Source organism: uncultured Parasphingorhabdus sp. (assembly GCF_963975555.1).
GTDB lineage: Bacteria > Pseudomonadota > Alphaproteobacteria > Sphingomonadales > Sphingomonadaceae > Parasphingorhabdus.
In genome coordinates this window covers 57672-977849 of sequence record NZ_CAXBHH010000001.1, presented here as the reverse complement: position 1 = coordinate 977849, position 920178 = coordinate 57672, and the positions used below count along the sequence as shown (strand labels likewise).

Annotated in this window: 911 protein-coding genes, 12 tRNA genes, 3 pseudogenes and 1 riboswitch (2 of these 927 running past the window's edge); of the genes and pseudogenes, 426 read left to right on the top strand and 500 right to left on the bottom strand. The window is 56.3% G+C overall.

What is annotated here, in order from left to right:
* The 8 genes from AAC060_RS04885 to AAC060_RS04850 form a co-directional block, all read right to left on the bottom strand.
* Positions 1 to 915, bottom strand: the 5' portion of a protein-coding gene (locus tag AAC060_RS04885; RefSeq protein ID WP_339823501.1) for a DMT family transporter. The gene continues 24 nt to the left of window position 1, outside the view; the window shows 915 of its 939 coding nt (coding positions 1–915); its start codon is at positions 913 to 915; its stop codon lies beyond the left edge, outside the window.
* Entirely contained in the window at positions 912 to 1913 is a 1002-nt protein-coding gene (locus tag AAC060_RS04880; RefSeq protein ID WP_339823499.1) for a low specificity L-threonine aldolase, read from the bottom strand. Before AAC060_RS04880 ends, AAC060_RS04885 begins: the two co-directional genes overlap by 4 nt.
* Before the next feature lie 68 nt (positions 1914 to 1981).
* Positions 1982 to 2584 (bottom strand): CDP-alcohol phosphatidyltransferase family protein, encoded by a 603-nt coding sequence (locus AAC060_RS04875; protein WP_339823497.1) that lies wholly within the window; start codon positions 2582 to 2584, stop codon positions 1982 to 1984.
* Positions 2585 to 2593: 9 nt separating this feature from the next.
* Positions 2594 to 3862: a nucleoside transporter C-terminal domain-containing protein gene (locus AAC060_RS04870; protein ID WP_339823495.1), complete on the bottom strand. Its 1269-nt coding sequence runs from the start codon at positions 3860 to 3862 to the stop codon at positions 2594 to 2596.
* Positions 3859 to 6009, bottom strand: coding sequence for an FAD-dependent oxidoreductase (locus tag AAC060_RS04865; RefSeq protein WP_339823493.1), 2151 nt, complete (start codon positions 6007 to 6009; stop codon positions 3859 to 3861). Before AAC060_RS04865 ends, AAC060_RS04870 begins: the two co-directional genes overlap by 4 nt.
* Positions 6010 to 6068: 59 nt before the next feature.
* Positions 6069 to 6902, bottom strand: coding sequence for a sterol desaturase family protein (locus tag AAC060_RS04860; protein WP_339823490.1), 834 nt, complete (start codon positions 6900 to 6902; stop codon positions 6069 to 6071).
* Between the two features lie 199 nt (positions 6903 to 7101).
* The gene (locus AAC060_RS04855; RefSeq protein WP_339823488.1) at positions 7102 to 7503 is read right to left on the bottom strand and encodes a c-type cytochrome; all 402 of its coding nucleotides are present in this window, start codon (positions 7501 to 7503) and stop codon (positions 7102 to 7104) included.
* 439 nt (positions 7504 to 7942) lie between these two features.
* Positions 7943 to 8028, bottom strand: a tRNA-Tyr gene (locus tag AAC060_RS04850).
* A 136-nt stretch (positions 8029 to 8164) separates the two neighbouring features.
* Here AAC060_RS04850 and rlmB point away from each other — a divergent pair.
* Both rlmB and AAC060_RS04840 read left to right on the top strand, forming a co-directional pair.
* Positions 8165 to 8911 carry a 23S rRNA (guanosine(2251)-2'-O)-methyltransferase RlmB gene (gene rlmB / locus AAC060_RS04845; RefSeq protein ID WP_339823485.1) on the top strand — a complete coding sequence of 249 codons (747 nt, stop codon included), beginning with the start codon at positions 8165 to 8167 and terminating at the stop codon, positions 8909 to 8911.
* Positions 8912 to 8913: 2 nt separating this feature from the next.
* Positions 8914 to 9657 carry a hypothetical protein gene (locus tag AAC060_RS04840; RefSeq protein WP_339823482.1) on the top strand — a complete coding sequence of 248 codons (744 nt, stop codon included), beginning with the start codon at positions 8914 to 8916 and terminating at the stop codon, positions 9655 to 9657.
* 63 nt (positions 9658 to 9720) lie between these two features.
* On the opposite strand, the gene AAC060_RS04835 is transcribed toward AAC060_RS04840, so the two are convergent.
* Positions 9721 to 10038 (bottom strand): 2Fe-2S iron-sulfur cluster-binding protein, encoded by a 318-nt coding sequence (locus AAC060_RS04835; protein WP_339823479.1) that lies wholly within the window; start codon positions 10036 to 10038, stop codon positions 9721 to 9723.
* A 92-nt stretch (positions 10039 to 10130) separates the two neighbouring features.
* On the opposite strand from AAC060_RS04835, the gene AAC060_RS04830 reads away from it, so the two are divergent.
* Positions 10131 to 10748, top strand: coding sequence for a DNA-3-methyladenine glycosylase 2 family protein (locus tag AAC060_RS04830; RefSeq protein ID WP_339823477.1), 618 nt, complete (start codon positions 10131 to 10133; stop codon positions 10746 to 10748).
* A 3-nt stretch (positions 10749 to 10751) separates the two neighbouring features.
* Here the strand turns inward: AAC060_RS04830 and AAC060_RS04825 are convergent, their stop codons facing one another.
* The 4 genes from AAC060_RS04825 to AAC060_RS04810 are packed head-to-tail and all read right to left on the bottom strand — an operon-like array spanning position 10752 to position 14377.
* The gene (locus AAC060_RS04825; protein WP_339823476.1) at positions 10752 to 11528 is read right to left on the bottom strand and encodes an SDR family NAD(P)-dependent oxidoreductase; all 777 of its coding nucleotides are present in this window, start codon (positions 11526 to 11528) and stop codon (positions 10752 to 10754) included.
* A gap of 16 nt (positions 11529 to 11544) precedes the next feature.
* Positions 11545 to 12069, bottom strand: a complete 525-nt coding sequence (locus tag AAC060_RS04820; protein WP_339823474.1) for a hypothetical protein — start codon at positions 12067 to 12069, stop codon at positions 11545 to 11547.
* Between the two features lie 2 nt (positions 12070 to 12071).
* Positions 12072 to 13607, bottom strand: a complete 1536-nt coding sequence (locus tag AAC060_RS04815; RefSeq protein WP_339823472.1) for an ABC transporter permease/substrate-binding protein — start codon at positions 13605 to 13607, stop codon at positions 12072 to 12074.
* A complete protein-coding gene (locus AAC060_RS04810; protein ID WP_339823469.1) occupies positions 13604 to 14377 on the bottom strand; it encodes an ABC transporter ATP-binding protein in 774 nt (257 codons plus the stop codon). Before AAC060_RS04810 ends, AAC060_RS04815 begins: the two co-directional genes overlap by 4 nt.
* A gap of 109 nt (positions 14378 to 14486) precedes the next feature.
* On the opposite strand from AAC060_RS04810, the gene AAC060_RS04805 reads away from it, so the two are divergent.
* On the top strand, positions 14487 to 15317 hold the full coding sequence (locus AAC060_RS04805) for an SDR family oxidoreductase (RefSeq protein WP_339823466.1): 831 nt from the start codon (positions 14487 to 14489) through the stop codon (positions 15315 to 15317).
* Between the two features lie 3 nt (positions 15318 to 15320).
* Here the strand turns inward: AAC060_RS04805 and AAC060_RS04800 are convergent, their stop codons facing one another.
* A complete protein-coding gene (locus tag AAC060_RS04800; protein WP_339823799.1) occupies positions 15321 to 15650 on the bottom strand; it encodes a 4a-hydroxytetrahydrobiopterin dehydratase in 330 nt (109 codons plus the stop codon).
* Between the two features lie 20 nt (positions 15651 to 15670).
* On the opposite strand from AAC060_RS04800, the gene ccmA reads away from it, so the two are divergent.
* Both ccmA and AAC060_RS04790 read left to right on the top strand, forming a co-directional pair.
* Complete coding sequence (gene ccmA, locus AAC060_RS04795) at positions 15671 to 16297, top strand: heme ABC exporter ATP-binding protein CcmA (protein WP_339823465.1); 627 nt, start codon at positions 15671 to 15673, stop codon at positions 16295 to 16297.
* Positions 16297 to 16944 carry a heme exporter protein CcmB gene (locus tag AAC060_RS04790; protein ID WP_339823462.1) on the top strand — a complete coding sequence of 216 codons (648 nt, stop codon included), beginning with the start codon at positions 16297 to 16299 and terminating at the stop codon, positions 16942 to 16944. The genes ccmA and AAC060_RS04790 overlap by 1 nt, the downstream gene beginning before the upstream one ends.
* 55 nt (positions 16945 to 16999) lie before the next feature.
* Here AAC060_RS04790 and AAC060_RS04785 read toward each other — a convergent pair whose 3' ends face one another.
* The 10 genes from AAC060_RS04785 to AAC060_RS04740 all read right to left on the bottom strand — a co-directional run bounded on the left by AAC060_RS04785 (position 17000) and on the right by AAC060_RS04740 (position 27691).
* The gene (locus AAC060_RS04785) at positions 17000 to 18475 is read right to left on the bottom strand and encodes a methyl-accepting chemotaxis protein (protein WP_339823460.1); all 1476 of its coding nucleotides are present in this window, start codon (positions 18473 to 18475) and stop codon (positions 17000 to 17002) included.
* A 7-nt stretch (positions 18476 to 18482) separates the two neighbouring features.
* Positions 18483 to 20003 (bottom strand): bifunctional diguanylate cyclase/phosphodiesterase, encoded by a 1521-nt coding sequence (locus AAC060_RS04780; RefSeq protein WP_339823458.1) that lies wholly within the window; start codon positions 20001 to 20003, stop codon positions 18483 to 18485.
* Positions 20004 to 20106: 103 nt separating this feature from the next.
* Positions 20107 to 20955 carry a CheR family methyltransferase gene (locus AAC060_RS04775; protein WP_339823455.1) on the bottom strand — a complete coding sequence of 283 codons (849 nt, stop codon included), beginning with the start codon at positions 20953 to 20955 and terminating at the stop codon, positions 20107 to 20109.
* Positions 20952 to 22058 (bottom strand): chemotaxis-specific protein-glutamate methyltransferase CheB, encoded by a 1107-nt coding sequence (cheB, locus tag AAC060_RS04770; protein WP_339823453.1) that lies wholly within the window; start codon positions 22056 to 22058, stop codon positions 20952 to 20954. The genes AAC060_RS04775 and cheB overlap by 4 nt, the downstream gene beginning before the upstream one ends.
* A 10-nt stretch (positions 22059 to 22068) precedes the next feature.
* On the bottom strand, positions 22069 to 22437 hold the full coding sequence (locus tag AAC060_RS04765) for a response regulator (protein WP_339823451.1): 369 nt from the start codon (positions 22435 to 22437) through the stop codon (positions 22069 to 22071).
* Between the two features lie 64 nt (positions 22438 to 22501).
* On the bottom strand, positions 22502 to 22924 hold the full coding sequence (locus tag AAC060_RS04760) for a chemotaxis protein CheW (RefSeq protein WP_339823449.1): 423 nt from the start codon (positions 22922 to 22924) through the stop codon (positions 22502 to 22504).
* Positions 22921 to 25278 (bottom strand): chemotaxis protein CheA, encoded by a 2358-nt coding sequence (locus AAC060_RS04755; RefSeq protein WP_339823446.1) that lies wholly within the window; start codon positions 25276 to 25278, stop codon positions 22921 to 22923. The genes AAC060_RS04760 and AAC060_RS04755 overlap by 4 nt, the downstream gene beginning before the upstream one ends.
* A 201-nt stretch (positions 25279 to 25479) precedes the next feature.
* On the bottom strand, positions 25480 to 26214 hold the full coding sequence (locus AAC060_RS04750) for an NAD(P)H-dependent oxidoreductase (RefSeq protein ID WP_339823443.1): 735 nt from the start codon (positions 26212 to 26214) through the stop codon (positions 25480 to 25482).
* A 148-nt stretch (positions 26215 to 26362) separates the two neighbouring features.
* Positions 26363 to 27052 (bottom strand): haloacid dehalogenase type II, encoded by a 690-nt coding sequence (locus AAC060_RS04745; RefSeq protein ID WP_339823440.1) that lies wholly within the window; start codon positions 27050 to 27052, stop codon positions 26363 to 26365.
* A gap of 69 nt (positions 27053 to 27121) precedes the next feature.
* Positions 27122 to 27691, bottom strand: coding sequence for a carboxymuconolactone decarboxylase family protein (locus tag AAC060_RS04740; protein ID WP_339823438.1), 570 nt, complete (start codon positions 27689 to 27691; stop codon positions 27122 to 27124).
* A 305-nt stretch (positions 27692 to 27996) separates the two neighbouring features.
* On the opposite strand from AAC060_RS04740, the gene AAC060_RS04735 reads away from it, so the two are divergent.
* Positions 27997 to 28908 (top strand): LysR family transcriptional regulator, encoded by a 912-nt coding sequence (locus tag AAC060_RS04735; RefSeq protein ID WP_339823435.1) that lies wholly within the window; start codon positions 27997 to 27999, stop codon positions 28906 to 28908.
* Positions 28909 to 28988: 80 nt separating this feature from the next.
* On the opposite strand, the gene AAC060_RS04730 is transcribed toward AAC060_RS04735, so the two are convergent.
* The 11 genes from AAC060_RS04730 to hisB all read right to left on the bottom strand — a co-directional run bounded on the left by AAC060_RS04730 (position 28989) and on the right by hisB (position 36282).
* The gene (locus tag AAC060_RS04730; protein WP_339823433.1) at positions 28989 to 29756 is read right to left on the bottom strand and encodes a glutaminyl-peptide cyclotransferase; all 768 of its coding nucleotides are present in this window, start codon (positions 29754 to 29756) and stop codon (positions 28989 to 28991) included.
* Between the two features lie 249 nt (positions 29757 to 30005).
* Positions 30006 to 30081 (bottom strand) — tRNA-Phe (locus AAC060_RS04725).
* A 101-nt stretch (positions 30082 to 30182) separates the two neighbouring features.
* Positions 30183 to 30386 carry a DNA gyrase inhibitor YacG gene (gene yacG / locus AAC060_RS04720; RefSeq protein WP_339823431.1) on the bottom strand — a complete coding sequence of 68 codons (204 nt, stop codon included), beginning with the start codon at positions 30384 to 30386 and terminating at the stop codon, positions 30183 to 30185.
* A 3-nt stretch (positions 30387 to 30389) separates the two neighbouring features.
* Complete coding sequence (locus AAC060_RS04715) at positions 30390 to 31859, bottom strand: sodium-dependent transporter (RefSeq protein ID WP_339823429.1); 1470 nt, start codon at positions 31857 to 31859, stop codon at positions 30390 to 30392.
* A gap of 52 nt (positions 31860 to 31911) precedes the next feature.
* Positions 31912 to 32292 carry an HIT domain-containing protein gene (locus tag AAC060_RS04710; protein ID WP_339823426.1) on the bottom strand — a complete coding sequence of 127 codons (381 nt, stop codon included), beginning with the start codon at positions 32290 to 32292 and terminating at the stop codon, positions 31912 to 31914.
* Positions 32292 to 32612, bottom strand: a complete 321-nt coding sequence (locus tag AAC060_RS04705) for a phosphoribosyl-ATP diphosphatase (protein WP_339823423.1) — start codon at positions 32610 to 32612, stop codon at positions 32292 to 32294. Before AAC060_RS04705 ends, AAC060_RS04710 begins: the two co-directional genes overlap by 1 nt.
* A gap of 165 nt (positions 32613 to 32777) precedes the next feature.
* Positions 32778 to 33161, bottom strand: a complete 384-nt coding sequence (locus AAC060_RS04700; RefSeq protein ID WP_339823420.1) for a PEP-CTERM sorting domain-containing protein — start codon at positions 33159 to 33161, stop codon at positions 32778 to 32780.
* A gap of 197 nt (positions 33162 to 33358) precedes the next feature.
* Entirely contained in the window at positions 33359 to 34120 is a 762-nt protein-coding gene (gene hisF, locus AAC060_RS04695) for an imidazole glycerol phosphate synthase subunit HisF (protein WP_339823417.1), read from the bottom strand.
* 105 nt (positions 34121 to 34225) lie between these two features.
* The gene (hisA, locus tag AAC060_RS04690) at positions 34226 to 34954 is read right to left on the bottom strand and encodes a 1-(5-phosphoribosyl)-5-[(5-phosphoribosylamino)methylideneamino]imidazole-4-carboxamide isomerase (RefSeq protein WP_339823415.1); all 729 of its coding nucleotides are present in this window, start codon (positions 34952 to 34954) and stop codon (positions 34226 to 34228) included.
* Positions 34951 to 35571 carry an imidazole glycerol phosphate synthase subunit HisH gene (gene hisH, locus AAC060_RS04685; protein ID WP_339823413.1) on the bottom strand — a complete coding sequence of 207 codons (621 nt, stop codon included), beginning with the start codon at positions 35569 to 35571 and terminating at the stop codon, positions 34951 to 34953. Before hisH ends, hisA begins: the two co-directional genes overlap by 4 nt.
* Before the next feature lie 117 nt (positions 35572 to 35688).
* The gene (gene hisB / locus AAC060_RS04680; RefSeq protein ID WP_339823410.1) at positions 35689 to 36282 is read right to left on the bottom strand and encodes an imidazoleglycerol-phosphate dehydratase HisB; all 594 of its coding nucleotides are present in this window, start codon (positions 36280 to 36282) and stop codon (positions 35689 to 35691) included.
* Between the two features lie 115 nt (positions 36283 to 36397).
* Between hisB and AAC060_RS04675 the strand changes: the two genes are divergently transcribed.
* Genes AAC060_RS04675 through AAC060_RS04665 form a run of 3 tightly spaced genes read left to right on the top strand, consistent with a single transcriptional unit; the run spans position 36398 to position 38586 of the window.
* Complete coding sequence (locus AAC060_RS04675; protein ID WP_339823407.1) at positions 36398 to 36883, top strand: ClpXP protease specificity-enhancing factor SspB; 486 nt, start codon at positions 36398 to 36400, stop codon at positions 36881 to 36883.
* Complete coding sequence (gene fumC, locus AAC060_RS04670; protein ID WP_339823404.1) at positions 36880 to 38274, top strand: class II fumarate hydratase; 1395 nt, start codon at positions 36880 to 36882, stop codon at positions 38272 to 38274. The genes AAC060_RS04675 and fumC overlap by 4 nt, the downstream gene beginning before the upstream one ends.
* A gap of 18 nt (positions 38275 to 38292) precedes the next feature.
* Positions 38293 to 38586, top strand: coding sequence for a hypothetical protein (locus AAC060_RS04665; protein ID WP_339823401.1), 294 nt, complete (start codon positions 38293 to 38295; stop codon positions 38584 to 38586).
* Here AAC060_RS04665 and AAC060_RS04660 read toward each other — a convergent pair.
* Positions 38569 to 39156 (bottom strand): DUF2585 domain-containing protein, encoded by a 588-nt coding sequence (locus AAC060_RS04660; RefSeq protein WP_339823797.1) that lies wholly within the window; start codon positions 39154 to 39156, stop codon positions 38569 to 38571. The two genes, AAC060_RS04665 and AAC060_RS04660, sit on opposite strands and share 18 nt — an antisense overlap.
* A gap of 148 nt (positions 39157 to 39304) precedes the next feature.
* Here AAC060_RS04660 and AAC060_RS04655 point away from each other — a divergent pair, with 148 nt between their 5' ends.
* Positions 39305 to 40588 (top strand): MFS transporter, encoded by a 1284-nt coding sequence (locus AAC060_RS04655; protein ID WP_339823398.1) that lies wholly within the window; start codon positions 39305 to 39307, stop codon positions 40586 to 40588.
* A gap of 8 nt (positions 40589 to 40596) precedes the next feature.
* Here AAC060_RS04655 and AAC060_RS04650 read toward each other — a convergent pair whose 3' ends face one another.
* Positions 40597 to 41715, bottom strand: a complete 1119-nt coding sequence (locus AAC060_RS04650; protein WP_339823395.1) for an AI-2E family transporter — start codon at positions 41713 to 41715, stop codon at positions 40597 to 40599.
* 121 nt (positions 41716 to 41836) lie between these two features.
* Here AAC060_RS04650 and gmk point away from each other — a divergent pair, with 121 nt between their 5' ends.
* Both gmk and AAC060_RS04640 read left to right on the top strand, forming a co-directional pair.
* Positions 41837 to 42505 carry a guanylate kinase gene (gene gmk / locus AAC060_RS04645; RefSeq protein WP_339823393.1) on the top strand — a complete coding sequence of 223 codons (669 nt, stop codon included), beginning with the start codon at positions 41837 to 41839 and terminating at the stop codon, positions 42503 to 42505.
* A gap of 467 nt (positions 42506 to 42972) precedes the next feature.
* Positions 42973 to 45018, top strand: a complete 2046-nt coding sequence (locus AAC060_RS04640) for a hypothetical protein (RefSeq protein ID WP_339823390.1) — start codon at positions 42973 to 42975, stop codon at positions 45016 to 45018.
* A gap of 80 nt (positions 45019 to 45098) precedes the next feature.
* Here the strand turns inward: AAC060_RS04640 and AAC060_RS04635 are convergent, their stop codons facing one another.
* Positions 45099 to 45776 carry a hypothetical protein gene (locus AAC060_RS04635; protein ID WP_339823389.1) on the bottom strand — a complete coding sequence of 226 codons (678 nt, stop codon included), beginning with the start codon at positions 45774 to 45776 and terminating at the stop codon, positions 45099 to 45101.
* Positions 45777 to 45959: 183 nt separating this feature from the next.
* On the opposite strand from AAC060_RS04635, the gene uvrA reads away from it, so the two are divergent.
* Positions 45960 to 48980 carry an excinuclease ABC subunit UvrA gene (gene uvrA, locus AAC060_RS04630; RefSeq protein WP_339823388.1) on the top strand — a complete coding sequence of 1007 codons (3021 nt, stop codon included), beginning with the start codon at positions 45960 to 45962 and terminating at the stop codon, positions 48978 to 48980.
* 96 nt (positions 48981 to 49076) lie between these two features.
* Here uvrA and AAC060_RS04625 read toward each other — a convergent pair whose 3' ends face one another.
* Positions 49077 to 49448, bottom strand: coding sequence for a DUF4345 domain-containing protein (locus AAC060_RS04625; RefSeq protein ID WP_339823387.1), 372 nt, complete (start codon positions 49446 to 49448; stop codon positions 49077 to 49079).
* A 641-nt stretch (positions 49449 to 50089) separates the two neighbouring features.
* Positions 50090 to 51487: a cytochrome P450 gene (locus AAC060_RS04620; protein WP_339823386.1), complete on the bottom strand. Its 1398-nt coding sequence runs from the start codon at positions 51485 to 51487 to the stop codon at positions 50090 to 50092.
* A gap of 173 nt (positions 51488 to 51660) precedes the next feature.
* Here AAC060_RS04620 and AAC060_RS04615 point away from each other — a divergent pair, with 173 nt between their 5' ends.
* Together AAC060_RS04615 and AAC060_RS04610 are read left to right on the top strand one after the other, a co-directional pair.
* On the top strand, positions 51661 to 52365 hold the full coding sequence (locus AAC060_RS04615) for a hypothetical protein (RefSeq protein ID WP_339823384.1): 705 nt from the start codon (positions 51661 to 51663) through the stop codon (positions 52363 to 52365).
* A 175-nt stretch (positions 52366 to 52540) separates the two neighbouring features.
* Entirely contained in the window at positions 52541 to 53629 is a 1089-nt protein-coding gene (locus AAC060_RS04610; protein ID WP_339823382.1) for an acyl-CoA desaturase, read from the top strand.
* 19 nt (positions 53630 to 53648) lie between these two features.
* On the opposite strand, the gene gspM is transcribed toward AAC060_RS04610, so the two are convergent.
* The 10 genes from gspM to AAC060_RS04560 all read right to left on the bottom strand — a co-directional run bounded on the left by gspM (position 53649) and on the right by AAC060_RS04560 (position 63867).
* Positions 53649 to 54122 (bottom strand): type II secretion system protein GspM, encoded by a 474-nt coding sequence (gene gspM, locus AAC060_RS04605; protein WP_339823380.1) that lies wholly within the window; start codon positions 54120 to 54122, stop codon positions 53649 to 53651.
* Positions 54119 to 55255 (bottom strand): hypothetical protein, encoded by a 1137-nt coding sequence (locus tag AAC060_RS04600; protein ID WP_339823379.1) that lies wholly within the window; start codon positions 55253 to 55255, stop codon positions 54119 to 54121. The genes gspM and AAC060_RS04600 overlap by 4 nt, the downstream gene beginning before the upstream one ends.
* 12 nt (positions 55256 to 55267) lie before the next feature.
* Positions 55268 to 55741, bottom strand: coding sequence for a type II secretion system major pseudopilin GspG (gene gspG / locus AAC060_RS04595; protein ID WP_339823377.1), 474 nt, complete (start codon positions 55739 to 55741; stop codon positions 55268 to 55270).
* A 20-nt stretch (positions 55742 to 55761) separates the two neighbouring features.
* Positions 55762 to 56985, bottom strand: a complete 1224-nt coding sequence (gene gspF, locus AAC060_RS04590; protein WP_339823376.1) for a type II secretion system inner membrane protein GspF — start codon at positions 56983 to 56985, stop codon at positions 55762 to 55764.
* Positions 56978 to 58468, bottom strand: coding sequence for a type II secretion system ATPase GspE (gene gspE, locus AAC060_RS04585; RefSeq protein WP_339823795.1), 1491 nt, complete (start codon positions 58466 to 58468; stop codon positions 56978 to 56980). Before gspE ends, gspF begins: the two co-directional genes overlap by 8 nt.
* A gap of 56 nt (positions 58469 to 58524) precedes the next feature.
* Entirely contained in the window at positions 58525 to 60678 is a 2154-nt protein-coding gene (gspD, locus tag AAC060_RS04580; RefSeq protein ID WP_339823375.1) for a type II secretion system secretin GspD, read from the bottom strand.
* The gene (locus AAC060_RS04575) at positions 60678 to 61454 is read right to left on the bottom strand and encodes a type II secretion system protein N (protein ID WP_339823373.1); all 777 of its coding nucleotides are present in this window, start codon (positions 61452 to 61454) and stop codon (positions 60678 to 60680) included. The genes gspD and AAC060_RS04575 overlap by 1 nt, the downstream gene beginning before the upstream one ends.
* A gap of 140 nt (positions 61455 to 61594) precedes the next feature.
* Positions 61595 to 62242: an HAD-IA family hydrolase gene (locus AAC060_RS04570; RefSeq protein ID WP_339823371.1), complete on the bottom strand. Its 648-nt coding sequence runs from the start codon at positions 62240 to 62242 to the stop codon at positions 61595 to 61597.
* Positions 62239 to 62937 carry a VIT family protein gene (locus tag AAC060_RS04565; RefSeq protein ID WP_339823369.1) on the bottom strand — a complete coding sequence of 233 codons (699 nt, stop codon included), beginning with the start codon at positions 62935 to 62937 and terminating at the stop codon, positions 62239 to 62241. Before AAC060_RS04565 ends, AAC060_RS04570 begins: the two co-directional genes overlap by 4 nt.
* A gap of 9 nt (positions 62938 to 62946) precedes the next feature.
* Positions 62947 to 63867: an SMP-30/gluconolactonase/LRE family protein gene (locus AAC060_RS04560; RefSeq protein WP_339823368.1), complete on the bottom strand. Its 921-nt coding sequence runs from the start codon at positions 63865 to 63867 to the stop codon at positions 62947 to 62949.
* An 86-nt stretch (positions 63868 to 63953) separates the two neighbouring features.
* Between AAC060_RS04560 and AAC060_RS04555 the strand changes: the two genes are divergently transcribed.
* Positions 63954 to 65387 (top strand): NAD-dependent succinate-semialdehyde dehydrogenase, encoded by a 1434-nt coding sequence (locus tag AAC060_RS04555; RefSeq protein ID WP_339823365.1) that lies wholly within the window; start codon positions 63954 to 63956, stop codon positions 65385 to 65387.
* Between the two features lie 195 nt (positions 65388 to 65582).
* Positions 65583 to 67232, top strand: a complete 1650-nt coding sequence (locus tag AAC060_RS04550; protein ID WP_339823362.1) for a thiamine pyrophosphate-binding protein — start codon at positions 65583 to 65585, stop codon at positions 67230 to 67232.
* Between the two features lie 85 nt (positions 67233 to 67317).
* On the opposite strand, the gene AAC060_RS04545 is transcribed toward AAC060_RS04550, so the two are convergent.
* Positions 67318 to 67770: a response regulator gene (locus AAC060_RS04545; protein ID WP_339823359.1), complete on the bottom strand. Its 453-nt coding sequence runs from the start codon at positions 67768 to 67770 to the stop codon at positions 67318 to 67320.
* A gap of 201 nt (positions 67771 to 67971) precedes the next feature.
* Here AAC060_RS04545 and AAC060_RS04540 point away from each other — a divergent pair, with 201 nt between their 5' ends.
* Positions 67972 to 68145, top strand: coding sequence for a hypothetical protein (locus AAC060_RS04540; RefSeq protein ID WP_335653157.1), 174 nt, complete (start codon positions 67972 to 67974; stop codon positions 68143 to 68145).
* A 34-nt stretch (positions 68146 to 68179) separates the two neighbouring features.
* On the opposite strand, the gene AAC060_RS04535 is transcribed toward AAC060_RS04540, so the two are convergent.
* The 8 genes from AAC060_RS04535 to AAC060_RS04500 all read right to left on the bottom strand — a co-directional run bounded on the left by AAC060_RS04535 (position 68180) and on the right by AAC060_RS04500 (position 73988).
* A complete protein-coding gene (locus tag AAC060_RS04535; protein WP_339823357.1) occupies positions 68180 to 68590 on the bottom strand; it encodes an EVE domain-containing protein in 411 nt (136 codons plus the stop codon).
* A gap of 100 nt (positions 68591 to 68690) precedes the next feature.
* Positions 68691 to 69260 carry a fasciclin domain-containing protein gene (locus tag AAC060_RS04530; RefSeq protein ID WP_339823355.1) on the bottom strand — a complete coding sequence of 190 codons (570 nt, stop codon included), beginning with the start codon at positions 69258 to 69260 and terminating at the stop codon, positions 68691 to 68693.
* A 177-nt stretch (positions 69261 to 69437) separates the two neighbouring features.
* Positions 69438 to 70019 (bottom strand): fasciclin domain-containing protein, encoded by a 582-nt coding sequence (locus AAC060_RS04525; RefSeq protein ID WP_339823352.1) that lies wholly within the window; start codon positions 70017 to 70019, stop codon positions 69438 to 69440.
* A 124-nt stretch (positions 70020 to 70143) separates the two neighbouring features.
* On the bottom strand, positions 70144 to 70911 hold the full coding sequence (locus AAC060_RS04520; protein ID WP_339823350.1) for an SDR family oxidoreductase: 768 nt from the start codon (positions 70909 to 70911) through the stop codon (positions 70144 to 70146).
* The gene (locus AAC060_RS04515) at positions 70908 to 71279 is read right to left on the bottom strand and encodes a dihydroneopterin aldolase (protein ID WP_339823348.1); all 372 of its coding nucleotides are present in this window, start codon (positions 71277 to 71279) and stop codon (positions 70908 to 70910) included. Before AAC060_RS04515 ends, AAC060_RS04520 begins: the two co-directional genes overlap by 4 nt.
* 36 nt (positions 71280 to 71315) lie before the next feature.
* Positions 71316 to 72200: a class I SAM-dependent methyltransferase gene (locus AAC060_RS04510; RefSeq protein WP_339823345.1), complete on the bottom strand. Its 885-nt coding sequence runs from the start codon at positions 72198 to 72200 to the stop codon at positions 71316 to 71318.
* Positions 72193 to 73596 carry a threonine synthase gene (gene thrC, locus AAC060_RS04505; RefSeq protein WP_339823342.1) on the bottom strand — a complete coding sequence of 468 codons (1404 nt, stop codon included), beginning with the start codon at positions 73594 to 73596 and terminating at the stop codon, positions 72193 to 72195. The genes AAC060_RS04510 and thrC overlap by 8 nt, the downstream gene beginning before the upstream one ends.
* Before the next feature lie 41 nt (positions 73597 to 73637).
* On the bottom strand, positions 73638 to 73988 hold the full coding sequence (locus tag AAC060_RS04500) for a helix-turn-helix domain-containing protein (protein WP_339823339.1): 351 nt from the start codon (positions 73986 to 73988) through the stop codon (positions 73638 to 73640).
* Between the two features lie 49 nt (positions 73989 to 74037).
* On the opposite strand from AAC060_RS04500, the gene AAC060_RS04495 reads away from it, so the two are divergent.
* Complete coding sequence (locus AAC060_RS04495) at positions 74038 to 74493, top strand: SRPBCC family protein (RefSeq protein ID WP_339823335.1); 456 nt, start codon at positions 74038 to 74040, stop codon at positions 74491 to 74493.
* Between the two features lie 10 nt (positions 74494 to 74503).
* Here AAC060_RS04495 and AAC060_RS04490 read toward each other — a convergent pair whose 3' ends face one another.
* Genes AAC060_RS04490 through coxB form a run of 8 tightly spaced genes read right to left on the bottom strand, consistent with a single transcriptional unit; the run spans position 74504 to position 80760 of the window.
* Positions 74504 to 75088 carry an SURF1 family protein gene (locus AAC060_RS04490; RefSeq protein WP_339823334.1) on the bottom strand — a complete coding sequence of 195 codons (585 nt, stop codon included), beginning with the start codon at positions 75086 to 75088 and terminating at the stop codon, positions 74504 to 74506.
* On the bottom strand, positions 75085 to 75477 hold the full coding sequence (locus tag AAC060_RS04485; protein WP_339823331.1) for a DUF983 domain-containing protein: 393 nt from the start codon (positions 75475 to 75477) through the stop codon (positions 75085 to 75087). Before AAC060_RS04485 ends, AAC060_RS04490 begins: the two co-directional genes overlap by 4 nt.
* A gap of 9 nt (positions 75478 to 75486) precedes the next feature.
* Entirely contained in the window at positions 75487 to 76347 is an 861-nt protein-coding gene (locus AAC060_RS04480; protein WP_339823329.1) for a cytochrome c oxidase subunit 3, read from the bottom strand.
* A 31-nt stretch (positions 76348 to 76378) separates the two neighbouring features.
* A complete protein-coding gene (locus tag AAC060_RS04475) occupies positions 76379 to 76966 on the bottom strand; it encodes a cytochrome c oxidase assembly protein (RefSeq protein ID WP_339823327.1) in 588 nt (195 codons plus the stop codon).
* Complete coding sequence (locus AAC060_RS04470; RefSeq protein WP_339823326.1) at positions 76966 to 77127, bottom strand: hypothetical protein; 162 nt, start codon at positions 77125 to 77127, stop codon at positions 76966 to 76968. The genes AAC060_RS04475 and AAC060_RS04470 overlap by 1 nt, the downstream gene beginning before the upstream one ends.
* Positions 77124 to 78029 carry a heme o synthase gene (locus tag AAC060_RS04465; RefSeq protein WP_339823323.1) on the bottom strand — a complete coding sequence of 302 codons (906 nt, stop codon included), beginning with the start codon at positions 78027 to 78029 and terminating at the stop codon, positions 77124 to 77126. The genes AAC060_RS04470 and AAC060_RS04465 overlap by 4 nt, the downstream gene beginning before the upstream one ends.
* Positions 78030 to 78061: 32 nt before the next feature.
* Positions 78062 to 79723 (bottom strand): cytochrome c oxidase subunit I, encoded by a 1662-nt coding sequence (ctaD, locus tag AAC060_RS04460; protein ID WP_339823320.1) that lies wholly within the window; start codon positions 79721 to 79723, stop codon positions 78062 to 78064.
* 11 nt (positions 79724 to 79734) lie between these two features.
* A complete protein-coding gene (gene coxB / locus AAC060_RS04455) occupies positions 79735 to 80760 on the bottom strand; it encodes a cytochrome c oxidase subunit II (protein ID WP_339823318.1) in 1026 nt (341 codons plus the stop codon).
* A gap of 238 nt (positions 80761 to 80998) precedes the next feature.
* Here coxB and pyrE point away from each other — a divergent pair, with 238 nt between their 5' ends.
* From pyrE to lepB, 4 genes are all read left to right on the top strand, one after another.
* Positions 80999 to 81592, top strand: a complete 594-nt coding sequence (gene pyrE, locus AAC060_RS04450; RefSeq protein WP_339823315.1) for an orotate phosphoribosyltransferase — start codon at positions 80999 to 81001, stop codon at positions 81590 to 81592.
* Positions 81589 to 82323, top strand: a complete 735-nt coding sequence (locus AAC060_RS04445) for a pyridoxine 5'-phosphate synthase (protein ID WP_339823313.1) — start codon at positions 81589 to 81591, stop codon at positions 82321 to 82323. The genes pyrE and AAC060_RS04445 overlap by 4 nt, the downstream gene beginning before the upstream one ends.
* Positions 82324 to 82430: 107 nt before the next feature.
* Positions 82431 to 82832: a holo-ACP synthase gene (gene acpS / locus AAC060_RS04440; protein WP_339823311.1), complete on the top strand. Its 402-nt coding sequence runs from the start codon at positions 82431 to 82433 to the stop codon at positions 82830 to 82832.
* A 41-nt stretch (positions 82833 to 82873) separates the two neighbouring features.
* Complete coding sequence (gene lepB / locus AAC060_RS04435; RefSeq protein WP_339823308.1) at positions 82874 to 83746, top strand: signal peptidase I; 873 nt, start codon at positions 82874 to 82876, stop codon at positions 83744 to 83746.
* Positions 83747 to 83766: 20 nt separating this feature from the next.
* Here lepB and argC read toward each other — a convergent pair whose 3' ends face one another.
* From argC to AAC060_RS04400, 7 genes are all read right to left on the bottom strand, one after another.
* Positions 83767 to 84696 carry an N-acetyl-gamma-glutamyl-phosphate reductase gene (gene argC / locus AAC060_RS04430; RefSeq protein WP_339823305.1) on the bottom strand — a complete coding sequence of 310 codons (930 nt, stop codon included), beginning with the start codon at positions 84694 to 84696 and terminating at the stop codon, positions 83767 to 83769.
* An 8-nt stretch (positions 84697 to 84704) separates the two neighbouring features.
* Complete coding sequence (locus tag AAC060_RS04425) at positions 84705 to 85631, bottom strand: C40 family peptidase (protein ID WP_339823302.1); 927 nt, start codon at positions 85629 to 85631, stop codon at positions 84705 to 84707.
* A 350-nt stretch (positions 85632 to 85981) separates the two neighbouring features.
* Complete coding sequence (locus tag AAC060_RS04420) at positions 85982 to 86596, bottom strand: outer membrane beta-barrel protein (protein WP_339823300.1); 615 nt, start codon at positions 86594 to 86596, stop codon at positions 85982 to 85984.
* A 349-nt stretch (positions 86597 to 86945) separates the two neighbouring features.
* On the bottom strand, positions 86946 to 88364 hold the full coding sequence (locus AAC060_RS04415; RefSeq protein WP_339823296.1) for a leucyl aminopeptidase family protein: 1419 nt from the start codon (positions 88362 to 88364) through the stop codon (positions 86946 to 86948).
* A 39-nt stretch (positions 88365 to 88403) separates the two neighbouring features.
* A complete protein-coding gene (locus AAC060_RS04410; protein ID WP_339823293.1) occupies positions 88404 to 89918 on the bottom strand; it encodes an NAD(P)/FAD-dependent oxidoreductase in 1515 nt (504 codons plus the stop codon).
* A gap of 54 nt (positions 89919 to 89972) precedes the next feature.
* Positions 89973 to 90305, bottom strand: a complete 333-nt coding sequence (locus AAC060_RS04405) for a PilZ domain-containing protein (protein ID WP_339823291.1) — start codon at positions 90303 to 90305, stop codon at positions 89973 to 89975.
* Between the two features lie 95 nt (positions 90306 to 90400).
* Positions 90401 to 91918 carry an NAD(P)/FAD-dependent oxidoreductase gene (locus AAC060_RS04400; RefSeq protein WP_339823288.1) on the bottom strand — a complete coding sequence of 506 codons (1518 nt, stop codon included), beginning with the start codon at positions 91916 to 91918 and terminating at the stop codon, positions 90401 to 90403.
* 515 nt (positions 91919 to 92433) lie between these two features.
* On the opposite strand from AAC060_RS04400, the gene AAC060_RS04395 reads away from it, so the two are divergent.
* The 4 genes from AAC060_RS04395 to AAC060_RS04380 all read left to right on the top strand — a co-directional run bounded on the left by AAC060_RS04395 (position 92434) and on the right by AAC060_RS04380 (position 97559).
* Positions 92434 to 94899, top strand: a complete 2466-nt coding sequence (locus AAC060_RS04395; RefSeq protein ID WP_339823285.1) for a TonB-dependent receptor — start codon at positions 92434 to 92436, stop codon at positions 94897 to 94899.
* Between the two features lie 308 nt (positions 94900 to 95207).
* The gene (locus tag AAC060_RS04390; protein WP_339823282.1) at positions 95208 to 95576 is read left to right on the top strand and encodes a hypothetical protein; all 369 of its coding nucleotides are present in this window, start codon (positions 95208 to 95210) and stop codon (positions 95574 to 95576) included.
* A 217-nt stretch (positions 95577 to 95793) separates the two neighbouring features.
* A complete protein-coding gene (locus tag AAC060_RS04385; protein ID WP_339823281.1) occupies positions 95794 to 96432 on the top strand; it encodes a hypothetical protein in 639 nt (212 codons plus the stop codon).
* Positions 96433 to 96707: 275 nt separating this feature from the next.
* Entirely contained in the window at positions 96708 to 97559 is an 852-nt protein-coding gene (locus AAC060_RS04380) for a hypothetical protein (protein ID WP_339823279.1), read from the top strand.
* A 149-nt stretch (positions 97560 to 97708) separates the two neighbouring features.
* On the opposite strand, the gene rimO is transcribed toward AAC060_RS04380, so the two are convergent.
* Positions 97709 to 99091 (bottom strand): 30S ribosomal protein S12 methylthiotransferase RimO, encoded by a 1383-nt coding sequence (rimO, locus tag AAC060_RS04375; protein ID WP_339823276.1) that lies wholly within the window; start codon positions 99089 to 99091, stop codon positions 97709 to 97711.
* Positions 99092 to 99270: 179 nt separating this feature from the next.
* On the opposite strand from rimO, the gene AAC060_RS04370 reads away from it, so the two are divergent.
* Together AAC060_RS04370 and AAC060_RS04365 are read left to right on the top strand one after the other, a co-directional pair.
* The gene (locus tag AAC060_RS04370; protein ID WP_339823273.1) at positions 99271 to 99681 is read left to right on the top strand and encodes a DUF1761 domain-containing protein; all 411 of its coding nucleotides are present in this window, start codon (positions 99271 to 99273) and stop codon (positions 99679 to 99681) included.
* Between the two features lie 219 nt (positions 99682 to 99900).
* Positions 99901 to 100164 (top strand): hypothetical protein, encoded by a 264-nt coding sequence (locus tag AAC060_RS04365; protein WP_339823270.1) that lies wholly within the window; start codon positions 99901 to 99903, stop codon positions 100162 to 100164.
* A 13-nt stretch (positions 100165 to 100177) separates the two neighbouring features.
* Here the strand turns inward: AAC060_RS04365 and AAC060_RS04360 are convergent, their stop codons facing one another.
* The 5 genes from AAC060_RS04360 to serS all read right to left on the bottom strand — a co-directional run bounded on the left by AAC060_RS04360 (position 100178) and on the right by serS (position 105250).
* Positions 100178 to 100897 (bottom strand): alpha/beta hydrolase, encoded by a 720-nt coding sequence (locus AAC060_RS04360; RefSeq protein WP_339823268.1) that lies wholly within the window; start codon positions 100895 to 100897, stop codon positions 100178 to 100180.
* Positions 100898 to 100973: 76 nt separating this feature from the next.
* Positions 100974 to 102035 (bottom strand): potassium channel family protein, encoded by a 1062-nt coding sequence (locus tag AAC060_RS04355; protein ID WP_339823267.1) that lies wholly within the window; start codon positions 102033 to 102035, stop codon positions 100974 to 100976.
* A 6-nt stretch (positions 102036 to 102041) separates the two neighbouring features.
* Positions 102042 to 103091 carry a M23 family metallopeptidase gene (locus tag AAC060_RS04350; protein WP_339823264.1) on the bottom strand — a complete coding sequence of 350 codons (1050 nt, stop codon included), beginning with the start codon at positions 103089 to 103091 and terminating at the stop codon, positions 102042 to 102044.
* 114 nt (positions 103092 to 103205) lie between these two features.
* Entirely contained in the window at positions 103206 to 103970 is a 765-nt protein-coding gene (gene surE, locus AAC060_RS04345; protein ID WP_339823262.1) for a 5'/3'-nucleotidase SurE, read from the bottom strand.
* Positions 103970 to 105250, bottom strand: a complete 1281-nt coding sequence (serS, locus tag AAC060_RS04340; protein WP_339823261.1) for a serine--tRNA ligase — start codon at positions 105248 to 105250, stop codon at positions 103970 to 103972. Before serS ends, surE begins: the two co-directional genes overlap by 1 nt.
* A 109-nt stretch (positions 105251 to 105359) precedes the next feature.
* On the opposite strand from serS, the gene AAC060_RS04335 reads away from it, so the two are divergent.
* The 4 genes from AAC060_RS04335 (at position 105360) to AAC060_RS04320 (ending at position 109109) form a co-directional block, all read left to right on the top strand.
* On the top strand, positions 105360 to 106358 hold the full coding sequence (locus AAC060_RS04335) for a hypothetical protein (protein ID WP_339823259.1): 999 nt from the start codon (positions 105360 to 105362) through the stop codon (positions 106356 to 106358).
* Positions 106359 to 106910: 552 nt separating this feature from the next.
* Entirely contained in the window at positions 106911 to 107378 is a 468-nt protein-coding gene (gene dksA / locus AAC060_RS04330) for an RNA polymerase-binding protein DksA (RefSeq protein WP_339823256.1), read from the top strand.
* A 191-nt stretch (positions 107379 to 107569) separates the two neighbouring features.
* Positions 107570 to 107980 (top strand): PilZ domain-containing protein, encoded by a 411-nt coding sequence (locus tag AAC060_RS04325; RefSeq protein WP_339823253.1) that lies wholly within the window; start codon positions 107570 to 107572, stop codon positions 107978 to 107980.
* An 88-nt stretch (positions 107981 to 108068) separates the two neighbouring features.
* Positions 108069 to 109109: a CaiB/BaiF CoA-transferase family protein gene (locus tag AAC060_RS04320; RefSeq protein ID WP_339823250.1), complete on the top strand. Its 1041-nt coding sequence runs from the start codon at positions 108069 to 108071 to the stop codon at positions 109107 to 109109.
* Here AAC060_RS04320 and AAC060_RS04315 read toward each other — a convergent pair.
* The 3 genes from AAC060_RS04315 to AAC060_RS04305 all read right to left on the bottom strand — a co-directional run bounded on the left by AAC060_RS04315 (position 109067) and on the right by AAC060_RS04305 (position 112208).
* Positions 109067 to 109828, bottom strand: coding sequence for a LytTR family DNA-binding domain-containing protein (locus tag AAC060_RS04315; RefSeq protein ID WP_339823248.1), 762 nt, complete (start codon positions 109826 to 109828; stop codon positions 109067 to 109069). The genes AAC060_RS04320 and AAC060_RS04315 overlap by 43 nt on opposite strands.
* A 2-nt stretch (positions 109829 to 109830) precedes the next feature.
* Positions 109831 to 110802, bottom strand: a complete 972-nt coding sequence (locus tag AAC060_RS04310) for a histidine kinase (RefSeq protein WP_339823247.1) — start codon at positions 110800 to 110802, stop codon at positions 109831 to 109833.
* 200 nt (positions 110803 to 111002) lie between these two features.
* A complete protein-coding gene (locus tag AAC060_RS04305; RefSeq protein ID WP_339823245.1) occupies positions 111003 to 112208 on the bottom strand; it encodes a DUF2891 domain-containing protein in 1206 nt (401 codons plus the stop codon).
* A gap of 183 nt (positions 112209 to 112391) precedes the next feature.
* Between AAC060_RS04305 and AAC060_RS04300 the strand changes: the two genes are divergently transcribed.
* The 5 genes from AAC060_RS04300 (at position 112392) to AAC060_RS04280 (ending at position 117495) form a co-directional block, all read left to right on the top strand.
* A complete protein-coding gene (locus tag AAC060_RS04300) occupies positions 112392 to 113681 on the top strand; it encodes an MATE family efflux transporter (RefSeq protein WP_339823243.1) in 1290 nt (429 codons plus the stop codon).
* Positions 113682 to 113800: 119 nt separating this feature from the next.
* A complete protein-coding gene (locus tag AAC060_RS04295; protein WP_339823240.1) occupies positions 113801 to 115129 on the top strand; it encodes a cell wall hydrolase in 1329 nt (442 codons plus the stop codon).
* 119 nt (positions 115130 to 115248) lie between these two features.
* Positions 115249 to 116622 carry a 3-deoxy-7-phosphoheptulonate synthase class II gene (locus tag AAC060_RS04290; RefSeq protein WP_339823238.1) on the top strand — a complete coding sequence of 458 codons (1374 nt, stop codon included), beginning with the start codon at positions 115249 to 115251 and terminating at the stop codon, positions 116620 to 116622.
* A gap of 2 nt (positions 116623 to 116624) precedes the next feature.
* Complete coding sequence (locus tag AAC060_RS04285; protein ID WP_339823235.1) at positions 116625 to 116858, top strand: hypothetical protein; 234 nt, start codon at positions 116625 to 116627, stop codon at positions 116856 to 116858.
* An 85-nt stretch (positions 116859 to 116943) separates the two neighbouring features.
* Positions 116944 to 117495: a hypothetical protein gene (locus AAC060_RS04280; protein WP_339823234.1), complete on the top strand. Its 552-nt coding sequence runs from the start codon at positions 116944 to 116946 to the stop codon at positions 117493 to 117495.
* A gap of 1 nt (position 117496) precedes the next feature.
* On the opposite strand, the gene AAC060_RS04275 is transcribed toward AAC060_RS04280, so the two are convergent.
* The 9 genes from AAC060_RS04275 to AAC060_RS04235 form a co-directional block, all read right to left on the bottom strand.
* Entirely contained in the window at positions 117497 to 119770 is a 2274-nt protein-coding gene (locus AAC060_RS04275) for a CHASE2 domain-containing protein (RefSeq protein WP_339823233.1), read from the bottom strand.
* Positions 119771 to 119819: 49 nt separating this feature from the next.
* Positions 119820 to 121187, bottom strand: a complete 1368-nt coding sequence (locus AAC060_RS04270; protein WP_339823232.1) for a FecR domain-containing protein — start codon at positions 121185 to 121187, stop codon at positions 119820 to 119822.
* A gap of 2 nt (positions 121188 to 121189) precedes the next feature.
* Positions 121190 to 121885, bottom strand: coding sequence for a response regulator transcription factor (locus AAC060_RS04265; protein WP_339823230.1), 696 nt, complete (start codon positions 121883 to 121885; stop codon positions 121190 to 121192).
* Positions 121886 to 122439: 554 nt separating this feature from the next.
* Complete coding sequence (locus AAC060_RS04260) at positions 122440 to 122853, bottom strand: hypothetical protein (protein ID WP_339823228.1); 414 nt, start codon at positions 122851 to 122853, stop codon at positions 122440 to 122442.
* A 285-nt stretch (positions 122854 to 123138) separates the two neighbouring features.
* Positions 123139 to 124062, bottom strand: coding sequence for a hypothetical protein (locus tag AAC060_RS04255; protein WP_339823226.1), 924 nt, complete (start codon positions 124060 to 124062; stop codon positions 123139 to 123141).
* 9 nt (positions 124063 to 124071) lie between these two features.
* Entirely contained in the window at positions 124072 to 126651 is a 2580-nt protein-coding gene (locus AAC060_RS04250) for a hypothetical protein (RefSeq protein WP_339823223.1), read from the bottom strand.
* A 92-nt stretch (positions 126652 to 126743) separates the two neighbouring features.
* Positions 126744 to 127457 carry a fimbria/pilus periplasmic chaperone gene (locus AAC060_RS04245; protein ID WP_339823221.1) on the bottom strand — a complete coding sequence of 238 codons (714 nt, stop codon included), beginning with the start codon at positions 127455 to 127457 and terminating at the stop codon, positions 126744 to 126746.
* Between the two features lie 191 nt (positions 127458 to 127648).
* Complete coding sequence (locus AAC060_RS04240; protein WP_339823219.1) at positions 127649 to 128401, bottom strand: hypothetical protein; 753 nt, start codon at positions 128399 to 128401, stop codon at positions 127649 to 127651.
* 142 nt (positions 128402 to 128543) lie between these two features.
* A complete protein-coding gene (locus AAC060_RS04235) occupies positions 128544 to 129068 on the bottom strand; it encodes a hypothetical protein (protein ID WP_339823217.1) in 525 nt (174 codons plus the stop codon).
* Positions 129069 to 129272: 204 nt separating this feature from the next.
* Here AAC060_RS04235 and AAC060_RS04230 point away from each other — a divergent pair, with 204 nt between their 5' ends.
* A complete protein-coding gene (locus AAC060_RS04230) occupies positions 129273 to 129488 on the top strand; it encodes a hypothetical protein (RefSeq protein ID WP_339823215.1) in 216 nt (71 codons plus the stop codon).
* Positions 129489 to 129966: 478 nt separating this feature from the next.
* Positions 129967 to 131781 carry a site-specific integrase gene (locus AAC060_RS04225; protein WP_339823213.1) on the top strand — a complete coding sequence of 605 codons (1815 nt, stop codon included), beginning with the start codon at positions 129967 to 129969 and terminating at the stop codon, positions 131779 to 131781.
* A 398-nt stretch (positions 131782 to 132179) separates the two neighbouring features.
* On the opposite strand, the gene AAC060_RS04220 is transcribed toward AAC060_RS04225, so the two are convergent.
* Genes AAC060_RS04220 through AAC060_RS04185 form a run of 8 tightly spaced genes read right to left on the bottom strand, consistent with a single transcriptional unit; the run spans position 132180 to position 138400 of the window.
* Positions 132180 to 132710, bottom strand: a complete 531-nt coding sequence (locus AAC060_RS04220; RefSeq protein ID WP_339823211.1) for a DUF305 domain-containing protein — start codon at positions 132708 to 132710, stop codon at positions 132180 to 132182.
* A 51-nt stretch (positions 132711 to 132761) separates the two neighbouring features.
* Positions 132762 to 133490, bottom strand: a complete 729-nt coding sequence (locus AAC060_RS04215; protein ID WP_339823209.1) for a PepSY domain-containing protein — start codon at positions 133488 to 133490, stop codon at positions 132762 to 132764.
* Positions 133491 to 133537: 47 nt separating this feature from the next.
* On the bottom strand, positions 133538 to 134011 hold the full coding sequence (locus tag AAC060_RS04210) for a nuclear transport factor 2 family protein (protein ID WP_339823206.1): 474 nt from the start codon (positions 134009 to 134011) through the stop codon (positions 133538 to 133540).
* A gap of 20 nt (positions 134012 to 134031) precedes the next feature.
* Positions 134032 to 135201: a copper resistance protein B gene (locus tag AAC060_RS04205; protein WP_339823205.1), complete on the bottom strand. Its 1170-nt coding sequence runs from the start codon at positions 135199 to 135201 to the stop codon at positions 134032 to 134034.
* The gene (locus tag AAC060_RS04200; RefSeq protein WP_339823203.1) at positions 135198 to 137021 is read right to left on the bottom strand and encodes a copper resistance system multicopper oxidase; all 1824 of its coding nucleotides are present in this window, start codon (positions 137019 to 137021) and stop codon (positions 135198 to 135200) included. Before AAC060_RS04200 ends, AAC060_RS04205 begins: the two co-directional genes overlap by 4 nt.
* Before the next feature lie 52 nt (positions 137022 to 137073).
* Positions 137074 to 137607, bottom strand: coding sequence for an RNA polymerase sigma factor (locus AAC060_RS04195; RefSeq protein ID WP_339823793.1), 534 nt, complete (start codon positions 137605 to 137607; stop codon positions 137074 to 137076).
* A gap of 45 nt (positions 137608 to 137652) precedes the next feature.
* A complete protein-coding gene (locus tag AAC060_RS04190; RefSeq protein WP_339823201.1) occupies positions 137653 to 138090 on the bottom strand; it encodes a periplasmic heavy metal sensor in 438 nt (145 codons plus the stop codon).
* A 13-nt stretch (positions 138091 to 138103) separates the two neighbouring features.
* Positions 138104 to 138400: a hypothetical protein gene (locus tag AAC060_RS04185; protein ID WP_100093779.1), complete on the bottom strand. Its 297-nt coding sequence runs from the start codon at positions 138398 to 138400 to the stop codon at positions 138104 to 138106.
* Positions 138401 to 138528: 128 nt separating this feature from the next.
* Here AAC060_RS04185 and AAC060_RS04180 point away from each other — a divergent pair, with 128 nt between their 5' ends.
* Genes AAC060_RS04180 through AAC060_RS04170 form a run of 3 tightly spaced genes read left to right on the top strand, consistent with a single transcriptional unit; the run spans position 138529 to position 140219 of the window.
* Entirely contained in the window at positions 138529 to 139326 is a 798-nt protein-coding gene (locus AAC060_RS04180) for a DUF2231 domain-containing protein (RefSeq protein ID WP_339823200.1), read from the top strand.
* 55 nt (positions 139327 to 139381) lie between these two features.
* On the top strand, positions 139382 to 139849 hold the full coding sequence (locus AAC060_RS04175; protein WP_339823198.1) for a DUF411 domain-containing protein: 468 nt from the start codon (positions 139382 to 139384) through the stop codon (positions 139847 to 139849).
* Positions 139850 to 139874: 25 nt separating this feature from the next.
* On the top strand, positions 139875 to 140219 hold the full coding sequence (locus AAC060_RS04170; protein ID WP_339823195.1) for a hypothetical protein: 345 nt from the start codon (positions 139875 to 139877) through the stop codon (positions 140217 to 140219).
* Positions 140220 to 140266: 47 nt separating this feature from the next.
* On the opposite strand, the gene AAC060_RS04165 is transcribed toward AAC060_RS04170, so the two are convergent.
* The gene (locus tag AAC060_RS04165; RefSeq protein ID WP_100093777.1) at positions 140267 to 140539 is read right to left on the bottom strand and encodes a metal-sensitive transcriptional regulator; all 273 of its coding nucleotides are present in this window, start codon (positions 140537 to 140539) and stop codon (positions 140267 to 140269) included.
* Positions 140540 to 140666: 127 nt separating this feature from the next.
* Between AAC060_RS04165 and AAC060_RS04160 the strand changes: the two genes are divergently transcribed.
* The 11 genes from AAC060_RS04160 (at position 140667) to AAC060_RS04110 (ending at position 154110) form a co-directional block, all read left to right on the top strand.
* Positions 140667 to 140954: a hypothetical protein gene (locus AAC060_RS04160; RefSeq protein WP_339823189.1), complete on the top strand. Its 288-nt coding sequence runs from the start codon at positions 140667 to 140669 to the stop codon at positions 140952 to 140954.
* A complete protein-coding gene (locus tag AAC060_RS04155) occupies positions 140947 to 143313 on the top strand; it encodes a heavy metal translocating P-type ATPase (protein WP_339823186.1) in 2367 nt (788 codons plus the stop codon). The genes AAC060_RS04160 and AAC060_RS04155 overlap by 8 nt, the downstream gene beginning before the upstream one ends.
* Before the next feature lie 105 nt (positions 143314 to 143418).
* A complete protein-coding gene (locus AAC060_RS04150) occupies positions 143419 to 143676 on the top strand; it encodes a DUF5676 family membrane protein (protein WP_100093775.1) in 258 nt (85 codons plus the stop codon).
* 196 nt (positions 143677 to 143872) lie between these two features.
* On the top strand, positions 143873 to 144328 hold the full coding sequence (locus AAC060_RS04145) for a hypothetical protein (protein ID WP_339823181.1): 456 nt from the start codon (positions 143873 to 143875) through the stop codon (positions 144326 to 144328).
* A 121-nt stretch (positions 144329 to 144449) separates the two neighbouring features.
* On the top strand, positions 144450 to 145187 hold the full coding sequence (locus AAC060_RS04140; protein WP_339823180.1) for a DsbA family protein: 738 nt from the start codon (positions 144450 to 144452) through the stop codon (positions 145185 to 145187).
* An 820-nt stretch (positions 145188 to 146007) separates the two neighbouring features.
* The gene (locus AAC060_RS04135; RefSeq protein ID WP_339823178.1) at positions 146008 to 147237 is read left to right on the top strand and encodes a TolC family protein; all 1230 of its coding nucleotides are present in this window, start codon (positions 146008 to 146010) and stop codon (positions 147235 to 147237) included.
* Complete coding sequence (locus AAC060_RS04130) at positions 147234 to 148724, top strand: efflux RND transporter periplasmic adaptor subunit (RefSeq protein ID WP_339823175.1); 1491 nt, start codon at positions 147234 to 147236, stop codon at positions 148722 to 148724. The genes AAC060_RS04135 and AAC060_RS04130 overlap by 4 nt, the downstream gene beginning before the upstream one ends.
* Complete coding sequence (locus AAC060_RS04125) at positions 148721 to 151849, top strand: efflux RND transporter permease subunit (RefSeq protein ID WP_339823173.1); 3129 nt, start codon at positions 148721 to 148723, stop codon at positions 151847 to 151849. The genes AAC060_RS04130 and AAC060_RS04125 overlap by 4 nt, the downstream gene beginning before the upstream one ends.
* Positions 151850 to 151931: 82 nt before the next feature.
* On the top strand, positions 151932 to 152393 hold the full coding sequence (locus AAC060_RS04120; protein WP_339823170.1) for a hypothetical protein: 462 nt from the start codon (positions 151932 to 151934) through the stop codon (positions 152391 to 152393).
* The gene (locus AAC060_RS04115; RefSeq protein ID WP_339823168.1) at positions 152390 to 152737 is read left to right on the top strand and encodes a hypothetical protein; all 348 of its coding nucleotides are present in this window, start codon (positions 152390 to 152392) and stop codon (positions 152735 to 152737) included. Before AAC060_RS04120 ends, AAC060_RS04115 begins: the two co-directional genes overlap by 4 nt.
* Positions 152728 to 154110 carry an APC family permease gene (locus tag AAC060_RS04110; protein ID WP_339823164.1) on the top strand — a complete coding sequence of 461 codons (1383 nt, stop codon included), beginning with the start codon at positions 152728 to 152730 and terminating at the stop codon, positions 154108 to 154110. Before AAC060_RS04115 ends, AAC060_RS04110 begins: the two co-directional genes overlap by 10 nt.
* A 221-nt stretch (positions 154111 to 154331) precedes the next feature.
* Here the strand turns inward: AAC060_RS04110 and AAC060_RS04105 are convergent, their stop codons facing one another.
* The 19 genes from AAC060_RS04105 to AAC060_RS04015 form a co-directional block, all read right to left on the bottom strand.
* Positions 154332 to 155084: a hypothetical protein gene (locus AAC060_RS04105; protein ID WP_339823162.1), complete on the bottom strand. Its 753-nt coding sequence runs from the start codon at positions 155082 to 155084 to the stop codon at positions 154332 to 154334.
* 41 nt (positions 155085 to 155125) lie between these two features.
* On the bottom strand, positions 155126 to 155704 hold the full coding sequence (locus AAC060_RS04100) for a hypothetical protein (protein WP_339823160.1): 579 nt from the start codon (positions 155702 to 155704) through the stop codon (positions 155126 to 155128).
* A gap of 83 nt (positions 155705 to 155787) precedes the next feature.
* Entirely contained in the window at positions 155788 to 156318 is a 531-nt protein-coding gene (locus AAC060_RS04095) for a hypothetical protein (protein ID WP_339823158.1), read from the bottom strand.
* 131 nt (positions 156319 to 156449) lie between these two features.
* Positions 156450 to 157331: a 3'-5' exonuclease gene (locus AAC060_RS04090; RefSeq protein WP_339823156.1), complete on the bottom strand. Its 882-nt coding sequence runs from the start codon at positions 157329 to 157331 to the stop codon at positions 156450 to 156452.
* 450 nt (positions 157332 to 157781) lie between these two features.
* Positions 157782 to 158573 carry an alpha/beta fold hydrolase gene (locus AAC060_RS04085; protein WP_339823153.1) on the bottom strand — a complete coding sequence of 264 codons (792 nt, stop codon included), beginning with the start codon at positions 158571 to 158573 and terminating at the stop codon, positions 157782 to 157784.
* Between the two features lie 249 nt (positions 158574 to 158822).
* The gene (locus AAC060_RS04080) at positions 158823 to 159371 is read right to left on the bottom strand and encodes a manganese efflux pump MntP family protein (RefSeq protein WP_339823150.1); all 549 of its coding nucleotides are present in this window, start codon (positions 159369 to 159371) and stop codon (positions 158823 to 158825) included.
* Positions 159372 to 159392: 21 nt separating this feature from the next.
* Entirely contained in the window at positions 159393 to 160346 is a 954-nt protein-coding gene (dmeF, locus tag AAC060_RS04075) for a CDF family Co(II)/Ni(II) efflux transporter DmeF (protein WP_339823148.1), read from the bottom strand.
* A complete protein-coding gene (locus AAC060_RS04070; RefSeq protein ID WP_339823146.1) occupies positions 160343 to 160618 on the bottom strand; it encodes a metal/formaldehyde-sensitive transcriptional repressor in 276 nt (91 codons plus the stop codon). Before AAC060_RS04070 ends, dmeF begins: the two co-directional genes overlap by 4 nt.
* A 129-nt stretch (positions 160619 to 160747) precedes the next feature.
* Entirely contained in the window at positions 160748 to 161407 is a 660-nt protein-coding gene (locus AAC060_RS04065; RefSeq protein ID WP_339823144.1) for a phosphatase PAP2 family protein, read from the bottom strand.
* A 126-nt stretch (positions 161408 to 161533) separates the two neighbouring features.
* Positions 161534 to 163528 carry a heavy metal translocating P-type ATPase gene (locus AAC060_RS04060; RefSeq protein WP_339823142.1) on the bottom strand — a complete coding sequence of 665 codons (1995 nt, stop codon included), beginning with the start codon at positions 163526 to 163528 and terminating at the stop codon, positions 161534 to 161536.
* Entirely contained in the window at positions 163525 to 163863 is a 339-nt protein-coding gene (locus AAC060_RS04055; protein WP_339823140.1) for a DUF190 domain-containing protein, read from the bottom strand. Before AAC060_RS04055 ends, AAC060_RS04060 begins: the two co-directional genes overlap by 4 nt.
* A 13-nt stretch (positions 163864 to 163876) precedes the next feature.
* Entirely contained in the window at positions 163877 to 167146 is a 3270-nt protein-coding gene (locus tag AAC060_RS04050) for a CusA/CzcA family heavy metal efflux RND transporter (RefSeq protein WP_339823137.1), read from the bottom strand.
* 28 nt (positions 167147 to 167174) lie between these two features.
* Complete coding sequence (locus tag AAC060_RS04045; protein ID WP_339823135.1) at positions 167175 to 168326, bottom strand: efflux RND transporter periplasmic adaptor subunit; 1152 nt, start codon at positions 168324 to 168326, stop codon at positions 167175 to 167177.
* 1 nt (position 168327) lies between these two features.
* A complete protein-coding gene (locus AAC060_RS04040; protein ID WP_339823133.1) occupies positions 168328 to 168537 on the bottom strand; it encodes a hypothetical protein in 210 nt (69 codons plus the stop codon).
* Positions 168538 to 169767 (bottom strand): TolC family protein, encoded by a 1230-nt coding sequence (locus AAC060_RS04035; protein ID WP_339823130.1) that lies wholly within the window; start codon positions 169765 to 169767, stop codon positions 168538 to 168540.
* 65 nt (positions 169768 to 169832) lie between these two features.
* The gene (locus AAC060_RS04030) at positions 169833 to 170198 is read right to left on the bottom strand and encodes a hypothetical protein (RefSeq protein WP_339823129.1); all 366 of its coding nucleotides are present in this window, start codon (positions 170196 to 170198) and stop codon (positions 169833 to 169835) included.
* Between the two features lie 196 nt (positions 170199 to 170394).
* Positions 170395 to 170961, bottom strand: a complete 567-nt coding sequence (locus tag AAC060_RS04025) for an isoprenylcysteine carboxylmethyltransferase family protein (protein WP_339823127.1) — start codon at positions 170959 to 170961, stop codon at positions 170395 to 170397.
* A complete protein-coding gene (locus tag AAC060_RS04020) occupies positions 170958 to 171521 on the bottom strand; it encodes an isoprenylcysteine carboxylmethyltransferase family protein (RefSeq protein ID WP_339823124.1) in 564 nt (187 codons plus the stop codon). The genes AAC060_RS04025 and AAC060_RS04020 overlap by 4 nt, the downstream gene beginning before the upstream one ends.
* Positions 171518 to 172171 carry a cation transporter gene (locus AAC060_RS04015; protein ID WP_339823122.1) on the bottom strand — a complete coding sequence of 218 codons (654 nt, stop codon included), beginning with the start codon at positions 172169 to 172171 and terminating at the stop codon, positions 171518 to 171520. The genes AAC060_RS04020 and AAC060_RS04015 overlap by 4 nt, the downstream gene beginning before the upstream one ends.
* Positions 172172 to 172238: 67 nt before the next feature.
* Here AAC060_RS04015 and AAC060_RS04010 point away from each other — a divergent pair, with 67 nt between their 5' ends.
* The 3 genes from AAC060_RS04010 (at position 172239) to AAC060_RS04000 (ending at position 174507) form a co-directional block, all read left to right on the top strand.
* Positions 172239 to 172631 (top strand): helix-turn-helix domain-containing protein, encoded by a 393-nt coding sequence (locus tag AAC060_RS04010; RefSeq protein WP_339823121.1) that lies wholly within the window; start codon positions 172239 to 172241, stop codon positions 172629 to 172631.
* Positions 172632 to 173024: 393 nt separating this feature from the next.
* Complete coding sequence (locus tag AAC060_RS04005) at positions 173025 to 173828, top strand: hypothetical protein (RefSeq protein WP_339823119.1); 804 nt, start codon at positions 173025 to 173027, stop codon at positions 173826 to 173828.
* 211 nt (positions 173829 to 174039) lie between these two features.
* Entirely contained in the window at positions 174040 to 174507 is a 468-nt protein-coding gene (locus AAC060_RS04000) for a hypothetical protein (RefSeq protein ID WP_339823116.1), read from the top strand.
* Positions 174508 to 175036: 529 nt separating this feature from the next.
* On the opposite strand, the gene AAC060_RS03995 is transcribed toward AAC060_RS04000, so the two are convergent.
* The 3 genes from AAC060_RS03995 to AAC060_RS03985 all read right to left on the bottom strand — a co-directional run bounded on the left by AAC060_RS03995 (position 175037) and on the right by AAC060_RS03985 (position 179132).
* A complete protein-coding gene (locus AAC060_RS03995) occupies positions 175037 to 177397 on the bottom strand; it encodes a MobA/MobL family protein (RefSeq protein ID WP_339823114.1) in 2361 nt (786 codons plus the stop codon).
* Between the two features lie 475 nt (positions 177398 to 177872).
* Complete coding sequence (locus tag AAC060_RS03990; RefSeq protein WP_339823112.1) at positions 177873 to 178730, bottom strand: hypothetical protein; 858 nt, start codon at positions 178728 to 178730, stop codon at positions 177873 to 177875.
* Between the two features lie 12 nt (positions 178731 to 178742).
* A complete protein-coding gene (locus AAC060_RS03985; protein WP_339823109.1) occupies positions 178743 to 179132 on the bottom strand; it encodes a hypothetical protein in 390 nt (129 codons plus the stop codon).
* Positions 179133 to 179270: 138 nt separating this feature from the next.
* Between AAC060_RS03985 and AAC060_RS03980 the strand changes: the two genes are divergently transcribed.
* Positions 179271 to 180245: a hypothetical protein gene (locus AAC060_RS03980; protein WP_339823106.1), complete on the top strand. Its 975-nt coding sequence runs from the start codon at positions 179271 to 179273 to the stop codon at positions 180243 to 180245.
* A gap of 101 nt (positions 180246 to 180346) precedes the next feature.
* Here AAC060_RS03980 and AAC060_RS03975 read toward each other — a convergent pair whose 3' ends face one another.
* The 3 genes from AAC060_RS03975 to AAC060_RS03965 all read right to left on the bottom strand — a co-directional run bounded on the left by AAC060_RS03975 (position 180347) and on the right by AAC060_RS03965 (position 183171).
* The gene (locus AAC060_RS03975) at positions 180347 to 180898 is read right to left on the bottom strand and encodes a hypothetical protein (RefSeq protein ID WP_339823103.1); all 552 of its coding nucleotides are present in this window, start codon (positions 180896 to 180898) and stop codon (positions 180347 to 180349) included.
* A 1008-nt stretch (positions 180899 to 181906) separates the two neighbouring features.
* A tRNA-Gln gene (locus AAC060_RS03970) sits at positions 181907 to 181981 on the bottom strand.
* A gap of 86 nt (positions 181982 to 182067) precedes the next feature.
* Positions 182068 to 183171, bottom strand: a complete 1104-nt coding sequence (locus AAC060_RS03965) for a branched-chain amino acid aminotransferase (RefSeq protein ID WP_339823101.1) — start codon at positions 183169 to 183171, stop codon at positions 182068 to 182070.
* A 102-nt stretch (positions 183172 to 183273) separates the two neighbouring features.
* Here AAC060_RS03965 and AAC060_RS03960 point away from each other — a divergent pair, with 102 nt between their 5' ends.
* The gene (locus AAC060_RS03960) at positions 183274 to 183789 is read left to right on the top strand and encodes a MarR family transcriptional regulator (RefSeq protein ID WP_339823099.1); all 516 of its coding nucleotides are present in this window, start codon (positions 183274 to 183276) and stop codon (positions 183787 to 183789) included.
* Between the two features lie 58 nt (positions 183790 to 183847).
* On the opposite strand, the gene AAC060_RS03955 is transcribed toward AAC060_RS03960, so the two are convergent.
* The 3 genes from AAC060_RS03955 to AAC060_RS03945 form a co-directional block, all read right to left on the bottom strand.
* On the bottom strand, positions 183848 to 184354 hold the full coding sequence (locus AAC060_RS03955) for a YbjN domain-containing protein (protein WP_339823097.1): 507 nt from the start codon (positions 184352 to 184354) through the stop codon (positions 183848 to 183850).
* Positions 184355 to 184506: 152 nt separating this feature from the next.
* Positions 184507 to 184857 carry an accessory factor UbiK family protein gene (locus AAC060_RS03950; protein ID WP_339823095.1) on the bottom strand — a complete coding sequence of 117 codons (351 nt, stop codon included), beginning with the start codon at positions 184855 to 184857 and terminating at the stop codon, positions 184507 to 184509.
* Positions 184858 to 184904: 47 nt separating this feature from the next.
* Entirely contained in the window at positions 184905 to 185453 is a 549-nt protein-coding gene (locus AAC060_RS03945) for a TspO/MBR family protein (protein WP_339823093.1), read from the bottom strand.
* 257 nt (positions 185454 to 185710) lie between these two features.
* Here AAC060_RS03945 and AAC060_RS03940 point away from each other — a divergent pair, with 257 nt between their 5' ends.
* On the top strand, positions 185711 to 187525 hold the full coding sequence (locus AAC060_RS03940) for an ABC transporter transmembrane domain-containing protein (protein ID WP_339823091.1): 1815 nt from the start codon (positions 185711 to 185713) through the stop codon (positions 187523 to 187525).
* 273 nt (positions 187526 to 187798) lie between these two features.
* On the opposite strand, the gene AAC060_RS03935 is transcribed toward AAC060_RS03940, so the two are convergent.
* The 4 genes from AAC060_RS03935 to AAC060_RS03920 all read right to left on the bottom strand — a co-directional run bounded on the left by AAC060_RS03935 (position 187799) and on the right by AAC060_RS03920 (position 190416).
* Positions 187799 to 188251, bottom strand: a complete 453-nt coding sequence (locus AAC060_RS03935) for a biopolymer transporter ExbD (protein ID WP_339823089.1) — start codon at positions 188249 to 188251, stop codon at positions 187799 to 187801.
* A gap of 44 nt (positions 188252 to 188295) precedes the next feature.
* On the bottom strand, positions 188296 to 188817 hold the full coding sequence (locus AAC060_RS03930) for a biopolymer transporter ExbD (RefSeq protein WP_339823087.1): 522 nt from the start codon (positions 188815 to 188817) through the stop codon (positions 188296 to 188298).
* Between the two features lie 106 nt (positions 188818 to 188923).
* Positions 188924 to 189679: a MotA/TolQ/ExbB proton channel family protein gene (locus AAC060_RS03925; RefSeq protein WP_339823085.1), complete on the bottom strand. Its 756-nt coding sequence runs from the start codon at positions 189677 to 189679 to the stop codon at positions 188924 to 188926.
* Positions 189680 to 189759: 80 nt separating this feature from the next.
* Positions 189760 to 190416, bottom strand: a complete 657-nt coding sequence (locus AAC060_RS03920; protein WP_339823083.1) for an energy transducer TonB — start codon at positions 190414 to 190416, stop codon at positions 189760 to 189762.
* 264 nt (positions 190417 to 190680) lie between these two features.
* On the opposite strand from AAC060_RS03920, the gene AAC060_RS03915 reads away from it, so the two are divergent.
* Together AAC060_RS03915 and AAC060_RS03910 are read left to right on the top strand one after the other, a co-directional pair.
* Entirely contained in the window at positions 190681 to 191517 is an 837-nt protein-coding gene (locus AAC060_RS03915) for a hypothetical protein (protein WP_339823080.1), read from the top strand.
* 87 nt (positions 191518 to 191604) lie between these two features.
* The gene (locus AAC060_RS03910) at positions 191605 to 192903 is read left to right on the top strand and encodes a homoserine dehydrogenase (protein WP_339823078.1); all 1299 of its coding nucleotides are present in this window, start codon (positions 191605 to 191607) and stop codon (positions 192901 to 192903) included.
* On the opposite strand, the gene AAC060_RS03905 is transcribed toward AAC060_RS03910, so the two are convergent.
* Positions 192904 to 193380: a hypothetical protein gene (locus AAC060_RS03905; RefSeq protein ID WP_339823076.1), complete on the bottom strand. Its 477-nt coding sequence runs from the start codon at positions 193378 to 193380 to the stop codon at positions 192904 to 192906.
* Positions 193381 to 193441: 61 nt separating this feature from the next.
* Between AAC060_RS03905 and glpX the strand changes: the two genes are divergently transcribed.
* Genes glpX through AAC060_RS03890 form a run of 3 tightly spaced genes read left to right on the top strand, consistent with a single transcriptional unit; the run spans position 193442 to position 196241 of the window.
* Positions 193442 to 194416: a class II fructose-bisphosphatase gene (gene glpX, locus AAC060_RS03900; protein ID WP_339823074.1), complete on the top strand. Its 975-nt coding sequence runs from the start codon at positions 193442 to 193444 to the stop codon at positions 194414 to 194416.
* Positions 194417 to 194418: 2 nt separating this feature from the next.
* On the top strand, positions 194419 to 195654 hold the full coding sequence (locus AAC060_RS03895) for an alpha/beta hydrolase (RefSeq protein ID WP_339823072.1): 1236 nt from the start codon (positions 194419 to 194421) through the stop codon (positions 195652 to 195654).
* Positions 195651 to 196241: a uracil-DNA glycosylase family protein gene (locus AAC060_RS03890; RefSeq protein WP_339823070.1), complete on the top strand. Its 591-nt coding sequence runs from the start codon at positions 195651 to 195653 to the stop codon at positions 196239 to 196241. The genes AAC060_RS03895 and AAC060_RS03890 overlap by 4 nt, the downstream gene beginning before the upstream one ends.
* Here the strand turns inward: AAC060_RS03890 and AAC060_RS03885 are convergent.
* Positions 196238 to 196732 carry an NAD(P)H-dependent oxidoreductase gene (locus AAC060_RS03885; protein WP_339823068.1) on the bottom strand — a complete coding sequence of 165 codons (495 nt, stop codon included), beginning with the start codon at positions 196730 to 196732 and terminating at the stop codon, positions 196238 to 196240. The genes AAC060_RS03890 and AAC060_RS03885 overlap by 4 nt on opposite strands.
* A 61-nt stretch (positions 196733 to 196793) precedes the next feature.
* On the opposite strand from AAC060_RS03885, the gene recJ reads away from it, so the two are divergent.
* Positions 196794 to 198560, top strand: coding sequence for a single-stranded-DNA-specific exonuclease RecJ (gene recJ, locus AAC060_RS03880; protein ID WP_339823066.1), 1767 nt, complete (start codon positions 196794 to 196796; stop codon positions 198558 to 198560).
* A 191-nt stretch (positions 198561 to 198751) separates the two neighbouring features.
* Positions 198752 to 198826 (top strand) — tRNA-Glu (locus tag AAC060_RS03875).
* Between the two features lie 140 nt (positions 198827 to 198966).
* Here AAC060_RS03875 and AAC060_RS03870 read toward each other — a convergent pair.
* From AAC060_RS03870 to AAC060_RS03860, 3 genes are read right to left on the bottom strand one after another with little or no spacing between them, the layout of a single operon-like run.
* Positions 198967 to 199272 carry a DUF1971 domain-containing protein gene (locus AAC060_RS03870; protein WP_339823064.1) on the bottom strand — a complete coding sequence of 102 codons (306 nt, stop codon included), beginning with the start codon at positions 199270 to 199272 and terminating at the stop codon, positions 198967 to 198969.
* The gene (locus AAC060_RS03865; protein ID WP_339823062.1) at positions 199272 to 199715 is read right to left on the bottom strand and encodes a hypothetical protein; all 444 of its coding nucleotides are present in this window, start codon (positions 199713 to 199715) and stop codon (positions 199272 to 199274) included. The genes AAC060_RS03870 and AAC060_RS03865 overlap by 1 nt, the downstream gene beginning before the upstream one ends.
* A 2-nt stretch (positions 199716 to 199717) precedes the next feature.
* Positions 199718 to 200173 (bottom strand): group III truncated hemoglobin, encoded by a 456-nt coding sequence (locus AAC060_RS03860; protein WP_339823060.1) that lies wholly within the window; start codon positions 200171 to 200173, stop codon positions 199718 to 199720.
* An 83-nt stretch (positions 200174 to 200256) separates the two neighbouring features.
* On the opposite strand from AAC060_RS03860, the gene AAC060_RS03855 reads away from it, so the two are divergent.
* From AAC060_RS03855 to pal, 4 genes are all read left to right on the top strand, one after another.
* The gene (locus AAC060_RS03855; protein ID WP_339823058.1) at positions 200257 to 200682 is read left to right on the top strand and encodes an Rrf2 family transcriptional regulator; all 426 of its coding nucleotides are present in this window, start codon (positions 200257 to 200259) and stop codon (positions 200680 to 200682) included.
* 127 nt (positions 200683 to 200809) lie between these two features.
* Complete coding sequence (locus tag AAC060_RS03850; RefSeq protein ID WP_339823056.1) at positions 200810 to 202372, top strand: ATP-binding protein; 1563 nt, start codon at positions 200810 to 200812, stop codon at positions 202370 to 202372.
* Entirely contained in the window at positions 202369 to 203058 is a 690-nt protein-coding gene (locus tag AAC060_RS03845; protein ID WP_339823054.1) for a response regulator transcription factor, read from the top strand. The genes AAC060_RS03850 and AAC060_RS03845 overlap by 4 nt, the downstream gene beginning before the upstream one ends.
* A gap of 288 nt (positions 203059 to 203346) precedes the next feature.
* Positions 203347 to 203862 (top strand): peptidoglycan-associated lipoprotein Pal, encoded by a 516-nt coding sequence (gene pal, locus AAC060_RS03840; RefSeq protein WP_339823052.1) that lies wholly within the window; start codon positions 203347 to 203349, stop codon positions 203860 to 203862.
* A gap of 89 nt (positions 203863 to 203951) precedes the next feature.
* Here pal and AAC060_RS03835 read toward each other — a convergent pair whose 3' ends face one another.
* From AAC060_RS03835 to AAC060_RS03810, 6 genes are all read right to left on the bottom strand, one after another.
* Positions 203952 to 204545 carry a YetF domain-containing protein gene (locus tag AAC060_RS03835; RefSeq protein ID WP_339823050.1) on the bottom strand — a complete coding sequence of 198 codons (594 nt, stop codon included), beginning with the start codon at positions 204543 to 204545 and terminating at the stop codon, positions 203952 to 203954.
* Complete coding sequence (locus tag AAC060_RS03830) at positions 204538 to 204987, bottom strand: hemerythrin domain-containing protein (RefSeq protein WP_339823048.1); 450 nt, start codon at positions 204985 to 204987, stop codon at positions 204538 to 204540. The genes AAC060_RS03835 and AAC060_RS03830 overlap by 8 nt, the downstream gene beginning before the upstream one ends.
* A gap of 472 nt (positions 204988 to 205459) precedes the next feature.
* Entirely contained in the window at positions 205460 to 205687 is a 228-nt protein-coding gene (locus AAC060_RS03825; RefSeq protein ID WP_339823046.1) for a hypothetical protein, read from the bottom strand.
* Positions 205688 to 205758: 71 nt separating this feature from the next.
* On the bottom strand, positions 205759 to 206496 hold the full coding sequence (locus AAC060_RS03820) for a Crp/Fnr family transcriptional regulator (RefSeq protein WP_339823044.1): 738 nt from the start codon (positions 206494 to 206496) through the stop codon (positions 205759 to 205761).
* Positions 206496 to 208001 (bottom strand): HWE histidine kinase domain-containing protein, encoded by a 1506-nt coding sequence (locus AAC060_RS03815; protein ID WP_339823042.1) that lies wholly within the window; start codon positions 207999 to 208001, stop codon positions 206496 to 206498. The genes AAC060_RS03820 and AAC060_RS03815 overlap by 1 nt, the downstream gene beginning before the upstream one ends.
* A 255-nt stretch (positions 208002 to 208256) precedes the next feature.
* Positions 208257 to 208547, bottom strand: coding sequence for a DUF883 family protein (locus AAC060_RS03810; RefSeq protein ID WP_339823040.1), 291 nt, complete (start codon positions 208545 to 208547; stop codon positions 208257 to 208259).
* 167 nt (positions 208548 to 208714) lie between these two features.
* Between AAC060_RS03810 and AAC060_RS03805 the strand changes: the two genes are divergently transcribed.
* Together AAC060_RS03805 and AAC060_RS03800 are read left to right on the top strand one after the other, a co-directional pair.
* Positions 208715 to 209494 (top strand): response regulator, encoded by a 780-nt coding sequence (locus tag AAC060_RS03805; protein ID WP_339823038.1) that lies wholly within the window; start codon positions 208715 to 208717, stop codon positions 209492 to 209494.
* A gap of 8 nt (positions 209495 to 209502) precedes the next feature.
* Entirely contained in the window at positions 209503 to 209631 is a 129-nt protein-coding gene (locus AAC060_RS03800; protein WP_339823036.1) for a hypothetical protein, read from the top strand.
* A 45-nt stretch (positions 209632 to 209676) separates the two neighbouring features.
* On the opposite strand, the gene AAC060_RS03795 is transcribed toward AAC060_RS03800, so the two are convergent.
* Together AAC060_RS03795 and AAC060_RS03790 are read right to left on the bottom strand one after the other, a co-directional pair.
* Positions 209677 to 210267 (bottom strand): sigma-70 family RNA polymerase sigma factor, encoded by a 591-nt coding sequence (locus AAC060_RS03795; RefSeq protein WP_339823034.1) that lies wholly within the window; start codon positions 210265 to 210267, stop codon positions 209677 to 209679.
* Entirely contained in the window at positions 210260 to 210427 is a 168-nt protein-coding gene (locus tag AAC060_RS03790) for a NepR family anti-sigma factor (RefSeq protein WP_339823032.1), read from the bottom strand. Before AAC060_RS03790 ends, AAC060_RS03795 begins: the two co-directional genes overlap by 8 nt.
* Positions 210428 to 210657: 230 nt before the next feature.
* Here AAC060_RS03790 and AAC060_RS03785 point away from each other — a divergent pair, with 230 nt between their 5' ends.
* Entirely contained in the window at positions 210658 to 210873 is a 216-nt protein-coding gene (locus AAC060_RS03785) for a hypothetical protein (RefSeq protein WP_339823030.1), read from the top strand.
* A 69-nt stretch (positions 210874 to 210942) separates the two neighbouring features.
* On the opposite strand, the gene AAC060_RS03780 is transcribed toward AAC060_RS03785, so the two are convergent.
* Positions 210943 to 211416 carry a BLUF domain-containing protein gene (locus AAC060_RS03780; RefSeq protein WP_339823029.1) on the bottom strand — a complete coding sequence of 158 codons (474 nt, stop codon included), beginning with the start codon at positions 211414 to 211416 and terminating at the stop codon, positions 210943 to 210945.
* A 71-nt stretch (positions 211417 to 211487) separates the two neighbouring features.
* Positions 211488 to 212876 (bottom strand): mechanosensitive ion channel domain-containing protein, encoded by a 1389-nt coding sequence (locus AAC060_RS03775; protein WP_339823027.1) that lies wholly within the window; start codon positions 212874 to 212876, stop codon positions 211488 to 211490.
* Between the two features lie 131 nt (positions 212877 to 213007).
* Here AAC060_RS03775 and AAC060_RS03770 point away from each other — a divergent pair, with 131 nt between their 5' ends.
* From AAC060_RS03770 to AAC060_RS03760, 3 genes are all read left to right on the top strand, one after another.
* The gene (locus tag AAC060_RS03770; protein ID WP_339823025.1) at positions 213008 to 213451 is read left to right on the top strand and encodes a PA2169 family four-helix-bundle protein; all 444 of its coding nucleotides are present in this window, start codon (positions 213008 to 213010) and stop codon (positions 213449 to 213451) included.
* 38 nt (positions 213452 to 213489) lie between these two features.
* Positions 213490 to 213675, top strand: a complete 186-nt coding sequence (locus AAC060_RS03765) for a PLD nuclease N-terminal domain-containing protein (RefSeq protein WP_339823023.1) — start codon at positions 213490 to 213492, stop codon at positions 213673 to 213675.
* A 99-nt stretch (positions 213676 to 213774) separates the two neighbouring features.
* A complete protein-coding gene (locus AAC060_RS03760; protein ID WP_339823021.1) occupies positions 213775 to 214179 on the top strand; it encodes a DUF202 domain-containing protein in 405 nt (134 codons plus the stop codon).
* Between the two features lie 238 nt (positions 214180 to 214417).
* Here the strand turns inward: AAC060_RS03760 and AAC060_RS03755 are convergent, their stop codons facing one another.
* On the bottom strand, positions 214418 to 215830 hold the full coding sequence (locus tag AAC060_RS03755; protein ID WP_339823019.1) for a phospholipase D-like domain-containing protein: 1413 nt from the start codon (positions 215828 to 215830) through the stop codon (positions 214418 to 214420).
* A gap of 85 nt (positions 215831 to 215915) precedes the next feature.
* On the opposite strand from AAC060_RS03755, the gene AAC060_RS03750 reads away from it, so the two are divergent.
* Together AAC060_RS03750 and AAC060_RS03745 are read left to right on the top strand one after the other, a co-directional pair.
* A complete protein-coding gene (locus AAC060_RS03750; RefSeq protein ID WP_339823017.1) occupies positions 215916 to 216800 on the top strand; it encodes a mechanosensitive ion channel in 885 nt (294 codons plus the stop codon).
* Positions 216790 to 217497 carry a hypothetical protein gene (locus AAC060_RS03745; RefSeq protein ID WP_339823015.1) on the top strand — a complete coding sequence of 236 codons (708 nt, stop codon included), beginning with the start codon at positions 216790 to 216792 and terminating at the stop codon, positions 217495 to 217497. The genes AAC060_RS03750 and AAC060_RS03745 overlap by 11 nt, the downstream gene beginning before the upstream one ends.
* Positions 217498 to 217739: 242 nt before the next feature.
* On the opposite strand, the gene AAC060_RS03740 is transcribed toward AAC060_RS03745, so the two are convergent.
* Positions 217740 to 219002, bottom strand: a complete 1263-nt coding sequence (locus AAC060_RS03740) for a DUF2254 domain-containing protein (protein WP_339823013.1) — start codon at positions 219000 to 219002, stop codon at positions 217740 to 217742.
* A 47-nt stretch (positions 219003 to 219049) separates the two neighbouring features.
* Between AAC060_RS03740 and AAC060_RS03735 the strand changes: the two genes are divergently transcribed.
* Positions 219050 to 219235 (top strand): hypothetical protein, encoded by a 186-nt coding sequence (locus tag AAC060_RS03735; protein ID WP_339823011.1) that lies wholly within the window; start codon positions 219050 to 219052, stop codon positions 219233 to 219235.
* A 16-nt stretch (positions 219236 to 219251) separates the two neighbouring features.
* Positions 219252 to 219743, top strand: coding sequence for a cytochrome c family protein (locus tag AAC060_RS03730; protein WP_339823009.1), 492 nt, complete (start codon positions 219252 to 219254; stop codon positions 219741 to 219743).
* Here AAC060_RS03730 and AAC060_RS03725 read toward each other — a convergent pair whose 3' ends face one another.
* Positions 219744 to 220319 (bottom strand): DNA-3-methyladenine glycosylase I, encoded by a 576-nt coding sequence (locus AAC060_RS03725; RefSeq protein ID WP_339823007.1) that lies wholly within the window; start codon positions 220317 to 220319, stop codon positions 219744 to 219746.
* A gap of 37 nt (positions 220320 to 220356) precedes the next feature.
* Positions 220357 to 221682, bottom strand: a complete 1326-nt coding sequence (locus AAC060_RS03720) for an isoprenylcysteine carboxylmethyltransferase family protein (protein WP_339823005.1) — start codon at positions 221680 to 221682, stop codon at positions 220357 to 220359.
* Positions 221683 to 221835: 153 nt separating this feature from the next.
* On the opposite strand from AAC060_RS03720, the gene AAC060_RS03715 reads away from it, so the two are divergent.
* Entirely contained in the window at positions 221836 to 223002 is a 1167-nt protein-coding gene (locus AAC060_RS03715) for a PQQ-dependent sugar dehydrogenase (RefSeq protein WP_339823003.1), read from the top strand.
* An 18-nt stretch (positions 223003 to 223020) separates the two neighbouring features.
* Here the strand turns inward: AAC060_RS03715 and AAC060_RS03710 are convergent, their stop codons facing one another.
* A complete protein-coding gene (locus AAC060_RS03710; protein WP_339823002.1) occupies positions 223021 to 223884 on the bottom strand; it encodes a DUF1499 domain-containing protein in 864 nt (287 codons plus the stop codon).
* 132 nt (positions 223885 to 224016) lie between these two features.
* Between AAC060_RS03710 and AAC060_RS03705 the strand changes: the two genes are divergently transcribed.
* The 5 genes from AAC060_RS03705 (at position 224017) to acs (ending at position 229010) form a co-directional block, all read left to right on the top strand.
* A complete protein-coding gene (locus tag AAC060_RS03705; RefSeq protein WP_339823000.1) occupies positions 224017 to 224529 on the top strand; it encodes an N-acetyltransferase in 513 nt (170 codons plus the stop codon).
* A gap of 62 nt (positions 224530 to 224591) precedes the next feature.
* Complete coding sequence (locus AAC060_RS03700; protein ID WP_339822997.1) at positions 224592 to 225152, top strand: DUF1285 domain-containing protein; 561 nt, start codon at positions 224592 to 224594, stop codon at positions 225150 to 225152.
* Positions 225149 to 225748, top strand: a complete 600-nt coding sequence (locus AAC060_RS03695; RefSeq protein ID WP_339822995.1) for a CoA pyrophosphatase — start codon at positions 225149 to 225151, stop codon at positions 225746 to 225748. Before AAC060_RS03700 ends, AAC060_RS03695 begins: the two co-directional genes overlap by 4 nt.
* Positions 225745 to 226965 (top strand): CCA tRNA nucleotidyltransferase, encoded by a 1221-nt coding sequence (locus tag AAC060_RS03690; RefSeq protein WP_339822993.1) that lies wholly within the window; start codon positions 225745 to 225747, stop codon positions 226963 to 226965. Before AAC060_RS03695 ends, AAC060_RS03690 begins: the two co-directional genes overlap by 4 nt.
* 83 nt (positions 226966 to 227048) lie before the next feature.
* Positions 227049 to 229010 carry an acetate--CoA ligase gene (acs, locus tag AAC060_RS03685; RefSeq protein WP_339822991.1) on the top strand — a complete coding sequence of 654 codons (1962 nt, stop codon included), beginning with the start codon at positions 227049 to 227051 and terminating at the stop codon, positions 229008 to 229010.
* 43 nt (positions 229011 to 229053) lie between these two features.
* Here the strand turns inward: acs and AAC060_RS03680 are convergent, their stop codons facing one another.
* Positions 229054 to 229731 carry a nitroreductase gene (locus tag AAC060_RS03680; protein ID WP_339822989.1) on the bottom strand — a complete coding sequence of 226 codons (678 nt, stop codon included), beginning with the start codon at positions 229729 to 229731 and terminating at the stop codon, positions 229054 to 229056.
* Between the two features lie 160 nt (positions 229732 to 229891).
* On the opposite strand from AAC060_RS03680, the gene AAC060_RS03675 reads away from it, so the two are divergent.
* On the top strand, positions 229892 to 230071 hold the full coding sequence (locus AAC060_RS03675; protein ID WP_339822987.1) for a hypothetical protein: 180 nt from the start codon (positions 229892 to 229894) through the stop codon (positions 230069 to 230071).
* A 557-nt stretch (positions 230072 to 230628) separates the two neighbouring features.
* The gene (locus tag AAC060_RS03670) at positions 230629 to 231096 is read left to right on the top strand and encodes a hypothetical protein (protein ID WP_339822985.1); all 468 of its coding nucleotides are present in this window, start codon (positions 230629 to 230631) and stop codon (positions 231094 to 231096) included.
* 18 nt (positions 231097 to 231114) lie between these two features.
* On the opposite strand, the gene AAC060_RS03665 is transcribed toward AAC060_RS03670, so the two are convergent.
* The 4 genes from AAC060_RS03665 to AAC060_RS03650 all read right to left on the bottom strand — a co-directional run bounded on the left by AAC060_RS03665 (position 231115) and on the right by AAC060_RS03650 (position 235269).
* Positions 231115 to 231288 (bottom strand): hypothetical protein, encoded by a 174-nt coding sequence (locus tag AAC060_RS03665; RefSeq protein WP_339822983.1) that lies wholly within the window; start codon positions 231286 to 231288, stop codon positions 231115 to 231117.
* A 379-nt stretch (positions 231289 to 231667) separates the two neighbouring features.
* Positions 231668 to 233941, bottom strand: a complete 2274-nt coding sequence (gene parC / locus AAC060_RS03660; RefSeq protein WP_339822981.1) for a DNA topoisomerase IV subunit A — start codon at positions 233939 to 233941, stop codon at positions 231668 to 231670.
* Positions 233942 to 234025: 84 nt separating this feature from the next.
* A complete protein-coding gene (locus AAC060_RS03655) occupies positions 234026 to 234640 on the bottom strand; it encodes a ceramidase domain-containing protein (RefSeq protein ID WP_339822979.1) in 615 nt (204 codons plus the stop codon).
* Between the two features lie 164 nt (positions 234641 to 234804).
* Complete coding sequence (locus AAC060_RS03650) at positions 234805 to 235269, bottom strand: hypothetical protein (protein ID WP_339822977.1); 465 nt, start codon at positions 235267 to 235269, stop codon at positions 234805 to 234807.
* 174 nt (positions 235270 to 235443) lie between these two features.
* Between AAC060_RS03650 and purC the strand changes: the two genes are divergently transcribed.
* From purC to purQ, 3 genes are all read left to right on the top strand, one after another.
* A complete protein-coding gene (gene purC, locus AAC060_RS03645; RefSeq protein ID WP_339693306.1) occupies positions 235444 to 236223 on the top strand; it encodes a phosphoribosylaminoimidazolesuccinocarboxamide synthase in 780 nt (259 codons plus the stop codon).
* A gap of 206 nt (positions 236224 to 236429) precedes the next feature.
* Complete coding sequence (gene purS / locus AAC060_RS03640; protein WP_339822975.1) at positions 236430 to 236684, top strand: phosphoribosylformylglycinamidine synthase subunit PurS; 255 nt, start codon at positions 236430 to 236432, stop codon at positions 236682 to 236684.
* A complete protein-coding gene (gene purQ / locus AAC060_RS03635; protein WP_339822973.1) occupies positions 236684 to 237340 on the top strand; it encodes a phosphoribosylformylglycinamidine synthase subunit PurQ in 657 nt (218 codons plus the stop codon). The genes purS and purQ overlap by 1 nt, the downstream gene beginning before the upstream one ends.
* Positions 237341 to 237655: 315 nt before the next feature.
* On the opposite strand, the gene AAC060_RS03630 is transcribed toward purQ, so the two are convergent.
* The 22 genes from AAC060_RS03630 to AAC060_RS03525 all read right to left on the bottom strand — a co-directional run bounded on the left by AAC060_RS03630 (position 237656) and on the right by AAC060_RS03525 (position 256916).
* Complete coding sequence (locus tag AAC060_RS03630) at positions 237656 to 238762, bottom strand: OmpA family protein (RefSeq protein ID WP_339822971.1); 1107 nt, start codon at positions 238760 to 238762, stop codon at positions 237656 to 237658.
* Positions 238763 to 238952: 190 nt separating this feature from the next.
* Entirely contained in the window at positions 238953 to 239402 is a 450-nt protein-coding gene (locus AAC060_RS03625) for a DUF2793 domain-containing protein (RefSeq protein WP_339822969.1), read from the bottom strand.
* A 45-nt stretch (positions 239403 to 239447) separates the two neighbouring features.
* Positions 239448 to 241673 carry a phage tail protein gene (locus AAC060_RS03620; RefSeq protein WP_339822967.1) on the bottom strand — a complete coding sequence of 742 codons (2226 nt, stop codon included), beginning with the start codon at positions 241671 to 241673 and terminating at the stop codon, positions 239448 to 239450.
* Positions 241674 to 242066 (bottom strand): peptidoglycan endopeptidase, encoded by a 393-nt coding sequence (locus AAC060_RS03615; RefSeq protein ID WP_339822965.1) that lies wholly within the window; start codon positions 242064 to 242066, stop codon positions 241674 to 241676.
* Between the two features lie 26 nt (positions 242067 to 242092).
* Positions 242093 to 242911, bottom strand: a complete 819-nt coding sequence (locus AAC060_RS03610) for a DUF2163 domain-containing protein (RefSeq protein WP_339822963.1) — start codon at positions 242909 to 242911, stop codon at positions 242093 to 242095.
* Positions 242908 to 245256, bottom strand: a complete 2349-nt coding sequence (locus AAC060_RS03605) for a DUF2460 domain-containing protein (protein ID WP_339822961.1) — start codon at positions 245254 to 245256, stop codon at positions 242908 to 242910. The genes AAC060_RS03610 and AAC060_RS03605 overlap by 4 nt, the downstream gene beginning before the upstream one ends.
* A 2-nt stretch (positions 245257 to 245258) precedes the next feature.
* Positions 245259 to 245846: a tail tape measure protein gene (locus AAC060_RS03600; RefSeq protein ID WP_339822959.1), complete on the bottom strand. Its 588-nt coding sequence runs from the start codon at positions 245844 to 245846 to the stop codon at positions 245259 to 245261.
* A complete protein-coding gene (locus AAC060_RS03595; protein WP_339822957.1) occupies positions 245839 to 246051 on the bottom strand; it encodes a phage tail assembly chaperone in 213 nt (70 codons plus the stop codon). The genes AAC060_RS03600 and AAC060_RS03595 overlap by 8 nt, the downstream gene beginning before the upstream one ends.
* Positions 246051 to 246380 (bottom strand): gene transfer agent family protein, encoded by a 330-nt coding sequence (locus AAC060_RS03590; protein ID WP_339822955.1) that lies wholly within the window; start codon positions 246378 to 246380, stop codon positions 246051 to 246053. The genes AAC060_RS03595 and AAC060_RS03590 overlap by 1 nt, the downstream gene beginning before the upstream one ends.
* The gene (locus AAC060_RS03585; protein ID WP_339822953.1) at positions 246373 to 246780 is read right to left on the bottom strand and encodes a phage tail protein; all 408 of its coding nucleotides are present in this window, start codon (positions 246778 to 246780) and stop codon (positions 246373 to 246375) included. Before AAC060_RS03585 ends, AAC060_RS03590 begins: the two co-directional genes overlap by 8 nt.
* A 24-nt stretch (positions 246781 to 246804) precedes the next feature.
* Complete coding sequence (locus tag AAC060_RS03580) at positions 246805 to 247203, bottom strand: DUF3168 domain-containing protein (RefSeq protein ID WP_339822950.1); 399 nt, start codon at positions 247201 to 247203, stop codon at positions 246805 to 246807.
* Complete coding sequence (locus tag AAC060_RS03575; RefSeq protein WP_339822948.1) at positions 247200 to 247421, bottom strand: hypothetical protein; 222 nt, start codon at positions 247419 to 247421, stop codon at positions 247200 to 247202. The genes AAC060_RS03580 and AAC060_RS03575 overlap by 4 nt, the downstream gene beginning before the upstream one ends.
* A complete protein-coding gene (locus tag AAC060_RS03570; RefSeq protein WP_339822946.1) occupies positions 247418 to 247747 on the bottom strand; it encodes a head-tail adaptor protein in 330 nt (109 codons plus the stop codon). The genes AAC060_RS03575 and AAC060_RS03570 overlap by 4 nt, the downstream gene beginning before the upstream one ends.
* Positions 247744 to 248289, bottom strand: coding sequence for a hypothetical protein (locus tag AAC060_RS03565; protein ID WP_339822945.1), 546 nt, complete (start codon positions 248287 to 248289; stop codon positions 247744 to 247746). The genes AAC060_RS03570 and AAC060_RS03565 overlap by 4 nt, the downstream gene beginning before the upstream one ends.
* A gap of 102 nt (positions 248290 to 248391) precedes the next feature.
* Positions 248392 to 249564, bottom strand: coding sequence for a phage major capsid protein (locus AAC060_RS03560; protein WP_339822943.1), 1173 nt, complete (start codon positions 249562 to 249564; stop codon positions 248392 to 248394).
* A 100-nt stretch (positions 249565 to 249664) separates the two neighbouring features.
* Positions 249665 to 250069 carry an HK97 family phage prohead protease gene (locus AAC060_RS03555; protein WP_339822941.1) on the bottom strand — a complete coding sequence of 135 codons (405 nt, stop codon included), beginning with the start codon at positions 250067 to 250069 and terminating at the stop codon, positions 249665 to 249667.
* A gap of 95 nt (positions 250070 to 250164) precedes the next feature.
* A complete protein-coding gene (locus AAC060_RS03550) occupies positions 250165 to 250473 on the bottom strand; it encodes a DUF6127 family protein (RefSeq protein ID WP_339822939.1) in 309 nt (102 codons plus the stop codon).
* Between the two features lie 288 nt (positions 250474 to 250761).
* Positions 250762 to 251898 (bottom strand): phage portal protein, encoded by a 1137-nt coding sequence (locus AAC060_RS03545; protein ID WP_339822938.1) that lies wholly within the window; start codon positions 251896 to 251898, stop codon positions 250762 to 250764.
* A 38-nt stretch (positions 251899 to 251936) separates the two neighbouring features.
* The gene (locus tag AAC060_RS03540) at positions 251937 to 253316 is read right to left on the bottom strand and encodes a terminase family protein (protein WP_339822936.1); all 1380 of its coding nucleotides are present in this window, start codon (positions 253314 to 253316) and stop codon (positions 251937 to 251939) included.
* A gap of 1 nt (position 253317) precedes the next feature.
* Positions 253318 to 253806: a hypothetical protein gene (locus AAC060_RS03535; RefSeq protein WP_339822934.1), complete on the bottom strand. Its 489-nt coding sequence runs from the start codon at positions 253804 to 253806 to the stop codon at positions 253318 to 253320.
* Between the two features lie 172 nt (positions 253807 to 253978).
* Positions 253979 to 255772 (bottom strand): cyclic nucleotide-binding and patatin-like phospholipase domain-containing protein, encoded by a 1794-nt coding sequence (locus tag AAC060_RS03530; protein ID WP_339822932.1) that lies wholly within the window; start codon positions 255770 to 255772, stop codon positions 253979 to 253981.
* 73 nt (positions 255773 to 255845) lie between these two features.
* On the bottom strand, positions 255846 to 256916 hold the full coding sequence (locus tag AAC060_RS03525) for a DUF2855 family protein (RefSeq protein ID WP_339822930.1): 1071 nt from the start codon (positions 256914 to 256916) through the stop codon (positions 255846 to 255848).
* Positions 256917 to 257060: 144 nt separating this feature from the next.
* Here AAC060_RS03525 and AAC060_RS03520 point away from each other — a divergent pair, with 144 nt between their 5' ends.
* The 3 genes from AAC060_RS03520 to AAC060_RS03510 all read left to right on the top strand — a co-directional run bounded on the left by AAC060_RS03520 (position 257061) and on the right by AAC060_RS03510 (position 260811).
* Entirely contained in the window at positions 257061 to 258617 is a 1557-nt protein-coding gene (locus AAC060_RS03520; RefSeq protein WP_339822928.1) for an alanine/glycine:cation symporter family protein, read from the top strand.
* A gap of 164 nt (positions 258618 to 258781) precedes the next feature.
* Entirely contained in the window at positions 258782 to 259363 is a 582-nt protein-coding gene (locus tag AAC060_RS03515) for a YqaA family protein (protein WP_339822926.1), read from the top strand.
* 74 nt (positions 259364 to 259437) lie between these two features.
* On the top strand, positions 259438 to 260811 hold the full coding sequence (locus tag AAC060_RS03510; protein WP_339822924.1) for a glutamate--cysteine ligase: 1374 nt from the start codon (positions 259438 to 259440) through the stop codon (positions 260809 to 260811).
* Between the two features lie 20 nt (positions 260812 to 260831).
* On the opposite strand, the gene AAC060_RS03505 is transcribed toward AAC060_RS03510, so the two are convergent.
* From AAC060_RS03505 to AAC060_RS03490, 4 genes are read right to left on the bottom strand one after another with little or no spacing between them, the layout of a single operon-like run.
* The gene (locus tag AAC060_RS03505; RefSeq protein ID WP_339822922.1) at positions 260832 to 261386 is read right to left on the bottom strand and encodes a hypothetical protein; all 555 of its coding nucleotides are present in this window, start codon (positions 261384 to 261386) and stop codon (positions 260832 to 260834) included.
* Position 261387: 1 nt separating this feature from the next.
* Positions 261388 to 261768 carry a PadR family transcriptional regulator gene (locus tag AAC060_RS03500; protein ID WP_339822920.1) on the bottom strand — a complete coding sequence of 127 codons (381 nt, stop codon included), beginning with the start codon at positions 261766 to 261768 and terminating at the stop codon, positions 261388 to 261390.
* A gap of 54 nt (positions 261769 to 261822) precedes the next feature.
* Complete coding sequence (gene dinB / locus AAC060_RS03495; protein WP_339822918.1) at positions 261823 to 262929, bottom strand: DNA polymerase IV; 1107 nt, start codon at positions 262927 to 262929, stop codon at positions 261823 to 261825.
* Between the two features lie 39 nt (positions 262930 to 262968).
* A complete protein-coding gene (locus AAC060_RS03490) occupies positions 262969 to 264546 on the bottom strand; it encodes a pentapeptide repeat-containing protein (protein WP_339822915.1) in 1578 nt (525 codons plus the stop codon).
* Between the two features lie 89 nt (positions 264547 to 264635).
* On the opposite strand from AAC060_RS03490, the gene AAC060_RS03485 reads away from it, so the two are divergent.
* Both AAC060_RS03485 and AAC060_RS03480 read left to right on the top strand, forming a co-directional pair.
* Positions 264636 to 265889 carry a multidrug effflux MFS transporter gene (locus tag AAC060_RS03485; protein WP_339822913.1) on the top strand — a complete coding sequence of 418 codons (1254 nt, stop codon included), beginning with the start codon at positions 264636 to 264638 and terminating at the stop codon, positions 265887 to 265889.
* A gap of 30 nt (positions 265890 to 265919) precedes the next feature.
* Complete coding sequence (locus AAC060_RS03480) at positions 265920 to 266354, top strand: DUF2147 domain-containing protein (protein ID WP_339822910.1); 435 nt, start codon at positions 265920 to 265922, stop codon at positions 266352 to 266354.
* Between the two features lie 45 nt (positions 266355 to 266399).
* On the opposite strand, the gene AAC060_RS03475 is transcribed toward AAC060_RS03480, so the two are convergent.
* The 7 genes from AAC060_RS03475 to AAC060_RS03445 all read right to left on the bottom strand — a co-directional run bounded on the left by AAC060_RS03475 (position 266400) and on the right by AAC060_RS03445 (position 272771).
* Positions 266400 to 266822, bottom strand: coding sequence for a GFA family protein (locus tag AAC060_RS03475; RefSeq protein WP_339822908.1), 423 nt, complete (start codon positions 266820 to 266822; stop codon positions 266400 to 266402).
* 9 nt (positions 266823 to 266831) lie between these two features.
* Positions 266832 to 267842, bottom strand: coding sequence for an SO2930 family diheme c-type cytochrome (locus tag AAC060_RS03470; protein WP_339822907.1), 1011 nt, complete (start codon positions 267840 to 267842; stop codon positions 266832 to 266834).
* Positions 267842 to 269035: a parallel beta-helix domain-containing protein gene (locus tag AAC060_RS03465; protein ID WP_339822905.1), complete on the bottom strand. Its 1194-nt coding sequence runs from the start codon at positions 269033 to 269035 to the stop codon at positions 267842 to 267844. The genes AAC060_RS03470 and AAC060_RS03465 overlap by 1 nt, the downstream gene beginning before the upstream one ends.
* Before the next feature lie 95 nt (positions 269036 to 269130).
* Positions 269131 to 269826: an amino acid racemase gene (locus tag AAC060_RS03460; RefSeq protein ID WP_339822904.1), complete on the bottom strand. Its 696-nt coding sequence runs from the start codon at positions 269824 to 269826 to the stop codon at positions 269131 to 269133.
* A 36-nt stretch (positions 269827 to 269862) separates the two neighbouring features.
* Positions 269863 to 271335: an NAD(P)(+) transhydrogenase (Re/Si-specific) subunit beta gene (locus tag AAC060_RS03455; RefSeq protein WP_339822903.1), complete on the bottom strand. Its 1473-nt coding sequence runs from the start codon at positions 271333 to 271335 to the stop codon at positions 269863 to 269865.
* Complete coding sequence (locus AAC060_RS03450) at positions 271335 to 271631, bottom strand: NAD(P) transhydrogenase subunit alpha (RefSeq protein WP_066743604.1); 297 nt, start codon at positions 271629 to 271631, stop codon at positions 271335 to 271337. Before AAC060_RS03450 ends, AAC060_RS03455 begins: the two co-directional genes overlap by 1 nt.
* Before the next feature lie 9 nt (positions 271632 to 271640).
* Positions 271641 to 272771 carry a Re/Si-specific NAD(P)(+) transhydrogenase subunit alpha gene (locus tag AAC060_RS03445; protein ID WP_339822901.1) on the bottom strand — a complete coding sequence of 377 codons (1131 nt, stop codon included), beginning with the start codon at positions 272769 to 272771 and terminating at the stop codon, positions 271641 to 271643.
* A 313-nt stretch (positions 272772 to 273084) separates the two neighbouring features.
* Here AAC060_RS03445 and AAC060_RS03440 point away from each other — a divergent pair, with 313 nt between their 5' ends.
* A complete protein-coding gene (locus tag AAC060_RS03440; RefSeq protein WP_339822900.1) occupies positions 273085 to 274512 on the top strand; it encodes a sigma-54 dependent transcriptional regulator in 1428 nt (475 codons plus the stop codon).
* A gap of 126 nt (positions 274513 to 274638) precedes the next feature.
* Entirely contained in the window at positions 274639 to 275238 is a 600-nt protein-coding gene (locus AAC060_RS03435; RefSeq protein ID WP_339822899.1) for a hypothetical protein, read from the top strand.
* A gap of 39 nt (positions 275239 to 275277) precedes the next feature.
* Here AAC060_RS03435 and AAC060_RS03430 read toward each other — a convergent pair whose 3' ends face one another.
* Together AAC060_RS03430 and AAC060_RS03425 are read right to left on the bottom strand one after the other, a co-directional pair.
* The gene (locus AAC060_RS03430; protein ID WP_339822898.1) at positions 275278 to 276711 is read right to left on the bottom strand and encodes a DEAD/DEAH box helicase; all 1434 of its coding nucleotides are present in this window, start codon (positions 276709 to 276711) and stop codon (positions 275278 to 275280) included.
* Between the two features lie 107 nt (positions 276712 to 276818).
* Complete coding sequence (locus AAC060_RS03425) at positions 276819 to 277325, bottom strand: hypothetical protein (protein ID WP_339822896.1); 507 nt, start codon at positions 277323 to 277325, stop codon at positions 276819 to 276821.
* A 177-nt stretch (positions 277326 to 277502) separates the two neighbouring features.
* On the opposite strand from AAC060_RS03425, the gene AAC060_RS03420 reads away from it, so the two are divergent.
* Positions 277503 to 278951 carry an FAD-binding oxidoreductase gene (locus AAC060_RS03420; RefSeq protein ID WP_339822894.1) on the top strand — a complete coding sequence of 483 codons (1449 nt, stop codon included), beginning with the start codon at positions 277503 to 277505 and terminating at the stop codon, positions 278949 to 278951.
* A 52-nt stretch (positions 278952 to 279003) separates the two neighbouring features.
* Positions 279004 to 279789 carry a SapC family protein gene (locus tag AAC060_RS03415; RefSeq protein WP_339822892.1) on the top strand — a complete coding sequence of 262 codons (786 nt, stop codon included), beginning with the start codon at positions 279004 to 279006 and terminating at the stop codon, positions 279787 to 279789.
* 230 nt (positions 279790 to 280019) lie between these two features.
* Here AAC060_RS03415 and AAC060_RS03410 read toward each other — a convergent pair whose 3' ends face one another.
* Positions 280020 to 280907, bottom strand: a complete 888-nt coding sequence (locus AAC060_RS03410) for an N-formylglutamate amidohydrolase (protein WP_339822890.1) — start codon at positions 280905 to 280907, stop codon at positions 280020 to 280022.
* 138 nt (positions 280908 to 281045) lie between these two features.
* Between AAC060_RS03410 and AAC060_RS03405 the strand changes: the two genes are divergently transcribed.
* Both AAC060_RS03405 and AAC060_RS03400 read left to right on the top strand, forming a co-directional pair.
* A complete protein-coding gene (locus AAC060_RS03405; RefSeq protein ID WP_339822888.1) occupies positions 281046 to 281423 on the top strand; it encodes a response regulator in 378 nt (125 codons plus the stop codon).
* A gap of 43 nt (positions 281424 to 281466) precedes the next feature.
* A tRNA-Val gene (locus AAC060_RS03400) sits at positions 281467 to 281541 on the top strand.
* 21 nt (positions 281542 to 281562) lie between these two features.
* On the opposite strand, the gene AAC060_RS03395 is transcribed toward AAC060_RS03400, so the two are convergent.
* The 4 genes from AAC060_RS03395 to rpmF form a co-directional block, all read right to left on the bottom strand.
* Positions 281563 to 282603, bottom strand: a complete 1041-nt coding sequence (locus tag AAC060_RS03395; protein WP_339822886.1) for a helix-turn-helix transcriptional regulator — start codon at positions 282601 to 282603, stop codon at positions 281563 to 281565.
* Positions 282604 to 282715: 112 nt separating this feature from the next.
* Positions 282716 to 283684, bottom strand: coding sequence for a beta-ketoacyl-ACP synthase III (locus tag AAC060_RS03390; RefSeq protein WP_339822884.1), 969 nt, complete (start codon positions 283682 to 283684; stop codon positions 282716 to 282718).
* Entirely contained in the window at positions 283681 to 284724 is a 1044-nt protein-coding gene (plsX, locus tag AAC060_RS03385; RefSeq protein WP_339822883.1) for a phosphate acyltransferase PlsX, read from the bottom strand. The genes AAC060_RS03390 and plsX overlap by 4 nt, the downstream gene beginning before the upstream one ends.
* Before the next feature lie 52 nt (positions 284725 to 284776).
* Entirely contained in the window at positions 284777 to 284956 is a 180-nt protein-coding gene (gene rpmF, locus AAC060_RS03380) for a 50S ribosomal protein L32 (protein WP_100093644.1), read from the bottom strand.
* A gap of 197 nt (positions 284957 to 285153) precedes the next feature.
* On the opposite strand from rpmF, the gene AAC060_RS03375 reads away from it, so the two are divergent.
* Together AAC060_RS03375 and AAC060_RS03370 are read left to right on the top strand one after the other, a co-directional pair.
* The gene (locus AAC060_RS03375) at positions 285154 to 285549 is read left to right on the top strand and encodes an MAPEG family protein (RefSeq protein ID WP_339822882.1); all 396 of its coding nucleotides are present in this window, start codon (positions 285154 to 285156) and stop codon (positions 285547 to 285549) included.
* 63 nt (positions 285550 to 285612) lie between these two features.
* Positions 285613 to 285978 carry a hypothetical protein gene (locus AAC060_RS03370; protein WP_339822880.1) on the top strand — a complete coding sequence of 122 codons (366 nt, stop codon included), beginning with the start codon at positions 285613 to 285615 and terminating at the stop codon, positions 285976 to 285978.
* Positions 285979 to 286018: 40 nt separating this feature from the next.
* On the opposite strand, the gene AAC060_RS03365 is transcribed toward AAC060_RS03370, so the two are convergent.
* Together AAC060_RS03365 and AAC060_RS03360 are read right to left on the bottom strand one after the other, a co-directional pair.
* Positions 286019 to 286681, bottom strand: coding sequence for an MBL fold metallo-hydrolase (locus AAC060_RS03365; RefSeq protein ID WP_339692908.1), 663 nt, complete (start codon positions 286679 to 286681; stop codon positions 286019 to 286021).
* A gap of 56 nt (positions 286682 to 286737) precedes the next feature.
* Positions 286738 to 287316 carry a S24 family peptidase gene (locus AAC060_RS03360; RefSeq protein WP_339823789.1) on the bottom strand — a complete coding sequence of 193 codons (579 nt, stop codon included), beginning with the start codon at positions 287314 to 287316 and terminating at the stop codon, positions 286738 to 286740.
* A 215-nt stretch (positions 287317 to 287531) separates the two neighbouring features.
* Between AAC060_RS03360 and AAC060_RS03355 the strand changes: the two genes are divergently transcribed.
* Both AAC060_RS03355 and AAC060_RS03350 read left to right on the top strand, forming a co-directional pair.
* Positions 287532 to 287720: a hypothetical protein gene (locus AAC060_RS03355; protein ID WP_339823815.1), complete on the top strand. Its 189-nt coding sequence runs from the start codon at positions 287532 to 287534 to the stop codon at positions 287718 to 287720.
* The gene (locus AAC060_RS03350) at positions 287710 to 288054 is read left to right on the top strand and encodes a hypothetical protein (protein ID WP_339822878.1); all 345 of its coding nucleotides are present in this window, start codon (positions 287710 to 287712) and stop codon (positions 288052 to 288054) included. Before AAC060_RS03355 ends, AAC060_RS03350 begins: the two co-directional genes overlap by 11 nt.
* 7 nt (positions 288055 to 288061) lie before the next feature.
* Here AAC060_RS03350 and AAC060_RS03345 read toward each other — a convergent pair whose 3' ends face one another.
* Positions 288062 to 289069, bottom strand: coding sequence for a hypothetical protein (locus AAC060_RS03345; RefSeq protein ID WP_339822876.1), 1008 nt, complete (start codon positions 289067 to 289069; stop codon positions 288062 to 288064).
* A 37-nt stretch (positions 289070 to 289106) separates the two neighbouring features.
* On the bottom strand, positions 289107 to 290339 hold the full coding sequence (locus AAC060_RS03340) for a TIGR04063 family PEP-CTERM/XrtA system glycosyltransferase (RefSeq protein ID WP_339822874.1): 1233 nt from the start codon (positions 290337 to 290339) through the stop codon (positions 289107 to 289109).
* Positions 290340 to 290448: 109 nt separating this feature from the next.
* On the opposite strand from AAC060_RS03340, the gene AAC060_RS03335 reads away from it, so the two are divergent.
* The 3 genes from AAC060_RS03335 to dgcA are packed head-to-tail and all read left to right on the top strand — an operon-like array spanning position 290449 to position 293037.
* Positions 290449 to 290616: a hypothetical protein gene (locus AAC060_RS03335; RefSeq protein WP_339822872.1), complete on the top strand. Its 168-nt coding sequence runs from the start codon at positions 290449 to 290451 to the stop codon at positions 290614 to 290616.
* Complete coding sequence (locus tag AAC060_RS03330; protein WP_339822870.1) at positions 290609 to 292021, top strand: putative O-glycosylation ligase, exosortase A system-associated; 1413 nt, start codon at positions 290609 to 290611, stop codon at positions 292019 to 292021. The genes AAC060_RS03335 and AAC060_RS03330 overlap by 8 nt, the downstream gene beginning before the upstream one ends.
* 35 nt (positions 292022 to 292056) lie before the next feature.
* On the top strand, positions 292057 to 293037 hold the full coding sequence (gene dgcA / locus AAC060_RS03325; protein WP_339822868.1) for an N-acetyl-D-Glu racemase DgcA: 981 nt from the start codon (positions 292057 to 292059) through the stop codon (positions 293035 to 293037).
* On the opposite strand, the gene AAC060_RS03320 is transcribed toward dgcA, so the two are convergent.
* The 4 genes from AAC060_RS03320 to AAC060_RS03305 form a co-directional block, all read right to left on the bottom strand.
* Complete coding sequence (locus tag AAC060_RS03320; RefSeq protein WP_339822866.1) at positions 293034 to 293327, bottom strand: putative quinol monooxygenase; 294 nt, start codon at positions 293325 to 293327, stop codon at positions 293034 to 293036. The genes dgcA and AAC060_RS03320 overlap by 4 nt on opposite strands.
* Before the next feature lie 62 nt (positions 293328 to 293389).
* Positions 293390 to 294568 carry an acetyl-CoA C-acyltransferase gene (locus tag AAC060_RS03315; RefSeq protein WP_339822864.1) on the bottom strand — a complete coding sequence of 393 codons (1179 nt, stop codon included), beginning with the start codon at positions 294566 to 294568 and terminating at the stop codon, positions 293390 to 293392.
* A gap of 109 nt (positions 294569 to 294677) precedes the next feature.
* Positions 294678 to 295844, bottom strand: a complete 1167-nt coding sequence (locus AAC060_RS03310; protein WP_339822862.1) for a mechanosensitive ion channel family protein — start codon at positions 295842 to 295844, stop codon at positions 294678 to 294680.
* 75 nt (positions 295845 to 295919) lie between these two features.
* Positions 295920 to 296675, bottom strand: coding sequence for a TlyA family RNA methyltransferase (locus tag AAC060_RS03305; RefSeq protein ID WP_339822860.1), 756 nt, complete (start codon positions 296673 to 296675; stop codon positions 295920 to 295922).
* 50 nt (positions 296676 to 296725) lie between these two features.
* Between AAC060_RS03305 and AAC060_RS03300 the strand changes: the two genes are divergently transcribed.
* Positions 296726 to 297265, top strand: coding sequence for a hypothetical protein (locus AAC060_RS03300; protein WP_339822858.1), 540 nt, complete (start codon positions 296726 to 296728; stop codon positions 297263 to 297265).
* Between the two features lie 305 nt (positions 297266 to 297570).
* On the opposite strand, the gene AAC060_RS03295 is transcribed toward AAC060_RS03300, so the two are convergent.
* From AAC060_RS03295 to argH, 5 genes are read right to left on the bottom strand one after another with little or no spacing between them, the layout of a single operon-like run.
* Positions 297571 to 298044 carry a DUF2721 domain-containing protein gene (locus tag AAC060_RS03295; protein WP_339822856.1) on the bottom strand — a complete coding sequence of 158 codons (474 nt, stop codon included), beginning with the start codon at positions 298042 to 298044 and terminating at the stop codon, positions 297571 to 297573.
* Positions 298041 to 298817, bottom strand: coding sequence for an NAD(P)-dependent oxidoreductase (locus tag AAC060_RS03290; protein ID WP_339822854.1), 777 nt, complete (start codon positions 298815 to 298817; stop codon positions 298041 to 298043). The genes AAC060_RS03295 and AAC060_RS03290 overlap by 4 nt, the downstream gene beginning before the upstream one ends.
* Positions 298818 to 298866: 49 nt before the next feature.
* Positions 298867 to 300126, bottom strand: coding sequence for a diaminopimelate decarboxylase (gene lysA / locus AAC060_RS03285; protein WP_339822852.1), 1260 nt, complete (start codon positions 300124 to 300126; stop codon positions 298867 to 298869).
* A gap of 31 nt (positions 300127 to 300157) precedes the next feature.
* Positions 300158 to 300409, bottom strand: coding sequence for a hypothetical protein (locus AAC060_RS03280; protein ID WP_339822850.1), 252 nt, complete (start codon positions 300407 to 300409; stop codon positions 300158 to 300160).
* Position 300410: 1 nt separating this feature from the next.
* Complete coding sequence (argH, locus tag AAC060_RS03275) at positions 300411 to 301787, bottom strand: argininosuccinate lyase (protein WP_339822848.1); 1377 nt, start codon at positions 301785 to 301787, stop codon at positions 300411 to 300413.
* Positions 301788 to 301803: 16 nt separating this feature from the next.
* Between argH and AAC060_RS03270 the strand changes: the two genes are divergently transcribed.
* From AAC060_RS03270 to AAC060_RS03260, 3 genes are all read left to right on the top strand, one after another.
* Entirely contained in the window at positions 301804 to 302403 is a 600-nt protein-coding gene (locus AAC060_RS03270) for a TlpA disulfide reductase family protein (protein WP_339822846.1), read from the top strand.
* Positions 302404 to 302478: 75 nt separating this feature from the next.
* Entirely contained in the window at positions 302479 to 302994 is a 516-nt protein-coding gene (locus AAC060_RS03265) for a cytochrome c (protein ID WP_339822844.1), read from the top strand.
* Between the two features lie 6 nt (positions 302995 to 303000).
* On the top strand, positions 303001 to 303675 hold the full coding sequence (locus AAC060_RS03260; RefSeq protein ID WP_339822842.1) for a cytochrome b/b6 domain-containing protein: 675 nt from the start codon (positions 303001 to 303003) through the stop codon (positions 303673 to 303675).
* Between the two features lie 33 nt (positions 303676 to 303708).
* Here AAC060_RS03260 and AAC060_RS03255 read toward each other — a convergent pair.
* A tRNA-Val gene (locus tag AAC060_RS03255) sits at positions 303709 to 303784 on the bottom strand.
* Between the two features lie 591 nt (positions 303785 to 304375).
* On the opposite strand from AAC060_RS03255, the gene dnaA reads away from it, so the two are divergent.
* Positions 304376 to 305764, top strand: a complete 1389-nt coding sequence (dnaA, locus tag AAC060_RS03250) for a chromosomal replication initiator protein DnaA (protein ID WP_339823787.1) — start codon at positions 304376 to 304378, stop codon at positions 305762 to 305764.
* A 31-nt stretch (positions 305765 to 305795) separates the two neighbouring features.
* Here the strand turns inward: dnaA and AAC060_RS03245 are convergent, their stop codons facing one another.
* The 3 genes from AAC060_RS03245 to mutM all read right to left on the bottom strand — a co-directional run bounded on the left by AAC060_RS03245 (position 305796) and on the right by mutM (position 307933).
* Positions 305796 to 306449 (bottom strand): DUF4136 domain-containing protein, encoded by a 654-nt coding sequence (locus AAC060_RS03245; RefSeq protein ID WP_339822840.1) that lies wholly within the window; start codon positions 306447 to 306449, stop codon positions 305796 to 305798.
* A gap of 289 nt (positions 306450 to 306738) precedes the next feature.
* A complete protein-coding gene (gene rpsT, locus AAC060_RS03240) occupies positions 306739 to 307008 on the bottom strand; it encodes a 30S ribosomal protein S20 (RefSeq protein WP_335652394.1) in 270 nt (89 codons plus the stop codon).
* Positions 307009 to 307120: 112 nt separating this feature from the next.
* Positions 307121 to 307933, bottom strand: a complete 813-nt coding sequence (gene mutM, locus AAC060_RS03235) for a bifunctional DNA-formamidopyrimidine glycosylase/DNA-(apurinic or apyrimidinic site) lyase (RefSeq protein ID WP_339822838.1) — start codon at positions 307931 to 307933, stop codon at positions 307121 to 307123.
* Positions 307934 to 308038: 105 nt separating this feature from the next.
* On the opposite strand from mutM, the gene AAC060_RS03230 reads away from it, so the two are divergent.
* From AAC060_RS03230 to AAC060_RS03210, 5 genes are all read left to right on the top strand, one after another.
* Positions 308039 to 308779 (top strand): class I SAM-dependent methyltransferase, encoded by a 741-nt coding sequence (locus AAC060_RS03230; RefSeq protein ID WP_339822837.1) that lies wholly within the window; start codon positions 308039 to 308041, stop codon positions 308777 to 308779.
* Between the two features lie 11 nt (positions 308780 to 308790).
* Complete coding sequence (gene ubiB, locus AAC060_RS03225) at positions 308791 to 310344, top strand: 2-polyprenylphenol 6-hydroxylase (protein ID WP_339822836.1); 1554 nt, start codon at positions 308791 to 308793, stop codon at positions 310342 to 310344.
* Positions 310345 to 310420: 76 nt separating this feature from the next.
* The gene (locus AAC060_RS03220) at positions 310421 to 311683 is read left to right on the top strand and encodes a bifunctional phosphopantothenoylcysteine decarboxylase/phosphopantothenate synthase (RefSeq protein WP_339822834.1); all 1263 of its coding nucleotides are present in this window, start codon (positions 310421 to 310423) and stop codon (positions 311681 to 311683) included.
* Positions 311683 to 312129 (top strand): dUTP diphosphatase, encoded by a 447-nt coding sequence (gene dut / locus AAC060_RS03215; protein ID WP_339822832.1) that lies wholly within the window; start codon positions 311683 to 311685, stop codon positions 312127 to 312129. The genes AAC060_RS03220 and dut overlap by 1 nt, the downstream gene beginning before the upstream one ends.
* A 63-nt stretch (positions 312130 to 312192) precedes the next feature.
* Positions 312193 to 312975 (top strand): HesA/MoeB/ThiF family protein, encoded by a 783-nt coding sequence (locus AAC060_RS03210; RefSeq protein ID WP_339822830.1) that lies wholly within the window; start codon positions 312193 to 312195, stop codon positions 312973 to 312975.
* Between the two features lie 205 nt (positions 312976 to 313180).
* Here the strand turns inward: AAC060_RS03210 and AAC060_RS03205 are convergent, their stop codons facing one another.
* From AAC060_RS03205 to AAC060_RS03195, 3 genes are all read right to left on the bottom strand, one after another.
* Positions 313181 to 314158, bottom strand: coding sequence for a hypothetical protein (locus AAC060_RS03205; RefSeq protein WP_339822828.1), 978 nt, complete (start codon positions 314156 to 314158; stop codon positions 313181 to 313183).
* A complete protein-coding gene (locus AAC060_RS03200) occupies positions 314155 to 314862 on the bottom strand; it encodes a hypothetical protein (protein WP_339822826.1) in 708 nt (235 codons plus the stop codon). The genes AAC060_RS03205 and AAC060_RS03200 overlap by 4 nt, the downstream gene beginning before the upstream one ends.
* Before the next feature lie 62 nt (positions 314863 to 314924).
* Positions 314925 to 315941 carry an NADP-dependent oxidoreductase gene (locus AAC060_RS03195; RefSeq protein ID WP_339822824.1) on the bottom strand — a complete coding sequence of 339 codons (1017 nt, stop codon included), beginning with the start codon at positions 315939 to 315941 and terminating at the stop codon, positions 314925 to 314927.
* A gap of 205 nt (positions 315942 to 316146) precedes the next feature.
* Here AAC060_RS03195 and AAC060_RS03190 point away from each other — a divergent pair, with 205 nt between their 5' ends.
* Together AAC060_RS03190 and AAC060_RS03185 are read left to right on the top strand one after the other, a co-directional pair.
* Positions 316147 to 316551: an MAPEG family protein gene (locus AAC060_RS03190; RefSeq protein WP_339822822.1), complete on the top strand. Its 405-nt coding sequence runs from the start codon at positions 316147 to 316149 to the stop codon at positions 316549 to 316551.
* A 105-nt stretch (positions 316552 to 316656) separates the two neighbouring features.
* Positions 316657 to 317589: an NmrA family NAD(P)-binding protein gene (locus AAC060_RS03185; RefSeq protein ID WP_339822820.1), complete on the top strand. Its 933-nt coding sequence runs from the start codon at positions 316657 to 316659 to the stop codon at positions 317587 to 317589.
* 60 nt (positions 317590 to 317649) lie between these two features.
* Here AAC060_RS03185 and AAC060_RS03180 read toward each other — a convergent pair whose 3' ends face one another.
* The 3 genes from AAC060_RS03180 to AAC060_RS03170 are packed head-to-tail and all read right to left on the bottom strand — an operon-like array spanning position 317650 to position 319899.
* Positions 317650 to 318771 (bottom strand): hypothetical protein, encoded by a 1122-nt coding sequence (locus AAC060_RS03180; protein ID WP_339822817.1) that lies wholly within the window; start codon positions 318769 to 318771, stop codon positions 317650 to 317652.
* 49 nt (positions 318772 to 318820) lie between these two features.
* Positions 318821 to 319159, bottom strand: a complete 339-nt coding sequence (locus tag AAC060_RS03175) for a GFA family protein (protein WP_339822815.1) — start codon at positions 319157 to 319159, stop codon at positions 318821 to 318823.
* 23 nt (positions 319160 to 319182) lie between these two features.
* The gene (locus tag AAC060_RS03170; protein WP_339822813.1) at positions 319183 to 319899 is read right to left on the bottom strand and encodes an NAD-dependent deacylase; all 717 of its coding nucleotides are present in this window, start codon (positions 319897 to 319899) and stop codon (positions 319183 to 319185) included.
* Positions 319900 to 320032: 133 nt separating this feature from the next.
* On the opposite strand from AAC060_RS03170, the gene dapB reads away from it, so the two are divergent.
* The 9 genes from dapB to AAC060_RS03125 all read left to right on the top strand — a co-directional run bounded on the left by dapB (position 320033) and on the right by AAC060_RS03125 (position 328008).
* Positions 320033 to 320761 carry a 4-hydroxy-tetrahydrodipicolinate reductase gene (gene dapB / locus AAC060_RS03165; RefSeq protein WP_339822811.1) on the top strand — a complete coding sequence of 243 codons (729 nt, stop codon included), beginning with the start codon at positions 320033 to 320035 and terminating at the stop codon, positions 320759 to 320761.
* 547 nt (positions 320762 to 321308) lie between these two features.
* Complete coding sequence (locus AAC060_RS03160) at positions 321309 to 323243, top strand: EAL domain-containing protein (RefSeq protein WP_339822808.1); 1935 nt, start codon at positions 321309 to 321311, stop codon at positions 323241 to 323243.
* Positions 323244 to 323329: 86 nt separating this feature from the next.
* Positions 323330 to 324991 (top strand): hypothetical protein, encoded by a 1662-nt coding sequence (locus AAC060_RS03155; protein ID WP_339822807.1) that lies wholly within the window; start codon positions 323330 to 323332, stop codon positions 324989 to 324991.
* A 157-nt stretch (positions 324992 to 325148) separates the two neighbouring features.
* The gene (locus AAC060_RS03150) at positions 325149 to 325976 is read left to right on the top strand and encodes a hypothetical protein (RefSeq protein ID WP_339822806.1); all 828 of its coding nucleotides are present in this window, start codon (positions 325149 to 325151) and stop codon (positions 325974 to 325976) included.
* A 46-nt stretch (positions 325977 to 326022) separates the two neighbouring features.
* Complete coding sequence (locus AAC060_RS03145; RefSeq protein ID WP_339822804.1) at positions 326023 to 326325, top strand: hypothetical protein; 303 nt, start codon at positions 326023 to 326025, stop codon at positions 326323 to 326325.
* A gap of 91 nt (positions 326326 to 326416) precedes the next feature.
* Positions 326417 to 326677 (top strand): hypothetical protein, encoded by a 261-nt coding sequence (locus tag AAC060_RS03140; RefSeq protein WP_339822802.1) that lies wholly within the window; start codon positions 326417 to 326419, stop codon positions 326675 to 326677.
* A gap of 6 nt (positions 326678 to 326683) precedes the next feature.
* Positions 326684 to 327325 (top strand): endonuclease III, encoded by a 642-nt coding sequence (gene nth / locus AAC060_RS03135; RefSeq protein ID WP_339822800.1) that lies wholly within the window; start codon positions 326684 to 326686, stop codon positions 327323 to 327325.
* A 115-nt stretch (positions 327326 to 327440) separates the two neighbouring features.
* Positions 327441 to 327848 (top strand): hypothetical protein, encoded by a 408-nt coding sequence (locus AAC060_RS03130; RefSeq protein WP_339822798.1) that lies wholly within the window; start codon positions 327441 to 327443, stop codon positions 327846 to 327848.
* An 83-nt stretch (positions 327849 to 327931) separates the two neighbouring features.
* Positions 327932 to 328008: transfer RNA gene (locus AAC060_RS03125), tRNA-Arg, on the top strand.
* An 87-nt stretch (positions 328009 to 328095) separates the two neighbouring features.
* On the opposite strand, the gene AAC060_RS03120 is transcribed toward AAC060_RS03125, so the two are convergent.
* Complete coding sequence (locus tag AAC060_RS03120; protein ID WP_339822796.1) at positions 328096 to 328545, bottom strand: surface-adhesin E family protein; 450 nt, start codon at positions 328543 to 328545, stop codon at positions 328096 to 328098.
* Between the two features lie 176 nt (positions 328546 to 328721).
* On the opposite strand from AAC060_RS03120, the gene AAC060_RS03115 reads away from it, so the two are divergent.
* Both AAC060_RS03115 and AAC060_RS03110 read left to right on the top strand, forming a co-directional pair.
* Positions 328722 to 329192 (top strand): hypothetical protein, encoded by a 471-nt coding sequence (locus AAC060_RS03115; RefSeq protein ID WP_339822794.1) that lies wholly within the window; start codon positions 328722 to 328724, stop codon positions 329190 to 329192.
* Positions 329193 to 329341: 149 nt separating this feature from the next.
* Positions 329342 to 329923 (top strand): tetratricopeptide repeat protein, encoded by a 582-nt coding sequence (locus tag AAC060_RS03110; protein WP_339822792.1) that lies wholly within the window; start codon positions 329342 to 329344, stop codon positions 329921 to 329923.
* A gap of 143 nt (positions 329924 to 330066) precedes the next feature.
* Here AAC060_RS03110 and AAC060_RS03105 read toward each other — a convergent pair whose 3' ends face one another.
* The 8 genes from AAC060_RS03105 to AAC060_RS03070 form a co-directional block, all read right to left on the bottom strand.
* Positions 330067 to 330732 (bottom strand): hypothetical protein, encoded by a 666-nt coding sequence (locus tag AAC060_RS03105; protein ID WP_339822790.1) that lies wholly within the window; start codon positions 330730 to 330732, stop codon positions 330067 to 330069.
* The gene (locus AAC060_RS03100; RefSeq protein WP_339822788.1) at positions 330729 to 331373 is read right to left on the bottom strand and encodes a hypothetical protein; all 645 of its coding nucleotides are present in this window, start codon (positions 331371 to 331373) and stop codon (positions 330729 to 330731) included. The genes AAC060_RS03105 and AAC060_RS03100 overlap by 4 nt, the downstream gene beginning before the upstream one ends.
* 176 nt (positions 331374 to 331549) lie before the next feature.
* Positions 331550 to 331840, bottom strand: a complete 291-nt coding sequence (locus tag AAC060_RS03095; protein ID WP_339822786.1) for a hypothetical protein — start codon at positions 331838 to 331840, stop codon at positions 331550 to 331552.
* Positions 331837 to 332037: a hypothetical protein gene (locus tag AAC060_RS03090; RefSeq protein WP_339822785.1), complete on the bottom strand. Its 201-nt coding sequence runs from the start codon at positions 332035 to 332037 to the stop codon at positions 331837 to 331839. Before AAC060_RS03090 ends, AAC060_RS03095 begins: the two co-directional genes overlap by 4 nt.
* Positions 332038 to 332221: 184 nt before the next feature.
* On the bottom strand, positions 332222 to 332410 hold the full coding sequence (locus AAC060_RS03085) for a helix-turn-helix domain-containing protein (protein WP_339822783.1): 189 nt from the start codon (positions 332408 to 332410) through the stop codon (positions 332222 to 332224).
* A gap of 115 nt (positions 332411 to 332525) precedes the next feature.
* Positions 332526 to 333254, bottom strand: coding sequence for a hypothetical protein (locus tag AAC060_RS03080; RefSeq protein WP_339822781.1), 729 nt, complete (start codon positions 333252 to 333254; stop codon positions 332526 to 332528).
* Positions 333255 to 333279: 25 nt separating this feature from the next.
* Positions 333280 to 334440 carry a tyrosine-type recombinase/integrase gene (locus AAC060_RS03075; protein ID WP_339822779.1) on the bottom strand — a complete coding sequence of 387 codons (1161 nt, stop codon included), beginning with the start codon at positions 334438 to 334440 and terminating at the stop codon, positions 333280 to 333282.
* A 656-nt stretch (positions 334441 to 335096) separates the two neighbouring features.
* Positions 335097 to 336236: a hypothetical protein gene (locus AAC060_RS03070; RefSeq protein WP_339822777.1), complete on the bottom strand. Its 1140-nt coding sequence runs from the start codon at positions 336234 to 336236 to the stop codon at positions 335097 to 335099.
* Between the two features lie 562 nt (positions 336237 to 336798).
* On the opposite strand from AAC060_RS03070, the gene AAC060_RS03065 reads away from it, so the two are divergent.
* Positions 336799 to 336879 (top strand) — tRNA-Ser (locus AAC060_RS03065).
* A gap of 357 nt (positions 336880 to 337236) precedes the next feature.
* Here AAC060_RS03065 and AAC060_RS03060 read toward each other — a convergent pair.
* From AAC060_RS03060 to AAC060_RS03020, 9 genes are all read right to left on the bottom strand, one after another.
* Positions 337237 to 338106, bottom strand: a complete 870-nt coding sequence (locus AAC060_RS03060) for an energy transducer TonB (RefSeq protein ID WP_339822775.1) — start codon at positions 338104 to 338106, stop codon at positions 337237 to 337239.
* Positions 338107 to 338188: 82 nt separating this feature from the next.
* Positions 338189 to 340402, bottom strand: coding sequence for a TonB-dependent siderophore receptor (locus AAC060_RS03055; RefSeq protein ID WP_339822773.1), 2214 nt, complete (start codon positions 340400 to 340402; stop codon positions 338189 to 338191).
* 144 nt (positions 340403 to 340546) lie between these two features.
* Complete coding sequence (locus AAC060_RS03050; RefSeq protein ID WP_339822771.1) at positions 340547 to 341230, bottom strand: Fe2+-dependent dioxygenase; 684 nt, start codon at positions 341228 to 341230, stop codon at positions 340547 to 340549.
* Positions 341227 to 342159: an FAD:protein FMN transferase gene (locus AAC060_RS03045; protein WP_339823784.1), complete on the bottom strand. Its 933-nt coding sequence runs from the start codon at positions 342157 to 342159 to the stop codon at positions 341227 to 341229. The genes AAC060_RS03050 and AAC060_RS03045 overlap by 4 nt, the downstream gene beginning before the upstream one ends.
* Before the next feature lie 122 nt (positions 342160 to 342281).
* Positions 342282 to 343103 (bottom strand): DUF4198 domain-containing protein, encoded by an 822-nt coding sequence (locus AAC060_RS03040; protein ID WP_339822769.1) that lies wholly within the window; start codon positions 343101 to 343103, stop codon positions 342282 to 342284.
* A gap of 38 nt (positions 343104 to 343141) precedes the next feature.
* Positions 343142 to 343672 carry a DUF2271 domain-containing protein gene (locus AAC060_RS03035; protein WP_339822767.1) on the bottom strand — a complete coding sequence of 177 codons (531 nt, stop codon included), beginning with the start codon at positions 343670 to 343672 and terminating at the stop codon, positions 343142 to 343144.
* 9 nt (positions 343673 to 343681) lie between these two features.
* Positions 343682 to 344407 carry a PepSY-associated TM helix domain-containing protein gene (locus AAC060_RS03030; protein ID WP_339822765.1) on the bottom strand — a complete coding sequence of 242 codons (726 nt, stop codon included), beginning with the start codon at positions 344405 to 344407 and terminating at the stop codon, positions 343682 to 343684.
* A 474-nt stretch (positions 344408 to 344881) separates the two neighbouring features.
* Positions 344882 to 345220 (bottom strand): hypothetical protein, encoded by a 339-nt coding sequence (locus AAC060_RS03025; RefSeq protein WP_339822763.1) that lies wholly within the window; start codon positions 345218 to 345220, stop codon positions 344882 to 344884.
* A gap of 332 nt (positions 345221 to 345552) precedes the next feature.
* Positions 345553 to 346815 carry a Rieske 2Fe-2S domain-containing protein gene (locus AAC060_RS03020; protein WP_339822762.1) on the bottom strand — a complete coding sequence of 421 codons (1263 nt, stop codon included), beginning with the start codon at positions 346813 to 346815 and terminating at the stop codon, positions 345553 to 345555.
* A 119-nt stretch (positions 346816 to 346934) separates the two neighbouring features.
* Here AAC060_RS03020 and AAC060_RS03015 point away from each other — a divergent pair, with 119 nt between their 5' ends.
* The 3 genes from AAC060_RS03015 (at position 346935) to AAC060_RS03005 (ending at position 350826) form a co-directional block, all read left to right on the top strand.
* Positions 346935 to 348077 (top strand): Gfo/Idh/MocA family oxidoreductase, encoded by a 1143-nt coding sequence (locus AAC060_RS03015; RefSeq protein ID WP_339822761.1) that lies wholly within the window; start codon positions 346935 to 346937, stop codon positions 348075 to 348077.
* Positions 348078 to 348087: 10 nt separating this feature from the next.
* Positions 348088 to 349080 carry an ABC transporter substrate-binding protein gene (locus tag AAC060_RS03010; protein ID WP_339822760.1) on the top strand — a complete coding sequence of 331 codons (993 nt, stop codon included), beginning with the start codon at positions 348088 to 348090 and terminating at the stop codon, positions 349078 to 349080.
* Between the two features lie 111 nt (positions 349081 to 349191).
* Positions 349192 to 350826 (top strand): long-chain-fatty-acid--CoA ligase, encoded by a 1635-nt coding sequence (locus AAC060_RS03005; protein WP_339822758.1) that lies wholly within the window; start codon positions 349192 to 349194, stop codon positions 350824 to 350826.
* 6 nt (positions 350827 to 350832) lie between these two features.
* On the opposite strand, the gene AAC060_RS03000 is transcribed toward AAC060_RS03005, so the two are convergent.
* The gene (locus tag AAC060_RS03000) at positions 350833 to 351339 is read right to left on the bottom strand and encodes a MarR family transcriptional regulator (RefSeq protein ID WP_339822756.1); all 507 of its coding nucleotides are present in this window, start codon (positions 351337 to 351339) and stop codon (positions 350833 to 350835) included.
* Between the two features lie 287 nt (positions 351340 to 351626).
* Between AAC060_RS03000 and AAC060_RS02995 the strand changes: the two genes are divergently transcribed.
* Together AAC060_RS02995 and AAC060_RS02990 are read left to right on the top strand one after the other, a co-directional pair.
* Positions 351627 to 352802, top strand: coding sequence for a CoA transferase (locus AAC060_RS02995; protein WP_339822754.1), 1176 nt, complete (start codon positions 351627 to 351629; stop codon positions 352800 to 352802).
* A complete protein-coding gene (locus AAC060_RS02990) occupies positions 352799 to 353503 on the top strand; it encodes a glutathione binding-like protein (protein WP_339822752.1) in 705 nt (234 codons plus the stop codon). Before AAC060_RS02995 ends, AAC060_RS02990 begins: the two co-directional genes overlap by 4 nt.
* Before the next feature lie 3 nt (positions 353504 to 353506).
* Here the strand turns inward: AAC060_RS02990 and AAC060_RS02985 are convergent, their stop codons facing one another.
* Positions 353507 to 354232 (bottom strand): glutathione binding-like protein, encoded by a 726-nt coding sequence (locus tag AAC060_RS02985; RefSeq protein WP_339822751.1) that lies wholly within the window; start codon positions 354230 to 354232, stop codon positions 353507 to 353509.
* Between the two features lies 1 nt (position 354233).
* Positions 354234 to 354740 carry a DUF3237 domain-containing protein gene (locus tag AAC060_RS02980; protein WP_339822749.1) on the bottom strand — a complete coding sequence of 169 codons (507 nt, stop codon included), beginning with the start codon at positions 354738 to 354740 and terminating at the stop codon, positions 354234 to 354236.
* Positions 354741 to 354875: 135 nt separating this feature from the next.
* On the opposite strand from AAC060_RS02980, the gene AAC060_RS02975 reads away from it, so the two are divergent.
* The 3 genes from AAC060_RS02975 to AAC060_RS02965 are packed head-to-tail and all read left to right on the top strand — an operon-like array spanning position 354876 to position 358320.
* On the top strand, positions 354876 to 357113 hold the full coding sequence (locus tag AAC060_RS02975) for a TonB-dependent receptor (protein WP_339822747.1): 2238 nt from the start codon (positions 354876 to 354878) through the stop codon (positions 357111 to 357113).
* Between the two features lie 2 nt (positions 357114 to 357115).
* On the top strand, positions 357116 to 357613 hold the full coding sequence (locus AAC060_RS02970) for a nuclear transport factor 2 family protein (protein WP_339822745.1): 498 nt from the start codon (positions 357116 to 357118) through the stop codon (positions 357611 to 357613).
* Positions 357610 to 358320 carry a glutathione S-transferase N-terminal domain-containing protein gene (locus tag AAC060_RS02965; protein ID WP_339822743.1) on the top strand — a complete coding sequence of 237 codons (711 nt, stop codon included), beginning with the start codon at positions 357610 to 357612 and terminating at the stop codon, positions 358318 to 358320. Before AAC060_RS02970 ends, AAC060_RS02965 begins: the two co-directional genes overlap by 4 nt.
* Positions 358321 to 358384: 64 nt before the next feature.
* On the opposite strand, the gene AAC060_RS02960 is transcribed toward AAC060_RS02965, so the two are convergent.
* Positions 358385 to 359152, bottom strand: a complete 768-nt coding sequence (locus AAC060_RS02960) for an SDR family oxidoreductase (RefSeq protein ID WP_339822741.1) — start codon at positions 359150 to 359152, stop codon at positions 358385 to 358387.
* Positions 359153 to 359261: 109 nt separating this feature from the next.
* Between AAC060_RS02960 and AAC060_RS02955 the strand changes: the two genes are divergently transcribed.
* The 5 genes from AAC060_RS02955 (at position 359262) to AAC060_RS02935 (ending at position 363246) form a co-directional block, all read left to right on the top strand.
* A complete protein-coding gene (locus AAC060_RS02955) occupies positions 359262 to 360557 on the top strand; it encodes an MFS transporter (protein ID WP_339822739.1) in 1296 nt (431 codons plus the stop codon).
* Positions 360554 to 361441: an SDR family NAD(P)-dependent oxidoreductase gene (locus AAC060_RS02950; protein WP_339822737.1), complete on the top strand. Its 888-nt coding sequence runs from the start codon at positions 360554 to 360556 to the stop codon at positions 361439 to 361441. Before AAC060_RS02955 ends, AAC060_RS02950 begins: the two co-directional genes overlap by 4 nt.
* Positions 361442 to 361451: 10 nt before the next feature.
* Complete coding sequence (locus AAC060_RS02945) at positions 361452 to 361841, top strand: nuclear transport factor 2 family protein (protein ID WP_339822736.1); 390 nt, start codon at positions 361452 to 361454, stop codon at positions 361839 to 361841.
* 10 nt (positions 361842 to 361851) lie between these two features.
* Entirely contained in the window at positions 361852 to 362496 is a 645-nt protein-coding gene (locus tag AAC060_RS02940; RefSeq protein ID WP_339822734.1) for a carboxymuconolactone decarboxylase family protein, read from the top strand.
* A 156-nt stretch (positions 362497 to 362652) separates the two neighbouring features.
* The gene (locus AAC060_RS02935; RefSeq protein ID WP_339822732.1) at positions 362653 to 363246 is read left to right on the top strand and encodes a VOC family protein; all 594 of its coding nucleotides are present in this window, start codon (positions 362653 to 362655) and stop codon (positions 363244 to 363246) included.
* Between the two features lie 97 nt (positions 363247 to 363343).
* On the opposite strand, the gene AAC060_RS02930 is transcribed toward AAC060_RS02935, so the two are convergent.
* Positions 363344 to 364909 carry a long-chain-fatty-acid--CoA ligase gene (locus AAC060_RS02930; RefSeq protein ID WP_339822731.1) on the bottom strand — a complete coding sequence of 522 codons (1566 nt, stop codon included), beginning with the start codon at positions 364907 to 364909 and terminating at the stop codon, positions 363344 to 363346.
* Positions 364910 to 364992: 83 nt separating this feature from the next.
* On the opposite strand from AAC060_RS02930, the gene AAC060_RS02925 reads away from it, so the two are divergent.
* A complete protein-coding gene (locus tag AAC060_RS02925) occupies positions 364993 to 366045 on the top strand; it encodes a cobalamin-independent methionine synthase II family protein (protein WP_339822729.1) in 1053 nt (350 codons plus the stop codon).
* Positions 366046 to 366081: 36 nt separating this feature from the next.
* Here the strand turns inward: AAC060_RS02925 and AAC060_RS02920 are convergent, their stop codons facing one another.
* Genes AAC060_RS02920 through AAC060_RS02900 form a run of 5 tightly spaced genes read right to left on the bottom strand, consistent with a single transcriptional unit; the run spans position 366082 to position 371096 of the window.
* The gene (locus AAC060_RS02920; RefSeq protein WP_339822728.1) at positions 366082 to 366774 is read right to left on the bottom strand and encodes an alpha/beta fold hydrolase; all 693 of its coding nucleotides are present in this window, start codon (positions 366772 to 366774) and stop codon (positions 366082 to 366084) included.
* Complete coding sequence (locus AAC060_RS02915; protein ID WP_339822726.1) at positions 366774 to 367694, bottom strand: NAD(P)-dependent oxidoreductase; 921 nt, start codon at positions 367692 to 367694, stop codon at positions 366774 to 366776. The genes AAC060_RS02920 and AAC060_RS02915 overlap by 1 nt, the downstream gene beginning before the upstream one ends.
* The gene (gene eno / locus AAC060_RS02910; RefSeq protein WP_339822724.1) at positions 367691 to 368989 is read right to left on the bottom strand and encodes a phosphopyruvate hydratase; all 1299 of its coding nucleotides are present in this window, start codon (positions 368987 to 368989) and stop codon (positions 367691 to 367693) included. The genes AAC060_RS02915 and eno overlap by 4 nt, the downstream gene beginning before the upstream one ends.
* Entirely contained in the window at positions 368986 to 369969 is a 984-nt protein-coding gene (locus AAC060_RS02905; RefSeq protein ID WP_339822722.1) for an aminoglycoside phosphotransferase family protein, read from the bottom strand. Before AAC060_RS02905 ends, eno begins: the two co-directional genes overlap by 4 nt.
* Positions 369969 to 371096, bottom strand: a complete 1128-nt coding sequence (locus AAC060_RS02900; RefSeq protein ID WP_339822721.1) for an alpha/beta hydrolase — start codon at positions 371094 to 371096, stop codon at positions 369969 to 369971. The genes AAC060_RS02905 and AAC060_RS02900 overlap by 1 nt, the downstream gene beginning before the upstream one ends.
* A gap of 280 nt (positions 371097 to 371376) precedes the next feature.
* Between AAC060_RS02900 and AAC060_RS02895 the strand changes: the two genes are divergently transcribed.
* Positions 371377 to 371784: a MarR family winged helix-turn-helix transcriptional regulator gene (locus tag AAC060_RS02895; RefSeq protein ID WP_339822719.1), complete on the top strand. Its 408-nt coding sequence runs from the start codon at positions 371377 to 371379 to the stop codon at positions 371782 to 371784.
* A gap of 20 nt (positions 371785 to 371804) precedes the next feature.
* Here the strand turns inward: AAC060_RS02895 and AAC060_RS02890 are convergent, their stop codons facing one another.
* Both AAC060_RS02890 and AAC060_RS02885 read right to left on the bottom strand, forming a co-directional pair.
* Positions 371805 to 372380, bottom strand: coding sequence for an NAD(P)H-dependent oxidoreductase (locus tag AAC060_RS02890; RefSeq protein WP_339822718.1), 576 nt, complete (start codon positions 372378 to 372380; stop codon positions 371805 to 371807).
* Positions 372381 to 372463: 83 nt separating this feature from the next.
* Positions 372464 to 372964, bottom strand: a complete 501-nt coding sequence (locus AAC060_RS02885) for a MarR family transcriptional regulator (RefSeq protein ID WP_339822716.1) — start codon at positions 372962 to 372964, stop codon at positions 372464 to 372466.
* A 216-nt stretch (positions 372965 to 373180) separates the two neighbouring features.
* Between AAC060_RS02885 and leuD the strand changes: the two genes are divergently transcribed.
* Complete coding sequence (gene leuD / locus AAC060_RS02880) at positions 373181 to 373765, top strand: 3-isopropylmalate dehydratase small subunit (protein ID WP_339822715.1); 585 nt, start codon at positions 373181 to 373183, stop codon at positions 373763 to 373765.
* Here leuD and leuC read toward each other — a convergent pair.
* On the bottom strand, positions 373762 to 375177 hold the full coding sequence (gene leuC, locus AAC060_RS02875) for a 3-isopropylmalate dehydratase large subunit (RefSeq protein WP_339822714.1): 1416 nt from the start codon (positions 375175 to 375177) through the stop codon (positions 373762 to 373764). The two genes, leuD and leuC, sit on opposite strands and share 4 nt — an antisense overlap.
* A 422-nt stretch (positions 375178 to 375599) precedes the next feature.
* Here leuC and AAC060_RS02870 point away from each other — a divergent pair, with 422 nt between their 5' ends.
* A complete protein-coding gene (locus AAC060_RS02870; RefSeq protein WP_339822712.1) occupies positions 375600 to 376373 on the top strand; it encodes a fumarylacetoacetate hydrolase family protein in 774 nt (257 codons plus the stop codon).
* 174 nt (positions 376374 to 376547) lie between these two features.
* Here AAC060_RS02870 and AAC060_RS02865 read toward each other — a convergent pair whose 3' ends face one another.
* Positions 376548 to 377174 carry a TetR/AcrR family transcriptional regulator gene (locus tag AAC060_RS02865; protein ID WP_339822711.1) on the bottom strand — a complete coding sequence of 209 codons (627 nt, stop codon included), beginning with the start codon at positions 377172 to 377174 and terminating at the stop codon, positions 376548 to 376550.
* Between the two features lie 124 nt (positions 377175 to 377298).
* Here AAC060_RS02865 and AAC060_RS02860 point away from each other — a divergent pair, with 124 nt between their 5' ends.
* The 3 genes from AAC060_RS02860 to AAC060_RS02850 are packed head-to-tail and all read left to right on the top strand — an operon-like array spanning position 377299 to position 381803.
* Complete coding sequence (locus AAC060_RS02860) at positions 377299 to 379647, top strand: TonB-dependent receptor (RefSeq protein ID WP_339822709.1); 2349 nt, start codon at positions 377299 to 377301, stop codon at positions 379645 to 379647.
* Positions 379648 to 379664: 17 nt separating this feature from the next.
* Positions 379665 to 380528: an alpha/beta hydrolase gene (locus AAC060_RS02855; RefSeq protein WP_339822707.1), complete on the top strand. Its 864-nt coding sequence runs from the start codon at positions 379665 to 379667 to the stop codon at positions 380526 to 380528.
* Positions 380529 to 380546: 18 nt separating this feature from the next.
* The gene (locus tag AAC060_RS02850) at positions 380547 to 381803 is read left to right on the top strand and encodes an MFS transporter (protein ID WP_339823782.1); all 1257 of its coding nucleotides are present in this window, start codon (positions 380547 to 380549) and stop codon (positions 381801 to 381803) included.
* 27 nt (positions 381804 to 381830) lie between these two features.
* Here the strand turns inward: AAC060_RS02850 and bla are convergent, their stop codons facing one another.
* A complete protein-coding gene (bla, locus tag AAC060_RS02845; RefSeq protein WP_339822705.1) occupies positions 381831 to 382808 on the bottom strand; it encodes a subclass B3 metallo-beta-lactamase in 978 nt (325 codons plus the stop codon).
* A 60-nt stretch (positions 382809 to 382868) separates the two neighbouring features.
* Entirely contained in the window at positions 382869 to 383630 is a 762-nt protein-coding gene (locus AAC060_RS02840) for a helix-turn-helix domain-containing protein (protein ID WP_339822703.1), read from the bottom strand.
* A gap of 133 nt (positions 383631 to 383763) precedes the next feature.
* On the opposite strand from AAC060_RS02840, the gene AAC060_RS02835 reads away from it, so the two are divergent.
* Positions 383764 to 384186 carry a hypothetical protein gene (locus AAC060_RS02835; RefSeq protein ID WP_339822701.1) on the top strand — a complete coding sequence of 141 codons (423 nt, stop codon included), beginning with the start codon at positions 383764 to 383766 and terminating at the stop codon, positions 384184 to 384186.
* An 18-nt stretch (positions 384187 to 384204) separates the two neighbouring features.
* Here the strand turns inward: AAC060_RS02835 and AAC060_RS02830 are convergent, their stop codons facing one another.
* A complete protein-coding gene (locus AAC060_RS02830; protein ID WP_339822698.1) occupies positions 384205 to 385230 on the bottom strand; it encodes an SDR family oxidoreductase in 1026 nt (341 codons plus the stop codon).
* An 82-nt stretch (positions 385231 to 385312) separates the two neighbouring features.
* On the opposite strand from AAC060_RS02830, the gene AAC060_RS02825 reads away from it, so the two are divergent.
* On the top strand, positions 385313 to 386137 hold the full coding sequence (locus tag AAC060_RS02825) for a TauD/TfdA family dioxygenase (RefSeq protein WP_339822696.1): 825 nt from the start codon (positions 385313 to 385315) through the stop codon (positions 386135 to 386137).
* A gap of 15 nt (positions 386138 to 386152) precedes the next feature.
* On the opposite strand, the gene AAC060_RS02820 is transcribed toward AAC060_RS02825, so the two are convergent.
* Genes AAC060_RS02820 through AAC060_RS02805 form a run of 4 tightly spaced genes read right to left on the bottom strand, consistent with a single transcriptional unit; the run spans position 386153 to position 390433 of the window.
* Complete coding sequence (locus AAC060_RS02820) at positions 386153 to 386707, bottom strand: hypothetical protein (RefSeq protein ID WP_339822694.1); 555 nt, start codon at positions 386705 to 386707, stop codon at positions 386153 to 386155.
* An 11-nt stretch (positions 386708 to 386718) separates the two neighbouring features.
* Positions 386719 to 387135: a hypothetical protein gene (locus AAC060_RS02815; protein WP_339822692.1), complete on the bottom strand. Its 417-nt coding sequence runs from the start codon at positions 387133 to 387135 to the stop codon at positions 386719 to 386721.
* Positions 387135 to 388166, bottom strand: coding sequence for a DUF6607 family protein (locus AAC060_RS02810; RefSeq protein ID WP_339822690.1), 1032 nt, complete (start codon positions 388164 to 388166; stop codon positions 387135 to 387137). The genes AAC060_RS02815 and AAC060_RS02810 overlap by 1 nt, the downstream gene beginning before the upstream one ends.
* Positions 388167 to 388186: 20 nt before the next feature.
* Entirely contained in the window at positions 388187 to 390433 is a 2247-nt protein-coding gene (locus AAC060_RS02805) for a TonB-dependent hemoglobin/transferrin/lactoferrin family receptor (RefSeq protein WP_339822688.1), read from the bottom strand.
* 111 nt (positions 390434 to 390544) lie between these two features.
* On the opposite strand from AAC060_RS02805, the gene AAC060_RS02800 reads away from it, so the two are divergent.
* Entirely contained in the window at positions 390545 to 392860 is a 2316-nt protein-coding gene (locus AAC060_RS02800; RefSeq protein WP_339822686.1) for an adenylate/guanylate cyclase domain-containing protein, read from the top strand.
* A gap of 22 nt (positions 392861 to 392882) precedes the next feature.
* Here the strand turns inward: AAC060_RS02800 and AAC060_RS02795 are convergent, their stop codons facing one another.
* The 3 genes from AAC060_RS02795 to AAC060_RS02785 all read right to left on the bottom strand — a co-directional run bounded on the left by AAC060_RS02795 (position 392883) and on the right by AAC060_RS02785 (position 395000).
* The gene (locus tag AAC060_RS02795; RefSeq protein ID WP_339822685.1) at positions 392883 to 393749 is read right to left on the bottom strand and encodes a FecR domain-containing protein; all 867 of its coding nucleotides are present in this window, start codon (positions 393747 to 393749) and stop codon (positions 392883 to 392885) included.
* 3 nt (positions 393750 to 393752) lie between these two features.
* Positions 393753 to 394127 (bottom strand): hypothetical protein, encoded by a 375-nt coding sequence (locus AAC060_RS02790; RefSeq protein WP_339822683.1) that lies wholly within the window; start codon positions 394125 to 394127, stop codon positions 393753 to 393755.
* 90 nt (positions 394128 to 394217) lie between these two features.
* On the bottom strand, positions 394218 to 395000 hold the full coding sequence (locus AAC060_RS02785) for a nuclear transport factor 2 family protein (protein WP_339822681.1): 783 nt from the start codon (positions 394998 to 395000) through the stop codon (positions 394218 to 394220).
* A gap of 251 nt (positions 395001 to 395251) precedes the next feature.
* On the opposite strand from AAC060_RS02785, the gene AAC060_RS02780 reads away from it, so the two are divergent.
* The gene (locus AAC060_RS02780; RefSeq protein WP_339822679.1) at positions 395252 to 396124 is read left to right on the top strand and encodes an alpha/beta hydrolase; all 873 of its coding nucleotides are present in this window, start codon (positions 395252 to 395254) and stop codon (positions 396122 to 396124) included.
* Between the two features lie 282 nt (positions 396125 to 396406).
* Positions 396407 to 396955, top strand: a complete 549-nt coding sequence (locus AAC060_RS02775) for a cytochrome b (RefSeq protein ID WP_339822678.1) — start codon at positions 396407 to 396409, stop codon at positions 396953 to 396955.
* Positions 396956 to 396986: 31 nt separating this feature from the next.
* Here the strand turns inward: AAC060_RS02775 and AAC060_RS02770 are convergent, their stop codons facing one another.
* On the bottom strand, positions 396987 to 398558 hold the full coding sequence (locus AAC060_RS02770) for a cisplatin damage response ATP-dependent DNA ligase (RefSeq protein WP_339822676.1): 1572 nt from the start codon (positions 398556 to 398558) through the stop codon (positions 396987 to 396989).
* Positions 398558 to 399559, bottom strand: a complete 1002-nt coding sequence (locus AAC060_RS02765; RefSeq protein ID WP_339822674.1) for a ligase-associated DNA damage response exonuclease — start codon at positions 399557 to 399559, stop codon at positions 398558 to 398560. Before AAC060_RS02765 ends, AAC060_RS02770 begins: the two co-directional genes overlap by 1 nt.
* Positions 399560 to 399984: 425 nt before the next feature.
* On the opposite strand from AAC060_RS02765, the gene ribB reads away from it, so the two are divergent.
* Positions 399985 to 401301: a 3,4-dihydroxy-2-butanone-4-phosphate synthase gene (gene ribB, locus AAC060_RS02760; protein ID WP_339822673.1), complete on the top strand. Its 1317-nt coding sequence runs from the start codon at positions 399985 to 399987 to the stop codon at positions 401299 to 401301.
* A gap of 94 nt (positions 401302 to 401395) precedes the next feature.
* Positions 401396 to 401827 (top strand): 6,7-dimethyl-8-ribityllumazine synthase, encoded by a 432-nt coding sequence (gene ribH / locus AAC060_RS02755; RefSeq protein ID WP_339822671.1) that lies wholly within the window; start codon positions 401396 to 401398, stop codon positions 401825 to 401827.
* A 53-nt stretch (positions 401828 to 401880) separates the two neighbouring features.
* Here ribH and AAC060_RS02750 read toward each other — a convergent pair whose 3' ends face one another.
* Together AAC060_RS02750 and AAC060_RS02745 are read right to left on the bottom strand one after the other, a co-directional pair.
* Positions 401881 to 402399, bottom strand: a complete 519-nt coding sequence (locus AAC060_RS02750) for a hypothetical protein (RefSeq protein ID WP_339822669.1) — start codon at positions 402397 to 402399, stop codon at positions 401881 to 401883.
* 155 nt (positions 402400 to 402554) lie between these two features.
* Positions 402555 to 403121: a type 1 glutamine amidotransferase domain-containing protein gene (locus AAC060_RS02745; RefSeq protein WP_339822667.1), complete on the bottom strand. Its 567-nt coding sequence runs from the start codon at positions 403119 to 403121 to the stop codon at positions 402555 to 402557.
* Positions 403122 to 403345: 224 nt separating this feature from the next.
* On the opposite strand from AAC060_RS02745, the gene AAC060_RS02740 reads away from it, so the two are divergent.
* Positions 403346 to 403834 carry a Dps family protein gene (locus AAC060_RS02740; RefSeq protein WP_339822665.1) on the top strand — a complete coding sequence of 163 codons (489 nt, stop codon included), beginning with the start codon at positions 403346 to 403348 and terminating at the stop codon, positions 403832 to 403834.
* 44 nt (positions 403835 to 403878) lie between these two features.
* Positions 403879 to 404001, top strand: coding sequence for a hypothetical protein (locus AAC060_RS02735; RefSeq protein ID WP_339822663.1), 123 nt, complete (start codon positions 403879 to 403881; stop codon positions 403999 to 404001).
* Positions 404002 to 404075: 74 nt separating this feature from the next.
* On the opposite strand, the gene AAC060_RS02730 is transcribed toward AAC060_RS02735, so the two are convergent.
* The gene (locus tag AAC060_RS02730) at positions 404076 to 404876 is read right to left on the bottom strand and encodes a methyltransferase (protein ID WP_339822662.1); all 801 of its coding nucleotides are present in this window, start codon (positions 404874 to 404876) and stop codon (positions 404076 to 404078) included.
* A gap of 138 nt (positions 404877 to 405014) precedes the next feature.
* On the opposite strand from AAC060_RS02730, the gene AAC060_RS02725 reads away from it, so the two are divergent.
* The 3 genes from AAC060_RS02725 to dnaE all read left to right on the top strand — a co-directional run bounded on the left by AAC060_RS02725 (position 405015) and on the right by dnaE (position 411243).
* A complete protein-coding gene (locus tag AAC060_RS02725) occupies positions 405015 to 405932 on the top strand; it encodes a hypothetical protein (RefSeq protein ID WP_339822660.1) in 918 nt (305 codons plus the stop codon).
* Positions 405820 to 407376: a DNA polymerase Y family protein gene (locus AAC060_RS02720; protein ID WP_339822658.1), complete on the top strand. Its 1557-nt coding sequence runs from the start codon at positions 405820 to 405822 to the stop codon at positions 407374 to 407376. Before AAC060_RS02725 ends, AAC060_RS02720 begins: the two co-directional genes overlap by 113 nt.
* Before the next feature lie 171 nt (positions 407377 to 407547).
* Complete coding sequence (gene dnaE, locus AAC060_RS02715) at positions 407548 to 411243, top strand: DNA polymerase III subunit alpha (RefSeq protein ID WP_339822656.1); 3696 nt, start codon at positions 407548 to 407550, stop codon at positions 411241 to 411243.
* Here the strand turns inward: dnaE and AAC060_RS02710 are convergent.
* On the bottom strand, positions 411240 to 412499 hold the full coding sequence (locus tag AAC060_RS02710) for an ACS family MFS transporter (protein WP_339822655.1): 1260 nt from the start codon (positions 412497 to 412499) through the stop codon (positions 411240 to 411242). The genes dnaE and AAC060_RS02710 overlap by 4 nt on opposite strands.
* Before the next feature lie 142 nt (positions 412500 to 412641).
* Between AAC060_RS02710 and hppD the strand changes: the two genes are divergently transcribed.
* The 3 genes from hppD to AAC060_RS02695 all read left to right on the top strand — a co-directional run bounded on the left by hppD (position 412642) and on the right by AAC060_RS02695 (position 415441).
* Complete coding sequence (gene hppD, locus AAC060_RS02705) at positions 412642 to 413742, top strand: 4-hydroxyphenylpyruvate dioxygenase (protein WP_339822654.1); 1101 nt, start codon at positions 412642 to 412644, stop codon at positions 413740 to 413742.
* Positions 413742 to 414290 carry a VOC family protein gene (locus AAC060_RS02700; protein ID WP_339822652.1) on the top strand — a complete coding sequence of 183 codons (549 nt, stop codon included), beginning with the start codon at positions 413742 to 413744 and terminating at the stop codon, positions 414288 to 414290. Before hppD ends, AAC060_RS02700 begins: the two co-directional genes overlap by 1 nt.
* A gap of 140 nt (positions 414291 to 414430) precedes the next feature.
* The gene (locus AAC060_RS02695; protein ID WP_339822650.1) at positions 414431 to 415441 is read left to right on the top strand and encodes a fumarylacetoacetate hydrolase family protein; all 1011 of its coding nucleotides are present in this window, start codon (positions 414431 to 414433) and stop codon (positions 415439 to 415441) included.
* A 69-nt stretch (positions 415442 to 415510) separates the two neighbouring features.
* On the opposite strand, the gene AAC060_RS02690 is transcribed toward AAC060_RS02695, so the two are convergent.
* The 3 genes from AAC060_RS02690 to AAC060_RS02680 all read right to left on the bottom strand — a co-directional run bounded on the left by AAC060_RS02690 (position 415511) and on the right by AAC060_RS02680 (position 419389).
* Positions 415511 to 416803 (bottom strand): amino acid permease, encoded by a 1293-nt coding sequence (locus AAC060_RS02690; protein ID WP_339822648.1) that lies wholly within the window; start codon positions 416801 to 416803, stop codon positions 415511 to 415513.
* A 369-nt stretch (positions 416804 to 417172) separates the two neighbouring features.
* Entirely contained in the window at positions 417173 to 418195 is a 1023-nt protein-coding gene (locus tag AAC060_RS02685; RefSeq protein WP_339822646.1) for a hypothetical protein, read from the bottom strand.
* 723 nt (positions 418196 to 418918) lie between these two features.
* Positions 418919 to 419389, bottom strand: coding sequence for an Lrp/AsnC family transcriptional regulator (locus tag AAC060_RS02680; protein ID WP_339822644.1), 471 nt, complete (start codon positions 419387 to 419389; stop codon positions 418919 to 418921).
* A 107-nt stretch (positions 419390 to 419496) separates the two neighbouring features.
* Here AAC060_RS02680 and AAC060_RS02675 point away from each other — a divergent pair, with 107 nt between their 5' ends.
* Entirely contained in the window at positions 419497 to 420531 is a 1035-nt protein-coding gene (locus AAC060_RS02675) for a PLP-dependent cysteine synthase family protein (protein WP_339822642.1), read from the top strand.
* Here the strand turns inward: AAC060_RS02675 and AAC060_RS02670 are convergent.
* Entirely contained in the window at positions 420521 to 422044 is a 1524-nt protein-coding gene (locus AAC060_RS02670) for a hypothetical protein (protein WP_339822640.1), read from the bottom strand. The genes AAC060_RS02675 and AAC060_RS02670 overlap by 11 nt on opposite strands.
* Positions 422045 to 422136: 92 nt before the next feature.
* Here AAC060_RS02670 and AAC060_RS02665 point away from each other — a divergent pair, with 92 nt between their 5' ends.
* The 5 genes from AAC060_RS02665 (at position 422137) to yghU (ending at position 427034) form a co-directional block, all read left to right on the top strand.
* Positions 422137 to 423348: a CoA transferase gene (locus tag AAC060_RS02665; protein WP_339822638.1), complete on the top strand. Its 1212-nt coding sequence runs from the start codon at positions 422137 to 422139 to the stop codon at positions 423346 to 423348.
* A gap of 33 nt (positions 423349 to 423381) precedes the next feature.
* Complete coding sequence (locus AAC060_RS02660) at positions 423382 to 424494, top strand: acyl-CoA dehydrogenase family protein (protein ID WP_339822636.1); 1113 nt, start codon at positions 423382 to 423384, stop codon at positions 424492 to 424494.
* Positions 424495 to 424506: 12 nt separating this feature from the next.
* Positions 424507 to 425703: an acyl-CoA dehydrogenase family protein gene (locus AAC060_RS02655; RefSeq protein ID WP_339822634.1), complete on the top strand. Its 1197-nt coding sequence runs from the start codon at positions 424507 to 424509 to the stop codon at positions 425701 to 425703.
* Positions 425704 to 425713: 10 nt separating this feature from the next.
* Positions 425714 to 426028: a DUF1330 domain-containing protein gene (locus AAC060_RS02650; protein ID WP_339822632.1), complete on the top strand. Its 315-nt coding sequence runs from the start codon at positions 425714 to 425716 to the stop codon at positions 426026 to 426028.
* Positions 426029 to 426143: 115 nt separating this feature from the next.
* On the top strand, positions 426144 to 427034 hold the full coding sequence (gene yghU / locus AAC060_RS02645; protein WP_339822630.1) for a glutathione-dependent disulfide-bond oxidoreductase: 891 nt from the start codon (positions 426144 to 426146) through the stop codon (positions 427032 to 427034).
* Between the two features lie 9 nt (positions 427035 to 427043).
* On the opposite strand, the gene AAC060_RS02640 is transcribed toward yghU, so the two are convergent.
* The 9 genes from AAC060_RS02640 to AAC060_RS02600 all read right to left on the bottom strand — a co-directional run bounded on the left by AAC060_RS02640 (position 427044) and on the right by AAC060_RS02600 (position 437023).
* Positions 427044 to 428030 (bottom strand): MBL fold metallo-hydrolase, encoded by a 987-nt coding sequence (locus AAC060_RS02640; RefSeq protein ID WP_339822629.1) that lies wholly within the window; start codon positions 428028 to 428030, stop codon positions 427044 to 427046.
* A 22-nt stretch (positions 428031 to 428052) separates the two neighbouring features.
* Complete coding sequence (locus AAC060_RS02635) at positions 428053 to 428685, bottom strand: TetR family transcriptional regulator (protein WP_339822627.1); 633 nt, start codon at positions 428683 to 428685, stop codon at positions 428053 to 428055.
* Positions 428686 to 428720: 35 nt separating this feature from the next.
* Positions 428721 to 429593 carry a crotonase/enoyl-CoA hydratase family protein gene (locus tag AAC060_RS02630; RefSeq protein ID WP_339822625.1) on the bottom strand — a complete coding sequence of 291 codons (873 nt, stop codon included), beginning with the start codon at positions 429591 to 429593 and terminating at the stop codon, positions 428721 to 428723.
* 62 nt (positions 429594 to 429655) lie between these two features.
* Positions 429656 to 430438: an SDR family NAD(P)-dependent oxidoreductase gene (locus tag AAC060_RS02625; RefSeq protein ID WP_339823779.1), complete on the bottom strand. Its 783-nt coding sequence runs from the start codon at positions 430436 to 430438 to the stop codon at positions 429656 to 429658.
* 63 nt (positions 430439 to 430501) lie between these two features.
* The gene (locus AAC060_RS02620) at positions 430502 to 431674 is read right to left on the bottom strand and encodes an acetyl-CoA C-acetyltransferase (RefSeq protein ID WP_339822623.1); all 1173 of its coding nucleotides are present in this window, start codon (positions 431672 to 431674) and stop codon (positions 430502 to 430504) included.
* A 133-nt stretch (positions 431675 to 431807) separates the two neighbouring features.
* The gene (locus AAC060_RS02615) at positions 431808 to 433238 is read right to left on the bottom strand and encodes an aldehyde dehydrogenase family protein (RefSeq protein WP_339822621.1); all 1431 of its coding nucleotides are present in this window, start codon (positions 433236 to 433238) and stop codon (positions 431808 to 431810) included.
* 75 nt (positions 433239 to 433313) lie between these two features.
* Positions 433314 to 434612, bottom strand: a complete 1299-nt coding sequence (locus AAC060_RS02610) for a cytochrome P450 (protein WP_339822619.1) — start codon at positions 434610 to 434612, stop codon at positions 433314 to 433316.
* On the bottom strand, positions 434612 to 436147 hold the full coding sequence (locus AAC060_RS02605) for an acyl-CoA synthetase (protein WP_339822617.1): 1536 nt from the start codon (positions 436145 to 436147) through the stop codon (positions 434612 to 434614). Before AAC060_RS02605 ends, AAC060_RS02610 begins: the two co-directional genes overlap by 1 nt.
* A 126-nt stretch (positions 436148 to 436273) precedes the next feature.
* Positions 436274 to 437023 carry a 6-phosphogluconolactonase gene (locus AAC060_RS02600; protein WP_339822615.1) on the bottom strand — a complete coding sequence of 250 codons (750 nt, stop codon included), beginning with the start codon at positions 437021 to 437023 and terminating at the stop codon, positions 436274 to 436276.
* Between the two features lie 125 nt (positions 437024 to 437148).
* On the opposite strand from AAC060_RS02600, the gene purU reads away from it, so the two are divergent.
* Entirely contained in the window at positions 437149 to 438009 is an 861-nt protein-coding gene (purU, locus tag AAC060_RS02595) for a formyltetrahydrofolate deformylase (RefSeq protein WP_339822613.1), read from the top strand.
* A gap of 24 nt (positions 438010 to 438033) precedes the next feature.
* Here purU and gspI read toward each other — a convergent pair whose 3' ends face one another.
* The gene (gene gspI / locus AAC060_RS02590) at positions 438034 to 438438 is read right to left on the bottom strand and encodes a type II secretion system minor pseudopilin GspI (protein WP_339822611.1); all 405 of its coding nucleotides are present in this window, start codon (positions 438436 to 438438) and stop codon (positions 438034 to 438036) included.
* On the bottom strand, positions 438435 to 438914 hold the full coding sequence (gene gspH, locus AAC060_RS02585) for a type II secretion system minor pseudopilin GspH (RefSeq protein WP_339822609.1): 480 nt from the start codon (positions 438912 to 438914) through the stop codon (positions 438435 to 438437). The genes gspI and gspH overlap by 4 nt, the downstream gene beginning before the upstream one ends.
* 116 nt (positions 438915 to 439030) lie before the next feature.
* Between gspH and AAC060_RS02580 the strand changes: the two genes are divergently transcribed.
* From AAC060_RS02580 to AAC060_RS02560, 5 genes are all read left to right on the top strand, one after another.
* Positions 439031 to 439828 (top strand): enoyl-CoA hydratase-related protein, encoded by a 798-nt coding sequence (locus AAC060_RS02580; protein WP_339822607.1) that lies wholly within the window; start codon positions 439031 to 439033, stop codon positions 439826 to 439828.
* Between the two features lie 125 nt (positions 439829 to 439953).
* Complete coding sequence (locus AAC060_RS02575) at positions 439954 to 441915, top strand: alkyl sulfatase dimerization domain-containing protein (RefSeq protein ID WP_339822605.1); 1962 nt, start codon at positions 439954 to 439956, stop codon at positions 441913 to 441915.
* Positions 441916 to 442023: 108 nt separating this feature from the next.
* The gene (locus AAC060_RS02570; protein ID WP_339822603.1) at positions 442024 to 443178 is read left to right on the top strand and encodes an acyl-CoA dehydrogenase family protein; all 1155 of its coding nucleotides are present in this window, start codon (positions 442024 to 442026) and stop codon (positions 443176 to 443178) included.
* Positions 443178 to 444206, top strand: coding sequence for an acyl-CoA dehydrogenase family protein (locus tag AAC060_RS02565; protein ID WP_339822601.1), 1029 nt, complete (start codon positions 443178 to 443180; stop codon positions 444204 to 444206). The genes AAC060_RS02570 and AAC060_RS02565 overlap by 1 nt, the downstream gene beginning before the upstream one ends.
* Before the next feature lie 71 nt (positions 444207 to 444277).
* Positions 444278 to 445255 (top strand): nitronate monooxygenase family protein, encoded by a 978-nt coding sequence (locus AAC060_RS02560; protein ID WP_339822599.1) that lies wholly within the window; start codon positions 444278 to 444280, stop codon positions 445253 to 445255.
* Between the two features lie 62 nt (positions 445256 to 445317).
* Here AAC060_RS02560 and AAC060_RS02555 read toward each other — a convergent pair whose 3' ends face one another.
* The 5 genes from AAC060_RS02555 to AAC060_RS02535 form a co-directional block, all read right to left on the bottom strand.
* Complete coding sequence (locus tag AAC060_RS02555; RefSeq protein ID WP_339822597.1) at positions 445318 to 445743, bottom strand: RcnB family protein; 426 nt, start codon at positions 445741 to 445743, stop codon at positions 445318 to 445320.
* Positions 445744 to 445894: 151 nt separating this feature from the next.
* A complete protein-coding gene (locus AAC060_RS02550) occupies positions 445895 to 446854 on the bottom strand; it encodes an alpha/beta hydrolase (RefSeq protein WP_339822595.1) in 960 nt (319 codons plus the stop codon).
* An 8-nt stretch (positions 446855 to 446862) separates the two neighbouring features.
* Positions 446863 to 447621, bottom strand: coding sequence for a crotonase/enoyl-CoA hydratase family protein (locus tag AAC060_RS02545; RefSeq protein ID WP_339822593.1), 759 nt, complete (start codon positions 447619 to 447621; stop codon positions 446863 to 446865).
* 119 nt (positions 447622 to 447740) lie between these two features.
* Positions 447741 to 448883, bottom strand: a complete 1143-nt coding sequence (locus tag AAC060_RS02540) for an acyl-CoA dehydrogenase family protein (RefSeq protein ID WP_339822591.1) — start codon at positions 448881 to 448883, stop codon at positions 447741 to 447743.
* An 80-nt stretch (positions 448884 to 448963) separates the two neighbouring features.
* Complete coding sequence (locus tag AAC060_RS02535; RefSeq protein ID WP_339822589.1) at positions 448964 to 450178, bottom strand: acyl-CoA dehydrogenase family protein; 1215 nt, start codon at positions 450176 to 450178, stop codon at positions 448964 to 448966.
* A gap of 147 nt (positions 450179 to 450325) precedes the next feature.
* Here AAC060_RS02535 and AAC060_RS02530 point away from each other — a divergent pair, with 147 nt between their 5' ends.
* The 3 genes from AAC060_RS02530 (at position 450326) to AAC060_RS02520 (ending at position 454200) form a co-directional block, all read left to right on the top strand.
* Positions 450326 to 452557 (top strand): molybdopterin-dependent oxidoreductase, encoded by a 2232-nt coding sequence (locus AAC060_RS02530; RefSeq protein WP_339822586.1) that lies wholly within the window; start codon positions 450326 to 450328, stop codon positions 452555 to 452557.
* 47 nt (positions 452558 to 452604) lie between these two features.
* On the top strand, positions 452605 to 453369 hold the full coding sequence (locus AAC060_RS02525) for an SDR family oxidoreductase (RefSeq protein WP_339822583.1): 765 nt from the start codon (positions 452605 to 452607) through the stop codon (positions 453367 to 453369).
* A 123-nt stretch (positions 453370 to 453492) separates the two neighbouring features.
* Positions 453493 to 454200, top strand: a complete 708-nt coding sequence (locus tag AAC060_RS02520; RefSeq protein ID WP_339822580.1) for a DUF3592 domain-containing protein — start codon at positions 453493 to 453495, stop codon at positions 454198 to 454200.
* 95 nt (positions 454201 to 454295) lie between these two features.
* Here the strand turns inward: AAC060_RS02520 and AAC060_RS02515 are convergent, their stop codons facing one another.
* From AAC060_RS02515 to thiS, 11 genes are all read right to left on the bottom strand, one after another.
* Positions 454296 to 455183, bottom strand: coding sequence for an ATP-grasp fold amidoligase family protein (locus AAC060_RS02515; RefSeq protein WP_339822578.1), 888 nt, complete (start codon positions 455181 to 455183; stop codon positions 454296 to 454298).
* A gap of 93 nt (positions 455184 to 455276) precedes the next feature.
* A complete protein-coding gene (locus tag AAC060_RS02510; RefSeq protein ID WP_339822575.1) occupies positions 455277 to 456053 on the bottom strand; it encodes a glucose 1-dehydrogenase in 777 nt (258 codons plus the stop codon).
* A gap of 99 nt (positions 456054 to 456152) precedes the next feature.
* Complete coding sequence (locus tag AAC060_RS02505; protein ID WP_339822572.1) at positions 456153 to 457154, bottom strand: inorganic phosphate transporter; 1002 nt, start codon at positions 457152 to 457154, stop codon at positions 456153 to 456155.
* 14 nt (positions 457155 to 457168) lie between these two features.
* Positions 457169 to 458299: a DUF47 family protein gene (locus tag AAC060_RS02500; protein ID WP_339822569.1), complete on the bottom strand. Its 1131-nt coding sequence runs from the start codon at positions 458297 to 458299 to the stop codon at positions 457169 to 457171.
* Positions 458300 to 458563: 264 nt separating this feature from the next.
* Complete coding sequence (locus tag AAC060_RS02495) at positions 458564 to 459022, bottom strand: MaoC family dehydratase (protein WP_339692495.1); 459 nt, start codon at positions 459020 to 459022, stop codon at positions 458564 to 458566.
* 123 nt (positions 459023 to 459145) lie between these two features.
* The gene (locus AAC060_RS02490; protein WP_339822566.1) at positions 459146 to 460060 is read right to left on the bottom strand and encodes an SDR family NAD(P)-dependent oxidoreductase; all 915 of its coding nucleotides are present in this window, start codon (positions 460058 to 460060) and stop codon (positions 459146 to 459148) included.
* Between the two features lie 77 nt (positions 460061 to 460137).
* Positions 460138 to 461679, bottom strand: a complete 1542-nt coding sequence (locus AAC060_RS02485; RefSeq protein WP_339822563.1) for a wax ester/triacylglycerol synthase family O-acyltransferase — start codon at positions 461677 to 461679, stop codon at positions 460138 to 460140.
* Positions 461680 to 461805: 126 nt separating this feature from the next.
* A complete protein-coding gene (locus AAC060_RS02480; RefSeq protein ID WP_339822560.1) occupies positions 461806 to 462963 on the bottom strand; it encodes an EAL domain-containing protein in 1158 nt (385 codons plus the stop codon).
* A gap of 77 nt (positions 462964 to 463040) precedes the next feature.
* Positions 463041 to 463331: a DUF1153 domain-containing protein gene (locus tag AAC060_RS02475; protein ID WP_339822558.1), complete on the bottom strand. Its 291-nt coding sequence runs from the start codon at positions 463329 to 463331 to the stop codon at positions 463041 to 463043.
* Between the two features lie 236 nt (positions 463332 to 463567).
* Positions 463568 to 463921 carry a UrcA family protein gene (locus AAC060_RS02470; protein ID WP_339822555.1) on the bottom strand — a complete coding sequence of 118 codons (354 nt, stop codon included), beginning with the start codon at positions 463919 to 463921 and terminating at the stop codon, positions 463568 to 463570.
* A gap of 326 nt (positions 463922 to 464247) precedes the next feature.
* The gene (gene thiS, locus AAC060_RS02465; protein WP_339822553.1) at positions 464248 to 465243 is read right to left on the bottom strand and encodes a sulfur carrier protein ThiS; all 996 of its coding nucleotides are present in this window, start codon (positions 465241 to 465243) and stop codon (positions 464248 to 464250) included.
* Between the two features lie 84 nt (positions 465244 to 465327).
* Between thiS and aroQ the strand changes: the two genes are divergently transcribed.
* From aroQ to AAC060_RS02445, 4 genes are all read left to right on the top strand, one after another.
* A complete protein-coding gene (aroQ, locus tag AAC060_RS02460) occupies positions 465328 to 465765 on the top strand; it encodes a type II 3-dehydroquinate dehydratase (RefSeq protein WP_339822550.1) in 438 nt (145 codons plus the stop codon).
* Between the two features lie 20 nt (positions 465766 to 465785).
* Positions 465786 to 466259 carry an acetyl-CoA carboxylase biotin carboxyl carrier protein gene (gene accB, locus AAC060_RS02455; RefSeq protein WP_339822547.1) on the top strand — a complete coding sequence of 158 codons (474 nt, stop codon included), beginning with the start codon at positions 465786 to 465788 and terminating at the stop codon, positions 466257 to 466259.
* Positions 466260 to 466269: 10 nt separating this feature from the next.
* A complete protein-coding gene (accC, locus tag AAC060_RS02450) occupies positions 466270 to 467625 on the top strand; it encodes an acetyl-CoA carboxylase biotin carboxylase subunit (RefSeq protein ID WP_339822544.1) in 1356 nt (451 codons plus the stop codon).
* Between the two features lie 526 nt (positions 467626 to 468151).
* Positions 468152 to 469111, top strand: a complete 960-nt coding sequence (locus AAC060_RS02445) for an RcnB family protein (protein WP_339822542.1) — start codon at positions 468152 to 468154, stop codon at positions 469109 to 469111.
* A gap of 71 nt (positions 469112 to 469182) precedes the next feature.
* Here the strand turns inward: AAC060_RS02445 and AAC060_RS02440 are convergent, their stop codons facing one another.
* The gene (locus AAC060_RS02440; protein WP_339822539.1) at positions 469183 to 470583 is read right to left on the bottom strand and encodes a methyl-accepting chemotaxis protein; all 1401 of its coding nucleotides are present in this window, start codon (positions 470581 to 470583) and stop codon (positions 469183 to 469185) included.
* 369 nt (positions 470584 to 470952) lie between these two features.
* Here AAC060_RS02440 and AAC060_RS02435 point away from each other — a divergent pair, with 369 nt between their 5' ends.
* The 8 genes from AAC060_RS02435 to AAC060_RS02400 all read left to right on the top strand — a co-directional run bounded on the left by AAC060_RS02435 (position 470953) and on the right by AAC060_RS02400 (position 480780).
* Entirely contained in the window at positions 470953 to 472233 is a 1281-nt protein-coding gene (locus AAC060_RS02435) for an amidohydrolase family protein (protein WP_339822536.1), read from the top strand.
* A 10-nt stretch (positions 472234 to 472243) separates the two neighbouring features.
* A complete protein-coding gene (locus tag AAC060_RS02430; RefSeq protein WP_339822534.1) occupies positions 472244 to 472945 on the top strand; it encodes a 2OG-Fe(II) oxygenase in 702 nt (233 codons plus the stop codon).
* Positions 472946 to 473068: 123 nt separating this feature from the next.
* A complete protein-coding gene (locus AAC060_RS02425) occupies positions 473069 to 474901 on the top strand; it encodes a DUF885 domain-containing protein (RefSeq protein ID WP_339822532.1) in 1833 nt (610 codons plus the stop codon).
* Positions 474902 to 474987: 86 nt separating this feature from the next.
* Positions 474988 to 476517 (top strand): DUF1570 domain-containing protein, encoded by a 1530-nt coding sequence (locus AAC060_RS02420; protein WP_339822530.1) that lies wholly within the window; start codon positions 474988 to 474990, stop codon positions 476515 to 476517.
* A 170-nt stretch (positions 476518 to 476687) separates the two neighbouring features.
* Complete coding sequence (locus AAC060_RS02415; RefSeq protein WP_339822527.1) at positions 476688 to 477224, top strand: rhodanese-like domain-containing protein; 537 nt, start codon at positions 476688 to 476690, stop codon at positions 477222 to 477224.
* A gap of 170 nt (positions 477225 to 477394) precedes the next feature.
* On the top strand, positions 477395 to 478552 hold the full coding sequence (gene argE, locus AAC060_RS02410) for an acetylornithine deacetylase (protein ID WP_339822524.1): 1158 nt from the start codon (positions 477395 to 477397) through the stop codon (positions 478550 to 478552).
* 175 nt (positions 478553 to 478727) lie between these two features.
* Positions 478728 to 479789, top strand: coding sequence for a fatty acid desaturase family protein (locus tag AAC060_RS02405; protein WP_339822521.1), 1062 nt, complete (start codon positions 478728 to 478730; stop codon positions 479787 to 479789).
* Between the two features lie 58 nt (positions 479790 to 479847).
* Entirely contained in the window at positions 479848 to 480780 is a 933-nt protein-coding gene (locus AAC060_RS02400; protein WP_339822518.1) for a YeeE/YedE thiosulfate transporter family protein, read from the top strand.
* Here the strand turns inward: AAC060_RS02400 and AAC060_RS02395 are convergent.
* The 3 genes from AAC060_RS02395 to AAC060_RS02385 are packed head-to-tail and all read right to left on the bottom strand — an operon-like array spanning position 480752 to position 483403.
* Positions 480752 to 481294 carry a DUF1003 domain-containing protein gene (locus AAC060_RS02395; RefSeq protein ID WP_339822516.1) on the bottom strand — a complete coding sequence of 181 codons (543 nt, stop codon included), beginning with the start codon at positions 481292 to 481294 and terminating at the stop codon, positions 480752 to 480754. The two genes, AAC060_RS02400 and AAC060_RS02395, sit on opposite strands and share 29 nt — an antisense overlap.
* 43 nt (positions 481295 to 481337) lie before the next feature.
* Positions 481338 to 481817 carry an asparaginase domain-containing protein gene (locus AAC060_RS02390; RefSeq protein ID WP_339822513.1) on the bottom strand — a complete coding sequence of 160 codons (480 nt, stop codon included), beginning with the start codon at positions 481815 to 481817 and terminating at the stop codon, positions 481338 to 481340.
* The gene (locus AAC060_RS02385; protein ID WP_339823776.1) at positions 481817 to 483403 is read right to left on the bottom strand and encodes a lysine--tRNA ligase; all 1587 of its coding nucleotides are present in this window, start codon (positions 483401 to 483403) and stop codon (positions 481817 to 481819) included. Before AAC060_RS02385 ends, AAC060_RS02390 begins: the two co-directional genes overlap by 1 nt.
* Positions 483404 to 483486: 83 nt before the next feature.
* On the opposite strand from AAC060_RS02385, the gene AAC060_RS02380 reads away from it, so the two are divergent.
* From AAC060_RS02380 to AAC060_RS02370, 3 genes are read left to right on the top strand one after another with little or no spacing between them, the layout of a single operon-like run.
* Positions 483487 to 484056 (top strand): NnrU family protein, encoded by a 570-nt coding sequence (locus tag AAC060_RS02380; RefSeq protein WP_339822511.1) that lies wholly within the window; start codon positions 483487 to 483489, stop codon positions 484054 to 484056.
* On the top strand, positions 484057 to 486792 hold the full coding sequence (locus AAC060_RS02375; RefSeq protein WP_339822509.1) for an ATP-dependent DNA helicase: 2736 nt from the start codon (positions 484057 to 484059) through the stop codon (positions 486790 to 486792).
* Complete coding sequence (locus AAC060_RS02370; RefSeq protein ID WP_339822507.1) at positions 486789 to 487331, top strand: histidine phosphatase family protein; 543 nt, start codon at positions 486789 to 486791, stop codon at positions 487329 to 487331. The genes AAC060_RS02375 and AAC060_RS02370 overlap by 4 nt, the downstream gene beginning before the upstream one ends.
* Here AAC060_RS02370 and AAC060_RS02365 read toward each other — a convergent pair.
* Together AAC060_RS02365 and AAC060_RS02360 are read right to left on the bottom strand one after the other, a co-directional pair.
* Entirely contained in the window at positions 487328 to 487714 is a 387-nt protein-coding gene (locus tag AAC060_RS02365) for a MerR family transcriptional regulator (protein WP_339822506.1), read from the bottom strand. The genes AAC060_RS02370 and AAC060_RS02365 overlap by 4 nt on opposite strands.
* 27 nt (positions 487715 to 487741) lie before the next feature.
* Positions 487742 to 488041, bottom strand: coding sequence for an integration host factor subunit alpha (locus AAC060_RS02360; protein WP_339692426.1), 300 nt, complete (start codon positions 488039 to 488041; stop codon positions 487742 to 487744).
* A gap of 123 nt (positions 488042 to 488164) precedes the next feature.
* On the opposite strand from AAC060_RS02360, the gene AAC060_RS02355 reads away from it, so the two are divergent.
* From AAC060_RS02355 to AAC060_RS02340, 4 genes are all read left to right on the top strand, one after another.
* Positions 488165 to 488962: a thioesterase family protein gene (locus tag AAC060_RS02355; protein WP_339822503.1), complete on the top strand. Its 798-nt coding sequence runs from the start codon at positions 488165 to 488167 to the stop codon at positions 488960 to 488962.
* 172 nt (positions 488963 to 489134) lie between these two features.
* Positions 489135 to 491393 (top strand): PAS domain S-box protein, encoded by a 2259-nt coding sequence (locus tag AAC060_RS02350; protein WP_339822501.1) that lies wholly within the window; start codon positions 489135 to 489137, stop codon positions 491391 to 491393.
* A gap of 449 nt (positions 491394 to 491842) precedes the next feature.
* Positions 491843 to 492667 (top strand): hypothetical protein, encoded by an 825-nt coding sequence (locus AAC060_RS02345; RefSeq protein ID WP_339822499.1) that lies wholly within the window; start codon positions 491843 to 491845, stop codon positions 492665 to 492667.
* Positions 492668 to 492690: 23 nt separating this feature from the next.
* Positions 492691 to 493551: a nucleotidyltransferase gene (locus AAC060_RS02340; RefSeq protein WP_339822498.1), complete on the top strand. Its 861-nt coding sequence runs from the start codon at positions 492691 to 492693 to the stop codon at positions 493549 to 493551.
* Between the two features lie 252 nt (positions 493552 to 493803).
* Here the strand turns inward: AAC060_RS02340 and AAC060_RS02335 are convergent, their stop codons facing one another.
* The 3 genes from AAC060_RS02335 to AAC060_RS02325 form a co-directional block, all read right to left on the bottom strand.
* Positions 493804 to 494439: a GIY-YIG nuclease family protein gene (locus AAC060_RS02335; protein WP_339822496.1), complete on the bottom strand. Its 636-nt coding sequence runs from the start codon at positions 494437 to 494439 to the stop codon at positions 493804 to 493806.
* Between the two features lie 145 nt (positions 494440 to 494584).
* Positions 494585 to 497212 carry a DEAD/DEAH box helicase family protein gene (locus tag AAC060_RS02330; RefSeq protein ID WP_339822493.1) on the bottom strand — a complete coding sequence of 876 codons (2628 nt, stop codon included), beginning with the start codon at positions 497210 to 497212 and terminating at the stop codon, positions 494585 to 494587.
* Positions 497209 to 499224: a site-specific DNA-methyltransferase gene (locus AAC060_RS02325; protein ID WP_339822490.1), complete on the bottom strand. Its 2016-nt coding sequence runs from the start codon at positions 499222 to 499224 to the stop codon at positions 497209 to 497211. The genes AAC060_RS02330 and AAC060_RS02325 overlap by 4 nt, the downstream gene beginning before the upstream one ends.
* Before the next feature lie 341 nt (positions 499225 to 499565).
* On the opposite strand from AAC060_RS02325, the gene AAC060_RS02320 reads away from it, so the two are divergent.
* The 3 genes from AAC060_RS02320 (at position 499566) to AAC060_RS02310 (ending at position 501910) form a co-directional block, all read left to right on the top strand.
* Positions 499566 to 500276, top strand: a complete 711-nt coding sequence (locus AAC060_RS02320; protein ID WP_339822487.1) for a recombinase family protein — start codon at positions 499566 to 499568, stop codon at positions 500274 to 500276.
* A 323-nt stretch (positions 500277 to 500599) separates the two neighbouring features.
* Positions 500600 to 501211: a hypothetical protein gene (locus AAC060_RS02315; protein ID WP_339822484.1), complete on the top strand. Its 612-nt coding sequence runs from the start codon at positions 500600 to 500602 to the stop codon at positions 501209 to 501211.
* Between the two features lie 426 nt (positions 501212 to 501637).
* Positions 501638 to 501910, top strand: a complete 273-nt coding sequence (locus AAC060_RS02310; RefSeq protein WP_339822481.1) for a hypothetical protein — start codon at positions 501638 to 501640, stop codon at positions 501908 to 501910.
* 29 nt (positions 501911 to 501939) lie between these two features.
* On the opposite strand, the gene AAC060_RS02305 is transcribed toward AAC060_RS02310, so the two are convergent.
* Entirely contained in the window at positions 501940 to 502353 is a 414-nt protein-coding gene (locus AAC060_RS02305; RefSeq protein WP_339822478.1) for a hypothetical protein, read from the bottom strand.
* A gap of 69 nt (positions 502354 to 502422) precedes the next feature.
* On the opposite strand from AAC060_RS02305, the gene AAC060_RS02300 reads away from it, so the two are divergent.
* Entirely contained in the window at positions 502423 to 502668 is a 246-nt protein-coding gene (locus AAC060_RS02300) for a helix-turn-helix transcriptional regulator (RefSeq protein WP_339822475.1), read from the top strand.
* A 26-nt stretch (positions 502669 to 502694) separates the two neighbouring features.
* On the opposite strand, the gene AAC060_RS02295 is transcribed toward AAC060_RS02300, so the two are convergent.
* Complete coding sequence (locus AAC060_RS02295; RefSeq protein WP_339822472.1) at positions 502695 to 504203, bottom strand: site-specific integrase; 1509 nt, start codon at positions 504201 to 504203, stop codon at positions 502695 to 502697.
* A gap of 94 nt (positions 504204 to 504297) precedes the next feature.
* A tRNA-Leu gene (locus AAC060_RS02290) sits at positions 504298 to 504384 on the bottom strand.
* A gap of 239 nt (positions 504385 to 504623) precedes the next feature.
* On the opposite strand from AAC060_RS02290, the gene AAC060_RS02285 reads away from it, so the two are divergent.
* The gene (locus AAC060_RS02285) at positions 504624 to 505565 is read left to right on the top strand and encodes a complex I NDUFA9 subunit family protein (RefSeq protein WP_339822468.1); all 942 of its coding nucleotides are present in this window, start codon (positions 504624 to 504626) and stop codon (positions 505563 to 505565) included.
* Between the two features lie 4 nt (positions 505566 to 505569).
* Here AAC060_RS02285 and AAC060_RS02280 read toward each other — a convergent pair whose 3' ends face one another.
* Positions 505570 to 506364, bottom strand: a complete 795-nt coding sequence (locus AAC060_RS02280; protein WP_339822465.1) for an undecaprenyl-diphosphate phosphatase — start codon at positions 506362 to 506364, stop codon at positions 505570 to 505572.
* Between the two features lie 285 nt (positions 506365 to 506649).
* Here AAC060_RS02280 and AAC060_RS02275 point away from each other — a divergent pair, with 285 nt between their 5' ends.
* The 7 genes from AAC060_RS02275 to AAC060_RS02245 all read left to right on the top strand — a co-directional run bounded on the left by AAC060_RS02275 (position 506650) and on the right by AAC060_RS02245 (position 515986).
* A complete protein-coding gene (locus tag AAC060_RS02275; RefSeq protein WP_339822462.1) occupies positions 506650 to 508116 on the top strand; it encodes an NAD(P)-dependent oxidoreductase in 1467 nt (488 codons plus the stop codon).
* 20 nt (positions 508117 to 508136) lie between these two features.
* Positions 508137 to 508853, top strand: a complete 717-nt coding sequence (locus tag AAC060_RS02270) for a DUF2059 domain-containing protein (protein ID WP_339822460.1) — start codon at positions 508137 to 508139, stop codon at positions 508851 to 508853.
* 2 nt (positions 508854 to 508855) lie between these two features.
* Positions 508856 to 509638 (top strand): hypothetical protein, encoded by a 783-nt coding sequence (locus AAC060_RS02265; RefSeq protein WP_339822458.1) that lies wholly within the window; start codon positions 508856 to 508858, stop codon positions 509636 to 509638.
* Positions 509639 to 509692: 54 nt separating this feature from the next.
* Entirely contained in the window at positions 509693 to 514219 is a 4527-nt protein-coding gene (gene gltB, locus AAC060_RS02260; RefSeq protein ID WP_339822456.1) for a glutamate synthase large subunit, read from the top strand.
* A 128-nt stretch (positions 514220 to 514347) separates the two neighbouring features.
* Positions 514348 to 514683: a VOC family protein gene (locus AAC060_RS02255; protein ID WP_339822453.1), complete on the top strand. Its 336-nt coding sequence runs from the start codon at positions 514348 to 514350 to the stop codon at positions 514681 to 514683.
* 110 nt (positions 514684 to 514793) lie between these two features.
* Positions 514794 to 515228 (top strand): hypothetical protein, encoded by a 435-nt coding sequence (locus tag AAC060_RS02250; protein ID WP_339822450.1) that lies wholly within the window; start codon positions 514794 to 514796, stop codon positions 515226 to 515228.
* Between the two features lie 86 nt (positions 515229 to 515314).
* The gene (locus AAC060_RS02245) at positions 515315 to 515986 is read left to right on the top strand and encodes a glutathione S-transferase family protein (RefSeq protein ID WP_339822447.1); all 672 of its coding nucleotides are present in this window, start codon (positions 515315 to 515317) and stop codon (positions 515984 to 515986) included.
* 20 nt (positions 515987 to 516006) lie between these two features.
* On the opposite strand, the gene AAC060_RS02240 is transcribed toward AAC060_RS02245, so the two are convergent.
* On the bottom strand, positions 516007 to 516447 hold the full coding sequence (locus AAC060_RS02240) for a GNAT family N-acetyltransferase (RefSeq protein ID WP_339822444.1): 441 nt from the start codon (positions 516445 to 516447) through the stop codon (positions 516007 to 516009).
* A complete protein-coding gene (gene ubiG / locus AAC060_RS02235) occupies positions 516444 to 517175 on the bottom strand; it encodes a bifunctional 2-polyprenyl-6-hydroxyphenol methylase/3-demethylubiquinol 3-O-methyltransferase UbiG (RefSeq protein ID WP_339822442.1) in 732 nt (243 codons plus the stop codon). Before ubiG ends, AAC060_RS02240 begins: the two co-directional genes overlap by 4 nt.
* Before the next feature lie 68 nt (positions 517176 to 517243).
* Between ubiG and AAC060_RS02230 the strand changes: the two genes are divergently transcribed.
* From AAC060_RS02230 to AAC060_RS02210, 5 genes are all read left to right on the top strand, one after another.
* Positions 517244 to 518512, top strand: coding sequence for an aspartate kinase (locus AAC060_RS02230; protein ID WP_339822439.1), 1269 nt, complete (start codon positions 517244 to 517246; stop codon positions 518510 to 518512).
* A gap of 110 nt (positions 518513 to 518622) precedes the next feature.
* A complete protein-coding gene (locus AAC060_RS02225) occupies positions 518623 to 519627 on the top strand; it encodes a nitronate monooxygenase (RefSeq protein ID WP_339822436.1) in 1005 nt (334 codons plus the stop codon).
* A 68-nt stretch (positions 519628 to 519695) separates the two neighbouring features.
* Complete coding sequence (locus AAC060_RS02220; RefSeq protein ID WP_339822434.1) at positions 519696 to 520241, top strand: PH domain-containing protein; 546 nt, start codon at positions 519696 to 519698, stop codon at positions 520239 to 520241.
* Positions 520238 to 521749, top strand: coding sequence for a PH domain-containing protein (locus AAC060_RS02215; RefSeq protein ID WP_339822431.1), 1512 nt, complete (start codon positions 520238 to 520240; stop codon positions 521747 to 521749). Before AAC060_RS02220 ends, AAC060_RS02215 begins: the two co-directional genes overlap by 4 nt.
* A gap of 62 nt (positions 521750 to 521811) precedes the next feature.
* Positions 521812 to 523587 (top strand): DUF885 domain-containing protein, encoded by a 1776-nt coding sequence (locus AAC060_RS02210; RefSeq protein WP_339822428.1) that lies wholly within the window; start codon positions 521812 to 521814, stop codon positions 523585 to 523587.
* Between the two features lie 13 nt (positions 523588 to 523600).
* Here the strand turns inward: AAC060_RS02210 and AAC060_RS02205 are convergent, their stop codons facing one another.
* The 9 genes from AAC060_RS02205 to AAC060_RS02165 form a co-directional block, all read right to left on the bottom strand.
* Positions 523601 to 524224: a hypothetical protein gene (locus AAC060_RS02205; protein WP_339822426.1), complete on the bottom strand. Its 624-nt coding sequence runs from the start codon at positions 524222 to 524224 to the stop codon at positions 523601 to 523603.
* 54 nt (positions 524225 to 524278) lie between these two features.
* Entirely contained in the window at positions 524279 to 524818 is a 540-nt protein-coding gene (locus AAC060_RS02200; RefSeq protein ID WP_339822423.1) for a demethoxyubiquinone hydroxylase family protein, read from the bottom strand.
* Positions 524811 to 525296: a disulfide bond formation protein B gene (locus tag AAC060_RS02195; RefSeq protein WP_339822422.1), complete on the bottom strand. Its 486-nt coding sequence runs from the start codon at positions 525294 to 525296 to the stop codon at positions 524811 to 524813. The genes AAC060_RS02200 and AAC060_RS02195 overlap by 8 nt, the downstream gene beginning before the upstream one ends.
* 10 nt (positions 525297 to 525306) lie before the next feature.
* Entirely contained in the window at positions 525307 to 526671 is a 1365-nt protein-coding gene (locus AAC060_RS02190) for a S41 family peptidase (protein WP_339822420.1), read from the bottom strand.
* Positions 526672 to 526798: 127 nt separating this feature from the next.
* Entirely contained in the window at positions 526799 to 527995 is a 1197-nt protein-coding gene (locus AAC060_RS02185) for a peptidoglycan DD-metalloendopeptidase family protein (RefSeq protein WP_339822418.1), read from the bottom strand.
* A 5-nt stretch (positions 527996 to 528000) separates the two neighbouring features.
* Positions 528001 to 528423 (bottom strand): 23S rRNA (pseudouridine(1915)-N(3))-methyltransferase RlmH, encoded by a 423-nt coding sequence (locus AAC060_RS02180; protein WP_339822415.1) that lies wholly within the window; start codon positions 528421 to 528423, stop codon positions 528001 to 528003.
* Between the two features lie 12 nt (positions 528424 to 528435).
* Entirely contained in the window at positions 528436 to 528759 is a 324-nt protein-coding gene (gene rsfS, locus AAC060_RS02175) for a ribosome silencing factor (RefSeq protein WP_339823774.1), read from the bottom strand.
* 92 nt (positions 528760 to 528851) lie between these two features.
* A complete protein-coding gene (locus tag AAC060_RS02170; protein WP_339822412.1) occupies positions 528852 to 529493 on the bottom strand; it encodes a nicotinate-nucleotide adenylyltransferase in 642 nt (213 codons plus the stop codon).
* Between the two features lie 10 nt (positions 529494 to 529503).
* Positions 529504 to 530757, bottom strand: a complete 1254-nt coding sequence (locus AAC060_RS02165; RefSeq protein WP_339822411.1) for a glutamate-5-semialdehyde dehydrogenase — start codon at positions 530755 to 530757, stop codon at positions 529504 to 529506.
* Positions 530758 to 531005: 248 nt separating this feature from the next.
* Between AAC060_RS02165 and AAC060_RS02160 the strand changes: the two genes are divergently transcribed.
* A complete protein-coding gene (locus AAC060_RS02160) occupies positions 531006 to 532199 on the top strand; it encodes a peptidoglycan DD-metalloendopeptidase family protein (protein ID WP_339822408.1) in 1194 nt (397 codons plus the stop codon).
* Positions 532192 to 532614, top strand: coding sequence for a polymer-forming cytoskeletal protein (locus AAC060_RS02155; RefSeq protein ID WP_339822405.1), 423 nt, complete (start codon positions 532192 to 532194; stop codon positions 532612 to 532614). Before AAC060_RS02160 ends, AAC060_RS02155 begins: the two co-directional genes overlap by 8 nt.
* A 96-nt stretch (positions 532615 to 532710) precedes the next feature.
* Here the strand turns inward: AAC060_RS02155 and AAC060_RS02150 are convergent.
* Positions 532711 to 533502, bottom strand: a pseudogene (locus AAC060_RS02150) (ATP-binding protein); the annotation flags it as partial.
* A 68-nt stretch (positions 533503 to 533570) separates the two neighbouring features.
* Here AAC060_RS02150 and AAC060_RS02145 point away from each other — a divergent pair.
* Entirely contained in the window at positions 533571 to 534002 is a 432-nt protein-coding gene (locus tag AAC060_RS02145) for a hypothetical protein (protein WP_339822402.1), read from the top strand.
* A gap of 159 nt (positions 534003 to 534161) precedes the next feature.
* On the opposite strand, the gene AAC060_RS02140 is transcribed toward AAC060_RS02145, so the two are convergent.
* Complete coding sequence (locus AAC060_RS02140) at positions 534162 to 534569, bottom strand: type II toxin-antitoxin system PemK/MazF family toxin (RefSeq protein WP_339822400.1); 408 nt, start codon at positions 534567 to 534569, stop codon at positions 534162 to 534164.
* 38 nt (positions 534570 to 534607) lie between these two features.
* Positions 534608 to 535576, bottom strand: a complete 969-nt coding sequence (locus AAC060_RS02135) for an IS1595 family transposase (protein ID WP_339822397.1) — start codon at positions 535574 to 535576, stop codon at positions 534608 to 534610.
* Positions 535577 to 535684: 108 nt separating this feature from the next.
* On the opposite strand from AAC060_RS02135, the gene AAC060_RS02130 reads away from it, so the two are divergent.
* Positions 535685 to 535912, top strand: a complete 228-nt coding sequence (locus AAC060_RS02130; protein WP_339822396.1) for a DUF6471 domain-containing protein — start codon at positions 535685 to 535687, stop codon at positions 535910 to 535912.
* Positions 535913 to 536058: 146 nt separating this feature from the next.
* Complete coding sequence (locus tag AAC060_RS02125; protein WP_339822394.1) at positions 536059 to 536802, top strand: hypothetical protein; 744 nt, start codon at positions 536059 to 536061, stop codon at positions 536800 to 536802.
* 69 nt (positions 536803 to 536871) lie between these two features.
* Here the strand turns inward: AAC060_RS02125 and AAC060_RS02120 are convergent.
* Positions 536872 to 537597 (bottom strand): annotated as a pseudogene (locus tag AAC060_RS02120) (magnesium chelatase domain-containing protein); the annotation flags it as partial.
* Between the two features lie 180 nt (positions 537598 to 537777).
* Between AAC060_RS02120 and AAC060_RS02115 the strand changes: the two are divergent.
* The 9 genes from AAC060_RS02115 to dapE all read left to right on the top strand — a co-directional run bounded on the left by AAC060_RS02115 (position 537778) and on the right by dapE (position 544412).
* Complete coding sequence (locus AAC060_RS02115; protein ID WP_339822391.1) at positions 537778 to 538509, top strand: hypothetical protein; 732 nt, start codon at positions 537778 to 537780, stop codon at positions 538507 to 538509.
* 122 nt (positions 538510 to 538631) lie between these two features.
* Positions 538632 to 538967: a PGPGW domain-containing protein gene (locus tag AAC060_RS02110; RefSeq protein ID WP_339822389.1), complete on the top strand. Its 336-nt coding sequence runs from the start codon at positions 538632 to 538634 to the stop codon at positions 538965 to 538967.
* A 108-nt stretch (positions 538968 to 539075) separates the two neighbouring features.
* A complete protein-coding gene (rpmH, locus tag AAC060_RS02105) occupies positions 539076 to 539210 on the top strand; it encodes a 50S ribosomal protein L34 (RefSeq protein WP_339692660.1) in 135 nt (44 codons plus the stop codon).
* 7 nt (positions 539211 to 539217) lie between these two features.
* Complete coding sequence (rnpA, locus tag AAC060_RS02100) at positions 539218 to 539667, top strand: ribonuclease P protein component (RefSeq protein WP_339822387.1); 450 nt, start codon at positions 539218 to 539220, stop codon at positions 539665 to 539667.
* Positions 539668 to 539669: 2 nt separating this feature from the next.
* Entirely contained in the window at positions 539670 to 539882 is a 213-nt protein-coding gene (gene yidD / locus AAC060_RS02095; RefSeq protein WP_339822385.1) for a membrane protein insertion efficiency factor YidD, read from the top strand.
* Positions 539883 to 539936: 54 nt separating this feature from the next.
* Positions 539937 to 541796 carry a membrane protein insertase YidC gene (gene yidC / locus AAC060_RS02090; protein WP_339822383.1) on the top strand — a complete coding sequence of 620 codons (1860 nt, stop codon included), beginning with the start codon at positions 539937 to 539939 and terminating at the stop codon, positions 541794 to 541796.
* 107 nt (positions 541797 to 541903) lie between these two features.
* Positions 541904 to 542527 (top strand): ribosome biogenesis GTP-binding protein YihA/YsxC, encoded by a 624-nt coding sequence (gene yihA / locus AAC060_RS02085; RefSeq protein ID WP_339822381.1) that lies wholly within the window; start codon positions 541904 to 541906, stop codon positions 542525 to 542527.
* Positions 542528 to 542587: 60 nt separating this feature from the next.
* Positions 542588 to 543259 carry a glutathione S-transferase family protein gene (locus tag AAC060_RS02080; protein WP_339822378.1) on the top strand — a complete coding sequence of 224 codons (672 nt, stop codon included), beginning with the start codon at positions 542588 to 542590 and terminating at the stop codon, positions 543257 to 543259.
* A gap of 10 nt (positions 543260 to 543269) precedes the next feature.
* Complete coding sequence (gene dapE, locus AAC060_RS02075) at positions 543270 to 544412, top strand: succinyl-diaminopimelate desuccinylase (RefSeq protein WP_339822376.1); 1143 nt, start codon at positions 543270 to 543272, stop codon at positions 544410 to 544412.
* A gap of 43 nt (positions 544413 to 544455) precedes the next feature.
* Here dapE and AAC060_RS02070 read toward each other — a convergent pair whose 3' ends face one another.
* From AAC060_RS02070 to AAC060_RS02060, 3 genes are all read right to left on the bottom strand, one after another.
* Positions 544456 to 545016 carry a Smr/MutS family protein gene (locus AAC060_RS02070; protein WP_339822375.1) on the bottom strand — a complete coding sequence of 187 codons (561 nt, stop codon included), beginning with the start codon at positions 545014 to 545016 and terminating at the stop codon, positions 544456 to 544458.
* 3 nt (positions 545017 to 545019) lie between these two features.
* Positions 545020 to 546249, bottom strand: coding sequence for a murein transglycosylase A (locus AAC060_RS02065; protein ID WP_339823771.1), 1230 nt, complete (start codon positions 546247 to 546249; stop codon positions 545020 to 545022).
* A 76-nt stretch (positions 546250 to 546325) separates the two neighbouring features.
* A complete protein-coding gene (locus AAC060_RS02060) occupies positions 546326 to 546991 on the bottom strand; it encodes a Tim44/TimA family putative adaptor protein (RefSeq protein ID WP_339822372.1) in 666 nt (221 codons plus the stop codon).
* 278 nt (positions 546992 to 547269) lie between these two features.
* On the opposite strand from AAC060_RS02060, the gene secB reads away from it, so the two are divergent.
* The 8 genes from secB (at position 547270) to AAC060_RS02020 (ending at position 554715) form a co-directional block, all read left to right on the top strand.
* Positions 547270 to 547812, top strand: coding sequence for a protein-export chaperone SecB (gene secB, locus AAC060_RS02055; protein WP_339822369.1), 543 nt, complete (start codon positions 547270 to 547272; stop codon positions 547810 to 547812).
* Between the two features lie 29 nt (positions 547813 to 547841).
* Positions 547842 to 549434, top strand: a complete 1593-nt coding sequence (gene murJ, locus AAC060_RS02050; RefSeq protein ID WP_339822366.1) for a murein biosynthesis integral membrane protein MurJ — start codon at positions 547842 to 547844, stop codon at positions 549432 to 549434.
* Positions 549435 to 549449: 15 nt separating this feature from the next.
* A complete protein-coding gene (gene trpS / locus AAC060_RS02045; RefSeq protein ID WP_339823769.1) occupies positions 549450 to 550445 on the top strand; it encodes a tryptophan--tRNA ligase in 996 nt (331 codons plus the stop codon).
* 77 nt (positions 550446 to 550522) lie between these two features.
* Complete coding sequence (gene murA / locus AAC060_RS02040) at positions 550523 to 551806, top strand: UDP-N-acetylglucosamine 1-carboxyvinyltransferase (RefSeq protein WP_339822363.1); 1284 nt, start codon at positions 550523 to 550525, stop codon at positions 551804 to 551806.
* An 84-nt stretch (positions 551807 to 551890) separates the two neighbouring features.
* Entirely contained in the window at positions 551891 to 552301 is a 411-nt protein-coding gene (locus tag AAC060_RS02035) for a nuclear transport factor 2 family protein (protein ID WP_339822361.1), read from the top strand.
* A gap of 13 nt (positions 552302 to 552314) precedes the next feature.
* Positions 552315 to 552656, top strand: a complete 342-nt coding sequence (locus AAC060_RS02030; protein ID WP_339822359.1) for an antibiotic biosynthesis monooxygenase — start codon at positions 552315 to 552317, stop codon at positions 552654 to 552656.
* Positions 552657 to 552674: 18 nt separating this feature from the next.
* A complete protein-coding gene (locus AAC060_RS02025; protein ID WP_339822358.1) occupies positions 552675 to 553922 on the top strand; it encodes a cytochrome P450 in 1248 nt (415 codons plus the stop codon).
* 22 nt (positions 553923 to 553944) lie between these two features.
* On the top strand, positions 553945 to 554715 hold the full coding sequence (locus AAC060_RS02020) for an SDR family oxidoreductase (RefSeq protein WP_339822356.1): 771 nt from the start codon (positions 553945 to 553947) through the stop codon (positions 554713 to 554715).
* An 80-nt stretch (positions 554716 to 554795) separates the two neighbouring features.
* Here AAC060_RS02020 and AAC060_RS02015 read toward each other — a convergent pair whose 3' ends face one another.
* The 3 genes from AAC060_RS02015 to AAC060_RS02005 form a co-directional block, all read right to left on the bottom strand.
* The gene (locus AAC060_RS02015) at positions 554796 to 555527 is read right to left on the bottom strand and encodes a hypothetical protein (protein WP_339822354.1); all 732 of its coding nucleotides are present in this window, start codon (positions 555525 to 555527) and stop codon (positions 554796 to 554798) included.
* Positions 555528 to 555640: 113 nt separating this feature from the next.
* Positions 555641 to 556078: a DUF1330 domain-containing protein gene (locus AAC060_RS02010; RefSeq protein WP_339822351.1), complete on the bottom strand. Its 438-nt coding sequence runs from the start codon at positions 556076 to 556078 to the stop codon at positions 555641 to 555643.
* A gap of 11 nt (positions 556079 to 556089) precedes the next feature.
* Positions 556090 to 556641 carry a GNAT family N-acetyltransferase gene (locus AAC060_RS02005; protein WP_339822348.1) on the bottom strand — a complete coding sequence of 184 codons (552 nt, stop codon included), beginning with the start codon at positions 556639 to 556641 and terminating at the stop codon, positions 556090 to 556092.
* 44 nt (positions 556642 to 556685) lie between these two features.
* Between AAC060_RS02005 and AAC060_RS02000 the strand changes: the two genes are divergently transcribed.
* Together AAC060_RS02000 and rarD are read left to right on the top strand one after the other, a co-directional pair.
* Positions 556686 to 556952, top strand: a complete 267-nt coding sequence (locus AAC060_RS02000; protein ID WP_339822346.1) for a hypothetical protein — start codon at positions 556686 to 556688, stop codon at positions 556950 to 556952.
* Positions 556953 to 557025: 73 nt separating this feature from the next.
* Positions 557026 to 557952 carry an EamA family transporter RarD gene (gene rarD / locus AAC060_RS01995; protein ID WP_339822343.1) on the top strand — a complete coding sequence of 309 codons (927 nt, stop codon included), beginning with the start codon at positions 557026 to 557028 and terminating at the stop codon, positions 557950 to 557952.
* Here the strand turns inward: rarD and pyrC are convergent.
* A complete protein-coding gene (gene pyrC, locus AAC060_RS01990; RefSeq protein ID WP_339822340.1) occupies positions 557943 to 558983 on the bottom strand; it encodes a dihydroorotase in 1041 nt (346 codons plus the stop codon). The genes rarD and pyrC overlap by 10 nt on opposite strands.
* A gap of 52 nt (positions 558984 to 559035) precedes the next feature.
* Here pyrC and AAC060_RS01985 point away from each other — a divergent pair, with 52 nt between their 5' ends.
* Positions 559036 to 559788: a folate-binding protein gene (locus AAC060_RS01985; protein ID WP_339822337.1), complete on the top strand. Its 753-nt coding sequence runs from the start codon at positions 559036 to 559038 to the stop codon at positions 559786 to 559788.
* A 114-nt stretch (positions 559789 to 559902) separates the two neighbouring features.
* Here AAC060_RS01985 and AAC060_RS01980 read toward each other — a convergent pair whose 3' ends face one another.
* The 4 genes from AAC060_RS01980 to hisS all read right to left on the bottom strand — a co-directional run bounded on the left by AAC060_RS01980 (position 559903) and on the right by hisS (position 564077).
* Positions 559903 to 560607 (bottom strand): DUF4167 domain-containing protein, encoded by a 705-nt coding sequence (locus AAC060_RS01980; protein ID WP_339822335.1) that lies wholly within the window; start codon positions 560605 to 560607, stop codon positions 559903 to 559905.
* 236 nt (positions 560608 to 560843) lie between these two features.
* Positions 560844 to 561692, bottom strand: coding sequence for a peptide chain release factor N(5)-glutamine methyltransferase (prmC, locus tag AAC060_RS01975; RefSeq protein WP_339822332.1), 849 nt, complete (start codon positions 561690 to 561692; stop codon positions 560844 to 560846).
* The gene (prfA, locus tag AAC060_RS01970; RefSeq protein WP_339822329.1) at positions 561673 to 562749 is read right to left on the bottom strand and encodes a peptide chain release factor 1; all 1077 of its coding nucleotides are present in this window, start codon (positions 562747 to 562749) and stop codon (positions 561673 to 561675) included. Before prfA ends, prmC begins: the two co-directional genes overlap by 20 nt.
* Positions 562746 to 564077 (bottom strand): histidine--tRNA ligase, encoded by a 1332-nt coding sequence (gene hisS / locus AAC060_RS01965; protein WP_339822327.1) that lies wholly within the window; start codon positions 564075 to 564077, stop codon positions 562746 to 562748. Before hisS ends, prfA begins: the two co-directional genes overlap by 4 nt.
* A 120-nt stretch (positions 564078 to 564197) precedes the next feature.
* Between hisS and AAC060_RS01960 the strand changes: the two genes are divergently transcribed.
* From AAC060_RS01960 to AAC060_RS01930, 7 genes are all read left to right on the top strand, one after another.
* Complete coding sequence (locus AAC060_RS01960) at positions 564198 to 566138, top strand: peptidase M61 (protein ID WP_339822325.1); 1941 nt, start codon at positions 564198 to 564200, stop codon at positions 566136 to 566138.
* Positions 566139 to 566152: 14 nt separating this feature from the next.
* A complete protein-coding gene (gene ppa / locus AAC060_RS01955) occupies positions 566153 to 566686 on the top strand; it encodes an inorganic diphosphatase (protein WP_339822322.1) in 534 nt (177 codons plus the stop codon).
* A gap of 11 nt (positions 566687 to 566697) precedes the next feature.
* Entirely contained in the window at positions 566698 to 566997 is a 300-nt protein-coding gene (locus tag AAC060_RS01950; protein ID WP_339822319.1) for a hypothetical protein, read from the top strand.
* A gap of 13 nt (positions 566998 to 567010) precedes the next feature.
* Positions 567011 to 567526, top strand: coding sequence for a GNAT family N-acetyltransferase (locus tag AAC060_RS01945; RefSeq protein ID WP_339822317.1), 516 nt, complete (start codon positions 567011 to 567013; stop codon positions 567524 to 567526).
* Positions 567527 to 567770: 244 nt separating this feature from the next.
* Positions 567771 to 568970, top strand: coding sequence for an ADP-forming succinate--CoA ligase subunit beta (gene sucC / locus AAC060_RS01940; RefSeq protein WP_339822315.1), 1200 nt, complete (start codon positions 567771 to 567773; stop codon positions 568968 to 568970).
* 211 nt (positions 568971 to 569181) lie between these two features.
* Positions 569182 to 569928, top strand: coding sequence for an electron transfer flavoprotein subunit beta/FixA family protein (locus AAC060_RS01935; protein WP_339692738.1), 747 nt, complete (start codon positions 569182 to 569184; stop codon positions 569926 to 569928).
* The gene (locus AAC060_RS01930) at positions 569928 to 570857 is read left to right on the top strand and encodes an electron transfer flavoprotein subunit alpha/FixB family protein (RefSeq protein WP_339822313.1); all 930 of its coding nucleotides are present in this window, start codon (positions 569928 to 569930) and stop codon (positions 570855 to 570857) included. Before AAC060_RS01935 ends, AAC060_RS01930 begins: the two co-directional genes overlap by 1 nt.
* 178 nt (positions 570858 to 571035) lie before the next feature.
* Here the strand turns inward: AAC060_RS01930 and AAC060_RS01925 are convergent, their stop codons facing one another.
* The 9 genes from AAC060_RS01925 to AAC060_RS01885 all read right to left on the bottom strand — a co-directional run bounded on the left by AAC060_RS01925 (position 571036) and on the right by AAC060_RS01885 (position 580160).
* Positions 571036 to 571398 (bottom strand): iron-sulfur cluster assembly accessory protein, encoded by a 363-nt coding sequence (locus tag AAC060_RS01925; protein ID WP_339822311.1) that lies wholly within the window; start codon positions 571396 to 571398, stop codon positions 571036 to 571038.
* A gap of 111 nt (positions 571399 to 571509) precedes the next feature.
* Complete coding sequence (locus AAC060_RS01920; RefSeq protein WP_339822308.1) at positions 571510 to 572040, bottom strand: SUF system Fe-S cluster assembly protein; 531 nt, start codon at positions 572038 to 572040, stop codon at positions 571510 to 571512.
* A gap of 9 nt (positions 572041 to 572049) precedes the next feature.
* Positions 572050 to 573285 (bottom strand): SufS family cysteine desulfurase, encoded by a 1236-nt coding sequence (locus AAC060_RS01915; RefSeq protein WP_339823767.1) that lies wholly within the window; start codon positions 573283 to 573285, stop codon positions 572050 to 572052.
* 50 nt (positions 573286 to 573335) lie between these two features.
* Complete coding sequence (locus tag AAC060_RS01910; protein WP_339822305.1) at positions 573336 to 574088, bottom strand: SufD family Fe-S cluster assembly protein; 753 nt, start codon at positions 574086 to 574088, stop codon at positions 573336 to 573338.
* A 148-nt stretch (positions 574089 to 574236) separates the two neighbouring features.
* Positions 574237 to 574986 (bottom strand): Fe-S cluster assembly ATPase SufC, encoded by a 750-nt coding sequence (gene sufC, locus AAC060_RS01905; protein ID WP_339822302.1) that lies wholly within the window; start codon positions 574984 to 574986, stop codon positions 574237 to 574239.
* Positions 574987 to 575056: 70 nt separating this feature from the next.
* Positions 575057 to 576517 carry a Fe-S cluster assembly protein SufB gene (gene sufB / locus AAC060_RS01900; RefSeq protein ID WP_339823765.1) on the bottom strand — a complete coding sequence of 487 codons (1461 nt, stop codon included), beginning with the start codon at positions 576515 to 576517 and terminating at the stop codon, positions 575057 to 575059.
* Positions 576518 to 576561: 44 nt separating this feature from the next.
* A complete protein-coding gene (locus AAC060_RS01895; RefSeq protein ID WP_339822299.1) occupies positions 576562 to 577083 on the bottom strand; it encodes an SUF system Fe-S cluster assembly regulator in 522 nt (173 codons plus the stop codon).
* Positions 577084 to 577209: 126 nt separating this feature from the next.
* Complete coding sequence (locus tag AAC060_RS01890; RefSeq protein WP_339822296.1) at positions 577210 to 578052, bottom strand: DUF6597 domain-containing transcriptional factor; 843 nt, start codon at positions 578050 to 578052, stop codon at positions 577210 to 577212.
* Positions 578053 to 578342: 290 nt separating this feature from the next.
* Positions 578343 to 580160 (bottom strand): DUF885 domain-containing protein, encoded by a 1818-nt coding sequence (locus AAC060_RS01885; protein ID WP_339822293.1) that lies wholly within the window; start codon positions 580158 to 580160, stop codon positions 578343 to 578345.
* A 377-nt stretch (positions 580161 to 580537) separates the two neighbouring features.
* On the opposite strand from AAC060_RS01885, the gene AAC060_RS01880 reads away from it, so the two are divergent.
* From AAC060_RS01880 to AAC060_RS01870, 3 genes are all read left to right on the top strand, one after another.
* Positions 580538 to 582427, top strand: a complete 1890-nt coding sequence (locus AAC060_RS01880) for a DUF3604 domain-containing protein (protein ID WP_339822291.1) — start codon at positions 580538 to 580540, stop codon at positions 582425 to 582427.
* A gap of 91 nt (positions 582428 to 582518) precedes the next feature.
* Positions 582519 to 583334, top strand: coding sequence for a peptidylprolyl isomerase (locus AAC060_RS01875; protein WP_339822288.1), 816 nt, complete (start codon positions 582519 to 582521; stop codon positions 583332 to 583334).
* Positions 583331 to 584320 carry a HupE/UreJ family protein gene (locus AAC060_RS01870; protein WP_339822286.1) on the top strand — a complete coding sequence of 330 codons (990 nt, stop codon included), beginning with the start codon at positions 583331 to 583333 and terminating at the stop codon, positions 584318 to 584320. Before AAC060_RS01875 ends, AAC060_RS01870 begins: the two co-directional genes overlap by 4 nt.
* 104 nt (positions 584321 to 584424) lie before the next feature.
* Here the strand turns inward: AAC060_RS01870 and AAC060_RS01865 are convergent, their stop codons facing one another.
* Positions 584425 to 585357 carry an NmrA family NAD(P)-binding protein gene (locus AAC060_RS01865; protein WP_339822282.1) on the bottom strand — a complete coding sequence of 311 codons (933 nt, stop codon included), beginning with the start codon at positions 585355 to 585357 and terminating at the stop codon, positions 584425 to 584427.
* Between the two features lie 111 nt (positions 585358 to 585468).
* On the bottom strand, positions 585469 to 586242 hold the full coding sequence (locus tag AAC060_RS01860) for an SDR family oxidoreductase (RefSeq protein ID WP_339822279.1): 774 nt from the start codon (positions 586240 to 586242) through the stop codon (positions 585469 to 585471).
* Between the two features lie 202 nt (positions 586243 to 586444).
* Here AAC060_RS01860 and AAC060_RS01855 point away from each other — a divergent pair, with 202 nt between their 5' ends.
* Genes AAC060_RS01855 through AAC060_RS01840 form a run of 4 tightly spaced genes read left to right on the top strand, consistent with a single transcriptional unit; the run spans position 586445 to position 590139 of the window.
* Positions 586445 to 586825, top strand: coding sequence for a VOC family protein (locus tag AAC060_RS01855; protein ID WP_339822277.1), 381 nt, complete (start codon positions 586445 to 586447; stop codon positions 586823 to 586825).
* Positions 586826 to 586830: 5 nt separating this feature from the next.
* Positions 586831 to 588645, top strand: a complete 1815-nt coding sequence (locus tag AAC060_RS01850) for an acyclic terpene utilization AtuA family protein (protein ID WP_339822275.1) — start codon at positions 586831 to 586833, stop codon at positions 588643 to 588645.
* Positions 588646 to 588656: 11 nt separating this feature from the next.
* Complete coding sequence (locus AAC060_RS01845; RefSeq protein WP_339822272.1) at positions 588657 to 589472, top strand: TIGR03084 family metal-binding protein; 816 nt, start codon at positions 588657 to 588659, stop codon at positions 589470 to 589472.
* Between the two features lie 10 nt (positions 589473 to 589482).
* A complete protein-coding gene (locus tag AAC060_RS01840) occupies positions 589483 to 590139 on the top strand; it encodes a Crp/Fnr family transcriptional regulator (protein WP_339822270.1) in 657 nt (218 codons plus the stop codon).
* A gap of 10 nt (positions 590140 to 590149) precedes the next feature.
* Here the strand turns inward: AAC060_RS01840 and AAC060_RS01835 are convergent, their stop codons facing one another.
* The 5 genes from AAC060_RS01835 to AAC060_RS01815 form a co-directional block, all read right to left on the bottom strand.
* Entirely contained in the window at positions 590150 to 591637 is a 1488-nt protein-coding gene (locus AAC060_RS01835; RefSeq protein ID WP_339822267.1) for a tetratricopeptide repeat-containing protein, read from the bottom strand.
* Positions 591634 to 592200, bottom strand: a complete 567-nt coding sequence (locus tag AAC060_RS01830; protein WP_339822264.1) for a nucleotide synthetase — start codon at positions 592198 to 592200, stop codon at positions 591634 to 591636. The genes AAC060_RS01835 and AAC060_RS01830 overlap by 4 nt, the downstream gene beginning before the upstream one ends.
* Complete coding sequence (locus AAC060_RS01825; protein ID WP_339823764.1) at positions 592175 to 593752, bottom strand: toll/interleukin-1 receptor domain-containing protein; 1578 nt, start codon at positions 593750 to 593752, stop codon at positions 592175 to 592177. The genes AAC060_RS01830 and AAC060_RS01825 overlap by 26 nt, the downstream gene beginning before the upstream one ends.
* A gap of 283 nt (positions 593753 to 594035) precedes the next feature.
* On the bottom strand, positions 594036 to 598049 hold the full coding sequence (locus AAC060_RS01820; protein WP_339822262.1) for a hypothetical protein: 4014 nt from the start codon (positions 598047 to 598049) through the stop codon (positions 594036 to 594038).
* A 367-nt stretch (positions 598050 to 598416) separates the two neighbouring features.
* Entirely contained in the window at positions 598417 to 599250 is an 834-nt protein-coding gene (locus AAC060_RS01815; RefSeq protein WP_339822259.1) for a hypothetical protein, read from the bottom strand.
* Positions 599251 to 599473: 223 nt separating this feature from the next.
* Between AAC060_RS01815 and AAC060_RS01810 the strand changes: the two genes are divergently transcribed.
* The gene (locus AAC060_RS01810) at positions 599474 to 601846 is read left to right on the top strand and encodes a PAS-domain containing protein (protein WP_339822257.1); all 2373 of its coding nucleotides are present in this window, start codon (positions 599474 to 599476) and stop codon (positions 601844 to 601846) included.
* A complete protein-coding gene (locus AAC060_RS01805; protein WP_339822255.1) occupies positions 601843 to 602553 on the top strand; it encodes a response regulator transcription factor in 711 nt (236 codons plus the stop codon). The genes AAC060_RS01810 and AAC060_RS01805 overlap by 4 nt, the downstream gene beginning before the upstream one ends.
* Before the next feature lie 401 nt (positions 602554 to 602954).
* Here AAC060_RS01805 and AAC060_RS01800 read toward each other — a convergent pair whose 3' ends face one another.
* The 4 genes from AAC060_RS01800 to AAC060_RS01785 all read right to left on the bottom strand — a co-directional run bounded on the left by AAC060_RS01800 (position 602955) and on the right by AAC060_RS01785 (position 606021).
* Positions 602955 to 603278 carry a hypothetical protein gene (locus AAC060_RS01800; RefSeq protein ID WP_339822252.1) on the bottom strand — a complete coding sequence of 108 codons (324 nt, stop codon included), beginning with the start codon at positions 603276 to 603278 and terminating at the stop codon, positions 602955 to 602957.
* 565 nt (positions 603279 to 603843) lie between these two features.
* A complete protein-coding gene (locus AAC060_RS01795; protein ID WP_339822248.1) occupies positions 603844 to 605073 on the bottom strand; it encodes a diaminopimelate decarboxylase in 1230 nt (409 codons plus the stop codon).
* A gap of 8 nt (positions 605074 to 605081) precedes the next feature.
* The gene (locus AAC060_RS01790; protein WP_339822245.1) at positions 605082 to 605546 is read right to left on the bottom strand and encodes an SET domain-containing protein-lysine N-methyltransferase; all 465 of its coding nucleotides are present in this window, start codon (positions 605544 to 605546) and stop codon (positions 605082 to 605084) included.
* Between the two features lie 49 nt (positions 605547 to 605595).
* Complete coding sequence (locus tag AAC060_RS01785) at positions 605596 to 606021, bottom strand: ATP-binding protein (protein ID WP_339822242.1); 426 nt, start codon at positions 606019 to 606021, stop codon at positions 605596 to 605598.
* A 120-nt stretch (positions 606022 to 606141) separates the two neighbouring features.
* On the opposite strand from AAC060_RS01785, the gene AAC060_RS01780 reads away from it, so the two are divergent.
* A complete protein-coding gene (locus AAC060_RS01780; RefSeq protein ID WP_339822240.1) occupies positions 606142 to 606474 on the top strand; it encodes an STAS domain-containing protein in 333 nt (110 codons plus the stop codon).
* Here AAC060_RS01780 and AAC060_RS01775 read toward each other — a convergent pair.
* From AAC060_RS01775 to AAC060_RS01760, 4 genes are read right to left on the bottom strand one after another with little or no spacing between them, the layout of a single operon-like run.
* Positions 606448 to 607710, bottom strand: a complete 1263-nt coding sequence (locus tag AAC060_RS01775) for a hypothetical protein (RefSeq protein ID WP_339822237.1) — start codon at positions 607708 to 607710, stop codon at positions 606448 to 606450. The genes AAC060_RS01780 and AAC060_RS01775 overlap by 27 nt on opposite strands.
* Positions 607707 to 608096, bottom strand: a complete 390-nt coding sequence (locus AAC060_RS01770; RefSeq protein WP_339822234.1) for a Crp/Fnr family transcriptional regulator — start codon at positions 608094 to 608096, stop codon at positions 607707 to 607709. The genes AAC060_RS01775 and AAC060_RS01770 overlap by 4 nt, the downstream gene beginning before the upstream one ends.
* A complete protein-coding gene (locus AAC060_RS01765) occupies positions 608096 to 609367 on the bottom strand; it encodes a histidine kinase (RefSeq protein WP_339822231.1) in 1272 nt (423 codons plus the stop codon). Before AAC060_RS01765 ends, AAC060_RS01770 begins: the two co-directional genes overlap by 1 nt.
* A complete protein-coding gene (locus AAC060_RS01760; RefSeq protein ID WP_339822229.1) occupies positions 609357 to 611987 on the bottom strand; it encodes an MFS transporter in 2631 nt (876 codons plus the stop codon). The genes AAC060_RS01765 and AAC060_RS01760 overlap by 11 nt, the downstream gene beginning before the upstream one ends.
* 111 nt (positions 611988 to 612098) lie before the next feature.
* On the opposite strand from AAC060_RS01760, the gene AAC060_RS01755 reads away from it, so the two are divergent.
* Positions 612099 to 613733 (top strand): SpoIIE family protein phosphatase, encoded by a 1635-nt coding sequence (locus AAC060_RS01755; RefSeq protein ID WP_339822226.1) that lies wholly within the window; start codon positions 612099 to 612101, stop codon positions 613731 to 613733.
* A 9-nt stretch (positions 613734 to 613742) separates the two neighbouring features.
* On the opposite strand, the gene AAC060_RS01750 is transcribed toward AAC060_RS01755, so the two are convergent.
* The 12 genes from AAC060_RS01750 to AAC060_RS01695 all read right to left on the bottom strand — a co-directional run bounded on the left by AAC060_RS01750 (position 613743) and on the right by AAC060_RS01695 (position 623303).
* Positions 613743 to 614534 (bottom strand): hypothetical protein, encoded by a 792-nt coding sequence (locus AAC060_RS01750; RefSeq protein WP_339822223.1) that lies wholly within the window; start codon positions 614532 to 614534, stop codon positions 613743 to 613745.
* A 14-nt stretch (positions 614535 to 614548) separates the two neighbouring features.
* A complete protein-coding gene (locus AAC060_RS01745) occupies positions 614549 to 615262 on the bottom strand; it encodes a TorF family putative porin (RefSeq protein ID WP_339822220.1) in 714 nt (237 codons plus the stop codon).
* Positions 615263 to 616484: 1222 nt separating this feature from the next.
* Positions 616485 to 616700, bottom strand: coding sequence for a hypothetical protein (locus tag AAC060_RS01740; protein ID WP_339822217.1), 216 nt, complete (start codon positions 616698 to 616700; stop codon positions 616485 to 616487).
* 113 nt (positions 616701 to 616813) lie between these two features.
* On the bottom strand, positions 616814 to 617473 hold the full coding sequence (locus tag AAC060_RS01735; RefSeq protein WP_339822214.1) for an SOS response-associated peptidase: 660 nt from the start codon (positions 617471 to 617473) through the stop codon (positions 616814 to 616816).
* 93 nt (positions 617474 to 617566) lie between these two features.
* Positions 617567 to 619138: an ATP-binding protein gene (locus tag AAC060_RS01730; protein ID WP_339822211.1), complete on the bottom strand. Its 1572-nt coding sequence runs from the start codon at positions 619136 to 619138 to the stop codon at positions 617567 to 617569.
* Positions 619139 to 619186: 48 nt separating this feature from the next.
* A complete protein-coding gene (locus AAC060_RS01725; RefSeq protein ID WP_339822209.1) occupies positions 619187 to 619798 on the bottom strand; it encodes a hypothetical protein in 612 nt (203 codons plus the stop codon).
* A 246-nt stretch (positions 619799 to 620044) separates the two neighbouring features.
* Positions 620045 to 620299 carry a hypothetical protein gene (locus AAC060_RS01720; RefSeq protein ID WP_339822206.1) on the bottom strand — a complete coding sequence of 85 codons (255 nt, stop codon included), beginning with the start codon at positions 620297 to 620299 and terminating at the stop codon, positions 620045 to 620047.
* The gene (locus tag AAC060_RS01715) at positions 620296 to 620682 is read right to left on the bottom strand and encodes a helix-turn-helix domain-containing protein (protein ID WP_339822204.1); all 387 of its coding nucleotides are present in this window, start codon (positions 620680 to 620682) and stop codon (positions 620296 to 620298) included. The genes AAC060_RS01720 and AAC060_RS01715 overlap by 4 nt, the downstream gene beginning before the upstream one ends.
* Positions 620679 to 620864 carry a helix-turn-helix domain-containing protein gene (locus AAC060_RS01710; protein ID WP_339822201.1) on the bottom strand — a complete coding sequence of 62 codons (186 nt, stop codon included), beginning with the start codon at positions 620862 to 620864 and terminating at the stop codon, positions 620679 to 620681. Before AAC060_RS01710 ends, AAC060_RS01715 begins: the two co-directional genes overlap by 4 nt.
* Before the next feature lie 116 nt (positions 620865 to 620980).
* Entirely contained in the window at positions 620981 to 621886 is a 906-nt protein-coding gene (locus tag AAC060_RS01705) for a hypothetical protein (RefSeq protein WP_339822198.1), read from the bottom strand.
* On the bottom strand, positions 621887 to 623074 hold the full coding sequence (locus AAC060_RS01700) for an integrase arm-type DNA-binding domain-containing protein (RefSeq protein ID WP_339822195.1): 1188 nt from the start codon (positions 623072 to 623074) through the stop codon (positions 621887 to 621889).
* 141 nt (positions 623075 to 623215) lie between these two features.
* Positions 623216 to 623303: transfer RNA gene (locus AAC060_RS01695), tRNA-Ser, on the bottom strand.
* Between the two features lie 220 nt (positions 623304 to 623523).
* Between AAC060_RS01695 and AAC060_RS01690 the strand changes: the two genes are divergently transcribed.
* The 6 genes from AAC060_RS01690 to AAC060_RS01665 all read left to right on the top strand — a co-directional run bounded on the left by AAC060_RS01690 (position 623524) and on the right by AAC060_RS01665 (position 628712).
* A complete protein-coding gene (locus tag AAC060_RS01690; RefSeq protein WP_339822194.1) occupies positions 623524 to 624504 on the top strand; it encodes a peptidylprolyl isomerase in 981 nt (326 codons plus the stop codon).
* A 170-nt stretch (positions 624505 to 624674) separates the two neighbouring features.
* On the top strand, positions 624675 to 625676 hold the full coding sequence (locus AAC060_RS01685; RefSeq protein ID WP_339822191.1) for a peptidylprolyl isomerase: 1002 nt from the start codon (positions 624675 to 624677) through the stop codon (positions 625674 to 625676).
* A gap of 84 nt (positions 625677 to 625760) precedes the next feature.
* Positions 625761 to 626888 (top strand): alanine dehydrogenase, encoded by a 1128-nt coding sequence (gene ald / locus AAC060_RS01680; RefSeq protein WP_339822188.1) that lies wholly within the window; start codon positions 625761 to 625763, stop codon positions 626886 to 626888.
* 131 nt (positions 626889 to 627019) lie between these two features.
* Entirely contained in the window at positions 627020 to 627991 is a 972-nt protein-coding gene (locus AAC060_RS01675; protein ID WP_339822185.1) for an oxidoreductase, read from the top strand.
* Positions 627988 to 628197, top strand: coding sequence for a DUF5818 domain-containing protein (locus AAC060_RS01670; protein WP_339822182.1), 210 nt, complete (start codon positions 627988 to 627990; stop codon positions 628195 to 628197). Before AAC060_RS01675 ends, AAC060_RS01670 begins: the two co-directional genes overlap by 4 nt.
* Positions 628194 to 628712 (top strand): GNAT family N-acetyltransferase, encoded by a 519-nt coding sequence (locus AAC060_RS01665; protein ID WP_339822180.1) that lies wholly within the window; start codon positions 628194 to 628196, stop codon positions 628710 to 628712. The genes AAC060_RS01670 and AAC060_RS01665 overlap by 4 nt, the downstream gene beginning before the upstream one ends.
* Here the strand turns inward: AAC060_RS01665 and rpoN are convergent.
* The 5 genes from rpoN to AAC060_RS01640 form a co-directional block, all read right to left on the bottom strand.
* Positions 628709 to 630223, bottom strand: coding sequence for an RNA polymerase factor sigma-54 (gene rpoN, locus AAC060_RS01660; RefSeq protein WP_339822177.1), 1515 nt, complete (start codon positions 630221 to 630223; stop codon positions 628709 to 628711). The two genes, AAC060_RS01665 and rpoN, sit on opposite strands and share 4 nt — an antisense overlap.
* 2 nt (positions 630224 to 630225) lie before the next feature.
* Complete coding sequence (lptB, locus tag AAC060_RS01655; protein WP_339823762.1) at positions 630226 to 630987, bottom strand: LPS export ABC transporter ATP-binding protein; 762 nt, start codon at positions 630985 to 630987, stop codon at positions 630226 to 630228.
* A gap of 233 nt (positions 630988 to 631220) precedes the next feature.
* Positions 631221 to 631766 carry an LptA/OstA family protein gene (locus AAC060_RS01650; protein ID WP_339822175.1) on the bottom strand — a complete coding sequence of 182 codons (546 nt, stop codon included), beginning with the start codon at positions 631764 to 631766 and terminating at the stop codon, positions 631221 to 631223.
* On the bottom strand, positions 631767 to 632411 hold the full coding sequence (lptC, locus tag AAC060_RS01645) for an LPS export ABC transporter periplasmic protein LptC (protein WP_339822172.1): 645 nt from the start codon (positions 632409 to 632411) through the stop codon (positions 631767 to 631769).
* 59 nt (positions 632412 to 632470) lie between these two features.
* Positions 632471 to 633088, bottom strand: a complete 618-nt coding sequence (locus AAC060_RS01640; RefSeq protein WP_339822169.1) for a ribonuclease H-like domain-containing protein — start codon at positions 633086 to 633088, stop codon at positions 632471 to 632473.
* 235 nt (positions 633089 to 633323) lie between these two features.
* Between AAC060_RS01640 and AAC060_RS01635 the strand changes: the two genes are divergently transcribed.
* A complete protein-coding gene (locus AAC060_RS01635) occupies positions 633324 to 633686 on the top strand; it encodes a DUF4870 domain-containing protein (RefSeq protein ID WP_339822166.1) in 363 nt (120 codons plus the stop codon).
* A 188-nt stretch (positions 633687 to 633874) separates the two neighbouring features.
* Complete coding sequence (locus tag AAC060_RS01630) at positions 633875 to 634546, top strand: cold-shock protein (RefSeq protein ID WP_339822163.1); 672 nt, start codon at positions 633875 to 633877, stop codon at positions 634544 to 634546.
* A gap of 161 nt (positions 634547 to 634707) precedes the next feature.
* On the opposite strand, the gene AAC060_RS01625 is transcribed toward AAC060_RS01630, so the two are convergent.
* The 4 genes from AAC060_RS01625 to AAC060_RS01610 form a co-directional block, all read right to left on the bottom strand.
* A complete protein-coding gene (locus tag AAC060_RS01625; RefSeq protein ID WP_339822160.1) occupies positions 634708 to 638106 on the bottom strand; it encodes an autotransporter domain-containing protein in 3399 nt (1132 codons plus the stop codon).
* Between the two features lie 294 nt (positions 638107 to 638400).
* Positions 638401 to 638865: a DNA starvation/stationary phase protection protein gene (locus AAC060_RS01620; protein ID WP_339822158.1), complete on the bottom strand. Its 465-nt coding sequence runs from the start codon at positions 638863 to 638865 to the stop codon at positions 638401 to 638403.
* 133 nt (positions 638866 to 638998) lie between these two features.
* A complete protein-coding gene (locus AAC060_RS01615; RefSeq protein WP_339822155.1) occupies positions 638999 to 639565 on the bottom strand; it encodes a TMEM165/GDT1 family protein in 567 nt (188 codons plus the stop codon).
* Positions 639566 to 639577: 12 nt separating this feature from the next.
* Positions 639578 to 639913 carry a hypothetical protein gene (locus AAC060_RS01610; RefSeq protein WP_339822154.1) on the bottom strand — a complete coding sequence of 112 codons (336 nt, stop codon included), beginning with the start codon at positions 639911 to 639913 and terminating at the stop codon, positions 639578 to 639580.
* 197 nt (positions 639914 to 640110) lie between these two features.
* Between AAC060_RS01610 and rpmG the strand changes: the two genes are divergently transcribed.
* Positions 640111 to 640278, top strand: coding sequence for a 50S ribosomal protein L33 (rpmG, locus tag AAC060_RS01605; RefSeq protein ID WP_066741431.1), 168 nt, complete (start codon positions 640111 to 640113; stop codon positions 640276 to 640278).
* Positions 640279 to 640296: 18 nt separating this feature from the next.
* On the opposite strand, the gene AAC060_RS01600 is transcribed toward rpmG, so the two are convergent.
* Entirely contained in the window at positions 640297 to 640665 is a 369-nt protein-coding gene (locus AAC060_RS01600) for a response regulator (protein WP_339822151.1), read from the bottom strand.
* Positions 640666 to 640717: 52 nt separating this feature from the next.
* On the opposite strand from AAC060_RS01600, the gene AAC060_RS01595 reads away from it, so the two are divergent.
* From AAC060_RS01595 to AAC060_RS01575, 5 genes are read left to right on the top strand one after another with little or no spacing between them, the layout of a single operon-like run.
* Positions 640718 to 641008 (top strand): DUF3572 domain-containing protein, encoded by a 291-nt coding sequence (locus AAC060_RS01595; RefSeq protein WP_339822148.1) that lies wholly within the window; start codon positions 640718 to 640720, stop codon positions 641006 to 641008.
* A complete protein-coding gene (locus AAC060_RS01590; RefSeq protein WP_339822145.1) occupies positions 641001 to 641678 on the top strand; it encodes an HAD family hydrolase in 678 nt (225 codons plus the stop codon). The genes AAC060_RS01595 and AAC060_RS01590 overlap by 8 nt, the downstream gene beginning before the upstream one ends.
* A 12-nt stretch (positions 641679 to 641690) precedes the next feature.
* Positions 641691 to 642158 carry a RidA family protein gene (locus tag AAC060_RS01585; RefSeq protein WP_339822143.1) on the top strand — a complete coding sequence of 156 codons (468 nt, stop codon included), beginning with the start codon at positions 641691 to 641693 and terminating at the stop codon, positions 642156 to 642158.
* Entirely contained in the window at positions 642155 to 642913 is a 759-nt protein-coding gene (locus AAC060_RS01580) for a glycerophosphodiester phosphodiesterase family protein (RefSeq protein ID WP_339822140.1), read from the top strand. Before AAC060_RS01585 ends, AAC060_RS01580 begins: the two co-directional genes overlap by 4 nt.
* A 5-nt stretch (positions 642914 to 642918) precedes the next feature.
* The gene (locus AAC060_RS01575; protein ID WP_339822137.1) at positions 642919 to 644073 is read left to right on the top strand and encodes a GNAT family N-acetyltransferase; all 1155 of its coding nucleotides are present in this window, start codon (positions 642919 to 642921) and stop codon (positions 644071 to 644073) included.
* A gap of 1 nt (position 644074) precedes the next feature.
* On the opposite strand, the gene AAC060_RS01570 is transcribed toward AAC060_RS01575, so the two are convergent.
* Entirely contained in the window at positions 644075 to 644371 is a 297-nt protein-coding gene (locus AAC060_RS01570) for an SEL1-like repeat protein (RefSeq protein WP_339822135.1), read from the bottom strand.
* Between the two features lie 173 nt (positions 644372 to 644544).
* A complete protein-coding gene (gene panC, locus AAC060_RS01565; RefSeq protein WP_339822132.1) occupies positions 644545 to 645384 on the bottom strand; it encodes a pantoate--beta-alanine ligase in 840 nt (279 codons plus the stop codon).
* A 101-nt stretch (positions 645385 to 645485) separates the two neighbouring features.
* On the opposite strand from panC, the gene AAC060_RS01560 reads away from it, so the two are divergent.
* The 3 genes from AAC060_RS01560 to AAC060_RS01550 all read left to right on the top strand — a co-directional run bounded on the left by AAC060_RS01560 (position 645486) and on the right by AAC060_RS01550 (position 648245).
* Positions 645486 to 646310, top strand: a complete 825-nt coding sequence (locus AAC060_RS01560) for a division plane positioning ATPase MipZ (RefSeq protein ID WP_339822131.1) — start codon at positions 645486 to 645488, stop codon at positions 646308 to 646310.
* Positions 646311 to 646313: 3 nt separating this feature from the next.
* Complete coding sequence (locus tag AAC060_RS01555) at positions 646314 to 646748, top strand: J domain-containing protein (protein ID WP_339822128.1); 435 nt, start codon at positions 646314 to 646316, stop codon at positions 646746 to 646748.
* An 87-nt stretch (positions 646749 to 646835) separates the two neighbouring features.
* Positions 646836 to 648245, top strand: a complete 1410-nt coding sequence (locus tag AAC060_RS01550; protein ID WP_339822127.1) for a phosphomannomutase/phosphoglucomutase — start codon at positions 646836 to 646838, stop codon at positions 648243 to 648245.
* A 174-nt stretch (positions 648246 to 648419) separates the two neighbouring features.
* On the opposite strand, the gene AAC060_RS01545 is transcribed toward AAC060_RS01550, so the two are convergent.
* Entirely contained in the window at positions 648420 to 648542 is a 123-nt protein-coding gene (locus AAC060_RS01545) for a hypothetical protein (RefSeq protein ID WP_339822124.1), read from the bottom strand.
* Positions 648543 to 648846: 304 nt separating this feature from the next.
* On the opposite strand from AAC060_RS01545, the gene AAC060_RS01540 reads away from it, so the two are divergent.
* Entirely contained in the window at positions 648847 to 650553 is a 1707-nt protein-coding gene (locus AAC060_RS01540) for a D-aminoacylase (protein ID WP_339822120.1), read from the top strand.
* 5 nt (positions 650554 to 650558) lie between these two features.
* Positions 650559 to 650969, top strand: coding sequence for a DUF1801 domain-containing protein (locus AAC060_RS01535; protein WP_339822117.1), 411 nt, complete (start codon positions 650559 to 650561; stop codon positions 650967 to 650969).
* Positions 650970 to 650973: 4 nt separating this feature from the next.
* Here AAC060_RS01535 and AAC060_RS01530 read toward each other — a convergent pair whose 3' ends face one another.
* Positions 650974 to 652065, bottom strand: a complete 1092-nt coding sequence (locus AAC060_RS01530) for an AI-2E family transporter (protein WP_339822114.1) — start codon at positions 652063 to 652065, stop codon at positions 650974 to 650976.
* Positions 652066 to 652252: 187 nt separating this feature from the next.
* On the opposite strand from AAC060_RS01530, the gene AAC060_RS01525 reads away from it, so the two are divergent.
* The 4 genes from AAC060_RS01525 (at position 652253) to AAC060_RS01510 (ending at position 657837) form a co-directional block, all read left to right on the top strand.
* A complete protein-coding gene (locus AAC060_RS01525) occupies positions 652253 to 654763 on the top strand; it encodes a ligase-associated DNA damage response DEXH box helicase (protein ID WP_339822111.1) in 2511 nt (836 codons plus the stop codon).
* Positions 654764 to 654838: 75 nt separating this feature from the next.
* Positions 654839 to 655774 (top strand): aspartyl protease family protein, encoded by a 936-nt coding sequence (locus AAC060_RS01520; RefSeq protein WP_339822109.1) that lies wholly within the window; start codon positions 654839 to 654841, stop codon positions 655772 to 655774.
* Between the two features lie 105 nt (positions 655775 to 655879).
* Entirely contained in the window at positions 655880 to 656854 is a 975-nt protein-coding gene (locus AAC060_RS01515) for a retroviral-like aspartic protease family protein (RefSeq protein ID WP_339822106.1), read from the top strand.
* 173 nt (positions 656855 to 657027) lie between these two features.
* A complete protein-coding gene (locus AAC060_RS01510; RefSeq protein WP_339822104.1) occupies positions 657028 to 657837 on the top strand; it encodes a hypothetical protein in 810 nt (269 codons plus the stop codon).
* Between the two features lie 15 nt (positions 657838 to 657852).
* Here AAC060_RS01510 and AAC060_RS01505 read toward each other — a convergent pair whose 3' ends face one another.
* Together AAC060_RS01505 and AAC060_RS01500 are read right to left on the bottom strand one after the other, a co-directional pair.
* A complete protein-coding gene (locus AAC060_RS01505; protein WP_339823761.1) occupies positions 657853 to 658503 on the bottom strand; it encodes a glutathione S-transferase in 651 nt (216 codons plus the stop codon).
* Between the two features lie 5 nt (positions 658504 to 658508).
* Positions 658509 to 659447, bottom strand: coding sequence for a rhodanese-related sulfurtransferase (locus AAC060_RS01500; protein ID WP_339822101.1), 939 nt, complete (start codon positions 659445 to 659447; stop codon positions 658509 to 658511).
* A gap of 80 nt (positions 659448 to 659527) precedes the next feature.
* Here AAC060_RS01500 and pdeM point away from each other — a divergent pair, with 80 nt between their 5' ends.
* Genes pdeM through AAC060_RS01475 form a run of 5 tightly spaced genes read left to right on the top strand, consistent with a single transcriptional unit; the run spans position 659528 to position 665237 of the window.
* Positions 659528 to 660256 carry a ligase-associated DNA damage response endonuclease PdeM gene (gene pdeM, locus AAC060_RS01495; RefSeq protein WP_339822098.1) on the top strand — a complete coding sequence of 243 codons (729 nt, stop codon included), beginning with the start codon at positions 659528 to 659530 and terminating at the stop codon, positions 660254 to 660256.
* Positions 660257 to 660273: 17 nt separating this feature from the next.
* Positions 660274 to 661416, top strand: coding sequence for an 8-amino-7-oxononanoate synthase (locus tag AAC060_RS01490; protein ID WP_339822096.1), 1143 nt, complete (start codon positions 660274 to 660276; stop codon positions 661414 to 661416).
* A complete protein-coding gene (bioD, locus tag AAC060_RS01485) occupies positions 661413 to 662042 on the top strand; it encodes a dethiobiotin synthase (protein WP_339822093.1) in 630 nt (209 codons plus the stop codon). The genes AAC060_RS01490 and bioD overlap by 4 nt, the downstream gene beginning before the upstream one ends.
* Entirely contained in the window at positions 662039 to 663304 is a 1266-nt protein-coding gene (locus AAC060_RS01480; RefSeq protein ID WP_339822091.1) for an adenosylmethionine--8-amino-7-oxononanoate transaminase, read from the top strand. The genes bioD and AAC060_RS01480 overlap by 4 nt, the downstream gene beginning before the upstream one ends.
* Positions 663305 to 663362: 58 nt before the next feature.
* Positions 663363 to 665237 (top strand): cation:proton antiporter, encoded by a 1875-nt coding sequence (locus AAC060_RS01475; RefSeq protein ID WP_339822088.1) that lies wholly within the window; start codon positions 663363 to 663365, stop codon positions 665235 to 665237.
* Here AAC060_RS01475 and AAC060_RS01470 read toward each other — a convergent pair whose 3' ends face one another.
* A complete protein-coding gene (locus AAC060_RS01470) occupies positions 665238 to 665927 on the bottom strand; it encodes a YggS family pyridoxal phosphate-dependent enzyme (RefSeq protein ID WP_339822086.1) in 690 nt (229 codons plus the stop codon).
* Positions 665928 to 665962: 35 nt separating this feature from the next.
* Between AAC060_RS01470 and AAC060_RS01465 the strand changes: the two genes are divergently transcribed.
* Complete coding sequence (locus tag AAC060_RS01465; RefSeq protein WP_339822084.1) at positions 665963 to 666538, top strand: thiamine phosphate synthase; 576 nt, start codon at positions 665963 to 665965, stop codon at positions 666536 to 666538.
* Between the two features lie 10 nt (positions 666539 to 666548).
* Here AAC060_RS01465 and AAC060_RS01460 read toward each other — a convergent pair whose 3' ends face one another.
* Positions 666549 to 667184 (bottom strand): hypothetical protein, encoded by a 636-nt coding sequence (locus tag AAC060_RS01460; RefSeq protein WP_339822081.1) that lies wholly within the window; start codon positions 667182 to 667184, stop codon positions 666549 to 666551.
* Between the two features lie 453 nt (positions 667185 to 667637).
* Here AAC060_RS01460 and AAC060_RS01455 point away from each other — a divergent pair, with 453 nt between their 5' ends.
* Genes AAC060_RS01455 through holA form a run of 4 tightly spaced genes read left to right on the top strand, consistent with a single transcriptional unit; the run spans position 667638 to position 672186 of the window.
* Positions 667638 to 668087: a DUF3576 domain-containing protein gene (locus AAC060_RS01455; RefSeq protein WP_339688480.1), complete on the top strand. Its 450-nt coding sequence runs from the start codon at positions 667638 to 667640 to the stop codon at positions 668085 to 668087.
* A 27-nt stretch (positions 668088 to 668114) separates the two neighbouring features.
* Positions 668115 to 670643 carry a leucine--tRNA ligase gene (gene leuS / locus AAC060_RS01450; RefSeq protein ID WP_339822078.1) on the top strand — a complete coding sequence of 843 codons (2529 nt, stop codon included), beginning with the start codon at positions 668115 to 668117 and terminating at the stop codon, positions 670641 to 670643.
* Positions 670640 to 671161 (top strand): LPS assembly lipoprotein LptE, encoded by a 522-nt coding sequence (lptE, locus tag AAC060_RS01445; RefSeq protein ID WP_339822075.1) that lies wholly within the window; start codon positions 670640 to 670642, stop codon positions 671159 to 671161. The genes leuS and lptE overlap by 4 nt, the downstream gene beginning before the upstream one ends.
* Positions 671158 to 672186: a DNA polymerase III subunit delta gene (gene holA / locus AAC060_RS01440; RefSeq protein WP_339822072.1), complete on the top strand. Its 1029-nt coding sequence runs from the start codon at positions 671158 to 671160 to the stop codon at positions 672184 to 672186. Before lptE ends, holA begins: the two co-directional genes overlap by 4 nt.
* Before the next feature lies 1 nt (position 672187).
* Here holA and AAC060_RS01435 read toward each other — a convergent pair whose 3' ends face one another.
* Positions 672188 to 672727: a DUF4402 domain-containing protein gene (locus AAC060_RS01435; RefSeq protein WP_339822069.1), complete on the bottom strand. Its 540-nt coding sequence runs from the start codon at positions 672725 to 672727 to the stop codon at positions 672188 to 672190.
* Positions 672728 to 672848: 121 nt separating this feature from the next.
* Between AAC060_RS01435 and msrB the strand changes: the two genes are divergently transcribed.
* Both msrB and AAC060_RS01425 read left to right on the top strand, forming a co-directional pair.
* On the top strand, positions 672849 to 673247 hold the full coding sequence (gene msrB, locus AAC060_RS01430; RefSeq protein WP_339822066.1) for a peptide-methionine (R)-S-oxide reductase MsrB: 399 nt from the start codon (positions 672849 to 672851) through the stop codon (positions 673245 to 673247).
* Positions 673248 to 673333: 86 nt separating this feature from the next.
* The gene (locus tag AAC060_RS01425) at positions 673334 to 675448 is read left to right on the top strand and encodes a PBP1A family penicillin-binding protein (RefSeq protein WP_339822063.1); all 2115 of its coding nucleotides are present in this window, start codon (positions 673334 to 673336) and stop codon (positions 675446 to 675448) included.
* 9 nt (positions 675449 to 675457) lie between these two features.
* On the opposite strand, the gene AAC060_RS01420 is transcribed toward AAC060_RS01425, so the two are convergent.
* From AAC060_RS01420 to AAC060_RS01410, 3 genes are read right to left on the bottom strand one after another with little or no spacing between them, the layout of a single operon-like run.
* A complete protein-coding gene (locus tag AAC060_RS01420) occupies positions 675458 to 676204 on the bottom strand; it encodes a SprT family zinc-dependent metalloprotease (protein WP_339822060.1) in 747 nt (248 codons plus the stop codon).
* A complete protein-coding gene (locus AAC060_RS01415; RefSeq protein ID WP_339822057.1) occupies positions 676191 to 676637 on the bottom strand; it encodes a YcgN family cysteine cluster protein in 447 nt (148 codons plus the stop codon). Before AAC060_RS01415 ends, AAC060_RS01420 begins: the two co-directional genes overlap by 14 nt.
* Positions 676625 to 677257: an SCO family protein gene (locus AAC060_RS01410; protein WP_339822054.1), complete on the bottom strand. Its 633-nt coding sequence runs from the start codon at positions 677255 to 677257 to the stop codon at positions 676625 to 676627. Before AAC060_RS01410 ends, AAC060_RS01415 begins: the two co-directional genes overlap by 13 nt.
* 93 nt (positions 677258 to 677350) lie before the next feature.
* Between AAC060_RS01410 and AAC060_RS01405 the strand changes: the two genes are divergently transcribed.
* A complete protein-coding gene (locus tag AAC060_RS01405) occupies positions 677351 to 678004 on the top strand; it encodes an ankyrin repeat domain-containing protein (protein WP_339822052.1) in 654 nt (217 codons plus the stop codon).
* Between the two features lie 7 nt (positions 678005 to 678011).
* On the opposite strand, the gene AAC060_RS01400 is transcribed toward AAC060_RS01405, so the two are convergent.
* From AAC060_RS01400 to AAC060_RS01350, 11 genes are all read right to left on the bottom strand, one after another.
* Positions 678012 to 678530, bottom strand: coding sequence for an MmcB family DNA repair protein (locus tag AAC060_RS01400; protein WP_339822050.1), 519 nt, complete (start codon positions 678528 to 678530; stop codon positions 678012 to 678014).
* An 80-nt stretch (positions 678531 to 678610) separates the two neighbouring features.
* A complete protein-coding gene (locus AAC060_RS01395; protein ID WP_339822049.1) occupies positions 678611 to 679318 on the bottom strand; it encodes a cell wall hydrolase in 708 nt (235 codons plus the stop codon).
* A 203-nt stretch (positions 679319 to 679521) separates the two neighbouring features.
* A complete protein-coding gene (locus AAC060_RS01390) occupies positions 679522 to 679860 on the bottom strand; it encodes a DUF1491 family protein (RefSeq protein ID WP_339822046.1) in 339 nt (112 codons plus the stop codon).
* Positions 679853 to 680332, bottom strand: a complete 480-nt coding sequence (locus tag AAC060_RS01385) for a PaaI family thioesterase (protein ID WP_339822043.1) — start codon at positions 680330 to 680332, stop codon at positions 679853 to 679855. Before AAC060_RS01385 ends, AAC060_RS01390 begins: the two co-directional genes overlap by 8 nt.
* Before the next feature lie 8 nt (positions 680333 to 680340).
* A complete protein-coding gene (locus AAC060_RS01380) occupies positions 680341 to 680811 on the bottom strand; it encodes a PTS sugar transporter subunit IIA (protein WP_339822041.1) in 471 nt (156 codons plus the stop codon).
* Positions 680812 to 680950: 139 nt separating this feature from the next.
* Positions 680951 to 681523: a ribosome-associated translation inhibitor RaiA gene (gene raiA, locus AAC060_RS01375; protein WP_339822038.1), complete on the bottom strand. Its 573-nt coding sequence runs from the start codon at positions 681521 to 681523 to the stop codon at positions 680951 to 680953.
* Between the two features lie 46 nt (positions 681524 to 681569).
* A complete protein-coding gene (gene dnaQ / locus AAC060_RS01370; protein ID WP_339822035.1) occupies positions 681570 to 682268 on the bottom strand; it encodes a DNA polymerase III subunit epsilon in 699 nt (232 codons plus the stop codon).
* A 27-nt stretch (positions 682269 to 682295) separates the two neighbouring features.
* Positions 682296 to 682904 carry a dephospho-CoA kinase gene (coaE, locus tag AAC060_RS01365; RefSeq protein ID WP_339822032.1) on the bottom strand — a complete coding sequence of 203 codons (609 nt, stop codon included), beginning with the start codon at positions 682902 to 682904 and terminating at the stop codon, positions 682296 to 682298.
* Positions 682901 to 683719 carry a shikimate dehydrogenase gene (gene aroE / locus AAC060_RS01360; protein WP_339822029.1) on the bottom strand — a complete coding sequence of 273 codons (819 nt, stop codon included), beginning with the start codon at positions 683717 to 683719 and terminating at the stop codon, positions 682901 to 682903. Before aroE ends, coaE begins: the two co-directional genes overlap by 4 nt.
* Entirely contained in the window at positions 683716 to 684321 is a 606-nt protein-coding gene (locus tag AAC060_RS01355) for a nucleoside triphosphate pyrophosphatase (protein WP_339822026.1), read from the bottom strand. The genes aroE and AAC060_RS01355 overlap by 4 nt, the downstream gene beginning before the upstream one ends.
* On the bottom strand, positions 684314 to 685171 hold the full coding sequence (locus AAC060_RS01350) for a pyruvate, water dikinase regulatory protein (protein ID WP_339822023.1): 858 nt from the start codon (positions 685169 to 685171) through the stop codon (positions 684314 to 684316). Before AAC060_RS01350 ends, AAC060_RS01355 begins: the two co-directional genes overlap by 8 nt.
* A gap of 302 nt (positions 685172 to 685473) precedes the next feature.
* Between AAC060_RS01350 and hemE the strand changes: the two genes are divergently transcribed.
* The 5 genes from hemE to AAC060_RS01325 all read left to right on the top strand — a co-directional run bounded on the left by hemE (position 685474) and on the right by AAC060_RS01325 (position 689394).
* Complete coding sequence (hemE, locus tag AAC060_RS01345) at positions 685474 to 686508, top strand: uroporphyrinogen decarboxylase (RefSeq protein ID WP_339822020.1); 1035 nt, start codon at positions 685474 to 685476, stop codon at positions 686506 to 686508.
* Positions 686505 to 686948, top strand: a complete 444-nt coding sequence (locus tag AAC060_RS01340) for a CopD family protein (RefSeq protein ID WP_339822017.1) — start codon at positions 686505 to 686507, stop codon at positions 686946 to 686948. Before hemE ends, AAC060_RS01340 begins: the two co-directional genes overlap by 4 nt.
* A 153-nt stretch (positions 686949 to 687101) precedes the next feature.
* Entirely contained in the window at positions 687102 to 688358 is a 1257-nt protein-coding gene (gene rho, locus AAC060_RS01335) for a transcription termination factor Rho (protein WP_339688533.1), read from the top strand.
* A gap of 18 nt (positions 688359 to 688376) precedes the next feature.
* Complete coding sequence (locus tag AAC060_RS01330) at positions 688377 to 688676, top strand: antibiotic biosynthesis monooxygenase (protein WP_339822015.1); 300 nt, start codon at positions 688377 to 688379, stop codon at positions 688674 to 688676.
* A complete protein-coding gene (locus tag AAC060_RS01325; RefSeq protein WP_339822012.1) occupies positions 688669 to 689394 on the top strand; it encodes a YjbE family putative metal transport protein in 726 nt (241 codons plus the stop codon). Before AAC060_RS01330 ends, AAC060_RS01325 begins: the two co-directional genes overlap by 8 nt.
* A gap of 4 nt (positions 689395 to 689398) precedes the next feature.
* Here AAC060_RS01325 and AAC060_RS01320 read toward each other — a convergent pair whose 3' ends face one another.
* Together AAC060_RS01320 and AAC060_RS01315 are read right to left on the bottom strand one after the other, a co-directional pair.
* Entirely contained in the window at positions 689399 to 689800 is a 402-nt protein-coding gene (locus AAC060_RS01320) for a nuclear transport factor 2 family protein (RefSeq protein ID WP_339822009.1), read from the bottom strand.
* Complete coding sequence (locus AAC060_RS01315) at positions 689797 to 690495, bottom strand: dienelactone hydrolase family protein (protein WP_339822006.1); 699 nt, start codon at positions 690493 to 690495, stop codon at positions 689797 to 689799. The genes AAC060_RS01320 and AAC060_RS01315 overlap by 4 nt, the downstream gene beginning before the upstream one ends.
* A 132-nt stretch (positions 690496 to 690627) precedes the next feature.
* Here AAC060_RS01315 and AAC060_RS01310 point away from each other — a divergent pair, with 132 nt between their 5' ends.
* The 10 genes from AAC060_RS01310 to AAC060_RS01265 all read left to right on the top strand — a co-directional run bounded on the left by AAC060_RS01310 (position 690628) and on the right by AAC060_RS01265 (position 702137).
* Complete coding sequence (locus AAC060_RS01310) at positions 690628 to 690900, top strand: DUF6489 family protein (protein WP_339822003.1); 273 nt, start codon at positions 690628 to 690630, stop codon at positions 690898 to 690900.
* A 15-nt stretch (positions 690901 to 690915) separates the two neighbouring features.
* Positions 690916 to 692214 (top strand): tRNA uridine-5-carboxymethylaminomethyl(34) synthesis GTPase MnmE, encoded by a 1299-nt coding sequence (mnmE, locus tag AAC060_RS01305; protein ID WP_339822000.1) that lies wholly within the window; start codon positions 690916 to 690918, stop codon positions 692212 to 692214.
* A 73-nt stretch (positions 692215 to 692287) separates the two neighbouring features.
* Positions 692288 to 694153, top strand: coding sequence for a tRNA uridine-5-carboxymethylaminomethyl(34) synthesis enzyme MnmG (mnmG, locus tag AAC060_RS01300; RefSeq protein WP_339821998.1), 1866 nt, complete (start codon positions 692288 to 692290; stop codon positions 694151 to 694153).
* Entirely contained in the window at positions 694150 to 694767 is a 618-nt protein-coding gene (rsmG, locus tag AAC060_RS01295; protein ID WP_339821995.1) for a 16S rRNA (guanine(527)-N(7))-methyltransferase RsmG, read from the top strand. Before mnmG ends, rsmG begins: the two co-directional genes overlap by 4 nt.
* Before the next feature lie 28 nt (positions 694768 to 694795).
* Positions 694796 to 695578 (top strand): AAA family ATPase, encoded by a 783-nt coding sequence (locus AAC060_RS01290; protein WP_339821993.1) that lies wholly within the window; start codon positions 694796 to 694798, stop codon positions 695576 to 695578.
* Complete coding sequence (locus AAC060_RS01285) at positions 695578 to 696543, top strand: ParB/RepB/Spo0J family partition protein (RefSeq protein WP_339821990.1); 966 nt, start codon at positions 695578 to 695580, stop codon at positions 696541 to 696543. Before AAC060_RS01290 ends, AAC060_RS01285 begins: the two co-directional genes overlap by 1 nt.
* Before the next feature lie 268 nt (positions 696544 to 696811).
* A complete protein-coding gene (locus AAC060_RS01280; protein WP_339821987.1) occupies positions 696812 to 697306 on the top strand; it encodes a DUF4402 domain-containing protein in 495 nt (164 codons plus the stop codon).
* Positions 697307 to 697525: 219 nt separating this feature from the next.
* Positions 697526 to 698368 carry a molecular chaperone gene (locus AAC060_RS01275; RefSeq protein ID WP_339821984.1) on the top strand — a complete coding sequence of 281 codons (843 nt, stop codon included), beginning with the start codon at positions 697526 to 697528 and terminating at the stop codon, positions 698366 to 698368.
* Positions 698369 to 698427: 59 nt separating this feature from the next.
* Positions 698428 to 701169 carry a carboxypeptidase regulatory-like domain-containing protein gene (locus AAC060_RS01270; RefSeq protein WP_339821982.1) on the top strand — a complete coding sequence of 914 codons (2742 nt, stop codon included), beginning with the start codon at positions 698428 to 698430 and terminating at the stop codon, positions 701167 to 701169.
* A gap of 77 nt (positions 701170 to 701246) precedes the next feature.
* A complete protein-coding gene (locus tag AAC060_RS01265) occupies positions 701247 to 702137 on the top strand; it encodes an alpha/beta hydrolase (RefSeq protein ID WP_339821979.1) in 891 nt (296 codons plus the stop codon).
* A 10-nt stretch (positions 702138 to 702147) separates the two neighbouring features.
* Here AAC060_RS01265 and AAC060_RS01260 read toward each other — a convergent pair whose 3' ends face one another.
* From AAC060_RS01260 to AAC060_RS01230, 7 genes are all read right to left on the bottom strand, one after another.
* Positions 702148 to 703059: a diacylglycerol kinase family protein gene (locus AAC060_RS01260; protein ID WP_339821976.1), complete on the bottom strand. Its 912-nt coding sequence runs from the start codon at positions 703057 to 703059 to the stop codon at positions 702148 to 702150.
* A 90-nt stretch (positions 703060 to 703149) separates the two neighbouring features.
* The gene (locus AAC060_RS01255; protein ID WP_339821974.1) at positions 703150 to 704790 is read right to left on the bottom strand and encodes an acyl-CoA synthetase; all 1641 of its coding nucleotides are present in this window, start codon (positions 704788 to 704790) and stop codon (positions 703150 to 703152) included.
* Positions 704791 to 704879: 89 nt separating this feature from the next.
* A complete protein-coding gene (locus AAC060_RS01250; protein WP_339821972.1) occupies positions 704880 to 706043 on the bottom strand; it encodes a CoA transferase in 1164 nt (387 codons plus the stop codon).
* Positions 706044 to 706135: 92 nt separating this feature from the next.
* Positions 706136 to 707290, bottom strand: a complete 1155-nt coding sequence (locus tag AAC060_RS01245; RefSeq protein ID WP_339821970.1) for a nitronate monooxygenase — start codon at positions 707288 to 707290, stop codon at positions 706136 to 706138.
* Between the two features lie 85 nt (positions 707291 to 707375).
* Positions 707376 to 709370, bottom strand: a complete 1995-nt coding sequence (locus tag AAC060_RS01240; protein WP_339821968.1) for an acetyl-CoA carboxylase biotin carboxylase subunit — start codon at positions 709368 to 709370, stop codon at positions 707376 to 707378.
* Positions 709371 to 709475: 105 nt separating this feature from the next.
* Positions 709476 to 710288: an enoyl-CoA hydratase-related protein gene (locus AAC060_RS01235; RefSeq protein WP_339821965.1), complete on the bottom strand. Its 813-nt coding sequence runs from the start codon at positions 710286 to 710288 to the stop codon at positions 709476 to 709478.
* Positions 710285 to 711907: a carboxyl transferase domain-containing protein gene (locus AAC060_RS01230; protein ID WP_339821962.1), complete on the bottom strand. Its 1623-nt coding sequence runs from the start codon at positions 711905 to 711907 to the stop codon at positions 710285 to 710287. Before AAC060_RS01230 ends, AAC060_RS01235 begins: the two co-directional genes overlap by 4 nt.
* Positions 711908 to 712028: 121 nt before the next feature.
* Between AAC060_RS01230 and AAC060_RS01225 the strand changes: the two genes are divergently transcribed.
* Positions 712029 to 712757, top strand: a complete 729-nt coding sequence (locus tag AAC060_RS01225) for a TetR/AcrR family transcriptional regulator (RefSeq protein ID WP_339821959.1) — start codon at positions 712029 to 712031, stop codon at positions 712755 to 712757.
* 54 nt (positions 712758 to 712811) lie between these two features.
* Here AAC060_RS01225 and AAC060_RS01220 read toward each other — a convergent pair whose 3' ends face one another.
* The 3 genes from AAC060_RS01220 to AAC060_RS01210 all read right to left on the bottom strand — a co-directional run bounded on the left by AAC060_RS01220 (position 712812) and on the right by AAC060_RS01210 (position 717607).
* A complete protein-coding gene (locus AAC060_RS01220; RefSeq protein ID WP_339821958.1) occupies positions 712812 to 715001 on the bottom strand; it encodes a 3-hydroxyacyl-CoA dehydrogenase NAD-binding domain-containing protein in 2190 nt (729 codons plus the stop codon).
* 90 nt (positions 715002 to 715091) lie between these two features.
* Complete coding sequence (locus tag AAC060_RS01215; RefSeq protein ID WP_339821955.1) at positions 715092 to 716306, bottom strand: acetyl-CoA C-acetyltransferase; 1215 nt, start codon at positions 716304 to 716306, stop codon at positions 715092 to 715094.
* Positions 716307 to 716446: 140 nt separating this feature from the next.
* Complete coding sequence (locus AAC060_RS01210; RefSeq protein ID WP_339821953.1) at positions 716447 to 717607, bottom strand: acyl-CoA dehydrogenase family protein; 1161 nt, start codon at positions 717605 to 717607, stop codon at positions 716447 to 716449.
* A gap of 153 nt (positions 717608 to 717760) precedes the next feature.
* On the opposite strand from AAC060_RS01210, the gene AAC060_RS01205 reads away from it, so the two are divergent.
* Positions 717761 to 718327, top strand: coding sequence for an NAD(P)H-dependent oxidoreductase (locus AAC060_RS01205; RefSeq protein WP_339821950.1), 567 nt, complete (start codon positions 717761 to 717763; stop codon positions 718325 to 718327).
* Between the two features lies 1 nt (position 718328).
* Here AAC060_RS01205 and AAC060_RS01200 read toward each other — a convergent pair whose 3' ends face one another.
* The 6 genes from AAC060_RS01200 to AAC060_RS01175 all read right to left on the bottom strand — a co-directional run bounded on the left by AAC060_RS01200 (position 718329) and on the right by AAC060_RS01175 (position 725732).
* Complete coding sequence (locus tag AAC060_RS01200) at positions 718329 to 719330, bottom strand: SDR family NAD(P)-dependent oxidoreductase (protein ID WP_339821947.1); 1002 nt, start codon at positions 719328 to 719330, stop codon at positions 718329 to 718331.
* 183 nt (positions 719331 to 719513) lie between these two features.
* Positions 719514 to 722030 carry a TonB-dependent receptor gene (locus AAC060_RS01195; RefSeq protein WP_339821945.1) on the bottom strand — a complete coding sequence of 839 codons (2517 nt, stop codon included), beginning with the start codon at positions 722028 to 722030 and terminating at the stop codon, positions 719514 to 719516.
* A 262-nt stretch (positions 722031 to 722292) separates the two neighbouring features.
* Positions 722293 to 722904, bottom strand: a complete 612-nt coding sequence (gene udk, locus AAC060_RS01190; RefSeq protein ID WP_339821942.1) for a uridine kinase — start codon at positions 722902 to 722904, stop codon at positions 722293 to 722295.
* Positions 722901 to 723845, bottom strand: coding sequence for a 2-oxoglutarate and iron-dependent oxygenase domain-containing protein (locus AAC060_RS01185; RefSeq protein WP_339821939.1), 945 nt, complete (start codon positions 723843 to 723845; stop codon positions 722901 to 722903). The genes udk and AAC060_RS01185 overlap by 4 nt, the downstream gene beginning before the upstream one ends.
* Before the next feature lie 44 nt (positions 723846 to 723889).
* Complete coding sequence (locus AAC060_RS01180; protein WP_339821937.1) at positions 723890 to 725125, bottom strand: NupC/NupG family nucleoside CNT transporter; 1236 nt, start codon at positions 725123 to 725125, stop codon at positions 723890 to 723892.
* Positions 725126 to 725162: 37 nt separating this feature from the next.
* Complete coding sequence (locus AAC060_RS01175) at positions 725163 to 725732, bottom strand: TIGR00730 family Rossman fold protein (protein ID WP_339821934.1); 570 nt, start codon at positions 725730 to 725732, stop codon at positions 725163 to 725165.
* Positions 725733 to 725858: 126 nt separating this feature from the next.
* On the opposite strand from AAC060_RS01175, the gene AAC060_RS01170 reads away from it, so the two are divergent.
* Both AAC060_RS01170 and AAC060_RS01165 read left to right on the top strand, forming a co-directional pair.
* Complete coding sequence (locus tag AAC060_RS01170) at positions 725859 to 726500, top strand: queuosine precursor transporter (protein WP_339821932.1); 642 nt, start codon at positions 725859 to 725861, stop codon at positions 726498 to 726500.
* Positions 726497 to 727267 (top strand): hypothetical protein, encoded by a 771-nt coding sequence (locus AAC060_RS01165; protein ID WP_339821930.1) that lies wholly within the window; start codon positions 726497 to 726499, stop codon positions 727265 to 727267. Before AAC060_RS01170 ends, AAC060_RS01165 begins: the two co-directional genes overlap by 4 nt.
* Here the strand turns inward: AAC060_RS01165 and AAC060_RS01160 are convergent, their stop codons facing one another.
* From AAC060_RS01160 to AAC060_RS01140, 5 genes are all read right to left on the bottom strand, one after another.
* Complete coding sequence (locus tag AAC060_RS01160; protein ID WP_339821927.1) at positions 727268 to 727870, bottom strand: nucleotidyltransferase family protein; 603 nt, start codon at positions 727868 to 727870, stop codon at positions 727268 to 727270.
* On the bottom strand, positions 727867 to 728343 hold the full coding sequence (locus AAC060_RS01155; RefSeq protein ID WP_339821925.1) for a c-type cytochrome: 477 nt from the start codon (positions 728341 to 728343) through the stop codon (positions 727867 to 727869). Before AAC060_RS01155 ends, AAC060_RS01160 begins: the two co-directional genes overlap by 4 nt.
* Positions 728344 to 728356: 13 nt before the next feature.
* Positions 728357 to 730564: a molybdopterin cofactor-binding domain-containing protein gene (locus AAC060_RS01150; RefSeq protein ID WP_339821923.1), complete on the bottom strand. Its 2208-nt coding sequence runs from the start codon at positions 730562 to 730564 to the stop codon at positions 728357 to 728359.
* 3 nt (positions 730565 to 730567) lie between these two features.
* Positions 730568 to 731047: a (2Fe-2S)-binding protein gene (locus AAC060_RS01145; protein ID WP_339821920.1), complete on the bottom strand. Its 480-nt coding sequence runs from the start codon at positions 731045 to 731047 to the stop codon at positions 730568 to 730570.
* Between the two features lie 102 nt (positions 731048 to 731149).
* On the bottom strand, positions 731150 to 731908 hold the full coding sequence (locus tag AAC060_RS01140) for a hypothetical protein (protein WP_339821917.1): 759 nt from the start codon (positions 731906 to 731908) through the stop codon (positions 731150 to 731152).
* A gap of 116 nt (positions 731909 to 732024) precedes the next feature.
* Between AAC060_RS01140 and AAC060_RS01135 the strand changes: the two genes are divergently transcribed.
* The 9 genes from AAC060_RS01135 to AAC060_RS01095 all read left to right on the top strand — a co-directional run bounded on the left by AAC060_RS01135 (position 732025) and on the right by AAC060_RS01095 (position 742166).
* Positions 732025 to 732699 (top strand): hypothetical protein, encoded by a 675-nt coding sequence (locus tag AAC060_RS01135; protein WP_339821914.1) that lies wholly within the window; start codon positions 732025 to 732027, stop codon positions 732697 to 732699.
* The gene (locus AAC060_RS01130) at positions 732696 to 733976 is read left to right on the top strand and encodes a DUF4350 domain-containing protein (RefSeq protein WP_339821912.1); all 1281 of its coding nucleotides are present in this window, start codon (positions 732696 to 732698) and stop codon (positions 733974 to 733976) included. Before AAC060_RS01135 ends, AAC060_RS01130 begins: the two co-directional genes overlap by 4 nt.
* Positions 733973 to 734929, top strand: coding sequence for a MoxR family ATPase (locus tag AAC060_RS01125; protein WP_339821909.1), 957 nt, complete (start codon positions 733973 to 733975; stop codon positions 734927 to 734929). The genes AAC060_RS01130 and AAC060_RS01125 overlap by 4 nt, the downstream gene beginning before the upstream one ends.
* On the top strand, positions 734926 to 736248 hold the full coding sequence (locus tag AAC060_RS01120) for a DUF58 domain-containing protein (RefSeq protein ID WP_339821906.1): 1323 nt from the start codon (positions 734926 to 734928) through the stop codon (positions 736246 to 736248). The genes AAC060_RS01125 and AAC060_RS01120 overlap by 4 nt, the downstream gene beginning before the upstream one ends.
* Entirely contained in the window at positions 736245 to 737267 is a 1023-nt protein-coding gene (locus tag AAC060_RS01115) for a stage II sporulation protein M (protein WP_339821903.1), read from the top strand. Before AAC060_RS01120 ends, AAC060_RS01115 begins: the two co-directional genes overlap by 4 nt.
* Positions 737264 to 738211: an RDD family protein gene (locus tag AAC060_RS01110; RefSeq protein WP_339821900.1), complete on the top strand. Its 948-nt coding sequence runs from the start codon at positions 737264 to 737266 to the stop codon at positions 738209 to 738211. Before AAC060_RS01115 ends, AAC060_RS01110 begins: the two co-directional genes overlap by 4 nt.
* A 120-nt stretch (positions 738212 to 738331) precedes the next feature.
* Positions 738332 to 739528 (top strand): acyl-CoA dehydrogenase family protein, encoded by a 1197-nt coding sequence (locus AAC060_RS01105; RefSeq protein WP_339821898.1) that lies wholly within the window; start codon positions 738332 to 738334, stop codon positions 739526 to 739528.
* Between the two features lie 24 nt (positions 739529 to 739552).
* Positions 739553 to 740686, top strand: a complete 1134-nt coding sequence (locus tag AAC060_RS01100; RefSeq protein WP_339821895.1) for an acyl-CoA dehydrogenase — start codon at positions 739553 to 739555, stop codon at positions 740684 to 740686.
* Positions 740687 to 740876: 190 nt separating this feature from the next.
* Positions 740877 to 742166 (top strand): MFS transporter, encoded by a 1290-nt coding sequence (locus AAC060_RS01095; RefSeq protein ID WP_339821893.1) that lies wholly within the window; start codon positions 740877 to 740879, stop codon positions 742164 to 742166.
* A gap of 1 nt (position 742167) precedes the next feature.
* Here AAC060_RS01095 and AAC060_RS01090 read toward each other — a convergent pair whose 3' ends face one another.
* On the bottom strand, positions 742168 to 742905 hold the full coding sequence (locus tag AAC060_RS01090) for an SDR family oxidoreductase (RefSeq protein WP_339823760.1): 738 nt from the start codon (positions 742903 to 742905) through the stop codon (positions 742168 to 742170).
* Between the two features lie 89 nt (positions 742906 to 742994).
* Here AAC060_RS01090 and AAC060_RS01085 point away from each other — a divergent pair, with 89 nt between their 5' ends.
* Together AAC060_RS01085 and AAC060_RS01080 are read left to right on the top strand one after the other, a co-directional pair.
* Positions 742995 to 743765 carry an SDR family NAD(P)-dependent oxidoreductase gene (locus AAC060_RS01085; RefSeq protein ID WP_339821890.1) on the top strand — a complete coding sequence of 257 codons (771 nt, stop codon included), beginning with the start codon at positions 742995 to 742997 and terminating at the stop codon, positions 743763 to 743765.
* 69 nt (positions 743766 to 743834) lie between these two features.
* Positions 743835 to 745151, top strand: a complete 1317-nt coding sequence (locus AAC060_RS01080) for an MFS transporter (RefSeq protein ID WP_339821887.1) — start codon at positions 743835 to 743837, stop codon at positions 745149 to 745151.
* A 4-nt stretch (positions 745152 to 745155) separates the two neighbouring features.
* On the opposite strand, the gene AAC060_RS01075 is transcribed toward AAC060_RS01080, so the two are convergent.
* From AAC060_RS01075 to AAC060_RS01060, 4 genes are all read right to left on the bottom strand, one after another.
* On the bottom strand, positions 745156 to 745929 hold the full coding sequence (locus AAC060_RS01075) for an SDR family oxidoreductase (protein ID WP_339821884.1): 774 nt from the start codon (positions 745927 to 745929) through the stop codon (positions 745156 to 745158).
* Between the two features lie 25 nt (positions 745930 to 745954).
* Positions 745955 to 747583: an FAD-dependent oxidoreductase gene (locus AAC060_RS01070; protein WP_339821881.1), complete on the bottom strand. Its 1629-nt coding sequence runs from the start codon at positions 747581 to 747583 to the stop codon at positions 745955 to 745957.
* A gap of 86 nt (positions 747584 to 747669) precedes the next feature.
* Positions 747670 to 748590: a hydroxymethylglutaryl-CoA lyase gene (locus AAC060_RS01065; protein WP_339821879.1), complete on the bottom strand. Its 921-nt coding sequence runs from the start codon at positions 748588 to 748590 to the stop codon at positions 747670 to 747672.
* Between the two features lie 271 nt (positions 748591 to 748861).
* Positions 748862 to 749971: a glycosyltransferase family 4 protein gene (locus AAC060_RS01060; RefSeq protein WP_339821876.1), complete on the bottom strand. Its 1110-nt coding sequence runs from the start codon at positions 749969 to 749971 to the stop codon at positions 748862 to 748864.
* A gap of 256 nt (positions 749972 to 750227) precedes the next feature.
* Between AAC060_RS01060 and AAC060_RS01055 the strand changes: the two genes are divergently transcribed.
* A complete protein-coding gene (locus AAC060_RS01055) occupies positions 750228 to 751286 on the top strand; it encodes a DUF1702 family protein (protein ID WP_339821871.1) in 1059 nt (352 codons plus the stop codon).
* A 132-nt stretch (positions 751287 to 751418) separates the two neighbouring features.
* Here the strand turns inward: AAC060_RS01055 and AAC060_RS01050 are convergent, their stop codons facing one another.
* Positions 751419 to 753953: an exo 1,3/1,4-beta-D-glucan glucohydrolase gene (locus tag AAC060_RS01050; RefSeq protein ID WP_339821869.1), complete on the bottom strand. Its 2535-nt coding sequence runs from the start codon at positions 753951 to 753953 to the stop codon at positions 751419 to 751421.
* 329 nt (positions 753954 to 754282) lie between these two features.
* Between AAC060_RS01050 and AAC060_RS01045 the strand changes: the two genes are divergently transcribed.
* Both AAC060_RS01045 and AAC060_RS01040 read left to right on the top strand, forming a co-directional pair.
* Positions 754283 to 757273, top strand: a complete 2991-nt coding sequence (locus tag AAC060_RS01045) for a TonB-dependent receptor (protein WP_339821866.1) — start codon at positions 754283 to 754285, stop codon at positions 757271 to 757273.
* 118 nt (positions 757274 to 757391) lie between these two features.
* The gene (locus AAC060_RS01040; RefSeq protein ID WP_339821863.1) at positions 757392 to 758948 is read left to right on the top strand and encodes a tryptophan halogenase family protein; all 1557 of its coding nucleotides are present in this window, start codon (positions 757392 to 757394) and stop codon (positions 758946 to 758948) included.
* A 27-nt stretch (positions 758949 to 758975) separates the two neighbouring features.
* On the opposite strand, the gene AAC060_RS01035 is transcribed toward AAC060_RS01040, so the two are convergent.
* From AAC060_RS01035 to AAC060_RS01005, 7 genes are all read right to left on the bottom strand, one after another.
* Complete coding sequence (locus AAC060_RS01035) at positions 758976 to 760265, bottom strand: MFS transporter (RefSeq protein ID WP_339821860.1); 1290 nt, start codon at positions 760263 to 760265, stop codon at positions 758976 to 758978.
* 10 nt (positions 760266 to 760275) lie between these two features.
* The gene (locus tag AAC060_RS01030; protein ID WP_339821857.1) at positions 760276 to 761301 is read right to left on the bottom strand and encodes a LacI family DNA-binding transcriptional regulator; all 1026 of its coding nucleotides are present in this window, start codon (positions 761299 to 761301) and stop codon (positions 760276 to 760278) included.
* A 383-nt stretch (positions 761302 to 761684) separates the two neighbouring features.
* Entirely contained in the window at positions 761685 to 762806 is a 1122-nt protein-coding gene (locus tag AAC060_RS01025; RefSeq protein ID WP_339821854.1) for a YihY/virulence factor BrkB family protein, read from the bottom strand.
* Positions 762803 to 763033 (bottom strand): hypothetical protein, encoded by a 231-nt coding sequence (locus AAC060_RS01020; protein WP_339821851.1) that lies wholly within the window; start codon positions 763031 to 763033, stop codon positions 762803 to 762805. Before AAC060_RS01020 ends, AAC060_RS01025 begins: the two co-directional genes overlap by 4 nt.
* Positions 763033 to 767247 carry a translocation/assembly module TamB domain-containing protein gene (locus tag AAC060_RS01015; RefSeq protein WP_339821848.1) on the bottom strand — a complete coding sequence of 1405 codons (4215 nt, stop codon included), beginning with the start codon at positions 767245 to 767247 and terminating at the stop codon, positions 763033 to 763035. Before AAC060_RS01015 ends, AAC060_RS01020 begins: the two co-directional genes overlap by 1 nt.
* Positions 767247 to 769448: a BamA/TamA family outer membrane protein gene (locus AAC060_RS01010; protein WP_339821846.1), complete on the bottom strand. Its 2202-nt coding sequence runs from the start codon at positions 769446 to 769448 to the stop codon at positions 767247 to 767249. Before AAC060_RS01010 ends, AAC060_RS01015 begins: the two co-directional genes overlap by 1 nt.
* Positions 769449 to 769914: 466 nt before the next feature.
* Positions 769915 to 770003: transfer RNA gene (locus AAC060_RS01005), tRNA-Leu, on the bottom strand.
* A 243-nt stretch (positions 770004 to 770246) separates the two neighbouring features.
* Here AAC060_RS01005 and AAC060_RS01000 point away from each other — a divergent pair.
* Positions 770247 to 770507 (top strand): hypothetical protein, encoded by a 261-nt coding sequence (locus AAC060_RS01000; protein ID WP_339821844.1) that lies wholly within the window; start codon positions 770247 to 770249, stop codon positions 770505 to 770507.
* A gap of 31 nt (positions 770508 to 770538) precedes the next feature.
* On the opposite strand, the gene AAC060_RS00995 is transcribed toward AAC060_RS01000, so the two are convergent.
* Complete coding sequence (locus AAC060_RS00995; protein WP_339821841.1) at positions 770539 to 771294, bottom strand: MJ0042-type zinc finger domain-containing protein; 756 nt, start codon at positions 771292 to 771294, stop codon at positions 770539 to 770541.
* Positions 771295 to 771492: 198 nt separating this feature from the next.
* Here AAC060_RS00995 and ftsE point away from each other — a divergent pair, with 198 nt between their 5' ends.
* The 5 genes from ftsE (at position 771493) to AAC060_RS00970 (ending at position 775526) form a co-directional block, all read left to right on the top strand.
* Complete coding sequence (gene ftsE, locus AAC060_RS00990; RefSeq protein ID WP_339821838.1) at positions 771493 to 772206, top strand: cell division ATP-binding protein FtsE; 714 nt, start codon at positions 771493 to 771495, stop codon at positions 772204 to 772206.
* A 12-nt stretch (positions 772207 to 772218) separates the two neighbouring features.
* The gene (locus AAC060_RS00985) at positions 772219 to 773115 is read left to right on the top strand and encodes an FtsX-like permease family protein (RefSeq protein WP_339821835.1); all 897 of its coding nucleotides are present in this window, start codon (positions 772219 to 772221) and stop codon (positions 773113 to 773115) included.
* A gap of 9 nt (positions 773116 to 773124) precedes the next feature.
* Positions 773125 to 773658 carry a YdcF family protein gene (locus tag AAC060_RS00980; protein WP_339821832.1) on the top strand — a complete coding sequence of 178 codons (534 nt, stop codon included), beginning with the start codon at positions 773125 to 773127 and terminating at the stop codon, positions 773656 to 773658.
* A 1-nt stretch (position 773659) separates the two neighbouring features.
* A complete protein-coding gene (locus AAC060_RS00975; protein WP_339821830.1) occupies positions 773660 to 774349 on the top strand; it encodes a lysophospholipid acyltransferase family protein in 690 nt (229 codons plus the stop codon).
* A gap of 202 nt (positions 774350 to 774551) precedes the next feature.
* Positions 774552 to 775526 (top strand): hypothetical protein, encoded by a 975-nt coding sequence (locus AAC060_RS00970; RefSeq protein WP_339821828.1) that lies wholly within the window; start codon positions 774552 to 774554, stop codon positions 775524 to 775526.
* A 204-nt stretch (positions 775527 to 775730) separates the two neighbouring features.
* Here AAC060_RS00970 and AAC060_RS00965 read toward each other — a convergent pair whose 3' ends face one another.
* On the bottom strand, positions 775731 to 776330 hold the full coding sequence (locus AAC060_RS00965) for a hypothetical protein (RefSeq protein ID WP_339821825.1): 600 nt from the start codon (positions 776328 to 776330) through the stop codon (positions 775731 to 775733).
* 118 nt (positions 776331 to 776448) lie between these two features.
* The gene (locus AAC060_RS00960; RefSeq protein WP_339821822.1) at positions 776449 to 777042 is read right to left on the bottom strand and encodes an HdeD family acid-resistance protein; all 594 of its coding nucleotides are present in this window, start codon (positions 777040 to 777042) and stop codon (positions 776449 to 776451) included.
* A gap of 351 nt (positions 777043 to 777393) precedes the next feature.
* On the opposite strand from AAC060_RS00960, the gene AAC060_RS00955 reads away from it, so the two are divergent.
* On the top strand, positions 777394 to 777999 hold the full coding sequence (locus AAC060_RS00955; protein WP_339821821.1) for a hypothetical protein: 606 nt from the start codon (positions 777394 to 777396) through the stop codon (positions 777997 to 777999).
* Between the two features lie 46 nt (positions 778000 to 778045).
* Entirely contained in the window at positions 778046 to 778441 is a 396-nt protein-coding gene (locus tag AAC060_RS00950; protein WP_339821818.1) for a cupin domain-containing protein, read from the top strand.
* Positions 778442 to 778524: 83 nt separating this feature from the next.
* Here the strand turns inward: AAC060_RS00950 and AAC060_RS00945 are convergent, their stop codons facing one another.
* From AAC060_RS00945 to hisC, 3 genes are all read right to left on the bottom strand, one after another.
* Positions 778525 to 780021: an MFS transporter gene (locus tag AAC060_RS00945; protein ID WP_339821816.1), complete on the bottom strand. Its 1497-nt coding sequence runs from the start codon at positions 780019 to 780021 to the stop codon at positions 778525 to 778527.
* A gap of 438 nt (positions 780022 to 780459) precedes the next feature.
* Positions 780460 to 781368, bottom strand: coding sequence for a prephenate/arogenate dehydrogenase family protein (locus AAC060_RS00940; RefSeq protein WP_339821814.1), 909 nt, complete (start codon positions 781366 to 781368; stop codon positions 780460 to 780462).
* Complete coding sequence (gene hisC / locus AAC060_RS00935) at positions 781368 to 782468, bottom strand: histidinol-phosphate transaminase (protein ID WP_339821812.1); 1101 nt, start codon at positions 782466 to 782468, stop codon at positions 781368 to 781370. The genes AAC060_RS00940 and hisC overlap by 1 nt, the downstream gene beginning before the upstream one ends.
* A gap of 115 nt (positions 782469 to 782583) precedes the next feature.
* Between hisC and AAC060_RS00930 the strand changes: the two genes are divergently transcribed.
* Both AAC060_RS00930 and metW read left to right on the top strand, forming a co-directional pair.
* Positions 782584 to 783708: a homoserine O-acetyltransferase gene (locus AAC060_RS00930; RefSeq protein WP_339821809.1), complete on the top strand. Its 1125-nt coding sequence runs from the start codon at positions 782584 to 782586 to the stop codon at positions 783706 to 783708.
* Positions 783705 to 784295, top strand: a complete 591-nt coding sequence (gene metW / locus AAC060_RS00925; protein ID WP_339821808.1) for a methionine biosynthesis protein MetW — start codon at positions 783705 to 783707, stop codon at positions 784293 to 784295. The genes AAC060_RS00930 and metW overlap by 4 nt, the downstream gene beginning before the upstream one ends.
* Here the strand turns inward: metW and AAC060_RS00920 are convergent.
* The 11 genes from AAC060_RS00920 to AAC060_RS00870 all read right to left on the bottom strand — a co-directional run bounded on the left by AAC060_RS00920 (position 784292) and on the right by AAC060_RS00870 (position 796437).
* Complete coding sequence (locus tag AAC060_RS00920; protein WP_339821806.1) at positions 784292 to 785041, bottom strand: hypothetical protein; 750 nt, start codon at positions 785039 to 785041, stop codon at positions 784292 to 784294. The genes metW and AAC060_RS00920 overlap by 4 nt on opposite strands.
* 111 nt (positions 785042 to 785152) lie before the next feature.
* The gene (locus tag AAC060_RS00915) at positions 785153 to 786451 is read right to left on the bottom strand and encodes an MFS transporter (RefSeq protein ID WP_339821803.1); all 1299 of its coding nucleotides are present in this window, start codon (positions 786449 to 786451) and stop codon (positions 785153 to 785155) included.
* A 16-nt stretch (positions 786452 to 786467) separates the two neighbouring features.
* Entirely contained in the window at positions 786468 to 788030 is a 1563-nt protein-coding gene (locus tag AAC060_RS00910; protein ID WP_339821800.1) for a peptide chain release factor 3, read from the bottom strand.
* A 167-nt stretch (positions 788031 to 788197) separates the two neighbouring features.
* Positions 788198 to 790564 (bottom strand): phenylalanine--tRNA ligase subunit beta, encoded by a 2367-nt coding sequence (gene pheT, locus AAC060_RS00905; RefSeq protein ID WP_339821798.1) that lies wholly within the window; start codon positions 790562 to 790564, stop codon positions 788198 to 788200.
* Positions 790561 to 791676 (bottom strand): phenylalanine--tRNA ligase subunit alpha, encoded by a 1116-nt coding sequence (gene pheS / locus AAC060_RS00900; protein ID WP_339821795.1) that lies wholly within the window; start codon positions 791674 to 791676, stop codon positions 790561 to 790563. Before pheS ends, pheT begins: the two co-directional genes overlap by 4 nt.
* Positions 791677 to 791787: 111 nt before the next feature.
* Positions 791788 to 792150 carry a 50S ribosomal protein L20 gene (gene rplT / locus AAC060_RS00895; protein ID WP_176280444.1) on the bottom strand — a complete coding sequence of 121 codons (363 nt, stop codon included), beginning with the start codon at positions 792148 to 792150 and terminating at the stop codon, positions 791788 to 791790.
* A gap of 39 nt (positions 792151 to 792189) precedes the next feature.
* Positions 792190 to 792393 (bottom strand): 50S ribosomal protein L35, encoded by a 204-nt coding sequence (rpmI, locus tag AAC060_RS00890; protein WP_066741203.1) that lies wholly within the window; start codon positions 792391 to 792393, stop codon positions 792190 to 792192.
* 521 nt (positions 792394 to 792914) lie between these two features.
* The gene (gene hisN, locus AAC060_RS00885; RefSeq protein ID WP_339821792.1) at positions 792915 to 793694 is read right to left on the bottom strand and encodes a histidinol-phosphatase; all 780 of its coding nucleotides are present in this window, start codon (positions 793692 to 793694) and stop codon (positions 792915 to 792917) included.
* A gap of 16 nt (positions 793695 to 793710) precedes the next feature.
* Entirely contained in the window at positions 793711 to 794184 is a 474-nt protein-coding gene (locus AAC060_RS00880; RefSeq protein WP_339821789.1) for a DUF2269 domain-containing protein, read from the bottom strand.
* Complete coding sequence (locus tag AAC060_RS00875; RefSeq protein ID WP_339823758.1) at positions 794181 to 795494, bottom strand: SDR family oxidoreductase; 1314 nt, start codon at positions 795492 to 795494, stop codon at positions 794181 to 794183. The genes AAC060_RS00880 and AAC060_RS00875 overlap by 4 nt, the downstream gene beginning before the upstream one ends.
* 7 nt (positions 795495 to 795501) lie before the next feature.
* Positions 795502 to 796437 carry a ribose-phosphate pyrophosphokinase gene (locus tag AAC060_RS00870; RefSeq protein ID WP_339821786.1) on the bottom strand — a complete coding sequence of 312 codons (936 nt, stop codon included), beginning with the start codon at positions 796435 to 796437 and terminating at the stop codon, positions 795502 to 795504.
* 153 nt (positions 796438 to 796590) lie between these two features.
* Between AAC060_RS00870 and AAC060_RS00865 the strand changes: the two genes are divergently transcribed.
* From AAC060_RS00865 to AAC060_RS00840, 6 genes are all read left to right on the top strand, one after another.
* A complete protein-coding gene (locus AAC060_RS00865) occupies positions 796591 to 798246 on the top strand; it encodes an NAD+ synthase (protein ID WP_339821784.1) in 1656 nt (551 codons plus the stop codon).
* The gene (gene gltX / locus AAC060_RS00860) at positions 798243 to 799580 is read left to right on the top strand and encodes a glutamate--tRNA ligase (protein WP_339821781.1); all 1338 of its coding nucleotides are present in this window, start codon (positions 798243 to 798245) and stop codon (positions 799578 to 799580) included. The genes AAC060_RS00865 and gltX overlap by 4 nt, the downstream gene beginning before the upstream one ends.
* Before the next feature lie 151 nt (positions 799581 to 799731).
* On the top strand, positions 799732 to 800394 hold the full coding sequence (locus AAC060_RS00855) for a TonB family protein (RefSeq protein ID WP_339821779.1): 663 nt from the start codon (positions 799732 to 799734) through the stop codon (positions 800392 to 800394).
* A gap of 99 nt (positions 800395 to 800493) precedes the next feature.
* The gene (locus AAC060_RS00850) at positions 800494 to 800898 is read left to right on the top strand and encodes a hypothetical protein (RefSeq protein ID WP_339821777.1); all 405 of its coding nucleotides are present in this window, start codon (positions 800494 to 800496) and stop codon (positions 800896 to 800898) included.
* Positions 800892 to 801872 (top strand): bifunctional diaminohydroxyphosphoribosylaminopyrimidine deaminase/5-amino-6-(5-phosphoribosylamino)uracil reductase RibD, encoded by a 981-nt coding sequence (ribD, locus tag AAC060_RS00845; protein ID WP_339821774.1) that lies wholly within the window; start codon positions 800892 to 800894, stop codon positions 801870 to 801872. Before AAC060_RS00850 ends, ribD begins: the two co-directional genes overlap by 7 nt.
* A 48-nt stretch (positions 801873 to 801920) precedes the next feature.
* Positions 801921 to 802529, top strand: a complete 609-nt coding sequence (locus AAC060_RS00840; protein ID WP_339821771.1) for a riboflavin synthase — start codon at positions 801921 to 801923, stop codon at positions 802527 to 802529.
* A gap of 27 nt (positions 802530 to 802556) precedes the next feature.
* Here the strand turns inward: AAC060_RS00840 and AAC060_RS00835 are convergent, their stop codons facing one another.
* Positions 802557 to 803324, bottom strand: coding sequence for a DUF1134 domain-containing protein (locus tag AAC060_RS00835; protein ID WP_339823755.1), 768 nt, complete (start codon positions 803322 to 803324; stop codon positions 802557 to 802559).
* Between the two features lie 236 nt (positions 803325 to 803560).
* Between AAC060_RS00835 and AAC060_RS00830 the strand changes: the two genes are divergently transcribed.
* From AAC060_RS00830 to rfbB, 21 genes are all read left to right on the top strand, one after another.
* Positions 803561 to 803652: transfer RNA gene (locus AAC060_RS00830), tRNA-Ser, on the top strand.
* Positions 803653 to 804009: 357 nt separating this feature from the next.
* Positions 804010 to 805410 (top strand): O-antigen ligase family protein, encoded by a 1401-nt coding sequence (locus AAC060_RS00825; protein WP_339821768.1) that lies wholly within the window; start codon positions 804010 to 804012, stop codon positions 805408 to 805410.
* A gap of 270 nt (positions 805411 to 805680) precedes the next feature.
* Positions 805681 to 807849: a polysaccharide biosynthesis tyrosine autokinase gene (locus AAC060_RS00820; protein WP_339821765.1), complete on the top strand. Its 2169-nt coding sequence runs from the start codon at positions 805681 to 805683 to the stop codon at positions 807847 to 807849.
* A gap of 6 nt (positions 807850 to 807855) precedes the next feature.
* Positions 807856 to 809073, top strand: coding sequence for a hypothetical protein (locus tag AAC060_RS00815; protein WP_339821763.1), 1218 nt, complete (start codon positions 807856 to 807858; stop codon positions 809071 to 809073).
* 143 nt (positions 809074 to 809216) lie between these two features.
* On the top strand, positions 809217 to 811193 hold the full coding sequence (locus tag AAC060_RS00810) for a hypothetical protein (protein ID WP_339821760.1): 1977 nt from the start codon (positions 809217 to 809219) through the stop codon (positions 811191 to 811193).
* Positions 811194 to 811551: 358 nt separating this feature from the next.
* The gene (gene rfbA / locus AAC060_RS00805; RefSeq protein WP_339821759.1) at positions 811552 to 812442 is read left to right on the top strand and encodes a glucose-1-phosphate thymidylyltransferase RfbA; all 891 of its coding nucleotides are present in this window, start codon (positions 811552 to 811554) and stop codon (positions 812440 to 812442) included.
* The gene (gene rfbC / locus AAC060_RS00800; RefSeq protein WP_339821757.1) at positions 812442 to 813005 is read left to right on the top strand and encodes a dTDP-4-dehydrorhamnose 3,5-epimerase; all 564 of its coding nucleotides are present in this window, start codon (positions 812442 to 812444) and stop codon (positions 813003 to 813005) included. The genes rfbA and rfbC overlap by 1 nt, the downstream gene beginning before the upstream one ends.
* A 5-nt stretch (positions 813006 to 813010) precedes the next feature.
* Positions 813011 to 813841, top strand: coding sequence for a 3-deoxy-8-phosphooctulonate synthase (kdsA, locus tag AAC060_RS00795; RefSeq protein WP_339821754.1), 831 nt, complete (start codon positions 813011 to 813013; stop codon positions 813839 to 813841).
* A gap of 68 nt (positions 813842 to 813909) precedes the next feature.
* On the top strand, positions 813910 to 814422 hold the full coding sequence (locus AAC060_RS00790; protein ID WP_339823753.1) for an HAD hydrolase family protein: 513 nt from the start codon (positions 813910 to 813912) through the stop codon (positions 814420 to 814422).
* Complete coding sequence (locus tag AAC060_RS00785) at positions 814419 to 815393, top strand: KpsF/GutQ family sugar-phosphate isomerase (protein ID WP_339821752.1); 975 nt, start codon at positions 814419 to 814421, stop codon at positions 815391 to 815393. The genes AAC060_RS00790 and AAC060_RS00785 overlap by 4 nt, the downstream gene beginning before the upstream one ends.
* Positions 815394 to 815402: 9 nt before the next feature.
* The gene (locus AAC060_RS00780) at positions 815403 to 816524 is read left to right on the top strand and encodes a DegT/DnrJ/EryC1/StrS aminotransferase family protein (RefSeq protein ID WP_339821751.1); all 1122 of its coding nucleotides are present in this window, start codon (positions 815403 to 815405) and stop codon (positions 816522 to 816524) included.
* A 44-nt stretch (positions 816525 to 816568) separates the two neighbouring features.
* Positions 816569 to 817063 carry an acyltransferase gene (locus AAC060_RS00775; RefSeq protein WP_339821747.1) on the top strand — a complete coding sequence of 165 codons (495 nt, stop codon included), beginning with the start codon at positions 816569 to 816571 and terminating at the stop codon, positions 817061 to 817063.
* Positions 817054 to 818343: a hypothetical protein gene (locus AAC060_RS00770; protein ID WP_339821745.1), complete on the top strand. Its 1290-nt coding sequence runs from the start codon at positions 817054 to 817056 to the stop codon at positions 818341 to 818343. The genes AAC060_RS00775 and AAC060_RS00770 overlap by 10 nt, the downstream gene beginning before the upstream one ends.
* Positions 818340 to 819353 carry a hypothetical protein gene (locus tag AAC060_RS00765; protein WP_339821743.1) on the top strand — a complete coding sequence of 338 codons (1014 nt, stop codon included), beginning with the start codon at positions 818340 to 818342 and terminating at the stop codon, positions 819351 to 819353. Before AAC060_RS00770 ends, AAC060_RS00765 begins: the two co-directional genes overlap by 4 nt.
* Before the next feature lie 13 nt (positions 819354 to 819366).
* The gene (locus tag AAC060_RS00760) at positions 819367 to 820161 is read left to right on the top strand and encodes a manno-octulosonate cytidylyltransferase (RefSeq protein WP_339821742.1); all 795 of its coding nucleotides are present in this window, start codon (positions 819367 to 819369) and stop codon (positions 820159 to 820161) included.
* Positions 820158 to 820868, top strand: coding sequence for a methyltransferase domain-containing protein (locus AAC060_RS00755; RefSeq protein ID WP_339821739.1), 711 nt, complete (start codon positions 820158 to 820160; stop codon positions 820866 to 820868). Before AAC060_RS00760 ends, AAC060_RS00755 begins: the two co-directional genes overlap by 4 nt.
* Positions 820868 to 822142 (top strand): hypothetical protein, encoded by a 1275-nt coding sequence (locus tag AAC060_RS00750; protein WP_339821737.1) that lies wholly within the window; start codon positions 820868 to 820870, stop codon positions 822140 to 822142. The genes AAC060_RS00755 and AAC060_RS00750 overlap by 1 nt, the downstream gene beginning before the upstream one ends.
* The gene (locus AAC060_RS00745; RefSeq protein WP_339821735.1) at positions 822139 to 823437 is read left to right on the top strand and encodes a hypothetical protein; all 1299 of its coding nucleotides are present in this window, start codon (positions 822139 to 822141) and stop codon (positions 823435 to 823437) included. Before AAC060_RS00750 ends, AAC060_RS00745 begins: the two co-directional genes overlap by 4 nt.
* Positions 823434 to 824357: an NAD-dependent epimerase/dehydratase family protein gene (locus AAC060_RS00740; RefSeq protein WP_339821732.1), complete on the top strand. Its 924-nt coding sequence runs from the start codon at positions 823434 to 823436 to the stop codon at positions 824355 to 824357. Before AAC060_RS00745 ends, AAC060_RS00740 begins: the two co-directional genes overlap by 4 nt.
* On the top strand, positions 824320 to 824937 hold the full coding sequence (locus AAC060_RS00735; protein WP_339821730.1) for a sugar transferase: 618 nt from the start codon (positions 824320 to 824322) through the stop codon (positions 824935 to 824937). Before AAC060_RS00740 ends, AAC060_RS00735 begins: the two co-directional genes overlap by 38 nt.
* Positions 824938 to 825029: 92 nt before the next feature.
* A complete protein-coding gene (gene rfbB, locus AAC060_RS00730) occupies positions 825030 to 826094 on the top strand; it encodes a dTDP-glucose 4,6-dehydratase (RefSeq protein WP_339821727.1) in 1065 nt (354 codons plus the stop codon).
* Between the two features lie 383 nt (positions 826095 to 826477).
* Here rfbB and AAC060_RS00725 read toward each other — a convergent pair whose 3' ends face one another.
* The 4 genes and pseudogenes from AAC060_RS00725 to wecB all read right to left on the bottom strand — a co-directional run bounded on the left by AAC060_RS00725 (position 826478) and on the right by wecB (position 830417).
* Entirely contained in the window at positions 826478 to 827191 is a 714-nt protein-coding gene (locus AAC060_RS00725) for a polysaccharide biosynthesis/export family protein (RefSeq protein ID WP_339821725.1), read from the bottom strand.
* Between the two features lie 377 nt (positions 827192 to 827568).
* Positions 827569 to 827841 (bottom strand): annotated as a pseudogene (locus tag AAC060_RS00720) (transposase); the annotation flags it as partial.
* A gap of 14 nt (positions 827842 to 827855) precedes the next feature.
* The gene (wecC, locus tag AAC060_RS00715) at positions 827856 to 829154 is read right to left on the bottom strand and encodes a UDP-N-acetyl-D-mannosamine dehydrogenase (RefSeq protein ID WP_339821724.1); all 1299 of its coding nucleotides are present in this window, start codon (positions 829152 to 829154) and stop codon (positions 827856 to 827858) included.
* A gap of 117 nt (positions 829155 to 829271) precedes the next feature.
* Positions 829272 to 830417 carry a UDP-N-acetylglucosamine 2-epimerase (non-hydrolyzing) gene (gene wecB, locus AAC060_RS00710; protein WP_339821722.1) on the bottom strand — a complete coding sequence of 382 codons (1146 nt, stop codon included), beginning with the start codon at positions 830415 to 830417 and terminating at the stop codon, positions 829272 to 829274.
* 429 nt (positions 830418 to 830846) lie between these two features.
* On the opposite strand from wecB, the gene AAC060_RS00705 reads away from it, so the two are divergent.
* The 6 genes from AAC060_RS00705 to AAC060_RS00680 are packed head-to-tail and all read left to right on the top strand — an operon-like array spanning position 830847 to position 837970.
* Positions 830847 to 831458 carry a helix-turn-helix domain-containing protein gene (locus AAC060_RS00705; RefSeq protein ID WP_339821719.1) on the top strand — a complete coding sequence of 204 codons (612 nt, stop codon included), beginning with the start codon at positions 830847 to 830849 and terminating at the stop codon, positions 831456 to 831458.
* 2 nt (positions 831459 to 831460) lie between these two features.
* A complete protein-coding gene (locus tag AAC060_RS00700; RefSeq protein ID WP_339821716.1) occupies positions 831461 to 832471 on the top strand; it encodes an HlyD family efflux transporter periplasmic adaptor subunit in 1011 nt (336 codons plus the stop codon).
* A complete protein-coding gene (locus tag AAC060_RS00695) occupies positions 832471 to 834252 on the top strand; it encodes an ATP-binding cassette domain-containing protein (RefSeq protein WP_339821713.1) in 1782 nt (593 codons plus the stop codon). Before AAC060_RS00700 ends, AAC060_RS00695 begins: the two co-directional genes overlap by 1 nt.
* Position 834253: 1 nt before the next feature.
* The gene (locus tag AAC060_RS00690) at positions 834254 to 835384 is read left to right on the top strand and encodes an ABC transporter permease (protein WP_339821710.1); all 1131 of its coding nucleotides are present in this window, start codon (positions 834254 to 834256) and stop codon (positions 835382 to 835384) included.
* Positions 835384 to 836529 (top strand): ABC transporter permease, encoded by a 1146-nt coding sequence (locus AAC060_RS00685; RefSeq protein WP_339821707.1) that lies wholly within the window; start codon positions 835384 to 835386, stop codon positions 836527 to 836529. The genes AAC060_RS00690 and AAC060_RS00685 overlap by 1 nt, the downstream gene beginning before the upstream one ends.
* Before the next feature lie 7 nt (positions 836530 to 836536).
* On the top strand, positions 836537 to 837970 hold the full coding sequence (locus AAC060_RS00680) for a TolC family protein (protein ID WP_339821704.1): 1434 nt from the start codon (positions 836537 to 836539) through the stop codon (positions 837968 to 837970).
* A 13-nt stretch (positions 837971 to 837983) separates the two neighbouring features.
* Here the strand turns inward: AAC060_RS00680 and AAC060_RS00675 are convergent, their stop codons facing one another.
* Together AAC060_RS00675 and AAC060_RS00670 are read right to left on the bottom strand one after the other, a co-directional pair.
* Positions 837984 to 839108 carry a M14-type cytosolic carboxypeptidase gene (locus AAC060_RS00675; protein ID WP_339821702.1) on the bottom strand — a complete coding sequence of 375 codons (1125 nt, stop codon included), beginning with the start codon at positions 839106 to 839108 and terminating at the stop codon, positions 837984 to 837986.
* Positions 839105 to 839713 carry a DUF4136 domain-containing protein gene (locus AAC060_RS00670; protein WP_339821699.1) on the bottom strand — a complete coding sequence of 203 codons (609 nt, stop codon included), beginning with the start codon at positions 839711 to 839713 and terminating at the stop codon, positions 839105 to 839107. Before AAC060_RS00670 ends, AAC060_RS00675 begins: the two co-directional genes overlap by 4 nt.
* 154 nt (positions 839714 to 839867) lie before the next feature.
* Between AAC060_RS00670 and galE the strand changes: the two genes are divergently transcribed.
* The 3 genes from galE to AAC060_RS00655 all read left to right on the top strand — a co-directional run bounded on the left by galE (position 839868) and on the right by AAC060_RS00655 (position 841737).
* Positions 839868 to 840872: a UDP-glucose 4-epimerase GalE gene (gene galE / locus AAC060_RS00665; RefSeq protein WP_339821697.1), complete on the top strand. Its 1005-nt coding sequence runs from the start codon at positions 839868 to 839870 to the stop codon at positions 840870 to 840872.
* 102 nt (positions 840873 to 840974) lie between these two features.
* A complete protein-coding gene (gene ykgO / locus AAC060_RS00660; RefSeq protein ID WP_011415100.1) occupies positions 840975 to 841100 on the top strand; it encodes a type B 50S ribosomal protein L36 in 126 nt (41 codons plus the stop codon).
* 10 nt (positions 841101 to 841110) lie between these two features.
* Positions 841111 to 841737 carry an HAD family phosphatase gene (locus AAC060_RS00655; RefSeq protein WP_339821694.1) on the top strand — a complete coding sequence of 209 codons (627 nt, stop codon included), beginning with the start codon at positions 841111 to 841113 and terminating at the stop codon, positions 841735 to 841737.
* On the opposite strand, the gene pyk is transcribed toward AAC060_RS00655, so the two are convergent.
* Complete coding sequence (gene pyk, locus AAC060_RS00650) at positions 841734 to 843185, bottom strand: pyruvate kinase (protein ID WP_339821692.1); 1452 nt, start codon at positions 843183 to 843185, stop codon at positions 841734 to 841736. The genes AAC060_RS00655 and pyk overlap by 4 nt on opposite strands.
* A gap of 86 nt (positions 843186 to 843271) precedes the next feature.
* On the opposite strand from pyk, the gene AAC060_RS00645 reads away from it, so the two are divergent.
* From AAC060_RS00645 to ruvB, 8 genes are all read left to right on the top strand, one after another.
* On the top strand, positions 843272 to 843580 hold the full coding sequence (locus AAC060_RS00645; protein ID WP_339821690.1) for a DUF1244 domain-containing protein: 309 nt from the start codon (positions 843272 to 843274) through the stop codon (positions 843578 to 843580).
* Positions 843581 to 843623: 43 nt separating this feature from the next.
* Positions 843624 to 843866, top strand: a complete 243-nt coding sequence (locus tag AAC060_RS00640; RefSeq protein ID WP_067197204.1) for a DUF2312 domain-containing protein — start codon at positions 843624 to 843626, stop codon at positions 843864 to 843866.
* Between the two features lie 42 nt (positions 843867 to 843908).
* Positions 843909 to 844229: a heavy metal-binding domain-containing protein gene (locus AAC060_RS00635; RefSeq protein ID WP_339821688.1), complete on the top strand. Its 321-nt coding sequence runs from the start codon at positions 843909 to 843911 to the stop codon at positions 844227 to 844229.
* 23 nt (positions 844230 to 844252) lie between these two features.
* Complete coding sequence (locus AAC060_RS00630) at positions 844253 to 845002, top strand: YebC/PmpR family DNA-binding transcriptional regulator (protein WP_339821685.1); 750 nt, start codon at positions 844253 to 844255, stop codon at positions 845000 to 845002.
* Positions 845002 to 845352: a DUF3147 family protein gene (locus AAC060_RS00625; RefSeq protein ID WP_339823750.1), complete on the top strand. Its 351-nt coding sequence runs from the start codon at positions 845002 to 845004 to the stop codon at positions 845350 to 845352. The genes AAC060_RS00630 and AAC060_RS00625 overlap by 1 nt, the downstream gene beginning before the upstream one ends.
* Position 845353: 1 nt before the next feature.
* Positions 845354 to 845824, top strand: coding sequence for a crossover junction endodeoxyribonuclease RuvC (gene ruvC / locus AAC060_RS00620; protein ID WP_339821682.1), 471 nt, complete (start codon positions 845354 to 845356; stop codon positions 845822 to 845824).
* Positions 845825 to 845945: 121 nt separating this feature from the next.
* A complete protein-coding gene (gene ruvA / locus AAC060_RS00615; RefSeq protein ID WP_339821681.1) occupies positions 845946 to 846548 on the top strand; it encodes a Holliday junction branch migration protein RuvA in 603 nt (200 codons plus the stop codon).
* Between the two features lie 210 nt (positions 846549 to 846758).
* Positions 846759 to 847784 (top strand): Holliday junction branch migration DNA helicase RuvB, encoded by a 1026-nt coding sequence (gene ruvB / locus AAC060_RS00610; protein WP_339821678.1) that lies wholly within the window; start codon positions 846759 to 846761, stop codon positions 847782 to 847784.
* A 58-nt stretch (positions 847785 to 847842) separates the two neighbouring features.
* Here the strand turns inward: ruvB and dapD are convergent, their stop codons facing one another.
* From dapD to AAC060_RS00585, 5 genes are all read right to left on the bottom strand, one after another.
* Positions 847843 to 848679: a 2,3,4,5-tetrahydropyridine-2,6-dicarboxylate N-succinyltransferase gene (gene dapD, locus AAC060_RS00605; RefSeq protein ID WP_339821677.1), complete on the bottom strand. Its 837-nt coding sequence runs from the start codon at positions 848677 to 848679 to the stop codon at positions 847843 to 847845.
* Positions 848676 to 849359, bottom strand: coding sequence for a pyrimidine 5'-nucleotidase (locus tag AAC060_RS00600; protein ID WP_339821675.1), 684 nt, complete (start codon positions 849357 to 849359; stop codon positions 848676 to 848678). The genes dapD and AAC060_RS00600 overlap by 4 nt, the downstream gene beginning before the upstream one ends.
* A 50-nt stretch (positions 849360 to 849409) precedes the next feature.
* Positions 849410 to 851338 carry a 1-deoxy-D-xylulose-5-phosphate synthase gene (gene dxs, locus AAC060_RS00595; protein WP_339821672.1) on the bottom strand — a complete coding sequence of 643 codons (1929 nt, stop codon included), beginning with the start codon at positions 851336 to 851338 and terminating at the stop codon, positions 849410 to 849412.
* 97 nt (positions 851339 to 851435) lie between these two features.
* The gene (locus tag AAC060_RS00590; RefSeq protein ID WP_339821669.1) at positions 851436 to 851894 is read right to left on the bottom strand and encodes a transcriptional repressor; all 459 of its coding nucleotides are present in this window, start codon (positions 851892 to 851894) and stop codon (positions 851436 to 851438) included.
* Between the two features lie 46 nt (positions 851895 to 851940).
* On the bottom strand, positions 851941 to 852348 hold the full coding sequence (locus tag AAC060_RS00585) for a MerC domain-containing protein (protein WP_339821667.1): 408 nt from the start codon (positions 852346 to 852348) through the stop codon (positions 851941 to 851943).
* A 151-nt stretch (positions 852349 to 852499) separates the two neighbouring features.
* On the opposite strand from AAC060_RS00585, the gene AAC060_RS00580 reads away from it, so the two are divergent.
* The 3 genes from AAC060_RS00580 (at position 852500) to rpsI (ending at position 854812) form a co-directional block, all read left to right on the top strand.
* Positions 852500 to 853552, top strand: coding sequence for a COX15/CtaA family protein (locus tag AAC060_RS00580; RefSeq protein ID WP_339821666.1), 1053 nt, complete (start codon positions 852500 to 852502; stop codon positions 853550 to 853552).
* A gap of 241 nt (positions 853553 to 853793) precedes the next feature.
* Positions 853794 to 854273: a 50S ribosomal protein L13 gene (gene rplM, locus AAC060_RS00575; protein WP_339688794.1), complete on the top strand. Its 480-nt coding sequence runs from the start codon at positions 853794 to 853796 to the stop codon at positions 854271 to 854273.
* Positions 854273 to 854812 carry a 30S ribosomal protein S9 gene (gene rpsI / locus AAC060_RS00570; RefSeq protein WP_339821663.1) on the top strand — a complete coding sequence of 180 codons (540 nt, stop codon included), beginning with the start codon at positions 854273 to 854275 and terminating at the stop codon, positions 854810 to 854812. The genes rplM and rpsI overlap by 1 nt, the downstream gene beginning before the upstream one ends.
* Positions 854813 to 854872: 60 nt before the next feature.
* Here the strand turns inward: rpsI and AAC060_RS00565 are convergent, their stop codons facing one another.
* The gene (locus tag AAC060_RS00565) at positions 854873 to 856234 is read right to left on the bottom strand and encodes a lipopolysaccharide biosynthesis protein (protein ID WP_339821660.1); all 1362 of its coding nucleotides are present in this window, start codon (positions 856232 to 856234) and stop codon (positions 854873 to 854875) included.
* Between the two features lie 116 nt (positions 856235 to 856350).
* Between AAC060_RS00565 and AAC060_RS00560 the strand changes: the two genes are divergently transcribed.
* The 5 genes from AAC060_RS00560 to zapE all read left to right on the top strand — a co-directional run bounded on the left by AAC060_RS00560 (position 856351) and on the right by zapE (position 860646).
* A complete protein-coding gene (locus AAC060_RS00560) occupies positions 856351 to 857154 on the top strand; it encodes an NTP transferase domain-containing protein (protein ID WP_339821657.1) in 804 nt (267 codons plus the stop codon).
* 92 nt (positions 857155 to 857246) lie between these two features.
* A complete protein-coding gene (locus AAC060_RS00555) occupies positions 857247 to 858131 on the top strand; it encodes an alpha/beta hydrolase (protein WP_339821654.1) in 885 nt (294 codons plus the stop codon).
* Positions 858132 to 858235: 104 nt separating this feature from the next.
* Positions 858236 to 859018, top strand: coding sequence for a succinate dehydrogenase iron-sulfur subunit (locus AAC060_RS00550; protein ID WP_339821651.1), 783 nt, complete (start codon positions 858236 to 858238; stop codon positions 859016 to 859018).
* A gap of 21 nt (positions 859019 to 859039) precedes the next feature.
* Positions 859040 to 859534, top strand: a complete 495-nt coding sequence (locus tag AAC060_RS00545; protein WP_339821650.1) for a PaaI family thioesterase — start codon at positions 859040 to 859042, stop codon at positions 859532 to 859534.
* Entirely contained in the window at positions 859531 to 860646 is a 1116-nt protein-coding gene (gene zapE, locus AAC060_RS00540) for a cell division protein ZapE (RefSeq protein WP_339821647.1), read from the top strand. The genes AAC060_RS00545 and zapE overlap by 4 nt, the downstream gene beginning before the upstream one ends.
* Here zapE and AAC060_RS00535 read toward each other — a convergent pair.
* Positions 860643 to 861683 (bottom strand): phosphotransferase, encoded by a 1041-nt coding sequence (locus AAC060_RS00535; protein WP_339821644.1) that lies wholly within the window; start codon positions 861681 to 861683, stop codon positions 860643 to 860645. The genes zapE and AAC060_RS00535 overlap by 4 nt on opposite strands.
* Positions 861680 to 862807 (bottom strand): hypothetical protein, encoded by a 1128-nt coding sequence (locus tag AAC060_RS00530; protein WP_339821641.1) that lies wholly within the window; start codon positions 862805 to 862807, stop codon positions 861680 to 861682. Before AAC060_RS00530 ends, AAC060_RS00535 begins: the two co-directional genes overlap by 4 nt.
* Before the next feature lie 308 nt (positions 862808 to 863115).
* On the opposite strand from AAC060_RS00530, the gene mdh reads away from it, so the two are divergent.
* The 8 genes from mdh (at position 863116) to AAC060_RS00490 (ending at position 872790) form a co-directional block, all read left to right on the top strand.
* The gene (gene mdh / locus AAC060_RS00525; protein WP_339821640.1) at positions 863116 to 864078 is read left to right on the top strand and encodes a malate dehydrogenase; all 963 of its coding nucleotides are present in this window, start codon (positions 863116 to 863118) and stop codon (positions 864076 to 864078) included.
* A gap of 75 nt (positions 864079 to 864153) precedes the next feature.
* Positions 864154 to 865044, top strand: a complete 891-nt coding sequence (gene sucD, locus AAC060_RS00520; protein ID WP_335653353.1) for a succinate--CoA ligase subunit alpha — start codon at positions 864154 to 864156, stop codon at positions 865042 to 865044.
* Between the two features lie 53 nt (positions 865045 to 865097).
* On the top strand, positions 865098 to 867881 hold the full coding sequence (locus AAC060_RS00515) for a 2-oxoglutarate dehydrogenase E1 component (RefSeq protein WP_339821635.1): 2784 nt from the start codon (positions 865098 to 865100) through the stop codon (positions 867879 to 867881).
* 62 nt (positions 867882 to 867943) lie between these two features.
* Positions 867944 to 869170 carry a 2-oxoglutarate dehydrogenase complex dihydrolipoyllysine-residue succinyltransferase gene (odhB, locus tag AAC060_RS00510; protein ID WP_339821632.1) on the top strand — a complete coding sequence of 409 codons (1227 nt, stop codon included), beginning with the start codon at positions 867944 to 867946 and terminating at the stop codon, positions 869168 to 869170.
* Between the two features lie 81 nt (positions 869171 to 869251).
* Complete coding sequence (gene lpdA / locus AAC060_RS00505) at positions 869252 to 870658, top strand: dihydrolipoyl dehydrogenase (RefSeq protein ID WP_339821629.1); 1407 nt, start codon at positions 869252 to 869254, stop codon at positions 870656 to 870658.
* Between the two features lie 4 nt (positions 870659 to 870662).
* Positions 870663 to 871475, top strand: a complete 813-nt coding sequence (locus AAC060_RS00500) for a hypothetical protein (protein WP_339821626.1) — start codon at positions 870663 to 870665, stop codon at positions 871473 to 871475.
* A 5-nt stretch (positions 871476 to 871480) separates the two neighbouring features.
* Entirely contained in the window at positions 871481 to 872161 is a 681-nt protein-coding gene (locus tag AAC060_RS00495; RefSeq protein ID WP_339821624.1) for a PepSY domain-containing protein, read from the top strand.
* Positions 872158 to 872790: a trimeric intracellular cation channel family protein gene (locus tag AAC060_RS00490; RefSeq protein ID WP_339821622.1), complete on the top strand. Its 633-nt coding sequence runs from the start codon at positions 872158 to 872160 to the stop codon at positions 872788 to 872790. Before AAC060_RS00495 ends, AAC060_RS00490 begins: the two co-directional genes overlap by 4 nt.
* On the opposite strand, the gene sppA is transcribed toward AAC060_RS00490, so the two are convergent.
* The 7 genes from sppA to AAC060_RS00455 all read right to left on the bottom strand — a co-directional run bounded on the left by sppA (position 872763) and on the right by AAC060_RS00455 (position 878265).
* Complete coding sequence (gene sppA / locus AAC060_RS00485; protein ID WP_339821619.1) at positions 872763 to 874658, bottom strand: signal peptide peptidase SppA; 1896 nt, start codon at positions 874656 to 874658, stop codon at positions 872763 to 872765. The two genes, AAC060_RS00490 and sppA, sit on opposite strands and share 28 nt — an antisense overlap.
* Before the next feature lie 51 nt (positions 874659 to 874709).
* Positions 874710 to 875348 carry a DUF1109 domain-containing protein gene (locus tag AAC060_RS00480; RefSeq protein WP_339821617.1) on the bottom strand — a complete coding sequence of 213 codons (639 nt, stop codon included), beginning with the start codon at positions 875346 to 875348 and terminating at the stop codon, positions 874710 to 874712.
* 16 nt (positions 875349 to 875364) lie between these two features.
* On the bottom strand, positions 875365 to 875889 hold the full coding sequence (locus AAC060_RS00475) for a sigma-70 family RNA polymerase sigma factor (protein ID WP_339821615.1): 525 nt from the start codon (positions 875887 to 875889) through the stop codon (positions 875365 to 875367).
* A gap of 4 nt (positions 875890 to 875893) precedes the next feature.
* Positions 875894 to 876334, bottom strand: a complete 441-nt coding sequence (locus AAC060_RS00470) for a DoxX family protein (RefSeq protein ID WP_339821613.1) — start codon at positions 876332 to 876334, stop codon at positions 875894 to 875896.
* 4 nt (positions 876335 to 876338) lie between these two features.
* Positions 876339 to 877067: a putative DNA-binding domain-containing protein gene (locus AAC060_RS00465; RefSeq protein WP_339821612.1), complete on the bottom strand. Its 729-nt coding sequence runs from the start codon at positions 877065 to 877067 to the stop codon at positions 876339 to 876341.
* The gene (locus AAC060_RS00460; RefSeq protein WP_339821609.1) at positions 877051 to 877887 is read right to left on the bottom strand and encodes a DUF692 domain-containing protein; all 837 of its coding nucleotides are present in this window, start codon (positions 877885 to 877887) and stop codon (positions 877051 to 877053) included. The genes AAC060_RS00465 and AAC060_RS00460 overlap by 17 nt, the downstream gene beginning before the upstream one ends.
* A gap of 96 nt (positions 877888 to 877983) precedes the next feature.
* The gene (locus tag AAC060_RS00455; protein WP_339823747.1) at positions 877984 to 878265 is read right to left on the bottom strand and encodes a DUF2282 domain-containing protein; all 282 of its coding nucleotides are present in this window, start codon (positions 878263 to 878265) and stop codon (positions 877984 to 877986) included.
* A 335-nt stretch (positions 878266 to 878600) separates the two neighbouring features.
* On the opposite strand from AAC060_RS00455, the gene groES reads away from it, so the two are divergent.
* On the top strand, positions 878601 to 878891 hold the full coding sequence (gene groES, locus AAC060_RS00450; RefSeq protein WP_339821607.1) for a co-chaperone GroES: 291 nt from the start codon (positions 878601 to 878603) through the stop codon (positions 878889 to 878891).
* 47 nt (positions 878892 to 878938) lie between these two features.
* The gene (groL, locus tag AAC060_RS00445; protein WP_339821604.1) at positions 878939 to 880591 is read left to right on the top strand and encodes a chaperonin GroEL; all 1653 of its coding nucleotides are present in this window, start codon (positions 878939 to 878941) and stop codon (positions 880589 to 880591) included.
* Positions 880592 to 880655: 64 nt separating this feature from the next.
* Here the strand turns inward: groL and AAC060_RS00440 are convergent, their stop codons facing one another.
* The gene (locus tag AAC060_RS00440; protein WP_339821601.1) at positions 880656 to 881555 is read right to left on the bottom strand and encodes a LysR family transcriptional regulator; all 900 of its coding nucleotides are present in this window, start codon (positions 881553 to 881555) and stop codon (positions 880656 to 880658) included.
* 113 nt (positions 881556 to 881668) lie between these two features.
* Here AAC060_RS00440 and AAC060_RS00435 point away from each other — a divergent pair, with 113 nt between their 5' ends.
* From AAC060_RS00435 to AAC060_RS00410, 6 genes are all read left to right on the top strand, one after another.
* A complete protein-coding gene (locus tag AAC060_RS00435) occupies positions 881669 to 882688 on the top strand; it encodes a zinc-binding alcohol dehydrogenase family protein (RefSeq protein ID WP_339821600.1) in 1020 nt (339 codons plus the stop codon).
* Between the two features lie 25 nt (positions 882689 to 882713).
* Positions 882714 to 883001 (top strand): putative quinol monooxygenase, encoded by a 288-nt coding sequence (locus AAC060_RS00430; protein ID WP_339821597.1) that lies wholly within the window; start codon positions 882714 to 882716, stop codon positions 882999 to 883001.
* 132 nt (positions 883002 to 883133) lie between these two features.
* Positions 883134 to 884981, top strand: a complete 1848-nt coding sequence (locus AAC060_RS00425) for a DUF885 domain-containing protein (RefSeq protein ID WP_339821595.1) — start codon at positions 883134 to 883136, stop codon at positions 884979 to 884981.
* A 15-nt stretch (positions 884982 to 884996) separates the two neighbouring features.
* Positions 884997 to 886373, top strand: a complete 1377-nt coding sequence (locus AAC060_RS00420; RefSeq protein ID WP_339821592.1) for an L-serine ammonia-lyase — start codon at positions 884997 to 884999, stop codon at positions 886371 to 886373.
* A gap of 21 nt (positions 886374 to 886394) precedes the next feature.
* On the top strand, positions 886395 to 887468 hold the full coding sequence (locus AAC060_RS00415) for an MBL fold metallo-hydrolase (protein ID WP_339823745.1): 1074 nt from the start codon (positions 886395 to 886397) through the stop codon (positions 887466 to 887468).
* Between the two features lie 29 nt (positions 887469 to 887497).
* A complete protein-coding gene (locus AAC060_RS00410) occupies positions 887498 to 888502 on the top strand; it encodes an NADP-dependent oxidoreductase (protein ID WP_339821589.1) in 1005 nt (334 codons plus the stop codon).
* On the opposite strand, the gene AAC060_RS00405 is transcribed toward AAC060_RS00410, so the two are convergent.
* The gene (locus AAC060_RS00405; protein WP_339821586.1) at positions 888499 to 889713 is read right to left on the bottom strand and encodes an MFS transporter; all 1215 of its coding nucleotides are present in this window, start codon (positions 889711 to 889713) and stop codon (positions 888499 to 888501) included. The two genes, AAC060_RS00410 and AAC060_RS00405, sit on opposite strands and share 4 nt — an antisense overlap.
* Positions 889714 to 889764: 51 nt before the next feature.
* Positions 889765 to 890448 (bottom strand): DJ-1/PfpI family protein, encoded by a 684-nt coding sequence (locus tag AAC060_RS00400; protein WP_339821583.1) that lies wholly within the window; start codon positions 890446 to 890448, stop codon positions 889765 to 889767.
* Positions 890449 to 890465: 17 nt separating this feature from the next.
* Positions 890466 to 890549: riboswitch (ZMP/ZTP riboswitch) on the bottom strand.
* 86 nt (positions 890550 to 890635) lie between these two features.
* On the opposite strand from AAC060_RS00400, the gene AAC060_RS00395 reads away from it, so the two are divergent.
* Positions 890636 to 891355, top strand: coding sequence for a TonB family protein (locus AAC060_RS00395; RefSeq protein WP_339821580.1), 720 nt, complete (start codon positions 890636 to 890638; stop codon positions 891353 to 891355).
* 7 nt (positions 891356 to 891362) lie between these two features.
* On the opposite strand, the gene AAC060_RS00390 is transcribed toward AAC060_RS00395, so the two are convergent.
* Positions 891363 to 891878 carry a DUF1993 domain-containing protein gene (locus AAC060_RS00390; RefSeq protein WP_339821577.1) on the bottom strand — a complete coding sequence of 172 codons (516 nt, stop codon included), beginning with the start codon at positions 891876 to 891878 and terminating at the stop codon, positions 891363 to 891365.
* A 36-nt stretch (positions 891879 to 891914) separates the two neighbouring features.
* Positions 891915 to 892331, bottom strand: coding sequence for an MAPEG family protein (locus AAC060_RS00385; RefSeq protein WP_339821575.1), 417 nt, complete (start codon positions 892329 to 892331; stop codon positions 891915 to 891917).
* A 234-nt stretch (positions 892332 to 892565) separates the two neighbouring features.
* On the opposite strand from AAC060_RS00385, the gene AAC060_RS00380 reads away from it, so the two are divergent.
* Positions 892566 to 893426 (top strand): GGDEF domain-containing protein, encoded by an 861-nt coding sequence (locus AAC060_RS00380; RefSeq protein ID WP_339821572.1) that lies wholly within the window; start codon positions 892566 to 892568, stop codon positions 893424 to 893426.
* Positions 893427 to 893464: 38 nt separating this feature from the next.
* Positions 893465 to 896269, top strand: a complete 2805-nt coding sequence (gene polA / locus AAC060_RS00375) for a DNA polymerase I (RefSeq protein ID WP_339821569.1) — start codon at positions 893465 to 893467, stop codon at positions 896267 to 896269.
* A 23-nt stretch (positions 896270 to 896292) separates the two neighbouring features.
* Here polA and AAC060_RS00370 read toward each other — a convergent pair whose 3' ends face one another.
* The 8 genes from AAC060_RS00370 to AAC060_RS00335 are packed head-to-tail and all read right to left on the bottom strand — an operon-like array spanning position 896293 to position 904025.
* Positions 896293 to 896442 carry a DUF2474 domain-containing protein gene (locus tag AAC060_RS00370; RefSeq protein ID WP_339821567.1) on the bottom strand — a complete coding sequence of 50 codons (150 nt, stop codon included), beginning with the start codon at positions 896440 to 896442 and terminating at the stop codon, positions 896293 to 896295.
* Entirely contained in the window at positions 896442 to 897446 is a 1005-nt protein-coding gene (gene cydB / locus AAC060_RS00365) for a cytochrome d ubiquinol oxidase subunit II (RefSeq protein ID WP_339821564.1), read from the bottom strand. Before cydB ends, AAC060_RS00370 begins: the two co-directional genes overlap by 1 nt.
* Entirely contained in the window at positions 897443 to 898864 is a 1422-nt protein-coding gene (locus AAC060_RS00360) for a cytochrome ubiquinol oxidase subunit I (protein WP_339821561.1), read from the bottom strand. The genes cydB and AAC060_RS00360 overlap by 4 nt, the downstream gene beginning before the upstream one ends.
* Positions 898861 to 900630, bottom strand: coding sequence for a sulfate permease (sulP, locus tag AAC060_RS00355; RefSeq protein ID WP_339821560.1), 1770 nt, complete (start codon positions 900628 to 900630; stop codon positions 898861 to 898863). Before sulP ends, AAC060_RS00360 begins: the two co-directional genes overlap by 4 nt.
* A gap of 9 nt (positions 900631 to 900639) precedes the next feature.
* On the bottom strand, positions 900640 to 902235 hold the full coding sequence (locus AAC060_RS00350; RefSeq protein ID WP_339821557.1) for a TIGR01244 family sulfur transferase: 1596 nt from the start codon (positions 902233 to 902235) through the stop codon (positions 900640 to 900642).
* A gap of 28 nt (positions 902236 to 902263) precedes the next feature.
* The gene (locus AAC060_RS00345) at positions 902264 to 902671 is read right to left on the bottom strand and encodes a DUF6691 family protein (protein WP_339821555.1); all 408 of its coding nucleotides are present in this window, start codon (positions 902669 to 902671) and stop codon (positions 902264 to 902266) included.
* The gene (locus AAC060_RS00340) at positions 902668 to 903108 is read right to left on the bottom strand and encodes a YeeE/YedE thiosulfate transporter family protein (protein ID WP_339821552.1); all 441 of its coding nucleotides are present in this window, start codon (positions 903106 to 903108) and stop codon (positions 902668 to 902670) included. The genes AAC060_RS00345 and AAC060_RS00340 overlap by 4 nt, the downstream gene beginning before the upstream one ends.
* Positions 903108 to 904025: an MBL fold metallo-hydrolase gene (locus AAC060_RS00335; protein ID WP_339821549.1), complete on the bottom strand. Its 918-nt coding sequence runs from the start codon at positions 904023 to 904025 to the stop codon at positions 903108 to 903110. Before AAC060_RS00335 ends, AAC060_RS00340 begins: the two co-directional genes overlap by 1 nt.
* Positions 904026 to 904125: 100 nt before the next feature.
* On the opposite strand from AAC060_RS00335, the gene AAC060_RS00330 reads away from it, so the two are divergent.
* The 12 genes from AAC060_RS00330 (at position 904126) to AAC060_RS00275 (ending at position 915603) form a co-directional block, all read left to right on the top strand.
* Positions 904126 to 904758 (top strand): peroxiredoxin, encoded by a 633-nt coding sequence (locus AAC060_RS00330; RefSeq protein WP_339821546.1) that lies wholly within the window; start codon positions 904126 to 904128, stop codon positions 904756 to 904758.
* Entirely contained in the window at positions 904755 to 905153 is a 399-nt protein-coding gene (locus AAC060_RS00325) for a metalloregulator ArsR/SmtB family transcription factor (protein ID WP_339821543.1), read from the top strand. The genes AAC060_RS00330 and AAC060_RS00325 overlap by 4 nt, the downstream gene beginning before the upstream one ends.
* Positions 905154 to 905168: 15 nt before the next feature.
* Positions 905169 to 906044 (top strand): class I SAM-dependent methyltransferase, encoded by an 876-nt coding sequence (locus tag AAC060_RS00320; protein WP_339821541.1) that lies wholly within the window; start codon positions 905169 to 905171, stop codon positions 906042 to 906044.
* Between the two features lie 222 nt (positions 906045 to 906266).
* On the top strand, positions 906267 to 907445 hold the full coding sequence (locus AAC060_RS00315; RefSeq protein WP_339821538.1) for a Yip1 family protein: 1179 nt from the start codon (positions 906267 to 906269) through the stop codon (positions 907443 to 907445).
* Positions 907442 to 907912 (top strand): hypothetical protein, encoded by a 471-nt coding sequence (locus tag AAC060_RS00310; RefSeq protein ID WP_339821535.1) that lies wholly within the window; start codon positions 907442 to 907444, stop codon positions 907910 to 907912. Before AAC060_RS00315 ends, AAC060_RS00310 begins: the two co-directional genes overlap by 4 nt.
* Positions 907913 to 908013: 101 nt before the next feature.
* Positions 908014 to 908577: an ECF-type sigma factor gene (locus AAC060_RS00305; RefSeq protein WP_339821533.1), complete on the top strand. Its 564-nt coding sequence runs from the start codon at positions 908014 to 908016 to the stop codon at positions 908575 to 908577.
* A 109-nt stretch (positions 908578 to 908686) separates the two neighbouring features.
* Positions 908687 to 911173 (top strand): serine/threonine-protein kinase, encoded by a 2487-nt coding sequence (locus AAC060_RS00300; RefSeq protein WP_339821531.1) that lies wholly within the window; start codon positions 908687 to 908689, stop codon positions 911171 to 911173.
* A 242-nt stretch (positions 911174 to 911415) separates the two neighbouring features.
* Complete coding sequence (locus AAC060_RS00295; protein ID WP_339821529.1) at positions 911416 to 912150, top strand: LCCL domain-containing protein; 735 nt, start codon at positions 911416 to 911418, stop codon at positions 912148 to 912150.
* A gap of 86 nt (positions 912151 to 912236) precedes the next feature.
* Positions 912237 to 912695, top strand: a complete 459-nt coding sequence (locus AAC060_RS00290; RefSeq protein ID WP_339821526.1) for a hypothetical protein — start codon at positions 912237 to 912239, stop codon at positions 912693 to 912695.
* Positions 912696 to 912777: 82 nt separating this feature from the next.
* Positions 912778 to 913206, top strand: coding sequence for a lipocalin family protein (locus AAC060_RS00285; protein ID WP_339821523.1), 429 nt, complete (start codon positions 912778 to 912780; stop codon positions 913204 to 913206).
* A gap of 245 nt (positions 913207 to 913451) precedes the next feature.
* Positions 913452 to 914624, top strand: coding sequence for an acetyl-CoA C-acyltransferase (locus tag AAC060_RS00280; protein ID WP_339821521.1), 1173 nt, complete (start codon positions 913452 to 913454; stop codon positions 914622 to 914624).
* A gap of 49 nt (positions 914625 to 914673) precedes the next feature.
* A complete protein-coding gene (locus AAC060_RS00275) occupies positions 914674 to 915603 on the top strand; it encodes an acyl-CoA thioesterase II (protein ID WP_339821518.1) in 930 nt (309 codons plus the stop codon).
* Between the two features lie 3 nt (positions 915604 to 915606).
* On the opposite strand, the gene AAC060_RS00270 is transcribed toward AAC060_RS00275, so the two are convergent.
* From AAC060_RS00270 to AAC060_RS00260, 3 genes are all read right to left on the bottom strand, one after another.
* Positions 915607 to 917325, bottom strand: a complete 1719-nt coding sequence (locus AAC060_RS00270; RefSeq protein WP_339823742.1) for a class I adenylate-forming enzyme family protein — start codon at positions 917323 to 917325, stop codon at positions 915607 to 915609.
* A 54-nt stretch (positions 917326 to 917379) separates the two neighbouring features.
* Positions 917380 to 919416 carry a 3-hydroxyacyl-CoA dehydrogenase NAD-binding domain-containing protein gene (locus AAC060_RS00265; protein WP_339821517.1) on the bottom strand — a complete coding sequence of 679 codons (2037 nt, stop codon included), beginning with the start codon at positions 919414 to 919416 and terminating at the stop codon, positions 917380 to 917382.
* A 258-nt stretch (positions 919417 to 919674) separates the two neighbouring features.
* Positions 919675 to 920178, bottom strand: partial view of an FMN-binding glutamate synthase family protein gene (locus AAC060_RS00260; protein ID WP_339821514.1) — the end only. 1110 nt of this gene lie beyond the right edge of the window; the window shows 504 of its 1614 coding nt (coding positions 1111–1614); its start codon lies off the right edge, out of view; the stop codon is at positions 919675 to 919677.

Below are 920178 nucleotides of genomic sequence, written 5' to 3'. Positions count from 1 at the left end.
AGGCTTGCGCGCGCGCAGTGCCACCAGCAGTCCGAGCATCGCCAGAACCGCGCCGCCAGCCGGCAGCCAGGTCCAGACATAATCCTCGAAAATCGTCGACAATATCATCGCCACCACCGGCACCAATACGCTGGAATAGGCGGCCTTGCCCGGACCGATTTCACGGATCATCGCAAAATAGAGCGGGAAGGTGACGACGGAGCCGATGACACCGAGATAGACGATGCCGCCCCAATAAGCGGCGCGCATTTCATAAACCGGCGGGCCAACGGTGATCCAGGACAGCGCGACATTGATCAGCGCCCCGAACAGCATCGCCCACGCAAGGACCGTGATGATCGGATAGGATTTGAGCCGTTTTCCGGCCTGCATCACGTTCGCAATCGACGCCGACATGATCCCGCCGAACGCCAGCGCTGCACCGATCAGCACCTGTTCGAGGCTTGCCGGCGAAGCGCGATATTCATGCCAGAACAGCAACGCGATTCCGGTCGCGGCAATCGCCGAGCCGCCGAGAAAAGCACCGGATATCTTGTGACCGAGAAAGATGCGGCCCATTATTGCGTTGGGAACCATCAGCAGCGCAAACAGGACAGCGACCAGACCCGAGGTGATGAACAGCTCGGCATTGTAGACAAAGTTGAAGTTGAAGCTGAACTGGAACAGCCCGAGAATGAGAGCGAACAGATAGCCGGTGCGATCGAGCCGGAACGACAGCCGCTTATAGGCCACCAGCACGAACATGGCGGCGGCGGCAACGATGAACCGGTAGCTGACCGACCAGCTTGGCGGCACTTCGGAAATCTGGTCCTTGATCACCAGCCAGGTCGATCCCCAGATCAGCGAGACCAGCAGGAACGGGATCAAGATGCGCGGGTTGAGGAGGCTTGGCTCGCTCTCGTCACCGGCGTTCATAAGGATATAATCGCCTCGGCGAGCGGACGAATGTCTTCGGCGCTCTGGTTCCAGCTGGTCACCAGCCGCGCCTGCCCTGCGCCCCAGTCGTAGAAATCAAAACCGGTGGCCCGCAAGTTTGCCGCTTCGTCTGCCGAAAGTCTGATGAAGACCTCGTTCGCTTCGACCGGATAGATCAACCGGTCGCCAGCGGCCTTGGCAATGATCTGCGCGCCGGTATTGGCGGCGCGAGCATTGTCGAGCCACAGGTCATTGTCGAGCATCGCCAGTATCTGCGCTGCAAGAAAACGGCCCTTGGACTGAAGATGCCCGGCGCGCTTGCGGCGATATTGGGTGTCGGCAGCGAGCGTCTTATCAAAAAAGACCAAAGCCTCCGCGCTCATCCCACCATTTTTCACAAAGCCGAAGCTCAGCGCATCGACACCGGCTTTCCAGGTCAGATCGGCGGGCGAGCAACCGAGCGTAGCCACCGCATTGGCAAAGCGCGCGCCGTCCATATGCAGCCCTAGACCGCGCGCCTTGCAGACTTCGGCGAGGCCAGCGACTTCGTCGGGGCGATAGACCATGCCGCATTCGCTGGCATTGGTGATCGAAACGGCGGCTGGCTGGACCTGATGGACATCGTCGCGGATCGCCGCGCAATAAGCCTCGACGCTTTCCGGCGAGAGTTTTGCGCCCTGCCCGTCGAGCAGCATCAGCTTCGCGCCACCGGTGAAAAAACCGGGCGCGCCGGCTTCGTCCTGTTCGATATGCGCTTCCTTGTGGCAGATCACGCCCTGATGCGGCTGGCACATCGCCGCGAGCGCCAAAGAATTGGCCGCCGTGCCGGTCGCCACCCACAAGGCTTCAACCTCGGTTTCGAACAGGTCGGAAAAAGCGCCGTTAAGCTGCGCGCTCAGCCTGTCGCCGTCATAGGCCGTGTCCTGCCCATTGGCTTCGACCAGCGATTCCAGCAACCTGGGGTGCACAGACGCAGCATTATCGGAGAAAAATCGCATGGGCTGCGCATGGCTCAGCGCTTCTGGCTCGTCAAGATATGTTGGATGCGAGACGCCTCATAGGCCGATCAGGGAAAGTCCACTTTCGCGGCTATGGTCCGCTGGATCACCGTGATCACGCACATCGCCGAGTAGACCGCAGCGATGACGGCAAAATATTGGGGAAACAGGCACATCAGGACAAAGGCAGCGATAGTCTCGGTGCCTTCGGCGAGGCCTGTATTGTAGAAGAAGCTCTTCTTGCCGTGGGCTTCGGTTTCACGGCCAACTTTCGCCGCCATCACCGCATAAGCGAGAAAACTGATACCGGTCAGGGTGAAGCTGGCGATCAATATCATCACGAAGGGAAGATTGACGGAGGCGGCAAAACCGAAGCCGAGCGGGACCGCTACGTAGAAAGCAAAATCGCCGACGATATCGAGATAGCCGCCGAAATCGGACTGCTTCGTCGCGCGCGCGACCGCGCCGTCGAGGCCGTCGAGCACCCGGCTCAGCAGCACCAGCGCCAGACCCAGCAGATAATAGCGGAAGCCGATTGCCACGCCGGCACCAATGCCGATCATCGCGCCAGCAAGGGTGACCTGATTGGCGGTGATGCCGGATCGGGCCAGCGCCTTGCCGATGGCATTGAGCGGCGGATCGATCAGCGGCCTTATCCGGGAATCAAGCATTATATCCCCTCATCCAAAGCTCACCAGACCGATCACCGCTCCGGTCATGGCGGTGGCGCAATTGCCGGCGACCCAGCTTTTCACGCCCAGTCCTGCAACCTCTGCCCTGCGCGATGGCGCGAGCGTTCCGATGGTCGAGACCAGCAAGCCGACGCTGGCAAGATTGGCGAAGCCGCAAAGCGCGTAGACGACAATCAACTGGCTGCGCGGATCAAATGTCCCCTCGGGGATCGCCGCCAGATCGAGATAGGCAACATATTCGTTGAGGATCGTCTTGGTCCCCATCAGCGCGCCAGCAGCAGGGGCCTGATCCCACGGCACGCCGAGCGTCCACATTAGCGGCGCAAACAGCCATCCGAAAGCGCGTTTGATCGTCACCGCCTGACCGTCAACATAAGGCAATATCGTCAATATCTGGTCGACCAGAGCGACCAGCGCGAACACCACCAGGATGATCCCGATAACCGCCAGAAACACCTGTACGCCTTCCATCGTTCCGCGCACAAGCGCGTCGATGCTACCGTCATATTTCAGCCCCGGCTGCTTGTCGCTAGTCTCGGTCTTGCCGTTGCCCGGCACCATCAGGCGGGCGACCAATATGGCGGCCGGCAACGAGATCAGCGATGCAGAGATCATATGACCGACCGCATTGGGAACCGCCTGCGACAGGGTCGAAGCGTAGAGGATCAGGATCGCTCCCGAAATGGTCGCCATCGGCAGCACCATCACCATGAACAGTTCGCCCCGGCTCATCTTCTCGAAATAGGCGCGCAAGACCAATGGCGATTCGACCACGCCGAGGAAGATATTGGCCCCGCCGCTCAGACCCACCACTCCGCTGACGCCCATGGTCTTGCGCAGCGCCCAGGACAGGCCGCGCACAATCCACGCGAGCACGCCCCAGTGCCACAGCAAAGCGGACAGCGCCGAGAATACGATAACCAACGGCAATATCTGAAACGCGATGATCAGCGGTGGCTGCGCGCCCTCTTTCAGCACGAAGGGCAATTCCGCTCCGCCGGCATAGCCGAACATATAGGATGATCCGACCAGACTTGCTTTTTCAATCGCCATCACGCCCTGATTGGCGAGGCCGATAATTTCCCAGACAAAAGGCACGCGAACGATCACCAGCGCGATGGTGAATTGCAGCAACAGCGCCCCGCCAATCCATTTCCAGCTTGGCCGGTCCTTGCGGCTCTCGGATATCGCCCAGACGAACAGCAGAATCAGCGTCAAGCCGATCAGACCTTGTCCGTGCTGCAGCAAATCGATCATCCGCGCATCCAGCTATGATAGCGCTCGACCAGGCGCAGCAGGCCTTCCGGTGCATGCGCGCGTTTCCACTCGCCCGCCGCATATTTATTGGCTTCCGCCATCGTCGGATAAGTGTGGATCGTGCCCAATATCTTGTTGAGGCCGAGTTTATATTTCATCGCCAGAACATATTCGGCGAGCAATTCGCCGGCATGGTCACCGACGATGGTGACGCCGAGAATTTTGTCCTTGCCGGGAGGTGTCAGCACTTTGACAAATCCCTGGGTCGCGCTTTCGGCGATCGCCCGGTCGAGTTCGTCCATCTGGTATATGGTCACCTCATGGGCAATATTCTGCTCTTTGGCTTCCTGTTCGTTCAGACCGACACGGGCAATTTCCGGATCGATGAAGGTCGTCCACGGAATGACCCGATAGTCGGCCTTGAAGGTACGGAACTGGCCAAACAATGCGTTGACCGAAGCATACCAGGCTTGATGCGATGCGACATGGGTGAACTGATAGGGGCCGGCAACGTCGCCCGCGGCAAAAATATTGGGATAAGAGGTGGCGAGAATATCATCGGTAACGATGGTCCGGCCGGTCTCGATTCCCAGTTCTTCCAGGCCGAAACCGGACATCCGTGCCGAACGTCCGACAGCGATAACCAAGGCGTCAAAAGCGATCGCCTGTTCCTTGCCGTCCGCGCTGACGATCAGCCGCTTTTCACCGTTCACCAGCTCGCAGCGGAGCGCTTCATGGTCCGTCCGCACGTCGACGCCGGACGCTTGCTGCGCGGCCTTGGCGAGTGCGGAAACATCTTCGTCTTCGCGCGACAGCAAGCGGCTTCCGCGTTCGATTTGTATGACTTGCGATCCCAATCGCGCAAAGGCCTGACTCAATTCGGAACCGATAGGGCCGCCGCCGAGGATGATCATCCGCTTCGGAATATCGTCGAGCTTGGCGAATTCTTCCCACAAAGTATCGCTGGTGACATAGCCGACATCATCCAGACCGGGCAGCGGCGGAACAAAGGGCGCGCCGCCGGTTGCGACGATGATCGAACGGGTGGTCAGCCGCTGGGTCTCGCCATCATTGCGCTTTATCTCGACCGTCCAGGGATCGATGATCTTGGCATAGCCCTTGACGACATCGACACCCAGTTCGGTATAGCGCTCGACGCTGTCATGCGGGGCAATGTCCGCGATGACGTTGTGGATACGCTGCATCACCGCCTTGAAACTATATTGCGGGTCGGTCTTTTCCAGCCCGTAGGCATCGGCATGGCGCATCTGCTGTGCAACCTTGGCGCTCTTGATCAGCGCCTTGCTGGGTACGCAGCCATAGTTGAGACAATCGCCGCCCATCTCGCCGGCTTCAACGAGGGTCACCTTGGCTTTGACGGTCGCGGCAATATAGGAAGAGACCAGTCCGGCTGCACCGGCGCCGATGACGACCAGATTGCGGTCATATTTCTTGGGTTTGCTATAACCGGCATAGACTTTCCGGCGCTTGATCCGGGCCACAATCCATTTGCCGATCCAAGGCGTGATGCCGAGCGCGGCGAAGGAGAGCAACAGTCCCGGCGAACCGATATCGCTGACCTGCTCGATATTGGCGAGCTGCGTACCCGCGTTGACGTAAACCAATGTCCCGAGCAACATGCCGATCTGGCTGACAATATAGAATGTGCGCGCCTTGATCGCGGTCAGTCCCATCAGCAGGTTGATCAGGAAGAAAGGGAAGACCGGCACCAGACGAAGGGTCAGCAAATAGAAGGGCCCGTCCTTCTCGACCCCGTTGTCGATCGCTTTCAACCGGTCGCCGAAGCGCGATTTGACCGCATCACGGAAAAGGTAGCGTGACGAGAGAAAGGCGATGGTCGCACCGATGGATGAAGCGAAAGAAACAATGATCGTGCCGGTGACCACCCCGAACAGTGCGCCGGCCGCGAGGGTCAGGATCAGCGCTCCGGGTAGGGAAGCCGCCGTCGTTACGACATAGATCAGAAAGAAAATCGCGATAACCAGCAAGGGCGCCGCCCGATATTGCCCGTCAAAAGCGGCTTGCTGTTCCTTCAGATTGGCCAGTGTCAGCTGCGAGCCGAGATCAAAATAGAAGAAGCTCGCCACGGCGATGGCAAAAAGAACAAGGATCAATATTTTTTTCATGTGAGACTTTCTGCCCGATTGGGGGTTCGATGCAACAACTGCTTTTACCGGCCAGTTGTTTAATCTGGTGTTTGGATGGTTTCGGGAACGCTTTGCGATCCCTTGGAGCCGCGAAACGGAAGCGCCAGGCTCCACCATGTTTCTGCGGGATGGTCCGATTGATATTCGGTCAGACCGATGATCATGTCATCATGTCCTGCGTCCGGTTGCGCGGTGTAGGTACCGAAGAGCCGGTCCCACAAAGCGATACTGAAACCGAAATTACTGTCGGTTTCTTTCACCACGGTAGAATGGTGCACGCGGTGCATGTCGGGAGTGACAACAAACAGCCGCAGGAGCCTGTCAAACGACGGCGGCAACCGCAAATTGGCGTGATTGAACATCGCGAACAGGTTGAGCAACAGCGCGAAAACAAACACTGCGAACGGCGTAGGACCCAATAGGAGGACCAGAGCCGACTTATAGAGCATCGACAATATGATTTCGACCGGATGGAACCGGACCGCCGTCGTCACGTCGATATCGCGATCAGCGTGATGGACCTTGTGCAGCGCCCAAAGCAGCGGGATCCGATGGGTCAACACATGCTGCACATAGATCGCCAGATCCAGCAATATCAGGGCAAGAACAAATTCCAGCCAGAGCGGAAAGTCGACCCGGTTAAACAGGCCGAGATCATGCTGAACCGCGTAACCGGCGGCGGCGATGGCAGCGATCGGCCCCATCAACCTGAGCGCGATACTATCGACAATGATAATGAAGATATTCGTGCGCCAACGCTTGCCGCGCGGCATCACCCGCTTCTTCCGGGGAAAAACAGCCTCGAGAACCGCCAGAATGACGAACAATAGCACAGACAGCGCCAAACCGGACGTAGCGAGACTATCGGTCATGAAGGATATTCTGCTGCGCCATTAGAGCTTTCGTGTTGCCGGTGGTTCGATACTTCAGATGTTCGCCTGATTTGTCGATCCGGTTACAGTCGGTGAAGTGATAATATCACGCCCCCCTAATTTAGCCGCGTGCATCCCGCCCAAAATAACTTGAGCGCGCAACAACCACGCTACGATGGATTTGAGTTTAATGATAATATTACTGGATCGCAGGCCGGTAATCAGGGCTTTTGAGCGTCAGCATATATGCTGCAAGATCATCAATCCGTTTCGCATCAATCTCGAAATCCATCTGCCCGGGATAATTGTGGGAATCGCGAAGCCAGGCCTTAAGGGTGTTGTCGGTCAGCCCTCTGGTATTGGCTATTTTTTCGAAACGTGGCGCGTTGGAGTTAGGCGAAGCTTGGCTACCCGTCACGTTATGGCAACCGGCGCAGCGCGCCTGGGCAAAGGCTAGCCCGTCGACTGCGGCATTCGCGTCTGGGCGCATTTCGGAACTATCGCCGACAGCATTGCTGTTTCCGACAGTCGGCTTTGCTGGCGCTGTCGCGCACCCGGTCATGACAAGCGGAAGAATGGCACCCAGAAAAAATAGTCGCATCAATGATTTTCCTAACGAGTTAGCCATGTCAGCCTAAACAGATGTCCATGCTTGGCAATAGGGGAAACTACCGCATCGCGTGCGCCGGCGAGAAACTATATTAACCATATCGCCGCTGATCATCGGCGGCTTACGGATTGGCTGGCAGAAGGTTTTGGCTGCCACCCCCTTATATATAAAAAACAGCTAATCGTCGGAAAAACCCAAATTAGATGAAACATCTTAAACAATTTTTTGTCATTTGGCGTTAACCATAGCCTTGGCAAGGTTGGGGGTTGGGTGCGACCCCCCTTCTACCCAATCTTGCTTTTGCTCCGCTACTCCGCGCGCGTAACGGGCGCAAAAATTCCGCTCCGGACGGTCGAGACGGACCGGCTTTGTAAGGCTTCCGGAAAGCCTCCGAATCGCGAGCACGGCAAAGCGCCGGTATATAGGGGGATGGTGGACAGGATAGGATTCGAACCTATGTACGCTTACACGGGCAGATTTACAGTCTGCTGCCTTTAACCACTCGGCCACCTGTCCATCAGGTTATCCAAGGCCGCCATCGGCGACAAGAGCGGCTCAATGACGAAGGGAGGGCAAACTGTCAATGCCTGCCTCTGCAAATTTGCAGAAAAAAAGGGCTGTCCGCAGGAGGCTTACCGTCTAGAGAGCAATTATGGCACGCAAAAACAAATCTATAAAGAAAACCGGTGGCGGACTCAAATTCTGGGGACGGCACGCGGTAGAAGCAGCGCTCGACAATCCCAACCGGGTGATCAAGAAGATATCGATCACCCGCGAGGCACTGGCAACGCTGGAAATTCCTGATGATATCGCCGTTGTGATCTGCGATGTCGCCGATCTCGGCCGGGTCATCCCGCGCGATGCGCCGCATCAGGGCATGGTCGCCGACGTCGATCCCCTGCCCGATATCTGGCTGAGTGAAATACTGGACCAACAGACCGACCGTCCGTTGCTGTTGCTCGATCAGGTTACCGACCCGCATAATGTCGGAGCGATCTTGCGGTCTGCTGCTGCCTTTGATGCCGCCGCGATCATCACCCAGGACCGTCATGCCCCTCCCGAATCGGGTGTCGTGGCAAAATCGGCTTCTGGTGCATTGGAAATTGTTCCGTGGATCCGGGTGGTCAACCTGTCGCGGGCGCTCGATGATATCGCCGCAGCCGGCTATTGGCGGATCGGCCTTGATGGCGATGCCGCCGATGAACTCGAAACCGCCATGGGCACCGGCAAAATGGCGCTGGTGATGGGCGCGGAAGGCGAAGGCCTGCGGCAGAATGTCGCGGCCCATTGCGATACATTGGCGCGACTGCCGATGAGCAGCAAGATGGAGAGCCTGAACGTATCCAACGCGGCCGCCATCGCTCTATACGCGGAGTATACCAGAAAAAGGGGAGAATAGCCGTGGGGACATATTGGAAATGGGCGCTGGCACTGGTCGCGCCGCTGCTATTGGCTGGCTGCCTGCTGATTCCCGGAAAATTCGAGTCACAATTGCGCTTGATGAACGACGGGACCTATAGCTTTACCTATAATGGCCAGATGCAACTGGCCGAAGACAATGACAAATCAATGCCAGGCCAGTCTAGCGAATCTGACGATGAGTCCGACAGCGGCGACAACAGTTCCAGCGACCCGAAAATGGCTGCGATGGGCGAAATATTCGGAGGAGCAATACCGGGCGATGACGAAGGCCTGAAAAAATTCGCCGCTCAGCTCGCCAAATATGACGGGTGGAACAAGGTTGAATATGTCGGAGATAATCTGTTCGAGGTCGAATATGCGATGAGCGGAAATTTCGACCAGATGTTCGCCTTTCCCACCATCCCGGGCGCAATAATGCAATTTCCGTTCGTCCAGATCATCCGTCGGAGCGGCGGAGAACTCGAAGTGCTGACTCCTGCGATGGCCGGACAGGCCTCACTCGTTGGCGCGATGACACCTCTGGTGACGGGCAGCGATTCGGAAAAATCGAAAATGCAGCCGATTGACGGGACATTCACCATCGTGACCGACGGCGAAGTGCTGGTGAACAACACTCAAGACGGTCTGACCGTCAGCGGTTCGACAAGAAACATGCGCTGGAAGGTGGATGGCACCACTAGCCCGGAGGGTAGCCCGCGCGCAATCATCAAGCTGAAGCAATAAAGACCAGCGCATAAAAAAGGGAGCCGTGGGGCTCCCTTTTTTTTCATAGTATTCCGGAAAGAATCAGTCTTCTTCGGCGATCCGGACTTTCAGGCCATCAAGCTCGTCAGACAGTTCGATCTGGCAGCTGAGCCGGGAGAATTCGTCGCGGTGATCGCTGCTTTCGAGCAGATCATCTTCATCTTCCGTCATGGCCGGCAATTTGGCTTTCCAGTCAGCGTCGATATGGACATGGCAAGTCGCGCAAGAGCAGCAGCCGCCGCATAGTGCCAGCAATTCATCAAAGCCATTATCGCGAATCGCCTCCATGACACTAATTCCGCTGTCGACGGAAACCGCTTTTTCTTCGCCATCGCGGCCAGTTACGTGAATCGTTGGCATAGTTACCCCTTAGTGACTGTTCATTGAAAATCCCGCACGCTATGTCTGGACCGTCAAAAAGAATCAAGGGCCGAAACAGGGACCGGATATCGATGGGCCTATCAAAAGAAGCGATCAAAGCCGGACTCGACCATGTCAGCACCATCGAACCGCGACTGGCAGCAGCTATCGCCCAGTCCGGTTATCCCGAGCCCCGGATCCGGCCAGAGGGCTATGAGACGTTGCTGCGCACCATCGTCGGCCAGCAAGTCAGCGTGGCATCGGCAGCGGCGGTCTGGAACAAGCTGGAAGCCCGGCTGGGCGACGGTTGCCCGGCTGAAGCGCTGATTGCCACGGAATTTGACGAACTACGCGCCTGCGGCCTGTCGCGCCAGAAACAGGGCTATGCGCGAAGCCTCGCCGAACTGATCCTCTCCGGCGGACTCGATCTCGACAATCTGCCGCAGGATGATGAAGAGGCGATCGCGCTTCTGACCAAGGTCAAGGGCATCGGCCGCTGGTCGGCAGAAATCTATCTGCTGTTTGCGCAGGGCCGCCCCGATATCTGGCCAGCAGGCGACCTGGCAATCCAGGTCGGCGTCGGCAATTTTCTGGAATTGCCCGAGCGACCATCAGAAAAAGATATCCGCGAGCGCGCCGAAACATGGTCCCCGCACCGCGGGGCCGTGGCGATATTCACTTGGCACCATTATCATGTAATGGTGATGTAGACTCTAGATATCGAGCGGGTGGTTCCACCAGGCGGTATCGGTAAAGGCGCGCATATCCAGTTCGAAGGTCCAGGCCGAGCGGTGCTGGTGTGCAACATGGAAATAGGTGTCGGCAATCGCGCTTGGCTCCATGATCTCGTCCTTGCCATTGGCTTTGGCTTCCCGCAATTTTGCGAAGCGTTCCGGTCCGAGAAGCTTGCCCAATGTGTCCGGCGCGTTGACCGCGCTATCGATCAATATATGCGCGATATGGATATTCTTCGACGCAAATTCCGCGTTCAGGGTCTGGCACAGCATCCGCCGTCCGCCCATGGCAGCGGCATGGCTGTGCTGTCCGGCATTGCCGCGCATCGCGGAAGTGGCGGACGTCACCAGCAGCGCCCCTCCCCCGCGTTCGACCATCTTCGGGAACAGTTTTTGCGCTACCCGGAACACACCCAGAGTGCCCATCCGCCAACCCAGTTCAAATGTCTTGGGCGGCGTGTCGGCCAGCGCCCGGTTGCCGATCTGCGCTCCGAGATTATAGACCAGAACCTTGATCGCTCCGATACCCGCTTCGACCTCGTCGATCAGCTGCTCGATCGCGCCCTCGTCCACCGCGTTGAGCAAATGGCCCGAAGCCTTGCCACCGGCAGCCTCGATTTCGGCGACCATATCGTCGAGCCCGTCCTGATCACTGCGGCGGCACAAGGCGACATGATAGCCGTCTTGCGCAAAACGTTTGCCGACATGGCCGCCAATGCCGGCGCCTGCTCCGATTATCATGCAAACGTCCGTCATAGTGAGCGCCTTTTATCTATTTCAGAAACGGATTGAGCTTCATGACTTCTTCCATGAAGGATCGTGGTTTTTTCCAGTTGGCCGTTTTCAAATTGGTCTTGAGGTCCAGTGTCTTGATCACTTCATTGATGAAATGCACGCAATTGCGCTTGTTCAGACTATAGCTCTTCTGCGGGATGGTCTGCCATTTTTGCACCACGGCCATCAGCTTGCGATATTTTCCATCGTCAACTTTAACGGTAAAATGCGGGTTGCTGCTGGCGATATAGCTGGCCGACGGCGCTTTTACATGGCCATCGACCGAACCGAACAATATCCCCGGAGACACGTTGATCGCGGTGAAGCCAAAGGCGGTGTCGACTTTCTTGCCGTCGGACAGTTCACCCTTGGCGACAAAAAATGCGTGCGGGAAGTTCTTGCCGAAATCGTGCGAGTAGAATGTGATATTCACTTCCGCCCGTGCCGTCACCGAAAAGGATGCGACGAAGAGCAACGCGACCAGACCGGCGATTCTCGATAGATATGCAAAACCTGATTTCACGTTCATTCCCTCAAATTGTCATTCAGCCAGCGTGCGGCCTGCGTTGGTGTTTTCTTGTCGCCTTCGCGATCGACCGTATAATTGGCTTCGCGCATATTTTCCACCGTGATTGCGCCGGTCAGGGAATTTAGCGCGGCAACAAATTTGTCGTCGCTGCCGCGTTTCGGGGCGAGCAACATGATCGCTTCATAGGATGGCACCGCACCTCTCGGGTCTTCGAGTATGACGAAGCCATTCGCCGCGATCCGGCCGTCGGAAGAGAAAGCGGAAATCACGTCGACTTCCCCACTGGCCAAAGCCGGATACATGAAGGTGGGGCTGAACGAACGGGCGGTCTTGAAGCGGATCGGGTAAATGTCCTGCACCATCTGCCATTCGGGCCGTTCAAGAAATTCGACATCGGTGCCGAAATTGAAATCGCTCGACACTCGCGCCAGATCATCGAGCGTCTCGAGCGACTTTTTCCGGGCGTCATCCGGTCTCACGGCAAAGGCGTAAGTATTCTCGAAACCCAGCGCGCCGAGCATTTTGACGCCGTGACTGGCGCTGGTCCATTTCGCGATCTCGTCGAGCATCGCTGCTTTCGGCTGGACATCGGTACGCTGCATCTGGTTGGTCCAGATCGTTCCCGAATAGTCGACATAGACATCGATATCGCCCTCGGCCAGCGCCTGATAAACCACAGCAGAACCAAGGCCGTCGCGATAACGGACTTCATATCCGGCTGCTTCCAGCCGCGATCCGATCAGCCGCGCGAGTATATATTGTTCCGAGAAATTCTTGGCCCCGACCACCACGACATTGTCGCGCGTGATCAGCAACGGCAGTGTCGCGATCAGCAGTCCTGCCGCGATAATCGCCATCCCGGCCCAAGCCAATATCCGGCGGCGTTCGCGAATCCCGCGCTCGATCAGACCGAGTAGCTGATCGACCGAAATTGCCAGCGCTGCCGAAAACAGACAACCCGCCAGCACCAGCGTCCAGTTCTGCGTCTGCAGTCCGGCAAAGATCAGATCGCCAAGACTGGGCTGGCCCACGGTCGTCGAAAGCGTCGCCGCGCCGATGGTCCAGACCGCTGCGGTGCGGATCCCGGCCATGATCGTCGGCGCAGCCAGCGGTGCTTCGACATAATATAATTTCTGGGCGCTGGTCATGCCGAGGCCGTCCGCTGCCTGTTTTACCGCAGGATCAACCCCGGCCAGTCCGGTCACCGCATTGCGCAGAATTGGCAACAGCGCATAGAGGGTCAGCGCCAGCAGTGCGGGCAGGAAACCGAAGGCAGATATCCCGCCGCCGATCAAGGCCGAGACGCCGAGCAAAAGGGGATAGAAAAGCGCGAGCAAGGCCAGCCCCGGAATCGTCTGGATCAGACTGGCGACGGTCAGCGCGACCGCAGCCACTCTCGGTGACCGCGCTGCCCAGATGGCCAGCGGCAGGCAAATGATCATCGCCAGAGCCAGCGCCGACACGCTGATCTGGACATGGGCGGCGAGCAGTTCCGGCACGCGGGCGAGCGCCTGTTGCCACGCCCCGGTCATGATCTCTTGCTCAATGCGATGATATGCGCGGCCTGCGCGCGGGGAATGGCGACAAGCGCTTCGGCCTCTTCACCCGCATTGCCGGATAGCAGCTCGGCCGGCGTGGCATCCGCCCTGATCTGCCCGTCCTTCATCACGAGGATACGGTCGGCGAGATAGAGTGCCTCGGCCATATCATGGGTGACGATGATCGTGGTCAGCCCCAGCTTGTCATGCAGCGCCTTATATTGATCGGTCAGATTGTCGCGGGTCACCGGATCGAGCGCGCCGAATGGCTCGTCCATCAGCATCAGGCCGGGACGCGTCGCCAGCGCGCGGGCCACGCCAACCCGTTGCTGCTGGCCACCGCTCAATTGATCGGGCATGCGGGAGGCCATGTCCTGCGGCAATTCGACCAGATCGAGCAGTTCGGCGACGCGGTCAGCACTGCCCTCTGTCTCGCCTGCAAGTTCCAGCCCGATTGCGATATTGCGGGCGATCGTCAAATGCGGGAACAGGCCGATATTCTGGAAGACATAGCCGATACGGCGGCGCAGGATATGAGGATCAATCGAGTCGACAGGTTCGTCACCGACGAAAATCTTTCCGCTGTCCGGTTCGACCAGCCGGTTGATCATTTTCAGCAGGGTCGATTTTCCCGAGCCGGACAGACCGACCAAAGCAACCAGACTGCCCGCCGCAATATCCAGCGATACTCCGTCAACAGCGCGAACCGTAGCGTAACGGCGGCTGACATCTTGCAGACGAATGGAAGGACCGGAGACAGGCATCGGAATATATAGTGGCGCGCTTTGCCGCGCATGTCCAACTTCACTTGACGTTCACGTCAAAAACCGCTGGAATGAACATCAATGTCAATAACGACGCGGGAGTGGATTCATGGGCTATCAAACGGGACAAAAGACGATTTTCATCACTGGCGGCGCGTCCGGTCTCGGCCGCGAAGTCGGTCGCTATTTTGCTGAAAAAGGCTGGTTCGTCGGGATTGCCGATGTCAACGCGGAAGGCATGGCCGAAACCGCGGCTCTTCTCCCCGAGGGGCACAGTTCGATCCACCGGCTGGACGTAACCGACCGCGCGCAATGGAAACATGCTGTTGGCGAATTCGGATCGATTACCGGCGGCAAGATGCACGTCCTGTTCAACAATGCCGGCATTGGTGAAGGCGGAGCGATCCAGGACATGGAAGACGCCGCCATCGACCGGATGATCGCGATCAACCTGACCGGCGTGATCAGCGGCACCCGCGCCTGTTTCGAAATGCTCAAGAGCACACAGGACAGCTGCATACTCTACACTGCATCGGCAGCAGGGATATACGGAGTCGCCGACCTCAGCGTCTATAGCGCGACCAAATTTGCCGTGCGCGGCCTCGCCGAATCACATGATATCGAGTTCCGCAAATTTGGCATCAAGTCACGTTCGCTGATGCCCGGCTTCATCGACACCAACATCATTTCCAATGTCGTCGAAGGCACCAACCAGAGCGGCAAGGAACGGCTCGAGGAAGCCGGCGTCATGGTCAGCCCGGTTGCGATCATCGGTCCGGCAGCCTGGGCCGCTGTTCACGGCGACAAGGTGCATACGCCGGTCAACAAAATGGCCAAGCAACTCGCCTTTGCCGCGCGCTGGATGCCTGGCCGCGTGCGTAAGCAGTCGGTCAGCCTGACCAGCGATCTTGGTGAAGTATTGGCCGGAGAAGAGAAATAAGGTCTAGGCGCAATGTTCGATTATTTGCGCCAGATCCAGATCGCGCTCTGACAGGCCGCCATTTTCGCCTGCATCATGGGTGGTCAGCACGATGTCCACGCGGTTGTAGACGTTGAACCATTCGGGATGATGATCCGCCTTTTCCGCGTGCAATGCGACGCGGGTCATAAACGCGAAGGCTTCGGTAAAGTCGGAGAATTTGAACGAGCGGCTGATCGCGTCGCGCTTCGCGTCATATTCCCAGTCCGGCAGTTTGGCGAGAGCCGCTTTGCGTTCGTCATCAGTCAGTTGCGCCACCATTTTTCTTGCTCCTTGCTTGGCTTTCGCGCCAATCCATGTCTTAAGTCTGTGCGATGAGCAAGGGACAGTCAACCGGAAGCAGCAATCGGCTATTGGCCGAGGGGCTAAGCTGCGTACGCGGCGAGCGGATATTGTTTCGCGGCCTGGCTTTTTCGCTGGAGCCGGGACAGGCAGGATTGCTGACCGGCCCCAATGGCGTCGGCAAGTCCAGCCTGTTGCGCTTGCTCGCTGGCCTGCTCAAGCCAGCGGCGGGATCCTATATTGCACCGGCGACCAAAGCCCTGTGCGACGACCGGCTGGCGCTGGACGAGCATCTTCCGTTCGAACAGGCATTGCGTTTCTGGGCGAAGCTGGACGGCAAGCAACCCGCCGATGTTACCGCGGCAATGGCGCGCGCGGGTCTAGGCCATCTCGCCGAAGTGCCGGTACGCTATTTTTCGACCGGACAAAGGCAGCGAGCACGGCTGGCGCGAACCTATCTGACGGGCGCTGGATTATGGCTGCTCGACGAACCGGCCAATGGTCTTGATACGGCTTCGGTCGAGCAACTGGGCGTGGCTCTGCAAAGCCATCTCGACGGGGGCGGGATCATTCTCGCCGCTAGCCATATCCCGCTGCCGATTGCCTTTGATTTCACTCTGAAGCTCGAGCCATTGGAAGAATTGGAGGCATGTTTGTGATGAACAGCATCGCCACGATCATCTGGCGCGATGTGCGGCAAAGCTACGCCAGCGGCGGGACCTGGCTGCCGGTAATATTTTACCTCTCTGCTGCGACCTTATTCCCCTTTGCCGTCGGACCGGACCGTGCGCTGCTGCTGCAGACTGGGGGCGGAATATTATGGATCGCAGCGCTATTGGCGACTTTGCTGCCGCTGGACCGGCTGATCCAGCCCGATCTGGAAAATGGCGTCTATGACCAGATGATCGTGCGCGGCCTGTCCGACGAGATGATCGCGGCGGCGCGGCTGGTTTCGCACTGGCTTGCCTTCGGTCCGCCGCTGCTGCTTGCAGCCTTTCTGGCCAGCGGCCTGATGGGGCTGGAAGGCGCTGCCCTCGGCACGTTGCTGGCTAGCCTCGCAATCGCGACACCGGCTCTCGCCGGTCTCGCGGTCATGATCGCGGCGCTGACTGCGGGGATGAAAGGCGCTGGCGCACTGGGCGGACTATTGCTGGTGCCGCTGGCGATCCCGTTGCTGATCTTCGGTGCCGGCAGCCTCTCTGCGCAAGGCAGCAGCGCTCTGATGTTTCTCGCTGCAATTTCCCTTCTGCTCGTCGCCATCACGCCTTTTGCAGCGGGCGCGGCGATGAGCGCGGTCAGGGAATGATTCTAGAGTAGCGGCGTCGCGTCAGCACCGTCGCATATTGGTGAACAGGACCGGTTTAACTGTCTGTACCGTTTGAATGCGAGAAGAAATCCCATTCGCGAACATAGCCCAGGAACTGATCGACATGCTGGCTGAGCTTGGCGGCCTGGTTTTCCAGATCGGTTGCCGATCCCAGAACCTGGGTTGCCGAGGCACCGGTCATCCGTGACGTTTCTTTGACCTGTGCTATATTGTTGGAAACTTCCTCGGTTCCCCGCGCGGTCGCGTCAATGCTGCGCGCCAGATCCTGTCCGGCCACTGCCTGTTGATCAACCGCAGTCGCTATCGAAACAGCGGTCGTTTCCAGCTTCTGGATTTGCGAACCGATGGAACGGAGCGCGTCCACGCTTGCGATGGTCGATTCCTGCATATTGCCAATCTGGCGAGCGACATCCTCAGTGGCCTTGCTTGTCTGTGAGGCAAGTTCCTTGACCTCGGAGGCGACAACCGCAAATCCGCGGCCGGCTTCCCCGCCACGAGCCGCTTCGATCGAAGCATTGAGCGCCAGCAAATTGGTGCGGTGAGCAATGCTCTGGATGAGTTCGACAATCTGGCCGACCTGTTCGGCGGAAACCGATAGAGCGGTCATCGTCGTATCGGCTTCACCGGCTGCATCCGCCGCCTTGCGTGCCAGCTCTGCCGAGCTGGAAGCCTGACGGCTTATCTCGCCGATCGACATGGCAAATTCATCACTGGCGGCTGCGGCAGCGGTTACGCCTTTGGAGGCATCTTCCATTGCCTTTGCAACATTGCCGGTCTGGGTAGAAGACTGTTCCGCTGAAGTCGCCATTGACGTGGCGGTCGACTGCAACTGGACCGAAGCGGATGCTACGCTGCTGACAACGTCGCTGATCGTGTTTTCAAACTTGTCAGCCATGATCCGGATTTTCCGGGTTTGCTCATCCCGCAAACGGTCGTGCTTCGCTTCATTTTCCTTTTCCCGTTCATGCGCCGCTTCACGCTCGCTGCGAACCTTCTGCAGCTGAACGGACGCACGACGGAACACCTCTATCGATCGCGCCATCTCTCCGATTTCATCTTGGCGTTCGACATAGGGGATTTCCATATCCATCTTGCCCTCGATTACGTCCCACAACATGGGCACGAGCGTTTTGATGCTACCGGAAATATCCCTGCTAACGCGAACAATTGCAAAGGCACCCCAGCCCACGGCCAAGACCATGATCAGGAGGAATATCATTTCTGCGCGGTCAGCAATTGCGGAGATAGTGGGCGCGTTGATGCCCTGCTTCACCAAGTCGGCCTGGATCGCGTTCAGCGAGAACCAGCCGACGCCGACCAATGCGAAACCTATAAGCGAGTTCACCCCGTGATAGATATTGAGCTTGGTCGCGACCGAACAATCAAGATATCTGGTCCAAAGGGAATTGGCGCGCTGGCTGGACAGCGACAACAACATATCTTTGGTTTCGTTATGGGCCGAACTAAGATCGGGCTTTTCCGTCGGAGCGGTCGCAGCTGCGGTCATCATATCTATCCTATCCGATTAGCTTTGTTTGATCGTTTTGCGCATTTTGCTTGTTGAGGTGATGGGTGATCTCATCCGGCGGCATTGCTTTGAAATAGAGCCAGCCCTGGATATAGTCACAACCAGCTATTCTCGCCAAATCCGCCTGTTGCTGGGTTTCAACCCCCTCAGCGGTGACCGCCATGTCGAGCGCGCGCGCGACGCTGATGCTGGAGATCATCATGGCGCGGGAACCTTCATCTTCTCCCGCGTCGACCACCAGAGAACGATCCAGTTTCAGTTTTTCAAAGCGGAACATCCGCAGAAAACCGATAGAAGCATAGCCTGTGCCAAAATCGTCCAGCGCGATACTGACGCCAAACCCCCTGATGACGTCGAGGGTACGTTCGGCCAGCACCGGATCCAGCACGAGACAGGTTTCGGTTATTTCCAGTTCGAGCCGCTCGGCCGGAAAGCCGGTTTCCTCCAGAATCTGTCCCAGCTGAATGGGAAATTCCACATCACGCAATTGCGCGGGAGAAATATTCACCGAGAGCGTGATATCGTCCCAGGCCAGCGCATCGTTGCAAGCCCGTCGCAAAACCTTCAACCCTATGGGATTGATCAAACCTGTTTCTTCGGCGATCGGGATGAAGACATCTGGGCCCATTGGCTCACCATCCGGTCGCGCCCAGCGCAACAAGGATTCCACCGCGACAATTTTGGACGTCCGGGCACAGACCAGAGGCTGGTAATGCACATAAAACTCATCATTGGATAAGGCGCGACGCATCTCGCCGTCAATTTTTTGAGCAACCTCGCGGTTGCGGTCGAATTCGGGTTGGTACCAGGTACATCGCATCTTGCCGTTGCGCTTGGACGTATACATAGCGACATCGGAACGACGGAGGAGTTCGGAGGAATGTTGCCGGTCAGCACCTTTGCTGCATGAAATGCCAATACTCGCCCCGATCACAATGCGGCGATCGTCCACAATGATCGGCTTCTTGAAGAGATCGATAAAGCTGCGGGAGATGCCTTCGACGATCGTACCGGCAAGTGGCCCTGTCATGGAAATCGCGAATTCATCGCCGCCCAGACGATAGCAACGTGCGTCATCCCCGCATAAATCCGCGAGCATGGTTGCGCAATTTTTGATCACCTGATCGCCGACATTATGGCCATATTGGTCATTAACCAGTTTGAATCCGTCGAGATCGATCAACGCAATGGCCAGTTCTGAATCGTGTGTGCCATTGCGTTGAACATCAATGTGTAACGCGCGCCGGTTCGGTAAAAGACTTAAACTGTCGGTCATCACAAGGCTCTCGAGGTGGCCGATATAGACAACACCCAGCCGCGCGAAAACCAGCGCTGCAATGACAAAGGCCAAGGCACCACCCAGGATCAACGGCGACGTCAACGGTATTGAAATCGCGTCGTTCATGACAAGCAACACAGCCAATGCACCGAAGATCAACGTAAGTACGATCAGCGGTGTAAAAACCAGGCTTTGGGTGCTCCCCCCCAATTGCTTCAGGTACTTCCTCACTCCAATATCCTCAATAAGGGATAGTTAGCAGTGCTTTACATCCTTATACCTAAGGATTGATTAATGTTTTTTTACCCGAGTTTACACGTTTTTCAATGACCTGCTAACGTGCGCAAACCTCATATTGAGCTGCCAAATCGGAGCGGGCCGGGCGGTAGAGTCCGATCCCTCCCTTGACCAACGCCAGCTCATCGGTGTGACCGATAATAGTTTCGCCGGCACCAAGCATGATCCAGCCATCAGGATGCAAAACCTCCATCAGCCGCGCAAAAGCGCGCTGACGAGTTTCTGAATCAAAATACAGCAGCACGTTCCGGCACAGGATCAGATCGAACGATCCGATTGCAGGCATCGGATCAAGCAGATTATGAACCCTGAACCGCATCAGCGCCCGCAAATCTTCATTCGCCTCCCAACCCATCGGCGTTTCGTTGAAATGGGCCAGCATCTGCGAAACCGGCAGACCGCGTTGAATCTCGAATTGCGAATAGGTACCGGCCCGAGCGGTGGCGATGGCTCCGTGGGAGATATCTGTGCCGGTGATGTCGATTTTCCAGCCTGCCCAGCGCGCCTTCTGTTCGAGCAGCATCATTCCCAGCGACAGCACCTCCTGCCCGGTCGAACAGCCAACAGATAATATCGACAGGGTTTTCTCTTCCTGGCGCTGCTTCGCGATTTCCGGCAGCACATGTTTGGCCAGCTGGTCAAACATTGCGCGATCGCGAAAGAAATAGGTTTCGTTATTAAGCAGTGCTTCCACGACTTGCTGGGACAAGGTTGCATAGGCCGGCTGGTCAAGCAAGCAAACAAGCTGATCAACATTGGATATGCCGATTTGCCGGAAAATACCGGAAAGCGCGGTACCAATTCGCCAGCTGCGGTCTTCCGTGAGCTGTTGGCCAGTTCGCGCTGAAAGCAAATCGGCAATGATTTTTTGAGATCCCGCGTTCATGCCCATTTACCTGTCACCCTACTAGATACAACCCTGATCGCGAGCTCTTCCGGGGACAATATGGCCGAAGCCAGCCCTGCCTCGGCAATGGCGCGCGGCATGCCCCAAACGGGCGATGTCTCGCGATTTTGCACCAGAATCGTGCCACCCGCATCGACAACGCAGCGTGCGCCGAGCACCCCGTCACGCCCCATGCCCGACAATATGATGCCGAGAACGGCGCCTTCAAAACATTCCGCCAGCGATTCCAGCATCGGATCAACCGAAGGGCAGCAGCCATTGGGAACCTTATGGCGGGCGATACGCACGACAGGTTCCCCGTCCTTCATTTCAACCGTCAGATGCCCGTCACCGGGTGCAATCAGGATTTCGCCAGAGGTTAACGCCATACCGTTTTTTGCAATCCTCGCCTTGCGCGAAGAGGCTATTTCCAGCTGACGGGCAAATACCGGCATGAAACTGTCGGGCAGATGTTGGGAGATCAATATTGGCTGATCAACATATTTGGACAGGCCACCCAGCATCTGGCACATCGAATGGATACCGCCGGTAGATGCGCCAATGGCAATTACTCGTGCCGGCTTCGGCCTCCCGTCGGATTTCCTGTGCGTCGTGTCGCTACGGACGGAACAGGTCCTGTTGGTTTCGATCGGCGGACTACCGATCGCACGAATGCGTGCGGCAAGTTCACTGCGATAATCGGACGTAAATTCGCTCGGTCGCGGCTTGAGAATAGTATCGGCCGCACCCATCGACAGAGCGGCCACGGTGGTTTCCGCTCCTGCTGTTGTAAGCGAAGAAATCACGATCACCCGTGCTCCGCGAGCGCGCGCCAGAATCTCCGGCAATGCAGCGAGACCGCCCATGCCCGGCATTTCCAGATCAAGCAGGATGACATCAACCTCGACTTGCGACAGTTTTTCAATCGCATCCTCGGCGCAATTTGCCATCGCCGAAAAGACAAGATCGGTGGTTTGCTCGATCGTCTTTCGCAACACCGTGCGAGCGATCAGCGAATCATCCACAATCATGACGCGGATCATTCCGGCCCGATTGCGATCACCCTGCCCTTGGCCCGCTTGATTTATATCGGCCCCTGTCATGTTTCCGGCCTTAGTCGAACCCGACAATCTGAAGTTTTATCTGCAGCGTCTCGTGATCAAAGGGTTTCATGACATATTCATCGGCGCCGGCGTTCATCGCCTCGCGGATGTGGCTGACGTCGCTTTCGGTCGTACAAAAAACAATCTTGGGAATATCCCCATTTGGCCGGGCACGCAGTTCCTCGATAAATTCGATACCCGTCATCACCGGCATGTTCCAATCCAGCAGGATAAGATCATAGACATGCTGATCGCATTTTTCGAGACCGACAAGACCGTTTTCGGCGTCGCTCACCTCGAAGCCGAGCGACTCCAGAATATGTCGCGAAACTTTCCGAATTACGCTGGCATCGTCGACGATCAAGCAGGTTTTAGTCATTTCTAATCTCTCATTTGTCGAATCAGGATATCCGCTAAGCCTGACCAAAGCCTTAATGCATTGTTTAGTGTAAATTATTGATGACTGTATCGACCTTGATCAGCATCGCCGGACCGACCTGCGTTTCGATCAGGCCATCGGAAATTTTCGACCATATCTCGCCGGCTCCGCCAGGCACCGGCACGGGATCGGTCAGGGCATCCACAACGTCCTCGACCATATCAACAAGCAAGGCATAATCATGCCCTTCAAAATTGAGAACGGCTGCGTGTTTGGTTCCGTTGCTGTCATAATCGATAACCCCGAACATTTTGGCACAGTCGATTACGGTCAACGCCCGACTGCGTAGCGAACTGATCCCGATAATGTGGGGCGGCACACCAGGGACCGGCGTTATCTTGTCCAGTTTGATCACCGAGTCTATTTCAAGCGCGGGCAAGGCGATGCGTTGCCCCGCAAGCTGGACCAGCAGAACCGGCATATTCATGACGCTTTCCTTCGCGTTTCCATCAAGGAGGCCAGAAGGGTGCCGCGATCATAGCGATAGATGACACCGCCCTTATGATCCGCTGCGTCCGGATCATTGGTAAGGGTGATGACTTGTCCGGCATGCCGGGGCGCGGCCGGTTCGTTGCTCATGGTTATGGCGATGTCGACAGCTTCGGTACTGTTTGCCCCCACTATTGTATAGCCGGCTGCCTCGATCATCGGACGGAGGATCGAATGCACCCAGTGATCCTCTTCGTTGATTTGGCAGGTTTTTGTTATTTTCTTGCGACTATAGCCATCATGCTTCGCGAACAGCCAATGGCAATCCAGCACCTCTAACGCTTCCCCCTCGAATAATGTGACGCCTTCGATCTCGCCTTTTTTCTCTTCCGGCACCACCGCATTGGCAATGTGGATCGTGTCGACGACATTCTGTACAGCGTAGGCGATCTGGTTTGCGCCATCGCTCAATATGAGCAGGTTTATCTCGCCTTCGCCGGGCGCCCCATAACCGGTTCCGGCCAGTGGATAAATTTCTTCGTCAATGACAACCTGGGCACCGTCGTCCGTAATCCGGACCGCGGCGCTGTCGACGGTTTCAATCCGGCTGACCGGATCCATCCGGACGATACGACGTTGCCCGTCCAGCCCCCGGATGAGCAGGGCTGAAACAGCTTCTGCCTCGACGACATTCTGCCGTTCCGCCAAGGCCGATTTCCGGCTGGCCTTATTGACATCGCTGACCAGGCCTTCCCGATCGGCAATGGCGCCGACATAGAGCATCAACACCAGACTGCCGTCATCCAGCAAAGAACTGCCTGTATAGAGCCTGGTTGCCGTGATCGCTGGCGGCAGCGGCTTTATAACCAGTTCCTGATGATCGATCACCTCGTCCACAGCTAGTCCGAACAGATCACCACCTGCGAGCCTGATCATCAGCAGAACGGACTTTTGCGGATCATCGCAGGCTTCAATATCCAGAATTCTGGCCAGCGAGCAGCAACGCAGACGCTGGCCGAGGAACGTTACCAGCAGGGTATCGCCAGCCTGATCAAATTCCAGCGCCTGCGATTTGACGCTGACAATTTCTTCCACATAAGAACGAGGAATGCCGAAACTCTGATTGCCGACTTTTACGGTCAGGGCCGGAATGATGCTGAGCGTCGCGGGCAATAAAATGACCAGTCGGGTGCCCTCACCGGCCGTACTGGTGACGCGAATACTCCCACCCAGGCTTTCGATATTGGCGCGTACGACGTCCATTCCGACGCCCCGCCCCGAGATCGCCGTCACATTTTCTGCTGTCGACACTCCGGGATGGAAGATGAGCGCAATGCGATCCGCTTCCGACATTTTGGCGCATTCTGCCGCCGTCGTTATGCCGGCAGCAACCGCGCGATCAGACAGTTTTTCCATATCCACGCCCGATCCGTCATCGGTGATCGATATGAAGATGCTGTTTCCTGTCTGGCGCGCCGTAACATGGATCAGGCCAGACTCCCCCTTGCCCGCAGCACGCCGCTCGGCGGGCGTTTCGAGCCCGTGATCGATTGCGTTGCGCAAAATATGCATCAACGGATCGCGCAACAATTCGATCAGTTCGCGGTCCAGTTCGACCTGCCCGCCCTCGATATCGATTGTCACCTGTTTGCCCAGTTCCGCCGAAAGATCGCGGACGAGGCGGGGCAAGGTTGCGAAGAGATGTTCCAGACGCTGCATGCGCATGCGCGAGATATCCTGGCGCGCATCATCGACTATCGCAGAGAGCCGTTCGAAAGTAGCGCTGACCAACGGATCGACATCGGTTTCGCGAATGGCGCGAGCCAGTTCATTGCGGACGAGAACGATGTCCGATATTCCCGACATCACCCGGTCAAGCAGCGGTACTGGCAGACGGATAGATCGTGCCGGCCGGACCATATTTTTCTTGGGGTCGTCGGTGTGCGGTGCTGAAGCAACGGCATCCGGACCGCTGCTGCTGTCCACGTCATATTCCAGGGCCCGGACCAATTCTTCATCGCCACCGGCGGGAAATTCTTCACCGGCGTCGATTGCATCAACCATAGCGACAATACGGTCGATGGTTGCCAGAACGCCAGTGATCAGACGATTATCGGGAGCGCGCTTGCCGGCACGAACCTGTGCCAGGGCACCCTCGGCGGCATGACCCAGCTTCTCGATACGCGGCAGATCAAAAAAGCCGCTGCTGCCTTTGACAGTATGGACGAAACGGAAAATCGTATCCAGACGGGCGCGGTCGGTAGGGTCAGCCTCCCACGTCACCAGTTCGCCTTGCATGGCTTCCAGCATTTCTCGCGTTTCCGCTATGAATTCTGCCAGCAGATCGTCCATATTCCTCCACCCCAAAGATATAGGCTCTATCATTGGCACGGTGATGGTTGATGAACCGTTAAGATTAGCAAGGCGCAGCGGGCGGCGACTGCCGTCCGGGAACCCGATCAGCGATGATCCTGGGCCACAGCCAGAATCGTCCATGACCGGCTCATCAACCGGTCAAGCTTGAACAGCCGGATGAGCTGTCTTTAAAAGGGCTTATCGATATTCCGGATTGGGATGATCAAAGCGCTCGCCATTATCCCAGGCACGGCGGCTGTTGCCATAATCCGGCAACCCGCCTGCATCTTTGAGCATTTGCGCGCTGTGCATCAAATTCCACGCGAGGAAAGTCGCGTTGCGAGCGGTAAATTCGCTGTCAAAACCGACGCGCGAGCCGTCGTCCTTTTTATCGCCATAAGAAGGCCCGGGACCGATTTCGCCGATCCAGCCGGCATCGGGCTGCGGCGGGATCATATAGCCGATATGGGCCAGCGAATAAAGCATGCCCATGGCGCAATGTTTCACGCCATCCTCGTTACCGGTGATGACGGCGCCCGCTGTCTTGCCATAGAAAATATACTGGCCCTTGTCATTCATCTCGCCGCTGTGTGCGTAGAGCCGCTCGATAATCTTGCGACATTCCGAAGAGACCTCACCGAGCCAGATGGGCGTGCCCAGTACCAATATATCCGCGTCCAGCACTGCCTTGCCAATCGCCGGCCAGGCATCGCTATCAAATCCATGCTCGGTCATGTCCGGATAGACACCGGGCGCGATGTCATGATCGACGCTGCGGAAGGATTGCACCGATACACCGGCACCGCGCATGATGTCGCGAACGACATCCATCAGAGTGTCGGTATGGCTTTCCTTGGGGGATGGCGTCAATGTGGTGTTGATGAATACGGCGCTCAGGCCGGTATAATCTGGCTTTGTTTCTTCATTCGTCATCGGCTTCTCCTGTCTCGATTAAGGGGAGGGCTATGGGGGCGAAGCAGAAGAGTGCGTCTGATCGCCAAGGGGATCACAATCCCGGGGCTCCTATAGCTTACGCAGGAACCCCTTATTCGTTCCGCAGGACAAGTGGTTCGGCAGACCTTCAGGATGGCGCGGCAAGCTGATCGGCAAGTTCGCCAAGGTCGCGCACGACGATATCCGGTGCAGAGAGTCCCTCGGCTGGAAGGATGGCATTGTTCGGCCGGGTGACAAATGCACCTTTGCAGCCTGCGGCCTGCGCGCCGATTATATCCCATAAATGGCAAGCGACCATGCGCATATCCGTGGTTTCAACACCCAGTTCCCGCGCCACATATTGATAGGTCTCCGGTGCCGGTTTGAACTTCTGCACGGCCTCGATACTGAAATGACGGTCAAAGAAATGGTCAATCCCGGCCTTTTCGAGCGGCGTCGGCGAAGACCCGCTTGCGGAGTTGGTCAAGGTGACCAACCGGAAGCCGGCATCGCGCAGGCGCGTAAGAGCGGGGACGACATCCGGATGGGCGGGCATGTTACCGAGACGTTCTTTCAGCTCGGCAATGTCAGCGTCCGATACCGCGATATCATGGTTGCTACCGACCATGACCAATGTTCCTGCCGCCAGTTCACCGAAGGGCGCATAGAGACCCGACAGGGTCATGGTCTGCGAATAGAGGATCAGTTCTGCAAACCATATGCGTAGCATGGCAGCATCACCGAACCGCCGGTCAAACAGCGGCTCGAGCGCGGTGATGTCGAGCAACGTTTCATTGACGTCGAAGACGATTATGGGCGCAGCGTCGGATTTTTCCATGTCATGCTCCATTATTCTGTCGGCAAATCGGGGCGACGGACCTGCCGCCGCCCCGACCTTGCGACCCGGTCAGGCGGCTGCGGGCGTGCCGCCTTTCTCCCAGGCAAATTTTTCGAAGGCTTTGTCAACCGGCGTATGCGCCAGATGATTGGTGTAGTTCGACATGATCTTTTGCGAATAGCCGAGAACCACTTCGAGAATATTCCGTTTGGTGAAACCCGCGTCGAGGAAAGCCTGCACCTTGTCGTCAGCGACATTGCCGCGATCACGGATCACGCTCAGCGTGAAATCGCGCAAAGCTTGCAGCTTGGCATTGGGCAACGGTGTTTCGTTGCGCAGAGCATCGGTAATGGCGTCACTGACGCCCATGGACTTGGCAATGCCGGTATGGGCAGGAACGCAATAATGGCAGGCATTTTCAACATTGACGGTCTGCCAGACGACGGTGATTTCATCCTTGTCGAAGCTGGAATTGGCGAACAGTTCATGGACAATCTTATAGGCTTCCAGAAGGCCCGGCGCTTCGGCCATCACCGCATGCAGGCCGGGGACCATACCGAAACCCTTTTTGGATTGGGACAGCAATATCCGGCTCTCTTCGGGTGCGTTGGTTTCGTCATAAAGTGTGAATTCGGTCATGTTTTTTCCTTTGGTGCAATTCGGTTGCAGTCGTTTTCTGCAGGTAACGCCCCGTCATGGCGGCAGCGCTTGGGGGAGAGTCGGGGGACGCGCTGCCGCCTGAGGGAAAGACTATACCCTTGGGGGATGACGGCGGCACGGGAGGGAGGGATGGGTGCCGCCGCCAAAGGGTGGACCTGAATTTTCTTCAAGTCTTTAGTCTGTTCGTTCTGCTGGACGACAACGATCTGTTCCCGTCGAGAAGTGATATGGACGCTCCGGATTGATTGTTGAAATTGAATAATAGAATAACTATTATTCACAGTATGAATTTACGTTCTCTGGATCTGAACCTGCTGGTTGTGTTCGACGCGCTGATGCGCAAGCGCAACGTAACCCATGCGGCAAAGGACATTGGCCTGTCGCAACCGGCCTTCTCCAACGCCCTCAGCCGTTTGCGCGAGCGGCTCGGTGACGAGCTGTTCGTTCGCAGCCCGAGCGGGATGCGGCCAACGGCATGGGCGCTGGAATTGAGCGGCCCGATAAAGGCAGCGCTCAGCGGCATAGAAGATGCGCTTGATAGTGCGTCCTTCAACCCTGAAACTTCGCAGCGTTCGTTCACCATCGCGACGGAGGATTACGGGCTGATGACCTTGATCCCGCCACTGCTCGAGCGGATCACGAAAATCGCACCGGGTCTGTCGATACGCACGATTACCGCGAGCATAAATTCGGGCGAATATCTCGATACCCAGGCCGCTGACGTTGCGTTGATCAGCTGGCCTGATCCGCCAGAACGTTTTGTCTCGGAACCTTTGTTCGACGGGGACTGGGTCTGCGTGATGCGGCCCGACCACCCGCTGGCGGGCACCCCACTGGACCTGGACGCCTATACGAGCGCGCAGCATCTGCTGGTCAGCACACGTAGTGAGCCCAGCGGCTGGGTCGACGATGTTCTGGCGCAGAGCGGGCGAGCCCGTCAGGTGGTTCTGACCATGGCGACCTTTGCACCGACGCCGCTGGCGCTCGAAGCAACCGACCTGATCATGGCCTGCCCGAGACCGATGGGCGAGGTCTTTGCAAAACGAATGGGACTGGCGATAACCGCCTGCCCGGTAACCGCCCCGCCAGCCTATCGCAGCATCGACATGGTATGGCACGCGCGCCTGGGCAGTCATCCGGCCCAGACATGGCTGCGCAGACAGTTGCGAGAGGTAGCGGAGCTGATCGAGGGGTAGGTGGGGTCGCTATGTTATTGGTGGCGGGAGCAAATAGATTTCCCGCATCATGGGTAGCCCTTGTGCCCCTGAACAGAGGTTCAATCTGCGCATCCAACTATATTGATTTCGAACAATTTCGGCCAATTTTTTCCAGTGACGAATAGCCGGTCTTTTGCACTGTCATAGGCAATCCCGTTCAGCACATCCTCATTCCCCTGTGCGGTAAATTCTTTTTGAAGGCCTGTGAGATCGATAACGGCTTTCACTTTGCCATTGGCGGGATCGATGCGAACGATGAAATTGGTTTGCCACACATTGGCAAATATCTCGCCATTGACCCATTCCAGTTCGTTTAGATTGGCAATCGGTCTGCCGTTTAGGGTTACAGAGATCATCCCAATTTCCTGCATATTTTCAGGGTTGAGAAACCGCAATGCCGGAGTGCCGTCACTTAAAATGAGCCGCGCTCCATCATTGGTCAAACCCCAGCCTTCGCCAGAATATTCAAAAGTACCCGTTTGCTGCAAGGTCCCGATATCCCACTGGAACCCCTGACCGCTGCGCCAGGTGACACTGATCAGTCTATTTTTCCAATCTGTCAGACCTTCTCCAAAGACGGTGGGTGGCAATGCTACTTTGTTCAGGATCTCGCCGTCTTCCAACCTGACTTTCCGGATTGTCGATTTGCCCCTCAAGCCGGTACTTTCGAAAAGGTGGCCATCTCGGTACAGAAGCCCTTGGGTGAAGGCTTGTTGATCATGGGGATAGGAGTGCACGACTTCATATCCGCAAACCGGCAAATCACTGGCATGGGCTGGTGCCACAAACAGCAATATCGCGAGAATGAATGAGAAGCATTTTATCATCCTGATAGAATGCCACCACCGCGTCATCGTGTCGAGCGACCAGTTTCGTACCCGGCAGGAAACAGCGGTAGGCTAGCAAGAACTTTGTCATATTACCCGGCGAGCAATAGGCGCCGGCCAGAGATAGCATCGGCAGATCGTCTCTGGTCACCGGGCCTCCCGTAGGGCGCGAGCTAACCCTCCAAGGTCCGGGCTTAAAATGTCCACAGGACCGCTGTTTCACAAGACGTTGAGAATTTAAGAATAAAGTGGTGCCCGAGGGCGGATTCGAACCACCGACACAGCGATTTTCAGTCGCTTGCTCTACCAACTGAGCTACTCGGGCATCTGGGCCTGCGCGATGCGCTGGCCACGTTAGGAAGCGACGCTATAGGCGGGCCTATTGCTGCTTGTCCAGCCTAAAAATGGCGGTTTTGTTGCGCCTGTTCAGTCCTCTCCATTTCGGCCGGAATCCCCGGTGAAATGTTCGGCCAGTTCGTCCGGCGAAACCGCTCGTCCGGGGATTTTATAACCGTCACCCAGCCATTGCAGCAGATCGCGATCCTTGCAGCCCGCGCTGCAGAAAGGGGAGAATTCTGCCGTCGCAACACGCTTGCACACCGGACATTTCGGCGCTTTTGATCCGGCCATCTGCTATCCCTGCCCCAATAGGCCGGGAAACAGGCCGGTCAGCAGGATGGCAGATATCACCAGCGGGCAAAGCCAGCGAACCAGGAACAGCCAGATGCGATGCAGATTGCCATCGAGGCCATTTTCGCTGTCGATCAACCGCCGGTCGGCGATCCAGCCGACAAAGATAGCGACCAGAAGCGCGGATGTTGGCAGCAGAATCTTTGCGGTCAGCTCGTCAATGATGCCGAATACCGGCTGACCGGAGAAGATCATGAAGTCAAACGGCTGGAAATCGGCCTGGCTGTTGAACGAGAAGCTTGCCCAGGCACCGATCAGGAAGGCAAGCCCGCCCAATATGATCGTCACCAGCCAGCGCGGCTGTTTGAAACGCCCTATCGCCCAGCTGACAGAGGCCTCGAGCAGCGCAACTGAACTGGTCAGCGCTGCAAAAAACACCATGATGAAGAACAGCAAGCCAATCAGCGAGCCCGCCGGCATGGTCTGGAACGCGACCGGCAGATTGACGAACAACAGTCCGAGCCCGCCCTGCACCTGTTCCTGGCCATCCAATATTGCAGTCAGACTGGCCGGAGCCAGCGCCGCGAACGTGATCGGGAATATTGCCAGACCGGCGATAATCGCAACCGACGTATCGGCGCTGGCGATTTGGACCGATGTTTTCGCGAGATTGATGTCCCGCGCCGCATAGGCTCCATAAGTGATCATCAGTGCCGACCCCAGAGACAGCGAGAACAGGGCCTGACCGAGCGCCGACAGCTGGACCGACGGATCGAGCAAGCGCGCCGGCTCGAAATCAAACAGAAACTCCAGAGCCGCACCGAATGATCCGGTAAAGGCACCATATATGGTGATCGCAATCAGCAAGATGAAGAAAATCGGCATCAGCCAGACAGCGACTTTCTCGATGCCGCTACTGACGCCGCGACCGACAAAGAATATCGTCAGAGCCATGAAAATGGCGTGCATCGCCAGCATTTCGCTGCTGTTCGCTTGCAGGGCCGGCAATAGAGCCTGAACCTGGTCGACCGACGAATCCTGCAATGCGCCTTGCGCCAGACCGCCCGACGCGAAAGCATGGGCGACATCTCCGGCAAAAATGCCGATGAAATGCACGATCCAGCCCGCCAGGACGCTGTAATATGTGAGGATCAGGAAAGCACCGACCATCCCGATACCGGCAGCGACGGACCACCAGCTTGAGGCGCGGGATTCGATTGCCACCTTCTTCATGCTTTCGATAGCCGACCCCTGACCGTGGCGGCCAATGAGTGTTTCGGAAAGCAGGATCGGCAGACCGATCAGCAAAACGCAGAAAATATAGAATATGACAAAGGCACCGCCGCCATTTGCGCCCGCTTCAGCGGGGAATCGAACCAGATTGCCAAGCCCGACGGCCGAACCGATCGCGGCCAAGACAAATGCGGTTCGCGAGGACCAGCCCTCTCCTCTCGGTGCTGTTGCGCCTGCCATATATCATTCTCCCCGTAATCTCGAGCCGGTCTCGGCCTTGTTACTTTTGTTACTAGCTGCGCATCAGCATCGGGCCAAGCGGTTTTCCGGCAAAAATATGGACGTGCAGATGGGCCACTTCCTGATGGCCGTTTTTGCCGATATTGGCGAGCAGGCGATAGCCGGGTTCGACCATTCCCGCTTCACGGGCGACATGGCCGACGGCGCGCACAAATCCGGCAATTTCAGCCTCGCTCGCCGCCGCCGAGAAATCATCCCAGCTGACATAGCGGCCCTTCGGGATCACCAATATATGTTCCGGCGCCTGCGGATTGATATCGTGAAAGGCGAGTACCCATTCGTCTTCATAGACGGTTTTGTTAGGAATCTCCCCGCGCAGGATTTTCGCAAATATGTTGTCGTCGTCATAAGCCAGGGTCGGGTCGATCGCCATCAATTTGCTCCTCTTGCGGCTTTTTCTTCGAGGCCGGACAGACCTTCGCGGCGGGCCAGTTCGGCGGTCACGTCATCGAGAGACAGGTCCATGTCGGCGAGCAGCACCATCAGGTGAAACAATAGGTCGGCCGCCTCTCCGGTCATCCCCGCCTTGTCATCAAGCACGGCGGCAATTACCGCTTCGGTCGCCTCTTCGCCAAGCTTTTCAGCCATTTTGGCGCGGCCTTTGGCTCGCAGGCTGGCGACATAGCTTGTTTCCGGCTCCGCTTCGCGGCGTTCCAAAATCGTGCGTTCGAGAGATTTGAGAATATCGTTCATCACTGGCGGTTTGCGCGACGGATCGCCTGTTCGTCAAGTCCTAGCAGCACAAGTTTGATCATCCTGCAACAGAGGACACAAAAAAGGGACCGCCGGATGCCCCCCTGACGGTCCCATCCGGGCCATACCGCAATTGGAGAGCGGGCGGCGCCGGGAATTTGTTGATTATAGCTTTTTGCGACGCCGGGCAGCCATTCGGCCTGCAACCAGTCCGGCCAGACCAAGGCCGAGCATCAGCATGTTCGAAGGTTCGGGAACCGGCGTACCGCCAGAAGAACTTGTGCCACCGGACGAACCTGTACCGCCGGTTGAACCTGTCGACCCCCCGTAACTGGATGAGCCCCCATGGCCGGATGATCCCCAGCCCGAACTGCCCCATCCGGAACTGCCGCCCCGAGAGCTGCTTCCGCGTGAGCTACCGCCGCCGGAACTGCTCCAGCCTTTGACGCTGCCACTAATGTCGCTGCTCCAGGTCGCTTCGGCCGGCGCGGCCGCTACGACGGCAAGCGCTGCAGCAGCGGTCCAGATTGTGCATTTCACCAGTTTCACGATTGAATTCCATTCCCAGTTTCAAAAATTATATAAGAATGGTTACGCAAGAGCCTTGCCAATTCGCCGGAACGTGCGGCTTTGGGGCGATAGAATAGTTAATGATATTTCGAAAAATCTGCAGATGTAAAGTAAACCGACATTAACCATCGCTCAACATGGCAATGTTTATGGAATATTTACAATTTTCGGCGGAATCAGGCCCGGGCAGGCAGCTTCGCGGCGCGTAGCGCAGCATGGGCGTCCGCAATGCTATATTGGCCGAAGTGGAATATCGAGGCGGCGAGCACCGCGTTGGCGTGGCCTTTGGTTACACCCTCGACCAGATGCTCGAGATTGCCGACCCCGCCGCTGGCGACAACAGGGATCGATACAGCATCAGCCAGGGTGCGCGTTAGTTCAAGATCATAGCCATCGCGGGTGCCGTCCCGGTCCATCGAGGTCACCAGCAACTCCCCAGCCCCGAGATCGGCCATGCGGACAGCATGTTCCAGCGCGTCGATCCCGGTCGGCGTGCGGCCGCCATGAGTGAATATTTCCCAGCGCCCTTCGGCCACTTTCCGGGCGTCGATCGAGGCGACCATACACTGGCTGCCGAAACGGGTGGCAATGTCGCTGACCACTTCGGGCCGGGAGACAGCGGCGCTGTTCACCGCCACCTTGTCGGCTCCGGCCATCAGCAAAGCCCGTGCATCATCCGCCGTGCGGACACCGCCGCCGACGGTCACCGGCATGAAGCAGACCTCGGCAGTCCGCCGGACGACATCGATAATCGTGTCACGATTTTCGTGGGATGCGGTGATGTCGAGGAAACAAAGCTCGTCTGCGCCAGCCGCATCATAAGCCTGTGCCTGTTCGACCGGATCGCCGGCATCCTGCAGATCAACAAAATTAACGCCCTTGACCACGCGGCCCTTGGCGACGTCAAGACAGGGAATGACGCGGATACGAACGGTCATGGCTTGGTCGCCCCAGCGAAGGCTGGGGCCCAACCCGATATCAGCGGGTCCAGCACATGTGGTTTAGGTCCCAGCCTTCGCTGGGACGACAATATCGAAAACAGTTCAACCACGATTGGCCATCGCAATCGCTGTCGCCAGATCCAGCCGCCCGTCATAAAGCGCCCGCCCGGTAATCACGCCTTCGACGCCGTCCTTGGCATAGAGGCTGAGCATATGGATATCATCGATACCCTTGACCCCGCCGCTGGCGATCACCGGAATATCGACGCCGCGCGCCAGATCGACGGTGGCTTCGATATTGCAGCCGGTGAGCATGCCGTCGCGGCCGACATCGGTGAACAGGATCGAGGCAACGCCTGCGTCCTCGAACCGCCGGGCAAGATCTCTTACGCTGACATCCGACACATCGGCCCAGCCTTCGGTCGCGACCATGCCGTCCCGTGCGTCAACCGCGACGACGATGCCGCCTTCATATTCTTTCGCCATATCCTTGACGAAATCGGGATCCTTTAGCGCCGCGGTTCCGATCACCAGCCGGGCGACACCCAGTTCGAACCAGCGTTCGACCGTCTCGCGATTGCGGATACCGCCGCCCAACTGGACATAGCCGGGAAAGCTGGCGACAATCGCTTCCACCGCTTCGGCGTTCTGGGGCGATCCGGCAAAAGCGCCGTCGAGATCGACCACATGAATATGCTCGGCACCGGCAGCGGCAAACAGGCCGGCCTGCTCCGCCGGATTGTCGCCATAGACGGTGGCGCGATCCATATCGCCTTCGGCCAAGCGCACGACTTCGCCTGATTTGAGGTCAATTGCGGGAAATACGATCATGGTTTCCACTCCAGAAAACGGTTGAGAAAGGCCAGTCCATAAGCCTGGCTTTTCTCCGGATGAAATTGCACGCCGACGATATTGTCGCGACCGACCGCCGATACCAGCGGCACGCCGTGGCTGGTCTTCGCCAATATGTCGGCTTCATTGGCGGCATCAAAATGATAGCCGTGCAGATAATAAGCTTCGCCGGACTCGAGAAGATCATGCCCCTCGGTCGGGGTCACGTCGTTCCAGCCCATATGCGGGATTTTTATGTCGTCACTGGCAGGCTCGATCGCCTTTACCGTGCCGCCAATCCAGCCGAGCCCATCATGCTCGCCAAATTCTATGCCTTTATCGGCGAGCATCTGCATCCCGACACAGATGCCGAGAAAGGGTATGCCCTCAGCGCGGACCCGCCGATCCATCGCGGCAACCATGCCGTCGATCGCGACCAGTGCATCGCGGCAGGCACCAAAGGCGCCCACTCCGGGCAATATGATCCGATCGGCGCGCGCCACCAGTTCCGGGTCGGTGGTTACAGAGACATGGCCGGCCCCTGCGGCCATCAAGGCGTTGTGGACACTGTGCAAATTGCCGGCGCCGAAATCTATAAGAGCGATGGTTTCAGACATAATGCCAATCAACCGCCGAATGCGCGAAGATTACCCGAAATCCGCATCTTCTTTGCGACTTCGCGGCTTCGCGTGATAGAATCCTGAAGAAAAGTCCGCTGACGCGGGAAACACAACTCAGCCACCCAACTGCCCCTTGGTCGAGGGAATCGCGTCGCCCTTGCGCGGATCGCGTTCTACCGCCAGCCGCATCGCGCGGGCAAAGCCCTTGAAGATGCTTTCAGCGATATGGTGGTTATTCTCGCCATATAGCAGCTCAATATGCAGCGTGATGCCGGCAGCATCGGCGACGCTGTGGAACCAGTGTTTGAACAATTCCGTGTCCATCTCGCCCAACCGCTCCTGCGTGAAGCCGGCATTCCATACGAAATAGGGGCGACCGGAAATATCCAGCGCCACCCGGCTCAATGTTTCGTCCATTGGCGAATAGGCACTGCCGTAGCGAACGATCCCCGCCTTGTCGCCGAGCGCCTTGTTGATCGCCTGGCCCAGCGCGATGGCGCTGTCTTCGGTGGTATGATGCTGGTCGACGTGGAGGTCGCCCTTGATCCGCAATTTCAGGTCAATCAGGGAATGACGCGAAAATTGCTCGATCATATGATCTAGGAAGCCGATGCCGGTGGACACGTCAAATTGGCCGCTTCCGTCAAGGTTCAGCTCGACAAAAATCTCGGTTTCTTTGGTATTTCGTTCGATTGTCGCTCTTCTCATGCAGACGGCCTATAAAGGCTTGGACAAATCAGGCAAGAATTTCGCGGTCTTTTGCTCGACAGGAAATTCATTTTAGACTCTTGACCCGCTGCCCGCTTCGCGCCACCTAGTGCAAATGAGTGAAGATGCCCCAGATAGCCTGATTCCATATGACGAAATCGTGCAGGAAGCCCTGCGCGCGGTGGTAAGCCGGGTGCTGGGAGAAGTCGTCAAGGGCGGCCTTCCCGGAGAGCATCATTTTTACATCACCTTCAAGACCCGTGCGCCCGGCGTTGATATCCCCGATCATCTGATCGCGAGATTTCCGGACGAGATGACGATTGTCATCCAGAACCGCTATTGGGACCTGAAGGTCGACAAGGATCGATTCGAAGTCGGCCTGAGCTTCAACCAGATCAGCTCTATGCTGCATATCCCGTTCGCGGCGATAACCTCCTTCGTCGATCCGGCGGTCGATTTTGCGCTGCAATTCCACGTTGACGAGGTCGAGGGTGATGTGAACGACCATGACCCGGCGGAAAATGACGGCGAGACGGAAACGGTCACGCCGGTTGATGATGGCTCCAACGTGGTGACGGTGGACTTCGGCAAGAAAAAGTGAGCGGAACCCGCACAGAGACAGACTCTCTTGGCGAGATACAGGTTCCCGCCGACGCCTATTGGGGCGCACAGACACAACGCAGTATCGAGAATTTTCCGTTCCCGCGGCAGGAACGCATGCCGATCCGGCTGATCCATGCGCTGGCGGCGGTCAAACAGGCAGCAGCACGGGTCAATGGCATCCATGGTCTGGAGCCGGAGATTTCTGCAGCGATTGAGAAAGCCGCCAATGCTGTTCGCACCGGCGAATATGACAATCAATTTCCATTGACCATCTGGCAGACCGGGTCCGGAACACAGTCGAACATGAACGTCAACGAAGTGATCGCCGGCGTCGCCAACGAGGCGATATATGGCACGCGTGGCGGCAAATATCCGGTTCACCCGAACGACCATGTCAATCGCGGCCAATCGTCGAACGACAGTTTCCCGACAGCCATGCATGTCGCGGCGTCGCGCGCTCTCGAAGTCGAACTATTCCCGGCGCTGGAGCAATTGCACGATGCGCTGGCGGAAAAGGCGCAGAAGTGGAAGTCTATCGTCAAGATCGGCCGCACCCATTTGCAGGACGCCACGCCGCTGACCCTCGGACAGGAATTTTCCGGCTATGCCGCGCAACTGGTGGCGGCGCGTGACAGGGTCGAGACGGTCCTGCCGCGATTGCGTCAGCTGGCGCAAGGCGGCACAGCGGTCGGAACCGGCCTCAATGCACCGGAAAATTTCGGCGAGAATATCGCCAAGGAAATCTCCAAGATCACCGGCCTCAAATTCACCTCCGCCCCGAATAAATTCGCCGAACTGGCCGCGCATGACACGATGGTTGAATTGTCCGGCGCGCTCAACACGCTGGCGGTGTCGCTGACCAAGATCGCCAATGATATCCGCCTGCTCGGGTCCGGCCCTCGTTCCGGTCTTGGTGAGCTGGACCTGCCCACCAATGAACCGGGTAGCTCGATCATGCCGGGCAAGGTCAATCCGACCCAGTGCGAGATGCTGACTATGGTCGCCGCGCAGGTCATCGGCAATCATCAGGCGGTGACCGTCGGCGGGATGCAAGGCCATCTCGAACTCAATGTATTCAAGCCGCTGATCGGCGCCAATGTGCTGCGCTCGATCGAGATCATCTCGATTGGCATGTCCAGTTTTTCTGAACGCTGTGTCGAAGGGATGGAAGCCAATGAGGTGCGGATCAAGGAGCTGGTCGACAATTCACTCATGCTGGTGACCGCGCTGGCTCCGGTGATCGGCTATGACAAGGCTGCGGCGATTGCCAAATATGCCCATAAAACCGGCCAGACCCTGCGCGCATCCGCGCTGGAACTCGGCCTAGTTGACGCAGAAACCTATGATACCCATGTAAGACCTGAGAATATGGTCGGTAAAAATGGCTGATCCGGGAACAAAAACAACATGTCGATAATCAGAAATATATTCACCACGATGGTCGGTTACGAGGCGCGCAAGCATACCAGTGGCCATGGCTTGCGGAACTTCGGCCTCGGCATGATCGCCGCCCGCATAGCGACCCGGTCCGTCCCCGGCGCGCTGCTGGTCGGCGGGGCCTTAATCGCAAAAAAGCTTTATGATGACTCGAAAGAGGCAGAAGCGCTTCCCGCATCCGAAGCGGTTATCGAGATCGAAGGCCGTCCGGTTCCGGAAAAGAAAAAAGCCGCTGCAAAACCGGCGTTAAGGCTTCCCGGTTAGCCAATAGCCGGTGCCGGCCGCCTGCCAGTCCTTCACCGCTTCGATCGGTACCGTGAGCATCAGGATGTTGAGCGCCAGATTGTCGCGGATCATATAACCGGTAAACAGCTCGAAAATAATGGCAATTGCCAGCGTCACCTTCCACGGCAGGCGTGATGCGAGAAAAAATCCGACGATCATCCATGCAATATCGGCCATCGAGTTGATGATGCTATCGCCTTCATAACCATAGGAAATGGTCGCCTCGCGATAGCGGTCGATGATGACCGGCGAATTTTCCAGCACTTCCCATGCGCCCTCGACCAATATCGACAGGCACACAATGACGCCGAGCGGGAACAGCTTCGGGAAGCGCTTGCGTAAGAGATGGCCGATACCGAAGAAGATGAACCCGTGGATGATATGGCTCATCGAATACCAGTCGGCGAGATGCTGGCTGTTTTCCGCAGACTGGACGACGCCCTGCCACAGCTTGACCGTGCCGCAGGCGCAGATAGCCGGGCGTCCCATACCAAACAGGATCAGCCCGAATACGGCGAATAATATGAACGCGATCAGCGCACTGCTCATGCTGATCCTGAGCGGCCATTTTGTCATGCACTTCCTCCCACGCAATGATCTTGTGAGAACAGCTTATCCCCCCAATTGCAATATTGATTGTAACTGACATTACTGTAAGCTGCGCCAAAGCCGTCGGGATAAAGCGGTACAGGAGAGCATGTTGGCAACCACCGCGCGAACGGGGAAATCGCCCCGCAAATTCTATGGCTGGACCAATGTCGGGCTGATCTTCTTCATCCAGTTTGCCGCTTCGGGCTTCGTCTATTTCGCTTATTCCGTAGCCTTTCCGGTCATGGTCGAGACCATGGGGTGGAACCGCGGCACAGCATCGCTGGCCCAGTCGATCGCGCTGATGATGCTGGGGCTGGCCTATCCGCTGACCGGCTTTCTGCTCAGTCGATACGGGGTGCGCCAGACGATCAGCATTGGCCTGCTCGTCATGCTGTCCGGACTGCTACTACTGGTTTCCGCGGTCAGCGAGATTTGGCAGTGGATCCTGATCTGGGGCGGCGTCATGGGGCTGTCCTTTGCCCTGACCGGCCCGATTTGTTCGCAAACGGCGATGATCAGCTGGTTCAGCATCAAGAGATCCACCACCATCGGTATCGTCATGACCGGCGGCGCTCTCGGTGGAGCTCTGGCACAACCGGTGCTTTCAACCATGATGGATCGATTTGACAGCTGGCGCGCCGCCTGGTGGATCGCTGCTATTATGGTCGTAATCGCCTTGATCGCCACGCAATTCATCATCAACCGGCCGCAGGATATCGGCCAGTTTCCCGACGGCGTCGACCCCGGCCGCGCCGCTCATGATCCGCTAGCCGCCAGCTTACGGCCAAAAACCCACCGGACCGGCCATGACTGGACGATGAAGCAGGTCATCCGGACGCCAACGCTCTATCTCGTCATGCTGATCACACTGGGCTATCTGGCGACCTTCTTCTTCCTGCTCAACCACGGCATTTTGCACCTCACCGACAGTGGCCTCTCCGCTCTGGAGGCGGCGTCCATCCTCGGGCTGGCGATATTGGGCAGCGGACTGGCGCGGATCCCTGCCGGCTGGCTGGGTGACCATTTCGAATTGCGCTGGACCGTATTCGGATTCATTTTCCTGATGGCCTTCGGGTTGGCGGGCTTCTGGCTTGGCCATAATATCATCCTGCTCTCGATCATGGGCATGTTATTCGGAGCGGGCTATGGCGGCATGCTGGTGCTGGGGCCGGTGGTGACGGGCAATTATTTCGGCGAACGCGCCTTCCCGATCATCAATTCGGTGCTCGCGCCGGTTATGCTGCCTTTTGCGGCAGCCGCACCCGCCGGGGCCGGTTATATTTTCGAGGCAAGCGGCAGCTATGATATCGCCTTTGCCGGCGCGATCAGCTTGCTGACCGCCGGACTGATCGCCGCATTTTTCTTGAAACCGCCGCTAACGCCGGCCTAGCGCAATCGCTAGACATTGCCATCGCTGGACAGCAGCGCCGCAAGCGGCCGCGTTCCGGGCCGGCGCGCCAGCACGATCATCAATATGGTGGTGAATGGCACCGCCAGTATCGCGCCAGGAATGCCCCACAGGCTGCTCCAGATCGCCAGCGAAACCAGCACCACCATCGGGCTGAGATTGACCGATTTGCTGAGCATCTTCGGTTCAACAACATTGCCGATAACCACCTGCGCTGTGGTCATCAGACCGGTCGCGATCAAGGGGACCGTCAGATTGCCGAACTGGGCCACGGCAAAGAGCGCAGGAAAGGCCACGCCGACAAAAGACCCGATATAGGGAATATAGTTGAGCAGGCCGATGATGATCGCCCACAAAGCAGCATATTCCACGCCCAATATCAGCAATATTATCCAGCAGACGACACCCAATATGATATTGATCAGCGTCTTGGTCGCCAGATAGCTGCCGATATCATGGTTGATCCGGGTGATCATGTTGAGCGTGTCGGTCGAATCGCTGTCCGAACCGAAAGCGCGGCGCACTTTCTCCGGAAAGCCGGTGATCTCGCTGAGCAGAAAGGATGCGTACAAGATCGTGATGAAGACAAATCCGCCAAAGCTGGTCAGCGAAGACAAGACCGACTGGGCCAGCGCGGCGATGTCTATCTCGGTAAAGAATCTGGTCGCGAATTCGCTTATCGCCTTCGCGACCGCTTCCGTCCCGCGGTCAAATATCGCGGTCGGCGATGCCATGAGTTCGGAAACCTCCGGGCGGCCAATCCCGGCATTGGCCGGAGCCGGGAACCAGGCTGCAAACAGATTTTCCAAATTGCGCTGGTAAACCGGCAAGGATGGCACGAGATTCTGCAGGCTCGCCACCAGCATCCGCGTCATCGCGAAAAGCAGAGCCAGCACCCCGATCAGGGCAAGCGTGGCGCGCAACCACAAGGGAGTCTGGCCCAGCCCCGGTATGCGGGCGACCGTCGCGCTCGCGGCATAGAGTATCTGCAGCAGGATCACAGCGGTCACGATCGGCAATATGATGTCCTTGCCCACGTAAAACAGCCAGCCGACCATGATGGTAATGCCGACCGCATAGAATATGGTGCTGATACGTCCCTGGATCATGAGTTTCGAATAGCCGGATTTTAACAGACTGTCATCAGCAGGATTGCACCGGACAGGCGGGATCGAAAAAACATGGTAGCAGCATCTTGACGCCGCCCGCCCTTCTCGGCCAATAGCCGCTATGGCCGAGAATATATCTTCCCAGAATATCGACAATGATCACCGCGAGCTGAGCCGCCGGGGCCTTCTGTTCGTACTGTCCTCCCCCTCCGGAGCCGGCAAATCGACGCTTGCGAGCATGTTGCTGAAAGCCGATCAGGAGATTGCGATGTCGGTATCCGTCACCACCCGGCCGAAGCGGCCCGGTGAGGAACATGGCAAAGACTATTATTTCGTCACTGGTGACGAATTTGAAGAGATGGTCGCCGATCACAGCTTCCTCGAATATGCCACGGTATTCGGCAATCGTTACGGCACGCCAGCCGTTCCGGTTAACCAGAGTCTGGCGGACGGACAGGATGTACTGTTCGATATCGACTGGCAAGGGACCCAGCAGCTGTATCAACGCGCCGGACAGGATGTTGTCCGCGTCTTCATCCTGCCGCCGTCCCTCGATGAACTGCGCAAACGGCTGGAAAGCCGCAACACCGATGCGACCGAGATTATCGAGAGCCGGATGCAACGCGCTGCCAGCGAGATCAGCCATTGGGACGGTTATGACTATGTCCTGATCAACGATGATCTCGACGCCTGCTTTGCCAAGGTAAAGCAAATCCTTGCCACCGAACGCATGCGCCGGGCACGGCAAACCGGCCTGATCGGATTTGTCCGGGATTTGATGGCCGAATAAGCCGGATAATCGGCCGGTCACTTATGTGCCTGCAGAGGCGCAAACAAAGAGGATGGCACCAGAAGCGTCGCAGGGACCACGTCCTGTAGGGGGGGCGGACGCGAGACCATTTGTCCCGGGAACAGGAGCTTGCCCATGCGGTAGGCAATATCCCCGGTCCAGATTTTTGCGAATCCGCATTCTGGCACCATCCCCCGTGATTGAGCTTCGATGCGACCCGAGAGCTTATGACGCTCTTTCCGGATGTTCACTAAGCTACCAGCTTGATAGCATAAGGGCGCGCTGCGCTGTTTTCCATTCGACCAACGGCTATCGACCATCGACGAAAGAGCAAGCATATTACCTTGCCCGCACATGGCCGAAAGTCGGGCATGTGCGTCTGTCCCGCGTCATATTCAAAAGAGCGTTGGATTTACTGCTTTTACCGGTTACCAGTTGTAAAATGGCGGGTCGCTGCAGGGGGCAATATGGTGGAAGCACGGGAAATTGATGTCCTGATCGTCGGTGGCGGTTTTTCGACCATGCCGCTGGTCCGGGAACTGGACGCCAGCGGGATCAGCTGGCTGATGGTGTCCGAAATGACCCCGATCTGGCAACAGCTGGAAGCCGCCGATGCGCTGGATTTCGATCTGGTCAGTTCCCTGCAGAGCAGCGTCTATTCGTTCGAACTGGTCGAGATGCTGAAAGAGCAGGGCGAGGATTTTACCGACGGCTTCCCGACCGCCTGTGAATTTTACGCGGTGCACAAGAAATATGCCGCCCGCTACGCCAAGCATATCCACCATGGACGGGTCGGCAGTATCGACAATCATGCAGATCACAGCATAGTCCACCTCGAAAGCGGCGAGCAGTTCCGCGCGCAGCATGTCGTCGTCGCCACCGCTTTCCGGCGGCAGATGAATGCCAATCTCAAGCAGATCAAAATTGATGCCAGCTATGCCGGCAAGAATGTCGCGATCACCTCGACCGGCGACAGTTCCAACCTGCTGATCGCCAAGCTGGTCGCTCATGGCGCGAAAGTGCATCTGGTCACCAATGGCTTCATCATGCTCGACAAGATGTTCGCGACCTTCTCGCCGTTCGACGACGGCCCGCGCTTCGTCCCGCTCGACCAGCTCGAATGCCATAATTTCTCCGAAGTCAGCAAATGGAGCTATCGCGCCTTCATTGACGGCGGCTATATCCACGGCCTGATCCACCGCTGGTTCGCGAAGCTCTTCGACCGCAACAGTCTCGGCGTGCGCCACCCCAAAAGCATCCGCCCGCACGAAAGCATCCGGACCTTTTTCGAAGCCAGGGCACCGATTGAAAATGGCCATATCGCGATCAAATATTGGCCGATCGATGTCTATAAACTCTATTGCGACGACACGCTCGAGCAGAAGATCAGCGACGGTTATCTGATCAACGACCTGCCCTTCTTCCTCGAACATGGCCATGTGAAATTGTGGGACAAGGCGGTCGCCACGCTCGACCGCGAGGCGATGACGCTCACCGAGGACGGCCAAACTACGAGTTTTGACGAGATCATCGACGGCGATCAGGAAATACCCAATATCCCCGAAATCCGCATGCATGGCGAAAACGGCGCGGAGAATTTTGCCTATCGGACCCGCGCGCAATTTCTCGGGGTCATATCTCCCAGGCTGCACAATATCTACACCATCGGCTTCACCCGCCCGTTTACCGGCGGGCTCAACAATATAAGCGAGATGCAATGCCTGCTGGTCCACCGGATGATATCAGACCAGCCTTTCCGCAACGGCATAAACGCCAATATCGACCAGCGGATCGCAGTCTATAACACGAACTATTACGCCAAACGGCCGGAGAGCAAGACCGACCATCTGGTCTGGTACGGCACCTATACCGACGAGGTCGCCCGGCTGCTCGGTATCCGCCCCAAACGCAGCGACACGCCCGGCATCAAGGGCCTGATGAAATATTATATGTTCCCCAACAACGTCTTCCGCTTCCGCGAGACCGGCCGCTATGCGGTCGACGGCGTCGATGAGCTTCTGACCCACACAGCAAAACAATATCACGACTATAAAGTGCTGGCGCTGCTGGTTATCCGCTACCCGTTTTTCGAAACGCTCGCGCTCGGCACCATCCTGTTCGCGCCGGTCCCGTGGTGGGTCAAAGTCCCCGCTGCGATCATCCACAACCGCCTGCCGTTTACGTCAACGCTGGTCGGGAAATTCGGATTGCCGACGCGAGAGAGCAAGGCGATTTTCAATTACCGCAAGGCGATCAGTTTTCCGGTGCTGGCTTATCCGATAGTCGCGGCTGTTGTGTGGGCGGCGACGGACATGGGGGCCGCCTTCGCCTTCTCCGCCGGGTTGCTCGCTTATGTCTACGCGATGATCCATCTCGGCACCGCCAAGGGCTGGAACCGAAAGTTCTTCTGCGACATGAAGAGTAAAAGGTCGCCGGAGATGGTCGGGTTTTTTGAACGGTACCGGGAGGCTTTTGGGCGGGTTAAGGGTGGTGACGACGCTAGATCTGAGTGATCCGGCTCGGCTTATCTACTTCGCGAGATAGCGGGAGGCAATATTAGGGCCCTTAGTTCAGGGCAATGCCTCCCGTTTGTTCAAGCCAATCTGGCGATCAAACCCTCATACGCTGCTATAAGTCGAGAATAGTCGCGCTCGGCGGCTAGGTGTTGCAGCTTCTTATGGTCATATTCCTCCAATTTTTTGTAATAGAACGGCCAGTTTTTCGCCATATGCGCTGCCATTGCCTCGTCATATACAGCTTTCATCTCGCGCTGGGCGTTTACAACAGTTTTGTGCGCGTCCTCGGCTTGACTCTGCGCAACATCCACTGCTTTCCGTTTCTCAAGATAAAGCGCTTTCTGATCTTCGAGTTTCTGCTTCATCCTCGCAGTCTCCGAAAGACACTGACGGTTGAGATCGTCGGTTCTTCGCTGAGCGTTCAAACTGCTATCTGAAGAATCCGTCGTAAATATGCCGTAATCACAACCAACGTGAATTCTATTTGATTGAGCACCGACAAAGGTCGGAACAATACGATATTTCACTCGATCAGATTCACAGGCTTTGCTAAGCCATTTTTCCCGATCCAGTTCCAACGCAGTCGATCCGTTCTTACGTTTGACCGTTCTCCAGCCGCAGCTGCTGCCCGGAACCGCCGAAGCCGTCTCAAGAGACGAATCGGATTGCGAGGCGTATGCCGGTGCACCCGCGAGAATCGGTGTGACCAAATATGCGGTGATGGCAAATCCAAAACTTTTTGAAACTATTGTCATATTGATTCTCCTGTTCATTTCAGCACGACATTGATCCCTTACATTTGTGCTTACCCGTGACCCCCATCACGCTCCCCCAAAAACTCCCTCTTGAAAACAGAACAAACATTGAACATATAGCGGAGACCACCCTGTTCTTTTGGCCCGCTGGACTCTCTCCGGCATCTTCTGCAAAGCATCCGCATGAGTCTGACCCACATCAAAGTAAAAGGCGCCCGCGAGCATAATCTCAAGGGCGTGGATATCGAGCTTCCGCGCGAGAAGCTGATCGTGATCACCGGCCTGTCCGGCAGCGGCAAATCGAGCCTTGCCTTCGATACCATCTATGCCGAGGGGCAGCGGCGCTATGTCGAGAGCCTCAGCGCCTACGCGCGGCAGTTTCTGGAGATGATGCAGAAGCCCGATGTCGAGCATATCGAGGGGCTTTCGCCCGCGATCTCGATCGAGCAGAAGACCACCAGCCGCAATCCGCGCTCGACCGTGGCGACGGTCACCGAGATCTACGATTATATGCGGCTGCTCTGGGCGCGCGCCGGCGTACCTTATTCGCCCGCGACCGGCCTGCCGATTACCGCACAGACGGTTTCGCAGATGGTCGACCGGGTGATGACCTTGCCCGAAAAGACCCGTTTCTTCCTGCTCGCGCCCGTGGTCCGTGGCCGCAAGGGCGAATATCGCAAGGAATTGCTCGAGTGGCAGAAGGCCGGCTTCACCCGGGTCCGCGTCGATGGCGAATTTTACGATATCGAGGAAACGCCCAAGCTCGACAAGAAATACAAGCATGACATCGAGGTCGTCGTCGACCGGCTGGTCGTGCGCGAAGGTATGGAGCAAAGGCTCGCTGACAGTTTCGAGACTGCGCTGCGGCTGGCCGACGGTCTGGCATTTGTCGATCTGGCTGATGGGACGGTCGAGGAGGCTTTGGCGCTCGCCAATCGTACTTCGACAAGCTCAGCACGAACGGGCGGCGTCGCGGAAGCCCAGACACCGTTCGTGTCGAGCGAAGTCGAGACACCCCTCTCGACTACGCTCGAGGCGAACGGACAAAATCCGGACTCCCCGCAGGGCAAGATGAAAGGCACCGGCCTCCCGCCAAACCGGATCGTCTTTTCCGAACGCTTCGCCTGCCCGGTCAGCGGTTTCACCATCGAGGAAATCGCGCCGCGGCTGTTCTCGTTCAACGCGCCGCAAGGCGCCTGCCCGTCCTGCGACGGTCTCGGCGAGAAGCTCCATTTCGACACCCAGCTGATCGTGCCTAATCCGGCGCTCAGCATCAAGAAGGGCGCGGTCGTGCCATGGGCGAAATCCAACCCGCCCTCGCCATATTATATGCAGGTGCTGGGCAGTCTCGCTCGGCAATTCGAATTTGATCTCGAGACCCCGTGGAACGAATTGAGCGAACATCATCAGGATATCGTGCTCAACGGTACGCAGGGCCTGCCGGTCACGCTCCGCTTCCAGGATGGCCGCAAATCATACGAAGTGAAGAAACCGTTCGAGGGCGTAGTCGGCAATCTCAAACGGCGGATGCTGCAGACCGAGAGCGCCTGGATGCAGGAAGAGCTGGCCAAGTTTCAGGCAGCTGCGCCTTGCGAAACCTGCCACGGCGCGCGGCTCAAGCCCGAAGCGCTCGCGGTCAAGATTGCTGGCGAGGATATCAGTATCTCAACCCGCCGCAGCGTCGGCGATGCGCTCGAGTTTTTCGAGACATTGGGTGCCAAGCTGGACAAGACGCAGACCCAGATTGCCGAACCGATCCTCAAGGAAATTATCGCGCGATTGGGCTTCCTCAACAATGTCGGGCTCGACTATCTCAATCTCGACCGGACCAGCGGGACGCTCTCCGGCGGCGAAAGCCAGCGCATCCGTCTCGCCAGCCAGATCGGGTCGGGATTATCCGGCGTGCTCTATGTGCTCGACGAGCCGAGCATCGGGCTGCACCAGCGCGACAATGACCGTTTGCTGACCACGCTCAAGCGCCTCCGCGATCTCGGCAATACGGTGATCGTAGTCGAACATGACGAGGATGCGATCCGCACCGCGGACTGGGTCGTCGACATGGGACCGGGCGCTGGCGTCCACGGCGGCGAGGTTGTCGCCGAAGGCACGCTCAAACAGATATTGAAATCGAAAAAATCGCTGACCGCCGCCTATCTCAACGGCACCCGCGAAATCGAGGTGCCGAAGAAAAGGCGCAAGGGCAATGGCAAGAAACTGACCGTGCACGGCGCCACTGCCAACAATCTGCAGAATGTCACCGCCTCGATCCCGCTCGGCACCTTTACCTGTATCACCGGCCTGTCCGGCTCGGGCAAAAGCTCGCTGACCATCGACACGCTTTATGCCGCAGCAGCGCGGACGCTCAACGGCGCGCGGGTGATTGCCGGCAAACATGACAAGATCACCGGCCTGCAATATTGCGACAAGGTCATCGATATCGACCAGTCGCCAATCGGCCGCACCCCGCGGTCAAACCCGGCGACCTATACCGGTGCTTTCACCAATATCCGCGACTGGTTCGCCGGTCTGCCCGAAGCGCAGGTTCGCGGTTACAAGCCCGGCCGGTTCAGCTTCAACGTCAAGGGCGGCCGCTGCGAAGTGTGCCGCGGTGACGGGCTGATCAAGATCGAGATGCATTTCCTGCCCGACGTTTATGTCACCTGCGAGGAATGCCACGGCAAACGCTATAATCGCGAAACGCTGGAGGTGAAGTTCAAGGGCAAGTCGATCGCCGATATTCTCGACATGACGGTCGAGGACGCGGTCAGCTTCTTCAAGGCAGTGCCGCCGATCCGCGACAAAATGGCGATGCTCTATGAAGTGGGCCTCGGCTATGTGAAAGTCGGCCAACAGGCCACGACCCTGTCCGGCGGCGAAGCGCAGCGGGTCAAGCTGGCCAAGGAACTGTCGAAACGGTCAACCGGACAGACGCTCTATATTCTCGACGAGCCGACGACCGGTCTGCATTTCGAGGATGTCCGCAAGCTGCTGGAGGTGCTCCACCAGCTGGTCGAACAGGGCAATAGTGTGGTGGTGATCGAGCATAATCTCGATGTCATCAAGACCGCCGACCATATCATCGACCTCGGCCCCGAAGGCGGCGTCCGTGGAGGCGAGATTGTCGCGCAAGGCACGCCGGAAGAGGTAGCCAAGGTCAAGGCCAGCTTTACCGGCGGCTATCTCAAGGACATGCTGGCAAAGTGAGCGGCAGCCAAAGGAAGCTGCTGTTTATCTGTGTCGGCAATCGACTGCATAGTCCGATTGCCGAAACAGTGCTGAATGATGTGGAAACGGCGACTCTTAATAGCGCAGCGCTTTAGCCTGCCAAAACAGCAGCAACGGTGACAGCAGTTCGACTGCCATCGCCGCGAGTTGCTCGGTCGGTGCCGGGCCTACGGTGAGATAGGATACAAGCCTTGCACATCCACCGATGAAGAAGAATAATATCCCGAAGCGGAACAGGCTGGCTCGCCGTCTCAGATCGCCGGCGCTGTAGAAAAACATAGCGGCGACCCCGATATAAACGCCGGAATAATAACGATACTGGTTATCCAGCGCGATGCTGAACGGATCTCCTCCCATATGCTCCGCCGCTCCGAAAAAAATTCCGTTCACACCGAACCAAAGCGGAATGAAGCCAATCAAAATAGTGGCAAAGCGAAACGCGATCATATGGTATCCTCCTGTTTCCCCCTCTCACAGAACAGAGAAGGGTTTGTGACTTTACAGACTGGCTGCCCAGCCGTAGCTTGTTGAGGCTGTGATTTCGTCCAATTGCGAAGCCCCCTCATCCGGCTCCGATCAACAAATGTTTCGCAAGCGGCGAAAGCCTCTCCCTTATGAGAGAAAACTTGCGCTCATCCCAAACCCCAGAACGACCGATAACCCTTCCGACCAGTTCTGCTCCTCGCTGATCCATGAAGACTGCCACGGAGGAATCACGCTGTCAATTTTTGTGTGCAATATCAGTCACCAAGCAGTGAAAACCTGGTTCTTCATGAGAGAAGGTTTACACTTATTTGCGACAGTATGGCCTCTTTCGGCCAATTCTGGTCCCCATCGATCCGTGAAACTTGCCCCCCGAGAAAACACGCCACCGGTTTTCACGGGCAGCATCCGCCGCCAGGCGGTGAAATTCTTTTCCCTTATGAGAGGAAGCTTACACTTACTCCCAATAGCATCGGCCTCCTGTCGGCCCATTCTGCTGCCGGTTTTCATCGGCAACATCCGTTATAAGCGAGCTTCAACAGATAAATATGCGGCGGTGCCGCGATCGCCGAAAATCGGGCCCCCGACGTTCGGATATAGGGCCGCTAGAGCCGTTCAAGCCGGACCGGCAACCCGTCTTTCGGCTGCGGGATCGGGAAAACCTGCCATTTCGGTTCATAATCCGGCCCACCCTGCAGCACAACGCGGTTCTGGGTCAGCATCGCGTGCATCAAAATCTTGATTTGCATATAAGCGAAATGCAGACCGAGACACATATGTGCGCCGCCACCGAAAGGCACCCAGGCATATTTGTGACGACCGACCGAATTTTCCGGTGTGAAACGCAAGGGATCGAATTTCTCCGGTTCGGGCCAGTGTTTTTCCATCTTGTGGACAAAGCTGGGACTGACCCCGACAGTTGTGCCGGCTGGAATGGTGTAATTGCGGAAGGTAAAGTCCTTGACCGCCCGGCGTGGCATCGACGGAACCGGCGGGATCAGCCGCAGCGCTTCCTTGAACGCCATTTCGGTCAGTTCGAGCTTGCCCAGTTGTTCCATTGACAGCGCCGTTCCGGCAGGCGCCACCGACAGACATTCTTCGCGAATCTTGTCCTGCCACTCGGGATGTTTGGCAAGCAGATAGATCAGGCTGGTCGCCGACGAGGTAATCGTATCATGCGCCGCCATCATCAGAAAATTCATATGATCGACGACTTCGCCCTCGGTCAGCAGTTCGCCATTTTCATGGGTCGCCAGACAGATCTGGGTGAAGATATCCTCGCCACCCTTGGCGCGACGCGCTTTCACCTGCGGCGTGAAATATTCGAGCAGATATTCGCGCGCCTTCACGCCCTTCCACATCTTGGTAAAGGGAAGAGGCTTGCGCGCTACCCCGACAGATGCTTGGACTTCGTCGACAAAGGCCTTGTTGATCTTGTCGGCTTCCGGCCCCCAGGGGATGCCGAGAATCGCGCTGGCGGCGGTATCGAGCGAGAGCGACTTGATCGCCGGGTAAAAATTGAATTCAGTCCCGCCCCAGTCGGCTACGCGTTGCAATATACCCTCGCCCAGCACCTGACAGTGATGCTTCATCGGTCCGGGTTTGAAAGCGACCGAAAGCGCCTTGCGATCCGCCCGATGGCGATCAAAATCCATCAGCATCAAACCGCGCGGGAACAGATTGTTGAGGATCGGACCCCACCCCTGTTCGCTCGAGAATATCTTGTCCTTGTTGAACAGAATCAATTCCGCGGCATCGGCACCGAGCATGTTGACCGACCATCCGCCGAAACTGAAGGCGCGGTAGACCGAGCCATATTGCTCGAACATCCGGCGTCCAAATCCGGCAGGATCCTTGAGCAGATCCAGCGTGCAACCCAGAAACGGCAAGCCTTTCTCGCCGGGAATATGCGCCAGCTCTTCCTCGCCAGGCCGCTTCACCCAATGCGGGTTAGCCGATTCCTGAAAGGGATATCCATGCGGTTTTGTTGCGATTGTAGCCACGGGAGTGCTCCTGAACTGATATTTGAATCCGATGATAGCTACTTTCATCAATGTCAGCAAGGCTCTCCATTCATCGATTATTCAATCGCAACATGATAGCGGTGATAACGATAAAGCAGAATCGCGACCCGGCACGTCTGGTGCCGTCAGGGGCGGTTTCGAGGGAAAGAATCATGATACAATTTACGATGGCCCGGGTCCTGAAGTCCGCTGTGGCAGCTGGTGCGCTACTCAGTCTGGGCGGCTGTATGTATGGCAGCGGCGGCTATTATGGCGACGGCTATGTCAATAATGGCTATGATTGCGATCCTTATGCGCCGTTCGACGATTATTATGCGTGCGATTCCGGCTATGGCTTTGCCAATATCGGCTTCGGCGGCGGCTGGTATGATCAATATTATTATCCCGGCTATGGCATCTACATCTTCGATCGCGGCGGCAGACGCCATGCGATGCGTGACAATCACCGGCGCCACTGGGCCAGAGAACGGGCCGTATATGGCGGGCATCACGTCAGAGACCGCAATGTGAACCCGCAGCGGCGCGCCGATCGACGCCACCGGCAAGACGATCGTCGCGACGGTGCGCGGGATCAACGGCGCAGCAATCGCAGTGACAATATAGGCACGCACAATGGCCGCGGCGAACGTCCAGCAACAACGCGACCGGACCAAAATGGCCAAGCAGCCCCGACTCGCGATCGCGGTGACCGGACGGGAACGTCCGGTCGACGACCGACAAGGGCGGTCGAGCAACCACAAACCCGCGCCGAACCTGCTGCAAGGCCCGCAGAGACATCCCGGCCAGCCCGTGCCGAACGCCCGCGCTCTTCACCGAAACTCAACCGAAGCGGACGGAATCGCCCCAACGACTACTAGAAGATCCTGACGCCCGTTTGCTGATCGAGGCTTGCCCGATGAAATGGAGAACCTTTCAGTATGCACCGGATTGTATGATTCCAGCCGATGGCCAGCAGAATGGTTAAGACAATTGTAATCATAGTGAATAGCCTATAACCTGCATTCCCGAGTTAGGTTTCGAGGAATTTTGGCGATGGCGACGGCATTTAGCGACATTCAACCCGATGATTACACACCGTCGGAACAGCATCCCCAGCATGGCGTCATCATTGGCGGACCGGCCGCTCGGGCTAAGCGCATCGAATATGGCATATTGCTTTCCTCGATGGTCATCGGTTCGCTCGGGGCCCTTTATTGGACCATCTTCCATTCCACCGGCTGGGTAGAATGGTCTGCCTTTCTGTTCGGTTTCGCCCTGATCAACATGGGCGTCGGCATCGGCTATCACCGCTATTTCACTCACCGCGCCTTCGAAGCGGGACCAAAAATGCGTCTCGCCATGGGCATCATGGCGCAAATGGCCTGCCAGGCTTCGGTGTTGAAGTGGGCAGCCGACCATCGCCGCCATCACGCTTTTTCCGATGATGTCGGTGACGTCCATAGCCCCTATGTCGACGGCCATGGCAAGAAAATGCCGGTCTGGAAAGGCCTGGGCATCGCCCATTTTGGCTGGCTGTTCGACAATACGACCTCCGACATGCGCGTCTATGGCAAAGGCCTGATCGACGATCCGCAGGTCTTGTGGTGCCACAAGCATCGCTGGTCGATCGCAATCTTCTCGAGCATCATCCTGCCGGCTCTCTGGGCGCTGGCCTTTGGCGGACCGGAATATATCATCGGTACCATTCTGATCGGCGGCTTTTTCCGCAACTTCTTCTTCCTGAATTTCGTCATGGGCGTGAACAGCATCGGCCATGTCTTCGGCTCGCAGCGGTTCAAGACCAAGGACGGTTCACGGAACAACTGGTTCATGGCGTGGATGACCTTTGGCGACGGATGGCACAACAACCATCACCAGCACCCGCGCGCGGCATCATCGCAAGTGGCCTGGTGGGAATTCGATCTCAACGGCCAGATCATCTATCTATGGGAAAAAATGGGCCTGGTCTGGAACGTCCAGCGGGCGCCTGCCTATATTCGCAACGAAAAGGGCGAATGGGTCCAGAAAAAAGCGAAAGTCGCAATCCCCGGTCTGGCCGAGCCAGAAGTCATGTCGGCTGACGATGGCGGCATAATGTTCCCCGCCAAGGATAAGCAGCATCATATAGAACCGGCCGAGTGACAGGAAGCGAAGCGTTCCGCTAATGTGATCGCAAGGTGATTGTCGCGGAGACCGCGCCATTGCCTGCCGGATTGACGTTGAGCGCTTCGACCGCAATTCCCTCCCGTTCGATCCGTGCCAGCCAGCCGAATAGCGCTGTCGGCTTGGCCGATTCCACTACCATGTTGACCCGGTTGCCCGACTGCGGAACGACAGAGCCGACCGCAATCCCGGTTTCACCCGCGCTCTGGCTGACGAAAGTATCGATCGCGCCGCTGAACTTGACCGTCGTCCCGTCGACCGGCTGCTGAAGCGCAGCCACTTTGGACTCGATCCGCGCCTGCTGCTCGACCGCGTCGACATAGCGTTCTTCTGCAGCGGTCATCGCACCGAGCATCGGCCGTGCGATGCCATAATAGCCGACCAGTCCGGCCAGTAGCAGGCCGGCAACCCCGACTAGGACCCTCTCCCTCTGGCTGAGTCCGACAAACCAGTTTCTTGCATTGTCGATCATGGTGCCCTCACCGTAATATCCGCTTGTGCTGATCCCGTGGCATCGGTGCGCGGGGTTGCGGTGATGAGGAAACCCGCTTCCTGCATCGCCAGCAGGGCCGGATTGATATCCTCGTTACGGACCGCGGACAATGTCGCCGACAGGATCCCGTTCTCGCCATAAGCCATCCGGCTTATCGATACATTCGGGACCTGTTGCAGCGCGGAATAGAGCGCCGACGCCGGAACCGGGAACATGATATTGCCGCGATTTTCGGCTACCAGCCGCTGGTCCAGCGCGCGTTCGGCGCTGTCCGGATTCTCCTGTTCGCCAACGACGGGAGCGGCACTGACCAGAGCAGCCTCGTCTGCTGCGCTGGCCGCCCAATGATATTTCGCCAGTTGCACCAGTGGAACCGCCAGCGAAACGACGACCAGCGCCGCCGCCATCCAGCCGAGCCGGCGCTTTTGCTTTGCATCCATCGCGCGCTGGGTCTTTTTAGCAAACGGCCCGCTGCGAAAATTCAGATCGGATTTCCCGGACGCACCGGCCAGCATCGCGTCAAATGCGTCACCGGCAATCGGCGTAATGACCTGGTCGGCAAATAGAATTTCCCGCAAAGCCGGATCATCGGTGGCAATGAGATTATCCGCGCGAACCACCTGATCGAATCCGAAATCTGCTGATACAGCACCTTCTGGGGTGACGGGCAGCAACCAGCCCGACGGAAGAATCGCATCCGGATCCAGTTCCAGCGCCTGCAAGCGTACCAGCCCGGCAGATAATATATCCCGTCCGACCGACGCCGTGACCACCGCGCCTGCGCTATCCCCCGTATCAATCATCGTCGAGACGATGTGAAGATTTGCGCTGTCCAGACTATTGGCTTTCGCCGCGATACCCGCAGCGGCAAGCGCCTGATTGTCGGTCACGTCGCTCATCGTTTCATGCGCCATGATCGTGGTCAGATACGACGCGACTAGCGCGACGACGCGAATATCGGCCTGCGCCTCGTCCAGCCCACCAGTCTGCGACGCAACCCGGGGATCGGGATCGCATCCCGCTGCCAGCACTGCGCCATCGGCGACGCGCCACCAATAGAGCGCTTCATCATCGGCAGCCGGAAAGGCAATCAGGAGAAGATTCGGGTTCACGCGCTGCTGTTCTTATTCAGCGTAAATATCGGCATTGTCATCATCGCCGCCCGGCGCGCCGTCGGCACCCAGCGAGTAGAGATCAAAACCGGGGCCATTACGGCCCGGATTGTCATATTGATAAGGCCGTCCCCACGGATCGTCGGGCAGTTTCTTGATATAGCCCCCCTGCCGGTAGCGAGCGGTAGTCGCCAGCGATGCCGGAGGAGCGATCAGGGACTGCAGCCCGTCGGACGAACCGGGATAGGCCAGATTGTCGAGCCGGTACATTTCCAGCGCCTGGCCGAGCGTCGCAATATCTGCGCGCGCCTTCTGGACCATCGCGCGGTCCTGACTGGGCAATACATTGATCACGACAATCGTCGTCAGCAGGCCGAGGATGAAGATCACCACCATCAGTTCGACCAGCGTGAAGCCGTTGCGCTTTTTCTGCTTTTTGCCTTCCGGAGCCGAAGCCGTTTCTGGGTTTTCAATTTCTGTCGTCATGATCATTCCTTTTTCCGGCCCTATAGTCCGGCAAGATTCTGAAGCTGCAGGATCGGTAATAATATCGCCAATATCACCACCGCGACCAGTCCGCCGAGCGCCACAATGATGATTGGTTCGAGCAAGGACAAGGCGGTTGAGCTGAAATTGTCAAATTCCCGTTCCAGATAACCCGCCGCCCGCGCCAGCATGTCGTCCAGCTGCCCCGATGCTTCGCCGCTGGAGGTCATATAGACCAGCATCGGCGGAAACACGCCGGTATTTTTGAGCGCCGTCGACAGGCTGCCGCCGCCTCTTATCGCTTCCACCATATCTTCCGAAGCCTTACGCAGCACGCTGTTGTGGATCGTTTCGGTGGTCAGCCGCAATCCCTCGATAATCGGCAGGCGGCTGGCCACCATGGTCGACAGGGTCCGCGCCAGACGCGCCGCGTGCAAATCGCGCAGCAAACGGCCGACAAATGGCAGGCGCAGCAGGAAACCGTCAAAGCGATATTTGAGTTGCGGTTCCTTGAGCGCACGCCATCCGAGCAACAAGGCCAGTCCGATCACAATAGCAATCGCCCACCACCAGTCCGCAAGAAAGCTGGAAATCCCGATGACGAGCCGCGTCACCATCGGTAGTTGCTGGTTCACATCGTCAAACTGCTCGACCACCTTGGGCACAACCGCGATCATCAGTAGCGCGACGACGACGACCGAGACCAGAGCCAGCACCGCCGGATAGGCCAATGTGCCGATCAATTTTCCGCGCAATTCGGCCTGTCGCTCGAGCAAGTCCGCCAGTCTTTCGGTAATATCGGGCAAAGTGCCGGAGCTTTCCCCGGCGGCGATCATCGCCCGGTAGAGCGGCGGAAAGCTTTTCGGTTCGCGCCGCATGGCCTCCGACAATCGCTGCCCCTCGATCACCCCGCCGTGCACCGTCCCAATCCGCTGCTGCACATGCGGTTTTTCATTCTGGTTGCCGATCAGCCGCAGCGCTTCCTCGAGCGGGCTGACTTGCACCAGCGAGGATAATTGCCGCGTGAATAATGTGAGTTCTTTTGTTGTCAGCTTTTTCGGACCGAACAGTCCGGCAGATTCCTTGGCCTGCTTGCCCTTCTTGCCCTGCGCCGCCTCCATCTTGACGACATAGAAATTGCGCTCGGTCAGCTTCGCCCGCGCAGCATCATCGCTGGCGGCGGCCAGCCGCCCGGTCTTCTCCCGGCCCTTGGGGTCGATTGCGGTATAGGCAAATTCAGGCATCGACCGCTTCGCTTTCGCGCCTGGAGATGCGGATTGCCTCTTCGGCCGTGGTCAGTCCTTCGCGGACAAGCGCTCTCGCGGCGACGCCCAGATGCGGCTGGTTACGGAACGCATGGGCACTGATCGCGGCCTCGTCGCCACCGTCGTTGATCAGCTTGCGCAACGTGTCGTCGATGCGGATCGCCTCGAACACGCCAATGCGTCCTTGAAAGCCGGTCTGGTTGCAATGTTCGCAGCCGGTCTCGCGGTAAACTACCGTGCCATTGTCGAAACCGAGCAGTGAGGCCAGGCTGCCATCAACTGGAAACGGCGTACGACAATGCTCACATAGCTGGCGGACAAGACGCTGGGCGATAACCGCGCGCAAGGTCGAGGCGAGCAGAAACGGCTCCACCTTCATGTCGCGCATTCTGGTAATTGCTCCGACCGCGTCATTGGTGTGCACTGTCGAGAGCACGAGATGGCCGGTGAGGCTGGCCTGCACCGCAATCTCCGCTGTCTCGCGGTCGCGTATCTCGCCGATCATCACGACGTCGGGGTCTTGCCGCAGGATGGCGCGCAGACCGGCGGCAAAGGTCAGGCCTACCTTCGCGTTCACCTGCGTCTGGCCAATGCCCTCGATCGCATATTCGACCGGATCCTCGACGGTCAGGATATTGCGGCTGCCGTCGTTGAGCTGCTTGAGCCCGGCATAAAGCGTGGTGGTCTTGCCCGATCCGGTTGGGCCAGTGACCAGGATGATACCATTGGGTTCCGAAAGCGCATCGGTCAGGATCGCGTGGGTGCTTGGCGACATGCCAAGCAGATCGAGCGATATCCCTGCGCTTTCCTTGTCGAGAATCCGCATCACGACCCGTTCGCTGGCCCGGTTCGGCAGCGTCGAAACACGCACATCGAGTAATTTCCCACCCAGCGTCAGGCTGATCCGGCCATCCTGCGGAATCCGGCGTTCGGCTATATCGAGCCGCGCCATCACCTTGATACGGTTGACGATCACACCGGCAACATGCGGCGGCATACGCAGTTTTTCAGTCAGCACGCCATCGACCCGCATCCGCACCACCAGACCCGTCTCATAGGGTTCGATATGAATGTCCGAAGCGCCCTGCCTCGCGGCTTCGGCGATAATCCCGTTGATCAGCCGGATCGTCGGCGCATCATCGGCGCTGTCGAGCAGATCCTCGGCGCTCGGAATATCGCCGGCAATATCATCCAGCCCCTCGCCCGCCAGCGCCATATCACCGGCCATGGCGGCAGCAGAGCCGTCCATCGCATAATGGGCGCTGAGCAATTTCTCGAACGCCGGACCGTCGACCCGTTCCACGTCAAAGGGCATCGCCAGATAACGGCGCACCTCGAGCAAGGCAGACGGATCGGAACCCTCGCGCATCGCGAGCGACAGCCGTTCACCGCTGCGATCCTGTATCAGCAGACCATGATCGCGGGCATAAGCATAAGGCAGGTCCTTGATAGCCACCGACATAAGCGCCCCGCCATCCGCTTCGGAGACCACCGCTTCTGTTCCCCGAGCGATCTTCATCATCGCTTCCCGCTGGTCCCGCTCGCTGGCAAAGGAGCCTGCTCGATCATGCCGCTGTCCCTGACCGCAGGCATTTCGCCCGGGGCATAAATGATCTGGTCATCCGGACGCGTTTCGGCCGACGGCGGCACGGTGCCGAGATAATCGCGTACCAGAGCGTCAATCGACGGCTCCTCGTCCGGAGTGCGGGCAAGCTGGCGATCACGGATATACCCATAGCGCGCACTCGAGAAACGCCGTGCATCGTTCGGATCTTTCAGGATCGTCGGGCGAATGAAGACCATCAAATTGGTTTTGACCCGCGATCGGCCGCGCGATTTGAACAATTCTCCGATGACTGGAATATCACCGAGAAACGGGATTTTCTGGATCGTGCGCCGTTCATTGTCGTCGAGCAGACCGCCGAGCGCGATAATCTCGCCATTGCCGACCGTGACCGTGGTGTTGATTTCGCGTTTGTTGATGATCAGCTCGTTGAAATCGTCGGAAACCGGACCGGCGATCGAGCTGACCTGCTGGCGTAATTCCATCCGCACCTCGTTGCCGGCATTGATCTGCGGGGTCACTTCCAGCTCGATCCCGACATTCTGCCGCTGGATCGTGCGAAACGCATTGTCGAAATTGCCGGACAGCGCTTCACCGGTCGACACCGGAATTTCCTGTCCGAACAAGATACTGCCCTTGAGGTTGTTGTTCACGGTCAGCGAAGGCGTCGACAGCACGTTGCTGTCGGTGTCCGACTGGATCGCATTGATGATCGCGCCCAATATGGCGCTACCCCCCAGGCTGGTAGCAAAGCCGCCAAAACCGCCACGTGCAGCAAGTACAGAATCCGCCGCATTCTGCCGCAATGCATCGCCGACCGAGCTGTTTGTCGTCACCGTTGTCGCAGTATCGGTGGTCGTGGTCGTGGTCGTGTCAAACTGGTCGGCGAGCAATCCGCCGGCAACGTCGACAATATTGGGCGAGGCATTGGAGAAATTGGTCACGGCAAAGGGTACATTCTCGCCGCCGACCAGCCATTGCACGCCCAGTTCGCGAGCCAGAGACTCCGAAATCTCGACGATGATCGCTTCGACCACCACCTGCTCCTGCCGCGTATCCAGCTGGCGGATCACTTCGCCGATCATCCGCTGGACGTCGGGATTGGCAGCGACAATGATCGCGTTGGTTCCTTCCAGACGGGTTACGATCGACGGACCACGGCTGGCAATGCCATTGCCGCCGTTGCTGACAGCAGCCGGTGCTGCCGCGCCTTCACCGCCGCCAGCTGGCGTAACCGTCGCCGAACCGCCGCTTGTCCCTTTGTTTCCCAGCAGGCTCTCGATCACCGGCAAAAGATGCTCGGCATTGGCATAGTCCAGCCGGTGGACCCGTATCTCGGTTCCCGATTCCGCGCCTTTGTCCAGTTCCCGTGCCATTTGCGCAAAGCGCGTCACCGCACCGGGATCACCGCGCAGAGCGACGCTGTTGCTGCTGTCGATCGGCACAACGGTCACCGGCGCGCGCAGGCCTTCGCCACCGCCCTGTGCAGCCAGCGCCTGCAGCGAGGTTGCGATTTCGCGGGCACCGGCGTTCTTCAGAGTGATGATCGTGCTCGCGGCGCTGTCGCGGTCTATCTCTCCGACCAGACTGCGAATCCGCCTGATATTGTCGGCATAGTCGACGATGACCAGACTGTTGGCGTTGCGGTTGGCGGTAATCGAGCCCTGCTTGCTGACCAATGGTCGCAATGTTTCCAGCGCCTCGGACGCAACAATCGATTTGAGCCGGACGACCTCGGTCACCATCTGGTTGCCCTCGGCGCCACGCGAACCGATCCGGGTCGGCTGCGAAGCCGCGCCATCGGCGGGCTGGATGCGATAGGCACCACGGGTCGTCGGAATCGCGACCAGATTATTGGCGCGCAGGGTAGAGAGAAATATCTCGAAATATTCCGAACGGCTGAGCGGACGGTCGGTGACCACCGAAACCTTGCCCTGCACCCGGCTGTCGAGAATGAAGGTACGGCCAGTGACCTTTGCCGCGTCCTGTACGAAAGCGCGAATGTCGGCATCGCGGACATTGAGCGTATGCTGGGCCGACGCGGGCGCAGCCGACAGGCTCGCACAAAGCGCAAGGACCGCCATGATCCGGGTGAAAAAGCTACGCATTAAGGGGCTCCCAGATTGACTGCTATCGGAACTGTATCGGCTCCGCGCTCTACTTCGACCGACAGGCGCGTGCCCGGCCGGATTTGACTTTTCAACGCTTCGATATCGCCGGTCGAACCGACCGGATTGCCGTTGATCGACACGATGATATCGCCGTTGCGAAAACCGGCGCTGTTGAACTGAGCGCCATCTCCCAGGGGAGACATTACGATGCCGGTCACCCGGCCCTGATCGTTGCGCGGTGCCAGCGATGCGACACCGGGAATTTCATTGCCGCCTGTGGTCAGGGACGCAGGCGCAACCGGATCGTCCGTGCCCACCGTTTGCGCCGGTATCGACTGGTCGAGATACAGGCTTTCGCGAACCCCGCCCCGATCGATGATCACATGGTCGAACTCAACGCTGCTCAGCGTGACACCGGACATAATTTCTTCGCCCACGACATAATTTGTCTGCACCCCGTCCGGTCCCGCCAGAATGGCCGAACCCAGTCCCGAGGCCTCGTTCATCCGGATGCCAAAGAGCGTCAGTTGCAACGACGTCACCACATTGGCGCTCTGTGCCGCATCGCTGCGGAAAAACGGATCGAAGCTGCTGAACAGGGTCAGACGCGATTGCGGTGACAGGATTTGCACATCATTGGCGCGATAGTCGCCGACAGGGCCCAGCGGGGTCAGCACCAGCCAGATCAGGCGAACTGCCTGAACCAGAAGCAGAACAGCCAATATGGCGAACAGAACAGGATAAGGACCCCTCTGGTTATACCAGCGGGCCAAGTTGCCAAATCTGTCCGAAAAGCTGTTTCCCACGAATCCCCGCAACCTTGCAATCCCGTCGCGCTATAGCGATTCCACGACCATTCGACGACTCATTGATGACATAAATATTACAGGTTAAACCGAACAGCCACAAAGCATTAGGGCAATCGCATGTCCAGCAGAGTGCCAAGATCGTCGAGTGCCTGCTGCTCGGCCGACACCTTGATTGCTGCCATGCCGAGCGCTGCTGCCGGTTTGCAGTTGATCCCGAGATCATCGAGATAGATACATTGTGCCGGCTCGACATCCAGCGCCTCGCACATCATCTGGTAAATCCGCGGATCGGGTTTGCGGATACCCGCCTTGCTGCTCTCGATAATATGGTCGAAGCGCTGCATGACAGCTTGCACCGCGGCGGCTTTCTCATCGTCCATAGCCATGCCCGCACCCTTGCCGGCCGGTACATTATTGGTGATGCAGGAAATCGTCAGCCCTTCGGCTTTCAGACGGTCGAGCGTTGCCACCATCCGCGGACGCACATCACCGGCCAGTCGCGCCAGCACATCGGCGCCACGCAATTCTATGCCAATCGCGCGTGCTTCCTCAGCAAAAGCCTCGTCAAAGCCGGCGCCGTCGATTTCCGCGCGCTCAAAGCGGGCCCATGCATTGTGATCGGGATTGGCGCTGTTGATCTGGCGCACGCTGTCTTTCGGCACACCCTTTTCCGCCTCCAGCCGGTTGAACGCTTCAAAGGGGGACGATGTGATCACGCCGCCAAAGTCAAAAATTACGGTCTTATATGTCATGCAACAACTGCTCCAAAAATTGATCCGATGGCGGCGGTGGCAGCCATCGCAGCTGCCCCCCAGAAAGTCACGCGAACCACAGGCCGCAACATCGGCGCGCCACCAAGTATGGCTCCGACGGCTCCCAGCGCGGCAAGCAACAACAAGGCTGTGCCGGACACAATCCAGATCAACATCTGTCCGCTGAACAGCGCCGCAAGAATGACGGGCAGGATCGCCCCGGCTGCAAATGCCAGAGCGGAAGCAGCGGCGGCCTGTAAAGGCTTGGCAGAGAAATGCTTGGTCAAGCCAAGCTCGTCGCGCAAATGCGTGCCCAGAGCATCATGCGCGGTGAGCTGGTCGGCAACCTTCTCGGCAAGATCGGCGGTCAATCCGCGATTCTTGTAAATCGATATAAGCTCCAGCCGCTCGGCCCTGGGCTGGTTCTCCAGCTCCCAGGCTTCCTTGGCCCGCTCCGCCTTCTCGCTATCGGCCTGCGAACTGACCGAGACATATTCGCCCGCAGCCATCGACATCGCCCCGGCCACCAGCCCGGCGAATGCGGTGAGCAAGATCGTCTCCTGCGAGGTGGCGGCGGCGGCCACCCCGACGACCAGACTGGCGGTCGAGACAATCCCGTCATTGGCCCCCAATACGGCAGCGCGCAGCCAGCCTACCCGGTCAAGCCGGTGTTTTTCATTATGCACTATTGCCAAGATGGATTCCTATTTGTTCAAATATTCCAGTTTCAGACCCGGGCGTTTCCAGCGGGTCTTGGCGAGCTTTCCGCTTCCCGACAGACATATCCATGCATCCATCATATCGTCCCCGCCGAAGCAGATATTGGTGGTGAAGATATCCGGCGTCGGAACAAATTCGACCAGCTCGCCCTCGGGAGAGACAACGCTGATCCCGCACTCGCCAATCGTCGCAACGCAGATATTGCCGCATTCCTCCATCGCCAGACTGTCGAAAAATTTATAGCCGGAGGGGCGGTAGAGCGGAATGCCGGGACCACCGGGGCCTGCGTCGGGTGCGACCTTGCCGGGGGCGGTAATGTTGAATTTCATCAGCCTGCAGGTGAAGGTTTCCGCGGCGTAGAGCGTGTTCCCGTCCGGTGAAATGCCGATACCATTGGGATTATTCGAAGGAAAGATCACTTCTTCCAGATGGCTGCCGTCGGCCTTGGCATAGAAAATCCCGACGATATCGTGACAGCGCTTCGCATAGTCGGTCTTGCCATGATCGGTGAACCAGAAGCCGCCATGGGCGTCGAACTGGATATCATTGGGCCCGCGCAGGATGCAGCCGAAATCGCCGTCATTATAGAGGGTTTCGACTTCGCCGGTATCGGGGTCGACCCGCTGGATGCTGCCGCCGACATAATCCTTGGCAATACCGGCCGGGGTCAGGAAACCGTTTTCTTCCCGATATTCGAAGCCGCCATTGTTGCAGACATAGATTTTGCCATCCGGCCCCATGGCCGCGCCATTGGGACCGCCGCCGGTTTTCGCGACCAGCTTCTTGGTGCCGTCGGGCAATATACGGGTGAGCTGCTGGGCCTCGATTTCGACCAAAATGACGCTGCCATCCGGCATCGCAATCGGCCCCTCGGGAAAGCGCAGACCTTCGGTGACTATCTCCATGACTTTTTCCTCTCGAATTTTGTTACAGTCATTGCGGGAATTAAACGACAAGTCTAGTGCCAAGAGAGACAGTTTCAGGAGCAACTATGTCCAACGCATATCCCAAAAAATTGCAACTCCACATTGATGGCGAATGGATCGATGGCGAGGATCGCGAGGTCCATCAGGTCGTCAATCCGGCGACGGGTGAAGCCATTTCCGATCTGCCCAAGGCGACCAAAGCCGATCTCGACCGGGCGCTCGACGCAGCCGACCGCGCCTTTCCGGTCTGGCGCGACACATCGGTGGCCGAGCGCGCCGTGATATTGCACAAGGCGGCAGACCTGATGCGCGAGCGGGCACCGGAAATCGGCCGCCTGATGACCTACGAGCAAGGCAAGCCGCTGGCCCAGGCGATCGGCGAAGTCACCGCTTCCGCCAGCCATTTCGATATCATGGCCGAAGAAGCCAAGCGTTGCTATGGCCGTGTTCTCGTGCGCCCGGCAGGCCAGAACAGTTTCGTGAAATATCAGCCCGTCGGGCCGGTAGCAGCATTCAGTCCGTGGAATTTCCCTGTCTTCACCCCGGTACGCAAACTCGCGCCTGCGATAGCCGCCGGCTGCTCGATCATTCTCAAACCGGCAGAAGAAACCCCGGCCAGTCCGATCGAGATGATCCGTTGTCTCGTCGATGCCGGCTTGCCCTCCGGCGTCGCACAAGTCGTCTTTGGCGATCCGGCCGAAGTTTCGAGCCATCTCATTGCCTCGCCGGTCATCCGCAAGATCAGCTTCACCGGATCGGTTCCGGTCGGCAAACATCTGATGAAACTGGCTGCCGAAGGCATGAAGCGCACGACCATGGAACTGGGCGGACACGCACCGGTGCTGGTTTTCGATGACTGCGATCTGGAAAAGACGCTCGATCTGGTTGTAACCGGAAAATTCCGCAACGCCGGTCAGGTCTGCGTCTCGCCGACCCGTTTCTATGTCCAGTCGGGTATCTATGACCGCTTTGAAAAGGCCTTCACCGAACGCGCACAAAAGATCAGCGTCGGCGACGGCTTTGATGCCGTTGATATGGGGCCGCTCGCCAATCCCCGTCGTCCAAGCGCCATGGGCGCGATGATTGACGACGCGCGGACCAAGGGTGCCGATGTCCGGCTGGGCGGCGAACGGCGCGGCGACAAGGGATTTTTCTTTGACCCCACCGTGCTGTCCCACGTCCCGCTCGACGCCAATATCATGAACGACGAGCCGTTCGGCCCGGTCGCGGTGCTGCGACCCTTCGACACGCTCGACGAAGCAATAGATCAGGCCAACCGCCTGCCGCTCGGTCTGGCCGCTTACGCTTTCACCAATAATCTGCACACGGCCAATATGGTCGGCGACAAAATCGAGGCGGGCATGGTCGCGATAAACAATCTGACCGTCAGCCCCGGCGATGCACCTTTTGGCGGGGTCAAGGAAAGTGGCCACGGATCGGAAGACGGACCCGACGGACTGAAAGCCTATATGGTGACCAAAGCGATCCATCAGGCCTGAACAAAATAATCTACTCACTTCCGCGCATGCGGAACATGTATTTCTATTTTGTCACGCGAAGCCGCGAAGGCGCAAAGAGGTTGGGGCAAGACGAAAATTCTTCGTGTCTTCGCGGCTTCGCGTGATAACTATGCGACGATATTTGAAGAATGAGGGATATTCCCGCTTTCGCGGGAAGGTTGAAGGAATATTGATATGAAGAACCGCACCGGCGCGCAGATTTTGGTCGATCAACTGGTCATCCAGGGCACCGAGCGTATCTTCACCGTTCCCGGCGAGAGTTTTCTCTCGGTTCTCGACGCACTGCACGACTGCGGCACGATCCAGACCGTTGCGACGCGGCAGGACGGCAGCGCCGCCTTCATGGCCGAGGCCGATGGCAAGATGACCGGCGCGCCCGGCATTGCCTTCGTCACACGCGGCCCCGGGGCGACCAATGCCAGCATCGGTGTCCATACCGCAATGCAGGACTCGACGCCGATGATCCTGTTTATCGGCGATGTTGCCCGCGATGACCGCGACCGCGAGGGCTTTCAGGAAGTCGATTTCACCGCGATGTTTACTCCGCTCGCCAAATGGGCGGCACGGATCGACAATGCTGCCCGGATTCCGGAATATATCGCACGGGCCTTTGATACGGCGAGTTCCGGACGACCCGGTCCGGTGGTGCTTGCCCTGCCCGAGGATATGTTGCGCGATACCGTCGAGGCACTCGACCGGCCCAAGGTCATCGCCCCGGCCCAGCCGCTCTGCCCCGACGCGATGACCACGCTCACCGACATGCTGCGCGATGCCACCGATCCGATCGCGATTATCGGCGGCGCTGGCTGGAGCGAAAAAGCCAAATATTATTTTGCCCAATATGCCGAGCGCATCGGGCTTCCTGTGGCAGTCGCGTTCCGGCGGCAGGATAATTTCCCGAACGAAAGTCCGGTCTATGCCGGCAATCTCGGCTATGGCCCCAATCCGAAGCTGACCCAGCGGATCAAGGATGCCGATCTGATATTGGCCGTCGGCGCGCGGCTGGGCGAGGCCACCACCGATGGCTATACACTGGTCACCCCCGACCATCCCGACCAGATATTGGTCCATGTCCATCCCGATCCGGACGAGCTCAACCATGTCTATCGCATCGACCTTCCGATCTGCGCGGAGATGGATGAATTCGCCGAACAGGTCGCCCTGTGGGAAGATGATCTGCTGAGCTTTGACGCCGGCAAGGCCGCGCATGACGATTATCTCGCCTGGTCCACGCCACAACCTACGGCTGCGAAACTGGACCTCGGCCAGTGCGTTGCCGCGATGCAGCAGCAACTTCCCGCCGATGCGATCATCTGTAACGGCGCTGGCAATTTTTCCGGCTGGTGGCACCGCTACTGGAAATATGGCGCTTTCCCGAGCCAGCTTGCTCCGACCAGCGGCGCGATGGGCTATGGTGTCCCCGCATCCGTGGCTGCTGCCCTGCGCTTCCCCGACCGCGTAACGGTGGTGATCGCAGGCGACGGCGATTTCATGATGAACGGTCAGGAACTGGCCACCGCGATACAATATGATGCCAATTTGCTGGTGCTGGTGATCGACAATGGCAGCTTCGGTACCATCCGTCTGCATCAGGAACGTGAATATCCGGCAAGGCTGTCGGCAACATCACTCAAAAATCCGGACTTCGCAAAGCTGGCAGAGGCTTATGGCGGATGGAGCGCAACCGTAGAGAATACCGACGCATTCGCGCCCGCCTTGGCCGATGCGATGCAACGGAACGGATTACGGTTGCTGCACCTGAAAACCGATGTGGAATATTTGACGGCTGCCGGTGCGACGGTGAGTGGGCTCAGAAAACGCTGAAATAGCCCACTCATTCTCAATCACCGACAATCGAATTCAACCGGAACGCCTTCCGCTATACTCGCCCGTACCGCATCGATATCGGCTATGCCTTCTCGACAACCCGGCCCATGGCCTTGTCCATGACTTCCGAACTTAGCGCCGTTTGATAATTCCCGGCCACAATTTTGCGAATAAGCCCGACGAGCCTGTCGGCTTCCCGAATGCAATTGGCCTTGTCAAAACAGGCGATGGCACCTCTGTTAAGCGCGTCGATCCTGATTTCGGACCCCCGCACCGACGATGCCGAAACGATCATCACCCGCGCCAGTTCATTGGACACAATATGGTCGAGCAATTGCAGTCCGTCCATGCCGGGCATATTAATGTCGAGCAATACCAGATCGAACAACCGTTCTTCCAGGATTTCGATCGCCTGCATCGCATCCGCCGCATGTTTTGGCGGACGAAAATCCCGATGGTTGCTTATCACGACATCGAGCATTGCTCTCAATGTTGACGAATCATCGACGATAAGCGTTCTAATAGCTCCTAGCATGACGTTCTCTCTCTCCTTGCCAAGCAGGTTGCTTGAGCAGTTGTATAAACATACGGCGATTGCGACGATCTATTAACCATAGCATCTAAAACTATCTTGAAAAACGGCGGAACACGGGGGAATCGCGCACGAATATCCCGCCCGACGTTAACGATAAAAAGAGGTTTGCCGCGCATAGCGAGGGGGTCTGGAGACACCCACATGAAATTCGTTTTACTGAAATCGCACGGCGGCAATTACATGGTCGTTGTCGAGAATATCGCGTGGCTGCGCACCGATGCCGATGGTCAGACCAAAGTCGGGATGGTCGGAGGTTCGCCGCTGCTGGTGGCCGGCACGATTGAAGAAACCGCGGCGACGATATTGGCGGGCTAGTCCCCTTCGCCCGCTACTATAGCGGGTGGAGTAGCTAGGCTTCGCTCATCGCCAAAATTGCGTCCCACTCGGCCTGTGTGACTGGCGCGACCGACAGTCGCGACTGGCGGATGATCGCGAGATCCTTGAGTTCGGGGTTCTGTTTCATTTCCTTGAGCGGTACCGGCTTGGCCAGTTTCCGCACCGGCTTCACCTTGACCACTACCCAGCGTTCGGGATCGGTGCTGACATCTGGGCTATGTTCTTCGGATATTTCCATGATGCCGACCACGTCCAGACCCTGGCGGGAATGATAGAAAAAGGCCTGATCGCCCTTTTTCATGGCCTTCATATTGTTCGAGGCCTGCGCGTTTTTCACCCCGTCCCAGGTGCCTTCGTCCTCCGCGACCAGATGGTCCCAGCCATATTCATCCGGCTCCGACTTCATCAACCAATATTGCGGCATGTTTTGCTCCTTCGGTGAGGACCGGATTGTAGCCGACAGCGCACAAACAAAAAAGGCCCCGCAATCCTGCGAGGCCTTTCCTGTTTTTCGATATCCAAATTTATTTTGGCATCAGCAGATTGTCGATGATGTGCAGCGTTCCGTTGGTCGATTTCACGTCGGCCTCGGTTACAGTCGCTTTGTTACCGGCACCATCTTCGAGAACGATCTTGTCGCCGTCCATCGAGGCTTTGATTTTGGTGCCTTCCAAAGTGGCGATATCCGCGGTTCCGCCGCCATCTGTAATCGCCTTGGCGATGTCAGCAGCAGTCATGCTGCCTTCGACCAGATTATATTTGGTGATACTGGCCAGTTCATCCTTGTTATCGGAATGCATCAGCTCGCTCAGCCGTTCCGCATCCATCTTGTTATACACTTCGTTGGGCGCAGCAAATGCGGTGAAATTACTATCACCATCGAGGTCGGCACCAACGCCGGACAGGCCGATCAATGTGCTTGCGGTGCTGAGGTCGGGATTGGCCTGCAGAACGGCGATCAGATTGGTCGGTTTATGTTCATCAGCGAGACGCGTATCGAGAATTTCCTGTTCTTCTTTGCTCAATTCCGAAGAACATGCAGGCAGCATCGCCAACAGGGCAGACGCTAGAATAATTTTGGGGGCTTGAAACATGAATTTCCTTTCTTGTAATCACGCTGTCGCCCGCACTATGCGGGGAACAGCTGATGAAATCCGTAGGCGCGAACTACGCCCCCACGCCCAAGAATGAAACCCTCAATATTCCTAATAGAAAAGGCCCCGCCACTCGGCGAGACCTTTTCCAGTCCATCCTAGTTCGGGGGATGAAAACTATCCCGGCATGACAACCGTATCGATCGCGTGAATCACGCCGTTGGATGCTTCGACATCGGTCAGGATCACGGTCGATTTGCCGCCCGCCGCGTCTTCCAGAATCACCGATTCACCATCCAGAGAGGCTTTCAGCTCTGCGCCCTGTACGGTGGTCAGCGTCGCTGTCCCGCCGCCATCGGTGATGGCCTTTACGACGCCTGCCGCGGTCAGTTTACCGGCGACCACATGATAGGTCAGAAGCGCGGTCAGGTCGGCTTTCTTTTCGGGGGTCAAAAGCGCGCTCAACGTGTCCTGGTCGACCTTGGCAAAAGCATCGTTGGTCGGGGCAAAGACGGTGAATGGCCCTGCGCCGCTCAATGTCGCGCCGAGATCAGCAGCGGTCACAGCCGCTACAAGGGTAGAGAAATCGTCATTGCCGATGGCAACATCGACGATTGTGCCCGGTTCAGCGGTCGCTTCGGAGTCCATCATCGCATCGGCGGAGCTTTCATCAACCGCAGCCTTTGGCGCTTCGGTCGAGCAAGCCGCCAGAGCGACGACAACAGTGGTGGTCAGAATCATTTTGGGGGAAATACGCATGATAAGCCTTTCAAAATTGCATGGTCATCTATTCCGGTCGCAAGAACGACCGGTCTTCGAATATGCAAGATATGGGCTAGATCAGGACCGGTTCAAACCTGTCCTTTCGGGCGTATCACGTGTCTCAGTCCTTGCCGAGATGGACAAAATCGCGGTCGAAGCTCTTCAGACTGGCGCCGCCATCGATATAGACAATCTGCCCGGTGACGGCTTTCGCACCGGCCAGATAGAGGACGCCATCGGCGATATCATCCAGATCGGGCAGCCGGTCGAGCGGCATCATCGCGGTGATATTGGCCAGCTGGTCTTCGCCATATTCCCCCGCCGTCAGCGTCAGTCCGGGAGCCAGCCCGTTGACGCGAAGCTTGTCGGCACATGCGACCGCCAGCGAACGCACGGAACCGGCCAGGGCCTGTTTGGAAAGCGTGTAGCTCAATTGGTCCCGGTTGGGATTGCGGATGCGCTGGTCGAGAATATGGATGACACAGGCCCGGTCGCTGCCTGCAGGCCGTCGATGGTGGAGCGCGGTCGTCAACAACATCGGCACAAGGCTGTTGACCCGGAAATGGTCTCGCAGAGCCTTTTCGCCAATGGCTTCGGCATCATCCTGGCCAAAAATCGAGGCGCTGTTGACGATGAGATCCGGCGTCCGGCCGAAATGGTCGACGATCTCGTCCATCAGAGCTTCGGCAGCGCCGTCATCGAGAAAATCCTGCTGGAAACCGGACCATTTACAGCCCGTTTCCACGAGTTTCTTTGCCAATCCCTCTTCGGGCGTGGCATCACTATTGCCATGCAGCGCCAGCGCATAGCCGGCCTCGGCCAGGCGCGCGGCAATCGCCGCACCAACCCGCTTCACGCCGCCGGTGACCAGCGCTAGCGGTCTGGTCATTTCCGGCCCCGGCTAAGCGTAATGCCGATCTGCTCTCCCTTTTCGGAGATCAGCAATTTGACGATCTTGACGGTGACCCGGAGGATATTCTTGTCCTGCAGGAACAGCGTCTCGACGATATGATCCGCAACCGCCTCGATCAGCTTGAAATGCACGCCCTCCGGCAGCGCGTCGGTCGCGGCATGTTTGAGGTCCATGTAATTTTTGGACCGTTCGAGCGGGGTGTCCGCTTCATAGCGTTCCTGTATCTTCAGCTCCGCCGCAATCGAGATGCGCAGCGGCTGCGGCAAATGGGTTTCTTCGGAATAGATCCCGGTGAGCACGTCAACGTCGAGATCGTTGACTTCCAATAGCAATGTGTCTGTCATAGATAGTCTCTGATCTTGTTCCGGTTAAATGGCAAGTCAGGCGGACCAGCGAGCGAAAATCGCCGTCGGCAGCAGCAATCCCCGCGCCTCTTCGCGAACCGCCAGTTCACCGACCTCGACGGTGCCGCCGAGATGGGCGAGTTTTTCGTTGAGCAGCGAACCGAGCGCCAGCGCCGACATGCGCACGGCATAGACGGTCAGGAACATACAGCGACTGTCGCCATCGAGCAGCTTTCCGCAATCCTCGACCAGCCCGGCCAGATGTTCTTCCAGTCGCCAGATTTCGCCATCCGGACCGCGACCATATTTTGGCGGATCCATCAGGATCGCGTCATAACGCCGTTCGCGCCGCACTTCGCGAGCGGCAAATTTGGCGGCATCGTCGATGATCCAGCGGATCGGACGATCGGTCATCCCCGAAAGGGCGGCATTGTCGCGTGCTGCGGTCACCGATTTCTTCGACGCATCGACGTGCACCAGATTGGCCCCGGCTGCCGATAGTGCCAGCGTCCCGACCCCGGTATAGCCGAAGAGATTCATCATCTGCGGCGATTCAACATTCTGCAAATTACCGCGGAACCAGCGCCACACCGGATCCATGTCCGGAAAATAGGCGAGATGGCGGAACGGTGTGCACTGGGCGGTGAAGCTGACTTCTTCCCACTCCATCTGCCAGCCCTCTTCCGGGACATTGGCGTTCAGATGCCAGCGACCACCGCCATCCTCGTCGGATGCGGGAATAAATTCACCATCGGCTTGCCAGTCATCATTGGCCGGAGCCCACATCGCTTGCGGTTCCGGACGGATGAAATGATATTTCCCGTAACGCTCGAGCTTGCGGCCATGGCCGGAATCGACCAGCGCATAGTCGCTGCGCGGCTCGCTGATCATCAATATCGGGGCGGTGCTGGATTCAGCCATCGGTCGGCGTGGCGTTGGACATAACGAATTGCTTCACCGCATCATATGTGCCCGGCAGCTTGGTATATTTTTCTTCCCGGTCAAACAGATCGCCAACGCGGCGCGGCAATATCGGACGGATACCGGTGGCCCGTTCGACGGCATCGCGGAATTTCGCCGGATGGGCAGTTGCCAGCGTGACCACGGGCACCGATGGATCGAGATCGACATGTTGCGCCGCCGACAGACCGATCGCGCTATGCGGATCGATGACATGACCGGCGCTGTCCTGCGCCCAGCGCATCGCCAGCGACATATCGTCCGGATCGACGCGGTAGCTGGTGAAAATAGAGGCTGCTTTTTCCCGCATGGCGGGTTCCAGCTGCATATTATGGCTCTGTTCGAAAGCCGCCATGCGGGCGGCCGTCTTGACGCCGTCACGGCCTTCCAGATCGAACAACAGACGTTCGAAATTGCTGCTGACCTGAATATCCATCGAAGGTGCCGCTGTAGGAGTCACGGTCCCGGTGGAATAGTCCCCTGCGCTTAGCGCACGGTGGAGGATATCATTGACGTTGGTCGCCACGATCAGCCGCTCGATCGGCAATCCCATTTTCGACGCGACATAGCCGGCAAAGACATCGCCGAAATTGCCCGTCGGCACCGAGAAAGCGATCTTGCGATGCGGCGCGCCCAACTGGCTGGCCGCGTAAAAATAATAGACGACCTGCGCCATCAGCCGCGCCCAGTTGATCGAGTTGACCGCCGAGATCGAGAAGCGGTTGGTCACTTCCTGATCCGCGAACATCCGTTTCACCATCGCCTGGGCATCATCGAAACTGCCGTCGATCGCGATATTATAGACATTCGGCGCAAGGACCGTGGTCATCTGCCGGCGCTGGACATCCGATATCCGGCCATCGGGATGGATCATGAAGATATCGACCTTGTCCCGGCCAGCCAGCGCATCGATCGCGGCCGAACCGGTATCTCCGGAAGTGGCGCCCACGACCGTCAGATGCTTGTCCTGCCGGGCGAGAAATTTCTCGAACAACAGGCCGAGCAATTGCAGCGCGACGTCCTTGAACGCCAGTGTCGGGCCGTGAAACAGTTCGAGCAGCCATTGCCGCCCGTCGAGCTGTACCAGCGGTGTCACCGCCGCATGGGAGAAGCGGCCATAGGCCTGTTCGCAAATATCCCGCAATTCCGCTTCGTCGAGCGCATCGCCGACGAACGGCAGCATCACGCGAACCGCGGTTTCGACATAGGAAAGCCCCGCCATTCCTGCGATCTCGGCGGCGCTGAACGAAGGCCAGGATTCCGGTACATAGAGTCCGCCGTCGCCAGCCAGTCCGGCCAGGGTTACTTGTTCGAAATTCAATGGCGCCGCTGCGCCTCTGGTAGAGATATATTCCATGGTGCGAGCGGGTTAGCGGCAGCGCCCGATCAGGGCAAGAACTATGCTTTGACCGGACGCTTTATCGCACCCTTCTCAAGCTGCATTTTAAGCGTGCCGAGCCGCTCGACCGCATTGGCGGCATGTGGCCCGATCCAGCGTTCGTGGATGGCATGGATAGGCAGAGGATTGAGATGGTTCCAGCGCTCTCGCCCCTTCTGTTGCGGAATGACCAGGTCCGCCTTCACCAGCACCTTGAGATGTTGCATCACGGTGCAGCGGTCCAGTTCCGGAAAATGCACGCAGAGCGCCCCCGTGGTCAGCGGCTGATCGCGCAAATCGTCCAGAATCTGGCGACGGACTTTGGACGCAAGGGCCTTGAACACCTCGTCATATATTTCGCTGGTTGACATGTTACTTTTTTATAACATATATCGGACGGCATTTCAAGGGAGAATCACCGTGGATCTGAAATTCAAAGTTGCCGCCCGTATTTCCAGACCCGTCGCGGAAGTGTTCGAAGCCGTGGCCAATCCGGAACAATTGTCGGGCTATTTCACTACCGGCGGCGCGCAGGGTCGTCTCGAGACCGGGGCGACCGTGATGTGGGACTTTCATGATTTTCCCGGCGCGTTTCCGGTCGAGGTCACCGAAGTCATTCCGAACGAGAAAATTTCCATCCTGTGGGAGGCGGGCGACGCATCGGGGGACGCAGGCTACAAGGTCGCAGCCACAATGACTTTCGAGGCGCTGGAAGACAACCGGACGCTGGTTACGATTTCCGAAGGCGGCTGGCGACCGACCGAAGCCGGTCTGAAAACCTCCTATGGCAATTGTTCCGGATGGACGCAGATGCTGTGCGCGCTCAAAATGTGGGTCGAGCACGGGATAAATTTGCGCGAAGGCTTTTACAAATAGCCGGCCTGTATCACTTGACCCTGTTGCGACCGCGCAGGGCGAGCAAAAAGATAATCAGCGCGATCGCGGCAAAGAGGAACCACTGGACCGCATAAGACAGGTGATTGTTCGGAACATCTTCCAGAGCTGGCGGCTGGCTTTTCTGCAGTCCGGCCACCGGTTCGCTCGCCACCAGACGGATGATATACTGGCTGTCCGGCGCGATGATCCCGTCGACGACGCCGCCCTGCCAGTCCGGATCATCCGGACGGCTGGACCAGCCGGCAACCACCTGCGCGCCCGGGCCCTCGGCACCGGCGGTGCGGCACTGGGCAATATGGGCCCAGCCCGATTGACCGGATGCATTGCGGCCACTGGTAGAACGCCATCCGGTGACGGCGAGACAATTGACGGTGGATTTACGAAAATAGGGCGCGTCTTCGGCGCTTGGCACGGCGGGATAGGAAATAGCCGGCATATCGGATGCTGCGGCATAGGTCGCCAGCAGGTCGTTCTTCCATTGCGCGCGCTGTAACTGCCAGATGCCGAGACCGACCATAGTTGCCACAGCGATCAGGACGAGGATTGTCCCCAATATCGGCAGACGCTTCGTCATTCGCCGTCGCGCGTGTCGATGCTGCCTTCGCGGGCCTGGTTGCGATGTTCCAATATCAGCAGGATCGCCTTTGATACCCGCAGCGCACCGACAACTGCGCCGACAGTCAGCGGCACCCAGAGCAATAGATGTACCCAGAAGGGGGGATGGAAATTGGCCTCGACCGCCAAAGCCAGACCGAGGATGATCGCGCCGACAATCAGTGTCAGGAAAGCGGCCGGGCCGTCACCCACATTATACTGGCTGAAGTCCAGACCGCAGCTCCGGCATTTGTCGGAGAATTTTATCGCATTGGCAAAGAGCGTCTTTTGCCCGCAATGGGGGCAAAGACCAAAAAGGGCAGCGGGAAGAACATCCGGCTGCCCTTTTATATTTTTGTTTTCGGTCAACACACTGGCCTAATGAACCGGCGCGCCCCAGCCGCCCCAGACATAGACGACGATGAACAGGAACAACCATACGACATCGACGAAATGCCAATACCAGGCTGCTGCTTCAAAGCCGAAATGCTGTTTCGGGGTGAAGTGGCCCTTATAGGCCCGCACCAGACAGACGATCAGGAAGATCGTGCCGACAAGAACGTGGAAGCCGTGGAACCCGGTCGCCATATAGAAAGCCGAGCTATAGTTGAGGCCGGCAAACGGGAATGGTGCAACGCTATATTCATAAGCCTGAATGAACGAGAACAGCGCACCCAGCAGGATGGTCAGCCAAAGACCGGTGATCATGCTCTTCCGGTCACCGTGGATCAGCGAATGGTGTGCCCAAGTAACGGTAGTACCGGAGCACAACAGGATCATCGTGTTGAGCAGTGGCAGTTCAAAGGCGTTGAGCACTTCGATGCCTTTGGGCGGCCATTGCAGAAGCGCAGCAGCGCCGTCCTGACCGATGTAATTGGTGACAATGCCGTCAACCATTTCGAGCGGCTGAGGGAAAAGTGCGAAATCAAACCATGCCCAGAACCAGCCCACGAAGAACATGACTTCCGAAGCAATGAACAGGATCATGCCGTAGCGCAGGTGAAGCTGAACCACCGGTGTGTGGTCGCCCGCGTGGGCTTCCTTGATCACGTTGGACCACCATGAATAAAAGGTCAGTCCGATGGCTGCACAGCCGACGTAGAAAATAAGCGCGCCAAATGCCATATCGTGCATCCAGCGAATGCCGCCGATTGCCATGACAAAGGCAGAAAAAGAGCCAAACAGCGGCCAGATGTCTGGCGGCAATATGTGATAATCATGATTTTTGGCACCGGCCATATTGTTTCCCTAACCTTGTCTTGAATTTCTCTTAGCTATCGCCCGTACCGGCGTCTACTGCCTGCTCGTCGGTCGAACGATAAAAAGTATAGCTGAGCGTAATTTCCTTGATATCCTTTGTTTCCGGATCATCCAGAATCGCCGGATCAACATAATAAAGCACCGGCATCCGCATCGTCTGGCCCGGCTTCAGCAATTGTTCGCTAAAGCAGAAGCACTGGACCTTGTTGAAATATTGACCGGCGAGCAGCGGCGTCACATTGAACGTGGCGGTACCGACGACCGGCTGGTCGCTTTTGTTGGTCGCTATGAAAATCGCCATGTCGCGGGCACCGACGGTGACATGATCAACCGCCTGCTCCGGCTTGAACGACCAGGGTAGCGCGGAATTGACATTGGAATCGAAACGGATCGACATCACCCGATTGGTCGCCTGAACCGTTGCAGCCTGTGCTTCGCCGACCCGCTGCGTGGTCCCGGCATAGCCGGTGACGCGGCAGAAAACCTCGTATAAAGGCACAGCTGCAAAGCCAAGGCCTAGCATACCGAAGCCCAGAGCGCCTGCCATCAGGGCGCTGCGCCGGTTCTTGCCGGAAAGAGGGGTTTTAACGGTCGCCATCAGGAACCTGATCCGATTTTTACGATCGTGATGAAGTAGAATAATACCACCATCGACAGCAGCAGCCCGGCCATGATGATCGCGCGATGCTTCTGACGGGCCTGATACACCTTCTGCTCTTCCGGAGTCATCGGAGCCTTGTCCTGATCAATGTCGTTCATGCGAATATCATCCGATCGGCAACAACCGCTGCGAAGAGTGCAAAGAGATAAAGGATCGAGAATTTGAACAGCCGCTTTTCGGCCGCCATATCGTCGGGCCGCGTTGTCGTACTGCGCGCGACTTTCCAGGCAAGCACGCAGAATATCACGCTCAACAATATTGCCGCAGCGCCATATACTATTCCGGCGAGGCCAAGCGCAAAGGGCGCAATCGCGACGGCGGCCAGTATCAGGCTGTAACCGAAAATCTGGTTGCGGGTCGACCGCTGACCGGCGACCACCGGCATCATCGGAACACCGGCTTTGGAATAATCGCTGTTCATGAACAGCGCGAGCGCCCAGAAATGCGGCGGCGTCCAGAAAAAGATAATGGCAAACAGCAGGAACGGCATCATCGTCATATCGCCGGTCACCGCAGCCCAGCCAATCGCTGGCGGGAATGCGCCGGCGGCGCCGCCGATCACGATATTTTGCGGCGTGCTGCGCTTTAGCCAGATCGTGTAGACGACAGCATAGAAGAAAATCGAGAAGGCGAGAAATATCGCGCTGAACCAGTTGACCGCGACACCCATCAGCAGAACCGAGAAGACCGACAAGCCGATGCCGAAATGCAGCGCCGTTTCCCGGTCCATCCGGCCAGCCGGCAGCGGACGCTGGCTGGTCCGTTTCATGATCGCGTCGATATCGGATTCATACCATTGGTTGAGCGCGGCCGAAGCCCCTGCCCCGAGGCTGATCGCGAGAATCGCCGTAAAGCCGATAACCGGGTGGATCGATCCCGGTGCCGCCAGCAAACCGCAAAGAGCGGTAAAAATGACCAGAGACATCACGCGCGGCTTGGTCAGCGCAAAGAGATCCTTTGCGCTGGCCAGGCCTTGTATTGTGTGTGACGCGGTGGTCATTTCTCGTTCCAAGCTTTCGCTTCGTCCTCAGATCACTTGATCTGGGGAAGGGTTTCGAATTGGTGGAAAGGCGGCGGGCTGGACAATGTCCATTCCAGCGTCGTTGCGCCTTCGCCCCAGTAATTGCCTTCCACTTTACGGCCAGCAATGAAGGCGTAGGCGATATTCACGAAGAAGATCAACACGCCAACCAGCATCACGGCATAACCGAGCGAGCTGATCTGGTTCCAGTAAGCAAACTGCTCCGGATAGTCGGCATAGCGACGTGGCATGCCTTGCTGTCCGAGGAAATGCTGCGGGAAGAACAGGATGTTCACGCCGATGAAGAAGATCCAGAAGTGGAGCTGCCCCAGCAATTCGCTGTACATCCGGCCCGACATTTTCGGGAACCAGTAATAGAAGCCGGCAAAGATCGAGAAGACCGCACCCAGCGACAGCACATAGTGGAAGTGGGCAACCACATAATATGTATCGTGGAGATTGTCGTCGATACCGCCATTGGCCAGCACAACACCGGTCACGCCACCGATGGTGAACATGAAGATGAAGCCGAGAGCCCACATCATCGGTGTTTTGAACGACATCGAGCCGCCCCACATGGTTGCGATCCACGAGAAGATCTTGATGCCGGTCGGCACCGCGATCACCATGGTCGCTGCGGTGAAGTACATTTTCACGTTAACCGACATGCCGGTGGTGAACATATGGTGCGCCCAGACCACAAAGCCGACGACACCGATGGCAACCATCGCATAAGCCATGCCGAGATAACCGAAGATCGGCTTGCGGCTGAAGGTCGAGATGATGTGGCTCACCATACCGAAACCGGGCAAGATCATGATGTAGACTTCGGGATGTCCGAAGAACCAGAACAGATGCTGGTACAGCACCGGATCACCGCCGCCGGCGGCATCATAGAAAGTCGTACCGAAATTACGGTCGGTCAACAGCATTGTAATCGCGGCAGCCAACACGGGAAGTGAGAGAAGCAGCAGGAATGCGGTAACCAGAACCGACCAGACAAACAGCGGCATTTTGTGCAGGGTCATACCCGGCGCGCGCATATTGAAGATGGTGGTGATGAAGTTGACGGCGCCCAGAATGGATGAAGCACCCGCCAGATGGAGCGAGAGAATTGCCATGTCCACAGCAGGCCCGACAGAGCCGCTGGTCGACAGCGGCGCATAGACGGTCCAGCCCGTGCCGGCACCGTTACCGGTACCGCCGGGAACGAAAGATGATCCGAGCAGCAGAAGCAGCGCGGGGACGAGCAGCCAGAAGCTGACATTGTTCATCCGCGGGAAGGCCATGTCCGGAGCGCCGATCATCAGCGGTACGAACCAGTTACCAAAGCCGCCGATCATCGCCGGCATGACCATGAAGAAGACCATGATCAGGCCGTGTGCTGTGATCAGCACGTTCCAGAGGTGATAGGCCTGATCCATCGAGGCTTCGCTGCCGTTGGACATGCTTGCCCAGGCTTGCAGATATTGGATGCCGGGCTCAGCGAGTTCGAGCCGCATCAGTCCGGAAATCCCGCCACCGATGATCCCCGCGAAAATCGCGAAAATCAGATAAAGTGTGCCGATGTCCTTGTGGTTGGTCGACATGAACCAGCGTTGGAAAAAGGCCGGCTTGTGATCCGCGTCATGCGCGTGATCATCAATATGGCCATCTGCTGTGATAGTTGTCATTGCTCTAACCCTCAGTTGGTCGCAGCGGCTGCATCGGCAGGCGCAATTTCGGAAGTCGCGTCAGTGGCGACGGCTTCGGTAACGACAGCCTCTGCTGCCTCGCCCTTCACCGTACCGCCATTGGCGCGAACCCAGTTGTTGAATTTTTCTTCGGAAAGAACTTCGACCGTAATCGGCATGAAGCTGTGCCGGGCGCCGCAAAGTTCCGAGCACTGACCGTAATATACGCCTTCGCGATCGATCTGCAGAACCTTTTCATTAATCCGTCCCGGTACCGCATCCAGCTTGAACCAGGCCGAAGGAATGGCGAAGCTATGGATAACGTCCGCCGCAGTGATCAGCAGCTTGACCGGCTTGCCCACCGGAATGACCATACGGTTGTCGGCTGCGAGCTGGTGCGGTTCACCGCGTGCTGCTGCATCTTCTTCCGACATCATATTGGAAATGACTTCGAAATCGCCATTGTCGGGATAGCTATAGCCCCAATACCATTGATAGCCGGTGACTTTCACAGTCAGCGCATCTTCCGGCGCCGGCTCGAATTGACGGGCCAGCAGGCTGATCGACGGCACCGCGATGACCACAAGGATCAGAACAGGAATGACCGTCCAGATAATTTCGATGAACGTATTGTGTGTCGTTTTAGACGGCTCGGGGTTGGCGCCGCGACGAAAGCGGAAAACGACCCAGAACAGGAGAAACAGAACAAGCAGACTGACGCCAAACATCATCGGCACCAGGATCGCATTGTTGATCCAGTGCGCGGTTTCGCCGGTTGGGCTGAACTGCTCCTGAAAATCAATATTGCCATCTACCGGCATACCGATGCCTGGCGTCGGCTTCATCGGGGTATAAAGAGCAGGGTCAAGTCCGGATGCAGGCGCTGCCGCCGCTGCCGGTACGTCCGCTGCTTCCAGTTCACTGGCCGCTGCCGGATTTACGACTGGCGCTTCCGGCAATGCTTCCTGCGCCGACAATGCAGCCGGCGTGAGAATCAGGCCGATGGCCAGAATCCAAGCTTTCAAAAAATGAGTCATAAATCGCTCAACCCTATCTTACCCCAAGTTTCGGTAGTTTTCCGGCAATGGCCCGTCTTTTGGAATCAGCGAGCCCGGCCTGGAATAGTCCGATTGGGGCGGCTTATAGGCATGGTTGCCGCAAGCCTCAAGCTGCCGATTGGATATTTTTTCAGTTTTTTGACTTTAATTTTTCTGGCAATGCAGTGCCAATATGGCCATTTGGGGAGAAAGGCGAAAATCAGGCAGGGATGAAACATTGACAGAAGAAGAGATTTTAGCGGAATTCCGGAGCTGTGATGCGCTGCTGCAGGGCCATTTCGTCCTTTCCTCAGGCCGCCATAGCAGCCGCTATTTACAATGCGCGCGATTGCTGATGAACCCTGCCCGGGCCTCGCGGATGGCAGAGGCCCTCGCAGCAAAGATTCCCCAGAATATCCGGCGTTCGATCGATATCGTCGTCTCTCCAGCAATGGGCGGCGTGATTATCGGCCATGAAATGGGCCGCGCGCTTGGTCTCGACGCGCTGTTTCTCGAACGTCCCGAAGGCACATTCGAATTACGCCGGGGATTCCGGCTCGAACCGGGCCAGAAAGTTTTGATGATGGAAGATGTCGTCACCACCGGCCTGTCGTCGCGCGAAGCCATTCAGGCCATCCGCAACGCCGGAGGCGAGGTGATCGCCGCCGGCGCCCTGATCGACCGTTCCAATGGTGCCGCGCAATTTGACGTGCCCTTCTTCCCGCTGGTGGCGCTGGATGTGCCCTCTTATGCCGCTGACGAGATTCCCGCCGAACTGGCGGCCATTCCCCCGACCAAGCCGGGCAGCCGAGCGGAGCCATCCGCAGCGTGAGCACAACCAACCCGCTAAGACTGGGCGTCAATATCGATCATGTGGCCACGATCCGCAACGCGCGCGGCGGTGACCATCCCGAGCCGGTGCGCGCTGCGCTGGTTGCAGCCGAAGCTGGCGCGGATGGCATAACCGCCCATTTGCGCGAAGACCGGCGCCATATCCGCGATGACGATCTGACCGTCCTGATGGACAAGCTGACCATCCCGCTCAATCTGGAAATGGCGGCGACCGACGAGATGCTGCAAATCGCGCTGCGCCACAAGCCGCATGCCGCCTGTATCGTCCCGGAAAACCGCGAAGAACGGACAACCGAAGGCGGGCTCGACGCTGCGGGGATGCACAACAAGCTGGCCGATTTTGTCGGGCAGTTGAAAGAAGCGAATATCCGTGTCAGCCTGTTTATCGAACCCGAGCCGCGCCAGATCGAAGCCGCCATCCGCCTCGGTGCGCCAGTGGTCGAATTTCACACCGGCCGCTATGCCGAGATCAACGGCGCCGAACGCGAAGCCGAATTGCGCCGGATCGCAGATGCGGCGGCTCTCGCGGCGAAAAACGGCATCGAACCCCATGCCGGTCACGGCCTGACCTTCGACAATGTCATACCGATTGCCGCAATCCCGCAGCTCGCCGAGTTGAACATCGGCCATTTCCTGATCGGCGAAGCGATCTTCAGCGGTCTCGACGGCAGTATCCGCCAGATGCGCGCGCTGATGGATGAAGCACGGTGAGACTATCAGCGAACTTTTCCTCCCTGCAGCGTAGCGGCGGGGGGGGGGCGCCCCTCCACCTCCCTTCGGGCGGTCCCCCTCCCCGTCTCCGACAGGGAGGAAATAATATGATCATCGGCCTCGGTTCAGACCTCTGCAATATCGAGCGGATCCAGAATTCGCTCGACCGTTTTGGCGAACGGTTCGAACTGCGCGTCTTCACCGAAGTGGAACGGGCCAAAGCGGCACGGCGACCGCATACTATTGCCGGAACCTACGCCAAACGCTTCGCCGCCAAGGAGGCTTATTCCAAAGCGGTCGGCACCGGCTTTCGCGCCGGCGTCTTCATGAAGGATATCGGAGTCATCAATGCCAAGAGCGGAGCGCCAACGCTGGCCCTGACCGGTGGCGCGAAAAAACGGCTCGACGCGCTAACACCGGCGGGATATGAGGCGATTGTTCATCTCACGCTCACCGACGATCATCCATGGGCGCAGGCCTTCGTGATCATTGAAGCCCATCCCCTGTAGGAAAAGCGCTTCCCATGGACCAGGAAACCAAAGAAAAAAATATGGCTGTAGAAAATGCCGCTGACAGCGGGTCCACCAAAAAACCGGAAAAAGAAAAAGAAAAGGTCGACTGGTTTGGCGAGTTCAAGAGCATCGGCGTGCTGTTGCTGGCGGTTCTGGCCTTCCACAGCCTGATCGCCAAGCCCTTCTATATTCCCTCGGTATCAATGATGCCGGGCCTGCTGGTCGGTGACCGGCTGATCGTCAGCAAATATGCTTATGGCTGGTCATGGGTGTCGCCAACCTTCCACATATTGCCGCGCATGGAAGGCCGCCTGTTCGGCAGCCTGCCGGAGCGCGGTGACATTGTCATCCTGACACCAAAAGATGCCAGCGCAGACTGGATCAAGCGGGTTATCGGCCTGCCCGGAGATACGGTGGAGCTGCGAGGCGGACAGATTTTCCTCAATGGCATCGCCGTTCAGCAGGAATTCCAGCCCGACCTCCAGGTACCGATCGATGCCAATTCACCCTGCGGACTGGAGTTCCCCGGATTACAGGGCGCCAATAGCAGTGGCGAGCCGGTGTGCAACCTCCCGATCCTGCGCGAGACGCTTCCCAACGGCGTTTCCTATGACATCATCGATCTCGGCCCGAAACGGACCGACGATTTTTCGCCGATCATCGTGCCGGAAGGACAGGTTTTCGTGATGGGTGACAATCGCGATCTCAGCGCCGACAGCCGGGTATCGATGCGCGATGGTGGCCTTGACGGTCCGATCCCGTGGGAAAATATCGGCGGACGCGCGGAATTTATCACCTTCTCGCTCGACGGCAGCACGACGTGGAACCCGCTCAGCTGGTGGGGTGCCTTCCGCACTGGACGCGCCGGCACCAGCCTGCGTCCCGACAAGGCAGCTGCAGCCGCCGAATAAGGGCCAAAATAAGTAGAAGTCTAGAGCCGCAATCCTGCGGTTTCATCGAGACCTGCCATGATATTGAGATTCTGCACAGCTGCGCCCGAGGCGCCCTTGCCGAGATTGTCCAGCCGGGCAATCAGACGGGCGTGATAGCCCTCGGCATTGCCGCAAACAAACAGCTCCAGCTTGTCGGTCGGAGCGTCGTTCTCGCTGATCAGCAGTTCCGACAAGTCACCCCTTCCCTGCACCGATACGAGTTGCGAACCGGCATAAAAGGAAATCAGATCTTCCAATAGCTGTTCTGCCCGCACCGATCCCATGGCGCCGAGATGAAGCGGCACGTCGACCAGCATTCCGCGAAAAGCGCGGATCACTGACGGTGCAAAGATCACGTCATGGGTCAAGCCGCCGTGGACCTTCATCTCCGGCATATGCTTGTGGTCGAGGTTCAGGCCATAGCTGCGGAAGCCGAGATCAGGTTCCTGCGCAAAGCGCTCGATCAGCGCCTTGCCGCCACCGGAATAGCCGGACACCGCGTTCATCACATAGGGCCAGTCCGCTGGCAGCCGTCCTTTCGCGATCAGCGGCGCGACCACAGCCAGAAAACCGGTCGGATAGCAGCCGGGATTGGAGACAAAGCGCGCACCCGCAATGGCTTCGCGCTGGCCATCGCGGAATTCGGCAAAGCCGTAAGCCCAGCCATCGGCAGTCCGGTGCGCGGTCGACGCATCGATCACCCGCGTCGTGTCATTGTCGATCAGCGAGACCGCTTCGATCGCCGCGTCGTCGGGCAGGCACAAGATGACAAAATCGCTGTCGTTGATCGCTTCGCGCCGCGCATTGACGTCCTTGCGCTTGTCTTCGGGCAGCTGGACTAACTCGAATTCGCTCCGTCCGGAGATCCGTTCGGCAATTTCCAGTCCGGTGGTGCCCACGGCACCGTCAATAAATATTGTCTGCGTCATCTTCAGTCTCAGGAAAGCCGTTTGCGAGCCAGTATCGGCTGCTCGGATATCTTGGCAAAGCGGGCAACTATATCGGCCAGGGGCTCGATAACCACCTGCATGGCATGGGACGTGGAATGGATGATCCGGTCCTTGTCGATCATCAGGCCGACATGATCCGGGAAAAACACCAGATCGCCGCGTCGCAAATCCTCGCCCTCGGCGATATCCTCGCCAAGTGCTGCCATCTGCTGATCGGTGTCGCGCGGTGCGGCAATGCCGGTCAGCATCAATATCATCTGGATCAGGCCCGAACAGTCGAGACCGTCACCGCTGCGGCCACCCCAGAGATAGGGCGCGCCGATCAGCTGTTCGGCCAGCGCGGCGGTGCCGTTGCTGCCGTCAAACACGACCTTGGTGCCAATCGGCTGGACATGGCGGATATGGACATAGCCCTTGCCGGTCTTCAGGAAATTTCCGCATTCGCTGGCTTCGCTGCAAGCGATCCGCGCGCCCATCGGCAGCCGCTTCATCACGCCGGACTTGAAATCCGGTTCGATGAAGATCAGCGCCGCGCGGGCGAAAATCAAATGGGTCGGCTCGGGGGTCTTCTTCTGATGCTGCAGCGCATGGACCGGCACATAGCCGACATAATTGTCATAGCCGCAATAGCCCCATGCCCAGTCACCGGCGATATCCAGCACGTGGAAATCCTCGCCGTGCAGCAATTCGGAAATCGCTTCATGATCCTTGCCGGGCTGTTTGCGGAGCATCGCTTTCGGCGCGGAACAGCGCATCGGCATCGCCGCTGCGTAATGCGGTGCGAATAATTTGCCGGCCAGCGCGACATCCGCGAGGTCCCCGCGATGCGCGGTGATCCGGGGATCAAAATCCCCTTCCGGACCATTCAGCACGAATTTCGTGTGCGCGCCAGTCTCTGCAGTTTCCATGTCCATGCGTATAGAAATCCCAATTGCGATAAAAAATGTCCAAGGCTCTGCGGCTTTTGTGCCCTGTTGCAAAGCGATGACAATCGACGGCCTTTAGACGACCTAAGGGCGTTTAATCAAGCGGTGTCGCTTTTGCGCGCTCTGGCGGATTGAATTTCCGCGGACGGGCGGGAAGCGCAAGCCCTGCTAGCCGGTGGCCATGGCGGACAAAGCGGCGGTCCGAAGGTAAGGTAGGGCAAAGACGCGATTTTGAAATCCCAACCTCTCGTCATGACCATATACAATAAAAAACCGGAGGCACAAAGCCCCCGGTTTCTTCAGGCGTGGTAGAAATATTCTACGCTCACCAATTTTGCTTAGAAACGGATACCCGCCATTACAACGCCCTGGTGACGCGATGTGTCAATGTTGGGAACAAGCGAGCTGGTTTCATATTTGCCGTAATCGGAATAGCGATATTCCAAGCGTACGAACTTGTTGTCCGCAGAAACTTCCAGTCCGCCACCAACGCGATATCCGTCGAGTTCGTCTGACAGAGAAAAGGCGTTGCCGACATTGTCGTCATACGCCAATTTCACCTTGGCGTTCGTATAGCCGCCCTTGACGTACAACATTGCGTTTGGATCAATCTGGTAACCCAGACGCGCGCCTGCATAAAGATCGCGTCCGGCACTCAATCTGGCTTCGTCACCGGCGATCAGGAGATTGCGGTCGGTATTGCTGACGGCTGATTCCGTATATTCACCTTCGACGCCAACGATAAAGCCGCCGAGATTCATATCATAGCCGATAACACCACCGTATAATGTGCCTTTATCGTCGCCTTCGAGGCCGCCGGTTTCCAGCTCAACGCTGTCGAGGCCGAGAACGCCTCCGACATACGGGCCGGTGAATGGGGTCGCGTCCTGAGCAAACGCCGGCGTCGCAATAAATACGCTTGTTAATGCTAATGCCAAAATGCTCTTCTTCATAACATGTCCTTTTGTTTACATTCGCCACAGAGGGCAAAGCGGGAAATAGGAACCTCACCTTGCGCCGCGATGAACGGGAGGCTTCTGGGAAAAAACATGTGATTACTGTTGCGATTTTAGCACGAAAACCGGCGTTCCGATAATATCGCGGAACCAGATTTCAATAGGGAAAAAAAATAATATAAGGGCTCGTCAAACCGATGTTCTTTTCGGCAAATGATGCTGATGTGACCATCCCGATTACCGATATGATCACGGCGAGCTCCGGGTTGAGAGAGCATCGGCTGCGCGCTGGCAGAATGATATGAAGGTCGAATTCACGGGCGCAGGGAGCAATCCCCGCGATCACTTACTGCCCGTATCGCCCCTGCAGATAGCGCCAGCTGGCCCGCAGGCCCAGTGCTTCGCCGCCGATCGGTCGACCCGGCTTGACCGCCGGTCGCCAGGCGAATGTGTCGAAATGCGCCCAGGGCACGGATTCCGGAGCAAATTTCTTCAGGAACAGCGCTGCGGTGATACTGCCGGCAAAGCCACCGGCGGCGCTGTTGACACAATCAGCGATATTGCTGTTCAGCATCGCATCATAGCCAGACCATAAGGGCATTTGCCACAGCGGGTCGCTTTCATCGTCACCAGCCCGCAGCAGTCCGTTGGCCATGTCCCGGTCATCGCAGAACATCGCCGGCAGGTCAGGACCCAGGGCAACGCGGGCCGCGCCGGTCAGCGTTGCGAAATCGATGATCATTTCCGGCTCTTCCTCGCCGGCCAAAGTCAGCGCATCGCCCAATACCAGCCGCCCTTCGGCATCGGTATTGGTAATCTCGACGGTCAGCCCCTTGCGGCTGTGCAATATGTCGCCGGGGCGCAAGGCATTGCCGTCGATCGAATTTTCCACCGCTGGCACCAGCAGATGCAGGCGCACCGGCAGTTTCGCTTCCATCACCATGCGGGTGAGTGCAATCGCATGGGCAGCGCCGCCCATATCCTTTTTCATCAGCATCATGCCGGCCGGAGACTTCATCGAAAGCCCGCCGCTGTCAAAGGTCACGCCCTTGCCGACAATCGCGATCTTCGGATGATCGGGCTTGCCCCATTTCAGTTCGAGCAGACGCGGCGCGTGAGCGCGCATCGCGGCCTTGCCGACGCCGTGGATCATCGGAAAATGCTCTTCCAGCGTATCGCCGCGCGTCACTTTCACCTCTGCGCCATGCTGAGCCGCCAGCTTTTCGACAATATCTTCCAGCTTGTCCGGCCCCATGTCGGCAGCCGGCGTGTTGACCATGTCCCGGACCATCGCGGTGGCTTCGGCCTGGCGCACCGCTTCATCGCGCTGACCGATAGCGTCGTTGACCAGCAGCACGCTCGGTCCCTGCCGGTCCGGAAGCTCTTTATAGCGGTCAAATTCATGTTGCGAGATCAGCCAGCCAAACAGCGTGACCTTGGCGCCAACGCCCTGCAGACGATAATTGCCCTCGGGCAGGCTGCCACCCAGCTTGGCCAGCGACCAGGCGTCGAGCTTGTTCCGGTCGGCTACACCGGCAACAACCGAAAAATCGTCTGTGACCGACTTGTCCTCGCTCTTGCCGCCAACCGGAGGCAACAGCAGATAGGAGTCGGGATTGGCGACGAACCGATAGGCTTTCACAATCGCCCGGATGGTCTCCGGTTGCCCCTTCAGCCAGTCTTCGAAACTGCCGACATCCAATATCTGGATATTGCGCGCGGGTTGGCCGGTGTCGGCCTCGATCAATGCCTTAAAATCAGTCATTGGATCGCTATAGCCACAGATCAGGCCGAGCGCGAGAGTCTATTCAGCGGCGATGGCCTCAGCTTCGGCTGGCTGCTCCGGAAGACGGGCCGCCACAGCACCAGGCTTTGAAAAAACGATGACGCCATCGTCCACGGCCTTGTGCCGCAGGTTGATGATATCCTTCGGATAATTCTGATTGAGCCGCCAGGGTTTGCGGTCGCCCTGTTTCGGCAGATCCTTGATCGCCCGCTGGACATAGCCCGAACTGAAGTCGAGCATCGGTTCGGTTCCCATCGTCTCGCCGACCGGCAAGGTCGGTGTCGCGATCGGGGTCCCGTTCTTGTCCATATGGTTGACCAGACGGCAGACATATTCGCTGGTCAGATCGGCTTTCAGGGTCCAGCTGGCATTGGTATAGCCCATGGTCATCCCGAAATTGGGTATGCCGGAAAACATGACGCCCTTGTAGTTGATCTTTTCACCGAAATTCACCGGCTGTCCGTCAACCGAAATTTTCGCGCTGCCGCCGGTGAGCATTTTCAGTCCGGTCGCGGTCACGATAATATCCGCCGCAATCGTCTTGCCGGATTTCAGCTTGATGCCGTCCTTGGTAAACATTTCCACCTGATCGGTAACAATCGACGCCTTGCCCGATTTTATCGAAGCGAACAGATCGCTGTCGGGCACCAGACATAGACGCTGGTCCCATGGATTATAGCTCGGCGTATAATGGGTCATGTCGACGTCCGCGCCCATTTCGTCCTGCACCATCTCCAGCAGTCGTTGCTTGAAGCCATCGGGTTTCTTGCGCGCCAGATTGAACATGAAAATGCCCATCAGCACATTTTTCCACCGGGTCAGCAAATAGGCAAGCTTGGCCGGCAGGAACTTGCGCAACCGCAAGGCCCATTTATCTTCACCCGGCCGCGATACGATATAGGTCGGTGAACGCTGCAGCATCGTGACATGCTCTGCCGTTGCCGCCATCGAGGGAACCAGCGTGACAGCGGTCGCGCCGCTGCCGATCACCACCACTTTCTTGCCGGCATAGTCGAGATCGTCGGGCCAGAATTGCGGATGGACAATCGGTCCGGCGAAATCGGCCTTGCCGGGGAAATCCGGATTATGGCCCTCGTCATAGCTGTAATAGCCCGAGCACATGTGGAGGAAATTGCACTGGACGGTGCTGATCGAACCATCGCCATGTTGCAGGCTGACCGTCCACAGGGCGGTTTCGCTGGACCAGCTGGCATCCACCACCTTGCGGTTAAAGCGGATCTTGTCCTGCAAGCCATATTCGTCGACGGTTTCGTTGAGATAATTGAGGATCGACGGCGCATCGGCAATGGCTCTACGCGCGGTCCAGGGTTTGAAATTATAACCCAGAGTATACATGTCGCTGTCGGAACGAATGCCGGGATAGCGGAACAGGTCCCAGGTCCCGCCGAGCCGCTCCCTGCCCTCGACTATGGCAAAGCTCTTACCGGGGCATTTTTTGGTCAGGTGAACCGCTGCGCCAATACCGGACAGGCCGGCACCGACAATCAGGACGTCTAAAATTTCATTTTTCATCCCGCCACCTTACTGACATGGATGTTAGTTGGCAAGTGGGAGGTTTTACGCGGCCTAGTCGTGGATCAGGGTCAGCGAACGGAACAACTCTTGATCGAGCTTCTCCTCAAAGCGGCAACCGATAAGTCCGCCTTTGCACCAAATGGCGGTTGCCGGAACCGGTCTGCCGCCATCGAAGCGCAACCAGAGATTGGTGCCGTCTGCAAATTTCGAATCGCAAGAAAGCCGGCAACCAAAGATCGATACGTCCACCAGTTCGCCAAGCTTGGTCGCTTTGCCGTTCTGGCGGATCGAAGCACGCTGAATCTGGACCGGGAACCGCTCCACCTCACGATGTTCGATCAGCGCAGGCTTCACCGCCCGAAATTGTGAATGCATATACCTCATAACCAAGCCCCTCGACAGTGGACTTAACTAATCATGCTCAACAAATGATTAACGGCTGCAAACAATGTATATGCCTGTAAATTTGGCCTTCGTGGTTATTCCGCCGCCTCGAGAGAATGCTCGCTATTGCCAGCCCCCTGTTGCGAATTCGGGCCATAAAACTCGATCACCCCGTCATCGACCGGATCGTTGAGCAATATGTTCTTATCGTACAGATAATTCTGGTTCAGCTTCCATGGCATCGCGGTGCTGTTGCGCGGCAATTCGGACAGCGAACGCGTAAGATAACCAGACGAGAAATCGAACAATTCTTCCTGCTCCAGTTCCTTGTTCAGCACCGGATTGGCAATCCGCGTCGATGTCGCGTCCATATGGTTGAGCACACGGCAGGTAAATTCCGACACGATGTCCGCCTTGAGCGTCCAGCTGGCATTGAGATAGCCGAACACAATCGCCAGATTGGGAATGTCGGAGAACATGCAGCCCTTGTAATAATAATGGTCGGGCCAGTGCACCGGCTTGCCGTCGACCGAGAATGCGACCTTGCCAGCGACTGCGAGCTTCAGCCCGGTCGCGGTGACAATCACATCGGCATCAATCGTCTCGCCGGATTTCAACTTGATGCCGCTCTCGGTTACCGTCTCTATAACGCCGGTTTTAAGATCGGCCCTACCAGCGGCAATCGCCTTGAACATGTCACCGTCGGGCACCAGACACAGGCGCTGTTCCCACGGGCCGTATGGCGGCGTGTAATCTTCCTTCACATATTTGTCGCCGAGCACTTCCTTCATCGGCTTCTCGAGCTTGTCGATCACCTTCTGCGGATTGTCGCGCGCGGTGCGGAAGGTAATGTCCTGCATCCAGACATTCTTCTTGCGGATGATATTATAGGCCCATTGTTCCGGCATGATCTTGCGCAGGAAATTGGCCAGCCAGTCTTTTGACGGAGCCGACGCATACCAAGTCGGTGTGCGCTGCAGCATCGTCACGTGGCTCGCTTTTTCCGCCAGTACCGGCACCATCGTCACCGCGGTCGCGCCGCTGCCGATGATCACCACCTTCTTGTCCGTATAGTCCATGTCCTTGGGCCAGAATTGCGGGTGAACAACATCGCCCTTGAACTTTTGCAAGCCTTCTATCTGTGCATCATAGGGATTGTCATAATCATAATAGCCGGCACCCATATAGACGAAATTGGCGTACATCGTGACCTGACTGCCGTCGGATTTCTCGGCGATCACGGTCCAGCGCGCATCCTCGCTCGACCAGCTGGCCGACAGCACTTTATGGCCGAAATGGATATGTTTTTCCAGATCATGCTTGCCCTTGATCCGGTGGAGATATCTGATGATCGACGGACCGTCAGCAATCGACTTCTGCTCGGTCCACGGCTCGAAACTGAAACCCAATGTGTGCATGTCGCTGTCGCTGCGGATGCCGGGATATTGAAACAGGTTCCAGGTCCCGCCGATATCATCGCGGCGCTCGACGATGGAGAAGCTCTTGCCCGGACATTTGTCCCGCAAATGCACCGCCATCCCGATACCCGAAATCCCGGCGCCGACGATCATTACGTCGACCGATTCAATTGCTGTTCCATTTTTTACAGGCATGCCGTCTCTCCCAGCTTTTGCGAAGTTTATGCCATTGACGCGGACGAGTTGCAATTGGCAATTTAATTGTCCGGTTAAGCGGCAGCCTGAAGTCGCAGGCAAAAACAGGCCCGGGCCGGTTTTCTGCCTCTTCCAGCCGATAGCTCCGTCACGCGGTTTCGGACGCAAAAGCGTGGTACGGGTCGCGAAAGGATCGGACGGAACGACAGACGGCATTGCGTCGCCAGCGAATCGCTACAGTCGAGGCCGGTTGACGGATTCGCAGGCAGCCCTGTCAGAATTGTTAGCGCAAATCCGTTGCAGAGTTGCTGTTTTGCGCCGCAGCCTAATTCTTTAGTTAGTAGCGGATCCCGTAACGTCATTCATTATAAAACGGCAGAGAGAGCACCATAATTCCATGTCAAAAAAAGGAATGTGGCCGCTGAAACAAAGACCGTTTTATCTGCGTATGGGAGAGAATCACAATGACAAGGATAACACCACAGAACCATCAATTTTTTACGCGGAAAAAACTATTGGCGGGCCTCCTGGGCTCGACCGTCACCATCGGCGCCTGCGGTTTCAGCGCCCCTACCTTCGCGCAAGATGCGCTCGAAGAAAAAGACAACAGCAACATCATCATCGTCACCGCGCGCAAGCAGAATGAAACGCTGCAGGAAACGCCGGTTACCGTCACCTCGATCGGCGGCGACACGCTCGACAAATTCCAGATCAACGAAGTCGCTGACGTTGTCAGCCGCATTCCTGCCCTGAACGTCCAGGTCGGTGGCTCGGGCGCTGGTGGCCAGATCAGCTTGCGCGGCGTCGGCACGACCAATATTTCCGCCGCCTTCGACTCTGCCGTCGCCTTCGATTTCGACGGCGTCTCGATGAGCACGATGCGGCTGGTCCAGGCCTCCTTTTTCGATGTCGAGCAGATCGACGTTCTCAAGGGCCCGCAATCCCTGTTCTTCGGCAAAAGCGCCTCGGCCGGGGTCTTCTCCGTCCGCTCCGCCAATCCTACCGCCGACTGGGAAGTCGGGGGCAAGGCCTCTTATGAATTCGAGGAGGAAGCCTATACGGTCGGCGGCTATATTTCCGGCCCGGTCAGCGATACGCTGGGCATACGCGTCGCGGCGCAATATCAGAATATCGACAAATATGTCGAACTGGAAGCGGGCACACCTTCGGTTTTCGCCGACACCGGCAAGGGGATGAAGAACTTCGTTGGCCGGATGACCCTGCAATGGGATCCGACCGACAATTTCTCCGCTAATCTGAAGCTCAACTATAATCACAATTATGGCGACAGCCTGCTCGGCCACTCCGATATTGATTGCGGGGCCAATGGCGTCGCGGACGATGTCTTTCTGGCGGTGCCCGGCGTTTCGATCCCGTCCAACGCCTCCTGCAACATCCAGGACGGGCTCTATCCCCATCCCGATGGCCACCCCGACCTGCAGGTCATCGCCCCCGGCACCACCGGCGCGGATCGCTACAAGGGCCAGTCCTATAACGAGACCAACACCGTCTTCGTCCGGCTGGCGATGGACCTGCAGCTCAGCGACACGCTGACCCTGTCGACGGTCAGCGGCTTTCTTGATCTCGACAACGAACATGCCGATCATTTCAGCTATGTCGGCATATTGGCCAATGGCGATCCCGGCGGCCTGCCCGCGCCGTTCACCGATTCACTCACCCAGCACACGCAGGAACTCCGCCTGACCAGCGATTTTGACGGCATGTTCAACTTCATGGTCGGCGGTTTCTGGGAAAGCCGCAGCCAGCCGCTGCAGACATCGCAAAACGCCTTCCTCGGCTCGTTCCTGTTCCCCGATTCCCGCGGCATCACCTATGACTGGGTGGCCGACCGGACGACCAAGAGCGAGGCGCTGTCCTTCTTCGGCAGCATGAGCCTGGACATCACCGACCAGCTCGAACTCTCCGGCGGCGTCCGCTGGACCGACGAGCAGAAAACCCACAGAACCTCCTTTCCGTTCGTGCACAATGCCCTGACCTTCCTGAACGGCATTGTCGGCGGCATCGGCCTGGTGGTTCCCGAAGGCTTCCAGACCGGTCCGGTGAAATTCTCCGACAGCAATATCTCGCCGGAGCTGACGCTGAAATATCAGGCGACCCCTGATCTCAACTTCTACGCCTCCTACAAGACCGGCTTCAAGTCGGGCGGGGTCGATAACAGCAGCCTGCCGACCGCGTCGATCCAGCTGGTGGTGCCCGGCTTTGCCGAACAATATCCCGGCCTCTATCCCGACCCGGAAGCGGCCCGCGCAGCGGCGCTCAGTTCGCTGATCTATGATTCAGAAACCGCCAAGGGCGGCGAAATCGGGGTCAAGGCGATGTTCGGCAATGGCGCGTTCCGGATCAACACCGCAGCCTTCTATTTCGTCTTCGACGATCTGCAGGTGCAGAATTTCGACGGCGCGGCGGTCCGCTTCCTGACCATCAACGCGGGCGAGCTGACGACCAAGGGCTTTGATGTCGACTGGTCCTGGCGCACCCCGGTCGAGGGGCTGAGCTTCTCCGGCGCATTGGGCTATACCGATGCCGCGTTTACCGACACGTTCATCTCGCAGGATCCCGACGGCATTCCGGGCAACGCCGATGACGTCGATCTCGACGGCCGGACAGCGGCGCGGGCACCGAAATGGTCGGGCAACCTCGCGGTCGACTGGCGGATTCCGGTGAGCGATACGCTCGAATTCGGGCTGAGCGGCAACGCCGCCTACAGCAGCTCCTATTTCGCCGGGAACAATAATTTCACCGACTATGTCCAGGACAGCTATGTCTCGCTCGACGGCGCGGTCTCGATCGGCGAGCCCGACGGCAAGTGGAAACTCTCGCTGATCGGAGTCAATCTGACCAACGAGCTTTGGGCCAATACCGTCGGCGACCGTCCGTTTCTGCCGGCTGGCGGCGATGACCGCATCGTCACCCAGAACCGCGGCCGGCAATTGTTCGTCGAAGCCGCCTTTAAATTTTAACCAACGCTCTCTCGGCGTTCGCATCGGGCCGGACCAGCAATCGCTGGCCGGCCCTTTTTTTGCGGCGCGCCCCTTCTCCCGTGAGGGAGAAGGATACGAAGCCTTATCCGGAGGATTAGGCGGAGTTGGATGAGGGTGTTCCAGTGGCGGGTTGCTTCGCCACAAAGGCCAGTACGCCCTCACCCAGCTGCGACTAGGCAGCAAGCTGCCAAGTCTCCTCAACCCTCTCCCGCACGGGAGAGGGAAATAGCCCACTTAACACCCTCGCCAAAGCGTGATAGCGGCAGCGCATCGAAACGATCTTCCTCTTGATAGGCCTCGCGCTGGCGGGAGCAGGACTGGTGCTGATGGTGCGCAGCGATCTGCTGTTCATCCGCAACGGCACCCGCCATGTCCCGGCCCAGATCGTCCGCCACCAGATGAAGCGGCGCGGCGGCACGACGCTGTATAGCGCGGTGCTGCTGGTGCCCGACGAGCGCGGCGGCTTTATCGAGGTCCGCGACCCCCTGACCACGCCCTTCCCGACCCCGGTGATCGGCGAGCGGCTCACCGTCGTCCACCCGACCGGCTACCCGGCGAGAGCGCGCATCCCCTATCCGTGGTTCCGGGCGGGGGTGTACGGGGTGCTGGGCTATGCATTTGTGATGTTCGGGCTGGCGGTTACCGGGTTGGGGTGAGCCCTCTCCCGTGAGGGAGAAGGATACGCGGCCTTGCCGCCGAAGCCTTAAACTAAATTTTTTCAGACTGTGGCTAAATGACGTTTATTCAATTCGTATAAAAGGGCATATTTCTCCAAGATTAGTTTGCAGGAAGAAAAACATGAACAATTGTCTTGTGTGCGGAAATCCCAAGACTGTGAAATCGCACCTCATGCCCCGATCATTAATGTTGGACATGAAAGGCGACGACACAAAGATATATGAAGGGGAGCGGAATGCCGTTGGTGTTAAATATCGTCAAAACGGCTATTGGGACAACTCAATTTTATGTGCAGAGCACGAACAAGAAAGCGGTTGGGGAGACGACTATTCGGTGAATTTCATACGAAACTTTTTTTCGAAAGCCTCCTTAAGTGCCACTGGAAACTCTTGGGAAGTACAAAACCCGGATCCAGAGAAACTGGTTCACTTTGCCTATTCAGTCATTTGGAAACATGCTGTTTCTAAACACGGAAAAAAATTCAATATGACGCTCGGGAAATACCAAGAAATACTAAAAAAAAGCATCTTTAATCGTCACAATTTTGATCAGCAGTTGCTGATTGGGGATCCAAATCTCACCGCTGATGAGTTGACGATACGGAATATAGCACTAGCACCTTACCGACAAAGATTAGGCGGATTAAATACTTGGCATTTCATGCTTGGAGGCTTGGAATTCTTTTTAAACCTAGATCAGCGTAGGTTTCCCAAAATTTGGGAACCTTACCTAGCAAACGCGAACACAAATCTTATCGTCTCAAAATCCGATGCCAAAAATATCGGAGAAGTGAGACTATTCGATAATATATTGACCAATATGTTCGGTCGGTAGAAATCCACTAGTCGAAGTTGGGATGATAGCGAGGCAGATCGGCAAATGTAGCGATAGTCCGGTCAAATTCCTATGCGTTCTCCGAAGCAAAATATCCCTCCAGCAGTGCCATCCGCTTTTTATATATCCCATCAATCATATTAATACCCTCCCCGGCAAGCAGCTTTCCTACATTGTTCCATATAGGTTATACCGGCTCCATTTAACAAACCATATCAAACCCACAGCACCGCTCTGCTGCGGTCGGGATGGTTTCTTTGGAAGGAGTAGGACTTATGACATTTCAGGATGAATTTGCGCGGCGGCTGAACGCGGTGCGGGGCGTGGGTGATGGTGACGGCCCTTCGGCAGGCTCAGGACGAACGGACCAAAGGGACAACAGCGCCCCTCCCTCCCCCGCAACCCGCCACGACGGCTGGCACCTTGATCTGCGGGTCAAATTTCTCGAGGCCCTCGCGCAGACCGGCAATGTCCAGGCGTCGGCCTATTTTGTCCAGCGGACGCGGCAGTCCGCCTATGATCTGAAACGGCGCGATCCGGATTTTGCGCGGGCGTGGCTGGCGGCGCTGGTGCTGGCGCGGGAGGAGGCGCAGGACAAGTTGCAGGAGCGGGCGATCGAGGGCGTCGAGGAAGAGATTTTCTATCATGGCGAGGTGGTGGCGACGCGGCGGCGCTATGACAGCCGACTGCTGCTCGCGCATCTGGCGCGGCTCGACAAGATTGCCGAGCAGATCCCGGCGCAACGCGGCGCGGCGCGCTTTGGCGATATGCTGAAGGCGATAGGCGCGGGCGAGGACACCGCCCCGCTGATCGCCACGCCGACCGAGGACGAGCTGGCGGTGCTGGCCGCCGAAGCCGAAGCATGGCGGCAGCCGGAGCCGCCACAGGAGGACAAGGAAGCCGAGGAAACCGAATTTTACGCGGTCAGCTTCCCCGACCATGACGGCCCGCCCGACTATTATCGCATGACCCCCGAAGAAGCCGCCGACATGGAACGCGAGGTCCCCGGCCTGACCGCGACACCCACCGGCACCCGCGACGAAGCGGTGATCAACGCCCTGCCACGCCACGCCGAAGCAATGCGCGCCTTCAGGCGGGACGAGGGGGAGAAGGGAATAAATCTATAACAGTGTAAAGTTTGTAAAGATCATATGGGGGTGAAGGTGATTAGAACACCGTTTGTCATCCTGAATTCATTTCAGGACCTCGGGCGTCTAAATCGGATGATAGTGGCAAGCGGAACGAGGTCCTGAAACGAGTTCAGGATGACGGGATACTACCCAGCAGCAACCCCGAACAGATCATGCTCGTCGGCATCCTCGATCACCGCGTCAATTATGTCGCCAACCGCAAGGGTCCCGCTCACATTGCGCAGGAAGACATTGCCGTCGATCTCCGGTGCATCGGCTTCGGACCTTGCCGTCGCACCAACATCGCCGTCTTCATCGGGCTCACCAATGTCGTCGATGATCACCGGCAGAGTCCGGCCGACCTTGGCCTGCAGCTTGGCGGCGCTGATCCGGGCGGTGACTTCCATGATCCGCTGGTATCGCTCTTCCTTGACCTCTTCGGGCACGGCGCCGTCGAGGAGATTGGCAGCAGCGCCTTCGACCGGTTCAAAGCGGAACGCGCCGACGCGGTCGAGCTGGGCTTCCTCGAGCCAGTCGAGCAGATATTTGAAGTCGTCCTCGGTCTCGCCGGGAAAGCCGACGACGAAAGTCGAGCGGATGGTGAGATCGGGGCAGATATCGCGCCAGCTCTTGACCCGCTGCAGCACCTTGGCCTCGTTGGCCGGGCGCTTCATCCGTTTGAGGACGTTGGGCGCGGCGTGCTGGAACGGGATGTCGAGATAGGGCGTGATCTTGCGCTCGGCCATCAGCGGGATGACCTTGTCGACATGGGGATAGGGATAGACATAGTGGAGCCGGGTCCACACGCCCTTGCCTTCCGGCGTCCGCAGCTCGCCCAGCGCGGCGGCAAGATCGGTCATATGGGCGCGGACTTCGCGGCCCTGACCGGTCGGGCCATTCCACTGGCGGGACTGGTGGCGGATATCGACGCCGTAAGCCGAGGTGTCCTGGCTGATCACCAGCAATTCCTTGGTGCCGGCCTCGACCAGCTTCTCGGCTTCGCGCAGGATCGCGTCGGGGCGGCGGGACACGAGGTCGCCGCGCAGGGACGGGATGATGCAGAAGGAACAGCGATGGTTGCAGCCTTCGGAAATTTTGAGATAGCTGTAATGACGGGGGGTCAGCTTGAGGCCCGCTTCGGGCACCAGATCGACGAACGCGCCGCGGGCTGCCGGAGCCGCAGCGTGGACCGCGGTGACGACGTCCTCGTACTGATGCGCGCCGGTGACGGCGAGCACATCGGGGAAGCGCTTCATGATCAGGTCGGCTTCATTGCCCATGCAGCCGGTGACAATCACCCGGCCATTCTCGGCCATCGCCTCGCCAATCGCCTCGAGGCTCTCCTCCTTGGCGCTGTCGAGAAAGCCGCAGGTGTTGACCAGCACGACGTCGGCGCCGGCATAGTCGGCCGACAGGTCATAGCCGTCCGAGCGCAGCTGCGTCAGAATGCGTTCGCTGTCGACCAAAGCCTTGGGACAGCCGAGCGATACCATGCCCACTTTGGGCGGAGAAGGAATTTGGGTTGCCATATTGCGCGGCCTTTAGGCGTGTTTTGCAGGGGAGTCACGTCAGATGTGAAGACAATGGTTCTGGTGGTCACGCGCCAGCGCTTGTCGAAGGACCGGTCCGGGCATATAAATGCCGCTGATCCGGGGAGCATGTTCCGACTGGCGCAGCATCTTCGGACGGAAAACAGGAGGAGGATGATATGAATATATTCGATGTGAACTGGATTGCGGTCATCGTCGCCGCGCTGGCGGGATTTCTGGTCGGCGGCATCTGGTACGGCCCGGTGATGGGCAAGAAATGGATGGGCGCGGTCGGGCTGACCGAGGAGCAGATCAAAGCGGGCAATATGGGCAAGATCTACGGCGGGGCGTTCGCGTTCAGCCTGGTCGCCTCGTGGACGCTGGCCCATACGTTCGCGACTTATGCGACGGATCTGGATTTTGGGATCAAGGTGCTGACCGCCTTTGGCGTCGCGCTCGGCTTCATCGTCCCGGCAATCGGCACCAACTATCTCTTCTCGCAAAAGAGCAAGGCGCTGTTCTTCATCGACGCCGGATACTGGCTGCTCTTCTACATCGCGATGGGCGCGGTGCACGCGTGGCTTGGCTAATGAATAGAAGGAGTTAACAACAATATTGAAAATCCGGTACGGCAGGAAGACGCCGGGGTTGCCAAAAAGTGGGAGGGAGTGGCAACACCCGGCTTGCCGATACAACCATCAAACCAGGGATTGGTTCCCTGCGGTTCGAAAAAATCGGACAAGATTGAACGATATGCCCGCTCCGTGCGTAGGCCTTGCATCGATAGCCAATGCAACAGCCGGAGCAACATGATGGAACTGGTCGACATATTGCGGTGGACCGCAAGCATCAGCGGCATGATCGCCGCCGCCATGGTCTCGCTAAATGCGGGGGCCAAGGTCAGCGGGTCGGGCTTTGTCCTGTTCTGCGGTTCGTCGATCGTCTGGATCGCCGCTTCGCTGCTCGACGGCAACAACCCGCTGGCGGTACAGAATATCGTGTTGCTCGGGATCAACCTGTTTGGCGTCTACCGCTATCTCTGGCGCAAGCCGAAGGCCAAGGCGGCGGAATGAACGGGGGTACGGCTCAAGTCCGTCCGGCAAGCGTATCGGCGATGATCCGCCAGACCTTGGGGTTGAAGCCCATCCCCATATGCCCGCCATCGACGCGGATATTGCGGGCCTGCGGATTGTAGATGTCCCTGGCGATATCGGGGCCGACAATGCCGTCGCGGTCGGAATAGAGCACGGTGAGCGGCTGGTCGAAGCCGATGCTGTTGCGCTGATGCACCTCGCGCTCGAACTGGTCGAGCTTTATATTGGCGGACTGGGCGTAGCGCTGGCCCGGCGTGGTATATTTGGGGCCGCCGATGATCGGCGTACCCATGGTGATCACCTCCCGCACCAGATGCGGCGACAGGCGAGCGACCTCGCGGGCGATAATCCCGCCCAGCGACCAGCCGATCAGGGTGAAGGCCTGCTCGCCATTGTCGGAAAACCGCTCTTCGGCAACCGCGGTAAAGCGCGCGACATCGCGGTCGACCGATCCCTTGTTGCGGCCGAGCGACCAGTCGGTCACATCATAGTTGATGCGCCTGAGAAAGCCCTCCAGCGGGCGCATCGACAGTTCGCTGCCGCCATAGCCGGGAATAAGATAGACCGGCCGGCCATCGCCCCGCGGCGCCGTAACAAGCCGCGGCCATTGCAGGCCAAAGCGCAGCAGATCAAGCGGCAGGGACAGTTCGCCCAGCTGCGCCAGCCTGTGCGGCGGGCGAAGCCCGGTGGGCATTGATATCGTATCGGCCATCAGCAAGCTCCGTGAATGAGCTGCCAAGATAGTCGTTTATCTCGCAGGTGCAACATGAACTAACGGACAGGGCGAACTAGGCGCTTTCGGGCGTCCGTCCCTCCGCGCCATTACCAGGGATGATCTCGACAATGATATCACCAGCCTCCAGCATCTTCGCTTCGGCTTCCCAGAATCCAATCACCGTATCGCCCCGGTAAATCCGAACACCCAATCCGGAACCGACAACTTCGCTCATCGCCATGCCGACTTCGCCTTCGGTAACCGCTCGCTGGACCAGCTTCACCCGGCCCGTTGCGGATGCGAGATCGCTCAGATAGTCCGAGATCTTTGCGCCTTCGCAACTGCCGGCGAGCAGCAGACCTGCAAAACTGACCGGATTGATCACGGTCGTCGCACCGGCTTGCCGCGCGAGCAGTTCATTGTCCGCCGCCTTGATCGAAACGCTGATGGGCAAATGATATGCGAGATGTCGGGCGGTAAGCACAATCAATATGCTGGTGTCATCGCGCCCGGCCGAAACAATCAGCGAGCGCGCTCGCGATATTTTCACATTCATCAGCGCATTGTCTCGGGTCGCATCGCCGTTGATCACCGCGCAACCCAGCTTCTCTGCCAGTGACAAGGCGTCGTCCGATGTGTCGATCACGACAATCTCTTCCGGCTTGGTCCCGCGCGCCAGCAGTTCCTGCACGGCTTCACTGCCGCTCGTGCCAAAGCCGGCAATGACGATATGGTCGTGCAAATTGCTTTGAATCAGTTTCATGCGCCAATTGTCCCAGGTCCGTTTGAAAACAAAATTATAGGCCGTACCAACAAAGATTAGCACGACGAAGATGCGAATAGGAGTCACAACCAGCGCGTCGAACATCCGCGCCCGTTCAGTGACCGGAGCAATGTCGCCATAGCCGGTGGTAGTAATCGAGATCATCGTAAAATAGATAACATCGAGAAAGCTGACATCACCGTCATAGCTGTCCTGCAAGCCATTGCGGTCGAAATAATGCACAGAAACCGCCATCCCGATCAGTCCGAGAACAAAGGCAACCCGCCACGCAATATCAGCCCAGATCGGCAGACTCGATCGCCGACGCAGAGTAAAATAATCGGAAATCTTACGTCGGTTGCCGTTTGCCATCGCCGGTCAGCTGCGTTTCGGAAGATGGTTGTTCGGATCGACCGGCTTGCGATCCTTGCGGATCTCGAAATGCAGCTGCGGTTCCTCGACATAACCACTTTCACCAGCGAGCCCGATAATATCACCTGCTTTAACTTTCGCGCCGCGAGCAACATTCAGCTTATCAGCATGGCCATAGGCAGTAACCCAGCCGGAACCATGATTGATCAGAATAAGGCCACCGAATACGCCGATTTCGTCGCCGCTATATGCGACTACACCATCAGCCGATGCACGGATTGGCGTGCCTTTGGCGACACCGATATTGAGTCCGTCGTTAACTTTCCCCCCGCCTTTGCTACCGAAACTGGAGAGAACGGTACCATCCACTGGCCACTGAAACCGTCCGGAGAAGTTCGTCGGAGCGGCTATGGTTGCATTCGGCGTGATGGCCTTGCGCCAGTCGGATGGTTCTTTCGCTGTCGCACCGTTGGCTATCGCCGGCTGGCTGCCCGTGACTATATCGTCGATATCGAGATTAAAAGCGGCCGCACGCTGCTCGATGCTCAGATTGGCCGGATCGCCGGTTGCTGTTGCAGGCAGCAGCAGCTTCTGTCCAACACGCAGGATATAAGGTTCTTCCAACGCGTTCAACGCCACCACTTCGCGCCAGGTGGCTCCATAGGCGCGCGCGATTGCGATACCGGTCTCTCCCGAATTGACCGTATGATAGCGTCCGCCGATAATTTTGAGTCGCTGCCCCGGATGGATAACATAAGGTTGGGACAGCCCGTTTGCTGACGCGATGATTTGTGAACCCGCACCTGTTTTATTGGCAATTCCACGCAACGTGTCTCCAGATTGCACGAGATAGGAGCCCGCTTCGACCCTTTGGGCATTGGCCGTGACGGGGCTCGCCTGCCAAGTCGAAAGCGGCGCCTGTTCAGGCGCAGTGCCAAGAACGGCAAGATCTGTCGGCAACTGAGGTCGGGTTGTCGCCGGTGCGTAGTCATCACGGCCCTGCGGAATACAGGCGGTGACAGCGATGAGCAATATCAGGATCGCAATGTGACGCATATTTGACCCCATTAACCAACTCTTCCCCATGCTGGAACGTTATTAGCAGCAAAACCGCAGCTTGCCAGCCTCACTGGCCCAAGCATAGTTAATTCTTCCCACCGCAGTTCACAATCAAGGGTAAAGATTCTTCAGACCATCCATCGAATCATAATGAGTTAAGTCAAGATGGAGCGGCGTGATTGAGACATAACCGTCAGCGATCGCTTCCAGATCGGTACTGTGCGCAGGCGTTTCCACCATCGGGCCAAGGCCGAACCAGTGATATTCAAAACCGCGCGGGTCCCGGTTGCTGACAATCTGCAATCGACCATAGTCACGGATACCCTGTGACACGACCCGCACTCCCTTGACTTCGCTCGCCGGGAGCGCCGGAAAATTGATGTTCACCAGCGTCCTGTAATCCATGCGTTGCTTGATTAGCGGCCGCAGCACCCGTTCACCCCATTGAACCGCCGCGTCGAACGGTACATCCGCACCCAAATCTCCCCGTGCATAGGCTTGGCTGAGTGCGATCGAAGGGATACCTGCTAATGCGCCTTCCATAGCGGCAGAGACGGTACCCGAATATGTCACATCCTCACCGAGATTCGCGCCACGATTAACACCGGACAATATCAGATCAGGCGGACCATCTTTCATGATCTTGGCAACAGCCATCATCACGCTATCAGTCGGTGTGCCGTCGACCGAATATTGCTGGTCGCCCCGCTTGCGAATACGAAGCGGCCGGGTAATGGTCAGCGAGTGGCCTGCGCCAGAGTTTTCGTCGGACGGCGCGACAATCCAGATATCGTTGGAAAAATGCTGCGCAATATCCAGCAGAATTTTCATGCCGGGCGCATCGAAACCATCGTCATTGGTGAGGAGTATTCGCATCAGCCGGGCTCCAACTTGTCGATGCCACCCATATAGGGAAGCAGTGCCGACGGAATAGTGACCGATCCGTCCGCCTGTTGATAGTTTTCGAGCACAGCGACCAGCGTGCGGCCAACGGCAAGACCGGAACCGTTGAGCGTGTGAACGAATCTTGTCCCCTTTTCCTCACCTTCAGGCCGGAAACGGGCATTCATGCGCCGCGCCTGATATTCGCCGCAGGTCGAAATGCTGGAAATCTCGCGATAGGTGTCCTGCCCTGGCAACCAGACCTCCAGATCATATGTTTTGCGCGCCGTTGCGCCCATATCACCTGTACACAGCAGCATCTTGCGATAAGGCAGTTCAAGCGCCTTGAGGATCGATTCTGCTGCTTCAGTCATCCGCAGATGTTCGGCATCGCTTTCGTCAGGATGAACGATCGCGACCATCTCGACTTTTTCAAACTGATGCTGGCGGATCAGGCCTTTCGTATCCTTGCCGGCAGAGCCAGCTTCGCTACGGAAACATAGTGTGAGCGCGGTCAATCGCAACGGCAGTTGCGCCTCGTCCAAAATCTGCCCGTTTACACTGTTGGTCAGGCTGACTTCTGCGGTCGGGATCAGCCAATGACCATTGGTTGTGTGAAAAGAATCTTCGGAGAATTTGGGTAGCTGACCGGTGCCGAACATGGCCTCGTCGCGAACCAGAACCGGCGGCGCGCATTCCTGATAGCCATTTTTCATCGTCTGCTGATCAAGCATATATTGGCCAATGGCGCGCTGTAATCTGGCCATCTGCCCGCGCAGGAACGCAAAGCGCGAACCGGACATAGCGGCGGCCGTTTCGAAATCCAGCCCCAAGGCCGGACCGATATCGCTATGTTCTCTCGGATCAAAATCAAACTTGCGTGGTTCGCCCCAGCGTTCAACCTCTACATTGGCTTCTTCATCTGCGCCGAACGGGACACTATCTGCCGGCAGATTCGGTAGTGCGGCCAGCATATCCTGCAGTCGGCCTGAAACTTCCCGTTCCTCGTCTTCAAGCTGGGGCATTGCACTTTTCAGTTCGGCGACTTCCGCCATCAACGCCTGAGCGGCATCCTCGTCACCCTGGCCTTTCGCCTTCCCGATAGCCTTGGACGCTTCATTGCGCCGCGCCTGCCCGTCCTGCAGCCGGGTTTTCAGTGCCCGGCTTTGCTCGTCCAGCCGCAGTATATTCTGAGCCACTGCTGCGACTCCGCGCTTCGCCAGTGCGGCATCGAACTCTTCGGGATTTTCGCGAATATATTTTATATCATGCATGGCAAAAGCCTATGCCGAGCGTCTGTTTCACTTGCAAGACTACAAAGCAAAAAGCGGCCAGATTGCTCCGGCCGCTTTTAAGATTAATTCGATTTACGTTATTTAAGCGGTGACTGTCTTTTTTGCCTTACGACGACGCGCAAACAAGGCTGCAGCGGCTGCACCGAACAGCAAGACTACCGGTGGTGCCGGAACTTCGGTACCGCCTGTCGAACCGCCAGTACTGCCACCCGAAGAAGAACTTGAGCTGCTGCTCGACGAGCTGGAACTGGACGAACTACCCGAAGAACCGGTAGACGTACTGTTACCACCGAAGCTCGAGGAGCCACCGGTTGCGCCTGACGAACTGCTGGTGGAACTGCCACCCGAGCTCGAGGAAGATGAACTGGAACTGCTGGACGACCCTGAACTGCCAGACGAACCCGAACTACCAGAAGAACCGGAGCTTCCCGAAGAACCGTTAGATCCGCCGCCCGAGGACCCGTGTCCACCAGACGAGCCATGCCCGCCTGAAGAACCGTGTCCACCGGTTGATGTATCACCACCGCTGGAACTGGATGAACTGCTCGACGAGCTGCTGGATGAACTCGACGATGAGGAACTGCTACCTCCCGTGGAGGTGCTTGTTGAACCACCAGTGCTGGTCACGCCTCCCGTAGAAGTACTCGTTGAACCGCCGGTGCTGGTCACGCCGCCGGTTGAGGTACTGGTGGAGCCGCCGCTCGTTGAACTGCCCCCTGACGATGTGCTTGTTGACCCGCCGCTGCTGGTTGAAGAAATTACGACGCTACCGCCGCCGGAGCTGCCGCCACCGAAAAATCCACCAAAAAAGCCGCCGGAACTTCCGCTATATCCACCGCTGCCACCGATCACGACCGGTACAGAACTGCCGCCGTCCATCATCGGCGGAGCAGGTGGGAGATATGAAGGCAAAGGAACCGGGATTGGTTGCGCTGCCGGCGTCTGGGCGATGGTGACCACGGTCGGCTGGCAAGCCGTCACCGTTTTGGTCACAGTGCGCCGTGTACGCTTGACCTTGCGGGCAGGCTCACCTTTTCGAACAATCCGGGCGCGAACCGGCTGCTTCTTCGAGAGTTTCTTCACATAAGGCGCTGCAGGCGCTTCTGACACGTGAACCGCGCCACCGCCAATTAATGCTCCGCCGCAAGTGCAGGCGCATAATTTTGCTAAAGCCATCCGTACCGACATAATCTCATCTCTCTTCCGCTGTGGAGGCGATCAGATGAGCCAGCATTTAACAGCTGACCTTCCATTTCGCTCTCCCGACATGCATTAAAAGACAGAATAAATCGTAAACCACAATTACGTTAACCTTGTTTCCTCGTTCAAAATCGCAAAAAAGCTTAACAGTTTGTATCCAACCACGGTTAATGTCCCGAATTGGAACCACTCCAGATGCCATTGTTGCGAAAGCTTTAAAAAATCACGGGATTTTGACACTATCGGCGGAACGTTGTCTGAGTGGATGCATTGCGGACATCCATTGCAATATAATTACAACGTCCGAAATTTTCTCATTTTGGGATATTTAAAATATCAAGTATTTTGCGCCTTGTTTCAAGCAAGTGCGCTCGGTATAGGCCCGCGGTGTAAATAGTTCCAGCCTTCCGGATTCGGACAGGGCAGATGTTTGGAGAGTATGTTGGCATCCTCGGCGAAAAAAGCATCAGCAAAAAATAGCGCGAATGGCGCAGACCCAGTCCTCGCAGAAGGTTATGAACCGAGCGAAGACGAAGAGTTTATGAACGAGCATCAGCTCGCTTTTTTCAGACAGGCGCTGAAAAAATGGAAACAAGAAATCATTGATGAATCCAAAGAAACTTTGGCACATCTGCAGGATGGTCCAATTCAGGAAGCTGACCTGAATGACAGGGCATCAAGCGAAACCGACTGGGGCCTGGAGTTGAGGACCCGCGATCGTCAACGCAAACTAACCTCCAAAATCGATGCAGCATTACGCAGGATCGACGAAGGCGAATATGGCTATTGCCAGGTGACCGGCGAGCAGATTTCTCTCGACCGCCTGAAAGCCAGGCCAATAGCCACGATGACCGTAGAGGCGCAGGAAGCGCATGAACGGAACGAGAAAATTTCGCGCGATCAGTGACATGAGTTACTGCTCTGACAGAGCTAAGCCGCAGTCGGGTTTTCTTGGTTAAAAGCATTCATTGATACCCGCATAACGGCGGATATTTCTTGCCCGAAAAAAATCCGGGACATTAACCAAATTTGCACGAATTTTGCGCTATCCCTCGCATTACGAAACATGAATTTACATTTATCGACTGCGGGAAGCTTATGAAAGAGACATTTGACGATAGTCTGAAAATGAACAGTCAGGCCGTTGACTACCCCAAGCGCCAGCTTGACCGGGACAGTCTGTTTCTGAAAGCAGAACTGCGCTTCATCGACGGCGACGACTGCGGTGAAGTGCGGATTCGCAATCTATCGGCAGGCGGCCTGATGGCCGAAGCACCCGTGCTCGCCAAACGGGGCGACAAGGTGCAAATTGAACTGCGCAATATTGGTCGTATCACCGGCTATGTCGCCTGGGTTGCCCAAGGCAGGTTCGGGGTCGCTTTCGATCATCCAATTGACCCGAAGCTAGCCAGAAAGCCCGTCGGACAGAAAAAACAAGATTTGCCGCAATATCTTCGCCAACAATCCAGTAAATCCATTCCTCTGCGTCATGGACAGCGACCTCGCTAGAACACGCTTCAATCTTCCACATTAAGCTTGATTCGAATAACGTCCCTGCATAGGACCGATTAATCAGTCGATTAAACGGGAGCAGAACATGGCAGGACCACTAGCCGGTATCAATATTATCGAGTTTGCCGGCATCGGCCCCGGCCCTTTCTGCGGCATGATGCTTGCTGACCAGGGCGCCACGGTGACGGTTCTCCATCGGCCAGGCAAAGCCCCTGACCCGCGCCTCGCACTTTCACGCTCTCGCAATCTGGTCGAGATTGACCTGAAGTCGGCAGAAGGCATCGAGACGGCTCGAAACCTCGTCAAAAATGCTGATGGTCTAATCGAAGGCTTCCGTCCCGGTGTTATGGAGCGGCTCGGGCTCGGGCCCGACGTGTTGCTCGCGGACAATCCAAGCTTAGTCTATGGCCGGATGACGGGTTGGGGACAATATGGTCCACTCTCCGCCGCCGCAGGCCACGATATCAACTATATTTCAATTTCCGGCGCCTTGCATGCCTTCGGACGGGCCGGTGAAAAACCGACCCCGCCGATTAACATGGTGGGCGATTTTGGTGGCGGCGGAATGATGCTTGCGTTCGGTATGGTTTCAGCGCTTCTCAATGCGAAAACCGGTGGCACCGGACAGGTTGTTGACTGTGCGATGACCGACGGCTCTGCCGCATTGATGGCGATGATTTTCGACTTTCACAATGTCGGTCAATGGAGAGACGATCGGGGCGTCAACCTGCTGGATACCGGCGCGCATTTCTACGACAGCTACGAGACCTCCGACGGCAAATTCATATCGATCGGATCGATCGAACCACAATTTTACGCGCAGCTTCGGCAGGTTGCGGGCATCGCAGAAGATTCGGACTTCGACGCGCAGATGGACCCGAGACAATGGCCTGCGTTGAAGGAGAAGCTGACAGCGTTGTTCAAAACCAAGACCCGCTCCCAATGGTGCGAGCTGATGGAAGCAACGGATATCTGTTTTGCGCCCGTCCTGTCGCTGACAGAAGCAAAGGAGCACCCGCACAACATCGCAAGGCAGACCTTTGTCGATGTCGGCGGAATGATGCAGCCAGCACCGGCACCCCGTTATTCGGTTACGGTGTCTGATCCCCCTAAACGCCCTGCTTGAGCAGGACCGATAATCCTGTCTGCATAACGGGGACCGATTACCAACTGACTGCCATCCTGCAGGATTACAAAATGTTTACGCCCTTTACGGCGTATTTCCGCGATACAATCACGCCGGACAATGGCCGACCGGTGAACGCGGACAAACAGACTGTCGGGCAACAGGCTTTCCAGCGAGCGCATGGATTGGTGCAGCAAATAGCTGCGGCCCGGCAGATATAGCCGCATATAGTCCCGCTCCGCTTCAACCCATTCGATATGTGAAACCATCAGCTGCAGTGACCCGGTGCCATCCTGCACCCAGAGACGTTGCGCGACATCCGGTTCATGCTCCTCATGGCCGCGCGCAAGATTGGTGATGGCCCGTTCGACGGCCTCTCGCAACAAGGCCTCCTTGACCGGCTTCAGGAGATAGTCGGTGGCTTCCAGCCGAAACGCCTGCACCGCATATTTGTTGTGCGCGGTCGTAAAAATGATTTGAGGTATCCGCGCCATGCTCCCGCAAAGTTCCGCTACCTTGAGACCGGACAAATCGGGCATATCTACATCAAGCAACAGAACATCTGGTTCTAGCTGTTTGATTTTCTCCAGGGCCTGACGGCCTCCATTGGCCGATTCGATGGTTCTAAAAAGCTGCGTTCGTTCACAAAGCGCCTTGAGGCGGGAACGGGCGAGCGGTTCATCGTCGACAATCAACACCGATGGCGGACTCGCAACCATTCTCAAATATCCTGAAAAATCAGCGATGGGTCTGGCAGGACTATGGTTGCGATAGCCATGCCATCCTTGTTGTTGGCCAGAAGCAAAGAAGCATTCTGACCGTATAATGCTCTTAGCCGGTCGTGGATATTTGCAAGACCTGTCCCCGTCCCTGTGGCGCGGTCATCGGCTAGACCAGCAACCCTTTTTACCCTGCCATCATTAGCGACGCTTATAGACAGACGCTCTCCTTCTTTCTGGGCCGAAATGATAATATTGACGGGCTGATCCGTCGCCGAAACACCATATTTGACCGCATTTTCAATCAGTGGCTGAATAATCAATGCGGGTATCATCCAACCATTTGCGGTTGCATCAATGTTGACAAAATAATGCAGTCGGTCGGGGAAACGCATCCGTTCTATCTCTAGATAACGAACCTGTTGAGTAATTTCCTGTTCTACCGCAACCATGTCCTCAGCGCCATCAGTCAGCACCGCGCGCATATAATCTGCCAGATCATCCACCAGTTTTTCAGCCTTCTTGTTTTTCCGGTCAATTATCAGGCTGCTCACCGAATTGAGTGCATTAAAGACAAAATGGGGGTTCAATTGGTATCGCAGCGCCCGTAATTCACTTTCCCGGTTCACTCTCTCGAGATGCCGGCTATGCACCATCATGCGCTGCAGTTCCTGACTATGGGCCAAAGCCAGATATAGAGCACCCCAACTGGCCAGAATGAAATAGCGGGTAAACGCCTCGTCCAGAATGTAAGTCCAGTCGAACATTGCGAATTCGATCGGATTGAGCAGATAGGAAAAGTCGAATAATGCAGCCTCATGATCAAAGATTATTTGATCAAGTATAGCCATATAATTGGCCAGAATCATCGTCGGCAGGAGCAGCACCAATATCGCAGCCCTCATCCCGCTGCGACGCACCGCAACAAGTAAGCGGTAGAGCATCCAGGTCAAGCTTATGCAGACGCTGGTCATCAATATCCGCTGGACAAATAACGCTTCAGCGTTGTTCTGCGCCATGTACAAACTGCGGCAGGACACAAAGACAAAATAGGCGCCCCATACGCCGAACATCGACTGGATCGCTATATTTTGATTAACCGGAAACAGCCGGTCGAACAGTGACCGCGTTCGAGCCCGGGCATATATTGCCGAACCAGGGGCTGGCTCAGAATTCACGAAACCGGATTGCCTCCGCTTGTATCAATTCCTCTCCGGGTCCGCCAATAGGTCGCGAAACTCGCCAGCCAGTGGCTGCCGGAATAATGCGGGGTCCGAACAGAATTCTCTCCGGAATTGCCGTGCAAGCTGGCTGATGCGAGAAGCGATGCGCGCCGTTGATCGTCGACTGGAAGCGCGGAAGCCATGCCTTCAAGCGCCCAAGCACGCGAAAGGTTTAGCCCGTCAAGATGCACCAATTTGCCGTCGGTCGGATCGTTGACGATGCCGACTTTCAGCCAGCCGTCACTGCCATCGGTCGGGATTGCCGGTAGAAAATCCGAGAGCCAACTTGCAAATTCATCGCCATCCATCACCCGTCGCATGAGGTCGGCAACCATCAGGCAGGAAGAAAGAAAATCCTCTCCCGACGGTTCATAGGCCATCGGGCAATTCTGGTCGTTGCTATGAAAACCCAATGCTTTGTTTCGCACGAGACTGGCCATTTCATCATCGCCGCTACGATCGGCCCAATCGAGGAATAGTCCCAATGCAAAAGCGGACTGGTTGTGAGTTCCGAGCCGGATGGGATAGGCCAGTTTTGGCAACCACCCCTTGATATTACCCACAATCACGGATTCGAGCGGCTCCAGTCGGGTCAACCAGACCTTGGCCTGCTCGGCCTTGCCGCCTTCTCCATCGGCAATTTCACGCAATTCGGTAGTAAGTTGCAAAAACCATGCGATCCCGTAGGGCCGTTCGAACGCCTTCCGATCATCACCATTAAAATAGGCAATTTCTCCAGCAATTTTTTCTGTGGTGAAATTGGCAGCGAGCGCTGCGGCAATCTCTTCATCCATCTCGGGGACCAGATCTTGCCCCCAAAGACGCGTCAGCAACCAATGACCGTGAACGGCACTATGCCAATCATAGCAGCCATAGAAGACGGGTGTCAGCTTTTCGGGCTCAGCGACATCGGCTGCGCTGTTCAAAACATGGCTGATCTTGTTCGGATATTGCTTGTTGATGCAGTTCAGAGCGATCCTTGCATAAGCTTGCTCTGCCCTTCGCGGCGCCAAACCAATATCTGCAGGATCCGGGGCGGTATTGCGGCGCTCATATACCCCACGATCTTGAGATGACTTTCCATCTTCCTCATCCGCGGCGGAGCACCCCCCCAATATCGCGATCATCAGCGCGATCAGTCCTGTACGATAGATCATCCAACCCCCTACAAAGATCAAATTCATTATAGAGATGAATTGACCCTTTGGCAAAAGCCTATAGGGAAAAACATCTCTTCCGCCATTGGCAAATGCAGCCCGGCGATTGACAGTGGAACAGACACTATCGCGACGCAACCCGCCATCTTCTTAACCGGCAGTCCCCTGCGCCACATCGCCACAATGTCACTGACAGCCAGCATCGGGCTGTTGACGATGTTCATTGTCGATTTTGCCGATCTATTTTATATCGCACAACTGTCTGACAGCGCGCTGACGGCGGCAATGGGCTTTGCCGGCACGATCATGTTTTTCGGTACGGCGGTCCATATCGGCTTGATGATCGCGGCCAGTGCGCTTGCCGCTCGCCATATTGGTCAGGGAGAACCGGAACGAGCGCGGGGATATCTAACCAATATCATGCTGCTCAGCACGATGTTGATGGTGCCCCTGGCCATCCTGCTTTTCATTTTTGCGCCAGACATTCTGGAGCTGGCCGGGGCTGACGGAGCGGCCAATCAGGCTGCGACCGGTTATATCCGGATTGTTGCGCCATTCATGCCGTTCAGTGTCGCAGCGATGGTCTGCTCCGGTTTTCTGCGCGCCCATGGAGCGGCACGGCGGGCCATGAACGTCACGCTCAGCATGGGCATCACCAATGCCATTCTGGACCCGATATTCATCTTCGGATTCGGATGGGGTATTGACGGCGCAGCGGTCGCCAGCTCGAGTGCCGCCGTCGTATCCATGATATTTGCAATCTGGCCAGTCGTCAAAAATTACGGCGGGTTTGATCGATTGTCCCTGACCAGTTTTCGCAGCGATTTACGTGCGATACGGGCAATTTTGATTCCAGCGATTCTGACCAATATTGCCTCGCCGGTTGGCGGATTCATTTCCCTCCGCTTCATCGCTGATTATTCTGACGACGTGATCGCCGGCTTTGCTGTTGTTAGCCGTGTCATACCGGTTGCCTTTTGCCTGATGTTTTCACTTTCCGGCGCAGTCGGCCCAATCATCGGACAGAATTTCGGTGCACAGCAATTTGACCGAATCCGTACTACGATCAAGCAGGCCACCATATTCGCCTTGGCTTGCACGCTGATCATCTGGCCCGTTCTTTATTTCCTCAGCGGCCCAATCAGCGATGCCTTCCATCTCGAGGGCGAAGGCCGTCACATATTCTGGCTTTTTTCCGCCATTTTGGCACCCTTATTCTTCTTCAATGGCATGTTGTTCATCGGTAACGCAGCCTGTAATAATATGGGACACCCTGCCTGGTCCACGCTTATGAACTGGCTGCGCAATACGCTTGGCATCATTCCCTTTCTCTGGCTCGGACGCGAATATTACGGGCTGGATGGAATTGTTTTGGCTCCGGCCGCCGGTGGCATTATTTTTGGGATAGCGGGATATATGGTCGCGCAATATCTAGTGACTTTGCAGGAACGGCGAACCGCATTAACCAATTAATCTGTCCGCAAACCGCGTCCCGCGATGGAACAACGTCAATTTGCTCCGCGCCGAAAGCGTGAAAATCAGGTATATCCCGCGCGATCCGCCCGGTTGGGCCTAATCAGGTATTTTGATCCGTGCGTGTTCCTCCTCCCTATGTCCCGCCCCTAAGCGGTCATATTCCCGATTACGGGCAGGGTAAGCGGCCGCCAGAACCATTGACCAGGATTAACGAGAAGCAGGCCAGCGCGGAAACAGTCGAGCTGGGACAGGATACAGCGTCGCCGTCAAAGTCCATGCCACACCGGTTCTTCGCGAACTTGACGGTCCGCGAAAGAATATTGACCGCATTTTTCCTCGTCAGTCTGATTTTAATTCCGACAATCATGCCGCAATCAAGTGTCGATGCGCAGCAGTTCAATCCAAGCGCCACCAAATTGCAATCGGTAGAAAGGGCAGAAGAAAATTTTGCCGGATCGGCTTTTTATTTCATCGACCCCGATTATGCGATCCCGCAAAATTATGGCGGGATTGGCATTGATCCCCTCGCAGCGCCTGGATCTGGGTCGATCAATGGCTTGCCCGACATGCTCCAGAATGACCGTGATCAGGCGTCGACGGCACATCTTATTCGGCCAGTCGCGTTTCGCGGCTCCACAATTGACGATAGCCGGGCGCTATATTGTCTGACTCAAGCAATCTATTATGAAGCCGGGATGGAACCGGATGCCGGTCAACGCGGTGTTGCACAAGTCATATTGAATCGTGTCCGTCACCCCAGCTATCCGGGCACGGTGTGCGGCGTAGTCTATCAGGGTAGCGAGCGGAAGACAGGCTGCCAGTTCACCTATACTTGCGACGGTTCTCTACGCCGCAAACCAGCACGCTTCCATTGGGACCGCGCCAAGAAAGTCGCTGCCGAAGCGCTCGCGGGAGCAAGCTATACCACGGTCGGCACTGCGACACATTATCATGCGACCTATGTCTATCCCTATTGGGCACCAAGCCTGCGATTCGTCGGAACGGTCGGCGCGCACCGCTTCTACAGCTGGAAGGGCAATGCCGGCACAGCCAGTGCGTTCAGCCAGAGATATCGCGGCGGCGAGCCTTTGCCGGCGCCAAAAGCACGCAACAATGATAGTATCGGCGACAATGATGCAGGCTCCTCCCTTGACCCGATAGCGCTCGAAAAAGCCTATGAGGCTGGTCGCCGCAAGGCCGAAGCAGAAGCCGCCCTTTCAGAGAAGATAACAGCGCTGGCCGCGGACAATGCACGCCGCTATGATCGGCCTGCCCCTGCACTGGATGTAAATATTCCGCGATCCTATCAGGCGCCCAATTACAGCACCGAAGCAAAGGCCAAAGGTGGCGACAGTGCCTTTGCCGGTCAGAAATTACCTGATGTCAGTCAGATCAAGCCCGAATTCCGCACTAGCGGGAGCTGGAAGAAAAAGCCCGGAAGCTAGATCCAAAAGGCTATTTGCCAGTAGTTTCTCTGGCAACCACAAATGGGTTTCCCTTGCCTTCGCTCTTGACTCCCGCCTAAAGGCTCTCGATTTTATAGGAAACGGAACGGAGCGCTCTAATGGCGACGAATTGGACGGCAAATAGTTGGAGGGATTTTAAAGGGCTGCATATGCCCGAATATCCTGACGCCGCCAAACTTGCGGAAACAGAAGAATTGCTTGGCAGCTACCCGCCGCTGGTATTTGCCGGCGAGGCACGCAGTCTGAAACAGGATCTGGCAGAAGTTGCTGCAGGCAAAGCATTTCTCCTACAGGGCGGCGATTGTGCCGAAAGCTTTGCCGAATTTCACCCGAACAATATTCGCGACACATTTCGCGTCATTCTCCAGATGGCGGTGGTGCTGACCTATGCATCGAAACTTCCGATCATCAAAGTCGGCCGCATGGCGGGTCAGTTCGCAAAACCGCGCTCCTCTGATGTCGAAGTGCAAGATGGTGTCGAGCTGCCCAGCTATCGCGGAGATATCATCAACGGGATAGAATTCGACAGCAGCCGCCGTGACCCGGATCCAGAGCGTATGGTCCGCGCCTATAACCAGGCAGCCGCGACACTCAACCTGCTCCGTGCATTCTCGACCGGCGGCTACGCCAACCTCAAGCAGGTTCACGGCTGGACCCATGATTTCATGGCACGCAGCCCGTGGGCAAAAAAGTTCGAAGAAATGGCCGACCGGATCGGCGAAGCTTTGGCGTTCATGGAGGCTTGCGGAATAAACCCCGACACCGTGCCGCAATTGAAAACGACCTCATTCTACACCAGTCACGAAGCGCTGCTGCTACCTTATGAGCAATGCCTGACGCGACAGGATAGCTTGACTGGCGACTGGTATGATACCAGCGCGCATTTCCTCTGGATTGGCGACCGGACCCGGTTTGAAGGTTCGGCTCATGTCGAATTTTTACGTGGCATTGGCAATCCGATCGGATTGAAATGCGGTCCGTCGCTGACGCCCGATGCACTTTTGAAAATGCTCGACACACTCAATCCTGCGCGCGAACCGGGCCGGATCACGCTGATTTCACGCTTTGGGCATGACAAGGTCGAAAGCGGCCTGCCTCCTCTCGTCCGTGCGGTAAAACAGTCGGGCCATCCGGTCATCTGGTCCTGCGATCCGATGCACGGCAATGTTATCAAGGCAGAGAGCGGCTACAAGACACGGCCATTTGACCGCATCCTCGCAGAAGTTCGCGGCTTTTTCGCCGTCCACCGGGCGGAAGGGACCTTCGCGGGCGGTATTCACTGCGAAATGACGGGACAGAATGTCACCGAATGTACGGGTGGCGGCGTGGCAATCACCGATGCATCGCTTGGCGACCGCTATCACACGCACTGCGACCCGCGTCTCAACGCCGCCCAGTCTCTGGAACTCGCTTTCCTGTTGGCAGAAATGCTCAATCAGGAACTGTCTGACCGTACCCCGATAGCGGCCTGAACATGGTAGAGAAAACACGGCCGGAACGTATGCGTCCCGAAGATTATGCGACGGAAGAGTCGCCGATGAGAAGACGAGTCACCTATGTCCGCAAGGAAATCGTCAGCAAAGGCGTCGGCTTTGGTAGCGCTTTAGCCATTGCTATCAGTTTTACCGCGCATAAATCGATCTTCTGGGCGATTATTCATGGCTTTTTCTCCTGGGCCTATGTGATTTACTACGCATTGACCCGATAGACCTGTCCGCTCATCGCCAATTTTCGTGACTTTGGCGGCCCGGCATACTATCAAACAGCCAAGCAAAATTCAGCTGGAGGACGTGTTGATCCGATCACTCTCATGGATAAGCGCGGGCGCAATGATGGTTTCGGGTTGTGCCGGACCGATTGAAACCCGTGTCCAGACACATCAGGTGATAGCCACCAGTGCACAAAAGCAGTTTATCGTGACCGCAAAAGATACGGTCGAGAATGAAGACCTGGCGCTTGCCCGCGATCTGGTGGCGAAATCGTTGGGCGAGAGAGGCTATCAGTCCTCTCCGGACGCTTCGATACTGGTCAACGTCGCGCTTGCTGACCGGCCAGCCGATATTGCGATCGACGCAGGTGACAAAGATACCGTTCAATCGATAGCTTCCGCAAAAGATCAAAAACGGTTCCAGTCCTGCAAAGACCAGGAACACCGGTTAACAATCGTCCTTTTTGATCAGACGCGCGGAACAAAATTATACACGGGCAATGCCGCAGAATATCATTGCAACGGCACGATCAAACAGTCGCTGCCTTTTCTGGTCAAATCCGCTCTTTCCGGTCTGGATAGCAATCCGACCGATACCGCGCGCAGTGCAATCCGCACACGCCAGGGCATTGAATGAATCATTCGGCCTGTTCTTCTAAATAGGGGGCCAAGGGCAAGAGCACGGTAAAGCAAGCCCCTCCATCGCGACGGTTCTCTCCGCGTATATATCCGCCATGCCGCTCCATCACTTTGGCGACGAAATTCAACCCCAGTCCGGCACCCTTTATTGATGAATGGGCCAAACTGTCATCGCTGGCGAAACGCTCGAACAAATGGCCCAGCATTTCTTTTGAAATACCTTCGCCCTGATCGGCGATCGCGACCGATACAAATGGTTGCCGGTCCAGTTCGGTCACCCGGATCATTATGGTTACGGTGCCACCGTCCGGACTATATTTAATCGCGTTGTCGATCAGATTGACGAACGAACGATAGAGGCTCGAGGGTTCACCGCTGACAAAGGCGCCATCCGACTGGTCATCGACTTCGCACCGAATATCGCGCGCCTTGCCAAGGGGCCAAAGGCTGTCATTGGCCTCTGCGACCAGTTCTGCGAGCAATATATCCTCTCCGGCAAATTCGCTGGCATCGATCCGTGCCAGGCCGACAAAATTGTCTGCCAGCGCCAAGGTGCGGCGCGCATGCCCTTCTATCCGGCCGGAGGTTTCATCGCCTTCCTTACCATCAAGAAGAGCCAGAATTGCCGCCTGCGGTGCACGCATATCGTGGGAAAGCAGTTGCAGGACTTCTTCGCGTTGTTGCGCGGCATGGGCAACTTCGGTGATATCCGCAAGATAGTGGATATGCCCTCTCAACGTCCCGTCATCCGACAATACCGGTGCGCGGCGCATGGCGAAAATCTGGCCATCGAGGGATGTGAAATCGACATAATCCTGTTTGCTCGGCCGGCTCTTCAGATCAAGATATTCTTTTACCTCCTGACGATCATCGGGGGATACAAAGCGGTTGAGCATGTCGTCCAGCGCAAGATCCTGAGCACCGTCTTCCATTCCGGCTTGCGCCAACCGGTTGACGAATTTCACCTTACCGTCGAGATCAGTAATGAACATCGGGTCAGGGAGGTTGCTGAGGGCATCGTTGATGAACCTCCGCAGATCACGAACGTGCGAAATCGCATGGGTCAATTGTTCCGCCTGGCCAGTGATAACATCGACAGGACCCAGTTCCGACCGCATGATTGGAATATTGATTTTTGACCGGTGAAAATTCTGTAACTCGCTGTCCATGAAGTCGCTTGTTGCCTGCAATCGCCGCCAGCCCCAAATGGGGTAGACGAGGATCACGCCGACCAGAGCCGTTCCGGGCGCGAACCAGAGCGCGAATTGCATCAAGATGGCGCTGGCCACCAATATCGCCAATATAAGCCCGAAAGAGATCATGATGGTGGTCCGGGGCCGCCATCGCCAGAAACCGATCAACAGGATCCAGACCGGCAGCAGCGATGATAGCAGTTGCAGCGCGAAAGGGATCGGTATGACAAAATCGTCGCGGCTCAATGCCCCGTATAGATTTGCCATAATTTCCACTCCGGCGAGGGTTCCGCCATCGCCGAGCGGAACCGGATATTGATCTCCCAGACCATTCGCGGTCGCGCCGATCAAAATGACCTTGCCCTTCAGAAAGGCACCAGGGACCTCCCCGTTGACCAATGCAGCATAGGAGACTGATTGATAACCCCCGCGCCGAGCAAACGGCATTAACAATTTTTTGTCGCAATCTTTCAGTCGATCATATGCGGGCGACGGCTGCCCGTGGACTGACCGGTAGATTCCCTCGATCAGATGCGGCCATTCGTTTCCCGACGCCTTGTCGCCAAAGCACAAAGCGGCACGGCGGACGACTCCGTCGGTATCGAACACCAGATTCACTTGCCCCAATCCGGTGGCGGCAGCGCTAAAGGGCTCAATCGGCTGTTTAACATCATATTCCGCACCATTGCTGCCGGGGAAAACAAAATGCAGCGGGAGGAACAAATTAGAGTTGCCTGCCATCGATAGGGCCAACTGCGCATCGTCATCCGGATCACCGGCTTCGCTGAGCAGAATATCAAAACCGATCGCTGCCGGGTTGGCGTTGGCCAGTTGATCGAACAGCTCGGCATGCCGTGTCCGGGGCCACGGCCATTTTCCAAAGGCAGCAAGACTGTCTTCATCAATTTCGACAATCAGGATGTCGGATTGCGCCACCGGTCTGTCAATCGCGGATAGCTGGTCGTGGACCAAATTATCAAAGCGCGAGAGACTGTCCCAATAGGTCAGTGCCACCACCACACAGGATGCAAGCAACGCCACGGCAAGCCATTCCATACCCAGTCGCTGGCGCAGCCTCATCGGTGGTCATGCCTCCGCGTAAAATCGATCAAGGTTCGAACCTAGGCAGTTAATTGGCCACGGTCAGTTTTTCAAAATCGGTCCATTTTTCGATCGCTTTCGGATCTTCCGGATCGCTGGAAAACTGAGTCACGCCCACACGCCAGTAATATTCCCCGTCGGGAAGCTCGGACAGGGTAACGGTGTCGGTCGAGAGTCCTGCTTCGTCGAGAATGGGAATAGCCGTTTTGCTGTCCTTCAGGATCTGCAGTCGGTAGAATCTTTGTCCCTCTCCTGCGCCGAACCATTTGAACCGATAGCCGAAATCGCCAGCGTCTGCGCTACCGCCCAGCGTACTGAGCTGACGCTTGAAACTATATGTTGCTGGCATGCCTTCAAATCCGTCGGCTGCCAGTGCGGACAGCTTGGCGTAATAACGCCCGTTGGGGATCGTCGCCAGGTCGATCACCGCCCCCTTTTCCTGTTCTTCGGCTACAAGGTCTACAAAGCCAGCATCTGACGCGATAATCATGCGATGACCGACAGCAGTATCGCGCGGTACAATGGCAAACCGCAAACCTTCCTCGGACTGTACTTTGGCAGGGTCCAATAGCTCCGGTGGAGACAGCAATTCTGCCTTGGCAAGCGCACCGGTCACCGTCGCAGCCGCGCCCGTGCCGGCAGGTATCGATACCATAGCACCACGACTCAGGCTTTGCCCCGCCGCCACGACCACTTCGCCCTCAACTGTTTCGGAAAAGACGGTGCCCGACATTTCATCGACCCGGGTGCGATAGTCCGTACCGCGAACAGCGGAGACCGCGACCGGAGTGCGGACGCGGAAGCGGTCAGCTTTCTTTTGCAGCGGCGTAACTTTCGAACGGATGCGGCCTTTATCGACAGCAATTTCATAATCCATGCTGTCGGTCAGCAATATGTGCCTCAGGCGGGTTATCCTGACCTGACTGTTCGATGGCAGGGAAACTCGTGATCCGTCTTCCAGCTGCAGCGTCAGAAAACTGCGCGCTGCCGTCTTGATCTGGCTACCTTCAGCAACGCTCAGTCCTTGAACGGGCGTCAGTTCCCGACCACCGGTCGCAATCGAAATACTCCCCCGGAACGCGCTCAGGCTGGCCTTGCTCGGTCGATATTTCAACAGATAGACAGGAATCTGCAGGGATTTGCCGACCGGAATCTGCCGCGGATTGCCGATACGATTAATCCGCTGAACCGCAGAATAGTCGGACTGTTTGCGCAAATATTTGTTCGCGAGACCAAATAACGTGTCACCGCGCTTGAAGACATACGCGATTTGTTCCGTCTCGGGGCTTTGTTGAGCGGCGGCTTCGTTGGGCACAAGAGCCACCGCCAAAATTAAAATGCCGGCCCCGAGGTAAGTACCCGATGATCGAAACAGTTCTCGGAAGTCTTCAAACACTATTAGCCTCCGTTGCCAAGCGTCTCCAATCTATAGCCATAACCGAAAACCGTGAAAATCCTAAACCCGTTTTCCGGTTTCAGCGCAAGCTTGGCCCGAATCCGAGAAACATGCATGTCGAGGGTCCGGGTTGCTAGATGGGCATTGGTCCGCCAAACGGTTTCCATAATATATCGCCGTGACAGGGTCCGGTCGCGATTGCGGAACATCAGATCGGCAAGCTCGAATTCTTTTGCGGTCAGTGCAATGTCTTTTCCGTCATGCCTAACCGTCTGTTCAATGCGGTTGAGCAGATAATCGCCATATTCAGCCGTCGGCTCCATTGCCGATGCGCCACTATTCCTGCGCAACAAGGCATTGATACGGGCAGCTATGACATTTTTATCTTCAGGCTTTGTTATATAGTCATCTGCCCCGGCGTTAAGGGCATCGCTGACATCCTGCTTGGCAGTCCTGCTGGTCATCATGATGACGGGCGGGCGATCATCAACCGCGCCATCCATCCATTCCAAAATCTGCATGCCTGTCTTGCCTGGCATGTTCCAATCGAGAATGACCAGGTCAAACGTGTCCCGCAACAAGGCGTTGATAAGGGAGGTTCCGTCGCCATAGCCTGAATGGACGTGTCCCAGTCCTTCCACTATTTTGGCCAAAAATTCAATAATCTCCGGATCGTCATCGGCTATCGCTATACGCATTTCTACTCTCCAAGCGGTCTTCGGGCGCCGATGCCGCGAACACTGCGTTTTCAGGTGAATCTATAATTTGCGTTTTACTATCAAAAGCAGAAGTTTTACCAGAATTACGAATATAGATTTACAACCATTTACATCTAAGAACATAAACTTCTTAAGAGGGTTAGCTAAATAGATAGGGGCAAGACTCAGAAGTCCAAGAGGAAAAGCGTTGCAATGAAAATATCCGCAGATTTTCCCGGGGCGGTCTGACCGCAAAGAAACGAAGAGAAATATTTTGTCTAAAAATGCCGCTTGAACACTTACGAACATGACGACCTTGAGCAGGTGCTGACGCTACGGCGTCATGCCGCCGCGCTCTATAAGCTCGTGGCCAATTTGATCCAGATCAGGAGGATGAATTCATCCTCCTGATGACCTTGTCGGTTCCGGTGAACTGGCTCCTCGGCATGGTGGAGCGATCACCTCCCTACAGTCTGAACTTTTGTCCGAAGCGAAAGCGAAATCTTCCGGATTAACGACGCTCTCGGCGCAAAGGATCAATGATCAATCGAGAATCAGATCGCAATCGCTGCGACCTGAAATTCATCCGTATCAAAGCCGTCGTCACCAAATTGTACCGAAAGTGCGCGCGTCTGAATTTTTGGCCCGGTCGCGCCGCGAATGGAGGCAAAGCCGGATCCATCAAGCGTAACACGTTCATTCCCGATGTTCACCGTAACTCCCCGCAGACTATTGGGACTATAGCGAACTTCAAGATCGTAGCCGTTGGGTGCGTTGCAATATTCCCTCAGTTCGCCCAAACGAACAATATTGTCGTTAAAGGCAATTCCGGTGGGATTATAACCTACCGTGCACGACACGGGAACAGTGGCTCGTAAATTGAAAACCATTGAATCGCTTGCAATTGCTGCCGATGCCGATGCTACAGCTATCGTTGCTGCGAGCGCGCCAGTCAGTTTCTTGACCATTACTTTGCCTAACTTTCGTTTCTGATAAACGTGTTTTGGCAGAAGCAGTTGAAAGTAACGTCAATGGTTAGAGTTAACAGACTGTTCACTAATCGAAAGCTGTTGAAATGTTTTGAAATTAGGCAAGATTGCTTGAATCTCGAGGCTTATTTAAGAGAGAAGCGATCCATTTGCGCCTCAATCAGTTTTTACTCGCTGATTGCGACATCGGCCGACACCTTTTAAAGGTGGTGAACCAACGCCGCAGAATACTCCGGCTTTTGAATCTAAAGCAACGCCAAGCTATTACCGGGCAGTGACCGATACAGACAAAACATCACTGTAAACTCCGGCGCGTCGGTTGGATACATCACCGATGATAAATTGGAATGGCAAGATATCGAGACTATTTTGAGATCTGGCCGAACGCGAGGATCCAGAAGAGCTTGAAAGCGTTTCTACACCATTGAGGTTAAAGCTCTTGTTATCGATGACCACTGAGTAGGGAACAAACCACTGGCTTGAACCGAGACGGAGGCGACCGGAATTTGCAGAGGATACACTGATGTCATATTCAGCCGTGCTGCGGACGTGAAGTTGCAGCTGTGTCGGCGAAGCACCTTCCTTCAACTCACCCAGTTTCACAACCGCTTGGCCGTTGTTCATCCGATACGCACCAGCAAGGCCGATACGCACAGACGGTAAAACGGTGACGCCAAGCACGATATCAGTGCCCATGAGAGACCGGAAATTACTGTCCTGTGCTTCCAGCGTCACCCTTTGTGTGAATATCCCTGCATTACGCACATCCTCGGGATTAGCGACGAGCTTATACAGCATCGATCGCGACTCCTTCGGTTGAAGCACTACTTCCCGCTGAGAAGATATGCGCTGGGTCCTACCGGACCGCGGCGTCACATCTTGTGTATCGGTCAGGTTCAACAGTGCATATCCGACTGGTTTCCCGGTGCCCTTTGACAGTCCGAAGGGCGGTTCACTGAGGTCGAACAATGGCATGAAGCGACATTCTGCCCCGCCTTCGTTGACAAAAGTTACGCTGAACGTGCCTTCTGGCAATGCCTCTGCAAATGGATCATAGCCGGTTATTATCCAGCTCGCGGGAGCCGGATTGATACGAAGTTGACAATCCGTTCCCTGCACGGCTCCAGCTTGCGCCAAGGCAGGTGCGGCCAAGGACGCTGCAACGAAAGTCAAAATTGGGCGCAGCATGGGAGTCTCCTATTTTTTCATGCCCGGCTTGACGATGCCGAGATTGACAAGTCCGTCGGATTCAGCCGGTACAGTAAATTCAAAGCTCTTGTCGATCGTACCATTCGGGCCATATGTTTCAACCAAATAGCGGCGGCCGGGGAGCAGGTTAGCAATCGCGAAGCGCCCGACCGAATTGGTGAAGAAGGATAATGGTTGCGGACTATCACCTTCCTCAACATCGAGCAGGGTCGTTCTTCCACCGATCAGCGAGACCGGCTTGTCGTCGGTCAACATCAGCGTACCCATTGCGGTGACAAATGCATCGGTACCAATGCGCGCTGCATAGCCGCTCTTGTAAGGGGGATAGACGCGGAACACGCCTGAACCCACGTCATAGCCTGTAGGCGGATCTTCAACATCATATTGAACGGATTGAGTGGAATATGAACCAAGGAAATTGTTGACCGCCGCCCCCAGGGCGCCGCTGCGACTGATGTAATTATTCTCAGAGATAGACTGTCCGGCGACGACGCTGCGGTCACCGAGATTCTCATGCGCTGACAATAGCATGAAGCTATCGTTGATCCGTCGACCAATGCCGAACATCCCGTCAGCAAACGCCAAAGTAGTGCCAACCCGGACGGAGGTCGCATTTACAGCACCGAAATCGGAGATGCTGGGACCAAAGCTGGCATGGCTGATCGACGCATCAAAACGGTTTGCACTATATGCTGCATAGCCTTGCGCACGCGCATTATTGTTTTCTTCCGCGACAACCGCACCAAAACCGACGCTGTTCAGCTGGTTGAGGCCGCTTTGGTTATAAGACACTTCCTTGAGATCATTGCGGCTTTCATATCGTGCTTCGGCCCGGCGGCGGTAATCCGGCTGGAATACCAGACCGACATTGACGCTAAATCCATTAGCGCTCGATAATCCTGAGGAAAATTTCGAATAATCAACCCCGGCCCTGAAAGTCCATTCCCGGTTCATGCGATAATAGGCGGTCGTGCCAAGACGATAGCTATCTCCCCTTCCATCCCTACCCTTGAGGTAAGTGGCTGTGGAAGTCGTCAGGAATTTCGTTGAGAACTGACGCGTATATTGTCCTGACACAGAATAAGCGGTGGTATTAATTCCCTCCACATTGTTCAGAGTCGCAAACTGGGGTGATATATAATCCGCCCTAAGGGTGAAACTGTCCGACAACCCGTCGCGGTCAAAGAAATGCTCATAGCTAATGCCGCCGACAAATCCTTGCCCGGCTATCTTGGAATTGCTTCCTCCGGCATCCAACAATATGCGTCCGCCATTACCCAGTACGAACTGGGTCTGCCCCGTCAGCGTTTGCACCTCTTTGCTCGCCTGAAGTCCGATGCCGATTGCCGGAGCGTTTATAAAAGCCTTGCGGAAAAAACCGCTGAACGCGGCTTCACCACGATAATCGGGCGCGCGTCCAAAAGTCTCGCTTTGGATGCCGATATAGCCACCATATTCATAATCGCCGGGATCCAGATCAATTGGATCGAGATATTGCTGATAGGAGAGATTCTGGATCGCGCCGCTATTGTCGGTGACCTGAATGTCGATATCATTGCTGCCTGCAATCAGCGGCAGCGAACTGAAATCATAGCGCCCTGGCTGGAGGCGAATCTCTCTGTAAAGCGAACCGTTACGCAGAAAGCGGACGGTTGAATCGCGTTGGATGATCAGCTGGCGGTTTGATTGCAAAATTGCGGAACGGAAGGAGTTGAAACGACGTTTCTGGCGTACAACACCGACACCACCCATTGATACAAACGATTGTTGCCCACGAGTTTCCGGGTCCAGATCACCCAGAAACCAACGACGAAATTCTTCGGGCTGATCATAAACCAGCCGCGCATAGTTGCGCGAGAATTTATAGGAATCCTCGCCTAAGCCAAAACTCTGACCAAGCTGTGCATCGCCTTCGAACACCACTGGTCCCAGACGCACTGCTCCGTCAAAATTGATGGTCGGCGGGTCAATCTGGGAGCCCTCCCAAACATATGTTCCTGCCGCACTCAAGTTCAGAAAAGCCGAAAAACCGGCCGGCTCCAGAGAGGTATCATTGATATCGTCTCGCGGCGGGGCGAACAAATCTTCTGTTGCTCGTTGTTCCGGCGATACATCGACAACCACAACGGCCAGACTGCTCGGATCATAGGTAAGCTGCACACCCGTCAGCTCGAGATTTTCAGGGCCAAAGTAAGGCAATAGGCCTAGTTTTGACGTAAGATCACTATGCGCTTCTTCGTTCAGGATCGGAACCATCAGCGAAAGGAAGGTTTCTGATTCAATCTGGAACCGGTCGTCGGCGGTCAAAATGAGCGGCACATCGCCAAGACTGCGACTCTGGAATGTCAGCGGCGCCGTCATCTCGATATCGCGGTCGTAAGGATTGATATCGGGACGGCCATGGGGTCCGATAGGATATTGCGGCTGAACCGGTGTCGCCGGCTCTGGTGGCTTGGGATCCGAAGGGGTTCCGTTTGGAAGGGGGATCGTTACCGGCGCATTTTCGGGTGAAGACTGCTGTGTGCGGTCGCGTGTGTTGGGCAGCGGAATCGATACCTGTGCTAACAAACCAACAGACCACAATGGGACCGGCACCTGTGCGACGGCGCTGCCCGACCACAAAGCGATCGGCGCTACCGAGCAAAATAGATATCTGCCTTTCACTGTTTGAACGACAGTTTGATTGGGCCGGAGCCAAAGCCGGGGACCGCGACACGGAAAATGCGCTCACCCTGGGCAGGAACATAGCCTGTGCCAATGGCGCGATTAAGGTCTTCGGGGGATATATCGACCCGCAAGAAATTGCCTTCTGTATCGGTTCCCACCAGCTGCCAGGTAAAATTTGCCATCATTGCATGGCGACGGCCTTCATTGCGTAGCGTGATCGCAACGCCTTCCAGCATCGGGGGTTGCTCAGCGGCTCCGGGCAATGCGGGTGGCTGGAAAAAGGTTGGTTCTACGACTGTTGCCTTGACATCCGGTTTTGCGCCGGGAGGTGCGACAACGACCAATGCACGCATATTATAGAGGACCTGTACTTGAGCACCGATTGCATCGGATGCCCCAGGCTCCAGTTGCACAGGCAACTGCTCTACAGAAACGTAATAGGCTTGTGATGTGTCCGGTTCTGCAGCACCCAGCCATTGCAAACGAACCACCTGACGACCGCCTGCAGGCAATATGCCCTGTGGCGGAAATATAAGAAATTCTTCATCTGCTGGTGTTTCGGTGATTTGACCTTCTGCATCAATCTCCATCCGGAAAACACGGGTTTCGAATGCCAGATTGCCCGGGTTTACATTCTGAACCTCTATGCGGGCCGTGGCATTGCTACCGCGCGTTTCCATTTCGATGACCATCGGAGAGACGCGCATAGCGAGTGCTGGCGTAGCCAGAGCTGTGAGTGCGGCAAAAAAGACTAAAAGAGCACATGCGCGTCGCCTGAATATCTTTAAAAACGTCATATACCCCGCCCCTCGACTCTTAAGAACAAACATTACACTGAATATGGTAAAGAAAGGGGAAAGATTACTCTCCCCCCTTTCTCAAATTAGTTAATCACGATTTAGAGCGCGCGAAGCGTCAGGGTCGTGGTGCCGCTGTAATCGCCAGCGACCAAGCCTTTGCCGGTAACAACTGGAGCAACGATATCGATGTCCATACGCGAACGCCATGCACCCTGCTGTTTCGTACCAGCATTTGCAGCGGTTCCGACAGTCAAAGACTGAGGCGAGCCAGCAACCTGAGCATTAAGCGCAACGCCGGTCCAGTTTGCTGCAACGCTGTAAGGAATGTTCGCCTGGAATTCGTTCGTGTCATAGCCACCTGGAGCAGTGTTCACGAGACCGCGAATGTCATTCTTCGAAATTTCAACATTGTTGTTGAAGTTGCAGCCAGCAGTCAACGTATCGATGTTGGCGGTTGCAGGACCGACCATTTCGAATGCATCGTTAACATTTTCGTTGTTGCCGGTACGAACGCCGATGACACCAAAGTCGATGTTACGTGCGCCTGCATCGTTACCCGAGTAGAAGGAGCAATCCTTGTTGACCGAGCCGCTCAGCGTGAACACTACGTCTACGACCGGTGTCGCGGTTTCGGTGTCGCTAGGCGCATCGGCGGAAGCGCGATAACGAGTGCCTACTTCCAGAGCCACACCAAGTTCACCAGCAAGAGTGCCGAAGAAACCAGGATTGGTGATCTGATAAGGGATCGGGCCTGGGCTGGCATAGTGCAGTTCACTTGTCTGTGCCGAAGCAGGTGCCGCAGCGGCAACAAGAGCGAGAGCGGCTACTGCGCCGCAAAGGATATTTTTCATAATCATACTTCCTTTTGTTAAACCGTCCCCCTGTTAACGGGATACGATTTCGAGTTCGCATCGGTTGGGTCGCAAACCAGAGGGGCATCGATGCCTGCCCTCCCGGTGTAATTCCGTTCGCGGACCAGCCCGCAAACGAATCTCAGATCGGAGAAACCGTGATCGTGATCACCTCCGAATAGTCTCCAGCCAGCAATCCGGCTTCACCCGAAGGCAGGCCGAGCTCGACGCCCAGAACCATGCCGTCTGTGGCGATGCCACCGTTGCTGGAAATTATACCGCCGGCCACAAGCTGGCGGCTGGAAAAGCTTTTGTTGAGCATCTGCGTGGCCGGGTGGCGCACGGGCATTTCTACAAAAAGCGAATAGGGAAGCTGGCCGCCGAAGGGGCCCTGACCGTTAGGCATGGTAGAGTGCGTCAACGCACCTCTTTCGCCGTTGATCTTCATTGTGAATGGCATATTGCAATTAAAGGCAACTTGCGTGGTGCGGTTGAGGCCCCGGCGTTCAAGATTTCCGAAATCCATATCGGCTATGCCGCCCATAGAGCAATATTCGCTGATCGAACCGCTTACCGCTATATCTATAGAACGGGCGTTGTCGATTTCATGTGCAGCGGCAGGTGTAGCCAATGCCATTGTAGCCAATGTTGAGTATAAAAAACGCACAACTCTACTCCCCCTTAAAACCGAACTCGCGCTGGTCAGATTCCTAGCGTTGGAATCCTTCACAAGTTCAGTTTTCGTTCAGGGAGCCGCGACCCGACTCACTCCCGATTTCGTTAATAAACTATTAATAGAACGGTTCTCTCGGTGTGACAATTCGGAAAACATCGACCCTCGCAACATTTTTGATTGCGAACCAAAGGGATAATGCCCCAAGACAACGGCTGTCCGGCACTTTCGATGGTAAACGGCAGTAACATCAACTGCCTAGTAATTGAAGTATTTGTCCAAAATTGGGACGTTGGCAAGCAAAATCCTAAGGCTTTTTTTAACCATATTGAGCAGATCGTTAAAAATAATGCCCCGAATCGGGGGCATTTTTCCTTGCGCGCAGGAGCAAAAGCAGAACTCGCGCCTGGATAATTAACGCGATTGCGACCGATGCCGTAGAAAACCTGGTCAGGATATCAACTATCATCTCGACCAGCGTCAGATATCAAGCTTGTCTGCTGGCCACTCGTGGCGAATTCCATGGAACGAGACTGGATAATCTGTCCCGCTGGTTTCATCGGGCCGACAACTGCGTCGAAGCCTTAGCTGTGAATAGAAGTTGGTTGGGGTGGCAGGAGCCCCAGTCAACAATGACATAAGCTCTTGAAATATTTGGTTTCTTTCTCTTGCCCCGTCGTGGTTCGCCACGGCAGGGTGCCACGGAAGGATACCACCACCCATGTGCGGAATACAAAACGTCACTCGCAAGCACGGCACCTATTATTATCGCCGCCTCATACGTTTAGGGCTTGATAAGCCTTTTCGGTTAAGGATGTCACTCAAGACTACGAATCGAAGGCATGCAGCGTTACTCGCTCCAGCGCTGACTTTGATTTGCGAGAGGGTCGCGATGAACATGATGACGAATATTAGGAGCGACGGACTGACCAGCGCTCAGCGGGCGGAAATCTATCGCCGCCAAATGCTGATCGAGCGCGATCGACTCGAAGTCATGCACGCAAACCTCCACATTATTCCTCCAGAAGATCACGACGATATAGACAAAGCGCTCTCGCTGCGTCTGGGCGCTAGCGAATCAGCAGCAAGTGACGGCGTCGTAAAAGGCAAAATCGATGATTTCCTGATCGCCCGGATAGATCCCGACGACGACGATGAACCCATTGTCATCATGGCTTGGTCGGACCTTGCCGAATCAATTCAGCAGGATGGCGCTGAGGAGGCAGCCGTCGCAAGACTGGCCGAAATCGGCGTGGAAGAAACTGTATTGCGTGAAGCTATGGCGCGCAAAGTGGTTAATCAGGCGCGCATTGAGGCAGTCCGCGAATTCCGCCGCGTTCTCGCCGAACCCAGCGAGGCTTATGCTCCGGTCGAAGTGGTGGGTTATGAACCCGTAAATTCTCAAAGTTCTTCAACTACCGTAGCTTCTCACCAGCCTGTAGCTAACGAGTGGGTCACCATGACACCAAGCGAAGCGGTGCTCAGATTTTTTGAGCATAATCCGCGCACAGGCGGCAAGGACGGCAATTCGCGAAAAAAAGGCGAACCTTGGACCCTGAAAACGCGCAACCAGTTCGAACTTCCTGCAATGCTTCTCGAGCAGGTCATGGACGGGCGAGCGCTGGCGAGCGTCACACATGACGATCTCGTCAAACTAGACCAGTGTTTCGAAAAGCTGCACGGCCCCTCCTTTCGAAAATCCCCCAAGCATCGCGATATGACGATCTGGCAAATCATCGACGAAACCGAAGCCAAAGTCGTTGCTGGTGAAGATGCGATGAAGAAAGAAGCGAAGCGAAAGGGCAGAGTTACGGATGAAGTTATTAAGCCGGCCGATCACCTTTCTCGAAAAGACCTAGGGTTGAGCCTTGTTACGACCAACCGGCATTGGGGCTTCCTGCGCCAGCTCACCGGCTGGTTTAACAAACACCACCCCTTGGCACCACTTGACTATGGAGCATTCATTATGAACGACACTCGTAACCAACGTGAACTACAATCGGTCTATACCGTGGAGCAAGGCAGGGAGATTTTCAATCTCCCGCCATGGACAGGTTCAAAATCACATGCGCGGCGTATGCAGCCAGGGGATCTGCTCGTGCACGATGCGTGGTATTTCGTGCCCCTGATCGCCTGGTATTCAGGGATGCGCCGCGATGAAATTTGCGGCCTGGAAGTCAAGGATGTGCAAATGGAAGATGGTTTTTGGCTCTTCGACGTTCGCGCTAATGACGTGCGCCGATTGAAGACCATTAGTTCGGCACGCAAATTGCCGATCGCCGAGGAATTGCGGCGATTGGGCTTGATTGATTATGTGACGGCGCTACGCGAAGCCGGAGAGAAAGCCCTATTTCCGGAGCTAGCAGCTGAGAGCGGCTTGGGCCAGATGGGCGATGCCTATTATAAACGTATTTGGACCAAGATAGCCAAGGAACTAGCATTTCTTAAAGGCGGCCAAGCAATGCACGCATTTCGTCACACCGCGATAAATTCAATGAAAGGTGCTGGAATCCCATCTGAAATCAGAGCAGATTTTGCTGGCCATGCTCTCAAAGGGGAAACTGAAGGACGTTACTCGAAGGCGCATATGGCACTGTTGCGTAATGCCGTAGCAACGATACCGGAAGTAACGAAGCATCTGGACCCCTTCCCTGTTTCTTTGCTTCCTGCAAAACTTCGTGAGCCAAGAAAAGCGCGAGCAAAATAATATTTGCCGCCAGAACTGCCTAACATGCCTTTGGCGACTGGGCTTATGGAAAGCTTGAAAACAATATGGGCGCCGCTGCGCGCCTTGTTGCGCCGGACGGTTCGTCGTTACCGGTAGTAGTTTGACAAATGCGCTTTGACGGGGCGGTCTGGAAAAATGTTCCCAGACCGCCCCGTTCAACTTTATTATGCTGGCTCGGTAAACCGTGGCGGAATGCTGGCGAGCAGGTTCTTCTGTTCGTTACGCAAAAATCAGCGCGCCCGACAGGATAACAACGGGCACTCCAATCATTGAGAAGTTTTGGCTGATTTGCCAAAATAATGTGAGTTTTGTCGAATTCTTACCCTGACTTCAGTTGCATATATGGATGCCTGATATGGGGACGTGTGATGTGAGCATTAGCGTTTGTCGCTTGGATTTAGCTCGCCTTCAAATTTTGGGACGGCGCGCGCCGCCGCTTCTGCATCTGTCGTTGCTTTGCCATTTTGATTGATATCGTTGATCAACCATTCCATTTCTTTGATTTCTCTGCGTTGGGCCCTGATAATTCCATCGGCTAGCTCGCGCACTCTTTTGTCTTCAATATTGGCGCGCTCACTTGTCAGTATGGCAATGCTATGATGAGGTATCATCGCCTTTTGCCACGCCTGATCGGAAACCGTATCCTGCGATCGGACAAGAAACAGGGAGCCAGCAAATATAAGAACTGCGCCGCCCAATATCATCGCATTCTTGCGCTTATCGTCATACATTCCCAGCATGAATAACAACATGATAATCGCCATGGCAGCGCCCATGTAGATTGCCATCCATGTGCGTGTCTCACTAAAATATACATGGTCGATTGCGTAGGTGTTGAGATACATCAGCCCGAACATCGCAAGCGTTGAAGTCAGTATCATGACGATGAAACGTGTGTATTTACCCATGTTTTCCTCTCCCTATTTTTATCAGGCGCAAGTATTTTTAATACGGCCAGACTACGCGTGAGTAGTGTGAAGGTTCCGGCCCTTACGACTTCGCCGAAACGGCCATCGCTTAATGAGGAGCATCAATCCAGAAAGAGCCATAGTCAGGCCGCCCAATGCAAAAATGACGAGCCACCAGCTGTTGAAATTCTCATGGTTTTTCCAGTCCATGATATGCAGACCCCAGAAGAAATCATAAACACGCCAAGTTGTGCTACGCACCGCTGCAATCTCGCCAGTCGATAGCGGAATATAGACAGAAACGTCATCCTCGGTATCAACTCGCCAAGCAGGAAGCGCGCCTCGATATTCTGTGGAGCCGGTCACAACCTTTTCGACGGCCGCAATATTGGGGCGACCGGTTATCCAAGCGCGAGACGTTATTAACCCGGCTTCTTTTGACGTTATTTGGCTACGTTTGATGCCCGTTTTGGCATCGTAAAGGAATGTCTCGCCTCGCCCATTTTCAAGTTCAGCAACAGGCCTGCCTAAGACACTACGGTATCGCAAGGAAACCACGTTCCCCGATATTTCGCGACCCAAATTTTCAGGTGTCACTAGCCCAACAAGGCTATTGAGTTGCTCAGGCTCTCGCGCGACAAGATGTTCGCTGCGGACCGTCTCGATTGGCACAACGCTCATAATAACGCCGCTTGCAAACCAGAGCAGCAACTGTGCACCGATAAAGAGCGCGAGCCATTTATGAATTTTACTCGCCCGTATATGGGTCTTTTGTGTCACGCTATCTCCTCCCAAAAAGGCATCGGTTTTATTGCTGTCTTGCCATGCTATTTCTTGGGCGTGCGGGAAGATGAGTGATATTGAGCAATTTTCCAGCTTTCGTCTCGTTTCACGAGAACCGCAGTGGCAACGCCTTGCCTTTCGATAATCCGGCCATCCTTTAGCACTATCGTATATGTATAGGTTTCCGAGGCGATTGCTGTTTCACCTATGACAGATATATCGATAGTCTCATTGTTGAATGTAAAGCTCTCAAACTCTTTGAGTTCAGGACTGAGATGATGGGCAAGATAATTGCTAAAGCTGCCCTCCGCTTTTCCATTTTCAAACACCAGCGCGTCATCCGTGAATAGGCGTGGCATATTGGTATCATCGAGACTTTCTATGCCGCTTCGATATGCTTCGAGCGTGCTTTCAGGTGTCCCCATCATAGATGCAGATTCTGCGTCTTTATCGTGCGCCACAGCTTGATAAGAAACTGTAGAAAGCGCCAAAATTAGCGCCAAACCAATATATTTCATACTCTCCCCCCCTAAAAATATTAGAACCAGAATCTAATCCCGATAACGTAATTGGTGACGCTGGGATCTTCTCCGCCCGCCCGCGCGTATCTGGCGCTTTGCCCAACTTTCCATTCCTGTTCGATGCCGATATAGGGCGCAAACTCGCGGGCAAATTCATATCGTAAGCGTATTCCCAGTTCAGCAGCATCGATCCCCGCGCCAATCCCCAATTCAGGAACATCCTGCGCCGCAAGATTGAGTTCTGCGCGTGGTTGCAGGATCAGTCGCTGCGTTATGCGCTGGTCATATTCAGCCTCGATGCGTGCGGTCAAATCGCCCCGGTCAGACAAAAATGCTGCCCCATCGATTTCGAACAGGTAAGGCGCAAGACCCTGTATTCCAATAACTGCATAGGTTCGGTCGCGCGGTGCAAAATCCTGCCTCACGCCCACTTGCAAATCGAAAAATGGTGCAATGGCATGGCTCCATAGCGCCTGCACTTCTGCGCTTTCGATCTTTTCACCGAAATTGCCTTCGCCCTCGCTCTTGAACCAAAATTTGTCGATATCGCTGCCATAATAGCCCTGACCGTCCCACAAGTAGCCATTCTTGCCATCTCGCACACGATATTCAGCGCGATCAGCCATCACCCAAAGCGTTTTCATGCCGCCATTTTCCGCCGCCAGCTGCTTCCTGGAGCCGCGCATAGCGTCAGCTCCCCATATCGCATCAGCGGCGCGCGCAGGCCCCCTACCAGCTTCGGGAGGAGGTGTTTCGTCAGCCATGGGCGCCGTCATATCGGCCATGGCATTACCCGGCAAATCCATTGCTTCACGATCCATCTGGCCATGATCCATTGCCGAATGATCCATATCCGTCATCGCCGGTTGCTCGTCCATTTGACTATGATCCATGCTACCATGGTCCATCACCATTGGTGCTTCGGTGGGGACTGCGTTGGAAGGGCTGGGCTGAATTTTTGCAGGCTTGGCTTTTGGAGCGACCTTGGCTTGTGGTTTGGCAGGAGCAGGCTTCGGCGCAACAGGCGCGGGCTTGCGTTTTAGCGTTGGCTTTGGTTCGGACTTAACCGCGGTTTTTGCTTTTGGCGCTGGCATTTTCATGCCTGGCATGCTCATGTCATGGCCTTGATGTTGCGCCATTGCAGGCGCGGATACACCGACCCCGAGAATGATTATCAGCGATTTCATGCGTCCGCTCCTGATTGTGAGGCAACCGTGACAATCTGGAACATCCCTGCGTGCATGTGATAAAGCAAATGACAGTGAAACGCCCAGTCGCCGGGTTCATCGGCGGTCAGGTCAAAACTGGCGCTGCCGCCCGGTTGAACGATCACGGTATGCTTGAGCGGTTGGTTCTTTTGACCATTGACCAGTTCAAAGAAATGGCCGTGCAGATGGATCGGGTGCGCCATCATCGTGTCGTTGACGAGTTTCACCCGAACGCGCTCATTATAGGCGAAGCGGATTGGTTCATCGGAGACGGCTGAGAATTTCTGGCCGTCGAACGACCACATATAGCGTTCCATGCTGCCGGTCAGATGGATTTCCATGTTGCGCGAGGCCTTGCGGTGGTCCGTGCTCGGGATCAGAGCCGCGAGCTGTTTGTAATTGAGGACACGGTGATCGACTTTATCGAGTCCGATTCCGGGATCGCCCATGCGGTCCGCCGCATTCATTGAAACCATGTCTAGGCCAGGACCGACTTTTACATCGGACGGCAGCATCGACGTGTCGCGCATTTTCATACCGCCCATGTCCATACCGGCCATGCCATCACCGCCGCTCATATCCATCCCGGGCATATCCATCTTGGCCATCTCATCAGCGCTCATCTTGCTGTGATCCATTTGCGAATGGTCCATGCCGCTTGCTGGCGCACCACCCGATTCTCCATGATCCATGCCCGCCATCCCCATGTCAGCCATCGTCAGTATTGGCGGATCGCGCAGGGCCGGGACTTCGGCGCGCATTCCTGCACGGGGAACCAAGGTAGCAACGCCCATGCCCGAGCGGTCCATAGATTCTGCTACGAAGGTGAAGGCCTTGTCCGCGGTTGGCTGGACAACGACGTCATAGGTTTCTGCAACCCCGATTTGTAATTCATCGGTTTCTACTGGCATGACATTTTGGCCATCGGCCTGCACCACCGTCATCGGCAGGCCTGGGATCCGCAGATTAAAGAAGGTCATCGCGCTGCCATTGATAATCCTAAGCCGCACCCTTTCTCCAGGGTTGAAAAGCAGTTCCAGATTATCGGCAGGGCCGTGCCCGTTGATAAGATAAGTATAAGTTGCCGCCGACACATCAAGTATGTCGGTGGGTGACATCCGCATTTTGCCCCACATTTGGCGTTCTTTGCCGCTCAATTTGCGATCATCAGTGGCAGTGGTTTTCTGGTAGTCAAAATAGCCATCAGCATGTTTCAGCTTCTTCATGATGACGTGTGGGTGCATCGGCGTAAATTCGCTGAGAAGGATGATATATTCGCGATCAAAAGCTACCGGGTCTGACCCCGCAGGATCGACGATGATTGGGCCATAATGCCCCATCTGTTCCTGCAGCCCCGAATGGCTGTGCCACCAGTAGGTGCCGCTCTGGCGCACCTTGAAGGGCGCTGTGAAGGTCTCGCCGGGCTTGATACCGGGAAAGGACACGCCCGGAACACCATCAAACTGGAAGGGAAGCAATATGCCGTGCCAGTGAATTGAGCTATCCTCATCGAGGTTGTTGGTAACATTCAGTCGGACATCCTGCCCCTCGCGTAACCTTACCAGCGGCCCCGGCACGGTGCCGTTCACCGCGATTGCATGACCGCTGCGTCCGCCCGTTGAAAATTGACCGCGTCCGATGGCAAGATCAATGCTTGAACCTGAAACTTCGTCAATGCCCTTACGCACCGAACCTGCCATTGCTCCGCGTGCCCAAGCAGGCATGGCAGAGGAAAATCCGACCGCGCCGCCAGCAAGCAGAGCAGATGAAAGGAAGCGGCGACGGGGAAGAGAAAGCATATGTGATCCTGATTACTAAACCGATATGCTCCTCAATACGGAGGAGGCTCCTTCACCCCTCAAATTTTTCAGAAATTTCTCGCAGGCGATTGCGGGCACGGTAAATTCGCGTTTCGACGGCTTTCTCAGATATTCCGAGAATATGCGCCGCCTCGGCTTGGCTATTCTCGCCAAAAGTGACCAGAACAAAAGGCTCACGCAATGTCGCTGGCAAGCGAGTGATCTCTTTTTGCATGACTTCAAGCGCCTGACGCGCCTGCAATTCTGCACTTGGGTCAGGTGCATCGTCAGCTACTATCATGCCAGCTTCATTGTCGCTGTGAAATTCAAAAAACTGCCTGATCCGACGTTTACGCAAAAGATCGCGGCATTTATTGACTGTAATCCGGGTGAGCCACGGAGAAATGGGTCGCGACAAATCAAAGCTGGCGAGCTTGAACCAAGCAGCTGCCAGCGCCTCCTGAACGGCATCTTCGGCATCTGAACTGTTGCCCATCATTCTGAGGGCGATATTTTGCAGCCGGGGCGCTTGCTGGTTCATCACACGGTTGAATGCAGTTTTGCTACCTTTTGCAGCCTCTGCGATGAGCGCATTTTCCGGAACTTGCGCGTCAGACTGCGACTTTTGCACTTAATACCCTGCGGTCAGCGAGTTTGATACCCGCTCGTCAAACGCCCTTTGCTGCTCGGGATTTAACAAAGCGCGCATCTTGAAGAGATGTTCGACAGTGACTTTTTGTAACAATCCCATTTGAACATGCACCGCTTCAATCGCGGTAGAAACCTTGGGGCCGTATTGATGTTCTTCTTCGATGGCAGCGGCAAGATCGGCATTGGCCGATCGCAGCGCGAGGTCCAGTGCCTGCCGCCTGATCCCGAAATCACTTTCCAGCTCTGCAAGCTGCTTCTCTTGTGCCTTATCAAGATCGAGCTCTTCGTGAACGAAGCTGTGGACCCCAACATTTTGGTCGTCGCTTTGGCTCCAGTGTTTGGCACCGAGGGAACCGATCCAGCCTGCGCCAAGCGCCAGCAGGACGAGAAGGATAATTTGTAATGGTCCGAATTTCATATGCTCATCACCGTCACTGTGAAACGTGAAGAAGGTTGGCGGGCGAGTAATCCGCACCGCCAATCAAAGGGCTGGTTTGGTTCATCGCCAGCGCAGGCTGATCGGCCGTTCCAAACCCAGCGCCCAGCGCGGTCACGAACATCAGCGCCGCCAGTAAACTTTTCTGGCGCGAAAGCCGGCTGCTATTCATTTCGCCGACACGGAGCCAGACATCATTGTGGAAACCATCATCGCTTGCCAGCGCCTCGGTTGATTGATCGGCCCGCAAGCTTGCAAGCATCGCATCAAGTTTAGTGTCAGATAGCGGCATTGATATTATCCCATTTCCTCGTTTCTGTTCTTTATACGCATGCTGGACAGCTTTGCCCTCGAAATTATTTTTGAGGGGTGGCCATTATCGCTACGTATTATTGGTTAGCGGTCATCAAGGACACTGCAATGCGCGACCTCAAATTTTTTACAGGAAGGGCTGAGATGCCAATCAAGAAGTTTCGCAAATTTATGATGTGCATTGCAATTGGTTTCAGTTCGCTCAGCGTTCCTGCTCTTGCGCACGGCGATCCGACCGAGATGGGCGCTGGTCCGGGAACTGGCGCAGACCATCATGAAAAAGCTAACGGAGCCGGTGAAGCTGCGCAGAACCCGGATATGCAGGAGATGATGGGTGATGGCACGATGCCGAAGATACCCGATAGATCAGCCCCCATGGCGCCGGAAGGCAACCACTTAGAGGGCATGGGTGACGGCCATGGAGGCATGATGGATCATAGCGAAGCGGCAGATAATAGTAATAAGAGCTTTGGTGAGCGCCTGTTCATCTGGCTGGGCAAGCTTCATACGGTTGTCATCCATTTTCCAATTGCCATGATTGTTGCCGCGTTTGCAGCCGAAGCGTTTGGTGTTGCGCGCGGTAAGCCTGACTGGCGTTCGGCAGCGCGAATTATGCTCGTCATTGGTGCTCTGGGTGCAGTAGCCGCAGCGTTTTTTGGCTGGTTTGCTGGTGGTTTCTATCTTTATGACCGCAACCTGATCCTCACCACGCATCGCTATCTAGGAATGACCGTCGCCATCGGATCGGTGCTGTTGGCATGGGCCGGGATACGCCGTTTTCACCACAATCGCAGCGAAGAAAGACTGTTCGCCGTCTTGCTGGGCCTATTGACGATCGGCGTGCTGATTCAAGCGTTTCTGGGCGGGACATTCATGCATGGCGGCATGAATCATATGAATTTCTAAACACGCCAAGCTCCAAATCGAGCAGATGGCTCGTTATTACCCGAAGGGAAAATCGATGTTCAATCACATCCGCAAACTGAAGACAAACCCGCTTTTGGCATCGGCGCTCTTTGGATTGCTCGCTGCCTGCACCAGCGCCGCTCAAGCTGCCCCCCTTGTGATGTTCCGCGACCCGGGTTGCGGCTGCTGCGAAAAATGGGCCGAGCATATTGAAACGAATATGAAACAGGATGTGGAAACACGGAACAGCGTAAATATGAGCGCTGTCAAAGACGCGAACGCAGTGCCGGAAACATTGCGATCCTGTCATACCATGATTGTTGAGGGATATGTTATCGAAGGGCATGTGCCGGCCGATGCTATTGCCAAATTACTTCGGGAAAAACCTACTGGAGTGACGGGCCTTGCCGTCGCTGGAATGCCGGTCGGCTCGCCCGGAATGGAATATCAAAACCAAACCCAGCCTTATCAAGTCATAGCGTTTGGCGACAGCGGCCAACGCGTTTTCGCTAGTTACAATTGAGGTTTAAACCAAGAAAGGAAATATCATGAAAAAGCTTACACTGATTTTGGGAGCCATAGCTCTGACGTCTGGCGGGGCGGTATTGGCTCATGATCATACGGCACCGAAAGCCGGCGCGCCTGCGATGCAGAAATGCGAAATGATGAAAGACGGTATGAAAATGCCGGGCATGATGATGAAGGGTGCTGATGGCAAAATGTCCTGCCAGATGATGGATCACTCGAAGATGGACCACAGCAAAATGGATCACTCAAAAATGTCAGCCCCGGATGCGAGTGACAAAGCGCCACCAGCTATGGATCATTCGACGATGGACCATTCGAAGATGGATCATAGCATGACGGAGCCCAAAAAAGACGCCCCTGAATAAGAGAATAGTCTGGCTCGGAGCTCCGCTTTACGATTATTCGGGCCAGACTATTTCCCCATCTTGCCGAACAGGTTCACCAATTCCGCAACTTTCTCTTTCTGGTCAGCTTTGCTGCCCGAGGTCAAAGCTTCCTCGACGCAATGATTGGTATGGATTTCCAGAATTTTCATTTTGGTAGAGCGCAGGGCGGCTTCCATCGCGGAAAATTGCTGGAGGATATCGATACAATAGCGATCATCTTCCATCATTTTAGCTATTCCGCGCGCCTGACCCTCGATCTTACGCATGCGCACGATTTCTTTGGTGAATTTGTCTGTCATGAGGCCCTTATGCCAAATTTTGGAGCGTGATCAATCTAAAGAAGCGGCGGCATCAACCTTGACACTTCGCCGCCTTACTACTATACCCCCCTATAGTATATTTGTTAATGATCAAGAGGAGCTAGAAATGACGCATGTTTCAAACCGCAAACAAATCCTCATATGGGGCTGGACCCTGAGCCTGTTTTTGCTTTTCAGCTACTTCATCTGCATTGGCTTTGGTCTTTTAGCGCCGCAGTCAATGCATATGCATGAGTCTTGGGCGCCGTTGCTGCCCGGATTTGAGTGGCTGACTTTGCAAGGTTTTCTTGCAGGCGCGGTCGGTAGCTTTCTCTATGGATGGTATATTGCATTGTTGGTTATCCCGCTGCGCGCCTGGATAGGCCGCAAGGTTGCAGGTGCTGATCATGTCTGAGAATGATAGTGAGACCGCCAAATCGTGCTGCTGCAAAGACAAAGAGACTGCTGTAGGGACTGTGAAAGACCCCGTATGCGGTATGGATGTTGATCCGAGCAAGAGCGAGCATCATGCGCATCATGCGGCTCGGGATTATCATTTCTGTTCAGCCGGATGCAAAACCAAATTTATCGCCGACCCAGCGCATTACCTCACTGGAAAGCACCGCGAAGTATCAGAAAATGTTCCAGCGGGCACGATCTACACCTGCCCGATGCATCCAGAAATTCGGCAAGAAGGGCCGGGTTCCTGTCCGATTTGTGGGATGGCACTCGAACCCGAGACCTTTAGTCTCGATACTGGCCCCGATCCAGAATATCTTGATATGCGCAAGCGCTTCTGGGTCAGTGCGTTGTTTTCCATCCCGCTGTTTATTTACGCGATGGGCGACCTTATTCCGGGCAAGCCGTTCGAAAGTTTATTTGAGCCGGGAGTATCGCAATGGTTGCAGCTTTTTCTGGCATCGCCAGTAGTTCTGTGGGGCGCGTGGCCGTTCTTTGTGCGCGGCGTGAACTCGCTCAAAACCATGAACCTCAATATGTTCACGCTGATTGGTCTAGGCGTGGCAGTTGCCTATGGCTTCAGTCTGGTCGCGACGCTGTTTCCCAGCATTTTTCCAGCAGCATTTCGCGGCCATGATGGGGGCGTGGCTGTCTATTACGAAGCAGCGGCTGTCATCACGACCCTGGTGTTATTGGGGCAAGTGCTGGAACTGAAAGCGCGTGGACAGACATCAAGTGCTTTGCGCGCGTTGCTTGAACTGGCACCGCCAGTTGCGCTGCGCGTTGGCGCGGATGGCTCGGAAGAGGAAATATCTCTCGACCTAGTGCAGAGCGGCGACAGCTTGCGCGTCCGTCCGGGCGATAAAGTCCCCGTTGATGGCACCATCGCCAAGGGGTCCAGCACGATTGATCAATCAATGATTACGGGCGAACCAATACCGGTTGCTAAAGCCGAAGGTGATGTTGTCACCGGCGGCACGGTCAATCAGACTGGCAGCTTTATCATGACCGCCGAACGCGTTGGTAAGGATACTCTTCTCGCCAAGATCGTCCAGATGGTCGCCGAAGCACAGCGCAGCCGTGCTCCTATCCAGAAACTGGCTGATACGGTTGCTGGCCTGTTTGTGCCCGCTGTGGTTCTGATCGCTATTGCCACTTTCATTATATGGTCCATTTGGGGGCCAGAACCGGCGCTGGCCTATGGCTTGGTCAACGCGGTCGCGGTGCTTATCATCGCTTGTCCTTGTGCGCTTGGCCTTGCCACGCCGATGTCGATCATGGTTGGCACCGGCAAGGGCGCGCAAAACGGTATTTTGATCAAAAATGCCGAGGCGCTCGAAACTCTCGAGAAGATTGACACAATCGTGGTTGATAAAACCGGCACGCTCACCGAGGGCAAGCCTAAACTGGTTTCGGTCGAACCGGAAAAGGGTTTTGACAGCGACGAAATGCTTGCGCTTGTGGCCGCAATCGAAATGGCGAGTGAACATCCGCTGGCAGCCGCGATTGTAACCGGCGCAAAGGAAAAGGGGCTTTCGTTTGATGCGGCAACCGATTTTCAGTCGGTGACCGGCGAAGGGGTTGAAGCCAGCGCACGCGGTAAGCGCGTCGCCATCGGCAATGAAAAAATGATGGACCGGCTCGGTGCCACGAGCGCGGACCTGATTGCCAAGGCGCAGGACGGCCGATCACAAGGGCAAACCGTTATGTTTGTGGCCGTCGATGGCAAGCCTGCTGGTCTTATCGGTGTCGCCGATCCGATCAAACCGACCACGGCAGAAGCGATCAAAGCGCTGCACAAAGCCAATATCCGCGTCGTCATGTTAACCGGAGATGCCGAAGCCACCGCGCAAGCCGTTGGCAAGATGATAGGGATCGATGAAATCCATGCCAATGTGTCACCCGAAGACAAACACCGGGTCATCAGCGAGCTTCAAGCGGCGGGTAAAATAGTCGCAATGGCAGGAGACGGCATCAATGACGCTCCCGCTCTCGCCAAGGCTGATGTGGGAATTGCGATGGGCACTGGCACCGATGTGGCGATGGAAAGCGCGGGTATCACGCTGGTCAAGGGTGATTTGGGTGGCATAGCCAAGGCACGCCACCTCAGTCAGCTAACAATGGGTAATATCCGACAGAACTTGTTCTTTGCGTTTATCTATAACGGGCTTGGTGTGCCGGTTGCGGCAGGCATTCTCTATCCGTGGTTCGGCATCTTACTCAGCCCGATGATCGCGGCGGCGGCGATGAGCTTATCCTCTGTTTCGGTAATCGCTAACGCCTTGCGCTTGCGCCGCAAAGCGCTGGCTCAGTAATATTACCTATGAGCGTTGAAGGGATGGCCTGTTATTGTCAGTTGGTAACTGGTTGCAAGATGTCTCCGATTTTCGGGGCGGCTGGTTTTCAATCAGGAGAGCGAAATGAAGTTCGATGCCATTAAGCTTGGTTTAGCCACTGCAATTATCTTCGGAGTTGCGTGGATATTATGCAGTCTTTTTGTCATCTTGGCCCCCGGCGGTATGATGCAAATGAGCGGTCATATGGTCCACTCGAATTTTGAGGGTATGGGCTGGTCATTGCATTGGACAGGCTTTTTTGTCGGGCTTGTCACGTGGAGTGTTTTCTCCGGGCTATTCGTCTGGGCGATTACCGCTACCTATAATCGCTTGCTTGCCTAGCGACGACGGATCGAGGTGCCAATCATGCGAGATGTCGCCTGTAATCCAAACCATAATACATGATCAATCGCGCTGATTGACGAGCAGAAGTTCGAGCGAATAGTTCCTCTGACCCCAGTATTTACTGGTGAAAATATAATGTCGCGCCGCCGATTTCGGCCCCCATGAGGGCAACTACACAAAAAGGAAATTATACATGAGAACTCCCTACCTTGCCACCGTCGCTGCTTTCACCTTGCTGACCGGCTGTGCGGCCTACGCAGCGCCCCCGGAACCGAAGCCCGCCATGCAGAGTCATGCCATGCCGATGGGCGATCATTCCGCGCATCAACAGATGATGGAGCGAGCCCAGAACGCCAAGACGCCTGCAGAGCGAGAAAAGCTCATGACCGAAAATATGGCCATGATGAAAGCCCATATGGCGTCTATGAAGGCCAAGATGGCCGAAGGTGGTATGATGGCACAGGGGAAAAAGCCGATGGCGATGGACCCGGCACATAAAGAAAAAATGAAGGCCAAGATGGCCGAGGGTGGCATGATGAAGATGGACCCCGCACATATGGAGAAAATGAAGCAGCATATGGGTATGATGCATGAGATGATGGAAAGCCTGATGATGCAGCAGGAACTGATGATGCCGCCAAAAAAATAGCGCAAAGGACCGCGGTCAATTAAGCGGGAAGAAGCCAAGCTAGTGAACAAGCCGGGTTCTTCCCACTTTCTATGCAATATTCCCGCATTGAATAGTTTGCCGCCGAGCTTCGCGTTGCACATTGGTAATTGCGGCTGGTGGTTATCAGCCTTTCAGAAAGACAGTCGCAATGCCAACCGCTCAAATTGACCATTTTTCAGATATACTTTGCGTATGGGCCTATGCCTCCCAGAGCAATTTTGATCGGCTTACAGCAGAGTTTGGTGATCGGATAACTATCAACATCCATTTCTGCTCTGTATTCCCGGATACATGGACAAAAATCGCGTCTCAATGGACAGACCGGGGCGGTTTTGATGGTTATGCGAACCATGTCCAAGGCATCGCCGGGAAATTCGAGAATTTGCCGATTCACAGCGATACCTGGGCAAAGACACGCCCGCGCTCATCGGCGAGCCCACATCTGTTCATCAAGGCGGTGGAATTGATCGAGCAAGAGGGCTTCATATCCAAAGCCCCTGTTGCTGAACGACCATCCATCCTCGCCGCGCGGGAACTGCGCTCTGCCTTTTTTACAAGAGCGGAGGATGTCTCGGACTGGGATGTGCAACGAGAAATAGCAGGGCTCTTGCATGTCGATTTTGACAATATATTGAATAAACTCAAAACCGGTGAAGCCATAGCAAGGCTCACAAAGGATTATGACCTTGCTCAGCTACACGGGATCGAGGGCAGTCCAACATATGTAATCAATGAAGGACGCCAGAAGCTGTTCGGAAATGTCAGTTACGGTGTGATTGCAGCAAATGTGCACGAAATGTTGGCCAGCCAAGGTGTGGATGCAGCGAGCCTGTGCTGATGAACCGCACGAGGTTGGCGTAGGTCCGCGAACCACAAGGATCTGTAATATAATAAGTTATTCCGGTTATTCGCCTAGAAAGGGCATTGTCAATGTGGCTTCAGTATCGCGAAAGTGGACAATTCACATTACCGAGGGACAGTGGCGCAAAGACTTGCCTCACCGCCATCATCTCGGTCAAAGATTGGGTTGACGGGGATCGGAAAACACCGGACACTGGGTTCGTGTTTAAACAGCTCTTTCTATTCGTTCTTCTTGGACTTGCCTTAGCTGGACAGGGAATCGCCAGTCCGATGTCCTGCCTATCCCTAGCGAAAAGCGATGCAGGTAGTGTGGAAATGTCCCATTGCAGCGAAACGGGTATGAATGAAACATCCACAAACGGCAATGAACCAAAGGATTGCTGTGGGTCAGATTGCGCGGCGATGCTGCAATGCTCTCAGACAACTACGACTTTTCTCGCTAGCCCAGCTTTCGCCGAAACAATCGCCGTTAAAGCTATGTCCCACACTCGCCGTCTGTTTGGAAACCCAACTGGCATGCATAGCATTCCCGAGATAAAGCCTCCCATTATTGCTTGAACGCAGATCGCGAATACCGCCATTTTTTAGGGTGACGATATTCTTGCGATCTCTGTCCGATTTCTGTGAAATTGCTCTGGCATACCGGCGAGAAGCAAGCCCGCAAACTTTCGAACATCTAACCTCCAAGGTTAAAAATTGCCGCCACCGATGACGGCATGTTCGCCCTACTATTTTAGTGAGCAAGCAAAATGAAATATCGACCGAAAACCCGCCAGGCAAGATCCCGGCGCCCATTGTTGGCATTGCCGGCCTTAGCGCTATATGTCCCCGTCTTTTCCCTTCAAGCCGAACCACTCACGTTCGCAGAAGCGGTCGAACTGGCAGAGACAGCGACGCCAGCAATAGAGGCCCGGTCGCTCGTTGTTGAAGCGGCGCAGAGCGCCGCGATTGCCGCCGATCAACTTCCCGATCCGAAACTCAGCGTCGACATAATGGATCGGAGAATTGCTGGTCCGTTCGAGATTACTCCGCGGCCGGGTCGTGACGGATTTCCAAGGCAAAGGATCGGTATTAGTCAGGATATTCCCAATGGCGCAAAAAGACGCGCCCGGGCAGGTCAGGCGGTGGCGGACATAACCGTGGCGAGAGCCAATAAGGAAGCTTTGGTTCAGGATGTGCAGCTTTATTCTGCGCTTTCCTGGATCGATCTCTATTACGCCCAGCGGCGGCTCCAAATATTGGAAGTTTTGCAGCAAAGCCTCAATGAAGTGTCGGCAACGGTTGGCGCGCGCCTTGAATCAGGGACCACACGTCCAGCTCAAGCGTTCGAGCCGGAACGGCTGATCGCAAAACTGGCTGACCGGCGCTCGCTGCGTGCCGCTGATATCGAAAAGGCCCGGGCAATGCTCGCGCGGTGGACCGGCGTCGAAAGCCCCGAAACCGAAGGGACGCTCCCTGAGTTCACCATTGACCGGGATGCACTTGTCAGCACGATCAAGGAGCTACCCATTCTGGATATTCAGGATGCGAAAGTCGAACGGGCCGACGCCGATGTGGAACTGGCGCGGGCGAACAAGCGGCCGGACTTCAGCGTGAACGCTTCCTATACTCATCGCCGGCCGGAATATGGCGAATATGTATCGGTTGGTGTAACGATCGATCTGCCGTTATTTGCAAAAAAGCGGCAAAATCCCATAATTGACGCCCGGATACTGGAAGCTAGTGCCGCCCGATTGGAGGCGAATGATCTAAAGCGACAATTGCAAGCTGAGCTCTCCAGCGACCTCGCAGCAAACCGGTCTTACCGGGAAAACTGGGAACGGTCCAAAAACACACTTTTACCCTTGGCCAAAAAACAGGCTGAACTGGAGCGGGTCAGCTATGGCGCCGGCCGCGTTGATCTGGACACCGCGCTTAATGCAGCCGTGGCTTTTGCCGAAGCAGAAATCGATCTGCTCGACCGGGAAGCCACGTTGGTTCGCGACACAGTTCGCATCAAATATACTTATGAAAGGAACCAGCCATGACGCTGACATCCATCCAAGACAATAAATGGCGCGTGCTTGTTCTTGCTGCGGTTCTGGCCGCAGGCGGTGGCGGATATTGGCTCGGCACCGGCGGGGCTGGCGAAAGCAGCGAAATCGCGGCTACGCAGGGCAAAGGCGAAATCCTCTATTATTATGATCCAATGTTTCCCCAGCAAAAATTTGACGCACCGGGCAAGTCTCCGTTCATGGATATGCAGCTTGTTCCCAAATATGCTGGCGAAGCCAGTGATGGGAATGCCAGCGAGCCGGGGATCACCATTACTCCGGGTATTGCGCAAAATCTGGGTATCCGCACCGCTGAGGCATTGGTTGGCAAAATCCAATCCAAGCTCCGCGTAACGGGAACGATCGAGTTTAACGAACGCGACGTGGCCATTGTTCAGGCCAGGTCGGGCGGATTTGTCCAGCGCACCTATCGCCGTGCACCCAGCGACATTGTGCCCGCCGGCGCACCCTTGGCTGACATATTGGTGCCCGACTGGGGCGGGGCACAGGCGGAATATCTTGCGCTGGCAAGAAGTGGTAATGACCACTTTGCCACAGCGGCAAAGGAACGGATGCGGCTGCTGGGCATGCCAGACGAGCTGATCCGCCGGGTAGAGCGAAGTGGAAGGCAGCAAAGCGTTTACACTGTGTCCGCGCCCATCGGCGGGGTGATCGAAAGCCTGAGCGTAAGAGAAGGTATGACCTTGGCTGAAGGCCAGCCGCTGGCACAGATTAACGGACTGAATACCGTATGGCTGAATGTTGCCATTCCCGAAGCAAGGGCCTCGGAAATACGGGTAGGGCAGCGCGCCGTTGCTGAACTGCAAAGTTTTTCTGATATGGAATTTGCAGGTAAAGTTATCGCCATTCTTCCGTCCGTTGAAAGCGGCAGCAGAACGCTCACCGGACGGATCGAACTCGCCAATAAAGGCGGCCGACTTCGTCCAGGCATGTTCGCTACCGTAGATATGGGTGACACGGGCAGTCCCGCTATACTGGTCCCCACCGAAGCGATTATCGCAACCGGAACGCGCAACTTGGTAATGCTGGCGAATGGCAAGGGTCGCTATCGCCCGGCAGAGGTCAAAATAGGCCGCGAAGGCGGCGGGCAAACGGAAATTTTGGCTGGCCTGTCACCAGGTGAAAAAGTGATCGTTTCTGGCCAATTCCTCGTCGATTCAGAAGCAAGCCTATCGGGGATCAAAGTGCGCCCGATTGATGGTGAGCAGAAAAGCGCGCCCACAAAAATGTCCGGCTATCAAACCTCCGGCAGAATTGAAGCGATCAAAAACGGCGCGGTCACCTTGTCGCATGAACCGGTGCCTGCCCTTAAATGGCCGGCGATGACGATGGACTTCAAACTCGCCAAACCGGGTTTGTTGCGCGGTTTTAAAAAAGGCGACCGCGTGACCTTCCGCTTCATGCAAATGAAAACCGGATCAACCATCACCAGCATTAGCCGCGCAGAGGCCAGCCAATGATCGAAAAGGTCATACGCCTCAGCGTAAATGCGCGCATATTTGTCCTGCTCATAGTGGCGGCTTTGCTGGCGTCGGGTATCTGGGCCGTCAGAACCATGCCGGTCGATGCCCTGCCGGACCTTTCCGATGTTCAAGTGATTATTCGCACCCCCTATCCCGGGCAGGCACCGCAGATTGTCGAAAATCAGGTTACCTATCCCATCACAACCACAATGCTGTCGGTTCCGGGGTCACGCGCGGTGCGCGGCTATTCATTCAATGGAGACAGCTATGTCTATGTGCTGTTTGATGACAGCACCGATCTCTATTGGGCGCGTTCGCGGGTTCTGGAATATCTCAATCAGGTTCAAGCCGATCTGCCGACCGGCGTTGTCCCGACGCTGGGGCCAGACGCAACCGGTGTCGGCTGGATCTATGAATATGCCCTTGTCGACCGGACGGGGCGCAATGACCTGTCTCAGCTGCGTTCGCTGCAGGACTGGTTTCTTCGTTATGAGCTACAGACCATTCCCGGCGTTGCGGAAGTCGCGTCGATTGGCGGTATGGTGAAACAATATCAGGTCGTGCTTGATCCTGACCGGATGGTGTCTCTGGGGATTGACCAGGACAGCGTGATCAAGGCAATCCAGAACGCTAATCAGGAAGTCGGCGGTTCGATCGTGGAACTGGCCGAACGCGAATATATCGTGAGGGCCAACGGCTATCTGGAAAATCTAGATGATTTCCGGGCCATTCCCTTAAAGACCGCACGCGGCGGTGTTCCCGTCACCTTGGGCGATATTGCGCGGATTCAAATAGGCCCCGAGATCAGACGCGGGATAGCAGAACTGAACGGTGAAGGAGAAGTGGCTGGCGGCGTCATCATCTTGCGTTCGGGCAAAAACGCCCGCGAGACAATTGCTGGCGTCAAAGAGAAACTTGCGACGCTAAAGCAGAGTCTGCCGCCCGGAGTCGAGATTGTGACGACCTATGACCGTTCCGAACTGATCGACAAGGCGGTCGACAATCTCACCACGAAATTGCTCGAAGAATTTATCGTCGTTGCCATAGTCTGCGCATTGTTCCTTTGGCACGCCCGCTCCGCACTCGTGGCAATTTTAACCCTGCCGCTTGGTATATTGATCGCTTTTCTGGTGATGCGCTTTCAGGGGATTAACGCTAATATCATGGCGCTTGGCGGAATTGCGATTGCCATTGGCGCGATGGTAGATGCTGCCATTGTCATGATTGAGAACGCGCACAAGCATCTTGAAAAATGGCAGAATGACAACCCAGACGCCGAAATGCCGGGCGAAAAGCGATGGCAGCTGATCGTTGACGCGGCGGTTGAAGTTGGCCCCGCGCTATTCCTCAGCCTGCTGATCATCACCTTTTCTTTCCTGCCGATTTTTACTCTGGAAGGACAAGAAGGACGATTATTCTCTCCTCTGGCATTCACAAAAACCTATGCGATGGCGGGGGCTGCCATTCTCTCGATCACCTTGATACCGGTTTTGATGGGCTATTTCATTCGCGGGAAAATTCCGTCCGAAGAGAAAAATCCGATCAGTCGCTTCCTCATGAAAATCTATAGGCCAGCACTCGACTGGTCGCTCAAAAGCCCGAAAAAACTGCTCGTGATCGCGCTGCTCATCTTTGCTACCAGCGCTTGGCCGATCAGCCAGCTTGGCGGCGAGTTCATGCCGCAAATGGATGAAGGCGATTTGCTTTACATGCCCAATGCCCTGCCGGGGCTATCTCCGGCGAAAGCCTCTGAACTGCTTCAACAGAGCAACCGATTGATAAAATCGGTGCCTGAAGTGGAAACAGTGTTCGGCAAAGCGGGACGCGCCGATACGGCAACTGATCCTGCGCCGCTCACTATGTTCGAGACGACGATCCATTTCAAGCCGAAGGAGGAATGGCGCGCGGGCATGACGTCGGACAGGCTGATCGAGGAACTCGACAAAGCCGTCAGGGTTCCAGGGCTGGCCAATTTCTGGATACCGCCGATCCGCAACCGTATCGAAATGCTCTCGACCGGGATCAAAAGCCCGATCGGGATCAAGGTGTCGGGTGATAATCTCGAGGCAATTGACAAGGTCGCCCAGAAAATCGAGGGCGCGGCCAAAAAGGTCAATGGTGTCAGTTCGGCTCTGGCGGAACGATTGACCGGCGGAAGCTATATCGACATTGATATCGACCGCGCCGCTGCCGCCCGTTACGGCCTCAATATTTCCGATGTCCAGTCGGTCGTATCGAGCGCCATCGGAGGCAAGAATATCGGCGAAACCGTCGAAGGGTTGGCCCGCTATCCGATAAGCGTCCGCTATCCGCGCGAGATACGTGATAGCCTGGAAAACCTGCGGAATCTTCCGGTGCTCACGCCATCCTTGCAGCAGATTACCTTGGGCACGGTCGCCGACATTGACATCAGTTCCGGTCCGCCGATGCTGCGCAGTGAAAATGGGCGGCCATCAACCTGGATATACGTCGATACCAGGGGGAGAGATCTGGTATCGGTGGTCGCAGATTTACAAGCGGCGATTGACAAGGAGGTTGATCTGCCATCCGGCGTCAGTGTGGCCTATACCGGGCAATTCGAGTATCTGCAGCGCGCGACCAATCGGCTGATGGTGGTCGTGCCTGCCACTTTGGCGATCATCTTCTTCCTGCTCTATCTTACCTTCCGGCGCTTCGATGAAGCATTGCTGATCATGGCAACATTGCCCTTCGCGTTCACTGGCGGATTATGGCTCCTCTATTGGATGGGCCTCAACCAGTCGATTGCAACCGCAGTCGGTTTTATCGCGCTTGCCGGCGTGTCAGCTGAGTTTGGCGTGGTGATGCTGATCTATCTGAAACAGGCACTGGAAGCGCGCGGTGACAAGCCGGACGCAGAGCAGGTCAAACAGGCAGTGCGCGAAGGTGCATTGCTGCGGATACGGCCAAAGGCGATGACCGTAGCCGTGATTCTGGCCGGCCTTTTTCCGATCCTGATCGGTGACGGCGCCGGGTCGGAAGTGATGCGCCGGATTGCCGCTCCGATGGTCGGCGGAATGCTGAGCGCGCCCTTGCTTTCGCTATTTGTTGTGCCCGCAGCATATTATCTGCTTCGCAGACGAGAGGCGGAAAAGCTGAAATGATTTTGACCCAAGTTCCTACATTGCACAGTTTCCCGACCGCAGCGGGTTCTGTTTCGCTATTCAAAACCGGAGTTGTCGTATCATGAACTTTGACAAGCAACCTGAAGTGCACATCGCGATTTTCGGCTTTATGACCTCCTTCATCTGGGAATTTCTCCAGATGCCCTTTTTTGATGTCGGACAGGCAACCTCTTGGGAGAGGACAATGGGCTGCACACAAGCAAGTTTTGGCGACGCCGGGATCCTGCTCGTCGCCTATTCGCTCGTCTCTTTGCTCAAACGAAATAGATACTGGATGTTCGATCCAAAGATCTGGATGTTGGGGGTCTATTTGGGAACGGGTCTGGTAATCACGCTAGTCATCGAAATATTCGCGACGAAGGTGCCGCGCGACTGGGATTGGGGTTGGCGCTATAGCGACCTTATGCCGGTCATACCGTTTGTCGATGTTGGTCTGGTCCCTATTGTGATGTGGATCGTTATACCGTCGATCACACTCTGGTTCGCGAGAAGGCAGCCCCAAGTAGACAGGAAAGATCCATGACTGATAAAAAAGACGCCGAGCTATATCGCGACCCTTATCGTGCGCTTTCCCGCTGGGACAATGAAGGCGGCGCACAAACCGAGCAGAAGAACCGGACATCGGAAGATCCGCACATAAGTAACGCCGAACTCGTCCAACTTAGAGTTCGCGTTATCGCACTGGAGAATATCGTGCTGGCTCTGCTTTCGGAAAGCCCAGATAAAACCCATGAAAAAGTTCGTGCATTGGCAGAACTTATTTCACCCAGGGAGGATGAAACACAACATCCTCTGACAACGGAAGCGGTATCGCATATGAACCGCTTTGCGGACCGGGCAGCGCGATTTAGAAGTGAATGGCGATGAACGACCACGGGCGCGCTGTGAAAACCGGTAAAAAAACCTCGTCCTACAAAGCGGGCAGCCTGACATTGGCGGGAACGGTAGCAATGGGCACCGGTGTGATGATCGGTGCCGGGATATTTGCTCTGACCGGGCAGGTAGCGGAGTTATCCGGCCCGTTATTCCCGCTGGCTTTCCTGATTGCCGCCGTGATCAGCGGATTTAGCGCTTATACCTATATCAAGGTGTCCAATAAATATCCTTCCGCTGGCGGCATCGCCATGATCCTGCAAAAGGCCTATGGACCCGCGACAGTGACCGGGGCAGCTGCGCTAATGATGGCCTTCTCGATGATCATCAATGAAAGCCTCGTTGCCCGGACGTTCGGGACTTACACATTGCAACTCTTCGACGTTGGCCGCGATTCCATCCTGGTGCCGATACTCGCTATCGGCCTGATCATTTTTGCCTTTCTCGTCAATATCGCCAGCAACAAGATTATCGGGTCGATTTCATCGGTCACTGCAATACTCAAAATCGGCGGCATATTGATATTCTCTCTCGCGATACTTTGGGCCGCTGGTTTCACCTTTAAATTTGCGCAAAGTGCGCCAGAAAGCGCGGCCTCTCCGACCGGATTTATCGCCGGGATTGCCCTCGCCATTCTTGCGTTCAAGGGCTTTACGACAATTACCAACAGCGGCGGAGAAGTTGTCCATCCTGAAAAGAACGTAGGCCGTGCGATCATGATCTCGCTGGCGATCTGTCTGCTCGTCTATATGGCGGTGGCCTTTGCGGTCGGCTCGACGCTTGGCATTGATGAAATTGCCGCGGCGAAGGACTATGCCCTCGCTGAAGCGGCCCGCCCGGCCTTTGGTGACTATGGTGTTTGGTTTACCGTTGCCATTGCCATTATTGCAACGGCATCGGGACTTCTAGCCAGCGTATTTGCAGTCTCCCGCATGCTTGCGATGCTGACCGATATGGAGCTTATTCCGCACCGTCACTTTGGCATGCCCGGCGGCATTCAGACGCATACATTGGTTTATACCGTCATAGCAGCAGGCTTGCTGGCCGCATTTTTTGATCTGGGCCGTATCGCATCGCTTGGCGCGATTTTCTATCTGGTGATGGACATCGTCATCCACTGGGGCGTGTTCAGATATTTACGTAAGGATGTAGGAGCCCAAGGATGGGTATTGCTGAGCGCGATATTTTTCGATGTCGTCGTGCTCGGCGCTTTCCTGATGATGAAAGCTAACAGTGATCCGTGGATTATAGTCATCGCATTTGTCGGCATCGTTATCATCGTCGGGTTCGAGAAATATTATTTGTCAAACAAGCGAAGTTTGACTGACGCCAACACCCATGGAGGGCATGGAGGGCATGGCAGTTGAATATCGGCTTTTGGTCAAAATGAATTTTTGAGTAAAGGTATGTTCTTGGGCGCGAAGCATACATAAAATCGGGCTGCAAGGAATTTTGAAAATGGTGAGATCGCCAATCAGCAGCTTACCCCGCCACAATCGGAAGCACGGCTTTTCGGCAATCCCAACCTATCACGCAACTCTGAGCGGGAGTTAGTTGGGATTGCCGAAATGCACAACTCCATTCAGTTTCAAGCCGCCTTTGCTGCCACCCCAAAGACTTTCTCTAGAAGACTTGTCTGCTCTCCCTTCAGAATCGGCCCAGCAATGGCATTTGGCCGCTGCCGCAAATATCCTTCGATCAACGCAAATTGGGCTTCCGGAATCCGAAGGCATGGATCGCCTTGGATTCGCCGCCATGCAACAAGCGCAATCGCCGTCAGCAAGGTGTCCAACTCACAATGCTGGCGTGCAAGATTCCAGTTCCCGGTTTCAAACGCCAAGTCAGGACTTGCCTTGTCGCGGATCAGCGCAACTGGAATACCGATTCTTACCAGCACCTCCGAAAGATGATGCCAGGTTTTGCCAAACCCTTTCATCGCTGCGTTGATATCCAGATGGGCCGGGCGCACTATGCGGGGTCCGAAAGCCTGAATAAGCTGCGGGGGCAGCGCGAGATCATGCGACATAGCGGCCAGTTCGATGACTTTCGCATCCATCGCTGAACCTCCATAAGTGACCAGTATTCGATCGGCAGAGGCGCGCAAATCATCGAAGGCAGACGTTAGCATTGCCCCTTCATCCTGATGTTCTGTTGTCCAGCTGCGCAATTTGCCGACCGATATCCGGCCAAGATCATCAATGCTGATGTCGAGCAATGCGATCATATTCAGCTTGCGCGCAGCGATGCGGGTTTTGTGGCAGTCAGGATTAATTTCCTGATAGGCTTCGGTAAGGTAACGGTCGAACACCATTTCTGTGTCGAGGATTGTATATTTTTGCATGGTTTTTCTTTCTCCTGCTGACGTGCAGCAGGTTCTTGTTGTTAAAAAGTAACGGGACGCAGGTCGTCGACGCGGCGCCAAGCCTGGAAGGCAGCTACCAAGCTGGCCTGATCCGGATCTTCGGCGAGACAATTGAATACCCAGGACAGCCACAGCGCCTGAGCGTGATCTGCTGCTCGCCGGGATTTTTCCGATGGCCCGGCCATCTTGGACGCCATAGGAATGCCGAACAGTTCGGCGCTGACCCGGACATATTGGTCTTCCGTTCGGTGAACATGGATCTTGCGGTGGAGACCCAGATTGAAAATCGGAAGAGCATGAAGAACATCATCAGCAAAGTCGGCTTTGTGTTTTGGCCGATGAGACCCGCCGGGCGCTTCCAGAATAGCGCAAACGCAGTCGGTCTGTTGATCGAGCAGCTTCGTCATTTCCAGTAATGGAGCGGTTCGTTCCTTGTCCGGATATGTATGATGATGGCGCGTGAACAACACGTCATCACCAGGCTGTAAGTTGACTTCAAAGGCTCCAAAGGCGCGAACGAAGCGCTCGGTATTGCGGCGGTAGGGATGGTAGATGACGGAAAAGGTGACGATCCTTTCCGAATATATCGGAGGTTTCATAAAAATTGTCCTGAAACGCCAAACGGGCGGTCATCCGAAGATGCCGCCCGTTTGGCTGGTGAATAAAAATATGCTGCGAAGATCTAGTTGTTCCGGGTTTTGACGATATCTCCTTCAACGGTGACGCGGGTATGTTCCCATTGGACAGTCCGCTCAGAGCCATCAGCGGCAGCTTTGTCCAATATGGATTTGGCCCGGCGGATTGCCCGTTCGACCTTTCCTCCGCGGTCGCATTTCGCTTCCACGACAATGGCTCTCTCGTTCAAAAAGAACATCCGCTTTCGGTCGAGTGAGACCATAACCAATGCCCGGCTCTTATCGAGCTGCGCTGGCTCGACTTCCAAAACTTCAGCGCCGTCGATGGAACGCAGGATCAGCGCATAGCCAGAAGGTTTGTCGCAGATGTTATCGGCCCAGACGCTGACTATCATGTCATGCCGGTTATCGATGGCAGCATCTGCGGCGGCGTTGAACACTGCCTCGGATGGAAAACTGATAGCTCCAAAGGTTATGGCGCAGGTTCCAGTCCGCTCTACCTGCAAACCCATCTCATAGCGCAAGGCATGCGTCATCGCCTTGCGCGGACAGCCCGCGCCGGTTGTATTCTTCGTCATTCTATATTCCTTTTCTTAGTGACGTCCTTTCTGGACGGAGCTTTTCCATTCACTTCGGAAGCTCAAATTCACCTTCAATTTCATTGTTCTCCGGGCAGCTTTTTGGCTGCCCGTTTCTTAAACTTTAGGATTCAGCGGTATCGCCCTAGCCATGTGATTGGCTCGATATGCGGCGTGCCCGAAAACGGTTTTAGAGCCCGCGCATACCAGGCCTCTTCTGCCTCGCGCTGATCATGCGGAACTTCTGTCCACCAGACTTTGCCATTCCAGCGCCAACCGCGATCTTTTATGATCTGGCGATAATCATATGGCAGTCCGCGCGCTTCAAACAGCCATGTGTCGCGGCGGGCGTTGTCAATTGCTTCGCCCAAGGCAGTTTTGCCGGAAGGCGTGACAAAGGTCAGCAAATTGGTGAGACTGATCACGTCATCCATTGCGCGATGCTTGACCGGATTAAACATGCCTGCCTGCATCAACAGATGATCAGCCTTGGCTCCATCGAAACCCCAGCCAGCCCAATCGCAATCGCGCATGGAGCAGATCCATGGTTTTGCATCAAGATCTGGGAGTAGTTTCTCGACAAATCGCCGGTCATGAAAGCTGTTGTGCGCGCAAATGGCATCCATCCCATTCAGGCGCGCTGCAATACGCTCAGGGTTTATGGTCTGGCCGGCCAACATTTCGTCCGTCAATCCCGTGAGCTGGACGATCTTTGGTGACAAGGGAACGCCAGGGTCTTGCAATGACTTCCCGGCGCTTTCGATCCTGATAATTCGCCCCATCGCATCAACGATGACAAATGCGATGGCAATTTCGATCACGACATCTCGTTGGGGATCAAGACCAGTCGATTCAGTATCAAGGATTGCGACGCGCATCAGCGGTTCGACTGGGTCTGCAACTTCTGGCCATTCACGGAATGGCGTGACCCGATGCAGAACTCGAACTTTATCGTCTTCGGTTCCGGGCGGGTGACCTGTCGGCAAATGCCCAGCGGTGGTTTCTATATTCATGATATACCTCTTGGTAGGAGGCTGGCCGACGGAAACATTTTCCATTCAAATTCCAACCTCAAAATTGAGGCTTCAGCCGGATGCTATTCTACTTTTGACGCGGAAGATAGATCTGCCGCTTTTCCCAATGTGGATTCATGCGGAGGCAACCGGTAAGTCGGTTTATCGACCAGCGGCGCGATAATGGGTGAGGCGATGCCTTGCCGACGAAGCAGACATTTTGGTCCGCGTTTCAGGAACTTCCGTTTCCACCCCATTTGCGGACATTGGCAGAGGTCCGATACTATGTCCGCTGCGCGCCCAATTTCGGCCATTCGACCCGCCTGTTCATTACCCTGAAAGCTGCCACCCGTTCAGGTGGCAGGCGACGGCGGCTTTCGCTCCAATAAGCGCCAATGCGGGGTAAGCCCATACTGGAGTCTTCGAGCTGCTAATCCGCCTATTACAGCGTCAATATGACACTAGTCGATCCGTTGCATCCAGAATGACCTTGACCGTCTCCTGTGGCTGATCCCACATAGGAAAGTGTCCGCTGCGCTCAAACCAGCGCATCGTTGCTCCAGGAAAGGCCGCCATCGCGCGGTTCGCCTGCTGCGGTAGACACAACCGATCCTTGCGTCCCCAGCCGATTACAACTGGTGAAGGCGTGTTCGCAGAACCCTGCTGATTTGCGCCGGTAGCGAGATCCTTCACAAGCGAGTTGACGATACGCGTATCCGCCAATGACCTTAGTTCGTGCGCGACGAATGCGGGATCGAGCGCCCACGGCCTTGCGGAAAGCTGGACCAGGAGCGCGCTCCGACCTGCGATATTTCCGGTAATGGCAGGAAGCGCCGGTCGCAGCGCCCGAACCAGAGCAATCGATGCCGTTATAGTGGTCCTGAAGAACTTACGCTCCCATCCTTGCCAGAAGCCACCCGGATCCAGAGCGACGACCGCGCCGGCCTTGCCGCGTCGCGCCATCTCGAGCACCATGCGAGCGCCCATGGAGCTGCCAACCATATCGATCCCTGTGAGTTTCTCAGCCCCGAGCCAATTGTCCAAGCTGCGCGCCAGCCCGTTAAACGTCCCACTGTCGGCCTCTTCGGGTGTCTGCCCGTGCCCTGGCAGGTCCAGGGCGATTACCTCCCTCACTTGGGCAAGCGCAGGCAAGATCGTATCCCAAGAGCGGTAGGTTCCCCCCAGTCCATGAACAAGCAGAAGTGGTTTTCCGCGGCCTATGCGCGTGTGGTGTAAGGTCATGTGAAAGTAACACCTTACAACGGGTTAAGTTCCGCTCGGCCCACGGCTGTCCATTTTGCCGAGTGGTTCGCCAAGAGCGGATAGTCCGTTACCGGCCCAACTACAGTCGGTCCGAAATGTGCCCAATTGTTGCCTTTCCCGCGACCTATCCTCGATCTTGAAAACTGACATTCAGCGTATCAAACTTGCAGCCGCAGCCGAGATACGCTGAAAATATAATCTCCGATCAGTTGGCTTTGTCCAAGATAACTAGTGTTCGACGAAAATTTTGATTCCTAAAGCGATCAGAATGATGCCTCCCGCAACCTCGGCGTATTTTCCTATTCGTGAGCTAGCCATGCCGCCGATCATCACCCCCAAGCTTGAAAGCAATGCGGTGATTATCCCGATAGCGATACAGGTCAGTAAAACCGGAAGCGCAAGAGCTGGCAACGTGATACCGGCAGCAAATGCGTCAATACTGGTCGCTATCGCAGCTGCCCCCAATGCCCATCCTGAGAGACTAGGAGCAGAATCGTTGCCGTTGCCGTCCCGTGCTTCCCAAAGCATTTTCATGCCTAAACCGCTGAGCAGAATGAGAGCAATCCAGTGATCATAAGCGCTGATGTGCGAAACAAAAACTATTCCAAGGGCCCATCCCAGAAATGGCATGATGCCCTGCGCGACGCCAAAGGCCATTCCCGTCCGAGTGGCGTGAAACATGGAATTATGTCCTGCGGCACCTTGGGCAACGGCTACTGCGAAGGCGTCCATTGCCAGCCCCGCAGCAAGAGCCACAATGAGAAACAGGTTTTCCATTAAATGCGCTTTTCCAACTGCCTATACTGTATTTACTTCAACGGTGATATGAGAAAGCCCTGCGGTTTCGGTCAGTCTCTCGCGATAAACAGCGGGGGCTGTATCACTTTCCGTAATGACTGCTACAATAGCGGCATGGTGTCCTGGACCCAGTTGCCAGACATGCAGGTCGGTGATCTTGTCTCCAGCTTCCTCGATAATCGAGCGGATTTTTGCCGAGACTGGGTCGCCCGCTTTTCTGTAATCCAGCATGGTAGCACCGGTATCGCGCATCAGACCCCATGACCAGCGCGCGATTACAAGCGAACCGACGATACCCATGAGCGGGTCAAGCCATATCCATCCGTAAATGCTGCCGGCTATTAGCGCAAATATTGCCAATACCGATGTCAATGCATCGGCAAGCACATGGAGATAAGCAGCGCGCAGATTTTGGTCCCGGCCATGATGTTCAGCATGATGGTTGTGGTCATGGCAATGATCGTGATGATGGCTGTCCCCATGATGATGATCGTCGCGGAGCAACCAAGCACTGACCAGATTCACAATTAGGCCAATGACGGCCACGAAGATTGCCTGGGGGAAGCTGATCGGGATCGGATTGGCCAGTCTGACGAGACTTTCCCATCCTATCAGTAGCGCAACCAACGCCAGAACGATTGCACTGGCAAATGCGGCAAGATCTCCCACCTTCCCGGTGCCAAACGTGAAGCGGGGGTTCTTGGCATTGCGGCGCGCAAAAAGATAGGCGATCGCAGCTATCAGCATCGCAGCGGCATGAGTGGACATATGCCAGCCGTCGGCGACCAGCGCCATCGAACCGTAAACGGTTCCTGCTGCAATCTCGACAACCATCATCACGCTGGTCAGGGCAATAACGAACCAGGTTCGGCGCTCGTTGCGCTCGTGATTTTGGCCTAGAAATACGTGATCATGTTCGTGACCGGTTTGCGTTGCGCTTTCGGAGGCGATCATTTCAAATATGTCCTGATAACCTGAATCAGATCAGTCGCGCCCTGAGCGCGCTCCTCGTCAGTGTCCGTTTCAGGATTGGAGACATGTTCGCGGACATGATCCTCAATCAATTCCACGGTAAGCCCATTTACGGCTCCTCGAACCGAGGCGACAAGATTGAGGATCTCACCGCAAGGAGCCTTGTTGTCCAAAGCCCGCTCAATGGCTTCTAGTTGCCCTTTAAGGCGGCTGACGCGCGCCAGAAGCTTTTTATCATCTGATGTATGTGACATAGCATAGGGGGCTACCCTATATTCGGAATTTTGTAAAGGACCTGTTGAATCGCAATAGATTGTGTCCCCCGTCAGCGATTGATTGAGTATTCATCGCGTTCGCTTGGCGTGGCAGTGGTTTTAGATGTATTACGCATCTGTTCTACTATCTTTCAATAGCCACAAACAGCACCAACTGAGTCCAAAAATCCAACCGCCCAGCACATCGCTTGGCCAATGGACGCCCAAGGCAATCCTCGACGTGCCGATCAAGACAGCCAATATGAGCGCACCACAAATCAGGGAAAACCGTGCATATCGCCCTGGCACGAGTTTAAATAGCGCCAGTGCGGTAAGGATATAGACGATAGTCGAGTTCGCGGCATGGCCGCTTGGAAAACTCGCTGAATTGGGAACAGAGAGATATTCTACAATCGCAGGTCGCGGTCTGCCGAAAAAATCTTTCAATAAGGATACTGCCCAAAATCCGCTGAGAGACAAAGCGGGCAACAAGAATGCATTGAAATAGGCTTTTTTGGCGATCAGAAAGAATGATACGGCAAATATAACCAGAAGCAGGAAGCTTGAATCTCCCAAAACTGTGATATTGCGGACAAATTGCAGCAGCCAGTCAGGGCCCATCAGTATATCCGAATTTCTCGCCGATCGAAAAGCAAGTAAAAGGGTTCTATCTATTGCATCGAAATGACCTTTCGCCACCTTCGACCAGAATAATAAGAAAATTCCAGCTAGAATGAATGATGGCATAAATTTGAAACCGCGCTGAAATATCATTAGACGAACGCTCATATCTTCACTCGTTTTTTGCGTTTTGGGTCAACCCTGCTTGATTGCGTTAAACTCCGCTCAAATCTGATATTCAACAGGCTCTAGCTCTTCCATCCATGAGCACGACCGGCACGATGGCCGCACCGATTAACTTTCCTTATATCCCAGCAGCCGCAAGGCATTTATGACTACGACAAGCGTCGATCCTTCATGCATCACGACAGCGGGGCCGATCCCCAGGCCGAAGAGTGTTGCCGGTATCAATACGGCCACCACGCCGAGACTGATCCAAAGATTTTGACGGATAATGCTACTTGTTGATCTGCTGAGACCAACGGCAAAAGGTAATGTTGCCAGATCATCTGCCATTAACGCGATATCTGCCGTTTCAAGCGCGACATCGGAACCTGCGGCTCCCATGGCTATTCCGACAGTCGCATTGGCCATCGCGGGGGCATCGTTCACGCCATCGCCAACCATCGCCACTCCACCCTGATCGCTGAGTTGAGTAATCTTCTCGACCTTGTCATCCGGCATTAGGTCACCGAAGGCTTCGTCAAGACCCACTTCCACGGCGATCGCGTCCGCGACTTTCTGATTGTCGCCAGAAATCATCATCATCCGCGTGATTCCGATCGAGCGGAGCTTGTTTATCACTTCGGACGCTGAAGCGCGGGGCGTGTCCATAAGGCCAAGAACACCAAGAAATTCGCCGCCACGCCTGACAATCATGGTGCTGCGACCGCGTGAAGACATTTCGGTAACTTTTTGAGCGACCTCTTCTGGAAGCGCATCCTGATCGTCTTTGAGGAAAAGTCCCGCTTTCCCGATAAAGACGTTTTCGCCATTGATTTTGGCAGAAACACCTTTGCCCGTTATGCTCTGAAAATCTGTAGCGATCAGATCCGATGATCCGAGGCGTTTTTCTGCAGCACGCACAATAGCTTGCGCCAGAGGGTGATCACTATGCACTTCGACAGCGGCAGAAATAGCGATAAGTTCGTCTGCTCCAATTTCTCCGAAAGGCACCGTTTCGACTAACTCCGGTTCGCCAATCGTAAGGGTCCCGGTTTTGTCAAAAGCGATCGAATCTAGCTTACCCAGCATCTCGAGAGGCGCGCCGCCCTTTATGAGAACGCCGCCCCGCGCTGCACGGGCAATCCCGCTTAAAACAGCGCTGGGTGTGGCAATAGCCAAAGCGCAGGGGCTGGCAGCAACGAGGACTGCCATCGCCCTGTAAATGCTATCGGAGACTGGCTCGTCTATCACCAACCAGGAAAACCCAGTTGCGATTGCAAGCAGAATGACAACCGGCACAAAAATCCGCTCAAATTTATTGGTGAAGCTCTGCGTTGGCGATTGACGCGTCTCCGCATCGTTCACCATTTCGACAACCCGGGCCAATGTGGTTTCCGACGCCAATCGGGTGACTTGCACTTCGAGGCTACCGCTTCCGTTTATGGATCCGGCGAAAACCCGGTGTTCTGATTTTACTTTATCGGCCGCTTTGGCCGCCGCTGCAGCGTTATCGACCGGACGCTTGTCGACCGGGACGCTTTCACCGGTTATGGGTGCCTGGTTGACGCTGCTTGCCCCTTTGACAACAAAGCCGTCCGCTGGAAGTCGCTCGTTGGAACGGATGATTACAATATCACCGATTACCAGTTCAGCCACCGGCAAACGCAGTTCCTCTCCGTCCCTGCGGACCACCGCCTCCTCGGGAGCAAGGTCAGACAGTGCGGATATGGCATTGCGCGCGCGGGCCATTGCATAATTTTCGAGTGCATGGCCGATGCTGAACAGAAATAATAGAAATGCTCCCTCTGCCCATGCCCCGAGCCACGCCGCCCCGCCGGCGGCAACGATCATGAGAAAATCTATTTCAAATTTTCGATTTCTGATTTTTTCGAAGGCTTCCAAGATCGTAAAATAGCCGCCGAAAAAATAGGCCGCCACCAAAAACCAGAACCCAATACTCGCCGGCAGAAGATTGATTTTGGGTCCCAGCCATCCGGCAAGAAGGGCTGCACCGCAGAGACCTGCAAAAACCATTTCTGCACGGCCACCAAGCAGCCTGTCGATTAGCCCTCCGTGTGAGTGATCCGAATTTTCCAAATGCTTGCTGTGCTGCTCATCGGTCATTTCTGTTCTGCCGCTCGCGTGAGAACATCGACCTTTTCGAGGCTGACTAGCCCGATCCCTCGCAGATCGTCTAGCTGAGTATAGAAATCTTCCAGTCGTGCCCGGGCATCGATTATTTCGATCACCACCGGTGGATTATCGCCAATTCCGAACGCGTGATGTTCATGAACAATGGAAGACGAGGAGAACCCCAATATTCCTTTCAGGACGGTGCCTCCGCGAAGCCCATAAGACCTGGCCCGAGCAATGATTGTGGTAACAACCGTCTCGTCCCCATGCATTGCGGCTTCATCGGTATAAATCCGCATGAGAGATATTTGTTGCGGCTTTTGCATTATGCACTCCTTCTCATTCTGGCTTTGGACGGAAACGTTGCAGGATTGGAAACTTGTCCAAAGAGGGCGTGAATCGCTTGATATGCGGCCTCAAATCGGGAAATTCACGCTCAAGCATCAACCGCGTCACGGCGGGCAACACGAAAAGCGTCAATATCGTTGCAGTGATCAAACCGCCGATAACCACAATCGCCAACGGTTTTTGCACCTCAGCACCTGTGCCAGTCGCGATCGCCATGGGAACGAAGCCTAACGAAGGCACGATGGCTGTCATCAAAACGGACCTGTAGCGTTCAACTGCACCGGAGTAGATGGCCTCGACGAGTTCCACGCCAGATTCGAGACGCCCCTGGATCGCGGTCATCATCACAAGTCCATTGAGCACTGCCACACCGGCCAAAACAATAAAGCCGACAGCAACCGAGATCGAGAATGGCAGGCCCGTTACGGCAAGCGAGAATATCCCGCCGGCAATTCCCAGCGGGACAGTCACAAACACCGCTGCGGCCATCCGAAAATTACCCAGCGCCATGACCAGCAGACCGAAAATCAACAATGCAACGACAGGAACAACCAGATTGATCCTCGCCTGAGCGGCCTGAAGGTTTTCGAATTGCCCGCCCCATTCGAGGATGACTCCTGATGGTAAAGTAACATCGCGCTCAATTTGGGACTTCGCTTCGTTCACAAAGGAGCCAACATCGCGGCCTCGAACATTGAGCTGCACAACAACGCGCCGCTGCCCGTTTTCCCGGCTTATCTGATTGAGGCCTTCGGTTTCTTTCAGGGTAGCTAGCGATCTGAGTGGAACCGACGATCTTTGTCCGAAACCATTGTCTGGCAAAATAACCGGGAGCGCTCCGATAGCGTCGATATCATTTCGCACTTCGCCAGGTAGCCGCACTACAATATCAAACCTGCGGTCGCCCTGAAATACCAGCCCGCTTTCCGCGCCGCCCAATGCGGCGCTGACGGTTGCGGCCACTTCGTCAACGGTGAGGCCATGGGCTGCAATCGCAGAATTATCGAATTGCACGTCCAATGTCGGAAAACCCTCGGTTTGCTCGACACGGACATCCGCAGAACCTTCAATGCCCGAAAATGCAGCTGCAAGCTGATTAGCCGTAGCAGTAAGCTGTTCCAGATCGTCGCCGAATACCTTGACGGCAACATCACCTCGCACACCGGCTATCAACTCATTGAAGCGCATCTCAATAGGCTGACTGAACTCGTAGTTCTGGCCAATGAGATTGGCTAATTTCGCTTCCATCTGTTCCACCAGCTCTGTCTTTGAAAGCGACGGGTCGGGCCATTCATCTTTCGGGCGCAAAATGATAAATGCATCGGAAATATTGACCGGCATAGGATCGCTGGCCACTTCAGCTGTTCCGGTTTTTGAATACATGAAGCGGACTTGTGGAAATTTGGAAATCTCCCGCTCGATCTGTTTTTGCATTGAAACAGATTGATCCAGCGACGTGGATGGTATTCGGATCGATTGAAGGGACAGATCCTGCTCGTCCAGCTGCGGCATGAATTCGCTACCGAGAAAACCGAATATCCCAATTGACAGTCCAAATACGGCAAGACCTGCCAAAGTTGCCCGGCCAGGCCATTTCAAAGCCTTCCGCAGTGCCGGTTCGTATTTGCTTTTGCTCCAGCTCACCATCCGCACTTCCTTTTCAGAAACACGGCCGCTTATCAGCAGTGCTAATAATGCTGGGACCAACGTCAGTGAGAGAATAAACGCCGATATAAGCGCAAGCATTACGGTGATGGCCATCGGCGAGAAGGTTTTTCCTTCAACACCCTGAAAAGTCAGCAAAGGCACGAAAACCAGCAAAATGATCGCCTGGCCAAATAGCGAAGGCCTGATCATTTCTCTTGTTGATGCAACCACTTCTTCCAGTCGTTCGCCGAGAGACAGAAGTCGCCCTTCTTCATGTTGCCGGCCTGCCATCCGGCGCAGAAAATTTTCCACGATGATAACGCTGCCGTCAACGATCAAGCCGAAATCAAGAGCGCCCAAGCTCATGAGATTTCCCGAAACGCCAAATCGATTCATGCCGATTGCCATCATCACAAAGGAAACGGGAATGACGAGCGCGGTAATCAGCGCTGCCCTGAAATTGCCAAGGAGCAGGAATAGCGCGACGATAACCAACAAAGCTCCCTCGATCAGGTTTTTTTCAACCGTGCTGATAGTCGCATTGACCAGTTTCGAACGGTCCAGAACGACTTCTAATTTTATGTTGGGAGGCATTGTCTTGACGATTTCTGCAAGCCTTTCACCGGTTGCAGCGGCAACCGCACGGCTGTTTTCACCAAGCAGCATCAATGCGGTTCCGACAACGACTTCTTCGCCATTCTCGGTTGCCGCGCCGGTTCGCAAATCGCCGCCATTGCTGACGGATGCAACGTCACGGACGCGAACAGGAATGCCTTCGCGTGTCGCGATGATCGAATTTTCAATTTCTTCCAGCGATTTGAGTCGTGCGTCTGCCCGCACCAGAAATGCCTCTCCGCCGCGTTCAACAAAGTTTGCGCCAACAGAAAGATTGACCCTTCCAAGCGCTTCGGAAAGATCGTCAAAACCGATACCGTAGGAAGAAAGCCGAGCCGCCGAGGGGGTAACGACAAATTGTTTGGCGTAACCACCAATCGAGTCAACACCAGCGATGCCCTTGACGTTGCGCAATTGCGGTCCGATTACCCAGTCTTGAAGCGTGCGTAGATACGCCGCCTTTGAGACTTCATCGTTCAAGCGTTCACCTTCGGGAGTCAGGTATGAACCATCAGATTGCCAGCCAGAACCGCCCGCAGCTTTTCCTTTTTCAAATGGCTCGTAGCTGACCGTCCACATCAAAACCTCGCCAAGACCCGTCGATACCGGTCCCATTGCCGGTTCGGCCGTGGCCGGCAGGCTGTTGCGAACAGTGGTCAGTCTTTCGGCCACCTGTTGACGAGCAAAGTAGACGTCGGCGCTATCGTCAAATATTGCCGTAACCTGCGAAAAGCCGTTGCGGGAGATAGAACGGGTCGTCTGCAGTCCCGGAATGCCCGCGAGCGATGTTTCAACCGGATAAGTCACCAGGCGTTCAATATCGAGTGGCGACAGGGTGGGATCGACAGTGTTGATCTGGACCTGATTATTGGTGATGTCAGGGACAGCATCAATTGGCAGGTTCACCAGATTATAGATTCCGAATGCCGCGACCGCAGCAAGAAACAAAACGGTGAGATACCGGTTGCGGACGGACATTTCGACGAGACGTGCAATCATAGCCGTTGCTCCAATGGGAATGTATTAATCAATGTTCTGCTTCGCCGCGGCCAAGTTCAGATTTCAGGAGAAAGGCGTTTTTGCCGGCGATTTGTTCACCTGACTTGAGGCCGTCGACAATCTCGATTCTACCGCCACTCTTCGCTCCGGTCGTAACGGGCCGTGCACGGAAACCAGATTTGGTCTTTACAAACACGACGTTGCGTCCTTCGACGGATTGGACAGCCTCTACGGGAACAATCAATGCCGTAGACTGATCGCTTGTCGCCTGCTGAAGTATCCGCACTCGCACATATTCTCCGGGGACGAGTCTGGCGCCTGAAGCAGGGGCAAGCACGACAATGGCCGCTCTGTTTTCCGGATCGGCAGCTGGCGTAACCGCCAATACCCGAGCGGAGATTTCACCCTCGGGCGTTTCGACCGTGGCCGCTGCTCCAGTGCTGATCTTGCGCGCATCTTCTGCGGGAACTGCCGCTTCAATTTGAATAAGGTTCGGATTGGCGATACGGAAAAGCTCATCCTGAGCGGTCACGTAGGAGCCCAGAATTGCCGGACTTGACGTTATCCGGCCGCCAATCGGTGAGCGCACAGCAATAAAGCGTCCGCTGACACCTGACGCAATGGCCGCCTGGCTTGCCCGTCTTGCTTCTGCGGCAGCCTGTTGATTTTCTGCTCTCGCCGTTTCAAGATCTGCCCGTGCGGTGATTTTCTCATCGTAGAGGCGCTGCTCCCGGTTCATCTGCGACCGGGCAAGCGCGGCCCGAGAAGCTGCCGATGTAACCTCGGAACTAATTGCGGCGGCTTCGCGGCTCTCTATGGTAGCCACTGTCTCGCCGCGCCGAACCGCATCTCCCAACCTCTTTTTGATGCTCGTGACCCTGCCTTCAGCGCCTGCACTCAATATGGCCTGCCCTTGAGGAGACGGTGCAACGCTACCCTGCGCAATAATCTCGGCATCAAGCGAACTTGGAGCCACATCGAATATTCCGATTTCAGAGGCGCGCAGCTGTTCTTCTGTCATTTCGACAACGCCTTCTTCTTCGGAATGATTTTCTTCTGTGTTGTTGGCAGCGCTCTGATTTTCCGCGCTACCTCCGGTTGAGCCATTGAAAATTACTCCCAGCACAACCGCAAACGCGATGGCTAGGCCAGCGATTATGATCCATTTTCTGTTGTTCATTTTATATATCCCTGCTCGAATTTTGTGACCGTCCCGCAGTCAAGCTCTGGTTTTGTGGAGGCGCGCTGTCACCGGAAATACTGGTTTCTGTAGTGCCGCAATCCGACACTGTTATTGCGATCGACGTCAGCATGAACAGGCCGGTTAGAACTGTCAGCATGATGAAGATGCCAGCCAATATTATGACGTGATCTACTTCCAGTTTTCTCATCTATCTGGCCGCCAATCTCAGCAGTGTAATCACCGCTTCCGCTCTCGCTACCTTGGCTTCCAACAGGCCGAGTTCAGCCGTGTCTCTTGCTGCTGCAGCGTCCAGGACATCCAACAGGGTAAATTTTCCGTATTGATATCCCAGTTGGGCCAGTCTTGATGCTTCTTCAGCTTGGGGCAGTGTCTGGCTTTCCAGAGTTTCCACACGGCTTTGCGTTGCTTCCAGTTGATTGCTGGCAATATTATATTCCCGGCTGATCGCAACCAACCGCAAAGCGCGACGCGCCTCAGCTCCGCGAACGCTTGCTTCTGCCGCTTGAATGCTGCCCTGGTTGCGATTTCCAAACGGTATGGCAATCGAAGCACCCACGATGAACGCAGTATCCCCGCTTTCTTCAAAACGTCTGGCGCCGCCGCTTAACGTTAGATCTGGAACAGCATTTGCGCGTTCGCGCGTGACATTGGCACTGGCAGCGTCCCGGTTCGCTTCTGCGGCTTTGATCTGCAGGGATTGGGACAGGTCGGCCTCAAATTCTACGTCGCCGCCACTAAGCCAGACCGGTTCAACTTTCTGAGGTGGTGTTTGCGAGCCCCACAGCGATGCAAGTAGTAATCTGGCGGAATATTCCTCTGCCCTTGCGGCTTCCAGTGCTGCTTCCGCTTCGCCAAGCGCAGCGTCAGCGCGCAATGCTCTAAGCGGCGGGTCACGGCCAGTTTCAACGAGGATTCTGGCAATTCTTGCCAGTTCCCGGTTGCGACCGACGACGCGCGTTGCAAAGTCAAGGCGGCTCTGAGCGGCAACTGCTTCTGTATATGCCAGACGCACGGAGCTGGCCAATTCGGCCTGAGAGATCGCAGCTTCTATCTCTGCGAGGCTTGTCTGCGCTCGCGCCGCACGTGTTCTGGCACCGCGTTTACCGCCGAGCTCCAATCGCTGCCCAACAGAAACGGTATATTCGGTTGAACGCAGGCCTTTGAAAACGCCGCTCCCGGCGACGTTTTCAACGTCTACCGAGACCTCGGGATTTGGTCCGAGGCTCGCTTGTTTTTGGTTCCCGCGCGCGATATCAATCTCTGCTTGGGAAACTTGCACGGCAGGCGATTCCGCTCCAGCGCGCACTAAGGCCTCGTTTAAACTAACACTCTGATCCTCCGCCAGAGCGGCAGTGGCAGGGCTTGCGGCAAATATCATTGCCGCACAGAGGCGCAGACGCGCCATTTTCTTCAACATTTCTGAGAAATCCTCGCTTAACTAATTGAAATAACGCCATAAGTCTGGCGCAAGTCAGAATTAGTTCAGACGCGAGGTGGTCGTTTTAAACGGGCTGAATGCGCAGACAGCGCAAATTGATCGGCGTTGCTGCTGAAGCTGGAACTTACCAGATCCACTGATCCGTCAAAGCCTGCCAACCGTGCTGTGGTAACGCTGCCGTTATGGCAATGACCATGCGGACAGATTCCGTGTTTACCGGCGTCATTATCCGAAGGGGCTTCATCCGAGTGCCCGGCGTCGGAAACCAACATCAGTTCGGCGTTTTGTGGTTCGCTGGCGCATTCAGCTGCTTCGGCAACCGCCATGCTCGACATAATCAGAACGAGCAAAACCGCCATCAGGCGAAAGAGCCCTGACGTTTTTCTGGTTATGCCGCTTCGTTCATTCATGATTCCGCCCAATACATTATCTCGTTAGTTCATCAAGTGCTTTTGAACAACATTCCCAATATTTCATGCAGTTAGATATGTAATATCATCAATTTTCAGATTATTGTTACGAGAACGATTGCCAGCACGATCATCGACGATTGACCGACTCCGCAAAGGACTTTCTCGAACCTTAGGCCTAAAAACTGAGTCATATTTAGAAGAACCTGCGGACTTGATTTTTATAGGCTCGAAATTCGTCGCCATACATTTCCTCCAGCCATGGCTCCTCGAAAATGGGAGCAAGCAGGTAGAGCGCGGCCCAAAAACCCAACAATATCGTGACAAAGGTCGAATTGATGATGAGCGCCCAACCTACAAGTCCTACCCAGGTCGCTACATAGACCGGATTACGGCTTATGGAGAAATAGCCGTCTGTTACCAGTCCGCGTTTTTCTCCAAAGGCATTGCGCCATCCCATTTGAAGGGTGATGCGAAGGGCAAATCCAAATCCCACGCAGAACAACAATGTGCCTATCGCAATCGCGACATAACGCGTCTCAATTACACTGATGTTAAATTCCAGCACTGACAGAACGATCAATGGATAAAGAAAACACCTGAATAAAATCAGGAAGCTTCGATGCTGCCAACTATTTTTAGAAGGCGGCGGCCAGAATTGAAGATTGTCCCTCCTTGTTGCAACGAGCGACAGCAGCAAGATGATGCAAACCGAACCGAGGGATATTCCGAAGAGGATCGGGGGTAGCATCTCCAAGTTCATTTCGAAATTCCGATCCAGCGGGGAACTTCGCTGGAAAACTGGTCATAGGCCGCACCAAAACTTTTGCTCAGGTGCGCTTCCTCAATCCGGACCTGCGCATGGCAGGCCAGCGCAAATGCAAGCAATGCAACCCAGCCCCACCAAATGCTGGCACTCAAGGCAATGCCGAGGCCGAGCAATATCATCCCTACGAATATGGGGTTACGGCTGAACCGGAATAGCCCATGCCGAACAAAAAGCGGTGCGTCTCCGTCGCGAACGCCAACGCGCCAAGCCCGGCCCATCTGGATTTGAGAGACAATCACTACAACAGTGCCAGCAACTGCCAGCAGTGCACCAACCCAGGCAAATCTGGTCACCGGCTGCATTGCAGCTAACCCGCTTGCGATTCCAAGAACGGCAATACTGATCGCAAAAACAAGCCCGGCCAAACGCTGCCCGCCCTTGGCTGCGCCAAATGCCCAGGCACTGTCGCCGGTCGAACGGGCTACGGAATACCCGCGCCATAGCGAAGCAAGGAAGACAACAATCAACGCGGTAACCGGAACAGCCTGCATCATCTTGCCTCTCCAACCGTGATTTTGCTCTTTTTCACAGATTGCAGTTCACTTCGAGCCTGCCAAATGATTTGAATGCCGCCGGTGATGGCCAGCCCCGCCATAATTCCTGCAACTCCGAGATCGGGCCACGCGCTGCCGGTCCCTGCGACGCCAAGCGCTGCGGCAAGAACAGCAACATTGCTGATCGCGTCATTGCGAGAACATATCCACACCGACCGCATGTTCGCGTCGCCCGTCCGGTAGCGATACAGCATCAGCGCAACGCCGACATTCACAAGCAACGCCAGAGTTCCAACGATACCCATCGTCTCGGCAACCGGCGTCGTGCCGTTGAAAAACGCCCATACGGCAGATCCCAGCACCCATAGACCGAATAGCAATATGGTTGCGCCCTTGAACAAGGCCGCTCGCGAACGCCATGCCAGCGCCATCCCAGCCACACCAAGGCTGATCGCATAATTGGCCGCATCGCCAAAAAAGTCGAGCGCATCGGCCTGAAGCGCTCGTGAATCCGCCTGAACACCAGCGCCCATCTCAATGAAAAACATCGCGCCGTTGAGGATGAGCGCAATCCACAGGATACGCCGCCAGCGTTTGTCATTCAGCGCGTCTCCCGTTCCACAGGCATCGGCGCAGCAATTATCAGACATGGTTTTTCCTAGACAATTTTCGATTCGCCGATAGTTATGCACCCTGTAGTAACTATAGGGTCAAGCGATGAAAATTGGAGCACTGGCAAAAGCAACCGATACGAAGGTCGAAACCGTCCGCTATTATGAGAATATCGGTCTGTTACCGCCTCCTGCCAGAACGGCCGCGAATTACCGGGATTACGGAAGCGACCATCTCGCCAGGCTTTCATTCATCCGCCGTGCCCGAAATCTCGGCTTTACTCTGAAGGCACTGCGCGAATTGCTGGAACTATCGGACAATCAAGATCAATCCTGTGAAGCAGTTGATGATATTGCGAGCAGGCACCTGGCCGAGATTGATCAGAAAATCGACGACCTGACAACGCTACGTTCCGAACTAGGTCGCGTGATCGGTGCTTGTCAGCATGGAACAGTAGGTGAATGCAAAATCATTGAGACGCTGGCACCGCGAATTTAGAGATGGCAGGAGGAGATCTAGCGGCTTGCTGGTTCTGTGGACGAATTCCGGAATCTGCAAATTTCTCCGTGACCGCTTTCGGCCCTCTCGGAGCTACATGTGAATGACCAAAAGTGGGCGCGAATCGGACGTCAAATCACGCGAGTGTGAATGTCTGCATGTGGGGCGGAAGCTGTCGTTTCGATTACCTCGATATAAGAGTCTGCTTTCTCTGCTTCAAACTCCTAAAGCCGACCGTCGGCAAACGGCCCAATTGCAGTCGGCCGGAAATACGCCGGATTTCGGAATGAGCATCTCGATTTATTAGACCCCAATAGCACGACCAATCGTGCCAGATTGGATCACTGCTAAAAACGTTGCTTTGTAAAGCAATTTCCTCATCCTAAGAGCTCAATGTCTATTACAGGAACAAACTCAGAGATCAGCGTGCAATATTCTAGAAAACCCCAAAAAACTAAATCATCAAAGTATATTAGCCGGGCTGCAGCTCGCAATCTTCATCACGCGACGAGATTTGCCAAGCAGGTTGGTGGGCAACAGTCGGCTAGGAAGTATCCCACCAGCAACGTTAATGCGGATTTCAAGCTCAATATGTATGTGACGATCAATTGGGATCTTACCGTAACGGGCCAAGACAATTTCAAAGAGCTAAGAAACCAACGGTTCTGCCGTTGGCTGAGGACTAGGTGCAAGCAGCTGGAGATATGCGTTCCCCCGACCTATGTGTATAGCCGGGAGCAAGATCCTGTGCACGGGCACTATCATGTGCACTGGCAAGTTCATGTGCCTGAGCAATTAGTCGAAGAATTTGCAGATCTCGTTCCGCGTTGGATTACAAGCCTGGAAAGTAAGGGAAATCCGCCACGAAAGCGGTCACAAAACCATAAACCGGCGCCCGACGGCTCAGTAGACATTCAATTTGCTCGCAGCAGTGTAGCTATCCGCAAATATTTGCTGAAAGGAATTGACCCCCGTGAGGCTTATCGCTTCGGCCTCGACGACGTTTTGCAGCAGGGGACTATCGTGGGACCGCGGACCGGGGTTAGTCGCAGCCTTGGCAAAGGTGCGCGCGATAGAGCCAAATATAAGCCTAGGCCGGCAGTTTGGATGAGGGGCAATGGACGCTCGGTTCCGATATATTCGCCGAATTATGATCCTGCTGAAATATCGGCTAATCTACAGATACCGCGAAAATAAAAGTGCTTTTACCGAGACCAATTTTCACATCATTGTAGAATTGCTTCAACTATCGGCGCGAACGCAGCCTAATCGCTGTATAACTAATTCCCGTTTATCCCCTTAACCCACTTTAGACGCCTTGCTTTAAAGAACAAACGAGAAACAAGAATTGTTGCCTAGATAACGATTTGCTATTGCGCATCCGAGTCTCGGGTGTTATCAGCAGCAAATGGAAAGTTTAGTCATCTCAGCACTTCAAGAAATGGAGGACGAAATCGCCTCCAAGATATACCGGCTCGAAAATGAGATCGAGCCGTTGAAAGAAGATCTCGCCCGTATCAGGGCCGCGCGCAAAGCCGCAGCATCAGCTTTAGTGGTTAAAGACCTCCCCCCAACAGGAAATCAAGCTAGCAGAAACGCGGTCGCACATCGCAAGGCGCAGGCTCATCCAGCTATTCAAAAGCTTACAATGAAGCAACTGGTGAAGAAGGCGCTTTCAGAACATTTTGTGAACGGAGCTACTTCAAGGCAATTGCTTGACTTTTTTCACTCTGAGTGGGGGCGCATAGATGTTGTCCGCACGAGTTTCAGCCCTCAACTTACCCGATTGAAAAATGATGGTGAGATTGATTTCGACGGTAGCATTTGGACCTTAGCCAAGGCCCGTGTGCACGAAGATGAGTTTAGTGGCCTTTAGTCTAGGCCATAACGAGCTAGGCCCCCAAAAGGGGGCCTATTCGCCGACAGGGTTGCACCCCTGTCAGATCACAACCACCAATCCCGTCGCCGGGAGAAAGGAGCTTGCGCTATGTGGCATATAGCCCGGAGGTTACCGTAATCTAAATGCCGTGAGCCTTTCAGCTCACGGCCCTACTTCTAACAAAGGACAGCGAATCTGTCCATACACAAATAGAAAGGGCCACTAAAATGGCTAAAGTAGCAGCATGGCATTCGGTCAAATCCAATGTCCACCACAACGACACTAACTGCAATACCGGCAATAATATCGAGACTGAGAACCGCCGGTCCGGAACTGGCGGGAAGCCGCTTTGCGAGGAATGCAAGCGTCTAGGCTAATGTCTGAACGTTAGTTCCCAATATGGGCCTGTCGGGTCGCCGTCTATTACGGGCCAAGCCCTGCGTAGACTGTTAACCGGCAGGCCTAATTGTGGTGCTCTGCCAGGCAAAAAGGGGACAGGAATGTAATTTTGTATTCCGGCAGCAGTTCAGAACCGATCGAATGGATCCATGCCAATTTGCCACGGCTGCGCATTAAACTTATTACCTGCATTCTTCTTGGCTTCTTTTACGCGCAATTTTTCTGCGGCGGCGGCCTCCACTTTTTCCCTTTTCTCGGCTTCAACCTTTTTATTAGATTCCTCAGCTTCGAGCCGTTTGATATGCTTTGCCAAATAATCATCTATCTTTTGATCTGCGTTATGGTAATATTTTTCCCACTTCCTGAAATTTATTTCATTAGCATGCGAGAAACCTGCATTCGTTCGCGGTTTTTCGATTGTAGGATCGAGATTGACCGGAAAAGCGGGCACAGGAGCCGGTTCAGGCACTTTAGTATCCTCCACCGCATTAGATAGCTTGGTGGTCATTACTGGAACACTTGTCGTATCCGAAACTGACATTGACCTGACATTATCCTGGCTCTGAGCATCGATAAGAAGTTTTGTCTTTTTGTTAGCTCCATTCGCCGCTTCAAGGCAATCGGCTAGCAATTGGCTTTCGTCTTCGAGTGCCCCTTTCAAAGCGAGCAAATATGCCGAAGCCGCATCTACAAGGCGTTTGGCCTCTTGATATTGTGATCGCGATACAGATTTGGAATCTTTCCGGTAAGCAGCCAGCAATTGCTCATTCTTCATCTTCAAGGTCGCTGCCCGTGAGCCAGCGCGTTGCATATTCTGATCAAGCACAAACGCCTCGTGCTCAAGTCTGGCGGCCTGTGTCATTGCAGCGATAATTTCTTGATCTAGCGCAGGGTTCTTGCCGGCGCGGCTATTTTCTCGGTCGGCATTTGAAGTCCGCTGTCCGATATCCGATAGCCTATCCTCGAGCTTTGCATCAGCCTGCGCCATAATTGATTCCCATTGACGCCTTTCGTTTTCAACGCCTCGGTCCGTGACTTCACCGCGCGCCTCTGCGGCGGCCAATGCTGAACCCAGATGCTCCGGCGGCTCTGCCTCAATCCCTCTTCGTTCATTGGAACGGTGATCTACACGGCGTTTATGTCCAGCTTGCTCCAGATGACGATTTGTAATTTCCGAGCTAATCTCACGTAAGGTTTCAATCCATCGTTTTTCCGCTACCTCGCGCACTTTTTTCTGTTTGAGCGGCACGGCTCGGCCATTGGAACGGTGCTGCTTTGTTGTGACCGCAGTGAAGTCCCATTGTCCGGCTTTTAACCGATCAGTGCCATAACCCTGCTGCTCCAGTGTAGCGATATCGCCTTGTGTGATACGCCTGCATGGCCTGTCGTGATAGATGAGGTGAAAATGCCAATTTCGGTCGTTATTCTTGTGATCAGGTGCATGCATGACAGCCACAAATGGCAATTTGCGTTTGGAAAACTCTTCAGTGATGTCCTTGAGAAGCGCAAACATTTGAGGGGCCGACAATTCTTTCGGCAGCTCTCCCGTCAGGCGAAACTGGATACGGCCCCCGCGACCTTTATGAAATTTAGCAACCGGATCGGCAGTGGGTTTAGATTTTTTCCCCTTTGAGGGCAGAATGCATTCCGGCTGAGACGATAGATAATCCCGCATCTGTTCAATCGATTCAATATCCAACTTCGTCACGCAGTCTGCATCGGGTGCTGCAAGCGCTCTTTTTAACGATAGCGGGCATTGCTCATCTTTCGATACAGCTGACCAAAACTCTGGGTTATCCGCAATTCGAAATGACATTTTGTCCGGACTAGGCTTGGCTTCATGTTCTTCAACTAAAGCCCAATATTCCGCGCGAGCACGATCATCATCATCGATGTTTGTAATAAGTGCTCTTTGCCCATCGGGCTGACGTGAAACAGCGCTGTCCCGGGTGATGTAAATATCCTGGTCAATAGTCATGCTACCGAACTGACCGTCCGCCGCTTGCCCAATCGGAAGGTCGGAACTATTTGAAAGTCTCGTGACTTCGTCAGATTGAGAAACGCCGTCCTGACGTGACAGTTTAACGTCAAATTCATCGGCCAGCTTCTCTGCAGGGTCAAGGCGTGCAACCGCGGCATCCCGCTCGATATAGGAGCAATGACTCTTTGCTGCGCCCGGGGACACGCGGGTGCCTTCTTGATAAGTTTCATAGGTTACCCGAGTGATGGATTTGTGTGACAAATGAAAGGATGTCATTCCGTTCTTGTCGGTAAACCGGTGCATCCGAGAACATGGGATTTGAAACGATATCGTATTTTTCCCGCGATGCCCTTTGGTTGCTGTCTCATCTTTTGCAACGGTGCGGATCTTCGGACTAAATGACGTCTTATATCCATCAGGTTCCAGCAGGCCTTGCTGTATAAGTGAAAATTTAATGCGGGCCGCCGCAATCTGGTCTGCTAGTTCTAGCTGTGCATTGGTTGCCATATTCATATCCTTCAAAGCATATTATAGGACATGAATATTTGAAGTAGAAGTAATTATTGTTATTTATCAAAATGTTAAGCCAATGTATGTCCAATGGTATGGCATTGGTTTAGGATTAGAAATTAACAATAAACGGCTGCCGCGAGGCTGTCCGCACGGCAGTTTGGGCCCCTGCCCAAACTGCGGAAGTGCGCCTATAAACTTTGTCACTCCACTGGATTTTAGCTGCTCGCCCATTGGAATGTTGACAGCCAATGCAATCGCGAGGGGTGACTAGAAATTAAATTGAAGATGCAAGTCGATGGCAAATTAACGTATCAACGCCAAGCGATCGCCGCATGATTAAATGCTCGCCTGATGTCAGCGAATTGATCGTCTGATATATGCCAACACGGATGTAATATTTTCCACTTGGACGACGAAAAAAGGGCGGAAAGAAATCCCGCCCTTTTTGGTCCTGTATAAATTTACGATTCTATATTTTATTGGCTGCCGAACGAAGACCCTCTGGCGTCCAGCCGCATTGATCAATTACCTCAATAATCCGTGACTTTTTAACATTTTCCTCCAAGGCAGCATCGGTGGCGTCATCTAAATGTAGAACAAGCTCCCGAAGTTCGCCTGGAATGTCACTATAACTGCGTAGCTTGTTCAAAATAGCGCCATCAAAAATATCTGGCATTCCGTCCTGCGATACGAAGTCATAAGCCCATTTCGCAAGATAGGTCGATGCCAATTTGTATCCTTCCGGAGGCTGACAAATGGCTTTGGCAATTGAACCTCCGCATTGTGCAATCAACATTTGAAACCCCGGCGCAAGATAGGCGAGTTCAAGCACTTGTTGGGAACTCACATCTCCGTCAAAATTACCGGATAAATCTCTGTCGACTTTTACAACATATTTGTCGAAATATGCCACTTTCTCCTCAAGTGTATTAATCGCACCGACCGCTCCAGACTTGTTCGTCGATACTGGAAGGAATGCGATGCAACGGCGTTCATCCTTTCTGTAATGCTCTTCAAGCGCTGGCACGAGATCAGCTACCTCGCGAGCGGATGCCATAGCATTGGCACCGAGATCCATTATCGCATGCTGGTTGATCGTGCTAGCGACAATCTCTGGCGCAACCTGGGGTTTGACACCCCAGCCCACCACCTTGGCAGTTTCGTCTGTAGATTTAGACGAGTAATTCCCCACATCGCCATCCAATATCACGGCATCGATTCCGCCAATTTCCCAAATTGCCTGGATAAGCTTGGCTATCAGTGTTTTACCTTCACCGCCTGCATTCGTCACCACAAGGATGAAGTATAGTAGTTTTACAAGATCCATATCAGCGCTCCTCTAAAAATCGCTTTTGTGACGCTGGTCCGAATAGTCCTGACGTTCGAGGCTTGATGGCGCCTGCGTATGGGAACGATCATCTTCTCTCGTGACGGCGGGGACATCAATAGGTTCTGGAACGCTGGACGATAGGGCTGGCTGAATTGGCGTCTCTAACGATTGTCCTTGTTCGTGCGGCCAGCCATTCTCATCAAGCCACTTGATCGCATTGTGGAAGCTGCTGTAATTTTTGCCTGCTTCAACACCACTCTTCTTAAGCGCTTTATATACAGCGTTTAAAGGATTACCATTTTCTCTGGCAGCTTGGATATCTGGTCCATGGTCTGCCAGCGTATTGCGCACAGGAGCCTTGCTCCGCTTACTTTCTTCTAGTTGTTCATAAAAATCCATTACTAGTCCTAACATTTTACTTCAGGTTATTATCAGGACGAAAATTGTCCTGACAATATGTTATGGAATGGAATTCTGGTTGACCCAAAAGTAGATTATTATCTTGTTGAATGACTTTTGGGATCATAGTGAAGAATAATGACAGAGAGAAAAAGAACCGGAAGGCCGAGCAAAATTGAGGGGGCAACACAGGACCTCGCGCACCGCGAGCTGCTGGATGAAAAATGCGTGAAGCTCGGCATCCTAATGGACCAAATAACAGACGGCGAAATTGCAGACGATGATGCAGAGACAGAGCTCTGTAAGATCACTGGAGAGCTGAAGGATTTCGAGTTCGAACCGCCAAAGCCGGGCAAGAACATTGCGGCACCGAACACGGAGAGACTTAAGCTGCTCGACAGTTTGGCAAAACTTCAAAGGCGTAGCGACGGTGAAAAAGCTATTGCAAAATGGATTTCCAATGTGATTTTCGAGACGGACTTCGAAATTACACGCGTCAAGCAACAGCTTCTGCACTCCGTAAAAGACCAACGCAAAGTGTTCAGCTATCAGCACAAGCTTCTTCAGAAATTTGAGGTCGCTGGAATAACAAAGCACAATGCGTCACAGATTTCGGTATCGGACCTAAAGGCAATACTAAATAAAGGCCCCGAGAATCCGATTTCGAACACACAAGCAGACGAGGTCGTTAACAATGAACCAGACAATTATTCCGTGTGGTCCGATTTTCTAGACGAAGATCACCAGCAATATTCCATCACGCCAGAACCCATTAGCTCGATTAATAATCGAGGCTTAGCCCAAAATTTGAAATACGGGGACTATCCGCCGTATACGGATTTAGCAAAATATGGTCAGCCCAAGCTCCTTGAAGAATTTCTTGCCGCACAACTCTTGAAGGACAAGAAAAAACTAATTTCCGAAATCTGCAGACTCTGGCTCGAAGAGAATTACGCAAAGCCTACATCAACACAGCTTTGGGCTACAAAGAATACGTGGCACTTCCTGCTCGCGCTAAAATACAATTTCGCCCATGAAATTCCGGACATGGGGCGTGCCGAGTTACCGGGCGTAGAGCCTCACAAGACCTATCTTCTGGCTGTTCGCCGATAAACATGGCGCTTGTCGGCTTGCTCTCATTCGATTAGCTTCTTGCATACACATTTTTATCAGCCGTGCACAGCAGCAGTTATGCACTTAGCCGAATCGACAGCTCAGGATGCTTTACCTTTGCCCGTAGTCACCTCGTCCTTGCATTCAGGAAACCCATATTCTAGCCACACTTGGCTTTTTTCGTCGCCATCGTCCGAAACTATGGTCAGCATAATATTTTGCACGTTATCAGTCAGGTCGTGCGTCCCAAGGTCCCAATCGCATGTATGGCTGCGAGCGCCATTTTCTATTGCTGAACAAAAGCCTAGGTCTTCTGGCCAATCTTCGTCAGAAATCTCTTCGTCTTCGAACGGTTGACCATAGAGTTGTGTCAACTCATGTTTTACCTCAGCGTAAATACGCCGGGCTTCGGATGCGGAAGGATCCTCCCTAAAGGTCTCGGACTTTCCCGTAATACTGACTAGGCCATTTTCTGGCTTCCAAATGCCCGAGTATTCTTTGAACGCCGGATGTGGCTCAGGAACGGAATGCAAGGTGACATCATAAGTTGCCGTCCCACTGGGAACAGTTGAACTAGCTTCAATGCCGAACGGATTTGCCATAGTTTCAATCTCCAATACTTTCATAACTTCATTGCCCAAAGGTCCGTTCAAAGGAGGGCCCCACGTTTGTTATGATCGCAACCTTTTCCTATTAACGCATACTTACTTGCAACTTAGACGGTTAACCTGCCATCTAGTTAAGGGCTAAATCGGTTGTGTTAGAGGCCCCCGCCAATGCTATTGCCCTGGCTCCAACGCTTCATTCGATCACGATGCCGTTCTGCCTGTCTTTCGATCCGCAAGACGGTCGCGTTCGCGCTCAGCTTTTTCTTGTCCGGTTTTTTCTGCGCCTAAATGACGCTGACTGTGAGTTGCAGCTTCGGCCACCTGCCAATTGACTAACTGTTGCGGAGCAGAGACACTCTCGTCAGGAGCTGGAATGCGGACAGAACCAGGTGTTATCGGCTTACGTTCTATAGGTCGCTCTATGTATTTTTCATTTGCAGCTAGCACTGCCGTTGGGACGTCTGATTGGCAGGCTTAGCCTTGGGTAGTCTCGCGGACCGATATATCAACACACAAGAGTATGACGCCGCAGAATATTATGCTTCACCACCGGACGAATGGGACCGATACGAAGACGACAACAACGAGCCTTTTTGAGCAGTTGAACAAACGGCAAATTCTGGGTCGGACTTAAGATTCGGTCGCTCGACCGAAATTGGGTCGTCAACGAACAACTGAAAGACCACCAATCCTGTGACAGATGGCTCTTATTGATTTGGTTCAGGATTGCGCAGCGATCCGTCAATTGACTTAACACATCGGTGCTGCGACGACTACAATCATCGGTGCCATCATCGGCGGCCATGCAAATCAGTGCTTATGCAGATGGAATGAAGCGTTAGGCGAGTGAGGCCTCCGCAATATCTCTCACGAATTATGTGGATGGATCAGTGGAAAACTTTCCCAATCTCACTTAGCGGCTTGAACCGAATCAGAGCGCGAGTCATGGTGCCAAAATCGAAACCACGAGAGGGTGCCACGGCAGGGTGCCACGGGGTTTTGACTCGCAGAGAAACCAAAGGTTTTTCAGGCGCTTAGCTGTTAAACAAAAGTTGGTTGGGGTGGCAGGATTCGAACCTGCGCATGGCGGCATCAAAAGCCGCTGCCTTACCACTTGGCGACACCCCAATATTTGCGGGCCTGATTCTGGTGAGCCGCGCTGGTGAACGGGCCTATTATCCAGTTTGCCCGCAAGGAGCAAGAGGCAGTTGTAACTAAGCTTCGAACAGTCGCTTGACCCAGCCATGATCATCAGGCGCAACCCCGCGCTGGATATCGACCAGACGCCGTCGCAATTTTTCGGTCAACTGTCCGGGGCCGCCGCCGCCAATGGTGAATTCACCGGTGCTGGACCGGACTGTACCGACAGAGGTGACAACCGCAGCCGTACCGCAGGCGAAGGTTTCAACCAGCTTGCCGCTCGCCGCATCTGCTTCCCACTGATCGATGGCATAAGGCTCTTCAACCACCGTCAGCCCCTCTTCAAGGGCCAGCGTGATGATAGAATCGCGGGTAATGCCCGGCAGGATTGTTCCGCCAAGCGGCGGCGTGACCAGCCTGCCGTCATCCATCACGAAGAAAAGGTTCATGCCGCCCAGCTCTTCCACCCATTTATGCTCGGCTGCGTCAAGGAAGACGACCTGATCGCAATTTTTGTCGATTGCTTCGGCCTGGGCAACAAGACTGGCGGCATAATTGCCGCCACATTTTGCTGCGCCGGTTCCACCGGGTGCTGCGCGACTATATTGTTCGGACACCCAGATGCTGATCGCCGATGCACCGCTCTTGAAATAACCGCCGGCAGGAGATGCGATCACGAGATAGAGATACTCCTTGGCCGGGCGAACGCCGAGAAACACTTCGCTCGCGAACATGAACGGCCGCAGATAGAGCGAACCGCCCTCGACCGAAGGAAACCAGTCCTTGTCAATATCGACCAGAGCCTCAACCGAATCGAGGAACAGTTTTTGCGGCAATTCCGGCATCGCCATCCGCCGCGCCGACGCCTGAAAGCGTTTCGCATTTTCTTCCGGACGGAATAGTGCAGTCGCGCCGTCGGCGAGGCGATAGGCTTTCATGCCTTCAAATATTTCCTGGGCATAATGAAGTACGGAAGAGGCAGGATCCATGAGGATCGGCTCACGCTTGGCGATTCTGGCGTCGTGCCACCCTCCGGCTTCTGTATAGCGGATCATGGCCATATGATCGGTAAACAATGTCCCGAAACCGGGGTTCTCCAGAAGCTTGGTCCGCTCGCTGGCATGCACCGGTGTAGCGCTGCGTTCCAGTTTGAATTCCAGGTTTTCTATATCTGCCATATTCTGCCGCTTTCACTGTGAATCATGCCAACAATTGGAAGATATGGAAGCATGTTTCTATTGTCTTGCATTCCTCTAATCAGCCTGTCAAGATACGTCAACATGACTGACGTATCTCGCCCTGCCAATTCTCCCGGAGCCTCTCCGCTTTTCCTGCGTGAGGACGAAGTCCGCCGTGGCATCGAGCTGCTCTATTTCGGCTATACCCGGCTGACCAATGCGATCGATCAGGAACTTGCCAAGCAAGGGCTGGGCCGGGCGCATCACCGGGCATTATATTTCATTGCGCGGCAACCTAACCTGACCGTAGGCGAACTGCTGAAATTGCTGGCGATCACCAAACAGTCGCTCGGCCGGGTGTTGAAGGAACTGCAGGACCGGGATTTCATTCTGACATCCCCCGGCGTCGTCGACCGGCGCCAGAAAATGCTGCGCCTGACCGAAAATGGCTTCGCGCTGGAAGCGGAACTGTTTCGCCAGCTGCGCGAGAAGCTCTCGTCCGCCTATGTATCGGCCGGTCAGGAATCGGTATCCGGTTTCTGGCACGTGCTGGAAGGCCTGGTTCCGGAAAGTGACCGCAAGATGGTATTCGACTTGCGCGGGGGCAATAACTCCTGACTAGCGCTCTTCTGACTAACCCTTGCCCCCTGTCGCGATAACGCGACAGGACCTGGCCTCAGGCTTCACCGACCGTATCGACCATCGCATGAGCGATTGCATCCTGCGGGCTCTTGTCACTCCACAAAACAAACTGGAAGACCGGATAAAAGCGCTCCCATTCTTCAATCGCCAGATCGACAATCGTCTGGGCCTGATCGAGACCGAGCATGCCGCTGCCACCCAACAGGGTTGCATGGCGGAACAGCAAAATATTATTATTCGACCAAAGGTCAAAATGCCCCAGCCAAAGCTGCTCGTTTATCAGACCGAGCGTTTCGTAAATTACGGTTTTCTTCTCCTCCGGAACCCTGATCTCCGGTAGCAGCAATATTTGCAGGACATGATCCTCATTCCGCCAGATGGCGCGCATCTGGTAGCTGGTCCAGTTGCCCTTTATCTCGACCGACAGTTCGTCGTCACCGGTCCGCTCGACCGACCAGCCGCGCGCCTCGAAAAATGCAGCCAGCATATCCACGGGCGGCGCTTCATCCTGATCAAGCTGTTCCCATTGGTCGTCAAGCATCGCAGTTCCAGATCCTTTGCTGTTGGGAGCGTAGTGGCCCACTCGCCGGATCAGGGCAAGGCAACGGAACGCCTGCTTTCACATTGATTGTGGGAACGCTGTGGATAATGAACGGCGAACACTTCGCCGACCGCCGCTATCCCTCTGCCACCTTATTTGGAAGTAGTTGGCTTCCCGGCAGCGCTTTTGGAAGCAGCAGCCTTTGACGCGGCAGGCTTACGGGGCGTTGTGGTTTTTGCTGCCGCTTTCCTGGCTGGCGCCGATGCGCTCTTTTCCAGGGCATCAATACGCTTTTTCAGCGCATCGGCTTCTGCCCTGGCCTTCGCCGCCATTTCCTTCACCGCTTCAAACTCATCACGCGATACGAAGTCCATGCCGCCGAACCATTCCTTGGCGCGCTCGCGCGCACCAGCTTCCGCTTCACGGCCGACACCAGCCACAGTGCCAGCAAGCCCGTTCAATACTTTGGAAATATCATCGAAAAAGCGGTTCTGGCTTTGCATTTTAATAAACTCCGTCAAGGACCTTTCGGGTCCGAAAAAATAACATTCTATATCTGGGATCTCGCCGCCGGAACGACAAGGATTTCCGCACCCGGATTCAGCCGATCAATTTGTATGTTGAGAATTCCTGCGAAACATAGCCATGCCAGATAGGGCACCATGAGCCATGCAGCAGCCTTGCGGATTCGGCCGAAAACCAGCGTTGTACCCAATGCTGTAAGAAAGATGATTACGAGGAGCCAAAATGCGGCCGAGACCTGATGCATGCCGAAAAATAATGGTGACCAGCAAAGGTTGAGCGCAAACTGGATCAAGAACAGCACGATCGCGACACCGCGCATGGGAGCCCCCCGTGCATGGAGAATCATTGCAACGGCTGTACCCATCATTGCGTATAAAATCGTCCAAGCCACGCCGAACAGCCAGCCCGGTGGCTGCGCGTCCGGCTTTATCAGGGCGTTAAACCAACGGTTTTCTTCCCCGGATCCAGCGATCTGCCCCGAAAAGAAACCCAGCAGAACGATTAGCGGAACCGTAAACAATATCCACCGGAGCAAAGACATCCGCAGCTGACCTTTTGAAGCTATCTGATTCACAGGGGCAGCATCCTTGATCCAAAAATTACACGAATCGTCCGGAACGGTTTATCCCCGCCCCCCTGTGCTTTTAACAATCTATCGGCATTTGGCTAGCATTATGCCGTTGAAACCAAAGCATCAGCTATCCAGCCAACATTAGCGCTGCTCTTGGTATTTTTGAATTGATCGCCATCTTGACCGGACAAGAAACTCCGGAAAGCGCCGGGACAATCCAGTGATTGTTACAATTGGGACGGGCTGCTAAGCGCATTATTATGAACGATAAAACCAATTCCAGCGACATAGAAACCCCTCCCGCACCGCTCAAGAAGATCGGCAATCTGCGGATGGTATTCGAACGAGCCATTAATTATCCAAAACAGATAATCTTCGCCTTGATGGCTCTTTTTGTCTCCGCGATGGCAACGCTGGCGATACCGGCAGGCTTCAAAACCATCATCGATAAAGGGTTCATGGGCGGAAACGGAGATATCGCTCCTTATTTTCAGGGCCTTCTGGGAATAGTCGCGGTTCTCGCAGTGGCGACGGCATTCCGCTTTTATTTTGTCAGCTGGCTCGGCGAACGGGTCGTTGCCGATCTGCGGCTCGCCGTACAAGCCAATCTACTGCGGCTAGCTCCGGGCTTTTTTGAAGAAAACCGGCCATCGGAAATTGCCTCGCGGATGACCTCGGACACCGCTATTATCGAACAGGTTGTCGGAACCACAGTGTCTGTGGCTTTGCGCAATATCGTCATTGGAATCGGAGGGATCATTTATCTGTTCACCCTTGCCCCTGCGCTCACCGCAGGACTGCTGCTCGCCATACCGGTGATCATTTTACCGATTGTTTTTATCGGCAGGAAACTGACCAATGTATCGCGATCGAGCCAGGACCGGGTCGCCGACGTTGGCGCGATGATTTCCGAAGTATTGGGCGCAATGAAAATTGTTCAGGCTTTTGGACAGGAAAAACGCGAGCATGAACGGTTCAGCGGCGCGGTCGAATCGACTTTCGATACCGCAAAACGCCGGATCCGGTTGCGCGCGGCGATGACGGCCATTGTTATCGGCCTGATCTTTACCGGCATCGTCATGCTGATGTGGCGCGGCGCCATCGGCGTGGCAGACGGATCGATATCCGGTGGTACAATAGCGGCCTTCGTCCTCACGGGCGGTCTGGTCGCGGGCGCCTTTGGCGCTCTCACCGAGGTTTATGGCGACTTGTTGCGCGGCGCTGGCGCAGCGGGCCGGCTGGCGGAACTGCTATCCGAACAACCCGGCATTGCGGCTCCCGAAAATCCGATCGCCCTGCCCGTGCCATCGCGCGGCCAGATTGCGTTCGACAATGTTACATTTTCCTATCCCACCCGCCCCGACACTCAGGCGCTCGGCAATTTTTCACTGACCGTGTCGCCTGGCGAGACCGTCGCTGTGGTCGGTCCATCCGGCGCCGGCAAGTCGACGCTGTTTCAGCTGGCCCAACGCTTTTATGACCCCCAGAGCGGTTCCGTCCGTATCGATGGTGTCGCCCTGCCTTCGGCCGATCCATCAGAGATCCGTCAACGGATGGCACTCGTGCCTCAGGAAACCGTATTATTTGCCGCCTCCGCTCGCGATAACCTACGGTACGGAAAATGGGAGGCCACCGACGAAGAAATATGGGAAGCCGCGCGCGTCGCCAACGCGGAGAAATTCCTTCGTGCCTTGCCCGGGGGGCTGGATAGCTTCATGGGCGAAGCGGGAACGCGGTTGTCCGGCGGGCAACGCCAGCGCATCTCAATCGCACGCGCGTTGCTACGCAACACACCCATATTGCTGCTCGACGAAGCCACCTCGGCGCTCGATGCGGAAAGTGAGAAGCTGGTTCAGGACGCCCTGGATCATTTGATGAAAGACCGGACCACGATCGTCATCGCCCATCGCCTGGCGACCGTACGGTCGGCCGACCGCATCATCGTGATGGAAGAGGGCCGGATCGTCGAACAGGGCAACCATGACAGCCTGATCGCCAAAGACGGGCTCTACGCGCGACTGGCCGATTTACAGTTCAGCAGCGCCGAGACGAGCCGCCCCAATAGCGCGGCGTGACAGACACTCCCCTCATGCGGGCTTAGGCTCGACCGATGGAATAGGAAGTGACGGATAGCAGCGCCAAGGGTGCTTCCGCAAAATTCCTGACGGCACGTCAGTCCCTATTTCGAGATTGGCTGTGGGCTCCACAGACTGGTCGATGATCCCAGATTGATCGTTGGTGATTTTCGATTGAAGACTTCCTCTCCGCCGCGGGTGGCTCCTCAGGACACAAAAAAAGGGGCCGCGATAAGGTTATCGCGGCCCCTTTTTAAATTCTATTTGACCAAACTAGTTCGGTGCGCGGCTGGCTTTGTTAAAGTTGCCATATTGTTCGTTACCGACAAATCCGAATTTCGTCACGCCACTGTCCTTGATCACCGCCAGAGTGCGGTCGGTGGTCAGATAGGCGCTCAGTGGATCGGGCTGGAACTGCAGTTCTGGTTCCGGAACCATCGATTTCGTCTGAGCCAGATATTGTTTAACCTGATTCAGCGTCACCTGGGTGTCGTTCCAGAGTATCTGGTTGGTTGCCGTAATCCCGAGACGGTTTTTTACCGGATCGACAAAGTCTGGCGGTGGCGGACTATCATCCGCGACCGGCAGGTCGATCTTTACCGCGTGCGTTTGCACTGGAATTGTGATGATGAACATGATGAGAAGAACCAGCAAGACGTCGATGAGCGGCGTCGTGTTCATCTCCATCATTGGTTCGCCATCATCGCTTCCGCCACTCATAGCCATTCGTGCGTCTCCTTAACCTTCAATAACTCTAGTTGCCGGTCGAACTATTCGACAACGATCGGTGTGGAAATAAAGCCCACTTTTGCAAAACCGGCGCGTTGCATGGTGTAAATTGCGCCGCCGATGCATTTATATGGTGTGTTGATGTCACCGCGAATATGGACTTCCGGCATATCTTCCGGCGTCATATTTTCGACTCCGCCAAATGATTCAATCTGGTCTTCCAGTTGTTTCACAGCTTTGGTGACCAACTCGGTAGAATTCACCGGAGTGGTATTCCAGTAGACACGGCAATTACCGCCAGGAGTGGCTCCCGAATATTCAGCATCACCTGGATCCCGTCCTGCGGCATCAGTCGTCGTGATCGACAGCAGCACATTCTCGCGCTTCGTCGTTGTCACTTCAAACGGAAGTACCGGAAGCTCGAGTTCCACGGACTGGATGACCACAGGAACTGCGATCAGAAAAATGATCAGCAGGACCAGCATAACGTCCACAAGTGGGGTTGTATTAATGTCGGATAGAGGGGATTCCTCTCCGCTACCGCCCCCAACATTCATCGCCATAGGATTTTATCCTCTCAAAACTAAACCATCTGAAGGGAACGAAAGCTCCCTTTTCGTGCGTTGGCCAAGTTGCCAGCCCAATATGGCTGGCAACCCGACCTACGACTTATTTCTTTGCGGCAGGTGCAGCAGGTTTCGCAGCAGCTGCAGCAGCGCCCGGAGCGATTGGTTTAACGCCGCCGTCCGAAGCCATATAGCCCAGAACATCGTTGGAAAATGCAGCAAGCTGTTCAGCGATCCGCTTGTTGCGTCCCTGCAACCAGTTGTAAGCAAGAACAGCTGGAACAGCCACACCAAGACCAAGTGCGGTCATGATCAGTGCTTCACCAACCGGGCCAGCAACAGCATCAATCGATGCCTGACCAGCGATACCGATTTTGATCAGCGCGCGATAGATACCGATAACCGTACCGAACAGTCCGATAAACGGCGAAGTCGCACCAACAGTAGCCAACCATGGAAGGCCGGTTGCCAGTTTGGACTTGATCAGATCCTGCGACCGTTCGATCGATCCGTGCAGCCAGTCATGTGCTTCAACCGGGTCGGTCAATTTGGCATGATCTGAATCAGCTTTGATCGCATCGTCAACAATCTGGCGATAAGCGGAATTTTTGTCGAGCTTCGCAGCGCCTTCCTTGAGGGTCGCTGCACGCCAGAAAGACGAGCGCATGGCCTGACCCTGTTTCATGACCTTGTTCTGTTCGAACAATTTCGAAAACAGGATGTAGAAAGAAGAAACGGACATGATCGTCAGAATTGCAAGCACGGACCAGGCGATAACGCCGCCCTGTTGCATGGCTTCCCAGAAGCCAAAGGCGTTTTGTGGTGCTGTCGAACCAGCGGCCAAAATTTCAATCAACATTTTAATATTCCCCTCAGGATAAATTAATAGCAAAAAATCTGTGGAGGAAGGGCATCATATAATGCCCTCCCCAGTGTTCATTATTGAGGTATTTCCCAACGAACGGCGTTGGAATAATAGCCGGTTGTCGGATTACCGTTTGAGTCCAGAGCAGGTCTGAAACGCGCACGGCGAGTCAGGTTTTTACAAGCAGCCTGATCAAGATCACTATGGCCGCTAGAACCAGTGATCTGACAATCGCTTACCCTGCCGTCGGCGTTAACCGTAAGCCGGAAACGGGTTGTACCTTCACGTTCCTCGCGCAGAGCCCGCGAAGGATAGTCATTCGCATTTGCCCAACTGCCAGGATTACCACGAACCTCGGGATTCGCCCGTTGTGGCGGAGGAGGAGGTGGTGCAGGAGGTGGAGGAGGCGCTACCACTGGTGCAGGCCGTGGCGGCGCAGATGGAACCGACTGGATCACCGGCCTTGGTGCGACCACAGGCGCCACGATCGGCGGAGGCGATACCACAGGAGGCGGTTCAATCGGCTGATCAGGAGGCGGAGGCGGTTCATCCGGTTCTTCCGGCGGCTCTTCCTCTTGAATGTCGATCATGTCCAGTTGCGAGGCAACCTTCGTGACGGCTTTATAGGCTAGTCCGGTGACTAGCGCATAGCCAAGTAATAGATGGATGACCACGACAAGAAAAATTGATATAATCTTGTTCGAACTCATCTCTTGGTCAGCATAAGCCATTCAGAAATGTAACTCCTTTTTCCCCATCAAGGCCGACGCTTCATCACTGAAGCCTTAGTCAAAGATCATGAGGCTTGAAAAAACCGTCGCGACCTCTGTTATCCCGTATGACAGCTTTTCGTTCACTTGGAAGCTGTCTTAAATTTGTTTTAACGCGGTAGTTCCAAGCAGGCAATCGCTTTGTTGGTTCAGCGCTGATTAAGCTGTTAAAGACCTACAACAGGGGTTAAATGCAGCTCCTCAAATCCTGTTCCAGAGAAAATCATGCGCCCCTTTATGATACTCGCCGTTACACTGTTTTTTGCCCAATTTGCGTTGGTTCCGGCTTTTTCGCAAGCCCCGGACCAGACTGATCCGTTGCAATATGCCGACCTCGCCGACCTCAGTGCGGATGCGCCGATAATTGTACACGCAACGGTCAAAGAAGCGATAAAAGTGGCCCCTGAACGGGCCCCAAATGCACCTCCGGGAACGCAGCGTTTTTATATTATCGCATCAACGCAGGCCCTGATTCGTGGTCAGGGAGGGGTCGGCGAAACGATTCGCTATATAATTGATCTTCCCCTTGATGGCCGCGGCCGGGCTCCGAAAATCAAGAAGAAACCGTTCATTATCTTTGCCCGTCGTTCCGCGAGCGGAGGTGACAATGTACAACTTGTAGCCAAGGACGCACAAATTGCCTGGACCCCCGACCGTGAACAGCGTGTCCGTTCGCTGGTCCGCGAATTGCTCGCTCGCGACGCACCGCCAGCCATTTCGCGTATCGGCAGCGCTTTTCATGTGCCCGGTACGATCATAGGCGAAGGCGAAACGCAGATATTCATGGAAACCGCGACGGGATCACCGATTTCCATCACGGTGCTGAAACGGGAAGGCCAGCAAAAATTCTGGGCCGTGTCGCTCGGCGAAATTGTTGACGAAGCCGCGCGCGCGCCGGTCAGGAACGGCCTGCTCTGGTATCGCCTGGCCTGTTTTCTCCCCCGTCAATTGCCCTCCAGTGCACTGGGCGGTGACGCAGGCGCAAATGCACAGCAGGCGCGTAGCGATTATCAAATGGTTCTCCGCGATCTCGGCAACTGCCCGAGATCACGTCAGCCCTGATACGGCAGAACTAGTACTGGCATTCGTCATAGGTGACGCTAATAAGGCGCCAACAATCTCACCTAAAACGAAAAGAGGCCAATCATCATGACTGCTCCGCTTCGCATAGCGCTCGCTGGACTGGGCACCGTCGGAACCGGAGTCATCCGGCTCATCGAAGAGAATGGTGAGATGATTACGCAACGGGCCGGCCGGCCGATTGTCGTAACCGCTGTTTCCGCCCGCGACCGGAACCGGGATCGCGGCATCGATCTCACCGCATATCCATGGTTCGATCAGCCCGAAGAGCTGGCATCGTGTGACGATGTAGACTGCGTCGTGGAAATGATCGGCGGCTCCGAAGGCACGGCACTGGATCTGGCACGCAAAAGCCTGGCGTCCGGCAAGTCTTTTGTCACTGCGAATAAAGCAATGATCGCCCATCACGGAATGGAGTTGGCCAAGGCGGCTGAAACCGGAAATCTCTCGCTGAGATATGAAGCCGCTGTTGCAGGCGGGATTCCTGTCATTAAGGGGCTTCGCGACGGCGCTTCGGCCAACCGGATCGAGCGGGTTTACGGCATTCTTAATGGCACCTGTAACTATATTCTCACCGCGATGGAAAAACACGGACATGCCTTTGACGATGTGCTGAAGGAAGCACAGGAGATCGGCTATGCCGAAGCCGATCCGAGTTTTGACATTGATGGCGTCGATGCAGCCCACAAACTGGCTATTTTGGCCGCACTGTCCTTTGGCAAGGCGCTCGACTTCGAAGGCGTGGAAATCGACGGGATCCGTCACATCATGGCGGCGGATATCGGTCAGGCCAAGGCATTGGGCTATCGCATCCGCCTGCTCGGCATGGCCCGGCTCGATGACGGAAAATTATTCCAGCGGGTCAATCCTTATCTGGTGCCGGAAAACCATCCTCTGGCCCATATCGACGGATCGACCAATGCAGTGGTTGCCGAAGGCAATTTTTCCGGCCGCCTGATGTTTCAGGGTGCTGGCGCGGGCGAAGGACCAACGGCCTCGGCCGTTGTCGCCGATCTGATCGACATTGCCCGTGGCGATGCCGGCACCGTATTTGCCGCGCCAGCCAGTGCAATGGAACCATGCGAGCGCGCCGAGAGTGGCAACCGGATCGGCAAAAGCTACATCCGCTTCATCGTCGCTGACAAGCCGGGTGTTCTGGCTGAAATTACCGCAGCGATGCGCGATGCCAACGTGTCGATCGAGAGTCTGATCCAGACCGAGAAAGCCGCTGAAGGATCGGTGCTGATTTCCATGGTCACCCATGACAGTCGCGAACGGAATGTCTCGCTGGGCCTCGCTGCCCTGTCGAGCTCGACCAGCTTGAAGGCCGCTCCGGTGGTGATGCATTTGCTGAGCGATCAGGACTGATCAATCTCCGGTTAGAACACCGTCCCGAAATTGTTGTTGATAATCGTTGGTCGGGACATCGGCATTTTCTACCCCGACGATCTTTTGTAGCCCGTCCAGAATACCGCCGCTTTTGCCGTTGCCAACAACCGATTTCAGCCTTTCGGTGGAGCAGTTGCTATCCTGGAACGAAACTCCGCAGCTTCCGGAAGCCACGCGGGACGAATTCGCCGCGGGGATTTCTCCCCGTTGCGGCCCGCCATTTCGATTTGGTCCGGCTAGGTCAGGAAACGGCAGCCGCTGCTCTCGATCAATTTCCGGGGTGCCGCAGACCACAATCTCATCGTTGGTCCGGTGCAGAAGACAGCCATCAGCATCAACGGCTACCAATTGCCGGGCATGTTCTACCAGATGTCGCGTTCTGTCCTCCGGTGACACTGCCTGCGCCATCGCGCTGGACGGGATCAGAAAAAGGATCAGGAAAACCGGTCTCGACATTGTAATATCGCTCCCCTATCGAGAGTTCAAAATTACCCCTATAGAAGGACTACTCCACAATATGCCCGAAGCAAGCCAAATATTGGACCGCGTACTTGTCATGGAAATGGTACGCGTTACCGAAGCGGCGGCCATATCGGCAGCCAACCTGATCGGTCGCGGCGATGAAAAAGCTGCTGATGCCGCAGCTGTGGAAGCGATGCGCGCGGCGCTGAACGAGTTGGACATTTGTGGCACCGTGGTTATCGGAGAAGGCGAACGCGACGAGGCCCCGATGCTTTTTATCGGCGAAAAAGTCGGACGCGGATGCGAAGGTGAAGCTCCGGCCATTGATATTGCGCTCGATCCGCTCGAAGGCACAACCATCACCGCCAAGGCAGGCGCCAATGCATTGGCCGTTCTGGCGATCGCGGAAAAGGGCAATCTGCTGAACGCGCCGGATGTCTATATGGACAAACTGGCAGTCGGGCCTGGCTATTCACCCAATATTATCGATCTCGACAAATCGGTGACTGAAAATGTCGAAGCCGTTGCCAAGGAAAAGGGTGTCGAACCCTCGGAAATCATCGTCTGCGTTCTTGACCGGCCGCGGCATGACAAGATTATCGCAGAATTGCGCGGTATCGGCTGCGGAATCATGCTGATTCCCGACGGCGATGTCGCCGGCGTGATTGCAACGTCCGACGAAGACACGACCGTTGATATGTATATGGGTAGCGGCGGAGCGCCCGAAGGCGTGCTCGCGGCAGCTGCACTGCGCTGTGTAGGCGGACAGTTCAAGGGACGGCTGTTGTTCCGCAACGATGATGAACGCCAGCGCGCCTATAAATGGGGCATTGAAGATCTCGACAAAATCTACGACCTGAAGGAACTGGCCAAGGGCGACGTGATCTTCGCCGCGACAGGCGTTACCCACGGCTCCTTGCTCGAAGGCGTGAAGAAATTGCGCGGCGGCAAGATGACCACCGAAAGCGTTGTCATGCGCGCTTCGTCCGGCACCGTACGCTGGGTGAAGAGCGAGCATCGCAAGACCTGAACATGGCAATGGCAGGCCGTCAGATATTGAAGAATATTGCGTCGAGGGCCCGCTGGACGATTTTAACGCTGCCATGGTTGATGGCCGGTTGTGTGACACCGGTGGAATATGGTGAAATACCGCATTCCGCCTATGTCGCAGCCGACCGGTGCAATCCGACCGCAAATGACAAGATCGATGGCAGCGACAAGCCTTTTTTCTTCGTCACGAGCCGGCTGCCGAACTGCCTGACCGAGAACATCAGCCTGCTCAATCATCGCGGAGACAAGGTCCGTTATGGCCGTTTCGCCGCACCGCGGGATGTGGAACGGGAACCGGGCAAAACGACCCGTACCATTCCGCTGGCCTTCTCCGATTCTCAGCTCTGGTGGAAAGAAGTTTCCAGCGAAATGAAAGCTGCGGACGGAAGGGTTCTGCTCTATGTCCATGGCTATCGGGAGACATTCTTCTCCAGCTCGCGAGATACCGACCAGATTAAACGGCTGGCAAACTTCCAGGGGCCGGCGATACAATATAGCTGGCCCTCGCAGGGCGCCCTGCTGAAATATCCGGTCGATGAAACCAATATGTATTGGGACGAACGCAATTTTCGCAAATTCCTGATGCAACTGGCGCAGCTGGAAACGACGAAAGAAATCGTACTCATTTCCCATTCGCTCGGCGCGCGGCTTGTTTTGCCATCGCTGGAATATGTCGACCGCAATGTGCCAAATAGCGATTCCAGCGTTATTTCGAACATCATTCTCGTTTCACCGGATGTGGATACGCAGGACTTCGAACGCGACATTGCCGAAGAGATATTGTCGGACCGGCGAGTCCGGAACGACCGCAGGATAACAGTCTACGCTTCCCTGCATGACCGGGCTTTATCGCTGTCCGACAATTATCACGGCTATCCTCGCCTGGGCTATCCGAGATGTTTTGATCCATTTGTAGCTGCCGATCTCAAGGCCAGAAATCTGCCCGAGCGATGCTATGCAAAGTATCCAAAATATGTGGAGGCTATCGACAAAACGGCGCTGACCATAATCGATAGCACTGCTATCAGCCGCGGGACGTCAGGCCACAGCAACTATCTGCTGAGTGCGCCCGTTTGCAAGGATTTTGCGGCAGTGGTAAACGGCGAGAGAGCACCGAAGGGCCGTCAGGCAACGCATCTTGCGCATGTCTTCACTCTGGCACCGCCACCGAAAGACGCGAAGCCGGACCATTTGGCGATTTGCCGCCGGACAGAATGACGACGAGCGGTTCCGATCGACTGGCGAAATTACTGGGTGAGGTTCGCGCCTGCACCATTTGCTCTGGCTTGCCTCTCGGCCCCAAACCGCTGCTGCAAGCGGACAGCGCAGCGCAGATTTTGCTCGTCAGCCAAGCTCCGGGCAGCAAGACCCACGAGAAAGGCCGTCCCTTCGATGATATCAGCGGCAAGCGGCTGCGCGACTGGCTCGGCGTCACCGAGGATCAATTTTACGATCCACGCCTCTTCGCCATCATCCCGATGGGCTTCTGTTTCCCCGGTACCGGCAAGGGTGGCGATATGCCGCCGCGCCCGGAATGTGCGCCGGCATGGCGCAAACCCCTGCTGCAGGCGTTGCCTAACATAAAGCTGACACTGGTACTCGGCCAATATGCCATGAACTGGCATCTCGGAGAGCGGAAATCCAAAACCCTCACGGAAACCGTGGAACGCTGGCAGGAATTCTGGCCCGAGCTCCTCCCCCTTCCCCACCCCAGCCCGCGCAATATCCGCTGGTTCAAGGCCAATCCATGGTTCGAGACGGATGTGATCCCGGTCCTTCGGGATCGCGTAAGGGAACTGACCTAGAAGACCCCCATGGCTAAACCCGCCGATAGCGTGGCCCCGATCTCCGAACATATTGCCAGATCGGTCGGTCCAATCGTCTTTTGCGCGAGTATCTCTTCCTCGGTCTGCGCATGGGTGCAGATTATCAGGCTATCGATGACTTTCTTGAGCCGCCAGCCCGTTGCGATCCGCTCCACTTGTTTCTTGGCATTCTCGCCGTCCGATCCGGCACAGATCATCGCGGCATAGGGGCGTCCTTCGATTTTTCCGAGCAAGGGATAATAGCAGCGGTCGAAAAAGGCCTTCATCACCCCGGCTATCGCCGCAAGATTTTCCGGCGTCGCGAATATATAGCCGTCGGCGGACAGCATATCTTCCGGCTGGCAGTCTTCCGCACGAACGACGCATATTTCAGTACCATCCTCGCCCTGCCCGGCCGTTGCTGCAGCCTCGACCATCTGGGCGGTACCGCCGGTATAGCTGTAATAGACGATCAGAAGCTTTTTCATCATCACCCCCTAGCAAGCAACAGACCGATTGTCAGCGCCTCGGCTTTCACGCATAGCACCGGCCATGAATACAGTATTGAATGTAGAAAACTCCCTGTCCGGCCAAAGCTGGCGCTGGCGCAGTACCAGCGCCGACGCGCGCGATCCCGGATTCCAGCCGGATGATCTGGTCACCCAATTGTTGCTGGCACGCGGCGCCAGCCGCGAAACGCTCGAGGTCAACCGCGACCCGACGATCCGCGGTTTCATGCCCGATCCCTCGGTTTTTCAGGATATGGATGTGGCGGCAGACCGTCTTGCCCTTGCCATCAAGAATCAGGAAAAGGTCACGATATTCGGCGACTATGACGTCGATGGCGCTACCAGCGCGGCCTTGCTGATCCGCTTACTGAGAGACCTCGGGCTGGAAGCGGGCTATTATATCCCCGATCGTTTGATGGAAGGCTATGGCCCGTCCGGCGAGGCTCTGGTCAAGCTCGGAGAACAAGGCAGCAATCTGGTCGTCACGGTCGATTGCGGGGCAATGGCCTTTGAAGCGCTCGACATGGCTCATCAGACCGGTGTCGAGGTGATTGTGGTCGACCATCATAAATGTGCGGTCGAGCTGCCCAAGGCGCTCGCATTGGTCAATCCGAACCGGCTGGACGAAAGCGATGCTGGCGCCGAACATGGCCATCTCGCGGCCGTCGGCATGGCGTTCCTGCTTGGCGCTGCGCTCGTCAGGACGCTTCGCCAGCAAGGATTTTTCAAAGATCGTGCGGAACCCAAATTGCTCGAACTGCTGGATATCGTTGCCCTTGGCACGGTTGCCGATGTCGCGCAGTTGCGCGGCCTCAACCGCGCCTTTGTCGCGCAGGGCATCAAGGTACTCGCAGGGCGCCAGAATATCGGCCTGTCGGCACTGATCGACGCCAGCCGGCTCAAACGCGCTCCGATCTGTTCGGACCTCGGCTTTGCGCTCGGCCCCCGGATCAATGCCGGTGGACGGGTCGGAAAATCCGATCTCGGCGTACGACTGCTGATCACGCAAGATTCCGAAGAAGCGCAGGCCATCGCCGCCGAACTCGACCATCTCAATCAGGAACGCCGCGCGATCGAGGCCCATGTGCTAGAGGAAGCGGACGCCATGTGTTCCTCTCAGCAAAATCAGGCTGTAGCGGTACTCTCCGCCAAAGGCTGGCATCCTGGCGTCATCGGGATTGTCGCTGGCCGGATCAAGGAAAAGCTGAACCGTCCGGCAATCATCATCGCGCTGGACGAAGACGGGATCGGCAAAGGCTCTGGCCGTTCGATTTCCGGCATTGATCTGGGCGCGGCGATCATTGCCGCCAAGGACAGCGGACTGCTGATCGCTGGCGGCGGTCATGCAATGGCCGCAGGCATCACCATCCAAGCGGAAAAAGTCGACGCCTTCTCCGAGTTTCTCAACGACCGGCTCGCCGACAGCGTCGGCAAGGCGCAGGATGGCAAGGCTCTGCTGCTCGACGCGGTGCTGTCGCCCAAGGGCGTCAATCCGACGATGGTCGAAGCGATGGACGGAGCCGGTCCCTATGGCATGGGCTGGCCGGCGCCGCGCATCGCCACCGGTCCGGTGCGAATCATCAAATGCGATATTGTCGGAACCGACCATGTCCGGATGATCGTCGCCGGCGACGACGGCGCATCGATCAAGACGATTGCGTTTCGCGCTGCGGAAAGCGATCTCGGCCAAGCGCTGCTCCACGCTCCCCGCGGCCGGAAATTGTGGATAGCAGGCCGCGCCAAGATCGATGACTGGGGCAGCCGCCCGTCGGCGGAAATCCATCTGGAAGATGCCGCTTGGGCCGATTGAGGGGGGCCAGAAACATGTCGGTACAGGACCATTATGGTGCTCCCCGCCGATATGTTGGCGCCTCGCAAGACGGCAAGTCGCATGTCTTTCTCACTCGATCAGGAAATAGGCCGTAAAAACCGGCGGAAAGAGGGTTGACCAAAGCCGAGCACCCCCCTAATGGCCGTGGCTCGCTGACCAGCAATTGGTATGGCCCCTTCGTCTAAGGGTTAGGACGCGGCCCTTTCACGGCTGAAATACGGGTTCGAATCCCGTAGGGGTCACCATTTTCCATCATAGCTAAATATCACAAACAGGCCTTGCGGCCCTCAAGCATCGCGCTTGCGCAACTGAGAAGCCGCGCGTCCGATATGGAAGCTGGTTGGGCGGCCTTCTCCCTTTCCGGAGCGCTTGCGCTTATATGATATCAGCCATCGGGATCATCGGCGCCGAGCGGATGGTTGTGATAGAATTCCACCTGCATTTTCATCGGGCCGACAAGATTGACGAAATGCGGCGATTGCGGGGGAATTGGTGCGGGATTATCGACCGTTACCATATGCCGTGACGGCGGATCGATAAATACCAGTTCCACCTCGCCTTCCAGCACGCGCAACAAGCCCCAGGTACCATCTTTGGTACTATGTTTGTTACGCAGGGAATCCGGCAGACTAATCTCGTCGAATATCGGTGACGCACCATAAGGAGCGACCGTCCTGGACGCGCCGGCCATCAGACGAGTGCCCGGATAACGGCGAACGCGCAGCCGAAAGCAGCCACCAATATCGGGACCGTCAGAATCTGGGCATTTGCGGCGCCATTGGTCATCCAGCCGGTTTGTGTTTCTAGCCCGCCGGACCGGTCACTTGGCGGCAAGGCCTTACGTTGGGCCACAGTGACATTGTTCAGGACTGCTGCGGTACCAAAATACATCACGGCATAGGCAATGCTGACCACCAGCGCGAATATGGCTGCCGTGCCGTGACCGGTGGCAATGAAAAGCGCAGCAAAAAAGACAGCATAAGAAGTGAACATCGTGATCCAGACCGAACCGGGCAGTTCAAAGGTACGAATCTCGTGCGATGGCGCGTTATAGCCCTCCGGCATATTTTCCATCTCTGCCATGATCTCGGCGGTAATAGCCTGTCCGCCTTCCATCTGGAAATCCATCAACATGATCACTTCTCCTTTCGGTTGGAAATTGAGTCCAGACCGCCGCGCTGGACCTTGATACCGGTGAGCAGGCTTTCGGCGATCCGTTCGGCGGCCTGACGAAAGACCTGCGCGGCGGCTTCATTGGGTGCAATATCGTCGAGAGTCTGGTTCCAGAGCACCAGCCACCGGTCGAAATGCATATTGTCGAGGCCACCGACGGCGATATGCTTGAGCATGGGATTGCCGCGAAAACGACCAGATTCCAGCGTTACGGAAGCCCAGAAGTCCTTCATCCGTGCGAGATGCGGCGTCCAGTCGACAACATGGGCCATGAAGATCGGACCGAGCAACTCATCGCTGCGAATGGAACCGTAAAACGTCTCGACCAGATTGGAAATCAGCGCATCGTCAATGCCAAGCGCATTGGCTTGTGCGGTCTTTTTCGCTCTGGCCCGTTCGGCATAGCTGGCTTCGGTCATGATCTCGACTCGGATAAGGTGTATTTCATATGCACTGTTTATACCGCTTGGCAATTAATATCAATATATGATATGCATGTTTTATGAGATTATCTGTTCACACCGATTATGCGCTCCGCACATTGATGTATCTGGCTGCCAATGACGGCCATCATTCGATCACCGAAATAGCCCAGCAATATGGCATCTCGAAAAACCATTTGATGAAGGTTGCCCAGCGACTGGTGGCGGAAGGTTTTGTCGACAGCGTCCGCGGGCGCAGTGGCGGATTGTTGCTCAACCAGCCCGCCAACACCATCAATGTCGGCAAGGTCGTCCGCACGTTCGAAGATTACGGTACTTTTGTCGAATGTTTCGACAAAGGTGGCAATGGCTGTGTTGTCACCCCGGTTTGCGGCCTCCGCCATGTGCTCGCAGACGGCGTTGAAGCCTTTCTGCAGCATCTCGACGGGTTCACCGTGGCCGATCTGGTTGGCGACAAAGTCAGGTTTCAAAGTGCGTGGAACTAGTCGTCCAGCGCCGCATACAGGCCGATCTGGCCACATAGATCATCAGGACCGCCGGGTAACAATCGGCACAGCGCATTAACCCGTCCCGCCAATCGGGAAAGCCCGAAGCGGCCAGCATAGAAAATCCGTGCATGTAGCTTTCCGGATTCTCCGCTATGTCGTCGGGATGAAATTACCGATGCCCGATAAAATGCCGCCTATGGTCGATCGACTCTCCCCGGATGGTTCCCGTAGCTATTTCTCCTTCTTTATCGGCATTGCGGTTTTTATCGCCGGAACTTTGGCTACCTATGTGGCCCAGAATGCGGACCGGCCGGTCAGTGCGGCGCTGATCTATGTATCCGCCGTGACGATCATCGGCGCAGTCAACGGCCTACGCGGCGGCTTGCTGGCGGGCATTGGCGCTTCCTTCTTCTATAATTTTTTCTTCAGCGAACCATTGCTGGATTTTGGTGTCACCACCTCCGATGAATATATCCCGCTGCTGGCGTTTAATCTGAGCGCCCTTTTGTCGGGCGCGCTGGCGGGACGGATCAATGACCGGGCCCGCGCGGCAGAGATTGCGCAGCAGAAAATCAACCTGCTCCTAGATATCAGCAATCAGCTTCAAACCGCCGTCCATCTCGAAGATATCGACCGGGCGATCGTCCAGACGGGGATATTTGATTCCGCCAGTGCTTTCGAAATATATGCGCTCGGCGACGATGAATGGATAGCGGTTGCAGGAAAACAACGCTGGCTGGCCGAAGCGCAGCAAGCCATCGGCCCAGAAGACTTACAGAATCTCAAGGATGGGAAAATCGCCTATCAGCTGTCATCGCCGCAGCGCCCTGTCGGGGTATTGATCTGTACCGAGAACGCGCAAAACTCGAAGAAACTGAGCAAGATTGATTTCGCTGCAGTGTTGAACCTGCTGAGCATGGCAATCGACCGGTTTGTTCTGCTGCACCAGAAAGCGGAAGCGGAAGCCATGCGCCGGTCCGAAGAGTTCAAGACCGCGCTGCTTTCATCCATATCGCATGACATGCGCACCCCGCTTGCGGCAATCTCCGCGTCGGCATCCAGCCTCGCGTCTTATGGCGAGAAACTGACCGAAGCGTCCCGCAAGGACATGCTGACGATCATTCAGGACCAGTGCGAACGCTTGAACCGCTATACGACCAACCTGCTCAATCTGGGGCGACTGCAAGCCGGGATATCGCCCGACCAGCTGGAAAGTCTGGATTTGCTGGAAATGCTGGGTTCCGCCGTTAACACCGTGAAGCTCCATCACAGCGGGCGGGAAATCATCATATCCCTGCCCTTTGATTCGTGCACGGTGCGCGCCAATCCGGTCATGCTGGAACAATTATTTTATAATATTCTGGAAAATGCGGTCCAATATAGTCCGGAAACCGCGCCGGTTTTGATCACCGGACACAAACAGGCCGGGCGGGTCGAAATTGCCATATCCGACCAGGGATGCGGCATCCCGGCTTCCGAGTTGACCAGAGTATTTGACCGCTTTTACCGTTCGGCCGAAAATGTGCGCAAGGAAGGCCATGGCCTGGGCCTTTCGATCGCTTCCGGATTTGCGCAAGCCTTCGGAGGCGATATCGCCGCGCATAGCCCGCTGGAAATGGGCAAGGGGACAAAAATAGTCGTGAAGCTGCCGGTATCCCCCTCCCCCTCAGAAAGTATCGGCCAATGAACGCGAAAATATTATTGGTCGATGACGAGACCGCTCTCATCCGTTCGCTGCAACCGGTGCTAGTCGCACAGGGCTATAGCGTCGATTCAGCCGGAACAGCCGCAGAAGCCCTGAAAAAGGCAAAAGACACGGTGTTTGATATCATCCTGCTCGACCTCGGCTTGCCCGATGCCGATGGCAAGGAAATCATCTCGAAATTGCTGAGCATGAACGCCTTGTCGATTCTCATCCTGTCGGCCCGCCATCAGGAAGCGGAAAAGGTCGCCGCGCTGGATCAGGGTGCGGATGATTTCATCAACAAGCCGTTTAATATCGAAGAATTATTGGCGCGCATCAGGGCTGCTGTGCGGCGAAGGAAAAACGAGGCGGTCAAAAGCCAGCAGTTCCAGTCCGGTCCATTGTCTATAGACTTTCACAAAAGGAAGGTCGTATTGATGGACGAAGAGATCAAATTTTCGCCCAAGGAATTCGATCTGCTGGAAACACTGGCGCGGCATGCCGGACAGGTTGTGACCCATCGCCAGCTTCTGCTCGCCGGATGGAATGACCCCACGGTCGATACCCAATATTTGCGGAGCTATATGGCGCTTATCCGCCAGAAACTGGAGTTTGATTCATCGCAGCCGGAATATCTGCTGACCGAGCCGGGCGTTGGCTATCGACTGGATATTGAATCGGAACATTGAAAAGTGGATGACGCGGGCTTTGTCGGGGCGACGGGTGCCCGCGTCATCTCAGGGTGGGGGACCCTGGTTCATCTTCTTGTCCCTGAAGTGGACGCGCCCTTTTTACCGCAATCAGGTCCGGGTTGTTACAATGGATTTTATATGGGGATTTTATATGGGGATTTTATATGGGGATCTTATATGGCGGATTTTATATGGCCGTTCACTGACGGGCGCATATGAAATCCGTGGTAATCGCTTTGGGGAAAAGGACCTATGAAACGGGCGTAACATTCAAAAGGTTGTGCCATGTCCAATTCATCAGTTTCACTCAAACTATTATCGACAACATTGTTGATTGCGGCCTTGTCTCTGTCGGCTTGCAGCAAGAAGGCGCCAGAAGGTCTGCCGCCCGCACCAGGGGACAACATGGACTATAACAATTCGTCCAGCGGTCCGATCAAGGGCAGCCAGGAAGATTTTGTTGCCAATGTTGCAGCAGACAGAATATTCTTCGAAACCGACCGGAGCAATGTCGACAGCGAAGATCAGCAGATATTGCGCAGTCAGGCCGCCTGGCTCGTCGCCAATCCGAGCGTCCGTATCCGGATCGAAGGCCATTGCGACGAGCGCGGCACCCGCGAATATAACCTGGCCCTCGGCGAACGCCGGGCCAATGCCGCGAAAAACTATCTTTCAACGCTGGGCGTCGAATTATCGAGAATATCGGTCGTCAGCTTCGGCAAGGAACGCCCCGACGCCTTGGGCTCGGATGAACAAACATGGGGCCTGAACCGCCGCGCCGTAACGGTGACGGTCCGCTAGATATCGATCTGGCGACACTCCGGCCTAAGCAGGTTCAATCATGATCCACCGACGATGATGTTGGTGGGTCATGAGGACCGGGACTGTTGCTAGCGAGGACGGTCAAGATGATAGCGCTCACCGGCGATCACGCCCTTTAAAAGTTCAGGCTGGAGATCACGATCACTGTCCGTAGCGTGCAAAACGGACACATCGCCGGTAGTTTCTGCAACCACCGCCAACACTTGCGAAAAATTCAGGGCATTGGCCTCGCGCAATTTTCCCCACAGGTCGCTTTCGGTCATCTTCGCCTTTTTCAATTGATCATGCTGGATTTCACCACCGATCATAATCAGCCGCGGTCTGTTATCGGACAGCAATTGCAGGCCGGGAAACCGGCTTCTGAGCACCGCCATCCCGATCTGAAGTCCGAACAGAATAACGAGCGCAGCGACGCCATTGGCAATCGGCGGGTCTTTGGAAAGAATGACAGAGCCCAACACCGATCCGATGGCAACAGTGACGGCAAAATCAAAACCACTCATTTTGGAAAAGCTGCGGACGCCTGCCAGCCGGGTGAGCACGATCACAGCGACATACATACACAGGGCGGACAGAGCGATCAGCGCGACCTGCGCCCATCCTGTGCTGGTCCAGTCCGACAGCATGTCAGCAGCCCCGGGTCCGATCAGTTGATCAAGCAACTTCCTTTTTCTCCACCGGTTTACGATCGTCGAAAATCTTGGCGAGTTCTTTCGCGCGCTCGGCACTCAGGTCCTTCCTGGCGGCAGCAAAGATCTCGTCTTCTTCCTCGTCCATATGATGTTCCAGCCGCTCCTTCAGGGTCTTGAACCGCGTCAGCCAGCCGCTACTGTCGAATTCCATGTCGACCAGATCCTCGAAATAATCCTCCGCTTCCTTATGCTCGGCGACCGAATGGCGGCCCTTGTCCTGCAGATCGGGCCTGCTCAGCATCTCGGCATATAGGGATTGTTCTTCGGCATTGGCATGGGCTGAAACGTCGATCCTCAGCTGTTTAAAAGCCTCGCGCCGTTCCTTGCTGTCGCCGCTTGTTGCCGCCACCCTGTCGAGCATCTCGCGATGACGGTCGTGATCCTGTTTGAGACGGGTAAAAATGTCGGTCATACTATCTCCATCGGCTATATTCTCCTGAATAGACGCACGAACCGCAGATGGGTTGCGTCTTTCCCCATCACGCAATCAGCAGCAAAGTCCGAGAGAGTGGCTTTGCCCGCCGAAAACTGAACGCAGAAGCGGTGACAGGCCGGTCGTGTGCGGACGTGTGAGATAGACGAAAAAAAACCACCGCTCAGGGAACCAATAGCTTCACAACATGTTATTAGCTTTGAATGAGCGACAATCCCTTACTCGGGCTTGCCTTCATTCCTCAAAAACCGGCTGGGAAATTTGCCGTTTCGTAATCCCCCCCGTTTTCCGGACGGACAAGTTTCCCAGCCACCATTCCAAAGCTCACAATTCAAACGCCTGTCAGCTTGCGCAGCCGACGGACAACTAAACTCGATCAGGAAAACTCGATCTGGCAAAAAAATAGCCAGGACATATTGCCTGGCCATTCTCTTTTATTGAACGTGATAAATTATTGTTCGGAAGGCATCTTCACGTCCACGTCGGGCACGTCCACAGTGACTTCTTCCGTACCGACTTCAACATCGGCGGTATCCACGTCGATCTCGGGAAGCTTGCCGGAATCACCGGAAACATCGACATCCACAGAAGGCATTTCGCCTTCTTCCGTAACCTTGGCTTCACAGCCAGCGAGCGTCAGGCCAGCAGCCATTGCTGCTACAATTGCTATTTTTTTCATCACGAACTCCCTTCATTGGTTCAATATATGTAACGCGCGCATCCGGCTGGGAGTTCCATCACGCCGGAAAATTAATTGCGACCGAGACGCATCCGAAAGGCATCGAGATGAAAATAGGACGGATCAAACTGGCTGATATCGGCGAGGCGGGCTGCGTCTGTAAACTGGATCCAGCCATTGTCCCGCTCGATGAGTCCGTCACGCTCCAGCTGCCGGAGCACCCGGTTGGTATGGATCGGGGTCAAGCCAAGCGCATCGGCGAGGACGGTTTGCGTTAACGGCACGCGAAACCCGTCACCGGTGCCCTCGCCAGCGATTTGCACGCGCCTGTGCAACTCGAGAAGAAAATGTCCGATTCTTTCTCGCGCAGTCTGCTGTCCGTTTCGGACAATCTGCTCGCGCAGGAAGGCTTCTTCCTGAACCTGCATCCACCAGAAAGCGAGAGTGAGTTTCCCGGACTCGGTGAGCAGGCGGCGAAATACCGAAGGCTTGACCGCCAATGCGGTCAGGTTCGTGACGGTTTTTACCGAATGGTCGGCCTCGGCAGCGACCAGAACCTGCAGATCGAACATGTCTCCGGGCAAGAGCACGTTCAGAACCTGACGCCTGCCATCCTCCAGCGACTTGTAACGGATAGCCCAGCCTTCCTTGACGATCAGAACGCTGTCCATTTCCTGACCGGCGTCGACAATTTCGGTGTTTTTCGCGAAATGCTGCTCGCGTCCGTCCAGCTGCTCGATCACTTGCTGATCAGTAGCGTCAAGGTCAGCATAGAAAGATATCCGCCGCAGCAGGGCCTTTTGCGCCACTAACGAACCCGATCTTCAGGAACAGGGAACACGACGGTGCAAAGCAGTCCGTCTGCCGTCCAGTCTCGATTGATTTCCCCGCGCAAGTTGCGCGTGATGCTGTGATCAATGAGCGAAGAACCAAAGCCGGAACCCGCTGGCGCTATTTCTGCGCTGGGTCCGCCGCGTTCCGTCCAGGTCAGATTGACGATGTCCTGACCATCCTCTTCTTGGATGGCCCATTCGATCTTCACCAGTCCTTTTCCGGTGGTCAGGGCTCCATATTTGACGGCATTGGTGGCCAATTCGTTGAGAACCAGCGAAATCGATACCATCGCATTTTCCGATAGGGAAAAATCGGGACCGGACCAGCGCACCCTAGGGTAGGTCTGGCAAAGATCCCTGACCAGCGCCGCAAAGGAGCCGGTCACGAAATTGGTGTCGAGCAGGATTTGCTGAGCCCGGTTGAGGGCGCTCAACCGGCTCTTGATCCGTTCGATATAGTCGTCAATCGATGTCGCCGAATTTTTTGTCAGGGACATGATCGATTGCAACGTCGCGAACAGGTTGCGCAAACGATGATGCAGTTCCCGCGTATGGAGGCGTAACTGTTCCTGCTGGTCAACGGAATGGGTGATGTCCTTGTTGATACCTGTCAGCGTCGGACGCCCGTTGGATTCAAGATAATCACCATAGCCTTCCACCCAGCGAATTTCGCCGGAGGGCAATATGATACGAAAACGCGTTTCAAATTTCTCACCCGGAGCGACCGCCAGACTCATGGCTTGCCGCACGGATTCCTGATCGTCGGGATGGACACGGGCCAATGCACTTTCCACTTCCGTGATAGCTTCGCCGGCATCCTCTCCCCAAATTTTCATATAGGCGCCGCCCCAGTCGATCAGTCCGGTTTCAAGATCTATCCGGAAACTGCCCACGTCGCTGAGCGCCAGAGTAAGATCAAGATTGGACCGGGCAATAGCCGCATTTTTTTGCGCTCGTTCCCGCAAAATAATCTCGCGGCGCAACTCCATTTCACTCATCACAATATCGGCCATGCTGCGGAGCTGGTTGAGCTGGTTCTTCGCTGTTCGAAATCGCGGAACGGTATCAGCGATGCAGAGCGCACCCAAAACCAGCCCGCTGGGGGCAATCAACGGCGCACCGGCATAGAAACGAATAGCGGAATCGCCACTGACCAAGGGGTTGTCGGCGAATTGCGGTTCTTTCTCGGCATCCTCGATGACAACCGGCTCGCGGCCTTCAATCAGCTCTTTGCCTAAGGAAAGACGTCGGTCGATGTCCACGGGAGGCAGGCCGACCACGGATTTGAACCATTCTCTATTATCATCAAAAAACGTGATGGATGCGATCGGTGCCGCGAAAATATCCGCTACCAACCGCGTGATACGGTCAAAAGCCTCTTCTGGCGCGCTATCCATGATTTGATAGCTGCCCAAAGTCTCCAACCGTTCGGTTTCAATCGATGGATGTAGCTCGCGGCTGATACGGTTACCCGCACTCATATCTGATCCTTTCATCCATGCCCCCGCAAGGGATCGACTTATCAATGCTTAACTCGCGATCTTGTTGCATGCTTGTGGAGAATCAAAGAAGCGAACCATGTCTCGCTAACACAACAGTCGGGCCGGCACGAACATAATTCACAGCAGGCTTTTGCAAGGCTACAGATGATCGCGAAACAACATAGGAAATCCGAAGCCATAGAAAAGGCGAGGGAATTTTCGCCCCTCGCCGGTTTTGCCTGCTATCCTGAATGATTAGCGACGAGCCATTAAAGCTCCGATTACCAAACCGATTCCCGCAGTGGCGGCGATGCTCACAATCGGATTTTCCTTGAAAGTGACGCGGGCTTTTTCACGGCCCTTAGTCCCGGCATCCATCGCGTTTTCACGGGCAGCCTTCAACTTGGTTTTCGCGTTGGCGCGCAATTCTGATGCATTGGCCTGTGCGTCAGTCTTGACGGATTTGGTCAATGTCGCCAGATCTTCCTTCAGGGTCTGCAAATCAGATTTCACCGCACCCATTTCCTCTGAATAATTGCCTGTCATTTCATTTTCTCCAATTTCTATCTACTGCAGAGTCTACGAGCGCCGAGCCATTTGGTTCCGGTTCCGGTCAGAAATCGGTCCGGTCGGCCATCGCCATAATTCTATTTTTTTTGTGGAACTCTTTTTATTATCGTACGTTAGAGAGATTACCATGGAGATACATATATATGTCGCTAGCTGAAATTCTGAGACCGCATTTGCCTTATCTGCGGCGCTACGGGCGCGCTTTGACTGGCAGTCAAAAAAGCGGTGATACCTTTGTCAAAGCAACGCTTGAGGCGATCATTGCCGATCCTGAATCGGTACCAAACGATGACAATGTCCGTGTTCAACTCTATCGGGTGTTTTCCCGTATTTGGGAGAGCGCACATGTAAGGCTGACCGAAGATCCGGATGACAACACCGCGCAAAGCCGGTTGAATGCCATTCCGCCTATCAGCCGGCAAGTGCTGCTACTAACCGCGCTCGAAGGCTTCTCGATCGAAGAAGTTGCAAAAATTGCGGATGTTGGTGAAAATTCCATCAATGGATTGCTGGAAGACGCTATCGCCGACATCGACAAGGAAATCCGGTCGGACGTGCTCATAATCGAGGATGAGGCGCTGATCTCGATGGAATTGCAGCAGATTGTTTCCGGTCTTGGTCACCGCGTTTGCGGCACTGCGACAACCCACAAGGGTGCGATGGAAGCTGTAGCAAAAGCGAAACCGAGTCTGGTGCTCGCCGACATCCAGCTAGCCGACGGCAGCTCGGGAATCGATGCCGTGAAAGAAATATTGGAACAGATATCGGTTCCGGTTATTTTTATAACCGCATTTCCCGAACGCCTGCTCACCGGTGAACGGCCTGAACCGACATTCCTCATCACCAAACCGTTTCAGCCCAATGCAATCCGTGCGGCAATCAGTCAGGCATTATTCTTTTCGACTGCTGCACAACCCGCATAAGGAGAATCATGGCCCTGATTGATCCCGACGACGCGCGGCAGGGCAGTTCGCGGAAGATGAACCGCAAAACCCTGGCATGGTCGATCCCGCTCGCGGTGATCGGCCTCGCCATGGTGATATTCTTTTTTAAATTATAGGTGAATGAAGAAATGAAGAATTGTCAGTAAGCGGCGCAGAAGTCGCTAGGACGCGATCTTCTCGACCGCACCGATGATATTCTCAAGCGCCGTTGCCGTCAGATTGGCATGGCCGTCCGACGCGGATGTGAAGCGTCCTTCCTCAAGAATTTCTTCCAGCGTTTTGCGCGCGCGCGACACACGGCTCTTCATCGTGCCAACAGCGCAATTGGCAATTTCGGCGGCTTCTTCATAGGAATAGCCGCCGGCGCCTACCAGGATGATTGCTTCTCTCTGATCGTCGGATAATTCCATCAATCCGCGCTGCAAATCTGCGAGGTGCAACGGATCCTGCTGTGATGCAGGAGCGGACAATATCCGTTCGGCTACCAGCTCGTCGTAATTTCCGGTGAATTTCTTTCTTCGCATGCTGGAAAAAAAGGTGTTCCGCAAAATGACAAATGTCCATGCCCGCATCGAAGTACCGGCAATGAAACGGTCCCGAGCGGCCCATGCTTTCAGCAATGTGTCCTGAACGAGATCATCTGCCACGTCCCGGTCGCCGGCGAGACTACGCCCGAAGGCACGCAAATGCGGTATGGCTTCCGCCAGTTCCTTTTTGAACTGCGCTGATGGCAGGGGTTTATCCTTACCCATTCAGGTCAGACCGACTGTCGTCGGTATCTTCATCGTCATCATCGTCCAGCTGGTCTAAAAGCGCCAACATGTCGTCAGGGAGCGGCTCCTCCAATACGCTTAAATACATATTTTTAAGCCCGAGGCCCAATCTCTGTTGCATATCATCCTTGCTTTTCACCGGCACGTCCTTTGGTTTTTTAACCCGTCACCGCTATCCGGTGATTCAGTCTGATTTTTTTCCGGGCTCGCCAAATCATGCCTCGATTTTGTTTGCTTGCTTAGAGAACCCCTGATGTTCGTAAAGGTTGCATATAAATTTTTACCACGAATGTCCAACAGCAGGGAACGATCTTTGCAACTGCCCGTTTTTTCCTCGGAGGGAACAACTCGAACGCGGAGATTTTAGCAATGCCAGATAGCACAGATGAAAAGTCCAACCTCAAAATGGAGGGCGAAGGAAGCCGGGAAGGCTCCCGTAGATTCCAGGAGGCCCAACATGAATTCGCAGAGCATGCCGATGTCGAAAGCAAGGCAAAGGATGCCGCACGGGCGCTCGACGGTGAAGAAGCCGCAGAACTGGAGAAAGCCAGAAAAGCCTCGGCACAGGGAAAAAGTTCTGTTTAAGAGCAGCGAATATTGAGTGGCGCAGATAGAATGGGCGCGGGATAGAAACCGCTGCCTTTTCTGCGCCGCTTACATCCCTGGCAGACCGCCACCAAGAGAACGAAAGCTGTCGAACATCGTCCTCGTCGCACCGGAAACCGCATCGGCGGACAAGATTTCCTTGAGATCGGCCTGCCCCATCCCGTGCTTCTCGGGCAAATAACGCCCGGCCATATGCCATTCTGCGAATTGCAGTTTCACCGTTTGGTTTTGGCTGACAACGTTGAGGCCGCTATGTCGATCGTCGCGTTCAATGTGATGAAGAAGATCATTGGTCGCGGCCTTGTCTCCTTCGAGACATTGCATGAAATTTGTGCCGTTAAATACCAGCAATCCTGTGATTCCGAGCCGCTGGTTATTGCGTTGCGAAGCCGTCAGAATGGCCAGAAAATCGTCCAGGCTCAGCCCAGCGGTGGCGGTACTCACGTAGATGAGGGAGGTCAAAGGGGCGGGCACATGTAACTTTCTTTTGGCAGCCTGGCGACGGTGATTGTCGCGACCCAACCAATTGTCAAAAAGGTCATTTAGGGAGTTTGATCAATGGCTTCCTTAACATAGGTTAGCGCGATTGGCTATCATTCAACGGGCTGCTTGTCATCCAGCAGGTCGGACGCTCCCTGCCCCGATCGTTCTGAATCGACCAGCTTCTCGACATGGTCTTCAGGAGATACGTCAAATATCTTTGCCACCGCCGCTTTGACAGGTTTCTCGACAACAACATCGCGGGCTTCGGCATTGCCGGTATTTTCGGCCACGAATGGCGGCCCATTGTCAAAACGCAGGCGATATATTGGTTCCGGCAAGGCAAAGCCGGACTCTTCCAGCGCGTTTTTGGTAACCCGTATCGCCGCCCCCCTCGCCTTGTTGAAATCGCTGTCACGCTGGTCAATCCATCCGTGGAACGCGATCAGAATATTAGAATCGCCGACTTCCTTTATCTCGGCGGTGGCCTCGGGATCATTCAGGACAAAATCCTGTCCGTTAATTGCCCGCAAACCGGTTGCAATCGCCGCTGCCGGATCATCATCGGCATCGACCCCCAGTTCGAAGCTGAACCGGCGCTGCGGATTGCGGGAATAATTCAGTATTTCCGCTTTGAACACGGTGGCGTTGGGGATGCGCAGGTGATTGCCGTCGAGCGTCATCAAAATCGTTGCCCGCGAGGTCAGCCGGACAACCCGGCCTTCCCGCACGCCGATCAGCACATGATCATTGGCCCGAAACGGCTGGCGGATACTGAGCATGATACTCGACATATAATTGTCGACCGTATCGCGCAGGGCAAAGCCGACCGCCAGACCGATTACCCCGGCACCGCCTAGCACCGCACCCAGCAAGGCGGTCGCGTTGAGAATATCCAAGCCGATGAATATTCCGACCAGAATGAAGATAACGCGGACGGATCCCGCGATCAGTTCGGCGAGAAAAATATTGGGCGTCACCCGTTCCCAGAAGCCCATGCGCGAGGCAATGAAATGGCCCAACAAGCCGACAGATATCGCGACGAGAAAGGCAATCCCGATCAGCGGCAGCGCCGAAAGGAAATTCTGCAAACTTGTACCGAATTTATCAACGACCGGTTCAACATTCTTGCCCACCGACAGATCGCGTTCAAATTGCGTTTCCACCGTGACAACGCCGGATACCCGCTCTGCAATCGCTTCGGCACGGTCAGCTGATGCGTTGTCGGCGATCGCACCCGTCAAGCTCACAACACCGGCATCGACAGCGACCCGCACGCCTTCGAGACCTTTTATCTCCTGGAAAATGCCGCGCAACCGGTTGGCAATGGCCATATCATCGCTGCCAGTCGCTGCGGGGTCGATGACAGGCGCCGCTTCGTCCAACGGCTCCGGCAACTGGACCTGTGCGCTTGCCTCACTGACGACGGGAAGCACGCTAGCTAATCCGCATAACGCTATTGCGAGAGATACGACGGTCAGAAGCGAGCGATATAGGGACATGTTTCTCCGATCAGCGAATTTCGCATACGCCAGTATGTAGCAAAAGTTCCTGCCAGCGGGAAAAATTTAGTTTGGAACCGACAAGCCGGCCCGATGTTGATTGACCATATTCAACGAACAACGAGGGTAAAATGACAAACAACACTTCCACAGACATATTGAATGACATTCTGGAAACCCTGATCGATTCCGCGCATGGCTATGAAAAAGCAGCCGAGATAGCGGACCGGGAGACTTTCAAGAATTTCTTCTCCCGTCGCGCCGCTTCCCGTCGCGCAATGGCGGCGTCCGTTCGCAATGAAATAACAGCACTTGGCGGTACCGCGGAAAACGATGGTACAATTCTGGCATCGGCACACCGCGTATTCATGGGCCTGAGCGCTGCATTGCAGGATAACGACGAAGCCGCGATCGAAGCCGTCGAAACCGGCGAGGAATATCTTCGCAAGAAATTCGAGAAAGCCCTCGAGAACGATGAGCTGTCGGTTTCCGCAAAGACGTTGCTTAAAAATTACCAGGGCGAATTGAGAGCGGACGGCCGCCTTATCGACCATCTCGAAGACGCGACTTCCTAAATACCCATCGCTGTAAGAATTAACGAAAGGAATATATCATGGAATATGGAATCATTGGCCTTCTGGTTTTGGCTTTGGACATTTGGGCGCTGCTGAGCGTCTGGGGAAGCGGATCGTCAACGGGCGCTAAACTCATCTGGACCCTGATCATTTTGGTCTTGCCGGTTGTCGGGCTGATTTTGTGGTTCTTTATCGGACCAAAAGGAGCAGCCCGGGCCGTTTAGCCTGACCTCTCCCGCCTGATATCATGAGCCCCGACAGACACCTCTCTGGTGAATGTCGGGGCTTTTTGGTTTTTACCCCTTACCGACCAGGAACCCATCATGGCCAACACTTCATCGAACAACAGATTGGCAAGCGAACGAACAGACCTTGCCGAAGACCGCACTGAGTGGGCCGAAGATCGAACGATCATGGCCAATGAACGGACGTTTGCAGGATGGATGCGCACCGGACTTGCCGCTGTAGGGATCGGTCTGGGGTTCAACGCCCTGTTCGGAAAGCTCGAACCATTTTGGCTGCCGAAAGCGATTGCGTCGCTGTTCATGGTCATCGGCATATTTATTTTCTGGGCTGCGCAGCGCAACGGTTGCGCGGTTCAGGACCGTCTGAATTCGCACAAAGCGACGCCTGTAAAACCCAATAATATGCGCTTGATCTCCGGCTTGATGGCACTGGGTGCCAGCTCGTTGATTGTCGCCATATGGGCAATGGATTTTGGTGACTGAATTTCGGACAAACGGGAACCAATGCGCCTCCCGCCGGTAGATATTATGAATATATTATCACGGAAAAAGGAAAATAACATGCGTTTCATCATCAGAACTATCGCGGCAGGTGCCGTTTCGATGGCCGCCCGAATTATCATCAAGAAAATCCAGGACAAAAAGCAGGCCGATACCGCCGCTTAGGGAGCACGAGGGGCTGGTGGGCGTCAACCATATCGCGGCGCCCGCTGGCCTAGATCTAGATAATGCCGGCGAACACGTCATCCGCCCTTTTCGGGTCGAGAATATCATTGTCCGCCAGCCACTCTTCCACCGCATTGATATCGGGCGTCTGATATGGCTGAATCCTAAGCCCTCCGTTCGCGAGAGCTTCGATGGTCGCGATAAGGGAACCGGTTTCGGCGAGTGAATTGCGGACGTCACTTTCCTCTTTTCCCAAATGCTCGGCTAGCAGATCATTGCGCACGCGGGCGATCTGGCCGGAGACGGCTTTACCTTCAGTGGCAGAAGCATCAATCGCCGCATCACACTCGCTGTCAAATCCGAGCGAGCGGTTGTTGAAATTAGACGAACCGATGCGGATATACCGGTCATCCACGATCAATATCTTGGCATGGACATAGATCGGCGTCCCAGCGGCATTATACGGGTGGAACATGCGGAAACGGTCATATTTATCCCGCGCCTTCACCGCTTGATATAAACGGGCGCGGGACGAATTCATGATTTCCGCTTCCAGCCATCCGTCCGCACTTTCCGGATTGACGATTACAATTTCGGGTCCGTCCGGTTCCGAGAGACGTTCGACAATGGCGCGGGCAATCGCAGCGGATGCGAAATACTGACTCTCCACATAGATATATCGTTCTGCAGCAGCTATCAGATCGACACTTAAATTCTCGATTTCGTTCACGCCCCGCTGGTCTTCCATCTCCGGCAGCGTGCGGGCGATGGCAACGGGACAGTCGGTAAAATCGGCGGTCAAACCTTCCGGCCAGCAATCCGCATGCGCGGTAACCGCTTTGACTTTCTTGCCGCCAGCGACATCCCAGTGCTGCTCGGCATATTCTCCCAACGCACGAGCAACGTCTCCCTGAACCACCATCGCTGCATCATGCCATGGCCCGGCATCATTGTCGTCCGGTTGCCGACGATACTTCTGGCTCTCTTCATGAGAGCGGGTATCCCAACGATTATTCGTAATATCAATGCCGCTGCAAAAAGCCGTATCCTCGTCGATAACGATCACTTTTTGATGATGCGCCGCACCAACCGGATGGTGTGCGTCGAGTTTGAAATGCACCCGCGGGTGGAAATACCAGCGCGCCAAGGTCATCACACCGTTTGCCCGTAAAAAGGATTTCATCGCGCCGGTATCCCAGCGCAGCACATAGATGTCGAGATCGCGGTTCTTCCTGAGCAACCAGTCGAAATAGGCGCCGATCTGTAGTGGCCCCTCCATTTGCTCCTCAGTATCGTGCATTTCCACACGCTCATCGAAATCCCAGCCCAGCAGCATGATCCGTTGCTTGGCCTGCGCGAGTGACTTTCGCACCGCCCGAAAGTAATTTTCGCCATCGATGAGCACGGCGGAACGATCAGCATGCTCCACACGCCAGCAATTTTCTCCGGGCTTGAATATATTTGCCATCGATGATCAACCTTTCCGGCGGGATAGAGTTCCCATTATCACAATAATTTATGCAACCAATCCGATATTTGTGCGTTTTGTACGGATGAATGATCAGGTAGACCAATCTCTCACGACAATTGAAATTTTGATCACGCAACTCCGATCCATGTGGCAAGGCATCGTCAGCCTGTTGCCCAGTCTGGTCATCGCTTTCCTGTTCCTGATCTTAACCTGGATTGTCGCAAAATTTGCGACAAAAATTGCCGATCGCCTGACCAAAAGGACCTCGATGCGCCCCTCCCTCCGGGAGCTTGTCGAGACTCTAGTCCGGATCGCGATCTGGACAATCGGGTTGCTCGTGGCTCTGACCATATTGCTGCCCGACCTGACACCCGGCAGCCTGATCGCCGGACTGGGCGTCGGTACGGTCGCCATCGGATTCGCTTTTCAGGATATTTTCGAGAATTTTCTTGCCGGAATATTGATCATGTTGCGTGAGAAAATGCGGATCGGCGATCATATTTCCTGTGAAGGCATTGAAGGAAAAGTGGAGCAGATCCTGCTTCGCGAAACGCATATCAGAAAACCGTCCAACGAATTGACAATCGTCCCCAACTCGATTCTTTTCAAAAATCCGGTGGAGATTTTGACCGACCAAAGCCAGCGGCGCCATGAAGTGGTGGTCGGCGTCTCCTATGACACTGATCTTGAACAAGCGCGCGACGTCATCCGCACTGCGGTTGAAGCTTCCGATATCACTGACGGCAGCAAGCCAGTCGATATATTTGCCTGTGAGTTCAATTCCAGCTCGGTCGATTTCAAGCTTCGCTGGTGGTCGGGTTCCGCGCAACGGGACTTTCATGAAAGCCGCGATCAAGTGATCCGGGCGGTGAAACGCGCACTTGATAAAGCAGGGATCGAAATCCCCTTTCCCTATGTCACCCATACTTTCAAAGAATCTGTGCCGATAGCTTCCAATGGCGATTGATGATAATTCTTCGGCTTCGCTCAGCATTGACATGCACGCGTTGCTGCCATCAGCTGGGTGTGGAGCAGTCAGGAGAGTTCCGATGGTTGAACCACGTTCGTTTCATAATCGCGTCCAGTCGGTGGATACACAGCTCGATAACGGCACCAAGGTCTGCCTGCGACGCGTGAGTCACTCGGACCGTGATCTGATCGAAAAGGGCATTAGCGAAATGTCAGACGAAAGCCGCTATTTGCGCTTTTTTTCGGGAGCGAAGACCATGCCTCCATCGGTGATCGAACGGTTGGCAAGCGTCGATGGAGTCCTTCATCTTGCTTGGGGAATGGTCAATATGGAAGATGATAGCCGTCCCGCGATGGCGGTGGCGCACGTGTTCCGCGAAACAGAAGATAGCGACACCGGAGAGTTTGCGATTGGCGTATTAGACCAATATCATGGCTTGGGCGTGGCGCGCATGGTGATGACGGCTATGTTTCTGGATAGCTATTGCGAGGGGTTGAGAAATCTCCGGATCGAAGTCTTGCACAGCAATAAAAAAGCGTCTGGCCTGATGAGGGCTGTCGGTGCCACACAGTGCGCGCTCGAAGGCTTCGTCGGGCAATATAATCTCGTTATCGCAGACGCAATCTCAGCGCTGCAGAAGATGGAAAGCCCCAAAGCCATCCCTGATATCGTAGCTGCTTTTGCTGCAGATTGACCACCAAGATTTGGTCGGCACAGACCATCAGAATTTCACCCGTCGTGGAACCAATGCCTTATAGGTGCGTTTTAAACCATGATCTCTGGGCGATGAACGAATTCACCTTCGACCCATAGGTTTGCGCCGGAAAGCGCAAGTTTGACTGATAAAGCCTCCCAATGCTTGTCAAATTTTGCGCTTTCCGGCCTTTCTACCAGAACTGGCACCGGATGACCGACTTCACGTCCCTTTCGATGCCTTCACGTTGGACGGCTATCAACGACCCGCTGCGACCGTTCCTTCAGATCTTTTATATCCGGCTTGTAAACAATGGCCTCGAGCGCTCTCGCCAGAGCATTGCGGGACGCGTCCGAGGCAGCTGCAGAAAATATGTCCGGCCAGGACCTTGCAAGAGCGAGCAGACATAGCTGGATGCGCTGTTGCACCTCTACTATCCCGGCCCCGTCCCGCGCAATTTTGATAAAAAAGTCGGTGAACAAATCCGCCATATCTATTTCTGGACCGTGCACTCTGACATATCTAGGCTCTTCGGGAGAAGAGCAGGCTTGCGCATAGACCTCGAAGCAGCGCAGGCCGCTATCCAGCACGGATATGGCCGTGCCCGGGTCATTCACCGCCGGAGAGAGAGCCCGGGAAGCTATTTCGGAAAGCACAACCAGCCCGAACCGGGGGTCCTGAGCAAAACTGCGGTCATGCTCGACCAGTATCGCATCGCGAAAGGGTTGCGGATCAACTGCATCCGCGTCGCCCCCCGACAAATAGAGCAAAGGTCGCGCCGGATAGACCAGTTTCCCGGGATGGATTGCGAGATAGACCGTGACACCATGTTTTTCGGCGGTCTCCTCTAGCCGTTTCATATCGACGGAGGTAACCACGCCGCTGGCTATATCGCATCTGACAGGACGAGCCTTCTCGGGTATCTCGACCGGCGGCTGGGTTGCGAGAAAAGGATGCTCGCCATGCCACCGCAGCGCCTTTGAAGTTGCCTGCTCGACGCGACCGATCAGATCGTTCATTCTCCCGAAGGTCGATAGCTGTTGAATCCAGTTTATCAGCGTCCCCGTAATAATCACAATCACCGCTATCGTCGCGAAGAACAGGATGACCCGTCCCCGATCGTCATAATAGCCGGCCGACAAGCCAATGATACCGACGATGCTGAACAGGAACGTGCCGAGGAAGGTCGACAATGCATTTTGCGACCGATCATCTGCAAGCATCAGCGCGATGGTTCTCGGGGTCGCAGTATTGGTCGCGGAACCATAAGCCGACACCATGATGGAGACCGAAAAAGCAATGACCGCCAGCATGCTTGATGCCAATATTGTCAATATGTCGCCAACCGAACCGCTGGCAAGCTCAAGATCCGCTTCATAGGGAATCATTGGGCCGACCCACTCCGCTGCCGCCGCTGCGGCAATCGCCCCCACGCTGAATAACATCGCGCGGAACCAGATTTTTTCGGGCAACCGCGAAATATATTTCCTCAATGCCAAAATCATGCGCCGTTCTTTCATGCGAGTTCAATCCGGTTTCTAAATGGCGGTCCGTGTCGAAATCTGTTCATACAGCGAGGATAGCGGCATTTGATTGGCCCGGCCAGTACGGCTTTCGCTATCCGATCGGCAGCAGCGAAGGCGGCTCGAAACAAAAATACCAGATGGACGCTTTAATTTTGCAACAATCGGCATTAGGCAATCGTGAAATCGTGAAATCGAATATCCTGATAATATGACTCGATGGGAAAGAATATGGTTCGCATGAAGACGGTAGCGGCTGTCATGGCTTTGTCTATTTTGGCTGCAGGCTGTTCAGGTGGTGGTTCAGAATCCAGCGAACCGGCGGCAGACACAGTGAAAGCAGAAGCACCGGTCGATACCGGACCGCCAGCCGCTGACGATGTCGCCACATTGGACGGCGTTGCTTATGCAAGCCTGACCGGTGACGCCGAAGCCGGAAAATCCAGTTTCAACCAGTGTCGCACCTGCCATGTGATCGATCCGGGAATGAACCGCCTCGGTCCCTCGCTGGCAGATATTGTTGGGCGGGAAGCCGGAGGGGTCGCAGGCTTCAACTATTCCCCAGCCACTGCCGATAGCGGTATCATCTGGACGGAAGAAAAATTAAACCAGTTTCTCGAAAAGCCGGCGCGGGTCATTCCGAAAACCAAGATGTTCTATGCCGGCATGCCGGATCCACAGGCACGCGCCAACCTGATTGCCTATCTCAAAAACCCAAGCTGATCAGGCTTTCCAGCATCCGGCGAGATGGTCGTCGGTCATGCCGATGGCCTGCATATAGGCATAGATGATGGTGCTGCCGACAAAGCTCATGCCGCGTTTCTTGAGGCTTTTGGAGATCGCATCGCTGATCGGCGACGTGCTCGCCATATCGGAGAAATGGCCCGGTCGGTTGACCGGCGGGGCACCATCGATATGGTTCCAGAGCCAGTTATCGAAGCTGCCAAATTCCCGCTGGATTTCCATGAAAGCCAGTGCGTTTTTGCGAACCGAGTAAATCTTGAGCCGGTTGCGGATGATGGACTCATCTTCGCGCAGCGCCTCCAGTTCATCGTCGTTCATGATAGAACAACGCGCGATATCAAAATCGTAAAAGGCGCGGCGATAGCCATCGCGTTTGCGCAGCACCGTTTCCCAGCTCAGGCCAGCCTGCGCGCCTTCAAGGATCAGGTTTTCGAATAACAACCGGTCATCATGGACGGGCACGCCCCATTCCTGATCATGATAATCGCCGTAAAACTCCTTGCCCGGCTGTCCGCCAAAGCATCGGTATTTCCCGTCTGAGCCAAGCACTGTCATACGGGTAAATTAGCTTTTTCGACGGGTTCTGACAATTTTATTCAGCGGGCTGGATATCCGGTACGCGGCCCTGATCCGGTGTCCACCAGCCGATCTTTCGCTTGATCCCGTTGAGCAGCCGCGGGATCGGCGCGTTGCGGTCCATCCATTCGGCATAATCCTTATAGGCAGGATCACCGAGCAAATGCTTTTCTTCGGTCTTGGCCCGCCAGTAATAGACCCCGCTGACCAGAGCCATCAGCACCGTGTTGCGCACCAAATCGGTGAAGCTGCCGGAAGTCACCAGAAACGGCATGCTCGCCAACCACCAAAAGGCATTTTTCGCGACATAGGCGGGATGCTTGGTCCAGCTATAAGGACCGTGGGTCAATATCCCGCGATGGGTGAGATTGGAAAAGCGTAGACCGAAAGCAACCGTCGCCCAGGCATAGAGCGCCGTGAGAATGACCAATATGCCGCCCCATATCCAGAGGATCGTGGTCTGGCCCTCGAACCAATAAGCCCAGTCGGCGGTGTTGACATGATAGTTGAGCGGTCCGTTATCGCCCATCAGGATGAACGGCGGATAGCACATCAAAGCAGCAACCCAGCCTGCGAGATAGGGATTGGCGGTGCGGATATGGGCATCGAGCGGCTTCATCGTCAGCAAATAGCCAACCGTCGCAAACTGGACATCGACGACGAACATCGCGGTGATCAGCCAGCCTGCAATGGCCACCGGGTCGCCGGCAAGATCGTTGATATCAAGCCGGACAAGATCACCAAAGCCGCCGGGCACGATCGAGATCATGAAGGCGAGGAAGAAGCCCTTCACCGCCCAGGCGCGCAGATGATGATAAATTTGCTCGCGATCAAATTCACTCTTCCTGCCGGTCAACAGCTGGCCGAAATGCCACGCTCCGTCACGCGGTTCGATCGTGTAGCGGTCCATGAACAGGATATACGGGATGGACAGCACGAACAGCCAGGGCGCGACCATTTCCATCATCTGCATCGAAAATTGATATTGTCCGGTCCAGTACCAGCGTCCGACACAATAAATGGTCGCGATAATGCCCCATGTTGCCCAGAGGCCAGCCAGCTTCACGAGACTGATGTCGAATGTCTGTTTGAGCGATTTCGGATTCTGCCAGTCGATCCCGGTAGAGGGTCGCAAATGGACCTTGTCCATCAGCAGCGACCAGATCACCATCGGCACCGCACAGGCAAGACAAGCGGCGAGCGCCGAATAGGGACCGTCCATGCCATATTGGCGGGCAATCAATATCCATGCGGCCAGTCCGATCAAGCCCGCCACGCCGACGCCATGGGAGACCGCCGACCGGGGGCGCGGATCAACGTTTCTGGATTTCTGTCCGAACATGCGACTGCCTTAGCCAAAAATAGTAAGCAAGCCGTGAACAGCGCGATTTATGGGGAATATCATCGGTTTGACCTAGAAAAATTGCTTCGGTTCCCCTATGATCAGCTGCAAATGGCGGATCGGCATAATTTGATGATAAAACACAGGGATCTCATGAAAAAAATTGGACTTCCACTCGCAATTTCGATCCTCGCGATTTCCTGCACCAATGGGGAAAACGCACAAGCCAATGGAGGCGCGACAACCGAAGCGCAGGCGCTGGCCGATATTTCTCCCGTCGATCGCAAACCATTTGAAACAACCGCAATCGCGAGTTTTGACGAACCATGGGCGATGACATTCCTTCCCGATGGCCGGATGCTGGTCAGCGAAAAAGCAGGCAAATTGCAACTGGTCGATGCCAAGGGACAGAAAACCGAAATCAGCGGCGTGCCCGAAGTTGATTATGGTGGACAGGGCGGCTTCGGCGACATCGTGCTCGCTCCTGATTTTGCGACGAGCAATATGGTCTATCTAAGCTGGGTAGAGGCTGGCGAGAAGGACACCCGCGGCGCCGTGGTTGGCCGTGCGAGACTGGAATTAAAAGGCCAGAAACCCGCGCTGAAAAATCTTGAAACCATCTGGACGCAAAATCCCAAAGTAGCCGGCAGAGGGCATTTTTCCCATCGAATCGCATTTTCACCTGATGGCGAGTATCTCTTCATCGGCTCGGGCGAGCGGCAGAAATTTGACCCGGCGCAAGATATGACGATGAACCTCGGCAAGATTGTCAGGCTCTATCCGGATGGCACCGTCCCCAAGGACAATCCATTTATCGACAAGGACGGCGCGCTTCCCGAAATCTGGTCGCTGGGTCACCGGAACATTTTGGGCCTCGCCTTCGACAGCAAAGGCCGCCTGTGGAATCAGGAAATGGGACCGCGCGATGGCGATGAACTGAATCTGGTCCAGCGCGGTGCCAATTATGGCTATCCGATCGTTTCGGAAGGCAATCATTATGACGGCAAGAAAATCCCCAATCATGATACGCGCCCGGAATTCGAAGCACCAAAAGTGGCCTGGGTACCGACCATCGCTCCGAGCGGATTGATCTTTTATTCCGGCGATCTCTTCCCTGCCTGGAAGGGCAGCGCCTTCGTCGGCGGGCTCGCTAGTCAGGCATTGATCCGCGTCAGTTTCGACGGCGATAGTGCCAAGGAAGCCGGGCGTTTCCTGATGGGCAATCGTATCAGGGAAGTCGAGCAGGGACCCGACGGCGCGATCTATGTGCTCGAGGACGGCGAAAACGGCCGGATGCTCAGGCTGACACCGACCAAATAGTCCTTCGCTGAAGGAAGCCTATTGCGAAGCGGCGGTCGTCGTTCCTGACAAATCGCTCAAAAACTGACGGACGCGCTTGGCGTTGGCGCCGATATCATGCACGCCGACGCGGCTGACCGAGCGCATGTCGATGATACTCGCTGCACCATTTTCTGCCGAACGGGCGCGAATGACGATATCGTCCTTGAACCGGAACAGCGAAATCGTGTCGGTTGCTTCCAGATTACCCGAAGCCGGATCGACGCTGACGATTTTCCAGCCGCGATCTTCTGCCAGCCGTTTGGCTTTCTCGATCACCACGGCGACCGGTTGATCAATACGGACCGAGCGAATATCCGGATAAGCGTCCTGATGTGCTGTTGCCCAGCGCTGGCGGGGGTTCATCCCGCGCATGTCACTATCATCCGCTCCCGGTATATTATCCCAATTGTCGGCGCGCAGGGTCAGAGCGGTAAACTCCGGCGGATCGGCGAGATCGGTGGTAATATCATGAATGGCCGGAAGGGTCAGGATGGCCGTAGCATAGGGGATCATGAATCCCAGAAAGCCGAGCGTCCCGACAATGCCAATCCCCAACAGGGGCCAACGCGTCTTGCGTGCCTTGCGCCGGTCGAGCACGATGAAGATTATCGCCAGAATGAGCGTGAGCAAAGCTACCAGAAGAATCCACGGTATCGCGCCCAGACCCGCTTGCCAGCCCCACAAACCGATACCGCCGCCAGCGGCAGCGATAACAAATGCCACAGGCGCTCCCAGGCCGAGCAGCAGGATGAGCCAGCCCCTGGGATCGCGGCGCAGCGACGCCAATCTGACCGGTTTCGCTGACGCGGCTGCCGGTGGCAAATCGCCGGTCGATGGTTCGGTTGGCTTGTTCTGGTCCATCACACGCAAACTCCCTTAACAGATCAATCTTTTAGCTGGCACTCCGCAATCATGCAATTGCAACCTATGTCGCTCGACATTTACCACAAAGCGGGGTAGCGCGCGCTTTTCCTGATAGACGAGACCCACGAATTGGCCAGCATCATTCCTCTCGCGGAAATCGACCCGCAACTTGTCGAGGCCCTGCTCGACTCCGCCTTTGGCACGGACCGGCATGACCGGACCGCCTATAAGTTGCGCGATGGCATGGACATGCTCGAAGGCCTGTCGCTTGCCGCAGTCGATCAGGAAAAGCATGAATTGCTCGGATCGATCCAGTGCTGGCCGGTCGCGCTGACCGATGAAGAAGGCCGGAAACACCCGATGATCATGGTCGGACCGGTAGCGGTCTATCCCGATTTTCAACGCGAAGGCATAGGCCGGGCAATGATGGCGGCTCTGCTGAAGGAAGTTCATCCGGATGATCCGTTGCCGCTGGTGATGATCGGCGACCCTGAATATTACGAACGTTTCTTCGGATTTTCGGCCGAGGGAACTGCGGGATGGACACTGCCAGGGCCATGGGAGCCCTCGCGGTTACTCGTCCGGAGCAACCCGAAAAACCCTTTACCCAAGACCGGCACGCTCGGCCCCTGGACAAAATAGCGAGTTTCAAGATAGCGAGTCTAAGGCTTTACAGAAATCACGCCGGGTAATAGTCCCGTTGCATGCCCTATACGCCACCACCCGAACTTGCCTCGCTCTCCATCGCGGAAATCGCGGAACTGGCCGAAGCGCAGAAACTGCCCCCTGTCGATCAGTGGGAACCACAGGAAACCGGCGACAGCGAGATGCGGATCGCCGCCGACGGGACCTGGTATCATCAGGGCGATCCGATTCTGCGCCCCGCCATGGTGCGCGCTTTTTCCAGCATATTACGACGCGAACCGGATGACAGCTATGCGCTCGTCACCCCCTATCAAAAATTGAGCATAATCGTCGACGATGCACCATTTGTCGCGGTTGAACTGGAAAGCCAGGGCAGCGGCGCAGAACGGACGCTCGCCTTCCGGCTCAATACCGACCATCTGGTGATCGCAGGAATCGATCATCCGTTGCGATTTGGTACGGACAAGCCACAGCCCTATTTGCAAGTGCGTCGCGGACTGGAAGCAGTTGTGGGACGGTCGGTTTATTATGAATTGGCGGAGCTTGCGCTGGAAGAAGGCGCTGACCCCGTCGGCATCTGGTCTGCCGGTGTCTTCTTCCCGATGGATGCTGATTCATGATCCTGCGCGACCGGCTTGAAAAGGCGCTGGTGAAAGGTCATGCGAGTGATCTCGACCATCTGCTCTATAACGAGCGCGACCATATTGATGATCTAAAGGTCCTGCGCGATGCGGCGGTGCTGATTGCGGTGACCGATCGCCCCGATCCAGGCGTGATTTTCGTGCAACGGCCCCAGCATATGCGCAATCATCCGGGACAGGTCGCCTTCCCCGGCGGCAAGATTGATCCGGGTGACCGGGATGCGATCGACGCGGCCTTGCGCGAAGCACACGAGGAAGTCGCGCTTGATCGCAGCCATGTCGATATCATCGGCATGACCGACAGTTTCCAGTCGGGAAGCGGCTATAATATCCAGCCCGTGCTGAGCGTCATTCCCCCCGACCTGCCCTTTATCGCCGACCCCGGCGAGGTCGAAAGCTGGTTCGAAGCGCCGCTTGATTTTCTGCTCGACCCCAAGAATCGCACCATCCACGAAGGGACATGGAACGGGCGCAAGCGGCATTATTATGAAATCTACTGGCAAGAATATCGCATCTGGGGGATCACTGCCGGGATTTTGAACAATCTCGGAAAAAGGCTAGGCTGGGAACCATGATATTACCACCGGCAGACTGGATGGACAGGCGGGGCCTCGCGGCGTTGATTGCGGCGCTGGATGGCCGAGCGCGCTTTGTCGGAGGAGCCGTGCGCGACACCCTGTTGGGGCTGGAAGTGAAAGATATCGATGTCGCTACGCCCTTGCTGCCCGAGGATGTGATCGAGCGTCTAACCGCAGCCTCGATCAAGGTTGTTCCCACCGGCATCGCCCATGGCACGGTTACTGCCGTATTGCCCGACGGACCGGTCGAGATCACGACGCTTCGTCGCGATGTCTCGACCGACGGACGCCGGGCGACGGTCGCATTCAGCGATGATTGGCAGGAAGATGCTGCGCGCAGGGATTTTACCATCAACGCGCTCTCCGCCAATCCCCAGACGTTTGAGGTCTTTGACTATTTCGGTGGACTGGAGGATCTCGAAAATCTCCAGATCCGCTTCATCGGCTCGGCCGCAGAACGGATCGCTGAAGACCATCTGCGGATCATGCGCTATTTCCGCTTTCTCGCCCGCTTTGGCCAGGATCAGCTTGATGACGAGGCCTTTCCTGCCTGCACTGCGGCGGCGGCAAAACTGGAGAACCTGTCCCGCGAACGGGTGGCGGACGAGCTTCTGAAATTGCTGGGCACCGAAGACCCGGTGTTTGCGGTAAACCAGATGCTCGAGGCGGGCATTTTCAAGCATATCATCGAAGCGGTCGACAAAGACGCAAGCGCCATTTTGCACCAGTTGGTCGAACGCGAGCAGCGCCTGCACGTCATGCCGACCTCGATACGGCGCTTGGTGGCGCTGCTGCCCAAGGACGCAGACAAGGCAAGCCACATTGCCAAAAGCCTGAAACTGTCGAAGAAGCAACAAAAGGCGATCGGGGAACGGCTTTCGTCGCGATTGGGCGGGGATAGGTCCGAACCGGACACAGCACCAACAGACATCCGCGCCTTTGCCTATCGCACCAATATCGAGGCAGCCCGTGATGTCGCGCTTCTGTTCGCCGAAGAGACCGTCCTGCCCGATATGCTCGCGCGGCTTAAAGGCTGGCAGCCTCCGATCTTTCCGCTAACCGGCGGTGATTTGATCGAACAGGGCTTAAAACCCGGCCCGGTTGTCGCCAAGACTTTAGCGAAAATAGAAGCGGCGTGGATTGCGCAAGGATTTCCCGACGAGCAATGGGTCAGAAAATTCGTCGATGATCACGACCTGACGCTTCTGACATGAGCCGGAAAACCGGTAGTGACAAAATTGATATTCGCGGCGGAAAAAGCTATGTTGAATAGACGCCGAAACAGGAGAGACGAACGATGACTGACAATGCAGGAAACAAGGATTTGGTCGCGTTGATCCCTTCGCCGCGCGCCGATGCCTTCACCCATTGCACGGCAGCAGATTATGACCGGCTCTATCAGGAAAGCATCACTGATCCCGACGGCTTCTGGGCCCGTCAGGCCGAGCGTCTCGACTGGCAGACCATGCCAACCAAAATTTCCAATGCGTCCTTCGATCCGGTCTCGATAAAATGGTATGAAGACGGCATATTGAACATCTGCCACAACGCGATCGATCGCCATGTGGCTGCCGGCAAAGGCGATGTCACTGCCCTGATTTTCGAACCCGACGATCCGAAGTCGCCAGGCCGCACGATCAGCTATGCCGAGCTGCAGACCGAAGTCATCAAAATGGCCAATTGCCTGAAGAATCTGGGCGTCCGCAAGGGCGACCGGGTGACCATCTACATGCCGATGATCCCGGAAGGCGCGATCGCCATGCTGGCCTGCGCCCGGATCGGCGCGATCCACAGCGTCGTCTTTGGCGGTTTCTCTCCTGACGCTCTGGCCGGCCGGATCGAGGATTGCGACAGCAAGTTCGTGATCTGCGCGGATGCGGGACGGCGTGGCGGCAAGGCCGTACCGCTCAAGACCAATGTCGACGAAGCACTGACCCGCGACGGTACGGAAGTCACCGCTGTGCTGGTGATCAATCATACCGATAGCCCGGTGGAAATGACCGAGGGGCGCGATTACTGGTATCATGAAGTCTCGACCGACGTCCCTGCGGATTGTCCGTGCGAACCGATGAACGCAGAAGACCCCCTGTTCATTCTCTATACGTCCGGCTCGACAGGCAAACCCAAAGGCGTGCTCCACACCACCGGTGGCTATGCGGTCTGGGTCGCCACGACCTTCCACTACACATTCGACTATCAGCCGGGCGAGGTCTTCTGGTGCTCGGCCGATATCGGCTGGGTCACCGGGCACAGCTATATCGTCTATGGTCCGCTGATCAACGGCGCGACCGAGATTATGTTCGAAGGTATTCCCAACTATCCCGATTTCGGCCGTTTCTGGGACGTCGTCGAAAAGCATAAGGTCAATATCTTTTATACTGCACCGACCGCCATCCGCGCCCTGATGCGCGAAGGGGACGGGCCGGTCAAAGCCCATGACCGCTCGTCGATCCGCCTGCTCGGCACCGTCGGCGAACCGATTAATCCGGAAGCCTGGCGCTGGTATTATGACGTGGTCGGTGAAGGCAAGTCACCGATTATCGATACCTGGTGGCAGACCGAAACCGGCGGCATCATGATCACCACCCTGCCCGGCGCCCATGGCATGAAACCGGGTAGCGCGGGCAAACCGTTTTTCGGCGTCCAGCCACAATTGGTCGATGGCGAAGGTCAGGTTCTCGATGGCGCGACCGACGGCAATCTGTGCATCACAGCCAGCTGGCCGGGACAGGCGCGCAGCGTCTATGGCGACCATGAACGGTTCATCCAGACCTATTTCAGCACCTATAAGGGCAAATATTTTACCGGTGACGGCTGCAAGCGCGATGCCGACGATTATTACTGGATCACCGGCCGGGTCGACGATGTCATCAATGTCTCGGGCCACCGCATGGGCACGGCGGAAGTCGAATCCGCGCTCGTCTCGCACCCCCACGTCGCCGAAGCGGCGGTGGTCGGCTATCCCCATGATATCAAGGGACAGGGCATCTACTGCTATGTCACGCTTAACGCGGGCGTGGAAACATCAGAGGAACTGGTTGCCGAACTCCGCGGTCACGTCCGCAAGGAGATCGGCCCGATCGCGACACCCGACCATCTCCATCTGACGCCAGCTCTGCCCAAAACCCGTTCAGGCAAGATCATGCGGCGCATCTTGCGCAAGATCGCCGAGAATGAACATGGCGCGCTGGGCGACACGTCGACACTAGCCGACCCGAGCGTCGTTGATGCTTTGGTCGAAGGGCGCTTGAATAAATAGCTGCACTTCGCACTGGCTGCGAAGCCGTATCGACGATCAGTTTCTAGCCGTCGAAGCCGACAAATACGGCGGCCTCGTCAACCGACTTGCGCGTCGATACCACAGCGTTTGCCGGAAAGCTCTCGTCCGGCCAGCCGAGCGCGATGCTTTTCATGATCACCTGATCATCGGCGATCCCGGCATGCTCGCGAACCACCGGCGATTGCATGATGCCCTGGCTGTTGATGACCGTACCCAGTCCCCGCGACCAGGCTGCGTTGACCAGTGCGGTTGCCACCGCGCCGCAGTCAAATGGCGTGTCGTCACTGCCGTCGACCGCGCGGTCGTAAGTAATGATAACGCAAACCGGCGCGTCGAACTGCCGGAAGCCTCGCATGACCCAGTCCTGCCGCGCATCCTTGTCATCGCGCTCGATACCCATCGCTGAAAACAGCTGCTTCGCCACGCCGATCTGCCGCTCGCGGTGCTCGCCGGCGAATGGCTCACCCTGACGGAACTCGCGCGATTGCGGCACTCCGGCCAGCATCCGTTCGGTGTTGCCTGCACGAATTTTTTCCAGTGGCTCGCCGGTAATGACGTAGAAATTATAAGGCTGCGTATTCATTGACGAAGGCGCGCGCATCGCCAGTCCGAGAATCTCCTCGATCAGCTCTTTCGGCACCGGTTCCGGTTTATATCCGCGTATGCTGCGGCGACCGAGGACAACTTCATCAAACTTCATGGGTAGCTCCGATTAAAAATGTTTGTCGCTGGCTAGCGGACAAATGACCATATGCAAACCCCGCTATCATCAGTGGTGCGGCAACGGGTCCAAATTGCCAATGATAAGCCGGTCGCGATATTGGGGTGCATGGCAGCTATAATCTGTTAAGCCAAAGCCCATGAGAGAACATTTTGAACGCCACAAGCAGGCATGGACCAGCGAAGAAATCCAGAAGCTTCATGCCTTTGCGAAAAAGGGCATGACCCTCAAAGCCATTTCCAAAGCCCTGACCCGCAGCGAAGAATCAATCCGCACGCGGTCCAAACTGGACAAGCTGAAGATTGCCAAAAAACGTTAGGCTTTAATTTCGGCTATTCTCCGGCGGGGAACGCGACGCAGCTATTGATCGGCGCACCACATCAGTTGGATACCGTGACAGAAACCTCTCATCGCAGCAGCAAAGCTGCTTTGCCATAGATCTTCGAATCCCGATGGGAGGAACCTACAGTTGAACACCGCTCGCAAGTGGAAGACAGCCATTCTCTTCTAGTCCCGGGTCACCGAGATTCGTTATACTTGCGCCTCGCAATCGAAGTTGAATATATTGGAAATCGGTTCAATAGCAGCCCGCCAAAATAATGCGGGATCATCGATATTTTCTACAGGCGTACTCTTCCGGTCTATATTAAGTATAATAGCCAGACAAATGAACTCTCTAAATCAGCGAGGCTCGCGATTCTGAGAGCGCGATCCTCAGCCGTTTAAATGCAGCCCTTTCAGTGCGTGCCGCTAGTTCCCGGAACAATAACACATAATCAGAGAAACGCCCGAATATTGCCGCGAGTCTCGATTGACGGCAGACCGATCGGCCGGTACGATAGAACGAGTTGAATATGCGACGGGGGGCGGCGATATATGAGTGATTACAATAATCCGATCTTTTTTGATCCCGACATTGGCAATTCAATAGACAACGCCCTCGAACAAATTGAAATCTCTCCCTCAATTGTCCGATTGAAGGAACGTCCCGTTATTGATCCGTTGACGACCGCGGCATTGTTGTTGAAATGCCGCGCTATCCGAATGGAACATGTCCGCGACTACCAATCCGACATTGATGATATATCGTGGCACATCTTGCTGGATTTGATGGTTTCAACGAACGCCGGAAAACCGGTTTCAGTACATGAGCTCGCGATCACGCACAATCTGACGACGAATACCATGTCCCGATATGTTCAGTATCTGGTTAATATCGAGCTGATCGACTGGAATATCGGTGTCAAGGAGGGGGAAGGGAGACAATTAAAGCTAACCGTGTCCGGTGATACTTTAATCCAGTCTACCCTTGATAAAATAAGTCATGGGCTGATGAATTTCTGACCGGTTTTTCATTAAATATTAGGCAGCCTTGGTCGCCCCAGATGCTCTTTTGACATCTGCAATCTGACAAAGTTCCACAATCGCTATATCGACATGAATTGCAGCAATATCCGCGTTGATAGAATCGAGCTGCGATAAAATTTGCTCGAGCTGATCAATCCAATCTTGCAAGGCTTCTTTATCACTGCGCATAAGTTTAGAAAATTCTTTCTGCTATAGATTGAGCGAGACAACCCGATTAGTTTCATTAGACTCTTCTTCATAAAAAAGTCAACTATTTCCAAATAACGCGGGATAACTGTGCCCGATATTGGAAACTATTACGAACACTCGACAATGGATGCCATTCGATTTCGCGTAAACTAGTGTAATATAAAGTAAACTGATTCTTGATGGTCGTATATTGAATTATCGATACATCATTCGCATAATTTCGCGGTGCTGTCCGACGAGACAACCATCGAACCCGTAGATGTAAACAGAGATATTATCAATATCACCGCACTCTATTTCAAAACCATTATGGGTCATTCTCCATTGGAGATGCCATTCAAAACGACAGTGCCTGGTTTCAGTCAAACTTCCCGCTCTTCGGAAAACCTGTCGGTGGCAAGCGTCCCGCCGCGCCCCGCGCAACCCGCCACATCGTGAGGTCATTCTCGGTCCGCGTGCGCCCGCTGTCTCCGCCCATTGCCCAACTCAGGCCATCTTCCAATCTGAACACAGTCGCATCGGACAGTCCGCCGTCCTTGTAGCGTTGCAGCATGACGCCCTGCCCTTTGGCCATTTCCGGCATTTCGGAGAGGGAAAAGACGACCAGCTTGCGATTTTCACCAATTGCAGCGACGTGATCGGCGCCTTCGGGAACCCGGCGAACTACCGTCAGGCGCGCATCGCCCTTCAGATTTACGACCTGCCTGCCTTTTTTGGTTTCCGCGACGACATCGGCAATATTGCAGATAAAACCGCGTCCCCAGGTGGAGGCAATCAACAACTTCGCTTTCATGTCCGCGACCATTAGGGCCATCGGCTCGGCATTCGCCTCGAGGTCGACCATCGACCCGACCGGCTCGCCGAAGCCGCGCGCACCGGGCAGCTTGTCCGCGCCGAGCGTGTAAAAGCGACCGTTATCGCAGCACATCAAAAGCTTGTCGGTGGTCTGCGCGTGGAAGGCGTATTTCGGACCATCGCCTTCCTTGAACTTGAAGCTGTCCGGTGCGGAGAGATCCGCATGCCCCTTCATCGCCTTGATCCAGCCGCGCTGCGACATGATGACGGTGACAGGTTCTTTCTCGATAAAGGCTTCGAGTGATATTTCGCGTGCAGGCGCGGCTTCAATCAGCATCGTCCGCCGCGCGCCCAGTGCCGTGTCCTCGGCGTAGAGCTTGCGCAGATCGGCAAGATCCTTCTTCAGCCGCGTCTTCTGCCGCGCCGGGCTTTCAATCAGCTTTTCAAGCCCGTCCCGTTCCTCGAGCAGCTTGTCCCGTTCGCTGCGCAATTCCATTTCTTCCAGCTTGCGCAACGACCGTAAACGCATGTTGAGAATCGCTTCGGCCTGACGGTCCGTCAGCTCGAACTCTTCCATCAGCATCGGCTTGGGTTCGTCATGGTTGCGGATAATCTCGATCACACGGTCGAGATTGAGATAGGCAATGATATAGCCACCGAGCAGTTCCAGCCGGGCATCGATCTTGTCGAGCCGATGCTGCGAACGGCGAAGCAACACTTCGATCTGATGGACAATCCATTGTTTCAGCACTTCGGTGATGCCCATCACCTTGGGCACCCGGTCCTTGTCGAGCACATTCATGTTGAGCGAAAAGCGATTTTCGAGATCGGACATGCGGAACAACGCATTCATCAGATCCTCGGGATCGACTGCCCGGCTTTTCGGTTCGAGGATGATCCGGACCTGTTCGTCCGATTCATCGCGGATATCGGCGAGTATCGGTAATTTCTTGTCGGCAATGATCTGGGCGATCTGCTCGATCAGTTTGCCCTTTTGCACCTGATAGGGAATTTCGGTGACAACAATCTGCCACGCACCGCGCCCTTCGGCGTCTTCCTTCTCCCATTTGCAGCGCACCCGCATAGCCCCGCGGCCGCTCTCATAGGCGGCGTCAATGACGGATTTAGGATCAACCAGCGTTCCGCCGGTTGCCAGGTCCGGCCCCTTGATGATCGCCATGATCTCGGCATGTTCAGCTTTGGGAGAGTCGATCAGCAGTGTCGCCGCGTCGATAATCTCGTGAACATTGTGCGACGGGATGCTGGTCGCCATGCCCACGGCAATGCCGCTGGCACCATTGGCGAGCAGATTCGGAAACAGCCCGGGCATGACTTCCGGCTCTTCGTCTTCGCCATTATAAGTGGGTTTGAAATCAACCGTGCCTTCATCGAGACCGTGCATCAGCTCGATCGCCGTGCGGGTCAGACGGGCTTCTGTGTAACGATAGGCAGCTGCATTATCGCCGTCGATATTGCCGAAATTCCCCTGGCCGTCGACCAGCGGATAGCGCAGCGAGAATGTCTGGGCGAGGCGGACCATCGCGTCATAGACCGACTGATCGCCATGCGGGTGATATTTACCGATGACATCACCGACCACACGGGCACATTTCTTGTAACCCTGCGACGGATCAAGCTTGAGCAATCGCATCGCCCACAACAGGCGGCGATGCACCGGCTTCAGGCCATCGCGCAAATCGGGCAACGACCGCGCGGTGATCGTCGACATGGCGTAAATCAGATAGCGTTCGGACAGCGCTGCATCAAAGGGCGCTTCGACTATCGCATCAAATTCATCTTCGGGTTCTTCGGGCGGGGCTTCGGTTACATCACTCATGCGAGAAGCGATAGCAGGCTGGATTCATGCTTGGTAGTGGGAAAGTGGCGGAATGATGATGGAGCCTGCCTTCGTGACACGATTTTATCTTACGGGCCGCTCGCTGCGATAATAGAGAAAAGCAAACCACAATGCGACTGCGCCAAGCAGGTGCCAGATCGCATGACCCTGTAACAGGCTTTCGGGCGCACAAAGCTGCCCGCGCTGGTCGAGATTCCATATCGTGAAGGCGACAATATTGGCGACAAGCCCAGCGACATAATAGCCGGTGCGGACCTGCGGGCGCAGCGGTCTGGCAAAGACAAGTTCGAGGACGATCGCGGCGAGCAGGATCACCGCAAAGAGCCAGCGGCGGACCTCGGGGAGCGCATAGAGGATTGCGACAAGCATCGCACAAAGTATTCCGTAATAGATCATGGCACGCCGGTCCGGGATGCCCCGCCATTTCGCCAGCGCACTAACCAGAAAGAACCCGCTGACCAGATACATGCCGAGCACATCGAAAAACTGCCCCCATAATGTAAGCGTCGCGTGGAGCAGGACGGATCCGATCCCGACGATGATCGCGGCCACCCCAAGCATGCTAGCAGAAAGGGGCGGTAAGGCCGAAATCCAGTCACGCGACCGCGCCATCAGGATCATCAGAAAACCGATGGAAACGAAGCCAAGTGACGACAGGCTGTTGGCAGGCTGCAACAATAACGCGCCAGTCCTCGGCATTTCGCAAAAACACCTAGTTTCGGTGCAAGTTGCCGAAGCGAAGCGCAACCAGTCGGGGCCAAACAAACTCAGCAAGCCGATGCTTATTGTCGCAGCGAGTGCTGTTAGCGCTAAAGCAACAAACAGCTTTCCCGAAATGTTGGTCATCGAGTCAGCCACTCTCGTGGCAGATCCAGACCTTCGCGTTCATTGTCCCAGATGATCCCCATAATCCACCAGCGACCACTCGGTTTTCCGTCCTCGTCCATATCATCATTCCAGAGATGGATCATGTTCACGCCGCGAAACTGGATTACCGGATGTTCCGGAGTTTCCCGCGCCTCATATGCCGAATAGACATGGGCGACCTGACCGAAAATATCTACCTTGCGTCCGATCTCGATTTCGTAAAATGACTTGCCTTCGAGCAGCGGGATTGTCGCTTCGACGAACTCATCATAGCTGAACGGATAGGCTACCGGCTTGCCATCTTCGACTCGCGTGCGGACCAGCACACAGCGAGGATGATAGATTTCGCGGTCGCGTTCCCAGTCCTGCTCGCCCGGTGGTCCCGATATGCAATCGTAGAGCGTTTCCATGACGTCATCTATGGTGGCATATTTGGTCATCGCGATCGCAATCTCTGGGTTTGTTCCGCCAACCATCATGAAACGGGATTGTTTGCGCCGCAAGTCGGTTTCGCATATAGGAAGGTTCGGTTGCCCCGATCCGTTCAATCCGTCATGATTCGAACAATCGGGGCATGATTTTTTGTCGCTCTCTTTGCGAAGTGGAACCAAGCAATGTCCCGTCGTCGCCAAATCTATGAAGGCAAGGCCAAGATTCTTTACGAAGGCCCTGAACCCGGTACCATTATCCAATATTTCAAGGATGATGCCACCGCCTTCAACGCCGAGAAAAAAGGCACGATTAACGGCAAGGGCGTGATCAACAACCGGATCAGCGAGCATATTTTCACGTTGCTTGGCCATATCGGTATTCCAAGCCATTTCATCCGCCGCCTCAACATGCGCGAACAGCTCGTCAAACAGGTCGAGATTGTCCCGATCGAAGTGATCGTCCGCAATGTCGCTGCCGGTTCTCTTTCCAAACGCCTCGGCATCGAAGAGGGCACACCGCTCCCCCACACCTTGCTGGAATATTGCTACAAGGATGACGCGCTTGGCGATCCGCTGGTTGCGGAAGAACATATCGCGTGCTTCGGTTGGGCCAGTCAGGAGGAAATGCAGGATATTTCCGCCATGGCCATCCGGATCAACGACTTCATGGCCGGAATGTTTGCCGGAATCGGTATCCGGCTGGTCGATTTCAAGCTCGAGTTCGGCCGGGTTTTCGAGGGCGATTTCTCGCGGATCATTCTGGCCGACGAAATCAGTCCGGACGGTTGCCGTCTGTGGGACATTGAAACCAACGAGAAGCTGGACAAAGACCGTTTCCGCCGGGATCTCGGTGGTGAAGCAGAAGCTTATCAGGAAGTTGCGAGACGCCTGGGACTATTCCCTGAAGGCGGTGTCAGCGAAGTGGCGGATCTGGACAGTGAACGGAAGAAGCGCGGGAAATAGTCAGCGCTTCCAAGCCCGTCGCCAATAATATCCGGTCGGAAGGTGCTCGGTCACGGTGACCAGCGTCTGCCGTTTCAGAATTGACGGGCTGTCGTGACCGCATTCCACCATCTGTCTTTTCCATTTTTCTTTCTTGCTCTTGCCCCGGCTAATCTTGGCGCTATAGCAAGGCAATATTGACCGGCGGAACAGAGCGAGTGCGAAGCATGAAAGTCAGAATTTTTGTAACGTTGAAAGACGGTGTGTTGGACCCTCAGGGGAAAGCCATACATCACGCTTTGGAAAGTCTGGATTTTTCCGGGGTCAATGACGTCCGCGCCGGCAAGCTGATCGAACTGGATGTTGACCCCTCCGTCAGTCGGGAAGAGATCGACAGAATGTGCGCCAAGCTGCTCGCAAATACTGTCATAGAAAATTATGAAATCGAATTGCCGGAAACAACATCGGGGACTGTGTCCTGATGCAATCCGCGGTGATCGTCTTTCCGGGCTCGAACTGCGACCGCGATATGGCTGTCGCACTGGAAACAGTTTCGGGCAAGAAACCTCATATGGTCTGGCACGGAGACAGTGAACTTCCTGCAGGGCTTGATGTCATCGCCATTCCGGGTGGATTTTCCTACGGGGATTATCTGCGGTCGGGCGCAATGGCCTCGAGATCCAATATTATCAAGCCGGTGGTGGAAGCGGCCCAGCATGGCGTCAGAATATTGGGCGTGTGCAACGGGTTTCAAATCCTCACGGAGACGGGCCTGTTGCCCGGTGCGCTGATGCGCAACAGCGACATTCATTTTGTCTGCAAAGACGCCGATCTCGATGTCTCGAATAATCAGACTATATTTACGTCCGGCTATGCTAAAAATGCTGCTATCTCGATACCGGTCGCCCATCATGACGGTAATTTCTTCGCCGACAAGGATACGCTTGACCGGCTGGAGAACGAGGACCGGGTCGCGTTTCGCTACCGCAGTGATATCAACGGTTCGTCGCGCAATATTGCCGGCATTATCAACGAAGCGGGCAACGTCCTTGGTATGATGCCGCATCCGGAACGTGCGATTGATAAAAAGCATGGCGGGACGGACGGGCTGTCACTGTTCGAAAGCCTGCTGCGCTAATAGCGCATTGCCCGGACTAGCCCTACCAGTCGGCAGAACCTTCGCCGAGATACAGGATGGCGGTTGATGCTGATCCACCTTTATATCGACCGACACGGATCACCCATATTTTGAGCGTTCGGAACTGATTTGGTCAGCCAGGACGGCCCGTCCGCGCGCCGAATACTGCAGCATAACATACGAAAGACTTGTGACGGCAACGGTTGAGTCGGTGCTGCAACAGGTCCGTTGCGGCTCAATCATATTACTCGTCCGCAAACGAAAAAGGGCCGGTCCGAAGACCAGCCCTTTTCCCAATTGGTATCAATGTTGGTATTAGTTACCCGAACCAGGTCCGTACATAACTTCAACACGACGGTTCTGAGGCTCACGAACGCCGTCTGCGGTTTCAACGCGAGGACGCGATTCACCGAAGGCTTCACTCGAGATAGCGCCGCCGCCAATTCCGCGCGATTCAAGATACGCACGAACAGCACCGTTGCGACGCTGGGACAGACCGACGTTGTAGCTGGCAGAACCAGACTTATCAGCGTGACCAGCCAGCATAACCTGAGCCGAACCACAATCACCATATGCGGTAACCGCATTGTCGAGAACCGAAGCCGCTTCTGGTGTGATGTCCGACTGATCCCAGTCAAAGAACACAATATAAGGGCCAGGTGCACAAACCGACGCTGCTGGCGGCGGTGGTGGAGGTGGCGGTGGTGGTGGTGGTGGAGGCGGTGGTGGTGGTGGTGCCGCTGGTTCGCCGCCGAAGTTGTAAATCAAGCTACCCAGAATCGAGTGGGTACGCAGACGGGTATCGGCTGTACGGCCTATTTGATCTACGAGGTTTACGCCTTCATGGTTGAAGAACCGATATTTCAGTCCAACATCCCAGCTATCATTCAACGGAGCGCGAACGCCTGCAAGCACCTGCCATGCAAAGCCTGTGTCCGAATCATCAAGATAAGGTCCAGCAAAGATATTCGTTACTTCAGTACGTGCAACGCCAACGCCGCCGCCAACAAAGCCCTGAATACCGTCATCATCACCAAAGTCTACCATGCCGTTCAGCATGAAGCTGAGAGCATTTACTTCGCCGTTGATCGCTGGCTGACCAACAAAAGTCGCCCCAGCGCCACTTGCTGTCTGTGGGATACCGGGTGCATCAGCGCGTACGCTATTGGCAGCCGCAGCTTTATATCCGACTTCGGCTTCCAACCGGAAACCACCGAAATCATATCCGACAATACCGTCGAAATCATATCCGGTGTCATGGTTGGTCTGAAGTGCATCGTCTACACCGGCAATATCAACCGACATATCTTCGGCCAACAATGCACCGCCCTCGACACCAACATACCATTGGCCATCACGGGCCATGGCAGGTGTTGCCAGCGCTGTGGAGGCAAGCGCCATTCCTAAGGCAAGCTTCCGCATTTATATTCCCCTTCTCAATTAGGTTCTAAATTCACGCCGCTTTCTAGCGCCTTGCATCAACCAGTGCAAGCGGCCAAATCGCAGAACTGTTGCGAAAATGTCGCCATTTTCGGTGTTTAGCGCAAAAAATGGTTCCCAAATTTGGTTCAATTAGCCAAACCTGTGTTCCAAGTGGCTTCAGGAATCGGTTTTATGGGCCAGACTTGAGGATTCCCTGCGCTTCGAGTGCCGCCAATATCGAATCGATCACGCTACGTGCCTCGACATCGATCACAGCACCTGCCGCCGGGCTGTCGATAGCAGGTGCCAATTGCCAACCATTACGGAAAACGGCGAATGTGTCGAGCGACACAATATAGACGCGCTCCAGCGCCAATGGTGTCACAAACAGCCAGCCATTGCCGGTCCACCCCGCTATTTCATCATCATGACCCAGCCATTCGTCTGTGGCGCCTGATCCAATAATCCAGGACTGCCCGGACACCGGTATAAGCGCTGTCGGATCGGTTTCGATCGCCTGTGCTGCCGGATGTATCAAATGATCGATGAGGGCGAGGGCTTCGTTATGGAATAATTCCTTGTGCGCCTGCCCGGTAGCGAGCAGCGGAAGCTTAAGCCGTGCAGTTTCCAATAGAGCCATGATGGGTTCTTTCCAGAGAGTTTGCGAGAAGTGAATGGGATGAATTCAAAGTGGTATTTCAAACACCAGTGCTTCAGACAGGCCGTGCGCTCCGACCTGGAAGATCCGGGCACTTATATTACTGATATTGTTTATGAAAAATGGATCAATCTCGGCTACAGATACGATAATCAGCGGCACCGCCGATTCTTGAAAAACCGGCGCTACCGAACCATCGGACGCCGATAGTTCGACCCTGTATTTCTCGACCTCCTCGGCCAGCGGCACTTCGACATGGTCGGACCAGATTGTTCCCGCTCGAGACCGACGGGTCCAGCCGATCGCCAGATCACCATTGTCCATAAAATTCCAGGTCGGATGAACCGGCGACCAGGGCATCAAGGCCCGGCCCGGCGATGCTGTAGATGCGGGCATGGGAGCGAGATCGTCTCGGCCGAGCGCAAAAACGGTGGTCGGTGAAAAAACGAAATAGGCAGCGGGCGCGATCTCTAGCATCGACGCCGCGTCGAGCAATATGAAATCTTCATTCGCGCTATGCCGCGTGATTTCCGCCTCGGTACCGCCCAGGCCGCGGATCAGCCTGGCCAGACGATATTGCCCGTTCCCCAGAGACATTGCCTCGGCAAACTGGATGACTTCCCCGCCGATCGCCGCAATATTGTTACCGGCCAGCAATTGCGAATCATTGGCATAGGCCAGTGTCATAGCTGGATTGCGCATTTCCACATCGATAGAATTGACCTGATCAATCAAGGCGGGGCTCGCGGGAGCAAGCGTTCCCAAGGTCGTGCCCATGATTGTGGGAGCAGCTATCTGGCCGATGTAAGCGCCGGGCGCGCCATCCGGGCCGGAAGCAAAAAGCTGGGCGTTTCGCCACCCCACATCACCGGCAGCTGCTGCATAAAGCCTAGCCGAGTCGGAAACAGCAGCGGGCGCATCAATAGCGAACGGCAGGTCGACCAGCACAAGGCGGGTCGATCCGGCAAGCCGGTCGGGATCCGGGAGGTTTCTGCCCTGTTCCGAATCGATTGGAGACAGGTATTTATTGCTACTGGCCCGGGTCAACGAAAGCTGTACGAATCCTCGCCCAATCTCGCATTGCCGGATGCGCCAGAGGCCCTCAAAAGCGGCGAATTTCAACAATAGCCCAGGCCGATAAGGGCGACTGCCCAAGGCCACGGAAACCTGCAATGTCGAACGTTCGTCATATGCGGACCATAGCCCGTCTACCGCGAGCGCTCTGGCGTCGTTGACAGCCATGGTCGCAGGAAAATTCCGCGCCAACGATATCCGGCCAGCCCCCGGGCGGAACGCAGACTGGATACCTGACTGGTAGTCGCGGGCCGGATCGTAATAGCGGACAGACAATTGTCTCGGAGTCGCAGAAATCGAAGCAGAACGCTGTTCGGGTGGTGCAATTTCCTGCCTGCCAGCCACGCGCACGAAATCGCCGTCGATCGTCGAGCCGGTCGCAGGGTCTGCGACCAAGCGCGCCTCCGCTTCGATCCGGTCAATCGCAACCGGATCGGATGAAAAGGACAGCGGAATCGAATCGCTCAGCGAGCGCAAGGCAGCGTGTCTGTCTTCGCTCCCGGCGGCATAGCCGACAAGCGCCTCACTCGCCGGCAGGACAATCCGGTCGCCCGAAAGGTCCGAGATAATTTCTGCAATGGACACCGAACCGTCGTCGGCGATCACTTCGAATGTCAGAGACGGGATCCGGTTACCATATTCGGTCAGGTCCATATCTTCGAAAACGGCCAGCGCCAGACCGCGATAGGCCGGTGTCCCGCCATATGCTTCCGCACTGGCCATCAGCCCGTCGACGGGCTGGTCCTCGCTACCCGCGTAAAAGGTAAATCGGGTTGCCGTCTTGAAATCGCCGGCGACACCCCGGAAGATTTTTCCGTCCGCCCATATCCGGCCGATGCCCTGGATTCGGCGACTGGACAAGGCAACGGCGAAACAGGCAGAATAGCTATAAATTGTCGTGCTCGGCTGGCCTTTCCCTCCGCCTTCCCGGTTGCGGGTCTCTTTGAGATCAGTCGCCCAGACCACCGTCCCCGCGACCCGCATCCTACCAAATATCCGGGGAATCTGGGAGCCATAGCTCGACGTCTGGACGGCCAGTTCCTGCAACCGCGGCCCTTCCCGCCCCTGTGGCTTGAACAGGATATTCTGGTCGAATTGCTGGCCGATTATGGCACCGATAGCACCGCCGATCGGCCCGCCAATTGCGGTGCCTACGGCGGTCAACACCAAGGTCGCCATTCAGTCCTCCGTCAGTCTGAAAATCGAGACAATTGGCCAAGGGGCCTCGCCGGGACAAAACACGACCTTGCCAAGACCGGCATGGGCGTGAACAAAGCCATCATTGGCGCGGATCAAAAAATGCCATTGGACGGGACTGGGCCGGACCAGAACGATGTCGCCTTCACATAATCCGGTTTCGGGCGGTAAGCGTATGAAACCGATGTCGGCCATAAACGCGTTGATCGACTCCTCGGACCCGCCTCGGATCGAATAGCCAATGGGTGCTTCGCAATCGACATCGGCTGCAAGCAGACATTGTTCCGCCAACCCGATGCAATCCAGACCGTCTTTCGCATCACGGCCGTGCAGCCGGAATTCCGCCCCACAAAGAGACGCTGCTTTTTTCGCCATTTTTGGTGATCCTTTTCCGGATATTTTCATGCGCCGGGATATCGCGTGAGTAAGTCATTGCCTGGGAGATAGGGTTCGCCGCGAAAGTTGATGCTGTTGGCGAAGCGGTCGCGGCAGGTCGCAAAATTCTTGTTACAACCCTCGGTGAGCAAGACCCTTGTCCCTGGCGCAACCGGCTGAGAGGGCTGGTCGGCCAGTCTGACCGCATCCCCCTGCCCGCTGACGATTGCATAGCTTAGTCCGCAATTCGGACCATCGAGGAAGCGCAATGACCCGAACGCATAATCGGCAGCCGCGCCGCCCAGTGCATCAATCCCGATCTCGTCCCCGCTAATCGTTATGATCCGGCCCTCCCGCTGGTGCCGGTGCAGACTGAGCTTGCACTGGCGATCACCGAAATCGGCCCGGCAGGTGGGCGATGTCAGCGGCGCAATCGGTTCGTCGAGAAAGGATGTCGCGCCCAGCATTTCGACCGTAAAATTGTCACCCGATCTCACAATTTCGCCAAATTCACCGCAGATCAGCGGCAATGGCTCGGCCTCGGGCTGCTCCCAGTCGATCAGCGAAATATAGAGCAGCGCTCCGTCCCAGCGCCCTGCGTCAAGATCCGCTTCCGCGATAGCAGCACTGGTCATGACACCCGAAATCTCGACATTGTCGATGTCGAGACTGTCGGACAGCGCGATCGAGGAGGGCACCATCCCTGGTGCCGCTCGATAGCGAAACCCGTCGATGACAAGATCGCGATCATGTGACGTAAAACCGAGCGCAACGCCGTCTTCGCGCTCCAGCCGCCAGAGATAGGCGCTAGTTGTGACCTCCCGGTCCAGCCAGTCGAGGCTCATGACGTTTCCCGCACCTCGACCAGCAACACTTCGGGGATATCGCCGGCAAGGAATGTCGCGTGATTCACGGTCAGCTGATCGCTGGCGAAGCGCACCGGCACATCGAACAGAAAACCGGCAGTGATATCGCTGCCTTCTGCTGGCGGCCTGTCAAATGTCACCATCCCCATCGGACCAAGCGACCAGCCACCGGTCAATTGCCCGTCTACCGCGACTTGCAGCGACTCCGGATCCGGCCGCGTGATCAGTCTTTGCTGCGCTTCTCCAGCAGGGTCACCGTAATTTTTGACCAGCTGATATTCCGTCTGCTGGCCATCACCCTTGCCGAGAAGCTGGTCTGTCGGCGCCGGATCTCCGGCCATGTCATGGGAACTGTAATCATAGGGATCGCGGAAGCGAAAGCCCTTGGCCGCACCCTGCCGCGCCCGGAAAAAGACGATCAATGTGCGCAATTCTTCCTCGCTTCTGACGCCCGGTCCGACATCAAATTCAAGCCGCGCATCGGCCCAGTCGCTGTTGCGCGTCTCGTGACCGGAAATGGTCGTCACGATATTGGTAGAAAATCCCGGCGAAACGCTGGCCCCCTGGCCAATCGCGAGCGGGAATTGCACGTCGTCGAAGCCGTTCACATCCTCATCCTTTTCCTGAAAATAGATGAATCCGTCGCGCGCAACCTGCGGCAGCGCCCAGACGAAAATCTCCGGCGTGCCTCTCGCGTGCGCATCGTCGATCGCGTCGACCATATTGCTCCAGATGAAGCGATCCGCCGATTGCAGCACAAAACCGGTGAAATATTGCTGTTGTTCGACCGGATAGCCAAGCCGGTCGGTCGCCAGTTCTATACCGCTCCTGGTCGTCGACCGATTACCGGCGATCACCCAGTCATAATCCTCCAGCTGCAATATATCGAAGGCGGGACTGGCCCAGCCGACCGGCAAATTTGCCCGTTTTGCTTCGGGGGCATGTGTATCCAGAATCGTCGGCAAATAGGCGAGCAAGAGCGTTTCCACCGGAGCGGCTCCCGCTTCCTCTTTGACCGCATCGATCAACGCAGCGGTCGACGCCGCCAATATCGCTCCGGCCTGATCAAGCATCGCTTCCTGTTGCGAAGTTTTCGGCCCGTCAATCGATGCAATGCTAACCGAATCCTCGCCGAAGGCGGCACGGGCCGCAGCATCATAAAGACAAATGCGCTTGTCCGGCATGATCCACCACCACGGCTCGCCGACCTGAAAGCGGATCGCCGCACCGACATCTTGGGCAATCGAGACAAAGGCTCGCGCCACGGCTTGCAGATAGTTCATGGCGTCGTCGTTGGCAGGCGAAAGCAACGTCGACGGCGGTTCCCAGCCGGTCAGAGCCGGATCTCCATTCTCCGCCCGCTGCTTCCAGTCTGCCCGGCAATGCGCGTCGAATAATTCGTAGGAAAGCGAGAGGATCACCGAATATCCCATCGCTTCGGCGCGGGATATCAGGTCGCGGTGCCACACTGCTGCGGGCTGGTTGATCGCTGAAAATTCTTCACCCGCTTGCGGAGCAGAAAGACTGGCATATAGTCCCTCGCCGACTGTCTCCAGCCGGAAATAATGGCTCATACCCAGATAGTGATTGATCGCGCCGCGATAGCCCAAGGCCCGCGTCATTCGCAGCAACCGCTCGGGCGTCTGGTTGAAACTGTCATCATAAGCGGTAGCCATCGACAGCCCATTTTCCGGCACCATGATGTCACCAATTTCCAGCACCGCGCCCTGACCATCCGTGCGGATCGCGCTCATTTCGACCCAGCCGGTCTTCGGCGTGTCATAACGCGTGCCCAGTTCGTCATATTCCGGGGGAATGATCGAAATGAACAGCCGGTCGATATCTCCAGGAAAGACCGGTTCGGCCTCTCCGGGCAGCAAAAAGCCGCCTTCGACCTTGGAAAATTCTATCAAAATTTGCGCATCGGTCGGGGTGCCGCTGGCATAGTTCCACAGCCGGACATACCAGGATTTCGGATCACCGGCGGCATCCCGCCCTTCGATCGTCAGCGTCGGGCCATTGATTGCATCAAGCGGCATGATCCCGGAAGACCGCCAGTGAAATTCCCATTGCAGCCGCGAATGGTCACGCATCGTTTCGTAAGCAAGCAACGGATGGTCCAGCGTGTCTTCGCTTTCCCAGATCAACCCGGCAAGATCGTCGCTATTATAAAAGACCGCATCCACGCGCAGCGCATCTGCTGCGGTCGTCACAACCGATGCCATCATCGGCCGCGGGAAATTAATCGTCCAGAAGCGCGGATCGAAACGCTGGATGAAGCTGCTTCGCTGCCCCGTTCTTTTCTCTGCTAGCCAGAAACCCATGATCAACCCGCCTTTGCGCTCAGCGCATTGCGCACCGTCCGCGCCACTTGCCGACTGGACCGACGCATCTGGTCGGGTGCGCTGCTCTGGCCATTGTCGGAAATATTGATGGTCAACCGGATATTGGGTGCGGCACTGGCAGAAACCAGCTGCTCGATACGCCCCGCCGCGGTCGGCACGAGCAGCTCGGGTCCGCGTTCGCCGACCATATAGGCACGGCCACCGCTGACCGGACCGCCGGTTGCCCGTCCCGGCGCGCCCAGGAAGGCGCTTAGCAAGGATGTCCCGATATTCAGCAGACCGCCGCCGGAACTGCCCGACCCACCACCAAACAGGCTCGACAATCCACCGTTGATCGCGGCACCAGCAATGTCATTCATGACTGAAAGCGCTACCCGGCGCATATCCTCAAACTCCAGTGAGCCACGGCGAATGGCGCGGCTCAGGGTGGACTCCAGTGCCGATCCTGCCCGTTCCAGACCGGACGCAAAGGGCCCGTCAAGCTGGCCCTTCATATCGGCCACGTCCTGGGCAAAACCGGCGGTATCAGCGCGGACGCTGACCACCAGCCGTTCGATTTCTTCATCCATCGGGGAAAGCTTCTTTCAATATTGCAAAAGTGGATTGATCGAGAGGCAAGGCCGGATCCCCGCCGATCGCATGACCTTCGAGAGACCGGAACAGGCTGGCCAGCTCCTCTGGCGTAGCATGCCAGAACTGATCCGGCGTCCAGCCGAGGATCAGCGGCACAAGCCCCGCCAGCCGCGCTGCGGAGGTACTAAAATTATCAGCCATCAGCTATCGGCAGACCGGCCGGACAATATCTGCTTCAGCAAGATTTTCAGCGCCGGGGTGATCCCTGCGAGACCCAGTTTCATCATGCCCTCGCCCAGTTGATCGCGGGTCAAATGCTCCGGTCGGTCCCTGGCGACATGCCAGAACAGCGTGACGATTTCCGATAGCAAAAGTCGTCCACTGGCGGCCCGCTCGACCAGATCGAACAGCGATCCCAGCTCTTCCTCAGCGGCTACCAGCGCTGCAAAACTGGGCCGCAGGATCAGGCGCGTGCCATCAATGACAATTTCTGCCTCGCCGCGCAGAACGTTGGCGGGCCGGTCAGACACTGGCGACCGCGCCGGAGCTTTCGAGGCTCAATGTATAACTGCGCTCGCCATTATAATCGCCGCTATAGTCCAGCCGGGCGACCAGAAATTCGCCCTGCATCCGTTCGCCGCCCTCGAAGCTGAGTTCATAGGCATCGATGACGCCGCCCAGCGCATGATTCTTGATCCGCATCTCTGCGTCAGAGCCGGTAAACACCCCGGCACCGGACACCGAAACCGAGCGCACCCCCGCGCCCGACAGCAATTGCCGCCAGCCGCCGCTATCCTTGCTGGTGATTGCCACTGGTTCGCCGTTGATCGACATCTGCGTGGTCCGCAGACCCGCGATGGTCGTATAGCCGACCGGGCTTTCGCCATCGCCGATTTTCAGGAGAAAGGCGCTGCCTTTTTCTGCTGCCATATTCTGGTTCCTTTATGTGGTTAATTATTCCCTCAAAACCCTCGCGCGATATTCGGTCAACCCGCTCCACGGGCTGACCGCGCTCCGCAGGATGCGGGTGCGGCGGAATTCGAAGGTGACGATCTGCCAGCCATCCGGATCATCAAGTCCGGGCTCCAGCGCGTCCTCGACCAGCGCCATCAGCCGGTGCAGGCGCGCCGCCGTCTCGCCGTCATCGTGGATGGTCAGCGCGAGGCTCAATTCCCGGCCGACGCCGCCCTTGTGGCTCCAGTCGAGCGAAGCCCCGGTCGCCAGCGCTATATATGGGAAATCCGCTCGCGGTGGAGGACCGTCGAAGATTCCGCTAACCAGATCCGTCAACGCGACATGTCCGCTCAACCTCACGACCAGTGCCTGTTGCACCGCTTCCAGCGCGCTGCTCATCGCACGGCCCGCATCAGAAAGGCGACATCGCGCAGACTGCTATTCTCGATCAGCCGAAGACCCAACCGACGCGCTTCCACCTGAATGCCCTCGTCGATTTCGGCAATCCGGACATCGTCAGGCAATTCGTCCGCCAGCACCGATTTGATTTCGGATCTGGCGCGACCCAGCCGCTGTTCGGCCATGGCTTCGCCGCGCTTTTGCAATTTTTCCATCATCTCTTTTCTTCCGCCTGCAGAATTGTTTTCGGGATCAGCCGATGCTCCAGAATGACGCTCGCTATGGCCATCACTCGATCGCCCCAGAGCAGCCGGTCACCCGGTTTGATCGCCTGCGTTTCCCGCAAAATAAACCGCCAGCGCGGCATCGCCGAACGGCTCTCCGCCTCGCTGGCACTGCCCCCGTCCAGCGCCTCTGCCGCAGCCCAAAATTCGCCGATGGTGATATATTCTGGTTCGGCCGAGGCCAGCGCATCGCGGCTGCCAGTCTGTCGTTCGATGGTGATGCGTTCGCGCAAGATTCCGGAAAATTCCTGTCCCATCATGCCATCCTCATCCGCCGATAGGGTCGCCACAATGCGGTCACCGCGCTCGGCGGGCCACCGGCATCGATACCGTCGCGATTGGCATAGAGATAGCCCGCCATCCGCACGATCCCCTGGCGCAGACCGGCAGGAAGCTCGTCCCAGTCCGTCGCCAGACCGGCGCTGTAGGTCACACGAATCCGCGAACCGCCGTCGCTGCGGTGCGGTCTGATCCAGCCGATTCCATCGCTATCGATGTCCATCGCATAGTCCGCGACCGCCAGCACCGTCGCAAGTCCGTCCGCGCCCACTTGCTCCACGGAAGCAATCAACTGCACAGGCAGCCGCTTCAGCTTTTGCCATTCATGGCGCGCGGGCAAGATATCGGTCACCGGTCGGGCGATCAGCATTTGGCCGGTAAAATCCTCGCACAAGGACGCGGCGCTGCGCAAAAACGCATCAATGGCGGGATCATCGGCCTGATGATCAATCCGGACAAAATCCCTGACCTCTGCGATCAGCGCTGCCGGCAATTCCGGCCAGTCTGCAATGGGGAAGCTCACGGTCGCGGCATCCTTTCAATATATGTTCGAAATATGCGCCCGTGCCGGATCGGGAGGGGGAGCAACCGGCACGGGCGCGCTGCGCCGAAACGCAGCAAGGGGTCAGGAAGCGCTGAACTGCATCAGCTTGATCGCTTCCGAATTCATGAGCTGACCGCCGACCCGCTTGGTCGCGTAGAAATGGACGAACGGCTTGTTGGTGAATGGGTCGCGCAAGATGCTGGTCGCGCTCCGTTCGGCGATCAGATAGCCCGCGCGGAAATTACCGAAGGCAATCGACAGGCTGTCAGCCGCGATATCGGGCATGTCCTCGGCCTCGACCACCGGATAGCCGAGCAAGGTCGCGGGCTGGCCATTGGCCAGTGAAGGCTGCCACAGAAATGCGCCATCCGCCGTCTTGAACTTGCGGATATGGGCGAGGGTCGAACTGTTCATCACGAAGGATGCGCCCTGCCGGTAGGCGGGACGCAACGTGTGGACGAGATCGACCAACACATCCTCGCTGTCGAAGCTGCCCGACACACCGGACGGCACATATTGCAGCGATCCGAAGGCGCGAACGTCGTCGCTCTCGTCGGTCACCGCCGCATTGAGAAAACCACGGGGCTGATTGACGCCGGAACCGCCGACAAAAGCGGCGCCCTCCGCCTGAGCAAATTCACGGGCGATCTCGTCCGCCAGCCAGGATTCGACGTCAAAAGCCGCATCATCCAGCATCGCCTGCGACGCCGCCGGATTGGCGTAAAGCTCTCCAGTCGGCGGGGCGATCTCGTTGAAATCCGGCGTATCGGTTTCAGGCCGACCGGCGGTCTCGCTAACCCAGCCAGACGGCGTGCCGCCGCTGGTGACCAGCTTGCGATAGCCTGCGCTACCGGTCTGCACGACCGTCGCGATCGAGCGGATCGGAGAAATATCCTTGAGCGTTGCCCCGATCAGCGCGTCAATTTCCTGCGGCACGGCAAATCCGCCCTCGGGTCCCGATGCACCGGAGAAGCTCTTCAATTCAACACCGGCCTGATCCCCGCGCCGGAGATATTTGGCTATAAAATCCTGGGCGGCAGCCGACGACGGCATCCCCTTCGCGCCATCCAGCGCAGGGCGGGCGGATGCTTTGGAAATATCGGTCATCTGGGTTTTCAGGCCATCGACATCCGTGCGTAGCGATTTGATCTGATCGCCTTGGCTGGCGACATCCTCCGCCATCAGAACGGCGTCGAATGACGCCTCGAGCGGGTCGGCCTTGGTTTCGAGCGGGGTTTCGGGAGAGAGTTTCATATCATTCCTTTCCTGGGTTATTTTTCATGTCAAAATGGGGCTGGCAGCGAAGCCAGTGTCGGTTCTTCGTGCCTTTGTGTCTTCGTGTGAAAAATCGTGGCTATTCGACCAGATGAACCCGCGCCAATGGCTGCATCGGAAACGTCACCAGCGAAATCTCGGCGACATCCAGATCGAGCAATTCGCGTGGCTGTTTGCCCACCGCCCGCTTCACCCGATAGCCAAAGCTCAATCCCTTGACCGACGCTCCGGACAGCAGGGCTACCGCCTCACGTCCGGCTCTGGTCGCGGTCGAGACACTCCCGATCACCCGCAATCCACGCCGGTCTTCCTGCACATAGTCTACCTGGCCGATCTGCTGGCGCGGGTCATGTTGCCAGAGCAGCGGCAGGGATTGGCCTTGTGGCAATTCTCCGAACGCCCCGGGCCGGATGATATCACCGCCCTTGTCGATGCGGTCGAAGATCGCGGCATAACCGGCAAAGCGAAAGGTGCGGGGAGTCACTGAATGAGAATCCGTTCGCCCTGAGCCTGTCGAAGGGCGCTGTGCGGCAAGAGGTGCTTCGACAGGCTCAGCACGAACGGACTTTGTCGCCATATTCACAGCACCAGATGCCCAAGCCCCAACCGCATCGCGATCCCGACCAGCAATAACGCCAACGTCCCGCGCACAATCCAGCGGATCGCCGCCTTCCACGCGCTCGCCTTGGCATCACGCCACGCGCGGAGCAGTTCGCGCAATTCGTCAATATCATCCTGCGCGGTCGGGTCGGCCAGCCCCAGCCGGTCGAGCACCCGCACCGCGCCGCTATCCGTCGCTTCCTCGACAATCGCGCGCAATGTCACCAGATCAGCACCATCGCCTTCCGCCTGCGCCATCAGGCGGGCGAGCATTTCGTCGTTATTCATTTTTATTGGATTCCTTTTTTAAACCTCAAGCGCCGGGCGGGCGCATCCGCGCCCTTGGCTATCCTCGCTTACGCTGCGGGCGCGCGGTCGCGCTTGCCTCCGCTTCGCGTCGATTCGGCGCTCACACTCGTGGCTAGTTTCTAACCGAGCGCAGCGAGGCAAGGCCGACTGGCCGCCGCGCCTTACGGCGCGAAAGCCAAGGGCGCGGATGCGCCCGCCCGGCGCTTGAGGCCAAAATAAATACGCCCCGTCGGAGGCGTTCGCGCAGCAAACTGCCGCGAGACAAAATTAAATCCCCAGCATCGCCCGTTTCTCTTCCGGCGACAGAAAATCCGCCTCGCAAACCTGCCTCCACAGCCGCTCGCGATCCTCCGACAGCGCCGGGATCTGGTCGCGATCCACCGCCAGTTTCATGTCCGGCCACCAGTTCCGCAGCGCGCCAGACAGACCATCCAGTATCTTCCCTGCCAGCGGCAGGATCGTCAGCCGCCACAGCGCCCGGTTGGCTTCCCGGTAATTGGCGTAACTATTGTCGCCGGGCAGCCCGAGCAGCATCGGCGGCACGCCAAAGGCCAGCGCGATCTCCCGCGCCGCCGCTTCCTTGAGCGCGACAAAATCCATGTCCGCCGGGGTCATGCTCATCGATTGCCATTTCAGACCGCCCTCGAGCAGCATCGGCCGCCCGGCATTGACCGATCCGGCAAAGCTCGCCTCCATCTCGGCCTTCAACCGGTCAAACTGCTCGCCGGTCAGCGCCGATCCGTCGGCACCGGGATCATAAACCAACGCCCCCGATGGCCGCGCCGCATTGTCGAGGATCGCCTTGTTCCATTTCGCCGCCGCATTGTGGACCGCTACCGCTTTCGCCGCAGCCCCCAGACAACCAAGTCCATAATGGTCATCGGTCGGGTGGAAACCCTTCAAGTGCACGATCGCCGGCCTGCCCATCGCATCCTGCGCGGCAAAGCGCGTGCGATGCTCGCCAGCGCGATAGGCATAAGCCACCGGCCAGCCTTTCGTATCGGGTTCGACGGTGATCCGGTCCGGACGCAGCGCGTAAAGTTCCCCGGGCTGATCATCCTCGCCATGGATTATCTGCACATAGGCGTTGCCATGAAGCAGCAGATGCGCTGCGATCGTCTCGAGCAACGACTGGCTGGAACCCGGTCCACCGACCAGAGCCACAACCCTTTCATCCACCGACAACAGCGGAGCACCGCCAACAGCTTCCGCGACAATCCGCACCGCGCGCTGGGCAATGGCATTCTCGACATAGGCCTCGCGCACCCTTCCTTCATAAGAAAAGGGCGCGTCCCCCGAAAGAGCCGCGCCACCATAAGTGCCGATATAGGACCGCCCCAAAGGCGGCCGCGATGGTCCACCCCCGCCCTTGAAGGCGAGAGCGATATTTTCCCAGAATGTCATATTTGTTCCTTTGTTCGTCGGCAAAGATCGAGGCCCCGCTAACGAACCCTCGGCACCCTGCTTTTCCCCAGCATCAATTCCGTCAGCGCCCAGACCAGAGCATCAGCCCGGTCCGGCGAACGTCCCGGCCCTTCGTAGCCGCCGCCCACCAGCAACCCGCACATCTCGTCTTCCAGTTGCGGAAACGCGCCGACATGATGCACCCGTCCATTTTCATAAAGCGCCGCCACCGGTTCCGCCCGAGCAACCTTGCCGCGCGAGGCGTGAACCAGCTTCACCGGCAGCGAGATTTTCGCCGCGTGCAGCACCGATTTCACCATCGCGCCGCCCTGATTGGCTTCCGCAATGACGCGGTCGGCATCATAGCGGTCCGCTGCGTCAGCCACCTTGCGGGCCCAGGTTTCGGGACTGGCCTTTTCCACGCTGGTATCGGCCAGCACATAGGCTTTGCCGTCTGCGCCGAGCCCGGCAACGATGATCCCGCAAGCGTCGCCCTTTGCCGAGGCAGGCGGATCGACGCCGATGACGATTCTGGCAAAACCAACCTCCCGTTCGTCTCGAGCGAAGTCGAGAGACCGGTTAGAGGGCGCCAATGTGTCTCGACTTCGCTCGACACGAACGGCGTTGCGAGAAACCCGACACTCCTCGATCATCGCTCTTGTCCACAGCGCGCCCTCAAAATCCTCGATCAGTTCGCCGTCCAATTCCTGACGCCCCAGCCGCGTGCCGCCATAATCTCCCTCCATCGCGGTCAGGAACGCAACCGGCAGATGCAGATCATTATCCTGCGTCCGGCCTCTTGTGATCACCGCCTCGCCGCCAGCCAAAGCCCGGACCAGCGGCACCGGACGCGGCGTCGTGGTGGCAACCATCTGCGGACGGTAGCCGAGACGCAAACCCATTTTCAGATTGTCCCAGGCGGCTTCCGCCTGCCCGGCATTGTTCAACCACTTGGCAATCTCGTCGCACCAGCTGTGACTGTGCTGGGGACCTCGCAAGCCTTCCGGCTCGGCGGCGGAATAGAGATGCGCCTGCGCACCATTTTCCCAGGTCAGCCGCTTCAGCGACGGTTCCCAGTTCGGGCGCTGCTTCGGCGGCGCAATCGACAGCAGGCCGCTCTCCCCTTCAACCATCACCGTCCGGGTCTCGGCATAGTTTGCGCTGACGAGGGCAAAGCGGGCGCTGCCATCACATTCGGCAATCTGCCGCACCCATTCCGCCCCTGCCCGGGTTTTGCCAAAGCCGCGTCCTGCCATGATCAGCCAGATCGACCAGTCACCGGCAGGCGGTCTCTGTTCCGGCCGGGCCCAGAAATTCCAGTGGTACAGGACGTCCTGCTGCTGCCGCCGGTTCAACGAAAAGAAAAGCGCCCTGCGTTCCTGCGCGCTCGAATCCGCAAAAAACTCAGCGTCGGTCAAATCATTCATCATTATCGGAGGCAGGAGGCTTTGCCTGCCCCTCGGCCAGCTCACGACGTCTGAGCAGCTTTGTCCGCATATCGGCCAATTTGCGGTCGAGATCGATGCGTATCTGTTCCGGACTGATATCATCCTCTATCGCGCGGGTCAGCGCCACCATCTGCTTGTGCGCCAGCAATAATTTGACGCCAATGCCGTCATTATAGTGCTTCACCGTCGCAACCTGCTGGCCTTCATGGAAAACCGGTTTCTCGACGCCATTGCGGGCACGGTCGAGCAAATCCATTTCCAGCAACTCATAGCCGGCGGCGAGAGACCGCATCCATTCCCGGAGAAACTCCGGATCGCGCTCGCGCCAGTTATAGACGGTCGAGACCGCAACACCGGCCGCCCTGGCCGAAGCTGACACGTGCGAGCTTAGAGCAAGGTTTTTCAGAAACTTCAGCTTGCGCCTGTGGTCATAACATCCCCCGACTTTTGATTTTACCATGAACATACTCCGCACCGGATCGGCGCGAACCGTCCGGACATAAAAAAGGACCTTCCGGTCTGAAGGCCCCGCCGGTCCGGCGGGATCATTCAGAGCTGGTCGGCCCGAATCACAATTTCGCGATGTTCCTGATATGTACCTAAATAGCGTGACGATGTCAAGTATTTTGTACCTATTTGGTAAATTCCGGCTGCAAGTCAATGGTCGGAACCACATGCTCGCTGATATATTCAGCAGCCATTTCAGCCAGTTCCCGGCCGAGATGCCAGTCGAGTATCTGCATATTCGGAATGATCGGCGGATTGACCAATACATCTTGTTCGCCGAGCATTTCCTTCGAAGCCATCCGGCTTGCAACCACCATCGACCGCGACATGATTTCGACAATCGAGGGAAATTCTGCGTCCCGCTTGCGACGGAAGATCACGTCGCGCAACAAGCGCCACCGCCCGCGAATGTCGCCATATAGCGCCTTTGTCCGCCATATTTCATGAGGATCGCCTAAAGACACGACAATATTCGGTCCGGATTTCAGCCCGTGCATCACCTTGACCGGGACATTGTCGAGGACTCCGCCGTCGACCAGGATATTGCCGTCCTTGTCGATGAACGGTGGCAATATCGTCGGCAAGGATCCCGATGCGCGGACGCATTCCCACAAAGGTCCGCGCCGGTGGATATGCAGGCCGTTGGTCGACAGGTTGGTCGAGACGCCGAAAAAATTGATCGGCTGGTCGGCGATATCCCGGGTCCCGTAACGGGTTCGCAGTTCGCTATCGAACACCGTCGGATCGAGCAGCGAGTAGATTGGCAAGGTAAGCCGTTTCATCGCCTTGGCATGGATGAACATCGCCTCCATCTGGTCGAGCGTTTCTTCCACCGACATCCCGCGGGCAATAGCGCCGCCCATCGCCGCCCCTGCGCTCGCACCGCCAATGAAATCGATCGGAATATCGGCCTGCCGCAACGCCTTGATCACGCCGAGATGGGCACAGCCCAATGCGCCGCCGCCCGCCAGCACGATGCCGACGGCCCGACCGGTCAGGAAACGTGCGACCTTGGTAAAGTCCGCATCATTGTCGAGCGCGACATGATGATGCAATTTAGGGCTACGCGGATCAATCCACTCGCTGCTCCTGCTGATCGATTTGTCACTGCTCTTCCGAAGCAACAGCAAGCTGCGCTGCGGTTCCGCGATCGAGCGCATCGCCGATATTTCCATCGCATTGGGTTCGGGATCGGCCTGGCCGGGCCGCGCCACCATGACCAGTGCGTCCGCGTTACGGCACACCATCTGTCCCCAGTCCTCCGGCCCGCTGCCGTCGATCAGGACATAGGCACCTTTGGCTTCCTGCTCCGCCAGCCAGGACTGATATTCGCCGCTGTCCGCCGCTTCGCTGGTTCCGCGATCGAGCGGCACGACCGGCGTCCCTGCCGCGACCACCGCCTCAAACGCCTCTGCCATCCGCATCAGAAACCCGTCAGGCAAGGCGCTGTTTCCTGCGGGTAGCAGCGCAATTACGCGTGGAATATTCGATGTTATCGACGATGTCCGCGCAGTCGCGACCGCAAGCCGTTCGGAGACCAGCTTCAGCATCGCCGCGTATAATTCGGGATGGCGCAGAGCAATTTCGTCAAAGGCCTGCCGCGAGACTTCCCGCACCTTCGAATCGCGGGTGGCGATAACATCTGCGGTCCGCTTACCACCGGCAAAAAAAGCCAGTTCTCCGACCGCTTCTCCGGTTTCGATATGGGCGACAATCCGTTTCTTGTTGACCACAACCCGAAATCGTCCGGACTCGACAAAATAAAGCGCGTCCGCGTCATCGCCCTGGCGAACCAGCGCCTCGCCGCCTGTTACCGGTCGCATGGTAGAGGCAGATTGCAACGCGCTCAGAGCTTCCGGGGACACGCCCTGAAAAAGGGGATTCCGCCCCAGATCCGGTATTTTTGTTGGTTCAGCCAAACTATGTTCCCCGTCGGTGCGACCCGAACTGATCCGTTATCCAGCCAAATCGTCGCACAATCAAGGCTTTAGGCTATTCCAGATGGCACATCAGTCCGCGACTGGGCGCCACCTCGTTCGCCAGCATCGCCAGATAGGCGGTTTGCAGGGCATCGCGCCCGTCCAGCCGCTCGACCTTCAGATAGGCGCTGGCGCCCGCAACAAATGCGGAAAACTGTTCATCGACCCGCGCGCGGAACGCTGCCGGCCCGATTTCCTTCATCAAGCTTTCGGCAGCAGTGGGGGCAAAGAAAAGCACCGGCTTGGGACCTTGCAGATCGTCTGCGCCGCCGCGTTCGGAGATATGGGTCGCTCCGACCATCGAACTAAACTTCAGATTGTCGCCCCAATGCGCGTGGATAGATGCAAGCAGCTGGCCATTGCCGGCAAAATCAACCGAGACAGTTGGCTTCGCGGCATCGGCAGCTGGCAGATCATCATAAGTCAGAACCTCGTCATAAAGCCCGGACTGCTCGACAAACGCCTTGTTGCCCGCCGACGTCAGACCAATGCGCCGGATTTCCGGGCTCAGGTTTTTCGCAACCATCGCCAGACCCAGTGAGGTTTTCGACGACGCGCTGGTCATCAGCAGCGCTTCTGCTCCGAACCAGTCATTCGAACGCATGAAATGTTCGATCAGGAAACTGGTGGTGAAGAGCGGCTGGAAGATGGCCCGCTCCGCCTCGAGCGGACTCTCGTCCTGCCCGAGCCGATGATATTGATTGTAGATGATCGCCAGCCCCTGCCGGTGCGCAGCGCCGTCGACGAAGCCGCCGTCCTGTACATTGGTCGGCGTGACCAGCAAATGGCTGGCCATCGGCAAATAGCCGTAGACCCGCTCGCCCACTGCAATATCAGCATTTTCCGAGGCCACCACGTTGGCAAACCCCCAGACCGGAACAATGCCCCAATCGTCATCGCCGGTCGGGAAGAAATTCCAGTAGCCAAAGCCGTCGCCGACCACAGCATAAGTGATATTATTCGCTGTCAGGGCATATTTTTCGACTGCCAGCAGGATTTGTCCATCGGTCAGGACTGGTAGATCAGCCTCGTGCCAGTCGCTTTGTGCGAGGTCCTCTTTCTTCACCCACAGACTCTGCATCATATCATCTCCATCTTCTTTTCCGGTTTGGCCCCAGCATAGGGACTGGAAAGCAGATGGCAAAAGCATTTGCCAAAAACGATCTGCCTGCTAGTTCTGCCGTTCGGGATAGAATATGCGCCATATGCGCTATCGGGGAGAAGTTTAGTGAGTGCAGCACCGGTTTCAGGTTTTGAAGCGGCGATCGTGCCCGTCACCAATATATCGGACTTTATCTGGGCCGGCACCTGGGAAGGGACCGAAATACTTCCGATACCGCCGATGGTGGTGATATTGCTCGGTGCAGGCATATATTTCATGATCGGCCTTCGCGGCTATCCGCTGCTTCGTCTTTTCCCGTCGCTCGCCGGACTGTTCAAAAAATCATCGAGCAAGGGCGCAGGCGAAATTTCTCCCTTCGCGGCCCTGTCCACAGCATTGTCCGGTCAGGTCGGAACCGGCAATCTTGCCGGCGTAGCCACCGCAATAACCCTCGGCGGACCCGGCGCAATTTTCTGGATGTGGGTGACCGCATTGTTCGGCATGGCACTGGCCTTTGCCGAAGGCTCGCTGGCCGTGCGCTTCCGCGAGCAGGCTGCTGACGGCACCTATCGCGGCGGCCCGATGTCCTATATAACCATCGGTCTCGGCCCGAAATGGACATGGCTGGCGATATTATTCTGCCTCGGCACATTATTCTCCGCTCTGGTTACCGGCAACGGCATTCAGGCCAATAGCCTCGGCGACAGCGCCAATGAATTATTCGGTGTCGAAGAATGGGTCGGCGGCGCGGTCGCAGCCATTGCGGTCTTCGTCGTCATCATCGGCGGCATCAAGTCAATCGGCCGGGTAGCAGAAACCATCGTTCCGTGGATGGCCGGTGCCTATTTGCTGATGGCCGCGATCGCGCTGATCATCAACATCCCTGATCTGCCGGAAACCTTCGGACGCATTTTCGGAGGCGCCTTCAACGCGCAATCGGCCAGCGGCGGCTTTCTGGGCGCAGCAATCATCATCGCCATTCGCGCCGGTGTCGCACGCGGTCTGTTCTCCAATGAAGCGGGCCAGGGATCGACCCCGATCGCCCACGCAGTGGCGCAAACCAATGACCCCGCAGCGCAGGGCCGTTTCGCAATGATGGGCACCTTTATCGACACCGTCGTCATCTGCACGATGACCGCGCTGGTGATGCTCACTGTCGCTGGCGACTTCACCCATACTCTGTCCGACGGCACGGCTGAAGTGGTGAAACATGCATGGCAATCGGATCTGAACGGCTTTGCCATGACGTCCGGCGCTTATGCTGCGGCCTTCCCTTTCCCCATTTTCGGTATTCCGGTCGGGACGCTGGTCGCGTCGGTGGCACTGATCCTGTTCGTGTTCACGACCCTGCTGACCTGGAGCTATTATGGCGAACGGGCGATCACCTATCTTTATGACCTGACTCCGGGATCGACCCTGAAGGGAGAAAACCGGCTGCATTTCACATGGCGGATATTATGGTGCCTGGTGATCTTCGTCGGTTCTTTCGCACCGCTAGAGCTGATCTGGCGTATGGGCGATATTTCCAACGCGGTGATGACCCTGCCCAATATCGTTGCTCTGCTTGCACTCTCCGGTGTCGTCTTCGCTCTGGCCAAAGGCAATCGCGCCGCCGGTATCGACCATGGCCGTGAAACACCGAAGGAATTGTTGGAAGAAGTGACGGGCGCACCGGGGCACTAGATGGTGGGTTTTCGGCGCGACGGCCAATTGGCCGTGCTTCACTTAACTCGGAATTATCTCCAACCAACCGAGCGAAGCGAGGCAAGCGCGACCGCGCGCCCGAGCTTATTTGAGGAAAGCCAAGGGCGCGGATGCGCCCGCCCGGCGACTGAGGTCTAAAAGACATGCTAAAACGCCTCTATGAATGGATGCTCGAAAAGGCAGCCCATCGGCAAGCCACGAAATGGCTCGCCGGAATCAGCTTTGCTGAATCCAGCTTCTTTCCGATCCCGCCGGACGTCATGCTCGCGCCCATGTGCCTGGCCAAGCCGGAGCGCGCTTACTGGTACGCGCTGATCTGCACCATTGCGTCGGTACTCGGCTCGCTGCTCGGTTATGCGATCGGCTATTTCGTCTTCGAAACGGTCGGCATGCCGATCCTGGAATTTTATGGTGCGGCCGAGAAATTTGACGTTTTTGCCCAGAATTTCAATGAACAGGGCTGGGTTGTCGTCTTGCTGGCCGGCTTCACACCATTGCCGTTCAAGGTAATCACGATCGCTGCCGGCAGCACCGCAATGCCGCTTTACATATTGATCGGTGCGGCGATTGTCGCCCGTTCCGCGCGCTTCTTTCTGGTCGCCGCCCTGCTCCGTTATTTCGGTCCGCCGATGAAGGCGTGGATCGACAAGAATTTCGCCTTGGCAACGACTGCTGTCGGCGTCCTGTTCGTCGGCGGATTTGCCGCTGTCCGCTGGCTATTGTGACAAGGAACAAAAGCTTTTAGCGGAACAGCTTTTTTTTAATGGTACAGAACCAAAGGATTTCCTAAGGCTGGACGATGAGCACAAGACAGATTTCAGACAGCAACGATCCTGTGATCGAGAATATCGAGCAGTTGATCAATCCGATGGCCGAAGGCGAGAAGCCGAAGGATCGCTGGCGGATTGGTACCGAGCACGAGAAATTCGTCTATTCGACCACCGACCATCACGCCCCCAGCTATGACGAACCCGGCGGGATCAAGGACCTGCTGCTCGCCATGCAGGACTTCGGCTGGAAGCCGGTCGAAGAGGGTGGCAAAGTCATCGCCATGTCGGGCACCGACGGTGCGATCAGCCTCGAACCCGCTGGCCAACTGGAACTCTCCGGCGCACCGCTGGAAAATCTGCACGAAACCTGCAACGAAACCGGCCGCCATTTGCAGCAGGTCAAGGCGATCGGCGAGAAAACCGGCACCGGTTTCCTCGGCATGGGCATGTGGCCGGACAAGACCCGAGCCGAATTGCCGATCATGCCCAAGGGCCGCTACCAGATCATGCTCAACCATATGCCGCGCGTTGGCAATCTTGGCCTCGATATGATGCTGCGCACCTGCACGATCCAGGTCAATCTCGACTATGCCAGCGAAGCCGATATGGCGCAGAAATTCCGCGTCGGACTGGCGCTGCAGCCTCTGGCCACCGCATTATTTGCCAATTCGCCCTTCACCGAAGGCAAGCCCAACGGCTATCAGAGTTTCCGCAGCCATATCTGGTCCGACACCGATCCACACCGCACCGGCATGCTGCCGTTCGTGTTCGAGGAAGACTTCGGCTACGAACGCTATGCTGAATATATGCTCGACGTGCCGATGTATTTCGTCTTCCGCGATGGCAAATATATCGACGCCGCCGGCCTCAGCTTCCGCGATTTCCTCAAAGGCAATCTGTCAGTTCTCCCCGGCGAGAAACCGACCATGTCCGACTGGACCGATCATCTTTCTACTGCTTTCCCGGAAGTGCGCCTGAAAAGTTTCCTCGAAATGCGCGGCGCCGATGGCGGTCCGTGGAACCGCATCTGCGCCCTGCCCGCTTTCTGGGTCGGCCTGCTCTACGACCAGACCGCGCTCGATGCCGCCTGGGACCGCGTCAAGGGCTGGAGCATGGAAGAACGCGAAGCCCTGCGCAACGGCGTTCCCAAGCTCGGACTCGACACACCGATTCCGAATGGCCAGACGTTGAAAGACCTCGCTGCGGAAATCCTCGACATATCGTCGGCTGGCCTGACCGCGCGCAACCGCCTGAACAGCAGTGGCGACAATGAAAGCGGCTTTCTCGACCCGCTGCGCGAAGTGGTCGCCAGGGGCAAATCCCCGGCGGCACAGTTGCTCGAACGCTATCACGGCGAATGGAATGGCGACGTCAGCCGGATCTATGACGAGATGAGTTTCTGATCACTGGTTGTCCGCAAAACTTAGCTTTTCAGTTTTAAAACCCTGAGTAGCCGGGTCGCCAAATAGGCAGCAGCGATGCCCAATCCAATCGCGACCGGTGTCATCCACCAGCCCATGAGTTCATGCGTGCCCGCAGGAACTTCCGACATCGCACCAATCACAACCGACATCCCCGATTCATCGGCCCAGAAACCGACAGCATCCGGATCGAACAGTTTATACATGCCGATCGCCAACAAGGTGGCGGACAGGCTGTAGCCCACTAGGCCTGTGGCCCAACGGAGCCCAGTGGTCGCACCCCTTTTCACTTTCTGAATAGCCCGAAACCCTCTGGGTGGCGGAGCACCCTTCAGGATATGATCGACATATTGTCCGGCCAGATCGCGCGGCTGGCCAAAGCCTTCCAGGATAGCCGAAGCATCGATCATCTCACCGTTCCCTTCGCGCATTTCCATCACATCGTAGATATGGCTCTCGATTTCGCGCAGCACGTCATCGGCATCCTCCTGGTCGAGGCGCGACAAGAAACGCATCAGCGATTGCAGGTAATTGTGGACCATCTCGCGGTCTGACATATTAATCTCCTTTCGGGCGGATCGGCCCCGGCCCGGGGTTGTTCAATAAGGTTTCAATATCTTCGATGGATTTCCGCCAGCGGATCGTGAGATCAGCCAGCTTCTCCTCACCCTTCATCGTGAGCCGGTAATATTTGCGGGGCCGGGTCTCTCCCTCTTGCTGCCAATGGGCGTCAACAAGGCCGTCCCGTTTCAGCCGGTCGAGCAGAGGGTATAAGGTCCCCTCGGTGATCGCCGTCGTCTCCAGAGACTGAAGCTGGCCGAGCAGTTCAAGGCCGTATAGCCGCCGCTCTTTCAACACCGCCAATATGACCAGTTCCAGCGTTCCCTTGCGGAGCTGGGCATCCCATTTTGACTCAATGTTCTTTTGCGATTCCATCATGATGCCTTGCTTAACATTGTTACTATGTATTGCAAGGTATAGTCTATAGCAAGGCTAAAACTCGAAAGCGGGCTGACTGTCGCTTTCATCCGATCCGGCGGACGCTTCTGCGCCTTCCAGATTGCCGAGCGTCAACCCGAGCAGCCGCACACCATTTTCCACTGGCATGATACTGTTCATCAGATCGCGACCGATGCGCGCAAATTCATTCTTGTCCGCGACATAATGATCCACCGATTGCGACCGCGTAACCTGCCGGAAATCCGCATATTTAGCCTTGAGCGTCACCGTCCGCCCGCGCGCTTCGCATTTCTCGATGCTGTTCCAGACGATATCGATAATATGCTCAAACGCGTCGTGCATATCATTGTCGCTGACCAGATCATCGCCATAGGTCCGTTCGCCGCCGACCGATTTGCGGATCCGGTTGGACCGCACTTCGCGATGATCGACGCCGCGCGAGGCGCGGAACAGATAGCCTGCCGACTTGCCGAAATGCTGGCCAAGAAAGGCCTCCGATTGCGCGCGCAGATCGGCGCCGGTGTGAATGTCGAGTTTCGCCATCCGCTCCGCCGTCTTCGGCCCGACGCCAAAGAAACGCCGCACAGGCAGCCCGGCGACAAAATCCGCCCCCTGATGCGGCTTGATCACGCAAATGCCGTCGGGCTTGTTCTGGTCGGAGGCTATCTTGGCGATGAACTTGTTATAGCTGACCCCGGCGCTGGCGGTGAGGCCGGTCTGCTTCCTGATCTCCGCCCGGATCATCTCGGCAATCCGGGTCGCATTGCCGATGCCCATCTTGTCCTGCGTGACATCGATATAGGCTTCGTCCAGCGACAAGGGCTCGACCAGATCGCTGTGCATGCGGAATATCGCGCGGATCTGCTGCGATACCTCGCGATAGACCTCGAACCGGTGCTTGACGAAAATCAGGTCGGGGCAGCGCCGCTTCGCGGTGACCGAAGCCATCGCCGAGCGCACGCCGAACACACGCGCTTCATAGGATGCCGCCGCGACAACCCCGCGCTTGGAGGAACCGCCCACCGCCACCGGTTTGCCTCGCAATTCGGGAAAGTCCCGCTGCTCGACACTGGCAAAAAACGCATCCATGTCGATATGGATGATCTTGCGCTGGAGCAGATCGGGAGTGGAATCGGACATCCGGTCAACCTAGCGCCTGTTTCCCCGCTTGGGGAGCGGCTACATTTCCTCGCTCAACGATTTCCGATAGCTGTCGATCAGCTCGTCGCTGGCATTGACGCGGATCGTCTCGTCCAGACCCGCGCGCATCCCGCAACTCATGAAATCCCCTGCTTCGGGATATAGTTCATAATCCGGACGCCCGTTGGCAAATATCTCCAGCCGATTGTCCAATATCCGGAAGATCGGTATCACGCGTCCTTCCGACACCGGGATATACCAGCCCGATTCCTTGTCGAAATAGAGATGCGAAGCGTAGATGCTGCACAAATGGGCGTTGGCACCCACCGAGCTACCCTTGATCTCGTAAAGCCCGTCATCCGCCCGCTCGATCAATATCTCGGTCATCGAGGCACCAACCAATATAGGCGAGATCCGGGCGAAAAGCTCGGACTCCACAACAGCAGCGGGAAGCGGCAGCACATCGTCGATGAACAACGCCGCCTCTCCGCGGGCCAGCCATTGGTTTTCGCCGAGCAAGCCAAGAAGCTGCCCCTTGCGGTCGCTATAGCTTTTCCGGATGCAGCCCGAGGGAGATTCGGCCACACCGCATTGGTTACGCTGCTTCAACCAGGCCCGCTGGCTTGCGATGACGCCGGAATCAATGCTCTTCGCGCGTTTGTACAAGATCGCAATATCGCGATCAGCCACGCGCAAATCGCCCGCATATTCGCCACAAACTTCCCGTTCGACCTTGCTGACCGCCTTGGCGCAGTCGAAGGACGGCTGCGCTTCCACTGCTTTCTGTCGGGCTGTTTCTGCCATCAGATAGCGCGCTTCCTCCGCGGTAATATTTACATCGCTGCCGCTGCCGCGCAGGACGACGGCGCCGCGAAATTCGGCCTGCGCCAGATAGGATAATTGTCTTGGCGCGAGAATCGTCTGGTCCAGAATGGCGCCGGTCAGTTCGACATCATACAGGCCAAAGCTGTGCAGCGTGGCTCCGGAGAAATCCGTTCCGTTTGCGCTCATCTTGACCCCGCCCTGATAAACCGGACAGCCATCGGGCACCGTGATCCCGCATGCAAAGGTGAAGCCACTCATATCGGCCCCGTCGATATTCCATCCCTCGACACTGCCTTCAAACCAGCCGCCGTCGAAATGACCGCCGCTGAAGTCCGCATTTTGAGCGGCGACGTCGGAGAGATTTGCATTGCGCAGAAATATCGCGGGCATGATCGCACCGCGCATATTCGATCCGCTCAGATCCGATTTGATGAAACCAATGCCTCGTGCCTGCACGCCAGCAAAATTGGAATCCGTCAGCTTGCTATTGTCGAAGCAGATATTGGCAAGCAGGATTTTGGAAAAATCCCAGCCCGAAAAATCGCCGCCGTTGATGATTTTCAGACCGGCCTCCCGCGTACCGGTCATTCGCAGGAAGTCGGATGGGGTCTGTATCGACGCGCCATTGATTTCACGGTGAGGCGCATCGGTAAAGTCCTCGGCCCATATATCGCCATAGGCGGACTGGCAGCCAAATTCTGATTGTGACTCTGCCGCTTCAGCGCTGGCTACGCTCGCGCCGCCCAGCGCCATCCCCGTGAATACCAGTCGCAGCAACATTCCGCTCTTCATGCAATTTCCTCCACTTTCCGGTCTGTAATTGCATCCGGATTATCATTTCGGCTATAGCCACAACCAGCCGACCTTGCCATAGGCCGCAGGTGCAAAACAAAGCCCTCCCCTTTCCGATCGGCCGCACCGAGCTTATCATCATGATGGCCAGCCTGATGTCGCTGAATGCGCTGGCGATCGACATCATGTTGCCTGCGCTTGGCTTGATCTCCGACGATTTTGCCTTGCCCAATGTCAATGACCGGCAATGGACCATCACCTCCTATATTTACGGCATGGCGATCGGGTCGATATTATACGGTTCGCTGGCCGACCGCTATGGACGCAGGCCGGTGCTGCTGGTGACCATCTCGATATATACCGTCTTTGCTCTATTGTGCGCCCTCGCCTGGGATTTCGAACTGCTGTTGATCGGTCGCTTCATTCAGGGGCTAGCCGCCTCGGCCATGGGCGTGCTGGCGAACAGCATCATCCGCGATCGCTACGAAGGCGATGCCATGGCCCGCTCGATGTCGACGATCATGATGGTGTTCATGATCGTCCCGATCACCGCGCCGCTGCTCGGGCAGCTGGTTCTCATGGTGGCACCGTGGAAGGCAATATTTCTGGTGCTCGCCAGCGCCGGGCTGGCGACATTCCTTTGGGTGATGACGCGACTGCCCGAGACCTTGCACCCTGAACATAAAACGCCGATCAGGGCCCGGTCCATCGCATCGGCATGGTATGGTGTTATCTTCAACCGCAACAGCTTCGGCCATGTCATTGCCAGCGGCCTGATGATGGCCCCGCTGTTCGCCTATATCGCTTCGGCCCAGCAGATATTCTTCGACATATTCGATGCCGGCGATATATTTGCCTATATTTTCGCCCTGAATGCGGGTGCGATGTCGGTCGCCAGCTTTACCAACTCGCGCATCGTCATGCGCTTTGGCGCGCGGCGTGTGTCGCAATCCGCGCTGATCTTTTTCATTCTGGTGTCGATCGTCCATTTTGCTCTCGCCGAGGCCGGGGTGGTCAATCTCTGGGTCTTCATGGCGCTGCTTGTGCCTTCGATGGGAATGGTCGGTTTCACCGGAGCCAATTTCAGCTCCATCGCGATGCAGCCGTTCGGCAAGACCGCCGGCGTTGCGTCCTCCTTCCAGAATTTCACCCGTTCCGGTCTGTCGGCAATGATCGGCGCAGCGATCGGGCTGCAATTTGACGGCACGATCCTGCCCCTCGCTACCGGCTTCCTGGTCTGCGGCGTCGGATCACTGGCGTTTATTTTCTGGGCCGAAAAAGGTACATTGTTCCGTCGTGTTCAGACGGGCGTAACCGCCAGCGATCTATTGCCTCGTTCCTGAACATCGAAACACCAGCAAGGGAAGACATCCATGTCGACAAGAACCTCCGGCAGAATAGCAGCGGCCCTGATACCCGCAGCCATGGCTTTTGCCACCCCTGCGCTGGCAGCGGATTCGATTCAAGGCGACTGGATCACCCAAGACCGCGATGCCATCGTCAAAATTTCCAAATGCGGCACGACAGTTTGCGGCCGTATCTACAAATATCTGGTAACCCCGCCCGATGGGGCCGGACAGAAGGATATCAACAATCCCGACAAGAAACTGCGCAACCGCACTTTGCTCGGCATGGCGATATTGACCGGATTCACGCCCGACGGCAAAATCTGGCGCGGCAAGGTCTATGATCCGAAAAGTGGCAAGAGCTATCGCTCGGAAGTCAGCCTGAATTCGGCGAATAGTCTGAAGATGAAAGGCTGTGTCGCCTTTTTCTGTCAGGGCCAGAACTGGACCCGCGCGAAGTAATTTTTTCCCGGCCTGTGCCAGGAAACAAGCCGTTCACGCTGTTCTTCAGTCCTCGACCTTTGGCCCGTTGCGACCTTCCAGCCACCGGTCCTTCAAAGGCACGTCTACCCAGTGGTGGCGTTCGCTTTCCCACACACTGCGCGATGGAGCCGGGAGATCATCTCCCTCAAAACAGCCCGTCGCAATCCCGACGCCGTCAGGATGAGACGGCGTGAGCCAGTAAACCGTGGTGCCGCAGTCCGGGCAAAAGCGGTTCTCGAATGGCGAGCCGCTAGTGCCGGTTCTCACATATTGCTTTGATGTTCCGGCAATGCTGCAATCACCCAGCTTGAAATAGGCGCCGACACCAAAGGGAGCACCGGTCCGCTGCTGACAGCCGCGACAATGACACATCACCACCGCATAAGGCTCACCCGTCGTTGTCACTTGCAATTGGCGGCAATGGCAATGGGCGATCCTGTTAGTCATTATATGTCCCTATTCCATCTCCGCAATCCACTGGCTGAGCAGTGCCACGCCCTCGTCATGGACGATTGATCGGCCCACTTCCGGCATACTGATGCCGGGATCGAGGCTGTTCAGACGGTAGATCATGATGCTGCCGTCCGGATCGCCGGGAGCGATATCGAAATCATGGTTGCCGCTGCCCCGTCCGGCCGCAACCGGACGCTTGTTGATCCCGAAGCGGACCGGCATTTTTTCTTCATAGGTCAGGAACAGGCCGGAGTTGCTCGCCGAGCCGTTTATATTGTGACAATGGGCGCAATTGACATCGAGATAGCCACGCGCACGGTCGTTCAGCGGCGCGCTGGTCTCTCCCCAAACCGGCACGCGATATTCGACCTTGGGTTCTTGATCGATCAAACCGAGCCTGGCAAAATCCGCAAGCTGCCCGTCATGGGTGAGATTGCGCGCCTTGGGCCCGATCGGGACCACCGCATCCGACAAGGCGTGACATTCCTTGCACTGGTTCTTGTTTGGCACACCATAGTTGATCGAGCGTTTCTTGCCCGACGGGTCGGTGAAGTTAACCGCAATGCGCGCGCCAGCGACTTTCAACCTGGCCTCGGTCTGCTCTTCATTCCAGACATAGGGCAGTGCCAGCCAGCCATCGGCACGGTGCAGCAACACCCGTGTCTCGAGCAGGCGCGGCTTGCCGTCGATCTCGTAGCCGAAGCTCTTGATCAAAGCCGAGCCGACCGGAAAGTCGAACATTCCGTCGCCGTTCGCCTTCGCCTGCGGTCCCTCCGGCACATAGATGAACCGGTATTTCTCCGCATAATCGGTGAACAGAGGCGTGTTGAGCGAATAAGGCACAACCCGCTCATTGGGTTGCCACGCCGCCGCATCCTTGAAGAAGCCATAGTCCGACAGGCTGCGCGGCAGACCGTCGGACAGGATCACCGAATCGGCGACGCCGGCAGGTTCGCTGGCACCTGCCGACAAGGCCAGCACCGCCATCGCACAAGCAGATACCAGCAACCGCATTATCGGATCGCGGCTTCCATCGCTGCGGGCATGACAACCGGTTTCAACTGCCGGCCGTCAAAGGGTTCAGCAGCGCCTGCGACCAAAGCCGGTTTTGCCTCGGTCAGTGGTTGGCCCGGTGCGGTCAGGCCAAGCGTCATGACCGGAACATCATCTCCGATCAAGATATTTTCGCCGGTACCATCTTCGATAATCGGCGGAATCGCCCCGCCAAAGGCCGCTTTCAACAAATCCCCTCCCGGAAAGGCCGGCTTATAGCCTGCCCGGCCATGTTTATTCTCGAACACCCGCACGCCAATCGGCTTCGGATTGTAATTCGGATCATTTTGCCCCTTGGTATAGGAGACGATCAGGATATTGCCGGTGCCGTTTTCGGCGATGATATTGTCAAACACCTCCACCTCGTAATGTGACATCACCATGATCCCCATGCCGGTGGGTACGCCAGCGACAATATTGCCTTCGGGGGCAAAATTGGGGGTGTTGTTGTCGACCACGATATTGTCGAATACGCGGACATTGCGGCCACCCTGTTTCGGAATATTCGGCAGATCGAAGACCAGTATCCCGCCGGTATTGTTGACTGCGATATTATTATAGACGTCGGCCCCGATGCTATTCTCGATCTCGATCCCGGCGACATTATATTTCGCCACGCTGTTGCGGACGATGATATTTTCCGACTGGCCGACATAAATACCCGCGTCGGAAGACCCTATCGTGGTGACGCTGTCGACCAGCACATTCGTACTTTCGACCGGATAGATCGCATAAGCGCCATTTTCGGCATGCGGTCCGCGAGTCCATTCCACGCGGATCTTGTAATAGACGATATTGTCCGCACCCTTCGACTTGATGCCGTCGCCCTTGCTGTCCTCGATCGCAAAATCGCGCAATATGACATTGTCGGAAGTGACCAGCAGGCCTTCGCCCGCACCCAGTTGCCCGGCAAAATTGAGAACGGTCTGATCCATACCGGCGCCGCGGACGGTAACACCGTCGACATCGAGCGAGAGACCGTCAACCAGATCGAACCGGCCAGCGCCCAGTTCAACGACATCACCAGGTTCCGCGAGAATCAGGGCTTCCTGAAGCCGTTCCTGCGCATCTGCGCCAGGGGCGACAGTGACCGTTTTTGCGAGTGTCGGGGCGCTCAGGCAAAGCGCGGTGGCAACCAGTAAACTGCGTATCATATCTCTCTCCTCCAAGAATGAAGGATAATGCCGCAAAAATCAGCCGATGCCAAGAGCATTGACATCAATGTCAGTAGATTTGAAAAAAGCCGAGACTAGCCGTCGGCTAGAATCCATTCAATCGCCGCGTCGGCGTGGATTTCGGTGCTGTCGTAAATCGGCAGGATATTCGCCTTGGTATCGACGATCAGATCAAGCTCGGTAGAACCCAACACCACTGCCTCGACATCGCCCTTGGCGATATTGGTGATATAGGTTTTCATCGTCCGTTCGGACTCGCGCTTGGCCTCATTGAACATCAGCTCTTCGTAGATGATCCGGTCGATCTCCTCGACCCTTTGTTCGTCCGGCGGCGACAGGACTATGCCCTTGCCAACCAGACGTTTGCGGTAAAAGCCTTCGGTCATCACGTTGCGTGAACCGATCAAGGTCGCCGTCTTTATGCCATCGGCGACCATCCTATCACCGACGCAGTCGGCAATATGGAGGATCGGCACGCCGACTTCCGGCTGCACCTGATCATAGATCTTGTGCATCGCGTTGGAACAGATCAATATCGCGGTCGCACCGGCATTTTCCAGCCGCTTGGCCGACCGGGTCATCAAACCCGCCGCAGCTTCCCAGTCATCGTCCGACTGCAGCCGGGCATAGTCGCTGAAATTGACGCTCTCGATCAGCATATGCGGGCTGGTAAATCCGCCCAGCCGCTTTTGCACGATCCTGTTGATCCGCGTGTAGTAGCTGGCGGTTGATACCCAGCTCATCCCGCCAATCAGGCCAATTTTACGCATTGAAATTACATTCCCTGAAAAATCCGAAGTCGGCGTCTAGAGCGCCTTTACAATTTCTTCGCACATTTTCTTCGCGTCGGAAAGCAACATCATGGTCTGGTCCATATAAAAGACCTCGTTATCGACCCCGGCATAGCCGACGCCGCCCATCGAACGCTTGACGAAGAATATCGTCTTGGCTTTTTCGACATCGAACACCGGCATACCGTAAATCGGCGATCCCTTGTCGGTTTTCGCCGCCGGATTGACCACGTCATTCGCACCGATAATGAACGCAACATCGGCCTGGGCAAATTCGCTGTTGATATCTTCCAGCTCGAACACCTCGTCATAGGGCACATTGGCTTCGGCCAGCAGCACGTTCATATGACCGGGCATACGACCCGCTACCGGATGGATCGCATATTTGACGCTGACGCCCTGCTCTTTCAGCATATCGCCCATTTCACGCAGAGCGTGCTGGGCCTGCGCCACGGCCATACCGTATCCTGGAATGATGATCACGCTCTCGGCCTGTTTCATCATATAGGCGGCATCCTCGGCCGAACCGCGTTTCCACGGGCGGTCGATTTTCGCTGCGCCATCGCTGCTGGCTGCTTCCGCACCAAAGCCGCCGGCGATCACGCTGATGAAGCTGCGGTTCATCGCCTTGCACATGATGTAGGACAGGATCGCACCGGACGAACCCACGAGCGCGCCGGTGATGATCATCGCGGTATTGCCGAGGGTAAAGCCCATCGCCGCTGCCGCCCAGCCGGAATAGCTGTTCAGCATCGACACAACCACCGGCATATCCGCGCCGCCGATCGGAATGATCAGCAGGAAGCCAATCAGGAAGCTCAAGCCCACGATGGTCCAGAATATCGCGCCCGTACCGACGGTCGGCGCAATCGCGAAATAAGCGGTCAGTCCGATGATCGCGCCCAATACGCCGAGATTGATGACATGACGCAGCGGCAGCATGATCGGCGCGCCCGACATATTGCCGTTGAGTTTCAGAAAGGCGATAACCGAACCGGAGAAGGTGATTGCACCAATGGCAACGCCAAGGCCCAGTTCGACGCGACTGACCGTCAGTATTTCACCCGTCGCATCCAATATGCCAAAGGCACCGGGATTGAGATAGGCAGCAATACCGACCAGCACGGCAGCGAGACCGACCAGCGAGTGGAATGCGGCAACCAGCTGAGGCATATCGGTCATCGCGATACGGCGCGCGGTGAAGAAACCGATCGCGCCACCAATGGCAATGGCACCGGCGATTTCCGGCAGGCTGGCAATACTGTGGGTCCACAAGGTTGTGACCACGGCAATCAGCATCCCGACCATGCCGAAACGGTTGCCCGTCCGGCTCGATTCAGGCGACGACAAGCCGCGCAAAGCGAGAATGAAGAGAACACCGGCTACCAGATAAGCGGTGGCGACCCAGGGATTCACCGGCTCGCCGGACGAGGCAAGCGCAGGGGTAGAGAAGAGAAGCGCGGAGGCGCCAATCAATGCAAATCGCATTATTTGCGCTCCTTTTTCTTGTACATTGCGAGCATCCGCTCGGTCACGGCAAAGCCGCCAAAAATATTCACGCTGGCAAGCACAACGCCGACCAGACCCAGCCATTTGGCGGTCTGCCCACCATCAGCCTGCGATCCCGCGGCCGCTGCAATCAGCGCCCCGACGATGATCACCGAAGAGATTGCATTGGTCACCGCCATCAGCGGTGTGTGCAAAGCCGGGGTTACCGACCAGACGACATAATAGCCGACAAAGCAGGCCATCACGAAAATTGATAAGATTGAGATAAAGTCCATAGCTAACCCCTATTTCGCCAGAAGGCGCTCGTTCACAACCTTGCCATCTTTGGTCAGGCGTATGCCAATTGTTACCTCGTCGTCATCGGGCAGAACCGGCCGCTTGGCCTCTTCGTCCCAATAAGCGCTGAGAAAATTATAGAGATTGCGCGAGAATAACGCCGAACTGTCGGCTGCCATGCTCGATGGCATATTATTCGCGCCGATAATTTTGACGCCATGTTTGACGACAACCTTGCCGGCGACAGCGCCTTCGACATTTCCGCCCTGCTCTGCTGCCAGATCAACAATCACGCTACCGGTCCGCATTGTCTTGATCTGCGCGTCCGAAATCAGACGGGGCGCAGGGCGACCGGGGATCAATGCGGTGGTGATGACGATATCCTGCTTGGCGATATGGGCGGAGACCAGTTCGGCTTGCGCTTTCTGATATTCCTCGCTCATTTCAGTGGCATAACCGCCGGTGCCTTCGCCTTCGATGCCTTCGACCGATTCAACAAATATCGGTTTCGCGCCGAGCGATTGAATCTGTTCCTTGGTTGCGGCCCGCACGTCGGTCGCGCTGACCTGGGCGCCGAGGCGTCTTGCGGTGGCAATCGCCTGCAGGCCGGCAACGCCGACCCCCATGATGAAACAGCGCGCGGCGGAAACCGTACCCGCTGCGGTCATCATCATCGGAAAGACGCGGCCATAATGGGCGGCGGCTTCGAGGACGGATTTATAACCCGACAGGTTGGATTGCGACGAGAGTATGTCCATCGACTGCGCGCGGGTGATCCGCGGCATGAATTCCATCGCCAGCGCATCAATACCCAGCTTGGCATAAGCGTCAACGCGATCACGTTCGCCGAAAGGATTGAGACTGGCAACCAGCCAAGCGCCTTTCTTGATGCCTTTCAGGGAAACCGGGTCGGGGCCCTGCACCGCCAGAACGATGTCGGCGTCTTTCAGAACGGCGGCGCGCGTTCCGATTGTCGCCCCCATATCCTGATAATCCTTGTCGGAAACCGACGCAGAAATACCCGCTCCCTTTTCCACGGTTATGGAAGCACCGAGCGCGATAAATTTCTTGACCGTTTCTGGCGACGCGCTGACGCGCTTCTCGCCATCGGCGAGTTCCTTTAAAACCGCGATTTTCACAGAATATTCCAATCAGTTAGGATATGAGTATAACCACCAATGTCGCTACAAGAACGGATCCGATTGTTCCGATTTTCAGCAGTGACAGGAAACGGTTGTAGGATTCCTCAGCTGCGCCAAAATTATTATTCGATGTCATGACTTCCCCATCTTTTCATATTTGTTCAAATCCGGCGCGATGTGTAACCTTATATTAGCCGCTGCTCAAGTCTTACCCACCGTCATTTTGGATAGAAAATTTATCCGTCCTTTAATCGGCTCTTTACCGGTTGCCGTTATGGATATGCCTCAATTTGGGACAATCGGGATAGAAATGGCACAAAACGGCACCAAATTACTGCTGCTCATCGATGATGAACCGGCGCAATGCCGGTTGATTTCCGCGCTGGCCTCACGGGCCGGTTTCCGGACGATCTTCGCCCGCGACGCGGAAACCGCGATTGCGACGCTGGGCACGCAGGACGGGATGATGCTCGACGCTATCATTCTTGATCATTGGGTGCCGGGTTCGGAAGCCACCGAACTGATCGCCGAACTGAAATCCCGCCGGCCAGCCCTGCCGGTCCTGATGCTGACCGCCGTTGGCTCGATCTCCGAAGCCGTTGATGCCGTACGCGCAGGCGCCACCGACTATCTGATCAAGCCGGTTGCCCCGGAACTGATGCTCAAGGCGCTCGACGCCGCAGTCGAATCATCCAGAGAAGACGGCGAATTGCGGCCGCTCACCGAGAAAATTTCGGTACCACTCGAATTTGAAGAAATCGTCGGCGCAACGCCAGCTTTCCGCACCGCATTGGCGATAGCCGCCAAGGCCGCCCGCGCCCGCGTTCCGGTGCTGATCGAAGGCGAAGGCGGGGTTGGCAAGGAAGTCATTGCCGACGCCATCCACGCCGCCAGCCCGCGGTCCAAACAGCCGATGCTCAAGCTCAATTGCGGCGCGATCACCGGAAATCTGCTCGATTCAATCCTGTTCGGTCACGAAAAAGGCGCCTTCACCGGCGCGTTTGACCGCAAGATCGGACTGCTCCAGCAAGCCGAAGGTGGCACGATTTTCCTCGACGAGGTCGACCGTATTCCACCCGAAACCCAGGTCCGCCTGCTGCGCTTCCTGAAACATTCGGATATCCAGCCTTTGGGCAGCCCGAACAGCTTCCAGCTCGATGTCAGAATCATCGCGGCAAGCAATCGCAAATTGCAGCGGGAGGTCGAAAAGGACAATTTCCGCGAAGATCTCTATTACCAGATGAATGTCGTCCAGCTGACCATTCCGCCACTCCGCGACCGGACCGGCGACATTCCGGCACTGGCGCGTCACTTCCTCGCCCGCCTCGCGCTGCAGCCGGGCCTGCGCAGCCTTGGCATTACCGACGAAGCGCTGAACCTGCTGCGCAGCTATCGCTGGCCCGGCAATGTCCGGCAATTGCAAAGCGTGCTGTTCCGTGCCGCGGTCATGTGCGACCGCAATGCCCTGACCTGCGACGAATTTCCGCAGATCGCCTCGTTTGTTGCCGAAACCGGGAATGACGGATCGCATCTGATCAGCAGCCCGGAGGGTATCGGCATCACATTATATTGCGAAGACGGCAATTTGCGTCCGCTGGAAGAAATAGAAGCCGACGTAATCCGCCTGGCCATCGGCCATTATCGCGGCCGGATGACCGAAGTGGCACGGCGGCTGGGTATCGGACGCTCGACGCTCTATCGCAAGCTGGCCGATCTGGGCATCGATAACGCCGCATAATTCCGGTATTTTTTTGTTGGATCTTATGTTGGATCCTGTTGGATTTGACATTTCCGGACAACGGCAAATGCGGGAAATCCAACATCGCCATTGATGTTTGCCACCGCGGGCCTTAAGTCTGCTTTCATGAAAAACATGCTTCCAAATCTTCCAGTCGGCGCAGCCCTGATGCTCGCTTTGCTCCTCTCTGCCTGCGGGAAACAGGAAGCGGTGGGCGATGTTCCATCCAGCGAAGAACTCGCGAAGCAAGCCGATGCGGCGAGTGAGGCGATCCGTCAGGAAGCGGCAGAGGGCGATGGCGCGAAGGCGGAGATCGATCTCACCAGCATGGAAAGCTATGCCAACGCTCTGCGCGGCTACACCATCATGGTTCCGAGCGGCTGGACCGTCGATAAATCGGCGAGCGACGACAATGGCCAAGTATATACCGAAACGGTGAGCGGCACCAAGCTGGCGGTCAGCTGGGTGGAAAATCGCGAAGACGCCGCCTGGAGCAAAGCGGTCCAGGCAATCGAAGATGGCAATGACGCCATGGAGGGCGCACCGGTCGGCAAGAACGAATATCGCGCTTCGGGCATATTGACCAACGGTCTGAAATCCAGCCAGCGTCTGCTCCGCAAGCCCGATGGCACGATGGTGCAGGCGGAAATTACCTATGCCGCTGATCAAGCCAAGTCGACCGACGCACTGGCCTCGACAATTCTGGACAGCCTGACGCTGAAATAGCGGCCTGGCGCCTGAACCTATCTCAAGCCTGACATTTGCCTAGCGGTTGAGCTTGGCACCTAGAAAACTCGGCATCGGGCCGTTCCAGCCATCATCGATACCGTCGTCATTGCTGTCCTGAACCACAGGTGGCTTTTCTTCGCGGACCTTGGCAGCGCGAGCCAGCTTCTTCGGCGCATCGTCCTGCCGTGGCGGCTTTGGAGCCTCGTCTTGCTGCGCCTTTTTCGGCCGGTCATCCTGTCGTGGCTTCTTGGGTGCATCATCACGCCGTGGCGCTTTTGATTTGCCCGAAGCGGGCTTGTCAGAGGCGGACTTAGCCGGAGCCTTGCCAGTCGGCAAATCGCCGCCTTTGCTACCCTTGCGTTCCGAACGGATCGGGATTGTCATGCCGGTCAGCTTCTGGATGCTATCGACATGCTCCGCATCGCTGCGGGTCACAAAGGTGATCGCAACGCCGGTGGCACCCGCACGGCCGGTACGGCCAATCCGGTGGATATAATCATCGGGATGCCAGGGGATATCATAATTGATAACATGGCTGACGCCCTTGATGTCCAGCCCGCGGGCGGCAACATCGGACGCGCATAGAATATTGATTTCACCAGACTTGAAACGGTCCAGTTCCGCGAGACGCGAACTTTGATCCATGTCGCCATGAATCTGCCCGGCATCAAAACCGTCCTTGCGCAGGCTTTGACAAAGATCCCGAACTTCGGTCTTGCGATTGCAGAAAATGATCGCGGTATCGACGCCTTCATGATCCAATATGTCGACGATCAGCTTGCGCTTGGCCTTCGGAGCGACCTCCATCAGCGATTGATCGATCGAAGTGTTGGCCGTTGCCGGACGAGAGACCTCGATATATTTCGGATTGTTGAGAAACTGGTCCGACAATCGCTTGATCGGCGGCGGCATGGTTGCCGAGAAAAGCATCGTCTGGCGCGTCGCCGGCAGTTTCGAGCAGATCGATTCGATATCGGGAATGAAGCCCATGTCGAGCATCCGGTCCGCTTCGTCGATAACCAGCAATTCGCAGCCCGACATCAAAATCCGTCCGCGATCGAACAGATCCATCAACCGGCCCGGTGTCGCGATCAATACATCGACGCCTTTTTCCAGTGCCTTGATCTGGTCACCCATGGAAACGCCGCCGATAAGCAGCGCCATGCTGAGATTATGGTTCTTGCCATATTTCTCGAAATTCTCGGCAACTTGCGCCGCCAGTTCACGGGTCGGCTCAAGGATCAGCGACCGCGGCATCCGCGCTCGCGATCGGCCATGTGCCAGAATGTCTATCATTGGCAGCACAAAACTCGCGGTCTTGCCTGTGCCGGTCTGGGCAATGCCGATGATATCTTTCATCATCAATACGGGGGGGATGGCCTGCGCCTGAATCGGCGTCGGTTCGTCATAGCCAGCTTCGGCTACGGATTTCAGCAATTCTTCAGACAGGCCGAGATCGGCAAATTTCATAGTAGTTCCGGAAAAATATAGGATGCACCCTTGCATCCTGTCTTAGCCTTTCGGCCGTGCCGGGCAATGGTCGCATATCCCGAATTTGTCAAGCTTTCTCGCTTGATCTAGCGCTGCGGGACAAGTTCGCGAAAACGTTCAATTTCACATTTGGCCCCGGTGCGCGAGTGCAGGATATCGCGGCCGGCACATATTTTTCCATCTTTCGACTTTTCCATGTAAAAACCGGAATAGAAACTGCGCGACGGGCAATTCTCCTCAAGCTGCGCCCTGATCCGCTTGCGGTCTCGCGTCAGCAGGTCGAGATATTGATCCGCAAACATCTGCACACCGAGGATATTGTTCATCGGCAGACATTTTCCTATCTTCTTTTCTTTGTAGGTCTGCTGTGGGACATCTTGTGAAAAATCAGCCCTTGGCGCCAATGAACTGGGGCGCTGGCGCGGCACCCGGATAATCACCCGCTTTTCGATCCGGACCTGCGCATAGACAAGCGGGCGGGCGGGCACAGAGACGCCAGCCGCATCACTGTCGGCAGACAAAATGTCCGCAGGCTGCATCCCGCGCGCATCTGGCACCGAGAGCAGCAATATCGCAATAAGTGACAGACTCACCGAAATCCCTTAATTAACCCTTGCCTTCGCTATATCAACGGCGATTGAATATTGCATGAACTGACGAATTGTCTTCTATTGTCTCGTCTTGCGTCAATTTGCCAGTCTCGATAGCCCCTTACGGTGTTTCGAATATCATAGAGCGAATTAGCGAGCCGACAATGCAGGAGTAGAAATATGCCAAAAACGGCAAAATGGCAGGAACAGATGCAGTCGGTTGTCGGCGCGAAGGGCTTCACATCTGCCGACGATGATATGGCGCCCTGGCTCACCGACTGGCGGGGGCGTTATACCGGCGCGGCGGTGGCCATGGTCTCTCCTGCCACCACGCAGGAAACAGCTGACATATTGAAGATTGCGAATGAAAACGCGATATCGGTCGTTCCACAGGGCGGCAATAGCGGCATGGTCGGAGGCGCTACGCCTGATGCCGACGGCCAGTCGATCCTCCTGTCGCTCCGCCGCATGAACCAGATTCGCACGATAGCGCCGGAAGACCAGTTGGTGGTGTGCGAGGCCGGCGTGATTCTCCAGAATCTGCACGACGCCCTCGCAGCAGAAGGACAGAGATTCCCGCTAACCCTCGGCGGCAAAGGTTCCGCGACGGTCGGCGGACTGGTTTCCACAAATGCTGGCGGTACCCAGGTGTTGCGCCACGGAACGATGCGCGCGCTGGTGGCTGGCATTGAGGGCGTATTACCAGACGGCAGCATCTTCGACGGACTGGCCGCGCTCAAAAAGGACAATCGCGGCTATGATCTGAAACAATTATTCGTGGGCGGCGAAGGCACATTGGGGGTCGTAACGGCCGCAACATTGAAAACCGTGCCCGCTCTGGTCGATCGCTGCGTTGCCTGGGCTGCGGTCGACAGCACAGACGAGGCCTATCAGCTGTTCCGGTTCCTCAATAGCCGGGCGCCACAATCGCTGGAAGGTTTTGAGATCATTCCCGAGACCTGCCTGGCTTCGGTGCTGCGTCATATCCCGGGCACCCGCTCGCCACTGGAAGGCGCGCATCGCTGGCATGTGCTCATCGAGATTATACGCGACAATCCGGATGCACAAAGTCCGCGATCCGTGATCGAAGGCCTGCTCGCAACCGCATTGGAACGGGACTTGATCGAAGATGCAACGCTCGCGACCAGCGAACGGCAGGCGGAGGATTTCTGGAAGATCCGGGATTCCATCTCCGAAGCAGAACGTGCCAATGGTCCGGCGCTGCAGCATGACATAAGCGTTCCGGTTCCCGGCATGGCCCGGTTTATCAACGAAGCGTCTCCGGTCATCGAAGCAAAATTCCCGGGCACCAAGGCTCTAGCATTTGGCCATATGGGAGACGGCAATGTCCATTTTCACGTAAAAGCCCCACCGGGTGCACAATCTCCAGATTGGGCTCGGGAATATAGCCAGAAGATAACCCCCTTGGTCCATGATCTGGTCATTGCAGCAGGCGGCTCGATATCGGCAGAACATGGTATCGGTCAGAGCAAACGCACAGAGCTGGAGCGACTATCGTCCGATGCCCGCCTCTCTGTTCTGCGCGCGATAAAAACCGCGATCGATCCAAAGAACATTATGAACCCGGGCAAACTCGTTCCTCTTGCGTCGGACCAATCAGGCTCTTAAAGCGCAAGATAACTATTCGGCTTCAACAGAAATTTTTTCGGAGAATTTGACCATGGCGAGCACGTCGCAAGCGCAAGCACTACCAATGTTCTACAAAGACCTCGTCCCGCTCAACTCCAACGAGCACGCGAAATGGAAAGTCAAAGGACTCGACAACGCGTCCTTCATGCAAACTCAGCATGCCATTCCGATTACCTCGGATGAATTCATCAACGCCGCGCGCAGCTATCCAATCGTGTTTTCAGTTGGTGAAAATAGTGTTCCCCTGATTCTCATGGGTCTGAACGAAGGCGTGAACACGTTTATGGGCGACGATGGTAAATTCAGCGAACCGGCCTATGTTCCGGCCTACGTCCGCCGCTATCCCTTTATGCTCGCAAAATTGCGTCCGGATGCAGATGAGCTTTCGCTTTGCTTTGACCCGACAACCGATGCGATCGGTGATCACAAGGAAGGCGATGCGCTGTTTGACAAGGATCAGCCCAGCGAAACCACAAAGAATATCCTGAATTTCTGCGAGCAGTTTGAACAGGCCGGCCAACGGACCGGTCAATTTGTCCAGGAACTGGAAAAATTGGGCCTGTTGATGGATGGCGAAGTCTCCATTCAACAGACCGGCGTTGAAAAACCCTTCGTCTATCGCGGATTTAAAATGGTCAACGAAGAGAAGCTGCGCGACATGCGCGGCGACGAGCTCCGCAAGATCAACCAGAATGGCATGTTGCCATTGATCTACGCCCATCTCTTCTCGCTACAGTTGATGCGCGAAGTTTTCGCAAGACAGGTTAGCGCCGGAAAAATGCCACAAGTGACGGAAGCGCCGACCGTTCCGGCCTAAGCACAGCGCTGATATCAGCCGCTTCCGGTTCGGTCGAACCGGGGCGGCAGGAGCTGAATAATATTCCGGTGATTGGGACTTGAAAGTCATTTCAATAGCGCCCACATAATATCCTGTATGGGTCTGCATCCCCCGATCGGATCCATGCAGGCATTTCTTTGAAATGCCACCTCCCTGAACCTTGGCCACCTCGCCTAACCGGCGAGGTGGTTTTTTTTATTGATACTTCCTCATTCCGCTGCTTCGAGCTGATCACGGGCGGACAATTGTTCCGCGAGCATCATGCAACAATTGCGAATCAATTCCGCAATGACCGGCGCCGACGCAACGGGCTCGCGAAGACTTTCATCAAGATACAGGGCCCGGTCCACTTCGATCTGCAAGGCATGAATATTGCGCTGGGGCTTGCCATGGCGTTCCAGAATATAGCCACCGGAATAGGGATGGTTTGCCTGAACATGATGGCCCTCCGCACGGAAATGGCCTCCCGTCAGTTCGGCATAGCGCGATTCGCAACTACGACCGAAGCGATCACCGATAACAAAGCCGATTTGGCTGCGATTCTCGTCAAATACCGACGGCATGCTGTGCAAGTCCAACAGAAGCGCGCAGCCAAAAGCGGATCGGATCCGTTCGAGAATATGCTCGACCATCAGATGATAGGGTTCATGGTCCTGCTCGATCCGGTCAAGCACATGCTGATACTGCCACTTCTCCCGCCAGAGATTGCCAGCACCGTGCAGACGGCGTGGCACAATGCCCAGACCACCCCTGACCTTCCTGCTGATTCGTGGTGTTTGTGCCGGGTCCATACCGACGACCATGTCCGGATCGATTTCCGTGCGACTGCGATTGAGGTCAACCCACGCCCGCGGCTTTCGGGCAATGATCGTCGGAAATCCGGAAGCAATGGCTGACGCCGCGAGCCGGTCGACATAGCGGTCTTCCAGCCGGAGGAGATGGGAAGCTGGAACGTTCAGATTGTCGAGCAGCTCTGCCGGATATTCCCGGCCGGCGTGAGACACGCTGACCAGCACCGGAAATTTCAACGCGTCGACATTGGTCAGAGAAAAGGCCGACACCGCGGGCAAATGCCTAACAGGATCGGTGTTAGTCATGTTCGTTCCCTGAAATGCTGCCACGAACCAGCAAAAAAATTATCGATCTCGGGAAAAAATTAACCGATTTGCACTTATATAGCGGCCTCGGCATAATCGCCGGTCTGAAATCAGACATATTCGGAAGGGCGCGACAAAATGATCAGGATTCTCCTCGCGGAAGATGAACGGGCGATGCGTGAGCATCTTACACGGGCTCTGGAGAAAGCCAACTATGAAGTTGTCGCTGTGGACCGCGGAACTGCGGCTGTTCCGTTACTCGAATCGGAAAAATTCGACCTTCTTTTGACGGACATCGTGATGCCGGAAATGGATGGAATCGAATTGGCGCAGCATTGCGCCTCGGTCTGTCCGGAAACCCAGGTCATGTTTATTACCGGTTTTTCCGGCGTAACATTACGCGCAGGACAATCGGTTCCGAAAGCAAAAATTTTGTCGAAACCCTTCCATTTGCGCGATCTGGTTCTCGAGGTTGACCGGCTGTTTGAACCGGACAGTATCAGCGACTTGAATTAAGCCTTGCGCCAGTCGAAGCGGCTGGCTAGACGGCCTCCAGCGTGGGCGTATAGCTCAGTGGTAGAGCACTTCGTTGACATCGAAGGGGTCGGGAGTTCAACTCTCTCTACGCCCACCATTTCACGGTATGATTATATCCTCAGGCGGCGAGTGCTGTCGCCGTGCCGGTGTCCTGACTCGGCGGATGGCCATACCAGCTTGTGTAAGCGCGGGTGAAGGCGCTCAATTCACTATATCCCAGTTTTGCCGCTATTTCGGACAGGTTTCTCGTTCCCTCGAGAAAATAGAGACGACAGGTGTCCCGTCTGACCTGCTCCAGCAACTGACGATAGGAGATGCCTTCTGCCACCAGTTTACGGCGCAATGTCCGCTCTGCCATACCAAATGTTATGGCCGCAGCGTCGAGACTGAGACCCGATTTGTCGAGGAGATACAATAGATATTCATAGGTCAGTTTCACGAGATTTTCCCGTTCGAATCTGCCTCGAGAAAAAACCGCCTTCTGGCTCCCGGTAGCCGAGACTATTGCTGGATTGTAACGCGGCAATGACTTGGTCATCGCCGATCGATGATATTCGAGATAAGTGGACGGTCGATTGAAATGACAGGGAATTGGATCGGCCTTCGAGTCGGCCTCCTCAAGCCCCCTGAACCCTTCGGGTCGAGGGTGGGCAAAATGCGCTGCTTTCACGGTCTGGAAACGTCTTTCGGCCAACGATTCGCCACAATGATAGACAAGCGCAAAGACGATATGGACGAGGTCGGAGGAGACCGCGGTGTCATCGTTCCAAACAAGGCGGTCACCGGAAGAGAGGGGCATGAGTTTTACGATTGGCTGCTCACCGCCCAATCCCTGCTCTGTTACGAGCTGGATCAGCGCTTCGCCAAAATTGGACTGGAAAAAGGCAGAGAATCCAAGGTCGGAAAACCCTTGCGGAACCAGTTGCTTGCCGATCGCCGAATGAATATCTGTGCGGTTGAGTTCTTCCCGTGCGGCCGCGCAAAGACTGGCGATCGACTCATCCCTCAGCTGATAGCCGGGATCTCGCAGTTCCGCTTCAGAACATTGCAGTGCATTCAATAGCTGGGGTTTGCGCGCTTGAAGAGCATGACAGCTGAGATAGACGCGATATAGAAACTGGGCAGAAATCGTTAAACTTGTAGATTCTGGATAGACCATATTGCCAAGCTAGGGCGCAGAATAGTATATTCTCAACTGGCTTTCGACAAAAATGTAAAATTGACGACGAAGATGTAAAATTAAGAACAATTTTCGTGCGAAAACAGCATGTTCAATAACGGATAACCGAGGCTCCCCAGGTAAATCCGCCGCCCATAGCCTCCAGAACCAGCAAATCTCCGGCCTTGATCCGACCGTCCCGCACAGCGGTATCCAGAGCGAGAGGGACCGATGCTGCCGAAGTATTGGCATGTATATCGACGGTCTTGATTACTTTTTCAGGAGGGAGATTCAGCTTTTTCGCAGTGGCGTCCAATATGCGGGCATTGGCCTGATGAGGAACAACCCAGTCGACATTCTCGATCGATTCTCCTGCTTCTTCCAGAACTTCTTTCAGGACCGAAGCCAGATTGACGACGGCGTGACGAAAAACCTCACGGCCCTTCATACGCAGCTTGCCAACCGTTCCGGTCGTTCCGGCTCCGCCATCAACATATAATAGCTGATTATGTGCGCCATCAGCGTGCAGACGCGTGGCGAGGACGCCTCTTTCACCCTGTTCGGCCGCAAGCACAACCGCACCCGCGCCATCTCCGAAGAGTACGCAGGTTCCGCGATCTTCCCAATCGAGTATGCGGCTGAATGTTTCTGCGCCGATCACCAGCGCATTTTGCGCGCTGCCGACCCGGATCATGCTGTCCGCTACCGAAAGCGCGTACAGGAAGCCGGAGCATACCGCAGCCACATCAAAAGCGACGCAGCCATTACAGTCCAGCGCGTCCTGAACGATAGTGGCGGTTGCAGGAAATGTCTGGTCGGGTGTTGCCGTTGCAACGATGATCAAATCGATATCAGAGCCGGACAAGCCTGCGGCCTGCATGGCCTTTTCGCCCGCTTCGATGGCCAGGCTGGATGTCGTCTCGTCATCTTCGGCAATATGACGGAATTTTATACCGGTACGCTCGACAATCCATTCGTCGGTTGTGTCGACCCGCTTCGCCAGTTCGGCGTTGGAGACGCGGGTTCGCGGCAAGGCTGAACCGGTTCCCTTGATGACCGAACGTCTGGCGGAATCACTCATTTCGTCACCTCAGCCACCGGGGCTGCTTCGCTGATTTTCGTCAGATCTTCGCTAATGCGTTCCAATATACTATCCTCCACGAGACGAGCGGCAACTTCGACCGCATTGGCCACGCCTTTTGCATCTGCACTGCCATGGCTTTTTACGACCACGCCATTCAGGCCAAGAAATACTGCCCCGTTATGATTGTTGGGATCCAGTTGGTCACGCAGCATCTCGGTTGCCGGCCGGGAAATCAGGAACCCGATTTTGGAGCGGAGACTACTGAGAAAGCTTTGCTTGAGCAGATCGGTGACAAACCGCGCCGTGCCTTCCAGCGCCTTGAGTGCCACATTGCCGGAGAAACCGTCGGTTACTATCACATCCACCTCCCCGGTGGAGATCTTGTCCGCTTCGGTAAATCCGAGAAAATTCATATGCAGGCCAGCGGCGCCTTTCAGCGTAGCCGCGGCTTCCTGTATCGTACCGGTACCCTTTGCTTCTTCGGTACCGATATTCAGCAATTTCACTTTGGGCCGGTCAAAACCGTGCATGATCCGGCTGTAGGCAGCGCCCATCACCGCGAATTGCACCAGATTGCGGCTGTTGCATTCGGTATTGGCGCCGAGATCGAGCATGACAACATCTGTCTCTTTCATCGTCGGCAGCAATGCCGACAACGCGGGGCGATCAATGCCCGGCATCGTACGCAGTGCCAGCTTGGCGATGGCCATGAGAGCACCGGTATTGCCAGCACTGACCGCAGCGCTAACCTCACCGGTCTTCACGGCATTGACGGCCATGCCCATGGACGTTGTTTTGGATTTGCGCAGCGCTTGGCTCGGCTTGTCGTCGCCGGACACAACATCCGGCGCGTGCAAAATATCCGATGCCGCGCTGAGATTGGGATGATCCTTGAGCGCTTCTCTGATCTGCGCTTCATCACCGACGAAAAGAAACTGGAAGCCTGCATGGCGGTGCCGCGCAAGCGCAGCGCCAGCAACCATGACGCGCGGGCCTTCATCTCCGCCCATCGCATCAATCGCGATTCGCGGCCTCATTCCCACCAGTTATTCCCCTTAATTGCGCGTCAGAAGTCGATAGACTAGCTGATTAAAGATCAGCGGCCAAGACTTCACGGCCATTATAATGACCACAGCTTCCGCACATATGGTGCGGCCGCTTCAATTCACCGCAATTCGGACATTCCTGATATGCTTCGACTTTCAAAGCATCATGAGACCGGCGCATACCGCGCTTCGACGGTGTAGTTTTTCTTTTTGGTACAGCCATTGCTAAGCCTGTTCTTTAAATTTAAAATCAAATGCCTGCATCCAAGCCAAACAATCCAGTCTCCGTATTTTTGGAGAATCACCTGGTTGAGGTTCAGCAGATTGCACGCGAATTGGCGCGTATAATGAAATTCCTGTGCGTTGCAAGCATTCTGCTTCTATAGACGGCCTATAATTTACACATATTTGGGGGACAAGATGATTTTACCGATCACATTAACCGTAGCAGGTGCTGCGGCGCTGATAAATATCTGGCTCATGATCCGCGTGGGACAGGTCAGAAGCAGCGAAAAGGTCAGCATTGGCGACGGGGGTAATGAGAACGTCATCCGCCGCATGCGGGCTCACAGCAACTATATAGAAAGCGCGCCCTTTGTCGTGCTGCTGGTTGCAGCGATTGAATTGGCCAGCACAACATCGCCCACATGGCTCTGGATCGTCAGCGGCGTCTATCTGCTCGGCCGCGTCGCCCATGGAGTCGGTATGGACGATGGCAAATTCGGCAAAGGCCGGATGATCGGCACGCTGATTACGATGCTGACACTTCTGGGCCTCGGGATCTATGCAATCACGATTCCTTATTTGGGGGCGTAACGGGTTTTAATGGGAACAGGGTACCAAAAGAAGGCCCAACCAGCATCCTGTTAATTGAAAACCGTGTATGATTTCACCAGATTAGAACTTGCTGTTCTCCGGTCTATTTTTGTTGAGACACCTCAATATGCAGATGGTCTGGCGGCGCAGCTTGCGGGCGCTTCGATTGCAGAACGTGAAAACACGGGCGGCGGATTTTTTACAACGATTTCCGTCGCTACTGCAATTCCGCGAGTATCAAGTCCTCGCGTGCTGGGTCACGAAATATATGCATGCGTAGAAGGCTTGGCTGACGGCATGGGTTTTGTCTTGTTCATGGAAGACGGATATTTGAATCTGCTGGAAGGCTATGCCTTCGGGTATGAAAACACGGCTTTATTGGACCTGACATCAGTCAAGTTTACCATAACCCACTCGCCAAATGCCTAGGATATAGCAGCATTTTTCAGAACGAAGCGATGTTAAGCCCCTAACGCGCCGCCAGCACATCATCCGCGACAAACGCATTGGTTTTGCGCTCATAGCCGAATTGACTGGTCGGACCGTGACCGGGAATGAAGGTCACATCATCACCCAGAGGCCAGAGCTTCTGGGTGATCGCATCAATCAGGTCCTGATGGTTGCCGCGCGGGAAGTCCGTGCGTCCGATCGACCCCTGGAATATGACATCGCCGACCACCGCCAGCTTTGACGGCTGATGGTAGAAAATCACATGGCCCGGTGTGTGGCCGGGGCAGTGGATGACGTCGAGCACGAGATCGCCAACGGTCACCTGATCGCCGTCAACCAGCCAGCGATCCGGGACAAAGCTTTTCGCTTCCATCCCATAGCGGGCGCCATCGCCATCCAGCTGGTCAATCCAGAACAGGTCATCCTTGTGCGGGCCTTCGATCGGGATACCCAGTTCCTCGGCCAGCATCCCCGCCTGCCCGCAATGATCGAGATGGCCGTGGGTGATGATGATCTTCTCCAGATCCACGCCATGCTCTTCTACCGCTGCCTTCAACCGGTTCAAATCGCCGCCGGGGTCGCTGAGCGCCGCCTTGTTGGTTTTGGTGCACCACAGGAGGGTACAATTTTGCTGGAGCGGAGTGACCGGAATAATCACGGCCTTGAGGGGTGCATCTGTCATGTCAGGCTATTTGGCGGCGCGATGCGCAAGTTGCAAGGCCCCAAAATGGCGAGGCGCTATAGCCGCCGTCCGGTCCAGACGACTTTGCCGATGATATTCACGCTTTCCACGCTGACATCATCCCAGTCGGGATATTGCGGATTGTCGCTGCGGATCGACAGTTTTCCCGAGGGACCCATGGCGACGCGCTTGACCAGCAGCACGTCATCCATGCGCAGCACATATATGCCGTCGCGCAAGGGCCGGGAAGCAGCGCTGTGGTCGACCATGATATCATCGCCATCGCCCAATGTGGGATCCATCGAATCGCCATCAACAGCAATCAGCGAAAGATTGGCGGGATCGATGCCGAGCCGCCTCAGCCATTTCGGACCAAAGCCCATGGATTCAGCATATTCGTCATCCGCCAGAGATCCCGGGCCGGCCGAAGCACCAACCTGCAATTGCTTGATCCGGAGCAAGCCATCGGATCTGGCGGGGCTGGACCGACGGGATTCGCGAACCGCAGGCGCACCGAGAAGATGCTCCTCCACGCCATAAAATTCCGCCAGCCTCCGCCGGTCTTCCTCATCCAGCTTTCTTGGTGAACCACGACGAATATATTGCTGGATATAGGCGGCATTTTTGCCGAGCATTTTCGATATCGCAGCAAAATCATGTCCGTTTTCACGAATCAGTTCTTCCAGATTGGCGCGCGGATCATCGGTCACAATAGCTGCATCATATTCACGTTGGCCGGAATTGGCAATAGGATTTTTCCTAGACATGTAGGAAATCACATTTCAAATAGGAATTTCCCTATTCATGGAGTCGCCGAACCGGGCGACGGGCAGCGAGAAGGAGATTACGGGTGTCATTGTTGCGAAAAATCGAGATATTCCTGCGTGAAACGGACATGGCGTGGACAAAATTCGGACGACTTTCCGTATCCGATCCGCGCTTTGTTCAGGATTTGCGCAACGGTAGAGAGCCTGGAAAGAGCGTGTCGGAACGCGTAGAATATTTCATGAATCTATGGCGGACAGATCATGCCGGTTGATGCCGTTTCTCTCAGGGCCCGGCAACGGGACCCCGGTTCGTCGATTGCCGAGCAAATCCAGGCGCTGGCCGGTGGCCGGGTCCGCGTCACCCTGGAACGCGAACGTCCCTGGGCGAGCATTACCTTCACCGGAACGCGGCATAGTTTCGTGATTGAGCGGACGGATGCGACCGCCCCGGACGATATGGAAAATCTCGCAAGGGCGCTGCCGGAACATGAATTTGCAATGCGGGCCTATTTCCTCGCGGATATATTGGTGACGAACCAGTCGCAGTCCCGATTGCTCGTCGAAGCCCTCTCGATCATTGATCCCGTCACAAGCTGCCGGGACTAGCGCGCGATTAGCGCTGGACCGTCATTTTTTCCAAGGTGCCAAGCGCGGCCTTCAACGCCGCATCCATATCGGCCTGGCGGTTGTCCTGAGCGACGGGTTCATCGGAGTCGACCGACCGCAGCGGAGGCATCGCTAGCGGAGCGGGTGCCTGAGAAACTTCGGCCAGTGTAACTGTCTTTTCCACCGTTGGAGCCGGCTCAGCTATCGGCGGAGGTGGTGCAACCTGCTCGCGCTTTTCCAGCACTTCCAGACGACGGAGTCCCGCCTCCAGACGATCGGCAAGCTGGGCAAGGGAGAGCGTGGTCAGGTCTTCACGGGGAGCAGAAGGCTTCTCTTGTGGAGAAACATCTTCCGGCCGATCGAATGTCATCTCTTTTTCGGAAGGCGAATCCATCATCTTTTCGGCCACAAAGGGAGCGCCCGATGAAATCGACGGTGCGAATTCTTCGACCGGCTCCGCTAGATTCTGTTCGACTGCTACGTCATCGAATTTTTTGATTTTTTCGGCAAGCGGAGCGCCTAGGTCAGAGGATGCAAAGATCGGATGGCGCGCGGGAGCATCCGGATGACGATCCGCTGGCTTGATGTCCGGCAGGTCTCTCAGGTCGGTAACCTGACCAGCGACCTTTTTCGGCTTTTTCAGAAATTTTGTCAGTGTTTTTGCCGACAGGTTCAATTTCGGCATGGTAAAGCGTGATTTACCTCCCCGCACATCGTCGATTGCATTGGTCGTCAAATTTTTGCGAATTGCCAAGCTCATATCGGAGCCTCCCCCAAGAAATTTCGGTTTATGGTTCAAGAATAGATAGATTGCCGAAGTGGATATCATCCCCGTCATGACGGCGACCAGGCCGCGCGCTGTATTCCCCAGCGGCGGCGCGGCAGCCGGAATGAATTCGGACAGCCCGGTCGCGCCAATGATGTTTTCAAGATAGACATGCGGCAAGGTGGCAATCACCAGCGCGGCTGCAATTCCCCCGGCAACGGCCATCACAGGCTGTTTAAACCGATTCATATCCTGTTCTGTCTGGTCCACATGATTCTCCACCGTATCAGGCCGCGCGCTCGTAGGATTTACGCGCGATCAACCTTTGGTAAACAGGAGTGTAACGCAAAATGTTTGACGACCAGTTACGATCTGCCTCAACAAATTTTCTTGCCGTTTCAATGGTTTGAGGCCAGGACTCGCTGTTATCCAGCAATCTGGCCAGTTTTTCCGCGATTTTTTCCGGATCACCGGCAGGAAAAAGCGTGCCTGTAACCCCATCTGTAATCAGTTCCCGGTGACCGCCGACGTCAGACGCTGCCACCAGCCGACCCTGCGCCATCGCTTCGAGCGGTTTGAGCGGAGTCACCAGATCGGTGAGTCGCATCGCCTTGCGCGGATAGACCATGATATCCATCAGACCATAAAAGCGCTCTACTTCCGCATGGGGCACACGACCGGTAAAGGTCACCGCAGAACCGACTCCCAATCGATCCACCTGCGCCTTCAGCGCCTCCTCCATCGGACCGCCGCCGACGAGCAGCAGATGCACGCCCGGATGCAAGCGCTGCAGCATCGGCAGGGCTGCGATCAGATCGTCGAGCCCCTCATAATCATAAAAGCTGCCGATGAATCCCAAAACCCGCTTCCCGGTCAGACCCAGTTCGGCCAAAAATTTCTCATCGCGCGCCGGTGGCTTGCCGAACAGGTCCAGATCGACACCATTGGGCGAGATGGTTATTTTTTCCGGCTGCACCCCGCGCGCCATAAGATCGGACCGCAGGCCTTCGCAGATCACCGCGACCGCGTCGGCGCCATTGATCACATGATTCTCGAGCTGCCGGGTCAACCAGTAGCGGGGACTGTTTTCCTTGCCGGTGCCATTGCCCACTGCGGCGTCTTCCCAAAAAGCCCGTATTTCGTATACCAGCGGCAACCCTGATTTTTCCGCAGCCCGCAAGGCCGCCAATCCGTTGAGTGCCGGCGAATGGGCGTGCAATATATCCGGCTGCCAGTCGCGGATGACTTGATCGATCCGATCGGACAGCACCGCGACTTCCCGCCATTCACGTACCGGCGATGGTCCATGCACCTGAGCCAGGGTACGGAAGAACTGGAGACCATCTTCCTCTTCCAGTGGCTGCTTTGCAACATAACCGTGCTGGTTCTGGCGCACGCCGGTGACCCCGGCGACGGTCAGACCGGCAGCAATTTGCGCCTTCATGATCGCACGGGTCCGGAAACAATATCCGCTGTGCAGAGGCAGGCTGTGATCGAGAATGTGCAGAATACGCTTCATGACCCGGATCCTTGCCAAAAAAGGATTAACGTCCCGTCAACCCAATGTCTGTATCGCGCCAATGTGGAAGAGCGTGATATCACCGCTCGTGTCGGGATGAATTGGGTAAATGATAGACAATTTCTCTATCGCTTTGACGCATGGCTTGCTGCTGATCGCAGCATGGCGGCTGATCCATCGCGACGATCTCGATGTCGAAGACCCGCCGGAACGCGACAAGGAACCAGCGGGTTTTCTGAAACGACCGGCCAGCAACGGATCACGCCCCGATGCGTGACCTTGTCTTCGTCGGATATCTCGTGGCTTTGCTATTCATAGCCTTCAAACGGCCATTTCTGTTTACCCTGATCTATGCCTATGTCGATATCGTGGCACCGCAGCGGTTGAGCTATTTCATGCTCAACTCGATCCCCCTGTCGCTGGTCGTCTTCGCTCTCGCTTTCCTTGGCTATATGCTTGCAGACAACAAGCAGGACAGTCGCTTTTCCGTGCGTCAGGGGATGATGATCCTGTTGCTCATCTATTGCGGATATACGACAATCCAGGCGGAAGTTCCCGATGCGGCGATGGAGAAATGGGACTGGGTCTGGAAAGCACTGGTCTTCGCAATATTCCTGCCGCTCACCCTTAGAACCAAATTGCGGCTTGAAGCACTGGCGCTGTTCATGGTGTTGTGCGCCGGCACCCTGATCATCACCGGCGGGATCAAGACATTGGCCTCCGGCGGCGGCTACGGCGTTCTTGTGCTGCTGGTCGACAATAATAGCGGCCTCTACGAAGGATCGATCATCTCGACCGTCGCCATTTGCATCATACCGCTGATCCTCTGGCTCGCCAATTACGGAACGATTTTCCCGCCCGACTGGCGAGTGAAAATCTTCGCTTATTGCCTGATCTTCGCCGCTCTGCTGATCCCCATTGGCACACAGGCGCGCACCGGTCTGGTATGCATCGGTGTTTTGGCAGTGCTGCAATTGCGCTTCGCCCGCCACCGCTTGATCTACGGGGGACTTGCAATGGCACTAGGTCTCGTTGCGATTCCATTTTTACCGCAAAGCTTCACCGAGCGGATGGCGACGATCGAAAATTATGAAGCAGACCAGTCTGCGTCGACCCGGCTCGCGGTCTGGCGGTGGACGATTGAATATGCAAACCAGCATCCGTTCGGAGGGGGCTTTGATGTCTACCGGATCAACAAGCTGACCTATGAATTGTCGGAAGTGGATGTCGAGCAATATGAGCAATGGGGCATTGATCCCGACGATGTCGACGCCCGGCTTATCGAAGATGAATCGCGCGCATTCCACAGCAGCTATTTTGAAATGCTGGGCGAACAGGGCTATCCCGGCCTGATCCTGTGGTTGCTCATTCATGTCGGCGGCATATGGCGCATGGAAATGCTGCGACGGAAATATGCGAAATCCGAAAAACAAGGCGAACAGTGGGTGGCTCCCCTCGCCATTGCCTTGCAGCACGGCCACATCATTTTCCTCGTCGGCGCATTGTTCGTCGGCATCGCCTACCAGCCATTCATCTATATGCTGGTTGCGCTGCAAATTGGTCTCGACACCTATATGTCTCGCCGTTCGGCAGAAGCCCGGCGGCAGCCGATCATCAAACGAACGACCGGGGCGGTGAAACCGGAGCCACTGCCGCACCCGGGTCGGTCGTTCACAAATTAAATGGCGCTTGTGATGGTCTCCGGTAGAAGCGAGAGATGACACTCACTGTTTCTGTCGCCGTCGAACGATGGCCTGTTGCCGGATATTTCATCATCAGCCGCGGCGCCAAGAGCCACGTCGATGTCGTGCTGTGCAAAGTCTCAGACGGCACGCATATAGGCACGGCGGAAGCAACGCCGATTTATTACGAAGGCGAAAGCGCTGAAAGCTGCGCGGAAGAGATTACGCGATTTGTCGCCAAATATCCGGAACTGGACCGAGCAGTCCTGCTGCAGAACATGCCCCGTGGTGCCGCCCGCAACGCGCTTGATTGCGCGCTCTGGGATCTGGAATGCCGCAAGCGAAGAATGTCCCTCGCGCACTTGGCCGGATTGCCCGAACCTTTACCCCTGACCTCGGCCTTTACCATATCCCTGGGTGAACCGGAAACCATGGAGGCTCAGGCCCGCCAGGCCTCTTTTAGCGGCCAGCGACTGCTGAAACTGAAACTGTCGGGCAAGGACGACCGCGAACGGGTTGCCGCCGTCCACCGCGGCGCGCCCGATGCTCGCCTGATCGTCGATGCCAACGAAAGCTGGAACGATCTCGACATTGCCGCCGAAGCCGCACAGCTCGCGCAATATTCTGTCGAACTGATCGAACAGCCGGTCAGCGCCGGGCAGGATCATCTGCTCAGCGGGGTCCGGTCACCGGTTCCGCTCTGTGCCGACGAAAGCTGCCACACCAGCGCCGATGTGGAACGTCTTGCGCCCTTTTACGATGTGGTGAATATCAAACTCGACAAGGCCGGCGGTCTGACCGAAGCGATAGCCATGGCCCATGCAGCGCAGGCCATGGGGATGAAAATCATGGTCGGTTGCATGCTCTCGACATCGCTGGGAATCCGGCCGGCCTTCGCTCTGGCGCAGCTCGCGCACTGGGTTGACCTCGACGGGCCCCTGCTGCTCGCAAAGGACCGCGTCGATGCCTTTCAATTCGAATTCGGCAGAATATTGCCCTCGGAAAGCCCGAGCTAGATTCCGTCCAGATATTCGATCACCGGAGCGGCTGCCATACATGGCGCCAGCTTCGGACCGCTCGCCCGGAAATGATCCGACTTGCCGTGCGCATCCAGCGATGCCTGATCGACATAGCGTTCGAGTACTTTATATTGCTGCGGATTGTCCTTGCACTGAAAAACCGCATAAAATTCATTACCCGGTTCATTCGCGCTAACAGCTGCCATCAGCTCGGAAAACGCTGCTTCAAAATCGGCATTCTTGCCTTCGGCCACGGTTAATGTTGCGACGACGCCTACTGCTGCCATGATAGTCTCTCCCTGATAAAAAAAGGGCCGGCGATTTCCCGCCAGCCCATGAATTTTGATTTCTAGAAAATCTCGAACAATCCGGCTGCGCCTTGTCCGCCGCCGATGCACATGGTGACCACGGCATATTTCGCGCCGCGACGCTTGCCTTCGATCAGGGCATGGCCGGTGCAACGTGCGCCGGTCATTCCATAAGGGTGGCCGATCGAGATCGCTCCGCCGTTGACGTTCAGAAGCTCGCCAGGAATGCCCAGTTTCTGTTGGCAATAAAGTACCTGTACGGCGAAAGCTTCATTAAGCTCCCAAAGACCGATATCGTCCATCTTCAGGCCAAAGCGTTCAAGCAATTTGGGGATCGCGAAAACCGGGCCAATGCCCATTTCATCTGGTTTGGTTCCGGCAACGGCCATGCCGACATAACGGCCCAGCGGATTGAGGCCGGCCTTTTCAGCCGCTTTCGCTTCCATAACAACGCTGGCAGATGAACCATCGGAAAGCTGCGATGCGTTACCCGCGGTAACGATATTGTCAGGACCAAGCACCGGTTTCAGGGACTGCAGACCTTCGAGCGTGGTCGAAGGGCGGTTGCCTTCATCCTTGCTGATTGTGACTTCGACATGGGAAATCTCTTTGGTTTCCTTGTCCTGCACACCCATGCTGGTCGTTACTTCGATGATTTCAGCATCAAAATAGCCAGCGTCTTGAGCGGCTGCCGTGCGCATTTGCGACTGCAGGGCATATTCGTCACATGCTTCGCGACTGATGCCGTAACGATCGGCAACCACTTCGGCAGTCTGGAGCATCGGCATGTAGATATCGGCATGCATTTTCAGCAGCTCGCGGTCCGGCTGCACCCGCATTTCCGGTGTCTGCACGGTCGAGATCGAATCCTGTCCGCCGCCGACAACCACATCCATCATGTCCAGCGTCACCTGTTTGGACGCGGTGGCAATCGCCATCAGACCAGAGGAACATTGACGGTCGATTGTCATGCCGGGCACTTCGATCGGGAAGCCTGCACGCAGCGCAACCTGACGGGCCAGATTGCCGCCCTGCGATCCCTGCTGCAACGCGCTGCCCCAGACGACATCATCGATCGTGCCCGGATCAATGCCGGCTCTTTCAACCGCCGCTTTTGCGGAATAATGGCCCAGCGTGGCACCGGTTGTGGTGTTGAAAGCACCTTTATAGGCCCGGCCTATGGGTGTGCGGGCGGTGGAAACGATGACTGCGTCACGCATATTGATATTCCTTTTGATTGATATCGGAGTCGATTTTGAGGCGCATTGTCCTCGTTAATCGGCCAATTAACAAGGGATTTTTTCTGCGGCGCTCTGCCGTTACGGAACCCTAGTCGTTGCCGACCGGGACGGGATAGCCACCTTCGGGATAGGGCATAATCATCTCGCCATCCGGCGCAGCGGTGAAGGTGGTTTGAGTCGGATAGGCAAATTCGAGGCCCTCTTCATTGAATGCCTGCAATATCGCCAGCCCGATTTTATGGCGACCTTCATAGACCACGTCATATTCGCTGCTCATGATATCGAAATCGAGTTCGAAATTGATCGAGCTGTCGCCAAAGCCGACAAAACCCGACCGGACGAACACCGCATCATTGGCTTCGACTATCTTTTTGAGAAGACCCGGAATCCGGCGCGCCTCGTCCGGATTGGTCTGGTAGATTACACCAATGCCATAGCGCGTTCGCCGTCTCGCCAGGCGGGTCATGTTGACGATTTCCTTGTCCAGCAAATTGGTGTTGGAAATGATGATTTCTTCGCCGGTAGTAGCCCTTAGCCGCGTACTTTTCAGTCCGATTTTCTCGATGGTTCCGATGGTAGTATCATAGGTGATTGTATCTCCTCGGCGAAAAGGCTTGTCGAAAATGATCGACAAGGCTGCAAACAGGTCGGAAAAAATGCCCTGGGCGGCGAGACCGATGGCGATGCCGCCGACGCCCAGACCCGCGATCAGGCCGGTTACATTCACTCCCAGATTGTCGAGGATCATGATCGCAGCGATTGCGAAGACCACAAAGGTCACCAGCAAACGGATCAGGGTCATCGCGTTTTCCAGCGTCTCATGCTGGTCGGGGTCTTGCGAGGTCTTGCGAACGATTAACCCGAGAATGATTTCGCGGAGCCAGATGGCAACCTGTAAAACCATGGCTATCGTGAACAAGACGTGCACTACACGCTCGAAGCTGGGGGGCGCGCTGCCAAAACTCACGACCAGTTCGGCCGAGACCATCAACATGAAAAACTTGCTGGTACGGGAAATCGCCGTACCGATGATCGTTCGATATCCGGTCAGTCCGCTGTTGTTACGGACATAGCGCGAACCAAGCCGCTTGACCGCACCGAGCAGGAAGAAAATGGCAGTGCCGATGACGACAGCGAAAATCAGTTCCACATAATGCTCAGTCAGCCAGCGGGAGCCCTCTACGGCCAGCCTTTGTATGGACGCGCCCATATCCGGCACGGTTGGCATGAGGGCGGTCTCTGTTGTTTTTGTCATAAGCCTCCAGCTAGGCAGAACCACCGAAAATAACAACCCGTGTGATAGAAAGCGACAAGCTAAAGCGTGCCGTTTTCAGGGTTTGTGAGCGCCGATGAGAAACTCCACATTACCCTTCGGGCCGGTGATCGGACTTTCGGTAATTCCCATAATATCCCAGCCGGACGCGATCAGCCAGTCTCTCACTTTTTCGCACGCCGCCTGGCGGACCGCTTCGTCACGAACAACGCCGCCCTTGCCGACATCGGCGCGCTCGGCCTCGAATTGCGGTTTGACGAGCGCAACCAGTATCGCCTTTTCCTTGGCAAATTCGAGCGGTCGTTCCAGCACTTTGACCAGTGAAATGAAACTCGCATCGCAAACGATGATATCGACTTTTTCCGGCACGTGCTGATCAGTGAGGATCCGGGCACTGGTTTGTTCATGCACAATGACCCGTTCATCCTGACGCAGCTTCCAGGCCAGCTGGTTGGTCCCGCTATCGACGGCATAGACTTTTTCAGCGCCGCCGGTCAGCAGCACATCGGTAAAGCCGCCGGTACTGCTCCCCACATCCATCGCGGTCATGCCGGTTACATCGATCGCAAAATGTTGCAGGCCATGATCAAGCTTGATGCCGCCGCGCGACACCCAGGGATGGTCTTTACCCTTGAGTTCAATCGCTGCATCGCTTGCTATCTTGTGGCCCGGCTTGTCGATTTTCTTGCCCGCCACCGTCACAAGACCGGCCATGATATAGGCTTGCGCCTTGGCCCGGCTGTCAGCGAGGCCGCGGTCAGCAAGGATCTGGTCAACGCGTTGTTTCACGACTTTGGGTTCAGACTGGGTCATTGCAAATCAGGACTAGCCTAGCGCCGCGCTTTTGGCCATATTCCTTTACTATGAGAATCATTCCTGCACCGCTGTCCATTCCGCTGCTCTTGCTTGCACTTGCGTCTTGCTCGACCGCGCCGCCCGAACCGGCACCCGCTCCGCAGCCGACCAAGCCGGTCGCAGCAGCCCCTCCGGTGTTAACACAACCGAAGGGCGAATGGATCGACTGGCCGATTACCCCCGGTAGCTGGGTATATCGGAGCGATAATCGCGGATCACTCGCGCTATTCGGCGAGACCGGTAGAGATGCGGTTTTCATCATCCGCTGCGATAAATCGCGCCGGCAATTGTTCCTGTCGCGATCCGGTTCGGTTGGCAAAGGCGCCAAAATGGTTCTCCGCACCAGCGCTGGCCTGCAATCCTATCCGGCAAGCAATAGTGGTGGAACGCCGCATTATGCCGCGATTTCGGTAGCGTCGGGCGACATCATGATGGACCGCATTGCCTATAGCCGCGGTCGCTTTGCCGTCGAAACCACTGGCCTGCAATCGCTCGCCATTCCGGTCTGGCCCGAGTTCAGTCGTGTGGTGGAAGATTGCCGGGCCTGACCCGTTGGGTCTCAGGCCGGAACGCGCAATTGTGACAGCAAAATAAAAAAATTCAAGACTTGTTCGCACGCTGGTTCTGATTCACATTTGGATCGTCGAACAGCGGAGAATGATTCAATGCAACAGTTCGTATTATATTCACAAGCGAAAGGAGGTGGTCCGATGTCTCATGGTTCAGCACAGGGGTCGGAAAAATCCGTTCGGGGGGCAAATCTGATCTAAAGATCAGGCAACCCGGCAGCGGCACTTCCTACCGCTGACCCATGTTCAGAGGCTGTTGGTCCTAACGGACCGGCAGCCTCTTTTCATTTCGCTCTATCCGATGCTTCCAGATATTCCTCGCGGATCATGAAATCGCGGACGCCGATCCGAACCTCCCGCAGGAACTGGACAAGAGCGAGCGACAGCAGACTGATGGCGACAACGAACGCGCCGGCAACGCCCAAGGAAAGATCCACGCTGGCCAGACCCATGATGAACAACATGCCGATCAGCATGCAGGCGATGATGGCACTGACAACGCTCAGGAAGATGGCGCTGTTAACGACCCTGAGGCGCACCTGCAAATCTCCGAGTTCCGCAACCACAAGATCATGATCCATCCCGGTAGTGGTCTTGTAGAGCGCCTGAAGATCACGCGACCGGTCGATGATCCTTGCCAGACGTCCCGCAAACAGGTTCAGCATCGCCCCGATACCGACCAGCAGGAACGCCGGTGCCATCGCGATTTGCAACACGGTGACAATATCGGCGCCGTCGATTTCAGAAAATCCGCTCATATTTTCATCCTGATCCGCAAGGTCAGTCCCTCAGTCGGCTGCTCGTCCCAAAGCGACAGCGAGAAACGCTGCGCGTCTGCGCGGGCACGGTCTAGCACCTCTTCGGGCACATCGTCACTCGCAAAGACCTGATCCGCTTGCCCCAGCCAGCGCGCCTGACGAAGGGTCAGGTCATCCGGATCAGTGCTCGCAAGCTCCAGATCAATGACTTGTGACCGGGCCTGCCCATGCGGCTGGTCAAGCCATGCCTCCAAATCTTCCAATTCATGATCGACCAGTACGTCCAGTGGGCCGCCCGGGTCGAGCACTGCATCGATTGCTTTTCGGCGGGCGGCTCCCTCTGGCCAGACCTGCTGGATTCGTTCTCGCGCATCCAGCAATGCGGCGGCCAACACTCCCAGACCGGCGGGCAGCAAACGCTCGAGCCTTTGCCGTAGCGCCTTGGCCAGCCCTGCCGAGGCGCCGCCGGTACCGATGGCAATCAGCACCGGATCCCGGTCGATAATCGCGGGCGTGGTATAATCACACAACGCCGACCGGTCGACGGCATTGACCAGCAGGCCCCGCGCTTTCAGGCGTGCTACCGCCGCTATCGCTTCCTCGTCGTCTTCCAGTGCAACCACGGCCAGCGTAAGCTCACGGGCATTTTCGTCATCGGTGATGATCGCTCCGGCCCGCTCGTAAAGCCTCCGTTTGGCGTCGGCCATTTCACCACTTCCCAGAAGAAGAACCTTCCGGTCCTGCAAATTCAGGAAAATGGGCAATTGGTTCATCGCGTCCGCCAATAAAGTTGGTCAATTCCATCTTGGCGGGAATGATGCATTATTTCAACCAGTCAGGCACATGTTCCGCAGCCATGATAGTTGCCGGCTCGATTCGTTCGGCAACCACCGCATAGCGATCGCCATCAACCAGCACTTCCGGCACCAGCGGCCGACTGTTATAGGTATTGGCCATCGTCGCGCCATAGGCGCCAGCTGTCCGGAAAATCCCCAGATCGTCGGTCTCGACGCGATCAACAACGCGTTCCTTGGCAAAAATATCGCTGCTTTCGCAGATCGGGCCGACGATCGAAGCGACCATCGTCTCGCCGCTCGGCTCGACCGCTTCGAAATCGTGCCAGGCGTCATAAATAGCCGGTCGCATCAGATCGTTCATCGCCGCGTCGACAATGACGAAATCGCTGTTCACACCCGGCTTGATCCGGATCACCTTGGTGATCATGACACCGCTATTCCCTGCAATGACCCGTCCGGGTTCGAACATCAGCGTGACATCCCAATCCCGGGTCACCCGCGCCACCATGGCACCATATTCTGCCGGACTGGGTGGATTGTCATCCGACTTGTAAGGCACGCCCAGTCCGCCGCCGAGGTCAACATGGGTGATGACATGACCGGCACCGCGCAGTTGCGTAAGCAGAGCGCCCATCCTAGCATAGCATTGTTCAAGCGGATCAAGACTCTGCAACTGGCTGCCGATATGCACGGCAACGCCGCGCAGGTTGAGACCTTCAAGCCTGGAAAGCCGCGCGTAAATATCCGGCGCGACATCAATCCCGACGCCAAATTTATTTTCCTTCTTGCCGGTCGAAATCTTGGCATGGGTTCCCGCGTCAACATCGGGATTGACGCGCAGGGTCGCCGATGCCTTTTCGCCACGCGAAGCGGCTATCGCCGCCAGCATCACGCCTTCTTCTTCCGACTCCAGATTGAACTGGCCAATTCCCTTGTCGAGACCAAGCGTCAGTTCCTCGCGGCTCTTGCCGACTCCGGAAAAGACAATGTCTTCCGCTTTCATCCCGGCCGCCAGAGCGCGCTGCAATTCACCGCCAGACACCACGTCCCCGCCATAGCCCTGATTCGCCAATATCCTGAGAACGGCGAGATTGGGATTCGCTTTCACGGCGAAGGCGAGATGAATTTTTCCGGCATCTTTCAGGCCTTCGCGAAATACCCGCGCGTGACGCTCTAGGGTCGCCCGCGAATAGACGTAGACCGGAGTCCCGACTTCTTCCGCAATCTTCGACAGCGGAATATCTTCCGCGTGCAGAACACCATTTTTAAGCTGGAAATGGTCCAATATCTTATACTTTCAAACTTGTGGAACGGGATTAGCCAGGTGGCGGCAGGTCGAATGCGTCATCTTGCCGTTCTTCAGACCGGCGGAGCAGTTCATCGCTGCGCTCCGGCATGGCCTGGGTCGACGGGATCAGCAGTTCTTCGCCAGTCGGTGCTTTCGCTTCGCCGTAAATGGCAGGGGGCAGAGTCTCGCCCTTAGCTGGCTGCAAGACACCGCGATTGCCGCAGGCGGCCAATATAAGCGTGGCGCCGGTCAGCAGAAAAATCGAATGGATCATGTTCATTTTAACTCTCCAGCCCCAGTGCCTGTTTAGCCTTTGCAACCTGAACCATTACCTGATCCGGTGCCGTCCCGCCATAGCTGGACCGGCTGGCAACCGAAGCGTCGACGCTCAGCACGTCGAAAACGCGATCGTCAATCCGGCTGTCGATCGCTTGAAACTGTTCGAGCGTAAGATCAGCCAAACCACAGCTTTGCTCTTCGGCGAGCGATACCACTGCTCCGGTAACATGATGCGCTTCGCGAAACGGCAGCTTGGCTTCCCGCACCAGCCAGTCGGCAAAATCGGTCGCGGTTGAAAAACCCGATTCGGCGAGCGCCCGCATCCGGCTTCCGCTAAATTCGACTTCGGCAACCATACCGGTCATCGCTGCGATCGACAGGCCGAGCAGGTCATGTGCTTCAAACACCGGCGGCTTGTCGTCCTGCATGTCCTTCGAATAAGCGAGCGGTAGCCCCTTCATCGTGATCACAAGTGCGTTCATTGCACCGGCAATCCGGCCACAATGACCGCGCACCAGTTCGGCAGCATCGGGATTGCGCTTCTGCGGCATGATCGACGAGCCGGTTGAGAAACTGTCCGGAAGCTTGATAAAACCGAACGGCTGGCTGGCCCAGATCACGAATTCTTCTGCCAGCCGGGAGAGGTGCAGACTGCACTGGGTCGCCGCCATCAGATAATCGAGCGCAAAATCCCGGTCGGAAACCGAATCGAGACTATTGCCCGTAGGGGCATCAAAGCCCAGCATCGTCGCTGTTTTTTCGCGATCAATCGGAAAACCGGTGCCCGCAAGCGCCGCTGCACCCAGCGGCGATTCGTTCATCCGCTTCCGCGCATCGGTGAAACGCGAGCGATCCCGCCGGATCATTTCATAATAAGCCATCATATGGTGACCGAGGCTCACCGGCTGGGCCGATTGCAAATGGGTAAATCCCGGCATGATCGTTCCGGCATGTTCTTCGGCGCGATCCACGAGTGCCTTTTGCAAAGCACCCAGCGCGCCGTCGACCATGTCCATCGCATCGCGCACCCAGAGCCGGAAATCGGTCGCCACCTGATCATTGCGGGAGCGCGCCGTGTGCAGGCGGCCTGCTACCGGGCCGATAATCTCGGCCAGCCGCGATTCCACGTGCATGTGGATATCTTCGAGATCGAGATCTTCGGGAACGCCGTCGGTTTCATATTCCTGGGCGATCTGGTTCAGGCCGTTGATGATTTGCGTTGCATCTTCCGCCTCGACAATGCCCTGATCCGCCAACATCGCGACATGAGCCAGGCTCGCACGAATATCGTGCCGCCATAACTTCTTGTCGAACGGGATCGACGCGTTTATCTCGCGCATGATTGACGAAGGGCCATCGGCAAACCTGCCGCCCCACATTTTATTGGAATTTTTCGTGCCTGTTGTGATGCGTAATGTCCTGTTCTTGGTCTTGCTGATTAGCGTATCGGCTTGCGATAGAGGCTCGAGCGAAGCGGAGCAAGAATTTGCTGGCAACAAAGCCCAAGAAGAGGGCGAGACCATCGAGAGCGGCCAAGGCCTGGTAGGCAAGCTGGATATTTCCCTGCGCGGCACAGCGATGGTGGACACGCCTTTTCAGGCGCCCGACGGCAGCACGGTGCGATTGAGCGATTTCATCGGCAAGCCGCTACTGGTAAACATCTGGGCGACATGGTGCGCGCCTTGCATTGTCGAAATGCCAATGCTGGATACACTGGCAATGCGTGAGAAAGAGCGGCTCAAAGTGCTCGTCGTATCGCAGGATATTCAGGGTGCTGAAAAGGTTGTCCCGTTTTTCGCACGCGGCGATTTTGAGGCGCTGGAACCCTATGTTGATCCTGAAAATGGTTTGAGCTTCGGCTTCGGCTCCGGCCTGATGCCCACAACTGTGCTCTATGATGCGCACGGCAAGGAAGTCTGGCGGGTGATCGGTGCCATGGATTGGGATGGCGCAAAGGCAGCTACCTTGCTGGAAGAAACGCTGGCGGAAGGGTAGCCGTCTCGGCAGAACCGATTGTATTTATACCACGTTTCGCTATCCTCGGGGCTCCTTGGCTTATTGGAGAATTTGATGAAACGCTGCAAAATACAAATCATACTACCGGTGATTGCCGGATTGACCCTGCTTTCCGCCTGCGGACAGAATAGTGAAACAGCCCAGGTTTCAGAAGCAGCCAGCGTCGAGCTTCCTAATGGAATGAGCGTCAAGGAACAGATCGAGGCGCGGCAGGCGCAACTCAAGAAAATTGGCAAGGCCTTCAAGACGATCAACGATCAATTGAAAGCCGGCACCCCCGATCTGGCGCAGATTCAGGCCGCTGCGGCGGTTGTTCCCAAAGAAACGGCTGGCATGGCCGACTGGTTTCCGGAAGGAACCGGCCCCGATGCAGGTGTCAAAACCGAAGCACTGCCGATCATCTGGGAGAGCAAAGCAGATTTTAACGAAAAAGTTGCGGCACTGCAGGACGCAGCGGCCAAGCTCGATACGGCTGCACAGGGCGGCAATCTGACACAAATTGCCAGCGCTTTCCAAAATGCGGGTGGCACGTGCAAAGCCTGTCATGACAAATATCGGCTGGACGACTAACTGACCATGCCTTCCGATTCGCCACGCATATTGGTCTGGGATGTTGCTATCCGGATCGTGCACTGGCTGATGGTGATTCTTGTCCCTCTTCTGTGGTGGACCGCGGAAGAGGGACTTATGGACTGGCACCGAAGGCTCGGCCTGACCATGTTCGGCCTCGTGCTCTTCCGGCTGATATGGGGATTTATCGGATCATGGACGGCGCGCTTCCTTCCGATGGTGCAGCGAATCGGTTTGCTGCCATCCTATGTCGGGAAATTACGGAACCGCCAATATGGCCCGACCTTCGGCCATAGTCCTCTTGCAGTCCTGAGCGTATTCGCCTTGCTGTTGGCGCTGGCGACCCAGGTCACGACAGGATTATTCTCCGTGGATGTCGACGGTCTCGAATCAGGGCCGCTTGCTGTGCTGGTGTCGTTCGATACCGGCAGACAGTTCGCGGAGATTCACGAATTCAACTTCAACCTGCTGGCAGCGTTAATCGGGCTGCATATCGTGGCAATCGCTATCTATCATTTTGTGGTGAAAGACAGACTCGTCCGACCGATGATAACCGGCCGTCGTCCCCGCGCTGATTTTTCCAGCGCAGAGCTACCCGAAAACCGGCCTCGTCTGATTGCGATGATAGTCGCAGCAGCGCTATCACTGATCTGTGTAGTCGCAATAGCAGGTTTTGGCTGAAGCAAGTCGAAGCAGATATGCTTCGAAAGGATATGGTGGGCGATGACGGGCTCGAACCGCCGACATCTTCGGTGTAAACGAAGCGCTCTACCAACTGAGCTAATCGCCCCCAATGACAAGATGCATATTGCATCGCTGGGGTCAGGCGAGCGCCACTGCCAAAACATTGCGCCTTTGGCAAGCCTATTTGCACCGGTTCGCCAACAAGATTTCCCCTGAGAGGTTTTTGACGCCAATCAGACAGCTTCATTTACCCATTGGCAGGAACCTAAGCTGACTCCGCGATTCGCTTGTTATCCCTTCTTATCCACAGCATATTATCGTTACCAATCAATGGCTTAAATGGTTATTTGGCAAAAACCACGGCTCGCCGCTGTCAATCGATATATTTCACTTTTTTTACGATGCCGCTATTGATCGACTCGGACGGACGGGCTTAATAACAATTCTTGGCTGGTGGCTCCGGATGCAATTTCCAGGCCTCAAATGAAAATGAAATTAATCGCTGAAAATGTGTTTTTAGCATAGGTTCTTTGCGTCTGATCGATTCCCATGGCTGGGGGTAGTTGATGGTCGGACGTTTGAAAGCTGCAGTCGAATGTTGGCGCCGCTATCGTGCGGGCCAGTGGGATAGTATCGGGGGATGTTCGTGAACGAAATCAAATCTGCGCGGGTTAGCGACCTGCCTGAAAGTCAAACTGTGGCACCCGAGAAGGTTATTTCAGCCGAGCTGGAAACTATATGGCAAAAAATCTGTGCGGGCCTGCGGCGCGATATGGGAGCGCAGATTTTTGGCCAATGGATCAAGCCGATCAAATTATCGGTTTTTGATTCCGACACCGGCAGCATACTCATGCTGCTCCCATCGGAATTTGCCGCAAACTGGGTTCGGGATCGCTATTCAGAGCGTTTGTTGATGGCGTGGAAAGCGCATCATCCGGCGGTCTGCGGTCTTGTTATTGAAGCCCAGTCCGGGGCTGCGAAAATCGCCCAGATTTCGAATTCGAATATTGCCCAAGGGGCGGCCGCAAATAACCAGTATAATGTGGTTCCGGAAAGCAAGTTTCGCCTGGATCTCGATCCGCGGATGACTTTTGACCAGTTTATCCCTGGCAATTCGAACGTTCTCGCGCTCAATGCCGCACAGCGGACGGCGGCAACAGAGAAGCCACTTTTCAGCCCGCTTTATCTCCAGTCCTCGACTGGTCAGGGCAAGACGCATTTGATGCACGCCATTGGCCACGCCTTTCGCGCGGAATTCCCGTCTTCAAAGATCATTTATATGTCCGCCGAACGGTTCATGATTGAATTCGTTTCGGCCATGCGCCGCAACGAGGGAATGGAATTCAAGGCATCACTGCGCGAAGCCGATCTGCTGATGGTCGATGACATTCAGTTCATTGTCGGCAAAAATTCCACTCAGGAAGAATTTCTGCACACGATCGATACGTTGATCAGCCAGGGCAAACGCGTTGTCGTCGCAGCAGACCGTCCTCCGCAAGCGCTGGATGGTGTCGACCAGCGCCTGTTGTCGCGCCTGTCGATGGGTCTGGTTGCCGATATCCAGTCTGCCGGACTTGAGCTGCGCCGTGACATTCTCAAGCATCGCCTCGCCACCATGCCGCACCAGCACGTGTCGGAAGAAGTGGTAGATTTTCTGGCCCGCACGATCAGCCGCAATTTACGCGAGCTGGAAGGCGGTCTCAACAAGCTGCTCGCTTATGCGCAACTAACCGGCCGCGAAATCAGCCGCGAACTGGCCGAAGAACAATTGTCCGACATTCTGAGCGCCTGTCGCCGCCGGATCACGATCGACGAGATCCAGCGCACGGTTTGCGAGTATTACCGGCTCGACCGCAACGAGATGTCATCGAAACGTCGTGCGCGCGCCGTTGCCCGTCCACGGCAGGTTGCGATGTATCTGGCAAAGGTGATGACGCCGCGCAGCTATCCGGAAATCGGCCGGAAATTCGGTGGCCGCGATCACAGCACGGTGATCCACGCGGTCAAGCTGGTCGAGCACTTGCGTGGCGAAGACAGCGAAATGGACAATGATGTCCGGATGCTGCTCCGCCAGCTAGAGAGCTAGAAGCAGGCCCTGCAAGTCGCGGGGCCTGTTCTTATTCGGGAGCGACTGAAATCCGCACCCGCTCGCCGCTGTTTCCAGGAAAATTGGTAAACATCGCTTCGACCAGATTGGGCACGAGATAGGTCAGGTTTTTCGACCGCGACAAAGCCTCGGCCTTGCCTTCGAACAGGCGCTGGCCATCGACCGCACGATCAATCTTCAGATCCAGTTCCGATGTGTAGACGGTAAAGCTGCGGACACCGTTATAGCCGGAGAAACCCGAGCCACCGAAAAGGAAGGGGTCGTAGAAACCATAGCGATACCGGTGACGCCCGTAATATCCACCGAATCGGGCGGAGGGGGGAAACGGATCATAGTCGGCCACGACTTTGTCCCGACCCTTGTCGATGTCATAATCCATACTGACGATTAATTCGGCCGCCGCAGGATCATCGCTGCGACGATAGCCGAGGTCGAGCATCCGCTGTTCGACCAGCATGGCATATTGCCCGAACTCGAGACCGCCGGAAAGATCCGGATCAGCGGCGACAACCGCAAAGCTCTGGCCCGTAGTGTCAGGCAGCGCGACAAAACGCTGAACGTCGGCGCGGAAGGGTGTTGTACAAGCCCCAAGAGCAAGAAGGGCGAGCGGCGCAAGCAGCGACAGCGCTTTCCGATTGGAGACCTGTTTGACGAAAATAGTCATATTTTTCCCTTTAGATTGCCCACGATCACGAGCCCTACGATAGAAAAGCCGGGCTGAACCGGTGTTGAACGATGGCAGATTGAAGCCCTGCCCCCGACTTGAACCCTTTCGGATCAACTGCACAAGGAAAAAACAGGGTCACCCACAGGCGCGGGGACCGATAGTCCGACTAATCGAAACTTCGATCATCCAGCTTCGATCATTTCTCAGGGCCGAATCGAATGGCGATCGCGCAAAAGAAAACCCGCCACAATCGGGCGGGTTATTCTTTTTAAACCGGGTAGCCTGATTACGCTGTTTGAAGCGCGGCGACCCGTTTTGTCAGACGGCTGAACTTCCGCGAAGCCGTATTCTTGTGATACAGACCTTTGCTCACACCGCGTGCCAGCTCAGGCTGTACGGCCTTGAGTGCCGCAGCAGCTATGGTTTTATCGCCAGCTTCAACAGCTGCGTCCACGGCCTTGATCTTGGTGCGGATCTGGCTCAGGCGATTTTTATTAATCACGGTGCGGCGCGTGTTGCGACGGATACGTTTTTTTGCTTGCGGCGTATTAGCCATGAAAAACCCTCAAAATCTGAAATTAAATGCCGGGGCGCTGCGTATGGCTTCCGGCTCAAGATGGCGGGCAATAGCGTGAGAGCCGATTCCCGTCAATAGCTTAGTGAACCGCTTATTTCTGGCATTGTGAACAGTAAAAGGTCGACCGGCCACTATCGACTCGGCGCAGCACCGGCGCACCGCAGTGACAGGCCTCGCCTTCCCGCCCATATACCAGCCAGTCCTTGGCAAAATATCCCAGCTCCCCGTCCGGCTTGACGAAGTCGCGCAGAGACGAGCCACCGGCTGCGATGGCAGCGGTCAGGACCTGCTTAATCGCCAAAACGAGCCGTTCGTAGCGCGGTTTGGAGATGGCACCGCCCTTCAGGCCCGGAGAGATACCCGCCATGTGCAGCGCCTCGCATACATAGATATTCCCGAGTCCAGCGACCGTGCGCTGGTCGAGCAGCAATTGCTTGATCGGGGCCTTGCGATCTTTGGTTGCGGCTTTCAGATAGGCGGCGGTAAAATCGTCCCCCAGCGGCTCCGGCCCCATCAACACAAAAGGCTTATAGCTACCGAGAAGCTCGGCGCGCACAATATCCAGCGAGCCGAATCGACGCGGATCGTTGAGCGCCAGCCGGTGCCCCGATTCGGTCTCGAGCAGCAGATGGTCATGTTTCTCGATTTCTTCGGGATCAATCCGCCACCGTCCCGACATGCCGAGATGAAAGATCATCACGTCGCCGCGGTCGGTTTCGATAAGTCCGTATTTTGCCCGCCGGCCGAGCGAGGTCACCACCGCACCGGTCATCCTCTGCCGCAAATCAACCGGAATCGGCCAGCGCAAATCGGCGCGGCGCGGCTCCACCAGAGTGAGCCGCTGCCCCTCGAGCACAGGGCTCAAACCGGCGACGGTTGTTTCCACTTCGGGCAGCTCTGGCATGGGGTTCCTTATTCGTTACGGTCCAAAAGGCAGCTATAGAGTGATTGCAGTGCTGCCAAGGCTCGTCTACTCGGGATTTCAACGAAAAATCAGCGCGGGCAAAAAATGGCTATCGAAAGCAAAACCGTCTCCTTCGGCTATGAAGAGGTCGAAGAGAGCGAAAAGGTCGGCAAGGTTGGTGCGGTTTTCTCCAGCGTTGCTTCCAAATATGATGTGATGAACGACGCGATGAGCGCCGGAACCCACCGCTTGTGGAAAGACCGCTTCGTGCGCCGCGTCAAGCCGCGCGCTGGCGAGACCATATTGGATATGGCCGGCGGTACCGGCGACATTGCTTTTCGCATGGTCGACAGCGGCGCCGATATCACGGTTGCCGATATCAACGCGGAGATGCTGGCCGAGGGCGTGAAACGGGCGCTCGACAAAGACGAAACGCGCATGGTCTGGAGTCAGCAGAATGCGGAGCAGCTCAACTTTCCCGACGCACATTTTGATGCCTATACGATTGTCTTTGGCATCCGTAATGTCACCCATATCGACAAAGCCCTGGCCGAGGCGCATCGCGTGCTGAAATATGGCGGGCGTTTCTATTGCATGGAATTTTCGCAAACCAAATGGCCCGGCTTTGACAAAGTCTACGAAACCTATTCCCACAAGATCCTGCCCAAGGTTGGCAAGGCAGTAGCGAATGACGAGGCCAGCTATCGCTATCTGGCCGAATCGATCGCGAAATTTCCGCCGATGGAAGAATTCCGGGCGATGATTCAGGCCGCCGGATTCAGCCAGACCAAAGTGGAGCCGATGATGGGCGGACTGGTCGCGATCCATAGCGGCTGGAAAGCCTGAGCACATATCCGATGACCAGTTCCCGCACCCATATATTCCGCCTGCTCAAATGGGGCCGCACGCTCGCCAAACATGGTGCGCTGCGCAATCTGGAGAAGCACAAGGCGACACCGCCGCAAGTTCGCCGGCTGTTCCGCATCGCGCGCATCGGTACATTCCAGCCGAAGGAGCCCAATTATTCGGCTGCGCTGCAGGCCATTGGCCCGGCGGCAATCAAGCTCGGGCAGACGCTGGCAACCCGCCCCGATGTAATCGGCGAAGCGGCCGCGCGCGATCTGCTGCAATTGCAGGACAGCCTGCCGCCCGTGTCGTTCGATTTGATCCGCGACGAGATTGAACTGAGCCTCGGCAAGCCTCTGGACGAGCTGTACAGCTATATCGATCCCGTTCCGGTAGGCGCCGCCTCTATCGCCCAGGTTCATCGCGCGACCACGCTGGATGGCAAGGATGTTGCGGTAAAGGTCCTGCGTCCCGGCATCATCAAGAAATTCAACCAGGATATCGAAACCTACGAGTGGGCTGCAGCGCATCTCGAGGCTCTGGGCGGCGAAGCCAGGCGCCTCCGCCCGCAACTGGTCATCGCCAACTTTCGTCGCTGGACGATGCGCGAACTGGACCTGCGCCGCGAGGCCGCCAGCGCTTCGGAGCTGGCCGAACATATGGCCCAGGTCGATCAATATGAAATTCCGGCGATCGACTGGGACCGGACCTCGGGCCGAGTCCTGACCCTCGACTGGGTCGATGGCATCAAAATCTCGAACCGGGATGAGCTGATCGCAGCGGGCCATGATCTTGATTCGATCGCCAGCCGCCTCGTTCACACGTTCCTCAAGCAGGCTATCGAAGCAGGCTATTTCCACGCCGACATGCATCAGGGCAATCTGTTCGTGAAGGCTGACGGCACGATTGTCGCCATTGATTTCGGCATCATGGGCCGGATCAACAAGAAAGCCCGCGTCTGGCTGGCGGAGATTCTCTACGGCCTGACCACGGGCAATTACAAACGCGTCGCGGAAATCCATTTTGAAGCGCAATATGTGCCCGATCACCACAGCATGGAGGATTTCGCCACGGCTCTACGCGCGGTCGGCGAGCCAATGCGCGGCAAACCGGTCAGCGAATTGTCGGTCGGTGATATGCTCGACGGACTGTTCGCCATCACCCGCGATTTCGACATGGAAACCCAGCCGCATCTGCTGCTGCTGCAAAAGACGATGGTGATGGTCGAAGGCATTGCCACCGACCTCAATCCGACGATCAATATGTGGGATGCCAGCGGACCTTATGTAAAACAGTGGATCCGCGGCGAGCTCGGTCCGGAAGCAGCGATTGCCGACCGGATCAATGACGACCTGGGCACCATCATGATGCTGCCCGATATCGTTCGGCGTCTAGACGCCCAGCTCCCCCGACAGGGCGGCGCGCCACCGCCACCGCCGGTGGCCGATATAGAATTGATCTGGGAGAAACGGACAAAGTCCGGCGACGGAGGCTTCTGGCGTTATGCACTGACCGCGATCGTTGCTGGCGGGGCTGGTGCAGCCGCCATGTTCATGTGGGGATGAACCAACCGGACCTGCGTCCGAATTAGAGGACATATGTCGCTTGGCTTTGGGCCTGCTTGCCCCTAAATCGGATAGGATGGTAAAACCCAAACATATCCTGCTGATCATCGGCGGTGGCATCGCGGCCTATAAGTCCAGCGAACTGATCCGCCTGATCAGGAAGTCCGGCATGACCGTTCGCTGTGTTCTCACCGAATCGGGCGCGCAGTTTGTCACACCCATGACGCTCGCGGCTTTGTCCGAAAATGAAGTGCACACCACGCTCTGGAGCCTGAAAGACGAGACCGAAATGGGCCATATCCAGCTCAGCCGAGAGGCCGATCTGGTGGTCATTTGTCCCGCTACCGCCAATCTGCTCGCCAAAATGGCCGGCGGGATCGCGGATGATCTCGCGACGACCTTGCTCCTCGCCACCGATACGCAGGTGATGGCGGTCCCGGCAATGAATGTGCGAATGTGGCAGCATGCGGCTACCCAGCGCAATATCGCCCAGCTCAAAGCAGACGGGATCATCGTCATGCAGCCGGATGAAGGCGCTATGGCGTGCGGCGAATTTGGTCCGGGCAGATTGCCGGAGCCGGAAGCGGTGATGGCGGAGATTAGCGCGCTGATCGGATCACCCTCGCTAATGGCTCAGGAAACCGGGCTGGGCCGAAATCCGCTCGACGGCCAGCCCGCCTTCGCCCCCGACCGGCACCGCCCGCTGCGCGGCAAGCATGTTCTGATCACCGCAGGACCGACGCATGAACCGATCGATCCGGTACGCTATATCGCCAACCGCTCTTCCGGCCGTCAGGGCTTTGCCATTGCCGCCGCTGCAGCCGAAGCCGGAGCGCAAGTGACATTGGTCGCCGGCCCCGTGCATCTCGTGACGCCGACCGGCGTCACGCGCGTTGATGTCGAGACCGCGCTCGAAATGGAAAAGGCGGTGCACGACGCCCTGCCCGCCGATATCGCAATCATGGTCGCTGCCGTTGCCGACTGGCGGGCTGACAGCCAGTCCGGACAGAAGATCAAGAAAAAAGGCGCAGCACCGGAGCCGCTCAAGCTGACCGAAAATCCGGATATATTGGCGGGTCTCGCCCGTCACGTGCAACGCCCCGGCCTGCTCATCGGCTTTGCCGCCGAAACCGAGAAAGTTGCCGAACATGCCCAGGCGAAGCTGGCGAAAAAAGGCTGTGACTGGATTGTTGCCAATGATGTCTCCGGAGACGTGATGGGCGGCACCGACAATAGCGTGCATATCATCACCAAAGCCGGCAGTGAAATCTGGGAACGTCTGCCCAAGCCGGAAGTTGCCCGGCGTCTTGTAGCCAAAATCAGCGAGGAAATTGCCTGATGTCCGAACCCGTCGATATTGCTGTCAAACGGCTGGATCATGCCGGAGACCTCCCGCTGCCATCCTACGAAACCAGCGGTTCGGCCGGCATGGATGTTCGGGCGGCAGAAGCACTGACCATCGCGCCGGGACAGCGCGGCCTGACCGGAACCGGTTTCGCCTTCGCTATTCCCACAGGCTATGAAATCCAGGTGCGCCCGCGCTCCGGCCTGGCGCTGAAGAAAGGTGTCAGCATACCCAATACGCCGGGCACGATCGACAGCGACTATCGCGGCGAACTGAAGGTCATTTTGATCAACCATGGCGAGGATGATTTCATCATCGAACGCGGCGACCGGATTGCCCAGATTGTGGTAGCGCCGGTACAACTGGCAAATTTGACCGAGGTCGATGATCTGGATGATACCGCAAGAGGCTCTGGCGGCTTCGGCTCGACAGGAATATAGATTGACCGAAAGAAACTCCGTGCTGAGAGGCTGCCGTCCCATCTTTTTCTTCCGCTACCCCGAATGACTTCGCTCACCGACGAACAGCTCGACCGCTATGCCCGCCATATCGTGCTCAAGGATATTGGCGGCGTGGGACAGAAGAAGATTCTCGATGCCCATATATTGGTGGTCGGCGCGGGCGGCATTGGCTGTCCTGCAATCCAGTATCTGGCGGCAGCGGGAATCGGCGCACTTACCATTATCGATGATGATGTAGTTTCGCTGTCGAACCTGCAACGGCAGATTTTGTTTAATGCTGATGATATCGGCAAAGCGAAGGTCGATGCGGCCGAGAAATTCACGCAAAGGCTCAATCCAGATATCTTAATAAATAAGGTTAATCAAAGGCTTACCGCGCAGCATTTTTCAGACGACGCCGCAGCATTTTTTGCGCCTTTTGACGCGATTATCGACGGCACGGACAATTATCAAACCCGCCTGCTGGTCTCCGATCTCTCGGTCACTCACCGCGTCCCGCTCGTTTCCGCAGCGATTGGCCAGTTTCAGGGACAGCTCGGCACGTTCCGCGGCTGGGAAGATGACAAGCCCTGCTACCGCTGTTTCGTCGGCGACGCGCTCGACCCTGATGATTGCGACAATTGCAGCGAAGTCGGCGTGCTCGGCGCGATGGTCGGGTTGATGGGCAGTTTCGCAGCGATGGAAGCAATTCGCGTGGTCACCGGCTTTGGCCAGGACCCCGCCGGAAAGCTCCAGCTGTTCGACGGCCTCGCCCCGTCGATGCGCAGCATAAACCTGCCCAAGGACCCGCATTGCAAAAGCTGCGGCACGCCGCCACAAACCTGATCAGCGCTAACATGGTCAGGTCGTCGACTTGACCGGCCATAGACTTGCCGGTCCCGAAACTGAGCTGCTGAATTCAAGAGCTATTTCGATTTGAGATGACTGCAATAGCGACTTCCGTCTCATTTGTTGTCGTGCGCGTGGATTGGATACTATTGTGAAACTATCCACCACATGCCTGGATCAGCAATACGATCTCCGTTGATTGTCAGGGCATCTCCAGTCGATACTCGATTTTCGAGACGGCATAGCCTTTGCCATAAGGTTCGACGCTTATCAGCAGATAGTCGTTTCTCGCTCTGTCCGACAAGAAGAAAACGTCGAAATTGTGATCATTGGCGGCGGCTTCTATCCGGTCCCAGTGTGACATGGTTTCCTTCAGGTTGAAGGCTTCTATGGAATCGAGCTCGGGCGGCACCATGCAATCCGGGTTTTCCCAAGTGTAAGCGGCTTCAAATGGAAAACCGGTGTCGACATCGCTGGCGGGCAGCAGTTCAACATAGCCGGTCGTTGCAGCTGCACAGTCGTGTTTCACCATATAAACGTAGGTTATCTGTGGCTTAAGCAGATCAGCAACAGGCGCGCCGTCGCGCAATCGCTGCACGAACAATTCGATAAAGGCCAGCCTCCGCTGGTTTACTGGCTCATCGAAATCGCTTGATGCAATCTCGATTGGCGATTCCTCTGCCTGTTCTTGGGTCGTCGCTGCCGCATCTATAGCCACGGAGGTCAGGTCTTGCACCATTTCAGGCCTGGTCGAACACAGGCCGAGATTGTCGAAATAGGTGCGCGCTGCCGCCGCATCGCCCGCCAATGCGAGCCCCAGCAGGCGATCGGCCTCGTCGGGGGCATCGCGAGAGGCGGGATGGTCGCGATCCTCCGTGACGAAAAAATCGACTGCAAGCACCGCAGCGGGGAGCCGCAACTGTTCTATGAAGGCATCCACAACCGTTTCCGGGAAGGTGCCGTAATGGATCGCTCCGGCGTGGACCATCCAGCGACCGCTGCAGCGCGCAGCGTCCTTCATGTTGAAGACCATCGGAGACCTTTGCTCGCCTTCGGCAAAGCCGGCTGTGGCCGTTTCCCAGTCAATCGCCGCAGGCTCGCTAGCCGACCCTGCCCCAGCGGATAGCGCTGCGGCGGCACTGGCGATGAACCATTTGCTACACGTAAGCCAAGCGTTCAAGGTCGATTCCCCGTTTCACATTCCACACCTTCAAGGATTCGCCAGTCATTGGAAGCGCTGGACACATAATGGTCTCGTGTGACCTCTGGAAGGCTTTCCCACTTGCCTTCAAAACGGTCATAGGGAACCGCTGAAATATGGAGGCATTGCTCCCCTTCCCAGCGGTCAATCCGCCAATCGTACATCGGATAGAGTGGCGGCCCGGCATTGACAATATAGGGCTCAAGCATGTTTCCGTAGGTTTGCCAGATCGCAAAGCCTTCAAAACCGCCATAGTTCGCATCGGACCTTTGCAACGTGGCAAATTTACTGCCGTCGGGCGAAAAAAGCGGTCTGGAACCTGTATCGATCTCGCGACCCTGGCGGGCCCGGTCGATCAATACATAGCCGAAGGCCTCAAGACCGATCCAGTTGAAGCCGAGGAAGCGTTCGCCAAATCGCTCGAGATTGGTGGCCTCGAACATCCATGCGGTTTCCACGCAATAGGTCCTGCTATGCTCGGTCCATATCGCGATCCAGTTGCGCGAAGATGTGGCGATGCCCGCCCAGTCGGCTGGCAGAGCGACGGGATCTACGCGGTCGACTGTGATTTCCGGATCACTCGGCAGGTCGTCGCAAATCGAGATGTCTGGCGCTTCGGTAGCAAGGGCGGGAGTCGCCTGGGCTAGGACTATCGTCGCGAGGGCGGAACTGCCCGCCATCATCCGACAATATATTCTGCGCAGCGGCTTTGGTCTCACCCTAGCTACCCCCTTTCGCCGGAACCCTATAGCTTGACCAGCATCTTGCCCGTGTTCGCGCCGGTAAACAGCCCGATGAACGCGTCCGGTGCTTTCTCCAGTCCCTCCATCACCGTTTCACGGCCCTTCACAGCGCCCGATGCAATCAGTTTCGCCATATCGGCGTTGAATTCGGGCACTTGCGCGGCGAAATCGGGATAGAGGAAGCCTTCGATCTTTATGCGCAGGCCAATGATCATGGTCAGATATTGCATCGATTGCGCCTGTTGATTGTTGTAAACGTCAATCATCCCGCAAATCGCCACACGGGCGCGTTCGTTGGAGCAGGCGAGCGCCGCATCGAGATGTTCACCGCCGACATTGTCAAAATAGACATCAACGCCGGATTTGCCGAGTTCTTTCAAGGCTGCGCGCAATTGCGGCAATACCGGACCGGCCTTGTAATCGATGCAGGCATCGGCGCCGATTTCTTTAACCCATGCACATTTATCTGCGCCGCCAGCGGACCCGATCACGGTCATGCCCTTGGCCTTGGCTATCTGGGTAACGGTCGAGCCAACCGCGCCAGCCGCCGCAGACACGAAAACGGTTTCGCCTTCTTTGGCCGCGCCGACTTTCAGCAAGCCAAACCAGGCAGTGCCTCCGGGCATTCCGATGATTGACAACCAATGTTGGTCGGGAACACCGAGATCGGGAAGTTTCACCGGTGGCATTCCGCCTTCGGGAGGATTGCTGCCGCCAGCGACAACCGTGTCGCGCCAACCCGCCATATGCAGCACTTTGCATCCGACCGGATAATCGGCGTTGTTGCTTTCGGTCACCGTACCGACCGCGCCGCCGGTCATCGCTTCACCGATACCGAACGGGGGCGCATAGCTTTTCACGTCATTCATACGTCCGCGCATATAGGGGTCAACCGACAGCCAGCTATTCGTGATGCGATATTCGCCTTCGCCAAGCGGGGCATCCGTTGCCTCGATCATCTGGAAATTATCAGCCACCGGAGTACCGGCGGGACGACTCTTCAAGGCCCATGCACGCATATCTATTTCCTTTTTCGGTTCGTTTAACCGTTGATGTAGCGGCTATTGGCGAAATGCACGAACTTTTCGCGCGTTCAATTTCACTCCAGCCAATATCGCGCGGACAAAAGCGGACTGGCCACCATCGCGGAACACAAGCTTCCCCGCCCCGATTTGCGCTTTGGCCAAAATCGGCTAGGACAGGAAAAACACTGGGAGGAACATCATGACATTACCGGTAACCGGCCTCGCCGCCGCGATTTGTGCCTTGCTGCTGATCTATTGCGCTTATGCCACGGTCAAGGTCCGCATCGCTACCCAGATCGGCTTTGGCGACGGCGACAATCCCGATCTTCTTGCCGCCCGGCGCACCCATGCCAATCTGTCCGAACATGCGCCGATTTTCCTGATCATGCTCGCCATCCTCGAACTGGCCAACGCCAGTCATATCGGCATCACGATCATCGCGGCGGTTTTCCTGATCGGCCGGGTCGCCCATATCGTCGGCATGGCCCAGCATCACAAGGGCGGCTCCCCGCGCTTTCGCCAACTGGGCGTGATGGCGACCTGGCTGACCACGGTCGCGCTGGCTGTGTGGATCCTCTTTCTGTTCGTGACGATGCATTTGTAAGATCTGTGTTCGCCAACGGATAACCGTAACCCCTGACTATTTGATGCATTGAGACGGCAAAGCCGGTCGCCTAGCTTCCCTCCTGTCAATTTAGGAGAGAAAATAATGGCATTGGTATCCGTAGTAGGTGCAACCGGACGGCAGGGACTGGCACAAATGAGACAGCTGGCCGCGGCCGGGCACAAGGTCCGGGCGCTTTCGCGCAGTGAAAATCCGGACCTCGGCGGCAGCAACGTCGCGGATGAAACCCGGGTCATTGATCTTTCCGACGAATCGACATTCGTACCGGCGCTGGAAGGTTCCGACGCGGTTTTCTACACCCATCCCCTGCAATCGCCCGGCGATCGTTCGGAGCTTGTCGCCAAACTCGGTTCGGCAGCGCTGGAGGCCGGTCTCGACCGTTTCGTCTGGAACACATCGGGATGGATTCCGGATCAGCCGGGAGAAGCCCATACTTATGGCGACAATACGGGCGCTATCAACGCGCTTTTCCGCACCGGCATTCCCGCGACCGTCTTTGGATCGGTGCTGTTCATGGACAATCTGTTGACCAACTGGGCGCGGCCTTTCATCGTCAATGAAGACCGCTATGTCTATGCGCACAAGCCCCATTTGCAGGCCAACTGGATCAGCCTCGACGATGTCGGAAAATGCATGACGGCGGCGCTGTCCCGCCCCGATCTCGAAGGCGCCTGGATGAATATCGGCGGCCCGCAAGCGTTGAAACCGACCGAGGTCACCGAGGCCCTGTCCCGCGTGTTCGGCCGGGAAATTAAATATGATCCCTGCACACCCGAGGAATTTGGTGCGTTGCTGGTCAAGGCTCTGGGTGATTCCATGGCGGAAGAAGAGAAACAGCCGATGCGCGACTTTATCGCGTCCTTCTATCATTATAATAATGATTCACCGACCCAGCCGTTTCTGGTGAACACCGACTATATGCACCGGCGCCTGCCAGAGGTTGAATTCGAAACGCTCGAGCAATGGGCGGCACGGCAGGACTGGTCCGACAACGCTCATCGGCCATCTGCGGGCTAGATTCCGAAATGCTTCATGGGCCCCGCTCCGCCGGTGCGGTTAGCGGGGCCCATCGAAAATTCAGTTGCGCTTGAGATAGGCGCCCCTGCCATCTGCCGGCAGCAGCCGGTCACCGGAAATATCCAGCCGAAGCTCCTGGAACGGCGGCTTGATGAACACCCTGTTGTCCAGTTTCACTTCATAGACCCGCGCATTGCGGTCAGGCGCTACATCGAAGCTGGACGAATATTCAGAGCCGTCATACTGCAAGGTCAGCTTGATCGCCTTTAGCTGCCGCTCATTGGCTGCGGGCGCGAAGGCGAAGCCCAGCTCATGGCTGTTCGCCGTCTCGACACTGCCATCAGCAAAGGAAAATTCGGCGTCGATGTTCAGCCGTGCATTGGGCCGCTCGCGCCGGTTGACCCAGACACCGACGCCCTCGTTCCAGTCGATCCGGGGTCCGGATCCATTACCGGAATATTCGGTCGTATAATCGGACAGGAAGAAACATTCGGCGGGCAGCGAGGGCGGTTGATAGCGGGCGGTCTTGCCAGCCGCCCGTCCGCTCTTCGCCAGAACCGCAACCGCATGGCCCCAGTCCCGCCTCGCGCTCCGCGCGGAAACTTCGAGATTATCATCGGGGTCGGACAGGTGACGCGCGAAATAGGCGGCAATCGCCTTTTCATAAACGTCCCGCAGTTCGCGTTCGCCTTTGACCGCGGCGTCGAAACGTTGCAGCGGCGTCAGCTCTTCCGATGAAATATAATCGTCCGAGGAAGCATAATAGCCGCCGGTGTCGAGGAACGCGCATTGCCACTTCGCCCGGTTCTTCAGCCGGATCGTTTCGCTGGCAAAAGCTGCATCTTTTTCTTCGCGCCCCCAGGGATAGCCACCCGCCAGCGCAAATACCGGCGTGTCTTTGTCGAACCGGTGCGGGCCGAGTATCACCTGCCCCTCACTTTGCGTCCATCTGCCCTCGCTATATAGATCAAGACTGCCGACGATCAGCATCCATTTATAGCTGCCATCGGCCTCGAGCTGGAGCTCCGCCGCGGTTTCCATCACCCCGCCCAGCCGATAATTTCCCGCCAGGCTGCTAGCGGTCGCCTGTCCGCCGCTATCGGCGACGGGCTGGGCGAGAGCGGCTGGCGCGAAGGCAAAGGCGCAAATTGTCGACAGCAGATAGATGGATAGGTTTCGCAAAGTCAGGCTCCCTTTGTGGCGCGGCTCATTGGAGGATTATCGGCACAGGTTAAAAGCTCGCTCCATCCACGTGCCGTACCGGCAGATGCTGCCACTCTTCCGGCTCGAACATCCGCATATTTACGCCCATCCGCTCGGGCGACGCGGTGATCGGGGTCCAGTGGGTGTGCGAGCCACAGGTCGCGCAGTTCCACGTGGTGATCATCTTGTCGCCCTGGACATAGGCGTTCAGCGCATCGGGCTTCGCTTCGACCTGCACCTCATCAGGATGCCAATAGCCGCCCATCCAGCCGGTCCTCCGGCATAAAGAGCAATTGCAGCGCGACACTTCGGCGGGCGGTTCCGCGACCTTGATCTGCACCGCGCCGCAATGGCATTGGCCTTTCATGGCCACTTCCTCAACATAGCCGCTCAACACAGGCCATGCGACAGGACCTGATCGACCCAGTCCGGCACCAGATCCCCCGCCTTGCCCATCCGGCTTTCGTGGAAATGAAAACTGCCCTCCGACGGATCGAGATTCATCTCCAGCGTGCGCGCACCGTGATAGCGGGCGGTCTGGACAAAGCCGGCGGCGGGATAGACCGCGCCCGATGTGCCGATCGAGACGAACAGATCGCACTGGGCGAGCGCCTGCTCGATCCGCTCCATCTCGTACGGCATTTCGCCGAACCAGACGATATCCGGGCGCAGACAGCCGGGCACATGGCAGTGCGGACAGACGGGATGGCTCGCCATTACACCCTCAAAGGCAAAATGCGCGTCGCAGGCGCGACACCAGGCGCTGTTCAGCTCGCCGTGCATATGCAGCAACCGTTTCGACCCGGCACGTTCGTGCAGATCATCAACATTTTGCGTGACCAGCAGCAGCTCGCCCGCCCATGTCTTGTCGAGCTTCGCCAAAGCCTGATGCGCCGCATTGGGCTCGACGGTCTTCAGTTTGGCCCGGCGCTCGTCATAGAATTTCTGCACCAGATCGGGGTCGCGGACAAATGCCTCTGGCGTAGCGACATCCTCGACCCGGTGTCCCTCCCACAGACCATCCGGCCCGCGAAACGTGGCGACCCCGCTTTCGGCGCTGACTCCGGCGCCGGTGAGGATGACGATATTGTTGATAGTGTTTCGCATATTGCCTTTCTTCGTCATGCTGAACTTGTTTCAGCATCCATTTCGTCTCATAGAAACTGCTTAGAGGATAAGTGGATCCTGAAACAAGTTCAGGATGACGAGACCGAGCTCAGGACGAACGGGAACAAGCAGAATGACAGCCATCGGAATTATCGGCAGCAAGGGCCGCATGGGACAGGCGCTGGTCGCGGCGATAGAGGAAGCGGGCCACAGCCACGCCGGCGGCGCGGACCAGGGCGATGATGTCCCGGCACTGGTTGCAGCCAGCGATGTGCTCGTCGATTTTTCCTCGCCGAAGGCGCTGCAGGCGAATCTCGATGCCTGCGTCGCGGCGAACAAGCCGATTGTCATCGGCACCACCGGACTTGAGGCGGAGCATCACGCCGCCATCGATCAGGCCGCAATAAAAATCCCCGTTCTGCAGACCGGCAACACCTCGCTCGGCGTCAATATGCTGGCGGCGCTGGTCGAGCAGGCCGCGAGCAAGCTGGGCGATGACTGGGATATCGAGATCGTCGAGATGCATCACCGCCACAAGGTCGACGCGCCGAGCGGCACCGCGAAATTATTGGGCGAAGCCGCCGCGCGTGGACGCGGCATCGACCTGACCACCAACAGCGAAAGCGGCCGCGACGGCATCACCGGCGCGAGGGCCAAGGGCGCGATAGGCTTTGCAGCGTTGCGCGGCGGGTCGGTCGCCGGCGATCACACGGTGATATTGGCGAGCGACGAGGAACGGATCGAACTGACCCACAGGGCAGAGAACCGGATGATCTTCGCGCGCGGCGCGGTGAAGGCGGCTGGCTGGCTGGTCGGGCAGAGTGCTGGAAGATACGGGATGGATGGGGTTTTGGGGTTTTAGGCATCACCCTGACCTTCGCAGCCAATATCCTTCTCAAATGGGTAAGAAGCTACCAATAGCGCCGGAAAAGTCCTGTCCTACTTCCACGCCTATCGGCTAAGATCGCGGCAGGCTCTTTGACACACTGGATATAATATTGGCGTTGACGGCTGTCCGCATGGTTCTAGCGCGCGCTTTGACGAAGCAAATGCAAAGATCACACTAAGGTTACACTAGGGGACTGGTTCGCGACCTGAAAATACCGGAGATCTGCGGACTTGGGGCAAAGGTCACAGAAAATAAAACAGGGTGCCTCTGTAAAGTTCCAGACGATGGCAATATCGTCGGCCGTGCCCGATGATACAATTGAAATAATGGAGCCTCTTTACCGGATCGCCGCCACAATTTGTCGGTCAGGCGAGATCTGCCCCGGTAATTTTACAGGTCAACCGGGCTAAGGTCATGATTTCCCATACAAGAATTCCGGCGCCACGCTACTTCATCTTATCTTTACCTCGAAACCCTAGGATCAACCGGTAACTTTCCGCGTGGAAAAGGGTTCTATTCGTTGCTGCGTTTTCAAAACATCATCCTGGAGATGATCGCTACCGGAGTGCCGCTGAATGTCACGGCGGAGCGATTATGTCACGAGATCGAACTGCTGCTGCCGAACGTCGCCTGTTCCGTACTGCGGGTCGAGCGAAGCGGCTTGCTCTATCCGCTTGCCGCGCCAAGCCTGCCGGCGATATTTTCCGAACTAATCGCCGGGACGATGATCGGCCCGAATGTCGGATCCTGCGGCAGCGCCGCCTATCTAGGCGAACCCGTCATTGTGACCGACATCGAAAATGATCCACGCTGGACCGGATTTAAGGAACATCTGCTGCCATCCGGGTTCAAGGCCTGCTGGTCGGTGCCGATCGAGAATGCGACTGGTGCGGTCTTTGGTACGTTTGCACTCTATTTCAGGCAAAAGCGGATGCCGAACGCGCTCGAAGAGAAACTGGTCAGCGCCTGCATCCATCTTTTCGCCATCGCACTCGAACAGCACGACCGGGCCCTCGAGCGCGAACGGCGGGCCTCGATCGATGCGCTGACCGACCTGCCGAACCGGTCCAGCTTTGATACGGCGCTCAGCCGCCTATCCTGCGACGAACCGGGCACATGGGCGCTGATGGTGGTGGATCTTGATAATCTCAAGACGATCAACGACACATTCGGTCATCAGGCCGGCGACGAACTGTTGCAGAAAGTGGCACAGCGAATACGGGAGAATGTTCTGCCCGACCACGTGTTCCGGCTCGGCGGCGACGAATTTGCGGTGATTCTTCAGGAAACCGGCGCGGTTGCCAATCTGGACAGAACCGCATCGCGCATTCTCGATGCGGTCGGCAGCGTTACCAGTTGCAGCGGCCATATGATCCAGCCACGCGCGACCATCGGCGGGGCCGCGCTGTCGCCGGGCGATGACAATGCCGAGACCGTGCACAGACATGCCGATTTTGCGCTCTATCACGCCAAGGAAACCGGTCGCGGCGGTTTCGTCCGTTACTGGCCGGGCATCGGCACGGCGATCAAGAAACGGATCGAAGTGATTCAGGACGTCGACTGTGCCCTGCAGGAAGGGCGGATCGAGGCCTATTATCAGCCGGTCATCCGGCTCGACACGCGGGAAATCGCCGGTATGGAAGCGCTTTGCCGCCTGCGGACGCCGGAAGGCAATATCGTCTCGGCCGGAGCCTTTCATCAAGCCACGACAGACGTCGATGTAGCTGCCAAGCTGACGCAGGGTATGTTGGCTCTGGTCGCTGCTGACCTTCGATCCTGGCTGGACCGCGGCATCCCGTTCCAGCACGTCGGCATCAACATCTCTTCTGCCGACTTTCATAGTGGCACGTTGTACGACCGCATCGAAGCCGCCTTTGGTCGCGAGAATGTTCCCCTGAAGCATGTCGTGCTCGAGGTGACAGAATCGGTCTATCTCGGGCAAAATGACCCGGTTGTTGCGCAAGAAATCAAGTCGCTTCGCGCCCATGGCCTGCGGATAGCACTGGATGATTTCGGAACCGGCTTTGCCTCGCTTACCCATTTGCTGACGGTGCCGGTCGATATAATCAAAATTGACAAGTCCTTCGTCAGCCAGTTGCGGCTCGACAACCGCAGCATCGCGATTATCGAAGGCCTGCTCGACATCGCGCGGAAGCTCGACATCCGGGTTGTCGCAGAGGGTATCGAGACCGAAGACCAGGCCTATTTGCTCGCCCAGATCGGTTGCAAACTGGGACAAGGCTATTTGTACTCGGCCGCCGTTGCGCCCGAGCCGGCGACCGAATTGCTGCTGAACCACGCGCAGCGCAGCGGACTGGACAAGGTTGAATCCATTGACAGTCTCCCCCGGCGCCCGATCACGGGTCAGCCGTTCCCGCCAGAAACCGGAACCGAGAAGACAAATGGGCGGACCGGACCGGACGATACTGATTATGCCGCCGCCCGGGCAGTTTGAACGACCGGCAAACACAACGAGCTTAAAAACGGATAGAAAAGCGCGAAATGCTTTCCGTGAGTCGCAACCTCCTATAGCCAAGCCATATGAAGAATGATTCTCTCGATCCGCTGATCCGCGACGCCTATGCCATCGCGGCCCAACCGGAACGGTTGATGAAATTATTGACGCTTCTGCAGAAGCCGGGCGCCGCGAATGAAGGCGACCTTCAGCCTCATTTTGCCAATGTTACCGAGTTGCTGACCGAGATCGATCCCAGTGTCGGCGATGATTTTTCCACTTATGCACGCGATCTCGAAGGAACCAACGGTCTGCTGGCGCAACCGGACCTGTCACTCAGCACGTCGATGACGGTGTTGAACGTCGACGAGCAAATCTTCAAAAGCTCTGAACTGAATGGAGGACGATCGGTCCCCGACTGGCTGTTTGGCGTCGATGGCGAGGCTTATACGCAGGTAGAAAAGCTGTTGAAAGGCAGAAGCACCGGCCCCGCGATCGTCCGTCTATACACGGACCGGGACGATGACAGGGGCGTGCTGTTTGCCGCTCAATTGTCCGGCGGCAGCAATGCCGAACTGGATTTCCGGGTCATGCGGCTGCGCTGGAATGACGTGATCGGCAATGCCTTCGCACGGTCTCTGGAGCTGACAGCAACCGAAGAGCAGCTCGCGGAACATCTGGTCAATGGCCTGTCGGTGATCGAATTTGCAGCGCTCCGAAAGCGGGCCTTGGGAACAGCAAGAAACCAGCTCAAAACCCTTCTGCGAAAACTGGGCATCGGTTCGCAAACCGAGCTGATCTCGCTCTACGCCGGCTTTAGCAGCGCATTTGCAACCGCAGAATCACAGGAACAGAACCTGCCTTCCTCCCGTTCGAGCCACAAGTTGACTTTGCAAGATGGCAGCGCCCTGCCTTTTGAAGTCTATGGTGATCCGGACGGTAAGCCGGTTCTATATCTTCACGCCACGATTGATGGTGCCTATCTGACCACCCGCCAACAGGAAGCCGCCGCGCAGCACGGCCTGCGCGTCATTGCCCCCTGGTTGCCCTTTTATGCAGGCAGCAAGATGGCGAGCACCGGCCTCGCGGTTGTTGGCGAATTTATCGAACGGCTTGTCCATTTGCTCGATCAACTGGAAATAAAGCGCTGTACAGTCGTTTCGGCCAGAGTGGCTGCGCCTTATGGCATGGCCGCCATTCGCAGCCACCCGAACCGTTTTTGCGGACTGGTCATGGCCGGTGCAATATTGCCAGCGGGCGACGACAATGATTTCTCGCATCTCGCCATGGGCTACCGGGCGCCGCTGCGGCTCGCGCGGATCGCTCCGTCTTTCGTGCGTCTATATTTTGCGGCCGTCTCGACGATGGTCCGGCGCGGCAAGAGCATGGCCTATTTCCAGAGCATCTATGGCGAAAGCGCTGCCGATATGCTCACCCTCAACCGGCCCGACGTGGCCGACCTGATGCAGCGATCGATGAAGCGTACCTTCGAAGATGGTTATGAATCCACCGCGCAGCAAGCAATCCTGACGGCGAGTGACTGGTCGAAATGGTGTCGCGATCTGGAAGTTCCCGTCACGGTTATTAGCGGAGCGGAAGACCGGCTTGCGCCGCCTGATATGGTCGAGAAATTCTGTGATCGCTATGGCTTCAACCTGATCGGACCGTTGCAGGACGTCGGCAGTCTGGCGATTCAACAAGTCCCGCACCAGATCTTCGAGGAAGCCGCGAAAATCCACCGGGACTGATCCAGTGTTAGGCATCCCCGTCGAAGGTCGGCGCTCATCCGCGCCGGTCCATGGCAGACCAGTTTTCGGGGATAATCCGCCGCTATGTACCATATGGTATATTCTAAAGCCTGCACGACTCCATTACTTGCCTCGGTAAATGTAATGGAGATCAACAATGAACTTATTAAAACCGGCCATCGCGGCATTATTCGCCGTTTCCATGCTCGGCAGCGGAACGGCTCACGCGCAATTTGGCGGCCTCGGCAAGGCGATCAAGAAAGAAGCAAAGCAAACCAAACGCGATGCCGAGAGAGAGGCTGTGAACCAAGCCGATAATGCTATCGACAACGCACTCCGCGGGAAAACCGGCAAGCTTGGGACAAGCGGTAGCAACTCCAGCGGTGGTGGATCAACTACTCTCGGCACACCTTCTTCCAACCTCACATCGCAAACGCAATGTACAGGCATCGCTCTATCCAACGTGACGGTCGGAAATCTCGGCAGCTACACTTTCCAGCAGGGCTTCAGCAAAGAGAAGCGCACCGGTTTCATCAACCGCAAGCCCGGCAAGATAAGCGGGTCCTGCATCGCGCCGTCGCTGCAGCCGCAGGAAATTCTCTATTTTGAAGTGGACGAGAAAAAATACAAGGCGATGGACAAGGGCAATGACTTTGCCTGGCAGTGCGTCAAATCAGACGATCCCGGCGCCGGTACGGTCGATTACTGGACATGGCATAGCGATCAATATCTTGGCGATTCGCATATGAAACTGCATTGCGGCAATGATCAGGGCGTCACCGATTGCGCCACCGGCACCAACTCGTCCCGTGCCTCCGCTTATACCGCCGACAGGAAAAATCGTGGCAAATATGGCATCAGCTTTCTCGCCCGCCTCAACGAGCGCAGCCGCGCAAAAACGGAAAAGCTCTATTGCCAATATTATAACAAGAGAACCGGCAAGAGCCTGGTCGCCTTCGAATATCTGAGCGCGCCTGCCCGCTAGTTTCGAACCCGCTTCACTTCATCAAATTTCCAGAAGGAACCACAATATGCGTTATGCAATCGCCCTGTCATCACTGATTATTTCGAGCCTGGCCGTTCCCGCCGCTTTCGCCCAGTCGAGCGGCACGACCGTGGCCAAGGACGGCAGTTGCCCGACCGGATTCAAGTCGTCGGGAAGCTCGTGTAAATCGAGCTCCGGCGCAGTCGCCATTGCCAAAATCGGCTCCTGTCCATCGGGCTTCAAATCCTCCGCCAATTATTGCGTGGGCGATAAAGGCGACTATGCCGAAGTCAAAAGCGGCAGTTGCTCCGGCGGATTGAAGGCATCCGGCAAATATTGCGTAAAATAGACCAATTAAGGCGATTACAGGCAAAGGAAGGCCTGTAATCGCCTCAGCCAATCTGCTTGCCAAGGTCGTGGGGACGCAATAGGTCTGCGGTATGGATTTTGATGACCAGTTACAACGCTATTTTGGCACCGCCGATCTCGCCTCGATCCAGCCGGAGGCGATGAACGCCGGCATCGAGCATATGCGGGTGGACTTTGGTCTGGAGAAGGACCGCGGGCGGCGCTTTGCCTTATGGGCCGTGCTCTATATGCTCGGCACCCATCTGGATCTGGACAAGGCTTTCAAGGACGAGGCCGATCGTAATAGCGCGCGGGACTTCATGGATTTGATGGACCGGGTTCCGGAAGACTGACGCGGCATGAAAAAAGCCGATATTTTCGAGTTTTATTCGCGCCTCGCCGCCGATAATCCCTCACCGGAGACCGAGCTGAACTATGGTAACACCTATCAACTCGTGGTAGCCGTAGCGCTGTCGGCGCAGTCGACGGATATCGGCGTCAACAAGGCCACACGGCTGCTGTTCGCCGACGTCAAAACCCCGCAGCAGATGGTCGATCTCGGGCTCGACGGACTGAAAGAGCATATTAAAACAATAGGATTGTTCAACACAAAGGCGAAGAACGTGATCGCTTTGTCGGAAATGCTGATCGCCGATTTTGGCGGCGAAGTTCCGGCGGATCGCGACGAGCTGGTCAAGCTGCCCGGGGTCGGTCGCAAGACCGCCAATGTCGTGATGAACTGTGCCTTTGGCGCCGAAACGTTCGCGGTCGACACGCATATATTCCGGGTCGGCAACCGCACCGGCCTGGCCCCGGGCAAGACCGTACTGGCGGTCGAGAAGAAGCTGGAGACCCAAACCCCCGGACCGTTCCGCGTCCACGCCCATCACTGGCTGATCCTGCACGGCCGCTATATCTGTAAGGCGCGCAAGCCGGAATGCTGGCGCTGTCCGGTCGCCGATCTGTGCCGCTTCAAGAAGAAGACGCCCGCTCCCGAATGATGCTCTCCAATTAAGCGCGCAACAATCCGCCGCCTCGCGCCGAGCATTCAGCTTCGGGAAATATGTCCGGCTGTAAATTATCGGCCAAGATGGCAAACATCCACAGGAGAAGAGCATGCGCCTGCAATCCACGATCATCATCGCTTCCGCCCTCGCCGCCGGAAGCGTCGCCTTTGCTGCCGAGAAAGCATCCGGCGACGACAAATATGAAATCAAGACAATCGGCGAACCGGAAAGCTGCATCAGCCGATCGCGCATCCGCTCGACCGACGTGATCGACGACCAGACGATTGATTTCAAGATGAGCAATGGCGACATCTATCGCAACAACCTGCCCAACAAATGCAGCGGTCTCGGCTTCGAGGAGGCCTTTTCCTACAAGACCTCGACCAATCAGTTGTGCAGCGTCGATATCATCCACGTGCTCGACCAGACCGCCGGCAGAATCGAAACCCGCGGCGCCTGCGGACTGGGTAAATTCCAGAAGATCGAGAAAATTCCGAGGGACAAAAGCGGAGGCTAGCCCTTGCTTGGCCGATCAGCAAATATTTGATTGGCAATGCGCCAATGTCGCTGCTAAACGCCCATCCGGCGACACACGCCTTGGCACCCGTAGCTCAGCTGGATAGAGCGCTGCCCTCCGAAGGCAGAGGTCACAGATTCGAATTCTGTCGGGTGCACCATTATTTCAATGACTTACGTCGATCCGGTGCGCGGTGTATGGAATGAGTATGGAAAACGGGGGGAATTTCCGTCTTTCCATTTCTACTTCACAACAAGCAAAATAGTCTGAAAAATTCGGCCCCATAGGTGCCGGGGATGATATACTGCGATGATGAGGTGCCTGATCTCGATAGTAGCGAACCATCAGCATCGTAATATGCAGAAGTGGATGTGCCCATCATTTCATTTTTGCAATCCAAATAGAACCGCACTTTGCTCTCTCGATAAGCGACTTTTTGATTGCGCTTATGATAGCCTCGAATCCAAAATGATGGATTCTTATTTTGAGCGTCACGAGCAGCTTTCAAATCTTCAGCGCGAATAGCATAATCGTCAATTAGACCGGGATCGTATACATTAATCCAAATCGTTCCGTCCGAAGTTATATCAAAACCATGTGGTGAATTTTCGACTACCCAATCAAGCCATGGACTATCTGTTTGAGCAATAGCCGGGGCCGCCATAGACAACGCTAAAACCGTAAATGCTCGTATCATTTCACCCCCTAAAACGAATAGATTATGTGATTACTAGTAGGATGCAATCGCTCGGACAATATCCCTCAAGAAATTTGCCGCCTCCTTGGTCTCACTGGATCGCCCGCCATGCTTTCCAAGCGTTGCGATTATGCTTCGCCTCTAAGGCAGTTTGTCACTACAAGAATCAGATGGCAATGGCCTTGAAAATTAGTTGCGAGAAATTGATGAGAATCTTTTTTAGTCTTTTGGCGGCTTTCGTGCTTTGCCTTCCGGCGGGTTGCAAAAATCAGGATGAAACGCCGACGGGTGTTGAACCGGGTGAGTGGATCAAAGACAATCCGCCTGCGAGTGAAGCTACTTGGGCAAATGTATCAGAACTTCTCTGCAAGCCATCGGTTTTGGATATTTGCGGTCCAAAAGAATGCAAACCAAGTGAACCTAAGGCCTTCGTGGTATGGAAGCCATCGGTCAATGAATATCAACGATGCGATGACTCAGGATGCGATACATACGCACCCCGCGTAGCCTACTCGGGATCATTCACAAATATAGCGTTGCCAGAAAATGGTGTATTATTTAAGGTTTCAACAGATCGAAATTTTGTTGAAATTGCAACAATGATGGACGCGACCTTTGTGTATCGTGGCAAATGCGAACCACGTTAAATATTTTAATGGGGTTTCAAGCGTTACAATTGCCCTTGGGAGCACCAGGATTAGTCCCGCCGTGCATCCTGCAACGCTTCTTGCCCAGCACGGCTGGGGATTGGCAGCAAGATTAAAGAATGGCATGTTGCTAAAGTCAGGGGATAGATATGTTCTTTCGTTCTTTAGTTGCAGCATGGCTTTTCGTCAGCCTTCAATCTTGTACGTACCGACCAATACCCGCTGACGAGGTGGTCGAAGCTAACGTTGAACTTCCAATAGGCTGGCTGGCACTTGCTGAGCAAGGGGATGCCGATGCCCAACGCAATCTCGGCCTCATGTATGACAATGGCGACGGTGTGCCTGAAAACGACATTGAGGCGGTGAAATGGTATCGGCTGGCCGCCGAGCAAGGGGATGCCCTCGCCCAATCCTATCTCGGCCTCATGTATGCCGATGGCGAGGGTATACCTGAAAACGACATTGAGGCGGTGGAATGGTATCGGCTGGCTGCCCAGCAAGGGCTTGCCCAAGCCCAATACAATCTTGGCGTCATGTATGCTAATGGCGAGGGTGCGCCGACAAACGACATTAATGCCTATGCATGGTGGTCATTGGCAGCAACCCAAGGCCATGAAAGCGCCTCTGAAAACAAGGGCATTATTACAAAAAGAATGACCCGCCAACAAATTGCCGAAGCACAAGCCTATGCAACGCGATGCTTCGAGAACGATTACAAGGGCTGTGATTGAGGCAAGCTGGGCAGCATAGTCAGTTATCCCCACACTGCTTCGCAACAACGGTAAAAGCCTTGAGCCGAGCAGCAGCCAGCTTCGTCTCGCTAGAATAGCCTCCATGCTTCCAAGCATTGCGGTTGCCCAGTGGAGCGCCCGGATTAGTCCCGCCATGCATCCTGCACCGCTTCCGCCCCTTCACCGCTGGGGATTGGCACGCCGTTCCCCTGCGCGTTTTGGCTAGGCAGCGCGTTGCATTCGCCAGCCTTTCCGGTTGCATGGGATTGTACGGCTGATTTTGCATTTACATTAACCCCGGTGTGATTGTGGAAGTGATCGGCAACCACGGCTTGCCCGCCTTCATTGACGTGGACATGCCGCACGGTTTGCTCTCGCGGCTGGTGCAGCTTGGCCAACGAATCAACCGTTGCCCGGCAGTTTGATTGCGCTCTCAGTGCCAGCCGCATGTAGCGATCCGCCGCGTCAGGATAACTTCCCATGTTGTTTGCCGACCGCCGCGCCAATTCGGTGAACATCGTATCCAGCGTAACAGCTTGAGAAGCGAGCAACCGGCTGGCCACTCGCATATCTCCAGCTTCGGCCTTGGCGACTGTGGATTGCAATGCCTCCGTGCTGGCCATCATCGATGGCTTGTTACCGTCACCAAAAGCCTGAGAGGCAAAACTCATTGCAAGGTTCGCATGGCGAATAACGGGGTCGAGTGATACCCGCGCAAATGAGGTGCCTTCAGCCTCCCCCGGCTCTGGTGTTATCTCCAGCACATGGGCAGCCGTCGTTTTGGCCGTTTTGCTTGTCTTTTTTGTCATGATGCTACTCCCAGTCCCCGCGCCTTCGCGCCAATGTTTTGTGATATTCCGCAACGCTTGCCGATGACACGACCGCCTGGTTCATGCGCACGGTCGATGCCAAAGGCATCCAGCACGGCTTGCGGCGCGCCTTTGCAGCAGTAGCCAAACGCTACCTCCAGATTGACCGAATGCAATTCAGGGTTGCCGACTTCCAACCCCAGCCGCCCGCCAATTGGCTTGCTATGGATCACGCGCTTCCGATATTTTTTGGCGGTGATACGGCTCAACCAGCCCTTTTGTAGCGCGGTCAATCGCTTGACATGTTCGGCCGGAACATGAGCCAGCAAGTGACAGTGCCAACCTTTCCGGTCACCATTCTCATGCACCCAAAGCCAAGTGGTGGCACTGCCATGTCGCGCCAGCATCTTGGTCATCAATCCAGTAAAGCTCCCCGTTGCCCATGTCATGCCCGTTATTGGCACCCCAGCCGCCTGCCAGTGGATTGTGATCATCCGGGTAAAGGGAAGCCCTATGGCAGCCGCGTGGCGCTCAGCGGCCCTTAGATTGGCTATTTGCTCGGTTGTTAGTGCATGGCTTTCACGGTCGGCACGGTTGCGCGCTCCACCTCTGCCAGCGCTGCTAGGCAAATTGGCTGCCACACCTATTCTTATATAGTTAACTGCATGAGGCGTGCCATTTTCTAGCGATGGCTGTTTTCCAGCTGTTTTAACAGCTAGCGAACCAATTGAAACTTCACCGAATCCACGAAACGGTGAAGTTTCAAAAGTGCCGCCATACCGGGCGCAATCACTTTGCTCTGGCATAGCGTCGGGCATCATGCAGCGATCCAGACAATTGCCTGCTTGCCCGTTCTATTCGGCCTGCGCTGCCCGCTGTCACGGATTAGCCCTTTGCGCTTCAGTTCCGTGGTGCGCGGTTGGATTGACCAGCGGTCCATGTCCAGTCGTGCAGCAAGTTCATCGGCGGTCAGGCCAAGCCAGCCAGCATCGCAAATTTCATCTTGTGCCATGCGTTGGAGCCGCCCTAGTTTTGGAGCAAGCGCAGCGGCAGCGGCAACGGATGTGTCCACGTTCCGGTGGCCCGGTGCATCGGGATAGGTGCTCATCGCTCGCCTCCCTTTGCCAATGACGGCAAACAATTGCGGTCCAGAAGTTTCACCAGCCAGTCATGTTGCTTTGCGCTTAATTCAAGCGCTACGCACACATGGCCGAGAAAGCCCGCTGTCTTGTGCGGCAGGTCCGGGAATTGCGATAACAAGGCAAGCGCTGCCGTGCGATGATTTGGGAAGTTTTGCTCAGTCATTGCGCAGCTCCCCAAAACAGAGTCGCGAAATATCCCGCGCCATCGAAGGCGACAGGCAGAAACGGCAAGCAAGCATTTGCTCCCGCGCTTCCGATGCGGTAAGGAAAGGTTGCGACAGCCCACCATAGCAATCGCGCGAAGCCCGGGGTGCCAGCCCCGGGTTTTGCATTTGTGCTTTCATCGCTCATGCTCCCGCTCGATATTCGGGAAGTGCGGCAAGATATGCTTGCAGATCAGCAAACGAAATAAGCGTGCGCCGCCCTGCCTTTCGAGCTGATAAATCACCACGCTTCAGCGCTTCGTAAAGCGCACTCCTCGACATGCCCGAAAATTGAACTGCTTCGGGCAAGGTTCCGTAAGCTTTATTTTCCATTGGATATAATCCTGTGTTGCCGCCCGCGTTAATTGCGGACACACAGGGATATGCCTGCAAACGTCAGCTCGCTGTTACGGCCACTCTCGGATTTTTTTGAGGCAGAGTATCTGAATTATAATCCGGGAATAAAGTCCGCAGCAAATACTGTCGGTTGAGCGCCGTGGATTTTCCTCGCATCCGATATGATACTTTCAAAATCAGGAATATCGTCTTCGTCAAAAGCAAGCGCGGCAATGCGTTGGTAGAAGTCACCAAAAGGCTTTATTGACAGTTTATCGGTCCGATAAAATGCAAGATATATCGGAGCGAGGCATAGCGCCCTAAAAATCCGAATCTCTCGATGTTCTTTTTCGGTCCATCTTGGTTGCTGTGTCGGGATTTGCCGAGCACCACGCCTTAGCCATTGTGATAGCCAATCCAATTCTTTCAGCGCGGACCGAAAGCGGATCATCTCGGCTGGATCACCGTAGCTGAGTCCATCTATTGTAGTGCCACCTTCTCCATTCCAATTCAAATGGGCAAAGCGCCACAGCGCATCCTCTCCTTCGTGCGAAATACCATCGAACATAGCCAGCCAAAGTTTACCTGCCCTCTTACCAAGATTGTCCAATTCCTTCCGTGTGTCAGTGTTGCTTTGCCTATTTGGACCATCAACCTCAGCCCTTATTGATAGGCCCAGAGCACGACGAATTGCCATCCCAAGCCATTCAAAATCTTTTCCGTTTGCGCGCGGCAATGGGAAATGTGCTAACTTGTCGCTCAAGCTATCGGCGGTAATATTTGGGAACGCATGTTCATGGTGAAGGAAACGGTTTAACTCTTCGTCATTGGTAAAGCTCATCTGATTGCACCTCCCCTGATTCCCGCTAAAGCGATAGACCCTCTAACGCCTTCGTTGCCGCATCGCTGGCAAGGTGCCCGTAGTGGCGCTCAATCATTTCCGCGCTTGTCCCTGAAATTTGCGCAATTGTCAGCAGGGGAAGCCCGGCACTAACCAAATCTGTAATAGTGCTATGACGCAGCGTGTAAGCGGTTGCACCTATCGGCAAATCCGCTGACATTACGGCCTTTGCAATAGGTAGTTTCCAACTATCTTTGTTCCAAGGCAGGCCATTTTTTCGCATAAAAAGTGGAGCGGTTGGAAGCTTGTCGGTCATTTGCGCCGTTAACAGCTTTTTCGCATCGCTTGGCAATTGGATGCGTCGTGGCTTGCCGGTTTTGTCTTTTCCGATGGTCAGTTCCGCCGTGCGCTTGTCAAAATCTCCGACCGTGAGCGCAGCCAGAGCGCCGGGACGCAAGGGTAACAAACATAACGCCCGAACAAACGGCGCGGCTTCCGCGTCGATATTCTCCACAAGCTTCCGCCGTTGACTCCGATCAAGATAAAGGGTTCGCCGTCCATTCGCATTCGGAATCGACTTCAATGCTTCCTGCCATGCGGCTTCGCTATTGGGCGCTCCGGGGGACAAAACCTTGGCTAGCGCCGCCCGCAACACTGCCATATCCCGATTGACTGTTGAGGGCGCACGGACACGAACCCGCCGCTCACCTTCTTTGCGACGGCTCACCAGCGACGGCCGCGCTTCCAGCCGCTCGCGCCACTCTTTGACATGGCGACGGCGCAGCTTATCAAGCTTCACCTTTGCGATAGGATCACTGTAAACATATCGCCCGAAACGCTCATCAGCTTCCGTCCGGCTTGCTGCATAAGCACGGCAAGCATCTGCAACGGTTTCCAGCTTGGCGCGAATTTCGCCTCCAGCTTCAATCAATTCAGCCAGCGTCTCAGCTTCTTTTTTCGCCGCCGCAAACATTTGGTTGCCAGCGAGCGTTCCGAAGTCGCCAAGTGATTTGACGCGATACTTTCCGGAATCCTCATCATAGGCGCGGGCGATCCATGTTCCCTTGCCGCCTCGCTTGGACGGACGAAAGCCAAGAAAGCAGCCCGTGCGAAGCCGCTGCCAATGCGGCTCGCGTTGCGCTTTGAGGCGCTCCCGTAATCCCACTTTGCTTAAATCCAAAGCCATGGCTGACAGCCCTTTTCCATTTGTATGTAATCAGTATGGAATACAATGGAGGATGGAACGGGACAGTGCAAGACTATAAATCTATGTTTTACGGGACTTTCACTGTCCGGTCATGTCCACGATTATCACTTATCCCTGCACTCCGAAGGCAGAGGTCACAGATTCGAATTCTGTCGGGTGCACCACCAACCTACTGAAAAGAAACAACTTTTTCCGAAACTCCAAATTCCACTTGGACCGGACTTGGGTGCAACTTGGGTGCAAAGTCGATCAGGGCGTGACCGAGGTATACTCCGATGTCAGCTAAAGTATCAGCTATTTTCGCCTGTGCTTTGGGGAATAAGCCTCGGGCTTCGACCATTTCGTCTTCTACCGCAGCCCAAATTACAAAAGCCAGAGCTCAGAAACCTCAAGCAACCAATCCAGATCAGCAGCGGTTTGATTATTGACCAGAGCCCGTTTCATTTCATTAGCAGACTCTAGCTTTGACCTAATCGAATGTGGTCATTTATCATCGCCCGATGCCTTCGGAAGCATTTTGAGTGGAGAATCCTCAGTTGAGTTTTTGGGGTCGCGGCGGATAGACCATATTAAATGGCCCATGCCAGACAGTAAAAGACCAAGTCCTGCCAACGCGTATGGATCAATGGAAAAGGTCATGCAGCTTCTAACTCATAATTGACCAGAAGTGGTCTATCATAACGTCCTTCGGCTACATCCTTTGCCAGTCGCTCGTATGCGTCCAAATATTGCTCAACACGACTTCTACGTTTGGCATAAGTCATACGCCGACCTGGTGTGTCAGCCTCAACAAATGGTTTGGCCACTCCCATTACAGCTGGCGGCTGCATGTGCGCTGGAAACGCCACAATAAGATCGCCGTAATATTGTTCGGTAAGATAAGGCATTTCGCTGGTCAGCAAGGCTGACACTTCCATCACTTTACGGGTCAGTTCCGCTTCGGCATTCGGCGTGAAAGTGGATGAATAGAAAACGGACGGGTCTATTGGGAATAAAGGTTCAGCATCGTCGGCATTGCTATCAAAAACCCAATAGTCGAAATATACAGCGTTTACTTTTTCAAGGAGACGCAGGCGATCCCAGAAACTTTCTGGTTCCTCATGCTCGTTCAAATATTCATATCCAAACCCCTCACCAAACGAAGTGCAATTAATCATCGGCAATGCCCAGATCGCGTGAGTTCCAATCTCGCTGATTTTGCGGGCTGATTGCTTATTGTTGAACTTTTTCAGTTTGGATGCTGGCAAGCCAAAGGTGCGGTCTAGTTCGATACCAGCGTAGGTTTCAATAAAAAGCTTAAGAGCCAGTGGATCGCCAGTCTCCTTTACTCGGCGAAGCATAGAGTTCTCTTTGGCCAACCCGGTCACAATCTGATTGGGTAGAAAAATCGGATTTTCGTCTTCTGGATCGGCTGGGTTGCATATCTCGTATTGAGGCTTGAGGCGTTTAGACTCTTCAGTGTGAGTGATGAATTTCGACTCAATCAACTCTTCGATAGCCTTTTTCGCACGTGGCTTTCCGATGCCTACATGATCTTCACAGGCTTTGGCCGACCATTTAGTCAGTTTGTGATCGTTCCCTGTCCCTACGAGCAAAACGATGTAAGCAATGACCAAGTTCATTCTGTTTTTTGTAGGAACCGTCCACAGCCGCTTCCATTCGCTTTTATCAATGACGCAAAAGTTGCTGCCCCGTCCTTTTCCCTTGAGCAGCTTCTCAGACTTTAATGTTTGCTCTTCTTCCATTTTGGGCACACCGATTGAGTTTATCATCATTGATAGATCTCGGTGTAAATGACCCTATCAAGGAAGTCAAGTACTATCAAGGTTATCAAATAAAATTGGACTTAATCAAGGATCATCAATTAACAGCCGATCCAGTGCATGCGTAACGGAAAACAAAACTCTTGATGAAAGTTGATAACTCTGCACCGAGGATGGCCAGTCAGAATATTGCCCAGTTGTAGCCACCATGATCGGCTACATTAGTTATCTACCGAGTTTCTTCTGTGAAAAACTATAGACGGCGCTGGCTCGGTATTTCGCGTTTGAAGTTTGATCCTATCGCCGCAAACAGACATGCGCCCAACAGCAATCTGGCCACTGGCATAAATGCAATATCTCGACCTGCTAGAACAAGACCGATACCATCATCAATAGTTCGGTCTGCCACTGGTTCCGACTTGGGTGCAAATCTCGGTAAAACTAAACATCTGTTGTAGCTTCACAACCATTTAGAAACCCGGAGTCAACTAAGAAACTTGGGTGCAACCTGGGTGCAAACCACCTCATATAACGCGTTTCTGCGGTTTCTAAGGGTTCTAAGCCTATAATCTATGCAGTAAAACTGGCAGAAAAGCGTAGTTAAACTGACCTCCGAAGGCAGAGGTCACAGATTCGAATTCTGTCGGGTGCACCATTTTTCCTATATATTTCAATGCCTTAATACATAATGCGATTTCATAGACGTAATAATTTGCACATTTTAGCTATGTGCAAGAGTCATATAAAAATATGTGCTTGCTACCGGGCCGATCGCTAGGAAATGATCACCGGATTTTGGTGATTCGAGCTAGCATTTTATCGGTGCAGATGCGGTGTTCGGTGCGGGTTTCTATAGCGGTTAACAGCCAGTAGATGGGCTTCTTGATCTCTTCAACAAGAGGATATCGAAGGCAGCCCCCACTAGAACTTTGGCAAAGGCCCGAACGGGGATTTTGTAACAGCTCCTCTCCCTCAAAGGAGGCGTCGCCTGCCATAATCTTCGGCAGAAGGCTTAGCCCAGATTGAATGTTACCGGTACCAAAACCACGGCTTCTATGGGTTGCCCTGCTTGCTGAGCTGGTACAAATCGCCATTTCTTCACCGCATTGAGCGCGGCTTTATCGAGCCGATCGTGTCCGCTGCTACGCTCGATCGAAAGGGTTTTGGCAAGGCCTGATAAGGTTACGACAACCCGCAAAAGTACAACGCCCTGTTCGCGGGCCTTGCGTGATAGATACGGGTAGGCAGGAGCCGGGTTATTCAACTGGGCAGCATTGAAGTCAGGCGGCGTAATGGGCACAACAGGCGCGGTCTGTTTAACTGGTGCCGTTGCCACAGTCGTAGCGACCGCCTTTGCAGGCTGCGGTGCAGGCGTGGGCGCTACTTTGATAATCGCCGGTGCCTTAAGTACAATTGTGTCCGGAGCCAGTCTTTCTTGGACCTCAAGTGGTTCTGGTTGGGGAGGAGACGGCGGCATGGGTTCCGGTGGCTGCTGGCTTAACGTCAAAACTTCAAGACTGTTCGACGGAGGCCGCTTAACGACTGCATAACCCGTGCTTAGCAGCACGGAGGCGGCAACGACATGAAGTGCTGTTGTAATAGCTACCGCGCTCCAGTTCCGTTTTGCGCCATAACCCTCTTGTGAGGGTATATAAATTGCTTCTTTCGACATGATACCAGCTGCCCTTGCATCGGTAACGCAGTGGCATGATTTCGTATGAGCCAATTCCCCTCCACATCGACAAGCCGGAATATTGACCGGCTCCAACCGGTTCGTGAACGCGGCAATCTTTCCATCACCCGACACAGCGAGAGGATGTGGCGCGCCAGGATCAACCGGCGCGCCATCTGTTATTGAATCGCGAGAAATAAAGTCGGCCATATCAGAGGTCTTTATTCCTTTTTGCGACTAATGTTGCAAGTCATTATCAATGAGCGGCATTTTTGTCCGCCCGATTTGGATCCTAATAACGCACTGCTACGGTGAGGAGAGCCTGACGGCCCGCGCCAGGTACTGCAAAATGCGGGTTGCGCGGCTTGATAATGTAACGCTCATCGGTCAAATTCTGGATGTTGGCGCGGACCGAGATATTATCTGTTGCCTGAAAGGCTGCCGTCGCATCGAAACGCCAGTAATCGGGCACGGCGATAAGGTTGCCGGTGTCGGCATAACGCTTGCCGGTATAATAAGCACCGCCGCCGAAGCTGAGACGATCAGTAACCGTGACGTTAGACCATAAGCTCAGATTATGCTTTGCGGTGTTGGGAAAGCGATTTCCTGCATCGCCATCTCCGCGGATTTCGCTATCAAGATAGACATAGCCGCCAGAGAGGGAAACGGGGCCAATCCGACCTGCAGCGCCGAGTTCAAAACCATCAACACGGCGTGTTCCCGGAATGATTTCTATCTCGCCGAGGCCGGTATCATTGCGTACATTGTCCGTATCCGTGCGGAACAAAGCAGCGGTCAGGCTCAATGCTCCGTTCAGGGCATCATATTTGGCACCTACTTCATAATTGCGGGTAATCTGCGGATCATAGGTTGCGCTTGTTCCGTTAATGGATTGCGAACCTTCGCCTACATCTGAACCAGGAGGTGTGGCACTATCGGCAAAGCTTGCGTAAATGCTGGCGTTCTCAACGGGCTTGAAGATGACGCCGGCCTGATAGCTCCAGTTGCTGGTTTTATTTTCAGCTTCATATGGCACGCCACGGCTCGTGCCTTTGGCGCTTACATCAAATTGCTCCCAGCGCACGCCGAGATTAACCAGCAATTTTGGTGTGATGGTGATGGTGTCAAAACCATAAAACCCAATGCTGTCGGCGCGTGTCACGGTTGGCGTAGTGCTTGTTTCAATAGAGCCGTTCCATGGATCGTAGGGATCGGGATTATACAGATCGGTACAATTATAATTGGGCGATCCGATTTCAGACGCAGGGCAAGTGCTATCACCGGTGGCGACAACATATCCTAGATTGGTAGTTTTTGCCGTGCTCAATTCTCCCCCAAATGCAACGCTGTGTGAAATGCCGCCAGTTTTAAACTCTCCGGATACACCCAGATTGCTGACAAGCGCATCGTTTACAGAATTACGACTTTTTACAGCGCGCCAGACCAGATCATTGGCAACATTACCGGCGCTGTCATCCGGATTGGTCACGATATAATTATCTCTGGCATGTGACCATCGGTTGATATTGGTAATCGCCCAGCCGGAATCAAAAGTGTGGGAAAATTGGAAGGTGACGGAATCGACGTCGGTTTCCTGAAAGTCACGGGATACCAGACCGTAGAAATTGTCATAATCGACATCAGCTATGACGCGTGTACCATCGGGCACGCCTGTTCCGTCTAGCTGCAACCTTGATGTATAAGGAATGCCGTAGTCCGGAATACCCTTGGTTTCATAATGGTAATAAGACAATGTGGCGACCGTATTGGTTCCGAGGCCCGCCGATATGGATGGCGCAATGCCCCATCTGTCATCATAAATGGCGTCGCGGCCTGCTACATCCGAATCATGCCACAGACCATTCACGCGGACACCGATCGTGTCAGTGATCATCTGGTTCACGTCTACTGTAACGCGTTGCAAATTGTCTGTTCCTATCGTGGCCTGACCCGCGATAAAGCTCTCGGCCTGCGGTAATTTACTGACGATGTTGATTGTGCCGCCGGCACCGCCACGGCCACCAAATGCACTATTGGGACCTTTGAATACTTCGATACGCTCAACAGCAAAAGTTTCGCGTGTTTGTGAGCCCACGTCGCGCGCGCCATCAACATAAGTGTCGCTTGTCGCATCGCCGCCGCGGATGAAAGGAATGTCGGCCGAAGCTGTGCCGCCTTCACCAGCACCAAGAGTGATACCCGGCACATTGCGCAGTGCTTCCTGAAAAGAGAAGGATGCGCTGTTTTCAATAACGTCACGGGTGACAACGCTGACGGTGCGCGGCGTGTCTATGAGCGCAGCGGTTGCTTTGGGCGACTTGATCGCGTCGGCTTTATAGCCGTCATCGACAGTGGAGTCGGTTACGACAACGCCTTCTAATGTTGTCGCCTGATCCTGGGCTGCCGCAGGGGCTGCCACGCATATAATTGCGCCAACGCAGCCTAATGCAACATAGCTGGTTGATCTTTGGGCCAGATTTTTCTGATGATTTTGAGAAAGCGTCATTTTCGGTTTATTCCCCTATTCAGACTCGGGTTCGAGTGAAGGGGCCTTTTTGCGATTAATTCGCAATAAGTCAATGGTAATGAGAACAATTATCATTAACGGGAGTTGAATAACTCTAACCTATTAAATTTATTTGGTAAAAATCTACGAGTCAGCCCATCTGCGCAGCAGATTATGATAAAGATTCGTAAGATCAACGACGAGAGGATCGTCTCCGCCCTTTTCCGCGCTCAATTGCTGTATGCTTGAGTCCAGCCGGAACAGGTGCTCGCGGGCCGCATTTTCGCGCACCATGCTTTGTAACCAGAAGACACAGGAAATGCGGTTGCCGCGGGTTACGGGCGTTACGCGGTGCAGGCTTGATGCCGGATAAAGCACCATGTCGCCCGCTGCGAGCTTGACCTTATGTTCACCGAACAGATCTTCGACAATTAACTCGCCGCCATCATATTCATCGGGATCGGTCAGGAAAAGCGTGCAGGAAAGATCGCTGCGGATCCGTACGTCTGTGCCCCGTACTTGCCGTATCGCATTGTCGACATGATTGCCGAAAGTTTGACCGCCAGCATATCGGTTGAACATGGGCATATAGACCTTGAGCGGCAAGGCTGCGGCTACAAATTCCGGAGTGCCGCCTAGTGCGTCCATTACCAGAGCGTTGGCTTCGTTGGCGGCGTCACTGCCTTGCGCAATCTGTTCGTTCTTTTTGGCAAGAGCGCTTTGATGGCCCGATGTCTCATTGCCGTCGACCCACGGGCCGTCGATAATGGTCGCGCGGCACTGGTCCACTTCTGCGCGGGTTAACACATTTTCTATCTTGAGCATCATTGGCCGCTTTCCTCTTCTGTCCCGGCGGCATAAGCGCGCCATGTATCGCTATAAAAAGCTCGACCCTCGGCAACCAGCTTTGCCGCGAGGCGGTGACGATTTGCAAAGGCTATGCCTCGCTCCTGCCCCAGGACTGCGATGGCAGTGGCAAGAGCATCGGCCTGCATACAATTCGGGTGTAAAACCGATATTGTAGATAAGGAATCTGCTACCGGTTGGCGCTGCTCAGGAGACAGGGTGTGCGACCAGCTCTCTCCAGCGGCGTATCGGCGGCGCAAATAATGGCCGGTGGTCGCGATGGCCCATCCGCTGAGCGCAATGCGGCTCACAAGGGGATCATCTACGTCTGGCGCATTTTCTACATCGACCCACCATGGCTCGCCATTGCTCTGAACACCTGTCGCACGCAGTTCACCGCCAATTTCAACCAGCGCGTGTGTAATCGCTCGCTGCCGGAGAACTGCGATAATATAATCGACCGCAAAGCCCTTTGCGATAGCAGAAAGATCAAGCTTCAAACCGCCGGGTTGGTAGATCTGATCGCCGGATTCTGAAAAGCTAATATCCTTCCAGCTATGGTGTCTTGTGGAGTGGCTTCCGGTGCGGTCGGTCGTTGCTTGCGGCTTTCGGAGGGGCGGGCTGCTTGCGCCAAACCCCCATAGTTCGCTTAACCCGCCTATTGCAGGGTCAAATGCCCCTTCACTTGCAAGGGCTATGTCGCAGGCGCTTTTCAATACTGTGCGGAACTGCGGCGAAATAATATGCCAGCTGCCAGCTTGCGCGCGATTAAAAAGGCTGATTTCCGAGTTCGGCTCCCACTGACTCATCTGGCCAATAATCACGCCAAACCCTGCCTCTAAGTTCCTACGTAAGCCAAAAAGATCATGGGAGGAGGGCAATATTGCGGTCACCGCCCATGAGGTCCCCATGGTGTCACCGGCCAATTGCACAGTTTCACCATGGGGGTCTGGCCTCAGTTCCATCGGATCTATTGCCGGTGGCAGCAATATCTCGATAGCGTCATCAACCTGCGGTAGGGCGTTGCTCGGGTTCAAAGTGGCAAGAATTCCAGAACCGCGGTGTAAGACGCACGATTGCTCTGGATTTTGGGGTCGGCAACATTATCCGAGCTGCTGCTGGCTTCGAGATAATACATACCCGCTTGCGGAGCGAGCACCTCAACCATGCCATTTGCATCCGTCGTCAGCTTGCTGTCGCCTGCTGTGTCGCGATAGCGTGAACCGCCTTCTACCCATTCAATTTCAATTCCCGCGGCTGGTTTTCCGTCGAGCAGGAATTTGAATTGTGCGGGCTCGCCGGCAACAAGATCATTAGGGTGGGTAATAGGGATAAGCTCCAGGCCAATGTTCGTCGGGGTAAGCGCGGTTAGCGTAGGCTCGCCCAAGGTAGCAAAAGTTTCGGTTCGGCTGGCAACTTGTGAAATCTCGACATCGGTTGCCTCTGCCGGGATGGCCGTTGCCAGTTCGCTCAGGCTACCGCGCCATCTTTTGCGCTCTTCACCCAGTTTATAGACGCCCATGAGCCCATTGTTGACCAGCGCGATGCGATAGGTGCCTTGCTGGGTGAGGGGCAGATCAAAGCTGCTACGATATTTGCCTGATCCGATAATTTCGGTTTTCGCGGTTTTGCCGTCGGGACCGGTCACAATCAGGTCGTTGAGGCCAAGGCCGCGATGCTCGAAAATAAACAACTCGTTTGAGGCGGCGGCATCGACAGTTACCAGCTCGGACTCGCCGGAAAGTACTGTGGATGATGGCAGAAGCCAGCGGCGATGCGCATCAGCGGGCGTCGCGGCCATGGTAATAAGCGGAACTAAAAGCGCGAGGCCTGACAGTTTTCTTTTAATTGACATAATCTTAGGTCCTTATTTTTTAGGAAAAATGAAAGATTTCAGGGTTTGATCGACAGACTAACGGCGCCCAGTTCAGATTTACCTTTGGCAGAAAGGTTGAGACTGCCTTTGCCAGACCATGAGAAGGGTATCGTCACCATCTCCCGGCCACCGACTTCCCGAGCGGCTTCGACCCGTAATTTATATGCCCCGGCCTTTAGGGTCCCGAGTGGTTTTCTGCCATTTGTGAGGGTCACGCGATGGGTGCCGGGCGCTTGCGTCGGGCCACTTATGCCTTGCGCTGGCATAGTGGTGCTGCGACCGGCCTTGCGCCACCACCCGCGCAGGTCGGTCAGCCATTTACGGCCATCCTCGCCCTTAAGGTCCACATCATAGGAAACATTTAGAGTCGCGACGGCTTTACCAGCGGCGTCTTCAATCCAGATCGCCGTGTAAGGCCGGTGATATTCCGCGACAGTCATGCGGGGGATCGTATAGCTGACGGTCATTTTCTCAGCCATGGCGGGACTGGCAACCAGCAGAGCAACGCCGCCAAAAGCGAGGGTTTTAAGGGGGGGGATATAGGTCATGATGATCCTTTAACTATGCATAAATAGTGCGATGAGCAGCATCGGAATGACGAGGCCTGCACCGACAATGGGCCAAGTGGAAGGGCGATGGCGCGCATGGAGTTGCAGAAGAAAGAAGCCGGTCAGGCAAAAAATCACGCAAGCACCGGCAAAAATATCTATGAACCATGACCATGCAGCGCCGGTATCGCGGCCTTTATGGAGATCGTTCAGCCACGACACCCAGCCACGGCTTGTCGCTTCATATTCCGCGGCACCACTTGCCCGATCTATAGCGATCCAGCCATCGCCGCCCGGGCGCGGCAGAGGAATGTAAACTTCATCTTCACTCCACTCGGCAGTGCGGTCGGCCACGCGCTCGCCAAATTCCTGATTTATCCAGTCGGCAAGCTGCGGTGGGACGGCGCTACCGGCTTTGCCGTTATATCCTTGTATGAAATCAGCGAGACCCGGCGTTAGCGTGCGCGTCACATTTTCGGTTTGGACTTGCCCCTCTATTGCGCCTGCATGATTGAGGGTAATGCCGGTAATAGCAAATAACAGCATACCGATGAGGCAAATCGCGCTGCTCATCCAATGCCATGTATGGAGTTGCTTGGCCCAGAAAGGCGAAAGACGCTTTTTGCGTTTTGGTGGCCGGGAGCCAGAAATCTTGTCATGAGCGTCATCTTGCGGGTGGCAAGGGAGGCGCTGATCCGAGACGGTCTTGGAAGCTATTGTTTCAGCACTACTCATCTACGAAGTCCCAGGGGTTGGCCAAAATTAAAGGGGGGCGCGTGACCCAGAATCGAAAAACGCGCGCCGCAATTTCACGAGCCGTGCATTTGTCGTAGTTGCGAATGAAAATCAATAGTAAATAGCCGGAGTGCCAAATCTGGATGGTTTTTCTATCCGTTCTGCAAGAGGCGGCGGGGATATAGCTTGTTGTTCCGGTCGATTATCTGGACTGTGGCGCTTGCGCCCAGTCAGCTTTCAATAACCTCGGCGGCGGCGTAGAATACGGGGTGTTTAGCCTGATCGTTCCTCCCGCCGCCACGGTCACACTCTCAAATTGAACACTTTTGTTGGCGACAAAACGATAGTCGCAAGCAATAGTTTAAACCCGCTACAAGCCGTCAACCAGCGACCATCACCTGTAAATTCAACGAACACTCTGTTGCTGATTTTTATCCTTCGCTGTCCAATTAATGCCACTTCGGTCCATTGAGACTATGTCTGAACAGCTGCAGCAGCTGCAGCGAGCGCACATGCCCCTAACAATAAGCCAATCCGCAACGGTGAACCATTTTCACCAAAGTGGATAATACCAACAACGATCATTGTTAGAGGAATGACGCCGGTCATAAGCGGGATTAGACCAGAAAGCGGAACTCCCGACTGTATCATGCGTGACATCATAAAAAGATTGAGGGTGAACAGGCTAGCGCAAAACACTGTCGGTCCAAATTTTGTGAACCCCATAGTCAAAGGCAGGGCAATCAGCGCCGCCACATTGGCGATGACCGCGACAAGAAACTGCGAAACTATAGGGAGGGTCAGGTTGCTCATTTTAATATCTTTCAGCAGATAATGTCAAAAATTGAGGCTGTTGGTCGAATAGGCGAATTATATGCTCGGAGGTGCGCTCGTCCTTTTGGGGAGAACAAGCGGACCGACTTGAATGGAATTCGACCTTGTCTTCGGTCGGCCAATTTCCGGGCTGTGCTCTAAAGCCAGAATTTAATGGCGACATGACCCCCAGATTGGCCGCAGCCGGCAACATCAGAACTTGTAAGAGATATTGAATCCTCCGGTCCGCGGCGCGCCATATTGATTCGTCCATCCGGTGCTCGTGTTGAGCGTCTGTGTCCGGTAGGACTCCGGACGAGCAGGCATTGCTATCAACTGGCGGCGGCGTAAGGCGATGGCACTTCTCGCCAGTCGGCATCCTTGCTGACCATCCCTTCGAACGAAAACAGATCCCTGTTATAATAGCCCTTTGGTGGAGCCTCGTTCGTGGCATCTTTAACCTGAGACAGCATAATTTTGCGGAACTCGAAGATCGCTCGGTCGCTCGAGCCGAGCTTGTCATCACTGCGATCGGCGATGGGCCCCATGGATTCCCACATCGCCATATCCTGGGTGGGGATACCCTTGATACCCGTGAAATCGCCCGCTTTCATCGCTGCACGATCCTGCTGATAATTGTTGTTGATATTGCGGACTTTTCTGAAAGTGACCGGGTCGACATCAACGCCGGGAATGGCGTCACAGAATTTGCGCCACGCATCCGTCGATATCCCCTTTGTTTCATGCCAGGCGATCCAGTAAAACATACAATTCACATCGTCGATCGGAACCAGCATCTGGATCAGATTATATTGATCCGTCGGCGGAATCATCACCGTGAAAGGGGCGATAAACGAAGTGGTCCGAACATAATCCTGCTTTTCTGCATCATGGATCGGCTTGCGGATAGCGGCATAGCGAAAGCCGTAAGGCGTGCGCTCTATTTCAAGGCGCGGAGATTTATCCGCCGACGGGCGGAGCCATTGGCTGTCCGTCGCGGTCGAGTTCGCAACATCGACCGCGGTCGGCATATTGGACGAATGCAGGCTACTGCTATGGGCGGAATCTATTGATCCTTCGAGTACCTGGGCCCAGTTACACTCGGCATGTACTTTGACGATAGCGATCTTGTCATCAGGCGCTTTCGTCCAAACCGGTGGATCAAACGGCAACGGATGTTCGGGGTCCCCCATCCATGCCCAGACAAAGCCGCCAGCTTCGCACGCCGGATAGGAACGCGTGCGCATCGAATCGCGCAATTTGGCATCGACCGGCTCCGACGACATATCAACCGCCTGGCCATTCACGTCGAATTTCCATCCATGGTAAAGACAGCGCAATCCGCATTCCTCATTGCGTCCAAATGCCAAGGACGCCCTTCGATGCGGGCAGAGTTCGTCCAGGACTCCGATGCGCCCACCGGTATCGCGGAACACCACCATATTTTCACCCAGCAAGCGCGCTCGCAGCGGCGTGCAGTCAGGCTCCGCGACTTCTTCACTCATACACACAGGCATCCAGTGACGGCGCATTATTTTGCCCATCGGCGAGTCGCCTTCCACACGGCACAGAAGATCGTTTTGTTGAGGTGTCATCACAGTTTCCAAAATTATATTGGGGGGACGCTATCATCCACTCCGTAATTATTGCTTCTATATATAAGTAACTTGCTTTTCAAGAGGCCAAACACTAATGCGGGAAAGAGGAGAGGTTGATGACATTGCGATTGGCGATATTGGGGTTGGGCAGAGGGGCGGTTTTGACGGTACCGGCTTTCGTCGCACATCCTCGTATCGAGCTGGTTGCAGGGTGTGATCCGAGTGCACAGGCTCGCGACGGCTTCGGCAGAAACTCGTTTGCGTCAGCGGAGGAACTGTTCGCCGATGGCGGGTTCGACGCCGTGTACATCGCTTCCCCGCACGAATTTCATGCAAGTCACGCCATCATGGCGGCCAGAGCCGGAAAGCATGTGCTGGTCGAAAAGCCGATGGCGGTGACATTGGCTGAAGCCACATCCATGGTCGCTGCTGCGCGGGACGCCGGGACGATACTCATGGTCGGACCGAGCCACGGCTTTAATCCACCCGTCGCACTGGCCGCAGAGATAGTGGCATCGGGGGAAGTCGGCGCAGCGCGGATGATGCACAGCAGCAATTTTACAGATTTTCTCTATCGTCCCCGTCGCCCCGCCGAGCTCGACACCGCTCAGGGAGGCGGCGTAGTGCTGAGTCAGGGGACGCACCAGATAGACATGGTGCGTCGTATTGCGGACAGCCCTGTAACATCAGTGAGCGCGTGGACCGGTGGCTGGGATGCGCGCGCCACCGAGGGCGCGTTCACCGCGCTCCTGAATTTTGAAAATGGCGCCGTCGCGAATCTGACCTATTCGGGCTATGCGCATTATGACAGCGATGCCGTAGCAGGCTGGATCGGTGAACTGGGCCAGATCAAGGACCCAGAGGCGCATGGCAGAGCTCGCGCCACACTGCAGGCGGTTGACGAACAGAAGGCAAAAGCAGCACGCACCTTCGCTGCCCGTCACGAAACGCCGGCACCCAAGCATCACCAACGATTTGGTTCGCTGATCATATCATGCGAAAAGGCAGACCTCGAATTGACGTCCCAAGGCGTCAATATTCACAGCAATACCGGAATGCGCAGCGTCGCTGCACCGCTGCCGGTGGCGCAACGCACCAATGTCGCCGATGCCTTTGCCCGCGCCATCCTGGATGAAGAAACACCACTTTTCGACGGCTCCTGGGGACGCGATAGCCTGACGGTATGTCAGGCTATCCTCCGTTCCGCGAGCGAAGGCCGGAGTGTCGCGCCGTCTGAATTAACCCCTTCCGATATTTGAAAGAAAACGCATGTCCAAGCTTCCCATTTCGCTCGCTTGCTGGAATTACGACCGTACCCAGGCGCTTGCCGACGGACGCGTCCAGCCTGACGGCATAGACCTCAATCTCCAAACCCTGGAAGTAGAAGAGACATTTTTCCGAATGTTGCGACACCGCGAATTTGATGCGGCGGAAATGTCTATGTCCTCTTATTGTGTCACGCTGTCGCGACCCGATCCGGCGTTTATCGCCATTCCGGTTTTTCCTTCGCGCCTGTTCCGCCACAGCTGTATTTTTGTGTCGGCGCAGAGCGGCATCGAAAAGCCTGCCGACCTCGTGGGCAAGCGCATCGGCGTTCCGGAATATCAGATGACAGCACCAGTCTGGATTCGCGGCATCCTGTCCGACGAATATGGCGTTGATCCGGCGAGCGTCACCTATTTCACCGGCGGAGAGGAACAGGCGGGGCGCGACGAAAAACTGAAGCTCGATCTACCTGAAAAATTCAAGTTGCAGTCGATAGGCAGGGAGAAAACGCTGTCGCGCATGCTGGCTGACGGAGAGATTGATGCGTTGCATACAGCGCGAACCCCCAGCACCTTCTATAGCGAGCCCGATAAGGTTCGCCGAATGTTTCCCGATTTCGTTGCCGTTGAACAGGATTATTATCGGCGCAGCGGATTTTTCCCGATCATGCATCTCGTCGCGATCCGGCGGGAGGTTTACGAGAAAAACCGGTGGGTCGCCCGTTCGCTGCAAAAAGCGTTTGAGGCTGCCCAGGCCAAGGTTTACGAAGAATTGCTCGTTACCGCATCCCTGAAGACAATGTTGCCTTGGCAAATTGCTGCGGTAGAGGAAGCGATCGAGTTGCTCGGCAAAGACTGGTGGCCTTATGGATTCGGGCCCAATCGCGACACTATCGACACATTCTTGCGCTATCATCACGAACAGGGACTGTCGGCGCGACGCCTGCAGCCGGAGGAACTGTTCGCTGAAGAATGTTTTGAATCTTTCAGCATCTGACGAAGGCCGGGATTGCGACGCCGACCAGGATTAATTTGGCGGGAATATGGCGGTTCCCGGAATAACAACGAAATACGATATGTCTGGCTAGGATAAGGAGAGGCACAAGCGATGAATGGACTGATGCAAGGCGTACAGCTGACGGTTGACCGGATCATAAACCATGCCGCGCAATGGCATGGCGGGCGGGAAATCGTCTCCCGCGATGCCGAAGGTCTGGTAACGCGGACCGACTATGGAGCCGTTCATGCCGATGCCAAAAGGGTGTCGAACGCGCTTCGCGCCGCGGGCATAATGCCCGGCGACCGCGTCGCGACTATGGGCTGGAACAGCGCTCGGCATCTGGCGGCTTGGTATGGCGCTGCCGGGATGGGAGCGGTATTGCACACGCTTAACCCCCGCCTGTTTCCGGAGCAAATTGCCTATATCGCCAAACATGCCGGCAGCCGGATATTGATCGCCGATCCCTCAACCGTCGACCTCGTCGAACAATTGCTGAAACAGGTACCAACAATCGAGCGGGTGATTTTCTTTTGCGACCGGGCCGGAATGCCTGAAACCCATATTGCTGCGATAAGCTTTGACGAATGGATCGCAGATCAACCTGCAGATTTTGTTTGGGGCGATTTTGACGAGAATAGCGCCTGCGGGCTTTGCTATACGTCCGGCACCACGGGCAATCCGAAGGGCGTACTCTATTCGCACCGGTCAAACTATATCCATGCATTGATGACCCTGCAGGCCGATGCTCTGGCATTATCGGCGCGGGACACCGTCTTGCTGGTAGTGCCAATGTATCACGCCAACGCTTGGGGCGTGGTCTATTCAGCTCCCGCAGTCGGCGCAAAGCTTGTGTTGCCGGGGCAACGCATGGACGGAGAATCGATCTACCGGCTGATCGAGGAGGAAGGCGTAACCTATTCCGCAGCGGTGCCGACTGTATGGCAGATGCTGCTCGAATATATGCAGGAAAATGACAAGCGTTTCAGCACATTGGAACGGGTCACGATCGGCGGATCGGCTTGCCCTGAATCGCTGATCCGTGCATTCCGCGACGATTATGGTGTGGAGGTTATCCAGGGATGGGGGATGACCGAAACCTCGCCGTTGGGAACGGTTTCGGTGGCCAATGCGTCGGTCGCGGCGAAGCCGGATGAAGAGCAGATGGCCTATAAGCTCAAACAGGGCCGGTTGCTCTGCGGGCTCGAAATGAAACTGGTCGATGACGCAGGCAATCGTCTGCCGCACGATGGTAAAACGCCGGGGCGTTTGATGATTAAAGGACCGACGATTGCGGCTGCCTATTTTGGTGCAGAAGGCGGTAACATACTCGACGAGGACGGATTTTTCGACACCGGCGATGTGTCCACGATTGATGCCGAAGGATATATGCAGATCACTGATCGTGCCAAGGATGTAGTGAAATCCGGCGGCGAATGGATCAGTTCCATCGAGATAGAGAATATCGCGGCGGGGCATGAAGCCGTTGCCATTGCGGCCGTGGTCGGGGTGGTTCATCCCAAATGGGACGAGCGCCCGATTTTGCTGTGTCAGCTGAAATCCGGCGCGCAGGCCGATGCGGCAGACATAAAACAATATCTCGACGGCAAAATCGCTAAGTGGTGGATGCCCGATGATATTTTATTCGTCGATGAAATCCCGCTCGGGCCGACGGGCAAGATCGACAAACTGACCATCCGTGCCGGACTGGAGGGCTATTCGCTGCCATTTGATGCCAGCCTTTGACCGGGATTATTCAAGCCCCTGACGCACCCGTTTCACAAGCGATATCAGTTGCGCGCGTTCCTCGTCGTTCAAAGGAGCGCCGATGATATCATTCACTTCATGGACGATCGGCAGGAGAGAGAGAGCAAGCGCGCGCCCCGCATTGGTTAGTCCGACGCGTTTACAGCGGCCGTCCTTTTCATCGACAATCCTACTGATGATATCCTTTTTTTCGAGAACGCGCAGCGACGTTACGACATTGGGCTCGTTCATTCCGATCCGGGTACTGAGTTCTCTTTGGGTAATACCCTCTTCTTGCAACAATGACCGCAAGATATACCAATGCCCCACCCGGATGCCGACACGTTCGAGCCGGGCATTAAGTACCTTACCTATCAGGCGATGCGTATCACGGACTAGATAGCCCAAGCTATTTTCGAGTGTTGCATCATCGACTGATTTCGACTTCGCTCTTTTCATTTTCATTCCATTTCTTTCGAGCTCACGGTTTTGCGGCGCAAGTTGGATTGCCATATGTCTCCGAACGCCAGCCATGCCCGAGCACATATGTCACAATTAACTCTGGATCTGGAATAGGCAATGACTTTGTCCGTCGTTCGGCATGGTTTGCGGCCCTGCCGGATTGGGCATTTTCAGGGGTCAGCTTCCTGAAACTTTCCCGACGATGCTCGGGGTTTTCACGGGACCCTTTACAATTTTTTGTTACATAGTATTCTAAGTATATTGCAAATATCACTGGGGGGTTTCTGTTGCGACTATAGAATAATGTCCGCACCAGCCCAACGCTCGAAAGGAACAATATGGCCGGAACAACCAGCAGTGGCGGAGCGCTCGAAGGCATTCGTGTGGTCGAGATGGGGCAGTTGATTGCCGGCCCGTTTTGCGGGCAGTTGCTTGGCGACATGGGCGCCGAAATCGTCAAGCTCGAGCCGCCGGAAGCCGGTGACCAGATGCGCAACTGGGGCCAGGGTGACAAACCCAGCTGGTGGCGTGTCATTGCGCGCAACAAATATTCCGTAGCCTGCAATCTTCGCGCGGCGGAGGGGCAGCAACTGGCTCGCGACCTGATTGCCAAAGCCGACATATTGATCGAAAACTTCCGTCCCGGAACGCTGGAAAAATGGAATCTCGACCCTGCAGACCTGTGTGCTGTAAATCCCGGACTGATCGTCGTCCGCGTATCGGGCTATGGACAGACCGGGCCCTATTCAGCGCGCGCCGGATTTGGCGGCATTGGCGAGGCAATGGGGGGATGGCGCGGTATCGTCGGTCACCCCGATCGCCCGCCTGCCCGCATGGGCGTGTCGATCGGCGATACGCTTGCAGCCAGCTATGGCTGTATGGGAGCGCTGGCCGCTCTCCATCACCGCAGCAAGACCGGCGAAGGCCAGATTGTCGATTCCGCATTATATGAAGCGGTACTGCAGGTGATGGAGTCCACTGTTTCCGATTACTCGGCAAGCGGGACCAAGCGAAAGCGCACCGGGTCAACCCTGCCCGCCATCGCACCGTCGAACGTCTATCCGTGCAGCGACGGCGAATATTTGATCGGCGCCAATCAGGACGGCGTATTCACACGGCTGGCCGCGGCGATGGGCCGCCCCGAACTTGCCAGTGACGAACGCTATGCGACGCATCTCGCTCGCGGCGCGCGACAGGCAGAGCTGGACTTGCTGATCAGCGAATGGACCCGGACGCTGACAGTCGATCAACTGGAGGCAAAGATGGTGGAAGCCGGTGTTCCGGCCGGACGTATCTACGATGCTGAAGACATGATGGCAGATCCGCATTTCACGGCGCGCGAAGCATTGGTGACAGTGCCCGACGAAGAATTTGGCGAACTCACCATGCAGGGCGTTTTCCCGAAAATGTCCAAAACACCGGGCAGCGTCCGCCGCCCCGCTCCACTGACCGTCGGCCAGGATAGCGATGATATTATCGAGCGGTGGCTGGGCCGCGAGGAAGGTAAACAATGATTACACTTTATGGCGGGCCTACGCCCAATGCGCGCAAGATCGCAATCGCGCTTCTCGAGATGGAACTGGAATGGTGCCTTGAAACAATCGACATCCTTGCCGGTGATCAGTTGACACCCGAATTCCTCGCGCTCAATCCCAATAACAAAACACCCGTAATTATCGATGACGAAGGTCCTGATGGCGTCGCCTTTACCCTTTGGGAAACCGGCGCGATTCTCCTTTATCTCGCCGAAAAGACGGGACGTTTCATCCCGACCGATCCGGCCGCGCGTGCGACTTGTTGGCAATGGCTGATGTTTCAGGTTTCGGGCATCGGCCCGATGTTCGGGCAAGAAGCGCATTTTACCCATTATGCCAAGGACCGGCATGAATATGCGATCGCGCGCTATTCCCGCGAGGTCGACCGGTTGATGATGGTTCTCAACAAGCGGCTGGGCGAAGCCGAATGGCTGGCGGGCAATGAATATAGCATCGCCGACATGGCTACCCTCCCCTATTTGCGCCGCCAGTTTATCGAGAAGGCAGAGCAATTCCCCAATATCGAACGCTGGGGCAACGCGATGCTCGAACGCCCGGCGGTCAGCAAAGGGATGAAAGTGGGAGCAGCGCGGGCCGAAACGATCGAGGGCGGGCTTTCCGGCTTCACCGATGAACATCGGGCCATATTGTGGGGCGACCGCCAACACACTATACGCTAGCGACTATTCTTTCGTGACCGCGGCTTGATTGGCGTCGCCGAACATATTCGACCATTCCTGATCATCCAGTTTCTGGACCAGGCCGACATATTTGGCGGGCGAAGCGAGATCGGCGCGGGTCATCATACGCGCGACCGCCGGTCGTTCGCGGATATTTTCAAACCAGGCATGCATCGCCGGCCAGCAATCGAGATCAATGCCCACGACAAAAGCAGAGGCCCGCCCCGGCCAGATCGCGATATCGGCGATGCTATACGCGTCACCGGCAACATAACGGTTTTTCGTCAGCTGTGCTTCCAGCACGGTCAGCAACCGGTTCAATTCACCTGTATAGCGCTCCACGGCATATTCCTGACCGGCGGGAGCATAGCGCAAAAAATGGCTTGCCTGTCCGCCCATTGGCCCTAGTCCCGCGACCTGCCAGTTAAGCCATGATAGTGTTGCTGCACGCGACGCACCCGATACGGGCAGAAATTTTCCACATTTTTCGGCCAGATATTGCAGAATTGCTCCGGATTCAAAAACGGTCACCGGTTCTCCACCGCCATCAGGACTATGATCAACGATCGCGGGCAGCTTGTGGTTCGGGTTGATCTGCCCGAATGCCCGCGTCAGCTGATCGCCGTTGAAAATATCATAGGGAATAACCCGATAGGAGGCCCCCATCTCTTCGAGCATGATTGCTATCTTCTGACCGTTCGGGGTCGCCGAATAATGCAGGTCGATCATCTCACCTGATCTCGTGAATGATGTGGCGAACCCCGAAGCTGGTGCGTTCACCGACACCGACCGCGAGCACACCGTTCAACCAGTTGTATTTTTCGCTCGCCGTTTCAAATACCGGCGCGATTCGCAGATAATAGCGCTGGGGGTCCACATAAGGCTGCGCCGGATCGACAAATTCTGCACGGACGTCATCGGGAATGACATTGCGACCGCTATAGGTCACGTAAATCATTTCCCCGTCCTCGGTTTGCCAAACCACGCGGGCATCGAAAGTGCCAACGGATGAGTCGCTGCCCAGCCGTCCGGCGCGCGACCAGTTGCCGCCGCCGGGCAAAACCTCTCCGCTAATTCGTGGACCGGTGATGCGGCCACCGGTGACATAGCCTGCCCGCTGGTCACCAAAGGGGGACGCGCCAATCGCGATAATTCCGCCGTCTACGTCAAATTCTACGGTGCACAGATATCGGCTCAGCAACGCCGCCGGTTCCGCTGTCATATTTTTTTGGGTCATATTTCGAATCCTTATCTCAAAGCTATAGACAAACTTAAAACAATTAGTCTACTAAGGGTCAAGTAGATTGACGGATAAAGGCTGGGATGCATGCCTTCTAAACCGTCAGCAAAATATCTTTAAGGGAGGATCCGAATGAAAGCTCGCAATCAGATTTTGCTAACCGGCACGGCTATCGCAGCCATGATGTCATACAGCACGACCGCAATGGCCCAGTCCACCGTCGACGAAGCCGTTCCGGCCGACGGCACTTGGGACAAGAATGAAATCGTCGTCACCGCGCAAAAGCGCGAACAGAATCTACAGGACGTTCCGATTTCCATGGAAGTCGTCAGCGGCCAGAAGCTCGCTGATTTCAATGCCAACGACATTAAATCCGTGATGAACTACGCGCCCAACGTCTTTGTGCAAACGACCGCGGGCAATGACGTCATCTATATCCGCGGATTTGGTTCACCACCATCGAACTTTGCCTTCGATCAGTCGGTCTCGCTTTATGTTGACGGCGTCTATGCCGGGCGTTCCCGTCAGGCACAGGCTCCTTTCTTCGATCTCGATCGCGTTGAGGTCCTGCGCGGACCACAAGGCGCCCTTTTCGGCAAGAACACTGCAGCCGGCGCCGTAAGCGTCGTCTCGGCAGGTCCGACCAATTCGCCCGAAGGTGCCTTCACAGCGCTTTATAACTTCGACCATGAAGGTATCGATGTTTCCGGCTATGTTTCAGGTCCGATAAGTGACACGCTCAGTGCCCGTATCGCCTATAAGTTCGTCAAGCAGGACGGCTATATATATAACCGCGCGACCGACCATGATGATCCGGAAACCAAGCAACAGCTTGTTCGCGGAACAGTTAAATGGGAGCCGTCGGATAATTTCGATCTCACAGCCAAGCTTGAATATGCCAATCGCGATATCGTCGGCGGCGTGTCGGTTTCCAGCCCGTTGACGACGGGTCAAAATCCCCAGACAACACGTTTTCTCGAACGATCCGCTCTTGGCGACGAGGGTAATCAGGTGGAATCCGTCATGGCGTCGGCAACCGCGAATATCGCGCTTGGTGACTATACCCTGACATCAGTCACCGGTTATTCATGGTTCAACGCCAAGATTGTTAACGGGTTTGATCAGACGATTCCGGTCAACGGAGCCGCCACCAACAATTCGGTTTACAACAGCTTCCCCGAACGGTTCGACCAGTTCTCGCAGGAGCTTCGCATTTTGTCGCCAACCGGCCGGACGTTCGAATTTGTCGCCGGTGTCTATTATGATCACTCCAACTATCGACTGGACCAGCTTCAGGGCTTCGATATTCTCAACCTGGGCGGAAGTCCCTATTTTGGTCTGATCAACAGCCGGTTTAACCAGAAGGCCGATTCCTATTCGGTATTTGGTCAGGGCACGCTGAACATCAACGACAGCCTGCGTGTCATTGGTAGTCTGCGTTATACACACACCGACAAGGACGGCGATTTTGCATCACGTCTGGAATATGGCCCGTTTGCCATTCGCCCCATCAGCACTGCAGTGGGCTCGATCAGCGAAGGCAATCTGGATCCGTCGGCGACCATCCAATATGACATTGCGCCTCGCGTCATGGTTTACGCCACTTATGGGCGCGGATCGAAATCAGGCGGTTTTGTCAGTAACTCGCTTGGCACAACCGATGCGACATTCTCGTTCAAGCCGGAAAAATCCCGCAACTATGAAATCGGGCTGAAATCGACATTGTTCGACGGCAAGGTAGTTGCGAATCTTTCCGCTTATGACACGCAGTTCAAAAACCTGCAGGTCTCGGTCTATCAGCCGTCTTCGTCGAGCTACCTGACAGGCAACGCCGCCAGCGCTACCTCCAAGGGAATCGAAGGATCGCTTAGCCTGTTCCTGTCGCCATATTTCGACATCACCGGGTCGGCTGCCTATCAGGACCTGCAATATGACGATTATCCCGGCGCCGCATGTCTTGCGTCACAACCGGCGACCTGTAACCCGCTGACCAATAATCTGGCCGGCTTCCGTCCCACTCTGGCGTCCAAGTTCACCGGCAGCGTTACCGCGCATACCGGCTTTGATCTTTCGGAAGATCTCAAGTTCGACATGACCGGGATAGCGTCCGGACGGTCAAAATATTTCAATTCGGATGATCAGGACCCGACCTTTGGTGTTCAAAATGGCTATGTGAAACTCGACCTCCGGGTCCAGATCGCTGACCAGGATGACAGCTGGCATATCGCGCTGGTCGGCAAGAATCTGACCAACCAGTTGACAACCGGCAGCTCGTTCAGATTGCCGGCGCCAATTACGGCAGTGTCACGTGCTATCCTTTATCTTGAGCCGACGCGGAATATATCGCTCGAAGCCGGCTTCAAGTTCTAAAAATGCCAACTGAAACGGCTGCAGTCGAGGGTTTCCTGGATCGGGAAGCAGCGACTGCAGCCGTTTCTGCTTATGCCGACGCGCTCGATGCGCATGACTGGTCAGCCTATCGCGCCTTGTTCTGCGATCAGGTAATAATCGACTATGGTGCGATCGGATCGTTGGTCGCTACTATCCCTGCCAGCGAATGGGTTGACCGCTGTCGCGCGCTCGAGGGGTTTGATGCGACCGCGCACCGGCTCAACAATCTGACCGCCACGATAAAGGATGATAGCGCGACCGTGACCAGCATCGTCGACGCCGCACATTTTGTCACGATTGATCAACGGATATTGCTGGCAGACCTGATCGGCCGTTACACCCATTATCTGCGGCGCGAGGGCGGATGGAAGATCGCCGGCGTCACCCTGACACTCGTCGGCTATCCCGCAGGCCATGAGGCTTTTGATACCGCCTTTGCCGCAGCACGGACTATCCATGCCGAAAGGAATTCCCGATGATCGATGTCTATTTCACCGCCACCCCCAACGGCCATAAAGTGTCGGTCATGCTCGAGGAAATCGGGCTGCCATATCAACTGATCGCGATGGACATGCTTCGCGGCGATCATCTGACGCCCGAATATCGCCGGATCAATCCGAATGGCCGCCTGCCAGCGATCGTCGATCACGATCCGACCGGCGGCGGTGCGCCGCTGCCGGTCTTTGAATCGGGCGCAATCCTGCTTTATCTTGCCGAAAAAAGCGGCAAGCTTCTGCCCAGTGACCCTCGTCGCCGTTCCCAGGCACAGCAGTGGCTGATGTGGCAGATGGCAAGCTTTGGACCGATGCAAGGGCAGGCCCATCATTTTATCCGCTATGCCCCCGAAGGCCAGACCTATCCGGTCGAACGCTATCGCAATGAAACGATACGGCTCCTTAATGTTCTGGATGGCCGGCTCACCGAAGTAGACTATCTTGCCGAAGAATATTCAATTGCCGATATCGCCGCCTGGCCCTGGGCACGAGCTATCCAGGCCATAGGACTGACTCTCGACGACTATCCTGCTGTCCAGCATTGGTTCGAGACGATCAGCAAGCGGCCCGCTGTCATCACAGGGACCGACGTCAAAAATGCTGCCAACCTCTCCAGCGCGCGGCCAGTACTTTCCGATGAACAATGGTCGAACCTCTTCGGCAATAATATGCTAGCGGCGCCAACAAAATAGCGCCGCTCGCTCCGGGTGATATTGCCGGCGCAAAATAGCGGCAGGCGAAGCGTCAATAGACAGATCACATTGTATCGGCGTGTCCCCACTGCCGTTCGATCTTGCCATCCAGCCGCCGTACCGCAGCCCAGTCTCCGCCCGCAAGACTGTCGTCGGCGATCATGTCGGCAACGCATTCGGCGATATCCTCGGGTCGGCAACTTTCATTGTTCGCCAAAACGGCTTCCATCCACTCCGATTTGCCGTCCGCGCCGGTCTTGTCGAGGATTGGCGTAGCGGTCAGCCCGGGCAATATTCCCATGACGCGGACATTACATTCTTCCTTCAAAGGTGCGCAACAGCGGGTAAACATCATCACCGCCGTCTTTGTCGTGGCGTACATGGCATCATAAAAGCCCGTGCCCAGAGCAACAGTCGAGACAGTATTGACGATGACGCCGCCGCCGCGCGCGCGCATTGCCTGCACCGCGATCTGCGTCGCGCTGATCAGCGCGGTGACATTCACGTCAATGATCCACCGGATGCGCGCGGCATCGACATCGGGAAATTGCGGAAGGCCTGACACGACGCCTGCATTATTATGCAAGATGTCGACATCGCCATGGGCCTTGAACCATGTTTCGGTTGCGGAAATATCGGCAAGGTCGAGACAATGTACCGTCGCTCTTGTCCCGTGCGCCGCGACGAGTCGTGCCGTTTCATCCACTCCGGTCTCGTCGATATCGACCAGCGCAATATCCGCTGCGCCACGTTCCGCCAGCAGCACTGCAGTCGCGCGACCAATACCTGCAGCCGCGCCGGTAACGATGGCTTTCTTGCTTTCAATATTCATCCGTTCATCTCCATTCCTGTTTCCCGCCCATCTATCGTAAAGCAGGTTGACAGATAACCTTATATAGCTAAGTATTTTTTTATAAAGAAAACTGTCGATTGGGAGAGATATGTCGAAGACCACCCTTGTACATGGGGGCGCAGCGCCGTCCGACGGGGTATCGGCCTTGCGGCGTAATTTCGCGTTGGGCATGTTGTTCCTTGTCGGCACCATCAATTTTGTCGACCGGCAGCTTCTGTCGGTGCTCGTCGAACCGATCCGTGCCGAAATGCAGTTTAGCGATACCCAGTTCGGATTGCTCACCGGTCTTGCCTTTGCCCTTTTCTATGCAGCGATGGGCGTTCCCGTGGCAATGATCGCCGACCGTTGGAACCGTGTAAAGCTGATCGGCATTGCCTGCATCGTGTGGAGCGGTTTTACCGTTGCATGCGGAATGGTTTCAAATTTCTGGCAGCTGGCATTGATCCGCTTCGGCGTCGGCGCGGGTGAAGCGGGGGGTACGGCTCCATCATTGTCGGTTATCGCCGACCTCTATCCCCCCGACCGGCGTCCTCTGGCAATCGGACTGTTCACATTAAACGGTCCGTTCGGTGTCTTTGTCGGTGCAGCCTTCGGTGGCTGGGCCGCCGCCCATATCGGCTGGCGCGGCGCCTTTCTGGTTATCGGTGCGATCGGCATCATCGTCGCTCCGCTGCTGATCTGGCTGGTGCGCGAACCCGCGCGCGGCCAGATGGACACCAACAAGCCCGCCGACGAGGCACTGCCCTTCAGCCAGAGCCTCGCGATGTTCATTCGCAGACCGTCGCTGCGGATGCTGATGATCGCCAGCGGACTGGCTGCCTTTGTCAGTTACGGCATGCTGAACTGGATTCCCGCTTTTCTGATGCGCACACAGGGAATGCCGCTATCGGCCATTTCAACGTGGTTTGCGCCAGCGGCGGGCATCACCTTTGGCATCGGAATTCTAGGTGGTGGCTGGCTTGTCAGCCGCGCCGCACAACGCTCCGCACGCGCATATGGCATGATCCCGGCGATCGCGACCGCCGTAATGATCCCTACTTTCATCGCCGCTCTGCTGGTCGACAGCTGGCAGATCTCTCTCGCGCTGATGCTCGTTCCTATGGCGGCCTGCACGGTCTACGTAGCGCCCGCCCTGGCGCTGGTGCAAAACCTCACTCCGCCCCGCTCGCGTGCCACCGCTGCGGCGGTGCTGATGCTGATGTTCAATATCGTCGGGCTCGGTCTGGGCCCGCTGTTCGCCGGGATCGTCAGCGACGGGTTCAAACCGCAATATGGCGACGAAAGCCTGCGCTGGGCATTGTTGGCGCTAATGCCGTTCGCGGTTGCCGCCGGAATTGCCCAGTTCACAATGACTAAGCATCTCGAAGGAGATTTTACCGAATGATGGATGTCTCAGGAAAACTCGCGTTTATCACTGGCGGAGCCAGCGGGCTTGGCTTTGCCACCGCCAGCGCACTTGCTGCCAAAGGAGCAGGGGTCATCCTGGCCGATATCGACGCCGACCGAGCCGCCAAGGCCGCTGAAACGCTGCGCGATCAGGGGGCAAAGGTGCTGGGTATCCAGCTTGACGTCACGAATGAACAAAGCTGGGTCTCTGCAGGTGAACAGGCTCGCGCATTTGGCGCGGTGCAAATCCTGTGCAGCAATGCCGGCGTTGGCGGAGGATCGGGTCCGTTCGAAGAATATGACACAGAAGTCTGGCGCTGGAACTATGCGGTCAACGCCCATGCCCATCTCTACGCCTGTCGCACCTTCCTTGCTGATATGAAAGCAAGCAAGGAACCCGGGCATCTGGTCATCACATCGTCGATGGTCGCAATCGTACCGCCACCGATTTCGGTTGCCTATATCAGTTCCAAATATGCCACGCTCGGCATCGCGATGGCCTTGCGCAACGAGCTTGCCGACACCGGTGTCGGCATCTCGGTACTGATGCCCGGCATGTCGGCTACCCGGATCGTCGAAACAACACGAGACCTTCGCCCGGCACAGGGCGAGACGGGCGCGGCGGCCGAAACCAGTCAGGCGATGCAAGGCGTTCTGGCAGGCGGAATGTCGCCAGCGCGCATCGGCGAACGCGTCGTGCGGGCGATCGAGAATGGCGACTATTGGATATTCACCCATCCCGAATGGAAAGCATTGGCCGAACGCGTGACCGCCGACATGCTGGCAAGCTTTGAAGAATCCGCAGACCCCGCTTATCAGGGCGATGATATCGACGGGCTGATTGCAGCCAACGGCGGACGGATGTTCGGCATCAAAATCTAAGGAGAGCGCTTTGACCACAGACATAGATATCCGCGAGCTGGCACAGAAATTTTTCGACGCAATCGAGGCGGGCGAAATCGAAACAATGCAAAACAGCTTCACCCCCGATGCCGAAATCTGGCACAACACTGACGAGCTTATCGTCAGCCCGGCGCAAACCGCGCAGACTTTGACTGGCATGGTCAAGCGGATCAAGGACCGCCGCTATGCGGACCGTCGCCTGACCGTTTACCCGGATGGATTTGTCCAGCAACATGTCCTCACCGGCAAGCGCGTCGAAGATGATGTCGAGGTCCGCCTGCCGTGCGCGATCATCTGCAGAATCGAAAATGGAAAGATCACGCGGCTCGATGAATATTTCGATTCAGCCCACGTCGCTGCATTCCGCAAATATGCTTAAGGAGTAAAATATGCCCGTTCTGCGTCAGGTTCCCAGATCCGAAGTCACCGACGAGACTGTACTTGCTTATTATGACCGCCTGTTCGGAGACCGCGATCCCGTGGCCGAACCAGGCACCGCAACGGGGACGCCGGGCGATTGGTGGACGGTATTTGCGCTAGCTCCCGACATTTTCAAACATGCCGTTGACGGATTCGGCGTCTATCGTCACCCGGCGCGCAAGATTGATCCTGTGCTGCGCGAGCTGGGGCAGACGCGCGCGGGCTGGGTAAAAGGTAGCCAGTTTGTCTTTTCACAGCATTGCAAGTCGCTACGCGGACTGGGCGCGAGCGAAGAAAAGATCGCGTCCATTGCCCATTGGACGGTCGCCGATTGCTATGATGAGCAGGAACGCGCCGTACTCGCTTATGCCGATTGTCTTACCCAGGCTGACGGACGCGTTCCGGCCGAGGTTTTCGAGAAGCTCAAGACTTTCTGGGATGACGAGCAGATCTTCGAATTCACATATATCACCTGCCTTTATGATATGCATGCGATAATCACTCGCGCCCTGAAGCTTGAATTTGACAACCGCGAAGAACCGATCGTCGAGATTGCGGCCCCCGAAGGCTTTGATGCGGCCGACTTTCTTAGCGCCCCTGCGTCAAAAGAATGACCAGCCTGTGGCAATTTGAAAATAGCGAATAACCGTCAATTAGGTTGACGGTTATTCGTATGAATGCTACACATGCTGGTAATATAACAGGCTAGAAGTGACGAAGATCCAAAAGCACCGAGCCGCAATTAGACCAGCTTCAATAGGAGATGAATTATGACAGCTACAAATAGTGAATTTGAATTTTGCGGCGTCAACCACCTCGCATTGGTGTGCAAGGATATGGCAAAAACAGTCGAGTTTTATCGTGACATATTGGGAATGCCGCTTGTAAAAACGCTCGATCTGCCGGGCGGAAACGGCCAGCATTTCTTTTTTGACGTGGGCAATGGCGACAGCATCGCTTTTTTCTGGTTTCCCAAAGCACCCTCAGCCGCGCCCGGTATTGCAGCGCCCGAAGCATTGCCAACCAAGGGAAATTTCATGTCGGCACATGGGTCGATGAATCACATAGCGATCAACGTTCCTGCCGAGCGTTTTGATGAATATTATAACAGGCTGGTTGACAAGGGCGTCGAGGTGACACCGATCTTGAACCACGACAATTCCCCCACCCAATCTTCGCCTGAAATGAACGATGATGTATATGTACGGTCGGTCTATTTCTTTGACCCCGACGGCATCTGTCTCGAATTTGCAGCGTGGACAAAAACATTTGACGAAAGCGACGTCGCGCATGACCCGGTCCAGGCAGACGGCACCAAACGCGAAGGTCTGGTTGTCGGACGGACTGCCGTTCCGGCAGAATAACTGCCCGCTTCTTTAAGCCTTCCCGGCCCGGCCATTGTGCCGGGCCGTTTTTCTCCGGAAAAGTTTCTCTCGACAGGATTTGATCTGAAACCGGCGCCTATCCAACGGCGCGATCACGGCCTTCCCAATAAGGCGCGCGCAACTCCCGGCGCAGCACTTTGCCCGACGGATTGCGCGGCAACGCTTCGATTATCTCGACGCTTTTGGGGACTTTGAAAGCCGCTATCCGCTTGCGTGCCCACGCGATGACGTCCGCAGGGTCGGGCCGCAGGTCAGCAGATGGTACAATCAGCGCCTTTACCGCTTCGCCCCATTTGTCATCGGGCACCCCGATCACGGCGACATCAGCGACACCGGGACAACCCATTATCGCGCTTTCCACTTCCGCCGGATAAACATTTTCACCGCCGGATAAAATCATGTCCTTGATCCGGTCGTGCACGAAGTAAAAGCCATCCGCATCGCGGAAGCCGACATCACCGGTGTGAAGCCAGCCATTGGCCAATGTTTCGGCCGTCGCCTCCGCGCGGTTCCAATACTGCTTCATCACGATACCACCGCGGATCGCAATTTCGCCGATCTCGTCATCGCCCAGCGGCAGGCCCTCACCGTCCAGAATTGCCATTTCGGTATTCGGCCACGGCTGACCGCAGGATTTCAGCTTGCCGGAGAGTTTATGGGCCGCGGGAGAAAGGGTTGAGCCACCACCACTGGATTCGGTCATCCCGTAAAATTGCACGAAATCACATCCGAACGTCGCTTGGGCACGCTGCAATACATCCTCAGCAATGGGAGACGCGCCATAAGCGATCGACCGCAACGCCGGGTAATGGCTGTCGCTGGCGGCCGGTTCCTGCAGCATCATCTGGATCATCGCCGGGGCAAGAAAGGCATGGGCCACATTTTCTTCGGTCATCAACCGGATTGAGTCAGAGGCACTGAATTCCCTGACCAGAAGCAGCCGCCCGCCCTGAGCCAGTCCGGAAAAGGCGACGTTGGTGCCAGCCACATGGAATAATGGCATGACGATCATTACCGTCTCGTCCTCATTATAGGCGAAGCCGTCAATTTCGCTCGCCATCTCCAGAAAGTTGCGATAATTCTGATTGCCAAGCACGACGCCTTTGGGCCGTCCGGTTGTGCCACTGGTATAAAGCTGAAGCACGTCGTCGCCCAGTTGCGGAGAATCTTCTGGCGGCGAAGTGGGAGCGTCAGCCAGCCAGTCGTCAAATGTTTCGAAACCGGGATGAGAACCATAAAGTGTAATCAAGCGAGGCGGGGCGGCAAGATCGGCTACGGCTTCAAGGGCGCAATTGAACAAATCCTCTCCGACAAATAATATTTTGGGCCGCGCATCATCCAGTATGAACGCTATTTCCGCAGCGGCAAGACGGCAGTTGATCGGTGCCAGACAAGCCCGTGCCAGGGCGCTGCCAAAGAAAGTCCGAAACCAGCTATCGTGATTCTTGGTCAACACCGACACACGGTCGCCCGGAGATATGCCTGATGCGATCAGCGCATGGGCGACACAGTTCGATTCCATGTCCAGCGATGCGTAGCTTGTTTCGCGTTCGCCGAACTTGATAGCGATAGCATCTCCCCTGGCACGCGCCTGAACACCAGGAATGTCGGCCAAGGTCCGAATGGCATTTAAATCGATCATTTCGCTCTCCTTAGCACGCTATATACTTGCATAAGATAGAATACTAAGCAATTAGTTGGCCAGACATTTTTTAGGATATTGCCTTGCTCAAACACCAAATTTTGCCAACGACGATTGTTGGAAGCTATCCCCAGCCTGACTGGCTGATTGACCGTGAACGCCTGAATCACAGCCTGCCCCCGCGCGTTCGTGCCGAAACATTGTGGCGGATTGCGGAACCATGGCTAGACGAAGCGCAGGAAGCAGCGACGCTTATGGCGATCCGGGACCAGGAAGAGGTCGGAATCGACATAATCGGCGATGGCGAGATGCGCCGCGAGAGCTATTCGAACCGTCTCGCCACAGCATTGTCAGGCATCGATACCGAGAAACACGGCACTGCAATCGACCGCACGGGAAAGGCCAATCCGGTGCCGCTCGTCTCCGGTCCAATCCGCCGCCTTGCCCCGATTGAAGCCCAGGACGCTGCATTTCTCAGGCGTCACACCAAACGGCCGGTCAAACTGACCCTGCCCGGTCCCTTCACCATGACGCAACAGGCCGAAAACGGCTATTACCCCGACAGTCGCGCCATGGCGATGGACTATGCCGATGCCGTGAACGCGGAGGTCAAGGACCTGTTCGCAGCCGGTGTCGACGTGGTGCAACTTGACGAACCCTATCTTCAGGCGCGGGCCGACGATGCCCAATATTATGCCATTGAAGCGATTAACCGGGCGCTGGACGGCGTAGGTGGTACGACGGCTCTGCACATCTGCTTCGGCTATGCCATGGTGCATCATGGTGCGGGCTCGACCAAAGCCAAGCCCAAAGCATATGACTTTCTCGCCGAACTCGACGCGTCAGTGGTTGATATCATTTCGGTGGAAGCTGCGCAGCCCAAGCTTGATCCGGCAATCCTCGCCGAACTGCCCAGCAAGACAATCATGTATGGCGTACTCGACCTGTCCACTCCGGAAGTCGAAACACCGGAGATCGTCGCCGGCCGTATCCGTGAGGCGCTGCGCTATGTTGATGCCGAACGGCTGTGGATTGCCCCCGATTGCGGAATGAAATATCACAGCCGCCACCATTCGCTGGAAAAATTGAAAGCCATGGTCGACGGCGCAGCGATCGTGCGAGCCGAGATCGCTTAGCCCGGCCCGCTCCGCTGCTTCGCCTGTCGAAAAGGCTTATGCATCCACGAAACTTGTAAGCAGCGGGACGACCACATCTGGCATTTCAACAGTGGTCAGATGTCCGGCTCCTTCGATTATTTCCAGCTTTGCGTCGGGGATTTCCTGCAATATCTCGTCATGGTGCCCGCGGGTGGTGATGCCGTCCTGATCGCCCCAGACGAGTAATGTCGGCACCTTGATGTCACGGAGATGCGGTCGGCTGTCGCTGCGCGCCATAATCGCCCGCTGTTGCCGCAGGAATATATCCGCACCGGTATCGGCCGCCATTTTCCGTGCGATGCCGAGCAGACGTTGGTCGTCCCGCTTCGCTTCAGGAAATAATATGGGAATACGTTCTTCGACCACGTGATCGAACTTTCCGCTCTCGACCAAGTCGATATACCCCTGCCGCCGCGTGGTTTGCGCCGGACCGTCGGCGGAGGCAAGCGTCGAAAGCAATATCAATTTTTCCACGCGTTCCGGTGCACGGCGCATCACATCAAAGGCAACAAAGCCGCCCATCGCATGGCCGATCAATATGAATTTTGCCGGTGCGCTGTCGAGCAGGTCCTGCGCCATATCGCCGATTGTTTCGCCATTCCGGTTGTCTGCGACAATCACCTCGCGGTCTCTCCATGCATCGAGCAACGGTTGCCACACGGCGTCGGTGAGAAGCTGGCCTGTGATAAGTACGATAGGAAGAGACATTAGATCACCTGATGCAAAAGGGGTTCATTGGCGGTCAGCCGCCTGCAATTTTCATGCGCAACCGTTAGACTGCGCGTCAGAGTTTCGGGCGTCAGCCATGCAATATGCGGCGCCAGCACGACATTGGACCGGGCAAGCAGCGGGTTTGACGGGTCCAGCGGTTCGCGCATGAACACATCCAGCCCGGCGCCGCGCAAATGCCCAGACGCCAGCGCCCGGTTCAACCGTTCCTCGTCCACGAGTTCGCCGCGCGCTGTGTTCACCAGAACCGCACCTGCCTTCATCGCCAGCGGATCAATCGTCCCCCGTGTCTCCTCGGTAAGCGGAATGTGGAGAGACAGGATATCGCATTCGGCCACCATCTGCTCGAGCGGCCAGAATTCATAATCCACATCATGCGGGCTGCGGGCGGTATAAACAACTTTCGCACCCAGTGCCTTCAGCACCGGCGCCAACCGTTGCGCCGAATTTCCAAAGCCGACGAGGCCGATTGTTCGCCCGGCAATTTCGCCGACATTATCCAGCTCCGCCGGATCCGCTGTCCATCCTTCCCCGCCACGCGTCCGCGCGTCAAAAAAGCATGTGCGGCGCAACACGCCCATCATCAGCGAAAGCGCCATTTCCGCGACGGCCTGGCTGTTCGTACCCGGCATATTGCAAACCGCAACGCCATGTTCGCGGGCTGCGTCAAGCGCGATCGTATTCACCCCTACGCCGATTTTCTGAATGAGTTTGAGATTGGGGGCCGAGGCGATAAATTCTGCCGTTACCGGTGTTAACACGTGGAGCAACGTCGTGATTTCTCCAGCGACACTCTCGAGCGATGCCGCTTCGTCGACATGCGTTACGACACCGGGACCAAAAACATTGTCGACTTCGGCGCGAAAACCGGGGCTTGGGCGGGCGTGCAGAACAATCATGCCAGAGCCTGCGCAATCGGAGCCGCAAATGCCGACGTTCCTGCGAAGACGGCATCACTGCCCATCGCTTCTTCGATCCGCAGCATCTCGTTCCATTTCGCCATCCGTTCGGAGCGCGTAAAGCTGCCGACCTTCAATTGCCCGGCATCCCAGCCGGTCGCAAGATGGGCGATTGTGACATCCTCGCTCTCACCCGACCGCGCCGAGACAATGGCGCCCCAGCCATGTACGACCGCTGCATCAAGCGCGGCCTTGGCCTCGGTCACGGTGCCGACCTGATTCACCTTGATCAATGCAGCGTTACAAGCATCGGCTGCGTGTGCGTCTTCAACCCGCTTTGCATTGGTCACCAAAACGTCGTCACCAATGATCTGTACATGATCACCGACAGCCGCCGTCACCGCCGCCATCGTGGCCCAGTCGTCCTGTCCCGCGGGATCCTCGACCGACAATATCGGATAATTTTTTGTCCACTCGATTATTCGTGCGCCCATTTCCTCTCCGGACATTCGCCGGTCATCGAGCGCAAGATTATAGCCGGAGGAGTCTCCCAGTTCATTGGCTGCGATATCGAGCGAGATGAACACATCTTCGCCGGCACGGTGCCCGCCGGCTTCAATCGCGCGGGTCAGCGTGTCGAGCGCGTCCTCGTTCGATGAAAAATTCGGCCACCAGCCGCCTTCGTCGGCGACGCCGGTCAAAGGTCCCTTTTCCTCCATCAGGCGGCCAGCAGCGCGGTAAACATCATCGGTGATTTCCAGTGCGCGGCGGAAACTTCCGGCTCTGGGGCACATGATCATGAAATCCTGCACATCGGTACGGCGACCGGCATGGGCGCCGCCACCGAAAATCTGGATTTCGGGCAGCGGTATCCGCACCGACCTGCCCTCCGCGAGATAACGCCAGAGCGGCATGCGCGCGTCCGCCGCAGCCGCATGAAGAACGGCCATCGACACCGCGACAACCGCATTGGCACCCAGACGCGCCTTGTTTGTCGTGCCGTCGAGCTTGCACAAGGCGGCATCAACTGCACCCTGTTCGCGGGCATCCATGCCCATTATTGCGGGAGAAATTTCGACGCCGATTGCCGACACGGCGCGGCCGACACCATAGCCGCCGAATGCGTCGCCGCCATCCCGCAGGTCAACCGCCTCATGCGCGCCGCGAGACGCTCCCGCAGGTGCGATAGCCCGCCCGACCACTCCCGATTCAAGAGTCACCTCAGCCTCTACTGTAGGCCGCCCACGAGAATCCCAAAGCTGGCGGCCAGCAACGGAGGTAATACGTGCAGTCATGCAAAAGTCCTTTTCCATTCGGTAACAAGTTCATCGATCGGCGAAGGATCGAGAATCAAAGCACGCGCTTGCGCGCGGACAATTTTCTTATGGTCTGCGGCGGTCAAATAGGATGCCGGCGATTTGCCTTCGACACGGGCGAGCAGCAATGCGCCGGTAAGCCGTCCGGCACGCTGCAACAGTTCGTCCGGAGCCTCCCAATCAATCTTCGCCCGATAGGCATTGACCATCGCCGCTGCCGCGTGCCGCAATTTTTCATTGTCCAGCCACACCGATTTCAGCAGCAAATGGGTGACGCAAAAGGCAAGGTCGAATGCGGGATCACCATATACTGCGCATTCCGCGTCGATAAACACCGGATTGTCACCGCTCACGAGGATATTCTTCGGACTGACATCACCATGAACCAGAGCAATCTTGCGGGACATCAGGTCCTCCGCAAGAGCGCGCAATGCCGGTGCCAATTCGGGATCGCGTTCCGCAACATGGATCAGAAATGGATCGACGCGCAGCGCCCGAAACATCTCGTCATTGGGGAAATCATCTCGGTCGGTGGAATTGTTCGCGGTTGCCTTATGCACCGCAACAATTCCGCTGCCGACGCGCGCGGCAAAATCAACATCCACGCGCCCCGCGACCAGCTCGTCTTTCCACACCGGGCAATCGGGAAGAAACTCCATCGCAAAAGCATGGCCAACGGAAAGTTCGGCAACCACTTTGGGTACGATGGAAGGCTCCACTTCACGCGCGCGCCTCAGCCAGCGTACTTCGCTTTGTCCCCGTTCGACCGGCGCGGTCCATTCCGCCGCCACGCGCAGCTGCGCTAGCGGGCGTTTGACCACGATAGGCCCAGCCGCTGTGTCAAGCTTCCAGACATCGCAGGAGACGCCGCCGGTAAGTGGTTCCAGCAGCGGCTCTCCGGCGCCAATCAGGCCGGCATCCCGCAGTGCTTGAACGATATCGGCGGCGTCCGTTGGCATCAGAGCTTTTCCCTGATCCAGCTGCCGACCAGATCGGCGGCATTCTGGCGCTCTTTGATCGAATCCTCGAAATAATGCGCGCCCGGGATCAGCTCCAGTTGCTTGTCACTGCTGCCGAGAAAATCGAATATCTTGCGGGCATCACTCGGGAACACGCCGGTGTCCGCCATGCCCTGCACCACCAGCGCAGGCGTGTCATGCTTGACCAGATGGGGCTTGCCCTGACAGGGCGAGGTTTCCAGACTCCACATATTCAACCAGGTCTTGATCGAATTTGCGCGGCCGATACTTGGGCTCCGGTTGGCCAGCGCGGGATCGCCCCGATAGCACCAGTTGGCTTTGCGGTCCGACGGGTCGATGGCCGGATCAACACAGCGGATATCGCCCCAGCAGCGGAACATCGGGAATATCCGGTCCGGAATACCGGCATCGTTCAACCGCTTCAGCTCCGCTTTGCCCCAGTCGGTAATACGCTGGTTGCGGTCGCGCTGTGCGCTCCGGTATTTTGCGATGAACTCATCGGAATAAGGCGGCCCGTTTGCCGGATTGAACGGATCGAGCTCCGGATCGGTGGCGACCGGATCATTCTCGTCGGTCACCGAGGCATCCATCCAGTCAGTGAGCACTTCGGGACGGCCCTGATGGGCGTTGAACGAGATATAGAGATCACCCTTGATCAGATCGGCCAGAGCGTCCTGACCGGCAGACGGCAAGCGATCGGTCAGAGTCGGTGCAATGGCTTCGGCCTGATAGGCACCCATTAGCGATCCGCCGCCTGAATTGCCCAATATGATGATCTGTTCGACACCGGCCTCTTCCTTCAGCCAGCGCATGCCGACGCCGATATCCAATACGGCATGTTCGAGCAGAAACTGGTCCTCTACCCCGCGATAGCGCGTGTTCCAGCCGAGAAAACCAAAGCCCTGCCGCGCGAAATAGGGCGCGATATAATGTTCGGAAAAATCGACATTATAATGGGTTGCAATGATCGCGACCTTTGGACGCTTGCCGCTTTCGGTCCAGTAGATGCCCTGGCATGGATGCCCGCCCGCCTGGATGCGCGGCGCGGTCGGCGAGGTCCGTCCGATAAATTGCGCGTCCAACCCTTCGGTTCCGTTGGCGTCCATATTCTCTCTCCTGATCATTATTGGCTAACTATATGCTGATGGTCAAAGGCTGGCATCAAATGGCAGCGAATAGCCCGGGCCGGAAACCCGTACATCCGACCACCGGATAAAGCATAGTATGCTAAGAGCTTTTCATTTGCAACGTTCTATTGCTTGCGCGGCATGTGTGCTTGCCATAGTTTGCGGGCAACTCTCTCGCGAGAAAAAGATCACAGAAAAGCAGATCCCGCTTATGCGCCATAACCAACTCATCATTGCACTATTTCAGCGATTCTGCTGGATGGATGAAGGCCTTCAAGCGCGACTGCACGCTCGGGGATGGCCGGATGTCAGTCGATCGCAATCGATGGTCATGACCAATATCGTGAGCGGAATCGTGCGGCCCTCGGACATAGCCCGCAACCTCGGCATTTCACGGCAAGCCATTCACAGTACGATCAACCAGATGGAAAAACTCGGTATATTGCAGCTCGACGTCGACCCGAAGGACCGTCGTCACGTCACCGTTTCATTGACCGAAACGGGTCAGATGATGCGCCGCGATGCGCAACTCGCGATGGATAGCCTGACCTCGCAAATCTCATCTGTCCTGGGCCAACAGAAATTCGACGCGCTGCTCGACGCGCTTGACGCCGACTGGGGCGAAAATATCGACCATAGCGCCCGGCAAAACATTCCGTCAGCATGACCGTGTCGCAATAGAGCTGTTTACCCGGCCAGTGCCGCAGCGACCTTGATCAAACGGGCCGCGGTTATATCGACAAGCGTTACCGGCAGTTCGTCCTTCAACTGCCCATCGCTTTCATAGGCGGCATGTGCGGCAGGGATTACCACCTGATCCGGTATCACCGTCATCTGGACCGTGGTCAAAATCTGGCGTAAATGCATAAGTCCGCGCATCCCGCCGAACGGGCTCAGCGATGCTGACATAATTGCAGCGGCTTTTCCGCGATAGGCAGTCAGCGCAATCATCCCTTCATCCCCGGTCGGTCGTGAAGCCCAATCGATTGCATTTTTAAGCAATGGCGGGATCGACCCGTTATATTCCGGCGAGACCACCAGCAACCCGTCCTGTTCGGACAATATTTGCTTGAGGCGGAGCGCGTCGGGCGGGAAATTATCGGCCTCCAGCTCAGCCGCATAGATAGGCAATTCCAACGCCCCCAGATCGACCTCGGTCACCACAGCGCCATGCGCTTCCAATCGCGCGACAGCCAGTTTGGCAAGCATCTTGTTGAACGACCCTTTGCGGACACTTCCTGCGATTACGCCGATTTTTGTCATCGTTATTCCTACCAACCTATTGAGTTACTATTTTATACTGGTTCATGATTTTTGGGGCGGAACGATATCCGAGTCCCGGACAATCAGACCTTGGCGTCCCATGATGCCGCCAATTCAGGCGACTCATCCACCAAATTTCCGATGACGCGCTGCATCAGTGACTGCAGCGATGCGACCTCCTCGTCGCTCATCCCCCGGGTCGCGATTTCATGGATTTCCGCATTCATCGGCGCGAGGATCAGTTCGAGCTTTTTCGCATGTGGGGTCAAATAAACAAAGGTTTTACGCCGGTCGACAGGCGTTTTTTTGCGAATGACAAACCCGGCTTTTTCGAGGCTTTTTAACGCCACCACAGTTGTGGGCTCGCGCATGCCAACCCGTTCACTCAACTCACGCTGGGTAATCCCGTCCTCCAGCCACAATTGCCGCAGAAAACGCCACTGGCCAGAGGAAACATTGTGAACCATCGTTCCCCGCTCAAGCAGGCGCGAAAAAGACCGGAACAAGATGCGCGCCAGATAGCCGATACTATTGTTCGGATCGGTGTAATATTCCGGGTGGTGACGATCACTCTCTTGTTTCATAGCCAGTATATAGCTCCCCGATATAACCCTTTGCGCTTCCTGATTTCATGCGCCCGACGAGCTTATCCTTAGAACACAAAGGATCGTCCGGCAACGGATTATTTCAACCGCTCGGCGACCGGGCAGTAAAGCCAATCTAACTCCCAATATTGAAAAGAGGCTGGACCGAAACGCGGAGGCCCCTTATCCTCCCGCGTTAGGAACATGGAGAACCCGTTGAAAAAATTCACCTGTATATCAGCTGTAGCAGCGCCTTTGCCGCTATCAAATATAGACACCGACATGGTTCTTCCGGCACAATATATGAAAGGGCTGACCCGCGAAGGTCTGGGGAACCATCTTTTTCAAACAGCACGCTACCGTGCCGATGGCAGCGAGAACCCCGGCTTCATTCTCAATCGTCCGGAATGTCGCCATGCCCGGATCTTGATAACAGATCGTAATTTTGGCTGTGGTTCGTCTCGTGAGCATGCTGTCTGGGCGGTCACAGATTATGGCATCCGCTGTATAATTGCACCCAGTTTCGGCAATATATTTGCGGCCAATGCGCGCAAAAACGGCCTTTTGTTGATCAGCCTGCCGGACGCGATATGCCACGAACTCCGCGAGATGGTTGCGCAGTCCGATTATGCACCGATCACCGTCGATCTTGTGAACGAGAAAATCGTTCTGGCTTCAGAACAAAGCATCTCCTTTTCGATCGATGCGAACGACCGCCACATCCTGCTGCACGGGCTTGATGATATCAGCAGATCCTTGCAGCATATCGCCGCGATCGAACGGTTCGAGAATGCAGCCTAACATTGGTCAGGATCGATAATATAACCGGCGATGGCGCTGGCAGCAGCCATCGCCGGACTCATCAAATGCGTCCGGCCTGCCTGTCCCTGCCGGTTCTCGAAATTGCGGTTGGAAGTCGAGCCACAGCGCTCACCGGATAGCAATTTGTCGGCGTTCATCCCGACACACATGGAACAGCCGGGCTGTCGCCAATCAAAGCCGGCATCGCGGAAAATACGATCCAGCCCCTCGGCCTCGGCCTGTATTTTGACCAGGCCCGATCCGGGCACAATCATGGCATCGACATGCGATGCAACCGTCCGGCCGTTCACAATCGCGGCGGCGGCGCGCAAATCTTCGATGCGGCTGTTCGTGCAACTGCCGATGAAGATACGATCAAGACGCAGTCCGGCGATCGGCATTCCCGGCGACAAGCCCATATAGTCCAGTGCCCGATTAGCCTCGGCCCGGGCGACCGCATCGCCCAGCGCAGCTGGATCGGGAACCGTTTCGTCGATCGCAATAATTTGCGACGGGTTGGTTCCCCAACTGACCATCGGGCGAACACGCCGTGCATCAATATCTATCTGGCGATCATATGACGCTTGGGGGTCGCTTGATAACAGCTGCCATTGCTCTAGCCGCGCCGTCCAAGCCGCGCCATCAGGGGATGCGGGACGACCTTTTAGATAGGCATATGTCTTTTCATCGGGCGCGACCAGTCCGGCGCGAGCACCCATCTCGATACTCAGATTGCACAAGGTCATCCGTGCTTCCATCGACAGCGAACGGATAGCCTCTCCGACAAATTCGACGACATGACCATTGGCCCCGTCCACACCGACCTGCTGCAAAATATAAAGCGCCAAATCCTTGGCATAGACATGCGGTGACAAAGAACCGGTAACATGGATGCGCATGTTAAGGGCCCGGCGCTGCCGGATCGTCTGGGTCGCCAGGACATGTTCCACCTCCGACGTTCCGATGCCAAAGGCCAGCGCACCAAAAGCCCCGTGCGTCGATGTGTGACTATCGCCGCAGACGATGGTCATGCCCGGTTGGGATCGCCCTTGCTCGGGGCCAACGACATGGACAATGCCGTTACGCGAATCCCCCATCGCGAAACGCTCGATCCCCGCGCGGTCGCTATTTTCGGCTAACGCCTCAAGCTGCGCACGCGCCTCTTCGTCCGTGACAGCGCTGGTGCCGGCGTCCTGGTTCACTGTCGGCACATTATGATCGGACAGTGCCAAAGCCAAAGCGGGGCGTCGAACCCCGAGTCCGGCAGCAGCGAGCCCTGCAAATGCCTGCGGCGAAGTGACTTCGTGAATCAAATGCAGATCCACATAAAGCAATGTCTCGCCGTCATCATCGGCGACGACATGCGCATCCCAGATCTTGTCATATAACGTGCGCGCGACCGATACTGACATCAACGCGCCAGACAGCATATTGCCGCTGCCCTCGCAGATGATCTTGACACTCGACCGGATGCAAGTTCGCGCGGCAGTAATCCCGTCGTCCGTTCATCGATACGCCATTGTCCCACGCCAATCTTCCTTCCATTTTGCCGGTGACCCCATATTTCAGAATCATTAGACATCTAATAAAACACCGCAAACGATGGATATAAAACGATAATCACAAGCATATTTGCCATATACTTAGTAGTTGAAGTATTATTTGTCCATGCTAAGTGCAACTCGGGGTAGCCTGATAATCCGCCGCGGCGAAAACTGTCGCCGGGGATCAAGGCCGCCACGAAATATTTCAACCGTTCACCCGAGAGCATGCCGGGCCCGGAAAATAATGTGCTACCCGGCAATGCTACGCCAACAAGTCTGCGAGATATATCGTGATTGACCACAAGTTTCATGCAGCAAAGCTGCGCAACGCCTATGCCGGCCGGGCAATTGCGCCGCTGCGCCATAGCGAACCTCAGGCGAGCGAGGATGACGCTTATGCTATCCAGGTGCTGAACCGGGATCACTGGGTTCAGGAAGGCCGCCGGATTGTCGGCGCGAAGATCGGCCTGACGTCAAAAGCCGTGCAGCAACAGCTCGGTGTCGACCAGCCAGATTTCGGAGTGCTTTTCGCCGATATGCAGGTTGGTGACGATGGCACAATAGCGCCGGGAAAACTGCTCCAGCCGAAAGTCGAGGCGGAAATCGCTTTCCGCCTCAGCCACGATATAGACAGCGTCGCCGATGACCCCTCGACATTGGCCGACGCAATATCCTGTGCATTCCCGGCGCTGGAAATTGTCGACAGCCGCATCGCCGAATGGGACATCACTTTTGTCGATACCGTCGCCGACAACGCTTCCGCAGGCATGTTCATTCTCGGCGACCAGCCGTTCGACCTTCAGGACTTAGATCTTGTCGGCTGCGCCATGCGGATGGAAAAAAACGGCGTGGTTGCTTCTGAAGGGAGCGGTGCAGCCTGTCTGGGTAATCCGCTCAACGCCCTTGCCTGGCTTGCCGCGATCCGCATCGGTCAAGGCCAGCCGTTAAAGGCGGGCGACATCATCCTGTCAGGTGCGTTGGGACCGATGGTTCCTGCCGTATCAGGTGACATATTCACCGCCCATATAGAAGGCATGGGCAGCGTCAGCCTCCGCTTGTTGTAAGCGCCAGTTTTCAGGACTTTGGGTTTCGAACGTACTCGTAAAATGGAACCGGCGGTCGAGACTTTAAAATTCGCCAAAGCTCGCCCGGGATTTCGGTCGGACGGGACGGCTGAAATCATCGTGCAACACTTGCAGAGTAGCCGCAAAATCGCTGCCTTACTGTTCAATTCAGGGCTAGTCCTTGTCCGCCGCGATCCCCTTCGCCAGGATGCCGTTGGCGATGTCGGCAATCTGGACGGCTGATTTTTCTTCGCTCCAGATACCGTAGCGCATGCCCAAAAACACATTCATGCCCATGATCGCCCAGGCATGGGCTTCTTCCAGCTCCCCCCGAAAATCGCCGGCCGCGCTGCCTTCCTGCAAACGTTCAAAGATGCGTTTGGCGGTTTCTTCATAATGGAGGCGATAGCTGGCGGGATCGACAAATTCGGCTTCGTCGATGATTCGGTAGATTTCTTTATGCTCGCGGGCAAAATTCATAAACGCCTCGAGCGCCAGTTTCTCGCGTTCCAGCGCATCCTGCCACTCGGTCATTGCGCCGGCGGCATGGCCCTTCACCCGCGCACTCATGTCCTTGACCAGCGCGCTGAAAAGCTCGTCCTTTGAGTCGAAATAGGTGTAGAAACTGCCAAGCGCAGTCCCGGCCCGCTGGGTAATTCCGGTGATCGAGGCTTCGTGAAAGCCCTTCTCGCCAAATTCCAGCGCCGCCGCGTCGAGCAGTTTGCGTTTGGTCTTCAGCCCGCGTGCGGTGCGCGGCTGTTTATCTTTAGACTCAGTATGTTCGCTATATTCAGTGGCCATAATGTCACGGCTAACCGCATTTTGCCGGATAAGCAAATTTCTAAGTTGAATGTTGGTTCATGTTTCAATATAGGCCGTTCATCGACCTGGAAATGCCAGGCATATATTCAAGGAGGATGCTTTCATGAAATTTCAGCACACCGTTAGCTATGCAGCGATCATCACCAGCCTCGCAGGCGGTCTTATCGCTCCTGCCGCCGTCAACGCCCAGACATCCGAATCGGCCAGTCAGGGCGCAGATGAGGACATCATTATCGTCTCGGCCCGCCGCCGCGACGAGCGGCTGATCGATGTTCCGATTGCGATTACCGCTTATTCAGCAGAAAAACTGGAACAGCAGGGTGCGATTGATATTACCGATATCGGATTGACGACGCCGAATACGACGCTTGAAGCTTCTCGCGGAACAAACTCGACCCTCTCCGCCTTCATCCGTGGCATCGGACAGCAAGATCCGGTTTCGGGTTTTGAACAGGGCGTTGGCCTCTATCTCGATGATGTCTATCTCAACCGTCCGCAGGCGGCAGTACTGGACATTTATGATGTCGAACGCATCGAAGTTTTGCGCGGCCCACAGGGCACGCTTTACGGTCGCAACACCATTGGCGGCGCAGTCAAATATGTGACCAAGGCACTGCCGCAGGATCCATCGTTCAAAGCGAAGGTGACATATGGTACCTATGACCAGGCTGAAGCGGTTGTCACCGCCAGCATGCCCATTTCCGACCTTGTCCGCATCGGTGCATCGGGCGCGCGGCTTTCCCGCGGCGGTTTCGGCGATAATCTGACCAATGGTCTGGAAAATTATAACAAAGACATCTGGGCTGGCCGCGGCACGCTTGAGGTGGGTGGCTATGGCGAACCCGTACTCATCCGGATTTCCGGCGACTATACGAAAGACGAAAGCAATCCGCGCGGCGGCCATCGCCTCATCCCGGGCGCCGTTTCCGGTGCGCCGGTGCTCGACAATGTGTTTGACACACGTGGCGGTCTCAACGATCCGATCCAGGATATCGAGGCTTACGGTCTGTCGATGAATATCACGGCGAGTCTGAGCGATACGGTTACCTTCCGGTCGATCAGCGCCTGGCGCAAAGATGACACGGCGACACCGATCGACTTTGACGCGCTGCCCGCAGTCGATCTCGACGTGCCCGGACTTTATCTTAACGAACAGATCAGCCAGGAATTCCAGCTGCTCTATGAAGGCGACAAGCTCAACGGTCTGGTCGGCTTCTACTATCTTGATGCCAAGGCCGATACCTTGTTCGATGTCCGTCTGTTTACGACATTCGCCGGCCTGACAGCCTTTACCGAAGCCGATGTCGACACCGAAACCTATGCGGTTTTCGCCGACTTCACTTATGATTTCACCGAACAACTGAGCCTCTCTGTCGGTGGTCGCTATACATGGGACGAACGGACAGCCAGCATCGTGCGGCAAAATTATCTCGGCGGCGGTTCACCGACCTTTGGCGGCGCCGGCATTCCTTTCGGCGGACCAAGCACCGATTTCCAGGGCAGCGCGAATTTCAAGAAATTCACGCCGCGTGCTTCGGTCAGCTACAAACCCACTCCGGATCACAATATCTATGCAAGCTTTTCACAGGGCTTCAAAGGCGGCGGTTTCGACCCGCGCGGGGTTGGCGTAAATGCACCGACCACCAACGCCAGCGGCATCCCAAGCGATAGCGAAGTCGCCTCTTTCCTCAGCTTTGAGCCTGAAGAAGTCGACAGCTATGAAGTCGGCTATAAGGGCAGCCTGCTCGACGGCGCTCTCAATGTTGCGATAGCGGGTTTTTATACCGACTATAAAAACGTGCAGATCCCGGGTTCGGTCGCCTGTACTGTCGGAGGTCTGCCTTCGTTCTGCGGCGTGATTAACAACGCCGGCAAGGCCACATTGAAGGGCCTTGAATTTGAAGCCAATGCGCGACTGGGGCAGGATATGATCGCCAGCGGCGACCGTGTTACCCTATCCGGTTCACTCGGCTATATTGATGCCCAATATGACGAATATATCACCAATATTGGCGGGGTACCGACAGATGTTGCGGAATTCCGGGAGGTACAGAACACACCGAAATGGACCGCCAGCGGTACATTCTCCTATTCTACGCCAGTAGGAGAAGGGGATATCTATCTTGGAACCACATTGTCTTACCGCAGCAAGACCAACCAGTTCGAGATTGCCAACCCCTATATCGACCAAAAGGGCTTTGCCCTATGGGATGCCAATCTTGTCTATAATGCACCGGACAAACGCTGGAGCATTGGTCTGCACGGCAAAAATCTGACCAACAAGAAATACAAGACGTCAGGCTATACATTTGTGGCAGCCGATCCGACGACCGGTGCGATTGCACTCGGAGCCAATGGCCAGCCGATTTCGACGCTCGGCCCCGAAGGTACGCTGACGGCATTTTACGGAAATCCACGCCAGGTCTTTGTCACCGCCGGGGTGAAATTCTGAACGGCGCCTAGGCAAATATGATGACATATGCCGACCATGTCTATCGCAGCGCTGACGGCCGGCTGGACCTCTATGCCCGCATCTATGATGCGGAAGGTCCGCCGCTGCTGCTGATGCACGGCCTCACCCGGAACAGCGCCGATTTTGAAGCGCTGGCCGGGCATCTGGCCGGCAATTATAAACTGATCGTCCCCGACCAGCGCGGTCGCGGACGATCGGACCATGATCCCAACCCGGAAAATTACACGCCGGCCACCTACGTCCAGGACATGTTTGCGCTGATCGAAGACCTGCGGCTCGAGAACACGGGTCTGATCGGTACATCGCTGGGCGGACTTATGTCGATGATGATGGCGGCGACTTCGCCGACACGATTTACCAGCCTGATATTGAACGATATCGGGCCGGTGGTGGAAGCAGCCGGCCTCGACCGGATCCAAAGCTATGTTGGCGAGCTGGAACCGTTCGACAACTGGCAGCAAGCGGCCGATCATTGCCAGCTCGTCCATGCCGACGCGATGATCGGATATCAGGCACAAGACTGGATGGCCTTCGCCCGGCGCACCTGCACGGAAATGCCCGACGGGATAATACGCTTCGCTTATGACCCGGCGATTTCCGACGGCCTGTCGGGCAATGCAAGTTCTGCTGTGCCACCCGATCTCTGGGCGATATGGGACCGGCTGTCGGCCATTCCGGCGTTGATCCTCCGCGGTGCGTTGTCAGACATACTTGCTCCCGCTACCGTCGCGGAAATGAAACGCCGTCATCCGGACCATATCAGCACGGTGGAAATCGCGGATCGCGGCCACGCCCCGATGCTCGACGAACCTGATGCGCTGGCGGCAATCGACGAATTTCTTTCGAATATAGGAAAATAAATGGCCGATCAGCAGAGCATGAAGAGCCGGACGACCTCGCCCAATGTAGCGCTCGGCATGTTGCTGCTGGTCTATATTTTCAACTTCGTCGACCGCCAGATACTGGCGATCCTGGCCGGTCCGATCCAGGCCGATCTCGGACTCAGCGACACCCAGATGGGGCTGCTCGGCGGCGTCGCTTTCGCATTGCTCTATTCCACTCTGGCGGTACCGCTCGCGTGGCTCGCCGACAAGACCAGCCGCAGCTGGGTGATAACCGTTTCGCTGGCTGTCTGGAGCGGCTTCACCGCCCTGACGGGGATGGCGCAAGGTTTCTGGTCGATATTCCTGACGCGACTGGGCGTCGGTGTCGGCGAAGCAGGCGGCGTTGCGCCTTCCTACGCGCTGATAGCCGATCATTTCCCCAGCGAGAAGCGCGCCCGGGCGCTAGCGATCTACTCACTCGGCATCCCGCTGGGATCGGCCACCGGCGTGATTGCGGGCGGTTATATCGCCGCCACCGTCGACTGGCGTCTGGCCTTTTTCGTTGTCGGACTGTCGGGTGTTTTGATCGCGCCCTTCTTCAAATATTTCGTCCGTGACAAGATCAAGACGCCGACGCCGGCTGATCACACGGCGGCCCCTTACAGTTTCAAGGGCACCGTCGTACTGCTGGCGAAAAAGAAGGCGTTCTGGTTGCTCGCCTTCGGCGCTGCGTCGAGTTCGATGCTCGGCTATGGCATTGCTTTCTGGCTGCCCAGCCTGTTGCAGCGCAGTTTCGGCCTGAGCCTGATCGACACATCCTTATTCTTCGGCGCGATATTGCTGATCGGCGGGGTTGCCGGCGTCCTCGGCGGCGGTATGATCGGTGACTGGCTCGGCAAGAACAATAAAGCGGCTTATGGTCTGGTCCCGGCTGCGGCCTTCCTGCTGGCGGTGCCGTTATTCGCAGCTGGCATCATGAGCGGCTCAGCGACCCTCGCCTTCGTCCTGTTCCTGATCCCGCAGGCTTTGGCCTATTTCTGGCTCGGCCCAGTCCTCTCGGCGGTCCAGCATCTGGTCCCGGCAGAGTCCCGCGCGACCGCATCGGCACTGTTCCTCCTCATCAACAATCTGATCGGCATCGGTGGCGGGATATTCTTCCTCGGCGCCTTGTCCGACAGCCTGACGCCGATCTACGGCGAAGACGGGCTGCGCTACTCCATGCTCTATTCGCTGATATTCTATGTCATCGCCGCGGCGCTAATGGCGCTTGCCGCCAAACCGCTGAAGAAAGAATGGATCGCGGAAGACTGAACGACCACTGTGGGCCGCGTCTGACCTTCAGTCGCTCATGATCGCATTATATTTCAGCATCTGCTTTTCCAGCGCCGCTTCGAACGCTTGCTCCAGCCTGGCCATCATCGCCGGAAAGCCTTCACGGTCAACAAAGGCTAATGGATCACCCGCTTTCTGGCGCTCGCGCTTTTCCGGCAGTCCGGCAAATTCGGGATGGTTGGCGAGAAAGATATCGGGCTTCCAGTCTTTGGTCATGGCGAAAGTCTTGCGATAGTCCGCGACAATCCCCTCATATTGCGGAGGTCCGACCAGCCGGTTGGCGGCAACGGTTGCGGAACAGAAAAACAGCGCGTCATAAGTCTGACCGCCCTGCTCTACCGGCATGGTCCAGGTGGTGCAACCACGGCTGTGTCCCGGCGTGATATGCGCGGTGAGCGTAACATCGCCCAGCTTTAGTTGCTCGCCGTCGGCTATGATCCTGTCGACCTTGACCGGCGGCGAGTTCATCGTGCTGTCATCCTCGGACCCGAGATAGAGGCCGCTTTCCAGTGAGGAGCGGTCACCCTCGGTAGCGAATAATCTGGCGCCCGTTATCGCTTTCAATTCCGCCAGACCGCCGCTGTGATCGAAATGGGCATGACTGTTGAGCAGAATTTTTACGTCCTTCGGATCAAAACCAAGCTTGCGGATTGCATCGGCGACATATTGCCCCTCGCCCGGCATGCCGCCGTCGATCAGGATATGGCCCGCGTCGGTCGGGATGAAATATATGCCAAGACCTTCGGTCCCGACAAAATATATGCCCTGCTTTCCGGTGCCCATGATCTGAAAAGGTTCGACAGCGGCGTACCACGTCGGATAATTCTTTTTCCAGTCAAATTGCGCCGCGGCTTCGTCCTCCGCCAGACTGGAAATAGTATCGACGCTATCACCGTCCGGTCCGTCAGGAGGTGCCACCGAATCCTGCGTCACCGGCGTACAAGCCACCAGCGTTCCTGCCATGATTCCCGAAATCCAGCGCATAACTCTCTCCTCCATTTCCCCGCTTGCTAATGCGCGAAAGATGAACGCACAATGTCCGCTCTATCGTTTGAAAAACCGGTTCGTTTCCTCATCCATCGGAAACATCAGCTCGATAGTTGTCTCTCCGGCTCTGATATCCAGCACAGAGCCGAATTGCGCGATCACCGAGAAGAGCGACAGGCGGGTTTCGCCGACCCGGAAAATGGTCGGTATCACCGCCTGATTGAGATTGACCGATCCCATATCGACATTCTTCACCCGCTCGTGCGATGCCAGCCGTCCGGCCAAAGTCGACAGATGGTCGTCCCCGCCCAGTTCCAGTATCTCCGTGCGCAGACGGGAGAGAGACAGAACCGCGACCTCGTCCCAGTTCTCGATCAGGTCGAGCCCGGCGCAGTTGATCAATATGTCAATCAGATTGGCCGGTCCGCCAGAGCTGGCCAATGCCATTATCATCTCGGCGCCCCGGTTACTGTTCACGACATTCCAGTGGCGATCGATTGCATAGCCGGGGAACGGATCATGATGGTCGATCATGGTCGCGATCGCCTGATTAACCGGAGCCAGTTCGGGTGCATCGTCGGAAAGACTGGGATAGACCGGCGCGAAGCCCGCTGCATTGAGCGCCTGATTGGCAGCAGATCGAGGCAGCTGCAACGCGTCGGAGAGGCGCAACACCATCGCGCGGCTCGGGTTCGACCGGCCGGACTCGAGAAAGCTCAAATGGCGGGCCGACATTTCGGCTTCAAGACTGAGATCGAGCTGGCTGAACCGCCGCGTCTTGCGCCAGTCCTTCAATATCGCACCAAATTCCGACGGCATGATCTATTCCCTCATCCTGTGCCTAGCCTGCAGCAAATAGCATGAATCGCGCACTGTGCACTTACCCGACAGGTAATTGTTTTGAAATTTTCCTCATGGTTTACATGCGGGGAAACCGAATGAGGAGCAGATCATGTCACCACAAGCCACTGGCCGCTATATCCGGATCGTCGGCAGCTTTTCCATATTTGTCGCCATCCTCTTTGCCTTTGCCGGGGTGAATGACTTTACCGGCACCAATGACATATTCTTCCATCTTGCATCTTCCGGCGGCAATGGCGTGGCCGGTCTCGACACGCCGGAAGCGAAAATGGCGATGGCGATCGCCGGTGGGGTATTTGCCGGGATGATGGCCATGTATGTCTTCATCACCGCGCCGGGTGTCGAACAGGGCAGCGAGCTGATCCGCAAGGGTACAATCTACACATTTCTGGTCTGGTTCGCTGTCGACAGCACCGCATCGGTGGCATCCGGCAATGCGCCAAATGTCATCCCCAATTTCATATTTCTGATCGTCTATCTGACGCCCTTGCTTCTGGTGAAACGCAGCGTCTGAAAAGGTCGTGCTGCGCCGCTAGGACCGTCCGTTTACATCCTTGACCCATGGACCAAAGGGCGAATTGCCGAGCATCGCGATCTGGGTCTGGGCGCTGACCTGATTGATCGCCTGCTGCGGTTTGGGTCCTGGATGGACGGGCAAGCGCAGCGGACGCCTGCCCGGAGCCTTGGCGATTGTCAGCGCAATCCCGCGGGGTACATCCATCGGGTCGGACGTACCGCCGCCATTGCGCAACGCTCCGTCAACCAGCGCCTGATAGGCCGCCTTGCGTTCGTCATCGGCGCGATCGAGCATCGGGGCGGTATATATATTGCCATTTTCCCAGATCTTGGTCGGGAAGCCGCCGGGCTGGACTATGGTGACATCGACGCCGTGCGGGACCAGTTCATAGGCCAGTTGCTCGCTCATCGATTCGACCGCAAATTTGGTCGAGCTGTAGAAACCCATGCCCGGGACCATCACGCGGCCGAGCTGTGAGGATATATTTACGATCAGACCGGATTTCTGCGCGCGCATTTTTGGCAGCGCCGCACGGGCGACCCGCTGATATCCCATGACATTGGTGTCAAACAGCAGTTGCATCGTTTCGATATCCTGCAATTCGACCGGTGCGCCTGTGCCGATGCCGGCATTGTTGATGACGACATCAAGCGCGCCGCCGTTCAATCGTTCGGCCTCCGCGACAGCCTTGTTCACCGATTCTTCCGACAGCACGTCCAGTTCCAATATGGTGATATCGAGACCGTCATCCTTCGCCACCTTTGCCAGTGCATCTCCTTCGGCGCGCGGCAGATTGCGCATGGTGGCAAATACTTTGGCGCCAAGTTCGGCATAGAGTTTCGCGCCGAGATTGCCGAAACCGGACGAACAGCCGGTGATCAACACCGATTTGCCCGTCAGATCCGGCTTGTCAGTCAGATCCGAATTGTCATCGGCGACAGCAGCGGTCGCCGTAGCGGCGGTTAGCGCAACACCGGTTGCAGCAGTAGCAGCAAGCAGCTGACGGCGGTTGAGAGATGGCACACGGGTTTGCTCGTTCATTATCGGACTCCTCAATATCAGATTTCATGCTACACGATCACAATATAAGTTCCAGAAGGAAACGGAACAGCGGGAGAGCGATATGCAGATTTCAAAAGCCAGCGAGGCGGTCGGCGCAATTGTCGAAAATGTCGATGTCACCAGACTGAACGATCAGGAATTTGCCGACATCCGCCGTGCCTTTCTCGACCACGGAACATTATTCTTCCGCAACCAGAAGCTCACCCCCGAAGACCATATTGCCTTCGCCAAACGATGGGGCGCGATCGACCTCAACCGCTTCTTCAAGCGGCGCGACGGCTATCCGGAAATTGCCGAAGTGCTCAAGGAACCGGACCAGCAGATCAATATCGGCGGCGGCTGGCATACCGATCACAGCTATGATGAAGCCCCGGCGATGGGATCGATCCTTTACGCGCTGGAAATCCCGCCAAGCGGCGGCGATACGTTATTCGCGGGGATGGCAGCCGCCTATGAAGCGCTGGATGACGGGATGAAAGACCGGATCAAAGACCTGAAAGCGCGGCACGGCAATGCGCATGTGTTCGGCGAAGAAAGCCCCTATCGCAAGGCGGTTGGCGATCGCTACACCAATGCCGACCAGGCCGGGCAGACGGCGGTCCATCCGGTGGTACTGGCCCATCCCGAAACCGGGGTGAAGGGGCTCTATGTCAATCCGGGTTTCACGCTGGAAATTGTCGACATGGAACCGGCGGAGGGTCAGGCACTGCTGCAGGAACTATATGATCATATCATGCAGGACCGCTTCCACCATCGCCACGTGTGGCGGGAAGGCGATCTGGCGATTTGGGATAACCGTTCGACCTGGCATTATGCCATGAACGATTATCAGGGACACCGGCGCTATCTGAACCGGATCACGATCGAGGGTGTAGCCCTCGCCTAGCGCTTACTGTCCGGATCAGACCACGAAGCCGAGGGCCAGAAATGCCATGCTCCCAAGAGCGAGCGAAACAATAGTTTTGCGCCGATAGACCTTGGCCAATAGTCCGACGACCAAACCGCCGACAATGACCAGAAACAATGAAATCCCGGCGATCATCTGGTAGGTTTTGAAGATCGCGGGGCCGTGGCCCTTGTGCAATTCCATCAGCGCATATTGAAGACCCGGCTTGTGCAGAGAGGCCTTCAGCCCGTCTGGTGTCTGGTTGATCCGTGCAAAGGTCCGCGAGGTCGGCCGGGTGGTCATACTGCCATCACGGCTGCGGATGCTTTCTATATCGAGATGGATATTCTGCGCCGCGAGAATGGCGGCGATATCCTCTTTCAGGGTCGGGCTGTCCGGATCCAGCTGCGTGTCTGCCGGCAAAACAAGATCGATATCCTCGATCGACGGCTCGACACCGGCCAGCTTGAGCGCGCCGGTTGTACCGACCATCAGAAAGGACGGTGCGAGAAAGGCGGCAAGGAACAGATGAACCAATATCAACAGGTTCCTGGTTTTTACTTTATTCACGCAAATCTTCCTTAACGTTTGAATCGGCTGACAAATTTAGCGAAAACGAGATGGAGTTTCTGCCGGTCAGAACGGCCGATCATCTCGCCGATCAGCCCGTGGAAATGTTCAGGCTGGCGCTGTACCACAGCCGTGGTCAGATCAAGCACCAATATTTCATCATGGCTTGTCTGCTGACAGCAGGGTCGATGCACGGCCATCGGCTCGGGCCAGCAATCGCCCATCAGCTCGATAATATGGGCAAAATGGCCCGCGGCGATTTCATCGCCCAGTTGCTTGACCAGATAGGGTTTTGCGTCCTGTCTCTTTTTCCTCGCCAGAACCGCAATCCGCATCGCCACAATGATCCGCATTTGCGCAGGGGGCATAGCCGAAAGCCTTGGGGTAGCGGCGAGCGACTGCGCAAATGCGGATATCGGCTCCGCCATCAATATTCTGCTGATGCCGGAGTTTTCCTAGCTGCGCTTTCTACCGGCCGCTTGTTGGTCGCGTCCCGAATAAGCGACCGCGCTTCCTTCACCGCAGCGGCCTCGGTCAATTCGCCCCCGGTAATCTCTGTGCCCATGGTCAAAAGCCGTGCGCTGATCACCGTGCCGGTCTGCGCTTCTTCCTCAACGGTTACCCCGCCATGCGCAGCGATAGCGGCATCCCATTCCTTGCGCACCTCTGCCCAATAAGCCTCGGTTTTGGTCCAATAGTCATCAGCCGCGCTGACATCATAGCCGTCGAACTTGGTGTAGCTGTTGAGCACCGATTCCTGGACATAAGGCACCGCCTTGCCATCAACCCGCTTCATCTTGACATTGTCCTGCCAGTGGATCCAGCCACCGGGCATCGGTTGATGGCGATTGATCGCCTGATAATGATCATAGACGGGATCGCGAACCGCGTCGCGGCGCGCCAGCGGGCGAGCGGTCCAGTCGCTGGTCCAGCTGCGCAGTCCATTGACCGTCTGCCATTTTCCCAGGCCGCCATAGCGGGGGCTGTCATCGACCTGCCAGACCGTTTGCGACCAGCTACCCTGACGCTCGGACTGCGGCACATCCTTGTTCACCCAAGTGCCGGCGTCGGCATAGACCAGCACTTTCGCAGGCTCATAGGTCCAGTCCTGACGCCAGTGTTTGATGATGAAGCTTTCCCCTTCATGCTCGGCGACCAGAAGATGTTGCAAAACGATCTCCCTGCCGGTGTCCTTGATGACGCGCACGCTTTCATGACCGCCGGAAATCTTCGCATTGATCGGTTCATAATCTTCGCGCCATGACGTGGTTTCCGCCATGTCGAAACGGACCTTATAGTCTCCGGCCATCGCCAATATGTCGGCTCGATCCTGCTCGAAGGACGCCTGCGTAGCGGTCGCGGTAATCTGCTGCTGATCGCCGCTGCCCAGTGCCGGTGATGTCGCCATTGCGAGAGCGAACAAGGCCGCCCCCAGTCGTGTTTTCAATTTGATCGTCATCGTCTTTTCTCCCCATAAAATTAGAATGATAGGCTGAGCGAAACACTGGCGTTGCGCCCCGGCTGGGTGAACGCATCGGTGATATCGGACGTCGCCGCCAATCCCCTGACGTCGCTCCACAGCGCGTATTTCTGATCGGTAATGTTGAATATCCCCGCCCGGATCTTGGCATATTCGGTGATCCGGACAAAGGCGGTTGCGTCGATGATCGCCGATTCTTGCGGACGGAAACAGGCAGCAGAGCATACGCCTGTCGTCTCGTTCGCTTCCTTGCGGGCATTGTAGCTGACGATCATTTCGCCGCCAAAGGCGCCACCGGGTTCACGATAGCCGACGCCGAAGATCGCGTTGAGCGGATCGATCGTCGAAAGCGGGACCGGCGGATTATTTGGCGATTTTACCGTGCCGTCGGCAAAGGCAATCGCAAAGCGAGCACGAAAGCCGTTTTCCGCCTCGTAGCTAGCCTTGGCTTCGACGCCTTTGACGGTCACATTATCGAGATTGATAAACTGATATATAGCGGGATCCCCGGGCGTGAAGCTGCCGGACACCTGTTCCTGGCTGATAAAGTCGGAATAGTCCGCCGTGAAAGCGGTCAGCGACAGGCTGATATCATTAGTGGCATAGCGAATACCCGCTTCAAAACTGTCGCTATTCTCCGGGCCGAGGTCCGGATTGGCGAGCGAAGAATAGCCGTAAGCGAGATTCTCGAAGAAATTATTGACCTGACTGGGCGTCGGCGCGCGGAAACCGCGCGCATAATTGCCGAACAGGCGGACATCGCCGAATCTGGCCACCGCTCCCAGCTTGGGCGACAATTGCGAACCATCCTGACCGCTCGGTGTAAAGCCCGGCAGCAGAGGATCGTCTGTCGGGTTCAGATCGTAAAAATCATAGCGAATGGCGGGGTAGAGAGTGAAGACACCGTCGCCAAACGCGATCGCGTCACCCAGATAGAAACCGCCCAGCGTGAAATCGGTCTTCGGGAAAGCACTGGAAGGATAGACTTCCCCGAACGGCGGCTCGGTTCCATCCCGCACACCGGCTTGCTCGGTTTTGCTAACATCACCGCCAAAGGTCAGCACATGCTGTATTGAGCCAGTACTGAAGATCGACCGGAAATCGGCGACCGCTCCGATCACTTCATTGTCGAACGTATTCAGCCGTTCCCGGTCCGGACGCGGTGTCGCAGAGGTTGCTGTGCGCTCTTCCAGAGCAAATTGCCGGTCCGTACCATCCTGCCAATAAGCAGCAAGATGGGCATAGTCGATAAAGCCGGAACCTTCTTCGCCCGCATCATAGGTATAGTCGATCGATACCCGGCTGCGCTTCGTCTCGTCCTGCGCGGCCAGATTGTCCACGATCCAGCTGGGAGTGGGGCCGAACAGAAAAACCGGTCCGCGTCCTGACAATATGTCCGAGGATAGTTGGCGTTCGAGATATTCGCCGGTCAGACGCACTTTATGCGCGCCATTGTTCCAGACCAGCTTGCCGAGAAACGCGTTGGACTCGCCATCCTGCGGATTGGGGGTGGTGCGGCTTTCATCTTCGGTGTCGATGGTGCCCTTGTTATCAAGTTCCTCAAAATCGCGCCGGGAATAAGCCAGCATCGCCGAGAAATCACCAGCCTGACCGGCGAGAGCCACGGTCTCGGAAAATTCCTGATCAGCCGAGCTATATTGCGCCCGCGCAAAACCGCCGAAGCTGTTTCCGTCTTTGATAAAGTCGACCGGATCGGCGGTGATGAAGCTGACCGCACCGGACAGGCCGTCGCTGCCATACAGCGCTGACGCCGGACCGCGGAGGATTTCGACCGATTTGATCAACCCGACATCGGTAGCATTGCCGCGCCCGACTTCCTGCGCACCAAAGGTAAACCCCTGGGGAGAGCGGATGCCGTCGACCTGGATCAGCACCCGGTTGCCGCCAATACCGCGAATGTTGAAATCCTCATTACCCGCCCGGCCCGTCGTGCCCAGCGCAGCACCAAAGCGCGCTGGCGCCCGGCGGACCGAAACCCCGGGTTCAAACCTGACGATATCGCGGACATCGGTCGCCATTTCATCGGCAATCTGTTCCTGGTTGATCACCGTCACCGTGGCCGGTGCGTCCACCACGTCGATAGCAGTGCGGGTGGCGGTAACCGTGATGATCTCGTCGTCAAAACCGGCGCCGTCATCAACGGCAGCCATTGCGGCCTGCGCAAAGCCGAGAGCCAATATGCTGCAGGAATAGGTAATTCCCCGTTGCCGGAAATTGATGTTCATCGATATGCCCCTGATTTAATGATAATGCGAATGATTCTCATTCTTAATTAATGGGCAGTTAGGCGAGCTGTCAAACGGAAACTGGAATTTGATTGGAAATAGCGTCCGATCATGCCTGCCGCCTTGCAGTTTCAGGGCGAGTGGGGCAATCAACCTGACATGGCATCGGGGATCAGGAATTTGGGGAAAATGGTTGGCCGCTGGCTGGCCATGATCAAAACCGGACCGATTATCGCGGGCGTGCTGGTCGTTATCGCCATCGCGGCTCTACAATTTGCGGCCATTCCGGGATTTGACCGGCTGGGTTTGATGGTTTTTGACAGCTATCAAAACGCCGCACCACGCGCTTATCAGGATGCTGGCGTGCGGATCATCGACATTGACGAGGAATCGGTTGAACGGCTGGGCCAATGGCCGTGGTCGCGGACCGAGATTGCCAAGCTGACGCAAAGGCTGTCCGACGCCGGCGCTGCGGCAATTGCCTTCGATATCGTCTTTTCCGAACCCGACCGGACCTCGCCCCGCCAGATCGCCGCGCGTCTGCCGCAAGAGGAGGGCAATGAAGATCTGCTGCGCTCGCTCTCCGACCTGCCCGACAATGACGATATACTGGCCGACAGCTTTGCTCTGGCGCCGGTCGTCGGCGGATTCTTTCTGCTCCACGAGGACCGGGGTGATCCGATCGAATTGCCGACCGGCATGGCGGTACTCGGGTCACCGCCCAGTGGACAGGTGGAACACTATCAGGGGACGGTTCAGTCCCTGCCGCAACTGCAACAGGCGTCGGCCGGACTGGGTTCGCTGAGCATTGTCGGCGACGCCGACGGGATATTGCGCAGAGCGCCACTGGTGTTTTTCCACAAAGACAAGCTGGTGCCCTCGCTCTCGCTCGAAGCCTTGCGGGTGGCGCAACAGGCGGGGTCGATCCTGGTCAAGACCAGTGACGGCAGCGGCGAGACCGCCGGTGCGCCCGGATCCATCGTCAGCCTGAAGGTCGGCGATTTTGAAGTACCGACCACCGCAGCTGGTGAATTGTGGATGCACTTTAGCGAACCGGCACCCGAACGGACGATCCCGGCGTGGAAGCTGCTGTCCGATGATATATCTGAAGAAGAGATACGCGCCGCGGTCGAGGGACAGATCGTCTTCGTCGGAGCCAGCGCAACCGGATTGCGCGACCTGATTTCGACCCCGCTCAACGAGAATGAACCGGGGGTAATCGTCCACGCCCAGGCAGCGGAGCAGATGATCCTCGGCGAATTTCTGACCCGTCCGGACTGGGCGCCTGGCATGGAGTTTTTCCTGATCCTTTTGCTCGGCGGCGGGCTGGCGCTTCTGCTGCCCGGAGCGGGTGCCACGATCGGCGCCGCGATCGGCACGGTCGCGACACTGGCCGTTGCAGCTGGCAGCTGGCTGGCCTTTGACCAATTGCACTATCTGCTCGATCCGACATGGCCGATCATCGCGCTGATCTTGGTTTACGCTGTGCAGACCCTGCTGAGTTTCCGCCAGGAGGAACAGCAAAGAGCCTATATCCACACCGCCTTTGACCGCTATCTCTCCCCCGAGATGGTCCGGCAGATTGCCGCCAATCCCGAACGGCTGCAGCTTGGTGGCGAAGAGCGCGAGATGACGGTCCTGTTCTGCGATATCCGCGGTTTCTCCAGAATATCGGAACAATATGATCCGAAGGAAGTGATCAACTTCCTGACCGGCTTCCTGACCCCGATGTGCAATATCCTGTTGGAGAAAAAGGCCACGGTCGACAAATTTATCGGTGATGCCATTCTCGCCTTCTGGAACGCGCCGCTTGATGATCCGGACCAGTTCCGCAACGGCGCGCGGGCGGCGCTGCAAATGGTCGACAGTCTCGAGCGGCTCAACCGCGAACTGCCGCAAAAGCCGGGACAGGTCTGGCCGCCGGATGTGAAAATCGGGATCGGGATGAATGCCGGCCTGTGCTGCGTTGGCAATATGGGATCGCAGCAGCGCTTATCTTATACCTTGATCGGCGACACGGTGAATATCGCGTCCCGCTTCGAGGGGCTGACCAAGCAATATGGTGTGCAGATCCTGATCGGTAGCGCGCTTGCCGAGCAACTGGACGGCTTTGCCCTACTCGAACTGGACCGGGTCAAAGTCGTGGGCCGCGATGCGTCGGACACGATCTATGCATTGCTCGGCGACGAGACCCTCAACCGGGACCCGGCCTACGGGATCATGCAAAGCTGGCATGATGAATTTCTGACGCTTTATCGGGCGCAAAACTGGACCGCAGCCAGCCAGATGCTGGGCCAGCATGAAGCGACGTACAGCGACGCCGGTCTCTCCACCCTCGTCGCGGTTTACCGCGAGCGGATCGAACAACTGTCAAAGGGTCCGGTCACGGCCGACTGGGACGGTGTCTTCGAGGCAACCCGCAAATAGCGGAGCCCTCCGACATTTTACCCTAGCAAGCGGGCCCGCCTGGATAGGAGTTGCTACAATCTTCATCGCCGCCGGGCAGCAATAATCCGACCCCGACACCGATGATCGCGGCTGGTATCAGCGCTTTCAGCAAGCCGCTATTGCCGGCACCCGCCACTTTCGGCGCAAGCTCATCCTGCAATTTCGACAGGCCGCTGGCCGACAGCTTGAACGGACCGATGGGCTGCGCGCCGGGCCGAGGAATATAGGCCGCGAGGATCGGCTGATCCAGCGTCACCGTTTTGCCTGCCGCGCTGACTTCGGCCAAGCCGATATCCAGATCACCGCTGCGATTGGCTCCCGGTCCGCGCAGGACGACCAGCATCGCGCTGTCCTTGTCGCCTTTCACGCCGTCCAGAAACGGTTCCTTCTTGGCAATTGCGACAGCCTCTTTGCCGACAACACCATCAAGAGCGGTTCCGCGGATACCGATGGTACCGACCGAACTGCTGACCGAGGCGGAGGATTTACTGGACTTGCGGCCGGACATGAAGCGAAAGGCACCCTTGCTCACGGTCGCGGTGAGGGAACGCTCTTTACCCGGATCATAGACAAATCGGTCTATCGTCAGCCGGGCGTTGGACCCGATGGTCAGGCTCGACCGGTCGAGCAACAATATCTGCAACTTGCTCTTGCTCTTGGTGCTCAGCATATCGCCCCAGGCCAGCCGCTGGCGGCGCGGTATCTTGACCGCTTTTTTTATCGTCGCGTTGCTCATCCGCACATCACCGACAACGGTGGCGGCTATCCCGACCTGTGTCGGCGCGGAGGAAGCCGGGGTCATGGCGAAGATTAAAAGGGCCGGGGCCAACAGGGCGGCTTTGATCGGCAAGGATTGGAAGGATATCATGGTCTATTCCTTGTCCGCCAACGGGCATAATTTCATGACATCGGCCCACAATTCGGGGGCGAAATTCTTTTGCTTCAATTTGCCGAGTTCGACAGCACCGCCCAGTTGATCGTCAATCTTGCACAGGTTTACCGCGTGCAGCAGCCGTGCGCTGTCCGATCTGGGGTGGAGCGCCAATACCCGTTCGAGCGTGGCAATCGCCTCGAGATATTCTCCGCGAGCAGATTGTTCCTGGGCAAAGGCAATGCCCTTCTCCTCGTCGACCGCGACTTCCGCCATCGCATCCAGTTCGGGGAGCGTTTCCGCATAAACCGCAGCGACCGGTTGTGCGGCGATGAAGAGCGCAGCCGCCAAGCCCTTGATATATTCGTGTTGCAAAGCCCGTGCCTCCTGTTTCGATCCGATGGTTAGCATAGACGCCAACGGTTTCCTATCGTCACCGGTGCCACCAAGCGCCGGTCGTACAGCCTAATTGGTAATAACCGCCCATTCGTCACCGAACCGGGCCCAATAGGCACCGCCTGGCCACGAGAAACTTCCGCCATCCATTTTTCCCGACACGGAAATCGGCGGCTTTCCGTCCGGCCCGAGTATCTGATATACACGCCCGCCCATGATCGGCGTGACCGTGAGTGTTTCGGTTATTTCGACGGGATAGCCGGACAATATCGTCCGCAAATAGGTTATCAACCCGTCAGCGCTGCCCATATCCCGCCCGAATTCTTCGATCAATGGCGCGTGCATGTGCAGGATGGTGTCAACATCGCCCGAGCGCGCCGCCTCCTGCAGCTTTTTCACCGCATCCAGCAGGCCTTCGTCGCCCGCGATATCGGCCTTGAGGTAGTTATAATCGAGAGGTCCATCATGTTCGAAGCTCAGTTGTTTGGAAGATGATGACGTAAAGCGCACGGTGTCGATGATATCGTGATCATCATATTCCCCCTTGCACCGCGCAAAGATTTCAAACGCCGCCGCGCTTCCGTCATAATCGATCTTCAATATATTCTTGCCGGGAACCAGCCATTCGGAGAGTATATATTCAGTGGAAGACGGGCTCGTCGTTCCGTTGCCGGAAGACAGTTTGACGCCTCTGTCCTTGAGCAAGACACCGCTCAGGGTTGCGCGATAGCTGCCCGATTCAATCGTGGCCCGCACGCCGCGAGAAACGTCGCAGGCAGAAGCCGCTGCCGGCATCCCCACAACGAGTGCCATCATTATTGCGATACCGGCTTTCAATTTGCGCCCGACCATTTTTCCGTCCTCAAGTTGCTTCCTCTTCCCATGGTATAGCATTTCGGCAGCTTGGGACTATGACCAAGGTCACATCGCCATGCGCGGCACAGAGTCTGACGGACTAGCTGTCCGGACCGAGCGCGTGCTGGCAGGGGTCCTACTGACGTGCTTCCGGACCAACGCCAGATCCCCATTCACCCAGACGCTTGTCGAACCCTGCCGCTCCCATTAGAGCTATGATTCAATTCTCTCTTTCGATGGAAATCCCGATGACCTTGAACGGCCCCGCCTCGCACAGCTATTTCTCCCAGCGGCTCAAGCTCCATTATGCCGACTGGGGCAATGAGGACAAGCCGCCGCTGATCCTGCTCCATGGCGGCAAGGATCATTGCCGCAACTGGGACTGGACGGCGCAGGCATTGCGCGAGGACTGGCATATCATCTGCCCTGACGTGCGCGGTCATGGCGACAGCCAGTGGAGCACCGACGGCAATTATACCACCATGGCAATGGTCACCGATCTGGCGCAGCTGATCCATCAGCTCGATCTGTCGCCGGTCACCATCGTCGCGCACAGTATGGGCGGCAATATCGCGCTGCGTTATACCGGCCTCTATCCCGATACGGTGCGCAAGCTGGTGGCGATCGAGGGGCTCGGTCCCAGCCCCGAAATGCTCGCCGAACGCGAGAAGGTCGGGCCGCTGCAGCGGGTGCGCAACAGCATCGAGGAAAAGCGCAAGGCCGCTGGCCGACTGGTCAAACGCTATCCGACGTTCGAAGATGCGCTGCACCGGATGCAGGACGCGAACCAGCATCTCTCCGACGAACAGGCCCGCCACCTGACCACTCACGCGGTGATCCGCAACGAGGACGGCAGCTACAGCTGGAAATTCGATCCCTATGTCCAGCACTGGGATAGTATCGATCTGTCGCAAGACGCGATACACGAGCTATGGGGCGACATCAGCTGTCCGACCCAGCTCCATTATGGCGCCGACAGCTGGGCAAGCAATCCGGAGAAAGACGGCCGGATGAAATATTTCGGCGACAATGTGACGGTGAAGGAATTTCAGCAGGCCGGCCACTGGCTGCATCATGACCAGTTCAAGCTGTTTGTAGAGACGTTGAACGAGTTCCTTTAAATCTGAGCGGATGGACCTGCTTTGATAAATAGAAAACCCCGGCCGGATCGTCGCTTAGGTATATTCCCTGCGTTTCGTTCGTTTATGACCGATGTTACAAACACTCACCAAAGGAAGTTCGTAGGTCAAACGCATTGGCATTTCTTGCGATCGAGCCATATCATCGTCGCCGGTTCCACAGTATTCCGCCGGCAAGAAGCTTGCAAATGATTGACCGGTCGGACGTGTGACAGCATCAAATGATCCGCTTCCTGTTTAATTGCGCACGAAAAGAGGCCTCATATGAATGCAACCGCCAATCCAGCACGCTATTCGTCCTTTTCCATTTTCCTGCACTGGGCAATGCTGCTGCTGATAACCGCTGTCTATAGCGCCATCCTGCTGCGCGAGAATTTTCCAAAAGGCAGCGATTTCCGCGAAGGGTTGAAGAGCTGGCATTTCATGCTCGGCCTGTGCGTGCTGCTCCTCGTGATTATCCGGATCATCACGCGGCTTGTCACTGCAAAACCGCCGATCAAACCTGAGCCGCCCGCCTGGCAGATGCTGGTCGCCAAGGGCACACATCTGGCGCTATATACATTCATGCTGGCAATGCCCCTCGCGGGCTGGCTGATCCTGAGTTCTGCTGGCAAGACCATTCCATTCTTCGGACTTGAGCTTCCTGCACTGGTTGCGCCGGACAAGGCTCTCTCGGGGCAAGTGAAGGAATGGCACGAGACATTCGGCACGGTCGGGTATTTTTTGATTGGCCTGCATGCTTTGGCGGCGCTGTTCCATCATTATGTGGTCAAGGACAATACACTCCGGCGCATGCTCCCCGGCAAGCGCTAGGGGTTGCAGCTACTAACTGAACGGTCACCGCTCAGGAAATCATTGCCTGCAATGTAATGATCCGGTCGGCTTCGTCTGCTGGCTTGTCCTTGCGGATACGGTGGATGCGCGGGAAGCGCATGGCGAGGCCGGATTTGTGGCGGCCGCTTTCGTGGATCGAGTCAAACGCAACTTCCAGCACCAGCGATTTCTTCACTTCGCGGACCGGGCCGAAGCGGCCCATCGTATTCTGCCGGACAAAGCGGTCGAGCCATTTCAGCTCTTCGTCGGTGAAACCGGAATAGGCCTTGCCGACCGGCAGCAGTTCGCCATCCTCGGTCCAGCAGCCGAATGTATAATCGGAATAGAAGGACGCGCGCCGCCCGTTGCCACGCTGCGCGTACATCATCACGCAGTCGGCGTTCAGCGGGTCGCGCTTCCATTTATACCAGTGACCGGTCACCCGGCCCGCCAGATAGGGGCTTTCCCGGCGCTTGAGCATCACGCCCTCGATCGCTGCGTCGCGAGCCCCGGCGCGCATCTTTTCCAGCGCGGCAAAATCATCGACATCGACCACCGCCGAAAGATCGAAATGGTCGGGATGGAGTTTCGGCACAAAGCTTTCGAGCCGTTGGCGCCGTTCGTGCCAGGGCGACAGGCGCAGATCGTCTTCCCCGTCCATCAGCAGGTCATAGACCCGGACGAATGCGGGAAATTCCTGCCGCATTTTTTTCGAGACAGTCTTGCGACCGAGGCGTTTCTGCAGCGCATTGAAACTGGCCGCCTCGCCGCCCTGATCGGTGCCGCGGACCAGCAGCTCGCCGTCAATCACGCCGTCGCGATCAAACGCCTCGACAATATCAGGGAATGACGCGCTGATATCATCGCCGCCGCGGCTGTAGAGCCGGGTCTCGCCGCCGAGATGCACGGCCTGCACCCGGATGCCGTCCCATTTCCACTCCACCGCATATTGGTCGAGATCGAGATTGTCGCCCTCGAACGGATGCGACAGCATGAACGGACGAAAAAAGGGCGTTGCGGAAAGATCGGGACGGTCACCGCCCTGCTCCGCCCATTCGAATAATTTCTCATAAGGCGGGTCGAGCGCGTGCCAGAGCTCCTCGACATCATCAAGCGCCACATCAAAGGCCTGCGCGAAAGCGGTTTTAGCCAGCCGCGCCGATACGCCAACCCGCATCCCGCCAACCGCCAGCTTGAGCAGCGCATAGCGGCTGTTGCTATCCAGACTGTCGAGCAGGGACGCTACAATGTCGGGAGCGGTCGCACGATTGGCGGCAGACAGCGCCTGCACCACCTCGTCGATAGTCGGATCGCTCTGCTCCCGCCCCTCCGCTTCGGGCCAGACCAGCGCTACCGTCTCGGCGGTATCGCCGACATAGTGGCGCGACAGGCGGAACAATTCCGGATCAATCCGCGTTCCGGCCAGATTGCGGATGGTGGCGGATTTTACCGCCGGAAAGTCGAGGCTATCGGTCAAGGCCGCCAACGCCCAGCCGCGATCGGGATCGGGCGTTTCGCGCAAATAGGTTGAGATCGCCGCCAGCTTGGCGTTACGCGATCTTGTGTAGATCAAACTTTCGATCAGGGCGGCAAAGCGGCGCATCAGCCGTCGTCCCCTTCTTCGCGCCCGACCATCGCCAGCGCCCGTGCCTTTATCTGGTGCAATTCGCACCAGCGCAGCAGGCCGTCTTCGCTGCCATGGGTGATCCAGGTTTCTTTCGGCGCGAGTTCGCGGATGGTTTCGGTCAGTTCGTCCCAGTCGGCATGGTCCGAGATCACCAAAGGAATCTCGACCCCGCGCTGCCGCGCCCGCCCGCGCACCCGCATCCAGCCGGAGGCCATGGCGGTCACCGGATTGGGCAGCCGCCGGCTCCATTTGTCGGTCAGCGCCGAGGGCGGCGCGATAATGATCTGTCCGCGCATCTCTTCTTTCGGCGTGTCCATCACCAGCCGCAGCTCGCCGAGTGAGACGCCGAGTTCCTCATAAAGTTCGCACATCCGGACCTGCGCACCGTGCAGATAAATCGGCTTGTTCCAGCCCGCCCGGCGCAGCTCGGCAATCACCCGCTGCGCCTTGCCCAGCGCATAAGCGCCGATCAATATGCTGCTATCCGGCTCGGCTTCGAGCCGCGCGAAAATCTTGGCGATTTCGCCCGTGATCGGCGGATGCTGGAACACCGGCAAACCAAAGGTCGCCTCGGTAATGAAAATATCGCACGGCACCAGCTCGAACGGCGCGCAGGTCGGATCGGGGCGGCGCTTGTAATCGCCGGTGACGACCACCCGCTCGCCCTGATATTCCATCAGCACCTGCGCCGAGCCCAGCACATGGCCCGCCGAATGCAGGCTGAAACGCACGCCGCCGCGCTCGAACCCCTCGCCATAAGCGATCGGCGTTCCCGCCTCCGTGCCATAGCGCAAGCCCATGATCGCCAGCGTCTCCGGCGTCGCCCACACATCCCCATGCCCGCCGCGCGCATGGTCGGCATGGCCATGGGTGACGACTGCATTTTCCTTGGGCGCTGACGGATCGATCCATACATCGGCAGGCCGCACATAAATGCCCTGCGGATGCGGCTCGATCCAGTGTTTCGCTTTTGCCATGGACTAATAGCGTATTGGGTTGGGAAAGGTTCCGGTCAAATGGAAAGGCGGAGCGAAGAAGTGATGCTGGCGTCTATCAGCTCCTCCTCTTCAGAGGAGGGGCTCAAAATGGAGTCCTCCTGAGGTGGTGACTTCTATGATCACATTTCACATTCCACGCAGCCCCCTCTTTCCTACATCACCCCGCCAATGCTAAAACGCGACTATGAACAAAACACCCTCATATCCGCCCCAAAACCGGCCCCCCGAGCCGCTTTTATCACCCCCCAGATTTTCAATTCTATAACCCTGTAAAGTGTGTAAAGTTTGAAATATAATTTCGCAGCCAGCGACACACTATGTGACCTCAATGTGATCTTTGTCCTAGACCAATCACATTTCAATGTGATAAACGATTCGCAACATCACATTGAAAGGCCGAGTCCATGAGCAAAATTCTGATAGAACAACTGGTCGAACTTATCGAATCCGGTGAGGAAACACGCGCCGGCCTCGCGCGCGCTGCCGGTCTCCACGCCAATAGCCTGCGCAGCCTGGGTCAGGAGGACTGGAACCCTACCGCGGAAACGCTCGGCAAGCTGGAGACCTATCTGGCGCGCGGCGCCAGCGGCGTGATGGCGACGCCGGAAGAGATTATCAACGAGGCGCGCAACGGGCGGATGTATATCCTGGTCGATGACGAAGACCGCGAAAATGAAGGTGACCTGATCATTCCGGCACAGATGGCGACCCCCGATGCGATCAACTTCATGGCCAAATATGGCCGCGGGCTGATCTGTCTGGCGATGACGCGGGACCGGGTCGAGGAACTGGGTCTCGACATGATGAGCGCGAACAACCGCGGCGCCTATGAAACCGCCTTCACCACCTCGATCGAAGCACGCGACGGCGTTACCACCGGAATCAGCGCCGCCGACCGTGCCCGCACGGTTGCGGTTGCGATCGATGGCACCAAGTCCAAGGACGAGATTGTTACCCCCGGCCATATATTCCCGTTGCAAGCGCGCAATGGCGGCGTTCTGGTCCGCGCCGGCCATACCGAAGCGGCCGTCGATGTCTCCCGTCTTGCCGGCCTCAACCCCGCCGGCGTGATCTGCGAGATCATGAAGGATGACGGTGAAATGGCGCGGCTCGATGACCTGATCGAATTTGCCCAGCATCACGGCATGAAAATCGGCACGATCCGCGACCTGATCGCCTATCGCCTGCGCCACGACCATCTGACAGAGCGCCGCGAAGAAGCGCGTTTCACCAGCCGCTGGGGCGGGGAGTGGAATGCGATCACTTTCTATAACAGCGCAACCGAGAGCGAGCAGATCGTCCTGCAGAAAGGCCATGTCGATCCCGACAAGCCGACTCTGGTGCGGATGCACGCGACCACCATCTTCCCCGACCTATTCGGACAGGATACCGGCCGCGCCAATATGCTGCAGGAATCGATGAAGATCATCGGCGAGGAAGGGTCCGGCGTTATCGTCTTCATCAGCCCGCGTGTACCCGACCTATATTCGCGGCAGGTCCGCAGCCTTGGTGGCGGCAAGCCGCCGGCGATGGATCAGCTGCGCGACTATGGTGTTGGCGCGCAAATCCTCAGCGAACTGGGTGTGCATGACATGGAGCTGTTGACCAATACCAGCCATGATATGGTCGGGCTCGACGCATTCGGATTGCGCATTGTCGGACAGCGCGCAGTACCGGCGGCAAATGCGAACGCGAACAGCAAGGAACTGGAGAGCGCCTGACCGGCTCGTCATCCTGAATCCACTTCAGAACCTCCATCGAACATCCACCAGATCCTGAAACGAGTTCAGGATGACGAATTTGAAAGAAGATAAAATGGCAAAATTCCTTATCGTCGAAGCGCGGTTTTACGACGAACTAAACGACATGCTGATCGCAGGCGCGACCGATGCCCTGAAAGCGGCGGGCCACGAGCATGAAATCATCACTGTGCCCGGCGCGCTGGAAATTCCCGCCGCCATCTCGATGGCGATCGACAGCGATCTCTATGACGGCTTTATCGCGATCGGCGTCGTGATCCGTGGAGAAACCTATCATTTCGAAATCGTCGCCGGGGAAAGCGCGCGCGGCATCATGGCACTGACCATGGACGGCGCGGCGATTGGAAACGGGATCATCACGGTGGAGAATGAAAACCAGGCGCTGGCGCGCGCTGACAAGGTTCGCAAGAACAAGGGCGGAGAGGCCGCCCAGGCAGCGATTGCAATGTATGAGCTGGCGATGAAATTCACCGCCCAACTGCAATAGTCTGAAATTTAGCGGCGGCAGGCCCATTCAGCCGCCGCCGCTAAAATAATGGCTTATTGAGTGCCGGTAAGCGCAGCGTTGAACTGGTCTTCGGTCATCGTAATGGCAACACCATCCGGCCTGTCCATGAAGGCATCGACAGGCAGTTTCACGGGCTGGCCATCATGGTCCACGGTCACATAGTCGGCATCGACTTCTTTAATTGTACCGATGACCGCAGCCCCGTTTACGCTTTTCACTTCGGTTCCCGGAGTCAGCGCAGCCAGCAATTGGGCTTTGGCGTCGGCAGCCGCTTTTTCGATGGCGGCGTCGAGATCAGCCTGGGTCATCATGATCGACAGGCCATTTTCTGCTTTGGCGAAGGCATTGGGCGCGAGCGCTGCCTTGTTCTTGCCTGTATCCACAATCACGGCGCCATCGGCGACCGAATCGACTGTACCGACTTCACCGCCATTGGGTCCGAAAACCTTCATGCCAGCCTGGGCTTCGACAGTCGGAGCGGCATCTTGCGCCAGCGCTGGTGTAGCAGCGAGAAGCGCGGCGCCGGTCACGAGAGTCAGAAAATTCTTCATATTTTACTCCTTAAAGTTCCAAAAAATGGCGCTCAACCGCCAAAGCCTTCTAGGTAAAAAGCCATGGCCGAATTTGTTAAGGCGATTGAGGCGAGTTGAGCCATGAGCAGGACAGAAGACAATTATGTAACAATCGTCCAGCAAAGACCGGCAAATTAGGCCGCTTTTTGTGCCCGCCGGTGGATGCCTTCCCCGACCTCCTCGATGATCTTGGCGCTGAAAGCGTCGAGATCGCCGGGATGGCGCGATGTGATCAGGCCATTGTCGACCACCACCTCGCTATCTTCAAATCGTGCGCCGGCATTGATCAGATCGGTCTTGATCGAAGGGTAACCGGTAACCTTGCGGCCCTGCACTAGATCCGCCTCGATCAGCAGCCATGGCGCATGGCAAATGGCTGCGATCGGTTTGCCGGCATTGAAAAAGGCTTTCACGAAATCAACGGCCTTGTCTTCGACCCGCAATAAGTCCGGGTTCATCTGTCCGCCCGGCAAAACCAGCGCGTCAAAATCGCTTTCTCTGGCATTGTCCACGGTCATGTCGACGGCGATGCTTTCGCCCCAGTCCGTTTCATCCCAGCTTTTGATCGAGCCGGATTGCAGCGACACTATGGTAACATTGGCACCCGCGTCGATCAGTTGTTTCCTGGGTTCGAAAAGCTCCGATTTTTCAAAACCGTCCGTCGCCAGGATTGCTATTTTTGCGTTTGAAATGTTCGTCATTTCTGTCTTCCTTTCGTTAGAGGTTGCAACAGGTCTACGCGGCCCGGTGCAAATTCGTTCCAGAAATCCGGGATATTTAACGCGGTCGCTCTTCCCTCACCTACCGTTTCGTTTTTCAGACGGAAACATGGAACCACATCATCATCGGCGCGTAAGTTTGACAGATACCGCGCCCCGCCAAGCCGTCGGGCGCGACAACAAAGAACAAAAAGAAAGCCAAATATATGACTGTCAAAACCGCAGACCTCCGCGAAATGAAGAGCGATATCAAAAAGGCTGACCGTGCTGATGTCGCCGACAAGCTGGGCGAAACTCTGGCCTCCACCTATGTGCTTTACCAGAAGACCCAGTCGGTCCACTGGAACGTCACCGGCCCGCAATTCCTCGGTATCCATAAGCTGACCGAAGGCCAATATGAGGATCTTGCTGCCTCGATCGATGCAATCGCCGAGAGGATCCGGGCGCTGGGCGCAAAAACGCCGGTTGGTCTCTCCACCTATATAAAGAATAGCGTGATCGACGATCAGATCGATACTGGCGATGTCAAAGCCATGCTCAAGCAGCTGTCGAGCGATACGCTAACCGTGGCAGACCAGATGCGCGAATTTGTGAAAGTCGCTGACGAGGCAGATGATGTGTTCACCGCGGATCTGCTGACCGCACGGATCGGTGCTTTGGAAGAAGCATCATGGATGCTCTCGGCCAGCCTGTAATCCACTCCCATCATAATGATCACAAGAAACGATAGGAAAATCAGATGATAAAATTAGATAAAACCGACGCCCGTCAGGGCTTCACCGCCCGCCACATGATCATCGTGCTCGGTGTATCGACCCTGGCGGCGATCATCGCATTGGCTGTTGTGACGGGCTTTTTCTGAACCGGTTTAACGCTTCCTTGGCGCCCCTGCCGCTCCTGCCTCGTGCAGGAGCGGCTTTTTACTGAGCGGGCGTTTTACTTTGGCTTGGTCAGTTTCAATATGAACCGGTCGGTCTGGCCGCGCACGGCAGGATCAAAGACATTTTTGCTATGATTGTCGCCATCACCGGCGAGCAAATCTTCATTGAGTTCGACGGTGAAACCCGCCGCCTCCGCAACCGCGACCGCTAAAGCCGGATCGAGCCGGTGATAGGCTTTGTTATCGCCATCGGGATCACCGACATGGTCAATCAACCCGAAACTCCCGCCCGGTTTCAGCTTGGCCTTCACCGCAAGCAACATGCCGGTTGCCGCCACGGCCCCGTAACTATTGTAGACATCATGGAAATTGAGCGCGGTAATCGCCACATCGATACTGTCGTTGGCGACACCGAGATCGGTAATTTCCCGGTTCAGCCGTTCGATCTGCGGCAGGTCATTGGCCGCGAGTCTGGCGCCTATTTCCGTTTCATAGGCGCCGTCACGCATTTTTAGCGCCTCCGCCGGATTCTGCGCATAGACCTTGCCTTCCGGCCCGGTCGCAATCGCCGCCGCTACGCTATACCAGCCGCCGGACGCGATCAGATCAAGCACGACATCGCCTTTTTTCAAGCCGAGAAAGGCCAATACTTCCGCCGGCTTTCGGCTGGCATCACGGGCCTTGTCCTCATCCGACCGGCCTTGTGCAGCGTCCAGCGCAGCCTCGGTGGCAGCCACGTCAATGGTCCCCATTGTCTCCATTTCAGCGGCTTCATGATGTTTGGCAAGCAATGGCAAGGGCGCAAGGGCCGTGGTCGCAAGACCAAGGGCAGACAGTTTCAGCAAAGTGGTTTTCATGGCATTCCTCCTGTTGAGCCATGTTCATCTTCCCCGCGCCTCCGGTCAAGCATTATGCGATAAAGCCTGTTGCGCCTGATGCTGCAAATCGTGAACAGACTTGACCAAATCCGTCCGTTCTATATTTTAGAACAAATCATGAACAATATCGATTCGGATTCGGGTCAGGCTCTCGAGCCTTCACCGGACACATCTTCTGCTGTGCCTCAGGCAACACCAGCGAAACCCTCTGCCTTGCGGGCGCGGCTCGCCAGAATATTGGCGACGTCCGGCGTCAGGACTGCGGAGGATGATGGCGCGCCGTCGCATTTTACTTTTGGCATAGACAGCATCGACACAGGCTTGCGCGGCAATGCGGGAGTCGATGGGCTGCCCCGCGCGGCACTGCACGAACTGCACGCCGCGAGCAAGGATGACCGGACCAGTACAGCGGCGCTGGCTTTGTTGCTGGCCCAGCGTTGCCGGAATCTGGATCAGGAGGAGCGACCGATATTGTGGATCAGCGAAAGCGGCGAAGCCAGACGGCAAGGCCGTCTCTACCCGCCCGGCCTGGCGGAACTCGGCATTGATCCGGACAGCATCATCCATATCGATGCGCCGGACAGCATCGCGGCACTGCGCGCAGCCGCCGACGGCGTGCGGTCTTCGGCGCTGGCAGCGGTGATTATCGAACTGTCGGGCAAGAGACCCAAAGGCCTCGACATGACAGCTACCCGGCGCCTGTCGCTGTCGGCACAAAAGTCGGGCGTGCTTAGTCTGGTCCTGCGTTCCGGCAGTGATCCGGACAATCCCTTGCCGACCGCTGCCTTCAGTCGCTGGCAAGTGGCTACCGCGCCTTCGCTCGCGCTGGAGGCCAATGCTCCGGGCCATCCTGCTTTCGACATCACCCTGCTGCGCCATCGCAGCGGTCTTTACGGGCTGAGCGCCCGACTGGAGTGGAACCGTGACGAACAAATCTTCCGCGAACAGCAAAGCGAGCAGAGAGCGCCGGACATTGGCGCTGTTCCTGCCCTGGTTGCCGTCCGAGCGGATCATCAGGGCACACGGGCCGCCTGACCATCCCTTTGCGCTGACCGAAAAGATACGCGGCGCGATGGTGATCATGGCGGCGGACCGGCAGGCCGTGTCGCTGGGTCTTGGCCCGGGCATGAAGCTTGCCGACGCAAGGGCGCGGGTGCCGGATCTGCTCTCCTTTAATCACGAGCCGCTGGCCGATGCCGACCTGCTGTCACGGCTGGCCGAAGCCTGTGAACGTTACACACCGATGGTGGCGGTCGAGCCACCTTATGCGCTGATCCTCGATATCACCGGCGCGGCGCATCTCCACGGCAATGAGGAAAAGCTGGCGCAGGATGCCGAAGACCGGCTTAATGCGGTCGGTTATAGCGCCTGCTGGGCCTTGGCCGGAACCGCCGACGCCGCACTGGCGCTGGCGCGACATGGTCTGAAACAAGGCGCAGAAGCACAGCTGCCGGTAGCGGCGCTGGCCATGGACGAGAAAACCCACCAGTCGCTCGAACGGGCCGGGCTGTACAAGATCGGCGATATTGCCGAACGGCCCCGCGCCAATCTGGCGGCTCGTTTCGGGATGGAGTTGACGGTGCGGCTCGACCGGATTCTTGGACTCGAAGACCGCCCGATCGACCCGCTGCGCCGGATTGGCAATGTCGTCACCGAGCGCCGTTTTGCCGAGCCTTTGACCCATATCGACGGCGCGCTCACCTGCCTGTCGGAACTGTTCGCGGAAGCCTGCGAACGGCTCAACGAGCGCGGCCTCGGCGCCCGGATGGTCCGGATGATGCTGTTCCGCTGCGATGGCGATGTCGCGCGACTCGGTCTGGAAACCGGCGCGCCGACCCGCGACGTGACCCTTTTCAAACGCCTGCTGCGCGAACGGATCGAGGCGCTCAATGACCCGCTCAACCCCGGCTTCGGCTATGATCTGATCCGGCTGAGCATTACGGCTTCGGAGGTGCTGGCGCCGCAGCAATTAAGGCTCGAGGGCGGCGAGGACCGGCGCGGCGATGAGGTCGCTCTGGTCAGCCAGCTCAGCACAAGGCTCGGCCGCGACCGGGTCCAGAAATTTGCCCCTGCCGACAGCCATATCCCCGAACAGGGCTTGCTCGCCCTGCCCGCGCTCAACGCTCCGCCGCCGGTGCCGTGGCAGAGACTCTCGGCCGACAATCCGCCGATGCGCCCCTTGCACATGTTCGACCCGCCGCAGCGCGTGCAGGTGATCGCCGAAGTCCCCGACGGCCCGCCCTATCACTTCACCTGGCGGCGCAAGAGCCATCAGGTGATCCGCTATGAAGGGCCCGAGCGCATCGCATCGGAATGGTGGCAGCGCAAGGATGGACAGCAGCCCGGCAACGGCGGCCTGACCCGCGACTATTATCGCGTCGAGGATGCCCGCGGCCGGCGCTACTGGCTGTTCCGGCACGGGCTTTATGGCGAGGAGAAAGCAAACCCGGACTGGTATGTGCATGGGCTGTTTGCTTGAGAAGCCTTCTCCCCTGGGGGGAGAAGGATACGGCGCCTTGCTTGCAAAGCAAGCTAGGCAGAGTTGGATGAGGGGGTTCGCGGATCCGATAGAGCGGAGCACCCTCACCCAGCTACGACTAGCGAACAAGTTCGCAAGTCTGCGCAACCCTCTCCCTCAAGGGAGAAGGTAATGACGGCCTTCGCAGAACTGGCCGCTTCCACCCATTATAGTTTCCTGCGCGGCGCCTCCTCACCCGCCGACATGGTGATGCAGGCGATGGCGCTGGGCATGACCGGCATAGGTATAGCTGACCGCAACAGCGTTGCGGGTGTCGTGCGGGCGCATGCGGCGCTGCGCCGGGCGCGCGAGGATGCAGCGGAAGAAGGGCTCACTTTGCCCGATCTGAAACTGATCGTCGGGTCGCGGCTGGTCTTTGCCGACGAGACGCCGGAGGTGATTGTCTATCCCCGCAACCGGCGCGGCTGGGGGCGGCTGACGCGGCTGCTCTCGACCGGCAATTTGCGGGCTGAGAAGGGGGATTGCTTTTTATATGAGGCGGATTTGCTGGAATGGTGCAGCGAGGATTGGGCGCTGATCATCCTCCCTGAAGCGTCAGCTTCGGGGAGGGGGACCGTCAGCCAGAGCGAAGCGGCGGCTGATGGTGGAGGGGCCGGTGACGGGATTGCTACATTAAGGGTGCCCCTCCACCATCCTTCGGACGGTCCCCCTCCCCCCGCTGCGCGCGGGGAGGAAATATTTGGGCACCTCCTCTCCCATACCCCCCATATCTGGCTGGGCGCCGCCATGCCGCGCTCCGGACCGGACAAGCGCCATCTCGCCAGACTGCACAGCCTTTCCGAAGCGAACGGCATCCCGCTCATCGCCACCAACAATCCGCTCTATGCGACGCCGGAACAGCGCGCCCTCCACGACATCCTCACCTGCATTGCCGAGAAGACCACGGTTGCCAAAGCGGGCCGCCTGCTTGCCGCCAATGCCGAGCGTTTTCTCAAACCTCCTGCGGAAATGGCGCGCCTGTTCCGCGACCATCCGGAGGCGCTGACCGAGACGCAGCAGCTGCTCGGCCTGATCGATTTCACGCTCGACGAGCTGAGCTATCATTATCCCGAAGAACCGGTACCCGAAGGCTGGACACCGCAGGGCTGGCTCGCGCATCTGACATGGGCCGCCGCTCATGAGCGGCATGGCGAGGCCCTTCCGGAACGGTTGCGCATCAAGGTCGAGGAGGAATTGCGGCTGATCGAAAAGATGAAATATGCGCCCTATTTTCTGACCGTCCACGATATTGTCAAATTTGCTCAGGATCAGAAAATCCTCTGTCAGGGGCGCGGGTCCGCGGCGAACAGCGCGGTCTGTTATCTGCTCGGCATCACCTCGGCCGACCCGATGGAACATGACCTGCTCTTCTCCCGCTTCATTTCCGAGGAACGCCGCGAACCGCCGGACATCGACGTCGATTTCGAACATGAACGGCGCGAGGAGGTGATCCAGTATATCTACGCCCGCTATGGCCGCCACCGCGCCGGGATTGCCGCGACCGTGATCCATTATCGCTCGCGCAGCGCAATCCGCGAGGTTGGCAAGGCGCTGGGCCTGTCGGAAGATATTACCAGCCGCCTGTCGAGCACCGTCTGGGGCAGTCACGGCGGCAAAACGCCCGACAAGCGTTTTGCCGAGACCGGACTCGACCCAGACAATCCGGAAATCCGGCGGCTCGGTGATCTGGTCCAGCAGATATTGCAATTTCCCCGCCACCTGTCGCAGCATGTCGGCGGTTTCGTGCTGACCCAGGACCGGCTCGACGAGACCGTGCCGATCCACAATGCCGCGATGGACGACCGTACGTTCATCGAGTGGGACAAGGATGATATAGACACGCTCGGCCTGATGAAGGTCGATATTCTCGCGCTCGGCATGCTGACCTGTATCCGGAAGGCGTTTGATATGCTGGAGGACATCAATATCCTCCCTGAAGCATCAGCTTCGTGGAGGGGGACCGTCAGCCAGAGCGCAGCGGCGGCTGATGGTGGAGGGGCCGACGGTGGCAGCGCTGCACCGGAGCCACCCCTCCACCATCCTTCGGATGATCCCCCTCCCCGTGCTGCGCACAGGGAGGAAAGAAGGTGGACCCTCCAGAATGTCCCGCACGAAGACCCGGCGACTTATGACATGCTGTGCAAGGGCGACAGTATCGGGGTGTTCCAGGTCGAGAGCCGGGCCCAGATCAACATGCTGCCGCGGCTGAAACCGCGCGAATTTTATGATCTGGTGATTCAGGTGGCGATTGTCCGGCCTGGCCCGATCGAGGGCGATATGGTCCATCCTTATCTGCGGCGGCGCAGCAGGGTAGAGAAAGTAACGCTGCCCTCACCGAAACCGCCGCATGATCCGAGCGAGCTGAAATCCGTACTCGGCCGGACCTTTGGTGTGCCCTTGTTTCAGGAACAGGCGATGAAGCTGGCAATCGTCGCCGCCGATTTCTCGCCCGCCGATGCCAACAGGTTGCGCCGCGCGATGGCGACCTTTCGCAATGTCGGTACGATCCACCATTTCCGCGAGAAGATGGTCGAGGGCATGGCCGCCAAAGGCTATGAACGGGAGTTCGCCGAGCGCTGCTACAAGCAGATCCAGGGCTTTGGCAGCTATGGCTTCCCGGAAAGCCACGCGATCAGCTTTGCCCGGCTGGTCTATGTCTCGAGCTGGATCAAATGCCACCACCCGGCGGTATTCGCGGCGGCGCTGCTCAATTCGCAACCAATGGGCTTTTACGCGCCGGCTCAGCTTGTCCGGGATGCGCGCGAGCACGGGGTGGAGGTGCGGGAGCCGGATGTGAATTATAGCGAGTGGGATAACCGGGTAGAGAGAGAAGGAATAAGCCCCTCCCTTTCAAGGGAGGGGGAAGGGGTGGGTGCGGCACCGCAAGGTGACGCTCGCGAAGCGAATGGAGATACGAGAGACACCACCCCAACCCCTCCTCTAAAGAGGAGGGGCCAAATGCCCTCCCTCCGCATCGGCGTCCGCCAGATCGACGGGTTCCGCGAAGCCTGGGCCGAACAAATCCTCGCCGCCCGCCCGTTCCGGACCATCGAGGAACTCGCCCATAAGGCCGACCTTCCCGCTCGCGCCCTGCGCCTGCTCGCCGACGCCGACGCCTGCCGGTCGCTGGGGCTGGATCGTCGTCAGGCCCTGTGGGAAGTGCGCCGGACTCCGGTCAACACATTGCCGCTGTTCGAGGCCGCACAAGCTAAGGAGCTCGGGCTGGAAGCCGACGCCCGTCTGCCCGCCATGACCAAGGGCGAACATGTCGTCGCCGATTACCAGAGCGTCCGGCTGTCGCTCAAGGGCCATCCGATGGAATTTCTCCGCGAGCGTTTCCGCGCCATGGGTGTGCTCAGCTGCGCGGAACTGGCGCGCGCCAAAAATGGATCTCAGGCAAAAGTCGCCGGCGTCGTGCTGATCCGCCAGCGGCCCGGCAAGGGCAATGCGGTCTTCATCACGCTGGAGGATGAAAGCGGGGTTTCCAACCTTTTGCTCTGGGCCAGCCGCTTCGAGAAAATGCGCCGCCCGGTGATGGCGGCCCGGCTGATGCTCGCCACCGGAGAAGTCCAGCGCAGCGTCGAAGGCGTGACCCATTTGATGACCACACGGGTCGAGGACCATAGTTTCATGCTCGACGAAATATCCGACCGCGACCGGCCCGACATGCCGATGTCCCGCGCCGACGAGGTCAAGCGACCAATCTATCGCAACGAGGATCGCTGGGCAGCAAGAGCCGCCGGATCACCGCCATCCCATGGCGCCAAATCCAACGGCGGTCATCCGCGCAATGTCAGGATATTACCGAAGTCGCGGGATTTTCACTAGACGGCTGCGGTCTCGAACTGCCGTTCACCGCTGCCGAAGACAAGATAGAAGATCAGGCCGAATGCGGCCACAGCCGCTGCGACCTGGAACACCAGCGACCATGATCCGGTGACGTCCAGGATCCACCCGCTGACCAGCACGCCGACGATGCCCGGAATGGTACCGGCGGTGTTGGTAATCCCCATCAACGTACCGGCATGTTCCGGTGCAATATCCATATGGTTGACGAAAAAGCCGCTGACCGCAAAAGCCCCGAGCGCGCTGCCAACCGTCATGATGGTGATCGCGGTGACCGCATCTTGCGCCTGTCCGACAAGCAGCAGCGCTATGATGCTGCCGCCGAAGCCGATCAGCATCATCAGCTTGCGCACGCGGGTAATGGTCATGCCGCTGTCGATCAGCCGGTCCGCAACAACCCCCGAAATGTTGATGAAAATGAACAGCGCGATATGCGGCATCATCGCGAAATAGCCGACCGAGGCATAGTCAACGCCCAGCCCCTTGGTGACAAAGGTCGGCAGCCAGGCGAGCAGAACATAGAACCACCAATTATTGCAGAAATGGGCGACGATCACGGCCCAGACCGGCATATTGGTCATCAGCGCGCGCCACGGCGTCGCGACTGCCGGCGTGTCGGCAATCGTGTCGGCGGCAATCAGGTCCAGCTCTGCCTGACTGATGCCGGCCTGCTTGCGCGGGCTCGATGCGATGAGAAAATACCAGATCGCGCACCAGATGAAACCGACACCGCCGAACAGATAGAACACCCATTCCCAACCCCAGGACGCCACGATCACCGGCGTCGCCAGCAGCGCGAAAACCGTGCCCAGCGGGATGCCGCTATTGGAAAATCCTGCGGATCGCGACCGTTCCCTGACCGGTATCCAGCGGGCGTAGAGCGCGTAAATGGCCGGGAAAGTGACAGCTTCGCCCATGCCCATCAATATCCGGGCGACGATCAGAACCGCGATTCCGAGTGCCGCAGCGGGCGGGGCGACCAATGTGAAGAGCGACCAGATCAGCACGCCAAAGCCGAGAACGACCTTGCCGCCATAACGATCGGCCAGCTTTCCGCCGACAACCTGGGTGAGCAGATAGCCGATGAAGAAGCTCGACAGCACCAGCCCCTGTGTCGACAGGTCCCAGCCATAGGTTTCGACCATCGGAATGATCGCGACCGAGATCGCGACCCGGTCCATATAACAAATGAAAATGGCCAGAAACGCCATGAATGCCAGTTGATGGCGTTTTTGCATATTCACCCTCCCCGATGATGCCACCTCATCCTTTTATATGGATTGGGTGGGCGGCTATTCACTTGCATATCCAGTGCAAATCCCCTATAGTATCATTTGTAACTATACTGCGGCTTTACGCATATTATCCCGAGGAAATCCTGTGACTGATCTGTTTGAAAATCCCGTTGGTCTCGACGGCTTTGAATTTGTCGAATTTTGCGCGCCCGAGCGCGGTGTGCTCGAACCGGTCTTTGCGGTCATGGGCTTTACCGAGATTGCCCAGCATCGCAGCAAGGACGTCCATCTGTGGCGGCAGGGCGGCATCAACCTGATTATCAATTACGAGCCCAAATCGGCGGCTTGGTATTTTGCCCGCGAGCACGGCCCGTCGGCCTGCGGCATGGCGTTCCGGGTCAAGGACGCGCGCAAGGCCTATGCCTATCTGCTCGAAAAGGGCGCGGAACCCGTGCACATGCAAACCGGACCGATGGAATTGCATATCCCGGCGATCCGCGGCATCGGCGGCGCAATTCTCTATCTGGTTGACCGTTATGACGGCGGCGAACGCGGCGAGAATCTGTCGATCTATGATATCGACTTTGAATATCTGCCCGGCGTGGACCGCAACCCCGTAGGTGCCGGCTTCAAGATCATCGATCACCTGACCCATAATGTTTATGGCGGCCGGATGAAATATTGGGCGGATTATTACGAGACCCTGTTCAATTTCCGCGAAATCCGCTTCTTCGACATCAAGGGCGAATATACCGGCCTGACCTCCAAGGCGCTCACCGCTCCAGATGGCAAAATCAAAATCCCGCTCAACGAGGAAGGCGACGGCGGCAAGGGCCAGATCGAGGAATTTTTGCGCGAGTTTAACGGCGAGGGCATCCAGCATATCGCATTAATCTGTGATGATCTGATCGCCTGCTGGGACCGGCTCAAGACACTCGGCGTGCCGTTCATGACCGCCCCGCCGAACACTTATTACGAGATGCTCGACGGGCGCCTGCCCGGCCATGGCGAAGATGTGAACGCGTTGCAGACCCGCGGCATATTGCTCGACGGCACCACAGAAGGCGGCGAGCCCCGTCTCTTGCTGCAGATTTTTGCCGAAGCGCAGGTCGGACCGGTTTTCTTTGAATTTATTCAGAGAAAGGGCGATGACGGTTTTGGCGAGGGCAATTTCAAGGCCCTGTTCGAAAGCATCGAACGCGACCAGGTCGCGCGCGGGGTGCTGAATGTAGAGGAGCCGGTATAATGGCCGCACCAAAGATCAACGGCATCCACCATGTCGCCTATCGCTGCAAGGATGCGAAAGAAACGGTCGATTTCTACCAGCGGGTGATGGGCATGGATTTTCAGCTCGCCTTTGCCGAAAATGAAGTGCCCTCGACCGGTGAATATGATCCCTATATGCATATTTTCCTCGATGCCGGCGGTGGCAATGTCCTGGCCTTTTTCGAACTGCCCGAACAGCCGGACATGGACCGGGACCAGAATACCCCGGCCTGGGTCCAGCATATTGCCTTCAAGGTGAACTCGCTCGACGACCTGATGGCGGCCAAAGCCAATGCAGAGGCCGAAGGGCTCGAGGTGCTCGGACCAACCCATCACGGTATTTTCAAGTCGATCTATTTCTTCGACCCCAACGGCCATAGGCTGGAACTGGCCTGCGATATCGGAACGGACGAGGAAATGACCGAATTGCGCCGCGTCGCCCCCGCGATGCTCGAGGAATGGAGCCGCACCAAGAAGGCACCACAACATGCTGCCTGGCTGCACGAGAAAGCCCGCGACGAGCATTAGCTTGCCTTGCGCCGCATAAGCTCCTTTATTACCGTTCGTGTCGAGCGTAGTCGAGACACTGAGCCCACACGCACCGGTCTCTCGAATCCTGAGCATGTCGAAGGGCTCGAGACGAACGGCAGACAGACCGAGGAACGCACATGAAACTCGCTACCCTGAAAAATGACACCCGCGACGGCCGTCTGGTCGTGGTCTCGAAAGATCTCACCCGTTGCTGCGAAGCGAGCAATATTGCCCCCACCTTACAAGCGGCCCTCGACGATTGGGAAAATTGTGCGCCGAAGCTGGAAGCGCTCTACCGCGATGTCGAACATGAGACCGTGCCCTGCGAACGCTTTCACGAGCGGCTGGCCGAATCTCCCCTGCCCCGCGCCTATCAATGGGCCGACGGCAGCGCCTATATCAACCATGTCGAACTGGTCCGTAAAGCGCGCGGCGCGGAAGTGCCGGAGAGCTTCTACAGCGATCCGCTGATGTATCAGGGTGGCAGCGACGCCTTCCTCGGCCCGCGCGATGATATCCCGCTCGGCGATCCCGCCTGGGGCTGCGACATGGAAGGCGAAGTCGCGGTCATCACCGATGATGTGCCGCCTGGCGTCAGCGCTGAAGACGCGGCCGGCCATATCAAGCTGGTCATGCTGTGCAACGATGTGTCGCTGCGCGGCCTGATCCCCGGCGAGCTGGCCAAGGGCTTCGGCTTTTTCCAGTCCAAGCCGCCCTCGGCCTTCTCCCCGGTCTGCGTCACCCCGGACGAGCTCGGCGACGCGTGGCAGGGCTCGGTCATCCATCTGCCACTGCAGGTCGACTATAACCGCGAGCCCTTTGGCCGCGCCAATGCCGGAGCGGACGCCACATTCAGCCTAGCCGATCTGGTAGCCCACGCCGCCAAGACCCGGCCGCTGTCAGCCGGCACGATCATCGGATCCGGCACCGTCTCCAACCAGGGCCCCGATGGCGACCCCGGCAAGCCGGTCAGCGAAGGCGGCCTCGGCTATAGCTGCATCGCCGAAATCCGGATGATCGAGACCATCAACGACGGCGAGGCCAAGACGCCGTTTATGAGCGCTGGCGATACGGTGAAAATCCAGATGCTGGATGCGGATGGTCACTCGATTTTTGGTGCGATCCGCCAGGATGTTGTGGCGGTTTGATGGGGCTGAATCTACGCAGGTAATGCGGAAAGTGGAGAAAACGCTGGAGGCATAAGCCCTGCCCGGCATTCAGCCCGCAGGAGCCGTCCCGCGGGCACGCGTCCGTCCGCCGATCAGGAAATGCAGCGGCACCGCGACTAGAATCAGCAGGATGCCGAGACCGCCCGCTTCCAAACCGGTTCCATAGAGCACCCAACAGCAGAAGCCGAGGCCAACCACCGCCAGGGTTCGCTGGATATGCACCACCAGAGCGGCGATGCAAATGGCTGCGTAGAACCAGATCGCCGAAGCGGTCGTCAGCCGCAGCAGGAAGTCCAGCACTCTCTCGCCGATGCCTGTCGCGCTCGCCAGCATCAGTATAATCGCCAGCAGACTGCCCAGTAGCAAGGGTCGCGCCGCCACGTCGTGGCTGCTGGTCGGCGCCATATATTCGGGCAGCTGGCCATCGCGGACCATACCCAGCGGGAGCTCGCCCATGAACAAGATTATGCCGTTGATACAACCGATCGCGGAGATCGCGGCGAATAACGCAACGGCATCTCCGGCCCACGGCCCCAGAAAACGCGTGACGAAATAGGCGATCGGGGCTGAGCTGGCAGATAGTTCGTCCGCCGGGCTTGCCATCATGATACCGGTGCTCACGATCATATAAATGACAAGCACCAGCGCGAGACCCAGTAATGTGCCACGCACGACGTTGCGAGCCGGGTCGCGCACCCGCTCCGCCACCAGGCCCGCGGATTCGAAACCGAGCAAGGCAAAAAATGTGATAGCCAGCGCCGGCGTCAGCGACGCCGCCGAAAAGGGAGCCGCCGGAGCCTGGCTATAGATAGCCGGCGCGCTCACGGCGAGCCACGCGACGATTGCAATGACAACGACGAGCGGTACTAGCTTGAGCAACGTAGCGGCCACCTGAAAATTGCCAGCGTTGCGCACGCCGCGGATATTGATCGCGGCCAATGCGGCAACGATCACTGTTCCGCCAATGGCTTGCTCCAGAGGGCCGTGGGGAAGCGACGGAAACAGATGCAGCAGATAGGCGGCACCGGCCATGGCGACCACCGATACACTGCCTATCAGGGAAACCCAGTAGCTCCAGGCGATCACCCGCCCCGGCAGCAGGCCGAGAATGTCGCCGCAGATCGTCAATATGCTGGGCTCCCTGGATCGCTGGATCGTGAGATCGGCGATGATACGGGCAATAGCCAATACGCCCATGCCGCCGACGATCCAGCTGACCGCACCGGTCCAGCCAAGCGGCGCGAGCTGTGCGGGAAGAACAAAAATACCCGCACCAATCATCGTCCCCACGACCATCGCAGTCGCAGTCCAGACACCGAATGGTCTTTCCAATTTTGCCATGTAACTTGTCCCCCCGGACGGAGACTTGCATGTAACTTTCTTTTTTCAAAGAAATTTATTGAATCGGGAAGTTCCGGCAGACGGTTCTGGCTTGCTGTGACAGCGCACTAATTTGTTTCTGCGTCTGAAGTAGAGTGCACTGCCACCGTCACGCAAACCGGTCAGCGAAGGCTGCCTCGGCTATAGCTGTATCGCTGGAATCCCGATGATCGATACGGACCGTCATTCGATATTCGGCGCGATCCAGCAGAATATTATGGCGGTGTGATGGGTTTGGTTGTTCGCGGGTATTTCGCAAGATCTAGTGAGCTTGAATGAACCTGCTCCCGTTGGGCACATGAGGCCAAAATGACATCGGCGACTGACTCTCTAAACTACGCGAACGAAAATGCGGGCATTGCCCGTTTCTCCTTCAGGGTGGCTCACAGTATAGTCTACATAGGTCACCCCTGTGAAGCCGGGAACCGGTGTGATTATAACCTCATTGTCTGCACCAAGTGAAGCAGAAACCTGTCCGTTATTCATGGTCGGCACTGAAACTGCAGTAATTTGCGTATCGTTGCTTCCGAAGAAGCCGATCGAACCCTTGGGTCCGTTTGCGTGGAAATCATTCTCAAGCGGGTGGCCAGTTAGACGACCGACAATTCTGCCAGACACGAGACGGAGTGGGGTGTTTGCAGTAGTTTCATAATGATCGGGCGCTGGAAGGAAAAAGCCTGTTGTGGTTACCGCGATATTTTCGCCATACCGCTCTATTTGCAAGAGAATTTGCGGAGTTGTAACCGCCAGCGCGTTTGATGCTGCCGCGATGCTATTCTCTTGTCTCAATGCAATAATTTGCGGTAGGAGATAACCTCGAATACCCATCAAGTAGCCAGAAGCCGGGTTGGCTTTGTTGATTTGGATTGGCGCCGCTGCAGCATAAGCGTTGATCAAATGCGCGATTGCGCTCTGCACTTCGGGACGTAATGTGGCATATTCAGGAACTCTTGAAACAACGGCGGCCATTTCAGCATTATCGTTGAACAGGAAACGATCGGGAGCATTGGCCAACGCGGCACTCAACACACTGGACGAATCAAAAGCAAAAATCTGCAAGTCTTCGGTTAACTCTAACGCGAGGATCGACATGGCACGGGCGTTTGCTGCAAATAGGCGGGCGGCATCAGCACTTCGTGCGGGATCGTTACTCAGCGCCTCTGCGAAAGGATCAAATGTTAGTAAATCGGGATCGATCGATTGCAGTCCAAACAAGCTTCCCGTAATTCCAAGCTGGCGCTTGAGTTTCGCTTGCTCCGGCCCATCAAGCAAGAGTGCCGTTACCGGTGAAATAATCTTGGCCGCTGCTGGTGCATAAAAACGTATATAGGCGCCAGTACTGGAATCAATCATCTCGCCGACTTTGGCTTGGTCTGATAGATCTCCAAAGGTTGAACCAAACGCGGAGCCTCGAAAAGCCCGTGCAAAGCTAGGAAAATATTCACCTTCCCGTGTACCAAAGCCCCCCACACTGGTATTGGCCTCGAAAGTTTCGTCCGAGTAGAACCTGAAGAATGAAGGTCCGACCCCAGTAGCTATAACACGCGCGGTGGCTGTGGGCGGCGGTGTAGGCGTCGGCGCAGGTGATGGAGCTGGTGTTGGAGCTGGGCCTGACGTTGGCAATACGACAGCGCTTCCACCGCTCCCACCGTCTCCTCCACCACATGATATCAACGCCAAACAAGCTGCGCCCAAAAGCCAGTTTCGGCCTCTTTGTTTCATCCTTCGGTTCCTCTACGTACTCACTTTAGAAATTTTCGGTTTGATTCATATCCTGACAAGTAATAATATCAGACAGACAATGTTTCGCAACAGTAATAGTTTGGATCTGTCGCCTCGCAGGAAACAAAACTGACTCGCAGTTGCTGAAAGACATTTAACGCCGAGCGCATCGAAAATGCCGGCTTTAATTACTTCGCAATCGATACTTTGTCATCTGCTCTACCCACTACTTCTCGATTTTATGCGGGTCGGAAGAAGCTGTTCTGGGGCCAGATTTGTAGTAATCGCTTTTACACATGCTACGGATGCAAGGTCTCGAAGAGATCTACACCATTTTCGTGACGCTACGCACCGTCACACCGGCACCGCAGTCTCATATTTGATCCGCTCCATCGCGAAGCTCGCCGATACGTCGGACAAAGGCACCGCCTTGATCAGTTTCTTGTACACCCGGTCATAATCGGCGACATCGCGGACCAGCAGTTTGAGCATATAGTCGACTTCGCCGGCCATCCGGTAGAATTCGACCACTTCCTCGATTGACGAGGCTGCGGCGGCGAATTTTGTCAGCCATTTGTCGCTATGATCACTGGTGCGGACGGCGACGAACACGGTCATTGACAGGCCGACCGCTTCCGGGTCAACAATCGCCACCCGGCGGGCGATGATCCCGTCGGCCTCCATCCGCTTGATCCGCCGCCAGCAGGCATTGGTCGACAGGCTGAGCTGCGCCGCGAGATTTTCCAGCGACAGGCTGGCATCGCGCTGCAAGGCTTTCAGGATATTACGGTCATTATCATCAATATTTTTGGCTTTATCGGTCATATCCAGAATATTATCACATTATTTGAGTGATACCACCAATAAATGACGAGGATTTCCCGCACGGCTGACTTCATATGTGAAGACAGATGATGACAGGGGATGTTACAATGCTGGATTTTGTAGGCCGGGAACGCGAAGACAAGTTGCAGTCGCTATCGGCTCTGATCGGCAATACGCCGGTGATCAAGATCCTGGCGCGCTGCGAGGGACAGGATGTCACCGTCTACGCCAAGGCGGAAATGTATAACCTCTCCGGCAGCATCAAGGACCGGATGGCGCTCGCCATTTTGCAGGATGCGATGCAGCGCGGCGATCTGCTGCCCGGCCAGACGATCGTCGAGGCGACCAGCGGCAATAGCGGCATCTCCTTTGCCGCCATCGGCTGCGCCCTAGGCCATCCCGTCACCATCTTCATGCCCGACTGGGTCAGCGCGGAACGGCGAGCGCTGCTCGCTGTCTATGGCGCAGATGTCCGACTGATCTCACGCGAACAAGGCGGCTTTCTCGGTTGCCTGGCCGCTGCCGAGAAACTGGGCGCGCAGGGCGCCTATATGCCGCGCCAGTTTTCCAACCCGGTCAATGCCGACGAACATGCCGAAGGCACTGGCCCCGAACTCTGGCAGCAGGTTGCAGCCGACGGTGGCACGCTGGGCGGCTTTGTCACCGGCGTCGGTACCGGCGGCACGGTCATGGGCATGGGCCGCTATCTGAAGGGCCGTGACCCGAGCATCGCCGTCCACCCGGTCGAGCCTATCGAATCACCCACCCTTTCGGTCGGCCACAAATGCGGCCAGCACCGGGTACAGGGCCTTTCGGATGAATTCATCCCCGCCATCCTCAACCTGTCCGAGCTGGACAATGTGATCGGCGTGCATGACGGCGACGCGATCCTGATGGCGCAGCGGCTGATCCGGCAATTCGGCCTCGGCGTCGGCATTTCCAGCGGCATCAATCTGGTCGCGGCGATCCGCGTGGCACTACAGCAACCAGTCGCCAGCGACGGAACCGGCAAGGCCGTCGCGACAATCTTCGCCGACAGCAACAGCAAATATCTGTCCACCGATCTGGCGAAGGAAGAACCCTGCCGCGACTGCTATCTGACGCCGAAAATCGAACTTCTGGATATGCAGATTATCCGCTGAGTTTCGCGATATTGCGCTCGTCAGCGGTGACCACATCGACCGCTAAGCCGATCAGGTCCGTATCTTCCGGTGCGTCCGGCAGCACGCCAATGGCGGGCAGTCCCTGCTCGTCTTCCAGCCAGACACTGGCCGCGCCGCGGCTGGCCTTGCCATAAGGCATGGCATAGCTTTTGATCACTGCCTTGCCGTTGAAATAATGGTCCGCTTTGACATGGTCCGGCTTCGGAATCCGCACCGGTTCCGCGATCCGGTCGGGTGACCAGCCGCCAGCGACCGGCTGTGCCGCATAGATGCCAACCGATTCCTTGTTGATCACGCCGCCATTGGCAGAGATCATGCCGGGCTTGCTGCCATCCTTGCGCAGCGCCTCGACCAGAGCGACCATGCCGTGCGCGCTGTAGCTGTTGCCAGGCCCACCAAAGAAGCTGAGTCCACCGGTCAGCGTATAGGACGCCAGCGACCGGTCCGGCGAACCGAGCGCGTCCATCGCCAGCGAAACCGCGACGGGGAAACAGCTGTAAATATCGATCGGGCCGAGATCCGCAGCGTCAAGTTCCGCCAGCTCCAGTGCCTTGGGAAAAGCGACCTGCATTGCGGGTGAAACCGACAGGTCATCCTGCAGGCTCATCAGTGGTACGCTCGCGTCGGCACCGCTGTGCAGATAAATCATCTTGTCTTCGGCTATGCCGAGTTCGGCAGCATGGCCAGCGGTGGTCAATATCACCGCCGCGCCCAGTTCAACCGCATCCTGCGCCACCATCCAGCGGCGGAAAGGATCGTTGAGCCGGTAATTGCCATGGTCGTCGGACAATAATTCCTCCGCCGTCCATTGCCGCGCGAATTGCGCATGTTCACGGGTCAGCGAAACGCCGGAAAAAGCCGACCATAGTTCGGCCATGCTCTGCGCATAGCTGTCCCGGTCCATGCCCAGTCGTGCACGCCGCGCATTTTCCACTATCCCGTAAGCCATCGGCATATTGATAATGCCCTGACGCCATTCATAGGCGGTGAGCATCTTGTCTTCGGTCGTGATCAGGTCGGTCATTTCGCGGGTCGCCGGCTGGCTCCAGTCCAGCTTATGGCCGCTGCGCCGCGCCCGTTTGACGGTACCCATATTCTCTGCGCTGGACAGGACCACCGCTTTATATTCACCGGCGTGAACCTGACAGGCGAGCTTGTTGAGATGCTTCTGCGGGCTCTGGCCACCGACATCGCCATAGAGCAGATGTGCGGGGTTGAGACCGGAGGCCGTGGCCACCGCTTCCGGGTGATTCTCCGGCGAACCAAAGTCATGCGGCAGACCGCTGTCGTGGAACAGGCGAATCGAAAGCAGGCAGTCAATCGACGCCGCCAGTTTTTCGGCAGCGCCGCTATCGGCAAGCGCCTGCTTGACCGCCGCCGATGCAAGATCGACCGTCGAGGGCCATTCAAGCCCCTGCGATTGCTTCAGTTTCGCGCCGCTCGCTTCACCGACACCGATCAGGACCGGTGCCGTAGGATCTGCCAAAGCCATTGTTAATTCCCTCAAAATAAACAGTTCATCAATCGATTAAAACTGATAACAGACAGGTTGATGATTGCACCTAACAATTTGAGGATTTTTGAATGAGCGGATGGCCAGAGCTGAAATGGGACACGGAACCGACAGGTCCCCTGAAGGGATTGAAGATCGTCGATATGTCGACCGTAGTGCTGGGACCGTTCGCGACGCTCAATTTCGCCGACATGGGCGCGGACGTCATCAAGGTCGAAAATGGCGATGGCAAATTTGGCGGCGACATGATGCGCCATGCCGGTGACAATCCGACCGGCGACCTTGGCCCGATATTCACCTCGCTCAACCGCAACAAGAAATCGATCACGCTCAACGGCAAGAACGAGAATGACAAGGCGGTGATCCTTGAACTGCTGAAACATGCCGATGTATTTTTCCACAATGTCCGGCTGGCCGGCATGGAACGGCTGGGGCTCGATTATGAAAGCGTCAAGGCGATCAACCCGGGCATCGTCTATGTCCATTGCGCCGGTTTCGGCCAGGGCGGCGAATATGAAAAACGCCAGGCCTATGACGATCTGATCCAGTGCGCTTCCGGTTTTGCCAGCCTGTTCGAAATGCGCGGCGACAGCGGTCGCCCGCTCTATATGCCGTCGCTGGTCGCCGACAAAACCATCGGCCTGTTCGCGGTCAACGCGACGCTCGCGGCGATGTATCACAAGGAAAAGACCGGCGAAGGACAATTTGTCCAGGTGCCGATGTTCGAAGCCTTTACCTGGTTCAACATGGTCGAAAATCTCTGGGGCGAAACCTTCATCCCCGGCAATGGCAAGCTCGCCTATACCCGCTCGATCAACAAGAACCGCAAGCCCTATCCGACCAAGGACGGCTATATCGGTCTGGTCCCCTATAATGATGCGCAGTGGCGGAAGTTTTTCGAACTCGGCGGCAAGCCCGGCGTCTTTGATGAACCACGCTTCGCCGATTATTCCCAGCGCACCAAGAATATCACGGAGCTCTATGCCCTGATCGAGGAAATTGCCGCGACCAAGACCACCGAAGAATGGCTGCCGCTGCTCGACAAGCATAATATTCCGGCAATGCGCTATAATCGAATGGAGGATGTTCTGACCGATCCCCATTTGCAGCAAGTCGGTTTCTGGCAGGAACGCGAAGGCGAGAAAATCGGCAAATACCGGACGATCACGCACCCCGTCCATTATTCCGCCAGCCCGGCAAATATCTACGCCGATCCGCCGACATTGGGTGCGGACAATGATGAAATACGCGGCGCGCTCAACATGCCCGCTAACGACGACTAATATAATAATAATAAACAGGACGAGGTTTGAACTATGAATTTTGATTTTTCTGACGATCAAAAATTTCTCCGCGACGAGGCACGCAAGTTTCTCGAAGCCCAATGCACGATGGCGCATGTTCGCGAAGTGCTGGACGATGACGAGAAGAGCCACAATGAAGGCGTCTGGAAACAGATTGTCGAAATGGGCTGGCTCGGCGCCGCCATTCCCGAAGAATATGGCGGGCTTGGCCTCGGCATGCTGGAACTATGCGTAATCGCCGAAGAACTGGGCCGCGTCCTCGCTCCCGTACCGTTCGGATCATCGGCCTTTTTCTTTGCCGAAGCTTTGAAACTGGCGGGCAGCGAAGAACAGAAACTGGCGCTGCTGCCGAAAGTTGCCGACGGCAGCCTGGTCGGCTGCATCGCGGTCAGCGAAGGCCCGGGCGAAATCAAGACCGGCAATATTGCCACGCGGCTGAAGGACGGCAAAATCTCGGGCAAGAAAATCCCGGTAACCGATGGCGATATCGCGACCCACGCGATCGTGCTGGTCAAAGACGGCAGCGGCGAAAGTCTCGTCATTGTTGACCTGAACCAGAGCGGCGTATCGCGCCAAGCGATCAAGACGCTCGAACCGACCCGCAGCCATGCGACGATCAGCTTTGACGGCGCAGCGGCAGAATTGCTCGGCGAAGCCGGCAATGGCATGGCGCTGCTCGACCAGATCAACGACCGCGCTGCTGTATTGATCGCCTTTGAACAACTCGGCGGCGCGTCCCGCTGTCTCGAAATGGCCAATAGCTATGCCAAGGAACGGGTCGCTTTCGGCCGCGCCATCGGCGGCAATCAGGCGATCAAGCACAAGCTAGCCGACATGTACGTCAAAAACGAAGTCGCCCGCTCCAACGCTTATTATGGCGCATGGGCTTTATCGAGCAACGCAGCGGAACTGCCCGAAGCGGCAGCCGCGGCACGGGTCGCGGCGTCGGAAGCCTTCTGGTTTGCGTCGAAGGAAAATATCCAGACACACGGCGGCATGGGTTTCACCTGGGAGGTGGATTGCCACCTCTTCTACCGCCGCGCCAAATTGCTCTCCGTTCAAGCGGGTAGCCCGGCGGTATGGAAAGAGAAACTGGTCAGCGCGCTCGAAGCGAAAAACGGTTAGAAGGAATTAGACATGGATTTCAATGACACAGCAGAAGAAGCAGAATTTCGCGCCGAGGCGCAGGCTTTTCTATCGCAGCATCTGAAGGCCAAAACGCCGGGTGCTCTCCGCGCCGGTGGCCGCGAGGATTTTCTCACCCGTGCCAAGGCGTGGCAGAAGATCAAGGCAGAAGGCGGCTTTGCGCAAATCACCTGGCCCAAGGAAATGGGCGGTCGCGGCGGTACCGTGATGCAGCAGGTCATCTGGGGACAGGAAGAAGCCAAATTTGACGCGCCGACCGGGCCCTTTGCCATCGGCCTCGGCATGTGCGTCCCGACCGTGATCGCTTTCGGATCGGACGAGCACAAGAAAAAATATGTCCGCAAAGCGCTAATGGGCGAAGAAGTCTGGTGCCAGCTGTTCTCCGAACCGGCTGCCGGATCGGATGTTGCCGGTCTCAAGACCAAAGCGGTCAAAGATGGTGACGAATGGGTCATAAATGGCCAGAAAGTGTGGACTTCCGGTGCGCATTATTCCGACTATGGCATCCTCTTGGTCCGTACCGATCCCAACGTGCCCAAGCACAAGGGTCTGACCATGTTCATCGTCGACATGAAGCAGCAAGGCGTCGACGTGCGGCCGATCCATCAGGCATCGGGCGGCAGCGAGTTTAACGAAGTCTATTTCACCGATGTCCGCATTCCCGACAGCGACCGGCTCGGCGAACCCGGCATGGGCTGGAAAGTGGCGCTCGTCACCCTTATGAACGAGCGGCTGGCGGTCGGCGGATCTCCGGGTCCCGACTGGAAGGAAATCATGGATTATGCCCGTTCGGCTGGCACCATGTCCGACCAGGCGTTCCGCGAGAAACTGGCCGACTGGTATGTCGCGGCGCAGGGTTACAAGCTGACCAAATTCCGTACCCAGACCGCCCTGTCTCGCGGAGAAACACCGGGTCCGGAAAATGCGATCGGCAAGATCATCAACGCCAACCATCTGCAGGATATCTGCAACAGCGCGATCGAGATGCAGGACCATTTCGGTATCATCGTCGACAAGGACGAAGCGCCATCCGATGCGATTTTCCAGGAAAGCTTCATGTGGGCTCCCGGACTGAGAATCGCTGGCGGCACTGACGAGATATTGAAGAACATCATCGCCGAACGGGTGCTTGGCCTGCCGCAGGATGTGCGGGTCGACAAAGACAAAACCTTCGCGGAAATGAACTAGGAACCAGATGATGACCGAACAACCCGTCCATGTCGTCGCCAATTTCACCGTTCAGGACGCGGCGAAATATCGCGAATATGAAAAGGGATTTTTCCCGATTCTGAAAAAACATGGCGGGGAGTTCATCACTTATGATGACGGCAGCGTCACCTTCGAAGGCGCGGTGCCGCCCGAAGGCCGGGTCGTGATGTTCAAATTCCCGGACGAGGCAGCCGCCACGGCCTGGTATAATGATCCGGATTATCAGGCCCTGTCCGAACATCGCCGGGCGGGAACGACGTTGAATTTCCTGACCATGGTCCACGCCATCCCGCCAAGAAATTAGGCGGCGGTCATAAATCCGCTTTGAGCGGACGCAGAAAAACTTGCGTGATCGATGCGGTTACAAATGCTACCGCTTGTCCAGAGCAACAAAGGCCAATCCAAAAAGGAATGATCCCATGACCGACAACCTCCCCGATTACACGCCCCCGAAAGTCTGGAAATGGGACAAGGCCAATGGCGGCCGCTTCGCCAATATCAACCGCCCGATCGCCGGCCCGACCAAGGAAGTCGAGCTTCCGGTCGGCAAGCACCCGTTGCAGCTCTATTCCATGGCAACGCCCAATGGCGTGAAGGTCACCGTCATGCTCGAGGAGCTTCTCGCTCTCGGCCACAAGGGCGCGGAATATGACGCCTATTTCATCAATATCGGCGAAGGCGACCAGTTCGGCAGCGGCTTTGTCGACATCAATCCGAACAGCAAGATCCCGGCGCTGATGGACCACAGCACCGACAAACCGACGCGCCTGTTCGAATCGGGCTCTATGCTGCTCTATCTCGCCGAGAAATTTGGCGCATTCCTCCCCAGCGATCACCATAAGCGCACCGAAGCGCTCAACTGGCTGTTCTGGCAAATGGGCAGCGCCCCCTATCTCGGTGGCGGCTTTGGCCATTTCTATGCCTATGCCCCGGTGAAGATCGAATATTGCATCGACCGCTTTGCCATGGAGGTCAAACGCCAGCTCGACGTGCTCGACCGCCATCTTGCCGACAATGAATATATGGCCGGCGACGAATATAGCATCGCCGATATGGCGATCTGGCCCTGGTATGGCGCGCTGGTCAAAAATGTCGTCTATGAAGCCTCGGAATTTCTCGACACTGCTTCCTACAAGAATATGAACCGCTGGACCGACATGATCGGCGAGCGTCCTGCCGTGCAGCGTGGCAAGATGGTCAACCGCGCATGGGGTGAACTCGAAGGCCAGCTACGCGAACGTCACGATGCGAGCGATTTCGAATTGCGCACGCAGGACAAGCTGGAACCGAAAGAAGAAGCGGCGGAGTAAAGACCGCTTCTAGCGGGTCAGACTCGCGTAAGCGCGACTGAGGAAGCTTGAGAGCATCAGCTCGTCAGTCTGAAACTCGGCATCAAATTCCGCCGTTGGTTTCGCGGCCATGATTTCCGTAAGGCTTTTGCCATCGTCGATCAGTGCCTGCACGCGGCCTTGGATGATGGTCAGCACTTCGATATAGCGCGCCAGCTTTGCGCGGTCCGTGACCGGGCCATGGCCGGGAATGACTTTGGTCTTGTCGTCGATTGCGTCATGGACCGCCTGACAGAAAGCGATCATCCCCGCCAGGTCGCCGCCATTGTCGGAGTCGATGAAGGGATAGCCCGCGTTGTTGAAGACATCGCCAAGATGGACCGCGTTGACACCGCGGAATATAACCGCTGCATCGCCGGTTGTATGAGCGGGACCGACATGCAGCAGGTCGATCTTCTGATCGTTGATGTGAAACTGCATGGTCGTGTCAAAAGTAATATCTGACAGGGCATGTTTGGGATAGGCTTTTTGCTCGGCCGCAAACGGACCAAAATTGACGATATTGTCGTGCTGCATCTTGTCGCGGCTGTTCGACTGCGAAACGATCCAGCTGCCTTCCTTGCCCAAAGCCAGATTGCCGTCGGCATGATCGAAATGCCAGTGGGTGTTGATCACGAAATCGACGTCGTCGCTGCCGATTTCCTTCAGCGCGGCCTTGATCTTCGGCATCAGCATTGGCGACTGGTCATCAACGATCAGCGTGCCGTCCTCGCCGACCGACACCGCAATATTGCCACCCAGCCCGAACAGGACATAAAAGCCGTCGGCGATTTTCTGGGTCTTGATTTCCGCCTTGTCGAAGTCCCAGCCGAATGCTTTCGTCAACTCGTCCATCGGGGTCAGCGTGCCATAAGATGGCGCGGCCTTTCCATCATGATCGTGAACGCCATGGGCCACGGCGGGTGTCGCTAGAGCAAGCGCAAGCGCGGTTCCAGCCAGTGTCGATACCAATTTCATCAGCCCGCTCCCCGATAGCAATTCAGTGTTTCAAAATACCGGCCATGATCAGATCAACCGTCTGCTCGCGATAGGCATCGCGCATCCGCTCGTCGAAATCGTCGCGGCCATAGCAATATTTCCAGACCAGCTTGCCGGTGAAGAAACGGTCTGCCGCGCCGGTCACCGCAGAATAAAAGAGATCGGGATCGACCGTGCGAAATACGCCGGACTTTATGCCTTCACCGATAAAAATCTTATAGGCCCCGGACAGTGGCTTCAGATATTTGTCCGCGATTTTGCGCGCGCCTTCCGGCGGCAATTCGCGAATCAGCCGCATGGTCAGACGGTTGAGATAGGGAAATTCATGATAGGTATCGATCACCGCGCCGATATGGTGACGCAGCTTGTCTTCCGGGGGCCAGTCCTTTTCGATCAGCAAACCGACCTGAACCAGAATATTGTCCATGTCCCGTTCCAGAATCGCTTCGAGCAGGCCATCCTTGTTGCCGAAATAATATTTGACGAGCGCGCTGTTGAGCCCGGACAGGACCGACAGCTCGCTGAAGGAAATATCAATCGTATCGCCATCACGCATGATATGGCTTGCGGTCTCGATCAGCTTGTCCCGAGCGCCCGCTTCATTCGCCTTGGCCACCAATTTTTCGACGGTCATTCATCTTCCCCTCAACGCACAATGTCACATTTCGGTCACTTATAAACAGGTTCTTCCCACCATGGGAAGCTGTCTGGTAAGTCACGGGACACTTTATCCGGATAGTCCGGACTGCGCTTCTCCAGAAAGCTCGCGATACCCTCTTTCGCATCGGCAGATTTGGCGCGATTATAGATGATCCGGCTATCGACTTTATGCGCTTCCATCGGATGCGCCGCGGCGGGCAATTGCCAGAGCATCTGCCGCGTCACGGCGATCGATACCGGCGCCGTATTGTCGACAATCTCGCGCGCCAGAGCATAAGCGGCGGGCAGCAATTCTTCCGGTTTGTGCAGCGAACGGACAAGACCGCCCTTGAGCGCTTCCTGCGCGTCAAAGACCCGGCCGGTCAGACACCATTCCAGCGCCTGAGCTCGTCCGACCAGATTGGGCAGGAACCAGCTGGCAGCGCCATCGGGGGCAATGCCGCGACGGGCAAAGACAAAGCCGAAGCGCGCGGTCTCGCTGGCCAGCCGCATATCCATCGGCAGCAACATGGTTGCGCCAACGCCGACGGCAACGCCATTGATGGCGCCGATCACCGGTTTCAGGCACTGATAGATACGCAGGATCAACAGACCACCGCCATCGCGGACGCGCGGATCGGAATAATCTTCCACCGGATCGTCGCTGGCGAAGGGTTTCTTGCCGTCTTCGGGAGTCAGATCGGCCCCGGCGCAAAAAGCACGGTCGCCGGATCCGGTAACCACCACCGCCCGCACATCGTCATCGGCATCGATGCGATCAAAGGCGTCGGTCATTTCCCGGATCATCGTACCGGTGAAGGCGTTCATCTTTTCCGGCCGGTTGATCGTGATCGTCGCGATATTGTCGGCGACGTCATAGAGGATCTGCGTGTAGTCGGTCATGAACTTCTCCATCAGATACAAAAAGGGCCGCGAGTTTCTCGCAGCCCCCTGATTTTCGTTGTCTAGCGCGGTGCCATCCGGATGCCGCCGTCGAGACGGACATCTTCGCCGTTGAAATATTGCGTCTCGATCATGCACATGGCGAGCGCCGCATATTCGTCGGGCTGACCCAGCCGCGGAGGATGCGGAACCATCGCGCCCAGAGCATCACGGACATTTTGCGGTGCACCAGCGAGCAGCGGCGTATCGAATATGCCGGGCAGGATGGTGTTGACGCGAATGCCTTCACGGGAAAGATCGCGCGCGATTGGCAATGTCATACCGACAACGCCGCCCTTGGAAGCGGAATAAGCCGCCTGGCCGATCTGGCCATCTTCAGCAGCCACCGAAGCGGTGTTGACCATTGCTCCACGATCGCCGTCGGCGAGTGGATCAAGCGTCAGCATACCGGCCGCCGATTTGGCGATGCAGCGGAAGGTACCGACCAGGTTCACCTGAATGATGAAGTTGAAGGCATCGAGCGGGAAATGCTTGATCGAGCCGTCTTCCTTGGAGCGGCTGACGGTCTTGATCGCGTTGCCGATACCGGCACAGTTGACCAGGATGCGTTCCTGGCCATTGGCGGCGCGTGCTTTTTCAAAGCCGGCGTCGACGCTGTCGTCTTCGGTGACGTTGACCTTGCAGAAAACGCCGCCGAGTTCAGCGGCCAGCGCTTCGCCTTTTTCTTCGTTGAGGTCGAACAAGGCGACCTTGACGCCTTTGGCAGCGAGACGGCGGGCGGTAGCCGCGCCGAGGCCGGAAGCGCCACCGGTAATGACGGCTGAAATGTTGCTATTGAGTTCCATATTCTTGTCTTTCTTCGAATGGCCGCCATGCTGAACCGAGTTCAGCATGGCGTAATATGTTGATTAACCGAGGCGCTCGATGATCGTGACGTTCGCCTGGCCACCGCCTTCGCACATGGTTTGCAGACCATATTTCGATCCACGAGCTTCCATAGCATTGAGCAGGGTTGCCATCAATTTGCTGCCCGACGCGCCGAGCGGGTGGCCCAAAGCAATTGCACCGCCGTTGACGTTGAGCTTGCTGCGATCCGCACCGACATGCTTCAGCCATGCCAATGGAACGGGAGCGAAGGCTTCGTTCACTTCATAAAGATCAATATCGCTCATCTTCATGCCGGCACGCTGCAGAGCGCGGTCGGTTGCGAACAGTGGTTCTTCAAGCATGATCACCGGGTCACCGGCGGTTACCGTCAGGTTCACGATCCGAGCACGCGGGGTCAGGCCATGATCTTTCAGCGCCTGTTCCGAACAAAGCAGCACGGCTGCCGAGCCATCACAAATCTGGCTGGCGTTGGCGGCGGTAATGGAGCCTCCTTCTTGCAGCAGCTTCACGGCGCCGATGCTTTCCTTTGTAGCGTCAAAGCGAATGCCTTCGTCGACCTTATGCTGCTCTTTGCCTTCGGCGGTTTCGATATCGATCGCGATAATTTCTTTATCGAATGCACCGGATTCAACGGCCTTGATCGCCTTGTGGTGGCTTTCCAGAGCGAACTCGTCGAGATCATCACGGGTGAAGCCATGCTTCTTTACCATCATTTCGGCGCCCATGAACTGGCTGAACTGGATTCCGGGATAGGCTGCCTGCAGTCCTTCCGACATGTTGGTGCCGAGGCCGGCGTCTTTGAACAGTTTGAAGGTCGAGCCCATTGGAACGCGGGTCATGCTTTCAATGCCGTGCGCCAGAACCATATCCTGGGTACCGGACATGATGCCCTGCGCCGCGAAGTGGATCGACTGTTGCGAAGAACCGCACTGGCGATCGATCGAAACCGAAGGGATGCTGTCGGGCAATTTGGATGCCAGAACCGCGTTGCGGCCAACATCGCCGCTTTGCTCGCCGCCCTGCATGACGCAGCCGGTGATCACATCTTCAATGGCACTGGTATCAAAATCATTGCGGTCGGCAATGGCATTCAGCGTCGCAGCACCCAGATCCACCGGATGGACACCGGCCAGACGACCACCACGGCGGCCTCCAGCGGTACGGACTACGTCGACGATATAAGCTTCAGCCATTTATTGTTCCTTCAATATGGGTTGGCGGTTGAATTTAACCGCCCGATTAAACCTCGGAAAGCCTAGCGTCAAATGAAAAAGCCGATCATCACAATAGTGATAATCGGCTTTTCCAATTCATATATCTGCCGGATCAGGCGGGTACATTGTCTTTCTTGACCGTGATCACCTGCGAATAGGTGAATTCGAGCAGGCCTTCCTTGCCATATTCCGCGCCGAAGCCGGACTGTTTATGTCCGCCAAAGGGAGCGAAAGGCGAAAGGTGGAGGAATTCATTGACCCAGACGGTACCGGTTTCAAGCTGTTCGGCAACCCGAACGCCTTCATCGGGATTGGCGGTCCATACCGCGCCGGCCAGACCATATTCGCTGTCATTGGCGCGAGCGATCGCTTCCTCGGTGGTGCTGAATTTCATCAGCGGCATGACCGGACCAAATTGTTCCTCGGCAACAATCCGCGCATTTTCCGGCGGGTTGTCGAGGATCGTGATCGGCACATAATAGCCCGGAATGCTGTCATCCAGCGCATCACCGCCGACCAGGAATTTATAGTCATTATCCTTGGCGTCCTGGATCAGTTCCAGCACCCGCTCATATTGCTTCTTGTTCTGGATCGGGCCGACCGCAGTGCCCTGTTGCGCGCCGTCGCCGACTTTCACATTCTTGGCAAATGCCGCGATGGCTGCGCTCAGCTCGTCATAAATATCCTCGTGGATATAGATGCGTTTCGCAGCGACACAGATCTGGCCGGCGTTGGTGAAGCTCGACCAGAACAATTGCTCGGCAACCTTTTCGACATTGGCGTCGGGCAGAACGATCGAGGCGTCATTGCCGCCCAGTTCCAGCGTGATCCGCTTGAGATCCTTGGAAGCGCCTTCCATGATCTTCTTGCCGGTCGCGGTCGAGCCGGTGAAGGTGATCTTGTCGATATCGGGGTGCGAGGTCATCAATGGGCCGAGGCTGTCTTCACCGGTGATGATATTGACGACGCCCGGAGGGGCTACATCCTTGATCAGTTCGGCAAGACGCAATGTCGTCAATGGTGTGAACGGCGATGGCTTGAGCACAATCGTGCAACCGGACAGGAGAGCGGGGGCAATTTTCTGCACCGCCATCATCACCGGGAAGTTCCACGGCACGATACCGGCGACAACACCGACCGGAACGCGGCGGGTGCGGCTCAGGCGCTCTGCCGTATCCTCGTTGATCTCGTCATCCATATCCAGCGTAGCCTGCGAACCGGCCATATAGGCCGCGCCCATGATTTCGCCTTGCGCCTGCGCATGGGGTTTGCCCTGCTCGGCGGTGAGCAAGCGGAACAGTTCGTCATTATTCTCGTTGATCACAGCGGCAATCGCCTGAACCACCTTGCGGCGGTCGTCGATCGGCTTTTTCGACCAGGTCTTGAACGCAGCGCGCGCAGCGGCAACAGCCTGATTGAGTTCGGCTTCGCCGCACGCGGGCACCTGACCGATTACTTCTTCATTCGCCGGATTGACGACGTCCAGCATGTCCGTCGTGCCGACCATCTCGCCGTTGATCAAATTCTTATATTGGGTAACCATCTCGCTCTCCTTTGGCGTCTGCCGTTCCGTTCTATTTGAGTCGCTTATACTGCATTACAAGGGCGCAAGCGCCATTCATTTTGATAAACTATATCGTATCGGCAGGGTTTTCAGCCCGCCGACAAAGGTGGATTTGGCGCGCTTCGGCTCTCCTGCCAATTCCAGCGTCTCGATCCGGTCGAGCAGTTCGTTGAACAATATCCGCATTTCCAGTCGCGCCATATGCAGCCCGAGACATTGATGCGCGCCGGCGCCAAAAGACAGATGCCGGTTGGGCGAGCGGCTCGCGTCGAATTTGCGTGGATCGGGAAACACGCTCTCGTCGTGATTGGCAGCGATATAGCTGATCATCAGCCAGTCATCCTTGGCGATTTTCTGTCCGCCCAGTTCGGTGTCTTCGGCAGCGGTGCGCATGAAATGCTGCACCGGAGTCGTCCAGCGGATCGCTTCCTCGACAATCCCGGGCAACAGATCGCGGTCGGCCTTGAGCCGCGCGAATTGCTCGGGATCCTGAGCCAGCGCCATCATCGCCCCTGCCGTCGAGGCCGAGGTCGTGTCGTGACCGGCAGCCGCGAGAATGATATAATAGCCCGCCATGTCGCGGTCGCTGAGATGCTCGCCGTCGACTTTTGCGTTCGCGATCACGCTTGCGACGTCATCGGTCGGATTGGCGCGTTTTTCTGCGGTCAGCTTGGCAAAATAGGCTTCGAAGTCGGCGACAGCGCCGACCACCAGCTGCATGATCTGCTCCGGCGTCATATTGGCCATGCCGGACTTGTTGAGATCCTCATCCTGTCCGCCGAACATCTGCTGGGTGAGAAACAGCATGCGCTGCTCGTCCGCTTCCGGCACTCCCAATATCTGCATCACCACGTGGAGCGGATAAGGCGCGGAAACCAGAGGCACAAAATCGGCCTCGCCGCCTGCATCGACCAGCCGGTCGACCGTGACTTTGGCCAGCGCCCTGATCTCGTCTTCCATCTTGCCGAGATTTTTCGGCATGAACCAGTCTTGCGTCAGCCGGCGATATTTCGGGTGGGTGGGCGCATCAAGAGCGACCAGCGAACGGACCAGATTGGGATCGCCGCCGGTGATCGATTTGACGAAGACGCCGCTCTTTTTATCGCTGAACGTGGTGCTGCGCGGACTGTTGAGGAACAGCTTGTTGTCCTTGCTGATCCGCATGACATCGTCGTAGCTTGTGACCAGCCAGAACGGATCATGGACCTCGTCATTGACCACGCGGACAACCGGCGTCTCGCTACGGAGCTTGTCAAACCGGTCGAGCAGACTGTCCCAGTCGACATAATTGGCCGGATCGACGATCGCCAGCGCATCTTCGCCGCTCAAGACTGCTTCTGTCTGCGTTGCCATCACACGATCCCGCTTTCCTGCTTGCCCCAATATTCGTCGCGCAACAGCCTCTTGTAGAGCTTGCCGGTAGCATGGCGTGGCAATTCGCTGCGAAAATCAATCTTGCGGGGAATTTTAACGCCGGAGAGCGACTGGCGAAGATAGGCTTCCAGCTCCTGTGCCAGATCATCTCCCGCTTCCGCCATATCCATCGGCTGCACGACCGCGACGACCTTCTCGCCCATATCCTCGTCCGGTGCGCCGATGACGGCGGCATCGGCAACCTTATGATGGCTGACCAGCAGATTTTCGATTTCCTGCGGATAGATGTTCACGCCGCCGGAAATGATCATGAAACTCTTGCGATCGGTCAGATAGAGAAAGCCGTCCTCGTCCAGTTTCCCGACATCGCCGAGCGAGGTCCAGCCCTGGGCATGGGTTGCGCCCTTGGTTTTCTCTGGGTCATTATGATATTCAAACTTCGCACCGCCTTCGAAATAAATCTGGCCTTCTTCACCTACCGGCACATCATCGCCATTTTCGTCGCAAATATGGACCACGCAATTGATCGGCTGTCCGACCGAACCCTTGTGCGCCAGCCAGCCTTCGCTGTTGCAGAAGACGAAGCCGTTGCCTTCGGTGCCGGCATAATATTCGTTGAGCACCGGCCCCCACCATTTGATCATCGCTTCCTTGATCGGAACCGGAACCGGGGCAGCAGCGTGAATCGCGCTCTTGATCGAGGACACGTCATATTTGGCGCGAATTTCTTCCGGCAATTTCAGCATCCGGACAAAATGGGTCGGAACAAACTGCCCGGCATCGCAGCGATATTTTTCAATCAGCCGCAAAGCCTGTTCGGGATCGAATTTTTCCATGACAATACTCGTGCCACCCATCGCCTGCACCGCAAGGTTCCAGCGCAACGGGGCCGCATGATAGAGCGGCGCGGGAGACAGATAGACGCAATCCTTGTGCAGGCCGAAAATCATCTCGGCCAGCGCGCCAAGGGCGTTGCGCCCGGCAATATTTTCGTCTTCTGGCAGCGGCAGCCTTATGCCCTTGGGCGTGCCGGTAGTGCCCGACGAATAGAGCATGTCGATGCCAGCCCGTTCATCGGCAATGGCGGTGACCGGCATGGATGCCAGCGCCGTCTCCATATTGCGCTCGTCTTCGGCACCGAACACCAGCTGGCTGATTTCGGGGTTGAGAGCCTTTACCTGATCGAGAACCGGCAGCATCTGCTTCGAACCGATCAGCATCTTCGCGCCGGAATCCTTCAGAATATAGCTGACCTCGTCGGCGGTGAGGCGGCTGGAAATGGCAACCTGGATCAGGCCGGAGCGCTGCGATCCCCATGTCACCGGGAAGAATTGCGGATGGTTTTCCATGCAGATCGCAACCGTATCGCCAACCTGCAGACCGCGGGACCGATAAAGCTGGGCTATCTGGTTGGAGCGCTTGTCGAGTTCACCATAAGTGATGACTTCTCCGGATCCGGCCATGATGACGGCGGGCTTGTCGGGATTTTCCCGGGCGTGCAGATAGGGATGCATAGGTTGGCGCTCTCCAATTGATCGATCACCCGTCCGGGCGATTCGCAATGGCAGCACCTTGGTTTAATCGTGCAGTTAAATCAATCGATAGTCACACCGATTGGCGATAGAAAGCAGCAACTGCCCCTAATTTTCTACATAAATGTCCACCGGCACGGCTAAATCGGCGAATATGCGGCCGATTGGCGCCATGCTGGTCGCACCCTGTTCGATTTCCGATTCGAGCACGGTCTGGTTCGCCGCACCCTTGAGCAGGACGATCACGGTCCGCGCTTCACAAATCGCTGCCTTGGTCAGCGTGACCAGCGGCGTGTCACCATCATCGGGAAGCAGGCCAACCACCAGTTTTTCCGGAGGGCCGTCAAGCGCCTCTTCCATATCTGCGCTTTCCATGATCCCGGCGGTGCTACCGCCTTCACCCATGCCGAGCCAGACCAGATCCGCAGGCCATTTGGTATCGCGCAGCCGCGCATCGGCAGCGGCGCCGGCCATATGATAATCCTCGTGATCCGGTGCCAGTGGCAGCACCCGCGCACCGCGGGTCAGGAACAATTGCGCCAGTTTCTTGACGTGGCTGCGCGGATCGTCGAGCGGTATCAGCAGATCATCGGTCGGGATGATCGTGACATGTTTCCACTTGATCTGTTTTTCGGCCAGCGCCTCAAGCACCGGCATCGCTTCGTCACTGACGGGCAAGGCGAGCAGGGCATCGCCGCGCGCATCAAGAGCGCTTTCGATTATGAACTGGATGTCTCCGGCGACGGCAGCGACCATCTCGTCGGCGTCGTCAAAATCCCACCACTCGAGCATCGATTCCTCGTCTTCCGGCAGGTCATCCGAGTCAAAATTTTCTAATGCGTCTTCGAGTTTGCTCATCGCGATATCCAGATCTGTATAAAGTCTCACGGCTTCTAATCGCTGCAGACCTCAGCACAAGGGTAAATCCCCCTTTTAAAATTCTCCACTTTGGGCCAATTGGGGCCCGAAAAGGCGATATCCATATGACCGACAACTATATTCTTACCCTCACTGCCGATGACCGGGTCGGTCTGGTTGCCGCTGTTGCCGGATTTCTGGCGGAGCATGAGGGCTTCATTCTCGACAGCCAGCAATATGCCGATCTCGATCAGGACCGCTTTTTCATGCGAGTCGAGTTCAAGGGCGCGGGCGCGAAATTCCCGGCCAGCCTTGATATGCTGACCGAGAAATTTTCGGTGATCGGCAAGCAATATGCGCTCGAATGGACCCTGGTCAGCGGCGCGGTGAAGCCGAATATGGTGATCGCGGTGTCAAAGGGCAGCCATTGTCTTAACGACTTGCTGCACCGCTGGAAGACTGGCGGGCTACCGGCGAATATTGTCGGCGTGGTCAGCAATCATGAAAGCCTGCGCGACCTGACTGAATGGCACGGCGTCGCCTTCCACCATTTCCCCGCGACCGACGACAATCGCGCCGAACAGGAACAGGCGATATTGGATGTGATGGAGCAGGGACAGGCCGATTATCTGATCCTGGCGCGCTATATGCAGATCTTGTCCGATGACCTCAGCGCCAGACTGGCTGGCCGCTGCATCAATATCCATCACAGCTTCCTGCCCGGGTTCAAGGGCGCCAAACCCTATCACCGGGCCCATGCGCGCGGCGTCAAGCTGATCGGCGCCACCGCCCATTTCGTCAGCGCCGAACTCGACGAAGGTCCGATCATCGAGCAAGCGGTAGAACGGGTCGACCATCGCGCCAGTGTCGAGGAAATGATCCGGATCGGCCGCGATATCGAGGCACAGGTTCTGGCCAAGGCAGTCAAATGGGCCGGCGAACACCGGATATTGCTCAACGGCAACCGGACAGTGGTGTTCCGCTAGAGAAACAGGGGAGATGGTTGGACGCTACTCGTCAGCCGGTGGCGGCGGCTCGACCGCGCGCAACTCTCCGGCTGGCCGCAATATCGTCAGCGACGCCGGGGCACCGCTGATCTTTTCCCGCGCGGTGATATCGACTTGCACGAATCGCTCGTCATCTGCGATTCGCGCGCTTTGCGTCCAGATCCAGTCGCGGCCGCCATTTTGTTCCTCGCCGCTGCTGTCGCCAAGGCTCGGCGGGCGCGGGTCGGTGAGAATTTCGACCGCGCGGTTGCGGACCACCGATTGCGCGACAACGCGCAGCTCCAGTTCGGCGGCATTATGGGTGGTAAAGGCCTGCAGCCGGATCAGCGCCAGAGCGGCGAGGCTGAAGACCGACAGCGCGACCAGCATTTCGATCAGGGTAAAGCCGCGCTCGCCAGACTTTCTCATGGTGCCGATCCGGCCAGTTTCACGTCGCCCATTGGAGCAATCAGGACCCGCCTGCTCTGATCTTCGCGCTGCAAGACAAGCTCGGCCTGTTCGCTGGGCAGGCCCGTGCTTTCAAAGCTGATCATCATCGGTCCGGTCTCGCCGGTGGCCGCGCTGACGCCGCTGGACCAGCTGGTCGACACGAACGGTTTGTCCTCGATCACCGACCAGCTGCCCTTGCGCCGTTCGAGAAAACTATAGCCGGAGGGCGTAACCTGCACCGCCATCGGCCGCGATTGCAATATCGCATTGTCGCGCAGCGCCGCCGTGCGCGCCGCAAAGCGCTGGGCATCTTCTTCGAGATCACTGCTGCCGGTCGGGAAGGAAAAGACGACGACCGACGCCATCAGCCCGATGATCAGCAGCACGACCATCAATTCCACCAGGGTGAAGCCGGCAGCATTATCGCTAGTATCGGGATCATTCTGCGGGATCATTGACCTCCATTTAGCGATTTGATCGGAGCGAGTCTTGCAGAATCCGTTGTCCCCTGCAATGACAGGGGCATAAGAAAAGACCATAAGAAAAGAAACGCTGGGAAAAGGAATTTTTGATGTCTGACGTCATTCTCTACGAGAAAAATGACCGCATCGTTACAATCACGCTGAACAAGCCGGAAACGCGCAACGCACTGTCAACGGATCTGTGCGAGGCGATAGTCAATGCGATCAACAAGGCCGATGCCGATGCCGGCGTCAGCTGCGTCGTGCTCGCCGCCAATGGCAAGAGCTTCTCCTCCGGCGGCAATCTGCACGAGATCAAGGCGATGACCGCCGAGCAGAAAATGACTCCGCTGGAAATCGAGAACTGGTACAAGACCGGTATCCAGCGCATTCCACTGGTTTTCTCGCAAATTTCCGTTCCGGTGATCGCGGCGGTCAATGGCCATGCGATCGGCGCGGGCAATGACCTGAGCACGATGTGCGACATTCGCATTGCCGGCGAAGACGCGATATTTGCCGAGAGTTTCCTGAGGGTCGGCCTCATTCCGGGCGATGGCGGCGCATGGTTGCTACCGCGGATTATCGGACAGGCACGGGCCAACCAGATGCTGTTCACCGGCGAATTTATCGATGCCGCCAAGGCGCTGGATTACGGCCTGGTGTCGGAAGTAGTCGCAAATGAAAAACTGCTCGAGCGCGCCTATGAACTGGCCGAAATGGTCGTCGGGCTACCGCCGCAGGCCATCCGCAAGACCAAAGAACTGGTGCGGACCGCGCAGAGCGTGACGCTGAAGGAAAATCTCGACCAAGCGGCCCTGTTCCAGGGCGTGTTGCAGCAGGCTGATGATCATCAGGAAGCGATTGATGCGATACTCGAGAAAAGAAAGCCCGTGTTCAAAGGGGCGTGAATTTTATCTAGCGGCCAGCGAGACAGCATTCCCGCGAAGACGGGAGCCTGTTTCCGGCCGGTATATATTGGAAATTTCGGGAGATGGGCCGCTGCCTGCGCAGGGGTACCAGAAGGAGGGATAGAATGAACAAGACCGCTATTTTGATCGTCGCCTTGATGTCGGCAGCGCCGATACTGGCAGCTCCTCCGGTAGGAATCGCCACCGAAGCGACCAAAGCGGCCAATGCCGAGGTCGCCGCCAGCCTGCCGATTGCCGACCAGACGGATTTCGAAAATGCCAATCGCGGCTTTCTCGCCAAAATACCGGGGGACAAGATTCTTAACGAAGACGGTTCCGTCGCTTGGGATTCGCGCCAGTTCGACTTTATCGACGGCCCGGCGCCCGACACGGTCAATCCTTCGCTCTGGCGGCAGGGCAAGCTGAACAGCATTCACGGCCTGTTCGAGGTTGTTCCCGGTATCTATCAGCTCCGCGGCTATGATCTGGCGCAGATGACCTTGATCGCCGGCAAGACCGGCTGGATCATCATCGACCCGCTGACCACGCCCGCACCGGCCAAGGCTGGTCTGGCACTTGCCAACAAGACGCTGGGCGACCGACCGGTCGTCGCGGTCATCTTCACCCATAGCCATGGCGACCATTTCGGCGGCGTGTCCGGTGTCGCTTCGCCCGAAGACATCCAGTCGGGCAAGATACAGGTCATCGCACCGCACGGCTTTCTCGCCGAATCGATCGGCGAGAGCGTGATCGCCGGCACAGCGATGAACCGGCGGGTGCAGTTTCAATTCGGCACCGCCCTGCCGGTCGGCAAAAGCGGGCAAGTCGGCGGCGGGCTCGGCCAGAAACTGTCGAGCGGCAATGTTGCCTTGGTGCCACCGACCAGATCGATCAGCAAGGATGGAGAAACCCTGCTCGTCGATGGCATCAGCTTTGACTTCATGGATGCCGGCGAAACCGAAGCGCCAGCCGAGCTGGTGTTCTACCTGCCCCAGTTTAACGCGCTGCACACCGCCGAAGTTGCCACCCGCACCTTTCACAATGTCCTGACGCCGCGCGGCGCGCTGGTGCGCGATACGCTCAAATGGAGCAAGGTTATCGACGCCATGCTCGCCAAATATGGCGCGAAATCGGATGTCATGCTGGCCTCGCATCACTGGCCGACTTGGGGCAGCGACAATGTGCAGACTGCTCTGAAGAACCAGCGCGGCATCTATCGCTATGTCCACGACCAGACCATGCGGCAGGCGAATCAGGGCGCGACGATGGACGAGATTGCCGAGAATATCGGTGAGCCGGATTTCGCCAAGACCGACTTTGGTGTGCGCGACTATTACGGGACGCTCAATCATAATAGCAAAGCGGTCTATCAACGCTATTTCGGCTGGTGGGACGCGGTTCCGGCCCATTATCATGCGCTGCCACCGGTCGAAGCATCGAAAAAATATGTCGCGGCGATGGGCGGTGCGAAAAAGGCACTGACTGTTGGCGAGAAGGCTTTCGAAGCCGGTGACTATCGCTGGGCCGCGACCGTGTTCAACCATCTGGTCTTCGCCGATCCGGCCGATGAAGCAGCCAAAAAATGGCTGGCCTCAACCTACGAGCAGCTCGGTTTCCAGACCGAAGCCGGGACGTGGCGGAATATCTATCTGGTCGGCGCCAAGGAGCTTCGCGAAGGCAATAACGTCAAGAATTCGATCAGCACGGCGAGTGAAAAGGTGCTGAACGGCATCCCGGCGGTCGACCTGTTCGATGCCATGGCGACCCGCTTCAACCCGGCGAAGATGCAGGGCGATGGCGGCATCATCCGCTTCTGGTTCCCCGACCGCAAAGAAGCGGTCAGCATCGATCTCGGCAAGAGCGTGATGTTCCCGCGCAGGGAAGATTATGCTGCCACTGCCGCCGGATCGGATACCCAGATCACCATCAGCCGCGCTCTGTTCACAAAATTGCTGATGCGTCAGGCCAATGCGATGGAACTGATCCAGAACAAGGAAATGCTGGTCAGCGGCAATGCTGCCCTGATGGCCGCCATGTTCGGCGCGCTTGACGAGGTGGATCCGCAGTTTGATATTGTGACGCCGTGATACAGAGGCTAACTTCCGTTCGCCCTGAGCCTGTCGAAGGGCGCTTTCCCGAGACAGGTGCTTCGACAAGCTCAGCACGAACGGATTGGACCACATAAGGATTGCACCATGCAACGATTTAACTTCCCCGTCGTCCAGCCCGATCCGGCGCTTGAAGAGTTGCGCCGCGAATTGCAGACGTTCCTGAGCGAAGAGCGCAAGGCGGGCAATTTCAGACCGGAACCGGAATGCTGGATGGCCTCCGCCGATCCGGAATTTTCGAAGAAGATGGGCAAGCGCGGCTGGATCGGTCTGACCTGGTCGAGCCAATATGGCGGCCACGACAAGAGCGCGCTCGAACGCTATATCGTCACCGAGGAAACCTTGCGATCCGGCGCGCCCGTCGGTGCCCACTGGATCGCCGACCGGCAGCACGCACCGATGCTGCTCAAACATGGCACCGAGGAACAGAAGCTCGACATATTACCGCGCATCGCCGCCGGTGAATGCTATTTCGCCATCGGTCTCAGCGAGCCGGGCGCGGGCTCCGATCTCGCCAATGTCAAAACCAAGGCCGAGAAAGTCGCCGAAGGCTGGAAGATCAACGGCCAGAAAATCTGGTCCTCCGGCGCGCATATCTCGCATTATATGGTAGCTCTGCTGCGGACCTCGCCAGCCGATGGCCGCAACCGCCATGTCGGCCTGTCACAGATCATGATCGATCTCCGCCTGCCCGGCGTGACGATCAAGCCGATTGTCGACCTCTCCGGCGATGCGCATTTCAACGAAGTTTATTTCGAGGATGTGATCGTTCCCGACGACTGCCTGCTCGGCGAAGAGGGCGGCGGCTGGAAGCAGGTAACCGGTGAACTGGCGATGGAACGCTCCGGTCCGGAACGATTCCTGTCCAGTTATATCACCTTGGAAACCGCGCTATACCAACTCAGCGGAAAAATGGGCTCGGACAGCCACGCCCGACTGGGCAAGCTGATCGCCAGCCTGCGCACGCTGAAAGGCATGTCCTGGGGCATTGCCAATCTGCTCAAGCAGGGCGTCTCGCCCGAAACCGAAGCGGCGCTGGTCAAGGATCTCGGCAACCGCCTGGAAAATGACCTGACCATGCAAGTCCGCGCGATGCTCAACGACCTGCCCACGGAAGACTGGAGCCCGGATATGCGCCGGATCATGAATATCGGCGTATTGCGCTCTCCGCCAAACACATTGCGGGGCGGCACGACCGAAGTAATGCGCGGGATCACCGCGCGGCAATTGGGGTTACGCTGATGATCAACACCGAAGGCATGGTCGCCGAAACCGCGGCGAAAATTTACACCGATCTGTGCGGACGCGAAGTTCCCCACGAAGCCGAAGCCGGGAAATATCCGCAGGTACTGTGGGACGCACTGACCGAAAACGGCCTGCCGCTGGCTTGGGTCAGCGAGGCCAATGGCGGATTTGGCGCCGACTATGACGAGACGTTCGGTGCGATCTGGGCTTCGGCGCAGGCGGCATCACCGGTGCCCTTCGCCGAGACTTTGATCGCCAACTGGATGCTCGACCGGGCCGGTCTGGCACCGGCGGACGGCAGCGCCAGCTTCGCACTTAGCGGTCACACGCCGAGCGCCGATATTCCCTTTGGCATGCACGCCGACAAGATTGTCCTGTTCGACGAGGCGCACCACGAAATATCCCTGTTCGACAATCGCGCTGCGGTCCGTTCGCCCGAAGAATCGCTGTCGTCCGATGGCATGACGCAATTCGTATTTTCCGGCCATGTGGTGGAGCAATCGGCGAAGACCGATCTTTCCCGCCGCGCGGTGGAAGCGCTGATCCTGACCGTTCGCGCCGTACAAATGGCAGCGGCGATGGAAACTGCGCTGAATCTGTCGATCGACTATGTTTCCCAGCGCGAACAATTCGGACGGCCCCTGTCGAAATTCCAGGCGATCCAGCAGCAACTGGCCGTTGCCGCATCCGAATGCGCCGCTGCGACCATGGCCGCGACGCAGGCAGCCAGCGCCATTGCCCGGCACAGCGACGATCCGGAACAGGCCTGGCACGAGGCGGTCATCGCCAAGGTCCAGATCGGCCATAGTGTCGAGGCGGTCACTGTGCCTTTCCATCAGGTGCACGGCGCGATGGGCTATACCCAGGAATATGACCTGCACCATTATACCCGCCGCCTGTGGGCGTGGCGCGATGCGCTGGGCAACGAGCATCACTGGTCGAAATTGCTCGGCGAAGCGCTTGCCGTAACGTCACCGGACCAGATCTGGAAAGGCGTGACAACAGGCCAATGGATTGCTAGTTAATCGCCCAATTAAAGTGATTCCGGTAGGGAGCAGAGATGCTTCCATATCTTCCAAAAACAGGAGCTAACCCTATGAAAACACGCATTACAGAGCTTTTCGGTATCGAACATCCGATCATCCAGGGCGGCATGCATTATGTAGGGTTTGCCGAACTCGCCGCTGCGGTGTCCAACGCCGGCGGACTGGGCATCATTACCGCGTTGACCCAGCCTACTGCAGCAGCACTGGCCGATGAAATCGCCAAATGCCGCGAGATGACCGACAAGCCGTTCGGCGTAAACCTGACCTTTCTGCCCGTGGTCAATTCCCCCGATTACGAAGGCATGGTCAAGGCAATCATCGAAGGCGGCGTCAAGGTCGTCGAAACCGCCGGCAACAATCCGGTCCAGGTGCTTCCCGCGCTCCACGCTGCCGGCATCAAGGTGATCCACAAATGCACCGCCGTCCGCCACGCGCTGAAGGCCCAGAGCATCGGCTGTGACGCGGTTTCCGTCGACGGCTTCGAATGCGGCGGCCATCCCGGCGAAGACGATATTCCGAACATGATCCTGCTGCCGCGCGCTGCCGACGAGCTGGACATTCCGTTCGTCTCGTCCGGTGGTCAGGCCGATGGCCGCAGCCTCGTCGCCTCGCTTGCGATGGGCGCAGAAGGCATGAACATGGGCACCCGTTTCATCGCCACCAAGGAAGCACCCGTGCACCAGAATGTGAAGGACGCGATTGTCGCCGCCAGCGAGCTCGACACCCGTCTTGTCATGCGGCCCTTGCGCAACACCGAACGGGTGCTGACCAATGCGGCGGTCGAACGGCTGCTCGAAATCGAAAAGGAAAAAGGCGCGGATCTGCAATTTTCCGACGTTATCGAACAGGTCGCGGGCGTCTATCCGAAGATCATGAAAGAAGGCACCATGGATGCCGGTGCATGGAGCTGCGGCATGGTTGCCGGCCTGATCAACGATATCCCGACCTGCAAGGAGCTGATCGACCGGATCATGGTCGAAGCGGACCAGATCATCAATCAGCGGCTCAAAGGATTCATGGCCGACTGAACGAACAGAAAAGCCCCCGGAATCGCTTCCGGGGGCTTTTGTTTAATGGTTGATCGTTCGGTTTAGCGAGCAATCGCGTTGCCGATAACCGCCCCGATAAGGCCGCTGGTGATCGCGATCAGGACCGCATCATTGCCGGACCGGACCCACTGGTAACCGCGTGGCGCAGTCGAAAGGCGATAATCACGGGGGTTGTTGATCACGCGGTAATTGGTCGCATAGCGCCGGTCAAACTTCTGACCCTTGGACCAGTTTCTATGGTTCTGCTTCACCGCGACCGAAGTTTTGCTGTAGCGCGCAGGAGCAGCCTTGTGCTGGGTGACCGTTCTGGTGACGCTATGATTACCCTTCTTGTTCGAGACTGTTTTCTGGACCGTCTTATGCGTCGTTTTCTTCGACGTCTGGTGCGAAGCTGCCTGAGCCTGAGCGGTAACCATTGGAGACACCGCCATGGTTGTCACTGCTATAGCCATCAGAAACTTTTTCATCTTCAATTCCTTTTTCTATCCGGCGCCAACTGCGGCGTCACAAACAGAAATAGGGGAGACCTGTCCCAGACATTTGTCAGATTCACGCTAATTTGTACTAGATTGTCGCAGAACCCCGCTTTCGTTCATCTGGCAATCAGCTAGCGGGCCGTTAATCCGTCCAGAGAGCCAATATCGACCGCAACGCCGTTACCAGAGCCAGCGGTTGATCCAGCATCAGATGATGTTCTGCTTCGGGTATGGCGATCATCGGCAGATGATCCCCGCCCAGCTCGCGGAGATATGCGGCGCTGTCACTATCGAAAAGCTTGCTATTCTCGCCATAAACGATCGCCAGCCGATGTGGCAGATCGACGATACGTTGGGGCGTGTGCGCCCATTTCGCCATGTCATTTTCACTACGATGGAACACCATCGGGTCAAATTTCCATGACCAGCCCTGTTGCTCGCCGTCCTGCACCGGGCGCAAGGAATGATAAGCCATATATTCCAGCAGGAACTGCTCCTGCACCGGCTGCGGCGGCGACAGGACAAAGCGGCCACGCGCACTCTCATAGTCGGGATAGACTTTATTCGGCCGGTCCGACCGGCCGGAACCCGGCGGACCGCCGCCATTCTTAAAATGGGCTAGCAGCTTCTCGGGGCGCATGACCATCAGATCACAGATGATCAGCCCACCAAAGCGCTCTCCCGCCATTTCCATCGCGGTGAGGGCAACGCCTGAACCAAAGCTGTGCGCTATGATCTTCGGCTTCACCGGGCCGGAGAACAGATCAAGCGCTTCCGCTACGCCAACCATCGCTGCGGCGCGCTGGTCACCATCGCAATCGGCGGGGATTTCACTGTCGCCCATCCCGGCAAGGTCATATGCGACAATATCATAATTTTCGGCGAGAAACGGCGCGATAAAGGCAAAGCAGCGGGCATGCGCCAGGAAGCCGTGGGTCATCAGCAGCGGCGGCTTGCCGCGCTTGCCCCAACGGAAATAATGGACCTTGGCACCGTCGACTTCAACAAAGGCTTCCTCACGCGGCACGGCCATCGCCTGCACGAACCATGCGGGCAGGCCTTGCGACGCTGCCCACTGGTCTACAATATCTGTGCTTGTCATAAGTGGGTTTATTCACCCTTCCAGTCGGGCTTGCGCTTCTGGGCGAAGGCCAGCGAGCCTTCCTGCGCATCCTTTGAAGTGAACACCGGCTTGGTGATTTCAGCCTGTTTCTTCCAGGCCTCTTCGCTGGTCCAGTCATAGCTTTCGTTGATGATCCTCTTGGTCGCCTTGAGTGCCAGCGGGCCATTGGCGGCGATCGTTGTCGCCAGTTCGATTGCGGCATCCAGAGCAGCACCTTCGGTGACCCGATTAACGAAGCCAACTTCATAGGCGCGCTGGGCGGTGAAGAAATCACCGGTCAGTGCCCATTCCATGGCAACGCGTTTGCCGACGATCTGCTGCAACTTGATGACGCCGCCTGCGGCCGCCACGAGGCTGCGTTTCACTTCGGGAATACCGAATTTAGCGTTGACGTTGGCAACGCACAGATCGCAGGCCAGAGCCAGTTCGAGGCCGCCAGCCAGCGCATAGCCTTCAACCGCAGCGATCAGCGGCTTTTCCGGACCCTTTTCGGTGATCCCGCCAAAGCCATAGCCTTTGACCGACGGCGTTTCGCCGCGCAGAAAGCCCTTCAGATCCATACCGGAGCAGAATGTGCCGCCGGCGCCGGTGATGATACCGGCGTTGAGGCTGTTGTCATTGTCGAGCTGCTCCATCGCCGCGCGAATGCCTTCGGCGGCGGCCTTGGTCATTGCGTTTTTAGCGTCGGGCCGGTTGATGGTGACGATGATGAAACCGTCCTGAATATCGGTGAGTACTTCAGACATTTTATTTCTCCTCAAATTATCTCGCACGAAGACACTAAGAATGATGTGCTATTGGCTTCGTGACTTTGTGTCTTTGTGCGAGTCTAAATTTCCTTCTTGTTCCGCTGCGCGGGCTATGTTCAGTCAAACAATAGGTTGGCCAGTTTCGACCTCTGATAAGCAGCATCGCCGATCAGGGCACCTGACAAAATCGCTTTGCGCCGGTGCAACTGAGCATCACAGTCATGGGTGAAGCCAAAGCCGCCGTGGAACTGGATCGCCCGGTCGGCAGAAGTAGAATAGCTCGAATGGGACTGGGCCGCCGCCATCCGCACCGCAACCTCGCCGCGTCCCTGCTCGCCCCAGCTGTGGGCCGCGCTATAGAGATGCGTCCGCGCTTTTTCATATTCGACATAATTGTTCACCGTCGGGTGCTTCAGCGCCTGATAGCTGCCGATGATCTTGCCGAACTGTTTGCGAGTCTTGAGATATTCCAGCGTATAGTCGATTACCGACTGCGCCCCGCCGGTCATTTCGGCGGCATGAATCAGGCCCGCTGCCAGCTCGATTTTCTCGAGCGTCTCACGGGTCCGGCCCGCATCGAACAGGGCATCGGTCGACACCGTCACACGATCCAGATTCACTTCATAGCTGCGCGCGGTTTCGTCGATCACCGTCTCGCGGCGCAAAGCCTTGTCGGACAATGCAGAGCGCTCGATCAGGGCAAAGCGGACCGCGCCGTCGATCTTCACCGAAGCGATGATCAGTTCCGCGCTGTCGGCCCAGAGCACCAGTTGCTTCTTGCCGGACAAGGTGACCTTGCCGCCGCTCTCCACGCCAGTCGCTGCGATATTGGACAGGTCCCAGTCGCCATTATCTTCGCGCAAAGCCAGCGTTGCCACAGCGCCTGCCGCAATTTTCGGCAGCCATGCGGCCTGCTGCGCTTCGCTGCCACCAGCCAGCAAAGCCTGGGCAGCCAGCGTGGTCGATCCGAAAGGATTGCTCATCAGATTGCGGCCCATTTGCTCGGCAATCGGAACGACTTCGGCCATCGACAGGCCAACCCCGTCATGCGCTTCGGGTATCGCGATCGCCAGCCAGCCGAGCTCGCCGATTTCCTGCCAGATCGCGGGATCATAGCCGAGTTCGTCGTCGATCAGCGTCCGGACCTTGTCTATCGGGCTTTTGTCGCGACAGAAATTTGTCGCCACATCCATCAGTTCAATCTGCTCTTCGGTTGTCCCGATTGTGCCTAAATTATCCATATCATCCTCGTCTTTCACGCCGTTCGCCCTGAGCTTGTCGAAGGGTCTTTAAAAGGTGCTTCGACAGGCTCAGCACGAACGGGTTTCTATCCTGATTATTATCTCGTTTTCGGCAATCCCAGCGCATGCTCTGCGACAATATTGCGCTGGATCTCCGAGGTCCCCCCGCCAATCGTGGCGGAGAAACTGTTGAGATAGCTGCGATGCCAGTAACCGTCGTCGACTGCATTCTCGTCGCCGACATAATAGCCCGCCTTGGTGCCTTGAAAGGCCAGCGAGAATTCGGTCAGCTCGCGGATCAATTCGGTGCGCGCCAGCTTGTTCATCAACGGCAGCCCCATCGGCTTGTCCTGCATCAGCTGCGGCATCCGGCGGCGGGTGTTGTTCAAATTCAGCGCTTGGATATCGATCATATATTGCGTCATCTTGTCGCGCATCACCGGATCATCGAGCAAAGGCTTGCCGTTGCGGACCGACTTTTTGGCCAGCTCGACAATTTCCATCACGTCGAGTTCCTTGACGAAGTAACCGCCAACCGGTTTGACCTTGGTGCCGCGCTCATATTCAAGCGTCTTCATCGCCATCGACCAGCCATTGCCTTCGCCGCCGAACAGGCAGTCGCCGGAAATGCGGGCATCGGTAAAGAAGGTCTGGACGAAGCCATATTCACCGGTCAGCTTCTTGATCCGGCTGGTGGTGATGCCGTCGATCTTCATCGGATTGAGGAAGAAGCTGAGGCCTGCATATTTATTCGGCGCATCAAAATCAGTGCGCGCGAGCAGGATCATATATTTCGCGCGGTCGCCGAGCGAGGTCCATATTTTCGAGCCGTTCAGGACATAATCGTCCCCGTCCTTGACCGCTTTCAGTTGCGCGTTGCCTAGATCGGAGCCGTTTTCCGGTTCGGAAAAGCCCTGGCACCAGATATCCTCGGCGCTCAGCATCGGCTTGATATATTTCTGCTTCTGCTCTTCGCTACCGAGATCGAGAATCAGCGGGCCAGCCCAGCCGTTGCCGATCGCGTTGAGCATGATCGGTGCGTCATGCTTCTTCATCATCCGGGTCGCGGTGCGCTGAAACTCGCTGTGCAAGCCCCCGCCACCATATTCCTTTGGCCAGCTGGCACCGAGATAGCCCGCTTCATAGACTTTGCGCTGCCAGTCGCGGAGGAAGTCAAACTGCTGGTCGGTCGACACTTCCATGAAAGTCAGCGGCAGCATGAATCCGGGATCACGTACCGAATTCTCCTTGAACCAGGCATCCGCCTGTTCGCCATATTCCTTGAGTTCAGCTGCACTCGGTTTGTCGGCCATGGTCTTGCTCCAGTTTTCTTATCAATAGGGCCAGTGGCACAGCCCCATCGCCTGCGATATTGCTTGAATCACTAGTGAGTTAATTGAACGATTAAATTGCAAAATGCAATGGTCGGGGCCCGCTAAATTTAGCCTGTGGAGAGAAATATGGTCACCGAAGCGTTTACCGGACAGAAACATGTCATGTGCCGGGCCTGTCACGCCCATTGCGGACTGGTCGTCGATTTCGAAAATGGTGTTCCGGTGAAGACCCATGGCGACAAGGATAATCCCGAATTCGAAGGCTATAGCTGCATCAAGGGACGTCAGCTGGCCAATTACCACAGTTTCGATACGCGGCTTCTGACCAGCTATACCGGCATGAAGCACGGCGAGAAACAGGCGGTCCACTGGCGCGATGCCGCACGCGATATCGCAGCACGCCTCGAGCGGATTGTCGAGGACCATGGTCCCGATGCAGTCGCATCCTATGTCGGCACCTTCGGTTACAACAACGTCAACGCCCATGCCTTCATGCTGGCGCTGATGGAATCGATCGGCTCGACTTCGGTATATGACAGCGTCACTATCGACCAGCCCGGCAAGGGTATTGCCCGTGCCCTGATCGGACCATGGCTCGCCGGAGCACCGCGGGTTGGAGACTGGGACGGGCTGATGCTGATCGGCACCAATCCGGTCGTGTCGATGAATGGCGGTCTCGGCATGAACCCGGCGAAAAAACTGCACGACGCCAAGAAGCGCGGAATGCAGTTGATTGTGATCGACCCGCGCGTCACCGACAGCGCAAAGCAAGCCGATATCCATCTCCAGTGCCGCCCCGGTCAGGATCCGATCCTGCTCGGTGCGATAGCCAAGGTGGTGATCAACGAAGAGCTGTACGACAAGGATTTCGTCGCCGGCGATGTCGAGGGTTTCGAGGCCCTCAAAACAGCCGTGCAACCCTTTGATGCCGGACCAGCCGCCGACCGCGCTGGAGTAGCGGCGGAGGACATCGTGCGTGCGGCGTGCATGTATGGCAGCTGGAAGAAAGCCAGCATCAGCGGCGGCACTGGCACCAATATGTCGGGCGGCGGCAATATCACCGAATATCTCAATCTCGCCCTGACTTCGATCATGGGCCACTGGCTGCGCGAAGGCGACCTGAATCGGCGCACCGGCGTGTTCACCAAGCCGGCCCCGCCGATCGCCGCCACGCCCGGTCCCATGCCGGCATGGGGCTTTGGTCGTAAGCTGCACAGCCGCGATCTCGAGCAGAGCATTTCCGGCATGCCGACCTCGGCTTTGCCAGACGAAATCCTCACACCCGGCGATAAACAGGTGAAAGCACTGATTGTTCTCGGCGGCAATCCGATGCTCGCCTGGCCGGATCAGCTGAAGACCTTCGAGGCGATGAAGAAACTCGATCTCCTCGTTTGCATCGACCCGCGCATGTCGAAAACCGCAGAACTGGCCGATTATGTTATCGCGCCCAAGCTCCATTATGAAGTGCACGGCAATAGCGCCGCTCCGGAAATCTATGGCGGCTTTGGTGCTGGCTGGGGCTTTGAAAATAATTACGCGCAGGCCAGCCTGCCGATCATGGAAACCCCGAAAGGCGCGGATCTATGCGAGGAATATCAGTTCATCCACGCGCTCGCCTCCGAGATGGACAAGACGATCAAGGTCAAATCCTGGGCACTACTCGCCCATCCCGACGAGCGCGACGAGAAAGCCACGGCATTTCCACCCGGCAAAACCCCCGATCCGATCAGCGCGTGGAGCGCATCGCTGAACGGCTGCCCCGCCGATATCGCCAAGCTCTATGAGGATGAAGAGGTGCAGAAGGGCAAGATCGTCGAGGCGCAGGCGCTGCTGGTGCAACCCAAGCCCGCTGGCTGGGAAGCCAAGCTGTCGGTCGGCAATGGTGCAATGATGGAAGAACTTGCGGAATATGCCGCCAAGCTGGGTGAGCCGGTCGAGGACGGCGATTTCCCCTTCCGGATGATCGGCCGGCGGATGACCGAAATCCACAACAGCAACTGGCACGAAGACCCGGTCCAGCGCAAACGCGTGCCGCATCATCCCGCCTTCATGAACCCTGCTGATATGGAAGCGCTCGGCCTTTCCGAGGATCAGCCGGTCGAACTGGAATCAGCACGCGCCTTCATCAGCTGCGTTGCCAAGGCCGACAAGACCGTACGCGCCGGCTGCGTTTCCACACCGCACAGCTGGGGCACCAATCCGGACGAGAAAGAAGACCCGCTCGGCGCGGGCGGCAACACCGGACGGCTGTCTTATAACGACCGCGACTTTGACAAGCGCACCGGCATTCCGCTGATGAGCGCGATTCCGATACGGGTAAGAGCGAAGCGGACGGAAGTGCTGGAAGCGGCTGAATAGAGATTTCACCCTCTCCCTATGGAAGAGGAAAACGTAGGAGACTCAATATGACCAATCCCCTGTTCGACCTCACCGGCGAAGTTGCCGTCATCACCGGCGCGGGCCGGGGTATTGGTGAAGGCATGGCAAAGACGCTCGCCGATGCGGGCTGTAATGTTGTCTGCGCTTCACGCAGCATCGACGAGATCAGCCGGGTGGCGGATGAAATCAACGCTGGCAGCAGCAGCGGGCGAGCCATCGCCCACGCCACCGATGTCACCAGCGCCACAGATATGGATGCACTGGCCCAGAGAGCGGTCGATGAATTCGGCAGGCTCGACATCTGGATCAATAATGCGGGCGGTTCGCTGGTATCGGCACCGCTGACCGAACTGGACGAAGCGGAGTGGGACAAGACGCTGGCAACCAACCTGACCTCGGTATTTCACGGCGTCCGCGCTGCCTGCAGATATTTTGGCGAGGGCAGCCGGATCGTCAACACCAGCTCGCTCGCCGCCGAGGAGCCGTTCCCCGGCAGCGGCCATTATAGCGCCGCCAAGGCTGGCGTGCTGATGCTCACAAAAACGCTAGCTTACGAACTCGGCCCCAAGACGCGCGTCAACGCCATTCTGCCGGGCTTCGTCCCGACCGACACGGTCAAGAAGGCGCTGAATATGACCGACAAGGATTTTATCGGCTTTGAAGACAAGCTGGGCCTGCCCGCCGGCCGGCTGGGTACGCCACAGGATATCGGCGCGCTGACGCTCTATCTCTGTGCGCCTGCTTCAGAATGGGTAACCGGCCAGTGTATCCGGATCGCCGGGAAACCTTGATCATTACCGTTTACTGATCAGCAAAGCTTATTCGCAAGCTTCCATAAACGGCCTTTCCCGTCATTAAGCTCTGCTGGATTTCCGGCGGCAGGACGATTATGTTTCAATGGGGGGGAGATACTAATGAACATACTCAAACTTATTGGGGGCATTTTCTTCGTCGCCGGATTGGCGATGCTCGCGGGCAGCAGTTTCAGTTATGTCAGCCAGAAGGATTTCATCGCCAGCGCCAAACATGCGGAGGGCGAGGTCATTGATCTGCTTCGCAAGGTATCGCGGGATGACGATGGCGACAGCACAACCTATTCGGCGGTTGTGCGCTTTACCGACGACAAGGCCATCTCCCATGAATTCGTGAACCGTGTCAGCTCGAATCCACCAGGCTATGCCAAAGGCGAGAATGTCGATCTGCTCTATGCACCGGACAATCCGACCAATGCGATCATCGATGATTTCTGGGGCCGCTGGGCGATGGTGGCGATCCTTGGCGGCATGGGCAGCATTTTTTCACTGGTCGGCGGGACCCTGTTTTTTTCGCAAATTCGCAACGACTGGATCAGACGATGGCTACGGGCAAATGGTACAGCATTTGCCGTCGATTTCCTCGAGGTGGAACGCGATCTCAGTCAAAGCATGAATGGCCGCCACCCCTATCGCATTGTCGCCCAGGGGAAAAACCCGTTCACCGGCAAATTGGAGCAATATCTGAGCGGCGCAATCTGGGTCGATCCGACAGAATATATGGCCGGCCGGAATCTGCGGGTTCTTATCGACCCGAACAAGCCATCGCGCCATATGCTTGATACTGACTGGCTAGCGGACCTGCTCTAGCGTTAAAATAGCGGGGCAGGTCATCCCGCCGTCGCCTGTGGCAAGCAGGCGCCTACCGTTAGCGAATGGGATGACCACCTCGGGGCGGGGAGCGCTCAGGCTGCTTCCTGCCATCCTGCGTCCGGACATTGGTTAGCGGTGCTGTTGTCAGCCCCCGCTAGCCAAAGCGCGCCAATTGTAAGATCCAGTTCCGGAGGATCGAACGGATCCAGTCCGGAGCCAGGATAAAAAGTGACTTCGCCGAATTTTGCTTCTCCGGCAATTTCATAGAAATCGATGCGCGCGAAATCGAAATCCATTGCTATTTTTTCGGCACCCTCCAGAATTTTCTCCAGATTCATCGGAGCCACCGGAAGATCGTCATCTCCAAGCCGGGAAAGCTGGTTCCATTGTCGATCAAACAATATCCAACGGTGGCCGGAATCGCGATCGAGATGGACTTGAATGAAAGCTGCTCTACCGGAAAATACATAGATTTTATAGTCGATCGGCAATGCGGTACCGCTACCGAGATAGGGTTCTACAATATAGCCCCGCGGGATGTCGCGATACGCCCATTCGTCGAGCCACAGACCATAAGGCGCGCCTGTCCATTTCACGGCCCGTCGCCGTGCTTTTTGCCAATCGGCCTGATCGCGGCAGACGATATTCTGATTGCAGCCATGACTTGCCTTGAGGATGAACGGGTAAGGCCACGCAGCCTGTTCGGGCAGGGCGCTGCCACTCCAGCAAGTCGGGATGGTCCATTCGCTGCCCAATATCCGTGCGACATGCTTTTTGACCGCGATCTTGTCGGCCAGGACCGGCATCACCGGATTGCGATCATGCAGTTTGCGCCACTGGACAAGCTCGGAAAAACGGCGCGGATTGGATAAATCCGGCCATCGGCGATGTCGCCACAGGTAGATGATATATATTCTCAAACGGGCAGAGGGAATCAGCCAATGCGGCAAGGAGGGCAGGCGCCGCAAGTTCATCATCATCTTACACCCAAGAGACCATATGGTTCCCGGCCCTTGGCTTTGCTGGCTCCATCGCCATCACCGGATCGGAAACCACTGCCAGACCAACCCGGATCAGGGCCGCGAAATCATACCACCGTCGAGCACCAGCGCCTGGCCGATCATCCAGGAGGATGCGCGCGAACACAGGAATAACGCGGTTCCGGCGATATCTTCCGGTGCGCCCATACGGCCGCGCGGTATCTGCGAGATCGCCGTCTTCGTCATGCCGTCATTCTCGACAATCTGCTTGGTCATATTGCTCGGGAAGAAGCCGGGTGCGATCGCGTTGACGTTGATATTATAGGGCGCGAGATCGGTGGCCAGATGTTCGGTCAGATTGATCACGCCGGACTTGCTGGCGGTATAGGCATAAGTCGGCATGCCCGAATTACGGATGCCGTTGATCGACGCGATATTGATGACTCGCGCCGGTTCATCCGCAGTGCCGGACGCCTTAAGCAGCGGCAGGAATTTCTGGGTGGCGAAGAAGATCGACTTGATGTTGATGTCCATCACCTTGTCCCAGCCCTTTTCCGGGAAGTCCTCGATCGAGGCGCTCCAGTTCGCACCGGCATTGTTGATCAATATGTCGATTTTGTCTTCGCGTTCGCTGATCGCGGCGACCAACGCCTCGATGCCCTCGACGTTCGACAGATCGGCCGGGATGGCGATGCACTCGCCCAGTTCGGAAAGCTCGGCGGCTTTCGCCATCAGCCGCTCTTCCTTGCGAGCGGTGATATAGACTTTTGCGCCATTTTCGATCAGGCCGCGCGCCATCATCGCACCAATGCCGCTGGATCCGCCGGTCACCACAGCAACTTTGCCACTGACATCAAATAAGCTCTTCATCGACACGCTCGTTCTCCTGTTGGAATATATGGCCGCACTCCTTTCACATCGGCTGTGAAAAGTCCACGCGCTATCCTCTTGTAACCCGCGATGAGCAGGTCAGAACAGGCGGGTCAGCCAATAGAAAAGAGCCCCCACCGCCGCGCTCGCGGGGATGGTGATGAACCAGGCCATGACAACCCGGCTGGCGACGCTCCACCGCACGGCCGACGCCCGTCGCGCCGCTCCGACGCCGACCACACTGCCGGTGATGGCATGGGTGGTCGAGACCGGGATTCCCATTGCCGAGGCACCGAACACGACAAGAGAGCCCGCCGTGGACGCACAAAATCCGTTGTGATGATTGAGTTTGGTGAGCTTGGTACCCATGGTTTTTATGATACGCCAACCACCGGAAAGCGTCCCCAGCGATATCGCGACATAACAACTGATAACCACCCAGTTGGGGACATAAAATTCGCTGCCGAGATAACCCGTCGAATAAAGCAGGACCGCGATAATCCCCATTGTCTTTTGCGCATCATTCGCGCCGTGGCTTATCGAATAAGCGGCCGATGACATGAGGTGAAAGACCTTGAAAACACCCTCGGCCTTGCGTGGTTGCACCGGTTTGAACAGCCATGCCGTCACCAGCATCAGCGTCATCGCGATCATGAAACCGATCATCGGAGAAAGGAAGATCGCAACCAGTGTCTTGGTCGTACCGGAAGATTCCACCGCGCTGAACCCGGCATGGGCTATGCCCGCGCCCAACAGCCCGCCGATCAGGGCGTGGCTTGAGGAAGAAGGAATACCCTTGAGCCAGGTCAGCACATTCCAGAACATCGCACCGATCAGCGCGCCGAACACGACCGACGGCGTGACGACATCCTTGTCGATAATACCTTTGCCGACGGTTTCGGCCACATGCAGACCGACCAGCCAGTAAGCGGCAAAATTACCGCAAGCCGCGAAGAGAACGGCTGCAACCGGCGACAACAGACGGGTAGAAACCACGGTTGCGATAGAATTGGCCGCATCGTGCAGGCCATTGAGAAAATCGAAGGCGAGCGCGAGCGCGACAAGCCCGAACAGGAGCGGAAAAGCGATGCTGTTGTCCATTATCCCTGGCCGCTTCAGCCGTGGTCAATCACGAGACCGTCGATCTCGTTCGCAACATCTTCAAACCGGTCGACCACGCGCTCCATATGCTGGTAAAGTTCGCGCCAGATAATGAAACGGAGCGTGTCGGTTTCACCATGTTCCTGAAACAGCTTTTTGAGTCCCGACGCGTGAATTTCGTCCGCATGGCCTTCCATCCGGACCAGCCGCTCGGTCAGTTCGTGCAGGCGATCGCCATTGTCGGCAACATCGCGGAGCAGCGGCATGGCCTCCGCGGTCAACCGCGCGGCATCGACAATGATCGCTGCCATATCGATCATTTCCTGATCAAAGCTGGTGACGTCATAGAGTGCAACCGCACCGGCGGTTTTCTGCATCTCGTCAATGGCATCATCCATGGAAGCGATCAGGCCGGAAATTGCACTGCGATCAAATGGTGTCAGAAATGTCCGGCGCACGGTGTTCAGAACTTCGCGGGTTATTTCATCGGCATCATGTTCGCGTTCAACAATTTCAAGAATATGGTCCGCCATGCCGTTGCCGCCCTGAACCAGTCTTGCCAGCGCATCGGCCCCCGCCACCAGCGTCGCGGCGTGGCGTTCGAACAGGTCGAAGAAATTCCCCTGATGCGGGAGCAGGCGTTGGAACCAGGCAAACATTGTATTGACCCCTGTTTTTTGTGCGACTGTATCAATAATATTGGTTGATCTGGTGGCGGCCCAGAAATCGGCGGCTCCAAAGGAACGGATCAGATTGCGCAAATCTTCCTCGTCAACCGCCTCCGCTGCATCCTCCAGCGAAAACCAGCGGCGCTCGCGCTGATGCTGTTCGTCCCATGTGGGTAGCTCCTCGGTTACAGCAAAGGGAAAAACACTGACGTCGACCCAGACCGATGCGCCGTTGCGCTTTTTCTTGCGATAGCGATAGCTGCCCAGCGGCGTCGGGCAGGTTGCACCCAATATACCCGCTTCTTCTTCCGCTTCTTGTGCAGCGGCGCTGTGAGGCAGTTGCCCCGAGCCGATATTGCCCTTTGGAATGATCCAGCGTTTGGTTTCGCGAGAGGTGATCAACAGGATCCGCGCGGGCGAATTTATCGCAAAATCATCCGTTCGATAAGGAAGTGCAGCTATCTGCCGTATCGACATTGCAAATTCCCCCAAATATCTCCGCCACAGATTTTGGCTTCTCGATATTCGAAAAGGCCCTAGTCGAGCGACGTCATTCATGCAAGCAGCGCAATCTCCCGAATCTGGCGCGACCCGTTGGAGATCGTTAGCCCGCCGGTCGCCATCCTATTCTGGCTGAACCACTTTTTACGCCATGAGCGAACCTCACATTTGGCAGCCGGCTCATAAAAAAGGCCCCGGAAACAGTCCGGAGCCCTTTTCTTCGTATATCGTTCGGTTGGCCTAGCCGACCACGATCATCACCAGCGATGTCGCAATCAGTGCCGGCGTTTCGATGCCGTCAATCTCGACAACAACATTGTAGGTCAGCAACCAGCGGCCCGGCTGTTTTTCAACCGCGTCAACCAATGTGTGGCGACCGCGAACCTTTGATCCTGCACGAACAGGGTTGAGGAAGCGGACTTTGTCGAAGCCATAATTGATACCCATGACCGTGCCTTCGAGGCCCAGCGTGGTACCATAGGATAGTTTCGGCAACAGCGAGAGCGTCAGCAATCCGTGGGCGATGGTGCCGCCAAAGGGTGTTGCCTTGGCTTTTTCCTCGTCGATATGGATGAACTGGTGATCCTCGGTGCAGTCGGCGAATTTATTAATCCGGTCCTGATCCACGACGACCCAGTCGGATACACCGACTTCTTTGCCCTTCCAGGATTCCAGTTCGCTTGCTTTGATCGTTGGCATATTATCTCTCCTAAAATGCGTATCAATTTCCGTTAGCCCTGAGACCGCCATAGAGTACTTCGCGACGAGAGGCACGCTTCGACTAGCTCGGCACTAACGGAAATTTCCAGGTTTTGCTTGTGACTAGCCGTTCATGACTTCCTGCATCCGGCGGAAGAATTTGCCGCCCTGTCCGCCGCCATTGGCATATTCCTGCATGCCGGTTTCGTCGAGAATCTGGTCGATATTTTCAGCAATCGATTCGGCACTGCGTTTTTCAACCGGCAACCAGATGCCTTCTGTTTCGAAAATTTTCGCAGCAGCATAACCACCGGCACCAGCCGTCAAAATGGTCTTCGATGGCGCGCCATCGCTGCACAGGTAAACCACTGCAGGAGTTACCGCTTCAGGGACCAGAGCTGCCAACGCTGCTTCCGGCATGATATCTTCGGTCATGCGGGTCGCTGCAACAGGGGAAATACAGTTGGTGTGAATGCCCTTGCCGGCGCCTTCCTGGTGCAGGCTGTTCATCATGCCGACCAGAGCGAGTTTTGCCGCGCCATAATTGACCTGACCAAAGTTGCCGTAGAGTCCAGTCGACGATGTGGTCATTACGATCCGGCCATATTGGCGTTCGCGCATATGATCCCAGACCGCCTTGGTACAATTGGCACTACCGGTCAGATGGACGTCCATGACAAACTGGAAATCTTCGATCGACATTTTGTGGAAGCTTTTGTCGCGCAAAACGCCGGCATTGTTGACGAGAATGTCGACATGGCCCCATTTGGCGATCGCATCGGCGACCATTTTTTCAACCGCAGGCATGTCGGTAACGCTGCAACCGGCTGCCATGGCGACGCCGCCTTCGGCTTCGATTTCCGCAACAACCTGCTCTGCCACGGTGGCGGAACCACCTGTGCCATCACGCGCGCCGCCAAAATCATTGACGACAACCTTCACACCGCGACGCGCCAGTTCCTTGGCATGTTCGCGGCCCAGACCAGCACCGGCACCAGTGACAATGGCGACGCGGTCGTTAAATTCTACTTTGCTCATGACGAGTCCCTTTTGTTAATCGAATGATTAACGGAAGCGATGCTCAATCAGGCCCGATGAGTCAAGCGTCAAGGCGGCTATTTCCCTGTTGTTTTGACTCGAATCCTGCCTGCCGTAGCGGCAGAGGGCGAAACACGTTTTTTCGGCTTTTTCGGCTGCTTGGCTTTCTTTTCCCTGGTCTTTCGTGTCGCCGCTTTCATTTCCTTGGCCGCCGCGGTCATCAGATCGGAAAAACTGTCCGCAATGCAGGTCGCGTAAAATTCCGGATCGGGCATGATATTGCGATCCGCCAGAAAGGTCAGGATGACCTTGCCATTGTAACTCGTCACCACATGGAACAGCCCCTGCCCCTCGGCCAATATTCCCATGCCGAACGATTTAACCAGCTCAGCGCCGGCAAAATACATCGGCATCATCGGTCCCGGAACATTGGTGACAACCGTATTCACCGCCGGATTGAGACGGTCAACGAGACCAGCGCGGACCATCATCTTGGTCCCGGCGGCGGTCAGACCGGCCGGCATTGCTCCGGACAATTCCATCAGCGTCTTTGCCCCCATCGCCTGGGTCATCGCCTTGGAACGCCGGGTTTCCTCCATGATGAATTTCAGCCGGTCGCCCGCATCTGCGAGATGGGTGCCGACACCGACCTGCATCATCGTGACCTGATTGCCTGCCGAACCCTTGTCATCGTCCGTCCGGACCGATACCGGCGCACCGATTTTCAGCGTTTTGTCCGGGAGGTCATCCTTGGCTTCGAGATAGCTGCGCATCGATCCGCTGACCACCGCGATCATCACGTCGTTCACCGTCGCGCCGGGATAGGCCTCGCGAATTTTCTTGATGTCGGACAGGGCAAATTCACGCCCGTCAAACACACGGTGCGGACTAAGCTTCTTGTTGAAGCGGGTCTTCGGGATACTGCCCTTCGCGTCATCGCGCTGGCGATATTCGCGCTGCACGTCGAACAGCCGTTTCGGCATTGGAATCAGTTTTTGCAGATTCTGCAGCCCGCGCACCGGATTGGCGATATTGTTGAACTGTGCCTTGGCCAGCAAGACAACCGGATTGGGGTCCTTTTCCGGTTCGAACTGCATCTCGAATTTGCGCGGCTTCATCTCCGCATCGAGATCGTGCAGCGCAAGCGTCATTTGGAGACCGGACTGGCCGTCAATCGCCGCATGATGCATTTTGTGCAGCATTGCAAAGCTGCCTTTTGGTACGCCCTCGACATTGTCGAGCCCTTCGATCACCGTATATTCCCAAAGCGGCTTGTTCATGTCCATCGGCCGAGCATAGATGCGCGCCGCCTGGATGCACAATTGCCGCCAGTCGCCGGGCTTCGGCAAGGCGATATGGCGGACGTGAAACTCGAGATCGAAATTCGCGTCATCCACCCAATAGGGATGATCGAGATCCAGCGGGACCCGCACCAGTTTTTGCCGGAAAATGCGGGCACCGTCGAGCCGCCCTTCGATATAGCGCAATATGTCCTTGAAACCGACCTTGCCGCCGGGGGCGGTTGAGGGATCATAAATCAGCAATTGCCCGATATGCATCGGTGTATTCGGTGTTTCCGTGTAGGCAAACATCGCATCCAGTGCGCTTAGCTGTTTCATGACAATGTCCTCAAGCTGCTCTTCTGACCCACAGCCTAACGCAAATCTGTCGGATAAGCGAATCCGTTAAGCTTCGATCGACAGGAGCGGGAGCGGTCATTTCCGGCCTCGAATAATTCCCGGATATTAGACCGATGATCCGCACCAGTCCCTGACCAGATATTGGGGCGGAATCGCATGCCCCCAGTAAAAGCCCTGCCCCTGATCCGCGCCAAGCAGCCGCGCTTTTTCCAGATGGAAGGGCGTTTCAATACCCTCGACCACCGTCGTGGCTCCTCGCATATGGCAAAAATCGATGATCGATTCCAGGATCGTGATCGGCAGACGACCTTCACAAAAAGCCCAGAAAATCTCCTTGTCCAGCTTCAACTCGGCAAAGGGAATTGCGGCGATCCGGTCGATATTGCTATTGCCCGTGCCATAATCGTCAATTGATACCTTCAGTCCGTATCGCGACAGCATGTGACAGATTTCCGCAACGACCTTGATATTGGCAACCCGGTTCTCTTCGGTAATTTCCATGATAATCGACCCGGATAAATGCCCGCACCTTTGCAAGCGACTACACAGCGCGTCGACGAAATCGCAACGGGTCAGCAATATCGCACTGCAGTTGAACGATACCGGCACGCTTTTTCCCCGCCCCTTCAGCAAGCCTGCGAGCTTCATCATGTGATCGACAACATTCAGCGTCGCCTCTATTTCGAGATCTATTTCGGTCGCTGCTGAAAAAATTGTCGCCGGACTGATCGCCCGCCTCGTCTTCAGCCGCGACAAGGCTTCATAACCCGTGACCCGCCCGTCGGTTAGCGCGTGCTTCGACTGAAATTCGACGACGAGATTGTCGAGCAACCGGTTGCTGGCAATCAGGGCAGATATATATTCTGAGTCCAATATGGTCTGTTGACTGACTTCCGCATGTTGATCGATCAGTTCAGCGAGCACATTGGGTTCGAACGGCTTGGCTATGGTGGCAACAATTTGCGCGTTGGCCGCCTGCACCGGATCCGAGGCGTCCTGCGTCAGTTTCGTGTCACTTCCGGTCATCAGGACCAGCGGCAATTTGTGCGAAATTTTGGCAAATGCCTGGATAAGCCCAGCGGACGTATTTGCGAGTATGTTTTTATCGATGACAACCGCGGTCGGAGCAAAGGCCATGGCTCCGTTCTCGTCTCCAGGAGAATAGACACAAGCCACGGATATTGCGCGCTGCTCAAGGTCGTCTTGCAAAAGTCGCGTGAAGGCGCTCTCCTCGTCAATGACAAGGACCCGTTTATTTGGCATGATGTGAGGCTTTCGATCAGTGAAGGTCTGCAGGCGGGTCTTCCATCGGGTGCGACCCTGATATAGCCAGGCTATTCCTAGCTAACCCGGTTTTCGGTACGATATTTCGACAGATAGCTGACCCGCAAACCTGGCAAACCAGACTTGTCGATGGCTTCTTGCCATGAGCAGAATTCTTCCATCGAAAGATCATATCGGGTGCAGGCCTCTTCGAGGCTTAGCAAACCACCATTGACGGCAGCCACCACTTCCGCTTTCCGCCGGATTACCCATCTGGTGGTATTGCTGTCGGGCAAATCTGCAAGACGTAACGATTCACCAAAAGGACCGATAACTTGCACTGGCTTTGTGTGCCGATGAACTTCCATAAAACCTCCAACAATATGCGGTTTTGCGCTGTCTCATCATGCACATGTATCGGAACACCTGATAAGCGCCCCCGTTACAGTCCGATACTCATAGAGCGCGGCCGATTAAGATTGGGTTTTTAGGTCTGGTTAATGGATAAAAAGAAACCCCGGCGTAAGGGACGCCGAGATTTTTGAAAGTTTGTTTAGTCAAAATGTGGCCGCTTGTTGGGGAACTGCGGCTCTTGGATTTTTCTTTAATTGCTGACGAGCATCGCGGTTTCGGCGGGCTTGCCTGATTTGGCCGCCGCCATGATTGTTACACTGGCACGCTGGGCCGAGGCATTGGCCTGATCTATGCAGATGCCGTGATCTTGCACTTCCGTCAGGTCTCTCGCATCATAGCTTCCACAAACCTTGCGGACAGCCCCTTTCAGGCGACCTTGCAGGGTAGACTGGCCATCTACGCTGGCCAGATCAAGATCGGCGTAGCTGACCTCAACCGAACGCACGGTCCGGTTCTGGGCACTGGCGCTGACCGAAAATCCGGTCGCGGTAACAGCAATGGCGGCAGCGGCACAAAGGGCTTTGGTAAAGATAATATTCGACATTTTCTCACTCCTCAAAATTTGTTCGGGGCGATGCCGGAAAAGGGGGAACCGGCACTGCCCGCTAGGGGGCGAGGTCGGGAGCGGAATATCCATTGGACCGGGGTCGGACTGTCTGGAGAGACGTAGGGTCATGCTCCCGCCTCACCATCTTGGATAGGGGAGTGATCCGGGACGAGCATCCGAACTTCGATAAACCGCTATAATGTTCGGCCAACGGCGGTCGGCTTCGACCAACGACAATCGCTGATCGACAAATGTACCGACAGGTAACTTTTGTTACGAATCAAATGGTTACAGATGACCCCGAATCATGCTGTATTAGGACACTAAATCAGACCCGACAGCGGACTTGAAGGGTCGGCGTACATCCTGCGGCCCATCCGGCCGGACAGATAAGCCTCCCGTCCGGCCTCGACGGCAAGCTTCATTGCCCGCGCCATCCGTACCGGTTCTTTCGCTTCAGCTATGGCCGTGTTCATCAGCACCCCGTCACAGCCGAGCTCCATCGCCACCGCGGCATCGCTCGCGGTCCCGACACCGGCGTCAACCAGCACCGGCACATTGGCGCCCTCGACGATCAGCCGGATCGTAACCCGGTTCTGGATGCCAAGCCCGGACCCGATTGGCGCGCCGAGCGGCATGATCGCCACCGCGCCTGCGTCTTCCAGCTGCTTCGCCCCGATCGGATCATCGACACAATAGACCATCGGCTTGAAGCCTTCCTTGGCCAGCACTTCGGTCGCCTCGAGCGTTTCGCGCATATTGGGATACAATGTCTTCGCCTCGCCGAGGACCTCCAGCTTGACCAGATCCCAGCCGCCGGCTTCGCGCGCCAGCCGCAAGGTGCGGATCGCGTCTTCGGCATTAAAACAGCCGGCGGTGTTCGGCAGATAGGTAATTTTCTTCGGATCAATAAAGTCCATCAGCACCGGCTGGTTGCGGTCGGTGACATTGACACGGCGCACGGCGACCGTGACAATCTCCGCGCCTGAAGCTTCAACCGCAGCCGCGTTCTCGGCAAAATCTTTATATTTGCCGGTGCCGACGATCAGCCGGGACTTGAACGTCCGTCCCGCGACCGTCCAGCTGTCGTCGCCGGAGCCACCGCCAACGAAATGCACGATTTCCAGTTCATCACCCTGCTCGACCATGACGTCTTCCAGCGTCGACCGCGTTACAATCACCCGATTGCGTTCCACCGCCACCTTGGCCGGCTCCAGATCGAGCGAGCGCACGAGATCGGCGATCGAGCCGCCAGCCGCAATCTTGTGGTCATCGCCGTTCAACTTGATCTGAATTTCAGCCATTTCGGTAACTTTCATGTCTTTGATCTCGCTTTTCAAAAACGAGCCATATAAAGAGGTCGCTCCAGTCGCAACCAAAAGCCTTTGGGAAGGAGCAATATCTTGGCGGCAAAGACCATCTTTGTATTGAACGGACCCAATCTCAACCTGCTCGGCATGCGCGAACCCGAAATTTACGGTTCGGAAACGCTCGACGAGATTGCCGGACAGATTGAAGACCATGCCCAGACGCTCGGTTACGACGTCGACATTCGCCAGAGCAACCATGAAGGTCATCTGATCGACTGGTTGCACGAAGCCTCCGCGGAAGGCGCGCATGCGGTGATCCTGAACGCCGGAGCCTTGACCCATACGTCGCTCGCCCTGTTCGACGCGATCAAGGCAATCAACACGCCGGTTATCGAGGTGCATATTTCAAATCCCGCCGCGCGCGAGGAATATCGCCACAAGAGTTTCATTGCACCGGTTGCAAAAGGAAGCATTTGCGGCTTTGGTACTTTTGGCTATCAACTGGCGCTGGACGCCGCGAGCAAGTTTTAAATATAATATAGGGACAAAATATGTCTGCAAAAAAAGAAACGGGTGAAGGCATGAACGTAGATATCAAGCTGGTCCGTGATCTCGCTGCCATTCTCGAAAAAGCGGGATTGACCGAGATTGAAGTCGAAGACGGTGATCGCAAGATCAAGGTCGCGCGCGGTGGTGGAACATATATTTCCGCGCCCGTCGCCGCTGCACCGGCCCCCGCAGTTGCAGCCCCGGCGGCAGCAGCAGCACCAGCCGCTGTCGTTGACGACCACGCCGGCGCGCAGAAATCACCGATGGTGGGCACCGCCTATCTCGCCGCCGAACCAGGCTCTCCCAATTTCATCAGCGTCGGCGACAAGGTTGCAGTCGGTGATACTTTGCTGATCGTCGAAGCGATGAAGGTGATGAACCCGATCACCGCCGAAACATCCGGCACGGTGAAAGCCATCCTGGTTGAAAACGGTCAACCGATAGAATTTGACCAGCCTCTGGTCATGATCGCTTGAGGCTGACAGCGTGACCATTGAAAAAATCCTGATTGCCAATCGCGGGGAAATTGCTCTGCGGATTCTGCGCGCGGCGAAAGAACTGGGCATAGAAACCGTCGCCGTACACAGCACCGCCGATTCAGACGCGATGCATGTGCGGCTCGCCGATCAGGCGGTCTGCATTGGCCCGCCACCGGCAGCCGACAGCTATCTGTCGATCCCGGCGATCATCTCGGCCGCTGAAATCAGCGGCGCGGATGCTATCCATCCCGGCTATGGCTTCCTTTCCGAAAATGCGCATTTTGCCGAAGTCGTCGAAGCGCACGGAATCAAATGGATCGGCCCCAAGCCGGAACATATCAAAATCATGGGCGACAAGGTTGCGGCCAAGAAAACCGCCGGCGATCTCGGCATTCCTCTAGTGCCCGGCTCCGATGGCGCGGTCAGCGAAATCGAGGAAGCCAAGCAGGTAGCAGAAAAAGTCGGTTACCCGGTGATCATCAAGGCCGCTTCCGGCGGCGGCGGTCGCGGCATGAAAGTGGTCAACAGCGAAGCCGAGCTCGAAACCCAGATGAAACAGGCGGGTACCGAAGCCAAGGCAGCCTTTGGCGACGCCACTGTTTATATCGAAAAATATCTCGGCGACCCGCGCCACATCGAATTCCAGGTGTTCGGCGACGGTCGCGGCAATGCCATCCATCTCGGCGAGCGCGATTGTTCGCTGCAGCGCCGTCACCAGAAAGTGCTCGAGGAAGCGCCTTCGCCGGTGATCAGCGCCGAGCAGCGCGAGAAAATGGGCAAGGTCTGTGTCGACGCGATGAAGGGCATGCAATATCGCGGTGCCGGCACGATCGAATTTCTCTACGAGAATGATGAATTTTACTTCATCGAAATGAACACCCGCCTGCAGGTCGAGCATCCGGTCACCGAAATGATCACCGGTTTCGATCTGGTGCGCGAACAGATCCGCATCGCCGACGGTCGCGATCTGTCGGTGAAACAGGAGGATCTGGTATTCAGCGGCCATGCCATCGAATGCCGGATCAACGCCGAAAATCCGAAGACCTGGGCGCCATCGCCCGGCAAGGTCACCAGCTACCATGCACCCGGCGGCATGCATGTGCGCGTCGATAGCGGGCTCTATGCGGGCTATTCGATCCCGCCTTATTATGACAGCATGATTGCGAAGCTGATCGTCTATGGCCGTACCCGCGACGGCTGTATGATGCGGCTTGCACGGGCGCTGGACGAGATGGTCATCGAAGGCGTCCAGACTACCATTCCACTCCACCAGAAACTGGTCCACGACAAGGAATTCCAGTCCGGCGAATATACGATCAAATGGCTGGAAGAGTGGCTGGAGAAGGATAATCTGAAGGATTAGGTTGGTGGAACCGGTCCTCGAATCTGTTAGGCTATATCTTCCTGTAATTGCGGTGATTTACTGTATGACACGCGCTGCTTCCGACATTAAACAAAAGAAATATGTCTGGGCAGTCTTTGGGGCAATAAGTGCTTTCATTATTTTAGCCGTGCCGGTTCCCGTTGTCTCACAGGTTGTCTCGATTGATCTGCCGGCCCCTTAATCCATCTAGGGCCAATAGGTTCGCCGGTACTAGAATGTCCTGCACCGGTCGCCGAAATCCATATCCCGAACGTCCATCAAACTGAGGTAGCATTGGTTCGCGCTGGTCATTTGTGGGCAAGAAGATCGAAATAATAATTCGGTCGTAGGACGAGTGCTGGCCTCCGGATCGGGTCTGGGGTTAGACTTATCAGACGAAAGCTGTTCATATAAATCAAACCTTTCCTGAACATAACAGGTCAGTTCAGGAGTCAGACAGGGTTAATCCCCTATCTCCTGTTGCACAGATGCGGCACAAGAGGGTCGCCAGCAACAGGAGTAAGCCATGCGTATATTTTTAGTCACAGGCCTGATGGCGGCTACGATGTTGACGCCCGCCGCTGCGTCCGCCGCCGAAATCGCGCCCCGGCTTGATTTGGCCGCCAACGCGGTGCCAGCGAATCTGACCGGCAAGGCAGAAGCGCAACGCGATCGCCGCGCTAATCGCGGCACCAGCAGAAACAGCAGCCGCGGCCAGGCGCGGGCACAGAATAGCAACAACCGTGGAACGGCACAGGTTAGTCGGCAGAGCCGGACAGAGTCCCGCAGTGATCGCACCGAAACGCGGACGAATCGCCGAGCGGAACGCACCGAGCGCAGTGCCAGTAGCGGTCCTGCCGCGCGGGCGAACCAACGGACCGTACGACCGGATCGCAACCGTAACACGACGCAAAACCGGCAGGTCGCACAACAGCGCAATAGCAACCGGAATGTAACGCAGAGCCGTCAAGTCGCTCAGCAACGGGCGGCTAGACGTGGCGACAACAATCGGGATGGTCAGGTCGACCGGCGCTATGATCGCAACCGTGACGGTCAGATTGACCGCCGCTATGACCGCAATAACAATAATCGCGTCGACCGGCGGGTGGACAGCAACCGCGATGGCAGAATCGACCGGCGCTATCGCGATAATCGCAAGTCCGCGCGGAACAGCCGCAACTGGAACCGCAACTGGCGCAGTAACCAGCGCTATGACTGGCAGCGCTACCGTCAGGCAAACCGCAGCTATTACCGGCTCGGCCGTTATAATTCACCCTATCGGTCGCACAGCTATCGCCGCTGGAACATCGGCGTCTTTCTGGGCACATCCTTTTACGGATCGCGCTACTGGATCAATGATCCGGGCCGCTACCGTCTGCCAGCCGCATATGCTGGTACCCGCTGGGTCCGCTATTATGACGATGTCCTGCTGGTCGACACCTACACCGGCGAAGTCATCGACGTGATCTACGACTTCTTCTGGTAAGACAGAATGATTTACAGAAAGACCCGCTACCTGAAAGGGCTGCGGGTCTTTTTTTGCGCCATCCCGACGGACTAGTCGAGATAGAGCAGCTCGAAATTGCCCCAATATTCGCCGCCGAACCAGAGCGGAACGAAGACCTGTTTGCCCGCCGTTGATTTATCATCGGCGGTTCGAGTAAACCGGTATACCGAGACACTGAACGGCCGGTTTTTTTGCTCAATCGCGCGCTTGGTCATATCGTCCAGAAATATACGCCGATTGCGGCAATATTTGTCATCATGTACCGGATCACCGGTGGGCGCTCTCGAACGCTCGCTGACATGGGTTGGCAGATAACCGTCAATATTGGTCGCCCCACAACTGATAATTGCATCCATCTGCCGGTATTTATCCAATATCGGCTGAACCTTCGCGTCAGCAAAAGCATTGAACTGGTTATCATACCGGGTGGGGTTGGATCCCGGTATCTCGCAATATTCCCGGTCGAACAGCTGCTCCCTGGTCAGCTCTCCACTGGCCAAAGCCTGTTCAACTATTGCAACCAGTTCGTCCTTGCCGGTGATCGCCAAGTCGACGAACTTTCGGTCCTCCGTCGCAAAACCGCTCTGGACCAGCTGGTCGAACATGACTTTCGACATTGTTTCAAGGTCGCCCACCTTCTCTTTTGCGGCTTCCAGACTAATATTGTTCTTTTCGGCACTTTCCGAAAAATGATCGAGAACATCTTGCACCTGCTGCACTTTATTGTGGATCAGGCCGGTGTTTTTGGCGATGTCGCTATTCTGCTCATCGACCTGTGAAACCAGATCAGAAATCCGGTTGACCGTGTCATCGATCTTTTGAAAATTCCGCTGGGCATCATTGCTCTTGCTGACGCCTTTTTCGATTTTCTCGACCAGGGTTTCGGCTTCGACGCCCAACGAATTGACCGTGGCCGATATCTCGTCTGTCGCTTCGCGTGTATTGAAAGCCAGTTGTTTGACCTCTGCTGCGACGACCGCAAATGTCGCCCCTGCAGCACCGGCGCGATGCGCCTCAATCGCAGCATTGAGAGCGAGAATGCTGGTGGTATTGGCGATCCTGTCAATATTCTGGGAAACCCGGCGCACTTGATCCATGGCACCGGCAAATCCGGTAATATGTTGGGCAAGCTCGACTACCAGACCGGTCAAATCACCGAATTCCTGCATCGACATCCGGATGACGTGGGTACTGTCGTACAGATCGTCCTTCGCCCGCTTTGACAGCATTCTTGCCTCGTTGGTGGACTCCGTTACGCGTTTCTGGCCGTCAGCCAATTTTGCGATCACATCCTGCAACACTACCCGGCGCTCGCGCATTTCATCCGCATTCGCCATCACTTCCTCGACCAGACCGCCTACATCAGCGCAACCGACGGTGACTTCTCCGCACGAACGGGCCACAGCATCAATCAGCGCCGGGTCGGTGATATCAAACTTCTCATGCTTCATAACCGGGATCAATTTCCTATTGATAGAAAGGGCGACAATCCACAGCCCTAACCCAATCAAGTTAGCGATCTATTAACTGTAAATGCGACTATTGCAGCTGGCGACACCCGATCGGTTGATCCTATTGAGAAATATCGACTTCTGACAGAGGTTGGCGATTGAAATATCGCCGTTTCTTGCGGCCCATAATAGGGTCGATGTTCCGCGCAGTTTCGATTTTAAATTTGCCGAAAAATTATGATCCATCGAGGCGTTTTGAACCGGCTCCACAGCCTCAAGGCAAAAATCCTGGTCAGGGCAGATTCCTTTCTTGTTGCAACTTGCAATAGCGCTCCGCAATAAGGCCCCATAACGACGGAGAGAAATATCATGAGACGTGCGCTTGGTTTGGCTATCGCCGCTTTTGTAGCGGTCACAATTTCGGGTAGCGCGTTCGCGCAAGACCAGATCATTCGCGTAGGTAGTCTGCTGACCGATGCAGCCGCTCAGCCAACCGGCCCCGCAACGATCATCGTCCGCGAAGGCAAGATTGCCGAAATCCGGATTGGCCCAGATTCTGCGCCCAACGCTGCGGCAGAAGTCATCGACCTTTCCGACAAGACCGTAATGCCCGGCCTGATCGACCTGCACGTCCATCTAACCGGTGATCCGGGTGGTGATTTCTGGAAAGAAACCACCGAACCGGCAGAATGGGGCGTGGTTGTCGGTGCGAAAAATGCGCTGGTTACCGCCAAGGCCGGCTTCACCACCGTGCGCGAAGCGGGCTCCTCGCAATATAGCGCCTTTTCGCTACGCCGCGGCACCGCCGATGGCGTCATTCCCGGACCCCGCATCATCGCGGCCGGACCGCCACTGGCGATCGTCGGCGGCCATGGCGACGTGTCGGGCTTCACCGAAGACGTCAATGCCCTGCTTACCAGCGGCTATGCCTGCACCGGCGCCGTCCAGTGCGCGGAAAAAGTGCGCAAGGCCAGTCGGGCCGGTGCTGATATTATCAAGATCACCGCAACCGGCGGCGTCCTTTCCCAACAGGGTCGCGGGCTGGAAGCGCAATTTACCGATGAAGAAATGCGCTCGATCGCCACCACTGCCCATTCGCTCGGCCTGAAAGTCATGGCCCATGCCCATGGTGCGCGCGGGATCGAAGCGGCGTCGCGCGCCGGTATCGATACGATCGAACATGGCACGTTTGCGGACGAGGCTGCGCTCAAGGTCATGAAGGCCAATGGCACCGCAATGGTTCCGACATTGATGGCGTTCAAGGGCGTCAGCGAAGGTCTCGGCAAGGGTATATACACTCCGGTCGTCGAGGAGAAAATCCGGATGACATTGAACACCATCGGCAAGGCGGTGGCATCGGCCAAAAGACTGGGCGTGCCGATCGTATTCGGGACCGATGCAGGTGTCTTTGATCACGGCCGCAATGCCGAGGAGCTCCAGCTGATGGTCGATGCCGGCCTGACGCGGCGCGAAGCTTTGGCGAGCGCGACCACATCGGCTGCCAAAGCGCTCGATATGGAGAATGAAATCGGCCGGATCGCGGTCGGCTATTCCGCCGATCTGATCGCTTTTGACGGCAACCCGCTGGACGATGTCCGGGTGCTGGAAAAGATCGACTGGGTGATGGTGCGCGGACGCATCATCGACTAGGCTGACAAGCATGGCCCGGGTCTTTACGAAAAAGCAGAGCGAACTCTATAACAGCCCGAAGCGGATGGCAGCGCTGGGCCGGCGGGTTACCGAAACGCTCAACGCCCATCCCCGGGTCCAGTGGCTGGAAAGCCCATATGTGCAGCTCTATGTATGCCAGAATTTCATCAATGATGCCGACTGCGACCTGCTGATCGAGATGATCGACAGCGATAGCCAGCCCTCGACGCTATACGAAGGTACCGAACGCGAGGGCTACCGCACCAGCTATAGCTGCAATGTCGACCCGGCCGATCCCGACATCCGGCGGATCGACAAAATGATTTGCGAGCTGATGGGCCTGCCGCAAACCCATAGCGAAGTCCTCCAGGGGCAGCGTTATCAGGTGGGGCAGCAGTTCAAGGATCATCATGACTATTTTCACGAGACCGAGAAATATTGGCAGTTTGAAGGCCCCAATGGCGGCCAGCGTACCTGGACCGCGATGGCCTATCTCAACGAACCGGAAAAAGGTGGCGCAACCGCTTTCCCGCAGCTGCAGTATCAGGTCGAACCGCGCCGTGGCATGCTGCTGATCTGGAATAATATGCGCCTCGACGGCACGCCCAATATCGACACGCTGCACGCCGGAACACCGGTGGAAGAGGGCACCAAATATATCATCACCAAATGGTTCCGGCTGAACCAGTGGCAGAAAGCCTGGGTCCCTTAAAATCCGGCTTGCCGATCAATCGACGACGGGTTTCGACCAACGACATTAATTGACCGGTGAAATCGTTGCGAGTGATACTTTAGCGTGTTAGCTGGACATAACAGTTTTGGATAGGAACCCTATATGATCAAGAAACCACTCGCCCTTCTCGTCGGCACCAGCCTGCTCGCCATCGGCAGCGTCGCCACTGCCCAGCCGCTTGCCGCAACCAGCGCAGCGGCGATGGAACATCACGAAGAAGCGGAGATGACCGAAGGCGAAAAGCTGAAGGCCCTGTTCGCAAAGAGCGACGAGGAAAGTCTGAAACGCAATCCGATCGGCGCCTTGTTTCGCGGCGATGAACGCTATGCCGACCAGCTTGGTGACTATATTTCCGACGAATATTTTGCCGGCGAAAAAGCGGCCGAGACAGCCGAACTGGCTGCGCTTCTGAAGCTGGATCGCAGCAAGCTCAGCGCTACCGACAAAATCGCCTATGACGTGTTCAAGCGTGACAAGCAGCAGGCGCTCAAAGGCTATTCCGACGAAATCATGGCCCTGACCGTCGTCCGTCCGGTCAATCATTTCAGCGGCTTTCACACTTTCTATCCCGACTTTGCTTCCGGCAAGGGCGGCGCGCCGTTCAAGACGGTGAAAAATTACGAAGATAATCTGAAACGCCACAAACAATTCATCATCATCGGCGACCGCTCGATCGGCCGTTTCCGCGAAGGCATGGAAAGCGGCGTGGTCGAAACCAAGCTGACGATCACCAACGTGATCGAACAGCTCGCCACCCAGATCGGCCTGGGTCTCGAGAACAGCCCGTTCATGGCGCCGACCAAGAATTTCCCCGATGATTTCAGCGACGCCGACAAAAAGCGGCTGACCAAGGAATATGCCGCAGCCACCAAGGATATTTTCGCCGGCTATCAGCGCATGCATGATTTCCTGAAAAACGAATATCTGCCGGTCGCCCGCAACGAGGTCGGTCTGTCGCAGATGAAGGGCGGTGCAGTTCTTTATGAAAACATGATCGAGAACACCACCACGCTGCCGCTCAAGGCCGACTATATCCACAATCTCGGCCTCAGCGAAGTCAAGCGGATCAAGACCGAGATGGAAGAGATCAAGACCGAGGTCGGCTTTGACGGCACCCTGTCCGAATTCTTCGAATTTCTGCGCACCGACGAGCAATTCCACCCCGAATCCCGCGAAGCGCTGACCCAGGCCTATTATGACATGGGCAAGAAGGTCGACGCGAAAATCGGCGAGCAGTTCAAGGTCCTGCCAAAATCGCCGCTGGAAATTCGCCCCTATGATGAATCGGTAGAGAAATTCCAGGCCGGTGGTTCCTACCAGAGCGGTACGCCAGACGGTTCGCGTCCCGGCGTCTTCTATTTCAACGCCTATGACCTGCCTTCGCGCAGCACCTCCGGCATCACCACGCTCTACCTGCACGAAGGCGCGCCGGGCCATCACTTCCAGATTTCACTGGCTCAGGAAAATGAAGCGCTGCCGGCATTCATGCGCTTTGGCGGCAATACCGCCTTTGTCGAAGGCTGGGCGCTCTATGCTGAGAAGCTGGGCTTCCCGATGGGCCTCTATAACGATCCATATCAGCGCATCGGCCATCTCGACGACGAGATGCTCCGCGCCATGCGGCTGGTCGTTGATACCGGCCTGCACAGCAAGGGCTGGAGCCGGGAGAAAGCGATCAAATATATGCTCGACAACAGCAGCATGGGCGAAACCGACGCGACCGCCGAAGTCGAACGCTATATCGCAATTCCCTCGCAGGCACTGGCCTACAAGATCGGTGCGCTCACCATCCAGCGGTTGAAGAAAGAAGCGCAGGACGCGCTCGGCGACAAGTTCGACCCGCGCGAATTCCACGACCAGGTGCTAAACACCGGCGCGCTGCCGATGACGGTGCTGGAAAGCAAGATCCGCGACTGGATCAAGTCGCAGGGCTGAAAATCACCCTCGAATAAATCGATGCACTAACTATTGCCCCTCCGCTTGATTCGATACTATGTTGGATCAGGTGGGGGGGGTTTTACATGATACGGTCGCTCTTTGGTTTTGGCTTGGCTTTGACTTTTTTGACCACACCGGTGCAAGCGGCGTGGCATGAAGCAAGCAGTGAGCATTTTGTCATTTACGCGAATGAGAGTGGCAGCAGTGTCCAGGAGTTTGCCGAAAGACTGGAAAAATTTCACGCCTCTATGGCTTTCATGCTGGAGAACGAACCCGAATCCCCCAGTGCCTCCAACCGGATCACGGTCTTCGTTGTCAAAAATGCGATAGGCGTTCGCAAACTAGCGGATATAAACGGCAGATATACCTCTGGAATCTATCTTCCCAGAGCGGGAAATATTATTGCACTTGTTCCACGTCGCGGTTTGGGTTCAAGCAAGTTTGATCTGTCGCCCGAAACGATATTGCGGCACGAATATGCCCATCACTTTCTGTTCAACATAACCAGTCGCAGCTTCCCGCTATGGTTTCAGGAGGGCTTCGCCGAATTTTACGCCTCTGGCACAGTCAAATCCGACGGGACGGTCCATCTCGGCAGTCAGGCCGTCCATCGCGCTTATGAACTGAAGCAATCCCGGGAAGTCGCGATAGAGCAACTGCTGGATACCGCCAGTTATCTGGCAAACAAGCGCACGGGATATGACCAGTTTTACGGACGCAGTTGGCTGCTTTATCATTATATGAGCTTCGAAAAATCGCGAGAGGGGCAGATGCTGAAGTTTCAGCAACTGATGGGTCAAGGAGCGAGTGACATTGATGCTGCGCGGGAGGCATTCGGTGATCTTGCCCAACTCGACGGGGATCTTGACCGTTATGCCGAGCGCCGCAAAATAATGGGACTTGCCCTGCCGCCTGACCGCCTCGTTACAAGACCGGTAAAGATTCGTGAACTGCGCGATAGCGAAGCCGCCATGATGCCGGTGATTATGGAATCGCGTACCGGCGTAGATAAAAAGGAAGCCCTCGAGGTCGTCGCCAAGGCGCGCAAGGTCGCGACAAAATATCCGGATGATCCCGCCGTTCAGGAAGCATTGGCTGAAGCGGAATATGATGCGGGTAATGATAGCGAGGCGATTGAAGCAGCAGATCGCGCTTTGGCACTCGATCCGAAAAGAGTGCGCGCCCAGATCCAGAAAATCTATGCCTTTGCCCGACGGGCTGAATCGGCAGACGATCCGGAAGTCGCATGGAAAGCGGTTCGAGCCCAGATTGTCGTCGCCAACCGGATTGAACCCAACCATCCGATTCCGTTGATGGAATTTTACCGCGCCTATCGCGCCGCCGGACAGACGCCACCTGACATCGCAATCCAGGGTTTGCAGCGGGCGCTCGAACTAGCCCCGTTCGACCAGAATTTGCGCATGACCGTCGCCGCACAATATATGGAAGACCAGCAATATGAAACTGCCGCTGCGGTCCTGCGTCCTCTCGCCTATAATCCTCATCGCAGCGACGCGACCGAGGCAGCCGAGAAATTGTTGAAACTGGCAGAAGAAGCGGCAAGAGATCCGCCGGCAAAAAGACCGGCTAAAACTGAAGCCATCATCGATTGAAGACCACGATTGGCCAAGATTGTTCATCCAACTGGTTAGCGGAAACGGATGACTGGTTTCGGGTCTCGCTATCGTTCCTTGTCATCCTAGCAAAGCTTGATACGCGCGGGGTTCAGCACCAGTTCAAATCATCTGCAGGATATCCCGCTTCTTTGTGAGGAGAGTGCGATATGCGATATTCCGGATTGGTGCTGGCTCTCGGTGGAGCAACGGCCTTGTCGTTATCGCCGCTGCAGGCCACCCCCGATAGCAAGCCGCAGATTGACTATCCCGGCTTTCTCGATCTGAGCAATGAAGTCGCCGCAGTGCGGGCGGAGCGGCTGATCGATCTGGCCGAATTCCGGCAGCGGGCGGCGAAGCCTGAAACGCTCATTCTCGACACACGTTCAGCCGCGGCCTTTGCCGAAGGTCATATGGCGGGCGCAATCAACCTTCCCTTTTCCGACTTTACCGACAGCAAATTGCGCGCTGTCATCGGCGACAATCTGGACCGGGAAATATTGATCTACTGCAACAATAATTTCAGCAACAATATCCGCCCGATCATGACCAAACGCGCACCGCTGGCGCTCAACATCCCGACCTTCATCAACCTTTACGGCTATGGCTACCGCAATATCTACGAGCTCGGCGCGACCGTCGATCTCTATGATCCGATGGTGCAATGGGTGGCTGATGATCAGTTGCGCGCTCCCCTTCTCCCGTGAGGGAGAAGGGATTCCGAGAAAATTGCCTGTCCTACATTGTGCTTATTATGATAGTCGTACTACATGACCGACCGCAAAACCTCGCCCAAAAACCTGCCAATTTTAGCCATTTCGGGGCCAGTCCGTTTTGTTTCTTTTAACACTGTAAAGTTTGTAAAGTTCATATCCCGATGACCGACAATCTTCTCCCCGCCGCCCGCGATATTCTTGCCCGGCTGATCGCCTTCGATACGACATCGCGGAATAGCAATCTCGAACTGATCGCCTGGGTCGAGGATTATCTCAGCCAGCGTGGCGTCACATCGGCGCGCGTCGTTAACGCCGATGCGTCCAAGGCCAATCTTTACGCCAGTGTGGGGCCGAACGTTGAGGGCGGGATCATTCTTTCCGGTCATAGCGATGTTGTGCCGGTCGACGGACAGGACTGGCTCAGTGATCCGTGGACGGTGACCGAGCGAAACGGCCTGCTCCACGGACGCGGGACCTGCGACATGAAGGGCTTTATCGCGCTGGCACTGGCCGCAGTGCCGCTGTTCAAAGACTGCGCGAAACCGGTGCATCTGGCGTTCAGCTATGATGAAGAAATCGGCTGTCTCGGCGCTCCGGCAATGATCGAGGAAATGGCGGCGAAACTGCCAAAACCGGCGCTGGCGATTATCGGTGAGCCGACGATGATGAAGGTTATCACCGGCCACAAGGGGATTGCGGTGCACGAGGTCGAGGTGCTGGGTCACGAAGCCCACTCAAGCCTCACGCATCTCGGCCTGTCCGCCAATATGGTGGCGGTCGAACTGATGCACGATCTGGCCGAACTGGCACGCGGTCTTTGGGAAAATGCCGATCCCGCCTCTCCTTTCATCCCGCCCCATGCGACGCTGACCATCGGCAGGATGCAGGGTGGCACCGCGCCCAATATCCTCGCCCGCCGCGCGCATTTTGTCTTCGATCTGCGCTGCCCGCCCGATGTTGATCCGGAGGCCGTGCTGGCGCCGTTCAAGGCAAAAGTGGCGGCGCTTGATGGCGAGATGCGCCGCACCTTCCCCGAAGCGGGTGTCACCATCACCCGCCTGTCCAACGCCCCGCCAATGGCGCCGGCGGGTTCGCAGGAAGCTGCAGATTTTGTCCGCAGTCTGACCGGCGACAATGGCCCTTCGGGCGTTGTCTCTTATGCCGCCGAGGCGGGACAATTCCAGCAGGCGGGCTTTGCCACCGTAATCTGTGGTCCCGGGTCGATCGAGCAGGCGCACCAGCCGAATGAATATCTGGCAGTCGAGCAATTTGAACGGGGCGCAGATTTCATGGTCAGACTGGTACAGGCGCTGGTTTGACGGGTGAATAGATTTCCGTTCGTGGCGAGCCGGTCGAACGACCTTAGCGCGCGAATCGGTCCTTCGACCAGCTCAGGACGAACGGATCGCTGGCAATTCGGGATAACGCTACGGCATCGCCAACATTTGTAAAACCCGCAGAAAACAGCTATATTGAGGGTAGAAGGATTACATTATGCCCGCTGTAAAAGCTGCCAAACCCAATGAGATTTTCACCCGCGAGGAGTGGAAGGCCTTGACCCGCGTTTCGCGCTGGCACGGTCTGTGGCTCACTCTCCATGCGTGGCTGATGGTGGCGCTGGTCACCGGCGGCACAGCCTTATTGTGGCAATGGCACTGGCTCGCCGGTCTTGTCGCGACCCCGTTCGCGATCTTGCTGATCGGCGGCCGGCAATTGGGCCTGTCGATCCTGATGCATGAAGGCGCGCACGGCCTGCTCCACCCCAAACGCAAGATCAACAATTTCGCCGGCCAGTGGCTGACCGGATCGGCGACCGGCAGCGATCTGCACAGCTATCGCGCCTATCATCTGACCCATCACCGCTACACGCAGCAGAGCGAGGACCCCGATCTCGGCCTGTCTGCGGCTTTCCCGACAACGCCGGCCAGCATGAAACGCAAGATCATCCGCGACTTGACCGGACAGACATTTCTCAACCAGCGCAGCAACCAGTTTGCGGTGGCCTGGAAAGGCCTGAAGGCGATGCTGTCCGGTGCAAGTGAGGCCGCTCCGCAGGCCAAGCGGGACACATCGGCGGGAACCCCGATGAACCGCAACGGCGCTGCCGGTGTCGCCGCTCCGGTGGTCGATCTGGACGGCGCCAAACGGACTACGCGGACGGTAGGGCGCTTCCTGCTGATCCAGCTGGCGGTGCTGCTGGTCAGCCTGGCGACACTGGGCATCATCCCGTTCCTGATCTGGATTGTCGCGCTGGCGACCACATTCCAGCTGATCCTGCGGATCCGCAATATCGCCGAACATGCCTGCACCACGACCGGCGGCGAGGACCCGTTCAGCCATGCCCGCACGACCAAGGCCAATATGCTGATGCGGATGACGCTGGCGCCCTACTGGGTCAATTATCACAGCGAACATCATCTGTTCATGGGCGTGCCCTGCTATAATCTGCCCAAGGCGCATGATCTGCTGATCGCCAAGGGCTATGGTCCGCGGATGACGATCGCGAACAGCTATGGCGAAGTGTTGCGGACGGTGACAAGGCCGGTTCCGGCCTAGGCCTGTCCGTCCCGCTTTTGCGGCGTTGTGAAAACGCGCTGATGCGGTAAACAGGATAGTGGCCTCAAATTATATCATAGCGCTGGCTTTCATTCTGGGATTCGCCCTTGGCCGGGCAGCGACCTGCACGGTCGCGGCGACCGGTCGCTGGGTCAATCAGGGCAAGATGGATTGGCTGTTCGGTCTCTTGGTCATCGCGAGCTGGGCGGCAATCGTGCTGGTCGTGCTGGTGGAATGGACCGGTCAGGCCCATTTGCCGCTCGATATTCCGCTAAGCGGCAAAATGTTTGTCGGTGCGGTGCTGATGGGATTGGGCGCGATCGTCAATCGCGGCTGCTTTGTCGGAAGCGTCGGCCAGATCGGGACCGGCAAGTTCGCCTATTTACTGACTTTCGTCGGATTGGGCCTCGCCTTGTCGCTGACAGGGAAGTTCGGTCTCGACCTGCTCGGCCCGACAGAGTTTCTGCCACGCACAACGATCGAGCAGAGCCGGGCCAAACAAATTGCCTTGGCGATTTTCGCTATGATCGCGATGGTCAGTCTGTGGCTGGTTCTGGTCAGAAGAAACAAAGCCTTTCTCGCGCTTGTCGTCATCGGTATCTGCGCAGCAACAATCTACGGCACCCGTCCCGAATGGGCCTATACCGCCCAGCTCAACGGTTTCCTGCAAGGCCAGAGCCTCTCGGTCGGCAAGACCGTCGAGCTGGCTGTGATCGCGCTGTTCGCTGGCGCGATTCTCTCGAACTGGCTCAAGGACCGCTTCAGACCGGAATGGGGCGGCTGGAAATTGGCATTGGCCAATCTGGCTGGCGGCTTCCTGATGGGCATTGGTGCCACCGCGGTGCCGGGCGGAAATGATGTGCTGCTGATGTGGACGATCCCGGGGCTGACCTTATACGGGCTGGTCGCCTATCTGACGATGATTGCAACGATCGCGGCCGTGATGCTGGTCGGGAGAATATTCAACCGCCCGATTTCACCGCCGTCTTGATCTCGTTGAGATCGGATTGAAGGCTGGTGATCTTCTCCAGCATCAGCAGGTCGATTTTCTCGTGCAGGCGGATGATGTCGAGTTCGGCGCGCAGGTTGACTTCATAATCATGCGCAGCGGCGATCCGGTCCTTGTTGGAAGCCCGGTTCTGACTCATCATGATGATCGGCGCCTGGATCGCGGCCAGCGTCGACAGCATCAGATTGAGAAAGATGAAGGGATAGGGATCGAAGGCTGCATCGAAACGGCCCAATATCTTAGAATTCAACAGCATCCAGCCGAAGAGAACGACAGCAAAAGCGATGATGAAACCCCAGGAACCGCCAACGGCGGCAACCCGGTCGGACAGACGTTCACCGAAGCTGGTCCGCTCGTCCGCCAATATGCCTGCATCATCCGCAACAATCTCGCGCGACACGATCGCTTCCAGCACACCCCGTTCTTCGGGGGACAGCGCCGCCAGCGGCTTGTTGAGCAATTGCTCGCTGAGTTGCTCGACCGTACGCATCGTCATCTCAAACTCCCCCTGTCGCTACGACTATATACCGGAAATAATCCTATTCACTGACGAATCTGTGCGCCGAGCGATCCTTGTGCGTTTTCGCCGGATCGAAAACCTCGCCGTTCATCGCGATATAGACGCCATGGGGCAAGGTCTGGGTCGCGGCCAGGGCAAAGCCGACGTTGAACTGGGCATCGCTGATCCGCAACGACGCCGGCTGCATCGCACCGGTCAGCACGATCGTCTTGCCAGAAATGTCGGAAAGCACCCGAGCCGTATCGACCATCGTGTCGGTGCCATGGGTCACGAGAATCATGTCGGCATCGCTCGCGACAACCGCCTCGTGGATCGCTGCCCGGTCCGCGTCGGTCAGCTCGAGACTGTCCTTGCGCATCAGCTGCGTCACCCGGTGCGCGACAAAGACATTATTCTCCTGCAGCATATCGGGCAGTGCTGTCGCACCAATCTGATATTCCGACAGGGCATCGAAATAGACCTTGTCGATCGTGCCGCCTGTGGTGAAAATATCGATCATTACAAAGCCAGCGCCTGAGCGATCAGCTTGCGGGTATTCTGCACGCCGTAGAGAGCGATGAAGCTGCCCATGCGCGGGCCTTGCGAAGAACCGAGCAGGGTCTCGTAAAGCGCCTTGAACCAGTCACGCAGGTTTTCGAAGCCGCCTTCCTTGCCGATTGTATAGACAATCGTCTGGATATCCTCGGCCGCCGCACCGTCGGGCAGCGCGCCCAGTTCGCTGTCCAGCCGTTCGAGAGCAGCCATTTCGACGCCTTCCGGTTTGCGCCGCTGCAAGGTCGGAGCGATGAAATCCTTGTGATAAGCCATGGCATTGCCGATCAGCTCGTCGAGATCGGGATATTTGTCCGATGTCGCATCCGGCGCATATTGCCGCAAATAGCCCCAGATCTGCTCGCGATCGGCATCACCCATCACGCCAACCAGATTGAGCAACAGACCGAATGTTACCGGAATGGTGTCGGTCGGCACGTCGCCATTGTGGACATGATGGACCGCATTGCCGAGCCGCTTTTCCGGTGTCTGCTCATGCCATAGGGCGCGAGACTGGAAATATTCGTCAACCGCTTTCGGGATGACGCCCATGTGCAACTGCTTTGCCGATTTGGGTTCGCGAAAAATGTAGAATGCAAGGCTATTTTCGGAGCCATAGCGCAGCCATTCCTCGAGACTGAGACCATTGCCCTTGGACTTGGAGATTTTCTCGCCCTTTTCGTCGAGGAACATCTCGTAGATCAGGCCCTCCGGCTTGCGCGCGCCTAGAACCTTGGCAATCTTGCCCGACTGCACGCCGCTGTCGGTCAGGTCCTTGCCGTACATCTCATAGTCGACGCCCAAAGCAGTCCATCGCATCGCCCAGTCGACCTTCCACTGCAGCTTGGCGCCCCCGGAAAGGATATTATGCTCGATCATCTCGCCATCGTCTTCAAAGCGGACAGTCCCGGCTTCGGCATCAACGATCTCGACCGGCACCTGCAACACATGGCCGGTTTTGGGACTGATCGGCAATATCGGCGAGTAGGTCGCCTGACGCTCCTTGCCCAGGGTCGGCAGCATGATGTCCAATATCTGCTGGTTGCGGGCGAGCACCAGCTTCAGCGTCTCGTCAAAAGCGCCGCTTTGATATTGTTCGGTTGAAGAGATAAATTCATATTCAAAGCCGAATTGATCAAGAAAATCCCGCAGCATCGCATTATTATGCGCGGCGAAACTCTCGAATTTTTCAAACGGATCGGGGACTTGCGTCAGCGGCTTGTGGAGATGTTCGGCCAGCATTTCCTGGTTGGGGACATTGGTCGGCACCTTGCGAAAGCCGTCCATATCATCGCTGAACGCGATCAACCGGGTCGGATTGCCGGTCAGCGTCTCATAGGCATGGCGCACCATCGTGGTCCGCAACACTTCGTTGAACGTACCGATATGCGGCAGCCCCGAGGGACCGTAGCCGGTTTCAAACAGCATCGGCTCGCCACCCGGCTTTGGCGCAGGCGCTCCGCGCTCGCCGCGATAGCGTTTGAGCAGCTTGCGGGCTTCCTCGAAAGGCCACGCTTTGGAATTCTCTGCTGCTTCACGATAATCGTTCACAATTTGTCCTTTTCACTCAATCCTGCGCAAATAGTAGCCTTAGCCTATATGGCAAGGTAGAACGCAACAAAAGCAGGAGATTGAACATGGAAATGCTGATCACGGGGGTTTGGCTGTGGAGCCTGGTACATTTGATGAAGTCGGTCACGCCGGGACTGCGCGCCTCGATCCAGGGTGCTATCGGCGAAGGCCCGCACAAGGGTCTGGTCGCCTTGTTATTGCTGGTTTCACTGGCCTTGATGATTTTCGGCTGGCGCTCGACCACCGCAGAATTTGTCTATGACCCGCCAAGTTGGGGCCGCCATGCCAATATGACGCTAATGTTTGTCGCGATCCTGCTGCTCGGCGCAGCCCAAGGCGCTTCCCGCATACGGCAGTGGGTTCGTCACCCGATGCTGACCGGTGTGCTGATCTGGGCAGTCGGCCATCTGCTCGCCAATGGCGACAATAAGTCACTGGTGCTGTTCGGTGGACTAGGCCTGTGGGCGCTGATCTCGATCTTCACCATTTCGCGCAACGAAGGCGCCTGGGTGAAACCGGAAAAGATCGCGACCGCGGGCCGCGAATTTTTGAGCGTGGTTATTGCGGTGATATTATATGCCGTTCTGATGTTCCTCCATCCGTGGTTCGCTGGCGTACCGGTCGTCGGCGGCTAAATGGTCGCGCCGCTCCCCTATCCCGCGCTGCATGCCAGCCATAGCGGCATCTGGATTTGCTCGGTCGATGGCGAAACCCGCGCGATTGGCAAGGGCGAGGCGATTGGCCGGGTTGCGGAAACGCCGCATATCCTGCTCAACGCGCCATTACTGGGTCAACGGCTCGGCTATCCCGATCTTTCGGGACTCGACCTGCTCGAGCTGTTCGCCTTCATCCATCCGGCCCAGTTCGTTGTCCCGACACCGGCCGGTCTCGCCAAGACGCTGGGGCTGACCCCGCCTGAGCAAGAGGCGGATATTGCTGCTCTGTGCCGGCAAGCCGCAAGTTTGCTATTGGAAGGATTGGAAGCACCTTATTGGAAAGAGCGTGAAGGGGCTTGGAGCAGCGCTCAGGCGCTCTACCGGCTACGCTGGCCCTGGGCGCAGGAGGTCGGACGCAAATTGGAGAAGCCGGTCGAGGCTGAACGCTGGCTGTTTTCCAAGCTGACCGAATGGGAAGAAGAAGCACCGCGCCCCGCCCCGAGATCAATCACCGTGGACAAGGACGAGGCACTTGCCACGCTCGATGCCCTGACCGGGGAAGGCTCCGAGGAACGCGAGGGCCAGAAAAGCTATGCCGCCGCCGTGTCCCAGATTTTCAATCCGCGCAAGATCAAGGGCGTGCCCAATATGTTGCTGGCGGAAGCGGGAACGGGAATCGGCAAGACGCTCGGCTATCTCGCGCCGGCATCCTTATGGTCGCGCCAGGCCGGCGGCACCGTATGGATTTCGACATTTACCAAAGCGCTGCAGCGGCAGCTCGACCGGGAAACCCGGCGCATCTATCCGGACGAAGAGACATTTCGGAAGAAAGTCGTCGTGCGCAAGGGACGGGAAAATTATCTCTGCCTGCTCAATCTGGAAGACGCGCTGCAAGGCGGCTTTACCGGACGAGCGGCGATTCTCGCCCATCTGGTCGCGCGTTGGGCGGCCTATAGCAAGGACGGCGATATGGTTGGCGGCGATCTGCCCGGATGGCTGCCCACATTATTCCGTCGCAATGGAGCCACGGCGCTGACCGACCGGCGCGGAGAATGCGTCTATGCCGGCTGTCCGCATTACCGCAAATGTTTCATCGAGAAAGCGGCGCGTGCCAGCCAGCAGGCCGATATCGTCATTGCCAATCACGCATTGGTCATGGTCAACGCAGCTCGCGGACGCGAACAGCAGAACCGACCGACCAGACTGATCTTCGACGAAGGCCATCATCTGTTTGACGCAGCCGATTCGATGTTCGCCGCCCGGCTTTCGGGTCAGGAAGCGATAGAGATAAGGCGCTGGGTGATAGGGCCGGAAACGAAAAATCGCGGCCGCCGTCGCGGACTCGCCGCCCGGCTTGCCGATCTCGCATCCTATGACGAAGAAGGTGGCCGCGCGATTGAAAGCGCCCGTGTCGCAGCCGAGGCTCTGCCCAGTGACGGCTGGCTCCAGCGGATCGGTGAAGGCGAGGCTTCTGGTCCGATCGAGGCGCTGCTCCAGGAGGTCCGAGCAATGGTCTTCGCCCGCGATGAAAGCCAGAGCGCCGATGCCGGCTACGGGCTGGAAACCGAACTGACCCATATCGAAGGCCCGATGATCGACGCCGTCGCCACTGCAGCGCAGGCGATGGATGCCCTGCTCAAGCCTCTGGTGCGTCTCGGCCAGCGGATCGAACATCTGATCGAGGAAGGCCCCGACTGGATGGACGCCCCGGCCCGGGCGCGCATGGAAGGCGCATTGTCGAGCCTCGGCTGGCGCCGCGATACCTTGTCCGGCTGGCTCTCGCTCCTGTCGCGGATCGGCGGACCGGCTGACCCCGATTTTGTCGACTGGCTGATGATCGACCGTTTCGAGGGCCGCGAATATGACATCGGCATCTGCCGCCACTGGCTCGATCCGACCATACCGGTTACCGAAGTCGTCACCAAACCCGCCCATGGCGTGATGATCACATCGGCTACGCTGAAAGGCGGCGGTGGCTGGGATACCGCGCGGGCGCGCAGCGGTGCGATTCATCTCGAACATGCCCCGCAGGAATTCGAAGTCGCCAGCCCGTTCGACTATCCCAATCAGGCGAAGGTCATCATCGTTACCGATGTAAAGCGCGGCGACATGGCCGGACTTGCTGGTGCCTATGCGCAATTAATCGAAGCATCAGCGGGCGGAACTCTTGGCCTGTTCACCGCGATCAGACGGCTGCGCACGGTCTATGCCCGGATCGCCGACCGGATGGCGCAAAGCGGGCTGCCGATCTACGCCCAGCATGTCGATCCGATCGACACCGGCACATTGGTCGATATTTTCCGCGATGACCCCAAGGCCAGCCTGCTCGGTACCGACGCCTTGCGCGACGGCGTCGATGTCCCCGGCCAGAGTCTTCGCCTCGTGGTGATGGAATCGGTGCCGTGGCCACGGCCCAATATTCTCCACCGCGCCCGCAAGATGGCTGGCGGCGGCAGCGCCTATGACGACCGGATCATTCGCGCCCGTCTGGCCCAGGCCTTTGGCCGGATCATTCGCCGCGCCGATGACCATGGCCATTTTGTCATCCTCTCCTCGTCCTTTCCCTCGCGTCTGTTCTCGGCCTTCCCCGAAGGGACGCCGATCGAACGCATGCCACTGGAACAGGCCCTGACCGAGATCCGCCAGGCCAAATCAAAAATGGAACAATCCGGTCTTCCAACTGAAACAAGTTTGATGCATGACAATCCGCAATGAAAAAACTCACACTCCTGCGCCACGCCAAATCCAGCTGGGATGACCCGGTTGATCGCGATTTTGACCGGCCTCTTAATAAAAAGGGCAAACGTGCCGCTGCGGTCATGGGCCGTTTCATCAAGCGCAATGGCCTGACTTTCGATCAAATCCTGGCATCCCCCGCCGTGCGGGTGATCGAGACACTCGAAAATGTGGAGGAAGGCAGCACTCTGGCGATGGAACCGACCTGGGATCGCAAGATCTACCTCGCCTCTTCAGCTACTTTGCTCGATGTATTGCGCGGTGCCCGTGCCGATGCCGACCACATCCTGATGGTCGGCCACAATCCGGGTCTGGAAGACCTGATCTTCGATCTCGTTCCCGATGACGGAAGTTCCCCGGCGCGTGACGAGGTGGAAACAAAATATCCCACCGCGACGCTGGCCGAGATGACGCTCGCCATCGAAAACTGGGCTGATATCGGTGAAAAATGCGGCACGCTGGACCGCTTTACCCGGCCGCGCGACCTCGATCCGGAACTGGGCCCCGATTACGATTAAGCGTGGTTCAGCGCGTTCGTCAGCTGATCGCGGATCGTTTTCAGTTCCGCCAGAATCAAACTGTTATCCTCCTGCATATTGCTCGCCAGCGGCAGAGCAGCAGCGGCCAATTGCGGGGCATCCTCAACCATCTCCGGACCCCTGCGCCGTGAGGACAGAAATTTGCGGGCGCCTTTGATTGTATAGCCTTCTTCGTTGAGCAGACGGTTGATCGTCTTGACCATCATAACATCTTCGGGACGATAATGGCGCCGCGATCCGGCCCGTTTGAGCGGCGTCAGCACCGCAAACTGGTCTTCCCAATAGCGCAAAATATGGGGTTTGATGCTAAGCTCTTTCGACAGCTCTCCGATGGTCCGGAAAGCCCCTTGTTCCTTGGTCATACTCTACTCCCCCGGTTCACCGGGCCATTAACCTGCGGCGATAATTCTGTCACGCATCGTTTGGCTGGCGCGGAAGGTGAGAACCCGGCGTGGCGCGATCGGCACTTCAATGCCGGTCTTGGGATTACGACCGGTGCGTTCGCCCTTGTCACGCAGCACAAAGGTACCAAATCCCGAAATCTTGACATTTTCACCATCGACCAGTGCCTCGATCATATGATCGAGAATCGATTCCACCATGACAGCGCTGTCGGCTCGCGACAGGCCAACCTGCCGGTTCATTGTTTCGGCCAAATCGGCACGGGTCAGGGTGTTTGTATAGCTCATCACAACATCTTCCATCAAGAGATTGAAAACTAACCAAAGCTATAGATCAAATCCAAGCTTTTGTAAATGTCGCCCGCAAACTTACCAGTGGATTTCAGGCAATTAGCCCGATATGCGGAAAAGATGACCGATAAACATCCTCAACCCGTCGCCCTTACCGAACTGCTCGACCAATGCGGGCCCGGTGGACCGGACAATCCCGTCACTCTGCCGCAAAGCTGGACGCAGGGCCGAACGGCCTTCGGTGGCCTGTCCGGCGCGCTTGCCTATCACGCAGCCAGCCATATAGAAGATGACCTGCCGCCGCTCCGGTCGGCACAAATTGCCTTTACCGGCCCTCTGTTTGGTGCGTTGACTGCGGAAACCGCGATGCTGCGTCGTGGCAAGAATACCGCCTTTGTCCAGTCGGAGATTTTTGGTGACAAGGGTCTCGGGCTCCACTGCAATTTCATTTTTGCCGCGCCCCGCCTGACGGAAGTCAAAACCTCCGACATTGTCCATCCCGATTTCCCCGCTTTGCCCGATGGCGATGATCTGCACAGCGGACCGCCGCAATTTTTCACTTCGAACATGGAATATGTCGGCAAGCGGATCGACACCAGCACCAAGACCAACCGCCTGACCCGCTGGATGCGGCTGAAACAGCGCGAGGGGCTCGATCCGATGGCGGAAATCCTCTGCATGTGCGACAGCCTGCCGCCTTCGGTGATGGGATTGCTCGACCAGAACGCGATGGTCAGCTCGATGAACTGGCAGGTCAACATCATCGCCGAAGAACTCACGACCGAGGATGGCTGGTGGCTGATCGATTCGCACACCCACCATGCCGATCACGGCGCTAGCAGCCAGTATATGAGCATCTGGAACAGCCGCCGCGAACTGATCGCAACCGCGATGCAAAGCGTGGCCTATTACGCCTGACGAGGGGCGGTAACCGCCAGCAATGACAATCGCGTCGGTGAGCTTGATGCGCTGTTTCCCGACCGATGCCCACTCGGGCTAATGCGGCAAGTGCCGGGGAAACCATGCTCGAAACATCCTGTTGCAGGAACCGTGCGAAGCTTATACATATCGGTTTCTGGGAGACCAACCGATGGTGCAAACTACTCGACCGCCGAATGGCGCATTACAGTCTTTCTCTTCTGTACAGGCCAAGCTGGCCTCATGTTCCAAAGTCGTGGGAGAAGCCTTTTTCCCGGTAATGGTGGAGGCGCTGGCTGATGCGCTCTCGGCCCGCTGGGTGTTCCTGTCTACCCTTCATCCAGCCACCCCCGGGCAAGCCTGCACGGTTGCGGTCTGGGACAATGGTCCCGGAGAAAATTTCGAATATCAGCTGGAACATTCTCCCTGCGCCAATATTGTCGGACAGGGCGCCTGTTGCTTTCCGGATAATATTATTGGCCTCTTCCCCGACGACCAGGTGCTGAAAGATATGGGCGCAGAGGCCTATGTCGGAACACCCCTTCGGTCATCATCAGGAAAAATTCTCGGTTTGCTGGCTGCGCTTGACGACAAAGTCATTGAACATCCCGAACAGGCGGCGGAAATCATCGAGCTGTTTTCCGGCCGCGCGGCTGCCGAACTGGAACGGCTGGCGACCGCTTCGCTCAACGAACGGCTCGGACGGATCGTCGAGGATTCGGTTAGTGAGATATATATATTCGGCGCGGACAGCTATCATTTTGAACTGGTCAACCGGGGCGCACGGGAAAATCTCGGCTACTCGATGGAGGAACTTCGCGAGCGCACGCCCTGGGACCTGAAGCCGCAATATACAAAGGAACAATTCATCGATTTCGTGACACCGTTGCGGAATGGAGAGGTGCCAAACCTGCTGTTTGAAACGGTGCACGAACGGAAAGACGGTTCAACCTATGATGTGGCGGTACAGCTACAGTTCTTTCCCGGCGTCGAAAATATTTTCTATGCCTCGATCACCGATATCACCGACCGGAAGCGCGCGGAACAGGCCCGCGCCCATCTAGCGGCCATCGTTGCATCGTCCGATGAAGCGATCATTTCCAAGACCCTAGATAGCACAATCACAAGCTGGAACGATGGTGCCGAGAAAATCTTCGGCTATTCTGCCGGAGAAATGATCGGCAAATCGATCCGTCTTCTCATTCCGCCGGACCTTCAATATGAGGAAGATGACATTCTTTCGCGGCTGAACAGCGGCGAGAAGATCAGCAATTACGAGACGGTCCGCGTATGTCGTGACGGTCGGCGGGTGGACGTGGCCGTCAACGTTTCGCCGATTTACGATGCAGCCGGCAATATCGTCGGCGCCTCGAAAATCGCGCATGACATAAGCGAACGGAAGCGCGCGGAAGAGCGCGAGCGCCTGCTGATGGGCGAGGTGAACCACCGCGCGAAAAATATGCTGACCCTGGTGCAGGTCATTGCGCGGCAAACCGCCGCTAGTGACGCCACAACCTTCGTGCAGCGCTTCGAAGAGCGCATACTTGCCCTGTCCGCCAGCCACGATGTGCTTCTCAACAACTGCTGGCAAGATGTCCCGCTCGACGAACTGGTGCGGTCGCAGCTTGCCCATTTTGGCGATGCGATAGGGCCGCGGATAAAATTGTCCGGCCCGCCGCTCAGGATTACCGCACCGGCGGCCCAAGCGATCGGAATGGCGTTGCATGAGCTTGCCACCAACGCGGCCAAATATGGCGCGCTGTCAAATGATGAAGGCGTCATCGAAATCCTGTGGAAGCTCGAGCAAAAGGCCGGAACGGATCAGGATTTTTCGATGAGCTGGGGCGAAAGCGGTGGCCCGAGAGTCGAAAAGCCGTCGCGAAGCGGCTTCGGATCGACGATTATCGATCGCCTGCTCGAGGCCAGCCTCGAGGGAGAAGTTGATCTGGATTGGCGGCCAACCGGCCTTTTCTGCCAATTATCGTGCCGGGCCGGCAAAGTGCTTAGCGGATCACAACCAACAACGCAGCAAAGCGATGCGGTCATCGGGCTCCGGCAGGCGCGATCCGATACAACCCACCGGATCCTGGTGGTGGAAGACGAAATCCTGATCGGAATCGAGATTGCGGAAATACTGAAAGACGCCGGTTTCGACATTCTCGGCCCGGTCACCACAGTCGGCGGAGCGCTGAAGCATCTCGAGAACGAGATGTGTGATGCGGCGGTCCTGGACATCAATCTGGGCCAGGAAACTTCCGAGCCGGTTGCCAAATTGCTGTCCGAAATGGGAACCCCCTATCTCTCGGTCTCCGGTCGCAGCATCGAAGACCGGCCAGCGGCATTCTCCGGCTCGCTCCATCTAGCCAAGCCGATTCAGTCGAAGCTGCTGGTAAAAGAGCTGGGCCAGATGCTCGGCGCGGTGACCTCTTAGCATTTCGGTCGGGCTGGTTCGGTGCTTTTTCGGCCGTTTGCCCGCCACATATTGCGTTGTCGCAAAACCCAATGTGAGCCGGCAGCAGTCGGCGCGAATTAAAATTCGATTATCGATATATTTCGATCAGTTAGAAAATTATGGTGCCAGAAGAGGACTAGAGTTCGAGTACTAGAAAACCCCAGAAAACGTGACTTTCAACGAGTGTGGTTGCCGCGTTTGTGGTACCCCTTTGTAGCAAATGGAAACAAGCTTGGCAATGTGGGTCCCTGTTTAGGACCCGAACCCTTTATCTCAAAAACGGTAGGTACCCCAAAGGTTCCCGAAATTACTTCAATTATATTGAAATAGATTTTGTTCGGTAACTTCGAGGTCAGTGGTTAATCTTCTATGGTTATTAGATGAATTGAGCCATAGGATAAGATAGATATTGGAACAGGGGGATTAGAGTGGCTGTTCGTGAAACCACCTTAGAGGGCCTTACATCGGCGGAGTTCAAGAAAGCAGAGCGACTATTTAAACGAGCCTTCTACAGTCAGTTGATAATCGCAGCATTCGGGATGCTAACGATATTTATAACTAATGGAAACTGGTCTCTAATATTCGCTGTCGCTGCGATGATAGGATATATGATCTGGTTCTTAATAAGTTTATATCACCGGGAGAGCCGAGGACAGGCAGAACGAGGAAGAAGAGCGATGCTCATCTCGGACGGGTTGAGCGAACATTTATCTCCCTCTGAAGCCAGAGATATTGAAGTAGCCTTTACGGTCACAAAGGAAGACGGCAAGTTTTCTGAAAACCCTGATTTCTTCGCAACCGACAAAGCGGCAGGCAATGATAGGCTTGCCGAAATGTTGGAGGAAAGCGCGTTCTATTCTTGTAACTTGTATGCCGCCAGTGCGAGGCAAACTTGGGTCAGTCTATTTCTGTTTATGTGTATCGCAATAGCGATGTTCGCAAGTTCGATGCTATTTTTGGACGTTAGTCAGATACAACTCGGGGCTCGATTGTTGTGTGCAACCTTGGTTCTCTTGATGTCACAAGACATAGCGGGCAATGCAATGGCATATGCATCAGCCCATAGGCAGTTGGCCGGATTTCAAAGTAGGCTTAAGAACTTAAGATTATCCGGTTACCCACAGCCAGACCTTCTTTTGTTGTTAGGTGACTACAATTCTGCCGTAGAAAGCGCGCCAATGATGGCCCCGGGCGTATACCAACAAAATCGTGTAAGACTAGATGAGCTTTGGCGCAAACATGCTGAAGCATAAGGGAGGTTAAAATCCCAAAAACAGTGGACGAATGTTTCGACATGTTATTGTCTCGGCTTAGCGCCAGTTCATCAGAAACTACTAGCGCCGCTTCACACCGGGCTAGCATAGAAGCCAGCCTAAAATCCGGATTTGGCATGACATCCCTTTTCCGTTCCGGTTCGTTTGGACATCAGACAAGCGTCCGGTGGTATAGCGACGTTGACTATTTTGCTGTTATACCACGGGCAAATCTAAAGAAAAACTCTACTCAATCACTTCAAGCAATCCGATCAACATTGCACGCTCGGTTTCCAAGAACCGGTGTTACGGTCCGAAGTCCTGCGGTCATTGTTCCATTTGGGAGCCAGCCGGGGGAGCGCCACGAAATTGTCCCAGCAGATTATGTTCGTCAATCAACCGGTGGCTTTAATATTTACGATATACCCGACCGAGCGGGGGGGTGGATGCGCTCAAGTCCACAGGGGCACAATGCATGGGTTAACATGCACAACAATAATCTGAATAAGAAGCTCAAACCGCTCATAAGATTAATAAAGGCTTGGAACTATTACAACACTGTAGGGATCAGATCGTTCTACTTAGAACTTCGAACGACTGAGTATGCAAAGAATGAAAGTGTTATAATATATAAGATCGACTTTCTATCGTGTTTGCGGGCTATTCGGCGCAGCGAATTAGCCTCCATGCAGGACCCGATGGGAGTATCAGGTCTTGTCGCGCCAGCTACAGCAGCCATAAAAACATCAGCCATTTCAAAGTTGGACACTGCAATACGGAGGGCTGAAAAGGCACGTGAAGAGGAGAATGCCAATAACATGCCCATGGCGATTTTCTGGTGGAATTTAGTATTCAACGATTGGTTCCCCAAGTGGGATGCCTGAGCTGATAACCGAAAAACGATAAAGAAATTCGAGGCCCCAACTCCGACAACGGTGGGGCAAAAGCTCCCCATTACCCCCCACGCGCCACCTTTAAGCTAAGTCGTAAATGCACTATTGTTTTATCCTTGTTCACAGTTATACGGTGGCTCGCCAGTAAACAGTCAGAACAGCCTGTCGTCCTAACTACACCGCTCACAGCTTAGCCCGCCATAGCGATGTAGTGCCTTTTAGTTCCAAACCCGATGACATTACCTAATCCAAATCCTCTTCCAAATCATCGGGATTTGGGTTGCCAATGTCGCAAAGCTTGACCCCCTTGTAAGCCCAATATGCCATGCCGCTTACCGACGGCCATTCATATCCCATTTCATGCACAAGCGTTAACGCCGCTGCGGAAGGGCTAGTAATTTCATCCCTGAATTGGACTTTCCGGGCGCTTGCAACTGTGCACTTGATTTGATCGTCTTTAACGAATGTAAGAGTGCTGCCAACCGGCACGTTCAAGGTCTTGAAGGTGCGCACTTCACGCCGAGAACGCATATCCTCAATCTCTTGACGTTCGTTGGCATCTATGTCCTGCTCTTCATCTGTGATCATGATTTTGTCGATGGCCACTAATTCGATTATGGCTTTCGCCAAGTCAGGTTCGATTGTGAAGAATTCCCTGTTACGGCGCGCACGGTTCTCGCCAAACACGAAGTGCAACGTACGCTCAACCTTTCGGCAATCTGCAACGTTGGCTGCAAAATAGCACTCAAACGGGACTGGTATAGAAGTATTATCTAATTGCTTTACCCTATCGCCAACGTCATTTTGCTGCGTCAGCCCAATCTTGACATACCCCGGCATCGCTTCATTTGTGAGTATATAGACAATGCCACCTGTCATTATTTGCACCTTTGTAAATTAGCTTAAATCATTTGCATTGTTGGACAGCACGTAATCAGGATATTATGTTTTTCGCAAGCTCGTAGGGACTATCCGTTTCCTCTTGGTCCCACCCGTGGATCCGAAGATCCACTTCGATGCTATTCTACCCTAAGACCTCATCCTCAAAGGCCTCTTTAAATTCGGCGTTGGTCTGCCCTGCCTCATTGTAGAATGGCAGGCCAAGGACCGAATAATCACGACCTTGGAATACCGTCTCAAGTCGGGCCTTGTTTTTCACCTCCTCAAGAAGAACCTGCTTCCAGTCATCTTGTGGGCGGAGCTGGTCGCCCTTCGGTTCGATGAATAGCTGCATAATCGTGCTGGCCTTTTTTCCCTTCTTCCTCAGAAACAGAATGAAGTCCGGTTCAAAGGCGCGTCCAGTATCAAAGTCGTAGAGCTTCACTGCCTTCTCGTTCCTTAGCAGATAGAAGTCATCATACACGCCGCGCAGTCTGGCTTCCTGATCGTGCATATACTTGATGAAGAGCTTTTCCTGATCCGTGCCGTAACTGTCATCATAGGCGTGCCACTCCTTACCGCTCAGGTCGATCTGATCCAGCCCCGGCACGTTACTTTCGCCCTTCACCCAGCTCAGGCCCGTCTCGCCTTCGATCCGCAGTTTCAACGTCTTATCGGTGAAGCGGCCCTTGATGGGATACGGCTTGAAATCCTTGGTACCGATAAACTCGACGCTTTCGCGTTTCACGCCGCTTTCGATCTGGTGCAAGACGTAGTGTGCGATGTCCAGCTTTTGCCGCGCGGTCAAATTGTCCAAGTCATCGGGCAAGCCGCGCACGTTCACTGTCACGTTGGCAAGATAGCTGTCAGAGGTGACAAACTGCGATGCACTCGCAAGTTGCGGAAAATAGGTTCGCAGATTGGCAAAGTGGAAGAAATCATTGGCATCCAACGCAAAGCCCAGAATGGCCCTGCCGAAATCGGCCAGCTTGAAGTCACGTGAGATAGGTTCCTTGCTCGACGGCTTCAGCGTCAATTGACCACCGCCAAAGGCAGAGGCCTCCGTCACCTGACCTGTCATCAGGTTGAGATAGGTAAAGGTGCCTTCAATCTTGTATGCATCCAGCCCGTCCACATTGTCACGTGGGTTTCTCACTCGGTCATTCGTCCAGATGTATTCACTCTCATATAGAGATGTCTGCTTGAAGCTGTCCTTGAGCCGCAGGTGCACCGTCCGTGCGGTTTCATCCAGCATTCCGGTTTCGCGCAGGGCATTGCGGATGTCTTGGATGTACTTCGGATTATGGGAACAGTGGTAGTGCAGTCCCTCCAGCACCCGCAACGGATGGTCCACTGCGCTGTCATACTTGCGCTTTTCGCGCGCGGCGTCGGGTTGATCTGGGGCGACAAAGGGAAAATACCGCGCCCCGCGTCCGATCAACTGTGCCTCGGCCATGGTGGTCTTGCCCACCTTGTTGGCCTTGCCGTCGCGGGTGTCGTACAGGCGCACGATGTCGAACAAATTCAGCACGTCCCAGCCCTCATTTAGCTTATCGACGGCAAAGATAACCCGTATCTCGTTGTCCCGATCCTCAAGCGCGTTCAACTCTATCTGTCTATTTTCCAAATCCTTGGGGTTGTTGACATTCACTACCTTCTCGGGGGCAAAATCGCTCTGAAGCTCACGGGCGAAATCAGCCGCCTCCATGCCCCTTTCGTCCATGATGAACGCGAAGGCGCGGGAAAGAGTGTCATCGCCCTCAGAGGCTGCTCTGATCGCCTTTACCGCATCGCTAGACAATCCGGCCACCATTGCCGAGAACGCGGCCTCGTTGTCGGCGCTGTCCTTGATCGTCTTGGACTTCATCAGGATCACGGGCTTGCAATGCAGCCCGTGTGCCTCGGCGACCTTGCGGCGGTACTGGCTCAACACCATCGCCTGCATCATCCGGGCCTCAGGCGGCAAATCGGCCTGTCGCAACTCGATGTCCTTGGAATAGCCGTCTTCCCGAAACTGGCGCAGCGAATAGTCGTACAATATCTTGTCGTGATACTTCGCCCTAATCGCCTCATGGCTTAGGTCAACGGTCGCGGTGAACTCCAACAGCATGTTTTCGGGGTGCTGGCGGAATATCTCCGATACCGTACCTTCCCAACTGGCCTTGTCTTCCTTCTCGCCGACAGTAAGCGTCTTCTTGGTCTCTGCATTTAGGTGGTGCGCTTCGTCTGAAATCATCACCACCTTGTAGTCGCGGAAGTCCTCGATGGTGACAGCGTTTTCCTTCGGGGCTTGCATCCGTGTGTGCAGCCCTTGAATGGTAGTGAAGTGGATGTTGATTGCCTCACCGCTCACCGCGTCAAAGGTATCCACCGCGCGGATGTCCACCGGCTTGTCGTCAATCCGAACCTGTGGCGCAAATAGATGCTTAGCCGATGCAGGGTTGAGGAAATTGTCCTTGGTCTTTTCGATGATCTGGGCAGAGTTCACGAAGAACAGAAAGTTGCGATAGCCGCGCCGGTAAAGGTCCAGGATCAGCGCCGCCATCAACACCGTCTTACCGCTGCCCGTGGCCATGTGGAACAGAAGGTGCGGGGCTTTCGGTCGTCCCTCGTATTTGTCGATGTAGAACAGCCAACGCTCCAGCGCCGTGCGTTGATAGGGGCGTAAGGTGATCTTGGGTGCAAGGTTTCCGGTGATGTCATCGGGGATGTCTGACTTGAGCGCCCCATACTTGGCCAGCGCGTCAAACTCTTGGCTCAGGCTTTGGGTCATTCGGTGATCCCGTAGAATGAACGGGTAGCAGTTGCGTCGTCCTCCGAGATGTCAAAATCCGCATCCCCAAGGCAGCCGAGATTGACATAGAGATGGTTGGTATCGAGGCAGTCCATCAGCACGCGCTTGGCGTCGTCCAGCGGCAGCGCGGCGAAGTTGTCGGTATCGAAGGCGCTTAGGTCCACCTCATAGCGCAGATAGCCTGTGGCTTGGATATCGGCATGGATGGTTTGCAGCGTGGCGATGTCTTCGGCGGCTTCTATGCGGTCGGCAAAGGCCGAGTTGGAGGCCGCAAGTTCGGCATAGACAAATGATCCACCGCCTTGCCACTCTACGGCTTTGGATATGCCGCTTTGCTCACCTTCGATAACCTTCTTAAAGCGAGAAGCAGGCAAATCGAGGATGTAGTCCATTTGCTCGATAGCGATCCACTTTCGTTGCATTTTGTGCGCAACCGCCGCAGTCGTGCCTGAACCAGAAAAGAAATCGAGCACGATGTCGTTTCTTGATGACGAAAACATCTGTATGATCCGACGCAATAGGGCTTCGGGTTTCTTTCCTGCTGGAAAGCTAATGCCGCCTTCGGACTGCAAGTTGTTTGTAGGAATATCAGTCCAGAGATTTGATACGGGACGCGCAACTAGTCTTTCTCCATCTATTTCTCGAAGCCCCTTTCCCAAGAAATAAACCTGACGACCTTGATACAAGTATATTGGATCAAGTCCTTCTCTATCTAACTTGATCACATGGTCCAACTCTCGTGACTTTCTGAGAGGCTCCGTCAACCAAGAGGAGGGCTTTTGGAGAGTTTTGGTTTCAAAGACCCTGTAAGCATTTTCTAGTGCAAACTCATTGGCCTGCTCTGTAACCGCTATCGTTGCTTTTTCGGCTCCAAGTTCTCGCTTGGCTTTGGCCCACTGACTGTTTGCGGTGTCTCCGTTGAACCCAAGCCCATCAAGAATATGTGAAGATATACTCTTGAAACGCCATTCATCGCATGGATCATCAAAGTTTTCGATAAAGCGCGAAAAGTGCCCCAAGTCCACCTCCGCGCTGCCGATATAGGGCACGTGATACTCGAAACTTGATTTGCGCTTTGAATAACAAAGAATGAAGTTGGTTACTTGTGTCGGTCCCGTGTTCACGGTTTTGAAGCTGGAAGTGGTAGCTGCTTCGACTGAGATCGTGGTGATATAGTTCGCCGCTCCGAAAATCTCGTCCATCAGCACCTTGCAATAGTGGATTTCGGTGTCATCAAGGATAACCGCTACCGCTCCTTCATTGGACAGCAGGTCTCTTGCCACTTCCAGCCGGTTTCGCATAAAAGTCAGCCAAGTTGAGTGATTGAAGCGGTCATTGTACCGGAAACTGTCATCTCCCGTGTTGAACGGCGGGTCGATATAGATCAGCTTAACCTTTCCCGCATAGCGCGCTTTCAGCGAATGCAGCGCCAGCAGGTTGTTCCCCTTGATCAGCAGGTTGTCGTCCTCCGACACCTCGCCTACGGGCTTGGCCTCACCCTCTGCCACGGCCTTCGCGTCCCAGCGTTCCCAGCCGGTGAACACCTTGGGTTCAAACAACCGCGTGATGTCGTCCGGGGCCAGCGTCGTGTTCCAAAACACCTCGTTGCGGCCCCGGTCTTCTTTTGTCATCCCACCTTCCAGCACGCAATCCTTGTAGGGCCACGCAAGCACCACGTCGCGCGACTGGCTTAGGTAATTGCCGTGCCCGTCAGTCAGCCCTATGCGGTTTTTGAATGCCGTGTAGCTGTCGGGCAAGAAGGCTTTGTTGGATACAAAGTCTTGAAACTTAACCTTATCGAAAACCAGCGTGCCTGCGACTTCAGTGAAGAAATGCGCCTTCAGCGTATCGGACTGGATCAGCAGTTCCAGCAGCCGCACGTCCATGTTCAGCGCCGCCTCTATGACCGCATTTTTGAGGATCGCCCCATCCGAAATGAATGCCTGTTCGGCTTGGAGAAGCTGCTTCAGATCATCGAGAAGGTTTTGCATTGATGGTTTTGCCCTTGGCTTTAGTCTTTCCGCCCTCGTGCCTGATCAAGTGACGGAAATCTAGCTCCCTCTTATTAGCACGCTAACAGGAGTTGGTGCCGGGTTGTTTTGAACGCCGAAACCAGATTGTCGCCTCCCACCCTTATGGCACCTGATATAGCCAGTGTAAGGCCATTTGCCCTACGACCTAAAAATGATGGAGATTTGCGAGGGGGCACCTCCGATCAGATGTGGCCCGGATTACCCCCCATACCCCCTTGCCGGGGGCTAAAAATAACCAATTGACAGGAGCTTATATAATTGCCTAACGAACGATAGTCATTCTTATAAGGGAACTGATTATGTGCCGTGTCATTGCTTATTACCGCGTATCGACTGAGGAGCAGGCCCGCTCCGGCCTTGGCTTAGAAGCCCAGCGGCAGGCCGTGCAATCGCTGTGCGCGGGGAGAGGATGGGAGATTATAGCCGAACATACCGAGGTCGAAAGCGGGAAGCGGTCCGACCGTCCTGCACTTATGGAAGCGATGCGCCATGCAAAGGTAACGGGGGCTGTGCTAGTGGTCGCCAAGCTGGACCGCCTGAGCCGCTCGGTAGCGTTCCTGTCCGCTTTACAGGACAGCGGGGCTAAGTTTATTGCAGCCGATATGCCAGAGGCTACCGAACTGAACGTGCATATTATGGCTGCTGTTGCCCAAGCTGAGCGAAAGGCTATCGGACGGCGGACGAAAGAGGCTTTAGAAGCGGCAAAGGCGCGCGGTACATGGACCAAAGCGGACGGGACGCCCTACAAGTCTGGGAAGCGTCTAGGCAATCCCAATGGCGCTGCTGCACTAAGACGCGCTGGAAAAGGTAATGCGGACGCTGTGGCGGTAATCCGGAGCGGGGCGGACAGCTTTGCGCGGGAACTGGCTCCGGTCATTGAGGACATACGCTCAGCGGGGCACAGCTCCCTGCCTGCAATAGCGAGCGCACTTAACGACCGCCATATACAGACGAGACGCGGGGGCAAATGGCATCCTACGAGTGTTAAAAACCTGCTTGCTAGGCTGTGACATTGGGATTGATACCATTTAGAATATCGAGCAACTATTACCCGAGAATAACGGTTTTCGGTATTTTCCTGCATAGCAAACGGGTTAAAGCATCCGATATTCTGCCTTTGTCGTTTCTAACCCTACCCCAGCCATTGCCGTTCATAGGACTATCAGCCGATTATAACTGATCAATATGAAGCCTCGACGCACGGCATCTGTCTTAAGCGGTATATTTAGCAATTCATCGATCCCGACATTCCTGCCATCGCTTTCGCTTGCGACATAAACAACCGACTGCCATGGCCCACTTATAATGTTATATCGAGTTTCGGGAGATTGGGATGCATGATATCCCGCCAGCTGCAAAACGAGTGCGGCAAGTTCAGGCAGAGCTAAACCGTGTTACAAGAGAAGCGGGGGAACGATATCTAGCAGAGCAACCAGACAGGGCAGGTTTACTTCTATCGAACAAGGGCAATGTTTCTAGGAAACCACCCAACGGATACGGTGAGGCAATCGCGCAGTTAGCTTGCAATCTTATCGCGAACTACGGCTTCCGACAAAAAACTAATGAGGAGCTTGTAGCTTGGCTACAAAAGTCGTTCCTTCACTTTCCTATCGGCATCGGGGTTATGACAAAACCCCTTAGTGCTAAGCAGCTTAGTCAAGTTCAATCTACGCTAACAGAACACGGCAAGCCTCTCTCACTGCCAGACAGGGTGACGGCTTCGCAACTTAAGATGGCTCTCCGCGCGATGGACAAAGGGCAGAGGGCCGAAATAGCAGGCACTTCACGATCTTATGATGCAAAAGTAACCTTCACCGATGCTGAAGTGATAATCGATGGAAGAGTTCTCAAGATAGGGTCCGATGGTCGTATCACCACAGCTGGAGGTAAAATCAAGGTCGCAACCCTAGCAACACTTTTTACCGGCTCACCGAAGGCGGCATAATCTCATTTATTATTCTATTTATAGAATAGGAGATAATCTTGACAAAATGCCTGCGTCTATCGTTTTGCCTGCCCCCGCTAGGCTTTTACATGGGGCACGTTTTACTTATCACCTGCACAGCAGTAAAGCCTGGAAAGCCGTCAGATGCTTAGATACGATCCGCGCTTTATCCCCCACCATCGTCAGCCCCGTGCCGGTAAGTTGGACAGACGCCAATTCGATATATGCCAAAAGGACCTTGCATATAGAGCGGCCTTGGAGGAACGTGTCGCAGACCCCCGGCGCTTTGCGGCTTTCATGGCAGGCGTGTCCGAATACATCCGCATAGGGGAGCCTTGCCCGACGTGTTTGAGCTTTCGCAGACGGGTTAGAGACCGTTCTTGCTATACCTGCCACCTAAGTAGGGGAAAGGATAACTTCGAGCGGATGAAGGCGGGCATTTCGCCAATCAAAAAACGCAGCCGTGCTGGCCATCTCGACTTGCTGGCGAGGGAAAAAGCGGCAGCGGCGGACGAATTTCTAGAAAGGCAGTTTGGCGAGTTCACGTTGCGCCAGTATCCCACCGGGCGGCTATGGGTAACTTTTCCTGACGGCTATGTGACAGAAGACTTAAACACATATGAACCCCAAGTTGTCTGGGCGCTTAGGAACAAGCACTCGGACTTTAACGCGGCGCTCAATTGGGCAGGCTGGCGTTAGCGCCGGATAGATCGACTAATTACCGCACGTTAGGCAAACACTTCGGCCGGTACGGCTAAGCCTTCTCGGTTTAGCATCTCAAGCAACCGAGATTGTGCTTGTGCTCTGATCTCCCTACCCAATGTCGTGGACGTTCTCATATGTCCTAGTGTGACATAGGTTACGACTTCCGGACTAAACTCGCCCAGTGCGAGCACGCTAGCCTCTAGGTCGGCTATGGTTTTAGCCGGTAGCCCATCAATGCTTCCACGCATTCCAATATATTGAGTGTCCCTTGTGCGCTCAATTGCCTCAAACCCATCAGACAGTTTCGTTAGTATTTTACCTAGGCTTCGTTGCTCGGCAATAGATAACGGATACGGAAATGGTTTCCTAAAAATAAGCCACCTCACCAACCAGAATAACAGTCCGCCCAAAGCTAGTGAGATCATGAAATCAGCCATATACTCGCTTCCTTAAATGGGTCTTAAATACCGTGGTCTTATAAGGCCCTATGAGCGACTTGTGAGGGCATGGCAAGGGTATCTGGACAAACTGATCACGGACAGCTTCTGAAAGCCCTTGGCGGGGCTATTCGGGCAAAGAGAAAGGCGTTGGGTCTGTCCCAAGAGGCGCTCGCAGACGCCGCTGGCATTGACCGATCTCACATGGGCAAAATCGAACGCGGCGAACGCAACGTCACCATGTTGAATATAGCTCGCATAGCAGCTGCACTCGACGCCAAGCCATCGGAAATCTTACACGCAGCAGGTCTATGACTAAGCACTAACTCGGGCGGTGTCTGCTATCCTAGTTCAAACCTAGGGAACTTGGCCAATTGCACCTGCAACATTGGCAGGGTATTGCTACCGTAGGTTCGACCCACGCCCCTCGACGCGTGGCCTTGCATGTAGTCCATCGCTCGCTCTTCGATACCGGCCTCAAGGCAAATGGTCTTGAACGTATGCCGCCAAGCATGATTGGGTTGCAGTGATCGATCACCAACCTGTCCTATGCCTAAGCCTCTGACCCACTCTGCCAGTCGCATACCTACGCGTTTGTATTGACCGCGCTGTAGTCCAACTCCAGATTTGTCGGGGTCGTAAAACAAAGGGCCCTCGGGACAAGCATCAATATACTCAAGAAACCCTTGCTCGATTAGATGTTCGTGGATTGGAACCAGTCGCGCCTCGTCTGTTTTAACATCTCCAGCCACCGGTGTTATCTCTACTGCCCAGACGTCATCTATCTTGGTGATGTCTTCGCGTCTCAATTGGGTCATCTCATTAACACGTGCACCGGTATAAGCGCAAAGCCACGGCACCCAACGTAAAGCCCCTACGAGCTGGGCGCTTCGCCTACCGGCATCTATGCTTAGGGACGCTGATAATATTGCCTTACGCTCGGCCTTCGTGAAATCGGGACTTCTAAGCCTTATCTTCTTTTCCGCTCGCACCTTGCCGACCAAGGCCACCGGGTTCTTTGGTATTAGCCGCTCATTGAAACCGTAATCGAACGTAACGCTAGCCGCAGCAAGATAGCTATTGTTTATCGTTTGTGCGCTTCTAGGCTTGCCCTTGACAGCTGCTTCCTTCTGCAAGAATTGCCGCCATCGAATTAGATCATCTGAGCTGACCTGATTGGCTATATCGTGCCCAAGAAAGTTGATTAGGTGATTTATGATTGAACGAAATTGGCGAACGGTTGCCTCACGCAAGCCCGGTTGTGTAGCATAGCCCTCGTACATTGCTGAGATGGACGTCTGCGCGCTACTCACTGGGCCAGCCGCACCGCTCTGCTTTAACTGGCCTTTGGCGTTACTAGAGTTCTCAGGCCGCTCACCGCCCGCTCTCTCAGGCATCCGCTTTTCTTGAGATAGCTTGAGTTCAAACTTTAGATTGTCGATTATGTCTTTTGCGGCCTGCTCCTCTGGCGAAAGCTTATCCACCGACAGTTTGAGCTTCTGCTCCAATGCCGAAACAAGAGGTTCACGAGCTATCGCGGCCTCTTCTTGCTCCATGGAATGTTGATATTGGTACTCTGCCGCTTCTTGTTTGTTTTGCCATAGGGCGAAATCAGCTGCTGCCCTCATCGGTGAAGGGGCCGTGTCTGGGCCGTGAGAAGCCGCTGCATCCAATATCGCCTGTGTCTCTGTCGTATACTGCGGGATCATACGCTTGGCCTGCTCGCGATCTTTTACACCCAAGCTAATCAAAAACTCCCGCTTCCCGATTATGCTGCGAAGTGGCGCAGGAATGCCCCGGCGGAAATAATACATTCCGCCCTGTCGAGGTCCATGAAGATAGGTACACATTGCTTGTTTTTCCTTGCTACATTTGTAGCAACCAGTCGCATCTAATGCCTAGATTTCAGGGGTTTATCAAGCTATTCAATCACTTAAAAGTGGCTGGTGCCCAGAAGAGGACTCGAACCTCCACATCCTTGCGAATACATGCACCTGAAGCATGCGCGTCTACCAATTCCGCCATCTGGGCCCATGCAGGTGGCAATCATCTTCATGCCGCCTGATAGAGGCGGGCGATTAGCCGCTTGATGGTTCTGCTGTCAATGATTCATATCGGCAAAAGCGCGATCCCGGGGGGTCGGCGGTGCGTGGCGGCTGTCGAACCGGTGTGGCGGGACCCATATTATGCTATGCCGAGCGGGGAATCGTTGTTGCGTCAACCGCGCGGCTGGGGCAGAGGCAACGCAGAAACCAAGGCACGAGTGGAAGATGAACATGGATCTTGATGGACGATTGATTTGCATATTTGGCGGCGGCGGCTTTTTAGGCCGCTATGTCGCGCAGGCCTTGCTGGCGCGCGGTGCGCGGCTGCGGATAGCCGAGCGCAATATCAAGAATGCCATGCATATCAAGCCGCTGGGCAATCTCGGCCAGACGCAATTTGCCAGCGCCGACATCACCAAGCCGGACAGCGTCGCCCGCGCGGTCCAGGGCTGCGATGCCGTGGTCAATCTGGTCGGTGTCCTGAACGGCGATTTTACCCGCATCCATGTCGAGGGCGCGCGCAATGTCGCCGAGGCCGCGGCGAAAGCGGGCTGTCGCACTTTGCTCCACCTGTCCGCGATTGGCGCCGACACCGAATCGCCGTCACGCTACGGCCGCAGCAAGGGCGAAGGCGAGCAGGCGGTTTTGAAAGCCTTTCCCGACGCCATCATATTGCGACCTTCGATTGTCTTTGGCCGCGAGGATGAATTCATCAACCGTTTTGCCGCGATGATTGCGATGTTGCCGGTCGTGCCGGTCATCGGCAGCGCGACCAAATTCCAGCCGGTCTTTGTCGGCGATGTCGCCGATGTCGTCGCCGAGGCGTTCGGCCAGCCCGAGCTTTACGCCGGACAAACCTTTGAGCTGGGCGGTCCGGAAGCGATCAGCATGGGCGATCTCAACCGGCGGATAGCTAGGATGACGGGGCGCGAGCGGACTTTTGTCGACGTACCGGATTTCGCTGCCAGAATATTGGCGATGCTCCCCGGCTCACCGATCACGTCGGATCAATATAAGATGCTGCAGAAAGACAATGTCGTGGCACCGGCGGCCAAGGGCCTGAGCGCCTTTGGCGTCGCACCGACCCCGCTCGCTGCGGTGGCAAATGGCTGGATGGAAAAATATACCGACCACGGCCGCTTCGGCGCGCGCGCCAAGGCAAGCTGAGCCGCTAGAAAAGAGCGAGTAAGGCGATACCCATCGCGACGCGGTAGATAACGAAGACCATCATCGACGCCTTGCGCAGAAATTGCATCAGGAAGGTCATGGTCGCCAGTGCTGCGATAAAGGTCAGCACGCCGGTGATCAGCGCTTCCTTGAGCAATTCGGTGCTGGCCCCCATCAGATCGGGAATGATCAGCACGCCGGCACCAGCCACCGCCGGTATCGAGAGCAGGAACGAAAAGCGCGCCGCCTCGACCCTAGTGTAGCCGAGGAAACGGGCAGCGGTCATGGTCACACCCGAACGGCTGGTACCGGGGATGAGAGCCATGGCTTGCGCCAGTCCGACGATGATGCCGTCCTTCAGCGTCAGATCCTCGAAGGATTTGACCTGCCGTCCGAACCGGTCGGCGATCCCGAGCAAGATACCGTAGACGATCAGATTGACGCCGACCAATGTGGTGCTGCGAAAGCCGTCGAGATAGCCGCCGGTCTTCAGGAACAGGCCGACGATGACGGCGGGAATCGTGCCGATGATGATCCACCAGAACAGCCGCCGTTCGGCTGGCGCCTGGCCGATGCCGATGGTTGCGAGGCCGCCCCGGCCCAGCGACCAGACATCTTTGAAAAAATAGGTGATGATCGCGAGCAGCGAACCGACATGTACGGCAATGTCGATCATCGGCCCCTGATCGGCAAAGCCGGTGAACACGGGCAAGAGGATCAGATGACCCGAAGAGGAGATCGGGAGAAATTCGGTAACGCCCTGCACGATTGCGAGGAGCAGCATTTGAATGAAGGTCATGGACGTTCCGTATGTTGGCTTGGCCGTATATTGGTTTGACGCGCAATAGCGTTTCGCCAAGCGGTTGTCGTGAGGAAAATATAGGGCCGATACGATACCAATAGGTACTTGTAGTCAAGGCATAACAGTCAGCTGGCTACGTCAAACATATATATAGGACATAGAAGCTGTCCTATATATTAAAATATGCGTGACTCCCGCCGCTTTTTTGGTTATTCCATCTGCCATAGCCGCCGGGAACGGCCGCTGATTATAATCATATATTACGGGAAACGAGTATCTGGCATGGCAAAAAGCCCGCAGAAGTTGAAAATGCTGAGATTTGTCGAGGAGGGCCAGGCCTATCCGGAAAAGCGCAACCCCGATCTGCGCGCGGAAGATTTTCAGGAAATTGCCGACCGCTATGCCCCAGACAAGGCGGCGGAACAGGCAGCCCGTTGCTCGCAATGCGGCGTGCCTTATTGTTCAGTCCATTGCCCGCTGCACAATCATATCCCCGACTGGCTCCGCCTGACCGCCGAAGGCCGCTTGCGCGAAGCTTATGAAATGTCGAACCTGACCTCGACCATGCCGGAAATCTGTGGCCGCATCTGCCCGCAGGACCGATTGTGCGAAGGCAATTGCGTGATCGAATTCTCCGGTCATGGCGCGGTCACCATCGGCGCGGTGGAAAAATATATCACCGACACCGCCTGGGAAGAAGGCTGGGTCGAACCGCTGCAGCCCGGACGATCCAAAGGCCAGTCGATCGGCATCATCGGTGCCGGACCAGCCGGCCTGACCGCCGCCGAATATTTGCGGGTCGCCGGTTACGACGTGCATGTCTATGACCGCCACGACCGCGCCGGCGGATTGCTGACGTACGGCATTCCCGGCTTCAAGCTTGAGAAAGAAGTGATCATGCGCCGGGTCCAGCGGCTCAAGGACGGCGGAATCAACTTCCACGAAAGCTTCGAAGTGGGACGCGACGCGACGCTGGAAGAATTGCGTGACAAGCATGATGCCATCCTGGTCGCGACCGGTGTCTACAAGGCGCGCGAGATCAAGCTGCCGGGCGTCGGCGCACCCGGGGTCGAGGAAGCGCTCGATTTCCTGATCGCCTCCAATCGCAAGAGCTTTGGCGACGATGTTCCGGAGTTCGGTCCTGACTCAGGCGGGGGCCGCTATAATGCCAAGGGCAAGAATGTCGTCGTCATCGGCGGCGGCGACACCGCAATGGATTGCGTCCGGACGTCGATCCGTCAGGGCGCGAAATCGGTCAAATGTCTCTATCGTCGCGACCGCGCCAATATGCCGGGTTCGCAGAATGAAGTCCGCAATGCCGAAGAAGAAGGCGTCAAATTTGTCTGGCTGTCCGCTCCCAAGGCGATCGAAGGCACCGGACATGTGACAGCGGTCAGAGCGAACAGAATGCGGCTAGGCGCACCCGATGCCAGCGGCCGCCGCTCACCCGAGATCGAACCGGACAGCGATTTTACCGTGGATGCTGATCTGGTAATCAAGGCACTCGGCTTTGACGCCGAAGATCTGCCCAATCTGTTTGATTGCCCGGACCTCTCGGTTACGCGCTGGGGCACGTTGCGGGTAGACCACAAGTCGATGATGACCAATATGGAAGGCGTGTTCGCCGCCGGAGACATTGTCCGCGGTGCCAGTCTGGTCGTCTGGGGAATCAGGGACGGGCGCGATGTGACCGAGCATATGCACCGGTTTCTGAAACATAAAAAATTGGCCGAAAAGGTCGCGGCATAGACCGCAAACGGAGTATGATCATGAAGACATTATTTGTAACTTTCGCGAGCACCCTGGCGCTGGCCTTGAGCGTTCCTGCGGTGGCACAAGATATAACCACAACAGCGGGCAATCTGGAAAATACGGCGATTGCCCCCGCTCGCCTTGCCGCTGCCCGGACCACTGTCGACCATCTGTTCCCGCTCGGCACCTACGAACGGATGATGAAGGGCACGATGGACCAGATCATGGATAGTATCATGGGCCAGATGTTTGAACGTCCGGTGGCAGAGACCCTGCAAGGCTATGGCATCGAGGATGAAGAGCTCGATGACATGGGCGACACCTCGTTCAATGAGCTGATGAAAGAAAAAGATCCGCATTTTGAAGAACGAATGAAAATCTCGACCAGAGTGATGATGGACGAGATGGTCAAACTGATGACCGCGATGGAACCGGAAATTCGTACCGCGCTGACCAAAATCTACGCCCGCAAGTTTACCGTCGGGCAGCTCGCCGAGATGAACGCCTTTTTCGCAACCGACACCGGCAGTATATTTGCTCGCGACTATATGATGGTCTTTGTCGATCCGGAAATGATGCAATCGATGATGAGCATGGTGCCTGAAATGATGCAGGCCATGCCGGATATCATGAAGAAGGTGGAGGACGCCACCAAACATCTTCCGCCTGTAACAACAGGCGAGGACGAAGAACTGGACGTCCATGCCGATCCGGATAGCGCGGAGGCCGCGTAACGATGGCCCGGTATTTTCTATATTTTGTCTTGCTGTCACTTCCGTTCGGGCCGGGACAGATTGCATTTTCCCAATCCGCTCCCGTTGACCCGGTCAGCGAACAGACCGGCACCATGGAAACAGTCTCCGATCCATCGTCCCATTTCGACGCCGCCTATCATATGACCAGCCTCTCGGTTGGCGGAGTAGCGCTCAGTTCGACAATCAAAAATTCGATGCGCGAACAGCTGCTGAATGGCATCCAGCAAGACGCGGATTTTCAGGAACTGGAACAGGAGTTTCCCGGCATCGCGGTTGCGATGGTCGATGCGGCTTTGCCGGTTGCCGTGCGCCAGACAGAGGAGACGATGCCGGCGCTGATTGAAGATCTTGCGACAGTTTTTGCCGAAGGAATGACAGCAGAGGAAATAGCCGTTGCAACCAAATGGTTCTCCAGTCCTGCTTTTTCGCGGATCAACGCCCAGATGGAATCGAACATGGATATCTCGAAAATCATCGATGATGCGTTGGCCGATGCCGAAAGCCAGATAAGCAGTGAGGACCTCCAGACCATTGGTGCCGACAGCGCGGCAAGATCAGCATCTGCCATGGCGTTGGAAGACAAGGCAATCATGATGCGCTTTTCCGGAACATCGGCTTTTGCCAAGATCGAGGCCCTGAAACCGAGAACACAAGTCATAGAAGCCGCATGGACCAACGAAGAGAATCCGGATCATGATGTCGAACTGGAGAATGTCATGCTCAAGGCGATGGAAGAATTCAGCGGCCTGGATTTAAGCGAATGAAGGACTGGACCAGACGCAAATAAGCGCCGCGATCCAGCTGAAGAGAGAATATAGATGACCCACCATTACCCTACCCCCGAGCATGAACGGCTCGCTCGCGAAGGCATGTACCGGCCGGAATTCGAGACTGATGCCTGCGGTGTCGGCCTGGTCGCGGCGACCGACGGCAAGCCGTCGCGGCGCGTCGTTTCCTCCGCCATTGATGCGCTGAAGGCGGTCTGGCACCGGGGCGCGGTCGACGCGGATGGCATGACTGGTGACGGCGCGGGCCTGCACGTCGATCTGCCCGAGCGCTTTTTTGACGATGCGATTGCCGACAGCGGTCACAAGGTCCGCCCGAACCGGCTGGCCGTCGGCATGATCTTCCTGCCGCGCACCGATCTCAACGCTCAGGAAAGCTGCCGCACCATTGTCGAGGCGGAAATCATCGAATCCGGCTATACGATCTATGGCTGGCGTCAGGTGCCGGTGGATGTGTCGGTGATCGGACCGAAAGCACAGAACACCCGCCCCGAAATCGAGCAGATCATGATCGCCGGACCAATGCCGGACCGGCAGGACGCGCGCGAATTCGAGAAGAATCTCTATCTCATCCGGCGCAGGATCGAGAAGAAGGTGATCGCCGCGCAGATTCAGGATTTCTACATCTGCAGCCTGTCCTGCCGCTCGATCATCTACAAGGGCCTGTTTCTCGCTGAATCGCTGTCGGTCTTCTATCCCGACCTGCTGGATGACCGGTTCGAAAGCCGGGTGGCGATATTCCACCAGCGCTATTCGACCAATACATTCCCGCAATGGTGGCTGGCCCAGCCGTTCCGCTGCCTTGCCCATAATGGCGAAATCAACACGATCCGCGGCAACAAGAACTGGATGAAGAGCCACGAGATCAAGATGGCGAGCCTCGCCTTTGGCGACCATAGCGAGGATATCAAACCGGTGATCCCGGCCGGCTCCTCCGACACGGCCGCGCTGGACGCGGTGTTCGAGACCATCTGCCGCTCCGGCCGCGACGCGCCGACCGCGAAGATCATGCTGGTACCCGAAGCCTGGCAGAACAACCCCGATATCGATCCCGCCCATCAGGCGATGTACGAATATATGGCCAGTGTGATGGAGCCTTGGGATGGTCCTGCCGCGCTGGCGATGACCGATGGCCACTGGGCGGTCGCCGGGGTTGACCGCAATGCGCTTCGGCCGCTGCGCTACTCGATCACCGCCGACAATCTGCTGATCATCGGCTCTGAATCCGGCATGGTGGTGGTCCCTGAAAGCCAGGTCATCGAGAAAGGCCGGCTCGGCCCCGGCCAGATGATCGCGGTCGATCTCGACGAAGGCGTCCTGTTCAAGGATCGTGAACTCAAGGACCGGATTGCGTCGGAAGAACCCTATGCCGATCTGGTCAAGGGCTTCCAGACGGTAAACGACTTGCCGCCGGCACCCGAAAATTCCAGCATGAGCTATTCCAGGGAAGAGCTGATCCGCCGCCAGACCGCTGCCGGCCATACGCTGGAGGATATGGAAATGATCCTCGCTCCGATGGTCGAGGATGCCAAGGAAGCAATCGGCTCGATGGGCGATGATACTCCGCTTGCGGTGATCAGCGTCAAGCCGCGGCAGATCAGCCATTTTTTCAAGCAGAATTTTTCACAGGTCACCAACCCGCCGATCGACAGCCTGCGCGAACGCCACGTGATGAGCCTGCGCACGCGCTTTTCCAATCTGGCAAATATCCTCGAGCAGGACAGCCAGAACGAGGACGTGATGGTGCTGGAAAGTCCGGTGCTCAGCTGCGCGCTATGGGAGCGGCTGAAGCTCGGCTTTGGCGACGCGGTGGCACAGATCGACTGTACGTTGAGCACCAGCGGCGCGGCCATTGAACTGCGCGACGCACTGGCCCGGATCCGGACCGAAGCCGAACAGGCGGTGCGCGCCGGCAAGACCGAAATATTCCTCACTGACGAGGATATTGACGAAGACCGGATGGCCATCTCTATGGTGATTGCAACCGCAGCGGTGCACACGCATCTGGTCCGCAAGGGGCTGCGCTCCTACGCATCGATCAACGTCCGGGCGGCGGAATGTCTCGACACCCATTGCTATGCCGTGCTGATCGGGGTCGGCGCGACCACGGTCAACGCCTATATGGCGGAAGCGGCAATTGCCGACCGGCACGCCCGCGGCCTGTTCGGCGATCTGAGTTTTGACGAATGTCTACAACGCCACAAGAAAGCGGTCGACGAAGGCTTGCTCAAGATCCTGTCGAAAATGGGCATCGCGGTTATTTCCAGCTATCGCGGCGGCTATAATTTCGAAGCCGTCGGCCTGTCGCGCGCATTGTGCAACGACCTGTTCCCCGGCATGCCGACCAAGATATCCGGCGAAGGCTATGCGTCTTTGTTCATCAACGCCCAGGAAAAGCACGAGGCAGCCTTTGAGCCTGCAGTGGTGCGCCTGCCGGTCGGCGGTTTCTACAAGCAGCGCGATGGCGGCGAAGCCCATGCTTATGGCGCGCATATGATGCACCTGCTGCAATCGGCGGTCGCGCATGACAGCTACTCATCCTACCTGCAATTTTCGCAAGCCGTGCGCGAGATGGAGCCGATCTATCTGCGCGATCTGATGGAGTTCAACTATGCGCCGGTGCCGGTGCCGATCGACGAGGTCGAGGCGATCACCGAAGTCCGCAAGCGCTTCAACACGCCGGGCATGTCGCTCGGCGCGCTCAGTCCTGAGGCACACGAGACGCTGGCGATCGCGATGAACCGGATCGGCGCGAAATCCGTGTCCGGCGAAGGCGGCGAGGAAAAGCGCCGCTACAAGCCCTATGAAAATGGCGACAATGCCTCGAGCCCGATCAAGCAGGTCGCCTCTGGCCGCTTTGGCGTGACATCGGAATATCTCGGCGCCTGCGAAGAGATCGAGATCAAGGTCGCCCAGGGCGCCAAGCCCGGTGAAGGCGGCCAGCTGCCCGGTTTCAAGGTCACCGAATTCATCGCCAAGCTGCGCCATTCGACGCCCGGGGTCACCCTGATCTCGCCGCCGCCGCATCACGATATTTACTCGATCGAGGATCTCGCCCAGCTGATCTACGACCTCAAACAGATCAATCCGCGCGCGCAGGTCTGCGTCAAGCTGGTTTCCTCGGCCGGTATCGGCACGATCGCCGCTGGTGTGGCCAAAGCCCATGCCGATGTCATCCTGATCTCCGGCAACACCGGCGGCACCGGCGCATCGCCGCAAACCTCGATCAAATTTGCCGGCACGCCTTGGGAGATGGGACTGTCGGAAGCCAATCAGGTGCTCACCCTCAACGGCCTGCGCCATAGGGTAAAATTGCGCACCGACGGCGGCCTGAAGACCGGCCGCGACATCGTTATCGCCGCTATTCTCGGCGCCGAGGAATATGGCATCGGTACGCTCAGCCTCGTTGCCATGGGCTGCATCATGGTCCGCCAGTGCCACAGCAACACCTGCCCGGTCGGCGTCTGCGTGCAGGATGAGAAATTGCGTGCAAAATTCACCGGCACGCCGGAAAAAGTGATCAATCTGATGACCTATATGGCCGAGGAAGTGCGCGAGATACTGGCACGACTCGGCTATCGTTCGCTTGGTGAAATCATCGGACGGACCGAACTTCTGCGACAGGTCAGCCGCGGCGCGGAGCATCTCGACGACCTCGATCTCAATCCGATCCTCGCCAAGGTCGATGCGAGGGATGACCAGCGCAGCTTCAACATCGACACGCCGCGCAACGAAGTGCCGGACAGTCTCGACGCGGAAATGATCGACGACGCCAAGCCGGTATTCGAACGGCGCGAGAAAATGCAGTTGACCTATACGGTCCGCAACACCCACCGCGCCGTCGGCACACGTTTCTCCGCCGAAATCACCGCCAAATATGGCATGAGCACGTTAAACGAGGATCATGTCCACATTCGCCTGCGCGGTTCCGCCGGCCAGTCGCTCGGCGCGTTCCTCTGTCAGGGGATCACGCTGGAAGTGTTCGGCGACGCCAATGACTATGTCGGCAAGGGCCTGTGCGGCGGCAAGATCGTCGTCCGCCCGATGGTCAGCTCGCCGCTGATCAGCCAGGAGAATACGATCATCGGTAATACCGTGCTCTATGGCGCGACCGCCGGACAGCTCTACGCAGCCGGACAGGCGGGCGAGCGGTTCGCCGTGCGCAACAGCGGCGCGGATGTCGTGGTCGAGGGCTGCGGAGCCAATGGCTGCGAATATATGACCGGCGGCAATGCCGTCATATTGGGCCCGGTCGGCAGCAATTTCGGTGCCGGCATGACCGGCGGCATGGCTTTCATTCTCGACACCGAGGACAATTTCGGGAAAATGGCCAATAGCGAAAGCATCATCTGGCAACGCCTCGACAGCGCTTATTGGGAAAGCCATCTGCATTCGCTAATCGAGCGCCATCAAAAGACCACCGACAGCAAATGGTCCGAATCGATCCTGCGCGATTGGGATCGCTGGCGGGACCGCTTCTGGCAGGTCTGCCCGAAGGAAATGGTCAGCCGGATCGCGCATCCTTTATCGGATAAAGAGGTGATGGAAGCCGCGGAGTGAATCCATGAGCTGGAAGGCCCGGCGAACATATTGAGCCAGAAAGCTGTCGCGGAGGATGTCGGACAATGTTCTTGTTTTGATCTCTTCGTCGCCTTATTCTTGCCTGACCGAATCGGAGAGGAAATACCATGACCAAGATCACTCCCAATTATCTCGAAATGAAAGCCCGCAACCTGCCCGCCAGCAAGGCTTTTTATGAACAGGCCTTCGGCTTTGCCTTTACCGATTATGGTCCGGACTATGCCGCCATCGAAGGCGGGCCGGTGCAGATCGGCATTGCCGCAGGAGCGGAACCGGTTGTTCCGATGCCGACGCTCGAGACCGACGATCTCGAAGCATCGCTGGCGCAGGTCAAAGCGGCCAATGGCGAAATCGTCAAAGAGATTTTTGCCTATCCCGGCGGCCGGCGATTCGAATGTCTTGATCCGGCCGGCAACCGGCTGGCCGTCTATAAGCCGGACTAGGCTTTCCCGCTGTTACAACTGTTTACCCTGTGCCATCGGGGGGTTCAGCTTCGACTCACCCCCTCCACGCTATCCACAGGCCATCGACAATCATCCGATGGAGAACGCCCGTGCGCCATTTTACCCTTCCTGTTTTCGCTGCTGCCCTGACATTGGCCAACCCGGCTCAAGCACAGGACTATCAACCGGATTCCGAAATGGTCGAACGGCTCAATGATCCGGCCTTTCAGGACGATATGGTTTCGATGATGTCGGGCTTCATGATGGCGATGATGGACCTGCCGATTGGCCAATTTGCGCAGGCTATGGACAAGGCGATGCCGGAAGATATGCGCGGCGATGACGGTTTTTCCGCGATCAGTCCCGATGCCACGCTGGGCGATCTGGCCCGGCGCGATGACCTGGATTTTGACCGCGATGCGCAAGCGGAGATGCGCCGCGGCACCGCGATGATGGGAATCATCGCCTCGGAATTTGGCGCGCTGCTTCCACAACTACAGGCTATCGGTAATCGGATGAAACGGCGCATGGATGCGTCGGAATAATGCTGCCCGAACCCGACCCCAGAACAATGTCGAAATCGGACATCAAAGCTCTTCCACAAACCCCTGTTCGCGACTAACACGAACCCATGTGGCAGTTGTACCAATTCCCCTTATGTCCGTTTTCCCGTAAAGTCCGCTTACTGCTGGGCGAGAAGTCGGTTGGCTATGAGCTTGTCCGCGAATCGCCCTGGGATCAGCGCGACGATTTTCTGGCAATGAACCCGACTGGCCGGACTCCGGTCATGAAGCATAGCGAGCGCGATATTCAACTCATCGATAGCGTGGCGATTTGCGAATATATCGAGGAAACGGTCGAGAAAGTCCCGATGATCAATGGCACGGCGATCAACCGGGCCGAGATCCGGCGTCTGGTCGCCTGGTTCGATGAGCAATTTTACGGTGATGTGACCGCACCGATGATGCATGAACGGATGCACAAAAGACTGGTCCGGCGCGAACCGCCCGATGCCAAGATTTTGCGCGAAGCGATGCGCCGCGCAAATTCCCATCTCGACTATATCGACTATCTGATCGACCACCGCAGCTGGCTCGCCGGGGCGACGATGAGCCTCGCCGATCTTGCCGCAGCAGCACAGATTTCCGTAGCCGACTATCTCGGCGCGATCGACTGGGCCGGGCACGAACAGACCAAAGCGTGGTACGCGATGTTCAAATCGCGGCCTTCGTTCCGGCCTTTATTGTCCGAACGGATGGAAGTGATTGCCCCGCCGCCACATTATGAAAAAGTCGATTTCTGACGCGCGAGCATATGCGATAGCTAAAGCTGCTTGATCATCAACACCTTGTCCATGCCGGGCGCGAACCCGTCTTTTTCGCGACCGGTTTCGACAAATCCGAATTTAGCGAAAAAAGGAGCGACTCTGGGCGTGGTCGACAGGTCGGCTTCTTTATAATCGCCGGACCTGATAATTTCCTGCAGCCGATGCTCGGTCAGCAGCCGTCCCAGACCATCGCCGTGATGCGCCTGATCGACCATGCCCCAGGTGAAGCGCGCCTGCCCCCGGTCTTCTCTGGCAAAGCCGCCGCAACCGACAATCCGGCTGGCCTTCTCGATGCAGAAATAATGACCTTTCGGCTGGTCGAGAAAATCGACAAATAAGTCCCGCTCTGTCGGATCGAAGAAATCCGGGACATTGCTGTCAAACAGCGCAAGGCAGGCATTCTTGTCGCCAATCGCATAGGGCCGGACAATGGTCATGAGGCTTTGACGACAGTCATCAGATAGTTGAGTGACAGATTGTCGGACAGGGAAAAACCCTTGGCCGGACTGTAGGAAAGACCGGTGGTATCAATGACTTCGAGACCGGCGTTGTTCAGCAATTTCTCCAGCTCTTCGGGCGTGATAAATTGCTCGTGGTGATGGGTTCCGCGCGGGATTTGTCCGGTCCGCTCGGCCAGCTCGACCAGCAACAGCTTCGACAATGCCGTGCGATTGGGAGTCGAGATGATCATCAGGCCGTCCTCAGCCAGCGAACCCGCGAGACCGTCAACGAATCCCTGCGGGTCATCGACATGTTCGAGGACCTCCAGCGAGGTCACCAGATCATGGTCCTTGCCGCCGAAATTCTCGATTGCCTCGTTGCGATAGTCGATGTCCAGTCCCTGCGGCTCGGCATGCGCCCGCGCCGCGGCGATATTTTCCGGCGCCGCATCAAGACCAGTCACCTTTGCGCCCAGCCTTGCCAGCGGTTCGCAAAGCAGGCCGGCGCCGCAACCGACATCGAGCGCCTTTTTCCCGACAAGCGGCTTCAACAGGCTGGAGTCCGCGTGAAAATGCAGGTCAATCGCATCCCGTATATAAGCGAGCCGGACCGGATTCAGACGGTGCAGCATGGCCGATGACCCCTTGGGGTCCCACCATTCCGCTGCCAGTGCGCCAAAATGCGCGGCTTCGTCGGGTTTGATTGTGCTACTTGCCTTTGTCATGCTGCCTCTTTATCAGGCTTTTCAATCCTGTTCAGGCCCTTTTTATCGAAAGTTTTACCGACAGCAGCATGGCACGCATAGTGATGAAATTTGGCGGCACCTCGATGGCCGGAATCGAACGCATCCGCCGGGTGGCGCAGATCGTCAAGCAGCAGTCCGACGCCGGTCATGAGGTTGCAGTGGTCGTATCCGCCATGGCGGGAGATACCGACCGCTTGGTCAATTTCTGCCGCGAATCCAGTTCGCTCTATGATCCGGCAGAATATGACGTGGTCGTCGCGTCCGGTGAACAGGTTACCGCGGGTTTGCTTGCCGTGGCATTGCAATCTCTGGGCGCAAAGGCGCGCAGCTGGCTGGGCTGGCAGATGCCGATCCGTACGATCGAGGCGCATAGCAAGGCACGGATTGATTCGATTGATGCAACAGCGCTGACCGCAGCCATGCAAAGCGGAGAAATCGCGGTGATTCCCGGCTTTCAGGGCCTGAGCGCAGAGGGCCGGATCACGACATTGGGGCGCGGCGGGTCCGATACCAGCGCAGTTGCCGTGGCAGCAGCGGTCAAGGCCGATCGCTGCGATATCTACACCGATGTCGATGGCGTCTATACCAGCGATCCGCGCATCGTGACGCGGGCGCAAAAGCTGAATAAAGTCACGTTCGAGGAAATGCTCGAACTGGCCAGCGTCGGCGCGAAAGTTTTGCAAACCCGCTCGGTCGGGCTGGCGATGAAAGAAGGCGTGCGCATCCAGGTGCTCTCGTCCTTCACCGATGAAAATAGCAACAGGACCGCCGACGACCTGCCCGGCACGATGATCGTCGGCGAAGACGAAATGGAGATAGACGATATGGAACGGAAGCTGATCACCGGCATCGCCCATGACAAGAATGAAGCCAAGATCACCCTGACCCGCGTGCCCGACAAGCCCGGCGCGGTTGCCGATATTTTCGCGCCGCTCGCCGATGCCGCGATCAATGTCGACATGATCATCCAGAATGTCGGCCGCGAAAAAGGCGAAACCGACGTGACCTTCACCGTGCCCAGCGTCGATCTTGACCGCGCCACGCAGGTGCTGGAAGGCGCGAAGGAAAAGATCGGCTTCAACCGCCTGATCCCCGACACCAATGTCGCCAAAATATCGGTCGTGGGCGTGGGCATGAAAAGCCACGCGGGCGTGGCTTCGACGATGTTCAAGGCGCTGGCCGATCGCGGCGTCAATATCCAGGCGATCACCACATCGGAAATCAAGGTCAGCGTGCTGATCGAGGAAGATTATACCGAACTGGCGCTGCGGGTTCTGCACACGGCTTACGGGCTCGATGCGGACGAGGCTGCCTGATTATTTTCCCTCGCCTTCAGGGGTGGGACTAAGGGAGGGGGAGCCATAATGGACGGCCTCCGCCCCCAACCCTCTCACCTGAACGGAAGAGGGCTTTAGAAAGAAACTGAATGACCCAATCAAAACTCCAGCATCTCATGCAGCGCGGCACCGATTTTCTCGGCTGCGAAACCGCGATCATGTGCGGGGCGATGTCCTGGGTATCGGAGCGCAATCTGGTCAGCGCGATTTCCAACGCCGGCGGCTTTGGCGTGATAGCCTGCGGCGCGATGACGCCCGACTTGCTCGACACTGAAATTGCCGAAACGAAAAAACGCACCGACAAGCCGTTCGGGGTCAACCTGATCACCATGCATCCCGATCTGATGGCGCTGATTGCCGTCTGCGGCAAACATGCGGTGACCCATGTTGTTCTCGCTGGCGGCCTGCCACCCAAGGGCAGTCTCGAAGCGATCAAGGAAACCGGCGCGAAGGTGATCTGCTTTGCCCCCGCGATGGCGCTCGCCAAAAAATTCGTCCGCTCGGGCGTCGACGCGATTGTCATCGAAGGCATGGAGGCCGGCGGCCATATCGGTCCGGTCTCGACGTCGGTGCTCGCACAGGAAATATTGCCGGAGATTGCCAGCCAGCTTCCCGTCTTCGTCGCCGGTGGCATTGGTACCGGAGAGATGATCGCCGCCTATCTCGAAATGGGCGCCAGCGGCGTCCAGCTCGGCACCCGCTTTGTCTGCGCCCATGAATCGATCGCCCACCCCGATTTCAAGAAAGCGTTCATCCGCGGCAACGCCCGCGATGCGATCACCAGCGTCCAGGTCGATCCCCGTCTGCCGGTGATCCCGGTTCGCGCTCTGAAGAACAAGGGCACGGAAGAATTTACCCGCAAGCAGATCGAGGTCGCCAAGCTGTTGGATTCGGGCGAGATCGAAATGGGTGAAGCACAGTTACAAATTGAACATTTTTGGGCAGGTGCGTTACGAAAAGCGGTCATAGATGGCGATATCGAACATGGAAGTGTCATGGCCGGACAGTCGGTCGGCATGGTCAAAGCCGAAGAATCCGTGGCCGAAATTATCAAATCCCTGATCGAACAGGCCGAGACCGCTCTGGCGCGATAGCTCTGCGACGCGGGAAGTCGGGCGCGATCCGTCTTGCCTTGATAACACAGTTTCGCCATAGCTGAACCATGACAAAAGATGCTTCCAAATCTTCCATTTCCGATCAATATTCGGCTGTGGAGCCGGACTTGCAAAGCACCTATAATCAAGGCCTTACGCCGCTGCACCCGCCGCAGAAAAACCTGATCCGGGTCAACATGATCATTCGTTCGCTGGTCCTGCTGGCTGTAGCAGTGGCCGGCGAGATTCTGCTCCACATGCAATTGGGTACCCGGCCCGGCATGATCCTTGTCCCGGTGGCAATATTTGTTGCTCTTCAGGTTGTCGTCCTGCCCCACCGCATCTATCGCCGCTGGGGCTATGACATGGGCGACGAGCAATTGCGGGTGCTCCGCGGTTTCCTCTGGCGAACCGACACGATCGTCCCGTTCAACCGGATTCAGCATATCGACGTCGCGCAGGGCCCGTTGCAGCGACTATTCGGCCTTTCGACCCTGATCGTGCACACGGCCGGGACCCACAACAGCATCGTCACCCTGCCCGGCCTTGCCACTGCCGATGCCGAAACGATGCGCGAGACGATCAAGGGCCATATCCGCCAAGACATGATATGAGCGAAGAAGAAGCTCCATCGCTGGCTCCGGACGCCGCCTTCCGGCGGCTGCACCCGCTCAGCATCATTCTGAAATCATTGTCGATGCTCAGCCGGAATATCGTCGCGATCCTCGTGCTCCATTTCAGTCTGTTCGACCAGAATATCGCTTATACCGCGCTCGCCGCACTGGCGCTGGTCACGCTGGTTGTCGGGGTCACGACGCTGATCTGGTCCCGCTTCACCTATCAGGTGACAGACCGGGAAATCCGCATCAAGAGCGGCCTGCTCAACCGCAACAACCGCTCGATCCCGTTTGACCGGATTCAGGATGTCAGCCTCGAACAAAAGCTTGTCAGCCGCTTGCTCGGGCTTGCCACAGTGGCGCTGGAAACCGGTTCTGGTGCTGGCGAAGACGGCAAGCTAGACGCGCTGTCGCGCACCGATGCGGAGGCACTACGCGACACAATACGGGATTATCAAGCGGGTGTGATCGCTGCTGATGCCGCAGCAGACGCCCGGCCCGTCACAACAGAAACTCCACCAATATTTGCGATGGACAACCGGCGTATCTTCATCGCCGGACTGTTCAACTTCTCTTTCGTCCTGCTCGCCATTCTCGGTGCGCTGGCCCAGAATCTGGATTTCCTGCTGCCCGACGGCTTTTTCGATCCCCGCACCTGGATCGATGCCCTGCCGGAACAGGAGACGATCAACGGGCTGAGTTCGACCGTCCGGATGGGCTGGGCGCTATTCGCGATCCTGTCGCTGATCACGATAGGCTTTGTCAGCGGCATCGTCCGGACATTCGTCCGAGAACATGCTTTCCGGCTGGACCGGGTCGATAGCGGACAACCGGGATTCCGGCGGCGGCGCGGGCTGTTCACCCTGACCGACATGGTGATGCCGATCCACCGGGTTCAGGCCGCGATATTGCAGAGCGGTCCGGTCCGCGAATATTTCGGCTGGTATCATCTCAAATTCACATCACTGGCAGGCGATGCCAGCGGCGAGACCGACCATAGCGCGGCCCCCTGTGCGAAACTGTCCGAGATCGAGCCGATCCTTTTCGAATGCGCCATCAGGCCGGCCTCGCCCGATCTCGATTTTCAGACCGTCAATCCTGCCTTCTGGTGGCGTCGCGCGCTCATCGTCTCGCTGGCGCTGACGGTTGCTGCCCTCGGTGCAGGGCATTTCATTCATAGCGGCTATTGGGCGATACTCCTGCTTGCCATCCCGATCGTCCTGATCCTGATCCTCAATTGGCGCCATCATCAATATGCCCTTGCAGACAGGCAATTATATGTCCGGTCCGGCTGGTGGCGCCGCAAGCTGACCATCCTCCTGCTCCGGAAGGTGCAGAGCGTTGATGTCAGCCAGTCGCCGCTCGACCATCCGCTGGATTTGGCTACGGTCACCATCGGTATCGCCGGCGGCTCGACGACCGCGCCGCTCCGGATCGTCGATATTCCCTTGCAAAGCGCCATGGATTTGCGCGCCCGGATAGTCGCCCGTCAAAATCATGCTTGACTAAAAGCTCCGATCATTCACGATAGTTGCCAGAGATATTATAAAATATGTTGAGGGAGAATATGATGCGTAGAACGAGTTTAGCCATGCTGGCACCGCTAGCGATGCTGGTCAGTCCACCCGTCTATGCCCAGATGGAGACTAACCGGGAAGCAACCGCGTTACATTCGGTCATTGATGACTATTGGTCCTATCAGCTGGAACAATATCCCGAATTTGCTTCTTCTCTTGGGGTCGACGATCCGGTTGGCCGGGTCAGCGATGCCAGTCTCGAAGCCGAAGACAGCCGCGTGGCAAAAGCAAAGACCTGGCTGGCGAAACTGGATGCAATCGACGCAGCAGCGCTGAGCGAAGACGACAAAACCAACTATGGCATATTGCGCCGGACGCTCGCCGAACAGATTGAGGCGAACAGCTTTGGCCAGCGTACCATCAATTTCACCAATCGCGGCGGCTGGCACCAGAGTTTTGCCAGCATGCAAAACAATCTGCCGTTCCGCAACGCGCAGGATTACCAGACCTATGTCAACCGGCTGAAGCAATATGCGCATGTGAACGATCAATCCATCACGGTCGCCAACAAGGCACTGGCAGGCGGCTATGTTCAGCCATGCGTGTCGATGGAAGGCTATGAAACCAGCATTTCCGGTCTGCTCACCGATGATGCCAAACAATCGCGTTTCTATCAGCCATTCACACGCAAGCGGCCAGAGACGATAGACGAAGCAACGTTCGACAAGCTGGCGGCAGAAGCTGCGGGTACCATCACCAGCGTCATAACCCCCGCGGTGAAAAAGCATCTCGACTGGTATGTAAAAGACTATGCCCCGAACTGTGCCAAGGCTCCCGGCGTCTCGGCCCAGCCCGGCGGCGCGAAATATTATGATTTCCGTATCCGCCAGATGACGACGACCACCAAGACTGCCGACCAGATCCACAATATCGGCCTCAGCGAGGTGGCGCGGATCCGGAACGAAATGGTCGAAGTTGCCAAGGAGGCCGGTTACGAAACGCGCGAGGCGTTTATCGAGCATCTCCGCACCGACCCGCAATATTACGCAAAAACACCGGAAGAGCTGATGGAAAAGGTCGCCCGGGTGAACAAGATCATCGACGGGAAAATGCCTTCGATCATCGGCAAGCTGGCGCGCCTGCCTTATGGCATCAAGGAAATCCCGGCCGAGACCGCGGAAGGCACGACCACCGCATATTATAATCCCGGCTCGCCGGATGTCGGCATTGCCGGCTTCTATTATGTCAACACATCGAAGCTCGACCAGCGCCCCTTCTGGGAAATTCCCGCGCTGAGCGTTCACGAAGCGGTGCCCGGCCATCATCAGCAGATCGCGTTGCAACAGGAACTCGATATGCCGGACTTCCGCAAACATGGCGCGTTTTTCACCGCCTTTGTCGAAGGCTGGGGACTCTATTCGGAGCGGCTCGGTATCGAGATGGAGCTGTATGATACGCCGGCCAAGAACATGGGGCGGCTTTCATACGAAATGTGGCGCGCATGCCGACTAGTCGTCGATACAGGCATCCACAGCAAGGGCTGGAGCAAGCAGCGGGCAATCGACTTCATGACCGACAATACCGCGCTCAGCGAGGCCAATATCGAGGCCGAAGTGAACCGATATATCAGTTGGCCCGGTCAGGCTTTGGCCTATAAAATGGGCGAGTTGAAAATTCGCGAACTACGCAGCAAGGCGACCCGCGAACTGGGCGACAAGTTCGACCTGCGCGCGTTTCACGATGTCGTGCTGGGACAGGGCGCTGTGCCGCTCGATATGCTCGAAGCGCAGGTAAACCGGTGGATAAAAGCCCGGAAGGCTAGCTAGGATCGGGGCCTAATCATTCATCATCCGGACCGGGGGTTTCATCTGCCCCCGGTGGCACGGCCAGATCGTTGGTCGCATTCAGCGCGTCGGCGTCCTTTGCATCAAGCCGGTCTCTTGCTTCCTCGGCTGCTGCTTCCCGCGCTTCGCGATCGGCTTCGATTTCCAGCACACGCTCTTCCACGGCATCAGATTCTGCATCGATCCGGGATAGCCGGTTCTGGCGTTCCTCTTCGATCAGCTGACCCCAGTTGACCGTGTCATCAATGCCTTTTTCCGCATAGGCCTGACTAAGCAGCGCTTGCGTACAACCGGTGAAACCGCCTGCTCCGGTAGGCGAGCAGCTGCTGGTTCCGGATTTTCCGACATATTCGTAGGATCTGACGCGTTCCGACCAGGCCTGGTTTTTGGCGTCGCCCAAACCGCCACTTCTCAAGGTTTCGGGAATGCGGTAACGCTCGCCCTCGTCCTTGCGGGCGCAGACGACAATCTCTTCATCGCTGCTTACCGGACAGGGGTCGTCGCCATAAATGACGAGTTGATTGACCCGGTCTCCGGCCTGATCCTGGGCCAGCGCCGGTGCGGCCATCAGGCCAGCGCTTGAAAGGGCAGCGGCGGAGAATAAAAATTTATATATCATAGCATTTCCTTTGTATCCGCCGTCCTGAACCAACGGTGAAGCGGATTGCGCTTCCTAGATGCGTTTCGACAGGCCGATGGCAAATCTGCAACCCAGTCTGATCACGGCGCTCAATGCCGGATAGCCCGGCGCGTCTTCTGCTCCCGATGCAATTGCCGTTGCCTTATGCTCTAATTCCTCTTCGCGAAACTCCGCAATAATACGGGTTAGCTCGGGGTCATTTTCTGATTCCAGCGCTTCGAGCTGTTCCTGATAATGGTGATCGATTTCGGTTTCGACCGCAGCCGTACAGGCCATCGCCGCACGAGGCCCCATCGCCGCTGTTGTCGCGCCCAGCGCATAGCCGGCAATTTTCCAGAAGGGTTGCAAAGCGGTCGGCCGCACGCCGCGCTCCGCGATCATCTGGTCAAAAGTATCGAGATGTCGCTGTTCCTGCTCGGCCATATGGTGGATCGCGCTGCTGTGCGGAGCATTATCGCCCATCACTGCCAGCTGTCCTTTGTAAATTTGTGCCGCGCCATATTCACCGGCCTGATTGACCCGGATCATCGATGCGATATCGGCATTATTCCGTACCAATTTTGCTTCAGGCATCGTTGGCATCCTTGCGCCCGGTTGCCACCATGATCAAAATGAGAATGGCGCCGCTAACCGACCAGAGAAAATTAAATCCGGCCAGCGAAATACCGAACAGCGACCATGGCGCTACATCGCAACGGACCAGCGGTGCGTTCATGATCGAATCGAGCATGTCGCCACCCGCAGCAACATTGGTGGCGCAAGAGGTAAGCCCTTCCCACCAGTCATATTCCACACCGGCGTGAAAACCGCCGATCAGGCCGCTGATCAATATTGCGATAGCTGCCGCAACCACCAATAGCTTCGACCAGCTTCTGGAACGACACAGCAATGCAGGCAGAGCGAGAATGATAGCGGCGAGATGCGGCCATCTTTGCCACATACACATTTCACACGGATGAAGGCCAAAGCCATATTGGCTAATCAGCGCGCCGCCGAGCAAGGCGAAGGGCAGCAGAAAAGCCAGCCAGTTGGCAGTGCGAACAGATCCCATCACTATGGCCCTAGTTTTTCGCTACCACTGTTTTCTTGGCAGGTTTTTTAGCGGCCTTGTTGATCGCCACTTTCAAGCCTTCTGGGCCAAGACGCCCAATCGTTTCCAGAGCATAATGGAGCTGAAAATCTTCCACGCCCTGCTCCTTCAACTCTTCGGCGGTCTGGGCGAAACGCGGATCATCCTTGCTATCTTCTTCGAGAACCTCGTCCTTGAGCTTGACCTCGTTGATAAGATGTTTCCGCAAATCGGATTCGCGGAACCGGGGACGGGACTTGTAATCCGGGTCGGACAGTTGCGGCACATTGATATCGGGTTCAATCCCGCCCTCCTGCACCGATTTGCCCGATGGCGTGTAATAGCGTGCCGTGGTCAGGCGCAATGCGCTATTGTTGGACAGCGGCAGCAAAGTCTGCACCGAGCCCTTGCCGAAGCTACGCTCGCCCATGACAAGCGCACGGTGATGATCTTGCAGCGCGCCGGCAACGATTTCGGAAGCCGAAGCCGAACCCGCGTCGATCAGAATGATGATCGGCAGACCGTTGGCGGCATCGCCGGTCTTGGCGAAATAACGCTCGATATCGGATTTCTCCCGGCCGCGCTGCGAAACAATTTCTCCACGCGAGAGGAATACATCGGAAACCGACACGGCTTCATCGAGCAGACCACCCGGGTTGGACCGAAGGTCGAGCACATAGCCGAGCGGTTTCTTGCCAAGCGACTTGTCGATACCGGCAATCGCGGCGGCAACATCAGCGCCGGTGTCATTGGAGAAGCTGTTGATGCTGATCACGCCGATCTGGTCCTTGACCTCCCATGTGACCGGCTTGAGATCAATGATCGCGCGATCCATCGTAACGTCAAAAGGCTTGTCGCGACCGGGCCGAACGATCGTGATGCTGATCGGCGTGCCGGGCTTGCCGCGCATTTCCTCGACCGCTTCATCCAGCGTACCGCCGTAGATAAGTTCACCATTGATATGGGTGATATAGTCGCCTGCTTTTACGCCGGCCTTGTCAGCAGGCGTATCCTTGAACGGAGCAATGACCTTTACCGCGCCGTCTTCAAGAGTCACCGAAAGGCCGAGGCCACCGTAATTGCCGTCGGTCTGGGTCCGCAGATTTTCAAAATCCCGGACATCGAGAAAGCTGCTGTGCGGGTCGAGGCTAGCCAGCATGCCTTCAATCGCGCCCTTGATCAGATCGGCATCGTCGACCTGATCGACATAGTCGTTCCGCACCCGTTCAAAGACGCTCATGAACTGCTCCATCTCGCGATAGGTATTTGCATCCACGGCGGAGATTGCCGACGTCGTCGCGGGCAAAAGCGCAACGGTCAGAACAAGGGCGGCGGCTTGCAATACGGGCTTTTTCATCAATGCTATCCTGTATGTCTAGATCGGGATCAAATATAGGCTGGAATCACCCCTAAAGCCAAGCAGCTTAACCAAAAATGACGGAAGTGTTCGATGAACAACAATTTTTCCGTAATCTCATTGGGTTTCAGCCAATCAACGCGGCAATATCAATAGGTCGGCCATTGCGACGCAGTTCAACGGTAACGGTCGGATCGTCAGACCCCGACTGTCCGACAGGCGCGCCCTGCACAACCCGGTCACCGACCGCGACACGGATCGTCGCCATATTGGTGATCAGACTGGTCCAGCCCGCCTCATGTTCGATAATGATGATATTGCCATAACCCCGATAGCGTCCGGAATAGGCCACCCGTCCTGCAGCCGGCGCCACAATTTGCGCACCGGAAGAGACGGCAATCGTGAGACCTCGCGAGCGATAACCGCTGTCGGAAATTTCTCCGAGACCGGTAACAATCTCCCCGCTCACCGGCAGGAGATAGGCATTGGCGACATCATTGCCTCGAGATTGCGTGCGAAGCGCCGGGTCGCGTCCCTGACCGGGTCGCAGCAGCGGCCCATCCAGTTCCGCCAGCGCTTCGCGGACCGCGCCACTTTCGCGAATCTGGTCCATCAAATCCACGATATCCCGGGCTTCCTCGCCCAGAGCCAGTGCCCGATCCTGTTCGATTCCGGCATCGTCGGAAAATTGCGCTGCTTCGATCCGTTCGTTCGCCTCGAGACGAGCCAATTGCCGCCGCCGCTCCGTCAGACGCCGCTGGCTCTCGTCGAGCGACGCGATCGCCCGGGCGGCCTGCAGCCGAAGCTGTTCCCCCTGCTTGACCTCTTCGCGCAGACTGGCGGTGCGCCGTTCGATTTCCGGCATGACCGCCGACAGAATCGACCGCATATAGATAAGCTCGTCGAGCGAGCGCGGTTCAACCAGCGCAAGCGCGGTCGGCTTGCGGGTCATCATCTGGAGCGCGGCGGTCAACCGGACCATCGGCCCCTGCTTTTCCGCCAGCCGCGCGCGCTGGCGCTCCTGAAGACGGGCCACGATATCGATGCGGGTGCGCGCTGCTTTTATGTCGGCTTCCGCCCCCTGGATGCGCGCAGCCAGAGCGGCGGCTTCGCTGGCGATCCGGTCGGCATCATTGCTTGCCGCCTCGGCCTGACGTTTCAGAGCATCGCTGCGCTGGCGCGCCCGCTCGGACTGCTCTCGTGCCGAGATCAGACTGCGTCGCTGCTCGGAAAGGCTTGGGCCGGGCGCCTGCGCCGAGAGCAGGGCCGCTCCGCCAAATGCAACGCCAACAACTGCAATCATCACCAGAACGAATCGCAGCATCGTGGTCATCCTTCCCTGTGATAGGGATGGCCAGCGATAATAGATGTTGCCCGAAACAGCTGTTCAGCCAGCATTGCCCTCGCCATCATATGCGGCCAGGTCGCCTTGCCAAAGGAAAAGAAATGATCCGCACTGGCACGCTCTTCGGCGCTCAACCCATCGGCAGCACCGATCAGAAATCGCGCTTCGCGCGCTCCGTCATCGCGCCAGACAGAAAGCAAATCGGCAAATTTCTTCGAGGTCCAGTTTTCGCCCGCTTCGTCCATCGCGATTATTTTCGTGACGCCTTCGAGCTTGGGCGACTTGCCACCCTGATCGGGTAGCTCGCTAATTTTAACATCCCAGCCGATCCGCTTCACATAGCGGTTCACCATCTCCGCTTCCGGGCTGCGGCCAATTTTTCCGCGAGCGACGATATGCAATCTCATCGCGCCGCAAATTCAGGCTTCGACGACAGCCGCCGAGTCATCTTCCTCGTCGACCGCCCACATGCGTTCGAGATTATAGAAACTGCGCACCTCGGGCCGGAACAGATGGATGATCACATCGCCAGCATCAACCAGAACCCAGTCGGCATTGGCAAGGCCTTCGACTCGGGCGACTCCGCCGGCCTGTTTGATCCGTTCGGAGAGTTTCTGGGCAATCGACGCGACCTGTCTGGTCGAACGCCCCTCGGCGATCACCATATGGTCTGCAATATTGCTTTTGCCCGCCAGCGGGATGGAAATAACGTCTTGTGCCTGATCATCGTCGAGCGATTTCATGACAAGCGCATGGAGTGCGTCCGACTCAGCCTTCCCTTCCTTGGAAGTGGCAGATTTCAGAGCTTTTACCTTCGGTTTCGTCAACTTAAATCCTAATCTTCTGGGCCTATCAACCGGTGTGTCACCGCGTCACGAACGCGGCGATCATCATATTGCTGATGCCAATGGGGCCGGGCCATCCGGATCGCGGTGGCCGAGCGTGGGTCTGGACGATAGCGCAGGAATGTCAGCGCCGGCGTACTCCAGTTGGTCCAGTTACCACGTTGGCTCGCGGGGTGGACGAAGCGCCGCAGCCAAGCCATTGCGGGAGCCGCAAAAGCATCGTCATCATAGCCGGGTCTCGAAATAACTGCAATCGGCAAAAGGCGGGCAATTTTTCGCCAGTCTTTCCAGCGGTGGAATTGCGCCAGATTATCGGCACCCATGATCCAGATAAATTGCCGCTTCGGGTAGCGGCGAACCAGTTTGAGCAACGTATCATAGGTATATTTCGTGCCCAATTGCTGTTCTATGGCTGTCGGCCGGATCGCGCTCCGCCGCGCCATTTTCCGGGCCGATGCCAGACGCGCATGCAGTGGCGCCATATCTTTCGCTCCCTCTTTCAGGGGATTTCCCGGAGAAACCAGCCACCAGAACTCATCCAGCGCCAGTTCCTCCATCGCAAACAGGCTGATCGACCGATGGGCACCATGGGCCGGATTGAACGATCCGCCAAGAAGGCCGGTAGTTTTCACCGAATCACGTTCAAGGCCGCACTTGCCCGGTTCCGCGAACCACCCATTTATAGGTGGTCAGTCCTTCCAGCGCGACCGGGCCGCGCGCATGCATGCGTCCGGTAGAAATACCGATTTCCGCGCCGAGCCCGAATTCACCGCCATCGGCAAACTGGCTGGAGGCATTGTGCATCACGATCGCGCTATCGGCGCGCTGGATGAATTTTTCGGCAATCGCCTTGTCCTCGGTGACGATAACATCGGTGTGATGCGATCCATGGGCAGCAATATGCTCCAGAGCTTCATCGACGCCGTTGACCATCGCTACGGCCGCGATCGGCGCAAGATACTCGGTATCCCAGTCAGCCGCTTCTGCCGAAACGATACGTTCGTCCAGTTCGAGCACCGAATCGTCGCCGCGGACTTCGCAACCGGCATCGATCAACGCCCGCACCAGGGCTCCGGGTGCCGGATAATCCTGATCAATCAACAATGTTTCCATCGCCCCGCACACGCCGGTCCGCCGCATCTTGGCATTGACGGCGATGGCAATGGCTTTGTCCTGATCCGCGTCCTTGCCGATATAGGTATGATTTATGCCGTCGAGATGCGCGAGAATCGGAACGCTTGCTTCATCCTGCACCCGCTTGACCAGCGACTTGCCGCCGCGCGGAATGATGATATCGATCAGCCCGTTGGCCTTCAGCATCGCGCCGACTGCCGCCCGGTCTGTAGTCTGGACAAGCTGGATGGCATGTTCGGCCAGACCGGCTTCGATCACGCCTGCCGTCATGGCGTCAAAAATCGCCCGGTTGCTTTCGATCGCCTCCGATCCACCGCGCAGGATAACAGCATTGCCGGATCGCAGAGCCAAGGCCGCTGCATCGGCGGTAACATTGGGCCGGCTTTCGTAAATGATGCCGATTACACCGAGCGGAACCCGGATGCGCTCCATTACAAGGCCATTGGGCTGCTCGCTGCGGTCGATGATTTGTCCGACTGGGTCGGGAAGATTGGCGACCTTCTCTACCGCATCAGCAATCGCTGCGAGCCGACCTTCGTCGATCATCAGCCGGTCCAGCATGGCGTCACTCAACCCGCGCGCGCGGGCATTTTCCATATCGCGTTGATTGGCGGCCAATATGGCGGCCTGGCTGGCGCGCAAATGTCGCGCAGCGGCAGTCAGGGCATCGGATTTCTGGGCATCGCTCACGCCGGCCAGCATCGTGAATGCAGCCCGCGCCTTGTGTCCCATTTCGGCGATCAGTTTTACAGCTTCTGTCATAAGTGGCTGCTAGCATGGCGGCGTGAGCAATTTAACCCTCAATCGCTACCCTCGGGACAAATGAAAATTTACTTGTTGGTAAACAGTAGATTCGCTCGAATCCCGCCAAATTAAAATTAATTTTCCATAAATTTCGCAGTTCATCGCGTGACTCGTTCGACTCGTCACGAGTCGTTGCCCTGTGATTCGCATCACACCAGAGTCTCTGCTACCCCTTGGATGGGGATTACGAATAACAACGGCGGGTCATGCAAACACAAAAAACCAGACAAGGGCTTATAGCCCGGCTGGACCATATGTTTACCGATCGCGAGTTTTTCATGCGGTCGCACGGACAGGTCCGTTTTCTAACCATTTCGGCAACATTGCAGAAGCGTGTCGCCTATTCTATCGCTGCGGCACTGGCTATCTGGCTGGTGATCACGCTGGCGATGATGATCAATCAGCTTACCGTTACCGGCGAGCGCATGGCCCTCGCGCAAAAAGAAGCCATGGTGAACAGCTCGGAAAGCCGGATCGAAAATTATAAAGCTTCGATAGATGACGTCGCCGCCGATCTGGAGCAGCGTCAGGACATACTCGATCAGATGACCGAGCAATTTGTTGGTGAACAACCCCAGGCTGCTGATGCAGCGGGAACAAAGCAAACCGATGAACAACTGTCCAAAAATACGCAAAAGATCAGTGCAGCTTTCCCGGAGGCAGCCCATCTGGCGCAACTGGAAGCCCGACAGATCCTGTTTGCCCGGCGCCTGACGTCGGCGGCCATAATACGCACCGAACAAGCAGCAGAGGCGATTCGCAAATTCGGTCTGAACCCCGACAAGCTGGCCCAGAACTCCATGGATGCCATGGGTGGTCCGTTGATTCCTTATTTCAAAAAACAACACGAGCAGCTCCATCCCACGCTGGAGAGGCTTAATCTGGCGTTGCAACGGATGGATGCGCTGGAACGGACGCTGATTGCAATTCCTTCCGGCAAGCCGTCCAGCACCGAGATGCTGTCGAGCAGCTATGGCTATCGCCGGGACCCATTTACGGGCGGCGGTGCTATGCACAGCGGGATGGATTTCAAAGGGCCCCTGGGTCAGCCGATTCTGGCAGCAGCCGGCGGCAAGGTTACCCACGCAGGGTGGAAATCCGGTTATGGCAACACGGTCGAAATTACCCATGGCAACGGATTGATGACGCGATATGCGCATTTGTCACGAATTGGAGTGACCACTGGCCAGAAAATTGAACAGGGGATACAATTGGGGGCTATGGGAAGCACGGGACGCTCGACCGGAACGCATCTGCATTTCGAAGTGCGGCTGAACGGAAAAGCAATTAATCCCCGTCCATTTTTGGAGGCGAATACAGATGTTCTCAAGATTAAAGCCATCGCACGACAACGTGCCAACGCGCCAAAGCGCGCAGAGTCAGGCGCCAGCCGTGGCTAGAAGCAATGGCAGCAGTGGATCAAGCTTCTCGATCATCGGTGATGGTATCACTATTACCGGCAATATCGAATCGAAGGTCGACCTGCATATCGATGGCGAAGTGATTGGCGACGTAAAATGTCTGTCGCTTGTCCAGGGGCCATCAAGCAAGATCAAGGGCGCGATCATCGCCCAGCACGCCAGCCTGTCAGGTTCTGTCGAGGGGTCGATCGACGCCGGCGATCTTGCCATCGCTTCCACCGCCCGCATCGGCGGTGACGTCACTTATGAAAATGTGACTATCGAACAGGGCGGCCATGTCGACGGCAAATTCAAGCACCGGAGCAACCAGGCGCCAAATCTCGCCAAATCGACGCTGAACAAAAGCGAGATGGCTATCCCGCTGGAGCTGACAGAAGGCGACAGGTCCCTTTGATTCCGCTGTTGTGCGATCGCGCTCGATCGGGACATGAGCGGATCGCTTTCGTTCCAATCTAGTGCGAATCCGTACTGATCGACAAACATTCACAAACTAATTGCGAGGCGCTTGACGCCGATAGCTGAGCGCTTCCGCCACATGAATGCGGCCCACTGCTTCTGCGCCGGCCAAATCAGCGATCGTCCGGGCCACCCGTAAAACCCGCGTATAGCCGCGCGCGGACAGCCGCATCGCTTCTGCGGCCTGGGCCAGCAGTTTCCGTCCGAGTTCATCAGGCGTGGCGTATTTCTCCAGCGCATCACCATCGATTTCCGTATTGGTTCGCGCATCGAGATCAGCATAGCGCTGCCGCTGGACCGACCGTGCCCTGGCGACCCGCCCTGCCACGATCTCGGAATTTTCCGCCGGCGGGGGCATGGTGAGATCCGCAGCAGACAAGGCCTCGACTTCTATATGGAGATCAATACGGTCGAGCAGCGGCCCAGAAACTTTCGCCTGATAGTCGGCTGCGCATCTCGGTGCCCGCGAACAGGCAAGAGCAGCGTCTCCCAAATGCCCGCACCGACACGGGTTCATCGCCGCAACCATCTGGACGCGAGCCGGAAAGGTAACATGCGCATTGGCGCGGGCCACGCTGACTTCGCCGGTTTCGAGCGGTTGCCGCAGCGAATCGAGCACCGCTCTCTGGAACTCGGGCAGTTCGTCGAGGAACAATACCCCGAGATGCGCCATGCTGACCTCTCCGGGACGGACCTTCAGCCCGCCGCCAACCAGCGCCGCCATCGAGGCACTATGATGCGGTGACCGGAACGGTCGCTGCCGGGACATTTGCCCGCCCTCCAATGTGCCGGCGACAGAAGCCACCATCGATACTTCCAGCGCCTCCGGCATTATGTAGCAATTGCACCAACTATATAGACGACTGCCATCATACGCAATGCTAAAGCCATTAAATGACAGATTACATGGTAACAGGGTTGGTTAAAAAGCGCGGCGAAGTAGCAGGTGAAATAGCCAGCCTGCACGACAGGATAAATCAACTGGTAAAGGATCTAGACCATATCGACGGGACGCTGCGTATCGTAGCGCCTGATATGCCGGTTGAAAGCATAAGGCCAAAGATGTTCCGGCCACCGTCCGACTGGTCAAAGCGCGGCCAGATGAGCCGTATCGTTCTGAACATACTGCGACAGGCCAAAGAGCCGCTAACATCGCGTGAGATTGCCGCGCAGCTTATCCTAGAGCGCGGTATGGCCATGGACGACAAGCTACTCAGGTTGATGACCAAGCGGTGCGGGGTGGCGCTGCGTATCCAGCGCGACAAAGGGCTTGCCGTATCGACCGAGGGCAACGGGTTTCATTTGCTTTGGGTTATTGTGCGGTAGAAATAACAGGACCCCCAAGTCGAAACTTGGGGGCCTGATCAAACTATGCCAAGACTTGTTATCGTCGTCTGGCATAGCCGCCTCTCACGAGGTCTTGAGGCTTAATGGTTTCCCACAAGCAATCTATGTTCATATGAGTCATAGGTGATTAACTGTCAATTAAAGCAGGCCGAGTGATATTCTAACTGTTTGTTTTATTTCATCAAAAACTTCTTCTGAAACCTTCAGGTTACTCAAATATTTTCGTTTCCCGCTCTGATCGCGGTCAGTTCTGAACAGGTCCAGTCTTGAGAAACTGACGGATGCAACCATGTCAGCTTTTACCCACCAACAAGTTTCAGCATAAGGTTCAGGTAAAGCCGAATCCAATTCAATTTTACAGTGATATTTTTCAGATGATTCTGACCCACTTAGTGGAACAACGGTCATCAAGTTATCCCGCCTTGGGAGTCTTGCAGATAGCACTATGGCCGGTCGTCTTTTAACCATTTCAGGTGGCTTAAAGCCGCCCATATCATAATTACACAAAAGTATCGTTCTGGGCGCAACAGCGTATTTCAATGACATTCTTTTGATTAGCTTCGTTTTGCATTATTGCCAATATCTTATGCTGCCCGCTGCCAGTACCCTGCCCATTTCCGACTGACGTTTGACCGCATGGCCGCTTCCGTAACCATCGCAGCTTGGCGTCCGTTATCAACGCGGCGGTGATCTTCGCGCCATACCGCCTCCGCAGCATAGTGCGAGAGATACGGTCCAGCTATATGATGGTGCGTTCCGACTTCCATCCGGCGAAGGCGGCTAAAGTAGCTTTCGGCTTGGTTGGTGCAAACGCCATCATCCATGAACTGGACACTGTGGTTGACGCGCTTTGTATCCCAGCCAGCGTGAAGGGCATCCCAGCCCGTTCCTTCGTCAGCATAGATGGTTGCAAGGTTGGCAACGTGATCGCGCACGTAAGGGACTGCATCACCTTCATTGGCGACAACAAAGGACAGGCTCTTGCCGTTCCGTTCCCGCATAATGACGACGCATTCGCGTTTGCCCGAGCGATTTGATTTCAAGCGCAGGTCTTTGCGGTCCGCCTTGCGGTTTTCCGGTTTGACGTAGCCACCAAAATAACCGCCATCCATTTCAACAATCCCGTCCAGCTTGCGGCCCTGTTGCTCTTGAGCCATTGCCTCGCGCAGCTTGTGCGTAAGGATGAAAGCTGTCTTGTATTGGCAATCCAGATCGCGTGACAGTTGAAGCGCAGCAACGCCCTTCGCGCCGTTCACGAATATCACGATTGCAGCCAACAGATCGACATAGGACATTTTACGCGATGCAAAGATAGTGCCGCTGGTCACGCTGAACTGGTGATAGCAGGCTTTGCACTTGAACCGCTGGCGGGTCGTGATGTTGTAGGTGTCCAAGCAGCCGCACCGAGGGCAAATTGCTTCGCCATCGGTTTCAGGCCAGCGCATGGCTTTGAAGGCTTCGTAAGCCTGGCCTTCGCCCATGGTGAAAACTGCCTTGAGAGACAGCGTCCGCGCTTTGGCAGAAAGTAAAAAATGTTGGCCTTTGGTTTTCATTGTCATCATATCCGTTGCTTATGCATCGTTTATAGTGACATATTGAACTGTTGTCAATGGCAATTGTATCGTATATGATGATATTTCACATCATAGGGATTACATCGGATGAAAACGGACAAAGACTGGGCGGATCAGGCGAAACGGCTCTTGAAGGTGGAATTAGCAAAGCAAGGCCTGACCTATGCCGATCTAGTCGGGAAGTTGGCAGATGTAGGAGTCTTTGACTCCGAGCCTAATATCAGGAACAAGATCAGCCGTGGAAAATTTACAGCGGTATTTTTATTACAATGTTTGGAAGCGATAGGGGCAAGTTCCCTAAGATTGTCGGACTAATATTAGCGGCTCTAGCCGCAGTTACGGCTTGTTTTGCTATATCGGACTTCTCAACAGTTGATCGCGCCTACATAGACTATGCGGCCCATCAATCCCAAAATTATGCAGAACAAGCCCAAGACCGCATACGGGATTCCTGCGGAGCCTTGCCCACGGTTAGTTACCCAGATTGCGTAGCAAAAGAAGAAAACGCCGCCCGCGAATATGAGCGTAACGAGTATGATCTTGCCGCCCAAATGACTATGGCATGGTGGACCAAAGTTATGGGGAGCGCTGCGGTAATTGGGGTTTTTCTGAGTTCGGTCGGGATATTCTTGGTTTACACTACCTTTAGTGAAACTAGAAAACAGGCCGCCGAAGCTCAGGCTTCCAACAAATTTATGAGATGGCAGGATGAGAGGGCCAATGAGCCGAGACTGCGGTTCATAGAGGCTGGGGGAACCTTTGTCAGAGAGGGGCAAAACGTAACAGGGGATTTCACCGGCATTATCACGAATGACGGCCTGATAAGCGCGAGAGAAATTGAATTGGCTTTCTATTTGCACTTTGGTCTGAAGTGGATTGATCCGCTCCCAGTTTTTGAAAAACTTGAAACTAAACGGATTGGCAGCTTGATAGGCGTCATTCACGCCGATCAGAAGCCAGTTTCTTTCGAGGATTTGGCCGCAACCCTTCCCGAGAATCCGCTCACAGACAATGGGCCAGTTCATAATTTCATGCCCCGCCTTTTTGTCAAAATATCCTATGTTTGGGGAACCGACAGCAAGCTGACTGAAAGGATCGCCAGTATGCACATTGACCGAGTTGGCGGCGGTCATTGGAATGAGGATAAAGAGCAAAGATACTCTATTCACAATCGTGAACTTCAGCAGGGCTTTCAAGAAGTCTGACAACTTAATCACGCTCGGCACTCCTTAATGGAGCGGCTATGTAGCTTGGTGCAATTGCTACATAATGCCGAGCGCCTCGGATGGCGACAAGGGCGGCAATATGCCGGGCAAACAGGACGCAAGCAGCGACTTCCCCGACCCGGGCGGACCGTTCATCAACAGATTATGCCCGCCAGCCGCGGCAATTTCCAAGGCCCGTTTCGCGGTTTCCTGTCCCTTCACATCCTTCAGATTCGGTCCATAATCCGGTTCCGGCGCGGCCCCCGTTTCCGGCGGCGTCAATATCGACTGCCCCTTGAAATGGTTAAGTAGCGCCAGCAGGTTCATCGGTGCCAATATCTCGAGATCACCGGCCCAGGCGGCTTCCGAACCCTGCAACTCCGGACATATCAGACCGAGATTTTCACCCGATGCATGGAGCGCAGCCAGCAACACGCCCGGCGTAACCGCCAGTCGCCCATCAAGTGATAATTCCCCGACGACAATATAGCTCGCGAGTGTCTCGGCATCGACGATGCCCATCGCACCCAGCAACGCCAGCGCAATCGGCAGGTCATAATGGGAACCCGCTTTCGGCAGATCGGCGGGCGACAGGTTGACCGTGATCCGCTTCGGCGGCAGCGACAGTCCCATCGCCGAAATCGCAGCGCGCACCCGCTCGCGGCTTTCTGCCACGGCCTTGTCCGGCAGGCCGACGACGTTAAACGCAGGCAATCCCGGCGCAACCTGACATTGCACTTCGACACCCCGCGCTTCCAGTCCGAGATACGCCACCGTCTGAACCAGCGCCACCATCATAGTCGCCCCAATTTCATACCCGGAATAGTGGCGACGACCCAAGATTGAGTCGAGCAGCAACCGCAGCTTGGCCGCAACCGTCAAAACTCCCGACAAGTCGCGGGCCATAGGCGGTTAATTTTCTCGCAACCACACGCCCTTACGCTTTGGCAAGCGCCTGTGCTGCAATAGGGCAGGATGAAACGGCAGAACCAATCAGAATCAACGGGCAATAACAGCGCTTCAGGCGGATTTTTTATCAGTGTCTTCCTGCTCGTGGCATTTCTGGTGCTTCCCGCCAATGCGGCCCATAGCGCCAGCAGCTATGTGGTTACCGAGACAGTCGAAACGCTGGAATATGAGATATTCGAGCCCGCCCCGTTGCAGGCGTCGGCGTCCAGTTCCTTTGGCAACGCCGTTGCCCAATATGGCCCATTTCAAGTAGTCGCGCCGGACATGGTGGTCATGACCGGAACCGTGGATAGCTATACTCCGGCAGTTTTTCGCCAAATGCTGAACCGATATCCCGGAATCACACGGATCGAAATGCTCGATTGCGACGGTTCGGTCGACGAAGAAGCCAATCTCGAACTTGCCAGAATGATCCGCCGCGCGGGAATCAGCACCCATGTGCCGGCCAACGGCTCGGTTCGCTCCGGTGCGGTGGAACTTTTTCTCGCCGGGGTCCAGAGGACGGCCCATCCGAATGCAGAATTCATCGTGCACAGCTGGATGGACGAAGACGGCCGGGAAGCGAATGACTATCCAGCCAGCGATCCGGTCCATGCCGAATATCTCGATTATTATCAGGAAATGGGCGTATCAGCACCGACTGCAAGAGCGTTTTACGCCTTGACCAACAGCGTGCCTTTCTCTGACCAGTTGCGTCTGTCCCGCAACGACATGGCTCGCTTTCAACTCGTCCACTAGGACCTTCCTCCCAGCCTGCCGTTCATACTTTATCCATCTGACGGAACGATAATCACATTTGCGCGCTTTAGTTGTACCGGCAAGGCTTGCGAGTCTGGGCCCGAAGCACCAATTGGAATGTGATGAACGACGAACTGACGAAAAAACGCTGGAAATACACATCGGGTTCGCGATTCGCCCTCGCGGTCATCGGATTCATGTTAATTCTGGTTTCGCCGATCATCGGCGCGATTCCCGGCCCCGGCTTCATCATCGTTTTTCCGATCGGTCTCGCTCTGGTCCTGCAAAACTCGCGCTGGGCAAAAAAGCGCTATGTCGATTTCAAACGGCGTTTTCCCCATTATGGCAAATGGACCGACTGGGCCATGCGCAGACGGCACCACAAGACACTTCCGGAGGATTTTGAACTGCCGATTTTCGGCAAGGTAAAAACCGGCAATCGGGACAAGAAAGTCTAGCGCAAACGCTTGACTTTCAGCGCCTGCCTGCCTAATCGCAGCCACAACGTACCGGCCGCAATTTTTGACGGCCCCTTTTTATTGAAATTTTGACGTAGGATAACCGCGATGAAGCGTACATTTCAACCGAGCCGCCTGGTCCGCAAACGGCGCCATGGTTTCCGCGCCCGCAAGGCCACCGTCGGAGGCCGCAAAGTATTGGCTGCCCGCCGCGCCCGTGGCCGTCAGAAGCTCTCTGCCTAAAACCAACATGACCGCCAGTGCTGCGCCTGTCGAAGCACGCTCATCGCTGGATCATCTGGACTTGAAGCAGCCTTCACCCGAATCGGCATCAACCGAATCAAATCGGTCTATCGAAGTGATTCGCAAGCGGGCAGATTTTCTCGCTGCCAATCGCGGCAAACGATTCGTCACCCCCAATTTTGTCCTGCTGGCGCATCGCCGCCGCAGTGACCATCCCGTTTCGGCAGCGACGATTCGTCGCGGCATCACGGTTACCAAAAAAATCGGCAACGCCGTCGCGCGCAACCGCATGAAGCGCCGCTTTCGCGCTTTGCTCGCCGAAACATTGCCCGGTGACGGAATGTCCGGTGTCGATCACGTCATGATCGGCCGCAAGGCCAATAAGGAAGCGGACTTCGCCGCCATGAAAGCCGAACTGGAAAAGGGCCTGAAATATCTGGCCAAAAAGCTCGCCTAGCGATGCTCAAGTCCGTTTTCATCTTCTTCGTGCGCTGCTGGCAATGGGGCCCGTCGCGGATATTACCGCCGACTTGCCGCTACCAGCCGACCTGCAGCAGCTATGCGATCGAAGCGATCGAGAAACATGGTGCAATTAAGGGTGGCTGGCTCGGGGCTAAACGGCTATTGCGCTGCCATCCTTGGGGAAGCTCGGGTTACGACCCGGTGCCTTGATACCCTCAAACACCTATCCTATTTGCAACAAATAGCCGAAAACAGGACGATATAGTGGACAACAAACGCAATATAATCATGGCGGTGCTGCTCACCGGAATCATCCTGTTCGGATGGCCGATGCTGATGGAACAGTTTTTCCCGGATATGGCCAACAAGAATGAAGTGGTCGAACAGGCCAATGCTCCGGCTAATGATCAGGTCCCTGGCGATAAAATGACTCCGGTGGCAGGCTCGTCATCCACTAGCACCGAGATTGCCACGGACGCCGGATCGGACAAGATCCGGCCATTGGCGACCGTATTGCGGGAAAATCCTCGCGTCCTGATCGACACACCGCGCGTCAAGGGTTCGATCAATCTCAAAGGCGGACGCATTGACGATCTCACGCTGACCGATCACACGGTCGATATGAGCAAGAACAGCGGATCTGTTCGACTCTTTTCGCCCTCTGGTACCGAGAACGCCTATTTCAGCCGCTTCGGCTGGGCCGGCGAGGGCGTCGCCGTTCCGGATGACAATACGATCTGGTCAACCGACCAAAGCAAACTGACTCCCGAAACACCGGTGACACTCAGCTGGTCTAACGAGACCGGACAAACCTACGCGATCAAGCTGTCGATCGACGCTGATTACCTGATCACCGCCGAACAGAATGTGACGAATCGCGGTGAGAATGCTATCGCTATCAAACCTTATGGCCTGATCAACCGGAAACGGGATCTGGCAAATATCCCGGCGAGCGAAGCCAGCACATGGACCATCCACTCCGGTCCTGTCGGCGTCTATGAAGGCGCGGCAAATTACGATGTAGATTATAAGAATCTTGCCGGTGAAGAACCTGGCTTCTTTGCGCGCATGTTCGGTACTTCCGCTGTCGCAGGCACCAATGCTTATGACACGGACGTCAGTTGGCTGGGCTTTACCGACAAATATTGGCTGGGCGCCCTGATCCCGGACAATATTTCTGACGTTGATGCCAAATTCCGTTCTGGCGGCGGCGATATCTTCCAGGCCGAAATCGCGAAGAAGAGTGCTCAGATCATCGCCCCGGGCAAACAGCTGAAGACCACAACCCGTCTGTTTGCCGGAGCGAAGGAAAACGCCGTTCTGGTAAAATATCAGGACGAATTGGGAATCATCAATCTCGATCGGGCGATCGACTGGGGCTGGTTCTACTGGTTCGAGAAACCGCTTTTCTATCTGCTCAACTGGTTGTTCCAGTTGGTCGGCAATTTCGGGGTCGCAATCATTCTGATGACCTTCGTCGTCCGCGGGATCATGTTCCCGATCGCGCAGAAACAATTCAAATCCATGGCGCAAATGCGCGCTGTCCAGCCAAAGATGAAAGCGCTTCAGGAAAAGCATAAGGACGACAAGCAAGAACAGCAGCAGGCGATCATGAAGCTGTACAAGGAGGAGAAGGTCAATCCGCTAGCGGGCTGCCTTCCGATCTTCCTGCAGATTCCGATCTTCTTCGCGCTGTACAAGGTGCTGATGCTGTCGATCGAAATGCGCCACCAGCCCTTCATCCTGTGGATCAAGGATTTGAGCGCACCCGACCCGCTAACGCCGGTTAACCTGTTCGGCCTGTTGCCTTTCGATCCGCCAAGCTTTCTCGCCGTCGGCATACTGCCGATCCTGATGGGCATCACCATGCACTTCCAGTTCAAGCTGAATCCGGCACCGATGGATCCGATGCAGAAGCAGATATTCAGCATCATGCCGTGGATATTGGTGTTCATCATGGCACCTTTTGCCGCCGGTCTGCAGCTCTACTGGACCGTGTCCAATATTCTCACCATCGCCCAGCAAAGCTGGCTCTATTCCCGCCATCCCCAGATGAAGGAAATGATGGCGAAGGAAGCCGAAGAAAAAGCAAGAAAAGCTGCTGCTGACAAGGCCGGGGCATGAGCCCCTGCCTTGTCATTCCAGCGGAAGCGACCCCAAACGGCCGCCTGTCACACATGATTATGGTGACGGGCATCGTGCGGGTTTGCGATCGTCAGGATGACAAGTAGATGACTGCCCCACTCCACCCGAAGCTGTTCTCCGGCCCGATCAGCTTTCTGAAAAGCGCGCCGCAACTGCAGTTTCTGCCGGACCCGAAGGTCCCGGAGATCGCATTTGCCGGCCGGTCCAACGTGGGCAAATCGTCGCTGATCAACGCGATGACCAATCGCAATGGCCTGGCGCGAACCTCCAACACGCCGGGACGGACCCAGGAACTGAATTTCTTTGATATTGGTGATCCGCTGATCTTCCGCATCTGCGACATGCCGGGCTATGGCTATGCCAAGGCCCCGCCGAAAGTGGTTCAGAAATGGCGTTTTCTGATCAACGACTATTTGCGCGGTCGCGCCGTGCTGAAACGGACGTTCGTCCTGATCGATTCGCGGCACGGCATCAAGCCGGTCGACGAAGAAGTGATGGAAATGCTCGACAAGGCAGCGGTCAGCTACCGGGTCGTGATGACCAAGGCCGACAAGGTGAAGCAGGAAGAACTGGATATCACGGCGGAAAAAGTCGCGGCCATCGCCAAAAAACATCCCGCCGCCCACCCGGATCTGATCCTCACCTCTTCGGAAAAGAAACAGGGTATCGACGAACTGCGGCTTGCCGTTCTCGAGGCAGTGCAGAGCTAGACGCCGCCCCGAAGACGCTTTTCTATACACAGCGCACCATATTTGGTTATGGGACAGAATATGAAACTGATAATCGGAAACAAAGCCTATTCCAGCTGGTCGATGCGCGGCTGGCTCGCCTGCAAACAATCGGGCCTGTCCTTCGAGGAACTGACCGTGCCCTTATTCGGCGACGATTGGGACCATGTCCGCGAGAGCGAGAATTTCGCCCCTTCGGGCGGTAAAGTTCCGATATTATGGGATGGCGAGACCGTGGTCTGGGACAGTCTGGCGATTATTGACTGGCTCGCCGACAAGACCCACCGGGACCGTTTCTGGCCCAAGGACGAGACCGCACGCGGCATGGCCCGTTCGATGGCCGCCGAAATGCATTCCGGTTATATGGCACTGCGCCGGCAATGTCCGATGAACACACGGAAAATTTACGAAGGCCTTTCCCTGAGCGACGAGGTCAAGGCCGATGCTGCTCGCATCATAGAATTGTGGGCTCAGGCCCGGGCACGATTTGGCGGCGGCGGACCATTTCTGTTCGGCACCTATGGCGCTGCCGACATCATGTTTGCGCCAGTCGTCTCGCGCTTCCAGACCTACGGATTCCGCCTGCCCGGCTTCGCCACCAGCTATATGCAGACCATAATCGATCACGAGTGGACCGCCCAGTGGCTGGAAGCGGCCGAAGAGGAACCATGGGTGATCGAACGCCTCGAACAGCCGGAAACGGCAAAAAGCTGATCGGCCGCCAATGACCCGTACAAATACTATCGACTATGCAAAGCGATTGATCGCCCAGCCCAGTATCACACCTGCGACCGGCAGCGTGTTTGACGAGATGGAAGCGATGCTCGCGCCTCTGGGATTCGAAATATCGCGGTTCATTGCTGGCGATGCCCCGGAAGAGGCGGAGCTTGGCGGACCCGTCGAAAATCTCTTTGCCATTCGCCACGGCGCGCCCGGATCGCGCCATTTTGCTTATGCCGGTCATCTCGATGTCGTCCCCCCCGGTCAGGGCTGGCAGACCGATCCTTTTGTTCCGGAAGAGCGCGGTGACTTGCTCTACGGTCGCGGGGCCGTCGATATGAAAGGCAGCATCGCGGCCTTTGTCGGCGCGCTGGAACAGCTACCCGATGATCTCGGCACGATCAGCCTGATCATCACCGGGGACGAAGAAGGCCCTGCGCGGTTCGGCACCGTCGCGATAATGGATCTGATGGCCGAGCGCGGTATTGTCCCGGACCTCTGCCTCGTCGGCGAGCCGACATCGGTCAACCGGCTCGGCGACATGATGAAAATCGGACGGCGCGGATCGGTCAATATGTGGATCACGGTGAACGGCATGCAGGGCCATGTCGCCTATCCGCACAATGCGGACAATCCGATCACCAAGCTTGGCAAGATTCTCACCGAGATTGATTCGCTTCAGCTGGACGAAGGGACCGACTGGTTCCAGCCGAGCAATATCGAGTTTACCGATCTCCACGTCGGCAATCCGGCGCATAATGTCATTCCGGCCAAGGCCGAAGGCCGACTGTCGATCCGGTTCAACGACCGTCACAGCGGCGAAAGCCTCAGTGCGATGGTGAAGGAGATTGTCGAGCGGCACAGCGGCGAACTGAAGCCGATTATTTCCGGCGAACCGTTCCTGACACCGCCCGGAGAATTTTCCGACATCGTCGCGGGCGCGATTCGCGAAGTGACCGGAGTGGAACCGGAACTGTCTACTTCAGGCGGGACCTCCGACGCGCGCTTTCTGGCCAAGATCATGCCGGTGGTCGAATTTGGCCTCTGCAACGCGACCATGCACAAGCTCGACGAAGCGGTGGCGATCGAAGATCTCGAACAGCTGTCGAAAATTTTCGCGCTGATTATAGAACGCACCCTCCGCTAGTCGGCCTTTGAAAACGGCCACGCCGCCTCCGGCAGCGCGCTGCTCAGCGCGGCCGGCGCAATATGATATAGAGCGCCCCGGCGCCGCCATGCCGCGGATGGGCATTGCGGACGGTCGCAATGCGGGATGCATGGCGTGATGCCGCGAGCCAGTCGGAGATGGCAGACCGTATCGCTCCGCGACCGCCCGCACGACTGCGCTCATCGTCGCTACGCGCTTTACCGGTAATCAGAAGAATTGCGCGATGGCCTGCCGCGATGCTCAGTTCCAGTGCACTGTCGAGACGCCCATGCGCCGACGACAGCGTGTAGCCGTGCAAGTCAACGGTTACATCGGGTTGCACCATGCCCTTGGCCAAGCGGCGGTCCCAGCCGCCATCGAGACCGTGCCGGGTCGGCACCGGTTTCTGGTCACGTAACGGAACCGCTTTGCTCGGCTGGCCGCCAAAATATTCGGCTGTGATTGGTCCGGCATCTTGCACCCGCTTCCTGGCGACGGGAAGCGATTCGATGCGTTTCACCCGCTCCTGATCGAGCGGCTTTACGGTCTCGATAAATTTCTGCCAGAGCGCCTTTTCACCGGCGGTAAGGGGCCGGTCGGACACGGTTTACTTGCCCGGGGCGCGTTGTGACGCATAAAGCCGGGAGACGGTACCTTTGGGCAGGAAGATCAGCGCTTTGCCGCGCGAAGACATGCCACCTGCTATCCGCGCTGCTTCTTCGCCGGCGCCCCAGAATGTATCAAAACGGTTGGGACCCTTGATCGCCCCGCCACTATCCTGTGCGACCCAGAGGCCGTCGGCAATATCATGCTCCATATCGAGATAGACCGGAGCACCCAGAGGCACGAACATCCGGTCTGCGGCGACCGAGGTCTGCGCGACCACAGGATGACCCATGGCACCCAAAGGACCCGGGCCGGTCAGTTCGGTGAAGAAGACGTAGCTCTTGTTCTCGCGCATGATCCGCATGCCTTCTTGCGGATGTGCCCGCAGCCATTCGACAATGCCCTGCATATTGGTCTTGCCGTCGGCGAGCAGCCCGCGTTCACGCATCACCCGGCCGATACCGGTATAATCATGGCCGTTTTGCCCGGCATAGCCGATCCGCATGACCGAGCCGTCGGGGAGCGCCAATCGGCCGCTGCCCTGTATCTGCAGAAAGAAAAATTCGATATAATCCTGAGCCCAGGCAATCTCGAGCCCCTGACCGGCGATGGCGCCGTCGTCAATGGCCGCCCGGTCTTCATACGGTACCAATTTAGTGCCCTCGACCTTGCCGCGGACGCGCTTGTCTTTCAGCTCTTCGGAAAACAGACCCAGATCGACATCGACCAGATTGGCCGGCCGCCGGTAGACGGGCACTGTATAATTGCTGTTTCTGACTCTCGACCCGCGAATCTGCGGTTCGAAATAGCCAGTCGCGAAGGCCGCGCCATCGCCGACCTGGACGGTTTCGAAATAGGATGTGAAGAAACGTGCCGCATCATTGGCCGGCCAGTTCTGGGCAGCATCGCACGACACTTGCCAATCGGCACCATTGGTCAGACCGCTATTATCTTCCCGCCGGACCAGCGAGGAACAGCTGGTGCGAAAAGAGTCGAGGGCCGACGTCGCTTTGGATTGCGAAAGATTGAGCGCCGCAATATCCGGCCCGGCAGCAATACCGGCGCCCAATGCACGGGTCGGATCATTGCCGATTTTTACAAGCTGAGTCGCCTCGACGGTCTGAAAGCCGCGGCTCGGATAGTTGACTACGGTCGAACTCTCGCCCGACCCGATCACGCTCTGTTGAGGGGTTGGCCGACTTTGTGCCGCCCCTTGCGGGATGATCGACATCGAACAGGCACTAAACAGCGTCAGCGCGCCAAAAAGCGTTCCGATTTTCACGATGCTGTTCCCTGACGGCTGAGGATCAGGCCTCATCGGTCTCGTCGAGCAGCCAATTGGGGTCGGCGCTGGAAAGATCCCGGCTGAACGTCCAGACATCGTGGGTTTCGGCCGCGTCGGATAGCGACCCGCCGATCAATTTGCCCTTTTTGTCCTTGACCACCGCAGCGATGTCGGCATCAAACTGCACCGTGATACGAGCGACCGGCCGCCGGTATTCGGCTTCGGAAATGCGTGCATTGTCGATCCGCACCAGCTGGTTTTCCAGCACTTCACCACGCTTTTCGCGGGCATCTATGACTTCGACAAAGCTCTCGTAAACATCGTCATCACAAAGCAATTTCAGTTCTTCCTCGTCGCCCTTCCAGAAGGCTTCGAGGATCATGCGATAGGCAGCTTGCGAGCCCTCGATGAACCGGCCCACATCAAAATTGCGGTCGGCGCTCAGGATTTCCCGCATGCCGGCTTCGGCGCTGCTGTCATAGACCATCGCCGGCGCACCTGCCTGGGCCGGAACGATATCCGGAACATGTGGCTTGGAATCGTCCAATGGTCTGCGGTCATTTGCGCGTGGCTCAATGCTCCGCGGCGTATGTTCCTGCTCGTGGCCGGTGCGTTTGCCCAACACGGAGTAAAGCCGCAAGCCGAGAAAGGCCGCTACCATTGCCAATAATACGATTTCGATGGTCACTGTAAGAATCCAATCTTTCCTGTTGCCCTATACATAGGCAGAAAAAGGGCCGGTTTCAAACGGCATTAGAGAAAAAGCCGCCAAGCCGCAATCGGCCAGTATCTTGTACCGGCCAATTTGTGAACCGGTGCTGACGAATTCGCCGCAATGCCGGGCTCCGTTACTCCGGTTAACTCTTTAATTGCTCTCGGTTCCGTCGCCTGCTAGGCGCGCTGCGAATGGCGGCGCAATATGCGTCAAAAGACATTTTTGACTGATTTTCCGAAAGGACAAGCCCGATGGCTGACGAGAATGACAATAACGAATCCGGCGCAAATCCCTCTGGACACGTGACCACCCCCAATCCGGCTGCCAATGGTGCAGACACCCAGCCCCAGATTGGCGTGATTTCGCAATATGTGAAGGATCTTTCCGTCGAGAATCCGAACGCACCGGATGTTTACCAGTGGAACGCACAGCCGCAGATTGACGTGCAGTTCAATATCGGTTCGTCGAAAGTCTCGGATGAAGTCCATGAAGTCGAACTGAAAATCGAAGTTACAGCGAAAGCCGATGAAGGCGTCGCCTTCGCCGTAGAACTGCTCTATTGCGGCCTCTTCGGACTACGCAACGTGCCGGAAGAACAGGCGCATCCGTTTCTTTTCGCCGAAGCACCGCGGCTTCTCTTCCCGTTCGCCCGGGCGATCATTTCAGATGCCGTCCGCGACGGCGGGTTCCAGCCCTTGTTGCTCGAACCGATAGATTTCACGGCGCTCTATATGCAGCAACGCGAACAGATGGCAGCAGAGCAAGCGGGTGAACAACCGGTCGGGAATGCCTGAGCTGGTTAGCCACCTATTGAGGGCTTGAGATGAGCCTGATCAAAAATACCGGGACGATTGCCGGATTTACTATCATCAGCCGCATATTCGGTTTCGTCCGTGATATGCTGCTGGCGAGAGTATTGGGTGCGGGCCTGGCAGCCGATGCTTATCAGCTGGCCTTTACCCTGCCGAACACCTTCCGGCGGCTTTTTGCCGAAGGGGCCTTTTCGGTAGCCTTCGTACCCATGTACAGCCGCCGGCTTGCCGACGAGGACGGCGAGGCGAAAGCAAAGGAATTTGCCGATGACGTCTTGTCAATATTCATCTGGATCTTGCTCGGCTTCTCGGCGGTAGCGATGCTCGCCATGCCGTTGATCGTTTACGGTCTGGCATCCGAATTCCAGTCCCAGCCAGGTAAATTCGAGCTCGCCGTCTTCCTGAGCCGGATGACTTTCCCCTATCTGTTTTTCATCAGTCTGGTGGCAATGCTGTCCGGCCTGCTCAACGCCCGCTCCCGCTTTGCGCCGGGTGCCATTGCGCCAGTGTTGTTCAACATCACACTGATCAGCGCCATCCTGATCGGCTATTATGTTCGCGGCGATACGACCAATGATGTGATTGTCGTTCAAATTCTTAGCGCAGCAGTTGCCCTGTCTGGCCTCGTCCAGCTGATCTACCTGTGGTGGGCAGTGAAGCGCGCCGATGTAAAACTGCAGATCAAGCGCCCGCGCCTGACGCCCGAAATCAAGCAATTGGGCATGGTTATCCTGCCCGCAACATTCGGCGCCGGAATTTACCAGATCAGCCAGTTTGTCGACACGTTTTTTGCCACTTCCCTGCCTCAGGGATCGTTGACGCTTCTGAAAATGGCCGACCGGCTGAACCAGATGCCGCTCGGCATTGTCGGTATCGCGCTCGGCACGGCCATCCTGCCGATGCTGTCGCGCCACATCCAGAATGAAAACCAGGCGCTCGCGCAACGTCTGCAGGCCGACGCCTTCGAGATGGCAACCTTGCTGACCCTGCCCGCTGCGGCTGCGCTCGCCATCTGCGCGCCCGCCTTTACCAGTGCGTTTTTCGTCGGCGGCAAATTCACGGCAGCGGACGGCGCGTTAATGTCCAATATCGTGGTTGCGCTGGTAGCCGGCCTGCCCGCTTATGTGATCATCAAAATCCTGATACCCGGATTTTTCGCTCGATCCGATACGAAAACACCGGTGCTTACGGCTCTGGCCGCGCTGATCGTCAATATTGCGCTCAATATCTATGTCGTCATGTATGCCGGTTACGGCATCGTCGGACTGGCGGCGGCGACGGCGGCATCTGCCACGCTGAACTGCGTCCTGCTTTATACCATTCTCCACCGGCGCGGATTTTTCCACTTCACCGCCGCTCTGGCATCTCGGATTTTCCGCCAGTTGATCGCAACCGCGGCAATGGCCGCTATATTGTGGTTCCTGATGGGCCGATTGACGCCTTATTTCGCTGCCGATGTCTGGTCCCGGATTTGGTCGCTGGTGGTGCTTGTGGCCGCTGGTGCAGCTGTTTATGCTGTCGTTGGCTTCATGGTCGGCGCGGTGGACAAGCAGCGGATCATCGCGCTGGTCAAACGCAAACCCATTCCGACGGAGGAAACATAGAATATGTCGCCAAAAATGCGGACAGTATCGGGCATTCAGCCAACCGGAAATCTTCATCTCGGCAATTATCTGGGTGCGATCAAGAACTGGGTGAAGATGCAGGACGAGAGCGAATGCCTGTTTTTCCTCGCTGATCTTCACGCCATCACCGTCCATAATGATCCCGTTGAACTGGCCACCAACTGCCGCGAAATGGTCGCAGCGCTGGTTGCCGCCGGGGTAGATCCGGAAAAATCGATCCTGTTCAACCAGGCCCGCGTGCCGGCTCATCCTGAACTGGCATGGATGCTGATTTGCAATACCCCGATGGGCTGGCTGGACCGGATGACCCAGTTCAAGGAAAAATCCGGCAAGCACAAGCAGCGCTCCTCTCTGGGCCTGTTGGGCTATCCGGTGCTGCAGGCGGCCGACGTCCTTCTCTATCAGGCCACTCATGTTCCGGTCGGCGACGACCAGAGACAGCATCTCGAACTGGCCCGCGACATTGCGACAAAGTTCAATAGTGATACCGGCACCGAAACCTTCGTTCTGCCGGAACCGTTTTTCGGCAAAACAGCGGCGCGGATCATGAGCCTGCGCGACGGCAATGCGAAAATGAGCAAGTCGGACCCGTCCGATCTCAGCCGGATCAACATGACCGACGATGACGAGACAATTGCACGGAAATTCAAGAAGGCAAAGACCGATCCGGAGCCGCTACCCGACAATATGGACGATCTGGCAGAGCGGGCGGAAGCCCGGAACCTGGTCGGCATCTATGCTGCGCTGGCCGACCTCTCGCAGGACGCCGTGCTTGCCGAATATGCTGGCAAAGGCTTTGGCGACTTCAAACCGGCGCTGGCCGATCTGGCAGTGAGCAAATTGTCACCCATTCGCCAGCGGTTCGAAGAATTGCGCAAGGACGAGACCGCGATCGACACGATTTTACGCAATGGCTCGGAAAAAGCCTCTGCAATGGCACGGCCGACGGTGGAAGCCGCCTATGCCGCGCTCGGGCTGCTGCGAAACTAGCGCGTTTTGCTGCGATTTCGGGGTGCAAGCGGCGCAATAGACTTGCCTGCATCCCCGTTTTCGGTAAATGCTAGACCATGGATATTATCTCAATACGCGGCGGCAATCGCCTGTCTGGCACAATTCCCATTTCGGGGGCCAAGAATAGCGCTCTGACTTTGTTACCTTGCGCGCTGCTGACCGACGAACCGGTCACGTTGCGCAATCTGCCAAGACTGGCCGATGTCGACAGTTTTGGCCATTTGCTCAACCAGCTCGGCGTTTCGACCACCATCGAAGGCGCAAGACCGGAAGATTTCGGTCGGGTGATGACGCTCAAGGCAGGCCGGATCACCTCGACCGAAGCACCATATGATATCGTACGCAAGATGCGGGCATCAATACTGGTTCTCGGCCCATTGCTGGCGCGCGCCGGTGAATGCCGGGTCTCGCTGCCCGGTGGCTGCGCCATCGGCAACCGCCCGATCGACCTGCATCTCAAGGCTATCGAAGCGCTTGGTGCCTCGATCGAAACTACCAGCGGCTATGTAATCGCACGCGTTCCCGATGGCGGCCTGCCCGGCGGAGATTTCACCTTTCCCGTGGTATCGGTCGGCGCAACAGAAAATGCATTGATGGCGGCGGTGCTGGCGAACGGCACCAGCATCCTCAAAAACGCTGCACGCGAACCGGAAATTGTCGACCTTTGCAACATGCTGGTCGCTATGGGTTCGGAAATTGAAGGCATTGGCTCTTCAACCCTGACCATCCACGGCGTCGATCGGCTACACGGCTGCACCTATCGTGTCATGTCGGACCGGATCGAAGCGGGCAGCTATGCCTGCGCGGTCGGCATTGCCGGCGGCGAAGTCGATCTGCTGGCTGCCAAGGCTGATGAAATGGAAGCGACGCTCGATGCGCTGCGCCATGCTGGTCTGCAAATCGATATACATGCCAAGGGGATCAAGGTCTCTTCCGATGGCAAGCTCAAACCGCTTACCCTGTCGACGGCGCCCTATCCCGGTCTCGCAACCGACATGCAGGCGCAGCTGATGGCGATGCTCTGTCTCGCCGACGGCGCCAGCGTGCTCACCGAGACGATTTTCGAGAATCGCTACATGCACGTGCCCGAACTCAACCGGATGGGCGCGGATATCGAGACCAAGGGCCGCACCGCCGTGGTCCGCGGCGTCAAGAAACTGACCGGTGCGCCGGTGATGGCAACCGATCTGCGCGCTTCGATGAGTCTGGCCATTGCCGGACTTGCAGCGGAAGGCGAAACCCGGCTGCAGCGTATCTACCATCTTGATCGCGGCTATGAACGGCTGGAAGAAAAACTCGCAGCCGTAGGTGCGGATATCGAACGTATCAGCGGCGATTGATCCACCCCCGCTAGCACTTATGGCAGCTTGTTTTTCCGGCGCTTTTGCCGTGTAGTCTCTCCATAATCAGGAGAGGATCAGTCCATGTTTTCAGGACCAATAGAAGACCGGTTGGCCATCCGGGAATTGCACGACAGCTATTGCGACGCCGTGCTGCGCAAGGATCCCGACGACTGGGGCGCGCTGTGGACCGAAGACGCCGTCTGGTCGCTGATGGGTACCGAAGTCATCGGGCGCGAAAATATAGTCAATCTCTGGAACGGCGCGATGAGCCAGTTCGATGCCGTCAGTTTTCTGGGCATACCTGCCTCCCTTGACGTTACAGGCGATACCGCCTCCGGCCGATACCAGACTCATGAAATTTTGGTCGAGAACGGCGAGCCGCGCGTTGCCGGCGGCCGCTATGATGATGAATTTGTCAAAATCGATGGCCAGTGGCTTTACAGCAAACGCATATTTGTCGTCGTCGCGCAATTTGGCGGCAACAAGCTTTAGGAGAATTTCGAGCATGGCCAAAATACTGATCGCTGCGCATATCGACGTGGAACCGGCGACACGCGCAGAATGTCTGGAAAAGGCACAGCCCTATATCGACGGCGCTCTGACGCAGTCCGGTTGTCTCAACTATAGCTGGGCAGCCGATATGCATAATCCGTCGCGCATCGAAGTGTTTGAAGAATGGACCGACGAGGAAGCCCTCGCCCAGCATTTTCAGGATGTCCACTATGCCAATATGCTTGCCCATATCGGCAGCTTTGGCCTGATCAATGCCGTCAGCGCCAAATACCGGGTCGATGCCGAAGGGCCGGTTTATAATGCAGAGGGCAAACCCACGCCATCATTTGACTAATATAAGCAGGAACCTGTCATGAACGAAGCCGTGTCAAAATCCCTTTTTCAACCGGATATTCTGGTTGATCCCTTTGAATTTTATGAAGAGAAGCGCGCCAAGACGCCGGTCTTTTTTGACGAGGCAAGCGGCACATACGTGGTTCTGGACTATGAGCTGATATCGGAAGCTGTCGGTCGGCTGGATGATTTTTCGAATAATTTCAATGCACTGCTTTCTGGCGGTAAATCCGACGAAGAGCTTGAGAATGATGCGGAATTGCAGGCGATACAGGCAAAGGGCTGGCCGCAGGTCAATACCTTGCTGACCGCAGACCAGCCGGTCCACACGCGGTTCCGCAAACTGGTCAACCTCGCCTTTTCCATGCCCAAAGTGAACAAGCTGGAAGACAGCATGCGGGAGATGTCGAACGAACTGATCGACAATTTCATCGACAAGGGCGAATGCGAATTTGTCGATGAATATGCGATTCCGATGCCGGTCCGGACCATTGCCGTGCAACTGGGCCTCGATGTCGCCGATGCCCACACGATCAAACGCTGGACAAATGCCTTTGTCGACCGGCTTTCCGGCATGATGACACGCGAACGGCAACTGGAAACCGAGCGCGAGGTGGTCGAATATCAGCACGCGCTGAAGGCCAATATGGATGAACGGCGCAAGGAAGCGAAAAACGATATCCTCTCTGACCTGGTCAACGCCCAGGTTGACGGTGAACGGCCGCTCGATGATGCAGAATCCCTGTCCATCGTCCAGCAGCTGATGGTCGCCGGCAATGAAACCACAACCGCAGCGCTGGCCGAAGGCATGCGTCTTTTTGCCACCAACCCGGATCAGTACAAGAAAATCCAGGATGATCCTTCGCTGATCCCCAATGCGGTGGAAGAAGTGCTGCGCATGTCGAGCGGCTCTTCCGGCATCTGGCGAGTGATGCACCGCGACGCCGAACTCGGTGGTGTGATGCTGCCCAAGGGCGCGATGGTGATGATGCGTTATCACGCCGCCAACCGCGACCCTAAGCAGTTTGAAAATCCGAACGAATTTCAGGTCGACCGCAAGAATGCGCGCACCCATCTCGCTTTCGGCAAAGGCATCCACATGTGCGTCGGCAATATGCTGTCACGCAAGGAACTGACCGTATCATTCCAGCAATTTGCCAAGCGTATCGATAATATCCGGATCAAGGAAGGCGCTGAACTCAACTATCCGCCCAACATGATGTTGCGCGGGTTAAGCAATCTGCCGATCATTTTCGACAAGAAATAGGCCAAAGAGACAGGAATATATAATGGGTATGATGGACGGAAAAGTCGCGCTGATTTCAGGCGGCGCGGAAGGCATTGGCGGCACCGCCGGACGACGGGTTATCGATGAAGGTGGCTCGGTGATGCTGGCCGATATCCAGATCGACAAGGCGAAAGAGCTGGCGGCCTCTCTGGGTGACCGCGCGGATGCGGTCGAGTTGGACGTGCGCAACCTCGAGCAGTGGCAAGCGGCAGTCGACGCCACCAAGAAGCGCTTCGGCAAGATCACCACCCTGTTCAATGTCGCGGGCATTTCCGAGCCCGGATCGGTTGACGAGGTTGATCTGGACAGCTGGAACCGGACCATAGATATCAACATGCAGGGCACCTTCTACGGTTGCCGTGTCGGCCTCCCCGCAATCCTGGAAAGCGGCGAGGATGGCGCGATCGTCAATATCGGGTCAATGCTGGCCATGCGTCCCGGCGCGCAGTTCGCAGCCTATTGCGCCAGCAAGGCGGCGGTCACCTCGCTAAGCAAATCGCTCGCGCTCCATTGTGCTGCCGAGAAATATCCGGTGCGGGTGAATACGGTGCATCCCGGTGCCATCGACACGCCGATGTACCAGCGCTATCTCGCGGCCTATCCTGGGCCGCATGACGAAGCGGTGGAACTGTTCAACCGCAACCATCCGATCAACCGGGTCGGCCAGGCGGTCGAAGTTGCCAATGCGATGCTATGGCTGGCGAGCGACCTGAGCAGCTTCACCACCGCCAATGACATCACCGTCGATGGTGGCGGCAGCTACCGCGAATAGAATAAAAAAAGGTGGCCGGAGCGGGCCACCTTTCGATGCCGGACAATGTGTAATGCGACGTCCGGCGCTGTTTTTCTGATCTAACGACCGTTGCTGGCGACAATATCGACAACCGTTCCGCCACCCGAGCGCTCGTTCAGGGTGATCACATAAGCACTGTTGGCGTTCGGTTTTGAGCCTCCCAGAACATGCTCGCTGCCGCGCAAGAGATATTCGGCGTCATATCCGCCACGCTTTGCCTGGGTGTAATAGAAATCGACGATGCTCTTGATCGGCGTCGCGGTGGTGAAACTGACAACGCGAAGATCGCATTTGCCAGCCGCTTCCTGCACATTTGCCTTTGGATAAACCGCAAATTCCGGTGGCATCTTGTTCGCCCAGCCCATGTCATAGGTCAGCTTTTCCTTGCATACCGGCTTGTTCTGCCGCGTCTCCTGCAGTTCGGCTTTGTCGCCCAGCGTCAGGCCTTCATCGGTCGATGTCATCTGTCGGGGCTTTGGCGCAGCAAGAATCTTTCCGCCAAGCGCTGCCTTGGCAGCGGCTCTCCCGTCTTCACCGGTCCCCGGCGGCACCGAGCCATCCGCTGCACCATTGGCACCGCGAATGGCGTTGCGGTTTGCCTGGTCCGTGAGATCAGGGTCGACCAATATGGCATCTTCCAGCGCATCATTCATCGCCGGGTCGGAGGTCAGGTTATCGTCCAGTTTCGCCAGCTCTTCTTCGCTGGCTTCATTGCTCCCGCAAGCGGCGAGCGTTAGCGGTAACGCAAAAGCTGCTGCGGACAGCAATAGAGAACGGGAAAAATGTGACATGCAATTTGCTCCTGAATATGGCGGAACAGATGCATCAAAAAGCGTTAATATTTCGTTAGGGAATTTGGTTAATCCGGTGACTATTCGTTAACCCTTTGTGCCAATTCGGGATTTCATCCGAACGTTTCAGGTCCGTCGATTTCGCCAAAACGAATCAACCGGGATGTCAGAACAGCCGCCTGGCGATTGACTACCGCCTTTTTATAATCGGGGTCAGTGACCATTTCCAGGAACGCGCCGCTATTCGGATAATAAGCGATGAAAGAGGAATCCCACTGCTTGTCATCCGGCCCGGTCACCATAGATTCCATTTTCCCCCGCCAGATGATCGTGCCGCCCACCCGCTGGAATATCGGGCCGCTGGTCTTGCCATATTCTTGATAGGCGCGTTCGCCGCTCCATCCCTTGCCGGCATTGGGATGATCCGCAGGATATTGTGCCACCTGATGGAAACGCAGCAGATTGAGCATGTTGATCGGCACATCGCGGGGCAGCGCCTTGAATGCGTCAAAGCTTTCCCGCGTGGGATCCACATAGTGATCTTCGACCATGGTCTGCTCTCCTACTGAAACTGCTTTCTATTCTCTTGCCACTGTTCGCGCGATTGGCCCCAGTCGTCAACCCGTGCATCCTGATAGGGCGCAGGCAGCGTCGTTGGCCCGCGATTGGTTGAACCTACCCGCTCCGCCAATCTGATCGACGCCAGATTATCCGGATCAATCGTATGACAGATATCGCTCCAGCCGAGCGTATCGACGGCATAGTTCATGCTCGCGACGGCAGCTTCCAGAGCATAGCCCTTGCCCGCATATTCCGGCGCGACACCCCAGCCCACCTCGGTGCCGGGCCAGCTGTCGGGATACCAGGGACCGATACGGCCAATCCACTTGTTGCTATCTTTGAGAATCAGCGAGAACATCGCATAGCCGCGAACATGCCAGGCACCGACCATGGAACATAGATCCCGCCAGCTTTCGGCCCGGCTTTTGACTCCGCCAATGAAAGTCATTGTGGCTTCATCGGACTGAAACCTCGCCCACTCTTCGAAATCATCACCATTGGGCGGACGCAGGATCAAGCGTTCGGTTTCAATTCTGATATCATCAATAGCCATGGTCATCCCTCTCCGGGGAGCAAATCTACAACGACCCAGGCAATTTGAAAATACTTGAAATATCGGTGCGTTATGCCTATAATACAGTTATGTTCAATCTGATCTCAATTTTCATCGGCGTCATTGCCCTCATTCTCTCTTTCATCGGTCTGGTTCCCCTGTTGGGATGGACCAACTGGCTGATCTTGCCGATCGCCGGGATCGGTGCGCTATTCGGCCTCATCTCCTCGCGCACCAGCGGTATGTATTTCTGCATCATCGTCATGGGCATCTGCGCCTTGCGGCTGTGGATCGGTGGCGGCATTATCTGATCAGGTTCCGGGTTTTCCCGGGGATAGGATTTCTTGATTGCCCGGTGGCCACGGTCAGCTTAATCGCTGAACTATGTCCACTGCGCCATCCACCAGCCGAATCGGTCTCGTACAGGCACTGATCGCGTGCCTGTTCTGGGGCTTGATGCCCGTCTATTTCAAGCTGCTGCAAAGCGTTGACGCGCTGGAAGTTGTCGCGCATCGTATCATCTGGTCGGTACCACTGTTGCTCGTCATCCTCTATTTCCGGAGAAATCTTGTTGGTCTGGGAGCCGCCCTGGCGGACCGAAAATTGCGTTGGGCGATGCTGGCCAGCGCCTCGCTAATTGCCGCCAACTGGCTGATCTATGTCTGGGCCGTGCATGAGGATCATATTCTCGCAGCCAGTCTCGGTTATTTTATCAGTCCGCTGCTCAGCGTCTTGCTCGGCAAGTTATTTCTCGGTGAAAAGCTCTCCCGCAACAAATGGATTGCCATAGCCATAGCCGTCGTAGGCGTTTCCGTTCTGGCCGTGCAGGCGCTGGACACGCTCTGGATCAGCCTCGCGCTGGCCATTTCATGGAGCAGCTATGGACTGGTCCGCAAGATCGCGGATATCGGACCGATCGTGGGGCTGACGGTCGAGACGGGGATGTTATTCCTTCCCTTCATCCTATTTCTGGTCTGGCTGGTTTTCGGCGCGGCGCCATCCTCCACCAGCGTGCATCTTGGCGATGACCGGATGATTGATCTGTTGTTGATCGGCGGCTCCATCGTCACCGCGATCCCGCTGCTATTATTCGCCTCGGCAGTCAAGAAAATGACCCTCGGCGCTATCGGATTGTTGAATTATCTCGCGCCGACGATCCAGTTTCTGGTCGGCGTGCTGGTCTACAAGGAAGCGCTGACACCATCGCACATCATTTGTTTCGTGCTGATCTGGATCAGCCTGGCGATCTATTCGACCGATAATATTCTTGCAGGCAAGGCAGAGCGGAAAGCGATCGCCGGTCAGGCCTGAACGATATGCCAAACCAGTTCGGAACCCGCGTGAAAGGGAACGAGCGTGGAGCCACCGGTTTCGAGACTGTCGGGCACAACAAAACTGCTCCGCTCCAAAGTCACGCGCTCTTCGTTGAGCGGCAAGCCGTAAAATTGCGGGCCATGTAAGGACGCGAAGCCCTCCAGCCGGTCGAGCGCGCCTTCTTCATCGAACACCGCGGCATAGCTCTCCAGCGCATAAGGCGCGTTGAAAATACCGGCGCAACCGCATGCGGATAGCTTGGCGTGAATTTCATGCGGCGCGCTGTCGGTACCGAGAAAATATTTCGCAGACCCCGAGGTGGCTGCCTTGCGCAGCGCCAGCCGGTGTAGCTCGCGCTTGGCAACGGGCAGGCAATAAGCATGGGGACGAATTCCGCCGGTGAACATGGCATTGCGATTAATATGCAGATGATGCGGCGTGATTGTTGCCGCAACGTTGGAACCTGCACTATCGACAAACTGCACCGCTTGCGCGGTCGTGATATGCTCGAACACGACTTTCAGGTCCGGCAGTGCACCGATCAGTTTTTCCAACACCCGCTCGATAAACACGGCTTCGCGGTCAAATATGTCAATATCGCCATCGGTCACCTCGCCGTGCACCAGCAGCGGCATGCCAATATCCTGCATCCGTTCGAGCACCGGCATGATATGCGCTACATCGGTCACCCCGTGCGCGCTGTTGGTCGTGGCATTGGCGGGATAGAGTTTCGCGGCAGTGAAGATTCCTGCTGCGTGACCCGCAGCGATATCATCCGCGTCCGCATCATCGGTCAGATAGCAGGTCATCAGCGGCGTGAAATCCGACCCGGCCGGCAAAGCTGCCATGATCCGGTCGCGATAGGCAGCCGCACTGGCAGCGCTGGTCACCGGCGGCGAAAGATTGGGCATGATGATCGCCCGGCCAAATTGTTTCGCGGTAAACGGAGCGACCGCTTCCAGCATTGCGCCGTCGCGTAGATGCACGTGCCAGTCATCCGGACGGCGAATAGTAATCGTATCGGTCATATAGCTCCGCGCAAGGCTTGGTTTTTCGGTTCGTACACCCTACCTAAATGCCATGACCGAAACCAGACTTAATGACCGCGCCGTCATCCGCCTCTCGGCAACGGACGGGTCCGAAGACATCCGGCAGTTTCTGCAAGGGCTGGTAACGCAAGACACCACCGCTGTTATAGCAGGCGCGCCCCAATGGGCAGCGCTGCTTACCGCGCAGGGGAAAGTGCTGTTCGATTTCTTCCTGTGGGCCGAAGGCGATGATATATTGATCGACTGCGAGAAGGAGCAGGCCGAGGGACTTGTCCGCCGCCTGAAACTCTATCGGTTAAGGCGAAAGATCGAGATCGCTCTGGATGATTCGGTGAATGTTCACTGGGCTTTGGCAGCTGAAAACAAGCCGGTCGATCCCCGCTTGCCCGCATTGGGCCACCGCTGGCTGGAAGACGCGAGCAACGGTGACAGCGCGGACGAAGATTTTCGAAAGCACCGCCTGTCGCTCGGCGTGACCGAAGGAACCTGTGAACTCGGCAGCGACAAGACCTTATGGCTTGAATGCAACGCCGCAGAACTGAATGGCGTCAGCTTTACCAAGGGCTGCTATGTCGGACAGGAAAATACCGCACGGATGAATTACCGGCAAAAGGTCAACCGGCGACTGGTCGTCGTCCCGATCGCGCAAGCCGATGAAAAGCGCCAGCGTATCGCCTATCCCGCCGATGATCTGTCGGTTGAACATCGGCGCGTCGACGATTTGAAAGGGCTTGATCTCCCCGGCTGGCTGGCAGCAGCCATTGAGGGACTGGACGCCCCATAATCGCAGCGCCGCTGTTGACCGGGCCTGCGATGAACGTCCGATTGGCCGCAGTTTCGCGATGAGCGCCAGCCATAGCTGGATACTCATCGCTATCTGATTCCGGCCAAACGGGTCTTAGGCGGCGTCGCCTTCTTCAACCGGCTTCGGCTTGGGAACACGCTTTTTACGCGCCGGTTTCTTTTCAACTTCGACCTCGATCGATTGCGAAATCGCTGGCGGCAGAGCGCTGGCATCTAGACCGTTTGACTCACCGTTCTGCTCCGCTGTGTCGTTGCGGGTTGCTACAGTTTCAACCTTGCGCGGACGGCGGCTACGAACCGGCTTTTTCTCTTCGGTCGTATCATTCGCTGCTATATCGCTATTATTATCGCGACTTTCGCGATTGTCCCGGTCTTCACGCGGCGGACGATTTTGCTGTACCTGCTGTGGCCGGCCGCGACCATTGTCACCATCATTGTCGTTTGAATCGCTCTGGCCTGAAGCATTGCCGCGATTGTCACCCCGATTATCCGACCGATTGTCTCCACGCGGCTCTTCACGGGCGATCCGCTGTTCTTCGCGGCGAGCCACGGTATCAGCATTGACCCGGAAATAATGATCGGCGAATTGATGATAATATTCGGCCTGGACACGGTCGCCATTGACCTGTGCATCCTGCGCCATTTTCTTGAATTTATCGAGCATCTGCGCTGCATTGCCACGGGCGCGGCTATCGATCCGGTTATCGCGGTCCGACCCACCACTACGGTTGCCCTGGGGGCGGTTATTATTATTGGTGTTCCGGCCACGTCCACGGCGGCTAGGCTGACGATTGTTCATCAAATTTTAGGTATCCTTATACCGTTTATAAACTTGGTCTTTCTCAAGTTATAGCCACGCGCTGGTGGCAATTGCGCTGCAGACAACCCGTTCACAGCGGCCCATACAAGACAAATTCTCGCCGAAAACCAGCAAAATTATCAAGTTGGGGGCAGGCCAGGGATTTAGGGAAAAGCCAGAAATCATCTGCGCCTGTACAAGTCTTAGCGACTCGCCTCGTCAAAACCAAGCCCTTTTTACCGCCGGAGGATTAACAAACGATCATTTTTTCCCAAATCTTTCTTTAATTCAATATGATAGCCGTTGTCGGAGGCCAATTCCGAAACCTCATCCGCTTGATCGAAACCGATTTCGAGCAAGGCCATTCCGGTGGGCGAAAGCAGGTTTTCGAGCCCGGGAATGATGATCCGATAATCATCCATTCCGTCTTCTCCGGCGAACAGCGCCCGATGGGGTTCATATTCGGCCACATCCGCAGACAATTGGGCGTTGGTCGAGACATAGGGCGGGTTGGCAAGGACCAGATCGAAACCGGAACCGAGTGGCCCAGTCCAGTCTGGCAGCGTCCAGTCGAGCAGCAGAAACTTGGACTGGTCGGCCAGTCCCAGCGCATCGGCATTATTATGGGCAATTTGCAACGCAGCGGTGCTGGCATCGATACCCAGGCCGCTGGCCGCGGGAAATTCGTTGAGCGCCGCGAGCAATAGCGCACCACTGCCCGTACCCAGGTCCAATATCCTTTGCGGATGCTGTGCTGCAAATAGGCGAACCGCTTCCCCGATCAGCAATTCGCTGTCGGGACGGGGTATCAGGACATCCGAGCTGACTATAAAATCGAGCCCCCAGAATTCTTTCGTGCCGATGATATGGGCAATCGGTTCGGATTGCCGGCGCCGTTCGAGCAGCGCAGAAAACTCAGCCGGTGCGGCCAATTCCGGCAGTTTCAGCAACAGATCGGCGCGCTCCATTTTCAGCGCATGCGCCATCAGCAATTCCGCATCGAGTCGCGGACTGTCGGAAATTTCGCCTAATATCTTTGTCGCTGCGCGCAAAACACCGGCGACATCACCCATCCAGATTGGCAAGCCGGCTGGCTTCATCCTCTGCGATAAGCGCATCGACCATTTCACCCAGCGCCGTGCCCTCGATAATTTCGGGCAGCTTGTGCAGCGTCAGGTTGATCCGGTGATCGGTGACCCGGCCTTGCGGATAATTATAGGTGCGAATACGCTCCGAACGATCGCCGGAACCGACCATCGACTTGCGTGCTTCGGCTTCCTCGCTTTGCACGGCATCGCGCTCCTGCTCATACATCCGCGCCGCCAGCACCTTCATCGCCTGCGCCTTGTTCTTGTGCTGGGATTTACCATCCTGGCATTGCACAACCAGACCGGTCGGCAAGTGAGTGATGCGGATCGCACTATCGGTCTTGTTAACATGCTGGCCACCGGCGCCACTCGCCCGATAGGTGTCGATGCGCAGATCCTCGGTGCGGATCTTGATATCGACTTCTTCCGGCTCCGGCAGAATTGCAACCGTCGCGGCAGAGGTGTGGATGCGCCCGCCGCTTTCCGTCTCCGGCACGCGCTGCACCCGGTGGACACCGGATTCGAACTTCAGCTTGGCGAACACGCCCTTGCCCTGGATATTGGCGACGACTTCCTTGAACCCGCCGACTTCCGAAGCATTGGCGGAGATCATCTCGACCTTCCAGCCCTGATCCTCGGCATAGCGCGTATACATGCGGTACAGATCACCGGCGAAAAGCGCGGCCTCGTCACCGCCGGTACCAGCACGGATTTCGAGCATCGCGGGCCGGTCGTCGGCGCTGTCCTTGGGCAGCAACTGCAGCGCGAGCGCATGTTCGGCCTTTTCAAGCGCCTTCTTCACGCCATCGACCTCGTCGGCGGCCATCGCCTTCATCTCGGCGTCATCGCCCGCGAGCATTTCGGCGAGCTCGTCTTTCTCGTCACGCAGGGATTTCACATTGGCAGCAGCCTCGGCGACCGGTTCGATTTCGGCATATTCCTTGGAAACAGCGACAAATTTTTCGCTGTCCAGATCGCCCGAAGCCATCATCGCCTGAAGCTCGGCAAAACGCGCCTCGATCTGCGCCAGTCTCTGGGGGGTGATGGCGGTCAATCATTGTCTCCCGATGTCTTTACATCCTGTTCCAAAGACAGGAGTTCGGAGTCGAGATCATCAAGCTCATCCGTGAATCTCAGATCCCACATTTTTTCAATGACTTCCGCAACGTCCAACCCGGTTTGCTCACCCGTAGCTAGATTTTTGAACTGCAGCTTGCCGGAGGCCAGCTCGTCCTCGCCGATGATGATTGCCGCCAAAGCACCCGCCTGATTGGCGCGTGCCATCCGTTTCTTGAACTTTCCGCTTCCGAATATATCGGCTGAAAATCCGGTTTTGCGCAGCTCGTTCGCCACCGACAGCGCCTTGACCGTGGCTTCATCGCCCATCGGCACGATGGCCAGCTCCAGAGATGCTTCCGGCACTTCGGTCAGCAACATACCGAGCCGCTCGATACCGGCAGCCCAGCCGACAGCGGGGGTCGCGGGGCCACCGAGAGTCTCGATCAAACCATCATAGCGTCCGCCAGCCAGAACCGTACCTTGTGCGCCCAGCCGGTCGGTGACAAATTCAAACGCGGTATGGCGATAATAGTCCAGCCCACGCACCAGACGGCTGTTGCGCGTCCAGACCACACCGCAAGCATCCAGCCCTTCGGTGACCTGAGCGAAAAATTCCTTCGCTTCGGTCGACAGATAGGCGTCAATATCCGGAGCCGCATCGGCGATCGGGCGGTCCTGCCGTTCCTTGCTGTCGAGAATCCGCAGCGGATTGCGCTCCAGCCGGTCCTGACTGTCCTCGGACAGGTCCTTGCGGTGCGCCTGAAAATGCTCGACCAAAGCGTCGCGCCAGGCATCCCGGCTTTCCGCGTCGCCCAATGTATTGAGCTGCAGGGTCACGCCATCGGCAATACCCAGTTCCTGCAGAAGCTGGTCGGCGAAACAAAGCAATTCGACATCCGCAGCCGCTTCGCCCGCCCCGATAATCTCTGCGTCGAGCTGGTGAAACTGCCGGTAGCGGCCCTTCTGCGGCCGCTCATAGCGGAATATCGGGCCGTGGGCGGAGAGTTTGAGCGGCATGTGCTGCTGCCAGCCATTGGTCAGGAAAGCGCGCGAAATCCCCGCAGTAAATTCGGGCCGCAGGGTCAGGCTGTCGCCACCGCGATCCTCGAAACTGTACATTTCCTTGGAGACGACATCGGTGGTTTCGCCGAGCGAACGGGCGAATACCGCGGTCGGTTCAAACACCGGCATTTCGACGCCCTTATATCCGTATAGCCGCCGCACGCGTTCAAACGTCTCCACAACATGCTGGAAGCGCTCCTGCTCTTCGCCGAAGATATCCTGGGTGCCGCGTACGGGCTGGGGTGTCTGTATCTTTGCCATAGGGAGCGCTTTAGCCAGTGAAGCGGCAAAGCGGAAGTGGCTTATTTCCAGCAAGCCTCTGGACGAAAGTTCCGAAAAGCGCCATTCAGACTCGCTCGTCACTATAGGGGTTTTCTACGCATGCGTCTGGTTGGCATATTGGGTCTGATCTTGGCCTTCACCATTTCTACAACGGCGGCAGCCATGCCGGACAGCCTTAGCAAACCCAGCTATGTCGCGCCGCAGGAGACGATTCCCGCACCGCAGGATATTGCCTATCCCGGCACCATGACCCTGACAGTCGATGCCCGCGACCATGATCAGGGAATTTTCCGTGTCACCCAGACTATTCCCGTGGCCCAAACCGGTCGCCTTACCTTGCTCTACCCCGAATGGCTCCCCGGCAATCACGCGCCGCGCGGCGAGATCGAGAAACTCACCGGACTGGAATTCACCGCCAATGGTGAAATATTACCGTGGGTCCGCGACGACGTCGATGTCTTTGCCTTTCATCTGACGGTTCCGGAAAATGTCAGCACGATTACCGCGAAATTCCAGTTTGTCTCGGCCACCACCAGCAGTCATGGCCGCATTGTCATGGCACCAGCCATGCTCAACCTGCGCTGGCATCAGGTTTCGCTATATCCGGCCGGCTATTATGTCCGGCAAATTCCGGTCGAGGCGACCGCCATTTACCCGGATGGCTGGCAGGCCGCGAGCGCCATGCGGCCCAAATCACGGACCGGTAGCAGGATTGCCTATGAAAAAACCGACTATGATACTTTGGTAGACAGCCCGGTTTTCGCCGGACAATATTTCCAGACCCATCAGCTGACCAGCCGGGTCCATCTCAACATCGTCGCGGATGACGCAAAATTCCTGAAGCCTAAAAAGGCCCAACTCGCTCCGCATATAAAACTGGTCAAGGAAGCCGAAGCGCTGTTCGGCAGCCACCCCTATGACCGGTACGATTTTTTGCTCGCGCTCACAGAGGAGATGGGCGGCATTGGTCTGGAGCATCACCGCTCATCCGAAAATGGCGTGGACCGGGAATATTTCACCGACTGGGATAGCGGCCCGGGCCGCCGCAACCTGTTGCCGCACGAAATGACCCATGCGTGGAATGGCAAATATCGCCGTCCCGCCGGCATGTGGACGCCCGATTTCCGGCAACCGATGCGCGACAGCCTGCTGTGGGTCTACGAAGGACAGACGCAATTCTGGGGCTATGTGCTCGGCGCACGGTCCGGTCTCTATTCGGAGCAGGATACGCTCGACGCCCTCGCTGCCATCGCCGCGGGCATCGACCAGCGGGTCGGACGGAGCTGGCGGCCGTTGATTGATACCACGCTTGATCCGATCATCGCGGCGCGGCGGCCGAAACCCTGGACCAGCTGGCAGCGATCCGAGGATTATTACAACGAGGGCTTGCTGGTCTGGCTCGAAGCGGACCAGATCATCCGCCGGGAATCAGGCGGTAAAAAATCGCTGGAGAATTTTGCGCGGGACTTTTTCGGCGGCAAAAATGGCGATTGGGGTGTGGTCACTTATGAACGGTCGGATGTCATCGCTGCCCTCAATAAGGTCCAACCCTATGACTGGGCCGAATTCATTGAAGAGCGGGTTTACCAGACCGGCACAGAAGCACCCAAAAACGGTCTCGTTCTCGGCGGCTATCGGCTTGTCTATGTCGACACGCCGAGCGCCTATATTCTGGCCAATGACAAGCGCCGGAAACAGCTCGATCTAAGCTACAGCATCGGTCTGATCATGGGCGGCAAGGGGACTATAAAATCGGTGATCTGGGACAGCCCGGCCTTCAAGGCAGGCCTCAAACCCGGCCTCACCATCTCGGCGGTCAATGGCAAGGCCTATAGCGACGAAGCGCTGAAACAGGCGGTCGAGGAAAATCGCGGGGCAGAAGGTACAATCGAAATTTTTGCGAAAAATGGTGAGGCCTATCATAACTTTATGGTCGACCATTCCGGTGGCCTGCGCTATCCGGCGCTCGAGAAAATCACCGGAGAGGGTGTTGATCAAGAAAGCGGCATAGACCGTCTGTTGCAACCGAAAACCAGATAAGGAATCCCTTTTCCATGGATATTAACAAAATTCCGATTGGCGATAACCCGCCAGAAAGCCTGAACGTCGTCATTGAAGTTCCAGTTGGTGGCGAACCCGTCAAATATGAATTCGACAAGGCATCCGGCGCGCTGTTCGTCGATCGTATCCTGCACACTCCGATGCGCTATCCGGCCAATTACGGCTTCGTTCCGCACACTTTGTCGCCCGATGGTGATCCGCTAGATGCGCTGGTTGTAGCGCGTTCGCCCTTCATGCCAGGCTGCGTCGTGCGCTGCCGTCCGATCGCGGTGCTCAACCTCGAAGACGAACATGGCGGTGATGAAAAATTGCTTTGCGTGCCGATCGACGCGACATTCCCATATTATCGCAAGATCGACGAAGGCAATGATTTGCCCGAAATCGTGATGCAACAGATCGAGCATTTCTTCACCCATTATAAAGACCTAGAGCCAGAAAAATGGGTCCGGGTTGGCAAATGGGGCGATGCTGACGATGCCAAGCGCGTCATACTCGAAGCCATTGAACTGGCGAAATCCAAGAAATGAACGCGAACCGGATGATTTGGGGGGTGATAGCGCTGTCGGCACTTGCCGGTTGCGCAACCCCCGAAACCCGGGTGCGCAACGGGTTGATGAGCGCAGGACTTTCTGCGCCGATATCGGCCTGCATGGCGGACCGGATGGTTGATCGGCTATCCCTCGGGCAACTGGGCAAGCTAAATGGTCTCGGCAAGCTCAAGAAACGCAATCCGGGCGATGTGACGTTCAAGGAATTCGTCAAACAGACCCGCTCGCTCCAGGATCCGGAAATCGTCGGCGTAGTCACGTCATCCGGGCTAATCTGCGCGGTTAAATAGGCGCGACGCAAAGATGTCCGGCATTTCCATTCGACTAGCGACCGTCGATGATGCAGCGTTATTGCCGGATATAGAGAGATCGGCAGCCAAGGCTTTTCTGACCATAGCTGGCTTGGAGTGGATCGCCGGCGACACGGTAATGTCCGCTGAACTACACCGGTCCTACATTGATGAAGACACAGTCTGGGTAGCGACGGCGGGAAAGCGCTGTATCGGGTTCGTCACAACGGCAACATACGGCGATGCGTTACATATAGTCGAACTGTCGGTCGAGGATGGGCAGCAAGGCAAAGGCGTCGGTCGACGTTTGCTGGAGACAGCCAAAGAATATGCGAAGGAAAACGGCTTGGCCGCTCTCACCCTGACAACTTTTCGAGACCTGCCTTTCAACGAGCTATTTTACCAGAAGCTGGGCTATCAGACGCTGGAAGAGAACGCGCTGCCGGAACGACTCGCGGACATACTCAAGGCGGAAGTCGAGAACGGCCTTCCCGGCGATCGGCGCTGCGCCATGCGGCTGCCGCTGTAAAAGCGCTGGGCTTAAGGGCATATATTCCGGAGAGTCGAATTTTTTAGCTATGTTCCGGCGATTTTCCCGATTCTCGTGAACATTTCCGGTTGCGGTCGATGCTATGTCGGGGAACAGACTAGGACATCTGATAATTATCACGAAACAGGGTGGAAATAGGGACCTGACTGTGCTTTAGCCGTGCCAAATTAATCGCTTGTCTTGAGACTCAAGACCTCCATTTTGAAAGGTGCTTACCCTTCCCATGAACATCCACGAATATCAGGGCAAGGAACTGCTTGCCAAACACGGCATCGCCGTTCCTGCCGGCTATGCCGCGCTCTCCGTTGAAGAAGCAGTCGCCGCGGCCGAAAAGCTTCCCGGACCGCTTTATGTGGTCAAGGCCCAGATTCACGCAGGTGGACGCGGCAAGGGCAAATATCAGGAACTGGGTCCGGATGCCAAAGGCGGCGTGCGGCTGTCGAAATCGATCGACGAAGTGCGTGCCAATGCAGAAGAAATGCTCGGCAACACATTGGTCACGATCCAGACCGGCGACGCTGGCAAGCAGGTCAACCGCCTCTATGTCACCGACGGCGTCGATATCGAGAAAGAATTCTACCTCTCGATGCTGGTCGACCGGGCCAGTGGCCGCGTTGCAATCGTCGTTTCCACCGAAGGCGGTATGGATATCGAGGAAGTCGCGCATAGCACGCCAGAAAAAATCAAGACGATCACCATTGATCCGGCGCAGGGCTTCATGCCGCATCACGGACGCACCATTGCTTTCGCGCTGGGGCTGGACGGCGACCTGAACAAGCAGGCGCAGAAGCTCGGCAAGAAGCTTTATGAAGCCTTCATGGCGATGGATTGCGAGATGGTCGAGATCAACCCGCTGGTGGTGACCGAGGATCAGCAATTGATCGTGCTCGACACCAAGATGAGTTTCGACGGCAATGCGCTGATGCGCCATCCCGATATCGCCGCGCTGCGCGACGAAACCGAAGAAGATCCGGCAGAAGTCGAAGCCAGCAAATCCGATCTCGCCTATATCAAGCTCGACGGCAATATCGGCTGCATGGTCAATGGTGCCGGTCTGGCGATGGCGACGATGGATATCATCAAGCTCAATGGCGCCTTTCCTGCCAACTTCCTCGACGTTGGCGGCGGCGCGACCAAGGAAAAGGTCACCGCAGCATTCAAGATCATTCTCGCCGATCCTGCGGTCGAAGGCATTCTCGTCAACATCTTTGGCGGCATCATGAAATGCGACATCATTGCCGATGGTATTGTTGCCGCGGCGAAGGAAGTGGAACTAGATGTGCCGCTGGTCGTTAGACTGGAAGGCACCAACGTTGCGAAGGGCAAGGAAATCCTGGCCAACAGCGGTCTGCCAATCGTATCGGCCGATGATCTGGGCGATGCAGCAAAGAAGATTGTTGCACAGGTTAAAGCAGCAGCCTGAATAGAATTCTCCCCTCCTCTTCAGAGGAGGGGATCAAGGGGTGGTGGTGATGCGCATGCATCGCTCGCGCAAGCGACAGGACCGACTGCTCCACCCCAACCCTTCCCCTAAAGGAGAGGGGCTAAGCATTTGCTGCACCGCAGCGCAAAAACTTGACGTTTACGTGAACGTAAGTTAATCGCGTAGTGAAATTTAAAAAAAGGAAACAGCAATGAAAATCCTGGTACCCGTAAAACGGGTCATAGATTATAACGTGAAACCGCGGGTCAAATCCGACGGCAGCGGCGTCGATCTCGCCAATGTCAAAATGTCGATGAACCCGTTTGACGAAATCTCCGTCGAAGAAGCGATCCGCCTGAAAGAGGCTGGCAAGGCAGAAGAAATCATCGCCGTTTCGGTTGGGCCGCAAAAGGCACAGGAAACGCTGCGTACCGCACTCGCCATGGGCGCGGACCGGGCAATTCTGGTAGTGACCGACGAAGAAGTCGAACCGCTCGCAGTCGCCAAAATCCTCGCGAAGATCGTCGAAGAAGAAGCACCGAAGCTGGTCATCACCGGCAAGCAGGCAATCGATGACGATTCGAACCAGACCGGCCAGATGCTCGCAGCCTTGCTCGGCTGGGGCCAAGGTACCTTCGCCAATGAAATCGATATTGATGGCGACAGCATCACCGTCAAACGCGAAATCGATGGCGGCCTGCAGACGGTCAAGCTGAACCTGCCCGCCGTGGTCACCACCGACCTGCGCCTCAACGAACCGCGCTATGCGTCGCTGCCGAATATCATGAAGGCAAAGAAAAAGCCGATGGATGAGAAAACGCCAGCCGATTATGGCGTCGACATCAGCCCGCGTCTGACCACCATCACCGTCACCGAGCCCCCGGTTCGCCAGGCTGGTGAAAAGGTCGAAGACGTCGATGCGCTGGTCGCGAAACTCAAAGCTGTGGGAGCGATCTGATGAAAACTCTTGTACTCGTAGAACATGACAACACGAATATGAAAGACGCGACGCTGGCTGTTGTCACCGCCGCGTCGCAACTGGGCGAAGTCCACGCTCTGGTCATCGGCTCCGGCTGCGGCAGCGTTGCCGAACAGGTTGCCAAGGTTGCCGGTATTGCCACCGTCCACGTTGCCGACGATGCCTCGCTGGAACATCAGCTTGCGGAAAATGCCGCACCGCTGATCGCCAGCCTGATGGAAACGCATGACGCGTTGCTCGCGCCAGCGACCACCACCGGCAAGAATATCGCTCCGCGCGTCGCAGCTTTGCTCGACGTCATGCAGATCAGCGACATTCTCTCGGTCGAAAGCGAAGACACGTTCACCCGGCCGATCTACGCCGGCAACGCAATTGCTACGGTCAAATCTTCCGATGCCAAGAAAGTCATCACCGTTCGCGGCACGGCTTTTGACAAAGCGGCAACCGAAGGCGGCTCCGGCACGATTGAAGCCGTTGGCGGCGCCAGCGATGCTGGCCTGTCCAGCTTCGTCAGCGAAGAAATCGCCAAATCCGAACGGCCTGAACTGACCAGCGCAAAAATCATCGTCTCCGGCGGTCGCGCTCTGGGTTCGTCCGAGAAGTTCGAAGAAGTGATCACGCCACTGGCAGACAAGCTCGGCGCCGGCATCGGTGCCTCGCGCGCCGCAGTCGATGCGGGCTATGTCCCGAACGACTATCAGGTCGGCCAGACCGGCAAGATCGTCGCTCCGGAAGTCTATATCGCCATCGGCATCTCCGGCGCGATCCAGCATCTCGCAGGCATGAAAGACAGCAAGATCATCGTCGCGATCAACAAGGACGAAGACGCGCCGATTTTCCAGGTTGCGGATATCGGACTGGTTGCGGATCTGTTTGATGCGGTGCCGGAACTGACTTCGAAGGTTTGAAGCCAGCGCGGTGCCACGCCCCACTCGTCATGCTGAACTCGTTTCAGCATCCCTCGAGAGGCTGGCGCGAACCGCATGAGATCCTGAACCAAGTTCAGGATGACGAAATAAGAAATAAAAAGACCCCGGTGTTTTCACATCGGGGTCTTTTTATTTGCTACTGTGTCTGGCAAAACACCTAAACCGTGAAACTCTCCCCACACCCGCAAGCACCCTTGGCGTTCGGATTCTCGAACACAAAGCCAGCGGTGAAATCATCTTCCACCCAGTCCATCGTGCTGCCGATCAGGTAGAGCACCGATCCGCCATCGACGTAGAACAGCCCACCGGGGGTGACGATCTTCTCGTCGAACGGGACTTCCTCGGTGATATAATCGACCGAATAGGCCAGGCCCGAGCAGCCGCGGCGCGGGGTGGATAGCTTTACGCCGATCGCGTCTTCTGGCGCTTTGGCCATCAGGTCGGCTATGCGCTGCTCCGCGCCGGGCGTCAGGATGATCGCGGCGGGTATTTCGCGGGTCTTGGTTTTTGTCTCGGTCATATTCTTGCTCCAAATTCTCCCTCCCCTTCAGGGGAGGGATCAAGGGAGGGAGAGTCATGGTGAACACCCCCCTCTCCCGACCCTCTCCCCTGAAGGGGAGAGGGCTTTATATTACAACATCCCCAGTTCAAGCTTCGCTTCGTCGCTCATCTTCTGCGGGTCCCATGGCGGGTCCCAGACGAGATTGACTTCGGCGTGGCCGACGCCGGGCACGCTGCCGACTTGCAGCTCGATCTCGCCGGGCATGGATTCGGCGACCGGGCAATGCGGCGTGGTCAGTGTCATGGTCACAATCGCGTGATTATCCGGCGTAATCTCGACGCCATAAATCAGGCCGAGATCATAGATATTCACCGGAATTTCCGGGTCAAAAATGGATTTGAGCGTATCGATCACTGCCTCGTAAACATCGCCACCGGCTTCGCCAGCAGGGGTCTCGGCTGGCTTCTGCGCCAGAAAGCCCTCAAGATAATCCTTCTTGCGATTGAGCTTTGCCGCGTCGGTTTCCGCTTCATAGGGCGAAGGTGCCATCACCGGGGCCGGCTTTTCCGTGGGAATATCCACCGCATCCTCAACCTTCGCCAGTTTCGGCTTTTCGACCGACTTGACTTCTTCCACCAATATTTTGCGTTCTTCGTTCATATCGTCACCTTACCCGAAAATCTTTCTGACCCGATTGATGCCGTCCACCAGAGCGGCGACATCATTGTCATCACTGTAAATCCCGAAACTCGCCCGCGCCGTCGCCGGTACGCCGAGATAGTCCATCAACGGCTGCGCGCAATGATGGCCGGCGCGTATCGCAACGCCGCCTTCATCCAATATAGTGGCGACATCATGCGGATGCACGTCGCCGACCGCGAAACTTAATATGCCCATGCTCTTGTCCGGGCCAAAAACCCGCACCGAGTTGATCCCGGACAAGGCTTCGCGCGCCTTGGCTAGGGTAGCATTTTCATGCTCGGAAATCACATCAAGACCGATACTTTCGACATATTGGATCGCTGCATCCAGCCCGACCACGCCAACAATATGCGGCGTCCCCGCCTCAAAGCGACCCGGTGGCGGCGCATAGGTGGTGCCGTCAAAAGACACGCGATCAATCATCGACCCGCCGCCCTTCCAGGGAGGCATGGCTTCGAGTGTTTCGTAAGGCGCCCACAAAGCACCAATGCCCGTCGGTCCGTAAATCTTGTGGCCGGAGAATACATAAAAGTCGCAACCGAGGTCCTGCACATCAACCGGCAGCCGCGGCGCGGCCTGACAGCCGTCGAGCAACAGTTTCGCGCCAACCTTGTGCGCAATAGCCGCAGCCCGTTTCGCGTCGAGCAAAGACCCGAGCACGTTGGAAACATGCGCCAGCGCGACCAGCTTGTGTTGTTCGGTCAGATGATCTTCGATCCAGTCGAGATCAATCTGGCCATCACCGGTCAGCGGCGCGACATCGATATGCGCCCCCACCCGCTCGGCCAGCATCTGCCAAGGCACGATATTCGAATGATGCTCCAGCTGCGACAGCATGATCCGGTCACCCTTGGAGATATACTTGTTACCCCAGCTTTCGGCGACCAGATTGATACTGTCGGTCGCGCCACTGGTGAAGACGATTTCATTCTCGGATGCAGCGCCGAGAAAGCCCGCCACCCGTTTGCGCGCGGCTTCATAGGCAAGCGTCATATTGGCGGAGCGCGCATAGACACCGCGGTGGACGGTGGCGTAATCCGGGCCGTAGGCGCGCGCGATGGCGTCTAGTACGGCCTTTGGTTTCTGCGCGGTGGCTGCGGAGTCGAGATAGTGCCAGTCGGCGCCGACACCGGGAAAATCGGCACGATAAGATGCCGCAACACCGTTCGTGTCGAGCGCAGTCGAGACACCGCTACCGGCCACAACCGGCTTCTCGACTTCGCTCGACACGAACGGAAGAGAGCTGCTCTCGCTCACGACAAAGCCTCCAATACCTCAAGCGCCTTGCCTTCAATCGCGTCCCGCACCGCATCATCATCAACCGAAACAAATGCATCGGCAATAAACGCCTGCAGCATCAGCTTCTTCGCCAGCGTCGGCGGCAGGCCGCGCGAAGCCAGGTAGAACAAAGCCTGCTTGTCGAGCTCGCCAACGGTCGCGCCATGGGCGCATTTCACATCATCGGCGAAAATCTCCAGCTCGGGCTTCGCGTTGGCGGTCGCGCCGCGATCGAGCAGCATCGATTTGACCGACTGCGCCGCATCGGTTTTCTGGGCGTGGCGGGCCACGTTGATGCTGCCGAGGAAGCTTCCGGTCGCCGTATCCGCCAGGACCGAGCGCACCACCTGGTTGGAAGTCGCATTGGGTTCGGCGTGGATCGTCTCGGTAACGATTTCCAGCGTCTGCTTGCCCGACCCGAGAATCGCGCCGCCCAGTTCAAAATGCGAGCCATTGCCCAAAGTCGCCTTGACCTGAATCCGGCCATAGTCGGCATTATGCGCCAACACATGGATGTTGAACGTCGCATTGTCGCCAATGGTGACATCGAGATCGATCATGCCAACGCCGTCGATCACCGGCAGTTCGGCAATCTGCCGCGAAACAGTTTCACCTGCCGGCACATTGATTTTCTCTGGTCCGTCGAGCTTCGCCCAAACGGTTTCAAGCGCTTTGAGATCGGCGTAGCGCCAGCTCTCGTCACGACGCGTAGGGAGCGGAGCGGTCATATTTTCCTCCCTGTGCCGAAGGCATGGGGAGGGGGGCTATGCGAAGCATGGTGGAGGGGTAATGCGCGAACCGCCCCTCCGTCACGCCGATGGCGTGCCACCTCCCCATGTCCTGCGGACACAGGGAGGAAAGAGTTAGCGCGTAACATCATGCCGCCTCCGCGATCGCTTCATAGCCTTCATTCTCAAGCTGAAGCGCCAGTTCCGGTCCACCGGTCTTCACAATCCGGCCGTCCGCCAGCACGTGAACAAAATCCGGCTTCACTTCGTCGAGCAGGCGTTGATAATGGGTGATCAGCAACACCGCCTTGTCGGGCTTGCGCATGATCGCGTTGATACCCGAACCCACGGTGCGCAGCGCGTCGATGTCGAGGCCGCTGTCGGTCTCGTCGAGAATCGCCAGCTTGGGATCGAGAATGCCCATCTGGACCATCTCGTTACGCTTTTTCTCGCCGCCGGAGAAACCGACATTGACCGCGCGCTTGAGCATATCCATGTCCATCTTGAGCAGCGCCGCCTTTTCCTTGGCGAGCTTGATAAACTCGGCACCATTGAGCGCCTCTTCGCCACGCGCCAGCCGCTGTGCATTCAGGCTCTCGCGCAGAAACTGCAGGTTGGAAACGCCGGGAATTTCGACCGGATATTGGAAGCCGAGGAAGATACCCGCCGCGGCCCGCTCATGCGGATCGAGCGCGAGCAAATCCTGTCCGTCAAAACTCGCGCTGCCTGCGGTCACTTCATAACCGGGCCGTCCGCCGAGCGCATAAGCCAGTGTCGACTTACCGGCCCCATTGGGCCCCATGATCGCATGGATTTCGCCCGCGTTTAGTTCGAGCGAAAGCCCCTTGAGGATTTCGGTGTCGCCGACTGTGGCGTGGAGATTTTCAATTTTTAGCATTTGGTTTCTTTTCAATTACGAATTTTATGGTTTTGTCCTGAGCGGGTGCAACCTCGGAGCTCGACGCCTATCACCCGACCGAACCTTCCAGCGAAATCGCCAGCAATTTCTGCGCTTCGACCGCAAATTCCATCGGCAGTTCCTTGAGCACTTCCTTGGCAAAGCCGTTGACGATCAGGCTCACCGCCGCTTCTGCATCCAGCCCGCGTTGCTGGGCGTAGAACATCTGGTCGTCGCTGATCTTGCTGGTCGTCGCTTCATGCTCGATCGTCGCGGTCGGATTCTTGACCTCGATATAGGGCACAGTATGCGCGCCGCTCTGGTCGCCGAGCAATAATGAGTCGCACTGGGTGAAATTGCGGACATTTTCCGCATTGGGTCCAACCCGCACCAGACCGCGATAGGTGTTGTCGCTGTGACCGGCGCTGATGCCTTTGGAGATGATCGTCGAACGGGTGTTCTTGCCATTGTGGATCATCTTGGTGCCGGTATCGGCCTGCTGATAATTGTTGGTCAGCGCGACGGAATAAAATTCGCCAACGCTGCCCTCGCCGTTGAGGACGCAGCTCGGATATTTCCACGTCACCGCGCTGCCGGTCTCGACCTGGGTCCAGCTGATCTTGCTGTTCTTGCCCTGGCAGAGCCCGCGCTTGGTGACGAAATTATAGATGCCGCCCTTGCCGTTCTCGTCGCCGGGATACCAGTTTTGCACGGTCGAATATTTAATCTCCGCATCATCCATCGCGACCAGTTCCACCACGGCAGCGTGCAGCTGATTCTCGTCGCGCATCGGTGCGGTGCAGCCTTCGAGATAGGAGACGTAAGAGCCTGCTTCGGCGACAATCAATGTCCGCTCGAACTGACCGGTATTTTCCGCGTTGATCCGGAAATAGGTGCTGAGCTCCATCGGGCATTTCACACCCTTGGGGATATAGACAAAGGTGCCGTCGCTAAACACGGCGCAATTGAGCGTGGCGAAATAATTGTCGTGCATCGGCACAACTTTGCCGAGATATTTTTTGACCAGTTCGGGATATTCCTTGATCGCTTCCGAAATCGAGCGGAAAATCACGCCCGCATCTTCCAGTTCCTTGCGGAAGGTGGTCGCCACCGACACGCTGTCAAACACCGCGTCCACGGCAACCTTGCGCGCGCCTTCGACGCCGGCGAGGACCTTCTGCTCCTCGATCGGTATACCGAGCTTTTCATAGATGCGCAGGATTTCCGGATCGACTTCGTCGAGCGAACCCAGCTTTTCCTTGGCCTTGGGCTCGGCGTAATAATAAGCGTCCTGATAATCGATCATCGGGATTTCCAGCTTCGCCCAGTCCGGCGATTCCATCTTTTCCCACTGGCGGAAAGCCTTGAGACGCCAGTCGAGCATCCACTCGGGCTCGCCCTTCTTGTCGGAAATGAACCGCACCGTGTCTTCGTTCAGACCCTTGGGCGCGAAATCCTGTTCGATGTCCGACGACCAGCCGAATTCATAGGCACTCGCCTTGTCGACCGCTTCCTGCGCTTCGGCATTCATTTCCGTGCGTTCTGCGTCATAGTCAGAGGTTTTGACTGAATCACTCATAGCATTATCCCGTTCGTGTCGAGCGAAGTCGAGACACTCCGCCCGCTGTCACCGTCTCTCGATTTCACTCGAGACGAACGATGGTTCATGTTTGTTGAAGGCAAATCCGACAGGCTGGCCAGGCTGACATCGTCCAGCGCTTCGCGGATCGTCCGATTAATCACGCCCCAATGGGGTTTCACTGTACAACCACTCTCCAGCACGCAATCATGATTGCCGTCGATCGTGCAGCAGGTGATCGCCAACGGGCCTTCGACTGCCTCGACAATATCAGCAAGGCTGATTGATGACGGTGGTCGGGCGAGCCGGATGCCACCGCCGATGCCGCGGGTCGATTCGAACAGGCCAGCGGCGGTCAAGCGGCTAACCAGTTTTTTAGCCGTGGGCAGCGGGACGCCGGTTTCCTGCGAGAGCTTGGTTGCGTTGAGCTTGCCTTCCGCGAGCAGCGCAGCACCACAATGGCGCGCGGCGGCGGACATCAGGACTACGGCATAGTCGGCAAGGTTGGAAAGGCGCATATTTCTCGAATCGCTGGGGGTTAAAAACTAAACAAGACTGATTTAGTCTCATTTATCCAACATTGCAAGCGCAGCGCGGCTTCAAGCGGTTTGAAAAAAGCAAAAACATGCTTCCAATTCTTCCAATCACGTATCGGAAGTGAGCGGTGCAATCTTGCCCTTCAGATCACCGCGCTGGTCGATCAGCCGGGCGGTTTCGCCCTCGCCGACGCGAAGCTGGGTCGGGGTCACACCGGCGAAGAATTTCACTTCGCGGATCATATGCGACTGATCGTAAAAGGCATCGATCAGCTCGATCAGCTCTTCTTCATTATGTTCGGCATAGGCCCGGGCCGCACGCAATGCGCGATATTTGCGCGCCAGATATTTGGGTGGCATGCCGTAGAGCTTGTTCACCGTGCGCAGAACCTGCCGAGAGCTTTGCGTCGACTGTTCCATCAGCCGGCCGACCGGCGGCGAGGGTTCCGACGACAGCCATTCGTCGATCATCTTGGTGAATGCAGCCGTTTCCGGCTTCAGGCGCGGTTTCAGTGCCCGGTAGATCTTGTCCGCCCAGGCCACCATCTCTTCCGGGGTCTTGCATCCCCGGAAATATTCAAGATTTTTGTCGATTTCCTGGCTGAACACCTCGGCGGCCTTAACCGCCCGATCGGTATAGTCCGCTGCCGATTTTCGCGTGGAGATTGCCCAGCCCGCTGGCAATATGCCCACTCCGAACATCCGGAACGGCCCGGTCACGTCAAAATGCATCGCCCCCGTCGACGGTCCCTGCAACATCGCATCTTCGGCCGGAAAACGGCTACCATCTGCGAAACTGATGACCGCGCTGCCTTCCAGAAGAAAGCGCAATTGCGCGATCGCCGCTCGCTCGTTATCGGCAAAACGTGCCTGATCCACCTCGAACAGATAATAGACCGAGACTAGATCCCGGACATCCTCTGCAGGCGCAAAATATCTCAAACTAACCAAGTTACGACCCCTCGATCTACCCTCCCCCCAAGCGCAGATTACACACCGATGCGCCTTTATAGCCCGAAAACATAGTTAAAAAAAACAAAGTTAAAAAAAAAGGCCTGACTAAATGAATAGTCAGGCCGATAAGGAAAAGAACCACATGCCATCACCTTGGCGATGGCGAGAGCCCTTCGGGTCGCACCAACCCTATGCACATGTCGTGGCTCCGATTAATTGGACAAAAACGACAGATTCATTCAGAACGTTTGACTATTCAGGCCATGGCACCCGATCGCTGCCTCAACTCAGCTGCTCGAGGCGATCCAGGCGTTCACCCGCTCTTCCATAATATCGAGCGGCACCGGACCACTTTTCAGGATCACGTCATGGAACTCGCCCATGGTGAACTTGTCACCCAGCGCTTCCTGCGCCCGGCCACGAAGCTCGATGATTTTGAGTTTGCCGATCATATAGGCCGTCGCCTGACCGGGGTAGACGACATAGCGCTCGATCGCCTTGCGGATATCACCTTCGGGATTGGGCGTATTGTCCGTCAGATATTGAATGGCTTCCTCGCGGCTCCAGCGCTTGTGATGGATGCCGGTGTCGACAACCAGCCGGCAAGCCCGCCACAATTCCATCCCGAGCCGGCCAAAGTCGCTATACGGGTCCTCGTAAAAGCCCATATCCTTGCCGAGTTCCTCAGAATAGAGCCCCCATCCTTCGGTATAGGCGGTCCAGCCGCCGAATCTCCGGAAGGGCGGCAAATCACCAAGTTCTGTCTGGATTGTTCTTTGCAAATGATGACCCGGCAACCCCTCGTGAAACGCCAGTGCTTCCAGTTCGTTCTTGGACATGCTGCGCAAATTGTAGAGATTGACGTAATAGGTACCGGGGCGTGAACCATCGGCAGCAGGGCTGTTATAAAATGCCTTGCCCGCTGATTTCTCGCGAAACGCCTCGACCGGTTTGATGATCAATGGCGCTTTGGGCAAGGTGTTGAAAAATTCGGGGAGCTTCGCTGTCATCGCCGCCAGCTTGCTGTCGACATCCGCCAGATAGGCCTCGCGTGTGTCATAATAAAATTCATCGCCGGTCCGCAAATGCTGGAAGAAATCCTGCAGGTCACCGTCGAAGCCGACATCAGTCATGATTTTGCGCATGAGCCCGTGAATCCGCTCGACATTCTCGAGACCGATTTGATGGATTTCGTCCGCCGTCAGATCGGTGGTCGTGTAATTGTTCAGCCGCTCGGCATAATAAGCAGCGCCGTCCTTGAACCGCCAGATACCGTCACCTTCGACCGCCTTTGCCTGCTGACGTTCCATCTCGACAATCAATTTCTCGTAAGCCGGCTTAAGGCTATTGTTCAGCGCCGCTGTGCCACCCGCGACCAGCTCGGATTTTTCCGCATCGGAAATATCGAGAGCCATCACCTTCTTTTTGAGATCAGCAAAAATGGGAGAGTCATCGCCTTCACCGAAAGGCGCGCCGCTGATCACATTTTTGGCGTCGGCTATCACATAGGGAAACACCCAGTCCGGAACGATGATGCCGTCGTCCGCCCGCTCGGCCGACTGGACAACCAGAGACTCAATCAACGGACCTGCTGCATCAAGGCGGCTGACATAGGCTTCCGCTTCCGTTTTGTTCGACACCTGATGAATGTTGATCATGAATGCCGGAATCTGGCTTTGTGCGCCATTCATCTGGTCAAAAATATAGGCATTGTGGCGGAACGGAAAGGCGTTGCTGGAACGCTCGGCCCGCGCCTGAAACAGACGATAGCTCAGCTGGCTGGCTTCGCTCAATTGATCTTTGGAAAATTCCTTTTCCATCTGTGCGCGCGCCATTTGGCCGCGTTCATATTGCGCTACTTCAGCGGCGTCGCTCGGATCGTCCCATTTGCCATAGTCAGCATCCCTTATGCCGCGATAGGCTTTGGACATAAAGGAATGAGCCAGTTCCTGATCATCATAATCTTTGAAAAATGCCGATAACTGGCTGTTGATATCCTCCTTCGCCTGGGTCGCGGTTTCACCGGTCTGCGCATAAGATGCCGGGGCGATGGCGACGGCAGTCAAAGCCAGAGCAGAAGCGGCGGTCAGCAAAAAATATCTCATCCAAAAACATCCCTTATTTGGTTCCAATTTCTCCGGTCCTTATCATTCCGTTTCGATTTGCACAAATTTTCCACACCGCGGACATGGCAGCCCGATCACAAAGTCATTCTGGCGTTTGCGGATTGCTGTCACGATGGCGCGACGGTAAATCTCGAACCCCAATGAACAGGCATTCACCAGACGCGTTGATCATCGACAGGAGCGATAACACTCTGGTCAGTGCACCCGTTCAAAATCCCGCTAAAACCATACTGCGAGACCGCAGTTTTCTGGTCGATGGCGCATTTGACGCTACGTCAGGCTTGCCTAACCAGCTGCCTATTGCAGTCTCTCCTCGAGAGGGATAGCTTCGCGAGAAAGGGATTGGGAGATTCAAGATGCGTAAACCATTGATATTGGCAGCCTGCACGGCCGCTTTGGCTTTGTCAGGCTGTTCGAAAACCGACAGCAATGACAGCAACAGCGCAAAGGTCACCAACACCGAATATCCCGAACAGGTTTTCTGGGGCGACACCCATCTCCACACAGATAACAGCATCGACGCATTCGGGTTTGGCGATCGACTGGATGCCGAGAACGCCCTCAGATTTGCGCGCGGGGAGGAAGTCACTGCGAGTAAAGGCGCCAAGGCCAAATTATCGCGGCCGCTCGATTTTCTCGTCATCGCCGATCATAGCGACGCAATGGGCGCGACCAAAGCGATCATGGAAGCCCCGCGTATTGCCCTGCTCACCAATAAATTCCTGCTCCGCTGGCACGATATGATGAACGAAAGCGACGAGGGCTCGTTGCGCGTTACGTCAGAACTTATCGATGGCGCCGCCAAAGGCACATTGCCGGCGGCCTTGACCGACCCGGAACAAAGCAAAAAACGCACAGCGGATCTCTGGGAAAAGCATGGCGAAACCGTCGACCAGTATAATGAACCCGGGAAATTCACGGCGTTCATGGGATTTGAATTTACCTCGATGCCGGATGGCGACAATCTCCACCGGGTTGTCATGTTCCGTGATGGTCCGAAAAAGATGGGCGATACCCTCCCTTATGGCGCGCTAGGTTCGCAGGACCCGGAAAAGCTCTGGGCCTATATGGACGCCTATGAAAAAAATACCGGTGGCAAGGTGCTGGCCATTCCGCACAACAGCAACGTTTCCAATGGCCGGATGTTCGCTATGAACAAATTTGACGGCAGCCCGATTGACGCGGCCTATATCAAGACCCGTGCTCTGCGCGAACCGCTCGTCGAGGTAACCCAGATCAAGGGGGATAGCGAAACTCACCCGTTTCTGTCCCCCAATGACGAGTTCGCCGATTTTGGTGTCACTGGCTGGGACGAATGCAATTTGAGCTGCACAAGGGACATGCCGCCAGAAACCTACGCCGGAAGCTATGTTCGTGAAGCATTGAAGCACGGCCTGGAATTGACCCTCACTATGGGTGCCAACCCGTTCAAATTCGGCATGATCGGTTCGACCGACAGCCACACATCGCTGGCGACAGCGGATGAAAATAATTTCTTTGGCAAGCACACTGGAAACGAGGCAAACAACAGGGCGCGCGCGCTAGACCCGCAAAATCTCGGTACGCGGGAAGGCCGTTTCGGCTGGAATTATCTGTCCAGCGGCTATGCGGCCGTCTGGGCGACCAGCAACACACGCGAAGCCATATTCGATGCGATGATGCGCCGCGAAGTCTACGCAACCACCGGCCCGCGGATGCAGGTCCGTTTTTTCGGCGGCTTTGATTTCTCCGCCGACGATATCAATGATCTGGTCAAAACCGGCTATGCCAAGGGAGTTCCGATGGGCGGCGATCTGAGTGGCAGTGACGGCGAAGCGCCGAAATTCCTGATCAGTGCGCTGATGGATCCGGAAAGCGCCAGCCTGGATCGCGTACAGGTTATCAAGGGATGGGTCGATGCGACCGGCAAGAGCCAGGAAAAAATCTATAATGTCAGCTGGAGCGATGCCGATACGCGCAAACTCGGGGCCGATGGCAAGCTGAGCCCGGTTCCCAATACGGTCGACCTGACCAAGGGCACCTGGGACAATGCGACCGGCGCGCCTGAGTTGGTCACTTTCTGGCAGGATCCGGATTTCAACGCTGCGCAAAATGCATTTTATTATGTGCGCGTACTGGAAATTCCGACGCCGACATGGCCGGTCTATGATGCGCTCAAATTCAGTCTGATCTTGCCCGATGAGGTGATCAAGATTCAGCAGGAACGGGCCTATAGCTCGCCGATCTGGTATACACCGACCGCGTAAGCCAGCTTCACCTTATCTCACGGCGCCCGTCACCGGACGGGTCCGTGATCCATCGACTGGCTGCGGCTGAATATAATGGGTTACACGAAATATGTTGCGTAAGTTTATCCGAGAACCGCTGGTCCATTTTCTCGGCGGCGCGCTCCTGATTTTTGCATTCTTCTGGGCCACCGGCAGTAGCCGTGATCCGGCGGATTATGCGATTAACATCGACGAAACGGATATCGCCCGGCTCAAGACGGACTGGGTCCAAAGTTTCCGCCGTGCGCCGACCCAGCAGGAACTCGATGGCCTGATCGATCAGGAAATTGCCGAAGAAATTTACTATCGCGAAGCTTTGCGGCTGGGGCTCGACAAAAATGATCCCATGATCCGGCGTCGGCTGTTTACCAAGATGCGCTTCGTCGATGGCCAGGACGCAGATAATGTCGCTCCTACCGACACCATGCTCCAGCAATGGATGGAGAAAAATCCTGACAAATATGCTTTGTCTCCACTCTATGATTTCGAGCAAATCTATCTCGGTCAGATTAGCGCGGCGGAAGCAGCCGAACGGATCGATCAACTGAACGCCGGCGCCGGGTCCGGGACCTTTGCACAATCGATTTCCCTGCCAAAGACTCTAAAGCAGGCCAGCACCGAAGATATTAGCCGCCAGTTTGGCGATAAATTTGCCGGACAAATGGAAGGGCTGAAAACCGGTGTCTGGAGCGGACCTGTGACATCGGGTTTTGGCGTGCATGCGGTAAAGGTCACCGCGAAGGCACCTGGCAAAGCGGCTGCTCTGGACGATGTCCGGCAGCGGGTGGTCAATGACTGGCATGCGGCCCAACAAACCGAACAGAAAGCAAAAGCACTTTCCCGTTACCGGGCGCAATATGAAATCACCGTAGTCGGTCGGCCATGAAACGCTGGTATACTGTCCTGTGGACATGTCTGTTGCTCGCCCTTTGTCCGACCAGCGCCCGTGCCGACGAACTGCGTCCAGCCTATATCGAGATGACCGAACAATCGCCGGGTCAATGGTTGCTGCTGTGGAAGGCGTCGGCCAATTCGCGTCTCGGCCATAGCGGCGAAGTCTCAATCCCCGACAATTGCCAAATCGAAGGCGAGCGCCAGCGCGAGTTTTCCGGCAGCAATATTCTCACCCGTTTTTCGCTGCGCTGCGACGGATCGGTGCAGGGGAAGTCTATTGGCCTGAAGGGTCTGGAACTGTCGACTACCGATGCACTGGTACGTATTGCGCCAATCGACGCTGCTATGCAGACCGTACGTCTGACACCGGACCAGCCGACGGCCACATTGGCCAAGCCCTCGATAATCTCCAATGTCGCGGCGACGTATACGATCCTCGGCTTCGAGCATATTCTGCTGGGCTTTGACCATCTGTTCTTTGTGCTGGCTCTGGTGCTGCTGCTCAAGGGCGGCTGGCTCGTCGCCAAGACCGTCACCGCCTTCACCATCGCGCATAGCCTGACATTGGTCGGAACGACGCTAGGCTTGCTGTCGCTGCCGTCCCAACCGGTCGAAGCGGTGATTGCGCTATCGATAATCTTTCTCGCCGTCGAAGTCGTGAAATCCAAACCCGGCGATCTCCGGCTCTCGGAACGCTTTCCCTGGATCGTGGCCTTTCTGTTCGGCCTGCTCCACGGTTTCGGCTTCGCCGGCGCGCTTGCCGAAATCGGACTGCCGCAAGACGATGTTCCTCTGGCGCTGCTGACCTTCAACCTTGGTGTGGAAATCGGACAGCTGGCGATCGTAGCCGTCGCTCTGGCAGCGCTATACGGAATTCGGAAACTGCGGGGCCAATGGTTGCAGCCAACCAAAACCGCAATGGCCTATGGCATCGGGATCATCGCCACTTACTGGTTCGTCGAACGAATGATCGCCTGAGACGTCAACCATTTCGACTGGCGAACAAAAAATTTGGCCTCCGCTCCAACGACCGGAGCAAAGGCCAAAATATTCATGTCATCAATAACAGGCTGGGAGGGAAACTATCCCGCCGGCGGTCTGTGCGCGTCTTCTGACCAGTCTTGCCGTGCGGCCCATTGTTCGAGTGTCTCGAATTCGACTTCCGGCAGACGCTGCTGCATGAAATCGGTATCCACTTCAAAGGGCCTTGTTACGTTGTTATTGTTATATTCGTAGAAGGCAGTGATCCCGGCAGCCATGGATTCGCGATTTTCCGGTGCAACATCATCGCCAAAGGCCTTGACCAGATAGTCTCCAAATTCCTTTGGTGTGCAGGGATCATATTTGATCTCATGGCCGAATACGCGTGACAGAATTTCGGCGACTTCCGGGGGTTTGATGCGCTGCGGCCCGCCAATATTGAGCCAGGAACCTTCAAAGTCCGGACGGTCCATCGCGGCAACCATACATTTGCCGACATCATCCAGACTGATCCAGTTCGCTTCCAGAGTTGCATTGTGTGGATAGACATAGCGCTTTTCGTCCATAATGAACGGCCGCGCCCAATTGGTCAGCAGATTGTCCATGAACAATACCGAGCCAAATACAGTCGCAGGCATGCCGGAACGGAAAATCTCGTTCAGCGCAATCGTGTTATTGCCATAAGTAAACGGGTCACCGGGACGCTCCGGAATCCAGCTTGATGTATTCCAGACAAAACGCTCGGTGCCGGCTTCTTTGGCAGCGGCGGCTACACGCCCGACCATCGAGGCGCGATCTTCCCGCGTCTGCAGCGGGTGGGTATAGAAAACGGCATCAGAACCCTCAAAAGCCGGGATCCACGTGGATTCATCGGCGAGGTCGATTTTCCGGCACTCATCGGCAACATTGGAGCCGCCCAGATCTGGCGTTTCACTACGCGACAAGGCGCGAACCTTGTGACCGGCTGCTGCCAATTGCCGTATTTGTGCGAGGCCCTGCCGACCGGTTGCACCCACGACTGATACTAATGCCATGATATTCTCTCCTGTTGCATTTGCATGCGACGCTAGAGCCGAAAAAGCCGAGTCCCAATGCTCCTTTTTGTCAGGACATTTTTGTTAGGGGCAGATTCTGTCGAATATCTGTCAGGAAGTCTGTTCGGTCAGCATCGCCTGCCAGCGCTGCATACCCGAAATCCAGCGTTCTGGGTCGGCGCCTTTCTGCCTGACATAATCCCCCACCTTCGGGTGCGGCAGGATCAGAAACCGCTCATCGCCGATTGCCCCGACGCAGATATCGGCGACATGCTCCGGCGTTACGATCCCGTCCTTGGCAACGGTAGATGTGTCGACACCGGCAATCATCGGCGTGTCGACGCCTTGCGGACACAGGACCGAGACTTTCAATCCTTCTGCGCCGTGGGTAATCGCCAGCCATTCGGCGAAGCTGACCGCGGCATGTTTCGTCACGGAATAAGGCGCGGAACCGATTTGCGCCAGAAGCCCGGCCGCCGAAGCAGTGTTGAGCAAATAGCCGCCGCCACGTTCCAGCATTTTCGGCACCAATATCCGCGCGACCCGGATATGAGCCAAGACATTGATGTCCCAGATATTCTGCCAGTCCGCATCGTCCACTTCGACACCACCGCCGGTGATGATACCGGCATTGGAAACAAACAGATCAATCGGACCGATATCGGATTCGACCGTTTCAATCAGATGGCTGATATCTGCTGCCAGCGACACATCGGTCTTGATCGCTACGCCGCCGATTTCGTCTGCCACTGCCTGCGCACCGGCAAGATCACGGTCAGCACAGACAATCTTCCTTGCCCCTTCCGCTGCGAACCGGCGAGCCATCGCCGCCCCGATACCGCTTGCGCCGCCGGTGATGACGATGATTTTGCCTCTGATTTCCATGTTCGCCTACACTCCTGCTTGAATAAATTAATCACTCGCTTAAAGATGCGAACGGGCTAGAACAAGAGCAAGATTGCCTTCGGACCGAGACTCACCCGAAAGTCTAACCCGAAACAAAGCGACACAGGCCATAAAACGGGTGGCAATGTTGAAAGTGCAAGAATTTGGTGCGGTTTACCGAGATGAAACAAAGGAGAGAAAAATGTACAGTCACATGATGGTCGGTTCAAACGATATGGACCGATCGAAAAAATTCTATGACGCCTTGTTTAAAAGCGTTGGCGGCCCCGAGGCCATGGTCGACCCAAAAGGTCGGCTGATGTATATCCATAATGGCAGCATATTCATGGTGACATCCCCGATTGATGGCGAGGGTGCCACATGTGGCAATGGTATGACCGTCGGATTTGCAATGGAAAATCCCGAACAGGCCGACGCATGGCACAAGGCTGGCCTCGAAGCTGGCGGCACCGCGATTGAAGATCCTCCCGGTGTTCGCGACAATCCGGGCATGAAACTCTATCTCGCCTATCTGCGCGATCCCGATGGCAATAAGCTCTGCGCCTTGCACCGCATGGGTTGAGGCACGTGCCCGACAAAATAATACGCATTGGCGGTGCGAGTGGCTTTTGGGGCGAAAGCGCCATGGCCACTCCGCAGCTGCTCGGGGCAGGCGTGGATTATCTGGTTTATGATTATCTTGCCGAGATCACCATGTCGATCATGGCGCGCGCTCATGCAAAGGATCCAGCAGCAGGCTATGCTGGCGACTTCATCAGCGCGGTCCTGAAGCCGCATGCCAAAACCATTGCCGCGCAAGGGGTGAAGGTCATTGCCAATGCGGGCGGGGTCAACCCGGCGTCTTGTGGCGAAGCGGCCCGCGCTCTGATCAAGGAGCAAGGGCTGGATCTGAAAGTTGCCGTGATCACCGGCGATAATTTGCTGGCCGATCTGGACGCAATCGCCGCCAATGCGCCAACCGAAATGTTCACCGGTGCGGCCTTTCCCGACAAAAACAAAATCGCCAGCATCAACGCCTATCTCGGGGCGTTCCCGATTGCACGGGCGCTGGCAGAGGGAGCGGATATCGTGATCACCGGCCGCTGCGTCGACAGCGCAGTGACTCTCGGCGCCTGTATCCACGAATTCGGCTGGACCCCGGGCGACTATGATCTGCTCGCCAGCGGTAGCCTCGCTGGTCACTTGCTCGAATGTGGTCCGCAGGCGACCGGCGGCAATTATACCGACTGGGAAGACGCCGGCGACATATCCAATATCGGCTATCCAATTGGCGCGGTTTCCGCTGACGGGTCGTTCACTGTCAGCAAACCTGAAGGTACCGGCGGCTGCGTGACCGTCGGTACGGTGTCCGAACAGATGCTTTATGAAATCGGCGATCCGCAGGCCTATGTGCTACCGGACGTGGTCTGCGATTTCTCGAATGTCGAGATTGTCCAGACCGGTCCGGATTTGGTTCACGTTTCACCCGCACAAGGGTATCCCGCACCCGACCATTACAAGACCTGCCTGACCTATGGCGAAGGTTTTCGTGGCGGGACTTCGGTCAGCTTTTACGGTTTTGACGCGGCCAGAAAAGCACAGAAATTCTGCGACAATGTTCTTGTCCGCGCCAATAATATTCTCCGTGGCCACAATCTCGGCGACTATAGCGAGACCAGCGTAGAGATCATCGGCGCGGGCAGTCAGTTTGGCGATTTTACGCCCGGCCATGAACCCCGCGAAGTGGTTGCCAAGATCGCCGCCAAACATAGCGAAGCGGCAGCGATTGGCATATTGCTCCGCGAACTCACCGGCCTCGGCCTGGCAACCCCGCCAGGGCTCAGTGGCTTTTCCGGAGCGCGCGCAAAACCGTCCCCCGTAGTGCGGCTATTTTCCTATCTCACTCCGAAAAATGCACTGCCGGTCGAGATCAACGTCGACGGCAAGACAATCGCGTTTCAGGATGCCAACGGCGTAGCTTTTGATTCCGCTGCCATCTCACGCCCGCAGCCTCCACAAGCGCCGGATCGACAGAATGCCGTTATCAATGTGCCCCTGATCCGACTGGCCTGGGCCCGCTCGGGCGACAAGGGCAATAAGGCCAATATCGGCGTAATCGCGCGCGACCCGGCCTATCTTCCCTATATCTGGGCAGCTCTGACCCCGGACTCCGTGGCTGAACATTTTGGCCATTTTATCGAAGGCGGTGCCGATGCGGCCAAGGTGGAGAAATTCAGCTTGCCGGGCTCCCACGCGATCAATTTCCTGATCGACACGATACTCGGCGGCGGCGGTATGGCTAGCATAAGAAACGACGCCCAGGGCAAAGGCTATGGCCAGATATTGCTCGCTCATCCGGTTGCCATACCGGCTGCGCTGGCCGATAAGCTGGACGATCAATAAGGAATATCTCGATGATGCAGGAAGCCCAGGATTTCAAAGACGAGAGCGATACGCTCGCAGCCGTGCTCGCCGATGCTGGTGAAGACCTGTTCGCCACAGTCACCCAGTTCAAGAACTGGACCATCGAAGACGTAATCGGCCATCTGCATATCTGGAACGCAGCAGCATTGATGACCCTGCAGGATCCGGATGCTTTCAAGCAGTTTCTCCGCGACATCATGGGCGCCTTCAAGACCGGAAAGGGTCATGTCGAGGTGCAATATGAATGGCTGGACGCAAATGCGGGCGGGATCCGCGGCAAGGCTCTGTTCGATGCATATTGCGACTATTATCCAAAGCTCGCCGCTGCCTATGGCGAAGCCGATCCCGAGGCCCGCGTGGCCTGGGCCGGACCCGACATGACCACGCGCTCCAAGATCATCGCCCGCCAGATGGAGACGTGGTCGCACGGGCAGGAGATATTCGACATATTGGGCAAAGAGCGCCCCGACGGCGACCGCATCCGCAACATCGTCCATCTTGGCGTCACCACTTATGGCTGGACCTTCCGCAATCGCCGTCAGGAACCGCCCGCACCGAAACCCTTCGTCCAGCTGACCGCACCATCGGGTGCCGTCTGGGAATGGAATGACCCGCAAGAAGACAATGTCGTTCGGGGCAACGCAGTCGAATTTTCGCAGGTCGTGACCCAGACCCGCAATATCGAAGATACTTCGCTCGAAACGGTCGGCGATACCGCTCGCCAATGGATGGAAATCGCCCAGTGCTTTGCCGGCGCCCCGGAAACACCACCCGCCAAGGGAACGCGGACTATCGCGACTGGCTGATATGGAGGAGATGATGACAGCCAGCGACCGCATCGCCGCCCTCGCCTCGTTTTTCTCCTGCTCGCAGGAAGAAGCCGCGAAGGTCGATGCTGCGACCCGGATGGCACAATATAGTCATAAGGAAATTCTCGCCCATCAGGGCGATCTCGGAGCCAAGCTGTGGATCGTTCTCGAGGGGCGGGCCCAGTTGCAGATCATCGGCATGGACGGCCAGATTAAATTGCTCGCGTCTCACGGCCCCGGAGAATTATTCGGTGCTTTCCCGCACGAGCGGATCGTGATTTCCGATATCGTGGCCCAGAACCGGCTGTCGGTCCTGGAAATCCCCACCGCCAACATGACCGCCCTGCTGCAAGCGGAAGCCCGGCTTGGCAGCGGTCTGTCGAGAATATTGGGGCGGCAATATAATGCGGTGCTCGACCGGATGGCAGCGCGCATCACCTTGACCGCCAATGGCCGCGTCTATGCCGAATTGCTGCGCGAAGCAGGGGACGATGGCAGAATATCACCGCCGCCGGTGATCGCAGCGCTGGCTTTATCTGCGCAAACCACCCGCGAAACCGGATCGCGGGCAATCAATGCATTGGAACGACGCGGGATCATCCGGCGCGACGATCAAAGGCTGGAAATCATCTCGCATGGCTTGCTGGAAGAACTGGTCGTCTGAACCGCGCCGTTTACGCCAATGACCACAAGGGCAGCGGCCCGTTAGCCGTCTGCAGTTCACCAATCTCCTCGAGCGTATGCTTGCCCGGTTCAAGCGTCAAAACCATCGCGGATTTATAATCGGTCAGAACCGCTCCCCCGCTGGATGCGCGTGCCATATCACTGGCCTGTTCCAGCAACGAGGCTGCGGGCCTTTGCGGGTCAATGATATCGATCAGCAGACTGATCCGGTTGTCAACGTTGTGCTGCAGCAGCGATCGACTGGTCGCCAAGAGGTCCGCCAGATCGGTTGAAATCCTGTAACGGGCATCGCCGGCAGGCTGAAAATTACGCCTACCCTCAGGCAGCGCAGCCAGTGCATCCATGTCTAGGCCATCCACCCACAGGATGGCGGCAATCTTCTTGGTCTCCGCATCTGCAAGCTTGGTCATCGAATGGTGATCCACCTTGCGGGCAACGGCTATCATGAACTGATCATGCCCCGTATCGGCCCAGACCAGATGCTGCCGTCTCGGTTCATCGCCAATACCGGTGATCGTGAGCGCCTTGGGCCGGCTCTGCAGCACCCCGGCATTGCGGACGCACTGGCCCATGGTAACCAGATCGGCCAGTTCCACCGCAACCCCGATCGACCGCTCTTCCTCGTCCGGCAATTCGGTCAACACATCCAGCTGGACCGCCACCTCAACCAGTGCATCAAAGCGGGCGAGCCAATGGTCACCAGAAGGTGCAACCGACAATGCGCGAAAGCGGTCGACCGGATAAGGCAATATGATGTGAAGCTCTGCGCCCGCTTTGTGCAGTGCCTCGGCGATCAATATATCCGCGCCTGCCGCCAATGCGCCAAAACCAAAACCGGGCTGTTCCCGAGCGATGATCGCATCGATATCCTGCCGGATAGCCTCATCCTTGTCGTCGAGCCCGATGATACCGCTGAAATAGAGACTGGGCGGCGGGCGGTGCCGGTCAAGCCACCCCGCATCCCTGCCCTGTTCGGCGAGGATCAGTTCAAACTGCCCGATGGTTGCCGCATGATCTTCCCACGCCCGGGGCAGCTGCGCAATTCCATCCGCCAGCGCTGCGCGGGCACCGGTGTCATCGCCGAGCAACAGCAAAGCCTCCGCCCTTGTAGCTTCCCGCCAATAGGCATTTTCACCTTGATCGGGACCGCTCTCAAGCAACGCCAAGGTTTCTTGCGCAAGCGAATGCGCCCGTTCCGGTTTGCCTCCAAGCAGCGCCAGCGCCGCAGCATTGATTAGCGGATAGCTATCCCGCTCCAACGCCGCAGCCGCCGCATAAGCCTCCGCCGCCTCCCCATATAGCCGGACACGATCTGCGCCCTGCGTCGCTTTCGCCTGATCCTTGAGCAAACGTCCTTTTAAGGTGAGCGCCTTAGGATCGTCCTTGCGTTCATCCCAGCCCAAAGATAGAAATAAAGCCCAGGCTCGCGCGGAGTTACCCCCACGGGCTATGGAGAGGATTTGATAGTGGGGGGTCAAGTTTCGTCAATCGTTCCAGTTAATGTTGTAAAAAATGACTTTTGGTCGCCTTTAATGATCGTCTTGTCTTCCAGTATAGACTCAGGCGGCTTTGGATTACCAACATCCGGATCGATGGTGATTGGAAGCCACTTATTGTTACCCTGTTGATAATCTATATTTAGATTAAAGCTATGAGTGTCCAAGTGGTGATGCTGATTCTTTTTGTTGTGTTTAGCAAAAAAATAAAACTCTCGATCGCTCACGATATTCACATCGCCGTACACTGAACGATAATTGTCTTTCCCAGATATCACAAAGTATTGACTAGACCATCTCCACTTTTTTTTGGGATCAAGCAACATTGTCACTTTGCAATCTTCAAGGATCAAAAAGGACAACGGCGGCAATCCTGACGGCATTGCCGGGTGATTTACGGGAGTAACTTCAAAACGGAATAAAATATGCTCGGAACCTGGGCTCTCCGGTTCATAAGTCAACATCACCCTCAATTCAGGTTTGTGGCTCGGCCAAGGGAAGCTACCGCTTGACAGGCTTCTATGGGGTGGCAGTTCTCGCGCCATTATTACAACTCCTTTTCATGCTATTTGCCAATATTGGTTTCCGCGACGCAAATTTTTCCCAAATTTTGTTGTCGGGATCTTGTTGAGTTAAATCTGCAACCAATTCTCGAAACAATTCTTCGTATCGCAGCGCGTTTTGGGAATCACAGGCCTCAGCACTAGTCTCTGCCATGGCCAAGTGGGATTTCATCAATAGCTCTTTGCGTTGAAAATTGTTCGGTTCAGCGGCCAAGAGTCTTTCCAACAATCGTTCCTGGTTTCGCCTCTGATACAGGGCTTGATCAAGATTCCCGTTCGCTTTCCATGCATCGGCCAGCCAGGCGAAACGATTTGCTACATTCTGCAAAATCTCCGGATCATCAGGCTCTCTGGTCTGTATCTTTTGCATCTCTTTCAGGGCGATAGTGCATTTTTCGAGTGCCTCCGTTGGATCGATTGGTTTGTCCAATGCCAAGGCACATAGGTTTCCTTCCGCATAGCTTAGTTCTTGGATGGAGCGTCTCATGTTTGGCTCTATTTCCTCCAATGCCAATGAGAGATTCCGATATTTTTCCCAACGATCTAGCGTATTTATCTTGCGGTTTTGTGCGTAGAAAATTGATCCCACCCAAAACTCGCTTTGTGCATGACCAAAGATCCGATCCGGGTGCTTTGGGTCACGTAACAACAACGCTTCTGTTACCCGATGCGCTTCGTTAAAAATGGATAGAGCTTTTTCAAGACTCCCATCGTTCCTATTTACCTCATCCTCACCCATCGCGTGCAAAATCCGGGCACGCCGCTCCAGACTCTCGGCGGGCATATCGGATAGATCACCCTGATCTTCATAATAGTCCATCGCCCGTTCGTTGACCTTGGTCATCACGTCGAGCCGGCCGACACCCCTCAACTCGGTGCGCAAATCGGTCAGCATATATTCGACCAACCCTTCGGCTTGGGCCTGTTGATGCTGCGCTTCGATGCGCGACTGGATTGCGAATATTGTCATCCCGATCATGACTAGCAGCGCGACGAGCGCACCGCCCGTGACCGCCATCACGCGGCGAATGCGGCGGGTCGCATCGCGCTGGACCAGCGCGTCGAGCGGGACGCCGGCAATGCCCGCGACGATCTTCAGAAAGCCCAGCCGCCAGCCATCGCCTTCCTTGCGCAGGTCCGCCGCCAGCGGTTCTGCGCCGTGCAGCAGCGCGTCAGGAAAAGCTTCTTCCGGTTCGCCGCGAACCAGCGCCGCCAGCACCGGCCGACCGGGATGCAACGCCCGAAACAATTCGATCTCCCGCGCCACCCAGATCGACGCCTTGGCGTCGGGAGAGCAGATCACAACCAGCACTTCCGATCCCGCCAACGCCTGCTTCACCGATTGCGAAAGATCCTCGGCCGCCGGCAAGTCCTCGCGATCGCGAAAAATCTGACCCAGGCGGCCATTGTCCGGATCAGCGTCTCGGCGATCCCGCAAATGCTGCGGCAGCCGGTAGGTTTCGATTTTCCTGTGGAGCTTTTGCGCGATCGCGGCATCGGCATGGCTGTAACTGACGAAGGCGCGAAAACGCACCGCTTGCGGATCAGATTTCTCTGCGTCTCCCAATTTTGCCCCGCGATCGAATGTTCAGACGACATTTGCCCGATAGCTACATGTAAAATGCTATAACTTTTCGCTATCGCTGTCACGGTCTAAAGTTTTCGGCCGCATTATATCGATCATCATGCATCATATTATTGCGCGACCATGTCCATGCTGTCGAAATCCGCCACTAGATATATTCATTTAGAGCGATAGCAAAAAGGCGCGGCAATTAATTTGCCGCGCCTTGAACATTTGGAAGATTGAGAGGCTATTAGAAACGCTTGGTCAACCTGAGCCGTCCGGTATATCCCTTCAGATCGCCAAACTGGCCCTCGGCCTCCGCTGCGATTGTCCAGCCGTTGCCAAACCGGTGGCCTACATTGGCTTCGATCACATATTGATCATTGACCCTCGAGCCAGTGGTTGTGAAATTGAGACCACCATTGCTCACCGAAGTAAATTGCGAGGCAAGCACGGTCTGGGTGTCGCCGAAATGATGCAGACCCGATGCGCGAAGCTGCACAAATGTTCCTTGATCCCACGCATGATCAACCACCGCTCCATAACCGATTGTGAAGCGATCAGCCTTCACACCGCTAATGTCCAGCGAGGTGGCTGCTGTGTCACCGATGTTGAAACTGTCTTGATGGACGGTTTCCCACGCACCCAAGATATAGGGCTTTATCGGCCAGCTCTTGCCATTTGTTCCATCGACCTGGAACCGCGCAACCGCACTGAAGCTATCAATATCCGTCGATGCCGATTGTTCAACATCGAGACCAATAGCAGGCGCATCGATATTCAAATCAATATCAGTGGAACCGGTAGCAAACCCCAGAGCACCGTCAAAACGTGCGTTCAGTCCAGATCCTTCAGGATTGATGCCAACCGTACCATGGGCGGCGATCCGGAATATATCGGTGACCACACGATCGGAACCAAATCCGCGAGTGTCAGACGTCAGCCGAGCATAACCACCCGCTATACCAAAGGTTACTGGTCCCGAGCCGAGATCCGATACGCCGGTCGCGATTTCAAACCCATTGGTGTTGAAACCGATGTTATTGAAACTGCCGTTCTGATCGACATGATTGAACTGCATGCTTCCCCAGACATTTGTACCGTTTTGTGCCGGAGCCTTCGAACCGCCTGCTACGCCGTTTTTCATATTGGCAGGATTATGCCCCTGCACATTCTGCTGGCTGAACAAATTCGTCATGAACGCTAGCTGCGAATTTTGAAAAACCTGGATGCCGACATCCGCTATTTCCGGGCTCAATTGATCAAGACTGGAACCCAGATCACCCGCATTGTCCAGGAATGCCAAGCCATTGGCAATGTCGGTCAGACCGTTGTTCAAATCGCCGTCAGCCAGCTGCGTCGTCAGATTATTGGCAAGTGCAATCTGGTTGGGACTCAACCCTTGGATCGTGGCAGCGTCGACGATGCTGCTCGTCAGATTGACATCGAATGCATTGCCATCCAGCTCGATCGATCTGGAGACCAGCAGGCCGTCGGAAAGGCCGATTACCGTGTCAAAATTACCGGCTAGTGCGATAGCGCCGTTGATCAACGTTACACTGTCGACGAACACGTTGGCACCGGTAAGGTTCAGGGTGCCGGCCAGCGCCACTCCGCCTGTAACGGTGAGCAGATCCGATGAAAGAGGACCACTCAAATCAAAGGCCATGCTGCCCGTTGCTGACTGGAGGAGATTACCGTCTATATTAACCGTACCGCCATTGTTCGAAACGACCGTGAACTCGCCGGCGTTGTGAAGGTCACCGATGATCGCCGCTCCCTCCATAGCCTGAAGACTTGCGCCATCATTGATAGTGACATCATTCGATTGCAACGAACCGGATAAGATATGATTTCCGACGTTGAAATTGGCTGCGGTCAAACCGATATGACTACCGGCTACCGTATAGCTGCCATTGTTGAAATTATATGTTTCAAATTCGGCAATCCCGTCGGCAGGGTCGCCGCTATTGTTGATGACATCGCCAGCGGCGTTGAAGTTGATCGTGTCAAATCCATCACCCCCGCGAATGTCTCCATTGACCGTACTGCCAAGACCAAGCGTCAGGATATCATCGCCCTGAAACGTGCTGATCCCGTTGTTCACGGTACCCAATATGGTCAGATTGTCGTTGGAGGTTATGCTACCGCCCTGCGCCTTTGTGGAGATGCCTACACTACCTAATGTGCCACCCGATACCGTCTGTCCTGCGCCGAGGGTAAATGCCGTACCATTCCGGGTGGTGGTGCGAATCCCGCCGGATGTGCCACTAACATTTCCTGACACATTAAGCGCGAGATCACCGGTGCCCGCGTCGATGGCAATGCCGACCCCGCCCGCCGCGGTCACATTGCCGACTGTGACGGATGTATTGCCCGACCCACTGTTCGTAACCGAAAGGCCAAAATTGTCGGCGGTTATGTCCCCAATAGTGATGGAGGTGTCAGATGTGTTCAGAACATTATCGGCACTGATAATTACCCCGGATTGGGTCGCCGAAACTACATTGGATATTGAAACATCAGTCGCGCCCAGGCCCAGGTTTTGGATACGGGCACCGAGAGTTTCTCCTCTAACCGTACCGGTGGCCGTCACCGATAGATTGCCGGTTGTTCCCAGTTCGCCGATCCGGGCTCTAATACCCGCATCATTCACGCCAGTAACGTCGGTCGCTACAACCGTCAGGTCACCGAAACCGTTGTTAATTGCTTCAATTCCGTCATCACCGCCAGTGACCAGACCGGTAGCGGTGACAGACATGTCCAATCCCTGGGTGGTCACCAATATGCCATCGCCGGTCCCACCGGTAACGGTCCCCGCCTCGACGATCAGATCTGTTGTACCGTTGTTATTTGCTCTAATACCATCATGTCCACCAACCACATCACCACTGGCAATGATCGACACGTCGCCAGTTCCATTGGAGTTATTGTTGTTGGCGTTAATGCCATCGTTCAAGGTACCGTTAACACCAGCAGTCGATATGGTAATGGCGCCCGAGCCATTGTTGTAGGCAATGATACCGCCTTCACCGCCCGACACGTCACCAGTCGCCGCGATGGTGATATCCGTTACGTTGTTGCTGTCACCTATGGCTGCAACTATCGCATTGTTGATAACCGCGGTGACGCCAGTCACGTCAACGTTAATCCGTCCGAGACCTTGGCTAATGGCAGAAACGCCGGTTTTACCTCCAAAAATGTCGCCCGTGGCTTCAATCGAGATATCGCCACGGCCATCGGCACTAATGCCCATCGCGTTGGTGCCAGTTACATTGCCTGCAACAACCGAAATCGACCCAGTGCCTGCAGAGGCGGTAATAATTCCATGCTCTCCGCCGGTAACGTCGCCGTTTGCGCTGATCGAAATGGCACTAGCATTGGCGTTGTTCTGGTTGACGACGCCGATGCCAAATTTGGTTGCGCCCGATACGTTCGTCGCCATGATATTAATAGCGCCAAGCCCATCTGTAGCTGCTTGAATGCCCGAACCGCCGCCGCTCACATCGCCGGTTGCTGTTATGGTGATATCGCCAGTGCCGATATTATTTGTGTTGACCGCACTAATACCTGCTTCCGCCGTGCCGGTTGCGTTATTCGCGTTCACGGAAATGTCGCCCAAGCCTTCATTTTCGACGTAGATGCCGTATTCACCGCCGGACGTATCGCCTTCGGAAATAATGCTGATATTACCGGTGTTCACGATGTTGGTAATTTCCGCGTGGATACCGTCGTTATTGAAACCCGTTGCGGTTGTAGACCGAATGAAAATATCACCGGTGCCATTATGGTTTGCAACAATCCCGGAATTTCCACCGATAACGGTTCCGCCATTGATGATAGTAAGATTGCCAATTCCGTTTGTTATCTGGATATCAGCGCCATTATCACGCCCGCGGACCAGCGAGCCCGCATTAATGATGTTAAGAGTTTGGTTCCCGCTTCCGGTCATTTGTACCGCATCGCCAACGCCGCTGACGACGGTTGTGGCGGTTCCCGGGCTGCCGATGTTCAGCGTTACATTATCCGTATCGGTCTCTATTGGGTCGATGACAATTGGCGCTGGAGCGACACAAGTCGCCGTCCCACCATCAATGAGCGGATTGGGCGCGCATTCGCCTGGCAAGACCTGACCATGAGCCGAGCCCGCCATAATCATGGTGATGACGCCGACTGACGCTGATGCCAGGAATTTCTGAACCATGTTGGATTTTTGCTTAGCCGATTTCGCGTCGGATATTGCAGCGTGATTGATATTTGTCATTTGGCTTCTCCTCAAGAATATGGACAAGCGGTCTCTAGTAACCCTCTAGTAAGGACACTTGGTGTTCGCCTGATTGAGAGCCGTTTGGAAGATGTATATTGTAGGAGCAATCTCTATAAAGTACCAAGCAGGTCTCAATTGTATCAATTGTATGGCGACCAATTCAACCATGTATCATCCCTGAATTCTGGCGGGTTTTGTAGTGAGTCCAATCGACCGACGGGCCCTGAAAATGCAAAAAAATGACGAGTGACGCAGCCATGGGGAGGGCGCGTCACCCGTCGTGGGGTCGATCGAAGAAGCGGGTGAAACTCTTCAATCTATGCTACCGGTGCGTCGCGGCATCGGATCTGTTTTACGCCGGGTTTCAATCCGGAGTGCGAACCCGGGGCGTGGTCACCCGCGGAACCACTTTGACTGGCTTGCGAACGATTTTTGGGCGAGCCGGCAATATTTCTCTGTCGCTTTGCGCGCTATTCCCAGGGGCAGCATTTGTGCGAGCGGGAATTTTTGACCGGTCGCCGGTCTTGCGCGTATTCACGCTCGAATGGGGCGCGGTGGCTATCTTGCTCGCAAGGCAGCGAAGCGACACGGGATAGACAAGCGAACTACTCTCAGAACTATAAGGCTTGCTAATATCCGGAATCGTTGTGGCCAGATCAGGACGGGTAACCACGGCGTTCATCGAGAAAGACACTCTTGCCGGGACCACCCAGTCCTGAGACAATACCGATGCCCTGGACTTTCCCTGTTGCATCTTCTCTTCGAGATTCGATTGGCATAGGCCCGTCGGGCTGATGAGACCGATCCAGATCACTTTGTCCAAATCGATGGTAGGAGACAGTTGCATATTCAAGGTTCTATTGTTTCCACTACCCAGCGTAGTTTTATTTGGCTGATAGCTCCAGAATTGCGGATCCGGTGCTTCAAAAGCATCCGCGCCGTCTCCTGATTCGACGGTAACGTCCCAAATCCGCTTGCCCGATTTCGCTTCGACTTTGATCGCAAGCGCAAATCTATGGTCTTTGGTTTTTATGCCGGTGTAGCTATTTCCATCAGATGCAATCTCGATCTCTTTGATGTCGACACCATCCTTTGTGAGCTCAACCTTGTCTATCCAGTCCTTGGCAAACGCACTGTTGGGCGTGGCGGTCATCGCGGTAACAGCGATGCCAGCTAATAATATGGTGTTGATCTTCATCTCACGTCTCCTTCAAATCCGATTGGCATTGGGCCATCGCTTGAAGAACTGATGAAACTTTATCTTGTCATCCCGATGTTAAGATCGGTTTCAATCGTAACATTTAGGATGTGCTTTGACACAATTGGTACATTCAGGAACGTCGTTTTGATACGCAGCCATGCTTTATTATGGTAGATCAAGATTCTAAAGGCGAAGCCGCGATGATCAAAGACGGGTGCGTATGACCAGCAAGATTGCGAATATCGATGGCACGCCAGAAGTGCGCGACGTACAAGGCCGCGCACAGGCTCAGGAATATGTGCCTACAAAGGACGTGATTGACGCGCTGGATGTCGCGCTGGTGCTTTACGATGTCGATTTGAACTTCGCCAGTTGCAACGAAAAATATCGTCAAGCATTCAAAAGTGGTCAAACACCGACGACTGAAGCTGGAGAGAATATCTACGCAGAAATGGAGCGCTTGATGGCGGTCGGTTTGCATGCCGTGCCGAATACCATGTCCAAGCAAGATTTCATGGACGCCATGATCAACCACATAAAATCCTATGCAAAAGATGTTCCGGTGGAAACAGAATCCGGCCTTGTCCTGAGTGTTTCGGTTCACAAGCCGGCGACGCAGGGATATTTGCTCGCCTTCTCGGACATTACCGAGCAACATCGTGCGAAAATAGATTTGGAACGTCGATGCGCAGAGGCGGAACAGGCAAACGCCCGCTATCAGGAAGCGCTCGAAGCGTTGGACGATGGCCTCGCCCTCTGGGATTCTGATTTGCGTTTCGTCATGGCAAACCAACGCAGTCTCGATATGCTTTATCCTGGCGATATCGAGAAGCCAAAGTTGGGCGATTCCTTTGAGATGCTTGTCGAAAGGCAGGCGCGCGCCGGTGTGTATTCAATACCCGAAGGCATGTCATTCGAGGATATTTCCGGCGGCTGGATCGCTGCGACCAAGGCCCACCAGCAGGGCGTGGATTTGGGACTCGCCGATGGTATGTTTTTAGAGGCGTCCTCACATAAAACCACTTTCGACGGATATTTGCATGTCTTCAAGGACGTGACGGAAAAACACCTCGCCGAGGAAAACAGGCTCGCAACCGTCAACGACGTGATCCAGACACTTGATATAGGCTTGGTACTCTGGGATTCAGAAATGAATTTCGTAATGAATAATGACAAACATATTGCCATGTTTCATGCGGACAATCCGGTGCCCGAAGTCGGGGAAAATCTGGGCGATATAATGCAGCGCTTACTTGCCGACGGCTTTTTCAAAGTACCCAAAGGTGTGCCGGACGAAGTCTATATCGAGACCTGCCTGTCGGTGATCAAAAAATATCAAAAAAATATAATGATGATGATGGCCGACGGTCGCATTTACAATTCGTCGATCCATAAAACGGCGCTGGGCGGATATCTCAATGCATTCACAGATATAACGGAACAACGGAAAACCGAAGCAGAACTGCAACGGCAGCGCGAAATCACGCATCAGAACGAGAAGCTTTCAGCGTTGGGCGAACTTCTGGCAGGCGTCGCCCATGAACTTAATAATCCTCTTTCTATTGTGGTCGGCTATGCACAGATGCTCGAAGGACGATTTGACGATCCTGTCCTGAACACTCGTGTTTCACGCATTAGTCAAGCCGCAGACAGAAGCGCAAAAATTGTCAAAACCTTTCTGGCCATGGCCCGGCAACGCCCGACCAAAATCGAACAATGCTCCTTGAACGAAGCGGTGCTGATGGCGCTCGAGATGGCTGGTTACGGTCTCCGTTCGAACGGCAATCAGATCATATTGGATTTCGACGACAATCTGCCCCTGGTTTCGGCTGATATCGATCAATTGGCTCAAGTGTTCACCAATCTTATCGTCAACGCGGAACATGCCTTGGCCGATAAAAAGCAAGACGGCAGGTTGGAACTGCGGAGTTATTACGATAAAAAAACCGACCATTCAGTTGTCGAGGTTCGCGATAATGGGTCGGGCATAGCGAGTGATATACAGGCGCAGATCTTCGAGCCGTTTTTTACCACCAAGGATGTCGGATCGGGAACTGGGATCGGCCTGGCCTTTTGCCATCGAATCATTGATACGCATGGCGGATTTCTGACCGTGCAATCGAAGGTAGGGAAAGGCACAAGTTTCTTTGTCCAACTGCGCTCGGTAGAGAATAAACTGCTTTCGCAAGAGGCTACCGTCTCGGCAACCACAAACCACAAGGTCTATAATATCCTGGTAGTTGATGACGAAGAAGGGGTCGCCGAACTTGTCTGCGACCTTCTACAGGACAAGGGGCATGCGGTTATCGTGTCGACTGACGCACGAGAATCGTTAAAGCTCATGAAACAACGTTCCTTCGACGTGATCTTGAGCGACTTTAAAATGCCTGGACTGGACGGCGCAGGCTTTTTTCAGATCATTCAGGAAGAGATGCCGCATTATGCCCAACGGATCGGTTTTATTACAGGCGATGCAATGGGGAAGAAGGTCGCGAGTTTCTTTGATGACACACGGCGCCCTTACATCGAGAAACCGATATCTACGCATGAACTGATTGAACTTGTTGATCGGCTGGGGGGAGAAATCAAATGAATGATCGGATGACGCGCATTCTTGTGTGTGATGACGAACCCCATTTGCGTGAAATGATATGCGAATATCTGACGGAGCGCGGATTTGGCACAACTCAAGCCTCTGACGCCAAAATGCTGTTGGCCGCTGTAGAAGTTGAACTACCCGATCTTATCATTTTGGACGTCAACATGCCGGGTATGGACGGATTGTCGGCGCTCCGGGAATTGCGTACATCATCGACCGTTCCGGTCATCATGCTGACGGCAGCGGTCGACGTAATCGACAGGGTATTGGGACTGGAAATGGGCGCTGATGATTATGTTGGCAAACCCGTTGATCTACGGGAGCTCGAAGCCCGCATCAAAGCTGCGCTACGGCGGCAAATCTTCTCCAGCGAAGAAGTGAAGAAGAAGGTTCGGATAGATGGGACTGTGGCCATTGGACAATGCCGTTTGGATATTGACGGCGCTAAACTCTATGGCGCGGACGGCAATGAAATCGCAATTACCGCGATGGAATTCAGCCTTCTCCGGGTCTTTGTTGAAAATAAAGGCCGGATCTTAAACCGGGATCAGCTGCTTGAACAAGCGCATGATAGAGGCTGGGAACCGTTCGATAGATCCATTGATCTGCGAATTTCCCGAATCCGTCGCAAGATTGAGGCTAATCCAACGAAACCGGAAGTGATCCGAACGGTTCGGGGTTTGGGCTATGTTTTCGAGTGAGGGGCGGCTGTCGGCGATGCGACTATCCCATCCTCCTTATTCTAATCGCACGGCGTCTGTATTTTTTTTACACCACCATGCCCTTGGCAGGCACTAACGTCTGTCACCTCGTCTCCGAGTTCGAACGTTGTACCGTCCGCGCATTCTACTTTGCGGAGCGGCTTAAGCGGCCGCACTGAGAAACTATTTCTTGTGTCTGAGCCGGTCGTTAAAATCGCGAGGGCAGACAGTATGTGGTTACGCATTATCTCTTCGCTTTTAATTGGGGCCTCTCGAGAGGATCCGCATCTGTCACAACAGGGTCGCGTTTTCTCCGCGACCCTGTTTGCTGGTCCTGAAGACGGCTCACAGGAGAAACGCAACTATGTGTAGCCGCTTCGGGAAAGGCCAGTTCTGGATTTTCAGCTATCAAGACATTTCTGAAGAAGCGCAGCGTCTGGATTGCTCGCGCTAGGCCCGAATTCTGCATAGCAGCCCGCAGTCCATGCCGGTGCCGTATTATCAAAACCGTTGGATTGGGTTCCGGCATTGGCCTGCACCTTAACAGCACGCGGCGTCGCCAGACGTGGCTTGACGGCACGCACTTTCGGCGTAGTCTGAACCGTTGGCGTCGTTGTAATGGCTGATCCACCAGCGTTCGTATCTTGAGCCCGAGCCGGTGCGACAGAGAGACCTGAGACCAGCGCAATCGCGGTGAGCGAAGAAATCAATGTAATTCTAGTCATCCAAATTCTCCATTTGGTCATTTAATTGCTGTCAGCCTTCAAGCGGACAATCCCAAGATGGAGTGCGAAGTTATCTAAACTATGTTGCGGCAAGCCTCAATTGTATCAAAATTGTCGGATTCACCTCGAACTATACATTTGATACCAAAGCACCTCAATCGCGACGTCCTAGCGTTACAAAGCCCCTCCAAAGTTGCTCCATCAAAACGGTCGAATGGTTCGGTCTGCTATGTTTGGAAAGAATGTGAAATGGTGGCTATCGCTCACAAATGGAGACGGACCCTAGCTAGTTTAAACATCAACTGCAGATTACCGGAACCCGTGAACGACAATGGCACGCCCGAAGACCTATTGGCCTATGTCAAGAACTGCGACATCTACGCCGGCTCCGAATATAGGCCTGCACGAACCCAAATGTGGTGGCTGCCTTGAACATTGCCAGCGTCACAATGCGGATTACGCTATGTTGAAATCCTGGATGCTCGCCCCGTATAGTAGCCAATCTGTCGGTTGATAGCTCAAGATGGGGGAACAGTTCTCTATCGGGTAATCGCCCTATACCTGTTCAGAGAGCCATTTCGATGAATTCCCCGCGCATGCAATGGTTTGAACTCATCGACGCGCCATAGCCCCCTGCGTTGAGAAGCGCGATATAATCATCTTCGAAAAGCGGCGGTACGGCGACGGTTTCTCCCCAGATATCAAGGGCCTCGTTGATGTTGCCAGCAATGGTGGCGCTTTGCCAATCAGCGGGATCGCGGCTTCGAATAAGACAGGCGACCGGCTCACAGGGCATATCGTAAAAGGCCGGTTCGGGGTGCAGGTTGAAGCCGCCATCAACGCTGACGAACAGCGTGTTGCGTTTGCGCTCTACATCGGTGACACCGAGCACAAGCATACCGGCGTCCTTGACCAAGAAATCACCCGGCTCGACCGCAACGGTCAGACCGGTTCCGGAAAAATGCGACCGCAAAACGCCGGACCAGCGTGTCAGGTCGAGCGGCCTGTCGGCTTCGCGGTGAGGCAGGCCAAGGCCTCCCCCAACATTTACCATTTCCAGATCTGGCAATTCCGCAATACAGGAAAGCGCGGAAGCGACGGCATCGCCCCAGCTTGCGAGCTGATCATCAAGATATCCGCATCCGACATGAAAGTGCAATGTCGTAACCTTCAGATCGAACCTGCGCGCCATATCCAGTGCTTCGGCCCATTGCTCCCGGTAGATGCCGAATTTGGTGGTGCGCGCACCTGCATAGGTCAGCAAGGCGCTATCACCATAGCCGGTACCGAGTCCGGGATTGACGCGAATACCGATGGCGCGCCTTGGCTCGCGCTCGCCGATCCGCCGGATCATGCCGATGGAATCACAATTGATTGCCAGTTCGGGATGAGCGATCAGCCGATCGAGATCGCGATTGGCGACGCCGGTGCCGGTAAAGCTGATCTGGTTGGCGCGGAAACCGCAGGACAGGGCGAGATCGAGTTCATTGGGAGAACAAATGTCGACGCCGCATTTTCCGGAACGGGCCATCATCTGCAAGAGCGGCGCAAAACGATTTGCCTTCATCGCATAATAGACGCGGTGCTCGCATTCGGTTGTATCAAGCGCCTGCAAAAGGGTATCGAGCCTGGCAGCTACGCGGTCGAGGGAGTAAAGATAAAGCGGTCCGTTCGCTTCCGCCGCCAAGCCGCCGACATCATGGCCGGCGAATTGAAGCCGATCGCCATGATAATGCAGATCATTCCGCTCCCACCAGAATTCTTCGCGGGGAGGCAGGCTTGGCGATATTGTCATCACCCGGTCTAGTGCCGATGATCGGCGTTGTTTATATCGTTTTCGGGCGGCTCCCCCGCTTCGATGCGGCCGACGATCCAGTCGCGGCATTTCTCGGCGCCGCAGCTGCAGGAAAAATTGATAAACAGCCGGTCCTCTGTTTCTGCATAATCGATACTGAGTAGCTCGTCAGGAGCAATGTCACGCAAGGCAACCAGCTCCTGCCGCTGCATGTCGAGCCGGCAATTGGGATCACAACCATGGGAAATATAGCCGACGAAACGGGTACCGGAAATGTGCCAGCCCGGGCTCACCTGCAAGCTATGTTGGGTGAGTTCCGGTCCGATTTTACCGGTAAAACGGTCAAGCAGATCGCCCTTGGAAAAATTTACCCGGGCAACCACACCAACGCCCACCGCTTCATCATAGCAAATCGCCAGATCATCATTCGTATTACGACGGGCAAATAACTCGGATGATGATTCTTGATACATCTCAAGATTTTCCCTGTCTGACGCAATTAATAAACAGCGCATGATTGCACTAAGTGGCTTCTAGCGGGAAGACTTTAAAAAATCGTAGCCTGTTCCAGCCATCCTTCCGGGAATAAACGATATCATCCATAAGTTTGCGCACGATATGCAGGCCCAGTCCGCCAAGCGGCCGGTCTTCGACAGGCAGATCGGTGGCGGGATCCGGCTGGGAGAGAGGATCGAATGCGGTTCCGTCGTCGGCAATTTCGACGCTGACAGAATCTTCCCGAACATCAATCTTAACATGCACGGCAGGCTTACGGCCATCAGCTCCATGGCTAAAGACATTGCTGATCACCTCGTCAAAAACAATCATCAGTTGTGCCACGGTTGCGGACGGAACGCATTGTTCATCCAGATAGGATTCGATGGCCTCAAGGAACCCCGCAAAGCCTCCCTGCCCGTCTTTCAGGGTGCGCTCAAAACTGGACATCATGAGCCTCGATCCCTGCACCTGCCATATAAATTTCCCGAAACCAGCTTAATCGAGTGGAAAAATTTCTCAATCTCTTTAACATAGAACTTATAAACAAAACCATTGGCACAGAGGCGATAGATGCAGATCAGCGAAGAACTGAAGTCCGAGGCGCTGGTGATTGTCGCTTCTGGCCGGATAGACAGCAACACGGCATCGCAACTCGAAGCTGTCCTTCCCGAACGGGTTCAGGTCAATGATGCAACCGTGATGGATCTAAGCGATGTTGCCTATGTCAGCTCGGCCGGACTGCGCGTATTGTTGAAAGGTGCAAAAATCGCAAAAACCACAGGGCACAAGCTGGTCCTATCCGGCCTCTCGCCATCGGTTCAGGAAGTTTTCGACATCAGCGGCTTCACCAGCATATTTGCTATCGAACCCGATATCTCAAGCGCTCTGGTTGCGATCAGCTGAGCCGGACGCGCCGACCGCTACAAATATGCCGGAAGGCGCAAGCAGCAACTCGATCGCGGCGAGCCATTCTTCCGGCATCGCTCCAGGATTTGCCGATACATAGCGCTTTGGTGCGGCAGCCGTGTGCGCATCGGCAATACAAAGTAACCGCGTATCTTGCGGTAACGGTTCGTCGCTTCGCCAGGCAATGCTAGCCAGTTCTTCGATCCGATAGGCCTCACGCGCGATAGCAAGGCATTTTTCTGCCCCCATATCGATCCAGTTATCTTCGATGAAGCGCCGCGCTGCTGCGGCCTGGGCCAGCGCGCTGAACGGGTCTTCGGCAACACAACAGCCAATCACCGCTGACGCCTCATCATCCGAAGCAGCGAGGGCAAAAAATGCGCCTGGCTGTGCGTCACCGCAGATCCGCATCGCAATCCGGGTACCGGCACCTTCCCGTTCGAACGGCTTGAATAGTAGGGCCCGCGATCTGAGTACCGCTTCGCCAAGATTCCGCTTCCGGTCATTCCTGGCGATAACCCGGCGGTCCCGCATTTCGGTAGCAACTTGGCTAGCCCCCATCAGCCGGACAGCATCGGCTAGGTCACGCGTTTCCCGGATCCGCAAACCATCTTCATTTGAAACAGTTTCACCCGCTGCAATCGCCGCGAGCGACTGGCCGTTAATCCGCAATTCGCGCTCGATACGACGGGCAACGAACCAGCTAAGCCCGGCGGAAAATATACAGGAAACCAGCACGATAAACAGGATTGCGCGCTTGATTTCCTCGATCTGCGCAAACATCGGTTCGGCGTCCAGCCGTGCAGCCACGAAACGTCTGTTGCCAGCGGGAGCAAAGGCTGCAACAAAGCGGGATCTGTCGGTGCCTGCACCCGTCCTGACAATGCGCCCCTCGGTAACGGGAGCATAAGACTGCGGCGTCCAGTCAATCGAGTCTGTCGTGAGCGACATCGCTGCACCGTCAGCATCAACCAGGTAAATGGCTTGCAGGCCGACGATCTGACGGCTTGCTGCATCCATTGCCTGACGTCTGAGCGGCTTGGCCAATTCTTGTTGCGGCGCATCCATTGCCGCGACAAATTCGGCAGTAACCACGGCTGCTGCCAGTGCCTGCTCGCCGAGGGCCCGCGACATTTCCGCTTTCTGTTGAAAATAGAGCAGTGCCCCGTTCACGGACGCCATGACGAGAAACAGCGGAACCGTCAGCAGAATGATAATCGATCGGATCTTCATGCTATGCCATCCGTTGCCAGCGCAACCAGTCCGACCACAAAATCGGGGCATTCCCGCGCAATCGTGAATAGGTGCGGTTTCGCCAGGCAGAGGGCTTCCAACCCGTTGGGGCCTGCGAGAATGGCATCTGGAACCGGCAGGCCAAAGAGCGCGGATGAGGGGTCGAATATGGTGGGCGCCCGCTCACCCAGAACATGAGCCTCGCCGGCAATGGTTATAACCAGCATGTCCGCAACCTGGCCAGCGGCAAACACCGTTGCGCCGGGCGGATAATGGCGTTGGAGCGCGTGCATTGCGATCAGCAATAGTTCGCTCTGGGTCAGCACATCAAACGGCTTGACTGCGCCGAGCGCGAGCAGCTTGCGAACCGTGTCGATCGCAATCATTACATCCGACCTTTCGCAAGGCTCACATAACCACCCGCAGCGACCCGCACGGCATCGACCGCCGCGTCGAACGCGATGGGAAATCCGGGAGTGAGCGAAAGCTCCCGACCATCACAACGGACGGTAACGTCTGCATTTCCCACAAGTTCGATCACCTGTTCCCGGTCATGCATGACAAGGCATGCGCCGTGATCACTATCCACGAGGGTCCGCCAATGTTTCGCCAGCTCCGGGTTTTTCAGGAAACTCTGGGCCAGCCGGACCATGGATTGTGACGCCAGCACAGTTTCGACATTCTGGTCGCCACCCGAAAACCAGAAGATGCGCGCACCGTCCCGTTGCGTAAGCATTATGATCTCATCACTGTTCAGCCGGACCTCTTGCAGCAGCAAGGCGGCATCGGCATCATTTTCATGGCGTACTGCAGCCGTTTCGCGCGAAGCTCTGGCCTGGGCCATTTTTTCGGCCAGCGCCGCGAGCGCATCGCGTAAGCTGGCCACTTCGCGCGGCCCCGCTGCCAGCGACGACGCATGGCCATCGCCTGTTGCCAATTTTAGCGCATCGTCCTTGAGTGCCTCAATCGGCCCGGCAACCCTGCGCACAATCGTCAGCGCGACCAGCAGGCATGCCAATATCGAGCCAATGCCGATGAGGGCGCTGGCAAAGAGGGTGTTCTGCGTGGCCACCTGGATCACCGAAATATTCACATCGGCGCCTGCGGTCGCGGTTATATGCCCGTCACTGCCATAGACCGGTGCAAGGGCAGTCTTCAACAAGCCCCACTGCTCCTGATATTCGATCGGCGAGACAAAAATCCCTCTGCCGGCCTCTGCATTATAGAGCCCCTTCATGGTCATATCGGACAAGTCATCTTCCGAACCGATCGGCGAATGGTCATCTCCTTCCGAACCATCAAGAATATAGGTTACGTCCTGCGAGCCGCCGACCGCCTGGCTATAGAGATAGGTCAAATCCAGTTTCGACCGGATCCGTCGAATCGGGAGGACATTTCTCAAATAGGGTGCAGACTGCTCGACCATATCGGAAGCTTCTTTGGCAAACGCTGCGCGCATCAGTTGGTCGTGATCGACCGGATCGATCAACGCTCCGGTAAGTGCGCTGGTCGTAGTGAGCTTGCGGTCAAAACCGTCGATGATCGTGTTATAGAGCCAGTTGTAAACGAATATGGCGAGAAGCATCGACACAAGGACGACGGCTGGCACAAAAATACGCAATAAAAGCGTTTTGATCGGGACGGTCTCACGCTGCATATCGACGCCCATCCATTGACCGGAGCAGAACGAGAGCGAGATCAGAATAGCGCGTTGCTATATCGCGTATATCGCTGTGCAGAATCCAGCCGGGGGTATCTTTGACCGATATCTGCAACGCGGATCCATCGGGTTCTGACCATCTGGCTTTTTCCGCAAGCGTCAACAAGGATTCGAGGGTTGCGCCACCAAATTCCTTTGATTGGCTCAAAGCCTCAAGAATTTGGAGGGCTGGCGGACAACCCGGTTTTGCGAGACCGTGAAGCGCCAGCAATTGACCGCGCAAGACCCACGGCATGTCCGGGCAGACAAGCGACTGCATGCGGCGGGAGAATGCCGCATCATCCAGCATCTCGTGAAGGATATCTGCCGCTGCTGCCGCTTCGGTCGATCGGCCGCTTCGCAGGGCTTTTTCGAGAAGATCGTCTATATCGCCCTCCCCGCTTTCCTCGCCAGCCACCGGGCGATGAGCCCTTAGCAGCGGTTTCAACTGCCGGAATGTCGCATTATCTACGCCACTCTCGATGGTTTCGATGGCGTTGCCACGCACTTTCGCATTGGCGGAATGGAGCGACACGATCAGCAGGTCGGCATTGGGTAACCGCCCGCCAAGCGAGAGCAATTCAAGCGCAAAATCGATTGATGCGGCAACCCGCTCACGCTGGATACGGGCTAGCAAGACAAGAGAAGCAGACTGCCGATCACTTCGTTCCAGCCGGTCGGCACTGGCAAGCAGCCTGCCGGTGTCGCGAAGCTCCATTTGCACCAGCTTATCCAAATGCGACATAAATTGCGCGAAGGACAGTTCGACCAAAGCCCGTGCCGCGATCGAACGGATGCGGTAGCTTTGGGTTCCGTCGCCCATCGCAAGCAACAGGCGCGGGATTGCCGTTTCGCCCATTGCCGCAAGGATTGCAGCGACCGCTCGCCGGTCGCGCGGCGAAAGCCCGCCAGCTGCGGTAAGGATTTCTGGTATGGCCTCGACGTCGCCGATCCGGCCGAAGAGATCGATGATCATCAGCCTTTGTTTCTGGTTCAAATCCGGCAACCGGGCAGCAAGTTCGGGAATCAGGTAGAAATCTTCGGCAGTCGCAGATGTAGCCAATATGTTTAGCGCAACCTCCCGATCCTCTGGACCTGCATCCAATTGCAGGACAAGACGTTCGAGATCGACGGCGGACTCCGCTGGCAGTGCCGACGGCTCCTCCACCTGTAATAAATCCCGGGCGATATTGCCTTCTGCTCCGTCATCGATCCGCGCAATCGTCTCGAGCAATTCATATGCGTCTGGATCATATTGTGGAGATTGGGCACTGCGATCGCCGAAGTTCAGCCAGCCAAACCGCATATTTGCAGCCAAGGCGGCAGGATATAGCTGGCGGAGCGCCACGACCACAGCAATCAGCACGATACCAGTGATAACACCGATACCGGATAGCTCCCGCATATCGAGATAGTTTGCCGCATAGAGCAGGAAACCGCCCGCAACGAGACTGGCAACCGGTTCGCACATGCCCTCCATCACCGTTCGCAGAGGCCGTTTCACATGGGAGGGCACAGCGTTGAAAAGCAGGTTTTCGTTATTGTACTGGATCGAGGTCAGAACGCCGTGATAGGCGAAAAATGCTGCGAGGGCGGCTCCGGTGCCGCCTTGCAGAAAAAAGTAGCCGAAGACCGCGAAATAGGTGAGCGGCTGGATGAAGGCGACATTGCGCACGCCGAACCGGGCGACAAGCCGGTTGAAGACAAACAGACATACGACGAGATTGAAGAGGTTGGCCGCCGCGTAAAGCGCGCCCAGAAGCGATGCCAGTTCGGCCTCGCTCCGGCCATCTTGCAAAACTTTCGAATATTGGAACTCGGCAAGATTGGTCATCAACAATGTGACGAACAATGTCATTGTCAGGACGATCGCATAGCGGGAATTGCGAAATGCCCGGCCCACTTCGGCCAGCTGGCTCACTGTGCCGCCATCATCTTCCGTAGCCGTCATATCATTTTCGGCGATCTGCCCCCAGCGCCGCCTCAAATAACGGGCGAGCGGTGCGGTGATCAATGCGATTGCGGCCCATATAAGCAGGAAATAATGCATCGGGATTGATCCGGCGAACAGGCTGACAAACAGCGCCCCCGTTGCTGTGCCAAGCGCACAAAATGCTGCAAACAGCGGAAACAGGCGTTTGGCATCCTGAATATCGAAATAGGTATCCGTGAAGTTCCAGAACAGCGTGTAAAGTGCGATATACCAGACAGCCAGGTACAGTTTGAGCATGTAATATAAAATTGTCTGCCATTCGGGATCGAGTCCCGCATCGAGCAGCGCCCAAAGCGTCGCGCCGCCAGCGATCAGCGCGCCCAGCGTGAAATCGACCATGTTGCCAATGGAAGACCGGACCAGAAGATAAGAGAAGACTCCTGTGTAGAGCAGCATGACAACGGGAGTAAGCAAGAAAATGACCGGCAGGCTATCGGCGCCCACATTGCTGAGAAATGCAGCATCGCCCGCGCTGAAACCGATACCCATACCCATTTGCAGCAGGAACCCGAAAAGCCCGAACTGAACCAGCTTTGGCCATTCCCCATGCTCCAGACGGAAGATATGATTAACGAATTTTTGCAATTATCCCCCTGATGGCGCTGGTACCCGTTATTTCTTAATCAATTCCTTTTACTAAATTCTTTAGAACAGGCTATCCAGTCGGTTCGGGGCATCGGGGGTTTCATTTCAATCATGGTCGAGACGGTACAGCGGAAGCGCAGGTTTGGCCTGAAGCCACAATTGGTTTTGTTACTGCTTTCCCTAAACCTCATTTCCGCCTTTGCCTATACCACCGCACTTTATACCAACAGCAAATCGGAGATCATTGCAGGTATCGATGGCCGATTGGCCGCTGCGGTGAATGCCGGACGCGAGATCATCCCGGAAGGTTATCATCGGAGAGTCGAAGGCGCGGATTCTATTCCACAGGATGAATTTGACGAGGTGCAGAAGCGTCTGTCCCGTTTCGCCAACGATTCCGGCTTTGTTTACGTCTATTCCTATATGAAGTTCGGCGACGAAATCCGCACCGTCGCCACCAGCGCAACATCATCCGAACTGAAAGACGGCGCGCAGACCGGATATTTCGCCCTTTACAATACGGCTCCGGTGGAACTCTTCCGGAGCTTTGCAGACGGCCGTGTCCGGTTCGACGAATATCATGACTCCTTTGGCTCCTTCAGATCGATATACAAACCGATCCGCAGTGAAGACGGCCGAATTCACGTCATCGGAGCCGACATCGATCTCGCGAGTCTGGACAAACGGCTGCATCAGGCTCTGGTGAAATCGATCCTTATCGGCATCATGATGTTCGCTCTGGCCATGGCTGTGGGATTGCTGCTGATAGCGCGCATTGTCGGACCGCTCGTGCGTCTGACAGCCTATACGCGGAATATGGAGCAGCGCAGCTTTGAGCCTGACGAAGAGGAAATGGCTGCAATGCATAAGATCAGCCAGAGCCGGGGTGACGAAGTCGGCAGTCTGGCCGAGGCCATGGCCGCCATGATTTCACGTCTGCAACGCTATCTGATTGAAATGGAAGTCGCCACCGCCGCACGCCAACGCGTAGAAGGCGAACTGTCCGCCGCTCGTGACATCCAGATCGGTATGCTGCCTCGCAAATTTCCACCCTTTCCGGAACATAGCGAGCTGGACGTTTTTGCAATGCTCGAATCCGCGAAGGAAGTGGGCGGCGACCTCTATGACTATTTCCTGATAGACGATCACCGGTTGTTTTTCGTGGTCGGTGATGTGTCAGGCAAGGGCGTTCCCGCTGCGCTGTTCATGGCGATGACAACCACCCTGTTCAAAGCGCACGCCATGTCGTCCAGCTCGACCGGCGAAATCATGGGGAAGGTCAACTCCGAGCTTTCGCGCGAGAATGCAGCGGAAATGTTCGTAACGGTTTTCGCCTGCATCCTCGACCTGCGTGACGGAACGGTGGAATATAGCGATGGTGGCCATGAGGCACCCTTCATCGTCCGGGCCGATGGTTCGGTCGAGCGGCTGACCAAGCATCAAGGCATTGCCCTGGGCGTATTTGGCGACGTTGCGTTCAAGACTGACCATTTCCCGCTTCACCGGGGAGATGCGCTGGTCCTGTTCACGGACGGCGTCTCGGAAGCGACGGATGCCGAAGACATGTTGTTCACCACCAGCCGCATCGAAACCGCCCTAGCTGCCGCGCGATCCGAATTCTCGGCGCGTTTTATTGCGGAAGGCCTGGCTGATAGCGTTAGCGGCTTTGTCGGGGCCGTGCCTCAATCGGATGATATTGCGATTCTGGTTGTCTGTTACGAGGGAACATCCATCCCCGACAGCTGATCGGCGCATTCACTTTCCGATCTGGAAAGCGTCCCGCTCGATCCCGTGCATCTTCCTCAAATATAGTCGCATATCATCTATTGCGCGACGCAGCGTGTCATTGTCGGTGGGCAAAGCATCGGTCACTGAAGCGGTCATCGAACAGGTTTCTATCTCCCATGGGAGGAAATCGAAACCCGTCTCGGCATCTGCCATCCAGATGATCGGATAGGGCCTGCCGAACAGGACCCCCTTCAACTCCTCGCTTCCGACCAGATAGAGCGCGACCGATGACAAATTGTCAGCACCAAGCAGCAGTTCCACAAGATCGAGAGAAAGAACCAGACTGGCAGGCCGCGCAAATTTGGAAAGCCTGAAGCCGAGATCGAGATCGGGGCCGATAAAATCAACGTGAGGAGCCGCGTCGCTATACGAAAGCTCGGGAATATCGAGTTCAATATTATACTCGCCAAATTCGGCAAGCCATGCGGTGCCCTTCAATCGCAGCGGCAATTTTTCATAATGCTGCTGTTCGTATAGCTTCATGGTGCGCAGCAAAGCCCGGAGGATCGACGCCAATTCCTCCGCGCTCGACGGCTGCGCCATGAAGATCACTTCATCGCCCATCATCTTCCAGACATCAACCGCGGGTGTCTCTTCCTTGTCGAGAAATTCAAAACCCAGCTGGCCGGCAAGCATCAGAGGAAAATGGGTGAAAAAAGTATGAAACGTATCAAGCCAGCCATCGCTGGCGCGACCACTGAATTTTGCCTTGAACTGGGTTGAACCCACCATGTCGACGGAAAGGAATAGACGTAGCATGTTCAATTCGACCTTCAGAAATCCACTGCAATAGACGCTACTAGACCGCTGCGGCCAAGTCTGCCAGCCTCACCCACGCCACCATAATCACTATCGACATAGGATAGCGACGTGGTGAATTTGCCGAAAGCATAGGCAATGCCGGCTTCCCAGTCCCATTTCTTGATGAAATCGCTGGTTTCACGGCCAACACGCGCGGTTGCGGAGAATGGCGTCTTCGGGATGGCCATTGCCGCTGTACCGGAAACATAGACATTATCGCCGGGATAGTTCTTCTGGTCAGGAACATATGCAATCTCGACCCCCAGAGTCGCCAGACCCAGACCCTTTTCCACACCGGCGCTGACTTCATAATAGTTTACGCCGCTGCCCCCGGGATAGAGATAACCCAGCGCGGTCACCGAATAGTCCAGACCTGCTGCCGATCCGGCATATCCGCCATAGAGATCAAGCTCGACATTGGACCCGCCAGTATCAGCAACGGTGGAGGCCCAGCTGCCTACGAACAGGCCATTGTCCATGCTGACATCGATACCGCCCTGAACAGCGGGATCGCGATCAGAAAGACTTATCCCGCGAAACCGGTAATCGGAAACGATCGCGGCATTGGCCGACAGCGTAAAGCGCGACGCGCTCTCGCTTTGCCCGCTCGACTGCGCACAGGCAGGTGTTGCGGCGACCAGACTGACGGTGGTGCCCAATAGCAAACAGAATTTCAACCGCGTCATCTGTACCTCGGATTTTGTGTAGATCGAGTTGTAACATCCTCCTCATAAATAATCATTAACCACCCCCGGAAACCATGGTCGCCGCTTTTTAAGCTAATCGCGGCCGAGCAGCACTGTTCCATAAGGATAGCTAGACACCAACAATCCGGCTCCAATCCATACATGATCTGGTAAATCGATTGCTGTGCTGGAGCCGTCCAGGACGGCTTGATACGCGACCCGCTCCGAAAAGAAGCCTGCCGCCAAGCATCTCAACCACCAGACCCATTGCATTTCAGTGATAAATAAATGGCGGAGACGGAGTCCGTATAAGTTTTAGATTAAGATATTGAATATTATATAAATAATTTACGTAAATTAATCTAATCCCACACTTATTCCCACATTTGAGGGTCGTCACTATCAAATTGGTTCTCGTTTCCGGAATGCCGAGCCACTTCTAAAACTTATAAAACGGCCATCGGTCGCATAGTACAATGCACCGGTCAGAACGTGCTCCGATGCGTTTGCGGTCAACCGCATATCGATAAACACGACAAGCAGATTTGACACTCGTTAACGGATTTGACTCGACTCGCCGACAAGCGTAATTTTTACTTCCTCACTAGGGAAGGTCTAAAGGATGAACTAGCGACCCGCTGACCTTGGGCCTTCCCTATTTTCTAAATCAATATTGGCTTACCTTACCAATCGCGCTCCTAATTACACGCGCGCGGGCGAGAAACTGTATTAACGCTATCACTGGTGATTGGAGCCGGTATCCGGATTAGCGGCTGGAAAGATTTTGACTGCCCCCCGCCGCTATTTACACTCGCGCGCGCGTATTGGTCCTAAAAGGATTCAGTTGGCGTCAGCGTGACCGCACTCCTAACAGGCGACAAGCGTTATGGTAGATAGGTCCTACGGATGAGCATGAGATGAAATTTTTAAAAATCGTTGCGGTAATAGTGGTAATTTTTCTGTTGTTATCGACTTTTACCCCATTTGGTCGCATCACATTCATAATCAGCCAAGCACCCGCAGTCCTGCTTATACCCTTTGCAATTATTATGTTGATGGTAGTTTGGGGCATCCTAAAAAAAATGTGGAAATTAGTAACATTTTGGAAGAAATAAGCACTTCCTATGCGGCTTTCTTAGGATGCAAACCGACCTTTCAACTTAGCACTCAACCGTTTCGCCTGCCCCCTTCCCGCGCGCGTAAAGGGTGTAAATAATTCGCTCTAAGCCGTCGGGTCCGGTTCATCCACGCCCCAGATTCCTGACCTGCCATTGCAGCCTATTGCGCCCACAATCTCGGTTTTAATGACCATCATGCTATCATTGCTCAATTGGTCAGCAATATGCTTGGCAATACGAGACACCGCCGCATCGCTGACCGTGGGCAGCTTCGACCGCATCCCCTGCTTAACAGTCTTGGGAGCGGTCTTGATTGCCACAGCCACAATCGTTTCCAGATAGCCATTATCGAGTCGATGCATTTGGACGAAAGAACACATGGAGAACGCAAAGGGAAGCCCTATATACACGCGTGCGCGTATTGGTCGGAAAATCAGCCCAGCGGCTGGAGCAATTCGGGATAATTGTTCTTCACGTTTCCAACGTCGTTCGACACCGGCACGATGGAAAGCCCCCCTTCAAACGGTTCTAACAATCCAGCCGCCTGCTTCCATTCCCCTGCCAGCCAATCGCCAATTTGATCTTTGACCAAAATTGCAGGCATGCGGTTATGTATCGCTTCAAATGTTGCCGTGGCTCCCGTGGTGACCACAGTATAAGTTTTGACGCCCAGAGAGCTGCTCTCAGTCCATAGACCGGCCAAAAGCATAGGACGACCATCAGCATGCTCGATCTTGTGCGCCTGCTTGTCTTTGCCGTCGAGTTTCCATTCATAGAAACCTGATACGGGAACAATGCAGCGATGCGATTTCAGCAATGGCTTGAACGACGCTTTTTCCTCCAGCGTTTCGGATCTCGCATTTATCATTTTATAGCCGACTTTTTTGTCCTTTGCCCAATGTGGAAGCAACCCCCATTGCAACAATTCAAGCGAACGCTCCCCGTCCTGTTCAATGCAAACCGGAACCTTGTGCGTCGGCGCAATATTGTAATTCGGCTGGAAATTTGTGTCAGGCGGCGCTTGGGTGATATCGAGTATCTCCCGATATTCGGCCCAAGTCAGTTCTTCGCTGGCATATTTACGACCGCACATTACCCGCCCTCTGCGACACATCATCCCAAGCTAACGTTCAACCTTCAATCGCTTAGTTCGAAATTAGGCCTAATCTCAGCATTGCCAAGACAATTAGCTAGCTTTGAGCTTGTCGACATAACGCTTTTTAAGGACAAAATAGGCATGTCGGTCGCGCTCAACTTCATCACTATGAATGTGATCTAGAATATTTCTATCCACCAAACTCGTTAGAGTATTTTTGATCGTATGCCATCTGGTTCCGGTCAATTTCACGGCCTCGGTCACATTGATATTTTGATGTTCAGCAACATAGTTTACGATTCTCCGCTCCTGTGCGGATAAGCTTTGACTAAGCTCTTTTCCTAGAACACCAAAAGCATCTGTATCAACAAATTGGCGACGATGCTCAACATTGTTCATCAAGGTCAACCTGACACTTGCTGAGTTAAATGTGATCTCTTGAAACAATGGTGATGGCAAGCCAATTTCATTCATTGAGTCTCTAATCCTACGCGTGCCCTCATGTTCACAGAGAACGTATTTCAAATAGAAGAGCGCATCCATCAAATGAGGGTTTCTGGGTGAATGAATATCGTAGATATTTTCAGGGGTAACCAACGGCGGAAACCCTCCGGGACTCTCAACTTCAAGTCGGTTATCAAACATTTTAATCACGATGTGCATGGCCCGTAAGTTGTATGACCGGTGCGCGCATGCATTTACAACCGCTTCATACCAAGCATCTTTTGGATATTCTGATGTTGAGACAAATTCGCCCTTTGGGCCAAGCCGCATATACTCCCTTAACTGGGCTTCAAGAATTTTTTCTGACTGCTGGATAAGACTCGGAATAGGGCCTTCTATCCAAAAGCTTTTTACAACGTTGTGATCTTTCCCTGTTTTTTCATCGATCCCGTCAAACCTAAGGAAACGTATTTTGCATCCCGGGACAACAAGCTGGGGGTCTTTTGAGAATAATAGAGCACAAGCCAAATTGGGAACGAATTGCTTATCTTTTATCTTTCCTAACCGCCTAAGTTCCAGCACCTCTTCGGTGGTATGGGCATCTGACATACTACGGGATTCACGGACCGATTCCACAAAACCTTTCACGAGGCTCATGTCAAAATCATCGGGATATTCCAAGGGAACAGGCTCTTGTTCAATTTCCAGCTGCCCCTTGGACAACTGCAATTCACGCACCTCATCGCCTCTAAGCAATCGCTTTGACGAACCCCGCCTGATATAAGATTTACCCGCTGTCGTTTCCACCACTTTATCTTCACGATAAAGTACTCGAAATACGATGATAGAATCAGGCTTTCCCATATTATTAACGACTTGCACTTCTTTGACGACATAACGGGCTTCAGGACAATAAATGTCGCCTGCCCGTTGAAGTTCGTTAATGTGAGACTGCTCGTACCTCGCACAACCAGTCACTTTACCATCGTTTTCAACGCCGATGATTATGACGCCACCGAAAGGAGCTGTATTAGCCCACATAGAAAAATAATCACCGAGTTGTTTCTGCCCATACTGGGCGGACTTGCGCTCCACTCTTAGATTCTCATCAATGTCGACGGCGATTTTCTGCGACATTCTATCGTATATTTCATCGACAGACATATGCCGGGCGCTTTCACGCCCTGAATATTTAAACTCAAATCCAATTTGTTCCATAGTGCACTCATCTTACCAAAAACTCTCAAGCGTCGACATGCTTAAGACTCACTTTAGGCTCTGCGACCGCCCCCATCGCTTGCCGACTATCCTGCCCCCGTCATTTGATCGTGGCAAGGCAAGTTCGCGTGCGACCTCCTTCGATGCCCCTTTGAGCAAATAGCAGACAACCAACTTACCAAGATTTTCGCGGTATATCTCAGGCGCACTGCGATAGTCGCTAGCCCGTGGTCCGATTGTGTCAAACCTTGCCGCACCCTTGACATATTTGCCACCCGCCACCCTCAGCAGCCAGCGTCGCGTCATGCGCCTCGTAAATTCGCCTATTATAGGCTCCGGAATATGCAGCAAGATATGAACGTGCTCACCCTTCATACCATCGCCAAAGTCATTTTCGCGTATCCAGAGCCAACCGATCTCGTGTCCACGCTTGCGCGCCCAGTCTCTCGCCAGCCTGAAAAAACTTGAAATTGCAGACATACAATCGGCTGGAGCAAGGCCAAGTTTCTCCCAATGAACGGTAAGGAAACGGTTAGGTGGAACGTCTTTGGCAATCATGCTGCTTAAGGCTTTCAAAATGGCCTCGCATTGCGCTCGCGTTAAGGCGTCGGAATATCGCTCTTTGCTGTTGCGCGCACCGCCCCAGCTAACCTTAGTCATGGGAAACGGCCTGCACTCTAAACGCGCGGGTATAATAGCAAGGCTTGTGCCATTTCCCACTAAAGTAGTGAAAAATAGTGAAATCTCGCCAATTTTTGACGATAACAATGCATAACAACTGAATTCACTTTCCCAAGTTTCAAGATTGGTATTTGGAGAGAAGGGCGACCGTTGCCAGCCGCCCCTGTTATTGCGCTGTACTAACAGCCATCAGTCATGGCCATAGCACCGCTATTCAAAGCGATTTTAAGCGCCGTTAGAGTCGATCTCGGCCTTGGCCGCCGTAATGGCCTCGCCAAGCTCCCAGAGCCGTTCTGGCGGCATCTGGAGTCCGTTACGGATATATTTCGGATTGCACGGCTGGAGCGCCCCGTCGGCATCCTTGAACCAAGGCCATAGCGACACCCTAACATTGCCACCAAAGGTGCAAAGCTGCACCCGCCAGACATTGTTGCGATATGGCTGTTCAAAGATAAACTCCCTGTCGTTGGGTGCGGTCATGCGATCTCTCCCAATATGGTGACAGGCGAATGAAGCACGTATCGAGCATGCCAGCCACCGATGTCGTCGTGCGGTTCTCGGATGGTTTCTATTTCCAGCCCCTGCTTTCGCAAGTCATGCACATAGGCTCCCAACCGCAAGGCCCAGGTGTTGGAAAGCTCCAGCGCAATTACGCCGTTGTCACCATTGCTGACCAAGGCGCAAAGCGTCATCGCCCTTTTACCCGCTACTGAAAATTCACCGGATGGGCCTTCTGCCAATAGACGCTTGCGTCGACGCAGGAACTGCGTGTAATCAGCTTCCATTCCAATTGTTGAGAGACTTGCGGAATTCACCCCTTTGGCCGCACCACCGGCCTTAGGGGTTTTTCTTTGGATATTCATGCTGCCTCTCCCTGATAAGTGGGAAGGCTTGCTGCCCATGCTTCCGCATCGGTACATCTTATGCGGCTGGCTGTTCCCATTTTCAAAAGCGGGATTTTGCCCTGATTGACCAGCCGGTAGACTTGCGTTCGGCTAATCGAATAGCGCTCCATAAAATCGTTTATTGTCAAAAGTTGTGCCATCGAATTCCCTTTCTGGCGTCTGTGAAAGCGCCAAGGTTATCCTTCGGCGCACCAGCGTTTGCCGGTGTCACCTTCACAACAAGAAATGTCGTATGATTTCAATGTACGCAAGGGTACTAAATGGTACGCAATTGCTTTCTCAAGACCCTTAAAATTCCCGCACTGTATCTTTCCAAATTTTGCTGACTTGGCGGTGTTTCGGAAATTTTAAGATACTCGTCTTTTAAATCTAATGACAAGGAATCTACCGTGTACAAATCCAACTCCTCACTATGAAGTTTGGCAAGTTTTAAGGTCATTGATGCAATAGCATCGCCATGCTTGGCTCCCCGTCTACCACCTTTTAGTTTTTTAGTTTTTTCACCTGCAACCTCCAAGCCCGTGGCATTTCGCTTACGGTGTTCAAGAAGGCTTGAAGTTTCTGATATTTTGAAGTTTTCGCGGTCGAATTCAGGGCTATTGAGCCACTTCCATTCTTTTGGAGGAACGGTAACATGGTAGATTGTATCTTCTAAAAAGAAAACGTCCGATGCGAGCCGCATGTCAAATTCATCGTCAAATAGCTCATAAAACGGTGAGTATCCGTTAGCATCCTTCACCCCAGTTTTGGAGTATCCGAAACTGCCTCCACCTTTCCAATTGGTCGATGAATGTGCAACATTATACGGTAACTTGACTTCGTCCTGAAAGTGCAACCAGAATGCAGGCGATAACAATTTATATTCAGGCAGCGTCTTACGGATTGCGGCGTCCCTTTTTTTGCTATTCTGCTCGGACCATATCTGAAACTCTTCTTCATCCATAGTCGCTTCTAGGCTTCGGATTTTTTCCAGCTCATCGGCGGGAATTCTTTCTACACCAAGAATATTTCGGCATATAGCAACGACCTTCCCAGCTATCGCTAAGCCAATAAGCCTTTGTCCAATAGGCTCTTCAATACCTCCTTTGCTGTCAACGAGATATTTTGCCAATTCATAGGCAACGCCAGTTGGAAGCCAAGCCGGGACATAGTCGTCTTCCATTTACTTGCCTCCTATGGTAATTTTAACTATATTTTGCGAGCTTGAAGCGTTCGTGTAATCAGCCCAATTATCCATTAATATCCGTCGCTTATCGAGCATACTCCCCCTGCGATAAGCCGCCTCCGTTTTGTCCTTTATGGTATGCGCCAAAGCCATTTCAGCAACGTCACCGGCAAAGCTGGTTTCCTCTCCCACCCAATCGCGGAAGCTGGAACGAAAGCCATGCACCGTGAACGGCAAGCCTTGGTCCCGCAATATTTTGGTCAGCGTCATATCGGAAAGCGGCTTGCCCTTTTTCGTTCCCTGAAACACAAAGTTGCTGCCTGCTACGCGATGACCCTTGGCTTCCTCTAATACGGCCAGAGCGGCTGGAGATAGCGGCACGATATGTTCTCGCCCTGCTTTCATCCGTTCAGCTGGTATCGTCCACGTTGCCACTTCAAAGTCGATTTCATCCCATGTAGCCAGCCGCACCTCACCCGACCGCGCCGCCGTCAATATCACCGCGCGCAAGGCCAGTGCGCCAATGCTGTCCTTCTTTTTTAGGGCATGACAAAATTCGGGAACGTCATGATACGGCATGGCGGCAAAGTGCTTTTTCTGGCCCTTGGGGACTTTGGGAAGCGACTTGTTAATAATGGCCATAGACAAAGGCGCATCCCGATAGCCTTTTGCCACCGCCCAATCGATAATCGTATTGATACGTTGGCGCACCCGTGTTGCAGTTTCGTGCTTGGTTAGCCAAATAGTCGCCAATATGTCGCGAACGGCTGGACCATCGATCTGGTTTATCGCCCTGTCCCCAATGGCAGGAAAAGCGTAAGCCTCCAGAGACGAAATCCACTGGGCATTGTGTTTCTTGTTTTTCCATGCCTTGCGCTGTTCGGCATAGACCAGAGCCGCTGCCTCGCGGAATGTCGGAATGCCAGCCGACTTGCGCCGTTCGGCTATCGGGTCAATTCCCAGTTCAACTTGGCTTCGCACGATGGTCGCACGGTCGCGCGCAATGGCCAGCGAGACTTTCTTGGCACTCCCCAATCCAATGTCGCGCCGCCGTCCGTCCTTTTGAACGCGAACCATCCACGAACGCGAACCGGACTTGCCGACAACCAGATAAAGCCCGTCACCATCGCCATAGCGACCAGCCGCCTTTGTTGCCTTTACCGCAGTTGCTGTCAGATTACCCATTTTACTTTTCCCACACTGTTACCCACATCGTAAGCGGGTTAGTAGGGAATAGCAAGCGACAGCCAGTTACACGAAAGGCGCTTATACCCTAAGGGTAAACTAAGGGTTTGGTATTTTCAGGAATGGGCAGAAATAGGGAAGTGGCGGAGACGGAGGGATTCGAACCCTCGATAGGTTGCCCTATACACGCTTTCCAAGCGTGCGCGATCGACCACTCTGCCACGTCTCCGCATATACCGTCTGACCCGTGAATCTGGTCGAATATCAGACAGCGCCGCTTCCCTAATGCGGGAAACGGGCTTTCGCAAGCGATAGTGTCGGGTTAGGGTGCCGAGGAACAGAATATTGGGAATTTAAACCGTTCGTCCTGAGCTTGTAGAAGGACGCCTCACGACGAACAGCGTGGCTCGACAGGCTCACCACTAACGGCAGGAAACGGGAAATCTTATATGAACAAATTGCTCTCCATCGCGTCACTGGCGGCGCTTGCCGTATCTGCACCAGCCCTGGCTCAGGAAACCGAAAAAACCGAATATCCCAGCCCCAATGCCATTGTTGATACGGCTCCGGCCAGAGACTGGGTGAAAATTTCACCGAGCGACCTGCTGGTCATGGACCTGGCCCCCGACGCAGAAGGCAATGCTCGCCGGGTGGTCATCCAATTGATGCCGAAACCTTTTTCGCAAGGATGGATTCGCAATATCCGCAAGCTGGCCGCCGCGCATTGGTGGGATGGCACCAGCATCAACCGGGTGCAGGACAATTATGTCGTGCAATGGGGGGACGCCGGATACGACAATCCGGAATCGGGCGAAACGGAGCAGAAGGCTTTACCGGAGGGTTTGGAGATAATGACGGATCGGCAATATGAAATGATACAACAGCCGGTTGCTTTGATTAAACTACCGCAAAATATGGTCAAAGCTCGGGAAGATCAACGAGGCGATGGATATGCAACTTGGGTCAGACACAAACAAGGCTGGCCAATCGGAAGCGGCAGATTTAGTCAATGGCCCATCCACTGCTACGGCGCAGTCGGTGTCGGCCGGAATCTTTCTCCTGACACAGGCAGCGGCGCAGAACTCTACACCGTGATCGGCCATGCGCCGCGCCATCTCGACCGTAATATTGCGGTAGTAGGCCGCGTCATTGAGGGAATCGAACATCTCTCCAGCCTGCCGCGTGGCAAGGGGCAATTGGGATTTTACGAGGATGCGAGCAAGCGCGTGCCGATCACCTCAATCCGGCTGGGTGAAGCACTGGCCGAAGACCCGTCTCCCGCGTTCGAATATCTCGATACCGAGAGCGAGGCTTTTGCCCAATATGCCGATGCCCGCGCCAATCGCCGTGATCCGTTTTTCATCAAACCGGCTGGTGGCGCAGATATCTGCAATATTCCGGTGCCGGTGCGCCGAGTGAGCGGGGAGTGAGAGTCACCTTTCCTACACCGGCCCAATTGCGTAAACCGAAGCCATGATGATAGGCACACCAGCATCTTCTTTATGCTCGATTTTCGGCAGTTTTCTGGCTCAGCTTGGGGAAACAGCTTATTTTTCTTTAACACTGTAAAGTTTGTAAAGTTCGCAACGGGAACAGCCTGATGAAAAAATATCTTTGGAACGCGCGACCCTCTATTCTTTGTGCGCTGGTTGCAGTCTCTTTCTCACTGGCTTCTCCGGTGCTGGCACAAGAGGAAGCGGAAGACACACCCAAACTCACACCGGCTGAAGCCCTCGCCGCTGCCCCGGCCGAGCATTGGCTGCCGGTCCCGCTCAATGATCTTCTGATATTCACCCTGCCCGATGCTACCGACGGAACGAAGCGCCAGACGGTGATCCAGCTGCTGCCGGCGAACCTCTCGGGCGGCCACGTTCGCAACGTTCGGACCTTCGCAAAGACCCGCTGGTGGGACGGCACCAAAATCTATCGCGTCGCCAAGGACTTCGTCACCCAATTCGGTGGGAATCCGGATGCCAAGAAGATCCCCAAAGGCCTCGAGACGGTTCCGGAGAGTGAATATTATAACGCGGCGCTCGGGGTGAAGCGCGATGCCGATATGGTGGCCCTGCAGGCAGCGGTCGATTACAGCAATCAATATCAGGGCACCAAAATCCGGCCACTGATGAAGATGATCTATGAAAATGGCGGCGCACAAAAAGTCGGCTTCGGCGGCGGCTGGCCGATTGGCAGCAAGAGTGTTGACGGCGAGACGAAATATTATCCGCTCACATGTCGCGGATCTTTGTCGCCCGCCCATTATGACCCGCCAGACACCGGAACGGGCGCGGAAATGTCGGTGATCACCGGCGAAGCGGCGCGCAGTCTTGATACGACATTCGGCATGGTCGGCCGGGTGATTGACGGGCTGGAGCATTTGCAGAATCTGCCGCTGGGCACGGACTCGGGCGGTTTTTACGCCAATAAATCCCAGCATATCGAGATCCGGTCGATCCGGCTGGCCAGCGAGTTGCCGCTCGCCGAGCAGCCCGCTTATGAATATCTCGCCAGCTACAGCCCGGCGCTGCTGCAATATATCGAGGCCCACGGCGGCTATGGCAATATTTGCACGGTGGCCACACCTGTTAGGAAAGTTTCAAGATAGGGTAACAAAATTACAACGTATCTCGCGCACGCCGATATTTGCTGTTATTGTTAGCGAATAGACTCGAAAAAAAGGAACCTCCCCATGCGTGTCGGAACCCCGAGAGAAATCAAGAACCATGAATATCGGGTCGGCCTGACCCCTGAGTCAGTCCGGGAATTGACCGCCCACGGCCATGATGTGCTGGTCGAGACCGGCGCTGGACTCGGTATTGGCGCAGAAGATACCGAATATGTCGATGCGGGCGCGACGATTGCCGCTACCGCTGCCGAGGTCTTCGAAAAATGCGACATGGTGGTCAAGGTTAAGGAACCGCAAGCCATCGAACGGGCTATGCTGCGCGAAGGCCAGATATTGTTCACCTATCTCCACCTCGCGCCCGATCCGGAACAGACTGCGGATCTGGTCAAATCCAAGGCGATTTGTATTGCCTATGAAACCGTAACCGGTACCGGCGGATTGCCCTTGCTCAAACCGATGAGCCAGGTCGCCGGACGCATGTCGATCCAGGCCGGTGCGACTGCGCTGGAAAAAGCCCATGGTGGCCGCGGCATCTTGCTCGGCGGCGTCCCCGGCGTTGCTCCCGGCAAGGTGACGATCATCGGCGGCGGGGTTGTCGGCTTCAACGCAGCGCAAATGGCGGCGGGTCTGGGCGCAGATGTGACGATATTGGATCGCGATCCGGACGTGTTGGAATCGGTCGGCACACATTTCGAATCGCGCGCCAAAACGCGCTTCTCGAACAAGGCCAATCTGGCCGAATGCGTCGCCGAAGCTGATCTGGTAATCGGAGCGGTGCTGATTCCGGGAGCGGAAGCGCCGAAGCTGGTGACCCGCGAAATGCTAAAAACCATGCGGCCCGGTTCGGTGCTGTGCGATGTCGCGATCGATCAGGGCGGCTGTTTCGAAACCTCCAAGGCGACAACGCACGAAAACCCGACCTATGTCGTCGACGATATCGTCCATTATTGCGTCGCCAATATGCCAGGCGCGGTATCGCGGACATCGACCTACGCGCTCAACAATGTGACCCTTCCGCACACGTTGGCGATTGCCAACAAAGGCTGGAAAGCAGCGCTGCGGGATGATCACCATCTGGCCGAGGGGCTTAATGTCTGGAATGGTCATGTTACTTACAAGGCCGTCGCCGAGGATCTGGGCTATGACTATATGCCGGTGTCGGAAATTGTGGGATTGAAGGCAGAAGGTTGATATCTGTTGGTCTTGTCCGTTCTTGGTGAGCTTGTCGAACCACGCCTCTCGGACGATAGATGTCGTTGAGCTTTGCTCGCCCTTCGGGTCGACAAGCTCAGGACGAACGGTAGCAAGACAGGAAATAACAAATGGCAGCAGCAGACCAGAAACCGCTCGGCTCGGGATTTCACGCCAAAAGCGAGCCGCACGAGATACTCGCCGGCATCGATCTGACCGGCAAGACCGCGATCGTCACCGGCGGCTATTCCGGCATTGGTCTGGAAACCACCCGGGCTCTCGCGGGCGCTGGCGCCACAGTGATCGTGCCGGTGCGCGATCCGGCAAAAGCAAAAGAGAATCTGGCGACCGTGGACGGCAATGTCTCTTCGGCGAAAATGGATCTCGCCGATCTCGTTTCGGTGCGTGATTTTGCTGCCTCGGTTGCTGACGATGTCGATGCGCTGGACCTGCTGATCAACAATGCCGGCATTATGGCTTGCCCGCTCGAGCGTGTCGGGCCCGGCTGGGAAAGCCAGTTCGGCGTCAACCATATGGGCCATTTCGCGCTGACCAAGGCGCTGATGCCCTCGCTGGAGAAAGCCGTCGCGCCTCGCGTGGTCGCGCTCTCCTCGGTCGCCCACCGGCGCAACGGCATATCGTGGGATGATATCCAGTTCGAGAAAAACGAATATCAGAAATGGGTCGCTTATGCCCAGGCGAAGAGCGCCAATGCCCTGTTTGCCAATGCGCTGAGCCGCCGGATGCAAGGCTTTGGAGGCCGCGCTTTCTCGGTCCATCCGGGCGGGATTTTTACACCGCTGCAGCGCCATTTGCCCATCGAGGAACAAGTGGAACTGGGCTGGCTGAACAAGGACGGCACTGTACCACCGATGGTCGCAGAAATTTTTAAGACGCCGGCACAGGGTTGCACCACCAGCCTGTGGGCCGCCACTTCGCCGCTGCTCAATGACATGCCGGGCGTCTATTGCGAGGATGGCGATGTTGCGCAGCTGATGGGCGAGGATAGCCTGCCCTATCAGCATTGCGCGCCGCATATCACGGTGGATGAAGACGCCGAGCGACTCTGGGAGATCAGCGAGACCTTGCTCGCCGCTGCATGATGGTGACGGAAGACTACGAAACCATAGAATATGCCGGTTTGCTGCAACGTGATGCGACCGGCTTCTTTCTGCAATGTGACGATGGCGAGCGCTATCGGCTCGAACTGTTGCGCACGCCGATCGACGAAGTCGAGAAATGGGTAGTGGTAACCGGCCGGATCATCGATAGCGCAATTCTCGAAACCGAAGGGATCAGACTGGCATGAATTTCGACCGCGCAAAAATCGATGATATCACCGCGCTCCACGCGCTGGTCGAAAGTGCCTATCGCGGGGAAAGCGCCAAGCGCGGATGGACCCACGAAGCGGACCTGCTCGATGGACAGCGGACTGATGCCAAGGCACTGCGCGAGATTATCGCGGCGGACAAGCAGGTCATCCTGCTCGCGAAGGATGGAGATGCAATCGCCGGATGCGTCCAGCTTTCCCATGTCGGTGACGGGCTGGCCTATCTGGGGCTGCTGACCGTCGATCCCGCTTTGCAGGCGGCTGGTCTGGGCAGGGAACTACTAGCGGCGTCGGAGCAATTTGTCCGGGAACAGTGGCAGGCGAGAGCAATCGAAATGACCGTCATCCGCCAGCGCGATGACCTGATCGCTTATTATGAACGCCGTGGCTATGTGCGGACCGGCGAACAGCGCCCGTTCCCCCACGGTGACCCGCGCTTCGGCCGGCCGAAATCTGCGGAGCTGGAATTTGCGGTGCTGCGCAAGCCTATCTAGGCGGCCTTGCCCTCGAGCGCCTTCTGCCGGCGACGCTGGACCGAGCTGCCCATGCCGAGCGCTTCGCGATATTTGGCAACTGTGCGCCGGGCAATGTCGAAGCCCTTGTCTTTCAGCAGCGTGACCAACTTGTCATCGGACAGGATCTTTTTGGGGTCCTCGTTGTCGATCAGGGATTTGATATGACTCTTGACCGCTTCTGCCGATGCCGCCTCACCACCGGTCGACGACTGGATGCCGCTGGTGAAGAAATATTTGAGCTCGAACGTCCCGCGCGAGCAAGAAAGATATTTGTTCGATGTCACCCGGCTCACCGTCGACTCGTGCATCTCGATTTGCTCGGCAACATTCTTGAGCGTCAAAGGCCGGAGATGCGCCACACCTTTGCGGAAAAACTCCTCCTGCTGCTTGACGATTTCCGTTGCGACCTTGACAATCGTGCGCTGTCTTTGATCAAGCGCCTTGACCAGCCAGTTCGCGTCCGCAAGGCATTCGTTCAGCCAGTCCTTGGATTCCTTGTCCTGCGCGCCGTCTTTCAGTTCGGAATAATAGCTACGGTTTACCAATACCTTCGGCAAAGTGGCGCTGTTGATTTCGATAATCCAGCGGTTCGCACGTTCGGCGATAAAGACATCGGGCACAACCGCCTGCACCGCGCCACCGCCAATCTTGCAACCCGGTTTTGGATCATAATTGCGCAATTCGCCGATCATATCCATCAGGTCTTCATCGTCGACACTGCATATCCGCTTGAGCTGCGGCAATGCGCCTTTGGCCAGCAGGTCCAGATTCTCGATCAGGCGCTCCATGGCAGGATCATAGCGATCTGCATCTTTGGCTTGCAGCGCCAGACATTCTGCCAAATCCCTCGCGCCGACACCTACAGGGTCAAGCGTCTGGACAATAGCCAATATGCGTTCAACGTCGACGAGCCTGACATTCAGACGCTGGGACAGTTCGAGCAAGTCGGCTTGCAAATATCCGCACTCGTCGATCTGGTCGATGATATGCTGCGCGACGAACAGTTCCATGCCCGAAAGAACGGCTCCTGCCTGATCCATCAGATGGTCGGTCAGGGTAATTTCGGCGACCAACATATTCTCGAAGTCGGGCGCATCTCCGCTAGCAGTCGAACTGGAGCTGGAACCCGATCCATTCAACCCCAGCTGGCCGTCGAGCGTCCCATCACTTTCCGACAGGCTATTATTGGAGAAACTGTCCGTGTCACCCTGCATGTCGAGAGTGGATTCCGATTCTGCCGGACCGGAGGTCAATATTTCATCGCTACCCTGCGCTGCCGCCTCGCTAGGTTCAACATCTCTATCGTTCGCTTCACCGCTCTCCGTCGAAATCTCGCCGGTGTCCAACAACGGATTTTTTTCGATCTCGTCGGAAATAAAGGTTTCCAACTCGAGATTGGACAAGGTCAGCAGCTTGATCGCCTGCTGTAATTGCGGCGTCATTACCAGCGACTGACTCTGCCGCAAATCAAGACGAGGCGCGAGTGCCATGTCTAGAGGGCGAAGCCTTCACCCAGATAGAGCCGTCGTACATTGGCATCCGCAACCAAATCTTCCGGGCTGCCGGCGAACAACACCTGACCGTCATAAATGATGCAAGCCCGATCAACGATATCGAGCGTTTCGCGAACATTATGGTCGGTGATCAGCACACCGATGCCGCGCTCGCGCAGCTGACACACCAGATCGCGGATATCCGCGATTGAAAGCGGGTCGATACCGGCAAAAGGCTCATCCAGAAGAACGATCGATGGACTCGCGGCAAGCGCACGGGCAATCTCGCATCGCCGCCGTTCGCCCCCGGACAGTGCCATTGCTGGCGAACTCCGCAGCTTGGTCAAACCAAATTCATCCAGCAGACGGTCAAGCGTTTCATGCCTGATTTGGGAATCAGTCTCCACCATTTCCAGAACCGCCATGATATTCTGTTCAACCGTCATCCCTCTGAAGATAGACGTTTCCTGAGGAAGATAGCCGATTCCGAGAATCGCGCGGCGATACATGGGGAGTGGAGTGATGTCCTCGCCATCGAGCATGATCCGTCCCGCATCCGGTCGAACCAGACCCATCACCGAATAGAAGCAGGTCGTTTTTCCTGCACCATTGGGACCAAGGAGCCCTACTACTTCGCCCCGTCCGACAGACAGTGATACATCAGACAGGACCGAGCGCTTGTCGTAACTCTTGGCGATCGAAACCACAGCGAGGCCGTGCTCCATGGCATCACTAGCCATAGCGGCCCCCGGGTCGGCCATTGCCGGAATGTCACTAGCGGCTGTGTCGGTCATTATTCGTCCTCATTTGCACGGGCAGTTTTATTCGCTGCCTAACAGCATGCCCCAATCTGGTCCAAATTGGCAAGCTTTGTGCATGGTTGATTGAAAATGGCCTTTTCGCTACAAAAAATCAAGCAAGGCCGGGGTCGGAATAAGCATGATTCTTCTGATGCCCGATCGGGACTGACATTTTACATTCATTGCTGGTGATCTCAGTCTTTACGCTGTGGAACGGTGAACGTACCCGATACCCGCCCGCCGGAATCTTGCGTACCAACAGAAGATCCCCCCGTCGAACGCCCGTCTATAGTCGATTTCCCGGATGCGAGGTCGATGATGACGCGCCCACCGGACAGACGATTTGTACCTTGGGTAAGCGTAACATTACCCAATAAAGTGATTAAACGTCGATTGAGATCATATATGGCGACATTTCCCGACGCGGTGTCTCCGGCTTTGCGGACGGTGACGCCGCCGGACGCATCGATCCGGTCAATCTCTATCCCGCCGGCGTTCCGGTAGGCCACCGTCATCCGCGCCGCGTTGAGCACCAGGCCAGCTTGCTCGACCCGAACAGCACCTGAAAGCACGACACGATCAGCACGATCCTGGACCTCGATACGACCGGCATCGAAGTTCACCGGCGCGTTGCTGTTGTGGCTCCCGAAAACCTGTGCCGGAGCAGGGCCTGCGAGCAGCAATAGTCCCGAAGCTACAAAAGCCGTACCAGCAAGGGAAAGGAAAAGTTTCAATTTCATCTAAGGCCTTCTTAATCCATTTTGTTCGATCCGCAAACTCGCATTGCCGTCCAAGCTTACAGTGCGCTCAGTCAAATCTGCTTCCAGCCGATCGGCGCGAAATGTACCGATATTGGTCCGGCCTTCAACCGCGCCGCCACTTTTCAATGTGCGTTGCTTGAGATCAACCGTCACATTGTTGGTCGAAAGTCGGTAACCGCTCGCTGATTCAACCTGCACTGGCCCAGGCACCAATACATTTTCCTGATCCATATCATAGCTACCCTCGTTTGCCCGTATCTGGGCCGGGCCGTCTTGCAACAAAATGCGAGCCGAGAGATCCTGCAACTCAACGACGGCTTCGCTGGAACTTTTCTGGACGGCAGAGCCCGCTTTCAGCGAAAATGGACGTCCTTCACTATCCTCACCCCGATAGAGCGCTTCAGTGACCCTCATCCGTTCCTTGGCTACGTCCACACTATTCTTGTCGAGAACAAAACTCAGTTCGCCAGACATGGTGAAGGGCGCCAGCGCCAGCATCGACCCCAGTGCGCCAACCCCGACAGGCAATATGAAACGCAACCATTTTACGTTCCGGTCATGCTTGCCATTCGGAGCAGCGAATTCCTGACGTTTCGTCCGGACTGGATTGGCGGCGGTCGACATAGATGAACTACAATCCCAAAAATCAGAATTTACGATGGTTGAGCGAAAGATCCAACCATTTAAGCATGAGCAAAAATATCGGTTTCCGCCCAACCCGCCAGATCCAGCCGTGCGCGGTCAGGCAAAAATTCAAAGCAAGCCTGAGCGAGCGCAGTTCTACCCTCCCGTTCGAGCCGGATTACGAGTTCGTCCATCAATCTGTGCAAAAAGCGGACATCTGATGCGGCATATTCCCGCTGGGCCTCGCTCAGTTCGGGGTTCCCCCAATCACTGGATTGCTGCTGCTTCGAAATGTCCTGGCCAAGCAGTTCACGGACGAGTTCCTTCAGTCCGTGGCGATCCGTATAGGTGCGGATGAGACGGGAAGCGATTTTCGTGCAGAATACGGGAGCCGCCGTCACGCCCATATAATGCTCAATGGCCGCAAGATCAAAACGGGCAAAATGATAAAGTTTCAATCGATCGGGATCGGACAGGATCGCGCGGAGATTGGGCGCTGCATAGTCACTATCGGGACCGAAACGTACGAGATGCTCATCACCGCCACCATCTGATATCTGAAGCAGGCACAGGCGGTCACGGGGCGTCTGGAGTCCCATGGTTTCGGTATCCACCGCGACCGGTCCATCGCTCAGAACGTCAGCGGGAAGATCTTCTTCATGAAAAAAAACTGCCATTATATTTTACCTGTCTGTTTTTATTGCTGGAACATATCCATTTTCTCAACCGTGACGCTGGCACAACAACCATTTTAACATTTGGTTCTGGATCATGATCAGAACGCCAGCTGGGGAAATTGACAGTCCCGTATCCTTGGATATGCTATGTGCCGCAGGCGGGTTCAAACAGCAAGTTTAGTTTGACCATCAAATCGCGTCTGACACTAAAGCGCCCAAACAGGAGTTTGCCGATATGACAGAGAAAATGCCAGAAACAGTCGCTCCCGGCTTCGATTTCAACAAATCGACCATAATCTCTCTCCTCTATATTGGCGGATTCGTTATCGGGATAACCGGAATTATCGGCTTTATACTTGCGTTGATCTGGAAGGATGAGGTCGCCGGGACATGGGAAGAAAGCCATTTGCAATTTCATATCAGGACATTTGTCATCGGACTGGTGATTGGTATTATTGGCATTATTCTCTCTTTCGTTTTGATCGGGATTCCTATTCTTCTCGCACTTTTCATATGGATATTGGTCCGTTCCGTGATTGCATTGTTGAAAGCCCAGAAACAGGAATCCATCGCCGATCCGAAAACTTGGCTGTTCTGATCGGAGCCGTCAGAATGTCAGATTCGGCCAAGCTGCCACGCAAACGCCGATTTCATTCGCTTATTACTCCTTTTTTCTATATAGTTGAGCCGCGCGGCAATTAGATTCGCGCGAAGCAATGTTCCGGAAATCGTCCGCTGTGACATTGGGATTATTAGATAGGGCGAATTGAAAGTGGCGATTTAAGAATGGGTTTTGACAGAAACCGGCGAGGTAGAGGCCGGGACAAGCGCGACGGCTTCGGTGACGAAAACTTCGATGGATATCAAGGTGATAACGGTCCGCCCGTAGAAAGATATACGCGGCCAGACAGTGATTCGGGCGGCGGCAGACGGGGCGGCGGCATGCCGGATCAGGTAGTCGGCGAAAGCACCGGGACCGTAAAATTTTTCAATGCGCAAAAAGGTTTTGGCTTCATCGTGCAAGATGGCGGCGGCGAAGATGTTTTTGTTCATATCAGTCAGGTCGAACGCGCGGGCCTGAAAGGCCTTGCAGAAGGTCAGACATTGCGCTTTTCGCTGGTTGATCGTGGCGGCAAGGTTTCGGCTTCGGACATTCAGATCGAAGGCGATCTTATCGAAGTTACCGATAGCGCCCCTCCGCGTGAAGAACGCGGTGGCGGCGGAGCCCCTCGCAGAGAACTTACCGGAGAGAAAGCCACTGGCACCGTCAAATTCTTTAACGGCAGCAAAGGTTTCGGATTCATTCAGCGTGATGACGGACAACCGGATGCATTCGTCCATATTTCAGCCGTAGAACGCGCCGGTATGCGCGGACTGGAAGAAGGCGATAAGCTGGAATTTGAACTGGAAGTGGATCAGCGCGGCAAGACCGCAGCGGTGAACCTGGTCGCAAAATAGCTGATCAGAGTATATCCACTACATCATGAATTAGGCGGGCTTTTTGGCCCGCCTTTTTTTTGCCTCCCTGCCAGCTTGAATCCCTTTCGAGACAGGTCTGTAAACGGACACAGAAAAGCCCGCCGGACCTGTCCGACGGGCTTTTCTGGCCTTTTCAACTATCAGAAGTGGAAGGTAACCGCCGCTGAATAGACCTGACTTTCTACATCGCTGCGACCGACCGAGGTATCAACCATCAGGTCGAACGACGCACTACCCGCGTTGTAACGAAGGCCAACACCCAGCTCACCCCAGTTCCGGTCAACCGGTGCCAGAGCGAAGCCTGCCAGAGCCCCGGTACCACCAACGAAATTTGCGCCGAACGTGCTTGGGTTATCGTTCAGGAACTCATGAACATAGTTCATCGAAACACGCGCCTGCAATTTCTTGCCGGGCTTGCTCTTGAACTCGACGCCAGCCAGTCCCTGAATACTGTTATAATCAGGCCGGACAATCGTCAGAGCGGGTCCGCCACCAGCTTCGGAAATAGTGTCGAAATTGATGTGGGCGGATCGTGCACCAATTCCCGGCGCTATAATCGTATCGAGAATATCGAGTTCTTTCGAAAGACCAATTTCAGACGCATAGATCAGACTGTCATCATCGGTGGTCAAAGCGAAAGTCTGCGCACCCACAGCGACGTTGCGCAAAGTTTGCGCGTTGAACGTACCAATACTCAACCGGGCATCCAGAACATAGTCCCCACCCAAGCGCGACTGGCCGTAGACAGATCCCATGATGGTGCGGCTCTCTGCTTGTTGCCCCAAAGCCACTCCGGCATCGAGGTCCGAATAATATGCCGACACCCCGATCATGCTGTTTTCACCGAGATAATATTCGACGCCGCCAGAGATGAAGAAGCCGTCAAATTCATCATCTGACGCCGATGCGTTGCCCACCGGCATAGTCTGCGTATCGCCGTCGACGAAGCCTCCGGACAGATAAACTGCCAAATCCTCATTGACACCACCGGAAGTCACCACGCTGTCAGCTGCATTTATAGCCGCATCACTCATGAATGCCGGAGAACCTGGAATATTGGCGCCACTAAAAGAGGCTGAAGCCAATTGCAGCGGTTTACCACTCACCGCGATCGTACCACCATTTGTGGAACGGTTGGCAAAGCTCATACGACTGTCATAGAACCGGCCGATATTGGTCAAAGAACCGCGGGCCATGTTCTGGACACCAGCCTCTGTCGTTGGAGCCCAGCTGTCGAATGTGGCCTGAACGGTTCCTGCATCTGCAAAGTCAAGAAAGTCGAACAGTCCAGAAACCGCGGCGTTCCCGCGATTGCGATCCATTAATGCTGCATAGCTGACTTGGAGCGGATTGTTTCCGTTAACAGCCGTTTGATAGCTTTGAACGCTGATCGTCATGTCCACTGCATTTGCACTATACAAAAATTCAGAAGTCAAAACCGCGGAAATTTGGGATGCACTATCAAACTGATCCGTCACGCCGCCGGTTGCGGTAAGAATGCGATAGGTACTTTCGGTTGTTTCAAAACCGCCAACGGGCGAAAACACAACGTTACCGCCAATATCGGCGACGCCGTTAACAGCTAACAGATCGGAGTCTCCCGAAGCGCCTATATCAACCATCAATGTGGAACCCGAAGACAGGATGACATTGCCATTTACCGTCAATGTTCCAATTGTTCCAACCGTGCCGGGAGCGATTCCACCGGCAATACTGGTCAGGAATGGTACGTTCAGCGTTCCGGAACCCGACAGCAATCCTGCGAACAGGGAATAGTCCCCGACACTGTTCAATGTACCGTCAACAGCAATCCGGCCTGCAGTCTGGTTGACATCAATCTGAGCCGACAGGCTCGATCCGGAATTGATCATCAATCCAGCGGCACCGCCAACATTCAGTCGATCGATTGTCACGTCGCTGTTCAGACTTGTTGCGCCTGCCTGATCCAATGTGACTTCAAAATAACGAGCCTTGACCCCGCCTGCGACATCGGCATCTATGTTATCGGGGACAAAATCCGTTGCGCCGACAAGACCATTATCCAGTGTCGCTGCCGGGAATGGATCGCCTGCGGCCTGCGCCACTTCTTCAGCGCCTTCCGGTCCGCCATTGGCTTCTGCGACAAGATCACCAACCGGCGTGGCACCGCTAATTGCCACATTTTCAACGATCATGGCTTCACCATCGACCGCGATATCTGCTGAATCTTGCACATCCGGAACTGCCGCAACGCCTATCGCTGATGTTGCCGCGGGCGTAGGTGCTGGACGCGATGGAGGTGTATCCGTTCCAGTCGCGAAATCGAAACAAGCATCGCCAGGATTATCGCCGGCTTCATCAAAACAGACTTCACCAAACTGCGGCGTTGACTGCGTGATTCCATCAGTCTGCGCATCGGGAAACCCGTTTACCACATTGCCGCTGGCATCGATGATGCGATAGGCCGGATCGAGATCCGTCTGCCAGTGGGTTGCATCTTCCCAAGCGCCGTCACCGGCCTTCGCACTTACATAGCGATAGGGGTTATTCGCTGCGATATAGTCAGCGAACAGGAACAGCGGCTGGTAAAAGCTTTCGGTGCCATAGGAACTGAAAACCTGCGGGCCAAAGAAGCGCGAACCGCCGGACAGGACACCAATCTGGAGATCTTCGGTCGAGAGGCTGTTATTCGCCGCATCGAGGATCAACGGACCGCCGGAATCGCCGCCAGCCGTCGTACCTTCGCCGACACGGGCTTCATCTTTGTAGAGATTGAAGTCAAATGGATCGGCTTGGTTCGGATCGTCGAAGTCGATACGATAAAGAACCTGCGGCAGATCACCAAAGGGATCACCGAAAAGAAACGTGTTGCGGTCATCAAACGAGGTCAGCGCGCCGAGCATATTCTCGGCGGCTTTCCGTCGCCAGTCGATGCCCACATTATCACCCGCCGTGCCGCTACCGGTGCGGCCGTAGCCTGTGATGTTAACATGATAACCGGTGCCATCCGTATCATCGATTGCGCCAGGGTCGGGGAGCGGAGAGAATAACAGGGCCCATGTCGGGATATTGGCTGCCGGATCGGACAGCGTTGCCAAGGCAATATCACCTTCGAGAAAACCAAAGCTTTCGGCCCGTGCTACAGAATCGGGATTATAGGCAATCTGACTGATATTATAGACAAACAGATCGGGGTTGGATGCGAACCCATTGTTAATCCAGTCAACAAAACCGGGAAGCGCATTTACGTCGAAAGAGAAGGCAGATGAAATCGTGCCGTTGGTTTCATAATCACTTTCAGGACGATCGTTCACGCAGTGCGCAGCGAACAACACGGTCCGCGGGTTGATCAAGGTACCAGTGCAGACAAAACCATCATTGCGGAAAAACATGCCAACACCGTTCACACCGCCATCATTGTCAACAATATCATCCGGTGTGAAATTGTCATTTGGCACAATCGCCTGTGCTGGTGTTGCCAGAACGAGTGTAGCAATTGCTCCGGCAGCTGCGGTACGCAGAAGTATCGCTCGCGTGGAATGTCCGAAATGCTTGATCATGAAAGAAAGCCCCCTGTAATATTCTGTTAGAATAGACCCCGGCTGCGGCCTTGCTTTATTTTCCTATCCAAATCAAAGTGTTAATAGTTCACTGGATTAATGATGGCCGGGTAAATGGGAGATTTCTGGGATTTCCTTTAAACGACAAAGTTAAAATTTTGTTATGGATGTGATGATTGGGCAACAGGCTTTGGCCAATTTCCGCCAAAAATATCCGCCGTCTGTTTACTTATGCACCCAGACGGCGGCAATGCGAGTGGGCTGGCGAATTCTACCCAATCCAGCTGAGATTGCTTAATCTTTCTGTGCAATCTCCAGCAAGAACCAGGCGCGTTCTTCCGCCTGGTCTGTCCAGTCGTCCAACAGGCCGTCGGTCGCATTGTCGCCAGCATCTGCGGCCAGTTCTTTCGTCTCCCGCAGTTTTGCCACGAGCTTCAGATTGTCCGAACGCAATTCCTCCAGCATATCCGCCGCTGCAACTTTCGCATCGTCATTGTCGGACACGCTCTGCCGTCTGGCGATATCGCCGATGGAAGTAAGCGTGCGATGGCCATTCTTCCGAACCCGTTCGGCGATCAGGTCAGTGGTGGCAAGAATTTGCGCCGCATGATCATCGAACATCAGATGATAATCACGGAAATGGGGACCCGATACATGCCAGTGGAAATTCTTGGTCTTGAGATAGAGTGCGAAACTATCGGCCAGAACCCCATTAAGTGCTTCCGCTACGGCTTTTTTTGCATTGTCTCCGGTGGTCATAATCTTGCTCCTTTTCATTTTTCCATATCAGGAGAAATACAGGTGCGAAGAGGTTATTCCCAACGGGAAAACTGGTTGTCACAGATCGACAATATCGATCAGATTGGCGCTGTTAAGGATTCCCGTGATTGAACTAGAGAATGCCCCATGCGCTGAGTGCCAACATACTGCCGATCAACAGAAAGCTGACGGCACCGAAAAACCGAACCGCCCGCATGGGGATTTCATCAGCCATCCGCCGTCGCAATAAAATGGCGGGCACACAGGCGATCATCACACCAACCCATCCTCCGGCAGCGGCAAATATCCCCATATCGGTTCGCGCGGCTGTGGCCGCCAGAATGAATTGGCCCTTGTCGCCGAATTGCAGAATGAACAGTCCGAGGAAAGATGTCCAGAAAGGCCCGAGGCTCCAGCCTTCCAGCAAATCGGTCGGGCGGCGCCATACCACCATGCCGACTCCGGCAAATATCAGGGAAAGGGCATAAAAAAGCTGCAAAGGTTCTTCGCTTATCCACTGGTTGACAGCAGATCCCGCTATCGCCGAAATCGCGCAATTGCACAGGGTCGCGAGGCCCAGTCCCCAAATGATCGGAGAGATGCGCCCGTATCTCATCGCCAGAGCCGCACAAAGAATCTGCGGGCGGTCGCCAAATTCAGCGAGTGCCATGGTAAAAAGAGAAGTTAGAAACGCATCCACTATATTATACGGTTAAGGCTGGCCGCCGAGGCGAAGCGCTACATTGGCCATTAGCGCTTCGGTCATGGCCGGGCTAATCTCTTCGCAATCCAGAGTCGCGCGCATCGCTTCAAGATAGAAGCGCGCTACCGTAGTCGCTCCACCATTTTGAATGGCGGGCTGCAAGGCGGTTTCGAAGGCGCAACTAAGGGCATGGAGCGCGGACAGGTGGTGCTGTGTGGCCTTTTGCCGGACATGGTCCAGATGCATCAGAAACTGCACCGGGTGCCTGGCAACCAATTCTACTGGCAGATCGTCGAGCAAAGCCTGCATTTCTGCCTGCACGAATAGATTCTGATCATGGTTCATCGCAACTACCCCTGTTTCAATGATATCATTGCAAAACATGGTTAAGAACCGGTGAACAAGGTAAAGTTGCCCGGCGGGATCATAGTGCAGGCTTTTTCTTGACATTGATCGGTCTTTTCACCATTAGCGCGGGGAACGAATGCGGCGCCAGATAGCGTCGCTGTTTTTATTTCAGCTTCTGCCTTAAGGAATGCACCATGGCGAAACCAGCCAATGTAAAGATCAAACTCGTCAGCACGGCGGATACCGGCTTTTTCTATGTAACCCGCAAAAACCCGCGGAATCTCACCGAAAAAATGGTGCAGCGCAAATATGATCCGGTTGTGCGCAAGCATGTCGAATTTAAAGAAGCCAAAATCAAATAAGCCGGCTTTGGCCTGACTTTAGCGGTGCAGAACGTGCTGTACCGATTCGATGAATTTCGCGACCGATATCGGCTTTGAGACATAAGCCTCTGCTCCGGCACTCAATATCCGGTCTTCATCACCCTTGCCGGCATAAGCGGTCACGGCCATGATCGGTATGATCTTGAGCTGACCGTCTTTCTTGATCTGCTCGATCAGCTCCAGACCGCTGATGTGAGGTAACTGGATATCCATCACGATCAGATTCGGGACAAAGCTGCGCGCCTTTTCGAGCACTTCCCGGCCATCGCTGACCGGCTCGACCACAAAACCATGGGCCCGCAGCAAGTCGCAAAATAGTTTGAGGTTCAATTCATTGTCCTCAACCACCAATACTCTTTTTGCCACGACCGGTTTTGCCCTTTCAAACTTGCTGCCGACCCATTAGGCGAAAGCGGCAATGGAAACAAATCCCAATCTCGGACCCGACGCCGACATCATCGCTTTGCAGGCACTCGGCTGGGTGTTGCAGGATCAGGATCGCGCCGAACGCTTACTGGCCCTGACCGGTCTAGACCCTCGCGAACTGCGGTCAGGTCTTGAAGACCCGACAATGCTCGCGTCCTTGCTCGGTTTTCTCGCCAATCACGAACCCGATCTAATTGCATGCGCGGAAGCCATTGGCGTGCCCCCCGCCAAACTGGCCGCTGCAGCAAATTATCTAAACGCCACCGGAGATTTTTATGAGTAATAGGCCGCTTCTGATCAGCGATTGCGACGAAGTACTGCTCCATATGGTAGTACCCTTCCAGCAATGGCTGGACAGCGACAAGCATATCCATTTCGATCTTGAAAATGGCAGCGATTTCGCAAAAGCACTGCGTCACAAACATGATGGCACTCAGGTTCTGCCGGAGCAGATCTGGCCGATGCTAAAGGAATTTTTCGACACCGAAATGCACCGCCAGGGCGCGATCGAAGGCGCGGTAGAATCGATCAACAAGCTGAGCGAAGTTGCTGACGTCGTGATATTGACCAATCTGCTGGATGATCGCCGCGAAGCGCGGGCGGAACAGCTCAAGGCCGTCGGTATCGATTTTCCCGTCTATACCAATCAGGGGGGCAAGGGAGAGCTGCTGACCGGCATAATCGCGGAATTTGAACCCAGCGTCACCGTATTTGTCGATGATCTGGGTCATCAGCATGGCAGCGTCGCCAAACATGCACCCTATGTATGGCGATTACAATTGGTCGGCGAGCCGATCTTGGCAAAGCATATCACGACCAACCCTGCTGCCAGCGCCCGTATTGATGTCTGGGGCGAAGCCCTGTCCTGGATATCCGGAAAATTTGACAATGCCCAACCGGCTCCGGCGATCGATCTGTCCTCGCAAGAGCTTGACCCCGCCAACCATGCATGAGAGATTTGCCTTATGACCGACAATATTGAAAGCGCCCTGACAGCCAAAGGTATCAAGCTGCCGACGCCCGCTGCCCCCGTAGCCTCTTATGTTCCCGCTGTGGAAGTGAACGGCCTGCTCTATATCAGCGGACAGGTCTCGATGGCCGACGGCCAATTGATCACCGGACGGCTTGGTGAAAATATGTCTCTGGAAGAAGGGCAACAGGCCGCCAAGGCCTGTGCATTGATGATTGCGGCGCAGATCAAGAAAGCGACCGGATCGCTCGACCGGGTTGACCGGATCGTCAAACTCGGCGTTTTCGTCAACAGCACCGCGGATTATACCGACCATCCCAAGGTCGCCAATGGCTGCTCCGACATGATGGAAGTGATTTTCGGTGCCGCAGGACAGCATTCCCGCAGCGCCGTCGGCGTGTCGTCTTTGCCGCTCGGCGTAGCGGTCGAGGTCGACGCCATTATTGCCCTGAAACCCGAGTGATCGGGGGCCTGCTAGACGATGCACTCGCGCCCGCTCCGGCGCCTGGCCGTGTAGCGTTCCTGAAGGGCCAACCATATGCCCATCGGGGATTGCACGGCAATGGCGTGCTGGAAAACAGCCCCGCCGCCTTTGCGGCCGCGATCAAGTTGGGTCATGGAATCGAATGTGACGTTCAGGCAGCAGAAGACGGCCGCGCCTTTGTCTTTCATGACTATGAACTGGACCGGCTGACGGACCAAACCGGTTCAATCGGCAAATTGCGCGCCGACGATATTGACCAGATCCAGCTGAAAAACGGGCATGGCAAGATTCCGCGTTTGCGCGAAACGCTGGCGCAAGTGGCGGGCCAGGTACCAATTCTGATCGAAATCAAGTCACGCAACATGCGGGTTGGTCCGCTGTGTCTTTCGGTACGCCGCGCTCTCGAAGGCTATGGCGGCAGAGCGGCTATCATGTCTTTTAATCCGCTGGTCGGCGCATGGTTTCGCAAAAATGCCGACCATATCGTTCGCGGGTTGGTAGTGACGGAAGAGGACAGCAAGAACTGGCGCGGCAGAATTGCACGCCACCGCAATCTTTGGACAGCGAAGCCCGATTTTCTGGCTTATGATATCCGCGACCTGCCTTCCCGCTTCGCCGCTGCGCAACGCGCGCGCGGTCTGCCAATCGTGACCTGGACGGTACGCTCTGCCGAACAGGAAGAAATCGCGTCAGTATATGCCGACGAACCGGTTTACGAGATGCCACAGAGCTGATCGCGATGGCTGATTCCTCCACTGGTCCTGTTGAAATTCACGCCCGCGTTGCCGATGATATCGCCAGCCTGCCGCCGGAACAATGGGATGCCTGTGCTGGCTCGGCCAATCCTTTTGTCTCCCACGCTTTTCTTTCCGCGATGGAGTTATCCGGGAGCGTCGGTCCGGGTACCGGCTGGAAGTCCCTGCCGATCATCATCGAAGATGATGCCGGCCAAATCGCTGCGTGCCTGCCCAGCTATCTCAAATCGCACAGCCAGGGCGAATATATTTTCGACCAACAATGGGCGCAAGCGTTTGAACATGCGGGCGGCCAATATTATCCTAAAATCCAGATAGCCTCGCCCTTCTCGCCGGTGCCCGGACCCCGTTTGCTGTTGCGCGACAAAACACTGGCTTTGCCGCTATTGAAAGCAGCGGAACAACTCGCGGAAAATAACGGGATTTCGTCGGTGCATGCGACCTTTGTCAGCGAGGATCAGCTCGACTATTTTCGCGAAGCGGGCTGGATGATCCGCACCGACAGCCAGTTCCACTGGCGCAACGACGGCTATGAGAGCTTTGATGATTTCCTCGCTGCCCTGTCTTCGCGGAAACGCAAGGCGATCCGCCGGGAACGGGCAAAAGCCCAAGAAGAAGTGGAAATCGTCCACTTGTCGGGCGATGATATACAGCCGGAACATTGGGACCATTTCTGGCAGTTTTATCAGGATACCGGGATGCGCAAATGGGGACAGCCCTATCTGACACGCAGCGCCTTTGATCTGCTGCACCAGAAAATGGCAAGCAAGCTGTTGCTGATATTTGCAATGCAGGACGGTATTCCGGTGGCTGGCGCGCTCAACGTCATCGGCGAAGAGACGCTCTACGGGCGCTATTGGGGTTGCACGCGCGATATCCCGTTTCTGCATTTCGAGATTTGCTATTATCAGGCGATTGATGCGGCCATAGCGCGAGGATTGAAGACAGTCGAAGCAGGAGCGCAAGGGAGCCATAAACTGGCGCGTGGCTATCAGCCTGTGCCGACCTGGTCAGCCCATTATATCGTCGATCCGGGATTTCGGTCGGCGATTGCCGACTATCTGGAACGCGAGCGGCAGGCGGTTGCTGCCGATATTGAATTTCTGGCCGATATGGGGCCGTTTAAAAAATCGTCTTAATCTAAGCTACGCGGCGTGTATTATCCTGCAACCAGCTGCGTGCTTCCCGCTGGGCTTCGGCAATTTCACGAGCCGTCATTTCCAGCGAAATTTCTGCCCGGCAGATCTTGCTTTCATCATGGCCCGATAAAGCGGCCAGATTGAACCATTTATGCGCTTCGATCAAATCAACATCGATGCCCTCGGATCCGCTAGAATAGATCATACCCAGATCAAAATATGCATTGCTGCTGCCTTGTGCTGCCTCGGAGAGGCGGCTTTCTATAAGAAAGGCGGCGCTTTTCATGCTATTGCCCATATTGTCAGTCCCTGTTCTTGTTGCCGCAATTACTGGCGACAGGACGACTTTCACCGGATTTTCCTAAAGAAATGGTTAACGCGAATTGCAGAAAATCGATTCGGTCCCGCAAAAATGGCGAGAAATCAACCAATTTTACACTATTGGATGGTTAACATAACAACAGTGTAGCCTTAGGAAACGGGGATATTGTCGATCAGGCGGGTGCGGCCGATATGGCCGGCGGCAAGAAGACGGGCCGATTTTGTAAAATCGTGCAGTAACGCAAGCGTATCGGCATCACGCAGCTCAAAATAGTCGACTTGGTGAAATCCCGACCCCAGCAATCGAGCCTTTGCATCCGCCAATGTTGCTGCCACCGGCTTGCCCGATGCTATCGCTATCGCGGCCTCCTGCATCGCTTGAGGGAGCGCTACGGCCTTTCCTCTTTCCTCTGCCGTCAGATAGGCATTGCGCGACGACAGGGCCAGACCATCGGGGTCGCGAACGGTCGGCACACCGACAATCTCATGGGTGAAGTCAAGATCGCGCGCCATCCGCCGGATGACCGCAAGCTGCTGATAGTCTTTCTCTCCGAAAAAGGCAGCATCGGGACGGGTCTGGTTAAACAGTTTTGCAACAACCGTGGCGACGCCGTCAAAATGGCCCGGTCGTGCCGCGCCGCAAAGCCCGTCGCTGATCCCGCTGACGCTGACATTGGTGGCATAGCCCGATGGATAGACCTGGTCCGCTGTCGGTGCCCATAGCAATTCGACACCTGCGGCCTTTAGCAGCGCGGCATCAGCGGCCTCCTGACGCGGGTAGGCGTCCAGATCCTCGCCCTCGCCAAACTGGGTCGGATTGACGAAGATCGAGGCGACCACCGCGTCGCATCGTTCTTTTGCCACTTCCACCAGTCGCATATGCCCCGCGTGCAGCGCACCCATGGTCGGGACCAGCCCGATTTTAAGGCCCGCTGTGCGAAACTCCGCCAAAGCATTGCGCAGCGGATTCAGCTGTCGAACAATTTGCATGCATCACTCTTTGCGTTTAGATTTTTCTGTAAAGCTCTGGTAGGCTATGCGACGGTGAACCGCCCTCCGCAAGGGCCAAGAACAGGGATTTAACTGAAAACGTGACCAATAATGCGCATCATATCGTCTTCGCCAATGAAAAGGGCGGGACCGGCAAGTCCACCACTGCGGTTCATGTCGCGGTTGCGCTTGCCCATCAGGGTCACAAGGTCGGGATCATCGATCTCGATCCGCGTCAACGCACCACCTATCGGTATCTGGAAAATCGCGACGCGACGATGAAGCGGCTGAATATTGATATTCCGCAGCCTTTTTTTGAAGTCTTCGAAGAGGACAGTGTGCCCCGGCTCGAACAGCTGATCGAACGGATGTCGCACGGCGTCGATTTTCTGCTTTATGATACGCCGGGCCGCGACGACAAATTTGCCCGCTATGTAGCAACCCGCGCGAATACACTGGTCACGCCAATCAATGACAGTTTTGTCGATTTCGATCTGATCGGACAGGTTGATCCGGAAACCTACAAGGTACGCAAATTGAGTTTCTACGCGGAACTGATCTGGGAGGCTCGCAAAGAACGGGCCAAGGCCGACGGCAAAACGATCGACTGGGTGCTGCTGAGAAACCGGACCCAATATGTCGAAGCACATAATATGAAACGGATCGTGGCAGCGCTTGCCGAATTGTCGCAGCGCGTCGGATTCCGCATCATTCCCGGTCTCAGCGAACGGGTCATCTACCGCGAACTTTTCCCTTCGGGCCTGACGATGCTCGACAAGAAGCATCTCGGCCGCCTGGCCACCAGCCATTTGGCTGCGCGTCAGGAACTGCGGGAACTGATCAAGCATCTCGCGCTGCCGCCGGCCGCCCTAAGGCAGCCGGAAGAGAATAAGCCCGTTCTCGGCAAACCCAAGCTGGTGGCCTGACCAATGGTGCCATTGCTCATATTCGGCGGCGCCATTCTCGCCTGGCTGGTGTTGTCGGGTAAGGCAAAGACCATGACTCCCAACCAGTGGCTGGCCTTGGTAATGGCGCTGGTGGGCGCGAATTTCCTGCGCGGCGGCGGGTGGATCATGGGCGGGGCGATGATTGCCGGCGCGGCTTTTCTGAGCGGCTGGCGGATCTTGATACCGGCCCGCGATCGGGCTGAGCCAAAGCGCAAACCGCGCAATTTCGAACTCGACCGGGCGCGATCCTTACTGGGAGTCAGCGATGGCGCCGGCTTTATCGAGATCAATGCAGCCTGGAAGGAACGGTTGGCGGAACATCATCCCGACAACGGTGGAGACGAGCAGTTGGCAAAGATGATCAACCGGGCGCGGGACCTGTTATTGGAAGATTTGGAAGCATCTAACCGGCAGTAGACCTGCGGTTCCTATCGACGGTAATGCTGGATTTTTAAGCATTTGCCGCTTACAAACCGGAAAATCCAACAATCCGGGACTTCCATCATGACTTCACCTTCCTCGCATGATTTCCACTCCAGTTCGCTGCGCGAATATGATATCCGCGGGATCATCGGCGAGACGCTGGGCGCGGACGATGCTTATGCGATTGGCCGCGGCTTCGGGACGCTGATCGCCCGGGACGGCGGTAGTGCGGTGGCAACCGGATTTGATGGCCGGACCAGTTCTCCGATGCTCGAAGACGCGCTGGTCCGCGGTCTCAATGACGCCGGAATCAATGCTATTTCTGTCGGAATGGGCCCCACTCCGATGCTTTATTATGCCGAATCCGTCCTGAAAACGGTCCAGGGCGGCATAATGATTACCGGTAGCCACAATCCGGCCAATTATAACGGCTTCAAGATGGTGTTTCAGGGCCGCCCCTTTTTCGGTGCCGACATATTGGGACTTGGCACCATGGCATCCGAGGGCGACTGGGATCAGGGCAGCGGGACATTCGAACGGATCGACATCGAAGATGAATATGTCGAGCGCCTGCTGAAGAATTTCACCGGCAAGGCGTTCAAGGTCGGCTGGGATTGCGGTAACGGCGCGGCGGGACCGGTAATAGAGAAACTCACCAAGCTGCTGACCGAGCGCGGCGCCGGCAAGCACCATCTTCTCTACACCGATGTCGACGGATCCTTCCCCAATCATCATCCCGATCCGACCGAGGAAAAGAACCTTGAGGATCTGAAAGCATTGGTCGCAGAGAAAGGTCTCGATTTCGGCGTGGCCTTTGACGGTGACGGCGACCGGATCGGCGCGATTGATGGTCAGGGCCGGGTCATCTGGGGCGACCAGTTGCTGCAAATCTATGCCGAGGATGTGCTGAAAAGCGAGCCCGGCGCGACGATCATCGCAGACGTCAAGGCGTCACAGGCGCTGTACGACCGGATTGCGGAACTGGGCGGCGAACCGCTGATGTGGAAAACCGGCCATAGTCTGATCAAATCGAAGATGAAGGAAACCGGCTCGCCACTCGCCGGCGAAATGAGCGGCCATGTGTTTTTCAAACATGATTATTATGGCTTTGATGACGCGCCTTATGCCGCGATCCGCCTGATTCAGGCGGCGACCAATATCGGCAAGTCGGTAACCCAGCTGCGCAGCGATATGGTCGCGATGATCAACACGCCGGAAATGCGCTTTCAGGTCGACGAAAGCCGCAAGTTCGCGGTGATCGACGAAGTATTGGCGCGGCTTTCGGCCAGCGGCGCGGAAGTCAATGACACCGACGGTGCGCGGGTCAATACCGAAGATGGCTGGTGGCTGCTCCGCGCCAGCAACACCCAGGATGTGCTGGTCGCGCGGGCCGAAGCCAAGTCGCATGACGGGCTCGACCGGCTGATGGCACAGATTGACGAACAGTTGGCATTATCCGGACTGGAGCGCGGCGAGCAGGCTGGGCATTAAATCCGGCACGGTGTAAACCATCTGGCAGCTATCAGACGAAGATTGCGCCATTGGTTCCCGGACCAACCGCAGAGATCACGAAAATTGCCGAGCAGAACATAGCGGCGATACTGGCGGCGATTTCCTGACGAAAAGTGAAGCGGGGCATGATATTTTCCTTCCTGCTGGTTGGCATTATGCGATCAACGATGCGCTATTTTGAACTGCGGGACCGACGCTTGCAGCGACCAAAACGGCAGCAGAGAAAATAGCGGCGAAAGCGGCGGCGATCTGGTTCTGGACATTGACGTTCGACATTTTAAAATTCCTTTTTCAAATTTGGGCCTTCGAAACCTGTTGTTAGCGAAGATACCAAGAGCTTTGCATGGGCTGTGCCAGTTTCTATCTATTCATATATATCAATGGCTTATGCAATTTGTCCCAATCACTTGTCCTATATAGATCCCGACTAGTAGGAATATTTCCCAACTTTTAGTCTGACGCTGCCCGGCAGATCCGATGTGCCTGTTCAAATGCACAATGGCGCGATAGTGCTGTCTCTGTTTAGATGATCCAAAGCGAAGCCGGGATACACCGGCATGGACGAGGGTGAGGAGCGATCATGGCGATACACTATGACTTGGTAATACGCGGCGGCACCATTGCCGATGGCAGTGGCGGTGAACTGATCGATGGAGACATTGCCATCAAAGACGGCCGGATCGCGGAAATCGGAAAAATTTCCGGTGCAGGCCGCGAAGAAATCGATGCCGCTGGCAAGATTGTCACCCCCGGCTTTATCGATGTGCACACCCATTATGACGGCCAGTGCATCTGGGCGGAAGAGCTCAGCCCATCCTCTTCGCACGGCGTGACCACGGCGATCATGGGCAATTGCGGCGTCGGTTTCGCGCCCTGCCGCAAGGAAGATCACGACATGCTGATCAACGTGATGGAAGGCGTCGAGGATATTCCCGGCGTGGTCATGGCCGATGGCCTGCCGTGGAGCTGGGAGACATTTCCCGAATATCTCGACGTGGTCGAGAAGGGCAAGCGCGATATCGACATCGCCGCCTATCTGCCCCACTCTCCCTTGCGCGTGTACGCCATGGGCGCGCGCGGCGCGTCCCGCGAACCGGCCAATGATGATGATCTGGCGATGATGCGCAGGTTGGCGCGCGAAGCAATGGAAGCAGGAGCGATCGGCTTTGCCACCTCGAGGCTGTCGATTCACAAGACCGCAGACGGCGGGTCAATCCCGACATTCGAAGCCGATGTGGCCGAGCTGGAAGCGATCTGCGGCGGCATGAAGGATGCGGGCACGGGGACCTTTCAGGTCGTGCTCGACGCCTTTGTCGGCTGGGACAAGGAATATAAGGTGATCGAACGGGTGGTGGAAAGCTCCGGCCGGCCGGCCACTTTCACGCTCGCATCCGGCAATGACGGACCACCGCGCTGGCGCAAGGTGCTGGATATGATCGACGCTACCCATGCCAATGGCGGCAAAGCAACCGCCCAGATCATGCCGCGTCCGATCGGCCTGATCGCCGGACTGGAGCTGACCGTCCATCCGTTCATTCTCTGCCCAAGTTGGGCGAAGATTGCCGACCTGTCCGTAGAGGAGCAGGTTGCGGCGATGCGCGATCCGGACTTGCGCGAGGCGCTGCTGAGCGAAGAATTCGAGCCCGGCCATCCGTTCAACGCGCTGGCCCGCGACTGGAACTGGCTGTTCCCGCTCGACAATCCACCGGATTATGCGCCGCCGAAAGACATGAGCATGGCAGGGCAGGCGGCGGACAAGGGCTGCACGCCGCAGGAGATTGCCTATGACCGGCTGCTCGATACCGACGGCAAGGGCCTGTTCCTCGCCGCTTTGGGCAATTACGAGAATGGCACGCTGGCCAGCGCCCACGAGATGCTCAGCCACCCGCATTGCATCCCCGGTCTTGGCGATGGCGGCGCCCATTATGGCGCGATCTGCGACGCCAGCTACTCGACCTATTTGCTGACCCAATATGTCCGCAATCCGGGAGCCGAGAGCTTTGAACTGGCGGAAGCCATCCATATGCTGTCGCACAAGGCCGCGAAAGCGATCGGGCTGGACCAGCGCGGCCTGCTCAAGCCCGGCGCAAAGGCGGATATCAATGTGATCGACCTCGACAAGCTGCAATTGCATCTGCCGGAGATCGTCCGGGATCTGCCAGCGGGTGGCCAAAGGCTGCACCAGCGCGCAACCGGCTATGATGCAACGATCGTGTCCGGCGAGATCATCCGGCGCTTCGACCAGTCCACCGGCGCGCGACCGGGACGGTTGATCCGGGGGGCATAGAGAGCGTGGAACAGTCGCTTCCGGCAGAGACAGCGGACATATTCGATCGGCTGCCGGAGGAAATGGCTGGCGCGCTGCGAAATCTTCGCGCGCTCATTCTGGAAACGGCGGCGGAAAACCCCGCCGTGGGGCCATTGCAGGAAACACTGAAATGGGGAGAGCCCGCTTTTCTCCCGTCCGCCAGCAAATCCGGCACCACCGTCCGCATCAACGCCCACAAGAATTCCCGGACACAATATGCATTTTATGTCCATTGCAGCACCGATCTCGTCGAACGCTATAAAGCCCTCTACGGTGATGTTCTGCAATTTGAAGGTAGCCGTGCCGTCCTGTTCGATCTGTCAGACGCCCTGCCCGTCGATGCGGTCAAACATTGCGTCGCCATGGCTCTAACCTATCATCTGCGCACAGACTGAACGGCTATTCGACCGCTTTTTCCGGTTCTGCCTGCCCCTGTTGCATATCGGAGAAAATGCTCCAGAGCGCGATGAACAGGGCGGCGACCAACGGGCCAATCACGATACCATTGATCCCGAACAGTTGCAGCCCGCCGAGCGTCGAGATCAGCACTACATAGTCCGGCATCCGCGTGTCCCTGCCGACCAGAGTCGGGCGGACAAGATTGTCGACCATGCTGATCACGAACACACCGCAGAGAATCAGCACGACACCCTGCCAGACATCACCGGTGATGAACAAAAACAGCGCAACAGGAAGCCATACAAATCCTGTTCCGATCGCCGGAATCAGCGAGAAGATCCCCATCAGGACCGCCCATAGCAAAGCGCCCCGGATATCGAGCGCCCAGAAGACGAGACCGCCGAGACTGCCCTGGATGATCGCGATGATCAGACTGCCCTTGATCGTCGCGCGGATGACGACCAGAAATTTTTCCTTGAGAATCTGGCCATTTTCCTCGCTCAATGGAATGATCTGATCGATCCTTTCGGCCAACACGCGACCATCGCGCAGCAGGAAGAAGGTCAGATACATCATGACGCCAAGACTGAGTAAAAACTGAAAGGCACCCTGACCGACGCTGAGCGACCGGGTGACCAGAAATTCGAGAATGGCGGAAATCGACTGTTCGATCTCCGCCCTGATGGCGGCAAAATCATTATATCCATATGCGGCCAACTGGACCTGCATCCAATGGGGGAGCGAACGTTCAAACGCCTCGAACACCGTTCCGAAATCTATGTCGCCATCCTGAACGCGCACGTAAAGACTCGCCGCTTCCTGCGCCAGAGCCATGCCCAGCAGGATCGTCGGCACCACTACCAGCAGCAATATCAGCACCAGCGTGATCACCGCGGCCAGATTGGTCCGGCCCGGCAGATAACCCAGCAGACGTTCGTAGACCGGGCGAAACAGAACGGCGACAACGACGCCCCAGACGATGGCGCCGAAAAATGGCTCGACCAGCACCGCAAATGCCAGCGAGACGATCACCAGAAGCGTGATCAGAAAGCCCCATTCAACCCGTTTCTTCGATGCATCTGGATTGTTCATTTTGTGTCGCTCTTATTGGGTCTGCTGTCGCGACCGTGTTTATATTTCTATGGTCTGCAGATACGGGAATAATTCAGGGCGGGCAAGGATCAGGCGTCATTGCCAGTCGCGATATCTGCACTATCTATAGTGCAGTACACGCACGAAAGCACATCGACGGGAGGTAAGACGGAGCAAGATCAGTATAATGGCCGACGACAAAATCCCGCCGATCCTGACCGACTGGTTTGCCTCACGCGGCTGGGCGGTGCGGGAGCATCAGCTGGAAATGCTCGCGGCAGCGCAGGCGGGACGCCATGCCTTGCTGACGGCGCCGACCGGTGCCGGCAAGACATTGGCGGGATTTCTGCCCACGCTGGTGGATCTGATTGACAATGCCGAGGACAAACCCGTTGGTGCTGAGCCTGTCGAAGCATCTGGCCAGACACAAGCCAGCCTTCCAACGGCTCCGGGCAGACAGAGCGCTCTTCACACGCTCTACATATCCCCGCTCAAGGCCCTTGCCGTCGACGTCCAGCGCAACCTGCTGACCCCGATCGAGGAAATGGGGCTGCCGATCACAGTTGAGACCCGCAGCGGCGACACGCCGGCCAGCCGCAAGGCGCGCCAGCGGGTCAAACCGCCGCAGATCCTGCTGACGACGCCGGAATCGCTCAACCTTCTGCTCAGCCAGCCTGAGAGTTTCACTCTCTTCGCCGGTCTCAGGCGGGTGGTGATCGACGAGGTCCATGCCTTTGCCACCGGCAAGCGCGGCGATCTGCTTGCCCTGTCGCTGGCGCGGCTGCAGAGGATTGCGCCGGCGATGCAGCGGGTCGCCTTGTCCGCCACGGTCGCCGAGCCGGACGATTTCCGCGCCTGGCTCGCCCCTTATGGTGATATCGACACGGTGACCCATGTGCTTGGCGCGGAGGGCGCGCCGGCCGACGTATCGATCATGCTGCCCGAAACGCCCGAAGGCGACCCGGTGCGCGTGCCCTGGTCAGGCCATGCAGGCACCTATGCGATGCCGCAGGTGATGGAGCAGATTCGCAAGAACCGGATGACATTGGTCTTCTGCAACACGCGATTTTTGGCCGAATTTACGTTCCAGAAATTGTGGGATATTAACGAGGATAATCTCGCCATCGGCGTCCACCACGGCAGCCTTTCCCGGGAAGCGCGGCGCAAGGTCGAAAACGCCATGGCGTCAGGAATGATGCGCGCTCTGGTCTGCACCGCCTCGCTCGATCTCGGGGTCGACTGGGGCGATATCGACTGCGTTATCCAGATGGGCGCTCCCAAGGGTTCCTCGCGCCTGCTGCAACGGATTGGCCGCGCCAACCACCGGCTCGATGTGTCGTCCAAGGCTTTGCTCGTGCCCGGCAACCGCTTTGAATATCTCGAGGCGCAGGCGGCGCTCGATGCGGTCAACGAAGGACGCCGCGATGGCGAGCCGTTTCGCGCCGGCGGGCTTGATGTGCTGGCCCAGCATGTGATGAGTTGCGCCTGCGCCGGACCGTTTCAAGAGGATGACCTGCTCGACGAGGTGCAAAGCGCCCTGCCCTATAGCGCTCTGTCCAAGGAACAGTTCGAGCGGGTGCTGAGCTTCACCCGCGACGGCGGCTATGCGCTCAAGGCTTATGACAAGTTCAAGCGGCTGCGGCGCGATGCCAAGGGCGTGTGGAGCCTGACTCATCCGAAATTCGCCGCCCAGCACCGGCTCAACGCCGGGATCATCGTCGACGGCGCGATGATGAATGTCCGGTTCAAAAACGGTCGCAATCTCGGCAAGGTCGAGGAAGGCTTCGCCGCCATGCTCTCGGTCGGTGACACGTTTTTCTTTGCTGGTCTCAGTCTCGAACTGATCAGGATGGACAGCAGCGATGTCATTGTCCGCGCGGCCAAGAAGGCGGCGATGATCCCGAGCTATGGCGGGGCGAGACTGCCGCTGACCACCCATTTGTCCGACCGGGTCCGCGCTTTTCTGACCGATCGCGCGGGATGGGCGCGCTTCCCGGATGATGTGCGCGAGTGGCTGGAGATGCAGGACCATCGCTCGGTCATGCCCGAGCCGGGGCAATTGCTCGTCGAGACATTCCCGCACAAGAAGCTTCATTATATGGTCGCCTACAGTTTCGAAGGCTGGAACGCGCACCAGTCGCTCGGCATGTTGCTGACCCGGCGGATGGAGGATCGTGGGCTCAAGCCGGTCGGCTTTGTCGCCAATGACTATGCGCTGGCCTGTTACAGCGTCGAGCCGGTGGCCGATCCCCGCCCCCTGTTCAGCGCCGATATATTGGAGGAGGAATTTTTCGACTGGGTCGAGGGTTCCCACCTGCTCAAACGCGCGTTCCGCGAGGTCGCGGTGATCAGCGGTCTGGTCGAGCGGCAGCATCCGGGCAAGCGCAAGACCGGCAAGCAGGTCACTTTCTCGACCGATCTGATCTTCGACGTGTTGCGCAAGTACGAGCCCGACCATCTGCTGATGCAGGCCGCCTGGGCCGATGCACGGGCGCGGATGACCGATGTCGGGCGACTGGGCGATCTGCTCGACCGGGCAGCGGACTCCCTGATCCATGTCGATCTGGAAAGAGTCAGCCCGCTCGCGGTGCCGCTGCTGGTAATGATCGGCCGCGAACATGTCGCGCAGGGGGCGACCGATGATGCGCTGCTGATCGAAGCGGAATCGCTGATCAACGAAGCGATGAAAATGGATTAGCGTCCGGCGTCTCGTCGCACGATATTAGGAAGGACGCCAATAATAGCGTAAGATGGCAAAATGGTTTGTTCAACAATGTTGCTTCCCATTTGCACCTCGCTGTTTGCAGCCCAGCTTGCAGCGTCCATTCCGGTTGAGCCGGAAGCCGAAGCCTATATTGCCGATGCCCTGCCCGACCAGTTTCTCCATCCCGATTCCGAACAGATTGACATCGCGAAGGACCGGGTCGAACGGATGACGGTATCGGTCGGCATCGCTGATGGCGGCCCTTATCAGTTCATCATCGACACGGCTTCGCAGCGCACCATATTGTCCAAGGAAATTGCCGGCGCTTTGGCGCTCGATCTTGAAGATGATGTCAGGATTACCGCATTGGCCGGCACGACCATTGTCCAGACCGTCTACGTGCCCAGCCTGACCCTCGGCAAACGCAGCTATGACAGCCTGATTTCGCCCACTTTCCGTTCTGCCAATATCGGGGCAGACGGCATTCTTGGTCTCGACAGCCTGCAGGGTCAAAGGATCCTGTTCGATTTTGTCGGAAAACAAATCTCCGTCGGCGACACCAGCGAACGGTTGGTCAGCCGGTCTCGCCGGGAAATCGTGGTGACGGCAAGGCGGCGGTCAGGACAGCTGATTTTTACCAACGCCACGATTGCCGGGATCAAGACCAGCGTGATCATCGACACCGGCGGAGAGCTTTCCGTCGGTAACAAGGCGCTGCAAAAGCGGCTACGCCTGAAATCGTCCGACGTCGTGCAAACCAGCCTCATCGATGTCACCGGCCGCTCGATCGGGGCCGATTATGCGATTGCCGAGGAATTGATAATCGGTCGCGCCCGTTTTGGTATCATTCCGATTGCTTTTGCCGATATTGCACCGTTCAAGGCTTTAAAACTGGACAAGAAGCCCGCCCTGTTTCTCGGCATGGATGCCCTGCGCCAATTTGACCGTTTGGCGATCGATTTTGCCAACCGGAAGATCTATTTCCTGCTGCCTGCTGGTCTCTAGCGACGTTATTGGTCGAATCAGAAGGCTTGTTTGTAATATAGTTGTGACAAGCCGGAACCGGGAGCGTAGCTTGTCGCTGACCGGAGCAAACTGATAGGAGATATTATGTCTGCCTTTTTGACGAGCATGACTCCCGCTTTCCTGGCGTCGGCGCTGACGATGGCCTATCCTGTACCCTTTGGTCAGCCGGTGGCGCCCGAAAGCTTGCCGACGCCCGCAGGCGAAATAGTCGATATCGATCAGGATCGTGCCAAACGGATGACCGTACCGGTCAGCATAGAAGGCAACGGCCCGTTTTCCTTCGTCATCGACACCGGGGCGGAACGGACCGTGATTTCGCGCAAAGTCGCCGACAATTTGGCTCTGGAAGGCGAAGAGCCGGCCCAATTGATGAGCATCGCCGGTATTTCCATGGTCGACATGGTCTACGTGCCCCGTCTGACCCTGGGCCAAAAAAATTATGACGGGCTGGTTTCGCCCGTATTGGCGGCACAGCATATCGGCGCCGATGGTATATTGGGCCTCGACGGTTTGCAGGACCAGCGCATCCTGTTCGATTTTGTCACAAGCCAGATTATCATCGAGGATGCAGATGAAGCGCGCAACCGGCCACCGTCGCGCGAAATCGTGGTGACCGCCAAACGCCGGTCCGGCCAGCTGATTTTTACAGACGCGACGATTGCCGGTATCGAGGTCAACGTCATCATCGATACCGGAGCGGAAATGTCCATCGGCAACAGTGCGCTGCAAAAACGAATGCAGAAACGAGCCAAAGAATTGGGCGATGATAATCTGTTGATTGCCGTAACCGGAGAAACTCTGGGGGTGGAATTCGGGAGATTACGCGAATTTCGTATCGGTCGTGCCCGCTTCGCTAACCTGCTGGTTGCTTTCGCCGATGCGCCGCCGTTTAAACGCTTTGGCTTGGCCAACAAGCCGACCTTGTTGATGGGCATGGACATGCTCCGGAAATTCGATCAGGTCGCGATCGATTTTCCCAATCGCAAAATCCATTTTCTCACTCCCAGAAATGCCCCGTTATATACCAGCGACTCAATAGGCACCCGGATCAAGTTCTGACCAGGCAGCTTCGTGATCACGGCAGGAAAGTCTCGAAATTCGTCTAGCTTAGGGCCTAAACCGCCTTTGAAAAAATAAAATGGATTAAACCGGCAGTCCGGTTCGTTCCCTCCACACACAGACAAGCATCCGCCTCTTTGGCGCTTGCGATATCTTCATGGAGCGAAGCCGACATGCGCATTTTTCTTACTTTCCCGATCCTGCTCGCAGCCGCCAGCCCTGCCCTCGCGCAGGACAGCAGCGAACAACAAGACAAGAGCCCGCAGGACGAAACCCGTTTCCAGCTGCTCGCTGCTGTTGACCATGTCGAGGGCGATGTCGGCGAAGGCCTGAACTATAAAACCACATTTGCGACCACCGGCGTAGCGATGACCAAAGGCCGGTTCAGCGCGTCCGCGTCGATTCCCTATATCTCCTCCACCGCCCCGCAGGAGGTGATCATCAATCAGGGCGGGCTGTTCGGCACGTCTTTACTGTCGTCGGACGCCACAAAAACAGGCCAGGTGAAACGCGAAGGCATCGGCGACCTCTCGCTTAACGCCGCCTATCAGCTACCGGTCTCTGGCGTGAACGCCAGCATCGGGGCTTCGGTCAAGGTCCCGACCGCATCGCGGGAGAAAGGCCTCGGAACCGGCAAGGTCGATTATGGCGTCTCCGGCCAGCTCTCCAGGAAAATGGGCGCGGTCGTGCCGTTTGTAGGCGCCGGCTATACGATCATCGGAAAGCCGGATAATTTTGAAACGCGCAACACGCTGTCAGGAACCGCCGGCAGCCATCTGCTGCTCGGTGAGAACAGCGCGCTGACCGCTTCCTATAGCTACGAACAATCCGCATCCTCCAGCATCGGCGACAGCCAGAGCATCAACATGGGCTTTGGCACCAATCTCACCCGCTCGGTCCGCATCGGCGTCGATGGCGCCGTCGGCCTGTCAGATGCCGCACCGGATACGAAAGTTGGGCTGAAGCTTCGAGTTGGGATTTGATAAGGCGCGCGCGGCCTAAGCAGCTGCCTCCAAAGCAAAAACCGGCTCGACATCCCCACTCACCCACTGCGGATATTTCACCATCGTCGTGGCGAATATCGGCGAAGCAAGATGATCGCCGAGCCATTTCTGCAGCGCTGGCAGAGGCAATTGGTCGAACCAGTCGCGGTCATTATTGGCGAACTGGCGGACGAAGGGGAATATCGCGTGGTCGGCTAAGCTGGGCTGGTCGCCCGTTAGCTGGCCCGACTTCTGGATCATCGCGTCGAGCTTCCTGAGAAATTCCAGTCCGCCGGCGCGGTGGTCTAGCGGGTCGACATTTTCGTAGCGCGTCGGATATTTATAGCGGTCGAGATGGTCCTTGAACGGGCCATCGGCTTCGGCGATCAGCGCGGCTTCGGCGTCACTGCCCTGCAGCCAGGCTTGCGGGTCGTTGCGGGCCAAGGCCCAGTGCATGATCGCCAGGCTTTCATCGATGACCTGCCCGTCGGGCAACACCAGCACCGGCACGGTGGCCTTGGGCGATGCGACGATCATTTCTTCGGGTTTGTTGCGCAGCACGACTTCTCTGAGACGGACCGGAGTCTCGCTGATCAGCAGCGCCATCCGCGCGCGCATCGCATAAGGGCAGCGCCGGAAGCTATAGAGGACCGGCATTTCGGTCATGGCGGTCATGCCGTGCCGAGATGCTGACGGCCTTCTTCCGCCGCTTGCTCGACCTGACGCTGGCGTTCGCGATAGCGCGCGCGCTGTTCGTCGCTGCGCTGGTCGATGCAATGCGGGCAGGCTTCGCCGGGCACATAATCGGGCGAGGCACGGTCAGCGACATTGAGCGGCATCCGGCAGGCATAGCATTGGCCATAGTCCGATTCCTGCAAGCCGTGACCGACCGCAACCCGCTGGTCGAACAGGAAGCAATCGCCCTGCCACATGCTTTCCGCTTCGGGCACATGTTCGAGATATTTCAATATCCCGCCCTTGAGATGATGGACATCGTCAAATCCCTGCGCCTTGACATAAGCGGTTGCCTTTTCGCAGCGGATCCCGCCGGTGCAGAACATCGCGATCTTGGGCTGCTTGCTTTCCGTCTGCCGCAGCTGCTCGGAGAATTCGTCGAACCAAGCGGGAAAGTCGCGGAAACTCTTGGTGTCCGGATTGATCGCGCCGTCAAAGCTGCCGATCGCCACTTCATAACCATTGCGGGTATCGATCACCACCGTGTCGGGATCGGCGATCAGGTCGTTCCAGTCTGCCGGATCGACATAATTGCCTTGCTGGGTCGCGGCATCGACACCCTCGACACCCATCGAGACGATTTCCTTTTTCAGCCGGACTTTCATCCGCAGAAACGGCATCGTGCTGGCCTCGGAATATTTTACCTCTAGCCCGTTGAACAGCGGAAGGGCACGCAAACCGTCAATCACCGCGTCAATATCGACCGATGCGCCGGCGATCGTGCCGTTGATCCCTTCGTGGGCGAGCAAAATCGTGCCTTTGAGATGATGCTCCTCGCACAGGGCGAGTATTTGCAGACGCAGGGCAGCGGGGTCGTCGACCACGGCAAAATGATAGAGCGCGGCGACTTTTACGGGAGATAGAGATTCGGTCATGGCTGCGCATATAGGATGGTTGCGGCAAAAATTCCAATAGAGCGGCTTGCATAGCTTTGATGTTCATCGCATAGCGGGTCATGGTTCCCCTTATGTTCGCCAATCACCGCTTTGATATCGTGGCTCCTGCGGCGCTCTACTGGCCAGCGAAGAACGCGCTGCTAGTCGCCGATCTCCATCTCGAGAAAGCCAGCTTTTACGCGCGGCAGGGCCAGATGCTGCCGCCTTATGACAGCCAGGCAACGCTGGCGGAGCTGGCCGGTCTGGTCGCCGAAACCGGCGCGACGACGATTTTCTGTCTTGGTGACAATTATCACGACGACGAGGGCGAGGCGAGGCTGGAACCGGAAGCGGCAAGGCAGCTTGTCGCGATGACCGGCGCGCTGGAGTGGATCTGGATAACCGGCAATCACGATCGTGACGTGGCTGGCCTGTGGGGTGGCTGCGTGGTCGACGAATGGACCGGCGAAGGGCTAGCACTCCGCCACCAGGCCAGCGCTAACAGCCTGTTGCCCGAAATATCGGGCCATTATCACCCGAAATTCCGCATCGCGGTGCGCGGCCGCCATGTTGCGCGGCGCTGCTTTGTCAAAGGCCGCCAGCATCTGATCATGCCCGCTTTCGGCGCGCTGACCGGCGGTATGGCGGCACAGGATCCGGCGATCGAAGCCTGCGTCGGCGGACCGGCAGAGGCAATCATCGGTCTGGCGAAGAAGCCGGTGCGATTCCCGCTTCCGTTTCGCGAGGCCTCAATAGACATGATCGATGAAGGGCAGCTTGCATTGCCTCTGGCCACCAGCGGCTGCTGACTGCTAACGGCGCGGTCATGGATCGATTCACACCCTATCGCGAGCAGCTTGATGCGCTGGAAAAAGCAGGCCGCAAACGGCGGCTGTCGATTCCCGCCGGCAAGGATTTTTCCTCGAACGACTATCTCGGCCTATCCCGCAGTCCCTATCTGAAAGATAGCGCCCAGACCGCGATCGCCAATGGCATCGCACACGGATCGGGCGGATCACGTCTGCTCGGCGGCAATCATCCCGAACATGAAGCGCTCGAGGCCTTTGCCGCAGACCATTTTGGCTCGGAATCCAGCCTGTTCTTCGGTTCCGGATTTGCTGCAAACACGGCCCTGTTCGCGACTCTGCCACAGACTGGCGATCTGCTGCTCTATGACGAGCTTATCCACGCCAGCGTTCATGACGGCATGAAGCTGGGCCGCGCCAGCTTCAGAGCCTTTCCCCATAATGATTGCAACGCTGTCGAGCGGGATATTCAAAACTGGCGCACGTCCGGTGGCACGGGCACCATCTGGATCGCAGCGGAGAGTCTGTACAGCATGGACGGCGACCGGGCGCCGCTGGTCGATCTCGCGCGCATTGCCGACATGCATGACGCCATGCTGGTGATCGACGAGGCCCATGCGGTCGGGGTCTATGGCGAGGGCGGTACCGGTCTGGCCGGTGACATTGGCAGGCAGGATAACGCGATCCTGTTGCGCACCTGCGGCAAGGCGCTGGGTGGTGAAGGCGGCCTGCTGACCCTGCCGAAGCTATTGCGGGAATTTTTCATCAATCGTGCCCGGCCATTCATCTTTTCCACGGCGCCGAGCCCGCTGACCGCACATCTGGCCCAGCAAGCGATCGCCTATGTCGCGGACAATTCGTCGCTGCAGTCTGATCTGGCCGGCCATATCGCGCTTGCCCGGGACTGTTTCGCCGGCCTGTCCCTCGGCGACCACCAGAACAGCCAGATTTTCCCGATCATCCTCGGCGAAGACCGGGTGGCAGTAGAAGTGGCGGCAAGACTGCAGGGCCAGGGATTTGATGTCCGCGCCATTCGTCCGCCGACGGTGCCGGCAGGAACCGCGCGTCTGCGTATTTCTCTGACCCTGAACGTGACGCAGGACGATATTCGGGACCTCTCCGCCGCATTGCACGAAGCCCTGTTATTGGCAGACGCGGCATGAGCCGGCAATTTGTCATCACCGGTACCGATACCGATATCGGCAAGAGCGTTTTTGCCGCAGCGCTGACGGCGGCCCTGGGCGCCAGCTACTGGAAACCGGTACAGGCAGGACTCGCGAACGGCACAGACAGCGAAACCATAGCGCGGCTGGGGGGAATCGATCCTGCCCGGATATTGCCCGAACGCTACCGGCTCAAGATACCCGCCTCGCCGCATTTTTCGGCGGCGCAGGAAGGCATTGTCATCGGTCTGAACGATCTAGTCATCCCGCAGGTTGACGGTGTGCTGATCATCGAAGGCGCAGGCGGCGCGCTGGTTCCGGTCAATCCGGACCTGCTGTTCGCCGATCTCTTCGCCCATTGGGCCTTGCCGGTTATCATCGTCGCCTCGACGAGTCTCGGAACCATCAACCACAGCCTGCTGACGATCGAGGCTTTGCGCAGCCGCGGCGTGCCAATCCATGGTATCGCGTTTATCGGCGACGAGAATGTCGATAGCGAACAGACCATCTGCCGGATCGGCGCTGTGCCGCATCTCGGGCGCTTGCCGATCATCGATGAACTCACACCGGCATCCTTGCGGGACGCCTTTGCTGCGCATTTCGATATCGGAGACTTTGCATCATGAGTATCAACATCTGGCACCCGTTCACGCAACATGGCCTTGGCGAACCGATCCCGGAAATCGCGCGGGCTGAGGCCGCAGCGCTCTATCAGGCAGACGGCACCAAGATCATTGATGCAATATCGAGCTGGTGGGTACAGACCCACGGCCATTGCCACCCCAGAATCGTCAGCGCTATTCAGGAGCAAAGCACCAGACTGGACCAGATGATCTTTGCCGGATGGACGCATGAACCGGCACGGGAACTGGCAGCCGGATTGTCCGACTTTCTGCCCGAGTCACTCGAACATATATTCTTTTCCGACAGCGGATCGACTGCGGTCGAGGTCGCGCTGAAAATGGCGCTCGGCTATTGGCATAATCGTAGGGAATCGCGACAGAAAATCCTCGTCATGGAGCATAGCTATCATGGCGATACGATCGGAGCGATGTCGGTCGGCGCGCGCGGGGTGTTCAATCAGGCCTATGCACCGCTGCTGTTCGACGTCGGCACGATAGGCTTTCCGGAAGCCGGGGCTGAGCAGGCGACGCTCGACCAGCTTGAAACCTTTTGCAAGGATAGCGAAAACCCGCCAGCGGCGCTGATCGTCGAGCCGCTGATTCTTGGCGCGGGCGGCATGAAAATCTACGGTCCCGAAATATTGGCACAGATGGCCGCCATCTGCCGCGACCATGATGTGCTGTTCATTGCCGACGAAGTGATGACCGGATGGGGCCGCACCGGCACCGTCTTTGCCTGCGAACAGGCGGGCGTCGAACCGGATATATTGTGCATGGCCAAAGGCCTGACCGGCGGCGTCATCCCGCTGGCCGTTACCGCGGCCACAGATCCCATCTATCAGGCGCATTATTCCGAAAATCGCGCGCAGATGTTCTTCCATTCGAGCAGCTTCACCGCCAATCCGATCGCCTGCGCTGCGGCCAATGCCAATCTCGCCATCTGGCGCGACGAACCGGTGCAGCAGAGGATCGATGCCATCATCGCCTCGCATCTTGCCTTTTCCGACAGGCTGAAGCAGAAATCGAACGTCAGCGGTCTGCGCCAGTGTGGCACTATATTGGCTTTTGAAATCGACGATGGTGCCGGCGACTATATGTCCAGCCTGGGGCCGCAACTGCTTGCGTTTTTCCGGGATCACAAGATTTTACTTCGACCGCTGGGCAATACGATCTACATCATGCCACCTTATTGTATCAGCTCTGTGGAACTGGATGCTGTTTACGCCGTTATCGAGGAAGCAATTGACCATTTCCGTGATTGCTGATCCACAGGCGGCAGAAAGTTTTTTTGCATAAGCCCGAAAAACCCGCCAAGGATAGATGATGGAACTAGTTGACTCTCTCATGGTCAAGATCGCGCTGATCGGCCTCCTCGGCATCGGCGCGCAATGGATTGCCTGGCGGACCGGTCGTCCCGCCATAGCTCTCATGCTGATCGTCGGCATCCTAGCGGGCCCCGTGCTCGGTATCATTGATCCCGAACGCGATTTCGGCGCGCTGCAGGAACCGATCATCAAACTGGCGGTTGCCGTGATCCTGTTTGAAGGCGGGCTCAGCCTGAATTTCCGCGAATTGCGACAAGCGGGCGGCGCGGTAACGGCAATGATTTTCATTGCCGGGCCGATTGCCTGGGTGCTGGGCACCGGAGCCGCGCATTATGGCGCTGGCCTGTCCTGGGAAATCTCGGCCTTGCTCGGCGGTATCATGATCGTCACCGGTCCTACCGTGGTCGGGCCGATGCTGCGTACGCTGCGGGTCCCGTCGCGGGTTCGCAACATCCTAAAATGGGAAGGCATTGTGAACGATCCGATTGGCGCTCTGCTCGCTGTCGGCATCTATGCCTATATCACCTACGAAGGTCCCGATGCCAATATCGCCGTCATCAGCATGGACGTGCTTGCGGCAAGCTTCATTGCCGGCCTGATCGGCGCAGGACTGGGATTCGCCGTCACCTGGCTGTTTCCCCGGGGCAAGGTTCCGGAATATCTGAAAGCTCCCTTTCTGCTGGTCACGGTGATCGCCGGTTTTGTCATCGCCGATCTGATCAAGCATGAAACCGGATTGATCACGGTGACCGTGATGGGCATCGTCATGGCCAACCGGCAAATATATTCGAGTCAGGCGCTCTACCGGTTCAAGGAAGATCTGGCGGTGCTGCTGATTTCCGGGGTGTTCATCATTCTTTCCGCCACGCTGGACTGGGAAACGGTGCAGCAATTCCGGCCGCAATTTATCATCTTCCTGATATTGCTATTGTTCGTTGTACGGCCGCTCTCGGTGCTGCTGGCTCTGTTTTTCAGTTCGGTTCCGTGGCGCGAGCGCTTGTTTATCGCCTGGATCGCCCCGCGCGGTATCGTCGCGGTCGCGATTACTGGTCTGTTTGCCATACGCCTTGTCGACTACGGACTGCCGGGGGCCGAGGCGCTTGTCCCGCTCAGTTTTGCCGTTGTTATCGCGACGATTTTTGCCCACGGTTTTTCCGCTTCTTGGGTGGCTGAACGACTGGGCATCTCCGAAGGAAAAGGCGAAGGCGTATTGATAGCCGGTGCCAACCGTTGGTCGATTGCTCTGGGTAAAATGCTGAAATCTCTCGATATCGATGTTCTGATTACGGACGATAGCAAATTTGCCCTGCGCCGGGCGCGCAGCGAAGGCTTGACGATCCATCACGGCGATGTGCTCGAAGAGGCCCATGATGACAATATCGATATGGGCGAATTCCAGCATCTGATCGCTGCCACAGACAATGACAGCCAGAACCAGCTGATCACCGCCGATCTCGGCCCGGAAATGGGCTATGAACAGATCAGCCGGCTAGCCAACGACAGCCACAGCAAAAGCCGGGTCGGACATGGTCGGCTGTTGTTTGAATCGGGTGCGGATTTTGGCACTTTGCTCGACCGTGATCTGGCGGGCTGGCGATTCAGCAAAACCAATATTACCGAGAAATTCAGTGCCGAGGACTATCGGAAGAATCTGGAAAAAGACGAGGAACCGCTGGCTGTTCTCAAGCCTGACCGGCGGCTGCTATTTTTCGCAACAGATGCTCGTCCGGTAATCGAGGATGGCGATGTCGTGATCAGCTATGTCGCCGCTGACACGCCCGAAGAGCGCAAAGCGGACCGCGCGGCCAAAGACAGCGAAAAGAGCGGCGAAAAGAGCGGCGAAAAGAACGGCGAGAAAATCGACAAGGGCTGATTATGCTGCCTGTGGCGCTCGTTCACCAAACAGGGCCGTACCGACGCGTATATGCGTGGCCCCAAGCTTGATCGCCTTTTCGAAATCGCCCGACATTCCCATGCTGAGTCCGTCCAGCCCGTTGTCACGAGCAAGCTTCGCGAGCAGCGCAAAATAAGGCATCGCATTGGTGCCATCTGGCGGGACCGCCATCAGGCCAGCCACTTCGATACCGGCGTCGCGGGCTTGTTCGAGCAATTGCGGAACCGCCTTGATATCGCAGCCGCCTTTTTGGGGTTCTTCACCGATATTGACCTGCAGAAAACAGGGCAGACGACGCTCCTGCCGATCCATTTCCTTCGCCAGTGCCTTGATCAGCGAAAGCCGGTCCACCGAATGGATATAATCAAACAGGGCCACGGCTTCCGCAGCCTTGTTCGATTGCAGCTGGCCGATCATGTGCAGTTCGATATCAGGATAGTCCGCTTTCAATGCCGGCCATTTCTCCGACGCTTCCTGCACCCGGTTCTCGCCAAACACATGATGACCAGCGTCCAGCAGTGGCCGAATTTCATCGCTGCTGCGGGTTTTAGACACTGCGATCAGCGCGATATCGGATGTTTTTCGGTCCGCTAATCTGGCAGATTTTTCGATCTTGCCGCGGATGTTCTCGAGGGCTGGATTTGACACGTTTGAATCTCTCTCAATCATATTCTTTCGCCAAGCTTGCGTCTATAGAGCTGCTTATGTTGCGAGACCAGCCCTGCCCCCTGTTGCCGGACCAGAGAGGTTCGATCCTGCCGCGGATATGGTTGTTCACCGACGAGCGGAATGACGCGTTTCTCGAGCATAGCATCAGGCAACTGCCGCGTGGTAGCGGGATTGTCTTTCGCCATTATCATCTGCCGGAGCCGTCACGACGGGCGCGATTTGAAACGGTCAGAAAGCTGGCCCGGCGGCGCGGACATATAATATTGCTGGCCGGATCACCGGCACAAGCCAGACTCTGGGGCGCCGATGGCGTGCATCGACGGGCGTTGCGACGGTCGGGAATTGGCAGGCTGCTGCACAGCGCTCCGGTTCATGATGCCCGGGAAATCCAGCAAGCCAATCGTGTCGGCGCTGATTTTTATTTTCTGTCGCCGGTCTTTGCCACCCGGTCGCATCCCGGCCAGAGGCCGCTGAATCCGTTACAGGCTCGACGTCTGGCTGCCCTATCCAACGGCGCGGTGATATATTTGGGCGGGATGAATGGGCGCCGTTATCGGGCGCGCAAAAATCACCTCATCCACGGCTGGGCCGCGATCGACGCTTTAAGCTGACTGCAGATTTTTAGAAGCGGAACTGGGTTCCGACATAGACGGCCTGGCTATCCTGACGATTGTCAGTAAGCGGCGCCATCCGGTCACGCTCGTTGTTGATCCGGACACCGGCGGTCACAGCCAGATTGCGGGTAAGCGAGTAGCTGCCACCGACATCCAGTGTGTAATCTTTCTGGCTGGCATCCAGTGCGCGCGGCGCGGCGTTGATCGGCGCGGAAGCATCGATCGACATGCGCGTGTTGAAACGGCTCTTCTTGCCGGTATTTTCATCGCCCATCAATTTTTCGGAACCGATTTCCGACAGGTCAGGCATATTGCCAGCCAGTTTTCTGACCGGGATAGCAAAGCTCTTCAGGCCCTTCGCGGAGCCAAGACTGTAAGAAACAGGAGCAATTTTTGCTGCGCTTGTCACACCCGATCCGGATATTCCGGCGAGAATATTTTCACGGATGGAAACGGCACCAGCCGCCTTCTGACGAACCACCACAGTCACGGAACGTTCTCCGTCGCGAGTGCCGCCGGTCGGTGTAAATTTGAAGCTCGCATTGCCGCGCAACGCGCTGAGTTTGAACTGGGCTACGAGATCAGGGTCGGCACCGGCCACGGTGAAGGAACCGATCGATCCCAGCGTTTTGAGCGATACCATGTTGTCATCGCCGGAAAACACTCTGGCCAAGGCAGGAGTCATGGCAAGGCCCGAGAGTGCGAGTCCCGACGCTAACCAACCAATATGACTACCCTTTTTCCTCATGACGAGTGCGATTCCCCTTTAAGTGACTCTGGCTATACCAAAAATTGGCGTTCTGCACGAGTCAACTTTGCGTTTTGTCCGATTTTGCACATCTAACATCAATCTGTTGCAGTTCGGTTACGCTTTTGTCCGGACATTTGGCAAAGCCTAGCAGCCTGGAAATGAACCGGGCATGATTTTGCCGTCATTCAACTGCGGTTCAGTCCCTGCTCCACAAGAGCAAAACATGCGCTTATGCTTGCCCCTTGCGGCAAAGCATTTATAGAGAGCGCTGAAATGATATCATGTCCGGAACAAATCCCGTAAAAAGGGTTTGGTATCGGCGCAAAATGCAACCAGGAGCGCTTCATGTCCCGCCTCAAAACATCTCTCTTCTTGCGATCTGCAACCGCTAGTCTGCTGACATTGTCTTTGCTTTCTGCCTGCGGCGGAAAAGAGCGACCCAAAGCCGATCTGGCTGCATCGCAAGTCACGACCATTGGCGTGAATGCCTATTTGTGGCGTGCCTCGCTTGATGCCTTGGCTTTCATGCCCCTGACCCAGACCGACAGCAATGGCGGCGTGATCCTGACCGACTGGTATGTGAACCCGGAAAATCCCGGCGAGCGGATGAAAATCAATGTCTCGATCCTCGACCAGGATTTGCGCGCCGACGCTCTGCGCGTCGCGGCATCGCGTCAGGTTGCCAGCAACGGCACCTGGGTCGACGCACCGGTCAAGGCAGCGACCACGCAGAAGCTCGAGCAGATCATTCTCACCAAGGCCCGCGACTTGCGGCGCGGTGCGATTACCAACTAATTTTTCCTACCACATAATGGGGCCGCAATGACCGATCAGCGATTCAATCCACTGGCGGCGGACAAACGCTGGCAAAAGCGCTGGGACGAATCGCGCGTATTCGAAGCGGACGACGCAAGCAGCAAGCCGCGCAGCTATGTGCTCGAGATGTTTCCCTATCCGTCGGGCCGCATCCACATGGGCCACGTCCGCAACTATACGATGGGCGACGTGCTCGCCCGCTTCCGGCGGATGCAGGGCTATGAAGTGCTCCATCCGATGGGCTGGGACGCTTTCGGCATGCCGGCGGAAAATGCCGCGATGGAAAAGAAAGTCCATCCCGGCGAGTGGACAAGAGCCAATATCGCATCGATGCGCAGCCAGCTGAAGACGCTCGGCTTTGCCTTTGACTGGAGCCGTGAACTGGCGACCTGCGACCCGGAATATTATGGCCATGAACAGGCATTGTTCATCGACCTGTTCGAAGGCGGCCTGGTCTATCGCAAGGAATCGGCGGTCAACTGGGATCCGGTCGACATGACCGTACTCGCCAACGAGCAGGTTATCGACGGCAAGGGCTGGCGCTCGGGCGCGCAGGTCGAAAAGCGCAAGCTCAGCCAGTGGTTTCTCAAGATTACCGATTTTGCCGAGGATCTGCTGAGCGGACTGGGTGATCTCAAGGGCTGGCCGGAAAAAGTACGGCTGATGCAGGAAAACTGGATCGGCAAGTCGCAGGGTTTGCAATTCCATTTCGCTCTGGCCGAAGCGCAGGATGAAATCGCGACGGTCGAGGTCTTTTCGACGCGACCGGATACGATTTTCGGGGCAAGCTTCGTTGCCTTGGCGGCCGACCATCCGCTGACCCAGCAACTGGCAGCAAAGAACGAGGCGCTTGCTGCCTTCGCCCAGGAATGCAAAGCCGGTGGCACGACGGCAGCCGAGCTCGAGACGATGGAGAAAAAGGGCTTTGATACCGGTCTGACCGTTACCCATCCGCTCGATCCGGACTGGCAATTGCCGGTCTATGTCGCCAATTTCGTGCTGATGGATTATGGCACCGGCGCAGTATTCGGCGTGCCGGCGCACGACCAGCGCGATCTCGACTTTGCCCGCAAATATGACCTTCCGGTCAAACGCGTGGTTTCCGATGGCGACGAAACCGGCGCCGAATATGTCGGCAACGAGGCTTATACCGGATCCGGCAAGATCGTGAACAGCGCGTTTCTTGACGGCATGACCATAGAAACGGCGCAAAAGACCGTCATTGATCGCGCCCAATCCGAAACCTGGGGCAAGGCCCAGACCACGTGGCGGCTGCGCGACTGGGGCGTTTCGCGCCAGCGTTACTGGGGGACACCGATCCCGATCATCCATTGCGAGACCTGCGGTCCGGTACCGGTGCCGAAAGATCAGTTACCGGTCATCCTGCCCGAAGAAATCGATTTTGAAACGCCCGGCAATCCGCTGGAACGGCACGCGACCTGGAAACAGATAGATTGCCCGAAATGCGGCACAGCGGCGCGGCGCGAAACCGATACGCTTGATACATTTGTCGACAGCAGCTGGTATTTCCTGCGCTTTGCCAGCCAGCCGGACGACCGTCCCTTCGATCCCGAAGTGGTCAAACAATGGCTGCCGGTCACCCAATATATTGGCGGCGTCGAACATGCGATTCTGCATCTGCTCTATGCCCGCTTCTGGACCCGCGCCTTGGCGAGTATCGGCAAGCTGGATTTTGCCGAACCGTTTGAAAGCCTGTTCACCCAGGGGATGGTGACGCACGAAACCTATAAACATGGCGACGGCAGCTGGCTGTCTCCTGACGAGGTGGAGAAGAACGGCTCCGACTGGGCAACCATCGTCGACGGTTCACCGGTTACCACCGGCCGGGTCGAGAAAATGTCGAAGTCGAAGAAAAATGTCGTCGACCCCGATCCGATCATCGAACAATATGGTGCCGACGCGGTGCGCTTCTTCATGCTCTCCGACAGCCCGCCCGAGCGCGATCTGCCGTGGTCCGAGGCCGGTATTGAAGGCAGTTGGCGTTTCGTCCAGCGGCTGTGGCGCCTGTTCATTACGGTTGCCGACAACACCGATACAGGTAAAGACAAGCCGCTTCGCCGCAAGCTCCACCAGACCGTGGCCGGTGTTGCCGGAGACGTTGAAGCGCTCTCGTTCAACAAGGCGGTGGCGAAGATATTTGAACTGGTCAATCTGATCGAGAAATCCGGACCATCTGAAGACCGGACCATCGCGATCAAGGCACTGGCCCGGATCGTCGCCCCGATGGTGCCGCATATTGCGGAAGAAGCCTGGGCCTTGTTCGGCGAAAGCGAGCTGGTTGCCAATGCGCCATGGCCGGAGGTAGACGAAAGCCTGCTGGTCGACGATGAAGTGACCATAGCGATTCAGGTGCGCGGCAAGCTCCGCGATACCATTACCGTTGCCAAGGGCAGCAGCAAAGAGCATCTCGAAGAACTTGCCCTCGCGTCCGAGAAGGTGCAGCGTAGTCTGGACGGAGCGGAAATAAAGAAGGTGATTGTCGTGCCCGACCGACTGGTCAATATCGTAATATGAAGAGTATGATCGCCCGCATCACCATGGTTGTGACATTGTCAGCGATGCTGGCTGGCTGCAATTTGCGGCCGCTTTATGCTGGTGGCACAAATGGCGTCGTCGCGCAGGAACTCGGCAATGTCGAGATTGAACCGATCGCCGGAAAGGCCGGATGGCTGATGCGCAACGCGCTCAAGGATCAGCTCGAAACATTCGAAGGGCAACAGGCAAAATATCGCCTGACGGTTGCACTGGATGACAAGATTTCCGGATTTGGCGTCCGCAGCGATGACCGGATCACCCGCGAGCGCAGAACCTTGCGCGCCCGCTATCAACTGGTCCGCCTCGCCGATTCCGTGGTCGTGCTCGACGCAACGGCCGGTTCAGATGCCGGTATCGACGTGGTGTCTTCGGAATATGCGACTGTTGCCGCAGAAGAAACCGCGCTGGAAAATCTGGCGACCCGAGTTTCCAACCAGATCGTAACCCGGCTTTCTCTGTTCGCCCGGGAAGAGGCCAACGCGTCGCCACAGCCATGAAGGCAAAGCCGGAAGACATTGTCAGGCGCTTTCATGCCGGTTCCGATAAGTTTCGACTGATCCTGTTATGCGGCCCCAATGTTACCCGCTGTCAGGCGCTGGTCGACGAACTGGTGCAGCCGCTGGCGAAATCCGCCGAACGGGTGGACATGACCATCTCGGATCTCAGCGACAGTCCCGCCCGGCTGAACGACGAAGCCAATTCCGCATCGCTGTTCGGGGACAAGCGCTATATCATATTGCGGCTGAACAGCGGTGAAGCGGTGCGGGCAACCGCGGCGATCGAAACCTTGCTGGCGAGCGCGTCCGGCGGCGACCCCGTCTTTGTCATCGCTCCCGGCATGGGCGACAAGACCGCCTTGGCGAAATCGATCATCGCCGCACCGGATGCGATGATCGCGACCTGCTATGAAACCACGCCGGAACAGGCAGTGGCCGCCATCCAGACCATGGCAAAGAGCGAAGGCCTCCGGCTCAGCCGGGAGATGGCGCAGGAAATAGCCGCACTGACCAGCAATGATCTGGTGCTCGCCCGGCTGGAAGTCGAGAAAATAGCACTCTATCTCGACGCAACGCCTGAAGACCCCAAGGCACCGGAGGCCGATATCCTCCTGTTGCTCGGAGCCGAGAATGACGAAGAGGATATCAGCCTGCTGATTCATGCCGCGCTCAATGGTGATGCCGCCCGACTGGCACAGGAAATAGCCGCTTCGCGCGCGCAGGGAATCAGTGAAATTGGCCTGATACGAATCATGTTGCGCCACCTGACCAAGCTCGCGGAACTCCGCAGCAAGGTCGACAACGGCGGCAATATCGATTCCGTCGCCGGTCACCCCAGCGTCTTTTTCAAGGACCAGAAACATTTCAAGCGGCAGCTGCGGATTTGGCCGTCACAACATATAGCCCGGCTGATCGAACGGGTCCTGCAACTGGAGATCACGTTGAAAAGCAGCGGTCAACCGGACCAGGTTCTGCTGGAAGACGAATTGCTGCTGATTGCGCGGAAAGCCGCAAGCAGCCGATAGTTCACTCGTAATCGGCGGTGATGGCAATCCGACCGCGGAACTGGCCGCTGGCGTCGCCCCGCACTCTCAATTTACCGCCGAAAGCGAAGATCAGTCGGCCAGCCTGATCCAGTCGGGCCATAGGGGGTAGATTCGTCTCGAGTTTTTCCAGCTCCGCAGTCGAGCCATTGGCCGCGCTCAGCTGTATCCGTTCCGGCAGCGATACCCGCACGCTACGGCCCGGTTCGCCCGTCAGCCTTCCTTCGCCATGCAACGCCATTCCACCGAGATTGGCGATATTGCCGCTGATTTGTCTGGCGCCGGACGTCGGATCAATACTGACCACGCCGCCATTACTACTCAATAAAGCCATTCGCGAGAAATCCAGATTGGCCGTAATTTCAATTTGTAGCGGGATTTCAGACTTGTCTGTGATCGTTCCGGAGAGATTATCAGAAACCGGGCTGGTGGCACAAAGCCGACATTGCGCACGCACTGCGTCCGGCATGAATGCCAGACTTACGGTCACCATTGACCCGAACAGCAAGGATTTTGCTACCATCTTCATAGGCCTGCATATTGCTAAAATATGCTGAATATCCGGTTAAGATTTGCTGTGATTCGTGATCAAGCCATACGCCAGGTCCCTTGACCGACTGCGATTGAGGTCCCATTTAAAGGATATGGAAAAAACAACATTGAGCGACGAAGAATGGCGGCGACAGCTCTCGCCTGAACAATATCATGTGCTGCGCGAAGCCGGCACCGAACGGGCTTTCACCGGAGCGCTCAATGCGGAATATCGCGATGGCGAGTTTTTCTGTGCGGGCTGCGGTAGCAAGTTGTTTGAATCGCAAAGCAAGTTCGATAGCGGCTGCGGCTGGCCAAGCTTCTCCGCTCCTGCCGACAACGAAGCGGTCACCGAGATAGAAGATAATAGTCTGGGCATGCGCCGGGTCGAGGTCCGCTGTTCAAACTGCGACGGACATCTTGGCCATGTTTTCCCCGACGGTCCTCCGGAAACCGGGTTGCGCTATTGCATGAATAGCGCCGCAATGGCGTTCGAACCCAAGACAGACTGATTTTTCCAGTGCTTCCGTGTTCAGCCTGCAGTAAGGCGTTAACACGCTAGAAAAGCTTAAATTCAGCGTATAATGGGCGGAACAATATGGCGCGCGGAAAAAAACGCAGCAAAAATCAGGGGCCAGTACGCAAATGGCTGTGGCGGATCGCCAAAACCGGCCTCGTCGCTGGTTTGTTGGGGGCGATTATGTTGGTGGTTGCCGTGCTGGTTGCCCGATCCTCGCTCCCCGGTTTCGAGGACCTGAAGTCCTCACCCAATGGACAGATGATCCGGGTACTGGACGTCAATGGCAAGGAATTGTTTTCGATGGGGCCGAGCTACGGCGAGTGGCTGCGCTATGAAGATATCCCGGAAGTCATGAAGGCGGCGATGGTCTCGGTCGAGGACCGCCGCTATGAAAGTCATCCCGGCGTTGACCCGATCGGGATCGCCCGTTCGCTTCAGGTACGGGTACAGCGCGGCTATTGGGCCCAGGGCGGTTCAACCATCACCCAGCAACTCGCACGAAACATATTTCTGAACAACAACCGGACCTTTGGCCGGAAAGGGCGCGAGATATTGCTCGCGCTGGCGATGGAACGGAAATTTTCCAAAGAGCAGATTCTCGAACTGTATCTCAACAAGGTTTATTATGGTGGTGGTGCTTATGGCATTGATGCCGCGTCCCGCCGGTTTTTCGCACATGGCGCCAGAGAGCTTGATCTGGCCGAGGCCGCTATCATCGCCGGCCTAGTCAAGGCACCGTCCCGCTATTCCCCGACCGCCGATGCCAAAGCCGCCATTGGCCGGGCAACTGTGGTCCTCGAGGTGATGCAGGATGCCGGGGCGATCACCGCAGCGGAAGCGTCGCAAGCCAAGCCTGCTTCAGTCAAGCTGGCACCGGAGCCGCGCCAGAATAGTGTGCGCTATTTCACCGACTGGGCGCTGCCGCAACTGGACCTGCTGATCGACGAAACGATTGAGCCGATCGAAGTGTGGACGACGCTGGATCTCGATATGCAGCGCGCAGCTGCAGCCGCCATCCAGTCGCGCGTACCCGCCGGTGCCCAGGGCGCGCTGGTGGCTATCGACCGTGATGGCGGGGTTCGCGCGATGGTCGGCGGGACCGATTATGTGACATCCAACTATAACCGCGCAACCCAGGCCGTCCGCCAACCCGGCTCCGCCTGGAAAATATTCGTCTATATGGCAGCGCTCGAGGCGGGCTATGCGCCGGATGATATGGTGACCGATGCTCCCATCACCATTGGCAACTGGACACCGCGGAACAGCGGTGATCGCTATGCCGGCGACATCAATGTCCGCACCGCCTTTGCTTTTTCCAAAAATACCGTCGCGGCAGCGATTGGTAATGACATCGGCACCTCCACAATCGCCAATATGGCCCGTCGCTTTGGTATCACCACCCCGATCGACACCAACCCCTCGATGGTGCTCGGTACCTCCGATGTGCGACTGATCGACATGACTCGGGCCTTTGCATCGGTCAGCGCCAAGGGCGTCGCGATAACCCCGTTTGGCATCACCAAGGTGCAGACGATGAAAGGTGATATTCTCTATCAGAGCAAGTTTGACGGCAGTCGTGTGCTGGTTGATCCCTGGGTGGCAGCCGGAATTACAGACCTGATGCAGACCGCGGTTAACACCGGTACCGGCCGCGCAGCGCAAATCGGCAGGCCGGTTGCGGGCAAGACCGGCACCACCAGCAGCAACAAGGACGGCTGGTTTCTGGGCTTCTCAAGCGGCCTGACCACCGGCGTCTGGATGGGGCGAGATGATGCCAAGCCGGTCAGTGGCTTGCAAGGTGGCCGGGCTCCGGCCTCCGCCTTTGCCCGGTTCATGAAAATTGCCGTAGCCAAGCGCAAGGTCGAACAATTCGAGACCGAGCTTGTTTTGCCGGAATGGCAACTGGAGCCGGATGAAGACGAGCTGTTCGGAGCGCCGGAAGACGGTATCTACGTCGACGAAAACGGCATGCCGATAGAGACTGGCCGCGGTATCGAATATGATCTGGAAGACGGGGAAGCTTCTGATAACCCACGGCTGGACCAGGACTGGATTGATTCCGTGATCGGCCGCGGCGGAGATCCTGCTCCCCGCAAACCAGAGCCGGCTCCAGTCAAGAAACCGAAGCCGCTGCCTCCGCAAAAGCCGCCGGAATCCCTGATTCCGGATGCGATACGATCCGAAGTGCAATAAGGAAAAGGTTCAGTCGGTCGTCGGCGACTGCCGCTCCACGCCGACCATATGCAGCCCGCGACCATGGTCCTTGAGCCAGCGATCCGCGACACGCCGGTCCATTTCGTAAATCCGGTCGAGCAACGCATAAAAACGCGCACTATGATCCATATGGGTGAGATGCGCCACTTCGTGCGCCACCACTGACCGGCGGACATGGGCGGGTGCCATGACCAGCCGCCAGCTCAACCGGATGGACTTGTCACTGGAACAGCTACCCCAGCGTCGCCGCGCGTCCCCGACCGCCAATTTGGGTAAATCTGAGCCGGCGCGCGCGCAGTAAAATTGCAAATCTTCCACGAAGATCGTGCGGGCCTGCGCCTTGAGCCAGCGAAGAATGCGGGGCTCGACATGTTCGGCCGGGCCACCCAGTCTAATTTCTCCTTCGACGATTTGCGGTGTACGCGCAAAGTCCGGTGACCATCTTATGATATAGGGCTCGCCTGCAATGGCGATCTGGCTGCCATCCTCGACCGGTACCGGCGGCACGGCTTCTGCAAAGCGGGCGTTGAGCCAGTCGGACTTTGACTGGGCAAAGCGCAGCGCCTGATTTTCCGACGCGTGGGTGGGCACCGTCAGACGAACGATGCCCTTGACCGTATCCGCCGAAACAATGATCGACCGGGCCTGTTTGGATCGCCGCAAATGGAGTGGATATTGGACCCCGTCGAGGCTGATCGCGAGCGGTTCGGGACGCGATGAGCTAAAGAGGCGCATCGAGAATATGCTGTTCAAGCGGTCCGGCCTTGCTTTCGGGAATGACCTTGCCACGGATCGACTTGCCGGCCGCATGGATCGATTCCCGATCACCGGAGACCAGATAATGCCATGCCGGTAAAGGCAGGCCGCGGGCGCGCATTTTATAAGCGCAGCTGTCGGGCAGCCATTCAAATTCTTCCAGCTTGTTCCGGGTCAGCCGGACACAATTGGGAACATGGAACTTGCGGTGGCGATAATCGCTGCACTGCGCGCTCTGAAGGTCGAGCAATTTGCAGGCGATGTTGGTCATATATATCTGGCCATCATCCTCGTCTTCCGCTTTCAGCAGACAGCATTTCCCGCAACCGTCACACAAGGCTTCCCACTGGCCGCGATCGAGCGTTTCGAGTGGCTGTTCCCAAAACGGCGGATCGGAGTCTAGCGGACCCATCGGTTTATTTCAGCGGCAACATCCTGCGGCGTGCCATCAAAGGGAAGCAGCGCCAGCGGCTCGCCATCCGGCCCGAACAAATAGGCCTGACGGCTATGATCGACGAGATATTCGCTCGATGATTCGTCTTTGCGGATGTCATAAATGATCAGATATTTTTCCGCGACGGCCGCGATTTCCTCGGCACTGCCAGTGAGGCCAATAAGCCGGGGGTGGAAGGCGGAAACATATTGCTTCAGAACCGCCGGCGTATCACGCTCGGGGTCGACCGATATGAAAATCGGCTGGACCTTCTTGCTCAGGGCCGGATTTTCCTTTTCGGCCTGCTTCAATCCAAGCATGATATTGGCGAGGTCGATCGGACAGACATCCGGGCAGTAGCTGTAACCGAAATACATGATCCGATATTGGCCCTTGAACTGATCCTCCGATGTTCTGCCGCCATCCTGGTTTGTCAGCGTGAAGTCACCGCCAATTTTTGCCCCGGCGAGCGGTGGCTCGCTATCCGCCGCCGTGCTCCCGTCGGATGCGGCATTACAAGCGGTCATGAGGGTCAATAATCCTGCGCTGAGGATCGATTTTGCGATGTTTTTGAAATTGTTCATTACGAGGCCAGACATGGTCTGCTACTGGATCAAATTCAACAGATAATTGATAGTCAGCAATTATAACGGATCGGTGATATGTCACCGGTTAGCAAAATGGGGCCTAGAATGTTCAACAAAAATCATACGGATGCAATTTGGGCCGGTAAATTCGCGCTTTTCTTCCGCTTTGCGGGGATTACGGTCGCAGCAATGTCTTTGTCGACACCCGCCGCCGCGCAATTTTCGGACAGCTATAATTTTCTGAAGGCGGTCAAAGACCGTGATGGCGAAGAAGCGACCAAATTTCTCAGCCGTCCTGGATCGGTGATCGTCAATACGCGCGATCATTCCTCCGGCCAGACAGCCCTGCATATCGTGGTAGAGCGGCGCGACAATACCTGGCTCGAGTTCCTGCTTCAAAAAGGGGCGAATCCCAATCTTTCGGACAAAGAGGGTATTACGCCTCTCCACCTCGCTACCCAGCTGCGCTTTGTCGATGGCGTCAGAACCCTTTTGGCCAAAGAGGCAAAGGTGGATGAAACAAATAGACAAGGCGAAACCGCACTGATTCTGGCAGTTCATCTCCGTGATACGGAACTGGTCCGCGTGCTGCTTGCGAACGGCGCCGATCCGAACCGCACCGACACGCTGGCGGGCAAATCGGCCCGTGACTATGCTTCGCAGGATCGACGGACGGCTGCCATTTTGGCGGAGATTGAAAAAGCGGACGCCGATAAAAAACCGGCACCTGAAGGAAAGTTTTTCGGGCCGGTAGGCTAGTCCTCGTTCATATCCCGTCCGGTTTGTGCAGACCGGAGGCGGGGCTGATCCAGCCATCGGAGATCGCTGCACGTCGCATAGCGCGGCGCGCCAGCCGCATGGTCTCCGTCTTGCGCCGCGCCGGAGCAAGCGCATGGGTCGCAGCGGCACGCACCATTTCCGCATCATAAGCATCGGCGATAATCAAACCGGTGCGATCAGGCAGAAAATCAGCGCCATCGACGGGTGACGCATCAAATCCGGTCGGCAAGGCCCAGTAGAACCGGTCACAATAATCCAGATATTCCGTCCATTTGCTGTCACCGAGCAGATCGCTGCGCGCGACCTTTATCTCGACAATGACGATCTGTCCCTTGGCATCAATCCCCATCAGATCTGCCCGGCGCCTGTTTCGCAAACTGACTTCGGGCAAAACCATGATGTCATGTCTTAAAAACATCCGGGCGACACCACGAGCGACGGCCTGCGCGCCGGTCAACTCATCATGAACTGCCAACAAGCCAAGCGAATCATCGATAATCGTCATTGAAGCTGGTTAGAACATAAAAAGAACAAAATAAAGGCCCCCGCAAGGGAGCCTTTATGAATTCCATATTGCCGGAGCGATTAGCGATAGAAGATATGATTGTCGATCGATGCCAGCCGTTTGAGGCGCCAGCCCGGCGAAACATGACGGGCGTGAAAGAACAAGGCACCCTCTACAGAGCTTTTCCAGCCATCATTCGCTGCAATTTTGGCAATCGCCACCGCGTTACGCCAAGTCTGGCGTCCGGTTTTGATGCGCGGCATCTTGCCACCGCGAACGAACGAAAACTGGCTGCGCTGATAAACAACGCCACAGATAGTATCCGGAAAACGGGAAGATTCAACGCGGGCCAGAACCACACGGGCAACGGCAAGCTGACCCTGCAGCGATTCGCCCTTGGATTCAAAATAGACGGTTCCGGCGAGACACTGCATCTCGGCATCAAGGGAGCCGTCTACGGATTGCTGGCTCACCAGCTGGCTCAACGACAACGCATCATCATTTGTATAGTCAACATCTACACCAAAATCGCGCTCTGCGCCCTCATTGGCAATCTTGTCCGACTCAACAACATCCTTGGGGATTTCGGCGACAACTTCCTGTTGTTCGCCAAATATAATGGCCTGGTTCGATTCGTCGGCTTCCAAAAGAGCCGGATCGACAAAAATCTCGGTTTCAGGCGTCTCATCGGTTGCTTCCAACGCGAAGGACACATCGGTGACGGACAATGCCGCGACCGTAGTAAGAGCAAGCGAAAGGACGCTTGCGGCACGAAAAATTTTGCTCATAAACCTATTTTTTTATGCGGTGAGACCAGAGCGGTTCATGACTTACCCGTCAAAACTGCCAAAACAGACCCAAAAATCAAAGCGAAGGTCCGTTACTGCTCTCCCCGACTGCGTGTTTACCGCTTGTCATTCCTGACAAACCGAGCGGCAACCTGCGCATCAAAGTAGAGCGCCAAATATGGTTTTGCGGAATAAAGTCAAGTTTACTGACCCAGTAGGGCGATGAAGCGTTCCGCTTCCGGGACGTCCAGTTCAATTAACCACATATCGGGGTCAAAGCGGAATCTTTGATCAATATAACTGGTTAATTCTTTATTGTTATCAGTATCTTGCGGCCATATTTGCTGCCAGTTGGGAGAGCCGTCAAGCGATGGCATATTCTCTAGAAGCTTAGGGTTTGCACCCTTTTCCAGACATTGAATCAGGATCGCGCCGGATATCCGGTCACCCTTTTTCAATACGGCACCGAAACCACCATTTTGGCTAACCAGCCTGAGAAGGATTTGCACCTTCATTTCCGCAGACAGGCGCGGTTCAATCATCTTTTTTATAGCCGGGCAGTGTTGCCAGGGGGATATGCGACCGCATGAATGTCCCGGTACCGCGGGCAATTTCTTCACCCTCGCTATCGACCAGCCGGGCATCAGCGACAAACACCCGGCGTTTACCACTAACCCAGCGACCTTCGGCTATTACCGGCCCGGACTTGAGCGGCTTGGTGAAGAGCAGATTGAAGGCGGTGGTCAGGATGAAACGGTCAGAGACCAGGCTGTTGGCAGCGTAGAAGGCCGCATCATCCAGCATTTTGAAATAGGCCGTGCCGTGGACGGCCCCGGCTGCGTGATAATAGCGTTCGTTGACATCAAAAAATATTCTGGCCGTGCCAGGTTCACCGATTTCCAGCCGCGAACTGAACAGCCGGTTGATCGGGGCTTCGGCATAAAGCCGTTCCAGGGCGCGAAAATGTCCTTGTGCGCCGCCGCTTTCCAAACCAGTTTCGGGATTATCTGTCATGACGGATATCAGGCGGCCCGCTGTTCGCGCTGCTTGCTCAGCAGTGCATATAGGGCATCCTGACCCGATGCGCCCCGGAGCTTCGCAACCATATTGTCATCCCGTAGAAAACGGGAAATCTCGGCCAAAGCCTGTAGATGCTCGACTCCGCCTTTTGCGGGAGACAGCAAGGCGAATATCAGATCGACCGGCTTGCCATCTTGCGCATCGAATTCAACCGGTTCGGCAAGGCGCAAAAAAATGCCGACGCAGCGGTCAAGGTCGCCCAATTTGCTGTGCGGTATGGCGATCTGTCGCCCGAATCCGGTTGAGCCCAGCGCTTCGCGAGCCACCAGTCCTGTCCGCACGGCTTCCGCATCAAGACCATAGCATTCCTGACCGATTTCACCGACCAGGCGCAAGATTTCGTCCTTGCCGCCTTCAGCGGGGCAATCCCGAACGGCTGCTATATCCAATCGAACGGACGAGATTGTCATCATATATTCCTTTTATCCCGGCCTTTTATCCCGGAGATATTCGCCAAAAAGCGCAAATATCCCGAGATTTGGTAGCCGGAGCGCGGTGGCCCGATCGACAGAAACACCAATCATCTGCCGATTGGGCCACTAAGCGACCCTATCAGCTATGCGGCTCTACCCAACCAATTGTGCCGTCGGGGCGGCGATAGACCATATTATGGGTGCCAGTGCCAGAGTTTTTGAACAATAGCGCGCTGGTATTGCGCAAATCCATCATCATTACGGCATTCGAAACGCTGGCTTCCGGTATATCGGTGCTGGTTTCGGCGATGATCGGAGGAGAATCGCCATTCACTTCGCTCTCCTCTTCCTCATCATGGGAATCAAACACCCGATATGCAGCCTCTTCCTGTTTCGCAGCATATTGCGCCTGAACATGGTGGTCGTTGAGCCGCCGCATGTAGCGGCGCAGCTGTTTTTCGATCTTGTCAGCCGCCTGATCAAATGCCTGGTGGGCATCGCCGGCTGCTGCGTCAGCTTTCAGCATCAGACCCTGCATAACGTGATTCACAATATCGCATCTGAAATGCCCATGTGGCGCTTTACTGACAGTGACATTGGCGGAGATGGCCTTGGTGAAATATTTACTGGCGATCGCACGCATCCGGTCCTCGGCGTGGGTTTGGAGCGCATCACCGGTATCGACCTGGTGTCCTGAAACACGAACTTCCATAATTATTCTCCTTTTATTGGGCACCGTTACACAATTGGCGGAACCGTTAAACCTCTGTCCAAAGAGGGCTTTCGATACCCTCGATAAATTTCTGATGCCGCGCCAGTTCATCCGCACTCGCATGATGCTCTCGCGCGACCATAAATGTCCGGCGTTCCGGCCGCTGTGATGTTGATTGCAGAGTGGCAAGAGATTCCTGCCGCTTGCTGTCCTCCGCCAGCCCCAGCCCGATCTGGCGGCCGCCGGTCAGTTCGATATAGAGCTGGGTGAGCAATTCCGCATCAAGCAGCGCACCATGTTTCACCCGATGGCTACGGTCGATGCCATAGCGCGAGCATAATGCGTCGAGCGACAATTTGGCACCGGGATGTTTGGATTTGGCAATCGCCAGCGTATCGATCATGCGAAACCGCGAAATCGGTTTAAACCCGCATAAAACCAGCTCGGCATTGAGAAAATTGAAATCGAATTGCGCATTATGGGCGACGAGATTGGCATCACCCAGAAAATCGAGAAGCTCTTTCGCTCCGGACGCGAACAATTTTTTGTCGGACAAAAATACGTCGGAAAGCCCGTGCACATTCTCGGCGGCCTTTGGCATCGGCCGTTCCGGATTATAATAGCAATGGAAGCTCTGCCCGGTTTCGATCCGGTCAATCATTTCGATACAACCGATTTCAACCATCCGGTCCCCATTTTGTGGATCAAAGCCGGTGGTTTCGGTGTCGAAAATTATCTCTCGCATGAATCCAATATCGGAGCGAAACTTGGGTTACGCAAGGGATGCTTTCAGTTTTTGAACAAGTTTTTGCACTTGCCGTCGCGTTTCCGCGTGAGGCCGGGATGTATCGATCACAGAATCGGCCTTTTGCCGCTTTTCAGCGTCCGGCATTTGCAGCGCCTTTATCTGTTCAAACCGCTCCTCGGTCATGCCGGGACGGGCAAGGACACGGCTCCGCTGGTCTTCCGGGCCGGCGGAAACCACGACAATATGGTCAACGCCCTCGGCACCGGATTTTTCAAATAGCAGCGGAATGTCGAACAGGATAATCGGCCGGTCGCTATGTTGTTTCAGAAATGCCAGCCGCATTTCCCCTACTGCCGGATGAATCAGCTGTTCAAGCTGCTGCAGGGCAGCCGGATCTCCGAGCACTGCCGCTCCCAGCTTCTGGCGATCCACACCCTCGCTGTTCGTGCTGCCCGGAAACAGGGCCTCGATCGCATCGACCAGAGCGCCACCCGGTCCTTGCAACTGGTGCACGGCGGCATCGGCATCGAACAAGGGAACGCCTTCATCGACAAACATTTGCGCGACGGTGGATTTTCCCATGCCGATCGAACCCGTCAGACCGACGATATGGGGCTTGTCCCGCTTCGTCATGCGATCAGCAATTTTCTGAGTTCGGCATCATCTTCCATCGGCGGCGTCGCGCCAAAGAACAATTCGAAAGCCAGTGCTGCCTGGCCGATCAGCATATCCAGCCCGTCAACCACCGCCAGATCGCGCTTTTTGGCCGCCCGCAATAGACCGGTCTCAAGCGGCGCATAGACAAGATCGTAGACCAGAGCGTCAGCCGGCAAGGGATCCAGATCCACCTCCAGCGCTGCCTTGCCCGTCATGCCGAGCGGACTGGCATTGATCAGGAGATCGGCTTCCGGCAAGCGCGCATCCATCGGCAGGACACTGCCTTTCACCGAGGCCTGCATCAACAAGCCCGTCGCTTTCAGGCCGCTTCGAGCGAGAAATGTTATTTCGCCGATTCCGACCTGTTTCAGGGCGAATAATACCGCCCGCGCGGCGCCCCCTGCGCCGATCACGACCGCATGTTTCCCCGACCAGTCGGTATCCGCAATCGGTGCCATAAAACCGGCAGCATCGGTATTTGTCCCGATCAGGCTACCATCTGCCTGTCGGACAATGGTGTTCATTGCACCTATCTTCTCACGAACACCGCCGGGATCACTCACCAGATCCATGATCGCGATTTTGTGCGGCAGAGTCACATTGCAGCCGCGCCAGGCCGGATCAGAACGCCGCTGTTCGATATAATCCGCCAATTCGTCGGGCGTAACATGGTGACGGCGATAATCCGCCTCGATCGCCAGCCGGTCCAGCCAGAATTTGTGGATCAGCGGAGATTTGCTCTGGGCAATCGGGTCACCGATGACATCGGCATATGGAATGGTTGTGGTCATGACGTCAAAATACCCCGAATGCGAAGATAGTCGAGCAGGTGCAGCAAAGGCAGCCCCATGATCGTGAACTGGCTGCCGTCAATAGCAGAAAAAAGCTGGGCACCTCTACCCTCGATCTCGTAACAGCCGACACAATGGCGGATATTGTCCCATTCGGCCTCGACATATTGCTCGATAAAAGCGTCACTTAGCGGTCTTACCGAAAGCGTCGCGATATCGATATGGCGCCACACGGGAGTCCCTTGTTCGGCAATCACTGCCGCGCTGAACAGCTTGTGTTTCCTGCCCGACAGCAATTTCAGATGAGCGATCGCATCGGCAGGGTCGACCGGCTTGTCCAGCATCACCCCGTCGTCCATCGCTAGAATCTGGTCGGCACCCAATACCAGCCCGGCTCCGACCCGCCGTGACAGCCGGACCGCTTTTGCCTCGGCAAGCGCATCGGCAAGATTGCGGGCGGTCACGCCTTCGCTCTTCAGCCCTTCTTTAAGCGCGTCTTCGTCAACATTGGGGGCGATCGCTTCCGCAGTAATGCCAGCGGCGGCCAGCATCGCGCGCCGCGCCTGACTTTTGGAAGCCAGAATCAGCGGCAGATCATTCATCGCTGTCGGCCTGACTGCCGCTGACAACACTGTCTCCGGCGGCAACATGGCGCTCGTTATAGAGGTTGATAATCGCCGCTGCGGATTCTTCGATAGACCGGCGAGTCACATCAATCATCGGCCAGCCATTGTCGGCGAACATCCGCCGGGCATATTGGGTTTCTTCCTTGACCTTCTCTTCGTTGACATAATCGGTTTCCGGCGCCTGGTTCAGCGACAACAGGCGGTTGCGCCGTACCTGGACCAGCCGGGAGGCACCGGTGATCAATCCGACAATCAGCGGATTCTTCAAGCGAAACAGAACTTCGGGTGGCGGGGATTCCGGGACGATCGGAATATTGGCGGTTTTGAAACCCCGATTGGCGAGATAAATGGACGTTGGCGTTTTCGAGGTTCGGGACACACCGGCAAGCACGATATCGGCCGCCTCCCAGTTTTCCCAGCCGACACCGTCATCATGGGCAATGGTGAACTGGATCGCCTCGACCCGGGCGAAATAGGCAGCGTCGAGAATATGCTGACGGCCCGGTCGCGCTTTGGCTTCCTGACCGAGCATGTTCGACAAGGCATCGGTCACCGTATCCAGTGCCGGAACGGACGGCAGGCCGAGATGCCGGCATTCCCGCTCGAGCTTCGCCCTGATGTCGCGATTGACGATAGTGAATATGACCAGCCCCGGATTGTCCGCGACCTCGGCCAAAATCCGGTTGAGATGCTTCTCGGAACGGACCATGGGCCAGAAATGTTTGATAATCTCGACACCGTCAAACTGCGCAAGCGCCGCTTTGGCGATGTTTTCCAGTGTCTCGCCAGTGGAGTCCGATAATAAATGGAGGTGGAGCCTATTCATGACCTAAGCTTTGTGATTTCACGGTGGATAAAGCAAGGGATGAAGTTGGGGATAACCACTTGCGGAATATTCTTACCCGACTCCCACAAATTCATCCACAGCGCACCAACATTGATAGATTCCATCCACAGACTGTGGATAGCGGGGATCAAATTCTAGAATCGGTTAATTTTTCGTTTACGGGCACCTGTCAATCTGTTTGTATTTGCGGCGCTGGCAGGTTACCGCCTTTTCCACGCTCTATCATCAACAACAATTCTATAATTAATACTTAAATATATATAATGGATGACCGCCTTTCTATGCCGAACGGAACCGACTCCCCTAAAATTCTCCTCCAGACATTGCTCGGCAAGAAAACCGATCAAACGCCGGTCTGGCTCATGCGTCAGGCTGGCCGCTATTTGCCGGAATATCGTGAATTGCGCGCGAAAAAGGGCGGATTTCTCGAACTTTGCTACGATGCGGAATCGGCTGCGGAAGTGACATTGCAACCGATCAAGCGTTTCGGCTTTGACGGTGCGATCCTGTTTTCAGACATATTGATCGTCCCGCATGCGATGGGTCAGAAACTATGGTTTGAGAAGGGAGAAGGACCCCGGCTGGCACCAAGGCTGGTTGATGCCGCTTTGTCGTCTCTAGAGGGTGCTCCCGAGCATTTTGAAGCTATTTACGCCACCGTGCGCCGGGTTGCCGAACGGCTCGACGACAAAACAACCTTCATGGGCTTTGCCGGCAGTCCCTGGACCGTCGCGACCTACATGGTCCACGGGCAGGGCAGCAAGGACCAGGGTGTCACCCGTCGTTATGCGTACAAGGACGAAGCGGCTTTTTCCGAACTGATCAATGCGATCATCGAGAATACCGTCGAATATCTGCTCGGCCAGATCGAGGCCGGTGTCGATGCGGTGCAGCTGTTCGACAGCTGGGCCGGATCCCTGTCACCGGCACAATTTGAAAAATGGGTGATCGCGCCCAATGCCGAAATCATATCGCGGCTAAAAGCGGTTCATCCCGATCTGCCAATTATCGGATTTCCCAAGGGCGCCGGCGCGAAACTGGTGGCTTATGCCAATGAAACCGGTGCCAGCGCGATTGGCCTGGATGAAACGGTGGATCCGGTCTGGGCCCATGCAAATCTTCCAGCCGATCTGCCGTTGCAAGGCAATCTCGATCCGCTGGCCCTGATTGCCGGCGGCGAAGCGCTGGAGAAATCCGTGCGGCATATTTTGCAAATATTTGAAGATCGCCCGCATATTTTCAATCTCGGCCACGGAATTTTACCGGACACGCCCATTGAACATGTTGAAAAGCTGCTTACACTTGTGAGGCAATGAATGAAATTCTGTCCATGCTCTATCTCTGGTTGAAAGCGGCCCATCTGATCTTCGTGATTTTCTGGATGGCAGGGCTGTTCATGATGCCCCGTTTCTTTGTCTATCATCAGGAAACCGCAGTCGGTTCCGAAGAAGACGGGAAATGGATCGAACGCGAGGGCAAGCTCCGCAAGATCATTCTCAATCCGTCACTGATCATTGTCTGGGTGGTCGGCCTGTTGCTCGCCTATAATATCGGCGCGTTCAGCCAGGGCTGGTTTCACGCCAAATTATTGATGGTGCTGGCGTTGTCGGGCTATCATGGATGGATGATTGGCTATAGCAAAAAACTGGCGCGTGGTGAGCGGACGATGAGCGATAAAGCCCTGCGTCTGACCAATGAAGTGCCTGGCGTTGCCGCAGCGATCATTGTGATATTGGTGATCATCAAGCCGTTCTGAACGGCGTTGGTTGACACTCAAATGACAAAGGCGTAAATAAACGCCAAAGCCCGTCCGGGCTAAATTTTCATGTACATCGAATTTCGAAACCAGCAAATAGCTGCACACATGCAAAACAAATTATGATTTCCTAAAACATCTGGATAAACCTCCATGCATTTAAAAGAATTAAAAGAAAAATCGCCCGCCGGTCTCGTCTCGATGGCGGAAGAACTGGGCGTTGAAAGCGCGTCGACCCTGCGCAAACAGGATCTGATGTTTGCGATTTTGAAAGAGCTCGCTGATCAGGACGAACTGATCATGGGCCTCGGCACGATCGAAGTGCTGCCCGACGGATTTGGCTTTTTGCGTTCGCCCGAAGCCAATTATCTCGCCGGCCCCGATGATATTTATGTGTCTCCCAACCAGGTCCGCAAATTCGGCCTGCGCACCGGCGATACGGTCGAAGGCGAAATTCGCGCACCTCGTGATGGCGAGCGTTATTTCGCGCTGACCAAGTTGACCGCGATCAACTTTGACGAGCCCGACGCTGTCCGTCACCGGGTGAATTTTGACAATCTCACGCCGCTTTATCCGGATGAGAAGCTCAAGCTCGACAGTCTCGATCCGACCGACAAAGACAAGTCCGCTCGGGTGATCGATATTATTTCGCCGCAGGGCAAGGGTCAGCGCGCCCTGATTGTGGCACCTCCGCGCACTGGTAAAACCGTACTGCTACAGAATATCGCCAAGGCGATCACCGACAATCATCCGGAAGTCTATTTGCTGGTCTTGCTGATCGACGAACGGCCGGAAGAAGTCACCGACATGCAGCGTTCGGTGAAGGGTGAAGTGATCAGCTCGACCTTTGACGAGCCCGCTACCCGCCACGTGCAGGTAGCCGAAATGGTGATCGAAAAAGCCAAACGTCTGGTCGAGCACAAGCATGATGTTGTCATTCTGCTCGACTCGATTACCCGTCTCGGCCGCGCTTATAACACCGTTGTACCAAGCTCCGGCAAGGTTCTCACCGGTGGTGTTGACGCGAACGCGCTGCAACGTCCGAAACGCTTTTTCGGTGCTGCCCGTAATATCGAGGAAGGTGGTTCGCTGTCGATCATTGCCACCGCCTTGATCGATACCGGCAGCCGGATGGACGAAGTCATCTTTGAAGAATTCAAGGGCACCGGTAACTCCGAAATTGTGCTGGATCGCAAGGTCTCCGACAAACGTATCTTCCCGGCTCTCGATGTCGGTAAATCCGGTACGCGTAAGGAAGAATTGCTGGTCGAGGACGAGAAGCTCAAGAAAATGTGGGTGCTTCGCCGTATTCTCATGCAAATGGGCACAATCGACGCGATGGAATTCCTGCTCGACAAGATGAAGGATTCAAAATCCAACGACGATTTCTTCGACAGCATGAACCAGTAAAAATTCCGGATTGCCCTGGTGATATTGGAACATGCCATATTGCAGGTTCGGCCAGGGCAATCGGACAGTTTTGAAGCGGCGATGGCAGAAGCCAGACCGCTGGTAACCCGGCAGCCGGGTTTTCAGTCTATCGAAATACGACCGTCATCGGATGACCCGACCCGCTATTTGTTGCTGATTATATGGGACCGGATTGACTCACATCGGGAACGATTTCGGCAGTCAGACGATTATCAACAATGGCGCATCTTGCTTCACGAATTTTATGATCCTATGCCGGTCGTGAACTATTACGGACCTTCTATTTTCCATGATTGAACTTCTTCCGATTTTATCCGCTGCCGCAACCGGCCTTGGTTCTGTTTCAGATATCTGGGCGGCGATCGTCCATGATTTCTCCAATATCGGATCACCCGCCGCGCTTGCGGCTTTCGGGCAGGTGGTGCTGATCGATCTGGTATTTGCCGCCGATAACGCAATCGTTGTCGGTGCTTTGGCCGGCAGCTTGCCAGCGGAGCAGCGCCGCAAGGTTATCATGATCGGTATCGCTGTCGCGCTGATCCTGCGGATATTATTCGCCTTGATCGTCGTGCAGCTGTTGCAGATCGTCGGTCTGGTGCTGGCTGGTGGCTTGTTGCTGCTCTGGGTCGGCTGGAGTTTTTACCGCGAGATTTTCCACGAAGGCGAATCTCCCGGATCGGAAGAGATTGAAGGCGACGAACGCAGCGGCGTAAAGGCCCAGAGAAGCTTCTGGGCGGCTGTATGGGCCGTTACCGCAGCTGATGTGTCGATGAGCCTCGACAATGTTCTGGGCGTGGCGGGTGCGGCGCGCGAGCATCCGGGCATATTGGTGATAGGCCTGCTGTTGTCGGTCGCCCTGATGGGTCTCGCCGCCAATGTCATCGCCAAATATATCGAGCGTTACAAATGGATTGCTTATCTGGGACTGGCGGTCATCGTCTATGTTGCTGGCAAGATGATCTATTCCGGACTTGTGGGTGACGAGCAGACGATTGGTATTTTGACGCTGTTCTAGGAGATTAACCCTTCATCTTCTCCAGCATCTTGCCCATTTCTTCCCAGACTTTATTGATCGCCTTCAATGGGCGGATCATGACCTTGAAGTCCTGAATCTTGCCGTCGTCATTCCAGCTGATGATATCGACGCCGTTGACGTGAATCCCGTCGAGTTCGAGGGTGAACTCGAGCATCGCCATATTGACGCTCTCGTCGACGATTTCGCGGACATAGCGGAAGCTGTCGTTGCCGAGCACATTATCCGCGGCTGACAAATAGGCCATGACCAGCGGTTTTCCCAATTGCGGGGTGTGAACGACCGGGGAGTGGAACACCGCATCGTCAGCGATTTGCGCGCTCAGCTCTTCCGGGCTTTTGCTTTCCATCCGGTCATGCCAGACTTTCAGATTATCGTGGGCGCTCATGCCAGATGCTCCTTGAAAAAGGCTTCGGTACGGCTGTCCGCCAGTGTAGCGGCGGCTTCGTCGCGGCGCGCGCCAAATTCGGCGGCAAAGCCGTGGTCGAGGCCGTCATAGTCATGCAATGTCACCTTCGGGTGATCATCCAGCCCGGCGTGCATCGCTGCCTGCGCCTCTGCGGGTACAAATCCGTCAGCTGTGGGGATATGCAGCATCACTTCGTGAGCGATCGCATGTTTTTCATCCAGCAGACCGTCGATACCGACGCCATAATAGCCGACCGACGCCCGTATATCGGTGCGTGCGGCGGTCATGAAGGCGAGACGGCCGCCGAGACAGTAACCGACGCAACCGACCTTGTGGCTGCCGATTTCGGTCTGGGCATAATGGATTGCTGCTTCGATATCGCGGATGCCCTGATCCTGATCAAGTTTGTTCATCAGATCGATCGCGGTCTGGAATTGCTCCGGCACATCGGCGTCGAGATCGGTTTCTTCGTTGATCCGCCAGAACAGATCTGGCGCAACCGCCAGATAGCCGAGACTGGCCCAATGGTCGCATTTGGCGCGGATGCCTTTATTGACGCCGAAAATTTCCTGAATGACGATGATCGCGGCGCTGGCTTTGCCGTCGGGCCTGGCGACATAGCAGGGGAATTCTGCATTTCCGTTCAATGTTTTTACTTCTTCAATCGTGCCCATCTTGCAGCTCCTTTGCATCATGCCTTGATTCTTTGGGCACAATATCCCCATATCAGACGCAGGCAAGGTCGAACATCAACCTGTTGCGTGGAGGGGGAACTTCGTCGCGACGGCCAAACAGAGGAATATATAATGAAAGTCAGCGTTGAACTGGACTGCACACCGGAGGAGGCGCGCCGCCTGATCGGGTTGCCCGACGTCGCGAAACTCAACGAAAGCTATGTCCAGGAAATGTCGAAATTCCTGCAGGGTGCCAATTCGGTCGAGCAATTGCAGAATTTCACCAAGATCATCGCGCCAATGGGCGAGGCGGGTCTGAAGATGTTTTCCTCCTTCCTGACCGGTGCCATGGGTGCTGCATCGAGCGGCGGAAAATCCACTTCCACCAAGAAAAAGAGCGACTAGCTGCCGCGTTCCGTGATGTTGTCCGCTGATGATACAATTTTCGCATTGTCCAGCGGGCAACCGCCGGCGGCCATAGGGATCCTGCGGATCAGCGGTTCGTTGGCAGGGCAGGCGCTGAAATCTCTCACCGGTAATTTACCAAAACCGCGTGTTTCTGCGCTGTGTAATATCACCAATATGGTTAATGAAGAACTGCTGGATTCAGCTTTATGCCTGTGGTTCCCGGGGCCGAATAGCGCGACCGGAGAAGATCTGGCCGAGATCCATTGTCATGGCGGCCGGGCGGTTATCCGGGCAATCGAAAAGGCGCTGGAGCAGATTGATGGTCTGCGCCAGGCGGAGCCAGGCGAATTCACCCGGCGCGCGTTTACTCATGGCAAAATGGATCTGGCGGAAGCCGAGGGCCTATCCGATCTGCTGTTCGCCGAAACCGAATTGCAGCGCAAGGCGGCGGTTCGCAATGCCGGTGGCGCGTTATCGCGAAAAATCGATGACTGGCAGTTGCAGATATTGGCACTGTCGGCGCGGGTCGAGGCCGAACTGGATTTTTCCGACGAGGATGACGTTGCGCCGGAGCAAGCCGCAGTGGTTCAGAATAATGCGCGTCCGCTGGTCGAGGAGATGCGCGATCTGCTGGCGCGGCCACGCGCGGAAAAATTGAGGGATGGCATCAGGGTGGTACTCGGCGGTCCTCCGAATAGCGGCAAGTCGACATTGCTCAATGCGCTGGTCGAACGCGAGGCAGCGATTGTTTCTGATATCGCTGGAACCACTCGCGACGTGATCGAGGTGCCTATCGCCTTGGGTGGCATTCCGTTTCTCTTCATCGATACCGCCGGCGTTCGGGACAGCGGAGCGGAGACGATCGAGCAGATCGGCATCGACCGCGCACATCAACAATTTGAAGCGGCCGACATTATATTGTGGCTGGGTGACGAAGGGCAGGGACCGGAGTTCGACAATCTCATCGAGATCAGTTCGCGCTGCGATCATCCGGAGCACGAACCAAAAGCCGATGCCGCTTTCACCCTCTCACCGGTCACCGGTCAGGGATTGGACGCTCTGGTCGATCATCTGATCATCCGGGCAAAAGACATTCTGCCGAACGGAGACCAGGTCAGCGTCAACGCGCGTCAGGCCAATCTGCTTTTGATCGCCTGCGACAATCTGGCGGAGATTATTGACCAAGCGGATTATCTGATCGTCGCGGAACATTTGCGGATGGCCCGCAAGGCCCTCGACGAGATCACTGGCAAGGCGAGCACCGAAGATATGCTCGATGGCCTGTTCGGAAAATTCTGTATCGGGAAATGATTGTTCCACGTGGAACAGTTGCGGGCACCGGTAGATTTTGACCTGCAAACCCGCTTGAGCTATGGGCTGCGCCATGAACAAGGAATTTGACATCATTGTGGTAGGCGGAGGCCATGCCGGTTGCGAGGCTGCCGCTGTCGCGGCGCGCATGGGCGCGTCCACCGCACTGGTCAGTTTCACCCGCGAAAGCATCGGCGCTATGTCTTGCAACCCGGCGATAGGCGGGCTCGGCAAGGGCCATCTGGTGCGCGAAGTCGACGCCTTTGACGGGCTGATCGGACGCGCCGCTGATGCCGCGGCGATTCATTACCGGATGCTCAATCTCTCAAAGGGCACCGCGGTACAGGGACCGCGGGTTCAGGCAGACCGCAAACTCTATAAGGCGGCAATCCACCGGATGCTTGACGCCCAGGACGATCTGACCATCGTCGAGGGCGAAGTGGCCAGTCTCACCATGTCGGATTCCCGGGTCAGCGGAATCGTCATGGCAGACGGATCAACGATCAATGCCAAAGCCGTGATCCTCGCCACCGGTACATTTCTCAACGGGAAATTGTTTCGCGGTGAGGAAAGGCATGAGGGTGGACGGACAGGCGAGGCCGCTTCGGTTTCGCTAGGACAACAGATCCGCGATGCGGGTCTGCCGATCGCCCGTCTGAAAACCGGAACACCGCCGCGTATCGATGGCCGGACGATCAACTGGGCAGTCTTGCCCGAGCAGCCATCCGACGATGACGGCTGGACGATGTCGCCACTGTCGAGAGGGCGGACGGTAGCGCAGACATTTTGCGCGGTCAGCCGGACCAATGCTGAGACCCACGAAATCATTCGCGGGTCGCTCGACCGTTCACCATTGTTCAGTGGGGCGATCGACGCGCAGGGGCCACGTTATTGCCCTTCGATCGAGGACAAGATTCACCGCTTTGCCGATCGTGATTCACACCAGGTGTTTCTCGAGCCGGAAGGCCTCGACACCAATCTTGTCTATCCGAACGGGATCAGCACGTCATTGCCCGCCGACGTCCAGCTCGCCTTCGTGCGCAGCATGGACGGACTGGAGAAGGCCGAGATCATCGTTCCCGGCTACGCGGTGGAATATGATCATATCGATCCGCGTGCCCTCGACCGGTCGCTGAAGGTCCGCGATCTGGAAGGGATTTATTGCGCCGGCCAGATTAACGGAACCACCGGCTATGAAGAAGCGGCGGCCCAGGGATTGATCGCAGGGATCGGAGCCGCATGTCTGGTGCAGGGCAAGGACGCACCCGTGCTCGATCGTGGCACCAGTTACATGGCCGTGATGATCGACGATCTTGTGTTGCAGGGTGTCACCGAACCTTATCGTATGTTGACGGCCAGAGCGGAATATCGATTGCGGCTGCGGGCGGACAATGCCTCGACCCGGTTGACGCCGATAGCCATTGCTTTGGGATGTGTGGCCGAGGAGAGGGCGCATTGGTTTGGCGACCGCCAGCGAGCGCGCGATGATATTTTCACCGCGCTCGAATCGATATATTCCAGTGAAGATCTCGTGAAGCTCGGCATCAACGTCCGCCGCGACGGTACCAAGCAGAGCCTGTTCCAATGGTTGCGTTTTCCGAATATCAGCATCGCTTCATTGGAAGATTTGGAAGCATGTTTGAAGACCGGCAATCCTGACCTGATGGCTGAGATTGAAGAGGATGCGCGCTATGCGCCTTATCTCGAACGGCAGGAATCGGAACTGCGCGATCTTCGCGCCAATGAACAGATCCGGCTTGGCGACGATATCGACTATGCCATTATCGCCGGTCTATCCAACGAGATGGTCGAGCGGCTGAATACGGCGCGACCCGATACTCTGGCTGCAGCCTCACGGATCAGGGGCATAACGCCTGCGGCGCTTGCCGCTATTCTCGTTCACGCCCGCCGCCGGGATTCAAGGAATATCGCCGCATGACGGAAGAAGAAGCGCAAGCCTGGCTTCGCGCAGAATATGATGTTTCACGTGAAACATGGCAACAGCTCGAAACGTTCGACGCGATGTTGCGCGACGAGATGCAGCGACAGAACCTGATATCCAAGGCCAGCGCAGACAGTCTGTGGTCGCGCCATATCGTCGACAGTGCCCAGCTATTGCGTTACGCGCCGCCGCCGGAAGCCGGAAAGGTCTGGCTTGATCTGGGAACCGGCGCCGGCTTTCCTGGCATCATCATTGCGATACTGACACCTTATCAGGTGCACATGGTCGAATCACGGAAGCGTCGGGCAGAGTTTCTCAATCAGGCGGTAGAGCAGACCGGCATAGGTGACCATGCCACCATCATTGCCGACCGTCTGGAGAATATGGAAAGCTTCCCGGCTGACGTTATAAGCGCCAGAGCCTTTGCCCCTCTGGATCGACTCATCGCACTTTCGCACCGTTTTTCCACAGAAAATACGGTTTGGCTCTTACCTAAAGGTAAAAATGCGGTAAGGGAGTTAAAAGGCCTGTCACCAAAAAGGCAAAAGATGTTCCACGTGGAACATAGTTTGACCGATCCGGACGCCGGAATATTGGTGGGAAAGGGCTAGAAACCTATTTTCTAAGGTTGAACTGAATATGGTTCGTATCGCAATTGCCAATCAAAAAGGCGGAGTGGGCAAGACCACCACAGCAATTAATATGGCCACCGCGCTGGCCGCCAGTGGCTGGAAAGTCCTGCTGATCGACCTCGATCCGCAAGGAAATGCCTCCACTGGCCTTGGGCTTTCGCAGGGCGATCGCGTCAACAGCAGCTATGATCTGCTGATCAATGACGTGCCATTGGCGGAATGTATCAACCAGACCAAAGTGCCCGGGCTGGAGATTGTTCCGGCAACCGTCGATCTGTCCGGTGCGGAAGTCGAACTGGTCGGATTCGAAGAGCGGACCCATCGTTTGAAAAAAGCTTTGGATAGCGCCGACAATGGTCGCTGGGATATTTGCCTGATTGATTGTCCACCCTCGCTCGGTCTGCTCACCCTCAACGCTATGGTCGCGGTGGAATCCTTGATGGTTCCGCTGCAGTGCGAATTTTTCGCGCTCGAGGGCCTGAGCCAGTTGCTGCAAACGGTGGAGCGGATTCGCGCGCGATTCAATCGCCAGCTTTCGGTGATGGGCGTGGTGCTGACCATGTATGATCGTCGGAACAAACTGACCGAACAAGTGTCGGATGATGTCCGCGCCTGTCTGGGCGATGTGGTGTTCAAAACCGTTATCCCGCGTAACGTCCGGCTTTCGGAAGCGCCGAGCCATGGCCTTCCCGCCCTGATCTATGATTACCGGTGTAGCGGGTCCGTCGCCTATATCGACCTCGCCCGTGAATTGATCGGACGCTTGCCGGAGAGAAAGGTAGCCGCCTGATGACTGACGAGACGATCGTGAATGACAGCAGCAAGAAAGCACCAAAGCGCGCTACCGGGCTGGGCAGGGGACTCAACAGCCTGTTCGGAGAAATCCAGCGGGAAGAACCGATTGTAACCGAGGCACCGGGAGCCACCGATGTTAGCGCCGCCGGCCAAGCGCCGGCGCCGGCTATCGACGGTCTGCGCTCGATTGCGGTTTCCGATATCCGGCCGAATCCGGATCAGCCGCGGCAGACGTTCAACACCGATGCGCTCGACGAGCTGGCCGATAGTATGCGGCAGCGCGGGGTCATCCAGCCGATTGTCGTACGGCCCCATGGCAAGAATTTCCAGATCGTCGCCGGTGAACGCCGCTGGCGGGCCGCGCAACGCGCCCGCTTGCATCAGATTCCCGCGGTCGTCCGTAATCTTAACGACGAAGAAACGCTGGAAATAGCGATTGTCGAGAATGTCCAGCGCAAGGATCTCAACGCGATCGAGGAAGCCGAGGCCTATGCCCGGCTTAGTACGGAATATGGTCACAGCCAGTCCAGGCTTGCCGAGATTGTTGGCAAATCGCGGAGCCATATCGCCAATCTGATGCGCCTGCTCGAATTGCCAAATGGCGTGAAGAGTCTTGTCGTCGATGAAAAATTATCGATGGGCCATGCCCGGGCGCTAATCAACGCGCCGCATGCAGAAGAACTGGCAACCCAGATCGTCAAACAGGGGCTGTCGGTCCGCGACGTCGAGCGTCTGGTCCGCAAATCCTTGGGTGGCGACAAACCCTTGTCGGCGAAGAAACAGGCAGCGCTGTCGGAAACCGATGCAGATATCCAGGCGCTGGAAACACATTTGGGTGATTTGCTCGGATTGAAAGTGAGCATTCAATCCAACGGGCAGGGTGGTGCCATGTCGATTGAATATGCCAATCTCGATCAACTTGACCTGATTTGTCAGCGTCTCACTGGCGAGCATATCTAGGCTGGAACAGCCAATCAGGTGTGCGATTTTCGCCTTTAGCCATGGAATTCCGTCAGTGGTGGAGCGCATTATAGCGGGATAAATATAATTATATCAGTGGTTTAACGGGTTAATTCAAAATTAACCATGACTGCAAGCAAAGCTTTATCCTTTCCCTAGGATAAGCAGCATCGAATGTTGGTACAGGCGACGTTCCGGTCAGTGGGTTTGACGGGAGCGCACCGCATGTGCCCTTTCGGTAGTAAGATAATAATAGGGACCAGTAACTATGACCAAATTTATGAAAGCCGCTTTGGCTTCTTCCGTGCTTGTGGCTTCCGCTATGGGTGCTAACGCAGCCAATGCTGCGACTGCGTCTGCGGATGCAAAAGCAAATATCCTGCAACAGGTTACCGTAACTTCCGATGGTAGCAAACTCGATTTCGGTACGATCGTAAGCGGCGCATCCGCCGGTACCATCGCTGTGAACGCTCTTGGCGTTCCGTCATGCACCGCAACAATCGTTTGTTCCGGTACAACTTCGGCAGCTGGCTTTGATGTCGGCGGCACGACCGGTGAAACCGTCACGGTTTCAGCTGACACGTCGGTTACGCTGACCAACACGAATTCCGACACGATGTCTGCTTCGCTGACACCTAACGTCTCCACCATCGTTCTCGACGGAACCGATGCGTTTGTAGTTGGCGGAACTCTTAGCGTTGCTGCGGGTCAGGCTGATGGTGCCTATGTCGGTAACTTCAACGTCACAGTCAGCTATCAGTAAAAACTGAACCGACGGCATAAAACCGTCGATCAATGCCGACCAGAACCCGTTCGCGCCTTGGGTCGCGAGCGGGTTTTTTTATGATCTTCCTCGGAATCCAGCGGTCGGCCACGAGTCGCCCATGGTTAGCGCTTTGGTAACCCTATTTCGTCATAAGGGCGGGGTGGGGCCGGCTGTGGGAAGCCAACCTCTCCGAATGACCAGTAGCCGGAGAATATCATGACCATCCAGAAATTAAGATTATTGAAGCGTTGTTGCATCGGGCTGGGCGCCCTGGCGTCCGCCATGTCCTTATCATCGAGCCCTGCACAGGCAGCGGGTGACCTGTTGGTCGCTCCGACCCGGGTTGTCCTGGACGGACAGCGCGGGACCGAAGTTATCTTGAACAATATCGGCTCGGAGACGGCCACGTACCGTATCTCGCTGGAATTGCGCCGGATGACCGCCGAAGGCCGTCTGGAAGATGTCACCGAAGAACAGGAAAATGACATCGAGCGAGCGGCAAAGGAGATGATCCGCTATGCGCCGCGCCGGGTGACGCTGCCGCCAAACCAGCCGCAGGCGATCCGTCTTGGCGTCAGAGCTCCCGACGGCCTGCCTGACGGAGAATATCGTGCGCATCTTCTGTTTCGCGCGATTCCCGAAGCCCGGTCTGTTACCGAACAAGCGACACCTGATCAGGGCTTCTCGATCTCCCTGACTCCGATTTACGGCGTCACTATCCCCGTCATCATCCGTCAGGGAAATTTGCAGGCAACGGCTGCGATCGCCAATGGCAGGCTGGAACAGCAGGCTGATGGCCAGGCCCTGACCTTTGACCTCAGTCGAACGGGTGACCGGTCGATATATGGCGAAATCCGGGTTACGAAACCGGGATCAAGCGAGCCGGTCATGGTTGCGCGGGGCATTGCCGTCTATCCGGAAGTCGGCCAGCGCAGCGTTACCCTTCCGGTACCGCCCGAAGTGGCAGCGCAGCTCAAAGGCCAGGTAACGGTGGAATATTACGAACCCGCAAATTCCGGCGGGGGGCTTATCGCCAAAACGGATATGGTTCTAAGGTAATCATTTCATAGCAATGGCTTAGTGCGGCTTCACGCCGTCACGAAGTCATGATGTGAACCATGAGAGCGCGATATAATATAATCGGCCAGAGCTACCACGCTTTGGCCAAGACCGCGGGGATCATTGCGATCTCGGCGGCTTCGCTGTTCATGGCATTCTCTGCGCAAGCGCAAGCGCTGTCCGACTGGACCGCAAACGACGATGATGCCTTATTGTTTGACCTGCGGTCGGGCAACTATCGGCTGGGAGACGGCGTCAGAGGCTATCAGACTGATAGCGGAATCTGCGTTGATCTCGCCGATATCATCATGGCGATGGATATTCCGCTCCGCCTCGACAAGAAGTCGCGCCGCGCAACTGGCTGGATTTTTACCGAGAACCAGACGATCACCATCGATCGTGACAATGAAATGGTGCAAAAGGCCGACGTGACGGCAAAATTGCGGTCCGGGCAAATATATGATGTGCCAGAGGGCTGGTGCGTTGACGTGAAAAGCCTGTCGGAATGGTTTGATGTGCAATTCGTCCCCGATCTGTCCAATGCGCTGCTGACCATCCGGTCCGACACCCAGTTGCCGTTCGAACGCGCGCTGGAGCGCAAGGAACAGGCGGCTAAAATCCGCCCGCAGAAGAGTTTTGATCTGTCCGGTCTGCCGCAATCGTCGGAACCCTATAAATTCTGGCGCACGCCGTCGGTGGATGCCGTGGTTTCAGCCGGTGGCTTGAGGGATAAGCAATCCGGGCAGCAATTTGACCTGCGGTACGAACTTTATGCGTCCGGGGAAGTCGGCAAAGCGAGCTTTGATGCACGATTGTCGTCCGATAATAGCGGCGTGCCCGAAAATCTCAGGGTTCGAGCCTATCGCACCGATCCCAAGGGCGAACTTCTCGGACCGCTGAAGGCCACCCATTTCGCTCTGGGCGATGTCTCGACATTCTCGACGCCCTTGGTGTCCCAATCGATTGCGGGACGCGGGGCATTGGTGACCAATCGTCCCGTTGAGCGGCCGGATAGTTTTGATCGCACCAGCTTCCGTGGCGAATTACCCAATGGCTGGGACGCAGAACTATATCGCAATGGCCAGTTGCTAGCCTTTGCCGAAAACCGCACCGATGGCCGTTATGAATTTCTCGATGTTCCGTTGCTTTACGGTCAGAATCGCATCGAAGTGGTGCTATATGGCCCGCAAGGACAGATAAGACGTGATACCAAGGTCATTCCGGTGGGTCTCGACTCTATTCCGCCCCGGGAAACCTATTATTGGGCGGGGATTCACGAAGCCGGAGAGGATCTGATCCGGCTCGGGGAGTTTTTGCCAATCCGTCAGGCCGGTTGGCGGGGCGGTGTCGGGGTTGAACGGGGTCTCAACAATAAAACCTCTGTTGCCGCATCATTGTTCAGTCTGCAAATCGACGGTGATCGCTATAATTATCTTGAGGGATCGGTCCGAAGGGCGGTGGGCCCGACGCTGGTTGAGCTATCGGGTTCATCGAACCTTGGCGAAGGAATGGCATTCCGCGGCCAGCTGCTCGGGCAGCTTGGCAACAGCTATATTACCGCCGAATCGATCTGGACCAAAGGCGAATATCTCTCGGACCAGGTCGAGGAATATATCGATTCACGCCATAGTCTGGCGATCGACCATAGTTTCAAAATCGGCAGAAAACTGGTGCCTTTTCATATCGATACGCAATATGAAACGCGTTCGGACGGCCGGGACATTCTCGATGTAACGGGACGAATGTCGTTTAATCTCAAATATTTATCTCTAACCGGCGAGTTAAACTGGGAAAAGCAGTTTAGCGATTCAGGTACAAATGCGCCGGATCAGCTGGACGCACGGCTGCTTGCTACCGGACGGATCGGCAAGGTCCGGTTGCGCGGCGAAGCGGTGTACCGCCTCGCGCCGGAAAAACGTTTCGAACGGGTTGATTTTACCGGTGAATGGCGGGCTGGCGAACGGTCAGACTGGCGGGCGGAGCTGGGCTATGATGCCAGTCTCAATCGTGCGCGTGCGGGCATCGGGATTGTTCGGCGGTTCGATCGCTTTTCGGTCACCGCGAGCGCCGAGGCAGCGACCGACGGGTCGGTGGCGGCCGGCCTGAATCTGGCGTTCAGTCTAGGACCTGATCCCCGGAGCGGGAAGTTCCGGTTGTCGAGCAACAAGCTGGCCAATAGCGGGCAGGCGCTGGCGATCGTCTATCGGGACGAAAACAGGGATGGAGTCCGTCAGGCCGGAGAGCCATTGGTGGAAAATGTCGAGCTGACCGCCGGACAGTCGGTGGCTTTGTCCGCCACGGATGCCAATGGCCGGGCGATTATCGACAATCTGCTGCCCTTCCGGCCGATATTGATCGGCATCGACAGCAGCAGCTTGTCCAATCCCTTCGTGCAGCCCGCTCTCCCCGGTGTGGTAATCACGCCGCGGCCCGGTGTTGCAGTGACCGTCGAGCTGCCGCTGGTCAGTGCTGGCGAGGTCGAAGGAACATTGGTGCGCAGGGGCGGCGGCCCGATTGCCGGAGTCGGCATGGAGCTGGTTGACGGTGAAGGCCGCGTCGTTCGCGAGGCCCAGACCGAATTTGATGGTTTCTTCCTGTTCGATGGCGTTCCCTACGGCAGTTATACGGTCCGTATTGCCAAACTGTCTGCGCAGGCGATTCAGGTTCCGGTGATCCTTGGCGCACGAGCGGTGGTGGACGAAGAAAATCAGGTGGCCCGGCTGGGCGCGATAACGGTCGGTACCAACGCCAATATGGCGCAAAATGATATCGGCCGGCCAGACCGGGGAAACATGCCCTAGCCCCAGATAGCTGCGGTTCTTGTAACGCTTGCACTTTCTGTTACTTATCCTGTTTTCGTGTAGTTCAGGAACAGCCCATGCAAGTCATCGCTAATGGTATCAATATCGAAGCAGAAGATCACGGCAACCCCGAGGATCCCGCCATATTGCTGGTCATGGGCTATACCGCCCAGCTGATTTACTGGCCGATGGATTTCGTCAATGGTCTGGTTAAGGAGGGATTCCGGGTCGTCACTTTTGATAACCGCGATGTTGGTCTTTCCTATAAATTTGACGGCGTGCGGCCACCGCACCCGCTCCGGCAGATGCTCACCAAACGGCTCTTCCCGAAAAGGCAAATGGCACCCTATAATCTGAGCGATATGGCGAGGGACGCGGTCGGCGTTCTCGACGCCCTCAAGATCGACCGGGCGCATATTGTCGGGGCGTCTATGGGCGGTATGATCGGGCAACTGATTGCGGGCGATCACGCCGATCGGGTGCTGTCCTTTACGCCGGTCATGTCATCGACCAACGGTCCGGGCCTTCCTGGAGCCAATGCCGAAGTGCGCAAGGTGCTGCTGCAAACGGCTCGCGCAAAAGTGCGGACGCCGGACGAGGCTCTGGAACTGGGACTGGCCTTCTCGTCCCTGATCGCGTCCGAGGAAGGCCGGAATCGGCCGGAGGAACGCCGGGCGATGATGAAACTGGCGCAAGAACGCGGCTTCTACCCGCCCGGGCCGAAGCGCCAGATGGCGGCGATCATCGATACCGGAAATTTGCGGCCGACGGCGAACCGGATCACCGCGCCGACGATGGTCATTCATGGTGCCGATGATCCGCTCATCCCGTCGGTCTGCGGTCAGGATATCGCGGCCAATGTCAAAGGCGCCCGGTTCGAACTTGTTGAGGGCATGGGGCACGATCTGCCGCCAAGCAAATTGCCGAAAATGGTCGATCTGATCGCAGCCCATTGTCGCGCCGCCTAAAGAGCGGGATTTATTCGGGTATCGGCAAACAATATGTAACGCTCTGGTCGGCCATCCTGATCTCATAGGGTTGTACCGCTAGCGTGTCACCGTCTGCCTGAAACGCGGCCAGTCGGGAGATTTTGTCTTTCGCGATTATCGTCAGCCGGGAAGCTGGCAGGGACTGGACGAAAGCGAGCTCTGCGGGGTCACGACCGCGCGCGATCTGGAGCAGGAAGCGGAAAAAATCCCTGCGCCGGGCGCGGGTCAGCAATATGACCTGAAAATGCCTGGATCCCAATTCTGCTGTCGGCGCGAGAACCCAGCTTCCGGCGTAATAACGGGCCTTGATTACGTAAACCGCGCTGCAGTTCAGATGTTCTGTCGTGCCGTCGGGCGCTTCCACCGCCAGCGAAAAGCGCAGCTCCGGCCAGTCGCCGAGCAGCTTTATCAGCGACCATGCATAAGCCGCCCCGCCTATGCGCTTTTTCAATGCCGGACTGTGCCGCGCGACGGCCTGACCGTCGGGACCGGCACTGATACAGGCGACAAAGGGCTGGCCGTCGCTGGTAACTAACGGGGCTTCCAGACGCGCCACTTGCTTGTCGAGAAATCCGGCCATGATCTCGCGCGCGAATATTTCCGGATCGCTGGAATAGCCGAGTTCTTTGGCGACCAGATTGACCGTGCCGGCAGGAAACACACATAGGGGTCTGGATATTCCGGAGCGAACCATCGATGCGACGACCAGCTGCAAGGCCCCGTCACCGCCCGACACACAGACGAGATCACAGTCGGAGAAAATCTCGAACTGCCCGTTCTTTTCGGTCCGGCCCAGCCTTACTTGCGCGCCGCATGCCTGGAAGGCGCGGGACAGGTCATCCAGCCGGGTTTGATTAAACGTGCCCGAGGCCGGATTGTGAATAAGTTCGACGATCATCATCCGCTCATGCGGTGGATGGACGTGATCCGTCAATGGCTGAACGGGAGATGCCCTGTCTCGCTCCGCCGGTGCCGGCGTCCGGTTACCTGTCTATGCCGGTACCTGCAGTCGCTCCAGGGCGATTTCCTTGGCCGCCTTATAGCCCGCCTTGCCATTAGCCGCGCGCGGAACCTCATCCACCACTATAATGGCCCGCGGCGCCTTGTAGGCCGCCAGTTTCGAGCGGACATGGTCGCTCAGTCCGGCTTCATCGAACCGGGCGTCGGGCGCCAGGGAAATGATAGCAGTGACTTTCTGGCCAAAGCGGTCGTCGGCTATCCCGACCACCAGACAGTCATAGACCGATTCATGCGTCTTGAGTGCTTCTTCGACTTCTTCGGGGAAGATCTTCTCGCCACCGCTGTTGATGCAGGCGGAACCTCTCCCGAGCAGCGTGATCGAGCCATCCGCCTCGACCGTCGCGAAATCGCCGGGGATCGAATAGCGGACACCGTCGAATGTCCTGAACGTGGCCGCGCTTTTCGCTTCGTCCTTATAATAGCCGAGCGGCACCATCCCGCCGTTACAGATCAGACCCATCTCACCGGAACCGGGCGCTATCGGCTTGCCATCTTCGGTCAACACTTTGGTCGTCGCATTCATTTCGAATTTTGCGGTCTGGTCGATATCGATATTTTCGGCGGTGGTGATCGAAACCCCCATGCTGCCTTCGGTCGAACCCATGCTGTCGACAATGGCCATATGGGGCAAATGTTCTAAAAGGCCGCGCTTGACCTCCGTCGACCACATCACACCCGACGACCCCATCATTAGAAGTGATGATAAATCAAAGACTTTCCCTGCCGTCTTGGCCTCTTCCAGCGCAGCGAGCATCGGCTTGGCAAATACATCGCCGACGATGGTGATATCGGTGACTTTCTCGTCTTCGGTCAGCTGCCAGAGCGCTACCGGATCGAAATGGCTGTTGTCGTTCAGCACCAAGCACCCACCGAGGCTGTGCGGGACCATCGCCCCGATCCACATGCCGGTACCATGCATCAGCGGGCATGCAGGAATGGAGCGTGACGTTGCGCCCATCGCGTGCAGTTGCTGTACCAGTGGCCCGAAGCCCGATGCATCGGTCGGTGGCTCCATCATCCGCATTTCGAACCCTCTGGCGAGCAGCGCGGTGGCAAAGCTCTTGTGATCATACATCACGCCCTTGGGCATGCCGGTCGTGCCGCCGGTATAGAGCATGTACAAATCGTCATCCGACCGTTCGATCACCGGCATGGGATCGGTGTTTTGCAACGCTTCTACATAGGAGACAGCACCCTCGAGATGCTGGCCCGATCCGTCATCAATCTCGAGGAAGAGTTTGACCTGCTCGAGCTGATCGCGAATCGCCGCGACGCGCGGGGCGAATTGTGCCTGATAGACCAGGGCTTCGCTGTCGCTGTTGTTGATGACATGAGTCAGTTCCGCCTCGAGATAGCGGTAATTGACATTGACGGGGCAGACGCGTGCTTTGAAGGCCCCGAACTGGGTCTCCATATACTCCGCCGAATTATAGGAATAGATTGCCAGCTTCGCACCGGCCTTCAATCCATGGTCGGTAAGCACCTGTGCGACGCGCGCTGCGCGATTTTCATATTCGGCCCAGCTATAGCGTTTATCGCCGTCGACGATTGCGGGTTTGTCAGGAATTGCTGCAGCAATATTTTCCCAGATATCGGCCATCTGCCAGGTCATGCGATTCTCTCCTTATTTTTTTCCAATAGAATAGCCAGATCGCAGACTTACGCAACCAGATGACGGGTGCCGCAATCAATTGATTCGATCTATGGTTGCGGGCGAGCCGCGATCTCGGCGAGGATGGCCTCGCTATGTTCGCCGAGCGCCGGACTGGGGCCACAAGGCGCTGGCTTGTCGCCGCCAAAACGGGCCGGCGACGTGACATGCTGGACCCGGCCAAGCAGCGGATGATCACTCTGTTCGAATATACCGACAGTCATGGCCTGCTGGTTGGACGGCAGGTCTTCCAGCGCCAGACAGGGGGCAGCCGGCACATCACGAGCGGCGAGACCGGCGACCATCTCGGCGCTGGTCAGGTTCGGTTTTTCATTGGCGATGATCGAGGCGAGCTCCGCCATATGGATGCTGCGGTTCGCCATGCCCTGATATTTCTCTTCCGTCTTCAGGTCGGGACGTCCGACTATGTCGAATATTGCCGACCAATGGTCGTCGGTCATAGCGGCATAGGCGATCGCTCCGTCGGTCGACCGGAGCGGCAATTGATAATAGTCGGCGAAGGGAGCGCCGTGAGCCACGTCTTCGCCTTGCAGCGTCAGGTGCATACCGCCATCGGGCCAGAGAAAGGCAATGCAGCTTTCGAGCATCGACAGGTCGATATGCTGGCCGACACCGATGCGCTCGCGTGCGAACAGGGCGGCGGTAATCGCCTGCGCGGCAGTATAAGCGGTGACCTTGTCGCAGATCAGGGTTTTGACATAGGCGAAACCTTCCGGATGGCCCTGCAGAGTCATGAACCCGGCCATCGCCTGCATCACATGGTCATAGGCCGGGCGGCCGGACAGCGGTCCTTCGTGGCCAAAGCCAGTGATGGCGCAATAGATAAGCTCCGGTTTCTCCTGGCGCAGCGCATCGCTGCCCAGTCCGAGCCGGTCCATCACACCCGGGCGGTAATTGTGAATCACCACATCCGCCGACAGACAGAGCTGGCGGGCATGGGCGATGCCCTCTGCGGTTTTGAGATCGAGCGTGATCGAACGTTTGGCGCGATTGCAATTGTGGAACAGGCCGGAGATGCCGGATTTCTGACTGCCCAGCCAGCGCATCGGATCACCGATGCCGGGCGGTTCGACCTTGATCACATCCGCGCCCTGCTGGGCAAACATCATCGTCGCCAGCGAGGCGGTGACCATCGTGGAAAATTCGATGACCCTGATTCCGGCCAGTGGCTGCGTCGGTGTTATATCTGTCATGCGATCCTCAATCCCGACTTCGTTCGAGCCGGTCTGGAGGAAGCATATGGTGCAATTGATCCCGCGACAAGCTCAGGATTGAGTAGGGATGGTCATTCGTCCAGATTGGCGGCCAGTCTTTCATATGCGGTAAGGAAATCTTCCTTGAAGCCCTGCACCACCTGACCGGCGGTCATCTGCTCATTCATCAGGCCAACGCCCTGTCCGACCCAATAGGTGGCCAGATCCTTGGCGCCCTGATTGTCACCCTGACTGAGCTTGTCGAGCACGCGCAGCGGGGGCTCTGCGACCAGAGACTGTAACGGCATGGGAAGCGGGGAGGGTGCGCCCTCAGCCTGCCAGGCATCGGTCCAGGGTGAGCGCAATTGCCGTGATGGCTTGCCGGTGCGCGAGCGCGCTCGCACGGTGTCGCGTGACGTGGCTGCCAGCATTTTCTCTTTCACCACCGGATTGGTTTCCGCTTCGACCGTGGTCAGCCAGACCGACCCGCACCAGACGCCGCTAGCACCCATCGCCATCGCGGCAGCCATCTGCGCGCCGGTGGCAATGCCGCCCGCAGCTAGTACCGGCGTATCGTCGCCAATCTGGGCCAGCGCGTTGCAGACCTCGGGGATCAGCACCATCGTGGATATATCGCCGGTATGGCCACCGGCTTCGCCGCCGACCGCAATGATGATGTCGACACCGGCTGCGACCTGACTCATCGCATGATCTCTCGTTCCGACCAGCGCCGCGACCGGAACATTGTGTCTTTGCCCCATTTCCAGCATCACCTGCGGCGGGATACCCAGAGCATTTGCGATCAGTTTGATCGGATGACGGAAAGCGACTTCCAAAATCGCTGCTGCCGTTCCGCCGCGCAGATTTTCGGCGGAGGCGACCTGTTCGCGGCGGACTGTTTCGATGTCCCCGGCGATGCGATCAGTGTTGACGCCATGGCGTTGCAATATCTCGTTGGTAAATTGCTTATGTTCGTCCGGAATCGAGGCTAGTACCGCTTCCGGATCGAGCTGTTCGCCCTTTCCTTCGACTTTATTCGGAACGATGATGTCGAGACCATAAGGTTTGCCGTCGACATGGGCGTCGATCCAGCTGAGCTCTTCCTCGAGCGTCTCCGGCGAGCAATTAACCCCGCCAAATACGCCCATGCCACCGGCTCTGGAGACGGCAGCGACAACGTCGCGGCAGTGGGAGAAGGCAACCAGCGGAAATTCGATGCCGAGCATGTCGCAGATTTTATTGTTCATTGGGATCTTTCCGTTCGTGCTGAGCTTGTCGAAGCATGAGTGTGCGTGGCCTGCCCTTCGACAGGCTCAGGGCGAACGGTAGGGATCATGCCTCTTCGCTTTCTTCATCCGCGACAATCTCCAGGATCAGATCATCCGCCGCAATCTGTTTGCCAGCGGTTGCCGCGATGGTTTCAACCGTCCCGTCAATTTCGGCCAGTATCTCGTGCTGCATCTTCATCGCCTCGAGCACAGCCAGCTTGTCGCCCCTGGCAACCCGCGCTCCGGCTTCGACCAATATCTCGAGCAACAATCCGTGCATCGGTGCGACCACGGTGCCACCGCCCCCCGCATCTTCCATCGCGCTGAGACCGGTCAGATCGCTGACGGTTAGCGAACGCTTCGGTAGCGCCAGATAGAGGGTACGATGGTCATCATAATAGATCGCCTCGATGGTCCGTCCGTCGACCCGCAATTTCGCGCGGTCGGCGGTGAGGCTGATCAAGTCCACCTCGACTCCTTCTTCGCCGGAGCTGACCCGGTAGTGACCGGGCTTGTCGACATGGACGTGGATCGTCTGGGCGTCTTCGCCATCGGCATATTGCGCTACGGTTTCCAGTGAACCGGTGCTGGACCAGTCGAGCATTTCCGGATTGACGTTCAGCGCCAGCTTATGCGCCGCCTGCTGCCGCAGCTTGTGATGGATGACCGCCGCGATTGCATAAGAGGAAAAGTCATGCGCCCCGAGATCCACCCCGCCTTCGCCATAATTTTCGGCGATGAAGGCCGTGGTTGCTTCGCCGGCGACAAAGTCCGGGCGGTCGAGCGCATCAATGAGGAAATCGCGATTGGTTTTTGGGCCGAACAGAGCGGTCTCCGAGAGCGCTTTGATCATCCGGCGCCGGGCTTCGTCGCGGGTAGCGCCGTGGGTGACGATCTTGGCGACCATCGAATCGTAAAAGGGCGATACCTCGCCGCCGGTCTGGATACCGCTGTCGACCCGCGCGAGGCCGGATGGCTGCCACAGGTGGATCGGGCCGGTGCTGGGCAGGAAATCATCCGCCGGATCCTCGGCATAGAGCCGGACTTCCATCGCATGGCCGGTGAGCGTGATGTCCTGCTGCTCAAGGCCCAATAAGTCGCCTGACGCAACTTTCAGTTGCAATGCGACCAGATCAAGACCCGTGATTTCCTCGGTCACCGGATGCTCGACCTGCAGCCGCGTGTTCATTTCGAGAAAATAGAAGCTGCCTGACTGGTCGAGCAGAAATTCGACGGTTCCGGCACCGACATAATCGACTGCCTTGGCCGCTTCGACCGCAGCCGCACCCATTTGCTCGCGTAATATTGGCGTCATGACAGGGCAAGGCGCTTCCTCGATCACCTTCTGGTGTCGGCGCTGGACCGAACAATCGCGCTCGCCGAGATGGATGGTATTGCCGTGGCTGTCGGCGAAGACTTGAATCTCGACATGGCGTGGCTTGATGATCGCTTTCTCGAGAATCAGCTCGCCATTGCCAAAGGCATTTTCCGCCTCGGACCGGGCCAGTTTGATCGCATTGGGCACGTCTTTCAGATCATGGACCAGCCGCATGCCGCGACCACCGCCGCCAGCGGCTGCCTTGACCATCAATGGCACACCGATCTTGCCGGCTTCGGCGACCAGCACATCATCAGCCTGATCATCGCCCTGATAGCCGGGCACGCAGGGCACGCCGGCGGCGATCATCGCGCGTTTCGACCGGGCCTTGTCGCCCATCACGTCGATCGCTTTTTCCGGCGGTCCGACAAAGATTATATTCGCGTCAGCGCAAGCCTTGGAGAAGGCAGCATTTTCCGAGAGGAACCCATAGCCGGGGTGAATCGCGTCGGCGCCAGTGTCCTTGGCGGCCTGGATGATCTTGTCGATCAGCAGATAGGATTCATTGACCGGTGCCGGGCCGATATGCACCGCATCATCGGCCATTCTGACATGGGGCGCGTTCGCGTCCGCGTCGGAATAGACAGCCACCGTACGGATGCCCTGCGCCTTGGCGGTGCGCATCACCCTGCAGGCGATTTCGCCGCGGTTGGCAACCAGGAGTGTGTTGATTCGGGTCATTTTATTTTCCTTCACCCCGTTCGTGCTGAGCCTGTCGAAGCATGGCTTCACGCCAGCTGTCCTCCGACAAGCTCAGGACGAACGGAAGAATTTGCAAATATCTGCTCATTCCGGTTTTACCACCCAGCTGGGCTTTCGCTTTTCAAAGAAGCTGGCGACGCCTTCTTTGGCCTCGTCGCTGACCATCCGGTCGGCGAAATTCTCCGCAGCAAGGCGGATCACCTCTTCGCGCGGCTGGCCCGCGATCTGGCCAAGCAGTTCTTTGGTTGCAGCCACGGCGCCCGGCGCTGCGCCCAGGACCTGTTTGCGGAGCTGCATTTCGATTGCTTCCAGACCCGCGACATCATCGGCGATAAAATCCGCGAATCCCAGTTTATGGGCCTCTGTTCCGTCAAACCGCGCGGCGGTCAGCATCAACCGGCGACCGGTGGCATAGCCGAGTTTCTGGATCACGAAGGGGGATATCTGTGCCGGTGTCACGCCAATGGCGGTCTCAGTCATCGCGAAGCGCGCACCACTTTCGCAGATCACGACATCGGCGCAGCAGGACAAGCCGAAGCCGCCGGCCATGGCCGCGCCTTCGATCAATACGATCACCACTTGCGGCGCGGTGTTCACCAGGTCGAAAATCTCCGCTGCGCCGCTCGACATCTTGATGATTGCCGCACGGTCGCCGCTTTGCTGGAAATTCTCTTTGAAATTCTTGAGATCCGCGCCGGCACAGAAGACGCCGCCGCGGCCTCGCAGGGTGATGCCGCGCACGCTGCGATCGTCGCGCACGCTTTTCAGGACAGCGCCCAGCTCTGCCACCAGAGCATCGCTCAGGGCATTACGGTTTTCCGGCTGGTTGAACCAGATGGTGAGCCAGCCGTTCTTCAGTTCGAGCTGCAGGGTCTCGGTTACGGGAAGGTCGGTCATATCCGCGCCACCCCGAAGGCATTGGGATGGAGAGTCCGGTTCTGCGCCTCGAAGATGGTCTCCAGCGCAAAACCCAGAACCTTGCGGCTATCGCGCGGGTCGATCACGCCATTGTCGAGTACCCGGCCGGAGGTGAAGAAGGCGCTTTCCTGCGCTTCAAAAATATCCTTGATCCGTTGTTCCTGTTTGCCAATAGCCTCTTCGTCCGGCTCGACGCCTTTGCGTTTGGCTTGCACCCGGGCGACATGGCTCATTGTGTTGGCGGCCGAAGCTCCCGCCATGACGCCAGTTTTGGCATTGGGCCAGCTGAACAGGAAATCGGGCTCGAAGGCGATGCCGCTCATCCCGTAATTGCCCGCGCCAAAGCTCGCCCCGATGTAAAGCGCCAGTTTTGGCACCCGGACGTTGGACACGGCCTGGATCATCTTGCTGCCGAGCTTGATCATGCCCTTATGCTCGGACTCGGTGCCGACAATATAGCCGGTGGTGTTGTTCAGGAAGATGATCGGCAGCTGCGACTGGTCACAAAGCTGGAAGAAATGGGTCGCCTTGGCCGCCGCTTCGGGATCGAACGGGCCGTTATTGCCGATCAGCCCGACCGCATGGCCCATGATGCTGGCCTGCATGCAGACCGTGCCGGGACCGTAGCGCGGCTTGAACTCCTCGAAGTCCGAACCGTCGACGATCCGGGCCGCGACTTCGCGGACATCATAGGGAATGGTATAATCGGTCGGCACCACACCGGCGATCTCGTCGATGTCGTAGACCGGCTCTTCATAGTCATTGCGGCGAATCGGCTTGGTATTCTTGTTCCAGTCGAGCCGGCCCATGGTTTCGCGGGCAATGGCAATGCCGTGGGCATCGTCATCGGCGAGATATTCGACGCTACCGGTGGTCGAGGCGTGCATTTCAGTACCGCCAAGCTCCCGGTCGTCGGCAACCTCGCCGGTTGCCGCGTGGACCAGCGCTGCGCCACCGAGCGCTGCCATGCCGTTGTCGCGGATGCCGATCACATAGTCGGACATGCCGGGCATATAGGCGCCGCCAGCGGTCGATGGGCCGTGCAGCACCACCATCGTCGGGATACCCGCCGCGCTTAGCCATGCAAGGTTGCGGAACAGCATCCCGCCGTGAGCCCAGAGCTCAACCTTATATTCCATCAGATTCGCGCCAGCACTTTCGACCAGGTGGATGAACGGCAATTTGAGATCCTGGGCAATTTTCTGCGCGCCCTTGCTGGCATCCCAGCCGCCGGAGGTCGCCGCGCCAGCGCGGATGCCGCTGTCATCGACCCAGATCATGCAGCGAACGCCTTTGACAAAGCCAATGCCCAATATCACGCTGCCGCCGGGAATGCTGGTGTCGGGATTGCTGTCCTCGAGCAGATAATTGGCCATATTATACAGGCGCAAGAAGGGCATGCCGGGATCGAGCAAACGGGTCAGCCGCTCGTGCGGGGTCAGCTGGCCGCGTTTTTCAAAGGTCGGACGGCGTTTTTCCGACGCATCGACCGCGCGCTTCTCGAGGCTGCGAAGATGATCGATCAGCGTCAGCATGTCTTTGCGGTTTTGCGCAAAGCTGTCGGAGCCGGTGGCAATTTTCGATTTAAACTGGGGCATATTCAGGACGCCTTTGCGGGAAATGGCACAGCGGAATATTCGTCATTTGACACATTCAGTCTCCTATGGCTATTTGAATAGCACTCGGTATTTTCGAGTCAAGCTCAATAAAGGACAGGTTTTGGCGACTAAGGTGGTTACTCTGGAAACCCAGCGGAGCAAGCTGGAGCGCAAGGAACAGGCGATTCTGGACGCGGCGCGCGGCATTTTCGTCGACCATGGCTTCGACGGCGCGCGCATGTCCGAGATCGCGCGCCGCGCCGGTATCGGCGAAGGCACGATCTACAGCTATTATGAATCCAAGGCCGAGCTGATGCTCGCGGTCTTGCAGAAATTCTGGGACGGCCTCACTCTGGAAGCCGAGGCGGTCATGGCGTCAACGACGGCGGAGGATTTTTCCGACCGTTTGCGGGCGCTAGCGCAATATCATCTGAACACGGTGATTGTGAACGCGGACTTCATCAATCTCAGCTTCGCCCTGCGTCGCAACAATAGCGAGGTCAGCGTCTCGCGCGACCATCTGCGCCATTATGTTGCGGTTTTCGACCAGTTGTTCCGACGCGGGCAGGATCGCGGCGAATTGCGACAGGACGCGGTGCTGTGGCAGGCGCGTGATATTTTCTATGGCACTCTGGAATATAGTGCGCGTTCGATCGAGATGACCATCGGGGCAGAACGCGCCGAACGACAGCAAGGCCCGGTGGTTGAGCAGATGGTGGCGTTGTTCGACACCCATTATGGAGCGGACCGTACTGCTAAACCCGGGGATAACGCCAATATTGATCATATGTCCCGGCAGATTGAGCAGCTCGACGCAAAACTCGACGCACTGGCAAAACGGCTTTCCTGACAGGCAAAAAAAGAGCCCCCGAAGGAGCTCTCTCTAATCTTCGGTCGTTCCGGCTTAAGCGGCTTTGTAAAAAGTCTCGCCAGCGTCCGCTTTCTCACGAAAGCTCATCGGTGGTTTGAACCGTTCGCCATATTTCTGCGCCAGATTGTCTGCGATACGGACGAAATTGTCGACGCCCATCGTGTCGATATGACTCATCGGACCGCCGGTCCAGGGCGCGAAGCCCCAGCCGAAGATCGCGCCGAGGTCGGCGGATTGCGGATCGGAGACGACGCCTTCGTCGAAACATTGCGCGGTGGCGATCAGCTGGATGAACATCAAACGCTGTTTGACCTCTTCCACATCCGGCTGCTTTTCGGCCAGCGGGAAATGGTCGGCGAGGCCGGGCCACAATTTCTTCGAACCGTCGTCCGCATATTCGTAGAAACCGCCGCCAAAACGCCGACCACGACGGTCGATCTTCTTGACCATGATCTCCATCAGATCCTCGGTGCCGCTCGGAACATAGGCGTCGCCCAGTTCTTCCTTGGTTGACGTCATGATGTCATAGCCGAGTTGCAGGGTCGTCTCGTCCACCACGGCGAGCGGGCCGATTGGCATGCCCATCGCAATTGCGGCATTTTCGATCAGCGCCGGTTTCACGCCTTCGGCGACCATCAGCATCGCTTCATTGGCATAAGGCGGGAACACGCGGTTGGTGTAGAAGCCGCGGACGTCCTTGACTACAATCGGAACCTTGCGGATTTTCGCATTATAATCGAGCGCAACCGCCAGAGCCTTGTCGCCGGTTTCGGCGCCAGGGATGATTTCCAGCAACGGCATTTTCTCGACCGGCGAGAAGAAATGCATGCCGATAAACTGGTCAGGGCGTTCGCTATTCTTCGCCAGACCGGTGATCGGCAGGGTCGAGGTGTTGGACGCAAAGACCACATCCTTGCCGATGACCGCTTCGGTCTTCTTGATCACATCGGCCTTGATGTCGGGGCGTTCGAATACCGCCTCGATGATCAGGTCGACATCTTTCAGATCGTCATAATTATCGGTTGGTTTGATCCGCGCCATGAAAGCATCGGCTTTTTCCTGCGTCATCTTGCCACGCTTCACGCCCTTGTCGACGATCTTCTGGCTGTAATCGACAGCTTTCTGCGCTTCCTCCATGCTGCGATCGAGAACGACCACATTCATGCCTCCCTTGGCCGTGACATGGGTGATGCCGGAACCCATCAGGCCGGCACCAAGCACGCCGACGGTCTTGAGTTCGGTCGGTGGTACGCCTTCAGGGCGGGCTGCGCCCTTTTCCGCGGCCTGCTTGTTGATGAACAGGGTACGGATCATATTCTTGGCTTGCGGGCCGGAGAGCAATTTTGTGAAATATTTGCTTTCGACGCGCAGGGCAGTGTCGATCGGCAGCATCGAGCCTTCATAGAGGCAGGACAGGATCGCCTTGACCGCTTCGTAATTGCCCTTGCTCTGCTTCAGCGCAATCGCCGAGGAGCCGAGATAAAGCGGCACCGCGCGGGGATCCATCGATCCGGCGCCGCCGGGGAATTTATAGCCCTTTTTGTCCCATGGCGCGGATGCCTTGGGATTGGCTTTGACCCATTCTTTGGCTTTCGCGACGACTTCGTCAGCGGGGACAACTTCGTCGATAAAGCCCTGGGCCTTGGCAGCCTGCGGGTTGGTGGGCGCGCCCATCATGATCATCATGCCAGCAGCCTGCAGACCGGAGAGGCGTGGCAGGCGCTGTGTGCCGCCGCCGCCGGGCAGCAAGCCAACCTGTACTTCTGGCAAGCCAAGCTGAATCTTGGGATTGTCGGCGCAAACGCGATAATGGCAGGCCAGTGCGAGTTCGAGGCCACCGCCGAGCGCGAGGCCGTTCAGGGCGCAGGCGACGGGTTTTGCGTGGGCCGTGCCCTTGAGCAGGTCCTTGGCGCTGTTGCCGCCGGTTTCCATACGGCGCAACATGCCGTTGAGTTCCCATGCGCTTTCAAACGCTTCGGCCATGCTGGCGGCTTTCGACGCGCCGAGCATGTTGAGGTCGGCACCAGCAAGGAAACCCGATTTCTTGCCCGAGGTGATGACCGCGCCCTTGATTTCGTCCTTGCTGATCAGGTCTTCGACGAAGGTTTTGAAGTCAGTGATCAAGGCCTGGTTCCAGACGTTCATCGACTGGCCGGGAAGATCGATGGTGACCAGCGCAATGCCGTCGCTGTCAATATCGACTGTGAATGTTTCGTAGGTCATGTGTTCTGTCCTGTATTCGTTTTCCGGCAAAGGCCGGAATCCAGTTCAAAAAAGGGAGCCTGCGCCCGGTGTTGGCCGGAGCGCAGTCAATTAGTTCACCCGTTCGATGATCGTGGCGATACCCATGCCGCCGCCGATGCAAAGAGTCGCGAGAGCGGTCGACTTGCCGGAACGTTCGAGCTCGTCGAGCGCGGTGCCGAGGATCATCGCGCCGGTCGCGCCGAGCGGATGGCCCATGGCGATCGCGCCGCCGTTGACGTTCATCACGCTATGGTCGACATTCATCGCATCCATGAAGCGCAGAACGACGGCAGCAAAGGCCTCGTTCAATTCCCACAGATCGATATCATTTGCTGTCATTCCAGCACGTTCCAGTGCCTTCTTGGCGGCAAATTCGGGGCCGGTCAGCATGATCGTGGGTTCGGAGCCGATTGCGGCCATCGATATGATCCGCGCTCGCGGCTTCATCCCATATTTTTCGCCGGCCATTTCGTTCCCGACGAGAACCGCTGCGGAACCGTCGACGATACCGGAGCTGTTGCCTGCATGGTGGACATGGTTGATCTTCTCGATCTCGGGATGTTTGAGGATCGCGACATCGTTAAAGCCGGGCATGACTTCGCCCATCATCTTGAAGGCGGGGCCAAGCGCGCCGAGCGACTGCATATCGGTTTCGGGCCGCATCAATTCGTCACGGTCGAGCACGACTTCGCCAATCACATCGCGGATTGGCAGGATCGATTTGGCGAAACGTTTTTCGTCCCACGCCATGGCGGCGCGTTTCTGGCTTTCGACCGCATAAGCGTCGACATCGTCGCGGCTATAGCCATATTTCGTGGCAATCAGATCGGCGGAAATGCCCTGCGGGACAAAATATTCCTGAAAGACGAGAGTCGGGTCGGCCATGCCGCCGAGACCGTCGCTGCCCATCGGGATGCGCGACATGGATTCGATTCCGCCACCAATCGCCAGATCGGTTTCGCCGGAGCAGACCTTGCCAGCCGCGATGTTCACCGCTTCGAGACCGGAACCGCAGAAGCGGTTGACCTGGATCGCCGATGTTGTGTCGGCATAGCCGGCTTTCAGTGCTGCCATGCGGCTGATCACCGCGCCTTGCTCGCCGACGGGAGAGACACAGCCAAAGGCGATGTCTTCGACTTCGTGGCCCTCTAGTTCGTTGCGATCGTTGATCGATGCCAGCACCTGGGCGGAAAGGTCGAGAGCGGTGATTTCGTGGAGGGCGCCATCGTTACGGCCCTTGCCGCGCGGCGATCGCACTGCGTCATAGATAAAAGCTTGCGTCATTTGGGGTTCCTCTCGCTGGAAGAATTGGAAGGATGTTGCTTTATGCTAATGTTGCAGTGCAGCATAGTCAAGCAGTTTACGTAAACGTCAACTTTAGGAGAAGGCGACTCGCCTTCTCCTGGTGCCGTTTGCATCATAAACTAATCGAGGATCGATTGATATTTCTGGCTGAAAACGTCGCGGCCGACGATGTAGCGCATGATCTCGCTCGATCCGGCATAAATCCGGCTCATCCGGGCGTCTGTGAATATCCGGCTGATCTCATATTCTTTCATATAGCCGGCGCCGCCGTGCAGCTGCAGCCCGAGATCGGCCATTTCCCATTCGATCTCGCTGCCCAACATCTTGCCCTTGGCAGCCATATTGGCGGTCAGTCCGCCCTGGTTATGGATATCGACACAATGGTCGACATAGACTTGCAGCATGTCGATTTTCGCGTCCATTTCGGCCATTCTGAACTGGGTATTCTGCATATCTGACAGTTTCTTGCCAAAAACATCCCGATCCATGACAAATTCGCGCGTCACATCAAAGGCGCGCCGTGCGGAAGCAGCATAGCCGACCATCGCGATCAGCCGTTCCTCGGCCAGCCCTTCCATCAGATGGATGAAGCCTTTGCCGGGTGTACCCAGCGTATTTTCCTTTGGTATCTTGACGTCATTGAAGAACAGCTCGGCTGTATCCTGCGCATGCAGGCCGATTTTCTCGAGATTCTGGCCGCGTTCAAAGCCCTCCATGCCGCGTTCGAGGATCAAGAGGACCATCGCGTGCTTGTCTTCGACACCGTCAATCTTCGCTGCGGCGATGACGACGTCAGCGTTAATGCCGTTGGAGATATAGGTTTTCGATCCGTTGAGCAGCCAATGGTCACCCATGTCTTTCGCCGTACTTTTCATGCCGGACAAATCGCTGCCGGCGCCGGACTCGGTCATTGCGACGGCTAGGATAGTCTCGCCGGTCACACATTTCGGCAGGAAGCGCTCGCGCTGTTCTTCATTGCCGATATTCTTAAGATAAGGGCCGACCAGACGGCTGTGGAGGGTGTTATACCATTCGGCGCAGCCCGCGCGGGCGGTTTCCTCGATAATGATCTGCTCATAGCGGAAATCATTGTCGCCCATGCCGCCATATTTTTCGTCCGGCCAGACCATCAGGAAACCCTGATCGCCAGCCTTCTTGAATATTTCGCGGTCGACGATCCCGGCTTCGCGAAACTCGTCCATCCGCGGGGCGACTTCGTCGGCCAGAAAACGGCGATAGGCATCGCGGAACATATGCTGTTCTTCGGTAAATTTGCGCATGGAATAATCCTTTGGTCCGAGGAGAAATGAGCGCGCTCGAGGCCCGCCAGTTGTTGCCGGTCTTAATGTGCCTGATTTAATCGGTCAATTAAGAAACCGGCGCTTTGCACAAGCCCGTTGCAATTGGCGATCATTCGTCGGTATGGCATGATTGTGAAACAGACAAAAAAACCTTTCATCCTCGGCCTTGGCGGCACGACCAATCCGGCATCCTCGACCGAGCAGGCTCTGGCGATAGCGTTGCAGTCCGCCGCAGAGGCAGGCGCGGAAACCGAACTGTTCGGATCAGATCGCCTTCTGGCGCTGCCGCATTATCTTTCGGACCCCGCAGGCCTGAGCGACACTGGCAAGGAACTGGTTGAACTGGTTCGCCGGGCGGACGGTGTGCTGATCGCCAGTCCCGGCTATCACGGGACGGTTTCCGGTCTGGTGAAAAATGCCATTGATTATATCGAAGAGACGGCACGGGACGAGCGCATCTATCTGGACGGGGTTCCCATCGGACTGATCGTAACAGCCTATGGCTGGCAAGCGGTTGGCAGCACGCTGGCGGCCTTGCGCTCGATCGTGCATTCCCTGCGCGGCTGGCCCACTCCGCTCGGCGTCGGGATCAACGCCTCTGGCGGTATTTTCAGCGATGGCATATGCGCCGATGCCGGCGTGAACGAACAGCTGAAACTGGCCGCACAGCAAGTCATGCAGCGCGCCGAAGCGCGCTAGATCACTGCGGCGGCAGATTGCCGTAGAAATCCCGATACCAGCTGACGAAACGCTTCAACCCGTCTTCCAGCATCACTTTCGGTGCATAGCCGGTCAGCGCGCGCAGCTTGGAGACATCGGCATAGGTCGAGGTCACATCGCCGGGTTGCATGTCGCGCATGATCTTTTTCGCTTCCACACCGAGCGCTTCTTCCAGCGCCCCGATCATGTCCATCAGCCCGACCGGGCGGCTGTCGCCAATATTCAGGATGCGGTGGCCGTGCCGCTCGGGTGGATGGTCGAGCGCGCCCAAAATGCCGTCGACAATATCGTCAATATAGGTGAAATCCCGCGCCATCTTACCCTGACCGTAAACCTCGATCGATTCTCCCGCCAAGATCTTCTGGGTGAAACCGAAATAGGCCATGTCGGGCCGACCCCAGGGGCCATAGACAGTGAAGAAGCGGAGGCCGGTCATGGGAAAACCATAGAGCTTTGCGTAGGACTGGCTCATCAACTCGCCGGAGCGTTTGGTCGCTGCATAGAGCGAGACCGGATCGATGGCGGGTTCTTCTTCGGTGAATCCTTCCCCGCCCATCGGCTTGTCGCCATAGACCGAGCTCGAGGACGCATAGACCAGATGCTGGAAATTCTCCGCATGGCGGCTGGCTTCGAGCAACGACAAATGGCCCTGCAGGTTGGACTTCTGATAGGCGAACGGGTTTTCAATGCTGTACCGCACCCCGGCCTGTGCCGCGAGATGGATGATCCGTTGTACCTCGTTGTTCTGGACCAGCGTCTTGACGCCATCGGCATCGGACACATCCATCTCTACGAAGCGGAAGCCGTCCAGCGCCTTGAGATTGGCGAGCCGCGCGGCTTTCAGCGCCGGATCATAATAATCGTTGAGGTTATCGATCCCGATTACCGTTTCCCCTCGCTCCACGAGCCGGGTCGAGACGGCATGGCCGATGAAACCGGCGGCTCCGGTTACCAGAATGGGCGAAATGTCGGTATCAGGCATGATGGTTCCCGTTGATAGTAATCGCGGTGCCTCTAGCACGAACCGGTAAAGATTTCACAAGCGAAACCAGCTGTCCCCGCCGAGGGCAAAGAAAAACGGCGGCACTTTTCAGCACCGCCGTTTTTTTGATTTCTATGGGCCCGGCGCGATCTCGTGTCACACCAGGCCGGATAGGCTTTCGGCTCAGTAACCGAAGATCAGCGAGAGGCTCGCTGCCCGTGGCGCGCCGATCTGGACGAAAGGCGAAGAGCTTTCCAAGTCACCGCCAAAACCGCCGACATACAGCTTGTCGAACAGGTTGGTAACGTTCAGCTGCAACGCAACATCATCGCCGAATGGATTTTGCGTAATCGTCCAGCGAAGGTCGAGATCGACCAGCGTATAACCTTTAACCGATGTGTCGTTGGTATCATTCGCCCAGCGTTTGCCGGTGTGCTTGACCTGAGCACCCAGTTCGAAATCGCCAAATTGCTGCTGAACGCGGGCACCAACGGACCAGAGCGGGGCTCCGCTCTCGTTATTGCCAGCGGTCAATGCGAAGATCGGATCACCAACCGCCGTACATTGAGCAACGCCGTTGACTATGTCAGCAGCCGAGCAAACGTCAGTCTGAACATTATCCTGGATGTCCGATTCGTTGATCGAACCGAAGATATAGAACATTGTCGATGGTGTTGGCGTCCAGGCGATAGAGGCATCAAGACCATATTTGTCTACGCGACCAAGATTCCGGAATACTGATTCATCAAGAATAGGGTCATAAGACGACGCCAACCGATTATTATAACGGGTGAACCAGCCAGCAAACTGGGCCTGGATTTGGCCGGTCCGATACCGAACCCCCAGATCGAGACTGTCGGTCGTTTCAGGCACGGGCTGAACGCCAGGAGCATCCTCAGGGAAGTATAGCGAGTCATAGAGCGGATCGGTGGCCGGTACGGAAAGACCCTTGGCATAGTTTGCGAAGATGGACGCGCTGCCGAAAGCATAGGTCAGACCGATGTTGGGCAGAATGTCATCATATTTATAGGTCCGCGATGTCGGCAGGGCGGAGCCTGACACGGTGTTCGTCGCTGCATCATAGCTATACGGGTTTGCTGCTTCATAGGCTGCGCTTACGCCGCCGACACAATCGAGGAAACCGCTTGCCGAAGTGGTGTAGCAATTCTGGTTAAGTTCGCGCTTGAAGAACGGTGCCCGTATACCGAGGACCGTCGTAAGGTTACCGAAAGTACCGCGATATTCACCTGAAATCTGATGCAGTGTTGCATAGGACTGGCGATCGCGCTTGTTCAGTTCAAAGCCGTCGACGGTTACCAGACCGTTGTTGACCGGGAAAACGTCGGCAATATCGCCGTTCAGAAGTGCAACCGAGGTCTGGCCGGTCTGGCGATGGTTTGCATCGTCATAAGTATAGGCAAGACGGAAGCGATGGTCCGGGTTCAGCTCGAACGAAAGGTTCGAAATAACGCCGTAGCGACGTGTACGGGTCTGGCTGGGATCGTGACCTGTGACTTCGTCGAGTATATCGCCATCGCCGTTGAGATCGCGACCGAAATAATATTTTCCCGAAATAAAGCCGGTCATCGGAACGCCGCCTACGTTGCGGGTTTGTTCAAGCAATTCTTCGTCGCCGCCGCCGTTGGCTTTGACATATTGATAGCTTGGGTCAACCGTAAGGATTAGATTGTCCGCAAGGGTGAAGCGTGACGAACCGCGAATATTGCCGGTATTCGAAGGATTCCAGCGGCGATCGAATTCTGCACCACAATTATTGTCGCTCTGCGCGGTACCTGCAACCGGAGCTTCGACCGTGCAGGGATAAGCGATGTCGTAAAAGCGGTCTTCCTTGGTTGCCGGGAAGCCGCTGAGCGGGAACGAACCAAAGAAATTGTTGCGGTTCTCGTTATAATGGCCCGCTACAGAAATAAAGTCGCCATTGCTGCCGATATCCTGCCAGATACGGCCGTTATACTGCTGTTTTTCCACAGTGCCGTAATTGTTGAACGGGTTGTTGTAGCGCGTATAGCTAGCCGAGAAGAAAGCCTTGGTGCCGAAGCCGGTGATGTCGCCAGTGTCGATCATGCCAAAGCCGCGCATATATAGGCGGCTACGGTTGTCGGTGTCGCCATTGGCAAACGTGCTGCCGACGGAAAGCGTGCCGGTAAGCTTGAACTCGTCGCTCGGTTCGCGGGTACGCAGGTTGATGGTACCGCCAACGGCCGAAGCGGTCGGGCTGTCGACATCGGTCACGCCGAGATTGACGTTAACCTGTTCGATGATTTCAGAGTCGACCTGCTGGTTGGTGTAAAGCGCGTAGTTGCCGGAATCGTTCAATGGCAGGCCGTCGAGTGTCTGGGAGATACGGTCATCGCTGAAACCGCGGATCGTGAACGAACCGCCGGAAGAACCCCAGGGGTCGTTATTCTGGAAGCTGACGCCCGGGACCAGGTTGATAATATCGTTGACCGTCTGGCCGGGGCGCGCACGCCGGATGATTTCTTCGTCGAGAACCTGCTTTGCCTTCGGCGTATTGGGAATTTCTACTCCGCCAACATCACTGCTTCGACCGCCTGTTACGACGATAACATCATTCTCGAAATCGATCGAGCCGGTCGACTGGGCCGAAGCGGATGTAGCCATCAGGCCTGCTGTGGAAAGGCTGACTGTGCTGACAGCCAAAAGATATCTGATCTTCATGTTATGAATTCCCCGTTTGTGCGCCGCAATAGATTGTGCGCCGCAATAAATTACTGTCATGAGCTCGATTGCCGACACCAAAAATGTGCCACCAGATCAACGCCGGTCGTCTGTAGGGGCCAATAATGACAGTTTTGTCTCAATTGAAACGGCTTATGCCGCACTGCAGCATTTTAATTATTTTCCGCCGCGTGAATTTGCCGCAATATCGGTGGAAAAAAAGTGCTTTGGCGACCGAATATCCAAAATTAGGATATTGTTTTCAGTATTTTATTAGCGAAGCGATCTTCTCAAACAATGGGTCGAAAGCCGTTCCGCACTGTTGCGAATTTATCACGATATCGGCGTGGCTTTTTGATGGTTCGACGTGGAGATCGTGCATCGGACCGACTTGGTTCGAGAATTGTTCATGTACCGACTGGGCCGTACGACCGCGTTCGCGGACATCGCGTTCGAGTCGTCGGGCAAAACGAGTTTCGGAATCGCATTCGACGAAAATGCTGAGATCCAGCAGGTCGCGCAACGGCTGGTGCTGCAGGATCAATATGCCGTCGATCAAGATTAGTGGCCGTGGCTCGGTCCGCTCGGTTTCCGCTTTCGGCATATGGGTGGGAAAATCATACAGCGGCCGGTCAATCGCCTCGCCGCTCTTCAACTGGCGCAATTGCGCGCACATTTGATCAAAGTCGACGGCATTGGGATGATCAAAATTGGGGCCGCCCTTGCCCTTTGGCGCATCGCCAAAGCCGAAAAAATAGTCGTCTTGCGGCAGCACCACGCATTGATCCGGTCCCAGCTTTGCGAAGATTTTGCGGGTCAGTGTCGTTTTTCCGGAACAGCTGCCACCGCTGATGCCAATCACCTTCGGGTTCATATGAGGCCGATCTCGCGCAGGCGCTGCATCAGATAGTCATGCGCGGTGATCGGTTCCGGATAGAGATCGGGGTGGGTGTCATCGACGCAGCTCGGCAGCGTTTCGATCAGATAGTCGGGCCGGAAGTGGAGGAAGAAGGGCATGGAATAGCGCGAATGGCCACGCCGTTCCGGTGCGGGATTGACCACGCGGTGGGTGGTCGAGGGCAGGCGGTTGTTGGTCAGTCGCTGCAGCATGTCGCCGATATTCACGGCAAGCTCGCCGGCCTTCGGGGTAACCGGCCGCCATTGACCGTTTTTGTCGAGCAATTCCAGACCGGCCTCTTCGGCACCGATCAGCAGGGTGATCGTGTTGATATCCTCATGCGCGCCCGCGCGGACCGCTGGCGAATCTTCGGGTACGGGCGGATAGTGGATCAGCCGCATCACCGAATTGCCATCGCGCACCGTATCGACGAAGAAATCCGGTGCGAGTCCGAGGAAGCGGGCTATCGCCTCGAGGATGCGAGCGCCCGCCTTGTCGAAGGCGGCGAACATTTCGAGATATGTTTCCCGGAACCCGTCGAGTTCCTTTGGCCAGATATTGGGCGGCATATAGGGTTCGAAAGCATGGCCGGCTGGCAGGTCGCGGCCGATATGCCAGAATTCCTTGAGATCGCTGATGTTGCTATCCTTGGCGCTTTCGGTGCCAAATGGTGTGTAACCGCGCGCGCCGCCACCGCCAGCAATGTGATAGGAGCGTTTGACCTCTTCGGGCAGGGCGAAAAAGGTGCGCGACATGGTCTCGGCGCGTTCGATCAGTTCCGCCGGGATGCCGTGATCGGCGACCACGGCAAAGCCCCAATCGGCAAAGCTGCGGCCGATCCGCTCGGCAAAAGCGTCGCTGTCTTCGTCCGCCATGGTGAGCGAAACGGCGGCCAATGTATCCTGATTTTGGGTCATGCTCTTAAAATGCGCTCCGGTGCTGCTTTGTCAATCGGGATGAATCAGCCGAGCGACAGCAGGATGCCGGCGAGCGCTGCGCTCATCAGGTTGGCGAGCGATCCTGCGGCCAGCGCGCGCAATCCGAGCCGGGCGATGACCGGACGCTGGTTGGGGGCAAGGCCGCCGGTGACGGCAAGCTGGATGGCGATGCTGCTGAAATTGGCAAAACCGCACAGGGCGAAGATGACGATGGCGTTGGTCAGAGGCGAAATGCCGTCCTGCATCTTGCCCAGTTCGATAAAGGCAACAAATTCGTTGAGGACCACTTTGGTGCCGAACAGGCCGCCCGCTCCGAGCGCTTCGTTCCAGGGCACGCCGAGCAGAAACATGATCGGGGCAAAAATATAGCCGATGATCATCTGGAAGCTGAGATCCGGCATGCCGAACCATCCGCCAATGCCGCCGAGCAAGCCATTGGCCATCGCGACCAGCGCGACAAAGGCGAGCACCATCGCGCCGACCGCGACCGCCAGTTTGACACCGGTCTGCGCGCCCATGGCTGCGGCCATGATGATATTGGCCGGCTTTTCCTCTTCATATTCGACAGCGACAACCAGCTCTTCGGGGGCCGGATCTTCGGGATTGTCCGGCATGATGATCTTGGCCATCAATATCCCGCCAGGCGCCGACATGAAGGCGGCGGCGAGCAGATAGTCGATGCGGATACCCATCGCGGCATAAGCGGCGAGGATCGTGCCGGCGACGCCGGCCATGCCGACGCTCATCACGGTGAACAGCTGCGACTGGGTCAGGCTAGCGAGATAGGGGCGGATGACCAGCGGCGATTCGGACTGGCCGACGAAGATATTCGCCGCCGCACAAAGCGATTCGACCTTGGAGATGCCGGTGACCTTCTGGATGCCGCCGCCTACCCATTTGATGATGAATTGCATCACCCCGAGATAATAGAGGATCGAAATCAGCGCCGAGAAGAAGATGATGACCGGCAGCGCGGCGATAGCAAAACTGTTGCCGCCAATCGACGGATCGGCGAGCGGGCCGAAGATGAAATTGGTGCCCGCCGATGCATAGCCCAGCAGGTTGGAAACGCCGAAAGCCATGGCTTCGATGATCCTTTTCCCGGCTGGTATATAAAGCACGATGACGGCTATTCCGGCCTGCAGCGCAAAGGCGGCTCCGACCACGCGGAAGCGGATATTTTTCCGCCCGGTCGAAAGGCCGAAGGCGATCAGCAGGATCAATGCCATACCGGCCATGCTTGTCAGGAACGGTATCATCGGACTCTTCCAGTCAATATTTCGTGTCGGATATGGCTCACCAGGTGAAACTGCCGGTTTCGGTGTTGCAGGCGGCAGCCAAGCGGTCCAGGCAGTCGTCGATATTGTCGGAGATGATCAGATGTTTGCGCCGTTCGGCGGACACAAAACCCTGTTCCGACATTTTATCGAGAAAATCGATCAGCGAATCCCAGTAGCCGGCGATATTCAATATGGCGAAGGGCTTGTTATGATAGCCGAGCGCGTTCCAGCTCCAGGCCTCGAACAATTCGTCCATCGTGCCGACACCGCCCGGCAAGGCGACAAAGGCGTCGGTCAGATCGGTCATTTTGGCTTTGCGCTCGTGCATATTCTGGACGATGTGCAGCTCGGTGACGCCCTGATGCGCGACTTCCAGATCTTTCAGCATCTCGGGAATGACGCCATGAACCCGGCCACCTTCGGCGAGCACGGTGTCAGCGATGATTCCCATCAGACCGAGCCGGCCACCGCCATAGACCAGATCGACATGGCGCGCTGCCATGGCCTTGCCGAGCAATATTGTCGTTTCGGCATAGGCCGGGTCCTGCCCGGCATTGGCACCGCAATAAACTGCCAGTCTCTGCAAACTATCCCCCGATCGCGCGACACAAGGGGCCGCGATCTGCTGTGTTCAATATTCTTTTCCCTATAGAAAAAATCACACTTGTGACTATTTCTTTTTTTTCGCGGCCGATCACGCTAGGCAATCGCGATGAACGAAACTTCAAAAACCAACCTCATCCCGCGCTCCCTGTTTGTGTTCGCGGTCCTCTATGGCGGGATGACCTGCATCGCCGGAATATTGGGCGCAAAGCAGGTAGCGCTCGGGCCGCTGGCGGTCGAATCCGGGATCTTTCCGTTTCTTTTGCTGGTGGTATTGTCGAGTTCGGTCGCCGAATTGCATGGCCGGGATGTCGCCAACCGGCTGGTCCGTTTTGGCTTCATTCCGCTGATCACCGCGATCATTCTGATCCAGATCGTATTGGCGCTGCCGACCGATCCAGGGATGTATGAACCGGCGAAAGAAGCTTTTCCGATCATATTGTCACAAGGCGCGAGGCTGATGTTCGCCGGAATCATCGCTTATGGCGTGTCGCAGTTCCTCAACGTCTATATCTTCTCCCGCCTCGCCAATATGAAGGGCGCGATGCTCGCCTTGCGCGCCGCCATTGCCAGCGCCCTGTCGCAGATTGTCGATACGCTCATTTTCATCACCATCGCCTTTTACGGCGAACGGCCAATCGGACAATTGTTGCTCGGCCAAGGGTCGGCCAAGGTGGTGTTGTCCTTTCTGCTGGTTCCCTTCCTGATCATCTTCTTTGTGAAACTGGGTCGGAGACTGGATCGCGAATGAAGGCTCTTGCGGCCTGCCTCTCAGTTCTATTGCTCGGTTTGACCGGCTGCGGTCCCCAGCCACTTGCATCCCCGCCCGAAGGTGCAGCCATCATTACCGTGGTCGGTGCTCTTCACGGCCAGCATCGCAGCAGCGAGGATTATTCGCTGGACGTGCTGCGACAGGCGATTGTCAAATTTGACCCCGATATTGTCATGGTGGAACTGCCGCCAGATCGTTTTGGCATAGCCTCGGCAAATTTCGACCAATTTGGCGAGGTCCGGGAAAGCCGGGCCGACAATTTTCCCGAACTGACCGATGTCGTTTTTCCGCTGCGCAAGGATTTGGGCTTCGAGATGATTCCGGTCGCCGCCTGGACAGCAGAAATTGCCGCCGAACGGAGCGCGGTGGAAAAGCGGCTGGCAGCGGACCCGGGGCGGGCAGAGGACTGGTCAGAATATCAGGCGGCTATCCAGCAATATGGCAAAGCCTTGGCGGGTCGCTCGGATGACCCCGCTTTCATTCATTCCGGCGCTTATGATGCAGCGGTCAAAGCACGTCAGAAGACTTACGAGCGTCTGTTCGGCGACGACCTCGGGTCCGGCGGCTGGCGCGCGATCAACGCGGCGCATCTGGCCAATATCAACAACGCACTGGATCGGGTGAAGGGGCAGGAAAAACGTGTTCTGATCCTGTTTGGGGCGGCGCATAAATATAAGATCTTAGAAGGACTGGAGGCGAGAGAGGATGTCTTTCTTGCCGAGCCCGCTGTGCTTTTCGGCGAATAACTAGCCGATTTTATCAAATATCAGATTCGCCTCAGCCAGGTCTTCTTCGGTATCAATATCCATGAGCATGTGATCATCGCCCGCCACCAGACGGGCATCCGTCAGTAGCCTGCGAGCGCCTGCATCCCCTTCCAGTTCCATTAGCCTTTTCAGCGCGCCGGACGGGAAAATCGCTGGCGGCATCGCCTGCCCGCTGCGGGAGGAGGCGACCGTGCTTGTACGACCCGATTTATCGAAGGCCTCGATCAACTTGACGAGATGGTCGCGCGTGACGAACGGCATGTCGGCCAGCATGATGCACAGCGCTGCTGCGCCGGTGTCGATGGCATGAGACGCGGCCAGCCGGACAGAGGTTGCCTGGCCCAGGGCCGCGTCTTCATTGGCAATGATCTGATAACCCAGTCCGCGCCATTGTTTCGCGCAGCGATGGTCTGGCGAACCGATCACCAGCTTGTGCGCGAAGGGCAGGCCCGTTCCGGTTTCCGCCGCGTGCAGGCCGAGCATATTCTCGCCGAGCAATGCGGCCAGCTTGTCCTGATCACCAAATCTGCGGGACTGTCCGGCAGCGAGCAGCGCCAGCATGATGCCGGGATCTTTACTCAATTGGCGGTGGCGCTTTCGAGATAGGCGATGACCGCCTGTCTTTTCGCCGGATCCGCAATCGCGCCCGCGACCATCGTCGTGCCGGGAATTTTTGCGGCTGGATCGGCGATGAAGCTTTCGAGTTCAGCCGCTGTCCAGGTGACGCCCGAGGTTTTCATGGCATCGGAATAGGAAAATCCGGCAACTTTCCCGGCTGCGCTGCCGATAATCCCGAACAGATTGGGACCAGCCCCATTGGGCGCGCCCTGTTCCAGACTGTGGCAGGCGGAGCAACTGGCGAAGGCAGCTTTTCCGTCGGCGAGCAGCGCGCTGGCTGGAGCGTCCGCATTGGTCTCTGCGGCGGCAACGGCGACGGCTGGTGCCGCTCCGGGGTCGCGAACGATGATTTGCTCCACCGGTCCCGGCGCCGGATCGGCGCCACAGGCGGCGAGTAGAAAAACGGAAAGACAGGCAAGGTTTCGCACTGTGGTCATGTCTAGATTCCGATCAGGCAAAGCTGTGTTTGGACAAGGGCAGTTCACGAATTCGCTTACCGGTGGCGGCAAATATCGCGTTTGTGACGGCAGGAGCAATGGGCGGCAGGCCGGGTTCACCACCACCGCCCAGACGCTCGTGATCGCCGTTGATCAGTGCCACTTCGACCTCTGGCATCTCGTCGATCCGCAGCATTGGATAGTCGTGGAAATTGCTTTGCTGGACCGCGCCGTCCTTGAGCGTGATATCGCCATAAAGCGCTGCGGTCAGGCCATAGACAATCGCGCTTTCCATCTGTGCAGTAAAGCCGTCGGGGTTGATGACAAATCCGGGATCCGCGGCGACATAGACTTTTGTCACCTTCGGCTTGGGTCCGCTCATGTCGACTTCGGCAACCTGTGCGACAATCGACCCGAAGGACGGGACAAAGGCGATTCCCCGACCATGTTTTTCCGGTAGCGCGCTGCCCCAGCCCGACATTTTCGCGGCGGTATCGAGCACTTTCAAATGACGCGGAGATTCTGCCAGCAATTCGCGGCGGAAAGCATAACCATCCTTGCCGGCGGCATGGGCCATTTCATCGACAAAGGATTCGATGAAAAAGCCGTGCTGGCTGTGGTCGACCGAACGCCAGGGGCCGAAGCGGAGATGCATCGGCACGTCGACCTTGCGAATCTTGTGACTGGCGATGTTGTAATGGGGTATGGTGGGCGCGTCTGCGGGATCAAACAGGTGGGTGTGGATATTGTCCCAACTGACTGCCTTGCCATCCTTGTCGAGCCCGCCGCGAAAGCGACTGGTCGCCGACGGACGATAATGGTCCTGCGCCGTGTCCTCTTCCCGCGACCAGATCATCTTGACCGGATAGCCGGTCGCGCTGGCGATCCGCGTCGCCATGGTGATATAGTCGCTTGTCGAACGGCGACCAAAGCCGCCGCCGAGATAGGCGTTGTGATAAGTCACATCCTCGAACGCGAGCCCAGCGGCATCGGCCGCTGCCTGGCGTGCATTGACCGGAGCCTGATGGCCCGACCACACATCGCATTTGCCATCGCGGACCCAAGCGGTGCAGTTCATCGGCTCCATCGTCGCATGAGCGAGGAAAGGCACTTTATATTCGGCTTCGACCTTGGTCGCTGCACCGGCGAAGCTCTTGGCGACATCACCCGCTTCAGTTTGCATATCGCCGCCGTCTTCACCGGCTTCGTCCAGAGAGCTCGCGTAACGGGCGAAGATAGCGTCGTGATCGAGGCTGTCACCTTCGGTTTTGCTATATTGGGCGTTGATGGTGCCCAGCGCCTGTTGGGCCTGCCAATAGCCATCGGCAACCACGGCGACAAAATCCCCCATGTTGAGAATCTGCAGCACGCCGGGCATGGTCTTGGCGGTGCTAGCATCCATCGATTCAACCGCGGCGCCGATGACCGGAGGGGCCTTGACCGCTGCATATTTCATCCCCGGGACATCGGCATCAATACCGAAAACCGCACTGCCATCGACCTTTGCCGGAATATCGTGGCGGGCCTTTGGCTGGCCCATGATCTTGTAATTTTCCGGTGACTTGAGCTTGGGCTTGGCGGGCAGGCTTTGCTCTGCTGCGGCGAGAGCGAATTTCGCGAACGGTTCGGACTTGCCGCTTTTGGCATGGATGAGCATGCTGTCTGCCGTTGTGATTTCGCTCGTCGGGACTTGCCATTCGCTCGCTGCTGCCGCCACCAGCATCTCGCGGGCAGCAGCGCCGGCGGTGCGCATCGCACGCTGGCCGGTGGCGCGCACCGAGTAACTGCCGCCGGTGAATTGCAGACCCATTGCCTGCGCCAGTTCCAATATGCCGCCCGCGACCGTCGGTTCGAACAGCGCCGGGACTTCGAGATCGGGAAACAGAAAATCGCGACCGATGGAATCGGATACATATTGCTTGTCGGCAGGCGCTTCGAGAATCTGCACCTTGTTCCAGTCGGCATCCATCTCGTCCGCCAGCATCTGGGCCAGCGCGGTATAGACACCCTGACCCATTTCGACATGCGGGATGACGGCGGTGACGATATTGTCGGCATCAACCTTGACCCAGGCGTTGAGCAACTGCTCATTCTCGCCATTGGTGATTAGCGGACCCAGCTTGTCGATAGGATTGCCCTGACGGACGGCAACACCGACAACCAGAGCACCACCGGCTACCACACCGGCGCCGATGAATGCGCGTCTTGACCATTTGCCCATGATCTAAGCCTCCACTTTCGCGGGTTGTTCGATGCCCGCGGCAGCCTTGATCGCCTTGCGAATCCGGCCATACATCCCGCAGCGGCAGACATTGCCAGCCATTGCGGCGTCGATCTGTTCGTCGGTCGGCTGGGGATTCTTCTCCAACAGCGCAGTGGCCGACATGATCTGGCCGGATTGACAATAGCCGCATTGGGGAACCTGCGCTTCGATCCAGGCCTGCTGGACCTTGTGCAATGTGCCGTCTTCGCCGGCAATGCCTTCGATGGTTGCAACGCTCTTGCCTTCGGCGGCGGAAAGCGGTGTCGAGCAGCTGCGGATCGGCTTGCCATCGAGATGGACGGTGCAGGCACCGCACTGGGCAATGCCGCAACCGAATTTGGTGCCGGGCATTTTCAGATTCTCGCGGATGACCCACAATATCGGCGTCGCCGGGTCGGCATCGACCTCTTTGGCCTGACCGTTGACGTTCAGCTTGATCATGAGAGTTTCACCCGGATGATTGAATGGCAATATGCAACTTATAGGCGAACAAGCCCTATATGCCAATCAATCTGTTGGCCGGTACGAGCCGCTCGGTTTGCTTCAGGCAAACACGTCTGCCAGTGCGTCCGTATTTCCGCCCTCTTTCGCGATGCGAAGATCAACATAGACTGCGGCAATTCCGGTTCCCTGTATCGCGCCGGTCAGTGTGTTGATGACCAGACCGATGAGCGTGACTCCGACGGTGCCGGCAAAGGCAAAGGGTATCATGAAAAGACCCAGAACCGTCGCGATAACGATATAAACCACGAACAAAAGCAATATCCAGCGCTTCGATCCTTTGGTCAGTTCCGCGCTCCGCTTCAGAGAATCGATGATTCCCTTGTCTTCGGCCATCATGACCGGTGAGGCCACAATCCACATCAGCGCCAATATCATGCCGGGGATGACGAACAATATCAGGCCCAGCATTATACCCAATGTCATCAATATCCCCAGACCGATCAGAGGCAATATTTTGCCGATTGCCTGACCCACACATTCGCCGAGGCTGACTGTCTGTCCGTTGAGGTCCTTGACCGTGGCGATGATGAAGGTGGCCTGCAGCAAAATCGACAATATGATGAACAGCAGCCAGCCTCCGAATGCTGTTGCAATCATCGACGGGGAACTGAACATCGTCATCATTGCTTCCGCGTCGACGCCGGCTGCCGATGCGCCGGTCGCCATCTGGATAAGCGCCTGTGGCAGAGCGACCATCAGGAATGAGAGACCGAGAAACATCAACGGATTGCGTTTGATCACGCCGAAAGTATTGTTGAGTACTCGCCCAATATCCAGATGCTGTGCTGTGTCTGCCATCTCAAATCCCCCCAAATTTTCTGTGCCTGATTAAGTTGTCACAAATTGCGCAGAAGGTAAAGCTCTACAAAACAACGATCTTCGCTCTTGCCCGATCATCGGGATTCTGCGACACTTTGGCGGTGGTAAAAGCAGCGCAAGACAAGGGAAATGAAGTAGGCGCTTCTTTTGATGGTGCGTGGGATGACGTGCGCGCCGATGCTACGATTCAATTTACGCCCAGCCCGGCACCCCGGCCACCGGAAATTCCGCAATGGTGGCGGGATTTTCTCGACTGGCTTGGTGACTTGCTCAGACCCCTGTTCGAAATGGTCGCGGCGGCCTGGCCGATATTGCGTATCCTGTTGCTGGTTATGCTTGCCGTGGGCGTGCTGACTTTGCTCTGGATAATCCTTGCGCCTTATGTCGAGCAATGGCGCGGCCGGAAACGCCCGCCGGAGGACGTCTGGCAACCGCAACCGGCAGCAGCGCGGGAGCTGCTCGCGCAAGCCGAGGCGCTGGCCGCAGACGGCCAGTTTGACCAGGCGGTCCACTTGCTGCTCCATCACAGCATTGCCGATATTGAAAAGCGCCGGCCGGATTTGCTGCGTCCGTCGAACACGTCACGGGAAATCGAGCGATTTGACAGTTTGCCCGAAACCGCACGGGAGATGTTTGCGGTGATCGTCGGTCAGGTCGAGCGCGGCATATTTGCGGCTCTGCCGATTGACGAGAGCGGATGGCAGGTATCGCGCGATGCCTATGCCGGTTTTGCGCTCAAGGAAAGCTGGCGGAGCGCAGGAAAAGGATGAGCGTTCAGGCCAATCCATTTCAGCGAACCACGATCGCGATCATGTTCGCAGTCGGTTTCGCGGCGTTTGTCGCGCTGCTTTATGGGCTGGGTATGGGTGACCCTCTGGCCTCGGGCAAAAACGGCGATGCCCACGGCGCATCCAACAGCATTATCGGATATAAGGCCTTTGCCAATCTGCTCGAGAAAACCGGCGTTCCGGTGCAATATTCGCGGTCTCCGGCGGGCATGGACAATGAGGGTCTGCTGATTCTGACGCCGGGACCGTTTACACCCACCCAAGACATTGATGCGGTCGTTCAGCAGCGTTCCTATGTCGGGCCGACGATGATAATCTTACCGAAATGGCAGGTGTTCCAAAACCCGAAGCTAGAGAAAGGCTGGGTTGCACGCGGAGACCTGTGGGGCGGGGACCCGGGAGAGGCAATGCTGAAGGACCTGGCGGAGGTTAGCATCACCGTCGATGAGACGGCGCGTCCGGGAAAAGCATTGGCTTCGGCCGTTGGCGCGCGCGTGAAAACACCGGAAATGCCAGTCACCATCAAGGGCGATTCCATTCGCGCAATCGTGCGGGGGCCGTCGTCAGGGAGTGCGCTGGTCGCCTATGTCGATGATGGCGGTGTCTATGCGCAGCTGGACCGGCTTGATGAATCGCGCATTACCGACGAAGACGAAATAGATGAATCCTTCTATCCGGTGCTGATCGTCGCCGATGCCGACTTGCTCAACAACGCCGGCATGGCAGACAAATCAACAGCTCGTCACGCGCTTGCGCTGGTCCGGGCGGCTTCCACAGCCAGCGATGGCGGCGTGACATTCGACCTCACGTTCAACGGTCTGGGGCGTTCGGAAAATCTGCTGACTCTGGCCTTTGCGCCGCCGTTTTTATCCGCCACCATTTGCCTGATCACCGCAGCTCTCGCTGCCGCCTGGATGGCCTTCAACCGCTTCGGACCGCCGGTCATGGAAAAGCGCAGCCTGGATTTTGGCAAGACCGCGCTGGTCAATAACAGCGCTGCCTTCATCAGCCGGATGCAGCGCGGATATCTGATCACCGATCCCTATGCCGAAATGATCCGCACGCAATCGGCCGAAGCCATCGGTATCAGCCCGCATGCCGATGAACAGGAAATCCATCAGAGACTGGACGCGTTGGGGGAAAGGGACGGCAACCGATTCACCGCCCTGTTCCAGCAACTCGTTCGTGCCCGCAAACCAGAAGAAATCGCCGACGGGGCCGCGGCCCTCCACGCCTGGAAAAAGGAATTTATCGGATGAACATCGACGAACTCAAGACGCTAGCGGATAATATCCGTGGTCAGGTAGCCAAGGCGATTATCGGGCAGGAAGAAATTGTCGATCATTTGCTGATCGCGCTATTCTCGTCCGGCCATGTGCTGCTCGAAGGACCGCCGGGCACGGCCAAGACTTTTCTGGCGCAATGTTTTGCGGCCACGCTTGGCCTTGATTTCGGGCGCATCCAGTTCACCCCCGATCTGATGCCCGGTGATATTATCGGGTCCAATCTGTTCAACTTCCAGACCAGCAGCTTCACCCTGACCCGCGGACCGATTTTCTGCGACCTGTTACTCGCCGACGAAATCAACCGCACGCCGCCGAAAACGCAGGCAGCGATGCTCGAGGCGATGCAGGAACGGTCAGTGACCATCGATGGCGAGACCCATGGACTGAGTTCGCGCTTCATGGTGGTCGCCACCCAGAATCCGATCGAGCAGCAGGGCGTCTATCCGCTGCCCGAGGCCCAGCTTGACCGGTTCCTGTTCAAGCTGCTTGTCGAATATCCTGACGCCGAGGAAGAAAAGAAGATCGTCGCCCAATATGGCGAGCGCATCGGCGCGCCGGTGCCAAAGGACTTCGGTATCGAAACACAGGCCGACAGCGCGACGCTGACGGCCGCGACCGAAGCGGTAAAGACGGTCAAGCTGGTCGAGGACGTAGTCGACTATGTTGTTCGGCTGATCCGGGCGACCCGTGAAACCGCCGAACTGGAAAATGGCGCCAGTCCGCGGGCGGCGATCATGCTGGCCAATGCGGCACGGGCGCGGGCGGCTATTTCCGGTCGCGACTATGTCATTCCCGATGATGTCAAAGCGCTTGCGCCATCGGTGCTCCGTCACCGGACCATGCTGTCCCCGGCAGCCGAGATTGAAGGCCGGCAGGTCGACAGCATTATCACCGGTCTGGTCGAACGGACGGAAGCCCCTCGTTGAATTTCTACCCGACCGGACGGGCCATCTGGCTCATCGCGCTCGGCGCACCGATTGCTGCCGTGCTGGCGGCGATCATCCCGTCGCTATGGGCGATCGGTGCGGGATGGGCGGCGATGCTTTTGCTCCTGCTCATTCTTGACGGACTGGTCGCGGCCAAGGTGAACGAGGTGCGCTTGACGGTGCCGGGCAGCACCGAGATCGGTGCACCGCTGTCGCTCGGGCTGGCTGCGGATTTCTCCGGAAAGATCGGGCCACGGAGACTGTTCGGCAATCTCGGACTGGATCAGCGGCTGGCGGAAGACGGAACAGTCGCGTTTGCCCTGAATCGCAACACCGCAGACAGTCACGGTTTTTCCGGTCAGGCGACCACGATCCCCGTCAGACGGGGAACCGGAGACATCGGCAAGCTGTGGCTGAGGTGGACCGGGCCGCTTGGTCTGGCGTGGCGACAGATCCAGAAGCAGAGCAATCAGAGCGTGGCCGTGATGCCCAATATTTCGGCCGTGCGCAGCCCTTCGGTGCAAATGTTCCTGCGCGATTCCCTGTTCGGTCTGCTCGCCCGGAAAATTCGCGGTGAAGGCAGCGAATTTGAAGCACTGGCCGAATATCAGCCGGGCATGGACCGGCGGAGCATCGACTGGAAAGGATCGGCGCGGCACAGCAAGTTGCTGGCCAAGGAATATGATACCGAGCGCAATAACCAGATTGTTTTCGCGCTGGATTGCGGATCGACGATGTGCGAGCCGATTGCCGGCCTGCCGCGCATCGACCGGGCGGTGTCGGCGGCGCTGCTGACCGCTTATATCACGCTCAAGGCCGGCGACCGGACCAGCCTGTTCAGCTTTGCCGCCAAACCGGAATTGTCGACGCCTTTCCTTTCGGGCAGCCGCAATTTCTTCAGGCTCCAGCAGGAAGCGGCGACCATCGACTATCGCCATCAGGAGAGCAATTACACATTGGCGCTGTCGAGCTTGCAGAATCGGCTCCAGCGGCGTTCGCTGATCATCATCTTCACCGACTTTACCGACCCGACCGCAGCCGATCTGATGCTCGAGGCGGCAGGGCGGCTGATCGACAAGCATCTGGTGCTGTTCGTGGTTCTCGAGGACCGGGAACTGACCGCGATTATCGATAAGGCTCCCGAGAGCGCCGAAGATGTCGCGCGAGCGGTCACGGCGCGGAACCTGCTCGACCAGAAGAAGCTGGTCCTGACCAGATTGCGGCACATGGGCATTGATGTGATCGAGGGCGCGCAACAGGATATCGGCACGCGCCTGATCAACTCCTATCTCAATATCAAAAGGCGGGGCGCGCTGTGAGTACCGAGCAGGCATTGAGCGCAGCGGTGTTGCGCAGCGACCGTTTCCGGCTGGAGCGGGAAGCGGACTGGATCCGGCTCGAAGACATTGTCACCAAAATGGAGAAAGGCAAGAGCAAGCGCCTGTCCGATGACGATGTGCTGGCATTGCCGACGCTTTACCGGACGCTGTTGTCCAGCCTGTCCATCGCCCGGGAAAATTCGCTCGACGCCGGGCTGATCGACTATCTCGAAGGGCTGGCGCTGCGCTCCTATTTTCTGGTCTATGGCACCCAGACCAGCTTCCGTCGCTGGCTCGGCAGCTTCTTTGGCGGCGGCTGGAGCCGGGCGGTCCGGGCAATCCAGCTCGATATATGGATTGCCTTGTCGGTGATGATCGCCGGCGCGGTGATCGGCTATATATTGGTCGCGGGCGATAGTGACTGGTTCTATGCGCTGGTGCCGGGCGGTCTTTCCGAAGTCCGGGTGCCGGGTGCGAGCGCGGAAGCCTTGCGCGGAACGCTTTTCGGTACGGAGGATTCGGACGGATTGGGCGTGTTCGCCGCCTTTCTGTTCAGTAATAATGCGCAGGTCGCGATCCTGGCCTTTGCGCTCGGTTTTGCTTTCGCCATCCCCAGCATATTGCTGCTCATTCACAATATGGCATTGCTCGGTGCGATGCTCTGGGTTTTTGCCCAACGCGGTCTGACGGTTGATTTTATCGGCTGGCTCTCGATTCACGGTACGACCGAGCTATTTGCCATATTGCTGGCCGGAGCTGCGGGAATTCATGTCGGCCGTTCGATCGCCTTTCCGGGGGCAAGGTCCCATCTGAAAGCGGCCAGCGACGCGGGCAAGCGGGCGGCTGTCGTCATGGTCGGTGTTGTCATCATGCTGATCTGCGCCGGCCTGCTGGAAGGCTTTGCCCGGCAACTGGTCAATAATACCGCTGGCCGCTTTGGTGTCGGCGGCGGGATGTTACTGCTGTGGCTGCTCTATTTCATCGGCTTCGGACGCGAACGGCGGAGGCCCGGCGCATGAGCGAGAGCAAAGCTGTCGAGCCATGGATTCGGCGATCTGCCAATCCGAAACTCGACCGGATCATGGTTACCCCGGAAGGCGTGTCCCTCAACGTCACGGTTGCCGCGGCGGGCGCAAGAGCCGGCGCGCTTGCGCTCGATATCATGATCATTCTCGGTTTGATCCTTGTGGTTACGATCGCCGGCTTGCTGATTCTATGGGGGTTCGGACTGACCATTGAGGGCAATGGCGAAAACGCGCGCGGTCCATTGCAAATATTGGCGGTCCTCTGGATCATTTCCGTCTTTCTGTTCCGCAACGCCTATTTTCTCTATTTTGAGCTCGGGGATCGCGCCGCAACCTGGGGGAAGCGAGCCGTCGGCATCCGCGTGGCAGCGAGAGATGGCGGGCGGCTGACCGCAGAAGCGGTTATCGCCCGCAATATCGTGCGTGATGTCGAACTGTTCCTGCCGTTGATGTTTCTGACCTCGGGCGAAGCCAGTGGAACAATGTCGGATCTGACCGCCTGGGCCGGTTTCCTCTGGGTGCTGATGTTTCTCCTCTTTCCCTTGTTTAACAAGGACCGGTTGCGCGGCGGCGACGTGATCGCCGGCACCTGGGTGATCCAGAATGTGAAAAAGAATCTCGGTGACATTGTCGCGCCTTCGGCAGCGCAGCTTTTGACCGATGGAGCGCCGGTGGCCGCGCGCTATCAATTTTCTGACGAGGATCTGTCAGTCTACGGCGAATATGAATTGCAGACATTGGAAAATGTCCTGCGCAACGACCAGAATGACGCGCTGGAAAAGGTCGCCGCGTCTATCTGCCAGAAAATCGGTTGGGAACCGGGCAGCGGCGACGAGCGGATCTTTCTCGAGGCATATTATACCGCGCTACGCGCCCGACTGGAGCGCAGCATGAAATTTGGCAAGCGGCGTAAGGACAAGTTTTCCACGCATGAGTGATAAGACTGGGTGGCACCGATCCGGCGGTTCCGTAGCGTCACCTTAATTGCTTGGTTAATTGCTTGTTTTTGGCGGGTTTCGCCCTATAGTCCAGCCAAATTCTGACCAAGGAGCATTCCCATGAATCTGGAATTCACAGAAGAAGAAAAGGCCTTTCGCGCTGAAGTGCGTGAATTTATTGAAAATAACTATCCCGAAAATATCGGGACTCGCGGCGTGCAGGATGACATGAGTCCCGAGGACATGGTCGCCTGGCACAAGATATTGGGCAAAAAGGGCTGGTCGACTCCGGCCTGGCCGAAGGAATATGGCGGTACCGACTGGACGCCGACCCAGCGCTATATCTGGGGCGAAGAAAATGCGCGGAAAAACACCGTGATGCCTTTGCCGTTTGGCGTCGCGATGGTTGCACCAGTGATCTACACATTCGGCAACGAAGAGCAAAAAGCACAGCATCTGCCGGGCATCCGCTCGGGTGAAGTATGGTGGTGTCAGGGTTATTCGGAACCCGGCGCCGGCTCCGATCTGGCCTCGCTGAAAACCACTGCGGTTCGCGATGGCGACGATTATATCCTCAACGGCCAGAAAACGTGGACCACATTGGCGCAACATGCCGACTGGGGTTTCTTCCTCTGCCGTACCGACCCGGATGCGCCCAAGCCGCAAATGGGCATCAGCTTCATCCTCGTCGACATGAAGACACCCGGCATTGAAGTTCGCCCGATCAAGCTGATCGACGGCGGCTATGAAGTCAACGAAGTGTGGCTGACCGATGTCCGCGTCCCTGCGACCAATTTGATTGGTCAGGAGAATCAGGGCTGGACCTATGCCAAATTCCTGCTGGCGCACGAACGCTCCGGTATTGCTGGTGTCGCCCGCTCCAAACGCGGTGTCGAACAGCTCAAGGAAATTGCTGCTGCTGAAATGCTCGATGGCAAACCGCTGATTGAAGATATGGGTTTTGCCCAGAAGATCAGCCAGCTGGAGATCGATCTTTCTGCTCTGGAAATCACCGAACTCAGAACATTGGCAGGCGAACAGGCTGGCAAGGGACCGGGACCGGAGAGTTCTTTGCTCAAGGTCAAGGGTACGGAAATCCAGCAGCGGCTGACCGAGCTGACTCTGGAAGCGGTCGGCCATTATGGCGCGCCCGATTTCCGCAGTTTCCCGGATGACGGGTCGAACGACTTCCCGATTGGTCCGGATTATGCCCATCACGCGGCACCGACCTATTTCAACATGCGCAAGACGTCGATCTACGGCGGGTCCAACGAGATCCAGCGCAACATCATCACCAAAATGATCCTCGGCCTTTAACCGGACCGACAAAGGGGAACCAATATGGATTTCGATTTTACCGACGAACAAAATATGGTGCGCGACGGAATTTCGCGCCTGATCCGCGAACAATATGACTTTGATACGCGCCGCAATGTGATCGCCAGCGAATCCGGCTGGCGGCCGGAGCTTTGGGCACAGCTGGCCGAGCTCGGCATGCTGGCCGCTCCATTTTCGGAAGAAGATGGCGGTTTTGGTGGTGCTACCGAAGCGATGATCATCATGGAAGAATTCGGCAAAGGCCTTGCGGTCGAGCCGTTCATCCCGAGCGTCGTTTGCGCTGGCGGTTTCCTGAAACATGGCGGCAATTCTGCACAGCGTGAAGAATATATCGGCGGGATTATTTCCGGCGAGATGATCTTTGCCTTTGCCTATGCCGAACCACGTGGACGTTATGATCTGGCCAATCTGGAAACCTCGGCAAAGGCCGATGGCGGCGATTATATCCTCAACGGTCACAAGGCCGTCGTGATTGGCGCGCCGTGGGCGACGCATTTCGTCGTGACTGCGCGCACATCGGGCGGACAGACGGACAAGGACGGTGTCTCGGTATTCGTCGTCGACAAGGCAGCGCAAGGCGTCAGCACGCGTGACTATGCCACCGTCGATGGCCGCCGCGCTTCGGAAGTCTATTTCGAGAATGTCAAAGTCTCCGGTGATGCTTTGATCGGTGATGCAGGTAACGGCCTGCCACTGATCGAGAAAGTCGTCGACGAAGCAACCGCAGCGGTCTGTGCCGAAGCGGTTGGCGCGATGAAGGTGACCAACGAAACCACGCTCGACTATTCGCGCCAGCGCAAGCAATTCGGTACGCCGATCGGATCGTTCCAGGTGCTTCAGCACCGGATGGCTGATATGCTGATGGAATATGAGCAGTCGGTTTCGATGTGCTATCTTGCCACGATCAAGCTCGATGAAGACGATGCGACGCGGAAGAAAAATGTTTCGGCAGCGAAGGTGCGGATTGGACAGGCGGGGCGTTTCATCGGCCAGTCGGCGATCCAGACCCACGGCGGCATGGGCATGACTGACGAGCTTGCTGTCGGCAGCTATTTCAAGCGTCTGTCGATCATCGAAGGCGAATTCGGCAGCGTCGATCATCATATGCGGCGGCACATTGCCCTGACCGCGGGTTAGTCGAAAAAAACCGTCATCCCGGACTTGATCCGGGACCCAGAGCGTTAACGAGCAATGTTCATGATCGTGGCTCTGGGTGTTGAATCGAGTTCAGCATGACGATACATCCTATCATTTAAGGGGATAGAGCCTGTCTGGCTCTGTCCCCTTTTTCGCGCTAGGCCATTGCCATCCTTTGGAGAGGGTGCAGATGAACAAAAATTCCAGTCCGGTCGCTGGCGGCGTGTATCGTTACTATGTGTTGATCATGCTGATGCTGACCTTCATGTTCAACATCACCGACCGTCTGGTGATGTCGATCCTGATCGAGGATATCAAAGCCGAATTTGTCCTGAGTGACACGCAAATCGGCCTGCTTGCGGGGACGGCTTTCACCGTTTTCTATCTCATATTGGGCGTTCCGGCCGGTCGCCTGGCAGATCGCACCAACCGCAAGACTATGGTCGCCGTGTCGCTGTCCCTGTGGAGTCTGATGTCGGCGCTGTGCGGAGCGGCTCTGGGCTTCTGGACCTTGCTGCTGGCGCGCCTCGGTGTCGGTGTCGGGGAGGCTGGCGGTGGACCGCCGTCGGTGTCGATCATCACCGATTATTTTGCGCCGCATGAATTGTCGCGGGCGATGGGCATATATGCTGCCGGAGCTGTTCTCGGGCCTGTGCTCGGCTATGCCGCCGGGGGATTGCTGGCCGAGGCTTATGGCTGGCGGTGGACCTTTGTGATTCTGGGCCTGCCGGGCATCTTGCTAGGGATCATTCTCTATCTGACCGTCCGCGAGCCCCAGCGCGGCCGCTATTTCAGACAAAAATCCGCGAAATCCGGTGCCGACAAGCAGGAACCGTTCATGACCACGATGCGCTCTCTGTGGACGAACAATATCTTTGTGCGGGTGGTCCTGGCCAATAGTTTCACCAACATACCGTCCTTTGCCTTTGCCATATGGCTGGCGCCGACGCTGATCCGGAACTTTGATGTCTCAAAGGGCGAAGTCGGTGTTTATCTTGGTGCGGTGTTGTTTGCGGGCGGCGTTCCCGGGATGATTTTGGGTGGCTATCTCGCTGATTATCTCGCCAAGAAAAATCCGCGATGGCGGCCATGGTATTGCGCACTGGCGGTCTTGCTGACCTTGCCATTCTGGACCTTCTGCCTGTTGTCGACCAGTCTCGAAATGACTCTCGCATTATATATCTGCGGCTATATTCTGCTGGTATCCACGCAAGGCGCGGCGATCTCGATGGTACAGGCGGCGGTCTTGCCAACCGAACGCGGGACGGCTTCGTCGATCAGCAGCCTTTCGATCAATCTGCTCGGCTATGGCATCGGCCCCGCACTGATCGGCTTGATGAGCGACAATTGGGCTGATTCCTATGGCAGCATGTCGCTCAGCTATGCGGTTATTGCGACCGTGGTAGTGAGCCTGAGCATGGCGACGATATTATTCTGGTGGGCTGCCAAGGCCGTGAACGCGGAACCGGCGCCAGCCTGAGCTACAGCAGCAGGCCGCCATCGGCGATAATTGTCTGCCCGACAGTATAACCGGCCAGTGGCGACGCGAGAAACAGGACCAGCCCAGCCATATCATCCGGATCGCCAATGCGACCGAGCGGGATCGACCGGATCGTCGCTTCCCGGCGTTTGGGATTGTCGGTGGTCACCTTGGTCATCTTGGTTGCGATCAGGCCGGGTGCGACACCATTGACGCGAATGCCGTCCGGTGCCCAGGCCTTGCCCAAAGTACGAGTCAGCCCCACCGCGCCGGCTTTGGAAGCATTATAGCCCGGATTGCCGACGGTCGCATGGAAGGCGGCGGTCGAGCTGATGATGATCAGCGAGCCTTTTGTCTGTTTGAGCAGATCATAAAATTGCCCGGCACAAGTCATCAGGCTGTTGAGATTGACCTGAACGACCTTGGCAAAATTCTCCGGTTCAAATTCGGCGCGCTTGTACATCACCATGCCTTGCGAGCAGACCAGTGCGTCCAGCCGGGTAAATTTCTGCCGCAAGGCGATGATCGCAGCATCATCTCCGGCATTGAGTTGATGAAAGGTCAGGCCTTCCAGATCGGAGCCTTCGTCCGCAGCATAGTCAGCTTCGCTAGCGCGGGTTCCGGTCACATGGACCTCGGCGCCGCAACCGCGAAAAGCCTGCGCGGTGGCATTGCCGATTCCGCTAGAGCCGCCAATTATGCAGACGGTTTTGCCGGTAAAATCAATGGACGTGTCTATCATTATCTTCTCCTATGCAATTGACTATTGGCCGAGCAATTGCCGATCGTCTAGAGCCTGTTCTCTAATTTAGCCGGAGCAACGACATCATGAATATTCCCTTTTCCCTCAAAGGCCGCACCGCCCTGATCGCCGGTGCCTCCTCAGGCTTTGGTGCGCGCTTCGCCCGATTATTTGCAGCAGCGGGTGCGAATGTCGTGCTGGGTGCCCGGCGCACCGACCGGACCGATGCTTTGGCAAAAGAAATTATTGATGCAGGCGGTAAAGCGCTGGCGGTTCCGCTTGATGTCACGGATGAAGCGTCGATCATCGCTGCCTATGACGCCGCAGAGGCGGCATTCGGTACGGTTGATACGATCATCGCCAATGCGGGCGTATCCGCTGCGGGCAGATCCACAGACGTAGCGGCGGACCGCTTGCAGATGCTGCTCGATACCAATTTCAAGGGTGTCTATCTTGTTGCAAGAGAAGGCGCAAAACGGCTTATTGCCTCGGGTAGCCGGAAAAAGGAAAACGGCAGGATCGTGATTATCGGTTCGATCACGTCGCGACTGACCGGCGACGGCGACAGCGCCTATTCCGCCAGCAAGGCGGGCGTGGCCCATCTCGGCCGCAATCTCGCGCGCGAATGGGTCCGGCAAGGCGTGAATGTGAACACGATCCATCCCGGTTATATTCCGACCGAAATACAGGGCGACTGGTATCAGACGCCGGGCGGCGAAGCGCAAATCGCCGGTTTCCATCGCCGCCGGCTTCAGGATATCGAATCACTCGATCCGATGATGCTCTATCTGGCGTCCGACGCTTCGCGGATGATGACCGGGTCGGATATCGTCCTTGATGATGGACAATCGCTCTGAGAATCTGACCGACAGGCCCTAGCTAAACAAAGGGTGCCGGGGGCAAAATAAACCTGCCATATCTTTCCGATGGTAGAGGATATCCGCCCCAACGAGGGCATCGAGATTAAAGCAGATATTGCATCTGCCTCACGGCGGCGTGCAAATTATGCGCTCGCTGTCCTGTTTGTCGTCACCATGCTCAATTTCCTCGACCGGCAGGTGATTTCGATCATCGCCGAACCGATCAAGCGCGACCTCGGGTTGAGTGATACCCAACTCGGCCTGATGACCGGTCTGTCTTTCGCGGTATTTTACACGACATTGGCGATTCCACTCGCTGCATTGGCGGATCGCTGGAACCGCAGCCGGATTATCGCCATCGCGATTGCCATATGGTCTCTGATGACGGTGCTGTGTGGAATGGCGGGCAATTTCGTGCAGCTGTTTCTGGCGCGTATCGGGGTAGGCATTGGCGAAGCGGGTTCCTCACCGGCTTCGCACAGCCTGATCGCTGACCTGTTTCCGCCCGAACGGCGTGCCGGCGCGCTCGGTATCATGGGTGCAGCGGTTCCCGTTGGTGCGTTCATTGCTTATGCCGGTGGCGGCTATATTACCGAAATGTTCAGCTGGCGGGCAGCATTTTTGTTGGCTGGCCTGCCGGGAATCATCATCGCCTTGATTATATGGTTCACTGTGCCCGATCCGCGCGGCAAGGTCAGTCTGGCAAAGGCTCTGCAACCGGTGCCGGGTGAGGTGACGTTGCGCAGCGCCTTGCTCGAACTGTCACGGAAACCGGCTTATTGGCATCTGGTTGCTGCCGGCGTGCTGGTGCAATTTGTCTCTTATGGTCTGGCCAGCTTCTACGGTAGCCTGTTCGTGCGCGTACACGGTATGAACTATGGCGAGCTTGGCTGGAAACTCGGCGTGATGGTCGGATTGACCGGCGGCTTCGGTGCCTGGTTCGGCGGCAAGGTCGGGGACATTATCGGCAAGCGTGATCCGCTCATGCCGCTATTGGTCAGCGGACTGGTTCTGGTTCTGGCTGCCCCTGGCATGATTGCCGCTATCTATGCGGACAATGCCAATGTCGCGATCATGCTGCTCGGTTTCCCGACCTTTGCCGCGACCTTCTACTTCGGTCCCAGCTTCGCGGCGGTGCAGACATTGGCCGGCGACCGGACCCGGGCGATGGCGGTGGCGATCTATCTGATGGTGGCCGGTCTGATCGGACTGGGTCTTGGGCCGGTCTTTGTCGGCGGCCTGTCCGACTTTTTCGCCGGTGGGGCCACCGGGCTGGAAGCCAGTGCGCTGCAGCAGGCGCTGATGATACTTGCGCTGTTTAATCTCTGGGCCGGTTTTCACTATTGGCGCGTCTGGGTGTGGATGAAGCGCCGGCGGGCCTAGGAATTTATTTGCCGCCCGTCACATAGAGGCATTGGCCGGTCACCCAGTTCGACGCCGGAGACGCCATATAGACCACCGCAGCGGCGATATCCTCTTCCCGGCCGAAGCGGGCCAGCGGAATCTGGAACTGCTTGAGCAAGGCCTGGCGTTTCTCTTCGGAATCGATACCCATGGATTCGTCAAAATTCTCGGTCGGAATTGGTCCCGGAGCGACTGCATTCACCCGGATTTTGGGTGCAAGCTCGAGCGACAGGGTCGCGGTCAGGCTGTTCACTGCCGCTTTAGAGGCGCCATAGGGTCCGTTTTTGGCCTGGCCGCCGATGGCTGCGCGCGAGGAAATATTGATAATCGCACCACCATCATCGCCCATATGATGCGCCGCAGCCACGGCCCCCATCCATACGCTTTTCAGATTGAGCTCAATCTGCGCGTCCCAGCTTTCTTCGGGAGTGCGCGTTAGATAGCGCGGTGTGCCGTCGGGCAAGCCGCCGGCGTTGCTGACCCAGATGCTCAGCCGGCCCAGTTCCTCGACCGCACGATTGGCGAGATTTTCCAGCGCAGCGCGGCTGGTTACGTCGGTCGGTACCGCGATCGCGCGGCGACCCAATGCGCGGATTTCATCGGCAACCTTTTCCAGATCATCGGCAGAACGCGCGGCGACCGCGACATCGGCGCCCGCTTCGGCCAGACCCAGCGCGATCGCGCGTCCGATTCCCTTGCCGGCACCTGTTACGACAGCGACTTCACCGTCGAGTTTGAATTGATCCAATATGCCCATGATCTCGTTCCCTTGAATGGTTCGTTCATTGATTGACCAGCCTAGCCGCCGCGCGGCCGGCAATATAGCCGAAGGTCAGCGCAGGCCCCAAAGTGCCGCCTGCTCCGGCATAGACGCTGCCGGTCGGCGCGCTGATCACGTTGCCGGCGCCGAACAGTCCGGCAATCGGCTCGCCATCGACATCCAGTATCTGCGCCTGCGCGTTGGTTTTCGCGCCACCATTTGTACCGAGTGCGCCCATCCTGATTTCCACCGCGTAGAACGGCGGCTTGGTCAGCGATCCCAGAGTCGCTCCCGCGCCTTCTCTGGAACGGTCACCGTAGAAACGGTCATAGTCGGTCTTGCCACGACTGAAATCCTGATCGTCCAGTTGGTTGGCCAGCTCGTTGAAGCGGTTGACCGTGGCGGGGAGATTCTTTGCATCGACACCGATTTTTTCTGCCAGCGCTTCGAAGCTGTCTGCCACTGCCACCCAGTCGGGTAGCGGACTGCCGGGCATGAAGGAGGCTAGCGGATAGCGTTCCCGATATTGGGAATCGAAAATCAGATAGGCCGGCAGATTGGGATAGTCATAGCTTGCCGGATCGAAAGCATGGAAGGCACCGGCCAGCGCCGAGTAGTTCGCCGCTTCGTTACAGAATCTCTTGCCGTCGCGGTTGACCAACATACCGTGCGGCAGGGTCCGCTCGATCAGCACCGGCATGTTTCGTGTCTCGCCGGTCTGCCATTGCGCTTCGGGGATCGCGAGGGTCGGCACCCACCAGGCGCTGGTCATATTGCCCAGGCCCGCGCCCGCCGCCATCGCCATTTTCAGGCCATCGCCGTGATTGGTCGGCGGCGAGGCGGGTGCGTCGAGCGGCCCGCGCAAAAAGGCGTGTTTTAAAGCGTCATTCCATTCGAAGCCGCCGGTGGCCAATATTACCCCGTTTCGCGCAGTGATTGTTTCCCGCTCGGTACCTCGTTCGACGATGGCCCCGGTCATCCGGCCATTTTCGATGCAAAGCCGGTAGCCGCCACAACCGAGAACCGGCTCGATGCCGCGTTCCAGACAGGCCTTGAGCAGCCGCCCGACCAGCGCCTGCCCCCAGCCGCGTAAATCTCCTTCATTGCGCCGCTGCAACTCCTCCGGCTCGACCACGCCGCTGCCACCGCCAAGCGGTGTTTCGCGCAGCATCATTCTCGGCGAGGGACCATGTTCAAGCACCCGGTCTTTCCATTTGCCGAGCGAATTAAAATCGAACAGTTCATTGTCGAGTGATCGTCCGCCATCTGCTTTCGCACCGGGACGATCCTCGTAATAATCCGGATAGTCCGGCATCATAGTCAGCTTGATTGCATCGATACTGGTGAGGAAGGAGAGCATCGGCCCTGCTTCGGTGACAAATGCCCCGAGCACGTCCTCGTCCATCTCGCCATGATCGAGCGACAGGAAATAGGAGAGGGCTTCGGCGGCGCTGTCCTCTATGCCTTGCGCGGCCATCTGCTCATGATCGGGCAACCAGACCACGCCCCCGGATATCGCGGCGGTCCCGCCCAGCCGGTCCTGCTTTTCGATCAGCCGGACCGTGGCACCGGATTCTTTCGCCGCCAGCGCGGCAGCAAGACCTGCTGCACCGGCGCCGATGACCAGAACGTCTATCTCGCTGTCGACCATTGAACTCCTCTCCGTAATCGGACTGGAACAGGGTCTAAAGCCTTGCGGATATTGTCACAAACCGCACTTTGAATAGCGGGGAGGTTTCAGGCATCGGCCCTAGCGACCAGCGACGGCAGCGGACGGCCGAGAATATTTTCGAACCAGTGGTTGGTGGCTATGGCTTTGCGCAGATCGAGATCATGTTTGATACCTGACCGGTTGAGCAGATTGACCAGATCCTCCGTTGCGATATTGCCTGTCGCATTGGGCGCAAAAGGGCATCCGCCAAGGCCGCCGAGGCTGGAGTCCAGGGTTTTCACGCCTGCCTGAACCGCAGCCCAGGCGTTGGCAATGCCGGTGTTGCGCGTGTCATGAAAATGCGCGCGCATAGAAATATGGTCGGGCAATATTTCCCGGAGCCGCCCAAACAGGTCGGTGACCTGAGCGGGCACGCCGACACCGATAGTATCGGCGAGCGCGATTTCCAGCGGATTTTCAGCCGCCATTTCCTCGGCGATATGGAATATCGTTTCCGGATCGACCGCGCCTTCGAACGGACAACCAAAGGCCGCCGAGATGGTGACCTGCGCTTTCAGCCCTTCGGCTTTGGCAAAGCGGATCATCTCCCGATTCTCCTGAATGCCCTGCTTTATGGTCTGGCCCTGATTTTTCTGACCGAATGTGTCGCTCGCCACGACCACGCAGCCGACTTCGTCAATCCCGCGCTTGTTGCCCTCTCGCGTCGCCAGTCCGCGGAGAACGCCACGCTTGTTCAGACACAGGCCGATATAGGAAACATCATCGCGGTCGGGCAGGCCGGCAATCACGTCTTCGGCATCGGCCATTTGTGGCACGCGCCCCGGATGGACAAAGCTCGCCACTTCAATCCGGCGCACCCCTGCATCCAGCATATGATCGATCAGGCCGAGCTTGTCCGCCGTCGCAATAATTTCGGATTCATTCTGCAGACCGTCGCGTGGACCGACTTCCAGAATATTTACAAAGCTCGGGGTTTCTTGTGCCATATTATGCGTAAACAATCATGCTCCTCCTTTGTATAGCAGAAATGATGATGCGGGAGTATTTTTCATGATGCAAGGGGGCATTGGCACGGTTCCGGCTGACCTGAAAGACCGTGGCATCATTTGAAGGCCGGCCCGCTGAGCTTGCTCCACTGCGTGAGACGCGCAGTCGGGACGGCGCATTTCATGACCGCAAGCAAGTGGATGCGCCTGCAGCGAACGGTCCGGACCAGCTATAAATTCTGGTGCTGTCGATTGTTGTCGGTCGGCAAAGTTAAGCCTGCGACGGCTGACTATTTGCGGGGCCCTCGCAAGCATCTTCGGCGAATAATTTCTCATAGACGCGTATCGTCTGCTCCGCGATTTCTTCCCATTGCGGAAAGCGATTGCGGTTTACGCGGAAAACATCCGGATTGGCGTGGGCGCGGTCGAGTGCGCTGACCATGCTGCGCATATCCTCCGGGCTAAAATAATGTTTGGCGTTCAATCGCAGATCCCGGTTCTCGGGGAGATCACTCAACAGAACCGGACAGCCAACGCTGATCGCTTCGAGCAGGGTATTGGAATGTCCTTCGCGGATTGACGGGTTTACGAAAAACCGCGCACCGCGATAGAGCGTGGCCAAACGCGATCGCGGCAGGCTGCCAAGCATCTTGATCCGGTCGTCACCCAAAGCCTCTATTTGCTTGCGTCTGGCACGTTTGTCCCATTGTCCGACAATCACCAGCTGCATTCTAGGATGGCTTTCGGCAAAGACCCGAAAGGCGGCAATCAGACTATGAATGTTTTTCTGTTGAGAGATCTGGCCGACGAACAGAATATAGTCCCCCCTGACGGGCGGGCTCGAGTTTTTCGGAAAATCGTCCGCTCGGTCGAGTGCGTTCCCGATGATGTGGATGTCTTTATGAATGCCTGACGCGCGCAATTTTTTTGCCAAAGCGGGTGTGACGACGATGATTTTATCGGCCCAGCGCAATTGATATTTGGCGCATCGCATGAACCATTTTCCTGCTCTGCTCCAGGGACGCTGGTGACAATCGGCACCGAGGCGGACGACGATTTTGCACCCGATCAACTTATAGGCCCAAAGCAGAAACGCCGGTTCCAGTCCGGCCATATGGACAATATCCGGACGCCCCCGCAATGCTTTGAACAATGTCAGAAGCGAATAGATCAGTTCATCAATCTTACCGAAACCGGGCGTCGGCGCGCGCCATAACGACACGCCGCGAAAATCGCCGCTTTTGACATGGGGTTTCCAGCCCGCGACGCATACTTTCCAGCCTCGCGCTGCGATCAAAGGGAACAGGCTTTCCGCGTTTTTTTCGGCACCGCCTTCCACATCAGGCATGCCGCGGACGCCGACGACTAATATCGTTTTCATTAACGTCCCTCTGCCTGCCCCTAAAAATTGAGGTCATTTGAGCCAAGCCTGGTTAACAAATGCAACTGTGATCCGGTTAGTTGGCCGGTATAGCCAAATATTTACAATCGATCGCGGTTAATCAGAGTCATTTCATCCATTGTGGCTCATTTCATAATGATATTTTGCGGGAAGCTGTCGATTGCGTTATCAACGTGCCAACGAGGTTAAAGGCCTGTTGACCAGGCATGCAATTAGCAAGACGGAGTGGGCTATAATGCTTGAACATCGGGCCGATCAGTTGAAGCCACTTCCCTCTGTTATCCGCAAGTTTCTGGTACTGGATCCGCGTCGCGTTGAATTCAGGATCCGGGGCTTCGACCTTGCCGAGAAAAGCCATGAAGAACGGCTGGAATCGATCGGCAAGACATTTTTGCGCGGTTATAATCTGATATTGTCGGCCCGTTCTCTTGCCGCGTTCGAACAGGCGATGGCGGAGGAACCGGCTTTGCTGCGCGGCTTTTTCGTCGAAGGGGGAGCGATGGGCAGCGCGCTGGTCGATTCCATCCCGTTTCGGCGGCCGATGCTCGGGAAATTCCGGGAACGGTTCGAAGAGCGCTTTCCGCTGCTGGTCAATGCCGGCACCGGGCTGGCGATGTCCAAGCTTTCCTGGCGAGAAAAGGCCATTGTTGGTGCGCTGGACCCGTTTTACCGCTGGATGGCCTATGACGGCATGGGCTATCACAATGTCTATTTTCAGCAGGAAAAGACCCTCAACAGTCCCAAGCGGATATTGGAAGGCTACGCCTCGCGCGCTTATGATCAGGGTGTCGGACGCGGCATCTGGTTCGTCAGCGGTGCCGATATCGACAAGGCAGCGGCTCTGGCAGGATCCATGACGGCCGATCGGCAGGCGGATATCTGGTCGGGAATCGGGCTGGCCAGTTGCTATGCCGGTCCGGCGGACGAGAAGGTCTTTATCGACGGTTACCGGCTGGCCGGACCGAGCGGCGAGTGGTTCGCACAGGGGATAGGTTTCGCCTGTAGCGCGCGGATGAGCGACCAGAGCATGCCGGAAACTATCTGCGCGGCAATCAGGACCCTGTGGGATATGGAGCCCGAAGCGCTGGCAGCACTGGTGGAGCAACTGCGGCAAGACAATGTGACCAGGACTCGTTCGGATCGTCCGCGATACGAGGCCTGGAGGCATAGCGTCGCGGCGGCTTTTACTCAAAATATCGCCGGACGAAGGCTCAGTGATGCCAAGGGCATTCCCTTTCCGCCGGAAGGGGAACGGGAAGCGGTGCCATCGGAAACCCGCAGCCAGTCCACCTGAGGACCTTGGTCCCATTCAGGGTTGCGCTAATATCCGCAACGACGGTTTTGGTCATGGTTTAACGCACTGCCCGGCAATGTACCGGAACTTCTCCGCATCGAAGACTGTCTTTTCATCCACAGGCAGATCGGCTTATTCGCAGCCCAATATCGTATCGGCCACCGTACCCAGAGCCACCCGCGACAGGCTGAAATCGATCGACCCGGTCGTTGAAATCTGGAACGGAGCGTCCAGTTTGCGAACATCCGCTCCGGCATTCGCAAAGCATTTGATCGGTACGCCGACGGTCTGCCATTTTCCGACATCGAGTGTGTTCAGCGCGGCCGGCGCAATTTCTCCGCCACAACCATCGCCGCATCGCATCGATAATTTGACCGGCGCGCTGGACCGCTTGTCGTAGCGCATGGTAATCAGCAGCAAGACATCGCCATTGGTCTCGCGGCTGACGTCTATCGGCGCATGTGTCACCAGTTCGACGACGGTCGGTCCGCCGCCCCCGGAAATGAATTGCCGCGCCCCTTCCTGCGTTAAATGGTCGACCGCTCTGACCTGAACCCGTCCCCCGATCGCCTCCGCCGGGGTGGTGGTGATACGCGTCCTGTCGGACTGCCCGTCAGATACAAGCAACGACCATGATGCGGTCGGAAGGCCCTTGTCAAAAAACAATCCGGCACTGGCTTCCTCGTTCACGACTCCGGAGGCTTCAGACAAAGTCCCCAAGTCCGAGGCACTGGGAGTGGTCAGGCCATAGCCGAGATCGAACAGACGTGGTCCTTTGGCATCGGCGGTCATCGGCCAGGCGAAGCCCAGCCTTCCTTGAAATTCATGCGCAATGTTTCCGTCTGTCTTGCGGAAGAGCATGTCTGCAACGCCGCCACCTTCGGAGCCAGGCAACCACGCGGTCACAAAAGCATCGGACGCGTTGATTTCCGGATTGGTCCACAGGGGGCGTCCGGTCAGAAAAACGGCCACCACCGGTACGCCCTGCGCCTTTAATTTGCGCATCGTTGCCAACGGCCCCTTCAACTCGGGTTTGAGCTGCAATGTTTTGAGGTCGCCCTGAAATTCGGCATAAGGCATTTCGCCAAAGATGACGATTGCCGCGTCGGGTTTGTCGACAAAACTGCCGTCGGGCGCATGGCGGGCCGTGCCACCAGCGGCGGTGACGGCATCTTGTATCCCCTGCCAGATTGATGTCGCACCGGGGAATTTGTCATTGCCGATGCCGGTTCCCTGCCAGGTCAGCGTCCAGCCTCCCGAAGCCCGGCTGATATCGTCCGCTCCGTCGCCGGCGACCAGAATATTGCTATCGGGTTTCAGCGGCAGGAGCTGTTTGTCATTCTTGATCAGAACCAGCGACTTGCGCACGGCCTCGCGAGCAAGCGCCCGATGGTCCGCGCTGCCGAGCAGTTCGAAACGGCCGGAATAAGGTCTGTCGGATGGGCGGCCGGCTTCAAACAGTCCGGCGCGAATTTTGACGCGAAGGATATTGGCTACCGCATCCTCGAGCCGGTCCATCGGTACAATGCCGCTTTTCGCCTGTTCCAGCAGGCTGTTGTAGAGCGGTTTCCATGTATCCGGCGCCATATACATGTCGAGCCCTGCATTGATCGCCTGAGGACAGCTGGCATTGGTGCAACCCAATATCTGGCCATGGGCATTCCAGTCACTGACGATGAAACCGCCAAAGCGCATCCGTTGTTTCAGGACGTCGGTCAGCAATCCTTTGTGTCCGGTTATTTTCTCGCCATTCCAGCTGGAAAAACTGGCCATGATGGTCTGGACACCAGCATTGATCGCCGGGACATAGGGGCTGCCGTGAATATCGCGCAATTCCGTTTCGCTGATTTTGGCATCGCCCTGATCGCGACCTTGATCGGTGCCGCCGTCGGCCAGAAAATGTTTGGTGCTGGCCAATACATGGGGGCCAGATAAAATTGGTTGGTCGCCGGGCTTTCCCTGAAGGCCCTGGATAAACCGCCCGACATAGCTGGCGACTATAGCGGGATCCTGCGAATAGCCTTCATAAGCGCGGCCCCACCGGCCATCCTGTGGCACTGTTATCGTCGGCGCAAATGTCCATTCCATGCCTGTCGATCTCAGCTCGAGCGCAGTCGCCTCGGCGATTCGTTCGATCAGATCGGGATCGCGCATTGCGCCAAGCCCCACATTGTGCGGGAATATTGTCGCGCCGACGATATTGCTATGGCCGTGCACCGCATCGGTGCCCCAGATGATCGGAACAGCCGTCCGGTCGCCGCTGGTGTCGACTGATGCATCATAAAAGGCGTCTGCGAGTGCCAGCCACTCGCCGGGAGGCGCAAATTCGTCATTCTCCGGTGCCGAGTTGCCGCCGTTCAGGATTGAACCAAGATGATAGCGCCGTGCTTCCTCGGGCGTCACGCTGGCGATATCCGCCTGAATGACCTGGCCCACTTTTTCTTCGATGGTCATGCGTGCGATGATCGCATCGATGCGCGCTTCGACCGAGGCGTCCTCGGGATAGGGCCAGTCCGCGCGCGGCCAGATTTCCGGATGGACGGTGGCCGCCAGATTTTCCTCAGGTGCAGCGACATTTTTGCCAGGTGAGGGCAAGGCAACGCACGCCGTGGTCAAGATCGATGCCAGTAACGGGCTAACCAGATGGTGGCGTGCTCTAACGGTCAATTTTGATTCCTCTCACAACGTCTGCGCCACTCATCGGTAGCGTTCTTCTCTGCCAGTAAATATATTTGACAGCGTTATCAACTATTTTTGACAAGGTTGTCAATTTGTCGTTGACAACCTTGTCAATTTTTTGCAGATCAGAATGCGAGATGGAGACTATTTAGATTTTCTGACTCCATTGGTGCATCGGGGGCCTGCAATTTGGCCCTTTAGGGCTTGTAAGTCGTAAAGACTGCAAGTGAATTGGATTTAAGTGATCGCGCTTCAGGCGTGACATTTGGGAGGATAGCAGAATGATCGGTCGGAAGTTTATATCGCGGCATAGTTTGATGGCAGCCGCATCCTTATACGCCATCGGCAGCGCGAGCATCGCGATGGCGCAGGACGCTGATGCGCAAGACGCAGCAACTCCGGAAGCCGGCACGACTGCTGCTTCGGATGATGTCATTGTCGTAACCGGCTTTCGCGCCTCGCTGGAAAATGCCCTGGTCGCCAAACGGGATTCCAATCTGATCATTGAATCGGTCACTGCCGAGGATATCGGCAAATTTCCCGATCAGAATATCGCTGAGTCGCTTCAGCGCCTGCCGGGTATCCAGATTGATCGCGAAAATGGTCAAGGCACCAAGGTTCGTATTCGCGGGCTCGAGCAAAATCTCACTCTTCTGAATGGTGACCTGTTCGTCAGCGGACAAGAAACATTCAAAGTCGGCGAGGGCAATTTTGTCCGTAACGACTCGCTTGAAGGTGTGCCATCGGAACTGATCGGCGGCGTCGATGTATTCAAGTCGCCCAATGCTTCTCTGATTGAAGGCGGTCTCGGCGGCGTCGTCAACCTGAAGACGCGCAGCGCGCTCGACATGAAAGACGGCTTTACCATCGCCGGTAACGCCCGAATGAACAAGGGCTCTGAAATCGGCGGCTGGGAACCATCGGGAGCGTTGGTCGCAAGCTATAATCTTAACGACCAATTCGGCATTATCGCCTCTTTCAGCTATGATAAAACCAACGACCATCATAATGTGCTCGGAGGCGAAAATCGCGGAAACTGGGCATTTGCCGATGGACGCCGCGATACGGTGACAACACCGACCAATTATTATGCGCCCGAATATCGCTATATTACCGACCGCGATCAATATCGCCGGCGCTGGGGTGCCTCGCTAGGTATCAACTATCGCCCGGTCGACGAACTGGAGCTAAGCGCGACCTATATCCACTCCGACCTGAAGGTGGACACCCGCGAAGCCTCGGCCAAATTCCCGTTCGGACAGGGCGAATTGCTGCAGTTGAGCCCGGATGCCGTGATCGACGCCAATGGCGTTTTGCAAAGCGGCACCGTGCAGGCGAATTCGGCCGAGGTTATCTCTCTGGTGGATGTAACGAACATTACGTCGGACAATCTGCAATTCGGGATCGACTGGGACAATGGTGATAATTTCCGCGTCAATATCGCGGCAAATTATTCAACCGCGGATCTCAATCGCGAAGTGGCCAATGCTGACGTTCGCTATACCCAATATGGTGTTCGTGCGACCGATCCCGGCGGGGCGTTGATCAACGGCGTGCCAGGCAATCCGGCGGCTCCGGCGACATGGGATTTCACCTATAAAAATGGCAAATTCCCGACCTTCGGCTTTGGCGCCGGCACGGCTGACGATTTGTTCACCAATCCGGCAAATGGCTATTTCAAATCGCATTGGGCTTTTGGCGATCGTTCGAAAGTCGACGGTCATTCGATCAAGGCGGATTTTGCCTATGATGTCGACAATAGTGATGACAACACGATAACCCTGAGTGCCGGTTTCCGTTATGGTCAACGCACCGTCGAATTCGGTTCGGGACGTTATCTCGCGGACTATTCCGGCAAGGGTGAACTGGATGCAACGGCGATTCCTGATGCCGATCGGGTGGCAAATTTCCAGTATAACTGGACGCCATATGGGTATTTTCAGGACGGCGCGATCGGTTACAAAATCTGCGACCTGCCCGAGGCCAACAAACCAGCAGCCTTTGCCGGTTGCAGTCGCTTTGGCAACTCTCCGGCTCTGATCACTCCGTTCCAGTCCTTTATTTCCAATCCGGAACGGGTGGAAACGATCGAAAACTTTGCCGGCGGTGGCAATATTCCGGGCAATAGCATTTCGGTGCAGGACCGCGCCCAGATGACCAATGCACTGGCCTGGATACAGGCTCTCTATCCGGACACGCCGTTCAGCTATTTTGAAGATCCGCTGCAAGCCTATCTGGTCAAGGAAGAGACAAAATCTGGCTATGTGATGGCCGATATGGGCGGAACGGATGATCCCTATCATATCAATGTCGGTCTGCGCATCGTGAACACCCGGTTGCGTGTGGACCAGAACCAGCCGGCCAATGCCGATCCCAGCTATTGGGGGACGGATAGCTGGAACGGCGTTTTGCGCGACTTCCAGACGGATACGATCGTCCGCAGCACGACAGATTTTCTGCCGAGCATAAACGCGGTGGTAGACGTGGATGACGGCAAGAAAGTGCGCTTCTCTGCCGCTCGGGTGGTTGCGCGGCAACAGCTGGATGATCTCGGTCGCGGCTTCTCGACGCAATTCACCAGAGATTCCACGGTCGGTTCGCCAACAGAAAATCTGTTTCTGTTCACCAACGGCTCACGGGGTAATGCCGAGCTGGAACCCTTTCGCGCCTATCAGTTTGACCTGGCCTACGAAATGTATTTCGGCCGCCAGGGTCTGCTGTCAATTGGTGCTTTCTGGAAAGAAGTGGACTCGTTCATCGTGACGGAGACCGTTCCGGTATTCGTCAATGATCAGGGCGGCGGTCGACTGGGTCCGGTCAGTCAGCCGGCCAACGGGACCGGCGGCCGGGTCCGCGGATTCGAGGTTGCTGGTCAATATGCCTTCGACTTCGGTCTCGGTTTTACGGCCAACTATACCTTCTCCGACACCAAGACCGACGGTTTCAACGACTTCGACGACAATCTGGCATTGCCGGGCGTCTCGAAACACTCGTTGAACACGCAGTTATACTTCGAGAAAGGCGGATTTGCAGCGCGCGGGTCTTACACCTGGCGGTCAAAGCAATTTGTCGGAAACTTCGGTTTTGGCGATGGCGGTGTGACGCGCACGCTCGGGATATACCAGCGGTCCTACGGTCAGTTTGATGGACAAATCTCCTATGACATCAACGAGAATTTCGGTGTGTTCGTAGAAGGGATTAACCTGACCAAGGCAGACCAGTCCGCCTATTTGCAGTTTCCGGAATTACCGTTCCGTTATGAATCCGGCTCCCGCAGGATTTATGTCGGCGGCAAGTTCAAATTCTAAACTCCCTTGATACGGGCCCGTATTCACAGCGGATACGGGCCCGTTTTTTTGCAAATTTGTTTGCCGGTTCGACAACTGCTAAGGCACAGTCAGGCGGCCGGGAGTGCGGAACACGGTCATGAGTGAAACGCGTCAGATCAGAAAAATCGCTATTGTCGGCGGCGGGACCGCCGGTTGGTCTGCGGCCTGTTTGCTGGGCCGGATTTTCGCCCGCGACAGCACCGAGATCACGTTGATCGAATCATCGGCCATACCGACCATTGGTGTGGGTGAAGCAACGATCCCGCCGGTCTTTGAATTTCTCAAACTGCTCGAAATCAATCCCGTCGATTTTGTCAAAGAAACCCAGGCTACTTTCAAATTGGGAATCGAGTTTCGTGACTGGTTAAAGGTTGGTCACCGCTACTGGCATCCGTTCGGCAACTTTGGCGTCACCATCGATCGTCGGCCCTTCCACCATTATTGGTGGAAGAACGAAGCTCAGGGTCATAAAGGTAACGTGGCGGACTTCTGCCCATCGATTGCATTGGCCGAGCAGAATAAATTCCTCTTCCCGCCAGCGGATGGCCAATTTCCGGGCGGCGCTCTCTCTTATGCATTGCATTTTGATGCCGGTTTGGTCGCCGCCTATCTGCGCCGCATCTCCGAACAGCTCGGCGTGATCCGTCTCGACCGTAAAGTCGAACGGGCTACGGTCGATGATCGCGGTCATATCGACCAGCTATTCTGCGACGATGGCTCGACCGTGTCGGCCGATCTCTATATCGATTGTTCGGGCTTTCGCGGGTTGCTGATCGAACAGAGTTTGAACGCCGGCTATGAAGATTGGACCAACTGGCTGCCCTGCGACCGCGCCGTGGCCGTGCAAAGCGAGGCGGTCGGGCCGCGAACGCCCTATACAATATCAACCGCGCGCGAAGCGGGCTGGCAATGGCGCATCCCGCTGCAGAATCGGGTTGGCAATGGCTATGTCTTTTCCAGCGCTTTCATCAGCGATGCCGATGCGCAGGAACGATTGGTGGGATCGTTGGATGGCAAGCCCTTGGCGGCCCCACGGGTGATCGGTTTTACCGCAGGCCATCGCAAGAAATTCTGGGACGGCAATTGCGTGTCGATCGGACTGTCGGCGGGATTTCTGGAACCGCTGGAATCGACCAGCATTCATTTGATCGTGACCGGCCTCAACCGTTTGCTCGACTATTTTCCCGATCGCAATTTCGAGCCTGCTCTGCAAGCAGCCTATAACCGGGAAACACTGACCGAATACGAGCATATTCGCGACTTTCTGATGCTCCATTATTACTCTAACCAGCGCGTTGGCGAGCCGTTCTGGGATCATGTCCGACAGGCACCCCTGCCGGCCAGCCTCGCGCAAAAAATGGAATTGTTCGAGAATAGCGGCCGGATCATATCACGGCGGCGTGAGCTATTTCACGACCTGAGCTGGTTTTTTGTCGCGAGTGGAATGGGGTTGAAGCCGAAAAGCTATGATCCATTGACCGATATCCCGGATTTCAATGATGTCCGGGATGTTATGGGGCAGGTGAGTGCGGCGGTCGGGCAGCTCGCCAGCGCTGCGCCGTCGCACGATCAATTTCTGGAAGCGCTGATCACGCCAGGGGATCACCGGCGTCCGGTCTTCCACGCACCGTCGGTCAACGGATTCGGGCGCTAGCGGGCATTTGGGCGGCGCGGATGGCAGCTATGGTTGCAAAACCGGCTGTACGACATTGCGACCATTAGTCGTCGGGCGATAGAGGATGATGGTAATAGCGCATATCAACGCTGCCAGGATCATCCCCGGGAGAACCGCACCACCCTTTATCGTCGCGTCGCCGCCTCCCGTCAGGGCAAGGCTCAAGGCGATGATTTGTGGAGCCAGCGCTTGCCCCAGTTTGCGGGCGACATTGGAAAGGGCATAGACGCGAGCGGCGCAACCGGTCCCGTCGGGCGCTGTTTCGAGATTGCGGATGGCGATGGGTACCATCGACCAGAACATGACCGACATGCCGCATGTCGCCGAGATGGCAATCGCCAATAGGACGGTCGCGACCGCCAGTCCGTCGGCATAGAAAATTGTCAGCATCGCCAGCGCCGTGACATGCAGCAGGACCGCCGATATGAGGGTTGTCACCAGTCCGATGCGCGATGACAAGGCGACCCATAACGGGGTTGATATCAGCAAGGCCGCCGAAGGTAACAGGGCCGCCCAATAGCCCCATTGCGGGTGCTGCAAATCACGGTCGAACAGGAACAGGATAGACTTGGCGGTGACGGTCGTACTCAATCCCGCAACGACGATTGTCAACAGCAAGCGGCGCAAACCGCTATTGCGTCCGATTAGCCTGAAATAATGCGAGACTTCCTGAGCTGGGGGCAGGGATGATAACGGTGGCGAGGCAACGCGCTCCCTGACCCCCAGCCAGGTAATCAGGAAACAGGGCTGGGCGAGAATGCCCAATATCAGGGCACCGACCAGAAATGGTGTGTCGCCTCCCGAGGCCAGCGCATAAATCGTCGCCGCCGTCAGCCCGCCTAGTGCTGCTCCCTGCATTCTCAGGCCCGTGAGCTTCAGCTGCTCGGACGGATCATCGGTAATCCGCGCGGTCAGCACCGCGTAAGGAATATTGCCGCAGCCATAGGCGAAACGCAATCCGACATGGGTAACGGCTGCGTAAATCGCGAGATTCAATCCTTCCAGTGGGGGAGACCGAAAGGCCAGCCACAGTGCCACGGCGATCAGCGGACCGCTGAGCAGGACCCATAATCTCATCGGATATCGCGCCGCCTTGCGATCGGCAACGGCGCCAATGAGAGGATCGAAAAGCCAATCAACCGCAGCGCCGACGAGAAAGATGCCGGCCGCAATACCGAGCGGCAAATGCAATATCTGAATATAGAAAAACAGCAGGTAGAGCTCGATCGATTGCCAGACGAGGTTGAAACCCAGGTCGCCTGCAGCGTAGCTCAGCCGTTCGCGACGCCGGATCACGGCTTGGCCATCACCGGCTTGCGGGCGGTGCTGTTGATTGCCGGATAATCAACTCGCACACATGTGTTCCCAGCATGTTGAAAGGTTTTTTCTCGAGCTTTGCGATCAGGGCATCGGTTGCGTCGCGCGCCATATCATATACCGGCTGGTGAACGGTTGTAATCCGCGGCCAGACGATTTGCGCGATCGCACTGTCATCGAAGCCGGAGATGGAAACGTCATCGGGCACATTCAGTCCCAGATCGCGGGCTGCCATGATCGCTGCGGCGGCCATGTCATCATTCTGGGCAAAAATTGCCGTAGGACGATCCGTTCGGTTCAGCAATTTATGGGCTGCCGCGAGACCGGATTCATATGTGTAATAGCCTTGCTCGACCAGATCCGGTGAATGGGACAGTCCAGCGGCTTTCAGAGCTTCCAGGAAGCCGGTCAGTCGCGCTCCGCTGGAAGGGTGGGTCGGATCGCCTTTGATGACTCCAATCCGGGTATGGCCCAACTCCAGCAGATATTCCGTCATCTTCCGCGACGCTTCGATATCGTCGGTTGTCCGGCAGGGGCCAATATCGAGCGACTGGGTCGGCGCAATCCGCGCAAACGGAAAGTCATATTGGCGGAGTTCACTCAAAATTCCGGGATGGTCGGAAGCTGGCGGAGAGAGGATGACGCCATCGAGCGCGGCCGCGCGCAAGACGCTCATTATCTTTCCCGAGACCTCGACAACCGATTGCACGGGTAACACGAGCAGCCGGTATTTCTCTCCGTGTAGCCGGTCGAGAGCGCCGTTCTGCAATTCTACAACATAGTTGGGGCTGGGGTTCTCGTAGATCAGACCCAGCAGGTAAGACCGTCGTCCGACCAGACCGCGGGCCATGATATTGGGGTGATAGTCAAGCTCGGCCGCTGCTTTCAGAACCTTGTCCCGCAATATTTTGCGAACATGCGGCTCGTCGTTGAAAACTCTGGAGACCGTTTTTGTCGAGACATTGGCTGCTGTCGCGACGTCAATGATCGTGGCCCGCTTTCTGGAGTCTGACATTATGCGGGCAATCTCTCGTTGATCTTCCAGCTCCTCGGCGCAATATCCAACATATGCAGACCCCGGGTTTCTAGGTTCTTTTTGGCTGTTTTGCAACCAAATCAGTCCGATCCACCATAAAATTGACAACGAAAGTCATATAGGCTGGCTGATTCATAAAATTGAACAAGGGACAGGGGCAATGATGTTCACAACAAGATATCACATCCCGATGGCGGCGGATCGAAACGGTACCGCGGGTGCATCAACTGCCCGAAAAACGCAGCGACCATTTTACATGGTGCCATTTGCTCGACGCGGATCATGATGGGTTTGGAATGGGTGCATTACTCCGGTCCTGTAGTGCCCGAAAAAATGCGAATGACGTTGATCGGCCGCTGCTTCTATTGCCTACCGGTATGACCTATATTCTGGTTGGAGACCTTCCGGGCGAGCCGGTCAGCGCGTCTGCGTTGTTTTTTTTCGAGGATTTGGCGGCTCGCTTCGCCCAGAACGACGGTGTCTGCCATGACCGCGCCGCGTTTGCCGATAGGACGGTCTTTCCCCGTCGTTGAATCCTGGAACGTCTGGCGTTCCGTCTCCGCATTTATTTCCGCTCCGATCAGAACCGAATAAGCTGACAGGAACAGCCACATCAGGAAAATCACGACCGCCGCGAGCGATCCATATGTAGCGTTATAGTCGCCGAGATTGGCGGCATAATAGCCGAAACCTATGGTGATCAACAACCAGAGCAGAGTTGCCACAACTGACCCCAGAGAGAGCCAGCGCCATTTTGCGGGCCGGCGATCGGGCGCATAGCGGAAGAATAAGGCAAAGGTCAGGCTGACCAGAAAACCCGCCATCAACCAGATCGCCAGTTTCAGAAAGACCAGCACGCTATCGCCGAGATAGCCCTGCAGGAAATTGCTGATATAGGTGAATAGCGAGATTGCGATCATACCGACAATCGCGACCCCCGCCATGCCGATGGTAATTTGCGCGCCAACCAGCGTTGTCATGAAAATATTACGTGATTCATGTTCTTCATAGATGATATTGAGCGCTTTCATCATCGCGTTTGCCGCTCGCGTCGCGCCATAGGTCGAGACAAACAAGGCGAGCGCCAGGCCCAGACCCTGCGCGGCCTTGTTTGTGTTGACGACCGACAGCAACTGCTCGCGCAGGATGGTAAGCACGGCAGTGGGTAGGATGGCAGACAATTGTTCGATGCTGTCGGTAACCGTATCGGGGTCGCCGACGAGGCCATATAGCAGCACGATGACTGCGATCAGTGGCACAAAGGCGAGAAAAGCGAAAAATGCAACGCCGGCCGATAGCAACGGCAGATTGTGGAAATCGTTCATCACATATAGGCGCTTCAATATTGCCCACCAGGCTCTCAGCGGGAAATGGAGCGGAGACCGGGCATTTGCTCCGGGAGTCTGTGCCTCGATATCGCTCAGGTTGAGATTCTCATCAAACCGGTTGTTTTGCGCTTTGTCATCGTCATGCTCAGCCATCATCGGGCCGCCTCGTTTTGCCTTTGGATTGCTTCGTCCGGTTGTCCTGCGGACTCGATGATTTTATCCGCCTTGCGTCCCTCGGCCAGATGTTCGTTGACGCCGGCCTCGATCGCCTTGGCTTCTTCGTTCAACTGATCAAGATTATCCTGATATTTTTCATCAAAATCTTTCTCGCAGGCGCTCAACGATAGTAGCGAGGTTGCCAGAAATATTATTCGTCCGCGCATCAATAATCCTTCCGGTATCGCACATTGACGTTCGAGCCGCCAAAGCTGCCGACCGAGCTTAGGACGGACAAGGCAGGCGTCAGGCTGATTTCCAGCTGTGTCGCGGTGTAGCCACGGGCATCGGTGACAATTTCGACATAGATATCATTGGATATATATTGGCCGGCAGCAATTGACGTACTGCGACCCGTGTCTTCGTCTGCACCTAATATGCGGAGACGATCGATGCCCACAGAGGACTGCAGCACACCAAGCGGATTAAGCCCGCCGCCACCGCCACGCAGGCCGTTGAGGGACGATGCCAGTTGCACGGCTTGAATCGGGGTCAATTCGCCGATCGAATTGCCAAATAATATGCGCGCCATAATCTCGTCCTGCGGCAGGCTGGGCGTTGAACTGAATGCGATTTCCGGATCTTCGGCGCTGCCCGTGATATTGATGTTGACGTCCACGTCATCCGCTTCACCGCTTGCCACGAGCTTCAGGGTCGGGTTGGTCATTGAACCCCCGTTAAAGCGCAGTTGCCCCGATTGCAGATCGAATGATCGACCGGCAAAGCCGAGTGTTCCGCGGATCAGGTCAATGCCACCGGTCAGCACAGGCTTGCCGGTGGTGCCGCGCACCTTGATATCGGCGGACCATTCGGAATCGAGTCCCATTCCGCTGACATAAATCTGGTTGTCGGCCATCAGGTCGATATCCAGCTTCCAGTTGCCGGGAACTCCGCTGATCGGATCGGCATCGCCGGTGATTTTCTTGCGACCCAAAGCAGGCTTGCGTCTTACGCCTGTAAGCGTTGCGACTTTCGCCGAACCTTCATACACGATCTTATAACGCGTTTCGGGCAGGCGAATTCGACCGCGGATCGTCGCGGGGGTCGTCGCATTGTTGACGACCTGAATCGCTCCAGTGGCGGATGCGGCAAGATCGCTGCCTTTGGCGAGCGTTGCATTATCCAGATCGAGTGCCAGTTGCAGCGGATAGCCCTTGGCGGAACTCAGAGAGACAAAACCCTTGCCGCTGATCGTTCCCTCTCCGGCATTGGCGGTCAACTCGGTAACCTCGAGCCGGTCATTGGTGAATTCGCCGCGTATCTTCATATTGGTGAGGCGGGTGCCATAGGCGTTATTCTCGTAAACCAGTTTGTTCGCGCGGACGACACCGGTCAGCACCGGTGCCTGTACCCGGCCGGAGAAATCTGCGGCCACGCCGATCGGACCGCGCAAATCCTGATCAGGAAGCGCCGCGAGCGAAAACAAGGTGCTGGCCGGTCCATTATAACGCAGACCTCCGGATAGCGGCGCCGCAAGCAACCGCGTCGTCCATGACCCGGCGGCGGGTGGAAGCGGCGTCAGGTTTACATGCATCCGGCCGATAGCGGCACCCCTACGCCGGAATATTGCCCTAGCATTCCCGCCATCAGCCAGCAGCCGTCCGACAAAGTGCAGATCGACTGGCTGAGATACCGACGCCAGACTGGTGCGGGTGAAATTGTCGATCCGCAAGCGCGCGTCCGCTTCCGGAAAGGCGCGGGGCGAGCTTTGGGAAAAATCGAGGCTGCCGGTGGCTGTCCCTCCGAGGCCAAGGCCGGGCATCATCGGGTTGATGAGAGCCAGATTGACGTTGTTCAACCGGCTCTGGATATTGAGGCCGCGCCCGTAATCCCCGGCCAACTGGATACTGCCTTTCGACAAGTCGATGGTCGTTGGCAGCAAGCTATATTTGTCGCTCCCCGGAATAATCCGCGCGGCTTTACGGGTTTTAAACTGGACGCCATTGGCTCGCCCATCAAGCGCCACTCGCCAAAGCTCGGGATTGAGGACGGCGTTTGCCGCAAAACGGAAAGGAACCTGATTTCGGCCCTCCGCCATGATTTTTGCTGTACCCTGTCCGGCGCGATAATCGATTTTTGTTCGCGCCGCAGCAATTTGCAACTCTTGCATTTTCAGGCCCTGGATCTGGACATCGGCGATGATCTGCGGCTGGTCGTAAAGAATGATATCCGCATCGATGATCGCCCGCTCGATCGCGAGGCCGGCGGGACCGGGCAACAGGGTGTTGACGGCGGTCGCGTCGATGATCGCGCGCTGCTTGCCACTGAAAGCGCTGAGGATCACATTGCCCTCTATCCCGGAACCACTGGCGGCCAGTTGCCCGGAAAAGGGACCGGCCCCGGTCTGCCGGATCCGTCCGGTCAAACCGACGCCGGCAAACCGGGTTCCCTCGTTCACGTCAACGGTCAGCGGTCCGCTACCCGCAAGAATATCGACATTGGCGTCAAATTGTCCGTAATCGCTATTGCCGTCAGCGACTATGGCATAACCCTTTGCATTGCCCCTGATGGTCGCAACAACATTGTTCATGCCTACGCCAAGGCCAGGGCGCGCAGCGGCTATTGTGGCAACCGGACGGGCAACGCTGCCGCTGACTTTTACGCCAATCGGGCCATATTGGTCGGAGACGCCCTTGGCTGCGAAACTGATCCCGCCAGACGGCGTATAGCTGCCACTGCCTTGGGTCAGCCGGAAAGATGGAGCGGCGACGTTCAGGCTGCTGACCCGGGCGATGCCGTCAGTGTCATAGGATAGTTTGGCGACTATCAGGCTGTTGCCGCCGAGAAATTCGCGAGCGCCGTCGTTGAATATCTGGCTCGACCGCGCGCGGACGGTGCCGGTCAATGCAAAGGCGCCATTGCTCCCGGATTCCAGGTCGATATCGCTATCGACATTGAAGACACCCACGCTTTCGACCCGGTAGCCGTTGATGCGCCCCTTGAGGCCTCCGGTATAAAGTCCTTGATTGAGATCAGCAACGACGACCGCTGTGGCGTTGATCCGGTCCGAAACAATCTTGAGATTGTCGGATAGCAACCTGCCATTGGCATAACCGAAGTCACCATCCAGCCGGACATTGGTAAGCAATGCGCCGACGCCTTCGTCGAGACCGGCAATCCGTTGGGCCCGCGCCTGTAAAGGAATGCGCCATTCTTCTTCTTCCAGCTTCACATTGCCGCTGGCGCGCAGGCCGATCACCGACGTCTCATCAAAGCCGATCCGCGCTGCATTGATGGTATATGCGATAGTGGGGGCGGCGAAATCGCCGTTCAATATCATATTGGCGGCAACGCCCGCGCCATTTAAATTGGCCGCAATCACCGATGGTCGGAGCAGCCGGAAATCAACGTTAAGGTCGCGTAGCTCATTGTTGCCCAAATCTACGATACCGTCGGTCGCCAACACGAAATTGTCACTGCCGATCTGTCCCTTGATGTCGAACTTCCGGTCCGCACCGGCGGCGGTAAAATCGATATTGGTGACAGGTTCCAGCATATTGCGACCGGGTCCGGAAACAAACAACCCGGGACGCGCATCACCGCGCACAGTGAATGTACCGTTCCGTGCAGATATGGCGATGTCGGCGAGCATATCCCCGCCGCTTTTGCCTTTCAAGGCACCGTTCCATTGGGCCCAGTCACCCTTGCCGTTCAGCGCGAGGTTCATTGGCTGACCAGTGCCGGAGATACCGGCTACCAGTCCATTTGCCGGAGCATCCAGATTGAGCGCGAGGTCGAGCTTATTCTGTTCAGGCACGGCGTCGATCCTGAATGTCAAACTGTCGCCGCCAGCGATGCCGGGCCTGGCAAGCGTCCGGGCATCGCCGGTTAGAAGGGCGCGGGCGTCGGCAATTTTGACATCCGCAGACACGCTAAGCACATGGCGTTCGCCGGTTATTGCCTTGGCAATATCCAGCTCGCCGACCTCCAGTGTCCCGACATCTATATTGAGGTCGGGCAACAACGGGCCTTCGGAAGAAGTCGGCAGCAGTTCGGGGAGGCGGAGCAGGCTAGCTTTCGGTATGATTAGCGAGCGAATATCAACATGGCTGCCGATGAAAGCGAAGGGTCGCCAATCCATTCTGACCGCATCGGCAGTAGCGAAAACACCTTTCGGATCGCGGATTTTCAAACTGGCAATTTCCATGTCGCCGTAAATGGAACCGTCGATCTTGCCGACCTCCAGTTGCATGCCGTTTTCAAACTCTAGAGCTTCAATCTGCTTTTCGACAAAGCGGTGTCCGCTGCTGCTGTCCAGCCAGAGATAACCGGCGATCAGGATCGCCAGAACCAGCCCGAACAATGTCCCCGATCCGATCGCGATCTTCTGAGCCAGACTCCTCTGCTTGTCTGGCCCGTCCAGGGTTTCGGTCTCCGTCATCAGAATGCCTGACCGATCGAGACATATACCGATACCTGCGATTCACCCGGCTGCCGGTTTATAGGGGTGGCAACATCGACTCTCAGTGGTCCGAAATTGGTGTAAAAGCGCCCACCTATGCCGACCCCATAGCGTAAATTGTCAAAGCCGGGAGTCGAGCTCGTATAGACTTGACCTGCATCGACAAAACCGACGATCCCGTAATCACCAAAGCGATAGCGGACTTCCGCCGCCGCTTCGACCAGGCTGCGTCCGCCGATCGGACGGTCTTCGATGTCTTTGGGCCCCAGCTCCTGATAGCCAAAGCCGCGCACCGATCCGCCACCGCCAGCATAATAGCGCCGCGAAGGTGCGATCAGTTCCCGATCCGCGCCCGCGATAGAACCGACGCGTGCCCGGCCTGCGATGATGATGCCGTCATCGACCTGGTAATAAGCGGTTCCTTCCAGAAGGCCGCGGCCGTAGATTTGCGCGCCGCTGCCAAGCGACGCTTCGGGGGACAGTTTCGCCGACAGACGGAAGCCTTGCGTCGGGTCAAGCAGGTTGTCCGTTGTATCAAATGTTACCTGCCCGGGTAGAGCGGCGACATAAAATGTGCGTCGATCCCTTTCGCCGGTTATGAAATTGAAATCCTGTTCGTTGGACCCCAGAATCTCGAAGCCGTAGCTATACGTTAAACGTTTTTGCCAGATTGTCGTGCTGTCATAGGAAATACGTCCGGCTAGCCTGCCCGTAAACGCTTCATAAGCTTCAAAATCGCTGTGCAGGGCGGACATGCCCAGTTCGACCGTTCTGTCGCGACGACCGGCATTGCTGCGCCGAAAGGTTAAGGATGCGCCCTGTTCCTGGGTTCCGGCGACCCCGCTTGCGATCACCGCGCCTTCAGGCGGGAAAAAATTGCGGTGGGTCCAGCTGCCTTCCAGACGGAAACCCTGCCCGGTGCTGTAGCCGGCACTGCCTGCCAGGGTGCGCGGCGGCCCTGACATCTGCTCGACATTGATCGTCGCATATTCGGTCCCGTCCGGCGCCATTTCTCCGCTCGCAGTCGGTTTGACGGAGACGATCGAAAACAGACCGGTAGCGATCAGAGCCTTGCGCAGATCATCGACCATGCGGCTGTCGTAAAGTGCACCTTTCTCAAATCGGCTCAGCACGCCAATATGATCGGCATCAAAAGCGGTTGTGCCGGTGGTGACAATTTCGCCATAGCTGCTGCGCGGGCCGATATTGACGGGCAGCGTATAATCGCCGGTTCCGGTTTCGGGGTCGAGCAAAATATCCCGCTGTCCGGTTTCGGCGAAAGGATATCCCTCCTGTGGCAGAACCACTGCAATATTGGCTTCCGCGGCCAAGACCCGCTCGGCAACAATCGGTTCGCCCGTTTTGGGTATAAAATTGCGAGTGATCAGGTCATCGGGAACAACGGCATCGGCTTCAAATGATATCGTGCCCAGATTATAACGTCTCCCGGGTTCAACCTGGAGCACAACGGTCAGCTTCTCGCCTTCGGTTTCAGGAAGCTCGAGCGCTCCGTTCACCGATACGTCAAAAAAACCCTGACCGGTCATGATGTCGACCAGCAATTGCTGATCCTCTTGCATCCGGGCAGAAACCATTGCGCCGTTCGCAGCCTTGCCGTCAGCCTCTTCGAGCGCAGAGAGGTCTTCAAATCGCCCGCGGATATCATCGGCACGGATCGGACGGATGTCCGCCTTGCTAATTTCATCAAGCGATTCGAGGCCATCTATCCGGTAATCATATCGCAAGGACGCGGACGTCTCGCTGTCATCGGCTTCCGTATACTGGCTCTCGTCGAATGGCTCGACATCAAAACTGTCGATCGGTGTCAGCGGATTGTCGATTTCAGGATCATTGACCGGCGCGTCGGCAATCAACTCGTCCGGATCGGCATCTTGCAGCGCAGGCAACGTCGATACGCCATCCTCCGCATCTTCCAGCTGAGTCTCGCGTTCCAATCTTTGCTGTTCGGCATCCCAGTCTTCGACGCTTCCCATGGGGGCATCGGGATTATCATCAATCGACGGGATGGTCGCATCAAATTCCGAATCGTCGATGATCGGCGCTCGCCGGTCGGTTGGCGATAAAGCGGCTTCGGAAGCTTGAGCCAGAGCGGCCGTCGAACTAAAGCCAGATAGCGATAAAATTGCGGTGACGGCGGGGAACATGTTCTTATTGCGCATTCTGGCACCGCACCTACTTGAACGCATATCAGGGATGAAATGCTTTGATATTATTTGTTAAAGCGAGGTCACCGCAGATTTCTGCAAACCATAGCTTCACTGACATTACGTCTGGACCGTCGACTGGTTCCCTGTCGATAACATATTTGGATGCAGCGACGATTTCCTAGCGTGCCATTTACTCGACTCGGACCATGATAGGATGGCGGGACACGTCACTAAATATACCCCTTAATATTTTTCTCAGAAGCTGGCGCTGGCGTAAAAATGCAAAATCGTCAGATTAGCGGACAAGATCGGCCAAGGTTTGGCGCGAAACATACCTATTATCCGGCTGTTGCGAATGTGCGCAAATGAAGAGGAAGCCGTCATCGTGATGCGCGACAGCTCAATGTCCACTCGTCATTCCTGATCTTTGACTGTTTTGCCCGCGCAAGAAGGTCGGTTTCCCGGTAAATGACTGTAATGGTGCGGTCGAGAAGACTCGAACTTCCACGGGGTATTAACCCCACAGCGACCTCAACGCTGCGCGTCTACCAATTCCGCCACGACCGCACTGTCTCTAGCTTGGGACACTTGTGTCCCGGGTAGGCGCGAGCCTCTAGCAAAGGGGTTGGGCAGCCGCAACAGATATTCGCTGCCATGTGTCTTGCCTGTTAACCGGGGCAGTGATTTTGTCCCGTAACCGCACAGCAGAAGCCATTGTGGCCGTTACGTCCGCAGAAACTTCGACGAAGGAGTCTGTTAACCTTTTATTGACCTTGTCCGGACCAGCTCCATTGCGTTCTACTCTGCGCTATGGACAGCCTGCTTCTCATTTTTCTTTTACTCGGTTCAACGCCGGGCGTATCATCTGATGAGCTGGCAAGCCCCCGTGCCCGCGCGCAAGCGGTGGCGAGCGCGACCATCCTGCGGGGGGAAGAGATTCATTTGGGAAAGCTGGCCAGCAGGGTTGCAGCGAAGGACAGCAACAATATCTTCCAGATCGCTACGATACTATCTGCTGGCAAGACGGCTGGCGTGGGTGGCCGGACAATCGAGCTTCAGGAATTCCACTAACCGGTTTGTCCGGTCTGGCCCGTGCGGGTGACTATTCCCTGATTTCGTCAGCCCATCCGACTTCCAGCTGGCTGGCCGCGCGCGGCACATCAAGCTTGGCTTCGTTGAAATTTATCTTTGCCCCGGGCGAAAGCGATTGCGCCGGTGCTTTCATTTTCCAGCTATAGACGATCCGGCCCCCGGCATCACGCAGGATCACGAGCATTGGCGGAACCGCCTGGTCGGTTTTGGTCGGGTTGATGATCGTGCCGCTGGCGGCAAAATATTCGGTACCGTCCGGCAGCGTCCGGCGGTCCTGTTTCTGGCTCAGCTCAATGAGCAGCGGGGTTTCTTCGGCCGAGGCGAACTGATAGTCGGAAATCCATTGCGGTGGTCCGAATATGAACAGCGCAGCGCCTGCCGCCAGAACGACAGAAGCGAAAGCTACGGCGGCGATAGTCCATAATTTTGCCGGATTCCGGCGGGGCTTGAACGGTGGCTCGTGCGCGAAACTGCTTGTTTCTGCGGCATAGTCAGGTGTGACGGAAATCGGTGGCGGCGGGGTCGAACGACTGACCGGAGAGGCTGGTGCCGAGGGTGCCCCGGTCTCGTCAGCGACGGGTTGCGGCTTGACGACCGGGGGTGTTTCTCCGGAGGCGTCCGCGGTGACCAGTTCTTTTTCCGGAATCGCGGCTTCCTGAAACCAGCTGTGGCGACAGGACGCGCAGCGTACCGAACGGCCATTGATACCAATGGCGCTGTCGGGCACGAGATAACGGGTTTTACAAGCCGGGCAGTTCAAAATCATGACACAACCTCTAAACACGCCATGACGCCAAACTGCAAGTGGCTGCATGGCTGATTTGAGACCGAAGCCTTTTTTTTCGCGTTTTCCCGCAAAATAGAGTCGCGCCGAGGATAGCGGAGTTGATTTGGAAGGTCTTCCCGGCCTATTGGTTGCGGGGCCGCGCAATATTTGGCCAGAATATTGGAATGTAGCATATAAATGGACGAAATTGTTCGATTTGAAAATGTTGGTCTGCGCTACGGTACGGGCGCGGAAACCTTGGCTGATCTCAATTTCACCCTCTACCCGGGCAGCTTTTATTTCCTCACCGGTGCGTCGGGAGCGGGAAAAACATCGCTGTTGAAGCTGCTTTATCTGTCACAGCGTCCCAGTCGCGGCGTGATCCGGCTTTTCGGCGAAGATGCCGTCACCATGCCGCGCGAGCGCCTGCCCGGTTTTCGGCGCCGGATCGGGGTGGTCTTTCAGGATTTCCGTCTCGTTCCGCATCTTTCGGCCTTTGACAATATCGCGCTGCCGCTGAGGGTGGCGGGTGTCCGCGAAAAGGATCTCGAGACGCCGGTGACGGAGATGCTCGAATGGGTTGGTCTCGGTGACCGGGCATCTGCACGGCCAGCGACATTGTCAGGCGGCGAGCAACAGCGCGTGGCGATAGCCCGGGCGGTGATCGGCCGGCCGGAGATATTGGTAGCCGACGAACCGACCGGTAACGTCGATCCGGAAATGGCCATCCGCTTGCTGCAATTGTTCGAGGCGCTCAACACGCTGGGCACAACCATCGTCGTGGCGACCCATGATATCCATCTGCTCAGCAAGATACCCGGCGCCCAGATGATGCGGCTGGAAAAAGGCATGCTGGCCGATCCGACCGGGTCGCTGCGCCATCCACCGCTGCCCCAAGACCAGACGCAATAGGGCGCAGGGGGCATGTTCAAATTCTTTGTCATTCCGGGCCATGACCGGCGGCTGATCCCCGAGGGTCGCTTGTCCGGTCCGATGCCCTGGGTCATAGCGATCATGATTTTTCTCACGGTTCTGGCCGCAGCGGCCGGCCTCGCGATGACCCATGCGATCGGCGATGTGTCGGACGAGCTGTCGAGCCGGGCGACGGTGCAGATTATCGAGGCCAATCCGCAAGTCCGAAGCCGTCAGGCCGACGCGGTTGCCGGACGATTGCGCGCATTGCCGCTTGTCGAAGAAGTCCGGGTCTTGCCGCCCGAGGAGATCGAGGCGCTGATCGAGCCGTGGCTGGGGACGCAGAATCTGGCGGATGATATACCCCTTCCCGCGCTGATCGATGTGAAACTCGCCCGCGCAGCGACCGACGCCGAATATCAATCGCTGCGGAGCACGCTGCAATCGATTGCGCCAAATGCCCGCGTCGAGCCGAGCAGCGGCTATATCGCACCGGTGATTTCTCTGGTGCGTTCCTTTCAGTGGATCGCCCTTGGTCTGGTGGGCCTGCTTGCTCTCGCGACGGGTGCAGCCGTTATCATTTCGGCGCGATCAGCCCTCAATACCCATACCGAGACCATCGCGGTCGTGCATTTGCTGGGCGGTACGGATCAGCAAATCAGCCGTCTGTTCCAGCGGCGTATCGCGCTGGATGCGCTTCTTGGCGGGTTGATCGGCCTGGCTGGCGGTGCGGTGATTATCTGGCTGATCAGCGGACAATTGTCCGCGCTTGGATCCGGTCTGGTGCAATCGGTTGGTCTCGACTGGTGGAGCTGGTTGATAATTGCTGTCATTCCGATATTGGGAATGTTCCTTGCCATGGTGACCGCCAAATTAACAGTCACCGGCGCCTTGAAAAAGATATTGTAGACCCGCTGGATGATTTTGCGCTTTTTCTCTTTCCTGATCCTGTTGTGGATCATCGGTTTTGCCTGGTTTGCCATCGATTTGCCGCGCCCGGCGGACGATGATGCGCATACCGGCTCTGTGGTCGTGCTGACTGGCGGGGCAGGCCGTATTGACCGCGCGCTGGATATACTTGAAGCAAAAACAGCGGGCAGGCTTTTGATCTCCGGCGTAGACCGGGATGTGAAGCCTGCGGAGCTGGCAGCGGAATATGACCGGCCGGACGCTTTGTTTGATTGCTGCATTGATCTCGGCTTTCAGGCGGTGGACACCCGCTCTAATGCGCTTGAAATTGCCCGCTGGGCGGCGAGGCGGGGCGATAAATCGGTGCGTCTGGTGACCTCTGACTGGCATATGCGGCGGGCCCGACTGGAACTGGAAAGAGCGATGCAGCCGGATGTACTGATATTGTCCGATGCGGTGCAGACGCAACCATCGCTACGCACGCTGTTTACCGAATATAATAAATATCTGATGCGCCGTCTCGCGGCATTGGCAGGCGTCTGAGATGCTGGCGTTCATCCGGTCCCTGATCTTCATGGCGGTTTTCTATATCGGCTCCGTACCGATCATCATCGCCACATTTATCGGCGCGTTTTTCTGGCCGAAGACCATCTATTATATGGCGCAATTTTGGAGCCGTTATCATTATCTCTGCGCGCGCCTGATCCTCGGCATCCGGGTCGAGGTCAAGGGCAAGCTCCGCAACGAGCCTTTACTCTATGTGTTCAAACATGAAAGCATGTTCGAGACGATTGATCTGCTACGCCATTTCGACAAGCCGGTGGTCATTGCCAAGAAAGAGCTTCTGGTCATTCCTCTATGGGGATGGGCAGCGACCAAACATGGTCTGCTCGGCATCGATCGCGACGGCGGTGGCGCGGCGATGCGACAAATCATCAAGCAGGCCAAGAAGGCGGTTGCAGAAGGCCGGCCGATCGTCATTTTTGCCGAAGGCAGTCGTGCCCATCATGGTGAGCGACCCGAATTGCAGACCGGCTTTGCCGGCATCTACAAGCTGATGGGCATCCCCTTGGTGCCGGTGGCGCTGAACAGCGGGATCGTCTCCCCGCGCGATACATTCATCCAGAAAAGCGGTGTGATTACCTATGAGGTGCAGCCGGAGATTGAGCCCGGCCTCGACCGCGATGATATCCGCGACCGGGTGCACGCCGCGATCAACATGCTGAACGACTGAATACAGTTGAATTTCCCGCAAATACGGTGTCAGCCGATTTTGTCTGCACCAGCCCGTCTGCATATCGCAAAGCGACATCTAAGGGAGATTACGTGGTTCTCGACAACCGATGATGGCTTATGGAAATCAGGAATGATTTCGAACGGGCGGCTATCAGATATTATCTCATTTCCCCCCTCGGAGCTTATCCGGAGAAGATGAAATGACAGAACAAGAAAACCCCATTGTCCGCGAAGCGGTCGGCGTCTTTCAATCCGAACAGGCGCTTCAGGCTGCCGTCGATGACCTGTTGTCGCACGGTTTTGATCGGTCGGAACTCAGCTTGCTCGCTCCGCTTTCTTCCGTGAGAGAGCAACTGGGCCACAGCTTTACTTCGTTAAACGAACTGGAAGATGATGCGGCGGTTCCGACCACCGCTTATGTCTCGACAGATGTGATCGGCGATGCAGAAGGCGGCGTTTTTGGCGGCTTCATCTATGTCGGCGCGCTGGCCACGCTCACCGCAGTGGTTGCATCGGGCGGCGCCATCGGCGCGGCTATCATAGCAGCCGCGGCCGGCGGGATCGGCGGCGGTGCCATTGGCGCGGTTCTGGCGAAGCTTATCGGCGAGCATCACGCCGATTATGTCGAGGACCAACTCGAACGCGGCGGCCTGCTTTTGTGGGTGCGGACGTGGAATGCTGCTGATGAAAAGCATGCCGTGGAGATTCTGACCGTTCATTCCGGGACGGATGTTCATGTTCACGACCTTCCCGCGACCCATGATGTTCTGGAAGACCGTTATGGCGGCGACACATTCGCCGGCGAGCTGCAAGCATATCGTGGCGTGCCTTATACCTATCTCCCGGATGGGGAATATTATATCTCCGGCGAAGTCCTGCCTACGGAACGTGACGTCAAGGCGCGTATTGACCGGGATATCTATCTCGAAACATTGCAGTCCGAGGCGAAAGCACAAGGATGGGATATCGAAATTGTCCTGGCCGATCCCGCCGGTGTTTTCCACACGCCGGCCAAACTGTTGGCAGGGGACCTGCCGGATGCCATCAAGGCAGATATTCTCAGACGCTGGGCTTATGGCGAAAAGCAACTCGAAATCGCATCCGATGATGGCATGAAACCGGCCAAAAACGGCGATCGTCTTCAGGAAATCAATCTGGCGCTCGAGCGGCTGTAAGCGGGTCAGTCGTTCCCGTTCGTGGCTCTGTAGCAACCGGCAAGCAAATTTCCCTGACGTTGACGGTCGCGCTTGCCGCTTCGTTCAAAACGAGTTGGCCCGGGCTTCCGGATATGGAAGCCCGGGCCAGTCAATATGCAGCACCTATGTTCGCTGAATCAGGGAGGGAGGGATCCCCGCGTTCCGCTAGATGTGCCCGGTTGATTACAGTGCCTTTTTGAAGGCGGACTGGGTTTCATCGAGCGCTTTGTCGAATGCCGCGCGCGATGCAGATAATGCGTCGCGTACCGCCGCCCATGATGCATTGCCTGCTGCGTTCAGGTCCTTCAGCTTTGCGTTGGCAATTTCCGCATTTTTCTCAAGTTTTGCAACGGCAGCATCTACTTCTGCCTCGCTACTCGTCCGGAATGTCTTGGCCGATTTCCTGACGCGTTCCATTGTATTTTCCCAGGCGTCTTTCAGCGCCTCAATACGCACCTGGAAATAAGCTTTGTCTTGTTCGTATATTCCGGCGGCGGCATCAAAATAAGCCATGACATTATCTTCGAATTTGGCCCATTCACCTTCCAGATCCTTGCGTGCCTCGGCGGTGATCAATTCGCCGATTTCCTGATTTTCGGCGACCCACGCCCGATAGGCGTCACGGTTGGCTTTCATCTTGGCGATCGCTGCGTCCGCTTTGGCGCGGGCATCGGCCTGCACATCCTGTGCTCTTGCCTCAAAGTGCGCGACGGAGGCATCAATTTCGTCGAGACGGTTTTTAGCCCGCTCGACATAGCTGTGAATATGGCTTTGATCAGTCATGTTAATTCTCCTTGGGGTTAATCGGGGGTCGGGTTTTTGTCGATCCGGAACAATGGAAACATGCCAGCCGCAAAGTGGTTGTTCCGGAGCTGATGAGGGTGGCGGCTGATGGCTATGATCAGGACATGCTTTTTGCGGCAGCCGGAGGCTCCGTCGATTTGCCAATAGCGCTGGCGAGCATCACCAGTGTCCAGCCGGAGATGAGGATGTTGATTCCGGCCAATAGTCCCAGCGCCCAAAGTGCGGAGGATGGAAGCTGCCACCAAAGCAATATGCCAACGGTAGCCGCGGCAATTCCATTGAACAGCATCCAGCCCCAGCCAGTCGCCGGACGGATTTTGAACGCGAATATTGTTTTCAATATCCCTTCAGCCAGAAAAGCCGCTGCGACAAAGATGGTCAGGACTAAAACGCCTTCCATTGGTCGTGCCAGCAGCACGATACCAGCAAATAGCCAAAGGATACCGACAAGAAGCGCCAATAGAATCTTGCCCCATGAGGGATAGCTAAATGCGTGTATGATCTGAACAAACCCGGCAATGGCGAGCAAAATGGCAACGCATATCGCTACGCCGAAACTGGTGATCAATGGAAAGACGATTGCGCCGGTACCGGCAAGAATCATGATGATGCCGGTGGCAATCATCCAGCCGCGACTGCTGGATATATTTGCTTCAAAATCCGGTAAATCATCTTGGATAATGGTAGCCATGTCTTTCTCCGATTAGAAACAGGACGCAAACATCGCCGCACATTCCTGGGGATGGCAGCAGCGTTCGAAAATTTGTTTCCTGTCGAGCCACGCCGTCGTTGCAATCAGGATTGATCAAATTTTCCCGCTCCGTTTACCGGCCGATGCCGACTCCCAAAATCCGTAAATCCACTTAGTCGCTGCTCTGCCATATTGGCCCGAAACCCGCTCACTTCCGCGCAGTCTGGAAATCGCCAGCCGATTATATTTAGTGGAAATTACGTAGTTACAAAATGGTCTGCATATTGTTTTGAGGTTCTACCCCACGCGATAATTATATCTCGCCGCCAACCTCATCAAGGAGCCCCAACCATGAAAAAGACAATATCCACAGTCGCGACCGCATTGACACTGTCCCTGGCAATTCAGGGCTGCTCGCCGAAAACGGAAACCGGTGAAAAAGCTGAATGCGTCACATCCGAAAATGATGCGATGGGCGAAGCGCAACAGAATATGGACGATGCGAAGCATGATGCGAGCAAGGCGGCGCTGGAAGCGCATAATGCTGCAAGAATGTCGGTGACGGCGGCCAAGCTGGCGGTGTGCTCCGAAGCCCAGAAGGACAAAGAGGCTGCCGCTCAAATGGCGATCAACACGGAGGCAGCGGTCAAGCAGGCACAAGCGAAGATCTTGGCGGCCAATGCCAAATTGGATCTGGCGGTAAATGAAAATGCCCGGAAAGCCCAGGAGCTGGTGAAAGAGGCTGTAGCCGTAACGGGGCAAGCCGTTCTCGAAACCAACGCGTCGGTCATGGCGGGACTGGAATCCGATACGGCTGCCGCCAAAGAAGCGGCGGACTCGGCGCAGGCAGCCGTGATCAAGGCTGCTGCCGCGACCGCCGATGCCAGCAAGGCTGCACAAGTTGCAGCTAGGGAAACATGGGAAAAAGAAATGGCCGAAAGCGGCGAAACCGAATAGTCATTCGAACAATCCAACCGGTTCACCCACGAAAGGAAATATTCAAATGCAAGGATTTGTCGACAATATCGAAGCTCTGACGGAACAGAATGATGACTTCCGCCGCGTACTGTACACCGGCCACAATCTGCAACTTGTGCTGATGACCCTCCAGCCGGGGGACGAGATCGGTATGGAAGTCCATGATGACCGTGATCAGTTTTTCCGGATCGAAGAGGGAAAAGGCCAGGTCTGGATAGACGGAAAAGCCAATGAAGTAAAAGCCGATGACGGCATCATTGTGCCGCAGGGTGCTAGCCATAATGTTGTGAACACCGGCAAGGAACCGCTTCGGCTTTACACTATCTATGGTCCACCCGAGCATCTCGATGGAACCGTTCATGCGACTGCCGCAGACGCGCAGAACGAGCATGAGCATTTTGACGGCAAGACCACCGAATAGCTGTAATACCCTTTATGGTATCAGAATCGGATGACGGAGACTTTGCCGCAGTGGCAAATTATCTCCGTCATCTGATCCGGATATTAGCGGCCCATGTCGCGTTGGATGGTCCGGCTGGCCATATAGAAGTGAAATATAGCCCATAGATACAGGCATTTGAACAGGATCATCGACCATTGCAGTCCGTCGGCATTGGCTGAATCGCAAGCGGCTTGGGCAGCAACGGCGAGATTACTTGCCTTGCAGGCCTCCAGCGTCAGCGCAGGATCCAGTCCCGACAGGAATGTCGCGTTCAATATCGTCGATAGCCCGCCGATCAATGGCGGCCCAAGACCATAGCCGAGCAGGTTGACGATGAACAAGGTGACGGCCACTGCCGTTGCTCTCATCCTGCTGTCGACCACACCGCTCGGCACGGCATAGAGTGGGCAGAGATAAGTGTAGAGCAGCATTTGTCCGACCATCATCAGCGGTACCGCCAGCCACAAGGATTCCGCCAGATAGCCAACGACGTGCAAGGGTATGACGCCGAGCAGCGCAAACATCGGTATCAATGCCAGTGCCTTGGGAAAACGCTCCGCATATTTATCGGCCAGAAAACCCGACATATAGGTCCCGATCGACGCCATGATCGCCAATGCCAATCCGACTTTGACCGACGCGTCAAATATCGACAGTTCATGGGTGCGGATCAGGAAGGATACGAAAAACTGGCCTACGCCATAGTTGACGAACGAGGCAACGGTAACGCCAATAGTGACGTGCCAATAAGCCGGCTTTTTAGACAATATCCTTAAAACCTCGCGAAACCCGACTTGTTCCTTATTCTGCATTTCCAGTGGGTCGGTATATCCGCGGGGCGGTTCCTTGATCGTCATTTTCACTAACATAGCGACGATGATTCCAGGGACGCCGACCACCACGAAAGCAACGCGCCACCCCTCGATATTTTGCCAGTCAAGCGCGTTCGCCGCCCAGGTCCAGTTCCAGCTGTTGAACATTGCGGCGATAGTGGCGCCATCCAGATTGCCGACAATGAAGCCACCAAAAACATAGGCGACCATGCCGCCCAACGGGATGCCCAGCGCGTAGACCGATACGGCGGTCGAGCGTTCCTTGGGAACGAAATAGTCTGCGATGATCGAATTGGCGGGTGGTGAGCAGCCTGCTTCCCCGATACTGACGCCAATCCGGAATATGAATAGCGCGATAAAGCTCGTCGCAAAGCCGCATAAAACGGTCATCAGACTCCACAAAGCCACCGACCCGGCAATGATCCAGACCCGGTGGTTCTTTTCGGAGAAGCGCGCGATCGGGATGCCGACAAATGTATAGAGGATCGCAAAAGCGGGGCCGCCGAGCAGGCCCATTTGCCAGTCTTCAACCCCGAAGCTTTCCTTGATCGGCTCGGTCAATATGTTGATGATCGTACGATCGATGAAATTGAAAATATAGACCGAGAGCAAGATTCCGAGAATATATTTGCGGTAGTTTTTACTGCCATATCCCGTTTCCGGGCTTCCACCATTATTGGCACCACTGTTGGAATGTGCGACGTTGTTGATTGTAGCTTCGGCCAAATTCAGACTCCTATAGCGTTTCCCAACTGATTGTTACCGTTGGGTATTCTCGCATGGTACCGGATTTCTGGGCATTGTATATGCCATTGTAGAACTTGGCTTTCGATTGTCGTGGCTCAAGGTAACGGGGGAATAGTCCCTCAGTTCATCACCCAGATAGCGCTGTCCTACACCCTGCTCGATCGCTTATTATCGCCATTTATTCTGCGCCATAGTCAGGACTGGCTCTTTGACAATCTGGATAGAATTACCGCGTCTACTGCTGTCCACATATTTTTGGGAGACCTGCTCGAGCGGCAATTTGGAAGGTTACACTCGACAGGTGGATGACGATCAATAAAGATGAGAAATCCGAGGCCTTGGGCCAAAAGTGACGAAAAATAAAACCGGTCTCGTCTGTAAAGTTCCTGGCAGGTGTTTTCCGTAACAAGCGCGCAATCAGTCGTGCGTGCGCCCGAAGTCTGGCGCGGCGTCATCCTGGCCTTCTTCGATAATCCGGCGGCGGATGGCGCGGGTCTTGGTGAACAGGTCGAACAGTTCGTCGCCCTTGTCCCAACGGATGGCGCGCTGCAGAGCGGAGAGATCTTCGGAGAAGCGCTGGAGCATTTCCAGCACCGCATCCTTGTTGGACAGGAAGACATCGCGCCACATCGTCGGATCGGAGGCGGCGATTCTGGTAAAATCGCGGAATCCGCCAGCAGAATATTTGATCACTTCGCCACGGGTCACGTCTTCGAGGTCGGATGCTGTGCCGACAATCGTATAGGCAATCAGATGCGGCAAATGGCTGGTCACGGCGAGCACCAGATCATGATGTTTGGTGTCCATGATCTCGACATTGGCGCCGAGTTTTTCCCAGAAAGCCTTCACCCGTTCGACATCGCCTTCGGCAGCATCTTCCGGCGGTGTCAATATGCACCAGCGTTCCTGAAACAGCGTCGAAAATCCGGCATCCGGGCCGCTATGCTCGGTGCCCGCAACAGGATGGGCCGGGATGATCCGGGCACCGGGAAGGGCTTTGGCCAGAGCGGTCAGCACGCTTTCCTTGGACGATCCGACATCGGTGATGATGGCATCGTCAGGCAAGTCGGGGGCGATTTCAGCAGCAATGTCTGCCATTACGCCAACCGGTACACAGAGAATGACAAGATCGGCACCGGTGACCGCTGCTCCGGCACTGTCGCTGACATCGTCGCAAATGCCCAGTTCGATGACGCGCGCCAGCACCGCTGCATCGGAGTCGAAGCCGGTAATCCGGGCCGATGGCATCGTCGCCCGCACCGCATGGGCGATGGACGATCCGATCAGCCCGATTCCGATGATAGCAATATTGGCAAAAGGCAACATCAGTCGGAAACCGCCAATATTTCGCGCAAGGCTTTGGCGAGGCCGCGCGTTTCTTCCTCGGTACCGATGGTCATGCGCAAGCCGTTAACCAGACCCTGTCCGGGCAGCCAGCGCACGGCATAGCCTTTTTCCATCAGCGCTGCATTGACCTGTTCGGCGGTTACTTTGCCCTCGAACAGGACAAGCAGAAAATTGGTGTGGCTCGGCACGACCCGCAAGCCGTGATTTCCCAGCGCACTCATCTCGTCGCTCAGCCATTGCCGCCATTTTGCATTATGCGCGCGGCTGGTGGCAACAAAATCATCGGCCGCCAAAGCGGCGAGAGCGGCTTCCTGGCCTGCCGTCGTAACGTTGAACGGCAGTCTGATCCGGTTCATCGCACCGATAATCTCGGCCGAGGCATAGCCCCAGCCGATCCGTTCGGCGGCAAGACCGTGGATCTTGGAAAAGGTGCGGGTGACCAGAACATTGGCTTTTGTTTCGGCTAGCTCCAGCGCACCATCATCCTCGTCCGCTACGAGATATTCGGCATAGGCGCAATCGAGCACCAGCAAGACGTGCTCCGGAAGTTCTGTCTGCAAGCGTGCGATTTCTGCGCGGCTTGAAAAAGTGCCGGTGGGATTATTGGGGTTTGCGACAAATACGACCCGCGTCCGGTTATTGACCTTTGCCAATATCGCATCGACATCGGTGCCATAATCCTTGTCATCGGCAATAACCGGCGTGCCGCCATAGCGCCGCGCCGCGATATCATAAACGGCAAAGCCATATTTGACGTAGATCACTTCATCGCCCGGTCCGCTGAACGCATTGGCGGCGAGATGGAGCACGTCGTCCGAACCCGTTCCGCAAATGATCCGCGCCGGATCGAGGTCAAATTTTGCGGCAATCGCCGCGCGCAATCTGGTCGAGCCGGGATCGGGGTAACGATCGACTGCGCTTGATGCGGCGTTCAACGCTGCGGTCGCTTCCGGACTGCATCCTAGCGGGTTCTCGTTGGCTGACAGCTTGACCAGCTTCTTGCCGTCATCGCCGCTCGATTTACCCGGGACATAGGGTGCGATTCCCATGATCCAGTCTTTTGGTTTTGGTGCATTCATTGCCTTGGCCTGTTCGTCTGGAGATAATATCTGTCGCCGGACTAACCTTTGCGGCCTGTCAGTCAACAGCATTATCAATTGACGCTCCCGATTTCGCCGCTTAGCCCCTATCATCATGAGCGAAGATGAGCGTTTTGGATTGAACAGACAGGTCCGTTTGCTGGGGCCGCTGCCACTGGACAGCGGAGCCGCACTTGCGCCAGTCGAATATGCCTATGAAACCTATGGCACGCTCAACGCGGATGCCAGCAATGCCATCCTGATCTGTCATGCGCTGACCGGCGATCAATATGTCGCCTCGAAACACCCGCTGACAGGCAAGGATGGCTGGTGGGTAAGGATGGTGGGGCCGGGCAAGCCGATCGATACCGATCGGCATTTTGTCATCTGCTCCAATGTGATCGGCAGCTGTCTCGGCAGCTCTGGTCCCGCGACGATCAATCCTGCTACCGATCAGCCCTGGGGGATGGATTTTCCGGTGCTGACCATTGCCGATATGGTGCGGGCGCAGGCGATGCTGCTCGACCATCTCGGGATCGAGCGGCTGCATGCAGTCGTTGGCGGTTCAATGGGCGGGATGCAGTCAGTAAGCTGGGCTGCACTCTATCCGGACCGGGTCAAGTCGGCGGTGATCATCGCCTCGGCTGCACGGCATAGCGCCCAGAATATCGCCTTTCACGAGGTCGGGCGGCAGGCGATCATGGCCGATCCGCGCTGGCGCGGCGGCGCTTATTATGCCGATGACGATCCGCCGAGTAGCGGTCTCGCAGTAGCGCGGATGGCGGCGCATATCACCTATCTGTCGGAAGCCGGCCTGACCGAGAAATTCGGACGGCGGCTGCAGGACCGGGAGGCCAAGACCTTCGGTTTCGATGCCGATTTCCAGGTGGAATCCTATCTCCGCCATCAGGGGATCAGCTTTGTCGACCGCTTCGACGCCAATAGCTATCTCTACATCACAAGAGCGATGGACTATTTTGATCTTGCCGAGGCGCATGGCGGGGTGCTGGCCAATGCTTTTGCCGGTTCCAAAACCCGCTTTTGTCTGATCAGCTTCGATACCGACTGGCTCTATCCGACCAGCGAAAGCCGGACGATGGTCCACGCGCTCAACGCTGCGGGTGCGGAAGTCAGCTTCATGGAATTGTCGAGTCCGTTCGGTCATGACAGCTTCCTGCTGGAAAACCCCGAGATGAACCGGATTGTTGACGGGTTTCTGAAGGCGGGAGAGGGGAAATGACCAAACTCCGCCCCGATTTACAGATCATCGCCGACAATATCGCTCCCGGCAGCCGGGTGCTTGATATCGGCTGCGGAGACGGCGCGTTGATGGTGGCGCTGCGCGACGAAAAAGGCTGTGACGCCCGCGGGCTGGAGATTGAGCCCACCAATGTCGCCAGCGCGGTCGCCAAAGGGCTGTCGGTAGTGCAGGGCGACGCCGATACCGATCTGGCCGCCTATCCCGATGGTAGTTTCGATTATGCGATCCTCAGCCAGACGCTGCAGACCACTCATCGACCGGATGTCATGCTCGACCAGCTGTTGCGTATCGGCCAGCAGGCCTTTGTCAGTTTCCCCAATTTCGCTCATTGGCGTGTGCGTAGCTCGTTGATGTTCGGCGGCCGGATGCCGGTTACCCGCCTGATTCCGCAAAGCTGGTATGACACGCCCAATATCCACCATGTCACCATCGACGATTTCCGCGCGCTGGTGCAGGACGGGAAATATGCGCAGGAAGGGCAGTGGTTCCTCAGCGGAGACAAACAGACCGGGCGCGGCTTGGCGAACCTGCTGGCGGAACATGCGGTATTTCTACTGAGGGGTTAGTGGTCCTGCGCTGGTGGCGAGGCCGTCATCTCGGGCAGATTCAGACAATAATCCCATTTCGGCGACTCAAGACGGGAAAAAGCGACCGCGGAGCCGGGATCGGTTTTGCAAAAGTTCACCGTCATTGATTGCTCTGAGCCTCTGGCATCGCCCTGCATCTGTACCCATAAGGTCGCCTTGGGTGCGCCTACCGTGACACTGGTGGTTTTGATCCCCAGGCTTTGAAGTTGGCCGTTGATTGACTCCGGCGCGTTTCGGGAATGATAATTGCCCGTCAATATGAAGGCATGTTTCGCAGAGCCGTCGAGAAGCATCGCAATACGCTTGGCAGCATCGGAATCAAAACTACCCGGTCGTTTCTCGTCGTCCATGAAAAGCAATTTCAAGTCATCGGCGGCGGCTAGCGGTTTCAGGGTACAGATCAATTCTGCCATCGCGAGGCTCGTTCTGCCATCCTGATAGTCGTTACGCCAATAGGGCGATAAATTGTCGGCGCTGACGAACGGGCAGTCTAGTGTTCCCGCAGATGGCGGCAGCTCGAGGGCCACTATCGGTTGTTTGCCTTCTGCAACATAGTCCTGAACCATTGCAAGGAACAGCCCGGGAACTTCCCGGGACCCGTGAAGTTCTCCAAGCACAAGTGCACCACCAGATGGCGGTAAGGGCGGCTGCGGTGTTTCTGGAGCTGCAGCCATCACGGCAAAAGAAATGAATAGCGTCAACACCGTCTTTGAAATTGCCTGCACAAGCCTCTCCCTCTTATCAGACAGAACTAACGTTCTCCGCTCGTGTCAAACATGATCTGCTGATTGCGCTGTTCTCGACACACTGTGTTTTACGGCAAACGCAAGATTGTATCACTGCTGAACTTCTTCCAACCCCCAGGCAGCCAATATAGCCAGCCCGCTCATTCCCGCCATGACCGCCAGCACAATCTCCCCGCCAAACCAGTTAGCGACCAGACTGAAAATACCTCCGGCCAGCAACAGCACGCCGATGACCGTATTTGACAGAGCAGTATAGGCAGCGCGGGTATCTTTACCCGCCATGTCGACGAGATGGGTTGATCGTCCGAGGCGCACGCCCTGATAAGCGATCATCAATCCGAAGAGCAGGACCGGCAATATGATACCGCCGCCCAATGTCCCTGCAAACGCGAGCCAGCTTGTCGCCGCCAAAATGCCAGCGCCGACCATTGCCGAGAAAATCAGCACCTTGCGGCTGGAGCGATCGGACAGCCGCCCCCAGACAAAGCTGCTGCACAGGCTCGCCAGAGCAGAAGCGAGCACAAGAAAACCAAGCTTGTCATAGCCTTCTCCAGCCTCGCTTCCCACGGCGATCATGAACGGCGGGGCCAGCGCGGTCGCCGTCAACAGTCCCCGCGTCGCGATAAAGCGGGTAAGCTGGGGATCGTCCCTTAAATATGTGAAGTTTTTCAACGCTTCTTTGAACGCCGACTTTCCACCTTCGGTAGCGCCCGCTTCTTCGTTCAAAGTCGCGAACAACAGCGCGCTCAATATCCACGCCCCGCCGGCCAGAAACAGGCCAACGGTTACCAGCATCATCCGGTCAACCAGATTGAAGGATAAGGAAAGCGCGAAGATAATAACACCAATCGACGCAATCGAACCGGCCAATCCGGTCGCGGTGCCGCGCCGGGATTTGGCGATGGTTTTGCCGAGCACGTCTTTATAGCACACAGAACAGACGCTTCGCGCCAGAGCCAATATCGCCAGCGCGATGACAATCGCCCAGCCTGCGGCAACACCGGTCATAGTGATGGCGACAAATCCGATAGCAGCGGCCGCGAGACCCTGCACCAGCGCCCCGCCCACCCAAGCCCATTTGCGCCGTGGCAGCCGCCGCAAGAAACCGGCCGTAAGAAGCTGTGGCAACAGAGCTCCAGCTTCCCTTACCGGCACCAACAGCCCTATCAAGGCAATTGGCGCACCCAAGGATGTCATCAGCCAGCTGAGCACTAATTTGGGGTCAATCAGCCCGTCGGCGATTTTTGTCAGGGCTAGCGAGCCAACATGGGTGAAGAAATTCCCGGGCTCCTGTTTGCAGGCGCTTTCCGGAATATCGGCGCAGGCGCGGCCTTCGTCATCGATGATGATAGACTGGAAGGCTTTTTCGGTCGTTGATCTGCTGGCCATGACCGAGTCTACCGGATTAACGCTCTCGCGTCGTGCTGAACTTTAAGTCAGGATTGCGCTCTTCCTGATAGCCGACATCCCATGCGCTTCTTGCCAGAAACACCAGATTATTATCGCGGTCCTTGGCGAGCGCGCTCTGGTTGATATTGGCAAAGGCATCGACCGTCGCTTCGTCGCCGCTGATCCAGCGGGCAGTTTCGAACGGGGCCTGTTCCAGATAGGCATCGACTTTATATTCCGCCTCCAGCCGCGACACCAGCACCTCGAGCTGCAACTGCCCGACCACGCCGATGATCCAGTTGGCACCGATTTCGGGATAGAAGACCTGCACCACGCCTTCTTCGCTCAGATCATCCAGCGCCTTGCGCAATTGCTTGGTCTTGGTCGGATCGCGCAGGATGACGCGGCGCAGAATTTCCGGGGCGAAGTTTGGCAGGCCAGTGATCCGGACCTGATTTTTCTCCGACAATGTGTCGCCCACCCGCAAGGTGCCGTGATTGGGGATGCCGATGATGTCGCCCGGCTCGGCGGTGTCGGCAATCTCGCGGTCCTGCGCGAAGAACAGGATCGGCGAGTGGATCGCAATCGGTTTGCCGAGCCCCGAAGGCGTCAGTTTCATGCCGCGTTTGAACTCGCCCGAGCAGAGCCGCATGAAGGCAATCCGGTCGCGGTGCTGCGGGTCCATATTGGCCTGAATCTTGAAGATGAAACCGGTGACATCGTCGCTGGCCGGGTCGATCGGAGCAGGATCGGCAGGTTGCGGGCGCGGCGATGGTGCATAGTCGGCAATCGCCTCGATCAGTTCCTCGACGCCAAATTGCTTGAGCGCAGAACCAAAGAAAACGGGCGTCAGATCGCCGTTCTGATAAGCCTCGAGATCGAAGCTGCTATAACCGCCCTGCGCCAGTTCGCCTTCGCTGGTCAGCCGCTCGAGCGCGCTTTCGCTGAGAACTTCGGCCAGTTTAGGATCATCGAGACCGGAAAATTGCTGGGTCACGCCATCATATTGTTTGCTGTCGCCGGTCGGCTGGTGCAGCTGATTATTGACCAGATCATAAACGCCCTCAAACTGCCCGCCCATGCCCGCGGGCCAGCTCATCGGACAGACATCCAGTGCCAGTTTGTCGGCGACCTCGTCGAGCAGTTCGAACGGATCGCGGCCTTCGCGATCGACCTTATTGATGAAGGTGATGATCGGCACGTTGCGCATCCGGCAGACTTCAAACAGTTTCAGCGTCTGCGCCTCGATGCCTGACGCAGCGTCGATCACCATGATTGCGCTGTCGACAGCGGTCAGGGTGCGGTAGGTATCCTCGGAGAAATCCTCATGGCCCGGTGTATCGAGCAGGTTGAAGACAATGCCGTTGCGCTCGAAGGTCATGACGCTGGAGGTTACCGAAATCCCGCGCTGTTGCTCGATCTTCATCCAGTCCGATCGCGCCCGCCGGTTATCGCCCCGCGCCTTGACCTCGCCCGCCAAGTGAATAGCGCCGCCTTTCAGCAATAGCTTCTCGGTCAGCGTCGTCTTACCCGCATCGGGGTGGGAGATGATCGCAAATGTGCGGCGTGGTTTGGTCATCAGTTTCTGTTTCTCGTTTCCGCGTCAGCGGAGCTCTAGTAAAATTTATCACGCGAAGCCGCGAAGACGCCAAGATTTAACGGTTATGCGAATCTCTTCGTGTCTTCGTGCCTTCGCGTGAAACCCAAAATGATCGGTGCAGCTATCGCTGCAGATGGTTGATAAAACTAGCCCCTCAATTCCGCGCCCAATTTTGCCGCGTTTGCCACCACTTTGTCTGAAAGCGCCTTCAGATCTTCTTCGGTCAGTGTTGTGTCGGTCGGTTGCAACGTCACTTCCACCGCCAGCGATTTCTTGCCTTCGCCCACGCTTGGCCCTTCGAACAGATCGAAAATCCGCGCATCGGTGATCAGTTTCTTGTCCGCGCCCTTGACCGTACGCACCAGATCGTCCGCTAGCATGTCTGCATTGACGATGAAGGCGAAATCGCGAGTCACCGCCTGCAATGCCGGTGGGGCAAAGGCATCGCGCATATGGCCCGATTTCTTCTTCAGCGGAATCGCATCGAGGAAAATCTCGGCTGCAACGGCAGAGCCTTTGAAACCCATCGCCTTGGTTGTGGATGGATGGAGCACGCCATAAGAGGCCAATATCTTCTTCGGACCCAGTCGCAAGGTGCCCGACTGGCCGGGATGATAATGATTACCCGCTTCGGCGAAATCCATCAGCTTGTCGACTGGCGCGCCAGCGGCGCCCAATATCGCCAGCACTTCCGCCTTGGCGTCATAAGCGTCGAACTTCGTTGCTGCACCAGCCTGCCAACTGCGAGCGCGGTTTTCGCCGGTCAGTACTAGGCCGATGGTCGGGTGCTCGCTGCTTTCCAGATAGCGCCGCCCGACTTCGAATAGACGGATAGACGATGCGCCCCGCGCTGCGTTGCGCTGGGCTGCTGCGATGAGGCCTGGCAACAGCGATGGCCGCATGACCTTCATGTCTTCGCTGATCGGATTGGCTAGCGACCAGGAACCACCGCCGAATGGGGCAGCTTCTTTCTCGGATATAAAGGACCAGTTGACCACTTCATTCAGCCCACGCGCTGCTGCTGCCCGCCGTGCCTTGCGTTCGGCCAGCTGTTCGGGAGAAGCGGTGGGCTTGGCCACGCCCGCTTTGCGAGGAAGCGGTACCGACGGGATCTTGTCCAGTCCCTCGATACGGATGACTTCCTCGACCAGATCCTGCCAGCCGGCGACGTCACGACGCCATGTCGGAACTGTGATCTGCCAATCATCACCGATGACGAAGCCAAGGGCTTTCAAAATACCCGTCTGTCGGTCTGGGTCGACATCCAGCCCGCCCAGAGCGGCGCATTGGCGTGGGTGATAATCGATCACGCGCTGCTCCGTCGGTGCTTCGCCGACGCGGGTGATCTCGCTGGCATTGCCGCCGCAAAGCGCTTGGACGAGGGCAGTTGCTATTTCTACGCCTTCTTCCAGGAAAGCCGGATCAACGCCGCGCTCGAAGCGTTGCCGCGCATCACTTGTCAGCATAAGCTTCTGGCCGGTCCGGGCGATATGGGCGGGGTCGAAATAAGCGCATTCGATCAGCACATCGGTTGTATTCTCGTCGGTGCCATTCGCCGCGCCGCCCATGATGCCGCCAATACCGTGCGCGCCGGTTTGATCCGCGATCACGGTCATGGTCTCGTCGAGCGTATATTCCTTGTCGTTGAGCGCGACCAGCTTTTCACCGGCATGGGCTTTGCGCGCAACCAGCTCGCCGTTCAGCTTGGCAACGTCATAGACGTGCAGCGGACGGCCCTGATCGAGCGTGACATAATTGGTGATATCAACCAGCGCCGAGATCGGTTTCTGGCCGGCGGATTTCAGCCGCGCCTGCATCCAGTCCGGTGAAGCGCCGTTGGTAACTCCGCTAACGGTGCAGCCATAAAAAGCGGGACAGCCTTCCGGATCGTCAATCGCGATATCGGGTCCGGCGCCGTTACGGGCGATGGATGCTATGTCCATCGGCTTGAGCATCCCCATACCAGCAGCAGCGAGATCACGGGCAATGCCGCGGACGCCCATGCAGTCCTGCCGATTGGGGGTGATGGCTATATCGATAACCGGATCATCGATCTGTGCATAATCAGCATAGCTGGTGCCAACCGGAGCGTCCGCCGGCAATTCAATGATACCGTCATGATCTTCGCCCAGTTCAAGCTCGCGTGCGCTGCACATCATGCCAAAGCTTTCGACATCGCGGATTTTGGCCGGTTTCAATGTGAAATCGCTACCCGGAATATAAGTGCCGGGAGGACCAAAGACGCCCACCATATCCTTGCGCGCATTGGGTGCGCCGCAGACGACTTGCCATGGTTCGGCGCTGCCGTCGTCAACCTTCAGCAATTGCAGCTTGTCGGCATTGGGATGCGGGCCGGCTTCGATCACCTTGGCAACCCGGAATGGTCGCAGGGCATCGGCGGGGTTTTCTACGCCCTCAAGCTCCAACCCGATATCGGTCAGCTTGTCGGTGATTTCGGTGAGGCTTGCGTCGGTATCGAGATGGGCCTTGAGCCAGCTTAACGAGAATTTCATGCGCCGACTCCTCCGCTTAACGTGGGGACGTCGAGTGAATCAAAGCCGAAGTGATCGGCCCAGCGCAGATCGCCGTCAAAGAAAGCGCGCAGATCGTCCATGCCATATTTCAGCATCGCCAGCCGGTCGATGCCGCAGCCGAAGGCAAAGCCCTGCCAGACATCGGGATCAAGCCCGCAATTGCGGATCACATTGGGGTGGACCATGCCGCTGCCGAGAATTTCCATCCAGCCGCCATTATCGCCGCGCGGGTCTCCGCCGATGATCCGGCGGCCTTTTTCAACCGAAAAGCCGACATCGACTTCTGCGCTTGGTTCGGTGAACGGAAAATAGCTCGGGCGCAGGCGCAATTCGATGTCGTCACGCTCGAAGAAGGCGCGGATGAAAGTCTCCAGCGTCCATTTGAGATGGCCCATATGGATGCCCTTGTCGATTACCAGACCTTCGACCTGATGGAACATCGGCGTATGGGTGGCATCGCTATCGCTGCGATAGGTGCGGCCGGGAGCGATCAGATAAATCGGTTCGCCGGCGCCGTCAGTTTGCTTCGCAACATCCATCATCGTGCGGATTTGCACCGGTGACGTATGGGTGCGCAGCAATTTGGCCATGCCGCCCTCATCCGTCTGCGGGAAATAGAATGTGTCGTGCATCGCCCGCGCCGGGTGGGTTTCGGGAATATTGAGCGCGGTGAAATTATGCCAGTCGTCCTCGATTTCGGGACCGGTGGCGACCGAGAAGCCGAGATCAGCGAATATTTCGGCCAATTCGTCCATCACTTGGCTGACCGGGTGGATGCTGCCCTTTGGTGCGCTCGGTGGCGGGAGGGTCATGTCGAGTTTTTCGGTAGCGAGGCGTGCGTTCAGCGCTTCGCTATCCATCGCGTCTTTGCGCGCAGCGATCGCATCGGCCACGGCTTGTCGCGCTCCGTTGATTTTTGGGCCTTCGGTCTGCCGCTCTTCGGGTGTCATTTTTCCCAGAGTCTTGAGCAACAGCGAAATCTCGCCTTTCTTGCCCAGGGCCGCAACGCGAATGGCTTCGAGAGCATCGCCATCACCAGCCGCTGCTATCTGTCCGAGATATTTCTCTGCAATTTCTTCACTGGCACTCATGACTATACCCTATTTTCCCTGTCGACCGTCTAAAGCAGGCTGCGGCGAAAAACCCAATAAAAAAGCGCCGCGAGATTGCTCCCCGGCGCTTCTTTGAATTTCTGAAAATGCTTAAGCCTTCGCTAGAGCATCCTGCGCCTGTTTGATGATGCCGCTAAACATAGCAGGTTCATTCATCGCCAGATCGGCCATTACTTTACGGTCGAGTTCAATACCGGCCAGCTTGGTGCCGTGGATGAACGTGCCATAGGTCATGCCCTCTGCGCGAACCGCAGCGTTGATACGCTGGATCCACAATGCGCGGAATGACCGTTTCTTGACCTTCCGGTCGCGATACGCATATTGACCGGCTTTTTCGACAGCCTGCCGCGCGATGCGGATGGTATTTTTGCGACGGCCATAATAGCCCTTCGCCTGTACCAATAATCTTTTATGTTTTGTACGAGTGGTCGTACCCCGTTTAACACGTGCCATAATCTATATCCTGTAAGTTTTAATGTCGCTGCGGCGGGGTTAACCCAAACCGTATGGCGCCCATTTCTTGACTGTCCGAGCATCCGCATCACACAATTTCTTGGTGCCGCGGTTCTGGCGGATATATTTGCTGTTATGGCTCATCAAACGGTGGCGTTTGCCGGCTACGCCGTGCTTGACCTTACCGGTTGCGGTGATTTTGAAGCGTTTCTTCACACCACTTTTGGTCTTCAACTTGGGCATTTTGGTCTCCTCTAGAAGTTACCGTTACGGATACTTGTGGCAGCCCAACACTGGCCAGAGCATCACATAGGAACGGGGTCTTTAGCGCGATTCGGCAGAAAAGCAAGGATATTAGTGCATTTCCCGATACCATTCTTTTTCCGAACCCAAGCCGCATGGATGCCGACCAGAACAGTTGAGCTCCTGATCAATTATGCCTTGGACTTCTTTGGCTTTTGAACAGTCTTTGGTAGAACCGTTGGATAGGATGATTCCAGGCAACGGAGCTAGCTCCCGGACTATTCTTAAGTTCTTTCGTAGATCGCTGTCAGACAGAGTTTCTCCTAATTCGGAAGCTTCCCACCGCCAACCTATATTTTGATCGGATACGGTTACGAATATCAGGGGGGTGGAGTGGTATCCAGCAGGGCTTGGCTTGTCCCACCCAGGCTTACTCAAATCACAGATTTGCATTCGTTCGAAATTTTGATCACCGCAAGATATCAATAGCCCGCAGGCTATAAAAGTTCCAAAAATGGAGCTTAATGATGGCAAGCAAGCGCCTCCAGCACATCATCGATCCGCGCGTGATCGCCGATCGCCAGAACATGACCGTCTGATTCCGCGTGCAGCGGCTCGCCGTTCCAGTCGCACATCATCCCGCCGGCGCCATCGACTATCGGGGCGAGGGCTGCGAAATCATGGAGCTTCAGGCCTGCTTCGCAGACCACATCGACATGGCCACTGGCGACCAGGCCGTAATTATAGCAATCGCCGCCATAAATGATCTTGCGCGGGGCGACCTTGCTGGCCAGGCTCATGAAATGTTCGGCATCATGTTCGTCAAACTGGTGCGGTGTGGTGGTGGCAAGGACGGCGTCCTTGAGCTCGCGGCACGGCGCAGATTTTGCCGGCTGGCCGTTGAATATGGTCGGGCGGCCGATAACGCCGACCCAGCGTTCTCTTGAAATCGGTTGGTCGATGATCCCGATCAAGGGAAAACCTTCCTGCATCAGCGCGATTAAAGTCCCGAATATCGGGCGACCGGCGATAAAGCTGGTGGTGCCGTCGATCGGATCGAGCACCCATTGGCGCGATGCGCCTTCGTTGCGGGTGCCGTACTCCTCGCCGATAATCCCGTCATCGGGCCGCTCGGCCTCGATGATCGTCCGCATGGCAGCTTCCGCTGCGCGATCCGCTTCGGTTACCGGGGACGAATCCTCCTTGGTTTCCTGGTCAAATTTCGCCCGGAAGAATGGACGGATAGCTTCGCCCGCGGCTTCAGCGAGTTTTTGCGCGAGATCGATGTCTTTTGGAGTCATTGGTCGTCCCTTAATATCAAAAAATGCTTTTGGCGAGCATCAACCAGACAATGACCAGGATAGCCGAAAAGGCCGGTATGCCCAGAGCAAACCAAATCCTGTAAAGCCGATAATATTGTGCTGGTAACACCGTTCCGTCTTGTACGGCGGTCTTTGCCAGATTTCGCAAGCGAATCTGGATCCAGACGACTGGGAGCCAGCACAAGCCAATGAAAACATAAAGGGTTAGTGACCAGACGATCCAAGGGGTCAGAATCGGCCATCCGATCAAATGGGCGAGCCAGAATCCGGTAACCGGTTGGACAACCACAGCCAGCGCGGTGAACAGAAAGTCCGCAATTACAACCGTCTCGGCAACATGGGCCACAAGCTTTGCGTCGCCGGTGCGGTGAGCCATCAACATGAAAAACGCGATACCTGCACCGGTCCCGATCAGAACCGTTGCGCCGATGATATGCAGCCATTGGGCGAAGAGAATAGTGGTGCTCATCTCTTGTCCAATGCAATCAGGCAGGTGATGGACAGGCCCATGGCGGCTAAAGCCTTGATCAACGGCGCTAATGGATCGAGCCATAACTCCGGCGTGAAAAGGGTTCCGCCAAATATATAAGCGAGAGTGATTATAACGGTTCCTGCGAGTGCCAAGCGCGCGGTGCTACGGAACAATAGGCCAAGGCCGAGAATGATGTCGGTCAGTGCCCCGCCGATGACTAGTAATTCTGCTGTCTGGTATGAAAGGGGGGATCGTGCCAACAAGGCAGCAGCTTCATCAACCTTGAGAAGACCCAATATTCCGGACCCCAGCCACAACAGAACAAGCGCAGCGAGAAACAGCGGGAACAGGAGCATCAGTCGCGCGTGGATGCGGTCCTGTTTGCCTGAAGGGAACCCATATAGAGTCTTTTCCAAAGGCATGGCCGGGCGACCAAGCAATTCTTCGGTTTGACGAGGATCGCCGTGCACGCCTCCCGCAAGCGCCTCCATTGCGTTGCTACGCATGGGCGAGCGCCACCCCAGCCAACCCAACCCGTCCGAAATTTTCGATGCCAGCCTCATCAAGCTTTGGGGGATCCGGACATGATGTCGAGCCGGAGCGAAGCTCAGCCATTCTCGATGGTGGGTAATGATGGCGTTCAATGAATGAGGCTTTTCCTCGACCAAATCAAAGGATCCGGATGATTTTTCGGGAACGGCGATTGCGTGCGCCACCGCTTCGACGACCTCAGATAGAGATATTGTTTGTATCTCGCCGAAATCCGCCAGATACGGCGCAAAATAGGGAATCGCCGCTGTCATCCGGATAAGCTCGGTCCCGCCGTAGCTGTTACGGCCGACGACCAATCCCGGGCGCAGGATTGTTGCGTTCAGCGACGAGGCGAGCAAATACTGGTCGGCCTGGGCTTTGCTATGCATGAAATCACTGGAACCCTGATCAACCGCTCCGCAGGCGGAAATCTGGATGAATTGGGAAATGCCAGCTGTTTCGCAAGCTTTGGCTAGTGCGATGATCGCCTTGGCCTGAGTGACGTTCACGTCATCCCTTGGGCCGGACTGCAAAACCCCACTCGCATTGATTACTATATCAAAATTTCGCACAAGGGGTGACCAGCTTTGCGGGTCGCAATATTGACCCAGATCGCCTTGGTGCCAGTCGATTTGCGGAAGAATGGACCGACCATAGGAGATGTTACGCCCAAAGCCTGTGACTTGATATTTTGCGTCTGAAAGCTCACGGGCAATGGCGCTGCCTATAAAACCATATGCCCCCAAAATCAGGATTGATTTTGGGGCTCTATCCATCAAGCCTTCAATCCCACAGACTGCTCACCGAGCTTTCATCCGCGATCCGCCTGATCGCTTCGCCGAGCAGCGGGGCAATCGGAAGAACACGGATTCTATCGGAATCGAGCGCTGATTGCGGCGCCTTTATCGTGTCAGTGATGATTAGCTTGCGCAGCGAAGATGCGTTAACCCGCTCTACCGCTTTGCCGGAGAGAACGCCGTGGGTGATATAGGCAGCGACGTCGGTGGCACCCGCCGCGATCAGCGCATCGGCTGCGTTGCAGAGCGTGCCGGCGCTATCGGCGATATCGTCGATCATGACGCAGAAACGGCCTTTGACGTCGCCGATGATGTTCATGACTTCGGAAACGCCGGCTTGTTCACGGCGCTTGTCGACAATGGCCAGCGGCGCGTTGTCGAGCCGCTTTGCCAATGCCCGGGCGCGAACAACGCCGCCGACATCGGGAGAGACAACCATGATATCCTTGTCGCTATGGCGCTTGATAATATCTTCGCTGATCACCGGCGCGCCAAAGAGATTGTCTGTAGGGATATCGAAGAAACCCTGGATTTGTCCGGCGTGGAGATCGACGGTCAGCACCCGGTCGGCGCCGGCTTCGGTAATCAGGTTCGCGACCAGCTTGGCCGAAATCGGTGTCCGTGGTCCCGGCTTCCGATCCTGTCGTGCGTAGCCGAAATAGGGAATGACTGCAGTGATCCGCTTGGCCGAAGCGCGGCGCAGGGCGTCGATACTGATCAGCAGTTCCATCAGATTGTCATTGGCCGGGTGGCTGGTCGACTGGACGACAAAGACATCCTCGCCGCGGACATTTTCGTGGATTTCTATGAAAATCTCGTCATCGGCAAAGCGCTTGACGCTCGCGTCGGTGAGTGGAATGCCCAGATATTCAGCGATTTCAGTAGCCAGCGGCAAATTGCTGTTGCCCGACATGAGTTTCATAGTAGCGTTCCTTGATCTGGCGGCCCGCAAGAATTTCGAACGGAACCTCATGACAATTTTGCGACCCTGTTAGACAGATGGCGGTCGAATCAAAAGTCCGTATTTGCGTTTATTTCGATTGCTCCGCACTGTGGCCCTTTCTATCAGGGCGCGATGACCGAGAAGCTTATCATCACCATGGCGCAATTGACCCAGAGCGTTGGCGATTTGCGCGGCAATGCCGACGCGATGATCGCGGCGCACGGCGCGCGGCCGGATAGCGACCTGATCGTGTTTCCCGAACTGCAGCTGATCGGTTACCCGCCGGAAGATCTGGTGCTGAAACCATCCTTGTGGGAGCGCGCAGAAGCGGAGCTTAACCGGCTGGCGGCGGCGACCGCTGGGCCGGGACCAGCAATGCTCGTCGGGTCGGTGTTTCGCGAAGATGGCAAGCTGTATAACGGTATCGCGCTGCTCGAAGGCGGGCATATCAGGGATGTCCGTTACAAGGTCGAGTTGCCGAATTACGGCACGTTCGATGAAAAGCGACTATTCGCTTCAGGCCCGTTGCCCGAGCCGATCATGTTCAAGGGCTGCAAAATCGGTCTGCCGATCTGCGAGGATGTCTGGTTTCCGACCGTCTGCAACCATTTGAAATCGCAGGGCGCGGAATTGTTCGTGTCAGTCCACGGCAGCCCGTACGAAATCGAGAAAGACGATATGCGTCTGGGGCAGGTGGCTACCCGGCGGGTGCGGGAGACCGGAATTCCGCTATTGTTCCTGAACCGGGTTGGCGGACAGGACGAAATTGTTTTCGACGGCGCCAGTTTCGTACTGAATGGTGACGCGGCTGTGATGCACCAGCTGCCCGACTGGGACGAGGCGATAGTCGATACCCACTGGTCGCGCGACGGTGGCGCATGGACTTGCGCGCCGGGAGAAATCCACGAACTGGATGACCATCCCGCCGATATTTACAATGCGATGATCGTTGGTCTGCGCGACTATGTGAACCGTAATCGCTTTCCCGGAGTTTTGCTCGGTCTGTCGGGTGGTATCGATAGCGCCTTGTCCGCTGCGGTCGCGGTCGACGCATTGGGCGCGGACCGGGTGTGGAACGTGATGATGCCATCGCGGTTCACGTCGCAGGAAAGCCTCGACGATGCCAAGGGTTGTGCCGATATGCTGGGCACGAGGCTGGACACGATACCGATCGGCCCGGCTGTCGAAGGCTTTGATGCCATGCTCGAGGACAGTTTTGCCGACAGCAATGTCGATATTACCGAGGAGAATATCCAGTCGCGGATTCGCGGCGTGACGCTGATGGCGCTCTCGAACAAATTTGGTCATATGCTGCTGACCACCGGTAACAAGAGCGAGATGAGCGTTGGCTATGCCACCATCTATGGCGATATGGCGGGCGGCTATTCGGTATTGAAAGACGCCTATAAGCTGACCGTTTTCAAACTCTCGTCATGGCGCAACCGCAACAAGTCGAGCCTGGGCCTGGGTCCTGACGGACCGGTGATGCCGGAAACGGTGATCACCAAGCCGCCAAGCGCCGAATTGCGCGAGGATCAGAAAGACAGCGACAGCCTGCCGGATTACGAGATTCTCGATCCGTTGTTGCACGGCCTGATCGAGGAAGAATTGTCGGTCAACGATCTGGTCGGACGGGGTTTCGACCGGGAAACAGTGGTGCGGATAGAGCGGCTGCTCTATATCGCCGAATATAAACGCCGACAGGCCCCGCCGGGCGTCAAGCTTGGCACCAGAAATTTCGGCCGCGACCGGCGCTATCCGATAACCAACGCATTTAGGACCGTATGACCATAAAAACCCGCTTTGCTCCGTCTCCCACGGGCCACCTTCATGTCGGCAATATCCGCACTGCGCTCCACAACTGGATGTTCGCGAAGAAAGAGGGTGGCACATTTCTGCTGCGGCTCGATGATACCGATGCCGAGCGGTCGAAGGAAGAATATGTCGAAGCGATCCGGGCCGATCTGGCATGGCTCGGGCTGACATCCGATGAAGAGCAAAGGCAGTCGGCGCGTTTTGACCGTTATGGGGAACATCTTGCGAAGCTGAAGGCGGATGGACGGGTCTATCCTGCCTATGAGACGGCGCAGGAACTCGACCTCAAGCGCAAGATCCAGCTCGGTCGCGGAAAGCCGCCGATCTATGATCGCGCGGCGCTCGACCTGACCGCAGAGCAGGTTGCTGCCTATGAAGCGGAAGGGCGTAAGCCGCATTGGCGCTTCAAGCTGGATCACGAAACGCCGATCACCTGGACCGACCTGATAAGAGGCGACCAGAATTTCGATCCGGCACTGCTGTCCGATCCCGTCATCCTGCGCGAAGACGGCAGCTGGCTCTATATGCTGCCCTCGGCAATCGACGATATTGAGATGGCAATCACCCATGTTGTGCGCGGCGAGGACCATGTTGCCAATACTGCGGTGCAGGTCCAGATGTTCCACGCGCTGGGCGCAAAGCCGCCGGAATTTGCCCATGAAGCATTGCTGGTCGGCACCGAGGGCAAGCTGTCCAAGCGGCTGGGTTCCCTGGGAGTCAGCAGCTTTCGCGAGAAGAATATCGAACCACAGGCGATTGTTGCCTTGCTGGCCCGCATCGGAACCAGTGATCCGGTCGAACCGATTGCCGATGTGCAGCAGCTGATCGCCAGTTTCGACTTTGCCCGTTTCGGCCGCGCACCAGCGCGGTTTGACGACGAAGAACTGGCCCAGCTCAACCAGAAGATCGTGCACCTGCTGGATTATGCGGATGTCAAAGGCCGCTTGCCCGAAGCAATGACCGCCGAGGCTTGGGCTGTCATCCGTCCGAACCTGCACGATATGGGCGATGTCGACCAATGGTGGCAGGTGGTAACGGGACCGATATCCTTGCCCGAATTCTCGCCGGAAGACCGGGAGTTTCTGTCGATCGCCCATGATAAAATGGAAGATTTGGAAGCATCTTTTGACATATGGAAAGACCTTACCGGAGCGCTCAAGGGAGCGACGGGTCGCAAGGGCAAACCATTATTCATGCCCCTGCGTCAGGCGCTGACCGGACTCGATCATGGTCCGGATATGAACGCCTTGCTGCCCTTGATCGGTCATGAGGGCGCGCTTGCCAGACTGGCCAAAGCCGCCACCTAACTAGTTTTATAATAAGGATTTTCTTCCCTCGCAGACACTTGTTTGCAAAATCTAATGTAATGGTATATCATAACTATTGACGATGGGGTCAGATAGTCAAACAGGCACAGGCCGCTTCGCCATTTCTTAGGATGGTTGAGAGGATAGGATCATGAGCTATGTTTCCGTTTACGAGAACAAAACGCCCCGTTCGAAAGGCGCGGCTATGGCGGTTGCCGTTCACGCGCTGATCATTGCCGGCGCGATGGCGATGCCTGAAATAGTGGCACCGGAGAAATTCGAGGGGACGATCTTCGCCTTTCCGGTGAAGGTTCAGACGCCACCCGAGCCGGTTATCGAGGACAAGAAGCCCGAGGTCGAAATAGCGAGTCCGACAAGGCAAACGCTGCCTGAACGGCCGATCAATATCGATGTTCCTGATCCGTTTGTTCCGGTCAACAATTACGGCGATGTCGAAATCAAAGCCGGGTTGGGCGGGCTTGGCGACGCCATTCGCATCGATCCGATAAAAATTGCGCCGGATCCGGTGATCGTCGGGGCCAGTCTGAACAGGCGCTATGCTGGCGATTTCCAGCCTGCTTATCCTGTCGGTCAATTGCGCCGCGAACGGGAAGGTATAGTCAGTGTCCGGGTGCTGGTCGGCACCGATGGCCGGGTGAAAGACATCCAGCTGATCGAATCACCGCATGAGGATTTCTGGACCGCAACGCGCAAACAGGCACTGGGAAAATGGCGTTTCACCGCTGCGACCCAAGACGGAAAGCCGATTGAAAGCTGGATGACGTTGAAAGTCCGCTTTGAAATCAACGGTTGATTGCCGGACCGGATGGCCGGTCCCACTTTTCCCGGCTCAATTTTTCGGGAAGGGCTGGTCATCCGGCTGCGGCCGCACTATTTGGAGCGAATGGGCCTGTTGAAAGATGTATCAGTAACCGGCGGCTTTGGCGACCTGATCGCCGTTTTTCGCCAGAGTGAACCGGGGGAGCGTCTGCTCCCGGCGGCGTTGGCGATTGCCTGTACGTCGCTCATTCTCTTCCTTTTCTGGCTCGATCCCCAGGTAAATACGTACACTTATGTACCGCAGGAGGTCATTTATGTCGAAAACTGGACGACTGACCGCACCGATGAGGAAATCCTGAAAGACCGCTGGGAAATCCAGTGTCTGAAGGACGAACTGGAAGCCAAGCGGGTGGAAGCGGTGAAATCGCTGGGACGGATGTCCGGCATGGATGTTGATGAAATCGAACGCGAAGCGATCGCGGCCCGTCTGGCGCGTGGTGAAGTTGAGGTGGAACGTCCCGCCGGTCTGCAATGCTAGATCCCATTGGTGATGCACAATATATGGCAGTGGCGCTGGCTCTGTCGGAGCGTGGCCGTGGCCGTACCGGTGCCAATCCCAATGTCGGCTGCGTCATCGTCAAACATGGCATAATCATAGGCCGCGGCTGGACCCAGCCTAGCGGTCGGCCGCATGCAGAGGAAATGGCGCTGGCTCAGGCTGGTGCCGCCGCCAAAGGCGCGGATATATATGTCACCATGGAGCCCTGTGCCCATGAAAGCAGCCGGGGGCCGACCTGCAGCAATTCGATCATCGACGCCAAACCCAAAAGAGTGATTGTCGCGACGCTTGATGCGGATGAACGGACACGGCGCAGAGGCATTGACCGGCTGGGTGATGCAGGCATTCCTGTTTCAGTCGGCATCCGCGAGCCAAAAGCGCGCCGCGCAATGGCCGGTTTTCTCTGCCGTCTTGAAAATGCCCGGCCGTTTGTCACCCTCAAACTGGCGATGTCGCTGGATGGCTGCATCGCGATGGCCGACGGGTCGAGCCAGTGGATCACCGGCGACCGGGCGCGGGCGCACGCCCATCTCGAGCGCGCACGCAGCGATGCCATTTTGGTCGGAGCCGGAACGGCAAGAACCGACAAGCCGGGGCTGGATGTCCGGCTTGAGGGCATGACTGATCGCTCGCCGCAACCAGTCCTGCTCGGCAATGATCCGGATATGCCGGCGCATTGGCTGCAGATTTCCGAACCGGCGGCGATAGCGGATCTCGCCGATATCAACTGGCTGCTCGTCGAGGGCGGCTCCAAAACCGCGACATCTTTCCTGCAAGCCGGTCTGGTAGACCGGCTGTTGTTCTATCGCGCGCCGATCATCATCGGCGGCGGCTTACCCGGCATTGGTGATATCGGGCTGGAAAAGCTCGGCGACGCCCACGGTCAGTGGCGGCGTAGCGAACAGCGCCAACTGGGGCAGGATATGCTTGAGATATATGACCGCGCAGCCTAGGTTCCGCTCGGTTTACGGCAAATATAGGCATAGAAAATAGGATCGCCCATGTTCACAGGCATTGTTTCAGATATCGGCATGATTTCGTCGCTCGACCAGCGCGGCGACCTGCACATGCAAATCCAGTGCGGCTATGACATGGCCAGCGTCGATATGGGCGCGTCCATTGCCTGCTCCGGCGTCTGCCTGACGGTGGTTGAAAAAGGCCCCGACTGGTTCGCGGTTGATGTCTCGGGCGAGACTCTTTCGTGTACGGCCCAGGGATTGTTTACCGTCGGAGGGCGGCTCAATCTGGAACGGGCGCTGAAGGTCGGCGATGAACTGGGCGGTCATATCGTCACCGGCCATGTCGATGGTGTTGGCGAAGTGGTTTCCAGCAAGATTGCCGGTGATTCGAGAGAGGTTGTCATCCGGGTGTCAAAAGACCTGGCACCGTTCATTGCGGCCAAGGGGTCAATCACGGTCGATGGAGTTTCGCTCACCGTGAACGCGGTCACCGATGACGAAGCCGGCGCGCTGTTCACCCTCAACGTCATTCCGCATACCGCTCAGATGACCACATTGGGCGATCTCGACAGCGGTCGCCCGGTCAATCTGGAGATTGACATATTGGCGCGTTATCTGGCGCGGATGGAAAAGGTCCGTTCGACAGCCTGACCCGGGGGCAGGCGACCCGTCAGTCCCTCAGAACGGCAACCATTTCTGTGTCTTGCTGAACTTCATATAGCCGATATTCGCGCCAAGCCTTAGGCCGGCTCCGAGCCGTACCGGAATCAGCACCTTGTCGCCGCTTCGCAAATAGCTGACGTGGAAGCCGCCGATGAAATAGGCCGCGCCTTCGCCAGCCGGGAAGCGCTGGTATAATTCTTCGCTATCATAGAGATTATAGACCAGCACGAAGGTATTGGCTGCGTTGCCGCCGAAATCAAAACCGATCGAAGGTCCGGTCCAGTAGACCGGGCGCTCGCCTTCTACCTTGTGGTAGAGTTTGCCCGAACCGTAGCGCAGGCCGACAACAAAAGCGCCGCTGGCTTCGCGTCCGGCGATATAGGCATTGGGACGGCCCTGCTTTTTCAGAATGTCTTCGATGACTTCAGCGAGGCCTTTCGCGCCCTTGCCGAATACGCCTTCCGCTGCGCCGATCAGATCATCGTCCTGATATGTATCGCTGTCGTCGGCGGGCACATTCGCTGCGCCGTTTGTCTGGGCCGCGCTTGTGGACGGATCATAAGGCGCAACAATATCCGCATTGATATCGCTGTCGAGTGCAGGATCGTCGACCATGCTCGGTCCCAAACTATCGGACGAAAAATTTCCGTCATAGTCGGGCGTCGCCAGATCGGCATCGATCGCATCATTCGGATCGATATTTTGCACCTGGGCGAATGCCGGCGACAGATTAGGTGCAGTGGCAAGGGCCAAAACAGCAAATAGCCCCAAAAATTTCTTCATGCACAACGGTAACATGGGTAAACTCCTTCCCAATACCAGCCAGTCACGGCCCTCGGCTGTTGCACATGACCACGCAATGAACGGACGACGAAATGAGTCGATTCTGCGGCGGTTCGAGTCTCCTGGTTAAAACCGCACGGATTACCGCCTTTTTTGATCCGTTTTCACAAGGACCACTTTACCCGTTGCAGCGAAGGCTGTGCATGGTTATAGCGCCTCCTCTAGCCAAGCTGCGTGGACACGTGGGTGAGCGGCTGAAACCACCTCCCTGCTAAGGAGGCAAGGGCCTCACGGTCCTTCGAGGGTTCGAATCCCTCCGTGTCCTCCATTTTTCTATTGAATCTTAACCGCCTCACGCATTCTGTCCTATTTGCCAGTCTGCCCGTCTCGCGATTTTTCCAAAAATCCGACCGGCCTTGATTCCATTCTGAATATTTTTCTGCTGGCGTCGTTGTAGCTCAATAGCCCTCCGGGGCCAGGGTTCAAAAATATCCTGTGCCACCTCGAGTTAAAACGGGCCGATAAGGACAGAGTTTTGAAACCGCTTCAGTTTCCCGAGCATTGTCAATTTACCGCGCTGGCATGAAACTGAAAACTTGATCATTATCTGGAATTTCTCTAGCAGCCGCTGTCAATCTCTCGCCTGTTATGGATAAAGCGGGCAGCAAAGATGCGGATCGGTTAAATGCCCAAAAAGAAAAATAACTATGTAAGTCGGTTTAGCCATGACTGGCAATTTTGGCTATTGTGCGGGTTTCTCGTAGCCGTTTTTCTAGTCGGAGGTAGCTCACGTGCTGACGTTTCTTCGCTAATTCTTCTAAGGCCTTTGGCTATAGTGGTCTGCGCAATTGCCCTGATTGGGTTGCGATGGGATGATGTCAAATCGCACAGTTTTCTGTTTGCAATTGCGTTCGCTATTTTGCTCGTACCCGTCATTCATCTGATCCCGCTGCCACCATCGATTTGGCAACATCTGCCGGGACGTGATCTGGTGGTTGAAATTGATAAAATCACTAATCTGCAAAATCAATGGAGGCCAATTTCACTCGTACCGACAGAAACCTGGAACGCTTTTTACGCGTTGTTCATTCCCTTAGCGGTCTTTCTTTTGGCGGTGCAGCTTGATGCAAAGCATAGATTTAAGCTTTTGCCGTTGTTGATCACGATCGGATTGGTTAGCGGTCTTTGGGGGATTATTCAGATAATCGGCAATCCGCACGGACCGGCATATTTATACCGGACAACGAATAGTGGTTCGGCGGTCGGCTTGTTCGCGAACCGCAATCATCAGGCAGTATTCCTCGCAATGCTCTTTCCCATGCTGTCTCTGTATGCCAGTACAGGAATTAAGGGTGAAGCGCAGATGAAGTTTCAGACTGGTGTAGCGCTCTCCATTGGCGCGCTGCTTATTCCTTTAACGTTGATTACCGGATCAAGGGCCGGTCTTGCCGCAGGAATTATAGGAATGCTGTGCGCGGCGTTGCTTTATCGTAAGCCGAAACTAAACACACCAGTCAAGCGCAAGGTGCAAAAATTCAAATGGCAGTATGCCGTGGGCGCTTTTGTTGTTTTATGTTTGACGGCGCTTACTGTACTAATGTCGCAGGCGCAGGCCTTGCAGCGTCTCGCCCAGTCGGACCAGTCAGAAGAGCTGCGCTTTAAAACCTGGGGCTTGATTGCCAGCAAGGCATGGGAATATTTTCCTGCCGGTTCGGGTATCGGTTCTTTTGTCGAAGTGTATAAAATATTTGAACCCGCTGCATTGCTCAGGAGCAGCTATTTCAACCATGCGCACAACGATTGGCTGGAACTTTATCTGACTGGCGGACTTCTGGCTTTGGTTGTTCTTATCATCATAATTGTCGCCTTTACACGCTGTGTGAAACTTTCACTCAGCGAGAAATTGACGTCGGGTCGACGGGTCGCATTCAGTCGGTTGGGTGCTGTTGTGATACTGATTTTTGCCTTGGCGAGTCTGGTCGATTATCCACTACGAGTTCCGTCTTTGGCATGCGTTCTGGTGATTGCAGCGCTGTGGCTCGGCGATATTACCAAGCCAGCGCGGCAAACCGTCAGTAGCTTCTAACATGTTCTTTTTTCTAACTTTACCCCGTTATAGAATTTGGCCAAAACATAAAATCTTGAGGCTATCCTTGACTGTAACTATAATAATCTCAAGAGGTCTGGCATTGGCGTAAATATTGTCAATAACCCAATCACGCGCCGGCATTTTGAAAATTCCAAACAGGTCGTTGTTTCCGAGTACCATTCTTAAATTTTGCGCTGTAAAAAAAATGAACGTACACAATCGCTTTGTGATATCGAGATTAAACTTATGTTGAAGAGTGCCCCTGAAATGGCTGATATAGTCGATGACCATGATGAAAGTCGGGAGGACAGTATCGCGCCGCCAATATTGTTACAATATTGGGAAGCTGCGAGGCGCTGGAAGTGGGTACTTGCAGGAATTATAATTGCAGCATTGGTCATGGGGCTAATTCTCACTTTGCTGGCGACCCCTAAATATACGGCCACTTCACGGATAGAGATAAGCCGTGAAGACAAGAAGGTCACAAATGTGCAAGGGGTGGAATCGACCGACGCCAGCGGTAACTTGGAGTTTTACCAGACCCAATATGCTCTGCTCGAAGCCCGCTCTCTTGCAGAGAGGGTATCACGGCAACTGAGATTGGCGTCGGACGACGATTTTTTTGCTAAGCATGGGGTAAATCCCGATGATGAACTGGGGCTTTTCACCCGGAAGGCAGAGTCGCTGAGCGCTGAAGATCGCGCAAAGCGCGAGGCCAAGGTTGTAGAGATATTACAAGATAATATCAGCATCACGCCGGTTCGAGGTTCTGCGCTTATTGATATTAGCTATACAAGCGCTGGCAGCGGTCTTTCCGCCCGTATCGCAAACGCTTGGACACAGCAGTTTATCGAAACCAGTATGGATCGTCGCTTTGCATCGACTGTCGACGCCCGTAACTTTCTCGAAACGCGTTTAGCAGAGCTGCGCATCCGGCTTGAAAAATCGGAACGCGATTCGGTTGGCTATGCTTCCAGAAAGGGCATTATCAATTTAGGCGGCTCAGAAGACGGATCGCAACGCGACGGAACGCTTGTTTCAGCCGATCTACAGGCGCTGAATACTGCTTTATCGGAGGCTATTGCCGACAGGGTCAAGGCAGAAAGCAAGGCAAGTGTAGGCGGTGAACGTGGAGCTACAACCGAAGCGCTCAACAACCTCGCAATTGGCCAATTGCGTCAAAAGCGTGCGGAGGCAGCTGCTCAATATGCTAAGCTGTCTGTGCAGTTTGAGCCGGGTTACCCAACACTCAAGGCGCTCGCTGAGGAAATCAAGGTACTAGATGCCAATATTACGCGAGAAGAAAATCGCGTGACTAGTAGCCGTAGTGCTGAATATCGTGAAGCAGTCCGGCGCGAAAATAAACTACGCGCTAAAGTAGAATCCATAAAAGACCGACGTGACCTGGAGCAGCGGGATAGCATCCAGTATAATATCTATCTGCGTGAAGCTGATACAAACCGTCAATTATATGATGCCCTATTGCAGCGGTTCAAGGAAATCGGAATCGCGGGAGTCGGCACCAACAATATTGCAATCGTAGACGCCGCCCAGCCGCCTGAAAAACCGTCATCACCAAAAATGCTTGTCAATATGGCGCTTGCCCTTCTCGGCGGGTTGGGCCTAGCTGCGGCCACAGTTTTTGCTCTGGAACAAGTCGACGAAGGGCTGCGAGATCCTGGTCAGGTTGGCCGGATATTCAAATTACCGCTTTTGGGCAGCGTGCCGGATGTCGGAGACGAAGACGTATTGCAACAGCTCAAAGATCCGAAGTCCGCATTGTCGGAAGCCTATCTCAGCATACGTTCGAACCTCGCCTTTTCAACTGACCATGGGGTCCCGCGGTCACTTATGGTGACGAGTACACGTCCTGCTGAAGGAAAAAGTACCACAAGTCTGGCCATCGCCACTATGCTTGGTAGAACCGGGAAGAAAGTGCTGTTGCTGGATGCCGATATGCGTTCTCCTTCCATGCACGTATTCCTGAGCTCTTCAAATGAGGGAGGGGTTAGCAATTATCTGGCTGGCGAAGATGGCTGGCAGCAATTAGTGAAGCACACTGAAATAAAGGGCCTCGACTTGATGCCTGCGGGTCCCATGCCGCCAAGTGCTGCTGAATTGCTCAGTAGTGATCGCATGTCTAACCTAATGACGCAATTGTTAGAAAAATATGACCATATCGTTATCGACTCACCTCCGATATTGGGTCTCGCGGATGCCCCTCTTCTTTGTCGTACCGTGGAAGGATGTATCTTTGTGGCCGAAGCTGAGGGTGTCGCAATACGTGGCATAAAAGCTTCGCTCGGTCGATTGCAGTCGGTTCAGGCTCATATTTTCGGCTTTGTGCTTACCAAACTCGAGCACCGTCAGGCTGGTTATGGTTATGGCTATGGATACGGCTATGGCTATGGGCAGCCGGAAGAAGCAAAGGGATAAATTGAAATGCGTTGGCTGCGCTATGTAGTAATTGCTATTCCTGCTTTGTGGCTTGCTTACGCTTCGGCGAGCTATGCGCTCACGCGACTGGTGCCGGGTCCGGATTATACCGTCGGAGCATTTGGCAGTGGGTTTGCGCCAATGATTTACGCAGACCGTCAATTACCAACCACATTGGATGATATCGATGCGTCGAAACTTTTGAAGACTGCCCGACGGTCACTCGAAAGCGAACCGCTGAACCCGCGGGCGGTTAGAGCATTCGCATTGAATGCTAGGAGCCAAAAGAACACCGAAAGTCTTTTGCGTTACGCCGACCTGTCGCAACGGCTATCGCGACGGGATGTACTCAATCAACTCTTGCTAATTGATGGAAAAGCGAAGGATCCGGGCACCAAAATAGAAGATATTCTGGTGCATTATGATAATATTCTACGCGTCGCCCCCAGGCTGACTGAGCAGCTATATCCAGCATTGGTAGGGGTAATGGCCAATCAACAAGCGTTCGATGGAATTGCGGCATATGTGATAAAGAAAAGGCCTTGGGCAGAAAGCTTGATGTTTGAAGCCTTGCCTACGGAATACGGACCGAACGCTGTTGTCGAGATTTTAAAGCTCGCGAACAAGGGAAAAAAAATTGATCCCTCTGACCGGTTAAGCAAGACATTGTTCGACCGGCTATATGCTCAAGGTGATTATTCGACTGCAAAGTCTCTGTTTCTCCGAATGAAAGATGTAGAGCCAGAATGGTTGTCTTCGACGAAATTCGTCTCTGCCAGATGGCAAGATAAATATGGGCCGCTGGTATGGCAATTCAGCAATGATGCGAACAGCGGCGCCGATCTGGTGCCGGGGCGTGATGCTGGTAATCCGGCCATCGAGGTTTTTGCATTAAGTGGCGTTCGTGGGACACCTTTACGCCGGTTACTGTTCCTAAAGCCGGGCAACTATAAGTTCACGCAGGAATATGAAGTGTTTCAATCCGGCATGAATGCTGATGCCGGTTGGACCCTGGTCTGCGTCGGAAAAGCGTTTGAATCAGGGCAAGCGAACGAACTCATGTCCGTATCCACCGACGTCGGCAATACTCAAAAGAAAATGACACATGCTTCCGACGTAAAAATAACCTGTCCGGTTCAACATTTGAGATTCTCGGTTGCGGGCGGCGATGGTCAATCTGGTTTAACCATGCGCTTGTCAGAAGCGAACTTCACGGAATCCTGACGCGCTTTTTGGTCGGAATTGGCGCTTGTGTCTGATCAATTAACGTAGGCAGAATCTTAAAATATTTCAGTCTATTTGATCAGGTGCCGTATAGTAAAATCGAGTCCGCACTGAGAATTGTGCGACCCGAACCATCGGTGATAATGCAGAACCGCTGCCACCGTTTTCTCGATGGCTTGCATCGTAAAGCCTTATCGCAACTGGAGGCGGTGAACGAAATGCGCAAGATTGGCGAACGGAAGCCCCAGGTTCAGCCCACGAACGATGAAGATGGGATTCTCGATCACAACGGGACAACAAGACGAAGACTGTTTTATGGAATTGCCGGCACGATGGTACCTGTGTTCACTCAAGCGAATACAGGCAATCGTGTCGCCGCCCCGATCGCCTATAACAGCGTCGAGGATTTAAAATCGGCGAGTGTGGCGCTGAAAACCGCGACGCTCGTCCAAGATGGGCAACGCGCTGAATATTGCGTCACTTCCGCTGATGAAAGCGCCAACCCACTGGCGATAGCATCCGATACCGCAGGCTATTATTGGGTGCCTCTAGGAGCCGATGTTATCGGCTTTAAACAAACGGGTGATGAAGCAACACCACATTCTATAGAATCTAGGATGCAGAAAGTATTTCTGGCTACGGATCATGGTGCGGTTGGAGATGGTAGTGATGAGTATAAAAAGATTGCTAGCACCCTGAGGGAGCTTGACACTCAAGATGGTGGAATTTTGATATTCCCCATGACTGCGTCTGGAGGCGTTTTCGGATTGAGGGAAACGCTACAAATTCCCGAAAATGTGACGGTTAGCTTTCAAGGTGGCTGTGCCAAAATACTGGGAACAACTACTTATGATGCGGCGTTTATCGGTGTCCCGGGGGCAAAAAATATCAGAGTGGAAAATCCGCAAATCGATTGCAACGATATTCCCGGTGCCTGCGGCATCATTATGCGCAGGGATAACCCGCAATTTATTGTCGTCGGCGGCGTCATTCGAAACTGTGCCCATGACAAAATCCGAAAAGGCGGGCGCGCGATCAATATCGAAGCTGGTGTTAATACGACGACTTACGGTTCTCGCAATGCTGTCGTCTTGGGAACCGTTGCTCGTGATTGCTATGAAGCAATTTCGGTCTCGGGTGGATCACCATATCAGAGAGAAAGCAACATCCGCGTGGATATGGTCGCAGAAAATTGCGAAAGCGCGATAAGTGGGTTCGGTAACGCCGATGGCTATCCACACGGTCCCAGAGATATGGGCGGCCACATAACTATGACAGCCCGCAACTGCGGCAAGGCGCAAACCTACGATCGAGAACACGGGGTAATAAACTGCGACAGGGCAGCAAATCTCAAAATAGACATTCAAGTCATGAATGATGCGGACTACGGCGCAGTAGGCTCTCTGTTCCGTGGGGATGCTTCCAACGTCGTTCTCAATGCACAAATGACCGGCGATATCTCACGAGCCCTATGTGACTTTGCCAGCTATCAGGAAGCGGATGCGATTGATGAGGATGCTACATGGACTGCTTCAAGCAAGAGATTAAGCTCATTGGACAGCTCTTTCACTATTAAGCACACCGGCACCGCAGCCGATCTGGTCAACCTACCCATATTTGCTGAAAACTTTCTAATCAACTGCCAGTTCTACCTTTATACTGACGTGGTCCGCACCATAAAGCCGATCAATGCACAGATGGCAAACAAGTCGACATGCTGGCTATTCGTGCAAAATAAAAATTCAAATGCCATAGTCCAGGGTCACGCCAGCAACATTGGTTCGACGTTGACGTTTGCCGATGTGGCGAATCTTCGGTGGGACGCCGACCCTGGTTCGTTAAAGGCGCGACTTGTATTCCAGGGAGCCACAGGATCTATATTGGATAGTTATAACATATCTGGCTTGAAAAAAAACGGCCCTGGAGATTTTTCGGTTAATCTGACCGTCCCTGCGCCCAACAATCATTACACAGTCCATGTGAGTGCAACGCCAGAGTCGACCTCAACTTTTCAGAACGATATCGTTGTCGGGAAGGTTAGGGCTGAATTTCAAATTGGTACATTCAGCGGTGGAGTTGCCATAGACAAGGACACGACCGAAGTATCTGTTTTCTGGTGACCAGGAACCGAGGAGCGTTGGAAGTAAACTGGTTAACTCTTGGAATATACGCGAGCGCAACAGCGAGCATATCGGCCTCTCAATTCTGAAGGCTGAGCCGTATCAGAATTGTTCTGCGTATCGACATCTTGCGCCCGTCGTTTTTTCCCAAACTGGAGGAATCAGGAGGGTTGAATTTCGGACGCGCTCGAAACTCCGGCTTGCTCAAGAGGCAGGTATTTTGACCTTGAAACGGCCAAAAATTCAGACTAGTGACATGCCCCATAATCCATGAAATGGCTGCTTGCGCTATAACATTTGCGTCTCTTGAGTGAGGGCAATTCAAATAACTCTAGAGATAACGGGTGATCGGCTAAAAATGAGTGATGCTAATAAGAGAAAAGGTATCGTCCTGGCGGGTGGTTCGGGAACAAGATTATATCCATCGACGCAGGTGATTTCCAAACAGCTTCTTCCAGTCTATGATAAGCCAATGATATATTACTCGCTGACTACATTGATGTTAGCGGATATTAAAGAAATTCTTATTATTTCAACGCCAGAAAGTATTGATCAGTATAAAGCATTATTAGGATCGGGCGAGCAGTTCGGGATATCGCTACAATATATGATTCAAGAAAAGCCAAATGGATTGGCTGAGGCCTTTTTACTTGGTGAAGATTTTGTTGGTGACGATCCATCGGCTCTCATTCTCGGGGATAATATCTTCTACGGGAATGATCTTCAGACTTATTTGACCACTTCTAGCCGCAGGTATGACGAAGCGACTGTTTTCTCTTGCCGTGTCAACGACCCGGAGCGCTATGGGGTTGTTGAAGTTGACGAAATGGGGCGTGCGATTTCCCTTGAAGAGAAGCCCGCTGTTCCAAAATCCAACCTCTGTGTCACAGGTCTCTACTTTTACCCTCCAGGTGTTGCGGAGTATGCCAAACAAGTGGAATATTCGCATCGTGGCGAGTTGGAGATCACCGATCTGAATCGGCTCTATATGGCAGAGTCGCGTTTGAATGTTGAGGTGCTGGGCAGAGGATTTGCTTGGTTTGATACGGGAACGCACCAATCTCTCTTGGATGCCGCTCAGTTCATCGCAACGATTGAGCAACGCCAGGGTCTGAAGGTGGCTTGTCCGGAGGAAATCGCTTTCCGTAAACATTGGATCGACCACGCAAGGCTGCTGGCGGCGACCGAGCGTTATGCCAAGTCCCAATATGGCGATTATCTGAAGCTACTTAGCGACGGTGTCGTTTGATGATTGTGGAAGATACGCCGCTTGAAGGCGTCAAAATAGTCACTGCGACAGTCCATGAAGATGACAGGGGTCATTTTTTCGTAAGTTATAATGACGCCGAAATGGCAAAGCATGTCGGAACTCCGCCTTTTGTGCAGGATAATATCTCATTTTCAAAACGGGGTGTATTGCGGGGGCTGCACTATCAGACGGTACACCCCCAGGGGAAGCTGGTGCGCGCTATATCCGGAGAGATTTTCGACGTCGCCGTTGATATTCGGGTGAATTCGCCGACGCGAGGGCAGTATGTAGGCGTCGTTTTGTCGGCAAGCAATAAGCTAGCCCTGTGGGTGCCGCCCGGATTTGCGCACGGGTTTCTGACCATTTCGGATTCGGCGGAAGTCTTGTATAAGGTAACAGATTATTGGGACCCGGCTTCCGAGCGCACCCTCAGATATGATGATCCGTCGGTCGCGGTGAACTGGCCAGAGCTTGCGAGCTCTGACTTGATACTGTCGCCAAAAGACGCAGATGGGTTGTATTTTGAAGATGCGATCCAAGAGCTCAAAGATTTGGGAGTTTAGCCAAAATGACGATAGCTGTCGGTACGAATGTCAATTTCAATAATGAAGGCCCACTGGTCGTAATCGGCGGCGTCAATGTGCTTGAAACCTACGATATTTCTGCGCGCGTTTGCGAAGCATTTGAACAAAGCTGCAACGAGCTTGATATCGGTTATGTTTTCAAGGGAAGCTTCGACAAGGCTAATCGATCCGCGCATGATTCCTTTCGTGGTTTCGGGATCGACGAGGGTCTCAATATTCTATCGAAGATCAAAAGTGAATTTGGCGTGCCTGTGATCACGGACGTTCATGAAAGTGCGCAGGTACAGCCCGTCGCTGAAATCGCTGACATCCTTCAGTTGCCTGCTTTTCTAGCACGTCAGACTGACCTGGTGAAAGTGCTTGCCGGCGCGGGCCGGCCGGTTAATGTGAAGAAACCCCAGTTTATAAGCCCCAGTCAAATGAAGCATATTGTCGATAAGTTTTCGGCTTTTGGTTGCGACGATGTCATTGTGAGCGAGCGCGGTAGTTGCTTCGGATATGATAATCTGGTCGTGGATATGCTCGGTTTCGGGGTGATGAAGAAGCAATCTCCGCAAGTGCCTCTGGTTTTTGATGTTACCCATGCGCTGCAGATGCGTGATCCTAATGCAGCAGCATCTGGTGGGCGCCGTGACCAGATATTCGAATTGGCCCGCGCTGGTGTGTCCGTGGGCCTGGCCGGCGCTTTCATTGAAGCTCACCCGGATCCGGATAATGCAAAATGTGACGGGCCGAGTGCCATTAACCTCGAGACTATCCCTGTCCTTCTCAAGCAGATTAAGGCGATTGATGATATTGTTAAAAACGCTCGTTAAGGGTCGTTGATTTGCTCCGCCGATTACAAATTTGGCCCTATCGCCAGAGACTGAAATCGCTAGAGGTTGTGTTTGTTGACGTTGACGGGGTGCTCACAGACGGGTCCCTTTTTTATGGTGCGCACGGGGAGGAGATCAAACGATTTCATGTCCGTGACGGAGCAGGAATGAAGATGCTCCAGGCAGCTGGTGTACATGTCATCATGATCTCGGGCAAAGATAGCGTTGCGCTACGGTCGCGCGCAAAAGATCTGGCAATCGAGCGCAGTGAATTCGGCGTCGCCGACAAGGAGGAGGCCTGTACAAGGATCATACAGGCTCTCGGTACGCATTCAGACCGCTGTGCTTTTGTCGGTGATGACACTATAGATCTTGGCGGATTTCGCGCATGCGGCCTTGCCCTTACCGTTGCCGATGCACCGAGTTATATTAAACGACAGGCTGATTTGGTGCTTAAACAACCGGGAGGTGGAGGCGCATTCAGGGAGCTGTCCGATTTGATATTGCTCGTCAAAGGTCTGTCCGCAGTATATCAAACGCATAAAGGTTATCTCGAACAGATAGATAATATGGGACAATGATGATTTCAGAAAAAAGTGTAAAACCTATCGAGTTTCAAGACATTCTGAAACTGGGAACCCAGACGATTGATGACGAAATAGCTGCCCTCGCAACAATGCGGTCGCGTATGGGCGATAGCTTTTCGGAAGCTGTCGATACGATTATTCGATCTGAAGGGCGGATCGTAGTGGTCGGGATGGGCAAATCCGGCATTATCGGAAAGAAGTTGGCGGCAACCTTTGCCTCCACGGGAACGCCGTCCTTCTTTGTGCATCCCGGGGAGGCATTCCACGGTGATTTGGGAATGATTCAGCCTGCTGATGTAGCGCTGCTCATTTCCAATTCAGGTGAAACCGAAGAAATTCTCCGGATACTTCCGTTTTTCGCTCACCAGGAAAACAAAGTAATCAGTCTTACCGGTAAGCCCCAGTCAACTCTTGCGGAACATTCCGATGTCGTTCTTGATGTCGGTGTCGAGCGGGAAGCTTGTCCTAATGATTTGGCGCCTACCAGCTCGACCACATGCACATTGGTCATGGGTGATGCTCTGGCGGTAGCGCTGACCACCATCCGTAATTTCCAGCCTCATGACTTTGCAAAATTTCATCCAGGCGGTCTGCTCGGGCGTCGTTTGCTATCCCGTGTGAAGGATGTGATGATCAAGGAGCCCCTTCCCTTTGTCGCAAAGCACAATGGCGTTTTGGATGTCATCAACACGATGACAAAATCCCGTTTGGGCGTTGCACTGGTCATCGAAAACGACCAGTTGGTCGGTATCATCACGGACGGTGACTTGAGACGTGCTATTGAAACGAGCGGATTTTCAGCTTCCGTGGTTGCTTCGGATATTATGAATCAAGACCCTCAGACTATCATGTCCGATGAAATGCTGGTCGCTGCTGAAGATCGCATGCGGGAAAGCAGAATTGGTTGTCTGGTTGTGGTCGATGATGCCAAGTCTGTCGTTGGTGTACTCCAGATTTTTGATTGAGAGAATAAGATGATCAACCTTTTTGAACCTAATCTAGGTCAGCCCGAATTGGCAATGCTGGAAGAAGTGGCGGCTACGAAATGGCTTGGTAGAGGCAGCTATGTCACCCGGTTTGAAGAACTATTTTCTGACTTTCAGAAAGTCGGCCGCGATCAAGTCCACACGATAGCATGTTGTACCGACGCCATTTTCGGCGTTCTTGATATATTGGGAATCGGCGGGGATGATGAAGTTATCGTTCCGTCGATTTCCTTTCCCGCGATCGGTAGTGGTGTGGTCAAGTCCGGTGCTAGGCTTGTCGTCGTTGATTCCTGTGCGGAGACCGGCAACGTCGACCTCAAGGCTTTGTCGGAAGCGCTGACCAAGAAAACGAAGGCGGTATTCATAACCCATTATGCCGGCATTCCTGTTGATATTCAGCGTATCCGGAAAATGGTTGGCGATGATATTTTTATTCTGGAAGATGCAGCCTGCGCTTTGGGTTCTTTTAAAAATGGCCGGGCTGTAGGTACCGAAGGCGACTTTGGCTGCTGGTCTTTTGACGCGATGAAGTTGCTGACTTGTGGTGAAGGCGGCGGTCTTTATTTTTCAAACCCCGAGCATGTCATGCAAGCCAAGGAATATTTTTACCTCGGGCTGCCTGCTCAGTCCAAGAGCGGTATTGATCGTCAGGGGACGGACGATCGCTGGTGGGAATATCAGCTGACAATGCCCGGCCGGAGGTCGGTTTTCACAAACGTCAATGCAGCTCTCGGAATTCCACAGTTCAACACTCTGGACGCTGCGCTGGAGAAACGTGTTTCTATCAGGGAGCGCTATGTTGCCTGTTTGGACAGCGTCGGGGCCAAATATGTCGAGCAATCTGAAGAAGGGGTTACCTATTCCAATTACTTCTTCACCGTTTTGACGCCTGATCGAGACAAGCTCGCAGGCCATCTCAAGGAGCATGATATCTATTCGACGTTTCGTTACTATCCCCTACATCTGATCGGCATTTTCGACCAATATTCGCGCGAATGTCCCGGGGCGTACCAATTTAGCGAAACGGCACTCAACATTCCCATCCATCAGAACCTGTCCGACGACGAGGTGAGCCAGATATGCGAGGCTTTGGTGGAGTTTTTTCGGTGAGAATGCCTCCACTTGATTCCCGCATATTCTGGGGGGTCAGACATTTGTTTTACAAGATGATAACGGGGCGGTTAACGGGGGTCGGGTATATAGGGCGCCCGATTTTCTTTATCGGACGCCGCAAGTTTTATGCTGGAAATGGTTTGGGTCTTTTCCCCGGTGCGCGGATTGAAATTACAGACGGCACTTTGGAATTTGGCAACAATGTCAGAATCGGGCATAATCTGTTTATCAGTTGTGCCTCTTCGCTCAAAGTCGGGAGCAATGTGACAATGTCTGCAGGTGTCTTTATCAGCACGACTGAAAATAAAGTACAGAATGACAAGTTAACCCCGTTTTCCGAATGGCCCATCTTTGAAATGCCTGTTGAAATAGGCGATAATTGTTTCATCGGATATGGAGCGGCAATTTTGCCGGGCACGCGGCTCGGGAAAGGTTGCATTGTCGGGGCTAACGCCGTTGTTCGCGGTGAGCATCCTGACGGGACGATAATTGCGCCAGCTAAATCGGAACCCATAGGAATACGAAGTTGGACGTAATTTTTTTCGGCCACGACATTACTTACAGTCGGCTGGCTCGGGCGCTCGCAGACGAATTGCCTCCGGAATTCAGGCTGGTCTTCTACTGTAATAAACCAGGTCTTGCCTGGTTCGCCCGCAGGATATTGGGACTACCGACGATAAGGGCGGGCAGCGGACGCTTGTCAAGCCGACATAAGCCGGTTGATAAGCCGCCGTTTGAACTGGATTTGCGGTTCTATTCTCCGGCGCCGGACATGGTCCCCTATTGGAATTCTGTCGCCCAATGGCATCATGCCAAGGCGTCCGCAGCGCTGCGAGACACAAAGCCGGCTATTTTCGTATCTCCGGGAGAATATCGCGTTACCGAGCAAGCCTTTCAAGCGATTGCCGAAAAACAATATCCCGAGACACCAATCATATTTTTTGAAGCCGGGCCGGGGCCGTATGTTTATCTCGACTCTCGGGGGGTGAACGCAAACGCGTCTTTTGCCCATGGTATGAGTGCACCTCGTGACGAGAAGATGATTGCGACGAGAAATACTGGCAATCAAGACCATAGCGCGGTCAACGGACATGCCTTTGCGTCAAAAATGGCAAAAATTATCGACGTCGCGTGGGTACTGGCGATTGAAGCCATTTCTTCTGTGAACGAATTCTCCGAATATCGCGCCGCGATTGGGAACCGGATTAGAATACAGCTCAATAAATGGCGTCCCAAAAAACCTGAGATAGATTCTGAGACACGAATTTCAGACAATTACCTGCTGTTCGTTGACCAAGTCGGGACCGACGTTAATGCCACTCATTTCGGCTGTTCCGAAAGTATAATTGTCGGTCAAATATCTGAGCTTATGGATGAGAATCCCGACTGGAGGCTTGTCTGGCGCCCTCATCCGCTTGAGCGAAGGGAAGATTGTTTTAAACAGATATCGGATCGCTTCCCCGGCCGAGTTTTTCTTTCAAGCACCAGTTCATATAGTGAGGAGCTAAAGGGGGCTATGGCGGTATTAACGGTAAACTCCAACGGCGGGCTGGATGCATTGTTGGTTGGTCTACCGGTGCTGCTTTTTGGCGCGAGCTATTACCAGCGGTTGCTTGGCGTGACGCGATCGCCGAAAGAGCTGTCTGAAATGATATTATCCAGTGATCTCTCGTGCTCCGACATCTCGAATGCGGCAGAACGGTTTATTAGTGACAGCTTTATACCTCTCGACTACCGAGGACAAAATTTCGCAAACACCGGTGCTTTGGCGTCTAGCTTGCTAGCCCATATCAGGCATCCAGGAGGCTTAGATTGATTGCTTTGGATATTAACAAGGTTGCAGTGATAGGCCCAAGCTTTTTCGGCTATGTCCAGGCTGTGGCCCAGAATATTTCTTCGCGAGGATATGACGCGCAATATTTTGACGAGCGCCATTCAAATTCGATTTTCTCCAAAATATTCTATCGCCTCGGTATGAACTATTTAATTCGGCGAAACCGCAAAAATTACCTCGATGCCATCCGGCATCAGATTCTGTCAGAAGGATTTGGAACTGTATTGCTCGTCGACGTTGAAGTCATTGACAGGCAGTTCGTGGAATCCCTGACGGCGCAGGGTTTGAATGTTCACCTATATATGTGGGATAGCGCTAAGAATAAGCCAGGTTTTGTCGATATGATTGGATCGGTCAATTCGGCGGCTAGTTTCGAGCCGGTTGATTGCGAAGAACTGGGAATGCAATATATTCCGTTGTTTGCAGAAGATCTTTTTTCTTTTGATAGATCGGAAAGCGGGCGAGTTCAGAACAATATCGGTTTCAACGGGACAATGCACTCGCTGCGGGCCAAGCAGCTAGCCACGCTTGAGGGCCTTATCGGTAACGAGTATAGAATATCCAAACTCTTATACTATCATTCTATTTTACTGTACTGCATCAAGTGCCTCTCGAACCCGATTGGCTGGAGATATATTTCGGAGATATCGACGCAGCCGTTCTCCAAAGCCCAGATTGCTGAGCTTTACCGGCAATCTGCCTATGTTCTCGATATCCATCATCCTGGTCAATCCGGGCTTACTTCTCGCACATTTGAAGCGCTGCGATCTGGTGCTATTCTCATAACGTTCAATCAAAGTGTGAAGTCGCTCCCGCCATCGTTGGCCGCTCGTTGTGTCTATATTGAAGATATATCGGACGTTTCGAAGGTTTTGAAAACCATAAAAGCTGAAGCGAAACTAAGTGAGAGTGATGACCACTTTTTGTCGCTTGAACGGTTTGTCAGCGATATCCTGGACTTGATGTCGCTACCCCAGAAGAGACTCAACTAGGATATTTGATCAAATGATTACCATAATGATTCCAGCAAGACAGGGCTCAACGCGCTATCCAGGCAAGCCGCTAGCTTCGATCACGGGTGGAACGGGTGTGGCGAAATCATTAATAAGGCGGACTTGGGAGGCGGCATCCAAAGTCGACCCCACATATGCGGTATATGTCGCGACAGACTCCGATGAAATTGCCGACCATGTCGCTTCTTTTGGCGGAAAAAGCGTGATGACTGCGTCGGAATGCCGAAACGGAACAGAGCGGTGCTGGGATGCATCTTCCCGGCTTGGTGGCGATGACGACGATATTATCGTGAATTTCCAAGGAGATTCGCTTCTGACTCCACCAGCTTATCCGAAACAGCTGGTTGACTACCTGATCGCCAATCCGGAGCTTGATGTCGCGACTGTCGCTATCCCCTGTGAAGAAGAGCATTACAGGAAGTTAGAAGCCGATAGCCGTAATGATATTATCGGCGGCACGTTTGTCGTAATGGATATGAACGGCAAGGCGCTATATTTCTCAAAAAGGATGATTCCTTACCGGAGTGGCTATGACGAGAGCCTCGGAAAATCTTATCTTCACGTTGGAATATATGCGTATCGTCGGCGGGCGCTACGCAGCTATTGCGAGCTTCCCGTTTCTGCCTACGAGCAATGTGAAGGTCTCGAGCAACTCAGATTCTTATATAATTCGATCAGCATTGGAGTTGTAAAATGCCAGAGTCCCGAATGGGAGCTGTGGGAGCTGAATAACCCTTCCGATCTCGTCCATATAGAAAAGGCACTCTCGCTGGCGGGGATCGAATGACATCCGACGGCGATCAACTTTCTTCCGGGGCAGCAAGCTCTGCAGTAGTACGAAACGTATCGAATATATCGGGTAAACTGACGCAAGCCTTTTACAGGTTGCAAGGGCGGAAGCTTGTCCGCTCGCTGCGAATTTCGAAAAGCTTCCGGGTGTTCGATTTGGGAAGCGGAAGCGGTTTCTTGAAACCTATTTTTGAAGAATATGGAGCAATCTATCATGGCATCGATACCGATGAAAAATCGGTCGCAATGGCAAGAGAGCTATACGGTCCAGAAGGTTTCCAGTGCGGTTATTTCCCACAAGATGTGAGACTGGAAGAAGTCGATTTGGTTATTTCGCTTTCTTGCATTGATGAAGTGCCCGATCCGGTCGCCGCGCTGAAAGCGATCGGAGGGCTGATCGGTCCATCGAGGGGGCGGGCCGTTATAGCCGTCAGGAACGGCAGCTTCCCGGCCTATTCACTGAAAATGCTTGTCGAGAGAGTTGGATTTAAAAGACCGTCGTTGGTTCGTGATGCGAGTTATGACTGCTGGATCGAACGTATGAAAGAAGCGGGCCTGCGGATCGTTCACGTCAGTCCATATTACCGGCCTTGGTTCACCGGTTTCAGTGTGAGTGGGGTGAAAAACACTCTCTACAGAATAGCAAACTGGGTTCTGCCAACACGCTACTGTTACATGTTGCAGTTTTCTGTAGCGAAACCCTAATGTGGGTATCTCTAGTTTCCGTTGCATTAGGAAGCATCGTCACGTTGCTTCTCTATTTTGGATTGCATTACCTATTACCAGAGCAGCAATTTTTTTCTGCAAGAGCGGTCATCAACTCTATGAACTTGGTCGCTCCATTTTTGTGTCTGGGGCTTGATAACGCAGCGCCCCGTTTGGTTCAAAAGGGATCGAATGGTTCATATGTCTGGGGGTTTCTGGTTTATGCGGCGATCGGGGCATTGGCACTCGTTCTGCTGGGTTGGGGAATTGGGGAGTGGAAATATTCACCATTCATTATTGGCGCCGGCTTTGCTCTGACACTTTCTACTACTCTGGTGGCCTCGAACTTTCTACGCGCGCAGGGCGCGCATCGGCGCTATTTTTTAAACGTCAATATATATGACCGTTTTGCTCGCACATTCATATTGCTTGGAGCAGCTGTTTTTTTCGACGAGTTTCTCTTTTGGGCGTTGGTCGTCGTTCCGGCTTTCATCCTTTATTCAGCTAGCGTTGTAATGCGCAGTGGTGCGACGCTGAAAGGATCTCTCAGGTTCCCTGCAGAGGAGGCGCGTAGCTCGCTACCCTTGATATTGTCTTCTGTGGCCATAATTTTGCTGACGCGGTCACCCTATTTCGCGGCATATATAAAAGATGGCGTCATCTCGGCGAACGCGACCGATCTGATCTTGCTATTTTCCCTACTTATTCTGTTGCCGGTGCTGAACGTGCAAAAGATAGACGAAGTCATATTGAAAGGAACCGAAACTGACGGGCATCGGAACAAAGGGCGTCACTTAGCGCTCGCCGAGTTTGTAATAGTTTCCGGGTTTATTGCCTTTTTGTTTCTCGCGGACATAATAGGATTTTTAAGTCGTGCTGATCTAATCGGGATCGCGATGCCCCTAGGCATTGGCATGATATTGATATCGATGATACCAAATTACCCCCATATCCTGCTGTTAGTCGGCCGCACGAAGGCTGGATTAGCAGTTACCGTTATTGCGACCTTGCTAGCAGTAATTTCATATACAGCGGTGTCAGTGATTACCGACACGACCGCCTGGGGCTTTGTGTTCGCTGCACTGGCATATACATTGACCGGGGTTGTATTTGCGCGGCGGTATATTATCGCTTACGTCTCGGCAGGAAGAATTGTGCGTACCGTTGCTTTGGTGGCTTATCTGGTGATTGCTCTAAATTGTGCAGTGTTGCTCGATTTGCCCGATATTTTTGAGCCTTTGGTATCAAAAGTGAACTTGGTGATCAATAGATGACGAATAGTAATATCAACAGTGATTTCTATCTACGCAGGCTTCCTGTATTAGCTACTATATTATTGTTTTTGTCATCTTTATTCTATTTATATTCATTCTCTTATGGCGTACTTGTCTGCTTGGTGGCGATGTCTTTTTTACTTTGTCTTTTTAAGGATGAAGTGGCCTCTGCCGTGGGTATATTTTTATTAGCCAACAATGTCATTCTCGCGATCGCTTTTTTTATGCAGGACGGCATCGTGAGTTATTTATGGAATGGCCAATTTGACCAGTACTATATAAAAGTTCTATTTCTGGAGAGTATTTTCTGGGGAATATTCATTATAGGTTGTGGAAAGAAGTCCGGCTTATCGGGAATGAATGGAATTATAAATAAAAAGAATAACTTTCTTATGGTATCATCCATAATATTTCTATTCATCGGTATACCATTTCTTGTTTCTGATATAATTATTAGTTCTTCGTCATATTTCATTTCGTATGTTGAGTTCTCTTCTACTGGAACAGTCGCTTATGAATCGGGTGCTGCTTTCGTGGCTTTTGCTATATTTCTACGAGTAGGAAAAAAGGTGCCGACCTACCATTTGCTGCTGGAGCTATTGGCGGTCTTGTTAATTTTATATATTGCCATCGGTTCGGGTAAGCGGCTGCCTCTTGCCTACCCCATTTTTGCATATACGGTATGGATTGCGTACACATATGGCAGGCTGCTGGCGGGACTGGTTTACTTCGGCATTGCGTTGAGTGGATATATTTTCGGCATCGTGCGTGATGCAATGGTTTTGCAATCTGTATCCGCTGATGTGCTTCTTTCCGGTCTTAAGTATACGAATCAGGGCGCGACTTTGCATGCTTCGGCGGTTTACGTCCGCATTGTCGACGAGAATTTGATTTCGACCACGGACCAGTTGATCTCGTTTGCTTCCAATCTAATCTTGGCGACTTTTATGTCGTTAAGCGCATTACCTGACGTAGCTCGGATCAACGAGTATGCAATGAGCTATTATGATGTTCAAGGAAACGGCGGAGTTATCGGTGCTTACTCATATTTCTTCCTGGATTGGATTGGACCATTTGTTCTGCCATTATTTCTAGTCTGGATGTTCAGGTCCCGTGGCGCGACTGCTGCCTTGGCCTTCGGATTTGTGGCTGTGATGAGCCCCCGCTGGACACTCTACAATATCGGACCTGCCCTGCGGGTGCTGGGACTAGTAGCAGGAATGATTTTCCTTTTGATCATATTTGATGTCCGGCGCTTTACCTCAAGACGTAAATTCAGCAGGCATATGCCATGAAAATACTGCTGACGGGTTATTCGGGTTTTGTCGGACGGCCGTTGCTAGAACGACTGGAAAGCGAAAAGATCTCGGTAATCAAGGCTGGCAGATCCGCCGATAGCGATTTTCGATTGACGACGATCGGCGAAGAAACTGTGTGGGATAAGCGAGCCCTGTTAGTGGACGCTGTTGTGCATTTGGCAGCGCATGTACACCAAATGTCCGAACCGGACCTGTCCCGATATTTTGAAGTGAACGTTCGTGGCACCTTAAATTTGGCGGAGCAGGCAGCCAAGGCCGGCGTCAAATTGTTCATTTATATGAGTTCCGTGAAGGCGTGCGGTGAGGCTAGCGAACCCGGTTCTCCGTTAACGATGGATAGTCACTGCTGTCCCACGGACCCTTACGGGCAATCAAAATTGGAAGCGGAAAAAGCATTACAACAACTCGGCAAAGATTACGGAATGCGGGTTATCTGCCTACGACCCCCGCTTGTTTACGGGCCTGGAGTCGGAGCGAATTTCCGTTCATTAATGAAGCTAGTCGGCCGAGGCATACCTTTGCCGTTAGGCGGGCTTACCAACAAACGAAGCCTTGTCTACGTTCACAATCTTGTTGATTGTGTGATCCAGTCTTTGAAAAGCAAAAATGTTAGCGGCTCCTATTTCGTTTCGGACGATAATGATCTGTCGACCTCTCAATTGGTTGAGTTTATATCGAGTGGATTGGGAAAGCGGCCATTGCTTTTCAGGCTTCCCGACTGGTTCTGGACGATAATCGGGAAAGTTGGTTTTTTGAAGGGTCCAGCGCAGCGGTTGACAGGCGACCTCCAAGTTGACATTGCCGCGACCAAGATCGATCTGGATTGGGCGCCACCCTTTTCGACACAAGAAGGCATTTATGCAACGGCTTACCACTACCAAAATGCGCTCCGTTAATTCTTATCCGTTTTCCACCCGTAAGCGGGTTTTTGACATCACGCTTGCTGTGTTTGCATCGATTGTGTTGATAATACCCATCATATTGCTGGCGCTGTGTGTGAAGCTAACGTCCAGTGGTCCGGTTTTTTTCTCTAGCGATCGGGTCGGGCAGAATAATGTGATTTTCAGAATGGTGAAGTTTCGTACTATGCGTGAAGGCACGCCAATTGTGGCTACGGATAAGCTGGCATCTCCTGCAAACTGGATTACCCCATTGGGCCGTTTTATGCGGCGCACCAGTTTGGATGAACTTCCGCAATTGCTAAATGTTCTAGTGGGTGACATGTCAATTGTCGGGCCGAGGCCGGCGCTGTTCAATCAGGAGGATTTGATACAGGAGAGAACAGCGCGCGGCATTGATGCATTGTTGCCGGGAATAACCGGTTTTGCGCAAATTAGTGGAAGAGATGAGTTAAGCATACCTCACAAGGTTGAGGCTGACGCCGAATATTTGTCATTATGCAGCTTCTGGATGGACATGAAAATTATCCTTATCACAGCCTGGCAGGTGATTGCTCCACGCGGGGTTCAACACTAGAGCCTGATGGTTCATAATATTATCTGCGGACCAAATTAAATTTAATTTGGTTTAGATCGAGCAATTAGGCCTTTGCCTTTGGAGATGACTCAATGCGTATAATTGTAACAGGTGGAGCGGGTTTTATCGGTTCTGCGCTCGTCCGTTATCTCGTGCTCGAACGAAACTATGAAGTCCTGAACATTGATCTGCTGACATATGCAGGCAATTTATCATCGTTGGATGCATTGAGCGACAAGAAAAACTACCAGTTCCTTCAGGCTTCAATTTGTGATCGCGCGGCTATGGAAAGCGCCGTAAACGAATTTAAGCCAGACCGTATCATGCATTTGGCAGCTGAAAGCCATGTTGATCGATCAATCACTGGCGCCGCCGATTTTATCCAGACCAACATAGTAGGCACGTTCACCCTATTGGAGGCGGCGCGTGGTTATTGGGAGGGTCAGGAAGGTGCTGCGCGTGAGAATTTCCGTTTTCTACATGTATCTACCGATGAAGTTTACGGATCTCTTGGTGCGGATGATTTGTTTAAGGAAACCACAGCTTATGATCCTAGTTCGCCCTACTCGGCATCTAAGGCATCATCCGACCATCTAGCTATATCATGGCACCGGACTTATGGTCTGCCGGTTATCATATCGAATTGTTCAAATAATTACGGCCCTTATCATTATCCTGAAAAGCTAATTCCGCTTACGATTTTGAATGCCCTTTTCGAAAAGAGCCTCCCGATCTACGGAAAAGGAGATAACGTTCGGGACTGGCTCTATGTTGATGACCATGTGAACGCGCTGGATATGATTGTCGAGCGCGGGCGACCTGGCGAAGCATATAATGTAGGTGGGCGTAATGAACGTGCAAATATCGATGTGGTGCGCCAGATTTGTCAGGAACTTGATAAGCTGAGACCCCAGTCATTTCGGTATGAGACATTGATTGAGTTCGTTACCGATCGACCGGGACATGATGCGAGATACGCGATTGACGCGACCAAATTAGAAACAGAACTAGGTTGGCGTGCTCGCGAAACGTTCGATAGCGGGATATTGAAAACTGTTCAGTGGTATCTGGATAACAAATGGTGGTGGGAGCCGTTGCTGCAGAAATATAGCGGGCATCGTCTGGGGCTGATTCCGGAAAAACCCGAAACGGAATGAATATTCTTTTTCTGGCCAACTGCTCAATATGAAGTTGAACCGCGTAGTCTCCAGAACATTGGGTTCCGTGAGGGTGCCGCTGAACCTTATTCAATCCGCTCTTGCATTGACGCCGTGAAACATTGTTGATCGGCATTAATGCCGGGGCTCGCTATCAACAGCAGAGGGCATACTGGAGCGTTCCAGCTCTCTGCGCCTTTAGTGTCGTTTGCCTTGAAATTGGCTGATATATGATTGCGACACACGGGCGCACTACGCGGGCATAAATTCCCATAGATGCAAGCGCGTCGCTCACCATCATAACACAAAAGCTTTCATAGCCGGATCCCGGCAACAAAAACTCATGATCGCACGAAAGTCGAACAATCCAGTGGTTTGAGACCTTACTGCCTAAACAATATGATCAATGGCGTCGTTATAAGCGGCGAAGCTTGAATAAGAGTTTGGAACAAGCGCCTTGCCTGAGAATCCCCGACAACGATCACATCGTTAGCAAAAACCTCCGGATCGTTATACGTGCCACGACGAATTGCTTTTAGGTTGTACAGGCCGGCTAGCTGTTGGCCATTTACGCTCCGAAATATTACAACATCTTCGAGTTTAGCGAATTCCGAAGCGCCCTCAGCAGTAGCAACTGCGCGCATCAAGGTCATACGGCCAATGACCGGATAAAGACCAGGTTTCTCGACCTGTCCATCAACCGTAATGACTTGGCTGATCGTTTCTTCAAGATTAACAGTTACTTGCGGGTCACGTATAAATCGGCCTTGCAATTTATTTTCCAAAAGATCGGCCAGTTCCCCTGGTGTTAAACCAGAAGCCTCGACGACTCCGATCAGTGGAAATGACAAACGGCCGCTTGCGTCGATCTGTACTTCCTTGTTGCTCAAATCTTCAATGCCGAAAACATCTATTTTTAGTTTGTCAAAGGGGCCGATCAGATACGGGCGATTGGAAGAGAGTAAATCGACGCGTGTTGGTTCGGGCAGTCCGTCTGCTGCAACAAGCGTTACGTCAGGACTTCCACCTAAAATACTCGGGCTCCCGCAAGCTGAAAGAAGAAGGGTCGCCATCAGCAGGAAAAATCGTTTACTCATCGTCTTCTATATCCCATTTTCTCTCTTTTAGGCTAACTGATTGATCAGGTAAACCGCTGATGTCCAGACGCCTGTCTGTTAGCAATTCTTTTGTGAAGGGCTTTCGTTGAAATCGATAATATTGGACAAAACACAGGACATAATTTTTTCTACCTGACCATGACGTGAGCCATTAAAATTCGTCCATCTATAATTCAAGTCTGTTCATAGAAATGGGACCAGACGAATGAAGGGATGACGGTTTTAGTACGAAGCAGTGCTTGGTGCCAAGACGGCTGATCTCGCGTGCAAGCATGGAGTATCGAAAGCGACGCTAAGCTTTAGCCATGTCAAGTCGGGGTATAGCTGGGAATTATCTTGGTCATTCTACCGAGATTTTAAGTTGCTGCGGCGATGTGGAACTCGTCTTTTACTCTGTTGGGGTCGCATAGGCGCACGCGGTCCAGCTTCAGGATGCGTTTGAGTTGAGCGAACGGCATTTCAAGCTTCTTTCGCTCGCGGCGTGACACAAGATAAGCATCGGTAGTGGCGATATTGCGTGCCCCATCACGATAAGCTTCGTGGAGGGAGCGGATATCCTTGCGGGAAGGCATGTTGGGCGTGCGTCGCTGTCGGTGCTTACAACCCCGGCAGTCCTGCTGATACGCCTGACATCAAAAAACAGTCAACTGGCAAGCCGAAGGCCGGTTACCGCCTGCACATTGTCGGGCTGATCCGGCCAAATGCCGCGCGTGTCGTAAACGACTTTCCCGGCGCGTTCATCCAGCGGAATGGATTTGAATATATCATGGTCCGTTAGCGTAATCATGACCGGACAATTTTCGAGAGCCGCGTCAATATCGATTAGCTCTGCGCCTGTTCCGTCAAAGGCTGCCGGCAATTCACTGGCATAGGGCTCAACAATCTTGATCCGTCCACCATATTGCTGCGCCAGCTTAGCGGCGATTTTCAGCGCAGGACTCTCGCGAAAATCATCAATATTGGCTTTGAACGCCAGACCGAAGCAGGCAACAGACACTCCGGGCAATTCGTCGATCATGCGTGCTGCTTGTTCCAGCACATGGTCGATTTTTGAGTCGTTCACTTCCCGGGCGATACGGATAAGCGGGGTCTGGTTGGGTGCGCCGTGGATGATGAACCATGGATCGACTGCGATGCAATGCCCGCCTACGCCAGGACCGGGCTTCAATATGTTGACCCGGGGATGGCGGTTGGCCAGCCGGATAACCTCCCACACATCGAGCTCCATTTCGTCCGCCACGATCGAAAGTTCGTTGGCAAAGGCGATGTTGACGTCGCGATAGCTATTCTCGACGAGCTTTGTCATCTCTGCCGCGCGTGCGCTTGTCGTCACGCATTCACCCCGGACAAAGCGCCGGTAGAAACCCAGTGCCTTGCGGGCGCAGCGCGGCGTTATGCCGCCGATGCATCGATCATTATTGGTAAGCTCTTCCAGAATTCTTCCCGGCAACACCCGTTCAGGACAATAGGCAATGGCAACATCCGGGACATCATGGGTAAGTCCCGGTATCTTGAGGTCCGGGCGCAATTTTGCAATAAGGTCCCGCATTTTTTCGGTCGTCCCGACCGGAGAGGTGGATTCCAGTATAATCGTATCACCCGCTTTCAAGGCAGCGGCAACATTGGTGGCGGCTTCCATTACATAGCTGGTGTCCGGTACATGATTGTCACCAAAAGGAGTCGGCACCGCAATGACGAACACATCGGCAGGTTCAATATGCAGAGATGCCCGTAATGTTCCCCGCGCGACCACGCCCTGGACGAGGCCTTCCAGATCGACTTCTTCAATATGAATTTTGCCGCTATTCACGGTATCGACGACATGGGCGGTTACATCAACGCCGAGCACTGCGCATCCGGAGCGCGCGATGACGGCTGCTGTCGGCAATCCAATATAGCCAAGGCCCAAAACGCAAACGGAAGGTTTCTCGTCGGAAAGCATATTAAAAAATCTCCTGAAGGCGCCATATTGGGCGTAAATCTCAGGTTCTTCTGTAGTCGGACATCGTAAATATTTCGGTAATGCGGGCTAATCCGATTAGTTTTTACGATATGCGCTTCAGGATATCAGACTTTGCTCGATAATGGCGGCAATCCGCTCGCTAGCGTGCCCGTCACCAAAGGGATTATGGGCTTTTGCCATTGAGTCGTAGTATTTCTTATCATCCAGCAGCTTGTTGGCTTGTTTAACGATCACATCTTTGTCGGTCCCCACCAGCTGGGCCGTTCCGGCCTCTAAGCCCTCAGGTCGTTCCGTGGTGTCGCGCATCACCAAAACGGGCTTCCCAAGCGCGGGAGCTTCCTCCTGCACGCCGCCGCTATCGGTAAGCATCAAGGTGCAGCTATTCAACAAGGCAACAAAATTGGGATAATCCAGCGGTTCGATCATCGCAACATTGTCGAGACCTCCCAGAGCATCGTTCATGATCGCGCGCACATTGGGATTTAGATGCACCGGGAAAATTAGTGCAACGTCATCGCGGCGGGCGATCTCGCGAAGGGCAGATGCGATATTTGTCAAACCGTCACCAAAATTTTCGCGCCTATGACTGGTAACACCGATAATTTTTTTTCCGGAGAATTTGGCGAACAAGGTCTTCAATTCCGTGCTTATAAGGTGACCTTCCCCGTTTTTTTCTCTGGTGGCCAGCAACGCGTCAATTACCGTGTTGCCCGTCACGCTGATTTGCTGGTCGGGAATATTTTCTTTACGCAGAGCTGCAGCAGATGTTTCCGTCGGTGCAAAATGCTGATCAGCAATGGTGCCAATAATTTTTCGATTCACTTCTTCCGGCCACGGGTGATAAATATTGTAACTGCGAAGTCCCGCTTCGACATGGCTAACGGGGATTTTCCGATAATAGGCGGCGAGCGCGCCGCACATGGCCGTGGCAGTATCACCCTGTACAATCACCCTCTGTGGTTTGATTTCGTCGAGAGTCTGTCCAATGCCAGTAAGAAGGCGGCCCGTCAGTTCATCAAGGCTCTGGTTGGCGCGCATCAGATCGAGATCGTAATCGGGTTCGATGCCGGCAATTTCCAAAACCTGATCGAGCATTTCGCGGTGCTGCGCGGTCACGCAACTGATGGACTTCAGGCTGTCGCGTTTTGATAAGGCCCGGATCACCGGAAATAGCTTTATCGCTTCCGGCCTAGTGCCGAAAATCGTGACAACCTTCGGTTTGGATGTTTGACGGGTTTTCATGACTAGCTGACTAGCCTATCTTGGCTAATATTTTCTAAACCAATCTTCATGCTGAGCGCAATTGTTGGAAAAAATCACGCAATGTCACCGGGTTGATTACGAGGGCTGGTCTGTTCACAATATTGGATGGCTCGCCGGACGCCTTGTTCTGGCTAGGCGGAGTCAAGGCCATGCGGGTTATCCCCCCTGTGCACCTACCGCTTCGGTCACTCCGACCCGGTTTTCGCCCGAAATATTTCATAGCTGGCTTGCACAACCGCCGAGACCGGATAGCCGTGATCGGCCATCCCTATATGCTGGAACCTGTGCCCAGCCGCCCAGAATGTGGGGGTATAGCGGCAAATCCTGAACGTCTCACCAATCCCGTTTGACATCCGCTTACATTAATATAATGACTGTCATTATATTAATGTAAGCGGAGCGAGTCGATTGCCGAAAGCCACTACGCCATTGCGCGGCAGACCGCCGGGAGATGCTCGAGAGCGGATATTGCAGGCTGCCCGGCAATTGATCGGAAATGCGGGATATGATGCAACTTCGGTGCCGCAAATTGTCGAGGAAGCTGGCGTTGCTCAGGGTACTTTCTACCGATATTTCAAATCCAAGGCGGACCTGTCGAAGGCGCTTGCGGAAATTTTCAACGAACAGATGAAAAGCAAATTCGATGCGGCTTTCGAATCCCAGTTGCCGATGTTCGAGATAATGCCGACGATTATCGGAAAGCTGCTTGAATTTTTTCAGAGCTATCGTGACATCATGCCGTTTCTGGAAGAGCATACGATGCCCTTCGGTACGTCCGCCCATGCAGCGGACCTGCGGGAAGAACATTATGCCCGCATGGCGATTGCCATCGCACGGGACCAGAAGAGCGGGCTCATCCGTGATGATATCGTGCCGGAGCTGCTTGCGCGCATCGGCGGTGGTGTCTTCATGAATCTCGCGCGCATGGTTGCGCTGGAAGAGAGCGATCTGGAACCCGCCGAAATTTTCATGAGCGGAAAGGCCTTTGTCATGGCCGCGCTCGCGCCGCAGGAGAATTAGACATGCCAAAACGCGTAATCATCATTGCGGTGGTCGCAATTGCAATCGCTCTGGCTGCGATTTTTACATCGGGCTTCGGACTGTGGTCCGGGCAAGATGCGCCGGCTGAATATTATGGCAATGTCGATATCAGGGAGGTGAATCTCGCCTTTGAACAATCGGGTCGCATTACCCGGATGAATTTCGAAGAAGGCCAGCGCATTGAAAAAGGGGCCATCCTGGCAGTCATCGACCAGCAGTCGCTCGGCGATGATCTGAAGGCGGCTGAGGCGCGTCTGGCGAGTGCGAGGGCGCAACTGGTCAAAAGCCGCAATGGCAACCGCCCGCAGGAAATCGGTGCGGCTGCAGCACAGCTTGAGCAGGCGCGCGCGCAGCACAGGCAGGCCAAATCGGAATATGAACGGCGGGCCGGACTGGTTGCCAGCGGCGCTGTCTCCCGCGCTCAATTTGAACAATCGCGCGCCGTGTTTGAAATCGCGCAAGCTGCCGTGAACACTGCCTCGCAGCAGCTGTCTCTTCTTCGCGCCGGAAGCCGGCAAGAAGATATCGCGGCCAATGCTGCCGCCGTTGAACAGGCGCAGGCCGATGTCGCACAGGCGCGGACGCGGCTTGGCGAAGGGCAGCTTGTCGCTCCCTCCGGTGGCATCATTCTTTCGCGTGTTCAGGAACCCGGCGCAATCGTATCGCCCGGCGCGACCATTTACACGCTGACGATCGACAAGCCAGTCTATATCCGCGCTTATGCTCCGGAATCGCAGCTCGGGTCGCTGGTGCCGGGAGCCAGAGTGAACGTGACGACTGATAGTAGCGAAAAAGTCTATATGGGTACGATCGGCTATGTATCGCCGAGCGCCGAGTTTACACCGAAAACAGTCCAGACCGAGGACTTGCGCGCAGATCTGGTTTATCGTTTCCGCATAGTGGTGGAAAATCCCGACAACGGCCTTCGCCAGGGACAACCGGTAACCGTCGCATTGGCCCGCACCAATGCCCAGGATCAGGCGGCGGATTGATGACCAGCGTCGTCGCCACTGCCAGCAATATCGTCAAGAGATTCGATGCTGAATCGGGCAAGAGCGAGGACGTGATAACCGCCCTGGATGGCGTTGATTTTGATGTTCGCGCCGGTGAGATAACCGGTCTGGTGGGCCCCGATGGTGCCGGGAAAACCACGCTGATCAGGCTGCTGGCCGGGTTGATGAAGCCGGATGACGGCGAAATCCTCGTCGACGGGATCGATGTCATCGCAGATCCTGAATCCGTTTATCAGCGTATCGGTTATATGCCGCAACGCTTCGGGCTTTATGAAGATCTGTCGGTTCAGGAAAATCTCAACCTCTACGCCGATCTGCGTGATCTAAGGAAAGAGGAACGGCAGGACACCTTCGCCCGTCTGCTTGAGTTCACCGATCTTGATCGTTTCAAGGACCGTCTAGCGGGCAATCTTTCGGGTGGCATGAAGCAGAAGCTCGGCCTTGCCTGCGCGCTCATCAATACGCCGAAGCTGCTTTTGCTCGACGAGCCCGGTGTCGGTGTCGATCCGGTCTCCCGCCGCGAGCTGTGGAAGATGGTAAAAGATCTGACAGGCGAGGGTATCGGCATCGTCTGGTCCACCGCCTATCTCGACGAGGCGGAAGCTTGCGACCATGTGCATTTGCTCAATCACGGCAAGAAATTATTTGGCGGAAAGCCGCAAGACCTGACCGGATCGGTCAGGAACCGCGTGTTCAGGCTGGAAGGTTTTTCGGGCAATAAGCGGAAGGTGCTGGCCAGCGCGCTCAACCGCGAGGGCGTGCGGGACGGCACGATCCAGGGGAATGCTATCCGCCTGCTATTTGCCGAAAATACAGAGCCAAATCTCGACGGGCTCAGCGGCGCGGAAAAGGCGACGCTCACTCCGGTTGAGCCCCGTTTCGAAGATGCTTTCATCGACATACTCGGCGGCGGGCCTGATGGGCACAGCGCCTTGGCGAGCGACTATCGCGAGATTGAAGAGACCGACCGTCCGCAGATTGTCGCGGACAGGATGACCAAGAGATTTGGTGATTTTACCGCTGCGCATGACATGAATTTCTCCGTCAAGCGCGGCGAAATTTTCGGGCTGCTCGGTCCGAATGGCGCCGGAAAATCGACGACCTTCAAGATGCTGTGCGGATTGCTCAGCCCGACCGAGGGCAATGGCAGCGTCGCCGGATATGATTTACGGCATTCACGCGCCGATGCCCGTGGCGCGCTCGGCTATATGGCGCAGAAATTCTCGCTCTATGGCGAATTGAGCGTGCGGCAGAATCTCGAATTTTTCGCCGGAATTTATGGCCTGTCCGGACAAACCGCGAAACATCGTATCGCGGCCATGATTGATACGTTCGAGTTGCGCCCTTTTCTGAACAGCGATGCTGGCGGCATCCCTCTGGGCTTCAAGCAGCGGCTGGCGTTATGCTGTGCGGTGATGCACCAGCCACCGGTGCTGTTTCTCGATGAGCCGACCTCCGGCGTGGACCCGACGACAAGGCGCGAATTCTGGCAGCATATCAATGGGCTTGTCGAGAAAGGTGTCACGGTTCTGGTCACCACCCATTTCATGGAGGAAGCGGAATATTGTGACCGGATTGCTCTGATCTATCGCGCCGAGACGATTGCCTTTGGCACACCGGATGATCTCAAGAAAGAAGCTGCGCAAATGGCCGGGGCAGGGGCCGATGACAATTTTACCATGGAAGATGCCTTTATCGCGATGATCGAAAATGCCGATCTCGTCCGCGAAACTTCGGACCAGACGAAGGAAGCAGCCTGATATGGCGGCTCAATTCTCTTCCCGGCGGCTTCGCGCTCTATTCGTCAAGGAAGTGCTGCAAGTGTTGCGCGATCCGTCGACGATTCTCATCGCCGTTTTTCTCCCGATCATGCTGGTTTTCCTGTTTGGCTACGGTGTTTCGCTGGATACCTCGGCTGTCAAACTTGGCCTGGTGCAGCAGAGCGGAGGTTCCGCAAGCGTCAGCCTGACATCCGCTTATGTGAACTCGCCCTATTTTGACGTGAAGCAGTCCAATGACAAGGATGCGCTGTTCGATGACCTGACCGCTGGCCGGATCAGGGGTATAGTGACGATACCGTCCGATTTTGACCGGCTCTACGCTGCGACCGGGAAATCCGCACAGGTTCAGGTCATTACCGATGGCAGCAACCCCAACACAGCCAATTTTGTCAGCGCCTATGCGCAAGGTGTACATGCACAGTGGCTGGCATCCGAAGGCGCCCAGGATGACAGCGCACGAAGCGGCGGGATTCAGATGTTGCCGCAATTCTGGTATAATACGGCGCTGACCAGCCGGAATTTTCTGGTTCCAGGCTCCTTTTCCGTGATCCTGACGATGATCGGCAGCCTGCTGACGGCTCTGGTTGTCGCGCGGGAATGGGAGCGCGGAACGATGGAGGCGCTGATCGCAACGCCGGTTACCATTCCGGAATTCATAGTCACAAAAATGACCCCCTATTTCATTCTTGGTCTGATTGCGGCGACGATCTGCACATTAATGGCGGTCTACATATTCGACGTTCCCTTTAGAGGATCGATATTCGCATTATACGCTCTATATGCGGCTTTTCTGATGCCGGCGCTCGGTCAGGGACTGCTGATATCCGCAGCCCTTAAAAACCAGTTTGTTGCTTCTCAGGTCGCGCTGCTTACGGCCTTTCTCCCCGCCTTTCTGCTCTCCGGATTTATCTTCGAGATCAGTTCGATGCCCAAGTGGATCCAGGCGATCACCTATCTCGTGCCAGCCCGCTACCTGATCCCGCCGCTGCAAAGCCTGTTCCTGACCGGGAATGTCTGGGCGCTGTTGCTTCCCAATATCGCGATCCTGCTCGGATTCGGCGCGCTGTTCTTCATCCTGATATTCCGTGTTACGAAAAAGAAGCTCGACTGATGGCCGGACCTGCATTTGCGACATGGCCTGCCTGGGCGAGGATGAAGGCGCTGGTAATCAAGGAATTGCTCGCGATGCTGCGCGACAAGAAGGGACGGATCACTCTTGTCGCACCGCCGATATTGCAGCTTGTACTGTTCAGCTTCGCATCGACGCTTGCGATCGAACATGCCGATATCGTGTATCTCGACCGCGATGGCGGGACCGCTACTGCCGAAATCATCCAGCAAATCCAGGGGAGCCCGAATTTCAGATCAGTGACACGCGTGGCTTCTGAAAAAGCGATGGAAAATGCAATTGACGAGCAGAACGCGGTCGCCGGAATTTATTTTCCACAAGGTTTTACTGCAGATTTGAAGGCGGGGCATCCTGCCCCGATCCAGATAGTCTATGACGGCCGCCGGTCCAATGCTTCGCAGATCGTGAATGCCTATCTTGGGCAAATCCTGGCCAGTGCCAATATCTCTATCAATTCTGCCGGGCAGAGAAACCAGGGGACGCCGCCGAGCGAGATCGTCCCGTCCAATGCATTCAATCCCAATCTGGAATATATGTGGTTTGTCCTTCCCAGTTTGATCGCGATGATCAGCGCCATTACAACCCTGTCGGTAACGGCGCAGTCGGTTGCGCGCGAGCGGGAACTGGGAACTTTCGATCAGCTGATGGTGACACCGCTGAGGGTGCATGAAATCCTGATCGGAAAATCAATCCCCCCTTTTCTGGTCGGCCTGTTAAACTCGACAATCTTCATCGTCGCAGCGGTATTCGTCTTTGAAGTGCCGCTCCGGGGTTCGCTAGTTCTTCTGTACGGCGCGATCATTTTTTATCTGCTGTCTGTCATAGGTGTCGGGCTTTTCATCTCATCGCTTTCCAAAACGCAGCAACAGGCCTTTCTCGGCACATTTATCTTCATCACGCCCGCGGTGCTGTTGTCCGGCTATGCTTCGCCGATCGACAATATTCCCTTCTGGCTGGAGCGGATTTCGCTCGCCAATCCGGTCCGGCATTTTATCGTGATCGTTCAGGGCGTATTTCTCAAAGCCATGCCGCTCATGGAAGTGCTGGCGAACACCGTTCCGCTCATCATCATTTCTATCTTTACACTGTCCGCGGCAGCTTGGCTGTTCCGGCACAGAATGGAGTAATCGCAATATGTCCCAATCATCCGGAATATTGGTCGCAAGCGTCGCGATATTTCTATCATCCTGTACCGCTGTTGGTCCGGAATATGTGCGTCCGGATATTGCGCCGCCAGCACAATTTTCTTCGACAAGCGATCGCTCCGCCGTGGAAGAGAACTGGTGGCAGCAATTTCATGACCCACTCTTGACCGCGCTTATTCAGGAAACGGCCACGCGCAATCTTGACGTTGCCGAAGCCGCCGCCCGGGTTCGCGAAGCGCGTGCGCTGCTCGAAGCGGCCAGAGGTGGCCGTCTCCCGGAAGGCGCGTTGACCGGATCGGTCACCAGCAACCGGCTGAGCGAGGAAGGACAGATACCGGTCGGCAGTATTCCCGGCTTTGAACGCGACTTTACATTATTCGATGCCGGTTTCGATGCATCATGGGAAATCGATCTGTGGGGTCGCGATAGCAATAATATCAAGGCGCGCGCCAATGATCTTGCGGAAAAGCAGGAGCTGCAACGCTCCGTCCTGCTCAGCGCTATCGCCGAAACCGCAGCCGCCTATGTCGATTTGCGCAGCGCCGAGGCTTCGGCAAGCGCGATAGCGGAACAGGCCGAAGCCTTGCAGGAGAAATTGCGGTTATCGCGGCTTCGCAGCACAAGCGGGGAAGCGCCGAAATCCGAAACGGTGCAAATAGCGGTCCAGGCGGAGGAAGCTGCAGCGCAATTGCCGACAATATTGGCCAGCGCACGGGTTGCGGCCTATCGTCTGGCGCTGCTGACCGGGCGCAACCCGGCTGACCTGCTGGAACGCGTCAATGACGCGGCAGCCTTACCAGATCTGCCGACCACCGTATCGGCAGGCACACCTTCAGACGTCCTGCGCCGCCGTCCGGATATTCGTGCAGCGGAATATCGCCTCGCTGCTGCAACAAACCGGGTAGGGGCCGCAACCGCCGATCTCTTCCCCCGATTTTCGTTGCTCGGTAGCGTGGGTCAGCAGTCGCGCGATGGTGAGGGGCTGTTTTCAGGCGGCTCGACGCGCTTTGCCTTTGGACCTTCCCTGTCATGGCCGATCTTCCAGATGGGAACGATCCGGGCCCAGATCCGAGCGGCAGATGCCCGCAGCGAGGCTGCAGCCATCCATTACGAGCGGACGATCCTGACCGCGCTGAACGAAAGCGAAACGGCGCTCACGCGCTATACCCATGCGGTCGGCAGGGTCGAAAGAACAGGCGCGGCTTTGGCCAATGCCATGGAGAATGAAGTGCTGGCGCAAAAGCGCTACACGGCAGGCGAAGATAACAAGCTCGCGCTCATGGACGCTGTCGCGGCGACCGCCCGTTCGCGGTCATCGCTTGTCAGTGCCAAGGCCGACGCGCTCCGGCAGGCCATTGCCGCTTACAAGTCACTGGGCGGTGGCTGGCAAGATTTCGAGCAAAGCGGGGCCGAGTCGCAATAGGCACCTCAGCCTGCTAGATTTCGTCGATCATCTCGGCCAGCGTGGCGAGGCATTCGCGGGCAAGCAAAATGCTGCGTTCTGGGGACCAGCCCTGCTCGTCATCGGGCAGTTCGTGATTGTCCTTGAACGGCATTTCCAGAGTCATTGTGACAGCACCGAAACGTTCGGCCAGGTGATTGGTCGACATCGCCAGATTGGCTTTGCCCTTGGCGGCGGTCGGATAGCCGAGCGTGGTTTGGAAATCCGGCGTCCGCTGCGCCAGGCGGTTGCGGTAAGTGTGATATTTCTCCAGCTGCGCGTCGGTGATCGACGGAATGCCTTCAAAGCCGGCGATGAAAACTGCGGGAATCGCTTCGTCTCCATGAATGTCCATGGCAAAAGCAAGGCCGCTTTGGTCCATCGCATCGCGGACACATAATACTTCCGGCGATTTCTCGGCGCTGGGCTCCTGCCATTCGCGGTTGAGATTTGTTCCGGCGAAATTGGTTCGTAAATGCCCCCTGCGCGAACCATCTGGGTTCATATTGGGGATGACATGGAACCGGCATTGTTGCAATAACAGCCGTGCATGGGGATCGGCGGGATCGGTGAGCATTTCCAGCGCGCCTTCCATCCACCATTCGGCCATGCTTTCGCCCGGATGCTGACGGGCGTAAAGCCAGACTTGTTTGTCGCCGCTGCCCAGTTCCAGACAGTCAATCGGCTGGCCTTCGAGACTGTGCCCCAAAGTCCGCACCGATATGCCTTCAAATCCTGCGGTTTCGGCGATCAGATCGTGATGACGTTCCATGCTATATGGCGCGAAATAGGCGAACCAGATGATATTGCTGCTTGCGGTATAGCGAATCGACAGGGTGCCGCTGGCTTCGTCGTAACTGCTCGCCGCGCGGCACCAAAATTCCCGGTCTTCGCTGACGCAGGCGTTATAATCGGGCCAGCCCTGCGGATAAGCCGATTCCTTCAGGCCGCCGATGTTCAGTTCCAGTTCGTCGCCAATTTCACAGGCCACCCGGAAATGGAACCATTGGAAAAACTCGCTATCCTTGTCCTTGCGGATGGAGAGTTCTGCTTTGGTGCCGGTGATGGCATGGACTTCGATATTGCCGCTATCGAACGCGCTGGTGATTTTTATGGTCATGGTACCCTGATAGTGGTTCCGGACTCTCCGGGGAAGTCCTTGAATAAGGCTTCAGCCAATTTAGCGGCGGCGAGACCGGGCTGGGACGCAGGCGAGCCATCCTTGGCCTCGACCGATGCACGGCCTTCCCAGACAATGTTGCCGCTTTCCCGTTTGGTCAGGCGCACGGAAAGCTCGGTTACGACCTTGTCTTTGGGCGGCCCGCTGAGATCGATGCCAATGCCCAGGCCGACGCCGGAGCCACGACTGCCGGTGCTGCCGCCGACACCGACCGAGACCGGTGATCGTGATCCGCTGGCGCTCAAGACCGCTCTTTCGAGCGTGTAGCGTATAATATAATCGCTGTTTTGCTTGTCATCGCGCGCTTCGGAAAATCCGACCCGCTGCAATTCGCGCAGCAGTGCCGCCGAGTAGGTTGCATATTCGATGCTGCGACTGTCGCCTTCGTCGACCATATTGGGTTGGATGATGACGCTCCCTGGCACGATCGGAGTCACTTGCGCGTTGTGGAAACGGGTGACATCGACAGGCGGTGTCATCGCCGTACAGCCAGACAGGACCAATGCTGCCAAAGCTGTCGTTGCAAATGATTGAAAACCGGCCATGATACTCACTCCTTAAACTGCTTAGCCCTATAGTTAGCGCATAAACTCCGAGACTGCGGTAAAAAAATATATCTGCAGCTGGCCGTGGTTAACCGATTGGAGAGACCAGCGCGTTAAACAGCCGATATAGGGAATATATAGGAACGTAAGATTAATGGCGAAACCGTTTACGATATTGGTCACCGGCGGAGCAGGCTATATTGGTAGCCACGCGGTGCTGGCGCTGCTGGATGGCGGATGGCCGGTCGCGGTGATTGACAATCTGACCACCGGGTTTCGCTGGGCGGTGCCGGAAGGTGTTGCTTTCTATGAAGGCGATATCGAGGATGATGCTCTGGTGGCGCGAATCATCAAGGAAGAGAATATCGGGGCGATCATGCATTTCGCCGGCTCGATCATCGTACCGGAATCGGTAGAGAATCCGCTCAAATATTATCACAATAACAGCGCGAAGAGCCGTAGCCTGATCGAATCGGCGGTGACCGGCGGTGTCCGGCATTTCATTTTCTCGTCGACCGCTGCGACATACGGTATGCCCGAGGAAAGCCCGGTCAGCGAAAGCACGCCGCAACTGCCGATCAATCCCTATGGCATGTCCAAATTGATGACCGAATATATGCTGCACGATGTGGCGGCGGCGCATGATCTGAATTTCTGCGCGCTGCGCTATTTCAATGTCGCTGGTGCCGATCCGCAAGGTCGGACCGGACAATCGACAGCCGGTGCCACCCATTTGATCAAGGTCGCGGTAGAAGCGGCGCTGGGCAAGCGCGACAGCGTCGCTGTCTTTGGCACTGACTATGATACGCCGGACGGCACTGGTGTTCGAGACTATATCCACGTTTCGGATCTCGCCGATGCCCATGTGCTGGCGCTCGACGCACTGATTGCCGAGCCGAATCGGAACCATCTGCTCAATTGTGGCTATGGCCGCGGTTTTTCGGTGCTCGAGGTTCTTGATGCGATCGACCGGGTCAGCAACAAGACAATTGTCAGGAAAATGGAGGACCGGCGCGCCGGCGATCCCGATTCGCTGATTTCCGACAATAATGCGATCATGCAGCGCTTCCCGTGGCAGCCAAAGCATGCCGATCTCGATGAAATTGTGGCTCATGTGCTGGCGTGGGAACGCAAACTGATCGGAATTCGCGGAGAATAGCGCTGGTCGCTTGACTTTAGCGGTTGTCGACCGTAATTGCCCTGCTTCAACGCAGCATGCGCTGCTTTCAAGAAATTCAGAAAATCAAGGCGTGGTACCAAAATGAAAGTCCGCAACTCACTGAAGTCGCTTAAAAACCGTCACCGGGATTGTCGCGTAATCCGTCGCCGTGGTCGCACCTATGTGATCAACAAGACGAATCGCCGGTTCAAAGCGCGCCAAGGCTAATTGCCTGTTTATGGCAGAGACTTCTGCCATTTCCAAAATTGACACCGTCATCTTCGATATAGGCAATGTCCTGTATCGCTGGGATTTGCGTTGTTTATTTACAAAATTGATTGATGATTCCGAAGATCTGGACTGGTTTCTGGCTCATGTCGTGACGCCGGAATGGCATTTCCAGCATGATGCCGGACGGCCGTTTGCCAACATGGTCGCGGAGCGAAGCCGCGAATTTCCCGAATATCGTGATCATATCATCGCCTATTCCCGCCGATTCCCGGAAACCATTCCCGGGCCAGTCGATGCCATGCTCGACATCGTGCGTGCATTGGCGAATCGCGGTGTCCCGCTATTTGCGATCAGCAATTTCGGGGCCGAATCCTGGGCGCAGTTCCGACCATCGGCACCAATATTCGAACTCTTTACCGATATTGTCATTTCCGGCGAAGAAAAGCTGATCAAACCGGATGCAGCGATTTACGAACTGGCGCTGGAACGCTTTTCCCGCCGCGCCGACCAATGTCTTTTCATTGACGACCGGTCGGACAATATCGAGGCAGGTCAGGCTCTCGGGATCGCCGGGCATCATTTCAAGGATGCACCACGCCTCGAATCGCATTTGCAAGCGCTGGATCTGCTCTAGCTGCGCTTGAGCTCGTCCCCGGAGAGGCGCACGATATGCAGCAGATTGGTCGAGCCTGGTGTGCCAAAGGGTACGCCGGCACAGACAATCAGTCGGGAACCCGCCTCGCCGAGCTTGTGACGCAACGCCATCCGCTTGGCCTTGGCGATCATTTCCTCAAAATCGGAAACGTCGCGGGTGACCACGGCATAAGCTCCCCATAATAGTCCGACACGCCGGGCGGTGTGGCGGTTCGGAGTCAGCACCATAAGCGGCACAGAAGGGCGTTCGCGCGCCATCCGGCGGGCAGTCGAGCCGGACGCGGTATAGCAGACGATGGCAGACGTCTCGATCGTGCGGGCGATATTGTAACTGGCGGCGGCCAACGCGTCCGCAGTCGTTTCATCGGGCACGGTTTCGGTGAAATGAACCCTGTCTTCATAAGACGGATCATTTTCCACCTGGGCGGCGATCCGGTCCATCATCGTCGCCGCCTCGATCGGCCAGTCACCGACAGCCGATTCGGCTGACAACATGATCGCGTCGGCGCCGTCATAAATCGCGGTTGCAACATCGGAGACCTCGGCGCGAGTCGGGGTGGGCGATTTGATCATCGATTCGAGCATCTGGGTGGCAACCACTACCGGCCGCCCGAGTGCGCGCGCCGCAGCGACAATTTTCTTCTGCAGTGGCGGCACCTGTTCGGGCAATAATTCCACGCCGAGGTCGCCGCGCGCAACCATAACCGCGTCGGACAATTCGAGTATTTCGTCGAGCCGGTCGATCGCGGCGGGTTTTTCGATCTTGGCCAGTAGGGCTGCTTTGCCGCCAATCAGCCGCCGCGCTTCGGCGACATCCTCGGGGCGTTGTACGAAACTGAGCGCGATCCAGTCGACATCCTGCCCCAGCGCGAAGGTCAGGTCCTTGCGATCCTTGTCGGTCAGCGAACTGACCGGCAGTACGACTTCCGGTACGTTGACACCCTTGCGGTCGGAAATTTCACCGCCGACAATCACTTTTGTCTCGACGCTTTTACCGTCCGCCTTGGTCACTTCCAGCCGGATCTTTCCGTCATCCAGCAACAAATTATGGCCTGGCTGCAAGGTGCTCAATATTTCCTTGTGCGGCAGGGTGACGCGTGTCGCGTCGCCCTTTTGCTTGAGCATGTCGAGCGTGAAGCGCGCGCCCTCTTCCAGCATCACCGGCGGCTTGGCAAAGGTTCCGATGCGCAGCTTCGGTCCCTGAAGATCGGCGAGAATAGTGATCGGCCGACCGATTTTCTTTTCCAGCGCCCGGATCGATTTCACGTTGACGGCATGGGCGGCATGTTCGCCGTGGCTCATGTTCATCCGAAAGGCGTCGACCCCGGCGCGGTACATTTTTTCGATCATTTCCGGGCTGCCACTCGACGGTCCCAGGGTCGCCAGCACTTTGACCTTGCGGTTACGGGAGAAGATCGGTGTTGCCATGCGTAAATTCCTTAGTGGCGCTTTACCTGCGGGTTGCTTATCTCCAATTCATGACAGGATAAAAACAAAAAACAACGGAAACGAACATGACCGATAAAATAACTGATGCCGCCGCCGCCGCTGCCTTTCGCCGTCTGGTTACCCATCTGCAATATCGCCACGATGCGGAAAATATCGATCTGATGGGTCTGGCGGGTTTCTGCCGCAACTGCCTCGCCGACTGGGTGATGGAGGCGACGGTTGATGCCGGCGGCTCGATGACCAAGGATGAAGCCCGCGAAGCAATCCACGGCATGCCGATGAACGAGTGGAAGGGAAAATACCAGACCGAAGCGACACCGGAACGGCTCAAAAAGATGAAGGAAAGCGTGGCCAAAAACGCCGACGCGTCTTAAAGGCAGGCTTCGAATCCGAATATAGTTTTAAAGGAATGAAAGAATGAGCGAAGGCAATGTTGCCGCAGACCAGCTGCGTCTGTTTATTGAACGTATCGAGCGGCTGGAAGAAGAGAAAAAGGGCATGGCGGACGATATTCGTGACGTTTATTCCGAAGCGAAATCACAAGGCTATGATGCGAAAATCATGCGCCAGATCGTTCGTTTGCGGAAAATGGAAGCCCATGACCGTCAGGAAATGGAAGCCATTCTCGACACCTATAAAGCGGCGCTTGGCCTGGCCTGATCAATAGGCTAATAGCCAGTCTTTAGCGGCAGGAGAGCATTGATGATTGTCACCACGACACCCAGTATCGAAGGCCGCGCGATCCGTGACTATCGCGGGATCGTGATTGGCGAGGTAATTGTCGGCGCGAACCTGTTTCGCGATCTGTTTGCCAGCATCACCGACATTGTCGGCGGCCGCTCCGGTAAATATGAAAATGTCCTGAAACGCGCGCGCGACGAAGCACTGGCGGAGATGGAAGCAGAGGCGGTGAAAGCCGGCGCCAATGCGGTTGTCGGAGTTGATCTTGACTATGAGGTCGTTGGCGACAAAGGATCGATGTTGATGGTATCCGCATCGGGAACCGCGGTAATTGTAGAATGATCAAATCGGGAATTTGAGGTAAAATGGCAGGCCATAGTAAATTTAACAATATCAAGCATCGCAAGGGCGCTCAGGACAAGAAGCGTGCGGCGCAATTTTCGAAGCTCTCGCGCGAGATAACCGTGGCGGCCAAGTCGGGCATGCCGGATCCGGATTTCAATCCGCGTCTGCGCCTGGCGGTCAACAGCGCCAAAGCGGTGTCGATGCCGAAGGACAATATTTCGCGCGCCATTGAAAAAGCGACGGCGAACGAAGGCGATGATTATAGCGAGATCCGCTACGAAGGCTTTGGCCCCGGTGGTGTGTCCCTGATCATCGAGACTCTGACCGATAATAATAACCGCACTTTTACCAACGTTCGTACGATCATGTCGCGAAATGGTGGCAATCTGGGCGAAAGCGGTTCGGTTTCTCACGGTTTTGACCGGGTCGGCTATATCCAGTATCCGGTCAGCGCCGGCGACGAGGAAAAGGTCCTCGAGGCCGCGATGGAAGCCGGTGCCGAAGATATTTCTTCCGATGAAGACGGTCATGAAATCTGGACGGCGATGGAAGATCTTCACGAAGTATCCACTGCTCTGGAAAAAGCACTGGGCGAAGCGGCAAGTGTCAAACTCGCCTGGCGGCCTTCGGTTCAGGTCGAAGTCGATCAGGAGCAGGCCGAGACCTTGCTCAACCTGATCGACATGCTGGAAGAAGATGACGACGTCCAGACCGTCTGGGGCAATTATGACGTGTCCGACGAAATCATGGAAAAACTGAACGCCGAGTGATGTGGGAATTTGCCGCCAAAGCTGCGCTCGCGGGAGTGATCGTGGCAATGGTGGCAACCATCGCGCAACGCCAGCCCAGCTTCGGCGCGCTGGTCGCCTCGCTGCCCTTGATCTCGATATTGGGCATGATCTTCCTCTGGTATGCGCGGCCTGACACGGAAAATATGGCGTTGCATGCTGAAGCGACCTTCTGGTATGTTCTGCCATCTCTTCCGATGTTCCTCCTGATTCCGATGATGTTGCGCAATGGTATCAGCTTCTGGCTGTCGCTGGCGGCGGGATCCCTGCTGACGATCGGCCTTTATCTCATAATGGCCGTTGTCGGTCGCCGTCTCGGGCTGCCCATTTAAGATGATCATTCTCGGCCTCGATCCGGGTCTCGGTACCACCGGCTGGGGCGTGATCGTGGCGGACGGTAATCGCCTGTCCCATATTGCCAATGGCCAGATCAAGACCGATAGCAAAATGGCCTTGGCGACCCGTTTGCTCAAGCTCGATCTCGAACTCACCGACCTGCTGCTCGAATATAAGCCGGATGGCGCGGCGGTCGAGGAAGTCTATGTCAACAGCAACCCGCAGAGCACGTTGAAACTGGGTCAGGCGCGCGGCGTGGTGCTGCTTGGTGCTTCTCGGACCGGAATTGAAGTCGGCGAATATTCGGCGCGGACGGTGAAGAAGTCCGTGGTCGGCGTTGGCAATGCCGACAAGGAACAGGTGCAGGCGATGTTAAAGATCCTGCTGCCCGGCGTGAAGCTGGCCGGTGCGGATGCTGCCGATGCGCTGGCCGTGGCGATCACCCACGCGCATCATCGGAAGAGATAGCGGAGCAAAGCGCCGTTCGTCCTGAGCCTGTCGAAGGACCTTGGAGCGCGCAAATTCGTACTTCGACAAGCTCAGCACGAACGGAACTGGACTTGTGCCGCCCTTGCATTAATACACAGCTATGATCGCAAAACTCACCGGCACCATCGACGAAATCGGCTCGGACAATATCGTGCTCGATGTGCAGGGCGTCGGCTATCTGGTTTTCTGCTCGTCGCGCACCATCGGTGCCATTGGCGGCAAGGGTGATGGCGCGACCATCTATACCGAGATGCAGGTCAGCGAGACCGACATGCGTCTGATGGGCTTTGCCAGCAGATCGGAGAGAGACTGGTTCCGCTTGCTGATCTCGGTGCAGGGCGTCGGAGGCAAGGTGGCGCTGGCGATCTTGTCGGCGCTGGAACCAGGCGAAATTTCACGCGCCATTGCAATGGGTGACAAGGCAATGGTCAGCCGCGCCAATGGCGTCGGCCCGAAACTGGCGCTGCGGATCGTCAACGAATTGAAAGACAAGGTCGGCGGCATCGCGACCGATCCAATTGCTGGCGGCGGTACGGTCCACGCGCCCTCGAACAACAGCGCCGATGCCGTCAGCGCGCTGCAGAATCTTGGTTTCAAACCGGCGGATGCGAGCGCGGCGGTGGCAGCGGCCGATTCCGAGATAGGCGATGGTGCAACCCTGGATGCGCTGGTACGGCTGGCGTTGAAGAAGGCGGCGCGTTGATGCAGGGGAATGAACACGTACGCTGTCAGCCCAGCATATATAACGTCGCAGTTTTTAATGGATCACGCGAAGCCGCGAAGGCGCAAAGGGGGCAGGGCTTGCCGCACTATCTTTGCGCCTTCGCGGCTTCGCGTGAAAAACTATTCATTGGTGATACAAAGAACCGGGTTCCCGCTTTCGCAGGAATGACGGATGAGCTAGGCCGCCTTCATGACTGAAGACCGGCTCCAATCTCCCGAACGCAAGGTCGAAGACATCGACGCGGCGCTGCGCCCTAAAACGCTCGACGAATTTATCGGGCAGGAAGCGGCGCGTGGTAATCTTCGGGTGTTTATCGAGGCGGCCAAGGGGCGCAGCGAGGCGCTGGATCATGTGCTGTTCTTTGGTCCTCCCGGATTGGGCAAGACCACGCTGGCGCAGATCATTGCGCGCGAACTGGGGGTTGGTTTTCGTGCTACTTCCGGGCCGGTCATCGCAAAGTCCGGCGATCTTGCGGCCCTGCTGACCAATCTCGAAGAAGGCGATGTTCTTTTTATAGACGAGATTCATCGGCTCAATCCGGTGGTCGAGGAAGTGCTCTATCCGGCGATGGAAGACCGAGCGCTTGATCTGATCATTGGCGAAGGCCCGTCGGCGCGCTCAGTGCGGATCGATCTGCCGGCTTTCACCCTGATCGGCGCGACAACGCGTCAGGGCCTGCTGACCACGCCGCTGCGCGACCGTTTCGGGATTCCGGTGCGGCTCAATTTCTACTCGACCGAAGAACTGGAAAAAGTCGTCCACCGCGCCGCGAGGTTGCTCGATCTCGAGATTGCGCCCGATGGTGCTACTGAAGTCGCTCGTCGCGCACGAGGCACGCCGCGTATCGCCGGTCGTCTGCTCCGCCGGGTGCGGGATTTTGCCAATGTCGCGGGCACTAGGCTTGTCGACCGGGAAATTGCGGATGCGTCCTTAACCCGGCTGGAGGTCGACAGCATCGGCCTTGATGCAATGGATCGGCGCTATCTCTATATGATTGCGGATGTCTACAAAGGCGGGCCGGTTGGCGTGGAAACGCTCGCCGCGGGCCTGTCGGAACCGCGCGACACGGTGGAAGAAGTGATCGAGCCTTATCTGATCCAGCTCGGCCTGATCGCCCGGACAGCACGCGGCCGGACACTCAATGATCGCGGGTGGAAACATTTGGGACTGGCCCCGCCTGCGGGCAAAGAAACGGGCGGCGAACTGTTTGATTGAGGGCATCCTCTCCCTTTAAGGGAGAGGATTTCATGCCTCTAGTTCACCCGCGTCTCTATCAGTCGCGCAGCAATTCGTTGATACCGGTCTTGGACCGTGTTTGCGCATCGACCGTCTTGACGATCACGGCGCAATAGAGGCTGGGTCCGGGGACGCCGTCAACATTGACCTTCGGCGGCATCGTACCGGGAACCACGACCGAATAAGGCGGCACTTCGCCGATCCAGATCTTGCCGGTGACCCGGTCGACGATCTTGGTCGAAGCGCCGAGATAGACACCCATGGAGAGCACTGCGCCTTCGCCGACGCGCACGCCTTCGGCGACTTCGGCGCGGGCACCGATGAATGCGCCATCCTCGATGATCACCGGACCGGCCTGCAAGGGTTCGAGAACGCCGCCAATGCCGGCACCGCCTGAGATGTGTACGTTCTTGCCGATCTGCGCGCAGCTGCCGACGGTGGCCCAGCCGTCGACCATCGTGCCTTCATCGACGAAGGCGCCGATGTTGACAAAGCTGGGCATCAGCACGACGCCCTTGCCGATAAAGGCGCCCTGACGGACGATCGAGCCGGGTACAGAACGGAAACCCGCCTCGCGAAACCGGTTCTCGCCCCAGCCGGCAAATTTGCTTGGCACCTTGTCCCAGTGATTGGCGCCACCGGGGCCTTCGATCAGCACATTGTCGTTGAGCCGGAAGGAAAGCAGCACCGCTTTTTTGAGCCACTGGTTGACCACCCACTGGCCGTCTTTTTTCTCGGCGACCCGTGCGGTGCCGTTGTCGAGCATGGACAGGGCCAGATTGACCGCATCACGCTCCGGTCCCTGCGACGTGAGGCTCAAAGATTCCCGTTTGTCCCAGGCGGCGTCGATTACGGTCTGCAATGCTGCGGTCATGTTGATATTTCTTCCTTTGCGCTATGGAGGCCAGTGACCCAGCTTTCCAGATCGGTGATTTCGTGATCAATATAGGCAGGATCATGTTCGCGGCCAGCCCATTCTGCACCGGTATTGATCCATATTGTTGTCATGCCCAATGTTTTCGCGGGACGCAAATTGCGCGCCATATCTTCGACAAACAGGGCGCGAGTCGGATCGATGCCGGTTGCGGCGATCAGGCTTTCGTAAGCGGCTGTCTGCGGCTTGGGTATAAGGCCTGTATCCCGAATGTCGTGCATCTGATGGAAAAGCCCGCCGAATCCGCGCTTTTCCAGAACCCGCTCGGCATAAGGCCGGTCGGCATTGGTGAAAATCAGCTTCTCGCCCGGCAGTGCTTCAATGGCGGCACGGACCAGAGGCGCAGGCGAAAGGCGGTCCATATCGATATCATGCACAAAATCGAGAAAATCGGCGGGATCGGTGCCATGATGATGCATCAGGCCAGCCAGCGTGGTGCCATGATCGTGAAAAAATCCCTTCTGGATTTTCCGCGCTTCGACCAGATCACAATCCAGCGCCCGGGCAATATATTCGCCCATCTTGATATCGATCAGCGCGAACAGATCGCACTCCACGGGGTAGAGCACGTTATCGAGATCAAATATCCAGTGATCGATATGGGAAAATTCCGGTGGCATGGGGCAATCGCCTAAAGGCCGTTTCGGCCAATCACAAGCGGCAATATCGGCTAGGCCCGTGTTCCGGTATTTTCGACGCTCGCGCTATTGTGACGCAGTGCTTTCAGGACGGTTTCGACTATACCATCGGCGTCTAGCCCCGCTTCGGCATATTGCACGTCCGGCTTGTCCTGATCCTGGAATATATCGGGCAGGCGCATCGTCCGGATTTTCAGGCCGGCGTCGGTGAGGCCATTGTCAGACGCATAAGTCAGCACATGTGCGCCGAGGCCGCCGACCGAGGCTTCCTCGACCGTCACTGCGACTTCATGGGTTGTCAGCAATTTGCGGATCAATTCTTCGTCGAGCGGTTTGGCAAAGCGGAGGTCGGCAACGGTTGTGCTGAGGCCCTTGGCTTCGAGCCGCTCTGCTGCCTTCTTGGCTTCTTCGAGACGGGCGCCAAGCGACAGGATCGCGACCTTGGTACCCTGTTTGACGATCCGGCCCTTGCCGATTTCCAGCTGTTCGAGTTTTTCCGGGATCGGCACGCCGGTGCCATTGCCGCGCGGGTAGCGAAAGGCGATCGGACCGCTGTCGTGCAACGACGCGGTATAGGTCATATGCGCCAGCTCGGCCTCGTCGGCTGCGGCCATCACCACCATATTGGGCAATGTCGCCAGATAGGTGACGTCGAAGGATCCGGCGTGGGTGCTGCCATCCGCGCCGACCAGACCCGCCCGGTCGATCGCGAAACGCACCGGCAGATTCTGGATCGCCACGTCATGGACGACCTGATCATAGGCGCGTTGCAGGAATGTTGAATAGATCGCGCAAAAAGGCCGCATGCCTTGTGCAGCCAGACCGGCGGCAAAGGTCACGCCATGCTGTTCGGCGATCCCGACATCAAAGGCCTTGTCCGGATGCGCCTTGGCAAATTTGTCGACGCCGGTGCCCGAAGGCATGGCCGCGGTGATCGCGCAGATTTTCGGATCGCTGTCGGCCAGCTTGGCGAGGGTTTCGCCGAATACATTCTGATAGGCGGGTGGTCCGCCGCCGGGACCCTTGTTCTGCTTGCCGGACACCACGTCGAACTGGGCGACGCCGTGATATTTGTCATCGGCTTCCTCGGCGAATTTATAGCCTTTGCCCTTTTCGGTGACGACGTGGATCAGGCAGGGGCCTTCTGCCGCATCGCGCACATTTTCGAGCACGGGAATCAGATGTTCCAGATTATGGCCGTCGATCGGGCCGACATAATAGAAGCCCAGTTCCTCGAACAGGGTCCCGCCCATTGTCATGCCGCGGGCATATTCATCGGTCTTGCGCGCTGCGTCGTACAGGCCCTTGGGCAACTTTCGGGCGATGCGCCGCGCCAGCTGGCGGACGCCGAGAAATTCACGGGAAGAAACGATTCGGGCGAGATAGGCCGAAAGCCCGCCGACCGGCGGTGCGATCGACATGTCATTGTCGTTGAGAATGACAACCAGCCGGTTGCCAGCCGCTTCCGCATTGTTCATCGCTTCATAGGCCATGCCGGCACTCATCGCGCCGTCGCCGATAACGGCAATGCCGCGACCTGGTTTGTCGTTCAGCTTATTGGCGATCGCAAAGCCTAAGGCTGCGCTGATCGAGGTCGAACTATGGGCCGCGCCGAAGGGATCATATTCGCTTTCCGACCTTTTGGTGAAGCCGGATAGTCCGCCGCCTTGGCGCAGGGTGCGGATCCGGTCGCGGCGGCCGGTGATGATCTTGTGCGGATAGCATTGATGGCCAACATCCCAGATCAGTCGGTCTTCGGGCGTGTTGAAAACATAATGGATCGCTGTCGTCAGCTCGACAACACCCAGACCGGCGCCCAGATGGCCTCCGGTAGTGGACACCGTGTCGATGACTTCGGCGCGCAACTCGTCGGCAAACTGGCGAAGTTGGGTCGGCTTCAATTTCCGCAAATCCGCCGGAAAGGAGACGTCATCCAGCAATGGTGTATTCGAAACTGGCATATTCACTCCCTGATTGGTCCCAGCTTTAACGGCATCGCGTTGCTCTGTCGAACTTTCAGCAGTCCGTCTGTGAACCTTTGCTGACACGCGGAAACAATTAGCTGCATTTCTGGCAAATGCCGCGCACCTCGATTACCGGGCGAATAGAGCTAAAACCCTGACTTTTTGCAACCGTGCGCACTTGCTGGGACAGGGGGTCATCATCAATATGCGTTGCCTCTCCGCAGGTGTCGCAGACCAGAAAGATGCAATCATGGGCGCAGCCCGGATGGCTGTTGGCGAGATAGGCATTGGCGCTTTCTACCCGCATCGCGAGGTTATTCGCCACGAACAGGTCGAGAATCCGGTACACACTATTCGGTGCGACACGTTTGCCCCTTGCCGCAGATACCAGTTCGGCGATGTCATAGGCCGAAGCCGGACGGGAGAAGCCCGCCAGCGCGTCAAATATCGCGGCCCTTGTATCGGTCCATTTCTCACCGGATTTTTCCAGATTGGCGCGTGCCGCGTCGGCTAAGGACTCGCCTTCATGCTCATGATGATTATGTTTTCCCATAGGGATAATTTAGGGATGTTTCGCCGCAAGGGCAATGGGGCGCAGTTTAATGGGTGGCGCGGTAGTTCAGATCATGGCCTAGCGCGAGAACGCCTACACCGAGCATGGTATAGAGAACCTCCGCTCCGTTATGGCCGCTTTCGTGACCTAGGGAGATCGCTCCAATCATCATGCCCAGGCCCAAGCCGCCTATTGCCGCTGGCATCATATAACCGTGGTCCAATACACCCCGGCCGAGGGTGAACAGGCCCAGTGCGATTGCGATACCAAGGCCGATTTCATGAACCAGCGGATCGAGCAGCATGCCGCCCGCCGAGGAAAGGATGGCAACAATAGCGATGGTCGAGACGCAGTGAACAAGGCAGAGGCCGGACACCAGCACGGCCAGACGATCCCACAGGCCGTCCTTGATCAAAAGACCATTTTTGTTCCACAATTTTGCTGCCGTAAACACGACTCACTGTCTCACTTGTTGTTTGCGTAGGACGGATATAGGGAAAGGCGTGTTAAGATACAACATATCATTTCCGAAATTTCGGGCTTTTTGCGGGCGGTTTCCGCGTTTCCAGTTGTCAGATGGCGCTTTTGATCCCAAATAGCGGCCCATGACCGACACAAGCATATTGAAGCAGCGGGAAAGCAACGCAAGCAATCGTCCGATCGCTATCGCCAACTGGCTTATTGGCGTTGCGATTCTGGTGTTCATCATGGTCGTCGTCGGCGGCATTACCCGGTTGACCGAATCGGGTCTGTCGATCACCGAGTGGAAGCCGGTGACCGGCGCGCTACCGCCGCTGAGTGAAGCGGACTGGCTGTCGGAATTTACCAAATACCAGCAGATCCCCGAATATCTGGAAATCAACGGCCCGGCCGGCATGACACTGGCGGATTTCAAGTTCATCTATTTCTGGGAATGGGTGCATCGCCTGCTCGGACGTTTGATCGGTGTGGCCTTTGCGCTACCGCTGCTCTGGTTTGCAGTGAAGCGGGCGATCCCGTCCGGCTATGGCTGGCGGTTGGTGGCTTTGCTCGCGCTCGGCGGACTGCAGGGTACGATCGGATGGTGGATGGTCAGTTCGGGTCTGAGCGAGCGGACGGATGTGAGTCATTTCCGGTTGGCGGTGCATTTGCTGACCGCTCTTTTCATCCTTGGCGGTCTCGTCTGGACGGCGCTTGACCTGCGCCAGCTTGCTGCAGGTAACCCGGGGCCGGCGCGGATGACGGGGCTTGGCATAGCGGTCTTGGCGGTACTTTTTTTCCAGCTGTTGTTCGGCGCCTATACAGCGGGCCTGGATGCAGGCTATGTGTCCAATACATGGCCGCTGATGAACGAATATTTCGTCCCCGGCGGGATCAACTGGGCTAGCGGCACGTGGGCCGCACTCAACTATGATCCCTATCTGATCCATTTCATCCATCGATGGTGGGCCTGGGTCGTCGTCGGCTTCCTTGTTATATTGGCGCGAAAAGCGCGACCGATAGATCGCAGGGCCTCGGTCGCGATCCATATCGCTTTCGGTAGCCAGATATTGCTGGGCATTGCCACCGTGATGACCGGTATAGATATTCATCTGGCGGTATTGCATCAGGCGGTTGGTGCTCTGGTCGTCGCTTCGTCCATATGGGGAGTGCATCTGATCGGCCGCCAGCCACGGTAGCCAATAACCTGTTTTCGCGATAGGCAATTTCGGAGGCCGGATTTTCGCTTATCGAATTGTGAAAAATCGTCATTCGACCAGTTCCAAATAGCCCTTCGGTATTATTATACCCGTTGGCAAAGCCCCGCTTTCGCTTGACTTGCCGGAATAACATCGCCAATAGCGCCGCAGTCGGCCGGATCTTTGCGTCCGGCTTTTATCATTTTTGATTCAAATCATTCTCCCAGAAGGAGCAAACCCCATGAAGGGTATCACCAAACAGACCCAGTCGGCGAAGCCTGCTGAAGTCGAAAAGAAATGGCACATCATTGATGCCGAAGATCTGGTCGTTGGCCGGGTTTCGTCGATTATCGCCAATATCCTGCGCGGCAAGCATAAGCCAAGCTACACCCCGCATGTCGATTGCGGTGATCATGTCATCGTGATCAATGCCGAAAAGGTGAAGTTCACCGGCAACAAGACCAAGCAGAAAACCTATTACAAGCACTCCGGCTATCCCGGCGGCATCAGCGGTACGACCGCGGAAAAGATCCTCGAAGGTCGTTTCCCAGAGCGTATCATTGAAAAAGCTGTCGAGCGGATGATCCCGAAGGGCCCGCTTGGCTTTGCCCAGATGCGTGCATTGCATGTTTTCGCTGGCACCGAGCATCCTTATGCTGGCCAAGCACCGGTGGCGCTCGACGTCGCTTCGATGAACCGTAAGAATAAGGTGGGCTCATAATGTCTGATGTAAAAACCGATCTCGCTGATCTAAAAGATATCGCTGGCCCGGCTGTTGTCGATGCACCAGTTGCTGCAGACGCCGAAGCAGAAACCGTGGTTGCTGAACCGCCCGTTTCGACCATGCCTTTGCGCGAGCAAGAGCTGGACAAATTCGGACGCGCTTATGCGACCGGTCGCCGGAAAGACGCGGTTGCCCGCGTATGGCTGAAGCCTGGCAAGGGCAAGATCACAGTCAATGGCCGCGATCAGGAAACCTATTTTGCACGCCCGACCCTGCGTCTGGTTCTCAATCAGGTTTTCGCAATCACCGAGCGCGAAGGTCAATATGATGTTGACGTGACCGTCAAAGGTGGCGGTCTTTCGGGACAGGCTGGTGCGGTCAAGCACGGCATTTCGCAAGCCCTGACCAAATATGAACCGGCTTTGCGGTCGGCAGTGAAAGCCGAAGGCTTTCTTACCCGTGACAGCCGTAAGGTTGAACGTAAGAAATACGGTAAGGCCAAAGCGCGTAAGAGCTTCCAGTTCTCCAAGCGTTAAGCGAAACCAAATCGAAATTCGAAAAGGCGGCCTGCGGGTCGCCTTTTTTTATGAGGGTTTCTATGACGGGGGAGATTTGGGAAGGCGCTGACGGGGCTGTCTGATCGCGGACCGGCTCGAAATGAACAATATGATGCTTGTCAGTATCGCGGAGATCAGCATCACCCATGCGGCACCTAGCGTACCAAAGCTTGGTAAAAAGAACGCCATAAGCAGGCCGAGCGCGATTAGCCCCGCGACCCGGGCGACGAGTGCATTTCGGGCTCTACCGGCTGCCTGAAGCAGGGGCTCGAGACCAAGTCCTGCCAGACTGATGATGGTCGCGGCACCCAGCAGCAGCAATATCGGGAAAGCGGCGAGATATTCCGGGCCCGATATGAGGGAGATGATGTTTTTTCCCAGCAATAAAAGACCAAGAAAGAGAACCCCGCCGCTGATCGCCGACACCCGTAGTGATCGCCAGAACAGGGTCCGCAATTCCTTCGTTTGACCGATGGCGAACAATCGGGACAGCTCCGCAAACAGCGGACGGGCAAAAACTTCGGCGAGACGATTGAGGCTGTTGGCGACCTGGTCGGCCAGGCGGAACAGGCCGGCCGCTGCCGGGCCGACGAAAAAGCCGACCATGACCACCACCAGCCGTTCGCGAATAACGCTGACCAGATAGGCGAGATTGGTGAACAGCAGGAAGGCCAGAAATTCTTTTCGGCTCGGCGGTTCTGCAGGGGTAGCGGAAGTCTTGCGCAGCGGATGATCGGTCTCGTGCCGGCGCCAGACCATTAACCACATTACCACAAAGCTGATAAATTCGGACAGCCCCCAGACGATCAGAAATCCCGTCATCGAAGGCAGGGTTGCGACCAGAATCAACGCACCGGCAAAGCGGACAACGGGAATGATCGCATCGCCAAAAGCGTTGCCGCCAAAACGATCCTGCGCGCGCAATATGCCGATAGGAGTGGACCGGGCCGAGAGGAACACAATCACGCCATAGCCCATGATCGCGGTGACAGTCGGATCGCTCCAGCCAAATTGGGATGCGCCATAAGGGAGCAGCAGCCACAATGCCCCGCAAGCGGCAAGCCCGCCGATCAATTCGATCCAGAAATTTTGCGCCGACAATTTCCGGAATGCCCGATCCTGGCCGGCCAGCAAATAGGGTACTCCGAACTGCACAACGGCCTGCCATGTTTGCAGTTTCAGAACCGCTGTCAGCACCTGAACCGCACCGACAATGACCATGAATTCGCCAAAGCCCGCAACGCCCAACGTCCGGGTCAATATAGCCAGATAGAAAATGCTCAGGATAGCACCCAGACCTTTAGCCGAGAAAAGCCAGCTGCTGTTGCGGAAAACTCGGACGAGTGAATCCTCGCTGCGAGACCATCTGGTGAGTAAATTACGCGACACTGGTTTTGACATTTCCGATTTATGATCCGGCGGTAGTGCTACTCTTTATCTCAAAATCCGGTTATTTCTATCTCTCTATTACCGAATTTCCTCTTGAAAAAATTTGGTGTATTATTCAAAACTAACAGATGATTGCCAAATTCGACGTAATATTGCTTGCGGCGCAGCGAACGGGGGTTATCAACCCGCTCGCTCAAGCTCATGGCGTCAGCCACAAATGCCTGGTCCCGATTGTAGGCGAGGCACTGATCTCCCGTACATTGGCATCGGTCTCCTCTCATCCCGGTTGCAGAGCCATTTATATTTTGATCGAACCCGATGGGGAACGCGCTGTGCGTCCCGTTGCCGAAACATTCGTGCGAAAAGATCTCCCGATCCATTTTGTCACTTCAGACAAGAATATTGCAGAGAGTGTCTTACTGGGGTGCGCGGAGGGAACCGCGCCATTCATCGTTACGACCGCCGATAATGTTCTGATCCGGCACGATAGCATCGACCGGGCGATAAAGGTGATGAACGACGGAGCGGATGCGGTAGCCGCCCTCGCCAATAAAGACGATATCCGGGGCGTGCATCCTCAAGCCCAGCGGTCTTATTACGAATTTCGTGATCACGGCTATGCCAATTGCAACCTGTACGGGATCGCTGATCGGAAGGCGCTGAATGCAGTAGAAATATTTCGGGAAGGCGGGCAGTTCATGAACAATCCCCGGCGTCTTGTGACCGCGTTTGGACTGCTCAACATCCTGATAATGCGTCTGGGCCTCGTTAATATCGACCAGGCTTTTCGCCGAATCTCCAAGCGTTTTGGCATTACGTTGCGGCGCGTGCCGATCAGCGACGGCACACAAGCCGTCGACGTCGACAACGAGACCACCTATCGCGTCGTGGAGGCGATTTTGGAAAACCGTGTTCAAACGCTTGAAATCTGATTGACTGACGACGTAACGCTACAGATTGGCGCGCGCGGATGCCGCCCGAAGCGCCATTGCCAGCGGATGAGGGGCTGGCTAAGGATCAATTTATGAAATGGCTCGTCATTATCGGTGTGTTGCTGCTGGCGTGCGGCGGCTTCGCGTTCTGGTTTTTTTCGCAGCCCGGGCCGAAGCAACTGGATATGGTCAATAATTTCATGCCGGGTGACAGCGACGCCAGGCTGTTGGTGCAGGACAAGATTTACGACGAGGCGCTGGGTCTCGGACTTAATATCTGGGCTCCAAAAACCGCTGCGACAGGGCCGCTTCCTGTCATCGTCTTTATCTATGGCGGCGGCTGGCGCGACGGGGCCAAGGATCAATATGCCTTCACCGGACGGGCGCTGGCCAATCGCGGTTATATGGTGGTGTTACCAGACTATCGGCTATTCCCTGATACCCGCTTTCCCGGTTTTCTCGAAGACAGCGCCAAGGCGCTGGCCTGGGTGGATGATCATATCGGCGAACATGGCGGTGATCCGAATCGGATATTCCTGTCCGGACAATCCGCCGGCGCTTATAATGCGATGATGCTGGCGCTCGACCGGCAATGGCTGGGTCGCGAGGGCAAGTCGCCGGACCTGATCAGAGGCGTGGCGGCGCTGGCCGGGCCCTATGATTTCTATCCGTTTGATTCCGAAACCACGAAACAGAGCTTTGGTGATTATCAAAAGCCCGAAATGACCCAGCCGGTCAATTTTGTCCGCTCGGATGCGCCGCCGCTGTGGCTTTCGACCGGTACCAATGACACTCAGGTCAGGCCCCGGAACAGCAGGATCTTGCGCGACAAGATGCTCGAGGCGGGTGGTGATGCCGAATATGTCGAATATCCCGATGTCGACCATCTCGAGATCATGATGGCGCTATCCAAGCCGTTTCGACACAAGGCTTCGGTGCTGGATGACATGGTCGCCTTTTTTGAACGACATGAGTGATTGTACGATTTGATAGGGGAACCGCTGTTTTTGCAGTGCAAAACGGTTGAGATAATGGCGCTTCTTGGTTATGCGGTTCGGCAGAACAAGGGAATCCGATAGACATGGCTACTTTTACGCTCCCCAAGAACAGCAAGATCCGTAAAACCGGTGAGTTGCACAAAGCTCTGACCGGTGGGAAAAAGCGGCCGTTTAAAGTCTATCGCTACGATCCCGACAAGGGCGAGAATCCGCACTACGACACATTTGAAATCGATACGGACGAATGCGGGCCGATGGTTCTCGACGCGTTGATCAAGATGAAGTCGGAGCAGGATGCTACGCTGACCTTCCGCCGCTCCTGCCGCGAAGGTATTTGCGGGTCCTGTGCGATGAATATCAACGGCAAAAATGGTCTGGCCTGTACCACTGCGATCGAAGATTGCGGTAACAAGGTCACGATTACCCCGCTGCCGCATATGGAAGTGATCAAGGATCTGGTCCCTGACTTTACCCATTTCTATGCGCAATATGCTTCGATCCAGCCTTGGCTGAAGACGGTCACACCAACACCATCGGGCAAGGAACGGCTGCAATCACCGGCTGATCGCAACAAGCTGGACGGGCTTTATGAGTGCATTTTGTGCGCTTGCTGCCAGACCAGTTGCCCCAGCTACTGGTGGAACAGCGACAAGTTCCTCGGCCCCGCCATCCTGTTGCAGGCCTATCGCTGGCTCGCCGACAGTCGCGATGAAATGACCGGTGAGCGGCTCGACGAACTGGAAGACCCGTTCCGGCTCTATCGCTGCCACACGATCATGAATTGTGCCAATGCCTGCCCCAAGGGCCTGTCCCCGGCCAAGGCGATTGCCGAGATCAAGAAGATGACCGCCTCGCGCGAAATCTGATTCGAACACGGGCGCCAATTCATGACTGAAGCCGAGCGCAATTTTGACATCAGCGGTCCCGATCCCGAGCATCCGGGCTGGAATATATGGCAGCTGAACGATCCGGATTGCTATAATAGTTTTCTAGGCAAAATGGTCGTCCGCAGCGGTGGCGACGGAGTGGGCGACAATATCGCCCGGGTGCGCATGTTCCCCGAACGCAAGCACCGCAATCTTGGCGATGCGGTCCATGGCGGGACGATGATGGGCTTTATCGACTGTTCCCTGTTCGCCGCGATGCGGGTGCTGGACCTCGGCGCGGCCGGCTATGCTGTAACGCTGGAATTGCAGACGCATTTCCTCGGTTCTGCGCGGATCGACGAGCCGCTCGAGGCACAAGTTGAGATTACCCGCGAAACCGGCCGCTTTCTGTTCATGCGCGGGCTGGTGGTGCAGGGCGAAAATGGTCAGGACAATATGGCTTCCTTTACCGCCATCGTGAAAAAGGCGCCTCGCCAGAAAACAGATCTGCAATGAGCAAATTCTATCAGCGCTATCTGGCTTTGATTGCGCAAGGGGAACTGAAACCCGATCCCGATCAGGATGCTTGCGCGAAACGGCTTGCCCGTTTGCAGAAGGAACTCGAAGCGGTGCCGCCGCGGGGCAGCATCCTGTGGCGTGCCTTTAGCAAGAAGCCGCAGGCACCGCAGGGTATCTATATGTGGGGCGGCGTCGGGCGCGGCAAGTCGATGCTGATGGACCTGTTCTACAATAGTCTCGATATTAACCGCAAGAAACGCGCCCATTTCCACGAGTTCATGCTCGACGTGCACGCCCGGCTCAACGAAGAGCGCAAGAAGGAGCAGGGCGATCCGGTGATTCCGGTGGCCAAGGCGCTGGCCGGCGAAGCGCGTTTTCTCGCCTTTGACGAAATGGTGGTCAACAACAGCGCCGACGCGATGATCATGTCGCGGCTTTTTACCGGGCTGGTCGAGGCGGGCGTGACGATTGTCACCACGTCCAACCGGCCGCCCGACGACCTGTACAAGGACGGCCTCAACCGCGAACATTTTCTGCCGTTTATCGAACTGCTCAAAACGAGGCTCGACGTGATTTCGCTCAACGGTCCGACCGACTATCGCCGCGAGCGGCTGGGTGACGTTGATCTCTGGCACGTACCCAATGGCGAGGCGGCAACAAAAGCGCTGAGCGAAGCCTTCTTCCGCCTGACCGACTATCCGCCGGAGGATCGTGCCCATGTCCCGTCGGCGGAGATAGAGGTGCAGGGCGGCCGGATGCTGACCGTGCCGAAGTCGCTCAAGGGCGTCGGCGTATTTTCGTTCAAACGGCTTTGTGCGGAAGCGCGCGGTGCGCAAGATTATCTGGCGATCGCGCGCCATTATCATAGCGTTATCATCGTCGGAATTCCGGTTCTGTCCAAGGAAAATCGCAACGAGGCGGCGCGCTTTGTCACGCTGATCGATGCGCTCTACGAATATCGGGTCAAGCTGCTGGCCAGCGCCGATGCGGAGCCGGATTCACTATATCCTGCGGGCGACGGCGCCTTCGAATTTGAACGGACCGCATCGCGGTTGCTAGAGATGCAGTCGGATGACTATCTTGCCTTGGGTCACGGGGCCGCGGTCTAGAGCAGACTCAAGCTGTCCAGTTCCATTGCCATATGGGCCGGCCGCTCGGCCATCGCCGCGAACATCCGGTCTCCACGCTCGGTTCGTTCGACATGGAGCGACGCGTTGATAGCCATGATGAATCCGGAAAACGCATAGCGGCGGTATTCGACCCAGAAGGCATCAAAGTCCGGCGCGTTTGTGCGGCGGTCGAGATATTCGCGAACAAGCTGCTCTTCATGTTCCCGCCGAGCCGCCGGATCGGCGAAGCTTGTGCCGATCAGATAGGCGACATCATGCGCTGGGTTGCCCAGGGAGCAGGTCTGCCAGTCCACCAGCGCAGCGATGTGGCCATCGTCGTGGAATAATATATTGTCGAGCCGCATATCGCCGTGGGTGATCGCCGGCTGGTCCGGCTGGAATGCTATATAGGCGCTGATCCGATCCACCAGCTGTTGGCCCAGATCCAATATGTCCGGTGAGAGCAAGGACGAGAAACGCTCGCGAAAGACAGGATAGCCGGCGGACAGGCTGTTCTCGAGAAGCTCGCTGTTGCTATCTCCGTGATGGAGCCATGGCAGATTGTCGAAACCGGCTTCCGGTTCGAAACTATGCAGAGCGGCGGCTTCCGCCAGTGTGGTCCTGACCTGGTTCAACGAAGCGCCCGCCAGTTGATCGCCCTGCGATGCAGGTGCCATGTCTTCGAGCAGGAGCACGAATTCCTGCTCGTTTTCGGCAATATCGGCGTGATAGGATCCCGGGCAGAGCGCCTTGCAATGATCCGCAACATCCCGGTACCAGCCGACCTCCATATCATAGAGATGGAAGAATGCCGCTGCAGCCCGGCTGGTCGGATCGGCGCTTGGGCATTTGGCGATGAAGGTCGCCGGATGATCGCCCCCGGACCAGTCGCAGGTGAAGCGGTAACTGTCGCAGACCTGGCCGGTACCGACCGGTTCGTGGGTCAGGGATTTGAGTGATCCCGGTGCTGCATCAAAGACCTGCTCGATAAACGCGATCTCGAATTCTTCGGGTCGTACGGGAAAGCGGCGACTCATACTGCGGGGTCCATGAGCCCGCTGAGGCCGGTGGTGGCGTGCGGCCCGATGAACAATTGTTCGACCACGCCGATGCCGTGATGCTCCCGGCCATTGACGGTCAGCACCGTATCGCTGAGCGCCTGGATATGGATGGTGGTCATATCGATGGCTGGGGCCGGATCGAGGAAAATGACATCATGGGCGACTTCGAGATCGCCATGATCCATGCCGTGGCCCCAGACCGGATGGAGATAGCCGAGGCCGGACATATAGAATGAACGGGCGGCATTTCCAGTGCGGGGTGTGATCGAGAGCGATCCGTTGCCGGTTGCGAGCCGGACCTGTTTGATCCGGCGGGAACCGCTGTGATAGCTGAGGTCGATAGTCTTCGGCTCGAACTCGGTTACACTGCCGGAGATGGCGTCGACCACGCCGCGCCGGTTCCACGGCAGGCCGTCGCCGTCGTCGTTGCTGTGGAAGAAACAGGCATGGTCATCGAAATTGAGCGGGGTCCAGAGCCACCAGAACTGCGGGAAAGCCCCGGCTGGCGGCGGCTGCGATTCCGATGCGCCGACTTGCCGGATGCCCCAGCTGCGGTCGCGGGTGCCCCGGCAATTGCCGATATCGATATCCTGGCCATCGACGGTAATTGTGCCGGACCAGTCGCCGTTTTGCGTCATTCTGGTATAGTCCATCAGCAGGCGCGGGCCGTCGCGGCGGATGAAGCGGGGCTCCTCGATCGGCTGGTGGCGGGCGGTGAAGCGGATTTCGGCGGTGATCGCGCTGTCGTTGCCGGTGACGGTCAGGCCAAGCTGCTGAAGCGGTTCGATGATGGTGACGGTGACCGGTCCGACGGTCAGATCGAGCCGTTCGCTGGACATTCTCTTCGAGGCGCGCAGATTATGCTGTTTGCCGTCAATCGAGACACAAAAGGCGGCGTCCATGATATCGAGCTGCGGGTAGATACCGAGGGCTGCGGCGAAGAAGATGTTGCCGTCGGGCGAATAGCCGTTGAAGAAATAACGGTCGTAGAAATTGCGGTTTCCGCCCGATAGCGCCATCGGTTCCGGTGTCTGGTGCAGCGGATATTCGTCGCCTTTTGTCAGCATATTGGCATCCTCTTTTTCTTTGCACCATGCCATTTCAATTTCACTTTGCAACGCAAAAGATTGGAAGATTTGGAAGCATGTTTTCCGGTTCGTCGGCATGCCAGCGAAGGCTGGGACCCAAACCAATCTTTGGGGCGACTCTGACAATTGGATTAGGCCCCTGCCTGCGCAAGGGCGACGGCATATTTTCAGGAATCAAGCTGTCATTATTGCTACTGCGAACCAATTGCAAAGATAGAAGGTAAAATGCTGCTATATGCGGTTGAATTTGTCTTAATTGCGGCCTAATCCGGTCGTTAATATCCTTTTTCGACTCTATTCTATCAGGAGAATTTCCCAACATGGCCCGTAACAAGATTGCGCTGATCGGCGCAGGCATGATCGGCGGCACGCTCGCCCACCTCGCAGCTTCCAAGGAAATGGGCGATGTCGTCCTGTTTGATATTGCCGAAGGCATGCCAGCGGGCAAGGCGCTCGATCTGAGCCAGGCGGCTCCGGTCGACGGGTTCGACTCCAATCTCAAGGGCACCAGCGACTATGCCGATATTGCCGGCGCCGATGTGATCATCGTGACCGCAGGCGTCCCGCGCAAGCCCGGCATGAGCCGCGACGATCTGCTCGGCATCAATCTGAAAGTGATGAAGGCTGTTGGCGAGGGCATCAAGGCCCACGCGCCGGATGCTTTCGTTATCTGCATCACCAACCCGCTCGACGCGATGGTCTGGGCGTTGCGCGAATTTTCCGGACTGCCGCATAACAAGGTTGTCGGCATGGCCGGCGTTCTCGACAGCGCGCGCTTCCGCACCTTCCTTGCACAGGAATTCAACGTCTCGGTTGAAGATGTCACCGCCTTCGTTCTTGGCGGCCACGGCGATACGATGGTTCCGGTTCCGGCTTATTCCACGGTTGCCGGTATCCCGATCCCCGATCTCATCAAAATGGGCTGGACCACGCAGGAAAATATCGACGCGATCGTCCAGCGCACCCGCTCCGGCGGCGGCGAAATCGTTCAATTGCTCGGCAATGGCTCGGCTTATTATGCGCCGGCGACCAGCGCGATCATGATGGCGGAAAGCTATCTCAAGGACAAACGCCGTGTACTGCCTGCTGCGGCCCACCTGACCGGTCAATATGGCGTCGACAATCTCTATGTCGGCGTGCCGTGCATCATCGGCAAAGACGGCGTCGAGAAGATCATCGAAATCGAACTGAGCGAAGAAGCGCAGGGCAATTTCGACGTGTCGGTCGACGCGGTCAAGGAATTGCTGGCAGCTTGTAAGGCACTGGATCCAAGTCTGGCATAAAAATCAATATCCCGGCGAACGTCGGGGTCTCATGGGAAAGCCCGGCTTTCGCCGGAGCGACGAGGAAGTAGTTTTATGAGCATTTTAATCGACAAAAATACCAAGGTAATTACCCAGGGCATGACCGGCAATACCGGTACGTTCCACACGGAACAGGCCTTGGCTTATGGCACGCAGATGGTTGCGGGCGTTACGCCGGGCAAGGGTGGCACGACCCATATCGGGCTGCCGAACTACAACACCGTGGCGGAAGCCAAGGAAGCCACCGGCGCGACGGCCTCGGTTGTGTATGTTCCACCTCCGTTCGCAGCGGACTCGATCCTCGAAGCCATTGATGCCGAGATCGAGCTGATCGTTGCGATTACCGAGGGCGTTCCCGTTCTCGACATGGTTCGCGTCAAGCGCGCGCTGCAGGGCAGCAAGTCGCGCCTGATCGGTCCCAACTGCCCCGGCGTTCTGACTCCCGGTGAATGCAAGATCGGTATCATGCCAGGCAGCATCTTCATGAAGGGCTCGGTTGGCGTGGTTTCGCGCTCCGGTACGCTCACCTATGAAGCCGTGCACCAGACCACAGCGGTTGGCCTCGGTCAGACGACAGCGGTCGGCATCGGCGGCGATCCGGTCAACGGCACCAACTTCATCGACGTGCTCGAACTGTTCCTTGCCGACGACGAAACCAAGTCGATCATCATGATCGGTGAAATCGGCGGCAGCGCGGAAGAAGAAGCAGCGCAATTCCTGGCCGACGAAGCGAAGAAGGGCCGTTCGAAACCAACGGTCGGCTTTATCGCCGGTCTCACGGCTCCTCCGGGACGCCGCATGGGCCACGCCGGTGCGATTGTTTCCGGCGGCAAAGGCGGCGCGGAAGACAAGATCGCGGCGATGGAAGCAGCGGGTATCCGTGTGTCGCCTTCGCCAAGCGAACTTGGCACGACATTGGATGCGATGCTGAAAGAGCTGGTCTAGATTATTGGGCCCTCTGCCAGCGCAGAGGGCCACCCTCCCCCAAGGAAATGATCATGGGTTTTGAAGGTCAAGAGTTTCTCGAATCCGAAAAGGAAGCCGGCCCGAGCTGGCAGCGCAAGCATTGGCCGATTGATGACGCCGACGAGCTGAACAGCGCTCTCGATCCCACGCAAATGGGCATCGAGATCAAGGCAGCAGCGGAGAAATCCGGCAAGTCGATGTCCAATGCGGAAGTTGCGCGGGCGGCGGAAAATTCTATTCGGGCAATGATGCTGATCCGCACCTATCGGGTGCGCGGGCATCTCGGTGCCAATCTTGATCCTCTGGGCCTGTCCAAGCTTGAAGAACCGGCTGATCTTACGCCTGAATTCCACGGTTTTACTGCAGAAGAAATGGACACGCCGATTTTCCTCGGCGGGGTCTTGGGTTTTGATACGGCTACCGTCCGCGAAATCGAAGCGGTGTTGCGGGCCAATTATTGTGGCCCGGTCGGCCTCGAATATATGCATATAGCCGATATCGAGGAGCGACGTTTTTTGCAGGACCGGATGGAAGGCAAGGACGCCGAAATCCACTTCACGCCGGAAGGCAAGAAGGCAATCCTCAACAAGGTTATCGAAGGCGAGGAATATGAAAATTTCCTCGGCAAGAAATATGTCGGGACCAAGCGTTTCGGGCTTGATGGCGGTGAATCGATGCTGCCGGCGCTTGAAAATATCATTAAATATGGCGGCCAGGTCGGTGTGCGCGATATTGTTTATGGCATGGCCCATCGCGGCCGTCTGAACATTCTCGCCAATGTGATGGCCAAGCCTTACAAGGTTATCTTCCACGAATTCCATGGCGGCTCGGCCAACCCTGACGATGTCGGTGGGTCGGGTGATGTGAAATATCATCTGGGAACCTCCTCCGACCGCGAATTTGACGGCATCAATGTCCATATGAGCCTTGTGCCCAATCCGTCGCATCTCGAAGCGGTCGATCCGGTGGTGCTCGGCAAGGTTCGCGCCCAGCAAGTTGCGCGCGACGATCTGGAAAAACATGATCAGGTCCTGCCGGTCCTGATCCACGGTGACGCGGCCTTTGCCGGCCAAGGTATAGTCTGGGAATGCCTCGGCTTCTCCGGCATCCGCGGTTATAACACGGGCGGCTGCATCCATTTCGTGATCAACAACCAGATCGGTTTCACCACCAGCCCGCAATTCGCGCGCTCTTCACCTTATCCGTCGGATGTCGCCAAAGGCGTGCAGGCACCGATTTTCCACGTCAACGGTGATGACCCCGAAGCGGTGACCTTCGCTTGCAAGATCGCGATCGAATTCCGCCAGCGTTTTGGCCGGGATATCGTGATCGACATGTGGTGCTATCGCCGCTTTGGCCATAATGAAGGCGACGAACCAAGCTTCACCCAACCGATCATGTATGCCGCGATCAAGAAACATCCCAAGGTCAGCAAGCTTTACGAAGCCCGCCTGGTTGAAGAAGGTGTGATCGACGCAAAATGGGCAGATGATACGCGTGGCGCATTCGCCGATCATCTCGAAACCGAATTTCAGGCGGCAGCAACCTATAAAGCCGACAAGGCGGACTGGTTTGGCGGTCGCTGGCAAGGGCTGCATATTCCGGCCGATCCGGAAACCGCGCGCCGCAATGCTGACACCGCGATCGACACAAAATTGTTCGACAGCCTGGGCTGGACGCTGACGACGGTTCCCGAAGGCTTGCGCATCCACAAGACATTGGGTCGGGTTCTCGAAGCCAAGGCGACGATGTTCAAGTCGGGTGAGAATTTCGACTGGGCAACCGGCGAAGCGCTGGCTTATGGCGCACTGGTCTCGGAAGGCTATAATGTACGCCTGTCCGGACAGGATAGCGGACGCGGCACATTCTCCCAGCGCCACGCCGTATGGGTCGATCAGGACACGGAAGAAAAATATGTGCCGTTGAGCACCGTTCGTCATGGCCGCTTTGAAGTGCTCGACAGTCCGCTCAGCGAATATGGCGTGCTCGGTTTTGAATATGGCTATGCCGGTGCCGATCCGAAAACTCTGGTATTGTGGGAAGCGCAATTTGGCGATTTTGCCAATGGTGCGCAGATCATGATCGACCAGTTCATTGCTTCGGGCGAAGCCAAGTGGCTGCGTGCCAACGGCCTCGTCATGTTGCTCCCCCATGGCTATGAAGGCCAGGGTCCGGAACATAGTTCGGCTCGGCTGGAACGGTTCCTGCAACTTTGCGCACAGGATAATATCCAGGTGGCCAATATCACCACCCCGGCCAATTATTTCCATGTGCTTCGTCGTCAGATGCTGCGGTCCTTCCGCAAGCCTTTGATCATCATGACGCCGAAGTCGCTGTTGCGGCACAAGCTGGCGGTGTCGAAAGCCGAAGATTTTCAGGGCAATCAGCATTTCATGCGGATATTGTCCGACACCAATCCGCCGGCCGACAAGGATGTGAAGCGTGTGGTGCTCTGCTCCGGCAAGGTCGCATATGACCTGATCGAAGCGCGGGATGCGGCCGGTGACAAGAATACTGCGATCATCCGGATCGAACAGCTTTATCCGTTCCCGGGCGAACCTCTGGTGGTCCGCCTCAAACGGATGAAGAATCTCGAGACGATGGTCTGGGCACAGGAAGAGCCGAAGAATAACGGCAGCTGGCATTTTGTCCGGTCCTATCTGGAGAAAGCTCTTGCCCTGGCGAACGTCGGGCCAAGCGAACCGGTCTATGCCGGACGCGCTGCTGCCGCCTCGCCGGCAACCGGACTGGCAAGCCGGCACAAGCAGCAGCAGGCACAGCTGATTGCCGAAGCGCTGGGTCACGAAGTAGAATAATATAAGGGCCGTTCTCCTGTTCTGGCAGGAACATGACAAGCTACGAAAGCAGAGATGAAATTATGGCAATAGAAGTAAAAGTCCCGGTACTGGGCGAATCGATCACCGAAGCAACTTTGGGCGAATGGCTCAAGCAGCCCGGCGATGCGGTCGCCGCCGATGAGCCGATTGCCAGCCTGGAAACCGACAAGGTGGCGCTGGAAGTGCCCGCGCCGCAAGCCGGTGTGATGGGCGCGCATCAGGTTGCGGTCGGTGATACGGTCGAAGTCGGTGCGGTCATCGCGACGATCGAAGCGGGAAGCGGCGCGGCGACCGCTGCCAAAGCTGCTCCGGCTCCGGCCAAGGTCGAAACCAGTGTAGAAGAGTCCGATACCACGATTACCCTGTCACCGTCGGTCCGCCGGCTGGTGCTTGAACATGGTGTCGATCCGAGCAAGATCAGCGGCAGCGGCAAGGATGGTCGTCTGACCAAGGCCGATGTCGAGCAATATGTGAAATCCGGTGCCCAGAGCAGCCAGCAGGCCCCGCTAGCGGAAAAAGGCGCGGCCAAGGGCGCGCAAACGCCGCCTGCTCCGTCAGCGACCGGCAACCGCAACGAAGAACGGGTACGCATGACCCGCTTGCGCCAGACCGTCGCTCGGCGGCTGAAAGAGGCGCAGGATACGGCAGCCTTGCTGACCACGTTCAACGATGTCGACATGACCGCGGTAATCGAAACGCGCAGCAAATATAAAGAGCTGTTCGCCAAGAAACACGGCATCAAGCTTGGCTTCATGGGCTTTTTCGTGAAGGCGGCCTGCATGGCGCTGAAAGACGTGCCCTCGGTCAACGCGCAGATTGATGGCGAAGAAATCGTCTATCATGATTATGCCGATATTTCGGTCGCAGTCAGCGCGCCCAATGGTCTGGTCGTTCCGGTTATCCGCAACGCCGAAGCGATGAGTTTTGCCGATGTCGAGAATAGCATCGGCGATTTCGGCAAGCGCGCCAAGGACGGCACGTTGACGATGGCGGACATGCAGGGCGGGACCTTCACCATTTCCAATGGCGGTGTGTTCGGTTCGCTGATGTCGACGCCGATCATCAACCCGCCGCAATCCGCCGTGCTCGGCTTGCACCGGATCGAGGATCGCGCTGTCGTTGTGGATGGCGAGATCGTTGTCCGTCCGATGATGTATATGGCGCTCAGCTATGACCACCGTCTGATCGACGGTCGCGAAGCGGTGACCTTCCTCGTGCGGATGAAGGAAGCAATCGAGGATCCGGCGCGGCTTTTGATTGATTTGTAGGATTTTTCGTCATCCTGAACTCGTTTCAGGATCCCCCAAGATGCTGAAACAAGTTCAGCATGACGAGTATAGAGGTGATGTATGACCGACAATTTTGACTATGATCTTCTGATAATCGGCTCCGGCCCAGGCGGCTATGTCGCGGCCATCCGCGCGGCGCAACTCGGTCTGAAAACCGGCTGCATCGAGAGTCGCGAGACGCTCGGCGGCACCTGCCTCAACGTCGGGTGCATCCCGTCCAAGGCGATGCTCCACGCGTCGGAACTTTATCACGAGGCCCATAGCGGCGCGCTGGAGAAATTCGGCGTCAAGCTGACCGGCGCCAAGCTCGACCTGAAGCAGATGCTGGCCGAGAAACTGAAGGCGGTTGAAGAGCTGACCGGCGGCATCGCGTTCCTGTTCAAGAAGAACAAGGTCGACTGGATCAAGGGTCGCGGCGCGTTCGAAGATGCGCACACGGTCAAGGTTGGCGACAAGAGCTACACCGCGAAAAACATCCTGATCGCGACGGGCTCATCGGTTACTCCGTTGCCCGGCATCGAAGTCGACAATGACAAGCAAGTCGTGGTCGACAGCACCGGCGCGCTCGAACTGTCGAAAGTGCCGGGTCATCTGGTCGTCATTGGCGGCGGCGTGATCGGGCTTGAACTCGGTTCGGTCTGGCTGCGGCTCGGCGCGAAAGTAACCGTTGTGGAATATCTCGACCAGATTCTCCCGGGAATGGACGGCGATATCCGCAAGGACAGCGCCCGCATGTTCAAGAAACAGGGCTTTGATATCAAGACCGGTACCAAGGTCACCGGCTGCTCGGTCAAGGGCAAGAAAGCGACCCTGACCATGGAACCGGCCAAGGGCGGTGACAGCGAAACGCTGGAAGCCGATGTCGTGCTGGTGGCGATCGGCCGCAAGCCGAATATCGACGGTCTCGCGCTGGAAAATTCCGGCGTCGAAACCAATGATCGCGGCCAGATCGAGGTCGGGCATGACTTCCAGACCAAGGTTCCCGGCGTCTATGCGATTGGCGACGTGACCCCTGGTCCGATGCTCGCGCACAAGGCAGAGGATGAAGGCATTGCCGCAGCCGAATTTATCGCCGGACAGCAGGGCATCGTCAATCACGACCTGATCCCCGGCGTTGTCTACACCTATCCCGAAATTGCCAGCATCGGCAAAACCGAGGAAGAGGTGAAGGACAGCGGCGTCGAATATAAGGTCGGCAAATTCCTGTTCGCCGCCAACAGCCGCGCCAAGACCAATCGCGACACCGAAGGCTATGTGAAGATCATTGCCGACGCGAAGACCGACCGCGTGCTTGGTGCGCATATCATCTCGTCGCTGGCCGGCACGATGATCGCGCAGGTTACCCAGGCGATGGAATTTGGCGCGACCAGCGAGGATATCGCCTATACCTGTCACGCCCATCCGACCCATTCGGAAGCGATCAAGGAAGCGGCAATGGCGGTACAGGGCAAGCCGATTCATATGTAGTGTGATGGCCAGTCAGTTGATCCGTCTGTCAGGTTTGGCTTTCGCAGTCCTGATGGGCTGCATCTATATGCTGTCAGCCGGTGCACCGCGTGAGTTTTGGATCATCAACGGTGCGGCTCTTGCTTGCGCGATTGGCCTGTCTGTTTTTCTAAAACGGCTAGATCGAGGCTTCGGCGTAGTCGCTTTCACCGGTTTTGCGTTGGCGCTTTTTGCCGCAACGCTGTTCAGCGACGCGGAAATTGACGGGATTCATCGCTGGATTGCAGTCGGCCCGGTTAGATTGCATGTCGGTTTGCTTTTGCTGCCTGCGACTATTTCGCTCTTGCCAGACCTGCGGAGAGAATTGGCGCTACTGACGGTCATCGCCATCAGCCTGATCGTTTCATTGCAGCCTGATAGAGCAAGTGCATTTGCGTTGCTCTCAGGCGTGTTCGTGCTTGCGATAGCAAAGCGCGACAAGTGGTACGTCGGGATGCTAGCTATTACCGTAATCGGTTTCTCATGGACGTTGTCGCAAATTGATCCGTTACAGCCGGTTCGATTCGTGGAGTATGTGATCAGGGATGCTTGGGAATTCCATCCATCAGCCGCTGTCATTCTGGCAGTTTCGCTAATTTTGGCATTGGTGATGCCTTTATTTGGTTTGAATTCTAGGAATCAAATCCCCCTCATCGCTTCGTTGGCGACTATCGGTGGTTTCGTCATTATATCACTTTTTGGACCATATCCCATGCCGCTTATCGGATATGGTGTTTCAGCCATTGTCGGATATGGTCTCGCTTTGGGATTTTCGGCGGTTCGCGAAACAGGGGCCTGATTGGCATGAACATGAAACATCATAAACTCATGCGCTGGCATGTCTGGCTCGGCTGGCTGATCGGGGTGCCGATCATCATCTGGACCGCCAGCGGATTGTTGATGGTCGCGCAGCCGATCGAAACCGTGCGCGGCAATCATCTGCGCAGCGAAATGCCGGCGCTGGATGCGATCAAGCCGGTCGCGCCATTGCTCGAAGGACGTCAGACAAAGAGCCTGACCCTGCAGCAGAATGAAGCCGGACCCTTTTGGGTAATTGCCTATGCCGATGGTGGCAAGCGGCGAGCGGATGCCCTGACCGGCGCTTTGCTGCCACCGGTTTCTGCTTCCGAGGCCGATGCATTGGCCAGTGCTGCCCGTTCCGACGGTGCTGCGATCCGCTCTGTGACACGATTTGATGCCGACAAGGCGCCGAAGGATCAACGTAGCGGACGACCCGCGTGGCAGGTGGTGTTTGACGATGATGCGCGCTTCTATATCGATGCCGATACCGGCGAACTTCTCTCTGTCCGCACCAAATTCTGGCGCGCCTTCGATTTCATGTGGGGACTGCATATCATGGACCTGCAGACCCGCGAAGATACCAGCCACCCGATATTGATCGGATCGGCCGCGCTTGCTCTGCTCGGATCGATACTCGGTTTTGTCATGTTGTTCACCCGGCGCAGACGAAGGAAAGCATCATGAATTCGGTCTTTCTCTATAGCGCGCTTGGCTGGCTCGACCTGTTCGGGATCGCGGTATTTGCGATTTCCGGTGCGCTGGTCGCAGCGCGCAACCGGCAGACCTTGGTCACCTTCGGTTTTTTCGCGCTCGTCACCGGTGTCGGCGGCGGTACCGTCCGCGATCTGCTGATCGGCGCGCCGGTCTTCTGGGTGCAGGATGCCCGCGTACCGATCCTGTGTTTGAGCATTGCTCTGCTGGTGTGGCTGACACCAGTCAAATTCTGGCGACCGGCAGCGGTCGACTGGTTCGACGCCATCGGTCTGGCCGCTTATTCGGTTTTCGGTGCGGCCAAGGCGATGCAACTGGGGATTGATCCGGTCCCCGCCGCGATTATGGGGATCATTACCGCCAGCGTCGGCGGCGTGATCCGCGACCTGATTTCTGGCGAACCCTCGATCATCATCCGGCCGGAACTTTATGTCACCGCCGGGGCGCTTGCTGCCTCGATCTTTGTTCTGCTGGTGCAGTTCGGGGTGCAGGGATTTATCGCCGCGCTGATCGCCTTTGCCGCCGGCTTTGCATTGCGCGCGCTGGCGATCATCAAGGGTCTGTCTTTACCCGCCTATCGCGGTGCCGGAGAGAAGGAATAGCCGAACAGCTGGTTGATCCAGCCGGCGGACGCGAGTTTGTTCCGCTGTACTCCGGTTCCGCATTCCAGACATAATGCCTGGACGTCTTCGCGGACCAGCAAGCCTTGTGCGGTTGCGATGGCTTGACCAAAAATCGCCTTCTGCCGCTGTGCGGCCCAGCCGGTCACACCGGTGATCGGCGCGCTTTCCTGCCGGACGAACGGAATGCCATCAAAGGGAAGCCATGAGAGGTTGACCTGCGGATCGAGATATTGCGCGTGATAATCGCCTTCTGCCAGTCCGGCACGCTTGGCCGCCTCGGCGAGGGCTTCCGTCATGCCGCCAAAGCCGTCGACCAGACCCAGTTGACGAGCGGTGCCGCCGTCCCAGACTCGGCCTTGCCCGATTGTGTCGACCTCGGCCGGCGTTTTGCTTCGCGCAGCGGCGACCAGTTTGATAAAGTCGGCATAGCTGTTTTCAACGCCTGACTGCAGGATGGCATTTAGGTCTTCGCTGAAGCCACCGACAAAATCGGGTTCTCCGGACAATGGAGTGGTCTGGACGCCGTCGGCGGTGACGCCCCATTTGGCCAATGCTTTTTCAAAGCTGGGCAGAACCGCGAACACGCCGATCGAGCCGGTGATCGTATCGGGTTCGGCGAAAATATGATCGCCGGCCGTTGCGACCCAATAGCCACCGCTGGCCGCGACATCGCCCATGGAGATGACAATCGGCAGCTTCTTTTTTCTGGCCTCGAGCAGGGCGAGACGAATTTCCTCGCTGGCGAAGGCCGATCCGCCGGGCGAATCCACCCGGACAACCAGAGCCTTGATTTGGTCTTCATCCAGAGCCTTGTAAATCAGCTCGGCAATCCGTCCGCTGGCGGCCATGCCGGGCCCGGTATCGCCGCCGACAATTTCGCCGGCAACGGTGATGACGCCAATAGGGGAGCCATCGGTATCCCGCGGGTGTGCGGCAACAAAGTCATCATAGTCGATGCTTTTGAAACTGTCCGGTGAGGGCTTTTCGTCAGCGCCGACCTTTTCGGCGACAAAGCGTTCGAAGGCGGTCTTGTCGCCGAGCTTGTCGACCAGCTTCTGTTGTATCGCGACCGAGGCGATGTCGCCGCTTGCGGCGGTGATGAATGTAGCGGGGTCTTCGGCAAATGGCTGGATGATTGCCTGCGGCCGGGATTTTTTCACTTCGGCCTGCCAGCTGTCCCACAGCACCCCGTAAAGCGCTTCGGATGCCTCCCGCGATGCGGGCGACTGGTCAGCGCGCATATAGGGCTCGACGGCACTTTTATAGGTTCCGACGCGATAGATATTGGCGGTGACGCCAAGCCGGTCGATCAGGCCTTTGTAATAAAGGCGGTTGCCGCCGGGTCCGGCAAAGATGATTCCGCCCATCGGGTCCATCCAGATTTCTGTCGCATGGGCGGCAAGCTGGTAGCTGTCATCGCTGTAGAAACTGGCGAAAGCATAGATTGGCTTGCCAGATTTCTTGGCCCGTTCAAGCGCCTCGCCGATATCGGTGAGGCTGGTCTGCCCGCCACCGACAAAACTGCTGAGATCAAGGACAATCGCCTTGACGCGGTCATCCTCGACCGTCGCATCAATGGCGTGCACGACATCGCGCAAGCGATATTCGCGCGGGCTGTCGCTACTATTGCCGGCCAGAAAATCCTCGAAGGTCGGCGCAGCCGGTTCTTCGACAATCACGCCGTTCAGGTCGAGCAGCAAGGCACCGTTGCGGATTGCGCCGCTATTGGGTTGCGTCGACAGCAGGGCATAAAGCGCGCCGAAAAACAGCAGCATGGCGATCAGCACCATGCCATCCTTTAGTGCGACCAGAAATCTCCACGCCGCTCGCGCAAACTGCATATTCATATCCCTGTTTTGACCGGATTGACCCCACCTATATGGGATCGGGACAGGATATTACCAGCGGATAAGACGGGGGACGATCAGCCGGCCGAGAATTGCACAGATGGCTACCGCCAGCGAGTACCAGAGTCCGATATAGAATATACTGTTGAACGGGCAGTGCAGGCTATAGGCGGCCGCACCCAGAGCGCCGGAGGACATGCCGACGAGCCAGCCTGCGCGGTCCAGCGCGACCGGTGCGCCACGGCGAAGCCAAAAAACCTGTGCTGCAGCTATGCCCGTACCCACCAACATGCTGATAGCGAGGCATTCGACGCCATAGCGCGGCACGAATATCGACATATTATCCGGTGCGGCTATCATTGCCATGACGGCGGCCGTCGCTGGAAACAGCAAAGCGGCAAATAATGCCCAGACCCAGCCTTTGAAACTGTTGCCGACGGCGGGCTGGCTCATCGCAATGACGGCGTAGCTGCTGGTCAGGCCAAGCAGGAGCAAGGCCCCGCCCCGCAGGAAGAACATCGGATCCGGAATACCCATCAATATATCACCGCGGATTCCGCCAAACACGGCAACCAGCGCCGCAAATACTGCGGCGGTCATCAGGGTAAGCGCGAGCCCGTCCCGGGCTTTCAATGGTTTAACCGGCGTCAAGTCGTCGACGAGGCGATCTATCATCTTGTCTGACATCATTTACACTCTTCTATCATCATTCTGTTTCGACCATCGCAGAGAGCTTTTTCAGCCCGCGATGGATGTTCACTTTCACCAAAGATTCCGACTGGCCGGTCATCGCCGCCGCCTCGTTGATACTGAGGCCTTCAATCTTCACCAGGCCGATCACTTCGGCCTGTTTCGGCGGGATCATGCCGAGCAGTCGTTCGAGGCTGACCTTGGCGGTCACGTCCCCGTCCTGCGGATCGGCAACCATTTCTTCGTAGAGCTGGTCATGCTCGTGCCGATAAATCTTGCGCAGACTGTCGATCCAGCGGTAACGGCCGATGGCGGCGAGCCATGGGAGAAACGCTCTCGCCGGATCATAGCTCGCCCGCTTGCGATGCAGCGAGATCAACGTCTCCTGCACCAGATCATCGATCGCCGACGGGTTGATCTTCCGGCCATAATAGCGACGCAGCCATTTTTCGCATTCGGTCAGCAGGCTGGCATAGCATTGCTTGTCGCCGCCCTGAGCCTTGACCATCAACAGTCGCATGGTTTCTTCATTGGCGATCATCAGCTCAGCCGAACTTGTGGCCGAGCAACCGGTCCAGCGAGAACATCCCGCCGCCCCGCACGATCAATATGCCGGCCAGCGCAACCCAGATGATATGGGTCTGCCACCATGCCTCGGGATAGACGAACAGCTGGATGACCAGGGTCATGACCAGCAATCCGGCTGCACCGAGCCGTGTGAACAGGCCCAGAACAATCAGTATCGGCAGAAAATGTTCGGCATAGGTCGCGAGCAGGCCGGTGATTTCCGGATAGGGCATGCCATATTCTTCCTGAAACAGGAAAACCGTCGTGTCGCTCATCTGCAGCCAGCTGCCGTCTTCGACCTTGGTCCGGGCGGAACGCCAGAATATGCCGGCGAGCGCAACCCGCGTGAATAGCAGGACAACGGCTTCGGGCAGCGAACCGCTGACCATTTGAATTAGTTTTCTGATCAATTTCATCATTTTTTTATCCCCTGGACCTTGTCAGTACGCCTGCTTCTATCAACGTCACGATATGCTGCATGGCGGATGTTTCATCACTCAGTTCGAGCGCTGCGTCCAAAAGGTTACCCAGAGTCGTAATATCCGTTATTTTTCTGGCAATATCATATTCGGTCCCGGTCAGGGGATGGAATAATACCTGTGCTTCGGGGCGGGCTACCAGCAGAGCATGAGGCGTATTCGGGCCCAGTTCGGCGAGCTGTGGTGACAGCGCACCGGTCAGATCAATCAACCGCATGGCAGGATGGGCTTCGATGGCAAAGCCGAGCAGGCTTGCTTCGTCCAGCGTGGCGATGTCGCCCAGCGCCATCGGATCCGCCTCCGCTGCGTGATAGCTTTCGATCCAGGCCCATTCCACGCGGGCAAGGTCTGTTTCGGTTCCGTCGCATTTTCGGCCCGTCAGAAAATCGGCGAATCCGGCCGCGATCATGTTGAGATCGCAGGTCAGGATATGATCCTGTTCGACATAGTCGCGCGACAGGTTGTGAAATCTGTCATGGCCCATATGCTCGTGCAATTTCGGAAAGGCATTTTCGAGCGCGACCAGCCGGGCGTGGGAAATGGTATTGGCGTGCGCCTTGAGACCGAGCAGCGCGCGGGCTCTGTCCTCCGCAAACATATCATCGGGAAAATGGGCTGGTCCCTTTTGCAGGCAGGCGATGAAGCGTGACTGGTCTTCAGCGAGCGAGGGCATGACGTGGCTCCTCTGACAGGGGAGCGGCCAATATGACATTCGCTTTACCGACTTCCGCCATCAGCACATCATATTCGGGAATATCCGTGTCCCATTCGATCAACGTGGCAATCGGGCCGGCCCGCTCGATGAAGCGGCGATACAAGGCCCAGGTGATATCGCTGACGATCGAGCCGTGATCGTCGATCAGCAGCGGGCCGCTGTCATGGCGTTCGGTCGCGTGGCCAGCGAGATGGATTTCGCCGACGATTCCCGGATCGATGGCGTCGATATAGGCGTCCATGTCGAGGCCGACATTGGTCGCGGTCACCTCGACATTGTTGATGTCGAACAGCAGGCCGCATCCCGCTTCTTTGCATAGGATCGAGATAAAGTCGGTCTCGCTCATCTCGTCCTGTCTATAGCTGAGATAGCGGGAGGGGTTTTCGATCAGGATCGGGCGTTTCAGCCGGTCCTGCACTCTGGCGATTTGCGCCGAGAAATGATCGAGGCATTCCCGGGTATAGGGGATTGGCAGCAGATCGGGGTAGCGGTCATGGGCATTGCCGCTCCAGCTGAGATGGTCGGAAACCATTGCCGGCTGATAGCGGTCACAGAGCGCGGCGATCTTTTCGAGGTCATCGGTGTTGAGGCCGTCTGCGCTGCCGAGGGACAGGCCGACGCTGTGAAAGCTCAGGGGATAGACCCCGGCGATGGCGGTGAGCCAGCGGTGTGCCGGACCGCCATCGCCGAAGTAATTCTGTGGATGAACCTCAACCCAGCTTGGGCGTTTCGTAGCCGCATTGTCATCGAGTACATTGCTATAATGTACCGATTTCAAGCCTATGCCACCCATGGGAGGGAGGGAGCGCGGCACAGGCAGGGCCGACGAAACGTGAGGATCAGGAATTGCGGGCATCCACGGAATTTAGCGCACTCAGCCCTTTTTGGGAACCGGTTTCGCATTGCCCTTGTGCGCGGTCAGCGTGCCGCCGATTTTAACGCAACTGTCTTTGGCAACCATTTTCCAGGCATTGCCCTGATAGTCGGCAGTGGATGTTCCGGCGCAGCTGGTACCCGGACCGGCCGCACAATCATTCTTGCCGGCGAGCGCGACGCCATAGCATTTTTCCTTGGCACCGGCCGCCTCTGCAGCGGTGGCGGAAAGGGAAAGGCTGGCAAAGGCGGCCAGGGTCGCGGCTGCAGCGGTTGTTTTCATCAATGACATAATATTTCCTTCTTGAAATTGGGGGAACTAGTCCGAACCTGCCGAAGCGGGCTCACACTGACATTCGCCCAGCCCCTTGATCCGGTTACACCGCAGCGATCAAACAGCGTGGATTGGTGGTGAAGCGAATCGGAATGCCTAGGAAATCCAACAAAAATGCGAAGAAATATTTTCCGCCCTTTCCCTTGACGACCGATGAATAACTACTACATGGGGCCTGTTAGCACTCGGAAGTAGAGAGTGCTAATTCACATATATTCTGCTCTTCCGGTCGGCGGCAAACCGTTGGCATGAAGAGATTTGGATGGGACAAGAAAGGGAAATCTATGAAATTTCGTCCATTACATGACCGTGTACTGGTGCGCCGCGTAGAAGCGGACGCAAAGACCGCGGGCGGCATCATCATTCCGGATAGTGCTCAAGAAAAGCCATCAGAAGGCAAAGTTGTCGCAGTCGGCAACGGCCTGAAAGACGATAACGGCAAGACCACAGCGCTTGACGTTAAAAAAGGCGACAAGATCCTGTTCGGCAAATGGTCCGGCACGGAAGTCACCGTTGACGGCGAAGAGCTGATCATCATGAAGGAAAGCGATATTCTCGGCATTATCGAGAAGTAAGCGCTTCCCCGAACATAATTTCAATCAACTAAGCAGAGGAAAATATCATGGCTGCTAAAGACGTAAAATTTGGCCGCGACGCCCGCGAACGCATCCTTAAGGGTGTGAATACGCTGGCTGATGCCGTTAAAGTAACCCTCGGCCCCAAAGGCCGTAATGTTGTGCTCGACAAGAGCTTTGGCGCACCGCGCATCACCAAGGACGGTGTTTCGGTTGCCAAGGAAATCGAACTGAAAGACAAGTTCGAAAATATGGGCGCACAGATGCTTCGTGAAGTTGCATCGAAAACCAATGATGTTGCTGGCGACGGCACCACCACTGCTACCGTATTGGCTCAGGCCATCGTCAAGGAAGGCATGAAATCCGTTTCTGCCGGCATGAACCCGATGGATCTGAAACGCGGTATCGACCAGGCGGTTCTAGCCGTGGTTGCGGATCTCAAGAAACGTTCGAAAGACGTCAAGGGCACCGAAGAAATTGCCCAGGTTGGCATTATCTCCGCCAATGGCGATCGCGAAGTTGGCGAGAAAATCGCTGAAGCGATGGAAAAAGTCGGCAAAGAAGGCGTGATCACGGTTGAAGAAGCCAAGGGTCTCGACTTTGAACTTGAAGTTGTTGAAGGCATGCAGTTTGACCGCGGTTACCTGTCTCCTTACTTCATCACCAACCCGGACAAGATGATTGCGGACCTCGAAAATCCTTACATCCTGATCCACGAAAAGAAGCTGACCAACCTGCAGCCATTGCTCCCGATCCTGGAAGCTGTTGTTCAGGCCGGCCGTCCGCTTCTGATCATTGCTGAAGATATTGAAGGCGAAGCGCTGGCTACTCTGGTAGTCAACAAGTTGCGCGGCGGACTCAAGATCGCAGCGGTCAAGGCTCCTGGTTTCGGCGATCGTCGCAAAGCGATGCTCGAAGATATCGCGATCCTGACCAAGGGCGAAATGATCTCCGAAGATCTCGGCATCAAGCTGGAAAGCGTTACGCTGAACATGCTCGGTGAAGCCAAGAATGTCACGATCGACAAAGACAATACCACGATCGTCGACGGCGCTGGCAAGAAGAGCGACATCAAGGCGCGTGTTGAAGCGATCCGTAACCAGATCGAAAACACCACTTCCGACTATGACAAAGAAAAACTGCAAGAACGTCTGGCGAAACTCGCTGGCGGTGTTGCCGTGATCAAGGTCGGCGGCGCATCCGAAGTTGAAGTGAAAGAGAAGAAAGACCGTGTCGACGACGCGCTGCACGCAACCCGTGCTGCTGTTGAAGAAGGCATTGTCCCAGGCGGCGGTGCTGCGCTTCTCTATGCTACTTCGGCTCTCAAAGGCCTTGAAGGCGTCAACGACGACCAGACCCGCGGCATCGACATCGTTCGTAAGGCGCTGCAGGCTCCGGTTCGTCAGATCGCTGAAAATGCGGGCTTTGACGGCGCGGTTGTTGCTGGCAAGATGCTTGACCAGAAGAGCAAGGAATTCGGCTTCAACGCATCGACCGATGTTTATGAAGACCTTGTCAAAGCTGGCGTCATCGATCCAACCAAGGTTGTTCGTGCAGCATTGCAGGACGCTTCCTCGGTTGCCGGTCTGCTGATCACCACCGAAGCGGCTGTGGCAGAAACGCCATCAGACGACAAATCCGGTGGCGGCATGCCCGACATGGGCGGCATGGGCGGCGGCATGGGCGGAATGGGCTTCTAAACCCAACCACCCAGCTACGGCTGAACCAAACAAGAGGGGCTGGAAGGAAACTTCCGGCCCTTTTTCATGGTCGCTTTGGCAGGGTTTTGAACTTTTCCTCGAGAAAGCTGGTGAATAATTTTGTTCGTGCGGGCAGGACGGGCGAAGCAGGTCGTACTGCCCATATGTCCCAGTCCGGCAGAATGCGCAGTTCGGGTAACAGGATTTTCAGACGGCCGGACTCGAGATGGTCCTGAACGTCCCATAAGGACTTCATCGCGATTCCGAGGCCATCCAGTGCCGCGATTGCCACTGCTTCACCGCTATTGGTCTGGAACGATCCCGAGATTGCGATCTTCTTTTGCCGTTTGTCCGGCAGTTGAAACAGCCAGTTCTGACCGCCGCCCTGCATTATGCAATTGTGATTTTTCAGATCATCGAGATCTCCGGGAGAGCCGCGCTTCGCAAGATATTCTGGCGAGGCAACGAGCGCTCGGGGACTTTCCGCCAGCTTGCGTGCCCGCAGACTAGATGGTGCCAGCGCACCGACCCGGATAGCAAGATCGTAGCCCTGCTCGACAATATCTACGACATTGTCCGACAGATGCAGTTGCACTTCCGCTTCGGGATGATCGGCCATGAATTCGGCGATATGCGGAGCGATATAGCGATGACCGAAGGTCGATGACGCGGTGACCCGCAGCAGACCCTTGATCCGGGTCTCGCCGCCCGAGATGTCCAGCCGCGCTTCTTCCACCGCATCGATAATCCCCTTGGCGTGGGTCAGGAAACGCTCGCCATCCAGCGTTAATGTGACCGATCTCGTGGTGCGATTGAGCAAGCTGACACCAAGACTCGCCTCTAGAGCCTGTAGGCGCTGGGTTGCCGTAGCCGGCGAAAAGCCGAATTCTTCACCCGCTTTGCCGATGGCCCGCAACGCGGCGACCCGGAGGAATAGCTGCAGCGATAGAAGGTCCCAATCCATTATTCGGATATATCAAATAGTGATTTCAATAATCAACCAATTATTCTGTCTGATGAATATTATATAGCGGAGCACACAGTCGGAACGCCGGCATCAGAAAAAGGAAATATGTAATGAAAGCCATCGGTCTCACCCGCTATCTACCCATCGAAAATCCGGAATCGCTGGTCGATGTTGAGTTCGACAAGCCCGTTGCCAGCGGCCGGGATATATTGGTCAAGATCCATGCTATCGCCGTTAATCCGGTTGATGTGAAGGTTCGCGCGCCCAAAGATGGTGTCGAAGAAACACCCCGCATTCTAGGATGGGATGCCGCAGGTGTGGTAGAGAGCGTCGGTACGGACGTGACCCTGTTCAGCCCCGGTGACGAAGTCTATTATTCCGGCGATATTACCCGGTCCGGTGCCTATGCCGAATATCAGCTTGTTGACGAGCGCATCGTCGGCCGCAAACCGAAAACGCTCGGCTTCGCCGAGGCAGCCGCTCTGCCCCTGACCACGATCACCGCCTATGAAGCCTTTTTCGAACGGCTGGGTATCGACCGTGACGGCGGCAACAAGGGCGAGACGATATTGATCATCGGCGGCGCTGGCGGGGTTGGCTCTATTGCGATCCAGCTGGCAAAAGCCGCAGGTCTGACAGTGATAGCAACCGCTTCCCGCGAAGAAACATCGCAGTGGGTCCGCGACCTTGGCGCCGATCATGTGATCAATCACCGAGAACCACTACGCCCGCAGGTCGAGGCGCTGGGGCTGCAATATGTCGATCATATTGCGATCTTCAACCATACTGACGGTCACTGGGATGCGGTTACCGACCTGATCCGGCCACAGGGACTGATCGTGACAATTGTCGAAAATGAAAAGCCGCTAAGCCAGGATATGCTGAAGACCAAGGCCGCCGGTCTGGTCTGGGAATTCATGTTCGCCCGCTCGATGTTCCAGACGCCGGACATGATCGAACAGCATAAATTGCTCAGCTATGTCGCCGACGAAATTGATGCGGGCAGAATCCGGTCGACGGTCAGCGAAATATTCACGCCGATCAATGCCGAGAATCTCCGCAAGGCGCATGCCCTGCTGGAAACCGGACGGGCGACCGGCAAGATCGTGCTCGAGAATTTCGGTTCCTGAAATAACCCGACGAAAAGGACATAGAATGACATTGGTAATCAACGCCCATATCCACGCCGTAGCCGAGAAACGCGATCTGGTGATCGCCGAACTCAATCTTCTACTCGCGCCGACCCGAGCCGAAAAAGGCTGCATCGCCTATATCCTCCATCAGGATAATCTCGACCCGAACCATTTCATGTTTCAGGAACAATGGGAAAGCCGGGAACTCTGGCAGGACCATATGCAAGGGCCGGGATTGCAGCGCTGGTCCGAAAAGACCGCCGGAGCGGTTGCCGAGTTCACACTCTACGAGATGACCGAAATGGGCTAGAATTTCTGGATAGAAGAAGGGGCTGGAAGGAAACTTCCGGCCCCTTGTTTGTGGTCGCTAGATGCATTTCCAAAACCCGTCACTTGTGCAATGGAGGCGTTATTGAAAATCACAATGACAGGATGAATGAATATGCGGATCCGGTTTTTTCTTTTCAGCACAACGTTACTGAGCGGGCTGGCTACTCTTCCGATGGTGCCAGCGGCGGCGGCAACAGAGCTAGGCTCAACCGAAGCGGCGAGCGAGACCGATCGCATCAACCAGTGGTTCGACGAAAAATATGAGGAAGAGATCGCGTTCAGTCCGATCGAACAGACATTTCTCGGGCGCAAAACCAATTATGGTTTGATCGACGATTATAGTGATGAAGGTGCGGATCGGGAACTCGCCTGGAAACGCGCTGCTGTTGCGGAGATGAAAAGCCGTTTCGATTATGAGAAGCTCTCGCAGGATGCGAAAATCTCTTATGATATCTGGGTCTATAATCTGGAACAGGCCGAAGCCGGTCTGGCGTACCGGACCAATCGCTACGCGCTGCATCAGCATAATGGCCTGCAATCTTTCTTTCCGACCTTTCTGATCAATACGCACAAGGTCGAATCCGAAGCGGATATGCTCGGCTTTATACAGCGCCTGTCCGGTGTCGCGGTGGCTCTCGATCAATTGCTTGATCGCGCGAAAACCAACGCAGCCGCGGGAACTCGTCCGCCTCGTTTTGCCTATGAGGGTGTGATCGACCAGTCGCGCAAAATCATCAGCGGCGCGCCCTTTGACGACGGCAAACCATCGGCGATGTGGGTCGCAACCGACGAGAAATTGCAGGGACTGGTCGACAAGAAGGTGATCAGCAAAGCGCGGGCAGAAGTTCTGCGTGGCCAGGCGCGCACCGCCCTGACCGACGCATTTGCACCTGCCTATCAGAGGATTATCGCCTGGTATGAAGCAGATCTCCCCAACAGCGATGCCGAGCCGAAAGGGGCAGGCGCTCTGGCGAACGGGAAAGCTTATTATGATTATCGCCTCGCCAACCAGACGACGACGAAGCTGACCGCCGACGAGATTCACAATCTCGGCCTGGCAGAAGTGACACGGCTGCGTGCCGATATGGAAGCGATCAAGGGCAAGGTCGGGTTTGATGGCGATCTCAAGCAATTTTTCAAATTCATTCGCGAGGACGATCAATTCTATTTCTCCGACGACGATGCCGGAGCGGATCGATATATCGCGGCGGCCAAGGAACATATCGAGGCGCTGAAACTGAAATTGCCTGACTATTTCGGTATACTTCCAAAGGCCGATCTGGAGGTGCGCCGCGTCGAATCCTTCCGCGAACGCGATGGCGCAGCCCAGCATTATCGCAGTGGCACGCCCGACGGTTCGCGGCCCGGCATATATTATGCCCATCTCTCCGACATGCGGGCCATGCCGATCCCGACGCTGGAAGTGATCGCCTATCACGAGGGCCTGCCTGGCCATCACATGCAGATTTCGATTGCCCAGGAACTGACCGGCATCCCAGTCTTCCGCACCCAGGCGGGCTATACCGCTTACAGCGAAGGCTGGGGCCTCTATTCGGAGAAGCTCGCCAAGGAAATGGGCGGCTATGCCGATCCCTATTCCGAGTTCGGCCGGCTCACCAGTGAGATCTGGCGGGCGATCCGGCTGGTGGTTGATACCGGATTGCACAGCAAGGGCTGGAGCGAGGAACAGGCGGTCGCCTATTTCCTTGCCAATAGCTCGATCCCGGAAGCGGCGGTGCGTTCCGAAGTGCGCCGCTATCTGGTCAATCCGGGCCAGGCAACCAGCTACAAGATCGGGATGATAAAAATCCTCGAGTTGCGGGCAAGGGCGCAGGAGCAGCTGGGCGACCAGTTCGACATCCGCAGTTTCCACGATGTGATTCTTGGCGGCGGCGCATTGCCGCTCGGCATCCTGGAACAGCGGGTCGACCAGTGGATCGCCGAAACGCTTGGTTCGTAAAAATCAGGATAGGCTATGGTCTGCAGCACGTTTGAACTGTTCAAGATCGGCGTCGGGCCGTCGAGTTCTCATACGATGGGACCGATGCTGGCAGCGGCGCAATTTGTCGAGCGCGTTGCCGATAGTGGCAGGCTGGGCGAGGTCACCCGGCTCGAGACATTGCTGTTCGGTTCTCTGGCGCTGACCGGCAAGGGCCATGCGACCGACCGGGCGATATTGCTCGGTCTCAGTGGCCAGCGACCCGAGCATATCGAGCCCGATGCAGCGGATCTGCTGATTGGGAAAATCCGGAAATCGAACCGGATTCGCCTGAACGACGCCCATGAAATTGCATTCGATGAAGCCGGTGATGTGATCTTCGACCAGAAGAAACGGCTCGATTTCCACAGCAATGCGATGCGGTTCAACGCGTTCAGCGGCGACGAACTGGTCGCAACCCGTGTCTATTATTCGGTCGGCGGCGGCGCGATTCTCGACGAGGACCAGATCGGCAGCAACAATCCGGAAAGCGGCCTGTGGGATGTGCCTTATCCTTTCTGTTCGGGCGCGGACTTGCTTAAAATTACGGCAGACGAGAATATATCGATCGCCGATATCATGCGTGCCAACGAACGCACCCGTCAGCCAGATGAGCAGACCAGCGCCGGTATCCGCGCCATTGCCGATGCGATGTCCGCCTGTATAGATCGCGGGATATTGCAGGGCGGTATTCTGCCCGGCGGCCTGCGGGTAAAGCGCCGCGCGCCGCTGATCCACGCACGGTTGATGGAGCGGCAGGAACGCGCCTTGTCCGATCCTCTGACCATATTGGACTGGGTCAATCTCTGGGCACTGGCAGTGAACGAGGAAAATGCCGCCGGTGGCAAGGTGGTAACCGCACCAACCAACGGGGCCGCCGGAATCATCCCGTCGGTGCTGCGCTTCTATCAAAGATTCGCGCCCAAGGCCGATGAAGCGGGTGTGGAAACGTTCCTGCTGACCGCCGCCGCGATCGGATCGCTGTTCAAGGAAAATGCCTCGATTTCCGGCGCCGAAGTCGGCTGTCAGGGTGAAGTCGGTGTCGCCTGTTCGATGGCCGCAGCCGGCCTGACGGCAGCATGGGGCGGAAGTCCGTTGCAAGTTGAAAATGCGGCCGAGATCGGCATGGAGCATAATCTCGGCCTGACCTGCGATCCGGTCGGTGGCCTGGTCCAGGTGCCCTGTATCGAACGCAATGCGGTCGGCGCGGTCAAGGCGATCGAAGCGGCGCGGCTGGCAATTCTCGGCGATGGTACCCACCGGGTCAGTCTCGACGAAGTCATTGAAACCATGCGCAAGACCGGTCTCGATATGTCGGAGCGCTACAAGGAAACCTCGCAAGGTGGACTTGCCGTCAATTTGGTGGAATGCTGACCGGAACGGGAGAGGATATTGATGAAGAAGCTCGGCATAGGTTTGTTGGTTCTGGTGCTGATCGGCGTTGCCGCTAGCCTTCTGTTTCAGGAGCAAATTGGCAAGCGGCTTTTTGCCAGCGCGGTGGAAAAAGCGGTGGCGCGCGATGTCATCGGTGATCTGCCCGATGGCATCAATGTCGCGCTTTGCGGTTCCGGTTCGCCGTTGCCCGACCCGACGCGGGCCGGTCCCTGTTCGGCGGTGATCATTGATGGCAAGATGTTCATTGTCGATATCGGTGGCGGCGCGGTGCGTAATCTGGGTCTGATGGGGCTCAATCCGGGCGCGACCGAAGCCTTGTTGCTAACCCATTTTCACAGCGATCATATCGACGGCATGGGCGAACTGATGCTGCAGCGCTGGGCTGGCGGTGGCCGGGAAGCGCCGTTGCCGGTGATTGCGCCGGAGGGCGTTGAGGTGATCGTCGACGGGCTGAACGCCGCTTATGCTGCCGATGTGCAATATCGCATCGCCCATCATGGCAAAGCGACAATGTCGCTGACCGGTGCGGGTGGCGCGGCCCAACCATTTTCCATGCCCGAGGGCCAGCAAGAGATGGTGGTCTACGAAAAGGGCGGTATCAAGATCACCGCATTTTCGGTGGACCACAAACCGATTGCGCCCGCAGTCGGCTATCGCTTCGATTATAAGGGCCGCTCGGTTGTGTTCAGCGGCGATACGGTCAAATTGCCGATTGTCGCGAAAATCTGCAACGGCTGCGATCTGCTGGTCCACGAAGTGTTGAATGCCGAGATGGTGGGCACGATGGAAACCGCTCTTGAAAAAGTCGGCCGCAAGCGGCTGGTCAAGATAATGGCGGATATTCCGGACTATCACACGACACCGGTGGAGGCCGCACAAACCGCCAGTGCGGCCAAGGCAAAGATGCTGGTCCTGTCGCATATCGTGCCGGCGCTGCCGCTCGACTATCTCGACGCCTATTTCATGAAAGGCATGAATAGCGCCTATGATGGTCCGACAGTGCTGGGCAAGGACGGCATGCTGTTCAGCCTTCCCGCCAATAAGGATAGTATCGGACAGGACGATTTGCTTTAATTCGGGGGCAATCCAAGGAGGAAGCACCCGTGACCACAAATCGATTCTGGCAATTGAACAACCGTCCCGAAGCGCAGGATGTCTCGGGCTCGCTATCGCTGGAAAGCGAAGCGACGCCAGAGCTTGCCGATGGCGAGGTGCTGGTCAGGGCGGCCTATCTGTCGATGGACGCGGGCACACGCATGTGGATGACCGAGCGCGAGGACAGCTATCAGCCGCCGCTTGAACTGGGCACCAAGATGGTCGGGCTGGTGCTCGGTCATGTCGCCGCTTCGCGCCATGACGGCTTTGCCGAGGGCGATCTGGTGCGCGGTTTCGGGCAATGGGCCGAATATAGCGTGCTGCAACCGGAACTCGCCGGCCTGATGAAGGTCGATGACAGTATCACCGATATCAAACAGCATTTCGGCGTGCTCGGCTTCAACGGATGGACGGCGCTCTGGGGTGTGCAGGAAACCGCGGGCGTGAAGGCTGGCGACAATGTGCTGGTCTCGGCAGCGGCCGGTGCAACCGGTTTGCTGGCTTGCCAGATTGCGAAGATATTGGGCGCGAATGTCTATGGTCTGGCTGGTGGCCCGGACAAATGCCGGTGGCTGGAGAAAGAGCTCGGGATCACTAGGGCGATTGATTACAAGAATGACGATATTGCCGCCCAGCTGGCCAAGGTCGAAGGCGGCATCAACGCCTATTTTGATAATGTCGGCGGGCCGATACTGGATGCCGTTCTGCCCAATATGGCACTTTATGGCCGGATCGCGCTTTGTGGTCTGCTCGCGCAATATGAAGGCGACGGGCGCGGTCGGGGACCGGAGAATTTCGACCAGATATTGATGAAGCGACTACGCATCGAAGGCTTTTTCTCGCCCGATTTCGCGGATCAGGGCGAACGGCTGACGGAGGATCTCAAGACGTGGCTCGAACAGGGGCTGATCGATACGCCCTTCGATGTCACCGATGGCATTGAAAACGTCCTGACCGCTTATGCAAAATTGTTCACTGGCGGCAATATCGGCAAGGTACTGGTAAAAATCTAGGCCTTGTCTTGCCGGAAGCGCAAGCCCCACAGCGACAGCCCCATGATGGTCAGCGCATAGCATATGGCCATGATCGAAATGCCCGACCAGCCGGCATATTCATAAGTAGCGGCGCCGAGCCAGCTCGATATGCCGCCGCCGATAAACATGATGACGATATAGATGGTCATCAGCCGGGTCCGGATTTCCGGTGCGCGGCTGAACAATATTGTGCGGCTGCAAATATCGACCGATGCTCCGCCGATGCTGTTGAAAATTATCGCGATCACCAGAAGCCAGAGATTTTGACCGGCAAAGGGAAGGAGGCAAACGCCAATCAGCTGAGAGAGGGAGAAATAGATGCGAGCCCGTTCGGCCCCGATATGGTCGGCGAGCCGGCCGGCAAAGGGTGAACCCAGCACATTGACGATGGCGATGATCGCCAGATAGCCAACCGTATCGACGCCATAGCCATTGCGCGGCAAATGCAGGCCTACCGCCAGCCAGATCGCCAGAAACAGCCCGAAGGAAAGCGCCTGTATCAGCCCGCCCAGCGGTACCTCCGGCAGGGACTTCATGATCGGCCAGAGCGAGCGGAGCAGTTCCCCATAACGCGGCGGCTCGACGCCGGAAGGTTCCTCGTCCTGCCTGCGCTCCATGATCGAAGGCAGGAGAATGACCAGAAATGCCATGCACGCAGCGCCGACCCAATAGGCCGAGCGCCAGCCGAAATAATGGCCGAGCAGACCGCCGCCGACCCGGCTGCCCAATATGCCCAGGGTCACGCCGGCGGTCATGATCCCGGTAACATGGCCGATACGTCCGGGAGCAACCCGCCGGGTCACATAAGCGGGCAGCAGATAGGGCGCGATGGTGACAAAGCCGAGCAGGGAAGAAGCGGCGACAAATGTTGTGAAGCTTCCCGACAGCGCCATCGCCAGCATCGCCAGAAATTGCCCGGCGACAAATATCGTTACAAGCTTGCGGTTGTTGATCCGGTCGCCGAGTGGCAGCAGCAACAATATGCCCAGCGCGAGCGCTATCTGGTTGAGCGCCGGAGCAAGCCCGATGGTCGCGCCGCTGACGCCGAATTCTTCGGCAACCGGCGTGATCAGCGGATGAATATAATAGGCATTGGCCACCACCGCCGCAGAGGATAGCGCGAACAGGAAAAGCTTGAGCTCGCTGATCCGGGCGGGCGGGTTGCTTTCAATGGATTCGGGATTGCTCATTTCGGTCTGCGCCTACGCGATAACTGCTTAGGCGGAAAACAAAATTCGGTATTATAGCCTATCAATAATATCTGCCAGATCGGCTGCCTGCTTGTCATAAACCCGATCCAGCAGCGCGGCGAGCGTATCGGGATCGGCGACATCGGGATGGCCGCTGTTGAAAGGCGGATGCGGATCATATTCCAGACTGAGCTGGATCGTTTCGGCCACCTGTTGCCCGGCTATTTCCGCGACAACCGTCAAGGCAAAGTCGATGCCGGATGTCACGCCGCCCGCCGTGATGACATTGGCATCTTTGACCACGCGGGCTTTTTCATACGTGGCGCCGAATTTTTCCAGTAGAAGGGTATAGGCCCAATGGCTGGTCGCGCGTTTGCCTTCGAGCAAGCCCGCCGCGCCGAGCGCCAGCGAACCCGTACAAACCGACGTCACATATTTGGCCCCGGCGGCCTGATTGCGCAAAAATTGCAGGGTGCTATCATCCTGAATCACATCTCTGATGCCAAAACCACCGGGGACGCAGAGCAGATCGGCTTGCGGGCAATCAGCAAAATTGGTCGAGGGGAGAATGGCGAAACCACTATCGGTCTGTATCGGCTTGATTGTTTTGGCCGCCGTGTGGACCACGGCACCAGGAATCCGGCAGAGCACCTGCGCAGGACCGGTAAAATCGAGTTGGGTGATGCCGTCAAACAGCAGGAAGACGATGTGGAAGGGCTTTGGGCTATCGGTCATGGGGCTACTCCAGATTCGAGAGATGCCCAGGCGATCGGCTATAAAATATGTCCGCTCCCCGATGGTATCCCGTCTTGTTCTCGCCAGTCACGGTCAGAGGCCAGTCTAATGCTGTTTATCTGCGAGATCAATCAGGACCTGCGTCCTTGCCAGCGAATATTCATCGGTTCCATGCTATGGTCCGGACATGAAATATAGAACGGAAGATGGCTGGTCAGATCGCGCGAAATCACTTTTTGCCGTGGTCATCATTCATGCCGCTATCGGCTATGCGCTGGTGAGCGGCCTGGGGACGGATATGGCGAAAACCGTGTCCGCAGGTTTCAAAGTCATCAATATAACTGCTCCGCCACCACCAGAACCGGTTCCGGAAGAGCAGCCGACCGAAGCGGAGGAACAGGCGGCTTCGCCCGAAAATCTGAAGGCTCAAGCGACCCAGATTGTCGCGCCTGAACCGCTGGTCAAACTGGAGATAATCTCACCGGTGGTTGCCGCACCGATTGCAGGATTGGGAAATGAAAATGACGCCGGTGCTTCCGACCGGCCGGGTTCCGGCTTCGGCAGCGGCGGGCAGGGCGACGGTTTCGGGGGTGGAGGCATAGCCTCCGGTCCACGCCACCTGTCCGGCACAATAGCCCGCAAGGACATCCCGCGTTCGGTCTGGAAATCGGGGAATCGTGGTAACGTCGTGGCGCATTTTACGGTTGGGGTTGATGGCCGTGCAAGCGATTGCACTGTTCGGCAGTCGAGCGGCCATCCCGCACTTGACGCGACCACCTGCCGGTTGATCGAACAACGCTTCCGCTTCGAACCGGCGCGGGACGCGCGTGGCCGACCGGTGGCCCGCCCTTATGGCTGGCTGCAGGAATGGTGGCAGGACGGTCGCGGTCCGCAGCGGGCGGACTGATAGAGACTTACATCCCCATATAATCGCGTTTGCCGATCGCTACGCCCTGCATACGCAGCAGGTTATAGGCAGTGGTGACGTGGAAAAACAGATTGGGCAGGAAGAAGCTGAGCACATAGGTCTCGCCGTCCAAGTCCATCGTCTTTCCCGGACCGACCGGCATGGAGATTTTCAAATCGGCATTGCCATCGATAGCGGAATCATCCGTGGCTGCGATTTTTTCTGCACATTCGTCGATACGGGCGATGAGCGCATCAAATGTATCGCCTTCCATCGGCATGTTGGGCAGGGCATCAGGTGCTGTGCCGCTCATCCGCGCTGCCCCGCGAACGGCAAATTCGGTGATCATTTGCACTTGCCATTTCAGGTCGCTCATGTCCGGGAACAGGCGCCCGCTCAGATAGGCCTCTTCTGCGGTTCCGGCGGCTTCCGCCGTTGCCTTGGCCTTGGTGAGAATATTGGTCAGGCCGCGAAACGCCTGAGCGGCCGAACCTTTGAGAATATGGGAGAGAGATGTGGTCATAGTGGTTCTTTCCAAAATCGGGTTGAGCGTGAATATCTAGAATATGCCGGCGAGCAGGTAGCCGCCCAGCGCGATGAAGCTGCCGAAGGTAGCGAAGGCGCCAATCGCCCGGAAGGCCTGGAAAATCTTGCCCTTTTCGGCGCCATGCGATCCGGCGACGGTCGACAGGGCGATTGCGTGCAAGATACGGCCCGCGATGAATATGAGAGCGATGATTGCAACAATATCATTTGGAACCACGGTCATCTCGGCCAGCGCCAGTACGACGATGAACAGGGCTGCATTTTCCGCCAGATTGCCATGACGACGGATTTTGCGTTCCAGCGCCGGATCGTCGCCCGTGCCCAGGTTGATGCGGTTTCGGATGCGGTGTATGCCGACAAGGATCATCAACAGCGCCTGCAGGATGATGAGCACGGCTCCGGCAACAGCCGCGATAATCGGTATGGTCATTCGGCAATCTCCCGGTTGCTATTATCTTCTGGAACCTGAGGCAGTTGGGCGAGGAGTGCAAGCCTATTAGCGGGCAGGGAAATACTCCACAGCCCGCGTTGCGAAGGCCACGCGCCGATTGCAATATATCCATATTGATACCCAGTTTGGGACATATTCAGCGGCATATGGAAACGGAGCGTTAACCATGCGCTTGCACTAGCGTTCAACCTATTCGGGCTATTGAAGGGTTTCATGAACGCAATCCTTCATAATTTGTCGCCAGTCCGGCAGACCGCCATCATCTCGGCGATCGCAGTGCTGCTGTCGTTCACGTTCACCGGATCGCTATATCTGCTATTTTTCGGGATGGACGACCGGTTCTGGCAGGCTTTGAGCATGGCGATAATCATCCCCTGGGGGATCACTATTCCGCTGGGCCTCTATACCTCCAGACAGCGTTTCAAGCTTATCGAACTGGCCAACAGGCTTAAGGAAGCGCAGAAAAAATTGCGCAGGACCAACAAGGCGCTCGAACTGCGGGCCAATTTCGACGGCATGACCGGTCTGCTCAACCGCGACAGCTTTTTTGGCCGGGTTGATAAATTGCGGACGGATCAGAATAGCAATGTACTGATGCTCATCGACGTTGACCATTTTAAGGATATCAACGACAATTTCGGTCATCCCGTAGGGGACCAGGCGCTGAAGATGCTCGGCAAGATATTCCGCAATGTTTTGCGCAAAAATGATCTGATCGGCCGTATTGGCGGTGAGGAGTTCGGCGTATTTCTGCCCGAGACAAGCGTGCCAGAGGGGCAGATTATCGGAGAGATGCTCCGCTACGAGATCGAGAATATGATTTTCGAGCCCAGTCGCAATATGCGCCATGTGATCACGGTCAGCATCGGCGTAACCGGCATTGACCCGCATCAGGCGCGTTCGGTCCTCATGGAGAATGCCGACGCGGCGCTATTTTCTGCCAAACGGAGCGGGCGTAACCGGGTTGTCATGTTCGAACCGGGTATGCGCGCCAGTCCTGTCCCGGGCCGTGAAAAACCGCGTGCTGCGAACTTTATAATGTCGACATCAAATTTACGACCACGCGGGATTTGAAATGACGAAGGCTGCTGGCGCTGCTAGTGCTGGCCGCTATGACGAACACTTCAGACAGCAAACCCAACCATCTCTATCTGGTTGACGGATCGGCCTATATTTTTCGCGCCTATCACCGTCTGCCGCCGCTGACCAATATCCGCGGTGAGCCGGTCGGCGCGGTCTATGGTTATACCACCATGTTGTGGAAACTCGCCGACGAACTCAACAAGGCCGACGGCCCGACTCATATGGCGGTGGTGCTGGACAAGGCGGGCACCAGTTTCCGCAATGATCTCTACGATCAGTATAAGGCCAACCGACCGGAAGCGCCGGAAGACCTGAGGCCGCAATTTCCGATGATCCGTGATGCCACACGCGCTTTCTCGCTGCCGCTGATCGAGGAAGAGAATGTCGAGGCGGATGACATGATCGCCTCTTATACCAAGGCGGCGCTGGCGGAGGGCTGGAAGGTCACGATCGTGTCGTCCGACAAGGATCTGATGCAGCTGATCGAGCCCAATGATGAAGGCCGGGTCGACATGCTCGACACGATGAAAAATGCCCGAATGAACCGCGCTACGGTTGAAGAGAAATTTGGTGTCGGGCCGGAAAAGCTGGGTGATGTGCTTGGTTTGATGGGCGACAGTTCTGACAATATCCCTGGCGTGCCCGGGATCGGACCGAAAACCGCATCGAAGCTGATCAACGAATTTGGCGACATCGAAAGCGTGCTGGCTGCTGCGCCGGAGATGAAGAAATCGAAGATGCGCGATAATCTGATCGAATTTGCCGAACAGGCGCGGCTGTCGCGGGTGCTGGTGACTTTGCGGGAGGATTGCCCGCTGCCCGATACGCTCGAGAGCTTCCTGATCCAGGATATTCCCGACGCGCCGCTGCGCGAATTTCTAGCCGATCACGGGTTCAACAGCCTGCTGAAGAAGCTGGGTGGGGACGGCCATGCCGAGCCGCAAAATCCCGATGTTGCGGATGATGCCGCAGCCTCGAATGCTGTGAAAATGCCAGATGCCCCTGCGATTGACCGGTCAAAATATGAATGTGTGCAAACGGTTGCAGCGCTCGACCAGTGGATCGCGCGCGCTACCGAACAGGGCGTCTGCGCGGTCGATCTGGAGACGGACAGTCTGGAAAGCGTGACGGCGCGCGTTGTTGGCGTTTGTCTGGCCACCGGACCCAACGAGGCCTGCTATATCCCGCTCGGCCACGGTAGCGGCGACATGTTCGGCGAGACGCCGGAGCAGATCGGTCTCGATGAAGCGCTGGCGAAGCTGAAGCCGTTGCTCGAGGATGACGCGGTGCTCAAGGTCGGGCAGAATCTGAAATATGATATGGGCGTACTGGCCCAGCATGACATCAGGATCGCGCCTTTCGACGACACTTTGGTGATGAGCTTCAATCTCGATGCCGGTCTGCACGGCCACGGCATGGACGAACTGTCCAAACTGCATCTCGGCCATGAATGCATCAGCTTCAAATCGATCACCGGCACCGGCAAGAAGGCGATCGGGTTCGCCGAAGTACCGCTCGACAAGGCGACCGAATATGGCGCAGAAGATGCCGATGTCACGCTCCGCCTCTGGGAAATCCTGCGCTTGCGGATGGTCCCGGAACGGGCGACCCGCGTCTATCAGATGGTTGACCGACCGCTGGTTCCGGTGATTGCCGGGATGGAAGCCACCGGCGTGCTGGTTGACCGCGAAGAACTGGCGCGACTGTCGAAGACATTCGCCGAGGAAATGGCAAAGCTGGAACTGGAAATTCACGAGCTGGCCGGTGAACCCTTTTCCATCGGCAGTCCCAAGCAACTCGGAGAAATCCTGTTCGGGAAGCTCGGTCTGAAGGGCGGCAAGAAGGGCAAGTCGGGACAATATTCGACCGATGTAACCGTGCTCGAACGGCTGGCCGGTGATGGCGAACCGATTGCGCAAAAGATCGTCGACTGGCGGCAGCTGGCGAAGCTGAAATCCACCTATACCGATGCGCTGCAGGAGCAGATCAATGCGAAGACCGGACGTGTTCACACGTCCTATAGTCTGAGCGGCGCTCAGACCGGGCGGCTGTCCTCGACCGAACCGAATCTGCAGAATATCCCGATCCGCACCGAGATCGGTCGGCAGATAAGGCAGGCTTTTGTTGCCGCGCCAGGCAATGTCATTCTGGCTGCCGATTATAGCCAGATCGAACTCCGGCTGGCCGCGCATATCGCCGATGTCGAGACATTGAAGGATGCTTTCGCGAACGGCGAGGATATTCATAACCGCACCGCACGGGAATTGTTTGGCGCCGAAGACCGCGACGCACGCGCCCGCGCCAAGACGATCAATTTCGCGATTCTCTATGGTATCTCCCGCTGGGGCCTGGCCAAGCGACTGGAGGTCGATCCCGACGAAGCGCAGGCGATGATCGATACTTATTTCGAGCGGTTCCCGGGTATCAATCAATATATTTCCAAGACGCTGCAGTCGGTTCGCGAAACCGGCTATACCGAGACCTTATTCGGCCGCAAGACCTGGTTCGAGCGGATCAAGTCCCCCAATCAGGCCGAACGGCAGGGCAGTGAACGCGCTGCGATCAACGCGCCGATTCAGGGCACCAGCGCCGACATCATCAAGCGAGCGATGGCGCGGATGCTGCCTGCGCTGGCCGAAGCGGGACTGGATAAGGTCCAGATGTTGATGCAGGTCCACGATGAACTGGTCTTCGAATTGCCCGAGGGTGATGTGGAAGCCGCCAGTGCGGTGATCCGTTCTGCGATGTCGGGCGCGGCGGAACCGGCGGTGAAATTATCGGTGCCGCTGGATGTGGATATCGGGACGGGCAAGAGCTGGGATGAGGCGCACTAAGCGGATAGCGGAACGGTCCGGCCTCAGGTCTTGATCCAGAAGCGGATGAAATAGCCGACCGTACCGACGACCGCCACGCCCATCGCCCAATAAGCCAGCATCCAGAGCAGGCGCTTGGGCAAGGGCGCGCCATCGGCAGTTTTGCCGTTGGACGAGAGCGGATCAAAAGCCACTAGTGGTAACCGTCCGATCCGACCTTGCCGCGGAACACCCAATAGGCCCACGCGGTATAAGCGAGAATGACCGGCACCATGATGCCCGCGCCGACCAGCATGAATATCTGGCTCTCATAAGGGGCCGCCGCTTCCCAGATCGTGATCCGGCCGGGGATCACATCGGGCCACATCGAGACCGCAAGGCCGACGAGACACAGCCCGAATAGTCCGAGCGCGTAGAAGAAGGGTGCGGCTTCCTGCCGTTTGGACAGGCTGCGGAAAAATAGTACCGAGATGACCAGCGTCGCGAGAGGAATTTGTGCGGTTGCGATGACGCCGGGATAGGCGAGCCAGCGGCTATAATATTCTTCCTCGAGGAATGGTGTTGCGGCGCTGACCACGGCGATCGCGATCAGCAGCAAGATACCGAGGCGGCCGGCATAGCTGTAGCACTGACGCTGCAATGGGCCTTCGGTTTTCCAGATGAGCCAGCAGCAGCCGAGCAATGCATAGCCGGCCAGTAGCGCAAAACCGGTGAGCAGGCTGAACGGCGTCAGCCATTCCCACCAGCCGCCGGCATAAGCGCGGCCTTCGACCGTAATACCCTGAAGCAGTGCGCCGAGCGTGATTCCCTGCGCGAAGGTCGCGATCACCGATCCGGCGGTAAAGGCGAAGTCCCAGCGCGCCCTGTGCGACGGATCGCGCCAGCGGAACTCGAAAGCTACGCCACGTAATACCAGTCCCAGCAACATGGCGATCAATGGTGCGTAGAGCGCAGGCAAGATGATCGCATAAGCCAGCGGGAAAGCGGCCAACAGGCCACCGCCACCCAATACCAGCCAGGTCTCATTGCCATCCCAGACCGGCGCGATGCTGTTCATCGCCGTATCGCGGTCTGTGCCGACCTTGAAATTGGGGAATAATATGCCGATGCCGAGATCAAAGCCGTCCATGATCACATAGACAACAACGGCAAAGGCGATGATCGCCGCCCAGATGACGGTCAGGTCGATGCCGTTCATGGCGCTGCTCCTTCTTCATGATCCCCTTCGAGCACCGCCGCTGCAGGCGTAATGCCTGCCGAACGGATGGGGGCGTCGTCCGGCGTCGGTTCATGCGCTTCGGGCGGTTTCGCGGCGAGCTTGAACAAATAGACAATGCCGGCGCCGAAGACGACGAAATAGACGACAACAAAGGCCAGTAATGAAGCGGCAACTGCTGGGGCGTCAAGCGGTGCCGCGCTCTCGCTGGTGCGCAGCAGGCCGTAAATGGTGAACGGCTGGCGCCCGACCTCGGTCGTAACCCAGCCGGCGAGCACGGCGATAAAGCCGGATGGCCCCATCACCAGAGCCGCGCGGTGCAACAAAGGCCAGTCATAGAGTTTCTTGCGCGACCGGGCGAGCAGGCTCCACAGCCCGATGCCGAGCATCGCAAAGCCAAGCCCGACCATGATCCGGAACGACCAGAAGACGATGCCCACCGGCGGTTCGTCCTTGTCGGGAATCGTATCAAGCCCGGCCAGTGGCGCATTGAGATCATGTTTGAGGATCAGCGAAGATGCCTTGGGTATTTCAATGGCATAATCGACCCGCTTTTCCTTGCTGTTGGGAATGCCGAACAGGATCAGCGGCGCACCATCGGGATGGCTGTCAAAATGGCCTTCCATGGCCATTACCTTTGCCGGCTGATGCTCTAGCGTGTTGAGGCCGTGCAAATCGCCCATGAATATCTGGGTTGGCGCAACCAGCGCCGCCATCCACATAGCCATGGAGAACATCTTGCGGGCGCCGGGGTTGGTCTTGTCTTTCAGCAGATGCCAGGCACCGACTGCACCGACCGCGAAAGCGGTGGTCAGATAGGCCGCCAGCACCGTGTGCACCAGACGATAGGGGAAGCTGGGATTCCAGATGATGTCCCACCAGCCGGCAGCCGGCACATATTGCCCGACTTCGTTGATCGCAAAACCGACCGGCGTCTGCATCCAGCTGTTCACCGACAATATCCAGAAAGCGGAGATGAAGGTGCCGATGGCGACAGCCAGTGTAGCGACGAAATGCAATTTGCGACCCACCTTGTTGATGCCGAACAGCATCACGCCGAGGAAACCGGCTTCGAGGAAAAAGGCGGTCAGCACTTCATAGGCCATGAGCGGCCCGATAATCGGTCCGGCCTTGTCGGAGAAGACCGACCAGTTTGTGCCGAACTGATAGGACATGACGATACCGGACACGACGCCCATGGCGAAGACGACTGCGAAAATCTTGAGCCAGTAGCGGTAGAGATTGGCGTATACGCCGTTATCGGTTTTCAACCACAGGCCTTCCAGGACCGCGAGATAGCTGGCGATGCCAATGGTGAAGGCGGGGAACAGGAAATGGAAGCTGATGGTGAACGCAAATTGCGCCCGCGCCAGATTGATGGCGAGATCATTTTCTATCATATCATGCCTCTTGCATTCCAAATATCAACCGGACTGTCGGCTTTGTCTTCGCTGTCTGCAATTGCAATTAAAGCAGAATAAGCTTCGTTTTGCGAAAGATAGATTTTGCCCGACAATTGTTCGAGAAAATGTGACTGTTCCAGCCGGTCCATCACCGGCCCTTTGACTTCGGACAGATGCAGCGAAATGCCGCCATCCTCGAGCCGGTGGTTGATCGCCTCGATGCTTTCCAGCGCCGAGGCATCGATTGCATTGACCGCCGAGCACATCAAGATGACGTGGCGGACGCTCTTCTGTTCGGCGACCTGTTCGAGAATAAATTCTTCGAGCCAGCGCGCGTTGAGATAGGTCAGGCTTTCATCGATGCGGATTGTCAAAATGCGGGGGTCTGTAAAAACCTTGTGCCGGTTGACGTTGCGGAAATGTTCGGTCTCCGGAACCCGGCCGACAATCGCCGCATGGGGCCGCGAGCTGCGCCACAGGAAAAGCGCCAGGCTTAGACCGACACCGGCGATCACGCCCGGTTCGACGCCGGCGAGCAAGGTGACACCAATGGTCGCCGCCATCGCGGCAAAATCCATTTTCGAATAGCGCCAGATGGTTTGCGGGGTTTTGAAATCAACCAGACTGAGCACGGCAACGATAATAGTAGCGGCCAAAGTAGCAATGGGAAGTGACGCGAGCAGCGGCGTGAGAAACAGCGCCGCCAAAGCGATCCCGACCGCGGTGAAGGCACCGGCAGCCGGTGTCTCTGCGCCAGCGTCAAAATTCACTACCGACCGTGCAAATCCGCCGGTCACCGGATAGCCACCCGAGAAAGCCGCCGAGATATTCGCTGCACCGAGGCCGATCAGTTCCTGATCTGGATCGATCCGCTGACGGCGCTTGGCTGCCAAAGTCTGGCCGACCGAGACGGACTCCACAAATCCGATGATGCTGAGCAGCAGCGCCGGTATCGCCAGCGTTTTCCATAGCTCCAGATCGACCAGCGGAACCGAGAAGGGCGGCAGGCTCTGCGGGATATCGCCGACCACTTTGACCCCCTGCGCCTCTAGTCCGAAGGCGATCGTTACAATGGTCGAGACGGCGACGGCGGCAATCGGTCCGGCCTTGGCGATCAGCTCGGCCGGGCGTGCGGGAAGACCAAAACGCATCAGCAGCGGCTTCAGCCCCTTGCGGACCCAGAAGAGAAAGGCGGTCGCGGAGACGCCGATGATCAGCGTCGGTATATTGGTGGTGCCGATTGTCGCGGCAATAGTGGAAACCAGTTCGGGCATGGCCGCGCCGCTCGCCTTGATACCGAAGATCGATTTCAGCTGGCTGGTCGCGATGATGATACCGCTGGCGGTGATGAAGCCCGAGACAACCGGATGGGAGAGCAGATTGGCGAGAAAGCCGAGCTTGAAGATACCGAGCAGCAGGAGGAACAGGCCCGAGAGCAACGCCAGGACCAGGGCAGCCGCGATAAACTCCGCGCTGCCCGGAGGCGCAATGGCGCTGGCGGCGGTCAGGGTCATCAGTGAGACCACGGCCACCGGTCCGACTGCCAAGGTCCGGCTGGTCCCGAATATCGCATAGGCAATCAGCGGCAGGATCGAGGCGTAGAGTCCTATCTCCGGCGGCAATCCTGCGAGCATGGCATAAGCCAGACTTTGCGGAATCAACATGATCGTGACAATGATTGCGGCGACACCGTCGTTGGTCAGCGTGGTGCTGTTATAGCGACTGCCCCAATCGAGGATCGGCAAATAGCGGGATATTTTCATCGGGCTGGCTTATTCCGCGCCGATGCGGTGTGGCTTGACCATCCATTCACGGCCCTTGAGCATGCCATGCCAGTAGACCGGCGGCAGGATCGTGTCCTTGAGCAGCCACGAAAGCCGCGAGGGTCGTGTGCCGTCGATCAGCCAGTTTGGAAAGCTTGGTAGCAGCTTACCGCCATAGCCGAATTCGGCGAGCACGACCTTGCCGCGTTCGACGGTCAGCGGGCAACTGCCATAGCCGTCATAATCGGCTACAGGCGGCTTGTCTTCTAGGGCGGCCAGAGCATTGACGGCAACGACCGGCGCCTGTTTGCGAACGGCCGCCATCGTCTTGGCATTGGGGGCGTTGCAGGCATCGCCTAGTGCGAAAATATTGGCATATTTGCTGTGCCGCAGGGTGGCTGGATCGACATCGACGAAACCGCTTTCTGCGGCCAGCGGGCTGGATCGAACAAAATCGGGAGCCACTTGCGGCGGGACGACATGGATCATGTCGAACTTTACCTCGACCCTTTTGGTTTCCTCGCCACGTTTCTGCTCGAATGTTGCAATTTGCGCTGGACCGTCGACAGCAACCAGTCTCGATTCAAGCTTCAGATGGATATCATATCGCTCCACATATTCCATCAGGGCGGGCACATATTCCTTGATACCGAAGAGCACTGCACCCGTATTGTGGAACTGAACGCCGACATTGCCCAGGACGCCCTGCTTTTCCCACTTGCTGCAGGACAGATACATCGCCTTCTGCGGCGCGCCGGCGCATTTGATCGGCATCGGTGGTTGAGTGAACAAGGCCGTCCCGCCGGTCATATGTTTGACCAGGTCGAACGTATAAGGCGCGAGATCGAAACGGTAATTGGATGTAACGCCATTTTTCCCCAGCGTCTCGGGCAGGCCGTCAATGGCTTCCCAGTCCAGCTTGATACCCGGGCAGACGATCAGCACATCATAGCCGATTTCCTGTCCGTCGGCTGTGGCAACGGAGTTATTCTCGGGGTCAAAGGAACTGACCGCGGATTTTACCCATTGTGCGCGGGCAGGAATCAGATCCTTTTCCTTGCGGTGCGTGAATTCGGGAGAAAAGGCGCCGCCGCCAACCATTGTCCAGCCGGGCTGGTAATAATGATCGTCGGCCGGGTCGATAATCGCGAGCGATATTGTCTTGTTCCGCTTGAGCATGCTGGCAGCGGTCGCGATACCGGCGGAGCCGCCGCCGACGATGACGACGTTGAAGCGGCTGGATTTTGATAGAGTCTTCGCTGGTTTGGCCTGTGCCATTTCGGTCAATTTGGTCGATCGGGCACCGGACCGGCAATAGGCAAGGACCGGCGCTGGAAGATCAGCCAGCGCTGCGGCCATTTTTCTGCCGTCCCGATCGGTGATCGCACCGGACACTGCCGGGACATATGCGAATTTCAGGCCGGATTCTTTCGCTGCTTTTGCCACTGCAGCAGAACGGGGATGGTCGCCAGCCTCGTCGTCGGGCCGGTTGCAGATGATCGATTTGAAGCCGGCTTTCGCCAGTTCCGTGACATTGCCAAGCTCCAGTTGCGGCGATACGCTAACAGCGTCGTTCAACTTCGTGATTTGTGGCTTGTTCGTCATTGGACATCCTTCATTTTCGTGTCTCTGCTTAACTTGTCACCCGATGCGCGATCATGCCGGACAGTAAAGCGCCGACGAAGGCGAGGGCGGGCAGGGGATTGATCGCCAGGTCGGCCAGACCCGGCCCCGGGCAAAGGCCGCTAATGCCCCAGCCAGCGCCGAAAAGGACCGCACCGATTGTCAGCTTGCGATCGATGAGCGTGGTGCCGGGCAACGAGAAATGCGCATCGGCAAAAGGCTTTTCGAGCCGCCGCTGAATGATCCAGGCGAACGCCATCGGGATCATGGCGCCGCCCATGACAAAGGCAAGCGTCGGGTCCCATTGACCGAAGAGATCGAGAAAACCCTGTACCCGCGCAGGATCGGCCATGCCCGAAAAGGCGAGGCCGGCTCCGAACAAGGCTCCGGCGAAAATAGCGACCAAAATCTGTCTCACAAGAAACCTCCTGCACGCATCAGCGCGACCGTGACAAAGCCGCTAGCCATGAAGATGCTTGTGGCGATCAAGGAGCGCGGGGACAGCCTCGACATGCCGCAGACGCCGTGGCCGCTGGTGCAACCTGAACCCAAGCGGGTGCCGTAGCCAACCAGCAGGCCGCCGATGATCAGAGGGATGATGGAGGACGGGAAGCGGGTTTCAATACCGCCGGTGATTGCGGAGATGATCAGCGCTCCGAGCGGCAGGCCAATAACAAAGGCTATGGCTATACCGCGCGGTGCTCCGCCATCGGCAATCCCGGTGGCGCGCGCGGCGAGGCCGCTGACTCCGGCGATACGGCCGAGGCCGAGCAACATCACTGCGGCGGCAACACCGATCATCAGTCCGCCGATCAGGCCTTCCAGCGGCATGGCATGGGGAAATGCAGCGAGCATCAGACGCCGTTCAACGGAACTTTGAGGTAGCGCACGCCATTATCTTCCTCGGGCGGCAAATGCCCGGCCCGCATATTGACTTGGACGGAAGGCAGGATCAGCCGCGGCATATCGAGCGTCTTGTCGCGCTCGGTGCGCATTTTGACAAATTCGTCCTCGCTCACTCCGTCATGGGCATGGATATTGCCCTTCCGTTCGTCGGCAACGGTGGTTTCCCAGACATATTCGGTCCGGCCTGCGGGCAAATAGTCGTGGCACATGAACAGGCGAGTGGTGTCGGGCAGCGACAATAGCCGCCGCATCGACCGGTAAAGCTTGCGAGCGTCGCCGCCGGGAAAATCGGCCCGCGCCGAGCCGTAGTCCGGCATGAACATCGTATCGCCAACAAAGACGGCATCGCCGATGACATAGGCGATGTCCGCAGGCGTGTGGCCGGGTACGTGCATGACCGTCACATCGAGCTTGCCGATCTTGAACGTGTCGCCATCGGCAAACAGATGATCAAAATCCGATCCGTCGCGCTGGAATTCGGTTCCGGCATTAAACAATTTGCCGAAGACATCCTGCACAGTCACGATATGCTCGCCAATGGCAATCTTGCCGCCAAGCTTTTCCTGCAAATAAGGTGCAGCCGACAGATGGTCGGCGTGGGCATGGGTTTCGAGCAGCCATTGGACCGTCAGGCCCTGATCTTTGACATAGGCAATCACTTCATCAGCGGAATCGAAGGAGGTACGACCGGAAGCCGGATCGAAATCGAACACGCTGTCGATGACGGCCGCGCATTTGGTCTCCTTGTCATGCACGACATAGGTCACCGTGTTCGTCGGCAGGTCGAAAAAAGCCTTGATCACGGGGAGGTTCTGCTGCGCACGGGAGATCTGTTCCGTTGCATGAATCAGTGCCGAATCAGTCATAGAAAATTCCTCAAATTCATATTTACATAAACTATGTAATACATTATATGTGTTGCGTCAATATATCAACACTGTCAATTCTCGGGAGAGGTGGAAATTAATGTCGGACGAGCTGCAGGTAAAGTCAGGATCATTGCGTATCGGTGACAGGGCGCCCGATTTTGAGGCGCGCTCTACCCATGGCGTCAAAAGGCTGTCTGACTATCGTGGCCGGTGGCTGATCTTCTTTTCGCACCCCGCCGATTTCACGCCTGTCTGTACAACAGAATTTGTCGCTCTGGCGCGCCATCAAGAGCAGTTTGAAGCCATGGACTGTGCCTTGCTGGGCCTGTCTGTGGACAGCCTCTATGCGCATCTTGCCTGGGCCCGCGCCATCGAGCAGAAATTCGACGTCAAAATACCCTTTCCGATCGTTGAAGATCCAAGCATGGCCGTAGGTCACGCCTTTGGCATGATCGACGAAAACGCGGCCGATTCGGCGGCGATGCGGACCAGCTATTTTATCGATCCCGAGGGGATTGTCCGGGCGACGACTTGCTATCCCCACAATGTAGGACGATCGGTTGACGAGATGCTCCGCATGCTGGCGGCGCTGCAACTCACCGACAAGGAAAACGTACTGACTCCCGAAGGGTGGCAACCCGGAGACGATGTGCTGGCGATACCGTCGCTATCGGCACAGGATATCAGCCAGGACGAGGACTGGTTCTGCCATGTGGTGAAGGCCCCGTGACCGCAATTTTCGAAAGCCGGGTCCGGGCCGATGCAGCCACCGAGAAGCTGAAAATCTTTGCCCAGCCGCAGCGGTTGATGATCCTGTCCTTTCTGCTCCGCGGAGAAAGCAGCGTCAGCGACATTGATGCCGCAACGGGCATCGGCCAACCGGCGCTTAGCCAGCAGCTCGCTGCGCTGAGGCAGGCAGATGTCGTGAAAACGCGCCGGGAAGGAAAGCAGATCTGGTATGATCTTGCCGATGACTCCTCGCGTCTCTGCGTGAGAACGATGGAGGCCTTGTTGACCGAGGAACCTGATCCGCAGCGCATCATGGCAGCAGCGACCACGCTCGCCGCTCCGGCAAAAAAACCGCCGACCGGAACAGGAACGGCCGGCTTCGCAAAAATATTATAGGATAGGAAAACCATCATGAGCAACGACAGCACCGATCAGGGCCAGGAACCTCAAGAACTGAAGCCGGAAGACTGGGCGGGTGATATGGGGCTCAAATGGCTGGCCAGTCTTTCCAAGTTTGAAGAGATGATCGCCCCGATTGGCGAAGCCTCGCTGGCCCGCGCCAATTATCAGGATGGTGAGACGGTGATCGATCTCGGCTGCGGCGGCGGCGCTACGACGCTTGTTATTGCCAGTGCGGTTGCGCCTTCCGGCAAGGTCATGGGCCTCGATATATCTCCCGATCTCGTGGCCGCCGCGCAGGAGCGAGCGGCTAAAAACGGAGCAGCCAATATCCAGTTCACCAATGCCGACGCCGCCACAGCCCGATTGCCGGATGCGCCTTATGACCGTCTCTTCTCGCGCTTTGGCAGCATGTTTTTTGAAGACCCGACCAGCGCCTTTACAAACCTACACGGCCTCGTCCGCAAAGGCGGGCGGGTTGATCTGGCGGTTTGGGGACCGCCACGCGACAATCTCTGGATGATGGAAATGATGGGCGTCGTCAGAAATCACATCGAAATTCCGCCAGCGGTGCCGCGCGCGCCGGGGCCGTTTGCTTTCGAGGATCTGGAATATCTGGGTGAGATATTGGATGGCAGCGGTTTCAGCGATGTCGATGTGGTCGCCTATGAAGCTCTGCAACCCGTTGGTGGTGTCGGCGCAACGCCTGAGCAAGCTGTCGCTTTCGCCTTTGCCTCTCTCGCCGTCGGTAGATTGCTGAATGAAAAGGGCGAGGCTGTCATTGCAGCCGCCAGCCAAGAACTGGCCGATCTTTTTGCCCGCTATCATGTGCCCGGAAAAGGCGTGATGATGCAGGGAAAAGTCTGGTTGGTCTCGGCAATCGCCTAAGATCATGGTCCCGCAGGATTGAATCTCCGGTCTGGCTTGTTGCCCAATATATAGGGAAGCAAGTCAGCCTTGCTGCCGGTTCGCGCCCTGAACGCAGTAAAATATCGGCGAAGCGGATGTGCTCGTCCGAATAAGGCATGGAAATAACTACATTTACTTTGGCGGGTTTTTCGACAATCCTTCGTGTTGGGTTGTGACCACGTAAAATTTAGGGATGGGTAAATGAACAACGAACAATACGGAGCCTCGCTGTTGCAGCGGGTGAAAGCCATATTATTGCAACCACGTGCAGAATGGCCGGTCATCGAAGCTGAAACGACCAGTATCGCTTCACTCTATAAATCCTACATCTTGCCGCTGGCGGCAATCGGGCCGGTTGCCGGGTTCATCCACGCTGTTGTCTTTGGCAACAGCTTCTTCGGGATCACGCACCGGCCGTCTTTCATGTCGGCCCTGTCATCTGCGGTGGTCAGCTATATATTCACCCTGATCGGCGTTTTTCTGATGGCATTGGTGATCGACTTTCTGGCGCCCCGTTTCGGCGGCACTGCGAATCGGAATAATGCTTTCAAGCTGGCCGCATATAGCGCCACTGCGGCCTGGGTTGCCGGAGCGTTCCAGCTGATCCCAGGCCTCGGGATGCTCGCGATATTGGGGCTATATGGATTATATCTCCTCTTCGTCGGTATTCCGGTGATGATGAAAGCACCGGAAGACAAGGCGCTCATCTACACCGGCGCCATCCTTGCTGTCGGCTTCGTCGCGGGGCTGATCTTCAGCGTGATTCTGGCTCCGCTGATGCTTTTGACCAGTTCGGTTCCGGAAGTCGGCAATGGCAGTCTTTCCGGCAGCGTCAATGTGCCGGGTGTCGGATCACTCGATTTGGGCGAACTGGAAAAAGCCGGCGAGAAAATGGCGGCTGCCAATGAACGGGCGCAAAGCGGCCAGGCCACTACATTGCCGTCAAAGCAGCTGGCTGCAATGCTCCCGGCCGCGTTGCCGGGCGGGTTGGTCAAGACGAATACACATTCCAGCGGAACGTCGGTTGGCGGTGTCGGTGCCTCCAGCGCCTCGGCCAGCTATGGCGATGATGAGAAGCGGATCGATCTGACCATCACCGATCTCGGTATCGCCGGAAGCCTCGCCACGTTGGGCGGTGCGATGAATATGGAATCCGAAAGCCAGAATGGCACCGTGATCGAGAAAATGGGCAAAATTGACGGACGTCTCACGACAATCCGCTATGACAGCGCCAGCAAGGACGGCCGCTACGGGATGATTGTCGGTGACCGATTCAATGTGCAAGCCGACGGATATGCTGATTCCATCGCGGACCTGCGCGCGGTGCTCAATCAGATCGATCTGGACGCATTGGAAGCGATCGGAAGATCGGGCGAGTGAAAATAATATTGCGAGGAGGCCGGCGCTTCGCCCTCGGCTGGTTGCTGGCCCCTTCGCTATTTTCTCTGGCAAGCTGTGCAATGGCGGACAGCGGCGCAAAGACCGCTTGCCCCGAGTCACAAGCGATGCAGGTAGAAAATTATCCATCTTCGATCCTGTTGCCGCAGGGCGCTATCATCGAACGGAAAACTGCGGGTCATCCGCCGGAATATGCCAGTGACAATTATGCCGTTGTCGCAACGACAGCGGGGACGGTTGAGGCTGCATTGGCTTTCTATCGCTGCATGTTGCCGCGCCAGAATCTGTCGATCATCAGAGAAGAGCAAGGCAATGTTCTGCTCATTCGCTTCGCTGGCGATGCTATTGATGATGGCTCGGTCACGCTTAGCGACGACGGTGAAGGGGACGGAACCCGCATCGAGATATTCGTCATCGAAAAGGAAAAACCGAACCTTCCCATCCGCTAAAATCGCGGGAATGCAGAAAAAGCCTTGCTATACCAGCCACATGCACGAGAATAGAATCTCCTTCCGGCGCCTGTGCCCGGAATTTTGCATGGGAACATTGAATGGGGAGCAATCGCCGTGAAAGTGAAGCTGAAAGCCGCAAGCTAAACCTGTCCGAAGAACTGATCGCGGAGACCTATGACGCTTTGCGCCGGATAGCGTCCCGTCAGCTCAGCCGGCAGGCCACTGGTCCATCGCTCAACACCACCATGATCGTGCACGAAGCCTGGCTGAAATTATCCGCCTCCGAAGGATCGTCCTACACCGACCGCAACCATTATCTGGCAACGGCATCTCGGGCCATGCGGCAGATATTGGTCGACCACGCCCGCCGCAAGACCGCTGGAAAACGGGGCGGTGGCGCTGCCCATGTCCAGCTGGACGAAAATCTGGTTGCAGACACTGCGCCATCGGAAGCCATATTGACGATTGATGAAGCGCTTGGCTTATTGTCTGATCGCGTTCCGGAACTGGAGGCGGTGGTCGAATGCCGGTTCTTCGCCGGTCTGACCGTCGAGGAAACCGCCCACGCTTTGGATCGGTCCACGCGGACCGTCGAACGACAATGGACGCGGGCACGAATCTATCTCGCGGAACATTTTGTGGCGGATGATGGCGCTGTTTGACGTTATCAGACCGACAAGGAAATTCATGGTCGCTTATGAATTCTCATGGAAACAGGATCGCAAACAAATCCTTCCAATCTAGCGGGTCGCATATGACAACGGACGCAATATGAAGCAGGATATAGGCAAGTCTGATTGGGAAAGGGTGGATTACGCTCTCGACCATGTCTTGTCATTGGTGTCCGGCAAGCGTGCTTCGTGGATCGAGAAGCATTTCGCCGACGAACCCGCACTCGGTTTGCGGACGAAAATATTGCTCGACAAGGCGGCCAATAATGACGCGCTGTTCACCGTGCTGGAGCAAAAGCGCGACATGTTCCTCGATATGGTCGTGCCGGAATTCGCCAGTGATTCCGAGGATCCTCGTCTAGGCGCTCATTATGGCCCGTGGAAGATCGTCAGCCATATTGGATCGGGCGGACTGGCCGAGGTCTATCAAGTCGAACGGGATGATGATCGCTACCGGCAAAAAGCGGCGCTGAAGATCATGCGGGCGTCGATCCTGAGCGACGATCTGGTCAAATTATTCCATCGCGAACGCAATGTGCTGGCCAGTCTGGATCATCACGGCCTGGTGAGGATCATTGACGGCGGCGAGACGGCCACAGGATCACCCTGGCTGGTCATGGAATATGTCGATGGTCTGGCGATTACCGAACATTGTGCGACAAATGAGCTGCCTCTGGCGGAGCGGCTTGCACTCGTCGCACAAGCGGCGGATGCGTTGCAGGCCGCTCATAACCGGCTGGTCCTGCATGGCGATATCAAGCCAGAGCATGTCGTGGTTCAGGAAGACGGGTCGATCAAGCTGCTGGACTTCGGTATCGCCCAATTGCTCGACGAGGACGGGCTGGGTGGTCCGGCCATTGCCGTGTCTCCGGCTATTGCCTCGCCGGAACATCGTGCCGGAACAGCATTGACCATAAGCAGTGATATTTTCCAGCTGGGCCTGGTCCTCAAACAGCTGATATCCGATTTTGACCTTGATGCCGATCATATGGCGGTGGCGGAGATGGCAACGGCATCCGATCCGGCAGCCAGATATCCGTCCGCTGCGCAATTTGCCACGGATCTGAGAAAGCTGATCGACGGTCAGGCAGTTATGGCTGCGCCGGATAGCAAAGCGGCAGGGTTATGGCGCCTGATCAGGCGCAATCCATGGACGGCAGCCCTGGCGGCGTCCTTGTTACTGGGTCTTGCCGGCTGGGGATTGACCGCTTCGATCTATGCAAACCAGATTCGCGAACAGAGGAATATCGCGGTTGCGGCTCTGGACCGGGTCGAACGAGGCAAGGATATGCTGCTCAATCTGTTCCGGCGGTTCGATCCGCTGGAAATGGACGCGGTCGGCCCGCAATCGGCGACAACGCTGAGGATGCTTGAGGCCTCTCTCGCCGACGCGCGCGAGAATCTGGCGGATGATCCGGCTTTGATTGCGGACTTGCTGGGCTGGACCGCGCGCGGCCACCAACGGGCCGATGACCTGCCGAGTGCGGAAAAACTGGCCGCAGAAGCTGTGGCCTTGCTCGACCGTGCCAAGGTCCCGCAAGATAATGCCTATGCCTCTGCTCTTGCCTATCTGGGCTATCTGCAAAGCCTGGGTGGCGACCGGAAAGCCGGTCAGGCGAAGCTGGACAAGGCGATGGTCTTGCTGGACCGGAACCGGACCGAAGATATCCACGCACTCGACACGATGTTGGTGGTGGCCTGGCGTCAGGAAGGACAGTGGACAGAGCAGAAAAAGCTGTTCGAACGGGTGGAAGCCCTGGCCGGGAAGCTCGACCAAATCCCCGCCGTTGTCGAAGCCGGCTCGGGGCTGGGCCGGTCGCTGACTGGTCTGGGTGAAGGGGCGGCTGCGGAAACCCAGCTGAACAAAACTCTCGACGTGGCCCGGAAATATTATGGCGACGATCACCCGCGCCTGTCGATCATCTATTCCGATCTTGGCCGGCTGGCGGCATCGCAGGGAAAACCGCATGCGGCGATAGAATATCATCGCAAGGCTCTGGAATTATCAGTCGCGGCCTTTGGCCCCGATTATTCGTCTAATCTGTCCCATCGCAGCAATCTTGCTCTGGCTCTGGTCGAGGCAGGGCAGATCGAAGCGGCGATATCCCAGTTTCGGAAAATTCTGTTGCAAACGCAATCCGAACATGGGGCCGGGACTCTGGAAGTAGGAGAGGTTAAGCAGAATTTGGCGGCGGCGCTCGTCCAGACAGGGCAATTTGCCCAAGCCGAAAGGGATTTGCGGGAGGTTGACAATATTTTCGCGCTCCATCTTCCGGACGATCACCCTCGTCGTGCCTTTCCATCGCTAACCCGCGCCGAAATGCGTATCGCGCAAGGCCGTTTTGCAGAAGCGAAGGTTGACGCGCAGCGGGCATATGACTTGCTCTCCCGGGTATTGCCTGCCGGTCATTTCGCCACCGAAGTGGCCCGTTGCCGGATCGGGATATCGCTATTGGGGCAAGGAAAGCACAAGGAGGCGAAACCGCTTATTCAGACGGCCTATCGCGGTCTGAAGGCATCCAAAATGCCGCTGCCGGACCGGTATCTGCTCCCTTGCAAGGCTGCCGCAGCGAAATTCTCTACCTAGTTCGTTCCGAAAATTGGCGGCATTTTCCATTGCTTTGCGTTGGAGGGGTGATTGGCGATGATCTTGACGATCACCCCGCCATTCGTTTGATGTTTCAACGGCAAAGGAATCCTGAAATGCCATTATCAAGCTTCAGATCGATATTAACTGCTTTCGCATTCGTTTCAGCTTCTTTGTCTTCGTCGGCAATGGCCGCGCCGGCCAGTCAACCCGGTCCGATGCAGGACGCGCAGGATATAGGGATGTGTGCTGCTCCCACCAGCTGGGCGGGGACGGACATGGTCCTGACCTGCACATGCCCGGCGAATTTCGACATTTCGCCTTCGCTGTGGGGCACCGACATTTATACGGCGGATTCCTATATCTGCTCCACAGCACTCCACGCCTCGGTTCTGGATCGCAGCGGCGGACGCGTGACGATCGAAATGCTGCCGGGTCGGAATAGCTACACGGGCACGAAACGAAATGGTGTGGCGACCCGAAGTTACGGAGAATATGACGCGAGCTACCGGTTTGTGAACCCGCGAGACACAGATTCAAACACGGCATCGGTCAGTGACCGCAACCGGTCTAATGCCAATGCACGGAAATCAAGGTCCGGGAGTTCTTTCGAACGAAATGCCGCGGCCATATTGGGCAGTCTTGGTTTGGGCAATTTGGGTCAGACGACTAATCAACTGACCGGCGAAGATATCGGGGAATGCCGCGCGGCATCCAAATGGCGAGGAACCGGCAAAACGCTGAGTTGTTCATGCCCAGCAAATACCGAGAACACGGGGTCAGTATGGGGAACCGACATTTACACGGATGACTCCTATATCTGCAAAGCCGCGCTCCATGCTGGACGGATCGGCCGTTCCGGCGGGCAAGTGTCGATCCAGATGCTCCCGGGGCAATCCTCTTATGCAGGAACCAGGCGCAATGGCGTCACGACAATGTCCTACCGTAGTTATGCGGGCAGCTACCGGTTCAATTGACGTGAACGGGCGGGCCGCGAGCAGGGCTTGAGGGCCGTCCCGCATTTATAAGATTAACATTCGGCTTGGCGCAACGGAGAGAAGATATGAAAAATAGCAGAGTAATTTTGACGATAGCAGCACCGATATTGCTGACGACCGGATGTTCCGATGATCCGAAGCCGTCAGAGGCCGTCGCCAATGGCCCCTTGGAAATCAGCAAGGTGGAGTCACCACCACCAGCCTTTTTACCCAAGGATATGGACTGGATGCCAAAGGATATCTGGCTTCCCGCCGACTTCGAACCGACGCAAAGCCAGAAGATGAATCCGATGGCAGAAACCTATCTCCTGCGCGGCAATACACAGACCAGCGCCGCAGACCTTCTGGCAGCCTATAATGATCGCATGATTGCAGCCGGCTATGAGCTGTTTCCCGTGGAAGAACCAAAGCCCGGGATGATATTATTTCGTGGGAACGGTCATGGAATGGTCATCATCGATGTCAAAGATGACGGTCTTAAAAGAGTGCTGGTCGTCAGCGTTGAAAATGCGACTGGAAACTAAAACCGGTTTTCATGCCGACGGATGACCCGGCTGCCCGCTACGGGGTCCAACCATATTTTTATAATATTGTAAGGAAATATCTATGAAATTTCGTATCGCGCTCGTTCTTCCTATGCTGCTTGCTGCCTGCGGTCAGGCAGGAGACAAGGACGCGACATCTGCCGAAGCAGCGAATAGCGCTGGCGTAGAATCGGCACAAGCTGCGGGCCTGACCCCGGCCTATCTCGAAGGCCAATGGTGCTTTTCCCATCTCCTCATCGAGGGAGAGCGGACCGATGAACAGATCAACTATATTTTCTCGCCTGACGGGACATTGCTTTACCAGACCAATTCATCGACGGAGATCGAGGAACCCGGGACCTATGTCATCGACGGTAACCGTATAAAAATCAAACCCACTCTCGCTTTCATGGACATGCAGCTCGAGAGTCTTTCTCAGGACCTGCTCATATTCAAAACTCCCTATGGACAGATGTTCTGGCCTCGCGGTGCCTGCGCGCCACAGACTTAGGAAACTGCCACACAATATGCCTGTAGCGCGGTATCAACACCGTTCTGTCGGGAATATCGTTTGTGCAGATCAGGCTGGTATCGCTCCAGAATAGGCCTGTGTGCGGTTTATCGCGCTCAGGCAGTTGGAAAACTGTGCCGTTCGCCGTTGGACATCTTGACATGTTTCCAAATAGAATTAGGCCGTCACAAACAAATGTGATCCAGTCGGAAAACCTTCTGTGACAATCAAATGGAGATTATAAAATGCGTGAAGCAGTCATCGTATCCTATGCTCGTACCGGGCTTGCCAAAGCTGGTCGCGGTGGCTTCAATATCACGCCTCCGATGACAATGGCGGCGCATGCCATCAAACATGCGGTCGCCAGGTCCGGTGTCGAAAGCGACTTTGTCGATGATTGCATCCTTGGCAATGTCGCGCACGCGGCCCCCAATATCGGGCGCAATGCGGCGCTTCTCGCAGGCCTTCCCAAAACAACCGCCGGGGCAACGGTCAACCGTTTCTGTTCGTCGGGCATGCAGTCGATCGCGATCGCCGCTAACCATATTCGCGGCGACGGAGCGGATTGCGTGGTCGCGGGCGGCGTCGAAAGCATCTCGATGCAGGGGAGCCGGGCAGACGAAGGCAGCATTGACCAGGAAATTCTGAAAATTGCCCCTGCGCTCTTCATGCCGATGATCGAGACCGCCGATATTGTTGCAGAGCGTTATAATGTCAGCCGCGAATATCAGGATGAATATTCCCTGCAATCGCAGCAGCGGATGGCCGCAGCGCAGGAAGCCGGGCTATTTGCCGATGAGATCGTTCCGATGCAGACCAAAATGAAAATGGTCGACCGGGAAACCAAGGCAGAAACCATCGTCGACTACACCGTCGACCGCGACGAGTGCAATCGGCCGGGCACCACATTGGAAGGCCTGTCCAGTCTGCAGCCGATCATGGGACCGGACAAATATATCACGGCCGGCAACGCCAGCCAATTGTCAGACGGCGCCGCTGCCGTCGTGTTGATGGAAGCGAAAGAGGCGGAACGTCGCGGACTGAAGCCATTGGGCCGTTTCGTATCCTGGGCCGTGGCCGGATGCGAGCCGGACGAAATGGGTATCGGCCCGGTATTCGCCGTTCCGAAACTGCTCGCACGTCAGGGCCTGACGGTTGACGATATCGATATCTGGGAATTGAACGAAGCTTTTGCGAGCCAGTGTTTGTACAGCCGTGACCGGCTGGGCATCGATCCCGAGAAATATAATGTGAATGGCGGGTCGATCTCTATCGGGCACCCGTTCGGCATGACTGGTGCTCGCTGTGCCGGGCATCTGCTGCAGGAAGGCCGCCGCCGCGGCGCAAAATGGGGCGTTGTCACCATGTGTATTGGTGGCGGTCAGGGCGGTGCCGGATTGTTCGAGATATATCCCTGAACGCTCAAGTCAGTCACGCTTTAGCGCAATTTAAGGAATAGAAGCAGTTTTGGATCAGCTAACAGACGAACAAGTCCAGCGCCGGTTATCGCAGGCGCTGGCCCATCGCTCATCCGTGTCTGCTGAGAAGCTGATCGGCGGATTGCTGCGTACCCTTGATCTCACGGCAGATGCTGACGACGAGTTTACATATCCGGCGCTTGCGTCAACCGCGCGCGAACGCATTTTTGGCGGCCAAGTAATTGCCCAGGCGATTGTCGCTGCGGATCGCACGGTTGATGCCGAGAAGAATATCCATTCGCTCCATTCCTATTTCCTGCGGGCGGGGGATGAAACAAAGCCGCTGCATTTCCGGGTTCATCGCGACTTTGACGGCCGTAGCATCTCCAATCGCAGGGTTGTGGTCCGGCAGGATGACAAGGTCATATTCAACCTGACGGCGTCCTTCCAGAAGCCTGCCGAAGGGCTGGAGCATCAAATAAAGATGCCGGACGTATTGCCGCCCGAGCAATGTATGAGTGCGATGGAGCAAATCGCCCGCAACCCTCAGGTTCCGGACGAGTATATCGAGCGGATGAGTATGCCGCGCCCGTTTGATGTCCGCAGCGTTCGCCCGGAAGGCAAATGTCAGGAGGCGCGTCAATATCAGTGGCTCAAGACGGTCGCGCCGTTGCCGGATGATCCGCTCATACACCGGGCAACCCTGGCCTTTGCTTCCGACATGGGATTGCTCTCGACGTCGATGATTCCACACGGATTGCACTGGACGACGCCCGGTCTGTTCTCGACCAGCCTCGACCATGCCATGTGGTTCCATGATGATTTCAGGGCCGATCAATGGATCTGTTACGTCATGGACAGCGACTGGACCGGCCATACGCGCGGTCTCAATCGCGGATCACTCTATACGCAGGACGGCATATTGGTCGCCTCGGCGGTGCAAGAGGGAATGATCCGCCTTGCACCGAAAAGCGATTGAGCTTTAGAAAAGCGCCTTAAGATCCTTCTTCAATATTTTGCCGTTGGCGTTGCGCGGCAAGCCGTCTGCGCGGAACAATATCTTTACCGGCACTTTAAAGTTCGCCAGCCGTTCGCGGACCCATTCCTGCAATTCCGCTTCGCTGGCGGTTTTTCCCGGGGCCAGCTGGACAATAGCCGCTGGTTCTTCGCCCAATGTCCTGTGATCGATCCCGATCAACGCGGCATCCATTACCGCCGGATGATCGTAGAGAACATTCTCGACCTCGGATGAGTAGATATTCTCTCCCCCGCGAATGATCATGTCTTTTGCGCGGTCGACAATATAGCAGAATCCCTCGTCGTCCAGTCGCGCCAGATCGCCGGTACGGACCCAGCCATCGACGAAAGTCTCGGCGGTTGCCTCGGGACGTTTCCAATAGCCTTTTGCGACCATCGGTCCACGCGCCCAAAGTTCCCCCACTTCGCCAATCGGCATTTCCTGGCTGGCATCGCCGCTCATGACTTTCAGATCGGCGGCGGCCACTGGCGGTCCACAACTGGTCGGGCGATTGAGATAATCCTCGGCGCTATGGCCCGTAACGGTCGCCATGGTTTCGGTCATGCCCCAGCCGTTGCCGGGCAACGCGCCAAAGACTTCATATATTTTCCGGGCCAGTTCGGGCGCCGACGGCGCACCGCCATAGCTGATCGAATCGATCGAGCTCAGGTCATATTTCTCGCGGTCGGGATGTTCGATCAATTGCCAGGCAATAAACGGCACACCGCCGGTTGCATTGACCTTTTCCCGTTCGATAATTTCCATCGCCTTGACCGTGTCCCACTTGTGCAGGAAGATCATTTTGTGGCCGCCATGAACCGTTGGCATCATGGTTGCGGAACAGGCGGTGCAATGGAACATGGGGATGACCGTCAAGCCAACCCGGGTGGTCGGTTCGGGCATTTCATTGCCCCGGCGCAAAGCTGCGACCGCTCCGCCATAGCCGGCAGAAACAGCGTTGGTCGTCAGGTTGCGGTGACTGCCGAGGGCGCCCTTGGGTTGCCCGGTCGTGCCACTGGTATAAAAAATTGTCGCGGCATCGTCCGGTGCAATGTCGACCGCGGGCAAATCCTGATCCGGCAAATCGCCATAATCATTGGGGCGACCGATAATATCTTCGAGCGGACGCGCCGGTGCTGCCAATGCGCCCTGGCTGCGCGCCACGATGACATGTTTGAGTTCTGGCAGCTCCGCCAGATGTGGAGCAATCCGGTCCCATCGTTCGGCATCGCACAGCAATATACTGGATTCTGAATTCTCCAGTCCGAAAACCAGTTCCTGATCGGTCCACCATCCGTTGAGCGGCACAGCAATGGCGCCGATGGATGTCGCGGCGAAGAAAATCACCGGCCATTCCGGCAGGTTGCGCATGGCAAGCGAAACCCGGTCACCCTTGGATACGCCCATTTCCTGCAGTTCCACCGCAAGAGCGGCGACAGCGCGATACCAGTTGGCATAGGTGACGCGTTCGTCTTCAAATATCAGAAATTCGCTGTCGCCATGACCGCGCGCATGTTCCGCCAGAGCAGCGAGGCTCGGATGGGCGTTTTTCCAGACCCGGGTTGCGACGCCGTCGACATCGACCATTTCCATTTCAAATGGCTGGCCGGGGGCACATAATAATGCTTCTACTTCATCACGCGACCGCAGCGGCCATCCATTGCTGGGCGTCCACTTTTCCAGTGGATCTATTGCTTGAGTTGCCAATTTATTCTCTCCTATTCGATATACGTAAACCTACCCGTTGAATTTTTCGCCTTTGCTGGCCTTGTTCCGCAGCATATCGGCGACCGGCAGATTGTGTTTCTCCAGTCCGGCAACGACTTTGTCGAGACCGACGGTATCGGCCCAGAACATCGGCCCACCGGTATAAAGCGGCCAGCCGTAGCCGTTGATCCAGACGACATCGATATCGCTGGCGCGTTGTGCCATGCCTTCTTCGAGGATTTTGGCGCCTTCATTGACCATCGGATAGAGCAACCGCTCGCGGATTTCGTCCTTCGAAATGTCGCGCTGCTGCTTGCCGGCCTTGGCAGCAAATTCGGCGATGATCTGTTTGACCTCATCGGAGGGCGTCCGTTGACGCGCCTGATCATAGTCGTAAAATCCCTTGCCGACTTTCTGGCCCCAGCGGCCGACGGCGCACAAGGCGTCGCGCATGGATTCGATGCGCGCCGGATCGCGATGCCATCCGATATCGATGCCGGCCAGATCGGACATCTGGAATGGTCCCATCGGGAAGCCGAATTCGAGCAGAACATCGTCGACTTCCCAGTAATTTGCGCCTTCCATGAGCAACGCATTGGCCTGTTCCTGACGCGGGCTGAGCATCCGGTTGCCGATGAAGCCGGGACAGACACCCGAAACTGCGGCGACCTTGCCTATTTTCTTGGACAGCTTCATCGCCGTCATCAGAACATCGTCAGCGGTCTTCTCGCCGCGCACGATCTCGAGCAATTTCATCACATTGGCTGGCGAGAAAAAGTGCAGGCCCAGAACATATTCGGGGCGCTTGGTCACCGCTGCAATCTCGTCGATATTCAGGTAGCTGGTGTTGCTGGCAAGGATCGCACCCTGCTTCACAATCGCATCCAGCTTGGTGAACACTTCCTTTTTGACATCCATATTCTCGAACACCGCCTCGATCACCAGATCGCAATCGGCGAGATCGTCGTAGGACAGGCTGGGTGTCAAAATGCCCATCGCATCCTCGACCTGCTGCTCGATCATGCGGCCGCGCTTGGCGCTATTTTCGTAATTTTTGCGGATCACACCGACGCCGCGATCCAGCGCTTCCTCTTTCAGCTCGACGATGGTCACGGGAATGCCAGCGGACAGAAAGTTCATGCCGATGCCGCCACCCATGGTGCCGGCGCCCAGAATCCCGACTTTCTTGATAGGGATAAGATCGATTTTGGGATCAATACCGTCAATCTTGTTGGCCGCGCGTTCGGCAAAGAAATAATGCTGCATGGCAGCCGACTGTGTGCCGGTCATCAGCTTCGTGAACAGCTCGCGCTCTTTTGCCACGCCGTCGGCATAAGATAGTTCACCCGCCGCTTTGACTGCCTGGATACCCGCTTCGGGTGCATCGAAGCCGCGAATTTTGCGGCCGCTTTGCTGCCGGAATTCGTCAAATATAGCCGGGTTCTTGATGCCGTCTTCGTTGGCTGTGCCTTCGGAAGAGCGCGGAGGCGCTTTGCCAATCTGCTCGCGGGCAAAGGCTATCGCATCATCGGCCAGACTGTCTTCGCCGACGATCTTGTCGATCAGGCCAATGGCATGGGCCTTTTTGGCCGAAATAGGGTTCCCGATCACCACCATCGGCAAGGCGGCTTCCGCGCCAACCACGCGTGGCAGGCGCTGGGTTCCGGCGGCACCGGGAATCAGGCCCAATTTGACTTCCGGCAGCCCCATTTTTGCAGAGGGAACGGCAATCCGGTAGTGGCAGGCCAGAGCAACCTCACAGCCGCCGCCGAGAGCGGTTCCGTGGATCGCCGCAATAACCGGCTTGCTGCTGGCCTCCAACCGGTCGAGAGCCGCGCCGAGATCGGGGCCCTTCATCGGCTTGCCAAATTCGGTAATGTCGGCTCCGGCGAAAAATGTCCGACCATCACAGCGGATAACCACGGCCTCGACTTCGTCGTCGGACAGAGCCTCGTCAATGCCGTCGACCAGTCCCTGACGAACGGCTGCGCCGAGAGCGTTGACCGGGGGATTGTTCGCGACAATGACCAGAATATTATCGTGTTTTTGAGTGGTTACGACAGACATTTTTTTCTCCTAAAGACCATGCTTTCGTGGCGAAGCATTGCGGTAAAGCGTGATAACAGACCGCGATTATCGGCTAAGCGGACCGGATATCACAAAGGCTCAGGATTTGAAAACAGGCTTTTGTCCCGGTGGAATTCAAATCGACTATATTAATATAGGGTCGAGCGATTTCCGTCGGATTCCCTAACGGATATCAGGTCATGCGACTCCCGCAATTTTTTTAGCCAGATTCGTCAGGCGGCGCGCAATGACGCGGTCTCAGTCGTAACTGGTCTGATGTATATCCTGCAGAGCCCTGAAACTCTCCGCCTGTGCCGCTGCCCAGAAACGGGCATAAGGCGTGGCTTCCGGCGTATCGACCAGCGCATTGGCTTTGAGGAACGGATAAATTTCGTCAATCGAACTGGATTTCACCGCGTTCAAGCGTTCATGCAGATGGTGTGGGCGGATTTGCGAGGGATTCTCCAATCCCATCGAGACCACGATATCGCGCAAGGCGGCTGCGGTTTGCTGCTGAAACCGGTGCACGCGCTCGGCCTTATCCTCGACGACCAGACCGCGCTGCCGCGACACGCTCTGGGTCGCGATTCCGGTCGGGCACTTGCCGGTATGGCATTGCAAGGACTGGACGCAGCCCAGTGAAAACATGAAGCCGCGTGCAGCGTTGGACCAGTCGGCACCCAGTGCCGCATTCATTGCGAGGCTCGCCCCGCTGATAACCTTGCCCGATGCCGCTAGCCGGACATCGCCGCGCAGTCCTGC

Bases quoted from the DNA above. Each gene is read 5' to 3' on its own strand.
- AAC060_RS04880 (WP_339823499.1), bottom strand. From the start codon at position 1,913: ATGCGATTTTTCTCCGATAATGCTGCGTCTGTGCACCCCAGGTTGCTG.
- AAC060_RS04875 (WP_339823497.1), bottom strand. From the start codon at position 2,584: ATGCTTGATTCCCGGATAAGGCCGCTGATCGATCCGCCGCTCAATGCC.
- AAC060_RS04870 (WP_339823495.1), bottom strand. From the start codon at position 3,862: ATGATCGATTTGCTGCAGCACGGACAAGGTCTGATCGGCTTGACGCTG.
- AAC060_RS04865 (WP_339823493.1), bottom strand. From the start codon at position 6,009: ATGAAAAAAATATTGATCCTTGTTCTTTTTGCCATCGCCGTGGCGAGC.
- AAC060_RS04860 (WP_339823490.1), bottom strand. From the start codon at position 6,902: ATGACCGATAGTCTCGCTACGTCCGGTTTGGCGCTGTCTGTGCTATTG.
- AAC060_RS04855 (WP_339823488.1), bottom strand. From the start codon at position 7,503: ATGCGACTATTTTTTCTGGGTGCCATTCTTCCGCTTGTCATGACCGGG.
- rlmB (WP_339823485.1), top strand. From the start codon at position 8,165: ATGGCACGCAAAAACAAATCTATAAAGAAAACCGGTGGCGGACTCAAA.
- AAC060_RS04835 (WP_339823479.1), bottom strand. From the start codon at position 10,038: ATGCCAACGATTCACGTAACTGGCCGCGATGGCGAAGAAAAAGCGGTT.
- AAC060_RS04830 (WP_339823477.1), top strand. From the start codon at position 10,131: ATGGGCCTATCAAAAGAAGCGATCAAAGCCGGACTCGACCATGTCAGC.
- AAC060_RS04825 (WP_339823476.1), bottom strand. From the start codon at position 11,528: ATGACGGACGTTTGCATGATAATCGGAGCAGGCGCCGGCATTGGCGGC.
- AAC060_RS04815 (WP_339823472.1), bottom strand. From the start codon at position 13,607: ATGACCGGGGCGTGGCAACAGGCGCTCGCCCGCGTGCCGGAACTGCTC.
- AAC060_RS04810 (WP_339823469.1), bottom strand. From the start codon at position 14,377: ATGCCTGTCTCCGGTCCTTCCATTCGTCTGCAAGATGTCAGCCGCCGT.
- AAC060_RS04805 (WP_339823466.1), top strand. From the start codon at position 14,487: ATGGGCTATCAAACGGGACAAAAGACGATTTTCATCACTGGCGGCGCG.
- ccmA (WP_339823465.1), top strand. From the start codon at position 15,671: ATGAGCAAGGGACAGTCAACCGGAAGCAGCAATCGGCTATTGGCCGAG.
- AAC060_RS04790 (WP_339823462.1), top strand. From the start codon at position 16,297: ATGAACAGCATCGCCACGATCATCTGGCGCGATGTGCGGCAAAGCTAC.
- AAC060_RS04785 (WP_339823460.1), bottom strand. From the start codon at position 18,475: ATGATGACCGCAGCTGCGACCGCTCCGACGGAAAAGCCCGATCTTAGT.
- AAC060_RS04775 (WP_339823455.1), bottom strand. From the start codon at position 20,955: ATGAACGCGGGATCTCAAAAAATCATTGCCGATTTGCTTTCAGCGCGA.
- cheB (WP_339823453.1), bottom strand. From the start codon at position 22,058: ATGACAGGGGCCGATATAAATCAAGCGGGCCAAGGGCAGGGTGATCGC.
- AAC060_RS04765 (WP_339823451.1), bottom strand. From the start codon at position 22,437: ATGACTAAAACCTGCTTGATCGTCGACGATGCCAGCGTAATTCGGAAA.
- AAC060_RS04760 (WP_339823449.1), bottom strand. From the start codon at position 22,924: ATGAATATGCCGGTTCTGCTGGTCCAGCTTGCGGGGCAACGCATCGCC.
- AAC060_RS04755 (WP_339823446.1), bottom strand. From the start codon at position 25,278: ATGGACGATCTGCTGGCAGAATTCATAGCGGAAACGCGAGAAATGCTG.
- AAC060_RS04750 (WP_339823443.1), bottom strand. From the start codon at position 26,214: ATGACGAATGAAGAAACAAAGCCAGATTATACCGGCCTGAGCGCCGTA.
- AAC060_RS04745 (WP_339823440.1), bottom strand. From the start codon at position 27,052: ATGGAAAAATCCGACGCTGCGCCCATAATCGTCTTCGACGTCAATGAA.
- AAC060_RS04740 (WP_339823438.1), bottom strand. From the start codon at position 27,691: ATGACCGAATTCACACTTTATGACGAAACCAACGCACCCGAAGAGAGC.
- AAC060_RS04735 (WP_339823435.1), top strand. From the start codon at position 27,997: ATGAATTTACGTTCTCTGGATCTGAACCTGCTGGTTGTGTTCGACGCG.
- AAC060_RS04730 (WP_339823433.1), bottom strand. From the start codon at position 29,756: ATGATAAAATGCTTCTCATTCATTCTCGCGATATTGCTGTTTGTGGCA.
- yacG (WP_339823431.1), bottom strand. From the start codon at position 30,386: ATGGCCGGATCAAAAGCGCCGAAATGTCCGGTGTGCAAGCGTGTTGCG.
- AAC060_RS04715 (WP_339823429.1), bottom strand. From the start codon at position 31,859: ATGGCAGGCGCAACAGCACCGAGAGGAGAGGGCTGGTCCTCGCGAACC.
- AAC060_RS04710 (WP_339823426.1), bottom strand. From the start codon at position 32,292: ATGGCGATCGACCCGACCCTGGCTTATGACGACGACAACATATTTGCG.
- AAC060_RS04705 (WP_339823423.1), bottom strand. From the start codon at position 32,612: ATGAACGATATTCTCAAATCTCTCGAACGCACGATTTTGGAACGCCGC.
- hisF (WP_339823417.1), bottom strand. From the start codon at position 34,120: ATGACCGTTCGTATCCGCGTCATTCCCTGTCTTGACGTCGCCAAGGGC.
- hisA (WP_339823415.1), bottom strand. From the start codon at position 34,954: ATGATCGTATTTCCCGCAATTGACCTCAAATCAGGCGAAGTCGTGCGC.
- hisH (WP_339823413.1), bottom strand. From the start codon at position 35,571: ATGTCTGAAACCATCGCTCTTATAGATTTCGGCGCCGGCAATTTGCAC.
- hisB (WP_339823410.1), bottom strand. From the start codon at position 36,282: ATGAGAAGAGCGACAATCGAACGAAATACCAAAGAAACCGAGATTTTT.
- AAC060_RS04675 (WP_339823407.1), top strand. From the start codon at position 36,398: ATGAGTGAAGATGCCCCAGATAGCCTGATTCCATATGACGAAATCGTG.
- AAC060_RS04665 (WP_339823401.1), top strand. From the start codon at position 38,293: ATGTCGATAATCAGAAATATATTCACCACGATGGTCGGTTACGAGGCG.
- AAC060_RS04660 (WP_339823797.1), bottom strand. From the start codon at position 39,156: ATGAGCAGTGCGCTGATCGCGTTCATATTATTCGCCGTATTCGGGCTG.
- AAC060_RS04655 (WP_339823398.1), top strand. From the start codon at position 39,305: ATGTTGGCAACCACCGCGCGAACGGGGAAATCGCCCCGCAAATTCTAT.
- AAC060_RS04650 (WP_339823395.1), bottom strand. From the start codon at position 41,715: ATGATCCAGGGACGTATCAGCACCATATTCTATGCGGTCGGCATTACC.
- gmk (WP_339823393.1), top strand. From the start codon at position 41,837: ATGGCCGAGAATATATCTTCCCAGAATATCGACAATGATCACCGCGAG.
- AAC060_RS04640 (WP_339823390.1), top strand. From the start codon at position 42,973: ATGGTGGAAGCACGGGAAATTGATGTCCTGATCGTCGGTGGCGGTTTT.
- AAC060_RS04635 (WP_339823389.1), bottom strand. From the start codon at position 45,776: ATGACAATAGTTTCAAAAAGTTTTGGATTTGCCATCACCGCATATTTG.
- uvrA (WP_339823388.1), top strand. From the start codon at position 45,960: ATGAGTCTGACCCACATCAAAGTAAAAGGCGCCCGCGAGCATAATCTC.
- AAC060_RS04625 (WP_339823387.1), bottom strand. From the start codon at position 49,448: ATGATCGCGTTTCGCTTTGCCACTATTTTGATTGGCTTCATTCCGCTT.
- AAC060_RS04615 (WP_339823384.1), top strand. From the start codon at position 51,661: ATGATACAATTTACGATGGCCCGGGTCCTGAAGTCCGCTGTGGCAGCT.
- AAC060_RS04610 (WP_339823382.1), top strand. From the start codon at position 52,541: ATGGCGACGGCATTTAGCGACATTCAACCCGATGATTACACACCGTCG.
- gspM (WP_339823380.1), bottom strand. From the start codon at position 54,122: ATGATCGACAATGCAAGAAACTGGTTTGTCGGACTCAGCCAGAGGGAG.
- gspG (WP_339823377.1), bottom strand. From the start codon at position 55,741: ATGACGACAGAAATTGAAAACCCAGAAACGGCTTCGGCTCCGGAAGGC.
- gspF (WP_339823376.1), bottom strand. From the start codon at position 56,985: ATGCCTGAATTTGCCTATACCGCAATCGACCCCAAGGGCCGGGAGAAG.
- gspE (WP_339823795.1), bottom strand. From the start codon at position 58,468: ATGTCGGTGGCTATCAAGGACCTGCCTTATGCTTATGCCCGCGATCAT.
- gspD (WP_339823375.1), bottom strand. From the start codon at position 60,678: ATGCGTAGCTTTTTCACCCGGATCATGGCGGTCCTTGCGCTTTGTGCG.
- AAC060_RS04570 (WP_339823371.1), bottom strand. From the start codon at position 62,242: ATGACATATAAGACCGTAATTTTTGACTTTGGCGGCGTGATCACATCG.
- AAC060_RS04560 (WP_339823368.1), bottom strand. From the start codon at position 63,867: ATGGAGATAGTCACCGAAGGTCTGCGCTTTCCCGAGGGGCCGATTGCG.
- AAC060_RS04555 (WP_339823365.1), top strand. From the start codon at position 63,954: ATGTCCAACGCATATCCCAAAAAATTGCAACTCCACATTGATGGCGAA.
- AAC060_RS04550 (WP_339823362.1), top strand. From the start codon at position 65,583: ATGAAGAACCGCACCGGCGCGCAGATTTTGGTCGATCAACTGGTCATC.
- AAC060_RS04545 (WP_339823359.1), bottom strand. From the start codon at position 67,770: ATGCTAGGAGCTATTAGAACGCTTATCGTCGATGATTCGTCAACATTG.
- AAC060_RS04540 (WP_335653157.1), top strand. From the start codon at position 67,972: ATGAAATTCGTTTTACTGAAATCGCACGGCGGCAATTACATGGTCGTT.
- AAC060_RS04535 (WP_339823357.1), bottom strand. From the start codon at position 68,590: ATGCCGCAATATTGGTTGATGAAGTCGGAGCCGGATGAATATGGCTGG.
- AAC060_RS04530 (WP_339823355.1), bottom strand. From the start codon at position 69,260: ATGTTTCAAGCCCCCAAAATTATTCTAGCGTCTGCCCTGTTGGCGATG.
- AAC060_RS04525 (WP_339823352.1), bottom strand. From the start codon at position 70,019: ATGCGTATTTCCCCCAAAATGATTCTGACCACCACTGTTGTCGTCGCT.
- AAC060_RS04520 (WP_339823350.1), bottom strand. From the start codon at position 70,911: ATGACCAGACCGCTAGCGCTGGTCACCGGCGGCGTGAAGCGGGTTGGT.
- AAC060_RS04515 (WP_339823348.1), bottom strand. From the start codon at position 71,279: ATGACAGACACATTGCTATTGGAAGTCAACGATCTCGACGTTGACGTG.
- AAC060_RS04510 (WP_339823345.1), bottom strand. From the start codon at position 72,200: ATGGCTGAATCCAGCACCGCCCCGATATTGATGATCAGCGAGCCGCGC.
- thrC (WP_339823342.1), bottom strand. From the start codon at position 73,596: ATGGAATATATCTCTACCAGAGGCGCAGCGGCGCCATTGAATTTCGAA.
- AAC060_RS04500 (WP_339823339.1), bottom strand. From the start codon at position 73,988: ATGTCAACCAGCGAAATATATGACGAGGTGTTCAAGGCCCTTGCGTCC.
- AAC060_RS04490 (WP_339823334.1), bottom strand. From the start codon at position 75,088: ATGACGAAGCGTCTGCCGATATTGGGGACAATCCTCGTCCTGATCGCT.
- AAC060_RS04480 (WP_339823329.1), bottom strand. From the start codon at position 76,347: ATGGCCGGTGCCAAAAATCATGATTATCACATATTGCCGCCAGACATC.
- AAC060_RS04475 (WP_339823327.1), bottom strand. From the start codon at position 76,966: ATGGCGACCGTTAAAACCCCTCTTTCCGGCAAGAACCGGCGCAGCGCC.
- AAC060_RS04470 (WP_339823326.1), bottom strand. From the start codon at position 77,127: ATGAACGACATTGATCAGGACAAGGCTCCGATGACTCCGGAAGAGCAG.
- AAC060_RS04465 (WP_339823323.1), bottom strand. From the start codon at position 78,029: ATGACCACCGCGTCACACACAATACAAGGCCTGGCCAGCGCAAAGGAT.
- ctaD (WP_339823320.1), bottom strand. From the start codon at position 79,723: ATGACAACTATCACAGCAGATGGCCATATTGATGATCACGCGCATGAC.
- coxB (WP_339823318.1), bottom strand. From the start codon at position 80,760: ATGACTCATTTTTTGAAAGCTTGGATTCTGGCCATCGGCCTGATTCTC.
- acpS (WP_339823311.1), top strand. From the start codon at position 82,431: ATGATCATCGGCCTCGGTTCAGACCTCTGCAATATCGAGCGGATCCAG.
- lepB (WP_339823308.1), top strand. From the start codon at position 82,874: ATGGCTGTAGAAAATGCCGCTGACAGCGGGTCCACCAAAAAACCGGAA.
- argC (WP_339823305.1), bottom strand. From the start codon at position 84,696: ATGACGCAGACAATATTTATTGACGGTGCCGTGGGCACCACCGGACTG.
- AAC060_RS04425 (WP_339823302.1), bottom strand. From the start codon at position 85,631: ATGGACATGGAAACTGCAGAGACTGGCGCGCACACGAAATTCGTGCTG.
- AAC060_RS04420 (WP_339823300.1), bottom strand. From the start codon at position 86,596: ATGAAGAAGAGCATTTTGGCATTAGCATTAACAAGCGTATTTATTGCG.
- AAC060_RS04415 (WP_339823296.1), bottom strand. From the start codon at position 88,364: ATGACTGATTTTAAGGCATTGATCGAGGCCGACACCGGCCAACCCGCG.
- AAC060_RS04410 (WP_339823293.1), bottom strand. From the start codon at position 89,918: ATGAAAAATGAAATTTTAGACGTCCTGATTGTCGGTGCCGGCCTGTCC.
- AAC060_RS04405 (WP_339823291.1), bottom strand. From the start codon at position 90,305: ATGAGGTATATGCATTCACAATTTCGGGCGGTGAAGCCTGCGCTGATC.
- AAC060_RS04400 (WP_339823288.1), bottom strand. From the start codon at position 91,918: ATGCCTGTAAAAAATGGAACAGCAATTGAATCGGTCGACGTAATGATC.
- AAC060_RS04385 (WP_339823281.1), top strand. From the start codon at position 95,794: ATGAAAGGCGACGACACAAAGATATATGAAGGGGAGCGGAATGCCGTT.
- AAC060_RS04380 (WP_339823279.1), top strand. From the start codon at position 96,708: ATGACATTTCAGGATGAATTTGCGCGGCGGCTGAACGCGGTGCGGGGC.
- rimO (WP_339823276.1), bottom strand. From the start codon at position 99,091: ATGGCAACCCAAATTCCTTCTCCGCCCAAAGTGGGCATGGTATCGCTC.
- AAC060_RS04370 (WP_339823273.1), top strand. From the start codon at position 99,271: ATGAATATATTCGATGTGAACTGGATTGCGGTCATCGTCGCCGCGCTG.
- AAC060_RS04365 (WP_339823270.1), top strand. From the start codon at position 99,901: ATGATGGAACTGGTCGACATATTGCGGTGGACCGCAAGCATCAGCGGC.
- AAC060_RS04360 (WP_339823268.1), bottom strand. From the start codon at position 100,897: ATGGCCGATACGATATCAATGCCCACCGGGCTTCGCCCGCCGCACAGG.
- AAC060_RS04355 (WP_339823267.1), bottom strand. From the start codon at position 102,035: ATGGCAAACGGCAACCGACGTAAGATTTCCGATTATTTTACTCTGCGT.
- AAC060_RS04350 (WP_339823264.1), bottom strand. From the start codon at position 103,091: ATGCGTCACATTGCGATCCTGATATTGCTCATCGCTGTCACCGCCTGT.
- surE (WP_339823262.1), bottom strand. From the start codon at position 103,970: ATGCGAATACTCCTCACCAATGACGATGGTTTCGATGCGCCCGGCATG.
- serS (WP_339823261.1), bottom strand. From the start codon at position 105,250: ATGCATGATATAAAATATATTCGCGAAAATCCCGAAGAGTTCGATGCC.
- dksA (WP_339823256.1), top strand. From the start codon at position 106,911: ATGTTGGCATCCTCGGCGAAAAAAGCATCAGCAAAAAATAGCGCGAAT.
- AAC060_RS04325 (WP_339823253.1), top strand. From the start codon at position 107,570: ATGAAAGAGACATTTGACGATAGTCTGAAAATGAACAGTCAGGCCGTT.
- AAC060_RS04320 (WP_339823250.1), top strand. From the start codon at position 108,069: ATGGCAGGACCACTAGCCGGTATCAATATTATCGAGTTTGCCGGCATC.
- AAC060_RS04315 (WP_339823248.1), bottom strand. From the start codon at position 109,828: ATGGTTGCGAGTCCGCCATCGGTGTTGATTGTCGACGATGAACCGCTC.
- AAC060_RS04310 (WP_339823247.1), bottom strand. From the start codon at position 110,802: ATGACCAGCGTCTGCATAAGCTTGACCTGGATGCTCTACCGCTTACTT.
- AAC060_RS04305 (WP_339823245.1), bottom strand. From the start codon at position 112,208: ATGATCTATCGTACAGGACTGATCGCGCTGATGATCGCGATATTGGGG.
- AAC060_RS04300 (WP_339823243.1), top strand. From the start codon at position 112,392: ATGTCACTGACAGCCAGCATCGGGCTGTTGACGATGTTCATTGTCGAT.
- AAC060_RS04290 (WP_339823238.1), top strand. From the start codon at position 115,249: ATGGCGACGAATTGGACGGCAAATAGTTGGAGGGATTTTAAAGGGCTG.
- AAC060_RS04285 (WP_339823235.1), top strand. From the start codon at position 116,625: ATGGTAGAGAAAACACGGCCGGAACGTATGCGTCCCGAAGATTATGCG.
- AAC060_RS04275 (WP_339823233.1), bottom strand. From the start codon at position 119,770: ATGAGGCTGCGCCAGCGACTGGGTATGGAATGGCTTGCCGTGGCGTTG.
- AAC060_RS04265 (WP_339823230.1), bottom strand. From the start codon at position 121,885: ATGCGTATAGCGATAGCCGATGACGATCCGGAGATTATTGAATTTTTG.
- AAC060_RS04260 (WP_339823228.1), bottom strand. From the start codon at position 122,853: ATGGTCAAGAAACTGACTGGCGCGCTCGCAGCAACGATAGCTGTAGCA.
- AAC060_RS04255 (WP_339823226.1), bottom strand. From the start codon at position 124,062: ATGCTGCGCCCAATTTTGACTTTCGTTGCAGCGTCCTTGGCCGCACCT.
- AAC060_RS04245 (WP_339823221.1), bottom strand. From the start codon at position 127,457: ATGCGCGTCTCTCCGATGGTCATCGAAATGGAAACGCGCGGTAGCAAT.
- AAC060_RS04240 (WP_339823219.1), bottom strand. From the start codon at position 128,401: ATGAAAAATATCCTTTGCGGCGCAGTAGCCGCTCTCGCTCTTGTTGCC.
- AAC060_RS04230 (WP_339823215.1), top strand. From the start codon at position 129,273: ATGCCCCAAGACAACGGCTGTCCGGCACTTTCGATGGTAAACGGCAGT.
- AAC060_RS04225 (WP_339823213.1), top strand. From the start codon at position 129,967: ATGAACATGATGACGAATATTAGGAGCGACGGACTGACCAGCGCTCAG.
- AAC060_RS04220 (WP_339823211.1), bottom strand. From the start codon at position 132,710: ATGGGTAAATACACACGTTTCATCGTCATGATACTGACTTCAACGCTT.
- AAC060_RS04210 (WP_339823206.1), bottom strand. From the start codon at position 134,011: ATGAAATATATTGGTTTGGCGCTAATTTTGGCGCTTTCTACAGTTTCT.
- AAC060_RS04205 (WP_339823205.1), bottom strand. From the start codon at position 135,201: ATGAAATCGCTGATAATCATTCTCGGGGTCGGTGTATCCGCGCCTGCA.
- AAC060_RS04200 (WP_339823203.1), bottom strand. From the start codon at position 137,021: ATGCTTTCTCTTCCCCGTCGCCGCTTCCTTTCATCTGCTCTGCTTGCT.
- AAC060_RS04190 (WP_339823201.1), bottom strand. From the start codon at position 138,090: ATGAAATTCGGACCATTACAAATTATCCTTCTCGTCCTGCTGGCGCTT.
- AAC060_RS04185 (WP_100093779.1), bottom strand. From the start codon at position 138,400: ATGCCGCTATCTGACACTAAACTTGATGCGATGCTTGCAAGCTTGCGG.
- AAC060_RS04180 (WP_339823200.1), top strand. From the start codon at position 138,529: ATGCGCGACCTCAAATTTTTTACAGGAAGGGCTGAGATGCCAATCAAG.
- AAC060_RS04175 (WP_339823198.1), top strand. From the start codon at position 139,382: ATGTTCAATCACATCCGCAAACTGAAGACAAACCCGCTTTTGGCATCG.
- AAC060_RS04170 (WP_339823195.1), top strand. From the start codon at position 139,875: ATGAAAAAGCTTACACTGATTTTGGGAGCCATAGCTCTGACGTCTGGC.
- AAC060_RS04165 (WP_100093777.1), bottom strand. From the start codon at position 140,539: ATGACAGACAAATTCACCAAAGAAATCGTGCGCATGCGTAAGATCGAG.
- AAC060_RS04160 (WP_339823189.1), top strand. From the start codon at position 140,667: ATGACGCATGTTTCAAACCGCAAACAAATCCTCATATGGGGCTGGACC.
- AAC060_RS04155 (WP_339823186.1), top strand. From the start codon at position 140,947: ATGTCTGAGAATGATAGTGAGACCGCCAAATCGTGCTGCTGCAAAGAC.
- AAC060_RS04150 (WP_100093775.1), top strand. From the start codon at position 143,419: ATGAAGTTCGATGCCATTAAGCTTGGTTTAGCCACTGCAATTATCTTC.
- AAC060_RS04145 (WP_339823181.1), top strand. From the start codon at position 143,873: ATGAGAACTCCCTACCTTGCCACCGTCGCTGCTTTCACCTTGCTGACC.
- AAC060_RS04130 (WP_339823175.1), top strand. From the start codon at position 147,234: ATGACGCTGACATCCATCCAAGACAATAAATGGCGCGTGCTTGTTCTT.
- AAC060_RS04125 (WP_339823173.1), top strand. From the start codon at position 148,721: ATGATCGAAAAGGTCATACGCCTCAGCGTAAATGCGCGCATATTTGTC.
- AAC060_RS04120 (WP_339823170.1), top strand. From the start codon at position 151,932: ATGAACTTTGACAAGCAACCTGAAGTGCACATCGCGATTTTCGGCTTT.
- AAC060_RS04115 (WP_339823168.1), top strand. From the start codon at position 152,390: ATGACTGATAAAAAAGACGCCGAGCTATATCGCGACCCTTATCGTGCG.
- AAC060_RS04110 (WP_339823164.1), top strand. From the start codon at position 152,728: ATGGCGATGAACGACCACGGGCGCGCTGTGAAAACCGGTAAAAAAACC.
- AAC060_RS04105 (WP_339823162.1), bottom strand. From the start codon at position 155,084: ATGCAAAAATATACAATCCTCGACACAGAAATGGTGTTCGACCGTTAC.
- AAC060_RS04100 (WP_339823160.1), bottom strand. From the start codon at position 155,704: ATGAAACCTCCGATATATTCGGAAAGGATCGTCACCTTTTCCGTCATC.
- AAC060_RS04095 (WP_339823158.1), bottom strand. From the start codon at position 156,318: ATGACGAAGAATACAACCGGCGCGGGCTGTCCGCGCAAGGCGATGACG.
- AAC060_RS04090 (WP_339823156.1), bottom strand. From the start codon at position 157,331: ATGAATATAGAAACCACCGCTGGGCATTTGCCGACAGGTCACCCGCCC.
- AAC060_RS04085 (WP_339823153.1), bottom strand. From the start codon at position 158,573: ATGACCTTACACCACACGCGCATAGGCCGCGGAAAACCACTTCTGCTT.
- AAC060_RS04080 (WP_339823150.1), bottom strand. From the start codon at position 159,371: ATGGAAAACCTGTTTCTCATTGTGGCTCTTGCTGCGGGGCTGGCAATG.
- dmeF (WP_339823148.1), bottom strand. From the start codon at position 160,346: ATGATCGCCTCCGAAAGCGCAACGCAAACCGGTCACGAACATGATCAC.
- AAC060_RS04070 (WP_339823146.1), bottom strand. From the start codon at position 160,618: ATGTCACATACATCAGATGATAAAAAGCTTCTGGCGCGCGTCAGCCGC.
- AAC060_RS04065 (WP_339823144.1), bottom strand. From the start codon at position 161,407: ATGAGCGTTCGTCTAATGATATTTCAGCGCGGTTTCAAATTTATGCCA.
- AAC060_RS04060 (WP_339823142.1), bottom strand. From the start codon at position 163,528: ATGACCGATGAGCAGCACAGCAAGCATTTGGAAAATTCGGATCACTCA.
- AAC060_RS04055 (WP_339823140.1), bottom strand. From the start codon at position 163,863: ATGCAAAAGCCGCAACAAATATCTCTCATGCGGATTTATACCGATGAA.
- AAC060_RS04050 (WP_339823137.1), bottom strand. From the start codon at position 167,146: ATGATTGCACGTCTCGTCGAAATGTCCGTCCGCAACCGGTATCTCACC.
- AAC060_RS04045 (WP_339823135.1), bottom strand. From the start codon at position 168,326: ATGAACAACAGAAAATGGATCATAATCGCTGGCCTAGCCATCGCGTTT.
- AAC060_RS04040 (WP_339823133.1), bottom strand. From the start codon at position 168,537: ATGAGAAAACTGGAAGTAGATCACGTCATAATATTGGCTGGCATCTTC.
- AAC060_RS04035 (WP_339823130.1), bottom strand. From the start codon at position 169,767: ATGTTGAAGAAAATGGCGCGTCTGCGCCTCTGTGCGGCAATGATATTT.
- AAC060_RS04030 (WP_339823129.1), bottom strand. From the start codon at position 170,198: ATGAATGAACGAAGCGGCATAACCAGAAAAACGTCAGGGCTCTTTCGC.
- AAC060_RS04025 (WP_339823127.1), bottom strand. From the start codon at position 170,961: ATGAACTTGGAGATGCTACCCCCGATCCTCTTCGGAATATCCCTCGGT.
- AAC060_RS04020 (WP_339823124.1), bottom strand. From the start codon at position 171,521: ATGATGCAGGCTGTTCCGGTTACCGCGTTGATTGTTGTCTTCCTTGCT.
- AAC060_RS04015 (WP_339823122.1), bottom strand. From the start codon at position 172,171: ATGTCTGATAATTGCTGCGCCGATGCCTGTGGAACGGGAGACGCGCTG.
- AAC060_RS04010 (WP_339823121.1), top strand. From the start codon at position 172,239: ATGAAAATTGGAGCACTGGCAAAAGCAACCGATACGAAGGTCGAAACC.
- AAC060_RS04005 (WP_339823119.1), top strand. From the start codon at position 173,025: ATGTCTATTACAGGAACAAACTCAGAGATCAGCGTGCAATATTCTAGA.
- AAC060_RS04000 (WP_339823116.1), top strand. From the start codon at position 174,040: ATGGAAAGTTTAGTCATCTCAGCACTTCAAGAAATGGAGGACGAAATC.
- AAC060_RS03995 (WP_339823114.1), bottom strand. From the start codon at position 177,397: ATGGCAACCAATGCACAGCTAGAACTAGCAGACCAGATTGCGGCGGCC.
- AAC060_RS03990 (WP_339823112.1), bottom strand. From the start codon at position 178,730: ATGGATCTTGTAAAACTACTATACTTCATCCTTGTGGTGACGAATGCA.
- AAC060_RS03985 (WP_339823109.1), bottom strand. From the start codon at position 179,132: ATGGATTTTTATGAACAACTAGAAGAAAGTAAGCGGAGCAAGGCTCCT.
- AAC060_RS03980 (WP_339823106.1), top strand. From the start codon at position 179,271: ATGACAGAGAGAAAAAGAACCGGAAGGCCGAGCAAAATTGAGGGGGCA.
- AAC060_RS03965 (WP_339823101.1), bottom strand. From the start codon at position 183,171: ATGGCAGATATAGAAAACCTGGAATTCAAACTGGAACGCAGCGCTACA.
- AAC060_RS03960 (WP_339823099.1), top strand. From the start codon at position 183,274: ATGACTGACGTATCTCGCCCTGCCAATTCTCCCGGAGCCTCTCCGCTT.
- AAC060_RS03955 (WP_339823097.1), bottom strand. From the start codon at position 184,354: ATGCTTGACGACCAATGGGAACAGCTTGATCAGGATGAAGCGCCGCCC.
- AAC060_RS03950 (WP_339823095.1), bottom strand. From the start codon at position 184,857: ATGCAAAGCCAGAACCGCTTTTTCGATGATATTTCCAAAGTATTGAAC.
- AAC060_RS03940 (WP_339823091.1), top strand. From the start codon at position 185,711: ATGAACGATAAAACCAATTCCAGCGACATAGAAACCCCTCCCGCACCG.
- AAC060_RS03935 (WP_339823089.1), bottom strand. From the start codon at position 188,251: ATGGCTATGAGTGGCGGAAGCGATGATGGCGAACCAATGATGGAGATG.
- AAC060_RS03930 (WP_339823087.1), bottom strand. From the start codon at position 188,817: ATGGCGATGAATGTTGGGGGCGGTAGCGGAGAGGAATCCCCTCTATCC.
- AAC060_RS03925 (WP_339823085.1), bottom strand. From the start codon at position 189,679: ATGTTGATTGAAATTTTGGCCGCTGGTTCGACAGCACCACAAAACGCC.
- AAC060_RS03920 (WP_339823083.1), bottom strand. From the start codon at position 190,416: ATGGCTTATGCTGACCAAGAGATGAGTTCGAACAAGATTATATCAATT.
- AAC060_RS03915 (WP_339823080.1), top strand. From the start codon at position 190,681: ATGCGCCCCTTTATGATACTCGCCGTTACACTGTTTTTTGCCCAATTT.
- AAC060_RS03910 (WP_339823078.1), top strand. From the start codon at position 191,605: ATGACTGCTCCGCTTCGCATAGCGCTCGCTGGACTGGGCACCGTCGGA.
- AAC060_RS03905 (WP_339823076.1), bottom strand. From the start codon at position 193,380: ATGTCGAGACCGGTTTTCCTGATCCTTTTTCTGATCCCGTCCAGCGCG.
- glpX (WP_339823074.1), top strand. From the start codon at position 193,442: ATGCCCGAAGCAAGCCAAATATTGGACCGCGTACTTGTCATGGAAATG.
- AAC060_RS03895 (WP_339823072.1), top strand. From the start codon at position 194,419: ATGGCAATGGCAGGCCGTCAGATATTGAAGAATATTGCGTCGAGGGCC.
- AAC060_RS03890 (WP_339823070.1), top strand. From the start codon at position 195,651: ATGACGACGAGCGGTTCCGATCGACTGGCGAAATTACTGGGTGAGGTT.
- AAC060_RS03885 (WP_339823068.1), bottom strand. From the start codon at position 196,732: ATGATGAAAAAGCTTCTGATCGTCTATTACAGCTATACCGGCGGTACC.
- recJ (WP_339823066.1), top strand. From the start codon at position 196,794: ATGAATACAGTATTGAATGTAGAAAACTCCCTGTCCGGCCAAAGCTGG.
- AAC060_RS03870 (WP_339823064.1), bottom strand. From the start codon at position 199,272: ATGGCCGGCGCGTCCAGGACGGTCGCTCCTTATGGTGCGTCACCGATA.
- AAC060_RS03865 (WP_339823062.1), bottom strand. From the start codon at position 199,715: ATGTTGATGGATTTCCAGATGGAAGGCGGACAGGCTATTACCGCCGAG.
- AAC060_RS03860 (WP_339823060.1), bottom strand. From the start codon at position 200,173: ATGACCGAAGCCAGCTATGCCGAACGGGCCAGAGCGAAAAAGACCGCA.
- AAC060_RS03855 (WP_339823058.1), top strand. From the start codon at position 200,257: ATGAGATTATCTGTTCACACCGATTATGCGCTCCGCACATTGATGTAT.
- AAC060_RS03845 (WP_339823054.1), top strand. From the start codon at position 202,369: ATGAACGCGAAAATATTATTGGTCGATGACGAGACCGCTCTCATCCGT.
- pal (WP_339823052.1), top strand. From the start codon at position 203,347: ATGTCCAATTCATCAGTTTCACTCAAACTATTATCGACAACATTGTTG.
- AAC060_RS03830 (WP_339823048.1), bottom strand. From the start codon at position 204,987: ATGACCGACATTTTTACCCGTCTCAAACAGGATCACGACCGTCATCGC.
- AAC060_RS03825 (WP_339823046.1), bottom strand. From the start codon at position 205,687: ATGAAAAAAATAGCAATTGTAGCAGCAATGGCTGCTGGCCTGACGCTC.
- AAC060_RS03815 (WP_339823042.1), bottom strand. From the start codon at position 208,001: ATGAGTGCGGGTAACCGTATCAGCCGCGAGCTACATCCATCGATTGAA.
- AAC060_RS03810 (WP_339823040.1), bottom strand. From the start codon at position 208,547: ATGACAGGCAATTATTCAGAGGAAATGGGTGCGGTGAAATCTGATTTG.
- AAC060_RS03805 (WP_339823038.1), top strand. From the start codon at position 208,715: ATGTCGCTAGCTGAAATTCTGAGACCGCATTTGCCTTATCTGCGGCGC.
- AAC060_RS03800 (WP_339823036.1), top strand. From the start codon at position 209,503: ATGGCCCTGATTGATCCCGACGACGCGCGGCAGGGCAGTTCGCGGAAG.
- AAC060_RS03795 (WP_339823034.1), bottom strand. From the start codon at position 210,267: ATGGGTAAGGATAAACCCCTGCCATCAGCGCAGTTCAAAAAGGAACTG.
- AAC060_RS03785 (WP_339823030.1), top strand. From the start codon at position 210,658: ATGCCAGATAGCACAGATGAAAAGTCCAACCTCAAAATGGAGGGCGAA.
- AAC060_RS03775 (WP_339823027.1), bottom strand. From the start codon at position 212,876: ATGTCCCTATATCGCTCGCTTCTGACCGTCGTATCTCTCGCAATAGCG.
- AAC060_RS03770 (WP_339823025.1), top strand. From the start codon at position 213,008: ATGACAAACAACACTTCCACAGACATATTGAATGACATTCTGGAAACC.
- AAC060_RS03765 (WP_339823023.1), top strand. From the start codon at position 213,490: ATGGAATATGGAATCATTGGCCTTCTGGTTTTGGCTTTGGACATTTGG.
- AAC060_RS03760 (WP_339823021.1), top strand. From the start codon at position 213,775: ATGGCCAACACTTCATCGAACAACAGATTGGCAAGCGAACGAACAGAC.
- AAC060_RS03755 (WP_339823019.1), bottom strand. From the start codon at position 215,830: ATGGCAAATATATTCAAGCCCGGAGAAAATTGCTGGCGTGTGGAGCAT.
- AAC060_RS03750 (WP_339823017.1), top strand. From the start codon at position 215,916: ATGAATGATCAGGTAGACCAATCTCTCACGACAATTGAAATTTTGATC.
- AAC060_RS03745 (WP_339823015.1), top strand. From the start codon at position 216,790: ATGGCGATTGATGATAATTCTTCGGCTTCGCTCAGCATTGACATGCAC.
- AAC060_RS03740 (WP_339823013.1), bottom strand. From the start codon at position 219,002: ATGATTTTGGCATTGAGGAAATATATTTCGCGGTTGCCCGAAAAAATC.
- AAC060_RS03730 (WP_339823009.1), top strand. From the start codon at position 219,252: ATGGTTCGCATGAAGACGGTAGCGGCTGTCATGGCTTTGTCTATTTTG.
- AAC060_RS03725 (WP_339823007.1), bottom strand. From the start codon at position 220,319: ATGACAGTGCTTGGCTCAGACGGGAAATACCGATGCTTTGGCGGACAG.
- AAC060_RS03720 (WP_339823005.1), bottom strand. From the start codon at position 221,682: ATGTTCGGACAGAAATCCAGAAACGTTGATCCGCGCCCCCGGTCGGCG.
- AAC060_RS03715 (WP_339823003.1), top strand. From the start codon at position 221,836: ATGAAAAAAATTGGACTTCCACTCGCAATTTCGATCCTCGCGATTTCC.
- AAC060_RS03710 (WP_339823002.1), bottom strand. From the start codon at position 223,884: ATGGACCAGAACAAGCCAACCGAACCATCGACCGGCGATTTGCCACCG.
- AAC060_RS03700 (WP_339822997.1), top strand. From the start codon at position 224,592: ATGCCCTATACGCCACCACCCGAACTTGCCTCGCTCTCCATCGCGGAA.
- AAC060_RS03695 (WP_339822995.1), top strand. From the start codon at position 225,149: ATGATCCTGCGCGACCGGCTTGAAAAGGCGCTGGTGAAAGGTCATGCG.
- AAC060_RS03690 (WP_339822993.1), top strand. From the start codon at position 225,745: ATGATATTACCACCGGCAGACTGGATGGACAGGCGGGGCCTCGCGGCG.
- acs (WP_339822991.1), top strand. From the start codon at position 227,049: ATGACTGACAATGCAGGAAACAAGGATTTGGTCGCGTTGATCCCTTCG.
- AAC060_RS03680 (WP_339822989.1), bottom strand. From the start codon at position 229,731: ATGAAGTTTGATGAAGTTGTCCTCGGTCGCCGCAGCATACGCGGATAT.
- AAC060_RS03675 (WP_339822987.1), top strand. From the start codon at position 229,892: ATGAGAGAACATTTTGAACGCCACAAGCAGGCATGGACCAGCGAAGAA.
- AAC060_RS03670 (WP_339822985.1), top strand. From the start codon at position 230,629: ATGAGTGATTACAATAATCCGATCTTTTTTGATCCCGACATTGGCAAT.
- AAC060_RS03665 (WP_339822983.1), bottom strand. From the start codon at position 231,288: ATGCGCAGTGATAAAGAAGCCTTGCAAGATTGGATTGATCAGCTCGAG.
- parC (WP_339822981.1), bottom strand. From the start codon at position 233,941: ATGAGTGATGTAACCGAAGCCCCGCCCGAAGAACCCGAAGATGAATTT.
- AAC060_RS03650 (WP_339822977.1), bottom strand. From the start codon at position 235,269: ATGACCAAATATGCCACCATAGATGACGTCATGGAAACGCTCTACGAT.
- purC (WP_339693306.1), top strand. From the start codon at position 235,444: ATGTCCCGTCGTCGCCAAATCTATGAAGGCAAGGCCAAGATTCTTTAC.
- purS (WP_339822975.1), top strand. From the start codon at position 236,430: ATGAAAGTCAGAATTTTTGTAACGTTGAAAGACGGTGTGTTGGACCCT.
- purQ (WP_339822973.1), top strand. From the start codon at position 236,684: ATGCAATCCGCGGTGATCGTCTTTCCGGGCTCGAACTGCGACCGCGAT.
- AAC060_RS03630 (WP_339822971.1), bottom strand. From the start codon at position 238,762: ATGCGGAAGCTTGCCTTAGGAATGGCGCTTGCCTCCACAGCGCTGGCA.
- AAC060_RS03625 (WP_339822969.1), bottom strand. From the start codon at position 239,402: ATGGCTCTATTGGAAACTGCACGGCTTAAGCTTCCGCTGCTCGCTACC.
- AAC060_RS03620 (WP_339822967.1), bottom strand. From the start codon at position 241,673: ATGGCGACCTTGGTGTTGACCGCCGTAGGCACCGCAATTGGCGGGCCG.
- AAC060_RS03615 (WP_339822965.1), bottom strand. From the start codon at position 242,066: ATGGCGAAAAAAGCAGCGTCTCTTTGTGGGGCGGAATTCCGGCTGCAC.
- AAC060_RS03610 (WP_339822963.1), bottom strand. From the start codon at position 242,911: ATGAGCCTCGACTGGCTGGACCGGGAGGTCACAACTAGCGCCTATCTC.
- AAC060_RS03605 (WP_339822961.1), bottom strand. From the start codon at position 245,256: ATGGGTTTCTGGCTAGCAGAGAAAAGAACGGGGCAGCGAAGCAGCTTC.
- AAC060_RS03600 (WP_339822959.1), bottom strand. From the start codon at position 245,846: ATGGATGAAGAAATCGAACGGCTGGTGGTCAGCGTCCGCGCTGATACC.
- AAC060_RS03595 (WP_339822957.1), bottom strand. From the start codon at position 246,051: ATGGCTGATAATTTTAGTACCTCCGCAGCGCGGCTGGCGGGGCTTGTG.
- AAC060_RS03585 (WP_339822953.1), bottom strand. From the start codon at position 246,780: ATGGCAGCAGAAAAAGGCAGCGCCTTTCTCCTGAAAATCGGCGATGGC.
- AAC060_RS03580 (WP_339822950.1), bottom strand. From the start codon at position 247,203: ATGAGCAGCGCGCTGGAAGCGGTGCAACAGGCACTGGTCGTGAGGTTG.
- AAC060_RS03575 (WP_339822948.1), bottom strand. From the start codon at position 247,421: ATGATGGAAAAATTGCAAAAGCGCGGCGAAGCCATGGCCGAACAGCGG.
- AAC060_RS03570 (WP_339822946.1), bottom strand. From the start codon at position 247,747: ATGATGGGACAGGAATTTTCCGGAATCTTGCGCGAACGCATCACCATC.
- AAC060_RS03560 (WP_339822943.1), bottom strand. From the start codon at position 249,564: ATGAAACTCTCTCCCGAAACCCCGCTCGAAACCAAGGCCGACCCGCTC.
- AAC060_RS03550 (WP_339822939.1), bottom strand. From the start codon at position 250,473: ATGAATAACGACGAAATGCTCGCCCGCCTGATGGCGCAGGCGGAAGGC.
- AAC060_RS03545 (WP_339822938.1), bottom strand. From the start codon at position 251,898: ATGACATTCTGGGAAAATATCGCTCTCGCCTTCAAGGGCGGGGGTGGA.
- AAC060_RS03535 (WP_339822934.1), bottom strand. From the start codon at position 253,806: ATGGTAAAATCAAAAGTCGGGGGATGTTATGACCACAGGCGCAAGCTG.
- AAC060_RS03525 (WP_339822930.1), bottom strand. From the start codon at position 256,916: ATGATGCAGAGTCTGTGGGTGAAGAAAGAGGACCTCGCACAAAGCGAC.
- AAC060_RS03515 (WP_339822926.1), top strand. From the start codon at position 258,782: ATGCTAAAACGCCTCTATGAATGGATGCTCGAAAAGGCAGCCCATCGG.
- AAC060_RS03510 (WP_339822924.1), top strand. From the start codon at position 259,438: ATGAGCACAAGACAGATTTCAGACAGCAACGATCCTGTGATCGAGAAT.
- AAC060_RS03505 (WP_339822922.1), bottom strand. From the start codon at position 261,386: ATGTCAGACCGCGAGATGGTCCACAATTACCTGCAATCGCTGATGCGT.
- AAC060_RS03500 (WP_339822920.1), bottom strand. From the start codon at position 261,768: ATGATGGAATCGCAAAAGAACATTGAGTCAAAATGGGATGCCCAGCTC.
- dinB (WP_339822918.1), bottom strand. From the start codon at position 262,929: ATGTCCGATTCCACTCCCGATCTGCTCCAGCGCAAGATCATCCATATC.
- AAC060_RS03490 (WP_339822915.1), bottom strand. From the start codon at position 264,546: ATGAAGAGCGGAATGTTGCTGCGACTGGTATTCACGGGGATGGCGCTG.
- AAC060_RS03480 (WP_339822910.1), top strand. From the start codon at position 265,920: ATGTCGACAAGAACCTCCGGCAGAATAGCAGCGGCCCTGATACCCGCA.
- AAC060_RS03475 (WP_339822908.1), bottom strand. From the start codon at position 266,822: ATGACTAACAGGATCGCCCATTGCCATTGCCGCCAATTGCAAGTGACA.
- AAC060_RS03470 (WP_339822907.1), bottom strand. From the start codon at position 267,842: ATGCGGTTGCTGGTATCTGCTTGTGCGATGGCGGTGCTGGCCTTGTCG.
- AAC060_RS03465 (WP_339822905.1), bottom strand. From the start codon at position 269,035: ATGATACGCAGTTTACTGGTTGCCACCGCGCTTTGCCTGAGCGCCCCG.
- AAC060_RS03460 (WP_339822904.1), bottom strand. From the start codon at position 269,826: ATGCGTAAAATTGGCCTGATTGGCGGGATGAGCTGGGTATCAACCGCC.
- AAC060_RS03455 (WP_339822903.1), bottom strand. From the start codon at position 271,335: ATGCGATTTGCATTGATTGGCGCCTCCGCGCTTCTCTTCTCTACCCCT.
- AAC060_RS03450 (WP_066743604.1), bottom strand. From the start codon at position 271,631: ATGGACTTTATCTCAATCTTATCAATTTTCGTGATGGCCTGCTTTGTC.
- AAC060_RS03440 (WP_339822900.1), top strand. From the start codon at position 273,085: ATGGCACAAAACGGCACCAAATTACTGCTGCTCATCGATGATGAACCG.
- AAC060_RS03435 (WP_339822899.1), top strand. From the start codon at position 274,639: ATGAAAAACATGCTTCCAAATCTTCCAGTCGGCGCAGCCCTGATGCTC.
- AAC060_RS03430 (WP_339822898.1), bottom strand. From the start codon at position 276,711: ATGAAATTTGCCGATCTCGGCCTGTCTGAAGAATTGCTGAAATCCGTA.
- AAC060_RS03420 (WP_339822894.1), top strand. From the start codon at position 277,503: ATGCCAAAAACGGCAAAATGGCAGGAACAGATGCAGTCGGTTGTCGGC.
- AAC060_RS03415 (WP_339822892.1), top strand. From the start codon at position 279,004: ATGGCGAGCACGTCGCAAGCGCAAGCACTACCAATGTTCTACAAAGAC.
- AAC060_RS03410 (WP_339822890.1), bottom strand. From the start codon at position 280,907: ATGACTAACACCGATCCTGTTAGGCATTTGCCCGCGGTGTCGGCCTTT.
- AAC060_RS03405 (WP_339822888.1), top strand. From the start codon at position 281,046: ATGATCAGGATTCTCCTCGCGGAAGATGAACGGGCGATGCGTGAGCAT.
- AAC060_RS03395 (WP_339822886.1), bottom strand. From the start codon at position 282,603: ATGGTCTATCCAGAATCTACAAGTTTAACGATTTCTGCCCAGTTTCTA.
- AAC060_RS03390 (WP_339822884.1), bottom strand. From the start codon at position 283,684: ATGAGTGATTCCGCCAGACGTTCGGTCATCAAGGGAACCGGTTCAGCC.
- plsX (WP_339822883.1), bottom strand. From the start codon at position 284,724: ATGAGGCCGCGAATCGCGATTGATGCGATGGGCGGAGATGAAGGCCCG.
- rpmF (WP_100093644.1), bottom strand. From the start codon at position 284,956: ATGGCTGTACCAAAAAGAAAAACTACACCGTCGAAGCGCGGTATGCGC.
- AAC060_RS03375 (WP_339822882.1), top strand. From the start codon at position 285,154: ATGATTTTACCGATCACATTAACCGTAGCAGGTGCTGCGGCGCTGATA.
- AAC060_RS03365 (WP_339692908.1), bottom strand. From the start codon at position 286,681: ATGACAGATGCACCCCTCAAGGCCGTGATTATTCCGGTCACTCCGCTC.
- AAC060_RS03360 (WP_339823789.1), bottom strand. From the start codon at position 287,316: ATGCTCGGCAAAAATGCCGCCTATATCCAGCAATATATTCGTCGTGGT.
- AAC060_RS03350 (WP_339822878.1), top strand. From the start codon at position 287,710: ATGCCGGTTGATGCCGTTTCTCTCAGGGCCCGGCAACGGGACCCCGGT.
- AAC060_RS03345 (WP_339822876.1), bottom strand. From the start codon at position 289,069: ATGAATCGGTTTAAACAGCCTGTGATGGCCGTTGCCGGGGGAATTGCA.
- AAC060_RS03340 (WP_339822874.1), bottom strand. From the start codon at position 290,339: ATGAAGCGTATTCTGCACATTCTCGATCACAGCCTGCCTCTGCACAGC.
- AAC060_RS03335 (WP_339822872.1), top strand. From the start codon at position 290,449: ATGATAGACAATTTCTCTATCGCTTTGACGCATGGCTTGCTGCTGATC.
- AAC060_RS03330 (WP_339822870.1), top strand. From the start codon at position 290,609: ATGCGTGACCTTGTCTTCGTCGGATATCTCGTGGCTTTGCTATTCATA.
- dgcA (WP_339822868.1), top strand. From the start codon at position 292,057: ATGACACTCACTGTTTCTGTCGCCGTCGAACGATGGCCTGTTGCCGGA.
- AAC060_RS03320 (WP_339822866.1), bottom strand. From the start codon at position 293,327: ATGGCAGCAGTAGGCGTCGTCGCAACATTAACCGTGGCCGAAGGCAAG.
- AAC060_RS03315 (WP_339822864.1), bottom strand. From the start codon at position 294,568: ATGCGTGACGCAGTCATCGTTTCCACCGCCCGCACACCCATAGGCCGG.
- AAC060_RS03310 (WP_339822862.1), bottom strand. From the start codon at position 295,844: ATGACAAAAACAACAGAGACCGCCCTCATGCCAACCGTGCCGGATATG.
- AAC060_RS03305 (WP_339822860.1), bottom strand. From the start codon at position 296,675: ATGACCCAGTCTGAACCCAAAGTCGTGAAACAACGCGTTGACCAGATC.
- AAC060_RS03300 (WP_339822858.1), top strand. From the start codon at position 296,726: ATGAGAATCATTCCTGCACCGCTGTCCATTCCGCTGCTCTTGCTTGCA.
- AAC060_RS03295 (WP_339822856.1), bottom strand. From the start codon at position 298,044: ATGAGCGGATTTTCTGAAATCGACGGCGCCGATATTGTCACCGTGTTG.
- AAC060_RS03290 (WP_339822854.1), bottom strand. From the start codon at position 298,817: ATGAACCAATTGCCCATTTTCCTGAATTTGCAGGACCGGAAGGTTCTT.
- AAC060_RS03280 (WP_339822850.1), bottom strand. From the start codon at position 300,409: ATGAACATGATCCATTCGATTTTTCTGCTGACCGGCGCCACGCTTATA.
- argH (WP_339822848.1), bottom strand. From the start codon at position 301,787: ATGTGGGGCGGCAGGTTTGCCGATGGCCCTTCGTCAATCATGCGCGAG.
- AAC060_RS03265 (WP_339822844.1), top strand. From the start codon at position 302,479: ATGAAACGCTGCAAAATACAAATCATACTACCGGTGATTGCCGGATTG.
- AAC060_RS03260 (WP_339822842.1), top strand. From the start codon at position 303,001: ATGCCTTCCGATTCGCCACGCATATTGGTCTGGGATGTTGCTATCCGG.
- AAC060_RS03245 (WP_339822840.1), bottom strand. From the start codon at position 306,449: ATGACTATTTTCGTCAAACAGGTCTCCAATCGGAAAGCGCTGTCGCTG.
- rpsT (WP_335652394.1), bottom strand. From the start codon at position 307,008: ATGGCTAATACGCCGCAAGCAAAAAAACGTATCCGTCGCAACACGCGC.
- mutM (WP_339822838.1), bottom strand. From the start codon at position 307,933: ATGCCAGAGCTGCCCGAAGTGGAAACAACCGTCGCCGGTTTGAGCCCT.
- AAC060_RS03230 (WP_339822837.1), top strand. From the start codon at position 308,039: ATGGCTATCGAAAGCAAAACCGTCTCCTTCGGCTATGAAGAGGTCGAA.
- ubiB (WP_339822836.1), top strand. From the start codon at position 308,791: ATGACCAGTTCCCGCACCCATATATTCCGCCTGCTCAAATGGGGCCGC.
- AAC060_RS03220 (WP_339822834.1), top strand. From the start codon at position 310,421: ATGGTAAAACCCAAACATATCCTGCTGATCATCGGCGGTGGCATCGCG.
- dut (WP_339822832.1), top strand. From the start codon at position 311,683: ATGTCCGAACCCGTCGATATTGCTGTCAAACGGCTGGATCATGCCGGA.
- AAC060_RS03210 (WP_339822830.1), top strand. From the start codon at position 312,193: ATGACTTCGCTCACCGACGAACAGCTCGACCGCTATGCCCGCCATATC.
- AAC060_RS03200 (WP_339822826.1), bottom strand. From the start codon at position 314,862: ATGATGGCGGGCAGTTCCGCCCTCGCGACGATAGTCCTAGCCCAGGCG.
- AAC060_RS03195 (WP_339822824.1), bottom strand. From the start codon at position 315,941: ATGCGTGCATGGGCCTTGAAGAGTCGTCCCGCCGGTACTCCGGTGGCT.
- AAC060_RS03190 (WP_339822822.1), top strand. From the start codon at position 316,147: ATGACATTACCGGTAACCGGCCTCGCCGCCGCGATTTGTGCCTTGCTG.
- AAC060_RS03185 (WP_339822820.1), top strand. From the start codon at position 316,657: ATGGCATTGGTATCCGTAGTAGGTGCAACCGGACGGCAGGGACTGGCA.
- AAC060_RS03175 (WP_339822815.1), bottom strand. From the start codon at position 319,159: ATGAAAGGCCAATGCCATTGCGGCGCGGTGCAGATCAAGGTCGCGGAA.
- AAC060_RS03170 (WP_339822813.1), bottom strand. From the start codon at position 319,899: ATGCGAAACACTATCAACAATATCGTCATCCTCACCGGCGCCGGAGTC.
- dapB (WP_339822811.1), top strand. From the start codon at position 320,033: ATGACAGCCATCGGAATTATCGGCAGCAAGGGCCGCATGGGACAGGCG.
- AAC060_RS03155 (WP_339822807.1), top strand. From the start codon at position 323,330: ATGAAGAATGATTCTCTCGATCCGCTGATCCGCGACGCCTATGCCATC.
- AAC060_RS03150 (WP_339822806.1), top strand. From the start codon at position 325,149: ATGAACTTATTAAAACCGGCCATCGCGGCATTATTCGCCGTTTCCATG.
- AAC060_RS03145 (WP_339822804.1), top strand. From the start codon at position 326,023: ATGCGTTATGCAATCGCCCTGTCATCACTGATTATTTCGAGCCTGGCC.
- AAC060_RS03140 (WP_339822802.1), top strand. From the start codon at position 326,417: ATGGATTTTGATGACCAGTTACAACGCTATTTTGGCACCGCCGATCTC.
- nth (WP_339822800.1), top strand. From the start codon at position 326,684: ATGAAAAAAGCCGATATTTTCGAGTTTTATTCGCGCCTCGCCGCCGAT.
- AAC060_RS03130 (WP_339822798.1), top strand. From the start codon at position 327,441: ATGCGCCTGCAATCCACGATCATCATCGCTTCCGCCCTCGCCGCCGGA.
- AAC060_RS03120 (WP_339822796.1), bottom strand. From the start codon at position 328,545: ATGATACGAGCATTTACGGTTTTAGCGTTGTCTATGGCGGCCCCGGCT.
- AAC060_RS03115 (WP_339822794.1), top strand. From the start codon at position 328,722: ATGGCCTTGAAAATTAGTTGCGAGAAATTGATGAGAATCTTTTTTAGT.
- AAC060_RS03110 (WP_339822792.1), top strand. From the start codon at position 329,342: ATGTTCTTTCGTTCTTTAGTTGCAGCATGGCTTTTCGTCAGCCTTCAA.
- AAC060_RS03105 (WP_339822790.1), bottom strand. From the start codon at position 330,732: ATGACAAAAAAGACAAGCAAAACGGCCAAAACGACGGCTGCCCATGTG.
- AAC060_RS03095 (WP_339822786.1), bottom strand. From the start codon at position 331,840: ATGAGCACCTATCCCGATGCACCGGGCCACCGGAACGTGGACACATCC.
- AAC060_RS03090 (WP_339822785.1), bottom strand. From the start codon at position 332,037: ATGACTGAGCAAAACTTCCCAAATCATCGCACGGCAGCGCTTGCCTTG.
- AAC060_RS03085 (WP_339822783.1), bottom strand. From the start codon at position 332,410: ATGGAAAATAAAGCTTACGGAACCTTGCCCGAAGCAGTTCAATTTTCG.
- AAC060_RS03080 (WP_339822781.1), bottom strand. From the start codon at position 333,254: ATGAGCTTTACCAATGACGAAGAGTTAAACCGTTTCCTTCACCATGAA.
- AAC060_RS03075 (WP_339822779.1), bottom strand. From the start codon at position 334,440: ATGGCTTTGGATTTAAGCAAAGTGGGATTACGGGAGCGCCTCAAAGCG.
- AAC060_RS03070 (WP_339822777.1), bottom strand. From the start codon at position 336,236: ATGATGATAAACTCAATCGGTGTGCCCAAAATGGAAGAAGAGCAAACA.
- AAC060_RS03060 (WP_339822775.1), bottom strand. From the start codon at position 338,106: ATGGCCGACTTTATTTCTCGCGATTCAATAACAGATGGCGCGCCGGTT.
- AAC060_RS03055 (WP_339822773.1), bottom strand. From the start codon at position 340,402: ATGACGCTTTCTCAAAATCATCAGAAAAATCTGGCCCAAAGATCAACC.
- AAC060_RS03050 (WP_339822771.1), bottom strand. From the start codon at position 341,230: ATGATGCTCAAGATAGAAAATGTGTTAACCCGCGCAGAAGTGGACCAG.
- AAC060_RS03045 (WP_339823784.1), bottom strand. From the start codon at position 342,159: ATGGGGACCTCATGGGCGGTGACCGCAATATTGCCCTCCTCCCATGAT.
- AAC060_RS03040 (WP_339822769.1), bottom strand. From the start codon at position 343,103: ATGTCAATTAAAAGAAAACTGTCAGGCCTCGCGCTTTTAGTTCCGCTT.
- AAC060_RS03035 (WP_339822767.1), bottom strand. From the start codon at position 343,672: ATGACCTATATCCCCCCCCTTAAAACCCTCGCTTTTGGCGGCGTTGCT.
- AAC060_RS03030 (WP_339822765.1), bottom strand. From the start codon at position 344,407: ATGAGTAGTGCTGAAACAATAGCTTCCAAGACCGTCTCGGATCAGCGC.
- AAC060_RS03025 (WP_339822763.1), bottom strand. From the start codon at position 345,220: ATGAGCAACCTGACCCTCCCTATAGTTTCGCAGTTTCTTGTCGCGGTC.
- AAC060_RS03020 (WP_339822762.1), bottom strand. From the start codon at position 346,815: ATGACACCTCAACAAAACGATCTTCTGTGCCGTGTGGAAGGCGACTCG.
- AAC060_RS03015 (WP_339822761.1), top strand. From the start codon at position 346,935: ATGACATTGCGATTGGCGATATTGGGGTTGGGCAGAGGGGCGGTTTTG.
- AAC060_RS03010 (WP_339822760.1), top strand. From the start codon at position 348,088: ATGTCCAAGCTTCCCATTTCGCTCGCTTGCTGGAATTACGACCGTACC.
- AAC060_RS03005 (WP_339822758.1), top strand. From the start codon at position 349,192: ATGAATGGACTGATGCAAGGCGTACAGCTGACGGTTGACCGGATCATA.
- AAC060_RS03000 (WP_339822756.1), bottom strand. From the start codon at position 351,339: ATGGCAATCCAACTTGCGCCGCAAAACCGTGAGCTCGAAAGAAATGGA.
- AAC060_RS02995 (WP_339822754.1), top strand. From the start codon at position 351,627: ATGGCCGGAACAACCAGCAGTGGCGGAGCGCTCGAAGGCATTCGTGTG.
- AAC060_RS02990 (WP_339822752.1), top strand. From the start codon at position 352,799: ATGATTACACTTTATGGCGGGCCTACGCCCAATGCGCGCAAGATCGCA.
- AAC060_RS02985 (WP_339822751.1), bottom strand. From the start codon at position 354,232: ATGATCGACCTGCATTATTCGGCGACCCCGAACGGTCAGAAGATAGCA.
- AAC060_RS02980 (WP_339822749.1), bottom strand. From the start codon at position 354,740: ATGACCCAAAAAAATATGACAGCGGAACCGGCGGCGTTGCTGAGCCGA.
- AAC060_RS02975 (WP_339822747.1), top strand. From the start codon at position 354,876: ATGAAAGCTCGCAATCAGATTTTGCTAACCGGCACGGCTATCGCAGCC.
- AAC060_RS02970 (WP_339822745.1), top strand. From the start codon at position 357,116: ATGCCAACTGAAACGGCTGCAGTCGAGGGTTTCCTGGATCGGGAAGCA.
- AAC060_RS02965 (WP_339822743.1), top strand. From the start codon at position 357,610: ATGATCGATGTCTATTTCACCGCCACCCCCAACGGCCATAAAGTGTCG.
- AAC060_RS02960 (WP_339822741.1), bottom strand. From the start codon at position 359,152: ATGAATATTGAAAGCAAGAAAGCCATCGTTACCGGCGCGGCTGCAGGT.
- AAC060_RS02955 (WP_339822739.1), top strand. From the start codon at position 359,262: ATGTCGAAGACCACCCTTGTACATGGGGGCGCAGCGCCGTCCGACGGG.
- AAC060_RS02950 (WP_339822737.1), top strand. From the start codon at position 360,554: ATGATGGATGTCTCAGGAAAACTCGCGTTTATCACTGGCGGAGCCAGC.
- AAC060_RS02940 (WP_339822734.1), top strand. From the start codon at position 361,852: ATGCCCGTTCTGCGTCAGGTTCCCAGATCCGAAGTCACCGACGAGACT.
- AAC060_RS02935 (WP_339822732.1), top strand. From the start codon at position 362,653: ATGACAGCTACAAATAGTGAATTTGAATTTTGCGGCGTCAACCACCTC.
- AAC060_RS02930 (WP_339822731.1), bottom strand. From the start codon at position 364,909: ATGATCGATTTAAATGCCATTCGGACCTTGGCCGACATTCCTGGTGTT.
- AAC060_RS02920 (WP_339822728.1), bottom strand. From the start codon at position 366,774: ATGTCTCTTCCTATCGTACTTATCACAGGCCAGCTTCTCACCGACGCC.
- AAC060_RS02915 (WP_339822726.1), bottom strand. From the start codon at position 367,694: ATGATTGTTCTGCACGCCCGCCCAAGCCCCGGTTTTCGCGCCGAAGTC.
- eno (WP_339822724.1), bottom strand. From the start codon at position 368,989: ATGACTGCACGTATTACCTCCGTTGCTGGCCGCCAGCTTTGGGATTCT.
- AAC060_RS02905 (WP_339822722.1), bottom strand. From the start codon at position 369,969: ATGCCAACGGACGCCGCCGATATCGTTCAAGCACTGCGGGATGCCGGC.
- AAC060_RS02900 (WP_339822721.1), bottom strand. From the start codon at position 371,096: ATGGACGCCAACGGAACCGAAGGGTTGGACGCGCAATTTATCGGACGG.
- AAC060_RS02895 (WP_339822719.1), top strand. From the start codon at position 371,377: ATGGATGAAGGCCTTCAAGCGCGACTGCACGCTCGGGGATGGCCGGAT.
- AAC060_RS02890 (WP_339822718.1), bottom strand. From the start codon at position 372,380: ATGACAAAAATCGGCGTAATCGCAGGAAGTGTCCGCAAAGGGTCGTTC.
- AAC060_RS02885 (WP_339822716.1), bottom strand. From the start codon at position 372,964: ATGAAACAAGAGAGTGATCGTCACCACCCGGAATATTACACCGATCCG.
- leuC (WP_339822714.1), bottom strand. From the start codon at position 375,177: ATGTCAGTATCGGTCGCGCGCACGTTATATGACAAGATCTGGGATGCG.
- AAC060_RS02865 (WP_339822711.1), bottom strand. From the start codon at position 377,174: ATGGCCACTGAATATAGCGAACATACTGAGTCTAAAGATAAACAGCCG.
- AAC060_RS02860 (WP_339822709.1), top strand. From the start codon at position 377,299: ATGAAATTTCAGCACACCGTTAGCTATGCAGCGATCATCACCAGCCTC.
- AAC060_RS02855 (WP_339822707.1), top strand. From the start codon at position 379,665: ATGATGACATATGCCGACCATGTCTATCGCAGCGCTGACGGCCGGCTG.
- AAC060_RS02850 (WP_339823782.1), top strand. From the start codon at position 380,547: ATGAAGAGCCGGACGACCTCGCCCAATGTAGCGCTCGGCATGTTGCTG.
- bla (WP_339822705.1), bottom strand. From the start codon at position 382,808: ATGCGCTGGATTTCGGGAATCATGGCAGGAACGCTGGTGGCTTGTACG.
- AAC060_RS02840 (WP_339822703.1), bottom strand. From the start codon at position 383,630: ATGCCGTCGGAATTTGGTGCGATATTGAAGGACTGGCGCAAGACGCGG.
- AAC060_RS02835 (WP_339822701.1), top strand. From the start codon at position 383,764: ATGTCACCACAAGCCACTGGCCGCTATATCCGGATCGTCGGCAGCTTT.
- AAC060_RS02830 (WP_339822698.1), bottom strand. From the start codon at position 385,230: ATGAACGAGCAAACCCGTGTGCCATCTCTCAACCGCCGTCAGCTGCTT.
- AAC060_RS02825 (WP_339822696.1), top strand. From the start codon at position 385,313: ATGCAGATTTCAAAAGCCAGCGAGGCGGTCGGCGCAATTGTCGAAAAT.
- AAC060_RS02815 (WP_339822692.1), bottom strand. From the start codon at position 387,135: ATGGCGGAGCCGATATCCGCATTTGCGCAGTCGCTCGCCGCTACCCCA.
- AAC060_RS02810 (WP_339822690.1), bottom strand. From the start codon at position 388,166: ATGACGATCAAATTGAAAACACGACTGGGGGCGGCCTTGTTCGCTCTC.
- AAC060_RS02805 (WP_339822688.1), bottom strand. From the start codon at position 390,433: ATGAACATCAATTTCCGGCAACGGGGAATTACCTATTCCTGCAGCATA.
- AAC060_RS02800 (WP_339822686.1), top strand. From the start codon at position 390,545: ATGCCTGCCGCCTTGCAGTTTCAGGGCGAGTGGGGCAATCAACCTGAC.
- AAC060_RS02795 (WP_339822685.1), bottom strand. From the start codon at position 393,749: ATGATATCCTTCCAATCCTTGCCGATCAAAGCCGCCCTGTTGGCCCCG.
- AAC060_RS02785 (WP_339822681.1), bottom strand. From the start codon at position 395,000: ATGGTCGGGCGCAAATTGAAAGCCGGTATCGCAATAATGATGGCACTC.
- AAC060_RS02780 (WP_339822679.1), top strand. From the start codon at position 395,252: ATGACCTTGAACGGCCCCGCCTCGCACAGCTATTTCTCCCAGCGGCTC.
- AAC060_RS02775 (WP_339822678.1), top strand. From the start codon at position 396,407: ATGAATGCAACCGCCAATCCAGCACGCTATTCGTCCTTTTCCATTTTC.
- AAC060_RS02770 (WP_339822676.1), bottom strand. From the start codon at position 398,558: ATGCGCCGCTTTGCCGCCCTGATCGAAAGTTTGATCTACACAAGATCG.
- AAC060_RS02765 (WP_339822674.1), bottom strand. From the start codon at position 399,559: ATGGCAAAAGCGAAACACTGGATCGAGCCGCATCCGCAGGGCATTTAT.
- ribB (WP_339822673.1), top strand. From the start codon at position 399,985: ATGAGCAAAATTCTGATAGAACAACTGGTCGAACTTATCGAATCCGGT.
- ribH (WP_339822671.1), top strand. From the start codon at position 401,396: ATGGCAAAATTCCTTATCGTCGAAGCGCGGTTTTACGACGAACTAAAC.
- AAC060_RS02750 (WP_339822669.1), bottom strand. From the start codon at position 402,399: ATGAAGAATTTTCTGACTCTCGTGACCGGCGCCGCGCTTCTCGCTGCT.
- AAC060_RS02745 (WP_339822667.1), bottom strand. From the start codon at position 403,121: ATGACGAACATTTCAAACGCAAAAATAGCAATCCTGGCGACGGACGGT.
- AAC060_RS02740 (WP_339822665.1), top strand. From the start codon at position 403,346: ATGACTGTCAAAACCGCAGACCTCCGCGAAATGAAGAGCGATATCAAA.
- AAC060_RS02735 (WP_339822663.1), top strand. From the start codon at position 403,879: ATGATAAAATTAGATAAAACCGACGCCCGTCAGGGCTTCACCGCCCGC.
- AAC060_RS02730 (WP_339822662.1), bottom strand. From the start codon at position 404,876: ATGAAAACCACTTTGCTGAAACTGTCTGCCCTTGGTCTTGCGACCACG.
- AAC060_RS02725 (WP_339822660.1), top strand. From the start codon at position 405,015: ATGAACAATATCGATTCGGATTCGGGTCAGGCTCTCGAGCCTTCACCG.
- dnaE (WP_339822656.1), top strand. From the start codon at position 407,548: ATGACGGCCTTCGCAGAACTGGCCGCTTCCACCCATTATAGTTTCCTG.
- AAC060_RS02710 (WP_339822655.1), bottom strand. From the start codon at position 412,499: ATGCAAAAACGCCATCAACTGGCATTCATGGCGTTTCTGGCCATTTTC.
- AAC060_RS02700 (WP_339822652.1), top strand. From the start codon at position 413,742: ATGGCCGCACCAAAGATCAACGGCATCCACCATGTCGCCTATCGCTGC.
- AAC060_RS02695 (WP_339822650.1), top strand. From the start codon at position 414,431: ATGAAACTCGCTACCCTGAAAAATGACACCCGCGACGGCCGTCTGGTC.
- AAC060_RS02690 (WP_339822648.1), bottom strand. From the start codon at position 416,803: ATGGCAAAATTGGAAAGACCATTCGGTGTCTGGACTGCGACTGCGATG.
- AAC060_RS02685 (WP_339822646.1), bottom strand. From the start codon at position 418,195: ATGATTGATTCCAGTACTGGCGCCTATATACGTTTTTATGCACCAGCA.
- AAC060_RS02680 (WP_339822644.1), bottom strand. From the start codon at position 419,389: ATGACCGATAAAGCCAAAAATATTGATGATAATGACCGTAATATCCTG.
- AAC060_RS02675 (WP_339822642.1), top strand. From the start codon at position 419,497: ATGCTGGATTTTGTAGGCCGGGAACGCGAAGACAAGTTGCAGTCGCTA.
- AAC060_RS02670 (WP_339822640.1), bottom strand. From the start codon at position 422,044: ATGGCTTTGGCAGATCCTACGGCACCGGTCCTGATCGGTGTCGGTGAA.
- AAC060_RS02665 (WP_339822638.1), top strand. From the start codon at position 422,137: ATGAGCGGATGGCCAGAGCTGAAATGGGACACGGAACCGACAGGTCCC.
- AAC060_RS02660 (WP_339822636.1), top strand. From the start codon at position 423,382: ATGAATTTTGATTTTTCTGACGATCAAAAATTTCTCCGCGACGAGGCA.
- AAC060_RS02655 (WP_339822634.1), top strand. From the start codon at position 424,507: ATGGATTTCAATGACACAGCAGAAGAAGCAGAATTTCGCGCCGAGGCG.
- AAC060_RS02650 (WP_339822632.1), top strand. From the start codon at position 425,714: ATGACCGAACAACCCGTCCATGTCGTCGCCAATTTCACCGTTCAGGAC.
- yghU (WP_339822630.1), top strand. From the start codon at position 426,144: ATGACCGACAACCTCCCCGATTACACGCCCCCGAAAGTCTGGAAATGG.
- AAC060_RS02640 (WP_339822629.1), bottom strand. From the start codon at position 428,030: ATGAAATTGGTATCGACACTGGCTGGAACCGCGCTTGCGCTTGCTCTA.
- AAC060_RS02635 (WP_339822627.1), bottom strand. From the start codon at position 428,685: ATGACCGTCGAAAAATTGGTGGCCAAGGCGAATGAAGCGGGCGCTCGG.
- AAC060_RS02630 (WP_339822625.1), bottom strand. From the start codon at position 429,593: ATGACCGACTACACGCAGATCCTCTATGACGTCGCCGACAATATCGCG.
- AAC060_RS02625 (WP_339823779.1), bottom strand. From the start codon at position 430,438: ATGGAACTCAATAGCAACATTTCAGCCGTCATTACCGGTGGCGCTTCC.
- AAC060_RS02620 (WP_339822623.1), bottom strand. From the start codon at position 431,674: ATGGCTGAAGCTTATATCGTCGACGTAGTCCGTACCGCTGGAGGCCGC.
- AAC060_RS02615 (WP_339822621.1), bottom strand. From the start codon at position 433,238: ATGGTTACCCAATATAAGAATTTGATCAACGGCGAGATGGTCGGCACG.
- AAC060_RS02610 (WP_339822619.1), bottom strand. From the start codon at position 434,612: ATGGCAACGCAGACAGAAGCAGTCTTGAGCGGCGAAGATGCGCTGGCG.
- AAC060_RS02605 (WP_339822617.1), bottom strand. From the start codon at position 436,147: ATGCATCCCTATCTGCACGCCCGGGAAAATCCCGACAAGCCCGCCGTC.
- AAC060_RS02600 (WP_339822615.1), bottom strand. From the start codon at position 437,023: ATGAGCAAACTCGAAGACGCATTAGAAAATTTTGACTCGGATGACCTG.
- purU (WP_339822613.1), top strand. From the start codon at position 437,149: ATGACCGACAACTATATTCTTACCCTCACTGCCGATGACCGGGTCGGT.
- gspI (WP_339822611.1), bottom strand. From the start codon at position 438,438: ATGAGAAAGTCTGGCGAGCGCGGCTTTACCCTGATCGAAATGCTGGTC.
- gspH (WP_339822609.1), bottom strand. From the start codon at position 438,914: ATGATCCCGCAGAATGATCCCGATACTAGCGATAATGCTGCCGGCTTC.
- AAC060_RS02580 (WP_339822607.1), top strand. From the start codon at position 439,031: ATGTCTGACGTCATTCTCTACGAGAAAAATGACCGCATCGTTACAATC.
- AAC060_RS02575 (WP_339822605.1), top strand. From the start codon at position 439,954: ATGAACAAGACCGCTATTTTGATCGTCGCCTTGATGTCGGCAGCGCCG.
- AAC060_RS02570 (WP_339822603.1), top strand. From the start codon at position 442,024: ATGCAACGATTTAACTTCCCCGTCGTCCAGCCCGATCCGGCGCTTGAA.
- AAC060_RS02565 (WP_339822601.1), top strand. From the start codon at position 443,178: ATGATCAACACCGAAGGCATGGTCGCCGAAACCGCGGCGAAAATTTAC.
- AAC060_RS02560 (WP_339822599.1), top strand. From the start codon at position 444,278: ATGAAAACACGCATTACAGAGCTTTTCGGTATCGAACATCCGATCATC.
- AAC060_RS02555 (WP_339822597.1), bottom strand. From the start codon at position 445,743: ATGAAAAAGTTTCTGATGGCTATAGCAGTGACAACCATGGCGGTGTCT.
- AAC060_RS02550 (WP_339822595.1), bottom strand. From the start codon at position 446,854: ATGACAAGCACAGATATTGTAGACCAGTGGGCAGCGTCGCAAGGCCTG.
- AAC060_RS02545 (WP_339822593.1), bottom strand. From the start codon at position 447,621: ATGTCTGAAGTACTCACCGATATTCAGGACGGTTTCATCATCGTCACC.
- AAC060_RS02535 (WP_339822589.1), bottom strand. From the start codon at position 450,178: ATGGCCGACAAACCGAGTGCAGCTGAACTCAAGGAATATGGCGAACAG.
- AAC060_RS02530 (WP_339822586.1), top strand. From the start codon at position 450,326: ATGGTCACCGAAGCGTTTACCGGACAGAAACATGTCATGTGCCGGGCC.
- AAC060_RS02525 (WP_339822583.1), top strand. From the start codon at position 452,605: ATGACCAATCCCCTGTTCGACCTCACCGGCGAAGTTGCCGTCATCACC.
- AAC060_RS02520 (WP_339822580.1), top strand. From the start codon at position 453,493: ATGAACATACTCAAACTTATTGGGGGCATTTTCTTCGTCGCCGGATTG.
- AAC060_RS02515 (WP_339822578.1), bottom strand. From the start codon at position 455,183: ATGATGATGAACTTGCGGCGCCTGCCCTCCTTGCCGCATTGGCTGATT.
- AAC060_RS02510 (WP_339822575.1), bottom strand. From the start codon at position 456,053: ATGAAGAGCTTATTTGATGTCAGTGGCAAAGTTGCTGTGGTGACCGGC.
- AAC060_RS02505 (WP_339822572.1), bottom strand. From the start codon at position 457,154: ATGGACAACAGCATCGCTTTTCCGCTCCTGTTCGGGCTTGTCGCGCTC.
- AAC060_RS02500 (WP_339822569.1), bottom strand. From the start codon at position 458,299: ATGTCGATACGGCAGATAGCTGCACTTCCTTATCGAACGGATGATTTT.
- AAC060_RS02495 (WP_339692495.1), bottom strand. From the start codon at position 459,022: ATGCCAACGATCAAAGCAAGCGAACTGGAATCCTGGAAGGGCAAAGAA.
- AAC060_RS02490 (WP_339822566.1), bottom strand. From the start codon at position 460,060: ATGAGCAAAGTAGAATTTAACGACCGCGTCGCCATTGTCACTGGTGCC.
- AAC060_RS02485 (WP_339822563.1), bottom strand. From the start codon at position 461,679: ATGAAACAGCTAAGCGCACTGGATGCGATGTTTGCCTACACGGAAACA.
- AAC060_RS02480 (WP_339822560.1), bottom strand. From the start codon at position 462,963: ATGCCAAATAAACGGGTCCTTGTCATTGACGAGGAGAGCGCCTTCACG.
- AAC060_RS02475 (WP_339822558.1), bottom strand. From the start codon at position 463,331: ATGGAAGTTCATCGGCACACAAAGCCAGTGCAAGTTATCGGTCCTTTT.
- AAC060_RS02470 (WP_339822555.1), bottom strand. From the start codon at position 463,921: ATGTCGAATATTATCTTTACCAAAGCCCTTTGTGCCGCTGCCGCCATT.
- thiS (WP_339822553.1), bottom strand. From the start codon at position 465,243: ATGAAAGTTACCGAAATGGCTGAAATTCAGATCAAGTTGAACGGCGAT.
- accB (WP_339822547.1), top strand. From the start codon at position 465,786: ATGTCTGCAAAAAAAGAAACGGGTGAAGGCATGAACGTAGATATCAAG.
- AAC060_RS02445 (WP_339822542.1), top strand. From the start codon at position 468,152: ATGCGTATATTTTTAGTCACAGGCCTGATGGCGGCTACGATGTTGACG.
- AAC060_RS02440 (WP_339822539.1), bottom strand. From the start codon at position 470,583: ATGAAGCATGAGAAGTTTGATATCACCGACCCGGCGCTGATTGATGCT.
- AAC060_RS02435 (WP_339822536.1), top strand. From the start codon at position 470,953: ATGAGACGTGCGCTTGGTTTGGCTATCGCCGCTTTTGTAGCGGTCACA.
- AAC060_RS02430 (WP_339822534.1), top strand. From the start codon at position 472,244: ATGGCCCGGGTCTTTACGAAAAAGCAGAGCGAACTCTATAACAGCCCG.
- AAC060_RS02425 (WP_339822532.1), top strand. From the start codon at position 473,069: ATGATCAAGAAACCACTCGCCCTTCTCGTCGGCACCAGCCTGCTCGCC.
- AAC060_RS02420 (WP_339822530.1), top strand. From the start codon at position 474,988: ATGATACGGTCGCTCTTTGGTTTTGGCTTGGCTTTGACTTTTTTGACC.
- AAC060_RS02415 (WP_339822527.1), top strand. From the start codon at position 476,688: ATGCGATATTCCGGATTGGTGCTGGCTCTCGGTGGAGCAACGGCCTTG.
- argE (WP_339822524.1), top strand. From the start codon at position 477,395: ATGACCGACAATCTTCTCCCCGCCGCCCGCGATATTCTTGCCCGGCTG.
- AAC060_RS02405 (WP_339822521.1), top strand. From the start codon at position 478,728: ATGCCCGCTGTAAAAGCTGCCAAACCCAATGAGATTTTCACCCGCGAG.
- AAC060_RS02395 (WP_339822516.1), bottom strand. From the start codon at position 481,294: ATGACGATGCGTACGGTCGAGCAACTCAGCGAGCAATTGCTCAACAAG.
- AAC060_RS02390 (WP_339822513.1), bottom strand. From the start codon at position 481,817: ATGATCGATATTTTCACCACAGGCGGCACGATCGACAAGGTCTATTTC.
- AAC060_RS02380 (WP_339822511.1), top strand. From the start codon at position 483,487: ATGGAAATGCTGATCACGGGGGTTTGGCTGTGGAGCCTGGTACATTTG.
- AAC060_RS02375 (WP_339822509.1), top strand. From the start codon at position 484,057: ATGGTCGCGCCGCTCCCCTATCCCGCGCTGCATGCCAGCCATAGCGGC.
- AAC060_RS02370 (WP_339822507.1), top strand. From the start codon at position 486,789: ATGAAAAAACTCACACTCCTGCGCCACGCCAAATCCAGCTGGGATGAC.
- AAC060_RS02365 (WP_339822506.1), bottom strand. From the start codon at position 487,714: ATGACCAAGGAACAAGGGGCTTTCCGGACCATCGGAGAGCTGTCGAAA.
- AAC060_RS02360 (WP_339692426.1), bottom strand. From the start codon at position 488,041: ATGAGCTATACAAACACCCTGACCCGTGCCGATTTGGCCGAAACAATG.
- AAC060_RS02355 (WP_339822503.1), top strand. From the start codon at position 488,165: ATGACCGATAAACATCCTCAACCCGTCGCCCTTACCGAACTGCTCGAC.
- AAC060_RS02350 (WP_339822501.1), top strand. From the start codon at position 489,135: ATGGTGCAAACTACTCGACCGCCGAATGGCGCATTACAGTCTTTCTCT.
- AAC060_RS02335 (WP_339822496.1), bottom strand. From the start codon at position 494,439: ATGACAGGTGGCATTGTCTATATACTCACAAATGAAGCGATGCCGGGG.
- AAC060_RS02330 (WP_339822493.1), bottom strand. From the start codon at position 497,212: ATGACCCAAAGCCTGAGCCAAGAGTTTGACGCGCTGGCCAAGTATGGG.
- AAC060_RS02325 (WP_339822490.1), bottom strand. From the start codon at position 499,224: ATGCAAAACCTTCTCGATGATCTGAAGCAGCTTCTCCAAGCCGAACAG.
- AAC060_RS02320 (WP_339822487.1), top strand. From the start codon at position 499,566: ATGTGCCGTGTCATTGCTTATTACCGCGTATCGACTGAGGAGCAGGCC.
- AAC060_RS02315 (WP_339822484.1), top strand. From the start codon at position 500,600: ATGCATGATATCCCGCCAGCTGCAAAACGAGTGCGGCAAGTTCAGGCA.
- AAC060_RS02310 (WP_339822481.1), top strand. From the start codon at position 501,638: ATGAAGGCGGGCATTTCGCCAATCAAAAAACGCAGCCGTGCTGGCCAT.
- AAC060_RS02305 (WP_339822478.1), bottom strand. From the start codon at position 502,353: ATGGCTGATTTCATGATCTCACTAGCTTTGGGCGGACTGTTATTCTGG.
- AAC060_RS02300 (WP_339822475.1), top strand. From the start codon at position 502,423: ATGGCAAGGGTATCTGGACAAACTGATCACGGACAGCTTCTGAAAGCC.
- AAC060_RS02295 (WP_339822472.1), bottom strand. From the start codon at position 504,203: ATGTGTACCTATCTTCATGGACCTCGACAGGGCGGAATGTATTATTTC.
- AAC060_RS02285 (WP_339822468.1), top strand. From the start codon at position 504,624: ATGAACATGGATCTTGATGGACGATTGATTTGCATATTTGGCGGCGGC.
- AAC060_RS02280 (WP_339822465.1), bottom strand. From the start codon at position 506,364: ATGACCTTCATTCAAATGCTGCTCCTCGCAATCGTGCAGGGCGTTACC.
- AAC060_RS02275 (WP_339822462.1), top strand. From the start codon at position 506,650: ATGGCAAAAAGCCCGCAGAAGTTGAAAATGCTGAGATTTGTCGAGGAG.
- AAC060_RS02270 (WP_339822460.1), top strand. From the start codon at position 508,137: ATGAAGACATTATTTGTAACTTTCGCGAGCACCCTGGCGCTGGCCTTG.
- AAC060_RS02265 (WP_339822458.1), top strand. From the start codon at position 508,856: ATGGCCCGGTATTTTCTATATTTTGTCTTGCTGTCACTTCCGTTCGGG.
- gltB (WP_339822456.1), top strand. From the start codon at position 509,693: ATGACCCACCATTACCCTACCCCCGAGCATGAACGGCTCGCTCGCGAA.
- AAC060_RS02255 (WP_339822453.1), top strand. From the start codon at position 514,348: ATGACCAAGATCACTCCCAATTATCTCGAAATGAAAGCCCGCAACCTG.
- AAC060_RS02245 (WP_339822447.1), top strand. From the start codon at position 515,315: ATGTGGCAGTTGTACCAATTCCCCTTATGTCCGTTTTCCCGTAAAGTC.
- AAC060_RS02240 (WP_339822444.1), bottom strand. From the start codon at position 516,447: ATGACCATTGTCCGGCCCTATGCGATTGGCGACAAGAATGCCTGCCTT.
- ubiG (WP_339822442.1), bottom strand. From the start codon at position 517,175: ATGACAAAGGCAAGTAGCACAATCAAACCCGACGAAGCCGCGCATTTT.
- AAC060_RS02230 (WP_339822439.1), top strand. From the start codon at position 517,244: ATGGCACGCATAGTGATGAAATTTGGCGGCACCTCGATGGCCGGAATC.
- AAC060_RS02225 (WP_339822436.1), top strand. From the start codon at position 518,623: ATGACCCAATCAAAACTCCAGCATCTCATGCAGCGCGGCACCGATTTT.
- AAC060_RS02220 (WP_339822434.1), top strand. From the start codon at position 519,696: ATGACAAAAGATGCTTCCAAATCTTCCATTTCCGATCAATATTCGGCT.
- AAC060_RS02215 (WP_339822431.1), top strand. From the start codon at position 520,238: ATGAGCGAAGAAGAAGCTCCATCGCTGGCTCCGGACGCCGCCTTCCGG.
- AAC060_RS02210 (WP_339822428.1), top strand. From the start codon at position 521,812: ATGATGCGTAGAACGAGTTTAGCCATGCTGGCACCGCTAGCGATGCTG.
- AAC060_RS02205 (WP_339822426.1), bottom strand. From the start codon at position 524,224: ATGATATATAAATTTTTATTCTCCGCCGCTGCCCTTTCAAGCGCTGGC.
- AAC060_RS02200 (WP_339822423.1), bottom strand. From the start codon at position 524,818: ATGCCTGAAGCAAAATTGGTACGGAATAATGCCGATATCGCATCGATG.
- AAC060_RS02195 (WP_339822422.1), bottom strand. From the start codon at position 525,296: ATGGGATCTGTTCGCACTGCCAACTGGCTGGCTTTTCTGCTGCCCTTC.
- AAC060_RS02190 (WP_339822420.1), bottom strand. From the start codon at position 526,671: ATGAAAAAGCCCGTATTGCAAGCCGCCGCCCTTGTTCTGACCGTTGCG.
- AAC060_RS02185 (WP_339822418.1), bottom strand. From the start codon at position 527,995: ATGCTGCGATTCGTTCTGGTGATGATTGCAGTTGTTGGCGTTGCATTT.
- AAC060_RS02180 (WP_339822415.1), bottom strand. From the start codon at position 528,423: ATGAGATTGCATATCGTCGCTCGCGGAAAAATTGGCCGCAGCCCGGAA.
- rsfS (WP_339823774.1), bottom strand. From the start codon at position 528,759: ATGAAATCGCTCGACGATGATCAGGCACAAGACGTTATTTCCATCCCG.
- AAC060_RS02165 (WP_339822411.1), bottom strand. From the start codon at position 530,757: ATGACAGAAGCTGTAAAACTGATCGCCGAAATGGGACACAAGGCGCGG.
- AAC060_RS02160 (WP_339822408.1), top strand. From the start codon at position 531,006: ATGCAAACACAAAAAACCAGACAAGGGCTTATAGCCCGGCTGGACCAT.
- AAC060_RS02145 (WP_339822402.1), top strand. From the start codon at position 533,571: ATGACAGATTACATGGTAACAGGGTTGGTTAAAAAGCGCGGCGAAGTA.
- AAC060_RS02140 (WP_339822400.1), bottom strand. From the start codon at position 534,569: ATGTCATTGAAATACGCTGTTGCGCCCAGAACGATACTTTTGTGTAAT.
- AAC060_RS02135 (WP_339822397.1), bottom strand. From the start codon at position 535,576: ATGAAAACCAAAGGCCAACATTTTTTACTTTCTGCCAAAGCGCGGACG.
- AAC060_RS02130 (WP_339822396.1), top strand. From the start codon at position 535,685: ATGAAAACGGACAAAGACTGGGCGGATCAGGCGAAACGGCTCTTGAAG.
- AAC060_RS02115 (WP_339822391.1), top strand. From the start codon at position 537,778: ATGAAACGGCAGAACCAATCAGAATCAACGGGCAATAACAGCGCTTCA.
- AAC060_RS02110 (WP_339822389.1), top strand. From the start codon at position 538,632: ATGAACGACGAACTGACGAAAAAACGCTGGAAATACACATCGGGTTCG.
- rpmH (WP_339692660.1), top strand. From the start codon at position 539,076: ATGAAGCGTACATTTCAACCGAGCCGCCTGGTCCGCAAACGGCGCCAT.
- rnpA (WP_339822387.1), top strand. From the start codon at position 539,218: ATGACCGCCAGTGCTGCGCCTGTCGAAGCACGCTCATCGCTGGATCAT.
- yidD (WP_339822385.1), top strand. From the start codon at position 539,670: ATGCTCAAGTCCGTTTTCATCTTCTTCGTGCGCTGCTGGCAATGGGGC.
- yihA (WP_339822381.1), top strand. From the start codon at position 541,904: ATGACTGCCCCACTCCACCCGAAGCTGTTCTCCGGCCCGATCAGCTTT.
- AAC060_RS02080 (WP_339822378.1), top strand. From the start codon at position 542,588: ATGAAACTGATAATCGGAAACAAAGCCTATTCCAGCTGGTCGATGCGC.
- dapE (WP_339822376.1), top strand. From the start codon at position 543,270: ATGACCCGTACAAATACTATCGACTATGCAAAGCGATTGATCGCCCAG.
- AAC060_RS02065 (WP_339823771.1), bottom strand. From the start codon at position 546,249: ATGTCGATCATCCCGCAAGGGGCGGCACAAAGTCGGCCAACCCCTCAA.
- secB (WP_339822369.1), top strand. From the start codon at position 547,270: ATGGCTGACGAGAATGACAATAACGAATCCGGCGCAAATCCCTCTGGA.
- murJ (WP_339822366.1), top strand. From the start codon at position 547,842: ATGAGCCTGATCAAAAATACCGGGACGATTGCCGGATTTACTATCATC.
- trpS (WP_339823769.1), top strand. From the start codon at position 549,450: ATGCGGACAGTATCGGGCATTCAGCCAACCGGAAATCTTCATCTCGGC.
- murA (WP_339822363.1), top strand. From the start codon at position 550,523: ATGGATATTATCTCAATACGCGGCGGCAATCGCCTGTCTGGCACAATT.
- AAC060_RS02035 (WP_339822361.1), top strand. From the start codon at position 551,891: ATGTTTTCAGGACCAATAGAAGACCGGTTGGCCATCCGGGAATTGCAC.
- AAC060_RS02030 (WP_339822359.1), top strand. From the start codon at position 552,315: ATGGCCAAAATACTGATCGCTGCGCATATCGACGTGGAACCGGCGACA.
- AAC060_RS02025 (WP_339822358.1), top strand. From the start codon at position 552,675: ATGAACGAAGCCGTGTCAAAATCCCTTTTTCAACCGGATATTCTGGTT.
- AAC060_RS02020 (WP_339822356.1), top strand. From the start codon at position 553,945: ATGGGTATGATGGACGGAAAAGTCGCGCTGATTTCAGGCGGCGCGGAA.
- AAC060_RS02015 (WP_339822354.1), bottom strand. From the start codon at position 555,527: ATGTCACATTTTTCCCGTTCTCTATTGCTGTCCGCAGCAGCTTTTGCG.
- AAC060_RS02010 (WP_339822351.1), bottom strand. From the start codon at position 556,078: ATGGTCGAAGATCACTATGTGGATCCCACGCGGGAAAGCTTTGACGCA.
- AAC060_RS02005 (WP_339822348.1), bottom strand. From the start codon at position 556,641: ATGGCTATTGATGATATCAGAATTGAAACCGAACGCTTGATCCTGCGT.
- rarD (WP_339822343.1), top strand. From the start codon at position 557,026: ATGTCCACTGCGCCATCCACCAGCCGAATCGGTCTCGTACAGGCACTG.
- pyrC (WP_339822340.1), bottom strand. From the start codon at position 558,983: ATGACCGATACGATTACTATTCGCCGTCCGGATGACTGGCACGTGCAT.
- AAC060_RS01985 (WP_339822337.1), top strand. From the start codon at position 559,036: ATGACCGAAACCAGACTTAATGACCGCGCCGTCATCCGCCTCTCGGCA.
- AAC060_RS01980 (WP_339822335.1), bottom strand. From the start codon at position 560,607: ATGAACAATCGTCAGCCTAGCCGCCGTGGACGTGGCCGGAACACCAAT.
- hisS (WP_339822327.1), bottom strand. From the start codon at position 564,077: ATGGCAAAGATACAGACACCCCAGCCCGTACGCGGCACCCAGGATATC.
- AAC060_RS01960 (WP_339822325.1), top strand. From the start codon at position 564,198: ATGCGTCTGGTTGGCATATTGGGTCTGATCTTGGCCTTCACCATTTCT.
- ppa (WP_339822322.1), top strand. From the start codon at position 566,153: ATGGATATTAACAAAATTCCGATTGGCGATAACCCGCCAGAAAGCCTG.
- AAC060_RS01950 (WP_339822319.1), top strand. From the start codon at position 566,698: ATGATTTGGGGGGTGATAGCGCTGTCGGCACTTGCCGGTTGCGCAACC.
- AAC060_RS01945 (WP_339822317.1), top strand. From the start codon at position 567,011: ATGTCCGGCATTTCCATTCGACTAGCGACCGTCGATGATGCAGCGTTA.
- sucC (WP_339822315.1), top strand. From the start codon at position 567,771: ATGAACATCCACGAATATCAGGGCAAGGAACTGCTTGCCAAACACGGC.
- AAC060_RS01935 (WP_339692738.1), top strand. From the start codon at position 569,182: ATGAAAATCCTGGTACCCGTAAAACGGGTCATAGATTATAACGTGAAA.
- AAC060_RS01930 (WP_339822313.1), top strand. From the start codon at position 569,928: ATGAAAACTCTTGTACTCGTAGAACATGACAACACGAATATGAAAGAC.
- AAC060_RS01925 (WP_339822311.1), bottom strand. From the start codon at position 571,398: ATGACCGAGACAAAAACCAAGACCCGCGAAATACCCGCCGCGATCATC.
- AAC060_RS01920 (WP_339822308.1), bottom strand. From the start codon at position 572,040: ATGAACGAAGAACGCAAAATATTGGTGGAAGAAGTCAAGTCGGTCGAA.
- AAC060_RS01910 (WP_339822305.1), bottom strand. From the start codon at position 574,088: ATGACCGCTCCGCTCCCTACGCGTCGTGACGAGAGCTGGCGCTACGCC.
- sufC (WP_339822302.1), bottom strand. From the start codon at position 574,986: ATGCTAAAAATTGAAAATCTCCACGCCACAGTCGGCGACACCGAAATC.
- sufB (WP_339823765.1), bottom strand. From the start codon at position 576,517: ATGAATGCCGAAGCGCAGGAAGCGGTCGACAAGGCGAGTGCCTATGAA.
- AAC060_RS01895 (WP_339822299.1), bottom strand. From the start codon at position 577,083: ATGCGCCTTTCCAACCTTGCCGACTATGCCGTAGTCCTGATGTCCGCC.
- AAC060_RS01885 (WP_339822293.1), bottom strand. From the start codon at position 580,160: ATGAGATATTTTTTGCTGACCGCCGCTTCTGCTCTGGCTTTGACTGCC.
- AAC060_RS01880 (WP_339822291.1), top strand. From the start codon at position 580,538: ATGCGTAAACCATTGATATTGGCAGCCTGCACGGCCGCTTTGGCTTTG.
- AAC060_RS01875 (WP_339822288.1), top strand. From the start codon at position 582,519: ATGTTGCGTAAGTTTATCCGAGAACCGCTGGTCCATTTTCTCGGCGGC.
- AAC060_RS01870 (WP_339822286.1), top strand. From the start codon at position 583,331: ATGAAACGCTGGTATACTGTCCTGTGGACATGTCTGTTGCTCGCCCTT.
- AAC060_RS01865 (WP_339822282.1), bottom strand. From the start codon at position 585,357: ATGGCATTAGTATCAGTCGTGGGTGCAACCGGTCGGCAGGGCCTCGCA.
- AAC060_RS01860 (WP_339822279.1), bottom strand. From the start codon at position 586,242: ATGGAAATCAGAGGCAAAATCATCGTCATCACCGGCGGCGCAAGCGGT.
- AAC060_RS01855 (WP_339822277.1), top strand. From the start codon at position 586,445: ATGTACAGTCACATGATGGTCGGTTCAAACGATATGGACCGATCGAAA.
- AAC060_RS01845 (WP_339822272.1), top strand. From the start codon at position 588,657: ATGATGCAGGAAGCCCAGGATTTCAAAGACGAGAGCGATACGCTCGCA.
- AAC060_RS01840 (WP_339822270.1), top strand. From the start codon at position 589,483: ATGATGACAGCCAGCGACCGCATCGCCGCCCTCGCCTCGTTTTTCTCC.
- AAC060_RS01830 (WP_339822264.1), bottom strand. From the start codon at position 592,200: ATGGCGCGAGAACTGCCACCCCATAGAAGCCTGTCAAGCGGTAGCTTC.
- AAC060_RS01820 (WP_339822262.1), bottom strand. From the start codon at position 598,049: ATGACAAATATCAATCACGCTGCAATATCCGACGCGAAATCGGCTAAG.
- AAC060_RS01815 (WP_339822259.1), bottom strand. From the start codon at position 599,250: ATGAAGATCAACACCATATTATTAGCTGGCATCGCTGTTACCGCGATG.
- AAC060_RS01810 (WP_339822257.1), top strand. From the start codon at position 599,474: ATGACCAGCAAGATTGCGAATATCGATGGCACGCCAGAAGTGCGCGAC.
- AAC060_RS01805 (WP_339822255.1), top strand. From the start codon at position 601,843: ATGAATGATCGGATGACGCGCATTCTTGTGTGTGATGACGAACCCCAT.
- AAC060_RS01800 (WP_339822252.1), bottom strand. From the start codon at position 603,278: ATGACTAGAATTACATTGATTTCTTCGCTCACCGCGATTGCGCTGGTC.
- AAC060_RS01795 (WP_339822248.1), bottom strand. From the start codon at position 605,073: ATGACAATATCGCCAAGCCTGCCTCCCCGCGAAGAATTCTGGTGGGAG.
- AAC060_RS01790 (WP_339822245.1), bottom strand. From the start codon at position 605,546: ATGTATCAAGAATCATCATCCGAGTTATTTGCCCGTCGTAATACGAAT.
- AAC060_RS01785 (WP_339822242.1), bottom strand. From the start codon at position 606,021: ATGATGTCCAGTTTTGAGCGCACCCTGAAAGACGGGCAGGGAGGCTTT.
- AAC060_RS01780 (WP_339822240.1), top strand. From the start codon at position 606,142: ATGCAGATCAGCGAAGAACTGAAGTCCGAGGCGCTGGTGATTGTCGCT.
- AAC060_RS01775 (WP_339822237.1), bottom strand. From the start codon at position 607,710: ATGAAGATCCGATCGATTATCATTCTGCTGACGGTTCCGCTGTTTCTC.
- AAC060_RS01770 (WP_339822234.1), bottom strand. From the start codon at position 608,096: ATGATTGCGATCGACACGGTTCGCAAGCTGCTCGCGCTCGGCGCAGTC.
- AAC060_RS01765 (WP_339822231.1), bottom strand. From the start codon at position 609,367: ATGCAGCGTGAGACCGTCCCGATCAAAACGCTTTTATTGCGTATTTTT.
- AAC060_RS01755 (WP_339822226.1), top strand. From the start codon at position 612,099: ATGGTCGAGACGGTACAGCGGAAGCGCAGGTTTGGCCTGAAGCCACAA.
- AAC060_RS01750 (WP_339822223.1), bottom strand. From the start codon at position 614,534: ATGCTACGTCTATTCCTTTCCGTCGACATGGTGGGTTCAACCCAGTTC.
- AAC060_RS01745 (WP_339822220.1), bottom strand. From the start codon at position 615,262: ATGACGCGGTTGAAATTCTGTTTGCTATTGGGCACCACCGTCAGTCTG.
- AAC060_RS01735 (WP_339822214.1), bottom strand. From the start codon at position 617,473: ATGTGCGGTCGTAAATATGCCAGCGAAGAACTGACTTGGGCCGAATAT.
- AAC060_RS01730 (WP_339822211.1), bottom strand. From the start codon at position 619,138: ATGGAACAAATTGGATTTGAGTTTAAATATTCAGGGCGTGAAAGCGCC.
- AAC060_RS01725 (WP_339822209.1), bottom strand. From the start codon at position 619,798: ATGACTAAGGTTAGCTGGGGCGGTGCGCGCAACAGCAAAGAGCGATAT.
- AAC060_RS01720 (WP_339822206.1), bottom strand. From the start codon at position 620,299: ATGACCGCACCCAACGACAGGGAGTTTATCTTTGAACAGCCATATCGC.
- AAC060_RS01715 (WP_339822204.1), bottom strand. From the start codon at position 620,682: ATGAATATCCAAAGAAAAACCCCTAAGGCCGGTGGTGCGGCCAAAGGG.
- AAC060_RS01710 (WP_339822201.1), bottom strand. From the start codon at position 620,864: ATGGCACAACTTTTGACAATAAACGATTTTATGGAGCGCTATTCGATT.
- AAC060_RS01705 (WP_339822198.1), bottom strand. From the start codon at position 621,886: ATGGAAGACGACTATGTCCCGGCTTGGCTTCCAACTGGCGTTGCCTAT.
- AAC060_RS01700 (WP_339822195.1), bottom strand. From the start codon at position 623,074: ATGGGTAATCTGACAGCAACTGCGGTAAAGGCAACAAAGGCGGCTGGT.
- AAC060_RS01690 (WP_339822194.1), top strand. From the start codon at position 623,524: ATGAACAAATTGCTCTCCATCGCGTCACTGGCGGCGCTTGCCGTATCT.
- AAC060_RS01685 (WP_339822191.1), top strand. From the start codon at position 624,675: ATGAAAAAATATCTTTGGAACGCGCGACCCTCTATTCTTTGTGCGCTG.
- ald (WP_339822188.1), top strand. From the start codon at position 625,761: ATGCGTGTCGGAACCCCGAGAGAAATCAAGAACCATGAATATCGGGTC.
- AAC060_RS01675 (WP_339822185.1), top strand. From the start codon at position 627,020: ATGGCAGCAGCAGACCAGAAACCGCTCGGCTCGGGATTTCACGCCAAA.
- AAC060_RS01670 (WP_339822182.1), top strand. From the start codon at position 627,988: ATGATGGTGACGGAAGACTACGAAACCATAGAATATGCCGGTTTGCTG.
- AAC060_RS01665 (WP_339822180.1), top strand. From the start codon at position 628,194: ATGAATTTCGACCGCGCAAAAATCGATGATATCACCGCGCTCCACGCG.
- rpoN (WP_339822177.1), bottom strand. From the start codon at position 630,223: ATGGCACTCGCGCCTCGTCTTGATTTGCGGCAGAGTCAGTCGCTGGTA.
- lptB (WP_339823762.1), bottom strand. From the start codon at position 630,987: ATGGCCGACCCGGGGGCCGCTATGGCTAGTGATGCCATGGAGCACGGC.
- AAC060_RS01650 (WP_339822175.1), bottom strand. From the start codon at position 631,766: ATGAAATTGAAACTTTTCCTTTCCCTTGCTGGTACGGCTTTTGTAGCT.
- lptC (WP_339822172.1), bottom strand. From the start codon at position 632,411: ATGTCGACCGCCGCCAATCCAGTCCGGACGAAACGTCAGGAATTCGCT.
- AAC060_RS01640 (WP_339822169.1), bottom strand. From the start codon at position 633,088: ATGGCAGTTTTTTTTCATGAAGAAGATCTTCCCGCTGACGTTCTGAGC.
- AAC060_RS01635 (WP_339822166.1), top strand. From the start codon at position 633,324: ATGACAGAGAAAATGCCAGAAACAGTCGCTCCCGGCTTCGATTTCAAC.
- AAC060_RS01630 (WP_339822163.1), top strand. From the start codon at position 633,875: ATGGGTTTTGACAGAAACCGGCGAGGTAGAGGCCGGGACAAGCGCGAC.
- AAC060_RS01625 (WP_339822160.1), bottom strand. From the start codon at position 638,106: ATGATCAAGCATTTCGGACATTCCACGCGAGCGATACTTCTGCGTACC.
- AAC060_RS01620 (WP_339822158.1), bottom strand. From the start codon at position 638,865: ATGACCACCGGAGACAATGCAAAAAAAGCCGTAGCGGAAGCACTTAAT.
- AAC060_RS01610 (WP_339822154.1), bottom strand. From the start codon at position 639,913: ATGAACCATGATCAGAATCTATTCGTGCAGGCAGAAATGCAGGCTTTG.
- rpmG (WP_066741431.1), top strand. From the start codon at position 640,111: ATGGCGAAACCAGCCAATGTAAAGATCAAACTCGTCAGCACGGCGGAT.
- AAC060_RS01595 (WP_339822148.1), top strand. From the start codon at position 640,718: ATGGAAACAAATCCCAATCTCGGACCCGACGCCGACATCATCGCTTTG.
- AAC060_RS01590 (WP_339822145.1), top strand. From the start codon at position 641,001: ATGAGTAATAGGCCGCTTCTGATCAGCGATTGCGACGAAGTACTGCTC.
- AAC060_RS01585 (WP_339822143.1), top strand. From the start codon at position 641,691: ATGACCGACAATATTGAAAGCGCCCTGACAGCCAAAGGTATCAAGCTG.
- AAC060_RS01575 (WP_339822137.1), top strand. From the start codon at position 642,919: ATGGCTGATTCCTCCACTGGTCCTGTTGAAATTCACGCCCGCGTTGCC.
- AAC060_RS01570 (WP_339822135.1), bottom strand. From the start codon at position 644,371: ATGGGCAATAGCATGAAAAGCGCCGCCTTTCTTATAGAAAGCCGCCTC.
- panC (WP_339822132.1), bottom strand. From the start codon at position 645,384: ATGCAAATTGTTCGACAGCTGAATCCGCTGCGCAATGCTTTGGCGGAG.
- AAC060_RS01555 (WP_339822128.1), top strand. From the start codon at position 646,314: ATGGTGCCATTGCTCATATTCGGCGGCGCCATTCTCGCCTGGCTGGTG.
- AAC060_RS01550 (WP_339822127.1), top strand. From the start codon at position 646,836: ATGACTTCACCTTCCTCGCATGATTTCCACTCCAGTTCGCTGCGCGAA.
- AAC060_RS01545 (WP_339822124.1), bottom strand. From the start codon at position 648,542: ATGTCGAACGTCAATGTCCAGAACCAGATCGCCGCCGCTTTCGCCGCT.
- AAC060_RS01540 (WP_339822120.1), top strand. From the start codon at position 648,847: ATGGCGATACACTATGACTTGGTAATACGCGGCGGCACCATTGCCGAT.
- AAC060_RS01530 (WP_339822114.1), bottom strand. From the start codon at position 652,065: ATGAACAATCCAGATGCATCGAAGAAACGGGTTGAATGGGGCTTTCTG.
- AAC060_RS01525 (WP_339822111.1), top strand. From the start codon at position 652,253: ATGGCCGACGACAAAATCCCGCCGATCCTGACCGACTGGTTTGCCTCA.
- AAC060_RS01520 (WP_339822109.1), top strand. From the start codon at position 654,839: ATGTTGCTTCCCATTTGCACCTCGCTGTTTGCAGCCCAGCTTGCAGCG.
- AAC060_RS01515 (WP_339822106.1), top strand. From the start codon at position 655,880: ATGTCTGCCTTTTTGACGAGCATGACTCCCGCTTTCCTGGCGTCGGCG.
- AAC060_RS01510 (WP_339822104.1), top strand. From the start codon at position 657,028: ATGCGCATTTTTCTTACTTTCCCGATCCTGCTCGCAGCCGCCAGCCCT.
- AAC060_RS01505 (WP_339823761.1), bottom strand. From the start codon at position 658,503: ATGACCGAAATGCCGGTCCTCTATAGCTTCCGGCGCTGCCCTTATGCG.
- AAC060_RS01500 (WP_339822101.1), bottom strand. From the start codon at position 659,447: ATGACCGAATCTCTATCTCCCGTAAAAGTCGCCGCGCTCTATCATTTT.
- pdeM (WP_339822098.1), top strand. From the start codon at position 659,528: ATGGTTCCCCTTATGTTCGCCAATCACCGCTTTGATATCGTGGCTCCT.
- AAC060_RS01490 (WP_339822096.1), top strand. From the start codon at position 660,274: ATGGATCGATTCACACCCTATCGCGAGCAGCTTGATGCGCTGGAAAAA.
- bioD (WP_339822093.1), top strand. From the start codon at position 661,413: ATGAGCCGGCAATTTGTCATCACCGGTACCGATACCGATATCGGCAAG.
- AAC060_RS01480 (WP_339822091.1), top strand. From the start codon at position 662,039: ATGAGTATCAACATCTGGCACCCGTTCACGCAACATGGCCTTGGCGAA.
- AAC060_RS01475 (WP_339822088.1), top strand. From the start codon at position 663,363: ATGGAACTAGTTGACTCTCTCATGGTCAAGATCGCGCTGATCGGCCTC.
- AAC060_RS01470 (WP_339822086.1), bottom strand. From the start codon at position 665,927: ATGATTGAGAGAGATTCAAACGTGTCAAATCCAGCCCTCGAGAACATC.
- AAC060_RS01465 (WP_339822084.1), top strand. From the start codon at position 665,963: ATGTTGCGAGACCAGCCCTGCCCCCTGTTGCCGGACCAGAGAGGTTCG.
- AAC060_RS01460 (WP_339822081.1), bottom strand. From the start codon at position 667,184: ATGGTATCGCTCAAAACGCTGGGATCGATCGGTTCCTTCACCGTGGCC.
- AAC060_RS01455 (WP_339688480.1), top strand. From the start codon at position 667,638: ATGTCCCGCCTCAAAACATCTCTCTTCTTGCGATCTGCAACCGCTAGT.
- leuS (WP_339822078.1), top strand. From the start codon at position 668,115: ATGACCGATCAGCGATTCAATCCACTGGCGGCGGACAAACGCTGGCAA.
- lptE (WP_339822075.1), top strand. From the start codon at position 670,640: ATGAAGAGTATGATCGCCCGCATCACCATGGTTGTGACATTGTCAGCG.
- holA (WP_339822072.1), top strand. From the start codon at position 671,158: ATGAAGGCAAAGCCGGAAGACATTGTCAGGCGCTTTCATGCCGGTTCC.
- AAC060_RS01435 (WP_339822069.1), bottom strand. From the start codon at position 672,727: ATGGTAGCAAAATCCTTGCTGTTCGGGTCAATGGTGACCGTAAGTCTG.
- msrB (WP_339822066.1), top strand. From the start codon at position 672,849: ATGGAAAAAACAACATTGAGCGACGAAGAATGGCGGCGACAGCTCTCG.
- AAC060_RS01425 (WP_339822063.1), top strand. From the start codon at position 673,334: ATGGCGCGCGGAAAAAAACGCAGCAAAAATCAGGGGCCAGTACGCAAA.
- AAC060_RS01420 (WP_339822060.1), bottom strand. From the start codon at position 676,204: ATGCGCCTCTTTAGCTCATCGCGTCCCGAACCGCTCGCGATCAGCCTC.
- AAC060_RS01415 (WP_339822057.1), bottom strand. From the start codon at position 676,637: ATGGGTCCGCTAGACTCCGATCCGCCGTTTTGGGAACAGCCACTCGAA.
- AAC060_RS01410 (WP_339822054.1), bottom strand. From the start codon at position 677,257: ATGTCTGGCCTCGTAATGAACAATTTCAAAAACATCGCAAAATCGATC.
- AAC060_RS01405 (WP_339822052.1), top strand. From the start codon at position 677,351: ATGTTCAACAAAAATCATACGGATGCAATTTGGGCCGGTAAATTCGCG.
- AAC060_RS01400 (WP_339822050.1), bottom strand. From the start codon at position 678,530: ATGACGATTATCGATGATTCGCTTGGCTTGTTGGCAGTTCATGATGAG.
- AAC060_RS01395 (WP_339822049.1), bottom strand. From the start codon at position 679,318: ATGAGCAAAATTTTTCGTGCCGCAAGCGTCCTTTCGCTTGCTCTTACT.
- AAC060_RS01390 (WP_339822046.1), bottom strand. From the start codon at position 679,860: ATGATTGAACCGCGCCTGTCTGCGGAAATGAAGGTGCAAATCCTTCTC.
- AAC060_RS01385 (WP_339822043.1), bottom strand. From the start codon at position 680,332: ATGACAGATAATCCCGAAACTGGTTTGGAAAGCGGCGGCGCACAAGGA.
- AAC060_RS01380 (WP_339822041.1), bottom strand. From the start codon at position 680,811: ATGATGACAATCTCGTCCGTTCGATTGGATATAGCAGCCGTTCGGGAT.
- raiA (WP_339822038.1), bottom strand. From the start codon at position 681,523: ATGGAAGTTCGTGTTTCAGGACACCAGGTCGATACCGGTGATGCGCTC.
- dnaQ (WP_339822035.1), bottom strand. From the start codon at position 682,268: ATGCGAGAGATAATTTTCGACACCGAAACCACCGGCTTTGATCCACAA.
- coaE (WP_339822032.1), bottom strand. From the start codon at position 682,904: ATGACGAAGCGGGACAAGCCCCATATCGTCGGTCTGACGGGTTCGATC.
- aroE (WP_339822029.1), bottom strand. From the start codon at position 683,719: ATGACCACAACCATTCCATATGCCGATGTCATCGGTGACCCGATTGCC.
- AAC060_RS01355 (WP_339822026.1), bottom strand. From the start codon at position 684,321: ATGAATGATCTGCCGCTGATTCTGGCTTCCAAAAGTCAGGCGCGGCGC.
- AAC060_RS01350 (WP_339822023.1), bottom strand. From the start codon at position 685,171: ATGAATAGGCTCCACCTCCATTTATTATCGGACTCCACTGGCGAGACA.
- hemE (WP_339822020.1), top strand. From the start codon at position 685,474: ATGCCGAACGGAACCGACTCCCCTAAAATTCTCCTCCAGACATTGCTC.
- AAC060_RS01340 (WP_339822017.1), top strand. From the start codon at position 686,505: ATGAATGAAATTCTGTCCATGCTCTATCTCTGGTTGAAAGCGGCCCAT.
- rho (WP_339688533.1), top strand. From the start codon at position 687,102: ATGCATTTAAAAGAATTAAAAGAAAAATCGCCCGCCGGTCTCGTCTCG.
- AAC060_RS01325 (WP_339822012.1), top strand. From the start codon at position 688,669: ATGATTGAACTTCTTCCGATTTTATCCGCTGCCGCAACCGGCCTTGGT.
- AAC060_RS01320 (WP_339822009.1), bottom strand. From the start codon at position 689,800: ATGAGCGCCCACGATAATCTGAAAGTCTGGCATGACCGGATGGAAAGC.
- AAC060_RS01315 (WP_339822006.1), bottom strand. From the start codon at position 690,495: ATGGGCACGATTGAAGAAGTAAAAACATTGAACGGAAATGCAGAATTC.
- AAC060_RS01310 (WP_339822003.1), top strand. From the start codon at position 690,628: ATGAAAGTCAGCGTTGAACTGGACTGCACACCGGAGGAGGCGCGCCGC.
- mnmE (WP_339822000.1), top strand. From the start codon at position 690,916: ATGTTGTCCGCTGATGATACAATTTTCGCATTGTCCAGCGGGCAACCG.
- mnmG (WP_339821998.1), top strand. From the start codon at position 692,288: ATGAACAAGGAATTTGACATCATTGTGGTAGGCGGAGGCCATGCCGGT.
- rsmG (WP_339821995.1), top strand. From the start codon at position 694,150: ATGACGGAAGAAGAAGCGCAAGCCTGGCTTCGCGCAGAATATGATGTT.
- AAC060_RS01290 (WP_339821993.1), top strand. From the start codon at position 694,796: ATGGTTCGTATCGCAATTGCCAATCAAAAAGGCGGAGTGGGCAAGACC.
- AAC060_RS01285 (WP_339821990.1), top strand. From the start codon at position 695,578: ATGACTGACGAGACGATCGTGAATGACAGCAGCAAGAAAGCACCAAAG.
- AAC060_RS01280 (WP_339821987.1), top strand. From the start codon at position 696,812: ATGACCAAATTTATGAAAGCCGCTTTGGCTTCTTCCGTGCTTGTGGCT.
- AAC060_RS01275 (WP_339821984.1), top strand. From the start codon at position 697,526: ATGACCATCCAGAAATTAAGATTATTGAAGCGTTGTTGCATCGGGCTG.
- AAC060_RS01270 (WP_339821982.1), top strand. From the start codon at position 698,428: ATGAGAGCGCGATATAATATAATCGGCCAGAGCTACCACGCTTTGGCC.
- AAC060_RS01265 (WP_339821979.1), top strand. From the start codon at position 701,247: ATGCAAGTCATCGCTAATGGTATCAATATCGAAGCAGAAGATCACGGC.
- AAC060_RS01260 (WP_339821976.1), bottom strand. From the start codon at position 703,059: ATGATGATCGTCGAACTTATTCACAATCCGGCCTCGGGCACGTTTAAT.
- AAC060_RS01255 (WP_339821974.1), bottom strand. From the start codon at position 704,790: ATGACCTGGCAGATGGCCGATATCTGGGAAAATATTGCTGCAGCAATT.
- AAC060_RS01250 (WP_339821972.1), bottom strand. From the start codon at position 706,043: ATGACAGATATAACACCGACGCAGCCACTGGCCGGAATCAGGGTCATC.
- AAC060_RS01245 (WP_339821970.1), bottom strand. From the start codon at position 707,290: ATGAACAATAAAATCTGCGACATGCTCGGCATCGAATTTCCGCTGGTT.
- AAC060_RS01240 (WP_339821968.1), bottom strand. From the start codon at position 709,370: ATGACCCGAATCAACACACTCCTGGTTGCCAACCGCGGCGAAATCGCC.
- AAC060_RS01235 (WP_339821965.1), bottom strand. From the start codon at position 710,288: ATGACCGACCTTCCCGTAACCGAGACCCTGCAGCTCGAACTGAAGAAC.
- AAC060_RS01230 (WP_339821962.1), bottom strand. From the start codon at position 711,907: ATGCCCCAGTTTAAATCGAAAATTGCCACCGGCTCCGACAGCTTTGCG.
- AAC060_RS01220 (WP_339821958.1), bottom strand. From the start codon at position 715,001: ATGACCTACGAAACATTCACAGTCGATATTGACAGCGACGGCATTGCG.
- AAC060_RS01215 (WP_339821955.1), bottom strand. From the start codon at position 716,306: ATGACGCAAGCTTTTATCTATGACGCAGTGCGATCGCCGCGCGGCAAG.
- AAC060_RS01210 (WP_339821953.1), bottom strand. From the start codon at position 717,607: ATGCGCAAATTTACCGAAGAACAGCATATGTTCCGCGATGCCTATCGC.
- AAC060_RS01200 (WP_339821947.1), bottom strand. From the start codon at position 719,330: ATGCCTGATACCGACATTTCGCCCATTCTGGTAACCGGAGCCGCCGGT.
- AAC060_RS01195 (WP_339821945.1), bottom strand. From the start codon at position 722,030: ATGAAGATCAGATATCTTTTGGCTGTCAGCACAGTCAGCCTTTCCACA.
- udk (WP_339821942.1), bottom strand. From the start codon at position 722,904: ATGAACCCGAAGGTGATTGGCATCAGCGGTGGCAGCTGTTCCGGAAAA.
- AAC060_RS01185 (WP_339821939.1), bottom strand. From the start codon at position 723,845: ATGACCCAAAATCAGGATACATTGGCCGCCGTTTCGCTCACCATGGCG.
- AAC060_RS01180 (WP_339821937.1), bottom strand. From the start codon at position 725,125: ATGATACCGTTCCTGACAAGCATGGCCGGTATGGCATTGATCCTGCTG.
- AAC060_RS01170 (WP_339821932.1), top strand. From the start codon at position 725,859: ATGAACGAAACTTCAAAAACCAACCTCATCCCGCGCTCCCTGTTTGTG.
- AAC060_RS01165 (WP_339821930.1), top strand. From the start codon at position 726,497: ATGAAGGCTCTTGCGGCCTGCCTCTCAGTTCTATTGCTCGGTTTGACC.
- AAC060_RS01155 (WP_339821925.1), bottom strand. From the start codon at position 728,343: ATGACCACAGTGCGAAACCTTGCCTGTCTTTCCGTTTTTCTACTCGCC.
- AAC060_RS01150 (WP_339821923.1), bottom strand. From the start codon at position 730,564: ATGGGCAAATGGTCAAGACGCGCATTCATCGGCGCCGGTGTGGTAGCC.
- AAC060_RS01145 (WP_339821920.1), bottom strand. From the start codon at position 731,047: ATGATCAAGCTGAACGTCAACGGTCAGGCCAAAGAGGTCGATGCCGAC.
- AAC060_RS01140 (WP_339821917.1), bottom strand. From the start codon at position 731,908: ATGGCAGACACAGCACAGCATCTGGATATTGGGCGAGTACTCAACAAT.
- AAC060_RS01130 (WP_339821912.1), top strand. From the start codon at position 732,696: ATGAGCGTTCAGGCCAATCCATTTCAGCGAACCACGATCGCGATCATG.
- AAC060_RS01125 (WP_339821909.1), top strand. From the start codon at position 733,973: ATGAACATCGACGAACTCAAGACGCTAGCGGATAATATCCGTGGTCAG.
- AAC060_RS01110 (WP_339821900.1), top strand. From the start codon at position 737,264: ATGAGCGAGAGCAAAGCTGTCGAGCCATGGATTCGGCGATCTGCCAAT.
- AAC060_RS01105 (WP_339821898.1), top strand. From the start codon at position 738,332: ATGAATCTGGAATTCACAGAAGAAGAAAAGGCCTTTCGCGCTGAAGTG.
- AAC060_RS01100 (WP_339821895.1), top strand. From the start codon at position 739,553: ATGGATTTCGATTTTACCGACGAACAAAATATGGTGCGCGACGGAATT.
- AAC060_RS01095 (WP_339821893.1), top strand. From the start codon at position 740,877: ATGAACAAAAATTCCAGTCCGGTCGCTGGCGGCGTGTATCGTTACTAT.
- AAC060_RS01085 (WP_339821890.1), top strand. From the start codon at position 742,995: ATGAATATTCCCTTTTCCCTCAAAGGCCGCACCGCCCTGATCGCCGGT.
- AAC060_RS01080 (WP_339821887.1), top strand. From the start codon at position 743,835: ATGGTAGAGGATATCCGCCCCAACGAGGGCATCGAGATTAAAGCAGAT.
- AAC060_RS01075 (WP_339821884.1), bottom strand. From the start codon at position 745,929: ATGGGCATATTGGATCAATTCAAACTCGACGGTGAAGTCGCTGTCGTA.
- AAC060_RS01070 (WP_339821881.1), bottom strand. From the start codon at position 747,583: ATGGTCGACAGCGAGATAGACGTTCTGGTCATCGGCGCCGGTGCAGCA.
- AAC060_RS01065 (WP_339821879.1), bottom strand. From the start codon at position 748,590: ATGGCACAAGAAACCCCGAGCTTTGTAAATATTCTGGAAGTCGGTCCA.
- AAC060_RS01060 (WP_339821876.1), bottom strand. From the start codon at position 749,971: ATGAAAACGATATTAGTCGTCGGCGTCCGCGGCATGCCTGATGTGGAA.
- AAC060_RS01055 (WP_339821871.1), top strand. From the start codon at position 750,228: ATGCTTGAACATCGGGCCGATCAGTTGAAGCCACTTCCCTCTGTTATC.
- AAC060_RS01045 (WP_339821866.1), top strand. From the start codon at position 754,283: ATGGCAGCCGCATCCTTATACGCCATCGGCAGCGCGAGCATCGCGATG.
- AAC060_RS01040 (WP_339821863.1), top strand. From the start codon at position 757,392: ATGAGTGAAACGCGTCAGATCAGAAAAATCGCTATTGTCGGCGGCGGG.
- AAC060_RS01030 (WP_339821857.1), bottom strand. From the start codon at position 761,301: ATGTCAGACTCCAGAAAGCGGGCCACGATCATTGACGTCGCGACAGCA.
- AAC060_RS01025 (WP_339821854.1), bottom strand. From the start codon at position 762,806: ATGATGGCTGAGCATGACGATGACAAAGCGCAAAACAACCGGTTTGAT.
- AAC060_RS01020 (WP_339821851.1), bottom strand. From the start codon at position 763,033: ATGCGCGGACGAATAATATTTCTGGCAACCTCGCTACTATCGTTGAGC.
- AAC060_RS01015 (WP_339821848.1), bottom strand. From the start codon at position 767,247: ATGACGGAGACCGAAACCCTGGACGGGCCAGACAAGCAGAGGAGTCTG.
- AAC060_RS01010 (WP_339821846.1), bottom strand. From the start codon at position 769,448: ATGCGCAATAAGAACATGTTCCCCGCCGTCACCGCAATTTTATCGCTA.
- AAC060_RS01000 (WP_339821844.1), top strand. From the start codon at position 770,247: ATGGACAGCCTGCTTCTCATTTTTCTTTTACTCGGTTCAACGCCGGGC.
- AAC060_RS00995 (WP_339821841.1), bottom strand. From the start codon at position 771,294: ATGATTTTGAACTGCCCGGCTTGTAAAACCCGTTATCTCGTGCCCGAC.
- ftsE (WP_339821838.1), top strand. From the start codon at position 771,493: ATGGACGAAATTGTTCGATTTGAAAATGTTGGTCTGCGCTACGGTACG.
- AAC060_RS00985 (WP_339821835.1), top strand. From the start codon at position 772,219: ATGTTCAAATTCTTTGTCATTCCGGGCCATGACCGGCGGCTGATCCCC.
- AAC060_RS00980 (WP_339821832.1), top strand. From the start codon at position 773,125: ATGATTTTGCGCTTTTTCTCTTTCCTGATCCTGTTGTGGATCATCGGT.
- AAC060_RS00975 (WP_339821830.1), top strand. From the start codon at position 773,660: ATGCTGGCGTTCATCCGGTCCCTGATCTTCATGGCGGTTTTCTATATC.
- AAC060_RS00970 (WP_339821828.1), top strand. From the start codon at position 774,552: ATGACAGAACAAGAAAACCCCATTGTCCGCGAAGCGGTCGGCGTCTTT.
- AAC060_RS00965 (WP_339821825.1), bottom strand. From the start codon at position 776,330: ATGACTGATCAAAGCCATATTCACAGCTATGTCGAGCGGGCTAAAAAC.
- AAC060_RS00960 (WP_339821822.1), bottom strand. From the start codon at position 777,042: ATGGCTACCATTATCCAAGATGATTTACCGGATTTTGAAGCAAATATA.
- AAC060_RS00955 (WP_339821821.1), top strand. From the start codon at position 777,394: ATGAAAAAGACAATATCCACAGTCGCGACCGCATTGACACTGTCCCTG.
- AAC060_RS00950 (WP_339821818.1), top strand. From the start codon at position 778,046: ATGCAAGGATTTGTCGACAATATCGAAGCTCTGACGGAACAGAATGAT.
- AAC060_RS00940 (WP_339821814.1), bottom strand. From the start codon at position 781,368: ATGTTGCCTTTTGCCAATATTGCTATCATCGGAATCGGGCTGATCGGA.
- hisC (WP_339821812.1), bottom strand. From the start codon at position 782,468: ATGAATGCACCAAAACCAAAAGACTGGATCATGGGAATCGCACCCTAT.
- AAC060_RS00930 (WP_339821809.1), top strand. From the start codon at position 782,584: ATGAGCGAAGATGAGCGTTTTGGATTGAACAGACAGGTCCGTTTGCTG.
- metW (WP_339821808.1), top strand. From the start codon at position 783,705: ATGACCAAACTCCGCCCCGATTTACAGATCATCGCCGACAATATCGCT.
- AAC060_RS00915 (WP_339821803.1), bottom strand. From the start codon at position 786,451: ATGGCCAGCAGATCAACGACCGAAAAAGCCTTCCAGTCTATCATCATC.
- AAC060_RS00910 (WP_339821800.1), bottom strand. From the start codon at position 788,030: ATGACCAAACCACGCCGCACATTTGCGATCATCTCCCACCCCGATGCG.
- pheT (WP_339821798.1), bottom strand. From the start codon at position 790,564: ATGAAATTCTCGTTAAGCTGGCTCAAGGCCCATCTCGATACCGACGCA.
- pheS (WP_339821795.1), bottom strand. From the start codon at position 791,676: ATGAGTGCCAGTGAAGAAATTGCAGAGAAATATCTCGGACAGATAGCA.
- rplT (WP_176280444.1), bottom strand. From the start codon at position 792,150: ATGGCACGTGTTAAACGGGGTACGACCACTCGTACAAAACATAAAAGA.
- rpmI (WP_066741203.1), bottom strand. From the start codon at position 792,393: ATGCCCAAGTTGAAGACCAAAAGTGGTGTGAAGAAACGCTTCAAAATC.
- hisN (WP_339821792.1), bottom strand. From the start codon at position 793,694: ATGACTCCAAAAGACATCGATCTCGCGCAAAAACTCGCTGAAGCCGCG.
- AAC060_RS00880 (WP_339821789.1), bottom strand. From the start codon at position 794,184: ATGAGCACCACTATTCTCTTCGCCCAATGGCTGCATATCATCGGCGCA.
- AAC060_RS00875 (WP_339823758.1), bottom strand. From the start codon at position 795,494: ATGGATAGAGCCCCAAAATCAATCCTGATTTTGGGGGCATATGGTTTT.
- AAC060_RS00870 (WP_339821786.1), bottom strand. From the start codon at position 796,437: ATGAAACTCATGTCGGGCAACAGCAATTTGCCGCTGGCTACTGAAATC.
- AAC060_RS00865 (WP_339821784.1), top strand. From the start codon at position 796,591: ATGACCGAGAAGCTTATCATCACCATGGCGCAATTGACCCAGAGCGTT.
- gltX (WP_339821781.1), top strand. From the start codon at position 798,243: ATGACCATAAAAACCCGCTTTGCTCCGTCTCCCACGGGCCACCTTCAT.
- AAC060_RS00855 (WP_339821779.1), top strand. From the start codon at position 799,732: ATGAGCTATGTTTCCGTTTACGAGAACAAAACGCCCCGTTCGAAAGGC.
- ribD (WP_339821774.1), top strand. From the start codon at position 800,892: ATGCTAGATCCCATTGGTGATGCACAATATATGGCAGTGGCGCTGGCT.
- AAC060_RS00840 (WP_339821771.1), top strand. From the start codon at position 801,921: ATGTTCACAGGCATTGTTTCAGATATCGGCATGATTTCGTCGCTCGAC.
- AAC060_RS00835 (WP_339823755.1), bottom strand. From the start codon at position 803,324: ATGAAGAAATTTTTGGGGCTATTTGCTGTTTTGGCCCTTGCCACTGCA.
- AAC060_RS00825 (WP_339821768.1), top strand. From the start codon at position 804,010: ATGCCCAAAAAGAAAAATAACTATGTAAGTCGGTTTAGCCATGACTGG.
- AAC060_RS00820 (WP_339821765.1), top strand. From the start codon at position 805,681: ATGGCTGATATAGTCGATGACCATGATGAAAGTCGGGAGGACAGTATC.
- AAC060_RS00815 (WP_339821763.1), top strand. From the start codon at position 807,856: ATGCGTTGGCTGCGCTATGTAGTAATTGCTATTCCTGCTTTGTGGCTT.
- AAC060_RS00810 (WP_339821760.1), top strand. From the start codon at position 809,217: ATGCAGAACCGCTGCCACCGTTTTCTCGATGGCTTGCATCGTAAAGCC.
- rfbA (WP_339821759.1), top strand. From the start codon at position 811,552: ATGAGTGATGCTAATAAGAGAAAAGGTATCGTCCTGGCGGGTGGTTCG.
- rfbC (WP_339821757.1), top strand. From the start codon at position 812,442: ATGATTGTGGAAGATACGCCGCTTGAAGGCGTCAAAATAGTCACTGCG.
- kdsA (WP_339821754.1), top strand. From the start codon at position 813,011: ATGACGATAGCTGTCGGTACGAATGTCAATTTCAATAATGAAGGCCCA.
- AAC060_RS00785 (WP_339821752.1), top strand. From the start codon at position 814,419: ATGATGATTTCAGAAAAAAGTGTAAAACCTATCGAGTTTCAAGACATT.
- AAC060_RS00780 (WP_339821751.1), top strand. From the start codon at position 815,403: ATGATCAACCTTTTTGAACCTAATCTAGGTCAGCCCGAATTGGCAATG.
- AAC060_RS00760 (WP_339821742.1), top strand. From the start codon at position 819,367: ATGATTACCATAATGATTCCAGCAAGACAGGGCTCAACGCGCTATCCA.
- AAC060_RS00755 (WP_339821739.1), top strand. From the start codon at position 820,158: ATGACATCCGACGGCGATCAACTTTCTTCCGGGGCAGCAAGCTCTGCA.
- AAC060_RS00750 (WP_339821737.1), top strand. From the start codon at position 820,868: ATGTGGGTATCTCTAGTTTCCGTTGCATTAGGAAGCATCGTCACGTTG.
- AAC060_RS00745 (WP_339821735.1), top strand. From the start codon at position 822,139: ATGACGAATAGTAATATCAACAGTGATTTCTATCTACGCAGGCTTCCT.
- AAC060_RS00740 (WP_339821732.1), top strand. From the start codon at position 823,434: ATGAAAATACTGCTGACGGGTTATTCGGGTTTTGTCGGACGGCCGTTG.
- AAC060_RS00735 (WP_339821730.1), top strand. From the start codon at position 824,320: ATGCAACGGCTTACCACTACCAAAATGCGCTCCGTTAATTCTTATCCG.
- rfbB (WP_339821727.1), top strand. From the start codon at position 825,030: ATGCGTATAATTGTAACAGGTGGAGCGGGTTTTATCGGTTCTGCGCTC.
- AAC060_RS00725 (WP_339821725.1), bottom strand. From the start codon at position 827,191: ATGAGTAAACGATTTTTCCTGCTGATGGCGACCCTTCTTCTTTCAGCT.
- wecC (WP_339821724.1), bottom strand. From the start codon at position 829,154: ATGCTTTCCGACGAGAAACCTTCCGTTTGCGTTTTGGGCCTTGGCTAT.
- wecB (WP_339821722.1), bottom strand. From the start codon at position 830,417: ATGAAAACCCGTCAAACATCCAAACCGAAGGTTGTCACGATTTTCGGC.
- AAC060_RS00700 (WP_339821716.1), top strand. From the start codon at position 831,461: ATGCCAAAACGCGTAATCATCATTGCGGTGGTCGCAATTGCAATCGCT.
- AAC060_RS00695 (WP_339821713.1), top strand. From the start codon at position 832,471: ATGACCAGCGTCGTCGCCACTGCCAGCAATATCGTCAAGAGATTCGAT.
- AAC060_RS00690 (WP_339821710.1), top strand. From the start codon at position 834,254: ATGGCGGCTCAATTCTCTTCCCGGCGGCTTCGCGCTCTATTCGTCAAG.
- AAC060_RS00685 (WP_339821707.1), top strand. From the start codon at position 835,384: ATGGCCGGACCTGCATTTGCGACATGGCCTGCCTGGGCGAGGATGAAG.
- AAC060_RS00680 (WP_339821704.1), top strand. From the start codon at position 836,537: ATGTCCCAATCATCCGGAATATTGGTCGCAAGCGTCGCGATATTTCTA.
- AAC060_RS00675 (WP_339821702.1), bottom strand. From the start codon at position 839,108: ATGACCATAAAAATCACCAGCGCGTTCGATAGCGGCAATATCGAAGTC.
- AAC060_RS00670 (WP_339821699.1), bottom strand. From the start codon at position 839,713: ATGGCCGGTTTTCAATCATTTGCAACGACAGCTTTGGCAGCATTGGTC.
- galE (WP_339821697.1), top strand. From the start codon at position 839,868: ATGGCGAAACCGTTTACGATATTGGTCACCGGCGGAGCAGGCTATATT.
- ykgO (WP_011415100.1), top strand. From the start codon at position 840,975: ATGAAAGTCCGCAACTCACTGAAGTCGCTTAAAAACCGTCACCGGGAT.
- AAC060_RS00655 (WP_339821694.1), top strand. From the start codon at position 841,111: ATGGCAGAGACTTCTGCCATTTCCAAAATTGACACCGTCATCTTCGAT.
- pyk (WP_339821692.1), bottom strand. From the start codon at position 843,185: ATGGCAACACCGATCTTCTCCCGTAACCGCAAGGTCAAAGTGCTGGCG.
- AAC060_RS00645 (WP_339821690.1), top strand. From the start codon at position 843,272: ATGACCGATAAAATAACTGATGCCGCCGCCGCCGCTGCCTTTCGCCGT.
- AAC060_RS00640 (WP_067197204.1), top strand. From the start codon at position 843,624: ATGAGCGAAGGCAATGTTGCCGCAGACCAGCTGCGTCTGTTTATTGAA.
- AAC060_RS00635 (WP_339821688.1), top strand. From the start codon at position 843,909: ATGATTGTCACCACGACACCCAGTATCGAAGGCCGCGCGATCCGTGAC.
- AAC060_RS00630 (WP_339821685.1), top strand. From the start codon at position 844,253: ATGGCAGGCCATAGTAAATTTAACAATATCAAGCATCGCAAGGGCGCT.
- AAC060_RS00625 (WP_339823750.1), top strand. From the start codon at position 845,002: ATGTGGGAATTTGCCGCCAAAGCTGCGCTCGCGGGAGTGATCGTGGCA.
- ruvC (WP_339821682.1), top strand. From the start codon at position 845,354: ATGATCATTCTCGGCCTCGATCCGGGTCTCGGTACCACCGGCTGGGGC.
- ruvA (WP_339821681.1), top strand. From the start codon at position 845,946: ATGATCGCAAAACTCACCGGCACCATCGACGAAATCGGCTCGGACAAT.
- ruvB (WP_339821678.1), top strand. From the start codon at position 846,759: ATGACTGAAGACCGGCTCCAATCTCCCGAACGCAAGGTCGAAGACATC.
- dapD (WP_339821677.1), bottom strand. From the start codon at position 848,679: ATGACCGCAGCATTGCAGACCGTAATCGACGCCGCCTGGGACAAACGG.
- AAC060_RS00600 (WP_339821675.1), bottom strand. From the start codon at position 849,359: ATGCCACCGGAATTTTCCCATATCGATCACTGGATATTTGATCTCGAT.
- dxs (WP_339821672.1), bottom strand. From the start codon at position 851,338: ATGCCAGTTTCGAATACACCATTGCTGGATGACGTCTCCTTTCCGGCG.
- AAC060_RS00590 (WP_339821669.1), bottom strand. From the start codon at position 851,894: ATGGGAAAACATAATCATCATGAGCATGAAGGCGAGTCCTTAGCCGAC.
- AAC060_RS00580 (WP_339821666.1), top strand. From the start codon at position 852,500: ATGACCGACACAAGCATATTGAAGCAGCGGGAAAGCAACGCAAGCAAT.
- rplM (WP_339688794.1), top strand. From the start codon at position 853,794: ATGAAGGGTATCACCAAACAGACCCAGTCGGCGAAGCCTGCTGAAGTC.
- rpsI (WP_339821663.1), top strand. From the start codon at position 854,273: ATGTCTGATGTAAAAACCGATCTCGCTGATCTAAAAGATATCGCTGGC.
- AAC060_RS00565 (WP_339821660.1), bottom strand. From the start codon at position 856,234: ATGTCAAAACCAGTGTCGCGTAATTTACTCACCAGATGGTCTCGCAGC.
- AAC060_RS00560 (WP_339821657.1), top strand. From the start codon at position 856,351: ATGATTGCCAAATTCGACGTAATATTGCTTGCGGCGCAGCGAACGGGG.
- AAC060_RS00555 (WP_339821654.1), top strand. From the start codon at position 857,247: ATGAAATGGCTCGTCATTATCGGTGTGTTGCTGCTGGCGTGCGGCGGC.
- AAC060_RS00550 (WP_339821651.1), top strand. From the start codon at position 858,236: ATGGCTACTTTTACGCTCCCCAAGAACAGCAAGATCCGTAAAACCGGT.
- AAC060_RS00545 (WP_339821650.1), top strand. From the start codon at position 859,040: ATGACTGAAGCCGAGCGCAATTTTGACATCAGCGGTCCCGATCCCGAG.
- zapE (WP_339821647.1), top strand. From the start codon at position 859,531: ATGAGCAAATTCTATCAGCGCTATCTGGCTTTGATTGCGCAAGGGGAA.
- AAC060_RS00535 (WP_339821644.1), bottom strand. From the start codon at position 861,683: ATGAGTCGCCGCTTTCCCGTACGACCCGAAGAATTCGAGATCGCGTTT.
- AAC060_RS00530 (WP_339821641.1), bottom strand. From the start codon at position 862,807: ATGGCATGGTGCAAAGAAAAAGAGGATGCCAATATGCTGACAAAAGGC.
- mdh (WP_339821640.1), top strand. From the start codon at position 863,116: ATGGCCCGTAACAAGATTGCGCTGATCGGCGCAGGCATGATCGGCGGC.
- sucD (WP_335653353.1), top strand. From the start codon at position 864,154: ATGAGCATTTTAATCGACAAAAATACCAAGGTAATTACCCAGGGCATG.
- AAC060_RS00515 (WP_339821635.1), top strand. From the start codon at position 865,098: ATGGGTTTTGAAGGTCAAGAGTTTCTCGAATCCGAAAAGGAAGCCGGC.
- odhB (WP_339821632.1), top strand. From the start codon at position 867,944: ATGGCAATAGAAGTAAAAGTCCCGGTACTGGGCGAATCGATCACCGAA.
- lpdA (WP_339821629.1), top strand. From the start codon at position 869,252: ATGACCGACAATTTTGACTATGATCTTCTGATAATCGGCTCCGGCCCA.
- AAC060_RS00500 (WP_339821626.1), top strand. From the start codon at position 870,663: ATGGCCAGTCAGTTGATCCGTCTGTCAGGTTTGGCTTTCGCAGTCCTG.
- AAC060_RS00495 (WP_339821624.1), top strand. From the start codon at position 871,481: ATGAACATGAAACATCATAAACTCATGCGCTGGCATGTCTGGCTCGGC.
- AAC060_RS00490 (WP_339821622.1), top strand. From the start codon at position 872,158: ATGAATTCGGTCTTTCTCTATAGCGCGCTTGGCTGGCTCGACCTGTTC.
- sppA (WP_339821619.1), bottom strand. From the start codon at position 874,658: ATGAATATGCAGTTTGCGCGAGCGGCGTGGAGATTTCTGGTCGCACTA.
- AAC060_RS00480 (WP_339821617.1), bottom strand. From the start codon at position 875,348: ATGATGTCAGACAAGATGATAGATCGCCTCGTCGACGACTTGACGCCG.
- AAC060_RS00475 (WP_339821615.1), bottom strand. From the start codon at position 875,889: ATGATCGCCAATGAAGAAACCATGCGACTGTTGATGGTCAAGGCTCAG.
- AAC060_RS00470 (WP_339821613.1), bottom strand. From the start codon at position 876,334: ATGATGAAATTGATCAGAAAACTAATTCAAATGGTCAGCGGTTCGCTG.
- AAC060_RS00465 (WP_339821612.1), bottom strand. From the start codon at position 877,067: ATGCCCTCGCTCGCTGAAGACCAGTCACGCTTCATCGCCTGCCTGCAA.
- AAC060_RS00455 (WP_339823747.1), bottom strand. From the start codon at position 878,265: ATGAAAACAACCGCTGCAGCCGCGACCCTGGCCGCCTTTGCCAGCCTT.
- groES (WP_339821607.1), top strand. From the start codon at position 878,601: ATGAAATTTCGTCCATTACATGACCGTGTACTGGTGCGCCGCGTAGAA.
- groL (WP_339821604.1), top strand. From the start codon at position 878,939: ATGGCTGCTAAAGACGTAAAATTTGGCCGCGACGCCCGCGAACGCATC.
- AAC060_RS00440 (WP_339821601.1), bottom strand. From the start codon at position 881,555: ATGGATTGGGACCTTCTATCGCTGCAGCTATTCCTCCGGGTCGCCGCG.
- AAC060_RS00435 (WP_339821600.1), top strand. From the start codon at position 881,669: ATGAAAGCCATCGGTCTCACCCGCTATCTACCCATCGAAAATCCGGAA.
- AAC060_RS00430 (WP_339821597.1), top strand. From the start codon at position 882,714: ATGACATTGGTAATCAACGCCCATATCCACGCCGTAGCCGAGAAACGC.
- AAC060_RS00425 (WP_339821595.1), top strand. From the start codon at position 883,134: ATGCGGATCCGGTTTTTTCTTTTCAGCACAACGTTACTGAGCGGGCTG.
- AAC060_RS00420 (WP_339821592.1), top strand. From the start codon at position 884,997: ATGGTCTGCAGCACGTTTGAACTGTTCAAGATCGGCGTCGGGCCGTCG.
- AAC060_RS00415 (WP_339823745.1), top strand. From the start codon at position 886,395: ATGAAGAAGCTCGGCATAGGTTTGTTGGTTCTGGTGCTGATCGGCGTT.
- AAC060_RS00405 (WP_339821586.1), bottom strand. From the start codon at position 889,713: ATGAGCAATCCCGAATCCATTGAAAGCAACCCGCCCGCCCGGATCAGC.
- AAC060_RS00400 (WP_339821583.1), bottom strand. From the start codon at position 890,448: ATGACCGATAGCCCAAAGCCCTTCCACATCGTCTTCCTGCTGTTTGAC.
- AAC060_RS00395 (WP_339821580.1), top strand. From the start codon at position 890,636: ATGAAATATAGAACGGAAGATGGCTGGTCAGATCGCGCGAAATCACTT.
- AAC060_RS00390 (WP_339821577.1), bottom strand. From the start codon at position 891,878: ATGACCACATCTCTCTCCCATATTCTCAAAGGTTCGGCCGCTCAGGCG.
- AAC060_RS00385 (WP_339821575.1), bottom strand. From the start codon at position 892,331: ATGACCATACCGATTATCGCGGCTGTTGCCGGAGCCGTGCTCATCATC.
- AAC060_RS00380 (WP_339821572.1), top strand. From the start codon at position 892,566: ATGAACGCAATCCTTCATAATTTGTCGCCAGTCCGGCAGACCGCCATC.
- polA (WP_339821569.1), top strand. From the start codon at position 893,465: ATGACGAACACTTCAGACAGCAAACCCAACCATCTCTATCTGGTTGAC.
- cydB (WP_339821564.1), bottom strand. From the start codon at position 897,446: ATGAACGGCATCGACCTGACCGTCATCTGGGCGGCGATCATCGCCTTT.
- AAC060_RS00360 (WP_339821561.1), bottom strand. From the start codon at position 898,864: ATGATAGAAAATGATCTCGCCATCAATCTGGCGCGGGCGCAATTTGCG.
- sulP (WP_339821560.1), bottom strand. From the start codon at position 900,630: ATGAAAATATCCCGCTATTTGCCGATCCTCGATTGGGGCAGTCGCTAT.
- AAC060_RS00350 (WP_339821557.1), bottom strand. From the start codon at position 902,235: ATGACGAACAAGCCACAAATCACGAAGTTGAACGACGCTGTTAGCGTA.
- AAC060_RS00340 (WP_339821552.1), bottom strand. From the start codon at position 903,108: ATGCTCGCTGCATTTCCCCATGCCATGCCGCTGGAAGGCCTGATCGGC.
- AAC060_RS00335 (WP_339821549.1), bottom strand. From the start codon at position 904,025: ATGACTGATTCGGCACTGATTCATGCAACGGAACAGATCTCCCGTGCG.
- AAC060_RS00330 (WP_339821546.1), top strand. From the start codon at position 904,126: ATGTCGGACGAGCTGCAGGTAAAGTCAGGATCATTGCGTATCGGTGAC.
- AAC060_RS00320 (WP_339821541.1), top strand. From the start codon at position 905,169: ATGAGCAACGACAGCACCGATCAGGGCCAGGAACCTCAAGAACTGAAG.
- AAC060_RS00315 (WP_339821538.1), top strand. From the start codon at position 906,267: ATGAACAACGAACAATACGGAGCCTCGCTGTTGCAGCGGGTGAAAGCC.
- AAC060_RS00305 (WP_339821533.1), top strand. From the start codon at position 908,014: ATGGGGAGCAATCGCCGTGAAAGTGAAGCTGAAAGCCGCAAGCTAAAC.
- AAC060_RS00300 (WP_339821531.1), top strand. From the start codon at position 908,687: ATGAAGCAGGATATAGGCAAGTCTGATTGGGAAAGGGTGGATTACGCT.
- AAC060_RS00295 (WP_339821529.1), top strand. From the start codon at position 911,416: ATGTGTGCTGCTCCCACCAGCTGGGCGGGGACGGACATGGTCCTGACC.
- AAC060_RS00290 (WP_339821526.1), top strand. From the start codon at position 912,237: ATGAAAAATAGCAGAGTAATTTTGACGATAGCAGCACCGATATTGCTG.
- AAC060_RS00285 (WP_339821523.1), top strand. From the start codon at position 912,778: ATGAAATTTCGTATCGCGCTCGTTCTTCCTATGCTGCTTGCTGCCTGC.
- AAC060_RS00280 (WP_339821521.1), top strand. From the start codon at position 913,452: ATGCGTGAAGCAGTCATCGTATCCTATGCTCGTACCGGGCTTGCCAAA.
- AAC060_RS00265 (WP_339821517.1), bottom strand. From the start codon at position 919,416: ATGTCTGTCGTAACCACTCAAAAACACGATAATATTCTGGTCATTGTC.